This is a genomic window from Streptococcus equinus, from assembly GCF_049393735.1.
In the GTDB taxonomy this organism is placed as follows: Bacteria; Bacillota; Bacilli; order Lactobacillales; family Streptococcaceae; genus Streptococcus; species Streptococcus equinus_G.
On sequence record NZ_CP185946.1, the window covers coordinates 1,038,086 to 1,904,306 of the forward strand.

Consider the following 866,221-nt stretch of genomic DNA (forward strand, 5'->3'; position numbering starts at 1 on the left):
AGGATTCAAAATAATGATAACCATATGCTGCTTCAATCTTAGCAATCGCCGTTATATCTTTTACTGTCATTACAAAAACAAGAGAGGTACCTTTAACTAGATTAATGACAAGATTGCAAAGATTAGGAAGAGCTTGCTTAATGGCTTGTGGAAAAATAATCCTCAAATAAGCCTGATTTTTCGTAAGTCCTATAGCAAGTGCTGCTTCGAGTTGCCCTTTATTAACCGTCAACAGACTCGACCGAATAATCTCTGAAAGACTGCCTGTTGTCATAAGCCCGAAAATAACAAACGCGTAATAAATAGGATTGATGTCAAAAACGTTAAAACCAGAAGCTTTCAATACTTGATTAATCAAACTTGGAAACAGACTGTAAAAAAATAAAATTAACAAAATCGGCGGCGTTGAGCGAATAAAAGCAAGATAAACCACTGAAAATCCCGTAACACCTTTTACTTTGTGAATACGCCCCAATGCTAGAAAAAGTGCCGGAAAAAAGCTGATAAGAATTGAAACAATCATAATTCCTAAAGTGACCGGAATTCCTGCAAGAGCCTTGATAAACGTTTCTGAAATATAAGAAAAATCCATAATCTCCTCCTTAGCCCTTTTCGGTATTCAATTCATTTTCAGTCACATGTGCAATAAACGATAAGAAGAAGGCTAAAACCCAGTAAACAATAGCAACTGCCGTATAAGTTTCAAGAGAATAATTTCCCATATTTCTTGAAATGATGAGATTTCCTTCTCCCATTAAATCAACTAAACCAATCGTATAAGCAAGTGCAATATCTTTTAAAAGATTAATAATAGCCGTCACAATATTTGGAAGTGCAATTCGAAACGCCTGCGGTAAAAGAATTCTAATAAAGGTTTGATATTCTGTCAGACCAATGCTGAGTCCAGCCTCTAATTGTCCCTTAGGTAGAGCTTGATAAGATGACTTAAAAACTTCAGAAATGCTTGCACCAAACAGCAAAGTCATTGCCAAAATGACAAATACCGCACGAGACCAGCCATTCACATCGATGCCAAGCCACCATTCAATAAAACGAGGTAAACCATAAAACACAAGAAAAATGAGAACAATCGGTGGCGTACATCTCAAAATAAAAACATAACCTTTTGCGATTTGAGAAAAGCTAGCTTCTCTCGATATTTGTACATAAGCTAGTAAGAAACCTAATAAGCTCCCTAATAAAACAGTCACAACTAAAACCCAAAGAGTGAGAGGCAAAGCTGACAAGATTTCAGGAATAACTCTTATCACACGAGACGGTTCATAAGAAACCATAGGCACCTCCTAATCTGTTACATAGCTAAAGACATCTTCTCCAAAGTATTTTTCTGAAAGTTTTGCTATCGTACCGTCTTCCTGCAATTCTTTAACTGCCTTGTCATACTCTTTTGCAAATTCTTTGTTAGTTGAATTTTTGTGAATCAAAGGATAAGTTTCAATTCCCTTATATGGGAACCAAGTTAATTGATCAGCATATTGATGATAAGCACCATCTTCCTTTTGAACGGCTTCTTCAAATGATAATTTGATTGAGAAATAAGCATCATAACGACCTTCAAGAACCCAAGCATAGGCATCAGCAACAGAGAAGCTCTCTGACTCAGTCAATTCAATCTGATCTTTTGCTTTCTTATTGTATTCTTGAATCACATTGTACTGCGCATTTTGCGGGGAAATTGGCACTAACTTGCCACCGTCTTTTGCAAAAGAATCGATATCTTTATATTTAGATTCATCCTCTTTTCGAATAGCAAAGCCGATAATACTTGCACCAATAGCTTCATCAGGAATAATGAATTTTTGAGCACGTTCTTCAGTGTACCAAGCACCTTTAACACCAATGTCATATTTGCCAGATTCAAGTCCAATCAACAAATCTTCGTCACTTGTTCCAGTGTAATCGAATTTATAGTTTTTCAATTTTTCATCAACAGCTTTCAGTACCGCAACCTCAAAACCATCGCTATCACCTTTTTCGTTGATGAAATCATATGGAACATAGTTCTGCGTGTGAGCGACTTGCAAAGTTGTCACTTTTTCTGAGCTTTCTGATGAACTATCTGCACTTGCTGAATTTTTCCCTGTTAATTGACGTCCAACAACAGTTGCTGCAACAAGCGCCACAATGACACCTCCTGAAATAATCCATTTTTTCTTACTCATATAACTCTCCTTTTTCTTTTTACCTAAAACTTTCCTTGATTTCTGAAATTCTCCTAAAATCCGACAGCTTCTTTGAGAACAAGCTCATCTGCGACGGCTTCTTTGACCCAAGCAATACGTTCAGATGAAATGTCATTTGGTACCGTGCAATCAGCACCGATAACTACGCCTTCTCGACCTGTTTCATCGAGAATTTCTCTAACTTTATTTTGAATCGCTTCTTTGCTGCCTCGATAAAGCAAGTCATTTTCGGTATTTCTAAATCCGCCAAGAACTGTCTTCCCGCCAAATAACTCACGACCTTCTGATAAGCTAACACCTTCCAATTCAACAGCCCAATTAATCACATCAGCAGGATAATCAGTGTAGTAAGAAATGTCATTTGTCGCACCTTCGTAACCGCAAATGTGAAGAATATTTGTGCCATCTGAACTAATAGCTCGATTTAAAATATGAAGTTCACCCGGTTTAATAACATGGTCGTATTCCTTACGACTCAATCGTGAATCTTGCAAATTTTGCACGCTGAGATAAATGCCATCAACACCAGCTTCTTCAATCAGACGTTTAGTTAATAAGCCGATATCAAAGGCAATCACATCAAGAACTGTCTTAGTCAAGTCAGCATCTTCTTTGATAAAATCTTCAATAATCGTATCACCATTACCACCTTTTCCTGCGAGATGCCATTTGAGATAAGTCGCTGGGGCAAAAATATTATAAAAAGAGGCAATGTCTTCAGGAAAATCGTCACGGATTTTTTTAGCGAGTTCAATTTGTTTTTCAATCCATGGATGATGTTCACCGATTGATGTGATACCTTCGAGGTCTTTGATGGAAGTAATTCCTTCACGAATTTGTTCGTTTGGATAAGTGAAGAAACCATCACTCATGATTTTGACAAAATCAGGATTAACGTCAGCGACAAATTTTTTGTGACCAGCAATATTTTTATTAAAAATTTCTGGATTAAAACCATCACTTCGTTCCTCATCAGTTGTAAAGTGATACCAGAAGCCGACTGGAACCTTGTCAACTGATTCATTTTTAAATGCCTGTAAAACCCATTCTCTTTTTGTTGTCATAATGTCATCTCCTTTGCAATTGGTATGGCAATTATACTATCACGCTTTGGAAAACTTGAAAAATCTATTTTATTTATGCTCGGTCATAAAAAATAGCTATGCCATCAAGAAACGATAATGGCACAAAAAAGAAGCTGAGCATTTTTAGCTCAGCATCTTTACTCGTAAGGTAGATGTGTTAAATTTCTTAGACTATCTAAAAAAACAATATCTTCCTTTTCAATATGTGAAGAGATTTTATTAGTTTGATAGGCTTTGAAGGAAGAATATTTAAAAAATATTAGAAGAGATATGACAAGAACAATTGTAACAACGATTGAACTATTTCTTAAGCGCTTTTCTGTAAAGAGCATTAACACATCACCTCCGAGAAGCTTTCTAGGCTCATTGTAGCAAGCTTTCACACATTTGAAAAATCTTTATTTTTTATGGCTAGCCATAATATTGGTTAATAATTAGATTGATTTATCGCTAGCTATAGGATTTTTTTATCAAGACTTTAAATATTTTTATCAGAATATTGCTGATTTTTTAATTTAATTCAATTATAATAATATCAATTATTTCAAGAAGGGATGATGTTTTATGAATTTCCAACAATGTCGTTATGTCGAAGTCGTCGCTCGTGTGGGGTCTTTTAGTCAGGCTGCCAAGGAATTATATATGACTCAGCCCAACTTGTCATGCTCTATCAAGGATTTGGAAAATGAGCTTGGTGTTCAATTGTTTACTCGCTCAAACACGGGAACGCGTTTAACAGAGGACGGGCATGATTTTTTGAAATACGCCAAGCGTATCATTGGTGAACTAGATTTGCTGCAACAACGCTATCAAGACCAATTCAAAAAGAGCTTTACAGTTGCTTCTCACCATTATGACTTCTTATCAATTCCCCTTGCTAAAGTCGCCCAAGAATTCAAACATGATTATCAAGAATTTCAAACCATTGAAACAAGCACTAAAAAAATCTTAGACAGCGTAGCTTCTTTTGAAGCTGATTTGGGAATTATTTACTTAGATGATGAAAACAAGCATATTTTGAAATCAGCTCTGGAGCACCACGAACTTGAATTCACTTCACTAGGTGACTTTCCAACGAGAATTTTTCTTAGACGTGACCACCCTTTAGCAAGTAAAGGCGTCATTTCTGAAAGTGACTTGAAAGGCTATAACCAAATCCGTTTTCGTCAAGAACAGTCTGGCCTAAATTTTGATGAAGACGCACTTGAAATACACGATGAACAGCGTATTCTCTACAGCAATGACCGCGGGACTGTGATGAATTTGTTGTGTGCAACCGATGCTTACGCTTCTGGTCTTGGCATTGTTAATAGCTTTGTTCGAAATCAAATTGTTCTTATTCCTCTCAAAAATAGTCCAAAGCACACACTTGGTTATGTTACTAATAAGAAGAAAAAATTGGCGCCAATCAGCCAGAGTTTTATCAATGAAATCAAACTCAGCCTAGATGAATTCGCTGATCATAGTGGCATAATTTGAGACAAATTTTTTTACCATGAAAGCCTTTTATGCTAGAATCAAGAAAAAAAGGAGAATTAATATGGAATATAAAACTTTAAATAATGGTGTCGAAATTCCAAAACTTGGATTTGGTGTTTGGCAAATTTTCGACCAAGCTGAGTGTCAAAAATCTGTTGAAGATGCTCTTGAAGTCGGCTACCGTCTTATCGATACTGCTGCTCTTTACAAAAACGAAGAAGCCGTTGGTCAAGCTATCAAAGCTTCTGGTATCAAACGTGAAGATGTTTTCATCACAACAAAAGCGTGGATTAACCAGCTTGGCTACGATGAAACCAAAAAAGCATTTGAAACAAGTCTTAAAAAACTAGGGACAGATTATCTCGATCTTTATCTCATTCACCAACCTTATGGTGACACTCATGGTGCTTGGCGTGCAATGAGTGAACTTTACAAAGAAGGTCGTATTCGTGCCATTGGAGTGTCAAACTTCTCAACTGGGCGCGTGACTGACTTTGCAGTCAACACCGACATCGTTCCTGCACTAAATCAAATCGAACTTCACCCATACAAGCAACAAACCATTCTTCGTGCGACAAACCAAGAACTCGGTGTTGCTACCCAAGCTTGGAGTCCATTTAACCAAGGAAAAGATGATATTTTTAAAGATGCTACGCTAAATAGTATCGCTGAAAAATACGGCAAATCTGTCGCTCAAGTCATCCTTCGCTGGCAAATTCAAAACGACATTCTTACCATTCCAAAATCAGTTCACATCAACCGTATCAAAGAAAACTTTGACGTTTTTGATTTTGAACTTACCCAAAACGACCTTGATACCATCGCTAAACTTGACCGTTTTCCAAACAACTACGGACCAAACGAAACTCTCGAACAGGTCAAACGTTTATCAGGATTTAGTATTTAAGAGCTAAAAACCAGCTAGTTTAACTAGCTGGTTATTTTTATATGCTGACCACAAATGTAATAGTATCATCTTTATAGTTCACAGAGATATTTCCTTTAAAGAGTTTAACCATGGTTCGTGCCATAGAAAGTCCGATGCCATAGCCAGATTTCTGATTATTGTGCGACTCGTCTTCACGGTAAAAGCGTTCAAAAAATTTGCTGTAATCAACGTCTTTACCTTCGGCGTAAGTATTTGAAATTTCAAGTTTTGCTTTAGATAATCTTCCCTTACTCAAGACAACTGAAACTGTACCACCTGGGTCACAGTATTTATTGGCATTGTCGACGAGAAGCGTAACTAACTCAAACAAAGATTTTTCTTCAGCCTTGACGTGAATATTTGGCTGAATATCCATAACAAAATTCTTACCATCTTTGATAACTGGTCCTTTGAAATCTTCTGCAGCATCTTCTGCAATCTCTGAAAAATTCAAATCCGTTAATACAACTTCAGGTTGTTCTTCTAAACGCGCCATAGCAACCAAACCGTTAATCAGACCAGTCATGCGCTGAATCTGATCATTGGTACTTTTTGTCCATTCTGACTCACCATTCATCAGCTCAACAAGTTCATTATTAGCTGAAATGATGGCAAGAGGCGTCTTTAATTCGTGCCCCGCATTTGTGATGAAACGACGCTGTCTTTCATAATTTCTGATAAATGGCTTAATAACCTTACCAGAGACAATCGAAATCACCAAGACAAAGAAAACAAAACTAATTCCCGACATCCAAATTGATAAATGCACTAAAGTCATATTGTCGTTAAATTGATTGGTCGAGTCAAGAACAACGATTGATTTTACCCCCTTGTCCTCTGTCACCAAATAGGAATAGGTGTGGTGATTGAACGAAAAATCATCTCTTGTGTTTCTAGACTTGCTCACCTTAACAAGAAAATCTTCTACTTGCTGGTCAGACAAATCTGAAATATTACTTGAATTCATGGAGATAATATTGCCATTTTGGTTGATTTTCGCACTAAAATAACGGTATTGAAAGAGTGTATCTGTCGAAACGGTGTCACCAAGCTCACTTGTCGTCTTAGAAATACTTGGAAAACTACCTCCGTTATCTGCTAATAAATTCAAGATTTTATTAATCTCATCTACTGTCTGAACATGGCGTGCTGAATTTAAAACCCCAACAACCGAAAACAAGACAAGTAGAATCGCTAAAGATGCAATTGCAATAAACCGTATCCGAAGTTTCCGAAACATAAGCCACCTACAATTCTCTTAACTCGTAGTCTCCCATTTCCTCTCCTTCAATCACGAGATTTGCCCCAATAGCTTGAAGTTTCTGGCGAAGGTAGGAAACATATATAAAAACATAACCATTATCAATATCAGGGTCATCCTTATCTGTTGCCCATACGTGATTAAAAATTTGGTCGGTTGATAATTTTTTCCCTGGGTTCAACATGAAGAATTCAAGCATTTTTGCTTCTTTACCAGCTAATCGAATCGTGTTTTGGCTAGCAAGTTCCTGCTCACCGACATTTAAAGTAACACTACCCAGTTTTAAAATATTTGAAGTGAAAGCTGTATCTACACGACGTGACATTGAACGAAGTCGCGCGAGCAACTCCTTCAACGAAAAAGGTTTCGTAAGATAATCATCAGCTCCTGCATCAAGCCCCGTCACACGGTCATCAATTTCTGACATAGCTGTCAGCATAATGATATGAGCTTGATTGCCACTCTGGCGAATTTCCTGCACAGCCTCAATTCCAGACTTAATGGGCATCATGATATCCATGACCATAACGTCATATGCATTTTCATTTGCCTTATCAATCGCAGCTTGTCCATCATAAACGGAATCAACGTCATATCCTTCATGTGTCAACGCTGTTGTCAAAACACGATTCATCTGAACTTCATCTTCTGCAATCAAAACTTTCATCGCTCTCTCCTTAAGTTAATCACTTTCCTGAATCAAATTACGAATGGTTTGCATGGTTAAATCACACGATGCCAACTCATCTGCGCAGCGTTTTAACTCACGTACAATTCGTTTTGGGTCTTTGATGTCATGCTTGTATTTCATTTGATGTTCTAGGCTCGCCCAAGAATCCATAGCAATCGTGCGAAGCTGAATTTCAATGAAGTATGAGCCTTGCTCATTCCCAAGACAGTCAGGATATGGTGTCTCCACTTCTACAATCATGTGATATGAGCGGTAGCCATTTGGTTTAGCATTTTTGATGTAGTCTTTTTCAGCAACCACTTTGCAGTCATCAAATTGTCGAATAAGTTCAGCCAGAGTATAAATATCATCGACAAAGCCACAGACAATTCGAAGACCAATGCTGTCACGAATTTCTTTTAAAGCTGACTCAGTAGTCACTGGGAAATTTTTTCGTTGGCATTTTTCAACCATACTCTCAGGCGTCTTCACACGCGCCACAAAATGCTCAAATAACTTATATCCTGTCGCCTGCTTCGCCTCTTTATTTTTTTCTTGAATACGCTCGCTAAAATCTTCTAAAATCAAAGGAAGATACTCAGCATATTCTCCATAAATTGTATCTGTCATATTATTTCCTAACTAAGTGATATCTCAATTATAGCAAAATTCCTTAAAATAAAGATAAATCAAGCTATCAAGACAAATAAAAAGCCGGTCTAGCCAGCTTTTTCATTTTTAAATAATTCTTCAATCAAGTAGAAAAGTAGGTTAGCAAGTAAACTCAAACCAACTGCCAAAATAATACCCCAGAGGAGCTTAACTAGACTCATCGTTCGAAGTCCATCAAACAAAATAGTCCCAATTCCACCCGCATTAATTGTTGCACCAATAGTTGCTATAGCAATAATTGAATTAGTAGCCAAACGAAGTCCTGCAAAAATTGACGACTGCGCCAAAGGAAGCTGAATTTTCGTCAAAACTTGCCATTTTGTCATGCCCATACCTGTCGCAGCCTCAAGAATACTTGAATCAACATTCGTTAGTCCCGAAAGGAAATTTCGAACTAGTGTGTATTGTGCATATATCACAAGTGCTACAATCGCTGTTCTTTGTCCGAGCCCTATCAAAGGAATCAACAAGGTGAATAGAGCAAAACTTGGGATAGCGTACAAAAGTGACAAGATGTAAACAGAAGCCTGTCTAATTTTTGGATAAAAAAGCAAAAGCACTGTCACAAGTCCTGCAAATATTAAAGCAAAAACCAAAGATATAGATGTTAATTCAATGTGTTCAACCAAGGCTGTGATTAACTTATCAGACGAACCCTTAAAGTAATCAATCATAGCTTGCCTCCCACAATTGTTCTTGCTGCTTTGCCGTTTCGATTAATTTTCGAACAAAATCATTGCCTGGATTTTTGATAATATTTTCAGGAGTATCAAATTGACAAATTTTACCATTATCCATAATGATGACGCGAGTTCCCAATTTAAAAGCTTCGTAAATATCGTGAGTGATAAAAACAAAGGTCTTTTGATTAAGTTTTTGATGAATAGCTTGCAATTCTCCTTGCAAATCATTTCGCGTAATCGCATCAATGGCACCAAACGGCTCATCAAATAACATAACATCTGGGTCAGCTGCTAAAGCACGCGCTACTCCTATTCACTGTTGCTGTCCGCCAGACAATTCACTTGGGTAACGATTACCGTAATCAGCCATCGGCAATTGCACCAAGTCCAAAAGTTCTTTCACACGATTTTCAATTCGAGCCTTGTCCCAACCTAATAGCTTTGGAACCGTTGCAATATTTTCAGCAACTGTCATGTGTGGAAATAAACCAATTTGTTGGACAACATAGCCAATCTGGCGACAAAGACTAACAGAATCCATCTGCTCAATATCTTGCCCAGCAAAGAAAATCTTACCTGATGTTGGTTCAATCAGCTTGTTAATCATTTTTAACAAGGTTGTTTTGCCAGAACCTGAAGTCCCTAAGATTGTGATAAATTCACCACTTTTGATTTCCAAATTGATATCATCTACAACAGTCTTCTCACCATATGCTTTGCTCACTTGTTCAAATTGAATCATTGTTTTTTCTGACATATCTTCTTTTCTATTCTTCATTGCTAATGCTCTAAACCTTTAATACTTAAATCAAAAATCACCATACTAAGAAATGAAAGCAGAGCGACAGATCCGCCACCTATTACCAAAAGGTCGTATCGGTAAAGCCCTAATCCTGTAAAAATTAAAGTGCCAAGACCACCTGCTCCAATGTATGTCGCTAAAGTAGCGCTAGCAATTATTTCTACTAAAGCTAGTTTAATCCCATTTAAAAAATGCGGAAGGGCTAGTGGAAAGAGAACTTTTCTTACCAGTTGCGATTTTGTCATTCCAAGCCCCAAGGCTGTTTCTAATAAATCTTTCGAAACTGATGACAACCCAACAATAGCATTTAGCAAAATCGGCGGTATCCCTAAAATCACTAAGGCAATCAAGGCTGGCAAACGTCCGACCCCAATAAAAGGAATCAAAATAAATAAAATCCCCAAAAACTTGGAATAACACGTAGGCCTTGCGTCAAAAGCGTCGCGAATTGTTTTACCGAAGCATTCTCATACGAAAGATAAGCAAGTGGCAAAGCAATTACAACTCCAATCAGCAAGGCTTCAATACTAAGGCTCACATGCTGCCAAACATAACCTAAATAAGTTTCCCAATTTTTGGCGAAATAACTCGCTATATCATTAATCATCTTTTTCTACCTGATGGTTTTCTAAAAGCCCTCTTAAATTTTCTGTAAACATCGCTGTCGCTGACAATAAAACTTCTTGTTGTTCTTTGCTTAAAGCTGCCATTGCTTGCGCTTCAAAGTTCGATAAAGGTTCCAACAATTCTACAGCAAATTTTTCACCTTTTTCAGTCAAACGAACAATTTTTTTGCGTTACTAACCATATTTCCTCCTAATTTAAAACAATAACTTTTCCAAAAGCTTGCGAACTTTCAAGATAATCATGCGCAGCTTTTATATTTTCCAAATCAAAAACTTTCTCAGGACAAATATCGACATGTTCTTGTTCAATGTAGGTTAGCATCTCTTGAATCTTTTCTTGGGAAACATTTCCTGAATAAAAAGTTGTCAAATAAACATTGTTTTGCAATTCCATAATCGGGTCAAAGTCCTCTAAGTACCATTTTCTCCCAAGTTGACCGCAAGAGCAAACAATTCCGTTTTCTTCCAGATGCGCGATGCTATTTTTTATTGTCGCAGGTCCAACCAGCTCTAAAATTTTGGTAAATCTCAGGTCTGTTTTTAAAAAACCATTGTCATCAATCACAATATCATCAAACCCCACAGATAAAAGTTGTGCTTTTTTAGCAGCATTACGAACACTCGCATAAACCTTAACTTCAGGAAATTTAGCTTTCAGCAACTTTACAAATGCTGTGCCAACACCACTTGCCCCACCACGCACTAAAACGACATCATCAGAGTCAATCTTTAAATTTTTTAAGCACCAAAGGCGGTATAGTATGTCTCAGGAATTGTTGCTAAAGTCTTCCAGTCCAAATCTGTCGTCACAGGATAAATTTGCTCATTTGGCAAGAGAACATATTCAGCATATGAGCCATCAAAATCACGTCCCATTTCTCCCATAATCGAAATGATTTTCTGACCAACCGGCAAGTGTAAGGCATCTGTCGTCTCTTCAACGACTCCAACACATTCTATTCCCAAAATTCTTGGAAACTTAACACTTGGTGACAAGCCTTGTCTTGTAAAAATCTCAGAACGATTAATACCAAATCCCATGACTTTAACTAAAGACCAACCTGGTTTTACACTTGGTTTAGCCACTTGAGTCACTTCTAAAACGCTACTATCACCTGGTTTTCTAACAACAACAGCTTTCATGCTTCACCTTTCAAATCAGCTTTCTTTGTCTATATTATGTCATAGTCAGAAAAAATAGTCATTTTTTTGACTATTTTCAAACAAAATAAATGCCACTTTTACTTAAAAATTGATTGCGAGTCAAATAATCCCCACTACAATAAAAAAAGACAAGACTGATTATCTTGTCCTTCTTATACTAAATATTAAACTTAATACCAATATAGAAATTATTCAATTCTTTCCAAGGTTATAGTTATTTCGGTTCTAAAAGGAAAGTTATAAATGTATGTTGAATAAAATTTTATTTATAAAATTTTTGTAACCCTAGAATAGTCTAAATTATTTTCTGTATATGGTTTTTTTATTTCAGCCTTCTCACCCAGTGCCATCAAATTTAAAACAGTATAATCATCAGAAACATTAAGGAGTTCGCGTATTTCTTCATCTGATGTTTTTATTTTTCCCATTCGATTACGGATATGAACCCAGCAAGCTCCGACATTGAATTGCTCGGCGGCTAGCCACAAATACGAAGAAGCAATTGTTCCATCTTCAATCCAAAATTCAGATGAATTATTAACCATAACTACGATGACAGTATCTGCACCATTGATTTGAGAGCCACCGTTTGTCTTACAAGCACCTATTTTTAGAATTGTTTCTTTATCCCGAACAGCTATAAATTTCACTGTTTTCTTTCCAAAAGCGGTAGGTGCTGTCAAACCAACCTTAATGATTTCATCAATTATACTATCAGCAATTCTAGTTGAATGATATCTTCTAATCGCACGTCTTCGTCTTGTTAATTCAAATAGTTCATTTTTCATGAAAAATCCTTCTGTTAACTATTATGATATTTTTTCAGTAAAAAAATCGCTTAATGCTTCTACTGCTTGACTAACATATTCTGGTTTATCATAAAGTTCCATATGATTTGCACCATTAATAACAACCATTTTTTTGTCTTTTGAAGCTGCATTTTCAATTAATGTTTCACTAACCCATTTACTATCGGCGTTACTACCAACAATAGCAAGTAATGGTTGAGTCAAAAATACATCAGCTTTGAAAAAAGCATCATATGTTAATACTTGAGTGAAATTTCTAAATGTTGCATATCCAACTGCATTTGGATGTGCTCCACGAGGTGTGCAATAATATTCCCAGGCTTGGCGCATCTCTTCGCTCGGAGCATCTTCTTCTTTTAGCGGAATTAACGGAATTGTTTGATTAATATTTTTTAAACGGTCTTCAGTTCGTGCATTTGATGCTGCTTCTAATAAAGATAACGCTGCGTCATCACTTTGATTATTTGTCCAACCATTACGCATCATAGCTCCAAAATTAGCTGCACTTACTGTAGCTACTGCTTTTAAACGTCTATCATTTATAGCAGCATTAACAGTATAACCTCCGCCAGCACAAATACCAACAGCTCCAATTCTACTAGAATCAACATAATTTAAAGTTATTAAATAGTCAACGACTGCGCTAATATCTTCAACACGAACATAAGGATTTTCTAATTGTCGTGGAAGCCCTGAGCTTTCACCTTGATAGCTCGCATCAAAAGCAATTGTCACAAAACCAGCTTTAGCTAAGTGTTGAGCATAAAGACCACTTGTTTGTTCTTTAACACCACCAGCAGGGTGGGTAACAATAATAGTTGGATAAGTTTTAGTCTCATCAAACTCCGGTGGAAAATATAAATTTGCTACCATTGTAATTCCTTGTCCATTATAATTAAAAAAACTAACTTTCTTCATCTTTTTCCTTTCTAAATCTATTTAATAAAAAACTTATCATAAAATTAACTATAACAAAGAGTAATTATTGATACTTGCTTTAGGTATCACAATTCTTTTTAGTGCTGATTTTTGATAACAACAGTTTAATAAAGTTTATCAATTGCTATATAGTCGATTTTTTCAAAGTAAGGTGCCAATGGTAATTCTGACATTTTTGTCTTTGCTTCTTCAAGCGTCTTTGCTCTCATCACTAAAATACCACCACCTAGTTTGTTATCTTTGACACGAGCAAACAGATTTTCAATTAATCCTTCTTCATGCCAACTATTTGACATTACATACTCTGCTTCCATTACCTCTTGGTTAATTTCTACATCTTTTAGCTGTGTAGATATTAAGAATGCATTGATTTCAACTGGCTTTTCCGACATTTCTTTAGCGTTATTAGTCATTTTATCCCCTCCTTTTCTTGTACTCTTTGTTACATAAAAAAGTATATGTTATAATCTATCATAAGTAAAATACATTTTTTTAGATGAGGTGATAACTATATGGTTATGTATAATAATTTAAAAATATTTACTATAGTTGCCAAACATAAGAGTATAACTAAGGCAGCTAAAGAGCTTTTTGTATCGCAGCCCGCAGTTAGTAAGGCTATAAAAAATCTTGAAGACGAATTACAAGTTAAACTATTTCAACGTGATAAACGAAATGGACTCTATCTAACCAATGTCGGTGAAAAAATTCTACTACTTGCACGACAAATGGAAGAATTTGAAAATAAGATTTTTCAAACAGCTTATTCAGAAAACAATTTGTTAAGTGGACAAATAAAAATTGCCTCTATTCCAATCATTACAACTATGATATTGGTTCCCATTTTTAAAATTTTTAAAGAAAAATATCCATTTGTTAATATTGAATTAATGGAAGGAACTACTGCTGAAGTTAGGGAAGCCATCTTAGAACATCGCGTTGATTTTGGATTATCTACATCACCTTTTCAAGATTTAGAAGTAAAATTTTTATTGACTGATAAAATGTGTGCCATTAGCAAGCAAAAACGTTCCCATGAAATAAATCTTTATAATGAACCTGCTGAAAATTTAATTTTTTGCCAAGCAGGTCAAGAAACCGCAATGGAAATTCTTCATTCACATAAGATTGATTTCAGCAAGAGCTTCATCGTAAAACAACCAGAAACAGCGGTAAAATTCGTTGAGGAGAACTATGGTTTAGGGGTTATTTCTGAATTTGTTTTATCTTCCATTTCTACAAAAAATATTTATCAAATTGATATTACTCCAAAAATTGAAATTGAATTGGGAATAGTTGCTACAGATTTTTCAACTTTAAGTCCTAGCGCTTCGAAAATGGTAGAAATGATAGTTGAAAACCTCAAAAAAAGTAAAATTTAGTCTTTTTCTATAGATTTTGTTACAAATAATAACTAATTTGAATACAAAAAACTCTAAGCAGGTTTCACCTGCTAACTCATGACAGAAAAAGAATCACCGACTATAATTAAGGTGAACAATACAAATCCGTGGTGTTTAATAGGGCTTTGCCTAGCCTGTACAAAAAAACTGGATGAACAAGGGTCGTGAGATAACTCGAATACGTCTTGAACGTGAAAATAAAATTTACTAACAACCTCTTGTTCTATTGTTCAATGATAGAATCGGAGGTTGTTATTATGGAAGTTATGATTGAAACATGCTGTGGTATTGATGTTCATCAAAAGTCTATTGTCCGCTGTATCTTAGATGGTCCACTAGACACTAACAAGCCTAAGAAGATTCAAAAGAAATTCGGAACAACAACTGTGGCACTTCAAAATGCTTTAGCTTGGTTAAAAGAAAATCATGTAACTCACGTCTTCTTTGAAAGTACCGGTCAATATTGGTTGCCACTTTTCAATATTTTTTCAGATTCAGATTTAGTACTTGTACTCGCCAATCCCCAACACATCAAAAATGTTCCTGGACGTAAAACTGATATGAAAGACGCGGAATGGATTGCACAACTTGGAAGATGTGGACTTATCGAACCTTCTTACATACCAAGTCCTGAAGTAATGCAATTACGTTTATTAACTCGTCGACTACGTTCTTACAAACAACGCCAAACCCAAGTTAAAAATGAAATTCATAATCTTTTACAACGTGCTAATATTAAATTAACGAGCTATCTTTCAGATGTTTTCTCTAAAACAGGACAAGCCCTTTTAACTCTTTTCATCAATGGAGAAGCTATTGATTCTGAAAGTGTAGCTTCTTGCATTCATAGACGTATAAAAGCTAGTCCAGAAGAGTTAGTGGAAGCTATGAATGGAAAGTTATCACTAGAAGACCGTTTTCTTATTAGCCAAAGTTTAGAAGAATATCAAATGTATCAAAATCTAATTGAAACATTAGAGAGTGAAATCAAGGATTATATTAAAAAGGAGTTTCCCTGAAGAATACAGAATACTTCAGACTATTCCAGGGATTAATGAAAACTGTGCAGCTACTGTTTTAGCAGAAATTGGACCTAATAATCAGATGGACATTTAGCATCTTGGGCTGGATTATGTCCGGGTTCGTATGAAAGTGCAGGAATTAAAAAATCATCTCATATTACTCAAGGAAATCGCTATCTCAAACATGCTCTAACAATGTCGGGATTGATTGCGGCACACTCTAAAGATACGACTTTTTCATCACTTTACTATAGAATTTCCCAAAGAGGAAGTAAGATGAAAGCGGTAATTGCATGTGCGCATAAGATTCTCAGGATTATTTATAAACTACTCGCTACTCACCAATCTTACCAAAATGAAAAGGCGTTAGAACCGAGGCAACAGTTCTAACACCTAAAAAACAAAAAATTTCAATTAAAGTATAACACAGGTAACGATTTTTTGCGCTTTTTAAGCCGTTTTTTTTTTACAAATAAAAAGCCCAGGAGTATAAAAGTACTCCTGGACTTTAAACCCTCTTATTTTTCTAATTCAACTCGTTTTTTATACCAATTTCCCCAATCATGCATACTCATCACAATTGGTTTTAAACTTAATCCAAGATCAGTTAGTGAATACTCAACACGAGGTGGAACTTCTGCGTAAACCTCACGATGGACTACACCATTTGATTCCATGGCTCGCAACTGCTGAGTTAAGACTTTTTGACTGATGGGCGCTAAGGATTTTTTTAATTCCCCAAATCGTTTGGTTCCTGTAAACAAATCTCGTAATATAAGAACGACCCATTTATTACTTACTAAAGTTAATGTAGTTTCAACAGGACATTCTGGCAGTTCTTTTTTCATTTGTCACCTCAAAAAAATTTATTTCCCACAATGGTTGATTTTAGGTATTTGGTACCTTTTGGTAACTATGGCACTTTAAAGTGCGTACTTCCTTTTCAGAATATGTGGGATTATTATATAACCATAGCTTGAAAAATACAAGCTAAATTTTATTAAAAGGTGGTCTATAATATGACTAATATTTCAATTTTTGGTAAAGGCAATATGGCACAAGCTTTGAAAGCACGATACGAAGAAGCAGGGAATACTGTCACACTTATCGGACATGAAGCTGACGCTGTTTTAGGTGAAATGGTTATCCTAGCTGTTCCTTATCCTGCAGTAGATGATATTCTTTCAAAATATGCTAACGCACTAAATGGTAAAATCGTAGTTGATATTACTAACCCACTTGATTTCAATACGTTTGACAGTTTGGTTGTTCCAGCTAATAGCTCTGCTGCTGCAGAAATCGCAAAAAAAGTCCCTGGTACCAAAGTTCTTAAAGCGTTCAATACAAACTTTGCTGCAAGTTTGACAACTAAAAAAGTTGCCGATTCTGTCCAAACAACTGTTCTTGTTGCTGGTGATGACGAAGATGCTAAAAAAACTTTCACTGCTGCGCTTTCTGGCTCTGGTCTCAACGTTCTTGACACTGGTTCACTCAAACGTGCACGTGAATTAGAATCACTTGGTTTTCTTCAACTTGTCCTTGCTGTTCAAGAAAAAATTTCTTGGACTGGTGGCTTTGGTTTGTATAAATAACATCATAAAAAGACAAGGACTAACTCCTTGCCTTTTTTTATGCTACTTCAAACTGTGAGTTGTAAAGGTCAGCATAGAAGCCACCTTCTGTCATCAACTCATCATGATTTCCTTGTTCGATGATGTTCCCATCTTTCATGACAAGGATGAGGTCAGCATTTTTAATAGTTGATAGACGGTGGGCAATCACAAATGATGTGCGACCTTCCATCAGTTTATCCATTGCTTTTTGAATTAATTCTTCAGTACGTGTATCAACTGATGACGTAGCCTCATCCAAGATAAGAAGCGGAGCATCTTTCAAAAGTGCACGCGCAATTGTCAAAAGTTGTTTTTGACCAATTGAAAGTGTTACGGAGTCATCAAGATAAGTATCATATCCATTAGGAAGCGTCATGATAAAGTGGTGAACACCGACTGCTTTAGCTGCCGCAACTACTTGTTCATCTGTAATATTTTCTTGGTTGTAAATCAAGTTTTCTTTGATTGTACCTTCAAACAACCAAGTATCTTGAAGCACCATTGAGAATTGGTCGTGAACTTCTTCTCGTGACATTTTACGAGTGTCGATACCATCAATTGAGATTTGACCCTTATCGATTTCATAGAATTTCATAAGCAAATTAACAATGGTTGTTTTACCAGCACCAGTCGGTCCAACGATAGCCACTTTTTGTCCTGGTTTAGCAACCGCTGAAAAATCATGAATAATCGTTTTATCTTTAGAATAACCAAAGAAGACATTATCAAAGGCAACCTCACCTTTAACAGCTGTCAATTGACGTTCTTTGTGAGAATCGTCTTCCATTTCCTCTTCTTCAAGGAATTCAAAGACACGGCTCATTGCAGCAGTTGCTGATTGCATTTGTGTGAAGGCTTGCGCGATCTGTGACAATGGTTGTGAGAAGATACGAACATAAGTCATAAAGGCAACCACGTCACCCATTGTAATATCACCGTTAATAACTTTGACGGCACCAACAACACAGACCATAACGTAACCAAAGTTACCAATGAAAATCATCAGCGGCATCATAATACCAGACAAGAATTGTGATTGCCACATTGATTTGTAAAGATTTGTGTTTAATTTTTTAAAAGCTTCACTTGTTTCTTCAGAAGCATTGTAACTTGTTACCACATTATGTCCAGAATAAATTTCTTCAACATAACCATTGACTGCTGCCAAGTTATTTTGCTGACGTTTAAACAATGGTTGTGATGAACCCATAATGACGATAACTAGAAGAAAACCAATGAAAACTGAACCGATAGCTGTCAAAGCCATGCTGACATTTGAGTGGAACATCATGAAAATTGAACCAAACAAAAGCACAACAGAAGTCACTAATGTTCCCAAACTTTGGTTAAGTGATTGAGCAAGTAAGTCAACATCGTTTGTCACACGAGAAAGGGTATCACCTTGTGAATGACTGTCAAAATAATTTAGTGGAACACGGTCAATTTTAACTTGAATAGCTGCACGTAATCGTTGTGAAAAACGTTGGACGATTGTGGCAACTGTAAAGTTTTGAATATAACCAACCACAGCTGAGACACCATACAAAACAGCAAGTGTCATTGCAATTTCTCCGACTTTATCCAAATCAACACCTGGAATTGTTCCCATTTTCGTAGGTGTTAATCCGTCCATAATAGTGTTTGTAATTTCTTTTAATTTATCAGGTCCAATAACCGTGATAGTCGCAGAAATAATCGCTCCAATCACCGCAAGGATGAATGGAAATTGGAAACCTTTGATGTATGGCTTCATTCTGCTATAGAAAGATGCTTTTTTCTTATTTTCCATTTTCTAATTCCTCCTTAGATAATTGTGAGTAGGCAATTTCACGGTAAACTTCGTTATTTGCAAGAAGTTCTTCGTGAGTACCTTGACCAACTACCTTACCTTCGTCAAGAACTAAGATTTGGTCAGCGTCCATAATTGTAGAAATACGTTGAGCAACAATCAATTTTGTCATGTCAGCTGTGCGTTCTTTCAATTGTGAACGAAGAATTCGGTCAGTCTTGTAGTCAAGTGCAGAGAATGAATCATCAAAGATAATGATTTCTGGTTTACGTGCAAGAGCACGCGCAATTGCCAAACGTTGTTTTTGACCACCTGAGAAGTTTTGTCCACCTTGAGAAACTGGCGCTTTTAGCTGACCTTCTTTACTTTCGACAAAATCTCTACCTTGAGCCAAGTCAAGAGCTTCCCAGATTTTATCATCATCAAGTGGTGAACTATTGCTGTCACCCATATTCATATTAGAAGTGATGTCTCCGCTAAAGAGAACTGCTTTTTGTGGAATATATCCGACAATTTTATGAAGTGTATCATGGTCGTAATCACGAACATTGACACCATCAACCTTAATAGTACCTTCAGTCGCATCGTAGAAACGTGGAATCAAGTTCACTAAGGTTGATTTTCCTGAACCAGTTGACCCAATAAAGGCAACTGTATCACCAGCTTTAGCCTTGAAAGAAACGTGTTCCAAGACAGCTTCAGAATTTTTACTGTATCGGAATGAAACATTGTCAAATTCTACAGAACCTTTTTCTTTTGGCTGAACATTACTTTCTTCAGGATAAATTACAGATGATTTTGTATCCAAAACTTCGTTGATACGACCAGCTGCTACAACCGCACGTGGCAAGATAAAGAACACAGCAATCATCATCATAAATCCAATAACAACTTGCATGGCATATGATGAGTAAACCACCATATCAGAGAAAATATTCACTTTGTCTTGCATTGCGCCGGCAATTTTAGTTGGATCTTTTGGAATAGCAATATCTTCAATCAAGAAGGCACCAATCCAGTAAATCGCTAATGTCATACCACTTGAAATACTTGTCATTACTGGTGACATCAATGACATTGAACGTCCAATGAAAAGGTTAAGATTTGTGACATCGTTATTTGCCTTTTCGAATTTACCATCTTGGTAGCTTTCAGCGTTGTAAGCACGGACAACACGGATACCACTCAATGATTCACGCGTAATACTGTTTAGTTTATCAGTAAGTTTTTGAATCATACGTTGTTTTGGCATCACCATCATAAGAAGAAATGCAAGCATGAAAATCATGACTGCCACTGCGACGACAAGCACCATTAACCATTCATGGTTCTTATCAGCAATCTTTGTAATTGCCCAAATCGCCATAATCGGACCTTTAGTGACAACTTGAAGTCCCATTGTGAAGACTAATTGAATTTGAGTAATATCGTTTGTTGTACGTGTCAACAGACTTGGAATTGAAAATTTCTTGATTTCAGCATCCGAATAGTCTAAAACACTGTGGAAAATGTCATCACGCAGACGTGTACTAAAACTTGCTGCGATTCGTGCCGCTAAGAAACCGACAACCACAGATGCTGCAAAACTTCCTAAAGAAAGCAAGACCATACGCATTCCTGGGGCATCAAAATTCCAAGCAAATATATCTTTAGCTTTTGTTCCTTGAGTTGATAGCAAGGAAGTGATATCTGACATGTAATCAGGGATTTTCAAATCCAAGAAAACATTCAAACACACAAATAATACGGCAATAACTATCATTGCAGTTTCTTTTGCCGTTAATCGTTTAAAAATTTTTAACATGCGTTACTCCTTGTTTTCTAAATTTTTCAAAATACGATCAAAGACACGTCCAGAAATTTCTAGCTCTTCACGACTAATGCCATCAAAAATTTGCTTGTGAACCGCAGCGTGAAAAGCATCAATATCTTTAGTCTTAGCTCGACCAAGTTCTGTGAGAACCACACGCTTGTAACGCTTATCAACTTCAGATGGAACAACTTTTATAAAACCATTCTTTTCCATTCTTTTAATCAAATTACTGGTTACAGATTTTGAAATTTTAAGCTTACGTTCAATATCCTTAATGAAAACTTCTTTATCCTCATTATCTCTTAGATATAAAACCGCAAAGCCTTGCGGACCAGCTAAGTTTTCCACATCATGAAGTTCACCGAGTTCGTGTACACGGTTTTCCATCAAATTAACGAAGTCTCTTAATTGTGAAAACGGATCTTTTTCTCGCATTTTTTCCTCACTTTCTGAAAAGTTTTCAAGATTTATTCTTGTAAATATCATTCTAGTTCTTATGAGAACTAATGTCAAGAAAAAAGTTCTCATGATAATTATTTTTTAACTATAAAATAAAAAACGTTGATAACTCAACGTTTTCAGCTTAAATAATAATTCCCTCCAAATGATCCAACTCGTGCTGACAAATTTGAGCAGGTAAGCCTGTCAAAGTAAGACTTTGCTTTGTCCAATTCTTGTCCATGAAAGTAACTTCAATTTTTTGGTAGCGTCGTGTTGAACGTGAGCCAATTAATGAAAGGCATGACTCTTCAGTATCAAAAGGTAGTGATTTGTTCGTCATAACTGGATTGAACATAACCAAATCACCAAGTCCCATATTCACAATGATGGCACGTTTTTTAACGCCAATCATATTTGCCGCCATGCCAACACAATTTTCACGATTGGCATTCAAGGTATCTTGTAAATCTTTTGCAAGATACAAATCAGCTTTTGTTGCTTCTTCTGATTTTTGTGCCAAGAAAAACGTATCTTTTACAATTTCTTTAATCATATTTACTCCATTACTAATTCCATAATATCAAAATCAATCAAAAGTCCATCGACTTCCATAAAACCTTTAAAAGTCCCAATTTTTTGGAAACCCAAGCTTTCATAAAGGTGAATGGCTGACTTATTGTCAGACCTAACCTCAAGGGAAAGAATTTTTAAATCAGACAGCTTTGCATGGGCAATTAATTGAGTCAGCAGCTTTCGACCGATTCCCTGATTCCAATTAGACTTTTTTACCGCAATCCCAATCTCAGCTCTGTGAGCTAAGCGTTTTTTACGAAAACCACTACAGTTACAAGTACCAACAATTTGGTTATTAACCTCAGCTAACAGGAAAAAAGATGTGTCAGTATTTTGAATTTCTGCTAAAATCTTCTCTTCATCAGCGACAGAAAGTCCAATACCTTCACTCCCATAGGAAAGATTATCTGTTTCTGAACCAATTTGCTTGCAAAATTCTAAAATGGCTTTAGCATCACTTGCTCTTGCTTCCCTTATTGTGACCATATGAAAGTCCTCTCTTTCGATAGAATCATTATATCAAAAAATGGCATTAACCAAAAGAGCCCACCAAAGTGAGCTCCGTTCGTTTATTTGATATTAGAGAATTAATTAAGATAATAATGGCTTGTTTAATCTGTGTATGCTTCTAAAAAATTAGACAATTCCTTGTGCTGACATAGCTTCCGCAACTTTAAGGAAACCAGCAATATTGGCACCAACAACAAGGTTGCCTTCTGCATCAAATTCTTTGGCTGCAGATGCTGCGTTTTCGTAGATACGTTTCATGATATTATAAAGTTTAGCATCTACTTCTTCGAATGTCCATGGCATACGTTGGCTATTTTGAGCCATTTCAAGTGCTGAAACAGCTACACCACCAGCGTTTGCTGCTTTGGCAGGACCAAATGAAACACCAGCTTTTTGGAAGACTTCAATTGCTTCAAGTGTAGATGGCATGTTTGCACCTTCAGTGACTGCAATAACACCATTTGCAACAAGAGCTTTTGCATGTTCTTCGTTGATTTCATTTTGAGTAGCACATGGGAATGCAAGATCTGCTTTGATGTTCCAAATTGAACCTTCAGATGCTGGAGTGAATGTTGCACTTGGACGAGCTTCTGCGTATTTAACGATACGAGCACGTTCAACTTCTTTCAATTGTTTAAGAAGTGGGACATCAATACCTTCTGGATCATAAACAAAACCAGATGAATCTGAAACAGCAACAACTTTAGCACCAAGTGTTTGAAGTTTTTCAGTTGCATAAATCGCTACGTTACCTGAACCAGATACAAGAGCTACTTTACCAGCGAAATCTTCGCCACGTGCTTTAAGCATTTGTTCTGCAAAATATACAGCACCGTAACCAGTTGCTTCAGTACGGGCAAGTGATCCACCGTAAGTAAGACCTTTACCAGTAAGAACACCAGTGTATTCGTTACGAAGACGTTTGTATTGACCGTAAAGGTAACCAATTTCACGTCCACCTACACCGATATCACCAGCTGGTACATCAGTGTCAGCGCCGATGTGTTTGCTCAACTCAGTCATAAAGCTTTGACAGAAACGCATAATTTCGTTGTCTGATTTACCTTTAGGATCAAAGTTTGAACCACCTTTACCACCACCGATTGGTTGACCAGTAAGAGAGTTTTTGAAAATTTGTTCGAAACCAAGGAATTTAATGATTGATTGGTTTACAGAAGGGTGGAAACGAAGACCACCTTTGTATGGTCCAATGGCAGATGAGAACTGAACACGGAAACCACGATTCACTTGAACTTGACCTTTATCGTCAACCCAAGGAACACGGAAAGTGATAATACGTTCTGGTTCCACCAAGCGTTCAAGAAGGTTTTCTTCGATATATTTTGGATATTTATCGAACACTGGGACAAGTGATTCAAAAACTTCTTCTACTGCTTGTAGAAACTCTGGTTCATGAGCATTTTGAGCCTTAACCTTTTCAAAGACGCCAGCTACGTACTCTTTACCTGTTGTCATATATATTCCTCCAAATGCGAGATTGTAATTTTTATTACATTAAATATTATAAATTTTCTGAATATTAATGTCAAGCATTTTCGGGAAGTTTTTTGAAAAATTCACGTTTTTATGTCACAAAATATTACACAGAATGTTAAAATCAACTCAGTACATGCTTCAACAATCTTTTTTGTGAAAAATGTGATATCATAAAGGTGACTTATAGGAGGTATCATTATGAAACGTTTTTCATTTTTAGCAGGGATTATTGCAACCCTTATCGGCTTGTTTCTTTTTATCCATCCTTTTACGACAACTGCTATGATTGGCTGGATTATCGCCATCATCATTTTCTTGTCTGGTTTCACTAGTCTTATGATGTTTTCTAGCAGTTTCACTCGTTCACCTTGGTACTTATTACAAGGAATTCTATCCATTATTTTTGGCATTATTCTCCTCTCAAGTTCTGTTATGTCGCTATCAAGTGCGGTTATGACAATCGCTGCTTACTGGTTTTTAATCAGTGGTATCCTTCGCTTAATTGGTGGTTTCCAAATGCGTAGAGCAGGTTTTTACGACGCTAATCGATTTTTGAGTTCAGCCGTAATTGCTATTCTTATTGGACTATTCCTCCTATTTAATCCAACATTATCAGCTATATTTGTTGGTCGACTTGCTGGTCTTCTTCTTATGGCTGTTGGCGTTTCAGGTATTACTTTTTCATTTAGACTATAAAATAAAGAGGCTGAGAATTTTTCTCAGCCTTAATATTTATGCAGTGTGTGACGACGAAATCGTATTTCTTTGAAATTGCCGATTCGCTTTTTTATTTTTAGCGATTATCAATTTTTTCTGGGTAGAGATCGTGATTCATCAAACGGTGCTCTGCCATTTTTTCATATTTTGTACCAGGTTTACCATAGTTGAAGTATGGATCAATTGACAATCCACCACGTGGTGTGAATTTCCCCCAAACTTCAAGATATCGTGGATTAAGCAACTTAATCAAATCTTTCCCGATTGTATTGATGCAATTTTCATGGAAATCTCCATGATTGCGGTAACTAAAAAGATAGAGTTTTAAAGATTTTGATTCAACACAAAGCTTGTCAGGAATGTATGATAGATAAATGGTAGCAAAGTCAGGTTGCCCAGTAATTGGACAAAGTGATGTGAACTCTGGACAGTTGAATTTGATAAAATAATCATTTTCAATGTGACGGTTATCAAATGATTCTAGGATACTTGGGTCGTATTCATATGTATATTTTGTATTTTGGTCTCCCAAAAGCGTTAAATCTTTCATTTCATCTGTTCTTGTCATTTTCAATCTCCTTTTTTAAACACCACGTTTATTGTCATATAAAAGGGTGTGCAATTGTGGCAATACTCGTACAGATTGCCATTCTTCATCAGCGGCTACAGTTTCCCAAAGTTTGCGCAAACGATTAAGTTGTGCTTCTACAATATTTCCAGCAGCATGAGGCTCTGGATTTCCTGCAGATAAGTACAAAACATCCGGTTGATAACGATTTTGAATCATTTTTGCAAATGCCAAATCATCATCATTAAAGATTGGAATTTTAAAAGTTAGCTGGTCTTTTTCTAACTGTGAAACAATAAAATCAAGTGTTTCAAAATCCACAGTCATTTTGCTTGATGGTGGTTTAGGGCTAAGTGTCACCTGATTAATATCTTTAAGCCAAGTTTGCCAACGTGACCCTTGAGTTTCAATACCAAGTGTGACACCACGTGCCTTGAGTTTAGTGACCAATTCTCCCATGCTCGCTCCTAAAAGACATGGATTACCGCCTGACAAAGTCACATAATCGTAAGAACCAAGTCGATCAAGCTTAGCAATAATCTCATCAGCAGTCAAACGACTTGGTTTTTCAAAACCATTCCACGTAAAGTCAGAATCACACCATGCACAATGATAATCACAACCGCCAGTTCTTACAAACATGGTCTTTTGACCAATTGCTCTGCCTTCTCCTTGAAAAGTTGGACCAAAAATTTCTAAAACAGGAATAGTTAGCGGTTGCTTAGTCATCAAGGTCCCACTCCCTTCTGAATTCAGCGTAAGATGTCGGAGTTTCATACAGACGAACATATTCTACACGAATGCCTCGTTCTTTTGGCAAATGCTGTTTTAATTGCTTGAAAATCCAGTAAACCATGTTTTCAGCAGTCGTATTCATGTAAGGAAGACTTTCATTTAAATAGCGATGATCCAAGTATGGTTCCAAGTGGTCTTTATAAATTTGCTTGATATCTCCGAAATCAACTGCCATTCCACGATTATCTAGCATGCCAGAAACAGCAAGTTGCAAATGGTAAGTATGCCCATGAAGTGATTTACATTTTCCATCGTAATTAAATAGATGATGGGCAGCATCAAAGGTAAATTCTTTTGAAACCATGACACGGTGCGGACAATACACAAGGGATTCACCTGTTGGTTTTTTTATTTCTTTTGGAATTTCAAACATCAGTCTTGACCTCTTCTAGCTAAATACTTTTCAAGACCAGTTTGACGGAGTTTACATGATGGACATTCGCCACAACCACTTCCCTTGATACCATTGTAACAAGTCAAAGTATTTTCTCGGACATAATCAAATTTTCCAAGCTTATCTGCTAACTCCCAAGTTTCTGACTTATCAAGCCACATTAAAGGTGTTTGAATAACAAAATTGTAATCCATTGCCAGATTCAAAGTCACATTTAGTGATTTCACAAAAGCATCACGACAGTCTGGATAACCTGAAAAGTCTGTTTCACAAACACCTGTGATAATATCTGTAATGCCAAGACGTTTTGCAAGCACAGCAGCAAATGATAAGAATAGGTGATTACGACCATCAACAAAAGTATTTGGCACATCATCATCAGGATTTTCAATCTCAATATCACGAGTCAATGCATTTTCAGTTAATTGCCCGAGCAATGACATATCAAGCAAGTGATTTTTAACACCTTGCTCAGCTGAAATTTGTTTAGCAACTTCGATTTCAAGGCTATGGCGTTGACCATAATTAAAGGTCACAGTTTCGACATGTTCATAGTGCTTTAAAGCCCAAAATAGGCAAGTAGTTGAATCTTGTCCGCCACTAAAGACGACAAGAGCAGATTGACGTTTCATTCAATATCTCTTTTCTAAGATATCTGGGCAAAGAAAAAGCCCCTATGGGAATCCACAGGGGCGCTAATATCAGTCATTAGGCTGGTTTTTTTTAGCGATGGCTTTTCCCAAACATCGATAATGTTACCTTTTAATCATACCATTTTTAAAACTGATATTCAATATTTAACTGTTTTTAGCAAACTGGCTATTGTAAAGGTCATAATAGAATCCTTTAGCAGCAAGTAAACTTTCGTGATTTCCTTGTTCGACAATTTGACCATTGTTCAAAACAAGAATTTTGTCTGCATCTTGGATAGTTGATAGACGGTGAGCAATGACAAAGCTTGTTCTGCCATGCATCAATTTTTCCATTGCTTTTTGGATAAGCAATTCCAATCGTGTATCAACTGAAGATGTCGCTTCATCCAGAATCAGAATTTTCGGATCTGCTAGAAGAGCACGCGCAATTGTCAATAATTGTTTCTGACCAAGCGAAACATTACTTGATTCTTGGTTCATTTCCATGTTGTAGCCACCAGGCAGTGTGCGGATAAAGTGGTCAACATTTGCAGCTTTAGCAGCTTCAACAATTTCATCATCAGTCGCATCAAGATTACCAAAACGAAGATTTTCTTTAATTGTTGCTTCGTAAAGCCAAGCATCTTGCAAGACCATACCAAACTGTTTACGGTATTCCTGACGTGATAGATTTCGAATGTCATGACCGTCAATTTTAATTGAACCACCAGTGACATCGTAAAATCTCATCAAGAGATTAATCAAAGTTGTCTTACCAGCACCCGTCGGACCAACAATTGCAACCATTTCTCCTGGCTTAACGTCAAGATTAAAGTTACGAATAAGTGGTTTATCTGGCGTGTATTGGAAAGAAACATCCTCAAAAGTAACTTGACCAGACAAATCGTGTGTCAACTGTTCTTTGACTTCAGCTGCTTCTTCTGGCTCATCAAGAACTTCAAAGATACGTTCTAGTGATGATTTTGCACTTTGTAGAATACTTGCCAGTTGCGTAATCGTTTGAACTGGCTGGCTAATTTGCCATACGTATTGAACAAATGCCTGCATATTACCAATTGTCAAAGCACCTGCTAACACTTGAAGCGCACTGAGCATGGCAATGAGTAAGTAAGCCATATCTGAAATTGCACTTAAAACGGGCATCATAATACCAGAAATGAAACTTGCTTTAAAACCTACTTCTTGAAGATTTTCTGTAATGTCTCGAAATTCTTCACTTGAAATTTCTTCACGACCATAGAGTTTAATGACATTAAAACCAGAAAGATTTTCCTGAACAAAACCATTCATATCTCCAAGCGTATCAGCTTGTTTTTTGAAATATGGCTGAGATTTTTTCAAAATGAACTTAGCACTGAAATAATTAATCGGGATAATGGCTACAACAACCAAAGCCAATTTCCAGTTAAGATAGAAAACCATAAACATAACTGCAAAAATCGTTACAAATGCATTGATAATTTGTAAGAAACTTTGTTGAAGAGCATTTGACACTGTTTCGACATCTGAGGTAAAACGTCCCAAAACATTACCAAATTGTTGGCTATCAAAATAAGAAACTGGAATTTTATTGATTTTTTCACTCAAATCACGGCGCAAATCATGAATCGTTTTTTGCACTGCTTTGGTCATAAAGAAGTTTGAGCCATATGAACCAATTTCATAACCAAATCCACGAATAAAATACAGTACCAAAATGATTGCAATATAGGTCGTATTGATATGTGCCCCAGAAACACCTCGAGCCATATCAAGTAAGTTTGCTGTTAATTCAGTGATTGCAAGACCAAGCACAAAAGGCTCCAACACACTCATGATACCACTGAAAATTTTAAGAAAAATCGCTAAGAAAAGTGAACCTTTATAATTGCGGAGATAATCCCATAAACGTAAAAATACATTTCGTTTTTCCATGTTTATTCTCCTTTCATTCCATCTACATTTTTCAACTGTGAGTTTGCAATTTCACGATAAATGTCATTTGATTGCATCAATTCATCATGAGTACCACGTCCAACAATTTCACCCTTGTCAAGAACGATAATTTGGTCAGCATTCATAATAGTTCCAACACGTTGAGCAACAATCAAAACGGTCGCATTATGTGTAACCTCTTTTAGACGAGCACGCAATTGCGCATCTGTCTTATAATCAAGAGCTGAGAATGAATCATCGAAAATGTAAATATCAGGTTTCTTAACAACCGCACGCGCAATTGACAAACGTTGTTTTTGACCACCAGACAAATTACTTCCGCCCTCTGCCAAGTGAGTCTGATAACGTTCATCACGACTTTCAATAAATTCTTTTGCCTGCGCAACATCAGCAGCCTCTTGCAATTCAAGGTTTGTCGCATCTGTCTTACCATATTTCAGATTTTCCTCAATTGTTCCTGTAAATAGCAGTGCTTTTTGTGGAATGAAACCAATTTTTTGACGAAGAGCTTTCAATTGATAATCTCTGACATCGACACCATCGACTAAAATTCTACCAAGTGTTACATCGTAAAAACGTGGAATCAGGTTAACAAGCGAAGATTTTCCAGAGCCAGTTGAGCCGATAAAAGCAATCGTTTCACCTGGTTTTGCTTTAAAGGAAATGTCTTTCAAGACTGGGCTTTCAGTTTCGCCAGGATAAGCAAAGGTAACCTTGTCAAATTCCAAATAGCCTTTTGTTTTCGTTTCAGTCACACCATCTTCATTTGGATTGATAGAGATGGGCATGTCCATAACTTCTGAAATACGTTCACTTGAAACAATCATTCTTGGATACATTGTAAATAAATTTGCAAAAAGCAAGAATGAAAACAAAGCGTGGAAACTATATTCAATGAACGCAACCAAATTACCAATTTGTAAAGCGCCGCTTGCCAACGGGTTCAAGGCAAACCAAACAATTGATACAATCATTGAAATGATAATCAAAACAAATAAAGGCTCTGTCAATCCTGTCAAAATAAAGAGACGACTTGATAATTCCTTGTATTCTTCGTTTTTCGAATCAAAACGATTTTCTTGAAATTCTTCTCTAGCAAAAGCGCGAATAACACGCAAACCGGTTAAATTTTCACGAACATATTGATTAATTTTATCCAGAGTTGCTTGTTGCTTTTCAGACAACGGACGCGTTTTTGTTGCGACATAATAAACAACTAAAATCAAAAATGGAATAGCAACTGCTACAATCCAAGCTAACGATGGGCTCGTCAACAAAATCATAACAACACTAGAAACCATCATTAAAGGAGTGATTACACCCATTCGAAGTGACTGCTCTGCAAATTGTGTCAAAATGAAAGCATCGCTAGTCATACGCGTAACAAGGGAAGACACACCAATTTGTTCATATTCATGGTGTGAATATTGTTGTAATTTATCATACATATCATTACGCATATCTTTGATCATATTGGTTGTGATTTTACCCGCCGCATAAGCAAGTACAACACGCCCAATAGTACCAATGACAATAATGGCAAACATAACAATCGCCCAAAAATAAACACGTTCTTTGTTTCCAGGTGTTACCCCTTGGTCAATCATTCTAGCCAGAGCTGTTGGCAAACCTAGGTTAACCAATACAAAAGTTAACGCTCCGACAACATCAAGAATTAGCCATTTGGGATATTTTTTCAAATAAGTCCAAATTAGTTTCATGGTCTTTCCTTTCTATATTTTGTGTATGAAAGAAGTGACCTCGCCTACTCGGCTAAGTCACTTAGGTATTCATATCTTTCGTATTTTTCAAGTAGTTTTTCATTAGCTTCATCTAATGAACGTTGAAGCTCTGCTAATTTGCCATAGTCACTGGCATTTTCTTGCATTTGAGCTTCGATAGATTCGATGTCTTCTTCAAGTTTGGCAATTTCATCTTCGATGACTTCCCACTCTTGTTTTTCAAAATAAGACATGCGTTTCTTTTTCGTTTTTTCTTTTTCGGTCTTTTGTTGAGATTCTTTCTTAACTTGTTCTGCAACATTTTCTTCAAATGCTTTTTCGTCAAGATAATCCGTGTAATTTCCGAAAAATTCTCTGATATGACCATTTTCAAAGGCCAAAATTTTATTGGCTACCTTGTCAAGGAAGTAGCGGTCGTGACTAACTGTGATAACTGGCCCTTGAAAAGTTTGTAAAAAACTTTCAAGAACAGTCAAAGTCGCAATGTCAAGGTCATTTGTCGGTTCGTCTAGCAAAAGAACATTTGGTTTTTCAATCAAAATTTTCAAGAGATAAAGACGTTTCTTCTCACCACCAGAAAGTTTTGAAATTAAAGTTCCATGCGTTGAACGTGGGAACAAGAATTGTTCAAGTAAATCTGTGACACTTGTTGAACCTACACTTGTCTTAACCTCATCTGCCACTTCTTGAAGATAATTAATAACACGTTTGTTCTCGTCCATATCTTTTGGCAATTGTGAGAAATAACCAATGCGGACAGTCTCACCAATTTCAAGGTTACCTGAACTTGGCTTCAAATCACCATTAATCAAATTAAGAAGGGTTGATTTCCCGACTCCGTTGTCACCAACAATCCCAATTCGGTCTTTATTTTGCACCAATAAATTGAAATCTGTCAGTATTTGTTTATCAGGGAAAGCAAATGAGACATCTTCAAAATTGATAACTTTTTTCCCAATACGGCTTGTTTCAAAGTTAATCTCAAGCTCTGTCGACTGGGTCGTACCAGACAAGTCAGCTTTCAAATCATTAAATCGATTTATACGTGCTTGTTGTTTTGTAGCGCGAGCTTGTGGTTGCGTACGCATCCAAGCCAACTCTTGCTTATAAAGTTGTTTTTTCTTGTGGAGCGTTGCCGCATCACGTTCATCTTGTTCTGCACGCAAACGAACGTAATCCTGATAATTTCCTTGGTATTCTGTCAATTGACTATTTGCCAATTCGAAAATACGTGTTGCCACATTATCCAAGAAATAACGATCGTGGGTGATGAAAAGAACTGTCTTTTTAGAAGTTTTTAAAAAGTTAGTCAACCAAGCAATGGTATCAATATCCAAGTGGTTTGTCGGCTCGTCAAGCAACAACAAGTCAGCATCATTTAACAAAACTTGTGCCAATTGCACGCGGCGACGCAGACCACCGGACAAATCACCTACTTTTTGTGACAAATCTTCTAGACCAAGCTTTGTCAAAACTGTTTTCACTTCGCTCTCAATTGCCCAAGCATCAAGTGAGTCCATCTCAGCCATGACTTTTTCAAGCTTATCTTGATTTGCTTCATCATAATTAGCCATCAAGGTTTCATAAGTCTTAATCAAAGTCATTTCACGTAAATCAGATGACAAAACAGTATCCAAAATAGTTTTCTCATCGTCAAATTCAGGTTCTTGGGTTAAATAAGCTATCTTATAACCATTCTTGGCAGAAAATGGTGACACATCACCATCAAAGCCAAGTCGACCTGAAATAACATCAAGTAAGGTCGTTTTACCGGTACCATTAACACCAATAATCCCGATACGATCGAAATCATGAATAATAAAGGAAATATCACGAAAGACGGTTTTATCTCCAACAGATTTGGTTAAATGTTCTACGATAAAATCGCTCATTTGTTTTCCTTTCTAATAAATTCAAAAATTGCCTCTTTGTTGTTTGCCAATTCTCCAAGGACAATTTGTTCTTCAATTGCTTTTAAAATTTTACCAAGTTCAGGTCCTGGTTTGTATTGCATTTCTTTGATTAAGACACCACCATTAACCACGATTTCATGCTTATCATGGATAGTTAGCTCTTTATCTAAACGGTCAATAATGTCAAAATCAACTGATAATCCGAAACCTGAGCGAAGGTCTTCAGCTTGTTCAATCAAGTCTCTACCATAGCAATACATTTCCATCTTGTCAAGTTTGTGGTTCATACGGAAACGATAAATGGATACGATTTTTTCAACATCCTTTTGGAATTGACTTGACGTTTTCCAAGCACGCAAGAATGCTCGAACATCCTTAATTTCTAAAGCTAATAGCAAAGCAGCCCATGCTTGCTCAGAAGTTTTAAAATGATAATCATCAGCTAAATCATCTAACAACTGCTGCAAATTGTCATGCGCATTTTCAAGATAAGGAAGGTATTTCTGAGCATCACTTGCAATCATGGCTTTAATCCCTTTACGCCAGAAAGGTGCCATCAAGAGTTTGTCAAACTCGATAAAAGAGCGCTCTACCGAAATTTTTTCAAGTAAGGGCGCATGTGCTGCCATAGCAGCAAATGTTTCAGGTTCGATATCAAAATCGAGACTAGCAGAAAAACGGAAACCGCGCATAATACGAAGAGCATCTTCATTAAAACGCTCTGCAGGATTTCCAACTGCACGTAATAGTTTAGCTTTCAAATCATCTAAACCATTGAATTTATCAATAATCAAGCCTGTTTCATCAAGAGCAAAAGCATTCACCGTAAAATCACGACGTTTTAAATCTTCTTCAAGTGATCGAACAAATGACACACTGCTCGGTCTACGATAATCCACGTAAACATCTTCAGTACGGAAAGTCGTAATTTCATACTCTCCGCCTTCTTCTAACACAAGGACTGTTCCGTGTTCAATACCGATATCAACCGTGCGATGAAAAATACTCTTTGTCTCTTCTGGATAAGAGCTTGTCGCAATATCAACATCGTGAATTGGGCGATGCAATAATACATCACGCACACTACCGCCAACAAAGTAAGCTTCATAGCCTGCTTCACGAATTTTCTTTAAAATTGGTAAAGCCTCCTGAAATTCAGAAGGCAAATTATTTAATTTCATAGTAATTTTTCCAAACCATAAACAAGTTTATCTTGTTTCACAACTGCTTTAATTCCAATATTTACGCCACTCATAAATGAAATACGATCATATGAATCATGACGAAGTGTCAATCCTTCACCTTGTGCCCCAAAAATAACTTCTTGATGAGCAACCAAACCAGGTAAGCGAACACTGTGAATACGCATACCATCAAAATCAGCACCACGCGCACCTTTTAGTGTTTCAACTTCATCAGCTGCACCTTGTTTTTTAGGCTGACGCACTTCACGGATTAATTCAGCAGTCTTAACTGCTGTTCCTGAAGGAGCATCTTTCTTCTTGTCATGATGTAGTTCAATAATCTCAACATCTGGGAAGTATTTAGCAGCTTTAGCGGCAAATTCCATGAGTAAAATAGCACCGATAGCAAAATTTGGAGCGATTAGCCCACCTGTTTTCTTTTCTTCAGAAAGAGCAATAAGCTCTGCAATTTCTTCTTCAGAAAATCCAGTTGTTCCAACAACAGGAGCAAAACCATTCTCCAAGGCAAAACGAGTATTTTCATAAGCAACAGAAGGCATCGTAAAATCAACCCACACGTCAGCATCAAAGCCAACTAGTTGTGATTTGTCAGTAAAAACTGGAACACCGTCAACTTCTGTTTCAGTCGCAAATGGATCAAGCAAGCCTGCTAAGGTCAAGTCTTTGTCTTCCTTAACCATATTAACGGCTGCTGAGCCCATTCTCCCTTTAAAACCTGCTACGATAACTTTAATACTCATGTCTTTTCCTCTCTAACACTTAGACAATTGGTGTGAAACCAAATGCAACTGCGCCTTCCCCTAAATGAGTAGCAATTACGCCATCAAATGATACAATTTCAAGATTATCAGTCTGACCTTTATCTGCCAAAGCTTGATAGAAGTGTTGTGCTTTTTCTTCGGCACGAGAATGAATAATAAAGACTTCGTAATCTCCATTAACTGTCACTTCTGAAAGAACATCAACGAGACGTTTAATAGCTTTTTTCTCTGTTCGAACTTTTTCGTAAACTTCAATAACACCTTCGTCGTTAAAGTAAAGAATTGGTTTGATGCTAAGCAAGTTACCAATCAAAGCTGAACCATTTGACAAACGACCACCTTTTACTAAGTGATTCAAATCATCCACCATGATAAAGGCACTTGTTCCATCGATTTGTTTTTGCAATTTTGCTAAAATCTCGTCGAATGAAACACCTGTTTCAGCCCAGTTCAAAGTATTGCGAACCATGCTACCTAGTGGTGCTGAAGTGATTTTGCTATCTGGAAATGCAATCGTCAATTCAGGGTAGTCTTCAATCAAGAATTGGATATTTTGCCAGAATCCTGAAATACCAGATGACAAGAACAAACCAACAACATGTGTGTAGCCTTCAGAGGAAACTTTTGTTAAGATTTCATCTAATTTTGCCAAACTTGGTTGACTTGTTTTTGGAAGGACTGGTGATGCTGCCATTTTCTTGTAAAAATCATCTAAGCTTAGATTTTCACCTTCTACATAAGAAACACCATCAATCATAATAGGGATATCAAGGACAAAAAGATTCTCTTTAGCCTTGATGTCATCTGACAAAACTGCGGTTGTATCTGTTATAACTGCTAATTTCATTAATTTCTAAACTCCAATTTAACCCCTGGACGATCGAGGGCAATTTCGGTTACTTCGTATGTTAGGCGTTGCACAATATCTAGTAAAGGCGCTGCCAAATATTCAACTTCGTCCTTAGTGAATTCGCTCGGTTCGTTAACAATACGATTTTGAATGTGAACCATTTGTGAGACAACACCACTAATAACAAACTCTTGTTTCACGACCATAAACTGTAAAACTGAAACAATTGTTGTTTGATTGTTTGCTGTGTCTTTTTTCACTAATTGAAATGTTACTTCAAAATTAGTCTTCGGTGTACCATTTTCTTTTTCCCATTCAAGATTTCTTGCATCATAATGGTATTGGTTGACAAATTCTTTTTCACGTACTAATTCCATACTAATCTCCTCTTTGTATATCACTTTTCATTATAGCATAAATAGCTTGTGTTTTGCACGCTTTTCTTTGAAGAAATCCCCATTGTTTCCAATCGATTGCTTGACGGTGTTGCCAGATCTCAGTCGATCTAACTTAGCACTTAATCGATGTTTGATTGCTTTTCGCTCTTTAAACAGTTGCTTTACCTTCGGATAGCCTTTTTGACAAGAGGAGCAAGCTCTTGAAAAACAGATAAGCTAAGAAGCCACTCATCACATTAACATTAACAAGACTCTCTTTTGCCAGCTGAAAAAGATACCGCTAAACAAAGCGCTTAACTATCTAATTGTAGCGGTTTATATGGTATAATAGATATGGGCAAAAATACTTTAACAAGAAAACAGCTATTCGTAATGAAAAGCTGTTTTTTATTTATTAGTTATTTACGATCTACAAGATAGTATTTATAACAAATTACTAAACTTAAAATTAGAAAGGTGATAATCAAGAATATACCCACATTTTCTAAGGTTTGAAAACTAAGAAAAATTGACATCATCCATAATATAATAGTTGAAACAACTATTGAAAGTGTCCCAAACAACGACATAAATGAAGACATATATTGTGACTTTACATTATGTAGAATGAGGTACTCTAGTACATTGTCATAAACATTAAATGCTAATAAAAAAATATCCATGACAATTTCTAAACCCTTCATGTGGTAAATTCTCCTTTCATAAAATTTTAAGCGAACAAAAAAAGAAAACAGATTTCTCCGTTCTCAATATTTTTATTTAAATTATTTTTGATTCTAAAAACTCTTACCACTTACTTTGAAGTTTAAAATAATATCGGCCAACTTTTTCAAAAGAAGGTAACGCTCACCAGCTATCATAAATCGTCAAATCATATTCTGAAATAATTTGGTTTAATTTACTGCCATATGATGTATCTGTGGCATAAGTTCCTGTCAGTGCTGCCGTAGCATCCTGATAAGAAGTCGTATTTGATTTTCGAACTCCAGCATAAATATCTTTTTGTAAGAACTGTGCATAATCTTGTAACGATTCTTCTTGGCTACCGTAAGAACGGAACTGAGCATCAATCGTATAAGCATTCCCACTGCCATCATCTTCCCAAGTTTGCATAGTTGTCGACTGCCCGTTGTAATCACCTTTAATACCAAAATAATTATAGTAAGGCGGTTGACTAAGTGCAGACTGACCACTATTTGACTCAAGAATAGCTTGCGCAATCATAACCGAAGCATACAAATCATTTTGAGCAGCAATTTGGCGCGCTGTTTCACCAATTTTCTGAATAAATAAAACAGTTGTCGAATCTTGAGAAGATTGGCTTGTGTCTGCAGAAGCTGAATAAGCGTCGTCTTGTGAAGAAATGGCATAGAACATCAAGGTCGAACAAGACAAAAAAGCCAGAAAAACCATTCCATACAAAACTGATTTTGACATTTTTTTAGAAGTTCGTTTTCTTTTAGCCTTTCTTCTTTTTATTTTTCTTACCTTTGCCAAATGCACACAATCCTTTCAAAATTTCAACTTTCAGTATACCAAATTTTCATTAAAAATAAGTTAATCAACTGTTAAATTAAGAAAAAAGTCAGCACAAATCAGTACTGACTTTTTGTTTCTATTAATCTACATTTTTCAAAATGTTGTTAACGATATTTTCTACAGAAATACCATTTTCAGCCAACAATTCTTGAGCATTGTAACGGTCATGGAAAGCTTTTTCAACACCGTAGTTTTGAACTCTAAGATTGTGGTCACCAAGATAACTTGCAACCATTTGACCGTAGCCACCTTCAAGCACACCATCTTCAAGTGTAACAACAAGTTGGTGCTCATCTTCCAGACTATCAAGTAATTCTTCATCTAATCCTGTAACGAATTTCGGATTAACAATTGTCGCTGTGAGACCATGTTTGTCGGAAAGTTCTTTAGCCACTTCCTCTGCTAAAGCGTAGAAGTTACCAAGTCCAAAGATAGCAACTTTGCTACCTTTTTGAGTCACTTGGTTTTTATTAAGAATTGAGTAATCTGTGTTATCAGCAACACCTGTCTCACGAAGTGGAGCAACAGGAATACGGATAGCAACTGGATGTTCATTTTGTTCAACTGCCCAATCAAGCATTGCCAAGTGTTCTTCCTTACTTGTTGGTGCCAAATAAACAACGTTTGGAATGTGTGCCAAGAATGGAATATCAAAGAACCCAAGGTGACTTTCGTCATTCATTGCATTAACAGATGCTGAGTAAACAAGTGTTGTTACCGGAAGATTATTCAGCGCAATGTCATGAGACCATTGGTCATATGTACGTTGCATAAATGGCGCTGCAACATACCAAATTGGTTTGGCACCATTTTTAGCAAGTCCAGCTGACATTGTAGCAGCTTCTTCTTCAGCGATACCGACATCAACAAATTGTTTACCAGCTTCTTTACGTTGATCTTGGTTCAACATAAACATTGGTGTTCCAGCATTAACAGCAACAACTGTCGGGTCATTCTTAATTTTATTCAAGACAAAATCTGTAGTGATGCTATTATAAGTTTCACCAGCTTTTTTACCTCGAAGATACTCACCTGTTTCTGGGTTGTAAGGTCCACCAGCATGGAACGCTTCACGATTTTCTTCCATGAATGTCACACCATGACCTTTTTGTGTATGAACGTGCAGCAAAACTGGATGATTAGTATCTTTTACCTCCTCAAGCAATTCAATCAAGGCTTCAAGATTATTTCCAGCATCAAGATAACGATAATCAAAACCAAGAGACTTGAAGAAGTTATCTTCTACTTGCCCCTTACTTTCACGCAACTCACGAAGAGCTGTGTAAATACCACCAGTTGGGTTAGCAGCAATTGATTGGTCATTATCATTGACAATAACAATTGTATTTGTACCTTCTGTGGCAATTTGGTTCAATCCTTCATAGGCCATACCACCTGAAAGGGAACCATCCCCAATGACAGCTACAACATTATAATTCTCATCTTTTAAATCACGCGCTTTGGCAACACCAGAAGCCAAAGATAACGATGTTGATGTGTGACCTATTGTGAAGAGATCATGCTCACTTTCTTTTGGATTCGTGTAACCAGATACATCATCGTAATGTGCTGGGTCAAGAAAAGCTTGCGCACGCCCAGTCAACATTTTATGAACGTATGATTGGTGTGACACGTCAAAAATGAATTTATCTACTGGTGAGTTAAATACATAGTGCAAGGCAACTGTCATTTCAACCACACCAAAGTTTGGCCCATTGTGTCCACCATGCTGACTTGTTTTTTCAAGCAAAGCTTGTCTTGCTTCATCAGCAAGGCGATGCAAGTCTTCATGTGATAATTGTTTTAAATCTTGTGGTGATGAAATTGTTTCAAGTACCATATCGTCTCCTTTGAATTTTTTCTTTTCAAGTATGGTTATCATACACCTTGGAGTCTACTCCAAGTCAAGCTGTTTTTTTGACTTTAATCAAATATTTTTTCAATAGGCGTGTTACCAGGATTAATGGCAATCACACGTTTAGCTGTAGAAGATTTGTCAACAACTTCTGCTAAGACACTCGCTACATCCTCGATTGAAATTGATGTTGCTCCCTTGTCTCCCAGTTCAATATGACCTTGACCTGTTTCTTCTAGTAAACCACCAGGCTGAATAATGGTGTAATCCAAGTCAGACTGATTTATCAAGTAATTGTCAGCAAAAAACTTAGCAACGTAATAATCTGTAAGATTTTCTGGCCATTTTTCTGGCGTTAGAGAAAAGAGTGCACTGAGCATGATAAAACGTGTTACACCAACTTTTTTAGCTGCTTGCATTAGTTTAACAGCTCCGTAGGCATCCGTTTGAAGTAAGTCCTTACCACGAGAACCTGCTGTAAAAATAATGGCATCAACACCTTTTAGTAAAGCACCAAGTTCATCCTCTGAAGCATGTAAGTCCATTTTCTGCGGCGTAACATTGGGGAGTTCAACAACTGCTTCTGGACGACGAGCACCTGCAATCACTTGGTAATTTTTTGCTGATAATTTTTTCAAAAGTTCTGTCGCTACACGACCTGTCGAACCTGCCACAAAAATTTTCATAGTATTTTCTCCTTTTTATCCCCAAAAAGTTATTTATTCTGCTGATAAAACTTCAACAAATTTTTCGGCTTGCTCTGATAAGTCAGCATCACTTAGATTAAGAGTGCCAGTTGTTATGAATGGTTCAAGGAATTGCAAGCCTGTGTGGTATTGAATAGTCACAATTGGTTTTAAAACTTCTTCAACAGTTGTGTGAAAACGACCTTCAAGTTGGTAATCATCGAGAGCTGCACCAAAACTTGCTGCTAAAATCACTTCTTTACCACGAAGAGCATTTCCAGTTGAACCATAAGCCCAACCATATTCTAAAACAGCATCAAACCACTGTTTTAAAAGAGCTGGCGTTTGATACCAATAAATAGGAAATTGTAAAACAATACGGTCGCTTGCTTCAAGTGCAGCCTGCTCAGCAGCGACATCAATTTTAAAATCTGGATACAAGCTATAAACATCACGCACCTCAAAACCAGCTTCGCTAGCAGCCTTTGCTAGACTAGCATTAATGCGTGAGCCATTTGCCAAATCTGGATGAAATGAAAATACAGTTGTTTTCATGAATCAAATCCTCCCTCAATAAAATTAAGCTTGACCTTCCCAGCCACCACGTGTGTCAACACCTGATGCAATGGCGATTTGTTCAAGTTGTGCAATTTCATCATCTGTCAAAGTAATATTTGCTACTTTTGCAGCATCAAGCACTTGTTCCACTTTTGTCACTCCTAAAATTGGTGTCGTTCCACGACCAATCGCCCAAGCAGTCGCAATTTGTGCTGGAGACGCATCATATTTTTCTGCCAATTGAGCTAGAGTTGCCAACAAATCCTTCAAAGCTGGAAACATTCGATTGTAAGTTTTACCACGACTTGAATTTGCTGGAAGCAAGTGGTTTTCATCATATTTTCCTGAAAGAGCACCTTGTTCTAGCACCATATATGAGAAAAATTGAATATCATTTTCTTTACAATAATCAAGAAGTCCATCTTCGATAGAATTACGGTACAAAAGACTAAAGTGGTTTTGAACTGCTGAAACTTTAATACCATGTGGCGCTAAAATGTCTTGGACTCGTTTTACTTGGCTAAGACTGTGATTTGAAACACCAATACGTCCAATTTTTCCAGTTTTAACAGCATCAACCAAAAGCGGTGTCCAGCGTTCTACATCTGCTGAATTGTGAATCCAATAAATATCAATAAAATCAGTTGCTAAACGTTTTAAACTTCCTTCAAGCATATCAACAACTGGATTTTCAGCCGCATCATTCTGCATACCTGGTGTGAATTTATCTGAAATAACGACTTGGTCACGACCATAAGCATTAGAAAGTTCACCAAGAATACGTTCAGATTCACCATTTGCGTAAGCATAAGCTGTATCAAAAACATTAAGTCCATTATCCATGGCAGTATTAAAGACGTCTTTCAGATCAGCTGTATCTAGTTGGTTACCAAAAACGGCATCACCACCAGCAAAACCACCAACTCCCCACGACCATGTTCCTAGTGCAATTTTTGCTTCTGTTTTTTGAGTCATATCTGTCACCTCTTATTTTCCTTTATAGTCTGTAATATTTTCTGCGATAATATTAGCTTGAAATTCGTGAACATCATAAGTTGCCATATCTGGATAGTAAGCATCCTTAGCAATCAATTCATCTAATTCAGCTCGGCTATTTGCCTGTGCAATCACAAGCCCTGCCATTGCTTTATCACGATATGGTCCTACTAACAAAAAATTACCTGCCTTAGCTTGAGCCCCAAACCATTCGCGATGCCCTGCCAAAAGTTCATCAGCTTTATCAGCAGGAACTTGCTCAGCGTTAATTGTAATATCGATTAAATACATTTTTCTCCTATTTCATCAAATTTAAAATACAATTTTCAATCATTTCTGAAACACTCATGTAAACGTAAGGAACTTCTGCCTCAGCCATTGCTTCTTTTTGTTTTTCTGTCACTTCTGTGTACGGATAGACGCCGTAGAGAAAAGGGAAAAAGGCAAAAATAAACTGTTGATTGGCTATCTCATTTCGTTTTGGAAAATGTTTTTCAAGTATCTGTCTCACCAAATCAAGAGAGCGTCCATAAACTTTTTTGAACTCTACTAAGGGTTCAATTCGACTCTCAGCATCAAGCGAAGCCATGTCTACTGCTAAAATTTTAAGCAATGTTAATCTCTCTTCAAGACTTTTTGCCATTTCACTAGCAAACATTTCTTGAGTTAGTTTTTCCTTTTTCAAAATGATTTGCAAATCTTGCTCCCATTTTAAATATTCTCGCTCTAAAAGAGCTAAAAAGATTTCTTCTTTATTATCAAAATAGGTATAAATAGCTGTGCGGGTAAACGACAGACGATTACCAATTTCTTTAACATTGATTTCCTTAAATGGCATTTCTTGGTAAAGAGCTTGCGCTACATCAATGATTTCATCACGTCTTCTCTGACATTCTTCTCTAGAAATTCTACCCATATCTACCTCCTTTTTATTTTGACACCGTGTCATTTTATGTTTTTATTATACCCTTTTATGACACCGTGTCAAGTTAAATAAATCGAATTAACAAAAAAGTTTCCAGCACAAAGCCAGAAACTTTTGCCTTATAAGGCACCTACAATTTTATGTGGTAAATATTTTTCATCCAAATAAGCCATATCATCTTCAGTTAATGTCACATCAAAAGCGCCCATAAAATCATCTAGGTATTTTTCTTTTGTGACACCGACAATTGGTGAGTCAATTCCTTTTTGCCATAGCCAAGCAAGTGCAACTTGAGCGCGAGTCACACCATATTTTTCTGCGACTTCTGCCACACGCGCAACAATTGCTTTATCTTGCTCTTCAGTGCTATCGTATTTCATTTTTGCAGTTTCATCCGTTTTACTGCGAGCAGTATCAGCATCCCAATCTCTAACCACACGACCTGCAGCTAAAGGACTATATGGCGCTAAACCTACACCTGAATCTTTACAAAATGGAATCATTTCACGTTCATCTTCACGATAAAGCATGTTGTAATGGTTTTGCATTACAGAGAATTTTGCCCATCCATTTTTCTCAGCTACATATTGTGCTTTTTGAAATTGCCAAGTATACATTGCTGACGCACCAAGATAATGCACCTTGCCAGAACGCACCAAATCATTTAGGGCAGACATGGTTTCTTCAATCGGCGTATTGTAATCCCAACGATGAATGTAAAGGACATCGATATAATCAGTTTCCAAGCGTCTAAGACTAGCTTCCACTTGATTAAAAATCGCTTTTCTAGATAAACCAGTTGTATTTCTTCCATCGTGCTGACCATCACCAAAGAAAACCTTAGTCGCGATAATCACCTCATCACGGTCTGCAAAATCACGAAGGGCACGCCCAAGATATTCTTCGCTAGTTCCTTTTCCATAAACATTGGCTGTATCAAAAAAATTGACACCCAAATCAAGAGCTTTTTTAATAATAACACGTGATTTTTCTTCATCTAAGAGCCAACCAGAATGAAAACCAAGGCTTGCATCCCCAAAACTCATGCAACCAAGGCACAATTTTGACACTTCAAGACCTGTATTTCCCAATTTTGTGTATTCCATAAGAGACCTCCACTTATTTTTTAAACGGTTTCATTTTACACCTTAGAGCCCACTCCAAGTCAAATTAAATGCTTATATAAAGAAAAAGAAGGTATGATACCTTCTTTCTATGATATTTTTTGCTTTTTCTCTTCCGCTTTTTGATGAATGTAGTTAACTAGCTCAACTGTCAAATCATATCGCGTAAAAGGGGTGATAAGATAAATCCCATTAAAAAACTCTAAAGCGTAGTCAATTAAAGCCCTGCTTTCTTGTAAAGCTAATTCTTGACATTTATTCTTATCATCTTTGACCGCTTCTATTTTTTCTAAAAAGTCATTCGACAACTGAATACCTGGGACCTCATTATGTAGAAAAATTGCGTTATTGTAGCTCGTAATTGGCATTATTCCAACAAAAAACGGTGCTTCATAATCTCTTGTTAGCTCTGCTAAATTTTCAATAATCTCTTTGTTAAATATGGGCTGCGTAATAAAACAATCAGCTCCTGCAGCAATTTTTTTATCTATCAAACGACTGCAACGTGATAAATTTTTAACATTTGGATTAAATGCTGCGGCTGCTGTAAAAGTTGTTTCTTTTTTTATGCTAGCGCCACTGTATCCTTTTCCCTTGTTGAGCTGCTTAATCAGCTCTAATAACTTAAAACTTGTAGCATCATATACGCTGGTTGCTCCCGGAAAATCTCCTATTTTAGATGGATCCCCTGTAATTGCTAGTACCTGATGAAATCCTAAAACGTCCATTCCCAAAAGACGTGATTGAAGACCTATCATATTGTGATCACGGCATGATAAATGTAGTAAAAATGGTGTTGAAATCTCATTTTTCAAAAGTGAGGCAATACTGACATTGCAAATTCTTGTCTTGGCAAGAGAATTATCTGCCAGTGTTATAGCTGAGACACCTGCATCATCTAGGGCTTTGACCCCTTCAGTAAACTTCTCAATATCTAGTGTTTTTGGAGGATCAATTTCTGCAATTACTGTCACTTGTCGTTTTACCTTATCGACAATAGTCTCAGATTGCTTGACTGCCTTAATCAGCTCTGCTTCTTCGACCATTGGTGTCACAAATTTTCGAGAAACTGGTTTTAAACCTTTGATAGCACGCTTGACAGCTCGAATATGATCTGGTGTCGTCCCACAACATCCACCAATCAAACGAGCCCCTTCAGCCACTAAAAGCTCTGCACTTTTTCCAAAATAATCCGCATTTTGACTAAAGCCATATTGCCCACTACCATTGTCATCAACAAATGATAATAAACTAGCATTTGGATAAACCGACAAATAAGACTGGGCAAAAAGCGGAACTTGTTTTAAAGATTGAATCATGTGATAAGGTCCCAAATGACAATTTAATCCAACAACATCCGCTCCCAACATGACTAATTTGCCAAAAATTTCTACTAAAGGCTTACCATTTTCTGTAATTCCCGCTTCATGAAGAGCAATGTTAGTGATAATTGGTAAATCCGTCAATGGCCTGACTGCTTTTAAAACCGCGATAATTTCTTCTTCATCATAATAAGTTTCAAAAAGTAATCCATCAATCTGATTGGTTTCAAGTAAGTAGTTCACCTGTTCAAGCGTTTCTTGGATAATTTCATCAAGTGATAACTCACACTGTTTTAGACCACGAAGAGCACCAACCGTTCCCAAAACAAAGATATCTTTCCCAGCAGCTTGTCTTGCAATTCTGACTCCAGCTTGATTAATCTCCTTGACTTTATCTTCATAGCCATATCCCTTAAGTCGGTGTCGTTTTGCTGCATATGTGTTAGTCTGGATGACATCAGCTCCTGCTTCAATATAAGCTTTATGAATGGCAGATACCTTTTCAGGATGAATCAAATTATAGGCTTCATAGCAATTGTCAAGACCATTGGCGTAAAGAAGAGTTCCCATAGCACCGTCAGCTACCAGAATATCTGTTTTTAAACGTTCTAATAATCGTGACATAGCTTAACCTTCCTTATTTTCTGTATTTTGCTCGAACTTCCTTTGTTGCTTCCACTAAAACTTTAAGCGCTGCAACTGTTTCTGGTTCACGGCGTGTTTTTAATCCACAGTCAGGATTAACCCAGAATTGTTCGACAGACAATTGACGAAGAGGACGTTCGATATTTGCAATAACTTCTTCTTTTGTCGGAACACGAGGCGAGTGAATATCGTAAACACCAAGACCGATTCCAAGCGGATAAACCGCAGTTTCAAATGCCTGAATAACATCTCCATGACTACGACTTGTCTCAATTGAAATAACATCAGCATCCAAATCTCGAATCGAGTCAATAATTTCATTAAATTTTGAATAACACATATGTGTGTGAATTTGCGTTTCATCTTTAACCGACGAAGTAGCAATACGAAAAGCATGCACAGCATCATCAAGATATGCCTGTTGTTTAGCTTTACGAAGTGGCAAGCCCTCACGAAGTGCTGCCTCATCTACTTGGATAATAGCAATACCCGCATCTTCTAGCAATTTGATTTCGTCTTTGATGGCAAGACCAATTTGATTAAATAAATCAGCACGTGAAATATCAGAACGCTCAAACGACCAATTCGTAATCGTGATTGGACCTGTTAGCATGCCTTTAACCGGACGGTCAGTTAAACTTTGTGCATAAACCACTTCTTTCACTGATAATGGTTGAATATGTTTCACATCACCATAAATAATCGGCGGTTTAACGGCACGAGAACCATACGATTGAACCCAACCAAGTTTTGTTGTGGTGAATCCAGCCAATTTTTGACCGAAGAATTCCACCATATCCACACGTTCAAATTCACCGTGCACCAAAACATCAAGATCTAAATCCTCTTGAATTTTAATCCAACGAGCAATTTCGGATTTGATAAAATCTTCGTATTCTGTATCAGAAATATCGCCGCGCTTCCAAGCCAAACGTGTTCTTCTAACCTCTGGTGATTGTGGGAACGAACCAATAGTCGTAGTCGGAAGAGTTGGCAAACCAAGTTTTTCTTCTTGTACTTTACGACGAATTTTATAGCTTGCACGCTGAGTTGGAACATTATCTAAGTTTTCAAGGGAAATATTTCGAAAATCAGCTGCTTGTAAAGCATCAAAGTTAGCAAGATGCTGTTTGTAACTATCTGACTCTTTCCCATCTAAATGCTGAGCTAGAAGAACTAGCTCTTCTAATTTTTCAGCAGCAAAAGCAAGACCATTTTTTAATACTAAATCCAAATCACTCTCATTTTTTGTCGTTACTGGAACATGAAGTAGTGAACATGATGGCTGGATAACAAGATTACCAACCTTATCTTGAAGTTTTTTCAACAATTCGGATGTTTTTACAAAATCATTTGCCCAAATATTTCGACCATCAACTACGCCAGCAAAAACTTCCTTATTTTCAAACAGACCATCTTCAACAGCTTCTAAATTTTCAGCAAGTCCGTGAACAAAATCAAGTCCAAAAGCAGCTACTGGAAGTTCAGACAATTTTTCAGCGTCAATCAGTGCTTCAAAATACGTTTGGAAAATAAGCTTCACTTCTGGCACTTCCTTTGCAAAATAAGAATAGACATATTTCGCAGCTTCTAAAAGTCCAGCACCCTCATCTGTCACAAAAATTGGCTCATCAACCTGAATATAAGTTGCACCAGCTGCAGCTAATTCTTTGAAAACTTGCTTGTAAAGTGGCAAGAGTTTTTTTACTGCCGATGTAAAATCACTGACTTCAGATGAAAGTGCAACATAAGTAATAGGACCTGTAATTACCGGTTTTGCCTTGTCCCCCACAACTTCTTTTGCCTCAACGTATAAATCAAGCAAGCGTGTATTTGTCAAATGTGGCTTAACTTTTGACCATTCAGGAACAATGTAGTGATAATTTGTATTGAACCATTTTTTCATTGAAGAAGCTACGTTGTCCTTGTTGCCACGAGCAATCGCAAAAAACAAATCCAGATTAATATCTTCTTTTGCAAAACGATTCGGAATAACACCAAACTGAACAGATAAATCTAAAATATGGTCATAAAGTGAAAAGTCACCTACAGGAATCAAATCAAGCCCTGCATCAGCTTGCTTTTTCAAAAATGAAAACCGCAATACCTTAGCTTGTGCTTCTAATTCATCTTGAGAAATATTTCCAGCCCAATACGATTCAATCAACTTTTTCCACTCGCGATTTTCACCTAAACGCGGATAACCCAAATTTGAAACCTTAGTCATAGTTACCTCCTATATCAGTATTAGTTTAAAACTATATCACTCAAAAATTTATAGTTAAGATTTTAAACGATAATCCCTTATTTTTCAACGGTTCTAGCCATTCTATCTTTTTATGTTTTGTTATAGCTATCAACTATACAGTTAGATATTGTTATAGTTTTAAACTATATGTGAAATATTTAAAGCAGCAAAAAAAGAACTCCCGAAGGAGTTCTCTATTGTGTTAGATTAATAAAATTTTTGTATTGTATGTTTTTGATTATTTAGCTTTGCGAAGGGCACCAAATAGGATACCTGCAACAATTGCTCCGATGATAACAAAGACAAGGTAAAGGATTGGAGCGCTTGTCAATGCGATAACGAAGATACCACCGTGTGGAGCCATAAGTTTGATACCAAATGCACCAACAAGACCACCAGCAACAGCTGAACCAACCATGAAGCTTGGAATAGCACGAGCAGGGTCAGCAGCACCAAATGGAATAGCACCTTCAGTAATGAATGAAAGACCCATGATAATGTTAGTCAAACCTGAGTTACGTTCTTCTTCAGTGAATTTGTTTTTGAAAAGAAGAGTTGCAACAAATACTGCAAGTGGAGGAACCATACCACCAGCCATAACTGATGCCATAGCAACTGAACCACCTGTTGCTACTGATGCAGCAAGTGTACCTGTACCAAATACGTAAGCAGCTTTGTTAAATGGTCCACCCATATCGATAGCCATCATTCCACCAAGGATTGCTCCAAGAAGGACAGCTGACGCACCTTGAAGGCTTCCAAGGAAGTTGTTCAAGCCTGTGTTGATTGCTGCCATTGGAATGTTAACAAACAACATAGCAAAACCTGTCAAGAATACACCAAGCAATGGGTAAAGCAAGATAGATTTAATACCTTCAAGTGAACGTGGAAGACCAGCACATGCTTTCTTAACAAGGTTTACAAGCCAACCAGCAAGGAAACCACCAACAAGTGCACCAAGGAATCCTGAAGGTGTTCCTTCAAGGTTACCCCATGCAGCACCCGTTGAAGCAATAGCACCAGCTACGAAACCAGCTACAAGACCTGGTTTTTCAGCGATTGAGTATGCAATGTAACCAGCTAAAATTGGAAGCATGAAGTTAAATGCTGCACCACCAATTGATTTGAAGTAAGCAGCTGCTTGGTGATATGTACCCAAGTTAGAAAGTTGATCTTTTGGCACACCCAAAATGTTATCAATCAAGAATGCAAGTGCAATCATGATACCGCCACCGATAACGAATGGCAACATTTGAGAAACACCGCTCATCAAGTGTTTGTAGAATGCAGCGCCAAGGCTAAGTTTTTCACTTGATTCTTTTTCTTCAGTAGAAGAACCTGCTGCAGCTTTGTAAGTGTCAGCTTTACCATCAAGGATGATATTAATTAATTCTTCAGTTTTCTTGATACCGTCAGCGACTGGACGAGATACCAATTGTTTACCATCGAAACGAGCCATTTCAACAGCTTTATCAGCAGCAACGATAACACCTTTAGCACGAGCGATTTCATCTGCTGTCAAACGGTTACCAACACCTGAAGCACCATTTGTTTCAACACGAACAGTTACACCCATTTCTTCACCTTGTTTGATGAGGGCTTCTTCTGCCATGTAAGTATGTGCGATACCAGTTGTACATGCTGTTACAGCAACGATAAGTGGTTTGTCATCTGAAACTGGAGCTGCTTTCACTTCTTCTTTTGCTTTGTTATCTTCTTCTGCTGCGTTAAATGTTGCAATAACTTCATCAGCAGTAGTTACTTTACGCAATTGATCTGCAAAACCGTCTTTCAAAAGGTATTTTGAAAGTTCAGCAAGGGCTGCCAAGTGAGTGTCGTTTGCCCCGTCTGGTGCAGCAATCATGAAGAATAGGTATGTTGGTTGTCCATCCAAGGCTTCATAGTCAACACCAGCAGTAGATTTAGCAAAAAGGACTGTTGCTTCTTTTACAGCAGCGTTTTTGCTGTGTGGCATAGCAATACCATCACCTAAACCAGTTGATGTTTGAGCTTCACGGTTCATGATACCTTGTTTAAAAGTATCAAAATCGGTTACAACACCATTTTCAACAAGGCTTGTAATCATTTCATCGATAACAGCTTCTTTTGAAGTTGCTTTCAAATCAAGAATCATGACTTCTTTTTTAAGCAAGTCTTGAATTTTCATAGTTTTTCTACCTCTACTTTTTGATATGTTTCTTTGATGAATTCAGCAGTTGCTAAGTCATCTGAGAATGTAGTTGCTGTTCCACAAGCGACACCCCATTTAAGAGCTTCAACAGGGTCACCAGATTTAACGTATTCTCCAGTGAAACCGGCCACCATTGAGTCACCAGCACCTACAGAGTTTTTAACTGTACCTTTAATTGGTTTTGCGAAGTATGCTGCTTCTGGAGTTACAAGCAATGCACCATCTCCAGCCATTGAAATAATAACGTTTTTAGCACCTTTAGCAAGAATTTCGCGAGCGTATTTTTCAATATCAGCTAATCCGTTCAATTCTACACCAAAGATATCAGCTAATTCGTGATTATTTGGTTTTACAAGAAGCGGTTGATAGTTTAGTGAGTCAAGAAGAGTTTGTCCTTCAAAGTCACATACTACTTCAGCACCAGCTTTTTTAGCAATTGGAATCAAAGTGTTGTAAACTTGGTTTCCAAGGCTGCTTGGAGCTGAACCCGCAAAAACAACAGTATCATCGCTTGATAAGCCAGCAAGAATTGCTTTCAATTCTTCTAATTTTTCATCTGAAATTTTTGGACCAGCACCATTAATTTCAGTTTCTTCACCAGCTTTGATTTTAACGTTAATACGTGTATCTTCAGAAACTTCAACAAAGTCTGTTTTAATACCTTCAGCTACTAAGCTATCAGCAACAAAACGTCCAGTGAAACCACCGATAAAACCAGTTGCAGTATTATCGATATCCAATCGTTGTAAGATACGACTAACGTTAATTCCTTTACCACCAGCAAACTTATCATCGCTAGACATACGGTTAACACTGTCAAGTACTAAGTTATCCAAGCGAACGATAAAGTCGATTGATGGATTCAGAGTTACTGTGTAAATCATACTTCAATTACCCTCGTATTTTCTTTTATTTTTTTCATCAGTGCTCCGCTAGATTGATTGGTAATGATCGTAACATTTTCAATCTTTTCAACCTTTGCAAAAGAAATACGACCAATCTTTGATGAGTCAGTGACCACATAAGTCTTTCTGGCATTTTCGATAACCGTCCTTTTAATAACTGCTTCCTCTACGTCAGGTGTTGTTAGGAATTTTTCATCAATTCCGTTAATACCTAAGAAAGCTTTATCAAAATTCAACTGTCGAATTTGATCGTAAGCTGCTACTCCGATACTTGCATCAGTGGATTTTTTTACATGACCTCCGATAATGATAGTCTTGATATTTTTATCAACTAACTTAGCAGCATGGTGAATTGAATTCGTTACAACCGTTAAATTATCCTGATTTAAATAGCCTAATAATAATTCGTTGGTTGTTCCTGCATCCACAAAGATAACTTCATCATTTGAAATCATTTTTGCTGCCTTTTGAGCAACTAGCTTTTTTTCTTGAATGTTTTTGATAGATTTTTGCTGGTTGGTAAATTCCTCTTGGAGCGAGTGAGGAAGTTCAGCTCCACCATGAACTCGATGAAGTTTTCGCTCACTTTCAAGCTCGTCTAAATCCCTGCGAACAGTGGATTCAGAGGTATCTAGCAGGCTAACTAAGTCATCCAGCCGAACAAATTTATCATGAGACAATTTCTGCATGATCAATTGTTTTCGTTTAGACTTTAGAATCCTCATCACCTCCATTGAAATCGTTTACAGATAGAATTATACTATATTCCCAATCAATGTCAAGCACTTTCTCTCAAATTCTATCATTTTTCTTCAAAAACGTCAATTTCAGAAAATAGATTTTAGGTTTCAGAAAAAACCTTGCAAAACAAGTGAAATTCACTGTCTTACAAGGCTTTTTTATTATTCATTAATTAATGATGTTGAGTGAACAACTCGGTTATCACGATCTGGGAAAATGTATTTAATAGCTTGGTTAATGGCTGTTGGTGCTTCACCAAAACCAGTTGCAATCAAATCAACTTTTCCTTCATAATCAGCTGCATCACCGATTGCATAGACACCTGGTTGACTTGTTTCAAACAATGGTGAAACTGAAATACTTGAGCGTTTGTAGTCAACATTCCAGTTTTTAAGATTTTTATTTGAAGTTGAGAAACCAAAACTTACAATCAATGCATCAAGCGGTAGTTCTACTGTTTCATCTGATTTCACTTTTTGAACTGTTAAGCTCTTAGCAAATTGACCATCACCTGAAAGTTCATATGGTACATAAGGTGTCAAAATATTAACATTTGAATTTTTCAACACTTCAACACTGTGTTCGTGAGCTCGGAAAGCGTCACGACGGTGCACAATTGTTACACTTTTAGCCAAACCGTCCAAGTGGTTTGCCCAGTCTACTGCTGAATCTCCTCCACCACAAATGACAACATCTTTACCAGCAAATTGATCAAGTTTGTGAACGTTGTAGAAAAGATTATTATCTGCGTATAATTCTTCGCCTTCTAGACCAAGTGTACGAGGCGCAAATGCACCATTACCACAAGCAATCACAATCGCACGTGAGAAGTGTTGACCTTTGTTTGTGTCGATAGTGAAAATATCACCATCTTTTTCAAAAGTTTTAACTTCTTCTTTGAGACAAATAGCTGTGTTATCTTTAAAACGATCCAATTGTTTAATAAGATTTTCAGTCAAATCTGCTGCAGTGATTCCTGGGAAACCAGCAACGTCGTAAACCATTTTTTCAGGATAAAGAACTGCAGGTTGACCACCAAGTTCAGATAAGCTTTCAATAATTTTTACTGAAACTCCACGCAAACCAGCATAAAATGCCGCAAACAGACCAACAGGTCCACCACCAATGATAGTAATGTCATAGATTTCACGATTTTCTGACATTTAAATTTCCATCTCCTTATATATTTGTTCAATAATAGTTGATTTATAGGCTATATAGCTATCAATATCTTTGGGAAATAGCTGCGCTGCTTCCTCTTTTACTTTACCATAAGCTAGAACTGCTTCTGGGTGACAACGTAAATAATCTCGGAAAGCAAGATGACGTTTTAATTCACACGAACTTTCAGGGCAGACGTAAAGGTGATGAAGTTGCAAGTGCTCTTTGCCAGAATAAGCAAAAGCTTCTCTTCCTTCTATCCCCAAATTTCCTTCATGAACATAACCAATTTTTGCCAAACTATCAATCACTGCCGTTAAATCTGTATCATCTGAAATAACAAGGTCAATATCAATAATTGGCTTTGCCGAAAGTCCTTGAACTGAAGTACTACCGACATGTTCAATACGAAGGATTAGTTTCCCTGCAGCTTCTTGTAATTCTTTTGAAATTTGCTCAAAATCGTCTTTCCAGCTTTCTTGGTAAGAAAGTACCACAACTTCTTTTGTTCGCATAAAACCTCCACAAAAATAAAAAGACATACAGCCGCATGTCCTTTATTATATCACATATTCTATTTTTTCGCGTCTCTGTCCTTTAGAATCTTACGGAAAATAGCCTCTTCTTCCTTCGTGAAGGTATAATTTTCCAACAAATCTGGTCTACGTTCCAGCGTTTTACGGAGGCTTTGCTCAATTCGCCACTTACGAATATTCTCATGGTGGCCACTCATCAAGACATCAGGAACTTTCATACCACGGAAATCATATGGACGAGTGTATTGAGGAAACTCTAACAAACCAGATGAAAACGAATCATCCTGGTGACTTGCTTCTTTCCCAAGAACATTTGGAATCAAGCGAACTGTCGCATCAACAATTGTCATCGCTGCTAGCTCACCACCCGTTAAAACAAAATCTCCGAGTGAAATTTCATCTGTCACTAATGTCTTAATACGCTCATCATAACCTTCATAATGACCACAGATGAAGATTAGCTCATCTTCTTGTGAAAGCTCCTCAGCATAGCTTTGATCAAATGTACGACCTGCAGGATCCAAAAGAATCACACGAGGTTTTTTAGCATTAATTTTATCAATTGTATCAAAAATAGGCTGCGCGCGAAGCAACATTCCTTGACCGCCACCATAAGGTTCATCGTCAACGTGACGAGCCTTTTCAGCATTATCACGGAAATTGTGGTAATTGATGTCAAGCAAGCCTTTTTCAGTCGCTTTTCCAACAATTGAGTGCTCAAGCGGTGCAAACATTTCTGGAAAGAGAGTCAAGATATCAATCTTCATCGTCAAGTCCTTCCAATACATCTACATCAACACGATTAGCTGCAACATCAACATTCAAAACAACTGGCGGAATATATGGCAATAGCAAATCGCGTTTTCCTTTACGTTTGACAACCCAAACATCATTAGCACCAGGTTGAAGGATTTCTTTGATTTGTCCAATCAAAACATCATTTTCATAAACATCAAGTCCAATGATTTCGTGATAGTAAAATTCACCATCTTCAAGTTCTGAAAGATTTTCTTCAGCAACTTTCAGTGTACACCCCTTATACTTTTCAATATCATTGATATGGTACATACCTTTGAATTTGATGATGTCAAAATTCTTTTGTTTGCGATGACTTGCAATTTCTACATCAAGTAGGAAACGATCTTTATCATCAAAAACAGCTAATTTTGAACCTTTTTTAAAACGTTCTTCAGCAAAATCTGTAACTGACAAAACACGCATCTCACCTTGAAGACCTTGTGTATTGACAATTCTTCCAACATTATAGTAATTCATTTTCACTCCACATAACTTAGTCCTTATTATTTTACCATAAAAATAGTAAAGAAAAACCAGCTGCCCTACTGCAACTGGTCAAGATAGTCCGTACGGGATTCGAACCCGTGTTACCGCCGTGAAAAGGCGGTGTCTTAACCCCTTGACCAACGGACCATATTAACAAAACCATTACGGTTTACTGGGGTAGCTGGATTCGAACCAACGCATGAGGGAGTCAAAGTCCCTTGCCTTACCGCTTGGCTATACCCCATAAACAACATAATCTATTCTATCGCAATCGAACTTATTTGTCAACCCCTTTTTTGAAGTTTTTTTGAACTGCGACAACCTGACTCAATCAACAACCCTTAAAAGTTATCTCTCAAATCAAGACAAGATATATTCTATCATGATTGAGGTACTTTGGCAATACTTTTTTGAAACTTTTTTCAATTTTTTTCAGAATAATTGTAGTTTGCAAAAGAAAAAGAGTAGCATAACACTACTCTTCTCCTTTTTCGTCAATAACGAGTCTTACTTTTTTACCTTGAGTTGGTACCGAATAGACAATCGATCTTATCGCTGTAATGGTACGACCTTTTTTACCGATAACACGACCGATGTCCTGTGCATCCAAATCTAGATGATATTCTAAAAACTCAGGTGTATCTTCAATTTTAATGGTAAGATTATCTGGTTGTGAAATCAAAGGTTTCACAATAGCGATAATAAGATTTTCAATGGTATCCATAGGCTTTTGTTACTCTATTATTTTGAGAATTTTGAATCGTGGAATTTTTTCATAACGCCTTGTTTAGAAAGGATGTTACGAACTGTATCTGAAGGTTGAGCACCTTTAGACAACCATTCAAGAACACGTTCTTCTTTAAGTGTTACTTGGTTTTCAGCTACAAGTGGGTTGTAAGTACCAACTGTTTCGATGAAACGACCATCACGTGGAGCACGTGAATCAGCAACGTTGATACGGTAGAAAGGTTTTTTCTTAGAACCCATACGAGTTAAACGGATTTTTACTGCCATTAGTATAAAGTCTCTTTTCTATTTTTTGTTTAGGTTAATAGCTCTGCTACTAACTCACTTAACTTATTATACCATAAAAGAAGAGGGTGTCAAGAAAAAAACTTGACACTAGTTTATATTTTTTTAGTGCCTATAAATCAAAGGATTTATCCAAGTTTATTCCAAAATAAATATGTGATAGCAAGACCTAGACAAAGCACAAAACCAATTAGTAAATAAAATATTTGATTTGATTTTATTGCTAAAAATCCAAAAATAATAAGTGTAAAAACTGCTAAGTAGACTAAAAACTTTTTCATTCTATCCATAGTGCCTCCCTTTAACAGCAGTCTAGCCCTACTCTTCTAAGGCTTTTCTATACTCACTTCTTCTGCAAAAGATATCTGAAAAAAGAACACTTTACAGTGTTCTTTAAATCTCAATCACTCCATAATGGAATTTTTGATTTTTTCTTATAAGATGTTCAAAGCCATATTTTTCAAAGACATCATCTCTAAAATGAGCTTTGATGATAATCTTCTTTATAGCCACGCGCTTAGCTTCTTGCAAAAACTCTTCTGAAAAAGCTGTGCCATTAGCATACTGACGTAGACCATCCAGATTCTTCGATTCCACAATTCTCTCAGAAAACATCGGATCACAATAAACAATATCAAAAGAATCATTCGGCAGCTTTTTTAAATATGCCAGATTCTCAGCACAAACAGTCTTGATTGAGCGCATTGCTTGGTCTAGTGAATCAGAGTCACTTTGATAGCTTTTTAATCCTTCTGAAACAATAAAATGGATTAAGGGGTTGCTTTCAATTGCTGTCACATCATGCCCTGCATGTGACATAACAATACTATCACTTGCTAACCCCATAGTCGTGTCAAGAATCGTCAAAGGTTCAGCACCAAGCAAATCAGTCAGTGCATCATGTGAACTTTTTATTCGTAGCATAGCTGTGTCTGGGTGAAAAGTAAGCTCACTTCTATCTTGATTTAATAAGCGAAGCTTATTTTCATAAACTAAAAGGACACCCTCACGATTCTGCAGAAGCTTTTTTGCTGATTGTTTATTTCGCTCAATCACTGGAAGATTAAGCTTTTCACCGATTGTTTTTGCTTTAGCAAGCAATTTAGCATTTTCTCTCAAACTAGTTGTAATTACAATTGACATAACCACATTATACCAGAATCACAAAAAACTTTTGATAAATCGTCCACCATAAATCCAAAAATAACTAAAAGCAATAATCGAAATTGGCTTGCAAATTAAAATAATGTACAAAAATCGTTTAAAGGACATTTTTGATAAACCAGTTACCATAACTAAAATATCTGCCGGTGATATTGGAGATGCCATATTCAAAGCAAATACTTTTTCATACGTTGACGATGCTAATTTTTGTTCGTAGTACTTAAAGCTTTTTTCATCCACAAATAACAAAATAAATGGTTTACCGTATCGCCTCGTAAGCAAAAATAGAATGATGCTCCCAATCACAATTCCAACATAATTCAGAATAAATCCCAGAATTGGTCCAAATGCCATAAAACCAACAACCGTTGTCACACCACCTGGAATAATCGGGATAACAACTTGAATAATTTGTAATAGTAGAAATCCAATGCTACCTATAATCAAATGGCCTTTAAGTGCTCTTGTTAAAGCATCAGGATCATTTAAAATATCCATGTTCTTAAATAGATAGACTAAAAATAAAACAGTTAAAGCAATTGAAAAAATTCCTAAAAATTTAACCAATTTCTTTAAAATATCATACATCTTATCACCCTTTATCACATCTATTGCTTAAATTTATTATACAAGGGTTATTCTTTTTTAACAAGAAATTACATAATTCTTCTTATTATTCATAGCGAAGCGCTTCAATTGGATTGAGTTTACTTGCCTTATTAGCTGGTAGTAATCCGAAAATAATACCGATAAACGCTGAAAAAATAAGACTTCCTAATGCAATATTTGGAGAAATCGATGGTTTAATATTTGGAATAGCATTTCCAAGTAAAGCTGTCAATCCAGACGCTAAAGCAAGCCCAATCAATCCACCTAAAATGGTTAAGACCATTGATTCAATCAAAAATTGAGTCAAAATTTTCTGGCGCGTAGCACCAAGAGCCTTACGCAGACCAATCTCACGTGTTCTCTCAGTTACAGATACTAACATGATATTCATTACACCAATACCTCCAACAAGCAATGAAATACCTGCAATAGCACCAATAACTGTCGTCATCATGCCATAAGCCGATTTCACCTGAGAAAGTACTTGTGTCATGTCATAAATCGTAAATCGACCAGTTCTAACACCTGAAATCTGAGTCAGCAAACGAGCAGCTTCTTTTCCAACTTTAGATGATTCTTTAACATCGCTGACATGAACGAATGCTCCCTGTACCTCGTCAATGTTGAATTCTGCAGCTAACTGAGTATTTGTCATAACAGCATTTCCGCCCGATTGCATGCCATACTGAGCTGAACCAGCATCTGGATCCTTATAAACGCCAACAACTAAATAAGTTTTTGAACCGATGGAAACTTGCTGATTTAGCGCAGCATCATTACTACCGAAAAGTTTAACAGCTAATTTCGTATCCAACATAACAATACGAGAAAAACGGTCATAATCTCCCTTTTCAAAACTTCGTCCTGCTAGCACTTTGAATTTTTTTACCGCAAAATAAGTCTTGTTGACCCCTGTTATATTAACATTTTTAGATTTTTTCTGATTTCCCTCAACTGTTGATGTTGTTCCATTTGTTAAATAATAATTCGTAACACCTGGAAGCTCGCTTGTGATTTTTTGCAACCACTCTTCCTTAATTTGTGGTCCTTTATCAGACGCTGTAGGGTCCTCATCATCAAAAATATCAATATCATCTGACTTCTTAGTTGTGTAATAAATTTGAATATTTTGATTGTCAGAAGCAAACATATTAGTGACTTGATTTGTCATTCCTTCACCCAATGCCATAATGACAACCACTGAAGCCACACCGATAATGATTCCTAAAGTTGTTAAAAACGAACGCATCTTGTGCCCCATAATTGAACTTAGGGCGAATTTCCAATTTTCCATCATAATCCTCCCTTAATCAATTCGAACACTTTCTGTGGTATCTCGTGAAATCTCACCATCACGAATAATTATTTTTCGTGTTGCAAAATCAGCCACCTCAGGCTCGTGAGTAACCATAACAATCGTTTTTCCTTCACGATTTAATTCGGTCAACAAATTCATAATCTGAATACTTGTTTTAGTATCAAGTGCACCTGTTGGCTCATCAGCAAGGATAATCGAAGGATTATTGACCAAAGCACGCGCAATAGCAACACGTTGTTTTTGTCCACCAGATAACTCAGATGGCAAGTGTTTCATTCGTTCGCTTAACTCGACTTTTTCCAAAAATTGTTTTGCTAATTGACGACGCTTGGAAGCACCGACACCAGCGTAAATGAGTGGAAGTTCAACATTTTGTAGAGCTGATAACTTAGAAAGAAGAAAGAATTGTTGGAAGACAAATCCAATTTCTTCATTTCTAACCCTTGCCAATTCTTTTTCCTTAAGTTCTTCTACTTGTTTGCCATTCAGGCTATAATCGCCTGATGTTGGTCTATCCAAGAGACCGATAATGTTCATCAAGGTTGATTTACCTGAACCAGATGGTCCCATAATGGCAAGAAATTCACCTTCATAAACTGTCAAATCAATTCCTTTTAAAACATTGAGTTCTTGATCGCCATTCTGGTAAGATTTTATAATATTATTTAATTGAATTAGTGGTTTTTTCTCATCTGTCACTACTGTCACCTCTTATTCTTCTTTAGCAGTGGCATCTTCTTTAGTTACATGTTCAACTTTTTCACCATTTTTTAGAGCTTTATCAGGATTTGAAATAACAGATTGACCAACTTCCACTCCACTTAAAATTTCTTGTTGAGACGCATCAGCATTTCCAAGAGCTACTTCTACTTTGCTTACTTTTTTAGAAGCTTTGTCATAAATCCAGACAAACTTTTTATCCCCTTCGCTTGAGACAGCATCAACTGGGACAAGTTTATTTTTGTTTTCATTAACAACTTCCACAGAAACCGTAAATCCTTGTTGAAGATTAGTTGTATCACCAGTCAAATCAATTTTGTAATCATAGGAAGCTGAGCTATTTGATGCGTTGCCTGATTCAGAAGCTGCTGCATCAGCAGTTTGATTAGGGTAATTTGAAATGTATGAAATTGTACCAGTCCATTCTTGGTCTGGATAAACTTTTGACTTAATCTTAACATTTTGACCTGTCTTAATATTTGCCAAATCATACTCTGTCAAAGTTCCTTTTACTTGAAGTTGACCTTCTGTTGCCACATGAACAAGCGTTTGACTATTTTTAGATGACGGATCAATATCATTATTAACTTCAACAACCGTACCAGAAACATCACTTGTAATAATTGTTTCATTCAGTGCCTGTTGAGCTTTATTTACCTCAGCTTGAGCATCAGCATATGAATCATTCAAATCTTGTAGCCGCTGATTGTATTCAGCAGTTTGTTGAGCTGTTGGTTGAGTAGTAACTGTAGTCTCCTCACCAGTTTCTTCATCAAGGCTAGTTGATGTTGTCGGTAGGTTACCATATTTTTTAAGATAATCAATTTGACGTCCAACTTTATTGAGTCCACGAACAGCTGTATCGTAAGCTGCTTGTGCTGCAGTTGAATCATATTGAACGAGTTGTTGACCTGTTGTGATTTGGTCTCCGACAGCTACAGTTGGTCTAGCTGAAGTACCTTTGCTACTATCAAAATAGACATATTGCTCCTGAGAAGCTTTTACTTTCCCAGTTAGTAAAGTTGATGATGAAATTGTACCTTCTGTTACATTTACAGTGCTATAAGATACTTCACTTTTTACTGATGATTTGGTCTGTTGCCACAGCATCAGCCCTCCGCCAGCGACCACAAAAATGGCAACTGCAGTTCCGATTGTAATCTTAGTCTTTTTTGACATACTTGACTTGCTTCTTCTAGACATTTTCTTCCTCGTTTTCTTTTTGTATAATTGTATCACTAAGATAGAACAATTATACATTTTTGGTATTTTACTGTCAAGAATAAACCGAAGTTCATCTTTACAACCATTATAGTTGAATTCTTAGGCAGAAATTCTTACAAGTTTGTAAGTGAAAACAAAAAAGCTGAGACAATTGTCTCAGCCTTTAAGTTTATAGCTTATATTTAGATGGCTTGTGTTGTAAATCCGCGACTTTCAAGCACACGAATCATAGCATCTACTGTATCAAGCGCGGTAAAGAGAGGCACACCATGCTCGATAGCAGAGCTACGAATGATAGCTCCATCTTCATCAAGAGTACGTTTTGTACCAACTGTATTAACGATTGCTTGAACTTTTCCTGCACGGACAAGTGCTGGAATGTCATTATCGTCATCTTGGCCAATCTTATCAATGATTGTTGAATGAAGGCCATGCTCAACAAAGAACTTAGCTGTTCCGTGTGTTGCAAGGATACAGTATCCAATGTTAGCAAAACGTTTTGCTAATCCAAGTGCTTCGGCTTTAGTATCATCAGATACAGTAAAGACTACATTACCAAATGATGGCAAGTGAAGATATGATGCTTCGAACGCTTTGTAAAGAGCTTTTTCAAGTGTTTGATCTGATCCCATGACTTCACCAGTTGATTTCATTTCAGGACCCAAAAGGCTATCAACTTTAGCAAGTTTTGTAAATGAGAAGACTGGCGCTTTGACATGAACATAATCAGCTTCTGGGTAAAGACCATCTTCATAACCAAGTTCTGCCAAAGTTTGTCCAAGAATCAATTTTGTTGCTACTTGAGCCATTGGAATGTTTGTTACCTTAGATAAGAATGGAACTGTACGACTTGCACGTGGGTTAACTTCGATAACATAAACAGTTTCATCTTTGATGACAAATTGGATATTCATCATACCAAAGCAGTTCAACCCAATTGCTAGACGTTTTGTGTAATCCGCGATAGTTTCTTGAACTTTCTTAGAAAGTGTTTGTGGCGGATAAACAGCCATTGAGTCACCTGAGTGAACACCAGCACGTTCAATGTGTTCCATAATACCTGGAATCAAAACATCCTTACCATCTGAAATGGCATCTACTTCACATTCACGACCAACAATATATGAATCTACAAGAACGGGATGATCAGGACTTGCTTTTACAGCTGTACGCATGTATGAGCGAAGATCTTCTTCATTTTCAACGATTTCCATGGCACGTCCACCAAGAACATATGATGGGCGAACAAGAACTGGGAAACCAATCTTATGAGCTGCTTCTACCGCTTCTTCTTCATTTGTTGCTGTTTGTCCTGGTGGTTGTGGAATGTTCAAAGCTTTTAGAGCTTGTTCAAAAAGATCTCGGTCTTCAGCACGGTCAAGGTCAGCCACTTGTGTACCAAGAATTTTGACACCAGCTTTTGACAATGGCTCTGCTAAGTTAATCGCTGTTTGACCACCAAACTGAACGATAACACCTTTTGGCTGTTCAAGCTCAATCACATTCATAACATCTTCAAATGTAAGTGGTTCAAAGTAAAGCTTATCTGAAATTGAGAAGTCAGTCGAAACTGTTTCAGGATTTGAGTTCATGATAATAGCTTCATATCCTGCAGCTTGAATTGCTTTAACAGAGTGGACTGTCGCATAGTCAAATTCTACACCTTGACCAATTCGGATTGGTCCAGAACCAAGTACGATAATTGATTCTTTGTCTGATTTGATTGATTCATTTTCCCATTCGTATGTTGAATAGAAGTATGGTGTTGATGATTCAAACTCAGCTGCACAAGTATCAACCATTTTATAGACTGGAACGATTTTATTTTCGATTCGAAGAGCTCGAACTTCTTCAGCAGTCATGTTCCAAAGCTCTGCAATTTTAAGATCTGCGAATCCATTTCGTTTTGCTTCTTTAAGAACTTCGACATCACCAACGTGAGTAGCTAATTCTTGTTCGATTTCAAAAATGTGAAGCAATTTATCAAGGAAGAAAAGATCAATTTTTGTTAATTTTGATAATTCTTCAATTGTATATCCACGACGAATGGCTTCAGATAGGTAGAAAAGGCGATCGTCTTGAGCTCGAACAATCTTATTCACCAAATCATCATCTGAAACATTTTCTAGTTCAGGCATTTCATTGTGATGAACACCAATTTCAAGAGAGCGACACGCTTTCAAAAGTGACTCTTCAATGTTACGACCGATAGCCATTACTTCACCAGTAGCTTTCATTTGAGTTCCTAGGCGACGTTCACCATTTTCAAATTTATCAAATGGGAAGCGAGGAATTTTAGCTACCACATAGTCAAGAGCTGGTTCGAACATTGCGTATGTCGTACCAGTAACTGGGTTTACCATTTCATCAAGAGTTAAACCAACAGCAATCTTAGCAGCTAGTTTTGCAATTGGGTAACCAGTAGCTTTTGAAGCAAGGGCTGATGAACGTGACACACGTGGATTTACTTCGATAACATAGTATTTAAAGCTATTTGGATCAAGGGCAAGTTGAACGTTACATCCACCTTCAATTTTAAGAGCGCGGATAATACTCAAACTTGCATCACGCAACATCTGGTTTTCAATATCTGAAAGAGTTTGCGTGGGCGCGAAAACGATTGAGTCACCAGTGTGAATACCAACTGGGTCAAAGTTTTCCATGTTACAAACAACCAAAGCGTTATCTGCAGCATCACGCATAACCTCGTATTCAATTTCTTTAAAACCTGCAATTGAACGTTCAATCAAACATTGTGTAACTGGTGACAATTTCAAACCATTTTCAGCGATTTCACGAAGTTCTTCTTCATTGTCACACATACCACCACCAGTACCACCAAGAGTAAAGGCTGGACGAACAATAACTGGATAACCGATTGAGTCAGCAAAAGCAACTGCTTCATCAACAGTATTTACAATTTCAGATTCAGGAATAGGTTGATTCAAATCTTCCATCAATTGCTTGAATTGATCGCGATCTTCAGCTTGGTCAATAGCTGATAATTTTGTACCTAGCAACTCAACTCCAAGCTCGTCAAGAATTCCTGCTTTTGACAATTCCATTGCCATGTTAAGGCCAGTTTGTCCACCCAATGTTGGAAGAAGTGCATCTGGACGTTCTTTACGAAGAATTCTTGTTACAAACTCTGTTGTCAACGGCTCGATGTAAACTTTATCAGCAATTTCTTTATCTGTCATGATAGTTGCAGGGTTTGAGTTAACAAGAACAACGCTATATCCTTCTTCTTTCAAAGCAAGACAGGCTTGTGTTCCTGCATAGTCAAATTCTGCAGCCTGACCGATAATAATCGGACCAGAACCAATCACCATAATTTTTTTAATATCAGTACGTTTCGGCATAATCTATGATACAAGAGCTACTCACCTAACAACTGGTGAGCACTCAAATGCTCAAGTTAACTTACAGCTAACTTGCAGCTTGTATCTTCTCCTTTCTATATTCTCTATCTCACGGGATAGAATTAAATAGTTCTCCGACATTTAAAACTAACTTATTAGCAAAATCAGTTTCAAACTCATGTATGACTAGTCATACTTCTTATATTTTCTAACTCTCAGGTTAGCTTTAAACATTAGTAACGAGTTTTTCCAGCTTGAAAAGCATCAATTAATTCGATAAAGTCATCAAATAGATAACTTGCATCGTGTGGTCCAGGCGCAGCGTCTGGGTGGAATTGAACTGAGAATGCTGGGAAATCACGGTGACGAACACCTTCTACAGATTTATCATTGATTTCTTCATGAGTAACCATCAAGCAATCAGGAAGTGAGTCTCGATCAACTGCATAACCATGATTTTGACTTGTAAAATCAATACGTCCAGTAGCAATTTCTCGTACTGCGTGGTTAAATCCGCGGTGACCGAATTTCATTTTATATGTTTTGGCACCATTAGCCAAGCTGAACAATTGGTGACCCATACAAATACCGAAGATTGGAATTTTTCCTTGAACACCACGAATCATATCCAGAACTTCTGGAACATCTTCTGGGTTACCTGGACCATTTGACAACATAACACCGTCAGGATTGAGCTGAAGAATCTCATCAGCAGTAATGTTATAAGGTACAACAGTCACATTACATTTACGTTTTGAAAATTCTCGTAAAATAGAATGTTTAAGACCAAAGTCAACCAAAACAATATTTTTACCAACACCTGGTGCTGGGTAAGCAGTTTTTGTTGATACTTGCTCAATATTATTAGTCGGTAAAACTGTTGCTCGCAACTGATCTTGCAAGTGTTCAAGAGTATCTCCAGCATTTGCAAGAGTTGCTTTCATTGTACCGTGTTTTCGAATGATTTTTGTAAGCGCACGTGTATCAATTCCAGAAATTCCAGGAATATTTTTGGCTTTCAAAAATTCATCCAAAGTCATTTGATTACGCCAATTATTAGGTCGACGTGTATTTTCAGAAACGACAACCCCTTTACATGTTGGTTTAATTGATTCGTAATCATCTCGGTTGACACCGTAGTTACCCACTAGCGGGTAAGTAAATGTCAAGATTTGACCGTTATAAGACTGGTCAGTAATTGATTCTTGGTAACCTGTCATACCAGTATTAAAAACAATCTCACCTGTTACATCAAGGTCAGCTCCAAAAGCTTTCCCTTCAAAAATTGTTCCATCTTCTAAAATTAAAAGTCTTTTTGCCATTTTTATTCCTCTCGTTTGCTCTCACGGGAGCAGTTTAACGTTTTTTAGCAGACACTTCAAATAAGTAAGTGGTTAAGCTTTACCATTAAGTACAGCTTCTAAAATTGCCATTCTCACAAAAACACCATTTTGCATTTGTGTAGCAATTCTTGATTTTGGTGCTTCTACCAGTTTATCAGCAATCTCAACATCACGATTAACTGGTGCTGGGTGCATAATGATGGCAGAAGGCTTCATTTTGTCATAACGTTCGTAAGTTAGACCATAAGTTTTATGATAAGTTTCTTTTGAAAAACCACGCTCGCTATCATGACGTTCATGCTGAACACGCAACATCATCATAACATCAACTTTATCAACAATCTCATCAATTGTTACAAATTTCCCATAGACATCAAATTCACTTGAGTACCATTGTTCTGGACCAGCAAAATATAACTCTGCTCCAAGTCGTTTAAGAATTTGCATGTTTGATTTTGCAACACGAGAATGTGTGATATCACCAACAATAGCAACTTTAAGATTTTCAAAACTTCCAAACTCTTCATAAATTGTCATCAAATCAAGTAAACACTGACTTGGGTGCTGACCTGAACCGTCACCACCGTTAACAATTGCTGTTTGAATTGTTCGGCTATCAACCAACTCTTTATAATAATCTTCCATTGAGTGACGAATCACGCAGATATCAATTCCCAATGAACTCATTGTCAAAATCGTATCATACAAAGTTTCACCTTTGTTAACTGAACTTGTTTTTGCATCAAACTCGATGACATCAAGTCCAAGTTTTCTTTCAGCAACCTCAAAAGATTTGTGTGTACGAGTTGATGGTTCAAAGAAAAGATTAGCCGCAAAATATTGTCTATCTAAACTAAAGTCAACTTCGTTATTTTTAAACTGAATCCCACGTTTAATTAAGCCCAATACTTCTTCATTTGATAATGTTTCCATTGTAACCAAATGTTTTAATGAAACAACGCCATCTGTAATTGCCATTTTTTAGTCCTTTTCTGGAAGAATTTGATACAAGATAATTCCTAAAAGTGTTGAGAAAGCAACACCTGTAATTTGAAGACCAGCGACCTGTAATGTCAAACCACCGATACCAGAAACTAGGATAACACTTGCAATTAATAAATTTTTCTTATTATCAAAATCAATTTTATTTTCAACTAAAATTTTAAGACCACTTGATGCAATAACACCAAAGAGTGCAATTGAAATACCACCGATAACTGGTGTCGGAATTGATGAAAGAAGAGCTGAAATTTTTCCGATAAAGCTCATCACAACCGCAATCACAGCAGCTCCAGCGATAACATACACTGAATAGATTTTGTTAAGTGCCATAACACCGATGTTTTCACCATATGATGTTACCGGTGGAGCACCAAAGAACCCTGCGATGATTTGTGCTAAACCATCACCAGTAAGAGTGTGATCAAGACCTGGATCTTTAAAGAAGTCACGTCCTGTCAAGCTATTAAGAACCATAACGTGTCCAAAGTGCTCAGTCATTGTAACAAAAGCGATTGGAGCCATTGTCAGGATAGCACTTGGATAAAGTTTAAAGTGATAATCTACAAATAGAATGTCAAAATCTGGAACTTGGAACCAAGCTGATTTTGCAACGCCAGACAAATCAACAATACTTTGACCTGTCACAGCACCAATAATCAAGGCAAAAATATAACCAACAATCAATCCAAGAAGAATTGGAATAACACCGATGATTTTTTTACCATACATGTTAAAGAGAATAACCGCAAGCAATGTTACCATACCAATCAAAAGGTAAGTGAAATTATAAGCGCCATCTTTAAGCATTACGTCATTAACGGCTGTTGTTGCAAGGCTGAGACCGATAACGATGATGATTGGACCGACTACAACTGGTGGCAATACTTTATCAATCCAAGCATTTCCTGCAAATTTCACAATTAAGGCAACAATCAAGTAAACCAAACCACCTGCAATTGCCCCTTGAGCTACCGCAGCAATTCCATCTGTTTTCATAAGCATTTGCATTGTTGCGATATAAGCAAAACTTGAACCCATGTAAGCTGGAATTTTGTATTTGGTTACTGTCAAATGCGCTAGAGTACCTAAACCACTTGAAAATAGTGCAATCGCAGGATCAATTCCAACTAGAATTGGAACCAAAACTGTTGAACCAAACATCGCAAACAAATGTTGAAATGATAGTCCAAAAAGCATTCCTGGTTTTGGCATATCATGCACATCGTATCTCACGTTTTCCACTTTTATCACTCTCCTTAATTCTTATACTGATTAACTTGGATCAACAATGCTAACACGATCTTTACCGTCTACTTCGATAACTTCAACGATAATTTCTTCGATTGCACTTGTTGGAATGTTTTTACCAACGTAATCAGCACGAATTGGGAGTTCACGGTGTCCACGGTCAACTAATACTGCAAGGCTGACACGCGCTGGACGACCAAGACTTACCAAGTTATCAATTGCTGCACGAATTGTACGACCTGTATAAAGAACGTCATCTACCAAAATAACGTCTTTACCAGTAATATCAACTGGCATATCAGTTGTATCTTCTTCAACTTTCATATCATCTCGGAAAGGTTTGGTATCAAGGTCACCAATCGGAATATCAATACCTTCCAATTGTTTCAAACGGTCTTGAATACGACGAGCGATGTAAACACCACGTGTCTTAATACCTGCAAGAACGATATTATCAAGATTTTTATTACGCTCAATAATTTCATAAGTGATACGTGTAATTGCACGTTTCATTGTTACGCCATCAACAATTTCTTTTGTTTTCATAAACAAACCTCTCTAAATATACAAAAAATCTCCTCGTTACCAAGGAGATTCCACAAAATATAGGTACAGCTATACCAGCTGCACTTTTCTTTTACCGTTCTCTCCTTGCCTGCCTCACGGGACAGTATTAAAGGATAATATTTACTGTCTATATAATACCAAATCGTTCATCGTTTGACAAGTAATTTACGAACTTGGACAAAAAATATCTTGAAATTATTTTTAAAAGGCGAATAGAAAACAGGTAGCAACCACCTGCTTATCCTGTTTTTATCATATTTCTTACGCTTTACCGCTTCTTAATTTTTCTAGTGTTTCTTTAAAAATTTCAGGAACTTCTGCTGTAAATGTCATTGTTTCACCAGTTTTCGGATGTGTAAAGCCAAGAGTTTGCGCATGTAAAAATTGACCATGTCCTTTAAGTGTTTTACGTGGTCCATAAAGTGGATCTCCTGCAACAGGATGACCAATATAAGCCATGTGCACACGAATCTGGTGAGTACGTCCTGTCTCCAAAGTCAATTCAACTAGCGTGTAGCTTCCAAATCGTTCCAAAACTTTAAAATGCGTCACAGCAGGTTTACCCTTAGCTGTCACAGCTTGTTTTTTACGATCTTTGTCTGAACGGCCAATCGGTGCTTCAATCACACCACGATCGTTTGGAATATTTCCATGAACAATAGCAACATACTTACGAAGTGATTTTTTATCTTTCAACTCTGCTGCGAGAGCATTATGCGCAGCATCATTTTTTGCAATCATCAAAAGCCCTGAAGTATCTTTATCAATACGATGGACAATACCTGGACGGATAACACCATTAATTGATGATAAATCTTTAATGTGATACATCAATGCATTTACTAACGTACCAGATGTATGTCCAACTGATGGATGAACAACCATCCCCTGTGGTTTGTTAACTACTGCAACATCTTCATCCTCATAAATAATATCAAGTGGAATATTTTCAGCGGTATATTCCAGTACTTCTTCTTCTGGAACTTCATAAGTGACAACATCACCAACTTTAACGGCATATTTCGCTTTAACAGCTTTGCCATTTACCAAAACAGTTCCTTTTTTAATTTCATCATTAGCTTGGCTACGTGACAATTCTGTCAAATCTGCTAACGCTTTGTCCAAACGAGCACCAGCTTCTTTAATGATTAATTCCATTTTCCTCCTCTTTCCATAGGGTAATGAAAAGAATAATTACCCCAACTGTTAAATACGAATCTGCAACATTAAAAATAGCAAAATTCATAAAATCTAAGTGAACCATATCAACAACATAGCCTAGGCGCACACGATCAATAAAATTTCCTAATCCGCCTGAAATGATTAACAAAAGCCCAAACAAGAGCCAAAAATTACCTTGCAAATTTTTAACAAAATAATAACAAGCAGCGCCAACAACAGCAAAAGTAATCACCGTAAAGAACCATTGTTGATTTTGTAATATCGAGAATGCAGCACCATAATTACGCAAGTAAGTTAAACTAAAAATCCCCGGTAAAAATTTATGAACAGTGTTTAAAGGAATATGATTGACAATCCATAGCTTACTCAATTGATCTAATGCGATCAAAATTACAGCAGCTATTGGGAAATAAATTTTTCTATAGTTTTTCATTTGGTCACCTTTGGACTGAATTTTTCAAAATAATCTCTCATGACAGCAGTAAATTTTAGAGCAATTGGTGATAGATTCTTATCACGTCGTTTAATGTAAACCATTTTATTGTTCAACTTATCTTCCAGTGGAATCACAGTAATACCATTTACACTTCTACTATCTAAAAACCCTGATCCTGTTGCAAATGCATCTGTCCGCTCTAAAATACCATTTAACGTTGCCCTATCAGTCACATTGAAAATATGTGGACTATCAGAAGTGTCTACAAAGTTTTCAGAATAATAAAGATACTCATCTTTTTCTTGTGTGAAGCGCACCGTTGGCAAACCTTTTAAGTCATCCATTACAAGATTTTCTTTTTGAGCTAAAGGATGATTCTTAGCGATATAGATATGGGTTTTAAACGGAATCAATTCAATGAATTCCAAACCAAGTTTTTCCATACGCTGTAAGAGTCCCTTTCGATTTTGATTATTTAGATAAATAATCCCAATCTCGCTGTCACCTTGTGCAACCTCATCAAGGATTTGAATGGTCGTTGATTCAAAAATACGAAAATCCTTGTGTTCTGGATGAGCCTTAGAAAAAGCTGTGATTAACGGTGGCAAAAAATCATAGTGCTGACTTGCAATTGAGAATTCATCAGAATCAACTGCCGATTGCGAAAATTGCTTTTCAAACGAGTCAAAACTTTTAACAACCTCAAGTGCTTTTTCATAAAATGTCATACCATGACTGGTCAAAACAGCCCCAGTCGTTGTTCGTGTAAAAATTTGAAAACCAAGCTCACCTTCAAGATCTTTTATAGCTACTGACAAACTCGGTTGACTAACAAAAAGCTTAGAAGCTGCTTCACGAAAAGTACCGCTATTTGCAATGGCTACAACGTAGCGTAGTTGCTGTATATTCATGTCAATCATTCTTTCTAAAAAATCAATCAGCTTCATTATATCAAAATAAAGTAAAAGGCGCTATATCCAGTAAAGGTTGACTAGAACTTAAAAAGAAAAATAAAAAAGCCTGCACGAAGCAGACTCTTTTGCTAAATTATTTTGCGATTGGATAAACTGATACTTGACGTTTATCGCGACCTTTACGTTCGAAGCGAACAACACCTTCAACTTTAGCGAAAAGTGTATCGTCACCACCGCGACCTACGTTCACACCTGGGTAGATGTGAGTACCGCGTTGACGGTAAAGGATTGATCCACCTGAAACAGTTTGACCGTCAGCTGCTTTAGCACCAAGACGTTTTGCTTCAGAATCACGACCATTTGATGTAGAACCTCCACCTTTTTTGTGGGCGAAAAGTTGCAAGTTAGCAAGATTCATTTTTAACATATGTAGTGTCCTCTTTTCAAATTAGTTTGCAATGACCTTAACCGAGACAAACTCCTGAGAGTTCTCTGCCAAGTTGGTCATTCCTAAAAGAAAGCTTTCAAATAAAAGTTGAACTTTCTCATCTGTCTTTTTGGTCATACGAGAGATATCAATCTTCATATAACCACCATCAATCTCATTGACAGCTAAATCAACGTCACAATCTGTCAAAGCCTCTAGCGAATTAACTAAGTTAATCGATAAAGTTGAGACAGCTGCGCATACGATATCAAAGCCATATTCACCACTGCCGGCATGTCCAGTAAGCTCAACACTTTCTAGATTTCCTTCATGACGAATAAAAGTTGCTTGAATCATGAGAATGCTAAATTAAGCGTTGATAGCGTTGATAACAACTTTAGTGTAAGGTTGACGGTGACCTTGTTTACGGTGTGAACCTTTTTTAGGTTTGTATTTGAAAGTAACAACTTTCTTTTGTTTTCCTTGTTTTTCAACAGTACCAACAACAGAAGCTCCTTCAACAACTGGTGTACCAACAACAGTTTTTTCACCACCAACAAGAACAACTTCGTTAAATGTTACTTCTGAACCAGCTTCAACATCAAGTTTTTCAACATAGATAGCTTGACCTACTTCAACTTTAACTTGTTTTCCACCAGTTTTGATGATTGCATATGTGCTCATCGTGCACCTCCTATAAATTTTTGTTGCGGATTTTTCCGCTTGTGAAGACTCGCCTAAATCGTGAACCTCGAAAGTTTCTTAAAAACGATTTTCGTGCGGTTGCACAGGATGTGCATTTAGTCAACGTTCATATTTTAACACGTTAAGGTGATTAAAGCAAGGAATATGCTGTCTTTTTTTAGTGATAGTACGTTTTCATTCTCTATTTTTTATCATAGGATACTTTTACTAATCCTAGAACTGCTTTTTTCGTCAATTTTTCGATAGAATCTATTGCAATTATTTTATTATTTGCCATCATCTGATAAGTCTCAGTACCCTCGTGATAGTAGTATGCTGTAATGTGAAAACCATTTTTCTCATAAAAATGCACGCGCTTCAGACGCTGGTCAAAATTGTCAGCTTTTTCATCCATTGGCTCAATTGCTAGAACAACCGTACGGCTTCCTGCTAATTTTTTGATATCCTGCAAAATCTCAGAACCATATCCACGAGAGCGAATTTGCGGATTAACAGCTAAGAAGAATAAATAAACAACATCTTCATTTTGTAAAACATAGGCTAATCCAACAAAGTCATATCCATCGTAATAAGCATAAAAATCTGCCAATTCTCGGTAACTTGTCAAAAGCATCGGAACATACGGCACACGCTCAACAGCTGGAAATGCTGATAAATATAAATTTTTGACATCTCGGGAACTCTTTGAAAAAAGTTTCACCTTCTGACGCTCTAATTCCATTGTAAATTCACCAATTCATTCATTTCTTGATAGGCAGTATCAACTTTCTCTTGCATTGCTGCATCGAGCTTGTCACGATATTTACCGCCTTTAATAAAATCTTCTAAAATAAGTGTACGATAATCTGATAACACAAAACCTTCAGAACCAACTACACCTTTGCTCCAAACCCAAACCATAGTTGGATGGGCAGCTACTGTCTTAATCGTTGTTTTATTGTTTTTCTTTTCAAATGTGACATCCATCAATAAACCACGTTCTGTCCAAATATCATCAACTGTCTCCAAACGTTGGTTAGAAATAAAGTTTCCCATTGAGTAGATGATAAATTTCTTCTCACCATTTTTTTCGATTGTTTCTGATGGTTCTACCACGTGTGGATGACCGCCGAAAATGACATCTGCACCCCAATCAATCATCTTGTGGTAAAGTGTCACTTGTTCTTGAGTTGGTTCGCGTTGATATTCAACACCCATTTGAGGCATGACGATAGTTACATCAGCTTTCTTTTCTGCTTCTTGAATTTCAGACTTCATCTTATCTTCATCTAAATCAGACATGTGTTTTTCATAGTCACTTGAAGAAAGATTGGCTTCTAAACCGTTGTAAGCGTAAGAATAACCTAAGATTGCAATTTTGATGCCATTGACATTTTTAATCAAAATATCTTCTTTGTCACGATTATTTTTGTAGACTCCGATACTTGGCATACCAAGTTTATCAAATGTTTTTACAGTATTAATGGCACCTGAAAGCCCTGAATCCAAAATATGATTATGGGCTAAATCAACGACATCATAACCTGTATCTTTCATTGCATCAGCAATTTCACTCGGTGCATTAAATAGCGGGTAACCTGCTAGAGGATAATCAGGACTAATTGTTCCTTCATAGTCCCCAATCGCTAAATCTGCGCTGGAAATCCAATCTTTAGCATACTCAAAGAAAGGCTTGAAATCATACGTTCCATCAGATTGCTCCGCACTGCCATAAAGCCCGTTATGAATCAGAATATCCCCATTTGCCATAACACGAGCAGTCTTAACTTTTTTGGAGCTAACTTTTGCTTGATTAACACTACTTGCCGCATGCTTTTCAAAAGTCAAACCATAAATGGCACTTCCAAGCAAACTAACCAGTAAAAAGGCTAAGCAAGCTAATGTTGTTTTTTTGTAAATCATCCTGTCTAACATCTTAGTCATACCTCCATGGGCATATTATACCATTTTATGATTAGGCTTTCAGGCTTTAACTGGCACAGAAAAAGCCATCTTAGATGGCTTTTGTATTATAGTAAGTCATCGATTAAATCATCGACTTCATCATGTTCAGCTTGAGGTGTAATTGTTGTCACTTTGATACCAGCAACTGCACGTTCAACAAGTCCTTCAACATCCATACGTTTTTCGTATTGTTCAACATTTTTGATTTTGGGATTTGTTTTTGGACGGTCTGGTGCAAAGATTGTACAGCAATCTTCAAATGGTTGGATTGAAATATCAAAAGTATCGATTTTTTGTGCGATATCAATAATTTCCAATTTATCCATGGTAACAACAGGGCGAATAATTGGTGTTGCAGTTACAGCATTAATAGCTCGCATACTTTCAAGTGTTTGACTAGCAACTTGACCAAGGCTTTCACCATTGATGATAACCAAACCATTACGTTCTTCACGAATTCGGTCTGTAATACGCATCATGAAACGACGTGTCAAAGTCATCAAGTAAGCTTCTGGTGCTTTTTCTTTGATTTCTTCTTGGATTTCAGTAAATGGAACTTCGATGAAATCAATATTTCCACCAAATTTTGTCAATTTACGTGTTAAATCTTGAGCTTTTTTAAGAGCACCTGGGCTAGTATATGGTGGGCTTGCAAAGTGGACAGCCTCGATATCAACACCACGTTTAAGTGCAAGGTATCCAGCAACTGGTGAATCAATACCACCAGAAAGCATTAACATACCACGACCTGCAGTTCCTACAGGAAGACCTCCAGCTCCTTTAATGTTTTCATATGAAAGGTAAGCTGCTTCTTCACGAATTTCAACTTTTAAGTTGACATCTGGACCTTTCATTTGCGCTTGAATATCTGGTAAGACTTCAAAAACAGCAGAGCCAAGGTATTGGTTTAACTCACGACTGTCCATTTCAAAGTTATGGTCACTACGTTTACTTGTGATTTTGAAAGTAAGCCCTTCACGATAAACGTCTTTCATCACATCTTGAACAGCTTTTTTGATTGTTTCAAGATTTTTTTCGACCTTGTAAGATGGTGAAAATGCTTGAATCCCGAAAATTTGTTTCAATGATTCAGCAACTGGTACGTAGTCTGTTCCATTCAAATAAATGTGAGCGCGGTCGCGGTCTGCCACAACTCTGACATCAGGATAAATTGAAAGAACATGTTTCATGTTACGTTTCAACTTATTGATGAAACGCATGCGGTTCTTACCTTTTGTTGATAATTCGCCGTAGCGAACCATGATTTCTGAGTATTGCATAGTTTATTAAAGAGAGAACTCTCTTTATCCTTTCTTCTTATTATCTAACTTTTTTTGTTTTTTCGTAAACTTGTTTGAAAATCGTTAAGAATTGCTCAACTTGCCCCATATCATTGTCATCGTCAAGACTGATACGCACTGCTGATTGAGCTTGTTTTGTTGGAACTCCCATAGCAATCAAAGTTCCAGCTGGTTTTCCAGCTTTTGATGAACATGCTGACGTTGTGGAAATGTAGATTTCGTGCTCTTCAAAAGCATGAACAACAACTTCACCTCGGACACCTTTAATACCAAAAGTTAAGATATTCGGTGCAAAATCACTTCCCTTGCCAGAGAAAATCATAATATCCTCGTGTTTTGCAAGTTCATCATAAATGATTTCTTTCATTTTGGCAATTTTTGGAAGAGCAAATTCTTCTTTATCTGTTACCAAACGAAGAGCTTTAGCTGTCGCTGCAATTCCGGCAACATTTTCAGTAGTTGAACGAAGGTCTCCTTCTTGCCCGCCACCAGCTAGCAATGGATTTAATTTCTTGCCTTCTTTTTTGTAAATGAATCCAACACCACGAACACTGTGGAATTTGTGACCAGAAAAACTTGCAAAATCAACGCGTTCTGTCAAATATTCATTCACAGGGATTTTACCAATTGCTTGTACTGCATCCACGTGGAAAGAGATTCCAGGTTTGTCAGCTAATAATTCTGAAATAGCATGAATTGGTTGGATTGAGCCGATTTCATTATTGACTGCCATGATTGACACCAAAGTAGTATCTGGACGCAAGAGCTCAGCTAATTTATCAACATCAACAAAGCCTTTATCATTAACAGGCGCATATGAAACTTCAAATCCGTGTTCTGCTAACCATTTTGCAGATTCTTTGACAGCAGGATGTTCGATGTCTGATACAATAATGTGTTTCCCATAACGCTCTTTCTCAAAGGCAACACCTTTTAACACCCAGTTATCACCTTCTGTACCGCCAGAAGTGAAAATAATCTCTGTATTTTTGACACCAAGTAAGTCGGCAATTTGTTTACGACTAGCTTCTAGAATACGACTAGCTTTTGTGCCAAGATTGTGTAAACTTGATGGATTTCCATAAATCTTAGTTGCCACTTCCTGATATGTTCGTAAAACCTCAGGATAAGGAATTGTAGTGGCAGAGTTATCAAAGTAAATCATTTTTTCTTCCTTCACAAAAAAATCAATACTACCATTATAGCACAGTCTATCAAAAGTGTGAAAGCTTTAATACTAAGTTTTTAAGGCTTATTTTAAGAATCACTGATAAAATATTTTATAAAAGACAGCTATTTTATACTAGACATTTAAAATGAAAAAACTATAATAGAATCATACGCGAAAAAGGAGTTAAAAATGTCTCAACATTATTCAAGACGTCAAAAATCATCAAATGAGGATAAGGAACCAACTCCGGCAAGACATATCAAAAAAGGTTTTTCAGCCTTTCAAAAAACAGTTGCCCTAATCGGTTCTATTCTTAGTATCATTGTGGCAAGTATTACGATTACTAATGCTCTTAAAGGCTCATCAGCAACTAAGCCAACTGACAAATCAACGACAACTGTTGTCATCAAAGGTGGCAATAACAGCAAAACTGACACTTCAGCATCCTCAGCTTATTCTGATGATACTGATAATGATTCAGGCACAGTTAATAATACTTACAATGACGATGCTAACACAACTTACAGTTCAAGTTCAGATACTACATACAATTATAGTTCTGACGATAGTCAAAGTGACAGCACACAAAGCAGTGCAGCAACTTCTGATGACACTGCAAGTAGTGCCACTGAAACTACTGAATAAGTTACTAACGGAAGGAGACATACTATCTCTCCTTCTTTTTTTATAAGGTATTAATAACAATGAACTACACTACTACACTTAATTGGATTCATTCTCACAAAGCTAATGGCAGAAGACCTAGTTTAGATCGGATGCGCTATTTGCTTGGTTTACTTGATAATCCCCAAGATAAATTTCCAGCTGTCCATGTTGTTGGAACAAACGGCAAGGGCTCAACAACGAGCTTCTTGCAGCATATTTTAACAAGTTCAGGATATAAGGCTGGCACATTCACTTCTCCATTTATCACGCGCTTTAACGAACGTATTGCGGTTAATGGAGAACAAATTTCAGATACTGATTTAGTTTTGACAGCACAAGCTGTTAAACCAATTGTTGAATCAGATTCCTTTCAAGAAAAAGTTGGAAAAGTGACTGAATTTGAATTGGTCACAGCTCTGATGTTTTACTATTTTGCTAACATTAATCCAGTTGATATTGCGGTAATTGAAGCTGGAATTGGCGGAACATTCGACTCAACCAACGTTTTCACTGCTCAAGCAGTCATTTGCCCTTCAATTAGTATCGACCATCAAGACACGCTCGGAAATACTTTGGCAGAAATCGCAGGTCATAAAGCTGGTGTTTTAAAACCAAATGTGCCATTCATTTTTGGAAAAATGGCTCCTGAAGTTAGAGAAGTTTTTTACAAAAAATCAACTTTGCTGGACTGCCCGACATATGAGATTGGCAAGGATTTTTTTGTCACAGAAAGTCAAAAAACATTTACTTTTACTCAAAATGATTTCTCTATCTCAGATATTTCGCTGAAAATGCTTGGCAAACACCAAAAATCTAATGCAGCTCTTGCAGCTATGACGGCATTAATTCTTCAAGATAAATTTTCAAAAATCAACAAAGATAGTATTAAAAAGGGTCTAGAAAATACCACTTGGGCAGGACGATGTGAATTAATGACTCCAAACCTCATGTTAGACGGCGCCCATAACGAAGATTCCATCGCAAAATTAGTCGACGTTCTCAAAAATGAATTCTCTGGAAAACATATTCACATTCTTTTTGCAGGATTAAGTCGTAAACCTTTAGATACTATGCTTGAAGAGTTATCAGATTTTGACTTGTGTGTCACAACTTTTAATTTCTATCAAGCTCAGGCTCTTTCTGACTATCCCGATAAATATCAAAAAACCCCAAATTATAAAAAATGGTTAGAACAAGCAGAGAAAAATCCTAACGACATCTTTGTCGTCACAGGCTCTCTTTATTTTATTTCAGAGGTGCGTAACTACATATTAAATCAGTAATCCCATCTAATTTAGATGGGATTTCTTTTTTATTAATTCAGACTTTCTGCAAATTTTCGTTTGATAAAATTAGCTGAGTTTTCTAGCTTAGCTTCTTCGTCTTCTGGAAGAGTCAATTTAATTTGTTCAACAATACCATCTCGACCGACAATTGCTGGATAACTAAGATAAGTATCAAGTGGCTCATAGTAATTTGAAACTGGCAGTTCTTCATGACTATCAGAAACTACCGCAATTGCCAAACGAATAGCTGCACTTGCAATACCATAACTTGTGTATTTTTTACCATAAAAGACAGTGTGACCACCAACCATTGCTTCGTGTGCAATTTCTTCCAAGGTTGCTTCGTCTGTAAATGTTGAAATTGGTTGCCCTTTAACACGTACTTGACTCCAAGCTGTAAACTGAGAATTTCCATGTTCGCCTAAATTATAACCATAAACACTGCGAGCATCAGCTCCAAAACGTTCTGAAACTGCACGTTTCATTCGGGCAGTATCAAGTAGTGTTCCTGTACCAATGACACGTTCTTTAGGAAGACCAGAATAGTGTTGATAAAGGCTAGTAATGACATCGACAGGATTTGAAATGGCAATGATAATTCCGTTAAACCCTACTTCTTTTAATTTTTTAGCAACTGCGGGAACTTCTTTTGCAGTGAAAGGCAACTCAGCAAAGCGATCAGCGTTAGGGTTATCTTGAAGTTTGATATTTCCCAAAGCTGAGATGACAACATCCGCATCAGCTAGAGCATTATAGTCATTAACTACAATATTTGCATGTTGATTAAGATTTGCTGCAGCATCTCTAAAATCAACTGCATCAGCAGTTACTTTTTTCTCATTGATATCAATTAAGACGTAATCATCAAAAGCACCCTGTGCAATCAGACCGTGAGCAACTGTAGAGCCAACATGACCCACTCCAATAATTCCAACTTTACGTGACATAGAACAACCTCCTCATAAAAGTTAACACTCATTATAGACCTTTACGAATAAAAACACGAAAAAAACCTAACACAAAATGTTAGGTTGCAATCATTATTTCAAAAGGTCTTGAAGTGGACCGAAAATAATTTTTTCAAGGTCTGAAACATACACAGACAAAGATTGTTGAGCACCAAGATATGCTTTCAAAATTGGGTTTGCTTCAATTTTTGCACCCAATTCTTGCATCTTAGTCTGCTCATCACCTGTAGGCATTTGTCCTGATTGTAATTTTGCGTAGAGTCCTTGTTGAAATTCAGTAAATTCTTTGAACAAAGCTTTTGCTTCGGCATCTCCATCAATTGCTGCGCGGCACTCTTGCGCTTTTTTGTATTCTGGAAGAACGCGAATTTCACGTTCCAATTCGTTTGCTAAATCATAAATATTTGCCATGATAATTCTCCTTAATTAATATGTACTTTATAGTTTGTTTTTTCTGTGATAACTTTTCTAGCGTGCTCCAAATCTTTAGCACTCTTAAAGGAAATTTGTAAAATACCGTTAATATCTTCACGATTTTCTTCATTAATATGAATATTGACCAAAGAAATCCCTCGAAGTAATTCCAAAATTTCTAGAATAACATCTTCCTTATCCGGAACGTCGACAAAAATATCAAAGGCACTTTCTACCCCACCGCGTTTATGGATACGCATTGCCTTACGAGTCTCTCTAGCTTGGTTGAAATAATTCCAAATAGCGTCACCATTACCCTGAGCAATCAATTCTTTTACACTATCAAGTCGTGATTTGAAATCATCAATACGTTCCATAACAGCTGTCTGATTGGTCAAAAGAATACTCGTCCACATACCAGGCTCACTCTCAGCAATACGTGTCATATCACGAAAAGCACCTGCAGCAAAATGATTTGTCATCTCATGCTCACAAGCATAATCACCTGCTTGTTCCATCAGACTTGCTGCTAAAATATGCGGAAAATGCGAAATCTGACTAGTGACACGGTCGTGCTCACAAGCATCAATTTCTACAAAACGAGCATGCAAGCCAGATAAAATTTCTTTCATCTCATCAATAGTGCCAATTGCTGTTAATGGCGATGGTGTAAAAATATAATAAGCATTTTCAAATAAATTGACATCTGCCGCAATCGCACCAGACTTGTGTGAACCAGCCATTGGGTGTGAACCAACAAATCTAACATTTTTTCCAGTTAAATACTTTTCTCCAGCTTCGACGATTTCTCGTTTTGTTGACCCTGCATCAGTGATGATGACATTGTCCTTCAAATCCATTTCAGCTAAATCTTTTATAAATTCAATAGTCTGTTTGATAGGGACAGCTAAAATAATCACATCAGCTTGCGATGCAAATGCTTTAAAATCACCCGTAGCCTCATCAACAATTCCTCTTTCCAGAGCAACGTTTCGCGATTTGTCAGAACGATTATAGCCTAAAATTTTATAGTCAGGATGGTCACGCTTAATTCCTAGCGCAAGCGATGCACCAATTAATCCTAAACCAGCAACATAAATCACTTTATTTTCCATAATTTCTCCATTTCCGGAATCTACAATCTTTATAGAAATAATGGAGAGCTTATGCTCTCCATGTCAACTGTTTATGCATTAAAAATGTTTGACATAATCACGGTGACGGGCAACAGCTTCTCTTAATTCTTCAAGATTATCAGAAGAGAATTTCTCAAGAATCTCATCAGCAATGACAGTTGCTACAACTGCCTCCATAACAACTCCAGCTGCTGGAAGAGCAGTCGGATCTGAACGTTCAACTGTTGCTTTATACGGTTCATGAGTTTCAATATCAACTGACATCAAAGGTTTATAAAGTGTCGGTATTGGTTTCATAACACCACGAACAACAATAGGCTGTCCATTTGTCATACCACCTTCAAAACCACCAAGATTATTCGTGCGACGTGTATAGCCTTCTTCTTCATTCCAAAGGATTTCATCCATTACTTGGCTACCCTTGAGATATCCATCTTTGAAGCCCAAGCCAAATTCAACACCTTTAAAAGCATTGATAGAAACAACAGCACCTGCAATCTTAGCATCGAGTTTCTTATCCCATTGAACATATGAACCAAGTCCAACTGGAACTCCTCCGACAACTGTCTCGACGACACCGCCAATTGTGTCACCATCTTTTTTAATCTGGTCAATATAGTCTTTGATTTCTTGCTCTCGTTCTTGATTAACGATTGAAACTTCAGACTGACTTGCTAATTCTCGAATTTGAGAAACAGTAAGCCCCTCTGGGACATCAATTTCTTTGCCACCAAAAACAACAACATGATTAGCAATTTCAACATCAAGTTCTGCTAAAATGCGTTTTGCAACTGCTCCTACTGCTACACGCATTGTTGTTTCACGCGCTGATGAGCGTTCAAGGGAGTTTCGCAAATCTTCAAAGCGATATTTCATGCCTCCAACCAAGTCAGCATGCCCTGGACGTGGGTGCGTGATTTTTCGTTTGGTTTTCAGAGAATCATCAATATCCTCAACCGCCATAATATCAAGCCACTTTTCATGGTCCTTATTAATGACATTCAGAGTAATGGGAGCTCCCGTAGTTTTTCCGTGACGTACACCAGAAGTAATTTCGACTTTATCTGACTCAATTTTCATACGACCGCCACGGCCATATCCACCTTGGCGTCGTTTCAAATCGACATTAATATCTTCAGCAGTCAGTGGGAGTCCTGCAGGAACTCCTTCAATAATTGCAGTTAAACGTGGTCCGTGGGATTCACCGGCTGTCAAATATCTCATATTATTTCTCCAAATACTCTTTCATCTCTTCTAAGGGAATCTGATTGATTGCTGCACTACCAAGCTCTGGCACGATGACGGTCTTAATCATTTTTCCACGAGCTTTTTTATCATGCACTAAAGCACCATATAAAACATCAATATCCCATGGTTGATAATCTGTTGGCAAACCAAATTTTTGGCACATGTTAAAGATATCTTTCGTGATACCTTTAGGCATCAAACCCTTCTTCTCAGCAACCCGAGAAATTTGTACCATACCAATCGCAACAGCTTCACCATGCATGACTTTGCCATATCCCGCTGTCGCTTCAACAGCATGTCCAATAGTGTGACCAAAGTTAAGGTAAAGTCGAACACCGTTATCAAGTTCATCTTCTACAACAACCTTACGTTTAACATTGCATGAACGATAAATAATGCTTTCTGCGTGTTTTAAGATACTTTCTGGTGAGCCATCCATAGCTGACAGCTCATCCCACAATTCAATATCTTCAATCAATCCATACTTGATAACTTCACCCATACCTTCAATGAGTTCACGTTTACCAAGCGTTTGAAGAGTTTCTGGATCAATCAATACACCATCAGGTTGCGTAAAAGTACCAACCATGTTTTTAGCAAATGGTGTATTTACCCCTGTTTTACCACCAATTGACGAATCAACTTGAGCAGTTAAACTTGTCGGAATTTGTAAGAAGTGAATTCCACGCATATAAGTAGACGCAACAAAACCTGCTAAATCTCCAACGACACCACCACCGAGAGCGACAATACCATCACTGCGTGTCATCCCATTTTTAACCAAAAATTCGTAAGCTTTATTTACAGTTTGAAGATTTTTAGAAGCCTCACCTTCTAAGAAATCAAACACAATCACTTCAAAGCCTGCATCTTCGATACTAAGCTTAACTTTCTCAGCGTACAATCTTCCAACATGGTTGTCAGTAATAAGGGCAATTTTTTGAGGTTGCCAAAGTGATTTCACCCAATCACCGGCTTTTGCTAAGACACCTTTTTCAATGACAATATCATAAGGTGTTTGGGGGAGATTAACATTTAATTTCATTAGCGTCACCTATAGCTCTTCTTATTTCGTATTATATTTTTCTTCAAGTGCTGACCAAATCTCAGCAGTCGGCATTTTTTCACCAGTCCAGATTTCAAAAGCTTCAGCCGCTTGGAACAAAAGCATTCCAAGTCCATTGAGAGCTGTTAAGCCTTTACTTCTAGCTAATTTCAAGAACGGCGTTTCAAATGGTTGGTAAATCGTATCAGCAACTAAAAGTCCTTCAGAAAACTCAAAGTCTTCTGTAATAATCATTGACTTACCGTCCATCCCAACACTTGTCGCGTTGACAAAAAGTTGTGATTCTAACACTTTTTCTTGAATTGTCTTTAAATCTTCGACTGGATATACAGTGATTGATACACCTGTTTTATCAGAAAGTTCTTCAGCTTTTTGACGTGTAGCATCTAAGAACTGTGTCTGATTGAAAATGTTAATATGACCAGCACCGTTGAGCGCTGCTTGAGCAATTAGAGCTGTAGCAGCTCCTCCGCCTCCAAGGATAGACATTGTTTTACCTTTGACATCAAAATCAGCAAAAGTAGAGAGGCTTCTAAAAAAACCAATACCGTCAGTATTGTGACCAACTAATTTGCCATCACGATTAATGACAGTATTCACAGCACCAATCAAGGCAGCTGAATCAGTCAACTCATCCATATACGGCATAACTTTTTGCTTGTACGGCATGGAAATATTCACACCGAACATGTCATAACGTTTAACATTTTCTAAAGTAACCGCTAAATCTTCTTCTGGGATATCCCATGCAACATAAACACCATTCACACCTGTTTTATCAAAAGCATAGTTATGAATAAACGGTGAAATAGAGTGCTTAATTGGTGTTGCCACGACAGCGGCTAAGCGAGTGTATCCATCAATCTGCATCAAGTACCTCCCTAATACGTTTCATATCAGCAAGAGCAACCTGTCCTGGTGCGCTTGTTTGATCTAGGCTTGCAAAAGACCATGATGATCCGAAAACATCAACAGCAAAACGTGATACGCGACCAAGTTTGCCCATTGACATAGTGGCATACTCTTGCTCAGGATTTAATGTCTTAAATCCGCGAGTATAGTTCATCAAGTCAATAACATCTTGTTCACTCTGTGGCATAACGGCAACTTTAACAACACGTGGTGCTAAAGCTGTTAGCTCAGAAAATGATTCCATCAAATTCTCAGGTGTTTCATCAAAATTATGATAAGACAAAACGAGATTTGGAAATTCTAACATTTGTTGGAAAGCTTCTTTATGTGAAAAATATTCAAAGTCAATATAGTCTGGGTGGTAAATAGCATTAATATTTTTCAAAAGCTCAACATACTCTTCGTCAGACAAGCTAAGATTTCCACCTTCTCTATCTGTTCGAATTGTAAAAACAATCTCTCTGCCAGAAAATTTTTCAAAGATTGCTGGTGCTACAGTCATAATATCTTCTTTAGGTAAAAAATCTGCTCGCCATTCAATAATATCGACGTCGTCAAATCTTGAAATATCAATCGACTGTGCCTCATCTAAATCTTTCGGCATAATAGGTACTACTATTTTCATTTCTTAACCTTTATTGTAAATACTTTCAAATAATTACTGCTCATGTCTGCTTTGTTAACCGTGAAATCACTTGGCAATTGTTGCAAACGAATGTATTCATGCTTAACAGAAGCAAATCCTTTTTCTAATTGCTTTTTAAACTGAGCTACTGTTAAGTTAGCTGCGTTTGTAGATGCGATTATTGTTCCATCATCAGATAATACTTCCAATGCTTGGCTAATTAATCGGTGATAATCTTTAGCAACTGAAAATGTTTGTTTTTTATTACGAGCAAAACTTGGTGGATCGATAACAATCAAATCAAAAGTCAAGTTTTTGCGCTTAGCGTACTTGAAATATTCAAAAACATCCATGACCACAAAATGGTGATTTGACAAATCAAGGCCATTGGCTTCAAAATGTGCTTGAGATAGTTCACGAGAACGTTTAGCAAGGTCTACAGATGTTGTCTCAGTTGCACCACCCATTGCTGCTGCAACAGAAAACGCCGCTGTGTAAGAAAACATGTTCAAAACACGTTTTCCAAGACCAAGTTCATTAATCAAAGCATCACGGACTTCATGCTGATCTAAGAAGATCCCTGTCATCAGGCCATCATTCATGAAAACACTGTATTTGACACCATTTTCCAAAATAGTAAATGTTTCAGGTGCTTCTTCACCATAAATGTGAGCTGACTCATAATCAAGTCCTTTAAAACGGATTTTCTCATATCCGCCCTTAACCGTAGGATAAACCTCTTGGAAGGCTTCGACAATCACATCACGATACTGATAAACAAAGGTATTGTACCAAGAAAATACAACAAAATCAGCATAACGATCTATCGTCACACCACCAAAATTATCTCCATCTTGATTAAATAATCGATAAGCTGTTGTCAGATCTGAGTTTTCAAAATGCTGACGCTTTTTCTTCGCCTTGCTAAATAAATTAACAAAGTAAGATTTGTTCAATTCAACATCTCCAGTTCCTAAAAACCAACCAATTCCCTTATTTTGACGAGAAAGGTATGCTGTTCCTAAGAACTTGCGTGAATGACTGTAAAGAACAACTAATTGATTATCTAAATCAAGTTGATGAAAGTCTTTTCCATCCAAAAGTTGAATACCACGCTTAATTTTCTTTTCAACAAAAGAATCCACGTATAGTTTGTTCATGAAGCCTATTATATCAAAAATTCAGAATTTTTCCCACTAAATTTTGCATTTATCACCCATACCAATAAAAGTTTTTATGTTATAATTGAAAATGAGATTTTATCTTTAGGAAAAAAAGAATAAAGGAAGTTCCTACAGTGAAAAAAATGAAACAAATTATCTCTCACGTGGTTAACACACGTTTGGGATTTATTTTGACACTTTTAGTCATTTATTGGCTAAAAACAATGTGGGCTTATCATGTTGACTTTAGTCTTGGACTAGAGAATCCGTATCAACTACTACTATCACTTATTAATCCTATTCCATTAGGATTACTTTTACTCGGGTTAAGCCTTTATATCAAAAGAACGCGTGTTTTTTATATTGTTAGTTGGATTATTTATACGATTTTAAATATCCTACTTATTTCCAATGCGATTTATTTCCGTGAATTCACAGACTTCATTACTGTAAGTACATTGCTTGCAAGTAGTAAAGTTTCTGCTGGTCTCGGGGATTCTGCCTTGAATCTATTTCGTGTCTGGGACGTTATTTATATCATCGACTACGTTATTTTAATCGCGCTATTTGCTACCAAAAAAATTAAAGCTGATAATCGTCCGTTTAACAAACGCGCAAGCTTTGCTATTACAGCCTTATCAACTTTATTTTTTTCAATCAACTTATTCATGGCTGAGATTGATCGTCCAGAACTTTTGACGCGTGGCTTCTCAAACGTATATGTTGTCCGTGCTCTTGGATTACCATCGTTTACAGCCTACAGTGCTAACCAAACATATCAGACTGAAAAAGTACGTAGCGAAGCTACCGCTTCTGATCTTGACGAAGCTAAGAATTACATTAGTGAACACTATGCGGCACCTAATTCAAAATATTATGGTATTGCTAAAGGAAAAAACGTTATTGTTATTCACTTGGAAAGTTTCCAACAATTCTTGATTGACTATCATTTGCAAGTTGATGGTAAATCATATGAAGTAACACCTTTCCTTAATTCACTTTACCACTCAAATTCAACCCTTGCTTTCTCAAACTTCTTCCACCAAGTCAAAGCCGGAAAAACATCTGACGCTGAAACGCTGATGGAAACATCATTATTTGGTCTTAGCAATGGTTCTTACTTAGTTAACTACGGTGGTACAAATACCGCCTATGCTGCTCCATCAATTCTTGGGCAAACCGGAGATTACACAAGCGCCGTATTCCACGGTAACGTTGGTACTTTCTGGAATCGAAATAACGCCTATAAACAATGGGGCTACGATTATTTCTTTGATTCTTCATACTTTGCAAAACAAAATAGCGAAAACTCATTCCAATATGGTTTGAATGATAAATACATGTTTGCTGATGCTATCAAGTATCTAGAACACATGCAACAGCCATTCTACACTAAATTCATTACTGTAAGTAACCATTATCCATACACTAGTCTTTCTGGTAATTCTGATGAAGAAGGATTCCCACTAGCTGATACTGATGATGAAACCATCAATGGTTACTTTGCTACCGCGAATTACCTAGATTCAGCTATCAAATCATTCTTTGATTACTTAAAAGAATCTGGTTTATATGACAACTCAATTATTGTACTTTATGGTGACCACTACGGTATTTCAAACTCACGAAACACTGATTTGGCTCCGCTTCTTGGAAAAGATTCTGAAACATGGACAAGCTACGATAACGCTATGCTCCAACGTGTTCCGTTTATGGTACACATTCCTGGTTACACCGAAGGATACGTCAGCGACACCTTTGGTGGTGAAGTTGATGCCTTACCAACACTACTTCATTTGTTAGGTGTTGATACAAGCAATTATATTCAACTTGGACAAGATTTATTGTCAGAAGACAATGACCAAACAGTTGCTTTCCGAACTGCTGGAGATTATGTTACTCCTACTTATACAAGCAGTAGCGGTCATCTCTACTACACAGCTACCGGGGAAGAAATTACTAATCCTGACGAAAATACACAAGCAACAACTAAAGCAATCCGTGATGCTGTTGCCCTACAGCTTTCAACAAGTGACGAGGTTCAAACAGGCGATCTTCTTCGATTTGCTAAAATACCTGGCTTAAAACAGGTTGATAGTTCAAAAATTTCTTATACAGATTCACTCAAATCATTAAAAACTATCGAGAAAAAACGTGGTGATGAGTCGACAAGTCTTTACAGTGAACATGGCAACGAATCAACCGTAGATATGTTTAAAGCTCCAAGCTACATGCAATTACACGAAACTTCAAGTAGCTCTAGCAGTGAATCAGAATAGCTTATCCATAAGCAAATAAACCACCAGCAATCCTGGTGGTTTTCTTATACTCTACCGCTTTAGACAACATAACTGCTACTTGATATGTATTTATTGCTTCCTCTACTCTATAGGAATGAAAAATATAATCAACTTAAACTTGCTTCTTAAATAACAGATAAATTTTAGCACAAAAAAAAGACTAACAAATGTTAGTCTTTTAATTAATTATTTACCAAGTTTAGCTTTAGCTGCATCTGCAAGAGCTGTGAAAGCTGCTGCATCGTTAACTGCTAAATCAGCAAGCATTTTACGGTTAACTTCGATTTCAGCCAATTTCAAACCGTGCATCAATTGTGAGTATGACAAACCGTTCATACGAGCTGCCGCATTAATACGAGTGATCCAAAGTTTACGGAAATCACGTTTTTTCTGACGACGGTCACGGTATGCATAGTAGTAAGAGTTCATTACTTGTTCTTTTGCAGTACGGAACAAGATATGTTTTGCACCATAGTAACCTTTAGCAAGTTTCAATACACGTTTACGACGTTTGCGTGATACAACGCCACCTTTAACACGAGCCATTTATATTCTCCTCCAAATAATTCTTTAATAATATCGAGTAATTGCTTTAGTCTTATTTAAGACCTGAAAGCATTGCTTTAATACGTTTGAAATCTCCTGAGTGCACCATAGCTGCTTTACGAAGATGACGACGTTGTTTTTTAGTTTTACCGTGGAAACGGTGTGAAGTAAATGCGCGGAAGCGTTTCAATCCACCAGAACCTGTACGTTTGAAACGTTTAGCTGATGCGCGGTGTGTTTTTTGTTTTGGCATTTTAAAATTCTCCTCTTAAAATAGTTTAAAATTGACAATTATTTTTTGTCTGGAATTGGAGCAAGTTGCATGAACATTTGACGTCCATCCATTTTAGCTCTTTGCTCAATAATAGCAATATCTTGCGTTCTTTCTGCAAATTCCGCCAATACCTTTGCTCCAATTTCTTTGTGAGTAATCATACGACCTCTAAAGCGAATAGAGACTTTCACTTTGTTTCCTTTTTCAAGGAATTTACGGCCGTTACGAAGTTTAGTCTCAAAGTCACCTTTATCGATAACTGGGCTAAGACGAACTTCTTTAACAGTCACAACAGCTTGTTTCTTGCGTTGTTCCTTACGTTTTTTCTGATACTCAAACTTGAACTTTCCGTAGTCCATAATTCTAGCAACAGGTGGCGTAGCTTGTGGTTGAATAAGAACCAAATCAACATTAGCGTCATCAGCAATAGCTTGAGCCTCTGATAATGGTTTAATTCCTAACTGTTCACCATCAAGACCAATGAGACGAACTTCGCGAACGCGGATTTCATCGTTAATGAATAGATCTTTCTTAGCTATGATCTTCACCTCTTTATTTTTTTAGAGAAAAACGAAACGGACTTGATAAATTCAAGCCCGCACACACGTAATATTCCTAATGGAATCTTTGACATGTTGGGCCAGACAACCGTAGTCGCAAGGCGAGAAGTTCTCACTTCTGCTTTTCTCATTGATTATATTCTATCACAGTAATTAATCCATGTCAATGATTTTTTCTGCTTTTTCTTGAATAAATTTGACAACACCGTCAATATCTACTCCAGTTGTATCGAAAGTGATAGCATCTTCTGCTGCTTTTAGTGGAGATACTTCACGGTGACTATCTTTGTAATCACGTTCAGCAATTTCACGTTTTAGCGTTTCAAAATCTGTTTCAATACCTTTTTCTTTATTTTCTTTGAAGCGACGTTCAGCGCGCTCTTCAACAGATGCAATCAAAAAGATTTTAAGTTCTGCATCAGGTAGAACGACTGTCCCAATGTCTCGACCGTCCATGATAATCGCTCCATTTTTAGCAATACGGCGTTGTTGTTCTACAAGTTCTTCACGAACTTCTGGAATTGCTGCTACCCAAGAAACGTTATTCGTAACATCGTTTTGACGGATATCAAGTGTAACTTCTTTATCACCTACAAATACTGTTTGGCTACCATCCTCAGCTCGCCCAAATGATACTGGGTTTTCTGCTAAAGCTTTTAAAATTTCTTTTACATTGTTTTCTGTTAAATTATTTTTTAATGCAAGATATGTTGCTGAACGGTACATTGCTCCAGTATCAAGATAAGTATAGCCAAGATTTTTCGCAATAATCTTGGCTACAGTACTCTTTCCACTTGAAGCAGGACCATCAATCGCAATTCTAATTGATTTCATGATTCCTTTTTCTTCCTAATTAACGTATACTTCATCTCCAGGATTTGCGTACCAATATCCTTGAGTCATGTGGTCTGGGTTTAATTCGTAAAGTTTATCGACTGAGATACCAGCACGAGCTGCAATTGAAGCAGCACCTTCACCTGACATAACAGTGATTGTATCACCATTACCTTCACTTGATGAATCTTCTGTTGTATCACTTGAACTTTCGTCTGTTGAAGGAGCTTCTGTTGAATCTTGAGAAGCTTCTGAACTTGCTGCTTCAGATGAAGATACAACACTGCTAGACGATGCTCCATAAAAATTTGATGTTTCTGATGCTTTGTCGCCACCACGATTTGAAGTGTAAAAAACTACAAATAGAATCGCAACGACAATAACAAAGAAAACACTCAATAAAGCCGTCAAAAAAGGTGTACTAACAACAGAATCTTTTGTTTTACGGCTAATTCTGATTTCGTTGTCATCGACTACTTTTTCTTCCCATGGTTGTTTTGCCATAATGTCCCCTTGTTAAATATATCATTTCATACTACAATAGTAGTATGAAAGTATCAATAATTCCTGAAAAATGCATCGCTTGCGGTCTATGCCAAACATATTCTGACCGTTTTGATTATCATGATGATGGCATTGTAAAATTTGCTAATTCTGATTCTTTAGAACAAACCTTTCCAGACTCTGACAAGGACACACTTCTCGCTGTCAAATCTTGTCCAACCAAAGCTCTTACGATTTAGTAGGAGCTTTTTTGTTAGACTTATAAGTTTCAAAATAATCAAGTTTAATTAGATTGTCCGTTAACTCAACTGAGCCACGAAAATCTGGATGAATAGCCAAAGCATCTAAGAAGTACTTCTTAGGCCATTTTCTCATGTAAAAAATTCTATCTGGCTGATTTTTTATTTTCAAAGTTAAACCTGATTTATTAACATCAACTCTTTCAATCTGTGCAATTGCCACTCTTGATTTTTTAAAAGGATTTAACGAAACAATACGAAGTTTTCCATCTTCTTCTATTACAAAATAGCGGTGAAAACCTAATCCAACCAAAATAATAAAGATAGCAAATAAAACAAAGAATTGACTCGGTATTTTTGTTCGCTCAAACAATAATGATAAGCCGATAAACATTGGTACCAGAGCAATCGACCAATAAATAATTGACCAAGATAGTTCTGGCTGCCAGTGATATCGAATCTTTCCAAAGATTTTAATCATTGCAGTCCTCCGTTAGTTAATGTAACAAACATTGCTTAGATAAAACTTAACTATTTTTGAACAATTCCAATGATAACATCAACTGCTTTTTCCATTGTTTGAAGGCTAACGAACTCAAAACGTCCGTGCATGTTTTCACCACCAGCAAACAAGTTAGGTGTTGGAATACCCATAAATGAGATTTTAGACCCGTCTGTTCCACCACGAATTGGTTCAATGACAGGCTTGATATCTAAATCTTCCATAACTTCTTTTGCTAGTTCAACAGAAGTCATATCTTTTTCAATGACTTTTTTCATGTTGTAGTATTGGTCATTGAGTGTAATAATAACGCACTCTTTGCCAAGTTCAGCATTCATTTTATCAGCGATTTCTTGAACCATTTTTTTACGATTTTCAAATGATTCATCTTCAAAATCACGAATGATATATGAACTATGCGCTTGTTCTACGCTACCATTCATTCCGTGCAAGTGGAAGAATCCTTCATAACCTTCAGTGTTTTCAGGACGATCAGTTTCTGGAAGTTTATTGTGAAAATCGATTGCCAATTGCAAAGCGTTAATCATTTGATTTTTAGCTGTACCTGGGTGAACATTGCGTCCCATGAAATCAATTTCTAAGCCAGCAGCGCTAAACGTTTCGTATTGAAGTTCTCCAAGAGGACCACCATCAACAGTATATGCAAAGTCAACATTGAAGTCTTCAACATCAAACTTGTCAGCTCCAACACCGATTTCTTCATCAGGACCAAATCCGACGCGAATCTCACCGTGTTTGATTTCTGGGTGAGCAACAAGATACTCGATTGCTGTCATGATTTCAGCAATACCAGATTTGTCATCAGAACCAAGAAGTGTTGTCCCGTCTGTTGTTACCAAAGTTTGACCAAGGTAATTATTCAAATTTGGAAATTCTTCTGGTGTGAGAGCATAACCTGATTGACCAAGTTCGATAGATCCTCCAGCATAGTTCTCAATGATTTGTGGAGCGATTCCTTCAGCATTAAAATCAGCTGTATCCATGTGAGCGATGAAGCCAATTTTACGTGTTTTTGAAGCATCATTTGCTGGTAATGTACCAACAAGATAACCATTTGTTAAATAGTGCACATCTTGCAAACCAACAGCTTCCATTTCAGGTTTCAAAACATTAAGTGCAAAATCAACCTGAGTCTGAGTTGAAGGTGTTGTTGTGCTTTCTGGGTTACTACGTGTATTGACTTTCACATAAGTCAAAAAACGATTCAATAAGTTTTCGTAAGACATTATTCACCTCTATATTTTTCCATATCATTATACCATATATTCACCAACAAAAAAACAACCACGTAGGTTGTTTTTTGCATGAGTTTTAGAAAAATATTTTCTAATTTGAAACGTGATAATAAGCTTTCGAAGCTAAATCACCAGAACCAATATCTGCTGAAGAAATTACACGATCTTTAGAAATATCTGTATTATCTTCTTGGCCATTTAAGTAGTCAGATGAAAATGTTGTATTCGCTGGAACAATATAAAGCGTAACATTTGAACGTTGTCCTGTCTGAACATCAAGCAAAAGAATACCATTTTGATCAATGTCCAAAACATTAGGCGTCATACCTTCAGTTGCTAATCCTTGATTACTAAAAGTTAGGACATTTCCTGCAGCGTTTTGCCAATTTCCTGCCATTGTCGAATAGTTTGCTTTTAAGATCGCACCAGTATAAATCGGAGCAATCTCTTGTTCAGCTTGTGATTGTTCAGTTGATGTTTCTGCTGTAGATGATTGACTCTCTTGAGAATTAGACGATGAACTACTTGTACTTGAACTTGAGCTAGAAGAAGTAACTTTAGTACTTGTCTTTGTTGTTTGTGAACTGTGTTTTGTCTGATGTTGAGTCTGACTTGTACAAGCTGTCACCATGCAAAGTGATAAAACTAAAGTCAGAACAAGTTTCAATTTATTTTTCATCGTAATTCTCCCCCCTTACCAAGTGAATCGACCAGTGTAATCAATACTTTCATCGAGTGGATGAGATAATTTTGGCGATGCACTTGTATACTGCCAAGCAGCGCTATTTGAATAGTAAGACAATGATTTAGCAGATTCTTGATCCAAATACTGAGTAGAGTACAAATAATGCGCTACCCAAAGATTTGACATGCCAAATTTTGAAGTGTTGAATTTTCCACCTTTAACATCAAGCCAAGATGCCATTGTGTAATAAACGTTATTGTTGTAACCAAGACGATTCATCTCGTCTTTCCAAGCTTGTGTATTAGCATTCAAATCACTTCTAAGCATAGCCTGCTCTTCCATATCATTAACCATAGTCGTCGCACCAGAAAGCCCCATTGACTTAGCAGCATTTACAAAATACTGTGCCTCAGCTTTTGCTTCTGCTGCTGATTCATAGTGAGAATAGTGATAGGCTGATACTCGCAGACCTGCAGCTTGAGCATTAGCAATTTGAGCACGGGCATATGGGTTTGTATATGAAGTTCCTTCGGTTAATTTAACAACTACTCCAGTAATTCCTTGACGTTTCAATGATTGGTACTCGCTAACTGAAATCACACCATTGTGACTACTAATGTCGATAAAGTATGACTGAGCATGGACTGGTTTATCAGCATTCAAACGATAAGTACCAAGATTAAATCCTGAAGTTGTGTTATCCGTAAAGTCTACATAAACGTGAACAGTATAATCTCCTTTGATATAGTCATGATTCTTTTCATTAACCATAACAGTCACTACGCCGTCGTGGATGTCTGAACTTGTATACCAGTGAAGATTTGATTGATTGCTTTCTGACCATGCTGCAACACGAACAAGTTTTATAGTCTTAGAATTCTCTGATTCTGCAATACGAACTTTCAAAGTACCGCCATTGGCATCATGATTTTGAACAGTTACAGTTGGCTCAACAACATATTTCTCAGTTGCTAAATCGACTCCACCTGTAGATGATAATCCTTCTAATGAGTGACTAATTTGGCTCTGACCATAAATGTGAATATTATAGTGGCATGACTCAAAATTATGTTGCTTAGGTGAGAAATTTAAAACATATGTGCCATCAGATTGCTTAGTAGCTTGATACCATTTAAGGTCGTCTTGACCATTTGCTTCAGTCCAAACAGGAATTGTGATACCAGTAATATAAACAGGAACATTTGAAACCGTTACTTTAACACTAACTTCACTTTCTTTAGTGATTGTTGTTTTAATTTCTGGTTTTGGAATATTAACTTTTGTAGATCCAATGCAAACCATTTGACCTTTGACATTTGCATATGTGTCCACAAAATATGTACCGTAGTCACCTGTATAGGGAGCCACAACATGTCCTGTGGTATCGCTATACCATTTCAAATCATCTTGACCCTTGGCTGCTGACCAAACGGCATGGGACACATTAGCTGATTTAGCAACATCTTGTGGCATCCTAATTTCAATACCATTTGCGCCCACTTTAGCTGTAATATCAATATCTCCAAGGTGATAATCACTAGTAAAACTTGTACCACCTAGACCTGTTAAAGTATTGGTAACACTGCTGATTCCGTAATAGTGAACATTATATTTACCACTTTCAAGATTATGTTCAGCGACACTAAATGTTTTAGTGAAGGTACCGTCAGATTGACGCTCTGCTGTATACCAAATAATATCATCTTGATCATTTTTAGCCGTCCATGTTGGTAGCTGAATACTAGTGATATAAACAGGAACATCCGACACAGTTACTTTATAGATTGTACCATCTAATTTTGTAATGCTAACTTTAGCACTTGGTTTTGGAACGTCAATACTTGTTGCACTCAAGCACACCATTTGGCCTTTAACGACACCATAAGTATGAACAAGATACGTTCCGTATGAACCAGTATATTTAGCTGTCATCTGACCATTAGCTGGAACTTTATACCAAATAATATCATCTTGATCACGCTCTGCTGACCAAACGGCATGATACACTGTAATATCCGAACTAACGTCGCTTGGCATTGAAATACTAATACCATTTTGACCAAGATTAGTCTCAACATGAACGTCACCAAATTTGTAATCACCTTGGAAACTTGTTCCGGTTAAACCTGTTAGTGAATTCGTTACCGCACTTGTACCATAAACATGGACATTGTACTGACCACTTTCAAGATTATGTTCAGCAACACTAAATGTTTTAGTGAATGTTCCATCAGAATTATGAGTAGTGCTATACCACTGAATATCATCCTGACCGCCCTTTTCTGTCCAGGTCGGGAGTTGAATACTAGTGATGTAGGCCGGAATATCTGATACTGTTACCTTATAAGTTGTATCACTTTCTTTTACGATACTAACTTTAGCACTTGGTTTTGGGACGTCAATTGTACGGCCGTTTAAACCTTTCATTTGACCATTAAGATTTTGGTAAGTATGAATGTTGTATAACCCATATGAGCCTGTATATTTAGCTACTACATGGCCATTACTATCAGCTGTATACCAAATAAGGTCATCTTGGCCATTGACCTCTGACCAAACCGCAAACATGATTTTAGCTCCCGGTGTGATAGCTTCATTGTATTGAAGTTCGAATCCTTTAGCGGTTAAAGTTGCACTTGTTGTTTCTTTTTTAACAACTTTTGACTCAGCTAATTGATCAATAACTTTCTGGCTAATCGCTTGAACATTCGATGTAGAAACTTTAGAGTCTGTAAGAATTAATTTTTTTGTCTCATCTGGTGAGGCATTTTCATCATCACTGTTGATCTCTTGCTGTTCTGAAGTAGTGATATTTTCATCTTCAACAGATTCATCAGATACCTCTTTTGAAATTACAGAGGAGATTAAAGTATTATCTTCTGTAGTTTCTTGAGTCTCAGAAGATACTGCTTCTTGGTTATTAAAATCAGATTGTTCTTGATCTACTGACTGATCCTCTGATAATTGAACGTCGTTATTCACATCAGTATTTTGCTGAGCTGACTCAGATTCATTTACAGTTGATTGAACACTCTCAGTGACTGTCGTTGCTTGCACCGGGATATTTTCGTCAGCGAAAACGTGCCCCGAACTTAAAAAAGCTCCTATGATAAGTGGAGATACTAGGCAGCTTCGAAGGATATTCTTTTTCACATTAATCCCCCCTCTTTCTATCTTTCCTAGTAAACATTTTACCATGATTTTGAAAGCCCTTCAAGTGCTCAAAATACTGAAATGGCAGTGATTACTACCACTGCCATTTTATTCTAATCTGGATAAATGTATGAAACGTCACCGCCCCAGAATGAATCAAGCGGATTGAACCAGCCTCGGAAATTGCCAATATATTGTTTTCCTGCATAGTTTGCTTCTTTAACTTGAATACGTGTATTACTTGAAACATGAGTTACGTAAGCAACGTGTCCATATCCGCCACCATCATGAGGCCAAACAACAATTGATCCAACTCTTGGAGTCGTTCCTACTCTAAATCCTTTCGCACGCGCATTGACTGCCCATCCACCAGCATTACCAAGCCAGTTTGGAATCCAAGGTGCTAAAGACTTAACACCCCAAGTACATTGTCCAACCGGATACGTATTGGTTTCATTAATGTACGTTGTAATACGTGGAGATGGGGTTGCTTGAGGTTTATAAGACTGATCAGCAAGATTAAATGTCGCTGTCGAATTATCTGAGTAAATCACCGTCGCAGTCACAGAAAAAGTATCTGCTTGATTATTAATAGATTTCAAATCAACTGTCTGAGAAACTTTACCATAAGATGTCGTTTTTGCTTCGTACATTTTTGATTTTTGTGAATTTGATTTTGAAGTAACTTGTACTCGCAAACCATTAACTCGTTTTGACATTGCCTTTTCAGTAGCAGTTACTTTAAATGTACCATTTCCTTTATTAATCTCACTAATACCAATCGCAGGATTTTCTAGGCCACTAATCTGTTCAACTCGGAAACCTGGGGTTCCAGACAAACAATCAAAATTATTTGTAATTGAATTCTGACCATAAATGTGAACACTGTAGTCTCCTAAATCAAATCCATGATTAGTTAGTTGAACTACTGCTTTGTAAGTGCCATCAGAAATTTTATCCGCCTGATACCATTTTAAATCATCTTGACTATTAACATTCGACCAGACTGGTACAGTTATTGAAATAATGTACTCAGGAACATTGCTAACCACAACTTCATAAGTCTTATCAGAAATCTGATTAATCTGACTTGAAACTTCTTGCTTTTCAATCATTGTATCCTGACCATTAATTGCAGTCATTTTACCGTTTTGAGCTAAGTACGTATGAACAAAATATCTTCCATACCCCTTATGATTTTTCAAGTCGACGCTCGTCACACCTTTTCCTGAATCATCATACCATCTTAAATCATCTTGACCATTTTCTTCTGACCAAACAGCATAAGTAATTTTTCCGTTAGATGGAGCATTAATATCAGTTGACAACTGAATTTTACCATTTTGAACACTTACTTGCGGAGCCTTTGGACTAATTTTTGTAGCATCTAATGCTATACCTGAAACTCGTCCATCAGAATAAGTTGTATAAACATGAGTAATATAATTTCCAGCACGATTACCATAATCCGCTAAATTAACTTTAACTTTTGCTTGACCATTATTAATATCAGTTACATTGTACCACTTAAGATCATCCTGACCATTTTCTTCTGACCAAACTGCAACGTCAATACTTTTAATAGCTTTTCCGTTAGGCGATTGCTGAGCGGTCACTTCAAATGTTTTACTTACAGCATCAAATGGAGTTTTTGTTACTATGGCATCATTTTGTTGATCTGCCATGACAGAGTTAGAAAGAATTGCCATACTTAGTACGGCCGTAGACAATAAAGCTGATTTGATTTTATTCAAAAAGCTGTTCTCCTTTTTTTAATATAATGTTTTACACTATATTAATTCGGAAAAACAGCTAAAAACCTTTATAAAATTTTAATTTTATCCCTTTTCTTTGATGATATAAACAGGACGATTTTTAGTTTCAAGGAAAATCTTAGAAATATATTTTCCGATAATTCCTAAAGCAAGCAGTTGAATACCACCAATAAATAAAATAATACAAACTAAACTTGCCCAACCAGAAACACTACCACCAATTGTTAATTTGCGGATAATGATAAATAAAATTCCTAAGATTGATACAATAAACGATACTGATCCAGCCCAAAGAGATAAATCAAGTGGCGCCTCAGAAAAATTGATAAACCCTTCCATTGAGTATTTTAGCAAGCTCCAAAAACTCCATGATGTTTCACCAGCCACGCGCTCACGATTTTCATAAGCGATATATGTGACATCAAAACCAACCCAAGAAAAGATTCCTTTTGAGAAGCGATTAACTTCTCCAAGTTCCAAGATACTATCCACAACTTGTCTAGTCATTAAGCGGAAATCACGCGCGCCGTCCACCATCTCTGTATCAGAAACGGCATTAATGATTTTATAAAACATTTTTGAAAAGAAAGAACGAATAACTGGTTCACCTTTTCGATCAGCACGACGTGTTCCCACAACATCATAACCTTCTTCAATTTTTTCATACATATCAATCAAAAGTTCAGGTGGATCTTGCAAATCAGCGTCCATAACTGTGATAAAATCACCATCTGCAGCTTCAAGCCCAGCTAATAAACCTGCCTCTTTCCCAAAATTTCGTGAGAATGACAAATAGTGAACATTCGCAAAGCGATTAGCGACATCTCGAAGAACTTTTAAAGTTTCATCCTTTGAACCATCATTGACAAAAATGTAATCAAAAATCAATTGGTCCTTCATTTTACTCTCAACTTTTTGAGTTTCTTCTAAAAATGGATAAATTGTTTCTTGTTCATTGTAGCAAGGAACAACAATAGATAGTTTTTTCATTTATTTACCTTCAGTAAGTTTAAAAATTATAATAATTAAAAACGGTACTTAATAGCATCGTGTAAATAAAACACAAAGAAATATCTAAAATAATTTTTTCGCTGATAAAATCTCTAAATTTCTCTAAATTTTTATTATTAACTGACATAAAAATTAAAAGAGCCGGAATAATCCCTAAAACATATCTATCCTGTACCCCTTCTACTTTAAACGCTCCAACAGGGGTCCAAGTAAGATACATAGCTAAAATAATACCTGCATAAAGACCAATAATAACTACAAATAAGCTACTTCTTTCTAAAAATCCAATCTCAACTTTATTTGAATTATTAAAAACAACTATTACTAGGAAAAGGATAAGATATGAGATTAAAAATGTCGGCCCATACGAAAGCCATCCAAATAAATTAATATTTGCTGGATTTAAAAGTCTCATAAAAAATTCCCCCAACAACACTTTGAAATATACAAAAGGTTGACTAATAATTGATAATATTTGTTTTTTAGCATCCACATTAGCTAAATAGTCTACATTTAAATAATTGACATTAATAATCTCTGAGTATGTTTTCATCCAAAAAATAGTTACTAAAATAACTAAAAATACTCCTAAAAACTTAATCAAATAGACTTTCTTTTTGTTTAGATTAAAACTATTATTTGGAATAAATAAAAGAAGAAAAATAAATAGAATAAACGGAAGTTTTATAGTTGCTAATATCGAACAAAGAAATACGTATATAAATATCTTCCATGTTTTTATTTTACTACTTTCTTGATAAAAATGAGCTAGCAAACTTAGTATTAATAAAATAATTCCTAAACCTATCGTATCTTGATTATATGAACCAGCAAGATAAATGTTCATTGGTAAAAGACTAGCTACAGAAATAATTTGTGCTAATTTTCCTGATATATTTATAGCAATAAAAATTAAAATAGCGTAAGCAATGACATTAAAAATTCTTCCTAATAAATAACTAAAAATAATACTTATATCTAAAATATTTCCAATTTTCAAGCCGATTGCTTGAGGTAAATATCCAAAAATATAATATGCATTTGTAACTGTTAAACGCTCATTCACTATTTCCTTATTACTTGGTAAAACACTTTTTAAATGGCTATTTGATATTGTTTCACCTGTTTCTGTATCAATCTGAGCATAATCCTCTGATTCCAACAGGTTCTTAAAATTATTAGAAAGATTTAAATCACCCTCTGAAAGGAACAAGCTTCTTTGATAATGAACAGGCTCATCAGGAATATCATTGATTGGACTTAGGCAAGCTGAAGTAATACCCATAATTAAAATAAAAATAGCAGTCCGATACTCAATCTTCATTATTGGAATACTTATCAAAAAAATTCCAATAATAAATAGTACAAGTGTAAGCTTTACAGGGATATCATTATTATCTCCGTAAACTACGTACATAATTAAAAAAACTAGAAGGAGCAAACTGTATGATTTCCAGTTGCTCGTTATAATGTCTGCAGTAGATTGTGCAATCCTCTCAAACTTTTGCTTAATAAAATATCCTTTAGAAATCATATTACTCCTTTTATCTTATTTGATTCTTTTTATATTTTAGAACTTGAAATATAAAAATTGATATCAATAGCCACACATTCATTGTGATTAAAAAACTTAAAGAAGCACCCAAAATATCTAAATTTTCAACAAGTGTATTCGTGATAATTTGTGAAACAACAAAAGCACCTCCATATGGTATCAAGAGATATTTTTGTTGGCGCATCGCAGTCAAAACATTATCAATAGCTGTTGCAAAACTACCCACTGCTCCTCCAATCATTATAATTAAAAGTGCTAACCAATAATTTTGTAAATCTTCACCATATAAAATTTCTAAAATTGATATTCCAAATAAACCACTACCTAAAATAACAAGAATACTTAAAGCACCTAAACACCCAAAAAGTGTTTTCTGTAATTTTTTAAAATGACTTAATTGATTATGTAAAATATCAACGGCCATTTCTGTAATCAGTGGTCTAAAGAAAAGCATCATCAAATTCATCACAAACGCAGGCATAAACAAAATATTAAAAATTGTTTGTGCCCCAACTTGAATTTTTCCAACACTTCCTAAAAAATCTAACGAGTACTTAGGTTGATTATAAATGTAAATAATTAAAAATCCATTTAAAAAAAGTGGAAAACTCTCTTTTAACAGTTGAATCACTCTCAAGAATTCATTCTTTTGAAAAAGTCCTGTCATGATAATTTTTTCAAAAGAATGTGAAATACGCATATCAAAAAATAATATGAAAGCGTAAGAAATTATACATACAAATTTCAATGAGCATAATAAATCTCCGGTTAACAGAACAGAAAGTGTAAAAATAAAAAAGATTAGTAAATTACGATATGTTAATGATTTTCCTGCAATATCTAACCTCTCCCTTTGTTGAAAAAGTCCTTGAAATAAATCTGATATTGCATCAGATAATCTATAAATAGTAACAAAGAAGATAACTTGACTTTTATTACTATCAAAATTCATAAAGAGTAAAAAAAGTATTGTAACAATAATCATTAACACTGATGTTAAAAGCCTAGCTACAAAATAATTTGAAAATGAATACTTTTCTCCAATATCTGTTGCTTGAAAGTTTCTTACCTGAAAGAGTCCAATAACAACCAAAAGGTTGCCAACCGAATACGCATAGGCATATACATCTGAATCTGAAGTACTTAGGAATCTCGAAACAATCATCAACAAAACCACTGAAATTAATGCTGAAGAAACACTTCCAATCATGTTCCAAATAAAATTTTGCTTTTGATTGATAATATTTGTACCATTCATGACTAATCTTTATTTCTTTTTAATGCAATCGACTGAATTAGACTTCTAAGCTTAACTTCATTTTTAGAAACTTTCTTGGTTAGTTTATACTGATTAACCATTAACAGAAAAATGATGAATAGAAATACAAAATTCGCCGGTGATTGAAAGCCTAATAATTTTGAAAAAAAGATAATTACGCTAGGACAAATGGAAAAAATCAGTAAAATTGTTGAAAATAATAACCAAAAAAAGCTCTCCTCAATTTGAAGATTTGACTTCCTTATACTTCGAAAAATCACAAAAAAAGTTACTAAAGCCACAAAAGCCAATAATAATTGCAAAGGTAAAGTCATTTTATTTTTCCTTTCTAAAATTTTGAATTACAATTATCGAAGTAAACATGTGAATCATATATTTAATTGATCTTGAAAGAGTTAAATAAGACTCTCCAGCTTCTCTATCTTTCATCTTAACTTGAACTTCTTTTACCTTAAACCCTCTTCTAATCAGAAATGATATTGTATCTGGTTCAGGAGTGAAATTGATATTCATGGCATATTGCTTAATCAATTCTTTATTAAACATCCTCATTCCTGAAGTAGGATCTTCAATTCGTTTACCGGTTGTTATCTTAATTAAAAAACTAATAAGCGTATTACCTAGCATTCGAAGAGATGTTGGACGTTTTACACTGACAAAACGAGATCCAATAGCACAATCATTTCCCTCATCAATCGCATCGCTCAAATCTTTAATATACTCTGGTAGGTGTTGACCATCACCATCAAATTGGACAGCCTTATCATAGCCGTTTTGTAAAGCATACTTAAATCCAGTTTGAACTGCGCCGGTTAAGCCTAAGTTTTCAGGTAAATCTATAATATTAAATCTATTTTTATGACAAATTTCAGAAGTTGCATCTTTTGATCCGTCGTTTACAACCACATAATCATAAATCGGATAATTTTTCTCAAGATTACTTACAACTTTTTCAATAGATTCCTCCTCATTATAAGCAGGTATTATTACAAGTATTTTATTTTTCACTTACTCTACTTCCTTCAAAATTTGATTTTTGGCTTTTTTCATAAAACTTCATCAACAGATTTGCAATAAAATTTGGCCAAAATAACTTAAACATCTCCAAATCTTCCTTGCTACGAACATTTTCTGATATTGTAGCTGAAGTCTCAGATTCACCATGAATTCGATGAAACATGAGAACTTCATTGATAAAATGAAATCTTCCAGCGTAGTGACTACTGATATCGTACCAAGCATACCAATCTAAATTTGTTCTGAAATCTTCCCTAAATCTAAATCCTGATAAATTGGCTTTATTATAAGACACCGATGGACAAGAAATGGCATTTCCAAAAGCTAAAACTCGATTTCTCCAAAACTTAGATTTTGGAAATAAACGCATAATGTTTAACATTAGACGCTTTATTTTTAAATTGGTCGTTTTGGCATCTTCACTACCTGATCTATATTCAGCATAATCAGTAATGACTATAGTAGAATCAGTGTGCTTTTTAAATGCATCTAACGTTTTCTCAAGAAAATTTGGTAGGTAAATATCATCTTGATGTGCTATTGTTACATACTGAGTTTCGGCAAATGACCAAGCATTATTCCAATCTTTTCCAATACCTCCTCCTTCTTTTGAAAAAACTGGAATATTGTACTCTGAACAGATATTATTGATATAATCACTCGGTGTTGAAGTGTAACAAATAATATTTGTAGAAACAGTCTGCTTTTTTAACGACTTAATACAATCTTCCAAAAATGGACTATTTCCATATGCACAAATAATAAAAGTGTGTTTCGTATCTTTCATCATTCCTCCTTAATCTCTAAATCCATTAGGATGCTTTCTTTGCCATCTCCATGAATCTTGACACATTCTATGGATATCATACTTAGCTTCCCATCCTAATTCTTCTTTCGCTTTTGAAGCATCTGCATAACATGTAGCAATATCACCCTTACGTCTTGGAAGAATTTGATATGGAATATCAAAACCAACAACAGCCGACATATTTTTTATCATATCTAATACAGAATACCCTTTACCAGTACCTAAATTATATATAGATAGTCCAGATCCTTCAGTTAATTTTTGCAAAGCTGCCACGTGCCCCTTAGCTAAATCGACAACATGAATATAATCTCGAACACCGGTACCATCCTCCGTGTCATAATCGTTTCCAAATACCCCCACACATTCCAACTTACCAACTGCAACTTGTGTAATATATGGTAATAGATTATTAGGGACACCTTTAGGATCCTCACCCAAATCACCTGACTTGTGAGCTCCAATTGGATTAAAGTATCTTAATAAAACAATATTCCATTCATTATCAGAATTGTACAAATCTGTTAAAATTTCTTCCAACATTAGTTTTGTACGTCCATAAGGATTAGTTACTGACAAAGGAAAATCTTCTTTAATTGGAACTGTTTTTGGGCTACCATAAACTGTAGCTGACGAGCTGAAAATAATATTTTTACAGCTATGATTCTTCATTACTTTTAAAAGATTCAATGTTCCAGCAATATTGTTATCATAATAATCAAGAGGAATTATACTTGACTCCCCAACTGCTTTCAGTCCAGCAAAGTGAATTACACCTTCAATATTTTCTGCTTCAAAAATTTTTTCTAATTGCTTTTCATCACGAATATCCACTTCATAGAAATTCAATGTTTTATTCGTTTCCCTTTCAACAATTTTCAAACTTTTTGAATTGCTGTTACAAAGATTATCTAAAACAACAACCTCATGACCAGCGTTTAATAATTCGATGCAAGTATGTGAACCAATAAAACCTGCTCCACCAGTGACTAAAATTTTTGACATAATTAACCTCCTAAACTAAGTTGTATGATTAAAAAAATTCTCATTCATTTTTGTTATGTAACTCTTTCCCAACGTTAGGTCATACTGTAACATCTTTAAGTCCATTAAGAAAGCTTTTAAATCATCAGATGATTTATTTCTAGCTTCTAGAATATCAGTTAATAAAGCATAGTAAGGGGAGACTTTAGAATTTGTTTGTTTTAATACAAGTGCTGGGAAATCATTTGAATTAACACATGGATAAGATAGTTTTTCAGTTTCATAATTACTCCAAATAAAATAATCAGTTTCATATTGATTTAAAGGGTCGCTTGAAAATACACTTGTGGGATATAATCCTGGCAAATGATCTCCATAAAAGACAACTGTTATTTTTTTTTCATAACTAGACAGTTCGTTAAGAAAATCTGCTGTAGCTGAATCAGTGATATTTAAAAGTCTAGCATAACTTGTTAAACTTTCATTCTCAGTATCAGAAAATCCATCTCCGTGAGCAGTAATATCTGCAGGCTGATCAGATTCCCAAGGAACGTGATTCTGCATTGTAATAACTGAGAAAAATTGACTCGTATGTTTTGTTAAATTACTTGTTACTGCATAATAAGTCGAGCTATCTTTAGCACCCGCACTTAGAAACTCTAATTGCGTTGGCTTATCTTCAGTTCCGTCTAGTGCAATAAATTTTTTAAATTCAAAATCTCTATACACAATATTTCGCGAGTAATTAGAGGCGTTGTGAAGATGGATAGCGATTTTATTTTTATTAGTATACCGACTACTAATAGAAGGGACGTAAGACATTTTGGGGAGGATTTCTGTATTCATAACAGAAACACTGGGTGATAAATTTGAGAATGGTAACCCTGTTAAAGCTTGAGTCTCCATATTTGCAGTCCCACCACCATAAAAATCTGATTTCATTAGGCCACTAGTGTAATCATTTTTAATTTGTGTGATATTTGGAATAACATTTTTAGATAAAGTAACTCCTGGCAAACGACTTGGGTCAGAAAAACTTTCACTCAAAACAAAAATAACAGTTTGATCTTCAATATTATTACCTCTACTAGCATTAATTATGGAAGCCTCTTTGTGGTACTTCTCTGCGATATTCTTAATTTTTTCCTCACTATATCCCCTTGGCTTATCCATTACTGATTTTGTTAATTGCTTTGTCCAAACATACATTAATGACTTGTAACTAGCATTTTTTGAAAATCCCATCCAATTAATATCAACCCAATTATTAACCTTGGACACAACGGGGATATTATCAATAATTCTAGAGTCCGTTTCATTTTTAAAGACAATAAAATTGAAAAAACCAAGACCAATCAACGCTCCTAAGAAGGAGTATCGTAATCTTTTAATGTTAAAAATTTTTCCAGGTAAAATACGCTTTCTTAACAAAATATAGACACCAAGTGTGGCAACGACACCAAGTACAACATAAATAATGACGCTTTTATCCACAAAACTTGTTATCAATGAAAACTCTTTCACCCAAACAAAATCTGTAATGAGAAGGGGTTCACTTCTCAGCCCTACTTTAATATTATTAACTACTGATATAATAACTCCTACTATAATAATAAGTAATGTTGAAGATAGGAATTGATTTATCACTAAGTAAACAACTAAGAAAAGAAATGTTAATACGATAATTTGATAAGCTGTTGCTCCTGGAAAAATAAATTTATCTAGTAATGTTTCACCACTTCTGACTCCCAGCTGTAACGTATAATTAAAAATAGTCGCTAATGCAAAACTTACCGTTATCACCAATGATGGAGTAGGAGAATTTGTAACAATTGCTTGATAAGCATTAATCACAAAATAAGATACTACTCCCATAATTATTAAAGTTAAAACAAGATTGCTTGACAAGTGAATTACATAATGAACATAATCACTATCAGAAAGATAAGAGGACACTAATTCTTTGAAAATTTTCAGCATCTGTCTATCATTAACAACAAAAGACGCTAAAAATCCAAAAAGAATTATGTTTTTAGAATCAAAATCCTGAAGATAATCTTCCATGAACGCAAGATACCTAATTTTTTGAATTAAAAAATACAGTACTCCTGAAATACCTATAATAATCAAAACTGTAACAAGAAAATTCGGTTGAAAAAAATGATTATTAGTCAAATCCCATACTTTAAATTTTTCATTATTTAAATTTCTTGTTACTAAAATGAAATAAGATACAATCTGATAAATAAAATAACCAGAAACTAACTTTATAAAGAATGCTTTACTAAGATTTTTAACCAGATAAACACTTACTCCAATAATCGAAAGTAGGTAAGCAATAAAACCAAAATTTAGACTTTCTTGAAAAGGTTCTGATAGGAGATTAATTCTTCCTTTAAGAATATACAAATCTACTAAGTAAAAATTAATATAAAAAATAAAAATAATAGACAAAATAATTCTTAAAAAATTGACCCACTCAAATTTTTTTATTTTTTTAATCATGCTTTAATTTTCATTACCATCCTTTTGACAATATACTTAATTGCACTGCCTGGTCCTCGGTAAATATATTTGAGCGCTCCTTTAATGCCTCCAATATTATCAAAATTAACATAAGTATTTGGCATAGTATTAGGACGAATATTAAATACAACACCATCCACAAAAGGCGTAATGTAAATATCATTTTTAGATATTGCATAATCATAATCATTAGCCCAAGCAAGGTAAACTAAAATTCGTTCAATTGAGTGTAAAATTGTGTGTTGAGGAATTGGCTCTGAAGGGATTTCATCATCCGCCAACTCTAAATCAAATAATGGTTGAAGAGCATCGCGTTTAAACCAAATGAAAGTACCGTAACTCATAATAAAAGTACTTAAATTATTGAAATCAATTTTTCGTCCTAAATTCATGCGTTCCCAAAGCTCATTCATGCCATCAGCAAATCGATTTTCATTCCAAGGATCAACAATTTTAGTATATCTGAAGAAAGATGGAATATCAGCAATTACTAATCCAAGATTATCATTACTTTCAAAATTAGCCAAAATATTGTCAGCCGGTTTAATTAACATCTGATACAGCTCATTTCGCCATGAATCTCCAACCCAGTAAGGGTATTCTGGAGATTTTTTAGTATGAAAATGTCCAATATAATCATACTCAGCCAATTCTTTCTTCAGTTTTAGCATTGGAATAATATCACGTCCTCGATTCCCTGTTAAAAAGATACGTGCCCTTTTTCCTGTTTTATCAAGAACTCTTTCAATTTCTACTTTTTTATCTTCAGTATCAGTCGTTAAAAACAAATCATAGTCAAAATTGAAATTTTCAAACTGTTGTAGAAACTCTTCTAATAAATCTACATAAAATGTATGCAGATGTACTGCTACTTTTTTAGTGTTTGAATAATTATTTTCTACACTTCTCAACACTTTACGATCAAGTAAGTAAGCTGGAGTTGGCAAACTAATATCAGACATATGATCTAAAATTAGTTTAGTTGGGTAACTTGAAACTCTTTCAATTTCTTTCAAAAGATACGGTGCTAGATGCTGTGTCAAATCAAATGTTTTGATCTTTATAAAAGGAACATGGTTATCCAATAATACGTGTGGATAGTGGATTGTAAAATTTGAATGGAAAAAATTATCTGCAATTGGCACTGTATTCAATACAGAAGTGTATTTAAACCCTGCATCAACAAAATATTTAGTATATTTCGTTTCATAATTATCTATAACATCTTGAACATCTGTATAGGCCTCAACAGATTTCCAAAAATCTTGAAAAGTATCTGAAATAACAATGCTCTTTTTAAAAGACATAAAATAAGATTGTAAATGTTCATCAATGAAAATATGACCTGCATCAATTGCTCTATGGTTCGTCATTCCCCAAAAATCAATTGATTCATCCGATTCGTACTTATCATACAAAGGAGCCATATCCCACAATGGTCCAAAACAAGTATCATTCATAGCTGTTACAGAATCATATGATTTTAAATTTTCAAAGCCTTCAAGAGCCATACCATCGTGCCAAGCCGCAAAATCATAACCAATATTTTCACGTTGGATAAATTCATCAATTAATTGATTCTGACGTAACTTTACAACTTCTGTTTCATCAAGGTGACTATTAGAAATAAAAATCACCTTTGAAAAGAGTGGATTCATTTTTTCTAACTGATAATATACATGCTCACTAACTTTATTATATTTATTAAAATGAACATATAACAATAAGCGTTTCATTTTTTTCTCCTAAAGAAATTAATAATTTTTGTTGGTATTTTCCAGCGATATGAATTTTGAATTTTATTTAATTGTAATTGAAGTTCATCTAGTTTCTGCTGTGTATAATTTGCATTTTGATACAACTGAGATAATTCTTCTGATTTCTGGCCTACTTCCAATTTTAGTTGTTCAATATACTGATTTTGATTCTCTGAAATCTCTCTTAAATGTGATGAAAGTTGAGTGAGTCTTGTTACCTCTAAATCACGTTTAAAAATTTCAACTTCAGATGAACAGTCCTTGTCCAATAGCATATCAACTACTGTAGTTTGTTTAAAATCCGGATACTTGATTATATAATCTTTTTGAGTATTCTTTAGCCCTTCAAAACGTTTCTTAAATTTTTCCAAGGTTACTGGTTTAGAGTCTGAACCAACATTCATTCTATAAACAGTTGTACTTTGCATCAAGGTAGATAAATTTGTTTTCTTAAAAAGCTCAAGTTGCAAATTAAACGTATCATCTGCCGCATCATCATCAATTTGCTCACTAACCTCTAACATTAAATTTTTTTCAACCAACCACGTCGAAGACATTGTCATAAGTTTATATACCAGCATTTGCTCGTATGTTTTTGCCAAAGGAATCGTATGATTTTCGAAAACATTTGGTTGAATCACATTGCCATCATTATCAACCATGTCAAAATCTGTATTTGACCATTTTGAATCAGGTGTAGATTCTAATAATTTAACCTGATTTTGTAATTTATGGACATCAGTCCAATAATCATCACCATCACAACGAGCAATATATTCTCCTGAAGCTTTTTTAACAATAGATTTCCATGTTTTTGTGATTCCAATATTTTTTTCGTGATAAAAAGCAGTAATTAAATTTGGAAATTTTTTCTCATATTCTTTGATAATATTAACAGACTCATCTGTAGATGCATCATCAACAACTAAAATTTCATAAGAAAATGTAGTTTTTTGCTTCAGGAAACTTTCTATTGCCTCTCCTATCCATTTTCCTTTATTATAATTTGTACAAATAATAGAAACTTTCATTCATAATTCTCCATCATTGCTTAGAAAATTTCCAACTACCATTTCGCTGTAATAAACCTGTTGCAGAATCTTTTGCAGACTCATCATCTTCATCTAGATCATCACGATTAAGTACAATAACTGGAATATCCTGAACAGGTAAAAATGATAATACTTGATTGTCCTCATCACGGATTGTAACTTCTAATTTTACTTTTATATCATTCAGATGTGCTAACGAACAACTATACTCAACTTCGTAATGACCTTTTCCATCTGTCAACTGATCCATTGTATTATCATTGTAAATCCATATATTACGATCAATGTCAGTTAGTGAGATGGCAATATACGTTTTTACATCTTCCAAAACATCAAAACTTAACTTAAATTTAATAGGATTATTTGGCGTAGAACGCTTTTCAGACAACAAAGCTAATTTCAAATTATCTACCACAGTATTATCTGAAACTACTGCATCCGCGTCATGCGATACAATGACTTTTTCTGTATTATCGTAACTGTATTGGTTGGCTACATCACGTGGCTCACCTTGAGCTTTAATATAACCATCTTCAATTAAAATGGCCTTATTACAATATTTCTTAACTGCTCCCATATCATGGGTAACAAGGATAGTTGTCTTACCACTTTCTTTACGTTCCATGAAGTAATCGTTACATTTACGTTGGAAAGCTTCATCACCTACGGCAAGAACTTCATCAAGGATAAGAACGTCACCTTGAGCTTTAATCGCAACTGAGAATGCTAGACGAACTTGCATACCACTTGAGTAGTTTTTAAGCTTTTGGTTCATAAAATCTTCAAGCTCAGCAAATTCGACGATGTCATCGTACATAGCATCAATTTCTTCGGTTGTAAAGCCAAGCATGGCACCGTTCATATAGACATTTTCACGTCCAGTCAATTCAGGATTAAATCCAACACCAAGTTCGATAAATGAAACCATTTTACCATTTACTGTAACTGAACCCTTTTCAGGGACATAAATTTGTGAAATGATTTTTAGAAGTGTTGATTTACCTGAACCATTACGACCAACAATCCCAAAGAAGTCGCCTTCTTCAACTTCAAAATTAATATCTTTTAAAACGTGTTGTTCACGATATCCTTTAATTCCCTTAAAATAATTAACTAAATTAGTACGTAAGCTTTGAGTCGCTTCAGTTGGCAATTTAAAATATTTACTTACATGATCAACTTTTACTGCAATTTTTTTATCTGACATTATAGAATCTCCGCAAATTTTTTAGCATGTTTATGGAAAATGTAATAACCAATTCCAAAGACAAAGAAAGGAAGAATATATGGGATAACGGCAATAGCTTTATGACCAATCAAATCCCAACCACGCATACTTCCTGAAAATACGATAAAATGACGCATATCTTGAATAATCTGAGCAAGTGGATTTAGCATCATCAATTTTGCAACTGTTACTTGACCTCGTTGTAAAATGAATGTTAAAGAATAGATGATTGGGGTAGCATACATTCCTGCCTGCATCACAACTTCCCAAATAGGACCAATGTCACGGTACTTAACAAAAAGAGATGATAAAACAAAAGCAATCCCAGTTGAAAACAAGAATAATTCAACAAATAGCGGGAAGATTGTCAAGAACCCCCAACTTGGTTGAATACCATTAACTAGTGCGAAAATAAATACAACTACCATATTGATAGCATAGTTAATTGATGCTCCAACAACTGATGAAATAACAATGATTTCTTTAGAGAAATTTAGCTTTCGCAACAAATCTCCTCGTGATACAATCGACATCATTCCCATGTTAGTAGCTTCAGAGAAAAAGTTCCAAGTCACCATACCAATTAACAAACCGATAGCATAGTGAGGGGTTCCATCATCGAAACGCAAGAAGCGAACAAACACCAGGTACATGATTGTAAATAGCATCATTGGTTTTAGAATTGACCACAAATGCCCAATTAAACTTCCCTGATAACGAAGTTTAAAGTCTGTTTTTACCATTTCTTTTAACAAAATTTTGTTTTCTTTACTAAAAAATTTCATTTATTTCTCCTATAACCAAATTTGGTAATAATTAGTGTTCTAAACACAAAAGTATGGAATGCTCTGTTTTTTCGTAAGCCGTATTTTTTTAAAGTACGGATACGTTGAAAAAGTGGCTTATCCAAAATAGTTGTAAACTGTTCAACCAGCTCTCTATTTTCAGGTGATAAATCTGTATCCAATAAAAAGCGAGCCTGAGTTTGGCTTGCACTGATTAACCACCAATATTTTTCAACTAATTTATGAGGTTTAATCCAATTTTTCATACGTTTAGACCACGTACGTGCTCCTAAAACATTAGCATCGTGTTGACGATACAATTCTGTTGGGTAATTAACATAAGCAAGTGTACCTAGAGCGCTTGCTAACAAAGCTAAATACCAGTCATGCATCAACAAATCATCTGTCGATGTCCATAACTCAGCAAGAGCATGATTAATCATCGCTGTTCCACCGGTTACTGTATTTTCTGTCAACTCTTGAACCAGCTCGGTATTAGCATGATCAGATTGCGTTTTTATCATACTTTCATGTAAAACATTTAATTCACGGTCAACAACTTTTAAATCTGTGTAAACCAATAAAGGCTTTTGATTATCGTGTTTTTGCGCTTCTGCTAAAGTCACAGCTAACTTATCTTCTAGCCAAATATCATCTTGGTCAGAAAAGAAATAATAATCTGCTTCGCTATGTTTCAAAAGCGTATAAAAGTTTTTGATGACACCAAAATTTTCACGATTGTCGGCATTAATAAAAATAATACGTGAGTCAGCATGAGCATATCGTTTAATAATATCTGGTGTTTTGTCACTTGAACCGTCATCTCGAATGTAAAGCGTCCAATCTTTGACCGTTTGATATTGAATACTCTCTATCTGCTCAGCCAAAAATTGCTCACCATTGTAGGTAGACATCAGTATATTAATCTTCATTTAAAAATAGTCCCTCATACTCTCCTACAATTTTTTCCCATGTATAATTCTTCTTCACAATCGCACGCGCACGGTTACCATATTCTGTAAAATCATAATGACCATCAGCGTCGTTAATCAAACATGAGAGATTTCCAGATGTCTTATTCCAGTAAAATGCACTCTGCCCAGCAACAGACTTATTGAAATCAACATCCAAAACGAGATTTAACTTCGTATGTCCCAAAGCCTCAAGCAAACCAGGGTTTGTTCCACCGACTTCATGACCATGAATATAAGCAAAGGCATTTTCACGGATGTAATTTAACAAATCACGATCATAAACTGTTCCGACAAATTTGACCCTATAATCACGTTCAAAATTTGTCAAATGCTTCAACTTTTCAAAGTAAGCACTATTCTTATGATTCGTAATGATAATCAAATCACGTCTAGTTTTTGATTTCATAAATTCACGAATAGCTGTTTCGTAGTTATTTTCTGGAACAAAACGTCCGACAATCAAATAATAGTCATTCTCTTTTGTTTTCCAATTATCGAAGCATTTTCTTACCTTGTAATCATCAGCTGTTAAAGTTGATTTCTTCAAATCTGTTCCATAAGCAATAAAACGCGTCTTAGCTTCTGGATATGACTCTTTAATGTAATTTTCAATTCCAATGTTATCAGAAATGACCAAATCAGCTGTCTTAGCCATTGATTTTTCAGCATATTTCAAATAAGCTTGAACCGGTTTTGACCATTTTGAGCGTTTCCATTCAAGGCCATCTGGATTGACATAAACTTTTCCGCCAACAGCGTGAATTAGTCTAGCAAATGGCGCAATAAAAGCACCAATCGTGTTGCCCAAAATATAAAAAATAGGTTTTTCAATACCAGATCTTTTTACCATTTGAAGTCCGTAAGTAATCGCCATCATATCATAAGCGATAACACGAGCAGGACCAATCTTAGGTGCCTTGATGGTAAAACAGTCTGCGCCCTCGTACTTGAAATGCGTATGGTGCTTATCATCGCTTAAACAAGCGACATGATAAACAATATCTGAGCTCTGCTTATTTTTTACCAACTCCTCAACAAAAGTCTCAAAGCCACCGTACTTAGCTGGCAAGCCTCGACTTCCGATGATGAATACATGTTGCATGGCACACTTCTCCATTCTAAAATACAATCAAAAATATTATATCATAATTTAGATAAGCTGGCGATGAAAAAACGAAAGAGCCTACATATAATGGGAAAGACAGCTATTTTTGGGCAATAAAAAAGCATCAGCAATCGTAAGATTACTGATACTTTTCTATTATCTAATTCCTAAAGCAATGCGAGCATAGCGACTCATTTTATCAACTGTCCATGCTGGATACCACACCAACTTGACCTCTACGTCTGCCACTTCAGGAATATCACGCATTGCATCATGAATTTGATCAGTCAGAAGATTAGCCAACGGGCAACCCATTGTTGTCAATGTCATATCAATCTCAGTATGACCATTCTGTTCAAATCGAATCTCATAAACAAGACCAAGATTGACAATATCAATTCCTAACTCTGGGTCGACAACCGTCTCCAAAGCCTCAAGAATTCGATCTTTAATCTTTGCGACATCTTCTTCTGTATATTTTTGTTCAGACATAAGCGAACCTCTTGATTAATTTTAATCTTCGATAAAATCGCGAAGCTGTTTGCTACGGCTCGGATGACGAAGTTTACGAAGTGCTTTAGCCTCAATCTGACGAATACGTTCACGTGTCACATTGAAGACTTTACCAACATCTTCTAATGTACGCATTTTACCATCATCAAGACCAAAACGCAAGCGTAAAACATTTTCTTCACGATCAGTCAATGTATCCAAAACTTCATCAAGTTGTTCACGAAGGACAACACGTGTTGTGTAGTCTACAGGATTTTCAATAACTTCATCTTCAATGAAATCTCCAAGATGGCTATCATCTTCTTCACCAATCGGTGTTTCAAGAGAAACTGGTTCTTGAGCAATTTTCAAGATTTCACGAACTTTATCAGGAGTCATATCCATACGTTCAGCGATTTGTTCTGGTGTTGGATCTTGTCCGAGTTCTTGAAGAAGGTTACGTTGTTCACGAACAAGTTTATTGATTGTTTCAACCATGTGAACTGGGATACGGATTGTACGAGCTTGGTCTGCAATCGCACGTGTGATTGCTTGACGAATCCACCAAGTCGCATAAGTTGAGAATTTGAAACCTTTTGAGTAATCAAATTTATCAACAGCTTTCATCAATCCCATATTTCCTTCTTGAATAAGGTCAAGGAATTGCATACCACGTCCAACATAACGTTTTGCGATAGAGACAACCAAACGCAAGTTAGCTTCTGCCAAACGTTGTTTTGCTTGAAGGTCACCTGCAGCAACTGCAACTGCCAATTCTTTTTCTTCTTCGCTTGAAAGAAGCGGCACAACACCAATTTCTTTAAGATACATACGAACTGGGTCATTAACTTTTGCTGAGTTGCTACCAAGTAACTCTTCATCAGTTAGTTCTTCTGGTTTTGGTTCTTCAACAACATATTTAGTTGATGGATTTCCTTCTTTGTCAGTAATTGAAATACCACCATCCGTCAAACGTTCCAAAAGGTCATCAATTTGATCGGCGTCCAATGAAAATGGAATAACCAATTTTTCTGTCACTTCATCATCGACAGCTGTTCCGTTCTTTTTATGATTACGAATAAATTCTGCAACTTGAACATTAAAAGTTGTAATTTCTTTTTCTTTAGCCATATTTTCCTCTATTCCATTTTTCTTTTTTGGGCAATAAGATTTTCTAAAGCAGCTAGAGCCGCATCAACGTCACCAAGGTTGCTAGATTCACGAATTAATTTACTTTGCTTTTGTAAATCTCTCTCCTGAAGCAAACGATTACGTTTCTGAATAATTTCCTCTATTTCATTAGGAGCGACTTCATCTGGTAAATTCTCCTCCAAAACTCGATAATACATCTGCCGCGTTCGATCATCCAACTGTGCTAAATCATAAGATGTTATCTCACCTTGCTGCATCAATATATCATACAAAACCTGCAACTCTTTAGTATCAAAAATAAATTCTTCTTGATTTCGAAATTCATTAAGCAAATAGTCATGCGTCATCAAGCGCTGCAACAACTGACCTTCTGCTTTCATAATCGCAGAGATATTTTTAGATATAGGCAGCTCTACCACAGTGACGCTTTGCTGAACAGTCCCTGATTGAAGAGCAGAGCGATTTTGAAGACGCTCACTGTTAACCGACTGTTCCACTTGATAATAATCAAAGTCCGGCAGCAAATCAGCCACCATATTAATATACGAATTTTGTGCAGTAATCGATGGCGATTGTGCAATAATTTTAGAAATTCGCTCAACATAAGCAATTTCAGCCTGCAAATTGTCACTGTTTTCTGGCTTCAAGTAATGAATAAAAAATTCTGTACTACTAATGCGACTATTTTCAAGTAAATTTGCTAAGGCATCAGGTGAATTTTTTTGAATAAACTCATCAGGGTCCATTTGCTCAGGCACTCGTACAATTTCTACATTAAAATCTTTTAGAAGTTCTAAAGATTTAGCAATCGCATTTTGACCTGCATTATCACCATCATAAGTCAAAATGACTTTCTTAGCGTAACGCTTCAAATGTCTCACATGCTCCGGTGTCAAAGCAGTCCCCATAGAAGCAACGGCATTTTCAATACCCGCCCTATAAGCAGCAATTACATCCATAAAACCTTCCATCAAATAGACTTCATGTTTTTTAGACATCACCGGACGTGCTTTATCCAAATGATAAAGTTCATATGATTTATTAAAAAGCGCTGTTGACCGCGTATTTTTGTACTTAGCCTGCTTAGCTTCTAAATCTTCCTTGGTCCATATACGCCCCGAAAATGCAACCACTTGACCAGTATCATCCGTCAACGGAAACATGATTCGGTTTTGAAAAGCATCATAAACACGATTCGTGCGTTCAGACAAATTAAAAAGACCTGAAGCCATCAAAGCATTTTCTTCATACCGTTTTGCGAGAGATTGATAAAGAAAATCAGGCTCATTTGGCGACAATCCAATGTTAAAATAATCAATCAAATCATCTGTCAGTCCACGCTGTGCCAAGTAAGCTTTCGCTTCTTGCCCTTCTTTAGTTGTTTTTAAAACAGCATTGTAAAACTTAGCCGCATCCTTATGAATGTCAATCAAAACTTGATTTGGATTTTTTGGCTTAGACTGTACTTGCTGTGTTTCAACCTGCAAAGGAATCCCAGCACGCTCAGCAACAAGATGAACACTTTCTAAAAAGCTAATCTGGCGATACTCTTCTAAGAATTTATAAACATCACCAGATTTTCCGCAACCAAAACAGTGGAAAAACTGCTTATCTTCTATTACATTAAAAGAAGGTGTCTTTTCCTTATGAAACGGACACAGTCCTATGTGGTTGCGACCTGCGCGTGTAAGATTGACTACTTCGCCAATAACATCAACAATATTAACGCTATTTTTTATCTCGGTAATTAACTCTTTGTCAATTGCCAAAAGCTCACCTCCACGCACTATTCCCATTTTAGTTTTGTATTTCATTATAACATTTTGATTCTGATTTGTAAATTCTCAAAAACCAGACTTTAAATGCTATTTTTGGTATAATAATACTAACAAAACATACAGGAGGTTTTTCGTATGATTAAAGAACTAAAAGAATTTTTGTTTAAAGCAAATGTTCTTGATCTTGCTGTCGCTGTTGTTATGGGCGCTGCTTTCAACGCCATCGTAACATCTCTTGTCAATGATGTGATTACACCGCTCTTCTTAAATCCAGCTCTAAAAGCCGCAGGTGTTAAAAAAATCGCAGATTTGTCTTGGAACGGAGTTGCTTATGGTAGTTTTCTAAGTGCTGTTATTAATTTCTTAATCATCGGTACTACACTGTTCTTTATTGTTAAAGCTGCCAATGCTGCTGCAGCTCTTACTAAAAAAGAAGACGACGAAAAAGCAGGTGAAGACGCCGTTCCAACTCAAGAAGAACTTCTTGCAGAAATCCGTGACTTACTAAAAGAAAAATAAATCTTATTTTTTAGAGCATAAAAAGAGACGCAAGGCGTCTCTTTCTTTGTATCTAATATTAATTAGAATTTTTTACGTTTGCGAGCTGCTTCTGATTTGCGTTTACGTTTTACAGAAGGTTTTTCGTAGAATTCACGTTTACGTGATTCTTGAAGAGTCCCAGCTTTAGTCACAGAACGTTTGAAACGACGAAGTGCATCGTCAAGTGATTCGTTTTTACGTACTACTGTTTTTGACATGTGTTTCACCTCCTCAAGACATTGTAACATTTACACGTTCATTACCATGATAACTGAAATATACTAAAAAGTCAATCTAAAAGATGTAAATATTGCTACTTTTTATCTATTTTTCTCCATTGCTAAATAAAAAGAAAGGAGTTGACTTTCAACTCCTTTTAATTATTCATCAATTTCTTTTCCTGTCAATTGTGCAGCGTCTGAAATGAACTGTTTGTACTTATCTTCTTCAGATAATTTTTTGATAACTTTGTTGACTGTTTTAACAAGTTTACCGCTGCCTTTTGGCATAGCCACAGCTTTGGCATCACCATCACTTGTTTTCAATGCAAAATTAGCCAGTGCCAAATCTGAATTTTGTGAAAGGTATCCTTCGGCAACTGGTTTTTCAAGGTCAACTGCTTGAACTTGACCAGATTTCAACTCGTTAATTGCCTCACCCATTGCTGTCAAAGGAATGATTTTTGAATCTTTCAATTGGTCTTTAGCCAAACCTTCTTCAATTGTTCCTTTTTGAACAGCTACTTTAAGACCTGACAAACTATCAATTGAGTTATATTTATCAAGGTTACTTGCTTTGACTAAAACAGCATTTTCTGTTTCATAGTAAGCATCTGAAAAATCATATGCATTTTTACGTTCTTTTGTTGCAGACAAACCTGAAATCGCCATATCCGCTTTTCCTGTTTGAAGGCTTGAAAGCACATTATCAAAACTCATTGAAGATAATTCAAGTTTGACATCAAGTTCATCAGCAATCGCTTTAGCTAACTCAACATCAGCGCCAACAATAGTATCTTTACCATCAATTAATGCTTTAAACTCAAACGGTGCATAATCTGGGCTGATAGCAACAACCAGTTTACCTTTTTTCTCAATTTTATCTTGTAAATTTTCATTAGATGAAGATCCACAAGCAGCCAAAGAACACACACTAACTAGCGCAAGTGCCCCTAAAATAAACTTTTTAACTTTCATATTTATTCTCTCTTCTCTTAAACTTACCTCTATTTTATCTATTTTTTTACAAAAAGTCAATGTTTTCTGAATAAAAATTCACTCCAGCACACTAACTAGTTTTTAAATTTTTTCAAACATGTTGATAATAAAGCAAGTCCCTTTTCCAAAGTTTCTTGGTTGCAGGAGTAACCAAGTCTCACATAACCTTCTCTATCAAATCGATTTCCTGGGACCAATAAAACACCGTAATCTCGCAATAGAGTCAAGCAAAATTCTTCAATTGGCACATCTACGTCTATTTTGACAAAGGATGTTGGAACTTCTGCCGGTCTTACGTATGATACTTTTGGTTCTTTGGCTATCCAACTATCTAAAATCGATAAATTCTTTCTAATAATTTTACGATTACGCTCTAGAATTGCTTCTTTGTGGCGCAAGGCTAAACTCGCCACCATATCATCAAAAACACCTGCACATATCATAGTGTAATCACGATAGTCTCGTAAAACATCAGTAATTTCATCACAAGCAGCAACCCAGCCAACACGAATCCCTGGAAGCGAGAATGTCTTCGACAAACTATTCACTGAGATTCCTTTATCGTACAAATCAACAATCGACGGTACCTGATTGTCTGTAAATGGACGATAAACTTCATCAGCCAAAATGTAGGCACCACAAGATTCTGCTATCGTAACTAATTCGCGTAGGTAATCCTCATCCATAACAGCTCCAGTCGGATTATTAGCATTATTGATGCAAATCATCTTTGTATTTGGATGAATTAACTTGTGCAGTTCAGCTAAATCAGGTAGCCAGCCATTTTCTTCTCTAACTTGCCAAAACTCCACTTCTGCTCCTAGCGATTTTGGAATATCATACAACTGCTGATAGGTCGGGTAAAGGGAAATCACGTGATCACCTGGCTCAATAAGACTGTACAAAACCAACATATTCGCTCCAGTAGCACCATTTGTCTGGAGAATTTGCTTTTCATCTACAGTTTGATACAAATCACTAACAGATTTTTTAAACTCTGGTGACCCTTCAATCCAGCCATAATTTAACTTTTTGGAAAATAATTCTTGATAGAATTCTTCCTTTGATTCACCTGTTAAGTCAAACAACTCTTTCAAAGTCAAAACATCAATTGACACGCCAGCAATGTCATATTTTGCTTCTCGTTCATGACTATTAAGCCATTCTTCAACTCCAAATCGCGGTAATTTCATTGCATTCACCCTTTTGTTTTTCTAAAAATATTTTATCATTTACAATCAAAAACTGAGAGCAAAACCTCTCAGTTTTTAAACTATTCTTCTGAGCTTGCCTGCTTTTGCGTATAAGTCGATGCTTTTTCAATCCAAGCGTCAAATTGTCCCGTTTTCTTAGCATTTTTAATCACTTTGTTCACAGAAGTAATTAATTTTTTATCAGTACCTTTAGCAAAAGCAACAGCATAGGCATCAGTATCAGTTGATTTCAAATTCAGATTTTCAATTGTCAAATCATCATTTTGTGAGATGTACCCTTCAGCAATTGCTTTTTCTAAGACAACTGCCTGAAGTTGATTATTTTTCAACTCATTAATCATCTCACCATTTGATGTCAAAGAAACAAGGCTCGAATCAGGTAATTGATCTTTAGCAATATTTTCCTGAATTGACCCTTTTTGAGCGCCAACTGATTTACCAGACAAACTATCAAGTGTTGAATAAGTAGCTAAGTCAGTCTTTTTAACAATCACAACATTTTCAGCTTCATAATATGACTTTGAAAAGTCATATGCTTTCTTACGCTCATCTGTCACTGAGATTCCAGCAATAGCAATATCAGCTTTGCCTGATGTCACAGAAGCTAAGACGTTATTAAACGACATCACCGAAAAATCTGCCTTAACTCCCAGTTCTTTCGCGATAGCTTTGCCAAGTTCAATATCCGCACCAACTAGTGTATCTTTACCATTAATCAATGTTTTAAACTCAAATGGAGCGAATTCAGATTCTGTAGCAATAACGATTTTACCTTTGTCTTGAATACTTTTTTGATTTGTTCCAGATGAACAAGCTGTCATCGTTCCAAGTGTTACTACTAGAAATAAAGCACCTAAAATCTTTTTCATATTCTCTCCTTAGTTGTTTGAGTCACTTGTTGAAAGAACGTAAGCATCTTGAACAAATTGGTCAATCTTACCTGAATCTTTTAATTCGTTGATAACTTTATTGATTTTCTTAGTCAACTTATCATCATCTTTAGGAAGGGCAACAGCATAAGCATCAGCGTCATCATTTTTCAAGGCAATATTTGAGATTGTTAAATCAGCATTATTAGCAACATAGCCTTCTGCAATTGGTTTTTCAAGAACAACGGCTTGAATTTGACCATTTTTCAATTCATTAATCATTTCACCATTTTGCGTCAAAGCAACAACTTTTGATCCTTTTAATTGTTCAGAAGCAACCGTTTCTTGGATTGTCCCTTTTTGTGTTCCAACTGACAAGCCATCTAGAGACGTTGTTTTTGTATATTTATCAAGATCTGTTTTCTTAATCAAGACTACATTTTCTGATTCATAGTATGGTTCTGAAAAATTATAAGCTTTTTTACGTTCAGGTGTTGCTGAAATTCCTGAAATAGCAATATCAGCTTTGCCTGACTGGAGACTCGCTAAAACATTGTTAAATGACATTGAAGAGAATTTCACTTTAACGCCAAGTTCTTCACCAATCGCTTCAGCAATCTTAATATCTGCGCCTACGATCGTATCTTTACCATTGACTAACGTTTTAAATTCAAATGGAGCAAATTCTGGATTAAGTGCCACCACCATTGTTCCTTTATCTTTAATATCTGAGACTGATGTATCTTTTTTATCGCCTGAGCCACAAGCTGTCAACAAGCACGCAGAAGCAACAAGAGCCAACCCACCAAACACTTTACTTAATTTCATAGTCATTTTCTCTTTTCTTTTTTGATATGTATACATTTTATTTTATATTTATACATTTGTCAATAGATTTTTTATAAAAATTCAATATTTTTGAATAAAAAAGCAAAGCTGCTATAAAACAACTTTGCCTTTTCATTTTAAACGCTATGTTTATTTACTGTGCCAGATTTCATTATTGTATTGTTCGATTGTGCGGTCTGATGAGAAGAATCCAGCTTTAGCGATATTTTTGATAACTTTAGTCATCCAAGATTTTTGGTCTTCATAATCTGCTAGCATTTTTTCTTTAACAGCAATATATTCTTTAAGGTCAATCAGAGTCATGAACCAGTCTTTGTTAATCAATTCATTGTAAAGACGTTCTAGACGTTCTGCATTACCGTGTTTCACCAATTCATCACTAACGATAAAGTCAACTGCTTCTTTAATAACTGGATCGTTTTCGTAGTAATCAGTTGCCACGTATCCTTGTGTTGCATAAAGATCAATGATTGTGTCAGAATCTTTACCAAATGTATAAATATTATCCATGCCAGCAAGCTCAGCAATTTCAACATTGGCACCATCCATTGTACCAAGTGTCAAAGCACCGTTAAGCATGAATTTCATGTTACCAGTACCTGAAGCTTCTTTAGAAGCAAGTGAGATTTGTTCTGAAATATCTGTCGCAGGGATCAAATGTTCAGCTACAGTAACATTGTAGTTTTCAACCAAGTGAACATTCAAATATTTATTTACTTCAGGATCGTTGTTAATCAATTCTGACAAGCAAAGAATCAAGTGAATAACATCTTGTGCGATGATGTAAGCTGGCGCTGCTTTACCACCAAAAATAACTGTAATCTTACGTTCTGGTAAATTACCGCGTTTGATTTCAAGATATTTATGAATCACATAAAGTGCATTCATTTGTTGGCGTTTGTACTCATGGAAACGTTTGATTTGTGTATCAATGATTGAGTTTTCATCAAGCTCAATACCTTTGTTATCTTTAAGGTATCGTTTAAGAGCTAATTTGTTATTGTGTTTGATTTCAGCAAGTTTTGCATGGACGGCTTCATCATCGGCAAATGCAAGAAGTTTTTCAAGTTTAGTTGCGTCAGTAAGATAGTCATCACCGATTAATTCTTTAAGGTAATCCGCTAAATCTTGGTTAGCAAATTCGAGCCAACGACGGAAAGTGATGCCATTTGTTTTGTTATTGAATTTTTCTGGATAAATATCATAGAATGGTTTCAATTCACTGTTTTTAAGGATTTCAGTGTGAAGTGCTGCTACCCCGTTTACAGATGTTGAGAAGTGAATGTCCATGTGTGCCATGTGAACACGACCTGATTCGTCGATAATTTGGACAGCAGGATCAGAATATTTATCAGCAACCAATTTAGCAAGTTTTTCAATGATTGTTACCAAGTGTGGTACAACTTCGTTAAGGTAGTCAAGCGGCCATTTTTCAAGTGCTTCTGCCAAAATTGTATGGTTAGTGTATCCGACCATGTTTTTCACGATTGATACAGCTTCCTCAAAATCAATACCGTGTTTTTCAGTCAAGAGACGGATAAGTTCAGGGATAACCATTGATGGGTGAGTATCATTGATTTGAACGTAAGCATAGTCAGCCAAATCATGCAAGTTTGATCCACGTTCAAGAGCTTCATCAATCAACAATTGCGCAGCATTTGAAACCATGAAATATTGTTGGTAAATACGAAGCAACTCACCATTACGATCTGAGTCATCTGGGTAAAGGAAGAGTGTCAAGTTTTTCTTGATTTCAGTTTTATCAAATGAAATACCATCGTGAATCAAACCGTAATCAAGACCATCGATATCAAACAAGTTCAAATAGTTCTTAGTATCACGTTTGTAACCTAGAACATCGATGCGGTCAAGGCGAGATTTAAGTGTGAAATTTTTGAATGGTACATCGTAGCTGATATCAGTTGGAACAAGCCATGAATCTTTTTCAATCCAGTAATTAGCTTCAGCTTCTTGTTGGTTATCAACGAAAACTTGTTTGAAAAGTCCGCAGTGATAGTTAAGACCAACACCCTCACCGTTGATACCAAGAGTTGACATTGAATCGATGAAACATGATGCCAAACGTCCAAGACCACCATTACCAAGTGATGGTTCAAGTTCAACATCTTCAACTTCAGCGATTGATCTACCAGCTGCAGCTAATTCAGCTTTAACATCTTTGTAAATACCAAGGTTAATCAAGTTATTAGACAAAAGTTTACCAATAAGAAACTCAGCTGAAATGTAGTAAACTTTGCGTTTTGCAGTGTTTTTTGGCTTTTGCGCAGCTAGCTCTTTCACGTAGTGCAAAAGCGCTACATAGATATCTTCATTACTCAAGTCAGCAAGTTTTTGACCTTTTGATGTTACATAATCTGTGAATTTAGTTGTCATTATAATATTCCTTTTTCTTTTTTATTTGAATGTATTTTTACGACAATAAAGAGCTGTAATGTCTTTCAAGAAAGCTTTGCGCTCATCAGTCAAATCTTCCTTAAGCATACGCCATTGCCAGTTACCACCAACTGTATTTGGAATGTTCATACGAGAATCCGCTGGTTTATCCAAAATATCTTGCATAGTTGCAATTGCAACATCACTAACTGTTGCAAACAAAGTACGAAGCATAGTTTGTGTGATTGGCTCGCCATCATGACGATGTGTGTAGGCATCAACAAATGATTTTTGTTCATCAGTCAAGTTCTCATACCAACCGTTAACCACTTCATTATCATGTGTACCGTTGTAGGCAACACTATTTTTAATGCAGTTATGCGGTGCATCAATACTCTTTCCTTCAGTGTCATAGAAACCGAACTCAAGAATCTTCATGCCTGGGAATGCTGTATCTTGTAAAAGTTTTTCAGCTTTAGCATCGATGTAACCAAGGTTTTCAGCAATGATTGGAAGGTCTCCAAGTTCTTCTTTTACAACATCAAATAATGCTCGTCCTGGACCAGGTTGCCAGCTACCGTCGTTTGCAGTTTCGTAATCACCACGAATTTCCCAATAATCTGAGAAACCTTTGAAGTGATCGATTCGAAGAAGGTCGTATAATTTAATTCCTTCTTTAATACGGTAAACCCACCAAGCATAGTTAGTCTTTTTATGATTTTCCCAATCATAAATTGGATTTCCCCAGAGTTGACCATCATCACTGAATGAGTCAGCAGGAACCCCTGCAATGCAAAGTGGATTCTTTTCAGCATCAACTTTGAAAAGTTCAGGCATTGTCCAAACTTCAACACTATCAGCAGAAACATAAATTGGCATGTCACCGATAATCTTGATGCCTTTTTTGTTGGCATAAGTTTTTAGATCAGACCATTGTTGGTAGAAGAAATATTGAGTGACCTCGTGATAAGTAATAACGTCTTTTAATTTCTCACGATATGAATCAAGTGCGGCTTCTTCACGTCGAACAACTGCTTTGTCATCCCATTCTTGTAAAGCTTTATTACCAAAGAATTCTTTGATTGACATGAATTCAGCGTAATCTTTCACCCAAGTTGCTTCTTTTTCAAATTCAGCAAGTACTTTTTGGTTGTCAGCACTTTGCATAAATGCTGCAACTGCTTTCTCTAAAATTGGACGACGTGCTTCAAAAATGCGAGCATAATCAACTTTTTCTAAATCATCGCCAAAGTTGACTGTTTCATAATCTTCTTTTGCCAAATAACCTTGTTTGCAAAGTAATTCTAAGTCAATTAAGTGTGTATTCCCAGCAGTGGCTGAGAATGATTGATAAGGGGAGTCACCATAACTAGTTGTTGTTAATGGTAGGATTTGCCAGTAGGTTTGGTCTGTCTCGACCAAGAAATCAACGAAGTTATAGGCTTCTTGACCAAATGTTCCCACCCCTTGTTTGCCAGGTAATGATGTGATATGCATCAATACACCACTTGCACGTTTTTCCATATGTTTTCTCCTTTATCAGCTATCTTTACACTGCAAATTATAACGCAAGCGTTTGCGTTAGTCAATCATTTTTTTGCAAAAAAATAAAAAAACACCTTAACCGCTAAAAAATTTTAGCAATTAAGGTTGTTATTTTTATAAAAGTTTACTACTAAATGTCAGCATCTAGTTGACGAACACTTTCGCGCTCTATCAATGAGAATGGGACAATGATTTTTTCGGTAATAGCTTTATCTGGTGATTTGATTAGCTCAACCAATCGTCTGAAGCTTGTTCGACCAAGATTTGCAACATTAATATCAAAAGTTGTCATATAAGGATGAATCAAAGTTGAGTAAGCAGAATTATTGAAAGTGATAATCGAAATATCATCAGGTACTTTTAATTCATAATATGATAAAAACTGAGATAGTCGCACTGAAATTGTATCAGCAATAACAATCAAAGCCGTAGCCTTGCTTGATTTAATCTGCTCAATCAAATTTTCCATTACAACTGGATCTCTACGATCGAATAATAAGGCTTTTTCACTTTGAAGTCCTAATTTTTCCATACCACGAAGATATCCAAAATAACGTTCCGATGACACTTCTGATTTCAAATCATCGGTAATAAATAAAATGTCGCGATGACCTTTTTGGTAAAGGTACTCAACAGCTTTTTTCCCCATCAACTGGTTGTCATTATCTATATAAGTAATATCATTTTCAAAACCTTCAGGGGCACCAACGATAACAAATGGCACTTCATTTTCCATCAAATATTTACGAACAGGGTCTTCTGGATCTGAATATAAGATAATAAAACCATCAACACGTTTCTGACGGTACATCAATTTAACCTGTTCTTCCAATTCTTCAACAGTCATACCCGTTGCAATTGAAACAGTGAAGTCATTTACTTTAGCTTCGCTGGTTATTGTTGAAAGAATTTGCATAAAGAACGGTTCATTCAAACGATCTGGGGTAATCAATGGTGGAAAAATTAATCCAACATTATAAGTTAAACCACTTGCAAGCATTTGTGCAGCAACATTTGGGACATAGCCGAGTTCTGCCATCGCTTTCCTAACTTTTTCTTTTGTTTTCTGGGAAATGGATCTATTATCCTTCAAAACACGGCTAACCGTTGAAGGATTCACACCAGCTTTAGCCGCTACATCTTTAATTGTAACCATCTAAGTCTCCTTTGCACCTTTCATTTTATAATAGATTTACTGTACTGACAAGGTTTTCGAGGTAAATTATCCTTTTTTTATCACCTATTATACATAAATGATTGATTTCTGCAATTGTTTGCTTTAATTTTGCTTATTTTTTAAAATTATAGAGATTTATAAGGATAATTTATAGGAAATAAAGGCTGTTTTATACCAGATTTATGCTATTTATATCAGCTTTCATATTTTTAAGACCAATTTTTTTGAACTTTTTTGATGAAAACGCTTGACAATATCCGCAAACGGTTGCATAATAATAACTGTAAATAATATAAAACTTTCTCTAGGAGGGGAAAACTCATGAAGAAGAACACATGGAAAAAAATGGTCCTTGCTGGTGCAGGTTTGACACTTGCTGGAAGTGTTTTAGTTGCTTGCTCTAACAACTCATCAACTAAATCATCTTCTGCTTCTGACAGCAAGACAATTAAACTTTGGGTACCAACTGGTGCTAAAAAATCTTACACTGCTGTTGTAAAAGATTTTGAAAAAGAATCTGGTTACACTGTTAAGATGGTTGAATCAAACGATTCTAAAGCACAAGAAAACGTTAAAAAAGACCCTCAAAAAGCTGCTGATGTCTTCTCACTTCCGCACGACCAACTTGGTCAACTAGTTGAATCTGGAGTTATTCAAGAAGTTCCTGAAGACTACGCTAAAGAAATCGCAGAAAACGATACTGATCAAGCAGTTGCTGGTGCAAAATACAACGGTAAAACTTATGCATTCCCATTTGGTATCGAATCTCAAGTTCTCTTCTATAATAAATCAAAACTTTCAAGCGAAGATGTTGCAAGCTATGAAACAATCACAAGCAAAGCAACATTCGGTGCTACTTTCAAAGCAATGAACGCTTATTCAACTGCTCCTCTCTTCATGTCAGTTGGTGACACACTATTTGGTGAAGACGGTGAAACTGTTGACGGCACAAACTGGGGTAACGATGCTGGTGTATCAGTGCTTCAATGGATTGCTGATCAAAAATCAAACAAAGGCTTCGTTAACTTGACTGCTGAAAATGCCATGTCTAAATTCGGTGATGGTAGTGTTGCTTCACTTGAATCTGGTCCTTGGGATCTCAAAGCTGCTCAAGATGCTGTCGGTAAAGACAATCTAGGTATTGCCGTTTATCCAAAAATCTCAATCGGTGGTAACGACGTTCAACAAAAAGCTTTCCTTGGTGTGAAACTTTTCGCTGTTAACCAAGCACCTGCTGGTTCTGATACTGATCGTATCGCTGCTTCTTACAAACTTGCTTCTATGCTTACTAGCGCAGAAAGCCAAGAAAACCAATTCACTTACGAAGGTCGTAACATCATTCCTGCTAACAAAGAAGTTCAAGCATCAGACACAGTTCAATCTGACGAACTAGCTCAAGCAGTCATCAAGATGGCTTCTTCATCTGACTACACAGTAGTTACACCAAAACTTAGCCAAATGACAACATTCTGGACTGAAAGTGCTGCTCTTCTCAGCGATGTCTACAATGGAAAAATTCAAAGTAGTGACTACCTCGCTAAATTGCAACAATTTGACAAAGATTTAGCAAACGCTAAATAAAATGTTTTTGGTGGGGAGTTACTTCCCCACTTTATTTTTAGGGAAAACATTGTCGGAGTTATTGCTAAGCCATTTAATTTTAAAGTTTTAGCAGTGACTTCCAACAATGCTTTAAAAGGAGTTTTGTATGACAAATTCACACTATTTTGACAGTGTATCTGTTAAAGAAGCCTTTCAAAAAGGAAAATTCGACACTAAACTGTCATTTCTGATTATGGGATTTTCAAACTTTTACCATAAACAGATTATCAAAGGTTGTCTATTTTTACTTTCTGAAATTCTTTTCTTGATTACTTTCTTCTCTCAGATTATCCCAAATCTTCAAGGGTTAATCACTCTGGGAACACACGAACAAGGGCTCGTTGAACAAACCGTTAATGGTATAAAAATGAAAGTTGCCGTAGATGGTGATAATTCAATGTTAATGCTCATCTTCGGACTTGCGTCATTGATTTTCTGCCTTGTCTTTGCCTACATCTACTGGTGCAACCTCAAGAGCGCTCGAAATCTTTACGTCATCGATAAAGAAGGTTTGAAAGTTCCTACCTTTAAAGAAGATTTTGAAACTTTGGCAAATGGTCGTTTCCACATGACTTTGATGACAATTCCAATGATTGGAGTTCTGCTCTTTACAATTTTGCCATTGATTTATATGATTTGTCTGGCATTTACAAGCTATGACCACAATCATCTACCACCGAAAAGTTTGTTTGACTGGGTTGGTTTTGCTAACTTTGGTAACATCTTTAACGGTCGTATGGCTGGAACTTTCTTCCCAGTTCTTTCATGGACTTTGATTTGGGCTGTTTTTGCAACAGTTACTAACTTCTTCTTTGGTATTGTTCTAGCACTTATCATCAATACCAAAGGTTTGAAATTGAAAAAAATGTGGCGCACAATCTTCGTCATCACAATTGCCGTACCACAATTCATTTCACTTCTCATTATGAGAAACTTGCTTAGTGACGCTGGTCCAATCAATGCATTCCTTGAAAAAATTGGACTAATCTCGACAGCAAATCCATTACCATTCTTGTCTGACCCAATTTGGGCTAAATTCTCAATCATCATCGTTAACATGTGGGTTGGTATTCCAGTAACAATGCTTGTTGCTTCTGGTATTATCATGAACTTGCCACAAGAACAAATCGAAGCCGCTGAAATCGATGGTGCCAATAAATTCCAAATCTTTAAATCAATCACATTCCCTCAAATCTTACTTGTGATGATGCCAAACTTGATTCAACAATTTATCGGTAACATCAACAACTTCAACGTTATCTACCTTCTTACTGGTGGTGGACCTACTAACTCTAACTTCTACCAAGCTGGTAGCACAGACTTGCTAGTTACTTGGCTCTACAATTTGACTGTAACTGCTGCTGACTACAACCTTGCTTCTGTTATCGGTATTCTCATCTTCGTTCTTTCTGCGGTATTTAGTTTACTTGCTTACACAAGAACAAGTTCTTACAAGGAAGGGGTTGCCAAATAATGAAAAACAAAAAACGTTTAACACTGACATTCGTCTATATTCTCTTGATTGTTTTATCAATCATCTGGCTCTTTCCAATCGTTTGGGTTGTTCTTACTAGCTTCCGTGGCGAAGGAACAGCATACGTTAACTACTTCATTCCAAAAACTTGGACGCTGGATAATTACATTAAACTATTTACCTCAGATGCCTTTCCATTTGGACAATGGTTTATGAATACATTATTTGTTGCTTCAGCTACTTGTGTTATTTCAACATTCATTACTGTTGCTATGGCATATTCTCTTAGCCGTATCAAGTTCAAACACCGTAATGGTTTCTTAAAACTAGCTCTTGTGCTTAACATGTTCCCTGGATTCATGAGTATGATTGCAGTCTACTACATCCTCAAGGCATTCAACCTCGACCAAACATTGTTAGCACTTATCCTAGTTTACTCAGCCGGTGCGGCACTTGGTTTCTACATCGCCAAAGGTTTCTTTGATACAATCCCTTACTCCCTCGATGAATCTGCCATGATTGATGGAGCAACACGCGCTGACATTTTCTTTAAAATCACTCTCCCTCTATCTAAACCAATCATTGTCTACACAGCGCTTATGGCTTTCATCGGTCCTTGGATTGATTTCATCTTCGCCAAAGTTATCCTTGGTGATGCGACAAGTAAATACACCGTTGCCATTGGACTTTTCTCAATGTTGCAACAAGATACCATCAATGACTGGTTCATGTCATTCACTGCTGGTTCAGTTCTTATCGCTGTTCCAATCACATTGCTCTTCATGTTCATGCAAAAATACTACGTTGAAGGCATCACTGGTGGTTCAGTTAAATAAGAAGAAGTTACCAACTTCTCCCCTTCTATTTATTAATTATCAAAGAAAGCTTGGAACAATAGTTCCAAGCTTTTTGTATGTCTTAAAATCTTATCATATTATAGGAAGAAAACTTTCTATTCTCACCAAAATTCACGTAAGAAATCGTCTTCCAACCGTTCACGATAAAAGAGTTCGTTAAGGTCATCTTCTTCAAAGACACGAAGTAAATTAAGCATATCATAGGCTAAATCTAAATTAGGCAAATCCTTTCTGGCTACCCATTTGATTTCACCTTCTTCAGTTGAGTGAATCTCACCCTCAAAATCAGAAGCGCGATACAAGAAAACAAGGTAACGCTCGTCTTCTTTTGTGTACCAATGTTTCATTCCAACGAGTTGCGGATTTTTAATGGTTAAACCAGTTTCTTCCTTAACTTCACGAATCACAGACTCCACGAGCCCCTCGTGAGCTTCAATGTGACCTCCAGGAAGGGCGTATCCTGACCAAGAATAACGTTTTGGGTCACGAACCTGCATAACGACATTTCCATTTTCGTCTTCAATTAAGCACATATTCGTTAAAATCACACTTTGTGCACGAGACATTTTTAAAATTCTCCTCCCCTAATCCATCGCTTTTAATTCTAATACCATATCACGCAATTGAGCAGCGAGTTCGAAATCAAGCATTTCTGCAGCTTCATGCATTTGTTTTTGAAGTTTCTTAATAGCTTCTTTGCGTTCAGCTTTATTCATGCTGCTGTAATCTGGTGTATCTTCAGCAACGTCTGTATCATTTGCTTTAGAAATCGAAATCAAATCGCGAATATCTTTCTTGATTGTTTGCGGAACAATGCCATGTTCTTCATTGTAACGCATTTGAATTTCACGACGACGTGCCGTTTCATCCATAGCTTTTTGCATAGATTCAGTAATCTTATCAGCATACATAATAACGTGTCCTTCGCTATTACGAGCTGCACGACCGATCGTTTGAATCAGACCTCGTTCATTTCGAAGGAAACCTTCTTTATCCGCATCAAGGATGGCAACTAAGCTAACTTCTGGTACGTCAATCCCTTCACGAAGCAAGTTAATCCCAATCAAGACATCAAACACTCCCAAACGCAAGTCGCGAATAATCTCCGTACGTTCCAAAGTCTTGATGTCTGAGTGCATGTATTTGACTTTGACCCCCATTTCCTTGAGGTAATCTGTCAAATCTTCTGCCATTTTCTTAGTAAGTGTTGTAATAAAGGTACGCTCACCTTTTTCAACACGAGCATTGATTTCACCAAGCAGATCATCCATTTGACCCATAGTTGGACGAACCTCAACTTCTGGGTCAAGCAGACCTGTCGGACGAATGATTTGTTCGACGATTGTGTCTGTTTGCTCAAGTTCATAATCACCTGGTGTCGCTGATACGTAGACAATCTGATGAACATGGCTTTCAAACTCCTCACGACGAAGTGGACGGTTATCAAGAGCACTTGGAAGACGGAAACCATAGTTAACCAACATTTCCTTACGAGAGCGGTCGCCGTTATACATTCCCTTAATTTGCCCCATCGTCATGTGACTTTCATCAACCATAATAAGAAAATCTTCTGGAAAGAAATCAAGAAGCGTGAAAGGTGGTTCACCTTCTGAACGTCCATCCATGTGACGAGAATAGTTTTCGACACCATTTGTATACCCCATTTCACGTAGCATTTCCACATCATACTCTGTACGTTGGCGAATACGCTGCGCTTCAATGAGTTTACCTTCCTCTTCGAACTTCTTAACCTGTTCTTCCATTTCTTCCAAAATATTCTTGATGGCATGCTCCATATGCTCTTCATTAGTCATAAAGTGAGTGGCAGGGAAAATAGCCAAATGTTCTACCTCACCAAGAACCTTACCAGTCAAGCTTTCAATTTCTCGGATGCGGTCGATTTCATCACCGAAAAATTCAACACGAAAGGCGTGTTCGTCTCGACTAGCTGGGAAGATTTCAACAACGTCTCCTCGAACACGGAAACGTCCACGCTGAAAATCAATATCATTTCGTTCAAATTGAATATCAACCAAGTCATTTAACAATTGGTCACGTGAGATTTCTTGACCTGGACGAAGGCTGACAACACTATCTGCATATTCTTTTGGTGAACCCAAACCATAAATACATGACACAGAAGCTACCACGATAACGTCATTGCGCTCTAGCAAAGCCGAAGTTGCCGAGTGACGGAGTTTATCAATCTCATCATTGACCGAGCTATCTTTCTCAATATAAGTATCACTAGATGGTACATAAGCTTCTGGTTGGTAGTAATCATAGTATGATACAAAATATTCAACCGCATTATCTGGGAAAAATTCTTTGAACTCCCCGTAGAGCTGTCCTGCCAGAGTTTTATTGTGAGCAATGACCAGCGTAGGCTTATTGACCTTAGCAATAACCTGACTCATCGTGTAAGTCTTACCAGTACCCGTTGCCCCAAGAAGAATCTGAGCTTTTTCTCCACCCTCAATATTATCAACCAAAGTCTCAATCGCCTGCGGCTGATCTCCGGATGGTTCGTATTTTGAAACAAGTTTAAATTGATTATCTTCTATTCTATCTATCATATCTTTCCTCGAGCTGTAATTTAATACCTACATTTTAACACAAATATAGGTAAATTACTCTTACTAGGTCCTAAATCCGCCATGTCATGACATTCCATGTTAGGTTTTCTAACACGGGCAAGAAATCTAAGTTGCCTTGGCACTGTTATTTTGATATAATTAAACCAATCTATACAAAAGGAGACTAACATGAAGCACAAATTGAAAGCTATTATGCTAGCTATGATTTCTGCAATCTTTGTGTTTGGTGCAAATGCGCAAGCTGATACAATTAGTATTGTATCTGACACTGCTTATGCCCCATTCGAATTCAAAGATTCAGATCAAGTTTATAAAGGTATTGACGTTGACATTATTAATGAAGTCGCAAATCGAGAGGGTTGGGACGTCGAGATGACTTTCCCTGGTTTCGATGCTGCCGTTAATGCTGTCCAAGCTGGTCAAGCCGACGCTCTTATGGCTGGTACAACAGTTACTGAAGCTCGTAAAAAAGTCTTCACATTCTCAGATACTTATTACGATACCGCTGTCGTTGTCTACACTCGTAGCGATGCTAAAGTGACAAACTATAAACAACTTTCAGGAAAAACTGTTGGTGTTAAAAATGGTACCGCAGCTCAAAGCTTCCTAAAAGAAAATCAAAAAAAATACAACTATAAAATCAAAACATTTGATACAAGCGATTTGATGAACAACAGCCTTGATGCTGGTTCTATCTATGCTGCTATGGATGACCAACCAGTTGTCCAATATGCTATTAACCAAGGTAAAGACTACGCTATCAATATTGATGGTGAAAAAGTTGGTAGCTTTGCATTCGCCGTTAAAAAAGGTAGCAAATACGAATACCTTATCGACGAATTCAACGAAGCCTTTGATGCTATGAAAGAAGATGGTACTTATGATGCTATCATGGCAAAATGGCTTGGTAACTCTGAAGACTCAGCTGACAAATCAACTGTTGTCACATCAGATAGCTTAAAACTTTCTGGTGATGCATCAGCAAAAGCAACACCTGTAAAATCAACTTACAAAATCGTCATGGATTCTTCATTTGCGCCATTTGAGTACCAAAATGACTCAGGCAAATACGAAGGAATCGACGTTGACTTAATCAAAGCAATCGCAAAACAACAAGGTTTCAATATTGAACTTTCAAATCCTGGTTTTGATGCTGCACTTAATGCTGTTCAAGCCGGTCAAGCAGATGCTGTTATTGCTGGTATGTCAATCACAGATGCTCGTAAAGAAATTTTCGACTTCTCTGACCCATACTACACTTCAAATATTTTGCTTGCTGTTAAAAAAGGAAGCTCTGTAAAAGCATATGAAGATTTGAATGGTAAGACTGTTGGTGCTAAAAACGGTACTGCTTCATACACATGGTTGTCAGAACACGCTGACCAGTATGGTTACTCACTTCGTGCATTTGATGAAGCATCTACAATGTACGATAGTTTGAACTCTGGTTCAATTGACGCTCTTATGGATGACGAAGCAGTCCTTCGTTACGCTATCAAACAAGGTCGTAAATTCGAAACACCAATCGATGGTGAAAAATCTGGTGAATATGGATTTGCCGTTAATAAAGGTGCAAACCCAGAATTGCTTGAAATGTTCAACAACGGTCTTGCTGCTCTTGTAAAATCAGGTAAATACGATAAAATCGTAAGCAAATACCTAGGAACATCTGATAACAAGCAATCATCTTCAAGTGTTGATGAAACAACAATTTGGGGATTGATTAAAAACAACTACTCTCAATTGCTAACAGGTCTTGGAACAACTCTTAGCCTTACACTTATCTCATTTGCTATCGCTATGGTTATTGGTATCATCTTTGGTATGATGGCAGTTGCTCCAAACAAAGTTCTTCGTACAATCTCAGCAATCTTTGTTGACGTCGTACGTGGTATTCCATTGATGATTGTTGCTGCATTCATCTTCTGGGGAATTCCAAACCTCATTGAATCAATGACAGGACACCAAAGCCCAATCAATGACTTCCTTGCTGCTACTATTGCTCTTTCATTGAACGCTGGTGCTTATATCGCTGAAATCGTTCGCGGTGGTATTGAAGCTGTTCCAAAAGGACAAATGGAAGCAAGTCGAAGCCTTGGTATCTCATACGGTAAGACAATGAAAAAAGTTATCTTGCCACAAGCAGTTCGTGTAATGTTACCAAACTTCATCAACCAATTTGTTATCTCACTTAAAGATACAACAATCGTATCTGCAATTGGTCTTGTTGAACTCTTCCAAACTGGTAAAATCATTATCGCACGTAACTACCAATCATTCCGTATGTACGCTATCTTAGCAGTAATCTACCTTGTAATGATCACCCTTTTGACTCGTTTGGCAAAACGTCTAGAAAAGAGGCTTAAATAATGGCAGAATTAAAAATTGATGTACAAGATTTGCATAAATCTTATGGAGATAATGAAGTCTTAAAAGGAATTACAACACAATTCCACGAAGGTGATGTTGTCTGCATCATTGGACCTTCTGGTTCTGGTAAATCAACTTTCCTTCGTACACTTAACCTTCTTGAAACAATCACAAGCGGTAAAGTTGTTGTAGATGGATATGAACTTTCTGACCCAGCTACTGATGTTGATAAAGTTCGCGAAAACATTGGTATGGTATTCCAACACTTCAACCTCTTCCCACACATGACAGTCCTTGAAAACATTACTTTTGCTCCAATCGAACTTGGAAAACAAAGTAAAGAAGAAGCTGAAAAACATGCGATGGAACTTCTTGAAAAAGTTGGTCTTGCTGATAAACGCGACGCCAAACCAGATAGCTTATCTGGTGGTCAAAAACAACGTGTTGCCATCGCTCGCAGCTTGGCTATGAATCCTGATGTCATGCTTTTTGATGAACCAACTTCTGCACTTGACCCAGAAATGGTCGGTGACGTTCTTGGGGTTATGAAAGACTTGGCAGAACAAGGCATGACAATGTTGATTGTTACTCACGAAATGGGATTTGCCCGTAAAGTAGCTAACCGTGTTATCTTTACAGACGGTGGACGTTTTATCGAAGATGGAACACCAGAACAAATCTTTGATAACCCACAACACCCACGTCTAAAAGACTTCTTAAACAAAGTATTAAACGTTTAATAACGAAAAGCCAGGTGCTCAGCACCTCGGCTTTTTTGTTACAAAAATATTGTTCCTTCTCTGCCAAAATTTTGACTTTCATATTTGCTTTTGTTAGACTTAAGTTAGGTTGTTTAGACAAACTACAAGTCAAAAAATCTATCAGACTTGGCTTTTACCTCACTTATCTTTATAAGATTTGTCATAAGCGAGATAATCTTATCTATTCGTAGCAAATCCAAATAACTACTCATCTGTGATACTCAGTAGATTTTCTACTGTTTTAATATAAGGAGGACTTTGATATGTCTAAGTATGCAGGCACTCAAACTGAAAAAAACTTGCAAGCTGCGTTCGCTGGAGAATCTGAAGCTCGCAACAAGTACACTTTTTTTGCTTCAAGAGCTAAAAAAGATGGTCTCGAACAAATTGCCGACCTTTTCTTAAAGACAGCTAACAACGAAAAAGAGCACGCCAAAATGTGGTACAAAGAATTGTATGGTATCGGTGATACTTCTGAAAATCTTGAAACTGCTGCTGACGGTGAAAACTACGAATGGACTGACATGTACGTCCAATTCGCTAAAACAGCTGAAGAAGAAGGTTTCCCTCAATTAGCGAAAAAATTCTTGATGGTTGCAGAAATCGAAAAACATCACGAAGATCGTTATCGTGCTCTTTTGAAAAACATCGAAACTTCTCAAGTCTTTGAAAAGAGTGAAGTTAAAATTTGGGAATGCCGCAACTGCGGACATATCATTGTCGGAACAAAAGCTCCAAAAATTTGTCCAGTATGTGCACACGCTCAATCTTACTTTGAAATTCGAGCTGAAAATTATTAATAAACACAACTTCCAACTTTTTGTTGGAAGTTTTTTATCATATTCTTTGACAAGAATGCTAGTTATCTGCTAAAATTAAGACAAATCTATTAGGAGGACACAGTGCATTGAACAACTAAGAACAAAAATTTTGGTAATCCTTATCAGGTTTTGTTTTTAGTGCACTCTTATACCTTCTTCCATCCCCTACAAGATATTAGCCAATTTTGGGGATATTTTTAGCGTTGACCATAATGAGATACACTCTGCCTGATAAGGTGGAGTGTGTTTTATTGAAAGCGAGGTTTATATGCTAGAAATTTCTCATTTAACCATAACCCATATCAGGGATTATAAGAAAATAATTTGCGATTTAAGCATGATTGTCAAACCAGGTGAAAAATTAGCAATTATCGGAGAAGAAGGAACTGGAAAATCAACTCTACTGAAACTCATACTTTCTCCCTCAAAGATTCACGATTACACAACTGTTGAAGGAGCTATCCAAAATACTTTCAACAAAATTGGATACTTGCCTCAAACTCTGTCAGAACAAAAAAGGCAACAAACTGTTTTAGAATTTTTGTTCAAAAATTCAGAGGATTTATTTGACTACAATGCTTTTTATCAGTCAGCTGCATTGTTAGATTTAGACATAAAAAAATTAGAAGATAATAACTTACCTCTAGGTCACTTATCTGGAGGAGAACGACTAAAACTCCAACTTGCAAAACTAGCTGGTGAAAATCCTGATTTACTTTTACTCGATGAACCTTCTAGTGATCTTGACTTAGAAAGTCAGTTTGCATTACAAAAATTTATCCAAACATCAGATAAAACTATTATATTTATATCTCATGACGAATCTGTCCTAGAAAAAACAGCTACTGCCATTTTACATCTTGAACTCATCAGACATCGACAACTCGCCCGTTCCAACTATTTTCCAGGAAAATATTCAGATTATCTCAAATATCGCAAAAACTCTTATCAAAAACAACACAATTTAGCTAAAAACGCTAAAAAAGCAAAGCAAAAACGGGACGAAAAAATTCACCGACTACACCAAGCAGTTCAATTTAAAGTTAGAAATACACATGATAGCTCAGTTGGCAGGCTTGCAGCTAAAAAAATGAAAAATATCCTTTCACTTGAAAAAAGATACCATAAACAAGATGAGCATTTACCAGATTTTCCAGAAGAAATGGATAATCTGTCACTTTCTTTTAATAACATCGAACCACTTGACAACAAAAAGTGCATTCTATCGTGGAATAACGAAAAATTGCTTACTAATCAGAATATTGATTTAAAAGTTTTTGGAAGAGATAAAATTGTTATTACAGGAAAAAACGGCATAGGTAAAACTTGTTTATTGAAGAAAATTTATGACACATTACAGCAAGATAAAAATTTATCTATCGGTTACATGCCACAGGATTATGATAACTTTTTGCCTAAAGAAATGAGCGCCATAGATTTTTTAAGAGATGTTTCAACCGAGACCGATGCGAGAACAATCTTAGGTAGTTTGCGATTTACTCGTTTTGAAATGGAACACCCTACTAATGAATTATCTGGTGGTCAAAAAGCAAAATTATTTCTAGCTCATATGGCCCTAGCCAAAAATCACATTTTGATTTTGGACGAACCAACCAGACACTTCTCTCCAACTAGCCAGCCTATCGTAAGAAAGCTCTTAGCAGATTTTGATGGATGTATTATAAGTGTCTCTCACGACATAGCCTTTATTCAGGAAGTTCCAAAAATATCCTATTGTTTGAATGAAATTTTTTTAGAAAAGCACTAAAAAAGCCCAGCAAATTGCTGAGCTTAGGCAGGAAAGATGATTAAGACTCTTGGTCTTCAACTTCTCCTGCTTTTTCTTTTGCCAATTTTTCGCGTTCCAAACGGAAACGACGATTTGGATTAAGTGTATTGAAAAGTTCTTCAAGCTTTTCAGCATTCCAAACATCGGCTGCTGATACAAAATTACCATCTTTATCTCTAAAAGATATCGGTTTTTCACCCATAAGAACCTCCAGTTAAATCATTTTACTATCGGAATCAGCCTATCTACTAGCATAAAACTTGCTGTCTTGTCGTTAAGTAGCTAAGCTATCAAGGACAAGTGGCAAATTAATCCACAAATTCGAATTCGAATTTACCGATTCGGACAATATCACCGTCTTTTGCACCGCGTTCACGAAGTGCTTCATCAACACCCATACCACGCAATTGACGGGCAAATTTCATGATAGATTCGTCACGTTCCATGTTAGTCATGACAAAGAGTTTTTCAAGTTTTTCACCTGACAATACCCAAGCAGCATCGTCATCACGTGAAATTTCAAACGGACGTTCATCTGGATCAAATCCATAGTAAACTTCTTCATCAATCATATCATCATCAGAGTAAAGCAAGAATTCGTCAGTCTTATCAAGTAATTCTGCAGTTGCTTCCATAAGATTTTCTAAACCTTGGTGAGCTAAACTTGAAATTGGGAAAATCATTGGCACTTCATCAAAATCATCATAGTTAGCCGCTAATTTCTCCTTGAAGACTTTCAAGTTTTCTTCTGCTTCAGGCATGTCCATTTTGTTAGCAACAATAATTTGTGGACGTTCCATCAAACGAAGGTTGTAGCTTTCAAGCTCTTTGTTGATAGCAAGATAATCTTCATATGGATCACGTCCTTCACTTGCTGACATATCAATAACGTGCAAAATAACACGTGTACGTTCGATGTGACGCAAGAACTGTGTACCAAGACCAACACCTTGCGATGCTCCTTCAATCAAACCTGGAAGGTCAGCCATTGCAAAGCTATCACCAGATTTTGTACGAACCATACCAAGGTTTGGCACGATTGTCGTAAAGTGATAAGCACCAATTTTTGGTTTTGCTGCTGTTACAACACTAAGAAGAGTTGATTTACCAACTGATGGGAAACCTACTAGACCAACATCAGCCAAAATTTTCAATTCAAGTTGAAGGTCACGTTCTTCACCTGGTTCACCATTTTCAGCAATTTCTGGCGCAGGGTTACGTGGTGTTGCAAAACGAATATTACCACGTCCACCACGTCCACCGCGCGCAACAACAAATTCTTGACCATTTTCAACAAGGTCAGTGATGACTTTGCCAGTCTCAGCATCACGAACAGTTGTTCCTTCTGGGACACGAACAATAAGGTCTTCCGCACCACGTCCGTGCATCCCTTTTGTCATCCCTTTTTCACCTGATTTTGCTTTAAAAATGCGGTTATAGCGGAAGTCCATCAAAGTACGAAGCCCTTCGTCAACTTTAAAGATAACTGAGCCACCTTTACCTCCGTCACCGCCCCAAGGACCGCCGTTAGCAACATATTTTTCACGACGGAAGGCAACCATTCCGTCACCGCCGCGACCTGCTTTAACGCTAACCTTGGCAGTATCTAAAAACATACTCATTATTAATTCCTATTCTTTCATTAGTATAAATTTGATTTGTCAAAGCATAAAAAAACGCCTCTTCAGCGTTCTTTAAATAATTGAACCAATAGCAGTCGCAATAAGACCACCTACAGTTACTAGAACCATTAAGATAACAACTACTAAAGTCAGTTTTTCAAACGCTGTTTTTTTACGTGGTCCGTTTTCACCAAATGCCACCTTAATACACCTCGCTCAATTGATTTTATTACTATTATCTTAACATGATTACCTTAAATAAGCAAATAAGTAATGCATAATTTTTACAATTCGACACCAAATTTTTGCAAGCTTTCAAGTTCTTCTTGTGAAAGTCGTCTCCACTCTCCTAGAGACAATTCTTCATCCAATTGAAGCGGCCCCATGCTCAAACGCTGTAAGTCAGTTACTTCCTTTCCGCAAGCTAAAACCATGCGCTTCACTTGGTGAAATTTACCTTCCTTGATTACAATTTCAACCAAAGATGTATTTGTTTTCTCATCAACCTTGATGATATTAAGCTGCGCAGGTTGACATGTGAAATCTTTCAGTTCAATTCCATCTGCAAACGCCTTAACATCTTCATCAGTCATAACGCCAGCAACTTTAGCACGATAGAGCTTATCAACATGCTTTTTCGGAGAGAGCATAGCATGCGCTAACTTGCCGTTATTTGTTAGTAGCAAAAGTCCGTGAGTATCAATATCCAGGCGACCAACAGGAAAAACTTCTTTGTCCCAAGCTGTCTTGTCCAATAAATCTAAAACCGTCTTATGATGGTCATCTTCTGTTGCTGAAATAACCCCTTTAGGCTTATTTAGCATGTAATAAACGAATCTTTCATAAGAAAGATTTTGTCCCTGACAGACGATTTTATCTACCTTTTCATCAATTTGTGTTTTTGGTGAAGTTTCTAATTTTCCATTTACCAAAACTTGTTTTTTCTTCAGCAATTGTTTGACTTCTGTGCGTGAGCCAACTCCTGCTTCAACTAAAAATTTATCTAAACGCATCGTTTTCCTTTATTCTGATTTGATACTTTCATTGTAACATTTTTTAGAGGATAAAAAAACAAGGTCGAGCAAGCTCGAACCTTGTTTTATCACTCTTAAAGCGACTTATTTTTTGTATGCATGTGTGAAGTCTACAGACAAACCTGTTGAATTACGAACAAGTCCTTTAAGGCTAGGATTTTGAAGTGATTTAGTACTACGGAAGTAGATTGGGTTGTAAAGTGCGTTATCGTAAAGTGCTTTTTCAGCAGCTTTATAATCATCAGCAGCAGCTTTTGCATCTAATGCATCAGTAGTGATTGCTTTTTTGTATGCAGCATCGTAATCAGCATTTGAGAATTTACCGTAGTTGTATGATGAACCAGTCGTGAAGAGTCCATAGAATGTTGAACCTTCTGGATAGTCACCACCCCAAAGAACAAGAGCAACATCAAAGTTTTGATTCTTAGTATCTTCAAGACGTTGTTTGAAAGTAACAAATTTTTCTTCAACTTTCAATCCTGGAAGAGCTTCTTCCCAAGTTTGTTTGATGTAGTCAACTGAAGCTTTTGCAACTGGTGCATCTGAGTCAGCTGTGATAGTCAATTTAACTGAGTCTGTACCAAGTTCTGCAAGACCTTCTTTGAAGAGTTTTGCTGCTTCTTTCTTATCATAGCTGTAACCTGGTGATACATATTTAGCCAAGTCTGTTCCATCAGGAAGTTTTTCAAGACCTGTTGGTGCAAGAGCTGTTGCAGCTTTTGAACCAGTATCGATAGCAGCTTTAACGATACCTTCACGGTCAGTTGCCAAGTTAAGGGCTTGACGTACTTTAGTATTGTTCAAAGCTGTAACTGTACCAGTTTGGTTGTAAACCATGTAAGCTGTTGTTGCTTCTGGAACTGTAACTACATCGTCACGGTTTTTGTTTGCTTTAAATGTAGCTTCTGTATTTGAGATGTTTGCTGTATCAAGGTCACCGTCTTTGTACATTTGAACAGCAGTATCAGGTTTCTTGATTGTTTGGACGTTTACTTTCTTAGTTTTAACGTCTTTTGCATCCCAATAGTATTTATTTTTCACAAGTGTGAAGTTACCATTTGTACCATTCCATTTTGAAACAGTGTATGGACCTGAGTACAAAGCTTTATCTGATGTAGTACCATAGTCATCACCTGCTTTTTCAACAAATGCTTTACTTTGTGGCATGAAGTTGGCAAATGATAGAAGACTCATGAATTGTGGAGATGGGTTAGACAAGGTAAAGATAACTTTGTTTCCGTCCGCTTTGACACCAAGTTCATCAATACCTTTTGTACCAGAGATAACATCATCAGCATTCGCTACGTGAGCATCTGATACTAGGTAAGAATATTCTGAAGCAGTTTTTGGATCTACAATACGTTGCCATGTGTAAACAAAATCTTCAGCAGTCAAATCGCTACCGTCAGACCATTTAAGACCATCACGCAATGTAGCTGTGTAAGTCAAACCATCTTCTGAAACATCAACACTTTTAGCCAAATCTGGTTGCAATTTTCCGTCTTTGTCAACACGGAGAAGGTTACTTCCTGAGTTACCAATAGCAATTGATGAGTAAGTATCAGTTACTTTAGAAATATCAAGAGTACTGATTTCAGTTGGTACGAACCAATTGATATCTTTGCTAGCAGATTTTGATGATGAGTTATTTCCACCACATGCTGCTAGCGTAGCAACAGACAACAATGTGACAGCTCCAAGGCCAACACGTTTTAAAGATTTAATCTCCATAATGGATCCTCCTACCATATAACTTTCTTTCGGTATGTAAAGTATTATAACACAATATTTTCTAAAAATACAGAAAATTTGAAAATTAATTAAAATTTCAAAAACATATTTTAGATTAACTTTCGTATCATTTTCTTTTAACTTTATGTAGCGATAGGATGAATTGTCTATTTTTTATAAAAATACGGCATCTTTTATCACATTTGGAGTAGGGTTCCATCTTTCATTTTTAGTAACTATTAGAACTTATATCACTCAAACTATTGACCTTATCAAACTTTATAGCATTGTACAAAACCTAACATCCACTTACATACTTTTATCATTCAGTGGTATAAATATCACATTACACAGAAAAAAAGCAAGGTAAACTTCTGCATAAACCTTGCTTTTTAACATATTTCTAATTTTTATTTTTTATAAGCGTAAGTAAAGTCTACTGTCAAGCCAGTTGAATTACGAACAAGCCCCTTAAGAGATGGATTTTGAAGCCATTTTGTACTACGGAAGTAGATTGGATTGTAATGCGCACCTTCGTAAAGAACTTTTTCTGCAGTCTTATAGTCTTCTGCGGCAGCATCTGTATCTAAAGCATCTTCTGTGAGTGCTTTGTTATAAGCAGTGTCAAATTCGTCACTAGATACTTTACCATAGTTGTATGCTGAAGTTGATGAGAACAAACCATAGAATGTTGACCCTTCTGGATAATCTCCACCCCAAGAAACTAGCGCTACATCAAAGTTTTGGTTTTTAGTATCCTCAAGACGTTGTTTGAAGGTTACAAATTTTTCTTCAATCTTCAATCCTGGAAGAGCTTCTTCCCAGCTTTGTTTGATGTAATCAACAGCTGCTTTTGTCACTGCATCATCAGAGTCTGCAGTTACTGTCAATTTCACTGAATCTGTACCAAGTTCTGCAAGACCTTCTTTAAACAACTTAGCTGCTTCTTTTTCATTGTATTTATAACCTGGTTCAACATATTTTGAAAGGTCAGTACCATCAGTTAATTTTGCAAGACCTGGTGTGGCAAGTGCTGTCGCTGGTTTTGAACCAGTATCAATAGCAGCTTCTACGACTCCTTGACGGTCTGTTGCCAAGTTAAGTGCTTGACGAATTTTTTCGTTAGCAAGGGAAGCAACTGAACCTGTTTCGTTGTAAACGATGTAAGTCATACGAGCTTCTGGAACTGTAACTACTTCTTTGTTACTCTTGTTTGCTTTATAGATAGATGAAGTTGCTGAGATATTCGCAGTGTCGAGCTCGCCATTTTTATACATTTGGACTGCAGTATCTGCTTTTTTGATTGCTTGAAGATTGACTTTTTCAGTCTTAACATTCTTAGCATCCCAATAGTATTTATTTTTCACTAAAGTAAAGCTACCGTCACTTCCGTTCCAACCTTTAATCGTATATGGTCCAGAATAGATTTGATCTTTAGAGGTTGTGGCATATTTATCGCCTTCTTTTTCAACAAATGCTTTTTTCTGTGGCATAAAGTTAGAAAAAGCTAGATAGTACTTAAATTGTGGGCATGGACTTGTAAGCGTAAAGGTAATTTTATTGCCTTCAGCTTTAACACCAAGTTGACTCAAATCAGAGATTTCACCAGCATTAATCTTATCAGCATTTTCAAGATGTGATTCAACTGCTAAGTAAGCATACTCTGAAGCTGTCTTTGGATCAACAATACGTTGCCATGTGTAAACAAAATCATCCGCAGTCAAGTCACTGCCGTCAGACCATTTCAAACCGTCACGCAAAGTCGCTGTGTAAGTCAATCCGTCCTCAGAAACTTCGACACTTTTAGCCAAATCTGGTTTTGGTTCGCCTTTTTTATCTACACGAAGAAGGTTACTTGATGAGTTTCCAATTGCTAATGAAGAATATTGGTCAGTATTTTTTGAAATATCCAACGTCAAAATCTCAGTCGGTGTGTACCAATTAATCTCGTTTTTATTAGCTGCAGTTTTATTTTCGCCCCCACACGCAGCCAATAAAGCAACTGAAGCCAAGCTTACTGCTCCAAGTCCAACACGTTTTAAAGTAGACTTATTATCCATAAAAGTTTCCTCCTACCATAAACTTTCTTTCGATATGTTTGGTATTATAGCACACTATTTTCTAAAAATACAGAATATTTTTAAAATTAACGAAAGTTATTTTCCCCATTTTCAATAAAATCAAAAAAATCCAGCAGAAAATTCTGCTAGATTTCTCTTTATTCGATATTAAACTTTTTCAAATCATAGATTGTCAACCGACCATCTGCTTTAGTATCAAATGAAATTGTTTGTTTCAATGAATCGCTAAACACCCTAGATGTCATTGTATAACGACCACCATTGATGAAAATTTCTAGCGATGTCGTATCAGAAAAGACTTGCAATTGGCTAACTTTATCTAGAGCAATGTTTCGCTGTGTACGGCCAAAACCCGATTCTCCCATTTTTAGTGACAGCATTGACCCGTCAAATGTTAAAACAACGTCGTCTCTTAATCGAAGAGAAAAACTTTCTGTAGGGTTGCTAAATGAAGCATTCAATTCAAAACTGCAATTTTCTGTTTGCCATTGCTTAAATTCTGAGATTTGAGTTTGAAACTCGTTTTTTCTTAGCTTTTCAAATTCCTTCAAAGGTCTTTGATAAACAGCACCATTTTGAAAAACTAGCTCTCTTGGCATCGTCAAGGCATGTCGCCAGTTATATTTTACAGTTGGATCTTCTTGGTATTCTGACTCCATTGGCAAGCCCATCCACGCCATCAAAATTCTTCTACCACTTTCATCTTCAAAAGTCTGCACTGCGTAAAAATCAAAACCATAATCAAACTCTTCAAATTTGCCTACAGCATAATCGCCGTGATTCTCATCTACCAAAAAATAACCACTCTGAAAAACATTTTGGTATCTTGTCTCTTCTTTTTCAAGCCCTTGAGGTGAAACTGATAGGACGAGTTGATTGTTCAGTTTAAATAAATCTGGACATTCCCACATAAAGCCAAATTTTTCACTTGTCTGTATGCGTGTCACATAGTGCCAGTGTGACAAATCAGCAGAATGATAAACTAGAGCACATCCTTTACCTTCAACACTTCTTGCCCCTAAAACCATGACATAGTTCTCACCATCTTTTGAAATTTTGGGATCTCTGACGTGTGTTGTCATGTCATCTGGATAATCACTATTTGCTAAAACGAGTGCTTTATCAGTAAAATGATAGCCATCATCACTCATTAAATGAATGGTATTTTGCTCACGTCCATTTAAGACATAATCATAATTACCATCTAGCAGTTTGACATTTCCAGTGTAAAAATAATGAATAACTCCATCTTTGACAATTGCTGAACCGCTGTAAGCACCATCGCGATCAAGTCTGTTATCCGCAAAAACAAAAGGCTCTTCTTCTTTGTAAGTAATCCAATCTTTTGTAGTATAATGCCCCCAAGATTTTATTCCCCAACCAGCATCAAAAGGAGTATATTGAAAATAAATATGATTAATACCATTTTTTTCAACTAAACCATTTGGATCATTAAGCCATCCAGTCGGTGCCATCAAGTGATAATTTAAACGATTAAAATCTGAATTAACAACTCGCCACATGCCATTATGGATTTGGCAATCTTTCACGTATTCTTCTTTCGTATACATGTTTCCTCCAATAATCTAGCCTCCCTAAACAATATAAGGAGGCTTTGATTTATATTTTTAATTTTCTTCCTTGAAGAATGGTTTTAAGATAATTGTAGCTGCTAGCCCAACTCCAAAGCCAATTAAATGGGCAATAATATAATTTAAATAACCATTGTGAGCAGGGTCACAAATAGCAATACCTGGTACAACTGTTGTACCAAAGCCAAGGGCTGTTAATTTTGCAAAGTAAACATAAGCACCTGCAACTGCTCCACCAATACATCCTGCAATTAGTGGGTAACGATAGCGAAGGTTAACACCGAAAATAGCTGGTTCACTAATACCAAACAATGTTGACGCAAAACTTGGCAAGCAAAGTTCACGAGCTTTAGTATCTTTCCAATGAGTAATCAAATAACCAATAACTGCACCAGATTGTCCAATCAAAGCAACTGACATCAATGGGTTGATGAAATTATGTTTTGTATCAGCAAGCAATTGTGCTTCTGCTGCACCAATAATGTGGTGAAGACCTGTAATAACCAATAATTGTTGTACACCAGCAAATAAAGCATACCCAACAAATCCTAGATTTTCAGCAGACCAAACCAATCCACTTGTCAAACCGTGTGAAAGAATACGACCTACAGGTCCTACAATCGTAAACAAGAGCAATGTTGAAAGGAAAACGGTCAACAATGGGGCAAGCAAGAGCTTAATAGAATTTGGAACGACCTTATTGAAGTAAATATCAAGTTTAGCAACAACAAAACCAATCATCAATGCTACTAAAATACCACCTTGGAAGCCAACCATTTCAATCGGCAAACCAAATAAGTGAATCACTTCAACATCAACTGTTCCAGATGCAGCTGAATAGGCATTTGCAAGTGATGAGTCAAGCATGATTGCTCCGACAACCATACCTAAAACAGGATTACCACCGTAACGTTTTACGGCTGAATAACAAACTACCATCGGCAAAATGGCAAAAATACCTGATGAAGCTAAACTTGCTAATCTGTTAATGGCATATAGTGTTTCATTTTCTTTAACGATTGGGTAATTACTAAGAACACCTGTAATCCCCATCAAAAGTGCTGCCGCAAGGATTGCTGGAATAATTGCAACAAAAACGTCAGATAAAGATTTGATAACTGCTTGAACAGGATTTGCTTTTTTGGCACTTTCTTGTTTAAGCTCATTTAGAGTCATATCTGCAATACCGACATATTTTGAAAAAAAATCGTAAACATCGTTAACAAGTCCAGGTCCAAAAATCAACTGGATTTGGTCACCTGCAACAAAAGCTCCTTTAACAAGATCAACGTTTTCAAGTTTCTTAAGATCAGCTAAACTATTATCTTTTAAAACAATTCTCAAGCGAGTTGCACAGTGAGCAACACCTGAAATATTTCCTCTACCGCCAACGTACTTTTCAATATCCTGACTAATTTTCTTTAAGTCTGCCATAATGTCTCCTTTTTGTTTTTTTTGGAACCGGTTCCCTCTTCTGTTCACATACATTATAATACCTATTGTATGCGCTGTCAATAGTTTTCTTAAAAAAATAGAACCGGTTTCAATTTTGTTTAAAAAAAGAACAGCCACATCAACTGTTCTTGTCTACAACACTTTGGCGTTTTATCAATTCAAACGGAATAATCTGCAATTGGCTGACTGGCTTGTCATGAATCATTTGCAAAATTGTCTCTGCACTGATTCTTCCTGTATTATACCAGTCAAATTTAACTGTTGTTAGCGGCGGATTTAACAATTCACTCGTTTCGTAATCACCAAAACCAGTAACCGATACATCCTTACCAATCACTTTTTTTGATGATAAAAATAATTTATAAACACTTTGTGCGATACGGTCTGTTGCGCAAATAATCGCATCTGGTAATTTATCTTCTTCTAAATAATTTTCAAGAATATGGACAGATTCCTCATAGTAATAACTAGAAAAAACAAAGTCAACATTTGTCACGCCACCTGATGCCAATCCATCAACAACACCAATTTTTCGTTCTTTACCGACCGCCTTATCATTCTCGTCAACCCATACACCAAGCACAGATTTTACACCACTTTCAGCAATCAGCTGTCCAATTGCATAGCCAGCATTATAATCGTCATTAACAACCGTTTTAAGTCCTTCGTATTTTTGACCAATAAAAAGCACTGGTTGTTCAATGCTTTCAACAACTTTCTGGTGCTGCTTGGTAATCCCTGTAGAAATAACCAAAATGCCGTCAACGTTCATTTTACTGAGTCTTTCAATGCTACGAATTTCTTCTTCTGTTGAGTGGTCTGTATGTAGGATTAAAGGATTGTAGTGATTTTCTTTCAAATAAGCCACAATCACTTCAACAATTCGAGGAGTAGTTACTGAGTTAAATCCTGGTACCACAAGACCAATAATTTTACTACTTTTCGCACTTAATCGTGCAAATAAATTTGGTTCATAGCCATGTTTTGAAATAATTGCTTGAATACGATTTGCTGTTTCTTTTTTGACACTTCCACCGTTTAAATAGCGTGATACAGTACTTTTAGCTACGCCCGCAAGTTCTGCAATATCACTAATCGTTAATTTCTCTTTCATGTTATATTCTTAAACTTTCGTATAATATTTTTAAGTTATCAATATAGTCATTATAACATATCATGATGTGTGAGCCAGTTTTTCAATAAAAAAAATCCAGCAGAAGATTCTACTGGATATTATCTATTTATACTCTTATTTTGCTAGGCTTGCTGCACGTTTTAGTGAAGCATCAATATTTTCACAAAGATTTTCTTGACCAACTTTTTCGATAAAGCCAGCTTTTTCCATCACATGATAAGGTTGTTTATTCACGTGAGAAAGAATCAATGTCATGCCACGTTTTTGGCAAATTTCAAGTGTCTCCTCAAGAGCTTCAAGACCTGAAATGTCCATTGCAGGCACATTACGCATACGAAGAATTAAAACATTTTTACCTTCTTCGTGATTAAAATTAAGGAAATCATTTGCAGCTCCGAAGAACAATGAACCAAAGATTTCATAAACAACTGTGTTGCTTGGCACATGTTTCAAATCTGTATTTTCAGATAGTTCAGCATCATCAAAGCTATCTTTATCAACCCATTGACGAACTGCTGCGACGTCTGACATGCGTTTTAGGAATAGGAAGGCAGCCAAAACCATACCAAATTCGATGGCAACAACAAGGTCAAAGAAGACTGTCAATACAAGTGTAATCACCAAAACAGCAATATCACTCTTAGGTGCTTTTTTAAGCATGTGGACAAATGTTCGCCATCCGCTCATATTGTAAGCAACCATAATCAAAATCGCAGCTAGACAACTCATTGGAATAAGTGACGCATATGGCATCAAGAACAAAAGAATTAAAAGTAGAGTTACAGCATGGGTCATACCAGCAATCGGTGTACGACCACCATTTTTAACGTTTGCTGCTGTACGAGCAATCGCACCTGTTGCAGGAATACCACCAAATAATGCAGACATCATGTTACCAAAACCTTGAGCAACCAATTCAGCATTTGAACGGTGGTGGCTACCAATCATACCATCTGAAACCACACATGATAGAAGTGATTCGATTGAAGCCAAGATTGCAATCGTAAAGGCTGGAGAAATCATTTGACGGACAAGACCAAATGATAATTCAGGCATTGTAAATGCAGGTAAACCAGCTTTGATAGTGTACAAGTCACCAATTGTTTTAACTGATAAGTGACCAAAACCAACAATCGCTGTTGTCACGATGATAGCAACAAGTGAACCTGGAATTTTTTGTGAAACACGTGGCCAGAAGATTTGGATAAGCAATGCAATCATACCAATCATTAATGTTGGCCAGTTAATTGTATTCATATGTTGAGCATATGCAACCATTTTTTCGATAAACTCAGCTGGAACAGCACCCATACTAAGACCGAAGAAATCTTTAAGTTGTCCAACAAAAATCCCAACAGCAATACCCAAAGTAAATCCAACTGTGATTGTTTTAGGGATGAATTTAATCAAATCTCCAAAATGAAGCAATCCCATGATAATCATCATGATACCAGCTAAGAATGTTGCAATTGTAAGGCCTGCCATACCATATTGAGCAATGATACCGTAAATAATAACAACAAATGCTGCTGTTGGTCCGCCGATTTGGACACGGCTACCACCTAAAAATGAAATAAAAAAACCTGCAACAACGGCAGTATAAAGACCTTGTTCTGGATTAACACCTGATGCAATCGCTAAGGCAATTGACAATGGTAGGGCAATGATTGCCACAATAATCCCTGCAACAAGGTCTTTTGCAAACTGCGCACCCGAATAATCTTTAAGAGTACTAAACAGTTTTGGCTTAATATACTTAAAAGCGTCCATCTTTTCCTCCTACTTTTATTTGTTCTCAGACGCTCACGAGAACCGACGTTACCATTTTATCACACCGAAAGTTAGAATTCTAGGGATATTGCTATAAAAAATTGCAATATTTGCCCCTTTTTCGCCCCTCTAACGGCTTTTATTTAAAATTTTAGACTAAAAACTCTGAAACTCGAAAATGAAAGCGTTACACGTCGCTATATGCTTTTTTCGAGAATTTAAAAAAATCTACTGTAAATAATATTCTGATTTTTTCATAAAAAATATCTGAGATTTTCACCTCAGATATTAATTTCTACAAAATCTCTACAATTTCAAATTCTTCAAAGACGACTGGCATTTGCTCTGAAAAATGATAACCAAGCATCTCTCCCTCACGAGTAAAGAAACGCTCATGTCCTTTTTTCCAAGATTCAAGTGTCTCATCTTCTCCTTCAAGCTTAGCAAGGTCATAAGTGATTTCTCCATAAGGAAGAATGTGTAGTTTCTTTGTTCTCACCACACAACGAGGATTGCCATCCCAGTCAGTAATAACACTCAACTCTCCCTCTTTTGGCATACTTTCATCGCCAAGCTCAAAGGCTGCTAAACTGCTAGACGTTGCTCGTTTCTGCCCCTTTAAAACCAACTCAAGCAAACTATTACAGGCATCTTCAGTCAACTCGAAATGCCATTTTTCAAGATTTTCAATATTCATTTTACTTTTCCTTTTACATTAATTAAATATTTTATTTTCAACTTATCATCTACAAAATCGTCAAAAACAATGCTGAACAATTTTCACTTTTGACAAAGCCGGCATTTTCATAAAAGTTGATTTCTTTATTATAGCCAATCACGGCAAGTTTCATAAATGTCTTGTATTTTTCTTTGACAAGTTGAAGCAAATGACTGCCAATAGTACGATCCTGATAATCAGAGTCTACAAGCAAGTAATGAATATAAGCATCCATCACCCCATCATCCATGACACAAATCAAGCCAACTAATTTGCCACCATCCCACGCTGAATAAACGGTGTTAAAATTCTGCATAGCAAGAACTAACTTTTCAGGATAGTGCCCCGATGACCATTCCACCGAAAGGAACAAACGCTCCAAGTCACTGCACTTGAAATTATGGATAGATTTGTATTCAATATCAGCTGCCATACTACAACCTCTTTCTTTGCTCAGCTAAGTCTTCTCGGTCATTTATCACGCGCGTTATTCTTCAAATGCGCATCAATATAATCAAAAAATGGTTTCTTTTTGACATCAAAAACATGGTTTTCATACCATGTGTAGGACTCTTTTAAGCCGATTGCTAGCGGTGTTAAATCTGGCAAGAGCTTTTTTTGTCTTTCAACATCTAAAAAGAACTCATAATCGTAAAAACTAAAGTAATTGCGCTGGTTGACCTCATCAAAAACCTCAATAAATTCTGGAATTTTATTGCTGCAAGCGTAACAGAGCTTTACCCACTGACGAACACTTATGGCTTCGCTATTTCCAACATTGTACAGGTGTTCTTTTGGCTGATTTTTGATGATTTTTTCCATCATACGACACAAATCCTTGATATAAAAGAATTGTAATTTTAATTCACCTCGGCGTGGCAGATAAAAAGGCAAACCATCTTTGGCGCAATCAAAGACAAATGCTTCGCGATAGACATTATTCATCGGTCCATACAAATAAGGTGGACGTAAAATATAAGCATCTGGAACAAGCTCAAGTAATCTCTTTTCAGCTGCAATCTTGTCTAAACCATATTGTCCCCAAAACTTATTATCCCCAAGTTGAGAGGTTTCTAAAAATGGCTGTGCTCCATCATCTGGATAAACAGAACTTGAACTAATCATAATGTACGTTCCAAATGAACCAAGCGCTTCGATGAGACAAGAAATATCAGAAGCGTTGTGAGCTGTCACATCTAAAATGACGTCAAATTGGAGACTTTTCAGTCGATTGCCTAAATCGTATCTATCAGCTTGAATCAAAGTCACACCATCGACTTGCTTTTTGCTATTTCGATTAAGTACATAAACATCATAGCCTTGTTTCACAAAGTAATCCGCCGTATACTTGCTAGCAAAAACTGTTCCACCCGTCACGAGCACTGTTCTCATCCTAGAAACCTCCTTCTAATTATCAGAATATTATGATACCTGCATTGTAACACAAAAAAACAGCAGTTACAAAGAACTACTGCTTTTCTTTCTATATTATTAGTCTATTTTAGAGAGTAAATGAAACAATTGCTGCTTTACTATTAATGTTTCTTTTTAGGTTGTTCTTCCTGACTTTTGTTTGAATTATCTACACCGCAACCATCTAAACCACAAACCATTCCTTTTCCATTAAAATCAGTCAGATTTGAATCTTTCAAAAAATCAGTGTTAATTTTCATCATTTGATTTTTTCCTTTCTTCTGCTAGAACTTGCTTCAATGCTGTTTCCATATATTCATATGGTTGTGCACCTGAAATACCATATTTTTGATTCAATACGAAAAATGGGGCACTTGATACACCTGATTGGTAGGCTAAGTTCATATCTGCTTTAACCTCAGTTTCAAATTGATTACTATCCAAAAAATTCAAAGTGCTAGCAGATGGTAACCCAAATGAACTAGCAACACGAATTAATTCATCTTTGCTAGCAATGGAAACATGTCGTTCAAAATACAGTTGATAAAGAGCACTAATAAGCTCTTGCAATTTATCTTTACTTAATTGAGTTTCTGCCCACTTGATAAGACGATGAGCAAGCATTGTATTAGTTGGAATAGCTCCAGCCATATCAATATGAAGACCTTCTTTTTCACCCATGCTGGCTATATAATCAAATTGAGACTGCGCATCTTCTTTGGACATGTGGTGAGATGTAGCAAATTGTGTCAACATGCTCTCTGTTGTTTCTTGTGGCGCATAAGGGTTTAGCTGAAATGCTCTCATTTTAAGATCATTTGGATTCAGACCAACAGCTTTCATAGCTCGTTTCATGCGGGTTGCTCCGATATAGCAAAAAGGGCAAGCGATATCGGACCAATAAGTAATATTCATAATTGTCTATCCTTCTAAATTAAAGTTCTTGCTTGGACACTAATTTCCCATTTTCAAAAAATAAAATTGTCGTTTCAGTTGGTTTTAAGTGATAAAGCGATAATAGTTTAGGCACTTGAAAAACATCTGCTTGATAAAGTGCTAGAGAATGATTTTTAGCATCGGCGACTGATTTGCTTAATTTGAGTGATGAAATGCTGCATTGATTTGAGGATGTTATCAAGCAAATGTCTTTTTTATCTTGCAATAGTTCTTCAAGTTCAATACTTGATGTTATTTTTTCAATCATAACTTATTAATAAATTCAAACGCATCTAGTGCAGCAATAGCTCCGCTGCCTGCTGAAGTGATGGCTTGTTGATATTTAGGGTCTTGAACATCTCCTGCCGCAAAAATTCCTTGAACTGAAGTCTTCGAATTACCTGGTTGTGTTTTTATATATCCGTTCCTATCAAGAGCTAACTTTCCATTAAGGAATTGTGTATTAGGTTGATGTCCTATAGCAACAAAAAGGCCATCTGCAGTTAAATGTTCAATTTCACCAGTTTTATTATTCTTTACGTCGATTCCTGTTAGACCGAACATATCAGAATAAATTTTAAGAGGGGTATAATCCAATTTAAATAAAATTTTTTCGTTTTTTCTCGCACGATCTGCCATAATTGCTGATGCTCTTAGTTGACTTCTTCGATGAATAACAGTCACTTTGTTTGCAAAACGTGATAAATACAAAGCTTCTTCCATCGCTGCATCTCCACCGCCAACTACGATAACTTCACGTTCTTTATAAAAGAAAGCATCACAAGTTGCACAAGAGCTAACACCTTTTCCGATAACTTCTTGTTCACCTTCGATTCCAAGAAACTTTGCACTAGAACCAGTTGCGATGACAATCGTACGAGTTTTGATAACATCTCCCGTATCAACATAAACTTCGAAAGGTGACTTACTCCCTTCGATTTTATCAACATTTCCAAAAGTCATTTTTGCACCATACTTAACAGCCTGCTGGCGCATTTTTTCAACCAATTCACTACCATCTACACCATTTTCAAATCCAGGGTAATTTTCTACAAGAGACGTCGTAGTTAATTGTCCACCTTTAGAATAACCGGTAATCAATTGTGTCTTTAGACCTGATCGTCCTAGATATATCGCCGCCGTATATCCAGCCGGACCAGAACCTATAATAACCGCATCGTACATATTTCTCTCCTACAAGTGACTTTCAATTTTATCAGATAAAACTTTCTTTGCCTGAACTCCTAGTGTTGCATCTACTGGTTTACCATTTTTAAATAAGATTACGGTAGGAATTGAGCGAATATTAAATTGCTGAGCCAATTCTGGAGATTCATCTACATCAACTTTTGAAACACTTGCTCTACCCGAAAAATCTTCAGATAGTTCTTCAATAATCGGTTCCATCACTTGGCAAGGTGGGCACCATGTTGCACCAAAATCAACCAAAGTAACACCTGATTGAATATCTTGTTCAAACGACTTTGTTGTTATTTGTTTTACCATAACGTTAACCTATTCAATGATTTTATTGAATATCCTTTCTAAAAAATAATTGAGCAAAAATTCGCTCTTTTATTATTCAATTACTTTATTGAATAGTTGAATTATACCACTCTAAAAAAATAATACAAGTATTTTATTCTTTTTTTACAAAAAAAGTCGGAAGAAATTTCCAAATTTCATTAATTATATTATTCTAAACGCCATTTCCAGTCAGCGAATCCTTTATTTAAACTGTAAGTATTGTAGCCCATCTCCTGCAAATCTTTAGCAAAATAGTTAGCATATCCACAAACACGACCTCGACAATAGACAATGATTGTCTTATCCAAAGGTAGATTTGATTTTTTTTCATCAAATTCATCAAACGGTATGTTAATAGCATTCGGTAAGTGACCTGCTTCATACTCTTCATAAGGTCTTGTATCAATCAAAAGTACATTTTCATCTTTAGCCATATCAATAGCATCTTGAAGGTTAATCTGATGTACTCCTGAAACTTCATCATAGTTCTTTTCTATGGCATTAATCTCAGCTAACTCTTCCTCACCAACTTCAAATAATAAAAGTAATAACTGAGCAATTTTCTTAGAAGCAAGACTATAACGAATGTAATTTCCTTCACGACTTGTAACAACAAGGTGTCCTTCCTTAAGAATTTGTAGATGTCTTGAAGTGTTGGCAACAGACATTTCCGTTGCACGCGCAATTCCTTCTACTGATTTTGGACCTTGAGATAATATATTTAAAATTTCAATTCTTTTTTCACTACCTAGTCCTTTTGTTAGGCGAGATAGTTCATGATAAAGATTATCTTTATAAGACAAAATGTTATTTTTCATAAATAAAAAACTCCTAAAGTATTCAATCAAATAGTAAAATTTTTATGCCATATTGTCAACTAATATCCGCTATAAACTCAATCATAACAAAAAAACAGCAGTTACAAAGAACTACTGCTTTCACTGTTAATCTTCTTAGTTTCCCTATAAAATTATTCGAATTCATTATCACTGTCGTCATCATCTGTACTTAGTAAAAGACCAGCGATAAGTCCGAAAGCTATCCCAAGCGACGTCCACAAGCCGATACTGTGTGTTAAGGCACCAATCCCAGCTCCGATAAGGACACCAATACACATTGCAACTGCAACTCCACGTTCTCTATTCATAATACTCTCCTCCTAAATTTAAAAGCTATTATCCCCTAATCATTTAAAAATTTGACTTATTTATCCTCCAATCTTGAAACTAATTTTAAAAATTTTTTATCATTCATTTGCTCATTTGTTACGTAATCACCATTATAAAAAAGAGCATAAGTTGTAATCGGTGTCGGTGCCGACCTTGCTTCTTCCTTGCTAGTAAGATGGATAGCTTTAAAAGTAATCCCGTGCTCTTTAGCAGTTTCTTCTAATATTGGAACGTACTTTGCATTAAACGGGCACTGGCTCGTGTAATATAAAACGTAACCTTTTTCTTCTACCTGAGGGTGTTTGGCACAGTCTTTAAAACTTGGCACAACAGCATCATCATCAAATGGCAAGTACCAAAGTTGAATACCATTATCAGCCTCATCAGCCACCTTAAAGCCTTTGTGTTTTAGATACTTTGGGTCAGCAAGAAATGGTTTCTTTTTAGCAGCTGCTAAAATGCATAAGCCCTTCTTTTCCTTAGACTTACTGTCAGCGATGCAAGTCTCAAGCAAATCATTCGAATAGCCGTGTCCTTTAAAACTCCCCGAAACCCAAAGACAATCAATATACATGTAATCTCTAGCTTCAATCGGATTCCAGGCATTTTCAGCAGGAATATACTCGATAAAACATTTACCACGCTCGATACTTTTAAAAAACACCAGTCCATCATCAAAACGCTCAGAAAGCCAAGCTTTTTTAGACGCCACTTGCGCATCCTTGTTATTTGAAAGGGCACAGCAAATATGCTCTTCTTCTAAATTTTCTTTTGTTACTTGGATGTATTCCATGCTAATACCTCCCTAAAGAAAACGCTATCATTGTTATTTTCATTATATCAAAAACACTATAATCTTTCAAAAGAAAACTGAACTCACTTGATTTTTACGGAATTTTGACAAATAAAACCCAGACAAAAATAGATTGTCTGGGTTATTTTACATGTTTCATCCTACTAACCATTACTAAATTTCCAAGATAAAATAGGATAACGTAACCTAATAAGGCTAGAAAACTTGGAAGTTCAAATTCAAAAATTAAGTTAATTGGAAGTGCAATTGGCATCCAAAGCACGTTTAGAAAAGCTTTGTTTGTCGCAAAAACGATAAACAAACATTCGACAAACGCAATCAATAAATTGCCACCTTTTCCCATAAATAGACTCAAAAACATATGAAAATGATTAAGCATAACTAGCAGCAAGCAAATAATCAAGCCAACATAAGCAAAATGAGAAACATTATTAACTTCAACACCAACTGCTAACCAAAGTATAAATGTAGGAATTATCAGTATCAAATCAGTCCCAAAAAGTTTCATTGTCCAAATGGTCAGTTTGTGTTTTTCACTTCTGATGTTTTGAAAATGATTGGCATCCATTTCTTGCTCGTGTAGTAAAATAGACACGATACTCATCACAATACAATAACCAAGCATGTATATGAAAACAAGATTTTCTAGAATAATCGGATTATGAACAAGCAAAACATACGGCAAAATTGTCGCTAATTGTAAAACTGAAAGCACTAATATTAAGTAACAAGCATAGGAATTCTTCCATTTTAGCAGTTCACTTTTTAGATAATTCATCATTGCTCAACCTCCATTTCAATAAAAATACTGCAATCACACACATTAAACATGATAATGCAAGAGAAGTTACAATCAGCTGAACATCAACCACTCCTACAACATCTAAATCACCTGACGGTTTTAATCGCATCATGCCATAAGCAATTTTATAGTGATAAGTATAAGAAAAAACATACCAAATTGGTGTTTGTGCTAAAAAAGGCGCAACCAGTAGGCAAATCAATGAATTTCCTGCCAATAAAAGGTAAGGGCTCAACCATTTTGACAAGAAATAAAGAAAAGGTAGATTCCAGATGGAAGCTAACATAATCAAAAGTAGACAAAGAAAATCCTTGCTGATATTTACAGTCATCACTCCTAAAAATAAAAGTGAAACAAGGTAGAAAATCACTGTAAAGATTACCGTTGCCATAAAAATATCCTTCACTTTTAAAACCAGCTTAGCAAGATAAATCTTAAACATTTCTTTTCCTAGATGAATATTTTGAAAATGCCCCGCTTTTTCTTCTGCTTTATAGTCGTAAAGAAACAATAATCCGATTAAAGTGTACAAAAAGATAGCTTCCCACCAATAGACCGAAAAGCTTTCTAAAAGGCTGTAACCAGAAAGCAATACCGCAATAAAAATCGTCAAAAAAGGCACAAAGAATAATAATTTTTTATCTGAACTCGACTTTTGCTTTAACCATTCTGATTTCAATATCTTTTTCATCCTAAACACCTCCGTGAACGATTTTAAAGAATAATTTTTCCAAATCATCATCGTGAGTGTTAGCTTCATCGTAGAAAATTTCACCATTATGTAAAATGACAATCCGGTCAGCAACTTTACTCACTTCATGGAGCTGATGACTCGATAAAAGAATTGTCATGCCACTACTTTTCAAATGAGAAATCAAATCCAATAATTCCTTAATCCCATCTGGATCTAAACCATTTGTCGGCTCATCCAAAATCAAAAGGTCAGGATTGGTTATTATCGCCATACCAAGACCCAAGCGTTGTTTCATCCCTAGTGAAAAGTGCCCTGCTTTTTTCTTACCTGTATGAGATAATCCAATCAACTTCAGCACTTCTCTGATTCGAACGTCAGAAATATCATATAAGAGTGCGCGTGTTTTCAGATTATCAAAAGCTGACAAATTCATATAAATCGCTGGTGATTCTATAAGAGCACCGATGTTAAAATCTGCACTAGATTTTTCACTAATCTTTTCTCCATTAAAAATAACTGCACCGCTATCAGCTTTTTCCAAGCCGAAAATAATTTTCATAATAGTTGATTTACCAGCACCATTAACGCCAAGCAAACCACAGACACTTCCTTTTTCAATATCAAATGAAATACCTTTTAATATCTCTTTATCTGTAAAAGACTTTTTCAAATTTTTAACTTGAATAACCATAAGTCTTCCTCCTTTTTATAGATTAACTATACCGAGACTTTTTCAGGATTTGTTCAGAAAAAGAAAATAGCACCTAAAAAAGATGCTATTTTTTAATAGATAAACTAACTGTCGCTCCACCCGTTGGGGGATTTTGTAAAACTAGTTTTCCGTGATGTTTTTTAGCGACTGCTTGTGCAAATGACAGACCAATGCCATAATGCTTGTTACTTCTGCCTTTATTTTCTGTGTAAAAAAGGTTATCTGCACTCTCTAAAGCTTCTTTTGTAAAAGCAGGTCCGTTATTCCAGACGGTAAAAGTCAGAAAATCTTCTTTCTCAATCACTGAAAGTGTTACTTTTTTGTGACCCGAACTATATCTTGCAGCATTTGACAAAATATTAATCAGCGCACGACTTAAATTAAGTTGATTTCCTTTGAAAATTTCAGAGTTCACGCGCTTAGTTACACCAAATTCAGCTCCCTGCGCATCCATGATTGCCCTTGCTTCGGTAGTCAGTTCTTCTAAAAATTCTGATAAGCAAAGCTCTTCCTGATAATTTTTTTCTTCTACCAACAAGCGAGAATAATGAATCATGTCATTAAAATATTTCTCAAAAGTTTGGATACTGTTATTAGCTGAAGTCAGAAATTCTAACTGTCCTTTTGTTAAGCCAGTCATTTCAAGCAACTCCAAATTTCCCTTTAAAACTGTCAAAGGAGTCTTGATATCGTGAGCCAAAGCTGCCACTTGAAAGGACAAATCTTTCTTTGCTTTTCGCTCTGCCTGAAGCAAAGCAACTAGCTCCGCATCTTTCTGGTAAAGCATTGATAAAATGTCATTGAACTCTGTCATTTCAGTCTGAGAATGTTTGATTGCTACTTCAGGCTGTCCCATATTCATAGAAATCTCTTGAATTAATCGAAAATTTTTAGTGAATTCCTTTAAGAGCCTTGAAACTGACCAAACGACTAAAATGAGCTCTAGTATCAAGAAAAACAAATATGAAAAACTGTTAAACGATAAATGCCTTAACCTAGGATTGACAAATTCAGGCAAAGTCGGACACCTAACGATAAGCACATAGTTTGAATTACTGAATTTTGCATAGCGAATCGTTCCAAAATCCTCAGACCTGGCATGATTAAAAGCAGCTCTATAGCAGCCATAGTCTTCTCTCTGATACTTACCTGAGCTGATTTTTCCAGAAGACTTTTCAAATAATATATAATCAAAAGTCGTTTGGTTTAACCGCTTAGCAATCTTCTCAGCAGAGGCACTATCTTTAATATCAACTTTAAAATCAGAACCGTAACTATTTAGTTGACCAGTCATCGCTAAAACATAGCTGAGTAAAAAGAGCACAAAAATATTAAGCACCGTCCCAATCACTATCTCAGAAACGCAACGTAAGACTCTTCTTTTTATTGAATACTGCTTAGTCATACCATTTATATCCCATTCCCCTTACAGTCTTAATCGGATTAATATCATATGCAGAAAATTTCACCCTTATCTGATAAACATACTCTGATATCGAGCGAAATAGCGCATCTGCCTCATCGTCGTAAATGTGACTATAAATATCTTCCCGCGTAAAAACTTTATTGCGATTGGCTGATAGCAAATCCAGAAAATCATATTCTCTGCTGGTTAACGGGACAATATTGCCATTAACACAGACTGTTTTTTCCTGCAAGTAAAATGTAATCGGCAGCAGTTCACGGACAACTTTCTCATCAGATTCAGCCTGCCTAAAGCGTTCTTCACGTTTTAAATGCGCAGCAACCTTAGCCACCAACTGCTTCACACTAAATGGTTTTGTAATATAATCATCCCCACCAAGATTTAAACCAGTGACAATATCATCTTCTTCGTCTTTTGCACTCACAAAAATAATCGGCGCACTCACTTTGTCACGAATCTGTCTGCAAACTTGCAAGCCATCAATATCAGGCATCATAACATCAAGTAAAATCAAGTCAAAGCCTTGAAAATCCTTACTATTTAGCGGTAAGGTTATTCCCTGATAAGTTGTCACATCGTAATTTTTCATCTCCAAAATCGTACGCATCAATTTCAAAATCTCAAAATCATCATCTACAACTAAAATTTTATACATCATATCTCCTAATTAACACTCAAGTAGACTTTTTAGTGCCAGTTTATCACCATTACTTCAGAATTTGTTCAGTACACTGAGTCATAGATTTTCCAAAAGCTCTTTCACGTATAAATCTGGTTGATTAATAGAATACTGACCGTGAGCTAAACCAGATTTGATTTCAAGATGGCTGTCTGGCAAAATAGCGTGAAGCATTTTAGCTGAAGCATGCATCTTTTTAGTTTCTTTTTCTCCCACAATAATGCGAACACGCGCTAACGAATTCTTCAAATTTTTCTTTACTTGATACAAGCTACTTGCTTTTGTAAAAGCAATCAAATTTTGCTTGGAAAGTTTTGCCGTGTCCTCATAATAATGCTCAAACAAATCAGCTCGAATGCCAAGATAACGAAACTGCATCTTTGCAAACCACTTCTTCTTAATCAAAGGAAAACTCATCGAAAATAGCGGAGCGACCAAACCTGCTGTCAATTTATCTGGAATAATGGCAGCACTTTCTACAATAGCGTACTGACAAATATCTTTTCGCAAAGCAAGCATGTCTAAAAGAATCTGACCACCTAGCGACAAGCCAGCAATCAATAAAACCGAACCGCCATATTCTTTATCGATGTAAGCTAGCAGCTGCTTGGTACTTGCTTCTATACTGATAAAATCAGCGTTGCTACCAGCATGCCCGTCAAGAATCGGAACGACCACATGATAGTTTTTACACAGCAGCTCCATCTGAGATTGATACTGCCACCAAGACAAACCGCCACCATGAAGTAACACGATAACTTCTTGATTTTCTTGACCAACTTCAATAATCTTCATCACAATCTCCTACCCAAAATGCTAACAAAAAAGACCAAAAGTCCTAGGTAAAATAACAACACAACTAATCAAGTACCTGTTATCATATTACCATACTTTTGGTTTTATTTGATGGGGGTAATGTTTTTATATGAGATATAATCCCAATGTTACGCTTCACTAGTTTTTCGACACCCCGAGCCCTACTTCGCTGTTTCAACAGCTCGTACAAGCAGTGATACTACCTCAACATGGTGCGTATTCGGGAGTGCAACTATCTAGCAGATAGTTGCAGCAGCTTGCCTTAAAATTCAAAAGCAAGCTAAATTCTTATTCTGCGTTTTTAACTAGTAAACTTACACATTCAACATGGTGCGTATTCGGGAACAAATCTACTGGTTGTACTTTTTGGAGTTTGTAGCCAAGTTCTTGGTAAAGTTTGATGTCACGCGCCATAGTTGCTGGGTTACATGAGATGTAAGTGACTTTTTCTGGTTGCATGGCTACGCTTGCTTTGATAAAGTTTTCTGTCAAGCCTTTACGTGGTGGGTCAACCAAAATGACGCTTGGTTTTATGCCATTTTTGCTCCATGTCGCCATAGCATGCTCTGCCGAATCAGCAACATAATGCGCATTAGTAATGCCATTAAGTGCAGCATTGCGTTTAGCATCTTCGACCGCTTCTTCAATCACTTCAACACCATAAACTGCTTTGACATTTTTGGCAAATGAAAGTCCAATTGTTCCAATACCAGAATAAGCATCAATCACGATATCATCAGCCGTCAAATCAGAAAAATCAATAGCAGTTTGATAAAGTTTTTCAGCCATTTCAGTGTTAACTTGGTAGAATGAGCGCGCTGAGATTTCATATTGATTGCCAAGCATGCTATCAACAATCGTATCTTTTCCATAAAGCGTTCTAAAGTCATTACCAAAAATCGCATTGGTATTTTTATCGTTGATATTTTGAACGATTGATTTTACTGCTGGGAATTCAGCAACAATTTTTTCAATGATTTGCTCGATGCGGAAAATTTTCGGACGTGTTGTGACAAAGACAAGCATCATTTCACCAGAATAGTGTCCACGGCGAACGACCAAGTTACGAATCAAACCAGTTTGCTCTTTTTCATCATAAGGTTTGAGGTCAAAACGACGAAGCAAATCACGTGTAAAATTAATCAAACGGTCAATCTCTTTATTTTGGATGTAAAAATCAGAAATTGGCATCAAATCGTGTGAATGTTTACGGAAGAAACCAGTTTCTAGTTGTCCATTAACACGACGAACCGGCACTTGCGCTTTGTTACGATAAGCGTATGGATGCTCCATTCCAAGCGTCTCAGCCACTTCAATATCTGAGATACCAGCTGTTTTGTAAAGATTATCCGCTACTTGTTTGCGTTTAAATTTGAGTTGTTCTGAATACGCAAGGTGACCAAAATCTGCGATTCCTGTACGCAAGTAGTCAACATTCAAATCTTGATTGCGGTGCTCAGAAATGGTCAAATATTTTTCAACTTTACCAAATCCAATATTTTTCTTCACCTTCAAGACGCGCATTTTGATTTTTTCACCTGGAAGAGCATTTTCAACAAAAAAGACAAAGCCATCAACCTTGGCTACTCCAGCTCCTTCATGTGATAAATCTGTGATTTCAACCTCAACAATGCTATTTTTTTCTAACATATTTTCCTTTCAACAAGCCTGTAAGTTCAAGCTTCTAATAATCAATTCTCATTCGGTTACTTTTCTCAAAAAAAGAGAAGCATAACTGCCTCTCTATTATATCATATCTCATCTAGCGTAAGCCCAGATCTTTCAACTCTTCTTGATATTTATTAAAATCAATCGAAATACCTAGACCACCATACATGTCATAATCATCTGTCCAATCCCCTTCTTCAGGAATCGTCTTTTGCTCAATACCTTTTTTGCCGCTCGTCACTACACCCAAACCTTCTTTTACAAGAAATGGATAAGAAACGTTGGTTGAGGTAAGGGCATAAATTTTTCCGATTGCAGCTGAACCTGTAAAGAGTTTTGATGGGTCTTTAATCTGGCTAACGATTGCTGAGATGACTTGTTGCTGACGCTGTGTGCGTCCATAATCTCCGTCATCATCCTTACGGAAACGTGCATAATTTAGCAAAGTCCTACCATCCATCTTTTGCTCACCGACTTCAATGGTTTGGTTTGGAACGGTTCCATCAGGTTGCATATTAAGATCATCAGGGACTTCTACAGATGATACTTCTTGACCATCAACTGTACCAAACTTAGCATCAATGTCGACACCATTAGGGAATAGCGTGTTAATTGCTTCAGCAAATGTCTCAAAATCAACCATAACATAATACTTGATATTAATATCAAAATTATCCTTCAATGTTTTTCGCATCAACTCTGCACCTTGACTCTCATCTTGTTCGCCGATATTAAAAGCAACGTTTAATTTTTGGTCATTAGCATAGTCGTTATAGCTGACACCGTTAATATTGACAAGAGTATCACGCATAAAGCTAACTAGCTTTACTTTTCCTTCTTTGTTGCCGATGTTTAAAACCATAATGGTATCTGTTCTGGCATCTGATGACCCTTGAGAAACTCGCTTGTCACTACCAAGAATCAAAATATTCGTTCCATCCTTGCTATCTTGACCACTGAAAGGTTCAGTAACAGCTGCTGAATAATTCGTTTCACCACTTGAGACTTCTTTTACCCCATGAAAAAACATGTAAATCATTCCTGCCATAACCAAAACGATTAGCATGGCAAAAAATTGTAAAAAATGTTTCAAACGTTTTTTACGTTTCTTCTTTTTAGACTTTTTTACTTTTTTGACAGGCTTGTCATCAATGCCTTCGTAATAGTCTAGATAAGAAGACTTTTTTGGCTTTTTTTGATGTTTACGCTTAGGACGTGGAGCTTTTTCAAACTTTGGATATTTAGGCAAACCTTGTGAGGTTACCTGATCATCATAGCTATCATATCCAGAATAATCATCATAATCTACATAAGCAGCACTATCTTCATAATCGTCATAGTAATCATTATTATAATCATCGTAATAGCCATAATCGTCATACTGGTCATCATATGTCTCGTTATAGGCAGACGAAGAGTAATTTGATGTCTGGTGCATACTCATCAATTTTTTCTGATAAAGATAATCAAACTCTTCTTTTTGTTGGGCATTCAGATATTCTAAATTGCCCAAAAGATATTGATACCTTAATTCTTCATGTCGACTTAATCTATTATTTGCCATATCTTATACCACTCTTTCATTCTAGCTAACTAAAGTCAGTACAAGTTTAACGAAACGACTATATTATTATTATACTAAAAAATGGCAGCGCTTGCTACTATGGGCACAATCCTATCAAAAAAACACCTAATTTTGCAGGTGTTTCTTTAGTATTATAATTTGTAAACATCATAATTGCCTAGAGTTTTGTAGTCAATACCCAAAAGCTGCAATTCCTCAAGAGCACATGCGACTAAAGCTTCATTTGAATTGTCTACATCAACAATGAAAAAGTATTCTCCGAGAGCTGTCTTCAAGGGACGACTTTCGATTTTTGTCAAATTAATCCCACGCCAAGCAAAGACTGACAGAGCTTTATAGAGCGCACCAGGCAAATTATCCTGCAAAGTGATGGCTAAAGACAGTTTTTGCTGAGATTTAGACAAATCAAATACAGGCTTTTGACGTCCAAGTAGCCAAAAGCGCGTGTAATTTTCATCCATTTCTTGAATATCTTTTGCGATAATCACAAGACCATACTCTTTTGCCGCTGCAGCTGGAGCAATGGCTGCGTATGGCTCATCAGGATTTTCTGCAATATAGCGCGCGGCATAAGCAGTGCTCGCTGTCATTTCGATTTGAGCATTTGGATAATGAGTCTTGATGTATTTTTTACCCTGAGCAATAGCTTGCGGGTGTGAAAAAATCTTTTCGATTTTTTTATCCTGTGATGTTGCTAAAAGCTGTTGCTTAATAGGCTGAATCATCTCTGCAACTGCTTCAATATTAGCTTGATGATAAAGATAATCAAGCGTCTCATGGACAGAGCCCTCAATTGAATTTTCAACTGGAATAATGGCGTAATCCACGACACCTTCTTCATAAGACTTAATCACTTCTGTGATATTGGCAAAAGGCATGCGCTCGTCATCTGGAAAAGCCTTAACAGCAACATTGTGCGTAAAAGAACCACTCGGTCCTAAATAGCCAACTTTCATCCGATTTCCTCAACAATTTCTTCCGGTGTTTTTCCAGCGACTTCAATAATGCGATTAGCTGCTGACTCATACATTTCTCTACGTCCATCAAAGATAGCTTTAAACGCTTCTTTGCTATTATTGATAAACAGCGGACGCACATTTTTCGTATCATTTTTGATACGGTCATAAAGCGTGTCGAAATCAGCTTTAAGATAAATCGTCTCACCATTTTTTGTCAAAATGTCACGGTTAATAGGATTAATCACAACACCGCCACCAGTTGAAATGACATGCTCAGAATCGACTAACTCTGCTAGCACTTGCGACTCAATCTCACGGAACTTTGCTTCGCCTTCTTTTTCAAAAAAGTCAGCAATCGACATACCGATACGCTCTGTAATCAAAGCGTCCATATCGATATAATCTTTATCTAAAAGTGATGAAATTGTTGACTTACCTGAGCCCATAAATCCGATAATAATTCTAGCCACGTGACAACACCTCCAAATCATTAAAGAAGCTTGGGTAACTTGTATTGATTGCTTCTGCACGTTCCAATTCAACATCGCCTTCTGACACCAAAAGCGCAGCAATTGCTGTCATCATACCAATGCGGTGGTCACCAAAAGTATTGATTTTAGCACCATGAAGTGGCGTTTTTCCTTTAATAATCATGCCATCGTCTGTCGGTGTAATGTCAGCACCCATTGCATTGAGAGCATCCGCAACGACTTGAATGCGGTCAGTTTCTTTGACCTTCAATTCTTCTGCATCACAAATCACTGTTGTGCCATTTGCTTGTGTGGCAAGAAGAGCAAGAATTGGCAATTCGTCAATTAAACGAGGAATGATTTCACCACCGATTTCAGTACCGTGGAGTTCAGACGTCTCAACTGCAATAGTCGCTGATTTTGCAACATCATCAACATCTGAAATTGTCATCTTGCCACCCATCGCTTCAATAACATCAAGAATACCAGTTCGCGTTTCATTAATACCAACATTCTTCAATGTCACTTTTGCATTTGGGGCAATAAGCCCTGCAACAAGCCAGAAAGCTGCTGATGAGATATCACCTGGCACAACCACATCTTGACCAGTAAATTCTTGACCACCTCTGATGCGAATCTCTTTGCCGTCTACATCAATTTTTCCACCAAATTGAACAATCATATCTTCGGTGTGATTGCGAGTCTTCTCTTTTTCGATGATAACAGATTCACCTTCTGCCTGCAAAGCAGCAAAGATAAGTGCTGATTTGACCTGAGCAGATGCCACAGGAAGTTGGTAGTGAATAGTTTTTAAAGCTTTGCTACCATGCATAGTAAGTGGTGGCAAGTCGCGCTCAGTTTGGCCTGAAACCTCAACACCCATTTGGCGAAGCGGAATCGTTACACGGTCCATAGGACGTTTTGACAAACTATCATCTCCAAACATCTCAACAGTGAAATCTTGCCCAGCCAAAACACCAGAAATCAAGCGAATTGACGTCCCTGAATTTCCCATATTCAATTTATTTTTTGGTGCTTTAAGTCCGTCAAAACCAACACCTGTAATGGTAACAAGCTCACCATCATCTTGAATATCTACACCCAAATCACGAAAAACTTGCATCGTTGACAAAACATCTTCGCCACGTAAAATATCGCGAACAGTCGTTTTTCCCTTAGCAAGACTTCCGAACATGATTGAACGGTGGCTGATTGATTTATCGCCAGGAACACGTAAGGTTCCTTGCAATTGTGACACATTTGTCAATAATTTCATACAACTCTCCCATGGTTTCATTTTTAATCTATTGTACCACAAAAATACTGAAAATTTGCACAACTCTCTAATTATTCTCTTTTTATGGCTGAAATAAGTAGAAAAACAGCTGAAAATTCAGCTGTTTAATGGTTTATTTTTTACTGCTTTCGTCATCCATTGAAAGTACTGACAAGAAGGCTTCTTGTGGCACTTCAACTGAACCGATAGCTTTCATACGTTTTTTACCTGCTTTTTGTTTTTCAAGCAATTTACGTTTACGAGAAACATCACCACCATAACATTTTGCAAGAACGTTTTTACGAAGGGCTTTAATATCTGAACGAGCAACGATTTTTTGACCGATAGCTGCTTGAATTGGCACTTCAAATTGTTGACGTGGAATAATTTTCTTCAATTTTTCAACGATTAATTTACCACGTTCATAGGCAAATTCATTGTGAACGATGAAGCTAAGCGCATCGACTTTGTCACCATTAAGCAGAATATCCATTTTAACCAATTTAGATTTGCGGTATTCTGAAAGTTCGTAATCAAAGCTTGCATAACCACGTGTTGATGATTTCAATTTATCAAAGAAATCAAAGACAATTTCAGCAAGTGGAATTTGGTAAATGACATTAACACGATTTTCATCAATATAATCCATTGTCACAAAATCACCACGTTTGCGTTGAGCAAGTTCCATAACAGCCCCGACAAATTCTTGCGGAACCATGATTTGTGCTTTAACGTATGGTTCTTCGATGCTTGCAACCTTAGTTGGGTCTGGGAATTCAGACGGGTTTGACACCTCAAGCATGTCGCCATCAGTCGTATTAACATGATAAACAACGGATGGTGCTGTCATAATCAAATCAATATTAAATTCACGTTCCAAACGTTCTTGGATAACATCCATGTGAAGAAGTCCCAAGAAACCACAACGGAAACCAAAACCAAGCGCTTGTGACGTTTCTGGTTCAAATTGAAGACTAGCATCGTTCAATTGAAGTTTTTCAAGAGCTTCACGAAGATCGTTGTATTTATTTGATTCGATTGGGTAAAGACCAGCAAACACCATTGGGTTCATTTGTTTATAACCGTGAAGTGGTGCTTCTGCTGGGTTTTCCGCAAGTGTTACAGTATCACCGACACGAGTGTCCGCTACAGTCTTAATTGAGGCTGCGATATAACCAACATCACCTGTCGCTAGGAAATCACGACCCACTGCTTTTGGTGTGAAGATACCAACTTCAGTGACATCAAATGTTTTACCGTTAGACATCAACTGAATAGTGTCGCCAGGTTTTACCATACCATTGACGATACGAACTTGAAGAATAACCCCACGATAAGCATCGTAAACTGAGTCAAAGATAAGTGCTTGAAGCGGTGCTTCAACATCACCTGCTGGCGCTGGCACGTACTCAACGATTTGCTCAAGGATTTCTTCAATCCCGATACCAGCTTTTGCTGAAGCAAGTACTGCCTCTGACGCATCAAGTCCAATAACATCTTCGATTTCTTGACGAACACGTTCAGGGTCAGCAGCTGGCAAATCGATTTTATTGATTACTGGCAAGATTTCCAAGTCATTATCAAGTGCCAAATACACGTTAGCAAGTGTTTGAGCTTCGATACCTTGTGCCGCATCGACAACCAAAATCGCACCTTCACAGGCTGCAAGTGAACGAGACACTTCATATGAAAAGTCAACGTGCCCCGGTGTGTCAATCAAGTGGAAAATGTAAGTTTCACCATCTTTAGCTGTGTAGTTCAACTCAATCGCATTCAATTTGATTGTGATACCACGTTCACGTTCCAAATCCATGCTATCCAAGAGTTGAGCTTGCATTTCACGACTAGAGACAGTTTCAGTTTTTTCCAAAATACGGTCAGCCAAAGTTGACTTACCGTGGTCAATATGCGCAATAATTGAGAAATTGCGAATTTTTTCTTGTCGTTTTTTTAATTCTTGAATATCCATCTATCTATAATCCTATACAATTATTCATTATTTCTATTATAACAAATAAACACCACTGGTGCTATAAAAAGTTTTCTAGACACGATAAATATCGCTAAAATCAGCTACCGCAAATCATTTTACAAATCTTAAAGAAAGCGTTATCATCTAATTGAGAATTTGGTGTATTAATCATTTTTGGCATACGTATACTGCAAATCTTCAAGAATGATAAGGAGAACAAGATGAAAAAGAAAACAGTTATTATTGTTACTGCTACAGCACTTTTGGGATTCTCAAGCCTCGCTACTCTTCCACTTCCTGCTGCAACACAACCTACTGTCGTTTATGCTGCTACAACAAATTCACAAAAAGAAGCTTTGAAGAAAGCTGAAAAGTATTATAAACTCATGAACATGTCAAAATTAGACATTTATGACCAGCTCACTTCCGAAGTTGAAAATTACTCCGAAGCTGATGCGCAGTATGCTGTTGACCACTTGAAAGCAAATTATAAAAAAGCTGCTTTAAAAAAGGCAAAAAGCTACTACAAAATCATGCACATGTCTAAACAAGGCATCTATGACCAACTATCTAACGAAAATGGTGATAAATTCACTGCAGACCAAGCTCAGTACGCTATCGACCACGCAAAATTAGATTATAAAAAGGCTGCCTTAGAAAAAGCAAAAAGCTATAAGAAAACACTCGACTTGTCATCAGAAGAAATCTACGACCAACTAACTTCTGAACACGGTGAAAAATTCACCGCCGAAGAAGCCCAATACGCCGTCGACCACCTAGATGACTAACTAAATTTCGCAAACCTATGACCCACATAGAGTTAACCCACCTAGTGAAGAACTAGGTGGGTTTTGGTATATTCATATTTAGTAGTTACAATTATTTTGGAACCATTCGAAGCAACACAGCTCTAAAACCTTTTCTAACTTTTGCAGCTTCTTCTAAGGGTTTTGGAACCATTCGAAACAACACAGCTCTAAAACTATCTACGTCGGACAAGTATTGCGTGTCAAGTTTTGGAACCATTCGAAACAACACAGCTCTAAAACAGTGCTGTGTTCATTTTTGGTTTGTCTTCCGTTTTGGAACCATTCGAAACAACACAGCTCTAAAACAAGTAACATTTGGGAAGATTACTGTGAGGAGTTTTGGAACCATTCGAAACAACACAGCTCTAAAACCTTTACCAATCTTCTAGCTGGTCGTCTTTCCGTTTTGGAACCATTCGAAACAACACAGCTCTAAAACCCGTAGTCGAATGAAACAGACAAATCATCAGTTTTGGAACCATTCGAAACAACACAGCTCTAAAACATAGCATACCGCTAATCAAGATAAGTATGAGTTTTGGAACCATTCGAAACAACACAGCTCTAAAACCAATCAGCACAATAATAATTGCCTGGTTTTGTTTTGGAACCATTCGAAACAACACAGCTCTAAAACTGCTTTCAACGGCAATTGTTTAAAACTGTTGTTTTGGAACCATTCGAAACAACACAGCTCTAAAACACAGTCTTCGCACCGTTGTCGTCATGTCCGGTTTTGGAACCATTCGAAACAACACAGCTCTAAAACTTATCGTGACCATAATTTTGGGAATGAGTTGTTTTGGAACCATTCGAAACAACACAGCTCTAAAACTCTGACATTGACAACCTGCAGCTTGCGCATGTTTTGGAACCATTCGAAACAACACAGCTCTAAAACTTAATTGATTGCACGCCCATTTAAAATCCGGTTTTGGAACCATTCGAAACAACACAGCTCTAAAACTCTTTGTCTTTGACCCAGACTTCATCGTCAGTTTTGGAACCATTCGAAACAACACAGCTCTAAAACTGGGGTGTGAACACAAAAAGGAACAAGATGGTTTTGGAACCATTCGAAACAACACAGCTCTAAAACAGGTCTTCGGGGGCTTGACTATAAGGTGCTGTTTTGGAACCATTCGAAACAACACAGCTCTAAAACTTATGGGTTATTTATTTTATTCAGTGCATCGTTTTGGAACCATTCGAAACAACACAGCTCTAAAACTTATGGGTTATTTATTTTATTCAGTGCATCGTTTTGGAACCATTCGAAACAACACAGCTCTAAAACTTGCTGTAAGGTCGTTACGCAAGCCAGTTAGGTTTTGGAACCATTCGAAACAACACAGCTCTAAAACAATCCAATAACTAAATGTGTAGTAGCGGTCGTTTTGGAACCATTCGAAACAACACAGCTCTAAAACCTCGTGGACCATTTTTCCTCACGAAATTTCGTAATCGCGCCATTTGTCTCAGCCAGACTTCAGCTCCGAATGATTCCTTATTTAATTATTTTATTCCCCAAACCAAAGGGCGATTTCGCGTTCTACTGATTCTGGTGAATCTGAACCGTGAACGATATTAAATGTTGCAGCGCCTTCAGCTGGTGCTTGAGCAAAATCACCACGGATTGTTCCTGGAAGAGCTTCTTTAGGGTTTGTTGCACCCATCATTGTACGCCAAGAAGTAATCACTTCTTCTCCTGACATAACACCAGCAATCACTGGACCACTTGTCATAAAGTCAACGATTAGTGGGAAGAATGGACGGTCAACCAAGTCTTCATAGTGTTTTTCTAACAACTCAGGAGTTGCCATACGCATTTCTAATTTTTCAATTTTGAAACCACGACGTTCAATACGTTTAAGCACTTCACCTACAAGTCCGCGTTTCACGCCATCCGGTTTAATCATAAAGAAAGTTTTTTCCATGTAAACAATCCAACCTATCTAACTAAAATAAATTCACTTTCAATTTTACCATAAAAGAAAACTTTTGAAAAACATTGAAAGTGATTTTCACTAAAGTTTTAGTTAGAGAATTTTTCGAAACAGCACAGCTCTAAAACGTTAGGGAACCGGCTAGGGTTTGTTTATTGTTTTGGGACCATTCGAAACAGCACAGCTCTAAAACTGTGATTGTATGTAAGCGCCGTAACGTTCTGTTTTGGGACCATTCGAAACAGCACAGCTCTAAAACTGGATTCGTTGATAGTGGTTTTTAGATTATGTTTTGGGACCATTCGAAACAGCACAGCTCTAAAACAGCCAATAATGCTTGGGGAGCTTGGCAATAGTTTTGGGACCATTCGAAACAGCACAGCTCTAAAACAACCAATTCTGATTTTTACAATTATCAAGTGTTTTGGGACCATTCGAAACAGCACAGCTCTAAAACTTTTGTGTTCGAAGATTTTCAATTCTCCGTGTTTTGGGACCATTCGAAACAGCACAGCTCTAAAACCCCCTTGTCAAAAAAATTTTAAAAAATCTCGTTTTGGGACCATTCGAAACAGCACAGCTCTAAAACCTGCAGCTAGACTTTTTTCCAAGACATTTTGTTTTGGGACCATTCGAAACAGCACAGCTCTAAAACGTATGCTAATCTGTTAGAACGAAAAATAGAGTTTTGGGACCATTCGAAACAGCACAGCTCTAAAACTCTTTATTACGTTTTACTTCAGTCGAACTAGTTTTGGGACCATTCGAAACAGCACAGCTCTAAAACTCTTTATTACGTTTTACTTCAGTCGAACTAGTTTTGGGACCATTCGAAACAGCACAGCTCTAAAACTCCTCTAAATAACGAACGTAAGCGTCTGGTAGTTTTGGGACCATTCGAAACAGCACAGCTCTAAAACCCACCATTAAAGCTGGCTTGCACGCGCTGAGTTTTGGGACCATTCGAAACAGCACAGCTCTAAAACAGTATTGATAAAAGTTCTGTACACCTTCCTGTTTTGGGACCATTCGAAACAGCACAGCTCTAAAACCTCGTGGACCATTTTTTCTCACGAAATTTCGTAATCGCGCCATTTGTCTCAACCAGACTTCAGCCTCGAACAGCTCCATAATATTAGCTTTATTATACCTAAAAATCCTTGATTTTTCAACGTTCCTGAGCAATCGTAAAACTTATAGTTGCAACTTTTTCTCCAAAGCTTTTGTTAAAACCTCAGAATAATTTACCTGCTCTCGGTCAGCTAATCTGACCAACCATTCTGGTACCGTAACATTCTTACGAATAGCTTTTGTCTTTTTTAAATACGGTGAAGGATCAGCTTGAATCAGAGTAATGAAGCCATCATCAACCTTTAGTTCACTCATATCAATAACTTTTGGAAGAGCAAGTCCTTCATCTAAATACGCAGCTAGCGAACTCTCAAGCATTTCACGAGCATTCTTCATAGCTTCCTCGATATCTTTACCTTCAGTTCCACCACCGAATCCTGGAAATTCTACCCAAAAACTTCCGCCTTCTTCTTTGTGAAAAATTGCAGGATATGTTTTTAACATCAATTTGCCTCCTCTAATCTAAATCTTTAAGAATTTTTCTCTCTAAGCCTGCTCCAACGACCTTATTACCATGAATTGGTATTGTGACAATATAAGATTTCCCATCTTTTTTGAATTGATGATGACTTCCTTTTACACGAACTTCTTTCCATCCTTTTGAAATTGCTATTTTAGCTAGCTCTTTCCCAGTTTTTGGCACAGCTACTCTCCTCCTTTATTTTATACGTATTATGCGTATATGTCAAAACATAAGAAAAAGTATCTACAAAAAGTGTAGATACTTTATTATTCGTTTTTAACTCATGTTTTCTGCAATCAAAAAATAATCATTATCCAAAACATATTGTGGAAAATCATAAACTTTTCGTGGCTCTAGAAAAAGAACTTTTTGATTTGAAAGCTTGATATATTCCATCAATCTTTCTATCTCATTTTGGGTCAAATAAGCTCCACTATTCACAAAAATAAGTAACTTCTTTTTACTAAGATAGTTATATATTTGAAGAATTTCAAAGCATTTTTCAAAAATCGTATCACTTTGTGTTTCAATCTTAACACCAAGAGCTTTTATCAACTCAAGAACTGTGATTTCATCATATTCAAGATCAAGTTCATTTTCTAAACACTCATAAGCAATTAATTCTGTAATTGTATCAGCCAGGTTTTCAATCATCGATTTTACTTCTGGTTTCTCATTCAATTGACTTTCTAAATCAGCATGAATTAATTTGAGCATAGATGAAGAATTGACATCAAATCCCAAAATATCTGTCACTAAAAGTAACTCTGATTCTTTCAATGATTTCATTTTTTTGTCAAACAATTTCAACTCACTTTCTTCTGTGTAAGAATAGAATTGTCTAACAAGATTTGAAAAAACTGTTACATTTTCAACTGCTAGAATTGTGCCACCTGAAATTTCTATTGGCTCATCAAGTATCGGAAAATTAATCTTCATCACTATAATCCTCTCCTAAAAACACAAGCCGCTTATCAGAATTAGCCACACTCATATCTCTTTCACCGTTAAGATAAATCATACGAGCAAATTGCTTTTCAGTCACAGTCAAAAGAGTGATGCTCCCTTTTTTAGGATTATTTGCCTGAAGTCTATCAATCATCGCTTTATTAGCAGAATTATTTAGCAGTAATTTACTATAAACAGAAAATTGGTGCATGATAAAACCTTCACTAAGCAAAAACTTGCGAAATTTACGGTAAGCCTTGCGCTCCTCGACAGTCTCTGTGGGCATATCAAACATTAAAATCATTCGCATATATCGATAACTCATATCCTAAATTCAGGAACTCCTTTCCCACTATGATTAAGAGCTTTGACTACTTTTTTCGTATAATCACTAACAATGTTATTTAAATACATTTCCTTATTGTTGTAATAATAAGTTTCATCAAACATCGTAAACAACTCGCGTTTAATTTTGACAAAGGAAGCATTACGATTTTCGTACACAATTCTATCAACGATTGGACGAAATGGTTCCATTATGTCACTTGCTAGGTTGAATTGATTAAACTGATTAGAATGCTTCAAGCCGAACTGAGTCATGCAGCCACAAACAACTAGTTCACGCGCAAACATACTTAACAACAAAGTATAACCATAATCTAGCCCAGCATTAATGTCATTATCTTGTTCACGAGAAAAGTCATTTCCAAACAAGGTATTGAAATAAATTCTAGCCGAATGCCCTTCGCGATTACTAGGGTCAAAAGGTTCTAAACCATGATATAAATCCATAATCGATTGTGATTTTTCAAAGAAAGAACACTCACCTAGATACATACTCTGATTTAAAATTTTCTGTGCAATGATGTTAGTCCAGACATCACACTTGACTTCATCAGCCCATGCAATTTGATTTGTCAGCTGTAAACTAGAATCATGGCGTCCATAATAAGGCGTCAGCATTGCAGTTGGCAAACGTTTCTCATCACAAAAAATAATTAAAATATTTTTATCAACCAAACGTTCAATCAACATCGTCGTCAAAACAATATTTGTCGTTTCAAGCAAAAGAATATCAATTTCTTCTAAATGAATCATCTCAGTATGATAAGCATCCTTAAAAATCAAATGATTATTTTTATATGATAATTTCGAATGCTCGTTTACAATAACTGTACGCCATCCCATTACTCTTCTCCTAATTTACTCAAATCAATACGTGTTTCATAAAGACCAGTGATAGATTGGTGGATGAGGGTTGCATTTAGACATTCTTTGGTTGAAGTATAACGTTTACGTGGAATTTTTTCACCTAAGAAGTTAAAATCTGCTGGTGCTCCTAGTGCAGTCAATGTTAATAAATTGACAAATGATATTGAAATATCTTCAATTGAGAATGTATCTATCTTATCAGCAACTGCTCTAATTTTGCCAAGATTTTTTTCAACGTCAACGTATGACTTAGCAAAATTTTCTACACAAGATAAGACTTCTCCAAATTCTTTCTTATGCTCACTAACGTATTTCAAATGTTCAGAGTTATTAAAACTATTAACTCGATGAGCATGATAAAGTAATTCTACTAAATGACGTGAAAGTACTACTTCATTTCCCTTTTGAAGTTCTGAAGCACTGGCTAATAAACGTCTTCTTCCACCTTCAAATTCAAAAAGACTATATTTAGGAAGTTTTATCAAGTTATCCTCTTGAACATTTTGATACCCTTTCTTTTCTAAAAATACAACTGGATTTTCTTCAAAGGAAGAGCGCTCCATAATTGATATTCCCACCAATTCTTTTACAGTTTTCAATTTTTTAGCCTTGCCTTTTTCAACATCAGCTATAACAAAAACAGAGTAAGCAATGTTTGGGCTATCAAATCCTCCATATTTTGGAGTATCCCAGCGGAATTTCTTTGTTTTTCGTGGAATTAGTTTATCAGAATCACCTTTAGGTAGAATAGATTCTTTTGAGAATCCTCCAGTCTGAGTTTCAACCTTTTTAACAATATTAACTTGCGGATAAGAAAGAACCATTCGAACTTTTTCAAAATCTTTTTGCTTATTCCAAGCAATTTCACCAGTATCCTTGCTACACTCAATAACCGGTCGAACTACTACCTTACCATTTGAATATCTTATAACACGTTTAAAGAAATTCATCAAATTTGAATAGAAGAAATATTTTGCTGTTGCTTTATCACCTGAACTAGTGATAAATTTACGAATATCATATTTCTTGTACTCACCATAAACAAATTCAGGAGCTAATTTAGGATATTTTTTCAATAACGCTGTTCCAACAACTGCATTGAGATACGCATCCTGAGCATGATGATAATCATTAATTTCTCGAACCTTATAAAATTTAAAATCTTTTCGGAATTGTGAAACTAGATTTGATTTCAAAGTAATAACTTTAACATTACGAATTACTTTATCATTTTCATCACGTTCAGTATTAAAACGACTATCTAAAATTTGCGCTACATGTTTTGTAATTTGACGTGTTTCAACCAATTGACGCTTAATAAATCCTGCTTTATCATTTTCAGTCAAACCACCACGTTCTGCTTTAGTCAAATTATCAAATTTACGCTTAGAAATTAACCCAGATTTGTATAATCTAATCCAATCTGCCTTTCTATCATGAACAATATCAAGACTTGGTACATCATCTGATTTACCTCGATTCTTAGCAGAACTTGTCAATACTCGATTATCAATTGAGTCATCCTTAATAAAGGCTTGAGGAATGATGTGGTCAATATCATAATCACTTAGATGGTCGATATCTAACTCATCACCAGTGTACATATCCTTACCATTTTGAATGTAATAAAGGAATAGACGATCATCCTGGAGGTGGTTGTTTTCAACTTTACCTTCAATATACGATGGTTTTTCCTCATTAAGGATATTACTTCCTAATTCTTTTAATGAGTCCTGAAGTTTTTTCAAACGTTGTTGAGATTGATTTCTTCCTCTATTAGTTGTTTGATTTTCACGCGCCATCTCAATAACAATATTATCAGGATTATGTCCCATCACTTTAACTAGCTCATCAACGATTTTGACACTTTGTAGGATACCTTTTTTGATAGCAGGACTTCCAGGTAATTCGCGTACTACACTTGTAACATCATCAATGTCACCAATAATTTGTGCGTCTTTAATAATTTGTTTAAATGGCAACGTATCATCGCTAATTAATTGCATAAAATTACGGTTAGCATAACCATCATCAATTAAATAATCAAGAATCGATTTCCCATTTTCTTTATTTCGAATACCATTAATCAATTTATATGATAAACGTCCCCATCCTGTATAATGACGGCGTTCCAATTTTTTCAATTGTTGTGGTGTAAAGATATCGCTATATTTTTGAAGACGCTGACGAATCATATCTCTATCTTCAAATAAAGTCAATGTTTGGATAATATCTTCAATTATCGTTTCATTAGTTTTATCGTCTAAGAATGATTTGTCCAAAATCTTTTTCAAATCATGGTAAGTTCCAAGACTAGCATTGAATGATTTATTTTCTTTATCAAGCCCGATTAAATCTTGAATACGATACTCAGGAAATTCTTTATTAAGATAGTTTAGAAATTTATCTTTAGTGACTTTACGATTTTCTTTAAAGACATGTTCAAAAATTTCCTGCTTCATATTTGCATCAAAAAAGTTTGATTTGCCTTGTTCATTAACGTACTTAACTTTTGTCAATTCATTATAAACAGTATAAGTTTCATAAACAAGACTATGTTTTGGTAGAACCTTTTCTTCAGGTAAATACAAATCATTTAAAGTCATGCGTGTAATGAATTTTTCGGCTGACTTTTCTTTGTCTATAATCTCATCAAAATTCCACGGTGTAATCTTCTCGTCAGAATGATACTCTGCCCATGCAAATCGACTATTTTTTCGTGCCAGTGGACCAACATAGTAAGGAATTCTAAAGGTTAAGATTTTTTCAATCTTAGCTTGGCTTTCTTTCAAGAATGCATAATGCTCACCTTGACGACGTAAAATAGCATGCATTTCTTGTAAATGAATTTGATGCGGAATTGAACCATTATCAAATGTTCTTTGTTTTCTTAAAAAATCTTCACGTTCAATTTTGTCAAGGAAATAATCACTTCCATCAATTTTAGAAAGTGTTGTTTTTAAATATTTATAGAATTCGTCTTGTTTAACTCCATTTTCAATGTAACCAGCATAACCATTCTTATCTTTATCGTTGAAAATTTCATCATACTTATCAGAAGCATTATTTTTGATAAATTCTTTTAATTTTTTTAAATCTACTTGATGTTCATTGTAACGCTTAATCATTGAAGCTGATAGTGGAGCTTTTGTGGTATTATCAGCTACTGTTAAAATTCCTGACAACAAAATAGCATCATAAAGATTTTTAGCTGATGTAAATAAGTCCGCATACTCATCACCAATTTTTCCAAGCAACTCTTCTAAATCTTCTTCATAAGTATCTTTAGAAAATTGCAATTTAGCATCTTCAGATAGTTTAAAACTTGTTTTAAAGTTTGGTTGTAATCCTAGAGCTAAAGCAACAAGATTTCCAAATAAGGTATTCTTCTTTTCTGTCGGATAGTGTTTAATAAGATTCTCTAAACGACGTGATTTGCTAAATTTTTCTGTTAGAATACTTGAAGCGTCAACCGTAATTTCTGATAAGTGGCTGTCATCAAAGGATCTATCATACACTTCAACAAAAGCTTCGAATAATTTTTGAACATCTGTATTTTCAGAATTCAATTCACCTTCAATTAAAAAATGCCCACGGAATTTAATCATGTGTGCTAAAGCAAGATAGATTAAACGTAAATCTGCTTTTTCCTGAGAGTCAGCAAGATGTTTTCGCAAGTGATAGATGGTTGGAAATTCTTGATGATATTTTATTTCATCTGCTTTATTTCCAAAAATTGGATGAGAATCAAAGGTTTTATCATCATCTGTCAAAAAAGATTCATCAAGACGATAAAAGAAGCTTTCATCAACTTTTGCCATTTCTTTAGCAAAAATTTCTTGTAGGTAGCGTAAACGATTTTTGCGGCGTGTGTAACGTCGTCTAGCAGTACGCTTTAAGCGAGTTGCTTCTGCTGTTTCGCCATTATCAAACAATAAGGCTCCCAATAAATTTTTCTTAATATACTTTTTATCAGTATTTCCTAAAACTTTCATTTTTTTAGCTGGAACCTTGTAATCATCAGTAATCACAGCCCAACCAACACTGTTCGTACCAATATCAAGTCCGATTGAATAATTTTTCTTAGTCATAATTTTCCTCCTCTGAAGTATTGAAGATAAAAAGATTTATAAAAAAGTTTTTTAAGAAGTAAAAATTTTTATCAAATCTATAAAACTTTTCAAAAATTTTAGTAATTCAGTTAAAATTATAAGTTTATCCTTGCCAAATTTGATTCTTATCATTTCTATCTCCTTAAAATACAACTCGTTTTAATTAAAGTATACCATTTAATTTTTAAAAATCAAATAAATAGTGATATTAATATAAAATTTTGATAGAATAAAATAGGAGTTGTATTTTAGTTTTAGAGTTGTGCGTTTTATAGCTTTAACAATTTCTATATAATATCACTTGTAAATAATAAGTAATTATTATATAATATGTTTGTTGGAACTATTCGAAACAACACAGCGAGTTAAAATAAGGCTTTGTCCGTACACAACTTGTAAAAGTGGCACCCGATTCGGGTGCATTTTTTTGTTTGCTGTTTCAAATAAATATAACAAAACTAAACAAGTTTATTTTACTCCTCAAATTATTAAAAAACAAGCGTTTCCACGCTTGTTTTCTTTTTATTTTTATTGCTTGCTTAACTCACCAACCAGCCCCAGAAGAAGGGGAGGAGAAAGGCGATGATGCCGCAGATGACATAGGTGATGCGCAGCCATTTTTGCGAAATGTTAGAGGATTTTACCCAAAATGTAATGGCAAATATCCACGCTACTGCAAACAGTAGCCAAAAATACCATGCAAGTGTCATTTTTTATCCTTTCTCTCGTTATTTTTTAGGCGATGATTTAATTGCTTGCGAGCTATTGCAACTAAACTCAGCATCATCACTTCATAAGCTACAAAGAAAATGATAAAGCAATGCATGAAATATTCTTCTGGTAAAACCCAGATAACTGGGTCAGTCGCTGGGTTAAAAAGCCAACTGCTATCACCAGGAAATAAGGCTTCATGAAAGAGAGTAAAGAATTGGTCAAAACCAATCAAAAGCCCTGCTACTGCAATAACAATCGGTAAAATTGCAGCTAAGGTAAAAGCTCTTTGATGAAGAAAAAGTGACTTTTCAGCTCTGCTATTTTTCAAAAATCGCCAAGAAGGATATAGCAAAATAATAAAGACAGCTTGTGCTAAGTGAAAAAGGTGTTTAACATCACGAAAATGCTTGAGACCACTAGCTGATGATGGAAAATCCGGCATGGATAACTTGTGTGATAGTGGATTAGTCAGGTAAGTCATCAAGATATTAAAATTTTTCAAAAGCTCATCTTTTGTGATAGTCACTTGGAGACTTAGTTTTAGCCAGTCAATCTCTAGTGGATAAATCAACCACGCGCCGTAAATGGCAACAAGGACTGCGAGTGACAGTAACCACAACCAAGTGCTAAAGGTCCAAATTTTAGTTTTCATCAAAATTCCATTCATCAAGACTAGCAAGAACGTGATTAGGTTTTACTGGAAGAGTTGGGACTTCTTCAGGTTTAGTAAAACCAGTTGTGACAAGAAGTGTTGCAATATCATTTTGAATTCCCGCCATAATATCTGTCAGATAATTGTCACCAACCATAATAGCTTCTTCACGCTTAACTCCAAGAACATCGAGAGCTTTATTCATGATAATAGCATTTGGTTTTCCAATAAAGACTGGTTGCACGCGAGTGGCTGCTTCCAATAATTTGTTAATAGCGCCCGCACCTGGCATCAATCCACGTTCAGTTGGAATGTTCAAATCTGGATTTGTTCCGATAAAGACAGCACCTTTTTGGATAGCCAATGTCGCTACTGCTAATTTTTCATAAGTCAAATCATTATCAAGACCAACAACTACATAAGCTGGATTTTCAGTATCTTCTACATAACCCGCCTCAGCAATAGCCGTTTTCAAACCAGTTTCACCAATCACATAAACTGTCTTACCACGATTCAAGTCATTCATGTAATCAATCGTAGCCATTGTTGCTGTGTAAATTGTTTCAAGTGGTGTGTGAACATTGAACTGAGTTGACAACATTTCTTGTACTTTTTCAGGTGTACGAGTTGAATTATTCGTTACTAAAACGTAAGGAATATTTCTTTCTTGAAGTCGTTGAATAAAACGTTCCCCTGCTGGAATACGATTTTTTCCTTTGTAAATAGTTCCATCCAAGTCGATTAAATAGCCTTTATAAGTCATTTTTCCTCCAATATAAAATAGTAAATGACCTTTCTTTTAAACTTAAAAAGGTCATTAAGCATTACTTCCTAATTATTTTTTCATCCATTCAATGAGTGCTTGCGCTCTCACTGCACCTTGTGTGACAATTTCGTGTTTTGTTGTCAATCCAACTCTCTCTACACGTGACTTGATGTCATGTCCATAGTGAACTTCTTTCACATATTTTAAATTAATGCGATGAGGAATGTACTCTTCTAAGAACTTCACATCAAGCACATCGTACATCCACTCAAGGTATTTACTATTATTAACATGTCCGTTCAAATCAAGATCAAAAAATCTAACATGATAAAGTGTTTCTTCTGGATTTTCAAGACCTTCGTAACGTGGTCCACGGAAGAATTTCTTCACTTTTTCAACTTGATAAACATCTACAATCTCATCTAAAACAGGATGTACTTTACGAGTATCATAATCCATCAAAACAAACGTTGAATGAATCGTCAAAAGTTTTTCACCAGATTCACTATAGACATTAAAATCGCGATAACAAAATAGCTTATTGTAAGCCGTTGGTACTGTTTCAATCACGATATTTTCAGTGTATTTTGGCAATCGTTCAATTTCAATAGCGTATTCTGTAATAATCCAAACAAGATTGTAAGTTTTATAAATATGTTCGTCACTCATTCCTAAGCTCAGCGATTGTTTTCCAGAAACCTGCAAAACTAGCGATAAAAGCTGTGACAATTTCATATTTTGATTAATATCACTTTCATAAAAAGGCACTTGATATTTTTCTCTATAACTTAATCCCATCTTGTTACTCCAATATAAATCTCTCCGCGACAGTGTCTCCCAAGAATAATCCTTTTTTGGTCATACGAACAACTTTGTCATCTGGCACTAAAAGCCCTTGGTTGCAAAGTTCCCTTACAATTTGTCCATAACGTTCTTCGAAAGACACACCGAATTTTTCTTCAAATCTAGCAATCGAAACACCAGATTTTTTGCGTAATCCTAAGAACAATTCTTCTTCCATCATCTCTTCTTTTGTCAAAGTCTCTTCCGACAATCGAGCATTACCTTCTGAAACAGCCTTTAGATAGTGCTGAATTGGTCCACGATTACGATAGCGCACACCATTCAAATAGCCAGAAGCACCTGCTCCAACGCCATAATACTCCGCATTATCCCAATACATTAAATTATGACGACTTTCAAAGCCAGGTTTTGTAAAGTTTGAAATCTCATAATGCTCAAAGCCATTTTTCTCCAACTCTGAGATAATGTATTCAAACATCTCCGCTTCCAAATCCTCTTGCGGCAACTGCAATTTACCGCGACGCATCTTATTCATAAAAACTGTGTGATGCTCTAAAATCAGACTATACAAACTCAAATGTGGAATATCAAGAGCAATTGCCTTGGCAACATTTTCTTTGACATCTTCCATCGTTTGCCCAGGAAGAGCATAAATCAAATCAATCGAAATATTATGGAATCCAGCTTTTTTAAGATTCTCAATCGTTGAATAAATCTGAGCTTCATTGTGGCTACGACCAATTTTTTTTAAATGTTTGTCGTTAAAAGTCTGAACACCAAGTGAAACGCGATTAACTGCTGAGTTTTTCAGCACTTCAATCTTATCTTCTGTCAAATCACCTGGATTTGCTTCAATAGTGAATTCTTCCAATGCACTTAAATCCAAATGTTTTGTCAAATTCGTCAATAAATACTCCAATTGCTCTGCAGTAATTGAGGTTGGAGTGCCACCTCCGATATATAAAGTACGCAATTTTTTGATATCATATGATTCAAATTCACGAATAAGAGCCTGCAAATAAGCATCAACAGGCTGATTTTTGATGAATACTTTTGAAAAATCACAGTAATAACAAATTTGCGTACAAAATGGTATATGTACATAAGCTGATGTTGGTTTTGTTAGCATGACGTTATTATAACATTTTTAAGAAAGATAACCAATGAAATAAACACAAAAAAGTCTGAGCTTAACACCCAAACCTTTTCTTCTTTATTGAATTTAGTCGATACCGATTTCGTTACGAACAACATCAGCAATAGTGTTTACATAGTAGTCAACTTCTTCATCAGTTGGCGCTTCAGCCATAACGCGAAGAAGTGGTTCAGTACCACTTGGGCGAACCAAGATACGACCGTTTCCATTCATTTCTTCTTCCATTTTGCTGATGATTTCAGCGATAGCTGGCACTTCCATCGCTTTGCTCTTCATGCTATTTTCAACACGAACGTTAACTAATTTTTGTGGGTAGATAGTCACTTCAGCAGCTAATTCAGAAAGTGGTTTACCAGTTTCTTTCATAACTTTAACCAATTGAATACCAGTCAATTGACCATCACCAGTTGTGTTGTAGTCCATGATAATAACGTGACCTGATTGTTCACCACCAAGGTTGTAACCAGATTTACGCATTTCTTCAACAACATAACGGTCACCAACGGCTGTGATAGCTTTGTTGATACCTTCACGGTCAAGTGCTTTGTGGAAACCAAGGTTAGACATAACAGTTGTAACGATTGTGTTATGAGCCAATTGACCACGTTCAGAAAGGTATTTACCAATGATGTACATTACTTTGTCACCATCGACAATTTCACCATTTTCATCAACGGCAATCAAGCGGTCACTGTCACCATCAAATGCTAAACCAACAGCTGCACCAGATTCTTTAACAAGTGCTTGCAATTGTTCCGGGTGAGTAGAACCAACACCAGCGTTGATGTTAAGTCCATCTGGATCTTCACCGATAACTGTAATATCAGCATCCAAATCTAAGAAAATATCACGTGCAGACACTGAAGCTGAACCATTTGCAGTATCAAGAGCAACTTTCATTCCTTCAAGGCTAACACCTGTTGAAACAAGGAATTTTTCGTATTTACGAAGTCCTTCTGGATAATCAACAAGTGTTCCAAGACCTTCAGCTGAAGGACGTGGAAGAGTATCTTCTGGAGCATCAAGAAGAGCTTCGATTTCTAATTCTTGGTCATCAGCCAATTTGAAGCCATCACCACCGAAGAATTTAATACCGTTATCTTGTGCAGGGTTGTGACTAGCTGAAATCATAACACCAGCGCTAGCTTTTTCAGTACGAACAAGATATGACACACCTGGAGTTGCTAAAACACCAAGTTTGTAAACTTCAATACCAACTGAAAGAAGACCAGCAACTAAAGCTGATTCAAGCATTTCACCTGAAATACGAGTATCGCGTGCGACGAATACTTTTGGACGTTCTGTTTCATGTTGGCTAAGAACATAACCACCAAAGCGACCCAATTTGAAGGCTAACTCAGGAGTTAACTCAACATTTGCTTCTCCACGAACACCATCAGTACCAAAATATTTTCCCATTATTCATTTAGCGAAAATTTCGCTTCCTCCATTACTAAATTCATTTTTACCAAAGAGTTAAGTCTTAAGGACAACTCTTATTATTCACTAATAGACTATCTTTGTTATTATCTACTATTTTTTTGTTGCTGTCAACTGTACAGTCACGACAGATGGCTCAACTGATACTTTATCTGCCGCCAAATTGACACTCAAGTTTGTGTCTTTTGTAATATTTGACACATCAACAGTAGCAATAACTTCGTTAACAGCATCAAGAGCTGCTTGACTTCCAGAGATTGTTACTTGATCTTGATTCAGATTATAAGAGATATCCGAAACTTTATCATTCATCTTTCCAGTCAACTTAACTCTTACAGGAACTGTCTTGGTTAATTTCTTAACACTAACTTCAAGGCGCGCTTTTGATGGGTTGATAGCACTAGCTAAAATTGTTCCATCAGCAGAAACTGCTTGAAGGGCGACTCGTCCGCTATAGTTGCCGTTAAGAACTTCATTTTCCGGAAGATTTGCAACAACGTGATCAATCTGATCAATGATTGATTCATCACTTGTCACTTCGACTTCTGAAACATCGGTTGAAACTTTTTTCAATTCAAAGCCTGGTGCCAATTGACTGACGTCAACTTTGCCTTGAACATTGAATGTTTTTGTTTTTTTCTTACCGATTGTTACAGAAATATTGTTAGGTGAGGCTGTTGCGGTAACGCCAGATGGCAAATTCGTAACCTTTAGCGGAACTGTTTGAGTTCCTTCTCCTAGTCCCGTCAAATCAGCAACAACCTTAAAACTTCTTGTGTCATTATTGATTTCTGAATCAAGTTTCACACGGTTGATTGAGGTCAAATAAACTTCAGTCTCATAAGAATAACCACTAATAAAGTACTTATCACTATCATATTTGATATCAATGGGCACATTAGTCAAAGTGTGGGTATAGGTCTCTGTAGCACCAGAAACTTGTGAACCAACGTGCGTATAATTACTTGTTGTAGCAGCCAAAAATAGGAGAATAGAAAGGAAAATTGACACAATAACCAACCAAAATTGACTATTGAAAAACTTTTTCATTTTTTCTTCCTCCAAAATTTTTGATACCAGTGTTCTTCTTCCACAACTTCAGGAATCAAATGCGCGCGAAGAATAGCTTCAAAGTTTTCTTTTGACAAATCATGCAAAAATTCACCCTTTGATGTGATTGAAATGCCACCAGTTTCTTCTGAAACGACAATAGTCAAGGCATCTGAGTTTTCAGACAGACCAATAGCAGCACGGTGACGTGTCCCAAATTCTTTTGAAATTGCCATTGACTCAGACAAAGGAAGGTATGAACATGCCGTTGCGACTTTATTTCCTCTGATAATGACAGCACCATCATGCAAAGGCGTATTTGGAATAAAAATATTAATCAAGAGTTGACTTGAAATATCAGCATTCAAAGGAATCCCTGTTGAAATATATTCTTGTAAGGTCTGAGTTCGTTCAATTGAAATCAACGCCCCAATCTTACGTGGACTCATGTAAGCAACTGATTTAACCAGTGCTTCAACGAGTTTTTCTTCGTCACTGACTTGTTGTGTTTGTGAAAAAACTTGTGTTGAACGACCAAATTTTTCAAGTCCTGTTCGAATTTCAGGCGCAAATATAACAACACAGGCAATAACACCATATGTGATAACTTGATTCATCAAATACGAAATTGTCGTAAATCCAATCCACTCAGCGATGAATTTTAGTAGGATAAAGAAGACAACCCCTTGAATCAAGGACATAATCTTCGTGCCCGCCAAGGCTTTTATTAATCGATAAATAAAATAGGCTACAATTAAAATATCTAGCAAATGAACAACAATAGTCCATGGATTTTCAACTAAAGTTGCCCAGAATTTGGCATCAATAGCCGCTAAATTACTCATACATACATCTCTTTTCTCTAACTAATTAAAACTACCTTTCTATTATACCACTTTTAAAACAGATTTTCTTTATTAGAAAAGCCCTTTTTATGGTACAATATTCCTATGAAAGCAAACACATTAATGGGAATTACAGCTGGTAAAGCAGCTCACGCCATTCTTTCAAAAATGGGACGTGGTTCAACTTTGCCTGGAAAAATCGCCCTCAAATTCGACAAAGACATTTTAGATACGATTGCAAAAGATTATGAAATCGTAGTCGTTACTGGAACAAACGGTAAGACACTTACAACTGCTCTCACTGTTGGTATTTTACGAGAAGCATTTGGTGAAATCGTGACAAATCCAAGCGGTGCTAACATGATTACTGGGATTACATCAACTTTCTTAACCGCTAAAAGAGCAAAATCTGGTAAGAAAATTGCTGTGCTTGAAATCGACGAAGCGAGCCTTCCAAAAATCACTGAGTACATCACACCAAGCCTTTTTGTCTTCACAAATATCTTCCGTGACCAAATGGACCGTTATGGTGAAATTTACACAACTTACCAAATGATTTTAGACGGTGCTGCTAAAGCTCCTAAAGCTACAATCCTAGCTAACGGTGACAGCCCACTCTTTAATTCAACCAAAGTTGTTAATCCAGTAAAATACTATGGTTTTGATACTGAAAAACATGACCCAGAGTTAGCTCATTACAATACTGAAGGTATTTTGTGCCCTGAGTGTCAAAGTATCCTAAAATACAAACTAAACACTTACGCTAACCTAGGTGATTACGTTTGTGGAAATTGCGGTTTCCACCGTCCAAAACTTGATTACGCTTTGACTGATTTGACAAAAATCACAAATACAACATCAGAATTTGTCATCGATGGTCAAGATTACAAGATTAACGTTGGTGGTTTGTATAATATCTACAACGCACTTGCTGCTGTTTCTGTCGCTGAATTTTTCGGTGTCGAACCTGAAAAAATCAAAGCAGGATTTGACAAGAGCCGCGCTGTCTTTGGTCGCCAAGAAACCTTCAAAATTGGTAACAAATCATGTACCTTGGTTCTTATTAAAAACCCAGTTGGTGCCAGCCAAGCACTTGATATGATTAAGTTGGCTCCTTATCCGTTTACACTGTCTGTTTTGCTTAACGCAAACTATGCTGACGGTATTGATACAAGTTGGATTTGGGATGCGAATTTCGAGTCTATCCTTGAGATGGATATTCCACAAATCTTCGCTGGTGGTGTTCGTCATTCTGAAATAGCACGTCGCCTACGTGTCACTGGCTACAATGAAAACAAAATCACAGAAGCTGAAAGTCTCGAAGATATTATGGCATTGATTGAAGCACAACCAACTGACCACGCCTATATTTTGGCTACTTACACAGCTATGCTACAATTCCGAGAAATCTTGGCTAGCCGTCATGCTGTTGGAAAGGAGATGAACTAAGATGACTTACACTTCACTACAATCTCCTGCAAACAAAGACTATCAATTCGAGCTTAACGTTGCCCATCTTTACGGAAATCTTATGAATACCTATGGTGACAACGGTAATATCTTGATGATGAAATACGTCGGTGAAAAATTAGGTGCTAAAATGACCTTCGACATTGTCTCACTCGGAGATGATTTCGACGCTGATTATTATGACATGGTCTTCTTTGGCGGGGGACAAGATTACGAACAATCAATCGTCGCCAAAGACCTTCCAGGTAAAAAAGAAGCTATCGCTGATTTCATCAATAAAGATAAAGTCATTCTTGCCATCTGCGGTGGATTCCAATTGCTTGGTCAATATTATGTCCAAGCAAACGGCGAAAAAATTGACGGACTTGGTGTCATGGGACACTACACTCTAAGTCAGGATAATAACCGTTTCATCGGAGATATCAAAATCCATAACGAAGAATTTGATGAGACCTACTATGGCTTTGAAAACCACCAAGGTCGTACATTCTTGTCAGAGGATGAAAAACCTTTAGGTATGTGTGTCTACGGAAATGGTAACAACAAAGAAGACGGCACTGAAGGTGTTCATTACAAAAATGTCTACGGTAGTTACTTCCACGGACCAATTCTCTCACGTAATGCAAACCTTGCTTACCGTCTTGTAACAACTGCTTTGAAAAACAAATACGGCTCTAGTATTTCACTACCAAGCTACAACGACATCCTTTCAAAAGAAGTCGCCGAAGAGTATGCTGATACAAAAAGTAAAGCAGAATTTGGAAAATAAAAAACCAAAACGTCTGATGATTTCAGGCGTTTTTTTGTAAATACACCCAGTAAATCTTTGACCTAATCCATCTAAAGTCATAGAATTAAATTATAGAAAGCGTTATCATCACGCGATTAAGATTGGAGGAAAAAATGGGATTATTCAATAATGTGAAAGACGAAAGTACTTTTTCAACTGCATCTGGTTCAGATGGGCTAAAATATGTCGTTCTTCAAGTTACCCTAAAAGAAAAATTCATCGGAACTGGTTCAGGAAATCTAACAGAGTTAGAAAAAGTTATCAACGAACAAGCTGATAAAGGCTACCGTTTACACACAATCACAACTACAAACGGAGGCAGCAAAGGACTAAGCGGTGCTGACCGAATCCAAGCTACTATGGTATTTGAGAGAATCGACTAACACTATCTAGCAATCAAACGTATAAAAACAGAACCCAGCTAAGCTGAGCTCTGTTTTTTTTATTGTTTAGTGTAAATATCCTGATCACCATCAGCTTCAGTCAAGATGAGCTGATTACCATTCAAGCGATAATCCTTTAGATCATCACCAATCAAAATAGTCTGTTTGCTAGCATCAACTTTAACCTGATCAACATCAACTTCACCATCATTTTCCTTGCTTTCAAGACTACCAGCGCCGTCTTTGATGGTCAATGTCTTAACTTCATCAGGTTCTTCCAAAACATAAGTACCGTCTAATTCTGTCGACTGTGTTTCTACTGCAGCTGCTTCTGAACTTGATGGAGTCGTTTCAGATGAGGCTGATGTTGTTGAGCTTGACGACTGTTGGCTACTACTTGCTTGACTTGAAGAGTCAGTAGTTTGATTTGCCTGACAAGCACCCAAGAAAATGCTCAGCAACGCTACTCCTGTTAACTTAACAATTTTATTCATAACGAAACCTCCGATATCGTTTTTGTGGAAAATATACATCAAAGGCTAATGATAACGTAAGAAACGTTTAAACGATTCTAACAACTATTATGGATTTCATCTTTTTCACCGTCATTGTAACACCATCTTGTAATCGTTGTCAAAGAATTATGCTGAGTTTTTAAGTTATGTAACCAAAATAATAAAACAACAATAAATTTTCCGTTTCTACATAAAAAAAGACCCCGTCTTAACAGACAGAGTCTTTAAACCTTATATAATCAGAGATTATTTTTTAAGGTTGTAGAATGATTTCAATCCACGGTACTCAGCTACTTCACCAAGTTGGTCTTCGATACGAAGCAATTGGTTGTATTTAGCGATACGGTCAGTACGTGAAAGTGAACCAGTTTTAATTTGACCAGCGTTAGTTGCAACTGCGATGTCAGCGATTGTTGAATCTTCAGTTTCACCTGAACGGTGTGATACAACTGCAGTGTAACCAGCTTCTTTAGCCATTTCGATAGCTTCGAATGTTTCAGTCAAAGTACCGATTTGGTTAACTTTGATAAGGATTGAGTTAGCAGCTTCTTCTTTGATACCACGTGCAAGGTATGAAGTGTTTGTTACGAAGAAGTCATCACCGACCAATTGAACACGTTTACCAAGACGTTTAGTAAGTTCTTTCCATCCGTCCCAGTCGTTTTCGTCCATTGCATCTTCGATTGTGATGATTGGGTATTTGTTAACCAATTCTTCGATGTAATCGATTTGTTCTGAAGCAGTACGTTTAGCAGCTCCTTCACCTTCGAATTTAGTGTAGTCATAGATTCCGTTATCGTAGAATTCTGATGAAGCACAGTCAAATCCAAGGAATACATCTTCACCTGGTTTGTAACCAGCAGTTTCGATAGCTTTGATGATTGTTTCTACAGCGTCTTCAGTTCCTTCAAATTTAGGAGCGAAACCACCTTCGTCACCAACAGCTGTTTCAAGACCACGTTCTTTAAGGATTTTCTTAAGAGTGTGGAAGATTTCAGCACCCCAACGAAGAGCTTCTTTGAATGTAGGTGCACCAGCAGGTACGATCATGAATTCTTGGAAAGCGATTGGAGCGTCTGAGTGAGATCCACCGTTGATGATGTTCATCATTGGAGTTGGAAGAACTTTAGTGTTGAAACCACCAAGGTAGCTGTAAAGTGGAACTTCAAGGTAGTCAGCAGCTGCGCGAGCTACGGCAATAGAAACACCAAGGATAGCATTTGCACCGAGTTTACCTTTGTTTGGAGTACCGTCAAGAGCGATCATAGCACGGTCGATAGCTTGTTGATCACGAACATCGAAACCGATGATTGCTTCAGCGATGATGTTGTTAACGTTGTCAACAGCTTTTTGAGTACCAAGACCGTTGTAACGAGATTTGTCTCCGTCACGAAGTTCTACTGCTTCGTGTTCACCAGTAGAAGCTCCTGAAGGAACCATACCGCGACCGAATGCGCCTGATTCTGTGTAAACTTCTACTTCAAGTGTTGGGTTACCGCGTGAGTCAAGGACTTCGCGAGCGTAAACATCAGTAATAATTGACATTATGTTACTCTCCTTATGAGTTTTTAATATTTTTACACTAAAATAATACCATAATATCGGCGCTTAGGCAAATAAAAACGATAATTTTTGAAAATCGCTACCAACTTTCATGGCTTTTTCCATAATTTGAGGTTAAAACAGTCCAAATCTGACAGTTTAGTAAATTTAACTTATAATAGTTGTAAATAAACCATGGAGGTTATGATATGGCTGATTTAGAAAGTAAAGTACTGCAGGCTGCAACTGGTGAAAAGCGCCTTAATCCTGATGAACAACGTCTTTATTTCGGAACATTTGCAGAGCGTGTGGTACTATCTATTCCGCTTGAAGATAGTCGTTTAGAAGATGTTCAAAAACGTTTTAGTGACATTTTAAAAGATTTAAATGGCAAATATGATAGCTTGTCAGTTAAAATTTCACCAAAATTATCCGTTTCAAACCAAGTCTTTTACATGAAAATTGCTCAAGAGCTAGGAAATCAAGCAACTATCGTTGATGAAAAAAATGCACAATCACCTTACGGTATCATTGTGCACTCTAATCAGGCTGAAAATGTCGATAACCCTCTGCTATCTGAACAATTTCCAACTCAGAAAAAGGAAACAAAAGAAGCCCCTGCTAAGAAAGGCTTCTTGTCAAAATTATTCAAAAAGGATTAATGATTTTTTATCGCTAATAAATTACCAATATTTTGAGCGGTGCGTTCTAGATTTTCTCTAGCTTTTGCTAAGGTATTTTCCAGAGTGTCAACGCTTGAAATAATTGGGAATGCCGCTTGAATATTTGAATTTGGAAATGCTGGTAAATCATTTTTTAGGCTACCACAAATGGCGATTACAAGTTTTCCTCGTGGAGTTCGCTGTGCAACCCCAACTGGTGCCTTGCCTGAGAGACTTTGTTTGTCCATGCGACCTTCACCAACAATGACAATATCAGCATTCTTCACACGTCGATCAAAATCAAGGATGTTTAGGACTGCGTCTATGCCAGAAATGATTTCACCACCTGTAAAGGCTGATAGGCCTGCTGCCATACCGCCACCCGCTCCTGCTCCAGCTACCTCAAGAACAGCTGGGAAGAAAGTTTGATAGAATTGTTCCATATCCTTATCAACGCTTGCGAAGTCACCTTCTGCAAGCCCTTTTTGACCACCAAAGATATAAGTTGCACCGTTTGGTCCGCATAGTGGGTTTGTAACATCAGTAATAACTGTAATTCTTACATTCGATAAATCCCAGTGACAATCTTCATATGACACCATAGCTATTTCACCGAGGTTCTTTCCAATCGCAGCAACTTCGTGACCCGATTTATCAAAAAAGCGATAACCTAGACCTGCTGCCATACCAATACCGCCGTCATTGGTTGAGCTACCGCCAACGCCAACCATAATTTCTTGCACACCATTTTCTACCAAATGGCCAATCATCTCACCGACACCTCGAGTTGTTAAGGCCAATGGATTACGTTGATTGAGCGGAACTTTTTCCAAGCCACAAATATCAGCCATTTCAAAAACGGCTAGGCGACCATTTGTTGCATAATGTGCTTCGACAGTATCACCAAGTGCACCAGTCACAGTACAAGTTTCACGTTTTAAATGTAAACCGTCTGTTAATGCTTCAAGTGTTCCTTCACCACCATCACCTACTGGCATCAAATCAAATGTTGCATTTGGCAAAGCTTTGCGAAATCCATTTTGAATTGATTTTGCAACTTCAAGTGCTGATAGGCTTTCCTTAAATGAATCAGGTGCAATCAAAATATGCATGGTATCAACTCCCTTACAATTTCTTATTACTATTATATAATTTTTTATACGAAAGAGGTTGCAAAAAACTAGTTAAAAAAGGTACTTTTATATAAAAAACAGGCACAGCTCAAAATGCTATGCCTGTTTTTATTTATCATTTTCTCAAACGTAAAATCGTGGCTGTGAGAGGATAAAGCTTAACGCTATTTTCTGTAAAGGAGACACCTGACGGATTTAAAATTGCAGTTGTTCCTGCCTGCTCTCCATCTGCAAGAACTTCGCCATTAAGAAGAGCTTTGTAGGCATCTGACAAGACAATCTCACGCGCTTTGCTATCAGCATTGATAAAGACGGCATAAACATCGCCATTGCTTGCTTGTGTTTGATAAGCGATAACCAAATCATCTTTGGCAACACCATTTTCATTTGGAACAGTAATCAGTTTGACCTTGCTATCAACATCTGCTTTTGTCTTAAGTGTAAAGGCATCAGTTGAACGTCGAAGGGCAATAAGACCTTTTGTATAAACTTGTGTTTTAGTGTTTTCTGGATAAGCTTTACTATCAGTTACTTTTGCCCAATCAAAATGATTAATCGCATCTGTCGAGTCGTAAGAATCACTAATAAAGTAAGGATATTCAAAAGGTGTACCATCTGCATTTGTTAGCAAATCAGATTTTGCTGGAACCTGATCAGCTGGAACTGGTGTCTTATAGGCTTCATCACGGAATTGCTTAGTGCGACCGTATTCTTGTCCTGAATGAATAAAGGCTGTTCCCTGAGACGTTAAGATAATAAGATTTCCCAAACGTTGACGACGTAAAATCTCAACTTCATTTTCAGCCACTGATGGATCTTTGTGAATTGATTTAGCAATAATATCATGAAGTGTTAAGTTATCATGAGCTGCAATATATTGAATCACATCACCTGGATCGTCTGCCGTGAAATTATTTGGCTGAGCTTTGATGGTATTAAAGAGTTTTTGCAGATTTGTTGTTCCACCTGTGATAAAACATGGCGCCCCTTCACTTGGATAACCTGATTTAAGGAGATTACGAATATCATCAGAGAATGATGCAACACTATCTGTCTGTGACATCCATGTTTGGTCAGCAGGTTGTCTGGAATCATTGGCATCTCCAGCATAAGTAATCCAACCTTCACCAAGCATAATAACATTTGGATTTAAAACCTTTGCTTTGTCATAGGTCATTTGAACTGTCTTGGCATCCAAATCTCCCATCATATCAAAACGAAAACCATCTACTTTAAATTCATTTGTCCAATAAGCAATTGAATCAAGTACCATACGTCGTGTCATGTAGTGAGTTGTTCCTGGACGACCACCACCAAAGCTTGTTTTAGCTGTGCCATCTGCTTCCATAAAGTGATAGTAGCCAGGTTCCAAATCTTCAAGAATAGCCAGGTCAGCTGTGTGATTATAAACAACATCCAAAATAACTCCCATGCCGTGCTTATGAATTTCACTGATGAGGTTCTTAAATTCCGCAATACGTTTTGCTGGGTCAGATGGATTTTCAGAGTACATTCCTGTCAAAGCAAAGTAACTTTGTGGGTCATATCCCCAATTGTAGTTTGTATTGCTTGAAGAAAAATAATCCAAACGTTGTCCGTTAATCTCTTCGTTAGCAAAATAATAACTCATCACAGGAAGTAATTGAATATGAGTAACACCTAGCCTTTGGAGATAACCCAGTTTCTCAGCAAATGCTGCAAATGTTCCAAATTGGTGTTTAAGATTATCAGAAATCGCCTTATCAGAAGTAAAGTCACGCACGTGCACTTCATAAATAATAGCATCCTCACGAGCTGTGTAACCCTTAATGTCTGCATAACTCAAGTTTTGATTACCAGTAGCACTTGTATCGACAATTGCAGCTTTAGCAACTTTATATGACGGATCTGTTCCAATTAAATCACTATTCCATTCTGCAAGAGATTTAGCATACGGGTCAAGTGCTAAAACAGTATCCTCTCCACGTTTGATTTCATAATGGTAATAATAACCACGATAATCATTAACTCCCAATCCGAGACTTGGTGTTAAGCTAGATGACCATTGACCTTTATCACCTTTTGTCATGGCCACTTTGCCAACAACTTTAGTTTTATCATTTTTATCATAAAGAACAACAGAAATACTATCAGCACTTGGTGACCAGACGGTCAACTCAACACACGCCCCGTTATCAAAAACACGTGCTCCCAAATCACCGTCATAGGCGTATTTAGAATCTGTATATTGCCAACTTTGCTTAGCTTGATATTGGTCTCCGTTATAACTTACTGTATAAAGACCGTCACTTGAAAAATCACCTATGACACTAACTTTATTTCTTGTCTTATCTAGATTAATAGCTGTGATAGCGACTACGTTACCATCTTTATCAGTTACTTTAAGATTTTCTAAAATTTCATCTTTTTCAGCATCTGCTAAGTCGCTGATAATTGCTAAAAGTTCTGTTTGACTGATTTGTTGTGCGGATGTTAATTGATTAGTTGTTTTAGCATATGAAGCCATATTGATTATCTCTTCCTCAACTTTCAAAGAATCTAAATCACGTTTTAAACTTTTTATGCTTTCAGTATACAAAATACTTTATATTTACGCAAGCGTTTTCGTTGATTATTTTTTTGCTTTCAGCAAGCGAAATATCATATATACAACTAGCATCTTCTCATGAATAGCGCAATCGATTGCTTTTGAAGGGATTAATAAAGCAGGAATTAATTTCCTGCCTTTTTTAGCTTAATAATTTGTGATTTCTGGTCGATCGTGAACGTTACTCTTTTTACCTTGGCGAGCTTTTAACACCGACTCAATATCAGCTGGTGTCAATCCTGTTTCGACAAGCATAACCGCCAAGTGGTACAAAACATCTGCTGTTTCATTGGCAATTTCATCTTTATCAGCATTTTTGGCTGCAATAACAACCTCTGTTGCTTCTTCGCCGACTTTTTTCAAAATCTTGTCTAAACCTTTGTCAAAAAGGTAATTAGTGTAAGAACCTTCTTTCGGATTTTCCTTACGGTCTAAAGCTTCATTATAAAGTGTTTCTAACATCATTTTTCCTTTCTATAAAATATCGTTGAAGAAGCAACTATATGCTCCTGTGTGACAGGCTGCACCTTCTTGCTTGACTGCTACAAGCAAAGTATCACAGTCACAATCTGTTTTTATGGATTTAACATACTGATAATGCCCACTGGTTGCACCTTTATGCCAAAGTTCATTGCGTGAGCGACTCCAATAGTGCATCTGCTTTGTTTCAAGGGTCAAACGATAAGCCTCTTCATTCATGTAAGCAAGCATTAACACTTGCCCAGTCTGATAATCAGTCACAATAACAGGAAGAAGACCTCCTTGTTTGGCAAAATCTAGCTTTATCTCACTCATCGTCTCACCTCAATTCCTGCTTCTGCCATAGCAGATTTGGTATCTGCAATCGAAACCTCACCAAAGTGGAAAATCGAAGCAGCAAGCGCACCAGTTGCACTTGTTTTTTCAAAAACGTCAACCATGTGCTCAATATTTCCTGCTCCACCTGAGGCAATGATAGGAACATCAACCACATCAGCAACGGCATTTAACATGTCTAAGTCAAATCCTGACTTCGTACCGTCTTTGTCCATGCTGGTCAAAAGAATTTCTCCTGCGCCAAGGCTGACAACTTTTTTTGCCCATTCAATCAAATCAATGCCTGTGTCTTTACGACCACCTGCAACATAAACATGCCAAGAGCCGTCGGATTCTTTTCTGGCATCGATAGCAGCTACCACACACTGATTGCCAAATTTTTCTGAGCAGTCTTTAATAAGTTGTGGGTTGGCTACAGCCGATGAATTTACGGCAACCTTGTCCGCACCGGCTTTAAGCATTTTATTCATATCTTCAACCGAGCGAATGCCGCCACCAACTGTAAATGGAATAAAAACTTGGTCAGCTACACGTTTCACCATTTCAACTGTCGTGTCACGTTTTTCATGAGTCGCTGTGATATCAAGAAAAACCAATTCATCACAGCCAGCTTCATAGTAAGCACGCGCCGCATCCACTGGGTCACCAACATCTGTCAAATTGACAAAGTTAACTCCCTTAACCACTCGACCATCCTTGACATCAAGACAAGGAATAATGCGTTTTTTCAGCATAGTCTATCCTCCAAAAGCTTTTAGCTCTTCAAGGCTGATATTGCCATTATAGTAAGCTTTACCAACAATAGTTCCCGCAACGCCCATTTTTTCTAACTTAGCTAAGTCTGCCTGCTCTGCTATACCACCAGATGCAATGACCTGCGCTGTCGTCAGTTCAGCTACCAAGCGCTCATAATGTTCAAAATTAGGTCCTGTTAGTGTCCCGTCTCGGTCTACATCCGTATAAACAAAGAGAGTCACCCCAATTTTCTCCATAGTCTTTGCTAAACTGATATAATCGACATCACTTGTCTCAAGCCAGCCTTCTGTTGCCACCATGCCAGCTTTAGCATCAATTCCAATCACGATTTTGTCACTACCAAATTTTTCCAAAGCAGCTCTTACAAAATCTGGATTTTTAACCGCCATTGACCCGATAATCACACGGTCAATTCCAACCGCTAAATAATCTTCAATCTGCTCAAGGGTTCGAATGCCGCCGCCAACTTCGACAGAAAGACCAGATTCCTTTTTTAACTTGGCAATCAAATCGCGATTTGTAGCGCGACCATCAAGAGCTCCGTCAAGGTCCACAACATGAATAAATTGAATTCCTGCCTCAGCAAAAATCTTTGCTTGTTCAAGCACGTCAGGATTTACTACCGTTTTTTGATTAAAATCACCTTTGAAAAGACGAACAGCCTGCCCATCTTTAATATCAATTGCTGGAAGAATTTGCATACAAAACTCCTTTTTTCATCACGTGTTAGCTTTACAAATATTGATAAATTTTTCAAGAATGCCTAGACCAAGGTCACCTGATTTTTCAGGGTGGAACTGGGCACCGTAGACATTTCCCTTATGAATCATAGCTGGTACTTCGATGCCGTAATCCGCTGTGACATCAATATACTCTTCAGGGACATCTGTAAAATAGCTATGCACAAAATAAACTGACTGTCCGTCCAAACCACCTGTCAACGGGCTATCCTGTTTTACTGTTAAATCATTCCATCCCATATGAGGAACAGGCAAATTTTTACTACCCTCTATTTCTCGACAGACACCTGGAATGAAACCAAGACCTTGTGTTTCTTGGTGTTCAAGGCCCGTTTCAGTCAGTACTTGCATGCCTAAACAGATGCCAAGTAACGGAATACCCTTAGCAACCGCCTCTTTAATTGCTGGTACTAAATGTCGTTTTGTCAGCTCAGCCATTGCAGTTGGATATGCGCCGACTCCTGGCAAAATGAGTCCATCCGCTGCTAAAATCTTCGTAGGATCACTAGATAATTCAGCCTGAACACCAATTTTCTTCAAAGCTCTCAAGACATTCGCTGTATTTCCAGCATCATAATCAATCACAATAATCATTAGCTAAGTTATCAAACCTTGAAAACACCAATAAATCTTAGTGTTTTGGCTGATTTTCCTTTCTATATATTAAAGCAAGCCTTTTGTTGAATTAACCCCATGGATTTCAGGGTTAATGGTAATAGCTTCGCGAAGAGCACGTCCAGTCGCCTTAAAAAGACTTTCTGATTTGTGGTGGTTATTTTTACCATGCAAAATCTTCAGGTGCAAATTCATTTGAACATTGAATGCAAATGCTTGGAAGAATTCTTCAACCAACTCAGTATCAAAATTTCCAAGTTTTGGATTATCAAATTCACAATCAAAAACAAGGTAACTACGTCCTGACAAATCAAGGCTTGCCATTCCAAGCGTTTCATCCATTGGAACAAAAGCTGTTCCGTAGCGATTGATTCCTGCTTTATCGCCAAGTGCCTCTTTCAAAGCTTGCCCAAGAACAATCCCGACATCTTCTACAGTATGATGACTATCAACATGCAAATCACCATCTGCCTTAACCACAAGTGATATGCGACTATGTCTTGCAAAAAGAGTCAACATGTGGTCAAAAAATCCGACACCTGTGTCAATAGAAACAGGCTCTTGAGCATCCAAATTAAGATTCAATTTGATTTTTGTCTCAAAGGTATTACGTTCAATTTCTGCTTGTCTCATTTATTGTTCTTCCTTTTCTTGACTATCTATAATGTCAATCACCTTGTACAAGTTCGCTTCGTTAATCTGATAAGGCGCTTCTTTTCGAACGATTGGCTTCGCACAAAAAGCAATGCCAATTCCTGCCGTTTTAATCATAGGAAGGTCATTTGCACCATCTCCCATAGCAACTGTCTGACTAAGTTCCAAATCATTTTCTGCCGCCCACTGCACTAGACTAGCTTTCTTGACATCTTTTGTGACAACTTCACCAAGAACCTTTCCTGTTAGCACACCATCTTTGACTTCCAAGCGATTAGCTCTCACATAATCAAGTCCGATGCGATTTGCCAAAACGTCAACCGTTTCGTGAAAGCCGCCAGACACAACAGCAACTTTATAGCCGCGACGATGAAGCTCAGCCACCAACTTCTCAGCACCATTTGTAAAATGCATGCGCGCAAGCACCTTATCAAAAATACTTTCTGGCAAGCCTTTTAGTAAACCAACACGCTCATCCAATGCTTGTTTAAAATCAAGTTCACCATTCATGGCACGCGCTGTAATATCAGCGATTTTTTCACCAACACCAGCTTCTTCACCTAATAAATCAATTCCTTCTTCTTGGATGAGAGTTGAATCCACATCCATTACCAATAAACCTTTTACCTTAGTCATGACGCACCTCGATTGCTTTAGCGTGTGCTTGCAGACCTTCAGCGTAAGCAAGCGTTGTAATATCGTGACTAGCAGCATTAACAGCTGACTTAGAATATTGCATGTACTGAATACGTTTTACAAAGTCATGTACGCCAAGTGCAGAAGAGAATCGACTTGTACTTGTTGTAGGCAAAACGTGGTTGGCACCAGCGTAATAATCTCCAATCGGCTCACTTGTAAAGTGTCCGAGAAAGACTGAACCAGCATTTTCAACTTTATTAAGATAATCATAAGCATTATCCATCGCTAACTCCAAATGCTCTGGTGCTACTTGATTCATCAATTCAAACATGGCGTCAACTGAATTTGCAACGATAATCCGTCCATTATTTTCAATCGAAGCTCGAGCAATTTCCTCACGTGGCAATGTTTTTAGCTGAGTTTCTATTTCTGTCTCAACCGCATCAGCTAGTTCAGCAGAATTTGTAACCAAAATCGCACGAGCACGTTTATCATGTTCGGCTTGAGAAAGCAAATCAGCAGCCACATATTTTGGATTTGCCGTGCTGTCTGCAATTACTCCGATTTCAGATGGACCAGCAATCATATCAATGCCAACAAGACCGTAAACCATTTTCTTAGCTGTTGCTACAAAAATATTTCCAGGTCCAGTGATTTTATCAACACGAGGAATGCTTTCAGTACCATAGGCAAGAGCAGCCACACCTTGTGCACCACCAACTTGATAAATTTTGTCAACACCAGCAAGCGACGCAGCCACCAAAATAGCTGGTTCAAAATGTTTTTGTGGTGGGGTAATCATGATAATTTCTTTAACACCTGCAATTTTTGCTGGAATCACATTCATCAAAACTGATGACGGGTAAACTGCAGTTCCTCCTGGAACATAAACACCCGCACGTTCAATCGGACGAATTAACTGACCACGAACGACACCACCTACTGGAGCATCCTCAAAACCTGATTCAAGCTGTTGCTTGTGATAACTTTCGATGTTAGCTTTAGCGTTCTTAAGAGCTTGTAAAACTTCTGAATCAATTTCTTCAAATGCTTTATCAATAAGGTCTTGACCCACTTCAAAGTCATCTAAAGTAATCTTGTCAAATTTTTCAGAATAAGCCTTAAGAGCTTCATCCCCGTTTAGCTTAACGTCTTCTAAAATCTTACGAACAGCATCATCAACATCAAGATTTTCTTTACTCAACTCAAGCTGTTCTTGATAAAGAATTTTTGAAATCTCTTCAGTCGTTCCAGTTAAACGTTTCATTTAAAAGCTACCTCCTCATTTCCTACAATTTTTTCTATTTTCTTGATAAATGGCATAATATCAGGATTATTTTTCAGAGCCGCTTTGTTGACAATCAATCGAGCTGAAATACGGCAAATATCTTCATAGACTTTAAGGCCATTTGCAACCAAAGTATTTCCGGTCTCAACAATATCAACAATAGCGTCCGCAAGTCCAATAACTGGTGCGATTTCAACACTTCCTTGAATGGAAATAATCTCAACATCCTCACCCTTTTTATTGAAATAATCCGTTGCGATAGTTGGGTATTTTGTGGCAATGCGCTTACGCTTATGGTCGTGCGGCTTGTAATCATCTGTTGAAGCTACTGAAAATTTACATAAACCAAAATTCAAATCCAACATTTCAAGATAGCCTGTCGGATGTTCAATCAACAAGTCCTTTCCAACCACACCAAGGTCTGCCACGCCGTGTCTCACATAAGTTGTCACATCAGGTGCCTTTACCAGCAAAAAACGGAACTTTTTATCTGGACTTTCAAAAATCAAGTTACGCCCTTTATTTGCCATAAACGACATGTCAAAACCAGCTTTTTCCAGAAGTTTCACCGTATCTTTTTCAATACGCCCCTTCGTCAATGCAATCGTAATTTGATTTTCCATTAGGCACCTCCTTCTAAGTTATCGTGGACAGCTTGGTAAATGGCATCAATATCAACCGCCCAACCAACTGCTGTTAATTTCTTAGCACCAAAACGTTCAAATAATTTGTCGTAGCGCCCACCAGATGCAAAAGCATCAGGAATCTTGTCACCAAAAACTTTGAACATCACACCAGTATAATATGGCATTGAGGGAATTTGTGCCAAGTCAATATTACTTTTCGGCAAGATATCCGAGACTTGTTCTAATAGATTTTCTAAATCACTCAAAGCAGCTAAAATCAACTTATTTGTAACAAGCTTACGAGCAGCTTGCAAAACTTGATGACTTTCTCCAAATAAAAACGGCAATTGTTTCAAAAAATCATCGAACTCACTTGGATACTTTTTAGTCAGTTCATTTAATTGTGTAATGTTTTTATCTTTGATTGCCACATCAAATTCTCTGCTAGCAGCTTCTGGCAAATCAAGCGTTGTAAAAATCGTTTGTAAAATGCCAGCATGTGAGAATTCAAACTGATAAGATGGAATATCTGCTTTATCAAGAGAAGACTTTGCTGATGCAATCGCCTCGTAAACTGCTTCATCTGCAGGAAATCCAACAATTTCAACACCAGCTTGCGTGTGCTCATTCATCAAACCACGCATCTCTTCATTGTACTTAAAAACTTTTCCGGAGTAAGAAAATTTAATCGGTGTTTCAACCTGCGTCGAGGCAATCACACGACCAATCTGACTTGTAATATCTGGGCGAAGGGTTAACAACTCACCACTTTTATCAAAAAAATTATAATTATTTTTAGTAATCGAATCACTAAAAACCTCAAAATGCTCAAGTGTTGGAGTTTCTATGCGATTAAATCCTTGACTCATCAAGAAATCACTGATGTCACGCTCAATTTTATAAGTCACACGAGCACGTTTAAACAATTTATCGTGCATGCCAACAGGTAATGTTGTTTTTTTCATTCAATCGCCTCCTTACTTCATATAATATTTCTTAATCACTCTGATTACTTCTTCCATTTCGTCTTGACGACCGATGGAAATTCGCAAATGATTTTTAACACGCTCAACTTTTGAGAAATATCTGACGTAAATATTATGAGCTTGCAAGTATTCAAATAAAGATTTAGCAGAGTGATGTGGACATTCTGCCAATACAAAATTTGTCTTTGACTCCAAAACAGTGAAATCAAGCCACTTAAGTTCATCAGTAAACCAATCCCTTGTCGCCATAATTTTTTGACATGTTTCTTCATAGTAATCCCACGATTCAACCGCTGCGAGCGCGAGTTTTTCAGCAATTAAATCAACATTGTATGGGTTCACTGAGTTCTTTACTGCATTAATAACTGGCATCAATTTTTTACTTCCTATGCCATATCCAATACGGAGCCCAGCAAGTGAAGCATCTTTTGAAAATGTCCGTGTGATAAACACATTGTCATATTTTTCAAGTAATGGAATGGCTGTTTGCCCACCGAAATTAATATAGGCTTCATCAATAATGACAACCACATCTTGATTAGCTCGAATAATATGCTCAATCTCATCAAGTGACTTATAAATCCCCGTCGGTGCATTTGGATTAGTAATGACAATGCCACCATTATCAGCGATATAGTCAGTCGCATCGATTTCAAAATTTTCATCTAAAGGAATTTCACGATAATTAATGTGGTACAAATCAGCCCAAACTTTATAAAAACCATATGTCAAATCAGGAAACAAAATAGGATCTTCGCTATTAAAGAATGCCAAGAATGCCATTGACAAAATATCATCAGATCCATTACCAACAATAATCTGATCTGGATCAAGACCATGTTGCTTAGCGAGAGCTGTACGAAGTGATTCTTGATCTAAAGTAGAATATTTTCGCAATTGATGGACATCAAAGTGTGAAAAAGCATCTGCTACTTTAGGACTTGGTCCGTACGCATTTTCGTTTGTGTTTAATTTTATTAAATTTTCGCCACTCGGTTGACTTCCGGCAACATAAGGGTCAATTTTTCTCAATCCTTTGATAGTTGTCATAACAATATCCTTTCTATTTTCTGATATAAAAAAGCCCTCACAAAAAAATTTGCAAGGACGCTTAAAACGTGGTTCCACCTCTGATTCAGCAGCAAGTCGCCTTTACTGCTCTCATGAAGTACATGACTTCCAGTCTGTAACGTAGACCACGCGTCGTGCACTACTGTCATAAGAGTTCGCACACGCACTCAAGAATGTGTCGCCCAAGGATTGCACGCTTTTCTCACCATCAAGCACTCTCTGTCTGTTGTCTCAGGCTCTTTCTATCACCGCTTTTTTATATTAAGGATATTCTACAAGAAAATTCTGAAAATTGCAAGTTAAATTTTTAGAATTTTTTTACCCAAACAAAAAATCAACCGAGATGGTTGATTATGGAGTTATATATTTGCTCTTTAATTGTGTAAGAAATGAATATATCAAAAAAGGTTTAGAAAAATTTTCCAAACCTTTTAGTATATTTTCGTCTTAGAAACGAATTTGTTCACGTGTTTTTTCGTATGATGTTACAAAACGATCAGTTACACCTGGTTCAACTGTTTCAAGCGCATATGAAATTTCATCAAATGATGCTTGATAATCATTATCATCTTCAAATAAATGCAAAGCATGTTCGAAACTACTTTGAACACTTGGCTCAAAGCTACGGTAACGATTTGAGTATTGTAACAATTGTTCAGTCAATGTAGCATTTTGAACGACTTGATATGCAGAATCTTCAAGATTAGCAATTGCTGCAGTCGCAACATCTGTCAATCTTGAAACAGCTTCAATATCAATGCGACCACGACTAAGTTCGTCAATCAAAACTTCTAGTTGTTTGCTTGTTGTGAAGAACGCACTCAAGAAACCTTGAGGAATACCAGGCAAATTGCGTTTTTCGATGAAACGTTTAATCATGTGCAAACGATTAATGTATTGATCCAAGCTTTGACGAGCAACACTTTCGATTTGCTCAATATTTTTAACGTATTCAAAAACTTGCATTTGACCTTCTTCAACAGCATCAAGAGTTTTCAATGTACGATCAAAAATCAATTGAAGTTCAGAGAACGGTTTGTCTTGATTATCAAATACTTCAACGATTGGCAATGTTTCTTGTTCGATTTCTTCCAAGTTTTTAGTGAATGAACGAAGATTAAGTTTTTCATTGTCATTCAAAATATACTTGTGAGACAAACGTTTGATTTCATGCTCTAATTTTTCGTTATTAGCTTTAGCATGAGCCAAGTAATCTGGAATAATCTTACTATCTTTAAGAGCTGACTTGTGAGCTTTGATTTCACGTTCGAACAATTCATACAATGAATCAATATTTTCTTGAATGTGCTCATTTTCATCACGAGCACGATCCAAATCTAGTGTCACAAGTTCTGAAGAGTTAGCACGAATAGCGTCACGTACTTCTTGGAAACGAGCTTCAATGTCTTTTTCAGCGAAGTGGTAATTTTGTTCAAGCAAACGACGATAACCTTGTTCCAAATCATCAAGTTGATCTGGGAAATCATCTTCTAATTTAGCAACAATTGCTGGAATTTGTTCAGAAATTTGTCCAAGCGCAATTGTGTGTTCTTCAGCACGGTCAAGTACTTCTGAGGCTTCAACTGGGTCACCTGTTGAGTTAAGCGTTACAAATTGAGAGAACTCAGTTTCAATGTTCTTCAATTGTTTTTCAATTTCAGGCATTGTTGAACCAAAGTTATCTTCTTTTTCTGAGATTGAAGCTTGAAGAGTCTCGTACAAATCCAAAGCATGTTTAACACGAGCACTATTCTTTTCTTCTTGTTCTTTCAATACTGAAAGTGCTTCTCGAATAGCATTGATATCTTCTTCAACCAGATTCAATTGACTTTCAACATTGTCAATCTCGTGTTTTGCGCTGATGAATTTAAAACTATCATTAAGATCTTCTGCTTCAAAAATGTGATTTTCAATATCTGAAAATGAATTTAATGAAAGATCAACCCATTTTTGATTCCATTCACGGAATGTTGTTTGACTTTGTCCGATAAGATGAAGATTTTTAACAGCTTCGACTTCTTCATTGACTGGTAATCCAAATAATGATTGTTTTCGTTCTTCTAAGCTTGCAATCAATGAATCATTTCGTTTGCGTACAACAACGCCAACTAGATAAGCAATAATGACTAAAACAACTATTGCTACAAGCAGTAAAATAATTCCGCTCGACATTTAAAACTCCTTATAAATTGTCTTTTTATCGTAAAAAATAGCTATAACATTACAATTATACCATACTTAGAGATTGCGTGCAGTATTTTTCTGTTAATATTCTGTTAAATATCAAGTGTACTGTAAACCGCATTTTCTTCGATGAACTCACGACGTGGTTCAACCTTGTCACCCATAAGCATATCAAAAATCTTATCAGCTTCAGCCGCATCATCAACTGAGACACGCGCCATCAAACGATTCTCTGGGTCCATTGTTGTTGCCCAAAGTTGGTGGTCATCCATTTCACCAAGACCTTTGTATCGTTGAACAGATGGTTTAGAACGACCATTGCTGTAACGTTCGATAGCTGCTTGAAGTTCACTTTCTTGATTTGCTCCTGGTTGGATGTACTCTTTAATCTCACTACCAACTTTGACACCGTAAATTGGTGGTTGTGCAATATAAACATATCCTGCTTCTAGGACTGGTCGCATAAAGCGATAAATCAACGTCAACAACAATGTACGGATGTGTGCACCATCGACATCGGCATCGGTCATGATAACTAATTTGTGATAACGTGCTTTTGTAACGTCAAAGTCAGCACCAAATCCAGTTCCCATAGCTGTAAATAAGCTTCGGATTTCTTCGTTAGCAAGAATTTTATCCATGCTTGCTTTCTCAACGTTCAAGATTTTACCACGAATTGGCAAGATAGCCTGGTGCTCACGGTCACGACCTGATTTTGCTGAACCTCCGGCAGAGTCCCCTTCGACGATGAACAATTCGTTCATTGTTGCGTCATTTGAAGAACAGTCAGCCAATTTACCAGGAAGATTTGAAATTTCAAGACCTGATTTTTTACGAGTCACTTCACGAGCACGTTTGGCAGCGATACGAGCTTTCGAAGCTAGAATACCCTTTTCAACGATTTTCTTCGCAATTTGAGGATTTTCTAACAAGAAACGGCTAAGGGCATCACTAAACAAGCGGTTAGTAATTTTAACAACCTCAGAGTTTCCAAGTTTTGTTTTTGTTTGACCTTCAAATTGTGGGTTAGGGTGCTTAACAGAGATAACAGCTGTCAAACCTTCACGAACATCATCACCAGTCAAATTGTCATCTTTTTCTTTAAGGATTTTATTTTGACGAGCGTAGTCGTTAATCACACGTGTCAATGCTGTACGGAAACCTTGTTCGTGTGTACCACCTTCATGTGTGTGGATGTTATTTGCAAAACTCATAACTGTTTCGTGGTAACCAGTTGTGTACTGCATTGCCACCTCAACAGAAATACCATCCATCTCACCATCAGTGTAGATAGGAGTGTCAAAGATAACATCTTTATTTTCATTAATGAATTGAACGTAACTTGAGATACCACCTTCATAGTGATAGTGTTGTTCTTGCTCAATTCCTTCACGTTTATCTGTGATTGAGATACGTAGACCTCGGTTCAAGAAAGCAAGTTCTTGAATGCGTTTTGCTAATTTATCAAAATCAAAAACTGTAGTTTCTGTAAAAATCTCACCATCTGGAGTAAAGTGAACAGTTGTTCCGTGACGATCTGTTTCACCGATAACTTTCAAATCATCAACAACATGTCCGCGACGATATTCTTGGTAATGAATCTTGCCATCACGATAAACTGAAACATCCAATTGTGTAGAGAGGGCGTTTACAACAGATGAACCTACACCGTGAAGACCACCTGATACTTTATAACCGCCTCCGCCGAATTTACCTCCGGCATGCAAAACTGTAAAGACTGTTTCTACGGCTGGACGACCAGTTTTTTCTTGAATGTCAACTGGAATACCACGTCCATCATCGACAACTGTAATTGAATTATCTTTTTCGATAAAGACTTCAATATGTGTCGCAAAGCCTGCTAAAGCTTCATCGATAGAGTTATCAACGATTTCCCAGACTAAGTGGTGCAAACCTTCTTTTGAAGTTGAACCAATGTACATTCCGGGGCGCATACGTACAGCTTCAAGACCTTCTAAGACCTGAATCTGACTCGCATCATATTCTTTGGCTAATTCTGCTAAATTTTTATTTTCTTCCGTCATTTACTTCACTATCTCCAATAAGGATTTTTTTCCATCAACTAACAAGGTATCAAAGCCTGCTGCTTGACCAGCTTCTTTATCAATTTCACGATCTCCAATCACCAGAGCTTGCTCAATGTTATATTTTTCTTTGAGGTACAACATTGATTCTGGATTTGGTTTGCGGGCAAAGCCGCTCTCAGATGTCACAACTTCCGTGAAATATGGAAGGACCTTAGTTTTTTCTAAAATATCAAGGACTTGCTTATTACGATGAGAAACCAAAAAGTTTCTTCCACCGCTTGCCACAATTGCCTGCAAAACTTCGCTGGCACCCGCAAAAAGAACCGGTGTTTTCAAATAATCGGCTTCTAAAGTTTTGTATTCTTTTAAAAATTGTGGTTGGTTTGGGATAAATTGTGCAACAGCGGCATCTGTGGATTCCTTTAGCTTTTCGTAGACCTCATCATGTGATGCTTGTTGGCCAAAATCTGCTAACGTTTTCACAAAAGCCTGAGTGGACATCTCATAATTATCAAGTAAAGTGCCACCCAAATCCCAGATATAATCATGGTAATTCATAACCAATATTATATCATAAATTTACATTTTTTTACAGTCTCTGCCCAATCATTTTCATCTCCCAAACGGCTTCATTTTGACAAGAAAAAAAGGATTGGAATTTCTTCCAAACCTCTTCTAATAACGTTCACTTCTTCTGAAATGTTCTTCGATTTCCTGCTCATGATGCAAATTATTTTGATAACTCATTGATAAAATCAAGCCGACACAAATCAAATTAGAAATCAATGATGAACCACCTTGTGAGATAAACGGCAAAGGAATACCAGTCAGAGGTAAAATTCCGATTGCCGCACCAATATTTTCAAAGATGTGGAATAAAATCATCATGATAAATCCTGTTGAAATATAAGTGTAGAATCGATTGTTTGATTCAAATGTCACGCGGAGCATTCGATAAATCAAAACAAGGTACAACCCCATAACAACAGCACAACCAAGGAAACCAAAATCTTCAGCAATAACAGTAAAAATCATATCACTTTCACGAACTGGAACAGAAAGATCAACCACATTGAACCCTTTACCACTGAAGCCTCCGCTACCAATTGAAATCATCCCTTGAGTTTGTTGGTAGGCAATTGATTTTGCATATGAAAACGGATCTAGCCAAGCTGAAATACGGTTAATTTGATAAGTATCCATCCCCAAACTATAGAAAATATCTTTTCCATGAGGAGATAGAAAAATCGCCAAGAAACCTGCAATAATAATTGTAACAACAATTACGACAGGCAAAATAATCCACCAAGAAATCCCTGACAACAAAATCAGACCTGCTAAAATTGCTGAGAAAACCATGGCTGTACCAAGGTCTTTTTGCAAGCCTAACAAAATCATAACTGGTAAGGTAATCAAGGCAAAAACTCCAAGAAGTTTCCAATCATTTTTCAAATTATCTTCTGAAAATTTTTGGCGGAACCAAATGGATGCCCTAGCAAGCATTAAAATATACGAGACCTTCATAAACTCTGAAGGTTGAAATAAGGTCACAGAACCAATTGTCACCCAGTTTTTAGCACCTGTAGACTCTACCAATTCGGGACTGTAAAAAATCAAGGGTAAAACCATTAAGGCTAGTCCTAATCCGTATAGATACGGGGTGACTTTCCATAAAAATTCTGTGCTAAAGAGCATGACAACAAAGGCAACTGCACAACCTAAAAAAATCCAAATGCCTTGTTGTGTCATCACTTTTGCAATGGTTCCAGGATAATCATTTGCTGTTGCAATATAAACAGCAACTAAACCAATAAGCAAAAGAAAAAAGACAGGTAAAATCACAGAATAGTCGATGCGACTATCGATAGAATATTTTTTTCTTGCCATTATACTTCCTTCGTTTCTAATCAAAAAATATTATATCATTTTTTATCTAGAATAGAGGAAAAAACCTGGTGAAAATATAAGATTTTTTCAGAAAAAATTAACACAATATTTCTTGAACTTTTCACTAAAAAAGAGGAAGGATTTTGGGGACAAAATCCATTTCAAACATAAGAAAAAGCCTTGATATCAAGGCTTTTTACGGTAGATTCAATCTCCCCTGCCGGAATCGAACCAGCAACTACTCCTTAGGAGGGAGTTGTTATATCCATTGAACTAAGGGGAGTTAAGAAAAAATCTGCCGCAAGGACAGATCTTTTCATCGAATCGTGTTCGTTAAAATTAACGACGGATTTCTTTAATACGAGCAGCTTTACCTTGCAATGCACGCAAGTAGTAAAGTTTAGCACGACGTACTTTACCGTGACGAACAACTTCGATTTTTTCTACACGTGGAGTGTGAACTGGGAATGTACGTTCAACACCGATACCACTTGAAATTTTACGAACTGTGTACATTTCTGAGATCCCTTGACCTTTACGTGAAATTACCACACCTTCGAAAATTTGGACACGTTCGCGGCTTCCTTCAACAACTTTTGCGTGAACACGAACAGTATCACCAGGTTGGAATGCAGGGATGTCAGTACGTAATTGACCTTCAGTCAAACTTTGAATTAATGGATTCATTTAATTATTCTCCTATCTTACTAATCTTAAGTGCTTGTCCCAGCGGATTAGCCGTATTTTAGTGCGTCCATTACACACATATCACATTCTACCAAAAATAGCCATGGCTGTAAAGCAATATGACGTATTTTTTAGAAAGAAAGTACCTCTTGACCAGTATAGATAGAATTTTTGCGATTAAGGCTATAAGCGAAAATCATTACCAATGTAAAATATGGTAAATTGGCAAAGCCAAAAACTTCACCACCAATAAAAATCGGTGCGAGCAGCGTATTCGTAGCACTACCAAAAACACTGATATATCCAGCTGCTGCTACAAATTCAACAGGGAGTCCAAAGATTTTTGCCAAAACAACACCAAGTGATGCTCCGATTGCAAACAAAGGAGTCACTTCGCCACCTTGGAAACCAATAGCAAGTGTCGCAGCTGTGAAAATCAACTTAAAGAGCCAATCATAAATATGAATATCGCCTCCAGCAAAACTTGCAGCAATCAAATTCGTTCCAAGTCCTGAGTAACGCCCGTTGAAAAACATCAAGAAAAGTAAACTTAGAAAAATCCCGCCAAACAAAATACGATAGTATGGATTTGCAAAGACTTCCTTTGCTTTTTCCTTAGAAAAGGCTAAAAACGCTGCAAAAGCATTTCCAACCAGACCAAAGATAATTCCTAACAAAGCTAATTTGAGAAATAGAAATATATCAAGGTTTAGCGATACATCGACAAAGTGAGAAAATTTCTCCAGCCCTAAAAGATGTGATGTCGTACTTGCAACAAAAGAAGCAACCGTCATCGGCAATAAAGCAACTAACTGCAATTTGCCAAGCACTAATATTTCCAGCCCAAAAAATACAGCTGCAAGCGGCGTTTGAAACAAGCCTGCAAAACCTGCTGCCATACCAATCACAAGGAACAAGCGCGAGCTATTTTCAAAAGAGATGAAACGACTAAAGGCATGTGAAATCGTTGCGCCGAGCTGCACAGCCACACCTTCTCTACCAGCGCTACCCCCAAAAAGGTGCGTTGCCCAAGTAGAAACAGTTACCAAAGGTAGTAAAACAAGAGGAATCTCATCTTCTTCTCCGCGTCCAACAGCAAACATCAAGCCCATCCCTTTAGCTGCTCGACTATCTGCTTTTTGATATAGATAAACAATCAAAAGTCCGACAAGTCCTAAAAATGGTATCAGGTAATTGAAGTTAGCAACTCGAAAGTCACTCAAAGCGAGTAGGACACGTCCGAAAATGGCATCAACACAGCCAATAAGAATTCCTATAAAAATGCTTAACCCTGCTAATTTTGCTAATAAATCTAAGGAATAATCTTGATTATCCTTTAGTTTTTTTATCATGATAATTCTCCCTTAAACTCAATCATCAGCTAATTGTTTGGCTTGATAATCACGAGAATTTTTCATGATATCTGCAAAAGTGTTTACAAGAGTTACTTCAAAGGCCTTGTTTTGAACGCGGCTAGCAACTTTGTTTAGCACAATTTCTTCACGACTAGTATCCAAAATAGGCTTACCAGTAGCTTTTTTATAAGCAGCAACATCATTAACCAACTGCATGCGTCTTTCAAGAAGAGCAACCAGCTGTTGATCAACTTGGTCAATTTCTTTACGAGTAAGCTCTAAATCTTTTACTGACATATCCCTTATAACCTATCTTTCTTCTATAGTATTGTCTCCATTATAAAGAAAAGTTAATAGCTTGACAAGAAAACTTTAAAGATATTAACCTACTGACCCTTCCATACTCATAGTGATTAAGCTATTCATTTCAACAGCGTATTCCATAGGAAGTTCTTTTGTGATTGGTTCCATAAAGCCATTAACAATCATCGCTGTCGCTTCTTCTTCTGAAATGCCTCGACTCATCATGTAGTAAAGTTGTTCTTCTGAGACTTTTGAGACTTTTGCTTCGTGTTCTAAGGAGACATTTGAATTGTGAATCTCATTGAAAGGAATGGTATCAGAACTTGATAAATCATCCATTAAAATGGTGTCACATTCAATATGAGATTTTGAGCCGTCACTATGCTTACCAAAGTAAACTGACCCACGATAATCAGTTTTTCCGCCATCTTTAGCTACAGATTTTGAAATCAAAGTTGAAGACGTATGAGGAGCATTATGATAAACCTTACAACCTGCATCTAGGTGTTGTCCATAATTGGCAAATGCCATTGAAAGTACAGATGTTTTGGCATGTGGTCCTGCTAAAATTGAGCAAGGATATTTCATATTAACCTTACTCCCAAGATTACCGTCAATCCATTCCAACATGCCATTTTCTTCAACTCGGCCACGTTCTGTTACAAGATTGTAGACATTATCTGACCAATTTTGCATAGTTGTGTAACGAAAACTTGCATCACGTTTAACCACAATTTCAACAGTAGCAGCATGCAAACTATTTGTTGAATAATTTGGCGCTGTACAACCTTCGATGTATTGAATTGAAGCACCTTCATCGACAATAATCAAACTGCGTTCAAACTGTCCAGCATTTTCACCGTTAATTCGAAAATATGTCTGAACAGGAATATCACATTGAACACCTTTTGGAACATAGATAAAGGTTCCACCTGACCAGACCGCACCATTTAGCGCAGCAAATTTATGCTCACTATTTGAAACAATTTTTCCAAAATACTTTTTAAACAGTTCAGGATATTTTTGAAGGGCAGTATCGGTATCTGTGAAGATAATCCCTTGCTTTTGAAATTCTTCTTTCATATTATGGTAGACAACTTCAGATTCGTATTGTGCCACAGCACCTGATAGATAGTCTCGCTCAGCTTGTGGGATACCAAGTCTCTCAAATGTTTCCTTGATTTTGTCAGGAACATCATCCCAATCATTGACTTTCTTATCGGCTAATTTTTGAAAATAAATCACATCATCAAAGTCAATTCCAGATAAATCTGGTCCAAAATCTGGCATGGGAAGTTTGTAAAATAATTCTAAACTTTTTAGGCGATACTCAAGCATCCACTCTGGCTCGTGCTTGTAAGCAGATATGTTTCGAACGATTTCTTCCGTCAAACCCTTACCTGTTGAATAAGTCGGCGTCACATCATCATGAAAGCCATAATCATATTCTCTATTTTTTGCCATACGGCACCTCACTTATATTTAATTCTTTATGAAGGAGAAGAGAAAAAAAGAGATTGGAGCGTACCCCAACCTCATTTACTATTAGTTTACTTTTTCAGAAATAGTTTCTGCGAAAGCTTCAAGATTTGCAATATCTTCTTCTTCAGCTGACAAATCAACTTTGACAGAATCAGCACCTTTTGTAGCGCCTGTCAATGCAAATTGAGCTTCAAATTCATCAACTGCTTTACAGAAGTAATCATAGAAAGTGTCACCAGAACCGACAACACCAAAGATTTTATCTGACAAATCAACATCTGCCAAATCTTCGTAGAAATCAACGATTTCGTCTGGTAATTCACCGTCTCCGTATGTGTATGATGCAACGATTGCAACGTCAGCATCTTCAAAATCAGCTGCGTCAACAGTTGTACATTCGTCTACTTCAACAGTGTGTCCGAGTTCTTCAAATTTATTTCCGACGATGTCAGCAATTTCTTCAGTATTTCCTGTCATGCTGGCATAGACAATTTTAACTAAAGCCATAGTTTCCTCCAAACATAAATTACCATTATTGTAGCATATTTTTACAAAAATGTTTTATATAAATCGTCAATTTTCGATAATAAATCAGCTTTTTGACCTTCGCTTGTGAAAGATGCATGAATGGCATTTTTATTAAAGCTTAGAAAATCAGCTGCATTTACTCCAAAATGTTTAACAAAAAGTCCGTATTCTTTTGTCAGATTTGTATCAGAAACTGTTCGGTTGTCTGTGTTAATTGTAATTTTAGCGCCAGCCTTTTTCAAAGCAAGAAACGGAAATTCATCGATTGATCTCGCTGCCTTTGTCTGCAGATTACTTGTCAAACAAAGTTCAGCTGTTACGTTGTTTTCAACAAATTGTTTGATTAATTCAGGTTGATTGTAAATAGCTGTGCTATGCCCCAAACGTTTGATATCAAGGGCAATTGAGTCTGCAATGTAGTGAGCGCAGCCACATTCTCCAGCGTGGAAAGTCATCGGAAGACCAAGTTCTTGAGTGTAGCGAATAAGTTTTTCCAATTCTGCTGGTGGAAAATCAAGTTCATTTCCAGCAAAATCAAAACCAACTAACCCTTTTTGGGCTAACGATACAACGTGGTCAAAAATATCTCGTGTGACGCTTGCAGGTGATTGTTTCATTCCACAAACAAGCACTTTAGCAACAATACCAAAATCATGTTCTGCTTGTTCAAGTCCAGATAAAACAGCTTCAACAGTCTCTGATGCTTTTAGCCCCTCATCCATTGAAAACTCGGGCGCAAAACGGATTTCAGTGTAAATTACATTTTCTTGTGCAGCTTGTCTAGCCACATCGTAAGCCGCTAAGTGCAGAGCTTCTTTTGTCTGTAAAAGCGGGCGAATAAAATCAAATGCCTTAAGGTAATCCATCAAAGATTCTGCTTCTGCGGGTGCAACGACAAGCTTTTTCAATTCTACATCAGAAGCAGGAATAGCAATATCTGCCATATCTGCTAATCGACGAATTGTCTCCAATGAAATCGAACCATCCAAGTGACAATGTAATTCTGTTTTTGCCAAATCTTTTAACGTTGTTGTATCCAAGTTAGCCTCCTCTAATTAAATTTTTTTAGCTACTATCTTAACACATTCTTTTATTTTTGCAAAGAAATTTTTCTCAAAAAAATAAGCCACTGAAATTTCTCAGTGACTTACTTAAAAACACGCGCTTAGAATAGCTGTTTGTAAAGATTGATTGTTTCTTCAAGCGTTGGCATAAATGGATTCCCTGGTGCACAGGCATCAAGCAAAGCATTTTTAGAAAGAAATTCAAAGTCGAATTCTTCTTCCTTGATACCAAGCTCAGTCAATTTCTTAGGAATACCAACTGTTGCTGACAATTTTTCAATTTCTGCAATGGCATAATCAGCACATTCTTGGTCACTTTTATCTTCTGTGTGAAGTCCTAGTCCTTTAGCAACATCTCGGAAAGCTGCTGGAACGTGTTTGGCATTTTCACGTTCAACGATTGGCAAAATCATGGCACAGCAGACACCGTGTGGCAAATGGTAAACAGCACCAAGCTGATGAGCCATCGCATGCACATAACCAAGACCAGCATTGTTAAATGCCATACCGCCTAGGAAAATCGCATTGACCATAGCTTCACGCGCTTCAAGGTCATTTCCATTTTCAACAGCTCGTGGTAAAAATTCTTTGATTAGCTCAATTGCACCAATTGAAAGTTTTTTCGTTGCCCCGTAAGCACCTGGTGTCACTAAAGCCTCAATTGCGTGAGTCAAAGCATCCATACCAGTTGCTGCTGTCAATGATTTAGGCATTGAAACCATAAGTTCTGGGTCATTAACTGACATCAAGGCTAAGCTATTTTTATCAACCATAACCATTTTAACTTTGCGTTCTTCATCCGTGATAACGTAGTTGATAGTAATTTCAGCTGATGTTCCTGCAGTCGTATTAATGGCTACAACAGGTAGACCTTTTTTAGATGATTTGTTGACGCCTTCGTAGTCTTGCGGACGACCACCATTTGTTGCCAAAATTGAAATACAGCTAGCAGCATCTTGTGGTGAACCACCACCAAGTGAGATGATAAAGTCACAAGCATTTTCTTTCAAAGCAGCTAGACCTTCTTCGACATTTTTAACTGTTGGATTTGGATCAACATCGCTATAAACAACATAATCAATATTTTCTGCATCAAGTGGTGCAGTTACTTTAGATAAAATATCACTTCCAGCAATAAAATGATCTGTCACCAAAAGGGCCTTCTTATACCCTAATTCCTTAATATGACTTCCAATTTCTTTAACCACTCCGCAACCAATAAGGTTTTGAGATGGAACATAAAATACTGACATGAGCATAGCCTCCTTATGATTTTTGTTTTATAGAAAACGTTTACATTTTAATTTTAGCATTTTTAGAATACTTATCAAGTTAAAAATGTCAGATTTAACGTATCATTTTTACAGATGCTTCATCACTTAAATAAGCGATTAAGCCAATTTACAAAAAGAGCTTTCCATTGTTTAACAGCTGTTCTATCATGGTAAAATTGTGGCATTTGCTCGGCTATACAACCACCAAATCCATGACCACCTTCTGAAAAGAGATGGAGTTCAACAGGAATATTTTTTCCCAGTGCAATATTTGCTAAACGCACAAGGTGTTTGACAGGAACGGCTTCGTCGTCAATAGCGGCACACAAAAATAAGGGAGCGTCTCCTTCTTGAACATTACTAAAAACATCATATTTTTTCGCAAATTTTTGTCGTAATTCTAGGGTGTTATAAATGTCTTGACTTCCTAAAACTGCTATAATCTTATCATCTTCTATTGCTACAGCTGGATAAATTCCTGCAACACCAGCTACAGAAGCATCCATCTCATCAATAGCATCTGATTGATAACCATCAACTGAAACAGCTTGATTTCGAAGTAAAAAATTAGTGACAGAAACAAGATTCCCACCAGCAGAAAATCCAACCATAGCAATTTTAGAAGGATTAAACCCAAAATCTTTGGCGTGATATCGTAAATAACGAATAGCTCTCTGACAGTCTAAGTACATGAAAGGTGCACGATAGGGGTAAGAACGATACCACAGCACAAAAGCTGAAATTCCAGCTGCATTTAGAAATGCTGCAATATCTTCTCCTTCTTCAACCATTGATTTACTTAAGTAAGCACCACCCGGGCAAATAAGAACACATTTATCACTACCTTCTACAAGATGAGGAACTAAAAACGGTTTATCTTCATAAGTCATTCCTGCAGGACCATTTTCAATTTCTTGTCGATAAACCATCGTATCATTTCCAGACATATCGCCCAACTCTTGCGATGATTTATCCCAAATTCCAGGATACTTTTCAAATAAATCTTGATTACTATATTCTTTATGAATTTCTAAAATATCTGTTTTACTCTTATCAGAATTTCCAGGGATTTGTTCTCCCCAAATATATATTTTTTTACTCATTGTATTAAATTCCTTTCTCAAAAAGCCCTAGAAACTAGGGCTAAAATTAATATTATGCACGCGCGGCTTCTTCGGCTGTTCCGCGTCCGTCTGGGATGAAGGCACCGCTTTCGGCTTTTTCACCAAAACGTGTAAGGATAAGAACAACTGCAACAAGAATAGAAACCACACCAGCAAAGATAAATGATGGCACACCAGCTGGCACATGTAAAAGACTAATTAATTTAGGGGCAATAGCTGAGCTAAGTGAGTTAACAAAGGCGTAAACTGACATAACTACTGGAATTTGAGCTGGTTTAGAAACCATTGACAACAAGAATGGGCAAGTTGCCATAACCATTACCATAGCCATAGCTGCAAAAATAGCTGCAATCATCAAGACAAATGGATTCGCTGACAAGTAAGTCAAAACAAGTGTAACTAGCAAAGCGATGAAACCAAAGGCAAGTGTATTTGGCTTTGTCACTTTTCGAATGTACTTAAGACCAAATCCAGCTGCGATACCTCCGATTGTACCAACAGCATTAATGATACCTGTCATCGCTGTACCACCAACACCACGTTCTGCGACAACAATTGAGAGGTTTGCTGCATAAGCTGTGTAGGCAATTCCAAGAAGAAATGCAATGAAGATGATGATATAAACAGGAGCTTGTAATTCTTTCAAAACTGCCACTGTTGATACTTTTTCTTTTTTACCGTCAGCTGTCACCATTACTTTTTCAGGTTCATCTTTTGGAAGACAGATTAACACTAGCAGAAAGACTAAAATTCCGACAGCAAACACCCAGTAAAGATTGCGCCAGTTTTGACCACCAAGCACACCACCGACACCCATAAGAATCATTGAACCAAGTGAAGTCATACCAGTGTTGATTCCCATCATTGATGAGCGTTCTTCACCGTCAAAGTATTGAGATAAAAGCATCGGATTGATTGTCGAAATAAATCCAACACCTGTTCCTAAAATAACTGAACAAGCAAGTAAGCCAATCATTGAGCTATTCCAAAACGCTGGAATCAAACCACCAATTGTCACCAAAGCAACACCAAGTAAAACTAAGTTTTTCTTTGATACATGCATAGCCAATTGACCTGCAATAAGTGTAATGATAAGAGCTCCTAATCCTGGGAGTGTAGATAGAAGCTGAACAGTTGAGATGGGAGTGTTAGGAAAATCTGCAGAGATAGCAGCAATGGCTGAACCTGCAACTGAACCTGACATGGCAAGAGTAGCCATGCTAACGACACCGATTTTTGTTTTTGCAGTACTCATAGTAGTATTACCTTTCTGAAATTTTATTTTGACTGTGATTTTAGTATATGTTTTTGTAATCGTTTTCTCTATAGTCGATACTTAGGTCTTTTGTGTTTATTTCACAGATTTAAAAGAAACTGATATTTTTGCTTCATTGTTTTCATCTTTGAAAACAATAGCTAGCGCTTTACCTGAGAAGAGAGTAATCTCACTTAGACTGTATTCCGAAATATCTGCTGGATTTCCGTTGCCAAGGCCAATAACTGTTCCTTTCTCACTTGTAACTAAAATGTCATCACAAGCTGTTGGAACTGCGTAGCCATTCTCATCCAAAGCAGTTATTTCAAATAATACAAGGTCATCTCCAGAATAAAGTTTTGTAGCCAAAACATCATTTACTTTTCCTGAGGTATGTTTAATATCTTGCGCAACAATCTTGTCATCTTTGTAAGCTAAAACTTTAAGTTCACCTGCTTGGTAAGTAACATCATAGTTTGCTTGGCAATCAACAATTTCTTTTTTTCCTTGGCTAACACCATTAATAAAGACTTCTACCGAATCAGCGTTTGAAAAGACGCGAACAAGTGTTTTTCCTAACTCATCGATTTCTAAACCTTCTTGGTTCCAGTGAGGCATAACGTGAACCATCGGAGCATCAGTCCAGTAGGCTTTGTAATAGTAATAATAGTCTTTTGGAAAGCCATTAACGTCACAAATACCAAATTGTGAACCTATTCCGGGATAAGCAAATGGTGAAGGTTCACCAAAATAATCAAAAGCTGTCCAAAGGAAAACGCCGCCCATATATGGATGTTCATTCAAATATTGCATGACTTCTTCAGGGTGAGCTGTCCCTCCAACACCCGGATCACCTGGCTGACGTTTTCCAGGCAAAACCATGGAATACATCGAACCAAAGTTATTGCACTGGCAGGCATCTGCATTGTCGCGATAAATTCCTCTAGTAGAAAAATAAGATGCATTTTCAGTTGACATCATTGGTAAGTCAGGATGATTTTGATGAATAATCTCAGCACCTGCTCCCATGACACCTGCTTCTGGATAATTTACACCAAGGATGTCAAAATATTTTAGATAATCTTCATCTACATATCCTTCTGGGCTCAATAATTCTGCAGATACCAACAAATGCTCATTGTCGAGTGCTTTTATCAATTTGGCAAAGCGTTTGGCATTACGACTGCCAAAAACAGTATTTCCAATCAGTTCTTCATTGCTGATTGACCAAAAAGCAAGTGAGGCATGTGTTCGTGCTTTTTTGACCATTTTTTCTAAATCAGCTAATCGCCATGGACTTGCTTCTGGAAGACGATTTTCATTCATAACTAAGATACCGTATTTATCGCAGGCTTCTAACAGTTCTTTTGAAGCAAAATGGTGAGCACTTCGATACGCATTGACTCCCATTTCTTTCATGACCTTAATCTTGTAGTCAATGATATCTTTAGAAAGAGCTACTCCAACTCCCGCAAAATCTTGGTGTTCACAAACTCCGTGTAGTTCATAAGGCATACCGTTTAAATAAAAACCAGATTGGTCATAGGCAAAAGTTCTGATACCGAAAGTTTTAGAAAGATTATCTCCAGAAATTTCTGCTCTTGTGTGATACAAATTTGGATGTTTTGGTGACCAGATTTTTGGATTTTCCAAAGTCAGCTCACTAGAAAAAGCTACTGTGGCAAGTGGGGCAATCACTTGTTCATCAAATGTAATGACTCGGTCTGAAAGAGAAACTTGCGGTGCGATTTTGACTGATTTGCTACTGTCATTCGTCACTGAAAGTTCGATGCCTAGCTCTGCCGTATCAGCTTTCAGAGATTTTGTATAGACATAAAAATCATCTTCATTTAGATAAATTTCTGGTTTTATCTCAAGGTAAACGTCCTTGTAAATTCCTGCTCCTTCATACCACCAGCCTTCGCTTCCAACTGTCGTATCAGCTTTTACCAGTAAGACATTCTCGCCTTCATCACCATAATAAAGCATCTCACTGACATCAAATGAGAAAGAATTGTAGCCACTATTATTGTGGCCAAGATAAGCACCGTTCAGCCAAATATCTACAAAGCGACTCACCCCTTCAAAGTGAAGTATTACTCGCTTGTTCAATCTAGCATTTTCTGTAACAGCGAATCGTTTACGATAATAAGCCACACCATCAGGCTTTGAACCTGCCATCAAATTTATCGGATTATCTTCATAAGGTAAGGTGACTTTCCAATCGTGTGGCAAATCAACTTGTGTCCAAGAATCATCTAAGTGACTTTCCAAATCAGTCCCACAAAGATTTCTTAACCCAATCTCAGTGTCGCCCTGAGCAATCAACTTCAAAAAGTGTGTACCGCCTGGGCTTACTTGCAATCTAGCTTGCTTTTCTTCTGGCAAACTCGACGTCAAGCCACCAAAAGCATAAGCTTTCTTAGCCATTTTTTTAGGCGGCCTTGCTAACTCTCCAAGATGAAACAACCATGACTTGTTTAAACTTATTTTTTCTCTCATGTCTGACTCCTTCTTTTGATTTCTGATTGTATTTTACCCAAAAATAATTTGTGTTATAATACGAATATCCAATAAACTGAAAACGTTTTACTGTAAAAAATCAACTTAGAAAAGAGTCTTGTATGTTAGAAACAATAAAAAATGAATTTCAAAACTTAGAAAGTTCGATTACTACAGATAATATGCCAAGGCTTGATAATCAAGCACCTCTGGCACTTTTTTATAAAAAAGAAATTGATGGTAAAATCCTTTATACCAACGTTCAAGAAGGAAAAATTCACTATTTTATTTCTGAAAATGTCGATATATTGCACCAAAACAACTCGTTTGAATTGATGTACGTGCTATCTGGTACGGCTATTAATAAAATCGAGGATAAAGAGTACTTTTACCAAGCTGGGCAAGGCTGTCTTTTCAATCGACGAATCGCTCACAGTGAAATCATCGAAAATGGACAAGTTCTCTTTCTCAATTTTTCTCAAAAATTTTTAAAAGACCTTCTAAATCCCTTAAAAGAATCGACAGCCACACAAGGACAAATTTTTCAATTTTTATTAAATGATTTAGAGGGAAAAGAGGATTGGAAACGCAGCTATATTGAATTTTCACCATCCGTTCCTTTAAATGATAAGATTTTTCACCGTTTACTTGATGCCATACAACTTGAACTTGCAACTTCAAAAATCGGTGCAGAGTATTTTCAAAAAGGGTTAGTCCTTCGTATTCTTACAGAGCTTGAAAATCCTAATACTTTCCAAGCTAAGCCAGTCAACATCGACCTTAGCAAGGAAGAATACCTAGTAAGTCGCTTAATTAGCTTGATTGAAACACATTACGGTGATATCACGCGCAAAAAAATCGAAAAATTGCTACACTACAACTCTGAATACCTTAATCGCTTGTTGAAAAAGCACAGCAATATGACTATTATCAACTATGCCAAGGCTGTTCGCATAAAAAGAGCCAAACAACTACTTTGTAAGACAAATTTGACTGTTGCAGAAATCGCAGATACTCTTGGATTTTCATCAGAAAATTACTTCTATCATTATTTCAAAAACGAAACCCAACTCTCGCCTAAGCAATATCGAACAAAAAAAGTACAAGAAAATTAATCTTGTACTTTATTTATTTTTTAGGCGATATTCTTTTGGAGAAACTCCTAAAACTTTTCGAAACATCTTGTAAAAATAAGACGGATTTTCGTAGCCAACCTTCAAGGAAATCTGCTCAATCGAAGCTTTCGTATATTGCAGATACTCAGCAGCAACATTGACACGCTGCAAATGAACCAGCTTAATAAAAGTTAATCCTGTATTCTTTTTCAAGTATGACGACAAATAATTTGGATTAAACCCGAAATGCTCTGCCATTTTCTCCAGAGTAATATCTACAAAATGTTCTTCGATATAAAGAAGCATTGGCATCAATACATTTTGATGCTTTTTCGTTTGTTCTAGAGAATAATCCGTGTGGTAAAATTGACGAATCAAGCGTGAAAAAAGCGTCAAAATATTGAAATGAATAATTTGATTTCCTTGAATATCATTTTGATAGTACTCTTCAATCGTGTCATGAATCAACGAAATAATTTTTGAATCGTGCTCAATTTTAAACAAACTATACTGCCCGTCTCCGTAATTCTCATTGTTTAAAATCGTAAATAAAAGGTTTGAAATATTTTGCCCACCACCAGGCTGCAACATGAAATTCAAGTCATTATAAGAAAAAGCTGATGGTTTCAGCGTAATATTAACGACAATGGTTTCAGGTGAAATCTCATGAACACGGTGAATCGTTCCGCGTCCGACAATCATAATATCTTCTTCTCTGATTTCGACAGTTCCATTACGAGATTCAAAGATACATGAACCAGAAATAGGAATCACTAATTCAACATAATTATGAACGTGAAAGGGAATATATGATTCCACCGGCTGAACAGAAACAGCAATTGGACTTGCTGTCACTTCCAAATCATCAGTAAGTGTTTGATAAAATTTATAAACTGGCTCATCTTCTAAATACGTTGCTATATCAGCATTAAAGCCTTCTTTTATCACTTGCCATTCAATTGATTTTTGATTATTTTTACGTAATAAATCAAGTATTGCTGCATCCATATTTGAGACCCTTTCTAACAAAATCGACTTTTCACAGGTATTTCAAATAACATATCGACTTTTTAGATTATTATCTTTTCATATTTTACGTAAAATAAAATCAAAGTACAAGTGCATTTATTAAAATCTGTGAAATCGACACAAAACTACTTTATTTTAGCAATAGTATCCCATATTTTTTTGAGATAAACTGTAAGCGTAAACATTTTAGACTTGGAGAAATAATATGATTGATTTAACAACAAAACCTTTCAATTTATCACAAAACGAAATCGACTATGTTCTTGAACAAGTCAAACAAATGACTACTAGTGAAAAAATTGGTCAATTATTCTTTGTGATTGGTCAAGATGAAAAGATGGTTGACCTTGATGAGTTTATCGATAAATACAAACCAGGTGGCATGATGTTCCGACCTGCTCCAGCTGCTGACATTAAGCGCCAAATCAAGCAAATTCAAAATCACAGTAAATACCCTTTGTTTTTTGCAGCAAACCTAGAATCAGGGGGTAACGGCATTATCTCAGAAGGAACATGGCTAGGCATGCCGATGCAGATGGCTGCTACCGATAATACTGATGCAGCTTTCCAACTAGGAAACGTGGCTGGTTATGAAGCTAACCAAGTTGGTTGCAACATGTCTTTTGCTCCTATCGTCGATATCGACAACAACTTCCGCAATCCTATCACAAATACTAGAACTTATGGTTCAGACCCTAAACGTGTTCTCAAAATGGCACAAGCACAACGAAAAGGGCTTGAAGAAAACCATGTTATCCCTGTTATCAAACATTTCCCTGGTGATGGTGTTGATGAACGCGACCAACATTTGCTATCAAGTATCAATAGTTTGTCAGCTGAAGATTGGTCAAGCACTTACGGGCACATTTATAAAACCTTTATCGACCAAGGAATCTCAACTATCATGATTGGACATATTTATCAGCCAGCATGGGAACGAAAATTGCAACCTAATATTGCGACTGAAGATTTCCGTCCCGCTTCTGCTTCAAAACTTTTGATTAATGGACTTCTTCGACAAGAACTTGGCTTCAATGGTCTTGCCATGACAGATGCTACAGCTATGGTCGGCTACAATGTCATCCTCCCTCGTAAAGAATTACTTCCTGCCACAATCAATGCAGGTGTTGATATGATTCTTTTCAATAAAAATATTGATGAAGACTACAAAGCTATCACAGAAGCTGTTGAAACTGGTTTTATCTCTGAAGAACGCCTCAACGAAGCTGTCACACGTATTCTTGCAACTAAAGTTGCACAAAAAGTTTTAACCACTGATGGAACATTAGGTATCGACATTCCTGAAACATTAGATTTAAAATCTAGTGAACATCAAGCAATCGCTGAAACTATTGCTAAACAATCTGTCACCCTTGTCAAAGACAGTGACCAGCTTCTTCCAATTTCCCCAGAAAAAACTCCTCGTATTCGCTTAGTTGTCCTTGGCGATTCAGACGACGGTGGTTTCAAAGAAGGTGGCAAAGTCTCTGACCTTTTCAAAGACGAACTTGAAAAAGCTGGTTTTGAAGTAACACCATTCCAAATGGATTTCCATGAAATGTTTGAAGAAGGCGTTTGTGATTTGAAGGAAAAATTTGACCTTGCTTTCTATGTCGCAAACGTCGAGACTGCTTCTAATCAAACCACAACACGACTTGATTGGATTCATCTAATGGCAGCAAATGCACCTTGGTTTGCAAAAGCAATTCCTACAGTATTTGTCTCAACTGCAAATCCATATCACTTATTTGACGTTCCGTATCTTTCAACTTACATCAATGCTTACACAGGAAATGAAGCAACTGTCAAAGCAGTTATTCGTAAAATGACTGGACAAGAAAAATTCCAAGGAATTAGCCCTGTCGACCCAACTTGCGGTGACTTTAACGCAGCACTTTAAGGAGATAATTATGAAAATAACAGCTATTACTATTAATCACATGACTGAACCAATTGGTTTTCAATTGAATAGTCTTCATATCAGTTTTAAGATTGACGCACCTTCAAGTGAAGCTATTGAAAAACAATTAGTCATCTCGCATCAAGGAATCACAGATTATCAAACTGATTTCCTTTCTTATGATAATAACATTTTTGAAACTGATTTTTCTTTAAGTCCTCGTACTCGCTATGATGTAATCATTAATATCAAACGAGAATCTGGTGAGATTATCAGCGCTTCAACATTTTTTGAAACCGGAAAAATGGCTGAAGCCTTTAGAGCACAATGGATTACAAATGCTGACAAAGATATTCAAAATACTCTTTTTCACAAAAGCGTAAACATCTCTAAAAAAGTTGCTAAAGCTCGTCTTTACATGACCGCTCTTGGTGTTTATGAAACCTTTATTGATGGCAAAAAAGTCGGAAATGAATTTCTTGCTCCAGGTGTCGACGACTACACTCAATGGATTCAAGTACAAACTTATGACGTCACTGAGAACCTTCAAAAAGGTGAACACGACTTGCTTATCTCAACAGCTGACGGTTGGTTTAAAGGACCCTATGGCTTTATTGAAGGAATGAAATGCATCTACGGTGACCAACACCGTGCCATCGCTGAATACCATATTGATTATGAAGATGGTAGCAAAGAAATCATCGCCACTGACCAAAGTTGGAAAACAACTGCAGGAAATGTCACAAAATCATCTATTTACTACGGTGAAGACCGTGATGACACCCTTGAAATCAAAGACTGGCAACCAGTTGTTATCAGTGAAGCAGATAAAAGTATTCTATCTGACCGACTTAGTCTCCCCCTTATTGTCAAAGAAACCCTTGATGTCAAAGAAGTGATTCAAACACCTGCAGGAGAAACTGTGCTTGATTTTGGACAAAACCATGCTGGGCTTTTCCGCTTCTACAACCGCACTCCTAAAGGTACAAAAATTCATATTCAAGTTGGTGAAATTCTCCAAGAGGGTAATTTCTATCGTGAAAACCTTCGTACAGCACGCGCAGCTTTTGACTACATTTCTGACGGTGTTGAAAAATGGGTACAACCAAGCTTTACTTACTACGGCTACCGTTACATGAAAGTTGAAGGCATTGAAAACATTAATCCTAATGACTTCAAAGCTGATGTGATTTACTCTGATATGGAAAGTACCGGTAGCATTTCTACGCAAAATGATAAAGTTAATCGCTTATTTCAAAATGTTATTTGGGGACAAAAGAGTAATTTTGTTGATTCGCCAACAGATTGTCCGCAACGTGACGAACGTCTTGGATGGACTGGAGATGCCAATGTCTTTTCCAACACTGCTCTTTTAAACATGAATGCTTACGCTTTTTATCGTAAATTCCTAAAAGATGTGGCTATTGAACAAAAATTAAATGATGGTCGTGCACCAATGTACGCGCCAGCATTTGGAAATGACGATGGCGGAGGAGCTATCTGGGGTGACGCTACTACCTTTGTTCCTTGGAATGCTTACCAAGCAACTGGAGATGCAAGTATTCTCACAGAACATTATGACTCAATGCGTGATTGGGTAGATTGGATTACTCGCAACACATCAACACCAAACCTCTGGACAAATTGTTTCCAATTTGGTGACTGGCTTGCCCTTGATGGTGAAAATCCAGCCATGCCAACAGGAAAAACTGACGAAGACTTTATTGCATCTATTTACTACTATTACTCAGCATACATTGTCTCTGAAACAGCTAAACTGATGGGAAATTCTGCTGATGCCAGCAAGTATGCCGAACTTTCACAAGCTATTAAAACAGCCATCAACGATGAATATATTTCTAAAAATGGCCGTTTAACCATTGATACCCAAACAGCTTACGCTCTAGCTCTTCAATTTAACCTTATTCCTGAAGAACAAACTAGTCGAGTAGTTAGCGACCTCGTTAATAGACTTGGTAAAGACGACAATCACCTAAAAACTGGCTTTGTCGGCACACCATACGCTAACCAAATGCTCTCAAAATATGGTCACCACAAACTAGCAACCACTATCTTTCTTCACGAAGATTATCCATCATGGCTCTACGCTGTCAACCTTGGCGCAACCACTATCTGGGAACGCTGGAATTCTGTCATGCCAGACGGTTCAATGAATCCTGAAGGAATGAATTCACTCAATCACTATTCAATCGGAGCCATCATGGAATGGGCTTATAAATACGTTTTAGGAATTCGAAATCCTCAAAAAGGCTACCAAGAATTTGACTTGGCACCAGAATTTGACGCCCGTCTCAACAAAGTTAGCGGCTACTTTGACTCTCCTTATGGCAAAATCGCTGTCGCTTACGAAATTGAAAGTGATAATAACCACACAATTAACATGACCTTAACAGTGCCATTTGGTAGCACATCACATGTGACACTCCCTCGTTCTAAAAATCGTAAAGTTCTCATTAACAACAAAGAACACCTTGGGGGACAATTTGATTTGACAGCAGGCACTTATACTATTAGCTACCGACCAACCCAAGATTATATTGAACGCTATTCTGCTGACACTCCAGCAGCAGAAATTATGGCGGACAGCTACTTAGTAGAAAAAATTGACCAAATTGATCCTGTCCTTGACTTTTTCCGTAATGACCCAGATGCCGTCAACGGTGGACTTGGCAAACTATCTCTTGCAAAATTAAATGAAATCTTGCCATTTATCACAATCTCCCAAGAAAATCTTGCTAAAATTGCTGAACTTCTCGAAGCAACACCAGTTAAATCTCAAAGAAAGGATTAAGTCATGAAAGGTGTATTATTTGATCTTGATGGCGTTATTGCTGATACTGCAGTCTATCATTTTGCAGCTTGGCGCCATTTAGTAAAAAAACATTTTAATGCTGAATTACCTGATAAACTAGAAGAGAAAACAAAAGGTGTTAGTCGAGAAGATTCTCTGCACATCATTCTAGATTTTTTAGGCATTCAAGTCTCTCATGAAAAATTCACAGCCTTGGCTGCTGAGAAAAATCAAGCTTACGTTAAAGCTCTAGATGCTCTTTCTGAAAAAGATATTCTTCCAGGTATCAAGGATTTGCTTGATGATTTCAAAAAGCACAACATCAAGATTTCACTTGCTTCTGCTAGCAAAAATGGACCACTCATTCTTGAAAAACTCGGTCTAACAGATTACTTTGATGCTATTGCAGATCCTGCAAAAGTCACAGCAGGAAAACCTGCTCCAGATATTTTTCTAGCGGCAGCATTTGCTTTAAATATCTCTCCTTATGATTGCGTAGGTATTGAAGATTCTGTTGCTGGAGTTAAAGCAATCAACAGTGCAGGCAGTGTTTCCATCGGTGTTGGTGGCGATGAGCTCAATCATGCTGATAAACGCTTTAACAGCACAGCTGACTTAAATTATCAAGATATTCTAGAAGCTTGGAAAAATTATAATCACAACTAAACACAGCCGAGTTAATCACTCGGCTTTTATTGAAAGGAATTTATGATGACTATTACTTCTTACCAAAATCCAATTGTTCGTGGCATGTACCCAGACCCATCTATTGTTCGTGTCGATGATACCTTTTACCTTGTTAACTCAACTTTTGAATACTATCCAGGCATCGCTCTGTCAAAATCAAAAGACCTTCTTAACTGGACAAAATTGCCTAGTATCGCTAAAAATCATAACCAAGCTGACTTACGCAAGGCTAAATCTAACGAAGGCATTTTTGCCGTTTGCATTCGCTATCACAAAGGCTATTTCTACGTCATTACCACAAACTTTGCTGAATGGAAAAACTTCATTATTCGTGGAAAATTGAGCTCAGATAAAGAACGTATTATCTGGGAGAACAACCGCATTGAAGTTGATTTTCCAGGAATTGACCCAGACTTATATTTTGAAGATGATAGAGCATACGTCCAGTTCACTGGCTACCTTGAAAATGGTCAAAAAGCCATCCGTCAAATTGAAATTGACATCACCACAGGACAAACACTTAAACAAGCTGAAATTCTTTCTTACGGCTCTGGTGGACGTGATGTTGAAGGGCCTCACATTATCAAAAAAGACGGTTACTACTACCTTCTTCTTGCTGAAGGCGGGACTGGACTTGGTCATATGATTACTATGTTTCGAAGTAAAAATCTCTGGGGACCTTACGACGAAGCTGCTCCTTGCACTCCTCTTTTTACTAATCGTGATCGTGCTGAACAACCACTCCAAAACATCGGACATGCCGACCTTTTCCAAGACCAATTTGGTAATTGGTGGTTAACTTGCCTTGGAACGCAACCAGCTAGTGTTGGCTTTGTCCAATACACAAATATCGGACGCGAAACACTACTATATCCCGTTGATTGGTCAGGTGATTGGCCTGTCATTAACAATGGCACGCCAACTCAAACAGTTAATATGACAGCTTTTCCAGAACACGCAAAGATTCTTTCCGAACAAAAAGCAACTGATTTTGTTGATACCTTTGAAACTACTGAACTTAATCCTGAATGGATTAGCTTACGTGACAGCTTAGCTAGCCGCATTATTTTTAAAAAAAATACACTAACTCTTACTGGTTCAACTGAAAAGTTAGACGGGCTTGGCGTTCCAAGTTTTCTTGCTGTTCGCCAAACAGAACACGACGAAATCTTCCAAATCGAACTTAACCAAAACAGCAAACTTAATAGCGGTGCTTTTGGCTTAGCAGTCATGATTAACTCTAATCACTACACTGCTCTTATGATTGAGAAATCAGAAGATAGCTTTGCTATTTACAAACACCTTAGAGTGCTTGATATCGAAATAAAAGAAAAAATAGGTGAACTATCTGAATTACCAACAGAACTCAGCCTCACTAACACAAAAGAAAATAAAATTTTCACTGCCAAAACTGACACAAAAGAAATCACATTCAGTGTCAATGCCATGCACTTCTCAAATGAAGCAATCGCAGCACTAAATACTGGCGATGTCCAAGGTATCTATGTCACAGGCGATGCCACAATGACCATCAATAAAGCAAGTCGTAGAAAGATTAAATAAGCCATAATAAAAGCCAACCCTAATGGGCTGGCTTTCTTTTTGAGGAGAGTTTTCTTTTAACGGCTTAATCTAAGAAACCTTCATGAGGAGCTACTTTGAAATAATCTGCGATTTCACGTAGTTGAGTATCTGTAATTTCTTGTTGAATTTTTCCACCTTGAGCACTGATTTGTGAGTAAATCATGGCTGCTTTTTCTAGGACTTCTACAAGACCGTAAGTGTCATCAAGTGATGTTCCTGAAGCAAATAATCCGTGATGTGGCCAAAGAACCGCTTGATATTCTGACATTTTAGCTGCAGTAGCTTCACCAATTTCAGTTGTTCCAGGAGTCATGTACGGAATGACACCGATTCCTTCTGGGAAAACAACAATTGACTCAGCTTGCATTTTCCAAAGTAGACGTGACAAGTGACGTTCTGATAATTCTTGCGTGAATGACAAAGCAATCAAATTTGTTGGGTGACAGTGGAAAACAACACGTTGTTCAGGATTGGCTTTCAGGCGCTTGATATGACTCATCAAGTGACTTGGAAATTCTGAAGTTGGACGTCCACCCGCCTCAAATCCCCAAACAATTTCGTAAGCTTTTCCGTCATCAGAGATTTTGACCAAACCAAGATCGCGTTCAGGATTGTCATAAACATTTCTAAAATGGCAACCAGTACCAGTAACAAGATAATAATAACCTGCTAAAACTGAAGCATCAAACCCAAGAGAGTAGCTACGTTTTACTTTTGAAACATCTTCAAATTGCTCAACCTCTTCAGCTAATAAACGGTAAGAAACATTGCCACCATTACGTTCATCCCAGTAACGAAGATAAGATTCTCGTGTTACTTCACGCATATTTTTTACAAATGATGATTCTACAAATTTAGTCATTTTTACTCCTTTTTTTACTGAAAATTAATTGCGTTCTGCTAAAATTTTTGCTTCATAGTCTTTAACTTCTTCAAACCAATCAAGTCCAACTGGCACATTATTTTTAAGGCAGAAGTAATTCCAAACATCACTGTATGGGAAATCTTTTAACTCTTCTGTAAGCACCAAACGTGATGTAAAGTCAAAATGATTTTCCAAGTCTTTCAATTCTTGCGTTGGCTCAAGCATAGCTTTCAAAAGTGCTTTTTGGGCATTACGTGTCCCAACAACCCAAGCAGCAATTCGATTAATCGTACCATCAAAGAAATCAAGACCAATCGCTGTGCGTTCAAGCAAATCATTGCGAACAATCTCTTTAGCGATTTCTTGTAACTCATCGTCCATAATCACAACGTGGTCAGAATCCCAACGAACTGGACGAGATACGTGAAGCATCAAACGGTCACTAAATAAGGCAAGTGAAGAAATTTTATTTGAAATGACTTCTGTTGGGTGGAAATGTCCCGCATCAAGCAAAATTGTTTTGTGACGTGTTAAACCATAGCCCATGTAAAATTCATGTGAGCCAACAGTGTATGCTTCTGCTCCAAGTCCGAAAAGCTTACTTTCAACAGTATCGACGTTGTATGTTTCATCAATTTCTTCAGAAAAGATTTCATCTAGCGACTCCATCAAGCGTTTGCGTGGTGCTAATCTATCAATCGGGTTATCTTTAAAGCCATCTGGCACCCAGAAATTGGTATAGCAAGTTTCACCAAGCTCTTTACCAAAATATTCTGCCACTCGACGGCTACGTTTCCCGTGTTCAATCCAAAAATCGCGCACTGATTTATCAGGATGAGACAGTGTAAAGCCATCTTTCATCATAGGATGTGAGAAAAATGTTGGGTTAAAATCAAGTCCAATACCTTGTTCTTTAGCCCAATTCACCCATTTTTCATAATGTTTTGGCTCAATTTCATCCAAGTCAACAGCTTCATCTGTATCAAGGTAAATCGCATGGAGATTAAGTTTGTGTTTACCTGGGATAAGTGAATATGCTTTTTCAAGATCAGCACGCAATTCATCTGGCGTGTGAGCTGCTCCTGGGTAATTGCCAGTTGACATAATACCTCCTGTCAATTCGCCATTTGGCGTCAAAAATCCTTTGACATCATCACCTTGCCAGCAGTGCATTGAGATTTTGACATTTTGTAATTTTTCAAGAACAGCATCAGTATCAACGCCAACTGCTGCGTAGCGAGCCTTTGCTGCTTCATAAGCTTTTTTAATTGTTTCTTTAGTTGTCATATGTTTATCCTTTTTTATTGAAATACTGTTTTTTTATAAATTTCTAAGTGACCTCGATCCGCAATTGGACGCGGTTCATAACGCTCAAATATTCCTTGCTTATTGAGCCACTCTCTTGCCTCTTTCAAATCATGTAACTCTCCAGAACTTATCATCTGAACCATGATATTTCCAAGTGCTGTTGCCTCACCAGGACCAGCTACTACTGGTTTGCCAATGACATCTGCCGTCAGTTGATTGAGCAATTTAACGTGACTACCACCACCTACGATATGCAAAACGTCTAATTTATGACCAAGTAATTTTTCAAGGACTGTCCACTCATGCGCATAAGCAAGAGCCAAATTGGAATAGACGCACATGATTAGTTCGCCGACGGTTTCTGGAACAATCTGATGACTTTCCCGACAATAATCTTGAATTTCAGTAATCATGTTATCAGGATTTGTAAACCGCTCATCATTTAAATTCACATACTGCAAGAATGGTTCAACTTGGTAAGCCTGCTCTGCCATTTCAGCAAAAGTATACTGATAATCAAGCATACGAGCGATTTCTTGTACCGCCCACATACCAGTGATATTCTTTAAGAAGCGATAAGTTTTATAAGCTCCCCACTCGTTGGTATAATTATATTCTAAAGCAGCTTGGCTAAGTAATGGATCGTGATTTTCAGCACCAATCAAAGACCATGTTCCGCTTGATAGATAAGCCCAATTTTTGTTTACTGCCGGAACACCAACAACAGCAGACGCTGTATCATGTGTGGCAACTGCTACAACTGTTGCTTCTGGCAAATTATACTTGGCATACAAGTCAGAAGACAATCTTCCAATGATGCTTCCTGTTTCAATCAATTCTGGCAATTTTCCTGAATCAATACTAGCTAAATCAAGCAAGTCCTGGTCGTAAGAGCGACTATGAACATTTAAGTATTGAGTCGTTGAGGCATTTGTCACTTCACCGACCTTTTTACCAGTCAAACGATAGGCTATATAATCAGGAATCATAAGAATCGTTTTAGCTTTTGCAAGTAATTCCCTATCTTCGGCACACAATTGATACAAGGTATTAAAATTCAAAAATTGAATGCCTGTTTTTTGATAAATTTCATCTTTAGAAATTTTTTCAAAAACTTTTTTCATGACACCTTGAGTTCGTGTGTCACGGTAAGCAATCGGGTCAGCAAGTAAATCGTCATTTTCATCCAACAAAACATAATCAACTGCCCAAGTATCAATACCAATTGTACAGGTGTCTACCCCGCATGATTTAACTTTTTCTAAGCCAAGAAAAATCTCATCAATCAAATGATTAATATTCCAACGATCATGATTATTACTTTTAGCAAAGCCATTTTTGAAACGGTGAATCTCTCTTACTTCAAGCTTTGCAGATGTATCAGCGAGAATAACTCGACCACTTGAAGCTCCAATATCAATGGCTACATGATATGTCATCACTTATCTCCTTTCTGTGTTAACCGTTTACATTTATATTTAACACTATTTTATTTTATGGTACAATAGCAGATAGAAAGACTAATCGTATCAAATTTACAGATATAAATATGGAGTATTTTACAGTGAACCTCGAAGACTTACTATTAAAAGAAACTGAACACGAAAAAAGACAAAAAAGTCTAGGATTTATCCCAGACTTAAAAGATACAAAAATTATTGATGGCGTCTTGCAACTGCCAAACACCTTGTTTTTTGACAATAAAGACATTCACATCTCAAAACACAATCGCTACGCTGATTATCCTGAGCATTCTCACCAATTTTTAGAACTTAATTTTATGTTCAAAGGAAGCTGCCATCAGGTGATTAATGGCAAAGATTTTACCCTAAACGAGGGCGATATTTTGCTGATGGATTCTGGGAGTAAACACTCCATTTCAGCACTCGGAAAAGAGGATATTTTGATTAACATTCTTTTTCAAAACAGCAATGTTTCCCTAAATTGGTTAACACAACTTCAAGGGCAAAATAGTCTACTTTATCAACTATTACTAGCTAATTCAACAAAAAGTCATCAACTTAATTACCTTGTTTTACCAACAAAAAATAACAAGCACATCCAGCAAATCTTAAGACAAATGATGACTGAATATTTTATTCCAAATGATTTTTCTCAAGAAATCATTAGCCACTACTTACCAATCCTTTTTTATGAAATTGCTCGTACTATGGGAAGACTTGATCAAGAGCAAAAAATCGAGCTAGAAGAAACACCATATCTTCAGGTCCTCCGACTTATCGATGAACACTATCAAGAGTTGACACTAGCTGATTTGGCGAATCAACTTAATTTCAATAAAAATTACCTTAGTAATCTCATCAAAGATAAATCTGGCTCAACTTTTACTGAACTTATCAATCAGCGAAAATTGATGAAAGCACAGCTCCTTTTGAAATCCACGCGCATGCCAATCTACGAAATCGCCCAAAACGTCGGATTTTCAAATAAAAACTACTTTTACAAAAAATACCGTGAACATTTTGGTAAATCACCACGTGAAGAGAGATGAGAGGTTTAAATAATGCTCTTTTTCATGCTATAATAAAATAAATCTCAACTTGTAAAGGAACAAACTATGAATACATTTGAAGAAATTTTAGAAAAGATAAAAGCTTACGATACCATTATCATTCACCGTCATCAACGTCCTGATCCAGACGCACTAGGTAGCCAAGCTGGTTTGCGTGAACTCATCAAACACAATTTCCCAACTAAAAAAGTTTTGGCAACTGGTTTTGATGAGCCAACTCTTGCATGGATTACGACAATGGATGAAGTGTCTGACAGCGACTACGATGGGGCTCTGGTCATTGTCACTGACACAGCAAACACTCCACGTATCGACGATGAGCGCTATACAAAAGGCAATTGTCTCATCAAGATTGACCACCACCCTAACGAAGATGTTTATGGCGACCTCTTGTACGTCAATACTAACGCCTCAAGCGCCAGCGAAATCATCTCTGATTTTGCTTTCTCTACTGGCTTACCCCTCTCTAACGAGGCTGCTCGCTTGCTATACTCAGGTATCGTTGGAGATACTGGACGTTTTCTTTACCCAGCCACAAGCAGCAAAACCTTCATGATTGCAAGTAAACTTCGCGAGTACGACTTTGACTTTTCTAGCCTTGCTCGCCAAATGGATTCTATTTCATTTAAAATTGCTAAACTTCAAGGCTTTGTTTATGATAACTTAGAGGTTGATGACAATGGTGCTGCGCGTGTTATCTTGACACAAGAAACAATGAAAAAATACAATGTCACAGAAGCTGAAACATCTGCTATCGTTGGTGCACCAGGTCGCATTGATTGTGTCCAATCATGGGCAATCTTTGTCGAACAAGCAAATGGAAACTACCGTGTCCGCTTGCGCAGTAAAACAAAAGTCATCAACGAAATTGCCAAACGTCATGACGGCGGAGGACACCCGCTTGCCAGCGGAGCTAATTCTTATAGCCTAGAAGAAAACGAACAAATCTACCAAGAAATTAAAGATTTGCTAGCTGAGTAAAAACACGATTTAACCTTACCAGACTGAACTTTATAACATTTCCATTTCAATTCAATTATTTTGCACAAAAGTCTTGTCAAAAATTAGTTTATTTGATAAACTAAAGAAGTTAAAATAACTATGGTGCGGAAAAGCGCCATGGCAGAAAGGAAATCTTTTAACAATGAAACAAAACATCCACCCAGAATACCGTCCAGTAGTATTCATGGACACAACTACTGGTTACAAATTCCTTAGCGGTTCTACAAAAGCTTCTGACGAAACTGTAGAATTTGAAGGCGCTACTTACCCACTAGTACGTGTGGAAATCTCATCAGATTCTCACCCATTCTACACTGGTCGCCAAAAATTCACTCAAGCAGATGGTCGTGTGGATCGCTTCAACAAAAAATACGGTTTCACAAAATAATAAACCGCATTTTACTACAGAAAAAGCCAACTCTTCTAAGAGCTGGCTTTTTTGTTATACAAAAAACGTCAACTCGAAAGCCAACGTCTTTTAACTGATATAAGCTATCCACGCCTCATCTTCTGCTAATATGTCTTTGCTTGTGTACGAACCTCGGTACTTATTCCAAACATGATTCGGGTCAGTTGTCTGTTCACTATTTGTCTGACTCTCTTCAACAACGACTGGATCATCATATGCTGTTAGACCATACTGTTCGATAAGAGCATTTAATTTATCAGCATATGCTGTATCTGTTGCATATCGACCTGTGAGTGCTGCTGTTGCATCCTGATAAGATGTGGTATTTGATTTCCAGGTATCAGCATAAAAATCCCAACTAAGTAAATTAGCATAATCGTTGAGCGAATCAGATAAGCTGCTATACGAACGAAAATCTTGGTCAACTTCGTAAGTGTAGCCACTACCATCATCTTCCCATGTCTGCATAGTCACTGAACTACCATTGTAAGCCCCTTTAATACCAAAAAAATTATAATAAGGTTGCTGACTAAGTGCGGATTGACCACTATTTGATTCTAAAACAGCTTGTGCAATCATCACTGAAGCATAAAGATTTCGTTCTTGACCAATTTGTCGAGCTGTTTCTCCTACACTTGCAATAAAATCTGCAGTTGCAGTTGGTGAAACCTCACCGTTTTCAGCAATTACAGCGTGAGCAGCATGCCTAAAAGTGAGATTAATCCCAAGAGTAATGCAAGTAACTAAGGTCGAACAAGCTAAAAAGAATTTCGTAACTTGTTTTTCTTTCACGTGGCCTCCTAAAATGTAAGTGCTATCTTGTTTCAATTATAGCAAAGATTTCAAGGACTGACAACGTACAAAAACTCATCTTCATATAATCAAAAAAGGTCTGAATCAAGTGATTCAAACCTTTTAATCTTAATGAGCAACAAGGTCTTGAGCAATTTCTTGACCTGACTCGCTTGCTGGGAAGTAAGTTGGCCAGTTATCCATTTCTTTTAGAATGGCTTTTTGGCTAGTGCTTCCCCAGAATAAGTGGAAATGTTCTGCTTTTGTTGATGAAATATTGTGGTCACTAAATTGAATGTACTTAAAGTTACCAGCATTATCATCTTTTGTTTCAAACAGGTAACGAACACCACGATTTCCTTTTTCGTATTTCAAAATTTTGTAACCTACATATTTGTAAGTATATTTGTGCTCTTCACCGTTTTGAACGAAGGTAACGGTGTTTTTCTTACCGTCAATGACGACTTTTTCAACATCAGTCTTGTAACCAGTTGTGTAATAATCTTTGACTTCTTGGGCTGTTTGTTCACCTTTTGAGGCATCTGCCTTATATTCCCAAACCTCATCAAGCGTACCATCAAGCAGATATGGGTATACAGATTGCCATGTTCCTGACCAATCTGTTAGTTTACGGTCAGTGACATCTTTATCTTTAAAATAGCCGTGCTGAACTGTTTTGGTGTCATCTGTTTCAGCCTTGATTTCTTTACCTTTGACATCTGTTGTCAATCGCAAAGCTTTTAAGTTATCTTTCATCACAGTGAAGTAATCTTCACCTGCTTTGATTTCTTTTGTTGTCAAACTTTCAAGCGGATTTAGCACAGCTGTTTTAACTCCAGCTTCGTCTGCTAAAGTTGCTGCAACTTTGCTTGAGGCATTTTCTTCAAAGTAAATGTATTTGATGTCGTATTTTTTGACATATTTTGTAAGGCTTGCTAGACGTTTTGCTGAAGGTTCAGATTCAGCTGACACACCAGTAATTGGAATTTGATTCAATCCATAATCAAGTGCTAAGTAACCAAATGCGGCGTGCTGAGTGACGAAACTTTTTTGCTTAGCATTTGATAAAGCATCTGAATACTTTTTATCTAAATCATTAAGCTTTTCAATGTAAGCTGCACTGTTAGTTTTGAAAGTTTCAGCTTTATCAGGATATTTTGCTACGAAAGCATCACGGATATTTTCAACCAACGTCACAGCACGTTTTGGTGATAACCAGACATGCGGGTCATACTCATGACTGTGACCTTCATGACCTTCTTCCTCTTCTTCAGCAGTGCCAGCCATCAGAAGCATATCACCAGTAGATTTGACAACAGTCAAATCATCAGAATTAATTGATTTTTGAACTTTTTTAACCCATGTTTCCATGTTGTCATCTAAATAAACAAACATGTCAGCATCAGAAATCGTTGCGACATTTTTTGTAGATGGTTCAAAATCATGCGGCTCAGTTCCTGCTTTAATCAGCATTGACACATCGGCTGAATCTCCTGTGACAGCTTTGGTGAACTCATAGACAGGATAAAAAGTTGTCACAACCTTAATCTTGTCATCTGCTGCAACTTGCTTGATATGGCTAACTTGCCATGCAAACAAAAGCGCAAGTAAATTTATGAACAAAAGAAATTTCTTCTTCATGACGGCTCCTTTTCTTAACTAGTTAAGTTAATAGTTTACCAGTAAAGTATATCTGAACTTTTAGTTTTTTGCAAGCATTTTTTGCTTAAAAAGTAAAAATCCCTTGAAAACTTCAAGGGATTGAACAATTAGTCGCTTACTGAGAAACGGTTTGTCATGAGATTGCTTGCATCAAAAAGAATTTTATTCAAAAGTTTTTGAGTTTCTTCTTGGATGTAATCACTCATAGCTTGGTTTTCAGCATCGAAATCGACACTTTCACCATTTGCCATAGCACAATCAACACGTTTGATGCGTGCATGTCCTGCTGCCATTGTTTTTTCAACATAAGCTTCAATATCACCTTCATGTTGGTGGAAATGTGGATCAGCAATCGCAGCAATCAAGCGGTTCGCCCAGTAGAATGAATCTGTAGAAACATTTTCGCCAGTATTTGCAAAATATTCTGGTGTTGTAGAAATTTGAGTAAAGAATGGCACCGTTGTTCCAAATGGCATTGAGCCATATGCCAACCATTGGATACCTGTTGTGTCGTGTGGTTGATCTGGACGCAATTGAAGAATAGCTGTTTGACTTGTGCGATTGATACCGATTGTACGGAAAGTACGTTGGCTAACAGCATCACCTTCTGGTCCATATGGGTCAAATTCAGTGTCTTGATAGTGATTACTCAAGACATATTTCACATCTTCGACAGTAATTTTACGGTATGGTTTTTGTGCCCATGGGATAAAGAAACTGCGTGGATCTTGTTTGATTTCTGGATTCAAGAAACGTTGCATTGCCCAAGCACGTGGAGTGTTATAATGACGGTCTTTATCACGTTGACTACCAAAGGCATAACGAGGGTTGAAATGTTCATTTGAGTAAGTCAAATCCAAGTTATTATCATCGATAAAATCACGCAAATCACTTGAACACATGTAATCATCTGGGTTGTTAAATTCAAAGTGATCAATTCCAAGTTGGTTAGGATTTGTCACATAGCAATCATCTGGCACACGGCGAGCAATCCAGTGGTGACCACCGATTGTTTCCAACCACCAAATTTCATCAACGTCTGAAATGGCAACACCATTTGATTCATAAGTACCGTATTCTTCAAGAATCGCACCAAGACGTTCTACACCTTCACGCGCTGTACGAACATATGGAAGCACCAATGTCAACATATCTTCTTCGCCGATACCTGATTCAACGAGCGGATCAGCACCCAAAACACGCGCATTTGTTGTGATTGTTTCTGTTTCACTCATCGCAACATTAGCTTCATTGATACCTGCTTCACCCCAAATACCATCTTTACGCAACGCATCAGGCACTGAAGTGTAGCGCATTGGATTATCTGGCAAATCGATTTCAAATGAAGATAAAACTGATTTATAATGACGTGGTTGTTCTTCTGGATTAACCACGATAAATTGTTTCGGTGTAAAATCACCACTTTGTGAATCTTCTGTACGGGCAATCATTGTTGAGCCGTCATAAGACGCTTTTTTGCCGACTAATATAGTTGTACAAGCCATAATTTTCTCTCCTTGTTTTCATACTGACACCATTATATCAAATATCGTACACAAAAGTAAAAAAGACGATTAAACAACCGACATTTGTTTTATTACACTAAAAAACACCCGAAAAAAATCGGGTGCGGTTGTAAAATAAGTTCAACATCAGCTTTTCAAGGGTTTTCTTGAAGTTTTTTAGAAAAAGTTATTAATTTACTAGCAATTCTGAGAGAAAGATTTTCAATCTTGACTTTACAGTTTTTAATCCAGAAATTTTAGATTGTGTAACACCGGTTTCTTTGACAGTGCGATATTGTGTTGCATTTTCTAAAAGCCATTCAATATCTTTGCTATTTGCTTCCGTTTTTCTCCTTAAATAATACGATTCATTGCTTCCAAAACGTCAGCAGCCTTTTCAAAACTATATTCCTCATCTTCTATAAAATTTTAAAAGTTTTTCAATGCTTTCAAAATAAGATTTGGAATACTTAGACCATGATCTTTTGCTTTAGATTTGATATAGTCAATTTCTTCTTGTGAAAAGTTAATAGCTATTTTTTTATTACGTTTCAAACCTGTCGCAGGGCGTCCGCGAGGTTTTGAATTAGTTTCCATTATTTCTCCTTTATATCATATTGATAACACATAATATTATGTTAACTTTAAAGCTCAGCTAGGGCTGAGCTTTTTTATAATTCATTTGCGATTTTATTGATTTTGCGAAGTCGGTGATTAACACCGCTCTTTGTTAGGGTACCTTCCAAGTGGTCAGCTATCTGCTGGATTGAGTAGTCTGGGTTCTCAACACGGATTTTTGCAACTTGCTGAAGCTCAATCGGAAGTGTTTCAAGACCAACAGTATCCATGATTTTGATGATGTTGTTGATTGTCTTCATGCTTGCTGTTACTGTCTTTGCGATATTAGCAGTCTCAGCATTATTGGCACGATTGACGTCATTACGCGTCTCACGCATAATCTTAACTTCCTCAAAAATCTCTTTGCATTCCATGGCACCGATGACAATCAAGAAATCCATGATATCCTCAGCTTTTTGAAGATAGGTCACCGCACCATTTTTATGCTCAATAACCTTGGCATCAAGGATAAATTTTCGCATCAAGTTAGCCAAGTCTTCGGCGTGGTCCTGATAAACAGAAAAAATCTCTAGCTGATATTTCCCTGATTCAGGATCACGAATAGTTCCTGTTGCAAGAAAGGCTCCGCGCAAATAAGCGCGCCCCTTATCGTCATCATCTAAAATCGTTGGGGTAATCCCCATCTCAATACCAAAGAACGAATCTGCCAACTGCAGGTCTGTCAAAATTTCTCTGACATTCTCAGCAACAAAAACGTTATAAACACGATTTTTACGGAGATTTGTCTTTTGGTGATATTTGATTTCAGGTTGAACGTGATAAATGGTTTCAATCAACTCGTAAATATGACGAGCAACCTTGGCATTTTCGGTTGTGATAGACAAGGTCAAGCCTGAAGAAGTTAATCCCAGGCTTCCTGACATTTTGATAATCGCTGACAGCTCACTCTTATCAAATCGCGATAAATTCAACAATTCTTCTTTAACTTTTACTGTAAAACTCATCGCTTCTTAATCCTCACAAGGTCCATTAATTCTTGAACGACATAGTCGCCGTTGTGAAAAGCTCCGCCATTTTCCAAACGAAGAAAATCTGATGAAATCACTCGTTTAACTTGCTTACGAAGTCCCGCAAAATCATGTTCAACTTGGACTAAGTATTCATCGAATTTATTGTAATCCATATAATCTTGCGGCACCTTTTCGATGTTGACTAGGACTGTATCAATCACATTTTCACCAATATGGCGATTAAGCACTTCTACGTGATTAGCGTCTGTGAAATGCTCGGTCTCACCGTACTGTGTCATAATGTTACAAACATAAGCAATCTCAGCATCAGTTTCAATCAAAGCTTGCTTGATTTCTGGAATTACTAGGTTTGGCAAAATAGATGTAAATAATGACCCAGGTCCAAGTACAATCATGTCGCTATTCATGATAGCATTAACAACTTTACGACTCGCAGTTGGCTCTTCATCATTGTAAGTATTTGTAACGTAAACATGGTCAATCATGCCCTTATAATCCGCAATATGACTCTCTCCTGCCACCTCATGACCATCTTTAAAAACAGCATGCAACGTTAGTGGATTTTCACTTGCTGGATAAATCTTTCCTGTTACATGGAAAAACTTTGTCAAAATCTGCATGGCATTGTAAGTAGAGCCTTCCATTTCAGCGATTCCTGAAATGATTAGATTTCCAAGTGGATGCCCGGCAAGTAGCCCATCGCCCTCAGCAAAACGGTACTGAAAAACTTTTTCATAAAACTTAGGCATATCACTCATGGCAACTAAAACATTTCGAAGGTCACCTGGTGGCGTCATCTGCGTTACCGAACGCAATGCTCCAGAACTTCCGCCATCATCAGCAACCGTTACGATGGCTGTAATATCGACTTCTTCGTGCCTTAAACTATTTAAAATAACAGGAATTCCTGTTCCTCCACCGATAACGGTAATTCTAGGTTTTCTCATGAACGGTTCACAGTCTCCTTGCGACGATTTTTATCACGGTGAGTTTCATTAACCACCCAATCTGCTTTAAGATCTTCAGCCAAGCGGTGAGCAAAAGCTACGCTTCGGTGCTGACCACCTGTACAACCAACAGCAATCGTTAAAACAGATTTTCCTTCTTTTTTGTAGCCAGGCAAAATTGGTTTAATCAATCCTGTCAGATGTTGGTAGAAATCTTCTGATTCTTCATGGTTCATAACATAGTCATACACATCTTTTTCAAGACCCGTTTGATTACGAAGCTCAGGTTTGTAATATGGATTTGGCAAGAAACGTACATCAAACACCAAGTCAGCATCAAGTGGCAAACCATATTTGAAACCAAAACTCATAACCTCAATACGGAAAGATACTTGATTTTCATCACTTGAGAATTGTTCAGAAATAGTTTTACGCAATTGACGCGGTGTCAATTCTGTCGTATCAACAACATTCTGACTCAAGTTTTTTAAAGGTGCCAAGAGTTCACGTTCCAACTTGATACCATCCAAAATACGACCATCAGCAGCTAGTGGGTGACTACGACGCGTTTCTTTGTAACGTGCCACAAGCTCACCATCTGTTGCATCCAAGAATAAAATCTTGAAATCAATTTTTGGATTTGAATCAATTTTATCAAGGACTGAATTAATTTCATTGAAAAAGAGACGACTACGCATGTCAACAACGAGAGCAACACGATTATTGTCACTTGTTTTCTCAACTAATTCAATAAATTTTGGCACCAATGTTGGCGGCATATTATCAATAGTAAAATAGCCTAAATCTTCAAAGGATTGGATAGCAACTGTTTTACCAGCACCACTCATCCCTGTCACAATAACCAAATTAATTTCTTTATCAGACATTTTCTTCGCTCCCTCTCATTTTTTCAATTTGACCCATCAAACGAACCTGCTCTTCTTGCATACTGACCAGCTGCTTTGTTAGAGAAGCAAGCATTTCCGTTTGTAATTTTTGAATTTCCAATAAATCTGATTGATCTTGCTGAACCAAGTGATCGAGCTTGGTGTGCAGTAATCGAATTCCTTCTTCTGAGACTTTGTTAACATTGTAATCATTCTTTGCTTGCAAGCGGTCATAATCTGATGCACGATTTTGACTCATCATAATCAATGGCGCTTGAATCGCTGCAAGCGTTGATAAAGCAAGATTCAATAGAATAAATGGGTACTTGTCAAAAGCAATGCCAAAAGGTTTTATGACATTTAAAGCCATCCAAGCTCCCATAAAACAAATAAAGGTAATAATGAACGTCCACGAACCTCCAAAACGTGCGACATCATCAGCGATTCGTTGTCCAAACGTAATCTTTCGATCCAATTGATCTTGAACATCCAGCGCCGTATACCCTTGATGTTTTGCCGCATCACACACTGCCTCACGGACGCAATCATTTTTACGATTAGCTTTCTCAATAATCTCTTCTAAAAAAAGAAGGCGAAAGTAAGTCAGATTCTTATTGCTAATAAAAGCATCTCTTTCTAAATCAGGATACTGTCGCCTGACAATCTCTTGCATTCTAATATCCAGTGAATATAAAAAAACTCCCTCTTCAACTGGATAATAGCAATTATCAATACAATCTTGCAAAAGCTTTTTTTGACTCATACAATCCTTCTTTCTGTCTGTTACATTATATCAAAAATAAAACAAAAAAGCTGATTTCTCAGCCCTTTTTCCACTAATCTTCTCGATCAATAATAACTCCCATGACAGTTAAATGACCATTACTAATCAAAGTCAAAACTAAACGTGCTAGTTCTTTTGCTGGCATCGAAAAATCTGATTTTATCCACCAGAATAAGGTTCCTGAGAAGATACTTGTAAGATAAGCCACGATAAATTCTGTTGGAACTTGCTCGCCAGATTCTGTGACATTTAATTTTTCTAATAAATGGTCATATTTTTCGTGCATCAAACGCCCGAAATTTTCTTGCATGACTTCTTGAGAAATACTTTTTAAGACAATTTTCGCGATTGCCGAGTTTCTCTCCAAACCATGATAAAATTCTGTCAAAAGTTTTTCAGCTCTTTTAACCTTGACTCGCTCTCCAGTTGCAATCTGAGCTGCATCAATCATGTCCGACATTTGCTGCAAAACTTGTTTTTGAATACCTTGTTGAAGGTCATCTTTATCAGCATAGTGAGCATAGAATGTCGCACGATTAATCATAGCTTCATCAGCAATATCTTGTACAGTGATTTTCTCATAAGGCTTCTCACTAAGCAATTTAGCAAATGCATCAAAAATTAATTTTTCAGTTCTCAAATAGCGAATATCAGTAAATTTCACAGCGACACCTCCCGAGATAAACAACAGATTGTCGGGAATGTGTTGCTTAAACAACACAACGCCCAAAATTAGCGATTGCAATTGACAATGAGTGTTTTATAATACTATTATAACAAACACTCTGTTGAATAAGCAACAACTTGTTGTGACATTAACACTGTGTTAGATATCGTAAGAAAGGATTGAAATAGTGTTAAAGAACAGCCGACGTAACTATATTATTCGTTGCTAGATAATATCATTTTTTAGGAATAATATTATCTATCATTTTCTAACACTTTTGGTATTTTTATGTATAAAGCAGGTATAGATGTCGGATCGACAACCGTCAAAGTTGTCATTTTCGACGAGAATTATCAGTTGTTATTTTCACGCTATGAACGTCACTTCTCAGACGTCAAAACAGCTACCATAAAAGTTTTAAACGAAGCTATCTCAGAAATTGGTAATCACAAGGTCAGTATTGCCATAACTGGTTCTGGTGGAATGGGCTTAGCAGATGTTGCCAAAATTCCATTTGTCCAAGAGGTTATCGCAGCTACTACTACCGTTGAAAAATTCATCCCTCAAACCGATGTTGTCATCGAACTTGGTGGTGAAGATGCCAAGATGACTTTCTTTGGTGACACACTTGAACAACGTATGAATGGGACATGTGCTGGTGGTACAGGTGCCTTCATTGACCAAATGGCTGGACTTTTGAAAACTGATGCCAATGGCGTCAACGAATTAGCCAAAGGCTACGAAACCATCTATCCAATTGCCAGTCGTTGTGGTGTTTTTGCCAAAACTGATGTCCAACCTTTGATTAACGAAGGTGCTAGAAAAGAAGATATTGCTGCTTCTATTTTCCAAGCCGTTGTCAACCAAACAATTGCAGGGTTAGCTTCTGGGCGTAAAATCACTGGAAATATCGCCTTTCTTGGTGGACCACTCTTCTTCATGAGTGAACTACGCCAACGTTTCATTGAAACACTTGATATCAAACCAGAAAACGTGATTTTCCCTGAAAACCCTCAACTCTTTGTTGCAATGGGAGCTGCTCTTGATGAAAATCAAGTTCAGATTACTTTGTCTGAAATCATTCAAAATCTGGAAACTAACACATCAACATCTCTTGTTCCTAAAAATACGCTCGATGTTCTTTTCAAAGACCAAGCAGAACTTGACACTTGGCGTGCTCGTCACAATGAAGCAAGTGTTGAATACAAAGACATTGCTTTTGCTTCTGGTCCACTTTTCCTTGGAATCGACGCTGGTTCAACAACTTCAAAAGTCGTTCTAACTGACCCAGATGGCGCTATTTTATTCCAACATTATGGCAATAACCAAGGACAACCTCTTGAAAATGTCATTTCAATCTTAAAAGAACTTTACCACCAACTCCCTCAAGATGCCTTTATCGCACGTTCATGCGTGACAGGTTACGGTGAAAATCTGATAAAAGCTGCGCTGCACGTTGATTACGGTGAAGTTGAAACCGTTGCTCACTTTAAAGCAGCCAACTACTTCAACCCAGGTGTTGATTTTATCCTTGATATTGGTGGTCAAGATATGAAAGCTATGAGTGTTCGTGATGGTGCTTTATCAAGTATCCAGCTAAACGAAGCTTGCTCTTCAGGTTGTGGTTCATTTATCGAAACATTTGCCAAATCGCTAAAATATGATGTTAAAGATTTTGCCAAAGTCGCACTTCTTGCTAAACACCCAGTTGACCTTGGCTCACGATGCACTGTTTTCATGAACTCAAAAGTTAAACAAGTGCAAAAAGAAGGTGCAACAGTTGCTGATATCTCTGCAGGCTTATCATATTCTGTCATCAAAAATGCACTTTACAAAGTTATCAAACTTAAACGTCCTGAAGATTTAGGTGAAAAAATCGTCGTTCAGGGTGGCACATTCTACAACGAAGCTGTACTTCGTGCCTTTGAGCTCGTTAGTGAACGCGAGGTTGTTCGACCAAGTATCGCTGGATTAATGGGAGCATATGGCTGTGCTATCATCGCACAAGAAAAATATAATGACGAAATTGCTGCAGCGAAACCCGCAGTAGAACTTGCCACTTCAGTAAAAGGAGATTTGCATGCCTGAGACATTACTTGAAAAAAATCGCACACACTCTAGTTTGATGGGGCTTGATGAACTTGATCAATTTACCACTCAAAAAGAATTCACACGTTGTGGGATGTGTGAAAATAACTGTGCTCTAACCGTAACAATCTTTAACGACGGTTCAAAATTCGTCACTGGTAACCGTTGTGAACGCGGTGCTGAAAAAGTCACAAAAATTAAATTTGACCGTTCAAATAAAAAAGAAAATCTCGTTGATTACAAATATAAAAAGCTCTTTAAATTCAAAACACTTTCAAAACGAGATGCTGTACATGGTGTCATCGGTGTTCCTCGTGTGCTTAACATGTATGAAAATTACCCTCTCTGGCACACTATTTTAACTGACCTTGGTTTTCGTGTTCAAATTTCTCCAAAATCCGACAAACGCTTATTTGAAAAAGGAATTGAAACAATTCCTAGTGATACTGTCTGCTATCCTGCAAAAATGGTTCACGGTCACATTCAAAGCTTAATCGACCGTAAAGTCGATGCTATTTTCTATCCAAGTGTCATTTACGAACAAATTGAAAACAGCAAAGCACCTAATCACTACAACTGTCCAATCGTTCAAAGCTATCCAGAAGTTATCGAAAAAAATATGGACCCAATCCGCAACGGTGAAGTCAAGTATTTCCATCCATTTGTCAACCTTGCTGACCACGAATCTGTTGTGAAATCACTTGCTAAAAGCTTTAGTAGCTACGATGACATTACTGTTGATGATATCCGTAAAGCTGTCGAACACGGCTATCAAGTCCTTGCTGATTTCAAAAAAGATTTACAAGATAAAGCTGATGAACTTCTTAGCCGCTTAGCGCTAAATAACGAAAAAGCCATTGTTCTTTCTGGTCGTCCATATCACCTTGACCCAGAAATCAACCACGGTATCGCAAACATCATCACGCAAGAAGGCTTCCACGTTCTAACTGAAGATATGGTTTCTGGTCTCGAAGAAGTTGCAGGACTCCGTGTTGTTAATCAGTGGGTTTATCACTCTCGACTTTACGCAGCTGCCAAAGTCGTCTCTAAAAACCCAAACCTTGAACTTGTCCAATTAAACAGCTTTGGTTGCGGACTTGATGCCGTAACAACTGACCAAGTTGAAGAAATCATGCGAGCTCACAACAAGCTCTACACTGTTCTAAAAATTGATGAAGGAAGCAACCTCGGTGCTATCCGCATTCGACTTCGCTCTCTCAAAGCCGCTGTTGAAGAACGTGATAAGAAAGCTAAAAAAGCAAATCTTGACCACATTTTCAACCAAGCACCACAATTTAACAGCTCTGCTGATGTTGAAGAGGTTAAAGAACCTGTCTTCACTAAAGAAATGAAGAAAAAACACACGCTTCTAATGCCAATGCTTTCTCCAATTCACCAAAATGGACTTATTGAGGAAGCCTTCAAACAAGCTGGCTACAACGTTGTGATTTTGCCTGCTATGGATAGAAAAGCTGTTGATGTCGGCTTAAAATACGTCCATAATGACGCCTGCTACCCTGCAATTATCACTATCGGTCAGCTGATTGAAGCACTTCAAAGTGGAAAATACGACCTCAACAATACCAGTGTCATGATGACCCAAACTGGTGGCGGTTGCCGTGCAACTAACTACATTCCGCTTTTGCGTAAGGCTCTCAAAGATGCTGGTTACCCTCAAATTCCTGTCGTTTCAATTTCAATGGGAAATCAAGGTACAGAAGAAACACCAGGCTGGAACATCACTCTTCCATTTGTCAAACGCCTGCTCATTAGTGTTCTCTACGGAGATCTCTTTGAACGTGTTCTTTACCGCGTTCGCCCTTACGAAGCTGTCCCAGGCTCTGCTAATGCTCTTTATCATAAATGGCTAGAAATTGCCCGTAAAAACGTTAAAACAGGCTCATACTTTGAATTCAACCACAATATGAAACAAATCATTAAAGAATTCGATACACTTGAAACTGTTGATTTTGGACAAAAACCACGCGTTGGAGTCGTCGGAGAAATTCTCGTCAAATACGCTCCAACTGCCAACAACGATATTGTTGCTATCATCGAAAATGAAGGTGGTGAAGCCGTTGTTCCAGACCTCATCGGTTTTATGAATTACTCGCTTTTCAACCAAATTTGGAAAGCTGACGAGCTCAATATGAGTAAAAAAGCAAAAGGTTTTGCAAAACTTGGAATTGATGCTATCAATCTCCTTGAAAAACCAATGAACAAAGCTCTCGAAAAATCTGAACGCTTTGAAGGTATTGAGTCAATCTACGACATCGCAAAAGGTGCTTCAAATGTCATCTCAATCGGTAACCACACTGGTGAAGGTTGGTTCTTAACAGGTGAAATGATTGAACTGCTCAATAACGGTGTTAAAAATATTGTCTGTCTTCAACCATTTGGGTGCCTTCCAAACCACATCGTCGGTAAAGGGATGCTAAAAGAATTGCGCCGTCAATTCAAAGGTGCTAACATCTCACCAATCGATTACGACCCAGGTTCATCAGAAGTTAACCAATTGAATCGTATTCGCTTAATGATGACAACAGCTAAAAAAATGCAAAACACTGTAAATGCAAAATAAAACGAAAAAAGTTCGCTGAGAGAGTAGCGAACTTTTTTCATGGTCAAATAATATAATAGAACATCTAGTCGAGATAAGCGATGACTTCAATTTCCACTTTGACGTCTTTTGGCAAACGAGCAACTTCAACAGCAGAGCGCGCTGGAAAATCAGCCTTAAAGGCTGTCGCGTACACTTCATTAAATGGAACAAAATCATCCATGTCACTTAAGAAGCAAGTTGTTTTGACGACGTGATCAAAATCAGTACCAGCTTCTGCTAAAATAGCAGAAATATTCTTAAGGACTTGTTTGGTTTGTTCCTGAATAGTTGTACCGATAACTTCGCCTGTTTCAGGTGACAAGGGGACCTGACCTGAAGCAAAAAGGAAATTACCAACGACTTTTCCTTGAACATAAGGACCAATTGCCGCGGGCGCTTTGTCCGTATGAATTGTTTTCGCCATGAACTTTCACCTTCTCTCAAATAGATTGGAATTATTATATCACAATATTCAGAAAATTCAAGCTTCTTAACAAAGAAATTCAATCTTTTTTCAAATGTTTACAAATGTCAAAAATGTTTATATAATAGTAGGCGTGCATAATCAAAAGTACTACTTTTGGACTGGTTCGAAAACTCCCAGAATAAAAAACTAGCTATCTACAAATAGACATGCCTTTTTAGGGCTTGTTTTTGTGTGGCTTTGTTTTTTTAAAAACAAGGCTGCTTTTTATTTTCTATCAAATTTTCTAAGAAAGGAGGAAACATGAAAAGACAAAAAATTATTATCGACTGTGATCCAGGAATTGACGATACTTTGGCACTGCTTTATGCTTTAAAACATCCTCAACTTGAAGTTGTTGCTATTACTATTGTTGCTGGAAATTGTCCGACTGACCTCGGTGTAAAAAATACTTTTACTACCCTTGAACTCCTCAATCGTCTTGATGTCCCTGTTTATCAAGGAGCAAGTGCCCCTATAAAACGTGACTACGTTTCTGCTCAAGATACTCACGGTATGGACGGCTTAGGAGAAACCTACATTCAACTTAAAGGCAATCACCAAGCTCAAGAACTATCTGCAGAAAGCTTTTTAGCAGACTATTTTAAAGAACCACAAAATACATCCATCATCGCTCTTGGTCCTTTAACAAATATTGCTAAAGCTCTTGAGATTAACCCTAACCTTGGCAAAAACTGTCACCGCTTTGTCAGCATGGGTGGAAATTTCAAATCACACGGAAATTGTTCTCCGGTAGCCGAGTACAACTATTGGTGTGACCCACATGCAGCTCAAATCACTTTTGAAAAATTAGGCTGTAAACTCGAAATGGTTGGCCTTGATGTCACACGTCACATTGTATTGACACCAAATCACTTAGAATATATGAATCGTATTAACACTGAAATGACAGCATTCATCACTAAAATTACCCGTTTTTATTTTGATTTTCATTGGGAATACGAGCATATCATCGGCTGTGTCATTAATGATCCGCTTGCGCTAGCCTATTTTATCAATAGCGAAGTGTGCTCAGGTTTTGATGCCTATACGGATGTCGTTACTGACGGTATTGCACTTGGTCAAACAGTGGTTGATGAGTATGATTTTTACCACAAAACTAAAAACAGCACAATTTTAACACAAGTAAACCCAAGTTTATTCTGGGAAGATTTTCTAACCGTACTTTTAGATGCACAAAAAGATATCATTCAAGATGATCTAAAAAATCTACAGTTAGAAAGTTAAATCATGAAAAACACATCTACTCGTATTATCTCTTTTATGGCAATTGCTATCGCTATTAACTATATTGGTGCAAATATCGCACTTTTCCTACGCTTACCAATCTACCTTGATATGATTGGAACATTACTCGTTGCAGTTGTCTTTGGACCTTGGCTTGGTGCTGGAGCAGCAATCATCAGTGCTCTTATCAGCTGGATGACTACAGATATTTTTGCCATCTACTTTGCACCTGTTGCTATCGTCGCAGCCTTTATCACAGGTTTTCTCGTTAAAGAATCAACTAAATCAAGAGACTTAATCTGGAAGAGCCTACTTGTTTCACTTCCAGGTACAATCGTCTCATCAAGTATCACAGTTATCCTCTTCCACGGTATTACATCAAGTGGTTCAGGTATTTTGGCGCAAATTCTTCACGGCTTAGGCATTGATTTGACTGCAAGTCTTGTACTTGTACAAGCCATTACTGATTATGCAGATCGACTAATCAGCCTTGTCCTTGTTCTCACTATCATCAAATCACTTAAATCATTTGCGCCAAGCATCATGATGAAAAAAGTAAATAATTAATAAATAAGCCCAGCTATCAAAAATAGCTGGGCATTTTTTAGTTCTTTTTACAGCATGTGATGGAAAGAACTGCTTTGTCCTCTCCTAAATCTGAAAAATGTTTCTGCATGGCACGCATAAAAAGCCTTTTATAAAATTGTTCAACATTGGATGACATTCGAAGTAGCTTTGATGTGCTATCTCCCCATGTCTTTAATTCATTCTCAACAAGTCTTACTCTATTTTTTATCGTTTTTAAAAGTGCATTTGATACTTTCGCTAATTCTAATGTGACTGAAAAAATAGAGTCATAAAAGGCAATCTCCGTGATATAAGTCATCATGTTTACTACCTCCTTTATTATAGTAACAAATAAAACTTAAAGGAGGGAAAAGAAATTCTTACAATTTCTTTACAAAAAATAACGATTTCAAAACAAAAAACCAAACCACAAAAGGTTTGGCTTTTATTATAAATTGATTTCTATTAAGGTTTAATACGGTGTAGCATACGTGGGAATGGAATTGCTTCACGGATGTGTTTAGTCCCAGCTACGAATGTTACCATACGTTCGATACCAATACCGAATCCAGCGTGTGGCACTGAACCGTATTTACGAAGGTCAAGGTAGAATTCATATTCTGATTTATCCATACCAAGAGAATCCATTTTAGCTACTAGTGTGTCATAGTCATCTTCACGTACTGAACCACCGATGATTTCTCCGTATCCTTCTGGTGCAAGTAGGTCAGCACAAAGTACACGTTCTGGGTTACCAGGAACTGGTTTCATGTAGAATGCTTTGAAGCTTGCAGGGTAGTTAATAACGAATGTTGGTACACCAAAGTAGTTCGAAATCCATGTTTCGTGTGGTGAACCAAAGTCATCACCGTGTTCTAAGTGTTCGTAATCAGCATCTTCGTCATTTTCGTGTTCTTGAAGAAGATCGATAGCATCATCGTAAGATACACGTTTGAATGGTTCTGCAATGTATTTTTTAAGAAGATCAACGTCACGTTCCAAGATTTCAAGTGCTTGAGGAGCGCGGTCAAGAACACCTTGAATAAGAGCTTTTACGTAAGCTTCTTGAAGATCAAGAGATTCTTCGTGTGAAAGGAATGAGTATTCAGCATCCATCATCCAGAACTCTGTCAAGTGACGACGAGTTTTAGATTTTTCAGCACGGAATACAGGACCAAAGTCAAATACACGACCAAGTGCCATAGCACCAGCTTCAAGGTATAATTGACCTGATTGGCTCAAGTAAGCAGGTGTACCGAAGTAGTCAGTTTCAAACAATTCTGTTGAATCTTCAGCAGCGTTTCCTGACAAGATTGGACTATCAAATTTGATGAAACCATTTTTATCAAAGAAATCGTAAGTAGCATAGATAATAGCGTTACGGATTTGCATGATAGCCATTTGTTTACGTGAACGCAACCACAAGTGACGGTGATCCATCAAGAAATCAGTACCGTGTTCTTTTGGTGTGATTGGGTAATCTTCTGAATGACCAACAATTTTAAGGTCAGTCACATCAAGTTCGTAACCAAATTTTGAACGAGAATCTTCTTTAACGATACCTGTGATAAGGATAGAAGTTTCTTGGCTAAGGTGTTTAATTGTGTTGAATTTTTCAGTTCCTTCTTCTTCACCATATTTTTCGATGAAGTTTGGTTTGAAAGCAACTGCTTGGAAGAACGCTGTCCCGTCACGAAGTTGTAAGAAAGCAATTTTCCCTTTTCCTGATTTGTTAGCGACCCAAGCCCCAATTGTGACTTCTTCGCCAACATGATTTTTAACATCAATAATTGATACGTAATCTTTAGACATAATTCCTCTTTTCAAATATTACTCTGACATTTCTGTCAGTTTAATCTTACTAATTTTAGTTTTTGTGCTACTAATGGTGACACGATAAGTCAGCTTTGGCTTACCACTATCCCAATCTCGGCAGTAAATTAAATTGAACTGGCCTTGTCCAGCTTTTTTGACTTTTCCAACAAGTCGACAATAACCACCAGAACCAACATGAACATTTTTACTAGGATAAGCTTGATAAACAATATCATCTAAATTGTAATATTGCTCATCCACATCTCTAGCTGACCAGCTATAACCTGTTGTTGCATTACTTGCTAAATCAATCTCAAAGTTCATACCATCTGATTTAACAGCGTAATCACCAACTTTGGTTAGCTCTGGAGATTCTGGCTTAAAATGAATACCCAGTCCAACTCCAATGATTCCTAAAAGAGCTACTAGCACAATTAGAAATTTTCGCTTTTTGGACATCTTAGTTTTCCATGAAGACTTTCAATCGTCTTACGGCTTCCTTCAAGGTATCCAAATCAGTTGCATAACTCAAACGAACATTTTCAGGCGCACCAAAGCCTGCACCAGTAACAAGAGCTACTTCTGCTTCTTCAAGAATAGCTGTCGTAAAGGCAGTCACATCAGTGTAACCTTTCATTTCCATTGCTTTTTTCACGTTAGGGAAAAGATAGAAAGCACCTTGAGGTTTGATGACTTCAAAACCTGGAACTTCACAAAGCAATGGGTAAATCGTATTAAGACGTTCTTCGAAAGCTTGACGCATTTCTTCGATAGAATCTTGTGGGCCAGTAAATGCTTCAATAGCAGCATACTGAGAAACAGCAGTAAGGTTTGAAGTTGTCTGGCTAATAACTTTTGCCATACCAGAAATGATTTCTTCACTACCAACCGCAAAACCAACACGCCAACCAGTCATGGCATAAGTTTTTGAAGTACCGTTAACAACAACTGTTTGATTTCTGATAGCCTCAGAAATTGATGAAATCGGTGTGAACTCATTACCATTATAAACCAATCGACCATAAATGTCGTCTGCTAGAATCAAAACGTTGTGCTCAACTGCCCAATTACCGATTACTTCTAATTCATCTCGGCTATAAATCATACCAGTTGGATTAGATGGTGAATTCAACAATAGAACTTTTGTTTTATCAGTACGAGCTGCTTCTAACTGTTCAACAGTCGCTTTGAAATGATTTTCTTCAGTCGTTTGAACAGTTACAGGAACACCATCAACCATTTTAACTTGATCGACATAAGACACCCAACATGGTGTTGGAATAATAACTTCATCGCCTGGATTAAGAACAGTTGTAAAGAAAGTATAAAGAATAAATTTTGCACCTGTTGCTACAACAATTTGATTACGATTAACTGAGTAACCGTAGAAATTTTCCATGTAATTATTGATAGCATCCTTCAATTCTGGGAGACCTGAAGCAACAGTGTAAAAGCTAGCTTTACCATTTTGAATTGCTTCAATTGCAGCATCTTGGATATTTTTAGGAGTTACAAAATCTGGTTCTCCTAAAGTCAGTGATAATACATCACGACCTTGTGCTTTCAAGGCTTTGGCACGCGCACTTGCCGCTAAAGTCACACTTTCTTCCATGTTCAACACGCGATTTGATAAGTTTGTCATATGCCCTCCTTCTTCACGAGCTCACTTGTTTCAAAGTTAACAAGGTAATAACCATCAGTAGCAGTGACTTCCCAAATTGGTGTCTTTCCATCAATACCATAAACAACTTTTGAAATACCAGTTGCTCCGTTTGCTGCAGCTACTTGCTCAGCTTCTTTGCGACTGATTCCGTCGTTTACAGAATAGACAAATACCTTACCATTGTCTTCACCCACAGAAACAATCTTCTGATCACCAGAAGCCGTAGTTCCATAAACACTGTAATAAGTCTTAGAACCATTATAAAGGTCAACAGAAGATGTCTGTACCAAATCAGCTGTATCAATGGCTACTTGAGTCGCCACTTTTTCTGCGCTTAGTCTTGGTTTCATTGCTAAAAACAAAACTGTTGCAGCAGAAATCAAGAGAACTAATAAAATCAAGCTAAAACCGAGTAAATACTGTTTTACTGGTGTTAATTTTTTCATTTACTTCTCCCTTTTTGTTTATCCCTTTTATTATAGCAGAAAATTCTTTATTTCAGTGAGACTCTTTGAAAATTTTTGATGAGAAATGAAAAATTCTTCAGATAATGAGTCACTGATTGTTTTTCCGTACGATTTTGTCAAAATTCGCGAATCAAGTAGAAGCACAGCCGAACGTTGATTGTCCCGTCTCATGGTTCTACCAATGGCTTGTTTGAGTTTTAAAATCGCAAGAGGTAAAGAATAATCATTAAAAGGTGATTTAGCTTGCGCTAACAAATGGTTACTGATTTTCTGAACAAATAAATCGTTTGGATTTTCAAACGGTAGTCGAGTAATAACTTCAATCATCTTATCTGATTGAACAAAATCTACTCCTTCCCAGAAAGCACCTGTTCCAAGAAGAATGTGACTTTCACCACGCTCAAAACGACGTTTAACATTATAGGCGGTACCATTTTTCTCCTGAGTCAAATGGTGCAAATCCATCTCATCTAAACGTTCAGAGACATCAAACATAGCTTGCTTAGAATTGAACAGAACCAACATTCGATCATCTAGCTGTCTAATTTGATAAATTCGCTCAGCAATCACAGAAGCATACTCTTCTTCTGAAATCTCAGCAACATTTGGCATTTCTTCATCAACCCAAATACGTTGTGAGCTGTTCTTATCACGCGCAATGCTCATGTAATGATACTGCTCAAAACCAAGCAAATCAGCAAGACTAACTTGAGGACTAATGTGTAGCGTAGCTGAAACCATATACGTTTTTCGAGTTTCTGGTAGAAATTCTTGGAAGTTCAAAAGCTCATCACTACTTGCATTCAAGTAAGTTTGACGTTTTTCATTTTCATAACTTGTCTCAAACCAAAAATCAGTAAATGGCTGCACAAATAAGCCCATCAAATCCTCTAAACAAAGGTAACGCCAATCAGCATTAACAGCCAAGAGTTCATTGACAGCTTGCTCTAATTTTCTAGCATCCTCAGTTGTCACATAGACTTCTTGATTTTGATAAAAACGTGTTGCCAAGTGAGTTAATTGGAAAGAAAGACTTTCAATCAAGCGTTTTTCAAGAGTTGGAAGCGCAGAATCTAAATGCTTTTCAAGTTTTTGAACGAGTTGAGTAACGTTCACACGACGACGTGAAAATTGTTCTAGGTTCAAAATTAATTTTTGAGCTTCATCAAAAACCAAGATTTTATTTGCCGCAAAAGCCTTGTCATCCTGAACACGCTCTAAGAAATAAGCATGATTGATAATCAAAAGTTTGCTTTGTTTAGCTCTTTCATAATTACGGTTCCAAAAATCAACATCTTTGAACAATGATTTCTCGCTCAAGTTACCATCGTGCTTAATCTGTTCAAAATAAGCTTCATAGCGTTGCTTTTGTCTGATTTCATCCAAATCTCCAGTGAGAGTCTCTGTTAACCAGACCAGAAGTTGCATTTTATAGCGATTGACCAGACGATTATCACCTTCATGGCGTAGACTTTGCGCAAAACTATCTAGTTTAATATAATTTCCAGGACCCTTAATTGACGCACAAGATGTATGGAAAACATCCTGAAGATGCTTGACTTCATTTGCCATAATCTGGTCTTGCAAAATCTTCGTCGGCACTGAAACAATAACTTGTTCATCCTGAGCCAATTGTAAAAGTGGTAACAAATAGCCATAAGTCTTTCCAAGTCCTGCTTGTGCTTCTAAAAATGAAACCTTAGACGACTGAAAATCATCTTTTACCAGCTGAGCAAATTGCTTTTGCTTCTTGCGCGCATCCAAACCCAAAAGTGCCATATTAAGCTCAAAATCATCTGACATCTTGCGTTCACTACCAAGCTCTTTGAGTTGTCGTAAAATGATACCACCAACTTCTTGGTAATCCTTTTTCGACATGACCTTAGCTTTTTTAAAACCTTCTTCAACCAGCATTCCTGTTTCAAACACAAGATTATCAGCCAAAGGCAAAAGTTGCTCTAGAAGCTCTTTTGGCATGCTTGCCATTTTTTCTTTTAGTTTTAACAATAGCTGAGCTGTTGCATAAGCATCTGAAATAGCCGTATGCGCATCTGTCAAATCAAGTTGCAAAACATCAGCCAAATGACCTAAAGTGTATTTTTCAAGGGTCGGATAAAAGACCTGTGATAACTCAACCGTATCGACAAGCGGCGTACGCAATTCGTAGCCTTCTAAAAATAATTTTTCTGCTAAAAGATTGGCATCAAATTTTACATTGTGAGCAACGAAAACACAATCTGAAATCATGTTGTATATCTTTTGGGCAACCTGTGAAAAATCTGGCGCTTTAGCCAACTGTTCATCAGTTATCCCTGTCAAATTAATGATATGTTCAGTGAGTGGTTCATGCGGATTAACATCCGTTTGATAAGTCTTCACAATTTTATTATTTTCAATAATGACAATGCCAACCTGAATAATTTCTGCCATTGCGTGAGCACCTGTAGCCTCCAAATCAACAACAGCATATTTTTGAGAATTAACTTGCATCATAACATTTAAATTATACCATTTTTAGCATAGACATTCACCTAATCCAAATGATAAATACAGGAAAAGAGAATTTTTGAGAAATGACATTGTATGACTTTTCAAAAGTTTTTTGATAAACTTTTTTTATGAAGATTTTTAGATTACTAAATCACGTTGCACGTGAAAACACTTATTTATTGGTCAATAACCAAGCAATCATCGTTGTTGACCCTGGTAGCGATACTGATAAAATCAAAGAAAAAATTCAGTCACTTGATAAACCAGTTGCTGCCATTTTGCTCACACACGCTCATTATGACCATATCATGGGAGTTGATGTGATTCGCGATGCTTTTGGTCACCCACCTGTTTATATTTCTGAGAAGGAAGCGTCTTGGCTTTATTCACCTAAAGATAACTTCTCAGGGCTCGACCGTCACGCCGACATGGACGATATTATTTTAAAACCAGCAGAATACCATTTTCAATACACTGATGATTACAACTTGGCTGGCTTTCGTTTTCAAGCACGCATGACACCTGGACACTCATGGGGAAGTGTATCTCTAGTCTTTCCAGATGACGAGGTCGTTTTAACAGGTGATGCTCTTTTTCGTGAAACTATTGGACGTACCGATTTACCGACTGGAAATGCTAATCAACTCCTTGAAAGCATTAAGTCTGAATTGTTCACCTTACCTAATCACTTTACTGTTTACCCTGGACATGGTCGCGAAACGACTATCGCACATGAAAAGAATTTTAATCCATATTTTAACGCATTATGAAAAAACTAAAAAAATTTCTACTCTACTTTTTAGTTTGTTTAGCAGCACTGCTTGCTTTAGGTCTTGGCTTTATTCGCCACAAAACCTACCAAGCACACAAAAGCTCTATGGCAGCTGCTAAATCCGCTAAAATCACAAAAGACTATCTATTCTTTGAAAGTAAAGGGAGCACAAAAGCAAATATTGTTTTCTATCAAGGTGCTCTTGTCGAAGAGAAAGCCTACGCTGGCTTAGCAAAAGACTTATCAAAATCAGGCTATGACGTCTATATTTTGAAAACACCACTGAATCTGCCAGTCCTTTCAAGTCAGAAAGCATTGTCTATCATCAAGGCTAAAAAACTAAAAAATGTTTATCTTGCTGGGCACTCACTTGGTGGCGTCGTTGCTTGTATGAATGCGGGTACTGCAAAATCAGATAATATTTCTGGCTTAATCTTACTTGCAAGCTACCCTTCAGAAAAAGTTGATTTGTCTAAACGTCATTTAAAAGTCTTATCAATCACAGCTAGCAATGACAAGGTTCTTAAATGGGACCAGTATAAGTCCGCTAAAAAGAGACTACCAAGCGACACAACTTACTTATCTATTTCTGGTGGAAATCACAGCGAATTTGGAGACTATGGTCACCAATCAAAAGACGGCAATGCAACAATCTCTCAAAAAAATCAAGAAAAACAAATAGCAGCTGCCACATCAAACTTTATAAACTAAAAACAACTTCTGAAATCAGAAGTTGTTTTTTTATATTAAATTTTAAGATAACGTCGCATTGAAATCACTGAACCAACTGATCCGATGATAATTCCCACACAGAACATAGCTCCAATAAGCATTGGAACAAATGAATCAGCAGGATACAATGTTAAACCTTGAACTTCAAATTGTGGATTTACTGAAGCATACACAGCTTTGTATGCAAAGTAAATAATAATTGATGGTACGATTGCCCCAAGAAGTCCAACCCAAGCACCTTCAAAGAAGAATGGGCCACGGATGTAAGAGTTCTTAGCACCAACCAAACGCATGATTTCGATATCACGATGACGAGACATGATAGTCATACGAATTGTATTTGAAATCAAGAAGATAGCAATGATTACAAGAAGAATTGTTCCTGCAAATCCCCATGTACGGATGAATTTAGAAACTTTGAAGAGTTGGTCTGAGTTTGAACCACCGTAGTCAACTGATTCAACACCTTCAATATTTGAAATCTTCTTAGCAATTTTTTTAACTTTTGAAGCTGAGGTTGCTTCTACGATATAAACATCTTGAAGTGGGTTTGAATCACCATCAAACATTGCCCAGTCATCACCGTAAGTTTCTTTTAGTTTAGCTAATTGGTCATCTTTACTTGAGAAAGTAACAGATTTTACACCAGAAATTGCACTAATGTGATCATAGACTTGGTGGAATGAATCGTTTTGAACTGTTTCACCAACTTCGTTTGTCTTAGTCTCAGAGTTATCTGCTGAGTTCACATCCAAGTAAACATTGATTTGGATGTTATTTTCAATACCTTGAGCGACTTTTTCAACGTTCATCAAAACAGCAGCGAAGATACCAACCAAAGTTAGGGTAATTGCAACTGAACTGACTGAAGCAATGGTCATCCAAATATTACGTTTCAAACTTTTAATGGATTCCCACAAATGGCGGAAAAAATTTCTAATCATTATATCCGTATTCTCCTTCCTCTTCATCACGTACAATTTTTCCTTCTTCGATAGCAATAACGCGGTGACGAAGGTTATCAACGATTTGTTTGTTGTGAGTTGCCATTAGAACTGTTGTTCCTTGAAGGTTAATACGTTCTAACAATTGCATGATTTCCCATGAAATTTCTGGATCAAGGTTACCAGTCGGTTCATCAGCAATCAAAACTTTTGGATTGTTAACAATTGCACGCGCAATCGCAACACGTTGTTGTTCACCACCAGATAATTGACCTGGGAATGAACGCATTTTGTGTTTTAAGCCAACCAATTCAAGTACTTCTGGAACACGTTTTTTGATTTCGCGTGGTTTTTCACCAATAACTTGCATTGCGTAAGCAACATTTTCAAAAACTGTCTTTTTAGGAAGTAGTTTATAATCTTGGAAGACTACACCAATGCTACGACGTAAAATTGGGATTTGACGTTTTTTAAGTTTTGTAAGGTCAAATTCTCCAACTTTAAGCGTTCCTGAAGTAACTTTTTCTTCGCGATAAAGCAATTTAATAAAGCTAGATTTACCGGCACCAGAAGGACCAACAATATAAACAAATTCACCTGGGTTGACAGATACGTTAATATCTCTCAAAGCAGTTGTTGAGCGGCGATACTTTTTCGTTACGCCTTTCATTTCAATTAATGCCATTTGTATTTTCCTTTACGATTTTGTTATCCTAAAATTTTACTTTTTAGTTAATCAATACGCCATTTCAAGAAAGCGTCGATGAAACCATCAATGTCACCATCCATGACTTTATCAACTTGAGCAACTTCATATCCAGTACGGTGGTCTTTAACCATTGTATAAGGAGTGAAGACATAAGAACGAATTTGGCTACCCCATGTGATTTCTTTTTTATCACCTTTAAGAGCATCAACCTCTTGTGCTTTTTTCTCTTGTTCTAATTGATAAAGTTTAGCTTGCAACATTTTCATAGCGCGGTCACGGTTACCATATTGTGTACGGTCTACCGTAGATGCTACAACGATTCCTGTTGGAATGTGAGTCAAACGAACACCGGTAGAAACCTTGTTGACGTTTTGTCCACCAGCACCACCTGAACGGAAAGTGTCCATTTTAATATCGTCATCACGAATTTCAACTTCAATAGTATCATCCAATTCCGGCATTACTTCAACTGAAGAGAATGATGTGTGACGGCGTTTTGCAGAGTCAAATGGTGAGATACGCACCAAACGGTGAACACCCATTTCTGATTTCAAAAGACCATAAGCATTTGGTCCTTCAAAAGAAAGTGTCACTGACTTGATACCTGCTTCATCACCTGCTTGATAATCAAGGGTTTCAACTTTGAACCCTTTAGCATTTCCGTAACGTGTGTACATGCGGAAAAGCATATCAGCCCAGTCTTGAGCTTCCGTACCACCTGAACCTGGGTGAATTTCCAAGATGGCGTTGTTACGGTCATAAGGTTCTGACAAGAGAAGAGTCATTTCATAACTTGTCATGATTTTATCAAGTTTTTCGAGAGTTTCTTCCAACTCAGATTGAATAGAATCATCTTCATCTAGCATTTCTAAATAAAGCTCTGTTTCATCTGACAACTCTTGCATTTCATTAAATGTCTCATAAGTTTGTTTCAAACTATTTAACTCTTGAGAAGTTTTTTGTGCTGCAATGTTGTCGTTCCAAAAGTCTGGCTCAGTCATTTTGTTTTCAAGAAGCGCAATGTCTTCTTCCAAACGATCTAAGTCAAAGAGACCTCCTGAAGCTAGTCAACTTCTCTTGATTTTCTACTATTTTTTGGCGGATTTCAGCCACTTCCATGAGATAACTCCTTTTTATTAAGATACTAAGTTCGTTAAACGAGCAAAGCAAAAATAGGAATTTTGACGAAGAGCTCTTAGGCTCTAGGAAAAATTATCTTTTTTGCACAGCTCGTAGAACGTGTTCAATTAATTAAGATATTTAGTCCGTCAAGAAAGCGAGATGAAAATAGGAATTCGACGAAGAACACCGAAGTTCTAAGAAAAGTTCCTCTTTCACAGCGCTTGCCGAACCTCTAAAACTATCCTTGATTATCAAGTTTACATAGTTCTATTACTGTCTTTCTATTTTACCATAAAGCCCTTAAAATTGCTATTTCCTACCATTGCTAGCAATTCACAAAATTATTAAGATTCTTTGTCAATCACTTGCATAGCTTCTGTCAAATTATCAACCAAAATACTTGCTTTTGATTGATCAACACCAAACTCTTTATCTCGAATGGCAATGACACGAACGCCTGCAGCTACTCCTGCTTGAATACCTTTTTGGCTATCCTCAATTATAACAATGTCATCTTTATCAAACCTTAACTTGGCACATGCGGCATTATAAATGGCAGGATTTGGCTTACCTTCTGTAAAATCATCTCCTGTCAAAATATATGTGAAATATTCGATTAATCCGCATTTTGTCAAAGCAGCTTCGACATCACTACGAACAGTATTTGAAGCCAATGCTAAAACAAATCCTTTAGCTTTCAGCTCTGCTAAAACTGTCTTAGCATCAGAGAAAACCAAGCTCTTGTAATCTGGTCGATGAACGTTTTTATAAGCAGTGTATTCAGCCTCCAAAGCTTTGGTATCATAATCAGAAATCTTGTCACCTAAAATTTTTTCCCAAAATTGATCGATACGACCACCGACGAAAAATTTAGGTGGTAAATGCTTGATAGAAATTCCCTTGCTCGCCAAAAATGCTTCACGTCGTTTAAAATAAAAACTCTCAGTGTTAAATAAAACACCATCCATGTCAAATATAATTGCTTTAATCATGACAGCCTCCTGAAAATATTCTACCATAAAACTTTCAAACATTTTTCAGAAAATAAAAATCAGACTGCTATATGCAGCCTGACTTTCATGATATTTTTTAAATAGCCTTTTCGTCTTGTCCAAGTAGACGTTGAATAGCTTTTACAATTTCTGTAAGAACAACCATCAAAAGACTTCCCACAATAACAGCCAACCATTGAGTAACACTCAAGTGTGATACATGGAAGAGTTGGTTAAATCCAGGCACTGCAATAGTCACCATCAAAAGAAGGAAGGCTACTGGAATTGCCCAGTTAAAGGTTCTATTTCTGAATGCACCAACAGTAAAAATTGATTGGTAAACAGATTTTACGTTAAAGGCATGAAGCAATTGGATGAGACCAAGTGTTGCAAATGCCATTGTCAACGCATCTTCGTGCATCATGCGATTTGAGGCGTGTTCTGGGAACATCAATGCCCAAGCATAGACACCTAAAACAAGCAATGTTTGGAAGATACCTTGATAGATAATGGCTCCCATAACCCCACCATCAAAGAAGTTTGATTTACGACCACGAGGCTTGTGAGTCATCACATCTGGTTCAGCAGGTTCAACACCAAGTGCAATCGCTGGTAGTGTATCAGTTACCAAGTTAATCCAAAGAAGATGTACTGGTTGAAGAACATCCCAACCAAACAAAGTAGCAAAGAAAATTGTAAATACTTCTGCCATGTTGGCTGATAGAAGGTATTGAATTGATTTTTGGATGTTAGAGAAGACTTTACGTCCTTCTTCAACCGCAACAATAATTGTTGCAAAGTTGTCATCAGCAAGAACCATATCTGAAGCACCTTTAGATACTTCAGTACCAGTAATACCCATACCAATACCGATATCTGCTGTTTTAAGTGATGGCGCATCGTTAACACCGTCACCTGTCATGGCTACAACTTTACCTTCATTTTGCCAAGCTTTAACGATACGAACTTTGTGTTCAGGAGATACACGCGCATAAACTGAGTATTGTTTGAAGACTTTTTGGAATTCTTCGTCAGACAATTCATTTAGTTCAGCACCTGTAAAGACATGGTCTTCACCATCATCTTCGATGATACCCAGACGTTTGGCAATTGCTTCCGCTGTATCTTGGTGGTCACCAGTAATCATGATTGGACGAATACCAGCTTCTTTAGCAACTGCTACGGCTTTAGCTGCTTCTGGACGTTCTGGGTCAATCATTCCGACCAGACCTGAGAAAATCAAATCAGCTTCAACAATTTCTGATTCAAGATTTGGAACTTCAGAAACATATTTGTAAGCCATCATCAAAACACGAAGAGCTTGTTTAGCAAGGTCTTTATTGACATTAAGAATAGCTTCTTTTTCTGCCGCAGTGATGTCGCGAACTTGACCATTTTCTTCGATACGAGTCACACGTTTAAGAAGTTGGTCTGGCGCACCTTTAACAGCGACAAAATATTTTCCGTCAGCTTCTTTGTGGATAGTTGACATCAACTTACGATCAGAATCAAATGGCAATTCTGCCACACGTGGTTCTTCTTTCAATACTTCACGAATGTCAAAGCTGTGATCAAGACCAAATTGAACAAGTGCTGTTTCAGTTGGGTCACCAATCAATTTACCATTTGGATCGATTTTTGTATCATTTGCAAAGTTCATAACACGAAGTGTGTTATTATCAGATGCAATCTCACTTGCAGAGCTTTGCAATTCTCCGTTTGTGTAAATTTTTTCAACGGTCATTTGGTTCATTGTCAATGTACCAGTTTTATCTGATGCAATGATTTCTGTAGAACCAAGTGTTTCAACAGCTGGCAATTTACGAACAATTGAATTACGTTTAGCAAGTGTTGTTGTTCCCATTGACAAAACAATTGTCACAATAGCTGGAAGTCCTTCTGGGATAGCTGCTACGGCAAGTGCTACGGCAACCATCAAACCATTAAGTGGAGCTTCTCCTCGAACAAAAACACCGATAAGGAAAGTAACAGCAGCGATACCAACAATCAAGTATGTCAATACTTTAGACAATTGGTTCAAACTTTGTTTAAGTGGTGTATCTGTTTCATCAGCGTTGGCAAGCATGTCAGCAATTTTACCAACTTCAGTGTACATACCTGTGTTAACAACGACACCAACACCTCGTCCGTAAGTAACGTTTGAGTTTTGGTAAGCCATGTTTACACGGTCGCCGATTCCAGCATCAGCAGGTACTTCAACTGACAAATCTTTTTCAACTGGAACTGATTCACCTGTAAGAGCTGCTTCTTCAATTTTCAGTGATGCAGCTTCTAAAAGTCGCATATCTGCTGGAACAACGTCACCAGCTTCAAGCATGACAATATCACCAGGAACCAATTCGCGTGAATCAATTTCCACTACATGACCATCACGACGGACACGAGCGATTTGACTTGACATATCTTTAAGAGCTTCAATCGCCGCTTCTGCTTGACCTTCTTGGTAAACACCAAATGCAGCATTCAAAATAACAACGGCTAAAATAATCAAAGCATCAGTTAAACCGTGCATACCTTCTGTGATAACAGAAAGTGCTGCTGCAACCAACAAGATAATAATCATCAAATCCTTGAACTGGTCGATAAACTTAGCTAACAAGCCACGTTTTTCACCTTCGTCAAGTTCATTGTGACCGTATTCGTCCAAGCGTTTTTGAGCTTCTGCTGTAGACAAACCTTCACGTGATGAATTTAGAGTTTCCAATGTTTCATCTTTGCTCTGTGTATAAAACAGAGCTTTACTTTGTTCTTTAGACAAAATAGCTTCCTCCTATGGTCTCCTCTATAGAAAAAGAGACCTGTTTTTTTAAAACAAGTCTCGCTGTTTAAGACAGGGCCGGAAATTTCTTTCGTAATGACGACCATGTCACGGGTTTTACCCGTCTGCTACTCCCTTGAATACAGAGTAATCATATCAATTTTTAAAAACTTTGTCAACTAAACACATTAGTCAAAAAGCCTTATATATCAAGCTTTGTTTATGCTTACAACCATTTGATTTCTAGTTGATAATTGGCAAAAACACTATCTCCTTCAAGCTGTTTTAGTTGATAATGAATTTTTAGATTTTGCTTAGTCTCATCCAATTCATAAACACTTGTTTTTGTTTGCAAATGTTGTAATCCAACAGGAGTTGGAATAGCGACCACGGCTGGATTTTCACGATGAAAACGCATGATTGATTTTGGATTTGAATAACGCGTCATAATCAATTCTTGGTCATTACATTTCAACATGACAGTTTCTTTTTCTTCATTAGTGTAAGTAAGATAGATATGACCATTTTTTTCTGTTAATTTGACAGGGTATGATTGCTCAACGAACTCAACTTGTCCATCAACATTAATCTTATTCTTAATATGAAGTTTCATCTAGTATTAGCTTCTTCCTTTCTCTAAAATTATACCAATTCTTCCTTCACAAAGCCAGAAATTGCGCTGAGTTAGCGCTTGATAGCTGATGAACGAAGCAAGCTTGTTCCAGTAAAAATAGCAATGAAAATAATAAGAACTTTAAATTTATTGATATCAAGTTGGCTGAGGAAAAATGCTGCTGTCAGTACTCCTAGAGAACCACCAACAATAATTCCTAGCACACCTGGCCAATTGACACGACCTGATTTGATAAAATCTGTCGTACTTGCTGACATGATAACAGCGGCATCAAGCATCATCACTGGAAGTGCTATTGAAGGATTGATACCAAGTAGCGAGAAGAAAATCAACTCTGGAGCGTAATTTCCAAGTCCCATCGTCATCAGAATTCCAACTGTAAAATTGAAAACCACCCCGATCATGAGCCAAATGCCATGAAGACCATGAACACTGTCACCAACTCCAGCACCTGGATTTGCAATCATACGGTATCCCATGATAATGGCTGCCACAATCAGCAAAGTTCCTAGTACTCTTTGTACTTTTTGTGTTGGCCAATTTTTAGTGATTCGCGTTCCGACAAAAGCTCCTGCAAAAGAAGCTGCTGCCATTGTTAGCAAGGTCGGCAATTCTACTTTAACAATCGTAATAAAGCAAAGCGCTTCAATCATTACCGGAATGACGTGTGCTGTAGACAGTGTTGCTGGAATTTGTTTGTCATCTTTTACTAATTTTGTTGCCTTAAAAAGTGCGGTACTTGTTGCAAAAGTTCCGATTCCCAAAGTGTCTAATAAATCAGTAAAATACCCAATCCAGAGACCTGTCCAAAATTTTTCTTTTAGATTAATTTTATTTTTCTTGGCATGGAAAAAGATATTTCCCAAAACCCAGATAATCAAAAATACCAAAAATATTTGGATTAAACGTAAAATAAGTTCATTTGTCATAATCTCAATTATAAGCAATTTTTCAAAATTCGTAAATACAAATATGACACGATTTAAATAGTCAGGATTTTTTGGCATTTTTGCTATAATGAAATTATGAATGAAAAAGTATTTCGTGACCCAGTTCACAATTATATAACTGTTAATCATCCGGTCATTTATGACCTTATCAATACCAAAGAATTTCAACGTCTACGCCGTGTTAAGCAGGTTTCGACAACTGTTTATACCTTCCACGGTGCTGAACACAGTCGTTTTTCACACTGCCTTGGTGTTTATGAAATTGCTAGACGCGTCACAGAAATTTTCGATGAGAAATTTCCTGATATTTGGGATTCTAGTGAAAATCTTTTGACCATGGTCGCTGCGCTATTGCATGATGTCGGACACGGTGCTTATTCGCACACTTTTGAAAAACTTTTTGATACCGACCATGAAGCCATCACTCAAGAAATCATTACTAGCCCAGATACTGAAATCAACGCTATTTTAAAACGTGTATCACCTGATTTCCCAGAAAAAGTCGCAAGTGTCATCAATCACACCTATCACAATAAACAAGTCGTTCAACTCATCTCAAGCCAAATTGACTGTGACCGCATGGACTATCTTTTGCGAGATTCATATTACAGTGGTGCAAAATATGGGCAATTTGACCTAACACGTATCTTACGTGTCATCCGTCCAACAAAAGATGGCATCGTTTTTGAGTATAATGGTATGCATGCTGTCGAGGATTATATCGTCAGCCGATTTCAAATGTATATGCAAGTCTATTTCCATCCAGCCAGTCGAGGCATGGAAGTCTTGTTGCAGAATCTCTTAAAACGAGCTAAACACCTCTATCAACTCGATAGTCAATTTTTTGAAAAAACTTCACCAAACTTGACACCATTTTTAGCAAATGAAGCTAATTTAGAAGATTATCTTTCTTTGGATGACGGTGTGATGAACACTTACTTTCAAGCTTGGATGAAATCTGAAGACAAGATTTTAGCTGATTTAGCTAGTCGCTTTATCAATCGCAAGGTTCTAAAATCAATCACTTTCGAAGAAAATTCTCGTAAAGAGCTCAGTCACTTAGTCGACTTAGTCAAATCTGTTGGTTTTGACCCAGAATATTACACAGGCATTCATGTCAATTTTGATTTGCCTTATGACATCTATCGTCCCGAAAAGAAAGAGCCACGAACTGAAATTAACATGATTCAAAAAGATGGCTCTGTCGTTGAGCTCTCAACCATTTCACCTATTGTAAAAACTTTGACTGGAACCATTTATGGCGACCGACGCTTCTATTTCCCAAAAGAAATGCTAGAGGATAATGACCTTTTTGCCCAAAATAAAAAACAATTTATGAGTTACATTTCAAACGACCATTTCGTTTTTCATGACTAAAAGAGTAAGGATTAAAATGTTGCTAACCACTTCATTTTGATTCTTATTCTTTTTATTTCAAAATGAAAACGGTACCTAGTAGATTTCCCTATGTTCCCCATGACAAATAAGCCACTTTTTAGTAAGATATATAGGTAGAGATTTTTAGAAGGGGTAAATGAACCTTATGTCTATTAAATTAGTCGCTGTCGATATTGACGGCACACTTTTAACCAACGACCGCAAAGTCACGCCAGAAGTTTTTGAGGCTGTACAAGAAGCTAAAAAACAAGGTGTTAAAGTCATCATCGCAACTGGACGTCCAATCCCTGGTGTTCAGCCACTTCTTAATGAATTAAACCTTAAAGAAGAAGGCGATTATGTCATTACCTTCAATGGTGGACTAGTTCAAGATACATCAAATGGTGAGAACATCATCACTGAAACCATGACCTATGAAGATTATCTTGATATTGAATTTCTTAGCCGTAAATTAGATGTTCACATGCATGCCATCACGAAAAAAGGCATCTACACAGCTAATCGTAACATCGGAAAATACACTGTTCATGAATCAAGCTTGGTTAACATGCCAATTTTTTACCGCACACCTGAAGAAATGGGCGATAAAGAAATCATTAAAATGATGTTCATTGATGAACCTGAAATTCTAGATGCTGCTATCGAGAAAATTCCACAAGAATTCTTTGATCGATACACGATTGTTAAATCAACACCATTTTACCTAGAATTCATGAATAAAAAAGCAAGTAAAGGGAATGCCATCAAGCACCTAGCTGAAAAAATGGGACTTACACCAGACCAAACAATGGCAATCGGTGATGCTGAAAACGACCGTGCCATGCTTGAAGCTGTTGGTAACCCAGTAGTTATGGAAAATGGTACACCTGAACTTAAAGAAATTGCTAAATATATTACAAAATCAAACGAAGAAAGCGGCGTAGCACACGCCCTTAGAGAGTGGGTCTTAAAATAATGTATAGCTATAAAATCGGTATCTCAGCTGAAGAACACGATAATTTTGCAAAAGCAAGCAACCAAACAAACCTTCTACAATCATCAAATTGGGAAAAGGTCAAAGACAATTGGGATAATGAACGCATCGGTTTCTACAAAGATGACCAATTAGTTGCGTCAGCGTCTATCCTTATCAAAGCTTTGCCACTTGGTTTCACAATGCTTTACATTCCACGTGGACCAATCATGGACTACAGCGACAAGGAACTCGTTGCTTTTGTGATTAGCTCACTTAAAAAATACGGTAAAACAAAACGCGCCCTTTTCATCAAAATGGACCCAGCTTTGCTACTTAAACAATACAAAATCGGTGAAGAAGTTGACGAAAACAAAGACACACTTCTTGCCATCGACAATTTGAAAGCTGCAGGTTGCGAATGGACTGGACGTACAACTACAATTGCTGAAAGCATTCAGCCACGTTTCCAAGCTAATGTCTACACACAAGAAGACATGACATCAACTTTCCCTAAACACACTAAACGTTTGATGAAAGATGCTGTTCACCGTGGTGTCATCACAACTCGTGGTACTATCGATGATGTCAAAGCGTTCGCAGATGTCGTAGCTCTTACAGAAACTCGTAAAGGAGTTGCTCTTCGTAACGAAGACTACTTCCGCAAAATGATGGAAATCTATGGTGACGATGCTTACCTTCACTTGGCAAAAGTGAACTTGCCAAAACGTTTGGCTGAATACAAAGAACAACTCGCTCAAATCGAAAAAGATTTGTCTGAAACAGCTGAACACCAAAAGAAACGTTTGACAAAACTCACTCAACAAAAAAATTCTGTTACTAAATACATCAAAGAATTCGAAGAATTCGTTGAAAAATATCCTGATGAACTTATCATCGCTGGTATCTTGTCAGTATCATTCGGTAACGTTATGGAAATGCTTTACGCTGGTATGAATGACGAATTTAAAAAATTCTACCCTCAATACTCACTTTATCCAAAAGTATTCGAAGATGCATACGCTGACGGAATCATTTGGGCAAACATGGGTGGAGTTGAAGGAACTCTTGATGACGGTTTAACAAAATTCAAATCAAACTTCAATCCAACTATTGAAGAATTCATCGGTGAATTTAACATTCCAGTAAATGGTTTACTTTATAAACTATCAAACTGGGCTTACAACGTCCGTAAACAAAGGAGAAACAACCATTAATGTCTCTTGAGATTATTGATAAAAATGTTTTTGAAACTTTTTGTGATAAAGTCGACTACAAGTCATTTATGCAATCTGTCGAAATGGCTGATTTACTAGAAAAGCGCGGCTATCAAGTCACATATCTTGGACTAAAAGAAGATGGAGAATTACAAGTCGCTGGTGTTCTTTTCAGCATGCCAATGGCTGGTGGGCTCCATATGGAAATCAACTCTGGACCTGCTTCTTGCAACCAAAGTTATCTAAAAGCTTTTTATAAAGAACTTCAGACCTACGCAAAGGAAAATGGAGCAATTGAACTTTTAGTAAAACCATTTGATACCTACCAGCACTTTGATACTAATGGCGAGCCAATTGATGATGAAAAGAAAAATCTTATTGAAGATTTTGTCTCACTTGGTTACCAGCACGATGGACTCCTAACAGGTTACCCCGGTGGAGAGCCAGACTGGCACTACGTTAAAGATTTGACAGACATCACTGATAAAAATTTGTTAAAATCTTTCAGCAAAAAAGGTCGTCCTTTAGTTAAAAAAGCAAAAACCTTTGGAATCACTCTTCGAAAACTTGACCGTACTGAATTACCACTATTCAAAGAAATTACGTCTGCAACTTCAAATCGAAGAGATTATGTCGATAAGTCTTTAGAATACTACCAAGATTTCTATGATAGTTTTGGTGACTCTTGTGAATTTATGGTTGCAAGCCTCAACTTCCAAGATTATCTAAAACACCTAGAAGCTGATCAAGCTAAGCTCAATCAAAAAATTGATAAGCTCAAGACTGCTATTGAAAATAACAATGCCTCAGAGAAGAAACATAATCAATTGCGTGAGCTATCAAGTCAATCTGCAACATTTGATACTCGTATCGAGGAAGCTAAACAATTCATCGAAAAATATGGTTCACAAAATGTTATTTTAGCAGGTAGTTTATTTGTTTACACTAAACAAGAGGCTGTTTACCTCTTCTCAGGTTCCTATACCGAATTCAACAAATTCTATGCTCCAGCTCTTCTCCAAGAGCACGTCATGCTAGAAGCAATTAAACGCGGTATTACAACCTATAACCTTCTAGGTATCACGGGAGAATTTGATGGATCAGATGGTGTTCTGCGCTTCAAACAGAACTATAACGGCTATATCACCCGTAAAATGGGGACTTTCCGCTACTACCCTCGTCCACTCAAATACAAACTTATTCATAATCTCAAAAAATTACTTAGACGTTATTAATTAAAAAGCTTTGGAATCTAGTTTCCAAAGCTTTTTTTCATACAAAAAAACTACTTGCCAAATAGCAAGTAGTTTTTATAACTTCAAAGTTTCTTGATTATTTTACAAAGTCAAGAAGAGCAAGGAAGCTTTCTGGTTGAAGTGATGCACCACCAACAAGGGCACCATCAACGTCTGGGCAAGCCATGTAAGCTGCAACGTTTTCAGGTTTAACTGAACCACCGTATTGAACGCGAACTTTGTCAGCTACTGCTTGACCGAAGTCTGCTGCAACTGTGTCACGAACAACTTTACACATTTTTTGTGCGTCGTCTTGGCTAGCTGATTTACCAGTACCGATAGCCCAGATTGGTTCGTATGCAATAACAAGTGAAGAAACTTGTTCTTCTGACAATCCAGCAAGAGCAGCTGAAACTTGTCCACCTACGAATTCAGCAGCTTTACCAGCTTCGTAAGTTTCAAGAGTTTCACCACAGCAGATGATTGGAAGCATACCGTTAGCGAAGATTGCTTTAGCTTTTTTGTTGATATCTTCGTCAGTTTCGTGGAAGTATTCACGACGTTCTGAGTGACCGATTACAACGTAGTCAGTTCCCATTTCAGACAATACTTTAGGGCTGTTTTCACCAGTGAATGCACCAGCGTTTTCAAAGTAGCAGTTTTCAGCAGCAACTTTAAGGTTTGAACCTTTAGCTGCAGCAAGAACTGTTGAAAGGTCAAGTGCAGGAGCTGCGATACCAGCTTCAACAAGTTCTGATGAAGGCAATTTAGAAGCTACTGCTTCAACGAATGCTTTAGCTTCTTCTGGATTTTTGTTCATTTTCCAGTTACCAGCGATAAATGGTTTACGTGACATTTCACATACCTCTTCTATTTTTATTTACCCCCTTATTTTATCATATTTTCAGCATCTTTTAAAGGTTAGAGGGAATTTTTAGGCACAAACATCAAATAAAATCACAAAAAAAGAGCCCCTTACGGGGCCCTTTTTCACAATTACTATCTGACTAATAATTGTTATCTGGGAACTTAATTAATTAACTAAAATTAAGCTTCGATTTCTGAAACGATACCTGAACCAACAGTACGTCCACCTTCACGGATTGAGAATGTAGTACCTTGTTCAACGGCGATTGGGTGAATCAATTCAACGTCGATAGTAACGTTATCACCAGGCATTACCATTTCAGTACCTGCTGGAAGTTCGATTGAACCTGTAACGTCAGTTGTACGGAAGTAGAATTGAGGACGGTAGTTGTTGAAGAATGGAGTGTGACGTCCACCTTCTTCTTTAGTAAGGATGTAAACTTCACCTTTGAATTTAGTGTGTGGGTGGATTGAACCTGGTTTAGCAAGAACTTGACCACGTTCGATTTCATCACGTTGGATACCACGAAGAAGAACACCAACGTTATCCCCTGCGATACCTTCATCAAGTTGTTTACGGAACATTTCAACACCAGTAACAACAGCTTTTTGGATGTCGTCACGGATACCAACGATTTCAACTTCGTCGTTGACTTTAACAGTACCACGGTCGATACGTCCTGATGCTACAGTACCACGACCAGTGATTGAGAATACGTCTTCGACTGGAAGAAGCAATGGTTTGTCAGTATCACGTTTTGGTTCTGGAATGTATTCATCTACAGTGTTCATCAAGTCCATGATGATGTCTTCGTAGTGAGTGTCACCTTCAAGGGCTTTAAGAGCTGAACCTTGGATTACAGGGATTTCATCACCTGGGAAATCGTATTCTGAAAGAAGGTCACGGATTTCCATTTCAACCAATTCAAGCAATTCTTCGTCATCAACAAGGTCAACTTTGTTCATGAAGACGATAAGGTGTTTAACACCAACTTGACGTGAAAGAAGGATGTGTTCACGTGTTTGTGGCATTGGACCATCTGTAGAAGCTACTACAAGGATAGCACCATCCATTTGGGCAGCACCAGTGATCATGTTTTTAACGTAGTCCGCGTGTCCTGGAGCGTCGATGTGAGCATAGTGACGTTTTTCAGTTTCGTACTCAACGTGTGCAGTGTTGATTGTGATACCGCGTTCGCGTTCTTCAGGAGCAGCATCGATTGAAGCGTAGTCTTTTGGTGTGTTAACTGCGCTTGGAAGACGACGAGCAAGAACTGTTGTAATTGCAGCTGTCAAAGTAGTTTTACCGTGGTCAACGTGTCCAATTGTACCAATGTTAACGTGTGGTTTACTACGATCGTATTTTTCTTTTGCCATTTGGGTAAAAGCCTCCAATAAAATATATTTTATAGATAGACAGTAGGCAATACAGTCTAACTTTACCTTACTATTTTAACAAATTATGCAAGAATTGCAAGTATTTTTATTTATTTTAGATTTTCTTTGCTATTTAGTGCTTTTTTAAGTATTTTTTCTACACTAATAAACACGATTATTTTTTGGAAAAAACAAAAAAATCTCCTATGTTAGGAGATTTTTCTATTTTTAATAGAAACTATCTAAGTCGATAACGTTATCTTCTTCGATGATTGCTGCTCGTTTTTTTGCTTCGAGCTCAGCGTCTGCTTCACGGTAAATTTCTTCACGTTTTTCATTAGCGTCGATATTGAGCACAAATCCGACTGCTACTGACAAGACAAGGACACTATTTCCTCCTTGTGATAAAAACGGGAAGGTTACCCCAGTTGATGGAATCAAGCCTGAAATACCACCAATGTTAACAAAAGTTTGCATCAGAATCATTCCGCCAATTCCCAGAGCAATCATTGAGTTAAATGGATTTTTAGCTTTAATACCGACGTGCATAATTCGTAAAATAAGGAAAAATAGCAAAGCTAAAATTAAGCATGCACCAATCATCCCAAGTTCTTCCATTACCACTGGAAAAACAAAGTCTGTCGTTGCTTCTGGCAAGTAACCGGCTTTTTCAATTGAATTTCCCAAGCCTCGTCCGAACCAACCACCATTACTCATCGCATAATAAGAATGAGCCAGTTGGTGACCTGAATCAGACAAATCGTTAAATGGATTAAAGAAAGCACTGAAGCGTTTAGCAACGTAACCAAAGACTGGAACTTTCCCCATCTTATCAACCCCAACAATAGCGATTAAACCTAAAAAGACTGTTGAAAGAGCCGTTACTGTTGTTAAGATAGCTGAGAACCAGCGGTAGCCAATTCCACTAACAGAATACATGATTAACCCCGTTAGAACGATAATAGCCGCATTTCCTAAGTCAGGCTGCGCAGCAACTAAAAGAATCATCACTAGCGAGTAAACACGCCAATCTTTCAAATCGCTCCACTTGCTTGGCCACCATTTTCGCTTAGTCAAAGCTTGGTAGTCATATGTTGAAATCAATTCTTGACGTCTAGCAAATGTAAATGCCAAATACCATACGATAATAATCTTCAAGTACTCAGCTGGTTGGAAACTGATTGGTCCGATGACAATCCAACCGTGAGCACCATTAACGGTCTTCGTAAAGAAACGTGCAATCAGCAAGAGCACTACTTCTGCCATCATCGTCATTGTCAATGTACGAGAATTTTTTAGAAAGTTTAACTTTAATTTATAAATAAAAAGGATAGCAACCAAGCTAATAATCCAGAACACGCCTTGGTTAAGTACAGATGCAAAGGGGTTAGCACCATACTGAATCAGCGTTGCACTAGTTGTTGAGTAAACAACAATTAAGCCGATTACTGAAAGGATTAAATAAGGCACAAGGATAGAGTAATTTAGGAGATGCCTTTTATCAATTTTCATAGAGTCACCTATATTATTTCGAGTTTATCATATGACATTATACCATCTTTCTGATGTAAAAAAAAGACTGCGTTGAAATTCACTAGCTTTCTGATTTTTGCTTAAACAAAAAAGGATCTGAGACAACTGTCTCAGATCCAAGTGGTTAAACGTATCAGCCAGAGTTACGTAGTCCTGTGGCAATACCATTAATAGTAGTATGAATAAGTTTTTCGTAACCTTCATCCAACTCATCATGACGCAAACGTTTAATCAATTCAATTTGAATGTAGTTCAAAACGTTGAAGTATGGAATACGATAATCTAAGCTTGCACGAAGTGATGGGTTTTCTTCTAGAAGGCTATCGTGTTTTTCAATTGCTAAGATAACATCTTTTGTCAATTGCCATTCATCTAGGATAATATTGAAGACATTACGGACTTCTTCACTTTCAGCCAAACGTGAATATTGGAAAGCAATGTTCATGTTTGATTTAGAAAGTACCATGTCAACATTTGAGAGAAGTGAATGGAAGAATGGCCATTTTTCGTACATGTGTTGAAGTTTTTCAAGGTTGCCTTCTTCAGCATCGATGAAATGTTTGAAGGCTGAACCAACACCATACCAACCTGGGAACATGATACGGCTTTGTGACCATGAGAATACCCAAGGAATTGCACGAAGTCCAGAAATTTCTGTAATTGTTTTACGAGCAGCTGGACGTGAACCGATGTTTAGACTTGATACTTCTTTGATTGGAGTAGCTTCGAAGAAGTAATCGTAGAAATGCGGATTACCAAATACCAAATCACGATAAACACCGTTTGAATATGTCACGATACCGTCCATTGTTTCACGGAAAGTATCAATTTCATCAGGATTAGTAATCATACGAGTCACGATACGGTCGACAGTCGCTGAAACAAGCATTTCAAGATTGTAGTATGCAACGTCTTTATTGCCGTATTTGTTCTCGATGATTTCACCTTGTTCAGTCAAACGGATACGGTCTTTAATTGAACCAAACGGTTGTGATGTGATTGCTTCGTATGATGGACCACCACCACGACCAACAGTACCACCACGACCATGGATAAATGTTACTTTGATACCACGTTCAGAACCGATGCTAGTCAATTCGTTTTGAGCTTTGTAAAGTGTCCATACAGATGATAGATATCCACCATCTTTGTTACTATCAGAGTAACCAAGCATGATTTCTTGGTAACCTTTATTAGCTGAAATCCAACGACGAACAATGTCATAATCAAGGAATTCTTCCATGATTGCACGTGAATTTTCAAGGTCTTCGATAGTTTCAAAAAGTGGAACGATTTGAACACGCGCTTTTTGATTGTCAAGCAAACCAACTTCTTTAAGCATGATAGCCAATTCAAACATATCAGAAACACTTTCAGTGTGTGAAATGATGTGTTGTTTGATAACTTCATCACCTAATTTGTCTTTAAGGTAACGAGCTGTTTTGAAGATAGCCAATTCTTTTTGAAGTTGTTCAGATTTTTCAGCATTAGTTGATGACAACGTACGTGGGTCTTCTTGCAATTCTTTAAGAAGAACTTTGACTTTTTCTTCTTCAGAAAGAGAACTATAGTCGTCAACGATGTTTGCTTGTTTCAACAATTCAGCAACACAAGCTTCGTTCACACTTGAGTCTTGACGCATATCGATTGTTGCAAGGTAGAATCCAAAGACGTCTACAGCTTGAAGCAACTCACTAAAGTCACCAGTCAAGAGTGCATCATCACCATTGTCAAGCAATGATTGTTTGATGACAAGCAAGTCATCCTTAAATTCTTTAGCTGTTTTATAACTTGGAATTTCATCTTGAAGTTCAGATGAAACTTTGTTGACTTTGTTTTGCAAATATTTAGCAACAACACTTGCATTATTAGTGCTTGTGTAAACGTCAGAACCAAGTTTGCTATTTTCAAGTGCTTTACGTGAAATTGTTGGACCAGCTTTTAATTCAATCAAAGTTTGAATCAATTTTGATTGGATATAGTTGAAAGCTTTACGATATGGTTCGTTTTCACGGTAGATTGATTTATCGCTAGATAGCTCTGCTAAACGTTCAACTTCCGGACTAATTTTTGTCAAAGTTGTTGAAAGTGAGAATGTGCGGTAAAGTCCTGTTAATTTTTCAATGTAGTAATTAATGATTACTTCACTTTGTACAGTAGCAGATAAACGGAGGGTTTCAGCAGTTACGTAAGGGTTACCGTCACGGTCACCACCAATCCACATACCCATTGTAATAGGTTTTGGATCAGTCAAATCAATACCTTTTTCTGCTGCCAAACGTTTGTACTCTGACGTTAACTTAGTAATCGCTTGAATCAAGGATGTATTGTAATACTCCATAACATTGGTAATTTCATTTTTTACCTTAAGTTTTTTCTCACGAATGATGTCCGTTTGCATGATGATTTCAATATAACGGCGTAAGTCAGTGTACCATTTTTCACGGTTAACAACTCCTGCTTTCACATCACGGTATTTGCGCAAAAGGTCGTGAATCTTATTAGTCAATTCAAGAACCGTTTTACGTTGAACTTGTGTTGGGTGAGCAGTCAAGACAGGTACAACATTTACGTTCTCAAGGATTTCTTTTGAATTTTCACTTTCTGAAACCATATCAACTGTCAAAGAAAGTTTACCAAGATAATCTTGATTTGTATTATTTTGGTAATTGATTTCATAAGCGAAGTCAACGTCTTCTGAAATGTTGATTAGCAGTGGCAAAATTGAAAAATAACGAGACACAACAACCATCTCTTCGTTGGTCAACTGAGCTACTAATTCTTCAAGTTTGACATATTCATCACTTGCTGACAATTCAACAATGTTTTGAATTTTAGCGAATACCTCATCACCAACCATCTGATGGGTTGTTTCATCGAGCAAGCTTTTTAGTACTTTGACTTCCTCGGTAATAATCGACTGGGTATCATTGTTCTCCAGTTTTTGGATTGTCACACTCTTCACTCCTTTTTTGTTCGGATTTTAATCCTTTATTACAAGCGTACTACTTTATCATACCACTTTTTTCCGAAAATGTAACCCAATTTCTATAAATTGATTATTATTTTATATAATTTTCTGACTTTTTAAATAAACTTAAACTCAAATTGCAGAAAATAAAGTCTTAAAATCACTGTTATATTAACATTGTTAACGTTTTTATAGTTTTTGAAGATTTCAGTACTTCTTTTTTCGTTTTACCGTTTTTTTCTGCTATACTGATTTATAAAAAAGTTTTAAAAAGGAGTTTTATATGGAGCTGAAACAACGTTCGGAGTTTCCTGAAAATGAATTGTGGGACTTAAGTGCACTCTATCAAGACCGCGAAGATTTTCTTCGTAGTATTGAAAAAACACTTGAAGACATTAATCTTTTCAAAAAGAATTACCAAGATAACTTAAAAACTGTGGATGATTTCACACGTGCGCTTTATGAAGTCGAACAAATTTATATCGAAATGAGCCATATCGATAACTACGCCTTCATGCCACAAACGACAGATTTTAGCAACGAAGAATTTGCACAAATTGCTAAAGCTGGTGCAGATTTCTTCACCAAAGCAAATGTAGCTCTAAGCTTCTTTGACACTGCTCTTGCAACAGCTGATTCTGACATTCTTGATACCTTAGAAGCTAATCCACACTTTAGCGCAGCTATTCGTCAAGCAAAAATCAAGAAGAGCCACTTCATTTCACCAGAAGTTGAAAAGACTTTGACTAATCTCGGTGAAATCTTTGGAGCTCCGCAAGACATTTATACAAAAATGCGTGCTGGTGACTTTGAAATGGATGATTTTGAAGTTGATGGCAAAGTTTACAAGAACTCATTTGTCACTTACGAAAACTTCTATCAAAACCATGAAAATGCTGAGGTTCGCGAAAAAGCTTTTCGTTCTTTCTCAGCTGGTCTTCGTAAGCACCAAAATGCCGCTGCTAGCGCTTATCTTGCCCAAGTCAAATCTGAAAAAATCATCGCTGACATGCGTGGTTATGAGTCTGTCTTTGACTACTTACTTGCTGAACAAGAAGTTGACCGCGATATGTTCAACCGCCAAATCGACCTTATCATGACTGAGTTTGCACCAGTTGCACAAAAATACCTCAAACACGTTGCTAAAGTTAACGGACTTGAAAAAATGACTTTTGCCGACTGGAAGTTAGATTTAGATGCTGAGTTAAATCCAGCCGTTACTATCGATGATGCTTATGATTTGGTGATGAAATCTGTCGAACCTCTCGGACAAGAGTACGCAAATGAAGTCTCACGTTTTAGAAAAGAACGTTGGGTGGACTTTGCTGCCAACGCTAACAAAGACTCAGGTGGCTACGCTGCTGACCCTTACAAGGTTCACCCTTATATCCTTATGAGCTGGACTGGACGTATGTCTGATGTTTATACATTGATTCACGAAATCGGACACTCTGGTCAATTTATCTTCTCAGATAATAATCAAAGCTACTTCAACACACACATGTCAACTTACTATGTTGAAGCTCCATCAACTTTTAATGAGCTTTTATTAAGTGATTATCTGGAAAGACAATTTGACAATCCACGCCAAAAACGTTTTGCACTGGCGCACCGTTTAACAGATACTTACTTCCATAACTTCATCACACATTTGCTTGAGGCTGCCTTCCAACGTCGTGTTTACAACCTCATCGAAGAAGGAAAAACATTTGGAGCTGAACAACTCAACCAAATTATGAAAGATATTCTAAGCCAATTCTGGGGTGATGCTGTTGAGATTGATGACGATGCTGCTCTGACTTGGATGCGACAAAGTCATTACTATATGGGACTTTATAGCTACACTTACTCAGCTGGTATGGTCATTTCAACTGCTGGTTACCTCAACTTGAAGAATAACCCAAATGGTGCCAATGATTGGCTTAATTTCTTAAAATCTGGTGGCTCACGCACACCACTTGAAACTGCTAAACTAATTGGAGCTGATATTTCAACAGCTCAACCACTTCGTGACACTATCCAATTCCTAAGCGATACTGTCGACCAAATCATTACTTATACAAAGGAGCTTAATCATGACTAATATTTACGATTTTACTGTTAAAGCACAAGATGGTTCTGACGTTCAACTATCAAAATACCAAGGTAAAGTTCTCTTGGTTGTTAATACTGCAACAGGTTGTGGTTTAACACCTCAGTACGAAGGACTTCAAAATCTCTACGACACTTACAAAGAAAAAGGTTTTGAAATTCTAGATTTTCCATGTAACCAAATGTAGGAAACTAAAATACCCTATTAAAACTATAACAAAAAGACGGTCTAACCAGACCGCCTTTTATTTTTATTACAAGCCAAAACGTTTTTTAAGTTCCATTTCTTCAATGATACCACCAAAGAAGTAAGTACGTTTGAAATCTTTACCGTGTTTTAATTCTGAACGTTTAACAGGTTTACCGAGACTTAGCATGAGCTCAATTGATTTTAAGATACGTTCGTCATCTGCGCCACGGCTATCAGCTTGTCCCAGAATATCGCTGTATACGCCATAGAAGTGACCGTCTTCTTCATCAGTTAAACCATAAATATCCATGATATTATCTGTTTCGTGATTACAGTAGACAGCGCCTTTATCGTCTACGATTGCGTATTGAACTTCATTGTTTTTGATTTCTTCAAGTAATTCTTTAGCGTTCATTTTCATTTTCTCCTTTGGTAGCACTTACAAAAGTTATACTATATTTTTCCTGATTTTTCTATTCAAAAGTTACGTCGCCGTTATCAACAGAGCCGATATATTGCATTTTACGTTCACGCTCATCGGCTGGCGCCATTCCACGGGCTTCAATGCTGATATTTCCGTCTTTATCTTCCCAAATATCAAGCATATCTGGTTCAAGTTCCATATCTTTGATAATATCTAAAATTTCTTGTTCAGTGTGTTTCATTGTTTCTACCTCGTTTTCTTTTGCGTATTTTGTTAATTTGATAGCATTGTTGTATGACATACGCCCGACATCTGTAACGCCGTTTGCGTAATTTGATAACGTCTGTTCAGATATTCCTGTTGCTTTGGAAATCTGATAACGTGAGTTTGTAGTTAGTAAGTTTAAAATTTCTTGTTTTGATAATACTTCAATCATGTTTGTTCCTTATTTTAGCAAGAACCAAGCGATTAGCCCGATAATGACCAACCAACCTAGAAATGCTTTCCAATCAAAAGAATGTTTTGTTGCTTTAAATTTTACTTTCATAGCATTTTTTGTTAATATTTAAGTACACCCCCGAGGGGGTGGATAGTGAAAATCACTATCCGATTTCGATATGCCATTCAAATGTTATGACCAACAAGTTAATTTTGATGACGAGCTTGTTTGTTTTGATTTTGAATGGCTTTTTCAAATACTTAAACATTTGTTTTTCCTTTCTGTAGTTTCCTTGTCTAAGGTTTTATTTTTTTACCTCCCTCAACCTTACATATATATTATACTACTATTTATAGTAGTAGTCAACCCTTTTTATAAACTTTTTTGATATTTTTTAAATTTTTTAGTCCGTTTTAACGGACTTTTTTTATTTTTGTGGTTATAACGGAAAATAAAACAAACGTTGCTGTTATAGACTTTCTGGGTGCTGCTGGGGGTGATTTGGAAAATAAAAAAAGCCCCTAGCTTTTTAGCTAGGGGTGTTAAAGTATTCGCTTATTTAATTATATCAAATTTACTTGTAATAGTTGACTAAATCGTCCTTATCACGGCAAGAAAGCCATACAGTGCCAAACTGACCAAATTCGAACTTACGCCAGTAGTAGCCGCCGTAGTAGCCACCTTCGCCAGTGTCCGTGATATGCGCCTCGTCTAGTTCGAACGAGAAGTACATTCCAGCTTTGAAATCCTTGTCTTGACCGTCAGGCAAGTTGTTTCCGTTTTCATCAACCCAATTGACCAAGCCGACGGGGATTCCGTTGTCAGTCCAATCAAAGCCAACAGGTGCTAGGTAGTCACATTTGATTTGGTAGATACCGTTAACGAAAGCTACCTGATTGGCTAGGTAGTAGGCTTTACTGTCTGGTTTACGACCGCCAGAAACAACCGTGTTAGGCTGTGTAGCTGTTGACCCACTAAAACGCCAAGCCTCAATATAAGCTGGTTTCTCGATTGCATAATATTGGTCCCAATTATGACTTGATACCGCTGTTCCTGCTTGTCCGCCAGTCCAGAAATCAACGGAAATAAATGTGTTAGCGTCCTCTAGTACTCCTACATGACCACCAGCGCCACCAGATTGCGACATGTCAGCACCCCATGACATCAAAATAATGTCACCTCGTTGTCCGTTCCAATCTTCGTTTTTAGACACTCGATAAAAGCCATTCTTAGCTAATTGTGAGCCTAATGTCACCGTTGACGGTAGCCCGATGATATTTACTCCCGCTTCTTTCAAAGCTTGTGAGATTGACCCTGAACAGTCTGCTGTGCCGTCTGAGCCGTTACGTGAGCCGTACATGCTATAAGTAAGTTTGCCTCGACGACTTTCAAACCAGTTGATTAAAACATCTGTATTCATTATTTTTCTCCTTTCCAAGCGTCATTCATCTCTTTCACCGCTGACTCGATAAACATTTCCAGTTGACTATCTGTTAAATAAATGTTGTGAGCCTCTAGGCTCTTTTTAGCCTTGGCTTTAGCTTCGCTAAGCTTTTGATAACCTTTAGTGTCTTCCTCAGCGATTTGCTCAACGGCATTGACTGCGTTTCTTGCGATAATTTCAACGATTTTGAGTGCTTTCTCTCCGCCCTCTTTGTAAAGATAATCTTTTACGGTTTTAACGATAAATCCAGCTAAACCTGTCAAAATAAGCATAGCTGCTTGTACAATCACATCATTCATGTTCTTCTCCTCTTCTGCGTTTTACTGCGCATAACTGCGCATAGTTTAAAACATCTGCGTCTTCCTAACGACATCTTCCAGACCGTCCACCTTGTCTTGCAAGACTGATATGTCTTTTCGTGTCTCCAGCGACAAGCTATTGACTGCCTCTGTTAGTCTAGCCATTTGCTGCTGGTTCTCGGTCGCTATTCGATTGTTAGACGCTAACAGTTCCTTATTCGTTTCTTGGAAACCATTGACTAGTTTTTTTGTGACCCAAAGCATACCACTGATTAAAATCAAAATGACGACAATAATAGCCGTTGCTAGGATTCCGCCAACTTTATCAATAGTCCAAGTCGCTTGCATTGCTTCGTGTATTACATCTTGACCCACCATAGACCCACGCTATCTAAGCCTTATTCGGCGCTGTCTTCTTCTTGCAAACCTGCGTGAGATAGGTCTACAAGCTCTTGTACTTGTTTGCGGAAACGTTTCGGCACGGTCTCGATAGTAATCCAGCCTAATTCAATTTGCATTGCGAAATAATTAATCATCATTGTTCTTCCTCCTAAAATTGTGTTTTTAATTTTGTGTGTTAGTTTCATCTGCTGCTTCCTCATCAGCATACATTTGATTGATTAAGCCATTCAAAGTAGCTGTTGCCAGCTTTGTCATCTTTTCCGAGTCATCAATGGCTTTTTGCATTTTTTCAATCATTTCATCATATTTTGCGATTTTCTCACCGATTTCGTTGAATTTTTCGTTTTCAGCACGTCGTGGGAAATTCTCTTGATACACGACTTCCAGCGCTAGTTCTTCCAGCTCTACATTTGATAAGCTGATTTTATCGGCTGGGAGCATGACGGGAAGAAAACCACCGTCGTTGTTGGACAAAACGACTCGTGTACCAGTAACTGAGCCATCTAGTCCGATTTCTTGCGATTTTGAATTAAAAGATAGTTTCATGTATTCTCCTTTCTAGACCATGAGCAGTATTTGCCCCCTATATTGTTGATTGTTCTTGGAAGCTAAAATATTAAACTGACCAGTACCAGCATTAACCTGTACGTGCCCAGTGTCAGCACCACTGATTGACCACTCTGCAATCTCAATCATGTAAGATTGTGGTGCGCTAAATACGCTTGACGGCACTTCTGCGAATACAAACGTATTGCCGTTCCCTCTAAAATCAAAGCGAATAGCTAACATGTCACCACTGCGCTTGTAGTATGAACCTGCATAACCTGCTGACTGCCAACCTGTATTAGTTTGGTTTTTAAGCTCGTCCTGCATTGCGTAATAGCGCCAAGGTTTCCAATCCTTATCACCGTTATCATCTTTTATTCGAAAAGCTGGTGTTCCGCCTCTGAAATCAAAAACCTCTTGTAATAAAAATTGGTCGTCGTGTTTTGTTACTCTTAGATACTTCCAACCACTTAAAGAACCGACTGTAGGAGCATGAAGCGGGTTGTAACAGCGATAAAAGCCAGGAGTTGTGACACTGTTAAAGTCCGTGCCTTGTGTTAACAAAATGGCTGTACCGTCATTATTAGTTAGCTGATGGTGTTGGATAGGCTTGTTATTAAAGTAGTATTGCCAATCGCTATCTACTGCGTTAGCCGTTTCAGGAACCTTACCAAGCCCAATTCCGTCTGGTCGGACGGCTAGTGGAAACTTTTCGGTTCCGACTGTGGCACTAAACTCATAGCTGGTAAAGCTATCTTCGATTTTGCCGACAATGTCATAGGACGTTAAAGCGTTAAACACTGCGTCCAGATTCGCTTGTGAGTTAACCAATTCGTTGATTGTCGTCCATGTTCCGCCAGCGCTACCAGTGTCGGCTGTGTAATCAGCGCTAGAATGTTTCTTATACTTAAACGTGAGCTTCATTGTGTTTTTTTGCTTATCACCAACCGTTAGAGGCGCAATTTTGGCGTTTCTGGTAACGGTGATAGTCGTGCCTGCCGAACCGCTGCGCTGTGCTGTAAAGCTTAGCTGTGGCGTAAAATACGGCAATACGTTGACTTCTACTTCTACAGGTTCGGACGTGCGTCCTCGGCTGTCTGTCACCGTCGCCCTGATTGTCGCTGACCCACTAAAACTCATAATTCCCAAAGCACCATTATTTGACGTCGTGGTCATGTTTCTATCAACGATTTCAGCGTGATAGTTGGAAATGGTAGAGCTGTAAGCACCGCTAGCGTTGTTAAAGGCGACCTTAATATTAGACAGGACCTGCACGAATGTATTTGACGTGTTTATCAGATTGGATACAGTCGTATTGCTGTCAGATAAGCTAATACCGCCTAAACTTGGTTTAACGCTTGCTGGGACGTTACCTGTAAATGTAGCTTCCTTTGTACCGATTTTTGTGGAACCGTTATAAGTGTCAATAAAAACACGTCCCCAAGAAGATGTTGCGTTTGGAATTTTATCCGCAAAACTCATTGGTAGCGTCCAAGAATAAGATGTATCAACATTGCTTGCAATTGTTCCTGTAGCACCGTTCCAGTCGTATCTAAGCGTATGCTTAAATGAGCTAACTTTGCGGTCAATTGAAATCTTAACAGGTGTCCCTAAGTCGCCAGACGTCACACTTCCTGAACTTGCTCGTGGAATGTTTGGTAATTTAAGGTCAAATGCAACCATTGAACTGCCATATCCACCGGTATTAAGATTGACTGAAATCTTAATACCAACAGTTTTAGAACCGTCATTATTGTGACCAACAACATAATCATGAGCGAAAATCAACTGACTTGAACCAGTACCAATATTAATTCCTGGATGTTCGATAGCCGAACCACCATTGATAGTAATGGTCAAATCGGCTGTTACACCCCACATACTTGCATATCCATTCGTGATAAGACGTGCTTGTACGTTAACTGTTGACCTATTATTAGCTACGTCTTGCCTATTCCAACCAGACCACACTTCCAGCGTCATATTATGTCCGTATTGACCGCTAAATGTAGCTGTTGCCATTTACTTATCAACCTCCTAAATACCTTAATACCAGCATGTCAGCGTCTGCTGGGTGTGTTTCAAAACGGAAACGACCGATTTGGATTGTTTTGGTGAAAATACCGTTTTCAATTCGCAAGACACCTTGCGAAATATACATGACTTCGCTACTACCTGAGAATAAGCTGATTCGGTCATTAGCAAACTTGGCATAAGCCGAACCGTCAGACTTACCGATTATCAAGCCCTCATTTTGGACCGTCATATATGTATCGATGAAATCCCATTGTTGACGCAAAGTTCCAACGTCTGTTTTCAATTGCAAAATACGAGCTGACGCCTCTTGCAAATTGCGCTCAGATTCCGCTTTAGCCTCGTCGTTAGCGTTAACGTAGTTTTGATAAGCTGTAATCCACTGATTGACTGTGTCAATGCTTGCTTTAGCTTCCATTTCAGCTTTAACAATGCTGTTCTGTTCTGCCAACGCATTCAGCTGTTGCTGTGTCAACGCTTGGTCTGCTTTACTGTCAATGTCCGCTTGGACGTCTTCGGGTGCCCACACATGACCGGTAGCAACATTTCCAAACTGCACCATGACACCAGTTACCCAAGCAGTCCCACTCTTCGTGCCCTCTAGGTTAAAAATTAACGAGCCTTTTAGCTGGTCATAATTACTGTTAGTGTAATCGTGAGTAAAATGTACATATTGCCAATCAGACGTGCCAGTGTAGCTTGCAAGAGTTAAATAATCTACGCCACTGCTTGCCTCCGTCTCACTGTTTCGATAAGTGAAATTGTGCTTAAATACATTAAATTTATTCCAAGCGTTCGTACCTTGAACGACATCATCATATTTAATCCAAGCACTAAACGTTACTTTTTGATATAACCGAGAACTAAAATTTGGCTCGATAATAAAACGCATTTCTTTGCCGCTGTTTATGCGATAACATTTCTTCTGTCCTGTGATGTGATTATCTGTCAGCTCTTCTTCTACGAAACCACCAGTAGCTTTTGATTGTATCCAGAGATTACGAGTGCCAACCTCAACGCCAGCCCGTCTATCCATCCAAGTATACTTAGTCGGGTCTGTACTGCTAGATTGTGTGAAATCGGTGTAATAGCCTTGATATTGCTGACCAGATTCCGTGAAACTAAAACCAGTTTTACCGTCGGCACTGCTTGCAAAAGCAAGGTGGAGATAAGACGTTTTACCGTCGTCTCCTTTGTCACCCCGAACACCTTGGTCGCCCTTCCACTTGCCCCACTTATATTTTGTCGGGTCATTGCTTGCTGTCTCGTTAAAATCAGCGTACCAGCCCATGTAAGCTTTTGGCGTGGTCAAGCTAAATCCGCCACCAGTCGCATTATCAGCAAATGCAAAGTGTACGTGCGAGTTTTGACCGTTCGTGCCGTCAGCACCAGCAATGCTAATATTTATAGGGCTTGTCACTTCAACCGAACCGTCTGAGTAGTATATATACTCGAATTTCCACAAATAGCGCTGTTGTTGCGTTGGGACTAGTGTATCCATTGACCAGCCAAGGTCTTCTGGCGCTTGAGAGTAAGGTGTGGCTGTTTCACCTTTTTCGAGTTTGACATTTTTAAACATGATGGTATTGCCGTTTGCGGCTGGCATACCCCTAAAATATAAGACCTGTCCAGATGGCTCTGGCAGAGGATTGCGTGATGTTAAAACAACACTGATATTTTGCCACTGGTTAGCTTGTGCGTCTGGCATGTTTGGATAGTCAGTCATCGGCTTTTGCGCGTCGCCCCGCATAACACACGGTACGAGTCTCACGTCTCGACTTGGGTTGACGTCAAATGATAGGGTGTATTTAGTGCTTGCTTCAATCAGGTCTCTCAATACATTTGAGTACGAGATGTAACTCCAGCTCGTGCTCGCTGTCGTTGTGCCTTTGATAAGTTTAACTGCTTTAACACCATCAACCTCGACTTCTTCGGCATCGTGGTCGCCGTTAGCCATCGCCCAAAACCAGTTCGCTTTCCCTTGGTTGGTTCCGACCAATAAATTACGTCCACCCCCGCTCGGCACGTCTGGCACGTCTGCGCTATTCGTCAGCTTGTAGAATGTCTCCCTGCGAGTCTCCGCCCTCTCCGTCAAGTTCACCAGAGTTATCTGCCCCGTCGCTAATAGTTTCATCTTCTACCTCTTCCTCTGTTTTAACTTCGGTCAAGCTATGGATTTCAATAGCGATTCCGTACGTGTTCCAAAGTACACGAATGGCGTCTGATTTAGCCATAACAGGCACGTCAATATTTTGACGTTGCTCTGCAATTGTTACGTCTGCTTTAATCATGTTGTTCTCCTTTCTTACTGCCAAACTTCGTATTTAAAATCAGCCTTAGCACTGATTTCACTTGCGTTGATAGAAAGTGTTTTACCTGTCTTGTACGCATTGCCAGTACCGCCAAAGTTAGCGTCCATAACACCGTTTTTGTTGTATTTCGCCCATTTGTATGTGTAGCTCTTGTCTGTACCGTCAGCGTCTAATTCTTCGCCGTTGCGGAACAGACGTATTTTAACAACTGTAGAGCCTTGACCGTTCTTGAAAATATTTCCAGCGCTTGACTCAGCTGTAATACTGATAGGGTCTGACATGTCTACGATTGTGCAAATACCTTGTACTTTCTGACCATTCGTTCCGCCAGCCTTATCAATACATACAGCTTTAAATGTCTGTGCATTAGTAACTACTGCTGGTGTGATTGTGAGTACACCTTGATTAGTTGTATTAGTTCCTGGTGCAACGTTTGGTGTTTGACCTGTCGTAGTTGATGAGCACAAGTGCCAGCCAAGACCACCGTCAGCGTCATAACCAGCTGATGTAGTAGCTGTAACTGTTGTATCTTGATAAAAGAACTTAAATTGTTTGTTACCATTTGAAAGTACGTTGCCTTTATACAAATCTGCATTGACCGTAAGGCTCGCTGGCAAGTTGTTGCGAAAAGTATTTCCGTTTCCTGCGTATACGTTAAGCACTAACGCTTGTTTGCCGACTTGGTTAACGAACAAGTCAATTGTTGCGTGAAAATCAACGTTCAAATCTGTTGCGCTGTCTTTCCAAGTTCCGCTTGCTTCAAAGCGTTTTGAACCTTTTGACGGGTCGATATTGACTTTTGTTGTCAAATTCTCGTTGTGAGAGCCTGACAAATATTGATTATCTGTGTTGGTAGTTGATGTGATTTCTGTTTTAGTCGCACCATCAACAACAAACCAGCGGACTTTACCAATACCGCCAAGAATGCTTGCTGTTGACCCTGCTTTAGTTAGATTGAGTGTCAATGTTTGAGCGCTAGAAGCATACGACGGATTATAAGACGCTGCGGTTTGGTCGTAGACTTGTGTTGTTGGTTTGCTAGCTGTGATAAATGCACTTAGCACAGGTGCGTCTGAAAGGTCAACCATTGTAATTTGACCTGCTGCAATAATTCCCATGGTTAAATTCTCCTTTTTTCTTTTTTCCTTCTCTTAAGCTTGTTTGCCGACGTATTCGATTTCGCACGAAAACGTGGCTCGTCTAAATAGGTCGGCTTGTGTTATTCTTATCGATTTTTGTGAATACGAATGGTCTCTATTCCAGTTCTCGTCTGGTGTTTCATCATCATTCGTCTTGGTCCAGATATAACTAAACTCCGTTCCATCTTTATCAATTTCCTTATTTCCACGCCAAAGCGTAGCTGTCAGCGTGCTTGCTATGACGCCATTCTTAAACGTATTACCGTTTGACGTCATGACTTTGAGTTCGATTTGCTCAACGAGGTTTGCCAGCGTGATTTCAGTCGTTGCAACTTCTTTATCCCCGACATATCCTGATACAGTTAGCACCGCTGTGTTTTCAATGTCTTTAGCTTTAACTAAGTACTGCATTCCGACTGTTACCACGCCGTCAAGCGCCCAACGCCAAGAAACGTCAGTAGCTAACAACTTCTCGCCCTTGTACAAATCGGCTTTAAATAACGTTTCGCCCTCGTTATTTTTAAAACTAGTGCCATTGTCGCTAGACAAGCGAATCGTATAAGGCGCTTTAGCGTCAGCCATTTCTTCCATACGAGATAGCAAGTCGCTAGGAAGCTGATTTTCAAGGACTTTAAAGTTAGTGAAGACCGAATGGCCTTGGTCTGGGTCTGAAAAGCTTCGGTGAACCTCTGAAGCCCTCATTTCCAATAAAAGAACCGGGTAAAATTTGTCATCATGTACTTTGACCGTATCTCCCGGCTCTAAATCGGCGTCTCCTTTGACGTCATATGTAATCATTGGATAGCACCCAGCGCGTAGCATTTTCAAAGCATTAGCTTCTAAGACGTTCTCGTCAGTCGTTTCAATTGACGCGTCTTTTCTAATCCAGTTATCGCCGATTTCTTTACCAGACAAGACTGACGGATAAAGCTTCGCTGAAATAGGCGCGTAAATATTACCGTTCTTTACATAAAACTCGACTTCTCCAGCGTCATTCTTGTATTCCTTGTATTTGTTAGATGGAATAACCGTCTTAACTGTCTCTTTGACGTTCTCTGTGTACGTTTCCTGTACAGGCACTTGCTTAGTCACTGCTTGACCGCCTACCGTCTTACCTGCTGCGATTTCAGGCGGAAAACAAACTGTCTGAACACCAGCCATATAAGCGCCTAAATTGTAACTGTTCTCGACGATATACATGCGGCCGGCGTAGTTTTGCTCCAAAACGGTGATAGTAGAGCCGCTGACCGATTTAATAATCGCTGTATGGCCGTATGGTCCTGTCCAAAATGGTGAACCATAGTTAGCTCTAATATTGACGATAGCGCCGGCTTTTGCGTTAGAAACCTCGTTTCCGACAACGGCCCAACCAAAGGCGCCCCAACGATAATCCGTACCAATATTCGAAGCGGCGATACCTGCACCGATTCGCCCACTAATACCAGTTACGCCACCACCCAAACCCGGACCACCTAGCAAAGCGGAATACAAAGCGGATAGCGAATAGCATTGGCCAGTTCCGACTCGTTGACCTTTACGGCTTTCGATGTTTCGTAGAGCGTTCTCTGTATTCCCTGCGCCACCACCAGAAACCGTAACAGTCTTGTAAACCGTCCTAGTTTTAGTGACTTGACGTGTGATAGTCTTGTCACTTCCGGTCGGGTGAATCATGTTAAAGATTGGTGTTTTATCGACCGTACGAGTAATTTTCTCGATGTTTTGGTCGTAATTTAAAATGATGTCATCACGTCTAACACCTACACCTTGGTGGGTGTCATCATGCTCTTTAAAGACATTCAGACGAAACACTTTCAGAGAGCTATCGTCGTTCAAGTAAGTTTCAAATGCAATTTCAGCGTCAAAGTTGTTTGCTAACGAAATCAAACGTTTTAATTTAGTATCTTGGCCAGTCCATTCGATGGTTCTCTTTTGGTCAGAGACTTCATTGATTCCGAGCTTCAAAGCGGCAAAATCAAGCAAATCAAGCTTCTTACAATAATCTTCAAAAGTATAAGCTTGGTCAGCTTTGAACGGGTTAGCATACTCGTTTAATAGTTCAAGATTCAGATTCTCACAATAGCAAGTGATTGCGTCTTCGTCTTCAACTGTTTTCATGATGTTAAACAGGTAAGCACGGCCATTGTGGTGAAACGAAACAAAAGAACGCTCGTTAAGCGTTTGATAGACACGTCTGTTGTGTGTGTCTAAATCAAGATTCTTTTTGTCAACCGTAAAATCAAAAGTCGCGGAACCTGTTTCAAGGTAGCGCGACCACATATCGTTATAAAAAACAAGACCTTTAGCGTTATCTTCATTATCTAAAAATCCGACACGCTCAAGGTTATGGTCTAAAATGCTTAATAGCATTAGCTCCACCTCTCCTCAAATTCGATTGTTGCTGTTGGATTCAGCTCGCACCAACTAGACGTTGAAATGCTAATTTTGCTGCGTCCTCTCGGTATTTTCAGGAAGTCTCCGCCGTCAATCATTTCTTTAGCGTTCTGAATCCCGTTCACTAAAATCGTTCGGTTCTCGCTATTGATTTCGACAGTGCTTCCCATCATGTACCGATTCGGAATATCTTCCCACGCCGGCACTTTGTTAGCTTGGAAAAGAAAGTCGCTGACGTACATACGAGTTACCAGCGTTCTTCCTGAGAAACCACCCATAATGATATGGACGTTCGCTGTTTTCTTGCCTTTAATCGCTGGTATCGTGAACGGATTACGCCCACCCCACCAGTAGAAGTCAACGACGTCATCTTTCCTCAAAATGTCCGAGAAACCTCGCGGCTCATTAAATGGATTTTCCTTGTCATACTGCGTATCCCAAAACTTAATGCTTTTCAGAGTCTTGAAACCACCATGACCGTCAGCACCAAGAAAGTTATATTCGCAATCAAGGCCACGAGCTCGCTTAAATGTCTCAACGCCGTATAAAAACGTGCCTTCTTCGTCGGTAGCAATAATTTTGATAAAGCCGTATTGATTATCTAGCTGGTCAGGACCACTCCAAAACAACTGACGCCACCAAATGTAGTCGTAAGTTGTGCTATTTGTAATCGGAAACGTAAGGCTTCCTGAACTATTGACGCCTTGCTGCGAATAATTCTGCAAATAAACGAAATTACGCCCATTAAAACGCAACGTGCCAAGCGTCCCTGTTAGGTTCTCAGCTACGTTTGACATAGCTTGATTCTTAGCGCCTTTTTCAAAACCAGTCAAAATCTTATCGTCTCGATAATCAAATTCAAGCACTGACTTCTCAACGGTTTTCCCGTCCATTTCTTCCTTGTTTCCGACGGCCATGACGCCTGAATCGCTAACAAGACCGTAATAGCCGTTATCACTATTGGATTTGAGTCGAATTATCGGTAGTGCGGTCTCATTCCCTTTGTTTTCGACCTCAAAAACAAGCCTGTCGCCCTCGACTTTAGGATTATCAAAACGTTTATAAGCAACACTGTGAGCCACCCCATCGAATGACTCAAACTCCAGTGTTAACTCCGCTTCTCTGACCGAGCTTGACGGTTCAGGAAACTTGCTAAGTGTCGCTAAGTAATAGCGGTCTGGTTGGTCACTGAAGACCAATTTAGCCGGATAATCAGCAAAGATATCGTTCAAAATATCAATCGTTTCCAAGACGTTTCCAGCGATAAAGATATCGACTTTGATTGTCTTTCCACCTCTTCGCTGACGTTTAAAAGACAGGCCACGAGTCGCGACCTGCCTTGTTTCGTTAGTAATGTCAGCTGTTCCCGGACGATAGACCTTTAAAACCGTGAGATAAGGCTCAAGGTCTACGCCGTTATAGGACATAGTTTTTAAAATTTTCTCCAAGCATTATCCCCCTCTCAATCTTAGATTACGAGCGTCAGACGCTGCGATTTTAGCTTGGTATTTGCGATAAGTCTTGCTAACCAGCGTGTCACTGTCAATGTAGACGTCTAGGTCTTTATCAAGAATTTCTTCAAGCACTCCAAGAATTAAATGAAGCACTTCGACGCTTTCAGATTCTCCGCCTGTTGCGTCAACGATTCCTTTACCAATTCCAGCCAAGGTCTTATCATTAAGCGGAAGGACGGCTTCGTCTCCTGCCTCACCGCCAACCATGGCGTTATTGCCATTCATTCCAAAAAGTGTAGGACTAGTCATAATCCCACCTTTTTTGTAAAACTGAACGCCTAAATGTGGAATTTTACCTTTCAAAAGGTCTCCGACGCTCCACCCTGCTGGTGTTATGCTGAAGTGTGGCATTGGAATATGTGGCCATGAAATACTGAAGTTAAAGAATCCTTTGATTGCATTGATAGCATTAGCGACAGCGTCTCTTGCTCCGTTGATTGCGTTTGAGATTGTGCTCTTGACACCGTTCCAAACAGATGAAGCTACGCCTTTAATACTATTGAACACATTCGATACTGTGTTCTTGATACCATTGAACACGCCTGAAGCTGTTGATGAAATCCCGTTCCAAACTCCAGATAAGAATGAAGAAATAGAACTCCAAACGCTTGTAGCTACTGAGCTGATACTACTCCAGAGACTGCTAAAGAAAGTACTTAACGCCGTCCAGACTGTTGTCGCAACTGAAACAATTCCATTCCAAACTGTACTAAAGAATGTACTCAAAACGCCAAAGACCGTAGTCGCTAGCGTTACGATTCCATTCCATAGCGTTGAATAGAAAGTAACAAGAATATTCCAGTAAATTTGAGCAGCCGTTACAATTCCGTTCCAGAGAGCGCTGAAGAAAGCACCTAAAGGACCAAATACAGCGCTAGCAACCGAAACGATACCGTTCCAGAGAGCTGTAATCCCTGAAACGATAGCATTCCAGACTGTAGTAGCTACCGACTTGATTCCTTCCCAAAGATTAGAAAAGAAATCAGCGAGCCCTTTCCAAAAGCCTTGTGTAAACGCCCAGAACACTTCCCAAGCCATTCGCAAAGGTGTATAGATTGCCAACCATGCGACTTGGAAGATAATTGCAATACTTCCCCAAAGAACGTTGAAGAACGCAACTAAACCGTTCCAAATTCCCTGTGCCACGCTTACAATCGAATTCCAAGCGTCAGACAATGCTCCTTTAACACCTTCCCACGCACTTGAAACAGTGTCTTTGATAGACGTCCAGAGATTGCTGAAGAAGTCCACTAATCCTTGCCAGATTTGACCAGCACTGTCTACAAGCGACTGCCATGTCTCACCTAGCCATTTCGTAAACTCTGACCACATTTTCTTGCCTGTCTCTGTTTGACTAAAGAACCAAACAAGACCTGCTACTACTGCACCAATCGCTACAATCAGGATTGTGAATGGATTAATAGCCATAACTGCGTTAAATGCGGCCATTGCTCCAGTGCCTGCAACGGTAGCGGCTGCGTGAGCTCCTTCTGCCGCCGTCAATGCACCAGTCTGAACAGCACGAGCAATCATCAAACCATTTGAAACACCTAAAACAACGTTTCTAGCCGTTTCGATACCTTTGATAACACCGGTAACAACCTTGTAACCCGTCCAAGCAGCTGTTACAGCGACAATCGCAGATTTAAACACGTCTACAGACGTACCGCCCTGCTTAAACCATGTCACGAAGTCCTTGACTCCGCCTGTTGCGTCTGCCAAGAAGTCAGAAACACCTTTCAAGGCGTCTTTCAAGCCGTTAACCTTGTTCTTGCTATCATCAGCTCCAGAGAAACCACTGAAGAAGTTTCCAATCATTCCAGCGACTTCTGAAATAGTCGTCTTGATGTTCTCGTAAGCCGTTTGAAGACCTGAGAATTCAGGCGGAACTTGCGAGAAGACCTGGTCTAGAAATTTGATAAAAGCGTCTGATACTTGCGGAAGAACCGTATTGAATAGCGTGTCAAAAATCGCCGGTAAAGCATTGAATAATGCTCCTAGCAATTCTGTAGCTCCTGAAATCAGAGGCGGTAACAGTGTTTGTAAAATCTCTGGTAAGTAACCAGCTACCAATTGAAAGAGCTGTGACAATCCTTCAATAATACGAGGTAACGCTTGTAAAATACGAGGAATAACGTTGTCAAATACAGTTTTAAGTGAGTCGGCAACGTTTTTTACCAACTGTCCGATATCTTGGTCAGAATCTGACATACCTGTCAAGAAGTCCGTCCAAGACGCTTTCAGCATGCTGATTGAACCTTCGATAGTCGTTGCTGCTTCCCTTGCCGTAGTTCCAGCTATTCCCATTGATTCTTGCATGACGTGAATTGCTTCAACGACATCAGCGAACGAATCAATATTGTAATGAATCCCGCTGATTTTTTCGGCTTCTGTCAACAAGCGCTGCATTTCTTCTTTAGTACCGCCAAAACCGAGTTTTAAGTTATCCAACATCGTGTAGTTTTGTTTTGCAAAACCTTGGTAAGCGTTTTGGATAAGGTCTATCGAAGTACCCATCTTGTTGGCGTTGTCTGACATGTCGACTACTGCTCTATGTCCAACTTCGGCCGCTTTTTGGGTGTCCCCGCCTAAAGATTGAACCAATGACGCACTAAAGCTTGTGATAGTTTCCATGTAAGCGTTAGCTGATAAGCCAGTGTCTCTAAAAGCAGTTTTAGAATGGTCCATAACTGCTTGCTCAGCAGCTTTCAATTTGTCAAATTGCTCTTTGGCGTCATCTACGCTTTTACCGACGCTTTCGGCATATTTAGCTAAATCTTTACCACCAGTTCCGAAAAGTGTCTGTACACCACCGGTTAATTGTTCGTATTCAGCGTAATTTTTGGTAGCCGCTACACTTAAAGTCCCTAGTGCTGCCACACCAGCAGCAAGGCCAACGCCGATAGCTTTACCAGCTACACCAGCAGCTTTTCCGATACCGCCGAATACTTTTCCTAGTTTTCCATGAGCTCCTTCAGCTTTTCCGGTCGTTTCATCGATTGCCTTGTTGGCTTCTTGGTTTTTGATACCAATTTTCCCGAATAAGCTAAATAGTTCCATCTACATCTCCTTTCTTGTCGTTATTTAAGATAAATTCAGCCATTGCGATGGCCTGCTTATCTTTCTCTACAGACTGTTTCTTATCTGTACGCCCTTTAGAATGAAGATTCTTGTTGATGAACTCGCCTAAACTCAATTCGGTATCTTTGGCCAACCAGATATCTCTCAACTCTTCTTTTTGAGTTTCATTGACCAAATACACTAAAAAATCCAACGTCTGCCCTAAGGTCATAGTTCCTAGGACAAGCATTGGATTAGCGTATCGTTTAAAAAGTAAATCTTTTAACCTAAACTCTGTTAGCTCAACACTGACGCAATAGATTTGAAAAAATCTTTAAGTTCCTCTTTCTTAAAGAAAGCGGTTAATAATTTAGTGTAGTCAATCATGCTAAGCGAATTGATTTCACGAACTTCTTTACCAGTCAAATCAGCAAGAAAAGCATTGATATCGTCTTTTGCTTTATTGATATTTTTCATAACAGCAAAGACTAAGCCAGCAACAACTTTTGTACCTCGTTTTTCAAGGTCTTTTTCAGCATTGTTAAAAGCACCGTCAACCAAAGCCATGATTTCATCTTGACAGTCAAGTTTGCCAAGGATTCCAAGCATGGTAAAGATATCATCACCTTTAAGCTCACGCATTTGAGCTGGTGTTTGTGGTAGTTCAGTTACGTTTTCAGTCATCAATCAAAATCCTCTCTAAATAGTATTAAACTTCAAGACTAACTTGTGGGTAGTAAATACGAGCCGGGAGCGTCAAGTCTTCTACTTGGTCTTCGTCAGCGTGTGCTTCAAACGTCATCGCTACTACAGATTCATCGTTATCTTTAAGTTCCATTTCAAGACCAGACGTGCATAGTGCGTTATCCAATACGATAATAATCGGGTCTTTAGTCCCTGAAATTGTACCGACAAGGGCGATATTTTTAAGATAGTCACTAGTTTCGACTGTGCCTTTACTTGTGATAATCTTGTAGTTTTCTGGCGCTGACACACCGTCGCCGCTTGTCACTTCAGCACCTAGGGCCAAAGCAATATTTTCGGCCGTAAGTTCTTTGACGTTAGTTTCAAGTGTTGCGTTTTGAGATTCAAGAATCTTCAAACCAACAGCTTTAGTTTTAACCCCGTCAACCTCGACTTCACGGTAGTTTTTCTCGATAGTAACCTTGTTACCGTCGGAAGTAGCACCTAAAAGCTCGCCTTCCCATTTTTTAGTTTCTGCATTCCATTCAAGGTTCTTGTAAACAGCGCCGGCGTCTACTACGTATGACTTAGGCGTGTTCTTGGTATAACCTGTTTTACGTACAGCTTGTTTTGCCATTAATTTCTCCAATCTATAACCAAATAAAAACGCACGTCTCGACGTTGTAGCATGTCCGAACCTGTATCAGTCATGTTTCCGCCCTCAAAACGTGCTCTAATGTAACAACTATCAAGCATTTCAGAGTAATTTCTTAATGCTTGCTTCAATTCTGCTGTTTTGGTCTCAATTCGTTCGTCATTGCTGCCTTGATTATCAAAGATAGTTACGTCCAGATAAGCACCATCAGCGTACTTGTCACGATTATCGCTATCATAGCTAAAAACTAGATAAGGATAAGTGATTTGTTGGCTTGTGTTCTTTCTGAAATAACTTTCAGCGATGACATTTTGACATTGGGCCAATACAGCGGCAATAACTTCGTTCATTTCGACCTCTTTAAGTTAAATTTCTAAGACAATCTTCCAAAATCGCTTGAATCTGTGACTTGTTTTGACGGAAAGCATTACGCAAGAACTTAACAGGTCTTTGACCGTAAGTAAAATACGTCTTGCCGTCAGCAGCTGTATAGACCCAGCCACCTTTTCGACCGTTGCCTTTCTCGGCAAATTCACCAGTACCGAATTCAATCCAAACCGCATACTCGCAATTGGTTCCGACGTACCCGACCAACTCGTCACGGTCAACGCGGTAGTCAATACTATCGCGCAAGGCTCCAGTATCTACCGGCGCCAAACCAATAGCTACACCTTCAACAAGCATACAAGCTTGAATCAGGCCACGAATAGCTTGTAGCTCGATTTCATGCTTGACTGCTGCTGAATTATCTTTAAATTCGCTAGACATCAACCCACCGCCTTCAAAAAGATTTCCAAGTGGTCGTCTAATTCCATCGGATTATCAACGTATGTCACTTCGTAATCTCTATCTTTAAAGCGAATACGGTCCGAAATGCTGATTTCTAAGCTTGTTTCGAACGTGATAATAATGTGAGTACTATCTGCTGTGATTGCGTTCTGACTGTTGCTTTCTTCACCACCCAAAAAGTCAATCCAGCCGTCAAAAGCGCTAGATTCCTGAAAGTCGTGAATGATTTGGCCTAAACTGTTTCTTCTACCCGTCTTATCATATTTTAAAATCGTAAAAGTAGACATCAAGACCACCTCAATTTCTTATATTTCTTCAAAAAACCTAGCAAAGTAGCCGGATAGCCTTCTTGACTCTCTGCTGCGGTCACATCGTAGTAAGTCACCGAATGACGACTAATCGATTCCGATTTGACCCCAATTTTACCAGACATTTTAGAATCGTATTGAATTAATTTCTTAACTCCAGCTAAGACGTCCGCTGGGTAGCTTATTTTGGTCAGTATGGCCTGCGTTGACACTTCCGTGATAAATTGTCCATTAATCTTTAAAACGTCGTCAGTGACCTCTAAGACGGTATATAAGCCGTCGTTATAATTTGAGTCGTTTATTTCAACGGTGTCACCGGCTTTAAAAATGTCCAGACGTCCTTTAGAGACGCGGATTTCATTATCTGAAAGCACCAAACCAGAGCACCTAAAGCGAATATTTTGGAAATTGTTGTTAGTTGACACTCTAACCATCGTTTCAAGACCATCACAATACTCTTGTGTGGCATTTTTATCGATTTTAAGAGCGTCTTCAAGTGAAATAATCATACATACCCCCAAAATTAAAAGAGAGTAACTGACTACTCCCCTTCTTGTTCAGCTAGCAAGTCAGCTAGCGCTTCAGTACGTGCATTTTTCTTGTAATCTACGCCCAATTCATCAAGTTTTGCCTTGATTTCATCACGATTAAGCTCTTTTTCAGGCTCTTCAGCTACTTCTTGCGGTGTTTCAACCACGTCTTTAGCCGGAAGCTGAATGAGCTCCTTGATAAGCACTGAGCCTTTGGCGTTTTCGCCTTTCAAGAAAGATTTGACACGTTTTTCGTCTGGTTCATACCCTTCGCGGGGATAGATAGCCCCGATAGGGTAGAAAACACCTTCGTCTTGCGAATCGATGAACGAATCAACAACAAGATAAAGTTTTTTCATTCGAATCACCTTCCTTAAACAGTTTCAGTAGACAATTTGTGACGAATTGCCACGATACCAATATTTTTGTCTTCGTAGACTTTAGACCAGTTATTAGCTGTGGCAAGTTCTGCGTTTGACGGTGTTTCGCCAGCTACTGTAGTATCAGTGAATTTAATACCATAAGGGTGGAAAACAAAAGCGCGACGTGTGTAAACTTCATCAACACCAGCAGCCGCTTTACGGTTTGTTTCAAAGGTTGTTAATTTTTCAGGCGTTCCGTTGTTGCGACCGAAAGCACCTTCAGCTAACAAGTAAGTAGTATATACATCGTCAGCCGGCATATTACTATCATCAACTACGACGCGGTAGCCAAGGTAAACAGGGATTTCTGTTGTTGCGTCTGTTGGTTGAATGTAATTAATTAAATTGTCTTGTTGTAATTTAGTGTATACAGCTGAGTGCATAACCAAGATTTTAAGTTTGCTAGCTGAATCTCCAAGCAACTGTTTAGCGTTAAGTACTTCTTTAGCTGTAATTGGTTTTGTTGAAATATCTAGCAAGTGACTAGAAGCAAGCGCTCCACCTTCGACAAACAAACCTTTAAGCACTGAAAGCAAAACTTTTTGCTCTTGACGTAACCAGTAGTCTCCGATACGGTCAAGAATGGCACGCATTGGGTCATCGCCGGAAATGATAGCAGCAAGTTCGTTTACAGACCAACCACGGCCACGATACATAACCGCCGCAATGTCTTTTCCTGCTGTGATTTTGCCAGTTGAAAGTTCTTTATCTTCATCAAGAACTTCGTCTTCCCCGTCAAGGTCATTCCAGAATGGCATGTTAACGAGTGTGTTCCCTGCTGTAATCATTTTAGAGACACGGTCGTCAGCGATTGCGATTCCTGAGTTAACAATTAGTGATTTTTTGGCAGTATATTGCTGAATGTAGGTGTTGTAGATTTCTGGTGTGATTGTATCCAGAACTTTTGTGATTTCGTTTGGCATTTAAAACTCTCCTTTTTATTTGTTTTGTTGCTGCAAGAACTGAGTCAGATTTGCTTCAGGATTTGCAAGAATTGACTCAAGACTTGTTTCTTGTGGTGTTTTTCCGCCACCTAGACCAGCGCCACCAAGCTTAGTGAAACCTTCTGGTTCTTTAGGCGGTTCTGATGATTGCTCAAAGAACGTTGGAAGACTTGCTTTTAGGTCCTTGATTTTGTTTTCAAGGTCTTTCACATTGCCTTCGTCATCGACTTCAAGGTCACCAAGTTTAAACATGAGATAATCAACGTCAGTCCCTTTAGCGGCCGTCAAAGCGTCTTTGATTGTCTGTTTACGAGCGTTATCTTTTGCTTCCTGTTCAAGCGTTTCAACTCGCTCTTTATAAGATTTCAACTCGCTTTGTAGCTCTTCGTTGTCCTTGTTGTTTTTCTTCAAAGTGGCAAGCGTTGCATTGGCTTCGTTAAGCTGTGCTTCTGCCGCGGACAGTTTCTCTTGCGTAGCCTGAACGGTTTTGCCGTGCTCCGCCATGATTTGGTTGATAACTTCTTCAGACAGTTCTAGAGACTGTAGGAATTCACGTTTCATTTGTTCTCCTTCTACGTCTGTTTAACGTGAGACGACCACGAGAATTTGAATAATGTTGACAGTTTAACGCCTTGTCTTGGCGAACACGCTCTATAGGAATCGAACCCATATTTTTGGTTTTGGAGACCAACGTCTTTCCGTTAGACCAAGAGCGCAAAACAAAAAAAGCCGTATTTCTACGACTTTTTGGGTATAAAAAAAGCACCATCAGTTAAGATAGCGCTAGTTAATAAAGCCTGTCATCATAATCATCTGGCTTTGGATAAGGTTTATCGTTGCTAATGCAATCAGCGACGCTTTTCTCAAGTTTTTCGACTTCGTCAGCCGTTGGCATTTCTGAAAGCACTTCAAAAATCGGAAAATCTTCTTGAAAATGTTCAGAATACTTCTCTTCGGCGTCTAATACTCTTGTTTTTAATTTGTCATCTTCAAAATAAAACATATTACAACTCCTTCAAAATATCTTCTACAATTCGATGATAAACTTCTACAGCGTTCGGCAACATTCGTTTGATTTCGTTGTATGCTTCGGGGCTTGTCGCTAAAAGCTCGCTAATTTCTGCAAAAAACTCCGTCTCTGCCGTTCCCGGACGTTTCCAGTATCTTTTGCCATGTCCCCAACCAAAAGGATAATCATAATGATAACCTGTAGCTTCAAACATGTCTGACAGCGGTGGAATTATATCAGGAACTCTCTTTCCGAGCTCTCCTACTTCTTTAACGAATTTCTTTATATTTTCTTGGCTTTGGGTTCTGATTTTGGCTCTTTCTGCTGCCGGAACACGCTCGCCTTTTTTGATAATTCGTAAATCACCGTTAATATATCTCCAAAAATCATTTTGAAGTGTCTCTTTCAAGTTATATTGCGGTAAAGAAGAAGCGTGTGTGCCGTATATATCGATTGTGTAAGTTTTTCCAGATAAACGCGTTTTTTGTTGACCAATAACCACTCGCTCGCCTTTAGTTAGCTTGTCAAACCCTAAATAATCAAGGGCGTGACCGTTTTCGTGAAAAACGGTAGAAAGCGGATTTTTCATGTAAGCTGTACCGTCTTTCGTTTTAAATCCATCAAAGGAACCTTGCGTTAATTGAACGCTGCTCCCTCTTGCAAAGGCTCTTTTTCCGCCTAAACTCTTGTATTCAAGTTTGCTACCAAGTTTTGAATACAAGGTTAGCATATTTTCATCTTTAATTGTATCAAATTTATCAAGAAATTGATTGTAATTTGCTAAACCAACAGCCGTAGACATATTCGTTTTCTCAATTGCCTGAACAGCTCCTTTTCTTGCCTTGTCAATTCGATTTTTTCGTCCTAATTCATAGCCTTCCGCCATAATTTGTTCAAAAGATTTAAAACCGTTTTTATTTGCTAACCATTCGTTGTAGTTTCTCCATTTAGAAACCTCTCCCGTCTTGTTGTCACGTCTCAAAAGCGCTGATTTATCGTTCTTCAAACGTGAAACGGTGCGGCAACGGCAGTTACAATCTTCGGCAGCAACACCAAACATGTGTGGCTGTTTCGCTTTAAGCCCGCTGACTTCAAAGTCTTCGTTAGGTTTGACACGTTGGCCGTCAAGCTTAGCGTGGTCGCTACGAGTGCGATTATCAAGCGTTGAAATCCATTCTTTTTCAAACTCAATACCCAGTTTCATTGCTTCCATTTGCGACTTCTGTCTTGCGATTGCCTGAACTCGACCAGCCTCGGTGCGTGTAATGTTCAAGGCTCGACGATAAGAACTATAGCCAAGTTCTGCCAATCTAGCAGCAGTCTGCTTGTAGCTATAGCCCAACAAAAACACTCGTGTAAGCTCTGATTTGATATTTGACTTCAGTCTCTCAGCTACACCGTCGTTTAAACGCTCAGACAGCTTGTAATTGGCTACGGGCGTCTCGATAATCGTCTTCAGCTCTTCGCTTTTTAGCATTGTGAAATTGATAGCTGTGTTTTTAGACTCGTATTCGTAAAAGAGCTCGTTATAAGCTATTTTCCCGGTGTCCTCTAAATGGCCGTTAATTTCCGTTTTAAGTCCTTGTTTTAGTTCCTTGGTTGATTTATCAAGTTGTTCTAAAAGGCTTGTCATACGGCTTAATTTTAGCTGTTCTGTGGACGATAGCTGTTCATAGCGTTGATAATCGACCAGCAAAGCCTGTTTAAGGTCCTTAATCGTGTCAACGTACAAACCATATAGCTGTTTATCAGTCTTCTTGTCCGCCTTCGCCAGCAGATTCTCGATTTCCTGTTGGAATTGATTCAGTTCCGTCATCATTTACCTCTGTTGTTTGGTTAAAATCAGACTTGTAAGCCTGTTCGCCTAAAGCTTTCTCGACTTCGTCTGGGTCAATCTCTAGAATTTCAGCGAGTAGCTCCAAAACCGTGCGGTCATCTAAACGAGGAGCAGCTGTCATGATGTTGTTAATCAATACTTGCTTAGTATCTGCTTCCGTTTTAGCAACAGTAGCGTTGTCAGTCTCGTTAGCCATGACTGAGCGTGTGATAATCACTTCAATATCTGACGAATCAAACGCTTTTCCGTTCAATTCATTGATATTTTGGATAATTAGGTCAAGCATTTGCTTGATAACCGCTCTCAATCGAACCTCAGTCTTATTACATTTCAGGTCAAGCAGACTGTAACGTGATTTAATTACAATATTCGTGATGTTTCCGTCGCCAGTTTGAGAACTATCAAAGCCCATACCGAATTTGTAAATACCTTCTTTATCAATTGCCAACTTAGTCTTGCGAGCTTCGACCGGAATGTCAACGGTTTGAACGTCAATACCGCCGCCTTCACCGACTCCAACAGTTTTCTTAGACTTCAAATTGGTAACCAGCGAGTCTAGATTATCACCTTCAAAGCCTCGAACGATGTAAATCGGGTGGTCAAAGTCAATCAAGTTATTAGACAATGAGCAAGCCATCAAATCATAGTCGTCAATTAAGTCTTTAATTGGCTCTAAATCGGTCTTTTCACGCTTATTATTTGCTAGCTTGATAAACGGCACTTGGCCGTAGCCTTTGCCGTAGTAGACACCTTTCTCGTCTTTAGCGAGCTGATGGAAAGCCGGATTCACCTTGATAGATTCATCTAGCTCCATTTTGCCTTCATCGACGCAGACAAAGTAAAACACTTGTTCTTTGGTCCAGAACTGAGCGCGAACCACGTTCTTGACCTCGTTCTTGATTGTGATTTGGTCATCGTAGTAGTAAATCATCTGGTCAATTGCTAGATTCTCGTCGTAAATTGGAATGGTTTTGAGTGCGTCAGCAGTTCTAAACTTGACCTTGCCATTCTCATCAACGTTCCAGAACGCATACTCATAGGACTTTTGACTAGCACCTTCGACAAGCTCTTGCAGCATAAGTTGAAAGTCGTCATCGATGTATTGTTCCAGATAATCTTGCAGTTCTAAATTTTCCGTTTCGAATTCGACCGGATTAGATAGCAAGTATTGGACTTTTTGGTCGACAAGTTCAGTAAAGAAACCGTGTGAAATTTTCGTATTAGCTCGATATTCTTCCTCTCTCAGCTGTCCGTTGCTATCAAAGTAGAATAAGCGTGTTTTCAAGATGTCATGCTGCGAATCATAATATCTGACTCCGTCATTCATTTTCCGCTTTAAAGCGCTAGTTCGGTCGCTGTTGATTAAGCTCTTAATCTCAGCGCCAAGCGTTGAAATATTTTCAGTTTGTAGCATTGTATACTCCTTAATATAGCCAGCTCTTGCTTTCGACACATTGCAAAGCATAGCGAAGTGCGTCCATCAAGTGGTTATTTTTATCTTCAGGTTTGTTTAGCCAGTTACCTTCTTTATCTTGTTGGTAGCAGTAGCTGTAAAACTCGTCCATAATGTGCGTACAAGCCGGGTGAACGATAATTTGGTAGCCTTGCAACTTCGAAATACCTGCCATGATTGAATCTTTACCTTTTCGACTAGGCTTCACACGTCTCAAACCGTGCTCTTGTTTAAGTTCCTCAATCAAGCGAGGCTCTGCTGAATCGGCTATAATCGTTATCTTTTGATAGCCTTTTGATGTAATCAAGTTAGCCACCTCACGAGTGATTAGGCCGACTTGATAAGCTTCATCGAAAATATGTATTTGCTTCGTCTCGTCATTAATCAGGCAAGCTACAAGCGCTGTTGGGTCATGCGTGAAACCAAAGTCAAGACCAAGCGCCAGTTTATTATTCTTATCTTTAAGCAGCTCGTCTTTGTCAAAGTCTTCAACCTTAACGTTCTCAAACACAAGGCCTTCAGCTACGCCCCATTCACCGTCGCAAACAATACGAGCACGTCTTGGGTTAGTGATATACAAGTCTTCGTAGCGTTGTCTATCGACTTCGTCTAGCCACTCATTGCACTTGTAAGTAGTAGTCAAAGCTAACGTGTCAGCCCGTTGTGTCTCTTTATCGAAAAATACACGTTTCAGCCAGTGCCTTTCATTCCAGGGGTTAAACGTCACCGTAATTTGTTTAAAAAATCCGGGAACGTCCAAGCTACCACGAATAGATTCGACGACTGTACTGAATTTATCTTCTGTTTCGATTTGATAAGCCTCCTCAAACCAAGCCCAGCAAAGAATACCAACGTCAACTGTAATAGACGTGATTTTCAATTCATCATCAAGACCTCGAAAAAGAATCTTTTGACCTGTCTTCTTTAAAGTGATTTCAGGCAAGGACTCATTGAATTTAAAAAGGTGCGCAACCTTCAATTGATTGCACGCCCATTTAAAATCCGTATAAGTTGATTGCTTGTTAGTATTTGAGTATCTACGAACCACAAGCAAGTTTGCCCACGGGTATTTCAAAAGTCTTGTGATAAAGTTCAAAGCCGTCGTTTTCGACTTCTTCGAACCACGAGAACCCTTGACAACCCTGTAGAAGTTCTTAGAACGCCAGAACTTACCGTATCCGCCACCGACCATTTTAGGAAGATTGACGATAACGTCGTTAGTCTGCGATGTCGTCTTCATTCGCGAACACCACCGTTCCTTGCACCTCAACTTCTTGCTTGTCGGTCCACATTCTGTAACGTTTTCCGAGAAGTTCAGCCGCCTTGATACGGTCCTTAGCACTAACTTCGATGTCAGTCAATTCTTGACCAAAATCACCGACGCCAATAATGGTCTGCTCGGTTTCTTTACCGCGCATGACTGACGTCAAATACTCAAGCACTTCTTGCTGGTCTGCGACCTTTTTCGATTGCAAAGCTTCCAGTCGCTCATCTATATAGGACTTGATTGTAGTATTTTGTAGTAACTTACTTGCATTCGTATTCGCATATTTTTGGCTGTAACCCGCTTTAATAGCTGCTTGCGTTGCATTTCCAGAGATAATGTACTCGTCAGCAAATTTCTGTTGTTTTAATGTCATTTTAGCGATTTTCCATCACCTCTCAATCTCAAATAAATAAAAAGCCACACAAACGTGTGACCGAAACAGGGAAAGTAGGATTCGAACCTACGCCTACAGATTAAAAGTCTGTCGCATTCACCCCTTTGCTATATCCCTACCAACGTACGGTGCTGCTAGCTTTCGCATTACGGCAAGCTCCCATATGTTGCGGCGCGACCGCTTTAACACAGGTGACAATGTCGCGCTCTATGCTATTTTTTTCTATAATATGATTTTAACACTCAGAAACGTTGTTATCCCAGCTATTTTCTTGCTCTTCTCTCCCAATTCGGAAGACCAGCAATTCTCCGCCTCGATAACATTCCGCAAACTCGACCGCTCCGCGCTCAAGCATGCGGTAAAACTCGCTTTCAGAGTAGCCTAGTTCCATGTAGATTTCGCAATCTGATTTGATTTGCCATTTACAGTATTTTTCAATCAAAATTTGTCTTACAAATGGGTCAATAATGCGGTTAATTGCTTTCGTAATTGCTTGCATTTCGTCCCAAGCTGCTACACGTCTAGTTACTTGAATTTCCGTTTGTTTGCTATTGCTAAATCCTGACGCTTTAGGTTCTAGCGAGTAAGTTGCTGTAATTTTAGGTGTGTACTCTTCGCCAGCCATACGAGAATAACGACGATAAAGAGAGAGCACCTCGTAAGCGTTGCGTTTTGTTAAAACCTTATCTATGTCCTGAAAAAGTCGCATTTTCTCAATCTCCTTATGCTATAATAGTAATAATGAGAACGTTTGCTAAGGAGCTGATTGCGACTTGGCTTTTTTTATTGTCTAGGAACTGCTCTAACCTTTGTTCCTTCACAAATAAAGTCCAATTTAGAAGCTAAAGATATGTTTACCTCATCTAAATTAAGGTACCTTATGTAATTTGGGTTATTTGCGATAATACAAAAGACATCGTGCGGGGAAAGCGCCGTCACGGTGAAAGTACAGCTTAATTTCCCTTGGAAATATCCTTCAACTAAATACTCTTTCATAGTCCATTCTCCTCACAGTAATCTTCCCAAATGTTACAAAGTCTTCTGGGTCAAAACCAAGTGCTCCAATTGCTCTGTGGACTTCTGTTTCTGAAGAAAATATTCCTAAGAGTTCTGTCTCTGTATCATACTCTCTTTTCAACCTAGAATAGTGAATGTTAGTAATCTTTAGAACTTCAATCTTCTGTATCATTCTTTCACCTCTTCAATTTCATACATTTTATCGTCCAACACACCTAACTCTTCCCAATCTTTTTTTGAAAGTTTAAGTATATGAAAGTGGTCTAAGCCATGATAGTAACCAGTTTTAGTATAATTTTGAGATAAGTACTCGCCTGTCAGCTTGTGTCTCGCTCTATACATTTTTTCTTTCTCAACTTCATAGCCATAGAGTTTCATCTTCACAAGTGTTTGAATAGGCTCATTTTCAAAGTTGGAATACCAATTTGCAAACTCATCATTTAATTGTTCTTTATGTAGTTGAAAATTTACACAAAGATTAGATACATAAAGTTCAAGATTATGTTCACGGTCTTCAAACCAGTCAGCTACAAATTGTGGCACAATAGGCTTTTCTGGTTCATCAAGCTTGTCAAGCAAATTTATAGCATAGGCAATCCCATTGTTATAACCTTTATCAAATTGACTAGCATATTTAATTGCTTTGCAATTGAATCCCACTTCATGCATTTTTCTCATCAATTCTTGCTTATTCATAGTCAACCCCCAATTCTTTCAGCTCTGCTTTTGATTCTTCAGCACAATCTTCAAACACCTTCTGAATTTTTTCTTTGAGCTCATCTTTCATGAATACACAGTCATCTCTTCCGTCAGGATATTTTACAGCAATGTGATAAATCTTGCTTTTAGACAATGTTTCTAAAATTTTGACGTTTTGGACAAGTGTATTCGCTCGCTCTAAGTCTTCCAGATTCATCTTGGTTTTATCAGATTCTTCAAGCTGTATAGCAATCTCCATCGCATAAGTGAGACCACTATTAAATCCAGCAATCCTTTGAAAATTGTTACTACGCTCAGTGTCTTTGAGTTCTCCTTGTAATTTAGCTAAAAATTTTTTCAGATTCATCATCTACTCCTTCACAATTGTAATATCGTAGCCTTCGATAGTTCGTCCGTCTGTTGTTTCGATTTCTATCCCATCGTCTCCGTGGAAATAGTGCCTTTTAACTTCCACACGCTCCCAACCACTATTCTGCTTATCAGTTGGTATGTAAGCGTACGTGCCATGACTTGCCGCGCTTCCACTGTCTGAACACCCAACAAGGCCAATTGCAGTCAGCGCTAGACCGACTAGCATTACTAGAGCTTTATTTTTCATCTCTCAGCACCTCACTCGTTATTTGTGATTGTTACAGGAAGAATGCTTTCAGGCATGTACTCAACTTCGTACTTGTATTTATCGACTTTGGTTCCGTCAGTCAAATCTTCAACGACATACATGTTGTTTTTAGTCATATTGATTAAATGCTTTCTGTATTTTCCTTTTGATACTTCAGCGATAACGACTAATTTCTTGCTGTTTGACGTGTCGACTGAGATAAGACCTTCGACCTTAAATTCAATCTTGTCAGTACGTGTATTGATGACTGCTACACGTCTACGAACGTTGAAATTATCAGCTTCTTTGCTAATGTTGTAAGAGACTTTCTCTGACTCATTAGCGCACCCCGACAACGTAGCTAAACCAACTGCCATTAGTGCCGCACCTGCTAAAACTGCTATTTTTCTATTTTTCATCGTGTTTCCTCGTCTTCTACCCAAATATTAGTTAACTCCCATTCTTTGATTCTGGGGTCTCTTGAAACAATATCTAAAGCAACGTCTTTAGAGGGAGCAAGTAAGCGATAACAGAGCTCTGGGCGGTCTGTTTCACTTGCGTACACCGTATACCACTTATTCATCTTCCAATACCTCGATTTCCTCAATTTCACTGTTTAAAATGGTCCGTTTATGTCCTAATTCAACGTCCTGACCAGCTTTCCAACGATTGTATATATATTCATACGTGCTTTTGCTAATACAGGTCGTTAAAGGCTTACTGTTTGCTAGTGTGAACCGTACTTTCATAATCGTACTCTCCCCCATAGCTATCAGCGTGATAGATAATCGTTTGATTGTCCTCTAACCGCTTGATTTCATATTTTTGCTTGATATTTTCAAGTTTCAGCTCTGTAATTTTGTTATTGTACACTGTCTTTTGAATTCCTAGCTCAATCGTGAAGAAGACGACTGTGACGATGATTGTAAACGATAACAACATACTTAAAAACATGTATCTTTCAGCTTTCAACTTACCACCTCGTAATATTCTTTTTGACCGGGCTCTTTACGAGCTTTTTCTAGGTATTTTAGGGCTTGTTTTTTTGTTTTAAATTCTGTTTCATTAAAATCTTTGGCTGTAGCGAACCAAGTCGCTGTTCTAAGTTTTGGGCTGTATTCCCTTACAATATATTTCTTTGTCATAATAATTCCTTTATTTCCAATCTAACCCTATATTTTCCGGGTATTTCGCTTGGTCCACCTCGTTTAAACGTCATAAATTTAATGACTTCCGAGTTATCGTCCGTCCAGATTCCGGCGTCTGTCAATCCATCGACAAGCGCTTTTACTGTCGGATAAAAATTAGGTGGGTCAAGTCGTCTTTTAGTGGGTGCGTAAATCGTCACTACAAGGCCGCAGGGGCGCTTTTTTGAGTAGGGGGTACAATTACATTGCTGACCTGCTCTAGCGGCTGTAGCACGTAAAAATGCGGTGATTTTGGCCTTTTGCGTCCAATGGGGACGGTCATTGGCGTTTAACATCTGTTTTTGCTTTTTGGTATTCGATAAAATAAACTCAAATTTCATCAGTAAGCCCCGGAATCTCAAAAGCGACGTGAGTGACTTCTTGGCGTTCTTTTGTGTACCAATCGAAATAAAACTCATGCTTTTCGCTGTTGTATGTCACTTCAACATAATCCGGAAGTTTCGAATTTGGATTGCTCATTGGATAAGCTTTCTCACTGTCAAAGCTAAACATTCCTTTAGCATTTCCAAACGTATAGTTAAACCAAACCATGTAAACATCATGTGGTTCTAATTCAAGGTGCTCTGAAATTTTATGTTTTGCGTAAGTTTCAAAATCCTCTTGCGTCAATTTGATAAGGTCTTCTTTCATTTTTTCTCCTCAAAAATAAAAGCGGGCACGTTTTAAAGTGTGAGTAAGGCTTGCGCCCGCTGAAATTCTTTACATTGCCGTCTCGTTAAAATCGGCACGTCTTTCTAGTTCGCTTTTATCGTGAATCACGGCACGTATTTATCAATTATGTTTAAAACTCTATTCTCAGAAATAAAGTTCTCGTTTCCAATACGAATAACCTTGTATTCTTTTTCTGCTTTGATTTCATGAAAAAGTAACTCTTTAAGTTTTCTAGCTGGGAAGTCTGAATATCCTAACAAGTAAGCGGTATTTACCTCGAAAAAGTCTGCTAACTTTTCAGCTTTTTCGGTTTTTATTCGGCTTTCACCTTTTTCCCAATAAGCTAACGTTCGTTTAGAAATTCCAAGAATTTTAGCTAATTCTTCTTGAGTTAGCTTTTTCTCTTTTCTTAATTCTTTTAGTCTGTTCATGAGTTTTAACCTCATTTCTTACTTTGACGTTCTCCGATAAGATAACCTAAGAGCACCCAAAGGAAGGCCATTCCTGCTTCTCTAAGAAAGTCAATCATTCTGTTTCTCCTTTCGGATTGAAATACCATTCAAGCATTTCTGCTTGGTTCTCTTTTAAATAATCTTTAAATTCTTGAAATTGTAAGATGGCCCATTTTAACCGATGAAGGTCATCGCTGCCTTTTGAGCAGAACCCAGAAACACTAAAGAGTGGTCTTAGGTGATAGCTGTAATCTGTCTTGCCTAAATTATCGATATTATAAGCTGGTTCTTTTTCGAGGGCGAAATCTAAAACGAATTCAGGACCAAGGTCATGAATGACCTGTAAATTAGTTCCGTCCGAGTAGATAGTGACGCTATCTGTAACGTGTTCCATTTGCATGTTTTTAATCTCCTATCATGTCATTTAAGCTAATAAGTTTAGAAAGTTTCTTTTGGGCTTTGCAATAGTCGCAATGACCACACTTCTTAGGTTCTTGCTTGCCTTGAATCACGTCCCAGACCTCTTTGACGTTGTCCTTAATCTTTTCAAGACCTTCATCAAGCCAATTCTCATCAACTTTGATAAATTCCTTGTCAGGAACGTTTTCTTTTGATACGGCTACGATAAGCGGCCTAAACTCTTGGCCTGTCATCTGTTTCAGTAGCTCACGATAGAGAGCAAGTTGGCCATTATAGCCAAAATTTAAGATATTATTGACTGCTGCTGGCACTTTCTTATGTAGGTCTGAGTTCCACTCTTCGGTGTAAATCGACCTCATGGTCTTCAAGTCAACAAAATAACCACGAGATAGGTTGATACTGTCAAGTTTGCCTTTGATTGGCACTCCTTCAATTTCACCGGTCACAATCATTTCTTTTTTGACGTCATCACTTGGATAGCCGTGATATAGACGATTAAAGTTGTCGTCATCTTTCAAGGCGTTAATCATTTTCTCACCGACAACGAAATCAGCCTTCAGACCACCCTTGTTCTTGCCTGTTTTAGCGATGATTTTGGCTTTGTTGGCTTCAACAAAAGCGTCGTGAACTTCTTCAGATTCAAAGTAGCTATGTACGTAATTGCCGACCAAAAGAGCGGTCTCATCTCGGTCTTCTATCCATTCACCGTTTTCAACGGCGTAAGCTTTAGCTTGACATTGCATATACTGCTTAAAGCGTGAATTAGACAAGTAAGTTTTATCTTGATAGTAGTTCTCATCTGTTAGCTTAGTCATATAGTTCTCCTAGCTGCTCAAATAGCTCTGTTTGTTCCGGTTCGTGTAATTCTTCAGGTTCTGGCATTTGGGCCGGTTCTGGGGCTTCTGTGAGCTCCTGAGCGGTGTCTTCGGACGGTGTCACATCTTTAGGCTGTTTTGCTTCTTCGTCAGCAGCTTCTGGCAATGGTTCGCCAAGGAAACTGTCAATGCTTTCGCTGTCGTCTTGTTCTGGCGTTATGTCTTTGACATTTCGTTCGTCATCATATTCGTTTGCTGTAGTTCGATTTACAGCGTCAATAAATAAGTCGTTATCGTCACTTGTGTTAAAGAATTGTTTAGCAGCACGATTAATTACAGTACGTTTTGCCATTTCTTGCGGGAAATTGTTTTGAACGGTTTTATTTTTTGACTGCCCCCAAGCTTTATCGATTTCTTTTTTGGTCATGATTGTCAAAATCTTCTCACCATCAACTTTTTCGATAATACAGTAAGCACCAATAATTGGATTATCTTGATTTAGCCAATTAGTATCGTGTTTAACCAGCACCTTACGGCCTTCGACGTTCTTGATTTCAACGTTATCACCTTCATAGATGACTTCTGCATAGATATCTTTTACTTCAGGAAGCTGCTTAACGACTTTCATCGTTCCAAAATATGAACGCATTAGCTTGACCTTGTTTCCGTAAGGAATGAAATAGCATTGTGTTTTAGCCGGACTTAGGCCTTGCGTTACCATGTCAAGCAAAGCATTGTAAATACTGTCTTGCGTACATTTTCCTAGCAAATTGCCGCTATTTGAATTCGTCAAAGCGTAATAAGCGGAACTTAGAGCATTGCTTACACTGTAATTAGGTGCTACTAGCAAGCCTTCGCCTTTCATTTCTTCAATTCGGTTAGCTACGCTTGACGTAATTTGTCTTTGTGTTAATTCTGTTGTCATGTTTTCTCCTCTACCAATTCCAATCTTCTAGCTGGTCATCTTTCCAGCGGTCATAAGCCTCGTCCTCGTCACCCTGAAACGCTGCTTCATGGTCTTCGTACGTACTTAGCCAATCATCATAATCAAAGTCACCAAATAATCCATATTGCATTAGCTGACCTTTCTAGCTTGCAGCAAGTAGTAGCAAGTCTTAGCACCGTAATCGATTCGAATACCGTCGTCACTCATTGATTTACGAAATCTAGGCTCATGAATCGCCGAATTGATAGCTACATCACGTTTTAGTGCTTCGACTGCTTTCTGACCGTCATCAAAGAATCCAAGATGAAACTTGCGATAACCATTGACGACGTGTAATAATTCAATTTTCATTAGTCTTTATCCTCGTCAGATTTCATTCCTAGCTCTTTCAATTTATTCTCGAATGCTTCTCCTGCCTCTGCTCCATTCAAGACGTCTTCTAAAACTTCAGATAGTAATAAGAACCCGTCAATCATTCCCTTTTCGCTTTTGTTAAAATTGACTTCGCCCAACATATCGCCAATTTTTGCGACGGCGACGATATGTTTTAGCTCGTCTTTAAGCCTTTTAACTCGTTCAAGTGTTTTGTGCTCTTCTAAAATTGTTTGTTTTACGTTCATGTTTATGTTTACTCCTCTAAAAATGCTGCTTTCAGCGCGTCAAGCTTAGCTTGCTCGTCCGCTGTTGCTTCGTGTTTGTATTCTTCATCTACCCACTCAGGGACGTTACTTTTAGCTGGTTGCTGTTTGGTAGGATAGCTACGTCGCTGTTTTTGGTTATGAAATTCCTCTTTCTCTTCGTTGGCTTGCTCTACAGTGGTAATACCTTTCGCTTTCCAACTGTCCAAAATTCTAAACGTGTAACTCGGATTATCAATACCACCGTCAGTAGTTCGTCTAACCGCTTCTTTGACCAATTCCATATCCATACCGTCTAAACCGATATACTCTAGCAGACGTGTCATGTGTCTATCATTGACCTTTAGACCTTCCGCTTTTACGAATTGCCCGAAATTGATTGGCTTGTTATCTGTATATATATTATTTGATATATTAGTATTGATATTATTAGTATTGATTCCCTTAACTTTCTTTAGTTCTTGACCTAAAGTTTCTTTAGTTCCGGACTTAAAAAAGTTTAGTTCTTGACCTAAAGTTTCTTTAGTTCCATTGATATACAAGCGATTGGGCTTGTTTATTCCTTGTCTGACCTCTTCTAAAAGGCCAAATTTTGCCAATTCTTTCTTAGCTTTGATGATTGCCGGCTCAGAACAATTAAGTTCTTCCATGAACTGCTCGTTAGTGAAAATCATGAAAATTCTTCCGTCTTCGTCATACCATTTGTTTTTGATTGATAGCGTCCGACGGTCAAAGAGCAGCATGTACATCATTTTGGCTTTATCACCAAGATTCTTGTATGGTTCTTCTTTCAAGAGCCATTGCGGGAACTGGTAAAAAGCGTTGTTTTTTACTTCGTTCACATACATTATTTCTTAACCTCTGCTAACATTTCGCGTAAACATTTATTTTCTTTCTCTAAATCAAAAACCCTTTGATTTAAGTCTTTACACATTCTGTTACTCAAAATTAATTGCTGATTTAGTTTGGCAGCGATTTCTCTATAACGGTCTGCTTCATTTGGGAATCTTACAAAATCTTTTGCTTCAACCTCTTCGTTTTCAGGAAAGAAGAAGTCGTGAATTTTACCGAAAAATTTCATTATGTTATTGCTCCTTATCGTCTGTGTAGCGGCCAATAAATGGCAAGATAGTGATTTCTGTTAATGCTAAAATGATTGTTGTGATAATTATGTATGTCATGCTGTTCGCTCCTCTAATCGATTTTCATTAATCATCACAAGAGTTCTGTAAACTAGATGGCCCGCTGGGATTGTGTAGTCTGCTGGGTCAAATTCAACTAGCTTTGTTTCATTGTTCTCGGTTACTTCGCGATAACTAGTAACTTTAGGTTTCCATTGTTCTTTTTTTCGTTTCATGTTAAAATACCTTTGTAATGTTTATGTTTGCCCTTTAACTAATTGCCGTTAGCTAAGGGCTTTTTTTATGCTCTCAGACTGGCTGGTATGGCCCTAGTAGGCACTTTTCAGCCGGTTAAAAATAAATAGGAGATACTATCGTGTAAATGATTAAAAAATCTATATTGGTAAAGGAAAATCAAGTCAAATTGATATTTATGAGTAATCACCTACTAGAGCCGTATCAACCAGCCTGAAAACAGTTAGTTAGCTAAGTTTTTTGCTGTCGTCAACATTCAACAACTTATCAGCGAAATACAATTGCCCTTTACCTGTAATTTTAGGCGTCTTGTTAATGCTGATATGGCCGTCTGAATGATTGATAGTCGTTTCTTTGATTTCAAACAGACCCAAATCCATTGCTTTTTGCGTCGGCATGTTCCAACTGCTACCTTTCCTGTTAATAAGATAGCCATTTTGGCGCAACCATGAGAATAAGCGATTCTGACCAAAATTAAGGCCGTTTTGACGCATGAGCTTAGCGAAATCACCGACTAAAATAGACGTATGACTTGCGCTGACTGCGTTAGCAAAGATAACTTTAGGCTTTTGCTCTTCGATTGTTGCTTCAAGCTTAATGATTTTGCGGTCAGCAATTTTAAGAGCTCGTGCCATGATTTTCTCAGGACTGTTAAAATCTTTTTCGACCTGAATGAAATACTGGCGGACCTCTTTGCCTTTGTCGGTTTTAGTCATCATAGCAATGTGCTTAGCCATATCAACAGAAAGAGCATAATCATCTAAATATTGAATATTGCCATTTCCACCTCTAACGGGCGTACCTCCGGGTACACCTGTAAAATCGTAGCCCTCGCTAAATATATCTGAATATTGTTCAAACCAAGCGCTAAAACGTTTCTTGACTCCTAAAGCTTGATGAAGCTGACGACCTGACACGACAGGTTCTTGGTTTTCGTTTAGAGTAACGTTAATTAATTCGTTCATAGAACTCCTTTCTAACTTGCTGATAATCTTCGCACACGTTTCGTGGTCTTTTGTGGTAAAAAAATTTCGTGTATTCCTAGATGAAAAACGTCAGCAATAATAAACATTTCTGTTGATTTAAAATCGGTATGGCCAAGTTCTTTTGAACGATAAGAACCTTCTGAAATCCCAATAATATCAGCTAATTCCGCTTGACTCAAACCTGCTCGTTTTCGCAAGCCATACAATTTTGTTTGCATATCCTACTCCTTTCTATTTTTTGTTCATAAGCACGCAATTCGATTTCGTGCTCTACTCGTTTGCATAATTTCAACGCTTCCCCGTAAGTTTCGCTTGATTCGATAATCTTGTCAGCTACCTCGATGATTAAATCCTCTCTCATTGCTGCTCCTCTCGGTCTTTAGACTGATTTAAAATCTTAAAAGACTTTATATAATAGTTTTGTGAATATCTTTAATGAAAGGAGAAAAAATGGGAAAACTTACACCGAAACCAACTAGCAAAGTTCCGACGAAAAATTGGGAAGATTTAGATGAACATTTACAACGAACATTCAAAGACCCTCAATTTCAATGGGCTGTCGTAAATCCTGCTGAATACATTATGGATAAGCAAGAAATTATTGACGAATGTAAACTTGCTGGTTATGAAGTTTCTGAAACACCAGACGGGCAGCTTGAAGTTCGATAAACAACTCTTGCTAGCTGATTTATTTGAACTTCAGCAGTTAACATTCTATCCGCAAGCTGATTCAATTCAGCTTGTTTTTTATTTCCGCAATACGGATAGCGTTTGGGTCTCATACGCTCACCCCCTTTGCTTTGTTAAGGCCTTTCTCAACCTTACGAGTTTATTATAGACCACGTTTCGTGGTTTGTCAACAAAAAATTGTCGAAAAAACAAAAAAAGTTTTCTTTTCGTGGTTTTTTGTGTTATTATAATAGTGTCAAAAAGAGAGGTAATTTATGAATAAAGAAGAAATCGCTAATTTTATTGGTGAGAAAATTAAATACTATAGAAAATTAAATAAGTGGACCCAAACAGAATTGGGCGAAAAAATTGGCATGGGTAAAAATGCTATCGGTAATTACGAGCGAGGTTTTCGTTCTCCTAAAAAAGATACAATGTTCGCCTTAGCTAACGCTTTTAATATTTCTATTGATGATTTATTTCCACCTATAGAAAAGACTGCTACTATATCTAAAATCAACTTTGACCCTCGCCAAGCGATTCTACTGTCTAACTATAATAAGTTAAACGACAATCGCAAAGATAAGCTTGTACAGGTTTCCGAGAAGCTTTTGGCAGAGGAAGACGGTAAAGTCGTTGATATTTGCGAAAAACGTGCCGAATACGAAACTAGAAAGCGTGTGAGCTTGCCTGCTCCCGGTAAGGTTTCGGCTGGTACTGGCTACTGGCAAGAAGATGACTACGACACTATGGTAGATTTCTACGAAGATGAAATCCCAGACGAAAGCGAATATGACACTATCGCAATTGTCGTTGGTCATTCAATGGAGCCTAAAATCAAAAATGGCGATTTTCTTTTTATTAAATTGAAAAATCAAGTTGATTTAAACAAAATCGGTATTTTTAAAGTTGACGGTGAAAACTACGTTAAGAAACTAAAAAGCGACCGATTAGAGTCACTTAACAAAGATTATGATGACATTCAACTTTCTGAAGAAAACGATATTCGTACAATCGGCGAAGTCGTTGATATCTACAGAGAACGCTAATCAATCGTGCAAATCCTGAATCACGTTAAAAGCTGAAACGAAGGAGCTATGAAGATGAAGTTTTGTCCGGAATGCGGAACACACGTAGAAGGTATGAAATTCTGTCCGGAATGTGGTTACTCTCTTGTAACTACAAAGGTAAAGACTGTTGACTTTGAATCGGTAAAAGAGCCTGAAAAAGATGAAGTAAAAAACACTGAAATGGTTGAAACTGCTATTCAAAGCGAACCTGCCGAACCTGTTAAAGTAGGCTTTAAAACTTTGATGAAATCAAAAAGTTTTGGGGAATTTCTAGCCGCTAAGAACAATCCTGAAAAAGCGGCAGAAATTCAAAACCGCAAATGGACTCAAGTTATGTCTAACAGCGCAAAATCAACTCAAGAAGTTGCAGCTATTAAAAAAGCGGCAAAAATTGAAAAGAACGCTATTAAATGTCCTAAGTGTGGTTCAAAAAATGTGCAATTTATGCAACAAGACAAAAAAGGATTTTCAGTCGGTAAAGCACTTGGTGGCGCTGTATTATCTGGTGGTATTGGCGCTGTCGCTGGTTTTGCTGGTAAAAAAGGCAAAAAACAGTGGCACTGCTTAAATTGCAGCAACGTCTTTGAAACTAAAAAATAATTGGCAGAGGTTAGATTATGAAAGTTGGATTTAGAAAACCAAGTTTAAAAAAGAGTTTGAAAGCTCGCACTACTGCTAAATGGAAAAGACAAGCTAAAAAAGCTATTATTCCCGGATATGGGAAGAAGGGCATGGGCTGGGTTAAAAATCCTAAAAAAGCAGCCTACAACAAGGTTTACCATAAAACTACATTTGGTCTATCTGACGTTTTAAAATTGTTTAAGTAAATAAAAAAGCCCACGCTCAAATTTTGGACGAGGAGAGCGTGAGCTAATAATTGGTAGTATAGTAAAAGCCTGCTTTTAGTAGGGCTCTTTACTATACCCATTTTAACAAGAAATGAGGTATAAATCAATGCAAACCAAGAAAGTAGCAATCTATGTTCGTGTGTCATCATTACACCAAGCTATCGAAGGTTATTCTATCGGCCAACAGCAAGACGCCTTGACAAAATACTGCGAGGCGATGAATTGGGCCATTTACAACGTCTATACGGACGCCGGTTTTAGCGGTGGTAAAATAGACCGTCCTGCTATGCAAAAGCTTATCACAGACGCAAAAACGGGCAAATTTGACACTGTTTTAGTTTACAAACTAGATAGGCTTTCTCGAAGTGTTCAAGATACTTTATTTTTAGTCAGGGATATCTTTAACGAGAATAATATCGGTTTCGTTTCGTTACAAGAGAATATAGACACTTCAACCGCTATGGGAAACCTATTTTTGACTTTGTTATCGGCCATCGCTGAGTTTGAGCGCGAACAAATCAAAGAGCGTATGCAAATGGGAAGATATGGCCGAGCCAAGTCAGGGAAGTCTATGATGTGGAATCTGACTTCTTACGGCTACAGATACAATAAAGAAACTCAGAGCATGGACGTCGTCCCTTCCGAGGCTTTAATCATAAAGAGGATTTACAAAGAATATCTTTCCGGAAAATCTATCTCTAGGATAAAAGACGGCTTAAACGACGAAGGGCACGTAACAAGGGACAAACCTTGGACTTACAAACGTATCGGTCATATTTTGACGTCTATTGTATACACGGGAGTTACAGAGTTCAAAGGCGAAATCTATGAAGGGTTACATGAAGCAATCATAGACAAAGAGACTTTTGAACTAGCTCAAGCTGAATTCAAAAAGCGTCAGCAACAGACTAAACAAAACAAAAATAATCCTAGACCGTTTCAAGCGAAATATATGTTATCTGGAATGATTCGCTGCGGCTACTGCGGTGCTCCTTTGAAAATGAGAAAAGGGCCCGTTCGAAAAGATGGTACTCGTTTAATGGCTTACGACTGTCATAACCGATGGAAAAGAAAGCACACCTATTTAACTGTATACAACAATAACGAACAATGTACGCAATCCGGAAGATACTTGAAAGAGGACGTGGAAGGGTATGTAATCAACGAAATCAAAAAGTTACAAGAGAACCCTGATGAATTAAATAAATATTTAAAGCAACCTGAAGAAACAAAGGTAGATACCAAAAAAATAGAATCCCAAATCAAAAAAATAGATAAACAAATAACCAAGCTTAACGACCTTTACTTAAATGATTTGATAACTATCGAAGATTTAAAAAGTAAAGCCGACAAGTTCAAAAGTGAAAAAAACATTCTTGAAGCTCAATTGAAAAAAGACGAAAACAATATTTTAAAATTGAAAGCTAAGAATGTTAGGAAGAATCTATCAGTAAAAGATATAGATAAGATGACTTATGAAGAGCAGCGGAATCTCGCTAAAACGTTAATAAAGAAAGTTGATGTCACAAAAGAGGATATCAAAATTATTTTTGATTTTTAGAGGATTTTAGTGTCATTGATTCAATTCATGAATCAAGCTCCTGGAACAGCTGATGAAATCAACACTTTCTGTACTTTGAACTACCAAACAACTTTCCCACGTTTTGCTAAAATTAAAGTCAACGGAAAAGACGCTGACCCACTTTTTGACTGGTTAAAAGAAGAAGCTAAAGGGCCTCTTGGCAAACGCATTGAATGGAACTTTGCAAAATTCTTAGTTGACCAAAACGGAAATGTCGTTAAACGTTTCTCAGCAAAAGCAGAGCCTGAAACAATCGTTACAGAATTAGAAAATCTTCTTGCAAATAACTAATCAAGACAAGGTCAACCTGTTAACATTGTCAACCCTATCTTGTCCATAGATAGATGATTAAAAAATATGACAAATTGATTACAAAAACAACATTGTTTTGATTTTTGCACCTTTTTACGCTAAAATATGACTAATGAGAAGACGATTAAAACCAATTGTTGTTGTAGTTTTCTTTGCCCTGTTTGGGCTACTTCTCGTGATTGGTAGAACTCACTATGATAGCTTACGAAAGCAACAACTGGCTTTGGCTAAGGTTTCTATTCCAACGTTGAGTAACTCAAGCACGACAACTACCACTACATCAACTTCAGAACCTGATGAAGAATTTGTTCTTAATCCGATTATCGATGTTTCAGGATGGCAGCTGCCAAATGAAATTGACTATGACACTTTATCTCAAAATATTTCTGGCGCTATCGTTCGTGTCTATGGAGGGTCACAAATTAGCAAAGATAGTAACGCCGCCTACACGACTGGTATCGATAAATCATTTAAGACACATATTAAAGAATTTCAAAAACGAGATGTTCCTGTAGCTGTTTATAGTTACGCCCTCGGAAAAAGCGTCAAAGAAATGAAGAACGAAGCAAGAACATTCTACGAAAATGCTTCGCCATACAAACCAACTTTCTATTGGATTGACGTTGAGGAAGCGACTATGTCAGATATGAACAAAGGTGTACAGGCATTCTTGAGTGAATTAAAACGACTCGGAGCTGACAAAGTCGGTATCTACATTGGTACCTACTTCATGACCGAGCAAGAAATTTCTGTTGACGGATTTGATGCCGTATGGATTCCTGCTTACGGTTCAGACTCTGGCTACTACGATGCCGCTCCACAAACAGACCTCGATTATGATCTTCATCAGTATACATCACAAGGTTATCTTGGCGGATTCGATTCCGCTCTTGATTTAAACCAAATCGCAGTCACAAAAGACCGCAAAAAAACCTACGAAAAACTTTTCGGAAAAATTGATAATAAATAAAAGACTAGCATTTGCTAGTCTTTTTCTTGTTTTAAAGTTTATTTTTCTTTAAGACTAAAACTTTATAGTTAGGGCATGCAAAAAATAAAACAATTATCACGAAGTAAACATCGCAAGAACTCTGTTTACCTAAATATTTTTATCGTAATTGTCTCCTTTGTTGCCATTCTTATGATTGTAAGCAAAGTTTTCTTTTCAGGTATTGTCACACACGCTCTAGACCACGGGCTTGATTTGTCAAATGCTAGTACCTACACAAGGTCTCAAACAGCTAATGTCTCAAGCTCGAAAGCTAACATTTACACCAGTAATGGCTCAAGTAAAACCATCTCACAAGGTACCACAATTTCAATTGAAAGCTATTGTTACAACGCTGAGATAAATCAAAAAGAAACAACTCTTGCAAAATTTAGCATGGATGGAGAGACTTACTACATTGATACCAATGATATTTCTCTTGAAGAGACCAACGACATCAATCGTTACATCGGTGAAACGCTAAATTATTCTCACTCTGATATCACTAGTGATATCGAGGAATCTTTTGAACAAACTAGCTACAAAACAGACGACGGTAAACCTCTTGGAATCATCATCCATGATACCGGCGTCGATAATTCAACCATTGACAGTGAAGTGAATTATATGGTACAAAACTATGAAGAAGACGGCGTTTTTGTTCATTCTTTCATTGATAGTGACACCATTCTTCGCATCGCTGACGAAAACTACGAAGCTCAGGGAGCAGGTGCTAATGCCAATCCTTATTACATTCAATTTGAACTCACACACGAAGAGTCTCAAGATGGTTTTGCAAAACAGCTAGCAAACGCAGCTTATTACACCGCTTATATACTCAAAAAATATGACCTACCTGTAACACTCGGTCAAGAAAATGGAGAAGGAAGCATTTGGACACACGAAATGGTCAGCAACTACCTTGGGGGAACTGACCACGTAGACCCAACTGATTATTGGACTGAAAGTGCAAATGATTATTTTAGCGTTGATTATGACGTTGAAGACTTTGCAGAACTTGTCCAAGCATACTACAATGCTCTTTAAAGGTGCAAACTTGTACCTTTTTTATTTTATAGTAAAATAGTATGTGAATAGACTGAATTAGAAAGATTGAGAGAAAAAATGGCAAAAAAAGCGAAATTGAAAAAAACTTTGGTTGACCAAATTTTAGATAAAGCAAAAATCGAACATGACAGCTTAGCCATTAATGCTTTAAAAGATGAGCTGCCTGAAGGCATTGAAAAAACTGATATTTTCAAGACCCTTGCTCTAACTGGTGACAAAACTGGTCCCCTTATCGGAATCGTTCAAATCACTGAACACCTTTCTGAGAAAAAGTTGGCTAAGATTTCTGGCAACAAAAAAGTTAGCATGATTCCACAAAAGAATCTTCAAAAAACAACTGGCTACATCCACGGCGCAAACAACCCAGTTGGTATCCACCAAAAACACAATTTCCCGATTTTCATCGACAACCGTGCTAAAGAAATGGGAACGATGATTGTCTCAGCTGGTGAAGTTGGGCGCTCTATCCGCATCGATAGCCAAGCCTTGGCAGATTTTGTCGGTGCAAGTTTTGCCGATTTAATTGATGATTCACACCAATGATGGCTTAGATTGGACAAAAAAATGAAATTATATTTTGTAAGACATGGTAAAACACAATGGAACCTAGAAGGACGTTTTCAAGGGGCAAATGGTGATTCTCCGCTTTTAGAGGAGTCTGTCCGTGACTTAGAAAAATTGGGTGACTACCTAAAAGACATTGAATTCGACGCTGTATTTTCAAGTGATTTAAAACGTGCCAGTGATACTTGTAAAATTATTATGTCACGAAATAATCACCCTAAAGCAATCAGTTTTCAACCTGCTCTTCGTGAATGGCATCTTGGAAAATTAGAAGGCAGCAAAATTTCAACAATGGCTGATATTTACCCAAAACAATTGGACGCCTTCAAACACAACTTAGCAAAATTTAACAACGATATTTTTGACGCTGAGTCTGTCTACCAAACTACAAAACGCGTTAGAAGCTTTATTCGTTCAATGAAAGGACGCGACTACCAACATGTGCTACTGGTCGGTCACGGCGCAAACTTTACTGCATCCATTCGTAGTTTGCTTGGCTATGAACCTGCTGTTTTACGCTCTAACGGTGGACTAGATAATGGAAGTGTCACTGTTCTTGAAACCTTTGATTTTTACCAATTTTCATGTATCAAATGGAATGACACTTACTATAAAGAAAAATAGGTTATTTTGATACTTAAAAAAGCTCTCCTTTCGGAGAGCTTTTTATTATCTTGCGTATTTCATGCGAAGAATTTTTTCTTGTTGTTTGTCCAAACGAAGTAGGATAACAACTTTATCAATACTCATGTTACTTTCTAGCAAACGTTCTGCTGCCATCATCAAACCATTGTTGATTCCCATTTCAAGAACTGGGTTTTTCTTGTCGTTAATGTCAAAGATAAATTTATTATCTGGAAGGTCAAAGAGAACTTTAACAGCACCAAATAATTGTTCAAAGTTGTCGATAGCAACATCGTAAACTGGTTTTGTTCCTGGTTTTAGGCTACGACCACGGTGGTTAAACCACATAGAATGCCAACCGCCGTTGAATGCTCCCATAACATCGTTATCGTATGAATCACCAACATAAAGTGTTGTTGAAGGATTCATATCAAATTGTTCAGCAGCAAGATTGAAGATTTCTTTTTCAGGTTTTTGGAAACCAGTTGCTTGGCTGACAATGACACGTTTAGGGTCAACATAATCGTAAAGGCCAAGTTTTTTAACTTTTTTCAATTGGTGTTCAGTTGGACCATTTGTGATGATTCCCATTGGAACACCTTTTTCTTTAAGAAAATCAAGCGTCATGCGCATTTCATCAAGCATTGTGATGTTTTCCAACTCTTCTTCGTAGATTTCTTGGAAATGCACACCAGTAGCTTCATCAATTTCGCGATAACCAAATTCAAGCAAAGTTTCTTTACAACGCCAGAAACGGAAATATTCAGTTGTCCATTCACCAGCCATAACACGTGGAAAACCAACGTCTGAATAATGGCGGAAACGAATGTAAGCTTGATTGATTTTACTCATATCAAAGTCAGGGAAACATTTCTCAACGGCAATGCGATAAGGCGCTTGTTGGTCATAAATCGTATCGTCAACATCAAAAACAATTGAAGTAATCATGAATCTCTTTTCTCTCTAAGTTATTTTTACCGTCACATATTATACTATTTTTTGGCTTTCTTTTCAATTAAAGTCATTTCTGAGACTAGAAAACACTTTCTTCCTCAAAGCCTCCTCACACAAGCAAAAATAAAGTGAATTCTAACGTTATTTATGTTACAATAGGAAAGAATATATATTGGAGGAAAACATGTCAAACGAACACATCGAAGAATTAAACGACCAACAAATCGTGCGTCGTGAAAAAATGGCCGCTTTGGCTGAACAAGGCATCGATCCTTTCGGAACTCGCTTTGAACGCACAGCTACTTCTGGTCAATTAAAAGAAAAATACTCTGACAAAACCAAAGAAGAATTGCATGAAATTAACGAAACAGCTACTATCGCTGGTCGTCTTATGACTAAGCGTGGTAAAGGTAAAGTTGGTTTTGCTCATATCCAAGACCGCGACGGTCAAATCCAAATCTACGTCCGTAAAGATGCTGTTGGTGACGAAAACTACCAAATTTTCAAAAAAGCTGACCTCGGTGACTTCCTCGGTATCGAAGGTGAAGTTATGCGTACAGACATGGGTGAATTGACAATCAAAGCAACTCACATCACTCACTTGTCTAAAGCACTTCGTCCACTTCCAGAAAAATTCCACGGACTTACTGACGTTGAAACAATCTACCGTAAACGTTACCTTGACTTGATTTCAAACCGTGAAAGCTTCGACCGCTTTGTAACACGTTCAAAAATCATCTCAGAAATCCGTCGTTACCTTGATGGACTTGGCTTCCTAGAAGTTGAAACTCCAGTTCTTCACAACGAAGCTGGTGGTGCTGCTGCTCGTCCATTCATTACTCACCACAATGCGCAAGATATGGACATGGTTCTTCGTATCGCTTTGGAACTTCACTTGAAACGTCTTATCGTTGGTGGTATGGAAAAAGTTTACGAAATCGGACGTGTCTTCCGTAACGAAGGTATGGATGCAACTCACAACCCTGAGTTCACTATGATCGAGCTTTACCAAGCATATGCTGACTTCAAAGACATCATGGATATCACAGAAGGTATTATCCAAAACGCTTCAGCTGCTGTTAACGGTAACGGACCTATCACTTACCAAGGCACTGAAATTGCTATCGACAAACCATTCAAACGTATCCACATGGTTGACGCTATCAAAGAAGTTACTGGTGTAGACTTCTGGAAAGAAATGACTCTTGAAGAAGCTCAAGAACTTGCTAAAGAGAAAAATGTTCCAGTTGAAAAACACTTCACTTCAGTTGGTCACATTATCAATGCCTTCTTCGAAGAATTCGTTGAAGAAACATTGACTCAACCAACATTCGTATACGGACACCCAGTTGAAGTTTCTCCTCTTGCTAAGAAAAATGCAGAAGACCCACGCTTCACTGACCGTTTCGAACTCTTCATCATGACTAAAGAATACGGTAATGCTTATTCAGAGCTTAACGACCCAATCGACCAATTGGCACGTTTCGAAGCACAAGCTAAAGCCAAAGAACTTGGTGATGACGAAGCAACAGGTGTTGACTACGACTACGTCGAAGCCCTTGAATACGGTATGCCACCAACAGGTGGACTTGGTATCGGTATCGACCGTCTTGTCATGCTCCTTACAGATACAACAACAATCCGTGATGCTTTGTTGTTCCCTACAATGAAATAATTTAGATTAAAAACGTTGATTTATCAACGTTTTTAGTTTATAAAGAACAAAACTTACGACCAAATATTAAGAAGTCTAAATACTTCTAAAAAAACAAAACCGAACATCTCAAGTCTAGAGTATCCTATCTAGATGAGATGTTCGGTTCTTTTTGTAAAATATGGTTTGATACTAGTGACTTTCAGGATTTTTAAATAGGTAATAACTACAGCCATCTTAGACTTTTTATTTTGCCAATAATTTCAAAAAGTTTGAGATTATTTGAAGATAGCGGTAAAATCCTCTATTTTATACTATATATCCTTTTGAAATTTATCAAGTGTTCTGTTCACCAAAAATTAATAGTGGAATATACTTCATTTGCAAATCTTGTGATTTCTTCCAAAAATTTTGTTCCATTTTCTATACGAATATTTACAAAGCAGGCACTAATGATTGAAGGAGATGTTCTGGTATAGTGAATTTGTAACACTCCTACCTAATAAGTTAAAATATTCATTAGAATAGGAGAAATAACATGAAACACTATCCAGCCGAAACACGACAAAAAATTGTTCGACTGCACATTCAAGACGGACGAACATTAAAAAGCTTAGCTACTGAATATGGCGTATCCCAAGCCTCAATTTCTAATTGGGTACAACATTAGCGCAAAGAATGCCAAACTAATGAGAAAGAAAAATCACAACTTGAACTTATGGAAGAAGTTCGTAAATTACATCAAGAAAAGGCAGAGCTTGAAAAGGAAAATGATTTCTTAAAAAAAAACAGCGGCATTCTTTGCGAAGGAAATCGATTAGAGGCATATCGTTTTATTGATAACTATAAAGAGGAATTTGGTTTGCGTTGGTTGTTCTTACGTATGAACATTCATCCCAATGCTTATTACAATTATCTTAAGAAGGTAAAAGCTAGCTATCATCGTCAAAAGAAAGCTATTCTTAATACTATTCGAGATATCTACCATGAGTGCAATGGAAGTATCGGACACAGATTCATGAAAGTTTTTCTAGGAAGACGAGATATTTATCTTTCTAAAACAACAGTTCATAAATATATGAACAAAGAAATGAAATTAAAAAAGTATTTGTCGAAGAAAGAAGCCGAATTATAAAAAGGGCAATGCCCACAGACTCTTTCCAAACCTTCTCAAGCAAAATTTTGTAGCTCCTAAACCAAATCGTGTATGGTGTACGGATTTTACCTATCCATATCTAACCAATGGCACTGTTCGTTATAATTGTACGATAATTGATTTATACGACCGTAGTGTGGTTGCGAGTGAAAATGGTAACAACATTACAACTAATTTGGCTATTCAAACCCTTAACAAAACAATCCATGCTCAACATTGTAATCCTTCCAAACTGATACTTCATTCAGATTAAGGTGTACAATTCACCTCATTAGAATTTACAAGATTTTGTTCATCGTTGGGTATTTCTCAAAGTATGAGCCGTGCGGGTACTCCGTATGATAACGCTCCAATGGAACGTTATTACAATACATTGAAAGCTGAGGAAGTTTATCAACATCGATATGATACCATCGAGGAATTGGACCAAGCTATAAATGAATTTGCTTATATTTGGTATAACCAAATTAGACCTCATTCTTATAATAATTACCTAACACCTCTAGAAAAAAGATTGAAATAATTTTATTTAGGCAATGGTGTTACAAAAATGCTTGACCAGGACATTTTTACTATCAAACTGATGATAACTAGCTATCACTAAATCTATTTTTGAAAATAATCTATCTAAAATAGATTGTTTACTATCAAAATCAAAAAATGAATCAAAAAATGCTAAATTTCCTTCTTTGTCTACAATATCAATCTCTGCACCTGAAATAATTTTTAAATCAGTATAGAACTTCGCTATATTTCTAATGTTAGTAATAGAAGCAAAATCAGAAAAGAGATTTTCAGAAGTATACCTAGGACCAAAATGATCAGTTATAGCAATAGCTTCCAATCCCTTAGCTAAACCTCTAGTATGAATCTCTTCAATTGTACTATATGCATGCTTACTGCTAATGCAATGTACATGTGTATCTACCTTTATCATTATTTTTCCTCACTATAATAAAAATCAAAGTAGTTATTAATTATTAACAACATTTTCCATCAATACCTAGTCTATCTAGTGAAAACTCGAGTATTTCTCTACCTTTATTTAAATAATCTAAATGTGCTATTGGATTTTTTTGAAGGGAACACCATTGCAGAACCCCTAGACCTTGGACTGCTAAATATAAATATAACTTTTTTTCGTCTATTTTAACACTTGTTACACTCTGCCAAGAATTCAAAAATAATTGTACTAATTTCTTATCTCTCTTGAAATTTAAGTTGTTAAAAATAATTTTAGTAGTGTCAAATAAAATATCACCTATCATAGAATGTTCAAAATCAATAATTCCAGCTATTTCATTTTCAGAAGAAATCAGAATATTCCTAAAACCATAATCTCTATGTATTAGTCCAAATTCATTTGACGAAATCTTTATTTTGTTAAGTATTTCAATTAAAAATTCTTGAACTAGTTCATAGTCTAAACAATCCTCACTGCTACAAAGCATCGAAGTCCATTTTTTTATCTTATCTTTTAAAAATTCTTTCCATGGAACTTTGCCGAATTCCAGCATATCTTTTTTAAAAAAATACTCCAAATTTCTATCTATTTCAACTTTATTTAAAATCTTATTAAAGTCTCCTAACATAATTGCAGTTTTACACACTATGCTACTTTTTTCTTCCGGAGTTAATTTATTATACTTTTCAAGTAGGTTATCCCCCTCTATTTTAGACTCCAGTATAAAACCACATCCAGAATTACTAAAATCATCCTTAGTATCAAATAGAGTAGGAATAAATACAGCCTTATTCTGCAAAATCTCTAACACTCTAGTTTCGATTTGATATTTTTGCTTATCTTTGTGAATTTTCAATATAGCTATAGCATCATGATAAATTACTTCATAGACTTCTGTTTGGAAATTCTTACTAATTAGATGTTTTTGCTTAAAATTATTGATCATACTCACTCTATTCCTTCCTAATATACAAATTTTTCTAAAGCCGTAATGTCAATCGCCTCTATTGCCTCTAAAGCTTTAATTGACCACTCAATATAACTATTCATAGCTTCAACATAATACTCACATGCTTTATCTGAACCTGTTGGTAAAAGAATTACTAAAATGTCTGCTTTAGTTTTTCTAAGTATTCCTTCAACATTAGATGCCGGAGAATCTGAAATTTCAAAAAAACCGCAAATTTTTCATTCCAAACATCTAATACTGGCCCCTTCTCAACTATTACATTAAGTTTTGGAACAGGAGAAACTATTTTTGTATTATTCGGATATTTAAAAATTGCATCACTTAAGTCTTCACCAACTTTGGTTTTCGAAATGTCAAATGCTGCAACAAACTCAATATCTGTAATATCATATTTTCCTAATCTACGATGTACTAGCCCTATACTATTATTTAAATCTTTTTTTGTAATACTCAATTCCTTGTACGAAATTGCTTGCACAATTTCCCACCCCTGCAATTGCTATTTTAATTTTAACCATTTTTATTTACCTCATATAAATTTAATACACTTATGTTTATAAATAAGTCTTTAGAGCCCTCTAAAGACTTAGGTGTACACCTAAGCATTTTATCCACCGACAATGATAATAATATCCATTATCAGCAAGAAAATTGGGAAAATTTTTGAAATTTTCTTCATATTTAGACTTACTTTCAGTTTTTATTTATTGTACAATAAATAAAACTAAGTCAACTTTTTGTTGGGAAAATGGGAAAAATTATGAAATCAAAACTTGGCATTACACTTAGAAAAGTGCGTAAAGGCAAACAAATCAGCCTATGCTCTGTTGCTGATGAGCATCTTTCAAAATCACAAATATCTCGTTTTGAACGTGGGGAGTCAGAAATATCATGTATTCGGTTGATTAATATTTTAGACAAATTACACATTACTATGGATGAGTTTCTGATTTTACACGATGAAGACTATACCAAAACCGAATCATTCGCTAATTTGGTTCAGTATATTCGTAAGCAATATTCATCACAAAATATCAATAATATACAATCTCTACTTTCAGCCCCCTCAGATTACACTTTAAATTCTTTTGAAAAAACAATGGTAAAGTCCATTTTATACACAATGGATTCAAGCGTCATTCCATCAGATGATGAATTGCTTCAACTAACAGATTATCTCTTTAAAGTTGAAAAATGGGGATATTATGAAATCATTTTATTAGGTAACTGTGTAAGAACAATTAACTACAATTCCTACTTTCTATTGACAAAAGAAATGTTAAGCAATTACATATACTCTTCATTGAATAAAACCAATAAACGAATTGTCACTCAGCTCGCTATCAATTGCTTAATTCTTAGCATAGATATAGAAGAATTTACTAATTGCTTCTATTTGATTGATGAGATAAAAGCGTTATTAGATAACGAATTAAACTTTTATGAACAGACAGTTTTTCTCTATGCAACTGGTTACTATGAATTTAAACTTCAATCAAGTACTGGAATCGAAAAAATGAAACAGGCTATAAAAGTTTTAGATATTTTAGGTGAAGACAAGTTAAAACTACACTATACTGACCATTTTAATAAATTGGTAAACAGAGAATAAGTGAAACTATAATCGATCTTTTAACGTTTTATTAATCAAAAAGGCTCAATAAAATAGCGATTCAACTATATTTTAACGATAGTACATATAACCAGAACTACCTCAACTGAGTCAATCACTGATACTTCCACTATCAGACTAACTACTTTATAGGACTATTTTTTATTCTAGAGAGATATCTCCTTGGACATTGAAATATATGTGTTTATGTATATCGAGAATCTTCACAAATGTTTCTAACCTTCGAGCCAATCCCTCATACTCATCAAGATAATAACCTAGCTCCTCTTGTAGCATTTTTATTTCATCGGTCACTTGTTCTAGTGTAATTGATTCTGTTAAATTCAGTTTTGAAAAGTCATACTTTGCTAGTTTTCGACTGCTCGGATCATCACTCTTCAAATTGATAAGCACTTCCGCCATCTTGTTTTTAGTAGAATTTAAAATATGTCCGTTATAATGGGCTTCGTGAATTAATGAAAAACTACATAGATTTAGGTTTCTTTTCCCTACAATGAAATAATTTAGCGGAAAGATTATAGAATAAAAAACCACTAGCTAAGCTAGTGGTTTTGTTATACTCAAATTTCCTCCATCACTCTTTCACTTTTTTATCTGTCAAGTAAGCGAGTGGGCTTGTGATGAGGACGATTAGGGATGCGATGATAAAGACTTGGTTAAAGGCTCGGCTAAGATTTTTGTTTTTAGAGTCTTTAATCTTTTGGAAGGTATCGATTAGTTCTTCTTTTTGGGCTAGAAGTTGAATACCTTGTCCTAGTTGTGTTTGTCCTTGGGTTAATGGCAATAGTGCTGAGCTGAGTTGCTCTGGAAGATTTGACACAACTTTTTCTGTGCCTGTAGCTAACTGACTGTTAGCATCATAGAGTTTTCGATAATCACTACCTTTTTTAGGAAGTGGGAGGTTGTCTGTTTTTTTAGCTGCAGCTTTTACCTTCGTAAACATCTGGCTTTGTTGTTTAGAAGAATCAGTTGACTTACTTGTAGAGTCAAAGATTTCTTTGATTTCCATTTTAGCAACAGATTTCACAGAATCAGATAAAACATGCTTATCAATTTGGACATAGGCATCGTGTCTAATATTGTCTTTTGCGGTGCTAATATTGCCATTTAAAATGGTTACAAGTAAAGCCATACTAACTGCTTGACCGATATATCGAGCAGCATTGATAATTCCTGAACCAATTCCTGCCTTAGTAACTGGAAGATATTTTACAGACGCTGTCATGGACATTGCCATAAATCCTAATCCAAGACCAATAATAACGTTACAACAAATAATGATAGTTTCTGAAGTATCAAACTGAACTAGATTCAACATGAAAAGCCCAGCTGCTGCGACAAACATACCGATGATAATGAGAAATCTCGCAGAAATCTTTTGATACATTTTTGTTGCCAGAGGCATTCCGACAGCAATCGCTAGAGACGTTGGCACAATGAGATAGGCAGAATGTAAAGCCGTAAATCCGCGAACATTTTGAAGGAAGTAATTTAAAATCAATGACGGAACAATGATTGCAAATCCAAAAATCAAATAAATGATACTTGATGCTGTGAACGTTTTTTCTTTAAACAATGATAGTTCAATAATCGGAGATTTTACTTTGCTTTCGACAAAAATTAGCAAAACTAAGCCGACCAAACTAATGGCAAAGCTTGATAGAATAATGGCTGAACTCCAACCATATTCTCTACCTTCTAAGAGACCAAATGTCAAGCCTCCTAAAGCAAAGGTCAAAAACAGCATACCAAGCCAGTCAATCTCTTTAGCAATACTCAAGTCATATGTTTCTTCATTTCCAAAAAGAATGAGCACAAAGGAAATAATAGCAATCGGAATATTAATCCCAAAAATCCAGTTATAACTTGCCCAGTGAATGATAAAGCCACCGATAACTGGACCACTTGCAGCTGCTAGAGCACTAAAAGCCCCTATAACTGCTGAAACTTTGCTGGTGTTTGATTTTCCAAAAAGTGCAATCCCCATTGGTAAAACAAGCGGCGTTAGAATAGCTCCGCCAATTCCTTGGAAAAAGCGATAGCAGATTAATAATCCTAGTGAACTTGCCGTCATGCAAGCAAAAGAGAAAATCCCAAACAATGCAACACCAATCAGCATGACCAACCTGCGACCATACAAGTCAGCTAATTTTGAAGCCGTGATAATAAAAACAGCCATCGCCAAAACATAGATTGTTGCCACCCAGCTTGTATCCGTCAGACTAGAATTGAGATGCTTCATAATATCTGGTAAAGCGATATTAACAATCGTAGCATCCAAAGCCCCCATAAACATGGCTAAAACTAAACCAATAAACCCAAATAGTTTCCTTGTTTTTGACATATTCCTATCCTTTCTTCATAAAACCTCGTGAAACATTGACATGGTCAGTCAACGCTTTAATATTTTACAAAAAAATAATACAATATTAGCAAGCAAAATAACATAACAAATTTTAATAATGTGTCTAATTAATAAAAAATGACTAATATTCGAAAAACTAACAGTGTTGAAAAACTAAATAACGCCCTTATTGAATTACTTCTTGAAAAAGATTATTCAGAAATCAGTGTTTCTGATATTACCAAAAAAGCCGGTGTTAGCCGAGGAACTTTTTATCAACATTTCCTTGATAAAGACGATCTTGCCACTACAATTGGTGAAAAGACGTCTCAAAAATTTAGAGCTATTTTATCCAAAGGAAACCTTGATAAGCCAGATAAAATCCTTGAAAGCCTTGAATGCATCAAAACAGATGCTAAGCACTTTAAAGCAATTTCCCAAGCACCACATGTGCAATTCTCTAAAACCGTCCGCATTTTGCTAGAAGATTTGATTACAAGTAATGTGAATCTCAAAAATCGAATCAAACAAAAAACTAAGATTTCTGATGATTTAGCTATTCAAGCCTTCTGCGCCTCTTTTGAGCGAATCATTTCCGCATGGATTGAAAGTGAATTTAAAAAAAGCCCAGAAGAAATCAGCAATATTATCGTCAAATTGGAAGAATTATTTCTATAAAAGGTCACTTCATGTGGCTTTTTCTTTATCTTACCATTTAAATAGCATTAATCATACTATTAATATTTGAATTGTTTCAATATTTTTTATATTGACAAAATAGTATGAGCAGTTATAATAAAAACTAATGAAAGGACGATTTATGATTTTAAGAAAATATAAGGATTTTGGACATTTATTTTTAGGACGTCTAATTAGCAATTGTGGTGATTCAATTTATACTATTGTTCTATCATGGTATGTGCTAGAAATGACTAATAGCGCCTGGTATGTTGGGTTATTGAATTTTTTGATTTTTATTCCCAATACCTTTTCTTTTGTTTTTGGAAAGAAAATTGATGCTTATCCAAAAAAATACTTATTAGTCTTTTTAGAGTTAGCACAATTATTAGCCGTTCTAGGTATTGTTATTGGCATATGCCTAAAAGGTATCAATACTAATCTAAGTTTAGCCATTATTCTTATCTGTGTCTTCACAGCTTCAACCATTGGATTAAATACTTACACTGTTCAAGATGCCCTAGTTCCAAAGATTGTCGCTTCAAAAGATTTAGCAAAGGCAGAAATGTATATGTCCATAGCGTACAACGGAACAGAATATGTCTTTACTGCTATCAGTGGATTTTTGCTCTCTGTTATTAGTTATATTCCTTTACTTTTAATTGATGCTTTTACTTTCTTAGGATCAATCATACTGTTTAAGAAGATAAAATTTAAAGAAAAAATTGAAAAAAATGTTGAACAAGCAGGTGTTTTAAGTGGAATTCGTTTTATCTGGCAAAATAAAGTCGTATTTTCGATTACACTTGGAGGAGCTATTCTTAACTTTCTCTTTGGTGGTTTTAACGTTTATCAACTCCTAATTGCTAAAGAAGTTGGTAACTCAGCTTTTTATGGCCTTTTAGTTTCTGCTTGTGCTGTAGGAACTCTAATTGGTACAACCTTTGTGGCAAATTATCTGTTACAAAAGTTAAGTTATGGTAAAGCTTTTTGGCTAGCAACTGCTATGTTTGGAATCGGAATTGGATCAACTGCACTAACTCAAAATCGTTATGTCATACTGCTCATTTGGTTTATATCATGTCTATTTTTAGGAGTGACACATGTGGCACAAAAACCTATTTTACAGACTGAAACTCCAGATGAACACCTTGGAAAAGTTTTTAGTGCATTTTATACAGTAACTATTCCAACATTGGCTATTGGTTCTCTTTTCTTTGGTTTTATTGCTGATTTCCTATCATGGCATATTTTTGTGGTGATATTTGCTGCAACTCTACTTTTAGTAGCTTTGCTTTACTATTCAAATAAAAAATTAAGGGATTATAGTATTTAAAACGTCACTAATTTTTATAGCACAAAAAAGAATTTGGAAAAATTCCAAACTCTTTTTCATCATCTTTTCTTCTTTAAAAATGGAAAAATATCCTCTTGATATAGCTCCACTAACTTTCTGTTATATATTTTAGGCATATCTGAATCTCTGACTTTTCCCCAGAGGATTGCTGCTACTTTTAAGGGGCAAGTGTAGGAGAGGGAAATCTCATCATTTCTAAAATCGCGGACAAAGTTATTCCATTGATAAGTCTTTTCCTCTTTATTTTGAGTTAAATCAACAGAAGCCCTTTCATATACATCAATCAAATCTTGAATTGTAGCTTCTGTATCATTGTTTGCCTCAATCTCTCTCATTTTAATCCCCATAGCTTTGTTAAACGAAAAATTTTCAACACCATAATAGTTGCTAAAAAATTTTCGCGTCTCATTGTTTAAACTAACTCCAGAAGCTATTATTTTTGTGTGAGGAGTTATATTACTAGCTAAAATTCCTGAGCGCTTATTTTTTCTTATGGGTTTAATTAAATTTGGCGGAGTTCCATCTAAAAATCTTGTAATGTATTCTGTTAGTTCATACTTTGTACCGTAGGTTGGCAAGTGATATTTCCGACAAATCTCTTGTAATTCTGTCTTGTACCAATAATATTTTTGAAATTCACTGACACTTAGCTTTTCAGAAAACATTGGACGTTGCATGACTATCTCCTCTCACCCCAAAAGCTCACTGATATCATCAATCACTTTGGCGTTCATGGTGTTAAGTGTTTGGATTTCATCTTTGGTGTATGGGAAGGTATTAAGCATAATGCCATCAATACCTGCAGCTTTTGCGATTGCCATGTCACTGGTGAAGTCATTTCCGACCATGACGGTTTCTTTGGGGTCAAGCTGATTTTCTTTTAAGACAAGATTCATAAAGTCAACCTGCGGTTTCTTCATTTTATGGTCTGATGAGATGTAAATCTTATCCAAAAATTCTCTGCATCCTGTCATTTCAATCTCTGCTTGGGTAAATGCACGCTGAGCATTTGAAAGTAAAATGACCGTAGCTCCTGCTTCTTTTAATGTTTTCAAAGTGGCTAGCGTATTTTCGTAAGCTTGTAATTTTTTTCGCGACAGCATTCTAAAGGTCTGGACAATGAGATTCCCCCAAGTTTCCAAATCAAGAATGATACTATCTGTCGCATGCTTGCGCGGTGCTTCAAGCATAAGCTCGATAAAAACCACTACCAAATCAACCTCAACGTGCTGCCATGAATAGTGTTTGCGCAATTTTTCTTCTTGGCGTTTGATTAGCTCATCATAATTAGTTTTCAGCTCATTGGCTGAGTAATCAGCACCATATGCACGATACAGCTCTGCCATTTTTTGCCAAAGCGCTAAGTCAGCCTCATCTGTCTCAATATCCACCAAAGTGCCGTAAAAATCAAAAATATAATTCTTATACTGTAAATTTGTCATTTGACCTCACCTTATGATTACGTTTACAAAGGCTATTATAGTGAAAAATAAAATATTTGACCAGTCTCAGCCGCAAAAAAAGCCGACAGACCATTAAAAATGATTTGTCGACTCTTTTTTATCCGCGAAAAGCATCCAAGATGATTTTGAATTCATCGTTTGTAAGTGTGATACCTTTGCCCATTTTACTGTGGCCTGGGCTCCATGAACGAATATCAAATTTTGGTTCAGCACCATTAAAGCTGACACGGTTCAATTCTTTTGTCCAGCCTTTATCGCTTTCAGATAGGGTAAGCAAGTGTTCAACGATTTCAAATTTAAATTCTGACATAATTAAGTCCTCCTACTTAATCTATTCGTAAAAAAATCCTAAACTTTTGATTATTTATTTTTTTAACTAAAAGGTGTATAATCATTTTATCAATTTTTGGGGTAAATGACTATGAAAAATATTATTAAACAATTTAAAAAGCAGGCACAGGCTTACATTGACTTTCGTGCTCCGCAGACAAATGAAGTCAATCTAAAAGCCAATAAAATCGCTGCTATTATCAAAGAGGCGCAGGAAAAACATTTAGCTTTACATGCGATTTATCTAGATGAAAGTTTCACTGGAGACCTTGTCAAATATGACGCTAAAGGTAGCAAGCTTATTCTCAAAAATTTTCAGCAAAACATCTCAACCATTATCCCAATTGAAGACATTAAACGTCTGACTTTAGTCCCACCGACTGTCAGAAAATCACAACTTCAAAATCCTAACAAAAAATGAACGACCTAAACAAAACTGTTTTTATGTCGTTCATTTTTTTATTATTACTGCTTTAATTATGCACGAACGGTTTTGCTTGAACCGTCAGTTTTGTAAAGGTTGACTAAACCTTCTTTACAAGCACGAATCATGTCACCAGGCTGAACAGCTTGTGGGACAGTGATTGTCAAAAGCTCCATTGGGTTTGGAGCACGATCAATTTTATTACCATCTGCGTCGTGCAAGTCTTTGATTGTTGTTTCAAAGTGACGAAGACCTGGTCCATAAAATTCGACTTTGTCTCCTTCGAGGATAACGTTACGTTGACGGATAGTTGCTGTCATTGTTGATTCGTCAAATGCAACAACTTCACCGACAAATTTATATTGTGGGATTTTACGGCGAGCACCGAAAAGTTGCTCGTTTTCTGTTGGTGTTTGGTAGTAGAAACCAGTTGCTAATTCACGTTGGGCAACTTTCCAAAGCTCATCAAGCAATTCGCCTTTAATAGCTTCAAATTTTGCTGGGCTTTCTAGGTAAGCATCAACAGCTGCGCGGTAGCAGTTTGTTACAGTTGATACGTAGTGAATTGATTTCATACGACCTTCAATCTTGAAGCTGTCGACACCATTATCAATCAAATCAGGCAAGTGCTCAATCATACACATGTCAACTGATGACATAGAAAATGGTTCTGGAACTTCACCTTCAAGACTCTTACGATTTTCACCAAATGGCATGTCGTAAAGGTCATATTTCCAGCGGCAAGATTGTGAACATCCACCACGGTTGGCATCACGGTGACTCATGTGGTTAGAAAGGACACAACGACCAGAGTAACCGATACACATTGCACCGTGAACAAAGGCTTCAATCTCAAGTGATGTGTGTTTACGGATTTCTGCAATTTCAGCAACCCCAACTTCACGCGCTAAAACGACACGTGACACACCAACTTCTTCCCAGAAAGCAAATGCTTCATAGTTAGTTGTAGAAGCTTGCGTAGAAACGTGAACTTCTAAACCTGGTGCTTCTGTTAAACAAATTGTAATCATGGCTGGGTCTGATACGATAACGGCATCAAGTCCCATGTCACGAAGTTTACGGAACCACTCTCCTGCACCGACTTCGTTTCCTTCGTGAGTAACCATGTTTGCTGCGACGTGGACACGAGCGCCACGAGCGTGAGCGTAGTTAATACCTTCTTGCAATTCTTCCATAGTGAAGTTACCAGCACGGCTACGAAGACCGAATTGTTGACCACCTACGAAGACTGCATCAGCTCCATAATCAACAGCGACTTTTAATTTTTCAAGAGTTCCAGCAGGTGCTAAAACCTCTGGACGTTTAAAATTATTTTTTGACATTATATTCTTCCTATTTTCAAGATAGTAAAAATGATTTTCGGTAAAATAGCTTTTACCACATTTCAATAATTCTGCTTAACATGCCCTGAAATAGTAACTCAATCATGATTAAGCAGTGGTTTACGTGAACTTATTTCACTTCTTTTGGATCAAACTCGTAGAATCCAGTTCCAAGTGTACGACCTTTTGGATGCAATTTACGGATTTCTTCGTCAAACAAGAAAGCTTGATCTTGAGTGAATTCACCCTTTTCTAGCAATTCTTTTGTCTTAACAAAGATTTTTGCAATCTCAACAAAATTATGACCTGGGCAATAGATACCATCTAATTTCCAATGTGTGTAGTTGTGTTCTACCAACTCAGTAATTTTTGGCATCATATCAAGGTCATCGGTATCAAAGATGTGTGTACCTTGTTTGTCTTCATAGATTGAATAATGTGTGTCTTTATCACTTGGTTCAGCAAGGAAAAGACCACGTTCACGTGTTTTTTCATCATCAATGTGTGTAAAATTGAAGTAATTTTGCAACAATGGACGTTTTGAATGATGAATAACAGTTGCTCCGTAAACAAGCACTTCCGCTGGGTAGCGAAGATTTTCTGACATTTGGAACAATTCAGCTGATGGGATTTCACGCGCAAGAACTGTCTCACTTGCACCGTGGTCACCCCAGAAGTTTACTTGACGGCTTGATGTTACAAAAACTGATGCGTCGTAAATCATCTTGAAATTGTAGCCTTCAGCTTTATTGACGTGGAAAAGACCAGCATCGCATGCCACAACATAATCCACTTTGATTTCTTTCAAGAAATCTAGATAAGTACGAATGGCATTAATCATGTCTTGGTGTAACAAAGCATTACATGCAACACTCAATTCTTTACCAGCAGCATGAACCAATTCAGCAATTTCACGAAGTTCATCATAAGAGAAATTGTGCGGTAAACGCAAACCATAATTTTCTTCACCCACATAAATGCGGTCAACACCTGCATCTAAGAGCTCTTTAACCTGCTCAATAGATTCAGCTGTCGCAGTAATAATTATTTTTTCCATAACGTTTTAATTATACCACTCCTATAACAATTAGTCACTCAGATCTCCTCGGAATCCTTTTGTTATAGCTTTCTAAAGTATTTTATCAATGCCTCAAGAATGAGCAAAACTTTATGAGAGGAGAGGCTCAAAAAGAAATCCTCATTTTGAAACAAAAAAGAGGAACAACTATTTTAAACATATTTTAGAGCAAGAGTCAAGTCCCTTTTTAAAAATAGGTGACAAATATCACAAATTATGGTATGATATCAGTTGAATTAGAGGAGAGGATTATGCCAACACCGTTAAAGCAACACAAAGACCTTGAAGACCAACATCTTCAGGCAGAGGATACCCCTAAATTTTACGAATTTAAAGAAATTAATCATAAGAGCGCTAAGTTTAAAGAATTAATGTTCTTTGCACGTATCGCTTTATTTGCTATTTCTACTGTTGTGGTATCTTTCTTTTTACTTGTCTTGAATCTCGCTCCTATCTGGGCTTTCTTATTTGCCTCTCTTATTAGCCTAGCTATTACTTCAGCGGTTTCAAGTATTATTTGGTCATTACGACACTGATATAAGGCTCCTAAGTTGGAGCTTTTTTAATACAAAAAAATAGCGGTCAAATGACCGCTATTCTTATTCTTTATCTTCAGGTGTTTCTGTTTGTTCAGTTTCAGAAGATGGTGTTTCATCCTTTGGTGTGTAATCAATGATGATGTCATCAACTTCTGCTTTTGTTTCTTCTTTAACGTCATCTGCTTCATCAACTGCTTCAGATACTTTTGAAGTGAATTCTGATACTTTTTCAGAAGCAAAATCTGCTGCAGCCTGACCTTTTTCTTTGACTACTTCAAGAAATTCATCAGTTGTTAATTCACCTGATTCAAATTTTTCTTTGTAATCATTGAATGTATCAACAGCCAAATCAGTGTATTCTGTTGCTTTATCTTTAGCTTTTTGATGATATTCGCAAGGATTTTCTTTGTAAGCTTGGTAAGCTTTAGTTGCTTTTTTTTGCAATTCTTTACCTTTTTCGGTAGATAGGAAGTAGGCTGCTGCGGCACCTGAGGCAACACCAATAATCACATTTCTTAATAGTTTACTCATGATTTTTCTCCTTTTTCAATATTTTTGAGGCAACTTTACCAACAGCGTAAGCTGCACTAGCTTTACCAACATTTGACGTTGCTTGAGAAGCTTTTTGAGACAAAAGTCTAGCTTGAGCATTCAAGTCTGAAACTGTCTCTGAAAGGTCTGCAACTGCGACAAACAAAGGATCAATCGTTGACACCTTACCATTGACATCTTCAACTAAGACATTTGCCTTAGCAAGAATTTCATTGGTTTGGTGAAGAGTGACATTAACATCGCTCGTCAAGACTTTAATCGTTTGCTTAGATTCGTCAATTGTCTCATTGACAACATCAACTGTTTTATATAGTTTAACACCAATTGGTATAAAAACAACAACTAAAACTGCAAAAGCAATGGCAAAAATTAATAGAGCTAATTCTAACATCTTATCTCCTATCTACTAAAGCTAATTTTGATAATAAGGAACATCCTTTTGTTTTCGTCTCCAGACAATCATCACAATACCGATAATAACCAAGATTGCTGATAACCACTGCGACACACGCATGCCAAGGAACATCAAGCTATCTGTTCGCATTCCTTCAATCACAAAGCGTCCACATCCATACCAAATCAGGTAAAAGAAAGTAATTTCACCTTGTTTAAAGAAATGTGGGCGGTGTCTTAAGCTCATGATAATGACAAACCCAAGCAGGTTCCACATTGACTCATACAAGAAGGTCGGAACACGGTAACTACCATCAATATACATCTGATTTTTAATAAAATCTGGAAGGTAGTTTAAGCTTTTAACAGCTTTACCATAGGCTTCTTGATTGACGAAATTTCCCCAGCGTCCAATGGCTTGCGCAATCATCACTCCAGGAGCCGCAATGTCAAGAAAATCAAGCGGGTGAATCGCATGATAATACGAAAAGATAAACAAGACAATAGCACCTGTCAGCAAGCCTCCATAAATGGCTAAACCACCGTGCCAAACAGCAAAGATTTCTGTCCATGGCTGACTAGCATAGTAGTTAAAATCAAAAATCACATAATAGAGACGCGCACCGATAATAGCAAGCGGAAATGCAATCAAGATAAAATCTAAAATGTCGTCTGGAATTATTTTTCGACGCGGTGCTTCTTTCATCGCAAGGTAAACAGCAAGAAGCATACCTGACACAATGAAAAGAGCGTACCATCGAATTGCAAAAGGACCAAATTGAATCGCAATTGGATTAATCATTTGATTCCTCATTCTTTGTAATGAGTTGTGTCAAACGATCTTCAAAAGTCTTAGTAGCATCAAATCCCATTTGTTTTGCACGATAGTTCATGGCTGCTGCTTCGATAACAACAGACATGTTTCGACCAGTTTGGACAGGGATACGTAAGCGCGGAATTTTGACACCTGATAATTCAAGTTCTTCATTTCCGTTTCCAAGACGATCAAACACTTTACCAGATTCGTAATTTTCAAGGTAAATCGCCAATTGAACTTGTGATGAATCTTTAACAGCACTTGCACCGTAAAGGCTCATAACGTCGATAATTCCGACACCACGAATTTCTAACAAGTGGCGAAGAATCTCAGCAGGTTCACCCCAAAGTGTTTCTTCATCTTTGGCAAAGACATCAACACGGTCATCTGCCACAAGACGGTGACCACGTTTAACAAGTTCAAGACCAGTTTCACTTTTACCAATACCTGAATCACCTTGAATCAAGACACCCATGCCATAAATATCCATCAAAACACCGTGAACACTTGTGCGTTCAGCCAAGCAAGAATCAAGATACCATGACATTTCACCTGATAAACGACTCGTTGGAACGTGACTTTGCAAGATAGCAATGCCTTTTTCCTTAGCAGCAGCTAGCATTTCTTCAGGAATTGCTAGATTACGAGCAACAATGATTGCTGGTGTTTCAGGCTTAATCATTTCTCGCAAAACATGACGACGATTATGTGACGTCATTTTTGTCAAATATGACCATTCCTTCATTCCCAAAAGTTGCAAACGCTCAGGCGAATAATAATCAAAATATCCAGTCATTTCAAGACCTGGTCGTGAAATATCTGCCGTTGTTATTTCTTTTGCTAATAAGTCATCATCACCGTAGATAACATCAAGTTTTACCTTGTCTACCAACATTTTTACAGTAACTGACATGCCCCATACCATGAACTTTTTACAAAAAATGTAAATGAATTGAAAAATGAAAAATAGACTGTTACTACATTTGGCCTATTTTCAGAGTATTTAACAATTCTGTTCAGTCCTTTTCCTCTTTTTTCATTATTATATCATAATAATCCTAAAAAGTAAGCGCTAACGCAAGCTTTTGGAAATTTCACTTCAAGTGTCAAAAAAAGGTTTGAGAACGGAACTCAAACCTTTTATCGTTTCTTAAGACTAGGATAAGTTCCTGTTATACTTATCTAGACTATTAACTACAAACATTAAAAACTTTTTTGCTAGTGGTTACCAGAACCAGCCGTCGTTGTCTTTGTCATCATCGTCAACAACTTCAGCATCCTTTCTTCGACGTGGCCCCGTACCATAGTTGTCACGATCGAGATCTTCTTTGTAAGGAAGAAAAATTGCTAAGAGAATGTATAGCACAATACCAAAACCATAAAAGTACATTAGCAAAGCTGCTAAAACACGTGTCAAAGGCAAGTCCCAGCCAAACTTATCAGCAATTCCGGCACAAACACCGCAAACCAGTTTATTTTTTCGCTGTTTATAAAGAGCTGATTTCATTTTCATCCCTTCCTTCCTTTTCTCACTATAAGTATTATACAAAATATCCTTTAAAATAAAATCAGCCTTACGACTGATTTTAAATTGAAAGTAAGATTATCTTATGTCAACATACGATAATTTGCCATGGCATCGTCCACAAACGTATTTTTTAGTGTTAACACGGCGTTTTCGGTGATATTCTTGACCACATTTTTGACAACGATAGCGGTAAAAATGCTCCTTCTTAGCAAGGCTTGGAGCGTAGCGAACTCCATCAACTTTTCGCAATAGTTCTTTAAAATCAGCATCTGAATGCTTGTAGCCTTTACCTCCAAAATAAAGATGGTAATGGCAAAGCTCATGTCGAACGATTTTTCGAAAAAATTCTTCTCCAAATGCTTCATAAAGCTTCGGATTAAAATCAAGATGACCATCCGCTGGAAAAAAACGTCCACCAGTTGTGCGCAGACGAGCGTTCCAAGTCGCTGTATGCAAAAAGGGTTTATCAAAATCTTCTAGTGAGACAGTTTTCACATAATCAGTTAAGTTCACGTAAATCTACCAATGAAAGATTAATTTTTCCGCGTTCTTTATCAATTTTTGAAACCCAAACTGTCACAACATCACCAACAGAAACTACTTGACTTGGGTGTTTGACAAAAGATTTGCTCATTTGAGAAATGTGAATCAATCCGTCATCGTGAAGACCGATATCAACAAAAGCACCGAAATCGACAACATTTCGTACAGTTCCTTCTAATTTTTGACCGATTTCAAGGTCTGAAATATCTAGAACATCTTGACGAAGGACTGGCGCTTCGAAATCATCACGCAAATCACGTCCTGGTTTCAAGAGGTCAGCAATGATATCTTTTAATGTTTCTTGTCCAATATTGATTTTTTCAGCCATTTCTTTGATTGATACAGCTTGTAATTTCACTTTCGCAGAATCATCTAAATCAGTGATAGCAAGTTCTTTTAATAAATGTTCAACAGCCTTATATGACTCTGGGTGAACACCTGTATTATCAAGAATGTTTTCAGCACCTGGAATGCGCAAGAAACCTGCAGCTTGTTCAAAGGCTTTAGCTCCCAAACGCGGCACTTTCTTGATTTCTTCACGAGAAGTGATTCGACCATTTTCATCACGATATTTAACAATATTTTCAGAAATTGTCTTGTTAAGTCCTGAAACATGTGACAAAAGTGCTGGGCTTGCTGTGTTAATATTAACGCCGACTTGGTTAACAACGGTATCAACAACAAAGTCAAGGTTCTCAGCAAGTTTTTTCTGACTGACATCGTGTTGATATTGACCGACACCGATTGATTTTGGATCGATTTTAACAAGTTCTGCAAGTGGGTCTTGCAAACGACGTGCAATGGAAATAGCTGAGCGTTTTTCAACAGTCAAATCTGGAAACTCATGACGTGCAAGCTCTGAAGCAGAGTAGACAGAAGCTCCGCTTTCATTGACAATCACGTAAGAAACATCTGGGAAATCTTTCAAGACTTGCGCAACAAATGCTTCACTCTCACGACTAGCTGTCCCATTTCCGATAGCAATGATTTCAATGCCATAAGTGCGAATCAAATCAGCCAAGTCTTTCTTAGACTGCTCAATCTTGGCTTGACTAGCTGGTGGAACTGGATAGATGACTTGTGTTGTCATTAGTTTTCCAGTTTGGTCAACGACAGCAAGCTTGGCACCTGTACGAAAGGCTGGGTCAAATCCGAGAACAATTTTTCCTTTCAATGGAGACACTAAAAGAAGATTACGAAGATTTTCTGAGAAAAGTTCGATTGCACCATCTTCGGCACTCTCAGTTAGCTCACTGTGAATGCGACGTTCCATTGCAGGAACAATTTTTTTCTTGATTGTTTTTGAAATAACATCATCGATATAAGCATTCTTATTTTTAAAACGTGATGCCATAAGTCGAATCATTTTATCAGTATTGTGATCAAAACCAACTTTCAAGATACCAAGTTTTTCCCCACGGTTAAGAGCAAGGATACGATACCCCTGAATTTTACCAACTTTTTCTGAAAAATCATAGTAGATTTGGAAGGTCTTTTTATCATCCGCGTCTTCATCTTTAACTGTTGATGTAACTGAACTGTATGACCAGATTTCATTGTAAACCCATGAACGAAGACGGTTATCTTCTGAGAATGATTCAATCAAGATTTCACACGCGCCAGCAAGTGCTTTTTCTGCTGTCTCAAAGCCTTCTGTCAAAAATGACTGCGCTTGTGTTTCAAGAGAGGGTTTATTTTGCATAATCAAGCGTGCTAATGGAAATAGCCCTGCTTCTCTGGCAATTGTTGCTTTTGTGCGGCGTTTTTCTTTGTAAGGAAGATAAAGCTCCTCAACATCAGCGAGCTTTTCAGCTGCTTCGATAGCTTTTTGAAGCTCAGCTGTTAGTTTACCTTGCTCTTGAATCTTAGCAAGAACAGTCTCTTTACGTTCAGCAAGAGCTGTCATGCTCTTATCTAAATCGATAATAGACTTAATCTGAACCTCATCCAAATTACCAGTCATTTCTTTACGATAACGAGCGATAAATGGAATGGTATTTCCTTGTGACGTTAAGTCTAAAACCTTAGCAATTTGACTTTCTTTAACTCCCAATTCTTGAGCAATTTTTATTATATTTTCATTTTTCATAGCTTATCCATTATATCAAAAAAATGCCTCAAACAGTGTTTTTAACTAGAGTTTTGAAAGATTTTAAGTTAATATTTACTGATTTTTATTAACTGACTTTTTATATTTTTCCAGCAAAATTTTGTAGAATTAAGCGATTGATAGTATAATAATGGGTGATTATATATAGAAAAGAGGCTACCAATTATGGCAATCACTCATAAACGTCAAGATGACTTAGAATCAATGTTTGCAAGCTTTGCAAGTTTTCCAAAAGTTTCTAGTGACCCTGAAAAAGAAAAGAAAAATGAGGACAACGAAACAAAGAAAGCGACTAATTAGTTTTTATGACCATTTTTAATCAATTACCAGCAAGTGTCTTACAATGGTTTGCTATTTTTATATCAATCATTATCGAGGCACTGCCTTTTGTTTTATTAGGAACTATTTTTTCTGGTATTATCGAAGTGTACGTCACACCAGATTTGGTTCAGCGATACCTTCCTAAAAATAAGATACTACGAATCATTTTTGGAACTTTTATTGGTTTTGTCTTTCCATCTTGTGAGTGCGGGATTGTCCCGATTATCACACGTTTTTTGGAAAAGAAAGTTCCAAGCTACACGGCTATTCCTTTTTTGGCAACCGCACCGATTATTAATCCCATCGTATTATTTGCGACTTATTCAGCTTTTGGAAATAGCTGGCGCTTTTTAGGGTTGAGGTTACTGGGTGCCATTGTTGTAGCGATGACTTTAGGTATCATGCTTGGCTTTGTCGTCGATGATAATATCTTAAAAGAAAATGCAGCACCGTGCCATTTTCATAATTACTCAAATGAGCCTTGGTACCGAAAGATATTTCTTGCGCTAGCGCATGCCATTGATGAGTTGTTTGATACAGGACGTTATTTGGTCTTTGGGTCTTTGATTGCCTCAGCCATGCAAATTTACTTGCCAACACGCATTCTGACAACAATCGGTGGTAATTCTTTAACAGCCATTCTTATCATGATGCTTCTGGCATTTATCTTATCACTTTGTAGTGAGGCTGATGCCTTTATCGGAGCTTCTCTGCTATCATCATTTGGTACAGCACCTGTTCTTGCCTTTCTTTTGATTGGTCCTATGGTGGACATCAAGAATCTCATGATGATGCTAAAATCATTTAAGACTCGCTTTATCGCACAATTTATCAGCGTTTCTGTTGTTATGATTGTCATTTATTGTATGCTTGTGGGGGTGATTGGATGATTCGATTTTTAATTCTTGTTGGCTATTTTGAATTAACCATGTACCTCCAAATCACTGGAAAATTAAGCCAGTACATCAATACTCACTATGCATACTTAGCTTACATTTCCATGGTTCTATCATTTATTCTAGCCATTATTCAGCTGGTTATCTGGATGAAAGACATGAAATTGCACAGCCATTTGCATGGTAAATTGGCTAAAATAACAAGTCCAATTATTCTTGCCATTCCGATTTTCATTGGTCTATTAGTACCGACTGTTTCTCTTGATTCGACGACAGTTTCAGCTAAGGGATATCATTTCCCGCTAGCTGCAGGCTCTACTGGTACTGTTAGTGATGATGGTACGCGGGTTCAATACCTAAAACCTGATACGAGCCTTTACTTCACTTCTTCTGCTTATGACAAAGAAATGAAAAAAGAAATGAGAAAATATCAAGGTTCAGGTGACTTAACCATTACAACGGACAATTACATGGAAATCATGGAACTCATCTATCTTTTCCCAGATGAATTTTCTGGTCGAAATATCACCTACACTGGCTTTGTCTACAATGAGCCTGGGCACGATGGTTATCAATTCCTTTTCCGATTTGGTATCATTCACTGTATCGCCGATTCAGGTGTTTATGGGCTTTTAACCACAGGAAATGAAACAAGCTATAAAGATAACACTTGGATTACAGCTACGGGTACAATTAGCCTCGAGTATGATAAAACACTTGAACAAACCTTGCCTGTTTTACACGTTTCAACATTCAAAGAAACTGATGAGCCTGATAATCCTTATGTCTATCGAGTCTTTTAACTAAAAAAATAAATCCCTCTTTATAGAGGGATTTTTTCTATTTTTTGAAATAAGCAAAAAATAAACGAGCAATATTAATAAGAGTCATAAGTGCCCAGACAATCGTGATTGTCCAATTACTCTCAGCAAGATAAATCAAAGTTAAGACGAATGTTGCTGAAGTGAGCAAAATTGTCGACAAATGCACTTTTACAAAATCAAGCATATCCTTAAATAATCCCTTCTAGGAGACCACGGATAAAGTCTTCAGAATCAAATTCACCGATATCATCGATTTTTTCACCAAATCCGATGAATTTAACTGGGATATCAAGTTCTTGACGGATGGCAAGAACGACACCACCTTTGGCAGTTCCATCGATTTTAGTCAAGATAAGTCCTGTCAACGGAGTGATTTTTGAAAATTCTTTAGCCTGACTAAGGGCATTTTGACCTGTTGAGGCATCAAGAGCAAGAAGGGTTTCATGCGGCGCATCAGGCACCACACGCTTGATGATGCGACCAATTTTTTCAAGCTCTGCCATCAAGTTATCTTTGTTTTGCAAACGTCCAGCAGTATCAATCAAAAGGACATCAACGTTTTCAGCAACAGCTCTTTCCATACCATCAAAAACGACTGAAGCTGGATCAGCTTTTTCTGGACCAGTCACAACAGGAACACCAACACGACGTCCCCATTCAGCAAGCTGAGCAACTGCACCAGCACGGAAAGTATCCGCTGCAACAAGCATGACTTTTTTGCCTTCGTTTTTGTATTTGTAAGCTAGTTTACCGATTGATGTTGTTTTACCGACACCATTAACACCAACAAAAAGCATAACTGTCAAATCATCTTGGAAATTGATTTTTTCGTTGAAGACACCGTCTTTTTCATAAATTTCAACCAATTTTTCGATGATAACACGTTTCAAATCATCAGCTTTTTTGGCATTTTCAAGCTTAGCTTCATAACGAAGATCTTCTGTTAGCTGAGTTGCCACGTTAACACCAACGTCTGATAGGATGAGCATTTCTTCAAGTTCTTCAAAGAAATCTTCGTCTACACGACGGAAGTTGGCAAGGAAAGCATTCAAACGTGCACTAAAACCTGTACGTGTCTTTTTAAGACTACGATTGTATTTTTCCTCTTCTGTCTCAACAGGAGCGCTAACTGGTGCTTCTGGTTCAGACACTTCTTCAACCTCTTTACGTGTTTCAACTGCCTCAAATTCAACTGTTTCACCACGGTCAAGAGCTGCTTGGGCTGCTTCTTTTTTAGCATAGTAATCAGCCATAACGTTTGAAAATTCATTAGAGGTTGATGGTTCTTGAGTGGCTTCTTTTACAACTTCTTCGATTGCTACCTGCTCAGAATCTTCACTAACAGTTTCTTCCGTTACGTGCTCTGCTACAGTTGTATCAAGAGCTTCCTCTGCTTCTTTTTTGTCAAGTTCTTGAGTATTTTTTTGCTCCTCAACAACTTCTTCAGTATCCTTTTTCTTTCCAAATAAACGATCAAATAATCCCATATTAAGCTACCAAGAGAACGCTAAGTTTCTCTCATCCTTTCTACTTCGCTTGTAAAATGTATTTTTCAACAGCTTCTGCGACACCTGACTCTTCGTTTGTACGACTAGTCACAACGTCTGCTGTTTCTTTTGCGATTGCAACGCCATTTGCCATAGCAACGCCTAAGCCTGACCATTTCAACATAGAAAGGTCATTTTCTTCATCACCCATAGCCATGACATTTTTTGATGATAAGCCCAAGTGCTCCACCAACTGATTTAAACCAGCAGCTTTGTGAACACCTTTAGGCATCATTTCTACTATAATATCACGTGATTTAAAAATTTCAAAATGTTGGTGTAACTCTTTTGGCAATTTTAGCAATTGTTGGTCCAAAAATTCTGGATTTGTCACGCTGACGACTTTGTTATAAATCACATTCTCAGGAATTTCAGCAAAGCTATTAACCGTAACAAAATCAAGAGTTGGATTTGCTTCTGGGTAATGCGAAATATTGCCACGGCAAGCAAGGCTGTATACGATACCGTCGCTAAGCACATCAAATGGAAGAGCAAGTGGCTCTAGATGGCTGTACAAGAGTTTTAACTGTGAACGAGTCAACTCACTTTTGTCCAAAATTTCCCCATTTGTCTTTTGAACCAATCCACCATTGAAAGTGATAATGTAGTCCTCATCAGAAATCAAATCTAACTCTTCAAGCAAGCCACTAATAGCTTTTAGTGGACGTCCTGTTGTGATGACCACTTTGACACCCTTATCACGTGCAGCTCTGAGCGCTAGCTTATTTTCACGCGTAACAATTTTTTTACTGTTAAAAAGTGTCCCATCCAAATCCAAGGCAAGTAATTTGATATCTGCCATTAATCAACTAATCCTTCCATGTAATCCATAACTGATTCGTCATCGCAGTGCCCAATGATTTCACTTGAAATTTCCTTGATTTCTTCCCTAGCATTTTCTGTTGCTACGGCTGTTCCAGCAAATTCGAGCATTTCATAGTCATTAAGATTATCACCAAAAGCCACAACTTCAGAAGCAGACAAACCATAAGATTCGCAAAGTGCCTCAAGACCTGTTCGTTTATTAACATCAGAAAGGATAATATCGATTGATTTGAAACCAGTCGTTACTGCTTTGACATAATCAATGCGTTCGTTAAACCAAGCTTCACCTTTTCGCACAGTGTCTTCAGAAAAGTTAGCCGTAACTTTCAAAATATTATCAGTAACGTTTGCCAAATTATCGACACGTTGCACATTTTCATAATAATGACTGATAAAATCTAGGTATTCATCACTAGCTTTCGGGTGCAAATAAGCACCTTTTTCACCTGATAAAAGGAAATCATATCCATCCATATATGGACTCTCAATCAAAGTATCGGTAATTTCTAAAAATTGTGGTTTTGACAAGCCAGACTCAAAGACAACCTTATCTCCGACTTTAACGAGTGTTCCATTTTCAGCGATAAATGCCATTTTATCGGCATGATGCTGAAACATTTTTTCCAAAGCTAGCATTGAACGACCGCTAGCTGCTACAAAAAGCATATTATTTTCTTTAAATTTTTCAAGGACATTATGGAGACGACCACCGTCAAAATAACCTTTACTTGTTAAAAAGGTTCCATCCATATCTGTCGCAACAAGTTTTACCATTTCTCTCTCCCTCAAATTACATAATTCTATTCTAACAAAAAACACTGTAATTTTCCTGCTAATACTCCATTCTTTTCTCCTTCAAAAAAGTTTTTCAATTTTTTTGAAAAAAATCCAAGTTTTTTAAAATTTTTTCGAATATATTATTGAGAAGTAAATTTTGAAGAGGTATATCATGAAAAAACGCAAGCACTATTTTTGGATTTCTGGTTTACTAGTAGTGAGTTTCTGTGGAGGAGCTTTGGCTGTCAATCAACATTCAAAATACCAACCAACAACTGCTCACATCACTCAAAACAGTCATTCCAAGCCAAAATCTCGTAAAAGCACTTCAGCAGCAACTCGTAAAAAAGAAGGCAAAAAGCGCCTTGATTTATTCGAACTTCCAAATGAGAAAAAGATTACTGATACTCTAGTAAAGAGTGGAAAAGAAATTATCGATTCTCGAAAAGTTAGTAACGAGAACAGTTGTTTTGATTGTGCTGCGCTAGCTCAGGGGGATTTTTCAAGTCTTGCTGGTACTTGGCAGGACGCTAATGGGTTCACTTTTGAATTCTCACCGCAAGGTTTGGTGTCACAAGACGGAAAATTAACTCTGTCAGCACTTGCCTACGATGATAATGGCGAAGCTGTTTCTCAGATTTCATCCCTAACTGGAGGATTTATCTTATACTACTATCCTGCAGGCAAGCAAATTCCTAACTGGCATTTTAACATTACTGATTCTGACCCATCTGATTACGGGCGTGACCGCTTATTTGCTACGCAGCTCAGCCGATTCGACTATGAGTCAACACAGCAATTCGTAAACGGCGTCTTTTACAAGATTTCAGACCAGTACAGTCAGAACACAAAAACCGAATCTGACACAGCAGAACTCTCAGATAATCAAGAAGAAAGTGCTGATACACTCACAACCACTTTATCAGACAATCAAACTGACGAAACAATAGAATCACAAACAGAAACTGCGGCAACCAACTAAACCATTTGAATATAACTAACCTCCCAACTAGAATTAGTTGGGAGGTTGTCTAATATCACAAAAACTATTTACTTTCCAATATTTCTGCCAAATAAGGAACAATTTTTTCTCCATCCAAATCATTCAAATCACTTATCCAACGATAGTCAGTATGTTCTTCGGGATTCAATGTAACAATTATTTCCTTATTCTTAGGAAGATGAGCATCATAAACTAATCTAGTGTATACAATACCATTATCTAAATTACTATCTTCATGAATAATATCATCTATTTTGATCTGAAGTCCTACTTCTTCAAGACACTCTCTGACAGCAGCAGCTTTCGGCAATTCCTCACTCTCAACACTTCCACCAGGAATATCCCAATAAAACGGATAAACATTATTTCTACCATAGCTTGTGGCAACACGTTTTATCACTAAGTATTTTTCGTGATACTTTATTAAACTATGTGCAATTAGTTTATTTAACATTTTTCCTCTTTAATGTTATTCTACAAGATTTTCAGCATCTTTCAGCTTAACTGATACGATACGTGAAATTCCTGATTCTTGCATGGTTACCCCGTAAATACTGTCAGCGGCAGCCATTGTTCCCTTACGGTGAGTGACTACGATGAACTGACTTGATTTATCAAAGCGGTTGAGGTAATCACCAAATCGTTTGACATTTGCCTCGTCAAGCGCCGCTTCAACCTCATCAAGAATGACAAATGGAATAGTTTTCACGCGAATGATGGCAAATAGCAGAGCTAAAGCAGAAAGTGCTTTTTCCCCACCTGACATCAGGTTAAGTGACTGAATCTTCTTACCTGGTGGCTGAACGGAAATTTCAATTCCCGCTGTTAATAAGTCACCTTCTGTCAGTGAAAGGTCTGCAGAACCGCCACCGAACATTTGTTTAAAGGTTTCTTTGAATGATTCACGAATAGCATTGAATGTCACTTGGAAACGAGATTTCACTTCGTCATCCATCTCGTTAATGGTATCAAGTAGAAGATTCTTAGAGTGAACCAAATCTTCTTTTTGACCATTCAAGAATTTCAAACGTTCATTGACTTCATCATATTGTGAAATAGCATCTAGGTTAATTGGTCCAAGTGCTTTAATACGACGGCGCAATTCTTGCAATCGTTCACGAGCCGTTTCCATATTTTCGACAGCTTGGCTTGCTTCTTTTGCTTCGTCTAAAGTCATATGATAGTCTTCAGTCAAATCAGTTGAAAAACCACGCAAACGTTCAGAAACTTGGCTCACTTGCGCTTCAATTTGAGCTTGTTTGCGAATCAATTCTTCATTTTTCTGATTTTCTTTAGCAACTTGCTCTTCAAGCTCTTCAAGATTAGCTTCGCAATCTTCTAATTCAAATCGAAGACTAACTAAGCGCTCTTCTTCACTAGCTTTTCTTTCAATTGCTTCATTGTGTTGTTTTTGTAAATCTGGTAGATTTTCGACTTGATTATCACTAGCATGAAAGGCAAGTAACTCTTCACATTTTGCTATTTCAGATTTATTTTCTGCTAAGCTGATTTCAAGACGTGTCTTGTTAGCTGATTCAAACTTACGTTCACTCAATAACTCGCGTTCTTGCAATTTGGCTTGTGACAACTGTTGACGAAGGCTATCAACTTTTTGTGTAATTGAGTTTTTGTTAGCTTTGATTTGCTCAATTTCACTTGTCAATTCTTGCTTACGTTCTGCAAGTGTTGTTAATTCAGCTTCAAAGTGAGATTTTTGAGCTTCCAGGTCATTTGAACTGTGGTCTGTTCCATTTTCCTCAAGTTGTTTGCAAAGCTGATTAACATCATTTAAACGCTCAGCCAATTGTTGATATTCAAGTTCAGCTTTTTGTTCGGCAAAACGAGCTTCTTCGCCTTGAGCTTTCAAAGTAGCTAATTGTTCTTTATTAGCTCGCAAAGTTTCTTGAAGTGATTGAACATGTTTTTCCTGCTTGATTTGACTTGCTTGAAGCTCATTCAACTCAGCAATCAGATTTTCAAGTTCTGGCTTGATAAAGGTAGTGTTATTTTGACGATTAGCACCACCAGAGAATGAACCACCTGGACGGATTTCTGTCCCATCCAAAGTCACCAAACGCACTTGATAATGCAGTGCACGCGCAGCCTTATTAGCATTATCGACGGTATCAAAGACAGCTGTCACTCCAAGAAGGTTTTGGAAGATATTTTCCAAACGTTCATCGTATGACACCAAACTGCTTGCCACACCAAGGAATCCTTGACTTGATGTCAAAATAGAATGGTTCTGCTGTGATAAGTGACGTGCTTTAATCGTTGTCAATGGCAAGAATGTCGCACGACCTTGACGATTTTGTTTCAAGAATGCGATTGAACGTTTTGCGGCGTTTTCATCTTCAACAATCACATGCTGGCTTGAGCCGCCAAGAGCAATTTCAAGTGCCGTTTGGTACTTGCGATCAAAACTCAAATGCTCACTCACCGCACCAATAATCCCACCAAGTTGGCTAGAAGCTTGCAAAACTGATTTGACACCAGCATAAAAATTGCTGTGATTTTTAAGAATTGACTCAAGACTTGACTTACGAGCTTCTTTTGATTTGATGACATCAAGTTGATCAAACATTTTTGTTTGCTCAGCTTGATAATCTTTTTCGAGTTGGCTAGTCTTAGCAAATAATTCTTGGTAAGCATCGAGCAATTCTTTAACCTTACCACGTGTAGCTTCAAAAGTATCTAAAGCTTGCTTAGCATTTTCTTTCAATTCAGCTAAATTTGCCTTTGTCTGTGCCAATTCTTCAGATTTTGATTCTGATAATTGTTTTTGATTATCAATATCAGCAATCGTCATGGTCAAACGGTTAGACAAATCTGCTTCTTTTTGCATTAAGCCAACAAATTCTTCACGTAATTTTTCAATGATTTGATCAGGATCTGTTGAAAAGCGATCTAATTCAGCCTGCAATTTTTGAATAGTAGCCGTTGTTTGAGTTAGCTGACTATCTAACTGCTCAAGCTGATTTTCTTTTTGAGCTAACTCTTCTCGTAAACTTGCTTGACTCTCTTTCAAATCAGCCAATTTTGTGCTAGCTGCTTGTTTTTTCTCTTCTTTTTGACTTGATTCCAAAGCAAGCAAATCCATTTGACGTTCAAAATCAGAAATAGCTTTGGTAATATCAACCAAACCAGCTTGTTTTTTCGCCATTTCTTCAGATAACTGATGACGTTTTTCTTTTAAATCTTGATTTTCTTTTTCAAATTTCTGACGTTGCTCGTAGTAAGCAGACAAGTTTGATTTAATTTCTGCTAGGTCTTCTTTTAACTTACTCAAGCGTGCCATGTCAGTTTGAATGTCTTCAACTAAAATATTTAAGTGAAGCTGTTTACGCTCGTCTTCTAAAACGATAAATTCTTTAGCAACTTGTGCTTGACGTTCCAGTGGCTTAACTTGCGCTTCTAACTCATAAATAATGTCATCCAAGCGGTCTAAGTTGTCTTGAGTTTGATTTAGCTTAGCTTGCGTTTCTTTTTTACGAGTTTTGTATTTTAAAACACCAGCTGCTTCTTCAAACACTGCGCGACGGTCTTCAGGTTTGCTATTAAAAATTTCTTCGACACGCCCTTGGGAAATAACTGAGAATGAATCACGCCCCAGACCAGTATCCAAAAACAAATCATGAATATCACGTAAACGAACTTTACGTCCATCAATCAAATATTCGCTGTCACCATTTCGATAAATGTGACGTTCAACACGAATTGTTTCTTTGGCATCTTTAATGAAACCATCCGAGTTATCCAAGTTGACAACAACTTGTGCGTAGTTAAGTGGCTTACGATTTTCAGAACCTGCAAAAATGACATCTGGCATCTTGCCACCACGCAGATTTTTTGCAGAAGACTCACCAAGTGCCCAACGGAGGCTTTCAGTAATATTTGATTTACCAGAACCGTTAGGACCTACAACAGCTGTCACTCCCTTATCAAATTCAATTGTTGTCTTGTCGGCAAAGGACTTAAAGCCCTGCATTTCAATTTCTTTTAAATACATAAAATAAGAGATAAAAAGACAAACAACCTTCCTGAACTAGCAATCAAGAAATCACTATAATTTCTTAGTTGCCCTCTAGGCTACGCCAAATACGTATCAACCTAGGACAGGTTGGACATTTGCCTTACTAATTCCTTTCAAACGTCTTATTGAAGTAACGCCAAAGCGTTTTTAGCAGCATCTTGCTCAGCCAATTTTTTAGATTTTCCGATTCCTTGACTTTTGGCTTCATCATTGACATACACAGTCACTTCAAAAACTTTAGCATGTGCAGGTCCAGATTCATTTGAAACACGGTAGTCAATCGTAACATCTCCATGACCTTGTAGTAACTCTTGAAGTGTTGTTTTATAATCTTTAACACGTTCGAAGTTACCTTTTTCAACTTGCGGAATCATAACTTGATTCAAGAATTTATTGACAGCCTCAACACCTTGGTCCATCAAAAGAGCTCCAAGAAAGGCTTCAAACAAATCTCCTAAAATTGTGTCACGGTTACGTCCACCAGATTTTTCTTCACCATTACCAAGTTTGATGAATTCATCAAAACCACAGTAACGTGAAAATCCAGCTAGTGATTCTTCACGAACGATAACTGAGCGCATCTTAGAAAGGTCACCTTCTGGTTTCTTAGGATACTTTTTAAACAAGTATTGTGAAATCAAAAGTTGAAGAACCGCGTCTCCTAAAAATTCCAAGCGTTCATTGTGTGAAATGTTTAGGAGGCGATGTTCATTAGCATAAGATGTGTGAGTAAAAGCAGTTTCGAGCAAAGTAGTGTCTGTAAATGTGATACCAAAATCTCGCTGAAGTTTTGTATCTAAAGCTTGCATGATAAATCTCCCTTCAAAAAGTGGTCTATTAATTTATATCATCAAAGTATTTCTTGAGATGACTCAAGATAATTTTCTACTATAGACTATATCATTATACCAAAAAATCTGTTAAAAGTGGGACTCAGTCACAAAATCACCAGAATTCTTTCTATTAAAGGTCACTTTTTAACGTAAAAAACAAGCTTCGAAATGATCGAAACTTGTCTTTTTTAGATTTCAGTTAATGGCGTTGCTTCATCTGGTGATGTATCAAATACGGTCATATCATGACCAACCGCAAAATCAGCTTGCATCAAATTATTTTCCATAGTCATGTGAGCTAGTTCTTTGATATTATTTTCCTTACTCAAGTGACCAAGGTAGATTTTTTTCGTACGATCACCAATGGTGCGAATCATCGTATCTGCACCGTCTTCATTTGACAAATGCCCTCTGTCTGATAGGATACGTTGCTTCAAGCTCCATGGATAAGAACCCGCACGCAAAATCTCAACATCGTGATTCGACTCAATCAAATAACCATCTGCATTTTCAATGACACCAGCCATTCTATCACTAACATAACCCGTATCAGTCAAAACAACAAATGATTTGTTATCTTTCATCAAACGGTAAAATTGTGGATCAACCGCATCATGGCTAACTCCGAAACTTTCAATATCAATATCACCGAAAGTCAATACTTTGCCACGCTCAAAAATATGTTTCTGAGCAGTGTCAAGTTTTCCAATCATATTGCGCTCATCAATCATTTGCCAAGTTTTTTCATTGGCATAAACATCAAGATTGTAACGGCGAGCAAGCACTCCAACACCTTTAATATGGTCAGAATGTTCGTGTGTAATTAAAATAGCATCCAAATCTTCTGGTTTTCGATCAATATCAGCAAGAAGACTGGTAATTTTCTTACCAGTCAACCCTGCATCAATCAAAAGACGTTTTTGTGGTGTTTCAACATAAAATGAGTTACCAGTAGAACCGGAAGCTAAGACACTATATTTAAAAGCATTCTCAGACATCTAGTCCTCGTCATCCTCCCATTCGTCATAAATATCAGAATCCTTCTCATACGGAAGAACAATTGTAAAAGTTGAGCCTTTTCCATAAGTACTTTGAGCCCAAATAAATCCTTTATGCTGTTTAACAATTTCTTTTGCAATCGCAAGACCAAGTCCTGAACCACCTTGAGCACGACTTCTCGCCTTATCAACACGATAGAATCGGTCAAAGATTAGCGGCAAATCTTTCTTAGGAATACCAAGACCTTCATCAGAAATTGAAATAATCAACTGTGTCTCAGTTGTCTTCATGCTGACAGTGATTTTACCACCATCTGGCGAATACTTAATTGCATTATTAAGGATATTATCCAGAACTTGCGTCATTTTATCTGGGTCAATTTCTAACCAGATAGACTTGATTGGATAATCTCTGACAATCTCGTACTGCTTACCAGCGACCGTGTGTTGACTCTTAATTTGGTCAAAGCGGTTCAAAATTGATGTCATAAATGCTGTAAAGTTAGTCATTTCAACTTCAAGCTGAACAGTCTGATTATCAATTCGAGACAGATTGAGCAAATCAGAAATCATTCGAATCATACGGTTTGTTTCATCAAGAGAAACTTTAATAAAACTTGGTGCAATATCTTCTTTAAGCGCACCTTCATCCAAAGCTTCCAAGTATGATTTCACAGATGTCAACGGTGTACGCAATTCGTGACTAACATTCGATACAAATAAACGGCGTTCACGGTCTTCTTTTTCTTGTTCAGTTGTATCATGTAAAACAGCAATCAACCCTGAAATAAAACCACTATCACGACGATTGAGGGCAAAACGAATACGCAAAGTGATAAACTCACCAGTCTCATCACGACGATTTAAAACAATTTCTGGTGTCTTAGAAACCAAATCATGGTAAGTATAATCACTATCATCACCTAAAATATCAACGATATTCATTCCAAGTGCTTCTTCGCGTTCCAGATTAAGTTGCTGCTGAGCTGTTTGGTTAATCATAGTGATATTTCCAGAACGGTCAGTAGCCAAGACACCGTCAGTCATGTAAGACAAAATACTAGCCAAACGATTTTTTTCCTGCGCAAGATTTTCCTGAGCCAAGCGAAAGACTGTTGACAAATCATTTAATTGCCCAGCTAATTCAGCTAAATCCCTGTCTTTCTCGATGATAATATCTTCTGTATATTTTCCAGTAATCAGCTCACGAACCTTACCACTCAAGCGACGAATATTGGCGGAAGTTCTATAATCACGAATCGCCAAGTGAATAAAGTAAACAGCTACAAAAGCTAGCAAGAATAGGATAGCTTGTTCAAAAAGATACTGATTTTGTACCATTATATTATTCATAAGACTTCATGTAATAGCCGACACCGCGACGTGTCAAAATGTATTCTGGGCGACTTGGTGTGTCTTCGATTTTTTCACGTAAACGACGGATAGTTACGTCAACTGTACGGACATCACCAAAATAATCGTAACCCCAAACAGTTTCAAGAAGATATTCACGTGTCATAACTTGTCCCATGTGAGTTGCCAAATGGTGCAACAATTCAAACTCACGGTGTGTTAATTCAATATCTTCACCACGTTTTTGTGCCACAAATGCATCAGGCAAGATTTTCAAATCACCGATTGTGATTTCTGAGTTTGAAGAAGACGCATTTTCTTCAGCAACTGCAGATTCGATATTTTCAGTACGTCGAAGATGTGCTTTAACACGCGCTAACAATTCGCGATTTGAGAAAGGTTTTGTGACATAGTCATCAGCACCGATTTCAAGACCAATAACTTTATCAAATTCACTATCTTTCGCAGATAGCATAATAATAGGAATATGACTTGTTTTACGAACTTCCTTTGCAACTTCAAGTCCATCCAATTCCGGCAACATCAAATCCAAAATAATCAAATCAGGATTTTCTTCTTCAAATTTTTCAATAGCTTCACGACCATCAAAAGCCGTAACGGTTTCATAACCTTCTTTAGTTAAATTAAATTTAATAATATCTGAAATTGGTTTTTCATCATCAACAATAAGAATTTTTTTCATATGTCACCTCTTCAATTTATCAATAGAATAAAAAATTCTCAACCAACAATTCTATGTCATTTCATTGCAAAAATGACCACTACCCCCTATTATATCAAAATTCAATACTAATTGGAAACATTGGCAACTTTTGAAACAATAAAGTAATATTTTCATGAAACAAGAGCTTCTAGTTTTCTTGTAGTTATTTAAATTTTCTGAAACATTTGACACTTAACATGTAATGTGGTAACATAAAGAAACACGAAAAATTCTATGTTAGAAAACCTAACATAGAAAATATATCTTTGAAAAGGAGACAACTGTGGCACTTATTGAATTTAAAAATGTAGAAAAATACTACGGCGACTACCATGCACTAAGAAATATTAATTTAGAAATCGAAAAAGGGCAGGTAGTTGTTCTCCTTGGTCCTTCAGGTTCTGGTAAATCAACACTTATCCGAACTATGAATGCTCTTGAATCTATCGATACAGGTAGTTTGAAAGTCAACGGACACGAACTCGCTAACGCTTCTGCCAAAGAGTTGGTTCAACTTCGTAAAGAAGTTGGTATGGTTTTCCAACACTTCAACCTTTACCCGCACAAAACCGTGTTAGAAAATGTAACTTTAGCACCAATTAAAGTTCTTGGTAAATCTAAAGAAGAAGCCGAAGCAATTGCTGAAAAATACCTAACTTACGTTAATATGTGGGACCGCAAAGACTCTTACCCAGGAATGCTATCTGGTGGTCAAAAGCAACGAGTTGCTATCGCCCGTGGTTTGGCTATGCAACCAGAACTTCTCCTATTTGACGAACCAACTTCTGCACTTGACCCTGAAACAATTGGCGATGTTCTTGCTGTCATGCAAAATCTTGCCCAAGAAGGAATGAACATGGTCGTTGTTACACACGAAATGGGATTTGCTCGTGAGGTTGCTGACCGCATTATCTTTATGGCAGAAGGCCAAGTTCTTGTGGATACAACAGATGTTCAAGGTTTCTTCGATAATCCGACAGAGCCTCGTGCTAAACAATTCTTGAGCAAAGTTATCAATCATACTAGCGATAACGTTTCTCAAAAATAAGGAGATGCTCATGAAGAAAAAAATCCTTTTAGCCATTATGGCTTGCTTATCATTTCTATTTATCAGCACAAAATTAACTTTAGCTGATACGGTATCAGAGCAAATCAAAAAAATCCAAGACTCTGGTGTTCTTAAAGTCGGTGTTAAACAAGACGTTCCAAACTTTGGTTATTATTCAGCTGAGAGCGGAAAATACGAAGGTATGGAAGTCGATTTAGCTAAAAAAATTGCCAAAAAACTTGGTGTCAAAGTAGCTTACACTGCTGTAACTGCTCAAACCCGCGAAGCGCTGATTGACAACGGTCAAATCGACCTCCTCATCGGTACTTACACCATCACAGACGAACGAAAAGCATCTTATGCCATCTCAAATCCATACTACTATGATGAAGTTGGTTTTTTGGTCAGAAAATCAAAGGGCTTCAAGAAAATTTCTGATTTAGATGGAAAAACAATCGGTGTTGTACAAGGATCAACAACCAAAACTGCTATCCAAGAATATGGAAAAGCACATCACTTGACTTTCAACTTTGTTCAACTAGGTTCTTATCCTGAACTTGCTGTTTCACTTTACGCCAATCGAATTAGTGCATTTTCAGTTGATAAATCAATCTTAACAGGTTATGTCAGCAAAAAAACGACAATCATTGACGAAGGTTTCAATACCCAAGAATACGGTATTGCAGCTAAAAAATCAAACCAAGCAGTCATTGATTATGTAAATGATTTGCTTGCTGATTGGAAAGCTGATGGTAGTCTGCAAAAACTATACGATAAATATAATTTAAAACCTGCAAAGGCTGAAAATAAATAGGAGAGGAGAATTGACATGTTTTTATTAACCGCAGCTGCGAGTCCATTTGCCCTCTCACGTTGGGCAGATTTCTTTGCTAACTTTGGTGAATTTGCAAAAGGCTTCCTTTATACACTGGGAATGTCATTTGGTGCTCTAATCTTAGCTTTTATCCTTGGTGTCATTTTCGGTGCCATGTCATCATCTAAAAATAAACTTCTAAGAGCTATCGCTCGTGTCTATGTTGAAGTTTTCCAAAACACACCACTTTTGGTGCAATTTGTCTTCGTCTACTACGGACTTGCCATTATGACAAGCGGCGCAATCATGATTTCAACATTCTTTACTGCAGTTCTCTGTGTCGGAATTTATCACGGTGCTTACATTGCCGAGGTTATTCGCTCAGGGATTGAAGCTGTGCCAAAAGGACAAACAGAAGCCGCTCTTTCACAAGGATTTACTTACAGCCAAACGATGAGTTTGATTATTTTGCCACAAGCGGTGCGTACAATCTTGCCACCACTTACTAACCAAGTGGTTAACTTAATCAAAAATACATCTACTGTAGCTATCATCTCAGGAGCAGATATCATGTTCACAGCCAAAGCTTGGGCTTATGAAACAACAAACTATGTGCCTGCTTTCGCTGGTGCAGCACTTCTTTACTTCATCATGTGCTTCCCTCTTGCAACATGGGCACGCCACAAAGAAGAAGAAAATAAAAAATCATATTCACTCTAGGAGGATTAAATGTCAGTACTAACACCTACAAACATTAGCTTCATCCTCCAAGGATTGTGGCTAACACTTTATATTTCATTTATTTCAATTTTACTATCAACAATCATCGGAACAGTCCTTGCTGTCATGCGAAACGGAAAAAATCCTGTTCTTCGTTTGATTTCAAGTATTTATATTGAGTTTGTCCGCAACGTTCCAAATTTGCTTTGGATTTTCATTATCTTTCTTGTCTTTCAAATGAAATCAACACCAGCCGGAATTACAGCATTTACTGTTTTTACTTCTGCTGCTCTTGCCGAAATTATTCGTGGTGGCTTAAATGGTGTTGACCATGGTCAGACAGAAGCAGGGCTCTCACAAGGGATGACACATTTTCAAATCTTTATCTACATCGTCTTTCCTCAAGCCTTTCGTAAAATGTTACCTGCTATCATCTCGCAATTCGTAACAGTAATAAAAGATACATCACTTCTCTACTCTGTTATCGCGATTCAAGAATTATTCGGAAAAAGTCAGATTTTGATGGGACGCTACTTTGAAGCCAGCCAAGTCTTTACACTATACGCAGTGATTGCAGCTATTTACTTCGTGATTAACTTTACCATTTCAACGATTTCTCGTCGTCTTGCTAAGAAGTGGGAAAAAGCTGCAGAATAATAAAAAAGGTCCAGCAATAAGCTGGATCTTTTTATTTGAACAATGTTAGTAAAAAGCTAAGTCCTTGATAACCAATAACTGTATAAAGGTACAATGTCACTGGTTTTGTAATCAAGAAAATCGTAATAAATTTTTTCCAAGTCATTTTTGAAAGACCTGAAACCATACATAGGAAGTCATCTGGGAATCCTGGTAGTGCAAAAGCTGCTCCAAGTAATTTCGCAAAAAACTTACCGTCATTCTTATCAAGATACCCAACGTATTTATCGTAAGTTTCTTGTGAGACGAAAGCTTTAGCAAAACTTTCTCCGTAGCGTCTTGCAAGGCCAAACGCTAATAGAGAGCCCAAGAAAATTCCTGTAAAGTTATAGACAAAGCCCCAAATTGGACCAAAGGCAAGATAGCCAATAACACTAGTCATACCACCAGGCACAATCGGATAAATGACTTGAATCATCTGCAAAAGCATAAAAATTAGTGGAGCAAAGAGGCCTAGATTACCTAGATAACTTTGAAATAAGCCGCCAACTTGAAAATAAGTTGGATGTTGTTTAAAGAAAATAAACAAGCCAACAGAGATGGCAAAGCCAATACCAGTCAAAATTTGAATGTACTTTCTTTGTGTTCCTGCTACAGTCATAGCTATCCCTCCCCTAATAAAATTTTTATGTTATCGTCGCCAGCTGATGATTTTTAAGCCAAATAATTCTAGAGAATAACTAATCAAAGCTAGCGGCAATGCCACTATCAGTAGTGCATATAAAATCTTCTTTTTCATGTTAATAAACTAAACAAGATCAACAATAATTTGAACTTCTTTCAATTCCTTCTTTTCTAATTTATACTTGAGTGTGGTCTTATTTTACTTTATAACGTCGGTCAATAATTGAGCCTGTTGAAGCGTTAATGGTATAAACAAATCGTTTTGATGCTGTTTCAAATCTAATCTTATAAGTAGCAAACATGCCCTCACGGCTTTTCATAAGGGTTTGTGAAACTACTTTTGACTTTGTAACACCTGCATTTTGATAAGCTACTTTCTCAACATCGCTTACTGTAAGTTTATAACCAGCTTGATTATAGGCATAACTGCCGACAAAAACAAGCGTCATCAGAACTCCAATCCCGATCAGGTATTTCTTAAAACTTTTCATCTTCTCTCCATTTCAAGATTGTATCCATATTATAACTGAGTTTTGGTAATAAATCTTGGATAAAGTCTCGAAAACCTGTGGCAAAAGTGTGGCAATTTCTACCTAAATTTAGTGTAACTTATTCTAAGGATTTGCGCTCTTACAAAATTGTAAGACATAAAAAAGACTTGTAGAAATCTCGTTCTACAAGTCTTTTTTGCTTTGCTCTATTGGCAATATAACCACAAATGTTGTTCTATCTTTTGTGGATTCAACTTGAATTTTACCATGATGGCGGTCTATGATTTCTTTAGTAATAGCAAGACCAATACCAAAATGTCCGCCTTCACCTTTATAAAAACGTTCAAAAAGATGTGCTTGGTCTTTAGCTGAAATTGGGTTACCATCATTTGAAAGACGAATTTCAACCTGATTAGTAAGCTTTCTGCTAGAAATCGAAATTTCTTTTTTAGCATAGCGAATAGCATTTGACAAAATGTTCGTTATCGCACGCTCAATTAATTTTTCATCAGCTTCAATATCAAGATAGTCCTCTTCAAAATCATGCTTAAAACTAATTCCACGCGCATCTACTTTCGCTTTTAAGTGCCAACTAACATCATACAATAAATCAATCAGATTAAACCTTTCAAACTTCAAGGTCTGCTGCGTTGATTCCATTTTTGATAAAGTCAAAATATCGTCAACAAGCTCTGCCATTTTACGACTTTCATCCAATATGACTGCTGCCGCTTCTTTGTCATCAGCAGCTACCCCTTCTTGAATAGCTTCCGCATAACCTTGAATAGACATCAAAGGCGTCCGCAACTCATGCGATGAATTTTGGAAAAAGAGTTGCTGGCTTCGCTGGTTGGCATCAATCATATCATTCATACGGTCAACCGTCTGACCAACCTCATTAAACTCTCGGTAAGCAAAGTTTTCTGGCTGCAAGTCACGTTCACGATTACCAACTCGTAAGATATAAGATTTTAAAGTACCAAAATGCTTATCCAATTTGCGTGATGTCAAAAAGATAGTTATGATAGCAACCAAGCCAACAATCATCATTAGCGAAAGCAATAGGTAGTTGATGTACCGCTCAAAATTCGCAATCGGAGTAACATTGGCAAAGACAAAAACATAATAATTCTGTGAGTTTTGCTCGTTATTAGTCTGTTTGACGTAGCCTTCCGCAAATGTTCCTGAGTACTCTTGCATCTTGACCATGTAAGTTGAATCATAAACTTTTAATTTTTTAAATTGCTGAGAATCAGTATCCAACTCTTCATCAAACCAATCTGTTTCAGTTTTATCTGAGAAATAATCAACGACTTTTTCTGAGATTTGCTTCTCAGATAAATCATAAGTCGATGCTGAGATGTATTTGATGTTAAAGTCTTCATCGACGATAGCATAAGTCGTTTCAAAAATATTTCCATCAAGTATCTTAGAAGAATCATTTCCCACATAACGGGCATCTAAAATATCATACTGACTTTGAACAGCATTAAAAGCTGCTTCTGCCAAAAATAATTTTAAAAAAACATTAAAGGTGAGCATGATTATCGCAAATGCAACAACCAAAATTGTCAATGGCTGCAAAAACAAGGTCGTTCTAAAGCGGGATTGCCGTCTTTTTTTCTTGAAAAAATGACCTGTCTTATCAGTCTTTTTTCGTGAGTTTGAATCCGTAGCCCCAAACCGTTTCAATAAGGACATGACTATCAACCCCTCTCAATTTTTTACGCAAGCGCTTAATAGTATCATCTGTCACACGTGTCTCAACCTCGCTGTCATATCCCCAGACTTGGCGTAAAAGTTCATCACGAGAAACAGCCTCCTCGCTGTGAGCCATCAACACTTTCAAAAGCTCGAATTCTGTGTTGGTCAACTTGATGTTTTTACCTTGATAAGTCGCAGAGCGCTCTTTGTCAGACAAAACTAACTCCTCATAATTTAATGACTCAGAAGACTCTTTACCATGTTCTTGAGTCATGGGCGCACGCGCTAAAATCGCTTTGACACGCAGACTTAGTTTTAAGGGTGAAAATGGTTTTGTAAAATAATCATCTGCTCCTGCAGAAAAACCTTTGACAAAATCATCATCGCTATCACGCGCTGTCAAAAGAATGATTGGAACGTCTGAACGTTTACGAAGAAGCCCAGCAATTTCGATGCCATTTGTCCCAGGCATCATGACATCAAGAATCACAACATCTGCCGCTTCTTCCATAAAGCGTAACAAAAGCTGATCTCCCGTTTCAAATACTTCAACTTCTAAGTCCTGTTTTCGTAAAAATGAGGCAATTAAGTCGCGGATATTTTTCTCATCATCAGCCACATATACCTTTGCCATTTGACACCTCTCAAGCTAATTTCTTACCTTCATCATACCATAATTTTAACGAAAACAAGCAAGCCCAACCGGACTTGCCACAAAAAACTTACAATTTATTCAAGGATTTTAATTCTTTCAAAAATACGCGACGAAGCGCTAGGCTCCTGCGATATGACGATTTTCCATTTTTAGAAAAAGCACCTTTTTTATTAAAATAGCTGCGCTGCCAATCGTCATGCCAAGGTCTTCTCACCCAAAGTGGTGCCACAAAAGCATTTCCTCGATTAGCTAAGATATGCTTTCGAAAAAGCGGATCATGTTGCTTAATTGCTGCTACATCAAGTTCATAATGCCTTTGATCATTCTGATTGGCGTAGTTAAAACTGGCGCCATTGATGACGCCATTATGCGTTTGTCCGTGCGGATCAATTTCATTTGCAAAACGACCATTGCTATCAAGGATAAATTCGGTGTGAAATACCATGAGGATTTTAAAATTAATAGGTAATTCAAATCCTAAAATAGGACGTCTCGGTGCCTTATTGTGAAGTCTAGCTGACTCTGTCACATCAAAATCAAAACTTCTTCGCCAAAAACGGCGTTCCTTCTTGCCTTTGAGATAGGCTAAAAGCGATGTCCAATCATTTTTTGCCGGATAATATTCTCTCACCCACTGAGCCTGATAGGCTGAAATGACATAACGAAATTGATGGACTTGATGGGCTAAAAGCGTGTCCTCTGCCATACTCTCACCTGGAAAAGCTAGCTGAACAAGTCTTGCTAATTCACTCCAAAAAGGATCATCTGGGACTAAATCATCTGAAAATTGATTTACCAATTTTCTTGTCTGTGCAACTTCTCCTGTTAATTCTAAGGGCATTTGTGCGATTTTCATGAGCTGAGTAAGCTTTTGTCTTGCTTTGGTTTGTGTCCTTATAGCTCTGCTATTTTCCCAAAAAAGGAAAAATTCTTTATCTCCGATTTTCATAGGTCAATTATAGCACATTGCAGCGCTAACACCTTTTTTAAAGGGGCTTGTGATAAAATAACTATAGATAGAGGGGAATTTATGAAGACTTTAACGGAACAAGCTTTTGCTCAAGCTTTAAAAGAGATTATGGCAAAAAAATCTTTTGACAAAATCACTGTCACTGAACTCGTCAAACACTTAAAGGTTAATCGTCAAACTTTTTATTATCATTTTAACGATTTGTATGACCTTCTGGAACAAATCTATATTTCTGACGGTGAACGAATGATTGGCGATAATCGAACCAATGATTCATGGGAAAAAGGAATGCTAGCCATTTTTCACTATATTCAAGATAACAAAGCTTTCGTCTGCAACACTTACTACTCCGTTAACCGCAATTATTTAGAACATTTTCTGTACGACCGTGCTTACGACTTAATTAAACCTGTTCTAGAAGAAAAAGGGCTTGATTTGACAGAAGAAGAAATCGAATTTCGTGTGCATTTCTATAAATATGGTCTGGTTGGTTTTATTTTAGACTGGATTGATTCAGGCTTACAAGAAAATCCTCAAGACTTGGCACACCGTATTTACCAGCTACTTGAAAAACTGTAGCTAAACAATCACTCAAATATGTCAAAATTTTAGACAAGGTGTTTACCTTGTCTATTTTGTTTTTCGCAAAAAAGCGCTTTAATGAAGATAATCACAGAAAAGGAGTTGACACGTATGTATTATTCTAATGGTAATTATGAAGCTTTTGCTCGACCTAAAAAGCCTGAAAATGTTGACCAAAAATCAGCTTATATTGTCGGTAGTGGATTAGCAGCTCTTTCGACAGCTGTTTTTCTTGTTCGCGATGGGCAAATGCTAGGTAATCATATCCATATCCTAGAAGAACTAAAACTTCCTGGTGGCAGTATGGATGGGATTAAAAACGACCGTCTAGGCTATATTATTCGTGGTGGACGTGAAATGGAACCTCATTTTGAAGTACTTTGGGATTTATTCCGTTCGATTCCTTCACTTGAAAATCCAGACCACTCAATCTTGGATGAATTCTACTGGCTCAACAAAGAAGACCCTTGTTATGCTAAAACACGTGTCATTCATGACCGTGGCAAAGCTATTCCAGATGATGGCAAGCTAACATTATCAGAAAAAGCTATCAAAGAAATCATCTCACTAATTTTGACGCCAGAAAGCAAACTTGAAAATGTTCAAATTGACCAAGTTTTTGATGATGAATTTTTCAAATCTAATTTTTGGCTTTATTGGTGTACTATGTTTGCCTTTGAACCGTGGTCAAGTGCCATGGAAATGCGCCGTTATCTTATGCGCTTTATCCAACACGTTGGCTGCCTAAAAAATCTTTCTTCTCTTCGTTTTACAAAATACAATCAGTATGAATCATTGATTTTGCCAATTGTGCACTATTTGACAGAACACGGTGTTAATTTTAGTTATGACACTACAGTCACAAATATTTTGGTCAATCGCAAAGGTCAAGACAAAGTTGCCACAAAAATTGAATTTACAAAAGCTGGCAAGCAAGAAGAAATCTTTTTAACACCAGATGATTTAGTCTTTGTAACAAACGGTTCAATCACTGAAAGTACAACATACGGTGACAATGACCACCCTGCTCCTGTTGAACACGAACTAGGTGCTAGCTGGGAACTCTGGCAAAAATTAGCTGCACAAGATGACAGTTTTGGTCACCCAGAAGTCTTCTGCCAAAATATCCCCGATGCTAATTGGACTATTTCTGCTACCATCACTTTTAAAGACAAACGTATTGCTCCTTATATCGAAGCTGTTAACCATAAAGACCCTTACAGTGGTTCAATCGTAACCAGCGGTCCAACTAGTATAAAAGATTCTAACTGGCTTTTAGGTTATTCTATCAGTCGTCAACCGCATTTCAAAGCTCAAAAAGACAATGAACTCGTTGTTTGGCTTTACCCTCTTTACACAAACCGTAAAGGAAATTACATCGACAAACGACCTGATGAATGTACTGGTAAGGAACTCTGTCAAGAATGGCTCTATCATATGGGCGTTCCTGAAAATGAAATTGCAGAAATCGCTGATGCTGCTTCCACTATTCCTTGCCACATGCCTTATATCACGACATACTTCATGCCACGTGGCTTAAATGACCGTCCGTTAGTCGTGCCGAAAGATAGTAAAAACCTCGCCTTTATCGGTAACTATGCCGAAACACCAAGAGATACTGTCTTTACAACCGAATATTCTGTCAGAACTGCCATGGAAGCAGTCTACACTTTACTCGATGTTGACCGTGGAGTTCCTGAAGTCTTTGCATCAGCTTTTGATGTCCGTATGTTACTCAATGCCCTTTACTACCTAAATGACCAAAAATCATTGATGGAAATGGATATTTCTTGGGCAGAGCAAACTCTTTTAAAAGAGGCTCTTAAAAAAGTTCATGGAACTTATATCGAAGAACTCCTCAAAGAATACCATTTACTATAAACGTCTCACTCAAATACAAATAGCCCCTCGATTGAGGGGCTATTTTTTATTTATCTAATAAATATTAAATGCTGTTTTACCAGGAATTTTATTTGCCTGACAATTTGTAATGATTGTATTTTTTGTACTTTCAACTGATTTACGAATGCTTGATTGGCTACCAGAAGCTGGTGTAGCGACTGAGCGACCACTTGGTAGTTTGTCAGCACTCTTGCCACTAAAGCCTTGAACAGAAGTCCAACCTTTAATGCTCAATGGTTGAATGTAGTAATTATAACCATTATCAAAGGCTACACAGTGATTAAAATATCCTGTAACTGAGCTATTATTGTTATCAAATCCTTTTTTAGCTTCATCAAAAGCAAGACAGTAAGAAAGGCTACGTGTCACACTTGATTTTGAGTTGACAGAACCAAGTTTGAAACCATTTGGATTTCCATCAAAAGAACTACCAGTCCAAGCTGAAAGACTAACTGTTCCAGCATCTGTTTGAATGAAATTACCTGAAGGCAAGCTGAATTTTCCTTTGGCATAGTTTGATGTAAATGAAGCATCTTTTGCCTTAATCAACTGTACCAAATGAAGATTTTCATCTAGAGCTTTTTTGTGGTCAAAATCATATTTACCCGTAAAGACATCTGGATTACCATTATTCCAAACCGCACAGTTTGTGTACGTGATATCTGGTGTCACATCACCAGCTTTATCAAATGAATCCCAACCATCATCAGAATTATCCCAAGCATAACAGTATGTAAAGGTATTGCCTGTTCCAGCACCAAGTTTTGGTGCAAAACCATCAGCATTACCACCGCGAGTATAGACATCACAGTTACGATAGCTGTAAATCGCTTCGATTGTATTTTTGTATGCGCCTGCTGTTATTTGCAAACCAGCGTCGTTATTATAACGAACGATACAGTTTGAAACTTTGTTGTTGCCAGCAGTTTTTCCTTTGATTTGGATACCGTTGTCAGGCGCGTGTTCGACAATCAAATTTTGAACAGTGTAGTTAGAACCTGAAATTCTCACACCAACAGCCGCATCTGATGAAGCTTTACCTACATATTTAGCCATAAAGTTTGAGAAATCAAGTTCAGGATAAGAGCCGTCAGCATTCTGAACACCGATAATTTGAACATTTGCATTTGCTTTTGAAAGTGCAATTTGTCCATCACAAGCAATCTTTTGCCCTTTGACATAAACTTTACCACCACCAGCTTTTTCAGCTTTAGAAATCGCTGAAAGAAGGTCTTTGTAAGTTGAGGCGGTTGTGTTTGTCGCTGCTAATGAAGTGGAGATTGTAGCTTCATCAGCAGTTTCAACTTCTGAAAGATTAACTTCTGTGCTGTCACTTGTGCTACTTTGTTCTTGACTTTCAGACATACTTTCTGTCGTACTTTCATCAGTGGACTCAAGTTCAATCTTGAAAACGTCAATATCACTATCTTTTGAATAGAGATAAAGGTTATCACCCCCTCCAGAATAAGCATAAGACTCTGTGCTAGCTGTGCTTTTTGCAGCAAAGCTTGTCAATTCTTGACCTTGACTATCGGCAATAGCAAGAGTTGCTTGTTCATCATCTGATGCATTTTGCAAAGTCACTTTAATCGTACAATCCCCAGAAACTGGGACTTGTGCAGACTGACTTTCTTCACTTCCTTGAGCTGGTAAGATTAAGGCATATGAGTAGTCGCTCCCATCGACTGTCACTACCTTTGGTTTGATTTCTAGTGGCTTCTCTTTAGTAGCCGACAGAGTTAAACCATCAACCGTTACCGCATCGGTAATAATTCCCAAACCCTTAAAACTTGCCTCTTCAAAATTCCATGAAGATGCCGATGTCGTATCAGCGTTGACAATTACTGGTCCAAAACCAGAAAATAGAGCTGCCATCACCAAAATAAGGCTAGACAGCACAGATGACAAGCGTCTTGTAAGTTTTCGCATTTTTTACTCCCCCTTTTTTGCGAGCGCTTACTGTTATTTTAACACTTAGAAATTGAAAACAGCTACTTTTGCAAATCTGGAAAACATAAAAAGAAGCCCCGCAGGACTTCTTTTTTACCGAATTTATTATGCAAATATAAGGAATTATTCAGCGTCTGGACGAGATTTACGGTCAATATCAGCCATGATATTTTCTACAAATTCATCGATAGATTCTGTATGAGTTTGTTTGCTACCGTAACGACGAACGTTAACTGTCTTATCAGCCATTTCTTTATCACCAACGATTAATTGGTAAGGAATTTTCTTAGTTTGGCTTTGACGGATTTTAAGTTGCATTTTTTCGTTACGTTCATCAACGTCAACACGAACACCTTTGTCACGAAGAACTTTAGCTACTTCCCAAGCGTAGTCAACGTGAGCTTCGTTAGAAACTGGGATTACAGTTACTTGGTGAGGAGCAAGCCATGTTGGGAATGCACCTTTATAGTTTTCAATCAAGATAGCTGTAAAGCGTTCCATTGTTGAGATAACACCACGGTGAATCATAACTGGACGGTGTTCTTCACCATCAGCACCTACATATGTAAGACCGAAGCGTTCTGGAAGAAGGAAGTCAAGTTGGATAGTTGACAATGTTTCTTCGTTACCAAGAGCTGTTTTAACTTGGATATCAAGTTTTGGACCGTAGAAGGCAGCTTCACCTTCAGCTTCAAAGTATTCAACACCCATTTCATCCAATGCAGCTTTCAACATTGATTGAGCATTTTCCCACATTTCGTCATCATCATAGTATTTATGAGTGTCTTTAGGGTCACGCAATGAAAGACGGAAACGATAGTCAGTCAAGTTAAAGTCTTCGTAAACGTCGATAATCAATTGAAGAGCTTTTTGGAATTCGTCTTGGATTTGTTCAGGTGTTACGAACAAGTGACCATCGTTAAGAGACATTTCACGAACACGTTGAAGACCTGACAAAGCACCAGATTTTTCGTAACGGTGCATCATACCGATTTCAGCGATACGGATTGGCAATTCACGGTATGAGTGTACGTGGTGTTTGTAAACTTGAATGTGGTGTGGGCAGTTCATTGGACGAAGAACGAATTCTTCACCGTCACCCATGTCCATTGTTGGGAACATGTCTTCACGGTAGTGATCCCAGTGACCTGAAGTTTTGTAAAGATCAACTGAAGCCAATGGTGGAGTGTAAACGTGAAGGTATCCTGAAGCAACTTCTTTATCAACGATGTAACGTTCCAAAGTACGACGGATTGTAGCACCATCTGGCAACCAGAATGGAAGACCTTGACCAACTTCTTGAGAAATCATGAACAAATCAAGTTCTTTACCAAGTTTACGGTGGTCACGTTCTTTAGCTTCTTGACGTTGTTTAAGGTAAGCTTTAAGGTCTTTTTTATCAAACCAAGCAGTACCATAGACACGTTGCATCATAGCGTTGTCGCTATTTCCACGCCAGTAAGCACCAGCAACGTTCAATAGGTGGAAGACTTGGATACGTCCAGTTGAAGGAACGTGTGGGCCACGGCAAAGGTCTGTGAATTCACCTTGAGTATAAACAGTAAGACCACCTTCATCGTCACCGTGTTCTTCGATCAATTCAAGTTTGTAAGGATCGTTTTTGAACAATTCACGCGCTTCATCTTTAGAAATTTCTTTTCGAACGCATGGAAGATTTTCTTTAACGATTTTTTTCATTTCTTCTTCGATACGAGGAAGATCTTCGTCAGTAATTTGACCAGATTTGTTATCAGTATCGTAGTAGAAACCATTTTCGATTGCAGGACCTACACCAAGGCAAAGGTCTGGGAAAAGACGTTTAGCAGCTTGGGCAAAAAGGTGAGCTGCAGAGTGACGCAAAACTGAAAGTGCATCTTCGTGATCAGGTGTCACAACTTCGATGCTACCATCTTCTGTAATTTCACGTGTGGTATCAATCAATTCTCCGTTAAATTTACCAGCCAAAGCTTTTTTAGCTAGTGAATTACTGATACTTTGAGCAATTTCAAAAGTTGTTACACCAGATTCAAATTCGCGCACAGCGCCATCTGGAAAAGTAATTTTAACCATACTATTCTCCTTTTTTAATAATGACATTGTTGAGAATTCCTTTTTTGGAACCGGACAAAAGGAATTTGACGAGTTCACAATGCTTTTTTCTCGAGATAAAAGAAAAACGACGCCCAAAAAGGACGTCGTAACGTGGTTCCACCTTCATTTATCTACGACAAAAAAGAGTCGTAAACCTCAAAATAGCTATATCGTAGCAACCGTTTTATGTTTGCATAAAAGCAATGGAAGGAGTATTGAATCAGCTAACCCTGCGCCCTTCTCACCAACCGGCACTCGCTCTAAAGGTTAAACCCTGTTCAACTTGTCTTCGATAGCTATTATAACACGAATTTTTTATTTTTCAAGAACTTAGTTAAGGAAATCTCGAATTGAATTAATTAAACGTTTTGGTGCCTTAAAAACTTTGGCAGACGTTTTGACCGTTGCTTTTGCCGCTTCTGCTGGAAGTTTGATAGCAGAGTGAGCAATTTTTACAGATGTTTTTTCGCGTTTTCTACGAACAGTCAATGAGAATTTTTCTTTTTTCTTGCTTTTAGCAGAAATCAAAACATCCAAATAAAAGGCATAAACTGATTTTCCAAAATGTTCAGCTGAGATGGCATACATTTTAGCTTGGTAGGCTTTTTCATCCATTTTAGGCGTATTTTCGATAGCATCTAAAATAGCATTTGCCAAATCCTCTTCTTGATAGAAAAGTGTTCCGAACATTTTTTGGTCAATAATATCATCCAAGTAAGGATTGCCATGCGCGATAACCGGTGTTCCGCTGGCAAGACTCTCTGTGTATGTCAGCCCTTGAGTTTCACTAGTTGAAGCTGAGATAAAGAAATCAGCTGCTTTGTAATAAATCGCTGTCTCTTCATGTGGCACCATTCCTGTGAAAATGACGTTATCTTCAATATCAAGTTCTTGAACCATTTTTTTCAAATCTGACAAATACGGTCCATCGCCAACAACAACTAATTTAACATGGTTATTTTTTTCTAAAACGTTGGGGAATTGTTGAACGATTGCTTGGATATTTTTTTCATGAGAAATACGAGATAGACTTAATAGCATTGTCTCATCTTCAGCAATTCCAAGTTGCTTGCGAAGTGCCATAGCATCTTCTTTTGTGATGTCCTTGCGTTCGTATTCTTCAACACGGATTCCTGTTGGAATAACACGTTTTGGAATCTTGATATCATAGCCATCAAGCAGATTTAGCACAATACGTGACGGGCAAATCACACCATCCAAATCATTTAAATAACCACGGACAATATACTTAACCATCCCAGGTTTGATGATTTTTCCCTTAGCAATGTACCCAACATAGTCTTCATACTGTGTATGGTAAGTGTGAACAACAGGAATTCTGAGCGCAGCAGCAATCATTTTTCCAAGCATACCAACGCTAAACTCTGTCTGTGTATGAATAATATCTAATTTATATTGTTTGGCAATTTTATATGACGAAATCAATCCACGATAGACAATACGGCGATCTGTGAAAGAAATAAAAGGAACGCTTGGAAGTCTGATAATGGTCGGATCTTCGTAGCGTTTAACCGCTTTATCTGTGGTTGTAAAGATATAAACTTCGTGCCCTTCTTTCTCCAATTCTTCCTTAAGGGTGCAAATACTTGTTGCTACCCCAGAAACTTGAGGAAAATAGGTGTCCGTAAATAGTCCTATTCTCATTTTACAACTCCATTACTTTGTGATAAACATCAACTAATTCGTGAGCAACCTTATCAATACTACGACTCTCAGCAATATGATAACCTGCTTCTTGTTTTTCACTATTTCCTGATAAAACTTTTCGTAAAGCTTTAACGAAACCATCGACATCAGTTGCTAACTCAGCGCAACTTTCGTCAACCCAGCCATGGTAAACTGGAATATCACGCACAACGACATGTTGGTGACTAGCAAGAGCTTCAAGAACAACAATGCCTTCTGTTTCCTCACGGCTTGGGAAAAAGAATGCGTCAGCACCACTCATAGCCCCCTCAAAAACATCTCCTTTAATATAACCAGCAAAGATAACATTGTCTGGATGATTACGTGTCACGATGCTTCGAACTTTGTGTGGAATAACCCATTTATTTGTTTCACCAAACCAAATAAAACGCACATCAGGCATTTGTTTAGCAACTTCAACAAATTCATCGATACCTTTTCGCATGAAGTAAAGCCCAGCACAAATGACAACTTTTTCATCTGGTTTAATACCAAAATGACGTCTAAAAGTTTCCTCTTTAGTAGGATTTGGCACATAACGTGACAAATCAATACCATTTGAAACAGCATAAATAGGTTTGTCAACACCATAACCAGTGATTAGTGATTTTGAGTATTCTGTCGGCGTAATAATGGCATCCGCATTGTTATAAAAATGACAAAGGTACCATCTAAAAATTGGTGATACTAAATTAGAGCCAATAAATGAATTACGAAAATCTTCCTCTGTTGAATGACCATGCATCAACACTTTTTTACCAGCTTTTTTAGATTTTTTTAGTAATTTCCAGCTCTTAATTCCATAAGTATTGATATGCACTAAATCATAATCATCATTTGGATTTGTTGTATAATCTTGACCAACCATGGTAAGCGCACGTTCTTGGTGCTTAATGGCACGACCAATTCCTGATTTTCTTAAATAATTTTCGGCTTCCAAATACAGTAAAACTTTCATAAACTCTATTATAGCCTATTTTGTAATATTTTTCACTAAAGCTCAAAAAAATCAGCCCAAAGGCTGATTTCTGATAAATAAATTATTGACGTGATGTACCACGTAATTTAAGACCATGATTAAGAATGATTTCTTTTTCTTCAAGCTCTTCTTTGTTCATGATTTTAGTCAACATACGCATGCTGACAGCTCCAAGGTCATAAACTGGTTGACTGATTGAGCTGAGGTTTGGACGTGTGTATGAAGTAATTGGTGAGTCATTACTTGTAATGATTTCAAAGTCTTCAGGAACTTTTTTACCTGCGGCAAACAAGCCGTTCAAAAGACCTGCAGCCAATTCATCTTCAGCTACATAAGCAGCTGTTGCACCTGAGTTCATCACACGTTGAGCAAGGTCATAACCATCTTTGTAGTTATAGTTTGCTTCAAATACAAGCCCTTCTTTGAATGAAAGATTGTTCTTTTCAAGTCCTTCTTTGTAACCAGCAAGACGAACTTTACCATTGATTTCGTCAATAAGTGGTCCTGAAACAAAGGCAATATCTTTATTGTTTTTAGCTAAAATATCAACAACGTCAGCTACAGCAGCTTTGTAATCAATATTAACACTTGGAAGTTGATGTTCTAAATCAACTGTCCCTGCTAGAACAACTGGTGTGCGTGAGCGAGAGAACTCTGCACGAATTTTTTCAGTCAAATGGTGACCCATGAAGATAATACCATCTACTTGTTTAGCAAACAAAGTATTTACGACATTAACTTCTTTATCGTCATCTTCATCACTTGATGCAAGAACAATATTGTATTTGTACATAGCAGCAATGTCATCAATCCCTCTCGCTAAAATTGAAAAATAGCTATTAGCGATATTTGGAATAACAACACCAACAGTCGTCGTTTTCTTACTTGCCAAACCACGAGCAACTGCATTTGGACGATAGTCTAAACGGTCAATAACTTCAAGGACTTTTTTACGAGTGTTTTCCTTTACATTTTTATTACCATTTACAACACGACTAACTGTTGCCATTGAGACGCCAGCTTCACGTGCAACGTCATAAATTGTAATCGTATCATCAGTGTTCATTATTGGACTTCCTTTCTATTTGAAAATTTCGCTTTCACAGATATTTTACCACCTTTTGGAAACACTTTCAAGGGTAAACTCGTTATTTTTGGAAAGTTTTCATACATTGAAAACGTTTAATGTTTTGTTTTTCTCATAAAGGTCTTAGAAAGGCAAAAAATAGATATTTTCAGAAAATTTTCTGCTATTTTTTAAAGCATATTCTGAAACGATTTCACATTTTCATCTGCTTTTTAGCCTGATTTTGTGAAAATTAAGCATATTTAATTTTTTTGGAGCAAGCTCTTGATTTTTTTGAATTTTTTTGAAAAAATGGGGATAATTAGAAAGAAGGTTTCGCATGTCTAAATTAGATCAAATCCGTTCATACCTTACTCAAGAAAAAGCAAACATTGCTGTTTTTTCTGATCCTGTTACAGTAAACTATTTAACTGGCTTCTTCTGCGATCCACACGAACGTCAAATGTTCCTTTTTGTCTATAGCGATCGTGAACCAGTTCTCTTTGTACCAGCACTTGAAGTTGCTCGTGCTAGTGCAATCCTAAACTTCCCTGTTTTTGGTTATGTTGATTCTGAAAACCCTTGGGAAAAAATCAAAAACGGTCTTCCTTCAGTTGATAGTGCCAAAGTTCTTGCTGAATTTGATAACCTAAACGTTACGAAATTCCAAGGATTACAAACTGTCTTTGAAGGACGTTTTGAAGACCTTACTCCTTTCGTTCAAAAAATGCGTCTTATCAAATCTCAAGATGAAATCGACAAAATGATGATTGCTGGTGAATACGCTGATAAAGCTGTCAAAGTTGGTTTTGATAACATCTCACTTAACAACACTGAAACTGACGTCATTGCCATGATTGAATTTGAAATGAAAAAACAAGGCGTTGAAAAAATGAGTTTCGAAACTATGGTCTTGACTGGAGATAATGCTGCTAACCCACACGGTATTCCTGGTACAAACAAAATCGAAAATAATGCTTTACTTTTGTTTGACCTTGGTACAGATATGCATGGATATGCTAGTGATATGACTCGTACAGTTGCCGTTGGTAAACCTGACCAATTCAAAAAAGATATCTACAACTTGTGTCTAGAAGCTCACATGGCAGCACTCGATTTCATCAAACCTGGGGTTACTGCTAGCGAAGTTGATGCAGCTGCTCGTAAAGTTATTGAAAAAGCAGGTTACGGTGAATACTTCAACCACCGTCTTGGTCACGGTATTGGTATGACATGTCACGAATTCCCTTCAATCATGGAAGGTAACGACATGGAAATTCAAGAAGGTATGTGCTTCTCAGTTGAACCTGGTATTTACATTCCTGGAAAAGTTGGTGTCCGCATCGAAGATTGTGGTCACGTTACAAAATCAGGCTTCGAAGTCTTCACACACACACCAAAAGAATTGTTGTACTTTGAAGGATAATCAGAAAAAAAGACAAGCCTTAATGGCTTGTTTTTTAATGTCCAGCATTTCCTAGTAAGTTAACCATCATGACACCTACAATGATAAGTGCCAGTCCGATGATAGTATAGGCATTGATTTTTTCATTGAAAATCATGACAGAAATAATAGCTGTAAAAACTAAACCAACCGCTGACCAAGTTGCATAAGCTACGCCAAGTGGTATTTTCTTCAACGATAACGACAAGAAAAAGAAGCAAATGCCATAACTAAGTAATGCTGAAATGCTTTGAATAGGCTTCGTAAAGCCAGCAGATAATTTCAATAAATTAGTTCCTAAAAGCTCACCAACAATGGCAAGTAACAAATATAAATAAGACATTTTTCTCCTTTCAATACCATTTTATATAAAAATAATCTAAAAACTAGTCTTGAATTTTTTCAATCATTTGCGAGGTATAGATTTTATTGATAAAATGGCTTTTGAGCAATTCAAAAAGAGGTTCTTATGTTTTATAAAACAATGACATATTGTCCCGAATGTGGACATCCTTTAGAAAAGAAATTCTTAGAGCACGAGGGTGACATTCCTTACTGCCCACAGTGTGAAAGTTTTCGTTTTCCAGTCTTTAACACAGCTATTAGCGCAATCTTATTTAACGAAAATCATGATAAAATTCTCTTGATAAAGCAATATAACATGCCTCAACACATTCTGCTTGCAGGTTATGTATCACAAGGTGAAAATGCGGAGACAACTGTTGCCCGAGAAATCAATGAAGAATTGGGCTTGACAGTCAAATCGCTAACTTTTAACGCTACTAAATACTATGAGCGCAGCAACTCACTGATGATTAATTTTGCAGCAACCGTCACTGGAAATGTCACTCCCAACTATGAGATTGACGAGTGGGATTGGTTTTCTATCGAAGATGCCAAAAAAGCCATAAAAAATGGCTCACTAGCAGAACAATTCTTACTAGAATTTTTAGATAAAGTTTAAAAGGATTGAGAAAAACTCAATCCCTTTTTTTATACTTTTTCTGCATTTCTTGCCAAAATTTTTGAACTGCTGCAGAGTGATTCTGCTTTAACTTCATCAAAACCATTTCAGAATCTTTTGTGATATCAAGTGGTCGAAAAACAATTTCTTTATTTTCAAATGGTAAAGCCATCTTTTCCATCATCAAGGAAATGCCCAAATCATTTTCAATAAAATCAATAATCAAATTGATGCGATTGCCCTTGTATGTGACCTCAGGGTCGAAATGATAAGCATGGCAAAGTTCTAAAAACGGCTGCATCAGTTGCGTCTGCTCACTGAGCTGCAAGAATTTCTCATCAGATAGTTCCTCAAGACTAATGCTATTTCTATCTGCCAAATGATGTGTACTTGGCAAAACAACTACCCAACAGTCACGGTCAATCGTAATGGTTTCAACATTTTGAGGCAATTTACTCGTAAACTGTCTGGCAAAAATGATGTCACACTTCTGCCTGAGTAAGTTATCTAATAAAGTATCAGCTTCCTCTTCTTCTACACTAACTTCAAATTCTCTGTGGCGTTTTTTAAAACCAGCAATCTCAGAAATAATGGAATAAAAAGGCATACTTGGAATACCATGAAGAAGTAGCTTAGTCTCACCGTCTACTTTCATCTGGGACAACTCGTTTTTCATTTGCCTGTGATTTGTCAAAATCATTTCCGCATATTTTTTAACCACTTCCCCTTCTTTAGTAATGGCGATATGGCGTCGATTACGATGAAATAATGACACTCCAAGTTCTTTTTCTAAAGCCATGATTTGCTTTGAGACATTCCCTTGACTCGTATAAAGACGTTCTGCTGTTTCTGTGTAATTAAGTGTCTCACACAGTGATATAAAAACTTGTAACTTCTGAAGATTCATCCACACTCTCCTATTTATTCCATTTTAGAATAAGTTATCACCAAATGCAAATTGATTTTTAACTTATTCGTGCTACACTAGTTATTGGGAAAAATATATTGTCACCTTAAGTCACTTGTTTTTACAAGTGAGCTTATTTTTTTGCTTTATTTTAAATCTTAAAAAGGAGGAACTACATGCCAACTGGTGTCATTATCAATTCTTTTGCAATTATTTTCGGAGGAATCCTCGGAGGAATTTTTGGTCATATCTTGTCTGAAGATTTTAAAAATCAGCTAAATCTTATTTTCGGTGTTTGCTCAATGGGGATGGGCATCTCATCTATTGGGCTTATGAAATACATGCCAGCAGTTATCTTTGCTATCGTTGTGGGAACTGCTATCGGTCTTGCTATTAATCTCGGTGAATGGATTAACAAAGGTGGTATTTTGATGCAAAAAGCCGTCTCAAAAATCTTGCCACAAAAGCACAGCCAACTTTCAAATGACGAATTTTTAGCAACTTTACTTACTGTTATCGTTCTTTTCTGTGCCAGCGGAACTGGTATTTACGGTAGTCTTGACTCAGGTATGACTGGAGATTCTACCATCTTAATTTCAAAATCAATTCTTGACTTCTTTACGGCTGCTATTTTTGCATGTAACCTTGGCTTTGTGGTTTCACTTATCGCCATTCCTCAATTCATCATCTTTACAGCCCTATTTTTACTTGCAGGAATTATCGTGCCACTGACAACCCCTGATATGATTGCTGACTTTAAAGCATGCGGTGGTTTTCTCATGGTAGCAACTGGTTTTCGAATGATTCGCGTCAAAATGTTTCCAACAGCTGACATGATTCCTGCCATGGTTATCGTCATGCCTCTATCATGGTTCTGGGTGAATGTCATCATGCCATTGTTGTAAATGATGAAAAATTTAGAAAATTAGAAAACAAGCTTTTTTCAAAAAAGCTTGTTTTTTGATTACACAGCCAATAAACGCTTACATGACAATGATTTAATATTTTGTTACATGAGCATATTATTTGTTATCTTTCTCTAAGTTTGCTATCATAATTGCTATAATTAAATAATTAAGGAGATTGCGATGCCCAAAACTGTTCAAGAAATGCTTGATTCTCGACTCTTTTTCGCTATCAAAAAACTCAATCGTGCTCTCGATAAAATTTCTGAAGAATCTTTCCAGAAAGTCGGATTGTCCCCTTCTCAATCAACCATCCTAATGATTTTGGATATGGAAAACGGAAAACTTCATAAGGATCTTGCTAAAATACTTGGCGTTACAGCTCCCACTCTAACAAGAATTATTGAAAAACTTGTTCATAAAGGGCTCGTTGAAATTATCTGTAAAGGTCGTACAAAGCACGTTTACATTACTGATGAAGGACGCAAAGTCATTCCTAGTATTCAACAAGCACATTCAGAAGTCAAACAACTCTTTAACCGATTTGTTAAAAATTATCCAGAAAATCTCGTTGAGGAATTAAATAAAATCACTCAACAACTTAAATTTTGCGAGTAAAACTAAGCCGTCTTCCACGGCTTTTTATTTTGCTCAATTTGTAAACCAAGTACAACTGTGTTAAGATTAAAACTGGAAACATTTTCAAAGGAGACTATCGTGCCAGAAAATATTCAAACTTTACTAAACACAGATTTTTTCTTTTCCATAAAAAAACTCAACCGCATTTTGGAAAAAAAGACAGAAGAAACTTATCGAAAAATTGGATTGTCACACAGTTACGCCTTAACACTTTTTATCCTTAGTCAAGAAGACGGAAAATGTTACAAAGACCTTGCTGACATCCTTTGTATCACAGCTCCTTCTATGACAAAAATCATTGAAAAGCTGAAACGCCGAGATTTGGTTTACCTCGTTCCAGAAGGTCGTACAAAACACATCTACTTATCAGGTAAAGGTAAGGACCTTGCAAATGTTATAGCTGAAACTTTTTTTAGCACACGACAAGAATTCATCGAACTAACCAAGATCAACAATCTCACCAACCTGAACACCCTAATCACCCAAATTAACCACATTACCCAAATAATCGATTAGCAACGGTTCCACTCTTTGTTTTTTGATTGAAAGCATTAAAGGTCAAGTTGCCATCTCCATATAACTATGTTAAGATAGTTTCCATGAATACACATACTGAGGAAAATTTTATATCAACAGACCTTCAAAAAAATCTGGATGGATGTTTATATTTTTCAATCAAAAGACTAGAAAAAGCACTTGATAAGTATACCGAAGATGCTTTTCATAAACTAGGGATGTCACATTCTTATGCTCTAGTTCTTTTTATTTTGAGTCAAGAGAACGGTAAATGCTGCAAAGACCTCGCAAATATACTTTTTATTGCTCCACCATCTCTCTCAAAAATTGTTACTAAACTTGCTCAGAGGGAATTGGTCACAATCACACAAGATGGCCGCACAAAGCACGTTTACATTACCGATAAGGGAAGAGAACTCATTCCAGATATTTTACAATTTTTCCGCGATACAAGAAAATCATTTATGGAAATGAACCAAGATTATAACCTCAGTGGTTTTATCAAAGATGTCAACTATTTAAGAGAAAAACTCAAGTAAACAAAGATTCAATTCTTTGTTTTTTTGATTTCTAAAATTAGCAAAAATAATGTGAAAATGCTATCATAGAAAGAAAAATAGGAGGCTGATATGACTAAAGAAGCTATCAAAAAACAAGTCCTCGATGCCTTTGACCATCGAGTTGCCGTTCGTGTTTACAATGACAGTGATATTTCACATGATGATATGGAATATATTCTTGATACCGCTTGGCTAAGCCCTTCTTCAATTGGGCTAGAAGCTTGGCGCTTTATCGTTCTCGACCGCAAGCACATCGCAGAACTTCGTGATGATTTAAAATCAGTTGCTTGGGGAGCACAACCCCAACTTGATACAGCAAGTCACTTTGTCCTTCTTATCGCTGAGAAGAACGCTCGTTACGACTCAGAATCAGTAAAAGACAGTCTTGTTCGTCGTGGTCTTGGCGAAGGCGATGCTCTTAATAGTCGCTTAGCAACCTACGAATCATTCCAAAAAAATGATATGAAAACTGCGGATAATCCTCGTGCATTATTTGACTGGACTGCTAAGCAAACTTACATCGCTCTTGGAAATATGATGACTGCAGCTAGCATGATTGGCATTGACTCTTGTCCAATCGAAGGGTTCAACTATGATAAAGTTAATGCTATTCTAGCAAAAACTGGTCTTATCAATCCTGACCAAGAAGGCATTGCTAGCATGGCTTCGTTTGGTTACAGACTTCGCGACCCTAAACACCCACGCTCACGCAAGCCACGTGAAAATGTCATTACTTGGGCTGACTAATACTAAAAAAACCTTGATCAGTTTGTTCAAGGTTTTTTGTTATTTTGCTATTAAATCAATGCCATCATAACAGCGTTAATCAAGCCGTTTGTTGTGCCAGGGAAGGCAAAAATCATTTGGCTTAGGTCAAGTGCTGTCATTTTTTGGTTAATCATCAAAGTGATAAGGTTGATCATTTCGCCAGCTTCATTTCCTAAAAGACTAGCTCCGACCAATTCTTTATTTTGGTTAACGATAAGTGTGATGTGCGCTTCATCTTCCAATTTAGTTTGGAATTTCAATTGTTGTCCAAATGGCACTTCAACTACGCGGTAATTGTCATTTTCACGTGCTTCTTCAACTGTCACACCAACTTGCGCAATACGTGGGAATGTGAAGACAAGATTTGGCACTGCTGGATAGTTGATTGGTTCTTTGTTCAATCCAAGAATGAATGCTGCAATGTAATCTGATTCAAAGCTTGCTGTTGGTGTCAAACGAGGAATTGTTTTGTCAACTACATCTCCACTAGCAAAGACATTAGGAACTGAAGTTTGCATGTATTGGTTAACAACGATACCTGAACGGTTAAATTCAATACCAAGTTCTTCCAAACCAAGATTTTCAACGTTTGAAATACGACCAGTCGCATCAAGAACATAATCTGTTTCAACAACCAAACCTTGTGCTGTTGTCACACGGAAGCCATTTGCCACTTGTTCTACTTTTTCAACTGCTTGACTGAAGTGGAAGTTAACACCTTCTGCTTGCATCTTAGCCACAACTGTCTCAACATAGTTTTCTTGGTAAGCAGCCAAAGCTCTGTCAGCAAATTCGATAATATGAACTTCTGAGCCAAGTTTTGCAGCCATTGTTGCAAATTCCATTGAGATAATACCAGCTCCGACAAAAGTAATGCGTTTTGGCATGTCATCTAAGTCAAGGAAGTCACGGCTATCATGAAGAAGTTCTTTACCTTCAATATTCAAACGAGCTGGACGTTGACCTGTACCGATTACGATATAATCACTTGTGACATTTTCACCGTCAACACTAACAGTGTGAGCATCAACTAATTTTCCGTAACCTTTTAGAAGGTTGATGTTTAATTGAGCAAACATACCTTCCATAAGCGGTGCATATGTAGGAATTTCTGTCTTTTTAAACGCCATGAGTTTTTGCCAGTTAACTTCAGTGTTACCTGTGATACCAGCTTTTTCATAGCGAGACAAGCCATCAACAAATTCAAACGGACTGTCTAGTAAGAATTTTGCGTTACAGCCGTAGTTTGTACAAGTTCCTGCTGTTACATCTTTTTCAACAATCGCTACTTTTTTTCCTGCGCGAGCCAATGTCACTGCAGCGTGCCAGTTAGCATGTCCTGAACCAATAAAAACAATATCGTAATCGTAAGCCATTTTTTATCTCCTTAAAGTTGTTGTGTTAACCAATTTTGGTAACCAATAAAATCAATTAAATCTAATTGTTGTTGTGTCCATTGCAAATCATCGTCTTCGTCTTTGTAATAGTCTTTAAGCAAATCATATGTTACAAAGTCCTCAGATACGGCTTTAATCAATGGGCTCAAATCTTTCAAACCATTTTTTGAAATCTCCAAATCTTCTCTAAGCCACTCAAGTGCAGTCGTTGGAACTTCAAATGCTTCTTGACTTTGATAAGAAATATTACCACCTAAATCCAAAATACGATTAAAGACTTGCTTAGCAAAGTCACGTTCTTCTTCAGCATGGCTTTGGTATTTGTCTGCTAATTTTGAAAAACCTTGTGCTGCAAATTGTAAAGCAACCAACTGATGTTTGTTAGCCTGACTTAAAACACCGTTACCAACATTTTGTAAAATATCAATAGTATTCAAATTTGGTCTCCTTTCTTTTTCAATCGTGCGCGATTGAATATAGTTTACTACTAAACTTTTGAGTTGTCAATTTTTTACTTTTACTTTTTTCTATGTTATGATAAATGCAATTACTGACAGAGAAAGAGGACTTATGACTGCAGAACATCCAAAACTCACTAATCAACTCTGTTTTGCCATTTACAACGCTAACAGACTATTTAACCAATTTTATAAACAAAAACTAGCTACATTTGATTTAACCTATACACAATACATCGTTCTTTTGGCACTCTGGGAAACTGACGAACTTCCTTTACACGAGCTTGGAAGAAAACTAGACCTTGCTAGTAATACGCTGACTCCTCTTTTAAAACGTTTGGAGGAAAAAGGTTATCTGACTCGTATTCGACCAAAAGAAGACCAACGTCAGCTGATTGTTGCGCTGACTGAGACGGGAAAATCCCTGCAAGCTGATGTCGAACAAGAACTTCATTCTTGCTTAGGAGATTTCACCCCTGCTTCAACCGATAAAATTCACCAAATGATTTCTGATAATCAAGAATTAGTTGATGAGCTCAAAAAATTGCTTTAATAAAAAAGAGTTTGGATTTCTCCAAACTCTTTTTTATTATCTTGCGTTGAAATTTTTCATTTGACGTTTGATGTCACGGTCTTGTTCACGGCGTTTGATTGTCTCACGTTTGTCATAATCGTGTTTACCTTTTGCCACACCAAGTAAGACCTTAGCAAAGCCATTTTTCAAATAAACTTTTAGTGGAACAAGTGTCATACCAGTCCCTTTTAGTTCATTTGACAATTTTTCAATTTCGCGTTTCTTAAGCAATAGTTTTCGTGTACGCTCAGGCTCTTGGTTCCAAATATTTCCTTGCTCAAACGGAGAAATGTGAACATTAATCAACCAAGCTTCTCCGTTTTTGATTTGAGCATAGCCGTCTTTTAATTGGATACGCGCTGCACGAACGCTCTTAATTTCAGTTCCTGTTAGGACAATACCTGCTTCGATTGTATCAACAATATTATAGTCATGGCGTGCTTTTTTATTTTGAGCTACGACATTTCCTTCACCTTTTGGCATGTTAAGCTACCTCTCTTCTGTCGATATTTGGGTTAGGCATTATTTATTTTTTTGATTTGTGTGATTTTTTCTTAGCAACTTCTTTGTAGAAAGGTTTCTTTCCTGACTTTTTAGAAGAGCCTTTTGATGATTTACGATTTCGTGGTTTATTTGACTTGTGGTCTTTTTTATGGTCTTTGCGATTATCTGATTTAGAACGACGATTGTCTTTACCAGAACGGTCTTTACGTGATTTTTTAACTTTTTCAATCACATCGTAATCACTTGGAATGTATTCAAAATCAATATCACCAGTTTCCTTGTCAGCACGTGTCAATTTAATCTTAATTTGTTGACCAACACGGAAGACTTTACCTGATTTTTCACCTTGAAGGGTCAAAGTACGTTCGTTGTAGTTGTAAAACTCAGGAAGAGTTGTGATGTGCACAAGACCTTCGATTGTATTTGGTAATTCGATAAACATACCGAATTTCACGACGCTAGCCACCACACCGTCAAATTCTTGTCCAACGTATTCTTCCATGTACTCAGCTTTCTTCATAGCTTCAACGACACGTTCAGCATCGATTGCACGACGTTCAAGTGTTGAAGATGATGTAGCTAATTCTGGAATAGCATTTTGGAAGTGTTCGATTTTCTCGTCAGTCACTTGTGTGTATTCACGAATCATACGGTGTACAAGAAGGTCAGGATAACGACGGATTGGACTTGTAAAGTGAGTGTAGTACTCTGCAGCCAAACCGTAGTGACCATGATTGTGCTCAGAATAACGCGCTTGTTGCATTGAACGAAGGAGCATCATGTTAAGCACTTCTGCACCTGGTTTTCCTTCAACTTTTGCCATAAAATCTTGAAGAGCTTGTTGGCTGATTTTATTAGCTGTACCGTTGATTTGCACACCAAAGATGCTTGCATAATCAAGGAATTTTTGCAATTTTTCAGCTTTAGGGTCTTCGTGAATACGATAGATAAATGGCAATTTGCGTTTTGCAAAGTGTTCTGCGACAGTTTCATTAGCCGCCAACATGAATGACTCAATCATACGCTCTGCGATACCACGTTCACGGATGACGATGTCGACTGGCATCCCTTTGTCATTAACGATGATTTTAGCTTCGCTAGTATCAAAATTAAGGGCTCCACGACGCACGCGCATTTTTTCTAAAATATTGTGAAGCGCAGCCATGTGATGAATTGATTCAACGATTGGTTGGTATTTTTCAATCAATTCTTGATCGCCAGCAATAATGTCGTTAACATCGCTATAAGTCATACGGAAAGTTGTCTTGATGACTGATTGACAGATTTGGTGATTAACCACACGACCATTTCGGTCAATTTCCATCAAACATGATTGTGTCAAACGGTCAACATTTGGATTCAATGAACAAATACCATTTGACAAGCGTTCTGGAAGCATTGGTACCACACGGTCAGTCACATAAACAGATGTTCCACGCGCTACCGCTTCACGGTTCAAAGCAGAGCCTTCTGTAACATAGTATGAAACGTCAGCAATGTGAACACCAAGTTCAAAGTTACCATTGTCGAGCAGTTTGATATGAACAGCGTCGTCCAAGTCTTTAGCATCAGCACCATCGATAGTAAATGTGATTTCATTTCGTAAGTCGACACGACCAATCATGTCTTTTTCAGACGGTGCATCTGGCACGGCATTAGCTTCTGCCATAACATCTTCTGGAAATTCTGACTTGATATCCATTGATTCAAGAACTTCAAGGACATCAATACCAACATCACCTTGGTGACCGACAATATCACGAACGTGACCGACAAAGTAATCGTGACCACGCGTTGGATATTTATCAATATCAACTTTGATGATTTCAGTTCCATCAAGAACAACTGGTTCTTTTTTGATGTAAATCTTTTGTTGGATTTTTTGGTTTTTAGACTTGATGTAACCAGCGTATTTTGGTTTTTCATCGTCTAAGATAAATTTACCAACAACTGTTTTCAAACTACGTTCAACGATACCAACGATGCGTACTTCGGCTGCAGTTCCTTTAAGACGGTTTGCTGGCTTTTTAATAACAGCTTCAACAGTATCTCCGTCAACAGCATGACCAACATCATTACGTCCGACAAACATATCGTCTTCGTCTTCATCAACAGACAAGAAACCAAATCCAGCTTTGTTAGCACGGAATACACCAGTAACAGTGATTTCTTTTTTCTTGTCAACTTTTTTACGAAGCGCTAAATTTCCGTTATCATCAAAACGGAGTTCTCCGTTACTTTCAAGTTGTGAAATTTCTTTAATGAGCTCTGGGAATTTTTCAGCACCAGTCATCTCAAGACCAGCAGCCAAATCATTAATATTAACTTTTCCATGCTCTTTTAAATAAGCAATAATATTTTCGTTCATAATTGTGATTTATTCGCAGTTTTTGATAAAAACTGCTTTATTCTATCCTCTCGTTTTCTAGCTTTATGGAAGTTGTGAAAAGTCACTGAATCTCAAATTCCAATCCACTATCGGACAGACTCCTCACTACTTAATTAATAAAAAATGAGCTGAATGACCAGCCCATGAATTTTCGTACAAAATTCAAGATGCGCAGCCAACGTAAGCTAGTTAAGCAGCTTCGTCAGTTGCTATCTATTTACTTGATAAAATTGCTAGCGCTAAAGCAATTGCTAGCCAAAAGAATACTAGAACTGCTGTAAAACGTTGCATAAACGCTTCGAAGCCACGCGCTTTAGTACGTTCAAATAAAGCTTCTGAACCGCTGTTATCAAATACGTTGCTACTTGGATTTTTCTGTGGTTGCAAAAAGATGGCAATCACGATAATAACAGATAATACCAGCAAAATTGTCAGTAGTACATTGTACATATGTTTCACTAAGAACGCGTCAGAAGGTCTCAAACTGAGAAAAATGTTAACGATGAATCCTCCTGGGTTCTATTTCCTTTCCTACACTATGGTCTTGATTATTCTATCATAATTATCCCTAAGATTCAACATGTAAGGTTACTTTTCGCTCTTTGGGACAATATTTCAAAACCTGTATTTTATCAGGGTGAGTTGCTTTATTTTTACTTGTCAAATAATTCTTGCTGCCGCAACTACTGCATTTCAAATTAATCTTTACTCTCACACGATTTCCTTAACTTTTAAATATTTTCTAAAACTGATAAGGCTCCATACAAAGTTTACAAAGACGATAAGACTTGTCACGTAGAACACTGAACGGTATCCCATTCCTGTCGCAATGGCTGAACCGACAAATGGTCCAACGACTTGTCCGATATTCATAAACATTTGATTATAGCTAAAGATACGTGAAATACCTTCTCGTGGAGTAATCTTGGTAAGGAGTGAATTGACACTTGGCATAAGCGCACCGGTACCAAAACCATACAAGAATCGAACGATTCCTAACTCCAGAGAATTTCGCGCAAGCGCACATAAAACGTACATGCTAAAACTATAAAATAGAGCGATTAAAAGTAGTCTATGATTACCTATTCTATCACCAATTTTACCAAGAGTCGAGCTCGATAACATACTTGAAAATCCTAGTGCAGACACAATCAAACCTGATACAAACATCAAATTCTCAGTTTGACCGAGATTTCGAATATATAAAGTCAGAATTGGGGCAATTGATTGTGCAGAGACTTGGATAATCATACTTGTCACAAACAAGCCAATGAGGATTTGTTTATCCTTAATTGAAGAGAATACTTCACGAGTCGTCATAGCATTTGCTTTTGCTACTGGTTTAAAATCTTCTTTGATTAAAAAGATAGTTAGCAAATTACAAATCAGTAAAATAAACCCAACTAGTAGAAATACTTGTCGAATGCCCAGCCATTCAGCCAAAACTCCACCTAAAAGTGGACCGATTAGACTTCCTCCAATCATCCCAGTTGCCAGCGTACCAAGCGCATAACCTGAACGATTTTTAGGAGCTTGGCTGGCAATCAAGGCTGTTGAATTTGGAATGTATCCTGAAAAAAGGCCATTCAGTAGCCTCAGTGCTAAAAGCCAAAAGACGTTTGGTACAAATGCTAGACCACCCATAGTAAAAGTCATTACTAAACTCGCTCTAACCATCATCGGTTTTCTACCATAACGGTCTGCTAGCCGCCCCCAAACTGGAGCGATGAGGGCAGAAGCAAGAGCTGATAATGATACCGCTAAACCAGCGTACCACTCAACTTTACTTTTAGGAGCACCTAATTCTTCAACGTACAAAGCCATAAATGGCATAACAAGTGAAAAGCTTGCCCCAGTAAAAAAGTTACCAAGCCAAGCTACTCGTAAATTTTGTTTCCAATTAACTTCGTTACTTATGATTGTTCACCTTCTTTTCAAAAAAAACGTCAATAAGTTTATTATAACACATTCAAAAGCATTTGCTAGAATCCTGATTCAATAAGCGTTTTCGCATAAAATAAGTACCCGACATCATATTCAGGTACTTAATATTTTTTATAATTCAGCAATTAAATGCGCAATTTTTTTCTTTAAAGTCGTGATGTCACCACTATTATCTAAAAGTCTATCAGCAAAAGGCTTTTTAGCTTCTGTCGACATTTGACTTGCAATACGCTTCTTAGCTTCTTCTCTTGTCAGGTGATTTCGAAGCACCAAGCGTTCAAGTTGAGTTTTCTCATCAATGAAAACTAGCCAAATATCATCAAACCAATCCACATAATCACGCTCAATCAAAAGCGGAATATCCATGAAGAAAACTTCCTGAGACTTAGCTAGCTCATCTCTTCTGCGAGCCAACTCTTGTCTGATGATTCCATTTTGGATTTGAGATGATTTAGCAAGCATTTCTTTACTTGCAAAAATCATCTGCCCAAGTTTTTGGCGGTCAAGTTCACCGTCATCTTGAAGGATACCCTCACCAAGCCAATCTAGCAATGCTTGATACAGCTTGCCACCTTTTGCTTGAAGTTCGTGAACAACTTTGTCAGCATCAATCACTTGATAACCATACTTTCTAACTTCAGCAACCACCGTTGATTTTCCAGAAGCAATCCCACCTGTTATTCCAATAATTTTTGTCATTGTTTTTGACAAGCAGGACAAAAATGCGTCCCGCGACCTCCTACTTTTATTTTTTCAATTGGTGTAGCGCAGCGAGGACAAGGCTCACCTGTCTTTCCATACACTTGCAAGAAATCTTGCATACTACCATTTTCACCCAGAGCATTTTGATAAGTGCGAATTGTTGACCCACCTTTAGCAATTCCAAGCTGTAAAATCCTAATAATCTCGTCACGAAGCGCAGCAATTTCAGCATCTTTCAAACTATTACTAAGACGTTTAGGATGAATCTTCGCAGCCCACAATGCCTCATCCACATAAATATTGCCAAGCCCAACAACCAAGGTTTGGTCCAATAAATAGGGCTTGATAACTTTTTTTGAAGCCTTCAACTGCTTAGCAAATGTCGCCAAATTAAAATCATTCTCAGTTGGTTCAGGTCCAAGTTTTCTTTGACGGAAATAATCAGCCACTTCTTCTTTATCAAGTAATTCCATCGTTCCAAATTTTCGAACATCTTGATAAACCAAGGTCGACCCATCATCAAGTTTAAAGAAAGTATGGAAATGCTTATTCTCAGGCACTTCATTCTCAAAGAGCAAGTATTTTCCTTCCATCCGCAAATGAGAAATAATCACTTGTCTATCAAGATTTAACAGCAAATATTTTCCACGTCTACCAATCGATTGGAAAGTTTGTCCAATAATATCTTTTTCAAAAGCTGTTAAATCTGTCTTAATCATTTTAGGAACACGAGCATCAACTGAGACAATCTTTCGTCCCACAACCAAACGCTCAAGCCCTCGTCTAACAGTCTCAACCTCAGGTAATTCTGGCATACTTCTGATACAAAGGACGTTAAAAGGCAAAGTAAAATTAGAAGACTGAAATAAAAGTATTCAGCTTCTTTGTAATAATTACACAACGCAGTGGTTAAGTGGATTCTAATGCGCTGATAAATCAGCTTTTATAACCCTACTCAACTGTGCGGGGGTGAGACAAATAAAATCTCTACTGGAGATTTTATTTGTCTCACTCCCATCTATTTACACAGCCTTTCGTCCGTGTTCAAAGCAACACGAACATGTCCTTCTCCTTTCTAAATAAGTTTTATAGGAAATCTAAATATAACATTTTTTATCTTTTGTGTGATAAATCAAGCTGTAAAAACTACGGGCATTTCCTCACAAAAATAATGCCTTAATCACTCGCTAAGTTCATTCAATTTTTTGATTCCCAATATGGTTGCTGATATGCGCTTTTCTGGTGCAAGATTTGACAACACAACTACTGCTGTATTTGTTTTTGTATTAAAACCTAAATAAGCATTATAATGACTTGTCCCACCATTATGCCAAATAATTTTTTTATCCTTATCAATAAACCAAGCCATACCGATTTCATCCAGGCGAATCCCCATTTTTTGATATTGTTCAGAATTAGCACCGATTTTCTTTAAGCTTCGATGACTTTCAAAAAAATATTTTTCACCATCAAGTTGCATTTTGGCATAGGACAACATATCTACGATATCTGAGGTGACAGCACCTGCTGATAAATAAGCATCATCTGATTTCCACTTCCAATAATGTCCCAAATCACCATCTTGTTTAGAAATTTTAGTATGAGTTAACCCTAATTCAGTCTGCGAAAAATCATTGAGTAAACTTTGATAATCCTGACCATAAACTTTTTCTAAAATCTGACCTAAGACAGCAAAACCAAAATTAGAATAAGAAAAATTATAGTCATCAGCTGGCAGTGTTATGTCAGCAACTTTCTTTTGTAGCATCTCATCACTAATATCATAAAAAGGATTTTGACCAGACAGCATATTAACAATCATAGGACCTTCAATATAGTGAGCTTTGTAGCCTGAAGTATGTGTCAATAACTCTTCTATACTAGGATAAGTTTTGTCTCTTGGTAAATCAAGATAATCAGCAATACTTGCTTTGAGATCAATCTTACCTTCACTAATAGCTTTAGCCACCAAAGCAGCTGTAAATGTTTTAGTAAGTGACCCAATCTCATACACATGTGTCTTTTTAGGCAAGATTTTCCCATCTTTACCATATACAGTATAATCAATTTTTTCATTTTTAATTGTCCCTACTGTAATGACCGCATTTTTATCGTTTCTAGTCGTGGTAACTAATGCCTCTTTAAAAGACATAGTTGAAGCCTTAGACAGTTGGTAATTTTTATAAAGTTTTACTCCAAAAATAACCATTAAGGATACTACAAGACCAACAAGAAGGATTTTTAGAATGTGTTTCTTATTAAATTTTACTTTTTTATCCTTTTTCCCCATCTTTTTCACCTTCCAAAAAGTCTAAAATGCACAAGCAGATTTTTCCAAGTATTTCTAGGCAAGACCCAGAGTTTCCCTTTTCAATTAATCCACTTATATTTTAACAAATGTGGTTGTGTATCGCGATTTTTTAACAGAAAAGGCTTGAGTATAAAATCACACTAAAATAAAACGAGAACAAATTGTCAAATGTTCTCGCCAGTTATTGATAATCTTAATACTCTTTCTCGTTGTAACCAAAGTCAGCGAGGTCAAGTTTTTTATCACGCCAATTTTTCTTAACTTTAACCCAAGTTTCAAGATAAACCTTGTCACCAAGCATAATCTCGATATCACGACGAGCCATTTTACCAATTTTCTTAAGCATAGCACCTTTTTTACCGATGATAATACCTTTTTGGCTGTCACGTTCAACCATGATTGTCGCACGAATGTGAACTTTATCTGTCTCTGGGTCACGTTTCATTGAATCAACGATAACTGCAACAGAGTGCGGCACTTCTTGTTCAGTCAACTTCAAGATTTTTTCACGAATCATTTCTGATACCAAGAAACGTTCTGGGTGGTCAGTGATTTGGTCTTCTGGGAAGTATTGGAAACCTTCTTCTAAGTTATCTTTCAAGATATTAAGCAAAGTTTCAACATTATTTCCTTGAAGAGCTGAGATTGGCACAATTTCTTTGAAATCCATTTGACTACGGAAATCATCGATTTGTTCCAAAAGTTGGTCTGGGTGAACTTTATCGATTTTGTTGATGACCAAAATAACTGGAATTTTGGCAGCTTTCAAACGTTCGATAATCATGTCATCACCTTTACCGCGTTTTTCATCAGCTGGCACCATGAAAAGCACTGTTTCTACTTCACGAAGTGTGCTATAAGCAGACTCAACCATGAAATCACCAAGTGCTGTTTTTGGTTTGTGAATACCTGGTGTGTCGATAAAGACGATTTGTTCGGTATCAGTTGTGTAGATACCCATAATTTTATTACGAGTTGTTTGAGCTTTGTCGCTCATGATAGCAATTTTTTGCCCCATCACGTGGTTCAAGAATGTTGATTTACCAACATTTGGGCGACCCAAAATCGCTACAAAACCTGATTTAAACATAAGATATAAAGGACGTCAAACGCCCCTACTCCTTTCAATTTCCTATAAAAATAATGTTAGTGACTTCCAAAAATCAAAGCAATAATTTTTGGCACAAAAATAATCAATCCTGTCACCACAGCATAAGCAGACACTACTAACACAGCTCCTGCTGCCATGTCTTTAGCATTTTTTGCTAGCATTGAAAAGTGATAATCACTAGCAAGGTCAACCACATTTTCAATAGCAGAATTAATCATTTCCAAAGTAATAACTAAAAAGATGGCTAAAAATAAGAATAACCATTCCATCGCTGACAGACGAAAAACAGCTCCTGCTAAAGTCGCTAAAATAGCTGATACCATGTGCTTTCGCATATTTCGTTCTTCCTTGAATGCTGTAATAATCCCAGTTATGGCAAATTCCATACTCGACATCAAGGTGCGATTTTTCCACTTTTTAGGTGAATTATTGTCTCTTAAGTCCATAGGCAGTCAAAATTTCTTCTTGTAAAGTAAACATTTCTTTTTCTTCTTCAGGCGTATAATGGTCATATCCGTTAATGTGTAAGAAACCATGCACCGCTAAGAAGCCCATTTCACGTTCAAAAGAATGACCGTATTCTTCTGCTTGTTCACGCGCTTTATCAACTGAAATAAAGAGCTCACCGATATAAGCATCAAATTCATCTAGCATTTCAGCCAATTCAGGATTTTCAGCCAAATCTTCTTCTGAGAATGACAAATCTGATTCAGGTTTATATTCTAAACTGATGACGTCAGTTGGACGGTCAGTATCACGATATTCCAAATTCAATTCATGACTGCGTTCGTTTGTCACAAAAGTCACAGCCATTTCTTTATTTTCTTTACCAGTCTTTTCAGCAGCAAATTGTAATAAATCCAAAGTTTGGTTTTTGATTTCTTCTGAAACTTGACCAGTTTCATCTATCATTTCAACGTACATATAAATCTTCTTTCAAATCTAATTATATCAAGCATATTATACCATATTACAGATAACAGCGCCATTTTAGCCTCTAAGAAAGTTTTTGAGTACAAAAAGAAGTAGCCTGAGGGAAAAGCTACTTCTTAGGGAAAGGAGTTAGAATTGAGATAAGAACAATTATTTTAGTCCGTCTTTATTATAGTTTCCAGATTTTACTAGATTAAATCCTTCGCTATAAGGGAACTGGTTACTTGTTCCAGGTTGGTTAAAGATGATTTTTGCATTTACATCAGCATATTCTTCTGGAAGATCGAGGTAGAAATTGCCAGCATCATCTTTAGTCATTTGTGTTCCAGGCCATACACCTAGAGGGTATTGAACAGGATTTCCATAGTAGAGGTAAGCATTCGCACTATCCCAACCGCCAGGATTATCAAAGGTTACACGAGTTTTTCCTGCTGGTACATCAGGCATCAAACCATTTTTTGAATATAATCCTTCTGCCTTGACATCAAAGCCTTCATTTTGTGGATATTGTGAGCCTTGATTATTTGTGAAGATTACTTTCACACCTTCTTCTGCATATGAAGCAGGAACTGTGATTGAATAACGACCTGATGCTTCTTTAGTCATCTTAGTTCCAGGCCATGCACCAAGAAGTTTATTATCTTTTGCTGAGTACATGTAGGCATAAACTTCTGACCAATTATCTGGATTTTGGAAATAAATGTTTGTCTCAGCGCTTGGGTCTTTCATTATAAAAGTGTATGTCTTAGTTGTTGTTTGACCATCAGCTCCTGTTGCAGTCAATGTTAAGGTAGTTGATTGACCAGCTTCAAGCCCTTCACCAACAGTGACTTTATCACCGTCTTTGTAAGCCACTTCTTGACCATTACCAAGTTTGTAAGTTGCAGAGTCAGCATTTTTAGCTTTCAATGTTACTTCTGTAGCTTTAGAAATGCTATTGTCACCTTCTTTGTAACCATCAACTGAAACTTGAGCTGCTTGGCTAGCTTGTTCATCATACAAGACGACAGCTGAGCGCGATGGAACGCTACCTGTAATACGACCATTTGAAACATTAAATTGTCGACCAGAAACCTTATCTGTGTATGTACCGTCAGCCAAATTAGTTTCAGAATTAATTTGCTTGTCGCCATCAACTAGGTTCACAATAACAGCACCTTTTGTGCCACGTTCAATCATCGCAACTTGTTCATCGCCACCAGGGTTGCGAAGGTATTCTGACTCTCCGACCATAGCATTATGGAATTTATTAACAGCAGTCACTGTCGCATCTTTGTAAAGGTCGCTTCCAGCGTCACCGATTTGTGATTGACCAGGGAAACGTGTACCATTACCACCACCAACTGGACGTGAGAAGAACAATGGTGTTCCTTTAGCACGAGCTGTAATCATAGCCCATCCAAGACGAATATCACTATCATTCATCCATGTTGATTCTTGATCATCATTCGCATAATTGTCGTGTGATTCTACCCACAAAACAAGATTTGCTGCGTCAACACCTGAAACCTGATAATTCATCAAGTTTCCTGCTGAAATGCGACGGTCTTTTAGAGCTGAACGGATTTTTTGACCGTAATTCGAAGCAGTGATACTCATCAACTTACCATAGCCAGCATCATTTGAAACATCATCCTGCAAAATTTCTCCGTACTGGAACTCAGAACCGTTGTTCAAAATAACATTCCAGAAGTTACTGCCGTATTCACCTGGTAATTCGATGTGTTTTGCGGCATCATAGCGGAAACCGTCCGCACCATCAGCTACTGCTTGTTTCAAATAACTCAACAAATATTGTTGGACATATTCATTTTGAGTATTCCAATCATAAAGTGTAAGAAGAGCATTTTGAGTGACATCATAGCGGTCATGCCAACTAGAAATGAGGGTATTTCCGTGTGTCCAGTTAGGAATGTTTTTAATTTCTTGGCTGATTTGATTGTAATCTGAAGTTGTGTGGTTTAAAACGGCATCCACAATAATTTTAATGCCGTATTGGTCAGCCACACGATTCATTTCTTTAAACTCTTCTTCAGTACCTAATTGATAGTTACCGATTTTATAAATAGTTGGTTGGTATTGATAATACCAATTTTTTAAGTTCTTATTTCCACCTTCACCAGCTACAACAGTGTTGATTGGGGACGTTTGGACACTTGTGTAACCAGCATCTTTAATGGCTTGCATATTATCTTTAATGGTATTAAAAGACCAGCACCACGCATGAAGTATCGTACCATCTTTCATTGATACCTGCTCATCTGCATTGACGACTTTAACTTGGACTAATCCACCAGCACCAATAGCTGTTAAAATGAGCAATGAACCTAGACTTTTTTTCATTTTCTTTTTAAAATTTGCTTTATTCTGAAATGTCATGGATAATCTCCTAAAAAGATAAGTTAGGAATACGCAACCGCTTTCGTTGAATTGTAAAAAAATAAGCTAGAACGATGTGCGAAACCTGCCCAATCAATCACATACTATTCTGCTAATCCTGAAATAACATTGCTATTATGATTAACGTATAAGCTATCCTCCCAAATGTTTTTCCCTTTTTATTTGCAATCGGTTGCATATCCAATAAGAGTATATCATATTTCTGTGAAAACGCAAACAAGTTATGGTAACTTTTTGATAATTTAATCGAGAATGTGGTAAAAATTTCAAAGCTAAAATTATTTTTTAATTTGAAAATGTTGAAAAGTCACCCATTTTCCATTAAATTGTTTTGCGTTCGGGATACGCTCTACTTCCACCATGCCGATTTTACTCAATACTCGCGCCGAAGCTGGATTTTCAACAGCACAATAGCCATTAACTTCTTTTAGCCCTAAACCTTCAAAACAAAAGTCGACAATTTTTTGACTAACTTCAGTCGCAATACCTTGTCCCCAAAAACTTTTGTTGATGATATAACCAATTTCTGCACTGATACCATCAGACCAATTCATAATATCAATTGTACCGATGAATTCAGATGTTTCTTTTAAAACAATGCCATATCTGCCAAGAGGATTTCTTAAATAAACATCCTCAATCACTCTTTTAGTTTCTTCAATACTTTGGTTAGCTGGAAAGTCCCATCTAGTATTTTCTTTATCAGAGGTGTAAGAAAACATAGCACTTGCATCAGCCATCGTAACAGGCCTTAACAAAAATCGATTTGTTTCCATTGTTTTATTCTTTTTTAATTCTTCTTCAATCATCTCTTACCTCACTTTATGACCAATTTTCTCACATTTTATCACACAAAAAAAGAGGTTAAAAGAATTAACCTCAAATTTTTTCCATACTTGCATTGATATTGAAAAGCAGAGTCTGAAATTCATGTGCTAGTACTTTAGCTTGTTCACTCATTTTAACGAGCAATTCAGCTTCTTCATCACGTTCGTAAGCTTTATATTCAACTTTATCTAGAGCTTTTAATTCATGACTTAGCTTGTCAGCTTGATTTGTCAATTTTTCGCTGATTTTATTCAATTCTTCAAGTGAAGCGCGATCACACATGTTTCCCCTCCTTATAACTCAAAAAAATACTTATGCAATTAAAATTACTATTTATTCAATATAATGATATTTTACCACAAAAAATCGCCTTTTAGCCTATTCGCAAATATGAAAATTATATTTTTTACAAAAAAATCACACACCATTTTGGTGCGTGATTATTGGATTATTCTTTTTTATCGCTAGCTGGCTGACCAATAGTCTCATAGCTTGCAAAGCCTGATTCTGTAGCAGTTTCAGCTGCTTTTTCAGTTAAATGATGACCTTGCTTTCTCTCAGCATCTTTTTTCATAAGCATTAATAATTTCAGCAACTACTGGGTGACGAACCACATCACTTGCTGAAAAATGAACAAAATCAATTTGCTTAATGTGTTTTAATTTTTCAGTAGCATCAATAAGACCTGACTTAACTTTCTTAGGTAGGTCAATCTGGCTTGTATCACCATTGATAATCATTTTAGAGTTAAAACCAAGACGTGTCAAGAACATCTTCATTTGCATGATTGTTGTATTTTGTGCTTCATCCAAAATCACAAAAGCATCATCAAGTGTTCGACCACGCATGTAAGCTAGCGGAGCAATTTCAATAATATCTCGCTCCATCAAACGGGTTGTTTGCTCCTTTCCTAAAATTTGGTAAAGTGCATCGTAAACTGGACGAAGATATGGATCAACTTTTTCTTTTAAATCACCTGGCAAGAATCCTAAACTCTCACCAGCTTCAACTGCTGGTCGTGTCAAAATGATACGTTTAACTTGACCACGTTTTAAAGCTGTTACCGCTAAAGTAACCGCTAAGAATGTCTTACCAGTTCCTGCAGGTCCAATTCCAAAGACTACATCATGTGATTTAACACTGTCTGCATAAACTTTTTGTCCAAGTGTTTTTACACGAATCGGTTTTCCAGAATTATCCTTGATAATTTCTTCTTCATAAAGGGCAACAAATTTGTCAATAGAGCCATTTTGCGCCATAGAAAGAGCCGTTACCACATCAGATGTATTAACTAACATGCCACGAGAAACCAAAACTAGCAAAGCTTGAATCGTTACACGCGCTAACTCGACACTTTCTTCTTCATCTCCTAAAATCTGTACACGCTCTGTACGGGCATGAATAATCACCCCAAGATTATCTTCAATTAATTTCAAATGACGCTCATTTGAGCCAAACAGCGCTAGCACATCATCAGGATGATTTAAAGTAATTTCAACAGAATGCTCTTGCAAATAGAGTCCCTCTTTCTTTGTGTTTGATAAGCCTATTATAGCTTATTTAAAGCAAAAAATCACGACTTACCGTGATTTCATTTGTTATTTAAAAATCCTTAGCTCTTAGTGAGCAAGATAATCTTCCCAAATTTTGTCAAATTCGCTAAGATTAAAAGCAAAATCAGCTTCATCTTCTAGATAACGACTAATCGTTTCAAAATTATCTGTGTGTTTTGGAAATGTCGTATCATCAAAAACAAGATCAGCTAAAATCGCTACTGGTTCATGACTTTTAGGATTGCGCTGAGTCATCAACCAAGTATAAAATGATTTTCTCATTTCCAGTTTTCCTCCAAGAAAGCATGTCTTATTGCACTACTTTTAGCATAGTGTTCAGGATTTTTCTTATAAAATCCTTGATGATAATCCTCAGCTAAATAAAATGGTTGCACTGGCTCGATAGCAGTCACAATCGGATCCGTAAAACGTCCTGAAGCCTGTAAAGCAGCTTTTGATGTTTCCGCAATTTCCTTTTGGCGGTCATCACTGTAAAAAATGACCGGACGATAATTGTCACCACGATCTTCGAATTGCCCAAAAGCATCTGTCGGATCTGTCTGTGCCCAATACAGTTCAACTAAATCAGCATAAGAAACTTTTTCTTCATCAAAAATAATTTCTACCGCTTCAGTATGTCCAGTCTTATGAGCTTTGACTTCTTCGTATGTTGGATTTTCAACATGACCACCAGTATAGCCTGAGCGTACAGACAAAATTCCATCTAATTCTTCAAATGGCTGCACCATACACCAAAAACAACCACCAGCAAAAATCGCACGTTCCATTCCATCACCTCAAAATTTTAATGGTAATATTATATCAAAAAAGTGCCCAAGGGACACTTTTTTTGCACCAATATTGAACAGATAAGACTTATTCAGCGTCTTCAATCAACTCAGTACCAAATTGATCTTGTTTTACTTTGCGTGCTTTCATCAAACCGCCAAGTGCTTTTTTGAATTGACCTTTAGAAATACCAAAAGTAGCTTTGATATCTGCAGGGGATGATTTATCATTCAATGTCATGAACCCACCGTTTGACTGAAGATAAGTCAAAATCATTTGTGAGTCATTTTCAAGCATTTCAAATGAGCGAGGTTTCAATGACAAATTGAGTGTGCGGTCAACTTCGCGGAATCCAATCACTCGAGCTGTTACTTCTTCACCAAGACGTGGCTCAGCATAACGTTCACTTGGGTGAATAAATCCAAGCATGTTATTATCTGGAAGGTAAACAAAAGTTCCTGATAATTTCAAACGATAAACAATGGCGCGCAGTTTTTCATTTTGCATGTTGTTGTAAGCCGGACCAGCCATTTTTTGGAAAATTTCTGGTTGAGCTGGAATAGCCCAAATGCGGTCTTTTTTGTCTACGTCAAGGTGAACATAGAGTTTATCACCTTTTTTAGGCCAAAGTTCTTTCAAATCAGGCAAAACATCAAGTGACACAACAAATTGTTTGTCAGCAAGGCCAGTATCCAAAAAGACTCCTAAATCGCGACGAACTTCTGTCACGACTCCCCAACCATAACTTGTACGGGTTGTAGCAACCTCTGCAGTTGTCAAACGAGCTTTTTGATGCATATCTGTGTAGGCAAAACCTTTGACCATATCACCAATCTTATGTTCACCTTCAGCTTTATCAAGCATGAAAGTCACACCGTCTTTTTGTACAAAATATGCTTTTGCATTTTCATCAATCACAAGACCTGTGATGACAGTGGCAAGTAAATTATTCATGTATTCTTTCCTTTATAAAAGGGAGTGGAAAGTCCACCCCCAAACCTTATTGATTAGACTTCAAGCAATTCTTTTTCTTTGTTAGCTGTCATTGTGTCAATGTGTTTAACAGCTTCGTCAGTTGCTTTTTGAATGTCTTTTTCAAGAACTTTCAATTCGTCTTCAGTGATTTCTTTAGCTTTTTCTTGTTTTTTAGCTTCGTCCATAGCATCACGGCGGATGTTACGGATAGCAACTTTAGCATTTTCACCAACTTTTTTAACGTCTTTAGCAAGAGCTTTACGAGTTTCTTCTGTAAGAGCTGGGATAACCAAGCGAATTACTGAACCATCGTTAGCTGGGTTAATACCAAGGTCTGAAGCGTTGATAGCGTGTTCGATATCTTTCAAAGATGATTTATCAAATGGAGAAATCAAAAGAACACGTGCTTCTGGAACTGTGATAGAAGCCAATTGGTTAAGTGGCGTCATTGCTCCATAGTATTCTACTTGAATGCGGTCCAAAAGTGATGCATTTGCACGACCTGCACGAATTGAAGCAAATTCACGTGCTAATGAACTGTGTGATTGCTCAAAGCGTTCTTTAGCTTTTTCGATAATAGCATTAGCCATAGATTTTATTAATCCTCATTTCTTGTTTTTTGGGAAATAGCAGAGCTGACAATTAGTTGTCGTGGTGTTCAGCTTTATTTGAAACAGTTGTTCCGATTGCCTCACCAAAGACAACACGTTTAATATTACCAGCTTGGTTCATGTTGAAGACAACCAAATCAATATCGTTGTCCATTGAAAGAGTAGATGCAGTTGCATCCATGATTTTAAGACCACGTTTGATAACTTCACCGTGAGTCAATTCATCAAATTTAACGGCGTTAGCATCTTTCTTAGGATCGGCGTTATAAACACCGTCAACACCATTTTTAGCCATCAAGATAGCTTCGGCGTCAATTTCAGCTGCACGAAGGGCGGCTGTTGTATCAGTTGAGAAGTAAGGTGAGCCGATACCAGCAGCAAAGATAACAATGCGACCTTTTTCAAGGTGACGAAGAGCACGACCACGGATGTATGGTTCTGCAACGTTTTGCATTGGAATTGATGTTTGAACACGAGTGTCAACACCATTTTGTTGAAGGCTATCAGCCATAACAAGAGCGTTCATCACTGTTCCAAGCATACCAGTGTAGTCCGCTTGAACACGATCCATACCAGCTGCAGCAGCTGGTTCCCCGCGCCAAAGGTTTCCACCACCGATAACCAAAGCAATTTCGACACCTGAACTATGTACTTCAGCAATTTCTTTTGCGATAGTTTTAACAGTTTTAATGTCGATTCCGACACCTTTTTCACCAGCTAACGCTTCACCAGATAATTTAATTAAAATACGTTTATACTTAGGTTCCACTTCAAGTTACTCCTTCTTTTATCTTTACTATTTTAACATAAAATGCCTGTTTTACCTAGCAAAATCCGCGGAATTTTAAAAGATTACAGCCAAGCACTTTATGACTTTAAAACTGATAAATAATTTCCCTTTTTTCCTATAAAATTAATCACACAGCCCATAAAAAAATCCGTTTCAAAGAAACGGATTCTTTAATGTATCAATTAGAATGAGCTTGGATCTACTTTGATACCTACACCTTGTGTAGTAGTGATTGACAAGTTAGTCATGTAAGTACCTTTAGCAGTAGCTGGTTTAGATTTAACCATAACTTCGTGGATAGCTTTGAAGTTTTCAACCAATTTGTCTGCGTCGAATGATACTTTACCGATGATAGCTTGTACGTTACCTGCTTTGTCAGCACGGTAAGTGATTTTACCACCTTTAGATTCTTCAACTGCTTTAGCAACATCCATAGTTACTGTACCAGTTTTAGGGTTTGGCATAAGGTTACGAGGTCCAAGGACACGTCCAAGACGTCCAACGATAGCCATCATGTCTGGTGTAGCGATAACTACGTCAAAGTCAAGCCAACCGTCGTTGATTTTAGCAACAAGGTCGTCTTCACCAACGAAGTCTGCACCAGCAGCTTTAGCTTCTTCAGCTTTAGCACCACGTGCGAATACAAGAACACGTTGTGTTTTACCAGTACCGTTTGGCAATACCATTGCACCACGGATTTGTTGGTCTGCTTTACGAACGTCAATGTTAAGTTTGTATGCAACTTCTACAGATGCATCAAATTTTGCGAAGTTTGTTTCTTTTGCAAGAGCTACAGCTTCTTCTACGCTGTAAGCTTTAGTGCTGTCGATTTTTTCAAGTGCAGCACGCATTTGTTTGCTTTTTTTAGCCATTTAAAATTCTCCTTGTAATGTGGTCATATCGATTTGATTTAAAATCTCCCACGTCACTCATCAAATTACGATGAAGTCTTGCGGGTCTAGCGTGAATTAATCTCAATGGTACAGTGTGTTTACCTCAATTAAGTCACAATTTGGGTTGCTATTGATTAGTCAACAACAGTGAATCCCATAGAACGAGCAGTACCTTCAATCATACGCATTGCAGATTCAACATTTGCAGCGTTTAAGTCTGGCATTTTAGTTTCAGCAATTTCTTGTACTTGTGCACGAGTAACTGTTGCAACTTTAGTTGTGTTAGGTGTTCCTGAACCTTTTTCAACACCTGCAGCTTTTTTCAAAAGAACAGCAGCTGGTGGAGTTTTAGTTACAAAATCAAATGATTTATCTTCATATACTGAGATAACAACTGGGATGATCATACCAGCTTGATCAGCTGTACGAGCGTTAAATTCTTTAGTGAATCCCATGATGTTGATACCTGCTTGACCAAGAGCTGGTCCGACTGGTGGAGCTGGTGTAGCTTTACCAGCAGGAATTTGAAGTTTAACAACTTTTTCGACTTTTTTAGCCATTTATAAAATCCTCCTGTTGTGGTTTTGGCGGTAATTAAGATTTTTACCTCCCACAGATATGCTCAATAGCATACCCTACCATTATACATTAATTCTAGGAAAAAGCAAGGAATATGATTCATTATTTTTTAATTTTCCTTAAGATTTTAAACTATTATTTTCATCGACTTTTTTGAGCAACATTTTCCTTAAAAATATATCATAGTAATCATTTACTTCTTCAAACTTTCAGTATAAAATATAAGACATGATGATGTACAAATTATTTTCCTTTTCTTTTATCTTTTTAACACCAATTTTTGCTTATATTCTGGTTAATTTTTTCAATTTAAAACGCTTTGGCATTCTCTTTACCGACCTTGCTTTTCCACTTTTTGCGTTTGAGATTGCTTTGGTCGTTAATAAATTTTTAGATAGCAGTGTCTTTTTTTACTATTTAATCTGTTTATCCTTACTGGCGCTTAGCTTAACCGCATTTTTCTTAAAGAGAAATCACTCATTTTCTTACCGTCGTTTTGGTAAATTTTTCTGGCGTTCAGGTTTTATCGTCACATTTATTTTTTACATTATTGTTTTAATTTTAGTTTTTACACTTGCATAATAAAAACGTTAACCTTCTGGCTAACGTTTTTTTATTATGCTTCTGGATTTGGATTGGTCATTAGGACTTTACGTGGTTTTGTTCCTTCGGCTGGTCCGATAACTCCTGCTGCTTCTAGTTCATCCATCAAGCGTGTTGCGCGGTTAAAGCCGACTGATAAACGACGTTGAAGCATTGAGGCGCTTGCCTTTTGAGTTTCAAGAACCAAAGCTTTAGCATCTTCAAAGAGCGGGTCACCTTCTTGCGAAGCACCGCCTCCACCTGATTTCAAATCAGATTCAGACACTTCACCTGGATCAAAACTATCATCGTAATCTGCGTCAGCTTGATTTTTGATAAAGCCAACAATACGTTCAACATCATCATCTGATATAAATGAACCTTGCAAACGAACAGGGTGATTTTCATCAATTGGTTTAAAGAGCATATCACCACGTCCAAGAAGTTTTTCAGCACCATTTTCATCTAAAATCGTACGACTATCAGTTCCTGATGATACGGCAAAGGCTACACGTGATGGCACGTTTGCCTTAATCAAACCGCTGATGACATCTACAGATGGACGTTGTGTAGCAAGAATCATATGAATCCCTGCTGCACGCGCTTTTTGTCCCAATCGAATAATAGCATCTTCAACTTCTTTGCTAGCAACCATCATCAAGTCGGCAAGCTCATCGACAATAACCACAATCAGTGGCAATGGAATTTGTTTTTGCTCAGATTTTGCGTTAAATTCTTCAACCTTAGCATTGTATCCTGCGATATTTCGCACACCAAAATGACTGAAGAGTTCGTAACGATTTTCCATCTCATCAACCACTTTTTGAAGTGCACGCGCTGCTTTTCGTGGATTTGTCACTACTGGAATCAAAAGATGGGGAATGTCGTTATAGACTGATAACTCAACCATCTTAGGGTCAATCATCATGAATTTGACTTGATCTGGACGAGCTTTCATCAAGATACTTGCGATAATTCCGTTAACAGCAACGGATTTCCCTGAACCAGTTGAACCTGCTACAAGCAAGTGCGGCATGCGAGCAAGGTCAAAGGTACGGGCAGTTCCGTTAACAGCCTTACCAAGCGGAACTTCAAGAAGTTTATTTGGATCTGTGTCTGCTTGTTCCCAAAGCTCACGGAAAGTAACTGTAGCAATCTCTGAGTTTGGTACTTCAATACCGACTAAAGATTTACCTGGAATCGGTGCTTCGATGCGAACATCTTTGGCAGCAAGCGCAAGGGCTAAATCGTCAGCCAAATTTGAAATACGGTTAACACGCACACCAACAGCTGGTTTTACTTCGTATTTTGTAACTGACGGACCAATTTCGGCACGTTCAACCTTAACATCAATACCAAAACTGTTGAAAGTATCTTCTAAAACCTTGATATTCTTACGAACCAGATTTTTTTCTTTTGATTGATTTTTAGGTTTATCTGGTGCAAAAAGGTCAATTGTCGGCAACTTATAGAGAAGATTTGCCTTGGCTGTGAAATCAACATCTAGTGGCTCATTGTCGTCTTCTTCATCAAGCATTGCTTGCTCAGCTGGCGTAATCTCAGATTTTTCATCATCAAGTGCTGGTACATCAAGGTCATCAAGTGACTGATTATAAGCAAGAATCTCAGGTTCACTTGCTTCTGGTTCTGCTGGAAGATTTTCAAATAATGACGCTTCGTTGTCGTCAGGTCCATCAAGAATTTCACCAGTTTCCTCATCAACTGTTAATTGAGCCAAACGCTCTTCTTCCTCTTTTTGAGCCTGTTCTTGACGTTTTTGCTCAGCAAGCGCACGTTTTTCTTCACGTTTGACAAAGCGTTTTTGTTTTCTAATTTCATTTTTTGCAGCCCATTCTTGAGATTTTTCTTTAAAGAAATCAACCAAGTCATAGACTTCCCATGGGCTCATCAAAAACAATCCTAAAACGATGAACAATCCACCAATCAAAAATGTCCCAATATTTGAGAAGAGAAAGGCTACTGGCTTATAAAGAAGAGCACCAAGCATCCCTCCACCAGCAAATGTCGTCACTTTGAATCTGATTAAATCATTGTAAATCAAGCCAGCTGTGGTCGAGAAAATCTCCTTATCACGGAATTTTGCAAGTGAGAAAAGGTAAGCATGCCATTCAAGCAAAAGCCCAATCATCGTCACAACAAAACCACCAATAAGCCCCGTTTGCTTGTGAAGCCACTTGAATCCGATAAAATATATAAGAACCGCAAACATCAGCACGTAAGCTAAACTACCTACTACAAATCGGACAATATTATAAACAGTTATCCCAAAAATTCCCAAGCGAGCAATTGCAAAGAAAAAAATAACTGCAGTAATAATCGCCATGATGAAGCGTTCCATTGCTTTTTGTCTTTTTATTTCTGCTTTTGTCGGGCGTCTCGTACGACGTCCTTTTTTTCTACTTTTTGTTTTTGCCATACGAGTATTATACCATTTTTTAGACTTTTAAGTCATCAGCTTCGATTTGTGATAAAATGTAGTCATTAACAGTTTTTAAACGTTTTCTTTATAGGAGGAATCATGAAAAAAATTTGGAAATTTGCTCTAGTAGCAGTATGCCTAGCAAGCTTATCAGGATGCGAAAACATGACACGCGCTATCCGCGGAGACGAGTATGTGGATGCCAAAATTCAACAAAGCGCAAGCGAATCTTCTTCAAAACAATACGCTAAAGATGTCCAAAAAGCACTAAAATCCGATAGCTCTGCCTTTCCACAATTATCATCAGAAGTTGCTAAAGATGAAGCTGAAGTGATTATACACACCTCTAAAGGTGACATCACACTCAAGCTTTTTCCAAAATACGCACCACTAGCAGTGGAAAACTTCTTAACTCATGCAAAAAAAGGGTATTATGACAATCTGCTTTTCCACCGCGTTATCTCAGATTTCATGATTCAATCAGGTGACCCTAAAGGAGACGGTACTGGCGGTGAATCCATCTGGAATGGTAAGAATACAAAAATCGATTCTGGTAACGGCTTTGCAAATGAAATCTCACCTTATCTTTACAACATTCGTGGGGCACTCGCTATGGCAAATGCTGGCGCTGATACCAACGGCAGTCAATTTTTCATCAACCAAAATACTGCTGATCAATCTTCAAAACTCTCAAGCGATCGCTATCCAAAAGCTATTATCGATACTTATGCCAAAGGTGGAAATCCAAGTTTAGATGGCAACTATACTGTATTTGGTCAAGTTATCAGTGGCATGGATATCGTTGATAGCATTGCCAGCGTTGAAACTGACAGCAACGACAAACCAACTACTGATATTACTATCACAAGTATTGAAATCGTTAAAGATTATCAATTCAAATAAATTCTGTAAAGCAAGTTAGGAATTCCTGACTTGTTTTTTTAAAAAATCCTTATCTAGCAAGCAATTGGCATCATGTTCGAATAATTTTTTGCTATAATAGAGAGACAGAAAGTGAGAGACTATGACACCTAATAAAGAAGATTATCTAAAATGTATTCACGAACTTGGAGAAACTAAAACCAAAATCACCAATAAGCGAATTGCTGCCTCAATGGAAGTTTCAGCACCAGCCGTCACTGAAATGGTTAAAAAAATGATTGCTGAAGAACTTATCATCAAAGATAAAGAAGTGGGTTACTACCTCACTCGCAAAGGGTTATCACTCGTCTCAAAACTCTACCGTAAACACCGCCTTATCGAGGTCTTCTTGGACAGTTATCTCAACTACAGCCCAGATGAAATTCACCAAGAAGCTGAGGTACTTGAACACACCGTTTCAACAACCTTCATCGATCGCCTAGAAGAAAAACTAGGCTTTCCTGAATTTTGTCCGCACGGTGGTACTATTCCTAAGAAAGGTGAACTCTTGATTGAGGTTCACAATGAAACCCTCAGCCAGATCGAAGAATTGGGAAGTTATCACATCAGTCGTACCCATGACGAAGCACGTCTACTTAATTACTTAGCAGAACATGGGCTAAAAATCAATGATGTCGTTGAACTTATTAAAGTTGACGATTTTGCTAAGACACACACTCTTGCATATGGTACGAATCAGCTTGTCATCCCTGAAAGAATCGCTGAGCAGATTTACGTGCAAAAAATTAATGACTAATAAAAAAACCAAAGGTAGTTAACCTTTGGTTATTTTTTATGCTAATTTTTCAAGGAATGACATCAAGATTTTAGCTGATTTTTTACCAGCTTCAATGATGAATTCATCAAAAGTAATGTTAGCGTCATGAGCTGCTGTGTCAGACATAGCACGAACAACGATAAATGGTTTGTGCAAATTATGAGCTGCTTGTGCGATAGCTGCACCTTCCATTTCAACTGCTTGAACAGCTGGGAAAGCAGATTTAATAGCATCGATTTTATCTTGACCAGCAATGAATGAATCACCAGTAGCAATCAATCCAATTTTACTTGTCACATTTGCTTCGCTTAACACTTGTTCAAATGTCTTAACAAAAGCATCATCTGATTCAAAATAGAGCGGTTGTCCAGCCATTTGACCGTAATCATAGCCAAATGCTGTGACGTCAACATCGTGGTAAACCAATTTGTCAGCAACAACCACATCACCAACACTTAATCCTTCTGCCACAGCACCAGCTGAACCTGTATTGATAAGAGCATCAACACTAAAATGGTCAGCAAGAATTGCTACAGACATAGCAGACATAACTTTACCAATTCCTGATTGAACAAGGACAACTTGGTGCTTCCCTAGTTGACCTTCATAGTAAGTATTTCCCAAAACATCATGCTCAACTTTGTTTTCCAAATGACTAACAAGAAGTTCTAATTCTTGTTCCATTGCTGCAATAATTCCAATTTTCATAATAACACTCACAAGAACTAACACCGTAAAGGTATCAGTAATCCTGTTTCTCCTTTCATTTTTTATAAATTAAAGACTGCGAAAAATAAAGCCATCAGCAATAAAATCACAATAAACATAATAAGATTTAGTTTTCGTTGAAACTTGCTACGCTTCGCGTTTTCAATTCGACGACTTTTATAAACGTGCTGATTATCATTTTTACGTTCTTTCAACTTATCCAAGAGACCTCGTGAACTTTCTCGCTCGTAAGGTACGTAAGTATTCAGTGTATCAAAATGATCTGTAGAGATAATTTTTGTCTCTTCGGTATCCTCGTAATTGTCATCATAAAAGATTTCACCACGGTTAGCACGTTCGATTATTTCGTCTGTTAAAAGTGGTTTTCCCATTTTATCCTCCAAAATGCAGAGCATAATACTGAAGGGCTATAATCGTTTTAGCGTCTTCGATTGCTCCAGATTTGACCAAATCCATACATTCTTGGTAGGTTAATTCAAGAATTTCTAAAACTTCATCATCATCTTGTGGACGTGGATTTGGCACTTTTTGCAAATGAGTTGCTTGATAAAGCTTAATCTTCTCATTACAAAAACCAATAGCTGTATAAAACTCATGAATTTGTTTTAAATCGCCAGAATATCCTGTTTCCTCTTCTAATTCACGTGCAGCGGCTTCTTGTTCAGAACCGTTTTCGCCGATTTCGAGTTTACCAGCAGGAATTTCATAAGAAACTTTTTCGATTGCTTTGCGGTATTGTTTGACCAAAATGATTTTATCATCATCTGTTACAGCTAAGACAGCAACAGCTCCTCGGTGAAGAACCAATTCACGCTTAGCTTGTCCAAGATTATTTGGTAACTCAATATCATCAACAACAACCTTAAAAACATGCCCATCAAAAATCTCAGTTCGTTTGAGCGTTTTTTCTTCAAAATCCATACTCGGTATTCTCCCTAAAAATATTTCCATATAAATTTTACTACAAAATAGTAAGAAATGCTATTCTCATAAGATTAAGCCTTCGAAATATCGTTGAAATATCCTAAATTTTTCTAAAAAGTCTGGAACTTTCGTTCCAGACTTTCTTGATTATTTTTTCTTGTTGTTTGGATGGTGTGGTTTGTTAAGAGCATAACCTGCTTTGTTAACTTGACGACCACGTCCAATTGCAAGCGCATCTTTTTCAACATCTTGATAAATTGTTGAACCTGCTGCTGTAAGTGCATTGTCACCCAATGTCACTGGAGAAATGATTGTTGAGTTACTTCCAACAAAGACATTGTTTCCAATAGTTGTGTTAAATTTATGTTGACCATCGTAGTTAGCGATGATAGTTCCGGCACCAAAGTTAACATCATGTCCAGTTGTTGTGTTTCCAATGTAAGTCAAGTGACCCGCTTTTGTACCTTTACCAACAGTTGATGATTTCACTTCAACGAAGTTACCAACGTGAACCATTTCTTCAAGTGTTGAATCTGGACGAACGTGAGCAAATGGACCAATTGTGACACCATCTTTAACGACAGATTTTTCAATCATTGAATTTGTGATTACAACATTTTCACCGATTGTAGAATCAACAAGATAAGTACCGTTTGTCAAAACAGAACCAGAACCAACTTTAGTATTTCCTTTAAGGGTTACATTTGCTTCAATCATAACGTCAGGTGCAATTTCAACATCAACATCGATATAAGTTGCTGCTGGATTTTGGAAAGTGACACCATTAACCATATGGTTTTTGTTGATACGACGGCGCATAATATCTTCTGCTGTTGCAAGAGCTACACGGTCATTAACACCAAGACTTTCATCAAAATCATGAAGCACGTAAGCACCAACTTTTTCACCAGCGTTACGGAAAATTGAAATAACGTCAGTCAAATAGTACTCACCTTGAGCGTTGTTTGTATTAATATTTTTAAGAGCTTCAAACAAGCGTTTGTTATCAAAAACGTATGTTCCTGTATTGATTTCTTTGACTTGACGTTCATATTCAGAAGCATCTTTTTGTTCAACAATCTTAAGCACTTCACCATTTTCATTACGGATGATACGTCCATAACCGAATGGATTTTCAGCAGTCGCTGTTAAAATAGTTGCAACATTTTTGTGGCTAACGTGAAATTCAATCAATTCTTTCAAGCTTTCGCCAGTGATAAGTGGTGTATCACCTGCGATAACAAGTGTTTGACCATCAAGACCAGCCAATTCGTCTTCTGCCATCATGACAGCGTGACCAGTACCAAGTTGTTCTGTTTGCATGACAAATTCTGATTTGCCAGCTAAAACTTCACGAACCATTTCTGCTTTATGTCCAATAACAGTAACGTTTTTTTCTGGATTCAAAGCTGATACCGCACGAAAGACATGTTCTAACATTGTAATTCCTGAAACTTTATGAAGAACCTTAGGAAGGTCAGATTTCATACGAGTTCCTTTACCAGCTGCTAAAATAATTGCATAATTTGACATGATTTCATTCCTTAAAAAAATAGAGTAGATTTGTAAGTTAACTAAAAATTTTCAATCAACTTACACAAGCTACTCTATTATATCACATTTACCGCCTCAAGGCTTAATTTTATGGCATCTGCACCTTAACTACATACTCTTAACAGCTTCGTCCAAAACTTCCATGACTAGACGGCTGTGGTCAAGTGCTAGTTTTGTTGCTGCCATATCTTTATGTTCGATGATAGCTTGAAAGGCTACAAACTCATCGTGCATACGATGGTTTAAGGAATTTTCATTAATCATTGTCATGCTTTGACCATTTAAGGCTAGAGATAATTCTGGCATGCTATTTGTTGGTCCAAGTACAGCAATAGACCCTTTATTTCCTTGAATAGTTGACTTGATATCAGCACTACAATCTTTAGCACCAATACAAGCAGCCTTGAAATGTCCATAATCCATAATCAAAATTCCTGAAGTGTCCACATCGCGTTCAACATTTGCCAAATACTGAACTTTTTCAGGTTTACCAAACAAACCGACCACCAAATGAATATTATAAATATTGAGATCACGCAGAGCACCTCCACCTTTTGCTGGATCAAAGGCTGGCGCAATTTCACCACGTTTAAAAGCATCATAACGAGATGAATATTGTGAATAGTTACACTCTACAATCTTAATCTCACCAAGTTTTGAAAGATTAGACTTGATAGAAGCAAAATTACCAAGGTATTGGTTGGTAATGGCTTCAAGCAAAATTTGATTTTCTTGCTCAGCTATTTTAGCCAAATCTTCAAACTCAGCCAAAGTAAGTGTAAATGGCTTTTCACAAATGACGTTTTTGCCAGCTAACAAAGCTTTTTTAGCGTAGTCATAATGCAAGTGATTTGGAAGGGCAACATAAACCGTATCCACATCTGGATTTGCCAAAATGCTATCGTAGTCGCTACTAGCTTGACTAATCGCATAAACCTCGGCTAGTTTTTCAGCCTTTTCAATGCTGCGCGGTGTTGATAAAATCGCTGATAATTCGATTCCATTAATTTCTTTTAAAACTGGTAAAACCTCTTCAACGATTTTTCCTGTTCCTAAAATAGCTAATTTCATGGATTTCCTCCTAATTAATGTCTAAGCACAGTTTAGCACATGTTCGTTTCTCAAACTGATACTATAACAAGTAATTGTCATACTAAAGTGTGGGATAGACCACTTCAAATTCTTCAAGAACAATTTGGCTATCACCGTTAAATGTCAGACCGTATTCATTGTAATAAGGTTTGAAAAACTTCTCGTGAACATCACGCCAATAAGCTAATGTCCTATCACCCTCGCCTTCTTTGAAAGCGTGCTCTGCTGACACCTGATTAAATGGCACAACAGAAACTTTCTTGATTTGAATGATACAAACTGCTTGGTCTTGACTGTCGAGAACCACATCATAAGACCCAACCTCAGGTAGCGGGTCATTATCAACAGCGTATAAATCATAAGCCGATGCTGTCGCTGTTTTTGTTCCTTCAAGGACTAGCTGCGCTAACAAATTAGCTTCTACTCCAAATTGCCAAGCATCAATATCATCTCCGATTGAAGGATTTATTTTTTTGTATTTGTTCCAAAGTTCTTGTGCGTTCATAAGCTTTCTCCTGTTCTTTTCTGTCTTACTTCAATTACGAGTTCGACAGAGAGTAGCCTATGGTTTTCTCCTCTTCATTTCAGAAGTCTCCTTATCTCTATTTATTTCAAACTCCAGCCGCCGTCGATTTTGATAATTTCACCTTGCATAGATGTAGCTTTTCCTGATGCTAAAAATTCTGTCAAGTCAGCAATTTCTTCAGGCTTGCTCCAACGTCCGATTGGTGTTTCTTGAGCAACCCAGTCAGCCAAGCCTCCTGGTTCAAAATCGCTAGCTGTCATGGCTGTCTTAACCGCACCTGGTGCAATACCAAACACTTGAATCTTATCTTTGGCGTAGTCAAGTGCAAGCTGACGCGTGAAACCTGCAAGTGCATGCTTACTAGCTGTGTAAGCTGCTCCGCCCCCACCTGCAATAAATGAAGCAATCGAGCACATGTTAATGATGATACCTGATTGTCTTTCAACCATTTTAGCTAAATAATGGCGAGTGATTTTAACCGTCGCGAAAAAATTAGTCTGAAACACGCGCTCGAGTTCATCGTCTGACACTTCAAGCAGTGGCTTATAGGCATCGAGAATTCCAGCGGTGTTACACAAGATGTCCACGTCCTGAACAAAATCGTAGAGCGCAGCTAAATCCGTCGTCAAATCTAACTGTAGAAAATGAAAGTTTTCATTTTTAATCTCAGGCGCTTGCGATTTATCAACACCGTATACCGCACAGCCATTTTCTAAAAAAAGTCGTGCTTGCGCAAGTCCAATCCCTGAGCTCACACCTGTGATAAGTACTTTAGTCATGGACTTCAACCCAGTCAGTGGCTAGGACATCACACGGAGTTGGTGACCACATTGAAAATCCTTCGCCCTCACCTGATACATTGATGAGGAAGTATGGTGTCACTGGAAGTGCCACACCATTTTGCTCGATGCTGTCAAAAAGCTGAACGTAATTTTCTGCTCCGCCCCAGCCAGTACGCACATATTTTTTCTTAGCCTTCAGACCAGGCAAAATTTCTTCAAAAGTCATTTTTTCTCTCCTTGATAATTAATACCACTAGTATACCAAAAAACGAGCCCTAAGGCTCGTTTGGGTTATTATCTTATAACACGTTTCTCGATTCTAACAAATTCTATTTTTGACGCTACAGAATTTCTTCAAAATTTCTATTATTTTTTACATGTGAAAGCAATATAAAAGCCCAGCTTTTGTGGCAAAAGTGTACAAAAGCTGAGCATTCTATTTATTACTATTAATAATTAACCGATTTGGCTACCGTTTGGTACACTTGGATCAACTGTAAGAACAGTCAAGTTACCATCATGTTCAGCTGATAAAATCATACCTTGGCTAAGAAGTCCCATCATTTTACGTGGTTTCAAGTTAGCAACGATTTGTAATTTTTTACCAACAAGTTCTTGTTCGTTTGGATAGAATTTCGCAATTCCTGAAAGGATTTGGCGGTCCTCGCCATCACCAGCGTCAAGACGGAATTTAAGAAGTTTTTCTGAACCTTCAACTTTAGAAACTTCTTTGACTTCGGCAACACGAATTTCTACTTTGTCAAAGTCATCAAATTTGATAGCTTTCTTTTCGTTTTTAAGTTCAACTTCTGCTGGATCCCATTCTTTTTCTTCAGCAACAACTGCACCTGCACCCATGTTCGCTTTGATGTAGTCAATTTCAGCTTCCATATCAAGACGTGGGAAGATTGGTGTTCCTTTAGCAACAACTTTCACACCTTCTGGGAATCCTGACAAAGCAAGATTTTCAAGGTCAAAGTTAGCTCCAAGACCAAGTTGTTCCATGATAGCATTTGATGTCGTCATCATGAATGGTTGGATAAGGTGAGCAACCACACGAAGACTAGCTGCCAAGTGAGCCATTACTGCTGCTAATTCATCGCGTTTAGCTTCATCTTTAGCAAGTACCCAAGGAGCTGTTTCATCAATGTATTTGTTTGTACGTGAGATGATACTCCACACAGCATCAAGTGCGCGTGGGTAATCAACTGCGTTCATTTGTTTATGATATTCAGTGATTTTTTCAGCGACAAGTGCTGCCAAGTCAGCATCAAATTCAGTCACGTTTTCAACATAAGCTGGCACTTCGCCACCGAAGTATTTGTTAATCATGGCAACAGTACGGTTAAGAAGGTTACCAAGGTCATTGGCTAATTCATAGTTGATACGTCCTACGTAATCTTCTGGTGTAAATGTTCCGTCTGAACCTACTGGAAGTGAACGCATGAGATAGTAACGAAGTGGGTCAAGACCGAAACGTTCAACAAGCATTTCTGGATAAACCACGTTACCTTTAGATTTAGACATTTTACCGTCTTTCATGACAAACCATCCGTGGGCAATCAAGCGTTCAGGCAATTTCATGTCAAGCATCATAAGCATAATTGGCCAGTAAATTGAGTGGAAACGAAGGATATCTTTACCAACCATGTGGAAGACAGTTCCGTTCCAGAATTTATCAAAGTTTGCGTGGTCTTCTTGACCATAACCAAGTGCTGTTGCATAGTTAAGAAGGGCATCAATCCATACGTAAACAACGTGTTTTGGATTTGATGGGACTTTAACACCCCATGTAAATGATGTACGGCTGACAGCCAAATCTTCAAGACCTGGTTCGATGAAGTTTTTAATGATTTCGTTCATACGACCATCAGGTTGGATGAAGTCTGGGTGTGCATGGAAGAATTCAACCAAGCGGTCAGCGTATTTTCCAAGACGTAGGAAGTAAGATTCTTCAGAAACCCATTCAACTTCGTGTCCAGAAGGGGCGATACCACCAATGACTTTTCCGTTTTCATCACGGAAGACTTCTTCTAATTGGCTTTCTGTAAAGAATTCTTCATCTGAGACTGAGTACCAACCAGAATATTCACCTAGATAAATATCATCTTGTGCCAACAATTTTTCAAAAACTTCAGCAACAACTTTTTCATGATAATCATCAGTTGTACGGATAAATTTATCATATGAGATATCAAGCATTTCCCAAAGTTTTTTAACATCAGCAGCCATGCCATCAACATATGCTTGTGGTGTAATTCCAGCTTCTTCAGCTTTTTGTTGAATTTTTTGACCGTGTTCATCAAGACCAGTCAAATAGAAAACATCATAGTTCATCATACGTTTGTAACGTGCTAAAACGTCACAAGCAATTGTTGTGTAAGCAGAACCGATGTGAAGCTTACCTGATGGGTAGTAAATCGGTGTTGTAATATAAAATGGTTGTTTACTAGTCATTTTCTTTCCTTTCAAATAGGAGCAAATGAAACTCCTTTATTGATAACACCTAATTATAACACAATTTTATGGCTGATTATAGGCTAAATGCTGGGGCATACGAAAAAATCGTATTAAAAAGACTGAGAACACCATCTCAGTCTTTATATATTATTTTTCAGTTGTGATTTCAAATTTTGTTAGGTAATTATCCTTTTGCAATTCACCTTTGAATTGATCACCGACTGTAAGGAATGGAAGACTGTCTGTTGTGTCAGTCGTTGCCTTAACTTTGTAAATTTCTCCAGATGAAGAAATGTAATAAACTGTTGAACCTGAAATCATCTGACTAGCTAATTTATCAACAACTCCAGTAATCACCTTAACTTTCTCAGCAGATTTGCCAGAATTAGTTGTGACACCAGATAAAGCTGATGTATCAGAATCTGTGAATTTTGCAATTAAAGTCTCGATATCATTGTCAACGGTAACTTGTTGATAATCTTCAGCGTCTACAATTGCATAAGATTTGACCAAACCAGCAGCATCTTTAAGAGAAACAAGATAGTAAGCTTTGCCGTCTAATTTTACAAGTGTCGGAGCTGTCGCTTCATAATGTTTTTCTTGAACTTCACCTTCTGCTGATTCTTGCGCAGCAGTTTCAGTCGCTGATGCCAATTTATAATTTGTCACTTCACGCGTTCTCATGTTAACCAAGATAAATCCAAGGTTTGATGAATCCGCAGTTGCTGATGTAATACCTGTATAAAGGTAAATATCTGAACCAATTGAAATGTAATTGTAGATATCAGTTGTCTTTTTAACGCCAGTTTGGCTGAAAACCGTATTCCAGAAACCTTTTTGATAAGTGTAATAATCATCAACACGACTAATAACGTTATTAGCTGAGAAGACACGGTCAACCCAATCAGGAATATCCTTGAGGTCATAACGTTTTGTTTCACCTGTCACTGCATTAAGTAAGATAGCACCTGTTGGATCGCTAGAACTTAACATGAATTTAGGTTTGTAAGTCGTTGCAACGTAGTAAGGATTACCTTGGTCATCAACTTCAAATGATGGATCTCCAAAAATTGCAGTTGGATATTTTAGGCGTAGATAGCGGAGCGTATCATTGAAGAAGTACTCAGAATCAGAGTATTTCATTCCTTTATCAAGTTTGACAAGTTCAGCTTTACCAGTTGTTTGATTGACTTTGACGTAGTAACCAATACCTTCTTTATGGTTAGAGAACCATTTCCAGAAAGATTTGTATTCAAGAGGTGAGACACGGTAGGGCTGCTCACCAATTGTCACTTGACGATAATCATCTGAAATGCCAAATTGAGAAACTTTATCAATAGTTCCAAGATAAGTATCACCAATTTTCTTAGCTGATGAGCGGTCAAGCAAAGCTAAGTGAGAAATATCTGTTTCTGGAAAATCTGATGTGAAATCAGCATCTTTTACTTTAATAACGTTAGCGTAACTTTTTGCTCTGAACAATCGAGAGTTAAAGAAAGACGAAACGCTTAGTAATAGAACAATCCCCACAATGACAGTACCAATAACAGACAATGTTTTTCCATGTTTTGGTGTTGGGGTAGAGACGACTTTGCGCACACGTGTCCCAGGCATTTGAACAGTAACTTGTTGAAGTTTTCCTGTCAAAGACAACAAAAGTACTGCTCCAAAAGCTAGAGCTAATCCTTCTAAGACAAATGCCCAAAAACCAGTACTAAGCGGGTTAAGTGGTGGCAAAAACATCCAATAACTAGCTAACATGACAATAAACCAGAGAGCTAGCAAACAATATGAAATTGTCTTTTTCATAAAATAAATCTCCTTTATTTTGTCCTATCATTATAACACAATTAAACAAAATTTTATCAAAAAAATAGAAAAGCCTCTGAAGAATCAGAGACTATTTTTTTCGACTAAGAATGAATGAGTACACAATAGGGACAGCAGTCATAACCGCAATAACCACTCCCATCACGTAAGGCAAAGCCACTTGAATAAAACTTTCAAGCAAGATAATCAAGCCACCAATCACCCACAATTTTCCTGCCATACGGTGAGTTTTATACCAATTTTTATCATCAGAAAGTGTCCAAGGAATACGAATACCAACTGTGGCATTTCGTTGTATCTTAGGAAGATAATTGCCAATCACGATAAAAACAATCGCTAGAAAAGTTGTGACAAGTGTTGGACCACTCTTAATAAAACCAAGTGCGTTAGCATAGATTGATCCTTGAATAATCAAACTCAAAACTGGAATCAACCAAGTATAAAATCTTCTCATTTTTGCTGGAATATTGACTTTTACAGATTCTTTTTCAAAAGATGCCAGACAAATAATTTGAAAAAGAAGAAACAATGCTGGAAAAGCAAAAAGCGTAAAAAGCTTGCTGCTATAACCATCTGCTTGACCATCAATTCCAAAATGAGTCGGGATTTTTTCAGGAAGTTGATTCCAGAAAATTGCTCCAATCACCATTGGCAATGCAATCACAAGTGCTGTCATCAAAAATTCTTTATTAGTTTTTTTCATTTTTCGAAGACTCCTTTAAATCAGCCAACCAAGCCATGACATCCTCTAAAACCGAGGTAGATAATTCATAATAAATAAAATTTTTTTCTCGTTTTTCAACAACCAATCCAGCCTTTTTCAAAATGCTAAGATGGTGCGAAATCGTTGCCCAAGCCACATCAAACTGCTCTGAAATCTCACCAGCCGTTAGCGACTTTTCCTTTAATAAATTCAGAATCTCTCTTCGGATTGGATGTGACAAAGCTTTAAATGTTTCAGCGAATGTCATAACGTTCCTCCAAAGTTTAGGTATTTAGATTTTTTTCTAAATAGATTGTACCACTTTTCCCAAAAATGATATAACCAAAAGCATTAGAATCGCAAGCATTCTCTTTTTTTGCTAAAATAGAAACTAACGATTAAACTTTTAGAAAGAAGAGACTTCTAAAAAGAAGTCTGGTAAGCTATTATGAAACTCATTTCGTGGAATATTGATTCGCTCAACGCAGCACTCACAAGTGATTCTGCACGCGCCGTTCTCTCACGCGCTGTTATCGATACACTTGTGGCTGAAGATGCTGATATCATTGCCATTCAAGAAACAAAATTATCAGCCAAAGGACCTACAAAAAAACATTTGCAAATCCTAGAAGACTACTTTCCAGATTACCAAGTATCTTGGCGCTCGTCAGTCGAACCAGCCAGAAAAGGCTACGCTGGGACAATGTTCCTTTATAAAAATCATCTAACACCAACCATTTCTTTCCCAGAGATCGGTGCCCCTGACACGATGGATTGCGAAGGACGTATCATCACTCTTGAATTTGATCATTTCTACGTCACACAAGTCTACACTCCAAATGCTGGAGACGGTCTAAAACGCTTAGCTGAACGACAAATTTGGGATGAAAAATACGCTGATTACCTAGCAGAACTTGACCAAACAAAACCCGTTTTAGCAACTGGTGATTACAACGTTGCTCACAACGAGATTGACCTTGCCAATCCAAATTCAAACCGTCGCTCTGCTGGATTCACCGACGAAGAACGTGCAGGATTTACAAACTTACTAGCAAAAGGCTTCACAGATACTTTCCGTTACCTTCACGGTGACATTCCAAATGTCTATAGTTGGTGGGCACAACGCAGCAAAACTAGTAAAATTAACAACACTGGCTGGCGTATCGACTACTGGCTCACATCAAACCGCATCGCAGGTAAAATCACAAAATCAGAAATGATTGACTCAGGCGCACGTCAAGACCACACACCAATCGTTTTAGAAATTGATTTATAAACACATAAAATCACCTAAATTTAACATTTAGGTGGTTTTATTATTTACTCTACTCCTTTTAGAGCTTCAACCATGTTAATAGTTTTAATTTTGTGACTTATAATAACTGTGGTAATAGCCGAAGTCAGCCACACTAAAATACTTGCAATTAAAAGAACTTGCCAAGTCACATAAGCTGTGTATTCAATACGGATTGTTGAAAATGTCGCAACATACCTTCTCAAGAACCAGATTCCCATTGGAATCCCAACTATCCAACCAATTGATGTTGTCATTAAATTTTCAATCATAGTAATGATTTGCAAATTTTGTTTTGAAAAACCTAAGACTTGCAAGGTAGCGTAATCACGCATACGTTCTACAAAATTTAGAGAACCTAGATTATAAAGGACGACAACAACAAGCAACAAAGCAAACCCAATAATCATCAAAAAGACACTCATTAAACTGTTAACAAAGTCATAAGCATTTTTTTCTTGTTCTGACTTATTAATGATCGATAAAATATTAGAATCATTTTTAATATCTGATTTTGTGACTTCTTGACCAACTAGCAATGTCTGTGGAGTGAATCGTCCACCTGATGCCTCAAAGGTTTCTGATCTGATATAAGCACCTTGATTTGTCTCACTTGTCACAATTCCTTCAACCTTAAATGAATACACTTTTCCATCTCGGTAAGGCTTTACCTTCAAAACATCACCTTTCTTGATGTGAGCTAATTCAGCAAAGCGATTGGTAACATAGATACCACCTTTTTTAATTGACTGATTATCTGCTGTTCTGGCATTGACACAATCACCATCACTGACAATAATCAAGAGACGATTATAGCCGTCATCTTTTGAAAAATGTGCTTGTGTAATTTGCACACCTTGACCACGATAGGCTTTAGCTGCTTGATTATAATTGGCAACAGTTAAACGCTTAGCGTATGAAAAGTCAGTATTATAAGCTTTATCTACCAAATGATTCATCGAAATAGGCATACCGATACCAGCAATTAGTAGCATCATACTTCCAGCTACTCCGACAATTCCCATAAGAACCCGTACCTTGTTAATGAAAGCATCACGTATCGCCCATTTTGTCTCATCAGAAAAGTGACTCCAAATAAGAGGAACTTTTTCAAGAAAAACATGGAATACTTTTTTAGTTTTTCCACGTAGAAATACAGCAGGTAATCCTTTAATTACTTGATGAGAAGCCAAATACGCTGACAAACTACAAATAAAAATAACAATAAAAATAACTGTTAAAGCCGACCAAGAATAAGCAATCTGCCAATAAGGTAAATTAAACATCGCCTTTTGCGTTTGAAGAACAAAAAGAGACATCAAAGGTGAAATAGCTGCTCCAGCAAAAGCTCCAAAACTTCCAACTAATAAACCAAATGAAATATAGTGCCATGTGATTTGTTTGTTTGAATAGCCTAAAGCTTTAATGACTGCAATCTCTTTTGTCTGACTTTCTATCAAACGACGAATTGTCGTAAACATTGCAAGAATCGCTAAAAGAATAAAAATAAATGAAAATAGGTACGATAAATTTCTGATTTGTCCAACCCTTCCAGTAGCCTCAGATATCTCTGTCAATGTTTTTTGATTATAGTAAGATAACAAATGTGCTCCTAAAATAGTTTCGACATCGCTTCTGATATCATCTTTTTTTGAATAAATCTCAAGGGCATTATAAGTCATGCGATTATGAGTAATTTTAGCTAAAGTCTTATCAGAAATATAACCATACGCATAGTTTTTGGAATTAGGCGCCATAAATTCAAGACTTCCAGTAAAGTAAATCTTATCTGCCGACTCAACTAAACCTTTAATCGGAAAACTGAACGTCTGATTGGAAATAACTAATTTTATCTTATCACCAAGTTTCAAATGATTTTTTTGAGCGAATTTACTATCTAGCCAAAGCCCTTCAGTCTTTCTTGATAGCTTATTTCCTTTATCAACTGTAATGACCTTTTGAGAAGAATCATCAAAAGAATCTAGACTAATATATTTTTCAGAATCACTCTTCAAGTCAACTTTTGCCACTAAATTAGTCTTAGCAACAACCTTCTTCACAGAAGATAATTTTTTCAATTCTTCAATTTGCTTATTGTTAATTGAATCTGCTTGAATCCATACATCGGGCAAAGATGATTTTGAAATAAAAGAATCTAAACTTTTTTCCAAACCATACCAAGCACCTTGCAACCCAACAAAAATTAACACACTTAACAAGGACATCAAAAACACTGAAAAGAATTGTTGCCAATGACGTCTGATATCCCTTCTGAGTTTTAAATTAAGATATTTCATCATTCTTCCAATCTATCCATTTATTTATCGACAATAGCATCAATCTTGCCATCTTTTAAATAAATGACCTTGTCTGCATATTTTTCAAATTCAGCATTGTGCGTTACCATAACAACAGCAACATCCTTACCAGCAGATGTTTCTTTTAATAATTCAATGATTTTCTGCCCAGTCTTTGAATCAAGGGCACCTGTTGGCTCATCGCAAAGCAAAAGTTTTGGTTTTTTAGCCAAAGCCCTAGCAATTGAGACGCGCTGCATTTCACCACCAGATAATTGATTTGGAAAATTATTTTTGCGATGAGAAAGTCCTACTTTTTCTAAAAATAGTTCTGCTTGTTTTTCGTTCTTGGTCAAATGAGCAGCAATGCTAATATTTTCCAGCGCCGTTAAACTAGGAACAAGGTTGTAAAATTGAAAAACAAAGCCAACGACATCTTTGCGATATTTTGATAACTCTTTATCGTTAAGACGAGTTACATCCGTATCTTCAAATAAAAAACTCCCACTTGTTGCCTGATCCATACCACCAAGTAAATTTAACATGGTACTTTTACCAGAGCCAGAAGGTCCCAAGATAATAGTAAATTTTCCCTTTTCAATAAAAAAAGAAACATCATCTAAAGCCTTAACCTCTTGATCTCCGACTTGATAAATCTTACTAATATTTTGAAATGTAATCATTTTTTCTCCTAAAATTCTGTCAAAAACTTCACTTTTTCTTTCAATGATGGTTCTTTGTACTGTTCAATAATGCGTTTTGACACTGCTTCACGGTTACTTGAGATAACTTTTTCTGCTTCTTTAATAGCATCTTTAATTGGAACAACAATCGGCAAATCATAAAGTTTAATAATCTTCTCTAAACGTTCTTCTTGATTGCCAGTCACCAACTCGGGCTTTTTTCCAACAGCAAGAAATCCTTCTTGAATTTCAATATCAGATAGTGTTCGATACTTTTCAGAAACTGGACGATGTCCATCGGGGTCCATGGCAAATTCTACTGGCAAATGAACAACATCGGTATACCACATTTTTGAGTGCATTTTAGCAACCTGACCATAAGCATCCATGTACTTTCGGTAAAAATTTTTTCCCAGTATTCCTAAAATCGCCTTTGAAAGTCTATGCATGAATTTTGCTCCCGGGTTTAGTCCAATTTTCAACCTTACCGTGCCATAAATCCATTCATTCAGTACGGAACCATCTGAAATAAAACTAGAATTTTCTTTATATAGAATTGCTTCTTCTCGTATTCTCTCTTCAAATCTCTTTAATCCTAAAGTCATAAGCTCAGTAGCATTCATGTCTTGAAATCTCCTACCTGGATAAATTTCAGTTAAAATCTCTCGAGCAGACAATGCATTAATCAACGGTATACCAGTTGCAATTGATAATGCTGTTGCTGTTGTCGTCTTTCCAGTTGAATAAGTTCCTGAAATAACCAGCCTTATTTCTTTTTTATACATTTTTTATTCTCCCAACTCTGGTAATTGATGAGCAATTTTACTTGAAATACAAATACGGTTCTTAGTATCTGCACCTGACATTTCAAAAATCTTCCAATTATGCCCTTTCATATCAATCAACTTATTTTTTCTAATTTTTCCTAATAGCTCAATTTCACCAACTGGAATTGGTTGAACTACCTCAGCAGTCACATTTTTCATCCATAAAGTTTTACTACAATCTCTATCAATATTATCAGCATGGTACGCTAACATTTCAGCCATTTGTGAAAATATAATCAACAATTCCAAGAGTGAATAACAATTAGAAAAATTAGCTGAAATTCCTTTATAGTCAACAGATTTCGTCTCCCTTCTATCTGCTTTACAAAAGATTGAACACTTATCAGCTGTATCAAGCGTATCTATAAAACTAATATCGTAAATATCATGTTGAATATTTTTTAAGTGATTATTAATAAATCCTTCAAGAATCTCTCCAGTAACAGCCACTTTTTCTGGAGATTCAATTTTTTTAAAAGTCACATTGACTTTCATATCTAAAATCAATGCATTAAAAGCAATATAATCATCTTCAGTAATTGTACTCTTTAGAACTAAGGGAATTTTATTTAGATTCTCAATCGGTTTCATACCCGATTTAATTTCAAATTTGGTCAAAAAATAAAGATTTGGAGATTCTCCAATCTCCTCTAAATATTTTTCCGCTAGTAAGCAAGCCAAAATAACACCATCTAGAGTACTCAAGTGTGGTTGCACTTCTTGCTGTGATTTACTTGACCAAATACCACTATGTGAAATTGAGCCAAATAGATTGTGATTGATCTCACTTACTCCATATAAAGTTCTCTTGTGACCATCTCCAAAATATCTTTGTCGATGATCACCTAATAACGCATCAACATTTGCCATCCATCGTCTCCTTTTCCATTTTTCTTACCTCTCAATCATACAAGAACATAAAAAAACAGACATCCGTAATTTACGAATATCTGTTTACCTTTTTGGTTCCATATTATACTAATTTTAATTTAACAGCTTCTCGCACTGCTCCAACTCGCCCCGTAACATTTAACTTTGTACAAATATTTGTCACATGTGTATCAACTGTTCGACGACTAATAAATAATTCTTTGGCAATCTGTGCATTAGAATACTCTTCAGCAATCAATTTCAAAATTTTTAGTTCAACTTCTGTTAATAAATGATTTTCCTGACCTTCCAATAGAGTATCTGGAATAACACAATTACCACTAGCAACATTGATAATCGTACTTATTAGTTCTGTAGAAGAAGTTTCTTTTGGAAGAAAAGCTTTAACTCCAAGTTCATTGGCTCGCTTATGTAACATTGGGTCATAAAAACCTGAAATCAGAATAATCTTTGGAAAACTTAAGTGCATTTGTTTTAATTGTTTAATTAATTCAAAACCATGAATATCTTTTAACATCAAATCCATAATTAAAATATCCACTTTTTTACATTTTAAGCAAAGTTTTAATTCTTCAACCTCTGTAAATGCTCCAATAATATCAAACTTCTCTTCTTTGGCAAGTTGTGCACAGATTCCATCTAAAACTAACTCATGATCATCTATCACTGCTATTTTTAACATTTTTATCTCCCTTCGGTAATATCATTCTTACAATAGTCGGCGATTTTTCAATCTGTAACTCTCCTCCAAGTAGAGACAGTTTTTCAGCAATCACATTAAGTCCAAAATGACTTTTATGATCATCAGGTCGTTCGATAAATTTTCCATCATCTCTTACTTGAACCACAACCTGATTAGTAGTTTCAAAAAGAGATAATTTAATCTGCTTAGCATTGCCATGTAAAACACTATTTGTAATTAATTCTTTGATTGAACGTAAAATAAAATTATTAATTCGACTTTCAAAAGCAGAACTATTAAAAGTTATTTCACATTCTATCAAAACAGGCTCTTCTTTCTGGAATTTATCCACTAACTCTAAAATTGCATTTTTCAATCCTAATTCTTTAATCATCAAAGGATAAATATTAGAGCACAATTCACGCAATTCAAAAATAACATCATCTAAAGTGTTTAAAATTTCATATTTATCAATGGTATCGGCAGATTCTATTTGTTTCTTGTGATAAATCACATCTTGAATAATCGTATCATGGATAGCAATTGAGATATCCTCACGTTCCATTTCAACAGCAGAAAAAATATTCTGTCCATCTAAATGATAATTCAACTTTTTTGCCATAAGCATAAAATCTTTAATAATTGGCAAAGAAAACCAAATATACAAAAAACAGTAGATTGCCACAAACCATATTGGCATATAATTCATCATAACTGAAAACGACATCATAACAAGAGTTGAAACCAAAGCCTCTAAAACATAAACTACTTGAAGGGGTAATTGAGCTCTCGCAACTGTCAAACGATTAACAATCAAATGATTGACAACAGCCATAATAGGAAGAAATAAAAGAGGAATAGTACATGAAAAAGGAAGTTCATATGGTAATGGAAAGACATAACCAATAAATAACGGCAGTAAACTAAACAATGTTAAAAGAACTAAATTTACCCTTTTCAAGGATAACTCTCTTTCCCTTACTAGCAAAGAAAAGGTTACCAAGATTAATAACAAAGCAAAGCTAACGTAAAAAATCCCTCTGGATAAATATCTAACAAAGAACAAAGGTAAATTGAAAAGTTGTACTCCAAAGAAAAGTAAGATTGTTAAAATAGAGTAAACAATAACTACTTTTGAAAACATAGATAACTTTGTTACTTCTTCATCACGGACACTAATTCGCCAAAAAATATCAACAAAAAACGGTAATAAAGTAATATATGTAACAATAAATAAACGTCCTAGACTATTTCCCATACTAGACGGTATAAGTGAACTAAGAAAAAAAGCCGTAGCGATCAGAAAAAAGCTATAATAGCTACTAATTTTAGTTATTTTTTTCCTATTTAAAGATGACATTGCCCAAACCAACAAAGAAAAAGCAATCACTTCAAAAAAGAAGAACGATGTATCTAGACCTTTTTTCGTCTCAAAAGAAATACTTTCTTGGCGCTTCCTGTGACTTACAAGTATGCGGTTGGACTGTTCAACAATCAACCACTTATTTAGCAAAAAATTATCCTGACTTCTTTGATTATCAATTTTTAAAATAGAGTCCCCCGTTGATAAAGAAGTAGATTTTGCTAAACCACCACTGTGAACATCTGTCACTATCCAATGTCCATTATAATAATCTGCAGTAATTCCTAAATAAGAATGTTGACTTGTAAATTTTCCATAATAAATTCCAATAAGAAAAAAGAAAATTAAGCAAAGCCATATCCATCCTTTTTTCATAAATCTTGACATTGTCCTCTCCCTCAAAAATTATACGAAATTATTATAACAAAAAAATGATTAAAATTATTCATTTTTCAGACTTTTTAATGTTTTGTCACTACAAAAAAGCAACCACCGCGAAGCGATGATTGCTACCTGTTTATTCCCCCAACAACTCTTCGTATGATTTACGGTGACCGAGTTGAAGAACTTTTCCATCTTTGACCAAAACTGGTCGTTTAATTAGCATTCCATCTGAGGCAAGGATAGTCGCTGCTTCATCAGCTGTCAAAGAATCAACTTTATCTTTCAGGCCAAGTGCTCGGTATGCTTGACCGCTTGTATTGAAAAAGTTTTTAATTGTAAAATCAGAATTCTCCATCCATGCCTTGATTTCTTCAACCTTTGGTGTATCAACTGTCAAATCAATCGCTTCAAAGTCAACTTTCATTCCTTGTAGCTCAGCCTTAGCACGACGGCAAGTCGTACATTTTGGATATTCATAAAACGTAAGCATCGTATACTCCTTCATAACAACTTAAAATTATCTTATTATACCAAATATCAGAAAAAAGAGCTGAGATTTAATCTCAACTCTTCTTTTTTATTTCTTTGCAATCAAGCGAACACGAACGATATTATCACTATTTTCAAAGTTTTCAACTAAGTGGTCAACCTTAGTTTTATCATTTTCATCAAGGTCAAGAAGCGTATAAGCATATTCACCTTTTGATCGGTTAATGATGTTATCGATATTAATTCCCAACTCTGAAACAGCTGTTGAAATTTTTGCCACAATATTTGGCACGTTTTTATTAATCAATGTGATACGATATGGCGCAGTCAATGCTTGATGAACATTAGGGAAATTGACAGAATTCGTAATTTCTCCTGTTTCCATAAAGCGACGAATAGTTTTACCTGCCATAATAGCACAATTCAATTCAGCCTCAGCTGTTGAGCCACCAACGTGTGGGAAAACTGTGATTTTTTCTTTATTAAGCAGTTCTTCAGTACCGAAATCTGTGATATAACGTTTCACGACACCAGCTTCAATCGCTTCAAAAAGCGCTGCATTGTCAACCAATTCACCACGCGCAAAGTTGATAACAACTGTTCCTTTTTGCATCAAACCAAAAGCTTCGCTGTCAAATGTGTGACGTGTTTCATCTGTCAAAGGCACATGAACAGTAATATAATCACAATTAGCAAAGATTTCTTTAACGTCATCCACGCGCTTAACATGGTGTGAAATATTCCAAGCAGTCTCAATAGACACATATGGGTCATATCCTAGAACGTTCATACCAAGGCGTTGTGCATAGTTAGCAATGCGACCACCGATAGCACCAAGTCCGATAACTCCAAGTGTTTTTCCAGAAATTTCACTACCAGCAAATTGTTTTTTACCAGCCTCAACTTGTTTTGGAACATCGTCACCAGAAAGTGTATTTACCCATGCATTTGCAGCGATGTAATCACGCGCTGACATCAAGATTGAAGCAAGAACTGCTTCTTTAACTGCATTGGCGTTAGCACCTGGTGTATTAAAAACCACAATCCCAGCTGCTGTCGCATCGGCAATCGGAATATTATTTGTCCCAGCACCAGCACGCGCAATCGCTTTTAGATTTTCTGGAAAATCGATTCCATGAAGATTTTGACTACGCAAAATGAAAGCATCTGGATTTTCAGCCAAATCACCATCAATCTGGAACTGATTTCCAAGTTCTCTAAGCCCTACTTGATTAATATTATTAAATGTTTTAACACTGTATACCATAATTTACCCCTATACCAAAAGTCTGGGATAAAATCTCAGACTTAAATGGCTTATATCACTCCAAAAGAAACAACAGACATCTTCGTCTGAAAAACTTATTTGTTTTCAGCTTCAAATTTTTTCATAAATTCGATTAAATCAAGAACACCTTGACGTGGGAATGCGTTATAAAGACTTGCACGCATACCACCTACAGAACGGTGACCTTTAATATTTTTGAAACCAAGCGGTGTCGCTTCAGCCACAAACTTAGCATCTAATTCCTTACTTGGCGTTACAAATGGAATATTAGCTACTGAACGTTCAGCTGGATTTTTAACAGGATTTGTATAGAAATCTGATTGGTCAATAAAATCATACAAAAGTCCTGATTTTTCACGATTGGCTGCTTCCATCTTGTCCACACCGCCAAAGGCTTTCACCCATTCGAAAACAAGTTTAGCAATGTAAATACTATAAGCTGGCGGAGTATTATAAAGTGAACCCGCTTCAGCTTGAATACGGTAATCAAGCATTGCTGAAAGTGTTGGTTCATCATTCAAGAAATCTTCACGAACAATAACAACAGTCACTCCAGCTGGGCCAATATTTTTTTGCGCACCAGCATAAATCAATGCAAAATCTTCAACATTATAGCGTACTGCTAAAATATTTGAAGACATATCAGCAACGATTGGTACACCATTTGTGTCAGGAAGGTCATAAATTGAAGTTCCTTCAATAGTGTTATTAGTTGTGATATGAACATAAGCAGCTTCTGGGTCAATATCTTTTGAATCAAATGTAGGAATGTGATCGTATACAGTGTCTTCAGACGAGGCTAGGAGCACGGGTTCAAAAGGAACGGATTTGGACAATTTAACAGCTTCTGCATAAGCTTTTTTACCCCATGATCCACCAACTAGATAATATGCCTTACGTCCCTTAGCTAGGTTTAAAGGAAGCATAGTAAACTGAGTAGATGCTCCTCCTTGAAGGAACATTACCTTATAATTATCGGGAATATTCATCAATTCACGCAATAATTTTTCAGCATCCTTAATAATATCATCAAACTCTTTGGAACGGTGGGACATTTCTAAAACACTCATGCCGCTACCTTGGTAGTCAAGCATTTCACGTTGTGCTTGTTCAAGCACTGGTTTTGGCAACACTGCAGGTCCTGCAGAGAAATTGTAAATTGTCATAAAAATACCTCCGTATAATGCTATAAATTATATCATAATTTTCTGAATTTTGTAAAGATTTTTTCGAATTTTTATAAATAATTTTTATAAAAAAATCATGTTATAATAGTAACTACTAAAAAACATTAAGGAGAAAAAATGATTATCAAAGAATTCTGCGCTGAAAACACAACACATCTCAGCCAACTTGACTCATCTGTTAAACGTGTTGAGCTTTGCGATAATTTGGCAGTTGGAGGAACAACGCCTTCTTACGGTGTCATCAAAGAAGCTGCGCGCTATTTGCATGAAAAAGACATTTCACTAGCAACAATGATTCGACCTCGTGGCGGAAACTTCGTCTACAACGACAGCGAACTTCGCATCATGGAAGATGACATTATCCGTGCAGTAGAGCTTGAAAGCGATAGCTTAGTTCTCGGATTATTAACTGAAGATAATCACATTGATGAAGACGGTATTGAACAACTTCTACCAGCGACTCAAGGACTTCCACTAGTCTTTCATATGGCTTTTGACCAAATTCCAAAAGCAGACCAAAAAGCTGCTATCGACCAACTCGTTGAACTTGGCTTCACACGTATTTTGACACACGGTTCTTCAGAAGCAAATGATATTTTTGAAAACATCGACCACTTAAAAGAACTTGTGGAATATGCTAACGACCGTATTGAAATCATGATTGGTGGCGGTGTTACAGCTGATAATTACCAAGAATTGATTGAAAAAACTGGCGCCAAAGCTGCACACGGAACAAAGATTTGTTAATCATTCACAACACCTTGTTATCAAGGTGTTTTTTTCACCCAAAAATCCGAATTCTTTCGAACTCGGATTTCCATCACATCACATTTTACGACTAAACTTTTGGATTTTATCTGCTAAACGGCATCCCCTCCTCTTTCGCCTGTACGAATACGGATGACTTCTTCGACGGGAAAAATGAAAATCTTGCCATCTCCAACTTCTCCTGTACGGACTGATTTACTAATAACATCAACAATTTCATCAATTGCAGCATCATGTGTTACGATTTCAACTTTTACTTTGGCAAGCAAGGTTGGCACAATTTTTTGACCACGAACATACTCTGCAAAACCACGTTGATTGCCATATCCTAAAACTTGGCTAACCGTCATTCCTTTTGCAAATCCTGCTTTTGCTAGAGCATCTTTCAAATCCTCCAAACGATCTGGTCGAATAATTGCTTCAATTTTTTTCATAATATATCCTCTCTCTAAAAACTATTTTCTATTATGAATCTAATCCCATAAAAGTTGGGTAAGCTGTTTCTTCATGTTCACTATCATCAAGACCAATAGCTTCCGCACGATCTTCAACACGAATGGCAGTAAAGATTGAGATTACCTTGACAATAATAAATGTAGCTACCGCTGACCAAATAATTGTAAAAACAATTGCGGCAATCGTCACCAAGAAAAGATGAACATCACCATAAATCAAACCGATATTGTGCTTATCAAGAGCAAGTTCTGGAGTTGTGAAAAGTCCTGTGACCAATCCCCCAAAAATACCACCAACACCATGACAACCAAAAGCATCTAAAGCATCATCATAGCCAAACTTACTCTTAAGAACTGAAATAGCAAAATAACAAATCGGACTAACAAAAAGACCAATTAAAAGTGAACTCCAAGTTGAAACAAAACCTGCACCAGGTGTGATAGCAACAAGCCCAGCAACTAAACCAGTTGAAGCACCAACAAGTGAGAATTTACCAGTCAGAAGTTTTTCAATCACTAACCATGAGAACATTGCGGCCGCTGCAGAAATATGAGTTGTTACAAAAGCATGCACAGCTAAACCGTCAGCAGCTAAAGCAGAACCTGCGTTAAATCCAAACCATCCAAACCAAAGAAGACCTGCACCTAAGAAAACAAAAGGAACATTGTGTGGACGATATTCTAAACGGTAATAATCACGACGCTTACCTAGAAGCAAAGCCAAAACTAAACCAGATACCCCTGACGTAATATGAACCACATCACCACCAGCAAAGTCAATTGTGCCCCATTTTGCAAGAAGCCCTTCATCCCAAACCATATGAGCAAATGGGAAATAAACCAAGAACAACCACAAAACAACAAAAACGACTAAAGGTGTGAATTTCATACGCCCTGCTGCCGCTCCTGTTAAAATGGCAACAGTGATAATTGGAAACATCATCTGAAAGACAGCAAATAGTGCATCTGGAATCACTAAACCACGTGTACTTGCAGTTTCACTCACACCATTAAAGAATAGATGTGAAAAATTACCAATGATGTTCCCATCACCGCCAAATGATAGAGAATAACCACATACCATCCACAAGACTGAAGCAAGAGCCATCGGAATCGCACACATCATCATAGTATTGATAACATTTTTGCGTCTTCCAAGACCACCGTAGAAGAATGCTAGACCTGGTGTCATCAAGAAAACCAGAGCAGCACAGATAATCATAAAAGCAATACTTCCTGCATCCATATCAAAAACTCCTTTATTTTCCAAGGTTTTAAAATCTAAAACCAATTTTTATGTTAGATAATATAACACTATTTTTAATCTGAGTAAAGGGTTTTTGTACGATTTTTCTGAATTTTTTAATTTTATAACAAGTAATGTCAGTAAGCAAAAACACCTTAAAACACCGCTATTTCACTGACATAACAACGTTTTTCATTTTTATAAAAAGACATGATTTGTCAGTTTTTTTGTGAAATACACCTCTAACTTCGTATGTTATATTTTCTAACATAGTGAGTTATAAAGACACAAAAAAAGCTGGTAAATACCAGCTTCTTATCCATTTATATACCGTGATAAGCATTATAAACTTCTTGACGGTTCAGACCATAAGTTTTTGCAACTTTTTTGATGGCTTGGTTTGGTTTTTCACCAGCTTCAACAAGATTAGCTACAAGTTCTGCTGGATTCAAGTCCTCTGCTGCTTCAGAAAGCTCAGCTTCATCTTGACCAGATACAATCAACAGACATTCACCTTTTAGTGGATTTTCGGCAATGTAATCTAGGATTTCTGAGATTTGTCCACGTTGATACTCTTCATAAAGCTTAGTCAATTCACGAACCAAAACAACTTTTCTATCTCCGTAAACCGAAAGCATATTTTCCAACGTATCTGCTACACGATATGGTGATTCATAGAAAATTTGTGTCTCTGGATAAGCTTTCTTGCTTTCGAAAAATTCTTTTTGCTGTCCTGATTTTCGTGGTAAAAAGCCATAGAAAATGTGAGGTTGCGGTGCTAATCCACTTGCAATCAAAGCTGTAATACCAGCCGAAGCACCTGGAAGTGCCACAACCGTAATATCCTCAGCAATCGCTGCTTTTACCAAGTCATGACCTGGGTCAGAAATCGATGGCATGCCTGCATCAGATACTTGAGCTAAATTTTTTCCATCTTTCAAAAGCTCGATTAACTCAGGAATTTTTTCGTAAGCATTGTGCTCGTGAAAGCTGATTTGCTTAACAGAAATCTCAAAATGCTTCAACAAAAGTCCAGTGTTTCGTGTATCTTCAGCACAGATAAAATCTGCATTTTTTAGAGTATCAACTGCACGAAATGTCATATCTTGCAAATTTCCAATCGGTGTTGGAACAAGATAGAGCGTTCCGTAATCAGTTTGACCTTTAAAACTTTTTTGTACTTGTATCATTAAAGTTGACTACTCCCTGTCTAAAACTTCCATACAGAACATACATTCTTCGTCATTTTCACGACGTTGTCCGTAATAGTCATTACAGATATGGAAACCATCGTGATAAATGCTTTCAATATATTTTTTACCTTGTTTAGAAGATTTAACAGGAGTTTCTTGTTCAAGTTGAGTAAGACGTGTGCGTAATTTATCATTCTCAAGTCGAAGAGCTGTGTTTTCTTCTAACAAAGACTGTACTTGTTTTTTCATGGCTTCAATTTCAGCCAAGGTAATCATTAAATTTTGTGAAAAGCCATCAAAGGCATCAAATAATTCTTTTTTATCCACGTACTTTGACCTCCTCTAAAGCATAAGTTAAAAGAGTGTGTCGTTCAGGTAATCGAACTTTGACAGTATCAGAAAAGACATCAATCCCAGCGACCACTCCTAATCCGTCGACTGTTTCAATTTCTGTTCCCAAATCAGGGAATTTCTCCTTAGAGGTTTTGTAAAATTCATCTTCAAAACTCAAGCAACACATCAAACGACCGCATATTCCTGCAGTTTTTCCAGTGCTAAGTGACATGCCTTGATTTTTAACCATCTTGATTGATACCGGTGGAAATTCTCCTAAAAAGCTAGAACAGCAAAGTGCACGACCACACGGACCTACACCACCGTAAACTTTAGCTTCTTCACGGCTATTGATTTGACGCAGTTCGATGCGCGTTTTGAAGTGCGATGCCAAATCTCGCAAAAGCTGACGAAAATCCACACGATCTTCTGCGCAGAAAGTAATCAAGACATAACTTCTTTCCAAAGGAAAGAGGATATCAATCACTTTCATTTTAAGATTGTTTGCTTCGATTAGCTCGTTAACTTTATCAAACGAATTCTTCGCTAACTCAAGATTTTCTTGATAAGCCTGCAAATCTTTCTCATTTGCTAAGCGCAAAACCTTATCCATCTCAGCAGGTAATTTTACCTCATCGATTTCTTCATTGGTAGTTACTGCTTGAGCTAAGCGACTTCCTTTTTTATTTTTTATGACAAGGCAGTCACCCACTTGATAGTTTTGATTTGGTAAAACATAGGTAACCTTGCCTGTTTCTTCGTATTTTACACTCAATACTTCTGTCATGAAATCACCATATATTCTAGCACATTTTGAAAGCTCACATTGCTCTTCCACATTTGCTGTGCTTTATAACTTTTCTCTAAATAATTCAGACTTTCTTTTTGATTAAATTGCTTTGCTAAAAACAAAGGCAACAGTTGAAAAACAAGTTCTTGTTCAGACTTTTCAAGTGCAGCTTGTACGAGGTGCCCTGTTTCCAAGTAAGCTAAGGCTTTGTCTTTAAACAAAATTCCAACAAAACGCTCACAAGCCTGTAACAAATCCAAAATCTTCTTGTCAGCCATCAGCTCTTCTAAGTGAGCTGGTGTTTTAGCCAATTCTGCAAGAATTTCAGCTTGTGTTTTTAAAATACCAGCTTGTTCAGCTTGTTGAACCAAGAGTCTTTTATTCTTTGGAAAGCGAAAAACTTGTGTTCGACTCTTGATAGTTGGAAGGACCTTGCTTTCATCACTAGTTAACAAAATCATGTAAGACGAACTCTGTGGCTCTTCAATAAATTTCAAGAGACTATTTGCTGCGTTAACATGCATTTTCTCACAATCTTGAATAATGAAAACTTGTGACTTTCCTTCAAAACCAGAGCGAGAAAAATCACGCATCATCTCACGAATCGTGTCTGTCTTGATGACTTGACCAGTTGGTCTGACAATCTTAACATCTGAAAAATCATTCGCATCAATCAGCAGGCATTCACGACATTTCCCGCAGGGTCTACCTTCTTGCAAATTCTCGCAAAAACGACTTTTAGCAAGATAGAGTGCAAAATCAAAACTGGCAAAATCCCCTGAAAAAAGATAGGCGTGATTCATCCTATCTGATTTTAAAATCTGATTAAAGTCTTTAAAAAGTTGGGGTTGCAAGCACTCTAAATCCATTTTAATTCCTTTACTAGTTTTTAGCCAAGCGTTCAAGAATCACTTGTGTTGCATCACCTACGACTTGCTCTAATTCACGCGAAGCATCAATCGTTACAATACGATCTTCTGTTTGAGCCAAATCCAAGTATCCTTGTCTAACACGCTTGTGCATATCCAATTTTTCTAAATCAAGACGATTAACTTCTCGGTCAGCATTTTTTGCGATTCGAGCCAAACCGACTTCTGATTCAACATCGAAATAAAGAGTCAACTCAGGTTCTCTGCCATCCGTTGAAAAATCATTTAATTTTGCAATAATGTCTTTATCAAGTCCACGTCCAGCACCTTGATAAGCAATTGAGCTATCAATAAAACGGTCAATCAAGACCACCTTACCTGCCTCTAAAGCAGGTAGAACCTTCTCAACATAATGCTGACGACGTGCTGCCATATACAAAAGCAATTCTGTCTTGCTATCCATAGCAACGTGCTTAACGTCCAAAATAACATCACGAATGCGTTCAGCGATTTCAACACCACCAGGTTCACGTGTCGTTACAATATCGTAGCCCTTTTCTTCAAGAACTGGAATAACTTTTTCTAAAACTGTTGTTTTTCCAGCGCCATCTGGACCTTCAAATGAAATGATTATACCGTTTTTCATGAAAATTCCTTAATACTTTTTCTCTACTCCTATTTTATCAAAAATCACACAAAAAAGCACTGCTAATCTTAGCAATGCTTTGAAATCATTAGTCAATTTCCTTTGCAGAAGTCAATTCAATAGCGTCTACTTGAATTCCTTGTGATACAAGTTTATCACGCAAATCAGCGACATCAGCCTTGCCATCAATCTGGATTTCAATGACAACTTTTCCAGACTTGCGTGTTGCAACTACCGTGCGCTTGATATTAAGATTATCAGCAGAAATCGTATCTACAATCTTAGCTAGAGTTCCGACAGTATCATCAGCAGTAATGATGACACGAACACCTTCTTGCCCATAACCAGACACTTCAAGAAACGCTTTAAAAACATCTTTTTCCGTAATAACACCATGAACTCGGCCGTGCTCAACCACTGGTAAAATACCAACTTGGTGTTTCATCATAGCATAAACGGCATCTTCAAGACTAGCATATGGCGAAACTGTAATCACATCTCGAACCATAATATCTCGAATCTTTGTCTTATTTAACAAATAATTCATTTCATAAATAGATAAGGACGTTGCTTTTGATGGGCTCGCTTCTGCCATCGTTCTTTCTGTCACAATCCCAACCAGTTGGTCGTTTTCGATAACTGGCATTCGGCATATTCCTTCTTCTCGCATCATATCAGCCGCATGTGCAACCTTTGTATCAGGTGACACATAGACAACTTTTCTTGTCATAAAATCCTTAACTGCCATAATTATTCTCCAGTTTTTTTCTTTTTCAATTATTATAACATCAATTAAAAGCGTTTACACAAAACAACAAAAGGCGGAATTTACCACCCTTTATTGCGAAGCTAACTTTTATCCACCAAGATAGGCTTTACGCACTTCTTCTGATTCTAATAGCTCTTTACCAGTTCCTGAAAGAACAACTTTTCCTGTTTCTAAAACATAGCCACGATCAGCAATCGCCAAAGCTTTATTGGCATTTTGCTCAATCAAAAGAACTGTTGTTCCTTGTTTTTGAATATCTTGAATGATATCAAAAATTTCTTGAATAAAGATTGGAGCAAGTCCCATTGACGGTTCATCAAGAAGAAGTAATTTTGGTTGGCTCATCAACGCACGACCCATGGCAAGCATTTGTTGTTCACCACCTGAAAGTGTTGCTGCATCTTGCATCTTACGTTCTTCAAGACGTGGAAAACGGTCAAAAACTTTCTTCAAATTCTTTTGATTTTCTTCACGGTCATTTCGTAAGAATGCACCAAGTTCTAGGTTTTCAAGGACAGTCAATCCTGGAAAAACGTGACGTCCCTCAGGAACCTGAGACAATCCACCTGCAACGATTTTACGAGCTGGTTCTTTTTGAATTTCTTGACCTAAAAATTCAATCTTACCAGCGCTTGGACGCACCAAACCAGAAATTGTTCGAAGAATTGAGGTTTTACCAGCACCGTTTGCACCGATAAGCGTCACCACTTCTCCTTCATTAACTTCAAATGAAACGTCTTTTACAGCTTGGATAACGCCGTAATGAACTGATAAATTATCAACTTTTAACATTGCCATTATCCTTCACCTCCAAGATAAGCTTCGATTACGCGTTGATCATTTTTAATTTCATCTGGAGTACCGTGAGCAATTAATCGTCCATATTCAAGAACATAAATGCGCTCAGTTACCTCCATAACAAGACTCATATCGTGCTCGATAAGCATGATTGTAATGTTAAATTCTTCCTTAATTTTTCGGATGAGTTGAGTTAACTCAGCAGTTTCTTGTGGGTTCATACCAGCAGCAGGTTCATCCAAGAAAAGAATCTTAGGCTGAGTCGCTAACGCACGTACGATTTCCAAGCGACGTTGTTGCCCGTAAGAAAGATTTTTAGCAAGTGTTTCAGCGTCTCCATCCAAATCAAAAATCGCTAATAATTCCATAGCTTTTTGGCGAAGCGCATCTTCGCTTTGGTAGAATTTTGGCAAACGAAGAAAACTTGATAGAAGATATGGTTTATTTTGATTTGCCATACCAACAAGTACATTTTCCAAAACTGTCATGTCCTTAAAGAGGCGGATATTTTGGAAAGTACGTGACAAACCAAGAGATGCAATTTTATATGGTTTCTTCCCATTAAGAAGAGTACCATCTAGAGTTACTGAACCTTCACTTGGTTCATAAACTCCTGTTAAAAGGTTGAAAAGAGTTGTTTTACCTGCGCCGTTTGGTCCGATTAATCCAACCAACTCACCTTCGTTCAGATGCATGGTAACATCACCAACAGCCGTCAACCCACCAAAGTTTTTAGTTAGATTTTTTACATCTAAAAGTGCCATTAGTGCTTACCTCCTTTGCCTTTATTGAAAAACTGAGACAGTGTAAATTCTTTTGTCCCTAAAAGTCCACCTGGACGGAAAATCATCACCAAAATCAAAGCAAGTGAATAGATAATCATACGCAAGTTTGAAACATTTTGTAAAAACATGTTCAAAATTCCTAAAACAATAGCTGCTAGAATTGTTCCTGTAATTGAACCAAGACCACCTAAAACAGCGATGATTAAGTAATCAATTGACTTCATGATAGTAAAGTCTTTTGGTACAACCGTTCCGATGTAGCCAACATAAAGTGATCCAGCGATAGCTGAGATAATTGCCCCCATCACAAAAATCATAACTTTCATTTTAGTGACGTTGACACCCATGGCTTCTGCTGCAATTTCATCTTCACGCACCGCAATAACTTGACGACCCGTAGAAGAACGCAAAAAGTTTAAAATCAAAACAGTAATTGCTGCCACGAAAATGAAGATAACATGCCATGACGTATATGGCAAAATCCCTGTTAAACCAGCGGCACCATTTGTCAACTCACCACCATTAACAATCACGATACGGATAATTTCAGCCATACCAAGAGTTGCAATGGCAAGATAGTCACCCTTTAAGCGAAGCGTTGGAATACCAAAGACTAGTGCTACAAGGATAGCAATCACAACACCAACTAGCATTGAAAAATAGAAACCACCGTAAGTTGGATTTTGTTGTGTGATAATGGCTGTTGAGTAAGCACCGATTGCCATGAAACCAGCTTGTCCAAGGGTGAATTGGCCTGAAAAACCAAGTACCAAGTTGGTACCAAGCCCCATCAAAATACTGATTCCAATCCCCATTAAAATTTGAATATAATAAAGATTCAGAATATTTGTTTTAGTTAAAAACTCTACAATTCCAAAAAGTACAACTACCAAGGCAAGCCAAGAAAGATTGATTTTTAGATTCTTTTTCATTTTCTACACCTTCTCTTTCACATTTTTACCAAGGATACCGGCAGGTCTTACCAATAGAATGATAATTAAAACACCGTAAACAATGGCATCTCGATAGCTTGAGAGGTTAAGCGAGATTGATAAAGTTTCCAAAATACCGATAACAAATCCACCAAGAGCAGCACCTGGAATGATGCCAATACCACCAAGAACGGCAGCTACGAAAGCTTTAATACCGGGCGTCATCCCCATAAGTGGCTCGATTGAATTGTAGTAAAGCCCAATCAAAACACCAGCGGCACCAGCAAGCGCTGAACCAAGGGCAAATGTAAAACTGATAGTTGAATTAACATTAATCCCCATCAATTCAGCCGCATCACTATCAACAGACACCGCACGCATAGCTTTACCCATTTTTGTTTTCTTGACAATCAATTGTAAGGCAACCATCAAGACAAGCGAAACCACTAGAATCAATAGTTGAATATTTGTCACAGTCACAGGTCCAAGCTTGTAGCTAACAATATCAATAGCCTGTGGGAATGAACGCGTATTGGCACCAACCAAGAAAACCATACCGTATTCAAGGAAGAATGACACACCAATCGCTGTAATCAAGGCTGCAATTCGTGTTGAGTGACGCAAGGGACGATAGGCTAAAAATTCAATAACCATTCCGATGAATGCTGTCACAATCATTGTCACAATTAGCGAAATCCAAAAATTCATGTGAAGAACGCTAATCGAATAATATCCGATAAATGCACCAAGCATATAAATATCGCCATGTGCAAAGTTAATTAACTTAATAATCCCATAAACCATGGTATATCCGAGAGCCAACAAGGCATAAATACTTCCAAGGATAATACCATTAACCAGTTGTTGGGGAAGTTGTTCTAAAAACATAAAGCACCAAACTTTCTAGTCATGTGATAAAAACTAATCAAAAATAAAATTAATTTTATTCCTCAATTTCAACAGCATCCGCAGAAGCTTCAACACCATCTTTCATCGCAACCATCAAGGCTGTTTTGATTGGATTGTGTTTTTTATCAATAGTCATCGTACCAGTCACACCGTCAAAATCTTTTATTTTTGCTAAATTATTAGCAATATCAATTGATGTTTTGGCACCTTCAGATGCTTTAGCAATCATATAAACTGAATCATAAGAAAGTGCAGCAAACATATTTGGCTCTGAACCATATTTTGCTTTATAAGCTTTAATGAAATCTGTTGCTTTGGCTGATAATGCCGTTTTAGTTGAATAACCAGACACATAATAAACACCGTTAGTATTTGCCTTACCTGCCAAGTCACCAAAACTTTCATCGTTAAATCCGTCAGGGCCCAAAATTGGAACACTAATTCCCATATCACGCGCTTGTTTTGTGATAATACCAGTTTCTGTGTAATACCCGGGCATGACAATGGCATCATAATCCATGTTTTTAATTTTTGTTAAAGCTGATTGGAAATCTTTATCTCCAGATGCAAAAGTCGCTGTTGAGACAATCTCACCTTGATATTTTTCCTTAAACTCTTCAGCAATCCCTTTAGCATAGTCACTTGAATTATCATAATAAAGAACAACTTTTTTGGCATTCAAGTTGCTAAAAGCATACTGAGCTAGGACTTGGCCTTGGAAACTATCTTGGAAAGTTGTACGGAATACGTACTTTTTAACACCGTCGACTTTATCAAGAGTCAAATCATCTTGTGTCCCACTCGGTGTCAACAAAGGCACACCAGTCTTTTGAGCATTTAAACTTGCAGCTGCAACCGCACCTGACGTAGCAGGACCAATCATAGCATTTACTTGACTTTGAATCGCCAAATTCGTAGCTGCTGTTGATGCTTCTGCATTTTCTGACTTATTATCCTTTGTAACAAGTTCAATTTTTTTACCTTTTACACCGCCAGCTTTGTTAATCTCTTGAACAGCAAGCTTAACACCGTTATTTTCGGCATTACCATAGGCAGCAACTGTACCAGTTAATTCTAGGTTAACACCAATTTTTAAAGTGTTACCAATTTTTGTACCAGTAGCATTCGCTGTCACGTCTGGGGACTTGCTACAAGCCATTAAGGCAATTGAGGCTAAAAAAGTTAGCGCTGCTAGCGCAATCTTTTTATGCATAAACTTTCTCCTCATCTTCTAATTTAAAATATTTTCAAAGAATACTGAATTATCTGAAAATTTATAATATTCTTTGGTTTTCAAATTCATATTATATCAAAAATGTTCCAAATTGCCTACAAAATCTTGATTAATATTATCAAATTCTGATAAAGTAACTGCTTTCACAAATTTTAAAGCTGAAATTTCTTCGACAACAGCTTCTGCTTCTTCTTTATTGACGTACAAAACTTGATAATGTAATTTGCGAGAATGGTAAAGAACATCTCCATATTTGCTAAGCTTTCTAGCATCACGATTATAATATAGATAAACGATAATTCCCTGACGTTCTTGTTTTTTAAACATCCCTCTTTTCCTTTCCTCCACAATGATGGTGCGCCTTGTGCGGTGCTAATGGCAAACCAGTATCTACAAAAATAGTTGGTGATATGGCAGATGATACTTTTTGTGACAATTCTGCTAAAATTTCTTGAACTTCTACTTCGCTCTGTCTTAAGCGACTAACTTTCTCATTCATATCAAGAGCTCTTTTTTCTTTTAACAACTGACGGCGAAGTTCTCGAACTTCTGGTCTAAAAGCAAGATAATCTTTATTTTCCTCGTAAGATTGTTTCAATTCTTGAAAGTGTGCAATCTTTTCTTGTAGCGCTGAATTAGCTAAAAATTCTTGCTTAATTTCTAAATATGATTTTACAGAATCTAAAGTAAAAAAAGTTTGGGCAACATCATCGATTGCCTCATCAATTTCCAATAATTGTTCATCTATTGCCAACATACTTTGATTATATCATATTTAGACATAAATGTATCCCTGTCCCGCTTAGAGCAAAAATCAAAAAAGCCCGCAAAATGCGAGCTTTTTACATTAATAAAATCTTATTAGTTCAATTCGTTGTTGACCATGATTTCATCGATGAAGCCATATTCAAGAGTTTCTTGAGCGCTCATCCAGTTATCACGTTCAGCATCTGCGTGAACTTTTTCCAATGTTTGACCTGAATTATCAGCCAAAATTTGTTCCAAGTTTTGACGTGTTTTCAAAAGATGTTCAGCAGCGATTGCCATATCAGTTTGTTGAGTACCGCCACCAGTACCACCCATTGGTTGGTGAATCATGTATTCAGCATTTGGCAACATGAATCGTTTACCTTTTGTACCTGATGATGCAATGATTGTACCCATTGATGCAGCCATACCCATAACGATTGTTTGAACGTCAGATTTGATGAAGTTCATTGTATCGACGATAGCAAGACCAGCTGAAACTGATCCTCCAGGTGTATTAACATAAAGATAGATGTCTTTTGTATTATCTTGTGCATCAAGGAACAATAGTTGAGCAATGATAGAATTTGCCATATTATCTTCAACTGGTCCAGTTAGCATAATGATACGATCTTTCAAAAGACGTGAATAAATATCATATGAGCGTTCACCGCGGCTTGTTTGTTCAATAACTACAGGAATCATATCTTTTCTCCTTTGTTTTAAATCTTAACCTGAGACTATTATAATCAAATGGTCAAAAAAGGTCAAATAAAAAATTTTAATATTCCACTTTTTCCTGTAGCAAAATGACATGGCTGTTCTTTTTCGGTTGATAAATCGTCAAAAGCACACCGACAAAAATCAAAACTGTCCCTAAAAAAGCTAAACCGCTCAGCCATTCTCCAAAGAAAATCAAAGCAAAAATAGCTGTGAAAATAGGTTCTAACGAAAACATCACACTGGTAAATTCAGCACTGACATAAGATTGAACAATCGTCTGCATCACCCATCCATAAGCTGAGCAAATCAGAGCTAGCCCTAAAACTGAAAACCAAACTAAGCTAGAATGCGGTAGAACTGGTGTTTCAAAACTAAATGTTCCTATTAAAGCGTACAAGCTAGCAAAACCTAATTGCCAAATTCCTAAACTCATCGCATCAACCTTCTCAACTAAATGCTTAGAAAGGATAATATATACAGCATATAAAGTTGCAGATGTTAAACACATCACAGCTCCAATATTGAATTGTGACAAATCAGCTCCTGTTAATAGGTAAAGCCCTGATAAAACAATAAGAATAGCTATGACTGTTTTTAAATCAGGCATTTTTCGTGTCAAAATAGCACGCAAAGTTGGAACAATCACCACTGTTGTAGAAGCTAAAAAACCTGCTGTCGAAGCTGAAGTATCAATGACACCTACAATAAGAAAATAAAAAACAGCAAATAGTATTATCCCCGCAAATGCGCTATAAGCCATCAATTTCCAAGAAAATGTTTCCTTTAAGTAACGATAAAAAATGAATACTAAAGCCAAAAAAGCTAAGCCACAGCGCAGAGCTACTAATTCAATGGCGGGAATTTCAGAAGCACCAAGCGCCATAAACAGATAGGACATTCCCCACGCAAGAGGAACACTCACTGAAAAAAGTTTAGCATGTTTTTGAACCATGATTCTCACCTCTCACTCCTAATATCTTGTTTTATTATAAGGTCATATTGGCCATAAGTAAAATTAAAGTATATAATAGAAGAATAAGTTTTACTTATCGAAAGGTATTATTATGATTTCAAAATATGCTATTTTCTGTTTGGTTATTGAATTGGGGTCATTCACAAAAGTAGCTCAGCAATTAAATTATTCACAGAGTGCAATTAGTCAGACAATCAAAAATCTTGAAAAGGAAATTGGAACTTGTCTGCTAACGCGAGGTCATGAAGGCCTCCATCTGACCAAAGATGGAGAAGCCCTTTACCCTTATTTTCAACAAATTGTTCAAAGTGAAAAACAGCTGACCAAAAAAATCGAGGAACTCCAAGGGCTAAATAAAGCTGAAATCCGCATTGGGATTTTTACATCAGCTAGTCGAAATTTCATTTTACCCTTTATTAAAGATTTTAAAGCCAAACACCCAACTGTGAATTTCGTTCTTAAACAAGGAGACTATACCAGCATTCATCAATGGCTTGATACTGGACAAGTTGACTTAGGATTTACGCACATCGATTATGTTGGAAAATTGCAATCACAAGTTCTTTACCAAGATTGCCTTTATGCAGTCTTGCCAAGTAAGCATCCTTTAGCTAAGCAAGATGAAGTATCCCTTGCTGACTTAGCTAAAACTGAATTAATTCTACTTGATGAAGGGGAAAATAGTTTAACACGCGCTGCATTTGAAACAGCCAACATCACTCCTACATTTGCCTACGAAATTTACGACGACTATACTATTTTAGAAATGATTCGACAAGATTTAGGAGTCAGTCTTCTTTATGAAAATTTTCTTGATGGCTTGACACTTCAGGATTTGACTATTCGTCACATTGCCGAAAAGCCATTTAGAACTATTGTGCTAGCTTGGAAGAACTGGCAGACTCTCCCTCTGGCGGCTCAAGAATTCGCTAAAACTATTTCTAGCAAAATTAAAAACTGACACAATCAAAAAAGGTTTGAGTTCATTAAACTCAAACCTTTTTATTAAGTAAGATAACTTAATCTTATTTTGTACCGAACAAACGGTCACCAGCGTCACCAAGACCTGGTACAATATATCCATTTTCGTTAAGTTTTTCATCAAGAGCTGCAGTGTAGATATCGATATCTGGATGTGCTTCTTGAAGAGCTTTAACACCTTCTGGAGCAGCAACAAGACAGATGAATTTGATGTTAGCTGCACCACGTTTTTTAAGAGAGTCAACCGCTAAAATTGCAGAACCACCTGTAGCAAGCATTGGGTCTACAATAAAGATTTGACGTTGGTCGATATCTTCTGGTAATTTCACAAGATATTCAACTGGTTGCAATGTTTCTTCATCACGATACATACCAATATGACCAACTTTTGCAGCTGGAATAAGACTCAAGAAACCATCAACCATACCGATACCAGCACGTAAAATAGGAACAATTGCAAGTTTTTTACCAGTCAATTGCTTTTGAGCTGTTTTTGTAATAGGTGTTTCAATTTCAACATCTTCTAGAGGAAGGTCGCGAGAAACTTCATAACCCATAAGCATAGCGATTTCGTTAGCCAATTCGCGGAAATCTTTAGTTGAAGTTGTTGCGCGACGTAAAATTGACAATTTGTGTTGGATAAGCGGGTGTGAGATAACTTGGAATTTTCCCATGATTGTACTCCTTTTATACTGAATTTTGTTTAACCTTATCAATTATAGCAGAAAATGGCAAAATATGCTAAAAATTTATGACGAATGTCATATTTTTTGACAAAATGCGAAATCACAAAAAAAGTGAACCTAAGTCCACTTTCAATTTCTATTTTCCAAAAACTTGAGCGATACGTTTGCTTGCTTCGACAATCGTTTCAAAAGGTGTTGCTGCATTTAAGCGTGCAAAATATTTTCCTTCTTTTCCAAAGTGAGCCCCATCATTTAGCACCACTTTAGCTTCTTTTTGCAACGTTTCATCCAGTTGTGGCTGTTCAATACCATAAGCTGAAAAATCAAGCCAAACGAGATAAGTTCCTTCTGGTTTCATCACCTTAATCTTGGTATTTTCTTCAAAGTAGTCTGATAGGTAGTTAATATTTTTTTCAACCACTTTTTTCAACTCTTCTAGCCAAGCCTTGCCGTGATTAAACGCCACTTCTGTCGTAATCATTCCAATTGTAGGGACTTCATGCTGGTTATTAGCAAGCTGCACACGCTGAAATTTTTTCTTGAGTTTTGGATTCTGAATAATGGCAAAACTATTTTTCGTACCAGCAATGTTAAATGTTTTAGTCGCTGAAGATAAAATGATTGTAAAATCTTTAAATCGATGATCAACAGTATTGAATGAATGGTGTTTATTTCTAAAGAGAGCCAAGTCTTGATGAATCTCATCAGATACCAGAATCACACCATGTTTTTGGCAAAGTTCACCAATCTTTTTCAATTCTACTTCTGTCCACACACGCCCTCCTGGATTATGCGGGCTACAAAAAATATATAACTTAACCTGATTGTCCACAATATCTTTTTCAAGTTGCTCAAAATCAATTTCAAAATGACCATTTTGAATGCTCAAAGAATTTTCCACCAACTTACGGTCATTAAGTCGGACTGTTCGAGCAAATGGATAATAAACTGGTGAGTTGATAAGAACAGCATCACCTTTTTCCGTGAAAGCTTGAATGGCAACAGAAATCGCGGGAACGACGCCATCAATAAATGAAATCTCTTCTTTTTTCACCTCATAGCCATGCTCACTTTTCTCCCAATCAATCACTGATTGATACAGAGATTCTTTAAAATAATTGTAGCCAAAAATATGCTCTTGACCATAAGCAACAATGGCTTCTTTGATTTCTGGAACAGGTAAAAAATCCATATCTGCCACCCATAGTTGCAATAAATCAGGATTATCTTCCGAGCTCTGCCATTTATAAGTAAATTGGTTTAAGCGATTTGGTCTGGTTGTAAAATCGTATTGTCCCATACTAGTCCTCCAAAGCATTTTTTAAATCATCAATTAAATCATCTACATCTTCGATACCAATCGAAAGGCGTAGCAAGTCGTTTGTCAAACCGTAAGAAAGGCGAACATCTTCTGGAATATCAGCATGAGTCTGGGTTCTCGGATATGTAATTAAACTTTCTACTCCACCTAAACTTTCAGCAAAAGTAATGACTTCAAGGCTATTGATAATATGAGGAATTTTTTCTTCGTCAACTACTTTGAAAGAAATCATCCCCCCTTTTCCTGTATAAAGAACTTCTTTAACAGCTGGTGATTTTTTCAAAAAAGCAACAATCTCTTGAGCATTTTCAGTTGCTTTTTCCATACGAAGTTTTAAAGTCTTAAGCCCACGCATCAGCATGTAAGAATCAAACGGCGATAGAGTTGGTCCCGTAGTGTTGAGGTTATAAAAGAGTTTATCATAAATAGCTTTATCACTTGTGATTACGACACCAGCTAAAACATCATTGTGACCAGCTAAATATTTTGTCGCTGAGTGAACGACAATATCTGCCCCGAGCGTAATCGGATTTTGGTAAATTGGACTATAAAAAGTGTTATCCACGACCAACTTTGCACCATGTTTATGAGCTACTTTAGCAACCTTTTCAATGTCAAATTCAATCATCAATGGGTTTGTTGGTGTTTCAAGATAGACAAGATCTGTTTCCTCTGAAATAGCAGTCAAAAGATCTGTTTCATTATTAGCATATGTAAAGTTGAAGCGTCCTTCTTTTTCTTTATCGTTAAACCATCTAAAAGAGCCACCGTATAAATCACGCGCAGCCACAACTTTTGCCCCTACAGGAAAAATATCTAGCGCTAAAACAATAGCACTCATTCCAGATGATGTCGCTAGCGCATAATCAGCATTTTCAATAGCCGCTAATGTTTTTTCAAGTGTCGCACGTGTTGGATTTTTCGTTCTTGTATAATCAAAGCCAGTTGATTGTCCAAATTCTGGGTGTTGGTAAGTCGTCGAGAAATGAATTGGCGCAGCCAAAGCACCAGTTGCTTCATCAGATTTAATCCCAGCATGCGCTAAAATCGTAGCCAATTTACAGTCACTTTTCATAAAAACTCCTCTCTTCTCACATAACTTAAATAGCATTCAAAAATTTTTATAGCATTTATTCTATCATTTATTTCTTTGAAAACAGCTCTTCTGGGCTATTCTATTTCTTGATAGTTAGCTATAACAAAAAACTATAACAAAAAAAAGCGAGTTAGTTTCACTGGACTTGACTCGCTTCTATATCCTATGCTCATGAAAAAACAGTCCACTGGACTTAACTCGCTTCCCAGTTTTCAGGCTCATGAAAAAACAGTCCACTGGACTTAACTCGCTCCCCTATTTTCAGGCTCATGAAAAAACAGTCCACTGGACTGTTTTTTTATTCCATATGTAATTTTTGACGGAGTACTTTTGCTTTATTGCCGATTAATTTGTCTAGTAAATGAGTAGCGAGTGCAAGGAATCCATACACAAGAACACCTAAAGCTCCCATCAAGACAAGGTATACGACACTTCCAAAGCGTGTTGTTGGACTAATAACAAAATGAAGTCCAAATGTCCCTAATGCCACAACAACTCCCATAATAGCTGTTAAAATGGTTACCAAAAGTACTCCACGCAACAAGGCTTTACGATTGAAATGTGTCACAGCATGAATCTGATTAAACATCAAGACAATCGGAATCAACAAACCAATAGCTGTTGATAGCAAAGGTCCATATGCTTTAAAAAGATAGATAAATGGTACTTGTAAGACTACTTTAACAACTAAGCCGTAAGCAAAATAGTTAATAGCTTTGCGGTTTTCAAACAAGGCTTGAAGCATCGGCGCAAGTAAACTATAAAGTGCTAAGAAAATAACCTGAACCAAAGCACCGACAAACAACCAAAGTGCTGCATCATTTGGTGCTCCGTAGAAAAGCGTATAAAGGGGCTGGGCTAAGATGATTGCTCCCATCATTGCTGGGAAAAGCACCATACATAGCATTTGCAGACTGTTAATTACCAAATGCGCTGCTGCTTTTTTATCTTTGTTAACAAAATTTTCTGTTAAAAGTGGAATACCTGCTCCACCAATCGCTGTCGCAAGCGAAATCAAAATCATTGTAACTTTGTTTGGATTACTTGATAAATAAGCATAGAGAATTTGCAATTCCTTAAGGCTGTGATTTGTGAATACCTTCATGGAATTGATGAAAGACCATTGGTCAACTAATTGGAAAAGTTGAATTGCTGCTCCAGTAATGATAAATGGAATAGCCTCTTTCACAGTTTCAATGATAATAGCTTTGGCATCAATATCGACATCATCATTTTCTTTAGAGAGAATGGCATGCAGTTTTCCTTCTTTCCAAAGGAAGAAAATAAGTACTGCAATACTTGCAATCATCCCGATAAAGGCAGCAAATGTTGATTGAACAACTGCTGAAACATAATCGCCTGAGCCAATTTTCATAATCATGAATGCTGTGAGCAACATCCAAATTACACGGATAACTTGCTCAGCAATCTGACTCATGGCGTAAGGTTTTAGATTATTAAATCCTTGGAAAAAGCCACGAAGAACACTCATAGATGGGAAAAGGAGAACCGCCCATGCTAGACTCTGCATGACACGAATCAAATCTTCTCCGCCACCACTCCATGCGGCTTGAATTGGTGCACCGACGTACATAATCGCTGCAAAAATAAAGCCAAGCACCAAGGTTAATTTTAAAATTTTTCGTAAGAGATAATAACTAGTCTCTTCTTGGCCAAGCGTGTTATACTTAGAAACTTGCTTTGCAATGGCAACTGGAATCCCTGCTGTTGAAATCAATAGAAAAACAGCATAGATATTGTAGCCCATTCCAAAAAGAGCATTGGCTTGCTCAGCATGTGTTCCCATCCAAGCATACCACGGAATAATGTAGAAAGCCCCCAAAAGGCGACTGATGAAGTTTGAAGCTGTCAACCATGCAGCTCCGCGCACCATCTGTTGTTGCTGTGTCATATTTGTTTTGTTTTCAGACATAGTTTTCTTCCTAATTAAAAAATAAGCGTTACATTTTATTATAAACTTTTGCTTGTGACTTGTAAAACAAAGACATAAAGTCTAAAATAGAGTGTATGATTACACTTGAAAAAACCCTCGATATCCTGAAAAAAGATCATAATTTCCGCGAAATTATCTTCCACAATCACTACAGCCTTGACTGGAAAGAAAAGTCTAGTTTTTCAAAAATTAGCTTTGATAGTCGCGATGTAGATAGTTCAACACTTTTCTTTGCAAAAGGGGCAACTTTTAAAAAAGAATATCTAGAACAAGCTGTCCAACTTGGCTTGCCTTTCTACGTCAGTCAAGTTGACTATGAACTTGATATTCCTGCTATCATCGTAACAGATATCAAAAAAGCGATGAGCTTGATTGCCATGGAATTCTATGGTCATCCAGAAGAAAAATTAAAGATCATTGCTTTCACTGGTACAAAAGGGAAAACAACTGCTGCTTACTTTACTTATAATATCTTGAAGCAAAGTCACAAACCAGCTATGTTTTCAACGATGAATACAACCCTCGATGGCAAAACATTCTTCAAGTCAAAATTAACAACACCTGAAAGTCTTGACCTTTTCAAAATGATGGCTACTGCTGTTGATAATGGTATGACTCATCTGATCATGGAAGTTTCAAGCCAAGCTTATCTTGTTGATCGTGTCTACGGATTGACATTTGATGTTGGTGCATTTCTCAATATCAGCCCAGACCACATTGGACCGATTGAACACCCAACTTTTGAAGATTACTTCTACCACAAACGTCTGTTAATGGCAAATAGCAAAGCTGTTGTGGTTAATGCTGGCATGGATCATTTCAAAGTCGTTGCTCAACAAGTCGCTGACAAACCACACGATTTTTATGGTAATGGTTCTGAAAATACAATTGAAAATGGTAGAGCTTTTGATTTTGACGTGACAGGCAAACTTGCTGGTCATTATGACATCCAACTCATCGGATCATTCAACCAAGAAAACGCGGTAGCTGCTGGACTTGCTTGTCTTCACCTAGGAACAAGCCTTGAAGACATCAAAAAAGGAATCTCAGAAACTAGCGTGCCAGGTCGTATGGAAGTTGTCACTCAAGCAAATGGTGCCAAAGTCTTTGTCGATTACGCTCATAACGGTGATAGCCTTGAAAAATTACTTTCTGTTGTTGAAGAACATCAAAAAGGTCAACTTTACTTAATTTTGGGTGCAACTGGAAATAAAGGTGAAAGTCGTCGTGCAGACTTTGCGCGTGTTATCAACGCTCATCAAAATCTCAATGTCATCTTAACAGCTGACGACCCTAACTACGAAGACCCTCAAGCTATTGCTGAAGAAATCGCAAGTCAAGTAACGCGCTCATTAGACATTCAAGTTGACCGTGAAAAAGCAATTGCCCAAGCTATGCTACTCACGAAAAATGAAAATGATGCAGTTATTATTGCGGGTAAAGGTGCAGACGCTTACCAAATCGTTAACGGTGAACGCACAGCTTATGCAGGCGACCTAAATATTGCTAAAAAATACCTTAATTAGAATGGTTATTGTTGATATTTAGAATGATTCTAATTAATTAAAAAAACATTATATTTTTGTAAAAATATTTCCAAAAAAGGCTTACAAAGGCCTTTTTTCTATGCTAAAATAAAAAGGCAATTCTTCGTTTAAAAGAATTGCTTTTTACTATTTTCTGATGAAAGGAGGTCTTTTATGTCAGAAATCAAAGCTGAAAAAATTTCAGTAGCTTATGATGACAAAGTGATTATTGAGAATTTATCCACTAAAATCGCTCATCAAAAAATCACAACAATCATTGGCGCTAACGGCTGTGGAAAATCGACACTTCTAAAATCTTTAACACGCATCCAAGCTGTCAAAGAAGGAAAAATCTTAATTGACGGTCAAGCAATCGCTACTTTGCCAACTAAGGAAGTGGCAAAAAAGATTGCTTTGCTGCCACAAGTCTTAGAAGCTACTGAAGGCATTTCAGTTTATGAACTTGTTTCGTATGGTCGCTTCCCGCATCAACATTATCTAGGAAGGCTAAACGAAAAAGACAAAGAGAAAATTGACTGGGCAATGCAAATGACTAAAGTCTACGAATTTGCCGATAAAAAAGTTGATTCTCTTTCTGGTGGTCAACGTCAACGTGTCTGGATTGCTATGGCTTTAGCACAAGATACAGATACTATCTTTTTAGATGAGCCCACAACTTATCTCGATATGAACCACCAACTGGAAATCTTGGAATTACTTAAAAAACTCAACCAAGATACCAAAAAAACAATTATTATGGTCTTACATGATTTGAACTTGTCAGCTCGATTTTCAGATGAATTGATTGCCATGAAAAATGGGCAAATTAAATACCACGACAATGTTCAAGGCATCATGACAGCAGATATTTTACGTGATATTTTTAGCATCGATGCCAAAATCATCCAAGACCCTATCCATAACTGTCCAATTTTGCTGACTTATCAGCTCGTATAGATTTATTAGCAGGAGACGCTTAACATGAAAAAATTTTTCATCACCTTAACAACTTTCCTTGCAACACTTATGTTAGTTGCTTGTCAAAATACATCGTCAACATCAAATAAGACTGAACTTTCTAGCATGCCAAAAATTACTGGCTTTTCTTATGAAGGTGACATTCCAAAAAATCCTAAAAAAGTCGTTAACTTTGCTTACTCATACACAGGTTACCTTTTAGAACTTGGTGTTGATGTTTCAAGTTATTCTCTTGATTTGGAAAAAAATAGCCCAGCTTTTGGTGATCAACTAGCTGACGCCGTTCAATTGACTTCTGACGACACAGAAGCCATCGCTGCGCAAGAACCAGATCTTATCATCGCTTTTTCAACAGATGAACACCTCAAAGAGTTAAAAGATATTGCCCCAGTTTTGGTTATCGAATTTGGTAAGAGTGATTACCTTGAAATGATGACAAACCTTGGTAAAGTCTTCGGAAAGGAAGATAAAGCTCAAAAATGGCTTGATAACTGGGAAGAAAAAACTGCCAAAGCTAAAGAAGAACTTGGTCAATACATCGCCCCTTCAACTACCTTTACCGTTATGGACTTTTACGACAAAGATATTTATCTTTATGGCGATAACTGGGGACGTTCTGGTGAGTTGATTTATGATTCACTTGGCTTTTCTGCGCCTCAAAAAGTGCAAGATGATGTCTTTTCTGCTGGTTGGTTTGGTGTTTCACAAGAAGTTCTTGGAGATTACGCAGGTGATTACCTTGTCGTAAACGTTAGCGATGATACTAAAAATGCTGCAGCATCCCTAAAAGAAAGTGATGTTTGGAAAAATATCCCAGCCGTTAAAAACAATCATGTCCTTGAAGTCGATGAAAATCTCTTCTACTTCTCAGATCCAATGTCACTTGATAAACAGCTAGATGCTTTTGTCGATACCATCAAAAAAGCTAATAGCTAAATTTTGAACACTTCTGAAAAGGAAATACAATGAAACAATCGTATCTTCTTCAGAAAAATAAGCCAGGTCAAGCTTGGCTTGTTTTTTTCGGCATTAGTATTTTATTCTTTCTTGGCTGGTATTTTGGGCTTCGCTTTGGAGCTGTTTCCTATTCAAACCAAGAATTATTAAGTGTTGCTAAAGCACCTTTGACTGACTCAAGCTTGCAGGACGTGATTTTCGACCTACGTTTGCCAAGAACAATTGCTGCCATTTTAGTTGGTGCTGCCATGGCTCAAGCTGGTAGTATTATCCAAGGTGTCACGCGCAATCCTATCGCTGACCCTGGGCTTCTTGGAATCAATGCTGGTGCAGGACTTGCTTTAATTGTTGGCTACGCTATTTTTGGTAGTATGCATTATAGCTTAACCCTACTTGTCTGCTTAATTGGTGCTATTCTTGCGGCATGCTTGATTTTTGGCATAGCCTATCATCCTAAAAAAGGTTATCAACAGATTCGTATTATTCTGGCGGGTGCCATGATTTCGACTCTCTTTTCATCTTTAGGTCAAGCTGTCACTTTGTATTTTGATTTGTCCAAGGCAGTCATTGGCTGGCAAGCTGGTGGTTTAGCGCAGGTCAATTGGAAAATGCTTGGCATTATTTCACCGGTTATTATTATTGGTTTGATTTTAGCGCAATTGTTAGCTCATCAGTTGACTATTTTAAGTCTTGATGAAACTGTCGCAAAATCTCTAGGACAGAAAACTTTTCTGATAACGATTAGTTTACTGGGCATTGTGGTTGCTTTGTCAGCTGCAGCTGTGGCGCTAGTTGGTAGCCTAGCTTTTGTGGGCTTGATTATTCCGCATTGCATTAAAATGTGTGTTGGAAAGGACTATCGTGTCCTTCTTCCTTTAACAGCATTTGCTGGTAGCACCTTTATGCTTTGGGTCGACTTGATTTCTCGTACTATTAATCCACCAGCTGAGACTCCACTGAGTGCAATTATCAGTATCGTTGGTCTTCCGTGCTTCTTGTGGCTAATGAGAAAGGGGGAAAATTTATGAGGCAAAAATTTCATTTTACAAAACGCTTCTTTTCTCTCTTAATTCTACTATTAGTCATCTTTCTAGCATCACTAGCTATCGGATACGCCAATTCATCAATCATTGAAGTGCTCAAAGTATTTCTTGGAAAATCAAATGCGACCATGTCTCTAATCGTCCTAAAAATCAGACTTCCTCGCATCTTAGCTTGCATGCTTGGCGGAGCTGCCTTAGCAGTATCAGGCGTTTTACTACAGACTCTCACAAAAAATCCGTTAGCTGACTCAGGCATTTTAGGGATAAATGCTGGTGCTGGATTTGTCATTGCCATAATGATTGGACTGCTAGATATATCAAATCCAAAAATTCTAGCATTTATGCCATTTTTAGCCATGATAGGTAGTATCATCACAATCTGTACAGTTTACGCTATCTCTCATCAAAAGAATCAGCCTATCTCTCCTTCACGACTAATCATCGCTGGTGTCGGCGTTTCAAGCCTACTCTCTGGCATAATGATTTCCATTATTGATAATCTTGATATTGGAAAAACAGATTATATCGTCTCATGGCTGAGCGGAAAGGTGACTGGGGGTAACTGGCAGACTCTCATGACACTTACACCTCTATTTCTTATAGCCTTAGGACTAACTTATTGGCACAGCTATATTTTAAACATGATGATGTTCAGTGAGGAGACGACAATTGCGCTTGGTGTTAACATCAAAAAAGAACGACTCGTGCTTCTCATCTTGTCGACAGCACTGGCAGCACTGAGTGTCATTCTAGTTGGCAATATTACTTTCATTGGTCTGCTGTCAGGTCATATCACAAAACAGCTATTTGGCAACGACCACCGCGTAACCTTGCCAGCTAGCATGATTGTGGGCATGATTTTAATGCTCGTTGCCGATACCATTGGACGAAGTCTTTTAGTTGGTACTGGCATTCCGACAGGCATTATCATCTCAGTTATCGGTGCTCCTTATTTTCTTTATCTCATGATTAAGACAAATTAAAAAGCTGAGACAAAAGTACTCAGCATCTTTGTTTATATAGTTATTATTTACAAGGCGCAGTAGTTGAGTGGGTTCTAATGCGCTGATAAATCAGCTTTGATAACCCTACTCAACTTTGCGGGGGTGAGACAACGAAATCGAATTTCTTCGAAATTACTGATTTCTGTCTCACTCCCTTTTATGCTTTGCTTGCAAAAACTAGTGATTCTTTATCGAAATCCATGTTCAATTCATATTTGCCATTATCGTTTTTCTTGATGTAGCCTAGCAAATCCAAAGCATCCACAAAAATATCAGGTCGTTTTTGAGCGACTTCGTCTTTATCAACAAATTTCAATAGAAAAGTTGTCATGTATTTCAAAGCGTAAGCCTGATTAACATCTCCTAGCAAATCATACAACGGTTGTTGCAGTTCAGACATTGGCAAGTTTTCAGCGAGTTTGAAAAAATAATTTGAAAGTGTCAATTCATCACGAACAATACTTGTCTTTTCAGCGAGTACCAAATCATTAGTCTCATTTTCCAAACGTGTCTCAAAAGTGATTGCCATCAAGTCAGTGTAGATTTGACTCTCATCATCCACAAAAATCTGACTATCTAAGTCAATATTTTCTAGAGATTCAAGCAAGTCAAAACCAATCGTATAGCGCTTATTGTCACGGATAATGTACCCTGCTTGGACATATTCTTCAATCAAACGGTCAATCTTTGAGACTTCTTGAAACTGTGCTTTGATTTGACGCAAAGTCACATCATCAGTTTGATAAAGGAAGTTAACCAAGTCCTTGAAAAATTCTTGTCGTGTTAATTTATCTGGATTAAAAATTTTAATCATGTAATTCTCCTAAATATTGTAAAAACGCTGAATTGGATAGCTGGCTGGGATTGGTGCCTGGTTGGTTCAAAGGCACAGCAAGACCAAGTTTGTCATAGTAGTCCTGCCAAAACTCAGAAATCTCCTGCTCATCATCTCCAAATTTCATGGGAACAGTTTCAAAAATCGGTAAGATTTCTGCAATATACTCAGAACAATAATAACAATTATTGCCAGGATAAAAGCTGTCATTATAATCTCTACCGAGAAGATTCTTTGCAGCTGCCAAAACTTGATCTGGATTTATTTTTGGATAACGGTAAATCGAAACAATCTGCTCATGTGTATCCAAAAATTCTCTCAAACTTTGTCTAACAACGCCTTGATTTTTCGTTGCATGATAAATCTTCTGCTCAAAAAAGATACCAACATGACTGTACTGCCCCGTCGAATCCTTTATAGCTTGTGACATTTTTGAGGCATCATACATAAAAAGTAAGTCTCCAGCCTGCAATTCGCGTAGTTTCATATGTTAATTGTAACAAAAAACATAAGCGACTGCTAGAAGAAGACAATCTTAAAATGCTAATCAATTGTAGCTAAGATTTATCGTATGCTATAATGCCAGTATGAAACTATTAATCCCTAACGCCAAAGAATTAAATACCAATCAAGATGCCTTTTCTTATCAGGAACTTTCTCAAAAGCCCCAAGCGATACTTGATATTTTGACGGATTTTTCTGTTAAAGATTTGACAAACTTTTATAAAATCAATTCTAGCAAAGCTGACCAAGAGTGGCTGCGCTGGCACCGCTTATCAGACAAAGAAGCAAAAAGCTACCCTGCTTGGCTCTTATATGATGGGCTGATGTATCGCTATATGAATCGTCAGCAAGTCAGCCAAGCTGAACAAGACTACCTCGATGAGCACCTTCGTATCGCAACAGCATTTTATGGACTTGTCAAACCAACTGACCTGATTGCCCCACACCGCCTTGATTTTCAAGGAAACCTTAAAATTGGAAAAACTTCTTTGAAGCAATTCTGGCGAGAAGACTATGACAAAGCTGTTCAAGATGATAACCTTATTATTTCACTACTTTCCTCAGAATTCGAGCAAGTCTTTTCACCAAGCATCCGTAAACGCATGATTAAAATCATCTTTATGGAAAATCGAGCTGGTAAATTTAAAATTCATTCAACCATTTCTAAAAAAGGACGAGGATGCCTAGTCTCACTCATGGCTGAAAAACAAATTGAGACACTTGAGGACATCAAGACTCTAACTTTCGATGGATTCTCATTTTCCAAAGACCATTCAGATGAACAAACCATTACATTTATCCGAGATGGAGAATAAAAAAAGCAAACAAGAGAACTTGTTTGCTTTTTTCTAAACCTATTTCATCACAAAATAGAAGATGATGGCTACTAGAGCTAATAATCCCAACAAACCTTTGATGATTTCTTTCACAGAATTTCTAGTGATAGTAAATTCCCAGTGTTGTCCTTTTTTATGATAAAGCACTTTTTCTTCCATAACTTTAACTTTCTCTTTCAAAAAAATTTATAACAAAAAGACGACTATCGTCGCCCTTTGTTGTTATCCTATCACTTTTGATTAAGCGTTGAAGCTTTCAGTCAATTGTGGGACAACTTGTTTTTTACGTGAAACAGCACCTGCAAGGAATGCGTGGTTGTTTTCAAGTTTGAAGTTGAATGCTGCTTCAACTTTATCCATGTTAGCACCAAGTGCCAAGATTTCTGAGTTTGAGTTAAGGATATCAGTAATCATAAGAACGAAATCAGAGTATCCGTTAGCTTGGCTAGCAGCTGTCATTGCAGCTTCGATTTCTGCTTGACGTTCAAGAACTTCGTTGATATCAACTGTGTTAACTTGAGCAACACGAACTTGGTTTCCGTTAAGTTCGAATGATTTTGCATCGATGTCAATCAATTCTTCAGCAGATTTTGTTGCCAAGTTTGTACCAGCTTTAAGCAATGCCAAACCGTATTCTTCAAGGTTAACACCTGCGATTTCTGCCAATTCAGCAGCTACAGCTGGGTCAGTTGCGTGAGTTGTTGGTGATTTAAGAAGAAGAGTATCTGAAATCAAACCAGACAATAGCAAACCAGCCATTTCTTTAGGAAGAGCTACACCATTTTCTTTGTAAAGACGGTAAACGATTGATGAAGCTGAACCAACTGGTTCCAAACGCATGTAAAGTGGGTTAGCAGTTTCAAAGTTAGAAACACGGTGATGGTCAATAACTTCGATAACTTCAACGTCACGAATATCAGAGATTGATTGTTGGAATTCGTTGTGGTCTGTCAAAATAACTTGGTCAGCACCTTCTGCTTTTGCTGATTCAACAACACGTGGTGCTTCAACACCAAAATAGTTCAATGCAAAAGTTGTTTCTTCATTTGGAGTTCCAAGAGCAACAGCTTCAGCATCCATACCAAGTTCACGTTTCAAGTGTGCGTATGCAATTGATGAACCAAGTGCATCAGAGTCTGGATTTTGGTGACCAAAAACTAAAATTTTAGACATGTTTTTTACCTCATAATAATTATTTACCTCTTATTTTAGCAAAATTTAAGATAGATAGCAAAGCTGGCAGCTGGTTTTAAGGTAATATCAAACAAAAAAGCATCTTCACCAGCCAATCGACTTACTCGCCAGTGAAAATGCTTTTGATATTTTTAATCTTGTTCAGAATGGTTGTCATCAGAGCTTGCTTTTTCTATCTCTGATTCATTTGTAGAAACTTCTTTGTGCGTAGCTTTTTCATGTTCTAATGCAAGGCGCAAGAGACGCTCTTCTTCCTCACGATTTTCCTGATTGCGGATAGCTTCTTGTTGCTTACGATAAGCCATAAATTTTCGACTGTTATCCACAATATGCAAACGTTTAATACCTTTTACAAGCAAACGCCAAATAAAAGTAATCAGTGATTCTAACAAGAGCAAAAGCTCAATAACAACTACACCAAGCAAACTCCACGCCATAAATAGCGTCACAAGCAACTGAGAAAATATCTTCTTAAGATTGCCTAAGTCGTTATTATGGATAGATAATGTTTCCAAGAAAAGGTTAAGAATGCCTTGCAATAGCCCTGATTTAACAGACTTATCACTAGATAAATCTACCTCACCCTGGCTTGGCATAACTAAAACAATATCACCATCTTGAATGTAGTCAACCTGATCACCCAGTGTAATGTCAAAATCAAATAACTCTCGCGCTAATTTCTTGATTTTTCCATCCTGTGTTAAGTACACAAATTTTTCATCAAATTTTAAAATTTTGTAACTGTTCATAGTGTCCACCTTGTGATAGAGCTTATCAAAGATTCAAGTCAATGTCAATAGTCACAAGGACTAATGATGAATACGTTTCATGTATTCTGTGTAAGACTCAGTATGCATAAGCTCTTTAGCATTTTGGACACGTTCTTTTGTCGGTGGTTTAACCCCTTCAAGACTGTAAGGAATTCCCAATTCATGCCATTTGAACTCACCTAAAGTGTGGTAAGGAAGAATTTCAAACTTATCAACATTTTCAAGTGTCTCTACAAATTTTCCAAGCTCAATCAAATCCTCATCAAAATCAGTTAAACCAGGAACCAAAACATGACGAATCCAAACTGGAATTTTCTTATCAGACAAATAACGAGCAAAAGCTAGAATATTTGTGTTTGGTTGACGTGTGACAACAATGTGTTGTTTAGGATTGATTTCTTTCAAATCCAAAAGCACCAAATCTGTAACAGCTAATAACTTGTCAACAATCTCGTGATATTCTGGTGTATCACGGAAAGTAAACCCACAAGTATCTAGCGTACAGTGAATGCCTAACTCCTTAGCTTTGGTAAAGAGAGCAGTCACAAAATCAATTTGTAACATGGCTTCACCACCTGAGACAGTGATACCACCATTTTCACCCCAGAAATGTTTGTAGCGAAGCGCTTCTGCTAAGACATCATCAACTGTTCTTACTCGTGATTTATTGCTTTCTAATGCCCAAGTATCAGGGTTGTGGCAGTATTGGCAACGCATTTTGCAGCCTTGCATAAAAATGACAAAGCGAACGCCTGGACCATCAACAGAACCAAAACTTTCTGTTGAATGAACCATTCCAGTCACTTTTCCGTAATCAATTTCAGCCATTTTCTATCATCCTTTGTAACCGTTTTTCTAATTTTCATTATACCATTTTCCAAAGAAAAAAGACTAAGCCAAACTTAGTCTTCTTCATTATTCTGTTCTATATCAGAAAAAACGACTTTTAGTTTTGTCACACGACCATCTTTGACTTTGTCATTTGTCAAAGCGATGTGCTTATCTTTTGATTCAACTTCAAACGTTTCACGACTATCTTGTCTCGGAATATTTCCGACACCTGTCAAATAAAATCCAGCAATTGTGTCAACATCGTCACTGTCCAAATCAAGGTCAAAGTAATCATTGAAATCATTCAAAGTCATCGTACCTAAAACGATATAAGTGTGTTCACCAATCTCTCGAACAAATTGTTCTGTTTTATCTGTTTCATCATCAATCTCACCGACAATTTCTTCAAGAAGGTCTTCAAGAGTTACAATCCCTGCAACACCTCCGTATTCGTCTAGCAAAATTGCCATCTGATTTTGAGTATTTCGCAACTGACGCAACAAATCATCCACAAAAATTGTTTCAGGAACAAACAAAGGTTCTTGTAAAATTTTGCGCAAGACAATATTGTCAAAGCCATCACGAAAACCAGCAGCAAGCAGACGTTTTGTGTGAAGAACACCGATGATTTTATCTTTGTCATCATCATAGACGGGAATACGTGAGAAATGATTTTTCAAAATGTCTTGAATATTTTCTTGCGTATCATCGTTAATGTCAATCATGAAGGCATCTGTACGAGGCACCATGACCTCACGCGCCATTAATTCATCAAGCGAGAAGACACCTTGTAGCATTTCAATTTCTTCTGCATCAAGTGTTTCTTCACTATTTGATAGCATGTATTCAATTTCATCACGTGTCATTTTTTCATCAGCATCGTCAAATGTCATTGGCGTAATGCGTGATAAAAAGTTCGTTGAAGCTGAAAGCAACCATACAAATGGACTAACAATTTTTCCAATAAAAATAATAATCGGAGCAGAAATAACGGCAAGATTTTCTTTGAGGTTCATCGCAATACGTTTTGGATAAAGCTCACCAAGAACAATCGAAATGTAAGTCAAAAAGACAAGAGAAATGATGCTTCCCGCAGTCTGTGCCCAAGCAAAATTACCAAACCATGAAGCAATAACACTGCCTAGTGAAGCTGACAAACTAGCCCCTTGCAATAGACTGATAAATGTAATCCCAACTTGGATGGTTGATAAAAAGTTATTAGGTTTTTCTAAAACAGAAAGAAGTCGAATAAACTTTTTGTCCCCTTCTTCTGCTTTTTGTTCAACACGTGAACGATTTAAAGAAACAAGTGCCATCTCAGATGCTGAGAAAAAGGCATTAAGCAAAGTCAAAATTAACAATAATACAAATTGAAAAACTAAATTCTGACTCGGGTCTTCCATATAAATCTTACTCCTCTTCTATAAAAAGTAGGTAAAAAGCCTACATACAATTCTTAATACAGTGACTTCATTATAGCACATTTTCTAATTAAAGTACTAAACAAATACAATCACTTTCTACTATTAAAAAAGCCCAGTTTAAAACTGAGCTTTGTTTTGAAACAATTTATTCTTAATGCAAAGTAAGCACATTGTCACCTGCTTTAACAGTTTCTCCAGCTTTTGCTTGCATGTTAAATGTTTCAAAAGCATGAGTGTTTGTAACGGTAATAATAACAGTATCATCAAGACCAGCTTTTTGAATAACTGGATCCCAGAATTCAATTAATTTATCACCTTTTTTAACACGTTCTCCTTCGACCACATATGAGACAAAGCCTGTACCTTTTAATTTGACAGTACCAAGACCAATGTGAATCAATAGAACAATACCATCTTCAGAAACCAAACCAACAGCGTGACGTGTCGTAAAGACTTGACGAACCATCGCATCAAACGGTGCGTAAACACAACCATCGCTTGGCTTAATGGCAAATCCTTTACCAAGACCTTCACTAGCAAATACTGGATCAGCTACTTGTGACAAGTCAAGAAGTTCACCAGCAATCGGTGCAGAAATAGTCAAGCCACCATCTGTTTCAACTTCGTCGTCAACAAATTCATGACCCCAAGTGCGTTCAAGTTCTTCGACGATTTCAGCGTGCTTTTCTTCAGTTAATTTAACACGGAAGAAAAAGACAACACTACTTAGAATAATCAAAGCAAATGGTAAAGCAAATACGTGAAGTTTGAATGACATGGCACCTGCTTTTGTGATTGAATCAGCTGTCGCACCTGTTGTCATACCAGCAGCAACCGCTGCAGCACCAATAACAAGGTTTGAAATAGCACCACCAAATTTATCAAGCAAAGGACGAACTGACAATGTCAAAGCTTCGTCACGGTGACCAAGTTTCCATTGACCGTATTCAACACAGTCTGTGATAATCATCAAAACAACTAGGAAGACAAGTGGTTGTGGAATAAAGAACAATTCAGCAGCGACCAAGACAAGAGCAAGTGAAGTTCCAGCTACTGAGAACAAACCAATACCACAAAGCATAACAGCGATACATGCAAAGAAAAGATTACGTCGGTTCAATTTTCCAGCTAATTTAGGGAAAAGTGATACTGACAACAAACCAACAACAGTGTTAATTGTACCAAGGATTGAGAATTGGGCAGCATGTCCCAAGATATAAGTGAAATAATACAATTCAGAAGCATTTAAAATGCTGATACCTGTAGTGTACAAGACATATGACAATGAAATTGCCATCAATTGATCGTTTTTAGTCAAAACTTTAAGAACATCTTTAAAACCAGTCTTTTCAGTATTTTTACGAAGATCTGACTCAATTTCGTGTGTTCCAAATGCAACGGCTAGAACAGTCAAAACACCGAGAAAAGCTACGATGAAAGCAAACCAGAACCAACCACGATTATCACCAGCACCGCCATTACGATTTAGTGAGAAGAAAAGTACAATCGGCATGATGACAACACCGACAATGTTAGCACCAATAGTTGATCCGATACGAGCAAAGGTTGCTGTTTTTTCACGTTCTTCTGAACTAAATGACAAAGCAGGAACCATTGACCAGAAACCAATATCTTTAAATGAATAGAAAATATCCATTGTAATGTAGATAAATGCAAAGATAATCAAGTAAAGAACTGGATTTGTCTTGTTAAGACCTCCCATGTCTGTAAACAAAATCAACAAAGCAATTGAACTGATTGTACCACCAGCAACTACCCAAGGTTTAAATTTACCCCAACGAGTTTTGGTATTATCAATCATATTTCCGATAAATGGGTCGATAATCAATTCGACAATACGCAAACCTGCAATAATCTGAGTGATGTATAAAACCATGCGATTATTTTGTGCCGCATCACCTGTGTTAAATAAATGTGAGGTAATAAAGGTGATGAAATATGTTGATAAGGTTGCATAGAAAATATCATGACCAAATGCCCCAAAAGCATATGAGATTCGTGATGTTGCAGCCTGTTTCTTTGAAACTGCATTTGATTGAGTATCCATAAAAAATCTCCTTCTAAAAGTAACTTGTTTTTCATTACAGTTTTATAGTAAACGTTTTCATAAAAGAAGTCAATAAGTTTTAGTAAAGTTTTACTAACTTTTAGTTTAATACTTCAAACCTTTTTGGCGAGTATTTGTCTGAATTTTCTAAAAATGATATAATAGCTATCAAACACATCTCGGAGGTCACTTATGGCTCAAATTGCTTTAGAAAATGTTACGCTATCACGACAAAATAAAACCCTTCTCAAAGACATTACTTGGAAGGTCAACAAAGGGGAACATTGGGCAATCTTAGGGCTCAACGGGTCTGGTAAAACATCACTTCTAAAACTTATCACAGCAGAATACTGGACAAGTCAAGGCAGTGTTGAGGTACTGGGAAATAAATTTGGTGAGACTGATATCAGCAATATGCGTACCAAAATCGGTATTGTCGGTTCATTTATCGCAGAACGTCTCTCTCCACACATGCTAGCTGAAAAAATTGTTCTGACTGGAAAATATAAATCAAGCATTCTATACACTGAGTATGGCGAAAAAGAGCTAAACGAGGCAAGACAAATGCTCATCTCAATTGGTGGTGAACATCTTCTTGGTCGTATTTATGCCAGCCTTTCACAGGGGGAAAAACAACTACTTCTCATTGCTCGCAGTCTTATGGAAGAACCTGAGATTTTGATTCTCGACGAAGCAACCAGCGGTCTTGATTTATTTGCTCGTGAAAAATTACTCCGCCAAATCGAACAAATCACAACTCTTCCAAAAGCACCAACCATCCTCTACGTCACTCACCACGCAGAAGAAATCACACGTTCTTTTACCCACGTTCTTCTCCTCAAAAAAGGGCAAATCATTGCCAAAGGTCCTAAAAATGAAGTTCTTACTGAAACTATTTTATCTGATTTTTATGACCAAAAAGTCTCAATCGTGCCGCTCGGTGATGACCGCATTTACATCAAACCTGAATTTTAATAACGAAAAACCTCTATGACCTTAATCATAGAGGTTTTATCATTAACGTAATTTTTCAATCATAACCAAAAATGGTGGTTGGTGAATTTGGTTAAGAGGTTTGTAAAGCATGGTTGCAAACTCTTTTTGGTCAAGAGCTGACACGTAATCAAGCACTGCATCTTTTTCCATGTTTCCACCTTCGTGACCATAATAAATCATGATAGCTAGACGACCACCGATTTCAAGACGCTCTAAGATTTTTTCAATAGCCACTAAAGTGGTATCGGGTTTTGTAATGACTGTCTTATCGGCACTTGGTAAATAGCCAAGGTTGAAAATAGCTGCGCGAATTGGCTCACTGACGTATTTATCAAGATTTTGATGCCCATCTAAAATCAACTGCGCATTTGAAATTGCTTGTTTTTCTAGGCGTTCTTGTGTACTTTTTAGTGCTTGTTCTTGCACATCAAAAGCGTAAACTTTTTTAGCATGCTGAGCGAGAAAAGCTGTGTCATTACCATTTCCCATGGTTGCATCAACAGCTACTGCACCATCATCTAGCACCTCAGCCAAAAAATCATGTGATAAGTGTAAGGGACGTTTTATCACGATTCGACCTCCTCTAATTTACATCCTTGATAAGAACCACGACGTTCCATTTCTTTGTCAATAGCGTTTAAAACTTCCCATTTCTTGAGGCTCCACATTGGTCCAATCAACATATCGCGCGGAGCATCTCCAGTAATGCGGTGAATAATAATATTTTTAGGAATGATTTCCAGCTGGTCGCAGATAATATTGACATATTCATCCATACTGAGCAATTTTAAACGACCTTCATGGTAGTCGCGTTGCATTTTGGTACTTGTCATCAAATGCAACAAATGAAGTTTAATACCGTCAATCTCATTATCGGTTACACAACGTCTAACATTTTCAACCATCATTTCATGAGTTTCACCAGGAAGGCCATTAATCAAGTGAGAAACAATTTCTACTTTTGGTGCTAGCTCGCGAAGACGTTTAACAGTTTTAACATACAAATCATAGTTGTGACCACGGTTGATGATTTCAGAAGTCTCATCATAAGTTGTCTGTAAACCAAGCTCAACCGTCACGTGCATGCGCTCTGACAATTCAGCAATATAAGCGATAGTCTCATCTGGCAAGCAGTCCGGACGTGTCCCAATATTAATACCGACTACACCAGGTTCATTGATAGCTTGCTCATAACGTTCACGAATGACATCTACTGTATCATGTGTGTTGGTAAAATTTTGGAAATACACCAAATATTTTTTGACCTCTGGCCATTTACGGTGCATAAAATCTATTTCTTTATAAAATTGATCACGAATTGGCGCATCTGGAGCTACGATAGCATCGCCAGAACCTGACACCGTACAGAAAGTACAGCCGCCATGCGCTACCGTTCCATCACGGTTTGGACAATCAAAGCCAGCATCAATAGGAACTTTGAAAATCTTTTCTCCAAAAAGCTCGCGATAATAATCATTTAGAGTGTTGTAACGTTTTTTCATAGCTTATATTATAACACTTTCTAGTTCTCAGACAAAATCTAGTCACCTTAAAAAAGACGACCTCTTGGTCGCCTTTTAGTGATTAATCTTGTTTTCCTTGGAAGCGCCATTCAAAACGCTTTTGGTCGTAAACAGGGTAAACTGCAGCAACGATGGCAACTGCTAACAACCAACCACCCAAAATATCTGTTGGGTAGTGCACACCAAGATAAATACGTGAAATAGCTGTTGTAATGGCAATCACTAATAATAAAACTTGCAAACAGCGTTTCACAAAAGTTTTATTAAGATGTTGCTCAACAATAATCATTAAGCTAAGCGCTACAATCATACTTGATGCTGAGTGCCAGCTTGGAAAAGATGGTCCCATCGGTTTCTCAACCAAATACTCTAGAAGTGGTCTTGGGCGACCATAAAGATATTTGAAGATAGTTGAGAAAATCCCCATCAAAAGTAAGTTTCCTGATAAAAAGATAGCTTCAGTTTTCCAGTGCTTTCCAAAATAAAGTACAGCAGCAATCACAAATGTATAAATAAAAACTAAAACTTCATGTCCAAAATTCGTCATCAATTTAAAGAAACTTGTCATATGCTTAGGCAATTCACCACGCACGCTTGTCTGAATTGCTGAATCGATACTTGAAACAACATCTGGATAGAATTTTACAACATAGCCCAACATCATAAAAATCACAAGAACAGTTGAAGCAATTGTAAAATAAATTTGTTTATGTTTCATGTTAATCCCTTTCAAAAAATTATCCTCACCTTATTATACCTTAGTTAAATTTTTTATCACAGCCAAAGCCTTCAAAATCAGTGAGAATTCTATGGCAACAAAAAAGCTAGAAAAAATTTCTAGCTTTTCTATCTATTTTTTAAAATTGGTTTTAAGCAGCTCCACAAAATAAAGAAAGCAACTGAGAAAATAATGCCTTCAATCAAGTTAAATGGGACAACCATTGCAAATAAATAATTTCCCAAACCTAAAATAGTTGAAATATCAAAATTAGCAAATTGCGCATAAAGTGGCACAGCGTAAATATAGTTCAAGACTAACATCGCAAGCGTCAATCCAACTGTCCCGACAATTGAAGCAAAAACGTAGGATTTAAGGCTTGGTTTACGTTTCCAGATAAAAGCAATCGCTAGTAGGAAAACGCCTAATGCTACTACGTTCATCGGCATACCAATCAAAGTCGTTACACCACCATTATTTAGCATAAGTTTTAACAATGTACGCAAAATCAAAATGCCAAGTGCACTCTGTAAATCAATCATGACAAGTCCAATCAGAACTGGCAAAATTGAAAAATCAAATTGCAAGAAGCTAGCTGATGGAATCAATGGAAATTGCAAATACATCAGCAAAAACGAAAGCGTCGACAAGATAGCAATGTGAGCCATTTTGCGCGTATTGGTCATAGTTCCAGGCATAAAAAAGTTCCTCCAATTTTCTCAAATTGAAAGAAGGCGTTCGAGTATATGAGTTCACTAAAAGTAATCACAACTCTTGGTCTTCTCCCATCCAGACTATACTGTCGGTTCTGGAATTTCACCAGATCAACTGCAAAGCAGCTCGCGGACTTTCAAATTGCTCACACTTCTTATCAAACTAAGATAGTTGATAAAAGAACATAAGGCAACACCGCCGGTCGGGAATTACACCCTGCCCTGAAGACACAATTAGAATATCAAAAAAAATCATCTACTGCAATAATTTCAGCTTAAAAAGCTTATCTAGGCGCAAAAAAACAGCCTTACGGCTGCTTTCTCTATTTTAATTTATCGTGTTCGTAAGTATGGCTTAGTTCCAAATTTGGGAATGCTTGCTGACGAAGCGCTTCGTAAACAATCATACAAACGGTATTTGATAAGTTCAAGCTACGAACGTGTTCATCATTCATCGGAATACGAAGGGCTTTTTCTGGATTTTCACGCATGAATGTTTCAGGTAAACCTTTATCCTCACGACCAAAAAGGAAATAATGGTGTTTACCATCGTTATAATTCTCATCTGAGTAAACTTTTTCTGCAAACTTACTAATCAAGTGAACTTGACCGTCACATTTTTCCATAAACTCTTCAATGCTATCATAAAACGTCACGTCAAGTTTATCCCAATAATCTAGACCTGCACGCTTCATTTTGCGGTCATCGATTGGAAATCCCATCGGACGAATAATATGCAATGGCGTATTTGTTGCTGCACAAGTTCTAGCGATGTTTCCTGTATTTTGTGGAATTTGTGGTTGAAAAAGAACAACATGATTGACAGCTTTTGTAGCTTCTTCTTGATAATCGAGTGCTTCGATATTCATAACTCTTCCCTTTCCGTTTTTTGACATAAAAATAAACCACACTGCCCGGAGTCAAGCTCAGCAAACAGCGTGGTTGGCGGCGATTCATTAACTTAAATCATAACAGGTTTGATTTAAACTAACGAATTCTTATTGATTATTATAACACTTTAACATGCAAAGTCAACGTATTTGACGTGAATTTGTCAGGTTTTTTAAGGCTTTTTTCAACTTTTTTTGAAACAACTTTTTTGTAAACCTTTTCTTTGATAACATTCAAAAAAGCCTTGAAAATCAAGGCTTTAAAAAATCTTTTATTTTTTCAAATGATAAGAATAAGTTGCAATAATAATATCTTCGTTCCAACGTAAACGTGCGCGAAGGCGTAAGCTCATTTGATTGTGAAGAGCATTTTGCCAGCTGTGCTTAGGAATGAATTTTGGAATAATAACCGTCATAGTGTGATTATTTTTCTTAGCTTCATGATTCATCTTTTGCACAAACATCATAGTTGGTTTGACGATGTCACGATAGTTTGACTCAACATTGACAAAGGTAACATCTGGAAAATAATGTTTGAACTCTCGCTCAACTTCCATATCTTTCTCACGTGTTTCTAGTGTTGAAACGTGCATAGCAACAACTGTTTGACCAATGCTTTTGGCATAATTGATGGCACGAATACTTGCTTGGGTCAAATTACCAACCAAAATCAAAACCGTATTACCATCATAATGAATATTTTTAACATCATCTGTCAAACGAAGCTGCATGGCAACGTTGTTGTAATGATTTTTGATTGAATGGAAAAGAAACATCAACACAAAGATAATTGGGAAGAATGGCCAGATTTCACCGATTCTAAAGACTAACAAAATCAAAATAATAAGATAACAAATGATTGCTCCTAAAATGTTAGCGATAGAATGTTTAAGGTAACCTTGTCCAAATTGACGTTTCCAGTGGATAACCATCCCTGTCTGTGATAGCGCAAATGGAATGAACACACCAATCGTATAAAGCGGGATAAGACGTTCTGTTGACCCATTGAAAATACAAAGCAAAGCAATGGCACCGACTGCTAAAGTAATAATACCATTTGAGTAGCCAAGTCGTGCTCCTTTTTCCATGAAAAGGTGTGGCATGTATTTATTCTTAGCCATGTTAAAGGACAACATTGGAAAGGCTGAAAAACCTGTGTTGGCAGCAACAGCTAAGATTAAAGCTGTTGATAATTGGAAAATGTAGAAAAGGGTATTTCCAATTGGTGAATTGCCAAAAATACGTTGTGCGATTTGAGCAAGGACTGTTACATGTTCAGACGGTAAAATACCTAACCAGTAGTTCAAGAATGTGATACCTGCAAACATTGTACCCAAAATAAGTGACATAATGGCAAGTGTCCCAGCTGCATTCTTTTCTTTAGGTTTCTTGAAAAATGGCACCGCATTTGAGATGGCTTCAACCCCAGTCAATGACGCTGAACCACTTGTAAATGCTCGAAGCAAAAGAATCAATGAAACACCTGGTACTACTTTACCAACATGTGCAGTCGCTGTGTAAGCTAGGTGTCCCGTCAAAATCTGAAAAGCACCATAAGCAATCAAGAACAAAATACTTACAATGAACAGATAAACTGGAATCATCAAGGACTTAGCCGATTCACGTAAACCACGCAAATTCATAAACATCAAAATCAATACCAGCACAATTGAAATCTCTAAATTAAAGTGTTTAATTGCTGGAAAAGCTGATGTAATAGCATCCGCACCTGATGATACCGAAACTGCTACCGTCAACATGTAATCAACCAATAAGCTACCACCGGCAATTAATCCCATACTTGGCGATAAATTTTCAGTAGAAACCATGTAGGCACCGCCACCTTTAGGGTAAGCGTGGATAACTTGTTGATAAGAAATTGTTAAACTTGCTAACAGTACCAAAACTAAAAGTCCGATAGGAAGTGACCACCAAATCGCTGCCGCTGAAATAGTCGTCAAAACCAGAATAACTTGCTCTGGACCGTAAGCAATTGAGGAAAGGGCATCGCTGGATAGCATGGCAAGAGCCTGAGATTTAGATAGCAAATGATCCTCATTAGCCTCGCCAGCTGATTCCAAGGGATTTCCAATAAAAACATTTCGTAACTTTTCAAGCATTGAAATTTCTCCCTAAAATTAGATAACGACTCATTATAGTTCTCTCATTTGCATTTCGCAAGCATTTTCCTAATTTGTAACCTAATTTTAACAATCTATGTCAGCTTTGATATAATAGGCAAAATCCTTTATTATCAGTTGATACGGCTAGTATTTTTAAGAAAAATAGAGTAATATAGATACGTTACATTTTGGAGGTTAAAATGAAAATAATTGTTGTCGGCGGAGGTAAGGTTGGTACCGCACTTTGTCGCTCACTTGTTGAAGAAAAACATGACGTTGTCTTAATCGAAGAAAAAGAAGCTGTTTTAAAAAATATTACTAAGCGCCATGATATCATGGGAATTGTTGGTAATGGAGCTAATTTCAAAATTCTTGAGCAAGCAGATGTTGCTAATTGTGATATCTTTATTGCCTTAACTGATAAAGACGAAGTCAATATGATTTCAGCCGTTCTAGCTAAACAAATGGGGGCTAAAGAAACGGTCGTTCGTGTTCGTAACCCAGAATACTCTAACTCTTACTTCAAGGACAAAAATTTCCTTGGATTTTCTTTGGTTGTCAACCCAGAGTTGCTTACAGCGCGTTATATCGCCAACTCAGTTGATTTTCCAAATGCCCTTTCTGTCGAACACTTTGTCAATGGTCGCGTGATGCTAATGGAATTTATGATTTCTGACGGCAGTAAGCTTTGCCACATGAGTCTTAGCCAATTCCGTAAGAAATTTGGAAATCTTGTTATCTGTGCGATTGAACGTCGTGGCAAATTAATCATTCCTGATGGCGATGCTACTTTGCAAACAGGTGATAAAATCTTTGTCACAGGAAATCGAATCGATATGATTCTTTTCCACAATTCTATGAAACCAAAATACATCAAAAATATGATGGTCATTGGTGCTGGACGTATTGCTTACTATCTGCTCAATATTCTTAAGAATACTAAAATTAATCTTAAGGTCATTGAAAATAATCCAGAACAAGCAGAAATGTTCAGTCAAGAATTTCCTAATGTTCACGTTGTGCAAGGAGATGGTACAGCTAAGAGCGTACTTTTGGAAGAATGTGTTGAGAACTTTGATGCCGTAGCCACTTTGACTGGTGTGGACGAAGAAAACATCATCACATCAATGTTCCTTGAAACGCTTGGTGTTCCTAAAAATATCACTAAAGTTAACCGCACAAGTTTGCTTGAAATTATCGACCCAAGTCAATTTTCAAGTATCATCACACCAAAAAGCATTGCTGTTGATAGCATGATGCATTTCATCCGTGGTCGTGTAAATGCCCAAGACTCAAACCTCGATGCCATGCACCACGTCGCAAATGGTCGTATCGAAACATTGCAATTTGAAATTCGTGAAAATAACAAAATGGCAGGTAAGAGCTTATCTTCTCTTAAATTTAAAGAAAATATTCTTATCGCTGCCATCATCCGTAACGGTAGAACCATTTATCCAACTGGTGAGGATGTCTTTGAAGTCGGTGATAAGATTGTCGTTGTGACTTTCTTGAAAAATATCACGCGCATCTACGATTTGTTAGCGAGGTAAGTTATGAATAAAAGTATGGTTCGTTACCTCCTTTCAAAACTACTCTTGATTGAAGCATCGTTGATGTTGGTTCCTGTGATTGTCGCTTTTATCTACAAAGAAGACTTTCACGTTATTATCAGTCTCGGAGCAACAATTGGTATTCTTGTTATTTTAGGACTTCTTGGCGCTGCCTTCAAACCTAAAAATTACCATGTCTACACCAAAGAAGGTCTCTTAATTGTTGCACTCTGTTGGATACTCTGGTCATTCTTTGGCGCTTTGCCATTTGTATTATCTGGACAAATCCCAAGTATCATCGATGCTTTCTTTGAAATGGTATCTGGATTTACCACAACTGGGGCAACGATTCTACCCGATGTTGCTGTGCTTTCACACTCTCTTCTCTTCTGGCGAAGTTTTGCCCACCTTATCGGTGGTATGGGAGTGCTGGTCTTTGCGCTAGCCATCATGGAAAACAGTAAAAACAGCCACTTAGAAGTCATGCGAGCTGAAGTACCTGGACCAGTTTTTGGTAAGGTGGTTTCAAAACTAAAAGAAACTGCTCAAATTCTCTATATTATCTATCTAAGCATGTTTGCCATTCTTATGGTTATCTTGATGTTAGCTGGCATGCCTGCATTTGATAGTGTTATCACAGCAATGGGTTGTGCTGGTACAGGTGGTTTTGGTGTTTATAATGACTCAATTGCTCACTACAATAGCTCACTCATTACAAACATCGTCTCAGTTGCAGTTCTTTTATTTGGGATTAACTTTAACTTGTACTACTTCTTGCTCCTTCGTAAATTTAAAGCATTCTTTAAAGACGAAGAATTGAGAACTTACATTGGAATTGTCGTTGCGGCAACTGCCTTGATTTGGCTAAATGTTAGTGGACTTTATCCAAGTGCTGGAAAAGCATTTGAAAATACATTATTTGAAGTTGCAAACGTCATCACTACAACAGGATTTGGTGTGACAGATTTAACTGTTTGGCCACTATTTTCTCAAGTGATTTTGCTATTTCTCATGTTTATCGGGGGGTCAGCTGGTTCAACTGCAGGTGGTATCAAGGTAATGCGTGCGCTTATCCTAGCAAAGATTTCAAGAAATCAAATTCTTTCAACGCTTTACCCAAATCGTATTATGACCATTCATATTAACAAACAACCACTTGATAAAGAGACTCAGCACGGGGTTCTTAAGTATCTAGCAATCTATGTTTTCTTACTTTTAGGATTGACTTTGCTGCTATCACTTGATAATAATAACTTCTTAGTTGCCATCAGTGCAGCTTCTTCTACCTTTAACAACATCGGACCAATGCTTGGAACTGGCGATACCTTTGCCATCTTCAGCCCATTTTCAAAAGTACTCATGTCATTTGCCATGATTGCTGGACGTTTGGAAATCTATCCAATGTTATTGCTATTCATTCCAAAAACTTGGTCAAAATATTAACATACAAAAAGAGGAAAGCTTTAGCTCTCCTCTTTTTTCTTACGAAAATCTTTATTGCGTCGAAGTGTAAAATAATCAGGCACCGGATCATCGCCACCTTCAACCAAGGGATGACAGCGTAAAATCCTTGCTATCCCCATAAGAACACCTTTTATGCCGTGCTTTTCAATCGCTTCAATCATATAATTTGAACACGTTGGATGATAACGACACGATGGTGGTGTCATTGGTGAGATTCGCTTTTGATACCATTTTACTAACGCAATAAGAATTTTCTTCATCATTTTTGTTTGTTCACAGCCAAGTTATGCAATTGGCTGATTTCTTTTTTACTTAGGCGACGTGATTCACCCGGACGTAGTCCTGATAAGTCTAATGTTCCGAAGTTTGTACGAGACAATTTGTCAACCAAAAGTCCAACTGATTCAAACATTTTCTTAACTTGGTGATTACGTCCTTCATGGATAGTCAATTCAACAACTGAACGATTTTTTTCAGGATCAACTTTGATAATGTTGTAACGCGCTGGTTTTGTTTTCTTGCCGTCAATTACAACACCACGTGTTAATGGACGAAGATTTTCTTTTGTCGCAATTCCTTTAACACGAGCCAAGTAGACTTTGTCGATTTCATTACGTGGGTGAATCATTTCATCTGTGAAGTCACCGTCGTTTGTCAAAATCAAAAGTCCTGTTGTATCCCAGTCCAAACGCCCTACAGGATAAATACGCTCAGTGACATTCGGCAACAAATCCACAACTGTCTTACGTCCTTTATCATCTGACACACTTGAAATAACACCACGAGGTTTATTAAGAAGATAGTAAACTTTTTCTTCGTTATAAATCGGTGTTCCCTCAACTTCAACAATATCGCCAGATTTAACAGTTGTAGCAAGTTCTGTCACTACCTTACCGTTGATAGTGACTAAACCTTTTTTAATCAACTCTTCTGCTTTTCGGCGACTGGCAATCCCTGCATGGGCAATGTATTTATTAATTCTCATTTTCTTTCCTTTAACTGCTTTTTAGCTATTTTACACCATTTCGTCATTTTTAGCGAGTTCTGTTGCTTCTTCAGAAAAATCAGCTTGATCAAAAAGTGTCATTTCTTCATCAACCAACTCAATATTTGAAACATCAATAAGCTCACTCAAGTCATTAATTCCCATGAAATCAAGGAAATAATCTGTAGTAGCATAAAGATTTGGTCGACCAATAACTTCTTTTTTACCAGCTTCACGAATCAATCCCAAAGCCATCAATTTGCTGATAGCACTACTTGAATTAACACCGCGAATATCATCAACTTCAATACGCGTGATAGGTTGTTTGTAAGCAATGATTGATAACACTTCTAAACTCGCACGTGACAAGCTTTGATTAACAGGAGCCTTGGCAAAATCGCGCAACAAATCCGCAAAAATCTCTTTGGTTACAATTTTGTAGCAACCCGCTGTCTCAATCAGACAAAGACTTGACGTTTCATCTGATTCATATTTTTTAGCTAGCTTTTCCAATTGTTGCTGGAGTGCTGTCGGCGTTAAATTAACCATACTAGCCAAATGTCTTAAGCTCAAGCCTTCCTCACCTGCAACAAAAAGAAGTGCTTCAATCTGAGCTAAATAGTTCATATAAGTTCCTTTCCTAAATGTCATTAGCTAAGCGCTGCAAGTGACTCTCTAGCTAACACTTCGCAAAACAATATCCCCAAAATTCTCTTCTTGTTCAACCTCAACTTCATGAACTTTAATCAATTCCAAAGTTGCCAAGAACATGGTAATCATCTCTGGAAGTGATTGACATTCTTTAAACACACGGTTCAAAACAAGCTTTTTAGACTGAGAGAGACGTTCTGTAATGACCGTCATCATATCTTCAATGCGATAATCATCGCGTTCAACAACCGTATGGCTATTTTTAAGTTCTCTTTGTTTTTCAGCCATGACATGTGAAAATGATAAGAACAAGTCCATGATTGTTTTATCATGGGCAAGCACTGCATCTTCAAAGATTAATTCTTGTTTTGGTTTTGAATAAAACTTAGCACGCTCATCGTGTTGAGCTGACATTTCTTCACTAATTGCCTTAAATCGACGATACTCTTCGATTTGAGTCAATAGTTCCTGTTCAGGGTCATTTTCTTCTGGCTCTGCTTCAACAATCTTTGGCAACAACTTACGACTTTTTATCAACATGAGCTGACTTGCCATAACCATATATTCACCAGCTACTTCAAGTTTCATAGCCTGCAAAGTTGAAATATAAGCCAAATACTGCTCAATGACTTCCACAATCGGAACATCATAAATATCCATTTGATATTTAGACACCAAGTGTAAAAGCAGATCCAGAGGCCCTTCAAAATCTTTTAATTTAATATCCATTAGTTATAAAATTTCTCTAAAGTCACTGGACTTTTAAGTCCTAAATTGCGACTAACTTCTAATAATGATTTTCCTGCTGCCTTTTGATGCAAGACATATTGATGGCGCATATCCTGCGCAGACAATTTTTCCAAACCTAACGAAGTCAAAAATGCTTTTAGTTGATTGAAAAACCACTGTCTTGAATAAGGTTTACCTTGCTTATCAAAAAGATAAACCTGATTTTCTGAAATCATAGCAGCAATGTACTCTAACAAGTTCTTAGGAATTTCAAGTACTCTGACCAAACCAGCCTTTTGCACACGCAAAACTGCAAATGTCATATCAACATCTGCAATCTTTAGCTGTTGAATATCATTTGACGATAGACCAAGTTCAATCATCAAAAGAGCAATTAACTGCCCAGTTACATAAGGACTTTCTTGATAAAAAACAGAGTAATCAAGCAAGTCTTTCTCAACAGGTTTTACAGACAGTTTCTCTTTATTGCGTAATTTGTAAAAATGATCCAAACGCTCAGTCTCGTACAAATAATATAAAAACTGATTTACCGCTGAAATTTTTCGTTTTTTAGCAGAGGTTTTTAAGACCGCCAGCGATTGTTCATAAAGCGCTAGCTTTTCCTTACTAACCTTGCCATCAACCGTTTCGACAAATTGCTGCAAATCATAAAAATAAGCATTTTTTGAATTCTCAGAAAGAGCCTTACTATCAATAAATTCTTGGATAAAATCAATCATCTTTTGGAGTAATCGTATAAAAATCAGTGAAATCGTGTAAAAGACTGTTAACAGCTTTTAAAATCGATTTTCGAGTAATAATGCCTAAGAATTGACCATCTTTATCTAAGACTGGTAAAAATGGGTAGTCAACCAAAAGGTGCATAACATCTGTGAGAGTTGAAGTATCACTAATTGTTGCCAATTTAGTATTGACCATTTTACCAATATCAGTTTGAGCCAATTCCCAATCTGTTAATTGATTCTCAGATTGATAAGACATGATATCAGCGATGCTAATAGTTCCCACATACTTTTTATCTTTAGTGATAACAGGAACACGTGAGTAACCGTTGTTAACTAGCAACAACATCGCATGATTTGGACTATGCGTATCAATAAAAATCGCTAACTCTTCTGCTGGAATCAAAAAATTATCCAAATGGCTAAGAAGAAAAGCTTCAAATTCTTTTGCTATCATCTATCAAATTCCTTTGAGAGTGCTGGGTAGAGTTTATGAGCTCGCGTATAAAAGTCAACCTTGATACTGTCATCTGTGATAGTCACTTTAGCATAAAGTTTTTCATTTACTTCGCCACGTGGTTGAAGAACACTACCAGGATTAATAAAAACAGTTTTACCATTTCGCCAAGCCGCTGCTCGGTGTAAATGACCATAAAGGCAGATATCAGCATCCTGCTCCTGAGCAAATAAATCTAGTCTATCCCATGTGAAATTAATATTATAAAGATGTCCGTGTGTTTGAGCAATGACAATATCATCAAGATAAGTTGTCAATTGATCAGGATACCCACTATCGTAATCACAATTGCCACGCACAACTTTGATACCATCCCAAATTGGATCTGAACTAGGCAACTCAGAATCACCATTGTGAAAAATAGCATCAACGTCACCTTGATAACGTTGTTTGATATCATTAATAATCTCACGATCTCCGTGAGAATCACTCATTACAATTATTGTTCTGCTTTCCATACTGGGAATGCCTCCATTAATTTCTTAACAGCCAACCCGCGATGTGAGATTTCATTTTTTTCATCTGCTGTCAATTCAGCAGCGTGACGACCAGTTTCACCAACTAAAAATAGTGGGTCATAACCAAAGCCATTGTCACCTTTTGCTTCCATGGCAATATAGCCAGGCCAATCAGCTTCAACAACCAAACTTTCTTTGTCTGGCGCAGCCACTACAAGTGTTGTATGAAATTGTGCTGAGCGGTCTTTCATATCAAATACCATTGCCAATTCGTGAAGCAATTTAGCGTTATTTGATTCGTCCGTCGCATCTGGGCCTGAAAAACGTGCTGACCAAACTCCTGGAAGACCACCGAGAACATCAACTTTCAAACCAGAATCATCAGCTAAAACCATTTTACCAGTTAATTTTGAAATAGTCTCAGCTTTCAAACGAGCATTTTCTTCAAATGTCATACCAGTTTCTTCAACTTCTGGCAATTCTGGGTGATTATTCAAATTTTCAACTTTGATGCCAAGTTGGTCAAACATTTTGCGGAATTCTTTTGTTTTGCCTTCGTTGCGAGTGGCAATCAAAATTGTATCACCAAAAGCATTGTCAGATGTTTTTCCGAAAAATGCTGTCGCATTAACACCATCTTCTGGTAGGTGTACAAAAAGCAACTGCTCACCTTCAGTAACAACAACTGCACCTGCACGTTGTTGCACTTCAAGTTTACGGTCAGTCTCTTCGTTAATCATGCCAACAACAAAGCGAATTAACTGAAAATCAGACGATTTTTTAACAACCGTAACATTGTAGCCGTTAAAATCATCTTTATGGCAGTCACCATGGCAATTGCCGCAACATTTTTTGGCAACCAATTTTGCAACTTTTTGACTCAATTCATAAAGGTCATCGCCACAAACATTTCCAAGACCTGAAATGGCATTAAAACCACCCCACTCGCCAAGGAACCAATTTTCTTTATCTTTATACTCGTAAATTTTACCAGTCATTTATTACCATCTCATTTCTATTTGCTCAAGTTTTCCAAATCAACATGTTGCACATCAATGTCAGTTTTTAGCCAATTAACAGCAATTTCTTTAAAACTTTGACTGCTTGCTGTAGTGTAAAAATGATGATTTGTCACATCTTCTGTACGATTGTGATTAATTTCAAAGTAATTTAACAACACTGATACATCGCGAATACATTCGGCACCACTATCGATTAATTTGACATCTGGTCCCATCACATTTTGAATGATTGGTCGAAGCAATGGATAGTGTGTACAACCAAGTACCAATGTATCGACTTTACCAACAAGCGGTGCTAAACTTTCGTAAACAACTTTTTTTGCAACACTTGAAGTCATTTCATTTGATTCAACAATTGGAACGAACTTAGGACAAGCTAGTCCACTAACTTCCATTTTCGGTGACAAAGATTTAATCTTTTCAGGATAAACTTCTGAATTGATTGTCATTGGTGTTCCAATGACACCAATCTTGCCATTACGTGTTGATTTTATGGCAGCACTAGAACCTGGTAAAATTACACCGAGAACTGGAATATCAAGCTTTTCTTTGACTTCTTTCCAAGCAACTGCTGTCGCTGTATTACAAGCAAAGACAATCATCTTAACATTTTTTGTCAACAAGAAATTAACAAGTTCCCAAGTGTATTCTCTGATTTGTTCAGCAGGTCTAGGACCATACGGAGCTCGTGCAGAGTCTCCAATATATACAATTTCTTCGTGTGGCAGCTGACGCATTAATTCGCGTACAACTGTTAACCCACCAACTCCAGAATCTAAAAAACCAATCGGTCTATTATCCAAATTTTATATCTTCTTTCTAAACAAGGACTTATAACAAACAAAAACTCAGTTGGTGAGCCAACTGAGTCATTCATTTCTGAGCTCTGTGCTCGAAAAAAATAGTTAAAGACTGACTTTTTTCTAACTTCAAAAAATCTTACCATATAAAAGTCACAAGCCTTTAGCGCTTTTCAAACCAAAGCAAAAAAGATTATTTTTTAGCTTTTGCTGCAGCTGCTTTAGATTGTTTGATGATGTTACGGTAAGTTTGTTGAATTTTAGCTTCACTAGGTTTTTGACCCATTTGGCTCATCATTTCACGGATCGCATCAGGCGTCAAACGTGGGTGTTCACCGATTTCCTTTTCAAACTGTTTACGCGCAATAAAAACGCCACCAACAAGGCCACCAAATAAAGCAACCAAAACTAACAAAATCCAAAGAAATGTTGTCATGAATATATATCTCCTAAGTTTTTTACACCATTCATTATAGCAGAAATGGTAAGAGTTTACAAATTCTTGAAAGCCTTTTTCTAAAATATAAAAAGCAGCTAGCTTAAGTCTTCAGAAAACACCTAGCCAACTACTTTTTCAATTATTAATCAAAATCAAATCCCTTAATTGTTGCAAAATAATCCTCTGGTGTCTCTGCACGACGAATCAACCTTACACTACCGTCTTCTTGGTAAAGAATCTCAGCTGAACGAAGACGACCATTATACTGGTACCCCATTGAAAATCCGTGTGCACCAGTGTCATGAATAACAAGCGTATCACCCACACGCGCCTGTGGCAATTCACGCTGCTTAGCAAATTTATCATTATTCTCGCAAAGCGAGCCGACAACATCAACCACTTCAAGTTCACCATTAGGATTTGTCATGTTAGTAATGTGATGATAAGCATCATACATTGCTGGACGCATCAAATTCACTGCTGATGCATCAACGCCAATATAAGTGCGGTAAGTTTCTTTACGATGACGAACTTTTGTCACAAGGAGGCCATGCGGAGCCAGCATAAAGCGACCAAGTTCGGTAAAGATTTTGACATCACCTAAACCAGCTGGTACCAGAACCTCATCAAATACTCGGTGAACACCTTCACCAATCACAGCAATATCATTTGCTTTTTGCTCAGGACGATAATTCACCCCAACACCACCAGAAAGGTTAATAAAGCTAACTGACACACCCGCTTTTTCTTTAACTTCTACTGCTAATTCAAATAACTGACGAGCAAGCTCTGGATAATAATCATTTGTTACCGTATTTGATGCAAGAAATGAATGAATTCCAAAATATTTCACACCTTCTGCTTTCAAATCTTTAAATCCTTGAATCAATTGGGCCTTTGTCATCCCAAATTTTGATTCTTCAGGATTATCCATAATATCAGTTCCAAGTGAGAAAACACCACCTGGATTATAACGAAGAGAAACTGTCTCAGGAAGACCTGCAACTTCTTTTAAGAAAGCAATATGCTCATAAGCATCAAGATTAATTGTCGCACCAATTTCTTTTGCATACTGGAATTCACGCGCAGGCGTGTCATTTGATGAGAACATGATATCAGTAAATCCAAGCTTATGACTCATCAATAGCTCTACTTCTGTCGCACAATCCACACCACAGTTTTCCTCTTGAAGAATCTTCAAAATTGCAGGAGTCGGCGTAGCCTTAACAGCAAAATATTCCTTGAAGCCCTTGTTCCAAGAAAATGCTTTATTCAAAGCACGAGCCTTTTCACGAATACCTTTTTCATCATAAAGGTGAAAAGGCGTTGGAAATTCAGTCGTAATTTTTTCAAGCTCTTTGGCTGAAATAAATGGTGTTTTCATAGCTAACTCCTTGAATTTTCAAAATATTAGGATTATTATAACACAAAGATAATAGTTCACCAATATACTTTCGTAAAAAGTACAAAAAACTAGCATAGCAATCGCTACGCTAGTCTTTTAGTCATCACTTCCAAACAAACGAAGTAAATTCAAGAATAAGTTGATAAAGTCAAGATACAAACTCAAAGCCATTGAGATTGCCCAACCATCACCAACATTTCCACCGGTATGTTGATAAACATGTTTAATCATCTGGTTGTCATAAGCAATCAAGCCAGAAAAGATTAAAACAGAAATAATGCTAATCACAAAACTCATCATGCCTGAACCAATAAACATGTTAACAAAACTTGCGATAATGATACCAATCAAAGCTGCTATAGCCGCTTTTGCAAAGCCAGACATGTCTTTTTTAATAATAAACCCAAGAACTGACATGACTCCAAAAACCAAAGCTGATGAAACAAAGGCTTGCAAAACTGTCGTTTGTGTATAAGCTACAATAACAAAACTAAGCGTAAAGCCATTCAAAGCTGAGTAAAATAAAAATAAAGGCAAAGCTGATGGCGTATTTTTACGAGCTGCATTACTAGCCAAGAAAACCAAAGCAAGCTCTAAAAAAATAGCTCCATAATAAACAAATGGTTGATTAGTAATGATGTTAATCATGTTGTCAGTAAACACATAAAGCATCAAAAATGATACAAAGGCTGACAACCCAATTCCCATACCAACTAAGCCATAGATTTTTGCAAAAAATCGATTAAGACCACTATCAGCCTGTGTATAAATCACATCATTTTGATTCACAAAAAATCCTCCTACATAACAATTCTATTAACGATGGTTACTTGGTAAAATCTTACGGCTGTACCGTTTTTTCTTACCAAAACGTTGACGAAGTGGAGTCATAGCTTCTTTAATAGCCCAATATTTATCCACCATCGTCACGATGTAACCTTCTTTATAACGCGGAGGCGCGATTGTCGCTCCCCACATATGTTTTAAAATAATGTCTTCTTCTCGTTTATTTAACTTTGTTAATTTTCTAGCATTACGAACGGCAATTCTTGGATGAACCCAAGCATGTCCTTTGTTAAACTTGGTTTCACGCCAATCGTAATAGAAAAAATCGTGCAAAAGACCACCACGTGCTGTAGCTTTTTCATCCCAGCCCAACTTTTTGGCAATCTTATAACTCGTATAAGCAACGTTAATCGAATGCTCCATACGGGTCGAGTAGTGATGCTGTGTTATATTATCTAACTTTTGAAAACGGGGGTGTTCAATCAAATGACCAACAAGTTCCATAAACTCTTTGTCTTTTTTATATGCTCCCATATACAGATCACCTTCTTTCACCCTAATTATAGCATATCAGCTTAAATTAGACTGAAAAATTGAACTAGAAAATATCAAAAAAAGAAAGCGCTAAACATTAAATTAAGCTGAACAAAACAATCCCTGTCGCAACGGCAACATTAAGGCTCTCAGCTTGCCCTGGCATAATAATGTGAGCAAGAACATCTGCTTGATTTGTCATTTTATCAGAAATGCCATTTCCTTCATTTCCCATAACGAGTGCAAAATTGCCATCATGTTTTACAGTTTTATAATCAACAGAATCTTTTGAAAGAGTCGTTGCAATAAGCGGCACGCCAAGATTTTGCAAATTCTCACAAGCTTCATAAACATTTGTTCGCCAAACTGGTAAATGGAAATGACTGCCTTGCATAGAGCGAAGTGTTTTTTGATTATAAATATCAGCTGACTTATCTGAAATCAAGACACCATCCAAGCCCGCCGCATCGGCTGTACGAATCATCGTTCCAACATTTCCAGGATCTTGAACATCTTCTAAAACCAAGTAACGTCCAGCTTTTAAATTTGCTAACGGCAAAATCGGCATCGCTACTTCAGCGATAATACCTTGAGGCGTTTTAGAATCTGTTAGCTCTTTTAAAACTTCTGGTGTCACAAAAGTCACATTTGACATGTGTTCAACACGGTCAGCAAAGTCTTCGAGAACAAAAATATTCAAAAATTCTACGTTAGCTTTTTCAGCTTCTTCAAAAAGATGCCAGCCTTCAATCAAATATGATTGCTCGCGATACTTTTTTTTCAACAATTTTTTAGTCTTTTTAATGAGATTATTTGATTTTGAGGTTATAATAGTCATAAGAAGATTATAGCACATAACACATAATAGGAGGAAATTGAGATGAAAAAAGTTCGTCTAATTGTCTCAGGTCGTGTTCAAGGCGTTGGTTTTCGTTATTCAACTTACGCACTTGCCCTTGAATTAGGTGATATATACGGTCGTGTTTGGAATAACGATGATGGCACAGTTGAAATCCTCGCTCAGTCTGATGATTCTGCTAAATTAGCTAAATTTATCCAAGAAATCCGAAAAGGTCCTTCAAAATGGGCAAAAGTAACATATGTCGACGTCAACATGGCAAACTTCGAAGATTATAAAGACTTCAAAATGGCCAATTAAAAATAAGACTGTAGACGTATTGAGAAAATACTGAAAAAACAGTAAAATAATAGGGTATTATAATAAAAGGAAAAAATCAATTGAAAAAGAAATTAAATCGCGTCCTCTTGTCAGGACTTAGCTTATCTTTATTGCTCTTACTAAGTGGTTGTGTTAGCCGAGATCCAAGTGGTAACCCAACAGGTACTATCTGGCATGTGCTTGGTGAACCAATGGCAAAACTCATCCAATACTTTGCTAACAACGTTGACCTTGGTTTTGGTCTAGCAATCATTTTGGTAACAATCATTGTTCGTTGTATCATTCTTCCACTTGGTCTTTACCAATCTTGGAAAGCAAGCTATCAATCAGAAAAGATGGCTTACCTTAAACCAATCTTTGCACCAATCAACGAACGCATGCGTAATGCAAAAACTCAAGAAGAAAAATTAGCTGCTCAAACAGAATTGATGGCAGCCCAAAAAGAAAATGGTATTAACATGCTTGGTGGTATGGGATGTCTTCCACTTCTTGTTCAAATGCCATTCTTCTCAGCTATGTATTTCGCTGCTCAATACACAAAAGGCGTTGCTGAAAGTACATTCTTAGGTATTGACCTTGGAACTCGTAGCTTACTACTTACAGCAGTTATCGCAATCCTATACTTCTTCCAATCATGGTTGTCAATGCAAGCTGTTGCTGAAGAACAACGTGCTGCTATGAGAGGCACAATGTATGTTATGCCACTTATGATGGTCTTCTTCGGTATGAGTATGCCAGCTAGTGTTCTTCTTTACTGGCTAGTCGGTGGTTTCTTCTCAATCATTCAACAATTGATTACAATGTTCATCATCAAACCAAAACTTCGTAAACAAATCGCTGAAGAGTTTGAAAAGAACCCTCCAAAAACTTACAAATCATCAAAACGCAAAGACGTTACACCAGCTGCAAATGCTGCTCAACTTAACAAACCTAAGAAAAGCAACCGCAACGCAGGAAAACAACGTCACCGTAAATAATTAATAAAAACCTCCAGAAATTTTCTGGAGGTTTTTTATTGCTCATATTCTTCTAAAAAGGTAAAACAAAAAAGGCTTAATAGCCTTTTTTATCATTAAGCAGTTTTTTCAACGCTGACGATTTCAACATCGTAGTTTCCAGCAGGTGATTCAATTGTTACGATGTCACCTGTTTTCTTACCAATCAAAGCTTGAGCAATTGGGCTTTCGTTAGAGATACGTCCAGAGAAGATATCAGCACCAGCAGCACCAACGATGTGGTATACGTCTTTATCAGTTGTTCCAACTTCTTGTACAGTAACAGTTTTACCGATAGCTACTTCATCTTTAGCTACAGCATCGCTATCGATGATTTCAGCGTAACGGATTTTAGTTTCAATGATTTGGATTTGACCTTCAACGAATGCTTGTTCGTCTTTTGCTGCATCGTACTCAGAGTTTTCTGAAAGGTCACCGTATGAACGCGCAATTTTAATACGTTCAACAACTTCTGGACGACGAACTAATTTTAATTCTTCTAATTCTTGTTCAAGTTGTTCTTTTTCAGCAAGGGTCATTGGATAAGTTTTTTCTGCCATTTTCAATCTCTTTTCTAAAAATTTATTTTTTTGGATAATCTACAAATACAAACATGGCGCATTTAACACCATGTTTGTAACAAATTATTCATTTATTTGACTATTAACATATTTTTCAACATTAGCTTGATGGTCGTCAAAGTTTTCAGAGTAGTAAACTTTTCCTGTCTTCACATCAGCAACAAAATAATAATAATCTGTTGAAGCAGGGTTAACAGTTGCCTCGATAGCTGCTAAACTTGGGCTATCTACCGGACCAGGCATCAAACCAGTGTTAGTATAAACATTATACGGTGAATCAATCGATGTGTCAATACTTGCATCAGCTGCTAAGCTTGTCTCTTCACCAAGTTTACCCATCGCATATAAGATAGCAATGTTACTTTGCAAAGGCATGTCATTGTTCATGCGATTGTAGAAGACACTTGCAATATTACGACGGTCATCATCAGTTGAGCCTTCTTTTTCAACCAATGAAGCAAGGGTTAAAACATCATTAACTGATTTTCCACTTGCAGCAATCGTATCATAATATTGTGACATGTAAGAATCCATTGTTGAAATCATTTGTTCAACAATATCTTCCATACTTGTCTCTTTATAATAGCTGTAAGTTGCTGGGAAGAGATAACCTTCTAAGCGATAGGTTACTTGGTCAGCACTTGGCAAGCTTGATAACAATTTAGGATATTTCGCAGCCATTTTTGAAATGAAGGCTTCATCTTGAACAACTTTCAAGAAATCCTCAGAAGTGTAAGGTGTAGATGCATTCTTTTTAGCAGAATTTTTTGTCACTGCTTCAGAAATTTGTTTGATTGTGTAACCTTCGGTTACCAAAATTTTACCTAAAGAAGGTTTCTCAGGTTGAGGTGTTCCTCCTTCTTTTAGATGTTTACAAATCTCATCTAAATCCATGCTTGCTTGTAAATTGTAGTAACCACTTTGAAAATTACTATAGTTTTTAAATTTTGTATAGTAATTAAAAACAGTCGCACTCTTAATCACACCAGATTTTTCAAGGATTTGTCCAATATACTTGTTACCAGAACCTTCTGGAATATCTACAGTAATATACTCTGTTGATGAGCTATCAAGTGGTTTGATAGAACTATCGACATAACGATAGACAAAGAAACCAGTTGCTAGCAAAGCGACGATAATAGCTGAAATTAAGCATAAAGCAATTTTTCCTGCTAGACTATTTGTTTTCTGACGTTTTTTTCTACGTTTTCCCACTTTATTCTCCAAGTCTGTCTCAGCTTTATCTGACTGTCCAGATTCATGCTCCAAATGAAGGTCATCTTTTGATTCAGACTCGCCTGAAGTTTTAGTTTTATCAGAAATATCTGGATTTCCATCAGCACCAATGCCATCAGTTGCTCGCACAAGATAGCTTTCAGGTTTCTCTTCTGGTGCATCTGATTTTGTTCCATCAGGATTAAAGGTCTGATCGATATTTCTCAATACATCCTCGATTTTTTGATTATCAATAGTTGTCTCAATCTGATTGTGAGCTAATGCCTCTTTAGCTTTTTCTTCAAGACGGCGTTTTTCTTCACGAATTCTAGCTTCCTCTCGCTCTCTGCGATCCTCAGCTTCGTACTCAGCCATTAATTGGGCTGTGCGTCGTGCGAACTCTTCTGCCTCTTTTTCTTTTTGACGAAGCTCAATCTCATGTTGCTTACGCAAACGATTTGCTTCTTCAAGTTCAGCTAAAATCTGCTCCTTGAAACTTTTTTCTTTTTGAGTTTTTGGCTTATCGTCGTTTAATTCGGTCAAAGCTTATCCTCCTACTCTTAATCAATCGCCATTATATCCTAAAATATAGTGAAAATCAACTCGTAGCAAACTTTGTTATCTATTCTTAACAATAAAATTGAGGTACTAATCTACAGACAAAGTTTCCCAAACCATGTTATACCAAAGAGTTCCACCATGTTGAGATTCTGACTCTCCTTCATCTAAAAATCCATTCATTTCATAATATGAAATAAGATTTTCTTGACAAGTAAGGCTAATTCCTAATCGTTTTTGAGCGATTGCCAAATCTTTCATGGTTGCAAGCAAAGCTGTTCCCACCCCTTGTCCTTGAAAACGCGGAGCTACAGAAAGGCTCGTAACTGCAATAAAGCCACCACCAGCGGGATTTTTTTTAACCCGATGAAATAAATCATCTGTCAAATAACGCTGAGATACAACAGGTCCCTCTATATAACCAGCAACTGCTCCATCAATCTCAGCAATTAAAAAAGTATCAGGAATGGTTAAAATACGCTCTTTCATCGTCTCTAAACTTGCAGCCATATCTGGAAAATTTTCTTGTTCGATCTCCACAATTGCTTGCAAGTCTTCAAGACGTACATTTCTTATTATCATAGGCTATCCTCCTAAAAGAAAAAGAGCTAACGCTCTTTTTCTGAAGATATCATTATTGTGTGTTGTTAGCAAGACTTGCTAGCAGCTCTTCAAATGAACGTTCATACATTTGAATATCACCTGCTCCCATGAAGACGTAAACACCGTTATCGTGGTCAAGAAGTGGTGATACATTATCAAGGCTAATCACTTTAGCTGATTTATTGATTTTAGCAGCTAAGTCTTCAACTTTAACGTCACCGTGGTCAACTTCACGTGCTGAACCATAAATTGGTGCAAGATAAACAGCATCTGCTTGGTTCAAAGCGTTAGCAAATTCATCCAAAAGCGCAATTGTACGTGTGAATGTGTGTGGTTGGAAGACAGCTACAATTTCTTTGTTTGGATATTTTTGACGAGCTGCATCAAGTGTTGCAATGATTTCAGTTGGATGGTGAGCAAAGTCGTCAATGATAGTTGTATTGTTAATTACTTTTTCAGTGAAACGACGTTTAACACCAGCAAATGTCTTCATGTGTTCTGCTACCAATTCCATATCGATACCAGCCACATAAAGGTTAGCAATGACAGCTGTCGCATTCAAAATGTTGTGACGTCCAAATGCTGGAAGGTGGAATGTTCCAAGTTCTTCATCACCATGTTTTACTTTGAAAGCAGAGCCATTTGTTGTACGAACAACGTCATACGCGATGAAATCATCTGTATCGTTAAATCCATAGTAGTAAATAGCTGCATCAGAAGTGATTTTACGAAGATATGGATCATCACCAAACAAGAACAAAGCTTTTTGAACTTGTTTTGCATAGTCGTTGAATGCATCAAAGACATCATCAATGCTCTCGAAGTAGTCAGGGTGATCAAAATCAATATTTGTAATGATTGAGTATTCTGGGTGGTATGGCATGAAGTGACGTTGATATTCGTCAGATTCAAATACAAAATAATTGCTGTTTGCTGAACCGCGTCCAGTACCATCACCAATCAAATATGAAGTATCTGTAATATTTTTAAGAACGTGTGCCATCAAACCTGTAGTTGATGTTTTTCCGTGCGCACCAGCTACACCAAAACTTGTGAATTGGCGCATGAAATCACCAAGAAATTCATGGTAACGTTTGAATTTGAAACCATTTTTTACAGCATAGGCAATTTCAACATTGTTATCTTCACGGAAAGCATTACCGGCAATTAATTCAACATCTGATGTGATATTGTCTTCAGAAAATGGAAGGATTTCAATCCCTGCTTGTTCTAAACCACGTTGTGTGAAATAGTATTTACTAACGTCACTTCCTTGAACCTTGTGTCCCATTTGGTGTAACATCAAGGCAAGAGCACTCATACCAGATCCTTTAATTCCGATAAAATGATAGGTTTTAGACATTTTTTCTCCTCTATATATGAACTGCAAATGCAGTTTATTTTACATCATCAAAGCGAGTCAAATTCAATTCTTGAGCAACCTTATGATCTCTTTGACTTTGCAATGCTTCCTTATTATAAATTTGACTACGTTTTAGAAAGTCATAATTGTTTTTCGTAGGTTTTACAGTCGATGAATTATCTGGCTTTTTATAGGTTACGGGAATCTCTGCCAAGATATAATCATCTTGATGCATCTTTTCAGCTAAATGACTCAAGTCATTTTTGGGTTTCACAGCTCGCTTAGGCAATGGCGTTTTGAGCTGCTGTTGCATAGCTGCTTTAGAAGGTTTTTTCACTTCTTTTGACAGATATGCTTGACGCTTTTTACGAATATCACGTCTAGCTTCTTCACGCGCCAACTCGGCATAAGTTTTGCCCTGATTTGCTGAAGCATCATTTCTATCTTTGTCACCAAAATTGTAATCTTTAGTCACATCATCATAGTTTTTATCTCGATAATCCCCATGGATGTTGGTAATCAAATCTTCATTTTCATATAAAGCCATTACTTTAGGTGGATTGCTTACTGGTTCTCCATCTGCAACAAGCGGAAAACGTCTTTGATTTCTAATCACAAAATCACATCCTTTCTTAAAGGGTTCTATTCATCACTAACTAAGAAATATGGGGATTTTATCCTCGATAATCCCAAGTCCTAGCAACTAAATAGCATTGCCAAATTGTCTAAGCTTAAACGCCTAAATCTTTTGACTTTGCTCCAACTTTGTAACATTTTTATTATAAACTAAATCAGGCTATTTTTCAAAGTTTTATAGAATAAAAGCCAGTTATCTCAAAAAGATAAACTAGCCTTTATTTTATTGTTTCAAGCCTAAGATTTCTTTGATTTCATCTATTGTCATGCTTGCACGTGTTTCATTACCATCAAGGACTGTAGTCACAAGATTTTTCTTACTTTCTTGCATCTCAAGAATCTTCTCTTCAATCGTACCTCGAGTAATCAAACGATAAACTTCGACATTTTCTTTTTGACCAATACGGTGTGCACGGCTGATTGCTTGCATTTCGACAGCTGGATTCCACCAAAGGTCAATCAAAATAACTGTATCGGCACCAGTCAGATTGAGTCCGACACCACCAGCTTTTAGAGAAATCAAGAAAGTATCTTTTGAGCCGTTATTGAACGCTCGAGTCATTTCTTGACGCGCATCAGCTGGGGTAGAACCAGTAATCTTGTATGATGTCAAGCCAAGGTCTTCGATTTCTTTTTCGGCAATATCAAGCATGCCACGAAATTGTGAAAAGATAAGAGCTCGGTGACCATTTTCTTTGATTTGAGTTAATAGGTCACGAAGGCTGTCAAGCTTACCACTTTCACCGTCATAATCCATGAACAAAGCAGGTGTATCACAGATTTGGCGCAAACGTGTAATTCCAGATAGAATTTCAATCTTACGACGATTAATATCCGCATCAGATGCACTAGCAATCGTTTCTTGCATTTGACGAAGCTGTGCTAGGTAAATCGCTTTTTGCTTGTGGTCAAGTTCATTTGGATAATTGATTTCAATCAAATCTGGCAGTTCTGGTAACACTTCTTCTTTACGACGGCGCATGATAAATGGTTTGATAAATCGTGCCACTTGCTTAGCATCCATTTTCAAGAAATGTTTTTTATCTGGCAATAATCCTGGCAAAACAATTTGGAAGATTGACCAGATTTCTAACAATTTATTTTCAATCGGTGTTCCAGAAAGAGCAAAGCAATTTTTGACTTCAAACTGGCGCAAATAATGCGCAATCTTAGTCTGTGTATTTTTCATCACTTGCGCTTCATCAAGAATTAAATAATCAAAATTAAGCTGATTATACTCAGCAAAATCTTGACGGAAAGATGAATAACTTGTAATGACAACTTGGTGGTCTTCTGCGATAATCTCATCACGCACAGCTTTAAGCCCGTACGACACCGCAACATCAATCTCCGGTGCGAAACGCGTAAATTCATCTTTCCAGTTGTAAATCAGACTTGATGGAGACAGAACCAAAATGCGAGTTTCCTGCTCCAAGTGTGACGCAAGAAAAGCAATAGTTTGGAGCGTTTTTCCAAGTCCCATATCATCGGCTAAAATACCACCAAAACCATAGTGATTTAGCATTGACATCCAACGAACACCAGTCATTTGATAATCACGAAGTTGGGTTTGTAAAGGTGCCAAAGTGACTTGGTAATCTTCTGGATGCGTCAAATCATGAGCCAGCTGTTCGAATTCTTTTGAGAACGAAATGCGGTCATTGCCTTTAAATAAATCAGAGATTTGAAAAGCTGAAATAGCATCTAACTGCAGATGACCATTGTCTAATTGCTTAGCTCGTAAATTTTGTAAAGCGCTGCTGACACGTTGTGTCTCTTCATCAAAGACAACTAACTTACCAGCGTCGTTAACAAAATACGGCTGATTTCTAAATAAAGCATCAAGCGCATCATCAATGTCATTTTCAAAAATAGTTGAAAAATCAAATGAAATATCAAGTAAACCACCAGTTGTATGAATTGATACCTGAGGTTCTTCAAATTGACGCATATCCTCTAGCTCATCTGCCAAAGTAACCTGACCTAAACGAGATAATTGCCCCAAAGTTTGTGTAAAGAAATCATACAAATCCTTATCTGCTAGCGGTGCATGATAAGACACAAACGCGGCTGAAAAGCCATTAGCTTCCAGCGTTCTAAATACTCTCTCCTCATGTTTGAAATGGCTAGCAAACGGCAACTCATCAAGTTCACGCTTGCTATTGACAACAACATCACCATAATCAAAAGTAACATGCAAAGCAACTTCACGATATTCGTTTAATTCTAAATAAAAGGCAGGTGTAAAATCACGAATGTCAAAACTTTTCGGTGCTTCAACTTTTCCAAGTTCCTTAAAATCAAGCAAGCTAGCAGCTAATTTTGCTTGGTCATCCAAGTCAAAGAACAAGTGTTTGGCTAAATCTGCTTCGATTGGCAAACTTCGAATCGCTGTTAAAATCTTTTGTTGTTTTAGATTTAAGCTATAAATAAATCCATTTGTAAATAAATAGGCATTGTTAAAGAGTGGTTGATAATCTTTTTCCGTAATAATCAACTCGATTGACTGACGATGAACAACCACTTTAAAAGAAATTAAGTCTTCTAAACCATCAAGTGGTTTAAAAATCAACTGCCCATAACTTTGATGATTATGTTCAAATGAAAAATCATAAAGGTCGTTAAAGAGATTAACACCTTCTTCAAACATTCCACTCGTTAAAGCTAAATTACGAGCGTGATTTGGCAAAATATAATCAATATCCAAATGATCGCCGTCTGGCAACACTCGCCACAAAAAACGAATCAACTCTTGACTGGCTTCATCAAATTGGATTAATGATAAAGGTTCAAAATAATTTTTCCCAATCTGATAATAGCCTTCATTTCTGACAACCGTTAGGAATGCTTTAATGTCTCGGACAACATAAGCACGCTCATCTGGCAAACGATTAATTTTTAGTGTCCACCAGTAGTCTGATGAATATGGGCTCTGACTCCCATAAGCTGCCAAACGATATTTTGTTGTGTCATCATCATTAATCACTAAGCCATCAAGAAAAACACTACCAAAAGACGTATTCTTCTTGGTTTCTTGCTGATCTTCCTGATGTGAGCTCAACTCATCTGAAAGCTCTTTTCCTTCTGTATTATTTTTTAGATAGTATTCTACTGCTGCTAGATGTTCACAGTATTTTTTCTTAGCAAAAAAATCACAATCGCATCGAACTTGTTCATCTTCTAAAGAGTATTGAAGATGATGTGTATCAACTTTTGCCTGAATTAAATCTTCTCTTGTACTGATAATGTCAACCAAACCTTGTTCGTAAAGTTCTATACCTTGATTGCGAATTCGACCTGGAATCATTCTACCCAATCTAAGCCACCACCTTTTTCCTTATCATTTAATTATATCAAATTCAGTCCTCTTTAGCTTAGAAAAATGGTCATTCGATTTTATTTTTTCAAAGATACCAAAAAAGCACCTTGAAGGTGCTTTCTTCTTATTTACGTTTGCGGGCAATCAAATTGATTGGTGTTCCTTCAAAACCGAAAGCAGCACGAATTTGATTTTCCAAGAAACGCATGTATGAGAAGTGCATAAGCTCTTCTTCGTTAACAAAGATAACAAACGTTGGTGGCTTAACGGCAACTTGTGTTCCGTAGAAGATTTTCAAACGTTTACCTTTATCAGTCGGTGTTGGGTTGATAGCAATTGCATCCATGATAACATCGTTAAGAACAGCCGATGGAATACGTTTGTTTTGGCTTTCGCTGATTTTCTTAATCATTTCAGGCAATTTGTTCAAACGTTGTTTTGTAGCAGCTGATACAAAGATAATCGGAGCGTATGACAAGAATTGGAATTGATCACGAATGTCTTCTTCCCATTTTGCAACAGTGTGATTATTTTTCTCGATAGTGTCCCATTTGTTGACAACAATGATGATACCTTTACCAGCTTCATGAGCAAATCCAGCAATACGTTTGTCGTATTCACGGATTCCTTCTTCGGCATTGATAACCATAAGAACAATATCAGAACGATCGATGGCACGCATTGAACGCATCACTGAGTATTTTTCAGTGTTTTCGTAAACTTTACCAGATTTACGCATACCAGCTGTGTCAATCATTGTGTATTCTTGACCTTCGCTGTCAGTAAAGTTTGTATCAATGGCATCACGTGTTGTACCAGCGATTGGGCTTGCGATAACACGTTCTTCACCAAGAATAGCATTAATCAAGCTTGATTTACCAACGTTTGGACGTCCAATCAAACTAAACTTGATGATATCTGGATTTTCGTCTTCTTCTTCAACTGGAAGATTTTCAACGATAGCATCCAAAACATCCCCTGTACCAATCCCGTGAACTGATGATACTGGATATGGATCACCTAGACCAAGAGAATAGAAATCGTAAATATCACTACGCATTTCAGGGTTATCAACTTTGTTGACAACTAAAATGACTGGTTTGTTTGTACGATACAAGATTTTTGAAACATATTCATCTGCGTCTGTCACACCTTCTTTACCAGAAACAACAAACACGATAACATCTGCTTCTGTCATAGCGATATCAGCTTGATGTTTGATTTGTTCCATAAATGGAGCATCAACATCATCAATACCACCAGTATCAATCAATGAAAACTTACGGTTAAGCCATTCACCTGTTGTATAGATACGGTCACGAGTAACACCCTCGACATCTTCAACAATTGAAATACGCTCACCTGCGATACGGTTAAACAAAGTCGATTTGCCGACGTTTGGACGTCCGACAATAGCAACTGTAGGTAAAGCCATAATTCTTAATACCTATTCGTTAAAATAGCTAGACTATTTTAAGTGGTTTGTCACCACACGAAAACACCATTAGATGCTTCGCCGATTCCTTTCACATTCTTTTATCTATTTATCACTTTTAATGATTACAAACAATTAACGTCGATTTTCACCTTGTAGATGAATTTCTCGCGCCAAATATCGAATACGTTCCATCACACGCTTAGCCTGCCAAGTTTCATCGCCTGAACGTGAGATAGCAAAATGTTCTTCCAAGCCTTTAAAGTCAAGGTTTGACGTGAAGAAGGTCAACAGATTTTCTTGCATACGATATTGCAAAATCACCTGAAGCACATCATCGCGAATCCATGAACTTTGTTGTTCAGCGCCGATATCATCCAAAACCAAGATTTCAGATTGCTTGATTTGGTCAATCTGCTCTTTCACCGTTCCTGTATTGATTGCATTTTTAATATCAACACAGAAAGTTGGAAAATGCAGCAATGTAGTCGACTTGCCATACTTAGCTGACAAACGATTTGCCAAATAAGCCATCAGATACGATTTTCCAACCCCAAAGGTTCCAAAAACATAAAGCCCTTTTTGCGGTTTATTCTCAAGATTTTTAATATAATCATTCAAATAATTATAAATCTCGATACGATTGGGATCCCCAAGGTCAATATCATCAGTCGAAATGTGCTTAAGACTTGTTGGCAAGCCAATCAAGGTCACACGATTTTTGATATCTTGACGTTTTTTAGCCTCAACCAATTCACGAGTTTCCAAATAAATGACATCAGCATAACCTTCGTTCATGCTAAGAGCAGGTTTGTAACCTTTTGCCACGTAAGAAGCATCTTGATTTTGAAACTTCTCACGCTCAACCATGAACTGATTGAATTTTGGAAGACTTCGGTTAATTTGCTCTTGAGTCAAGCCGTTTGACGTGATAAAATCAGCAATTTCCTTATCCGCTAAAATAGCTTGAGTCAATTTATTAAGATCCGTACGACTTTGGCGAAGCTGTTTAGCCAAGGTTTGTCCGATTTTTTCCATCACTCACTCCTTAATCTTCTAGCATGCTACGCTTAAGCTCTTCAAGTTTTGCCTTTTCTTCAGCTGTCGCAACATGTTTGTATTCTTTAGCTGTCCACTCAGGAACGTTAGTCTTAGCTACTTTTGGCTTAGCCTTGCGCTCTTTGTTACGTTGTGCAAAACTACGCATTTTTAGAACTGCAACTTCAGCTGATGCAACCTTTTGATATGCAAAATCATTTGCCACTTTCATGATGTAAGGCTTATTGAGATTAGCTGATTGCGTCTTATTCAACGTATAGAGCACCATGACATTGATGACTTCATCTAAGAAGTTCATATTAGCTAATTCTTCTAACAATTTTCGTTCACTTTCCGTAACCACAGCACGTTTTGGTGCTTTGATTTTTTCAAGAAACTCTCTAGCAGAAGTTTTCTTAGCTTCACGAATGATGACCTGTTCTTTAGCATCAAATTGTTCGTTGGTTTGATTAGTGCTAACTTTTTTCTGCTCAAGCTGTACAGTCATACGCTTAGGCGAAATCGTCCCATTGATTGCTGTACTTTTTGCCAAGTTGTAAGTATCAAACCAGTTCATCGTGTATTTATCAGCCAAACTGTAAATCATCACAACATCATTTTTCTCGTCTTTGAAGCGCAAGCCATCACGCAGCATCAAGCGTTCAAAACTATCTAAATCAAAATGATTTTTTGAAACCTGCTTAGGCACACTTGGATTTTCATCCACTGAAAAAATATCAGAGAATTTTTTAGAAAGGTCACGCGCCCCATCAGGCAAAACAATGTCTAATTCAGCAACCGCAACTTCACCAATTCTTTGCTCTAGCAAGCGACGATAAATCGGATTTGCCAGAAAAATTTCACGAGCAAGCGCAGGCTGAAGTTTCAAAACATATGCATCACGTGTTTGATATAAAACCAACAAATCAACTGCTGTCAAAATAGCAAAAGCTTCTTCAACTTCTTGCATGCTAAGTTGTAAGTGGTTAAGAATTTCACTAAACTTGTGACGCTTAACCCCATCATCAAAGAAAGCTAAAAGATAGTCATACAACAAAACCGCATGATTACCAATCACTGGATGATAAAGCTGAGTCAGACTATCAGAATCCAGCAAAACCTTATTATTTTTTACATAAGAAAATTCATCAATCGGTCTCATTTAGCTTACTTCTTTTCTTCTTGCTGCGAACACGACTAGTAATCTGCTGAAGAAGTTCTTCGATTTCATCAACATCTTTAAATGATTTGTAGACTGAGGCAAAGCGAACATAAGTAATTTCATCAAGCTCAGCCAACTCATCCATAACAAGATTACCAATCACAGTACTTGGAACTTCACTTTCGTATTCACTACGAATTTTTTGTTCGATACGTGACACAACTTGCTCAATATCGTCACTCGATACTGGACGTTTTTGCGCACTTTGAAAAATACCATTTAGGATTTTTTCTCGAGAAAACTGTTCACGCGTTCCATCTTTTTTTATCACTAGCAAGGGTAGTTCTTCAACGCGTTCAAAGGTTGTGAATCGCGCATGACAATTTTCACATTCTCGACGTCGTCTGATAGTATTTCCGTCTTCAGCTTGACGGCTATCAATAACGCTCGATTTATTATAATTACATTTTGGACAACGCATGCAAACACCCCATTCTACCAATTATTCTAATACTTTATTTTACCATAATATCAATCATTATGAAAGTCATACCAGCCTAAGCTGGCTAGCTGTTGTCATCCCTTTTCTAACAAAATATTTCTCATACTTCATTAGAAAAACGAACAGACCGAGAAAGCTCAGTCTGTCTTTTTAATTTTTTCTGTCGTAACAAGTGGAATGATTAAAGTAAACTCAGTTCCCTCATCAACAACACTGCTGACGCTAACTTTGAGTTCATAAGCATCCACTATTTGCTTAAGAATAGCTAAGCCAATTCCAAGCCCACCTTGTGTCGAAACACGGTTACGTGACTTATCAGTGCGATAGAATCGCTCAAAGATGTGATTAAGGTCATCTTGTGAAATTCCCTCACCTTCATCACGAACTTTTACAATCGCATTATCACCTAAAACATCCAAAGTCACATGAATGTTTTTGTTACCTGAAGAATATTTAACGCCATTATCAATCAAGATTAAAATAGCTTGTTCAAAATGATGTTTATAAATTTCAGCATAAATACAATCATCAACCGATGAAACTAATGAAAAACGGAAATCAGGATACAGAATACGGAAATTTCCTAAAACAACATCAATCGATTGTTTTAAATCTGTAACTTCTCCCTTATGAAGATCAAAACTTCCTTGGACACGAACCATATCTAGCATGTCATTTACCATAATCGACATACGATCTGCCTCATGATAAGCAGCATCAAGACTTTCACACAAAATCTCTGGATCATCTTTTCCCCAGCGTTGCAGCAAGCCTAAGTGCCCTTTAATGACAGCAATTGGTGTGCGTAATTCATGGCTAACATCACTTACAAAACGTGTTTGTCGTTTGGCAAATCCCTCAATTTGCTCTAAAACACTATCAAAAGTTTGTGATAATTCTTCAATTTCATCACCAGATTGAATATTCGAACGTAATGCTAAATCACTTGGATTTTCAGCAAGTCCATCAACAAATGTTTGAAATTCTCGTAGTGGTCTCAATGTTTTATGAGATACTGTAAAGACTAAATAGTAAATCAAGCAAGCTTCAACAAGTTCACATAACAACGTAACCACCACAAAAGCATGACGCGACATAAAATACGACGTGATACTTTGGTAGACCGTTACGTACCCGATAAGCTCTCGACTGTCTTTAGAATAAATTTTTTCACTCTGATAAAAACCATTAAAAGATGGTGAACGGTACATTGCCGTTTCACCAACTTTTCCAATTTTCATAGTCGATAATACTTTATCAGTTGTCAAAACTAATTGTTTGTCTTTATTAAAAACAGAAACTTCTTGATTATCAAAAATCAATTCATCAATGCCACCTTGCCTATCAAGGATATATTTATTATTACTATCTTCAATAAGCGAACCTGAAGCACCAAATTGTTTCAACAAATCTAATAACTTCTCTTGTGAAAGAGAAGTTTCTTTAGATAAAAATTCACGAACGACTTCTGTGGATTGTTCGGTGTTATAACGATCTCTTGAAAGAAAAATTCGTGTGACACCAAAATAAATAATCAAGTTGAAAGCTGATAGAATCAACAAAATCCACAGAAAAGTTTTTGCAGAAATTTTTTTAGATAATGACTTCTTAAAGCATTTTATCATTATTTTTCTCGAATAATATAACCCATTCCGCGAACAGTTTGGATATATGATTCTTTACCAGGAATATCAATTTTACCACGAAGGTAGCGGATGTAAACGTCCACTACGTTTGTTTCGATATCTGTGTCATAACGCCAAACACTTGCAAGCAATTCTTCACGTGTCATCACACGGTTAACGTTTGAAAGAAGAACGCTCAACAAATCATATTCGCGTTTTGTTAATGAAATTTCATCGTCTCCACGTACAGCAGAACGATTTTGTGGATTAAGACGAAGTCCTAACAGTCCCTCTTTTGCTTGGCCTTCTTTGTCATTTTTAGAATTAGCTTCTTGACGACGGAACACTGCACGAACACGCGCTAATAATTCTTCAATAGCAAATGGTTTTACGATGTAATCATCTGCACCACGATCAAGACCAGCAACGATATCCATGATTGAATCACGAGCTGTCATCATGATAATTGAAGTTTCTTTTTCTAAACGAAGACGACGTGTAATTTCGAATCCGTCCATATCAGGCAACATCAAATCCAATAGAATCAAATCAAAATCATCATCTAAAGCCGTTTGTAAACCTAAACGCCCATTTGTCTCAACAACTACTGAATACCCTTCGTGTTGTAGCTCTAAAGACACGAAGCGTGCAAGATTTTTTTCATCCTCAATAATTAAAATCTTTTTACTCATTGTCACCAACCTTTTATTTAATGTAAAGATTATAAAATCTAATTATTTGCCTAGTACACAGCCCTAATTATCGCTTTAATTTTTTGTTTCATTCATGAGAAAAATCCATCCATCACTCTATCCCTTTTTAATATCTTTCTCAGAAATGACTCTTCAGCCAAGTATACTATAGTGCCCTAAAAGTATATCAAAGTGTAAGCGATAATTCAAGAAAATTTTATCTATTTAATGTAAATTATATTAATCCTCAAAAAGGCCATTTAAAGCTGAAAATGGGTTATTTTCCTTTTTCTTTTCATTTTGCAATGCTTCGTATTGATCTTCTGTCATGACAGACCAATTTTGTCCTGAAGGCATGTCTTCTGATTGACGTTCTTCATCACTTAATACTTGCATTGGAATTGTCAAAAGGATGTTATCAATCGCACTTTCTTCCAAATCAATAAAATCATTTTCTAATACTAAAGCAAGATTTTCTTTGACTAAATCTTCTTTAGAATGAAGATCTGCAGCCTCAACAAAAACTTCTGTGACATCTTCAACTTGGTGCACATCAACAGGTTGCATTGAGCGGCTAGATGGCAATGTAATAGTGTAATCCAAGCGATAGTTTAACAAATACAACCCATCATCATATGAAACAATGCCGTCAACACGCACTTCTTTGACGTCTAAAACTTCGCTAGAACGTTGCATTAATGTTTCTTTAATGTTCAAAGATTCATTAAAAGCAATCCCTTCAGCATTTTTCTTTATTTCTGAAATAGCAATCATCAATAATTTACCTCTTTTAAAATTTCCTTACCATTATACCAGCTTTTTTAGCTCTTGTCTTTATGATATTGATGTCAAATCTATTACAAGAAAATTCTTTTTTGATTATCATAAAAAAGCTTACATCAAATGTAAGCTTTTAATATTTTTCTACATATGGCGAAGTCGGTCAATACGATCTGAGATTGAAGGATGCGTATTGAACAAAGAACTAAATCGTTCGCCTTTTTTCAAAGGATCATTAATATATAGCGCAGCACTTGCTTGATCTACTGTATGATGCATCGGTGATGACTGTTCAAGTTTTTGCAATGCCTTAATCATTCCTTCAGGATTTCGTGTCAATTCAACAGAACTTGCATCCGCTAAAAATTCACGCTGTCTCGAAATTGCCAACTGAACTAGTGTCGCAGCAAGCGGTGCTAGAATAAGAGAGATTAATGATAAAATCAAAATGATAATACCTAACGCACCCTCATCACGGTCATCAGAACGACGGCGGCTACCACCAAACCACATCATTCGATTTCCAAAACTTGCAATCAATGTAATAGCACTGGCAAGTGCAACAGCAATCGTTGAGATACGAATATCATAATTTCGAATGTGGCTCACTTCGTGCCCGATAACACCCTCTAACTCTTCACGATTCATAAGCTTAAGCAATCCTGTAGTTGCAGCTACTGCTGCATTTTCCGGACTTGAACCTGTTGCAAAGGCATTAAGCGAATCATCTTCAACAATGAAAACTCGCGGCATTGGAATCTGAGCAACCATAGCCATGTCTTCAACAATGTGGTAAAGTTGTGGTGCCTCAGCCTCACTGACTTCACGAGCATTATTCATTGACATGACGACATTTGTTGACTGAAAAATCATACTTCCAGCATAAATGCCACCAACAATCAGCGCAATAACAACGCCAAATCCCAGACTATCCAACCACAGATAGCCTACTGCTGCTCCAATAGCAGCTAGCAACATAAAAAATACAAATAGCAACACAACCGTCTTACGTTTATTGCTAGCAATTTGATCATATAGCATAATTCTCTGTATAACTGAAAGAGTCTCTTCCAGTTAAAAACGACCTAAAGAGACTCCCTTTCCTTTCTTTTAAGATAACTATCTTAAAAATTTTTTCTAAAATAGAATTGATTAAAAATCAAATGACACTTTTGGTACTTCTTTTTCTTCTTCTGGAGTTTCCAAAAATTGACTTGGTTTAAATCCGAAAAGACCTGCAACAATATTTGTTGGGAATGTTTCTAGTTTCACGTTGTAGTTTGCTGTAGTTGTATTGAACAATTGACGTGAATAAGAAATTTTATTTTCAGTGTTTGTTAATTCATCTTGTAATTTAACAAAGCTGTTATTTGCTTTAAGTTCAGGGTAATTTTCAGCAACTGCAATCAAGCTTGACAATTGTTTTGTAAGAGCATTTGAAGCATGCATTGCTTCTGCTGGTGTTTGAGCTTGTGCAACTTGGCTACGCAATTCAGTGATTTTAGCAAATGTTTTTTCTTCATAAGCTGCGTATCCTTTAACAGTTTCAATCAAGTTTGGAATAAGGTCGTTACGACGTTTCAATTGAACATCGATTTGACTCCAAGATTCTTTGGTTTGCATACGACTTTTAACAAGTCCATTGTAAGCAGCAACTACCCAAAGTACTAGAACAGCAACAATAGCAATAATAACAAAAATCATAAATTCCTCCTTGGGTATTTGATACCCTTCCTAAAAATCCAGCTTTCTAACTCCAATACTCTTGGTTAAAAGCCTCTTGCGAAAACAATCGATATCTTCTTGCTTTCATTATATCAATTTTCGAGTAATTCTAAAAGAAAATACCACAAATAAAGACAAAAACTCCTTTTTATCAAACAGTCAATGCATGTCACTCCTAGTTTTTTTATGGTAAAATAAGATGATATATATTGGATTGAAAGGATCATTAGAGAAAGTGATTTTAACTTAATCAGTTTCTTTAACTTAATAACATGACACCTGAAGAATTTTATGACAGACTTGCTAAGCAAGGATTTGACTTATCGGAAACTCAAAAAAAACAATTTGAGCGCTATTTTGAACTGTTAGTCGAATGGAATCAAAAAATCAACTTGACTGCCATCACTGATAAAGAAGGCGTCTACCTTAAACATTTCTACGATTCTATCGCACCAGTTCTCCAAGGCAAAATTACTAATCAAGAGATTCGTCTCTTAGATATCGGAGCTGGAGCTGGTTTTCCTAGTATTCCGATTAAAATCTTGTGCCCTGATATCGATGTAACAATCATCGATTCACTTAACAAACGCATCAACTTCCTTAACTTGTTGGCGGAAGAACTTGGTCTTGATGGCGTTCATTTTTACCATGGACGTGCTGAAGATTATGGACAAGACAAAGCTTTCCGCGCTAGCTATGACATCGTCACTGCACGTGCCGTTGCCCGCTTACAAGTTCTTACAGAATTGACAATTCCATTCTTAAAAGTTGGCGGACAATTGATTGCTCTTAAAGCATCTGCTGCTGAAGAAGAATTAGCTGACGCTAAAAATGCAATGTCAGTACTCTTTTCAAAACTTATTGAAAACTATCACTATGAATTACCAAACGGTGACAGTCGTCAAATTACAATTCTTGAAAAGAAAAAAGAAACTCCAAATAAATACCCACGTAAAGCTGGTATGCCAAATAAAAAACCTCTTTAATGGGCTAATAGTGACAATAAGTGGCTCTAGCAGCCACTTAATTGCTATAAGAAAGGGATGTTCATTTGACTAGATTTTTAAAACGGCTATCTGGTACCCAACGTTTAACCGTTAGCTTTCTAATTGTAATTTTAATAGGAAGTATCTTACTATCACTTCCGATAACTCATTACCAAAACGCACCAGCAACAAACTATCTTGACCACTTATTTACCGTGGTATCGATGGTCTGTGTGACTGGGCTCTCTGTCTTTCCTGTCGCTGATGTCTACAACGGTCTCGGGCAAGTGATTGCTATCATCTTGATGCAAGTTGGTGGTCTTGGACTTGTCACCTTGATCGCAGTTAGTACATATTTGCTCAGACGACGTATGAATCTATCGAGCCAAAATATCTTGCAATCAGCTCTAAGTTATGACAACAGTGGCCACTTAAAACGCTATCTATTCAATGTTTATAAAATAACGTTCATCATTGAATCCTTGATTGCGATTTTATTTCTCATTGACTTCATTCCAAGATTTGGGGTAAAACACGGTATTTTCAATGCTATCTTTTTAGCAGTTTCTGCTTTTTGTAATGCCGGTTTTGATAACCTTGGCGGAGACAGTCTAAAAGCATTTGTCTTAAATCCACTACTTAATCTCCTTTTTATGATTTTGATTGTCTCTGGAGGAATCGGATTTGCAGTCTGGGTTGACATCAAGCGTGCTATTAAAGCTTTCTTAGCAGATAGACCTTATCGCCTAAAAACATTCACTCGCAAATTAAGCAACCAAACACGCTTAGTACTTGACACAACAGCGGTGATTTTAATACTAGGAACGGCTATAACTTGGCTTTTGGAAGCTAACAATCCTAAAACAATTGGATTGTACAATCCTTTCCAACAATTTATGGTCAGCTTATTTCAAACAGTCACAATGAGAACAGCTGGTTTTGCAACGATTTCATATCTTGATACACATACAGCAACCAACATTCTCTACATGATTCAAATGATTATCGGTGGAGCTCCTGGTGGTACCGCTGGTGGGGTAAAAGTAACAACCGTTGCAATTACTTTCCTACTCTTCAAATCAGAACTAGCTGGTCAGAGTGAAGTTACTTACCGCCACCGCATCATTGCAAATAAGGTCATCAAACAGACTTTGACAGTGCTCATCTTCTTCTTTTCAATTTTAATTGTTGGTTATATCCTTCTTCTTCAATTTGAACCGCACCACGACCCAATTGCACTGCTTTTTGAAGCTGTGTCTGCTATCGCTACCGTTGGTGTTTCTATGGATTTAACACCGCAATTATCAACTTCAGGACGACTTGTCATCATGGCATTGATGTTCATCGGACGTGTCGGACCATTGACAGTTCTTCTTAGTCTTCTTCAAAAGAAAGAAAAAGAAATTCAATACGCACAAACAAATATCACAGTAGGTTAGAGGAAATAAAATGAGAAAAAAAATAATTGGTGTTCTTGGACTTGGTATCTTTGGACGAAACGTTGCCAAAGAACTCAGCAAATTTGACCAAGATGTCATTGCTATCGACATTAACGAAAATCTTGTACAAAATGTATCTGACGTTGTTAAAAAAGCTGCTGTCGGAGATATCACAGACATTGACTTTTTAAAAGCTATTGGTATCAGAGAATGTGATACCGTTGTTGTCGCAACTGGTAACAATCTTGAATCTTCTGTTCTTGCCGTTATGCACTGTAAAAAACTTGGCGTTAAAAATATTATCGCAAAAGCTAAAACCAAAACTTATGAAGAAGTGCTTTATGGTATCGGAGCAAGCAAAGTTATCATGCCAGAACGCGATTCTGGTAAACGCGTTGCTTCTAACATGCTTCGTCACCACATTGATAACATCGTTCACTTAGAAGAGAAGTTGGCAATGGTTGAATTCTCAATTCCACACTCTTGGATTGGGAAAAATCTGCTCCAACTCGATGTCCGAAATAAATTCGAAATCAACATCATCGGTATCCGCAAAAAAAATCCTGCAACCATCGATACACACATTGATCCAAATCAGCCTTTTGAAGCTGATACCGAAATCATTGCCATCGCAAGCGATGACACCTTCGAAAAATTCGATTACCTTGGTTATTTGAAATAAAAAAAGGCTCTTAATAAGGAGCCTTTTTTATTGCCATGGATTGTAAAAACGTCCATGATTCCATTCAAATAGTAAAAATGTGATAAGAATAATTACAACAGATACAGCGATTGTCAAAATATCTGTTGAGGTAAAATTTTTATAAGTGTACCAAGTACGCTTTTTATTTTTTCCAAAACGACGTAATTCCATCGCCGTTGAGACCGTATCAATTCTCTCTAAAGAGCTAAAAATCAATGGAATGATAATCTGAAGATTACCTTTGACACGTTTCATTAATTTTTCTTTTTGTGACAATTCAAGACCACGCGCTTCTTGTGACATACGAATCATGTAAAATTCTTCCTGAACATCTGGAATATAGCGCAATGTCAAACTTACCGCATAAGCAACCTTGTAAGGCACACCAATCTGGTTAAGACTTGAGGCGAATTGACTCGGATGCGTCGTCATGAGAAATAGCACAGCCAAAGGCACTGTACAAAAATATTTCAAAGCCAGATTAAACAAATAAAACAATTCTTGGCTTGTCAGATAAAAGCGACCATAGCCCTGCCATAAAACCGTTTTGGCGCCATAAATATGCTCGCCATAACTTGGTTCAAACACATAAACCATCAAAACATTCAAAAGCGCAAAAAAGCCAATGAATTTGATAACAAATGAAATTTGCTTCCAACGAATATCTGCAATTTTAAACAAGATAAGCGATGACAATCCAACAACAGCAATTAATCGTGTATCATAAGTCGTCATACAAGCCACAGATACTAAGATAAAGAAGATTAATTTGCTAGCGCCAGACAATTGATATAAGAAACCTCGACCACTTTGATAACCAATAAAATGATTAGCCACGGCATCCTCCTTGTTGTTTAATGTAATAATGCGTCAAATCAATTGGATTGATTCCTAATTTTTCAGCCAAATCAAATAAACTTGTCTTTTTCAGATTAGCTCGATCCAAAATATCAACCTGACTAAACAAATCAACTGGCGTGCAGTCTGCAATGATTTTTCCATCGCCAACAACAATACTGCGATCAGAATATTCTAGCATCAGCTGCATATCGTGCGTAATCATAATAATGGTGTGACCAGCCTTGTTTAACTGATTGAGGAAAGTCATGATTTCTGTATAATGTTTCTTATCCTGTCCTGCCGTCGGTTCGTCAAGCAAGATGATTTCAGGATTCATGACTAAAACTGAGGCAATCGTAACACGTTTTTTCTGACCAAAAGAAAGAGCTGAAATTGGCCAATTACGAAATTCGTACAAACCACACACTTTCAAAGTCTCTAAAACGCGCTGCTCGATTTCCTGCTCATTAACACCACGCAAGCGTAAACCAAGTGCAACTTCATCAAAAATCATCGTCTGACTAATCATTTGATTTGGATTTTGAAGAACGTAGCCAATCTTCTCAGCACGCTCTTTAATCGAATCACTCATAATAGATTTTCCTTGATAGAGAATATCTCCATCTGGCGTGATAAATTGACACAAAGCTTTTGCTAGAGTTGACTTTCCTGCACCATTTTTTCCGACAATAGCAATGCGTTCACCCTTATGGACAGCAAAACTAATGTCTTTTAAAATCTTCTTGCCGTCATCATATGAAAACTCGAGATGACTAGCTTCTAAGATATTTTCTTTTTGGAGAATAACACCAGACTGACTCAAGCCTTTTACTGTAATATCTGACAAATCCAGCTGATTAATGTCTGATAAATGCTCCGCTTTTGTCACATCAACATTTAAGTTTTTTAATGCTGTGATATAAAGTGGCTCGCGAATGCCATTTTCGACTAGCAGTTCACTCTTTAATAACTCATCAGGCTGACCATCAAATACAATACGACCATCATTGACTAAAACAACTTTATCTACGTGTCGATAAAGCACATCTTCCAAGCGGTGCTCAATAATAATCGTCGTTGTCTTGCCTTCTTGGTGGATGCGATCAATCAATTCAATCGTTTCTTGTCCTGACTTTGGATCAAGATTAGCAAGTGGCTCATCAAAAAGTAAGATTGGACTTTCATCAATCAAAACACCTGCCAAACTCACTCGTTGCTTTTGACCACCTGATAAATCCTGCGGACGATTATCCAAGAAAGTTGCCAAATCAAGTTTCTCAGCCCAATAATCGACTTTTTCTCGCATTTCCTTCAAAGGAAGGCAGTCATTTTCAAGTGCAAATGCCAAATCCTCTGCTACAGTTAAGCCGATAAACTGTCCATCTGGATCCTGCAAAACTGTAGAAACTAAATGTGATTTATCATAAATAGATAGATCAAAAGCATCCTTACCTGCAATGGTAAATTGTCCTGTTTTTTCACCGTGATGAATATTTGGAATGATACCGTTGAGACACTGCCCAATCGTTGACTTTCCAGAGCCCGATGGACCGACAATTAAGACTTTTTGCCCTCTCTCAATGGTTAAATTAAGATATTTTAGCGTCGGCTCTGCTTGAGCATCATATTTAAAAGTGAAATCCTTAAATTCAATAAGGGGTTTCATAATATTTCTCCTAAAAAATGATTAAGAGTAGGACAAGCTTGTCATCCTACTCCTTAAAAAACAGCTCGAAAACGAGCTGAAATAATACTAGAATGTTAATTATCGCAGTTAAGATTAAATCTTAATCTTTTGTCAAACTGCCAGATTTTGTGCGTGTTTTTGTATAAACCGCTAGAAGTAAAGAACCACCAATAGCAATCGTCAAGCTATTAATCACAGCTGATAAAATACCTTGTGTAAATACTTTACTTACTGGTTCACTATAAACTAAAATATCTCCATATGGCGCAATAACTGCCCATCCAATAATATTTGCAAGGATTTGTGTACCGTTAAACCAAGCGTAATCTTTTCCAGTCAATTGACCTTTTTCAATATTAATTTTTTTAGACACCAATCCGATAGCAAGTCCGATAAGTCCGCTCACTAGAACCCAAGTCCACCATGGTGAACCGTACTGAAGTGCATCTTTCAAGGCATGACCGATAAAGCCTGAAAAGAAACCAACAGTCGGACCATAAATTACAGCAAACAAAGCTAAAACAGCATATTGCAATTGAAGGTTTGTATTTGGAATAGGGGTTGGAATGTTAACCAATGTCCCAATAATGATAAACAGCGCAGCTCCAATACCTGTCGCTACAACAGTCTTGATAGAATTATTCTTCATAACTCGTTCTCCTTAAATAACTTTCTTATCTATTTCCTAAGTAAATTGCCTTAAAATGTTATCCTTATGCGGTTTTATTTTACCATAAATGAGACATATTTTAAAGATTATTATTCTTTGAACCAGCTATAAAAACGTTTTATAAGAACGAAAAACAGCTGAGCAATGCTCAGCTATTTTTTAGTTTTTAACGTTTTTCTTTTTACCCCAAACAGATTTTTCAGCAACTGCTGTAAAGAGAACATCTGTTGAAGAGTTAAGTGCTGTTTCACATGAATCTTGAACAACACCAACAATAAATCCAACGCCGACAACTTGCATTGCTAGGTCATTTGAAATACCAAACAAGCTACATGCCACAGGAACTAAAAGAAGTGATCCTCCAGTGACACCTGAAGCTCCGCAGGCTGAAACAGCTGATAGCACACTTAGCAAGAATGCTGTCGGGAAATCAACATGAATTCCTAATGTATTAACCGCGGCGAGAGTTAAAACGTTGATTGTAATAGCAGCACCACCCATATTGATAGTTGCACCAAGTGGAATTGACACTCTGTATGTATCCTCATCCAATCCTAAGTCTTCACAAAGTTTCATGTTAACTGGAATGTTAGCAGCTGAACTTCGTGTGAAGAAAGCTGTCAAACCAGAATCACGTAAGCAGCGGAAAACCAATGGATATGGATTTTTGCGCATGAAGATAAATGCAATAAATGGATTAACGACCAAGGCTACAAAAAACATTGTCCCAACAAGAGCTAAAATCAAGAAACCGTAGTTTGCTAAAATCTTAACCCCATTGTCTGAGATTGTTTTAAAGACAAGCCCTAAGATACCAAATGGCGCTAAATTAATAATCCAACGAACCACTTGTGAAGTAACTTCTGCCATTGTTTGTAACATGTCTTTAGTTGTTTTATTAGAATTTCTAAATGCAAGTCCAAAAATAACTGCCCAAGTTAAGACACCGATATAGTTAGCTGACCCCAATGCATTAATTGGGTTATCAACCATTTTTAACAATAGACTGTGGAAAACTTGCCCAACTCCTTCAGGAGATGACAATTTTGGTTGCGTGGCAGTATCCAAGGTGAGAGTAATTGGGAAAAGGTAGTTAACCACAACTGCAACTAAGGCAGCTGCTAAGGTCCCAACAAGATAAAGTCCAATAATCGTTGACATATTGGTCTTTTGTCCCTTTTCATTTTGTGACAATGCACTAGCAACCAAAACAAAGACAAGTAATGGCGCTACCGCTTTAAGCCCACCAACAAATAAATCACCTAAAATACCAATTCCTGATAATTTAGGAACTGTCATTCCTAAAATAAATCCAAGAACAACACCAATGATGATTCGTTTGATTAGGCTAGTTCTATTCCAAACACTAATAAATCGTTTCATGGTAGCTCCTTATAAATATAATTAACTGTTTAATCATAATATAAATCAGGCTCTTCGTCAAACCAACAAAGCCATTTTTGGCCATTTGGTAGCGCTTAAAACATGGAATTTCTCAATTTTTTGAAAATTTTGTGATTTTTTCTAACAACGCTAAGCCCCGTCATAGCAAGCTTAGTCAAGTTTTTCAAAAAAATCTGTATTTTTCTTCTATTGACGAGTGTTTTGGAGTTCGATATAATATTCTTCATGGAATTTTGTAAAATGAGAAAAATTGTCTCAGCAAAATGTTATATCGTATATTTATTAGGAGGACATTAATGAAACCCGTAAAAAACATTTATATTATCATAGGTTTCATGCTATTTGCTCTATTCTTTGGAGCTGGTAATCTCATCTATCCAGCCTTTTTAGGAATTTACTCTGGAAGTAACTTAGCTCTAGCCATTCTTGGTTTCTGTTTAACTGGTGTTACGCTTCCTCTGTTAGGGGTTGTAGCTGTTGCCTACTCAGGAGCTAGTGATATTGAAGATTTCGCACGTCCAGTTTCACGTCAATATGCTTTACTATTTTCAATCGCACTTTACTTATCAATTGGTCCATTCTTTGCCATTCCAAGAACTGGTGCGACATCATTTTCAATCGGTATTCAACCTATCTTTGGTGACAATGTTATTGCAAAAATCATTTACGGTTTAGTTTTCTTTGGAATTTCTTACATCTTGGCTATCAAACCAAATAAAATCGCTGACCGTATTGGTAAATACTTAACACCATCACTTTTGATTATCATTGCTATTTTAGTCATTGCATCATTTGTCAAACCTGCTGGTGATATCGGACCAGCTTACAACGCTGCTAATGATATCAGTAATGCATTCAAAGACGTTCCGTTCGTAGCAGGACTTATTCAAGGTTATGGTACAATGGATGCCCTTGCTTCACTTGCTTTTGCCATTATCGTTATTGATGCCAGCAAATCACACGGTGCAAAAGAACAATCTGAAATCGCTGCTTTAACATTCAAATCTGGATTAATTGCCACTGCACTTCTTGCTCTTATCTACATCTTCGTTGGTCGTATCGGAGCATCTTCACAAAATCTTTTTGATTTCACAAATGGACACTTCATGTTCAAAGGTGATCCAATCGATGGTGGTAATATTCTCGGCCAGGCTGCTCACTTCTATCTTGGAAGCATCGGTCAAATTATTCTCGCTGCAGCTATTTTCCTTGCATGTCTAACAACATCAACTGGATTGATCACTGCTTGTGCTGAATACTTCCACAAATTGCAACCAAAAGTTTCTCACGTTACTTGGGCAACTCTCTTCACTTTGATTGCTCTATTCTTCTACTTCGGTGGTCTAACTGACCTCATAAAATGGTCACTTCCAGTACTTTACTTGTTATATCCACTGACAGTTGTTATTATCCTACTTTCTTTACTAGCGAAATTCTTTGAAAAAGATCGTATCGTTTACCAACTGACAATTGCTTTTACAGCTGTTCCAGCACTTTACGATGCCATCTCAACGCTTGCTAAACAAACTGGTCTTTTCCACTTGCCAGCAGGTCTTGTAAACTTCTTTAGTAATATCGTTCCACTTGGTCAATTCTCAATGGAATGGATTAGCTTTGCAGTTGTAGGATTTATCGTGGGATTCATCTTACATAAAGTTAAAAAAGCTTAAACATAAAAAAACAAGTTTCAATCGAAACTTGTTTTTTTGTACTCTCAAAAATTATTTATGACTCAATTTCTTAGTCAAGAAGTCTCCGATAAATTGAATAATGAAGACTAAAATCAAAATACATAGTGTTGCAACAATTGTGACATCAGTTGCTGAACGGTTATAACCGTAATAAATAGCGATGTAACCAAGACCTCCAGCACCGATTGCACCAGCCATAGCTGTTTCACCAATAAGCGAAATCAATGTCACAGTTGACACACGAATAAGTTCTGGCAAACCTTCACTTAGGTAAATCTTGATAATATCCCATAGAGTTGCTCCAGAAGCCTGTGCTGCCTCAATAACACCCTTATCCATCTCAGAAAAGACAACTTGAACTTGACGGGCATAGAAGGCAAATGTCGCTGCTGACAAAGGAATCAAAGCAGCTGTTTTACCAAGGTTAGTCCCTACAATCGCGTATGTGAAGCCTTTTAAAATCGCAAGCAAGATGATAAATGGAATAGCACGAACAATTGAGGTAAAGATATCAAGAACTTTGAAACCAAATCGATTGCTTAGGACACCATTGGGACCAGTTAATACCAAGAACAAGCCCATAACAAGACCTAAAATTCCACCAATCACAAATGACCATCCTGTCATATAAATCGTTGCTGAAAAGGCATCTGACCAAGAATTTGTCCCTTCCCAGCCGATACGGTAAACATCAGGCAAATTTGTAGAAATCCATTCAATCATTTAGGCACCTCGTTTCAATACTGTTAATTCAATTCCAGCAGCAAGAATTGCTTCTTGTGCTCCAGCAAGTGCAGCAGCCTCACCAGACAAGACAACAATCATCTCACCAACAGGCGTGTCATCCAAAATCTCGATATTACCGTAAAGAATATTCGCTGTGACTTCGAATTGTTTGTAAATTTGGTTAAGAATTGGTTCATCTGTTGATGTTCCAGCGTATTTCAATTGGACAAGCAAGTCATCTTTTGGAAGATTTTGCACGATTGCTTGTTTTTCAATTTTAACCAAAGCATCTTCAATTCCTGTTGCAGTTTTGATAAATTCTTGCGTCAAAGGTTCTTTTGGATTTGAGAAAATATCTAAAACAGAACCTTCCTCAATCAAATGACCATTTTGCATAACAGCCACACGATGACAAATATCTTTAACAATTTGCATTTCGTGGGTAATCATAACCACTGTCAAACCAAGTTTTTGGTTTAATTCTTGCAACAAAGCCAAAATTTGCTTAGTTGTTTTAGGGTCAAGGGCTGATGTTGATTCATCAGAAATCAAAATTTCTGGGTCATTGGCAAGAGCACGCGCAATCGCCACACGTTGTTTTTGACCACCTGACAATTGTGATGGGTAGTTTTCAGCTCGGTCAGCCAGTCCTACCAATTCCAACAAATCAGCAACTTTCTTGTCTTTTTCTTCTTTGCTCAATTTTGAGTGGCGAAGGGCAAAGGCAACATTTTGGCGTGCTGTTCTTTGTGCCATCAAGTTAAAGTGTTGGAAAATCATTCCAATTTTTTGACGTTTTTGACGAAGTGCAGCACCTTTCAATTGCACTTTTCCATCCGCAAACGTCACATCTTCACCAATTGTGATTTTTCCTGCTGTTGGGGCTTGAAGCAAGTTAATCGTACGTACTAACGTTGATTTACCAGCACCAGAATACCCAACAATACCGTAAATATCACCTTTATTAATCGCAATCGAAACATCCTTTACAGCTTCGATGACGCGTTTTTTCTGGTGAAAAGTAATATCGATATGCTCTAAATTAATAATCGGTTTTGTCATAACTCTTACTCAACTCCTCAATCATTACTAATCTTTTTCCTAACGAACTATTCTTTTTAGCCAAAAAGATTTTTCAAAACTTTCCAACTTAATATTCTACCATATTGTGATGAATTTTAAAGCACTTTCAACACAATCTCCATTAATAGAAAATTGGCGTGCTTTAACACGCCAGATTCTCCTAATTAATCTTTATCACTTGATGAAACTTTTGCGCCATCCCAAGCTGGAATATCAACGCCGTCAGTTGCATCTTGGATAACTTTTCCAACTTCGTCAGTTTGATAAACTGAAATCAAAGTTTTGATTGCTTTAGCTTTTTTAGATTTTTTCCAATCTTTTTGAGCTGCAATAATGTTGACCCATTGGTCTGAGTTATCATCAACAGCTTCTTTGTAAAGTGTAGTGTCATAATCAACATCTGCTGATTGAGCATATGAGTTATTAACAACTGCAGCATCTACTGATGACAATGTTGAAGCAGTTTGAGCTGCATCAACTTCTTTGATATCCAAATCTTTAGGATTTGATGAAATGTTTTTAATTGTTGCCAATTCATCACCAGAAACATCAAGTTTAATCAAGCCAGCTGATTGAAGAAGGTAAAGCGCACGACTTTCATTTGAAGCATCATTTGGAATTGAGATAGTTGCTTTATCTGGTAGCTCTTTGACATCTTTGTACTTAGCGTCATCCCCTGTTGTGCCTGAGAATAGGCGGATTGGGCTAAGAAGTGTGTCAGCTGCTTCTACCAAAGTTCCTTTATTTTCTGAATTCCAGTTGTTCAAGAAATATTTGTGTTGGAAGGCATTGACGTCAACTTCACCATTTTGAAGAGCTTCATTTGGCTGGTTGTAATCAGTGAATTCAACCAACTCAATATCAACGCCCTTGTCTTTAGCCAATTCTTTAACCTTATCCCAAAGTGGTTCAGTTGCATCATCCAAAGTCATGATACCAACTTTAAGTGTTGAATCGTTAGAAGCTGATTTTGAACCGCCACATGCTGTTAACAAGACAGTCGATGCAATCGCTACACTAGCTACTCCAAGTAATTTTTTCAATTTCATATCTATGTTCCTCTTTTCATTTAACTCGTGATTTAATTCTATCCTATTTGGTTATAGGTTTCAAATTGTTAAAAACAGGGTTTAGTTATAGTTTTAAACTATAACAGAATTATTTTTCCGATGGAATTTTCAAATCTTCTGCTGCTGGGATGTAATCTCCACCTAGATATTTTTGAGCTAAATCTGACAAAGTGCCATCCTTTTGCAAAGCTTTCAAGCGTTTATTGACATAGGTTTGCAAAGCTTTTTGATCTTGTCCCAAAATGAAGTAAATGAATGGCTGTTCATCTGATTTCAATTCAATTGTTTTCAAATTATCCAAATTTTGATTTTTGATAATGGTATTAACCGTTGGGGCATCAAAAATCTTGAAATCAAATTTACCTTCGTTCAAGTTTGTCAAAACTTGAGTAATATTTTCATTGGTATAGTTGAGTTCAACTTGCTTGCTGTTTTCAGTATTATATTTTTCCAACTGAGCAGCCGTTGTTGTTCCTTGAACAACCTGAGTTGAATGTCCAGCAATGTCATCATAAGATGTGATGTCAGAGTCCTTTGAGACCACTAAAACAGACGGTGTTGAACCAATCGGATAAGAATAAAGGTATTTAGCTGAACGTTCTTTTGTGTAGCTGATGTTATTTCCGCCAAGCTGATATTTTCCAGAATCAAGACCTGTGAAAATAGATGACCACTCTGTCTTCTTGAAAGTCACTTTGTACTTGTCTGAATCTTTGAAAACAGCTTTTGCTACTTCGATATCATATCCTGTTAATTTTCCATCGTCCTCGTATGAAAATGGAGCTGTCGTTCCAACCGTCGCAAACGTAACCTCTTCCTTACTTGAAGATGTTTTTGATGAATTATCTGATGAACATGCTGCAAGAAGCGCTGTTGATGCAAGAATAAATCCTGTTATGCCGAGCATTTTCTTTAATGATGTCATGTTATTTCCTACCTTCTTTAAGAGTTGTTAACATCTTAACATCAGATAAGCCTCTTAACAAATACTTAAATTCTATCACCGCGATAAAGAAATCTTATCACCCAACTAGTCTTTATCTTTGGCAAAGTAATCAAGCAAGTAAATGGCATTTTCGACAAAATACTGCACGGCTGTTTCGAGTGCTTCGTCTTTGACCGTAAAAGTATCCTGATGGAGCCCTGCTGCATTCTCATCGCCATTACTTCCAATTAAAGCAAAAACACCTGGGATTTTCTCTTGATAAGCCGCAAAGTCCTCACCAATTGTCAGAGGTTCAACTTCTAAAACCTTGGCAAATCGCTCAGAATTTTTGGCAATTAAAGGTGTTAATTCTTCATCATTAAAAGTTAATGTCGGTGTTTTACCCCATTCAATCGATACTTGAGCTGCAAATTGGTTAGCTGTGTTTTCGATAATTTTAGTAAATGAATCACGCAAATGCTGTCTAGTCTCTGCTGAAAATGAGCGCATTGTCCCTTCAAAATAGCCTGATTCTGGCATGACATTCCACGCGCTGCCCACATCAATATGCGTCACTGACAAGACTGCAGGCTCAAAAGGCGATACCGTACGGCTGATAATCGCCTGAAGATTATTGACAATCGTTGTGATGGCTAAGACAGTATCTGTCCCAAAATCTGGACGCGCAGCGTGTCCGCTCACACCACTAACGGTAACTTTAAACTTATCGACCGCTGCCATGATTGCTTTTGAGCGAAGCCCGATTTCCCCAGGTTTCAAATGAGGATAATTGTGGTAGCCAATAATAGCAGAAACATCCTTAAGACCGCCATTTTCAATCACTTGATAGGCACCAACTGACACTTCTTCAGCTGGCTGAAAAATCAAGCGCACAGTTCCTTTTAGCTGCTCTTCTTTTGCCTTTAAAATCTCAGCAGCACCTAAGAGACTAGTCTGGTGAAAATCATGCCCACAAGCGTGCATAGCACCATTCTTGCTTGCATAATCAAAAGTATTTCGCTCCACAATCGGAAGAGCATCAATATCCGCTCGCAAAGCTACAATAGGCTTACCTTGACCAATCTCTGCGATAAAACCTGTTGGCAAAGCCGTCTCAAGAATCCGAATACCAAGTTTTGAAATATAGTCTTTCAAAAAAGCTGTTGTCTCGAATTCCTTTTCAGAAATTTCTGGGTGTGCGTGAATCTGATGACGAACTTTTGCTAATTTTTCATAAAAATCTCTTGTCATTTTGCTTCCTCTATTGCTTGCTTATCTGGTAAGTAACTACCACCTAAATATTTTTGACTTAACGTCTCTAAGACACCTTTATCATAAAGTTTTTTCACTGCTTTATCAAATTTTAACTTCAATTTCTTGCTGTCACTTGAGAAAATAATATAATTATTTGGATTGTCATCTGTTTTTAAATCAGTAACAGTCAAGTCGAGTTTCTTTTGCTTGATAATCGTCTCAACGGAAATTTTATCAAAGATTAAATAATCAAATTCGCCGCTGTCCAAATCAAGTAAACGTTTTGTGACATCTTCGCCAGAATATTCAATTTTTGACGGTGAATCGCTGTGCTTCTTATTCCAATCATCGACAAATTTCGCTGTCGATGTTCCTGTATCATCTTGAGTCACCTTACCAGCAATATCATCAAGTGATTTAATGTCAGAACCATCCTTAGTGACTAGCACCAGCGGATTTTTAGCAATTGGCACAGAATAAAGATATTTGCTTGCACGTTCTTTCGTGTAAGACAGATTATTGGCAGCCACTTGATAAATATCGCTATCTAAGCCAACAAAAATTGAGTCCCAAGCTGTCTTTTTAAAAGTAAACTCGTAACCATCAATGTATTTACTTGCTTGATTGATAACTTCGATGTCATAACCTGTTAAGTTACCTTTTTTATCTTGATAAGAAAACGGCTTAATATCTCCTGCTGTTGCCACAACAGCTTTGTGCTCAGCTGCTTCAACATTAACTGCCAGACCTGTACTCAATAGTAGTGCTAATCCTAATAAACTTTTCTTTATCATACTTCTAAACTCCTATAATCACTAAAGCTGCTCAACTAAATAGCTAAAAATCCTACGACTCTCTGCTTTTTCTAAAAGCAATTCTGGATGCCATTGAAAACCTAAAATCGGTGCACCATCTTTGCTCTCATAGGCTTCGATTGTCCCATCACGCGGGTCACGCGCTGTCGCAATCAAACTAGGCGCCAACTCTTTCACACTTTGCTGGTGGAACGAATTGACCAAAGAACCTGTCGAAAGGAATTTGCTGACACGGCTGTTGGGCAGGATTTCCACTTTTTGGGATGTTCCAGAAAAATCTTCTTGCCAGTGATGCTCGATTTTTTGATTCAAAGTACCACCCAAAGCGACATTTAGCAGCTGCATGCCGCGACAAACTGCAAAAATCGGTTTATTTTGCTTAAGAGCCTCATTTATCAAAGCCAGTTCAAACTCATCACGCTCCAAGCTATAATTATCACTATCAATGGTTTTTCTTTCACCATAAAATTTCGGAGTAACATTTTGACCACCTGATAGGACTAGCTTATCAATCATGCTAATGTAATCTTTAGCCAAATTTGGGCTCCCCACTGGAATGATGATTGGAAGACCACCAGCTTCTTTGACACCATCAGATAAACGCCGTGAAACCACATCATAAGGCAAACCAGACCGCGCCGGAAGTTCTTTGATATTTCCCGAAATGCCAACAACAACTTTCTCCATAGGAAGACCTCACTTTCAGTATAATTAAGCTATATTGTAAAACAATTGCGACTTGATTACCAATAGTTATTTTTTATCAAGGAGATAGGTTGAAACTATAACAAAAAGCACCCAGCCTTTCGACCGAGCGCTTCTTTATAATATCAGATTAGAAATCAGATACGTTGTGGTAAACTTTTTGAACGTCTTCGTCATCTTCAAGAACGTCAACAAGTTTTTCAAATGTTTCAAGGTCTTCACCTTCAAGAGTTACTTCTGATTGAGGAATCATTTCAAGTTCAGTAACTTTGAATTCTTCGATGCCGTTAGCACGCAAAGCTTCGATACCTTTGTGAAGGTCAGTTGGAGCTGTGTAGACAGTTACTACACCATCTTCTGCTTCAACATCTTCAACATCAACATCAGCTTCTAGCAATTGTTCAAAAATGCTGTCTGCATCGTCACCGTCAAAGACAATAACACCTTTTTTGTCGAACATGTAAGAAACTGAACCAGATGCTCCCATGTTACCACCGTTTTTACCAAATGCAGTACGCAAGTTAGCAGCAGTACGGTTAACGTTACTTGTCAAAGTATCAACAATAATCATTGAACCGTTTGGTCCAAATCCTTCGTAACGACCTTCAACGAAAGTTTCGTCTGTATTACCTTTTGCTTTATCGATAGCGCGGTCGATAACGTGTTTTGGTACTTGCGCTTGTTTTGCACGTTCAAGTACAAATTTCAAAGCTGAGTTTGATTCTGGATCTGGTTCACCTTTTTTAGCAGCAACATAGATTTCAACACCAAATTTAGCGTAAACTTTTGAGTTAGCACCATCTTTGGCAGTTTTTTTGGCAACAATATTGGCCCACTTACGTCCCATGGGTAGTCTCCTTTGTAAAGATTATTTTTTTATTTTAGCATGATTAATTGATTCGACTGAAAACAGCCTAATCATTAACTACTGAACTAGCAAAAGCTAAATTCGTAATCCTTTTTATTATAGCACTTTGACAAGGCTGTGTAAAATGGGGATGGAAAATTAGAAAAGAAAACTGAGCTCAACAAAAGCTCAGTTTTTTTATTTATTTTGTAAGCGCTTATTTCATGATTCTAATCGGCTGATTTTCTCAAAGCTTGGTTTTAAAATTATCTATTTTTGACATATTCTGCAATGGCAGAGCTGACAAAACTAGCTGTCCCTTGACCTGCCGCTTTATCGATAAAAGCTGTGAAACGATTATCCTCAATATACATTTGCCCCAGACCTGATAAAATCTCCATATCACATGGGTAAAAATGCTCACTAATATAGCTTTGTAAAGTTTCAACTTGTTTTTGAACCTTGCTATCAGAAAGAGAATGCTCTTTTAGCTTTGCAAAGTCTCTCATTATCGCTGCCATTTCTTCCGTAATGACCGAAAAATCAGTCTGTGGATTTTTTTCAAATGCTTGATAAGCTTCCGTTGTTCCCCAACGTTCTTTAGCTTCTCTTTGAAAAGCTTCCAACTCTGACTTGTCGTAAGCCGTAAATGTCATCATGTTTCCTCCATTTTCCTGCAAGGACTTGGCATGACAAATAACTTTTTCCAAATGCTCTTTTTTCAATTCGAGCCATTTTATCTGCTCGCATAAAGCTTCTTCTTTGTCATAGCTTGGGTCCGACAGGATTTCCTTTATTTTTTTAAGAGGAAATTCTAGCTCACGAAACAGAAGAATTTCTTGCAAACGTTCAAATGCGTCCATATCATAAAAGCGATAGCCATTTTCCCCAATAAAGGAGGGGCTTAAAAGACCAATCTGATCATAATAATGCAACGTTCGCACGCTAATGCCTGATATCTGACTCATCTCTTTTACTGTTTTCATGTACTAGCTCCTCTCGATGATAAGTATAGACTATAACGTTACGTTAGGGTCAAGAGAAAAATGAAGTTTTTTTACTTGTAACCGTTTACTTCTTTATTATCACTGGAACTTTTCCCCAAGTTTGTTCTTGAAGTTGTGAATTTCCAAGCTGATAGACCTGGTCAGCTTGTTGCGTCACTGCGTCCCACGGTTTTGCACCGATTCGAGCGACGATATCCACAGACTTTTTCACCGTTTTAAGGTGTTTTTGCCCTTTTTCGGTAAATCCAAGCACATGTACCGCTTCTGGCAAGGGCTTTTCCACAGCTCCGACCAAAATGTAAGTCAAAATGCGACGGATTCGAGCCTTCGTGTAGCGTTTTGTGGCGACTTTATCCACCAATTCGTCCACAGTCGCTACGCTCCTAATAGCAGAGCAGATACGGCTGGCTAACTCTTCATTTACCTGGAAAATCCCTGTCAAATCAGGGTTTGTCGCGATTTGGTACTTGAGCAATTGGAAATAATTCTCCCAAGTCACTTGAGGGGCGCCTAGGAAAAGGTCAGCTTGCGGCATGAATTTGTCCACAAAATCTTTGTCTTGTCTGTGGATACGCAGATTTGTCGCGGAAGCAAATGCGACATCAGTCTCAAGCGAGTGATAGCCAGCTCCCTGACGCATGATTGGGCTAAGCTTGATTGATTTTCCTGCGCAAGCTTTGGCATAAGAAAGCCCCAAAATATGATTTGGTGTGTTACCTGTGAAGTTGACACCAGCAAATGTCTCCCACATTTTCTGCGTTTTCTGTGGATAAGACAAATTATCAGGCAAATTTTGCAAGTAATCCACTATTTTCTGTTGATTATCCGCATAAATCTGTGAAAAGTGTTGATAATCCAGATTTTCTTCTGTCCCAAATGCCAAGTTATCCACACCAAGGCGCTCTAAAATGTCCACCGCTCCCTGTGCAAAGTAGTCCGCTGACTGAACAGCCACCAAAAATGGCAATTCAACTACCAAATCAGCACCACATTTCAGAGCCATTTCCGCGCGCGTCCACTTGTCCACAACCGCAGGCTCACCACGTTGCACAAAATTTCCAGACATAGCAACGATTTTGACACCGTCAGCTTGATTTAAAAGGTACTTGTGTCCATTATGAAAAGGATTAAATTCAGCAACGATACCAGTGATAGTCATGTTGTGCTCCTTAATAATTATATCTTAGAATTTTGATAAATGGAAGATAAACATTCGTATAGAAGATATTGATGTCATTAGATTAATCTTTCTCACATGTTTTTTGTTCATTGATGCAAATTTTATTCTTCACAGAGTGTTTTTCTTCCCAAAAAATGCCATCCCAACGGCAATAGTATTGTTCTCTGGGATTTTGAGTAAAATACTGCTTTTCTCCAACAAAATCCCAAATAATTGATAATTCATTTTCCTCTAAAAATTTATTTAGAAAATCTTTCCTGATAACCAAACCATCAATACTATTCGTAACATTTCCATCAAAAGCGACTAACTCTCCTGTTGGGCTATAAAAATAGCTGTCATAATCTTTTTGACTTAAATTCAATTCGCTAATTAATTCAGGGCAAGGAATATCAAATGAGATTGTATCATCTTTAGAAAAATCATATTCTTCTTCCCACAAAAATTGAATATGTGCAGGGAACAAGCTAGCAATTAATTTAGTTACATTAATATCAACATCTTCCTCTATCTCCTCAATCTTAAGTTTGCCATCTGAAAAATCAACATTTGTCTTTATTTGACGCTCGATTTTCTTTTCACCAGTTTCTACATAATAATCATATTTATTATTAGTTCCTTTTACACTCGAGGCCCAAGCAAATTCCCTATTAAAAAATTGATAATAGTAAGGCGCTCCCCCAGAAATATTATTTCTTAGGAACTTATTATCCTGAACATTTTTTATAAACTCATCAAATTCTGTATTCTTAATAAAATACGCTTCTACAATTCGCCATATCCTTTGTTCTCCTTCAATAAAGCCAAGAGAATCTTCAACATATTCCTCTGGTTTATATTTTAATTCTTTATTTTGATATAGTATCACCCACTCTATTCCATTGTTATCTTTATAAGATAAAGACTTACTAAATAATCTTGGCTTGTCACTAATCCAGTCATTGATTCCTTTATTATCCAATTTCTGTTCACAAAATTCCATTTCATATTCAATATTAAACTTAGGAAGTATGTCTAAAGGTTGCAATGTATGATAGTTTAAAGTAGGATCAAAATCTCTCACATAAGGTTCCCAAGGACCTTTAAAAACGTTGTCCTCAACATCGTCCCATTTGAGCTTATGATAATCAGAAATTCTAGCTAAAATATTATAAAATGCAATCCATTGATATTTTTTACCAATTCTTTCGACCAAGTGTCCTCTACTTCTATCTAAAGGATGGTGCCTTCTACAATCATAATCTGATAAGCATTTATTAGATGTATAGCCTAATTCATCTCGAATAAATTGCATGGCATAATGATACAAATTTTCAACATTCACATCTTTAAAATAGGTTAGTGCTGATTGAAAAACATATCTTCCAAAATCACCATACATACCAACTCCTTCTGGTCTCATAGAGCTATCAATTCGTGCAAAACCTTTAAATTTATCATCACTATCATAGGCTTCAGAATTTACTACTGGAATCGGATTTGAATTATAAGGAGGAAGAATCTTTGATTTCTCTATCTCAAGTTTAACGCTTGGAAACTCAAATAAGAATCTTTCAATGATTAATCTAGCATAATCTCTCAATAATATATCTGGATAAACAGTCTCTTTGTTGAATATACTTAAATAGACAAATTCAGCTAAAGATTGAAATTCTTCCTCAAAATTATCAACTCTCTTTACACTAGCCCCAAAAATAATAGCATATAATCGTTGTATAATATAGGGATCATTGACATTTTCAAATTTTCTCAAAAGATATTCACAAAGCTCAAAGTTCACTTTCAATACTTCAATCATAGCTTTCGAAGTTATATCTCTCAATTTTCTATTAGAGGAAGCTAGCAACCATGTAAATAAAACAAGAAGTAATTTAACGTTATCCACTGAAAAGAATCCAACTTGACCATCATTATCAAATAAGGTAATCAACTGAAAGATTCTTTGACTCTCATCCGCCAAACTATTAATAAATGGTAACCAAAATCCATCTCGGTCAGCCATTTTCTTAGGCCACAACACCTCGTGCAAAAAATTAGCATTAATTGGATTCTTTGCTCTGGTGCTATTTTCAACTAAAACTTGCAATACTGTAAGTTGGTCTATAGGATAATTATTTGCAATATCTCTAAATTGTTCTTTACTTAAAGTATGAGCAGGTCTCCAAGAAAAACTCTTTATATACCTAGTAGCTAATTCATAACAATCGTTTTGATCAGAAATTTTTTTAATTAATTCAATACAATCCTCATTGAATTTTTCATAATAAAAGTAACAAGCAAATAAAAATACGTCAATATTATTCCAGTTAATAATTTTTCCGTTTTCAATTTTTAATACAACATGCTCCAAATATTCCTTTGATTGTTTTTTCTCAGAAAATTCTTTTTGTATCACTTGAGCTTTGAGATAATCTTCTAGCAAATTATAACCAAATGAATAAACTTCCTCATCATTCTTAGAAGAATAGCTGATAATTAAACCAGATTTTAAAAGATTTGAAAGAAAATATGGCTTTTTTTGAATACCATAATCTGACCAAAACTCTAATCGAAAAAGTTCATTTCTATTTATAGAATTTTTGTTATGATTAAACTGCCATTTAGCTACTTCAAGTAAGAAATATTTTAGTATTTCTCCTGAATCAGGTATTTCCAGAACCCTTTGAATCTCTTCATCAGCACGAACTATACGACGTTCAAACATTTGAAAAAGATTTAACTCCTCATTATCGTACGTTTCACAAAAAAGCTTTAAATATAGAGGATTTGTCATCTCATAATTCAGCAAGTCTGATGGTGAAAATGGAATATTGTAGAAATCTAAAAATTCTTTCGTTGCTTTAACCGAGTCATCTTGAAAACCATAATGTTTAATCTGAAAGTTTTCCCTGTTTTGAATTCTTTCAATAGTTTTTTCTTCAAGAACAAGTTTCTCGTAACCTGTTCGTATAGACAATACAAGTTTTATATGCTTATGCTTATTTACTTCAGTAATTATTTTAGACAAACCATTTTTCCATACATCTTTGCATGAAGTCTCGTTTATAGCATCTATAAATATATAAATAGTTTCATTCTTAGTTTCTCCTAAAACATCTAAAATATCTAAAAATTCTAGAAATCCAAAACTAAAATCAAACCTTTCCATAATTTGAGCCATTATATCATTACTAGAGTTGTAGTGATGTCCCAATAATAAAAGCGCATAACCACCATTATCTACTATATCTCGTACAGTTGTTGCAAACAACTGTGACTTTCCTATTCCTGCTTCACCAGTAATAACAAGAATTTTATTTTCAATTAAAGCAGCATCATCTTCAGAACATCCAAAAAAATCTAACCAGTACAATAATCTATCTATATTGCTAATTTTATTAAAAATTTTGTTTGATTGCCCTCCTGATAATTCTGTAATTGTTTCAAGTTCAGCTTTTAATTCATCTTTCGTTGCAATAAGATTTTTAATTTCATCTTTGAATTCCGATTTTATTTTAGAATTCCATTTCAAACATGTTTCAACCTTTTCAACAGTAACATCTTCTAATGAGTTCACAAATGTTTTGATTTTGTGTATTAAATCATTACTTTCTAAAGGATATAATGAATCTAAATTTTTAATCAAATTTACTTTTTTTGTATTAATTCTATCAATGGCACTCTGTTTTTTAACAAAAAGCTGGATTTTTTCTTCTGTCCTAGTTGTCACATTAAATGTCGGATTATATCTATTCCCCAGTGAATCAAACGAAAGTTGATTATATTCTTTGAACCAGTCCTTCGTAATAGTATGATTTCCAAAAAAGAAAGATTGCAAATCATTATAATTTATAATTTCTGAAAGAATTTCATCATTGCTAATAATCTTAAAATCAATATTTGCATTCTTCAAATCAGATTCAATTTTCTGAACCGATTTACTGTTCAAAGATAGGTCTTTATTACAATAGAGATAAAAAATATCAAGTGAACCAGTATAATTATCAATTGTTGTTTGTACTGATTCTTGAATTTGTTTATAATCCACTTTATCCTGAAAAAATTTTGATTGAAAAGCAATATTCTTTCCTAATTCTCGGCTAAAAACAGGAGAAGCCTCTATTCCAGGATGATTGGGGCTTGAGGTCAAAACTGATGTCTCATTTAAAAATTTTCGTTTAAATAAGATTCTACACAATTGTTCAAAAGAATATCTTGGATCTTTTTGAACTGCTTTAAAATTATCCCAAGTAATATTTTTCATCTCTATAAATTACCTCCTCCACTTTTCTATTAAGTAATCACCAATCATTATCTTTGTCTATCAATACTTTTTAATTCTTTTTATATTAATTATTACAGTTAATTCGATTATTAATCATATTTTTCTCTACTTACAAGGCATATTCCATTATATCACAAAAGCCTATCACTATTTGATAGGCTAAAGTATATTTGCTATGATAATTAATCTACTTCTGGCACACAAAGAACCAGCGTTCTGATTTTTTGCGTGGTTTTTTGTCTTCGAAATCAGCGTAGAGTTTGAATGATTTGAAGCCTGCTTGTTCCAAGAGAATGTCGTAAGTCAAGACTTCGTAAGTGCGTTCTTCGTGGACTTCGTCGTAGCGTGTGAAGCGTCCGTCTTCGTCTTGCAAGAAGAATGTCAATTCGTGGACAACTGAGTGCGGTGCGTCATCAGCGTACGTGTCCCAGACCATGGCAAATTCTTCTGCATTTTCGTGGTAAGAATAGCCAGGAAAGACAGTATCAGTTTTGTAAGTTGAGTGCACGTCAAAGATAAAGACACCGCCGTCATTTAAGCTATCGTAGACTTGTTTGAAAACATCACCAACTTCGACTTCATCAGCCATGTAGCAAATAGAGTCTGAATAGCATGTCACCAAATCATATTTACCAGCTTGCGACAAATCAAGCATGTTGCCTTGTTTGAACTCAATAGCTTCACCCGCTGCTTCTGCGCGTTTTCTCGCGATTTCAAGCATGTCTTCACTCAAATCTAGCCCAGTCACGTCAAAACCAGCTTTAGCAAAACGTACTGACTGAATTCCAGTTCCGCAGGCTAATTCCAAGAGTTTTTTCTTGTCTTTTGGAAAATGGCGGAGCGAAAAGTCTGTCCACTTGTCATAAAGGCTGTCGTCCATGATGGCATCATAAACAGCCGCAAATTTTTCGTAGTTTTTGTTCATGTTCTTTTCTCTTCAAGTTTCAAAAACCTTGCCGATTGGCAAGGCAAATTATTCTTAAGCAAGATATTCTGATACGTCAACCATTGGTGCTTCATGCCAAAGTTTTTCAATGTTGTAGTGTTCACGTTCGTCTTCTGAGAAGATGTGAACAACAACATCGTTAAGGTCAAGAAGTACCCAACCAGTACGGCTGTCACCTTCAGCATGACTAGCATCGCCACCAGCTTCTTTGACTTTTTCACGAATATTTTCTGCAATAGCGTCCAATTGACGAGTGTTCATAGCGCTAACGACTACAAAGTAATCAGTCACACTAGTCAATCCGTAAAGATCTAAGACAACCATGTCTTCTGCACGTTTTTCATCAGCTGCTTTCACAACAACAGCTAAAAGTTCTTCTTTAGTCAATATAAATCCTCTTTCAATAATTCTTCTATCGTTTTTACTTTGGCAAAACGATTATGCCAAATATTTTCATAATGTACTTGCAATTGTTCGGCTGTCAATAACTTACTATCAAATGTTGTTGTCCCATATTTGGGAACGGTCACCTGATATCCTAACTCAAAAGCTACTTTAATAGTCGTATCTATACAGTAATCGGTCGCCATACCAATAGCAATCAAATGCTTAATATCATGTTTTTTCAAATAAGCCTGTAACTCTGTCTCTTTAAAAGCACTATTATAATACTTATCAAAGATTTTCTCGTCAACTTCTGGAGCAATAGCTTCGTAAATTTCCCAGCCATGACTTCCTGTTAGTAGTTCGTCGTCATTGTGACGGACGTAAATCACCTCAATGTTTTTCTCACGACAAGTGGCGATTGCTTTTTGCCAGACAGACAAGCAGTTATCAACTGCATACGGTTTAGCCTCTATCAAGGCTGTTTGAATATCAATCACTAACAGAGCTGTTTTCATTTGTCATCTTTCATAAACCCAACATACGCATTATAAGTTTCAATGGTTTGTGAGAAGATAGGAAAGGCTTGGTGAGCGAGGTGTTCTACGGTATGGACAGTCTCGTAGGCAACTGCCTTATCAAGCGACTCCTTCGCAATCACGCGCGCTTCTTCCACCAAGGGAAAACGGCGACCTGGCTCGATGTAATCAGCGACATAGATAATCTTATCAAGCAACGACATCTCACCAGAACCAACAGTATGTGTCTCAATGCTGCGCAAGATTTCCTTATCTGTCACGCCCAAATCTTCTTGAATCTTATAAATGCCGACCATGCCATGCCAAACATTGTTACCCCATTTTTTGAGCTCAGGGTCAAGGCTATACTTGTCAATCAAATCCAGAAATTCTTGGTCTGAAAGTTCTTTGGCATAATCGTGAATCAATCCAGCAAGTCCAGCTTTTTCAGTGTCATAGCCATAGCGCTCAGCTAACTCAATTGCTGATTTTTCCACGCCAAGCACATGCTTGAAGCGTTTCTCGCTCATGACTGCAGCAACTTTATCTAAAAGCTCAGCTCGCTCAATTCCTGCTGTATATGTCTCATAGGCCACGGTAAAGACCTTCTTTCTCAATGTAGTCGATAACTGCCTCAGGCATTAAGAAATTCGGACGGCAGCCATTTTCAAAATGATGACGAATCAAACTTGATGAAATGTCCATCATAGGCACATCGACCCAAATGACAGGATAAGATGTTCCTGCCTTGTATTTTGGACGTTGAACGCCGACAAATTGAACCATCTTGATAAGTTCATCAACCTTGTACCATTTTGGCAGATAATCCACCATATCAGCACCGATAATGAAATAATAATCAACATCAGGATTCTTTTCAATCAAGAGTTTCATGGTATCGTAAGTGTAACTTACACCTTTTCGCTCTAGCTCAATCGTCTCGATACCAAGACCATCAACACCCTCGATAGCTAGCTCTAACATTTTCAAGCGATGTTTTTCATCAATCGTGTCTTTTTTATCAAGATGTGGAGGTTCATACTCAGGCATGAGAAGAACTTTATCCAAACACAATTGTTGGCGAACCTGGTCAGCAACAACTAAGTGAGCATTGTGAACAGGATTGAAATTACCACCTAAAATCCCGATTTGTTTACGATTTTTATCTTTTGCTTTTTTCTCCAATTCCACTTTGGTAAATGGAGTCAATAATTCTAATGCCAATTCGACTACCTCCGAGCTTTGCACAATAAGTGCCAAACTCAACTAACTACATTGCCTGCAAAAACAGACTTTTATTTGTTCAAATCTTTAACTTTTGGTGAGATTTTACGGTTTTGTTTTTTAGATGATTCTTTGTAAAGAATGATGATACGTCCGATTTTAAGGACAGTATCACAACCAATCTCATCTTCTAAGATTTCAGCCACTTCATGGATGTCTTCATCAGTATTTTGAAGAAGAGTGACTTTGATTAATTCACGCGCATCCAATGCATTGCGGACGCTTGTTTTAATTTGGTCGTTAAGACCGTTTTTCCCAATTTGTACAATTGGTTTCATTGTGTGTGCTTGAGATTTCAAAAAAGCACGTTGTTTTGATGTTAACATATCTATAACTCTAAGGGCATTTCAAAATCAGATGTCGCTAAATAATCATCTGATTCTAGCCCTCGTCCGACTCAAAGAGAGCTTGAGCCAGACTTCCTTTCTTTTTATTTTTTAAATCAAAGCTTTACGAAGCACTACTGCCACACCTTCAGGTGCCCACGCAGCAATCTTCACTGGGTTTGCTTGTGATGCTTTAATGCGAATCCAACCAAGTCCTGAATAAACCACATCCATTTTATCTTTGATGGTAAATTCATGGCGGACAAGTTTTGGAAATTCAGCTAATTCTTTGTCACTTGGTGGTGTCAAAAGACTTCCAACGTGTTTGTCGTAAAATGCATCTGCACCAGCTAATTTTGTACGGTGAAGTTTCAAATTATTATCAAAATAAGCTGTGAAACCTTGTTTGTCACCTGAAATAAAATCAAATCGTCCCAAACCAGCTAAGAACAATGTTTGCTCAGGGTTAAGTTGGTAAGTTTTTGGCTTGATTTCTTTTTTCGGACTGATGTATTTTAGGTTCTTGTCGCCAAGGTAATGCGCCATTTGGTGGCGGTGAATGATACCTGGTGTGTCAAAAATGTAAGAACCGTCATCCAAAGGAATTTCAATCTTATCAAGTGTTGTTCCAGGGAAACGTGATGTTGTGATAATGTCTTTTTCACCTGTAATTTCTTTGATGATTGCATTGATAAGTGTTGATTTACCAACGTTTGTAACACCAACGACGTAAACATCACGACCTTTGCGCAATTTTTCAATCTTTTCAATCAAATCTTTGATGGCTTGATGATTTTGGGCACTTGTCAAGATAACATCAACTGGACGAAGTCCTTCTTCATGTGCACGTTCAGTCAACCATTGAGTGACTTTACCAGTTTTGACTGATTTAGGTAAAATGTCTTTTTTATTTCCGACAAGTAGGACGTCGTTTCCAGAGACAAAACGTGACAATCCAGGGATAACTGAACCGTTGAAATCAAAGATATCCACAACATTAACCACAAGGGCATCACTGTCACCAACTTCGTGAAGAAGTTTCAAGAATTCATCATCAGTGATATGCACATCAGTGATTTCGTTATAGTGACGTAATCTAAAACATCTTTGGCAATACAATTCACCAGTTTCAAGCCCTTTTTCAAGTGCTGCTTTTGGTGTGTATCCTGCTTGTTCTTTATCTTCAGTTTGAATTTTGGCACCACAGCCAATACATAATAATTCTTCCATTAAATTCCTTTTTGATATTGAATTTTTCCGTATTTTTCTTCAAGTTTGGCCCAAACACGGCGTTCACGCCAGCGATTAATTCTAGTATTCCAAGCATCAGATTTAACCAATGGTTTTACCAAAACAGACTGAATATCAGCACGGTGAGCCGCACGAATATCTGTCATCAATTGGTCACCAACCATGATAACTTCATCACGGTCAAATCCATAACGCTTGATTGCCATATTAATTCCTCGTGTGAAAGGTTTCATGGCGCGACTGACAAAGTCTACACCAAATCGTGACACGGCACGATCCACACGCGAATGGCTGTTATTTGATACGACAACCACCGAAATATCCGCCATAGTCATTTCATCCAACCACGCGCGAACTTCTGGTGTGCCATCTGGGTTATTCCATGCAATCAAAGTATTATCCAAATCTACTAAAACGGCATGAATCCCATGTCGCAACAAATCATCTGCTCTTAAATCATAAACTGCCTCAACCACGAAGGTCGGCCTATAATCGTCTATACTCAAATTACTCTCCAAAAAAATATATTTTACTATTTATTTTAACATATTTAGAACAATATGGCGAATGTGATAATGATATATCTATTGAATTTTCCATCAAAAAAAGAGTGACAAAGCACTCTAAAAAATTATTTTTCTTTACCATCAACAACTCTAAATAAGATAATCAATTCAATAACAGCTAAGACAAGCAAAATGATAAATGCATTACGTGAGCCTATAGCCGTTGCTTCTGAGTAACTGATACTTGTATTTGATTGACTGAGCGCAACAACCAAGGATGCAACGGTCGTTCCAACTGCGCCAGCAAATTGTTGCAAAGTATTAAAGATAGCATTGGCATCTGCTCGTTTGTCTGAAGTTACTTGTTTTTGACCATTTGTCATGATATTACCAAAGGCAATTCCAGTACCTGCCATTGATAGAATATAGATAACAGTCAACCAAGCATTCGGTAAATGCAAGGCCAAAATACTAAAGAGACAAAGAGCAAAGGCAAGTAAACTAACCCCAAAAATAATTGGCTTTTTAGCACCTAAACGGTCTAAAATTCTGCCGCTAAATGGTGCAAAGCAGGCACCAATAATTGCTCCTGGAAAGACTAAAAGACCTGCGACAGTTGAACTTGAATGATTTACTAACTGAATGTAATTCGGGATAATAAAAGACATTCCTAGATTGACAATTTGAAACAGGAAGAAAGCAATAACATGTCCAGCAAATTTACCATTTTTAAGAATAGATAAGTTAACAATTGGCTGTTCTAAATGTGAAGAACGTTTTACCAAGACAAGAAGACCAGCAATTCCAACTACCAATCCTCCTAAAACAGGCACACTAAAGAAATCATATTCAGCCAAATTATTAATTCCTAAAATCAACCCGACAAATAAGCAAAGAATAGCTACAACGCTAATTAAATCTAAACTTTCACGCGCTACTTTATTTTTTTGTTCAATAGATGTTACCCCTAATACTAAAGAGACTAACAAAAGCGGAATAAGCAAAACAAAGATAACACGCCATCCAAAATGCGATGAAACAAATCCACCAAATGTTGGACCAATCGCTGGTGCGACTGCAGTAATCAAAGTTCCAACACCCATCATTGTCCCGATTTTACTCATTGGGACTTGGTCCAAAATAATATTAAACATCAAAGGAAGCGCAATTCCGACTCCAATCCCTTGGATGACACGTCCAACCAAAAGCAAAGCAAAACTTGGGGCAACGCTATCGATCAACACGCCCAAAATAAACAGCAAGTTAGCTGCTAAAAAGACTGATTTTGTCTTAAATGAACGTTTCAAATACGCTGACAAAGGCACTACTGATGCCACTACTAAAAGGTAAATTGTCGTCATCCATTGAACCGTTGATGTATTAATATTAAATTCTTTCATCAAAGTCGGGAAAGTGATATTCATAGCAGTCTCAACTACGACACCGCAAAATGACAACATTCCTGCACCGACAATAGCCCTAATAACTTTTGCTGAAATTTTTTCTTCCGACATATTTCCTCCTTATTTTTCTTTGATGTAATAACGCAAAATTTTTTCAAAAATAGCGATTTCTTCTTCTGTAAATTGATTTTCTAGCTCAGCATTTTTACTCACAAAATAATCTTGGCAAGCATCAACTAAGGCTAAGGCTTTTTCAGTCAAGTGTACTGATTTTTTCCTAGCATCTTTTTTAGAAGATTGGCGATAAATCAATCCCTTTTTCTCCATTCGTTGCAAAAGTACTGTCGTTGTTGAACGCTGAATATTAAACTCTTTTTCAATATCTTGTTGAAAATATTCTTCTTTCCAATCATGACTCAAAAAATCAATAATTGACATTTGTGTACCCGTTAAGTCATAAGGTTTAGCAAACTTATCAAACTCACGACTCAACTGATTACTTGCTATTTTGACCATGCGTCCAATATTTTTTTCCATCGCAATCCTCCTTTGTTTTTTGTTAGCTACCTAACAGTTAGATAACTAGCGATATATATTATAAAAACATCCATCACCATTGTCAAGATTGAAAACAAAAAACACGGCAAATAACTATCGCCATGTTTTTAAGGATTATTGTAATCGGCTGCGTAATGCTATCAAATCTCGTATTGAGATAAGAAGCACAGCAACGATAATCAGTAGCATTCCAAGAAAATCCATTGGATAAAAGACATCATGCATCAGAATAACTGTGAACACAACAGATGAAATCGGCTCAACTGCCGCCATCAAACTTCCCTTAACAGAACCAATAATTGCTGTTCCCATAAAGAATAAACTGTAATTAAGAATTGTCCCGATACCAATGATACCAAAGAGTCCAATCAAGTTTCCTTGATTTAAAACAAGTGGGTATTGCCAAGCCTGCGTTGTAAAAAATGAAATTGTCCCACCCATGAGCATCCCAAGTCCAATAACTGGGAAGCTACCATATTCACGAACATATTTTGCCGGCAGAACAACACAAAAAGCTGCTGTGACAGCCGAAAGAAGACCAAAGACAAGCCCTTTAGGCGTAATCGCTAACCCATCTAGACGACCGTGCGTCACAATGATAAAAGTTCCTAGCACAGCAAAGAAAATGGCTAAAAGCTCATTGATTTCTGGGATTCGTCTTTCTTTTAATGCGACAAAAAATAAAACAATAATTGGTGACATATATTGTAAAACCGTCGCTGTCCCTGCATTGGTATAATCGATTGCCACCAAGTAAGAATACTGGTTCAGCAAGAATCCAAGTATGGCAAAAAGCAGAATTCCTACAAGCGCTCCTTTTGAACGCAAGACTTTCACTAAGTTATCTCTATATTTTGTAGCAGCAATGGCTGTCAACACAGTTCCTGATATCAGCAAACGCATGCTAATCAGCTGACTAACATTCATTCCACGAGACATCAAAAATTGCCCGCAGACTCCAGAAAGTCCCCAAGCAATCCCTGCGATGAATACCATGATGCTTCCTTTAAGATTTTTATTCATGTTATTAATCACCTTCTCCAATAATGTGCGAGTACCAGTATAACACATTTACCAAAAAGACGTCATGACTCTGACACCATGTTTTCATAAAATAATCTTTCTAAAAATTCTTTATTACCCGAAAACTAAAAAAGCTATGATTGCAACAAAGCAACCATAACTTCTAAATCATTATTGATGTAATTGTTTATTCACTACAACCAAATCACGTAGCGAAATCAAAATAACTGCTGCAATGATGAAAATCATTCCAAGAAAATCCATCGGGTAAAAAATTTCATGCATGACCGTTACTGAGAAAAAGACAGAAGATACTGGCTCAATAGCTGCAAGAAGACTTCCCTTGACTGGACCGATAATACAAGTTCCCATCAAGAACAAGCTATACGCAAAAACTGTACCAACAATGATAATCCCAAACAGACCTAGCAAATTCCCAGGATTTAGCACCAGCTTATATTGCCACGGATTTACCAAAATTGTAAAAGTAACACCACCCATAATCATCCCAATACCAATCACCGTGAAGCTACCAAACTCACGAATCAATTTTGCTGGCAAAATAATATAAAACGAGTAGGTCACCGCAGAAAATAATCCCCATGCAAAACCTTTTGGAGTGATTGCTAGCCCATCAAGATGACCGTGTGTCGCAATGACAAAAGTCCCCAAAATCGCCAAGATAATTGCTAAAATTTCGCTTCCTCTTGGTAACTGTTTTTTTCTCACAGACACATATGCCAAAACAAGAATCGGCGCCATGTACTGGATAACCGTTGCTGTACCTGCGTTTGTACTTTCAATCGCTCTTAGGTAGGCATATTGATTCATCACAAGACCAATCAAAGAAAAAATTGCGATACCGCCAAGTGCCTTCAAGGACGTTACAGCCTTAATAAAAGTCTCTCGCTGATTTAGCGCTGCAATTGCCGTCATTATCACCCCGGAGATAATCAAGCGCACACAAGATAATAAATCAACATTCATGCCATGAGCCATTAGATATTGCCCAGAAACACCAGAGATTCCCCATGCGGTGCCTGCGATAAGCACCATCAAACTTCCTTTTACATTTTTACTCATTCTTACATTGTTCACCTTATCAATAAAAAATCCAGAACCAAGTATATCACATTTAAAATCGATAAAAAATACCATCACAGCAACTTTTTTCAAAGTAATCTTTCTAAAAATTCTATTAATTTTTGACAGCAAAAAAATCACCCCGAAGGATGATTTTTAACGACTTATTCTATTTAGTCTTCTTTCAATTTTGCCAACTCTTGTGCCAACAATTTAAGGGCAACTTGTGGGTTAGCTTTACCTTTTGTAGCTTTCATCAAGAATCCAGTAAAGGCCTTGTCAGCGTTACGTTTACCAGACTTGAAGTCAGCAACAGCAGCTTCATTATCTTCAAAGACTTGGTGAATGATTGGAATAAGCACAGCAGGGTCAGAAATTTGAACTAAACCAGCTTTTTCAACATATTCACGCGCTGAACCACCATTTTTAGCCAAGTGAACAAATACTTTCTTGGCGATTTTTGATGAAATTGTACCATCAGCGATGATAGCAAGCATTTCAACAAGATTTTCTGGTGTCAATGAGATTTCTGAAAGTGTTTTGTTTGAACTGTTAAGGAATTGAGCAACTTCACCTTGCAACCAGTTAGAAACGTGTTTAGCATCTCCACCAAGAGCAACAGCACTTTCAAAAAAGTCAGATGTTTCTTTTGTCGCTGTCAATTGTGCAGCGTCATAAGCTGTCAAACCAAATTCATTAATGTATTTAGCACGACGTTCTTTTGGAAACTCTGGAAGAGTTTGACGCATTTCTTCAATCCATTCGTCAGACACTTCATAAAGTGGTAGGTCTGGTTCTGGGAAGTAACGGTAATCTGATGCACCTTCTTTAACACGCATCAAGATTGTTTCACCAGTTGACTCATCGTAACGACGTGTTTCTTGTTGAATTTGACCACCTGAACGAAGCACTTGTGCTTGACGTTTTTGCTCGTAGATAAGACCTTTACGAACGTTGTTAAATGAGTTCAAGTTTTTCAATTCAGCTTTTGTACCAAATTCTTCTTGACCATAAGGACGAAGAGAAATGTTGGCATCCACACGCATAGAACCTTCTTCCATCTTAACGTCAGAAATACCAGTGTATTGGATGACTTCTTTAAGAGCAGTTAGGTAAGCATAAGCTTCTTCTGGCGAACGCATATCAGCTTCAGATACGATTTCAATAAGTGGCACACCTTGACGGTTAAGGTCAACATATGAGTAACCATCAGTACCGTGAGTGTTTTTACCAGCATCTTCTTCCAAGTGAGCACGTTCGATACGAATTTTCTTAGTTGAACCATCTTCAAGTTCAATTTCAATCCAACCATTATATCCAATTGGTTCATCAAATTGTGAAATTTGGTAAGCTTTTGGATTATCAGGATAGAAATAGTTCTTGCGGTCAAAGTGCATGTTTTGGTGAATATCCATGTTAAGGGCTAGCGCTGCTTTAATACCAGCATCGATAACACCTTTGTTCATAACAGGAAGAACACCTGGGAATGACCAGTCGATAACGTTTGTGTTTGTATTTTGGTCGTTACCAAAATGTGTTGATGTCGGTGAAAAAATCTTTGAATTAGTATTCAACTCAACGTGGACTTCAAGCCCGATGACTGTTTCAAAGTTCATTATTTGTCACCTCCAAAAATAACGGGTTGTTGTTTGTGATAATCAGTTGTTGCTTCAAATGCTGCTGCAGCTTGATAGATTGTTTCTTCACTGTATTTTGGACCAATCAATTGCATACCAACTGGAAGACCTTGAGCAAATCCAGCAGGAATTGAGATACCTGGAAGACCAGCCAAGTTTACAGGAATTGTCAAAATATCAGCCAAGTACATAGAAACAGGATCGTGGTTAAGTGTATCTAAGCCAAATGCTACGCTTGGAGCTGTAGGACCTAAGATAAGGTCGTAATCAGCAAAGATTTTTTCAAAATCACGAATAATCAATGTACGAACTTGACCTGCTTTTTTGAAGTAAGCATCGTAGTAACCTGATGACAAGCTAAATGTACCAAGCATGATACGACGTTTAACTTCATCACCAAATCCTTCGCTACGTGTATTAACGTAGATATCTTCAAGGTTGCTGTAGTTTTCTGTACGATAACCGTAACGGATACCATCAAAACGTTGCAAGTTTGAAGATGCTTCTGATGATGCGATGATATAGTAAACAGCTACACCATATTTACTGTGTGGAAGACTAACTTCTTCAACAGTTGCACCAAGTTTTTCAAAGTGTTTAGCAGCTTTAAGAATTGTTTCTTTAACTTCTGGGTCGATACCTTCACCAAGATATTCTTTTGGAAGAGCAATCTTCATACCTTTAATATCTTGACCGATTTTACCAGTGAAATCAGGAACTTCACGGTCAGATGATGTAGCATCTTTAGCATCGTGACCAGCAATTACGTTCAACAATTGTGCATTTTCTTTAACTGTTTGGGCAAATGGACCGATTTGGTCAAGTGAACTACCAAACGCAATCAAACCAAAACGTGAAACACGTCCGTAAGTTGGTTTCAAACCAACAACACCATTGAAGGCTGCAGGTTGGCGAATTGAACCACCAGTATCAGAACCAAGTGACAAACGAACTTGACCAGAAGCTACTGCAGTTGCAGAACCACCAGATGATCCACCAGGAACTTTAGTTTGGTCCCAAGCGTTTTTAGTTTTCTTGAAGTATGATGTTTCAGTAGAACCACCCATAGCAAATTCGTCCATGTTTGTTTTACCGATAACAACCATATCTTTACCGTAAAGTTTTTCAACAGCTGTCGCATCAAAAATTGGTTCGTAATTATAAAGCATTTTAGATGCTGCAGTTGTCAAAATACCACGAGTTGAAATGTTATCTTTAACTGCCAAAGGAATACCTGACATCACATTATCAGCATCAATTCCTTTTTCATCGATTGCAGCTGCTTGTGCAAGCGCAGCTTCTTCAGAAACAGTGATGAAAGAATCAACAGCTGCTTCACGTTCTTTAATATCTTCAAGTGTTGCTTTTGTTAATTCAACTGCTGAGATTTCTTTATTGACAAGAAGATTGTGCAACTCATCAATTGATTTTGTATTAAATGACATTATGCATCTCCTCCGTCTTCTAAGATAGCAGGCACTTTAATATAGTAATTTTCAGATTGAGGCACGTTTTTAAAGAGCTCATCACGATCATCACCAGCTACTGCAACGTCTTCACGCATAACAGTCTTACGATCTGCCATTGTCGTTGTTACAGGGACTCCCTCTGTATCAACTTCATTCAAGAGTTCTACCATATCTACAATCTTAGACAAAGTTGTCGCAAATTCTGTTGTTTCTTCATCAGAAAATGACAATTTTGACAGATTTGCCACATGACGAACTTCTTCTTCAGAAATTTTCATCTCTATCTCTCCTTGATTATTTTAAATCGTAAACCAAATTTACAATATAGTCCCTAAAATTATACCACATTTTACTTTTCTTTAACACGTAAAAGAAAGTGAGAAAGCTCTTCCATGGAAAATTTCACACTTTTTTAAAAAGCAAAAAAGAAGCTAGGTCAACCTGCTTCTTTTTCTTAACAATCTTTACACTTAAAACCATATCGCGAATTAAATGTAAACTGATTTTTTCTACTGTACCATAATCTCAGTAGTTATCCCCTAGCACTAGTGCTTAGGATAATAATTAATTGTATTCTTTAAGTTTATCGAAGATACCTTCATTGATAACTTTAAGGTAAGTACCTTTCATACCCAATGAACGGCTTTCGATGATACCAGCTGATTCCAATTTACGTAGGGCATTAACGATAACAGAACGTGTAATACCAATACGGTCAGCGATAACAGATGCAGTCAAACGACCTTCTGTACCATCAAGTTCACCCAAAATAGCAGATACGGCTTTCATTTCTGAGTAAGATAGTGTGTTAATCGCCATGTTAACAGCTGTTTGTTTACGGATTGTTTCTTCAAGATTTTCAGTTTGAAGGTTAAGTAATTGGATACCAACTACTGTAGAGGCGATTTCGACAAGAATCAAATCGTCTTCTGAAAATTCTTTATCATTACGCCAAATGATAAGAGAACCAAGACGCATACCGCCACCGTAGATTGGAGCGATAGTTGTCAATCCATCTGGGTAAATATCTTTTGATTCAACTGGGAAGATTGTCAAATCATTATCTACAGACAAGTTAGCTTCAGTATCATAAACACGACTAGCCGCTTTTACGTATTCTTCAGGGAATTGTTTCGCTTGAAAGAATTCTTCAACACGGTCAGTATTTGTTTTATACTTCATTGCATAACCAAGAAGGTTTCCTCCTCCGTTGATGATGCAAGAGTTACAGTCAATGATGTCAGCAAGTTGAGCAGCCATTGTGTTATATGGTAATTCGGTATCAAGGCTATCAACTGAGCGTTGCAAAATTGACGTAATCTTTCTAGTTTTTTCTAATAAATTCGGCATTTTCTACTTCCTTTGCGTTATTTGCGTTACAATTATATCAAAGGAACCCTTATTTTGCAAACAATTATCTGAAAATTTCTTTATCTTCTGATAATTTTGTAAGCGCATACTTCTTAAACTGAATTTAATCAAAAAAAATCATTAGAACGTTCGTATTTAAAGCCTTATCAGGACAAAATACGATACCGTTCTAACGACTAGGTCTTAACGTTTATATTGACTAAGAACACGTGTTAATTTCTCTTGAACTTCTGCTAATTCTTCAACACGTGGCAAATATACGATTCGGAAGTGGTCAGGTTCAGTCCAGTTAAAGCCTTTACCTGGAACCAACATGACTTTTTCTTGTTTTAACAGTTCCAAACAGAACTGCTCATCATCATCAATCTGATACATGTCTCGATCAATTTTAGGAAAGATGTAAAGTCCTGCTTCTGGTTTTACAGCAGACAAACCAGGAACTTCATTAACAGCTTTATAAATGAAGTTACGTTGTTCGTAGATACGTCCTCCAGGAATCAACAGTTCATCAACTGATTGATAGCCACCAAGGGATGTTTGAACAACATTTTGTCCTAATACGTTTGCGCAAAGACGCATGTTGGCTAGCATGTTAAGTCCTTCAATATAACCTTTAACATTATGTTTAGGACCTGATAAAACCATCCAGCCAACACGGAAACCACAGATTCGGTGTGATTTTGATAAACCATTCATAGACACACAGAAAACATCTGGTGCCAAGCTAGCAATAGCTGTGTGTTTCTTACCATCCATTACTAATCGGTCATAGATTTCATCCGCAAAGATAATCAAGTCATTTTGACGGGCGATTTCGACAATCTCTTTTAGCAAATCATCTGGGTACAAAGCACCTGTTGGGTTATTAGGGTTAATAATAACAATAGCTTTGGTATTTGAGGTGATTTTTGATTTGATATCATCAATATCAGGATACCAGTTAGCCTGTTCATCACAAAGATAATGCACCGCATTACCACCTGCAAGGCTCACGCAAGCTGTCCACAATGGATAATCAGGCATTGGCACTAAAACTTCATCACCATCATCAAGGAGAGCTTGAAGTGACATTGAGATAAGCTCAGAAACACCATTTCCTAGATAAATATCATCGATATCCACATGTGGAAAACCTTTCAGCTGACAATATTGCATGATAGCTTTACGAGCAGAAAAAATCCCTTTACTATCAGAATAGCCCTCACTGCTACGAGCATGCGCAATCAAATCGCGGATAACCTCGTCTGGAGCTTGAAAACCAAAGGCAGCTGGGTTTCCTGTGTTAAGGCGAAGAATTTTTTCGCCGTTGGCAATCATACGATTAGCTTCATCAAGAATCGGCCCACGAATGTCGTACGCCACATGTTCTAGCTTTGAAGATTTATCAAATATTTTCATAGATTATACCTCGTTTCAAATATTATAAACTTTCCTTTATAAATTTTCAATCCACGAAAGATTCATAATTTGCAAAAAATAATCAAGATAACTAACATCCAATGTTAGGTCTTTTTGACCTTTTCTAACTGAACTTGTGTAGTCCGTAATAACACCATCAGCACTAGTCTTCAGGTACCTTTCAATATCATCTTTTGAATTGACTGTCCAAACAAAAATTTTCTTACCATTTTGATGAACTTTATGCGCTAAATATTCATTATATGAGAAGTCTTCAATCGCATAAAAATCCATTTTAGGACTCAAATAATCACCAACTTGAAATGAAATAGTGTGCCCGACTGTCATCTCTGGAGCAGTCTCTTTTACTTTTTCTGCAGCCTGTAAATCAGATGACATAACCAGATATGACTTATCAATTTTTAGTGACTTCATTTTATCAACGAAAAGTTGTGCATAGTTATCTGGCTCATTGCCAGTAGTTTTTAACTCAACCAAGAGTTTTATTCCTAATTGCTTAGCTTTGGCAACACAGTCATCAAAAGATGCAATCTGTGAATAGTGGCTTCCCTGCTTAGTTTTTAAGCCAACAACCTCTTTAGCCTTAGAGGTTGAAATAGTGACATCTTTACCAGTCAGACGTTTGAGATTATCATCGTGGCTAACAACAAACTGACCGTCTTTTGACAAGACGATATCCAACTCTGAATAATCTGCTCCAGCTCTTGCTGCCGCTTCAAGAGACTCAATAGAATTTTCTACACCTTTAGGTGACATCCCGCGGTGACCAACAACAGTCACATCGTGTGCTTGTTTTCCTGTAGCTTTCAAGGTATTATAGGCAAAACCAAGACCAAAAACGAGTAAACACAACCCAGCTAAAGCTAACATGCTATGTCCGTTTTGAGAATTTATCACACAGTCATCTTTTTCTATTGTTTTCAACAGATAAGAAAGAGAAAATAGTTTAAACAGTAATCGAGCCGCAAAAAATATCAGCCAGATGATTGTCAAAAAAACCGCTGTTCCCCAAAAACTTCTAGTACTACCACCAATTAAACTAGCAAAACCAATCGTCACACCACTAAGAAGTCCCACACAAAATAGGATAACTAAGCCTATAAAAACAATTCCAAAGGTTCTAAAAATCTTCTTGCCACGCGTCAAGTTCAATGATTCTTTCATACACCAGCCAAAATATTTGCTTTCATTTTTGACCGCAAGCGGAATGGTATAAATAAAACGGAGATTAAGATAACTAAAAATAAGATAGAAAGCACCGACAGATAGTTTAACAAAATCAGACGCCTGTGATGCCCACATCATAAAACTTGGAATGTCAAGATTTTCTAAAAAAGATGCTGCCACTAAAAAGCGTAAAAATGGAACCAATAAAGCTAAGTAGCTTAGAAACGCTAGACAATGCTTACCAGAAATTGTTTTTAAAAAGTTTTTACTTTTTTCTTTTAAGGAAGATTTTAAAAATTGCCAGTTCAATTCTTTATGACAAATAACCTCAACTAGCATTGCCAGTTCAAGATAAGTTAGGAATGCTAACAAGAAAAGATGAACCAAAAGCGCAACTAGTAAAAGCGGATTAGTCAAGAAAGAGTTAAGATAATCGATATTAATCGCCGGAACTCGAGAATGAATCACAAGCATTTTAAAAACCAAGGGGAGCATGTAAGCTCCAATGGTCGTGAAAAGTAATTGAAACAGACCTGCTCTTAAAATATAGGATGCTTTATTTTTTCTAAAATCTTTTAAAACTTTTCTCATACCTCTAACCATATTTCTCCTCGCTTTTTCTATTATAGCAAAAATATTCAGAAAAATTCCTTAAACGCTTTCATTTTTAGAACAAATAGGGTATAATAATTTTAGGGATATTTCTTTAGATAAATGTAAGCGGTTAACGCTAGTTTATCTTATCCCGCTTAGCTTATTAAAATTATTGATATGGGCAGGAAGTTTGGAATGCGAAATGTTGTTACATTTTAACAACAGACGGATAACTAACCTTAGTTCTCAATAAACCAAGATTTCTTACCAGTCCTATGTTTTCGCTTGATTTTACGCTCTTGCTAGCATAATTAAGGAGGCAGCTTATGTCACATCATTATGAAAAAATCCTAGTTGCTATTGATGGTTCTTACGAATCAGAATTGGCTTTTGAAAAAGGGGTAAACGTTGCACTACGTAACGACGCAGAGTTACTACTTACACACGTCATTGATACACGCGCACTTCAAAGTGTTGCAACTTTTGACACTTATGTTTATGAAAAACTTGAACAAGAAGCAAAAGAAGTGTTAGATGACTATGAAAAACAAGCTCGCGACAAAGGTTTAACTAAAGTCAAACAAGTCATTGAATTTGGTAATCCTAAGACTCTCTTAGCACGTGATATTCCTGACAAAGAAGGAGCAGATTTGATTATGGTTGGGGCTACTGGTCTTAACACATTTGAACGACTTCTCATCGGTTCTTCATCAGAATACATCATGCGCCATGCAAAAGTCGATTTGCTAGTTGTTCGCGATAGCGAAAAAACATTCTAAGTCTTGATTAATATCAATTCTCTTTAATAATAATTTTTAATCAACTATTCTATAACTAAACTACGAAAAAAACCAAGTTGGTCTAATGACTAGCTTGGTTTCTTTTTTTACGATTAAGCGATTTTTGAATTTGACGATCAAGTTCACGCTTAATAGCAGGTTCTGGAGCAAATTTTTCTTCCCAATCATCTGGTTTTAGAATTTTATGTGTGACTGGATCAAAATGCGCTTGACCATCAGGGAAGAGTTTTCCCATATTCGATTCGTGAACAATTTCAAAGAATGGTTTTGGATCGACACCCATTAAAACAAATGAACCATAAGTAAGGTATAAAAGATCTGTCAAAGCATCAACTTGACCAACAAGTGGTGTTTCTGGGTGTTCTTTACTTTCAACTTTTTGAACAGCCCTATCAACAGCCTCATGCAAATTAGAAATTGATTGTTTGAAAGCTTGTGGATTCCCTTTACTTGTCGCATATAAGAATTCAACGATTTCTTCCACTTTAAAATCAGAACGATGATCTGCTTCTTCAAGTCCATATAATCTTGGCACTTCGCAAGTCTCTCCATCCATTTGATGGTGGAAATCTTTGACCTTGTTAAAGTTGTCATCTTGACTATCAAATCTTTCTCCGACTTTAACATGAATCAAACCATAATGCGCTAACGCTTTTGAAATACCATTGTTATTGTTAGAGTCAGTCGTGTAAGTAGCAACTTCTTTAACAGCTTCTTCTGCATTTCCCATAGCAACACCGATACCAACTCCAGACAACATTTCCATGTCATTGTCAGAATCGCCAAATGCCATGACCTCATCTAAAGTAAAGCCAAATATGTCACCAAGTCGTTCAACACCCTTAATCTTTGATTGCCCTTTTGAAACTAAATCTGCTGAATAAGGGCTACTTCGTGTCACCTTGATATAAGGAAAGGCATTTTGAATGTCAGCTGTCTCACCCTCAGTCGCTACAAGTACTACTTGAAAAACAGGCTGGCGCATGATTGCTAGTAATGCATTTAGGTTTTGGGGCTTAAATCGTCGAATAAAATGTTTAAAACTTCGTTCTACTGCTTTTGCCCAGCGTTTCGGCACAATCGCACTCACAATTTGTCCAAAACGACTTGTCCCAATACCAATAATACGTGAACCGACCAAGCCAGATGCTGTTCCTAACGAAATTTCGCGACGATGATCATTGGCATAGCGAATCAAACGATAAACCGTTGAGACCGGCATCTGTTTATGGTAAAGCACCTGATCACGAGTAAAAATATATTGTCCGTTATAGGTAATGGCAAAGTCCAAACCAAGATTTTCAAGATAAGGTTGGACAAAACCAGGACCACGTCCCGTTGCCACTCCAACAAAAATCCCTTGTCTTTTCAGACTTTTAATAGCTTTTTGCGTTGATAGTTGGACATTTTTACGGTCGTTTAAAAGTGTTCCGTCAATATCAAAAAAAACTGCTTTTATTGACAAAGCGTTTCTCGCCTTCCTTCTTTATGTTAAAATAGATTATATCACAATTTTAAAAGGAAGTTTGATTGTCATGAAAAAAATCCTTGTTCTACATACTGGTGGAACTATTTCAATGCAGGCTGACGAAGCTGGTCATGTTCGTCCCGAAAATGATAATCCGATGAACCATGTCGGCGTCAACCTTGATAACATTCAAGTGACGGCACTTGATTTTTTTAATGTGCCAAGCCCGCACATTACACCAAGACATATGCTAAAACTTTACCAAAAAATTAAAGAAGAAGCTGATAATTTCGATGGTGTTGTTATCACTCATGGTACTGATACACTTGAAGAAACAGCTTATTTCCTTGATACAATGGAAGTTCCAAATATTCCAATCGTCCTTACAGGTGCCATGCGTTCCTCAAATGAACTAGGGAGTGACGGGGTCTACAATTACCTCAGTGCACTTCGTGTCGCAAGCCATGATAAAGCAGTTGGAAAAGGCGTTTTAGTGGTTATGAACGATGAAATTCACGCTGCAAAATACGTGACAAAAACACACACAACCAATGTGTCAACCTTTAAAACACCAATTCATGGACCACTAGGAATCATCATGAAACACGATATTCTATTTTTCAGAACTGCTGAACCACGTGTTCGCTTCGATTTACAAGATATTTCTGGTACCGTTCCAATCATCAGAGCATATGCTGGTATGGGTGGTGATGGCATCATCAGTTTCTTAAATCCAAGCAATGTTCAAGGTGTTGTCATTGAAGCACTCGGTGCTGGAAATATGCCACCACGCGCCGCTGACGAAATCTATGACCTTATCAAACAAGGCGTTCCAGTTGTCCTTGTCTCTCGCTGCTTTAACGGTATTGCAGAGCCTGTTTACGCATATGATGGCGGCGGTGTTCAACTGGCAAACGCTGGTGTTATGTTCGTCAAAGAACTTAACGCCCAAAAAGCCCGCTTAAAACTTCTTATCGCCTTAAACGCTGGCTTAAAAGGACAAGAACTAAAAGAATATATCGAAGGATAAAAATCCACACAAAAAAGCTGAAATCCAAATCTGGACGTCAGCTTTTTATTTTCTATCAAGAATATATCTTAAACTGTAAATTCATTTTCTTCAGCAATAATATTAGCTTCTTTTAAAATTATTGAAAAGACCCAAACAACAAACGCTGCTACTAGGTAAGCCCAATTCACAAAAGTTAAAACTCCTGAGCCTGAGCAAAGACTTTGAAACCAACTATCTAAAAACGCAAGAGAAATAAAGTTATACACAACATAGCGAGCTAGCCTAACATTTTCAGGTGTAAAAATATTGTTATCGATAATATTTTTAAAGAATATTTTTACAAAAACTAAGAGCGCAATCCAAAGACTTGAATTCATCGCAAACAAACTAAGAAATGAGGTTGAGTGCAACAATTTTTCTGGAATATTAATATCAAGCAAAAGACCATTTCCGGAAGGGTTCGTTAAATCCATGTGAGGATGACTCAATGAAAGAATAATTCCAACCATTGTCGATAGCGCGATAAGGGCAATTGCAATGCTGATGATAACATTAGCAACTTTTAAAATGCGATAATTTGTTCTTTTCATGATTCTCTCCTCAAAAATACCTTTCTCATTAAACTAACTGTCACTTACAAAGTCGTTAACTAATTACAAAAAACTAAAACGCCTCAAACTGAAAAGTCAATTGTCATATTACTTGTATTACCAGCATTTGTCAAGATACTTTGAAAAAATCATCAAACAAAAAGCTGAAGTTATATCTTTAAACCTCAGCTTCTTTTTTTATTCTTCATCAGGAATATACTCTAAAATATCACCAGGTTGACAATCCAACTCGCGACAAATAGCATCCAATGTCGTTAAACGAACTGCTTTTGCTTTTCCTGTTTTGAGGATTGATAGATTGGCATTGGTAATACCGACACGCTCTGCCAATTCTCCTGATTTCATTTTACGTTTTGCTAATTCAACATCAAGATTAATTTGAATCATCTAATTACCTCCTAGTCATCATTTTTTATTATTGTTTTAGAAAATGGTGTATGATGTGTTTGAATAAACTCTTCCAACGACTGCTTCTCTACCTTATCATGTTCATCATCAATATTAACATATCCACATGTAACAAACTCACTATTATTTACAATTGTAGAAGCTACTGTGACAAGAGCAAATACTGCTTTTTTCAATTTTTTACCCATCTCAAATCTCCTTCAACTAAATCGTAAATTCATTTTCTTCAGCGATAACAACAGCCTTTTCAAGAAGTTTTGCAAACACCCAAATAAGCAGTGCAGCAAAGATAAATGTTAAATTGATGAAACCAGATCCATTAACAGCAAGCACTGCTTCAGAACCACCATCAAATGAAGCCAAAAGCAAGAAGAAACTTGCACGTTTAGCTAGTGTGACATTTTCTGTAATAAAAATTTCATCTGCAATTAAGTTCTTCAAAAATTTACGGATTGTTCCTAGAAGCAAGAACATCATAACAGTACTATACAACATTGTCAGTAAAGATACATAATCAAATGTTCCACTCATTAGCGTAAAACTCCAACCGTTGCTAAATTCATGTTGGCCGACAAATGAACTGTTACTTAAAAAGAGTGAAAGAATCCCGCCTGCTAAAAGCGCAACTATTCCAAAAATATTTACGCCGTATAAGAAAGTTACAAAGTTTAAAATGTATTTAAATTTTTTAGTATCGTTTTTCATAATTTTTCTCCTCTGGTTTTTAATTGATAATTGGTAAGATGATAATGATATTAGGGCTAAGCCATGTGACGTGCGCGTAGGTATTTAACAAGTAGAAAAGCAAGGACAAAGTAACCGCAAATTGAAAAGTCAGCAATAACATGAGCTTGATGCATTGATGTTGATAAAGCATTTTGAAGAAATGAGACAACAAATGCAAAAATGCTAGCTTTTTTCAAGAAAAGGTATGTTTTATCAGCTAAAATATCTTTTAATGTAAAGTTTGCGATAAAGTGTTTTAGTTTTGTTAGACCGTAAATCATTGCTGAATTTGTCAAAATTGTCAAAGCTGTGACTAACCAAGTATTTGTATCTTTGCCAATCGCCCACTCAATCACACCGTAATGACCTGCATTTACAGTATCGTAACCATAGATATGTGAAATCAAGTCAGCAAGAATTGTTAATACTAAAACAACATTTGTGACGTTAATAGCAACTTTAGCAACAGTTTTTACAGTAGTTTCGATAGTTTTTGTGTTCATGATAAATCTCCTTATAGCTTGTGTCATACTGGATATTTCGAGCTCAATGATAATCCGTTTTGCAATATAAAATTATTCTTTTTCGAAAATCTTTTATCGTTTTTCGATATATTTAGTATAGCACAAGTTTTTCGTTTTGCAACACTTTTTTATCGAAAATCGATATTTTTTTATTTTTTTTGCGTGATTTTTAACAAAAATAGACTTTTCAGACAAAAAAACTCAGCCACATAGGCTGAGTTAATTTTTATGTTCTTACATGTCTTGTCGCAGGTAATTCTATTACCATAGCGAAATATCAAAAAAGAGTACTCATTCTAGCTTACTTACCGTAAGTTGATTCGTCAGCGCATTAAAACTCATTCAACTACTACGTCTTGCAAAAAAATTTCAATAACTTTAATCGAAATTTCCTTTATCCTTAAGATTTTGGCTAATGACTTGCCACTGTGGATTGGTTTTCCAATCTTTTTCTGAGACAATCTGACTTGCAACGCGTCTTGCCTCTTCAAGAATATTATAATCTTCAACGATATCAGCCACTTGAAATTCTGGGATTCCTGATTGGCGTGTTCCGAAGATTTCACCTGAGCCACGCATTTTAAGGTCAGCTTCTGCCAAGACAAAACCATCTGTGGTTTCTGTCATGATTTTCATACGTTCCTTACCTGTCTGAGTCTTAGGATTTGCGACCAAAACAGCATACGATTGTTTTTGCCCACGTCCGACACGCCCACGCAACTGATGCAGCTGACTAAGTCCAAAACGATCAGCGTCCATGATAATCATGATAGTTGCATTTGGCACATTGACACCAACTTCAATAACTGTCGTTGACACCAGAACCTGACTTTTTTGCGCCTTAAAGTCCTGCATGATGGCTTCTTTCTCATCATTTTTCATGCGACCATGCATCAAAGCAACTTCTGCTGTTCCATCAAAATAAGCCGAGAGTTCTTCATGCAAGGCAATGGCATTTTTCAAATCAAGCGATTCTGATTCTTCAATCAAGGGTGAAATCACATAAGCCTGAGCACCTTTTTGAAGCTCTTTTTTCACCCAATCCAGTACAACCTCCAATTGCTCATGCTTCACCCAACGTGTAATAATTGGTTTTCGACCTGCTGGCAATTCGTCAATGATTGAAACATCCATCTCACCAAAAGCAGTGATGGCGAGCGTACGAGGGATAGGTGTCGCAGTCATCATGAGCACATCAGGATTTTCCCCTTTTTCACGGAAAATACGACGCTGATTGACCCCAAAGCGGTGCTGCTCATCCGTAATAACCAGTCCGAGACGATGATAGCTAACCGCATCTTGAATAAGCGCATGCGTTCCTACAATCATGTCCACAGAACCATCAGCAATCGCCGTAAGCGCTGCCTTCTTAGCCGCCGCTTTCATTCCCGATGTCAAAATAGCAATGGATAAATCTGGAAAGAGCTGCGTTAAACTCTCAAAATGCTGTTCTGCTAGAATTTCTGTTGGCACCATCAAAGCAGACTGAAAGCCAGCCGTATACGCAGCATACATGGCAAGACTGGCAACAACAGTTTTACCTGAACCAACATCCCCTTGCAAAAGACGATTCATGTGCCCACCAGAACGCATATCAGACAAAATATCACTCAGACTTCGTTTTTGACCACCCGTTAGAGCAAATGGCAGAGCTGCAATCTTATCAGCTACCTTCTTCTCGTCAAAAGCAATCGCAAGACCGTTTGCTTCTGATTTATTATCAGCCTTTAAAGCTTGCAAATTCATTTGGAAATAAAAGAGTTCCTCAAACTTGATTCGTCGAAGAGCTTGCTTGTATTCAGCTAAATCTTTTGGAAAATGCATGGCAGCTGTTGCTTTCGCTCGACTCAACAAGCGGTATTTCTCCAAAAGCACCTGCGGTAAATTCTCAGGCAACCAGTTTTGGGCACCAATTTCAAAAGCTGACTTAATAGCCTTGACCAGTGCAGTCTGTGAAATGCCTTGTGCCACACGATAAACCGGCTGCATATCATCTTCTACCTGCGCTAATATCTTCATTCCTGTCACTGCAGATTTTAGGGCATCCCATTTTCCAAAAATCGCCACATCACTGCCAAGCTCTACCTTGTCAGAAAGATAAGGTTGGTTGAAAAATGATACCGCAATAACAGCCTCACCTTGTCGGATTTTAAACGACAAACGGTTACGCTTATAGCCATAATATTGTACATTAGCTGGTGTGACGACTGTACCAGTGATAACAGCCTTTTCACCATCAACTAAATCTAAAACACTTTTACTCTTAAAATCTTCATATCGAAAAGGATAGTAAAGTAGCAAATCTTCAATCGTATAAATATCTAGCTTATGAAACTTCTCTGCTGACTTCGGTCCTATTCCTTTTAATTCCACAATTGTTGATTGTAAATTCATAAAACCTCACTTTTCTATTATTATAACAAAAATAGATTCTAAATCGCTGTAAGACTTCTCACAACGATTATAGAATCTGCTTTTTATCTTTTATTTTGAATAGAAACGTGGAATTCGGTCACTCAATAGACATAGAACTTCGTAATTGATTGTGTCACGTTTTTTAGCCAAATCAGTCGCTGAAATGACTTGGTCACCTTCTTGACCAATCAAAGTGACTTTTGTTCCAATCGGGAATTTTTCAGGCAAGCGAATCGTAATTTGGTCCATTGACACGCGCCCAACGATTTCACAAAATTGACCATTCACAAGAACTGAGAAGCCTTGCAAATCACGTGTCCAACCATCCGCATAACCGATTGGCACTGTCGCAATGTATTCTTCTTTTTGAGCTGTGTAAGTAGCACCGTAACCAACCGTTGCACCAGCCGGAATTGTCTTCACATGAACAAGTGATGATTCCAAGCTAAGAGCTGGCTTAATCGGATAAGGAAGCTCAATATCAGTTCCACTTGGATTCAAGCCATACATGACAATACCAAGACGAACAATGTTAAAAATAGTTTCACTGTGCCAAATACTTGTTGCTGAGTTACTAGCATGAACAAGTGCTGGTTTATCACTCAAATTGTTAACAATATTTGTGAAGAATTCAAGTTGTTCATTAAATTTAGTATCATCAGCTTCATCAGCAGTAGCAAAGTGAGTGAAAATGCCCTCAACACTTGCGCCAGCTTTTTTCAAATTAGCAATCAAGTTTTCAGCTTCATCAAGACTACGCACACCGATACGCCCCATACCAGAGTCAACTTTCAAGTGGACCTTAACACCTTTTAGACTAATATCTTGCTCAATCGCCAAATCAAGCCATTCTTGGCTGGCAACTGTAAGCGTAATATCATAATCACGCGCTAAAGCAACTTCATTAGGCATAATAACACCTAAAATCAAGATAGTTTCTTCAATACCTGCTTCACGAAGTTCAAGAGCTTCATCAACGTTAGAAACACAGAAGCCATCCACCAAGTGATGCACAGCTTGTGCGACTTTTTTAGCACCATGTCCGTAAGCATTAGCTTTTACAACTGCAAAAGCTTTTTTTCCTTCTGGAATATTAGCCTTAACCGCCTCAATATTTTGACAAATAGCCCCCAAATCAATTAAGGCTCTTGTTGGTCGGTGTAAACTTGAAATCATTTTTTCTCCTCCAAAGCTAGTAAAAATTTATCGACTCATCCAACTTTTCATTTTTCAAACATTCAACAAACAATTATTTCTCTAAAATAACACTTGCTTGTACAAGGTTACCAGTGTGAGAAAGTGATACAAAGCAATTTCCCTCAAAAGGTGACTTAGTAATCACCGGTGCCCCAAGTTCGTTACTGAGAATCTCAATATCCTTAAATCCAACTGCACCAATACCAGTACCCAGTGCTTTTGAGAAAGCTTCTTTTGCTGCCCAGCGTCCTGCCAAAAATTCCATCTGACGTTTCTCAGCTTTAAATGCTGAAAAAATCTGAAATTCCTCGTCAGTCAAAATCCGCCTAGCAAATCTTTCATTTTTTTCATAAGCTCGCTTGATTGCATCTATTTCCTGCAAATCAATGCCATGACCAATAATCATACGTCTCCTTTGTGAAAAATGATTTAAACCAATTCAAAATCCTTATTAACTTAATTCTTAACGATTTCCAAAACTAAGGAGCTGAGAAAATTCCCCAGCCCCATATGTTATTCAATTATTAGAATAGCAATTCTTCATAAGAATCATGACTTAAGGTTGCATGGATTTCACGAATCAATTTTTCAGTTTTATCCCATCCTAGACATGGGTCTGTGATCGATTTTCCAAATACCTCTGGTGTATCTTGGCGACCATCTTCCAAGTAAGATTCAATCATGAATCCACGTACATACTTGTTAATTTTATCACTCCAGTCGCGATTAATCAATGTTTGACGTACAATACGGATTTGTTCAAGATATTTTTTACCAGAATTGTCATGATTTGTATCCACAACGATGAATGGATTTTTAAGTCCCATTTCTTCGTAGCGTTCAATTGCTTTCAACAAGTCATCATAATAGTAATTTGGCACGTTCTCACCGTGTTCATTATTTGAACCACGAAGAATGGCGTGTGCCAATGGATTACCATCTGTTTCAACCTCTGCACTACGGTAAATAAAGTTTTGTTTATTTTGTGCGGCGTAGATACCGTTAAACATAACGTTTAAATTACCAGATGTTGGATTTTTCATACCTGCTGGCGCATCAATTCCTGAAGCAACAAAACGATGTTCTTGGTCTTCTACAGAACGAGCACCAACCGCATGATATGATACCAAATCATCTACCAATGGCAGATTATCAGGATAAAGCATCTCATCAGCTGTTGTCAAACCAGTCTCTGTAATGACACGGTAATGCAAATGACGAACAGCAGCGATACCATTAATCAAGTCAGGCAATTTTGATGTGTCTGGCTGATGCATCAATCCTTTATACCCATCACCATTTGTACGAGGTTTTGCTGTGTAGACACGCATCACGATAAAAATCTTGTCTTTTACTTCTTCTTGAAGTTTTGCAAGACGATGAGCGTACTCTAATACAGCATCTTCATTATCAGATGAGCAAGGACCGATAACCAAAAGAATACGGTCATCCTCACCCTTGATGATTTTCGCTAATTCAACATCACGTGCTTTTTTCTTAGCAAGAAAATCACCTTCTAATTTTGAAAGTTCTTTAACTTGTGCAATATCAATTCTTGCACTTTTTTGATGTATTCCCATAATTATTTACCTAGAGTTTCGTAGATTTCGTGTACAAGTTTCTCAGTATTATCCCAACCAAGACATGGGTCTGTGATTGATTTACCAAATACCTCAGGTTTATCTTGACGACCATCTTCTAAGTAAGATTCAATCATGAAGCCACGAACGTATTTGTTAATTTTTTCATTCCAATCACGGTTAATCAATGTTTGGCGGACAATACGTACTTGCTCTAAATATTGTTTTCCTGAATTATCATGGTTTGTATCGATAACGATGAATGGATTTTCAAGACCCATTTTTTCATATTGTTCAATCGTATCGATGACATTGTCATAATAATAATTTGGAATATTTTTCCCATATTCATTAAGCGCACCACGCAAAATAACGTGTGCCAATGGGTTACCAGATGTTTCTACTTCTTCACCATTAAACAAGAATGATTGTTTATTTTGTGCAGCATAAACACCATTAAACATGACATTCAAATTTCCAGAAGTAGGATTTTTCATACCAGTTGGAACACTGATACCTGAAGCAACAAAGCGGTGTTGTTGGTCTTCAACTGAACGCGCACCGACAGCGATGTAAGATACCAAATCATCTACCAAAGGTAGGTTCTCTGGATAAAGCATCTCATCAGCCGTTGTCAAACCAGTCTCTGAAATCACACGATAGTGAAGGTGACGAACAGCTTTGATACCGTTAATCAAGCTTGGTGCCTCAGATGTATTTGGTTGGTGCACCAAACCTTTATAGCCATCACCATTCGTACGAGGTTTTGCTGTATAGACACGCATCACCATAAAGACACGATCTTTAACTTCTTCTTGAAGTTTTGCAAGACGATGAGCGTACTCTAGCACAGCATCTTCATTATCAGATGAACAAGGACCAATGACTAAAAGGACTCGGTTGTCTTCACCTTTAATGATAGCTTCTAATTCGCGATCACGTGCCTCTTTTTTAGCTAAAACATCACCAGTTAATTTTGATTCCTCTTTGAGAGCATCGAAATTAATCTTCTTACTTGTTGCTGTAAATGACATATATTCCCTCTCCTGAAATTAGTTAAGATTTCATCTATTATACCATTTTCAAGAGCTTTTTCAATAAATTGTCAGAATTTTCTGTTGTCTTTTTTAAAAATGTCTGCGACCGTGGCAATTTTTGAATTTTTTACCAGATCCACAAGGGCACAAGTCATTACGTTTAACGTTAGAATAATCAATATCAGATTGTGCTTGTACATCCTGAGCTGAGATATTCTTTTCAGCCATTGTTGTTGCACGCTCAGTAGTACGTTCACGTTCTTGTTGGTGAATTTGTGCTTTCATCATTGTACGAGTCACATCAAATTCAATCGCACCAATCATAGCTTGGAACATACGGAAACCTTCTGATTGGTATTCAACAACTGGATTGTTTTGAGCATAACCACGCAAACCAACTGATTGACGCAATTGATCAAGAGCATCAATGTGATCTGTCCACTTGTTATCCACAACCATCAAAATCAAAACTTTTTGGAATTCTTTAACGGCTTCTTCATTTTGAAGTTTAGCGATTTGCGCATCGTAAACTTTCAATGCACGATTGTAAAGATCTTCTTTGATTTCTTCGAAGTCTAAACCTTCAAGATCAGAAAGTTTGATAGAATCTTCAGCAACCAAGTTTGATTTTGCAAAGTTAAGGATTGCTTTGATACCTTCTTCACGATCAGCACGGCTGTGGGAATCAACAGCACGATTGATAGTACGTTTAATCATTGCTTTGATTTCAGGTGCCAAATCACGGTCTGCAGTGATGACATCGTGACGTTCAGCATAGATGATTTCACGTTGTTCACGCATAACATCATCATATTGAAGGACTTGTTTACGAGTATCGTAGTTGTTACCTTCAACACGTTTTTGAGCTGATTCTACTTGACGTGTTAACATTTTAGATTTGATGACTGCTTCTTCTTCATCAAGATTCATGCGATCAAGGAATGCTTTGATACGGTCTGAACCGAAACGACGCATCAAATCATCTTCAAGTGAAAGATAAAATTGTGATTCACCTGGGTCACCTTGACGACCAGCACGACCACGAAGCTGATTATCAATACGGCGGCTTTCGTGACGTTCTGTACCGATGACACAAAGTCCACCAAGTTCACGCACACCTTCACCAAGCTTGATATCTGTACCACGACCAGCCATGTTTGTTGCGATTGTAACAGCACCACGTTGACCAGCGTTCATGATAATTTGCGCTTCTTTAAAGTGGTTTTTCGCATTCAAGACTTCGTGTGGGATACCAGCTTCAACCAATTTTTTAGAAATAAGGTCTGATGTTTCAACGGCAACAGTACCAACCAAAACTGGTTGACCTTTAGCGTGACGACGTTTAACATCCTCAACAACTGCTCTAAATTTAGAAGCAAGTGTTGGGTACAACAAATCTGGGTGGTCAATACGTGCAACTGGTTTGTTAGTTGGAATTGGAATGATGCGCATGTTGTAAACTTCGCGGAATTCCTCTTCTTCAGTTTTGGCTGTACCAGTCATACCTGCCAATTTTTTGTACATGCGGAACATGTTTTGGTAAGTAATTGATGCACTTGTCTTAGATTCTTCTTGGATACGTACACCTTCTTTAGCTTCGATAGCTTGGTGCAAACCATCAGAGAAACGACGACCTTCCATTGTACGACCAGTAAATTGGTCAACAATCAAGATTTCACCATTTTCACTAACCACATAATCAATATCCAAAATCATAATGTAATTAGCACGAAGAGCGTTATCGATATAGTGTGTTAAGGCAACATTTTCCAAATCGTAAAGATTTTCCAAGTGGAAGTATTCTTCAGCTTTATCGATACCACTATCAGTTAGACCGATTGTTTTTGTTGGTACATCAATGACATAATCAACACTTTCAAGTGTTTTAACGAATTTATCTGCACGAATGTAAAGTTGACTTGTTTCTGAAGTGACTTGACCAGAGACAATCAAAGGTGTTCTTGCTTCATCAATCAAGACAGAGTCAACTTCATCGACCAAGGCAAAGTTCAATGGACGTTGAACCATATCTTCTTGGCGAACAACCATGTTATCACGAAGGTAGTCAAAACCGATTTCTGAGTTTGTTGAATAAGTGATATCACAGTTATAAGCTTCACGTTTTTCGTATGGAGATTTAGCAGAAAGGTTGATACCTACTGAAAGCCCCAACCAGCTATAAACTTCACCCATTTCAGTCGCGTCACGTGTTGCAAGGTATTCATTAACAGTGATAACGTGAACACCTTCACCTGCAAGTGCGTTAAGGTAAACTGGCATAGTCGCAGTCAATGTTTTACCTTCACCAGTACGCATTTCTGGCACGTCACCATTGTGCATAACAATACCACCCATGATTTGAACACGGTATGGATAAAGTCCAAGAACACGTTTTGCAGCTTCACGAACAACCGCAAAAGCTTCTGGCAATAATTGATCTAGTGTTTCACCATTTTGATAACGTTGTTTGAATTCTGGTGTTTTTGCCTTTAATTCTTCATCAGACAAAGCAGCCATCGCATCAGCGTATGACTCAACTTTCTTTGCAATTTTTTCTAATTTTCTTAGTTCGCCTTTATCGTTTTCGATAACAGTTCGTAGAATATTTGCCATCCCAATTCCTTTCGATAAACTTATCATCACATTTTATCATAAAAAGCGCTCCTATACAAGAATACGCTATCATGACAACTAAGCCATAAACTAGATAAAACGGCATGATTTTTTAGTATTTATTAATAACATTCTGAGTATTTTCTGAGCATTCACCTGTTTCGATTATACTCTTTTTTCACCTTAACAACAAGAAAGCACTGTATTTCACGGGAATTATCAGTGTAAAAAAAGATTGAAGAGCAGCCCTGCATGGACTTTTCCTCAATCTTACTTACATCTTGTCAATCAAAATAGATTAACGTTCTGAAACTTTTTTAGCCAAAGCAAAGTTTCCAAGTGTTGCAGAACCATTTTCAGCAACTCCTGGTGTTACGATATATTCAGTAACATCTGGAACTGGTACATAATCATTTAACAAGGCTTTAAATTTATCACGAACACGTTTTAGCATGTGTTCTTGTGCCATAACACCACCACCAAAGACGATGACTTCTGGACGGTAAAGAAGTGTTGCTTGAATAGCGGCTTGAGCGATGTAGTAAGCCTGAATATCCCACACGTCTGAGTTAAGTTCAATCAATTCACCACGAATACCTGTACGTGCTTCAAGTGATGGACCAGCTGCCATACCTTCAAGACATCCTTTGTGGAATGGGCAAACGCCGTTAAAGTTATTAGCAACATCATGTGGATGTGGAGCAACATAGACGTGACCTGCTTCTGTGTGACCAAGACCTCCGATGAATTGACCATTTTGGATAGCGCCAGCACCGATACCAGTACCGATTGTGTAGTAAACAAGGCTCTTAACACCTTTACGGACAATTGTTTCACCATAAGCTGAGCTGTTAACGTCAGTTGTGAAATAGAATGGCACTTTGAAGTGTTTTGAAATCAATCCAACCAAATCAACATTAGCCCAGTGTGGTTTTGGAGTTGATGTGATATAACCATAAGTTTCTGAGTTTTGGTCGATATCAATTGGACCAAAAGAACCAATGGCAACACCAGCCAAATCTTCTTCAAAACGTTTGAAGAAAGCTACTGTTTTATCAATTGTTTCATAAGGTGTAGTTGTTGGAAATTGAACTTTTTCAACAACTTGGAAATTTTCGTCACCTACAGCACAAACAAATTTTGTTCCACCTGCTTCGACACTACCGTATAATTTAGTCATGTTATCTCCCTTTTAAATGCTTTTTTATACACAATATTATACAAAATTTCAAAAGATATATCAAGCGCAAAAACGCTTAGATTGCCTTATTTTCAAGGTTTTTACCCCATTTAAAAAGAGGTGCCGAAACACCTCTTATTTTATACATATATACTTATTTAAGTTCAAGTAACGCAGCGCCTTCAGAAACTTTTCCTTGAGCAACTGGAGCTACTTCAGAGTAATTTGCAGTATTTGTAACAATAATCATTGTTGTGTCATCAAGACCTGCTTGTGCGATAGCTGAGCTATCAAATGTTCCAAGAACATCACCTTTTTTAACTTTTTGGTTAGCAGCAACTTTTTGTTCAAAACCTTTACCTGCCATTGATACAGTATCGATACCAATATGGATAAGGATTTCTGCACCGTTGTCAGATTTCAAGCCATAAGCATGACCAGTTTCAAATGCAAGTTGAACAGTACCATCAACTGGTGAGTAAACTGTGTTGCCTTCAGGCTTTACAGCGATACCTTTACCCATAGCTCCTGATGAGAAGACTGGGTCATTTACTGATGAAAGTTCTACAACTTGACCTGCAAGTGGGCTAACAACAGTTTCTTCAGAAACACCTGCTTGTGAAAGAGCTGATACTTCTTTAGCAACTTCTTTGCCATCTTTAACAGCGTGTTCGTTTGATTCTACTTGAGCTTTTGCAGCATCTGCTGCTTCAGCCGCAAAGACACCTGCTGCTTTTGTTTTTCCGTAGAAGTATGTAAGTGCAAATGCAACAGCGAAGCTGATCAATTCACATACAACGTAGAATGGGATTGAAGAAGCGTTGATTGAAAGGAATCCAAGGAAACCAGCTGAACCAAGTGAAACAGCAACTACTCTAACCAAACCGGCAACTGCTGCTGCAACCCCTGAACCAATCAAAGCGCAGAAGAATGGGAAGCGGTATTTCAAGTTAACACCGAACAAAGCTGGTTCTGTAATACCAAGAAGTGCTGAGACACCTGCTGAAGATGTAAGACTCTTAGTTTTAGCATTTTTAGTCAAGAACCAAATTGCAAATGTTGCTGCACCTTGTGCAACGTTAGCCATTGAAGCAACTACGAAGATGAAGTCACCATAACCAACACCTTTTGTCCATGCAGACAACAATTGTGTTTCAATAGCTGGGAATGATTGGTGAAGACCAGTCATAACGATAAGTGAGTAAGTACCACCAAAGATACCCATTCCGATAAAGCCAGTTGTGTTGTACAACCAAACAATAATATCAGTGATAGCGTTAGAAACGACCATCATTACTGGACCAACGACAGTGAATGTCAAGAATCCTGTAATCATTACTGACAACAATGGTGTAAATGTAAAGTCAACTGATGATGGAAGTTTTTTGTGGAAGAATTTTTCCAACACAGATAGCATCCAAACAGCTGCCAAAACTGGGATAACTTGGTAAGCGTAGTTTGTTTGAGCTACGTTGTAACCAAAGATATTCCAGAATTCAGAAGCACCACCAAGATCTGGCGTTGTCATAATCATACCAATTGCGGCACCCAAGAATTGGTTAGCGCCGAAACGTTTAGCAGCTGAGATACCTACTAAAATTGGCAAGAACATGAATGGTGCAGCTGACATCAATTGAATCATTGCAGAAATACCATCAATAGCTGGGTACATTTCTTCAATTGATTTTGGACCAAATAATCCTTCAGCTGTCAAGAAGTTACGCAATGCCATCAAAAGACCACCAGCAACAAGCGCTGGAATAATTGGTACAAAAATATCTGATAGCAATTTGATCAACGCCATGATTGGGTTGAATTTTTTACCACTACTTGCAATTTGTTTCAAGTCATCAGTGGAAACTTCTGAAAGTCCAGTTTCTTTGATTAATTCATCATAAACAAAGTTAACATCACCTGCACCGATGATTACTTGATATTGACCATCAATTTTAAAAGTACCTTTTACGTCTGGATTGTTATCCAAAGCTACTTGGTCAACTTTTGTGTCATCCTTAAGTACGAGACGAAGACGTGTCGCACAGTGTGCAGCTGCAACAAGATTGTCTTTTCCGACTGCCTTAACGACGTCAGATGCTACCTTACCATAATCCATTACAGTAACTCCTTTATATAAAAAATTTGTGAACTAAGTTTTGTAAGCGTTTCACTTAACTACATTTACATTTTATCATAAAAACGCTTTATGTCAAGCGTTTATCATATTTTTTTCTTTTTAGGCGAAAATAATTGATTTTTAGGGCGAAAACGTTTACTATATTACTATAGATAGTATTACAAAGGAGAAAAAATATGGATTTACCAAAAGAAGTGCGTTACCGTCCTTACGAGGATTGGAGCACCGAAGAATTGGCAAAAATTAACAACAATGTCAAAAAATCTCCTTGGCATGTTAGTTACCACATCGAACCAAAATCAGGGCTTTTAAACGACCCTAACGGTTTTTCATTCTTTAATGGAAAATACACATTGTTCTACCAAAACTGGCCATTTGCTGCTGCTCATGGTCTTAAACAATGGGTTCACACTGAATCTGAAGACTTAGTTCACTTCCATGAAACAAATGTAGAACTTCGTCCAGATACTAAAAACGATAGCCACGGTGCTTATTCTGGTTCAGCCTACGAAATCGATGGCAAACTCTTCCTATTCTATACAGGAAATGTCCGCGATGAAAATTGGGTACGTGACCCACTTCAAATCGGCGCATGGATGGACAAAGACCACAATATCACTAAGATTGAGGACGTTCTTATCCACCAACCAAAAGACGTCACAGAACACTTCCGTGACCCACAAATTTTCAATTATAAAGGTCAATTCTACGCAATCGTAGGTGCTCAAAACCTTGACGAATCAGGCTTTGTTAAACTTTACAAAGCTGTTGACAACAACGTCGAAAACTGGGAAGAAGTTGGAAATCTTGACTTTGATAACAGTGGTTCGGAGTACATGATTGAATGTCCAAACCTTGTTTTTGTCGATGATAAACCAGTTCTTATCTACTGCCCTCAAGGACTTGATAAAGCTGAACTTGATTATCGCAACATTTACCCAAATACCTACAAAGTATGTCAATCGTTTGACACAGAAAATGCAAAACTAGTCGGTGCTTCTGACATCCAAAATCTTGATTACGGTTTTGAAGCCTATGCGACTCAAGCATTCAACGCTCCTGACGGACGTGCGCTTGCCGTTAGTTGGATTGGACTTCCTGACATCGACTATCCAACCGATCAATATGATTACCAAGGTGCTCTTAGTCTTGTTAAAGAACTTTCTATTAAAGATGGAAAACTTTATCAATACCCAGTTGAAGCTATCACTTCTCTTCGTGATTCTTCTGAGGCATTCGCTAACAAAGCTCAAACAAACAATACTTATGAGTTAGAGTTAACATTCCCTGCAAATCAAAAATCAGAACTTCTTCTTTTTGCTGATGACAAAGGAAATGGGCTTAGCTTGACTGTAGATACTAAAGACGGTAAAATTATCCTTGACCGCAGTAAAGCCGGTGTTCAATACGCTACAAACTTTGGCACTACTCGAGAATGTACAATCGATACGAAAGAAACAACAGCCAATATTTTTGTAGATAATTCGATCATTGAAATCTTTATCAATAAAGGAGAAAAAGTATTTACTAGCCGTATTTTCCCAGAAGCTGGTCAAAACGGAATTACCCTTAAATCTGGAGACGTCACTGGTACATACTTTGATTTGAAATACTAATATGGTAGCAAAATTAACTGACGTTGCTGAACTTGCTGGGGTAAGCCCAACAACCGTTTCACGCGTTATCAACAACAAAGGTTATTTGTCAGAGAAGACAAAACAAAAAGTCCAAGAGGCCATGAGAACTTTGGGATACAAGCCAAACAACCTCGCCCGTGGACTTCAAGGAAAATCAGCCCAACTTATCGGCTTAATCTTCCCTAATATTAGCAATATCTTTTATTCTGAGCTAATTGAATATCTTGAAATCGAGTTATTCAAACATGGTTATAAAACGATTATCTGCAACAGCGAAAATGACCCAGCTAAGGAACGTGAATACATTGAAATGCTTGAAGCCAATCAAGTTGACGGCATCATTTCATCTAGTCACAACCTTGGCATCGATGATTACGAGCGCGTCAGTGCACCAATTATTGCTTTCGATAGGAATCTAGCACCAAACATTCCTATCGTTGCTTCAGACAACTTTGAAGGTGGAAAACTGGCTGCTCGCACGCTTCAAAAAAATGGTTGCGAAAACATCATCATGATTACAGGACACGATAATACTGACTCACCAACTGAATTACGTGCACTTGGATTTTCATTTCAAATTCCTCACGGAGAAGTTTTTAAAGTTCCTAACAACTTATCCACAATTCGACGTGAAATGGAAATCAAATCAATCATCGCAAGTAATCGTCCAGACGGCATCTTCGTTTCAGACGATTTGACAGCCATTTTGACAATGAAAATCGCTAAACAGCTAGATATGAACATCCCTGATGATTTGAAAATCATTGGTTATGATGGCACATCATTCATTGAAAGCTACTTCCCACAGTTGACTACTATCCGTCAACCAATCGATGAAATTGCAAGTCTACTGGTCGATATTCTCCTAAAACGCATCAAAGGTGAAAAGACAAATAAAGACTACATTTTACCTATCTCATTGATTCCTGGGGGAAGCATTTAAAAAGAACAGGCTTAGCCTGTTCTTTTATATTACACTTTTTACTTATCCACACAACAAAAAAGAGATGTGTGTAACATCTCTTTTTTATTATTCAGTAACAAACTGACTCAATAAACCATTGACGAATTTTGCTGATGTTTCGTCTGAATATTTCTTAGCGATTTCAATGATTTCATTGACCGCAACACGACCTGGTGTTTCTTCGAAATATTTTACTTCGTAAAGACCTAAGCGAAGTAAAGCTTTATCAGTCAACGTTAAACGTTCCAGTGACCAGCCTGCTTTTAAGTGAGCTTCAATTTGTTGGTCAAGCTCTGCTTGCATGTCGCAAACACCCTTAACAAGATTAAGAAGAAAGACTGGAACTTGAACATCTTCATCTTCTTCGATTGTCTTATCGTAAGTATATGCAAATTCAGCAGCCGCTAAATATTCTCCTCCAAATTCTAGGCTAAAGAGCGCTTGGAATGCACGCTCACGGAGGTCACGTCTTGAATTTGTAAAATTATTAGTCATCCAAGAAATCCTCGTCAAACAATGCTTTCAAATCAGGTTTTGGTGTTTTCTCAGGAACGATTCCTTCAACGTGGATATTTACAGATGAAATAGTCACTTCTGCCATATCGTAAACCGCAGTTTTAACAGCTTGTTGAATTGCGATTGAAACAGCAGGAACGTTGACACCGTATTGAAGATAAACATAGATATCAGCATTAACTGTTCCGTCTTCTTCAGTGTGAAGATATACACCTTTACCTAAAACTGTTTTGCTGAAGCTGTCTGCCATGGCTTTGTTACGAAGTGAATGAACGCCATCGACTTTTGCTGCAGCGATACCTGTGATAACTTCTAGTACTCGTGGTGAAATAACAATATCACCGATATTTTCAGTTGTCATAAGCATTTCCTTTCTAATTAATTTTAAGGATTAAAAGTAAAGAGAGCGGTGCCCTCTCTACCCGCTCTAAAGGCAAGCTTAGGCACGTGATACGTAAGTACCTTCTTGCGTATTGATTACCAATTTTTGACCGATTTCGATGAAGTCTGGTACGTTAACAACAAGACCTGTTTCAAGAGTTGCAGGTTTACCAGAACCAGTAACTGTAGCACCTTTGATTGATGGTTGAGTGTCAGTAACTGTCAATTCAACTGTTGTAGGAACAGTAACACCGATAACTTCAGTTCCGTAGAATTGGATTTTAACTTCTGAGTTTTCAAGGATGTAAAGCAATTCTTGTTCTACGTTAGCAACTGGGATTTCGTATTGTTCGTAGCTTTCAGTATCCATGAAGTATGCTGTGTCATCCATTTTGTAAAGGTATTGTGCAGCACGTGTTTCGATGATAGCTTGTTCGAATTTTTCTTCTGGACGGTAAGTTGTATCAAAAGTTGAACCAGAACGTACGTCACGGAGTTTCATACGCATAACTGTGTTACCTTTACCTGGTTTGTGGTGGCTTGCTTCGAGAACTTTGATGAGTTTTCCATCAGCTGTTACGAAAGTCATACCTGCTCTAAGCTTACTTGCTTCAATCATTTATTCATTACCTCTTATAAATTATTTATCACTTCATTTTACCATAAAATAAGCTTTGGCTCAAATCTTTTATGGTCTTATTATTGGATAAGACAGTGTTAGCGCTGTCTAAAACTTATTCTGCTTGGTCAGCCATACCAAGTCTTACTTCTGGAATATCATGCTGAACGTATTCGACACCTTTTTGTTCCATTAATTCAATCGCAAATGGATGCATGCGATAGGCAGTTTTATAAGTGATTTTCTTAATGCCTGCTTGAAGGAGAGCTTTCGTGCAGTTAATACATGGAAAATGTGTCACATAAATCTCTGTTCCTTTGGTTGAAATGCCTTCTTTAGCACACTGGATGAGGGCATTCATCTCGGCATGAACAGTGCGGATACAATGCCCGTCTTCCATTTTGTGTCCTGCTTCGCTACAGTTATCTGTTTCAGAAACACCACCATTGTAACCAGTCGCAATGATACGATTATCTTTGACCAAAACGGCGCCAACAAAGGCACGGTCACAAGTTGAACGTTTTGAAATCAACTCTGCATTTGCCATAAAATAATCTTCCCAAGAAAGTCTATCAATCATTGATTTTCTCCTTTTCTACACGATTTTTAAGATAAATTATAATCAGCCCAAGCACAGCAATTGCCATGCAGAAATACGAAACGATTTTGTATATGCCGCCTGTTGCTTCAATAAAAAATGTTACCCCAACAAGTCCTAGCGCAGCATAATGGACAATGCCATTAATGCCAAACTGACGTGATTGACTTAAGGCTGACAAGAAAATAACAAGAATGAATTCCAAAATAAAATAATTCTTACTGCTTCCCTGCATTAAATCAATAACAATTGTAAAAGAAAGCATCGCAGATAAAATCATCGCAAGGATAACTTGCAATTTATCTTTAATAGTCAGTGGTTTCATAACATTTCTCCTACAAAACAATTAATTCTTTGGGTGCTAAAGTCAAGACTTCACAGCCATTTTCTGTGACAACCAAGTCATCTTCGATACGGACACCGTATTTGCTATCAAGATAAATTCCTGGCTCATCAGTGATGGTCATGCCAACTTCGACCAACTCATCTGAATTACCAAAGAATGGGATTTCATGAATATCAAGACCAATACCGTGACCAATACCGTGTGTGAAGTGCTCACCATAACCAGCTTTTTCAATCACGTCACGCGCTAACTTGTCATAATCACGGCGTGTCATTCCCGCCTTAACTGAATCAATAACCGCTTGATTAGCACGCAAAACCACATCATAAATCTCACGCTCTTCATCAGTCGTATCGCCGATATGGATGGTACGCGTCATATCGCTGACGTAGTGATTGTAATAACATCCAAAATCAAGCGTCAAGGTTTCACCAGGTTGGATGACTTTCTCACTGGCTACGCCGTGAGGCATGGCAGAGCGGTATCCTGATGCTGCAATAGTCTCAAAAGATACCCCAGATGCACCGTATTCACGCATACGAAAATCAAGGAAATTCGCCACTTGTAATTCTGTTGTCTGACCAGGTTTGATGAAGTCTAGCATGTCCGCAAAAGCACGGTCAGAAATCGAGCAAGCCTTACGAATCGTTGCAATCTCAGAAGCATCTTTAATCATGCGCAATTCTTCCATGAAATTCGTCATAGGTGCTAAGTCGTACCCTGCAAATACACCTTGGAGCATTTGATAATAAGCAAAAGACACTTGGCTGTCAAAACCGATTTTATCCAAATTGTCAGATGCAATCACCTTAGCAATCTCAGAAAGAGCATCTCTGCTTTCGATGATATCAAACCCTCGAACCATTTGCTTAGCAATCAGGGTGTAACGAGCATCTGTCACAAACAAACGGCGTGTTTTGGAAATAAAAACAGTCGCTGATGTTCCCCAAAATCCTGTCAAATAATAAACATTATTTTGACCAGTCACCAAAAACGCATCTAATCCCTTTTCATCTAACTTTGCATCAAATCTTTTAAGTCTTGCAAGCATGTCCCTCTCCCTCTCACATTTTTAAGATAATTATACCAGAAAATCCTTGATATAATCGCTTTTTTCACGTATTTTCATAAAATATTTAACTGGTAAACCAATTTTATCGCAAAAAAAGAACCATTAGGTTCTTTTAAGTTATTGAATTTGCTTTTTTGATAAATAAAATACTCAAAATAACAAGACTTAAGCCGTAAACAAAGTAAAGGGTTTGGTAAGTTTGAAAACCTAAAACTTGAATCACCAATAAAATAGCAATGCTCATGATATTAACTAGAGCTGTTAAACTGACCACCCATTTTTCAGCATGGCTACTTTGTAAAAGCATTTTTGCACTTTCGTAAAGTGGTGTGGCTGCCATGACTAACATAGTGAATGCCGTAAACACAATGATATTTGTATTGATTTGACTTGATAAGAATTCAGCAAAGATATTAGCACAAAGCGTCACTATCACAGCAAATCCGAAACTCATCAGATAACTATTTCGATAAATCATGCGCATAAATGACTTACTTTCATGCTTTTGACTAGCCTGTGGCAAAAAGACAGAAACCGCACCAGCATACATATAAGCAGGCAAGCGAACTATTGAAAATAGCTGACTAATCACTGCATAGATAGAGAGAATTTCTAACCCCTGTCTTCCCATCAAAGCATCAAATGCCATGATAAAAAGAACACTCTCAAAAATTTCCTGAATGGTTAAAGGAATCCCAAAAAGAATTAACTCTTTTTTACAAGTTGACTGAGATTTCAAAGCCTCAAAAATCACATCATGAACTAAATAAAAATAAGCCAAAACCACTAAAAACAAAGAAGTTATAGCAGAAATCGCTGCGCCCTTCACTCCAAAAATCGGAACCAGATAGTAATTCATCACCACATCAAGCAGCGAGCTAGCAAGCCCAATCCAAAAAATCGGCTTGGTTTTCTTTTCAACTTTTAAAACATTTGTCAACAAAAATGTTAACAAGGTCAGAAGAATATACGGTGACATAATAACGAGATAAAGTGTTGATAAGTCAAGTAATTCTCCTGAAAATCCATAAAATAAACGTAAAAAAGATTTTCCAAAAATTACACAGAGGACTAAAAAACTAGCACCTATCACCACATCAAGTAAGAAAGAGGACTTAAACAAATCTTTAAAACGCTTTTTGTCATTTTCCGCAAAAGCTTGCGCCCCTTTGATATTAAAGGATAAGCTAAAAGCACCTAAAATCCCACCAAAGGCAAACAAGAAATTTTGAATCACCGATATACCAGAAAGTGCCACACTTGAGTCATTAACCGCAAAATGCAGTGACAATTGATTAATCAAAAGCTGTGCAATATTGGTCGCAATCAACGGAAAAACATACCGATTAACTTCTTTTGAATAAGACATAAATCCTCCAATAAATCTCGATAGCAGCAAAGTACTATTTCCCATAAATTGGCTTCATTATAGCACAAAAACCAGGCAAGATAACTTACCTGGGCTTTTTTACTTCAATTTATCTTTCAAATATTGTCCTGTGAAGGATTCTTTGACTTTGGCGACTTCTTCTGGTGTGCCTGTGGCAACGATTTGTCCGCCACCGACACCGCCTTCTGGTCCAAGGTCGATAATGTAGTCAGCTGTCTTAATCACATCAAGATTGTGTTCAATGACAAGCACGGTATTTCCGTCATCCACGAAACGTTGAAGGACTTTGAGCAGACGAGCAATGTCATCTGTGTGAAGACCTGTCGTTGGTTCATCAAGGATATAAAGGCTCTTACCAGTTGAGCGTTTGTGAAGTTCACTAGCCAATTTCATACGCTGTGCTTCACCACCAGAAAGGGTTGTGGCTGGTTGTCCAAGAGTAACATAACCAAGTCCAACGTCTTTGATAGTTTGCAATTTGCGTGCGATTTTAGGAATTGGTGCAAAGAATTCAACGGCATCGTTGACTGTCATATCAAGGATTTCAGCGATATTTTTGTCTTTGTAATGAACTTCAAGAGTTTCACTGTTATAACGTGTACCGTGGCAAACCTCGCAAGGCACGTAAACATCTGGCAAAAAGTGCATTTCAATCTTGATAATTCCATCACCAGAACAAGCCTCACAACGCCCACCTTTGACGTTAAATGAGAAGCGCCCTTTCTTGTAACCACGAATTTTAGCTTCATTAGTCTTAGCAAAAAGGTCACGAATATCATCAAAGACGCCTGTATAAGTTGCAGGATTTGAACGCGGTGTACGACCGATTGGGCTTTGGTCAATGTCAATCAAGCGTTCGATATTTTCCACACCTTCAAGTGCTTTATGTTTACCAGGTTTGGCAGAATTTCGGTTTAATTTTTGAGCGACAGCTTTTTTCAAAATACTGTTGACCAAGGTTGATTTTCCAGAACCAGAAACACCTGTGACTGCGATAAATTTACCAAGTGGGAAAGTCACGTCGATATTTTGCAAGTTATTTTCTGAAGCTCCTAGTACGCGAAGAAAACGTCCATTACCTTTGCGACGTTCTAGTGGCACAGGAATTTCTTTAGCACCAGACAAATATTGTCCAGTGATTGATTTTTTGTTTTTAGCCACTTCTTCTGGTGTTCCAGAGGCAACGATTTGCCCACCAAATTCACCTGCACCTGGTCCAACATCAATCAACCAGTCAGCTTGACGCATGGTGTCTTCATCGTGTTCAACAACAATCAAGGTATTACCAAGATCACGCATTTTCTTCAAACTATCAATCAAACGGTCATTATCACGTTGGTGAAGTCCGATTGACGGTTCATCAAGAATATAAAGGACACCTGATAGATTTGAACCAATTTGCGTTGCCAAACGAATACGTTGGCTTTCACCACCTGACAAAGTCCCCGCAGAACGTGACAAAGTCAAATAATTCAAGCCGACATTATTTAAGAAAGTCAAGCGGTCTTTGATTTCTTTGACAATCGGTGTAGCAATTGTTTTTTCATTTTCAGAGAGTTCTAGGTGATTTAGAAGTTCCAAATGGTCAGCCACTGACAAATCAGAAACTTGTCCAATGTTCATGCCATTTTCGCCGCCCACGCGCACACAAAGCGCTTGATTATTCAAACGATAACCGTGACATGTTGGACATGGCAACTCATTCATGTAACCGCGCATGACGTTACGAGTGAAGTCGCTGTTTGTCTCGTGGTAACGACGATTGATATTGTTAACAACACCTTCAAATGGTAGGTCAATGTTACGTTCGCCACCAAAATCATTGACATAATGGAAGTGGAATTCACGCTCACCTGAACCGTAAAGCACAAGATTTTGCTCTTCTTCGCTCAAGTCTTCAAAAGGTGTATCCATATCAACACCAAAAGCTTCCATAGCTTGCTCAAGCATAGCAGGATAATAGTTTGATGAGATCGGATTCCATGGTGCTAGCGCACCTTCACGAAGAGTCTTACTACGATCAGGAATCACCAAATCCAAGTCAACTTCCAGTTTATTTCCTAAACCATCACAGGTTGGACATGAACCAAATGGCGCATTAAATGAAAATAAACGTGGTTCCAATTCGGGAACAGTAAAGCCACAGACTGGGCATGAATAGTGTTCAGAGAAAAGTAATTCATTGCCATCCATAGTGTCGATAATGACATAACCATCAGCCAAACGAAGCGCAGCTTCCACAGAATCAAAGAGACGTGAACGAATGCCGTCTTTATTAATCAAACGGTCAACAACAATTTCGATGTTGTGCATTTTACTCTTAGAAAGCTCAGGCACCTCTGAAATATCATAAATCTCGCCGTCCACGCGCACACGTACATAACCGTCTTTTTGAATACGGTCAAAAATCGTCTTGTGTTGTCCTTTTTTACGACGAACTACAGGCGCCAAAATCTGCATACGCGTACGTTCTGGCAATTCCAAAACTTGGTCAACAATCTGTTCAACAGATGATGCCGTAATAGCACCGTGCCCATTGATACAGTAAGGCGTTCCCACTCGAGCGTACAAAAGGCGCAGATAATCATTGATTTCTGTCGTTGTCCCTACAGTAGAGCGCGGGTTTTTACTAGTTGTTTTTTGGTCAATGGAAATCGCTGGGCTAAGACCCTCAATCGAATCCACATCAGGTTTTTCCATATTTCCAAGAAACATGCGGGCATAAGCTGACAAGCTTTCAACATAGCGACGTTGCCCTTCTGCGTAAATCGTATCAAATGCCAAACTTGATTTTCCTGAACCAGACAAACCAGTCACAACGACCAACTTATCCCGAGGAATTTCAACATTGACATTTTTCAAATTGTGGGCTCGAGCCCCACGAATAATTAATTTATCTTGCATTTTTATGTCACGAACTTAGCTGCTAGTTGCTAAAAACTAAGTTCTATTCCTTTCTTAACATGTACAAAGTTCTACTTATTTTATTATAGCAAATTTTTCTACTTTTCCCTGTCCCCAAAAACTGCTAATTGTAGTATAATAGAGTAGTATGTAAAATTTTGTCGAACTTTCATTTTACTTACTAAAAAAATTGAACAAGAACTAGATACGGCACTATCGCTGGTGAACCTAACTATTTATAGTTTTATAGTTCTTGTATCTCATCGAAAAAGGAGGGGTTGTTTTTATGGAACAAATGTTTCTATCAACAGCGTTAGAGTTTAAAGAAATCAATACATTCGAGCCAGGAGCTTGGATTAATTTGGTCAACCCCTCCCAGGAAGAATCAGTCCAGCTAGCCGAACAATTTAACATTGACATTACTGACCTTCGTGCACCACTCGACCTTGAAGAAACATCTCGTATCTCTGTCGAAGATGATTACACATTGATTATCGTGGACGTGCCAACTTACGAAGAACGTAATAACAAAAGCTACTATGTGACTATTCCGCTAGGTATTATCGTTACGGAAAATGCCGTTATCACAACGTGTTTACAAGAGTTGGCACTGTTTGATAACTTTTTCAACCGTCGCGTTAAAAACTTCTACACATTTATGAAGACACGTTTCGTCTTCCAATTGCTTTATCGCAACGCTGAGCTTTTCCTAACAGCCCTTCGTTCTATCGACCGTCAAAGTGACCGAATCGAAGCTGAATTGGAAAACGCAACTCGTAACGAACAACTCATCGACATGATGGAGCTTGAAAAATCTATCGTCTACTTGAAAGCCTCATTGAAATTCAACGAACGTATCGTAAAAAAACTTTCGAGTAGTACCAGCTCTTTGAAAAAATATATCGAAGACGAAGATTTGCTTGAAGATACTTTGATTGAAACACAACAAGCGATTGAGATGGCTGGCATTTATGAAAATGTCTTGAATGCCATGACCGAAACAACTGCTTCAATCATCAACAACAACCAGAATACAATCATGAAAACCTTGGCACTCATGACCATGGCACTTGATATTCCAACCGTTGTCTTCTCAGCTTACGGGATGAACTTCCAAAATAACTGGTTGCCATTAAATGGTCTACCACATGCCTTTTGGTACATCGTCTTTATCGCAGCCGCTATGAGCTTATCAGTCGTTATTTATTTCTTCAGGAAGAAATGGTTTTAACAGAGTACGTTTTAAGGTAGCTAAAGCTACTCTTAAAACGACGGGAAGTCTTATATGACTTCCCTAACTCTCTTACTAGTTCGAAAAGTGATTAACATCGAATCACTTTTCTCTCGTCGTAACCTTATAGAAGACAACCTAAACCACTCACTAATTCGAATCAAACTTCGAACTAGTAACCTTTATTTAACACAGGTAACATAAACTAGAAACTTTTTATATTATTGAAATTTATAGGCATTTACTAGTTAGAAAAAGCAAGGGGGCTTGTTTTCTCTAACTAATAACTGGCTTTTATAGGAGAATATATTATGGATTTGACAAATCTTACTAAAAAGAACCAAGAATTTATCCACATCGCTACTAATCAATTGATCAAAGATGGTAAAACCGATGCAGAAGTCCAAGCGATTTTAGATGAAGTTATGCCAACAATCCTTGAAAATCAGAAAAAAGGTGTAACAGCTCGTACACTTCTTGGCGCACCAACTGTTTGGGCTGCTTCTTTCACTGAAAAAGCATCTGACAAAAACTCAGATCAAGAAAAGAAAAATGATAACCCTTGGTTAATGTGGCTAGATACTTCACTTCTTTTTGTCGGAGTCGTTGCCATCCTTAACGCTGTAATGGGATTCTTCAATTCTACAACAACAAGTTCTGGGCTTATCTCACTTATCGCTCTTGGTTTTGGTGGGGGTGCTGCAATGTACGCTACTTACTACTTCATCTACCGTCACATCGGAAAACCAAAAAGCGAACGTCCAGGTTGGGGCAAAACTATTTTAGTACTTGGTTTAGCAATGCTTGGATGGGTTCTCCTTTACACAGCTACAGCATTCTTGCCAGCTGCTCTTAACCCACAATTGCCAGCTATCGTTATGCTTATCATCGGTGTCGCATCACTTGTTGGACGTCACTTCTTAGAGAAAAAATACAACATCCTAAACACAATGACACCACAACAATAAAACATAAAAATACCGCTAAGAAAAACTTAGCGGTATTTTTTATTTTGAACGCAAGACAAGAACTACATCATCAGACCAATCTGATTCAATCTTGAATTTATCAATGCTTTTCACACTCATTTTATGAGCTGAAAAATAAGTTTTCTTATGATAGCGAACATTAAAGTCATCACGTCCATTTTCATCAATAGTTTTCATCTTGGCATCATTTAAATAAAAGTCAACTTTTAAAGCATCTTCTAAACTTTCCTTTGAAAACATGACATAAATCGTTCCTGAAAATTCATCAGGTAAATCAATTTCTTCGCCAATCTCAACTGGCATAGTTGCTTCTATATCCATCTGATTAGCTTCACTTTGATAAGTTTTACTTGTCTCAGTTTTAACATCGTAAAACGTTTCTGAAACAGCACTACATCCAGATAATGTCCCAATTAATAAAACAAGCAGCAAAAACTTAATCTTTTTCATCATAATCTCTCCTATATTCTAAAATATCCCCTGGCTGACAATCCAACTCTCTACAAATATTCATAAGCGTGTTAAATCTGACACCTTTAGCCTTACCAGTTTTTAAAATTGATAAATTAGCTTCAGTAATACCTATTTTTTCAGCCAATTCTTTAGATGTCATATTTCTAGACTTGATGATTTTGTCTAAATGAACTTTTATTTCTTCCATATCAAATAATCTCGTCGTAATCTTTTTGTACTTGATAACCTCGTTTTAAAACAAGAAGCCCAGCAGCATTAATCACTATAAAAGCAAAGTTTACCAAATAATCTTTAACTGACAAATCAAATAATCCACTTGTATTTTCAATACTAAAGAAATTAAAAATGATATTGATAAATAGTTCAATACCTGTGGATAAGAGTAAATATCGAAAAGTCTCAGAAAGGAATTTGACGTTTTCAAAAGTAAAGTAAATGTCATTTTGGAAATTTATCAACAACTTATCCAAAACAAACATCATTTTCGAAACGAAATACAGAATAACTCCCGCTGATACAAGAACTAATATCGGAAAAAAGATAGGAACCTGAAGACTATCTGCTCCATAATCCAAACTAAAATCCGTTCCATGACGTTGCCCAGCAAAAAATACACCAAAAATTCCTAATGTAACAAATCCAATTCCTAAAACTGATACATACCGAACAAATTTGAGAACTTTTCTCCCAATTTCTAAAATAATATTCTCCATATGTTACCTAAATTATTGTTTTACAATAATCTCCTTTCAAAAATTATTATAAAACAATAATCTTATCTTGTAAACCATAATAACTACTTTTCCACAATAAAAAAACGACTTCAAATGAAGTCGTTTTTTCTGTTCACCGCAACGAATTAGTCTTCGTTTACGAATGGCATAAGAGCCATAACGCGAGCGCGTTTGATAGCTGTTGTTACTTTACGTTGGTTTTTAGCTGAAGTTCCAGTTACGCGACGTGGAAGAATTTTACCACGTTCTGAAACGAAACGGCTAAGAAGCTCAGTATCTTTGTAATCAACATATTCAATTTTGTTAGCTGCGATATAATCAACTTTTTTACGGCGTTTGAATCCGCCACGACGTTGTTGAGCCATGTTTTATTCTCCTTTATATTATTGTTGTTTCAAGTTTGTACTTGAGTTGTCCATATCCATTAGAATGGAAGATCGTCATCTGAAATGTCCATTGGGTTTGAGTTACCAAATGGGCTTTCGTCACGACCGAAATTAGGTGTTTGTTGTGAAGGTTGTGATGAGAAACCACCGTTTGAAGATCCACCAAATGATGAATTGTTATTGAATCCACCATTGTAAGAACCACCAGATTGTCCTTCACGTGTAGCACGGCTTTCCAAGATTTGGAAGCTATCTGCAACAATCTCAGTTACGTAAACGCGCTGACCTTGTTGGTTTTCATAGTTACGAGTCTGAATACGACCTGTAACTCCAACCAAAGTACCTTTTTTAGCCCAGTTAGCCAAGTTTTCAGCTTGCTGACGCCAAATCACGCAGTTAATAAAATCAGCTTCGCGTTCACCATTTTGGTTCTTGAAGTTACGGTTTACAGCGAGTGTAAAAGTTGCAACTGCCTGATTAGATGGTGTGTAACGGAGTTCTGCATCGCGGGTCATACGACCAACAAGTACTACATTATTAATCATAAGACACCTTCTTACGCGTCGATTTTAACGATCATGTGACGAAGAATGTCACCGTTGATTTTTGAAAGACGGTCGAACTCGTTAAGAGCTGCAGCATCTTCTGCTTCAACGTTAACAACGTGGTAAAGTCCTTCACGGAAATCTTGGATTTCGTATGCAAGACGACGTTTTTCCCAGTCTTTTGATTCAACAACAGTTGCACCGTTGTCAGTCAAGATAGAGTCAAAGCGTGCTACCAAAGCGTTTTTAGCTTCTTCTTCAATGTTTGGACGAATAATGTAAAGAATTTCGTATTTAGCCATTGATATTTTTCCTCCTTTTGGTCTAATGACCCGTGAATCTAATCACGAGTAAGTGAGGTATACTCACAATAAAACATTATACTATACCTTGAGGTATTGTGCAAGAGATAAGCGGGAAAGAAAGTGCTTTTATCACAAAAACTTTAGAAATTTTTCTAATCTTTTTGTCAAAACAAAAAAGCAGTTTTTAATGCTGCTCTTTTAGGACTAGAATTCGCCTTTATTAGAAACCACTAGGTTAGTCTCATAAAGTTCAGTCGCAAAGTCTAATTCTTTTCTAAAAGCATTTGCTGCTTCACGATTTTCAAAAATCTTCTGTGCTTGGACATATTGTTGTCCACTACGCCAATACATTTTTCTTACGACCCACATGTCCTTACCTCGCTTTTAGCTAGTATAAGGTTGATTATACCACAAATTGTTAAACAATTCATAAAATTAAGTCATGTTTTTAATTTTTAATATAACCTTAAAATTAACTTAACAAGATTTTTGTGAAAGCGTAACAAAAAGAGTGGGTCACTCGACTCACCCTTTTATTTTTTAATCGTTGTTAAAATATTTTTTAAGCTGATTAATCGTATCTTGATAATTATTAGATGATGCTTGTGGTCTCTTAAGTCCTTTTTGACTCAAGTATGAACCAACTCGGTCACCATGTCGTTTGAGGTAAGCACTACTTGTCACCACAAAGATATAAATAACAATAGCAAGACAAATCGGAATACCGATAAATGGTGCAATATAAAGCGCATTGAGCTGCATGGCATCGGAAGTGGTCTTAGCTTCACCATCAGCATTTGGAATGCGGTGCCCGCGTACCAGTAGACGTTGGGTATTTATCCCGTAAGGTGTACATGTCACCAAAGTCAGATAATCTTGATTGGGATCAATCGTCAAATCTGAAAAGTCTGTTGGCTCAACCACGCGAATCTGATCAACTTCATAAGTCAATGTTTCATTCAAAACATGGATGGTAAAGGTATCTCCTTCACGCAATTTATCCAAATCAGAAAACAGTTTAGCCGAAGGCAAGCCACGGTGTCCTGATACGACACAGTGTGTTCCTTTACCACCAACGGGAAGCGAACTACCTGCTAAATGTCCGATTGAAGTTTGTAAAACCTTATCTGATGTGCCATGATAAATACTTAATTTAATGTTGATTTTTGGGATACTGATGTAACCCATCGCCCCATCATGATTGAAATTTAACTGTGATTCATAATCTTTTTTTTGCTCATCAGTCATATCCCAGTTCATGCTGGTTAGTCTCTTATTGTAATCCTCTGCTTGAGTGAGAATCTTGTCATACTCTTTCTCAGACATGTTTGAAACACTCTTAGCATAGGACATAATTCCTTTTGTCTGGTGAAATGAGTTCCAATAGTCACTCAAAGACGGGTAAGTTACCAAGCCCAGCCCGATGAGAAAGACGAGGGGCATTATCAAAGATTTCCAATGTTGCTTTAACCACGCCACTGCTTTTTCTCCTTTCTGCTGGCAAATTCTTTCTAAAAAGAATCATCTTCGAAAATAGACTCGTGCTACTTTCGAAGATGTTCTAACGATTAATCATTAAAGATTTTTAACACGACGTTTTGCAACCATGTAAACAGATGCTACCAAGATAGCAGCGGCACCAACTACATAAAGCATTTTTGTACCAAATGAACCAGTTGATGGTAATTCAGTACCTTTTTGGTTAACTACATCAGCTCTAGCTCCATCTGCTTCAACTGTGACAGATTTACGTTCAGTCAATTTATTATAACCTGCAGGGGCTTTAACTTCTTCAAGGTAATAAGTACCTTTGTCTAAACCATTAACAAATGCAGCACCAGCTGGGATAACATCAACAGCACTTGAAGTTTCATCACTTGTTGCTAGACGATAGTAACCTTCTGCAATTTTCACAAACTTGATTTCATTACCGCCAGTAGCAGCATCGTAAACTTTGAATTCAGCACCTGACAAAAGGGCATTACTTGAGTCAATCTTACGAATTGCAAATCCTAAGGTATCAACTTCTGCTTCGTTAGTAGTAATAGTATTTGAGTTGTCGCCATAGTTATAAGTGATATCAGCTTTATTGGTTGCTTTACCACTTAGAGAGTCAGTAGTAGCTGCTCCAGGTTTTACAGTAGCAGAGTAAGTAAGTACCACTTCTGCTGGAGTAGAATATAGTGAATCACCAGTAGTTGCATCTACCCAAGGAAGAACAACTGTCAATTTACCAGTGGCAGAATCTTTAGTGACAGTTTTTTGAGTAACAGCTGTACCATTTACTGTAACAGCTACATTTTCTGAATTGATATCCAAGTTAACTGGTGTATCGACGATAGTGTAACTTGTGATTTTTTTACCTACATTATTACTAACATAATAGTTAGTTGCGCTGAATGAAACAGTGTAATTAACTGTATCACCAATTGCAGCTGTTGATTTTTTTACATTTGTATCTAAAGCTGTTGTTACTGTTTTACCACCACCAGTTGGAGTACTTGGAGCAGATGTATTTTTATCAATAACATTTACATCTGGAGTTGTACTGTCAATGGTAAGAACAGTACCTAGAGAAGATTCAACAAAGTAATAACCATAAGTTAATCCAGTAAAACTTAATGTGTTTTCACTTGCAGTTGCTGAAGCTGTTGGAGTAGCTGAAGTACCTCCAACAAATGTCTTTGCCCAAGTTTTAAAATCATCACTTCCCACTACTGACTGAGTAGTAGTTGATTTTGCTGTAACATTTCCAGCAGTATCAACATCAAAATACTCAGACACATCACTTGCTGTTTTACCGCTTGGTAATGTATAAGCAATAGCATTATTTGCACCGACTGTGGCATCAAAAAGTTTGTAAAGCTTATATGTTTTCCCAACTTGAGCATTTTGGATTGTGATAGTGGCTGCTCCTCCCTGACCACTATCAACAGTTTGAGCAGATACTTGACCACCTGTAAAGACAAGTGCAACTGCTGCTACGAGGAATGCAATCACATTTCTAATCTTTTTCATAGTTAACCTTCTTTCTTTTTTATCCTAAAAAACTGTAAAACGACTAAATATATTATTTGATAATTACCTCCTAACCACTTTTATTAATAGCTTTTTTCCACCTATTAAAGATGGTAGCTAGGGTAGCAATAATCATTAAAATAATACCTGTAGCGACGATTTTCTTCGTACCAATGCCACCACTGCTTGGTAGTTCACTACCAGCTGGGTTAACCACTTGGAGACGATTGTTATAATTTGAAGAACCATTTACTAATCGTCTTACATTATCATTTTCTGCTTGGTTACCAGCTGCATCCGTAAGAATTACGGTGTAAGTAGAATTATCAAATTCGTCACGGTCTTCAACAACCCTGAAGTAAACAGTTTTATTGATAATCCTGTGTCCATCTGGAGCAGTATTTTGAGTGAGGCGATATCGTCCTGGAGTTAATCCACTGAGGTTAACACCAGATTCAGAATTAATCTGGATATCGTTCCAACTACTATCAGTTACCGTCCACACATCACCACTACGTTGTTCAAGCTTGAAGCTTCCGCCAGAAAGTGGATTCCAGCTAGCATCTGTAACTTGAAGATTAACTGTTGGATATACAAGTAAGTGACCATGTGTGATTGAGATATTGTAGTTAGTTGGGTTGGTATTAGGCATCAATGTGTAAGTAAAGTAGTTATAACTTGTACCAGGGAATGTTTGACTACCTGTGAAGTTATAAGATTGGACACCTTCACCTATGACAAAACCATCGGTATCAGTCATTTCACTTGGAGTGACAGTGTGTGCTGTCAATGGAGTACCATCGTAAGCTTTTGAGGCTTCCGCTGATGTCAAAACAACATTACGTTTGTAAATTGTTAACGTTGCATTTGACACTTGGAAGTGAACATCAAAGTTAGGGTCTGTATTAGTAAATTGGTTAGTCAAGTTCAAGACATATGATCCAGCATCTTTTGCAGTAAGACTTGAATCTGAACCATTAAATTGAACCTTATCTTCTGTGTAAAGACTCGTACTAATACGTGTAATATGATATCCAACTGTTGAATATGTACCGTCATAAACTTTTGCGATACTATCACCGTCAATCATGACAGATACATAAAGCGGAATAACCGTTAGCGTACCAGGTACGTAAACAATATTGTAATAATCAGTTCGGTCATCACCATCATCGTTAGTGATTGTAATGTCTGATGGTGTTGTGCTACTTGTTCCGACGTTAGTTTGAGAACCAGAATAAGTGATTGAACCAATCTTATCACCACTTTGTAGTGAAAGTCTGTAAGAATCATTTATATCTGATAAACCATTGCTCTTAAGAGCTGTACCATCATAAGCTTTTTCCTTATCACGCGCTACGATATTAAGATCTTTCTTATAGTAGAAATTAATATCAATATTTTCACCACCTCGGAAGGTGTAAATATCTTTCACGCTCGTAGGATTATTACTATCAGTCACATCTTTTCCTGTGTGATAAGTGTATCCTGGAATATTTATATGATGGTCAATTGTGTCACAAGTACCACCTTCACCGATTGTTTCTTCAACTGGTGCAATACCAGGGATTGGATTACCATCCATATCAAGGTAATGGAAAGTAATGTTACCATCTGTTTTCTTACTGTAATAGAATGTGATAACGTTGTTTGCTGAACTTGAAGTCAAGGTCAATGTCAAAACGTCATCTAGTGGATAGTAATCAGAACCAACATCAGCTGCGATTTCCTTAACACGAACCGTATCACCAGAAACGGTCTTAGTGACTTCTTGTTTAAGGACTTCGTTCGTACCTTGCAACAAGTAACGGACGGTGTAACTAACTTCTGATTGTTTTCTACTATAGTAGAATGTGATGACATTATTTTCATAATCTAGGCTAATAGATTTTTCATTATTACCAGGACGATAACCAGTGATTGCCAAGGCTTTTTCAGTAATATTATCACCGATTTGAAGCGCTGGGCTTGTTACGACCTTATCAGGTTCTAGTTTGCTGCCAGTGTCAGCATCAAGGTATTGAACAGTGTAAGTCAATGGATTTAATTTCCAATGAGCAGTCAATACAGTATCTGATGTGATTGGCTTAGTCCAGTCAAATCGTTTACCGCTCTGGTCGAACCAGCCATCAAAGGTGTAGTGTTCTCGAGTAGGGTCAGCTGGTGCTTGCGCACAAACATATTTTTCAACAGATTGTGTCGCAGGGGTAGCACCTTCACCGCCATTCAAATCAAATGAAACATTATAACGTGGAGGATTCCACTTAGCATACAAAATCACGTTGTGATTTGGCATTATGCTAAAGTTATAAGGCGTTGTCAACATCGAATCCTCATACCAACCACCCCAAGTATAGTCACTATCAACACCACTTGGTCGACTTGGAACGTAATTATAAGTTGATGATGAAATATCTGCTTCATATGGAATGTTAGAAATCGTATTTACTTCATCATTTTCATAGAAGTAATTGATTTTGAAACTATCACGGTCATAGTAGAAGCGATAAATTCTTTGATTTGTATTACTACCATAATATTGAACACCGTTTGCTACAAAGTTTTGGTCAGTGCGGTAAGTATAACCAAAGATTTCTTTTGCGGTAAATGTACCAGATGTAAAGATAAATGATTGGCTATATTTATCTGACTTGACATAAGAACCATCAGGTTGTTGCAACCAATATTCAGCTGTGTAGTTATTACCATTGTTTGTCCAATAAGCTTCAAACGTTCTTGTTGTTCCTGAATTTGGCAAAAGTTCTGGCACAACTTCTTGACGTTTAGTCTTGTATTCATTTTCCCAAGAGTCAAACAACGTATTGTTATCAACATTACCAAGCAGATTAGTATAATAAACTTCCATAGGGTTAGAAGTTGAACTTGGCCATACACTTGAAACATCTTGTCCTAAAACAATATCATGTAAGACATATTCTGAATCCTTGTAGACATGTCCGCCCATGTTAATACGTCCACGTGTATAGTTAGTAAACCAACCATCCCTGTGGTTCAAGTTAAATACAAACGTATAGCGAATCAAGCTATAGTAAACGTTCAAAACAGATGAACCATCGGCTGCTATGACAACTGATGATGTGCTGTTTGGTCCACCAGCCGCATTTTCACGTTGATAACCTTTTGGAACACTAGCAAGGTTCGGTGCACTTGAAGCAGTTATTGTCGTATCAACAGTTGCACTTCGTGTAATCGAACTATCGTAAACATAGTGGGTTGTGTTAGTCGTGTTATCATAAACTTCTTTGAAGTAAGCTATTGTATAACCGACTCTATCAGCTTTCCACTTAGCATATAGTGTTTTATTATCATTTAGAGTAACATTACCAGTAATCTTATTACCGGTTAGCTGTGGATTATCATACCAGCCATCAAAAGAGTAACCTTTTTTCTGTGGTACCACACTTGTTATAGGAACTGATTCTCCATATTTACCAATTGTTGGTTCAACATAATAACCACCGTTGGTGTTATATGAAAGTTCAAAATCCTTACGCGTGTAGTAAACGTACAAATCTTGTCCTTGAGCTTGAGTAAGCGTTACTGAATTTGTTCGTTCAAAATCAGCATAATTATAAGTCAAGACTTGTGGTCTGATTGTTGATCCGATAACACCATGAGCTTGAACAGCTTCGATTTGTGTATAACCACTACCAGTTAAATCTTTCAACATGTAATGGATGTTGTAAGTTGCATCCGCAGCGACATATGGCACTCGAATTGTGAATTTCTTATCGACAGTACCATCTGCAGCATCCCTAGCTGCTAAATCATTAGCATCAACTAACTCAATAGTAGATTGGCTTGGATAATAAACTTCACCATCAGGTACACTTGAATCATCTTCTGGTCTTACAGAAGGTGGTGGTGTTACACGATAAGGAGTATCTTTGACTTCAACGTGGTGAATATCATTACCAAATACAGTATCTTCACCCGAAGAATTGTTATGGTAATAATATTGAATAGTAACGTTGTAAATCTTGATTTCAGAATACTCAGCAACGATAGTCATATCACCTGTAATTGTGGTATCTTCAGTGACTGTTGAGCCGTCAGCTGCATTAACCCATCTACTGAAACGATAACCTTCACGATAAACTGGCGTTGGAAAGACTGAAATTGTTCCTCCATCGACAATTTGTGCGGTTGTCATTTCATGTTCGACACCATCATTATCAGTGTACTTGAACGTTACATTGTGAGTCGTTGTAGATCTTGTACCACCAACTTTATTAACACTTTCTTTTGACTCAGAAGGATTACTTGATGTCACCAAAGCATAAGCTGAAAATTGACTATGGTCAAAAGAAACTGAAGTGATTTTATGATCGATTTCTTTGACATCTTTTTGTGAAATATTTTCTTGTGAACCATCGTCAGGAAAATGCAAAACATCAAAATTATCTTTTGCATCCATCGCTTGACTTGGTGTGATTGTCACCTTAACGTCAGCTTTTGGTTCAACTTTTTCACCTTTTGATTCAAAAGTAATGTCATAGAAAAGGACATTATCAATCGTCTTTCCTGTTAAAGTATTTTGTACTTTTTCGTAATTTCCTTGATAAGCTTCATCATCAGTTTTGATTTCTTGAACAGTCAAACTTGTATCTTTAGGCAATTGCGCATCTGCATTAACATCAGCTGTAATCGTGTAATCTTGATTAGTAGCTGTCAATGTTGTTGCCTGTGTGATCAAGTCATCCTCGGTAGATTCTGGCTGAGATGTATCGGCTTCTTGTGAGCTTTCAGTGGTAGAACTTAGACTGCTATCTGATTCTCCCATGGCTGGAAGACTCGGCGGCGACTGACTACTTTGTTCTACTTCAACGCCAGGCTCTTCTCTAGCTCTTTCAATATCTAATGTGATAGCTGGCAAGATTAGAAGGTATGTCGTTACCAGAGCTACCATTACGGCAAGGAAAGTCGCAAGCTTTTTATGCTTTTTAATTAAATTACTTTTTCTAAAAAAATTTCCCATCGGCTCTCACTCTCCTCCCATCCTAAAACATAGTGAATAAGCATCGATAATACTTTTAATTTAGACTACCAATATCTGATAAAGGCCAGATTCGAAATACCAGTTTTCCAACCAGTTGTTCATCTGAAACCGCACCGACAGAGGTATTTCGTGAGTCAATAGAGACTTTACGGTTATCTCCTAAAACAAAGATACGATTTTCTGGAACTTGGTAAGGAAACTTGATGTTTGTCTCACCATAAGCCTTATTTTCAATATATGGTTCATTTATTTTTTTGTCATTGACATAAACTGTTCCATCTTTTGTGATGTTGACCCAGTCACCAGCTTCAGCAATGACACGTTTAACTAAGATATTGTTGTTGTAATAAAATGCAACGATGTCTCCCGTTTTAAAGCGATTGCTTTTAACAGCTAGTACAACATCGCCGCTTTCTAGCGTCCCTTTCATGGATTTCCCATAAATCCTAAGAGTAGGAAGATAAAGCATAGCTACCAAAATAGCAAAAGCTGCAACAACGACTAACATAAAAACCGTGCTTCTAATCTTTTCAGAAAATAGTTTACGGTATTTTGCTTTTTTATAGAGTTCCTCAATCTCACTCGTTGTTGGGAGTGTAATATTTTCATCCTTTTTCATGTTCTGCTTCTCCATTCATTAATTTGACATTTTTAAGATATAAGTCAGCTGCTTTTTGGCTTTCTTCAAAAACCTTTGTCAAACTAAGGGAAGCTTCTGCGATAGACCCAGCATTAGCTAAGCGGATTTCTTGGCTCTCTAATTTTTCATTAGCTTTTGCCAATTCGTCCCGCAGTCTATCAATCTCTTTACTTTGCGCTAGCATAATTTCATAAAGTTCTATTCGCTTTAACTTTCGAAATTTTCCTTTTCCCACATAAATCGCCTCGTTTCCTTCTTATTATAAAGCGTTTTCTGTTAATTGTATTGTAATACTTTTAATTGTTTTTTTCAATTATTTTCTGTAGATTTTCTAAGAATTTTTTCCGAGTTTTTGTACATTTTAATCTTTTTTGTCATTTAGTACCAAAAAAAGAGACGGGATTTTCATCTCGTCTCTAAAAATTTTTTCGTATGTTATCCAACATACCATTCTCATAAGGAGTTAGGCTGTTAGATTATTATCTCCGTTTTTATAGCGATTTAAATTCATTTTCAGCATTGTACACATACCTCCATGATATTTTTTATCTACTACAATTTACATTGGTATCACTCCTTTAGCTATTTTATGCAACTAGCTAAAGTATCACCATTTTTATATCTTGCTACATTCATAAGATACCTCCATTTAACTGAAAATACTCACTGAGCAATGATAATAATCATCCGATTGTTTGTTTTTTTCTCATGTAGCGATTTACTCGTCGCCACATGTGTTTTGAGTCTCCATTTTTGTAACGACCTACATTGATTGCTTTCATATCTATTACAACTTTCATTAAAAGCTTTTGAACATGGAAGCAATATGATTAGAAGCCCATTCGATTACTACTGTTACTAGCAACAAAATCAACCGGTAATATTTTTTGCGCTAGCTATTTCTAATCGTTCACTTCCAATTATAATTTTCATCTAAAATGTGACATCACTCCTTTATCGACTTAAATCCAACTAGTTGTTAGTCTCCATTTTTGTAACGACCTACATTTATCATCAACATAAGACGTTCCTCCGATGTGTCAAATTTTCAATGTTACAATGTTATGAGATTTTTTGAGGTATAAATCTTTATGGCTAAACAAAGTGCCTAATCACCATTTTTATAGCGACCTAAGTTTAATGTCAACATAAGCGCCACCTCCATTACGTAAAGTTAACTGTGCCTACTTAACTCCGACTAGAGACTTTATCACCATTTTTATACCGGGCGACATGTGGTTTCATCATAAGAACTATTACCTCCTTACTTCGTTTCTTTTGTCATCCTTCTTTACACTTTTATTATAATGTAACCGCTTACCTTTTGTCAAGAGATATGGGCTTTTTTATCAAATTTTTTTCTAAAAACTTTTATTACCTTTAAAAATCAATCTTTGCTACAATGGAAACATGACTAATTTGAAAGACTACGGTATCGACATGTGGGATGCTGAAAAGATTGCTTCTTTTCGACGCACCTTACTTAATTGGTATGATAATGAAAAGCGTGATTTGCCTTGGCGCAGGACAAAAAATCCTTACCACATCTGGATATCTGAAATTATGCTACAGCAAACTCAAGTAGTTACTGTTATTCCTTACTATGAGCGCTTTTTAGACTGGTTTCCAACCATCGAGTCACTGGCTAATGCCCCTGAAGAAAAATTACTCAAAGCTTGGGAAGGTCTTGGCTACTACTCTCGCGTGCGCAACATGCAAAAAGCTGCACAAGAAATCATGGAAAATTTTGGCGGGGTATTTCCTGACAATCACAAGGACATTCTTTCGCTGAAAGGTATCGGACCTTATACGGCTGGCGCGATTGCTAGTATCGCTTTTGGGCTTCCTGAACCTGCTGTTGATGGCAATGTTATGCGTGTTATGGCTAGGCTTTTCGAGGTCAATTACGATATTGGTGACCCTAAAAATCGAAAAATTTTCCAAGCTATTATGGAAGTGCTCATTGACCCAGAGCGTCCTGGTGATTTTAACCAAGCACTGATGGATCTTGGAACAGATATCGAATCAGCTAAGAACCCTCGTCCAGATGAATCACCGATTCGATTTTTCAGCGCAGCTTATCTACACGGAACTTACGATAAATATCCTATAAAACTTCCTAAGAAAAAACCAAAACCGATACAAATTCAAGCCTTTGTTATTCGTAACAGTGACGGCGATTTCTTAATGGAAAAAAATCTTGATGGACGATTGCTTGGAGGTTTCTGGTCATTTCCAATCATGGAAACTGATGTTATCGGACAGCAGCTTGATTTATTTGAAAAAAATGATGCTGCGCTTCAGACCATTTCACAAAAAGCAAAATTCGAAGAGAATTATCAGCTCAAGCCAAATTGGACAACTAAGACATTTCCAGCTGTCAAACACACCTTCAGCCACCAAAAATGGACTATTGAGCTCATCGAAGGAAACGTAACAACAACTGACTTCACGACTAACAAAGAACTCCACTGGGTTTCACAAGACCAACTCTCACACTACCCAATGGCAACACCGCAGAAGAAAATGCTTAAAGAGTATTTAGGAAAGGAGATTTAAACAGAATTGAAAATAAAAAATATTTTAGTAATCGGTAATGGTTTTGATCTTGCAATCAAACGTAAAACCAGTTATGAAGATTTTATTAAATTTGCTTGTCAAATAACAGGATTTCCCAACGAATCAATATCACATTCTTTGTGTGATAATTACACTTTATATGGTAAAGAGTCTTTTATTAATCAGTATAAAGAATTTCAGGTGAATATTGTTTCAGAATTTATTGATTTCCTAATAAAAAAAGATAGTGAGCAGACTAATTTGCGTAACCTTACCCAAAAAAAATTAAAGCATTTAGACAAGTATTACAAATATTTTCAATGTGAAGTTCCTTTTAGAGGAAAAGAAGCAACATTTAACAACTTTTATGATTCTTTTTACGGACGAGGTATTCAATATCCTACAGATGAAACGTTTATAGCAGCTATAGAGGAAAAACTTCAAGAAGAAATTGAAAAATGTAATCCTATTAACCTTAATTCCCTTTTAAATGTAGTGGAAACTAATAGTGAATTTAAAAAAATGTCCTCAGAATCTAATGATGAAATCAGTTTATCCTACTATGATTTCTTTTCTAAATTTAAAAATCCTATTTTAGACTTTATACTTCTTAATAAAGATTCTCTCGATAACTGGTCAAGCCTCGAACAACATATTTCTCATTTAATCAATGGCTTTGTAGAATTAAAAGAAAAAATTGAAGAGTTAGAAAAAGAATATACCAAACTATTTATCGACAATCTTCTTACCAATAACGAACTTGAGACACTTATCAAAGAAATTGGAAAGCGCTTTTCTTTTTTGCCAAATAGTACTCATATCAACTTTTTAATTAGAGACATTGGATATACATTCCATTCCAATTTAAAACCTAACAGCAGTTATCAATCATCACAATCTACGCCTAACAACTTAACTGCTGCTTTTGAAGAATATCATAAAAAACTAGTTGAAGCGCTAAATTCTTTCGCATTTCTACTTGAATTATATTTAACATACCTTGATAAAATTGAGGATAAAAGTAAATTTGAAGTTCCAAAAATCTTGTCATCTTTTGAACAAATCGATAATATACTAACGTTTAATTATACCGATACTGCTCAACAATTATATAATGTCTCAAATGATAACATTCATTATATTCATGGAAAACTAAATTTTGCCAAGGATACAATTGAAACCACAAATTTAGTACTTGGGATTGAAGATACCGACCACGATATCATTGATAACGATTTAATAGATTTTCAAAAAACATTTCAAAGAATTGTTAAAAAAACAGGTTCTAAGTATCGTTCTTTTTTTAATTTTAATATTTCAGATGAACTTGTACGTGTCATAATATATGGTCACTCATTAGATGTACTAGATCAAGAAATTTTCAAAGAAATATTTAAAGTATTAGATAACGTTTCAAATAATTCCAAAAATCAAGTACATATGGAAATAATTATTTTATACTTTGGTAAAACTGAATTACAAGCTACTATGGACTTAAAATCCAAAGTCCGTAATCTCTCCACTATTTTAGGAAAAGACAAATTAATAGAACTAACCGCTAATAATCTTGTCCATTTTATTGATTCCTCTAAAACGGAAGAATTTAAACAAATTGCACAAGAATCAAAAAATCGAGCCAAACACACCAATATTTTCATATACACATTTTTTAAAAACACTAAAATAATTTTTTCAAAACTGTTTAATCTTTGATTTATTTTTTCAAGACCAACTCTCACAATACCCCATGGCAACCCCGCAGAAGAAAATGCTGAAGGTTTATTTGGAGGGGAAATAGTTTAAAAGCCTGATTTTCATCGGGCTTTTTTCTTCTATTTTATGTTCATTTGAAAATTAATTTTCTACCTTTATAACAAAAACGTTTTCAATTATTCTAAAAAAAGAGTATGATGAAAGTAACAATTTGTAAAAAAGGAGTAGATTATATGAAATTAGTTGCTATTGTCGGAACGAATTCTGAGCGTTCTACTAACCGTAAGTTGTTAAAATTTATGGCAAAGCATTTTTCAGATAAGGCTGACATTGAACTTATTGAAATCAAAGATTTGCCAGCTTTCAACGAACCTGAAGACAAGCTAGCTCCTGCTAGTGTCGCAGAATTTTCTAAGAAAATTGCTAGCGCAGATGGTGTGATCATCGCAACGCCTGAGTATGACCATACTATCCCAGCGCCGTTGTCTTCTGCTCTCGAATGGATTGCCTACACTAGTCGCGCTCTTGTCAATAAACCAACTATGATTGTAGGTGCTTCTCTTGGTGCTCTTGGAACTTCACGCGCACAAGCACACCTCCGCCAAATTCTGGACGCTCCTGAGTTGAAAGCACGTATCATGCCAGGAATCGAGTTTCTTCTCGGTCACTCTGAACAAGTTTTAGACGATGATAATAATCTTAATAATCCTGAAAAGGTAGCTGAGCTTGAGGAGAATTTTAAAGAATTCCAAGCTTTCGTTGAGATTACCAATCAAGTTGTCAGCAAGGCTGATACTGACCGTAAAAAAGCTTTCGCTTGGGAAGTCAACTAGGAGGTGCATTTATGAAATTAGTTGCTATCGTCGGAACCAATGCTAAAAAATCATATAATCGACTTTTACTACAATATATGGCAAGACATTTTGCCAAACAAGCGGACATTGAACTTTTAGAAATCACCGATGTCCCAATGTTCAACGAAACAGATGACCAAACAGAATCTGCTGTTATCCAAAATTTCAACACTAAAATCACTGAAGCTGACGGTGTGATTATTGCTACACCTGAACATAATCACACTATTCCATCAAGCTTAAACAGCCTGATTGAGTGGCTATCTTTTAACATTCATCCATTGACTGGTAAGCCTGTCATGATTGTTGGAGCTTCTTATGGTATCCAAGGGTCTTCACGCGCACAGCTCCATCTTCGCCAAATTCTAGATGCTCCTGGTGTTAATGCTGTTGTCATGCCTGGTAGTGAATTTTTACTCGGTCTTGCTCATCAAGTTTTTGATGAAAATGGCGACCTCAAAGACCAAGGCACAATTGATTTCTTAGAATCTTGTTTCTTCCGCTTTGTTCGCTTTGCAACGATTGCTAATCAGCTCAACGAACCTGAAGACGTACGCTTTGAACCTGGTACTTACCAAGTCACAACGGTCGGACACAACGGTGACCTTCCAATGTCAGTAACCCTTTCAGAAGAACGCATCGAAGCCATCGATATTGATTCATCTGGTGAAACAGGAGGAATTGCTGACGTGGTCTTCACTCGCATTCCAAACGAAATCATCGAAGGTCAAACCCTTAATGTCGATGCCATTTCTGGTGCTTCAGTCACTTCAAAAGGTGTCCTAAATGGGGTCGCGCGTGCGGTGCGCCAAGCTGGTGCTAATCCTGACGCCCTTCGTTCACGTCCAAAAGCACCTTCTGCTCTTGATAAAGAAGACAAAACTTACGACACAGAACTTGTCATTGTTGGTGGGGGCGGTGCTGGGTTGACAGCCGCTGCTCGTGCCCTTCAAGCTGGTAAAAAAGTCATCCTCGTTGAAAAATTCCCAGCAGTCGGCGGAAACACTGTCCGTGCTGGTGGTCCAATGAACGCTCCTGATCCTGCTTGGCAAAATACATTTGCTGCTAACCCAGGTGAAGCCCACAATCTGCAAGAATTGCATGATATTGATGAGGCAACTATCGACCCTGAATTCTTACCAGATTTCCGTGCCCTTAAGTCTGAAATTGAAGAATACCTCAAAGACCCAACTTATCTTTTTGACTCAAAACTTCTCTACCGTATCCAAACTTATCTTGGCGGTAAACGTAAAGACCTCAAAGGGCATGAAATCCACGGCAATTATGAACTTATTCGTGTTCTAACAGAACATGCTCTTGAATCTGTTCGCTGGTTAGAAAATATCGGTGTCGAATTCCTACGTGACGAAGTAACCATGCCAGTTGGTGCTATTTGGCGTCGCGGTCACAAACCAAAAGTTCCAATGGGCGTTGCCTACATCGCTGTTTTGAAAGATTTCGTTTTGAAAAACGGAGGAGTCATTCTAACAGATACCCAAGTTAAAGAACTTATCGTTACAGATGGTGTCGTTACAGGTGTTAAAGGTAGAGGACGTAACGGTCAAACCATTACAGTCAACGGTAAAGCAGTCCTTTTGACAACAGGTGGTTTTGCTGCCAATACTAAAATGCTTCAACAATACAACACTTATTGGTCAGAAATTGATGATGACATTGCTACATCAAATACACCTGCTGCTACTGGTGACGGTATCCTACTTGGTCAATCTGTTGGAGCAGACCTTGTCGGTATGGGATTCAGCCAAATGATGCCAGTTTCTGACCCAGTGACAGGTGCTCTCTTCACAGGTTTGCAAGTTCCACCAGCAAACTTCATTATGGTCAATACCAAAGGTAAACGCTTCGTCGATGAATATGGTAGCCGTGACCAATTATCTCAAGCAGCTATCGATAACGGTGGCCTCTTCTATCTAATCGCAGATGAAAACATCAAAGAAACTGCCTACAACACTAGTCAAGAAAAAATCGATGCCCAAGTTGAAGCAGGTACCCTCTTTAAAGCTGATACCTTGGAAGAATTGGCAGAGCAAATCAACATTGACCCAGCTACTTTGGTAGAAACAATTACCAATTACAATTCGTACGTTGACGCTGGTCATGACCCTGAATTTGACAAAGGTGCCTTCGACCTCAAAGTCGAAAAAGCACCATTCTACGCAACACCACGTAAACCAGCCACACACCACACGATGGGTGGTCTAAAAATCGATACTCACGCACACGTCATCAACGAAGATGGCAAAATTATCAAAGGTCTCTTTGCTGCTGGTGAAGTTGCAGGTGGACTCCACGCAGGTAACCGACTCGGTGGTAACTCACTAACAGACATCTTCACATTCGGTCGCATCGCAACTGATACCGCAATCAAAGAATATCTTGATTAAATAGTCAACACCAAGGAGAATGTTTAGAAATTCTTCTAGGCATAAGAAAAAGCACCCTGCCCGCCAAAGCTAGGGTGCTTTTTTATCATCACCAACAAGTGACGTCTCAGAAAAGGACACATACAAAAAATTCCAGCTGTTAGGCTGGAATTTTTTAGGAGATTACAAGTAGCTCAGCTACCCATACTATGAAAAAGAAAGTTTATTTAGGATTGACTATAGTATAGCTAGACTAGCTTAAGCAAAACTGAATTTTTTCTTATAGAAAACTTAAACCACAAAAAATCCTGCTAGGTCAGCTGTTAGGACATTAGCTACTGCAAATTGGTATTTGCCACGGAAATGCGCCAAATGTGTCATGGTTCTGATATTGTATTTCTTGGCAAACTTTTTGTAAGCAACATAGTCAATATCTTTGGTATCAAGGCAATAGACCACTTGATCAACTTGGCTGAGCTTTTCTAAGGCATTTTGAGTATCGACATTATCAAGACGACCAGTTAATAAATAAAAATCTTCTTTAGCAGCCATTTTGGCTTTAACCTCATCAAGCGTTACAAAATAAATATTATCTGGCACTTCAGCCTTAGCATCCCCACAATGAAAGAAAAACGCAAGAATCACCAGCCCAAAAATCATTACATATCGCATTACTTTTCCTCCTACCTATTTATTCGAAAAAGGAAAAGAAAAATCACCAAAATTGGTGATTTTTTAATACTATTTTTCTGAATAGGGAACGAGATACAATTTTCTGTTCATGTATTCAGCTAAAAAGATGTCTCTTGGATTATCGATGTTTTGCTCTTTGAGTTTTTCTAGCAGCCAATCTTCGTCTTGATTGATTAACTCTAAAACATCATAGTTGATATTGCCATTACTGATGAGAGGAAATCTTGGATTTTCTGAATTTTTGTCCAAGACCGTTAACTTACCATTTGGCTCCATGATGGCACTCTTAACATCTCTGGTTGAGTTTAATCCTTCCATGCGAAGATGGAGCATAAGCTGATCTGCCGTGATTCCAAGTTTGGCACAATTTTCCACATTGACCTTACCATTTTTTATCAAAATCATAGGATTTCCAACAACAAGCGATTTAACAAATTTATTATTAATCAAAAGCTTGACGACGATGACAACCAAAGACCAAATCAGCAAAATAATAATAAACGTCAAAATGGAAATTGAGCTGTTATAAATCACACCACCGATGATACCACCAAGAACGAAGTTTTGAATTTGGTTAAGCGGCGTGTTAGCTGAAAATTCATATTTTCCGAGAACATTAATCTGTAGAATGGTCGCTAAAATCCCTAGAAAAAATTTAATGCTTATCAACACATACATATTCATCGGCTATTTTCCTCCATTAACGTAGACATTGTGGTCAATCACGTGCGTACGCTCAAGCGTGTAAGAATTATTGTCATCATTAAGGTGTACCATGTAGTCTTCCTTATTGTAGCGGACAATAATTCCATCCCTTAAAGTCGTTGAATTAACCAAGACATCGTCAGTTTTTAAGTCATTATCTGTAGCCACACTTTTTACAAATTGCACAAGTGCCTGAGATTGTGAAAAATCATGGTTATTTTGCATATAATCCTCAACCTGAATACCAAGCAAAATCAGCATCAACACTACAATACCAATACTGATATCACGAAGGCGCGTCTTAAGCCGATTATGCATGTAAAGAAGACTCGTCAGCATCACAATAACAAGTAAAATAATCAAAATAACAGACCTAATCACAAGATTAGAAGACTGGTGCTGAATAATGTAATCTAAAGTATAAAAATCCATAGCAAGCTCTCCTACAAACACTTTTTCGTCGCATCGTTTTCTTCTTATTATACTATTTCTAGCACCAAAAAACTCCCGAAAAATTTCGGGAGTTCATCGTCTATAAAAATTGATTAGCTTAATTCAGCAACGATTGCTTTGATTTGGTCTTTAGTGTGAACACCAGCAACTTGTTTCACAACTTCGCCATCTTTTTTGAAAAGCAATGTTGGAATTGACATGATACCAAATTTTTGAGCTGTTTCTGGGTTTTCGTCAACATCGATTTTAACGATTTTAAGTTCGTCTTCGTCCATTTCTTCTGACAATTGTTCCAAGATTGGAGCTTGCATCATGCATGGACCACACCAAGTTGCCCAAAAGTCAACAAGGACAAGACCTTCATTAGTTTCAGCTTCAAATGTAGCATCAGTAACATTAAGTGCCATTATAATTACCTAGAACTTCTAAATGGGCTGACTTGTTTTTTCATTAAAAAACGGATACGAATCAGCCTAGCATCCCAAAGTTCTTTTTCCTTTTCTATTAGTTTATGAGCCTATTTTACGGGAAATTTACCATTTTGACAACTAATTGCTACGGAATTTTCTTTTTTTGAAAAAATTCTCATTTTACCTCTCTGCTACCTCATGTGCTATAATAAAACTATCATTACTCAGAGGAATCCTATGAAAAATTACGCTGATTTTTATGCCAAAATAACTGACCCAATCCGAAAAAATCCACGTGCTGTCCACAATTTGAGACTTATCAACAGACTATTAACAGCAGTCATGTATCTGGTCTATCCGCTACTGCTTGTTTACCTTTTTTTCAAACAGCAAAGCCAACTTGTCCCAACCATCTTTATTCCTGGGGTGTCGTTTATCCTTGTATCCTTGATACGAAAAATGATTAATACACCACGTCCTTACGAGGCTTGGCAGATTAATCCCCTCATCAAAAAAGACACCAAGGGTCAATCCATGCCAAGTCGCCACGTCTTTTCAGCAACGATTATCAGCATGGCTGTTTTGCGACTAAATCCGATTTTAGGAATTCTTTTCCTTGTTTTATCGCTAGTCATCGCTATTTGCCGTGTCATTGGTGGAGTTCACTACCCGTATGATGTTGCGGCTGGTTATCTTATTGGCATTATCTGTGGATTATTACTTTTTCTTTTTTAGTTATCAACATCAAATCCCCAACTCAATCGAGCTGGGGATTTTTTTATCATTTCTTCAAAAGATTTTCCACTTAGTTTTCAACAGGATGCAAATTTTTAAGCGATAAATCCAGAATCTTCGCTGAATGCGTAATCGCTCCGCTTGACACGTATTGAACTGCCAAATCTGTGTAAGAAGCAAGATTTTCTCGAGTGACATTTCCTGAAATTTCGATTTCAGCTCTGCCATCAATCAAAGCTACTGCTTCTTTCATAACATCGTGTTCCATATTATCAAGCATAATGATATCAGCTCCAGCTTCGACCGCTTCTTTAACCATATCAAGTGTTTCCACTTCGATTTCGATTTTACGGACAGATGGTGCGTAAGCTTTAGCAGCAAGAACTGCCTCTTTAACACCACCCGCAGCACCGATGTGATTATCTTTTAGCAAAACACCGTCTGATAAGTTGTAACGGTGGTTTTTACCGCCACCAACTTTAACAGCGTATTTTTCGAAAATACGGTTGTTTGGCGTTGTTTTACGTGAATCAAGCAACGTAATCGGGCTATCTTTTAAAAGCTCTGCCATTTCATGCGTGTAAGTCGCAATCCCACTCATGCGTTGAAGATAGTTGAGTGCTGTGCGTTCTCCTGAAAGAAGGACACGAATATCACCACGAACAGTTCCCAATTTTTGACCTGCTTTTACAGCTTCACCGTCTTTGACCAAAACATCAAACTTCGTTTGTGGATCAAGTAAATAAAACACGCGCTCAAAAACTGGTAAACCACAGATAATCCCGTCTTCCTTACAAATCAAGTCAACTTGTCCAGCCACATTTTCAGGCATCACACTGTTTGTTGACACGTCTTCATTATTAATGTCTTCTGAAAGAGCGCTTAAAATAAGTGGATCAACGTTTAATTTTAGGGTAATTGGATCTAACATCATTATCCTTTCTCATCTCACAAAACTGCTAACCAATAACAGTTTCTAATTGATTTTGTTCTGTTAATTTTTCGACAACTAATTTCTTGTAATCATCTTCTAAGATATCTTCATCTCGGTATTCAAGCAAATCAATCTCAGCCAAACTGTCTGGAAGTGTTGAAATACTGTCATAATTTGCTACCAAATCTTTGGCTGCGCGTTTAGCAAAAACAAGACTTTCAAGAAGTGAATTACTTGCTAGACGATTTTGACCATGAACACCATTACAAGCTGTTTCACCAACTGCATAAAGAGCGTCCATAGTTGTCTTACTATGGTGATTAACCTTGATACCACCCATGAAATAATGCTGTGCTGGCACAACAGGAATGCATTCAGTAAATGGGTCATAACCAGCTTCACGACAGTGTGCCAAGATATTTGGAAAATGTTCTTCCAATTCTTTTTTAGGAATCGTGCGTAAATCTTCCCAGACGTGGTCTGTTCCATCTTTTTCCATTTGTTTTAAAATGGCTTGCGCAACAACATCACGTGGCTGTAATTCATCAACAAAACGGTTCATGTGTTTGTCATAGAGAAGGGCACCTTCACCACGAACAGACTCAGAAATCAAAAATGAACGTTCTTTTGGATTTTCTTGGTAGAGTGTTGTTGGGTGAATTTGCACGTAAGACATGTCCTTAAGTTCGATACCGTGTTTTAGTGAAATCGCTAGAGCATCACCAGTCAAGTGTTTGAAGTTTGTACTGTTTTTATACAAACCACCAACACCACCACTTGCAAGAACTGTCACATCAGCTGTAATCTTTTTAAGTTCACCATTTGAAAGACGCACAATACCACCGTAACAACGATTATCTTCTTCTAAGATATCAAGCAGACAAGTATCTTCCATTAAAGTTACATTTGGCAATTTTCTGACGGCTGCCAAAAGTCGGCTTGTAATTTCTTTACCAGTCGTATCTTGATAGAAAAGAATACGTTTATCAGAGTGTGCCCCCTCTCGTGTGAAGGCAAGATTACCATTTTCATCACGTTGGAAATCAACACCATAGCCGATTAAATCTTTGATGACATCAGGTGAAGATTTAATCATCAAATCAACAGAAACTTTATCATTTTTGTAGTGACCAGCTCGCAAGGTATCTTCAAAGAATGAGTCGTAGTCAGACTCATCTTTCAACATGCAAATACCACCTTGTGCCAAGAAAGAATCACTGTGTTCTAATTTATCTTTAGAAATAATGGTAATTTGAAATTCTTGTGGCAAGTTTAAAGCAGTGTAAAGTCCTGAACAGCCACTACCGACAATAAGTACATTTGTTTTCATAGAAACCTTCTTTTTAATTGTTTAACAACAATCATTTTCTGGGCAAAATAGCGTCATTTCAATGGGTACCCTAGCTATTTCACACTTTTTCTGAAATATATTTTCATCATACGATTCAGAACATATTTTACCACCAATCAAGACACCTGACAAGACACCTGAACGAATTTTATTTACAGGTGTCTTGACACCTTAAAAAAGAGATACTATAATATGTAACTAAGACAGTCCTAGGAGGATTTCATAAAATATAATGAATACACGAGAGATGCAAGACGAAATTTTACGTCTCAAAAAAGAAAAAGGGGTTTGTATTTTAGCACATGCCTACCAAAGTCAAGATATTTGGGAAGTTGCTGATTTTATCGGCGACTCATTTGCTTTGAGTAAATACGCTGCCAAAGCCCCACAAGATACAATCATGATGTGCGGAGTTCGTTTCATGGCAGAAACGGTAAAAGTTCTCTCACCTGAAAAAACTGCTCTTCTTGCCAACCCAATGGCTGGTTGCCCAATGGCTGCGCAAATTGATAAAAAAATCGTTACATGGCTAAAAGAAGCTCACCCAGATTACACAACTGTCGCTTACATTAATACCACATCTGAAGTGAAAACTTTGGTCGATGTCTGTGTAACATCATCTTCAGCTGTCAAAATTATCAACAACATTGACAATGACAAGATTCTTTTTGTTCCAGACCGTAACCTTGGTCAATGGGTCGCAGAACAATGTCCTGACAAGCAATTTGAATTTTTCAAAGGTGGTTGTCCGACACACATGCGCATGCGCAAACGTGATGTCCTAAAAGCGCGTGAAGCTCACCCAAATGCTAAAGTACTTGTTCACCCAGAATGTCTAGCTGAAGTTACTGAGTTAGCTGATTTTGCTGGAAGTACTACAGAAATCATGGCTTACGCTAAAAACAGTACAGACGAAGAATTTATCATCGGTACTGAAAGCAGCATTGTTGAACACTTACAATTTGAATGTCCTGATAAACGTTTCTATCTACTTTCAACTGAGTGTGTTTGTCACAACATGAAAATGACGACATTAGCTGATATTTACAACTGTTTACTTGGACGAGCAGGCGAAGAAATCATTCTTGACGAAGACACTATCAAAGGTGCTCGTCATGCGATTGACCAAATGATCCTGCTTGGTCAAAAATAAATTATTTGCATTTTCTACACACAAAAAAGCCCGCAATATGCGAGCTTTTTATTGTATTTTAGCTATTTTACCAGTGAAATAGATTTGATAGCCAAAAAGCTATTGATATTTGTCCTCTGTGCTTTGCAGGAGCATCCAAAAATGATTTTGAAAAATCAATGATTGCCTTAGGTGCTTTATAATGATGAGTCACCAAGTACCAAGAAATGGATTTACTTAATCTTGCTGCCACAAAACTAGCTGGCTCACCCTGATTCAGACGAGTTTTAGAATCCGATAGCATCTGTAAACACTCTGGCGTTCTCTTAACCTCATCATCTGCCATCGTTTGTTCTAATAATAGAATAAATTCATCTTCTTTCATCTGTTCTCCGCAATTCCCTCTAAATAAAATTCTGTTAAAAATGCCATACTAGAAAATTAATATTAGTCACAAGTTTCTCCCAAAACAAGCTAAAATACCATTTCAGTATACCAAAAAATCTTGCTTGTGAACGTCAATGTCGTAAACGGTTAAAATTCAGTCGCGAACCGCCAAGTTGAAAATAGTAGTTGTGTTATGTATAATAACAGAAGATTGAATTTTCTGATTTTTATAAAAATAGAGCCAACTAATCGGAGAGGATGCTTATCTTCCTTTAAGCTGAGTCCTATTTGACTTAGTAAAAAGCAGCAATAAACTCTCTAAACTAGTCAATAATTTTGAAAGGTTCATAAGATATGCTGAAAGAATTCATTTCTAAAAAAATTTTATTCATTTATCTAGTATGTGTTGTCATTACATGGCTCGAAGCAATCATTAATCCAAGTGTCGTTAGTATGGTTGTGAAAAGTTTTGAACATCAAAAATTAGAAACACTTTGGTATGCTCTTAGTCTTGGAATTGGTGGAAATATTATCCTTTTAATTGGTTTATCAGGGAAGAGATATTTCTATAGTAAATTAATTGCTTTTTTTAATTTTAAAATTAAGAAGAAGGTTTTTTACCAATTTTTACACAGCGATTCTATAGCAAACAACGATATACTGTCTGATTTAGAAAATGATATTCAGCAACTCGAAAATAACTGCATTGAACCTGCGGTTATTATCCTATCCTCTCTTGGCTTTACTCTTGTATCAGCTATCTATGCTTTATGTACCAATTTTTTACTAGGCTCAATTTTTATCCTATTTTACTCAGTGCCTGCTCTTTGTAGCGGTATAGGTTCAACAAAACTAGATCTCATTTCCATGCAAAAATCAGAAATGAACCAGTCTTATCTTTCAAAACTGACAAATATCATTGGTGGTTCAAGAGTCATAAAAAATTACCATGGTGAAAAATTCTTTTATGAAAAATACTCACAAGAATTACATAAAAATATCACCCAAAATATCGTCTATGAAAAGCAACGTACCATAAATAATAGTCTCGTTAATGGAATTGATGCTTTTTGTTCTATTTTCCCAATCATCATTGGTGGTTTTATGACCTATTATAGTAAATTATCAGGCGCAAGTTTTATTGCTATTTATTTAGTATCTTACAATATCAGTTATCAATTTCAGGAACTTTCCTATTACATTAACACATTTAAATCTAGCAAAAATTTACGTCAAAAATATCAACAGATTTTCAATGTCACCACAGTTGATAATATGAAAAGTCACACCAATTTATTTCCAATTCATCTTAAAAATATCAATCTTACATTTGATAACAGCGTTATCTTTTCTAATTTTTCTTATCACATCGAATCAAGACAAAAAATTGCCATTATTGGCCCTAGTGGTTGTGGAAAATCAACCTTACTTAATATCATTTATGGCGACATCGTCCCTGATTCTGGTCAGATTTTATTCAATGGAAAAGCTCTACAAAAACAGCAAATAATGCAAGCTACTGCATATATTCTTCAAGATAGTTATTGCTTTAATGAATTAACATTAGAAGAAAATATTGCTTTAAGTAAAACTTTCAATGTCGATAAAATGGATAGAATACTGAATTTGGTCAACCTTTCATATTTAAAAGGAAAAGTTATTAATCCTGATACAATATCTGGTGGAGAAAAGCAGAGAATAGAAATTGCACGAAGTTTGTATCATGATAGTACTTTGATTTTAGCTGATGAGGTTAAATCGAATTTAGATGCAGCTAACGCTAAACAAATTGAAGAGATTTTATTGACTATTCCACAAACCGTCATAGAAGTTATTCACCATTATAATGACGATACGTTAAAACATTATGACCACGTTATTGATTTATCACACCAAAGATTTTAATATCATACTCAAAAAAAGCCTAGGACAGTCCTAGACTTTTTACATTTAACCAAGATTTGCGATGGTGCAGCCACTGCCACCTGCATTTTGTGGGGCGTAGCCGAATGATTTGACGTGCTTGTTGCGGCGAAGGTATTTTGTGACCCCTTCACGGATAACACCTGTTCCGATACCGTGAATGATATCAACTTGAGCCATGTTATTAAGCAAGGCTTGGTCGATAAATTCATCCAATTCTTGCATGGCTTCTTCGTAACGTTTACCACGAAGGTCAAGTCGGGCACGTGGTCCAGCAGATTTCTTGCTTTTCTTAACCACATGGACTTGTTTTTTCTTAGGTTTTTGCGCTTCTTCTGGAACTTTGACAAGGCTAAATTCGTCTTCTTTAAGCGTCATCTTAATGAGACCAACTTGCGCTTCCCATTTACCGTTTTTCGTTTGGTTAATCAAGGTTCCGCGTTGACCATAAGCTGTGACGATAATATCATCACCCACGCGCGGTGCGCGCAATTTCTTAGCTTTCTTAAGAACTTTATTTTTCGACAAATCAACTTCAGGTGCCAATTTTTTCAACTGACTTTTAGCTTCAATGACTTCGTGTGGTTTAAGGCTTGCTTTGTGGTGGAGATTTTTAAGGATTTCTTCACTTTCAGCCATAGCTTTATCCACAATTTCTTGTGCCTTAGCAGAAGCTTTTTCAAGTTCTTTATCTTTTGCATGTGAGAATTCATTGTAAAGTTTCTTGACTGCACGGTTGAATTTAAGGTTATCTTGTTCAACTTCTTTGATATGGTCAAGACGTTTACGACTTTCATGCGTTTGTTCTTCCAAACGTTCGATGATGCGGTTAACGTCCGTATCAGAATCCGTCAAACGCTCTGCTTCGTTGACAATCACTTCTGCAAGACCTAAACGACGAGCGATTTCAAAGGCATTTGAGCGTCCTGGCACACCTTGCATGAAATGATAAGTCGGACTCAAAGTCTCTGTGTCAAATTCCATGCTGGCATTTTCAACAAACTCTGTCTCGATACCGTAAGCTTTTAGCTCAGGATAGTGAGTTGTTGCCATGGTTTTCACTTGTGTCAAACGCAAATGCTCCAAGATTGAAATGGCAAGGCTAGCTCCTTCTTGCGGGTCAGTACCTGCCCCCAATTCATCCACAAGTACCAAACTATCTTTGTCAGCTGCTGCCAAGATATCCACAATATTTGTCATGTGGCTTGAGAATGTTGACAAGCTTTGCTCGATAGATTGCTCATCACCGATATCAGCGAAAATCTCATTGAAAACAGCGACTTTACTACCTTTGTCAGCTAGGATTGGAAGTCCTGATTGTGCCATAAGCTGCGCTAATCCCAAAGTTTTCAACATAACTGTCTTACCACCAGTATTTGGACCAGTGATGACAATGACAGTCAATTCATCAAGGAAATGAAGGTCATTTGCGATAGGATTTGTCAACAGCGGGTGACGAGCTTGTAAGAGCTGAACGGTCTTATCTGTGGATAATTGTGGAACGACTGCTTTGTTTTCTTGCATGAAAAGGAATTTCGCACGCACAAAATCCAAGTGTCCTAAAACCCAAGCATTGTTTCGAATAATATTAGTATGCGGGCGAAGCATATTTGACAACTCTCGCAAAATACGTGCCATTTCATGGCGTTCATCTGCGCGCAATTGTGTGATTTCTTCGTTTAATTGGACAACGGCACGTGGTTCAATATAAACAGTGCTTCCTGATGCAGAAATATCATGCACAACCCCTGAAATACGATTGCGGTAGCTATTTTTCACAGGTAAAACTGCACGACCATTACGGCTTGCAATCAAAGTCTCTGTCAAATGGTCAGCTTGCTTTTTCAAAATATCTTGCAAGACTTGACGCACACGGCTTTCATCGTGATTGATTTGACGACGAATACGGTCAAGTTCATGACTTGCAAAATTTTCAATAAAACCACCATCGTTGATGGCTTGAAGACTACCTTGCAGACTTGGTAAAAGTTCGATTTTTTCAAAAAGATTATTGAGCGCATGCAGCTCGACATTTTCTAAATCATTGTAAAAATGCTTAACTTCTGCAGAAACTTGCAAGATTTTTTTAATGTCGATAATCTCTGAAACGTTAACATCAGCATCCAATTCTAAACGACGCATACTTTCAGAAATATCACGTAAACTGCCAAGACCAAATCCATGTTGCTCGATGAAAATCTGCTCCATATCAGACATTTCATCAAATGAACGTGAGATACGATCAGGTTCAGTCATTGGAGAAAGTTTACGTAATTCCTCCTGCCCCTGCTCAGTTTGTAAATAGCCAGCAAAAAGTTGCTTAACCTTATCAAATTCTAACTGTTCTAAAATTCTGTTATTCATATCACTATTATACCAAAACTCATCTTATCAAGCGCCTTTTGACACTTGTGTTTTCCTTTAACTATAAACTGAACAAGTCTGAGATAAACTACCCCAGACTCTTTTACATTATCCTAAAATTGCTGTCACCCATAGTGACTTAATGATTCCTGCTAATGGTTGAAAATCATTAATAATCAAACGTGCCAACCAACTACTTGATAGCAAATTCTGTACCATCGGCATTGGAACCGTTGCGAGTAATGTCAACAAGAGATTACATGAAACCAGTGTTACTAAAATCGCCAAAACGCCACTGACACAATTAACCTTGACATTATCAAAATGATGAAGCGGCAATAAATGCACAACAATCCCTAATAAACGAAATAGCACATATACAACCACATAAATAGCCGTAAAAGCTACCCCTGCATAAAAAACTTTATCTAAATCAAAAATATTAACATCGGTGAAAAAATTTACCACGGCTCCTTGACTCGGATTTGAATAAGGAATCCACAGAGTCAAATTTTCCGACAACGCTTGGTAAAAACGGCTAGCTACAACTAATGACACAATGCTCGCTACAAGATAATAAGCTTGCAAAATAATGCCACGTGAATAGCCAATATAAAAATGCCAAGCCAAAATCAGCAAAATAAGAACTGATAACATATATTATTCCTCTTCAGAATCAGCCTTGCTGGCTTTCTCCTTAATATCGTCAATTGTCTCAGAACGGAGCGCCATCAATTCTTTTTCCATTTTTTCAACTTCAATCTCACGACTAAGCTGAGTAGATAGGGAATTGATAGCCATCAAAATAGCCACAGTTTCATTGTCAGCTTGTGGTAATTTTTCTTTGATTGTATTGTATTTTTCTTTGGCTACACGCTCAACTTCTTCCATAAAGAGGTTATCTTTATCTGTTGTTAATGTGAGCGACTTCTCTCCAAAGACGAATTTATAACGATTTTTACTTTCCATATAGTCACCTCTTTGACATTATACCTTAAAATGGGCATTTCGTAAAATGTAAGCGTGAAAATAGCAGTTTTCAACGGCTATTTTGCCACTTTGTCTACCTTTTTATGTTACAATTAAAGCATGAATACAATTGTTATAAAACTAGGGAAAAATGACTTGCAAAACTTAGTCAAAACACTTGCTAGTAAGCAAATCACTAACAACAACCCTTACGTCACTTTCGCCGCAAAAATCAATGGCGTCACAGTTCTTGCCTACACCTCTGGTAAAGTTGTCTTTCAAGGCAGTTCTGCTGAAAAGGTTGCTAGCCAATTTGGTTATAAAGCTTCTGAGTCATCTGAGAAAAGCAGCCAAGCTGGGCAAAACATGCCACTTATCGGTTCAGACGAAGTTGGAAACGGGTCTTATTTTGGTGGCTTAGCTGTTGTTGCTAGTTTTGTAACACCTGATGACCATGCTCTGCTTAAAAAACTCGGCGTTGATGATTCAAAAAATCTAACCGATAGCAAGATTCGACAAATTGCTCCAATCTTAGAAAAAAACATCAAGCACAAAGCTCTGCTATTGTCCCCGAAAAAGTATAATCAAGTTGTCGGGAAAGGCAAAATGCACAATGCCGTCTCAGTTAAGGTGGCTCTCCACAATCAAGCTATCTTTTTGCTTCTACAAGATGGTGTGAAACCTGAAAAAATTGTTATCGATGCTTTTACAAGCCGCCAAAATTATGAAAAATACCTCAAAAATGAAGCTAATCATTTTGACAATCCGCTAACGCTTGAAGAAAAAGCTGAAGGTAAATACCTTGCTGTCGCAGTCAGCTCAATCATCGCTCGCAATCTTTTCTTGGAAAACTTGGATAAACTCAGCCAAGAAGTCCAATATAAATTGCCGAGCGGCGCTGGTAGCCAGTCTGATAAAGTTGCTAGTCAAATCCTAGCAGCATATGGCATGCCTGGTTTAGAGCACACCGCGAAACTTCACTTTGCAAACACTCAAAAAGCACAAAAATTATTAAAATAAAGTTGAGGAAGATTTATGAAACATTTTATTAAAGAATGGGGGCCCTTCATCCTCTTTATCCTACTACTTGCTGTCCTTCGTATTTTTATCATTGAACCTGTCAGAGTCGATGGACATTCTATGGATCCGACACTTGCTGACGGCGAACGCTTAATCGTTTTAAAAACGGCATCGATTGATCGATTTGACATTGTAGTCGCAAAAGAAAAAGAAGGCAAGAAGACAAAAGAAATCGTAAAACGTGTTATCGGACTTCCAGGTGATACTATTACCTACAAAGACGATGTTCTTTATGTCAATGGCAAGAAAACAAGTGAACCTTACTTAGTCAAATACAAAAAAGCTTTTGACAATGGTGACTTGGAAGATATTTACTCTTACAACACTTTATTCCAACAGTTAGCTGATAATTCAGATGCCTTTACAACTGATAGAGACGGTAACACTGAATTTACAGTCAAAGTTCCAAAAGGTCGCTATTTATTGCTAGGTGATGACCGTATCGTCTCAAAAGATAGCCGCGAAGTTGGTACCTTTAAAAAATCAGCTCTCGTTGGTGAAGTCAAATTCCGCTTCTGGCCACTTTCAAAAATTGGAGGCGTCAACTAAAAATTAATGGAGGCTTAGCTCACTTGAGTTAAGTCCTTTTTATGCGGTGTTTGTCTATCAGATTTTCGAATGTTATAATAAAGCCACTATAGTAATCAAGTAAGGACAAGTTATGGAATACTTCTTTTCTGGCATTGTTGAGCGCATTATTTTTGAAAATGCCAGTAACTTTTTTAAAATCGTACTACTCGAAATCGAAGATACTGATTCTGATTTTGATGATTTTGAAATCATTGTCACAGGGACAATGGCTGAAATCATTGAAGGAGAAAATTATACTTTCTGTGGTGAATTGACCCAACATCCAAAATACGGTGAGCAGCTTAAACTCACGCGCTATGAGCGTTCAAAACCAAGCTCATCTGGATTAATTAAATATTTTTCAAGCGAGCACTTTAAAGGTATTGGTAAAAAAACTGCTGAAAAAATCGTGCAGCTCTACGGCGAAGACACCATCGATAAAATCCTAGAAGACCCAAGCAAACTCGAAAGTATTTCAGGACTTTCTAAGGAAAACCGTGATAATTTCGTTACTAAATTAAAACTCAATTATGGTACCGAACAAATTCTCGCCAAACTTGCTGAGTATGGATTAACTAACCGCGTAGCCTTTGAGATTTTTAACCAGTACAAGGAAGAAAGTCTTGATATTATCCAAGAAAATCCTTACCAACTCGTTGAAGACATCCAAGGGATTGGTTTTAAAATCGCTGACCAACTGGCTGAGCAATTGGGCATCGAAGCAGATTCTCCACAGCGTTTTCGTGCAGCAATTGTCCACACATTATTCGAACTTTCTGTGGAAAACGGCGATACTTATGTCGAGGCGCGTGATTTACTAGAAAATGCCATCACTATTCTTGAAGAAGCCCGTCAAATCGAACTTGACCCCGCAGCTGTTGCTAAAGAATTATCCACACTTATTGCTGAAGACAAGGTGCAGAATATCGGTACTAAGATTTTTGACAATACACTCTTTTATGCTGAATCAGGTATTAAAAAACATTTGACACGCATCCTTGATACGCCACTTTCTAAACAATTTTCAGACGACGAGCTCGAAGAAGAAATCGCTGAAGTCGAAGAAAATTTTGGAATTTCTTATGACCAAGTGCAAAAAGATGCCATCAAAAATGCCCTGCAAAGCAAAGTCTTTATTCTAACTGGTGGACCGGGAACAGGAAAAACGACCGTTATCAACGGTTTAATCGAGACCTATGCTGCTCTTCACCGCATTGACCTTGAGAAAAAAGATATCCCAATCATTCTAGCAGCACCGACTGGTCGTGCAGCCCGTCGTATGAACGAATTGACTGGCTTACCAAGTGCCACGATTCACCGCCATCTTGGTTTAAATGGCGATAATGACTACCAAGCTATGGATGATTATCTTGATTGTGACTTGATTATCATCGATGAGTTTTCAATGGTCGATACATGGCTTGCTAACCAACTGTTTAGCTCTATTTCATCAAATACTCAAGTTATCATCGTCGGAGATAGCGACCAATTGCCTTCGGTAGGACCTGGACAAGTTTTGGCAGATTTATTGAAAATCAAAGAATTACCGCAGTTAGCACTGACAAAAATCTTTAGACAGTCCGAAGATTCAACCATCGTTACTTTAGCCAATCAAATGAGACAAGGCATCTTGCCAGCTGATTTCACACAGAAAAAAGCTGACCGCTCTTATTTTGAAGCTAGCGCCCAATACATTCCTGAAATGATTCCCAAAATTGTCAGCGCAGCTATTAAAAGTGGTATCAGCCCACAAGAAATCCAAATTCTTGCCCCAATGTACCGCGGAGCAGCTGGGATTAATCGACTTAATACGATTATCCAAGATTTGTTAAATCCACTTGGCGACCAATTATCATTTGCCTTTGGTGAGATGAATTTCCGTAAAGGAGACAAGGTTCTCCACCTCATCAACGACGCCGAACTCAATGTCTTTAACGGTGATATTGGCTATATTACTGACCTTATTCCTGCCAAATACACAGAATCTAAACAAGACGAACTGTTTATGTCTTTTGATGGTACTGAAGTGAGCTATCCTCGTAACGAATGGCATAAAATCACACTGGCTTACGCCATGTCTATCCACAAATCTCAAGGTAGCGAATTTCAGGTTGTCATCCTGCCAATCACACGTCAGAGTCATCGTCTCTTGCAGCGTAACCTTATCTATACTGCTATTACACGTTCAAAAAGTAAGCTAGTCATGCTAGGAGAAATTGCTGCCTTTGACTACGCGATTAAAAACGAAGGTGCTAAACGCAATACTTACCTCGTCGAGCGTTTCACAGGAGACGAAGAACTCCCTGAAACAAACTCAACTGAGAGTCTCACAGACACTGAAATTCAAGAAGAAGCAACAGCAGAAAACACTTCTTCAAACTCCGAAGAAAAAAATTCGTCTAAAAAAGCTGAACAACTCAGCTTGGATATCGAGGAAGAACTTGAAACTGAAGAGCCAAAAATTTATCGCCTAACAGAAGAAAATATGGCATTTATCGATCCAATGATTGGTATTACCCAAGAAGATATCGAACAATTTTTTAAACGTTCATAACTCAAAATAGGATTTCAAACCACTGAAATCCTATTTTTTTATCACTTAAAAAGTAAAATGAAACCCTGAAAGTTTTGCTTTCATAACTAAAATATTTAGAAGTATAAAACGATTTAATCCTTGAAACTAAAGGTTTTCATAAGCTTACATCTTTTGATATAAAAGTGTTTACATAAAAAAATATTATGATATAATAGCCGTACTATCATATTAGTTAACCATTATTTTAGGAGGTTTAAAATGGTTTCATATGAAAAAATTCGTCAATCTTTGCGTTCTTGGACGCTTTTCATCGCTTGGGTAAATGTTCTCGGCGCCGTTGCTAAAGTAGTTTCTATTATTAGTCACTTTATTTTAGTCAACAACCTTGATCAATTAAAAGCACAATTAGATGCTGAAAGCTATCAAGCCATCGAAATCTCAGCTCATTTTGGAAATGTTATTCTTTATGTTGCTGCGCTTATCGTAAATGTTCTTGTAGCTGTTTTAGCATTTAAAAACTTATCAAAAATCAAAGACGATGCACCAAGTTTATCACCTTACCGCATTGCCTTGATTTATACTGTTGTTTACAACCTTGTATCTTTTGCTTTTGCAATTTACCTTGGTGCGACACTTTCACCATTTAGTATTGTTCTCCCACTTGTCTTCTTAGCACTTTATGGCTATGTATACAATAAGGCTGCACAACTTTTAGACAAAGACGATGCTGATGATTCTGAAAGTGATAAATAACTAGGTCTTTTAGAAACAATACCGTCTCAGCGCTTACTAAGACGGTATTTTAATTTTTGAAAAGATTTAAAGGACGAATATTATCTTCTAATCCCGTGATAGTAACCCCCAGAAGACGCACACCAACTTTTGGTTCTTCTAAGCTGTCAAAAATCTCATAAGCAGCTTGTTCAATGATATCAAAATCATTAGTGGCATCATCTAACGTTTTACGTTTGGTCAATGTTGAAAAGTCAGCATAACGAACTTTCAAAACAACTATTCGACCAATTTTGTTATTGCGTGCCAAGCTATCAACAACACGACGTGTATTTTTAGAAATCTCTGATTTAATATCCGCGTCATCATATAATAGCTTGCCATACGTCCGCTCACTCCCAATTGATTTTCGAATACGATTGGGTTTGACAGGAGAATTAGAAATACCACGCGCTTTGCGATACAAATCATAGCCAAAACGCCCAAAATGATCAATCAAAGTCATCTCAGGAATTTCTAATAAATCTGCTCCTGTATAAACACCAAGTTGGTGTAATTTTTCAACAGATTTCTTACCCACCCCATGAAATTTTTCAATGGGCAATTCTTTCAAGAAATCCTCAGCATCTTCTGGCATTACCAATGTCAAACCTTTTGGTTTATCAAAATCTGAAGCTAATTTTGCTAAGAATTTGTTATAAGAGACACCTGCCGAACAAGTCAGGTGAACTTCTTGCCAAATATCATATTGAATCATTTTAGCGATTTTAATAGCAGATTTAATGCCTAATTTATTCTCAGTGACATCCAAGTAAGCTTCATCAATGGACATGGGTTCAACCAAGTCTGTGTAACGTTTGAAAATTTCACGAATTTGCATTCCAATCTCTCGGTATTTTTGGTAGTTACCAGAAATGAAAATAGCTTGTGGGCATCGCTCATAAGCTTCCATCGATGACATAGCAGAATGCACACCAAATTTTCTTGCTTCATAGTTACAAGTCGATACGACACCGCGTCCACCAGTCTTACGTGGGTCAGAGCCAATAATAACTGGCTTTCCTTTGAGTTCTGGATTATCCCTTTCTTCCACTGACGCAAAAAAGGCATCCATATCAATGTGAATAATTTTTCGAGAAGTATCATTAATTAATGGAAAAATAAGCATCATCCAGTCCTTTCTGATTCTATTATAACAATTTTCATTACTTTCAAGCAAAATTTACAAATTTCTAGTACAGTTGACCAGCTTTCTGAAACTGTTCTAGAAAAGATTCTAGTTTTTTCCAATTTTTTTGCTTGGGAAAACGCTTCCTTTGTGATAGACTTATAATTGTAAATGTAACAGATGACTTGTTACAGCTACTAGAATTTAAGGAGAAATCTCATTATGGCGACTGTTAAAACAAATGCAGATGTTTTTGAAAAAGCCTGGGAAGGCTTTAAAGGTACTGACTGGAAAGAAAAAGCCAGCGTTTCTCGTTTCGTACAAGCTAACTACACACCTTATGATGGTGATGAAAGCTTCTTAGCTCCAGCTACTGAACGCTCTCTTAAAATCAAAAAAATCATTGAAGATACAAAAGCTAAATACGAAGCTACTCGTTTCCCAATGGACACTCGTCCAACATCAATCGCAGATATTCCTGCCGGCTACATTTCAAAAGACGATGAATTAATCTACGGTATTCAAAATGATGAGTTGTTCAAATTGAATTTCATGCCAAAAGGTGGTATCCGTATGGCAGAAACAGCACTTAAAGAACATGGTTATGAACCAGACCCTGCTGTTCATGAAATTTTCACAAAATACACTACTACAGTAAATGACGGAATTTTCCGCGCTTATACATCTAATATCCGCCGTGCACGTCACGCACACACTGTAACTGGTCTTCCAGATGCTTACTCTCGTGGACGTATCATCGGTGTTTACGCACGTCTAGCTCTTTATGGTGCTGACTACTTGATGCAAGAAAAAGTTAACGACTGGAACGCTATCACTGAAATCGACGAAGAATCTATCCGTCTTCGTGAAGAAGTAAACATGCAATACCAAGCTCTTGGTGAAGTTGTTAAACTTGGTGACCTTTATGGACTCGATGTTCGTAAACCAGCCATGAACGTTAAAGAAGCTATCCAATGGGTAAACATTGCTTTCATGGCAGTTTGTCGTGTTGTCAATGGTGCTGCTACTTCTCTTGGACGTGTCCCAATCGTTCTTGATATCTTTGCAGAACGTGACCTTGCTCGTGGTACATTTACAGAATCAGAAATTCAAGAATTCGTTGATGACTTTGTCTTGAAACTTCGTACTGTTAAATTCGCACGTACAAAAGCTTACGATGAACTTTACTCAGGTGACCCAACATTCATCACAACTTCTATGGCTGGTATGGGTGCTGACGGACGTCACCGTGTAACTAAAATGGACTACCGTTTCTTGCACACACTTGATAACATCGGTAACGCTCCAGAACCAAACTTGACAGTTCTTTGGACTGATAAATTGCCATACTCATTCCGTCGTTATTGCATGAAGATGTCACACAAACACTCTTCAATCCAATACGAAGGTGTGACAACAATGGCTAAAGATGGCTACGGTGAAATGTCATGTATCTCATGCTGTGTATCACCACTTGACCCAGAAAACGAAGAACAACGTCACAACATCCAATACTTCGGTGCTCGTGTAAACGTCCTTAAAGCTCTTCTTACTGGTTTGAACGGTGGTTACGATGATGTCCACAAAGACTACAAAGTATTTGATATTGAACCAGTTCGTGACGAAGTCCTTGATTTCGAAACAGTTAAAGCTAACTTCGAAAAATCACTTGACTGGTTGACTTCAACTTACGTAGATGCACTTAACATCATCCACTACATGACTGATAAATACAACTACGAAGCTGTTCAAATGGCATTCTTGCCAACTAAACAACGTGCTAACATGGGATTCGGTATCTGTGGATTCGCAAACACTGTTGATACATTGTCAGCAATCAAATACGCTACTGTAAAACCAATCCGTGACGAAGATGGTTACATCTACGATTACGAAACAACTGGTGACTTCCCTCGTTGGGGTGAAGATGACCCACGTTCTAACGAACTTGCTGAATGGTTGATTGAAGCATACACTACTCGTCTTCGTAGCCACAAACTTTACAAGAACGCTGAAGCTACTGTATCACTTCTTACAATCACTTCAAACGTTGCTTACTCTAAACAAACTGGTAACTCTCCAGTTCACAAAGGGGTTTACCTCAACGAAGATGGTACTGTAAACCTTTCTAAACTTGAATTCTTCTCACCAGGTGCTAACCCATCTAACAAAGCTCGTGGTGGTTGGTTGCAAAACTTGAACTCTCTTGCTAGCCTTGACTTCTCATATGCTGCAGATGGTATCTCACTTACAACTCAAGTTTCTCCACGTGCTCTTGGTAAGACATTCGATGAACAAGTTGATAACTTGGTAACTATCCTTGATGGTTACTTCGAAAACGGTGGACAACACGTTAACTTGAACGTCATGGACCTTAAAGATGTCTATGATAAGATTATGAATGGTGAAGATGTTATCGTTCGTATCTCAGGTTACTGTGTAAATACTAAATACCTTACAAAAGAACAAAAGACAGAATTGACTCAACGTGTCTTCCACGAAGTTCTTTCAATGGATGACGCTGCTGAAACCGTTGCTGCCAAATAATAAATATCAAAAAAGGCTTTGTCAGTTGACAGAGTCTTTTTTTGTCCTTAAAATAGAGCTATGAAAATTAAACAAACACGAAATACACTCTCAGATACATACCTTGATGCCATGAAAATTCGTCAAGAAGTTTTTGTTAAAGGACAAGGTGTCCCATTATCGCTTGAAATCGACGAAAACGAAGCCCACTGTCTTCATTTTGTCCTTTATCATAATAATGAACAAGCTGTCGCAACTTGCCGTATTTTACCTAACCATGACCTTAGCCAAGTAACTTTGCAACGCATGGCTGTTCTTAAAGAATACCAAGGTCAACACTTAGGACAATACTTGCTAGAAGATGTCATTAACTTTTGTAAAGCTCAAGAGTTTAAATGTATCATCCTTCACGCACAGCTATCTGCCAAAGGTTTTTACGATAAACTTGGTTTTACATGTTTTGGTGATGAATTTGAAGAAGCTGGCATTCAGCATATCAGCATGGAAAAAATTCTCTAAAATTTTAGATATTAAAAGCTCTCTTATACAAGAGAGCTTCTTTTTATAACACTGTGGAGAGTTTAAATAGTTTGACTGCTTTTTCTACTTACTCTTTTTCTTTTAAGTGATGGAATTTTTCTTTGATTGCTTCTGCAATATCACTTCCTTGCTCTTTAAGATGATTGATGCGACGTTCGTTCATATCTTCTTGGAACTTATCGAACAATTCATCTTGAACCTGACCTGCAAGTTCAACTTCACGAGCAAGTGCTACGGCATCCCATCGCATAATTTTAGTCTTATAAGGAGCAAAGACATGGTTTAGTACACTTTCATCTTCTTCGTGAACCAAAGCAACCACTGCAACATCACCGTCAAGTAATTTCGTTGTCACTTCTTCAATCAAGCTATCATCACTAGCATCGTTCATGCTACCGCTCGCAGCACCAGCAAGACTTCCGATACCATATCCAATAATAACTCCAATTGGTCCGCTCAAGATACCAATCAAACCACCGACGATACCACCAATTGTGGCATATTCATGACTAGAATCATCAAAATCAATGGAATCTTTGATAGTGATTTTACCATTTTCATTTTTTACCAAAGCAATCTGAGCAATCTGTGTTTTTTGATCTTGCTTAAAAGCTTTTAATTCTGAAAATGCTTGATACGCTTCACTTTCAACATTGAAAACAACAGTAAGTACATCTGCCATAACTTATCCTCCTTTTCTCTGACTAACTTCATTATAGCACTTTCATGCAAAAAAAGCCGAGAAAAAGTTAAGCGTTTTCATATTTTTATTAATCTTACAAATTTTCCTGAATCCAATCAGAAATTTTCTTTCGCTCCTTAATCCAAAGAGGACGATCATCATAAGCATAGGTGCGATTCGTCAAGAAAATGGCTGCCTTTTGTTCTTTGCGGTTTATCGCAACATAAGTCCCAGTGTAGCCAGTATGGTCAAGCCAATCGCCTTCTTTATTCCAAGCAAGTGAACGCTCTTTATTAGCACGGCTATAATTTTGCCAAATATCACGCGCAAAATCATCAGTCAGATAATGCTGACACATTTTTTCCAAATCACTCACTGTTGAAAACAAGCCTGCTGAGCCAGAATGGCAACCAAGAACTTTCGCCTTTGGATCATGGACAACACCATCTGAAATTCCTGCAACGGTCGGGACAGCATTTTTTACAGGTCCAAAACTGGTGTCTGACATAGCAAAAGGATTAAAGACCTCTTCTTGAAAAATAGCTTGTAAAGATTTATCGAAGATTTTTTCCAGCATAAAGCCTAGCAGCAAAAAATTGATGTCAGTATAAAGGAAATCTTTTTTGTCTTCTACCGTGATATGATTGATTGCTTCTTTTAGCTGCTCAGCATTAAGAGAATCACGATTTGGAATAAAAGGATTAATACCACTGCTATGCGTTAAGAGCTGACGAAGCGTAAGCTTATTCTCATGAAACTCAGGATAGTAGTGCTTCAAAGGCATATCAATATCCAACTTACCCTCACGAACAAGCGAGATGACTACAGTGCCCACTCCAACAACCTTAGATACCGACGCCAAATCATAAATCATCCCAGGCTGGACAGGATTGTCACCATCAATTGTTCCAACATAGGATTCTGACCATTTACCGTCTTTAAAAAGAGCTATAGAAGCTCCGTGATAAATATTACGATCAATCTGATCATTCACAACATCAAGTAAATCGATCATTTGATGAACCAAATTTCAACTTGACTAGGATCTGAAAGAACAAGAACACTTTCTTTTTTATCCAAATAAATGGATTGTTTTTTTGATTCCAAATAATCTGCTAAAGCTCTCAAATCATAATCTTTAGGAACTTTGAATTCAAGGATTTCCAAATCCCAAGTTTTAAGTGGATCAATCGTCAAATCTGAACCATTACCTTCTTTGAACTGAAGATTTAATGGCAAGTTCGCACCAAAGATGTCTTTATAAAAAGCTTGTGAGCTTGCTTTATCAGCAACATTTAATGTCAATCCTTCAAAATGGAAAGCTGAAACTTCTTCTAATTTATCATTTTCAGGGAAAGGTCGGTTGTCAATTTCTTCAAGGGTTTGAATGTCATCTTCTGAGTGCAAAAGGAAAAGGTCACCTTCTGGAGAAACTGTCTCAAAAGCATAACCTCGGTCACCTTTAAAGAGACGTTCTACGTCAACACCATTACCTAAAATTGCTTCGATTTCGTCAGCTTTAGGAATTTTAACAACGATTTTATTAATTTTTTTATCGCCTTTAACGGCTCGAGTCCATGGTGCCGGTGATTCTTCAATAACAAAACGTGCGTTTCGTTGTTTTGTTGAAAAAACGGCGATTGCATTTTCTTCGTGAACTAATTTAAAGCCTAATCGTTGATAAAAATCAACGTTTTGATCTCGGTTATTGATTCGTAAAACAGGGTGCCTAAACGTGACTCCGTTAAATAAAGTCATAAAAATCTCCTCACAGTGTTATGTATTATTAGATTATATTATGCAAGTTCTTATAAAAATAAGGACCGGGTCTTTTCTATTTTAGAAAAAATTAGTCAGTTTGACAAGAAATTATGCTTTCTCAACAAAACAAAAAAGAACCCGAAGGTTCTTTTTTCTGTTTTATTATCTTATAGATACAATAGTTTGAACAAGGCAATTGCAGCAATACCAGCAAGGATTGGAGCTACAACTGGTACCCATGAATACCACCATTTAGAATCGCCTTTGTGTTCACCAAGAACTGATTTTGGAAGCAATGCATGGACGATACGTGGACCAAGGTCACGTGCAGGGTTAAGTGCTGGACCTGTAGGACCACCAAGTGATGCAACAAGTGTCATAACTAGGAATCCTAAACCAAGGTGAGCTACTTCAAGTGAACCAGTTGTGTAAGGTGCAACTGTAGTTGCTGCTGTGTTAGCATCGTAACCTGCAGCTGTCAATTGTGATACCAATTGTGCACCGAAGTAGTTTTTAGTAAGAGCCATAGCACCCAAGAAAAGAACAAATGATCCAAGGAATTCGTTCAAGAAACCGTTAATCATTGATACTTTGTGGCTAGCTTTAGTTCCATCATCAGCAGCTGAAATTGTTGAGAATGAACCAAGGATAGCATTTGGGTTTTCAGTTTTAAGGTAGTAAGGTTGGTGAACCAAAACTACAAGCAATTGACCTGCCATAGCACCCAAGAATTGAGCGATAAGGTATTGTGGAACGTGTGCCCATGGGAAAAGTCCTGATACAGCAAGACCAAGTGTAAATGCTGGGTTGATGTGGTTACCAGAAACGTTACCAAACATAAGAGCTGGCATCATAACGGCGCAACCATAACCGATAGCGATGATAACCCAACCAGAGTTGTGTCCTTTTGTACCTTTAAGATCGACGTTGGCAACAGCACCATTCCCAAGAATGAGCATCATAGCTGTCCCAATAAATTCTGTGATATATTTCACAGTCCATGTAACATCCATGTTTTTTTATTTCCTCCAAAAAAATATAGTTTAGACAACTAACATTTTATCAAGTATAATAGACAATGTAAAGGTTATCTGTAAAATTAAAACGTTTACTTTTAGAAGGAGAAATTTTCATGAAATATAATCAATTCTCTTACATACCAAGGCCTGCAGAGGTTTGCGAACAAGAATTGCAAGCTCTTGGATTTGATATTAGCAAACAAGCTTCTGAGAAATTATTACTAGAGCGCTTCTGCCGTAAGATTTTCTTTAATTATAAAGATACGGACTATCCGCTTAGCAATCTTATTGCTGATTTTGAAACTGATTTACTAACATTTTTCCAATCCGATTGTTCTTTAACGGCAGATATTTTTTATACTGTTGCTCTTCAATTGCTTGGATTTACACCTCATGTTGATTTTACAGATACAGCCGACTTTTTAGAAAAAATTGCATTTCCAATCAATTACCAAAAAGGTCACATCATCGAGGCACTTTATCAGCTTCTTCTTAGTCGTCAAAAAAATGGGATGACTTTACTTGATGACTTGATTAGTAAAGGACTTATCCCAGTTGATAATGATTATCATTTTTTCAATGGTAAATCTTTAGCAACCTTTGATACAAACAATTTAATTCGTGAAGTTGTTTACGTGCAGTCACCTCTTGATACTGACCAAGATGGTCAGCTAGATTTGATTAAGGTAAATATCATCCGACCAAATACCAAACATCAAATTCCAACTATGATGACTGCCAGCCCTTATCACGAAGGGACAAATATCGTTGCTAACGATAAAAAACTTTACAAAATGAAAGGCGATTTAGCCATCAAACCAGCCGGAAAAATCGATGTTACAACACGTCAATTTGAACCACTAGAAACAGCTGATATCGACGTGCCTGTTGGAGAAAGTGAAGAAACCTTCAGTTTTATTGATCCGTACACACTAAACGACTACTTCCTAGCTCGTGGATTTGCAAATATTTATGTTTCTGGAGTAGGAACTGCTGGTTCAAATGGCTTTATGACAAGCGGGGACTACGCTCAAGTTGAAAGTTTTAAAGCTGTTATTGACTGGTTAAATGGTAGAACTATTGCCTTTTCTAGTCATCGTCGTGACCAAAAAGTTCTTGCTGATTGGGCAAGTGGTCTCGTCTGCACAACTGGTAAATCTTATCTCGGTACTATGTCGACAGCCCTTGCTACAACAGGTGTCGAAGGACTCAAAGTTATCATCGCTGAATCAGCTATTTCATCTTGGTACGACTATTACCGCGAAAACGGTCTGGTCTGCAGCCCTGGCGGCTATCCTGGTGAAGACCTTGATGTTCTTACCGAATTGACTTACTCACGAAACTTACTAGCTGGCGATTATCTCCACAATAATGACCATTACCAAAAATTACTCGATGAACAATCAGCTAACTTAGACCGAGAAACTGGCGATTATAACCAATTTTGGCATGACCGCAATTACCTTCCTCATGCTGATAAGGTAACAGCGACATGCGTTTACACACACGGTCTTCAAGATTGGAATGTTAAACCTCGCCACGTCTTCAATATTTTCAATGCTCTGCCTAAAAATGTTGAAAAACATGCTTTCCTTCACAACGGTGAACATGTCTACATGCATAACTGGCAATCAATCGATTTCCGCGAAAGTATGAATACACTGCTTTCTGAAAAAATGCTCGGACAAGATAGCCACTATGATTTACCAACACTTATTTGGCAAGATAACAGTCAAGAGCAAACTTGGTCAAGTCAATTAACAAAATTCGGTAGCAATGATAACGAAACATTCTCTCTTGGCTCTAATCGCCGAATTATTGACAACCACTACGGTAAAGATGACTTTGAACGTTACAGCAAAAATTTCCGCACTTTCAAGAGTGATTTATTTGCCGGAAAAGCAAACAGCATCTGCATTGATATTCCAATCAATAAAGACTATCACATCAACGGACAAATCACTTTACATTTAACACTTAAATCAAGTGAAAATAAAGGACTCTTATCTGCCCAAGTGCTCGATTACGGTCAGAAAAAACGTTTCAAAGATGTTCCTACTAATCGTGCCTTACATGCTATCGACAACGGGCGCAATTTCTCACGCGAAGCACTTAAAGAATTACCTTTTGTTAATACGCAAGAACGTGTCATCACAAAAGGTGTGCTTAACCTTCAAAACCGTAACGATTTGCTGACTGTTGAAGATATCAAACCAAACGATTGGATGACTATTGACTTTACACTTCAACCAAGCATCTACAAACTTGAAAAAGACGACACTCTTCGAGTTCTACTTTACACAACCGACTTCGAACACACCATCCGAGATAATGGAAATTATGTTTTGACAGTTGATTTAGAAAAATCTACCCTTGAAATGCCAGTAGACAAATAAATCAAGAGCCTTACTCAAACAAAGTTTCTGATAGCTAAAAGCGATTTATTCATGATATAATAAAAAATGAAAAACTAAGGTAAGCACCTTGTTACGAAAGGAATCTTAAAAATATTATGATGAACATGCAAAATATGATGCGTCAAGCTCAAAAACTTCAAAAACAAATGGAGAAAAAACAAGCTGAGCTTGCTAGCACAACTTTCACTGGAAAATCAGCTCAAGAACTTGTCGTTGCTGAATTCACAGGTGACAAAAAATTGGTAAACATCTCATTCAAAGACGCTATCGTTGACCCAGATGATATCGAAACACTTCAAGATATGACAACTCAAGCTATCAACGATGCTCTTGCTCAAGTTGATGCTGCCACACAAAAAACTCTTGGCGCATTTGCAGGAAAATTGCCATTCTAATTTTAAAACAAGAAGCTCGAACCAATTGGTTCGAGCTTCTTTACACTTCTTTTGCTGTTTCAATACAATATGATTTTTCATGACAATGTGGACAAGTTAATTTTCGTGTTTTTGGCGTATGAGGCGCAAAGAAAAACGTTTTAAAATTTGGTTGAAACACATGATGGCAGTTTGGACAAATATAAACAACTTTGCGTGAAAAATGATAAGACAGCGTCAATAATGTGAAAATATATATCAAACAAATGCCAAAACCAATACCTTGCAAAAGAACAGATTGTGGTCGACTTACAAGCCAAGCAATACAAAGAAGAAAAATAAGAATTGTTGCTAGGTTGCTAATCCACATCCGTTTTTGCAAACGACGCCAAGTTAATTGATTTTTCATGGTAAGAGAAATGTCTGATAAAAATTCTAGTGACTGACTTGACTCAGTTTTAACTCTGTCAAGAAGATTTACAGCTGTGTCAAGTTTAGCTTTTTTCTCTGCGAGCTGTTGCTTAGTAGCTTTGATATGCTCAACTAAGAGCAATTCTAAAACCTGCTTTGCATTTTCTTCAGCATACAAGCGTTTAATCTGCTCTATTGAAAAGTCAAGATCACGCAAAAAACAAATCAAGCGCAACTTCTCCAAATCAGATTCGCTATAAATACGACGACCACCTTCAGATAACTGAGATGGCACTAAAATGCCTCGTTTATCATAGTACTGAACCGTGCGAACAGAAACACCTGCTAGCTTAGCCAAATCACCAGTTGTATAAGTCTGAGACATTTCCTTCACCTCCTTTCTGCCCTCAATTATAGGACATGACCTAAGGTCATAAGCAAGAGGTTACCTTAGATGATTTTTTTCTTTTTTAAAAAATTGCAGGCCTTAGCCGAAAAAGCCACCCAAAGCAGCAAATGGATTATCACCATGCTCTTCTTCTTGCTGATTTAAATATGATTTATTTTCATCAAATTCCATGAATTTTTCATAAACAAGAGCTGTCATACGAGCATCTTCTAGTGAATTATGACCGTGACCAGAAATACCCAAAAAATCAGCTACGCTTGTTAACTTAAGATTAGCAATACCATTTAAATCTGAACTACGACGTTCATAAGCTTCATCATAAAGATCAACCTTGTAAAGCTCTGTCAAGTCCAGATTATTTTCAGCTAGTAAAGGTAAATCTGATTTCAAAGCATTGTATCCAACCAAAGCAGTCTCGCCAACAAAAGCTTTAAAATCTGCTAACACCTTGTCAAGCTTTGGAGCAGTTGCTATTTTTTCTGATGTAATACCTGTTAGACCATTAATAAAAGATTGCAAAGGCACATCTGTGTAAACATAGGTGTCAAAGCTGTCAACCTCTTCACCATCTTTAAATTTTACTGCTGAAACTTGGATAATATGACTAACTTCAGCAACTGTGTTGAATTCCAAGTCAAAAGCAATGTACTCAGATAGCTTTTCCATAATTCCTCCTTAATCACATAACTAGTTTGCTTTTACAAAATAAGCTGGAACTTTCGTCCCAGCCACCGACTTCCTTATTTTTTACCAAAAAGGCGTGAGAACAAACCTTTTTTCTTAGTTTCTTCTACTTCTTCTTGTTCTTGAGTTTCTTCTTCAGTTTTTGTTTGAATTTCTTCAAATTCAGCTTTAGCTTCGTTTAGTTCAAGTTGAAGACGTTTGCTATCTTCCATTGCAGCAAGTGTCAACTGTTGTTGTTGATCCAACTGTTTATCTTTCTCACCGATTTGAACATCTTTAACACGAAGTTGTTCATCTTTTGAAGCCAATTGTTTATCTTTAGCTTTTAGTTGTTCATACAAACGAGTAATTTCTGTATTTTTCTCGTCAACTAGAATCTCTAAAAGCTCACGTTGTTTTGTTTCTTCATCAATTGGTTCATCTTCAAAGATTGTTTTTTTGTAGATTTCTTCTAGCTTGATAAGTCCGCTACGATTAACAACCGTAACACCTTTTTCATTTTTATCAACATCTTCTTCTGGGAGATTCTTAACACGATTATTAACCGCTTGACGGCTAACTCCTAGAATCTCAGCAATTTCACTAACTGTTTTCTCGATTGCCATAATATCCTCTTTACATTGAAATACTTATGACAAGAATAACACATGAACCCTTGATTGTCAATTTAAAGTCGGTTCCTTGACTGCTTCAAGCCTGAATTGATGGGCTTTTTTTAAAATCGTGTCAACTTTCTGTCATTTTTTGTAAACTTGGTCATTTCACTACGGGACTGAGATATTTTATGCTACAATGTTTAGTATGAAACAATACGATACTATTATCATCGGCGGTGGTCCTGCCGGAATGATGGCTGCAATATCAAGTAGCTTTTATGGCAATAAAACTCTACTCATCGAGAAAAATAAGAGACTCGGAAAAAAACTAGCAGGTACCGGAGGCGGACGTTGCAACGTCACAAATAACGGTACCATTGATGACCTCATGGAAGGTATTCCTGGAAATGGTCGCTTTTTATACAGTGTCTTCTCTCAATTTGACAATCATGACATCATTAATTTCTTTGAAGAAAATGGCGTTGCTCTAAAAGTTGAAGACCATGGTCGTGTCTTTCCAAAAACTGACAAATCAAGAACAATCATCGATGCCCTTGCTCACAAAATCCAAGAACTTGGTGGCACTGTTCTGACAAATACTGAAGTTGTTTCTGTGAAAAAAATCGACAATCTTTTCCACATCAAATCAGCCACAGAGGAATTTACCTCTGAAAAACTCATTGTGACAACGGGTGGTAAAGCCTATCCTTCCACAGGTTCAACAGGTTTTGGGTATGAAATTGCTCGCCACTTCAAATTAAAACTGACTGAGCTTGAGGCTGCAGAAAGTCCGTTATTAACAGATTTTCCACACAAGGAACTTCAGGGAATTTCGCTCGACGATGTGAGCCTATCTTATGGAAAACACCACATCACACACGATTTGCTCTTTACCCATTTTGGTTTGTCTGGGCCTGCTGCCCTTCGTATGTCTAGTTTTATCAAAGGTGGTGAAACTATCACACTTGATTTTATCCCCAAAATATCCACAGATGATGTGACTATTTTCTTAAAAGAGCACCGTGAAAAATCACTCAAAAATGCTCTCAAGGGACTTGTCCCAGAACGACTAGCTAGCTTTTTAGCTCAGCCATTTCCCGAAAAAGTCAAACAGCTGACTCCACAAGAAGAAAAAGGGCTTGTGGATAACCTCAAAGCAATGCCAATTAAAGTCACTGGCAAAATGTCACTAGCAAAATCTTTTGTCACAAAAGGTGGCGTTGACTTAAAAGAAATCAACCCTAAAACCCTTGAAAGTAAGCAAGTTCCTGGGCTCCACTTTGCTGGTGAAGTGCTGGATATTAACGCCCACACAGGTGGCTTCAACATCACTGTAGCACTCTGCACAGGCTGGGTTGCTGGAAGTTTACATTATTAGTTCACAAAAGAAATCCAAAAATGGGTTTCTTTTTTCAAAAAATATTTAACTAGTTAAGCTTTTTACTTGATAATATCTATCAAAATGATATGATAAACATTGTTAACCAGTTAACTAAAAAGGAGGTTGTCATGGCAAAAAAATCTAAAATCGCTAGATACAACAAACAATTAAAACTCATCGAACAATACGCTGACTTGCGTCATGAATTAAAAGCTAAAGGTGACTATGAAGCCCTTCGAAAACTACCACGCGATTCAAATCCAAATCGTCTGAAAAATCGTGACCGCATTGATGGACGCCCACATGCTTATATGCGAAAATTTGGTATGAGCCGAATCAATTTCCGCAATCTTGCACACGAAGGAAAAATCCCAGGCATCACAAAAGCCAGCTGGTAATCAAATTTAGAAAGAAAAAAGTTTTAATCAAAATAAAAAACTCCTGACATCACTGTTCAGGAGTTTTCTTATGTATTTTAATCCAAAGTATCAAAAGCCAAGCTTGGTTTTGCATTCAAATCAAGCCCTGCAAAGTGACCTTTATCGTATTCGATGGCTGCGGCAAGTGAAACCATTCCAGCATTGTCACCACATAGACGAAGTGGTGGAATAACGACCTCTGCTTCTGTGATTTCATCAGCTAAGCGTTCACGCAAGCCTTGGTTTGCAGCAACACCACCAGCAACAACTAATGTTTTTACTGGAAATTTTTCCAAAGCTTTTTTAGTTTTAGCCATCAAAACATCCAAAACAGCTGCTTGGAATGAAGCTGACAAGTCTTCGTTTGACAATGTTTCACCTTTTTGAGTGGCATTGTGATGCAAATTGATAAAGGCAGATTTCAAACCTGAGAATGAAAATTCTAGATTATCTTCTTTAATCATAGCACGTGGAAAATCGTAAATATCTTTTCCTTTGTGGGCTAACTGGTCAATTTCACGTCCTGCAGGATATGTAAGTCCCATAACACGACCAACTTTATCATAAGCTTCACCAACGGCATCGTCACGTGTTTCACCGACAATTTTATAGTTACCAGGTTCAGACACATAAACAAGTTCTGTGTGACCGCCAGAAACTAGAAGCGCCATCAATGGGTATTGAAGTTCTTGCACCTCACGCGCAGCCATCAAATGCCCTGACATGTGGTTAACTGGAATAAGTGGCAAATTATTAGCCCAAGCAAATGCTTTCGCAGCAGCCATTCCAACCAAAATTGCACCAACCAAACCAGGCCCGTAAGTTACAGCAACAGCATCAAGGTCACTGACCTCAATCTCTGCGGCAGCTAAGGCATCCTTAAAACAAGTTGTAATAACTTCCACATGGTGACGACTCGCAACTTCTGGTACTACACCACCAAAACGTTTATGACTTTCGATTTGGCTTGCGATAACGTTACTTAAAATCTCACTTTCATTTTTTAAAACCGCGATACTTGTCTCATCACAAGAACTCTCCACGGCCAAAATATATCTATCTTTCATCTGATTTTTCCTCTTATTTACCTTCGCGCTTCATAATAATCGCATCTTCCACAGGTTCATGATAATATTGCTTGCGCCTACCGATAATGTCAAAACCAAACTTCTTATATAAAGCTTGAGCTGGAGCATTCGATGCCCTGACTTCTAAGAAAACAGGATAGTCCATCTGGTCTAGGTTAGCTAGCAATTGACTTCCAAGACCGTGTCCTTGATAAGCTTTTTTAATAGCAATATTTGTGATTTCTAATTCCCCTGCCAGCTGCTGAATTGCTAAAAATCCAGCGATATCACCATTCTTTTCAATAAAAAAGTAATCAACATTTTCCTGCTGCATGTCCGATAAAATCTGCTTTTCAGACCAGGGAGAAACGGGATAAACATCCGACAGAATCTCATAAACAGCAGTGACATTTTTTTGTAAATCTTTCATATTAGATGCGGTTAATGTAGTGAGCACTTGGATCTTCTTTGTGTGTCTTAAGCCAGTTTTCTTCTGCTTCTACACGTTTTAGATAACTTGGAACAAAACTATCCACATCAACTGGTTGTAATTCTTGTCCACGTTTACCAATGGCATAAGCTGATGGCAAGACGGGCATTGTTTTGGCAGTTGGCATCGCTTCTTCGATTTGTTGACAGAAATTAGCCACTTCACCGACAAACATGACCTCATTTTCATCTTTAACGGCTTCTAAAACATCCGCAAAATTCATGTGTTGGTCTTCTTTGATAGCTTGACTATTTTTGTAAAATCCAGCATAGACATTGTTACGACGAGCATCGATAAGTGGGACAACTACTCCCTCAAAATCAGCTGCCGCGGCAAGAGCATACAGACTAGAAACACCGACTAAATCAATATTTAGTGTATAAGCTAGCGTTTTAGCTGTCGCAACTGCCACACGAAGACCAGTATATGACCCTGGACCTTGAGCAACAGCAATTCTATCCAAATCAGTTGGTTTTAAGTCCACAGCTTTCATCAAAAAATCAATCGCCGGCATCAAATTAATGCTGTGATTTTTCTTAATATTGACCGTAACATCGGCTAGTAAATTCTCACCATCTAGGATGGCAACAGACAAAGCCTTACTTGAAGTATCAAAGGCTAAAACTTTCATCATTTAAATTCCCTCACTTGATTATACTTCTTATTTTATGATATAATTTTAATAATTGCAACGAATCAAGGTTAAATCAATTACTCGGAAAAAATTTAATAATAACTGGTCAAGTAGCTACAAGCTAGTTGATGTGTTTTGTGTATTTTGATTAGCCACAGGTACATTAAGAAAGGAAAAAACTATGATTTATAAAGTTTTTTATCAAGAAACAAAAGAACGTAACCCACGCCGCGAACAAACTAAAGCACTTTACTTAGAAATCGATGCGGCTAACGAACTTGAAGGACGTATCAAAACACGTAAACTCGTTGAAGAAAAAACACCTTACAACGTAGAATACATCGAACTTCTTTCAGACAAACACCTAGCTTACGAAAAAGAATCAGGTGCCTTTAAATTAACGGAGTTATAACATGTCTCAAATCAATTTAAAACCCGAAGAAGTTGGGGTTTATGCGATTGGTGGTCTTGGAGAAATAGGGAAAAACACTTACGGTATCGAATATCAAGATGAAATTATCATCGTCGATGCTGGTATCAAATTCCCAGAAGATGATTTGCTCGGTATTGACTATGTCATTCCAGACTATTCATACATTGTTGACAATATCGATCGTATCAAAGGGCTTGTGATTACTCACGGGCACGAAGACCACATCGGGGGAATTCCATTCCTTTTAAAGCAAGCTAATATTCCTGTTTACGCTGGACCTTTAGCGCTTGCTCTTATCAAAGGAAAATTGGAAGAACACGGACTCTTGCGTGATGCTAAACTCTACGAAATCAATGCTAATACAGAATTGACTTTCAAAAATCTTAGCGTTACATTCTTCCGTACTACCCACTCAATTCCAGAACCTCTAGGTATTGTCGTTCACACACCTCAAGGTAAAATTGTCTGCACAGGGGATTTCAAGTTTGACTGGACACCAGTTGGTGAACCTGCTGACATCCACCGTATGGCTGCCCTTGGGGAAGACGGTGTCCTATGTCTGCTATCTGATTCTACTAACGCAGAAATTCCAACTTTTACAAACTCAGAAAAAGTTGTTGGACAATCTATCATGAAGATTATCGAAGGCATTCATGGTCGTATTATCTTCGCATCATTTGCCTCAAATATCTTCCGTCTCCAACAAGCTGCCGAAGCAGCTGTCAAAACAGGACGTAAAATCGTCGTCTTTGGACGTTCAATGGAAAAAGCCATTGTTAACGGTATTGAACTTGGTTACATCAAAGTTCCAAAAGGAACATTCATTGAACCAAGCGAAATCAAAGATTACCATGCTAGCGAAATCTTAATCATGTGTACTGGTAGCCAAGGTGAATCAATGGCTGCACTAGCACGTATTGCCAACGGTACACACCGCCAAGTTTCACTACAACCTGGTGATACTGTTATCTTCTCATCTAGCCCAATTCCTGGTAACACAACAAGTGTTAACAAACTTATCAACACCATCCAAGAAGCTGGTGTAGAAGTTATCCACGGTAAAGTTAACAACATCCACACATCTGGTCACGGTGGACAACAAGAACAAAAATTGATGCTCCGCTTGATGAAACCAAAATACTTCATGCCTGTTCACGGTGAATACCGTATGCTTAAGATTCACGCAGGTTTAGGTATGGATACTGGTATTCCAAAAGAAAATATCTTTATCATGGAAAACGGTGATGTGCTAGCTCTTACAGCTAACTCAGCTCGTCGCGCTGGGCACTTCAACGCTCAAGATATCTATGTTGACGGTAATGGTATCGGTGATATTGGCGCTGCCGTACTTCGTGATCGTCGTGATCTTTCTGAAGACGGTGTCGTACTTGCTGTTGCTACAGTTGACTTTGATAGTCAAATGATTCTTGCTGGACCAGACATTCTTAGTCGTGGGTTCATCTACATGCGTGAATCAGGTGACCTTATCCGTGAAAGCCAACGTGTTCTTTTCAATGCTATCCGTATTGCATTGAAGAACAAAGACGCAAGTATCCAATCTGTTAACGGTGCAATTGTTAACGCATTGCGTCCATTCTTATACGAAAAAACAGAACGTGAACCAATCATTATCCCAATGATTCTCACACCTGATGATAAATAAAGCAAAAAAGCAAGTTGATATCAACTTGCTTTTTTAATTTATCCACATTTTGTCCACAGGTTGTTAACAATTTATCCACAGCTGTTCAAAAAAACCTAGAACATCTAGGTCTTTTCCATTTATCATAATTTTTTTGGATAGATATAGCTAACTTCTCCAGCTGTTTTACTATTTGTCGGATCAAACCACCCACGGTAGTTATCTATCCACTGTTTATTTCCATAATTTGATTCTAGCACTTGAATTTGGCCAGAAACATTGACAGCAGTCACGTAAGCAACATGTCCATAGCTATTTGGATCTGTCCAGCAAACAATCGCTCCCACTTCTGCTTGGCTGCTGACAACAAATCCTTGACTGGCTGCATTAGCTGCCCAATCACCAGCATTTCCCCACCAATTACTTGCCCAGGTTGCTAGTTGCTTAACACCCCAAGTGCATTGACCAACAGGGTAAGTGTTGTCTGTTTGGGCTGAATTTGATACCGATTGGTTAGCCTCACTAGATTCACTATTGACGCTTGATGTTAACAAGTTCGTCACAAATGGATCAATCGGCGTTTTATCAGGAATCTGCAAAATCTGGCCAGGAAAAATAGTGTCATAAATTGACATGCCATTTAATGCTGCTAAGTCATAAACACTCAAGCCGTACATCTGCGCTACACTATAAAATGAATCGCCATTTTGAATCGTATAAGTGTCTGCTTTGATATCTGCTTGAGAAAGTAATACTGCGCCTGCTAATGCAGCTGTCGCTAGTGTCAATGTTTTTTTGTAGTTCATAAAAATCCCCCTTTATGCTTACCAGTATAGCAGGCAAATATTACAAAAAATATAAAGATATGTAATCGCTATATTTCATCAAATGCTATCTTTGAAACATAAAAAAACTGCCTGAAGGCAGTTTTTTTAATTTATTGAGCAACCATGATACGAAGACCTTGGTCGATTTTTTCTGCGGCTTTACGTCCTTCACGAATTCCCCAAATCACAAGACTTGGACCACGACGCGCATCACCTGCAACAAAGACTCGATCATTATTGGTTGAATAATCATCATAAACACTTTGAACGCCAAATTGGTCAAAGAGTGATTTTTCAGCACCAGTGAATCCCATCGCCAATAAAACAAGGTCAGCTTTAATGATTTCTTCAGTACCTTCAATTGGTTTGAAACCAGGCCCAACTTTAATTGTCTTCGCAGCAATGACTTGACCACGATCTGCACCAATCAATTCTGTTGTTGATGTCGCATAAGTCGTCAACTCAGTATCTTGAACAAAGTTTGCTTCTTCTTGCCCATAACCAACACGTTTAATCATTGGATATTGTGGCCAAGGATTTGTTGGAAGACGTTTTTCTGGTGGTTCTGGAGTAATTTCAAGTTGTTTAACACTTGCTGCTCCAAGACGAATAGCTGTACCGATACAGTCGTTACCTGTATCACCGCCACCGATAACAAGAACGTGTTTTCCTTCAAGCGTTGGACCAAGTTTTTTATTATCAGAAGCAAGAACATTCTTAGTAGTTTCTGTTAGGAAATCAACCGCAAAACGGACACCAGTCAAATGACGACCCGGAACATTCAAATCACGTGGAACACTTGCACCTGTTGCAAGAACAACACGATCAAATTTTTTCAACAAATCATCAGCAGTCACATCACGTCCAACTTCTGTGTTAGCCACAAAATTGATGCCTAGTTTTTCCATAAGATCAATACGGCGTTGAACAACTTCTTTATCCAACTTCATATTTGGAATACCGTACATCAAAAGGCCTCCAAAACGGTCACTGCGTTCATATACAGTCACACTATGACCAAGTTTATTGAGGCGCCATGCAGCTGACAAACCTGCAGGACCTGAACCGATAACAGCTACTTTAAAGCCAGTACGAGCAGCTGGTTTTCCGGATTCTTCAACCCAACCATTTTCAAACGCCGTGTCAATGATGAAACGTTCGTTATCATGGATAGTCACTCCAGAGCCATTGAGGCCTTCTGTACAGCCTTTTTCACATGGAGCTGGACAAACACGTCCAGTCATCTCTGGAAACGGATTAGTGCGCGATAAACGCTCAAATGCACGCTTATAATCTCCTTTGTAGAGAAGATCGTTCCATTCAGGAATCAAATTATCATTTGGGCAGCCTGAAACCGCGCGACCACCGCCATAGAACTGTCCCGAATGGCAGAACGGAATCCCACAAGACATGCAACGTGCAGCTTGTTTTTGACGTTCTTCTTCTGTCAGTGGTACTTGTAGTTCTTCAAAGTCCAAGATGCGTTCAGCAACAGGACGAAACGGATTATCTTTTCGATCATATTTCATAAAACCAAATGGATTAGCCATTTTATTTACCTCCTGTTACTTTTGCGAGAAGCTCTTCTTTTTCAGCAGCTGTTTCTGCACCACCTGTAGCAATTTCAAAGGTACGCAACTCAAGTTCATCACCTTCTAAACCTGTATTGGCAAGTGCGTACTCAATGTTATTGATTTCGTGGAATTCAGTTGGGTAAACTTTAATGAATTTATCAACTTCTTGTGCCCAGTTGTCAAGCAAACGTTTCGCCTTAGCACTACCAGTATATTCATAATGTTTTTGAATCATATCTACCAAGATATCATCACCACGAGTTTCACCTACTTTATAAAGATCAACCATTTGTCGGTTTACTTTTTCAGCAAAATCGCCATCAACATCATAAACATAAGCAACACCACCACTCATACCAGCGGCAAAGTTGCGTCCTGTTGTACCAAGGATGACAGCAACACCACCAGTCATGTACTCACAACCGTGTGCTCCAACACCTTCGACTACGACATTTGCACCTGAGTTACGAACACAGAAACGTTCACCAGCACGTCCAGCGAAGTAAGCTTCACCTTTAACCGCACCAAAGAGAGCAACATTACCAACAATTGGTGAATTTTCAATATCATAAGCTGCATCATGCGGCGGTTTCACAATCAAGCGACCACCTGACATTGATTTAGCAATATAGTCATTAGCTTCACCAACCAAAGTCAATTCCATACCTTGTGTAATAAAGCTTGCAAATGATTGTCCAGCAATTCCTGTGTATTCGTATTTAATCAAACCAGGTTCAACTGAGTAGTTACCATAACGTTCAGCCATCCAACCTGCCATACGAGCACCAACTGCACGTTGAACGTTGTTAATTGATTCTTTAACTGTTACACTTGTTCCACTATCAACAGCAGCTTTGGCAAAACCATCCAATTCTTTCCATTGACGTGCATCTGCAAATGGGTCTTCTGTCTTACGTTCGATAGGATAAGCTGTTCCAAGCATACGAGAGAAATCAAGTGATTTAGCTTTACCTTTTGGAATGAACTTAGCTTTCAAGATCTCTGAATGACCGACCATTTCATCGACAGAACGGAATCCAAGCTCAGCCATGTATTCGCGCAATTCTTCCGCCATAAACATCATCATGTTAATTACATGTTCAGGTTTACCAGCAAAATGTTTACGAAGTTCAGGATTTTGAGTAGCTACCCCAACTGGACAAGTATTAAGTGAGCAAACACGCATCATAACACATCCAATTGAAACCAAAGTAAGACTTGCAAATGAATATTCTTCTGCTCCAAGAAGTGTTGCAATAGCCACATCACGTCCTGTCATCAATTTACCATCTGTTTCAAGCGTCATGCGTTGACGTAGGCGGTTAAGTGACAATGTTTGGTGTGCTTCAGCCAATCCCATTTCCCATGGAAGACCAGCATCACGAACAGAGTTACGTGGAGAAGCTCCAGTACCACCGTCATAACCAGAGATGACAACTTTATCAGCACCAGCTTTAACACAACCTGTAGCGATTGTACCAACGCCAGTACTTGAAACCAATTTAACATTGATTTTAGCATATGGGTTAATTGCTTTAAGGTCATAAATCAATTGTGCCAAATCTTCAATTGAATAAATATCGTGGTGAGGTGGTGGTGAAATCAAGCGAACACCAGGCGTTGCACCACGGATTTCAGCAACCCAAGGGAAGACTTTTTGGCCAGGCAATTGACCACCTTCACCAGGTTTCGCACCTTGTGCTAACTTGATTTGGATTTCTTCAGCAGACATAAGATATTCAGCATTGACACCGAAACGTCCTGAAGCGACTTGTTTAATCTTAGAATTCAAATTACGACCATCTGGCTGAACTTTGAAACGATTACGATTTTCGCCACCTTCACCAGAGTTTGATTTCGCTCCGATTGAGTTCATAGCTTCTGCGATTGTTTCGTGCGCTTCTTTTGAAAGTGAACCAAAACTCATGGCACCTACTTTGAAACGTTTAACGATACTTTGGGCAGGTTCAACTTCTGAAAGGGCAACTTTTGGTCGATTTGAATTAAATTCCCAAATTGAACGAAGAGTTGTTGGTGTTTCCAAAGCTTCTTTATCTAATTCAGCTGTGTATTCTTTAAAGAGCTTGTAATCACCTTTTCGAACAGCTTGTTGGAAATTATAAATAGTATGCGGATTGAAGAGGTGGTATTCACCATCTGCTTTAAACTGATAGATACCGCCACTTTGCAAATAGTCACCCTTACGAGGGCCAAAAGCATCTTCCATACGTTGAAGATATTCTTTTTCGATTTGGTCAAGTGACAAACCACCAATACGTGTCACAGTACCTGTAAAGTACTTGTTAACAACTTCATCAGAAAGTCCTACTGCTTCAAACAGTTGAGCACCTTTGTAACCAAGAATTGTAGAAATCCCCATACGACTCATGACTTTGACAATACCTTTTTCAGCTGCTTTACGGTATTTTTCAAATGCAAGTTCGTCTTTACCGTATTCTTTTAGTGTCGCATAAGCACCATAAGGATGAACAGCCGCTGCACCATAACCTACTAAAGTAGCAAAATGATGAACTTCAATAGCTTCCGCAGTATCAACTACAATTGAAAATTGGCTAGCTTTACCTTTTCCAACCATGTAGTTATTCAAACCAGAAACTGCTAACAACATTGGAATAGTTGTCTGGTTTTCTTTGACATTTCGGTCTGAAAGAATAATAATCTTGCTGCCTTTATCAACAGCTTTCTCAGCAGATTTGAACAGATTTTCCAAAGCACGTTGCAAACGATTTTGTGATGGTTTTACCAAATCATAGATAGTAGACAAAGTTGTTGCACGATAGCGATCATCTGTCAAATTAGAGATTTTCGCAAAATCTTGGGTTGAAAGGACAGGACTATCGATTTTCACTTTAACACAATTGTCTGCACCATCTTCCTTGAAATTACCATCCCCACCAAGATAAACACTTGTTGATACGACGATTTGTTCACGAATGGCATCAATCGGTGGATTTGTAACCTGCGCAAATTGTTGTTTGAAGAAAGTGAAAAGAGACTGACTCTTATTAGAAAGCACAGCTAACGGGCTATCGAATCCCATTGAAATAACCGGTTCTTCGCCTCTTTCAGACATTGGGAGAATAACCGTACGAATGACTTCTTCGTTGTATCCGTAAGCTTTCCACATTGTTTCAATGTCATTTGTTTCTTGATTTAGCTCAGCTGCTTCAAAATCATTAAGATGTGCAATGTTTTCTTCAACCCATTCTTTATATGGATGTTGTGCAGCATAATAAGCTTTGACTTCTTCATTACGCATCAATTTACCAGAAGTAGTATCAATCAACATCATATTACCAGGGCCAAGCACACCTTTTTCGATAACACGACTTGGCTCAAGATCAACTACACCAGATTCACTAGAACAAATCAAAAAATTGTCTTTAGTAAGTGAATATCGGCTAGGACGCAAACCATTACGGTCCAAGCGAGCTCCGACCATATCACCATCTGTAAAGACAAGCGCAGCTGGTCCATCCCATGGAGCAACAAAACTTGACGCATACTCGTAAAAGGCCTTAAGATCGTCTGAAAGCCCAGATTCATCACCCCAAGCCTCAGGTACCATCATCAAAAGACTTTGTGGAATATCACGACCATTACGATAAAGATATTCTAAACAGTTTTCCAACTTAGCAGAATCAGAATTTTCTTCATTGTAAACTTCAATCTGGTGGCTGTGCATCCAGTTTTCAGCACCACGAAGTGTATTAATTTCACCATTATGCGCCAAAAAGCGGAAAGGCTGTGCGCGATCCCAAGATGGGAAAGTATTCGTTGAAAAACGTGAGTGTGTCAAAGCAATATGAGATTTAAAAAGCTCATCTTGTAAATCAGGATAGAAAAGCCCAACTTGAAAGGCATGAAGCATCCCTTTGTACACAATTGTCTTACTTGAAAGTGAGCAAATGAAAAATTCATCTGCTGAAAAACTCTTTTCAAGCTGACGACGTAAACGGAATAATTTGTCCTCAAAATCACGACCAGCTTTAGTATCAGCAGGCTTTTTAACAAAAACTTGAACAAAACTTGGCATGATTTCCTGTGCTGCAGGTCCACAATTATCATAATTAAACGGCACATCACGCGTCATCAAAACATGAAAACCAGCTGACTTGATTTCTGCTTTAACAGCCTCCAAAAGGCTATTTTTAGCCTCAGCTTCCTGAGGTAAAAATAACTGCGCTACTGCATAATCACCCTTTTTAGGCAACTCATAACCTGCTTCTTTTGCCTTTTCTTGGAAAAATTCATCAGGTAAAGCAAGTAACATTCCGGCACCGTCACCAGTATCAGGTTCAGCTCCTGTACCACCACGGTGATTCATACGTGTCAACATCGTCAAAGCATAATCAATCAACGTATGACTTGCTTTTCCATCAAGTTGTGCAACAAACCCCATACCACAGGCATCTGACTCAAAAGATGGATCCCAAAGCGTTGTCTGTTGCGCCCTCAAAGCACTTTCATTCATAGCTCTTACTCCTATCATTAATACAAACAGCCCAAAATAGTCTAACTATTCTGAATATTTATCTTATATTATACCACATTCCTGCTGTTTAGAATAGTTCTTATTAAAACTTTCTAAATTAAGAATGTGGTTTTTGGTAAAAAAAAGACAGCTAGAAGCTGTCCTTTTACTACTTCTTAGTAAAGATCTAGATAGTTGTCAATTTCCCATTGTGAAACAAAGGCCGCATAGCTTGACCATTCAATTTTCTTAGCTTCAACAAAGTTTGTGAAAATGTGGTTTCCAAGAGCAGCTTTAACTACTTCATCTTCTTGCAAAGCTTTAACAGCGTTGTGCAATGTTGATGGAAGATCACGGATTCCTGCTTCTTTACGTTCTTCTTGAGTCATGATGTAGATGTTTGATTCAACTGGAGCTGGAGCTTCAATTTTGTTTTCAATACCATCAAGACCTGCTTCAAGAAGTACAGCAAGGGCAAGATATGGGTTAGCAGTTGGGTCAACAGAACGAAGTTCCAAACGAGTACCCATACCACGTGATGCAGGAACGCGGATAAGTGGTGAACGGTTACGTCCAGCCCATGCGATGTAAACAGGTGCTTCATAACCAGGAACCAAACGTTTGTATGAGTTTACAGTTGGGTTCATGATTGCTGTGTAGTTATAAGCATGTTTCATCAAACCGCCAAGGAAGTAGTAAGCTGTTTCTGACAATTGCATACCCTTTGGATCTTCTGGATCAAAGAATACGTTGTGTCCTTCATAGTCAAATAGTGACATGTTACAGTGCATACCTGAACCATTGATACCGAATTTAGGTTTAGCCATGAATGTAGCATATAGACCATGTTTACGAGCAATTGTTTTAACAACAAGTTTGAAAATTTGAATGTTATCACAAGCTTTCAAAACATCAGCATATTTAAAGTCAATTTCGTGTTGTCCAATAGCAACTTCGTGGTGACTTGCTTCAACTTCAAATCCCATTTCAGTCAAAACATTAACGATTTCACGTCGAGTATTATCTGCAAGGTCAGTTGGTGCAAGGTCAAAGTATCCACCACGGTCGTTTACTTCAAGAGTTGGTTCACCTTTTTCATCCAATTTGAACAAGAAGAATTCTGGTTCTGGACCAAGGTTAAATGATTTAAATCCAACTTTTTCCATGTGACGAAGAGCACGTTTCAAGTTACCACGTGGGTCACCTGCAAATGGTTCACCTTCAGCAGTGTAGATGTCACAAATCAAACCTGCTACTGCACCATTTTCTCCACCCCATGGGAAGACAGTCCAAGTATCAAGATCTGGATGCAAAAACATATCAGATTCATTGATACGTACAAAACCTTCGATTGATGATCCATCGAACATTGCTTTGTTTGACAATACTTTATCAAGTTGTTCATCAGTTGCTGGAATTTCTACGTTTTTCAATGTTCCTGCGATATCTGAGAACATCAAGCGTAAAAATGTAACATTTTTTTCTTTGACTTCGCGACGGATGTCAGCTGCTGTAATAGTCATGAATTTAGGTCTCCTTTTAAAACCGAAATAAACGAACGACGCTTATTAGATGCGCCAATTGCTAATGTACTGTGATGGGGCCGAAAAGCGGCCTTGGTTTCGGAGTTCATCTTGTAAGATTCGACGAACATCAGCATCAGTTAAAGATTTTTGTTTTTTAAGAGCCTTATCTTGTCTATCAGCATACTCTCGCTTGATAGCAGCAATATTTAGCCCTTCATCAAGGAAATCTTTAATTTCAAGCAATCGATCCATGTCATTTAGTGAAAACATACGGCGATTACCCGATGTACGTTCTGGGGTTATTAATCCCTGATCTTCGTAATAACGAATCTGACGTGCAGTTAAATCGGTCAATTTCATTACTGTTCCAATAGGAAAAACCGCCATGGAACGTCTGAGTTCTTTTTCTTTCATGATGACCTCCTTCCGAGTATTATTATAGTCTGAAAATTCTAAACTGTCAACCCCATATGTCAGAAAATATGACATTAATCACTATTTTTTTATGACTATTTTTTCAGCATCTTGCGAACCAAATCCACATCTGAATTAACAAGAATTGCAACGAAAACACCACAAAAAGTTTCAAACACCCTAGCAAAGACATACAAAATAGTGTCACCCGCAGGAATCGACAATGTAATAATTAAAAGCGCAGCTGTTCCACCAATTATTCCCGACTTATTATTGATTGAGACATTGATCATAATCCCAAGCATGGTAAAAATTGGGACAAAAACCAAAGTTACCCAAAATTGGTTATGAAAACATTGATTAATCAAGAAAAAGAGCAAAGACAGAAAACCACCGACACTATTTCCAATGATGCGCGAAAAACCAAAATGAACACTTCTATCAAAACTCTCACGCAAACTAAAAACAGCTGTCAGCGTTCCAATCTGCAGCCCTTCCCAACCAAACAAATGAAATATCAACAAGACTAAAAAGACCGATAAACCAGTCTTAAGCGTTCGCATACCAAGCTTGAACTTACTTGGATCAAATTTATAATTTGCTAAAAGATTTTTTAAGTACTCCATGGCCCACACTCAAGTTTATTTTCTTTATTTTATCACATTTGAACTTTATCATGCTACACTTGTATACGTTTTACTAAAGTTTTTAGCCAGCAAAAAAAGAGCCTATAAATAGGCTCTTTTATTCTCTTAAAAACGAGAATTATTTGTCTGTCAATGCAGCAAGACCTGGAAGAACTTTACCTTCAAGAAGTTCCATAGAAGCTCCACCACCAGTAGAGATCCATGAGAATTTGTCAGCGCGACCAAGGTTGATAGCTGCGGCAGCTGAGTCACCACCACCGATGATTGATTTAACGCCTGGTTGTTTAACGATAGCGTCCATTACACCGATTGTACCAGCTTGGAAATCAGGGTTTTCGAACACACCCATAGGTCCGTTCCAAACAACTGTTTTAGCACCAGTCAATTCTTCGTCGAATTTAGCGATAGATTTAGGACCGATATCAAGACCAAGGAATCCAGCGTCTACAGCTGCACCTTCAGTATCTTTAACTTCAGTGTAGTCAGCAAAAGCGTTAGCTTCTTTTGAGTCAACTGGCAAGATCAATTTACCGTTAGCTTTAGCCAAAAGTTCTTTAGCAACTTCAAGTTTGTCTTCTTCAACAAGTGAGTTACCGATTTCGATACCTTGTGCTTTAAGGAATGTGTAAGTCATACCACCACCGATAAGAACTTTATCAGCTTTTTTCAACAAGTTTTCGATAACACCGATTTTATCTGAAACTTTTGAACCACCAAGGATCGCGATAAATGGACGAACTGGGTTTTCAACAGCTTCTTGGATGTATGCAATTTCGTTTTCAAGAAGGAAACCTGCAACAGCTTTTTCAACGTTTGCAGAGATACCTACGTTAGATGCGTGTGAACGGTGTGCAGTACCGAATGCATCGTTAACGAAGATTCCGTCACCAAGTGAAGCCCAGTATTTACCAAGTTCTGGATCGTTTTTAGATTCTTTTTTACCGTCAACGTCTTCGAAACGAGTGTTTTCAACAAGAAGAACTTCACCATCTTTAAGGTTGTTGATAGCTTCTTCAAGTTCAGCACCACGAGTAACACCTGGGAAGACAACATCTTGACCAAGTTTTGCAGCCAAATCAGCAGCTACTGGAGCAAGAGATTTACCTTCTTTGTCAGCTTCTTCTTTAACACGTCCAAGGTGAGAGAAAAGAATTGCACGACCACCTTGTTCGATGATGTACTTGATTGTTGGAAGAGCCGCAGAAATACGGTTGTCATTAGTGATAACGCCATCTTTCAAAGGTACGTTAAAGTCAACACGGACAAGGACTTTTTTACCTTTCAAATCAACGTCTTTAACAGTCAATTTAGCCATTGATAGGACTCCTTATATTTTTTTATACATGCTAATTATATCACAAAACCTCTAAAAGAGATAGTTAAATCAATAGAATTTGTCCCTATCACCCTTTTTAAAGGCCTAAAAATCAAGATTTTTGACAAACAAAAAAGAGAGGAATAAATCCTCTCTTTCACTGATCAACTCAATGATTATTTAGCAATTTTTGCGAAGTATTCAAGAGTACGAACAAGTTGTGAAGTGTATGACATTTCGTTGTCGTACCATGAAACAGTTTTAACCAATTGAGTACCGTCAGCAGCTTCAGTTACTTCAGTTTGAGTTGCGTCAAACAATGAACCGAATGAGATACCTACGATATCGCTTGAAACTACTTGGTCAGTGTTGTAACCGAATGATTCAGTTGCAGCAGCTTGCATAGCAGCGTTAACTTCTTCAGCAGTTACTTTTTTGTCAAGAACTGATACAAGTTCAGTAAGTGATCCAGTTGGAACTGGTACACGTTGTGCATGACCTTGAAGTTTACCGTTCAATTCAGGGATAACAAGACCGATAGCTTTAGCAGCACCAGTTGAGTTAGGAACGATGTTTTCAGCAGCAGCACGTGCGCGACGGAAGTCACCTTTACGGTGTGGTCCATCAAGAGTCATTTGGTCACCAGTGTAACCGTGAACTGTAGTCATTGTACCAACTTTAAGACCGAAGTTTTTGTTCAAAGCGTCAGCCATTGGTGCAAGACAGTTAGTTGTACATGAACCAGCTGAGATAACTGTTTCAGTACCATCTAGGATTTCGTGGTTAGTGTTAAATACGATTGTTTTAACATCTGATCCACCAGGAGCAGTGATAACAACTTTTTTAGCTCCACCTTCGTGCAAGTGTTTTTCAGCAGCAGCTTTAGTTGCAAAGAAACCAGTTGCTTCAAGAACGATTTCTACACCGTCGTTAGCCCAGTCGATTTGTTCTGGGTCACGTTCAGCAGAAACTTTAACGAATTGACCGTTAACTTCAAAACCACCATCTTTAACAACAACATCACCGTTGAAACGACCTTGAGTTGTATCGTATTTCAACAAGTGAGCAAGCATAGCTGGGTCAGTAAGGTCGTTAATACGAGCTACTTCAACACCTTCAACGTTTTGGATACGACGGAATGCAAGACGACCGATACGACCGAAACCGTTAATACCAACTTTAACTACCATTAGTGATTTCCTCCTTATGAAAATCAAAAAAAAATTTTTTATTTTAAAAGGTTTCCCTTTTAGACAATTGTGAAAAGATTAACTTACGTAGGCACAAATCAACCTTTCAACGCTTTTTATTATATAACTATTTCGCTAAAATTGCAAATATTATTACCGTTTTCATTGCAAAAAAGGACGCTCAATTGAGCATCCTTTTTATTAATTATTATTCACCAGAGTTTTTCTTGATGATTTCTTCTTGAACTGATTTAGGAACGTCTTCGTAGTGGTCAAATACCATCATGAATGTACCACGTCCTTGAGTTGCAGAACGAAGAACTGTTGCGTAACCGAACATTTCAGCAAGTGGAACGAAGGCACGAACGATTTGGCTGTTACCGTGAGCTTCCATACCATCAACACGTCCACGACGAGCTGTAACGTGACCCATAACGTCACCAAGGTTTTCTTCTGGAGCTGTGATTGTAACAAGCATCATTGGTTCAAGGATAACTGGTTGTGCAGTCTTAGCAGCTTCTTTAAGTGCAAGAGATGCAGCGATCTTGAAGGCAGTTTCAGATGAGTCGACATCGTGGTATGAACCATCGTAAAGTTTAGCTTTAACGTCAACCATTGGGTAACCAGCAAGAACACCGTTAGCCATAGATTCTTGAAGACCTTTTTCTACTGCAGGGATGAATTCACGAGGAACGACACCACCGACGATAGCATTTTCGAATTCGAATCCTTTACCTTCTTCATTTGGAGTAAATTCAATCCAAACATCACCGAATTGACCTTTACCACCAGATTGGCGTTTGAAGAATCCACGTGCTTGTGTAGCTTTACGGAATGTTTCACGGTATGATACTTGTGGAGCACCTACGTTTGCTTCAACTTTGAATTCACGTTTCATACGGTCAACAAGGACGTCAAGGTGAAGTTCACCCATACCAGAGATAACTGTTTCACCAGTTTCAACGTTAGTTTCAACGCGGAATGTTGGATCTTCTTCAGCAAGTTTTTGAAGAGCAATACCCATTTTATCTTGGTCAGCTTTAGATTTAGGCTCAACCATCAATTGGATAACTGGTTCTGGAACTTCGATTGATTCAAGGATTACTTTAGCTTTTTCATCTGTCAATGAGTCACCAGTTGTAGTATCTTTCAAACCAACAGCAGCAGCGATGTCACCAGCGTAAACTGTTTCGATTTCGTTACGGTGGTTAGCGTGCATTTGAAGGATACGTCCGATACGTTCACGTTTACCTTTAGAAGTGTTAAGAACGTAAGAACCGCTGTTCAATACACCTGAGTAAACACGGAAGAATGTCAAACGACCTACGAATGGGTCAGTCATGATCTTGAACGCAAGTGCTGCAAATGGTTCGTCATCTGAAGCTGGACGTTCTTCTTCTTCATCTGTATCTGGGTTAACACCTTTGATTGCAGGGATATCAAGTGGGCTTGGAAGGTAGTCGATAACCGCATCAAGCATCATTTGAACACCTTTGTTTTTGAAGGCAGAACCACAAAGAACTGGGAAGAATTCAACGTTAATAGTTGCTTTACGGATAGCAGCTTTCAATTCAGCTTCAGTGATTTCTTCACCTTCAAGGTATTTCATCATCAATTCTTCATCAGTTTCCGCAACTGCTTCGATCAATTTTTCACGGTATTCGTTAGCTTGATCTACGTATTCAGCTGGGATGTCTTCTTCAAGAATATCTGTACCAAGGTCGTTAGTGTAGATTTCAGCTTTCATGCGAACCAAGTCAATGATACCGCTGAAGCTATCTTCAGAACCGATTGGCAATTGAATTGGGTGAGCGTTAGCTTGAAGACGATCGTGAAGTGTGCTTACTGAGTAAAGGAAGTCAGCACCGATTTTGTCCATTTTGTTTGAGAATACGATACGAGGAACACCGTATTCAGTAGCTTGACGCCAAACTGTTTCAGTTTGAGGTTCTACACCTGATTGTGAGTCAAGAACTGTTACCGCACCGTCAAGAACACGAAGAGAACGTTGTACTTCGATTGTGAAGTCCACGTGCCCTGGTGTGTCGATAATGTTTACACGGTAGTCTTTCCATTGCGCTGTAGTAGCGGCAGAAGTGATTGTGATACCACGTTCTTGCTCTTGTTCCATCCAGTCCATTTGTGAAGCACCTTCGTGTGTTTCACCGATTTTATGGATTTTACCAGTATAGTAAAGAATACGCTCAGTTGTTGTTGTTTTACCAGCATCGACGTGAGCCATGATACCGATGTTACGAGTTTTTTCAAGTGAAAATTCGCGAGCCATTTTTTTCTCCTATTTTATATTTAGTTTACTACTTTATTATAACATACTTTTAGAACGGATAGGCAGGACCTACCCGTTCTAAAGATGTTTTATTAAATTTGATACTGTTTTATCAAAAAAGTTTGACTAAACACTGCTCGAATACCAGTAGTAAAACAAGTTAAATGTATTCGAAGCTTCGTATCATTATTTTGCTGATTACCAGCGGAAGTGTGCGAATGCACGGTTTGCTTCTGCCATACGGTGTGTATCTTCGCGTTTTTTAACTGAAGCACCAGTGTTGTTAGCAGCATCAAGAATTTCTTTTGCAAGACGATCTTTCATAGTGTGTTCACCACGATCACGTGATGCATTTACCAACCAACGAAGTCCAAGAGTTGTACGACGTTCTGGACGAACTTCAACTGGGACTTGGTAGTTAGAACCACCGACACGACGTGCACGTACTTCAAGAACAGGCATGATGTTTTCCATAGCTGTTTCGAATACTTCAAGTGCATCGTTTCCAGTAGCTTCTTTAATTTGTTCAAATGCATCATATACGATTGATGCAGCTGTACCACGTTTACCATCAAGCATAACACGGTTGATAAGACGTGTTACAAGTTGTGAATTGTATAATGGATCTGGCAATACTTCGCGTTTTGGCGCTCTATTTTTACGACTCATTCTTTCTTATCTCCCTTCTTATTATCCTTTAGGACGTTTAGCACCGTATTTAGAACGGCTTTGTTTACGGTCAGCAACACCTGCAGTATCAAGTGCACCACGAACGATGTGGTAACGTACCCCTGGAAGGTCTTTTACACGTCCACCACGGATAAGAACAACACTGTGTTCTTGAAGGTTGTGTCCGATACCTGGGATGTATGCAGTAACTTCGATAAGGTTGCTCAAACGTACACGAGCGAATTTACGAAGGGCTGAGTTAGGTTTTTTAGGTGTCATTGTTCCAACACGTGTTGCAACACCACGTTTTTGTGGTGAAGATACGTTAGTTTGAACTTTTTTGTGGCTGTTGTAACCAACGTTAAGAGCTGGTGATTTAGATTTTTCAACTTTAGATTTACGTGGTTTACGTACCAACTGGTTGATTGTAGGCATCTACTTTTCTCCTGTAAGATTTTTATTTTGGTTGATAAGGCGCTTGGTGACAGTCCTTATCTAAAATGTGTACTTTGCAACATTTGTCAGCACGTCTCTGTACACTCTGGAGAGACCAAAAGTAAAAAGTACCGTTTTTAATAATACCATATAACAAGTCATTCGTCAAATGATTTTGCTTATTTTTAACATTTTTAAGAAATAAATTAATAAGATTTTTTTTGCAGCAAAAAAAGAGGCTCTCACCTCTAAAAATTATTTGTCAAAAATGTTACCAAGTTCAACTTTAACATGATTGTTTTTTACGTCAATCTCTGAAACTTTCAACAATGATTTGTAGTTCATGCGGTCACGTTTTTCTTGTGCATTTTCAGCAAAGACCGCAACACCAACAAGAGTACTATCAAACTCAGTCAAAAGGCTGACCATACCAGAAATTGTACCCCCACCTTTAAGGAAGTCATCGACAATCAAGACACGGCTATTTGGTTTCAAGCTACGTTTAGACAAGAACATTTTTTCAATGCGATCGCTTGATCCACTTGCGTAATTGACTGAAACAGTTGAACCTTCAGTAATCTTAAGGTCTCGACGAACGATAACAAAAGGTACGTTCAAAATGTTCGCTACTGCATTTGCAAGCGGAACACCTTTTGTCGCAACTGTCATAACAGCATCAATCTTGTGTCCTTTAAAAGCATTTGCGATAATACGTCCCACACTTTGTAAAATGCGAGGAGTACTAAGCAAATCTGAAAGATAAATATAACCACCTGGAAGGATACGATTGCTCTCTGACATACTGTCTCGCAAGCCTTCGATAACCGATCTTGCTTCTTCTTCAGAGATTCCTGGTGTAAAAATGACACCTCCACTTGCCCCTGTTACTGTTTCAATTTCGCCGATACCTGATTCTTCAAAAGCTTTTTTGATAATGGCGATATCTTCTGAAATAGAAGATTTTGCTGCCTCGTATTTTTCGGCAAAAGTATTCAAACTTGTCAATTGATAAGGGTTGTTAATCAAATAGTTGGAGATGACAACCATGCGTTCACTACGTCGTAATTTCATAATTTCTCCATCTTTTAAGTATCTGTTTTTGTCATTATAACATAAGAAAGCGAAAAAAACGAACATTTTTATAAAAAAATGTTCATTTTATATATTTTTCCCTAATGTAAAGGCATTCTAGAAAGCAAAACATTAAAATATACAGTTTTTTAACCTATTTTAATTTTGGTTTGTAGAATGAGCGATTGTCCATAGCAAAAATGCGATTTGTCATTTCACCTTCGTCGACTCGGCTTAGAGCTGTTGTCATCATCATCATTTCAGCGTCAATGTTATCAATCATATGAATAATTTCAGCTTCCATGACACGAGGGCGAACAGGACTTCCGTATTCGAGCAATCCGTGGTGACTTAAGACAACGTGACGAAGAATAATCACATCTTCTTTTGTATCGTCAATATTTAGTTCAGTAAGAACTTTCGTGATTTCCTCATCAATCAAGGCAATGTGTCCAATCAGGTTACCACGAACGGTATATTCTGTATTATCTGGACCCGTTAACTCAATGACTTTAGCCAAATCGTGTAGCATAATTCCCGCATAAAGCAAGCTTTTATTAAGTTGAGGATAAACATCACCAATTGAATCAGCTAAACGCACCATTGTTGCTGTGTGATAAGCCAAGCCAGACTCAAAAGCGTGGTGATTTGTCTTGGCAGCTGGATATGTAAAGAATTCTTTATCATATTTACGATAAAGTGCTCGGACAACACGTTGCCAAACAGCATTTTCAATTCTGAACATCATTTGTTCAAGGTATTCTTTGACATCTAGAACATCCACAGGTGATTTTTCTTTAAAATCACGTGGATTATTTGGCTCACCTTCTCGCGTGTTACGCAAAGAAATTTGGTTCACCTGAGGTGTGCCATTATAAACCTCACGACGTCCTTTCATATAAACAACTTTTCCAGCAGTAAATTCTTCGACGTTGTATGGCTGTGCATCCCAAAGATTACCAGAAATTTCACCACTATCATCTTGGAAAGTAAATGCAATATAATCTTTTCCAGCTCTTGTTTTACGAAGCTCAGCAGATTTTATCAAGTAGAACCCTTCAAAAAGTTCATCCTTTTTCATTTGATTAATTTTCATGATTGTCCTCTTCTTCTAATGGCGGGAGGTTGAGTAAGCTTGTTGTCGCTTGATCCTGATATGACTCAACTGTATTTAAAGCACGGATAATAGCATTCGTACGAGTTGAAATCAAGCTGTCTAGAGTGTTATTGGCGGTATTGATTTGTTTTTGTGCTTTTGCAAGCATACTACCAAATTTTCCAAATTCCACTTTGACATTGCCCAAAATTTTGCTAATGTCATTAGCATTTTTCTGAATATTAAGAGTTTTGAATCCGACAGCAAGCGAATTTAACAAAGCTGATAAGGTCGATGGACCAGCAACAACAATGTTTTCATCACGTCGCAAACTGTCAAAGAAACTTGCATTGCGAACCACTTCTGAATACAAACCTTCTGTTGGCAAGAACATAATTCCAAAATTCGTTGTCTCAGGTGGATTAAGGTATTTCTTATTAATGTCTTTAGCGAAACGTTTAATACTATTTAAAAGCGATTTGCGATAAAGTTCAATCTGCTCTTTATCGCCACTTTCATAAGCATCTTCCAAACGATAATAGTCTTCCAAAGGGAATTTCGAATCGATTGGCAAATAAACATGCCCGTCATCTTCAACACCTGGCAATTTAATCGCGTATTCGACACGCTCACTTGAACCAGAAACCGTTGGAACTTCACGGTCATATTGACTTGGCGTCATGATATCTTCAATGATTTGACCAAGTTGCAATTCACCAAGAATACCACGAGTTTTGGTATTTGAAAGAACCTTGTTTAAAGTTCCCACGTCTTGAGCAACAGTTTTCATTTCACCCAAGCCTTGGTTTACAGATTCTAGCTGTTTTGAGACGGTTTCAAAAGAAGCCTGCAAGCGATTCTGCAGAGTTTGTTCAAGTTTTTCTTCAACAGTCTGACGCATTTCTTCGAGGCGCTTTTCGTTAGAGGCTTGCATCTCTTTGACCGAATTTGTCAAATTACGATTAATAATCTCTAGACGTTGGTCAGAACGATCACGATTATCACTCAAGCTCTTATGAAGAACATCACGAATGTCATTCAATTGTGTATATAAATCATTTTGCAGACGATTCAGTTGGCTATTTAAAGCCAAAACTTGATCTTTTTGTGCTAAATCAAGTTGATACGATATTTGATCGGAGAGATTATCTGCATTGTCATCTAATTTTTGTGACATCTCATCAGTCAGTTTAGCAACCTTCATTAAAAGATAAGCGATTAAAATAAGACTAACAATTGCCACTAATAAAGTTATTACTAACATTTTTACCTATCCTTACTTTGAATAACGATGAGATAACCTGAGTCTAAGGTAACTGTGATAGGCTGCTGGTCAAGAAATTCATTGCTTGAATAAATTTTTTTCTTGAAAAAATTGCTCGCATCTAAATTGTATTTTGCTCCTGAAATGGCTAAATCAGCATCACCATCAGCCATAAACGAAACATAAGTCATTCCATCCTCTGGCATAACATGACAAGTTCCAGCTGGATAAAATTGAACACTATTTTGCTTATCTCGCAAAATTATTTGTCGCATAAATGGCGCTATGTCAACATCTCCTGGTAAAAATAAATTTGACATCATGTGGTCAATTCGCCCGCCAAAGGCTCCAAAAATCGTGACTTGAGCTTTTGGATATTGCTCAAATACTTTTTTTAAAGCGAGTTCGGTGTCCGTATCATCTTTTTCAGGACGTGCCTGAACGAAAGCTTTTGCCGCCTTCTTAATCAACTGCAATTCATCCTGACTGACAGAATCAAAATCACCGACAGCTAAATCAAGCGGAAGCTGATTTTCTATCAAAAATAAACTACCTCTATCAACACCAACATAAACATCAAAACCAGTGGAAAAATCTGCTAACTGACCACCAGCAAACACAGCTACTTTAATCATCTAAGGCCACACGTAATGTTTCTACTTGTGCGGCTAAATCTGTTGCTTTGAAAAGATATGAGCCTGCAACAAAGACATTTGCTCCTGCTTGGTAACAAGCTTTAATTGTCTTGTTATCCACACCACCGTCAACTTCAATGTCAAAATCATAACCTTTTTCGTCACGGATTTTAGCAACTTTTTCTACTTTTTCAAGCATTTCTGGAATAAAGGCTTGACCACCAAATCCAGGGTTAACTGTCATGATAAGCACTTGATCAACCAAACTCAAAACAGGCTCAATAGCTGAAACAGGTGTTCCTGGATTGATTACAACACCAGCTTTCATGCCGGCTTTTTTAATTTTTTGAAGAGCACCGTGAATGTGTAGAGTTGATTCTGCATGAATTGTCATGATATCTGCACCTGCTTGAGCAAAAGCATCAACAAAGCGTTCTGGATTAACAACCATTAGGTGGCAATCAAAAACAAGTTTGCTGTGTTTACGCATGCTAGCCACAACGTCTGCACCAAAAGTAATGTTAGGTACAAACTGACCATCCATGATATCAATGTGAACATATTCAGCACTTGTTTCTTCAATACGTTTTAGTTCTGAAGCGAAGTTAGCATAATCAGCAGCTAAAATTGATGGAGCGATTTTATTATTTGACATGTGTACCTACTTTCTTTTTATAACTTTTTTATATGTTTCGCGACGATTTTCAATTTCACTAAGAAATTGAAGATAGTTATCATAACGTGATTTCCAAAGTTCACCAGCTTCTAGGGCATCTTTGACCGCACAAGACGGCTCATGAGTATGTGTACATGAGCGGAATTTACAAGAACGGCTTAAATGACGTAACTCTGGAAAAGCTTTATTAAGGTCTTCTACATTAGTAATTTCGTAATCCAATGAAGAAAATCCAGGTGTATCAGCGATTTTCCCGCCATTCACGTTGTAAAAGCTAACTGCTCGAGTTGTATGGCGACCGCGTCCAAGACTATCTGAAATTTCACCTGTTTCCAATTTCAATTCGGGAGCAATTTTATTTAATAATGTTGATTTTCCAACACCTGTTTGCCCCATAAAAACTGTGACTTTGTTAGTTAAGAGCGGAAGCAATTCTTCTAAAGATGTACAGAAATGATATCCGATTTCTTGATATTGTTTTTGAATTGCCGCAATGTCATCAGGATTTGTCAGTAAATCCATTTTTGAAATATAAACAATTGGCTCGATATTCTTGTGCTCAAGCAAAACCAAGAAACGGTCTAATAAGTTTGCATTGAAATCTGGTTCTTTAGCAGACATGATAACCACCGCTTGGTCAATATTAACAATTGGTGGACGAACAAGACTGTTTTTTCTGTCATGAATCGCTAAAATATAACCTTCTGAATGGTCTTCAGCTGAAAAATCAACAAAATCACCAACATATGGTGTCTGACCTTTTTTTCTAAAATTTCCACGCGCACGCGTTTGATAAACTACTCCATCAGATTCTACATAATAAAAACCTGCTAGAGACTTGATAATTCTACCTTTCAAATGTATTTCCTTTTTTTCGATTGATAGTCCCATTATAGCAAAAAATAGGCTTTTATTCAGTAATCAAGCCAAAAGATTTCACTTGATTGTCTTTTTGGGATAAAAGGCGTATAATGACCTTGTCTTTTATGAAAGTGCTACAAATTATTATGATTCATACGGAAAGGTGGCTCAGCTTGGTACGGCACCAGACTCGAAATCTGGCAAGTGGATTCCTTTCACACGCGGGTTCAAATCCCGTCCTTTCCTTTTTAAAGCACAAAACGCCAACTAACAAGCTGGCGTTTTTTCTATTTCAGATTTTCCATTTTTGACCTTAAGTCTTTGATATATTTTCTAGAAACATAACATGCTTTACCATCGTCAAAATAAACCAAACCTTCTTTTTTATCTAACCTAACAATATTATTTAAGTTAATCAGATATGATTTATGACATCTAAATAATTTCTGATTAGCTTGCATCACTTCTTTGATCGAACCATAAAAGTGGCGTTGCCCAGTCTTTGTAATCAACTTTAGACGATGGCTTTCTGCGGTTTCAAAATAAAGGATATCTTCCAAGGGAATGCGGATTTTCGTTTTGTTATTTTCAAGAACAAATATTTCCTTAGGAATGTTAAGGCCTTGGTCCTCAAAGACCTTTTGCAAGCATTTTTTTAAATTATCTTTTATCGCATCATCTTTATCTGTTTTATCAATAAAATCAAGTGCACTAACTTGAGCTCGATAAGTCAATAACATGAATTCAGAATGAGTCGTCACAAAAACAATTGTCGCTGTGCGTGATTTTTCCCTTATCGCCTTAGCCACTTCAATTCCTTTGGTATTATCCCCATGGATATCAATATCCAGGAAAAAAATTTGAGGAAAAGACTCCTCAACTAGGTTAGTTAAACAATCAGGTTCACTAAATAAATCAAAATGACGAGTTTCCCACTGATTTATCTCAAGTAAGTCTCCAATCATTTTTTCAATACGGAACTGCTGATTTACATTATCTTCTAATACATAGATATCAATCATTGTTTTCTCCCTTAAACAATAACATCATTAATCATCTATTATTGTAACATATAAAAAATCCCTATCGACCGACAGGGACTAAAAAACTATTAGTTGCAAGCAAAAACGTCTTATCTTCTAAAATCAACACTCATGACTCGATGTGTAGAAAGGGTTGGTGTACGGTCGATGAAGGATACTAGTGTTCCGCTCGTCTTGCTCTCTACAATCTCATCAAACTATTTCCTTTTAATATCAAGTAGTTCTTTTTATGGATGGATTTTTCTCCCAGAAAAACACTAATACTAGCGCATAAATCACCTTTATCTTCCCCAGAAATGATTTTAAAAGTATTGTAAGTATTCTCTGAAAAACAGATGTCAAAAGTTAAACTAATACTTGACAATAATGTTAGCTATTATTTCCCCCTAATCTCCAATAATAACTAACCTGAAATAGCAGGGTGATTGATCAATAAAACTCTTAAGATTTCTAAACTCATTTGCCACTAACCCAAAAAGCAAAAGTGAGAAAAAATCTAATCCGTCAATGCTCCAACTAAGAAGTTATCCTCTGATAACCATGTCTATCATACCTTTTTTTCGTGCCAATTTGACGCCCAATTCCTAAAAGGACAAAAAACATTCCTAAGAGGACAAAAATTAGCTTTTTAGGAATAATTATGCCTCAAAAATTCGGACAACTTGTGTAAATTTGTAATCGAGACTGCTGGTTTCAACTGACAAATTCTCGTAATCATCCTGAAAATCAACCAATGTCGCAAGACCCAGACCGCGATTCTCACCTTTTGTAGAGTAACCGCGCTGGAAAATATTGGATAAATCTACAGATTTTTCCCTAGTCGAATTTTCAATGATAAACACAAAATCTCCGTCTTGGTAAAAATTCGCTACTGCGATTTTGGGATTTTCCGACTCCAAAGCACCCTCGATAGCATTGTCAAACAGAATCGACAAGATTCGAATATAAGAAATCAACGGAATAGCTGGTTTTTTCATTGGCTCTGCCACTTCTAGACTAATTTCAATGCCACGATTTTCAGCCTCCAAAAATTTAGCCGACATGAGACTTTTGACGGCACTGTCTGAAATATTTGCTAATCGCGTCAAATCAAACTTATTGTTTTTGACCAGCTTTGCTGAGTCAGCTGTGATCTCTTCGTAAATTTTCTTGATATTATCAAGATCACCTTGATCAATGCCGACCTTTAAACTCATCAAAACGTTGCCATAATCATGGCGAAAACTGCGCACTTCTTGGTACAGACTCTCTACGTGCTTGCTGTAATTTTCTAAAGCCGCAAGCTCCATTTCCTGATTGCGAAGCAATTCTTCTTTCTGCTCCTGCCCATGACGGAAATTAAGATAGAAGAGAAAAGCAAAAAGGAGAACGAAGTAAACAAGAATGATCAACCTATAAATATTTCTATTCGTTGACATTTTTTCAAACGGTGCTATCGCCGCAAAACACTCCATTCCTGGATAAAAAAGCAACATTAAAACATTTACAACCCTCAGTGTTTTTGAACTAATATAATGCTTAATACTCTTTCTAATATTGGAAATATCAATATTTAACCATTTTGAAAGCAGGTAATAAAAAATCGGCGGAGCAAAAATACTTGTAATAGTGATTAACCAAACTCCCCATGATTTTGATTGACCTACCATTGGAGTTATTTTTATCGAAAAAATCCCCATCATTGTATATCCATATACCCCTTGCAAAATCATATAAAGATTATTTGGATACAAGGCATAAAAAACATGATATCTGATTTCTAGTTCTGGATTATGTCTGTATGATATTAGCATCAAACTTAAAATAACAACAATATCTTTTATAACCAATAAACCTATTTTTAAAGTATTACCAGTTAGAGCACCAAAGGCAATAGAACCAACTTGAACTAACATAGTTATTGCAAACCATTCTAAGAGAGTAATTTTAATTTTAGTTATTTGCTGAAATAAAAGACCTAGTATAATAAATCCTATAAAATTGAAAAACATTGTAACAATAAATCTAATAATTTCAATCATCTATTCTCCCCCTCATAAACTCTCACAACTTGCGTAAATTTGTAATCGAAACTGCTGGTTTCAACTGACAAATTTTCATAATCATCCTGAAAATCAATCAATGTCGCAAGACCAAGTCCGCGATTCTCACCTTTTGTTGAGTACCCACGCTGGAAAATTTTACCCAAGTCCACAGATTTTTCCTTAGTTGAATTTTCAATGATAAACACAAAATCCCCGTCTTGATAAAAATTCGCTACTGCGATTTTTGGATTTTCTGACTCCAGCGCTCCCTCGATAGCATTGTCAAACAAAATCGACAGAATTCGGATGTAAGAAATCAGTGGAATAGCTGGATTTTGCATTGGCTCTGTCACTTCTAAGCTGATTTCAATGCCACGATTTTCAGCTTCTAAAAATTTAGCCGACATAAGACTTTTCACCGCGCTGTCTGAAATATTTGCTAGTCGCGTCAAGTCAAACTTATTGTTTTTGACCAGCTTCGCTGAGTCAGCTGTGATCTCTTCGTAAATTTTCTTGATATTATCAAGATCACCTTGGTCTATTCCAACCTTCAAGCTCATCAAAACGTTGGCATAATCGTGACGAAAACTGCGTACTTCTTGATACAAACTCTCCACATGTTTACTATAATTTTCCAAAGCCGCAAGCTCCATTTCCTGATTGCGGAGCAATTCTTCTTTTTGCTCCTGACCATGACGGAAGTTAAGGTAGAAGAGGAAGGCAAATAGAAGAATGAAGTAAACAAGGATGGTCAACCTATAAATATTTTTATTCGTTGACATTTTTTCAAAAGGTGCTATCGCCGCAAAGCACTCCATTCCTGGATAAAAAAGTAATAATAAAACATTGACGAATCTAAGCACTTTCGCACTAAGATAATGTTTCAGTGTTTTTCGAACATTTGAAATATCAATATTTAACCATTTGGATATCAAGTGATAAAAAATTGGTGGAATAATAACCATAGTTATTGTACCGATTATAATTTCTAACGATGGTGAATTCATTGTAAGCGAGGTCAATTTTATTGAAAAAATCGCCAATATAATATAACAATAAACTCCTTGTAAAATCATATACAGGTTAATCGGATACAAAGCATAAAAAATATGATATCTTATCTCTATTTTAGGATTATGGCGAAATGAAAGTGCTATTAAACAAAAAATCACTGAAATATCTTTTATTAGCACTAAAATAATCATTGGATATTTCTGAGGATCCATTAAAAATGAACCAGTTTGAACAAATATTATTATCAATATCCATTCTAAAAGTGTTATTTTAACTTTTGTTATTTGTTGAAACAAAATCCCTAATATAACAATCCCTATAAAATTAGAAAGTAATAAAACTATATATTGTAAAATCAAAAGCACTTAATTTTCTCCCTCATAAACTCTCACGACTTGTGTAAATTTATAGTCGAGACTGCTGGTTTCAACTGACAAATTCTCATAATCATCCTGAAAATCAACCAATGTCGCAAGACCAAGTCCGCGATTCTCACCTTTTGTAGAGTAACCGCGCTGGAAAATTTTACTCAAATCCACAGCTTTTTCCTTGGTCGAATTTTCAATGATCAACACAAAATCTCCGTCTTGATAAAAATTCGCTACTGCGATTTTTGGCTCATCTGACTCTAAGGCTCCTTCGATAGCGTTATCAAACAAAATCGATAAAATTCGAATATAAGAAATCAACGAAATAGCTGGATTTTTCATTGGCTCTGCCACTTCTAGACTAATTTCAATGCCACGATTTTCAGCCTCTAAAAATTTAGCTGACATGAGGCTCTTGACGGCACTGTCTGAAATATTTGCTAGTCGCGTCAAGTCAAACTTATTGTTTTTGACCAGCTTTGCTGAGTCAGCCGTGATTTCCTCGTAAATTTTTTTGATATTATCAAGGTCGCCTTGGTCTATCCCAACCTTCAAACTCATCAAAACGTTGGCATAGTCATGACGAAAACTGCGCACTTCTTGGTACAGACTCTCTACGTGCTTGCTATAATTTTCTAAAGCCGCAAGCTCCATTTCCTGATTGCGGAGCAATTCTTCTTTTTGCTCCTGACCATGACGAAAGTTAAGATAGAAGAGGAAAGCAAAAAGGAGAATGAAATATATGAATGAACCGTATTCATGAATTTTTTTAGCAACTATACTATCAAAAGGCATTATTAGAGGTAAAAAGTCGAAACCAAAATAATAGAATGCCATTAGACAATTAATAACTATTACGGTCTTAACTTTTAAATAACTCTCCAGAGTCCTTCTAACATTTGAAATATCAATATTCAGCCATTTTGAAATCAAATAATAAAGCGTCGGTGGAACAAGCAGCACTGAAAACATAATTGCAGACATCGACTCAAACGGCGATACCCTAATATCTAAAAATTCATACAAGAAATAACCATAGTTTCTTTGAAGAATGGTAAAAACAGTAATCGGATATAGCGCATAAAACAGATGGTACCTAAATTTCAGACTTGGCTTATGACGATAAGATAAATACATCAAACTAAGAAGCAATGCTAAATCTTTTCCAAAAATCATTAACATCTTCGAAAAATGAAGCGTCAACACGTTGAAAAAACTTAGACATACGTGAAAACCAACACCATAAATCACCCATTCGGTGATGCTTAGTTTGTTCTTGGTGATTTCTTGAAATAGAATTCCAAATATTATTAGACTTAGCAAGTTTCCTAAAAAGGCTAAGCACTCAGGTAAAATACTCACTTAAATCTTCCTTTTCTCATTTATTATTTACTATCTAAAGATTTTAATCTAAAAAAGTGACTTTTTTTATTGTATCATGTTGATAAAAAATTGGGTATACTTATTTTTAGCAACAAAAAAAAGGGCTCACAGCCCTTGGTATATCTCATTTTTAAGCAACTTCTAAAATATTCTAATTTCCATTAATTTTCTAAGTTCCTTAAATTTTTCACCTTGTTCCTTAGTGAGGTGAACTTTGCTTCTTAAAACGACATCCGTTAATTCTATACTCATACGATTCATAAGAAAAGGAAATGATGTCCCGCTAGTTTTAAATTCATTAAGATAATATGTCAATGAATTTCTCAAAGCTTCCGCAGAATCATTAGTCTGTAAATCCGAAATTAGCTCTTCAATAATGGAAATAGCCTCTTCTCTTCTTTCTTTTCCACCTGAAAACCATTTTAATTTTGCCATTAAAAATTTCCCTATCTTCTTGCCTAATGTTAATGGAAAATAACTCCTGTCGCAGCTAAACCACGCGCAAGATTTTCTTCAAATAAACCATAGCTTGAAATTTTCTTATAAAAATCATTCACATTTGGGCTCATCTTTGTCTTTTTAGAAATGTTTTTAACACCAATCTTACGTAAATCAGAAGCAAGATTCACAACAGATTTGTCAAAATCTTTTCCAGCTTCTACTGCGTTTTTAAAAACAAGCAAGACTTGGCGTTCTTCTTCCTTAGTTTCAGCAGAGAGCACAAGATCATAAACGTCATTTAACAAGTCTTCTTTTACCAATTTTCCCATAAAGTCCTCCTTCGGCAACTTATTCATAAAAAGATAAATAATCCACTGTAAATTCAAGTTTCTCAAACTCATCATCAGTCAAGCCGCACTGCTTAGCAAATTCCCTTTTGAATTCGCTGTATGGCATACGCGTTCGACATAACCAACGATTGCCCGTAGTGATATACCATTTTCCCAGATGCTGAACTTTCTTTGAAAATACCAATCTTCTTGACAATCGGAATTGATTAATCCCGTAAACTCTTACGGGGTAGCTCGTTGGAGAAAGAATTCCCCTAATAAAATTTTTTATACCAACAGTCATCATATCTCCCATTTTCCCTTCACACTGTTAGCTATATTATAATCCTTTTTTATCAAAAAAACCGTCAAAGTCGCAAACGGTCGTTTTTTCGTCGTAAACGGTAAAAATCATCGTTTCAGAAATTTACTCATCATAAAACAAAAAGATCGAATCCTGTAAGATTCAGTCTTCTCATTATTACAATCTCTAGTTTAGCGTATTTTTAATACGTATCGTCTGACAGAAATGATAAGCCACACTATCCGTTTCAACCGTGAGATTTGGATATTTTCGCATCATCTGATGAATCGTTGTAAGACCAATACCTCGACCATGTCCTTTACTTGAATAATCTTTTTGATAAATCAAATCAACAGGAACCTGCTCCTCTTTAGTCGTATTATCCACAATTAACACATAATCATCATCTTGATAAAAACAAGCAATCGTAATGGCTGGATTTTCTGCCTCAAGCGCAGCTTCAATCGCATTATCACATAAAATAGCAAGTATACGAATATAATCCAAAAGTGGCATTGCAGGTGCGCCAATCTCATCTTTTACTTCAAGATTGACCTCAATATGATTAGCCTCAGCTTCCAAAAATTTGGCAGACAATAAACTTTTTATCGCATCGTCATCGATATTAGCTAAACGCCCAATGTTAAACTTACTATTTTGAATAAAATCAGCTGAATCCGTCAACACAGAATCATAAATATGTCGAACAATCCCCATATCATTCTGCTCAATGCCCTCTTTCAAACTGGCTAAAATATTGGCATAATCATGTCTAAAAGCTCGTAATTCTTCATACAAGCCCTCAATCTGTTTACTATAAGCAGACAGCGAACGCAGCTCTTGCTCACGCGCTGAAGCAATCTCCTTTTCAAGCTTATTTTGGTAAGAGCGATTCATGTAAAATAGCATACTAATGAAAAATATAAAATATAAAAAAACTAACCATTGTCGATAGATTAAAGTTGGCACTTTCTCTTCAAAATCTACTGTAGTCAAATATTCAATCACAACATAATAAAAAATCATTGTAATATCTGTAAAAACTAATTTTTTACGTAATAATTTTGTTTCACTGATATCAATAAAAGTTTTAAAATCGATTTTTGATATTTTGATGCTTAAGAAGTAAAACAATAACACAGACAATTGTACAACGATAAACAATATATCATTTTTACTCAGACCAATATAATCTAATCCGAATATTGGAAGAACAAAAAGACTAATAGTCCTAATAATAATGCTATCAATAACCCATGGAAAGCTACCATTGAACATATGTAAAGATAACGGTAAGTCTTTTCTATTGAGATATGATAATAAAAATAATATTAATATTCTTCCCACGATAGTAGGAAATGATGTAATATCAATAACGAAAAATGACAATGATATCGTTACAATTTCCCGTAATTTTAGCTTTTCTCCTCTTACATTCGCAAAAATTGTCATGATAACAGGATAATAAACAAGCTGTGAAGCAAAATAAATCAAAAGCGCTTTTATCATCCACTCACCTCATTTCGCTCAAAATCATTTCCAATTGATGTTCTACACGAAATCCTTGTGTGGTATTCTTCTCAAGAATAAATATACCTACCATAAATCTCTTCCTACCTAAACTATTCTCTTGATTATCTAAAAATCAACAATCTCTATTATAAAAGAAATTGTATAAAAAAACACCTTAATCATAAACTGATATTTTTCAATATAAACAAAAAATAGACATTTTAGGAATGTTTTTTAACCTCTTAGGACATCAAGAAGCTATTAAAGCATTTTTCTGATAAAATAATCTTCGACTGGAGGTAAAACAGTTATGACAGAATGGAAAATGTCAGAGTTAGAATCAGTCAAAGAGTTGACTGATTCTGATTTGGAGAAGACAGTTGGAGGAGATAATATTCCTCTACTTACTGGTGTTGGTGATTGGTTTAATTTCTTTAAAGGAAAAACTAAAGACCGTACGTAACCAAAAAACATTCGACTAATTAGTCGAATGTTTTTTAATACGTATGGTTTGACAAAAATGGTAATTTTTACTATTTGTTTGAACAGAAAGATTGGAATATTTTCGCATCATCTGATGAATCGTGGTTAGCCCAATACCCCGACCATGTCCTTTGCTTGAATAATCTTTTTGATAAATCAAATTAACTGGGACACTTTCTTCCTTAGTCGTATTATCTACAATTAGCACATAGTCATCATCTTGATAAAAACAAGCAATCGTAATAGCTGGATTTTCTGCTTCAAGCGCTGCTTCGATGGCATTATCACACAAAATAGCCAACAAGCGAATGTAATCTAGTAGTGGAATATCCGGTACTCCAATCTTGTCTTTAACCTCTAAATTAACCTCAATATGATTGGCTTCTGCTTCTAAAAATTTAGCTGATAAAAGACTCTTTATAGCATCATCTTTGATATTAGCCAAGCGACCAATGTTAAATTTGCTATTTCGAATAAAATCTGCCGAATCCTCTAGAACAGAATCATAGATTTTTCGAACCAGCCCCATATCATCTTGATCAATTCCCTCTTTTAAGCTGACCAAGATATTCGCATAATCATGACGAAAGGCACGTAATTCCTCGTATAACCCCTCAACTTTCTTGCTGTAAGCTGATAAATATCTTAATTCTTGCTCACGGTCATTAGCAATCTCTTTTTCAAGTCTATTTTGATAAGAACGGTTCATGTAAACCAACATAAGAATAAAAAATATAAAATATAGAAAAACCAACCATTGTCGGTAAATTAATGTTGGAATTATCCCTCCAAACTCAATCTCTGCTGATGTCAAGAACTCAATCGCAATATAATAAAAAATCATTGTCACATTTGTAAAGACTAACTTTTTACGCAGTGATTTTATTTCACTAATCTCAATAAAAGTTTGAAAATCAATTTTTGATATTTTGATACTCAAAAGATAAACCAATAATACAGAAAATTGTACAATAACAAATAAAATTTTATTTTTACTTAGATCAATATAGTCTAGCTCTAATATTGGTAGAACAAAAAAGCTAATCATCCTAATAATAATGCTATCAATAACCCATGGAAAACAACCATTAAACATATGCAAAGATAGTGGCAAGTCTTTTCTATTAAAATAGGATAAGATATAAAATAATAATATCCTTACCATTGCGGTAGGGCACCAAATAATATCAATAACAAAAAATGACAATGATATCGTTATAATTTCTCGTAAGTTTAGTTTTTCTCCTCTTACATTCGCAAAAATTGTCATGATAACAGGATAATAAATAAACTGCGGAATATAATGAACAAAATAATCCAACATCCCATCACCTCATTTCTGCCATCAGTTTTTTAAGTTTGTCTCTTGAGACTTGGCAGTAAGAGCCGTTTTCGAAATAAGCTGTTCGGGTGCTTTTATCAAATTCAGTGACATTATTAACATTAATCACGAATGAGCGGTGACATTTGAACAGACGTTCATCTGATTTGGCAACCTCCGCAATCGTTCCGTAAAATTCAGTTTGACCAGTTTTTGTGTGTAAAATCACTCGGTGGACGGTTGGCGATGTTTCAAAATATAAAATATCATCGTAAGCTACACGAATTCTCGCTTTGGCAGTTTCAAAAAGGTAAGAATTCTCACCTAAATTTCCTTTTTGATGCTTAAGAGCTTCCTTCAAGCATAACTCTAGACGTTGTTCAAAAGCTGCATCATTTAAATTTTTATCAATGAAATCAATCGCACCAACCAACGAATGATAAGTTAAAAGCATAAACTCAGAATGAGTCGTTACAAAAGCAATAATAGCTGTCGAATCCTTCTCACGGATGGCTCTTGCCACGTCAATTCCTTGCTTTTCATCCCCTTTAATTTCTAAATCAAGAAAGAAAATCTGATGGCTCTTCTTTTCAGATGCTTTTGCAATAATATCCTCAGATGCCGCAAAAGCTTCCAAGTGCTGATAAGCCCAATTATTCTTTTCCATAATCGTCTCTATCTGTCGCTCAATACGAAATTGTTGCGTGATATTATCCTCAAGGATAAAAATATCTAACATAAATCTCTCCCTAAACAATTTTCTTAATCTGTAAAAGACTAACATTTCTATTATAAAGGAAACCTGTAAAAAAAGACAAGCCTGTCACAATTGACATTTTCCAAAAATAAAATCTGATAGACTCCTATCAGATTGATTTAAAGTGCTGAAAAACAGACGATTAAAGTAACTAAAAAAGTCACTACAGCAAGCCTACGATACATCTGACGATGACTTCTATCAATAAAATACAATGCACCGTAAACTAGCAACTCTATCAAAATCGCTACAAATAATTTTTGCATCATTAGTTCAAAATTCCTTTCTACAATCCCAATATCTCACAAAACGGCAAATAATCAATCGAGAACTCGACAGCTTGCGCATCATTATCTTTCAGTTTGGACATACTTAAAAAATTAGCTTGAAAGTCTTCAAAGGATAATTCCGAATGGCAAATCCAATGTTTCCCATTTGTAATGTACCATTTTCCTAATGACTTCAACTCTTTGGAAAACAAGACTTCTTTTTGTACATTGTCCAGCTTAATAACAAACACCTCTTCATGAGTGTTTTCAGGAAAGATAATTTTCTTTACAAAATTTTTAGCTCCAGATATAGCCATAGCTTTACCACCCTTCACTTAAAAAGTACTTTAATAGATATATTGTAAGCCTTTTCTTTTAATTCGTAAAGCAACTTAAAATAGCAAATCATCTTGATACACTAAACTATCCAAACTAACTTCAAATAGCTGTGCTAAACTAATCAAACTCATAAAATCTGGGGAATTTTCACCAATCTCCCATTTTGAAATGGCTTGATGACTTACTCCGATTCTAAGGTCTAATTCATTTTGTGACATATCTTTCATTAAGCGATGTTTCTTTATATTCTTAGATAATTGAATCTTATTATTCTTCATTAATTTTTCCTTTGCTAAACTTCATCAAGATTATCCCCAATAGAGAAATTAGTAGTCCGTATACTGAGAAATTATTTGTCTTAATACCTAGTTTAGGCAAAGTATTGCTGTTATTAGTTTTTATCTCTTTTTTAGAGAAGTCTTGTGAGCTTTCTGGAACACTAGAGGATTTTTCAGCAGTTTTAACATCATCTTGCGATGAAAAAATCACATTCTGAATATTAGAATCAGTTTTTGTTTCTTCAACTTCAAAAGCTGTCATTTCTGTATCATCTTCACTTGACTGTTCAGGCATTACTGTCATAACCGCTGGAATTTTTCCATAAAAGAGATAGTCATAAAGTTCTTGACCAGAAATACCGCCACCAATCCAAGCACTCAGGATTTGACCATTTTGTAAGCGAATAATAGTCGGCGTTCCCGGAATACCAATTGTTCCAAAGACAAATTCTACTGCTGCCTCATCAAAATCCTGACTATCAGTATTGTAATATTCTAAACGATTATTCATAAGAGTGTTGAAGTCTTTTAACTCTTGTGAAAACTGGCGACAATAATAGCAAGTTGGTCTACCAAAATAAATCACGTGCTCTTTGCCATCTTCTGTAAACATAGAATAAACATCAGTCATTGGAACTTGATTAAAGTCAGCAATATTTTCTTCATATTGAGGAATAGTGACTTCAGCTTCCTCTGCCTCATCTGATGTAGCTGCTGTAGTTTTCATTACTTCGATAGATTCCGTTGTAACCTCTGAATTCTCAATCACTTCAGAGGACAATATCTCGTCAGCTTTTTCAGATTGACTTTCTGAAATATCATTTGATGGCTCAATTATATCCGTCACAACATTTTCCACAGTATTATCCACAACTTCTGTCATATCAGTTGTAGATACAACCTCCTCATCAGCAAAGACCGGAGCGGTAGCCATTGATAAAACCGCTGCTGATAATAAAATTGTTGTTTTCAAAACATTCTTTTTCATAAAATCTCCCTTCAACTAAGATTGTTACCGCAATTAGCCGTTTCATTTTAACAAATTCTCTTGGAAATAAACGTTCAACTCTTAATTTGTTGTTTTTAAGCCATCCACGATAAAATTTGATTAAAACAAAAGCTGATAGGAAAGCTATCAGCTTGATATTTTAAAACATAAAGCCGCTTACTGCTAGTCCACGACCAAAGTTTTTCTTCAATTGACCATATGATGAAATACTTTTATAAAATTCTCTCACACCTATGCTCATTGTTGTTTTCTCAGAAATATTTTTTACGCTAATTTCCCGTAAACTTTCTGCCAACTTCATTAAATTTCTTTCAAATTCTTTCCCTGCTTCAATCTCATTTTTAAAATTGATAAGAGCTTTACGCTCATTTTCCTTAGTTTCAATATTTAAAATAAGATTATAAACTTGGTCCATAATTTGTTCTTTAGTTATTTGAGACATAAAAAACTCCTCTACGGTTTTCCAAAATATCCTCCACCAAGAGATGATACCCAACCATTTGCGATTACATCTGTTGTTGCTTGAAAAGCACCTTTAGTAACAACATAACCCCACTCACCATTACTATATCGACATGAGTATCCGTTTGCTGCGTAATAAACAGGCTTACAGTATCCTTTTCCTCCACCTTCAACAGTTGAAAGCTCTGCCTCTGTCATTGCGTCAAATTGTTCAAAAGTTTTTGTATTCATTTGAATACCTCCCAAAAATAATTTTGTCGTTGCAACTGACAGTTCTTAGTTTAGCATAAAATTTTGCTTATAAACGTAAATGTCGTAAACGGTTATTTTTTCGTCGTAAACGGTAATTCTTCAAAAAAATTTTACCGTTCGCGACTGAATTTTAACCGTTTACGACATTTGTGTTCACGATAACTCATTTTGTGGCATAATATCTTTTGACTCTGTTTTAGAAGGAATGGTTTTATGTGGAGATATAAATACGTTAGTCAGATTGATATGAGAGATTGTGGGGCGGCTGCTCTTGCTTCGGTCGCTAAACACTATGGCTCGCACTTTTCGCTTGCTCACTTGAGAGAATTGGCTAAGACTAGTAAAGAAGGCACAACTGCTCTTGGAATCGTCGAAGCGGCAAAGAAAATTGGTTTTGAAACACGCGCCATTCAGGCAAATATGGAACTTTTTGAAATGCCAGATATTCCTTATCCCTGTATCGTCCATGTCAATAAGCAAGGCAAGTTACAACATTACTATATCGTCTACAAAGCCAAAAAAGATTCTCTAATCATCGGTGACCCCGACCCAAGCGTCGGTGTGATAAAAATGGCTAAAGCTGATTTTGCCAAGGAATGGACTGGTGTTGCCATCTTTCTAGCGCCAGCTCCTACATATAAACCGCACAAAGATAAGAAAAATGGTTTGAGTAGTTTTTTGCCGATTATCTTCAAGCAAAAAGCCCTCTTAACATACATCGTTCTTGCTAGCTTACTAGTAACGATTATCAATATTGTTGGTTCTTACTACCTGCAAGGCATTTTAGATGAGTACATTCCAAACCAGCTGCAATCTACCCTCAGCATTGTTTCCATTGGTCTGGTTGTCACTTATATCATGCAACAAATCATGAGCTTTTCACAACAATACTTACTGGTTGTTCTTAGTCAACGCTTGACTATCGATGTGATTTTATCTTATATCCGTCATATTTTTGAACTGCCCATGTCGTTTTTTGCGACAAGACGAACTGGGGAGGTTATTTCACGATTTACCGACGCCAATTCTATTATCGACGCGCTTGCTTCAACTATTCTTTCTATCTTTTTAGATGTCAGTATTTTAATTATCGTTGGAAGTGTTTTGATTCTGCAGAATACTAAATTATTCTTTCTCACTCTAGTTGCTCTTCCAATCTATGCCATTATCATCTTCGCTTTTATGAAGCCGTTTGAGCGTATGAACCATGACGTCATGCAAGCAAATTCCATGGTCAGCTCTGCTATTATTGAAGATATCAACGGAATTGAAACCATCAAGTCACTCACTAGTGAAGAAACTCGCTATCGCAATATCGATAGTGAATTTGTTGGTTATTTGGACAAAAGTTTCACTCTTAGTAAATATGAAGCACTCCAAACGTCATTAAAACAGGGAGCACAGCTGATTTTAAACGTTGCTATTCTTTGGTACGGTTCACATCTAGTTATGACAGGGAAAATTTCTGTTGGGCAGTTGATTACTTACAACACTCTCTTATCTTACTTCACAAATCCGATGGAAAATATTATTAATTTACAGACTAAATTGCAGTCAGCTAAAGTTGCCAATAATCGACTTAACGAAGTCTATCTCGTCTCTTCTGAATTTGACAATAAAGAAGTCTTTAACAACAAAGACTTTCTCAAAGGTGACCTTGTCTTTGATGATGTTTCTTATAAATACGGCTTTGGACGTGATACGCTGAGCCATATTAATCTCTCTATTACAGAAGGTGAAAAAGTTAGCCTAGTCGGTGTTAGCGGCTCAGGTAAAACCACCCTTGCAAAAATGATGGTTAATTTTTACAGCCCAAACCAAGGAAACATCACCCTAGGTGGTTATGATTATAAAACCATTGATAAAAAAATTCTTCGACAACATATCAACTATTTGCCTCAGCAATCTTATGTCTTCTCAGGAAGCATTTTAGAAAATCTAACCTTGGGAGCTTCTGACAATATCACACAGGAAGATATTATCAAAGCTTGTGAAATTGCAGAAATTCGATCAGACATCGAAGCGATGCCGATGGCTTATCACACTGAACTTTCAGACGGAGCTGGTTTATCAGGTGGTCAGAAGCAACGTCTTGCTATTGCACGCGCTCTACTCACCAAAGCTCCTGTTTTGATTTTGGATGAAGCAACAAGTGGACTTGATGTGCTAACTGAAAAACGAGTTATCCACAATTTACTATCTCTGTCCGACAAAACTATTATCTTCGTAGCCCATCGTTTGAGCATCGCAGAACAATCAGACCGTGTATTGGTACTTGATAAGGGGAAAATCGTTGAAGAAGGACATCACAAGCAACTTATGAAAAATCAAGGCTTTTATGCTCAGCTATTTCAACATTAAGGAGGAATCATGAACCCTAAATTATTTCAATCGGCTGAATTTTATCACAGACGTTATCATAATTTCGCAACACTTCTGGTTCTTCCAATGACAATTTTCTTGATTTTTTTAATATTGTTCTCTTTAATAGGAAGAAAAGAAATCACCGTGACCTCTGTTGGCAGTCTTCGACCTACAAAAATCATCGACGTCGTCCAATCGACAAGTAACAACACCGTAATTGATAATCAACTTTTAGAAAATAAAATGGTCAAAAAAGGAGATTTGCTCGTTAAATACTCCGACAAAATGGAAGACAATCAATTAAAAGCTATCCAGACTCAAATCGAGCGTGATGAGCGTAAACAAAATGATTTGAATACCTTGAAAGAAAGTCTTAACCAAGGAAAAAATCTTTTCACAGGTGAGGATGAATTTGGTTGCGCTGCAACTATTGATTGTTTTCTTAGTCAAAGTAAAACCATCACAGCCCAGGTTGCCCAAACTAACAACTCTGTTGCCAAACAAGAAGCTGGTGTTAGCCGAGCAAATGCTGCAGTGAACAAACAAATCGGTGAACTTCAAACGCAAGCCATCCAATATCAAGAAGTTAAAGATGCCATTCAGAGCAATCAGACAAGTATTTCTGGTGCTAATCCTTACACAACAACTCTCAATAGCTATTTAAGTCAAAGTCAAGCTCTTACTGGTAATGATGCCAGCAGCAAAGAAAATATTAAAAATCAGTTTTTAGCAGACCTTCAAGGGCAAATTGATAACATTAATTCCTCTATTTCAAGTTTACAGACTCAAGCAGCTTCAAACTTTTCAACAGGAAGTTATGATACTAGCGCCAGCAGCCAAATTGAGAGTCTTCGTCAGCAAGAATTAACCCAAACTGAAACACAATTAGCTCAGGTAACACAAGAAAAAGAAAGCCTACAAGCTCAACTTGACCAAACAAACCTTTCAAAATCTGATACTATCTTAAAAGCTAAAGAAGATGGAATTTTACATGTTTCTAGTGAATTTGAAGGGAAGACTCTTCTTCCACAAGGAAGTCAAATTGCAGAAATCTATCCTGATATTAGTAAAACTCAACAAATTGCTATTCGATATTACGTTGACTCCACTCATGTAAGCCAACTCAAAAAAGGACAGACTGTACGTCTGACTCTTGAAAAGATTAGCAACCAGACCATTAATATCGAAGGAAAAATCAATAAAATCGCAAACTCTGCTACCCAGACTAAAGACGGGAATTTCTTTGAAATCACTGCAAGAGCAGACGTCGATAAAAAAGATAGTACTCATTTAAAATATGGTTTACAAGGCAAGACCATCAGTGTTATCGGCAAAAAAACATTCTTTAACTACTACAAAGACAAGCTCTTAAAAGATTTTCAATAAGAAAAGCCAGCTAAATTAGCTGGTTTTTTATAAAATATTCTTAGTTATTTTCCTTTAAATTTAGCAAACTTCAAAATTAACAGAATAACATATCTTTCCCATATAGCTGTAACTGCAATAATAGATAGAATCCAACCGTATTTTTCCAAAAATATTTTCACTGTTACAACCTAAGCGTACGCATCAATAAAAAAAGTAAGCTTTATAGCCTACTTTCTCTTTGTATCATCTTATAGATGATGAATTTTCAAAGATAGGTTTCTCCCATATATCGCAAGTAGCTAAGGTTTCCCTTTCATTGCAACGACTTTCTTAGCAACACTGCGATTAAAGTCCTTTTGTCATTTAAATCTCCTGGAAATGACGTGTCATGTGACTGACATATTTTATTGTATCAGAAATTTTGCCAAATAAACGTAAATGTCGCAAACGGTCGTTTTTTCGTCGTAAACGGTAAGTTTTTCATGATTTTTACTACCTTTCAAAGAAAATAAATGTAATCAGATGCCAGCTAAGATAAATATTCCACGCCATGTGAACAAGAATTGATGGATAGATTGACCGTGTTTTTCTAAAAAGAATCGCTAAAATTAAACCAAGAAAAGCATAGTTTTTAAATACCTCTAAACTCAAACCATAAGAAGATAGATGAGCTACTGAGAACATTACAGCAGATAGTAAGCAATCTAAGTAAAACTTTGATTTCTCAAAAAAGCTAGTCATCAAAACACCACGATAAACTAACTCTTCTAGGATTGGTCCGATAATAAAGGGTTGTAATGCGACCAAAAACGCCAATGGGGAATCACGGAAAAATAATAAATCATTTTTTATATCTCCACCAACAAATAAAAGATTACTGAAGTAAGCGTATATCACCCCAAAAGCAAGCAAAGTTACTAAATAATCTAAAGGTTTTAGTGGTCTTATTTGAAATATTTCTGGTCTTCTTCGTCTTAGGTATATCACCAGTACAATAATAAATAGGATGGTAAAAATATTAAGAAGAGGGTAATGATATTCCGTTAATGGTAAATCAAATCGCTCTAAAATAGTAAACATTACAAACTTTAATCCAAATAGATGATAATAGATAAAAAATATTGCCAACAGTTTTGGAGCAAGTAAGTTCTTTACTTTTTCTATCATAAATACTCCTTTTTAGAAATCAAATTTTATATTTAATTTAGTAAAACCAAAATAATTCTTGGAAGATAATTTACCAAAGCATGCAGTAATATTGGATAATAAATTGATTTTGTCCACCTAAAAGTCACACCTAAAGAAAGTCCCGCAGGAATATATTGAACAAAATCTAACCACGACCACGCTGACCAGATAACATGGATAGACGCAAAACAAACAGTAGATACTAAAATATCTAGGTAGTAACGTGAATTATTAAAATAAGTTGTCATCAAAATACCGCGATAAAATAGTTCTTCATTTATAAGAGTAATCACGCCTCCCCACAAAAGCTTCACAAGTAGACTACTCTCTGATGCACCTAACCTGCTATTATTCAGTAATTGCTGGTTCATTGGCAACGGCAAATAATAAGCAAGAACAACAGAAAGAACAATGTTTCCCAAAGACAATAAAATAATTATCCCAATATAATGATACTTGAAACTCACTTTAAAAAACTTTTTCCCCTCTTGCTTAAGCAAATAGGACACCATCAACAAAAATACAAAAGTAAAATAACTGCACAAAAAAATCAGTTTGTGAAAATCATCGGTAGCATATTTTATAAATACTTGTCTTAATAATCCTGGCAAAAGGTAAAAAAAGATAACATAAAAAATAAGAGGAAAAGTCAGGAAAAAAACTCGCTTTCCTCTATCATCATCTAAAAAAAGATGATTCAACAAACAATCATTCCTCCATTAACGCCACTTGCGATTGAACACCAATCAACTTTCGTCCACCAAGGTTGATCAGGTTTTAATTTACCGCCTCCTCCAGCAAATACCTGATTTCCACCTTCAATACGCACAAGGGCTTCAGTTGTCATTGTGTCAAATTGTTGAAACGCTTTTGTATTCATGTAAATATCTCCCAAGTTATTTTTGTCATCGCGATTGACAAGATTCATTTTATCAGAATTTTCGCAAAATAACGTCAATGTCGCAAACGGTCGTTTTTTCGTCGTAAACGGTAAGTTTTTTTGAATTTTTTACCATTCGCGACTAAATTTTGACCGTTTATGACTTTTGCGTTTATAAACAAGATTTTATGGCATAATAGAAATGTTAATTATTAACAAGGGAGTTTAGGAGAAAATGTATTTCACATTGATTTATCACTTTATGACATTGCAACAATGGCACGATATTGCTTCAACGGTAATGAATTTCATTAATCATATTTAAACTAAAAAACCAGCTCTATGAGCTGGTTTTTGATTTATAATCCGACTTCTTTTAAAGCGTCAGCTAATTTTGCAAAGTCTGCAATTGAAAGAGCTTCGCCTCGAATAGATGGCTTGATTTCTGCAATTTCAAGTGCTTTTTCAAGTTTGGCTTTTGTTTCCTCTGCTTTTCCGAAGTGACTTGTCAAATTGTTCCAAAGTGTTTTACGACGGTGAACAAAACTGATTTTCGCAACGCGGAAGAAGAAGTCTTCGTCTTTGACTTTAACAAGTGGTTCTTCACGGCGAGTCATTTTCAAAATCGCTGAGTCAACATTTGGTGCTGGCACAAACACTGTACGTGGCACGATGAAAGCAACTTTTGCTGTCATGTAATATTGCACAGCAATTGATAGCGAACCGTAAGCTTTAGTGTTTGGCTCTGCTGAAATGCGGTCTGCCACTTCTTTTTGCATCATCACGACAAATTCCGCAAATGGGATTTTTGATTCAATCAAGTGCATCAAGATTGGTGTTGTGATGTAGTAAGGAAGATTTGCTACGACCTTGATTGGAAGGTCTGGGTTAGCAAATTCTTTGATACGGCTTTGTAGGTCTGATTTCAAGATATCTTCGTTAATCACTTTGACATTATCAAAATCGCGGAGCGTATCAGCCAAAATCGGAATCAAACGGTCGTCAATTTCAAACGCCATAACTTCAGCAGCATTTTCAGCCAAAAATTCTGTCAATGCACCGATACCAGGACCAATTTCAATAACATTGACGTTTTTGTCAATTTCAGCAGTATCTACAATCTTTTGAAGAATGTTAGTGTCTGTCAAAAAGTTCTGTCCAAATGATTTTTTAAAAGTAAATCCATGACGCTCAAGGACAGCACGCGTCACGCTGTAATCTGCAATTCTCATAGTATTCTTCCTTATCCACAGGTTATCCCCAGAATAAAGATTTCTTTCCTTTCGTTTCTATCAATCTAGGTTCTTATTGTATCACATTTGGCTCAATCGCAAAATACTGCGACGCTTTCGCATAGTTGCTGTGATATGTAACTGTTTTTCAAGGTAATTGGTATTCAGTCGCTTTTTCTTTGCTTCTCTTGGTAAATAGAGATACAGGCACTCACTACCAGCTTTCAAGATTTCAGCACCAAAATCCGTCTCTAGTAGTTCATTTAATATCTCTTGGTCAAGCTGGTCATTGGTAAATACCAAGTGAACACGTGAGTCATCGTAGTTTTGATCAAATGGACTTTCAGCAAGAGCCGTCGTAAACTGGTCTTGCGTTTTGAGGATAACCGATAAATCAGCACCGATTTTTGCCTGAATCGTATCATGAATCAATGCACAAACGTCATCGTCAGACAAGCTTGTCTCAAAAACGATATTGCCACTCTGAATATAAGTCTTAACATTTTCAAGACCTGCTTCTGTTAAAATCTCTACCAGATAAGTCATTTTAGGGATTCGATTTTGACCAACTGGCGTAACTCCTCTTAAAAGAGCGACTTTTTTCATATTAGTATTTCTCCATCGCTTCTTCTACTTCGGCTAGAGTGATGCCAAAGAGTTCTAGGCGTTTGAGGAGTTGTTTGCCGTTGCTGTAGCCGATGCGGAGTTCTTCGCCAAGGTATTCACGGCGTTTACGACTGTCGCCTCCCATCAAAAGTCCTAAGCGCATCAAATCAGCTCTTGTGATATCGAATTGATTGTCATCATCAAAGTTTCCTAAAACACCTTTGAGCGCTTTTTGCAAGTCTTCGAAGTTTGCGTGTTCTACTCCAAGTGAGCGACCTTTGCTTTTTGATTTTGGAACGGCTTCGCCACGATTTAGAAAAGCGTGCTTCACATTTGGAATAGCATTCATGATGATTTTACGAATGCGTTCGCCATTATAATCAGGGTCTGTAAAGACAATAACACCACGAAGGTCATTTAGTTTTTCAATGCGTTCAAGGTCATCATCATTGATAGCAGAGCCTCGTGTTTCGTAAGTGTCCACGTCGTAAAAGCGGCGCAAATTTGCAGTATCGTCTTTTCCCTCAACGACTAGGACTTCTTGAATTTTAATTTTTTCAGTCACAGTTAAATAACCTCTTTGCATTGTCTGATGTTGCTTTTGCTACTTCCTCGCTTGTTAATCCACGAAGTTCAGCAATTTTATCCACTACATAGCGTGTGTAAGCTGTGCGATTTTCACGACCTCGTTTTGGAACTGGGGCAAGATAAGGCGCATCTGTCTCAACCAAAATCTTATCCAGTGGTAATTTTTGCGCAGCTTCTTGAACATCAAGAGCTTTTTTAAATGTGACAACACCTGAAAATGAGATCATCATGCCAAGCTCGACAAAGCGCTCTGCCATTTCCAAAGAACCAGAAAATGAGTGAATAATCCCACCACGTGGTCCAACACCGACCTCTTTGATAACTTTGTAAGTATCTTCCATAGCATCACGAGTGTGCACGATAAAAGGCATATTATGCTCTTTAGAAAGTTGAATCTGACGTTTGAAAACCTCAATTTGAACGTCTTTTGGGTCTTCCATCCAATAATAATCAAGTCCAATCTCACCAAGACCAATCACTTTTGGGTGTGAGAGATTTGAGACAATCATGTCCTCAATTTCTTGATTATAAGAACCTGCTTCAGTTGGGTGCCAACCGATTGTAGCATAAATTTCAGGGTATTCTTCAGCTAACTCAATAGCTCGTTTAATAGTTGGTGCATCAAATCCAACAACATTGTGTCGAGTGACGCCCATTTCTTTTGCAAGAGCCAATTCTTCTGCTTCACGACCAGCAAAATCATCAGCATTTAAATGCGTGTGTGTATCGAAAATTTCCATGGTTTTATTATAACACAGACCGCAAGAGAGACCAAAGTATGTGAGAGGAAAACATTATTTTTTACCCAATTGTTGAATATTCTGTGGATAAAGTAGGATTATTTTCCCCCTGTGGATAACTTTGGTGAAAGGTAACTACTTATCGTATTAAAAAACAGCTAAGTTTACTTAGCTGTTTTTAGTTTTATAGCATTGTAATGTACCAGTTTGTTTCACCGATTTTTTCAATCAGGTCAAGTTGTTGTTCGCCCCAGTACATGTCTTCTTCTTCGTCTTTGTAATAATCTTTTAAAAGATCATATGTTGTTAAGTCGTCTTTAGCGAGTTCAACGATGCCTTTCAAATAAGCTAAACCATCAACAGAGACTTGTAAGTCATACTTAACCCACTCAATTGCATCTGTGTAGACAGGAGTTTCTTCCTTAGCACCATTTTTAACTGCTCCGCCTAAATCCAAGATTCGATCAATGCACTTACCGACGTAGTCACGTTCTTCGTTAGCATGTTCAGCGTATTTGTCAGCTAATTTTGTAAAGCCTTGTGATGCAAAAATTTTTGACTGAATGGCGTGCCCATCTGCTTGTTGAGAGAGAGCTGTTACAATTGTTTGAAGTGCTTCAAGTAATTTTTCATTTGCCATAATCTGCCTCCTGATTCTTTTTCACCTTGATTCTATCACAAGCGTTTTCAAAATACCAAAGTTAGCTTCTGTCTTCTCATAACATCTAAAACTCGCACAATATAACCCCTTAACTTGTGGTGAGCAAGCTAAGGGGTTCAGGGTAATAATATATTCTATTTTTTCAGAGTAAACACAATCTAAAAGGTTGTTTTACACATTTTTAAGGAGTCAAAATTGTTGAATTAATGTAAAAATTGAATAAGGATTCCTCCTAGAATGAGGACAATTGCACCGCCAAGTCGATTAGCCATTTGGGCAAAGGCAATCATTTCCATGCGGTCTGCTGCTGATAGTACAGCGATATTTCCTGTACCACCCATAGAGTTGTTAATCATACCAGCTCCAATAGCTGTTTCCACTGGATACATGCCAAGAACTTGGCCTAAAATCCAGCTTGCAAGTCCCATTGAAACAACTGATGTCAAGCTGATAAGGACAAATTGCCATGTCATAGCTTGCGCAAGAGAGGTTAAATCAATCATGGCAAGACCAATACCAGCAAGAACGGCATGCGTCAGATTTGTCATGATAACTCGGTTAAACATGACAACAGTTTCTTCCAACTCTTTTGGCACAATATCAAGTGCTTTGAGGACAAACACAATGATAATCATAAAGGCATAACTGTGCACTTTTGGAACAAAGGCATTAAGGATAACACCGACAAGGAAAAGGGCAAAGGCAATCATCATCCCAACACCAATTTTGGTAGGATCGAGGGTTATGGTTGATTTTTTCAAATCATCTTTATCCACAGGAATAAGCACACCGTGTCCATTAAATTTTGTATTGGCAAAGCCACGCGCAAGCACAATAGCACCGATAATCGCAAAAATATTACCAAGTGTTGTTGCTGGCGCTAATTGTGACAAGATGCTTGAAGCATTTGCGTGAAGTCCTGCTGCATAGATTTTTGATAAAGGAACAATACCTGCTCCCATTCCACCTGCCATTTGTGCAAAGGAGATATACATGACAGAGTGACCAAAGCCCTGACCAAGAAGGGCACCTACAGCACCTGTTGCAAAGAATCCGACAACCATAGATAAAAGAGCAACAGGAATAAATTTAGCAGAAGCTTTCACCAAAAGTTTGCGGTTCATTCCCAAAATAGAACCACAGATTAAAGCAGCAATGTAAAAATCTAAGAATCCCCAGTCACTCATAAAGCTTGATGTTGCTTCAACAACAGATTTTGGCACAAGACCTGTTGCAGCAAGCACCGCTGCTACGAGTAGGGTAAATACTGAGCCACCACCAAGGTAAGTATTCCAAAACGGTAATCTCTCACCAAGGAAATAAAAGAGGTGACCTAAAACAACTAACATAAAGGTAATTCCCACCATGTTCAGTGGCAATTTTCCCATAGCAATAACAACAGCTAAAATGATAACCAGAGCCGTATAAAGCGGTAGAGAAAGACCTGCAATTTTAGTATCTTTTAATTTTTTCATACGAATGGTTATCCTCCTAAATTAATATTTTGGATACCATTTAAGGTCGCGAACAGCTTTAGCCATATCTTTTTCTTCAGCTTGAGCCAAACCTTGTTCTTGAGCTTTTTTAGCAACTGCTTCTGCAACTTTGATAGACACTTCAGCAACGTATTGGAATGGTGGAAGAACAGGTGCACCTGGTTGACCTGGATCTACAAGACCGCTAAGTGAGTGAGCAGCCGCACCAATCATTTCATCTGTAAGAAGTGAAGCTTCAGATGCCAACATACCAAGACCAAGACCTGGGTAGATCAAAGCATTATTTGCTTGACCGATTTGGTAATCAACACCTTTGTAGCTTACTGTACCTGAAGGTACACCAGTCGCAACGAATGCTTTACCGTCTGACCATTCAATAACTTGCTCTGCTGTAGCTTCTAATTTCTTAGTTGGGTTAGAAATTGGGAAGATAACTGGGCGTTCAGTGTTTTCACACATTGCTTCAACCACTTCTTTAGTGAAGGCACCAGCATCAGTTGATGTACCAACCAAGATTGTTGGTTTAACTGTTTTAATAACATTAAGAAGGCTAGTCATGTCACCGCAGTCAGCGAAGTCTTCACGTTTTTTAGCAAATGGTTTTTGAGCAGGTGTCAAATCTTCCATGTCATCAAAAAGAAGACCTTGTTTGTCAATCATGAAGAAGTGTTTGTAAGCTTCTTCTGGAGTCAAACCTTCTGAAACCATTTCAGCGTGAACACGGTCAGCAATACCAGCACCAGCAGAACCACCACCGTAGCAAAGGTAAACTTGGTCAGTTAGTTTTTCACCAGTGATGTCCATAGCACCGAAGATACCACCAAGAACAACAATACCAGTACCTTGGATGTCATCGTTAAATGTTGGAATTTCTTTTTTGTATTTGTTAAGAATGTTAGCAGCATTTGAACGACCGAAATCTTCCCAGTGAAGGTACAATTTAGGGAACATGTTTTCTGCTGTTTGAACAAATTTGTCGATAAATTCGTAGTATTGGTCACCAGTGACACGTTCGTGGCGGTTACCAAGATACATTGGATTTTCCAAAAGTTCTTTACGGTTTGTACCAGCATCGATAACAAGTGGCATAACTGAAGCAGGGTCAATACCAGCTGCAGCTGTGTAGATCATCAATTTACCAACAGAGATATCTACACCTTGGACACCCCAGTCACCAATACCAAGGATACCTTCAGCATCTGTTACAACAATCAAACGGATGTCACGGTCACCAGCAGCATTGCGCAAAGTTTCTTCAATATTTTCTGGGTGGTTAATATCAAGGTATGCAGCGTATTGTGGGTCAACGTACAATTCACTGTATTCTTCGATTGTTTCAGCGATAACTGGATCGTACACAATTGGGTTAAATTCAACAATGTGTTGGTTGAATAGGTAGTAGAAAAGTGTACGGTTAGTGTTGAAGATTTCCATCAAGAAATGACGTTTTTCAAGATTTGATGGTTTACGCAAGAAATGTTGGTAAGCTTGTTCAGCTTGTTCTTCAATTGTTTGAACGTAAGGTGGCAAAATACCTAGCAAGCCAAGTTCTTTACGTTCTTCCATAGTAAAGGCAGTCCCTTTATTTAAAAATGGGTTATTTAAAATTTCATGTCCACGCATGACTTTTCCTCCTAATAGGCTATTTAAATATGTAGAAAGATCTTATGCGGGTCATTATAAACTGCCAAACTTCTTATAGTCAAACACGTTACTTTTGATAAAAAATATTTATAAGTAGATTGAAAAAGATTATGGTAAAATAAGGCAAGGAGGTAAGCATGAATTTACGTGATTTAGAATATTTTTACCAGCTTGGAAAATTAAAATCTTATACTGGTGCTGCACAATATTTCAAAGTCAGTCAACCAACGATTTCTTACGCTATCAAGCGCTTGGAAAAAGAATTAGGCTGTGATTTAATCATCAAAGACCCGTCACATCGCACAGCTGAATTAACCTTGCAAGGAGATATTTTTCAAAGTCACGTTGAAGATGTCTTACTACAAATCAAAACGGCTGTTAATGAGGTGCACCAGTCACTCAAACCTATGATGACCGTCGGTTTTCCACCGATTATCGGAAATTATGTTTTGACCGAACTTTTACAAAAAAATGAAGAGCTCACACCATTTTCTAAAGTTAAAGCCATTCGTGGTGGTTCAAATAGTCTCATGATGAAACTACTTGATGGACAAATCGATTTTAGTTTGTTGGGCTCACTTGCGCCAATCAAAAACGATTTACTGGTCATCAAACAACTTTTCAAAAAAGAATTTTACGTAGTGCTTTCTAAAAATCACCCACTAGCAGACCGAAAAGAACTTGCATTTCAGGATATTCTCTCTGAAAACTTTATTCTACTCGATGAGCACAATATGCATCTGACAGCATTCAATCAGCTTAATCACCGTTATCATGATCAAGCAAACATCCTTTTTAAAATCGATGATGTCTCAGTCATCAAACAAATGGTCGCTGAAAACATGGGCATTTCACTGCTATCTGATATCGCTCTTAGCAGCGACTCTGACCAACTGGTCAAGATTCCTCTTGCCAAAGAAGATAGAATTTCATTTTATGTCAGCTATGCCCACTCTAAACACGCAGGCTTATCAAAAGAAATCAAACAACTCATCACTTTGATTGAAAAAGTCTCATAACAATAAACCTCAACCCAAAAGGGTTGAGGTTTTAGTTTAATTCTTAATAAAATGAATCGGGGCTTTTAGTGTATTTAGCCCATTTTTTGCTTAGAAATCGGTTGTTAATCTGATAAGTTGGCGCTGTACTTTCTTTATCTAGGAATGGTTCGACGGCTTTATCCATAGCAACCCAACCATTCCACCCCATGTGGATAGTGTCTTGCATGAAGTAGGCTTTGTCACCGTCTTTTGAAAAATCAGCAATGTGTTCAAATCCTTGACTTTTCAGCTGGTATTTAATCTTTTCAACTGATTTTTGATACATGTCTTGATTAAGACCAGTATAGTCAGACCATTTGCTATTAACTGGTGGGATAATAAAAAGTACGTCCGTATTATTTTGGGCAAATTGATTTAGTACAAGCTGCAAATCGTTATATTCTGGTGATTTTAGATAGTTAAATCTCGTTTGAGAATTTTTTAAACGTTTAAATTGCGGCTTGATACGCATATTATAAAAAGTATTATCAATGCCAAAACTATTGCCGCGGCTTGAGTTTTTTCCATCTGCAGTTGCAATTTTTTCAAGCTGTGGATAAGTCGAATTTTCTGGTAACAGTTTAGCTTGTGGTTTGACGGTTCCATCATAGTTATCAACAATTGACAGCTGGCTGAACAGGACGTCTTCCTTTTGGAAAAACATATCTTTATAACTGAGTTTTTTCAGCTCTGCTTTGGTTAACGATTTACCTGCTGCAACTTTTTCCATCAAATCTTGATAAGATGACTCAGGATAAAGTTTCAAAAATCGTTTAGCAGCGTAGCGGTCGCAGGCTGAACCTGTTTGATTTTTCAAGAAATCAATTGCTTGTCCACTGCTGAAAAATTCTTGAAAAGCTGCTGCATTTGCCCCTTTAGCCGTGAACCATTGCGGTGAAATAAAGTATACGACTTGTTTATTTTTTAACTCTTTATCAATCTGCTGAATGCCAAAATAGTGTGTCAAAGAGGCAGAACCTCTTTGTCCAAGCAAATATGGTGTGTAGCTTCTATGATAGGCTTCAGCGAGCACTGACGGGTGCATTTTATCAAGACGCAACCATTCACTAGAGCCGAAAAAAGGAACAAAACGATGTTTTGAATCACTCAAGGCACGCACTTTCTTGTACTTACTTTTAAAACCTGTCTTGGTTAAAGAAACAGCATCTTTTTTCTCAGCTGTTAAAGAATGTGAATGTGTTGACGATGGGACGCAAGCTAACAGCATGACAACCATCAACATTGCGCAGATAACTGGTCCTAGGATTTGCCATAGGCGTTTAAGCATTACGAAGCTCCTCTACTCCAGCGATAATTTTATTAGCAGTATTCCAATCGTCGCGACCAAATTCTGAAACCGGAATATTGATGTCAAAATGACTTTCCAACTCAACGATTAGTTCAACAGTTCCCATACTATCAAGGACTCCTGCATCAAACAAATCTTCATCCATCATGTCAGACACATCTTCCATAAAAAGATCATCAATAATTGCTAGCACTTCTGATTTAATATCCATTTTTTAACTCCTTTTTAGTAATAAAATATCTCATTTCACAGGTGGTTTTGGAAACCATAATTGATCCAAGAACCCTGAAAATAGTAAGAATGACAACATCACAACATTAAATGTGATGAAAATTCCCAAGCCTTGTGTCCACTTGTTATCTGGAAGAGGAGACAAGCCTTGTTTTTTACGGTCACGGTTGATTTTTTTCTTCTTACGAACCCAAGCATCATTAATCACAAGACCAACTCCGTGGAACAAGCCGTAAGCAATGTAATACCAAGTCAAACCGTGCCAGAATCCCATGATTAGCATGTTGATAATATAAGCAACACTTGAGGTTACGTTACGATTTTTAAAGACTTTGTGTTTAACGAGCACTTTAACTAAACGCATAAAGACAAAATCACGGAACCAGAAAGAAAGGCTCATGTGCCAACGATTCCAAAATTCTTTCAAATCACGAGATTTAAAGGGGTGATTAAAGTTGACTGGGCTTTTAATTCCCATAAGATTTGAAATAGCAAGAGCAAACATGCTATAGCCTGCAAAATCAAAGAACAAATCAAGTCCATAAGTGTACATAACACCAAGCGTCGCAATATTGAAGATACCACCCATTTGCAAAGCCATTTCTTTCAACGGTATCAACAACAAAGTGCCAAAGATATATGCCAAAATAAACTTGTAAAGAAAACCTAACATCAAATAATGCACGCTTTCTTCAAGCATATCTAAGAGTTCATCTCTTTCAGGAATGTTCTCATAATCATCATTGAAACGATTGAAACGGTCAATCGGCCCACTTGAAAAGGTCGGCATAAAGAGCATAAATCGCAAGAATTGCCATGGGCTAAATTCTTTCAGGACACCGTCACGTACTTCCATGATCGTCCCAACCGCACGGAATGTTAAATAGGAAATTCCTAAAAATCCGAAAAGTGATTGATGATTATCAATAGTCATTAAAGGTGTGACTTTTGTCCAAGCTAAAGGCAAAATAGCCAAAAAGACACTGATGTAAAAGACCCAGTTGTTATCATATTTTTTACGATAAAGCTGGTAAGCAAAGACCAAAACAACTTGCCAAACAACATAAGCTAACAAGGAAATAATCTGATTCAAATCTTTTCCCGTAAGCATCAAAATGATAAACGCAAGACTTACTACAGCTTCATAAATTGGAAAACGACGTTTGAAAAATAGTCCGATAAAAATAGGTAAAACTGCCAAAATCAGATAAAAGAAATACTGTGGGTTACCATACGCTTCCAAATGTGGCAATTGATGAACAATAGTAATCATCGATTATTTACCTCGTTCATCAATCCTTTAATATCAATTTTCCCATTTGGTGTTAGAGGCAAACTTTCACAATAAATAAATTTTGATGGCATCATGTAGTCCATCATGATATTTTTCAAGTCTTCTTTGATGGCTTTTGTGATATCTAGCTGACGTTCGAATTGTTCAGCAACACCTTCTTTTAGCACAACGTAGGCTAAAAGATTTTGAACCTTGTGGTCTTTATTGTAACGAGGAACAGCAACAGCTGACTTGATGTAATCTGATTTGTTAAGATTTTGTGAGACTTCCTCAAGTTCAATACGGTAGCCGTTGAATTTAATTTGGAAATCCATGCGTCCGCCATAAAGTAGCAAACCTTGGTCAGTCATCACACCCAAATCTCCTGTATGATAAGCTGGCAAACCTTCAAATTCAAAGAATGCTGCTTTAGTGCGTTCAGGGTTATTGAGATAACCTTTAGATACCGCTGGTCCAGATACAATGATTTCACCTTGCGTACCATTTGGCACAGCTTTGCCATTTTCATCGATAACAAAAGTCGGTGAGTCAGCTTTTGTGTAGCCAATTGGCAGACGTTTACAAGTCTCTAACATCTCATCTGTAATCGCAACGGCAGAAAGTGCAACAGTGGCTTCTGTTGGACCATAAGCATTAACAATGCGTGCTTTCGGGAAACGACTGCGCAATTTTTGAGCTGTCTTAACCGTTAATTCTTCCCCATCAAAGTAAAAATGCGTCAAGTTTGGCAAGGTTTCTTGGTTGAAATCATTTGACAACATAGCCATATCTGCAAATGATGGTGTCGACGTCCACACACCAATCGGCAATTGATTGATTGTTTCAAACAGACGTTTAAAATCAGTTGTTAAATCTTTTGGCAAAGCATAAAGTGTCCCACCAAGTGCAAGAGTCGGTGCCCAGTACATCACTGACAAGTCAAATGAATACGGCGGTTGCGCTAGCATTTGTGGACGTTGTGGAACTGAGAATTCCTTGTCAGAAATCATCCAATTCGTAAAACTTAGCAAATTATCATGAGAAATTTGCACACCTTTTGGCTTGCCTGTTGTTCCAGACGTGAAGATGATGTAGTAATTATCGTCACCTTTAACTGAGTGTGTCAACTCGTAGTCTGATTTTTGTGCAAAGATATCTTTTAACTGCTCCAACTTAATCACTGGAACTGAAACTTCTATCGGAAAATCATCAATAGCAACAATCAAACTTGGCTTTGCAACTTCTAAAATAGCTTCAATACGTTCAAGAGCTGAGTGTTGGTCAACTGGAATATAAGCGTGACCAGATTTTGTCAAAGCCACAAAAGTTGCTAACATTTCATATTCTTGCCCACCGAAAACAAGAACTGGAGATTTTTCTTCCAGCTTCAACAAATCAATATAGGCTGCTAGTGAATCTGAATTTTCCTTTAAATCACGGTAAGTATGAACATCTCCCAAAATGTTATAAACAGGAAAATCAGCCTGTGTTTGAGCAAAATGCTCAATGCTTTCAATCATATCGCGTAACATGAATCGTTTACCTTTCTAGAACTCGTTATAGATGAAATTACCTTGACCACGCCCAAGATAACCAAAAAAATAAATCAAAATCATAAAAATCAAAAAATAAAACAAGGTTTTTAATATAAATCGACCAGTTTCTTTCATGTAATCTCCCCACTAAATTAATACTGTTAATAGCCGATGCTCTTTTGTATTATTACATTCAATTTAAAAAGAGCCATGTTATTTATTATAGGTAAGCGCTTAGTAAAATGTCCGTGTAAATTGTTGAAAAACTAAGGCAAAACTGTGGCAATTTTCTATACTTCTAGTTTATACCGATTTAAAAAAAATGTCCTTACAGAGCTGTAAGATAGGCAAAAAAATCTGAGACTAACGCCTCAGATGTTTATTTTTTATTGAATAAAACTTACATTGCCTTAGTGGCTGATGTGCTTTTGTCGCTTTCAGGCCAGATTTTCTCATTCCACTTCACATTGTGGTGAGTGTCACGATATTTTTTAGGTGTCATTCCGACAACTTCCTTAAATTGTTGAATAAAATGACTTTGAGATGAAAATGATAAATGGTTTGCAATCTCAATCATCGAATAATCACTGAACTTCAATAAATCTTTCGCAACTTCTGCCTTTTTATTTTTGACATAATTGCTGACAGAAACGCCAACTTCTTTTTTGAACAGACGTGATAGATAACTTGCCGAAATACCAAATTCATTAGCCAGCTGTTCGACTGTAATGCGTTCTTTAATGTGGCAATAAATGTAGTCTTTACAATCTGACACGTGTTTTGAAATGACATCTTTTTGAATCTCACGTCGCATGCGCTCAGTATAGTCAATGACCATTTCGTCGTGCAAATTTTGCACCTCTTGAACGGTGTGAATGTCATCTAATTTTTGAATGTAAAAATCACTGAGTCTAAATGCCTGCTCTAATTCCATGCCATTTTGCCCACACATGCGGGTAATCATGGCTGTCGTAATCACAAAATGGTATTTTAGATTTGTAACAGGATTGCGTGATAAGGTTCCCACACCATCTTCAGAAACAAAGCGCTCTTGTTCACAATTTTTACGAACAGCTTCAACATCACCTGTTGCAACTGCTTGATAAAATAAAAACTCTTCTGTCATGGGACGGTGTTCAACGTCATCCATATTATCGCTTATCGCTAAAAGTCTCCACTCATCCTTGAAATTCATTTCAATCTCCTTTTGTAAACGATTACTGTCTATTTACCATTTTACCACATAAAAATGTGTTTGATAAAAAATCTCCATGATTAGTGGAGATTTTTTAATATACAATCATTTATCATAACGAATCCAGTCATAATAACCATACAAAGGTGTTTTTCCATCATATGGATCTAGCCAATCATCAACACCAATTCCTGGCCAAACATTCATCATGATTTTTCCTGGTGTTACTGGGAGATTTTCAGTCACCGTATGAACAGCTTTGCCATCAACATACCATGTGATGTGGTCTGCTTGCCAGTCAAAACCGTAAGTATGCCATTCTTCTGATGCATCAAAACCTAGGTCATAAAGATATTCATGGTTACCAACGCCATCAGTAAAATAATTGAATTGAACTTTTGTCGTATCTTTTCCAAGAAACTCAATATCGATTTCATCCCATTTTGTACCATCTGTCGGGCCAGTATAGGTAAAAAATGAAGTGACAACACCAGTGTTTTTAATAGCCTTCATCCGAACTTGATAGCGCCCATAATGGAAATACTCTCTCATGCGCCATTCACCACCAGTATAGCCATCTTGATCTTTATCAATCTTCAAGGTTAGACCATTATCAGTAAAGCTAACATTATCAGGTTGCCAAGTGCAATCAAACATATCACCATTGGCACCCGTCCTTAGCTCCATATAACTTGGGTCATATGCTCTAAAAGAAGTCTTAAATTGCGTTTGTTCGTTGATTTTCATACGTATTACTCTAACTTTCTAAAAATGATTATTTTTCTTTTTAAAAGGCGAGATTAAGAAGCTAAGAATTGCTACTAAAACTCCAGCAACTGTTAATAATTGACTTGGGCCTTCACCAGTTTTTGGTAAAGCAACAAAAGAACTTTTAACAGGGCTGTTTTTGGAAGTGACGGTGCTGAAACACTAGCAACAGATACAGAAGAAGGAGTTACTACTTCTTGAGCAGTATTTTCAATTGTTGTTTGAGGAGAAGTTTCAACAATTTCTCCTTCTACTTACCTGATTAGAATTGTAAGTAACCCAGTCATCAATATACTAAATTATCTTTCTTTTTTCTCGTAAATTATTCCTTAACACCACCGAGTGTAACGCCGGCAATAATGTATTTTGAAAGGAAAAGGTAAACGATAATGATTGGCACGATTGCTACCAAAATCATGGTGTAAATTTTACCCATATCAAAGTTCATGTAATCTGCGCCACGCAATGTTGCAATCAAAATTGGCACAGTCATCTTGCTCTTAGTTTGGATAACCAAGGCTGGAATGAAGTAATTATTCCAAGAACCAACAAAGGTAAAGATTGCTTGAACCGCGATGGCTGGTTTCATGATTGGAAGAACAATCGTATTAAATGTTCTAAATTCATTTGAGCCGTCAATACGCGCAGCTTCTACCAATGATAGTGGCAAAGATGATTCCAAGTAACTATACATGAAATAGAAGACTGCAGGTGAAGCTACTGATGGAATAATCAATGGAAGCCAGCTGTCGTACATGCCCATATTAGTGATTAAGCGCAAGAAACCCATTGAAGTAACTTGTGTTGGCATAACCAAAATCGCCAAAATAAATGTAAAAGCAACTTTTTTCAACTTAAAGTCATAAACATATAAACCATAAGCAGTTAACGCAGAAAAATAAGTACAGATAGCAGCTGTCAAACCTGAGATAATCAAGCTGTTTAAAATCCCATGAAACATTGGGAAGCTACCATCATTTGCAACCTTGCTCAGATTATCAAATAATGAACCACCAGGTAGTGCTGAGAAACCTTTTTGCAACTCTGCATGCGAGTGAGTCGCATTGATAATCAGGATATAAAAGAAGAACAGGCACATAAATGATAAGGTAATTAATACAAAATGTGCCACAATAACACGTAATCTATTTTTCGCTTGTGTTGACATTATTTCGCCTTTCTACCTTTGTGTTTCAATTGATGTTTAGTCATTTTAATTTCATTGTTAGTCATACGATAAACAAACCAGCAAAGAATCGCACTAACCACAAAGAGATAAACTGATAGTGCACCTGCCATACCGTAGTTCTTGCTCTTCAAGTGATTATTCAAGAACATAATCAAAGTTGTTGAAGTACGGTCTGGAGAACCTTGACCATTTGTCAAAATTTGTGGAACGTCGAACATTTGCAAACCACCAATAATTGACGTAATCAAAGTATAAGCTAAAATAGGTCGAATCATTGGTAAAGTGATATAGAAGAAACGTTGGCGACTGTTACAACCATCGATTTCAGCTGCTTCAAAAATATCAGGACTAATTCCCATGATAGCAGCCATCAACATGATTGTTGTATTACCAAACCACATCAAGAAGTTCATCACACCAACCAATGAACGTGTTCCAAAAGTTGAGCCCATGAAATCAATCGGCTCTTTAATCCAACCAAATGATTCTAGGATTGAATTAATTGGACCATTTGTTGAAAAGAGTGTGAAGAATAACATGGCAAAGGCTGACGCCATAATTAGGTTTGGCAAATAAATAACAACCTTGAAAAATTGTCGACCACGAATTTTCAGTCTAGCATCCACAAACCAGTTAGCAAGCACCAAAGCAACTACAATCTGTGGAATAAATCCGATTAGCCACAAAATCATGGTGTTTGCTGCATATTTCAGCATATCTGAATGCAATAAGCTGACATAATTTTCTAGACCGACAAAATTTGGTCCGATTTCTCTCATCCCTGAACGATAATATTCAAAGAAACTATAACGAATAGTGTCCACTAATGGGATAAAAGAGAAAATAAAGAATATCAAGAAGAATGGCAGGATAAAAATATATCCCCATTTTCCATAATCTATACGCTTACGTCTTTTTTTCATCTCTATCACTCCTCTAAAATACAGGGAGCAAGCTAGAAAATTTTTCACTCGGAAAAGATTTTCTAACTCACCCCCGCAAGGTCTACCTAAATTCCCAAAAACTTTATGAAATAACGTAACAATCTAAAACGGTTGTGAGCCAAATGTTAAATCGTTTTTAGTCTGGCCATTTAACATCTGTAATTTCTGGATAACGTTCTTTAATGGCTGTTTCAAAGTTTGTTTTGGCTTTGTTGAAGCTTACTTTTCCTTGAAGGTAGTCATTAAATGAGTTTTGAATCAACTCAACACAACCTTGGTCATATGATGACAATGGTGCAATTTTAATTTTTTCTGCAACTGGTGCGTAGTATGAATAAGCATTTTCACCACCAAGGAAATCAGACTTGAAGCTGTCATCGTTAGCAGCTGCTTCCATACCAGATTTAGTATTTGTAAAGTCTTGGTATTCTTTAGAAATCTTCAAGAGGTTATCTTTATCAGCTGTCAAAGCTTTAATGATGGCTTTAACGTGTTTAGGATTGTCTGTACCCTCAGCACCGTGAATGTATGAACCACCCCAGTTGTATTCTTGTGGTGGATTTGTAACAGCCCAATCGCCGTCTGCACCATCCCAATTTGATTTCAAAGTAAAGTCAATACCCCAAGCTGGGAACAAGAATGAGAAGACTTTAGATTGTGAACCCATTGCTTTATTCCAGTCATCTGTCCATTGACCTTTAACTGTTTTATTGAAGTAACCAGCATCAAGCCATTCTTTAGAATCTTTAACCCAATTCATAATTTGTGGGTCAACACGAACTGTTGTTGAACCATCTTCAACCCATGGTTTAGAAATGCTATTACCATACAAGCGGAATGTATCAGCGTATGATGCAAATGTGTAGTAGCCTTTATCGAGAAGTTCTTGTGCTGTTGCTTTCATTGTATCCCAGTCTTTAACTTTTTCACCAACTGCTGTCGGGTCATCTGTACCAAAGACTGCCTTTGCAATATCACGGCGATAGATTAGAACACCTGGACAAGTTTGCCATGTTGAACCACGTTGAACACCAGATTCATCTGAAGCTGTTTTCTTAGTGAAATCATATTGGTCTGCCAAATCTTTCTTAGGATTAATACCCAAGTCTTTCAAAGGCATTGCAACATTTGCTTCTTTAGAAGTGTATTTTGAAACGTAGTCAGTTTCTGATAGGAAAATATCGACTTTGTCATCCGCAGATGCTGAGTCTTGTTTTTCAAGAGCTTCATCCAATTTTTGTTGGTAAACACCATCTTGGTTTGGATTAATAATCCAGTGAATTTCACTACCATCTTTTAGTTTAGTAACGCTTCCGTCTTTAGAAGTTTCTTTAACTTCTGGATAAACGGCTTCAACACGTTGGCGGAATTCATCATTCCAAGAATAAACATTGATGACTTTTCCTTCTTCACCTGAAGCTGATGAACTTGATTTAGAAGAGCATCCAACCATTGTCCCTGCTGCAAGAGCAATCGCTATAAAAGCGCTTACTTTTTTGTTCATAATCCTTCTCCTTTTTTGAGGTTTCCCCTCTTGTTTTTGTAACTGCATTATACCCCGATTACGAGAAGGGTTATATTATAATATTTTTAAAAATATCATTTTTATGACCTTGTTTGAAAAAATTTTTATGGTAAATAATCATTTTTTAATCTTTTTGACACGTAAACCCTTACATAAATTCATGTGTTTTTGCTATTATATCAACATTTCTGGCTATTTCTCTAACTTTACTCTTCCTATTATACTAATAAAAACACTTGTGTAAGAATTTTGACATCAATCAACTTAATATCATAAATATGATATTTTTCTCTTCTTTTTTATTTTCTCTAAATTCAATTTCGTCTAGAATATGGGCAGAAGATAAAGGAGATAACTATGAAGCCATTAACATTTACTAACAACAAAGGGGATTTTAGACTTTCCCAAGCAGAAAATATCAGTTCTTTGTACTTCCCACTTGCTTCAGAAATTGGACTAAAAAGCGCAGTCACTCCAAATCTAGGAGGTGATGCCAAAATCAATCAAGATACTTTCTTATTAGAACCTGTCAGCGTGGACAATCTCCATAATAATCGTTCAACACGCAATTTTTGGGTTCGTGATAATGATGGAAATGTCTTTTCTGCAACAGGTGCATCAGCACAGCAAGAAACCCTCAGATTTTCCGATAAGGAAGAAGAAAACTCCGTTGAAGCTGGCTTTATGTGGCACAAAATTAAGCGCACAGCAGCAAACATGCCATTAAAATCAACAATCACATCTTTTGTACCACGAGATGAAAATGTCGAAATCATGCTCGTTACATTAGAAAACTTATCAGATACCGACCAAGAATTAACTGCTTACGGGGCGGTTCCAATTTTCGGACGTAGCGCTGACAATATCCGTGACCACCGAAACGTCACGTCTATGCTTCACCGAATCAAAACTACAGCCGAAGGTGTCCTAGTTTGCCCGACGATGTCATTTGACGAACGCGGTCACCAACTCAATCACCAAATTTATTATGTTCTTGGATTTGATGATAAAGAAAAAACACCAAAAACATTCTACCCAACTATAGAAATGTTTATCGGAGAAGGCGGAACATTTACTCACCCAGCTACTGTTTATAAAGACATAGAAGGCGTGACTGCAGATACGCACATCGATGGTCGCGAAGCCATGGGAGCTTTCAAATTTGAAACCTTCACCCTAGCTGCTAGTCAAAGCAAGACATTTATCCTATTAATGGGAATCAATGACAAAGAAAAAACGATTCAAACTATTGCTGAAAAATACAAAAATCTTGCTACCGTTGAAAAAACACTGCAAGAAACAAAAGATTACTGGCAAGAAAAAGTTGGTGTTGATTTTAAAACTGGAGACAGCGACTTTGATAGCTACATGAAATGGGTTTGCTTCCAACCATTCTTACGTCGATTATTTGGTTGTTCATTCTTGCCACATCACGATTATGGACGTGGCGGACGTGGTTGGCGCGACCTTTGGCAGGATTGCCTCTCACTTCTGCTCATGGAACCAAAAACTGTTGGCGGTATGATTATCAACAACTACAAGGGAGTTCGGCTTGATGGTACAAATGCGACAATCATCGGTGATGGTGACGGCAATTTCATTGCTGACCGTAATGGCATTACTCGTGTTTGGATGGACCACGCGCTTTGGCCATTAATGACCACAAAACTCTACATCGACCAAACTGGTGACGTCGATATTTTGACAAAAGAAGTTTCATACTTTAAAGACCCTCACGTCAAACGTGGCACTGAAATCGATCAAGATTGGAATGATAACTATGGCAATGAACAACGCACTTCTGACAACAGCGTCTACACTGGTAGCATCCTCGAACACTTACTTATCCAACATTTGACTGGATTTTACGAAGTTGGTGACCATAATATCTACCGCCTACGCGGAGCTGATTGGAACGATGCGCTCGATATGGCTAATGACAACGGAGAAAGTGTTGCCTTTACTGCTGCTTATTCTGGAAATCTGATGGAACTTGCAAGCCTCATTCGTCTACTAGAAAGTCAAACTGGCACAGATTCTGTTGAAATCCTCGAAGAAATCGGTCTTTTGCTCAAAAATGACTCAGATATTTTCGATAATATTGGACGTAAACACCAAATCCTCGAAGCCTACACTAACCAATGCCGCCACAACGTTACTGGACGTAAAATCAGAATCCCACTTTCTGAGCTAGCACTAAATCTCATCCAAAAAGCTGCTTGGCTTCGCCAACACCTACAAAAACAAGAATGGCTTGATTTTGATGAATACGAAGGATGCTACAACAGCTACTACGACAACAGCGGTAAACCAACTGACGGCTACTACAACGACCGTATACACATGATGTTGACTGGACAAGTCTTTCCTATCATGAATTTTGTTGCTACAGATGAACAAATCCGCAAAATCACAGCGAGCGCTGACCACTACCTCTACCGTCAAGAAATCGGTGGCTATCGCCTAAATACCGACTTCAAAGAAATCAAAACTGACCTTGGTCGCATGTTTGGATTTGCTTATGGTGAAAAAGAAAACGGCGCAGTCTTTTCTCACATGACAGTTATGTACGCCAATGCCCTTTATCGTCGTGGCTTTGCAAAAGAAGGCTGGAAAGCTCTTAAAACTCTAGCAAACACAGCTCTCAATTTTGAAACCAGTCGTATCTATCCAGGTATTCCTGAATACTTCCGTGCTGACGGTCGTGGTGTTTACCACTACCTAACTGGAGCTGCTAGCTGGTACATGCTAACAATGGTGACAGAAGCTTTCGGTGTTCACGGAAAAGCTGGTGACCTTGTCCTTTATCCAAAACTTCTTGCAGAACAATTCGATGACAAAGGACGCGCAAGCATCACCGTACAATTTGCCGATAAGACATTCCACATCCACTACGATAATCCAAACCAAAAAGATTTTGGAAAATATATCATCAAAAAAGCTACCTGTGATAACCAAGAAATCGACGTTACTGATGACGCATTTGCTTTTATTACAAAAGATAAACTCACAGAACTCTCTGACGATCCCCACGAAATTATCATTACACTAGCTTAAAAAACAGAAAGGACTCTCTCATGAAATATGGCTACTTTGACGATGCCAATCGCGAATATGTTATCACTCACCCAAATACCCCAAAACCTTGGGTCAACTATCTTGGCTCACCTGAATACGGCGCCATCATTTCAAATAACGCTGGCGGATACAGTTTTGCAAAATCTGGTGCTAACGGACGTATTTTGCGCTATGTTTTCAATAATTTTGACCAACCAGGTCGCTATATTTACCTACGTGACGATGACAACAAAGACTTCTGGTCTGCATCATGGCAACCTGTTGGTAAAGATTTAAACGGCTATCATAGCGAATGTCACCACGGGATGGGCTACACTAAGATGATTGCTGATTACTCTGACATTCATTCAAAAGCTACCTACTACGTTCCAAAAGATAAAAGCTATGAAGTTTGGGCAATTACCGTTACTAACCGTTCTGAACAAACTCGACATTTAACACTAACTGGTTACGCTGAATTTACCAACCACAGCAACTACGAGCAAGACCAAGTCAACCTTCAATACTCCCTTTTCATCACGCGTACCCTTTTCCAAGACAACCGTATCGTCCAGCAAATTCACGGAAATCTTGACACTCTCGATGACAGCGAACAAGTTGACGAAAAAAATGTCACTGAACGTTTCTTCGGACTTGGTGGTGCAAAGGTTAGCTCATATTGTGGAGACAAAAAAGGCTTCTTAGGTGACTACAATGGCTACGACAAACCTGAAGGAGTCACATCTGGAAATCTTGGTGACCAGACAAGCTACAACGAAAATGCTTGTGGTGCTCTTTCAAGTAAAGTTACACTTGAACCACAAGAAAGTAAAACACTTGTCTTTCTCCTTGGTGAAAAACCATCCCAAGAAGCTGCTGATATTATCTCTCATTATGCTAATCCAGCAAAAACTGCTGAAGCTGAAATCCAAGAACTTCGAGATGAATGGGAAGACCGCTTGACTAACCTTCAAGTCCAAACACCAAGCCCAGAATTCAACACCATGCTCAATACTTGGAATGCCTACAACTGCTACATGACCTTCATCTGGTCACGTGCCGCCTCATTTATCTACTGCGGACTTCGTAACGGCTACGGCTACCGCGATACTGTTCAAGATATCCAAGGTATCATTCACTTAAAACCTGAAATGGCAGCTGAAAAGATTCGTTTCATGCTATCAGCCCAAGTTGACAACGGTGGCGGACTTCCTCTTGTAAAATTCACCCACAACCCAGGTCACGAAGACACGCCAGATGACGCATCCTATGTTCAAGAAACTGGTCACCCAGCCTACCGAGCAGACGATGCCCTCTGGCTCTTCCCAACAGTCTACAAATACATCTCTGAAACAGGAAACCTTGCATTCCTTGATGAAGTGATTCCATTTGCCAATAAAGGAGAAGCAAGTGTCTACGAACATTTGAAAGCTGCTGCTCAGTTCTCACTTGACCACCTCGGACCTCACGGCATGCCTGCTGGACTTTACGCAGACTGGAATGACTGTCTTCGCCTCGGTGCAAATGGCGAATCATCGTTTGTCGCTTTGCAATTCTACTACGCCCTAAGTGTCCTCAAAGAATTTGCAAAAACTAAAGAAGATGCCGATTACCTTGCTTTCCTTGATTATGAACAAGAGAAAATGGGACAAAAAATCCAAAAACTCTGCTGGGACAACGACCGCTTTATTCGTGGTTTCACCGAAGCAGGTGAGCGTATCGACGCAGCTGATGACCCAGAAGCTAACATGTGGCTAAACCCACAAAGCTGGGCTGTCATCAGTGGTTTTGCTGACAAAGAACAAGCAGACCTCGCCATGAATAACGTTTACGACCAACTTAACACAGATTATGGTGCCATTCTCATGAACCCACCATATCACGCTCACGCTTTCGACGGCGCTCTTGCTGTTATCTATAACCAAGGCACCAAAGAAAACTCTGGTATCTTCTCTCAATCACAAGGCTGGCTAATCCTAGCTGAAGCCCTACGCGGGCAAGGGCAACGTGCCTTTACTTACTTTATGGAGAATGCTCCTGCTGCTCAAAACGACCGCGCAGACATCCGTCAACTAGAACCTTACTGCTACGGTCAATTTACAGAAGGTCCTGCTAGCCCACACTTTGGACGTTCACACGTTCACTGGCTAACTGGTACAGCTTCAACTGTTATGGTTGGCTGCGTAGAAGGAATCTTGGGACTTCGACCTGACTTAAGTGGTCTAAAACTCTCACCAGCCATTCCAAAAGAATGGGATACCTTTAGCATGACCAAAGTCTTCCGTGGCAAAGAACTTCACATCACTGTGGAAAATCCAAACCATAAGGAAACAGGCTTTACAAAACTCATCCTCAATGGCCAAGAACTTGACCAAGCCTACCTTCCTGAAGAACTCCTAAAAGAAACCAACCAAATCACTCTTACACTATAAAAACAGAAGCTGAGACTAAGGTCTCAGCTTTTTTTATGTATCAAAAAAAGGACTGAAATCATTCAGTTCTTTCTTCTTTTAACGTTTTAGTAAGAGTGATTTTAAAGAGTTATTTTTGGGGGAGTTAACCGATTTGTTTGGGGAGTGTAGTTTCAATCAGTTAAGTAAAAACAAACTGTTATATCGCTAACCATAGCTTAATTAAAATTTATCATAACTAATCCAGTCATAATAAGCATATAAAGGAGTCCAACCGTTATAAGCACCTAACCAAGAATCTACTTCATGAGTTCCTGGCCAAGCATTCATCATAATCTTACCTGGTGTGCTAGGAATATTGTTATAAGCTGTGTAAACAGCTCTTCCATCAACATACCAAGTAATATGGTCTGCTTGCCAATCAAAACCATAAGTATGGAATCCTTGAGAAGCATCAAATCCTAAATTATAAAGGTATTCGTGATTTCCTTGACCACTAGTGTAGTAGTTAAATTGAACTTTAGTTGTATCTTTACCTAAAAATTCAATGTCAATTTCATCCCACTTTGTTCCATCACTTGGACCAGTGTAAGTAAAGAATGAAGAAACAACACCTGGATTTTTAATAGGTTTCATATTCACTTGGAAAAGTCCATATCCAAAGCGCTCTCTACTACGCCATTCACCACCGGTGTAGCCTCCGCGGCCATCACTTCCAATTTTAAGGTTCATAAGACCATTGTTAAAACCAACGTTTGCGGGATCCCAACGGCAATTAAACATACCGCCATTCGTTCCGCTACGAAGTTCCATGGTACCACCGTTATAGCCATTTAGTTCTTGACTATAGTGATATTTACTTTGCGCAGAAACGCTTTGCGAAATCCCAAAGAAAGCTAATAAGAGAACAATTAAAGTACTAACTTTTTTCCACATAATCATACCTCAATTTAAACATTTTCAAAAAGTAAAGTTTTGGCAGAAAAAGGAACTAATCTCCTCTACCAGATTTGCAAAGCATTGACAAATCTAGTCAAATTCACTTTTTCTAACCGACAACGATTTTTAAAAATGGGGCAAATTCTTTTTCATAATCCTGAAAAGATGCTAGTCACACAAATTTTTTGTTTCTCTTTAAAATCCTCCGTTTTTCCGTTATGTCAATAGTATAGCGCTTTCATTCATCCTGTTATATTACTTTCTCTAAAAAAATATCAGATTTATGACATCAAGAGTAAAAAGAAAAAGTCTTCTTGGAACCATTTTAAGTAAAATAGCTCTAAGAAGACCTTTTATAAAAGGTTAAGAAAATCAAGACTGATGACTTAATTTTACTCGCTTATAAGACAAAATCCCCTGCAGTAAAGCTGATAAGAATAAAATGACTGCTGCTAAAATAAGAACACTTTTAACACCACTATCTAAAAACGCCAAAACCAGCAAAATCAAATTAATAATTCTGATATAAAGGCTAACTTCTTTCATCAACTCACCCTCCCAAATTCTATATTGTGCGTTTTTCATAAAACGCTTACATTTATATTATACTACATTTTCCGCCAAATTTTTACACTTTTTTCAAAAAATATGAAAAAATTTTATAAAAAACCACAATTTCATTCATGAAACTGTGGTAAGTTATATTATTTCTTTTTATCTAATGATTTCTTGATAGTATCAATTGCTCCTTCTGAGCCTTCTTTGAGGTCATCAACCAACTCTTTTCCCTTAGCAATTGTTTTTTCAACAAAACCTTCAGCTTCTAGCTTTTTATTGCCAGTTACTTTTCCCAAGCCTTGTTTGAGACCGCCCTTAACTTGATCTAATTTTGCTTTATATTTTTCGTCAGACATACGTGTGTCCTCCAATCTTTAAGTTACTTAAAGTCTAGCACTTTCGATTAAATAAGTAAAGTATCCGCTTTCAAAATCTTCCAAAATAAAAGCCGCCAGACTCGAGCACTGGCGGATGGTTTATCATTATGCAGATAAAACTTTACGTCCTTTACGACGACGAGCAGCAAGCACGCGACGTCCGTTTTTAGTTGACATACGGTGACGGAATCCGTGTTTACGTTGACGACGGATTTTACTTGGTTGATAAGTACGTTTCACGATGAATACCTCCTCATAGATTTTCGTATTCGTTTAGCCGGCTATATTTGATCAGTTACTAAACATACCCTACTATTTTATAATAAGTATGGCTAACTGTCAAGCACTACTTATTTTTTTCCTGTAGTTTCTGATTAATATTTTTTACACGATGATTAAAATTAATATAAATCACAAGCCAAATCACTAGATAAATCAAGGTAAATTCTGCCGAAAATTCCCATGACCAAAAGAAACTTGTCGTAATGCCATTCATTAAATTTAACCAGCTATTAATGCTGTAGACAAGGCAAAAATGAATAATGAGTTTCCAAGTCATAGCAAAAGCTTCTGCCTCAAAAATCATACTGACTAACCCAATCAAACCACTTGTAAAAACAACATTAGCAATCTGCTGAACCGTCTGTGTCTTTGCACCACTTTGCCACAAAAAGAAAAGATAACAAAGACCACCAAAACCTATTCCAATTAGAATATAAACAATCGCACGTTTAATAAATTTCATCAGGAACACCTCACAATCCCAAAGCTTTTTCTAAATCTGACAAATAACGACGACTAACATCTGTCTTAACATCATTTGTCAAAAGAGCCAGCATATTCCCCGAGAAACTACTCTCTAAAGCCTTTAAATGATTGATATTAAGCACAGCGTGCTTTGATACTTGTACAAAATCAGGGTTGTTCAAGCGAGCACGAAACTTGTACAGGCGATCGTTGGTCACAAGCCTTCCGTGTCTTGTCTCTAAAATCAAAGAACTGCCATTAACGTCAATCAAAATCAAGTCTGACACGCGCAATAACTCTGTACGCGTAGCCGTTTTTACCGGTAAAACTTCCGTTTTTTCCTGATTAAATCTCGCTAAATAATCTAAAACATCTTGGACAGCTTGATCGTATTTTCCACTTCGGACCAAAACTTCAATAGCCTCTTTTGGCAAACTGCTATCCTCTTCAAACTGGTAGTGCACCCTTTAACTCCTCTTATTATTTTTAGTCAATGAGAATCGCTCAAGATATAAACTTAGCGCCAAAAGAACGATTATCCCACAAATGACAAGGCTCACTAGGAGCATTTCTTGATTCAAGGTCGTTAAGTTTTTTAATTTCAAACCAATTCCTAAAAATTCCTTGGCATCTGCGTTTACAGCGTCTTTTGCAATCAAAAGCTGACGATAAGCAGCTGATACGTAGGCTGCAGGTGTTAATTTGACCACTTTTTGTGCAAAATCAGGCAAAGCACCAATCGGCATATAAACCCCAACAAGAAAACCTGAAACTGTTCCTACAATAGTTGAGAGAGCTTCTTCTGTCGTTAAAGTTCTGACAAATTGCAAAACAAGTAAAGCAAAACCTGCTCCCATGATTGAACTCAAAAGCATGATTAAAAGCATTTGAGGCAAGTGTTCAAACCCAAAACTAATGCCATCTTGCCAGTAAAAATAAAGTTTCATGATAGCTAACATGACTAGCTGCATGATAAAACCAATCAAGCTAGATGAAATGAGATAGCCAAGATAAAGTTTTAATTGTGAAATATCTGTCAGCAAGAAATCTTCCAACTTATGACTTACCTTGTCTTGCACCAAGCGAGAAATTCCTGTCCACGTTGTTGTCATGCTGGTCACTGCAAGTGTACCGCCCAAGACCCAATTATCAAGCAGCTCTTCCAGATTTGGTGTTCCAGCAAAAGAATCCTGCATATTTTTCTGCAAAAAAATCACATAAAGAATAAAAGCAATCAAAGCTCCCAAAAGTGAGAAAAAGACACTTGCTTTATTTGAAAAATAGAGCTGTAAATTACGTTTTGTCATCGCCCACATATTAAGCCATCTCCCTTCCCGTAATACTCAAAAAGACATCATTGATATTTGCTTTAACATAATCAAAATCGTTAATTGCTGCGCGCTTATCAGATAGAATTTGCAAAGCCTCTTTTGAATCATTGACAACAATCTTCAATTGACCATTTTCCAACAGCTGATATGCTACGTCCGAAAATGCTGATGCATCACTCGCATCAACGAGCAAGTATGGTTTAGAATAAGCTTCTTTCAGCTCCTTAGCAGAGCCTTTAGCCAAAACCTTACCACGGTCAATAATATAAGCCATATCGGCATTTTCAGCCTCTTCAAGATAATGAGTAGTCAAAAAGATTGTCAACTTTTCTTCACGCTGCAAGCGACGTAACAACTCCCAAATCGCCTTACGTGTCTGAATATCAAGACCAGTCGTCGGCTCATCCAAGAAAAGAAGATTAGGTTTGTTCAAGAGGGCTCGCACAATATCAACTCGACGACGTTGGCCACCTGATAGCGTTCCATAAGCTTGATTGAGAAAATCCTCAATGCCAGTCAGATGAATCAGCTTTTCCATCCAATTCTTATCACGATTGCGATAAAGCGATTGGCGGCTCTTTAAATTGTCCAAAACACTAAGTTCAGCATCAAGCACACTGTCTTGGAAAACCATTCCGATTTTCAGATTTGGAGACAATTCAATCTCACCAGATGTTGGTTTTAATAAGCCTGTCAACATCTTCATCGTTGTTGATTTTCCGGCACCGTTTGTTCCGATATAAGCCAGTAATTTTCCTTCTTCCACTTCTAAGTTCAAGTGGTCAATAACCGTTTTATTTCCGAAAGTTTTAACCAGATTCTTTGTCCTAATTAACATAGCTCTGTCCTCCCTTTTGACATTATTTTATCAAAAAAAGTCTTGAAATAAAGTCTTTTTCGGTAAGCGGTTAAAAATAATTGCTAAGCGGCAAAATAAAAAGCCCTTAAAGGGCTTTTTTTATCTCACAGCTGTCACAACAACGTAGCGATTTGGGTCATTTCCTTCTGAATAGCTGTCTACGCCTTCGATACCCGTAATGGTTTTGTGAACAATTTTGCGTTCGCTATTGCTCATCGGGTCCATGACATAATCTTTACCTGTTTCAAGCACACGGCTTGCTGCTTTACGAGTAAATTCAATCAATGTTTCTGTGCGGTGTTCAACGTAATCATGAACATTTAAAATCACAGAGAAATTCTTTGAGTAACGGTCATGTAGGAAATTTTGTGAAAGCAATTGAAGAGATTTCAAAACTTTACCGTGATAGCCAATCACACGACCAGCTTCTGGTGTTTCGATTTGCAAATTGATTTGGCGACGATTGTGGCTAGTCTCAACAGTTGCCTCAATGTCCATTTCGTAAATGATTTTTTTAACATATTCAGCAACTTCTTCAGTCGCTTTTTCAATGTCTTTACTCAATTCACGTTGAGCTGGAAACTCACTCGCAACAAATTCTTCAAAGCTTTGTTCAGAACGAACAGGTTTCGGAACATCTGAAACTTCGACAACTTCAGGTGTTTTTTCGCCCTCCGCTTCATTTACTTTTTCAAGAGCTTCTAAAACTTCTGTGTGACCAGCTTCCTCAAGAATGGTTTGTGTTTTTTTCTTGTGCATAACAATGTCTTCTTTGACAGAATCATCGATGACTTCGCCACGCTCTTCCATTTTCTTGATAATACCAGTTACTTTTCGAAGTTCCATTGTGTCTTCGAATTTTGATGAAACAGGTTCATTTTTTTGATTAACTTCTTCAGGCACACCTTTGACCGCTTTTTGGTTAGCACGGTGCGCAGTCACTTCGTTAATGCCTTCAATATCTACTTGAGCAGGTTTCTTTCCAAAACCAAAGAAACCTTTTTTCTCACGAGAAACAACTTTAATATGAGCTTTGAGACGTGAAAGGTTTAATTCCTTCAAACCTTTTTCAATAGCATCTTCAACAGTTCGACCTGTGAATATTACCATATTTTTATCCTCTTACTTTCTTCTCTTTTGCGCTTTCTTCTTAGCACGACGAATTTTAGCGGCACGTTCTTTTTCAGCTTCTTCTTCTGCTTTACGCTTAGCAATAATTTTAAACGGATTATTCAATAGAAGAATTTGGAAAACTTGGAAAGCATTTGATACTGCCCAATAAAGCACAACCCCTGATGCCAAACGGAAACCAAAGAAGAAAATCATGATTGGCATCACGTAAGTCATCATCGTCATTGCCATGTTTTTCTCACGCACAGCTTTATTACTCAACCAAGTTGAAAGGAAAGTAAAGAAAGCAGCCAAGACAGGCAAGATATAGTATGGGTCTGGTTGTGATAATTCAATCCACAAAAAAGTTCCAGTTTTTAGGAAAGCAACACGAGTCAATGCTTGGTACAAAGCCATCAAAATTGGCAATTGAATAAGTAATGGAAGCATTGTCGCATATGGATTGACACCATATTCTTTATAAAGAGCTTGACTTTCCTCAGTCAACTTCATGCGGCTGTCAGTATCACGACCAGGATATTTTTCTTGTAATTTTTTAAGCTCTGGCTGCAAATCTTGCATCTTTTGACTAGATTTGATTTGCATATTAAATAATGGCATCAAGATTGCTCGAATGATGATTGTAAAGAGAATAATCCCCACACCAATACGACCATTAATTGAAAGCCATTGAATAGCTTTGGCAAAGAAGTAAACGATTTGTTCCCAACCATTTGTTGAGGAAGCGGTTACTTCGCTGCGCCCACAAGCAGCCAAAAGACCTAAAGTAAGACTACTTAATCCTAATAATTTAATCTTTCTTTTCACTATTGAGACCTTCCTGATATAAATTAGCAAGTTTTAAAACGTGCAGTAAATTTTTTTTCACTTCATGGTAATCAAGTTCCTCGACACCTTTACGCGCAATGATGACAAAGTCCTGATTAATCAAGTTTGGTGACAATTCCATGATAACGTGTCGAATTTTTCGTTTAATGCTATTACGAGTGACAGCGTTACCAAGTTTCTTGCTCACAGAAAGCCCTACTCGATAGTGGCTCTGATTTTTTTCTAAATGATAAAGGACAAATTTTCGGTTAGCAACACTTGATCCTTTGCTAAAAATCGCCTGAAAATCTTTGTCACTTTTGACACGATAGGTTTTCTTCAACGTACGACTCCATTCTAAATTATTTTTATTATACCATAAAAATCGAAAAAAGCCCTAACCTCTAAGAAGTTTGGGCCTATTATCTTTAAAATATTTTTATTGGAATCTATGCTCAACGTTTTTTAAGTCAAAATGACAGTTAATTGATTTTTTATAAAGCATTTTTTGCTAATTCAATTTGCCATTTCACTTGGTCAAAACCAGTTCCGCCAAGAGAGTGACGGCGCTCAACTGCTGTATGAGATTTGAGAGTTTCATAGATATCTTCCTCAATCAAAGCAGAAATTTCTTGGTAACGTTCAAACGGCACATCTTGCAAATAATAACCTGCCTTTGTGCATTCAAGAACTAATTTACCAACAATTTCATGCGCTTGACGGAAAGGAAGCCCTTTGCTAGCAAGATAGTCAGCCAATTCTGTCGCATTTGAGAAATCTTTTTCAGTCGATTCAGCCATGTGTTCTTTATTGACAGTCATGGTTTTTAGCATACCAGCCAATATATCAATAGCCACCGTAATGGTTTCAACCGTATCAAACATGCCTTCTTTATCTTCTTGAAGGTCTTTATTATAAGCTAATGGCAAAGATTTCATAACTGTCAAAAGCCCAAAGAGATTGCCATAAACACGACCTGATTTTCCACGAATTAATTCTGCCATATCAGGATTTTTCTTTTGTGGCATGATAGATGAACCCGTTGAGAAAGCATCTGAAAGAGTCACAAATTTGAATTCATTTGAGCACCAACTGATGATTTCTTCACAGATACGACTCATATGCATCATCAAAATCGAACTATTTGCCAAAAATTCCAAGATAAAATCACGGTCAGACACGGCATCAAGCGAGTTGCTATAGGGTTTGGCAAAGCCCATAAGCTGCGCTGTCATTTCACGGTCAATCGGGAAAGTTGTCCCAGCAAGAGCAGCCGCACCAAGCGGTGACAAATCAGCATGTTTCACGTTAAACTCAAAGCGCTCGCTATCACGGGTAAACATATTGTAGTACGCCATCAAGTGATGCCCAAATGAAATCGGCTGTGCATGTTGTAGGTGCGTGTAACCTGGCATGATTGTGTAAACGTGCTCTTCAGCCAAATCAACTAAAGTCTTACGTAAATTGCCAAGTTTTCCAATCACTTCATCAAGCTTAGCTTTCAAGTACAAGTGCATATCTGTTGCTACTTGGTCATTACGCGAACGTGCTGTGTGCAATTTTCCAGCCACAGGACCGATTTTTGCTGTCAAAAGACTTTCCATATTCATATGAATGTCTTCGTTTGACACGTCAAATTCAATTTTTCCAGCCTTGTATTCTTCAAGAAGTTCTTCAAGACCTGCTTTGATTTGAGCTGATTCATCTTTTGTGATAATGCCTGTTTCACCAAGCATAGTCACGTGTGCAATAGAACCTTTCAAATCAAATTCTGCCATTTTTTGGTCAAAAGAAATCGATGCACCAAATTCCTCAACCCATTTTTCAAGACCTGCTTCAAAACGCCCGCCCCATAATTTATGATTTTCTGTTGTCATATCACTGATACAATGAACCACCAAAGCTGGCGTTCAAAGCCTTTCTCTTTTCTTATTTCAATTAATAAATAAGTCCTAGGAGCTACCAAGGACTTATGATATGTTGCCTCACTGGGCGAATGTCTTAAATGAATCTCACAGGATATCATTATTTAAGCTCGATGCCACTCTCTGTTGACACTAACGAGTGTTTGGTAAGTTATAAGAAAAGAGTCTCAGATGGAGCTCCCTGTCCCCTTTTATCTGATATTTTCTTTTCTTTTTCATTAGTTCCTGCTTGCGCAGATATATTATTTGTTGTTAACTTGTGAGTTAACTTGGGTTGGTAGTCCCCAAAGTTTGATGAAGCCTACGGCTGCGTCTTGATCAAAGCTATCAGCTGATGTGTAAGTTGCCAAGTTTTCGTCGTAAAGTGAATTTGGTGATTTACGAGCGACAACTTTTGCTGAACCTTTGTACAATTTGACTTTTGCAGTACCGTTGACAACTTTTTGTGTTTCTTTGATATATGCAATGATAGCTTTTGTCGCTGGGCTGAACCACAAAGCATTGTAGATAAGATTTGACAATTCATTTTCAAGAATTGGTTTGAAATGAGAAACTTCACGAACAAGTGTGATATCTTCGATTTCTTTGTGAGCTGTCAAAAGAGTGATGGCACCTGGACACTCATAAATTTCACGTGATTTGATACCGACCAAACGATTTTCAACGTGGTCGATACGACCAATACCGTGTTTGCCAGCGATAGCATTTACTTCTTGGATAAGGTCAGCAAGTTTCATTTCTTTGCCATTAAGAGCGACTGGCTTACCTTCTTTGAATTCGATGTCGATAAATTCTGGTGTGTCAGGAGCTTCTTCTGGTGAAGTAGTGATACCAAAAGCATCTTCTGGAGCTTGGTTCCATGGATTTTCAAGAACACCACATTCGTTAGCACGACCCCAAAGGTTTTGGTCAACTGAATAAGGATTGTCAAGGTCAGCAGGAACTGGAACACCATTTGCTTTAGCGTATTCAATCTCTTCTTCACGAGACCATTTCCATTCACGAACTGGAGCAATGACTTTCAATTCAGGGTCAAGCGCAGCGATTGCTACTTCGAAACGAACTTGGTCGTTACCTTTACCAGTACAACCGTGAGCGATTGTTGTCGCACCAGTTTTATGAGCGATTTCTACCAATTTTTTAGAAATCACTGGACGGCTAAGAGCTGATACTAATGGGTATTTTTGTTCGTAGTAAGCATGAGCTTGAAGTGCTGGAAGAACATACTCTTCAGCGAATTCATCTTTAACATCAAGAACATAAGATTCAACCGCACCAACTTTAAGAGCTTTATCATGAATAAAATCAAGGTCTTTACCTTCGCCGACGTCCATACAAACCGCAACGACATCATAATCTTTCATGAGCCAAGTAATAGCAACTGAAGTATCAAGACCACCTGAGTAAGCAAGGATAACTTTTTCTTTTGACATAGGAATACTCTCTTTTCTTGTTTTGTGTTTTTATCAACTTTATGTGTATAATTATACACACGCTCAATATTCTTGTCAAGAATTTTTTGAATATTTTTTCAAAAAAACTTGCTATTTTTATTATTTTATAACAAATATACAGTATATATACAAATATTCGGTAGTTTTATGCAAAAATAATAAACCTATGAATAGGTTTATTATTTATTTAATCGTTTTTGGTAGTCAGATAACTCAGCCTTGTTTGCCCAAACAAAATGATTAGGGCGAATCTCCACCATTTCTGGTTTATCTGTTGAGTAGTCGTGTTGATCTGGATCATACACTATTAATTCTTTTTGACGTTCAAGAATAGGATCTGGAATTGGAACTGCTGAAAGTAATGAACGTGTATATGGATGAATTGGATTCTTAAATAGCTCTTCTGTCTCCGCTACTTCAACAATAACCCCCTTGTGGATAACTGCAATACGATCTGAAATGAAACGAACCACAGACAGATCATGAGCGATAAATAGATAAGTCAAACCTTTTTCTCTTTGGATACGTTTCAAAAGATTCAAAACTTGAGCTCGCACTGAGACATCTAAAGCTGAAATTGGCTCATCTGCAATGATAAATTCAGGATCCATGACTAGGGCACGCGCAATCCCAATACGCTGACGTTGTCCCCCTGAAAATTCATGTGGATAACGTGTCAAATGCTCAGGCAATAATCCTACCTCAGTCATCATCTCTGCTACTTTGCGTTTTCGATCAGCATCATCTTCAAAATGATGAAAATTATACAAGCCCTCTGAAATAATATAATCAACGGTTGCTCGCTCATTCAAACTAGCTGCTGGATCTTGGAAAATCATTTGAATTTTTGAAATCAAATCACTGCGTTCAGCAGAAGTTTTCTTACCGTTAATACGTTTACCAGCATATAAAATATCGCCATTACTTGTCTCATTCAATCCGATGATAGCACGACCGATGGTTGTTTTCCCAGAACCTGATTCACCAACTAGTGAGAAAGTCTCACCCTTATTGATGAAAAAATTTGCATTTTTAACCGCAACAAATTTCTTTTTTCCTTCACCAAAGGAAATTTCTAAATTTTTTACTTCAACTAATTTTTCAGTCATTTCCTTCCTCCAAGTTAATCATTTTTCGAGAAATCTTTTGATGTAAATCTTGAATGACCTCTGGTTTTTCAACCTTTGGTGCGTCTGGATGAAGTAGCCATGTTTTTGCCCAATGAGTTTCTGATACAGGAAACTTCGGAACATCCTCTTCAAAATCAATTCTCATTGCATAGCTAGAACGAGGTGCAAAGGCATCACCTTTGATAGGTGTATACAATGAAGGCGGTGTCCCTGGAATCGAAAAGAGAACACCATTGTCATCAGCCAATTGAGGAAGGCTTGATAATAAACTCCAAGTATAGGGATGTTTTGGATCATAAAAAATCTCTTCAACCGTTCCGTATTCAACAATATCACCCGCATACATGACAGCTACTTTATCAGCAATACTTGCAACCACACCCAAATCGTGTGTGATAAAAATAGTTGTGAAATTATACTCTCTTTGCAATGCTTTTAAAAGATTAATAATTTGAGCCTGAATTGTCACGTCAAGGGCTGTCGTAGGTTCGTCACAAATCAAGATATCTGGCTTACAAGCTAAAGCAATCGCAATGACAATACGTTGACGCATCCCACCAGAATACTGAAATGGATATTCGTTAAATCGTTTCTCTGCTTCAGGAATACCTACTTTTTTCATGTAATCAATCGCTAATTCCTTAGCTTCACTCTTACTTGCTCCTTGATGTTTGATAATAGCTTCTGTAATTTGGCTACCAATCGTTTGAATTGGATCAAGACTCGTCATTGGATCTTGGAAAATTGTCGCAATCTTACCACCACGAATTTTTCCCCATTCTGAATTTGACTTAATTTTTGTTAAATCTTGACCGCGATAATTAATAGAGCCCTTAGCAATACGTCCATTTGATTCCAACATTCCTGTGAATGTTTTCGTTAGGACTGATTTTCCACTACCAGACTCACCTACAACAGCAAGAACTTCACCTTCATAAAGATCAATTGAAATATTGCGAATAGCTGTCAAAATACGATCACGAACTTCAAATTCAACAACCATATCTCGAACACTTAAAACTATATTTTTATCAGTCATACTTACTCCTATCTATGTGTACGTGGATCGCTAGCATCAGCAAGATTTTGCCCAACAATATAGAGAGGAAGCGATACTAAAATGAGCGTTGCCAATGGAATCCAGAAAAGATAAGCATTTGTTGTCAAATTAGAAGAATAATTTGAAATCAAACGGCCTAGACTTGGTTCAGTGACTGGAAGTCCAATACCAAAAGCAGATAGGAAGGCTTCATATGAAATGTATGATGGCAACATCTGAGAAACCATAGTAACAATAACAGAGACTAATTGGGGTAAAAGGTTTTTGGTCGCAATTTTTATAGTTGGTGTTCCTAAAGTACGACTAGCAAGATTGTATTCCAAATCACGATAGCGCATCACTTGAACACGAATAGAGTAAGCAATACCAACCCAACCAGTAATACAAAATGCCAAAATCAAATTCCAAAAACCTGAACCTAGAGAATACGTTAAAATCATGACGATTAAGATAAATGGAAGATTTGAAATAACATTATAAATTTCAATCATGATTTTATCAACTGCTTTAGAAATACCCCAAAGTAGTCCTACAACAAGTCCAATCACCATATTAATAACAGTAGCGATAACCGAAATCAAGATAGAATTTCTGGCACCATACCAAACACCGTCAAATAGCGATTGACCATTTTTATCCGTACCGAACCAGTACTGACTATTTGGCCAAACATAGCGTTTTGAAAAATCGTTAATATCACTGACATCATTGAAGTCAAAATTTGAAAACATAGGATAGATAAAACTCATCAGAAGAATGGCAATTAGCAAAATAAGCATTGCTATTGTCGACTTTTTAGAAAAGAATTGTCTAAAAACTGATTTCCAATATGAATAAGTCGGCGTATCAATAACTTCAGAGGCACTACTATCTAACTCAACAAATTCAAATTTACTTTTGTCTATATTAGTCATCATTTACCTCCTTTTGATGATAGTTTTATACGTGGGTCAAGAACAGTCATCAAAATATCTCCCACAAGAAGTGCAAAAATTGCTAAGACCGCAAAAATAAATACTAAGCCGATAACCATCGTATTATTAGCAGAAGCAATAGCATCAATCAACATTTTCCCCATACCTGGAAAAGCAAAAATTTTCTCAGTCAGAGTTGCCCCTGCAATAGTTCCCACGATTGCTCCAGGAATACCGTTCACAATTGGAACCATAGCATGTTTAAACAAATGATCTTGACAGATTTCTGTTTCAGACAAACCTTTTGCACGCGCAAATCGAACAAAATCACTACCTTGCAAATCCACCAAATAGCGACGGAACCAAACTACAATACCTGGTGTACTCAAAATTCCCAAAATGATAGCAGGCATTACGTAAGAACGTATATCTCCAGCACCTAATAATGGAAATGTATCTGGTAGGCCAAACACATTAGCACCAATAAAACGAATCACGTAAATAGTAGCAATACTTGGCATAGCCAGCATGAAAGTGACAGTTGCTGTTGAAAAGCGGTCAAAGATACCATCTTTATAACGTGCCATTAAAAGACCAATTGGCAAACCAAGAGCATATGCAATTAAAATTCCGACAATACCTGCTTTCAATGAATTTGAAATCATTGAAGGTTCGGTGTAATTATTTTGAGTGGCAGTGTAAGCATCTCCCTTACCATAATTTGCAATATCACGAGCATCAGCCTTACTTGGTGATTTATATGAACGCGTATAAATATCAACTGATGATACTTTAGTTACTCCTGTTGGGAATGTCACTTCTTGTGCTAAAGTTTTCCCTTGGCCCTGAGTGATAACCTGTAATACAGGAATATTAGCAAAGCTTGGATATGAAATACCTAAATTGAAAGTAATAATATTTTGATGAATAAATGGGAACTTGCTATTAAAATAAATGAGATATTTGTGCTGTGTTCCTGATCCAACAAGCGCTGGTCCAACGGCGGGATCATTTTCAAAACGTACATAGCGCTCTAATTTTGGATTTTCTGGATCATTAATTTTCCACGGATGATCAATCACAATCAAATTAGAATAAAATTTCCAAAGACGTTCATAAATTGGAATTTCACGTGTTGCAAAATATTTTCCAGAATCAAATTTCTCTAACTTCCACTTTCCAGAAATAGAATCAAGATAGCTTTGATATGATTTCTTATCAGCTGCTGTTCCTTTATCAGTCACTGATTTATCGCTTTTTTTACTTTCCTCAACAAGCTCTTTAGTATTAAGGTAGTCGATATAACCCATGCGCTCATAAACAGTGTTCTCATAGTCAACTTTTTTATCATGTGTGACAGCGATTTTGGTGTAATTAGGGTCTTGATTGAAAATTAGTTTTCGGGGAACAAGCGAAAACACAATCGCATATGATAATGTTGTCACCAAGAATATAGAAACTAAGGATCTTAATATTCGATTAAAAACATATTTTTTCATACTTTTCCTCAAGAGTTCAAAAGAACTCCCCCTAAAGAGAAAGTCCTTTTGGAACATTCATTATTTTTCCACGTGTTTAGCTAATTCTTTTGTAGCTTTTTCATTGGCTTTTTCTTTATCTTTAAGCCATTTATTGCGAGCTTTTGCGTATTCTTTAGCTGTTACAGGTTTATCTTGGAGTTTTCGATATTTATATTGATAAGCTCCACCTTTAATACCAACATATGACCAAGCTCTTGAAAATGGTTTTTCTCTTGTCACTTGTGGACGAGCACCATTAGTAACTGTTGGAATAGCTAATGCACTGTCTGTCAACCATGCTTGAGCTTTTGCGTATGTTTCATAACGTTGATCAACCTGATCTGAATCTTTAAGAGCATTTGCTTCATCAAGCAAGCTTTGATATTGATCAAGACCAGTAGATTTAATCAAGGCGTCATTATCTGAAGAAATACCAAGACGATATGTCATTGCCGCTGTCTTACCTGTACCAAAGATATCAAGATATGAAGATGGATCAGAATAGTCTGGTGTCCATCCTGAGAATCCTAGGTCATAGTCATTTTGCTCAGGACTTTCTGCTTGATAAGTTGCTGATAAGTACTCATCTTCTGTAACTTGTTTAAGGTTAATCACTACATTTTCTTTACCGAGATTAGATTCAACTGACTGTTTTAATGATTGTGCACGTTGTACAGAATCGTTGTCAGTTTGAGCAACTGGGAAATCAAGTTGGATTGGGAAGCTGACGCCTTCTGATTCAAGAGCTGATTTGGCTTTAGCAAATTCTGTTTTTGCTTTATCTGGGTTATACAAACCATCTTGAGCATCAGTAAGATCAACATCTTTCCACTCATCACCATATGATACTAGGTCACTTTTAACCACATCACCAAATTCTTTGCCATCCACTTGAACAAATGCTGGTGGTACCAAGCTGTTACGCAAAGCTTTATTTTTAGCTTCTTCACCTGCAGTTTGAGCATTCCATGAAGCACGGTCAAATGCAAATGTCACTGCTTGACGGAAGTCTTTATTGTTCATAGCCTTATTAGAATCAGATAATTGCGCATCTGTTTTATCTGATAAATTATGCAATGTACGATTCAAGTTGAAATAAATCATAAATGTTGAAGCGTCTTGTTGAGCATAAATGATATTGTCTTTGTACTTCTTCTCCGCAGTTTTATAACTTGGAGATGATGGATACAAGGCTGCAGATGTATATGAACCTTCATCAAAGTTATTAAAGAGTGAGTCCTGGTCTGAACCGTCAAAATATGTCAACTTAACATCATCGATATGGACGTTGTCAGCATCCCAATAATTCGGGTTCTTTTCAAATTCCATTGAAGATTTGGCTGTAATTGATTTTAGTAAGTATGGACCGTTGTAAAGTAATGATTCTGGGTCAGTTTGTTTACCAAAATCATCACCTTTTGATTTCAAGAAGTCCGCATTTACTGGACACATAATACCGTAAGTTAATTTAGAATTCCAATATGATTCAGGGGCGTTCAGCGTATATTGGACAGTATGGTCATCAACTGCTTTAACACCAACTGTTGAGAAGTCTTTTGTCTTGCCATCAATATAATCCTGCAAACCTTTAATTGAATCTTGCACAACATAAAGAGCTTCTGATTCAACATCTGCAGCGTGTTTAAGACCTGTAACAAAATCTTCCGCTTTTACATCTGCATATTCTTCACCGTCAGCAGTATACCATTTAGCGTCATCACGAATTGTATAAGTGTAAGTCAAGCCATCAGCTGACACTTTCCAATCTTTTGCAAGTGATGGAATCAAGTCACCATACTGGTCATTTTCCATCAAACCATCAATAAGATTTGCTGTAATGTTACTTGTACCAGTTTGATTCATCTTAATGTAATCAAGCGAAACTGGCTCAGAATTGTAGACATAGTTGTAAGTTGATGTTGCAGAGCTTGAGGATTTACCATTACCACAAGCAGCAAGCACTGATGCAGATAGTAGCACAACACCAGCACTTAAAATCCATTTTCCTCTTTTATTCATAACGCACCCCTTTTTGGAATATTTAAATTTTTCACACAATTTAATGTGAGATTATGACTGATATTATATCACTTGCTTCTTCTGAAATAAACAAAAAATATCAGAAAATTCTATTTTTTTGTTTTAAAATTCTAAAATCATTGATATATCAACATTTGTAGCTATCATATTTTGTTATAAAAAAACATTATGACTCGTTATATTCAAAAATTAGAACAATTTTATGCAAAAAAATCTCCCCAGCTGAGCTAGGGAGATATGTATTATCTTAATTATAGAATTTTTTCAAATCGTTCTGTGTAGAACAGTGCTGCTGTCATCACAACTGTACAGATGAATAGACAAAGTGCCGCTACTGTCCATGAACCAAAGAGGTCAAAGCTATAACCAAAGAGTGTTGGTCCAAAGGCTGCGAGCAAGTATCCACCTGATTGTACCATACCTGATAATTGTGCTGTTTGGCTTGGTGTATGTGATTTCATTGAGAAAGCCACAAGCATGTATGGGAAAAGGGCGCTAACTGCGATACCGATAAGAATATTCACAATCAACCAGTAAGTAAAGCTGCTAGTTTGGAACAAGAGCATACCTGTACCTGCAATACCACAAATTGATACGATAGCAAGCATGATTTTACGATTTTTACTTGAAAGACTAGTTGTCAATGTTGGAATAGTCAATGAGAATGGCAAGCTCATCAATGAGTAAATTGAAGCTAAAATTCCCGCTGCTTCACTTGAAACGCCTGCTTGACTAGCCATTGTTGGCAACCATGTCATCCCTGTGTAGAAAAGAAGTGATTGCAATCCACCAAAGATAAGAAGGGCAATTGCCGCTTTGTTTTTCCAAAGAGATGCAGAATGTGTGTGTTCATCTTTTTCTGTCATATGATTGTGGAAAGTATTTGGGAACCAAACAGCTAACGCAATCAAAATCAAAAGACTAAGGATAACGATTAGCCCTTTCCAAGAAGTCATTTTAACAATCGGCACAGCGACTGATGAGGCAACTGATGAGGCAATCCCCATAGCTGTTGTATAAACCGTTGTTAACAACCCAATACGAAACGGTTGGTTTGCTAAAATGATACTTGGGAACAAAACGTTCATCATGGCAATGCTGATACCGATAATCATCGTACCAATGTACAGACTTGGAAGGTTAAATACACGCATGATTGACCCTGCGAAGAGTGCAACCAAAACCATAGTGAATAATTTTTCAAGTCCAAACTTGTCTGCTAGACGCGGTGCCAAAGATGAGCAAAACGCAAACATAATCAATGGAATACTAGTTAAAATCCCTAATGAATTCACAGAGACACCCAAACCATCTGCCACATCACTTAGGACAGTTGGGATAGTGGTAAAAGGAATACGCATTACAGCACCCACTAAGATAATCCCTGGAACAAAAAAGATTGAATTGTCTTTTTTCATGTAACCCCTCTTAACTTATAAATAACAATTTTTTAAAGCCTATTATAACAGGAACTGAGGTACTTTAGAATAGGAAAAATCAAAGAAAACGTTTTTCACAAGCAATTAAAATCTTTCTAAAAATTCATAAAATATAGATAAATATACAACTCAATATCTTCGACTAAATTCACTGCGGAGAGTATCAAAAAAGCCTGAGAAAAACTCAGGCTTTTTATCTATTATTTCAAGCTGTTAAGCATGTTTTCAATGTGTTCAATTGATTTTTCACGACCAAGAAGGTAGATAGTATCTGGAAGTTCTGGACCGTGCATTTCACCTGAAACGGCGATACGAATTGGCATGAAGAGGTTTTTACCTTTGATACCAGTTTCTTTTTGAACAGCTTTGATTTGTGGGAAGATGTTTTCAGATTTGAAATCTTCATCACTCATAGCTTCAAGTTTAGCTTTGAAAGCTTCAAGAACTGTAGGAACTGTTTCACCAGCCATGAATTCTTTTTCAGCATCTGTCAATTCTGGGAATTCTTCAAAGAACAAGTCAGTCAATGGAATGATTTCATCAACTGATTTCATTTGTGGTTTGTAAAGTTCAACTAATTTTTCAGCTTTGTCAGTCAAGCGACCAGCTTCTTCCAAGAATGGTTTAGCCATTGCAAAGACTGTATCGAAATCTGCGTTCTTGATGTATTCGTTGCTCATCCAGTCCATTTTCTTTTGGTCAAATGCAGCTGGGGATTTGCTCAAACGGTGTTCATCAAAGAGTTTGATCAATTCTTCACGTGAGAAGATTTCATCTTCACCACCTGGGTTCCAACCAAGAAGAGCGATGAAGTTGAATACTGCTTCTGGCATGTAACCTTTTTTACGGTAGTCTTCGATGAATTGAAGAGTGTTTGTGTCACGTTTTGACAATTTTTTACCAGTTTCAGAGTTGATAATCAATGTCATGTGACCAAATTCTGGTGCTTCCCAACCAAGTGCTTCGTAAACCATCAATTGTTTTGGTGTGTTTGCGATGTGGTCATCACCACGGATAACGTGAGAGATTTCCATCAAGTGGTCATCGATAACAACGGCAAAGTTGTATGTTGGGTAACCATCTTTTTTCTGGATAACCCAGTCACCACCGACGTTTCCACCTTCAAATTCGATGTCGCCTTTAACGATATCATGCCATTTGTAGATACCTGATTCGTTAACAGCCAAACGAACTGTAGGAATGATTCCTTTTGCTTCACGTTCTGCAATGTAAGCTGCTTTTTCTTCTTCAGACATACCAAGGAATTCGTTGATGTAACGAGGTGTTTCACCAGCAGCTTCTTGGCGTTCACGTTCTGCAGCTAACTCTTCTTCAGTAACGTATGATTTGTAAGCTTTACCTTCAGCCAACAATTGGTCGATGTATTTTTGGTAGATGTCCAAACGTTCTGATTGGCGGTATTTTTCGTGAGTTTGTGGGCTTTCGTCCCAATCCATTCCCAACCATTTAAGGTTTTCCAATTGTGAACGTTCTCCGTCTTCGACATGACGTTTACGGTCAGTATCTTCGATACGGATAACAAAATCACCACCGTGGTGACGAGCGTAAAGATAATTAAAGAGCGCAGTACGCGCATTTCCGATGTGTAAAAGTCCTGTTGGACTTGGTGCATAACGCACGCGAATTTTCTTAGGCATTTTCGTCTCCTGTTAAAATTTCAATCGTTTCTATTATAGCACAATCTTTAGTCTTAGAACAAAAAATCAGCTGAAAACAGCTGATTTCTAACATATCTTTCTATAAATTGTCACTGCCTAAAGGCTGTAAAATACTTAAAGCACTTTCACACTTTGCCAGTTTATCATCACAAACATCCTATGGCAAATCATTACCTGCAGCCAAATAGATTTCGTACCATTCTTTTCGTGTTAGGACAATGTCTGCTGCTTTAGCTGCTTGGGCGATGCGCTCAGATTTTGTTGTTCCGATGACAGCTTGCATCTGCGCTGGGTAGCGAAGTACCCAAGCAATAGCAATCGCTGACGGCGTCACTTGATATTTTTCTGCCAAACGTTCCAAAACGCGGTTCAATTCAGGATATTTTTCTGAACCCAAGAACACACCGCCAAAATAGTCAAACTGAAGCACTGACCAAGCTTGAATCACCACATCATTTAAACGGCAATATTCAAAAATACTGCTGTCGCGGACAATTCCTGCATCTTGCTTCATATTGACATGAAATCCTGCATCAAAACTTGGCGTAAATGCTGCGCTCAACTGCAATTGATTAGCTACCAAAGGTTGCTTGACATCTTTTTTAATCAACTCCATCATCATCGGATTTTGATTTGAGACACCAAAATCAATCACTTTACCTTGAGCTTTCAAAATATCAAAAGCTTCTGCGATTTCTTCTGGTTCCATGAGGGCATCAGGTCGATGTAGCAAAAGTGAGTCAATGTAATCCACGCCAAGACGTTCTAAAATACCATCAACTGCTTCTAGGATATGCTCTTTTGAAAAATCAAAATACGTGAACTCTTCGCTACGAATACCACATTTTGATTGAATCCACATCTTTTCACGCAAATCGGGACGACGCTTCAATACCTCACCCAAAATACGTTCACACTCTCCGTGACCGTAACAATCCGCAATATCAAAAGCATTGATCCCAACAGCTAAAGCTGACTCAATCAATTCTTCAACCTGATCAACAGTCATCTCTGAAATACGCATCAAGCCCAAAACAACTTCTGAAATTTCTACCTGACGTTCACCAAATTTAATATATCTCATCTTTCTCCTCTTTCAAAAAATCTACCTTCTAAACAAGGACTTCACTAATACGACCAGTATCGACATCATAGATAGCGCCTGAAATCTCAATATCATCAGGAATCAAAGGAGACTTGCGCAGTTTCATAACATCCTCGCGAACACTTTCTTCTACATCAGAAAATGGCAAGAAGTCTTTCCCATGAACATCAACACCTAAATCACGTTCAAGCTGCTTGGCAAAACCTTCATTGCTGAGTCCTTGCATGCCACAATCTGTATGGTGTAAGACAACAATCTCACGTGTCCCAAGTTGCTGCTCTGAAATAACCAACGAACGAATAGTATCATCTGTCACGCGCCCGCCTGCGTTCCGCAAAATATGAGCGTCACCAAGTGCCAAACCAAGCGCGTGCGCGACGTGCAGACGTGAGTCCATACAAGTCACGATGGCGACATGCGTTTTTGGCTTTTGTGGCAAATGCGCCGTGCCATGCAAATCCGCATAAGCTTGATTGGTCTTTAAAAATTTTTCAAAATAAGACATAAAAGTCCTCCTAACACGCATCTATGATAGCGTTTTTTTCATCTTAACATTTTTAGGACAACTTATCACTTAAAACGTCTTGCCACAAAAAAACAGAGAAGCAATCTCCTCTGCATTTCTATTTAAAAACTTTCTTAAGAACTTCACCAACAGTTGTCACACCTACAACTTCAATAGATGATGGCATATCGATACCAACTAAAGAATTTTTCGGTGCGTAAACTTTTGTAAAGCCAAGCTTAGCTGCTTCATTGATACGTTGTTCAATACGAGTGACGCGACGGATTTCACCTGTCAAACCAATTTCACCGATGAAAGCTTCTTGTGGATTTGTTGGCTTTTCTTTGTAGCTTGACGCAATAGCTACCGCTACTGCCAAGTCAATCGCTGGCTCATCAAGTTTGACACCACCAGCAGATTTGAGATAAGCATCTTGATTTTGCAATAAAAGTCCACAACGTTTTTCAAGCACCGCCATAATCAGACTAACGCGATTGAAATCAAGCCCCGTCGTTGTACGTTTGGCATTTCCAAAAACAGTCGGTGTCACCAAAGCTTGAACCTCCGCCAAAATCGGACGACTACCTTCCATAGTTACCACGATAGCTGAGCCAGTCGCGCCATCCAAACGTTCTTCTAAGAAAACTTGACTCGGGTTGAGCACTTCAACCAGTCCACCCGATTGCATTTCAAAAATACCAATTTCGTTGGTTGAACCAAAACGGTTTTTCACCGCACGCAAGATACGGAAAGTATGGTGACGTTCACCCTCAAAATAAAGCACCGTATCCACCATATGCTCAAGCATACGTGGACCAGCAAGCTGCCCTTCCTTAGTCACGTGACCAACGATAAAGGTTGCGATGTTATTAGTCTTAGCCAACTGCATGAGCTCTGCCGTCACTTCACGCACTTGAGATACCGAACCTTGGACTCCTGAAATATCAGGACTCATAATCGTTTGAATCGAGTCAATAATCAAGAAATCAGGCTGGATTTGCTCAATCTGCGCACGGATAGCTTGCATATTTGTCTCAGCATAAAGGTAAAATTCATTATCAATGTCACCGAGGCGTTCACTGCGAAGTTTAATTTGCTCTGCTGATTCTTCACCAGAAACGTAAAGAACCGTTCCTTTCTCTGCCAGCTGAATCGAAACCTGCAAAAGAAGCGTTGATTTCCCGATACCTGGGTCACCCCCGATAAGCACCAAACTACCTGGCACCACACCACCACCGAGCACGCGGTTAAATTCATCCATGCCAGTCTTTGTGCGTGAGTAATTAATCGAGCTAACATCCTTCAACTTAGTTGGCTTGCTCTTTTCACCTGTCAAACTGACACGCGCATTTTTAACCTCTTGCACTTCGACTTCTTCGACAAAAGATGTCCAAGATGAACAGTTTGGACAACGCCCTAAATATTTCGGAGAATGATAGCCACACTCCTGACAAATAAACGTTGTTTTCTTCTTAGCGATAGCTCATTACCTCCTTAATATTCTTACCTTATCTTATTTCCCTGTTGAACCAAAGCCGCCTGTACGAACGCCGTCTGCTTCGTCACCGTCGGCAACCAAGAAAGGCATGAAAACACCTTGAACAATGCGTTCGCCAGCTTCGACCACAACAGGCTCATTAGTGATATTTTTCATTTGTGCAAAGATATGACCTTCATTGGCTGTATTGCCGTAGTAGTCACCATCAATGACGCCAACAGAATTAATCAACACCAGACCTTTTTTACGTGGGTTTGATGAACGGTCAAAGAGATAAAGCACTTCGCCAGCTTGCATGTAAGCTTTAACCCCAGTTGGCACCAATTTGATTTCGCCAGGTGCGATTTCTGTCGTTTCCGCAGCTTTCAAATCATAACCAGCCGCATGCGCTGTTTCACGTTTTGGTAGCAATGCTTCATCTGTGAATTGTGAAACCAATTCAAACCCTCTAATTTTACTCATTTTGTCTCCTTTTTTCTGTATTAAATCATCTTCATATTATAACATAAAAGCTATTCATCAAAAAAACTTTCCTTGCTTGGAAACAAAGAAAGTTTACTTATTACTATTTTTCCTTACACTATTTAATTCCGTAAATGGTGGAGGTGGGAGGTATATGAAGAAAAAATTCTAGCTCTGTAACTATTATAGTCAGGTATAGTATTAAAAAAGCAGGACTAGCTTGAAACTAATTCTGCTTTTCTTGTATTAAATTTCTTTGCCTTCAAATGTAAAGCGGATGTGTGGAAATTCTTTTTCGCCGTCTTTTCCGACCATAAATTCTTTGGCTTCTTTTTTGATTTGATTCAAATCAACGCCTTGAATTTTTGCTGCAAAAACACAGCCACAGTAGCATTGACGATAGATGTCATATTCCTCACACATTTCAACTGAACGACGGTAACCGTTATTTTTCTTGAAATCGCTTGGTAAATACTTAGTCGCATAAACCTTTTGAACTTCGATTCCCACGCTGTTGATGACTTGGGAATTTTTGTGCGGGCTGATTGTCAAAGCACTGGCAAAATAATCATATCCAAGCTCAACCGCCATTTTTGCCGCTTTATCCAAACGATAATCAAAACAAACCGTACAACGTTCTCCACCCTCAGGTTCGTCTTCTAGACCGTGAACCTTTTGAAAATATTCTGATGGGTCATAAGGTGCCTCAATGAAGTCAACATTATTTCCTGTTTTTTCATTAAAATCCGAGATGAATTTTTGCACCACATAAGCACGACGAAGGTACTCGTCTTTTGGATGAATATTTGAATTGGCAAAATAAACTGTCAAGTCAGCATACTGCGTCAAATATTCCAAAGTATATGTAGAGCACGGTGCGCAGCAAACGTGGACAAGAATTTTTGGTCTTACCTCTTCTTGCGCCCAACGTTTAGCCATTTGTTGCATGACTCGGTCATAGTTGATTTTTTGATTGGGATTCATCTTAGATAGAATCTCTTCTAAATCAATCACCAGATAAGTCTTCCTTTCCTATTCCTGTTAAGTCATTTCATTATACCACAAGTTATTTTACAAAAACATATCGACGTTTTTTCTATTATAATAGCTTAACTAAAATATGACAAAACTCACCTTTTCTAATAAACAAAGACAAACAGATAGCTCTTATGATATAATGGAGAATGTAATCTTGCTCGTTTAAGAGAGGAGTAAAAATGACAAGACAAAAAGTTGCTGTCTTAGGGCCTGGTTCATGGGGAACCGCTCTTGCACAAGTATTAAACGACAATGGACATGAAGTTTGTCTATGGGGAAATATCCCAGAACAAATTGAAGAATTAAATACGAAACACACAAATACTCGCTACTTCAAAGATATCGTTATCTCTGAAGATATCAAAGCGACACTTGATTTAAAAGAAGCTCTTACAGACGTTGATGCTATCTTGTTTGTTGTTCCAACAAAAGTTACACGTTTGGTTGCAAAACAAGTTGCTGAGACACTTGATCACAAAGCAGTTATCATGCACGCTTCTAAAGGTCTTGAACCTGGAACACACGAACGTCTTTCAACTATTCTTGAGGAAGAAATTCCTGCTGAACTACGTTCAGACATCGTTGTTGTTTCTGGGCCAAGTCACGCTGAAGAAACAATCGTTCGTGATATCACTTTGATCACTGCCGCTTCTAAAGATCACGAAGCTGCTAAATACGTTCAAAAACTATTTAGTAACAACTACTTCCGTCTCTACACTAATACTGATGTTATCGGTGTGGAAACAGCTGGTGCTCTTAAAAATATCATCGCTGTCGGAGCTGGTGCACTTCACGGTCTTGGTTTCGGTGACAACGCTAAAGCTGCTGTCATCACACGTGGACTTGCTGAAATCACACGCCTTGGAGTTAAATTGGGAGCTAACCCACTCACTTACAGCGGACTTTCTGGTGTCGGAGACCTTATCGTAACAGGAACATCAGTTCACTCACGTAACTGGCGTGCTGGTGACGCTCTTGGTCGCGGTGAAAAACTCGAAGACATCGAGAAAAACATGGGAATGGTTATCGAAGGGATTTCAACAACTAAAGTTGCTTATGAATTAGCAAAAGAATTAGACGTTTATATGCCAATCACAACTGCTATTTACAAAGTTATCTATGAAGGTGCTGACGTTCGCGAAAGCATTCTTGGCATGATGTCTAATGACTTCCGTTCTGAAAACGAATGGCACTAAAATTAAAATTGTAGTATAATTTAATTCAGCATAGTTAATTTATGAAAAGGAGTTCTCTATGAACACAAGAAAAGTTAGAAAAGCCGTTATTCCCGCAGCTGGTCTCGGAACTCGCTTCTTGCCAGCTACAAAAGCACTCGCTAAAGAGATGCTTCCAATTGTTGATAAACCAACAATCCAATTTATCGTTGAAGAAGCCTTGAAATCAGGCATTGAAGATATCTTGGTTGTTACTGGTAAATCAAAACGTTCTATCGAAGATCACTTTGACTCAAACTTCGAACTAGAATACAATTTGGAACATAAAGGAAAAACAGATCTTCTTAAACTCGTTAACGATACAACAGCTATCAATCTTCACTTTATCCGTCAAAGTCACCCACGTGGTCTTGGGGATGCTGTTCTTCAAGCCAAAGCCTTTGTAGGCAACGAACCTTTCGTTGTTATGCTTGGTGATGACCTTATGGATATCAACAACGACAAAGCTGTTCCACTTACAAAACAATTGATTAACGACTACGAAAACACACACGCATCAACAATCGCTGTTATGCCTGTGCCACACGAAGAAGTTTCATCATACGGTGTTATCGCCCCTCAAGGCGAAGGTAAAGATGGTCTTTACAGTGTTGATACTTTCGTTGAAAAACCAGCACCTGAAGATGCACCAAGTGACCTTGCTATCATTGGTCGTTACCTTCTTACACCAGAAATCTTCAATATTCTTGAAACTCAAGAACCTGGAGCTGGTAACGAAATCCAATTGACAGACGCCATCGATACATTGAACAAAACTCAACGCGTCTTTGCTCGTCAATTTAACGGTGACCGTTATGATGTCGGTGATAAATTCGGCTTCATGAAAACATCAATTGACTATGCCCTTCAACACCCACAAATCAAAGATAACATGAAACAATATCTTATCGATTTAGGTAAAAAATTAGAAGGTCAATCAGACAAAAAAGATTCTAAATAATATACTATAAATTAAAAAAATTCCTCTAGATAATATCTAGAGGAATTTTTTTAATGCAATGAAATCATAGTCAAAAGCACACTTAGCACAACATAAGCTGCCAACGCTAGCCAACGTTGCCATGGTTTAAACATATGTTTCTCCACAAGAGTTGGTAAAAAGATGGCACACAAAACACCACCAACAAGTCCACCAATGTGCCCTGCAATCCCGACACTTGGCGTGAATAAATTAAACAGCAAGTTAATCAAGATGAGTGCTTGATAATTGCGACCCAATTCTTTCAAATAAGGATTTCTACCAAAATATCCAGCAACCATAATTGCCGCAAAGACACCAAATAAGGATGTTGAAGCTCCGGCAGCAACAACGTTTGGCGTGAAAAATAGAGTAAAGATATTACCTACTACGCCTGAGAGAACATACAAAGCCAAAAATTTATGATGTCCCCAGATTTGCTCTGCCATTTGTCCGACAAAATAAAGCGTTAAAGCATTAAAGAAAAAATGCTCCCAACCGATATGAACAAAAATCGGTGTCACCAAACGCCATAATTGACTATGGTCGTACATGACATAAGCGCCGTACATACCACCAGAATTAAAAATCGCTTGGGTAGATGTTGCATTGCCAAAATAAATCAATTGCATGGCTACAAAAACAAGTGTCGTCAATGCCAGCAAAAAAATCGTCACAGGACTTTCCTTGATAACTTTTTTCATCGACTCAATACCTCCTTAACAGCTACGTCATGACCATCTGGCTGAAAGTCAGCCTTTTGAAAGTCATAAATCGTACTAATCGTATTTCCTTTATAATCTTTTAAATATCTATCGTAAAAACCGCCGCCATATCCAATACGGTAACCATCGTGATTAAAGCCCACACCTGGCACATGAATCAAATCAATTTCAGATTTATCCACAGGTTTTCCACAAGCAGGCTCCCATAAGCCAAACTTAGTTTTAACCAGATGTTCGGGGTCATAAGCACAAAAAATCATTTTCCCTTTAGGATAAGTTTTAGGAATAAGAATTTTTTTGCCGTCTTTTTGTGCTTGATTAATCAAAAGTTGGGTGTCATATTCAAAATCAAAAGCCAAATATGTCGCAATTGTCTTTGCCTCTTTGTAAGCTTTTGTCTGTATAAAATCATCTAACAAAGCCTTATCTATCAAGGCTTTATCCTGTTTATCTTGTCCTTTCAAATTGGCAAGAATATTCTTTCGTAAGGCTTCTTTTTCCATGCTATTATGATAACACAAAACCGCGGTTTTACTCTGGAAAAACCTTAAAATTTACTTTAAGGTTTCTTTAAGGTTTCTCCGCTATACTATACCTATCCTAAATAGCGGTTCTCCCAAACCGCTGGGAATTGGCTCTTTTGGAGTTATTCCCTTTTCATAAATCTCCTGGACATGGTTGAAAAATCATGTCCTTCCCTTTTTAAGCCGCTAGCTCCCAATAGCGGCTTTTTTGTATTTTCTATTAAAAAATGAGTTTGAGAGATTCTCAAACTCATTTATTTTATGATAAATTTACTTTTTTCTTTAAAAAAGCTGATACTTCAGCAACTGCAAAGGAAAGAGCGTCCTCATTCGGGCTCATTTTAGGGTGGTGCAGAGCATATGGCGTGTCCACGCCTAGCCAGAACATGACACCAGGAATTTGGTGCAACAAATACCCGAAATCCTCTCCAGTCATGGCTGGTAGGCAGTCAATCAAGTTCACATTTTCCCTATTTCTAAAGAAATCCATAGCCTCCCGCGCTAATTCAGGATTGTTTTCAACAGGTAAATAGCCACCTTGTTTAAGATTGATATCAACTTCCATTCCAAAACTTGCTGCAACTCCCTTAGCTATCTCAGTAACACGTTTTTGGATGAGAAGACTCATATCTTGGGTCAAAGTGCGAATGGTACCATGCAGCTGCGCTGTTTCTGCAATGACATTATTCGTTGTCCCCGAATGAAATGACCCAAAAGTGACGACGCCACCTTGAATCGGGTCGACATTTCGACTGACAATTGTCTGCACTTGCGTGACAAAATAAGCTGCAGCAACCAAGGCGTCGTTTGCTTCATGTGGAAAAGCCGCATGACCACCTTTTCCTTTGAAAGTTATCAACACCTCACAAGTGCCTGCAAAAAGAGTCGAGGTATTTGTCGCGATATCCCCAACCTTAAAATCAGGTCGGACGTGTAGCCCGTAAAATTCATCTGGTTTCCACTCGCCAAATGCATTTTCTTGATACATGAGCATGCCACCCGCCTCATTTTCCTCAGCTGGTTGAAAAAGAAAGAGTAGATTGTTCTTTGGTTGTGTTTGCACCAATTCATCTAACAAGCCAAGTGCAACGGTCATGTGCATATCATGTCCACAGGCATGCATGCGCCCTTCGTGCTGACTAGAAAATGGTAAGCCAGTCTCTTCAACCACAGGAAGAGCATCGATATCAGTGCGCCAACCAATTGTTTTCTCAGGTGCATAACCCTCCAAAAAAACAAGAATACCAGTACGCCAAGTGCGCTGCTCCACAAAATCTCTTCCAGCTGTTATGTCTGCTATGCATTCTAAAAGGTAAGCTTGCGTTTTAAATTCTTCCAAGCCAATTTCTGGAATCTGGTGTAAATGACGACGAATGTTAATTAAATCTAAAGTCATATGTTTTCCTTTATTTGTGAAAAGCTTGAGAAAATTCTCAAGCCTTTGAATCTATTATTACAAATTGCGCAAAGCGTCTTCGAGTGCTGTTTTTTGTTGTGTTTTAGCATCAATTTCTTTGATGATACGAGCGGGAACGCCAGCCACAACAACATTTTCTGGAACATCTTTGGTAACAATAGCTCCCGCTGCTACGACAGAACCATTACCAACTTGGACACCTTCGATGACAACAGCATTGGCACCAACAAGGACATTATCCCCAATGCGCACTGGCTCTGCTGAAGCTGGTTCAATCACACCAGCAAGGACAGCTCCTGCACCGATATGGCTGTTTTTACCAACAATAGCACGCCCACCGAGAACAGCACCCATATCAATCATCGTACCTGCACCAATTTCAGCACCGATGTTAATAACTGCACCCATCATGACAACCGCATTATCATCAATAGTCACTTGATCACGAATAATGGCACCTGGTTCGATACGAGCGTTAATATGGCGTTTATCAAGCAATGGCACAGCTGAATTGCGACCGTCTTGTTCAACAACATAATCTTTATTTTCAATCAAGTTTGCCAAAAGCGGCTCAATATCTTTCCAGTCACCAAAAAGCACGTGGCCAAGCTTAATGACACTTTCTGGAACAGCTGCAGCAAGTTCACCTTCAAACGTTACTTTAACATTTGTCTTCTTCTCAGCATTCCCAATAAAAGCAATAATCTCTTGAGCCGTCATTTTTTGTGCAGTCATATTTAAGATACCAAGAGCGTTTCAAAGGCCTAGGAAAATCCTGATACAAAGACTTTCCAAGCCAAACACCCTACTCCTTCCAATTCAAAATTAGTTAATTGTATATTATTATAACAAATATTCAGAAAATTTGGAAAGAAATTTTATTAAAAAATCACTCAGCAAAAAACCGAGTGATTAGGTATTATTAAAATACAAAATAACTTTTATTCACCAGCTAATTCTGTAAATTCTCCATCAATATCTTCTACGTCTTTAGCCATCTTTTGTCTAAAGTCTCCTCTGTACTCATTAATTCCCGAAAAATCTTCTGAAATTTTTCCGTCCAATAAATCTACAAATGTATCGGCTAATTTATTTCCCATTGGTTTAAATGTCATATAAGTTAGACCACCAGAAATCACTCCACCAAGTACTGGAACTACTTTAGTAATTGATTTTCCAACACTTTGTTTCGTAATTTTAACTCCTATGGTACTGCCTATTTTCTTAACAAGCGGATACCACGCGGTTTTGGTTAAAGCTTGTTGTGTTACCTTCTTCCCAAGAGTTTTCCCAGCTGTTTTAGATATATTAGCAATTAGAGCAGATGAACCACTTGCCCCAAGCATAATACCTAGATAAGCGACAATACGAATTTGAGCTTCTTCTGGTAATTGATTATAATCTCCGCCAAATAAATCATCTTCACCAAATAAATAAGCTATTTGTTGTGATAGATTTAAAGCAAAACCAAAATATTGAATAATATCTGCTCCTCCGGATGCCAAAGCAGTAACTGGATTAGATGGAAGCCCAGTTACAAAAGAAGCTACTGAAGTTTTATTAGTAGCGTTATTTATGACTTTTTTAGCTCTTTTTCGTAAAGCTTGACTAGTAAAAACACTTTGAGGACCATCTTTTATAATATTCTCTAAGTACTTATCACCAGCAAATTCCTTTCTTAAAAACTCTTCTCGATTCACTTTTACAAAAGGTAACTGACTAGCTGCAGTAATTGTTTGAATCATTACCTCATACATTTGATTTTGGTCATTACTTGTCATGCCTAATCTCCATTTTCCTTAAAATTTCCACAACCATTATATATATAATTTTTGTCAATTAGTTTTTGGGAATTTTTTTCAAAAATTTGGGGGAAATTTTCGCACACAAAAAAGCCTCCTTTCGGAAGCTTTTTTATCTGTGTAGTGATGAATTAAAGACGTGCGTTCAATTCAGCTGACAAGTCTTCAAATCCTGGTTTACCAAGAAGAGCAAACATGTTTTTCTTGTATGCTTCTACACCTGGTTGGTTGAATGGGTTAACGGCGTTAAGGTAACCTGAAAGACCGATAGCCAATTCGAAGAAGTAGATTGTGTAACCAAGAGTGAATTCATCTTGTTGAGGAAGTGTCAAGAACATGTTAGGTACTCCACCGTCAGTGTGAGCAAGAAGTACACCATCAGTTGCTTTTTTGTTTACGAAGTCAACGTCTTTACCTTGAAGGTATCCAAGACCATCAAGATCTTCTGACAATTCAGGGATAACAACGTTTTTACGTGGTTTATCAACACGAACAACTGTTTCGAAGATGTTACGGTAACCTTCTTGGATGAATTGTCCAAGTGAGTGAAGGTCTGTTGAGAAGTTAGCAGATGTTGGGTAGATACCTTTTTGGTGTTTACCTTCTGATTCACCAGCTAATTGTTTCCACCATTCACCGAAGTATTGAAGTGATGGTTCGTAGTTAGCCAAGATTTCAGTGATGTAACCTTTACGGTAAAGTACGTTACGAACTGCAGCGTATTGGTAAGCGATGTTTTCTGAGATTTCAGCAGAAGTCAATTCTTTACGAGCAGCGTTAGCACCGTTCATAAGAGCTTCGATATCGATACCAGCAGCAGCGATTGGAAGAAGACCTACAGCAGTCAATACTGAGAAACGTCCACCAACGTTATCTGGAACAACAAATGTTTCCCAATCGTTAGCAACAGCTTCAACTTTAACAGCACCTTTAGCTTTATCTGTTGTAGCGTAGATACGTTTGTTAGCTTCTTCTTGACCGTATTTTTCAACTAGAAGTTCTTTGAAGACACGGAAAGCGATAGCTGGTTCAGTTGTAGTACCTGATTTAGAAATGATGTTAACAGAGAAATCTTTATCTTTAACATATTCAACAAGGTCTGCAAGGTAAGTTGAAGAAATTGAGTTACCAGCGTAAAGGATTTGAGGACCTTTACGATCTGCAGATGCTTGAAGGTTATAGAAGTGGTTGCTCAAGAAATCGATAGCAGCACGTGCTCCAAGGTATGAACCACCGATACCGATAACAACAAGAACTTCACTGTCTGATTGGATTTTAGCAGCAGCTTTTTGGATACGAGCAAATTCTTCTTTGTCGTAGTTTTCTGGAAGGTCTACCCAACCAAGGAAATCAGAACCAGGACCAGTACCTTTACGCAAATATTCGTCAGCAACGTTGACTTGTGTTTGCATGAAGTCGATTTCTTCTTGTTCGACGAATTGACCCAACAATTTTGAATAATCAAATTTAATATGTGTCATTACAAATACTCCTCAAAAAAAATTAAATTTCTCTTCTATATTACTCTTTTATGCGTTTTTTTTCAATCATTTTTGCTAAATAATCCCATATAATAAAGCGTTTCACAAGGGTTCGCCATCTTACTGAAAACTTTCATGAAATAATCATTTTTACATAGAAAATCACAACATTTTTGCATAAAATAGCATGTCTTAAGAACAAAAAAGAGCACACACCTACAATCGCTTAGGGCTGCTGGATTCCTCCCCTGACCCGCTTCACGCGCAGATGTTGCTCCGAAGAATATTATATCATAAAAATTGAATTATGCAAATCAGCAATTTTCCTTGGCAGCACGTTTAGCTGCTTTTTTCTTTTCACGATTTTTGCGGAAAAAATCTTGCATGATACCTGCACATTCAGCCTCGAGAATACCCGTCTCAACCTCCACACGGTGATTAAGACGAACATCAGTCAAAATGTCGTAAAGACTTCCAGCACCGCCAAATTTCTGATTGGCTGCTCCGTAAATCACTTGCGGAATGCGGGCAAGCCCAATCGCTCCGCTGCACATCACACATGGCTCGATAGTCACAAAAAGCGTGCTGTCTAGCAAACGCCAGTTGCCTTCGTTTTCATTGGCTTCGTTGATTGCCATGATTTCAGCGTGTAAAATAGCCTTCTGCTGCTCTTCACGTGCATTGTGACCACGTCCAATAATCTCACCATCTTTGACAATAACACAGCCAATTGGAATTTCTTTTTTTTCTAGCGATTTTTGCGCTTCCTTGAGCGCTTCTTGCATGAAAAACTCTTTTTCTTCCTGTGTAAATTCAGCCATTAGAGCTCCCCAATTTGCCATGATTTGTGAGGCTCTGCCAAATCAACAGGAATATCTGCAGCAAAACCTTGTGCTTCTTCTTTGAGCACTTGAAGATGATTTTCAGCAGAGATACCTTGTGGTGGAACTGGTGGTGTGTGTGTCAAAACAAGTGATTTCACACCTGCAGCTTTGGCAATTTGCCCTGCTTCTTTGGTTGTCAAATGCGCTGGGTGATTTTCATTTCCTGCATAAAGGTAAACATCTGCCAAGAAAAGGTCAGCACCTGCGGCGAATTTTTCCAAGCCATCAAAATAACCTGTATCACCAGTAAAGACAAGGGTTTGACCAGTAGCACGTTCTACGATACGAAAAGCGTAGCAAGGCACTGGGTGAACAGTTTTGATAAATGTAATATCAAATGGACCAATGTGTTCAACACCGTTGACATCATAAGCTCTACCTTCAGATACACCAGGCAAAGTCAACTTAGCAAATTCAGATTCATCTTCTTTATGCCCATAAATCGGCAAAACTTTCGGTGTCCAAAGGTGTTTTGGATAAAGTTGGAAATAATGGCGGAGCACGCCAAGATCCGCAATATGATCAGGATGATAGTGTGAAATAATCACCGCATCCAAATCCAGTGGACTGATTTCTTTTTCTAGTTCTGTAACAGCGCGGCTTCCACAATCCATAAGCAATTGAAAACCATCTTCACTTGTAACAAGATATGAAGTTGTTCCGCCGTCTTTGTAAGGGTATGCGCCCCAGCAACCAAGTGTTGTGAGTTTCATAGTAGACTCCTTCTCTAGTATTACTTACTCACATTATAACAAAAAATGAAATCTTTTTTCAAAAAGGTAAATCACTTAACACGCTACTTGAGACGGGATTAATTTATCTTTGAATTTATAGGCAATCGTTGCTGCGACAACTGATTTAATCGTATCTCCTGGAATAAAAGCTAGATTTGATAAAAGCGAAGCTACTAACGGTGTATGTGTGTAAACTGACAAATAAACCGCACCAACAACATCCACAAAAATCATGCCGCCAAGTAAAATGGCAATAAGATTTGCCACAAAGCTTGCCTTTTTAAAAATGGCTAAAATTCCTGAAATAACCATCGGTACAAACAACCAAGCAATAACATAACCAAGCGTTGGTCCAGCAAAAACAGCAAACAAAGTGCTACCTGAAAATGCTGGAATGAACATCCCTAAAAGATAAAATAAAAGAATCGACAAGGTTCCCTTTTTCCAACCCAATAAAATTCCAGCCAGCATAACTCCCAAATTTTGCAACACAATAGGAACTGGAATAAAGCCCAAAGGTATAGCAGGAATGAATCCCAAAATCACTAAAATCGTTGACATCATCGCAATGTAGAGCAAATCTCTCACGTTTTTCATAAACTACTCCTTAAAATAAATGGTCTCGTGCACCTGGCACTTCGGATTAAAGGCATGGCGACAATACGGACAAGCTCCCTTTTTATACTCAGCAAAAGTTAAAAATTGACGACAGCTCCCACAAATGACAGGCGCTTCATCTTCTTTTGACACTGGTTCAAAAGGGTGATTTTGCAACTGATTGTGACACCGATAGCAAGCAAAATATTCCTTACATTTATTGCATTTTAAGGCAACGACATCACACTTTGTATGATAATGCAGGCATCTTCCCTCACTATCAAGTCCAATTCCATAAATCATAATCATCACCAACCTTTTAACAAAGTTTACTACTTCATTCGTTTTTAGTCAACTTATTTTTATAATTAGGTTAACACTTTTTAAAAACTAACATCACTAAAACTAAAAAAGCCTAGAACATAACTGTTCTAGACTCTGTAGTTATTAGAAATTACGGTCGCTACGGTTGTAACCATAACGTTCGAAGAAATCTTCACGGAATTCCAAAAGATTGTCATCCATGATTGCCTGACGAACTTTTTTCATCAAGTTTACAAGGAAGTAAAGATTGTGGTAACTTGTCAAACGAAGACCAAATGTTTCATCAGCTTTAAGCAAGTGACGAATGTAAGCACGTGTGTAATTACGGCAAGTGTAGCAATCACAATCGTGATCAAGTGGTGTAAAGTCTTCAGCGTAAGCAGCATTTTTAACAACCAAACGACCTTCACTAGTCATACATGTTCCGTTACGAGCGATACGTGTTGGAAGGACGCAGTCAAACATATCGACACCACGGATAACACCATCAATCAAGCTATCTGGTGCACCAACTCCCATAAGGTAACGAGGTTTATTTTCTGGCAACATTGGCACTGTGAAATCAAGTACCGCATTCATTTCTTTGTGTGATTCACCAACAGCAAGACCACCAATTGAGTATCCTGGGAAGTCCATACTTACCAAATCATTTGCTGATTGACGACGAAGATCTTTGAAACCAGCACCTTGAACGATACCAAATAGACCTTGGTCATGTGGACGACGGTGTGCTTTCAAACCACGTTCAGCCCAGCGGCTAGTACGTTCAATTGATTTTTTAACGTAATCATATGGTTGATAAAATTGTGGACATTCATCAAAGCTCATCATGATATCTGAACCCAAATTATTTTGGATTGAGATGGCTTTTTCTGGAGACAAGAACATTTTTTGACCGTTAAGGTGGTTTTTAAATGTTACCCCTTCTTCAGTGATATTACGTGACTCAGCCAATGAGTAAACTTGGAAACCACCGCTATCTGTTAAAATAGCTTGGTCCCAGTTCATGAATTTGTGAAGACCGCCAGCGCGAGCGATTAATTCATCACCAGGACGCAACCATAGGTGGTAAGTATTTGACAAAATGATACCTGAACCCATTTCTTTGAGTTCTTCTGGTGATTGTGTCTTAACTGTGGCTTGTGTTCCAACAGGCATGAACATTGGTGTTGGAAATGTGCCGTGTGGTGTGATAATTTCACCCAGACGAGCACCTGTGTGTTTTTCTTTCTTAATTAAACGATATTTAATCGGATAATCTGTCATCTTTTTTCTCCTTGCTATCACAAAAAACAGTTGTGGGCATTTTTATTATCGTCATGATTAAACAGTAATCAGACTGAGAAAATCTGAAAAAACTTCCAGATTTTTACAATGCATTGCTTAAATAGCGCAACCTTTACGATTTTACCAAAAATCACATTTTTTGTCATGTTTACCTCTTATCGTGTGACTTCTCTAATACAAGGTGATATAATGAAAGCGTGGAAGTAATACATTTTACGGAATTTTTAAGGAGGTTCATATTATGAAAGCTTCAGAAACTCGTCAAAAAGCTAGAGAATTTTTGAAAACTCTCTCTGGTAAGTACCAATTGTTTCTTGTTTCTATCATTTTAGCTATTTTAACAATTTCAATTAGCTATACAGAAACATATCATATTAATGGTACTACAGTTAATGCTACTGTATCTGTTCCAGGTATTGTTTCAATTCTATCAGCATTATTCCTTGCTTCAGCAAGTTACGCCGTGCTTGATGTTATTCGCCACAAACGCGACCATGTTGAAGTAGGAGATAACATGCGTGTTTTCTCAAATGAAATATTTGGAAAATATGTAGTAACTGCTATTGTCAAATGGGTATTCCTATTCCTATGGTCTTTAATCGGTATTGTAGGTTCTATCATTTTTGTTGCAGGAGTTGCAGCAACTACTTCAAATAATTCTAACGGTGGCATCTTGGTCACTATCATTGGATTTGTTCTTATGATTGCAGGTTTTGCTCTTTCAATCATCAAACAATACTCATATAGCATGACAACATACGTCCTTTATGACGCTGTTCAAAATGGCACTTATGAAGGTCCACGTAGTGTTATCAACAAGAGTACAGAATTAATGGCTGGCAACAAATGGCGCCTATTCTGTCTACAATTTAGTTTCATCGGTTGGTACATTTTAACTGCACTAACTTGTGGATTGCTTTACTTCTACACATTACCATATACAACTACAGCAGAACTCTTCTTCTACGAAGATTTAATTGCTAAAACTGAATAAATGAAATAAACCCCAGCTTAGCTGGGGTTTTTTGTGTACAAAAAAGAAGATGTTAAGACACCTTCTTTTTATTTCTCTTCACGATAAGCCATGAATGGTTCGCCAGCTGCTCTGAGCTTTTCTTGGCAATTTGGGCAAATACCGTAAGCAGTCAACTGAACCTTGGTAATCATGTAACCAGTTTGTTCATAGGCTTCTTTACCGATGTCAATAGCGTCCACATCCATAAAGTCTGCAATATCACCACAACATTTACAAACAATATTAATATGCTGATGTCCCATAAAGTCATAGTAAGTTGTTGTGTCGTTAGTCACTTTCAACTCAGCAACAAAGCCTTCTTCGACAAGGACTTTCATGTTGTTGTAAACCGTCGCTAAACTCATATTTGGATGTTTTGGCAACAAGTCTTTATATATCTTTTCAGCACTTGGGTGCTCATGACTATTTATGATATAAGCAATAATGGCTTTACGAGTCTCCGTAATACGAATGTGCTTTTTCCTGAGATGCTCAATGACATTTTCATAGGCATCCAAAGGACGGTGATGGGTATGAATGTCCATTATGGCTCTCCTGTTCTATTTATTTAAAATCATTATAACATAGTTTAATTTTTGCATGTCTTGACACGCTCATTCATTTTATTATAAAAATCTGACGATTTCAAGTTTTCATAGCAAATCTTCACTTTTTTAACAGGGAAAGCCACAATTTCAGTATTTTCATGACAACAAAAATGAGAAAATCCATTTTGAAAGGATCTTCTCATTTTCAATATTATTTACAAATTTTGATATTCAATCTTGATGCACTTGTTCATGACAATTTTGTCACGTCCTGCGGCTTGTAAGATGTCAGCCGCTTCTTGGCTTTCTAGACCTAGCTGAGCCCAAAAAATATCAGCATCCGTTTCGATAAAATCTTTGGCAACTTCTGGGAGAAACTCACTTCGTCTGAAAACATCAACGATATCAACGTGAACGGGAATGTCTTGGAGTCTAGCATAAGCCGTCTCACCAAGCACCTTCTCACCCGCTAAACGTGGGTTAACTGGGATAATGGTGTAACCAGCTTCTTGCATGATTTTTGAAACACCGTAAGCTGGACTATTTTCACGCTTGGAAAGTCCCACAACAGCGATTGTTTTGGCACTTTTTAAATAATCAGCAATCACATCTTGGCTAGGATTTTGAAAAGTCGTCATTATGGCAACCTCCTTTTATAAGGTTTTTCTTAAGTATATCATACTTGATATTAAAACGAGGCGATAAAGCTTATCACCTCGTTTTGCTATTATTTTGCTTCGTACCATGTTTGTCCAGCACTTTCGTCTGCCACTAGTGGGACTGAAAGTTCAATGGCTGATTCCATGGTTTCTTTGACTAATTTTTCAATAGCTTCTAGCTCGTCTTTTGGCACTTCAAGGATGATTTCATCGTGCACTTGTAGAAGCATTTTTGTCTTGAATTTCCCTTCAACTAAAGCTTTATCAAGGTTAATCATAGCAATTTTGAGAATGTCGGCTGCGCTACCTTGAATTGGCGAGTTAATGGCTGTACGCTCAGCAAATTGACGCACATTGAAGTTACGAGCATTGATATCTGGCAATTCACGACGACGGTGGAAGAGCGTTTCAACATAACCTTTATCTTTAGCATCACGCACCACGCGCTCCATGTAGTCTTTAATACCTGGATAGCGTTCGAAGTAAGTCTCGATGTATTGTTTAGCTACTTTACGTGGAATACCCAAGTTATTAGCAAGACCATAGTCTGAAATACCGTAAACAATACCGAAGTTTACTGCTTTTGCGTTACGACGGTCATTTGGTGTGACGTCTTCTGGTTTTTCAATGCCAAAGACACGCATGGCTGTTGATGTATGAATGTCTGCTCCTTCACGGAAAGCTGCAATCAAATGTTCATCATTTGAAATGTGAGCAAGCACGCGCAACTCGATTTGTGAGTAGTCGGAACTTAGGAGAACTTCGTCTGCTGTTTCTGGGACAAATGCCTTACGAATCAAGCGACCTTGTTCCAAACGCACTGGAATATTTTGCAAGTTAGGGTCAACACTAGACAAACGTCCTGTTTGCGTCAAATCTTGCAAATAGCGAGTATGAATCTTGCCATCTTTCAAGATGAAATCTTGCAAACCAACGATATAAGTTGATTGGAGTTTTGCGATTTGGCGGTATTCCAAAATCTTAGATACGATTGGTGAGATTGGCGCCAAGCGTTCCAAAACATCAACTGCTGTTGAGTAACCAGTCTTGGTTTTCTTAGTGTAGCTCGTTGGCAATTGCATCTTTTCAAAGAGCAACTCACCCAATTGTTTTGGCGAGTTAATGTTAAATTCCATACCAGCAAGGTCATAGATTTCTTGTGTCAAGTTGTCAATGACTGCTTGGTTGGCTTTTTCCATTTCTTGGAGCGTTTCTTTTTTAACTGAAATACCTGCAATTTCCATCTTAGCAAGAACATTTGCTAACGGTTGTTCCATGTCAAAAAGAAGGCTTGCTTGTTGATGCTCTGTCAACTTATCTAGCATGACTTTTTCAGAATGGTTCAAAACCACAATCTTACGCGCTAAATGGCTGAGCAGCACAGCTTTTTCTGGAACAGCACGCTTAACACCCTTACCATAAACAGCTTCATCGCTATCAAGAACATACTCTGTATACAAACGAGCAATGGTTGATAGTTCATTATCATCAACGGTTGATAAGAGGTATTTTGCTAAGCGACTGTCGAATGCTGGCGCTGGCAAATCAATACCTAAATGGCTAAGAAGTACTTTGCTACGTTTGAAATCGTAAGTTTTGATTGGTTTAGCTAGCGCTGCTTTAAACAAATCATCTTTCAGAAGTTCAAGATTTGTTGAGGCATAGATAGCCTTATCATTTCCCCAAGCAAACCCGATGATACTTTCAACGTGATAATTATCACCCAAGATTTCAAAATAGAAAAATTGGTCATCAGTGAACATGTCTGCACTCAAACTGTCCACTTCAGTGTAGGTCACATCAAATTTTTCTTGTTTCTTCGCAGCACCGAGATTATCTTTGAACTGTTTGAAGCCCATTTCATCATAAAATGGCACAAGTTTTTCCAAGTCAGGTCCAGTGTAGTCGATATCATCTAAACCAATCGCAATTGGAGCAGTGATATTGATTGTCGCCAAAGTCTTAGACAAGAAAGCTTGTTCTTTATCGTTAATCAAGTTTTCTTTCATCTTAGATTTCTTCATGCCGTCGATGTTTTCATAAACACCTTCAAGACTGCCATACTCTAAGAGAAGTTTAAGACCTGTCTTTTCACCGACCTTAGTAACACCTGGAATGTTATCAGATTTATCACCCATGAGGGCTTTTAGGTCAATAAATTGTTTTGGCGTGATGCCCATTTTTTCCATGAGATAAGCTGGAGTGAATTCTTCAAACTCAGCGACACCTTTTTTAGAAATCTCAACGGTTGTGTTGTTATCCGCAAGTTGGATAAGGTCTTTATCTCCGCTGACGATAGTTACATCATATTCATCTTCGTTCTCTGCTAATTTATCCAAAGTTCCGATGATGTCATCAGCTTCATAGTTTTCCAACTCATACCAGTTAATTCCGAGTGCTGTCAGCATTTCACGGATATATGGTAACTGCTCACGGAATTCATCTGGTGTTTTGGCACGACCAGCTTTGTAATCTTTGTACATTTCTGTACGGAAAGTTGTCTTACCAGCATCAAAAGCAACCAAAACATGCGTTGGCTGAATTCTTTCTAATAAGTGATTGAGCATAAGGTGAAAGCCGTAAATGGCATTTGTATGAAGACCTGCTCGGTTTTTAAAGCGATCAATCTGATTATACAGTGCAAAAAAGGCACGATACGCTACGGATGACCCGTCGATTAATAATAATTTTTTCTTGTTTTCCATGGCTTTATTATAACATATATTGACCACATCTGATTTTTAAGAGATTAATTCTTTTACTTAAGATTCATTTAAGCAAGTCTCCTTATACTATACTCATTCCTAAAAACTTTCACAGCTAGCATTGCTAGCTTGCATTCACCCGAAACCTCCCAAAACAACTGGGTGGATGCATCCTTTTTCATAATCTCCTTAAAGTCTAGCCACCTCGGCTAGGCTTTTTGAAATGGAAAAAACTCAATTATAAAAAACATGTTAGTATCGCAGTCATACTAACATGTTTTTTTAGTTTTTATAAATAGCTAAGAATTGTGTCAAAATACGCTTGGCAGCAACCTCAAGACCACTTGCTTGATTCGATAAACACCAATCAAATACACACCCTTTAATGATAATGCAAATATCTGAGCTCAATTGAAAACTATCAACATTTTTGAGGAACTCATTTTGTTTTTTTAAATTATCTATTAATGACTGGCATTCTGCCATAACAGTACCTTCGATAAATTTTCCGTCAGTTTCTCCTAAATATTTAGACAGAGCTTGATTTGTACCAGAATAAAACTCTCTCATTACGCCTTTCCCTAATCTTTCATACTGCTCAAGTAATGGAAGATATAGAAGAAATACCGCTTGGCTTAGGTCTTTCACACTAGCATAATTATCAGTCTTAGGCAATGATTGTGTCAAATAAAATCCTAATAAATCATCCTTATCTTTAAAGTGATAATAAAAAGTTCCTGTCGACAATTCCGCGAATTGGCACACTCCGCGTACTGTTACTTTTTTTCCCTGACTTATTAAATTTTCTGTTGCTTGTAATAGCTGAAAACGGCTATGTTCTGCTTTTTCAGCTTCAGATTTTAATGGACGTCCTCTTCTCATAAATTTTCCTCCAAATTTTTTAGGCTTTTATACTTGACATTATATCGAACACGTTCTATAATATCAAATATATTTTATAGAACATGTTCTATTTTAAAAAAGGAGGAAAACTTTGAATACAACTTTAAACATTACCTATTGGTCTGATTTTTCATGCCCTTACTGCTACATTGGGGAAACTCGACTAAAAAAAGCCATTTCAAACTTAGGCCTTACTGATTCAGTTACCCTTACTCCAAAAGCATTTCGACTTGATCCAGATGCTCCCCTAAAATCAATTGGTCCTACTCAAGAACGTTTTGCTAAAAAATATCGCATTTCTTACGAACAAGCTGGCCAACAAATCGAACACATTGCAGAACTCGGTCGTAAAGAAGGTCTTGATTTCAATTATGCTAGTACTTTATTTACTAATAACATGGATGCACACCGCCTTATTAAAATGGCACAAGCTACAAATCCTAGCTTAGTTGACACATTGCAAGAAACTCTATTTGCTGCTTATTTCTCAGAAAATAAAGAACTTGCAGATCGCAAAGTTCTCCTAGATATCGCAAATAAAGTTGGTCTTGATAGCGATGAAGTAAATGCTATGCTTGATAGCGATGATTACAAAGAACTTGTCCGCAAAGAAGAACACGCTGCTTACCAATTAGGTGTTCGCGGAGTACCATTCTTCCTTATTGGTGATGAAATTGTAGTGGCTGGTGCTCAAACACAAGAAGGTTTTGAACGTGCTTTGCAACAAATGGTTCTTAAAAATTCTTCTAACGAAACTGGATTTTGTGGTCCCGAAGGTTGCCGCATTTAAGAAATAACATTATGATACGTATACTCCCTGTAACTGACTATTTTCAAGTAAATACTTATTTTATCATTGATGAAACGACCCGCTCAGGATTTTTAATAGATCCTGGTGCTCAAGCTGACCTTATTTTAAAAATTATTAAAGAAAACAAGTGGAACATTGAGAAAATCTTATTAACTCATGGTCATTTTGATCACACAGGTGCAGTCGAAAAAATTCAAAACGCCCTAAATATCCCAGCTTATGCCAGTAAAAAGGCTGACAACTATTTATTAAACCCTATGCTCAATCTGTCAAAGCTCTGTGTTGGTGACCGAATTCTAGAAAATATTAATAAAATTGACACTCCTATTATTACGTTAAATACATCCGATATACATTGTAAAATACTAGAAACTCCCGGGCACTCACAAGACTCTCTCAGTTATTATTTTCCACAAGAAAATGCTGTTATCGTAGGTGATCTTTTTTACCAACACGGTCTAGGTTTAACTCATTTCCCAGGCAGCGACATTAACCAATTAAAAGAAAGTATAAAAATGCTGCTGTCTAAACTCCCAGATGAAACGATTATCTACTCTGGTCACTCAACACCTATTACTATATTTCAACAAAAGCAAAAATTAGCTTTAAAAGGCTACGATTTCTTTCATAATGTTTAAACCAAAAAGCTACTGAACTTAAAATTCAGTAGCTTTTTTAGTTATAATCCATTCAACAGAAGCATTAAAATTGGAATAACAACCATGGTTAAAATGGTTGATTCGGTTACCATGATTGCTGCATAATCACTGTCTGCACCGTAAAGTTTTGCAACAACTGGGGCATTTGTCATGACTGGCATAGCTGACTGAATGATGAAGACTTCTTTCATCAGCTGGGGCATTTGAGCATTTTTAACGATTAATATCATCAAAAGCGGAGCGACTACAAAACGTCCAACAAGTACTAAGACATTGTCTTGTGTGAAACGCAAGCGTGATAGTCCTGCATTTGCTACCGAAATCCCGATAAAAATCATCGACAAAGGAATCGTCAGATTTCCCAGATATTGAAAATCACTGAGCAAGAAAGCTGGTAATTTGATGTTCAGAAGGACTAAAATCACGCCAATAATAAATCCCATAAGTGGCGGAGAAAAGATTTTCTTTAATGTGCCTCGAAAATCAAGCACAACTTCTTTGCGTCCATCTTTTTGAATCAAATACGTTCCAATCGTCCAAAAGAATGTGGTGTTGCACATGTAGTAAACCAAGACATACGGAATGCTTTTATCCCCAAAAAGCGCTTGGTTAATTGGCAAACCAACAAAAATCGTATTGGAATTAAAAAACATGGAAACAAATAATCCTCTGTGCTTTTCATCAATCAAAAACAATTGAGCAACTGCCATAGCAATAGCAAGTAAAATCACCATTGAAATTGCTGGAAAACGCAGCTGGGGCAACATTTCAAGCATTTCTTTTGCCGTGAAACGTCCGACAATCGTTGATATCATGTAACAAGGAAGAGCTACTTGCGTCACTAACTTAGCTATCAAATTTGGTGCTTTGTCGTCAAACCATCCTTTTTTGGTCAAAACATAACCGACCATAACCATGACTAAAATAATTAAAACACCCGAAAAACTGCTCACAAACCGTGTCATTGCTCACTTTCCTTTTCACCTTTTTGTTTCAGTATAGCATATTTTTAACGCTTTCTTAAACACTTTTAGTAATATTATTTATTCTAGCAAAAAAGCCTGAGAACTTTCATCTCAGGCTCTTCATCTATTCAATATTATTCATCATTTTCTGAATCGAAAACTTGCTCTACGTGGTCATGAATATCTTCTTTGATTTCTTTTGTTTCAACAACTGACTCTTCACCTAATTGTTGATATTCTACTTTATCTTTCTTAGTAAATTTCTTATCATCGTCATATTTTTTAGAAATCAAGGAAATCATGCGGCGACGCAGATGTTTTTCATCTTGGACATTACTCTTTTCACGAATCCAAGCTTGTAAAAGGACAAGTAGCATAACCATGCCGATATAACCAAGTACTGGATACATGATAGATACCAGTTGTTTAAATCCAAGAAATGACAAACCAAATCCAGTTACAACAAAGATAATCATATAACGTCTAAACTGTTTTTCACCTTTATTTTCTGAGAAACGTTTGGCAAGAGCGTAGTAAAGACTAAATGCTGTGTTAAAAATCAAGGCAAAGACGACAAGGGCATAAGCCAAAGCAAACCATGGGTGAATATCATTGGCAAGAACCAACATTGGAATATCTGCAGAAGCGATTTTTCCAACGCTAACGAATAAAACAAGTGATGTCACTGCTATAATCAAACCAACAATAGCTCCACCAAGCGTTCCACCTTTTTCAGCAACACCAATTCGAATGATTGAACCTCCAAGTACAAATGCCATCGACACACCTGTCATAACACAAAGAGCAAAGTAGTTAATCACTGACAGCCAGATGTTTGGCATATTTGTCGGCAAGGTTTTAGCTACTGCATTTAACTGTGAAAAATCAAATGATTGTCCCCAAAATGTATGCACTGCTATAATCAAAACCATGACAATAACAATCGGTGTAAAAATCCCAATAATCTGAGTAATTTTTTCAAAATCAAGAAAACTAACAAAAATTACAAGGAGGGCACAGATTAAAGCACCTAACCAAGTTGGCAATCCAAATTGCTGATTGAGGTTTGAACCTGCCCCTGCTATCATGACAAATCCAATCACATAACAAGAAACTATTAAGGCAATATCCAAAATCCAATTGGTTATAGGGTGCGCTATTTTAGATAGAACTTCTGAGTGGTCATTTGAGCGATAATAACTTCCGAAAGTAACGATAATGCGTCCAAAAACAGCATTTAATATGCCCAGAACGACAACTCCAATCATTCCCCAAGTACCGAATCCGACAAAATATTGCATCAAATCCTGACCTGAAGAAAGTCCTGCACCAACGATAACACCAACATAAGCCAGTGCAATTGATAAAATTCGTTTAATCATTTTTCCTCCTCTATTAATTATCCAACATTAAATAGATTAACAAAAACAAATTAACACAACGTTACTTTTGTAACATGGCTATAACAAGCATTATTTTTATATGAATTATTTCACAGTTACATTTTAACACAAAACCCCGCTAGAACGGTAATTCTAGCGAGGCTTTTTAGTATTGTATATTGAATATTTTTGAGCTTAGATATTTGCCCAAACTGATTCAAGAATGTTAGTTTGGTCGCGGTCTGGTCCAACTGAGAATGTTGAAATGCGGACACCAACGAGTTCACCAACACGACGAACATAGTTACGAGCATTTTCTGGAAGCTCATCTAGGCTACGGCAGCCTGTGATGTCTTCTGACCAACCTGGCAATTCTTCGTAGATTGGTTTACAACGTTTCAATTGTTCAAGACTTGCTGGGTAGTGGTCGATACGTTGACCATCAAGGTCGTAAGCCACACAGATTTTAACAGTATCAAGTCCTGAAAGAACGTCGATTGAGTTAAGTGACAAGTTTGTGATACCTGATACACGGCGGCTGTGGCGCATTACAACTGAGTCAAACCATCCAACACGACGTGGACGTCCAGTTGTTGTACCATATTCGTGACCGATTTCACGGATACGATCTCCAACTTCATCCAAAAGTTCTGTTGGGAATGGTCCGTCACCTACGCGGCTTGTGTAGGCTTTACATACACCAACAACTTTATTAATTTTACTTGGACCAACACCTGATCCGATTGTAACACCACCAGCAACAGGGTTTGAAGATGTAACAAATGGATATGTACCTTGGTCGATATCAAGCATAACACCTTGTGCACCTTCGAAAAGAACGCGTTTACCAGCGTCAAGAGCATCGTTCAAGATAACTGATGTATCTGTAACGTAATCTTTAATTTGTTGACCATATTCATAGTACTCTTCAAAAATATCTTCGAACTTAATAGGTTCGCTGTCATACATTTTTTCAAAGAGACGATTCTTTTCTTCCAAGTTCACGCGCAAGCGTTCAGCAAAGATTTCTTTGTCCAAAAGGTCAGCAATTCGGATACCAACACGTGCTGCTTTATCCATGTAAGCAGGGCCGATACCTTTGTTTGTTGTCCCAATTTTGTTATCACCTTTAGAAGATTCTTGCAAACGGTCAAGTTTGATGTGATATGGCAAAATAACGTGAGCACGGTCTGAAATACGAAGACTATCTGTCTTAACACCTTCATCGTGCAAGTATTTCAATTCAGTTACCAATGATTTTGGATTGACAACCACACCATTTCCGATTACAGAGATTTTCTCTGGGAAGAAAATACCTGATGGAATCAAATGCAATTTGAATTTTTTACCATCGATAACGATAGTGTGTCCTGCATTATCTCCACCTTGATAACGTGCAATCACTTCGGCATCTTGTGACAAGAAGTCAGTGATTTTACCTTTACCTTCATCACCCCATTGGGTACCAACAACTACTACTGATGTCATATTCTGTTTGATATTGATACAAAACTATAGCGAACAAATAAAAACGAGACCAACTTATCAAGCCTGTCGTTTCTATCTCCAAGCCATAAAATTGTATCTTCATCCTTTCTATACAACTTGGCAGGAATCTCACCTGCGAGTTTGTCTTACAATTCATTATATGACTTTTCTGCTTTTTTTTCAATATTTCGATGCAAAATATTGATATTTCCGAACTTTTTTCAAAAAAATATCGTAAAATCACATTTTTTCTAACAAAGTCATAAAATTCTGAAAACTTTTTCATGATAGTTTTCAAGCTCTGTAGCAATTCTTTGCAATTTCACAAAGTTTTCCATAGAATGAGATTACGACACTAATGATAGCATTATCATTAAATAAAATCACTATGAGGAAATAAAATGACCGTCAATGGTTTATTACAAAATACATCAAAATATTCGCCGATTTTGCAAGCAACATTCGGGCTAGAAAGAGAAAGTTTGCGCGTCAACAAAGCAAATAAAGTCGCACAAACTAATCACCCCGATAATCTTGGCAATCGCTCTTTCCATCCTTATATCCAAACAGACTACAGCGAAGCCCAGATAGAGCTTATCACTCCTATCGCAAAAACAACCCAAGATGCCCTTCGTACCTTGGGAGCTATCACAGACGTCGCTGGACGCTCCATTGACACCGATGAATATCTCTGGCCGTTATCAATGCCACCAAAACTTATTGAAGATGATATTCACATCGCCAAGTTAGACGACGCTTGGGAACGCCAGTACCGCGAGCATTTGGCTGAAAGCTATGGCAAAATTCTCCAATCTATGTCTGGCATTCATTATAATGTCGAACTTGGTAAGGACTTGGTTGCAACCTTGTTTGAAGAAAGTGACTACGACTCTTTTGTTCACTTCAGAAATGACCTCTATCTTAAATTAGCACAGAACTTCTTACGCTATCGTTGGCTGCTGACTTACCTCTATGGTGCTTCGCCAATTGCTGAGAAAGGTTTCTTGAAACAGTCACTAAATCAACCCGTGCGCTCAATTCGCAACAGCCACCTTGGTTACGTTAACCACAAAGATATTCAAGTATCCTACCAAAGCCTTGAACGCTATATTTCTGACATTGAAAGTTACGTCAATTCTGGAAAAATTACTGCCGAAAAAGAATTTTACTCTGCTGTTCGCTTGCGCGGCAGCAAACATGTCCGTGATTATCTGACAAAGGGTGTTACTTACCTCGAATTGCGTACTTTTGACCTTAATCCTTTTGACAACCGTGGGATTACTCAAGAGACACTTGATACCGTACACCTTTTTGTCCTAGCTCTTCTTTGGTTAGACAATAGCGTCTCTATTGACCAAGACATCATCAAAGCTACCGTTCTTAATGACCGTATCGCACTTAGCCACCCTCTTGAAAAATTGCCTGAAGAGGCTCCGATTACAGAAATTATCTCTGCCATGCAATCAGTCGTTGCACACTTTGAGTTACCTGAATACTATGCTGGGTTGGTAGAAAAAATCAAAAAAGCTGTCAAACATCCTGAATTGACTATCGCTGGACGCTTGCTAGAAGAGATTGACAATCTATCATTAGAATCTTTTGGGCAAAGACAAGGTCAAGCCTTTCACGATTATGCTTGGCAAGCACCTTACGCACTCAAAGGCTACGAAAACATGGAATTATCAACACAATTATTGATGTTTGATGCTATCCAAAAAGGTGTTCACTTAGAAATCCTCGACGAAAACGACCAATTCATCAAACTTTGGCACGGTGACCACGTTGAATACGTTAAAAATGCCAACATGACCAGCAAAGACAGCTACATCACTCCACTTATCATGGAAAATAAAGTTGTCACTAAAAAACTATTGTCAAAAGCTGGTTTCCCAGTTCCAAAAGGCGAAGAATTCGCTGATAAAGCAGCTGCGCTCCGCTATTTCTCACAAATCAAAGACAAAGCTATCGTCGTCAAACCAAAATCAACTAACTTTGGACTTGGTATTTCTATTTTCAAGGAATCTGCCGACCTGACAGCCTATCAAAAAGCCTTGGATATCGCCTTTGCTGAAGATGATACTATCTTGGTCGAAGAGTTTATTTCAGGTACGGAATACCGCTTTTTCATCCTAGATGGCAAATGTGAAGCAGTGCTTCTTCGTGTTCCAGCCAATGTTGTCGGAGACGGCAAGCACACCATCGCTCAATTAGTAGAGATGAAAAATCAAGACCCACTGCGTGGACGTGACCACCGTTCTCCACTTGAAATCATTGACCTTGGCGATGTTGAAAAGCTCATGCTCCAACAACAAGGTTACACGCCTGATGATATTCCAGCTGACAGAGTCCGTGTTGATTTGCGACGTAACTCTAACATTTCAACAGGTGGAGATTCCATCGATGTCACTGACATCATGCCAGACGGCTATAAAACATTAGCTGCACAAATGGCTAGCGCTGTCGGTGCTTGGGTGTGCGGAGTAGATTTGATTATCCCAGATAAGACACTCCCAGCTAGCAAAGAAGAGCCAAACTGTGCTTGTATCGAACTTAACTTCAACCCTGCTATGTACCTGCACACTTATTGCCACGAAGGTCCAGGACAAGCACTCACTCCAAAAATCCTAGCCAAACTCTTCCCTGAACTTTAGCCCATAAAATCTTTGCCTCAAATACAGTCATCGCTTGTCATTCTTGCCCGTTTTGCGATAAAATAAAATCAATCTTAGATAGAAATGGATTGAATATATGTCTCGACCTAGAAATAACGGAGGAGGTCTTATTACCGCTATTATTGGTGTAATCCTCCTTATTGCTTTACTTGAAAGCTTGTTAGAAATCATTATTCCACTTGCTATCATTGGTGGTATTGGATATGGTATTTATTATTTTGCGACCAAGCAATCACGTCTTGAAAAGGTCAATACCAAAGAACGCCTACAAGATTTAAAAGACAACATTCGTATCGCTGACCGCCAAGTCAAACTTTTGGATAATTATCTCGACGAAAAAGATTACACCCAATACGTTGTCAATGCGCGCCAGCTATTGCCACAAATACGTCACATCAAGTCTGAAGTTAGTGAGCTCAAAGCAAAAATGGATTTAAACATCTACAAACGTGTTCTCAAAAAAGCTGAAACCGTTGAAAAAGATATCGAATTCCAACTAGACCGACTGGACGTCTCACCTGCAAATCCTGACATTTCTGAAGAAGAAGCTGATTTACTAAAACTCGCTCCGGAGTTAGCTCATCTTTACAATAACATCCAGCAAGACCATTTGACTATCTTGAAGAAGATTGAAAATGCTGATAATAAAGAAGAGCTCACTGCTCTTCACGAGGCTGATATGGACCGCTTCCGCGATATTTTGGATGGCTATCTAAAAATCAAAAAAGCCCCGAAAAATTATTACAATGCTGATGAGCGTTTAGCAAAAGCGAAAGCCGCAATGGAAAAATTTGATTTGGCTCTCGATGAAACACTTAGAAAGCTAAATGAAAGTGACTTAAAAGACTTCGATATCAGTCTTCGCATGATGGCTGACGACGATACAAACTTATAAGTTTAATGGGAGGGTATTATGGCTGATACTTTTAACTTTGACATTGATAAAATCGCAGACAATGCAATCACAAAAACAGACAAAACAACCGAAATCATCGTAGCAACTGATACTTCAGCAACTGGTCAAGTCTCTTTTTACGACAAATTGACTCCTGAACAACAATCAGCAATCACAGCAAAAGCGCCTGCTTTAGTTGATAATTTTGTTGCTGACCAAAATGCTCTGCTGGATTTTGGAACATCTGCTGTTGAAGAAGTTAACACGACTGTCAACCGTATTTTGGCTGAGCAAAAGAAACTTGAAATTCCACAAGTTGAGGACCTGCTCAAAAACGCTAACCGCGAGTTAAACGGCTTTATCGCCAAATACAAAGACGCTAAACCTGCTGAGCTCGAAAAGAAGCCAAATTTCCTACAAAAGCTCTTTAAGCAAAGCAAAAATAGCCTGCAAGAATTCTATTTTGATTCACAAAATATCGAGCAAAAAATGGATGGCATGGCTGCCGCTGTTGTCAAACAAGAAGAAACCTTGGCTCGCAACATCGTCTCAGCAGAAATGCTGATTGAGGACAATAACAAATCTATTGAAAACTTGGTTGGCGTTATTGCCTTTATCGAAGCTTCTCAGACAGAAAGTGCCAACCGTGCGCAAGCTCTTCAAAATGAACTTGCAACACTTGATAGCGCAACACCTGATTACCAAGTAAAATCTGATGAATTAGCTCGCATGACTGAAGTCATCAATACGCTTGAACAACAGCACACTGAATACCTCAGTCGCCTTTACGTTGCTTGGACAACCACACCGCAAATGCGCAACATGGTCAAAGTCTCATCAGACATGCGCCAAAAACTTGGCATGCTCCGTCGCAACACCATTCCGACAATGAAATTGTCAATTGCCCAGCTCGGCATTTTGCAGCAATCCGTCAAATCTGGCGTGACTGCTGATGCTATTGTCAATGCTAATAACGCTGCGCTTCAAATGCTTGCTGAAACAAGCAAAGAAGCCATCCCTATGCTCGAACGCACTGCACAAAGCCCAACCGTTTCTATCCAATCTGTCACAGCTCTTGCTGAGAGCCTCGTCGAACAAAACAACGGCATTATCGCAGCTATCGACAACGGTCGCAAACAGCGCGCCCAACTCGAAGCAGCCGTTGTAAAATCCGCAGAAACCATTAACGACTCTGTTAAAATTCGTGACCAAAAAATCGTCGAAGCCCTTCTTAACGAAGGCAAAGAAAGCCAAGAAGAAGTCGAAAAAACAGACGTCACAGAAGAAAAATAAACTAAAAAGCGAGGAGAACCTCGCTTTTTTTGCTTCTCATTTTTCACTGCATGATTACGCTTTACAGCTCACAATACTAGCCCATCAATTTTGCTTTGTGTTATAATATTCTTATGGATAAACTTATAAAATCAATTTCAAAATCTGGTTCTTTCCGTGCTTATGTGCTTGATAGCACTGAGACTGTTAGAACTGCTCAAGAAAAACACCAAACACTCTCTAGCTCTACAGTTGCTCTTGGTCGAACACTTATTGCCAACCAAATTTTAGCTGCTAACCAAAAAGGAGATAGCAAAGTAACTGTCAAAGTTATTGGTGATAGCTCACTTGGTCACATCATTTCTGTGGCTGATACAAAAGGACACGTTAAAGGTTACATTCAAAATACTGGCGTTGACGTTAAGAAAACAGCTACTGGCGAAGTTATCGTCGGTCCATTTATGGGAGCTGGTCAATTCGTTGTCATTACAGACTATGGCATCGGAAATCCTTACACTTCTTCAACCCCACTTGTCTCAGGTGAAATCGGTGAAGATTTAGCCTTTTATTTGACTGAATCTGAGCAAACACCTTCTGCCGTTGGACTTAACGTTCTTCTTGACGACGAAGACAAAGTCGAAGTTGCTGGAGGATTCATGTTGCAAGTTCTGCCAGGTGCTTCTGAAGAAGAAATCAATCGCTACGAAAAACGTATCCAAGAAATGCCTGCCATTTCAAAACTCTTGGAATCTGACGACCACATCGAAGCTCTTTTAAATGCTATCTACGGCGAAGACGAATACAAAGTTCTCTCTGAAGAAGAAATCGGCTTTGACTGTGACTGTTCACGTGAACGTTTTGAAAATGCCCTTATCACACTTGGTAAAGACGAACTCACAGCCATGAAAGACGAAGACCACGGCGCTGAAATTACTTGCCAATTCTGTGGTAAAACTTACAACTTCACTGAAGAAGATTTGGAGGGGTTAATCAATGACTAAACTCAGCTCATCATTTATGATTGGTGATGTTGAAATCCCTCACCGTACGGTTCTAGCACCCATGGCAGGGGTGACAAACTCTGCTTTTCGTACTATTGCCAAAGAATTTGGAGCTGGCTTAGTCGTAATGGAGATGATTTCTGAAAAAGGTCTCCTTTACAATAACGAAAAAACTCTTCACATGCTTCATATTGATGAAACAGAACATCCAATGTCAATCCAACTTTTTGGTGGCGACGCAGATGGTCTAAAACGCGCAGCTGAATACATCCAAGAAAATACAAAAGCTGACATCGTTGACATCAATATGGGCTGTCCTGTCAATAAAGTTGTCAAAAACGAAGCAGGAGCAAAATGGCTCAAAGACCCTGATAAGATTTATCACATCATCGATGAAGTCACTTCTGTTCTTGATATTCCACTTACCGTAAAAATGCGTACAGGCTGGTCAGATAACTCTCTAGCTGTTGAAAATGCCCTTGCTGCTGAATCAGCTGGTGTCTCTGCCCTTGCTATGCATGGACGCACACGTGAACAAATGTACACAGGTAAATGTGACCTTGAAACACTTGCTCGCGTTTCAAAAGCCATCACTAAAATTCCATTTATCGGGAATGGTGACGTGCGCAGCGTTCACGATGCGAAATACATGATTGAAGAAATCGGTGTTGATGCTGTTATGGTTGGGCGCGCTGCCATGAACAATCCTTACATCTTCACTCAAATCAATCACTACTTTGAAACTGGCGAAGAATTGCCAGATCTTCCATTTGTCAAAAAATTGGACATTGCAGAAGATCACCTCAAACGCTTGATTGACCTCAAAGGTGAAAAAATCGCTGTCCGTGAATTCCGCGGCTTAGCCCCACACTACCTCCGTGGTACTGCTGGCGCTGCCAAAATCCGTGGAGCCGTCTCACGCGCAGAAACCATCGACGAAGTTAAAGAAATCTTTAATAGCTTACGATGAGATAAAAAATCCCTGATAACAAAAGTTATCGGGGATTTTTTATGTTAAAATTCAACAGATTTAAATTTCTTAAATCCAAAATAAGATAGCACTACAACATAAATGAAAGTCACAATTACAATACCGACGACAGCCTCCACAAGCTTACCTTCGTAAATCATTTGATTATAGCAAGTTGGGTAAGCTAGAGCAACTGGACCACCGATAAGTGCAATAATTTCAGTTGCTGTTCCAATAATCACACCAGCCAATAATGTGACACCGCCACTAAAATATAGTGAGAAGAAAGCAGCAAGAAAAATTGAAATATAAAAATCGATGAAAGAAACGCCGATACTCAATAAAGTTTCTAACATTTCCTTAGCTGTTGCAGGAAATATTGCATGGCTACCTAAAGGAAGTTTTACAACAGCACCATAGTGCGCTACAAGTGTAAAACCTAAAAATAGCACTCCAAAAATCGTGACAATTAAGCACAAACTAAGAATCTTAGCTATAAAGATTTTCTTTCTATCAATATCTTTATACAAAAACAGTAAAGAATTATCAATTTCTCGTCTAAAAACAGTGTGAGTCAAATAATAAAGTGCGAGAACTGGCAAAGTAATTGAATTAACTGTACCAAATAGCAAATTAAAGAACTCAATAAAACTAAATGTAGTTCCTGGATCTGCACTAAGTTTCATAAACTCTGAATCCGGGAAAAATGAAGATAGGTAAAATACTAACGGATACAAACTAAAGGCAAGAAAAATCTTTGTTTCTTTGCGTTTCCAGACAGAATCAAATACTGCTAAAAAAACATATTTCATCGTATCTCACCCTTTCATAAAAACATCTTTCAGATGGTTTTCCTTAACAGAAATGCCAGCAATTAATTCGTGACTAGCCAGAACTTCAAAGAGGCGGTTAAGCTCTTTCGCTGCTGTCACTGTTGAAATATCAAGTGAGTGCCCTTCTAGAACAATCGTTTCACTCAAGAATGGATTTAAAACAGTCAAATCTTTAGTTGTATCCAAGTCAACCACAAGACTTGGATTTTCTTTTCCTTCAAAAGCATCCGCTAATTTTCCTGCTTCAATGTAGACGTAACGATTACACAAAGCTTCCAATTCTCCAAGTTGGTGACTTGAAATCAACATAGAAATTTGACGTTCACTTGACCATGTTTTCAAAATGGTAATTAACTTTTGCACACCAATCGGGTCAAGTCCTACAAAAGGCTCGTCCAAAATCAAGAAATCTGGCTCAGCAACCAAGGCAATCGCTAAGGCTGTACGCTGTTTCATCCCGAAAGAGAAACCTTTTGGCTTACGATTGCGAGCATCCCAAAGCTCAACCAATTTCAAAGTACTTTCAATATTAGAATAAAGTTCCTCTTTGCCATGTAGTTTCAAATAAAATTTCAAATTATCAATAACAGACATCTCAGGATAAAAGACTGGGTCAATCATAATTCCAAAATCATCTAAGACATTGTCACGACTATTGATATCAGTTCCATTGTAAGTGATTGTTCCACTAGTCGGTTTTTGAGATTTGGCAATCATTTTCATCAAAGTTGATTTACCAGCACCATTTTTCCCAATCAAACCAACAATCTCGCCCTTTTCAATCTCCATTGAAACATCAGAAAGCGAGTAGAAATCATTTCCCGCAAATTTTTTTGACAAGTGTTCAATTTTAAGCATATTTTCTCCTGATTCTTCCTTTAATCCTAGAATTCAATTTTTTTAAATTTATTTTTAGCCAATAAATACGTAATTTCCAAATACACGATTGATAAAATAGCTGCTATAAAAAATGCCTTACCAAAAGATAATTCCTTGATTAGTTCAGCATAGCTATTTGGATAAACATAACGAAACGTCTTCAACATTGGAGCTACCATAGAAAGAAGCGTAAATAGCACTCCATACAAGGCAGCAACTAATGTTTTTTTGCAAATGGCAATCCAAGCAATCAGAGATATTGTTATTAAGTTTAAGGCAATCGTTGTTAATAAAACGATTAAATTCTTCTCAAAATCAAGCATGCTACTTGGCATTATTCTGATTTGTAAACCATATTTTGGAATAAGAACAGCGTAATAAGTAATTATCCCAACAAATGATGATAAAGCCAAATAAATGACATACAGCAAAAACAAACCATTCATTTTTGCTTTAAAAATACGATTTCTATTGATGTCTTTGTATAAAAACATAATGCCGTTATCAATTTCATCACGAAAAACTGAACTAACAATAAATGCTATTATCAAAGTCGGAATAATTAACTTATATTGAGTATCCAAGGCTCCAACAATAAATGAAAATAGACTCGAGGTGAATCCGTCAGTAGACATTGTATCAATATTTTGATTTGCCATAAAAAACGGGGTAACCAAAGGCAAAAGTGAGAACGCCAGCAAAATACTGACATCACGTCGTTTAAAAATCGATTTAAAAATAGCTGAAAACATATATTTTTCTCCTAACTATTATTTACAGGTTATTATAGATTAAATGCATCTCAACAGCTTAAAAATGTAATGAATGGTAGCTATATTGTCATGAATGGTTTTTTGACAAATAAAAAAAACATTCCTCGAACCGTTTACCCCACTTTCATCTCCTGCCTAAACTGATAATCAGCGCTTGTCGTATTCAAGATAACATTATCATACTTATCTAAAATCTCTTTAACATTGGCTAGACCGATGCCTCGATTATCGCCTTTTGATGAAAAGCCTCGCTTAAAGATGGTTTTGGTGTTGATTTTGGAAATCTTTGTACTATTTTCGATAACTAATAATTGTTGTCCTCTGTCTTCAAAATAAGCTAAGGTTAAACTTGGTTTCTTTGCCAAAACACTAGCTTCGATAGCATTATCCAAAAAAATCGACAATATAGTAATAAAATCTAAAATTTCTATATTAGGTGAACTAATGACTTCTGGGATTTCAACAGAAATATCTACCCCCATATTGTTGGCCTTAAGCAATTTTGTAGATACAATACTCTTGATTGCATCATTTTGAAGGTTTGAGAGGTTAGCAATATCATATTTACCTTGATAAAATTTCTTATCAGTATTTTCAAGTACAGAATGATAAACCTTTTCTACAGAGTCAATATCCTTTGCCTTAATCGATTCATTCAAGCTCACCAAAACATTAGTATAATCATGACGAAAACTTCGAATTTCTTGATAAAGTGATTCAATATGATGGCTGTATTCAGATAAAGACTTAAGTTGCTGATCTTTTTGTGAGCTTAACTCTTGCGCTTGATAACGTCTAAAATTGTAATTTAAATATAGTAAGATCCCTAATAAAAATAATAAGTATAGTGATACTAACTGAATCCTACAGTAGATATAATTAATATTAAGTTTAACCCATCCCTCTGACTCAAGACCAGGAAGACTTGAAAGGACATGCATCATAAAAATATACAGTATTAATGATATATTTAAAACGTTGGTAATAATTTCAATCTTTTTATATTTTTTTCTCTTAGTAATTTCATAAACATCAAGATTTATCAACTTAACAAATCCCCAATAAAAAGGAACAACTAAAAGAACTAAAATTAAATCCGACCACGCAAAATTTCTCCACTCTTCAATTGTTAAATTTAGTGAAAATCTAAGGTATATATCTGCAATTCTTGTAAAAACATCATCAATGGCATACGGAAATAAACTATAAAAAAGATATTGACTCCAATTCCAATTTGTCTTGAAATGCTTTACCAAAAGTAAAATAAGAGGTAAAAAAAGTGGCTCAGCAAAAAATACAATATTATAGTCAAAGTATTCAATTAAAGTAAAAAATAAGGGAATTGCTAAAAATAATTTCCAACCCAGTTTATAGTGACTAATTTGTTGAAAGATAAATAATTTTATGAGCCAACTAACAAAGTACATTCCTTCATATTCGACTGTCATCCTCTATTTCTCCACTCTTTCGATTAATCCTTTTAGTTTCAGACGTGACACAAAGCACGATTCATCATCTTCAAAATAGACAATATGGTTAGTACGATCAATTTTAGTGACATTTTCTGGATTAACGACATAGGCACGATGACTTTGATAAAGTCGTTCATCTGCCTTTGCAATATCTGAAACTTTACCATAAAATTCCATGTGACCTGTTTTTGTGGTTAAAACGACTTTGTGGATAGTCGAAGACGTTTCAAAATATAGAATATCTGAAAATGGGACTTGAACGTGAGAGTGCTCATTTCTAAAAACAAAAGCATCGCTGGCTACAGTTGTATCAACATTTTCAAAAGCATATACCAAAACAGAAGATACCGCATCGTAAAAATCACTATCGGCTAGCCCCTTATCAATAAAATCAAGAGCAGCTACACGGTATTTATAAGTCACTGGCATAAACTCAGAATGAGTTGTCACAAAAACAATCACTGCATTAGGGTCTTTTGCACGAATCTCACGCGCTATCTCCATTCCTTTTTTCTCTTCACCTTTTATTTCAATATCCAAAAAGAAAAATTGATGATTTCCTTGTTCCTTAATAGCATCTAAAAGCTGCTGAGGCTTGCCAAAAATCTCCAACTGACGGTATTTCAGTTGATTTTCTTTCATACAACGATTAATAGCTTGTTCCAAACGTGATTGTTGGAAAAAATCATCCTCTAACACAAAGATATTTAGCATTTAAAACTCCTATAAATTCTTCCAAGTTTGCATAACAGTTTTTAAACAGCGTCTTGAGCACTTAATACTGTCAACACTAGTAGTTATAAAAATAATCTGTTGATTTCCCTTATTAATTCCTTTGACGTTAAAAAGATTGACCAAATATTGCCTATGACAACGCATAAGTACTCGAGGAGCAATTGCTTGAATATCTTTTAATTTCCCATAAATTTCATAACAATTATTCTTAGTCACAATTTTAAGCATGTGCGGTTTATCTACAACCGTACTAATATAATAAATATCTTTCAGTTTAATTTTTTGTGTTACCTTGCCCTGTGTTACCATAATATAATCCATATAAAAAACCTCCCGGTAAAACTATCATAACAAAGGCAAAACACAACTTTTACAATATGTAACGAACGGCTATTAAAATGTCATGAACGGTAAAAACTTGCTATTCATGACAAATAAACGACTATTCATTAGATAATCTAAAATATTATGTTTGCATTTGCTAGAATAATTTTGAAAGGAGGTTCTATGATTTATGTCATGCAACCAGTTTGGTACAATAAAAATTTCTACCGCACAATCAAAGAAATCTTAGCTGAACACTATCCCAATAGAGCAATTAAACATATGTCCTTTTATCGACTTATCCCAAATCATAAAACTCCTAACACATATTTTATCATAAATGACGTACATTTAAAGTCTTGGAATGGCATTAAAATCGCTAAAAAGATACGATTAAAAGAGCCCCATTCTAATCTTATTTTGATTTCTAATGACCTTGACTATCAAAAAATGTATCGGACTCATCTTTGTTTTTTGGGAATTTTAAACCTATCTAAAATCAATAAAACTGAACTCAAAAGTTACATCCAAGATATTGTGTGATACTCTTTGTACCAAAACTAAAACCCTTGCTAGCTTTAAACTCTAGCAAGGGCTTTTTTTTATGCAATATCAAATTTGAGTTGTCCTTTAGAAACACCAATTTTAAGGGTATCTCCACTTGCTAGGTCGCCTGCTAGGATAAGCTCTGATAATTTATCTTCGACTTTATCTTGAAGAGTACGGCGAAGTGGACGAGCCCCCATTTCTGGGTCATATCCAGCTTCAGCAAGGTATTTAAGCGCTGATGGTTGGAATTTAAGTGTGATATCTTTTTCAGCCAAAGTTGCAATCAATGGTTTAACCATAATTTTAACAACATCGCGCATATTTTCTTGTGTTAAATGGTGGAAGACAACTTTTTCATCAATACGGTTGATAAACTCAGGACGGTAAGTTTTCTTAAGTTCTTCCATGATACGTTTTTGCATAGCATCGTAGTCATGAGCCATATCACGCGCACCAAATCCGACAGTCTTATCATCACGAAGAGCTGTCGCACCAAGGTTTGACGTCATGATAATAATAGTGTTTGAGAAGTCAACTTTACGACCACGACTGTCTGTCAACACACCATCATCCAAGACTTGAAGAAGCACATTGAAAATGTCTGGGTGAGCTTTTTCAACCTCATCAAATAGAAGGACTGAATAAGGTTTGTTACGAACTTTTTCTGTAAGTTCTCCACCTTCTTCATAGCCAACATATCCTGGAGGCGCTCCGTTAAGACGACTCGCCGCGAATTTTTCCATGTACTCAGACATGTCAAAACGAATAAGCGCAGATTCATCATCAAAAAGAAGTTCTGCCAAAGCTTTAGCAAGCTCTGTTTTACCAACCCCAGTTGGTCCTAAAAACATGAAAGAACCAATTGGACGTTTACCTGTGCGAATACCTGCTTGATTACGGCGAATCGCACGGCTGATAGCAGAAATCGCAGCATCTTGACCGATAACACGTTTGTGAAGTTCTTTTTCAAGCGTCAAATATTTCTTGCTATCAGCTTGTGTCATTTTCTCAACAGGAATACCTGACAGACGGCTAAGAGTCGCCATAATGTCATCTTCAGTGACAACTGCTGGCTTACGTGTCACAGCCTTATGAGATTTTTTAAGTAATTTCGTTGCTTTTTTGAAATCACCTTCCAAGATAGCTTTATCAATATCAGTCAAAGCTTCAGGAGCTTTTTTCTTAACAAGACCTTGAACCGTTGCACTCGTTTCATCTAACAAATCAATAGCTGAGTCTGGAAGATTTTTGCTTGTCAAATAGCGGTGCGCAGCTTTAACAGCAGTCATCACAGCTTCATCAGAAATGATAACATTGTGGAATGTTTCATAAGATTTCTTAAGTCCAAGAAGAATCTGATAAGCATCTTCAACGCTTGGCTCTTCAATCGTAATTTTAGCAAAACGACGAGAAAGCGCAGCATCTTTTTCAATATGTTTTTGATATTCTTCTTGTGTTGTCGCACCAACCATGTGAAGTGTACCACGCGCAAGAGCTGGTTTTAAGATATTAGCAGCATCCAAAGTACTATCAATACCTGAACCAGAACCCATGATAGTGTGGACTTCATCGATAAACAAAATGATATGTCCATCAGCTTCAATGTCTGAGATGATTTGGTTCATACGTTCTTCAAAATCACCACGGAAACGAGTCCCCGCAACAACACTCATCATATCAAGCTCTAAGACACGCATGTCTTGGAGTTCATAAGGGATTTCACCATTGACAATACGTTGTGCCAAGCCATAAGCAAGAGCTGTTTTTCCGACACCAGCTTCACCAACTAAGACAGGATTATTTTTAGTCTTACGGCTAAGTACTTGAACCATACGAGAAACTTCTTTTTCGCGTCCAATAACTGGCTCAAGTTTTCCTTGACGAGCTAATTCAGTCAAATCACGAGTAAAATCTGACAATTCTCCCGCAGTTGACTGAGGTTTCATCATTTCTGAGAAAGCTCCGCCCATTGTAGCTTTTTTAGGCTTACGAAGATCATGGATAGCTTTGATTTTTTCTTTGGTAAATCCAGCATTACGTGACAATGATTTACGTAAATCAATCAAACGAGCTGAGTCACCATCTTCTTTATTTTTGAATCCAGCAACTTCAAGCAGACGAGTTGCAAACAAATCAAGATTCAAGAGCATCGCATAAAGCACGTGCTCAGTTCCAATTTCTGTACCGTCAGTTACTTTGCAAATAGACTCTGCAAACGCCAAAACGTCTTTTAAAGCCTTTGATTGTTCTAAGAATTGAACATTTTTCACATCTGACAATGGTGATTTACCAAGAGCCAAAACAGCTGCTGCTTCATACTCTTCATAGGCAATCTTATTTTGATATTCAGCAAACGTCAAGCCAGCCACTGAATCATGGACAGCTACCATGGCTAAAAGCACATGCCAACTTTCTAAATATGGGCTTTCAAATCGCGCAGCCTGAAACTGGGCAATGCTGAAAACCTCCTGCATTTTCATTGAATATTCACTCATAAATGGAATCCTTTTCTATCTAATCTTTGTAAAATTTTTCGCAACATACGTGCTCGAATCTGAGGCGCATCTTTTCCAAGAACTTCATCAGAAGCTGTTGCTAAAATCAGATTTCCCTCACGTTCACTGATAATTTTTTCATCAAAAAGCAATTGAATCAAATCTGTAAAAACTTGCTCACTGATGCACTCGCCAATACTTCCCATCAAATTATCAAACATTTGGTGTTGATCTGAAAAACTCACTCGCGCAATGCGGATATAGCCTCCGCCACCTCGCTTGCTTTCGACTATATAGCCACGACTCTCTGTAAAACGTGTTTTTATCACATAATTAATTTGGCTAGGAACAACTTGAAAGGCATCTGCCAAGTTTGACCGTTTAATCTCAGCAATACCAGATTGAGCTAGTAGTTGCTTGATATACTCTTCAATACTATCAGATGTATTTTTTGCCATTAGCTTCCTCCTTTTCAAGATTAAAGACCATTTTTAGATGGACTCTCTTTGACTATAACTGACTAATATTATAACAAAAATATCATGTTTTATAAACGAAAATACACTAAATGACCGAATCTACTGGGCTTTATCAAAAATTGCCACCTTAACAAGAAAATTCCTGAAAATAATATTTTCTATTCCTACAGATTTTAGTTGTTTTTGCCCAAAAGATAAGATACAATTGTCTTTGTAACAAATGAAAGGTTTCAAGTAAATGAACTATATTATTACATTTTTGATTGCCATGGTGCCACTTGTTGAACTTCGTGGTGCCGTTCCATACGCCATTGCGACAGGAATTCCAATGTGGCAAGCACTAATTATTGGTGTTATTGCAAATATGATTCCCGTACCGATTATTTTCTTCTTTGCACGCCGTGTCTTGGAGTGGGGAGCTGATAAACCAGTCATTGGTGGTTTCTTTACTTGGTGCTTGAAAAAAGGACATAAAGGCGGTAAAAAACTCGAAGATGCAGCAGGAGACAAAGGTGTCTTCATCGCCCTTCTTCTCTTTGTTGGTATTCCAATTCCTGGTACAGGAGCTTGGACAGGTACCCTTGCCGCTTCAATCCTCGACTGGGACTTCAAACGTAGTGTTACAGCCGTCATGCTTGGCGTCATCCTAGCAGGCTTAATCATGGGTACACTAACTGTTCTTGGTCTTGGTGCTCTATCTTAAGAATTTGAAAAAGAGTTTGGAAAAACTTCCAAACTCTTATAACGTCAATAAACTTACTTTAAATTTAAAATAATACATAAGTAATCTTTTCCTATGTTCAAATTCATAATTATGGCGAGCTTTGCTCGCAACAAAAAGATACTGAACGACGTGGTGAAAGTGGCTGAAACAAAAATAATTTCAGCCACCCGGAAGTTTTGAGACCTTAGGCTCAAAACTTAAGCATGGAATTCCGTAGGAAGTCGCTGCCGACGGCACCACCTAAGGAAAGTATCAAAAAATTTTTAAATAAAGAGTTTGGAACAACTTCCAAACTCTTTATTTATTAACAAAACAAAAAAGAAGATCAACAAGTGATCTTCTTTTTATTTAGCAAACAATTCTTATTTGTTAAGAGCTGCTGCCATTGTAGCTGCAACTTCTGATTCGAAATCGTTAGCTGCTTTTTCGATACCTTCACCAACTTCAAAACGAGCAAAAGTAACAACTTTAGCGTTTACTGAATCAAGGTATTGTTCAACAGTTTTGCTGTCGTCCATGATGTAAACTTGTGCAAGAAGTGTGTATTGTTGGTCAACTTTAGTGTTGTCAAGCATGAAGCGAGCCATTTTACCAGGGATGATTTTATCCCAGATTTTTTCTGGTTTACCTTCAGCTTTAAGTTCAGCTTTGATATCTTCTTCAGCTTGAGCAATGATTTCATCAGTCAATTGTGATTTAGAGCCAAATTTCAAGTGTGGAAGAGCTGGTTTGTTAACCATTGCACGTGATTCGTTATCAAGGTCGATTTTGTGGTTCATTTGAGCCAATTCATCATGGATGAATTGTGGGTCAAGTTCTTCGTATGAAAGAACTGTTGGTTTCATAGCTGCAACGTGCATTGAAACTTGTTTAGCAAGAGCTTCGTCGCCACCTTCAAGAACTGTGATAACACCGATACGTCCACCGTTGTGTTGGTAAGCACCGAAGTGTTGTTCATCAGTTTTTTCGATAAGTGCGAAACGACGGAATGAGATTTTTTCACCGATTGTAGCAGTTGCATTAACAAAAGCTGCTTCCAAAGTGTCGCCTGAAGCCAATGTTACTTTAAGAGCTTCTTCGTTGTTAGCTGGTTTTTGTTCAGCGATAGCTTTAGCTGTTTCTTTAACCAATTCAACGAATTGTGCGTTTTGAGCAACGAAGTCAGTTTCAGCGTTAACTTCAACAACTGCTGCAACGTTACCGTCAACGTAAGTACCAGTCAAACCTTCAGCAGCAACGCGGTCAGCTTTTTTAGCTGCTTTAGCCATACCTTTTTCACGAAGCAATTCAATTGCTTTTTCCATGTCACCGTCAGTTTCAACAAGTGCTTTTTTGGCGTCCATAACACCAGCACCTGATTTTTCACGCAATTCTTTTACTTGAGCTGCAGTAATTGCCATTTTTATGTCCTCCAGGTTTTTTGTTTACTAAATAATAAAAACGAGACAGAGCGGTTTGCTTTCTGCCCCGTTTAAAGCATATCTAAGACTGTTAAGCCTCGAAATATTATTCGTTGTCGCCTTCTACAACTTCAACGATTTCTTCGATTGAATCAGCTTTTGCTTCTGCTGCGAAGTCAGCATCTGCATCTTCACCTTGGCGTCCTTCGATAACAGCGTCAGCCAATTTAGAAGTGATCAATTTAACGGCGCGGATAGCGTCATCGTTAGCTGGGATGATAACATCGATATCATCTGGATCAGCGTTAGTATCAACCATAGCTACTACAGGGATACCAAGTTTTTTAGCTTCTTTAACAGCGATTTGTTCTTTGTGTGGGTCAACAATGTACATAACGTCTGGAATACGAGGCATATCTTCGATACCACCCAAGAATTTTTCAAGACGAGCACGTTGTTTGTTAAGAAGAGCAACTTCTTTCTTAGGAAGAACTTCAAAAGTTCCATCTTCTTCCATACGTTTGATTTCTTTCAAACGAGCGATACGTTTTTGGATAGTATCCCAGTTTGTAAGAGTTCCACCCAACCAACGGTGGTTGATGTAGTATTGACCTGCGCGTTCTGCTTCTTCTTTAACAGCGTCAGCAGCTTGTTTTTTAGTACCAACAAACAAGATTACAGCGTCGTTTGCAGCTGCATCACGAACGAATTCGTAAGCTGCGTCAGCCATTTTTACAGTTTGTTGAAGGTCGATAACGTGGATACCGTTACGTTCTGTGAAGATGTATTTAGCCATCTTAGGGTTCCAGCGACGAGTTTGGTGACCGAAGTGAACACCAGCTTCAAGAAGTTGTTTCATTGAAATTACTGCCATGAGTAGTTTCTCCTTTATATAATGTTTTTTTCCTCTTCCAGACTTCATCTTGCAAGCCCACCCATAAAGAGCAACAGGTTCACAATACATCCAGAATGAGTATTTTGTTGCATAATACAACTATCATAGTTTATCACAAAATCAAGGCTTTGACAAGCCATATGCTGCTTGAAACAGTTTTTATTTTCGCCGTTTGATAGTTACTTTTACCAATCATTTTAGAAACGAAAAAAGCCCGACAATGTCGAGCTTTTTTATGTCATGAAGGCGGTAGACGGATTTGAACCGACGATCAAGCTTTTGCAGAGCCGTGCCTTACCACTTGGCTATACCGCCATAACAGGTAATATTTTACCTTAAATTCAAAAGCACGTCAAGCCTTATTCGCGAAATTCTGCCAGACAATCCTAAAATCCTGCAAATAATCACTTTTTAACCACAAAAAAAGTCACCCAACTAGAGTGACTTCCGCATTATCATCAAAATTGGCACCAATCATCAAAACTCTTACCTCGCTAATTGCAACGACAAAGGGAACGTAAAATTTGTCTTATGTGGAGATAAAAGTTTTGACACCATTGCTAACAGCTTCAAAATAGCATCGTATCGGCTTTACTGTGGATTGCTCCACGGACAGGTTGGAAAGCCAGAAAAATACAAAACATATTTTTTAACTAATGCCAATTAACTGACTTTTTAGCCGTAACGCTTCATTATCCAGCACATCTCAAGCACCACTATCGCACGCCATCTGTTACAAATGGTAAGAGGTTAAACAGATTTTTCTAAACAAGTTACCTTCAAAAAGGATGTAGTAGTTAAGATGGATTTGATGCCAAGAAATGTCCGGCTCCCTGGAAAATACAGCTGGCACCGCTATCTAATATAAAGTGACAGATGGATGGTGGAAAGAAAAAGCAATTCAACAGTACACAAGTAACACCATTAAAGCATTCTTTGTACTCTAATCCGCAGGAGATTATACTGACGTCAAAACACTCTTGTCCTCTCACCTTGTGAAAGTAATAATACCTTACATCAATAACGTTGGTAAGGCTGCCAGAACTAGTATTAATCAATGATAGCCAACACTTCTGCAGCTATCACCAGAAAACATAAAGCACAACTTTCAAAATCAGACAGTTCAAATTAGCCTAAATTCCCTAGAATCAACTCATGAATGGAAATGGAGAAGAAGCTAATGTAATCCTAGGGTACACCAAAATGAGCAAAACAAATTTTGAGTTTGCTAAAAAATCCAACCTTAAAGATAAAATCTCTAAAGTGATGATAATAAAACACGTTTCGGTATTCTTTTTCGAAAAATAATAACCAATAAGTAAACTATTCAAATAGGTTACACCAATATCTTACCACTCATGCGTAGAATTTTCTGAAAATTGTATATTTGCTCAATAAAAAAAGTTTATTTGCGGATTTGCAAATAAACCGATTTCGCACTTTTCGCTGTTAAAATGAAGACATACTTACTAAGGAGGATACTACTAATGCTTAAACTAACCCTTAAACAATTACTAAAAACTGTCGTTCTAATACTTCCATTTTTTGTATATTACCCATAACCCTAACACTTGTTAAAACCAATCAAATCAACCAGAGTAACAACATTTATCCCTTCCCTGCCCTAATGATGTTGTTACAAAACCTATGAATATACGTAATATATAAAATTTGGAGGATACTTATTATGTTTACACAAACATTAAAACAATTATTGAAAATTAGTTTTTTTGTATATATTTTTCTTGTCTTGATCGCCTAACTATTGTTAAAAACATTTGATAGTGTAGATTTTAAAAGATTAACTGTTACTGGACTTCCTATTTCTTCTACGCAAGAAATAAAATGTTCTAAGTCAGACAAGTCACTTGATTCTTCCTCTAGGTGGCTAATTATTCTTTTAATAAAATTCAACCATGTCATAGCAAACATATCTTGATAAGTTAAAATTTTTTCTAGAGCCTCGATAAAATAGTTAGCTTGATAAATTTTACGATAATTAATCAAACTTAATATCAAATTTAAAAAAACAAGTTCAGCATTTTTTTTATGGCTTGTTAACGATAAATACAATTTATCACGATCCACAAATGCTTTCCCTAAAAAAATTAAATCAGATTCCGATAAAATAGTCATAGTATTACCAAAAACATATAATTCAAACTCTGTCCACTCTTCTATTTCGTAGAGATAAGATGTCAAAAATGTCTTTTCCTCCTCAGTAATAACATAAGATGGATTAAGTGTGTGAATTGCTATTTTAATCATGAGCTCATTCAAACGATTATATACATCAAAGGCTTCAGACTCCTTTTCTGACCCAAGCAACCTGTAAAGTCCCTCAATGTCTTGCTTGTTATATAATTCAGATATTTTATTCGATAACTGAAAATATTTAGTCTCTTGATAGTTATTAATCGCGTGTCCGAATTCTGAGAAGGTCATGTGGATACCTGAGATGGCGATTAAGAGTTTATCGGCAGCGAGCATTGATTGTCCGTTTTCGAAACGTGAAAGTTGTGACACAGAGAGGTTTTCTCGTGCGACATCTTTTAGTTTCAATCCACGCGCAATTCGTAGTTCGCGATAAAGTTCACCCAGTTGCATTGATTTTTCAAGTTTCATACAGTCTCCTTTTTTGACAAAATTCCAATAATTTTGGATTTATAGAAACTACGTTTTCTAAATTCTCCCAACAAGAAAGGTCATGTCTGTTATCCTAAACAGCTTAGAAAATCATAGCTCTATATTTCTATTTTAAAAAACTAGTTATATTATCTAGGTATACTAACTAATGTTTATTGTATCATATTTTAAAAAAAGAGATAGAAAAAAACAAGAACTTGCCTAATACAAGTTCTTGTTTGGCTCATTATCTTGAGTGATTACCAAATAATGACACGGTCTTCTGGTGCACGCCACATTGGGTCGCCAGCTTTGATATCAAATTCTTCATGGAATTCATCAAAGTTTGTCAGTGTCACATTAGTACGAAGTTTACCTGGTGCGTGAACATCGATACTTGCTAGCATTTGCATGTACTCATCGCGAGCTTTCATACGCCAAATAGTAGCAAAGTTGATAAAGAAATCACGAGCTGAAAAATCGTCGTCTTGCTTAGCAGCTTCAAGTGCACAAGCAACACCGCCAAGGTCTGCGACATTTTCTGAAACAGTTAATTTACCATTTACTTTTGCCCCGTATGAATCAAGACCGTCAAATTGGTCAACGATTTTATCGGTGCGTTTTGTGAATGCTTCGTAATCCGCATCAGTCCACCAGTTATTCAAGCTACCATTTTCATCAAATGATGCTCCGTTAGTATCAAAGGCATGTGAAATTTCGTGAGCAATAACTGCTCCGATACCACCGTAGTTAGCTGATGAACTTTGTTCCAAGCTGTAAAATGGTGCTTGTAAAATAGCTGCTGGGAAAACAATTTGGTTTTGTTGTGGGTCGTAATAAGCATTGACCATGTGAGCCGGCATGTGCCATTCGCTACGGTCAACGGGCTTGTTCCACTTGCTCCAGCTGTGTGCGATAGAAATTTTAGCAAGGTTTCGTGCATTTTCAACAAGTGATAGAGACTCATTGATAATCTTCTTCGCATAAGTTTCTGGCAATTTTTCCGGATAACCAATATGAGGAGTGATGACATTTAATTTCACAATAGCTTTATCACGAGTTTCTTGTGCTAACCAATCTGCGCCAGCTAAACGTTTCTTGTAAACGTCAATCATCGTTGCCACTTTGTGTTCAACATCAGCTTTTGCTTCTGGTGAGAATTTTTGACCAGCGTACCAAAGCCCAAGAGCTTGGCTGTAAGCACCAGATGCTAGATAGTAAGCTGCTTTCTTTTTGTCCATTGCTTGTGGTGTTCCAGAAAGAGCACGACTGTAGGTCCCAGAAAGAACACGAATCTCATCTGTCAAATAGCTATTGTAACTTGTTGCTGCAGAAAGGATAAGGTCTGCTTTAAGCAATTCCCAATTCTTTTCAGAATAATATTCAGCAGCAAATTCTGTCCAAAAACGTTCTTCAGGAACGATAACTTTATCAGGAATTTCTCCCAAGATTTCTGTGAAAATCGCATCCAAAGGAAGTTCTGGTGCTAATTTTGTAAAGTCAGCCCAGTCATATGGGTGATAAAGTTTAACGTACTCTGAAGATTCTTCGCGTGAAAGGACGTACTTAGCAAGTTTGGCATCAAGTTCGATTGTTTTGTCCAACAAATCTTTGATTTCTTCTGCTGAAAAATCAAACTTCGCTAGCAATTCTTCTTGCATTTTACGCCAAGTGGCTAGTAATTCTTTACCTTTTTCGTGGTCATCAGCATAGTAAGTTGTATCTGGCAAGATTGTGCCAGGGGCTTCTGCCCACAACACATTAAGCTGAGCATTCATGAAATCTGGTGCCGCACCAAATGGAAAAACATTTGGTTTACCAGCCATTTCAAATTCTGCAATACGTTTTGCAAAATCCGCAAATGAAACTAAGCTTTTATATTCTTTAATCAATGGTAAAACAGGTGCTACACCAACTGCTTCGCGTTTTTCATAATCAGATGTCATGCGATGAAATTTAACAAAGTTTTGTAGGATACTATCTTCTGGAACATTTTTTCCAGCCAACCAATCATCGGTTGTATCCAACATCAAATCTTCGATTTCATCAGCCAAATCTGAAAAACCACCTGTACGAGGTTTATCAGCTGGAATTACAGCTGTTTTTTCCCACTCACCATTGACAGCATCATAAAAATCGTCTTGATATCGAGTCATAAAAAATCTCCTTTATTCTGTTATCAACATTCTATCAAAAAATTCAGATAATAACAGTTTTAAAAACTAAAAAAGCTAGCTGAGTAAGCTAACTTTTTAAATAATTATTTCCGTAGTCTGCGATAAACAGCACTCACCAATAGCAAGATGATGAAAAGTAAAACAGCAATTACCGGTGCAACAATCATTGCGTCAACACGGCTCGCTTCAGAGACCACACGCGCATCTTTGACTTTATTTGGAATGCGGTGACCGCGTACCAAAAGTCTGTGACTGTTAACACCATAAGGCGTACATGTTACCAAGGTTACATAATCCTTATCTGGGTCAATGGCTAGCGCTGAGACATCATCTGGCAAGACCGTTAAAATCTGGTCAACTTCATAAGTCAGTGTTTCATCTAAAACCTGAATCATGAACGTATCACCTTCACGCAAACGGTCGATGTCTGTAAACAATTTAGCCGAAGGCAACCCACGGTGACCTGAAATCACAGCGTGCGTTCCCTTACCACCAACTGGCAGAGACGTTCCAGGAATATGACCAACAGCCACCTGCAAAATACTATCATCAGTACCGTGATAAATTGGCAAAGTCGTATTAACCTTTGGAATATCGACATATGCCATGATACCAGTACCTGTGACATCGAGCGTACTATCATAACGTTTTCTCTCAGCCTTTGACAGATTCAAATCAGGCATCACACCTTTTGCTAAAGACTGATTGTAGGCTTTGGCTGCTGCCAACATGTCATCTTTCTTTTGCTGACCCATGTCCTGAACATTTTGGACATAACCAGCTACCGCTTCTGATTGGTGAAATGAGTTCCAATAATCGCTAACTGTCGGATACAACAAAAGGGACAGCCCGATTATTAATATAAAGACGAGTGCGTTCGTCAAAAAATTATCTTTTGATTTTTTTTGCATATTAAAGAGCTCTCCCGACAGTTGCAAGAGTAAAGGGAGTAGAAAGTGAGCTCGTGCTCCTTGCCACTCCCTTTATCGGATGATTAATTAAACAAAGTTAATATTATTATAACAAATTCTTATTTAGCTGCATCCATACGTTTTTTAGTGATAAGAAGAACAGCTGCTACAAGAACAAGGATTGAACCGACAACGTAAAGGATTGTTGTACCAACACCACCAGTTGATGGAAGAAGTGAACCTTTACGGTTGACGATATTAGCAGTCAATGTACCGTTAGCTTTGTCAGCATCAAATTTAGCTTCACCTGAATTGATATCACCTGAAAGTGATTCTAGTTGAGGGTCAGCTGATTCAACATCAGTTTTAGCGTTGATTGTAAATTCAACATCTTTAGCTGTGTTGTAACCATCTGGTGTAGTTGATTCTACAAGTTTGTAGTTACCAGCATCAAGACCATCGAATTCGAATGTTGTTGCATCACTAGCAGAGATTTCTTTGATTTTTTCTTCTTTTTTACCTTCTTTGTAAAGTGTGAATCCAGCACCTTCCAAAGCTTTACCGTCTTGGTCAACTTTGTTAATAACTGCTTTGTAAGAGAAAACTTTTACAGTATCTTTTGGAGTTTTACCAGTGCTTGTTGGTTTAGATTGTCCATCACCAGTATCGTTAGGGTTGTTTGAGTAAGTCAATTCAACACTGTTTGGGTTACCTGCTGAACCAAGAACAGCTTTATCATTAAGAGTTGCATTGTATTCTACGATAACTAGGTCATCTTTATTAATTTTTTTGTTAACTGCTTTAACATCAGTGATGACAACAGAAAGTGTTGTTGTACCGTCTTCGTTTGTTGTTGTAGTCACTTGGTATTCACCTTCTGACAAAGTTTTACCGTCAGCTTTAACCAAAGTGATATTGTTAAATGTCAAACCTGCAGACAAAGTATCTGTAAATTCAACATAGTAGTGTTCATAGTCAGCGATGTGTTTTGGAAGTGTTGCTTTCAATTGGAAAGGAACAACATCACCTTTATCATAGTCGGCTGAGTCTTGCCAATCAGTTGTTTCACCAGTTGAATCGTTAGTTTCTTTTACTTTCTTTTCAACAGATGGTTTGTCGTTTTTAATTGTGGCGTTGACATCACCAACAACTTCCATCATAAAACGAGTGTAAGCTGCATCGTTACCATCTTGTGAACCATCTTTATCTTTTACCAAGTAGTAACCAGGTTCAGAAACTGTTAGAACTGCTGTTCCGTTTGCACTTAGTTCACTAGTAGCTGCTGGAGTTGTAAGATTTGCACCAGCTGCTTTTGAGAATTTTTTAGCAAGGTCTGAGTCATCGTTTTGATTTTCGATTGCTTCAGCAATTGCGCGAGCTTCTGAATTATTTTCGAATGTAAATGGTGTTACACCAGAACCCCATTTAATGTTTGAAAGAGTTTTACCATCTGAAGCAAGCGTACCAGAAAATACTTGGTAAGCTTCATAAGTGTGACCGTCTGCGACATGGTCAATTGTAATAGTATAAGCGAATGCATTCCCACCAACGAATGCGAAGAGTGTAGCAACAAAAGCTGCTAGGAGCAATTTAAACTTCTTCATTATAAAATCCTTTTCCTTCTTTCTTTTTTTGAAAACTAAAATGTGTAAACTCCTAAAGCGAAGTTATAACCTAAATCTTTACAGTAGTGAATCAGGCACCACCACCTTTACCATAATCTCTTATCATCAGGAGTCACCTCCTGCTTGATATGTTTTGTAAGCTTTCAGGATTATCAATCCTGTAGTAAGTAGGACGAGAGCCGCACCAAGTACATAGTGCATCTTCACGCCACTACCGCCAGTCTCAGGCAAATTATATTGCTTTTGCTTCTGAACTTTATTTTTAATGGTAATCTGACCATCTTCAGAATCCGTCGCCATTATAGAAGGTTTATGATTATCAGGTGTCGTTTCACCATTTGAATAACTAGTATCATAACCAGAAACAGGCGTTTCACGAACATAGTATTTATAATCTACTTCATTGCCCGCAGCATTTTTACCAGAAACAGGCAATCCCTTGTACGTTCGAGTCCAATCATCATCGTGAGTCAATGTCTCACCTGATTTATAGACTGTCTCAGTAGAATCGCCTTGACTATCAGTCGCAACTTGAATCAAGTCATAAGTGATTGAGCCATCAGAATGCTCAGTTTTGCTACCGTCAGCTCTTAGCCATTCTTTTTTAACGGTTAAGTTCGCTTGTTTGATTTTTTTATTTTCAACAAAAGCCGTACCGTTTGTTTTAGCTAAGTTAACAGCACCATAAATCTTCTTGTAATACTCATCATAAGTATCACATAAATCCGGAGCGTAGTAGAAATAATATCTATCTGGATTTTCTGGCAATTCATAACCTGCTGGTGCAGATGTTTCTTTGAAGTAATACATTTGATTATCTTCAAAATTTTCTCTCGCATCTGACCAACCTACTGTAACCCATCCCCAGAATGGAACGTAAACTTGATAACAAGTTCCTGACTCCAAAAGTGTCTTAGAAATGGAGATATGTCCATTCTCATCACTGACGTATCTACCAACTACTTCATCATTGGAATCGTCGCAATCTCCGTCATATTTGTAAACTGTGAAGACTGCTCCAGCTAAACCTTTACCGTAGTTATCAGAATCAACTTTATTAATCGTATATGCCTTTTCAGTATCAATACCAGCATCGGTACCAATTTTTGCCCAGGCTACAGAAGTTGTAATATTTGTTGAACTACCGCTCACTCCTGATAAAGTTGCTGAGTTTTTAGGCCAATACGCTCCGTCGCTATTTGGATTTTGTTTTGTTACAACATAATCGTACTTAAGCGTATAAGCTGTTGAATCCTTTAAACCAATCGTTAAAGTACTTGTCAAATTACCCCAACCATTATCAGTTGACGAAACCTTCCAAGACCACTCACTTGTCGGAACCTCTTTGCCACTGTCAGCATAATAAAGTTTAACAGAACCGTGGTTTAAAGCAAGTGATATGTCAGTACCATAAATATTTAAAACATCGGTCAATGTTAGTTTATCCGCTCCGTCAACCAAATCATCAGCGTTAGGATTAATAGATAAACTGTAATGTAAATTACGGTTCGTGTTATCCCAACTACCTGTTTTTGTAATTGGTTTAACCGAAGGTGTATTTTTGTCTTTGCCAAAAGTAACAATTTGAGTTTGACTATCTGAACCGTAATCTTTACCATCCACAACAGCAGAAACGGTATTTGTCAAAGTCGCTGTCACCTTTTTACCTGCTTCAGGTAAATTATCATAGGCTGTAGTAAAGGTTAGCCAAAAATCATTGTTACCACCAATACTTTCTTTTAACGTTCTGCCATCAGTCGGTGAAAAGTTTAAAGTAACAACATTATTAGATGAGATTTTACCACTAACTTTCATATTAGTAGCCCCCCACTCATACTGACCTGTAGTAGCAGAAATACTTTTGTCAGAAATCGTTGCTTTAGTTTGACTCCAGTGACGACCGAAGACTAATTCTTTCAAGTGAACACCCGAAGGTAATCTATCGGTTACTTTCAGATTTTTTGCATTATCACTCAGATTAACCTTAATTTTCCAAACAACAGTACCATCATTACTTGTTTTTTGGGTTGTTGCTTGGTTTTCATCACCATCCATTTTAACAACATTTGGATTATCAGTATGATGAGCTTTTGCTTGGCTAGAATGATTTTCTGAAGTCACTTTATTCCAAAAATCAAGATTAGCTCCACCATTTAGTTTTGCAGTTGATTGATACTGGATAGTAACATCTTTATCTGATTTAAAATCAGCAGTTAAAATAATTTGATACTCTGTATACTGAGTGTTAGCATCTAAATCTTCGTAATTAACATAACCTCCCCAGTTCTTCTGACGAGCTTCTAGGGTAAACTTCCCTTCTCCGAAGATTTTAACAAGATTTTTATACAAATCTTGTAATTGTGCCTTTGTGTACCAATGAACTTCTGAATTTTGATTATAAGGATCTGTCAAGAAATCTCTGAAGTTCGTGTCTTTTTTGAGAACACCGCTGCTTGGCATTTTAATTTTTGTTAGCCAACTAAGTGTCTTGACGTCTATATCGTTAGTATCTTCTTCCCCGAGGAATGATTTTTCTAAATCTCCCTCACCAGGAACTGATTCTGTTTCAGAGTCAGAAGTTTGGTCATCTTTCGTATCAGTATTCCCATCATCGTCTAAAATAACCGTATTAGTTATATCTTTTTTATCCCAACTTGAATTTTTAGCATCCGTTGTATAAGTGATAGTATAAGACTTTCGATTAGGATTACCAGTAAATTTGATATAATCAACGTTTCCGTTTTTATCATAATAAATGCGATAACCCTTATTGTCTGGTGAAATCGTCAAATCTTGCGTTTTTTTTAAGAAATCATCTTTCAAAATCGCACCGTAGAGATTATTTCCATTTGAGTTTACGGTAATTGTCCACTTAATCTTACCGTCTTTATATTCACCAGTTTTCTTAACATCATTTAATTTTAGAGTAACACTAGTAGAACTGTTTGCTTCTCGTTTATCTTGATTATCTTTTGAAGTAGCATTAACAGTATTATCTACTTTCACCTGATTCTTATCACCTGCTGATAGGCCTGACATTTTATAACGATAACTAATCGTATAAAAATGGCCAATCAGTTTTCCATTAGAATCCGTTCCGCCACTAGTTAGTTGCGGAAGTGTTAAAGTCCATTTTTTACTAGACTTATCAAATTTTGGACTAGCAGACACAGTTTCTGTTCCAGTCACGTTACTTGAATCACCAGTATACGTTGACTTAGTAATCGATACATTATCAACAGCTGCAATTGAAATACCTGCAGCAGTTAAAGTATCTGCTAAATCAATTTTTCCTGGTGTACCATATTTAGAATCTACCGTAACTGTATAATCGATGTATGGCGTATCACCATCATAAGAAACTTTTCCAGTTTTTGACGTTGATAAATCATAATTTTTTGTGATTTTATCCGCTGGAATTTCAATTGTTATACCATCAGAAAACTTAACAGTATAACCCGATTGACTTGTCTCATGTGTCAAACCAAAAACAGCTTCATAATTAATGTATCCATTTGATTGAACACCATTTCCCATATTAGCCACGTAACTATCAAGGAAAGTGATTAACAAATAGTACTTATTATTATCTTTTTTGAATTGATATTTGAAGGCATCAACATTATTTTTATCTCGCCCTGTGTATTCTGTTTCTAATTTGATATCTTTACCAATTGAAGTATCATCTGGCAGAGCTAGATAATAACGTTTCTCCTTAGCAAGATTTGCTTGATTAATATTAAATGTTAATTTTAATGAAACTGTCAACTCTTCAGTGGATAAATCCTTTTGAACAGTTTTTTCATCATATGTATACCCCGTCAAATACCCTGAAAAGTCAGCGTACGTTACTCCTGCTAGGGTATAGGTTGAAAATGTATTTGATTTGAAATCAATACTTTCAACAGCGCCATCGCCAGTTTCTTTGATGTCTGTATCTGTCGATTCAGTCAAATCTTGAACTTGATTGACATCGTTGTCCACGAAGTGGTACAACTTCCAACCAGCTTGTTTGTCATCGCTGGTAGATAGGTCATTCTTGAAATTCATTGAAACCTTCACATCTTTGCTTGGTTCAACTTCTCTGCCATCATCTGTGACAAATGAAATATCATAAGAATGAGCTTGTGACAACTCTTGCTTGCTTTCGCTAAGAAGTGTTGTCAATTTATTATCAATGGCACTTGTGTCTTCAACAGGCTTTACTTTTAATTGAACTGGCTCCGAAAACGTATTGTCTTCGTAAGAGACGTTTACGGTAACATCAGAGGTTTCAGCACTCAAAGTACCTGCCTGTGACATGTACTTTTTTTCTTGACTTGACTCAGTCGATGTGGTTTGTGAGGAATTTTCAGCTTGATTATTTTCTTGGGAACTTGTCGTCGTTGATTCAACCTGCGAAGAACTACTGTCTTGCGATTGAAAAACAGCTGCACTGTTTCCCGTGCTAATCGTTAGGGCTGGTAATATCAGCAAATAAGTTGTACAAAAAACAATGACAACAGATAGCGCCAGAGCAATCTTTGCAATGATGCTATCTTGGACACGCTTTTTTATTAAAATCGCTAACTTTGCCCAAAGCTTTACCATAAAACTCCTTTCTAAACATAATTTCTTGCTTGATCAATTGCCACATACAAAATTGTGGCTAAATTCTAAGCGTTAGTTTCCCAACTAACTGTCCATTGTCTAATCAATTGCCCCCATGCGAGATAGAGGCCAAATTCTAAACGTTAGTTTCCCAACTAACTGTTCACTGTCTACCGGACCGACAGTTTTATTACGTGAGTCGATTGAAATTTTTCGGTGATCTCCCATCACGAAATATTTCCCATCAGGCACCTGATACGGAAGTTTGATGTTCGTCTCTCCGTAATCTTTCTCGCCTTTTTGTAGGTAGGACTCATTTAACTTTTTACCGTCAACAAAAACATTCCCCTTTTTATCAACGTTAACCCATTGACCTGATGTCGCAATAACACGCTTAACAAGAACTTTGTTATTGTAATAAAATGCAACGACATCGCCCTGCTTTAAATTTTTCTTACTAACAGAAACTACCATGTCCCCAGCTTTCAAAGTCGGAGTCATTGAATTTCCATAAATCTGCAAAACAGGAAGCCAAATAGTCGCAATCAGTACAGCCAAGGCTGCTACCGTCACTAGCGTAAAAACCGTGCTGCGAAGAGTACGAACGTAACGTTCACGATATTTAATCTTTCCTAATTCTTTTGAAAGGTCGTCAGCTTTCGGTAAATCAGTTAAATTGATTTTCTGTGATTTTTTTTCAAATAATGGTTTCATTTTAAAAATCTCAGCTTCTTACGCTTCATCACCTATATTATTTTTGGCATCCGCCATACGTTTAACATTATAAAGATACGTATCCGCTGCTGCCTGTGCTTCCTCAAAAACTTTACTAATCGCTAATGCTGCTTCAGCAATTGATCCCGCATCAGTAACCTCCAGCTCGCGACGTTCAAGTTTTCCTTCAAGTTCTTTGACTTGACCTTGCAATTCTTCGATCTCTTTTGCCTGCTCAACAAGCAATTCAAAAAGGTCTGAACGACGAAGTTTTCTTAACTGTTTAGCATCAAGCATCCTAATACCTCCTTTCCAAAACTACTTTTTCACATAAAATTCACATAATTTTTAAAGTATATTTATTCTTGTTTTGTAAAAATAAACATTCTTTCATTTTGCTGTTTTATGTATCTAGACGTTTTGCTGTTTATTATAATATTTTTTTGCTAATTTGAAAAGCGATTTCCCCTAAGTGATACAATTTTTAAAAATTTGTTTCCTGCCTCTAATCTTTCTAATAAAACCTATCCATTCCATGTCAAAATAGCTAACAATAACAATTTTATGAAGTAAAACGTTAACAATATCGTATGATTGATGTAGCCTAACTTTTAGGTTTATGTTACAATGTTAAAGTGATTAGGTATAATTTTTTGTCTTTTCAGAATTATTACATCGTTCAAGTTGAGGATTGTTTATGACAAATTTATCAAAAAAACAACACCAAGTCTCAGAAACAAAACACCGTTTATCAAAAGCACTTTATTTACTGATTACTGAACGACATTATGACGAAATCACTATCTATCACATTCTTGATAAAGCTGATATCTCACGACGAACATTTTATCGTTACTTTAACAGCAAAGACGATTTAATGGATTTCTGTCTAGAAAACTTTGTCGATGGATACTATCACCAACGTGATAATTTTATATTAGCAGAAAGTGCCGAAGATGTATTTTTAGTCACTTTGAACTTTATGTATTCAAACCGATTATTCATCGCATCGCTTGTCAAAAGTGGCCATTTTTCATTGCTATCAGAAAAATTAAATAAAAATTCCGCTAAAATCTACAAGAAAATCAACCTACCATGGTGTATCGATGACTCTGTAGATGGCAATATCGACTATATCTCAAAAGGGTTATATGGCGCTTATCTTAATATTTTACAATTTTGGCTAACCAAAGATAAACCCGAAAAACCTGAATTTATCGCTAAAAACTTATCCCTTCTTTTTAATTCTATTCCTGGTTATTTCAATGCTCCTTCACAAGAACATACCCCGTTAAGAAATGAAAAGTAAGAGATATTTTTTTATAATGATTTTCTCGTTTTAATCCATCTTGACACACTTTTTGCATGATATTGACAGAAAAAACGTTAACATTGACAGAATTATCGCTTACATTGTACTAGAAGTTGACACAAAAATGATTTAGTTGACAGTTTTTGACATGCTTTTTAAAAGAAAAAGTTATCCACAAACTATCAACAATACTATTAAAAATTAATCGTTCAGTTAAGTATAATTGCTTTTGATAAACCCGATTCATACCTGTGCCCCCGAATAAACAGACTCAAATGGTCTCAAATAGATAAAAGTCAGTAACATTTTAATGTTATTGACTTTTTTTATGAAACTTTCAAACGATTCCTGAATGTTTTCTAAAAAAAACTAAAATAGCTTGAAAATTCACCTTTTTTTACACAATTTGTCAACAGTTATTCACAACTTGTGGATAAATATGGTTATATACTGGGGATAACTTGTGCATAAACTACCCAAAAACCCTTATATATCAATGGTTTTGAGCTATTCACAATTTCAACGAACAGCCTGTGTATAACTTCTAAATTTGGGGAATTTCCCCACAAAAAGGAAGCCGATCAAACTCATCAGCTTCCTTTTTCACAACCAATAAAATCATTTTAGATTAAATCATCGCGGCTAACTTGTTCAAATGATTGATTACCATCATTTAGTTTATCCCAAATGACAACTTTTCCAGCTTTTAGTGATTTTTGAACATCAATGATACGTTGATTTTCTGAGCCACGGAACTGCAGCATCAAGTTTTTCTTGGTAATATCAAAGCGTCCATCAACCAGAATATCAATCAAACTCAACATTTCAAGCTTGTCTGGTGTTTCTTGCATCATTTCTTCCCAAGTATAACCAGTCCATGACCAGATATCCTTTTCAGGAAGTTCGCGGCGAACACGTTTTACCAGTGGTAAAAGAATTCCAGTATTCAAAAATGGTTCTCCACCAAGAAGCGTCAACCCTTGAACATAGGGTTGAGCCAAATCTTCCATGATTTGTTCTTCAAGTTCTTTTGTATAAGGCATACCTGCTTTAAATGACCAAGTCGCAGTATTATAGCAGCCTTTGCAGTGGAACATACAGCCTGACACATAAAGAGAATTACGAACACCTTCTCCGTCAACAAAGTTGAAGGCCTTGTAGTCCATGATTCTACCTTGACTTAAATTTTCTGAAGTCCATTCACCAGGTTTAGGAGTATTCCAGTTTTTTTCTTCCATACTAGTCTTCTTTCTATTAATTTTCTATCCAATAACGTTCTACAGAATCTTGAACATCTTCCAACACACCACCGTTAGCTAATATAACTTTGCGGCTGCCTGGATTATCGTCATGACAAGTCACCAAAGCTTTTCTAATATTTTTCTTCTTAGCTTCTAGTAACCCCAAGCGCAACTGTTCTTTAGCATATCCTTTGCGGCGTTCTGATGGACGAATAGAATATCCGATGTGCCCACCTTGTTTTAAAAGATTGTCATTAAGACGTAAACGCAAATGCAAAAATCCCAAAGCCCTGCCATCATCAGAAAACGAGACAAATTGGACCGATGGAACAAACGTATCTGGGATATTAATTCCCATTTCACTCAAACGATTATCCTCAAGCCATTTTTCATAATCGAAGTTATCCACAGACCAGAAACCACCATCGTGGGCCGACTGGCTCGCTTCAAATTCTTTCATCATTTCAATAACTGCTTCTTTATCCGATAATTCAGGTCTTCGTAATTGCATAAGCTCACCTCTTATTTACTTTTCTTTTTAGCTTTTTCTAAAAATTGTGCTTTCAACTGGTTAACACGCGCTTTTTTGTCAGCTTTCACATTTGAATTTTTCTCGTGAAAACGTTCGACTTGCTGCATGCCTTTATAGTCTAATTGGTATTTTCCCACGTTATTGCTCCTTTCATCTTAATTATTTATCAATATAACAAAGAAGCTGGGACAACTGTCTCCAGCTTCAATTATTTTATGAAACTGTCTAACAAGAATCTATGCTTTGTGCATGTGAGGATCACCTGGGTTTTTAATAGTTGATCCGTTCATGTTTTTAACACGCGCAGAAATTTCTTTGTGACGGCCATTAACCATTGGACGAGCTTGAGGGTTTCCAAGATATCCACAAGTACGTTTAACAACGTCTACAGATTTTGGATCACTGTTTCCGCAGTTTGGACAAACGAATCCACGTTCTGTTGGAGTGAAGTCCCCTTCAAAACCACATTTGTAGCAACGGTCAATTGGTGTGTTAGTTCCAAGGTAACCAACACGAGTATAAGCGTAATCCCAAACGGCTTCTAGAGCTTTTGGATTTTGTTGAAGAACTGGGTATTCACAGTAGTGAATGAATCCACCTGTCGCACCAGCTTCTGGATAAACTTTTTCAAAGTCTAATTTTTCAAATGGTGTTGGGTTTTTACGCACATCATAGTGGAATGAGTTTGTGTAGTATTCTTTATCTGTAATATCTTTGACAATACCAAATTTCTTAGTATCAAGACGGCAGAAGCGGTCTGTCAAACTTTCAGATGGTGTTGAATAGATTGAGAAGTGATAATCATATTCATCTGACCATTCTACACAGTATTCTTTCATCTTGCGGATGATATCCACTGTAAATTCTTTAGCTTCAGCATTTGTTTCCCAGTTTGGTCCGAAGAAAACTGTTCCGACTTCGTAAAGTCCGATGTAACCAAGAGAAACTGTTGCACGACGGTGACGGAAAAGTTCATCAACGTTGTCGTATTTGCCAAGACGTTTTCCAAACGCACCGTATTGGTAAAGAATTGGTGCATTTGCTGGTGTAGCTTCTTTAACACGTTCAACACGGTAAACAAGAGCATCCTTAGCAATTCCCATGCGTTCGTTAAAGATTTCCCAGAATTTATCCATATCACCATTTGATTCCATAGCAATACGAGGAAGGTTAACAGTAACAACTCCAAGGTTCATACGACCTGAGTTAACTTCAACACCATTTTCATCTTTCCAACCTTGAAGGAATGAACGACATCCCATAGGTGCTTTGAATGAACCAGTTAATTCAACGATTTTATCGTATGAAAGAACATCTGGATACATACGTTTTGTAGCACATTCCAAAGCCAATTGTTTGATATCGTAGTTTGGAGTACCTTCTTCAAGGTTAAGACCACTCTTCAATGTGAAGATTAGTTTAGGGAAGATAGCTGTGCGGTGTTCACTACCAAGACCTTTGATACGAATAGTAAGAATAGCTTTTTGAATTTCACGTTCAAACCAGTTTGTACCAAGACCAAAACCTAGAGAAGTAAATGGTGTTTGACCATTTGATGTAAACAAAGTATTGATTTCATATTCAAGACTTTGCATAGCATCGTAGATATCTTTTTTCGTTTTTGTACGTGCGTAATCTTCGCGACGATCTTCAGCAACCCATTCTTGGGCATCTTTCATATGTTTTTTGTAGTTAAGTTCAGCATATGGTGCCAAAAATTCATCGATACGGTCTGCTGTACATCCACCATATTGGCTTGAAGCAACGTTTGCGATGATTTGAGAAATTTGAGCTGTCGCTGTTTGAATAGATTTTGGACTTTCAACTTCAGCATTACCAATCTTAAAGCCATTTCCCAACATTCCTTTAAAATCGATCAAACAGCAGTTTGTCATTGGAGTGTATGGGCTGTAATCAAGATCGTGGAAGTGAATATCACCTTTTTGGTGAGCATTAGCAACGTGAGCTGGCAACATTTTAAGTCCAATTGACTTACCAACGATACCCGCAGTCAAATCTCGTTGAGTATTGAAGACTTCACTATCTTTGTTTGCATTTTCATTTACAACCGTTTGGTCTTTGTTCAACAGTTTATCAATAGAAAAATTGATGTCTGTCGCTTGAGAGCGCGCAAAATCACGCTTTGTACGATAATTAATATATTCTTGAGCAATTGCGTATTCATTAGCTTCTAAAAGTTCATGCTCAACGATATTTTGAATTTCATAAATTTTAACGTTATCTTTGAAGCGGTCAAAAATTTCAGCAACGATATTATCTGAAATATTTTCTAATTTTGCTTCGATAACTGGAGACATTTTTGTCACATTATTGCTAGCTTTTAGCAAAGCATTATAAATTTTATCTGCATCAAAGTTTACAGAACGTCCATCGCGTTTGATAACTTTTACAGTAGGCTGAGTAGCAATTTTTTCTTTTTCTAATGTAATCATATGAACACTCCTTCTTACTCGTCTATTATAACACGGGACAAAAAAAAATCAATATCTTGTGGTCACTTTTTTTGGAGACCACAAGATATTGCGTTTTTCTTTATTTTTTATGATAGACGGTAAAGCCTGTAATACCGCCGATTTTGACCTCTTCGTAGTTAGAAGAAAAATTATTTTTAAGTGAATCAGAAATTTTTTGGTCCTTATTGACCACAATATATGCCCCTAGATTTTGTAGTAGTTCATCTTCTAAAACTTTTTTATTAGCAGATTTAGCAGTATTAACTACTGGAGAAGTAAACTGTGAACTACTTGGTAATTGACCTTCAATACCAATCTTAGATGAATCGTCCCAAACGTAAACAGTATCGTCTTTAGACACTTCTTTTGCAAGATATTTTGCAATAGTTGTACGTTCGCTATTAGCATTGACTGACAAGCAAGCATGTAAAAGAGGTTGTCCAATACCAACGACTAACACCAAAAGTGGCAAATAGAAGTGACGTTTAAGATAAAAACCAAAACTTCCAGCATTATCTGAAGCCTTTTTACGACGGTGTGACGTTTTAACCAGACTACGTTGATATTGATCACCTAACACCATAGCGGTCAATAGCACACCAAAAGGCATAGCTGCTAGCAAATTATAGAATTGATAACTTTGCGTGAACAAATCCATAACAAAGAAGCAAATAAATACTAAAAGAATAAGCCATTTGACGACCTTATCATTAGATTTTGTGATAACTCGACCAAATGAAAACGCACCGAGCAAAAGCCCTGAACCTAAAGCGATGAAAGCTTGGAACAACAATGTCAAAATCACATTGCCATTACTTGTTGCAAAACTGCTAAACTGATAATTAATCGCTTGGTTAATATATGGTAACAAGACTTGCAAGTTCAAAATAAAGTAACCAGCAGTGTAAAATACCAAAATAGTACCAAAAATGATACACAATAATTGGTAGAAACCACGCGCAAAGTGCCCTTTTCTCAAGTTAAACACAATGATAGTCAAGAACGAAAGTACCCAGAACACCAAGGTACGAGGCTCTAAAAGCATGGCTGCTGCGCCAGCAAATCCGTACAAGATAAAAGCCTCATCTTTGATAATATCAGCGAAATACTTAGTCAAGAACCATAATGAAACCATTACAAAAGGCATGGCAAACTGAATAGGATACAAGCCACCAAAGCCTAGTGCAACATTTAAAAAGTAAAATACCCCAGTAAATGTAACAGTAATACGATGACTATCAGTAAAGTAGTTAACTAATTTGTAGAGATAAATTCCTGACAAATAAAATGCTACCATTTGAATTGGAACTAACCACAAAGTAGAACCAAGAACATACGCCAATGCAATCACAGCATAATAAAGGAAGCCACCTGTCGCAAACATATCAGCAAATGGAAGATGTCCTTTAGAAAACATTAATCCAATATAAAGATTTTGTGACTGTAGGCTATTTGCCATATCAGTAAATAGAGGCACTGCTACTGATAAGCAGCTCACCACAACACTCAATAGTAAAATGTACAATTTATGAGGTTGAGGAACCTTTGTTCTTTTAGAAGGCTCAAGATGACTTCTAACTTCACCGACTTTACGAGATGAACGGCTGTATGATGATACAGCATTCTGATCTACATTTACTTGTTCTGATGTATTCACTTATTCTCTCCTTGAATTGTCATACAATAAGTATAACAAAAACTAATCATTAGTCAATTTGTTAAGGATAGCACAATAGGCTAAAAGTTCTCTAAAACCGTGGCGTGGCTTGCTTTGATAGCGTTTCAAGAAATCCTTTTCCTCTTGGCTTAAAACAGTCATTTTTTTCATCATCATTTCCTCCTTCATTTACCTATTCGTAAAATAAAAAGAGTCATTTTTGACAAAAAAATAAAGGCTAGGAATACTCCTAACCTTTACAGCGAATTAGTCTTCGTCTAAGAAGCTATTGAAAACTTCTTCAATCATATCCCATTCAGCATCTGAATCTTCAGGAATTGGTTGAAGGTCACCTTCAGTACCATCTTCATTTTCAGTGAATGAGTAAGCTTGAATTTCGATTTGACCTTGTTCATCTTCTTCAGCACCTGCTGGTACCAAAAGAACATAGTTTTTACCAAATTCTTCGCGACCATCGATTGTCAAAAGAATTTCAAAAAGTGTTTCATTACCTTGTTCATCTACAAGTGTAATAACTTCGTGCTCGTGATCATGGTTATGATCGTGGTTATGGTTATGTGCCATAATAGTCTCCTTTAAATGAATTAATGATTAGATTAAAACATTCTATCTAAATAATTTTGCAAAATAAGCTGTGCTGCTAACTTATCGATAACTTTTTTACGTTTACCACGACTAACATCAGCTTGCTCTACCAACATACGTTCTGCTTGAACAGTTGTTAAACGTTCATCTTGATAATCAACTGGAATATTGAAAAGTTCTTTAATTTGGTCACCGTAAGCTTTACTTGCTTCGACACGAGGACCTTCGGTATTATTCATATTTTTTGGTAAACCGACAACGAACTTATCAACGTTATACTGCTTAACTAACTCTCCAAGTCTTTCAAAACCAAATTCGCCAGCTTCTTCGTCAATTTGGATAATTTCTACACCTTGCGCTGTAAAACCAAGTGGGTCACTAATCGCAACACCAACAGTCTTAGAGCCGACATCTAGTCCCATAATTCTCATTTCAAATTAATTCCATTTCCTTTGAGATAATAGCGGACAAGCTCTTCAACAATTTCATCACGTTCGTATTTACGAATTTGATTTCTGGCATCATTGTAACGAGGCACATAAGCAGGGTCACCACTTAGGACATAACCTACAATCTGATTGATTGGATTATAGCCTTTTTCATCAAGAGAGCGATAAACCGTTGTTAAAGTCTCACTAATTTCTTTCTTGTTGCTATCGTCTAAATTAAAGCGTACAGTTTCGTCAGTAAATCCCATACTTACACCTTCTTTCTAAATAGCTGTCACCAATTATTATAGCTTATTCACAAAGATTTCACAACAATCTGACTTTATTTAACCAAAGTTTATTTCACAATAGCAATAGTTATAACAAAAAATGTCACAAAACTTGACATAAACACAATGTAACCTTTTTCAAAATTTAATAAAATTACTCTTTTTTACAATAAAAAAAGCCTCTAAAAAGAGACTTTTCTACTATATATTATAATGCTATAATGCTGCGCGAAGACGAGCTTCTGCATTTTCAACATTACGAATTGATCGTGGCAAAAAGGCACGAATATCATCTTCTTTGTAACCCACTTGAAGACGTTTGTCATCAATCAAAATTGGGCTTTTCAAAATACGTGGATTAGCCTGAATGAGATCGATAACCTCACTTAAACTTAATTCCTCGATATCGCAGTCAAGTGCTTTTGCGTAACGGTTTTTAGATGAAACAATACTTTCAATACCGTTTTCTGTTTTAGTTAATATAGCTAAAATTTCTTCGCGTGATAGTGGTTCTTTTCCTAAATTCTGTTCTTTATAAGGGAGCTGATGAGCGTTGAGCCATGTTTTGGCTTTCTTACAGCTTGTACAACTTGAAATTGTGTAAATTTTAATCATGTGCACTCTCACTTTCTATCCCATGATAGTTGTATTATAGCACACACACATTGAGGAGCACATGGGACCTAAGACCTATTTTTCTAAAAAGTCAATTAAAAAGATTTATTTTTTTCTTGAAAATGTACTCATTTTTATCAAAAATTTATTAAAAAAAGCCTGAAACGCATCGTTTCAAGCTTTAAAGCAATTTAAATTATTCTTCGATTTCAATCGCGTCATCCAAATCAAGAACAACTTCATCTGCTTTTTCAGAAGTTGCAGCTGATTCATCAGCAGCGTTTGCTGCTTTTTCATCTTCAGTTTCTTCAACAAGTCCATAATGAACACGAACTTTGTGATCAATTTCATCAAAGACATCTGGGTGATCTGCCAAATATTTCTTAGCATTTTCAGAACCTTGACCAATTTTCTCACCATTGTAAGAGAACCATGCACCAGCTTTGTTAATGATATCCAAATCACTAGCGATTTTAATCAACTCACCTGTACGTGAAATTCCTTCACCGTACATGATTTCCACTTCAGCAGTTTTAAACGGTGGGGCAACTTTATTTTTAACAACTTTGATTTTAGTTTCTTTACCAATGTTGCTATCTTTTTGGTCACCAGTACCTTTGATTTGTGTATTTCCACGAACATCAAGACGAACTGATGAATAGAATTTAAGAGCACGTCCACCAGGTGTTGTTTCTGGGTTACCAAACATGACACCAACTTTTTCACGCAATTGGTTGATGAAGATAGCGATTGTTTTTGTTTTATTGATAGATGCTGAGAGTTTACGCATAGCTTGACTCATCATACGAGCTTGCAAACCAACGTGGTTATCACCAATGTCACCATCAATTTCTGCACGAGGTACAAGAGCGGCAACAGAGTCGACAACCACAAGGTCAACAGCACCAGAATCAATCAATTTACCTGCAATTTCAAGACCTTGTTCACCTGAGTCAGGTTGTGACAAAAGAAGTTCATCGATATTAACACCAAGAGCTGCTGCATAAGCTGGGTCAAGAGCATGTTCGGCATCGATAAAGGCTGCAATACCACCTTCTTTTTGTGCTTGTGCTACGGCATGAAGAGCTACTGTTGTTTTACCAGAACTTTCAGGACCATAGATTTCAATGATACGTCCTTTAGGGTACCCACCAGCACCTAGGGCAATATCAAGCGCCAAACTACCAGTACTCATGACTTGAACTTTTTGTTCAGCACGCTCACCAAGGCGCATGACCGCTCCTTTACCAAAATCTTTTTCGATTAGTTTCAAAGCATCATCAAGTGCTTTTTTACGCTCATCACCAAATTTCTTCGTGATAGCTTCTGTTTTCTTTGTCTTTTTAGCCAAATTTTTCCCTTTCTGTTTGTTCGAGATACTAGCCCTATTATATCAGAATTTAGTCTTGTAATAAAGCTTGACGTACTAAGTTAAAAGCATACAAACATGCAATATGACGCACATCTGAACGGCTTCGTCCACCTATAACAACACGGATAGAATGAACTTTTTCTTTTGTAGCAATACCTATGAAAACTGTTCCCGCTGGATGACCTTCTAGACCATCTGGACCAGCAACTCCTGTTAAGCCAATTCCAAAATCAGCATCTGTCAGCAATCGTGACTGCTCAGCCATTTTTTCAGCTGTAAAATGACTCACAACCCCATGTTCTTGTAAATCTTTTAAAGGGATTTGAAGCATTTTTGCCTTTTCTTCAATACTATAAGTCACAAAACCACCATTAAAAACTGCTGAAGAGCCTGGAAAATCAGCAATACTTGATTGAAACAAACCAGCTGTCAAACTTTCTGCAGCCGTAATAGTCTTATGTTTTTGCTTAAGTAAGTCAAAAGCAACACGTGCCATACTATTATCATCACCGTATCCATAAAGCAAATTTTCAAGCGGAATACTATTTAAAGTCTTCTTAGCCAGAATCTTATGCTCAAGCTCATCCAACTTAGCCTTAGCTGTTTCAAGGTCATCAGCTTTCGTTGACAATCTAAGTGTCACTTCGCCTGTTTTGGCATACGGAGCGATTGTCGGGTCCGTTTGATTTTCAATCAAATCTGACAAAACAGTTACCAACTGACTTTCCCCGATACCAAAGAAACGTAAGACACGTGAATACAACTGCTTGTGGTCACTAGATAGCAACGGCACTAAATAGTCCCAAACCATAGGCTTCAATTCACTTGGTGGTCCAGGAAGAACGACATAAGTAACACCATCAACTTCCAGAACACCACCTACAGCAAGTCCCGTACTATTTTGAAGAGGTGTTGAGCCTTCAATCAATTGAGCCTGACGTTCATTATTAGCTGTTCTTGTAAATTGCGGACGCGTCGCAAAGAATTCATCCAAACGTTTACTTGCCTGTTCGTCAAAAACCAAGTTACGTCCTAGATATTTTGCTAAAGTTTGTTTTGTCAAATCATCTTCAGTTGGTCCTAAACCACCGCAAAGAACAACTAAATCACTGCGTTTACTTGCCAAATCAATGATAGACAGCAGACGTTCTTCATTGTCTCCAACTGCTGTTTGGAAAAAGACATCAATCCCTAACTTAGCAAATTCCTCTGATAGAAATTGTGCATTCGTATTTGTGATTTGTCCTGTTAAAATCTCTGTTCCAACAGCAATGATTTCAGCTTTCATAATTGCCACCTACTTATCTATTCGTAATTTAATTTTATTCTACCAAAAAAAGTAGAAAATTAACGTTTTTTGTAATGAGTTTCGTGTAAACAAGTGTAAAAATGTTGTAAACCTACTTTACATCACTGTCAACAGCAGCTTTTTTCATAATTATCACAGACAAAACCGCAAGCAAAACCAAAGATAGCATAAAGTTAATTGCCATGACTGCTGAGACAGACATTTGCTTCACCATAAAACTTAATATGCATAGTAGTAAAACACTTCCTATACGACTTACTGTTGACTTAAATGAAATCAAAGAAGAAATATTCTCAACAGAAACCATTTTGTTGAATTGATAATTTAAAATAAATTCAATCACATAAAAAACAAAAACAAATAGGAAATAAGCTGTCAAGAAAATCTCAATCTTCCCTAGAAAGAATGTCAACGGTAGAAGAATAATCAACGGACTGAACTTAAGCACACCAGCATACTTTTTAATACCATCAATATTGATAGAATATGAAAAAAGCGTGATAACTTGGAAAGCAATGTAAAAGAATGGAAAATACTGACTATCAATCCCCTTGCTTAAGAAAAATGATTGCCAGAGTTGAAAATGCGTCTGAAAGAAAATCTGAGTCAGAAAATCAAAAATCAGAATCAAACTCAAACGTGGCTGCTTGTGAAGTTCTTTAAAACTATCAGCAATTTGCTTTTTCAAAACCGCTACATGACTATCTTGCAGCGAATCCGAATTTGCAGTTTCTTTAAAAAAGAAAAAACTGATAAGGGTTGAAGCCACAAGAAAAACTGTCCCTAAGACATAAATGTTAATCCCGATAAAATGATAAAGAATCCCACCTAGACTACTTCCTAGTAAGAGTCCAACGATTTCTAGACGGTTACTCAAGGCCAGAAATTTTCGAAGTTCTGCTTCACGGTGCGCTAATTTAAGCTGATTAATAATGTAAGCATCAAGCGTCCCACTATCTAAAGCAGCGGCAATTCCGTAACAAAACCAAGCCGCAAAAATCAAGTAAAACTGATTGCTAAATAGCACAATCAAAAACATGATGATTAAAAATAGCTTTGACAGGCTGTAAAGATTTTTTCTGGAATAATTATCTGCTAATAGCCCACTTGGAAATTCAAATAAAACGATAGCAATACTATAAGCTGACTGAATGATTAGAATCTGTGATAAGCTTAAACCTTTTGCTAATAAAATTACCGTCAAAATAGAATGCGGCAGCGAATAAGCCACACTAACCAGAAAATTTGATAGTAAAAAAACTAATGTGTTCCTTTTTATGCTTAAACTTTCCATATCTCCCACCAACCCTTCACAGAATTTTCTTTACAGAATACCCTATTTCACTAGTGCTGTCAAGATGTTTTACAGATAATTGACAAGAGTGTCAAAAAAGCCACCTGACACTATCAGATGACTAAATTGATTTAAAATCACAATCTACTCCATGGTCATTTACCAAACCTGCTGCCTGAAGAAAAGAATAAACACAAACAGGACCTACAAATTTAAAGCCACGTTTTTTTAAATCCTTAGAAAGATTTTCAGATAAAGGCGTGCTAGCTGGAAAACTCGCGTAATCCTCCACCTCATTTACGATAGGAGCGTAATCAACCCAACGCCAAAGATACTCATCAAAAGAGCCAAATTCTTTCTGAATCTTGATAAAAGCTTTAGCATTTGTACGTGTCGCAAAAATCTTACGACGATTCCGGATAATTGCTGGATTGTGAAGAAGTATTTCAAGTTCTTCATCAGTCATTTGCGCCACTTTTGTCACATCATAGTCATAAAAAGATTGCTTAAATGCTGCGCGTTTATTAAGAATAGTCTCCCAAGAAAGTCCTGCTTGATAAGTTTCAAGACATAAAAGCTCAAAAAGCGCTTGGTCATCATGCAGTGGTTGTCCCCACTCAGTATCATGGTAAGCAACATACAAAGGATTATTTTCCCTTACCCAACTACAACGTTTCATGTGAAACATCTCCCGTAATTCCTTGATAACTAACCCTTCATCAACATCTTAAGGCTTGATTAGCTAATCTTATTTTATCAAAGAATAGCTTTTTAACCAATCCTTATAGTACGTCTGCATCGTTCTGCAACAACTTTATCATGTGTAACTATTACAACTGTCTTCCCCATGTGATTCAAGGATTCAATAATATCTAAAACTTTGTCACGATTATCCGAATCAAGTGAACCTGTTGGCTCATCAGCAAGTATTAGCTCACTGGGTTTTAGAATGACACGCGCTAGTGCAATACGTTGCTGTTCGCCACCTGATAGTTCAGCTACTTTTTGATTAATTACATGACTAAGTTCTAATTTTGTTAACACTTCATTAATACGTGCTAGTTTTTCCTTCTTACTTCCTTTAACATACTTAAGTGCCAACATTAAATTATATCGAACTGTCTCTTCCTCAATAAGTGCAAAATTCTGAAATAGATAACTAATTTTATTACGAATAATTTTCTGTGAACGTCGAGTATTGACTTTAATATTCTTCATTCCATCAAAGAAATATTCTCCTTCAAAATCGCCTTCTAATAGTCCTAAAATGTTAAGTAAAGTAGTCTTTCCACAACCACTTGGCCCTGTAATAGCCACATAATCTCCTTGATTTATATTTAGAGATAAATCATCAAAAATTACTTTATCTCCTAAATTTTTACTAATATGTTTAAGTTTTATCATAATTTTCCTCTTTTCAACTGTTGTGAAATACTTCGTTTTTCATTGACAACACCAAATATCATCACTAAAGTAACATCGATTAAAAGGTATATCATATAAGCTAAAATGACACAGGGCTGCCTTACCATAACTATTAATAAAAATAAAGCTAATATATGGCAGATAGACACTACAGTCAATATTGATTTGTAACGATCAATTAGCTTCCACCCTAAAAACTTTGTAGTGGTTAAATACCGCTTATGACAAGTAAATAATATTGCTACAGTAAAATAAGTAATGACAAAACTAATCAATAAAAGTAAAAAAATTAAGAAAAAAATGTTATTCATACCATCTTCTAATGACTCAACCATGCTTTGTTGAATATCATGAAGCGATGAGAACTTCACCTCAGTACCATCACCTTGTTGTCTGATAATTTGTCTTGCTATAACTAAATTTTCCTGTCCAATCGGAATTTTTATAGGATTGCTAACACCGGTAGTTGACAAATAAGCAGCTTCTTCAAAAAGTAGATTATCTGATAATACGGCAAATATAGGATTAGTAAAATTACTTTGCTCAGTTTCGCTATAAGGAAAAACTGAGATATCTTCATCGTAAAAAACAATTTGTACAGATAAATCTCCTACCTCAGTCCTCTCTTGTTCTTCATAACTAAGTTGGCTATGATAAAATTGCTGTAAAAACTCTTTTATCTGAGGCTTGTTTCCTAATTCCCGTGGAACTAAAAAAACCTTACCTGATACATCCGTCTTAGTATCAAGCTTAATATGTGATAAAAAATTACGATTTACCGTCATAATAGGAATACTTTGTAATTTTGTTAAACCAAAACGCTTAGATGGATTTATCAGCTCACTTTTAATATAAAGAGCATCAGTTCGTTGCTCTAATTTATGAAAGACTATTTCAAAATATTTATTAGCATTAACGGCATCCGTTTGAAAATTTTCCCATAAATAATCACTTGGTTTAAAATTCTCTACCGTTAAATAAGAATTACCAGCATTATCCCACTCCCTCTGGTACTTAATCTGTTGTTGAATGTCTCTCAAAGTTTGAGAAATCACGATTAAGCCAGAAGCAATTAACATTGTCATCACAAACTTTAAAACATAATTAAACCAAAGTCCCAATTTGAAATTTGAAAAGCCCTTGAGCATCTTAGAAACAGTGATATTTTGTATAATAGTATAAGTAAATATACTTATTAAACCATAAAATAATAAAAGACTAAACTGTCCCCAAACTAGTCCCATAAAAAAATACTTTGGAAAAGTATCTAAAAATATCAAACAGGACAAATCAAAAATCAATGACACAGCAATAATAGTAACGCATACTGGGGCTAAAAATTCTAAAAAAATATCACTATTCGCATAGCCGACAAGTTTTTTTACACCAATAATACGCATTTGAAATAACGGATAATATATACCTCCTAAAACTAACAGTAAAAAGGAAAAACAAAGTATAACCCCCATTATAATAAGCTCTTGGTTAACATAACCAACTGCAAATACAGTTTTAGCTTGAATCAGATTCGAAACACTTACTCCAAAAAAATCACTCAAATCCGATAACAAAGCCTTTTTATTATACTCATAGGTTGAAACAATTGTATAACTTCCATTAACTGAATGACTTTCATCTGAAAAATAAGAGACCATATTAATTAGTTTTATCTTCTTGGCTTTCATAAAAGTCTTAATTGTCCCTAACTGGTTATTAACAGATGTGTTAGCATAACTCCCCTTTAAGTTAGATGAAAAATTCACCTTTTTTACTCCAAAGTTATCACTTGGAAAAGTTTTTGGGTACAAAACAACGGACTTAATAACCGTATCTCCGTCACTACTTGACTTAACAAAAGATACTTTATACTGTCTAGAAAGTCGGGAAAATTCCTCTAACACTTCTTCATGACTTTTTGTGCTATTTGGCACATAAAACTTTTGGGAGTATATACCTTCTTCTATATTGTTAATACGTATTATTTCATTCGTTCGAAAAAGATTAACAATCATTAAGCTCAAGCATATTGTAACAACTGTACTACATATTACAACCACTCTTTTCATCTCAACCTCCTATTAGAAAAAAGGGAGGATGAGATATTCCCAAACTCCCGTTCTTTATTGTTAATATATTATTAGTTTAAAAACCATAATAGTATTCTAATCCTGTAGGTGGAATTTTAGTAACTGATGCCCTCGCCCAGTTTCCTGCTGCTGCTCGTTGGCTATTTGTAACACCAGTTTGTCCATTTCTAACGCTAGCAGTATGAGAACGACTAGGATGATGATAGTTAGAATAACCGTAAGTACCTGTGTACCCAACACCATAATTCCATGTACCACCTGCAACAGAAACGGCTAAAGCAGTACTTGTACCAATAAAGCTTACACAAAGAGTAAAAATAGTTAACAGTTTAATAGTTTTTGCCGTCATAATACTCTTATATCTAAATAAAAAAAGTACATCATTATCATGAGTCATTTTTCACCATGACCATGGCCAACCTTCATTACGTAGCACAACAAGTGCTATCACTAATATAATGCAAAAAAAATGTTTCTTTCTCATCTCCTTTTTCCTTTCTTCATTCTTGTTTTATGATATACTAAATATACATTTTCCATCAATTTTGTCGCATATTTTCACATCATATTTTAGGAGGACATGATGCGTTGGGATTTTGGACAAATTTATAAGACAATACGAACATCAAAAGGATTAACTCAAAAACAAATTTGCGGAGATAGAATTTCACGCTCAACGTTAGCTCGTATCGAAAAAGGAGAGATTATCCCAAGTTTTGAAAATATGATTTTTTTACTAGATCAAATCAATATGAGCTTAGAAGAATTTCGCTACGTTTGCCATTATTACCAAACTAGTGAAAGACAAACAATTTTAGCTCTTTCTGAAGAGCATACGTCCATCATTGATAACACTGAACTCATAAAGCTTAAAGAACTTTGCGTCTCTTATCTAAAAAATCATCATGATATTCCGATAGAACAACTACTCGACCGATTAAATATCGTGATACATGTTCGAAAATTCGGCGGGTATTCTCAAGATGAAAAATTCCAAAAATTAACTCAAAAAATCTGGGAAAATTTAGAAAAACAAGATACTTGGTATGAAAGTGATTTAAAGCTACTGTCAAATATACTTTTTCATTTCCCTCTAGATTCTGTTAAAGCAATTACCCCACAAATTTTAGATAGCTTAGAAAAATATAAAAACTACCATAATATTAAACCTCTGCAATATCAATTATTAACTAATCTTGCTACCATATATCTTTATAATAATCTAATTGAGGAATGTCTAAATATTACACTTATTACACTTGAACTATCTCAAGAAATTAAGCGTTATGACTATTTAGGATTCTCCCAAATTAGGCTTGGTATTTGTCGTAAAGATGATAACTTAATCAATAAAGGAATAGAGATTTTAAGTTTAACAAATGAAACTACTTTATTAAAAATTATGAAAGAAGAAGTAAAAAAATTCCGTTGAGAGTCAACGGAATTTTTTTACTGTCAATCAACCATTCATCAACATCTTAAGGCTTGATTTGATGTATTGTTCTGCAGTTTCATTTGTTCCTTCAAAGAACTTGCGAATTTTCTTAAGTTCTGTGGCTTTGTAGCCAAGTGCCAAAAGAGCTTCCATGGCTTCTTCAAGCTGTTCGTTTGCTACTGCTTTTGCCTGAGAAGCTAAGCCATTTTCCATAGAAACATCAGCAAACTTACCAGCTAAATCAAGCACCATTTGTTGAGCTGTTTTTTTACCGATTTTTGGAAATTTCATCAGATAGCGAATATCACTATTGTCAATAGCAGTTACAAGACCTTCATTATCATCCACTGCGATAATCGCTAGCGCTGTTGTCGGACCAATTCCAGAAACTGAAATAAGGTTAAGAAAGACTGCTTTTTCATCTTCTGTATGAAAGCCAAACAAAAGCTGTGCGTCTTCTCTAACAACTTGATGAAGGTAGATTTGAACATCTTGATTCATCAAATCAGAAAAACTGTATGGATTAGCAACGTTGATAATGTAGCCTAATCCTCCAGCTTCAACGACAATGTATTTTGCAGTAATTTTAGTTAATTTTCCTTTGATATAATCGTACATTTAGTATTTTCCTAACTCTCTTAAACTTGTATGATTTTCTTGAATACGACGGAACATCTTTTCCATGTCTGATTTAGTAAAGTTGACCAGGACAGGACGACCGTGTGGACAGTTATATGGGTTCTTACATTGTGATAATTGCACTAGAAGTTGACGTGCTGAATAATCATCAAGAGTGTGATTAGCCTTGATTGAACGTTTACATGACATCATAATTGCTAACTCTGCACGGTATTTTTTGACAGATACCTCATTTGTCAAAAGCAACATATCACACATTTCATAAACAGCCGATTCAATCTCCTCTTCTTTCATCCAAATAGGATGCTCACGAAGAATAAATGTATTGTTCCCATATGGTTCTAGATTGATACCAACTTGATTTAAAAGCTCCATTTTTTCTTGAAGCTTGATAAAATCTGCTCCAGAAAATTCAAATAAATATGGCATGAGCAATTGTTGAAGTGAGGCATCAACGTCACCAATTTTGTCACGATAATATTCATATTTAACACGTTCCTGCGCCGCATGTTGGTCAATAATATAAAGGCCACCGTTTCCCTGCGCAAAAAGATATGTCCCATGCATCTGACCAAAATAATCAAGTTCAGGGAAAGTTGATGATTCTTCACCATCAAGATTTTCGAGCAACTTATTAATTTTAGATTTATTCTTGAAATCAAGGTCATCATGCTCGCCGTCTGCAAGGTTTCCCTGAGTAGAACGCTGTGCGTATTTGACTGAAGACTGCTTGTCAACTTCCTTGACAGGTGTGTCAACCTCATTAAACAGCTGAACAGGCTGCTCTTCAACAGTATCTGATTTCACAAAGAAATCGTGTCGCTCTTTGTCATAATAAAGATTTGATTGTTTTAAGGGCAGGCTCGTTTGCTCTGGTTTAGGCAAGCCACGAGTGCTTGACTTAGCTAGATTTTCAAGAGCATCTGGAATCAAATCCTGAGCACGTAAACTCTCTGCAATAGCTGAGCTGATGAGAGTCATCAGTTCTTTTTCTTTTGAGATACGAACTTCTTGCTTTGTTGGGTGAACATTGACATCAGCAAGATACGGGTCAATCTGGATATCAATGACAGCAATCGGGAAACGACCAACCATCAATTTTGAACCATAGCCGTCCAAGATGGCACGGTTCAGTAAGAAATTTTTGATGTAACGTCCGTTAATCAAAATCGTAATATAATTGCGATTCGCACGCGTCAATTCAGGTAAACTAATGTAACCTGATACCTCAAAATCAAGATCCGCATTTGAAATCTCAATCATCTTCTTGGCTGTGTTTAAGCCATAAATCCCAGCAATCGCTTGACGCAAATCTCCAGTACCTGATGTCGTTGTCATCTGACGTCCATCATTAATCAAAGTGAAGGCAATTTCAGGATGTGCTAAACTCAAACGATTGACCACATCAACAATATGTGCCAACTCTGACTGTAGACTCTTCATATACTTAAGACGAGCTGGTGTGTTGTAAAACAGATTTTCAACTGTAATTTTTGTTCCAACGGGCGTTGAAATTGGCTCTTGTTTTTCAATTTCGCCACCCTTAGCAATCAAAAGTGTCCCATAATTTTCATCAGCCGTTGCTGTTTTAACCGTAAAATGACTGATTGAAGCGATGGAAGGAATGGCTTCGCCACGAAATCCAAGCGTTCTGATTCGAAAAAGATCGGCTTGACTTTTAATTTTACTAGTTGCATGACGGTGCAAGCTAAGAACAACATCCTCTTGAGCAATTCCCTCACCGTTATCAGTAACTTGGATTTTTTTCAAACCAGACTCTTCGATTTCAATAGTAATCTGACTGCTTCCAGCATCAATCGAATTTTCTACTAATTCCTTGACCACGCTAGCCGGGCGTTCAATAACCTCACCAGCAGCAATTTGGTTGGCTAGAACCTCTGGTAACTCGATAATTTTACTCATAATTTATCTGATAGAAGCGCTCAAAGGCTGCCTCTCTTCCTTTCATTCACGATTGTTTACCTCTAATTATAACACAAAGTAAAAAGGCAATCCTTTTTTGATTGCCTCCTTATTTATAACATATTTTTCAATTCATAGATGACATTCATAGCCTGCATAGGTGTCAAATTCATCAAATCAACTTTCTTAAGTGCTTTAATCACTTCTTGATTAGAAGAATCTTCCGCAAAAAGGCTCAATTGCTCCGCTACAGGTTCTGAAACTTCTGACTCAGTTGCCACTGGTTCACTTTCAATTTCTGGTGTCAAATGAAGCTGCGCAGCACCTGATTCAAGATTGGTTAAAATGCTGTCTGCACGTTGCAATAAATCTTCTGGTAAGCCTGCAATTTTTGCGACATGAATACCATAGGATTTATCAGCTGGTCCTTCTGCAATCTTGTGAAGGAAAGTCACATCACCATTACGTTCAAGGGTTGCAACATGGACGTTGACAAGGTGTGTCAATGTTGTTGACAGAGCTGTCAATTCATGATAGTGTGTTGCAAACATCGTTTTGGCACCAATATGGTCATGAATATACTCAATAATAGATTGTGCCAAAGCCATACCATCGTAGGTTGCCGTACCACGTCCCAATTCATCAAAGAGAATCAAAGACTTATCACTAGCACGTTTAATAGCTTGGTTAGCTTCCATCATTTCTACCATAAAGGTTGACTGACCTGAAATCAAGTCATCTGCTGCACCAATACGTGTGAAAATAGCATCGAAGACTGGTAGGCTGACACTTTCAGCAGCGACATAAGACCCCATTTGTGCCATGATAACAGTCAATGCTAGCTGACGCATATACGTTGACTTACCACTCATATTAGGACCAGTAATCAGCTGAATATTAGTATTTCTACCAAATGTAATCGTATTTGGAATATATTCCTGAGTGCCCATGACTTTTTCAACGACTGCGTGACGACCTTTTTCAATCTTAATCTCATGGCTATCGTTGAAAGTTGGACGCACATAATGATTATTTTCAGCGACCACAGCTAAACTTTGCAAAACATCGACCGTCGAAATAGCTTTTGCTAAGTCTTGCAAACGTGAAATATAGCGTTCAACCTGCGCACGAACACGCATGAAAATATCGTACTCTAGATTCGCTGATTGTTCACGCGCTTCCAGCATTTCACCTTCAATTTTAGCCAATTCTGCCGTACCAAAACGTTCTGAGTTCTTCAAAGTTGCTTTACGGAAGAAATAATCTGGCACCAAAGAAAGGTTAGAATTTGTGACATGGAAATAATAGCCATCTTTTTTATTGTAATCAATTTTCAGATTCGTAATACCACTTGCTGCACGTTCTTTAGCTTCAATCTCAGCAATCCAGCTTGTGCCTTCACGCATGACTTTGCGGTATTTATCCAAAGTCTCATCAAAGCCAGTTTTAATGATGCTACCTTCTGTGATAACGGCTTGAGCATCTGGGTCAATAGCAGAGCTAATCAATGATTCCAACTCAGGAAGAGTGTCAATGCTGTTGACAAGTTTGTCAAGGTATGGACTTTCAAAGGATTCCAAAATAGCCTTGATAGTAGGCACTTGCCCCAAAGTATGACCAAGTTGAAGAAGGTCTTTTGGATTAGCCTTACCAAATGACACACGACTCGCCAAGCGTTCAATATCATAAACGCCCTTAAGACTATCCGTCAAATCACTACGCTCAAAGAAATTGTCTAAGAAAACTTGAATGATATTTTGACGTTCTTCGATTTGTTCTCGATTAACCAAAGGACGGTCAATCCAATTACGCAAAAGACGCATCCCCATAGCTGTCTTTGTCTCATCAAGCAGCCAATAAAGACTACCGTGTTTCTTGCTTGTACGTGCATTTTCTAACAAATCAAGACTTGATTTTGTCGTATAAGACATTTGAAGATAATCTTTGATTTCATAGTGAACCAATTTTTGCAAATGGCTGAGCTCACGTTTTTGAGTGGTATGAACGTACTGTAGTAATTTCTCAGCAGCAGAAATCTCCAAAGATGCCAAATTAGAATCAATCAAGTGCACATCTTCAAAACACTCTTGCTCAAACGATAAAAGCAAATTGAGTTGTTTAACAAGACTGTGTTTTTCTTCTTCTGAGAGTTCGTAACCAACAACAATCTCGCGTGCTTTAAGGTTTAGGATTTCACTTTTAAGACTGGCAAAATCTGATAGACTTGTCGCATAAAATTCACCTGTCGACACATCCATGTAGGCTAAACCAAAAGTCTTGCCATCAGAATCAATAGCCACCAAGAAATTATTGGCATTGTCAGGTTTTGTCGAATCGACTGCCGTACCTGGCGTAATGACTTGAACAACTTCACGTTTTACAACACCGACTGCTTTCTTGGGATCTTCCATTTGTTCGGCAATCGCAACTTTGTAGCCCATTTCAACAAGAACATCAATATATTGCTGAGCTGAGTGATAAGGTACCCCTGCCATTGGAATAGGATTTTCAGCGTTTTTATTTCGACTAGTCAAACTAATCTCTAAAATCTGTGCAGCCTTAACTGCATCATCGTAAAATAATTCGTAAAAATCTCCCATGCGGAAAAGTAAAAAAGCATCTGGATAGTCTTTTTTAACATCCAAATACTGTTGCATGCCTGGAGAAATTTTATCTTTTGCCATCACTTAACTCCTCGTTAATTTTCATTTCCAAGCTGTTTGTAATATATTGAATCAGATCACTCGCATCTTGCATTTTATCACGATAATCTTTAACAATTGGAAGTTCTGATAATTCCTCTTGCAGCTGGTCAGCATGCATACCAGCAGTTTTCTCAGCAACTGTTTTATCAATCTTTTGAAATAAAACAGCTTCTTGTTGGTATGCCTTCATCTCTTTGACCAAACTGTCTAGTTCTGGAAATTCTTTAATCTTTTTTTCTGCCTTTTGAAATTCGACTACGCTATCATGCTTTTGGATAGCTTCAACCAAATGTTCAACGGCTTGGTCGTAGTCAATCATAGCCCTGTTGCTAAATCACGCTCAAATGCTTGAGCAGTTTCTTCATCCTTGCAAATAACCAATAGCGTATCAGCACCTGCTACAGTTCCAAGGACTTCTGAAATATCGCTACTGTCAATCAAGTTTGCCAAAACATCAGCTTCCCCAAGATTAGTATGAAGCACAAGCATGAAACCAGCACGAGCCACTTTCAAAATATATGAGCGAATGTTAGCTCCAAAAGTTGTCTCTGACGTTTCAGACAAACTGTAATAAAGTTTTCCAGAAGCATCACGCAATTTTAAGAGCCCAATCTCACGAAGGTCACGTGATAGGGTTGCTTGTGTGACGTTAATACCTTCTTCTTGCAAATGTCGCTTGATTTCTTCTTGGGTTCCAATATGCCCAGATTGAATCAATCGTTTGATTCGATTTTGACGTTCTATTTTATTCATCTAAGTTTCCCTTTGTGTATATTTATCCTTAGAATTATACCAAAAAAATAAAATATTTTCACCCTTTCACAGCCCATCTTTCCTTTAATAGCTTAATTTTTCTTACTTCAAACGTTTTCTTGACAGGAACCTCGTTTATTTCTTATTTTTATGTTAAAATAATATGACTAACTATTTAGGAGAAAATTATGGATACTAAACGTACAATTGCAGAACGCATTCAAACTATTGTTCCAGAATTAGACCAAGAACAAATTGTTAATCTGCTTGAAATCCCAAAAAATTCTGATATGGGTGACCTTGCTTTCCCTGCATTCTCATTGGCTCGAATCCTCCGTAAAGCACCACAAATGATTGCAGCTGATATTGCTGAAAAATTGGATAAAACAGGTTTTGAAAAAATTGAAGCTGTTGGTCCATACATCAACTTCTTCCTTGACAAAAAAAGCATCTCTGCTGATGTTCTAGGAAAAGTTGTCGCAAACGGAAGCGACTATGCTAGCCAAGATTTAGGACAAGGTCGCAATGTTGCTATCGATATGTCTAGCCCAAACATCGCTAAACCATTCTCAATTGGACACCTTCGTTCAACTGTTATCGGTGATAGCTTGGCTAACATTTTTGAAAAACTTGGCTATAAAGCTGTTAAAATTAACCACCTTGGTGACTGGGGTAAACAATTCGGTATGTTGATTGTTGCCTACAAAAAATGGGGTGACGAAGAAGCTGTTAAAGCTCATCCAATCGACGAACTCTTGAAACTTTACGTTCGTATCAACGCTGAAGCTGAAACTAAACCAGAACTTGATGAAGAAGCTCGCGAATGGTTCCGTAAATTGGAAGCAGGCGACGAAGAAGCTATCTCACTATGGCAATGGTTCCGTGACGAAAGTCTTGTAGAATTCAACCGCCTTTACAATGAACTTGGTGTTTCATTTGATAGCTTTAATGGTGAAGCTTTCTACAATGACAAAATGGATGAAGTTGTCGATATCTTGACTGAAAAAGGTCTTCTTGAAGAATCTCAAGGTGCTCAAGTTGTTAACCTTGAAAAATATGGTATCGAACACCCAGCACTTATCAAAAAATCTGACGGTGCAACACTTTACATCACACGTGACTTGGCTGCCGCTCTTTACCGCAAACGTACTTATGACTTTGCCAAAGCCATCTACGTCGTTGGTAACGAACAATCAGCTCACTTCAAACAATTAAAAGCCGTTCTTAACGAAATGGACTTCGAATGGAATGAAGATATCACTCACGTGCCATTTGGTCTTGTTACAAAAGAAGGTAAAAAACTATCAACTCGTAAAGGTAATGTTATCCTTCTTGAACCAACAATCGCTGAAGCTGTTAAACGCGCTGAAGACCAAATCAACGCTAAAAATCCTAACCTTGCTAACAAAGAAGCTGTCGCTCACGCCGTTGGTGTTGGAGCAATCAAATTCTACGATTTGAAAACAGACCGCTTGAATGGTTATGACTTTGACCTTGATGCTATGGTATCATTTGAAGGTGAAACTGGACCTTACGTTCAATACGCTCACGCTCGTATCCAATCAATCCTTCGCAAAGCTGAGTTTACACCATCTATAAACGATGTTTACAGCCTTGATGACGCTGAAAGTTGGGAAATTATCAAACTTATCCAAGACTTCCCACGTATTATCAAACGTGCAGCTGACAATTTTGAACCATCAATCATTGCAAAATTCGCTATCAGCCTTGCACAAAGCTTCAACAAATACTACGCACACACACGTATCCTTGACGAAAATACAGAACGTGACAGCCGTCTAGCCCTCAGCTACGCAACTGCTACAGTTCTTAAAGAAGCACTTCGTCTTCTTGGCGTTGAAGCACCAAACGAAATGTAATTTCAATTAAAAAAAGATGTTGCTAGATAGCGACATCTTTTTTAATCATTCTGGAAAATATGATATAAAGTCGAGCATAATTACTATCACAGCAACAAGAAAAGCCGCTTATTGCGGCTTTTCTTATTCCCTTTTTAAACCAATTATTTTTCATAAAGTTTTGGGATTTTTGTAAATTGTGTCAAAACAAATCCCAAGATAAATGAGATAAAGATTGAAGCGATGAAGTACCAAACGTTATTAACATCACCAGTCATACCTGCTGGTAAGATATATGATGGAATGGCAAATAGCCCCATACCTCCCATTGTATAACCAGTTACATTAAAGAATCCTAGGAATGCACCTTGGATGGCACCAGCAACACAAGTCATGATAAATGGCATGCGCATTGGAAGTGTAATACCATAAATAGCAGGCTCTGTTACCCCAAATAGAGCTGAAATAAAAGCTGGAATTGTCAATTGTTTCACTTTATCTTCTTTAGTTCTAAAGAAAATGTTAAGAAGTGAACCAGCTTGAGCGAAACAGATTGAAACAGAAGCTACAAGGAGATTACTGTAACCTTTTGTCGCGAAATCCAAAATCGCAATCGGTACAAGACCCCAGTGAAGTCCAAACATAACAAGTACTTGCCACAAAGCTCCCAAAATAATACCAAAAATAACTGGGTTGAAATCGTAAATTGCTTGGAAGACAACACCAACTAGGTCAGATGCCCAAGTCATCAAAGGTCCAATAACGATAAAAGCAAGTGGAACTGTGATTAGCATTACAAAGAATGGAACTACGAAAACTTTCACAACATCTGGAATTACTTTATTAAAGAATTTTTCTAATTTTGCTCCTACAAAAATGGCAAGTAAAATTGGAAGAACAGTTTGAAGGTAACTTGATGCTGGGAAAATAATTGGCAAGCCAAGGAATGTCGCATAAATGTCTGATTCAATGACAGTTCCTTTAAATAGCGTATAAAGAGGAGCATCACCAGTAAAGCTTTGAGCAATATCAGGATAAACTAGGGCAAAAGCGATGGCCATTGCTGTAAATTTGTTCATCTTGAAACGATTAGCAGCGTTATAAGCTAAGATAATTGGCAAGAATTGGAAAAATCCATCACCAACTGCATTTAGGACAATGTAGGCTCCATCAGTTGCTGGTACGCCACAAGCTGCCATCAAGGCAACAACACCTTTTAACATACCAGCTGCTGACAAAGCACCAAGCATTGGTTGGAATAGACTTGATACCAAAGCAACGAATTGATCAAAAAGATTGCCTTTAGCCTTTGTATCTCCTTCATCAATGTCTAAACTACCACCAGCTGCTAAGCCCCCAACTTTCACAACTTCATCGTATACATCTGGAACGTGATTTCCGATAACAACTTGGTATTGTCCGCCTGCTTTTACGACAGTTACAATACCATCACGTTGTTTGAGATAATCATCGTCTGCTTTTGACTCATCTTTCAAATCAAAACGAAGACGTGTAACGCAGTGTTTTAGACTATTGATGTTTTCTCTACCACCAACATGTGCAATAATGTCTTTTGCTAATTCAGTATATTTTGCCATACGAATAAGCTCCTCCCATTTTTCTTTTCTGACCATAAAGAAAAACCTAAATAAACACCAAATAAACTTGTAAGCAGCGGAGTCTTACAATTATTTCAGTATCTATTTAGGTTTTGCCTGCTTGACCAGTAACAATCCTTACACTAATCATGATAGCACAAAGAATTTAATTAGCAAGCGCTTACATATATTTTAGTGATATACTATCACTTTTTCAGATAATAATATAAAAAAATAAAGATGGGTGATTTTTCACCTCATCTTTATTTTTATTTATCATAATTTTTTCGTCTGATTTTAAAGTCTGAAGACACGACTTCATCAACATCAATAATGGAAATGAAAGCATCAGGATCCAGATTTGCCATAATACCTTTGACATCACGAACTTCACCTGGATTCAAGACAACGTATAAAATATTCTTTTCGTTTCCTGAATAAGCACCTTTACCATTAAGAAAAGTAACACCACGATTGATTTCATTGAGAATAGCTTGCGCAGCTTCTTCAGATTTTTGTGTAATGATAATCATACCACGTACCGTATAACCACCATTTTGCACAATCGTCAAAACTTGGCTATAAACAAAACTTGCAACTAAAGTATAAAGCATATGCTGCAAATCAACATAAACTAGAGATGCCAAAAGTACCAAAGCATCTACAAAAAGAAGTGTTTGCCCGAGTTTAAAGCCTAATTTTTCTTCAACGACTCTTCCAATAATATCTGTCCCACCAGTTGTTGCACCATAACGAAAAACAAGTCCACTACCTGCTCCTGCAAATAGACCAGCAACAACACCGACCAACATCATATCATTTTCAAGAACAATCTGTACTGGAACTTTTTGCCAAAACCAAATAAAAACTGACATCATTACAGTTCCATAAATAGTCAAGGCAAGGGATTTTCTCCCAAAAATTCGCGCTCCTAATATGAACAGAGGAATGTTTAAAACAAAGGATGTGTACGCTGGGTTTATACCATATAAAGCGTGAATAATCAATGTTACCCCCGCAATGCCACCTTCTGCTAGGGCATTTGCCATGTTAAATTTAACAAAACCAAAGGTATAGATAGCAACACCCAAGGTAATTAATAACAAATTTCGAAGCTGTTTAAGCTTTTGAACCATATTCACACCCTCCTAAAACATTCATAGGAAATCTGATTTCAAAAGGCTAGTCATCAACAAAACGTCCAATAATATGAACATTCTCAGCAACCGACACAAATGCCTTAGGATCAGCTTTCTTCATCAAATATCTAAAATCACTATATTCTTCTCGTGTAATAATAGCTAGCAAAACTGCCTTTTTCTCGTGATTGTAAGTTCCTTCGGCATTGTTAATCTGAGTCACACCTCGATGAAGTTTAGTGTGAATCATTGCAATGACCTTCTCAGGGCAGCCTGTTACAATCATTGCTTGCATTTTCTTTTGTTTGGTGAAAATCGCATTCGTCACACGACTTGAAACAAAGATAGTCACCATTGAATAAAGTGCATATTGCCAACCAAATAAGATACCAGCAAAAATCATGATAACACCATTTACCATGAGAGAAATGCTTCCAACATCACGACCTGTTTTCTTCCGAATGGTCAAGCTGACAATATCAGTACCACCACTAGAAATACGAGATTTCAGACTAAATCCAACACCCGTTCCCATAACCAGACCACCAAATATAGCATTAACCAAAGGGTCTGGGGTTAGAGTTATTTCAGGGACAACTTGGATAAAGAACGAACTCATTGAAACCGTGATCAGCGTAAAAACAGTGAACTTATGACCGATTTTATACCATGCCAAAATCAAAAGTGGGACATTAATCGCATAAAAAACGATGGAAATTGGTAACTTAAACCCAATCAAACGCTCACTAATAGCAGATAAAACCTGTGCCAAACCAGTCGCTCCACTAGAATAAACGTGACCGGGTTGGAAGAAGAAATTCACAGCAATAGCAGAAAGCAAGCCATAAAAAAGAGAAGCGGAAATTTTTTCCGCATACTTCTCTCTTGAAATGCTTTGCATCGTTTTTAAAAGACCATATTTTTTAGCCCATCGGCTTACAATATATTTTGTTTTCTTTTTGAGAGATGCTTTCTTTTTCATTAGTTTTTAGTTGATAAAGCCAATTCATCTAATTGTTTGTCTGATACAAGACTTGGTGCTTGTGTCATTGGGTCAGTTGCTTTGTTATTTTTAGGGAAAGCAATAACTTCACGAATGTTATCTTCACCAGCAAGAAGCATAACAAAGCGGTCAAGACCGATAGCAAGTCCACCGTGTGGTGGGAAACCATAGTTCATAGCTTCTAGCAAGAAACCAAATTGGTCATTTGCTTCTTCAGCTGTAAAGCCAAGAGCTTTGAACATACGTTCTTGCAATTCGCGTTGGTTGATACGAAGACTACCACCACCAAGTTCATAACCATTAAGAACGATATCGTATGCAACGGCACGAACTTTAGCAAGGTCACCTTCTAATTCGTGAGCTGATTCTTCAGTTGGCAATGTGAATGGGTGGTGAGCAGACATGTAACGTCCTTCTTCTTCAGACCATTCAAACATTGGCCAATCAACAACCCAAAGGAAGTTGAATTTAGAGTTATCAACCATATCAAGTTCTTTAGCAATACGAGTACGAAGAGCACCAAGTGTATTGTTAGCAACTTCAAGTGTATCAGCTACAAAGAGAACCAAATCATTATCTTCAAGTTGTAAACTTGCTGTCAACTCATCTTCAATAGTTGTCAAGAATTTGGCAACAGGTCCGTTTAGAGAACCGTCTGTGAATTTAACCCAAGCAAGACCTTTAGCACCAAATTGTTTTGCGAATTCAGTTAATTTATCAATGTTTTTACGTGAGTATTTATCAGCGTTACCTTTAACAACAATTGCTTTTACGACTGGTGCTTGTGAGAAGACTTTGAAGTCAACATCCTTGACAAGATCTGTCAAGTCTTGTAAAAGCATTTCAAAACGTGTATCAGGTTTATCTGAACCGTAATTGTTCATCGCATCATCATAAGACATACGTGGGAATGGCAATGTAACGTCGATTCCTTTAGTATCTTTCATGACTTTTGCAATCATTCCTTCAGTGATATCTTGGATATCTTTATCTGACAAGAATGATGTTTCCATATCGACCTGTGTAAATTCAGGTTGACGGTCACCACGCAAGTCTTCGTCACGGAAACATTTAACAATTTGATAGTAGCGGTCAAAACCAGCATTCATCAACAATTGTTTTGTGATTTGTGGACTTTGTGGCAAAGCATAGAAATGACCTTGGTTAACACGACTTGGTACCAAGTAGTCACGTGCACCTTCTGGAGTTGATTTTGTCAACATTGGTGTTTCAACATCGATAAATTCAAGACCATCCAAGTAGTTACGGATTGAGTGAGTAACTTTTGCACGCAATTTAAAGTTGTTAAGCATTTTTGGACGACGAAGATCCAAGTAACGGTAACGAAGACGGTTATCATCACTGACTTCAACATCATCTTTGATTTCAAATGGTGTTGTTTTAGCTGTATTCAAGATTGTCAAAGCAGATACTTTCAACTCAACTTCACCAGTTGGCAAGTTTTTGTTTGCTTGTTCACGTTGTGCAACTTCACCAGTAACTTCGATAACGAATTCGTTACGAAGTTTTTCTGCTGTCGCCATAACATCACTTGAAACTTTTTCTGGATTAATGACTAATTGCATAATTCCTTCACGGTCACGAAGATCGATGAAGATAAGTCCACCTAGGTCACGACGACGTCCGACCCAACCTTTTAGGGTAATTTCTTGACCAATGTGTTCGCTGCGAACACGACCAGCATACATTGTACGTTTCATTTGATACGATTCTCCGTTTAAAATTTATTCATTCTTATCTATTATAGCAAAAAGCAAAGAAAAACCCCACCCATGTGGCGGAGTTTTTCAAATTCTTTTCTCATTAAGCCTTTTCATTAGCATGGCATTCATGACGCCATGAATTTTAGCTATTCTTAGCTTAATTTTGCCAAGATTTCACCGAAGTTTGACTCGATTTCGGCAAAGCTTGCTGAAACTTCTTCACGAGTTTTGTTATTTTTCACAGTTACTTGACCAGCTTCAATTTCACTTTCACCTAATGTGATAATTGTTTTAGCGTTGAAAGCATCGGCTGATTTGAATTGAGCTTTGATTTTACGTCCAAGGTAATCGCGTTCAGCTGAGAAACCTTGGTTACGGATTGCTTGAACAAGTTCAAGGGCTTTAATATTAGCACCTTGACCCAAAACAGCAATGTATGTGTCCATTTCTTTTTCAACTGGCAACTCGATACCTTGTTTTTCCAAGATAAGAAGTAAACGTTCAAGACCAAGTCCAAAACCAAATCCTGGTGTTTCTGGCCCGTCAAAGTATTCAACAAGACTGTCGTAGCGACCACCTGCACAGATTGTCAAATCTGATTTATCAACTGTTGTGATGAATTCAAAGATTGTGTGATTGTAGTAATCAAGTCCACGAACCATGTTTGTATCGATAACATATGGAATGTTAAGCGTATCAAGCATTTCACGCACAGCATCAAAATGAGCTTGACTTTCTTCATCGAGGTAATCAAGAATTGAAGGTGCATTTTCAACAGCTACTTTATCTTCTTTTTCTTTTGAATCAAGAACACGAAGTGGGTTTTCATCCAAACGACGTTGGCTATCTGCTGACAATTTGTCACGCATTGGTGTCAAATAATCAATCAAAGCTTGACGGTAAGCCGCGCGACTAGCAGCACTTCCTAGAGTGTTCAAGTGAAGTGTCACATCTTTGATTCCCAATGTTTGGAACAATTGGTAAGCCATAGCGATTGTTTCAACGTCTGTCGCTGGATTTGCTGAACCAAAGCACTCAACACCAACTTGGTGGAATTCACGTAAACGACCAGCTTGTGGACGTTCGTAACGGAACATTGAGCCAATGTAGTACATTTTGACTGGTTTTTGAACTTCTGGTGCAAATAATTTATTTTCCACAAAAGAACGAACTACTGGCGCTGTTCCTTCCGGACGCAAAGTGATATGACGGTCACCTTTATCATGGAAATCATACATTTCTTTTGTCACGATATCAGTTGTGTCACCAACAGAACGGCTGATAACTTCGTAATGTTCGAACATTGGTGTACGAATTTCGCTGTAGTTATATTTTTTAAAAGTTTCACGCGCAACAGCTTCGACATATTGCCATTTAGCACTTTCGCTAGGTAAAATATCTTGTGTTCCTTTAGGTTTTTGTAATTTCATAAATAAGATATACCGGCACCAAATTTTTGCAAATTCAGCCCATTTATTCCTTTCTACTATTGTAGCTATTCAATCTCTTCTATTTTATCACAAAAAGAGACTGTAAAGAAGAAGAGACACCTCATTTTTAGATATTATTTAACTTGAAAACGTTAAATAGCCAACTTTTTCAATTTTTTTGTCAAGTAACTTTACTTTACAAAAAAGATATGTTATTATGTTAAAGTTGATTCAAAATCAAGAACAAATTAAAAAATATTATCGGAGGAAATAAAACATGGCAGTACCTGCACGTCACACTTCAAAAGCGAAGAAAAACAAACGTCGTACACACTACAAATTGACTGCTCCATCAGTTAAATTTGACGAAACTACTGGAGATTACTCACGTTCTCACCGTGTATCACTTAAAGGATACTACAAAGGACGTAAAATCGCTAAAGCAGCTAAATAATTAGAAGGGAGATACCATGCGCGTAAATATTACACTTGAACACAAAGAATCTGGTGAACGCTTGTACCTTACTTCAAAAAACAAACGTAACACTCCAGACCGTCTTCAATTGAAAAAATACTCACCAAAATTGCGTAAACACGTAATCTTTACTGAAGTAAAATAATTGAATATAAAAACCACTTTAGCAATATTGCTAAAGTGGTTTTTTACTGTCTAAACTAAAAAGTGCTATAATCAAGGAAAAAGTTAGTTAGGATGTGATGTTATGGATAAGCATCAAGTGAAAAAAGTTTATCTATTTATGTTTCTAGCGCTTCTTATCTTTTTTCTCTTAATGGCATTAGTATTTAGCAAAATCTTATCCAGATTTGGACTAAAATTAATCTTATGTGGTTTGATTTTAGCCCTTCTTGGACTTATTATCACTGGGTATCGGTATGAGTGTGAAAAATTTTCCAACACAGATGACATCACGCGCTTAAGAACACTTGGTACATCCATCAATCCTAAAAGTGTAGTCGGTAAATTTTTTATCGCTCTAGCTATTATCATCATTATCGCTAGTTTACTGACAATTATCTTTGCTATCTGATTTTTCTTGATAAATCGCAAGGGTTTGATAAGGTTTTAGAGTGATTTTTGATGAGAGATTTTGTGCTGGATAATTGCTTAGCAGAATTTTTCCAGATTGATAGTATTTTGGCAAATCAATCTCAACTTCTGTAGCAAAAAAGTTATTTAACACCAACAAGCTGTCGCCATCTAGGTGACGTTCAAAAGCGTAAATTTTAGGATTATCCTGATAAGCAGACTGATAATTTCCTTCAGCAATGATTGGCATGTCTTTTCGGAGACGAATCAATTCTTGATAGAAGGAGAAAATCGGTCCGTTTTTTTCATTTTCAACGTTAATGTCACAATAAGTTTTACCAACTTTCAACCATGGTGTACCTGTTGAAAAACCAGCATTTTTAGAAGTATCCCATTGCATGGGAATACGGCTATTGTCACGTGATTTTGCACGAATAATAGCAAAAGCTTCTGCTTCGCTCTTGCCAGATTTCAACAAAGTTTGATAAGCGTTCAAACTTTCCACATCAACATAATCTGCCATACCATCATAATCTGGGTCAAGCATGCCGATTTCCTCACCCATATAAATGTAAGGTGTCCCACGTGATAAATGAATAGCTGCCGCAAGCATCGTCGCTCCCTCGTTACGGAAATTTTTAACATCTACAAAACGATTAAGGGCACGCGGTTGATCGTGGTTGTTCCAAAAGAGAGCTGACCAGCCGCCACCTTGACTCATTTCTTCACCCCAAGTGTGAAACAGTGATTTCAATTCTTCAAAATCAAATGACTTTAAAGTCCATTTTTGGCCATTTTCATAATCAACTTTGAGATGATGAAAATTAAAGACCATATCAAGCTCATGACTCGCAGGACTGCTGTATTGGATACAATTTTCAGTGTTTGTAAAACTCATTTCCCCGACAGTCATGCTATCATCATCTTGGCCAAATGTTGCTTGATTTAGCATTTTTAGGTAGTCATGCGCAATTGGTCGGTCAGTGTATTCTGGCTTGCCATCAAAAGCATCATTATCTTTCAGCTCTTCATCTTTACCAATCAAGTTAATCACATCAAATCGGAATCCTTTGACACCCTTGTCTCGCCAAAAATTAACCACTTTAAACAACTCTTCACGGACATGTGGATTACGCCAATTCAAATCTGCTTGTGTCACATCAAATAAATGCAGGTAATATTTTCCAGTATCCCCAAAAGGCGCCCAGGCGTTACCTCCAAATTTTGATGCCCAATTCGTTGGTTTATCGCGCAAAATGAAGAAATCTTGATAGTATTTGTCCCCAGCTAAAGCTTTTTGAAACCATTCATGCTCGGTTGAACAATGATTTAACACCATATCAAGCATCAATTCAATGCCATAACTCTTAGCTTTTTGGACCAACTCTTCAAAATCAACCATAGTCCCAAATAAAGGATTAACAGCTTTGTAATCTGAAATATCATATCCGTTGTCACGTTGCGGACTTGGATAGAAAGGGTTGAGCCAGATGACATCGACACCTAACTCTTTCAAATAAGGTAATTTTTCAATAATTCCTTGCAAATCTCCGACACCATTTCCCGTGGTGTCTTTAAAAGATTTGGGATAAATCTGATAAACGACTTTTCTCTTATCAAATGTCACTCTATTCTCCTTTATGACAATTTGCTAACTGTAAAAATAGCTTCTCCGTGAGTAACATCGCACGGCATTTTTCTTGTCACATCTGTCTGAAAATCATTTTGGTTAGTAATAATAACAGGTGTGTCAACTGGATAACCTGCTGCTTTAATCATTTCTATATCAAAACTAATCAGAGCATCTCCCACAGCTACTCTATCACCTTGTTTCACATGAGCGGTGAAACCTCGACCATTAAGGTTTACAGTATCCATACCAATATGCATCAAAAGTTCCACACCCTCGTCAGAAATCAAGCCAATTGCATGTTTTGTTGGGAAAATAGCTGAAACAACACCATTAATCGGAGCAAGTAGTTCACCTTCAGTAGGTTCAATGACAATTCCTTGTCCCATGACACCTTGCGCAAAGACAGGGTCTTGTGCTTGGCTTAGATTTTTTGCGTGCCCTACAAGTGGACTTTGGATAGAAATAATTGTTCCAGCAGGCACTTCTGCCTCTTTTTTCGCAGCTACTACTGCTTGAACTTGTGATTGTTCACCATTTTTCAAATCATCTTCAGCTTTTGTTAAAATACTTCCTTTACGGAAAACGTAGGTCAACATAAATGGAACTGCTACTGCAATTAACATATTAATCGCAAATAATCCCATGTATTTAGCTTGAATAGAGAGGATTCCTGGAAGTCCACCAATACCAATCGCATTCGCTGTAATATTAAAACTTGTACAGAATAGACCTGCTAAACCTGAACCAATCATCCCAGCCACAAATGGGTAAACATATTTCAAGTTAACCCCAAAAAGTGCTGGTTCTGTAACACCAAGGTAGGCTGAAATTGCAGCTGGCAACGAGATTTGCGCCTCACGCTCGTCATGACGATTCATGAAATAAAATGCCAAAACAGCAGAACCTTGCGCGATATTTGACAAAGCAATCATCGGCCAAAGTCCTGTACCACCAGCATCTGCAATCAATTGGGTATCAATCGCATTTGTCATGTGATGTAAACCAGTAATAACAAGTGGCGCATAAAGTGCTCCAAAAATCGCTCCAAAGAGCCATTTCACAGGACCTGTCAACCCAGCAAGAACAACGGCTGAAATACCTTTACCAATTGTCCAACCAATAGGACCAAGTACAGTATGTGCCAAAATAAGAGCTGGAATCAATGATAAAAATGGCACAAAAATCATTGAAACAACTTCTGGAATGTGTTTACGCCAGAAGCGTTCTAGATAAGCCAGAGATAAACCTGCTAAAAGTGCTGGAATAACTTGAGCTTGGTAACCAATCTTTTCTATCGTAAAGAAACCAAAATCCCATGACCAATTTGCTGCAATCTCCGCAGCTGGTGTACTTGCCACACTGTAAGCATTAAGAAGCTGATTTGGTGACACCAAACAAATTCCAAGGACAATCCCTAAAATCTGGCTAGTCCCCATTTTACGTGTGACAGACCAAACGATACCTACTGGCAAATAATGGAAAATCGCTTCACCTGGCAACCAAAGAAAGGCATTAACACCAGACCAAAATTGAGAAACTTCAACAATTGTCTTGCCACCTAGTGCTGACCACTCAACACCTTCTAAAACATTACGAAAACCTAAAATCAAACCACCTACGATAATAGCTGGAATGATTGGCGTAAAGATTTCAGCTAGCATTGATAAAGCACGTTGAAACCAATTTTGATTTTTCTGCGCAGCTGATTTTGCGGCTTCTTTTGACACGCCTTCAATGCCAGAAATCGCAGTAAATTCATTGTAAAATGTTGGAACATCATTGCCGATAATCGCTTGAAACTGTCCTGCATTTGTAAATGTTCCTTTAACTGCTGGAATTTTCTCCAAGCGTTTAACATCAGCTTTGCTGTTATCATTTAAGACGAAGCGCATGCGCGTTGCACAGTGTGTTACGGCTGCAATGTTTTCTTTCCCACCGATTGCTTCAAGCATCTCGCGGGCATCTTTTTCAAATTTTCCCATAATTTCTCGGTAAAACCGACTCCTTCGTTAGTCTATAAATAGTCGCTAGCTGTATTTACAAGAGATATTGTAATCGTTTTCTATTTTGTAGGCAAGTTGTTTGGCAAAATTTCATTGCTTTTTTCTTGAAATCTGTCTTGTTGTATGGTATTTTACAGACAAATCGAGAAAAGTTAAGGAATTTTAAAAACATCATGAAGAAATACGAGCACATTTACCAAATTTTAGAAAAAGACATCACATCAGGAGTCTATTCAGCTGGTGATTATCTTCCTACTGAAAATGAACTCTGCGCACAATATCACGTCAGTCGTGACACCGTCCGCAAAGCATTGAGTTTGCTTGCTGAAGCAAGACTAATCAAGAAAATTCACGGATCTGGTTCACAAGTTATCAAACGTGAAACGATTAACTTTCCTGTTTCAAAATTAACGAGCTATAAAGAACTTGTCGATAACTTCGGTATTAATTCTAAAACCAACGTCATCACCATCGATAAGCTGATTGTCGATGAGAAATTAGCTGCGCTGACAGGATTCTCAAAAAACAACTTAGTATGGCGTGTGATTCGCCAACGTGTGGTTGATGGCACAGCTTCTGTCATTGATATTGATTATTTAGATAAAAAAATCGTGCCAAATATGACCCGAGAAATTGCAGAGAAATCTATTTACGATTATCTTGAAAATCAACTCCATTTGAGCATCGCTTACGCTCAAAAAGAAATTACCATCGATCAGCTTAACGACCGCGACAAACTACTTCTTGATATTGGCGCTGAGCACCATGTCGTTTCAATCAAATCAAAGGTTTACCTTGCCAATAATCAACAGTTTCAGTTCACCGAAAGTAGACACAAACTTGAAAAATTTCGTTTTGTAGATTTTGCAACACGAAAAAACTTGCTCCCGACAAATCATTAAACAAGCCAAAGCAATCAAAAAAGAAGCTGAGTACTTAGCTCAGCTTCTAGCTTTTAAAAGAAGGAAAAGAAAAATCAGAAGATGAGCATTACGCTACCTCGAAAAATTTCCTTTCCTAACTAAAGATGGTTAGTGTATTTTGGACATAACCAAAATACGAAAAGATTTTGCACGTCCAAAGTTATTATGTATATTAAGAAAGTGGTTCTTCAAAAATATTGGGGATTAATAACTTTGGATTAATTATATTTTACTATAATTTACTTTCCTAAACACCTTTTTAAACCTTCTAAATATTGTCATTTTGACAACTTTAGATAGCCCAAAAACTGGAATACTCGGTATATCAAGTACTCTAGTTTTTTAATACCTTACCGATATATTTTCCGATAAGAAGCAACAAAAAGATCGTTATTGCGATAAAAAGAGCAACAAATAAAACCACTACTTGACTAGCTTCTGAGACGACACGTACTTCTTTATCTACATTTACAACACGATGCCCTCTCACTAAAAGACGGTGTGTATTAACACCATAAGGCGTACAAGTCACCAAAGTGACATAATCTTCATTAGAATCAATTCGCAAAGCTGAAACTTCTTGAGGCAAGACGGTTAAGATTTGATCAACTTCGTAAACCAATGTTTCATCCAAGACTTGAATCATAAACGTATCACCCACAACCAATTGATCAATATCTGTAAATAATTTTGCAGTTGCTAAGCCACGATGCCCTGAAATAACTGCGTGCGTTCCTTTACCACCAATCGGCAGCGAAGTCCCAGGAATATGTCCGATAGCAACCCGCAGAACACTATCGTCTGTTCCATGATAAATAGGCAAGGTCACATTTAACTTAGGAATTTCCACATAAGCCATAATCCCTGATTTTGTAACTTTAAGTGTCTCATCATAAGTCGTCTGATTTAAGCCGCTCAAGTTCAAGCTGGGAGTCATATTCTGAGAAAGGCTCTGATTGTAAACACGCGCCTCTTCCACCAACCTTTCTTTTTCACTATTCTCCAAATCCTCTACATCTTGCAGATAACTGGCTACTGCTTTTGATTGATGAAATGAATTCCAATAATCGCTAACTGTCGGATACAAGACCAAAGAAAGACCGACGAATATTGCTAAGGCTAATAAAATTGTTAAAGAATTCTCTTTAATCTTTTTGAACATAAACAAGTGGACTCCTTTGATATTTAGGTATAGGAAAAGGAGTGAGAAAGTGTATTACTCTCTTCACTCCCAATATCAAGTTGACAAGGTTGTAAACAAGAGCTTTACAGTAATAGTTCTTGTTGTAAAGTGTTAACGCTGATAAATAACCTTGTTTTATTGATTTCCTAACAATTTTTATACAACTTATTTAGTTTTAGAATCCACTCGTTTTTTAGTCACTAAAAGGATACCTGCAACCAAAATAAGACCTGTACCAAGCACATAGAGAAGAGTTGTTCCTTTACCACCTGTTGAAGGAAGGACTGCTCCTTTTTTATTTTGAACATCAGTTATCAACGAACCCTCACTTTGATTAGCGGTAAATGTCAATTCTCCACTAGCTGCATCACCAGACAATGATGTTAACGCTGGGTTGTCTGATTCAATATCATGAGTTGCCGTCACTGTAAACGTGACATCATCAATAGAATTATACCCATCTGGTGTAGTGGTTTCTGATAGTTTATAATCTCCATCATCAAGACCTAAGAAGGTAAATGTTGTTGCTACTGTGGCTGAAATAGTTTTAACTTCTTTCCAATCTCCATTTACTTTTTTGTAAAGAGTAAATCCAGCACCTGCCAAAGCATTATTATTTTGATCAACTTTATTAACCTCTACTTTGTACGTGAAAACAATAACTGTGTCTTCTGGAGTTTCAGTGGTATCTTCTGGTTTAGTTGTACCATTACCAGTATTATTTGGATTATTTGAATAGATTAATTTTGCGGTATTTGGGTTACCTTTTGAACCAATAACCGCTTGTTCATTAAGTGTTGCTGTGTACTCAACAACGATTTGTGAACCATCTGTAGCACCAGAAATTTTACGTAAGTCATTAATAGCATAGCTTGAACCGTCTGCAGCCACTGTAAATGATGAGGTCACATCAGTTTTTGAATCGCCATTAACAAGGTAAACTTTAGCATCACTATTATAGGTTAACCCAGCTGAAAAACTATCAGTGATTGCAAGGTAATAGTGATTATATGTCGTAAAGTTTGATGGCAATGTTGCTGTTAATTGGAATGGAACGGAATCGTTAATATCGTAGTCAGCTGAGTCTTGCCAATCAGTTGTTTCACCAGTTGTATCATTAGTGTCTTTAACTTTTTTCTCAAAAGTTGGCGTGTCAGCTTTTGGCTCTACTTCTACGTCTTTTACAACTTCTAAAATAAAGTTTGTGTACGTTTCGTTAGCACTAACAGATTTATTTTGAATAAGGTAGTAACCAGCGGCAAGATTTGTCAATCCACCTGGATTTTGAAGGTATTGACCAGCAGCTTTGGCAAATTGTTTGGCTTGCTCTGCGGTAAAATTCGAAGCTCCTAACACCTCAGCAAGTTCAGCTGCAGAGCCCACACCGTATTTTTCTTGAAGAGCTGTTTGGCCAGTCTCCGTGATACCATTGCCCCATTTAATATTTGAAAGAGTTTCTTTATCTTCTGATAAAATCCCTGTAAAGATTTGATAAGTTTCATACTCACCATTGCCGCCATTAACAGTAATATCATGCGCCATTACTTTTACGCCTGAGAAAGCAAAAATAACAGCTATCAATGTTGCAAAAAATAATTTAAGCTTTTTCATCATAATTCCTTTTCTTTAATTTTAAATATAAGTTATTAGCATTTGACAGTATTTATTAAGCACCACTGCTTTTGCCAAATACAATCACCAAGATTCCCACAGAGATAAGTAAGATAACTAGTCCTAAAATATAATAAAACAACTGACCCCTACCTCCTGTTTCAGGTAAAGCGTATTGTTTTTGAGCTGTATTTTTAATAGTGATAACAGCAGATTCTGAAGCAAGAGCAATTGCTGAAGGTGTTTTTGAAGTCACAGTACCATTATCATAAGTCGTGTCATAGCCTGCCACTGCCTGCTCACGAACATAATACGTATAAGTTGCTGTCTTATCTGAATTAGTTAACGGTAACTCCTTATAAGTCCTTGTCCAATTGTCTGAATGGCTCATAATTTCACCAGATTTGTAAACCAACTCACTTGTCTTACCATCTTCTGCTGTAGCAACTTGCACCACATCATAAGTGATTAAACCATCAGCGCTTCCGACATCATTTCCATTAGCATCAAGCCACTGCTTGTTAACTGTTAGATTAACCGTATCAATTTTGGCATTTGGTACGTATTCTACACCAACATGCTCACTTAAATCAGTCACCTGACCTTTTAAGGCAATTGGTGTCATCACATTTACATTCAAATCTTTCGTGTAGGTGAAATAATACTTCAATGCTTCTTTTGGCAACTCGTATCCAGAAGCCGCAGCTGTTTCAACCACATAGTAAATCGTGTTGTAGTCAAACATCTGATTCGTACTTGGATTAGAAATATGAATCTCACCATAACTGTCTGTTATATAGCTTGTGATTGCCTCATCATTTGAATCGTCATCATCACCATCATATTTATAAACAGTAAATGTCGCTCCAGGAAGAGAATGCCCATAATTTGTAGCATCTACTTTGTTTAAAGTGTACGTTCCAGAAATATAAACACTACCTCCACCTGATTGATTCACATACTGATAAGTTGTGACATCAGAATCGACTCCATTATGAACACCTTCAAGTTGTGAGGTATTCATCACCGTATGATAACTTCCTTCTGTTGCATCACTAATTTGGTAATTGTATTTCAAAACATAGTGTCCTGAATCAGGTAAAGTCACAGTAATAATACTTCGACGATATTGAGTTGGATAAGAAGGACTATTTGGCACATCTTCATACGTCCATGCCCAATCTCTATCTGGCACTTTATCGCCGTCTTCGTCATACAAAATTACCGAACCATGAATCAAAGAATAAGTAACATGTTCTTTGTAGTATTGCAGCGTATCAGTCAACGTTAACATATCCGAACCACTTGCTAAATCTTCAGCTTCTGGGTTAATATCAATCGAATAGTTAAGCACATGCGTATAACCAACAGAATTCGTATTAATGCTGCCCTTACCTGAATTATCATAAATCATCGGAGAAGTTGAACCTGTCTGTATTTTATTAATAACATCTCTATCATCACCCGGTGACGTTGTTTTTCCAATAGTAACTTCTTGAGTCTGACTATCAGAACCCAGATTTTCATTAGCACTACTTACGACAACATTATTAGTCAATAATAGCGTTGCTGTTTTACCAGCTTCAACTTTAGACATGTCATATTGAGCTGCGACAGTAACGTAGAAAATTGATTCGTTATTAATGGCAGTATTAATCGTTCCGTTAGCTGGCGCAGTGAAATTCAAAATGACATTATTGCCCGAAATATCACCAGATAAACCAATATCCTTGGTACTATAGGTATTTTGACCTGCTGAAATCGTATTGCCGTCAATTACTGCGGTTGCTGGTCCATAGCGCGTGCCATAGGTGATAGAAGATATTGAAACATCATCTGGAAGAGTATCTGTAACTGTTAGATTTGTTGTATCCTTATTTAAAATAACTTTGATAATCCATGTCAAAGAACCATCTGCGCTCGTTACTACAGAAGTTCCTTCATTACCATTTCCATCGGTTTTAGTAACCACCTTAGCAGGGTAATTTGCAGTACTGCTCACATCACCGATTATTACCACATTACGAAATTCAGTTTGACTTGATAGCGATGATAAATCTAATGTCGATTGGTAGTTATAAATCAAATCACTAGACATAGCGTAATCTCTCATCAGTGTTATCGTATAGCGCGTATAAGCCTCAGAAGAATCAATAGCTTCATAATTAATCTGCCTACCATAATTTTTTGACACTGTCATCGTAAAGCCATCTGCCCCAAAAAGCTTAACCATTTTGCTATAAATATCAGCTAATTGTGAAGCTGTGTACCAGTGTTTGGTATTATCTTCGTTATATTCAGCTGTTAATCTGTCTGTTAAAATTGTTCCGCTAGGCAGTATGCCCTCGTCTGACATAGAAATTTTTGTTGACCACGTAGCTACTTTAACGTTAGCGTCTGAAGTAGCTTCAGAAGCGACAAAATTTTTCAACACTCTACCAGTCCCAGGAAGCGTCACACCGTAGGAAGCTGTATTTCTGTCATAGGTGGTCGAAGTATTTCCATCTTTATCAATAGTTGCTGTGTTGGTTATTTTTTGATTACTGAAACTGTTGTCAGTTGCTTTGGTCATGTACGTTATCGTATAAATTTGCTTATTAGTACCATCTACGGTCTTACTAAATTTAATCCCTGAAAGTTTTCCATTTGAATATTGCAAAACATAATCTGTATTTGGTGAAACACTGACGTCACCAGTAATCTCAGAAAAATGGTCATCTGTTAACAAAGAATCAGCAATATCATTTTGATTTTTATTAATTGTAATCTCCCACTTAATTAAATCTGTACTACTGTCATATGAACCTGTTTTTTGAATGTCTGGAATCAAGGAAATAACATTTGTAGTACTATCTTCATCTTTAACATCGTCTTTACCCGCATTAGATGAATTAACTGTCACCTTATTATTGACAGAAACCTCACCATCTCTCACCGTCAAGCCTGAAAATCGATAACGATAAGTAATCGCATAAAAATGTCCAATACGATTGCTACTGGCATCCAGTCCGCCAGAAGTTAATTGTGGTAGTGTCAGTGACCAACTACCATTTGAAGTATTAAACGTTGGGCGCGCCGAAATATTTTCTGCACTCGTCACCTGACTTCTCGAACCAACATAAGTTGATTTGGTAACGGCGATATTATCTACAGACTCAATGGAAACTCTTGAAGCTGTCAAAACATCAGAAATTGTAATTTCATCTGGCGTACCGTTTAGAGAATTCACCAAAACCGTATAGGTAATATAAGCATTGTTGCCATCATATGAAATAACGCCTGCTTCTTTTTCAGTATCTAAATCATAGTTCTTCTCAATAACATCATCTGTTATCGTGACGGTTATCTTATCTGAAAAATCTGCTACATAAGCACCTTTGTCATTTCGAAGCTCCTCACCCATTTCCATATCATAATAGAAACTTGCCTCAACATCCGTTGTGGGAGCTAAAGTACCGACATAGCTATCCAAGAAATGAATCAGCATATAGGTGTTGCTACCGTCTTTAACAAATTCAAACGTAGCTGCCTTATTCCCGTTTCTATCTAAAATATTGAATTCACTACCGGTTTGAACAGTAACACCATCTGGAATTCTTAAATAATAGTCAGCATTGTCTGCTAAAGTTGCCCCTGTTAAATTAGAAAAGCTTAACACTAGATGAGTTGTTAACACTCCCGTAGCAATATCCACCGTTGATGATGAGACAGAATAATCATCTAAATAGCCTGAAAAATCTGCATAGGTAACCTCCGCAATGGTATAAGTTGAAAAACTATCTGACTTAAAATTCAAACTCTTAACATTTGATGACTCATCTTGATTAATCGTTGTTTCTATCTGTTCTGTCAGATTTTCCACATTGTCAAAATCATCGTTCACAAAATGATACAATTTCCAACTGCTTTGTACGTCAGCAGTTTTAATTGCATCAGCAAACGACATTGAAACTGCTACATCTTTTTTAGGCTCAACCTCTTGCTCAGCAGCATTTACAAAAGAAATGTCATAAGAATAAGCTTGCGATAAATTTTGCTTAGTTTCCCTTAAAAGTCCAGATATTTTTTGGTTAATTTCAGATGTGTTTTGGATTGGAGTCACTCTCAGCGTCACATTATCATCAAATGTCCCAACTTCATAATCGACGGTAACCATTACATTGTCAGATGTTGCACGTAGCTGCCCAGCTTGGCTTGAATAAATTTTGTTAAGACTCAGCTCGGTCTCACTGTTCTCAAATGTAGAGGATTGTTCTGATGAAACTTGGCTTTCAGTCTGGGACTCATTAGTCTCTATCTTATCATTCTCAGAAATACTTTCTGTTGACTGAACAACCGATGAACTATTGCCTACGCTAACTGTTAAGGCAGGTAAAATCAAGGCATAGGTCGTGCAAAACACAACAATAATTGATAAAGCTAAAGCTACTTTCACAACAATATTTTCACGGAATCTCTGTTCAAATACAGCCTTCAGTCTTACCAATAGCTTTTTCATGGCAATTCCTTTCTGTTACTAAAATTTTATTGAACCTCTCCTAACCGTATTAGAGGCTATAATCTAAATGTTAGTTTTCCTACTAGCTGCTCATCACTGATAATACCGATAGATTTATTTCAAGAAGCAATAGATACTGTTGCAACTTGAATGAAAACGAAAATTGTACTGCGTAAAATGTATAAAAATCGATTATGATACTTCCCTTTTCCAACCCATCCGATAAGATTTTTGAGCCAAGGAGACGTTTTTTTACATTGAAGTCCCAATTATCCAATCACTTCATTTTTCTCTAAATATTATGTTTTAAAAACACAATATCCCCTTTTTTTAAATACGATTTTAGCACGGTTATCATCAAAAAGTTATCATTTTTTATTTACACATCGTAAACTACTTTGTCATTATATTAGAAAATTTTAATCTTATTTCCCCATTTAAAAGCGTTTAAACGTTTCAAAACCAGTTAACACATGAATTGTCTTTCTTTTTTAATAATTATAAAAATTGTTACTTTTTATGCTAGAATATCTATTAATATTAGAGGAGAAGACTATGGCAAAATACACACGTGAAAAAATACTCGGTGCTTTCTTCGAGTTAGTTACAGAGAATCCACAAAAAACAAACTTTACTATCTCTGAAATTGCATTAAAAGCCGGTGTTTCCAGACAAGCAATTTATCAGAAACACTTTAAAAATTTTAATGAAATTATCACATATGTTGATGACTACATTATTATTCAAGTTCGTCAATGGTGCAGCCAATACAACATTGAAAAAGATGGTAATCCTATGGATTATATTGCTAATAAGTTGTTGCCATTTGTCTATGAAAACCGAGAGTACTTAAAAACACTGCATACCGCTACTGTAGCAAAAAGTTTTGAAGATACAATTGTTGTAAGCTTTACTGATTGGGCAACTGATATTATCCAACCTAAAGATAAAAATTTCAATTTGTCTCGAGAAGTCTTAACAAAAATTATTGTTGAACAAACAGTAGTAATTATCAAAACATGGCTACTTCAAGAAGCTCCTATCCCCCCAAAAGAGTTCAAGGAAGACTTTTTACAAATCACCAAATCTTCTTTATACTCCTCTTACACAGTAAACAGCACAAAAGTCTGAGAAAATCTCAGACTTTTTATTATCGACTCTTCTTACAAAAATAATATATAAAAATTTTACATATTATACTTGACTTTCTTTTTCCTTTGATTTATATTCTATATGTAAAATAATTATATATAGAAATTTTATATATGAAAAGAAAGGAGTTAGCAATGTATTTTCCGACTTCTGCGACTGTTATTGAATTCCTTATTTTATCAATTGTCGACAGAGAAGATTCTTATGGTTACGCCATCAGTCAAACCATCAAGGAAGTGGCAAATATCAAAGAATCTACACTTTATCCAATTTTAAAAAAACTAGAAAAGGCTGGTTACTTAGACACCTATCAAGAAGCTTTTCAAGGTCGTAAACGTAAGTACTATACGATTACTTCAAGTGGTAAGGAGCAACTTACATTTCTAAAAAATGAATGGCAATTATATACTAACAAAATCGAAGAAATTGTCGAAGGGAGATTAGAGGATGACGAAAAGTGAATACTTGGCAAAATTAGATAAATATCTAAAGAAGTTGCCAAAAGAGGATTACCAAGAAGCCATGGACTATTTCAGAGAGTACTTTGATGAGGCAGGTCCTGAAAACGAGGAAGAAGTTATTGATGAACTAGGCACTCCTAAAGAGGCCGCGCATGACATTATTAGTCGATTACTCGATGAGAAAATCGTTGAAGATGAAAAGACACCTAAAAATCGAGCTGTTATTTTCTGGATTGCTATCTTAGCCATTCTAGCTAGTCCAGTTGCTTTACCGCTTATCTTTTTACTTTTAATGATAATTGTTGCTATTGTAGCTGTCGTTGTCAGCATACTTGTTGCAGTTATTGCTTTAGGTGTTGGACTTTTCATTTCTGGTGGAGCTCTACTCATTAACAGCTGGTCTTATCTCAACATTTCTTACGCAAGCACAACTCTTGGACTTGGTTTAGGACTCCTTGCCTTTGGCTTATCATTACTAGCAATTCTGGCTGCTGGCGCTGTTTGTAAATACTCAGGAATTGGACTCGTAAAACTAACCAAAAAAGTTGCAAGCAAAAGGAGAAAATCATGAAAAAGTGGACAAAAATTGTTTTAGGTATTGGTATTGGTGCTAGTTTAGTCGGTGCAGGTTTGACTGCTTCAGGACTTGCTGGTGGCGGACTTTCAAAACTTCAAAGTTATTATGATAACAAAGAAAAACATGACTCGCATTTTTACACAAAAACAGTAGAAAATTTTAACAAAATTGATATTGACACAACAGCATATAATGTCGTCATAACTCAAACAAATAGTGATAAACCAAGCATCTCATACACAGATAATTCAAAACTTCGTGTTTCTCATCAAGTAACGAGCGACGGAACCCTAGCTGTTAAACAAACTGGTGATTGGAAAAGCCCAATAAATAACATTCACTTTCTTAGTCTGTCAGATTTCCTTACCTTCACTAGAGACGGTGTTGTAACTGATAATCATACTATTACCATTGCGATTCCTAAAAAAACAGCTATTCACTCACTTATCGCAAAAGTCAAAGTTGGTGATCTTCAAATCAATCATCTAAATGCTGATTACGCTAACATCGAACTAAACGCTGGTGATTTTGAACTCACAAACAGCTACTTCAAATCTGGTAAAAGCAATTTATCTGTCGGGGATAGTAATTTCCAAGACACTCAGCTAACAAATTTCACTTTGACAAGTAACACTGGTGATATCGACTTTGAAAATGGTAAAGTCTCTGACTCAACAATTAGTCTATCAATTGGAGATTTTTCAGCCGACAATATTACATTTAAAAATAAAAATGAACTCTCTGTTTCAACAGGAGATGTCGATATTACACTAGCTGACAAAGCTCTCACTCTCCAAGCTAGCAACAACTTAGGGGATGCAGATATTTCTGACTCACTCAAACCATCTACAAGTAACATTCTACATATCAAAGGAAATACGGGTGACATTTCTATTCAGTAAACTAAAAAAGGTATCGCAATGCGATACCTTTTTTATAAACAGATTATTTACACTGTTGTCAATTAAGTGTAAACATATTTTTACTCTGCGTCTTGTTTTCTATAAATGATAAGTCCTAATACCATGAAGGCAATAAGGAATCCAGTTAGAACGCCAACTTCTTTTCCGATTGAGCATGTCATTGAAATAGTTTGACGTAAACCTAAAACAATGTAGGACATTGGCATGTACGGATGTACAACTTGGAAGAATTTCGGACTAAGTTCGATTGGATATGATCCACCTGCAGACCCTACTTGTAAGAGCAACATAAGCAATGAAGCAAATGAACCGTAACGGTTATCCCAACCGACCAAGGCTGTAACAAGTGCCATCAATGTCCATCCACTCAAGATGATGAAGAGAAGTGTTTGCCAACCATAATTAGCTTCAACTCCAAGAAAGTGAATAGCTATATAAAGAATGATTGAACCTGCTGTTGAAATTAAACCATTGATAAATAATTTTTGTTTTGCCCATTCAAAGCGATTCTTAACAGGACGACCTGACAATGAATCAGCGAAGATTACGTTTGTTGAAAGAGCAACAACCATAAGCGATACAGCAATCATGTAAGGCGCCATACCAATACCATTTGTTTTCACGCTATCTTTATCCTTAGCTGTTGTAGAAACAGGTTCAGAAACAAGTTTTGCATTCTTACCGTCCACAGAGACAAGTGATAATTGGTGACTTGCATCAGAAAGTGACGTTGTCAATGTTGTCAACCCATTTGTCATTGTTGTCAATCCATTTGTCAATGTGCCACTACCTGCAGCCAATTTGCTTGAACCAGAAGCTAATTCTTGTGCCCCTGATTGTAATTGCTTAGCACCACTATTTAGCTTATCATTGTTTGAAGCTAACTTGTTAGCACCTGATGCTGCTTCACTTGCACCGCTTCTTAACTCATCACTTTTAGAATCGAGTTGATTAGCGCCATCTGTTGCCTGTTTAACGCCGCCTTTAACCTCATCATTGTGAGAAGCTAATTCATTACTTCCTAAGTTCAATCGAGATTCAGCATCTAGTAGTGGCTTATTATTACCAACTATTTGGTTAGCTCCTGCAGTTAATTGACCTACTACAGCTGTATAGTTAGAAACACCTGAAGCATAGGCTGGAAGTGCTGTGTCTGAGAAACCGGCTTTAAATTGTGTCAAACCATTTACTAATTGTTGACTTCCTGCACTGGCAGTTGAAGCATTAGCTTTTAAGGTAGCCACTTTATCAAGAAGAGCTGATAAATTCGTTAATTGAGCTGATAAATCTTGAAGTGAGGCAAGCTGTGTTTGAATACCTGAAATTTGACTTGTTAAATTATTTGCAGTTGTTGCACCAGCACTATTAGTGATAGCCGCATCAATTTCAGCTTGTTGCTCTGGGCTAAGGCTTTGATAAGCTGATGTTGACTGTACTGCTGCCAAGTCTGAACTATTAATAGATGAAATCGCTGAACTCATCGCAGACAAATTTTGTCCAAGTTGATTTAGATTATTAAGATTTGCTTGCAATTGTGAAGTGTCTGGCAAGCTTGTATTATTTAGTTCATTTTGAATGGCTTGTAAGCCGTTATTTAGGCTAGTCGCACCTGCAATCAATTGATCTAGATTGTTACTACTTGCTGTTTGTAATTGATTAATGCCGTCAGTTAAATCTTTAGATTTAGCATTTAATTGAGTTAAGCCTGCTGATAGCTGACTTACGACATCAGTATATGAGGTTACTGCTGTTTCAAAGGCAGATTGACCAGCTGATAATTTGCCTACACCATCGACATAATCATAAATCTTACCTGATTTTTCTGTCAAACCAGCTGATAATTTGCCGACACCATTGGTATATGCTGAAACACCTCCAGAGAGTTTGTCAAGACCAGGTGCTAGTTTTCCAACACCAGCTGTATATTCACCAAGACCATTAACAAGTGTTGTTGAACCATCAGCAAGTTGTTGGCTTCCTGATGCGGCTTTATTAAGGTTATCTGTAATGGTTTGGCTACCTGATTCAAGCTTTTGACTTCCATCAACCAGTTGTGTTCCACCATCACTAGCCTTTTTCAAACCATCTTGAAGACTAGTCATACTTTTGAAGACTGCTTTCGTATAAGTCTTCGTGATATTTTCTGAGACAGTATCCTTAAGCTTAGTCATTGCTGATTCACTCATTTTTGAAGCAACCACACTACGACCAGCTGTTGTTTGGTATTTGATGTTTAGTTTCTTCGGTTTATCTGTTAGCAAGCTTGAAGCTTTCTCTGACAAATCTTCTGGCAAAGTGATAACCATATAGTAGTCACCATCTTTTAAGCCTTTATCAGCTTTTTTCTGACTAACAAAATGATAATCGAGAGCTTTATTTTTAGACATGCTGTCTACCATGTCGTCACCGATTGTTAATTTCTTGTCATTAAGCGTTGCTGTCTTGTCTTCATTTACAACTGCCACTGGTAAGTTATCTAAACTACCGTAAGGGTCCCACATAGAGCCTATAAATGACAGGTTATAAAGAGCTGGCACAAGCGCAACCCCAATCATTGTTACCCAAAGTTTAGGATTTTTAATAAGTGCTTTTAATTCTTCTAACATATTTTCTCCTAATTTAGACACACTGTTCAAAAATTATGATAAAATATATTATACAAGGATAAAAAATTATTTCAAGACAAAAGAAGGGGTTTTTGGACACCATGTCTAAAAGTGTTCAAAAGAGTTTTTAGTATGGCACATGACAACCGCAAAGCAAACACAAGAAAAGCTATCCAAGAGGCGATGGTAACTCTCTTAAAATCTGAAAGTTTTGATGACATTACAGCTATTAAAATCGCCAAGGAAGCTGGTATCAGTCGCTCAAGTTTTTATACACACTACAAAGATAAATTTGAGTTAATTGATTCTTACCAACAGACGCTCTTCAACCAAGTTGAGTACATTTTTGAAAAACATGAAGGAAGCAAAGAACACGCTTTTTTGGAAATCTTCGAATTTCTACAACGTGAACAATTATTGTCAGCTTTGATTTCAGCGAATGGGACACGCGAATTTCAAACCTTTATCATCAATAAAGTCCGTATCTTCATCAATACAGACCTACAAGATCGTTTTGGACGCGAGGTTCTATCTCCTGTCGAACGTGAATATAGCAGCATTTATTTCGCCTATGCCTTTTTTGGAGTATGTCAATCATGGATTGCTAAAGGCAAGAAAGAATCGCCACGTCAAATGACTAATCTCATTTTAAAATTATTGCCTCTTTAGGCAATTTTACCGCCGTTAGGCGGTTTTTTATTTTTTAAAACAAAAAAAACCACGGCAAAAACCGTGGTTTTAAATACTTCAATAAACTGAGAATTAAAGCATTTTGTTGTAGTATTCAACGATAAGAGCTTCGTTGATTTCTGGGTTGATTTCGTCGCGTTCTGGAAGACGAGTCAATGAACCTTCAAGTTTTTCAGCGTCGAATGATACGAATGCTGGACGTCCAAGAGTAGCTTCAACAGCTTCAAGGATAGCAGGTACTTTAGCTGATTTTTCGCGAACTGAGATAACTTGACCTGGAGTTACGCGGTATGAAGGGATATCAACACGTTTACCGTCAACAAGGATGTGACCGTGGTTAACGAATTGACGAGCTTGACGACGAGTAGTTGCAAGACCTAGACGGTAAACAACGTTGTCAAGACGACGTTCCAAAAGAACCATAAAGTTGAAACCAAGAGTTCCACCTTTAACTTTAGTAGCTTGTACGAACAAGTTACGGAATTGTTTTTCACCTACACCGTAAGTGAAACGAAGTTTTTGTTTTTCAGCCAATTGCAAACCGTATTCAGAAAGTTTGCTACGGTTGTTAGGACCGTGTTGACCTGGCACGTAGTTACGACGTGCTAATTCTTTACCTGTACCTGTAAGAGACAAGCCAAGGCGACGTGATTGTTTCCATGATGGACCAGTATAACGTGACATTTAAAATGTCCTCCTATAAAATAAAAATTTTGTAGGAAATAACAATTTAGAGAATCCTGATTCGTGCAGTTGACTTTCATCTAAACAGCCAAGATTACTTTTCCGACTTCTAGAAGCTTTTCTATAAAAAGAAAAACTGTAGAAGAGCCAACTGTTGACGAGCTTCATACTCTCCCGCTATTATTTCACACGGAACTTAGTTTAACATAAAAAAAAGGCCCTGTAAAGCCTTTTGTATGCTAATTCTAAGATTAATTTAATCAAAATAACGAATCAATGTTTTTTCAGTTAAAATATCTGAATAAGTGTATGATTCAACGTAAGAATTATTGATAGCACCCGGAACATCAGAATTTTCATTGTATTCAACGATAAATAATGATGGGTATACTTCAGTCAAACGACCAACTTTATTTTTTTCACGTTTACGGCCATTTTCAAGTGTCAATTCAACCAATTGACCCTCGTGTGCTTTAATATCCTCTTTAATTTTCTTCATCTTAGCAACATCTGCAAATGCATCGCTCATATTTTATTGTACTCCTTAATTTTATTAACGCTCTTCAAACTGCGCAATACTAGAAAATTTATTGTATTCCTTCTGGAAAATGAGTTTTACTGTCCCACGCGCACCAGAACGGTTTTTTTCCAAGATAACCTCAATTGTATTATCTTCAACAGCCTCATCGCTATCTTCACCCTCACGGCGATAGTAATCATCACGATACAAGAAAGCTACAATATCGGCATCTTGTTCGATAGATCCTGATTCACGAATATCAGACAGCACCGGACGCTTATCTTGACGTTGTTCGACACCACGAGACAACTGACTCAGTGCGATAACTGGCACTTTTAGCTCTTTTGCCAAGATTTTCAATTGACGTGAAATATCAGAAACCTCTTGTTGACGGTTTTCTGGACGTGTACCCGTAATCAACTGAAGGTAATCAATAACGATTAAACCAAGTCCACCTTCGACTTCTTGAGATAGTTTACGCGCACGCGCACGAATTTCAGTGATTTTAATACCTGGTGTATCATCAATATAAATTGGCGCTTCGGCAAGCGCACCTTGAGCAATCGTAATATTATTCCATTCTTGATCGGTAAGTTGACCTGTTCTGAGGTGATGAGAATCGACCATTCCCTCAGCAGCTAACATACGGTCAACCAAGCTTTCAGCACCCATTTCCAGAGAGAAGATAGCTACTGGTCGATTTTGCTTAGTTCCGACATTCTGTGCAATATTTAGCGCAAAAGCAGTCTTCCCGACGGCTGGACGCGCAGCCAAAATAACCAATTGATCTGGGTGCAAACCTGTCGTAATTTTATCCAAATCACGAAAACCTGTCGGTAGTCCCGTAACATCACTCGTTTGGCGTGAACGAATTTCTAAGTTTTCGTAGTTAACTTTCAAGACATCTGAAATCTTACGAAAACCACTACGATTACTGTGCTCATTAATCTCAACAAGAGCTTTTTCAGCACCAGCAATCACATCCTCTGAATCGGTAGCTCCTTCATAAGCTAGATTTACCGTTTCTGTCAATCTAGAGATGATATTACGTAGCATTGCTTTTTCAGCAACAATCTTAGCGTAATATTCTGCATTGGCACTTGTTGGAACACTGTTAACCAACTCAACAATATAAGACAAGCCACCAATATTTTGCAAATCTCCTTGATCATCAAGAATGGTTCTCACAGTCGTTGCATCAATAGCCTCGTTACGATCACTTAAGGTAATCATAGCTTTAAAAATAACGCGGTGTGAGTATTTGTAAAAATCATCTGGGCTAACAAATTCACGAACAGTGATGAGTTTATCTGGTGAGATAAAAATAGAACCTAGTACAGATTGCTCTGCTAATAAATCCTGTGGCTGAACTCTCAATTCTGGCTCTTCTGCCAAGCTTTTCACCTCCCCTAATAAGCTCGAATGCGATTATGCTTCTTTAATGTTTAATTTGATTTCAGCTGTTACTTCTTTGTGTAATTTCACAGGTACTTCGACAGAACCAATTGCACGAATTGGGTGATCTAAAGTAATAGAACGTTTGTTAATTTTTAGACCGAATTGTTTTGACAATTCTTCTGCAATTTTCTTAGCCGTAATTGAACCAAAAGTACGTCCATCTGGACCAACTTTTTCAGTGAATTTAACAACAGTTTCTTCTTTTTCAAGCTCTGCTTTAAGAGCTTTTGCTTCAGCCAAAATTTCAGCTTGCGCTTTTTCTTCTGACTTTTGTTTTCCTTTTAATTCACCAATGGCTTGATTAGTAGCTTCTTTAGCAAGATTTTTCTTAATCAAAAAGTTTTGAGCGTATCCAGTTGGAACTTCTTTAATTTCGCCTTTTTTACCTTTTCCTTTAACATCTGCTAGAAAAATTACTTTCATTATTCTGCCTCCATATTTTCTCTTAAATCATTTTCAATCACATCAAGTAGCATCGCTTCAGCTTGGCTGACAGTCGTATTTTCTAGCTGACAAGCAGCCAATGTAAAGTGACCACCGCCACCGATTTCTTCCATCATACGTTGGACATTAATCTTACTACGACTACGTGCTGAGATAGCAACTGTGTTTGGTGCTACTTGCACCAATACAAATGTCGCCTCGATACCAGCTAGAGATAACATGGTATCTGCCGCCTTACTAGCAACTACTTTACTGTAATTAACATCATCACGCCCACTTGCAATGATGATATTATCATAAATTCTGCGACCTCGAAGAATTAATTCATTAACCAATCGGTATTCCTCAAAATCTGTTTGAGAAATATTTTGAATCTCAATACTGTCACTACCATGAGCTCGAAGATAACTTGCAACATCAAACGTTCTGCTTGTAACACTTGCTGAGAAGTTCTTAGTATCAAGCATAATACCAGCCATCAAGATGCTTGCTTGAATCTTACTCAAACGTTTCTTAGCATTTTGAAATTGAATCAACTCTGTAACAAGTTCACTGGCACTACTTGCACCACTTTCAATAAATGTCAAAACAGCATTTTCTGGGAAATTATCATCACGACGATGATGGTCAACGACAATCACATCGTTAAACTTATTATAGAGCTCTTGCGATAAGGTCAAATCAATCTTAGAGTGATCGACCATAATCAACAATGATCTCTCAGTCAACATTGACAAAGCCTGATTAATCGTAATCAGTTTAGTCTTTTCATCCTCTTGCAATCGTTTAATAGCACGCTTGATATCTGGAGTCATTTCATTTGGATTGTAAACCACATAAGACTCTTCATTAACATTACTTGCAAAGAATTGCATACCAACAGCAGAACCAAGCGCATCCATATCAATGTTACGGTGACCAACCACAAACACACGATCAACACCTTTAATGTGATCTGAAATAGCAGTCATCATGGCACGCGTACGCGTACGAGTTCGCTTAACGGTAGAAACAGAGCCACCACCGAAGTACAATGGTTTCTTATGCTCATCATTTTCACAAATAACAACCTGGTCCCCGCCTCGGACAAGCGCAGTATTCAAATTTTGCAAGGCAACTTGTCCAATTTGTTGGTGATTATCATCGCCATAAGCCACCCCAATACTAAGTGTCAATGGCAAATTATGTTCTTCTTTTGCCTGCTTTCGGAAAGCCTCCAAAACATTGAATTTATCGTCAATTAAAGTGCTTAGCACCGCATAATCTGTGAAAAAATAGAAACGATCTAAATTAACACGGCGATAAAAAATATTTTTTGATTTAGTAAAATTCGAAATAAAATTGGCAATAAAGCTGTTGATTTGTGAAATCTCAGCATCCGACAAATCATCTGTAATGTCATCATAGTTATCGATTGAAATAACTCCAATTACCGGGCGCAAAAAAGCCGCATCGCCTAACTGACGATTTCCCATAGATGTATCGAAGAAATAGAAAATTCCCGTTGATGAATCAATGTAAGATGAGTACTTATTGCCATTCAACTCGAATGTCTGACTAGCATCACCTTCACGCTTATTCCCAATAATTCTCCGAATGATATCGTCCTCAAACTCTCCTTCTTCACTGGTAAAAATAAGCTCTGCGTATGGATTAAACCACTCTACCTCATTTGTTTCTTGATCAAATTGAACAACACCTACCGGCATTTGTTCCAAAAGATGTTTTAATCCAACTTCTGTTTTGTCATTTAACAATTCAATTTGTTCAAGCTCTGATAACTCATAAGTTTCCTTTTGATAGTAGAGCAAAGCTACAAGTAAAGAAAGCGCCAAAAAGATTGCAGCTAAGATAGCTGACTCCGTCTGAAAAAGTCTGACACAAATAGCCAAGATGCCAAATAAAATAAGGCCAATCATGACTAAGTGGATAGTTGCAAATCGAAATCTTTTCATTGGTTAACCTCTTAGCTTACAATTATACCATAAAACAGCCCTATTTAATAGGGCTGCGCTTGGTTTAATAATTACAGTTTGATGACTTAATCTTCATGATGGCGATGGTGTTTTTGTTTACCTTCCAAGTAAACCATCAAGATTGAAATATCAGCTGGGTTAACCCCTGAAATACGGCTAGCTTGACCGATAGTTTCCGGATTAATTTTCTTGAATTTTTGACGAGCTTCCGTTGCAATAGAATCAATATCATCCCAATCGATATTAGCAGGGATACGTTTTTCTTCCATGCGCTTCATCTTAGCCACTTGATCAAGAGCTTTGTTGATGTAACCTTCGTATTTGATTTCTGTTTCCAAAAGTTCAATCACTTTGCTATCAAGTTTTTCTTCAGCAGGGCCAACAAAACTTGTTGCAATTTCATAATTGATTTCAGGGCGACGCATGAATTCTTTAGCTGTCAAGGCATCTGTCAACGGTTTGAAACCTAATGCTTCGATACGAGCGTTTGTTTCCTTGACTGGCTTGATTTTAAGGCTTGACAATCGTGTCAATTCATTGTCAAATTGACGTTTACGCTTCAAGAAACGAGCATAACGTTCTTCATCAACCAAACCAACACGATGACCAATCTCAGTCAAGCGCATATCTGCATTATCATGACGCAAAATCAAACGATATTCTGCACGACTTGTCAACAAACGATAAGGTTCCAAAGTTCCTTTAGTTACCAAGTCATCGATCATAACACCGATATAAGCATCACTACGTTTAAGAATCATTTCTGGCTTACCTTGAACTTTCAAAGCAGCATTGATACCAGCAACGATACCTTGACCAGCAGCTTCTTCATAACCTGATGTTCCGTTAGTTTGACCAGCTGTGAAAAGCCCTGAGATTTTCTTCGTTTCAAGCGTTGCACGCAATTGGTGTGGAAGAACAATATCATACTCAATCGCATAACCTGTACGCATCATTTCGGCATTTTCAAGCCCTTTGATAGAGTGAATCAATTCTTTTTGAACATCTTCAGGAAGACTAGTTGACAAACCTTGAATGTAAACTTCTTCAGTTTCACGACCTTCTGGTTCTAAGAATAATTGGTGACGTTCTTTATCCGCAAATCGAACAATTTTATCTTCGATAGATGGACAATAACGAGGACCAACACCTTTAACAATACCAGAGAACATTGGTGCACGATAAAGGTTTTTGTTGATAATATCGTGACTAGTTTGGTTAGTGTATGTCAACCAACAAGGAATTTGATTTTTAAGATAATCTTCGTCATTTGACATGAATGAGAAATGATTTGGTTTTTCATCACCTGGTTGAATTTCTGTTTCATCATAGTTGATAGAACTTGCTTTGACACGTGGAGGTGTTCCTGTTTTGAAACGTCCAATTTCAAGTCCAAGTTCTTTCAAATTATCAGCAAGACCGATAGAAGCCAAGCTATTATTAGGACCTGATGAATACTTGAGTTCCCCTAAAATAATTTCTCCACGAAGAGCTGTTCCTGTTGTGATAACAACAGCTTTAGCTGAGAATTTTTGGTTAGTAGCTGTACGAACACCAACAACTTTTCCATCTTCAACTAGAACTTCTTCAATCATTGATTGACGTAAAGTCAAGTTTTCTTGTTGTTCAACCGTATGCTTCATTGTACGTGAGTAAAGTGCCTTATCAGCTTGAGCACGAAGAGCACGTACAGCAGGACCTTTACCAGTATTGAGCATTTTCATTTGGATGTAAGTCTTGTCAATGTTTTTACCCATTTCCCCACCTAGGGCATCGATTTCACGAACGACAATCCCTTTAGCAGAACCCCCAATTGCAGGATTACATGGCATAAAGGATAACATTTCCAAGTTGATTGTAGCGAGCATTGTTTTACAACCCATACGAGCTGCAGCCAAACTAGCTTCAACACCAGCATGCCCTGCACCAACAACAATTACATCATAATTTTCAGCAAATTCATGTGTCATGATTTAATTACAATATCAAGTAAACAGTTACTAGGTTTTATCCAATTTGAACAGCTTAAAATCTAACTATCTACTTAAAGCATTCCTTTCCAAATATAAAATGATTTATAAAACACAAAAATGATCAAAACCCTCGAAAATTGTGCAGTAAAAACGCACAATTCTCATGAGCTTTGACCATCATGATTATTGTTATGATTATTGTATCAAATTAAGTTAAAATGTCAACTTATCTTTACAAACTTGTCAATTAGATGTATTGGCAAGCAACGCCGTCTTTGTAAGCCATATCGATGATACCGCCACCTAGGCATTCTTCACCATCATAGAATACGACAGCTTGACCTGGTGTGATAGCACGTTGTGGTTCAGCAAAAACAACTTCTGCTTTGTCACCTTTTACATGAACAGTAACTTTTGAGTCCGGTTGACGGTAACGGAATTTAGCTGTTACTTCCATTGTAAATTCTTCTGGCATATCACGTGTGAAGTGAATACTTGAAGCATCAAGGCTAGTTGACATCAATGATTCATGATAGAATCCTTGACCAACGTAAAGAATATTTTTTGACAAATCTTTTCCGACAACAAACCAAGGAGCGTTATCGCCACCTTGTTGACCACCGATACCAAGGCCTCCACGTTGACCAATTGTATAGTACATCAATCCAGCATGTTCACCCATATCACGACCATCAACAGTCATCATACGACCTTTTTGTGCTGGTAAATATTGACTAAGGAATTGTTTAAAGTTCTTTTCACCGATAAAGCAAATTCCTGTTGAATCTTTTTTCTTAGCCGTAGCAAGACCTGCACGTTCTGCAATTTTACGTACTTCTGGTTTTTCCAAATGACCAAGCGGAAACATTACTTTTTGCAATTGTTCTTGTGACAATTGGCTCAAGAAATAAGTTTGGTCTTTGTTAGTGTCTGCTCCGCGAAGCATGTGAACTGTACCATCTTCATCACGAGAAACTTGTGCGTAGTGTCCAGTCGCCACGTAATCAGCACCAAGTGTCATGGCATAATCAAGGAAAGCTTTAAATTTGATTTCTTTATTACACATAACATCTGGATTTGGTGTACGTCCTGCACGATATTCCGCTAAGAAATATTCGAAAACGCGATCCCAATATTCCTTTTCAAAGTTAACAGAGTAGTAAGGAATACCAACTTGGTCAGCTACAGCTGCTACATCTTTATAATCTTCGGTTGCTGTACACACACCGAATTCATCTGTGTCATCCCAGTTTTTCATGAAAACACCGATAACATCGTAACCTTGTTCTTTCAAAAGAAGAGCTGTTACAGACGAATCAACGCCTCCACTCATACCGACAACAACACGTGTTTTTGAATTATCTGTCATGATAATCCTCCCATCAAGATATTTTTTTCGAACATAGGCTTGAAGGGCCTAGGTTTTCAAAAATCGATTTGAAGGTCGATTTTGAACGCGTGAAACCACGCGAAATCTATTATAACATGAATTCTCTATTATGTAAGTCTTTTATGCTTTCCTTTTACATTTTTTTCTCATTTTTAATCAAGTTAAGCGGTTTATTATCGTTTACCCAAGTCATATCCTTTGTTATAATAAGTAAGCATAGATTCTTAAAGGAGCAGATATGAAAAATCTTAAATTCCAATCCGTATTTGACATTATCGGACCTGTTATGATTGGCCCATCAAGCAGCCACACTGCTGGAGCTGTTCGTATTGGAAAAATTGTTAACTCTATTTTCGGAGAAATCCCTGATTCCGTAACATTTCATTTATATAATTCATTTGCTAAAACTTACCGTGGACACGGAACTGATAAAGCACTCGTTGCTGGTATTCTAGGAATGGATACTGACAACCCAGATATTAAAAATTCATTAGAAATCGCCCACCAAAAAGGAGTTCGCATTTATTGGGATATTTTAAAAGACAGCAACGCTCCTCACCCCAACACGGCTAAAATTACCGTAGAAAAAGGGGATAAAATTATGAGTATCACTGGTGTGTCAATCGGCGGTGGAAATATCGAAGTCACTGAACTCAATGGTTTTTCTGTTTCCCTCAAGATGAATACACCTACTCTAATCATCGTTCATCAAGATATCCCTGGTATGATTGCTAAGGTAACAGACATCCTTTCTGAGCACAATATCAATATTGCTCAAATGAATGTTACTCGTGAGCGTGCTGGTGAAAAAGCGATTATGATTATCGAAGTGGATTCACGTGATTGTCACCAAGCTGTCGAACAAATTCAACACATTCCACACTTACATAACGTAAACTTCTTCGATTAGAAAGGAAAAAGATGTTTTATTCTATTAAAGAATTAGTCGAACAAGCAGAACAGAGATTTGACGGTAACATCGCTGAGCTGATGATTACAACGGAAACTGAATTAAGTGGACGTAGCCGTGAGGAAATCATCCATATTATGGAAAAAAATCTTCAAGTCATGAAAAATTCTGTTACTGATGGATTGACACCAAGCAAATCTATCAGCGGTCTAACTGGCGGTGATGCTGTCAAAATGGACAACTACCTAAAATCAGGTAAAACATTGTCAGATACCACTGTTCTTACAGCAGTTCGAAATGCGATTGCTGTAAATGAACTAAATGCAAAAATGGGACTTGTCTGTGCCACTCCAACAGCTGGTTCTGCCGGATGCCTACCCGCTGTACTGACAACTGCTATCGACAAACTAAACCTTTCTGAAAAAGAACAACTCGACTTTTTGTTCACTGCAGGAGCATTTGGTCTAGTAATCGGAAATAACGCCTCTATTTCTGGTGCTGAAGGTGGCTGTCAAGCCGAGGTTGGTTCTGCTTCAGCAATGAGTGCAGCTGCGCTAGTCAAAGCAGCAGGTGGCTCTGCTTTCCAAGCTAGCCAAGCAGTTGCCTTTGTTATTAAAAATATGCTTGGACTTATTTGTGATCCTGTCGCAGGCCTCGTTGAAGTCCCTTGTGTTAAACGTAACGCTTTAGGATCTAGTTTTGCACTTGTTGCTGCCGACATGGCCCTAGCTGGTATCGAATCGCAAATTCCTGTCGACGAAGTCGTTGATGCCATGTACCAAGTTGGTTCAAGTCTTCCAACAGCCTTTCGTGAAACCGCCGAAGGCGGGCTCGCAGCTACACCAACTGGACGTCGTCTTCAGGCTAAAATATTTGGTGAATAAAATTTTAGTATTTAAATACTAAATGCAAAAATTACTTAACGATTGACGGAGTTGTCAATTAATGTTTACAAAATTTACAGGAGAGTAAATGTGAAATCAATTCTATTTGACCTAGACGGAACACTGGTAAATTCAAGTCCAGGCATCAAGGCGGCATTTAATTACGCTTTTGAAAAGTTACAATTACCTTCACAGACTGACAAACAATTGTCAACATTCATCGGTCCACCTTTAGAAGTCACTTTTGGGAATTATTTTGACCAAACTGATGACATTAATCACGCTATTAAAACTTTTAGAGACTATTATGGTACTAAAGGAATTCATCAAGTTGCACTTTATGAAGGAATTTCTGATGTGCTAGAAGAGTTAAATCATTTAAACTATTCACTCTTTGTCACAACAAGTAAACATCAGCCAATGGCAAGACAGATGTTAACAGACCTTGGTATCATTTCACATTTTGAAAAAGTCTATGGCTCTACACCTCAACACTTCCATAAGGCAGACGTTATTAAAGCTTGTCTGACAGAGCAAAAAATTCAAGCACACGAAGCCGTTATCGTTGGCGATACTAAATTCGATATGATTGGCGGTAAAAAAACTGGTGTTAGAAGACTTGGGGTAACATGGGGCTTTGGTAGTCTAGAAAGCCTAAAGGAACACGGAGCTGAGTCCATTTGCTATCAACCTGAAGATTTAAAAAAAGCACTATCATCTTTATAAGATGATTAGTGCTTTTTCTTTTTTATTAATATCCCCAAGCTGATAACCCTTGAGTATTGTAAACTGTAATAGCTGTTGCAATTTGATCTTCAACGGTTGCTGTTGAACCCCAACCAGGCATTGTTTGAAATAGACCTGATGCACCTGATGCGTTAGCAACATTTGGGTCACCGTTAGACTCACGTGCAATGATAGCTTCCCAAGTTGATTGAGGAACACCTGTAGCCGCAGCCATTTGTGCTGCTGCCGCTGAGCCAATTGCTCCTGCTGTATTACCATTAGGTGCTACATATGAGTCCGTAGAAGATGCTACAGTTGTTACTGTGCTAGCTGTCGTATCTACAGTAGATGCCTCAACTGGGGCTTCTTCAACATAAGTTACTTCAGGCTCTTGTACTTCCTCAGTAGATGATGGTTCAACTGCTTCGCTTTCTTCTACTGAACTTGAACTGCTAGTTTCTGTAGAACTAGAGCTTTCTGATGATACTTCTGAACTTTCTGAAGTAGATTTAATAACTTTTGTTTCTGAACTAGTTGTAATTGTTTCTGCAAATGCCTCAATTTTTGGAGCAAGTGCAACAACCACTGTTGTCATTAAAATAGCGCCTAGGACGCTGATAATTATATTTCTAATTGCTTTATTATTGATTTTACTATACATGATAAATAAAATATATACCTCTCTAAACTCCTGTTTCCTATCATATAATTTGTTTATTACTCTGAGATTGAAAATATGTTAAAAATATTACAGAGATATTGAAATTAACTCCATTTTCACGATGAAAACGCTAATTTATCGGAAACAAACCAAAAAAATCGGAGAATATTCTCCGATTTTTTCATTCTAATACTGGTAATTCTATCTCTAAATCTTAGTACCAACCATTTGCATTCCAGAATGCAAGGGCTGCTGACCATGAACCGTAGCGTCCTGCAACGTATGAGTCTGCAACACGTTCTTGGTTTTCAGCTGACAAGTCACCGTTTAGGTATGACATTGTCAATTGATAACGACCATAGTATTGACCGTTTTGAGCTGTGTAGCTACCGCTTGATTCGCGTTGAGCAATGATTTCTTTAGCTTGAGCATCTGAAGTACCCAAGTTTGATGCGTATGATGATGTTGTAGTTGTTTCTGCTGGTGCTGGCGCTTCAGCTACAACTTCAGCTGAGTTAGCTGCTGGAGCAGCTTCTACTGCAGAAGTTTCTACTGATGCTACAGTAGCTTCTGGATCTAGTTCTAAGATTTGACCTACAGTGATGAAGTCAACGTCAGCAATGTTGTTTACTGAAGCCAATTTTTCAACTGTAGTGTTGTAAGTTACGGCAATTTCAGAAAGTGTATCACCTGATTGAACAGTGTATGAATCAGCGTTAGCAACTGTTGGGGCGATTAGTGCTACTGCTGCGGCTACACCGGCAAGACCAAGCTTAATTGTGTTAGATTTAGTTTTAAAAATATTTGTTTGCATTATATGCTCCTTTTTTGTTTCAAAATTAGTACAGGCTATATAATACAGACTTAATGTTACTCAGGCTTTAGACTTATATTAAAAATATTACAATTAGATTGATATAACATAAAGAAAACGCCTACAGATTAGGCGTTTTAGCTTTTTTTAAGATAAAATAAGAGAATTCCTAAAATTACAACGATCAAAATAGTCAAAGAATCTTTCAATTTCCATTGTAAAATTCGATATTTTGTACGTCCATCTCCACCTTGATACCCCCTTGCTTCCATCGCAAGTGCTAAAGCATCTGCACGTTTAAAGCTTGAAGCAAAGAGTGGGATTAGAATTGGGATAATAGATTTTACCTTCTGAATAAGATTTCCTTCACCAAAATCAACCCCACGCGCCTGCTGCGCCTTCATAATACGTGTTGTATCATCCATCAACGTTGGAACAAAACGCAAGCTTAATGACAGCATCAAGCCGATTTCATGGGCTGGTACCTTAAATCGCACAAAGGGTTTTAATAGAGATTCAACTCCGTCAGCAAGACTTAAAGGCGTTGTTGTAAGAGTCAATAGCGTTGAAAAGAAGATAATCAATACAAAACGCATGAAAATCAATACCGCTTGACTAAAACCATAACTTGTAATTTTCAAGATTCCAAATTGAAAATAAGTTTCGCCACCTTGCGTAAAGAACATTTGGAACAAAGTCGTAAATAAAATAATACCAATCATCGGACGAACGCCGCGCAAGAAAAAGCTCAATTTAATCTTCGATAGGATAACAGCTACCAAAGTAAATGCAATCATCAAAAGATTGGTAACGAGGTTATTGGCCCAAAAAACAATAACAATATATAGAATCATCGCAAGTAACTTACTACGTGGATCTAGACGATGAATCAATGAATCTCCAGGTATGTAACGACCAAGTATTAGTTTATCCATGTTTCACCACCTCAGCAAATTCTTCTATAGTAATCGGTAAACTTTCTAAATGTAAGCCTCGTTTGACAAGTTTTTGAGCAAACTTAGTTATTTTAGGAACACCAAGCTGCTTACTTTCAAGAAAATCAACATCTTGAAAGACCTCTTTAGGATAGCCAGAACGCACTAATTTCCCACCTTCGAGTACATTGACATAATCAGCATAATCAGCAACGTCATCCATCAGGTGCGTAACGAGAACAATTGTCATACCATTTTGATGCAATTCTTTAAATAACGTCATCAACTCACGGCGACCTTTTGGATCTAAACCTGCTGTGGGTTCATCTAATACCAAAACTTCTGGTTCCATTGCTAAAATGCCAGCAATCGCAACACGTCGCATTTGACCACCTGAGAGTTCAAAAGGATTTTTTTCAAAAAGTTCTTCTTTAATGCCGACCATTGCAAGTTTTTCACGTGCCAGTTTTTCAGCTTCTTCTACAGAAACACCAAAATTTTGTGGTCCAAATGCAACATCTTTAAGAACTGTTTCTTCAAAAAGTTGGCTTTCTGGAAATTGGAAGACAAGCCCTACTTTTTTACGAACAGGCTTAATCTCCTTACTTTTTGACTCAGCTGTAATTTTAATATCATCAACAATAACAGCACCTTTTGTTGGAATATTAAGCCCATTTAATAGCTGCATAATCGTTGATTTTCCTGAACCAGTATGTCCAATAAAAGCTGTATAAGAACCTTCTTTTATAGAAAGATTAATGTCAAAAAGGGCACGCCCTTCAAAAGGTGTCCCCGCTTGATATGTGTAATTTACGCCTTCAAGAGTAATTCCCATAATTGATCTTCTAATTCCTTTTCCGTAAGATAATCCTCTGTAAATTCAAACCCTTTATTCTTTAAAGCAGAGATGAGATTAGCTGAAAAAGGAATATCAAGTCCTAATGTCAATAATTCTTCTCCTCTAGCAAAGAGTTCTCTTGGTGTTGAACTTGACTCAACTTTTCCTTTTTTCATGACTAAAACACGGTCGCTAAGCGCCACCTCATCCAAATCATGAGTAATAGAGATGACCGTCATATTATACTTATCACGAATCTCCTTGATTGTCTGAATCAATTCAATACGCCCTTCTGGATCTAACATGCTTGTCGCTTCATCCAAAATAATAATATTAGGACGCATAGCAATTGCTCCTGCAATCGCAACACGTTGTTTTTGTCCACCTGAAAGGCGAGAAGGCTCGCGGTTAGCAAAGGCAGACATTCCAACAAGTTTGAGTGCTTCTTTAACACGTGCTTTCATCTCTTCTAAAGGAATTCCTTTATTTTCCAAACCAAAAGCTACGTCATCTTCAACTGTCGCACCAACAAATTGGTTATCTGGATTTTGAAAAACCATTCCTATTTTTTGACGAATGTTCCACACATTTTCTTCTGTTAATAGTTCACCTTCAACAAAGATTTGACCTGACTCAGCAGCTAACAGTCCGTCAATTAAACGAACTGTTGTTGATTTTCCTGAACCATTATGGCCAATAATAGAAAGCCATTCTCCCTGTTTCACGTGAAACGATAAATCATCTAAGGTATTGTAATCTTGTTGATCAGTATATTTAAATGTTAAATGCTTAACGTCAATACTATTTAATGTCATTTAAAAGTGTCCTTAAAGAGGAATCCTGCTCCTTTGAAGTAATCATATCCTGAATAAATAGTGAAAATCAAAGCAACATAAAGTAAAAGTGTTCCAATAAGTGAAAAATGGAAAAGCAAGAAAATAATAGAAAACATTTGAGTAAATGTTTTGATTTTACCAGGCATAGCTGCTGCTAAAACTGTTCCACCATTTTCAACAAGTAGTAAACGAAGCCCTGTCACAGCAAGCTCACGACAAATAATAATCGCTGCAATCCAAGCTGGAACCATTTTAAGCTCAACCAACATGATAAATGCAGTCATAACTAACATTTTATCAGCCAATGGGTCTGCAAATTTCCCAAAATTTGTAACAACTTTCCATTTTCTTGCAAGGTATCCGTCCAAATAATCTGTAATACTTGCAAGTGCAAACACTACCGCTGAAACAGCGTGACCAGCAGTATTATTTGCAAAGCAAAGAATTAAAATAAATACTGGGATTAATACGATGCGTCCTAATGTTAACAAATTAGGAATATTTTCTTTTTTTGTAAAATCGACTTTCATTTTCCTACCTTATTGAATATTAATTGTAATGTAACTTACTGTTGTACTTGTCAAAGCTGACATATCAACTTCTTGACCATTAATTGAAACAGTAACACCTTCTGTAACTCCTAGGGTAATTACAGATGTTTTAGCTCCAGCAACGAGTGCTGTTGAGAAGCTTGTATTCCCTGCTGAAGAAAGAAGTGTTCCACCTTCACCAGTTTCTGAGTTACTTACAGAAACCCAGCTGCTATCAGCACCAGATAGTTTAATATCAACTGTCAAATTGTCTGTGTCTGAAACATTTGATACATTAACAGTTAAATTGCTTCCGCTACCTTCAGTTTCCATCTTCAAACCTTTCTCTTCTTCAGAAGAAGATTCGCTAGTTGAACTTTCTGAAGTTGATGAACTGCTTTCTGATGAAGAACTATGAACAACAGAGTAACTTGGTTTTGAATTATTATTACTATCAGTTTGAAGTTGGCTCCAAGTCACAAATGTGACAAAAGCTAGGATAGCAAGTGCAACCACACATAACATAACAATTGGAAGGTAAGTAGTGTTTTTTTCAGCGCTCTTATAGCGACTTGAGCGTGAACCAACACCAAATTCATCTTTATTTTCTACTTCTTGTTTTTGAACTGGCTTAACAGCTTGCTTATGACTAGGCACAATAGTAATTTTCTCATCTTCAGCTGCTGCTGAAACCTTAGCATTACCTTTAGTCTCTTCTCGATAGCGCTTTAATAGTTCTGCTGAATCAACATCAACCAAATCAGCATATTGAGTAAGATATTCCTCAACCTCATCTGCAGGAATCAGCTTGAATTTTTCTAATTCTAGTGCTAGAAGATGGGGCGATGGAATCGCTGTTTTTTCTTCGACTTCTTCTAGGGTCAAGTTTTTTGCGACTCGACCTTTTCTTAAGATTTCTCCGATTGTTTCTTCTCTCATACAAGGTTTCCTTTAACAAAAATATAATCAGATTTATTATAGCAAATTTTAGCCAGTATTTCGATTTTATTTTGGAAGGATTGTGAATTCTGTTGCATCTGATTGCGCGACAAATTCAGTTCCTGTTTTCAATACCTCTTCAAAAGTTAGGCTAGCCAAAATTTTCGGAACAGCAAAATAGGTCTGATCATCAGATAAGTGATTAATAAATTGAGCAGATAGATTTTCAATTGAGTCTAAACTCTTGAAAAAGTCACCAAACAGTTCCTTTTTGACAATTTCAAAATGTTCTTTCGATAAATCCTCTAAATCACGAGACTGCGCGACTTTATCAAGATATTGTCGAAGATTCGTCGCCATAGCAATTGGTGTTGGTGTATCTAGAGAAATAATCAAAAATTGGAAATCCCCATAAACTTCAATTTCAAAATCAAATGAATCATCGATTTGACCATTTTCGTAAAGCTCTTGATAATGTTTTGATGTCCACCCTAAAATCATGGCAAAGAAAATTCTCAAAATCAATTCTTGACGTAAAGTAGACATTCCTGCAGATAAAACTGGTCCTCTCAAACCAATGGCTAGTTTTGGTTGAACCACCTCCATTGAAACCGACTTTTGAGGCACTACAGGTTCATAAATTGTTTTTTGACGTTCTAAATGATGGACAGTTTTCATATTGCCTTTTTGAATGTCCTGAATTTGCTCAAAGATGGCATCCTTATCGAATTTACCAACAACCAATAATGCCATTTCTTGTGGTGAATAGAAAACTTCGTGATTTTCTTTTAGGTCGCTAACAGTAATTTTAGCAACACTCTCTTGAGTTCCTGCAATATCTTGAGCAAGCGCTGTTTTTGGATATAAGTTCTCTAAAATGCCTTGATACAATCGATAATCTGCATCATCCTGATACATGTCAATTTCTTGACCGATAATTGATTTTTCTCGCTCAATTGACTCCTCTGTAAAGGCAGTATCTGACACCAAATGCTGCAACAAGGCTAGATTTTCACTTAAATTGTCTGCCGTTGAAAAATAAAAGCAAGTCTTGTCAAAAGTTGTAAAAGCATTACTGTTAGCACCTGCATTGGTGAATAATTCTGAGACGTCTTGTCCATTTTCTAGTTCAAATAGTTTATGCTCTAGAAAGTGAGCGATTCCCTCTTCATAACTTCTAACCTTGCCATTTTGTGTAAACTTGTTGTCAAGTGATCCAAAATTGACCACCAACATTCCACAACTTTCTTGAAAATCATTTTTGGGAATCAAGTAAACTTTCATGCCATTATCTAGTACGGCAGTATAGAGATTTTCACCAATTTCAGAGAAAATTTTTTCAGTTAATATTGTCATTTACTTTCCCTCCAAAAAATATAAAGCTTGTAATCTAATTTTTCTTGTCAATTGAAGAATATCAGCTTTACTAACCTTGTCAATCTTGTCAATCATTTCGTCAATGTTATAGTGATTTTCCAAATACTGTCCATTATAGCAACGTTCAATCAAAACTTTTGGAGAATCTCCTGACAATCGCAAATTCACTGTTAGCATCTTCTTAGTCTGCTTTAAAAGAGCTTCTGAAAAGCGTCCTGTCTTAATAATAGAAAATTGTTTATTAATCAACTGCATCGCCTTATTACGATTTTTTTGATCAATACCAGCGTAAACATTCAGTAAACCTGTAAAAATATCAAAGTGGCTTCCGATAGTATATGCCAGCCCTTCTTTTTCACGAACTTCTGTAAACAAACGTGAATGGGCAAACCCACCAAAAAATCCATTAAAAACAAGCAAAGCAAAATAATCTTTGTCACCATACCGCGTTGGAAAAGAATATCCCAACTGTAAAACTGACTGATTAACTTCTCGGCTTTCTAATTTTTCTTGAACAATATTGCTAAATTCTTGTTGGTAGTCAAATACTAAATCCTTGTGACGATCTTCAAAAGGGAATTTATTAAACAGCTGCAACATACGATAATCATCAAATTCTCCTAATATGAAAATGTCCAGCTGATCTTCGCGAAGCATTTTCTGAAACTCTTGAAATGCTGTGTAAGAATTTTCAGCTGCTGCCAATTCTGCCGTACCATATTTTGAACTTTGAAAAGCTGGATTTTCAAAAAAGAGTTTTTTCAACCCTAATTCACTACTATAAAAACTGTCATCTTTATCAGCCTTCAAATAATTAATCAAATTAGTTTGTTCAAGTTCAAAAAGTTTGGATTGATACTGCTCAACAGTGACAAGCGGAGAAAAAAGAACCTGATACAAAAAGTCAATGACTTCTTCTAAAAGATTTTCTTCAGCCATTGTATATCGATTTTTCATAAATGATAATTCAATATCAACAATGTGAACTAGTCCTTTCGTTGATACTTTAGTTGATAAAGTGGCTCCATATAAGCTTGCCAAGCGTTCTCTAAAGCGCTGAGCAGTAGGGTATTTGGCGTTAGCAGTTGCCAAAATTTGAGCCACTAAAACACGTCTCGCAACTGTTTTTTGATTAAAATCTCCAGAAAAACGAAAGGTAATGTGGTTCATCTTGAATTTTTCATTTTTAATTAAATGTAACTCAACACCATCAACTATTTTCATTACAAATTCCTTACTAATACACTTTATTAGCTAAAATTATACCACGTTTATGTTATAATTACTTGGATTACAAAATGGAGAAAACAATGGAATACAAATTATTTGATGACTATATTACTTTACAAGCTTTATTAAAAGAACTGGGTATTATCCAAAGTGGTGGTGCTATTAAAGGTTACTTAGCAGAAACAACTGTCCTTTTCAATGGTGAAGACGAAAAACGTCGTGGGAAAAAAATCCGCATTGGTGATGTTGTAGCTATTCCAGAAGACAATATCACAATCAATATTATTGAACCAACGACTAAAGAAAAAGAAGAACATCTTGAAGCTATGGCTGAAAAAGCTCGTGTTGCTGCTATTGTCAAAGAGTTAAACGCTAAAAATAAAAAAGCTAAAAAGCAAAATCAACCTAAAAAACAAGCTAAACAGACAAACGAACGTAAACCTATTCGTTTTCCAGGAACTTAATCATGTGGATTCAAAAAATAGCCTTAAAAAATTACCGTAATTATTTAAATAATGAACTTGAATTTTCCCCTGGACTCAATGTTTTTATTGGGAAAAATGCCCAAGGAAAAACTAATTTCTTAGAAGCTATTTATTTCTTATCTTTAACTCGCAGCCACCGTACACGTCTGGACAAAGAGCTGATTCATTTTCAGGAAAAAGAACTCCGCGTCTCAGGTAATTTACAACGCTCAACTGGGGTAGTTCCTCTAGAAATCGACCTTTCAAGCAAAGGGCGTGTTACTAAAATCAATCACCTAAAACAGGCTAAACTATCCGATTATATTGGAGTGATGACTGTTGTTTTATTTGCTCCTGAAGATTTGCAACTCATAAAAGGGGCGCCTAGCCTTCGTCGCAAATTTATCGATATCGACCTTGGACAAATAAAACCAGTTTATCTATCTGATTTATCAAATTACAACCATGTTCTCAAACAGCGCAACACCTATCTTAAAACAGCCGAAAAAGTCGACCTTGACTTTTTAGCAGTACTCGATGAACAGCTAGCCGACTTTGGTAGCCGTGTTATGGAACACCGTCTAGATTTTATTGCTAATTTAGAAAAAGAAGCTGATCGCTACCACTATACCATTTCTGATGGCTTAGAACATTTGAAAATTCATTATTTATCATCTGTTCCTTTTGATAAAAAATCTGATATCAAAGAACAATTTTTAAAAACTTTGGAAAAGAATCATAAACGAGATATTTTCAAAAAGAATACCGGTGCCGGTCCACACCGTGATGACTTAGAATTTTTCATCAATGATATGCCAGCTAATTTTGGGAGCCAAGGACAACACCGTAGCCTAATTCTGTCATTAAAAATGGCTGAAATTGAGCTCATCAAAAATGTTACGGGCGATTATCCAATTCTACTTCTCGATGATGTTATGAGTGAGTTAGATAATTACAGACAAACTGAGTTATTGAAAATGATTATCGCTAAAAATGTTCAAACCTTCATCACAACAACAAGTCTTGAACATTTATCACAACTCCCTAAAGAATTAAAAATCTTCACTGTTACTAAAGGACATATTCAAGAAAACTAAAAAAAAGCTGGCTTAGCCAGCTTTTTCTTTATGTTTACAAAATCATTGACACCACTGTCAACAAAGATTAGTAAGATTTTACAATTCCTAGTAGTACAGCTCCAAGGACAAAGCATGCAATACCAATGACTAACCAACGCATTTCTTTACGTGTTTTAGTTTCACCTAAGAATAAGATACCACCCATGATTGAAATGATAACACCTAATTGTGAGAAACTAAAGGCAATTGCAAGACCAGCTTTTGCTGCAGCAAGAAGCATGAAGACATTACCAATACCCCACATAAATCCAACGATAGCATTTTTAATAACAACTGTTTCAAATTTAACATTAAATTTCATGAAGGCAACTGCTCCAAGAACCATACCAACAGCCATTGGGAAGATAACTGCCAAGGCATCAAAGTTCATGATATTGTTAAATAAGATAGTGTAAGAAAGGTAACCAATTGTTGAATAAGTCAATGCACGGAAACCTTTACCAAAGTCAGTAAGGACACCTGATTCAATTTTTTCAGAATCACGTTTACTTGTGAAATAGAAACCGATAACCAATAGAAGTAAAGCAACAATACCTAGTGTGTATTGAATTGGTTTGCTCCATTCTCCAAATACGATTGCACCAATCAAGCTACCAAATACAAGTTGAGCACCACTTGATAGAGGGTTACCAACTGAAACACCCATGTATTGCATTGCGCGGAATTGACCATTTTGTCCCATAGACCATAGCATACCACCGATAATTCCGACAACCCAAAGTGTAACTGACATTTCTGGTTGAACAAACAACCATACAACAAAGGCAAATACAAGTGCCCCAAGAGTCATTCCTAATGTTTGTTGATCTGGTTTACCTCCAATTTTATTGCTGACAAACCCGATACTTCCCCATGCAATCATGGGAATCAATGCAAATAAAATACCCTGCATTTTTTCTCCTTTACGATATGTTTTACAGATTAGTAAACGTTGTTTACACTGTTGTAAATATAAAAATTAGCTGTTCGCTTTTATGAAAACGCTTTTTCAGAAAAGTGAAAGAAAATTTCATGTTTTTGGCGAACATAGTTAACTATTCTAACATATTCTACGTCATTTTGTAAAGGTATTCTTACAAAAAAATTCTGACAGCGCATCGCCATCAGAATTTCTTTCTATTACTTATAAAATATTATTTCACAGAGTAGTTAGGAGCTTCGTTAGTAATTTGAACATCGTGTGGGTGGCTTTCAATCAAACCAGCACCTGACATTTCAACGAATTGTGCTTTTTCATGAAGAGCTAGGATATTTTCTGCTCCAACATATCCCATACCTGAACGGATACCACCGATCATTTGGAAGACGATATCAGCAACAGCACCTTTATAAGCTACACGACCTTCAATTCCTTCTGGAACAAGTTTGTTAGCTTCATTAACTGAACCTTGGAAGTAACGGTCGCTTGAACCTTTCTTCATAGCTGCAATTGATCCCATACCACGGTATGTTTTGAATTTACGTCCTTGGAAGATTTCAGTTTCACCTGGCGCTTCATCAGTACCAGCAAACATAGAACCAAGCATTACAGCATTACCACCAGCTGCCAAAGCTTTAACGATATCACCTGAATATTTGATACCACCATCAGCAATGATTGTTTTACCGTATTCACGCGCAACTTGTGCTGCATCATAAATAGCTGTAATTTGAGGGACACCAACACCTGCAACAACACGTGTTGTACAGATTGAACCAGGACCAATTCCGACTTTAACAACATCAACACCTGCTTCGTAAAGAGCACGTGCTCCTTCTGCAGTAGCAACGTTACCAGCAATCAATGTACGTTCTGGGAAATGTTGACGAATTTCAGCGATTTTACGTAGAACACCAGCTGAGTGACCATGCGCAGTATCGATAACAATTGCATCTGCACCAGCTTCAAAAAGGGCTTCAGCACGTTCAAATGTATCAGATGTAACACCGACAGCACCTGCAACCAAAAGACGTCCAAATTCATCTTTAGCAGCATTAGGGAATTCAATAACTTTTTCAATATCTTTGATAGTGATAAGACCTGACAAACGTCCAGCTTCATCAACCAAAGGTAATTTTTCGATACGGTGTTCGTGAAGGATGCGTTCTGCAGTTTCCAAGTCAGTTCCAACAGGAGCTGTTACCAATTTTTCACTTGTCATATGTGCAGAAATTGGAGCATGGTAATCTGAGATAAAACGCATATCACGGTTTGTGATAATCCCTACCAATTTACGATTTTCAAGAGTTTCAACAATTGGAACACCACTGATGCGGTAGCGTTGCATCAATTCTTCAGCTTCTGAAACAGAGTGTTTTGGTGTTAGGAAGAAAGGATCAATAATAACACCATTTTCAGAACGTTTTACTTTACGAATTTCTTCAGCTTGTTCTTGGATTGACATATTTTTGTGAACAACACCAAGACCACCAGCACGTGCAATCGCAATTGCCATTCGACTGTCAGTAACAGTATCCATAGCCGCTGTTACGATAGGAATGTTCAATGTCAAATTTTTTGCAAGTTTTGTTTGCATGTTAACTTCATTTGGAAGAACATGACTTTCAGCAGGAATGAGTAGTACGTCATCAAAAGTGTAACCTTTTTTCAAAAATTTAGTGTCCCAATTTGACATTAAATAAACCCTCTTTTCTATATATTTGTAGGGGATTTTAACCCTAGCTAATTTTTTATTGTTATTATAATAACACGCTAAAATCATTTGTCAATAAATTAAATTCAATTTTTTTCCAAAAATTCTCTTCTATATTAGACTGATTATTTTTGCAATTCTCATCTAAATCACATGTTTTGTGATTCTAAAAAAACTCCGAAGTAATCACCTCGGAGTTCTGTGTATTTTAGAAGTAATTGATTCCCATAGCTGCTTTTACTTCAGCAAGTGTTTGTCCTGCAACTTCACGCGCTGCTTCACTTCCTTTTTCAAGCATACGGAAAACTTCACCCATATCTTTAGCGTATTCCAAACGACGTTCACGGATTGGTGCTAATTCACGTTCAAGAATTTCTAGTAGGTAACGTTTTGTTTTCACATCACCAAGACCACCACGTTGGTAGTGTTCTTTCATAGCAGCAATATCTGCTTGATCTTCTTCACGTCCGAAAACATCAAGATAGTGGAAAACCATATTTCCTTCGATTTGACCTGGATCTTCAACACGAATGTGGTTCGGGTCAGTATACATGCTCATAACTTTTTTACGAACTGTATCAGCATCATCAGATAAGTAGATACCGTTACCAAGAGATTTAGACATTTTGGCATTACCATCTAAACCTGGCAAACGACCAGCTGCTTCGTTTTCAGGGAAAATTCCTTCTGGTTCAACCAAGACATCAGTTTTATAAGTATGGTTGAAACTACGAACAATTTCACGTGTTTGTTCAATCATTGGTTTTTGGTCATTTCCGACTGGCACATAATTAGCCTTGAAAGCTGTAATATCTGCAGCTTGTGAAATTGGGTAAACCAAAAATCCTGTTGGGATTGAGCTTCCAAATCCTTTTTGTGCGATTTCTGTTTTAACTGTAGGATTGCGTTCCAAACGTGACAATGAAACAAGGTTCATGTAGTACATTGTCAATTCAGCCAATTCAGGAATTTGACTTTGAATAAAGATTGTTGATTTAGCTGGGTCAAGACCTACAGAAAGATAATCAAGTGCAACATTTCCTACTGATTCTCTGATAATTTCAGATTCTTTAGCGTGGTCTGTCAAGGCTTGTTGGTCAGCCAAGAAAACAAACATGTCGTATTTATCTTCATTTTGTAGAAGAACACGATTTTTCAAACTTCCAACATAGTGTCCCAAGTGCAATTTACCTGTTGGACGGTCACCTGTTAAAATAATTGGTTTTGCCATTTTATCACCTCAATAATTAATTCAAATAAAAACGCCTCACGTAGTTAAACTACGTGAGGGCGTTATCGATACGCGGTACCACCTCAATTAATAGACTTAGTCTATCATCTCTTTACCACTATATAAACATTTACACAATCAATGCAAAGATTATTTCTTTTTTCTCATCAGCCCATTCATGTAAGGTTACTACTGATTCTCAGCACCATCAGCTCTCTAAAAGTACGCGTTTACATTACTCTTCTGAATCCTCTTCATTTTATGAAATTATACCCTCTTTGTCAAGCTCAGACCCTATTTCACAGGGGAAATTTTGGATATTCACTACTTTGGTATATTTATGCATTTGTGATTTTAATTAAATTAGAAAGATTAAAAGTTGTTTTTGAGCTTTATCTCAAAAAATCTTGACGATATGGTGCTTCTTTGCCATAATATAATCGTTTGTTATTAAGAAGAGGATTAATATGAAGAAAAAACTTATTGATTTTGGACTCGTAACTGCTGGGTCTTTTATTGCTGCTGTTGGTTTTAACTGCTTTTTCCTTGAAAATCACATTGCCTCTGGCGGGGTGGTCGGAATTGCTGTTAGTCTGAAGGCTTTACTTGGGTGGAATCCGGGTAACTTTGTCATGATTACCAATTTTCCATTATTGATTTCATGCTGGCTTTTCTTGGGAAAAGAAACATTTTTTAAAACAATTTACGGGTCATGGATTTACTCTATCTTCATCAAATTAACTGAAGACCTCCCAAATCTTACCCATAATCCACTACTTGCTGCTCTTTTTGGAGCTGTTATTTGTGGTTTTGGTCTAGGAGTTGTTTTCTGGGGAAATTCTTCAACTGGTGGAACAGGGATTATCACCCAAATTCTCCATAAATACACACCACTGCCTTTAGCTGTCGCAATGACTATCGTTGATGGCTGTAGTGTAGCTATGGGATTTCTAGCCTTCGACGTCGATACTGTTATGTACTCTATTATTGCTTTATTGGTCATTGGATATGTCGTTAACAGCATGCAAATCGGTGTCACATCGTCTCGTAACCTTATGATTATTTCTCCGAAAAATGATTTAATCAAAAATTATATTTCCATGGAAGCTGACCGTGGTGTGACAGAAATTCCTGTGACTGGTGGCTTCTCAGGCGAGCAACAAACAATGCTGATGACAACTGTCTCACGTCAAGAAGTTCCTCGTTTAGAAAAAAATATTCAAAAAATCGACGAAGCAGCCTTTATCGTTGTCATGCCTGCCACACAAGTTATGGGACGTGGTTTCAGCCTTAAAAAATACTACAAACTTAACGAAAAAGATGCTATCTTACCAATGTAACTGAAATGTAACTCAAAGCCCCCTTTCTCTAATTGAAAATTGGGGCTTTTTCATGTACAATGAGCTTATAGATAAATATTATGAGGTGAAAAATTGCTTACAGTTTCTGATGTATCACTACGTTTCAGCGATAGAAAACTGTTTGATGAGGTTAACATCAACTTTACAGCTGGAAATACCTATGGTTTAATCGGTGCCAACGGTGCAGGAAAATCTACATTTTTAAAAATCTTGGCAGGAGATATTGAACCAACAACAGGTCATGTTTCCCTTGGACCAGACGAACGTCTATCAGTTCTTCGTCAAAATCACTTTGACTATGAAGAAGAACGTGCGATTGACGTTGTTATCATGGGAAATGAGCGCCTATATAACATTATGAAAGAAAAAGACGCTATCTACATGAAACCTGATTTCTCAGATGAAGATGGTGTCCGCGCAGCAGAATTAGAAAGCGAATTTGCTGAGCTTGGCGGTTGGGAAGCTGAGAGTGAAGCTTCTCAATTGCTCCAAAACCTTAATATTCCTGAAGACCTTCACTACCAAAATATGAGTGAACTTGCTAACGGTGACAAGGTGAAAGTTCTCCTTGCCAAAGCTCTTTTTGGTAAACCAGATGTTCTTCTTCTTGACGAACCAACCAACGGTCTTGACATCCAATCAATCACTTGGTTAGAAGATTTCTTGATTGACTTTGAAAATACTGTTATCGTTGTTTCCCATGACCGTCACTTCTTGAACAAAGTATGTACACACATGGCTGACCTTGATTTCGGTAAAATCAAACTCTACGTTGGTAACTACGACTTCTGGAAACAATCTTCTGAACTTGCTGCACGCTTGCAAGCTGACCGTAACGCCAAAGCAGAAGAAAAAATCAAAGAATTGCAAGAATTCGTTGCTCGTTTCTCTGCCAACGCTTCTAAATCAAAACAAGCCACTTCTCGTAAGAAGATGCTTGATAAAATCGAACTTGAAGAAATTGTGCCATCAAGTCGTAAATATCCGTTCATCAACTTCAAAGCTGAACGTGAACTTGGTAAAGATTTGCTAACAGTCGAAAACTTATCTGTTAAAATCGATGGTGAAACAGTTCTTGACAATATCAGCTTTATCCTACGTCCAGGTGATAAGACAGCCTTTATCGGACAAAACGATATTCAAACAACAGCTCTTATCCGCGCTTTGATGGATGACATCGAATACGAAGGAACAATCAAATGGGGTGTAACTACTAGCCGTTCTTACCTTCCAAAAGATAACTCGCGTGATTTTGCATCTGGTGAATCAATCCTTGAATGGCTTCGCCAATTTGCATCTAAAGAAGAAGACGATAATACTTTCCTTCGTGGTTTCCTAGGACGCATGCTTTTCTCTGGAGATGAAGTTAACAAATCAGTTAGCGTTCTTTCAGGGGGAGAAAAAGTGCGCGTGATGCTTTCTAAATTGATGCTTCTTAAATCAAACGTTCTTGTTCTTGACGACCCAACTAACCACTTAGATTTGGAATCAATCTCAAGCTTGAACGATGGTCTGAAAGATTTCAAAGAATCAATTATCTTTGCTAGTCACGACCATGAATTCATTCAAACTCTTGCTAACCACATCGTAGTTATCTCTAAAAATGGAGTTATCGACCGTATCGATGAAACTTACGATGAATTTCTTGAAAATGAAGAAGTTCAAGCAAAAGTTAAAGAACTTTGGAAAGATTAATCATTTTGTCATAGCTTGCTATGACGGCTACAATACTTTATAGAAAAGAAACAGGTTGGGATTTTTATCTCAACCTGTCTTACTAACATTATGACATTTAAATCATTTAAACTTACCAAAAACAAACTTTACTACGCAGCTGCTTTTTGTCTACCGTTAATTATCTTATTTTTTGCTCTGTTAGCTGAAAATATTACCTTCAATAGTGAGACAACTATTTTAGCCAGTGATGGTTTTCATCAATATGTGATTTTTGCTGAAAATCTACGAAATATTTTACACGGCTCAGATAGCATTTTCTACACTTTTACAAGTGGACTTGGGCTCAATTTTTACGCTCTAATAAGCTACTATCTCGGAAGTTTCTTCTCACCTTTAGTCTACTTTTTCAGCTTAAAAACTATGCCTGATGCCATATATCTTTTTACGCTATTAAAAGTTGCTTGTATGGGGCTATCTTGCTTTTATAGCCTGCGAAAGCTTTATCCAAAAGTATTAGAATCATTCACTATCATCTTATCAACGTCATATGCTTTGATGAGTTTCGCCATTAGCCAAATTGAAATCAATATGTGGCTTGACGTCTTTATCCTCTTGCCACTTATTATTCTTGGTCTTAATCATTTAATTTTCCAAAAGAGGTTCATCCTCTACTACGTTAGCTTAACCATTCTTTTCATCCAAAATTACTATTTTGGATTTATGGTAGCTATTTTCCTCACCTTATATTTCCTTGTTCAATTAAGCAAAAATTCAACCTGGAAAACCATTGGACGTCAATTTATTGACTTTACAATCGTGTCAACCTTATCAGGCCTATCTAGCTGTATCATGCTGTTACCAACCTATTTAGACCTTTCAACACATGGTGAAAAATTTTCTAGCTTTACAAGTTGGTTTACAGATAGTTCTTGGTTCTTTGATTTATTTGCGAAAAACTTTGTCGGATCTTACGACACTACAAAATTCGGGTCTATTCCTATGATTTATGTAGGAATCTTTCCACTTATTCTTGCCATTATCTTCTTTACAATTAAGTCAATCAAATGGCAAACACGTGTGGCATACGGGCTAATGTTGCTACTAATTATTGCGAGCTTTTATCTCGAGCCCCTTGATTTGATGTGGCAAGGAATGCACTCACCAAATATGTTCCTTCATCGCTACTCATGGACTTTCTCAGTCTTGGTTGTCCTTCTTGCTGCTGAAACTTTATCACACCTAGAAGAACTGGAAATCAAACATTACCTTGCTGGACTTATCCCTCTTACTGTTGGTTTCTTAGCCACCGCAATTTTAAAAAATCACTATGATTTCTTAGAAGCTCCTCAAATTGTTATCACGTTTTCTTTCTTAATCGCCTACGCTATTATCCTACTTAGCCATGCTAAGCAATATTTGACCTTTAATTTTGTTGTAGGCTTTACACTTATCTTCACACTCTTTGAAATATCACTCAATACTTATTACCAAATTAACGCTTTAAATAATGAATGGGTATTCCCATCTCGCCAAAGTTATGCTCGTGATTTAACAGATATCGAAAAACTCGTTCAAAATACCAAAGAACTAAATACGACATTCTACCGTACCGAAGAATTACTACCTCAAACAGGAAACGATAGCATGAAGTATAACTACAATGGTATTTCGCAGTTCTCATCTATTCGCAATACAATATCTAGCAGCACATTAGACCGACTAGGATTTAAATCAACTGGGACTAATCTAAATCTCCGTTACCAAAATAATACTTTGCTAATGGACAGTCTATTTGCAGTAAAATACAATCTTTCAGAAACAGATGTCAATAAATTTGGCTATAGTTGTGTCGATACTTCCAACAACATGTCACTATATGAAAACCAATATGCTTGTCAGTTAGCTCTTCTGACAAATGGTGTTTACAAAGACATTGACTTCAGTGTCAACACTCTTGACAACCAAACCAATTTAATCAATAACATCACCGGACTTTCTGAAAATTACTTTACACGTCTAGCATCCCAGCTAACTAGTGGAGCAAGTGATTTAAATGGTCGTATAACAACAAATAACGGCGATGAATTAAGTGCTCACGCTAATGCTAATTATAGCCTTACAGTAGCTGGAAATACCCAACTTTATGTTAGTGTACCAAATATCACCTTTGCTAACGAAAATAGCCAAAAAGTTCAAATTACTGTGAACGGAAAAAGTACAGAATATACGACTGACAATACCTACACATTCTTTGATCTTGGTTATTTCAAAGACCCACAAACATTACAAATTAGCTTTATATTCCCTGAAAACACTCAGGTATCATTCAATCAGCCAAACTTTTATGCACTTGACTTGACTAGCTACCAAAAAGCCATGGAAACTATCAATAGCCAACCTGTCTCAGTTACCACTGATAAAAATACTGTAACAGCGGCTTATACTGCAACAAAAGACTCATCACTGCTATTTACCATTCCCTACGACAAAGGATGGACAGCCACTCAAAATGGCAAAAAGCTATCACTATCTAGAGCTCAGAATGGCTTTATGAAAGTTAATGTAAAAACTGGAAAAGGTAAGGTAACATTAACCTATCTTCCAACAGGACTTAAGCAAGGAGCAATCCTATCGCTTAGTGGTGTTATTCTATTTATTATCTATCATGCTATAAGAAAACGAAAAAAAGGTAATTAAACATCAAACACCCCACTGACAATGAATAGACAGTGGGGTGTTTTTCTATCTCTAGTAGCTAACAAAAAAGGCAGATCATAATTGTCTGACCTTACCTAAATTAATTCGAAAAGCTTGATTCTTTTGTTTATCTGAGCAATAAAAAATCCTAAGTAAAACTTAGGAAGGTGTCTTATCACTCCGGCAGTAGGACTCGAACCTACGACATCATGATTAACAGTCATGCGCTACTACCAACTGAGCTATGCCGGATAAACAAAAAAACTGCTAAGCAGTAGTTTTATAGTCCGTACGGGATTCGAACCCGTGTTACCGCCGTGAAAAGGCGGTGTCTTAACCCCTTGACCAACGGACCAGAAGTTTTAGGATTTCCCCTCAACACTCTTATTATTATAGCAGAAATTTTCGGTTTGTCTATAGTTTTTTTCAATTTTTTTACTTTTTTTTGAAGTTTTTTTGCACTAAAATATCGCCGAAAAATTCAAATAATTTTAACGTGCCAAAAATCCCTAAATAACAGGCTTTTTGAGATACTCTTATAGTAAAAATGAAGTAGTTGTTTACTAGTAAAAAGATAATATTTCGTTTACTTCTTTTTTCCTTTTAAAAAAAATCACTTCTGCCCGAAAGTACGATTTTTAGTTGACAGAAAAGCTGTTATTTTGATAGAATGATTAAGTTGATATGGTCTCATAGCTCAGCTGGATAGAGCATTCGCCTTCTAAGCGAACGGTCGCAGGTTCGAATCCTGCTGGGATCAAATCTTTAGCCGACGTAAGTCGGCTTTTTTTATACATGTTTCACACGAAACCATAAAAAAGCAGTTCATCTGAACTGCTTTTTTATTTATGATAAGGACTTCCTTGTTGAATCATGAAAGCACGATAGATTTGCTCAGATAAGACTAAGCGCATCAACTGATGAGGTAAAGTCAACAAACCAAAACTCATTTTCAAATTAGCTCGCTTTTTAACTTTATCTGCTAATCCTAAGCTTCCTCCAATAACAAATACAATATCTGAATAGCCTCTCAACGTTGCATCAGCAATAATCTTACTAAATTCTTCTGACGGGAACTGTTTGCCTTCAATAGCTAAAGCAATGACGTAGTCACGATCTGAAATTTTAGCCAAGATACGTTCGCCCTCTTTTTCCATAATTTGTTGATTTTGAGCGTCACTGGCATTATCAGGTGTTTTTTCATCGGGTAATTCGATAATTTCAAATTTTGCAAAGCGACTCATGCGTTTGCCATATTCAGAAATACCATCTTTTAAATATTTTTCTTTTAATTTTCCTACAGCGATAATTTTAACTTTCATGCTTTTATTTTACCACATATTCACAAGCTTTTCACACATTATCCACATGTTAACAAGCTATAAACAGGGCTATAATCGCTTTATTTTAGGCTTTTTTACACAAATATAAAAAGTTTTCCACAACCTGTGGATTACTTTATTTTTTTCATCTTTTAAGGTATAATTAAGTCGTTTTTTATATGCTAGCTGTAAATAAAAGGGAGGTAGAGACATGAAAAAAATTAATTTTCCTAACATTAAAACTAAAAAAATACTCAAGCCGTTGTCTGTCATTTTAATCGGATTCATCGGAGGAGTGGCTGGGACGCTACTGATTTTAAATATGGCTGGCATTTCGATAAATAATGTCAGCGGTTCAAGTACTAAAACAACAACAAGTAAAGTAAGTTACTCAAATTCTAACGATACAACAAAGGCAGTTTCAAAGGTTCAAAACGCTGTCGTATCCGTTATTAATTATCAATCTAACACATCATCAAATGACTTATACGCTCAATTATTTGGTGATAATGCAAATAGCAACAATTCATCGTCTGATGATGATTTAAACATCTCTAGCGAAGGTTCTGGTGTTATTTACAAAAAAGATGGCGATTCTGCCTACGTTGTAACTAATAACCACGTCGTTGACGGCGCTGAGCAGCTTGAAATTATGCTATCTGATGGTACAAAAGTTGTTGGAGAATTAGTCGGAGCTGATACTTATTCAGATATCGCTGTTGTCAAAATTTCTTCTGATAAAGTTTCTACCGTTGCTGAATTTGCTGACTCAGATAAAATTACCGTCGGTGAAACAGCGATTGCCATCGGTAGCCCACTTGGAACTGACTACGCAAACTCTGTAACCCAAGGGATTGTATCAAGTCTAAGTCGTACAGTAACAATGACTAACGACGATGGCGAAACTATCTCAACAAATGCTATCCAAACTGATGCCGCTATTAACCCAGGTAACTCTGGAGGAGCTTTGATTAATATCGAAGGACAAGTTATCGGTATCAACTCAAGTAAAATTTCTTCAACATCTAGTTCAGGTGAATCTGTAGAAGGTATGGGATTTGCCATTCCATCTAATGATGTTGTCAAAATCATTAATCAATTGGAAGAAAACGGAAAAGTTATTCGTCCAGCACTCGGTATCACAATGGCTAATTTAAGCGATTTATCAACGGTATCTATTAGCCACCTCAACATTCCAACTGGTGTCACTGGAGGAGTTGTTGTAGCCTCAGTACAATCAGGTATGCCTGCTGAAGGAATTCTTGAAAAATACGATGTTATCACAGCTATTGATGATAAAGAAGTTACCTCTATTACTGATCTCCAAAGTATCCTTTATGGACATTCAACTGGAGATTCTGTCAAAGTAACATTCTACCGTGGAACTACTAAGAAAACTGAAACAATTAAACTAACAAAAACTACCCAAGACCTCTCTTCTTCATCAAACCAATAATTTATAATTAAAAATCAATGAGGCTGAGCTCTCTCAGCTTCATTTTTTAAAGGACAAAATATGACTGAGACACTAAACCTAATCAACATTGACGATATTTCTCCAAATCCCTACCAACCCCGCTTAGAATTTAAACAAGAAGAACTAGAAGAACTTTCTCGTTCAATCAAAACTAATGGCCTTATTCAGCCCATTATCGTTCGAAAATCCGCTATCTTTGGATATGAGCTTATAGCAGGAGAGAGACGTCTTAAAGCTTCTAAAATGGCTGGCTTGAGCGAAATTCCAGCAATTATCAAAGAAATTTCTAATAAAGAAAGTATGCAACTAGCTATTGTCGAAAATTTGCAACGCTCAGATCTTAATCCCATCGAGGAAGCAAAAGCTTATCAGCAATTATTAGACAGAAATCAGATGACACACGAAGAATTGGCTCAATTCATGGGAAAATCTCGCCCTTACATCACTAATTGCTTACGATTATTGAATTTACCAAGTGCCATTTCTAAAGCCGTTGAAAGAGGTCAACTGTCTCAAGGCCACGCGCGTGTGCTTCTCACGCTTAAAAATGAAAAAGAGCAAGAGAAGTGGTACCAAAAAGTCATCACTGAAGAAATTAGTGTCCGCAAACTAGAAGAATTAGTCAAAAAATCTACACCTGCTAAAAAATCTTCGCAAAAAAATAAAAAAAATATTTTTATTCACCATCAAGAAAAAGAACTGTCAAAATTATTGGGAGTTCCAGTTAGCTTATCCCTTGCCAAATCAGGCTTCAAGGGGGATTTACAATTGCATTTTCAGAGCGAAGAAGACTTTAACAGAATTATCAACAGGCTAAAATAGCTTGTGAATTGCTCATTTTTTATTTCATAGTTTTCCACAAGAAAAAAAGGCTAAATCACCCGATTTTAAGCCTTTTTTTGTGTTTTCCACAACCTGTGGAAAACTTTTATAAACACTGTGGATTTTTATTTTTCACTGTTGTGGAAAACTTTTTTATTTTATGTTAGAATATTGTATGAATTATCCACAAAAAAGGAAACTACT

Annotated in this window: 833 protein-coding genes, 10 tRNA genes, 1 other RNA gene, 14 pseudogenes, 2 CRISPR repeat arrays, 2 riboswitches and 3 other annotated features (1 of these 865 only partly in view); of the genes and pseudogenes, 167 read left to right on the plus strand and 691 right to left on the minus strand. The window is 37.2% G+C overall.

Features of this window, described 5'->3' with window-relative positions; translation table 11 throughout:
- The 4 genes in view from ACNTMY_RS05170 to ACNTMY_RS05185 are tightly spaced (at most 53 nt apart) and all read right to left on the minus strand, a layout consistent with a single transcriptional unit that may run on beyond the window.
- Positions 1-592: the 5' portion of an amino acid ABC transporter permease gene (locus ACNTMY_RS05170; protein ID WP_423215645.1), read on the minus strand. Its footprint begins 89 nt before the window's first position; the window shows 592 of its 681 coding nt (coding positions 1-592); the start codon lies at positions 590-592; its stop codon lies beyond the left edge, outside the window.
- A gap of 10 nt (positions 593-602) precedes the next feature.
- A complete protein-coding gene (locus ACNTMY_RS05175; protein ID WP_045797838.1) occupies positions 603-1,295 on the minus strand; it encodes an amino acid ABC transporter permease in 693 nt (230 codons plus the stop codon).
- Positions 1,296-1,304: 9 nt separating this feature from the next.
- Positions 1,305-2,183 (minus strand): transporter substrate-binding domain-containing protein, encoded by an 879-nt coding sequence (locus tag ACNTMY_RS05180; RefSeq protein ID WP_423215646.1) that lies wholly within the window; start codon positions 2,181-2,183, stop codon positions 1,305-1,307.
- Positions 2,184-2,236: 53 nt separating this feature from the next.
- A complete protein-coding gene (locus ACNTMY_RS05185) occupies positions 2,237-3,268 on the minus strand; it encodes a uroporphyrinogen decarboxylase family protein (RefSeq protein ID WP_423215647.1) in 1,032 nt (343 codons plus the stop codon).
- 585 nt (positions 3,269-3,853) lie between these two features.
- On the opposite strand from ACNTMY_RS05185, the gene ACNTMY_RS05190 reads away from it, so the two are divergent.
- The gene (locus ACNTMY_RS05190; RefSeq protein WP_423215648.1) at positions 3,854-4,768 is read left to right on the plus strand and encodes a LysR family transcriptional regulator; all 915 of its coding nucleotides are present in this window, start codon (positions 3,854-3,856) and stop codon (positions 4,766-4,768) included.
- A gap of 61 nt (positions 4,769-4,829) precedes the next feature.
- Positions 4,830-5,675, plus strand: coding sequence for an aldo/keto reductase (locus tag ACNTMY_RS05195; RefSeq protein ID WP_134775329.1), 846 nt, complete (start codon positions 4,830-4,832; stop codon positions 5,673-5,675).
- Positions 5,676-5,712: 37 nt separating this feature from the next.
- Here ACNTMY_RS05195 and ACNTMY_RS05200 read toward each other — a convergent pair whose 3' ends face one another.
- From ACNTMY_RS05200 to ACNTMY_RS05250, 11 genes and pseudogenes are all read right to left on the minus strand, one after another.
- Positions 5,713-6,936: an ATP-binding protein gene (locus tag ACNTMY_RS05200; protein ID WP_423215649.1), complete on the minus strand. Its 1,224-nt coding sequence runs from the start codon at positions 6,934-6,936 to the stop codon at positions 5,713-5,715.
- Between the two features lie 7 nt (positions 6,937-6,943).
- On the minus strand, positions 6,944-7,624 hold the full coding sequence (locus ACNTMY_RS05205) for a response regulator transcription factor (protein WP_024343969.1): 681 nt from the start codon (positions 7,622-7,624) through the stop codon (positions 6,944-6,946).
- A gap of 15 nt (positions 7,625-7,639) precedes the next feature.
- Entirely contained in the window at positions 7,640-8,257 is a 618-nt protein-coding gene (locus ACNTMY_RS05210) for a GTP pyrophosphokinase (protein WP_134775331.1), read from the minus strand.
- Between the two features lie 89 nt (positions 8,258-8,346).
- Complete coding sequence (locus ACNTMY_RS05215) at positions 8,347-8,973, minus strand: ABC transporter permease (protein ID WP_423215650.1); 627 nt, start codon at positions 8,971-8,973, stop codon at positions 8,347-8,349.
- A pseudogene (locus ACNTMY_RS05220) lies at positions 8,966-9,724 on the minus strand (ABC transporter ATP-binding protein). Before ACNTMY_RS05220 ends, ACNTMY_RS05215 begins: the two are co-directional and overlap by 8 nt.
- Positions 9,725-9,762: 38 nt before the next feature.
- Positions 9,763-10,391: pseudogene (locus tag ACNTMY_RS05225) on the minus strand (ABC transporter permease).
- Complete coding sequence (locus ACNTMY_RS05230) at positions 10,384-10,563, minus strand: hypothetical protein (RefSeq protein WP_423215651.1); 180 nt, start codon at positions 10,561-10,563, stop codon at positions 10,384-10,386. The pseudogene ACNTMY_RS05225 and the gene ACNTMY_RS05230 overlap by 8 nt, the downstream one beginning before the upstream one ends.
- Positions 10,564-10,600: 37 nt before the next feature.
- Positions 10,601-11,553 (minus strand): annotated as a pseudogene (locus ACNTMY_RS05235) (zinc-binding dehydrogenase).
- A gap of 287 nt (positions 11,554-11,840) precedes the next feature.
- The gene (locus tag ACNTMY_RS05240) at positions 11,841-12,362 is read right to left on the minus strand and encodes a nitroreductase family protein (RefSeq protein ID WP_423214734.1); all 522 of its coding nucleotides are present in this window, start codon (positions 12,360-12,362) and stop codon (positions 11,841-11,843) included.
- A gap of 21 nt (positions 12,363-12,383) precedes the next feature.
- Positions 12,384-13,301 (minus strand): alpha/beta hydrolase, encoded by a 918-nt coding sequence (locus ACNTMY_RS05245; RefSeq protein WP_420543253.1) that lies wholly within the window; start codon positions 13,299-13,301, stop codon positions 12,384-12,386.
- Between the two features lie 125 nt (positions 13,302-13,426).
- The gene (locus ACNTMY_RS05250) at positions 13,427-13,735 is read right to left on the minus strand and encodes a hypothetical protein (protein WP_420543254.1); all 309 of its coding nucleotides are present in this window, start codon (positions 13,733-13,735) and stop codon (positions 13,427-13,429) included.
- 99 nt (positions 13,736-13,834) lie between these two features.
- Here ACNTMY_RS05250 and ACNTMY_RS05255 point away from each other — a divergent pair, with 99 nt between their 5' ends.
- From ACNTMY_RS05255 to ACNTMY_RS05265, 3 genes and pseudogenes are all read left to right on the plus strand, one after another.
- Positions 13,835-14,704: a LysR family transcriptional regulator gene (locus ACNTMY_RS05255; protein ID WP_420543255.1), complete on the plus strand. Its 870-nt coding sequence runs from the start codon at positions 13,835-13,837 to the stop codon at positions 14,702-14,704.
- 254 nt (positions 14,705-14,958) lie between these two features.
- The gene (locus ACNTMY_RS05260; RefSeq protein WP_423215652.1) at positions 14,959-15,744 is read left to right on the plus strand and encodes an IS110 family transposase; all 786 of its coding nucleotides are present in this window, start codon (positions 14,959-14,961) and stop codon (positions 15,742-15,744) included.
- A 99-nt stretch (positions 15,745-15,843) separates the two neighbouring features.
- Positions 15,844-16,137: pseudogene (locus ACNTMY_RS05265) on the plus strand (transposase); the annotation flags it as partial.
- Between the two features lie 128 nt (positions 16,138-16,265).
- Here ACNTMY_RS05265 and ACNTMY_RS05270 read toward each other — a convergent pair.
- Positions 16,266-16,595: a winged helix-turn-helix transcriptional regulator gene (locus ACNTMY_RS05270; protein WP_423215653.1), complete on the minus strand. Its 330-nt coding sequence runs from the start codon at positions 16,593-16,595 to the stop codon at positions 16,266-16,268.
- A gap of 171 nt (positions 16,596-16,766) precedes the next feature.
- Between ACNTMY_RS05270 and ACNTMY_RS05275 the strand changes: the two genes are divergently transcribed.
- Positions 16,767-17,339: an NADPH-dependent F420 reductase gene (locus ACNTMY_RS05275; RefSeq protein ID WP_423215654.1), complete on the plus strand. Its 573-nt coding sequence runs from the start codon at positions 16,767-16,769 to the stop codon at positions 17,337-17,339.
- Between the two features lie 37 nt (positions 17,340-17,376).
- On the opposite strand, the gene ACNTMY_RS05280 is transcribed toward ACNTMY_RS05275, so the two are convergent.
- From ACNTMY_RS05280 to gdhA, 6 genes are all read right to left on the minus strand, one after another.
- Positions 17,377-19,149: an ABC transporter ATP-binding protein gene (locus ACNTMY_RS05280; RefSeq protein WP_423215655.1), complete on the minus strand. Its 1,773-nt coding sequence runs from the start codon at positions 19,147-19,149 to the stop codon at positions 17,377-17,379.
- A complete protein-coding gene (locus ACNTMY_RS05285) occupies positions 19,139-20,953 on the minus strand; it encodes an ABC transporter ATP-binding protein (protein ID WP_423215656.1) in 1,815 nt (604 codons plus the stop codon). The genes ACNTMY_RS05280 and ACNTMY_RS05285 overlap by 11 nt, the downstream gene beginning before the upstream one ends.
- 3 nt (positions 20,954-20,956) lie before the next feature.
- The gene (locus ACNTMY_RS05290) at positions 20,957-21,397 is read right to left on the minus strand and encodes a MarR family winged helix-turn-helix transcriptional regulator (RefSeq protein WP_423215657.1); all 441 of its coding nucleotides are present in this window, start codon (positions 21,395-21,397) and stop codon (positions 20,957-20,959) included.
- Between the two features lie 148 nt (positions 21,398-21,545).
- Complete coding sequence (locus tag ACNTMY_RS05295; protein ID WP_423215658.1) at positions 21,546-21,956, minus strand: peptide deformylase; 411 nt, start codon at positions 21,954-21,956, stop codon at positions 21,546-21,548.
- Positions 21,957-21,958: 2 nt separating this feature from the next.
- Entirely contained in the window at positions 21,959-22,462 is a 504-nt protein-coding gene (locus ACNTMY_RS05300) for a GNAT family N-acetyltransferase (protein WP_423215659.1), read from the minus strand.
- 150 nt (positions 22,463-22,612) lie between these two features.
- Positions 22,613-23,962 (minus strand): NADP-specific glutamate dehydrogenase, encoded by a 1,350-nt coding sequence (gene gdhA / locus ACNTMY_RS05305; RefSeq protein ID WP_423215660.1) that lies wholly within the window; start codon positions 23,960-23,962, stop codon positions 22,613-22,615.
- 219 nt (positions 23,963-24,181) lie between these two features.
- On the opposite strand from gdhA, the gene ACNTMY_RS05310 reads away from it, so the two are divergent.
- Positions 24,182-24,679 (plus strand): DUF308 domain-containing protein, encoded by a 498-nt coding sequence (locus tag ACNTMY_RS05310; RefSeq protein ID WP_423215661.1) that lies wholly within the window; start codon positions 24,182-24,184, stop codon positions 24,677-24,679.
- A gap of 97 nt (positions 24,680-24,776) precedes the next feature.
- On the opposite strand, the gene queF is transcribed toward ACNTMY_RS05310, so the two are convergent.
- From queF to ACNTMY_RS05575, 53 genes are all read right to left on the minus strand, one after another.
- Positions 24,777-25,268: a preQ(1) synthase gene (gene queF, locus ACNTMY_RS05315; protein WP_423215662.1), complete on the minus strand. Its 492-nt coding sequence runs from the start codon at positions 25,266-25,268 to the stop codon at positions 24,777-24,779.
- A 15-nt stretch (positions 25,269-25,283) separates the two neighbouring features.
- The gene (gene queE / locus ACNTMY_RS05320) at positions 25,284-25,997 is read right to left on the minus strand and encodes a 7-carboxy-7-deazaguanine synthase QueE (protein ID WP_423215663.1); all 714 of its coding nucleotides are present in this window, start codon (positions 25,995-25,997) and stop codon (positions 25,284-25,286) included.
- Positions 25,990-26,436, minus strand: a complete 447-nt coding sequence (gene queD, locus ACNTMY_RS05325) for a 6-carboxytetrahydropterin synthase QueD (protein ID WP_423215664.1) — start codon at positions 26,434-26,436, stop codon at positions 25,990-25,992. Before queD ends, queE begins: the two co-directional genes overlap by 8 nt.
- Positions 26,436-27,089 carry a 7-cyano-7-deazaguanine synthase QueC gene (gene queC, locus ACNTMY_RS05330; RefSeq protein WP_423215665.1) on the minus strand — a complete coding sequence of 218 codons (654 nt, stop codon included), beginning with the start codon at positions 27,087-27,089 and terminating at the stop codon, positions 26,436-26,438. The genes queD and queC overlap by 1 nt, the downstream gene beginning before the upstream one ends.
- Positions 27,090-27,254: 165 nt before the next feature.
- A complete protein-coding gene (locus ACNTMY_RS05335) occupies positions 27,255-29,024 on the minus strand; it encodes an ABC transporter ATP-binding protein (RefSeq protein WP_423215666.1) in 1,770 nt (589 codons plus the stop codon).
- A gap of 2 nt (positions 29,025-29,026) precedes the next feature.
- On the minus strand, positions 29,027-30,766 hold the full coding sequence (locus tag ACNTMY_RS05340; protein WP_423215667.1) for an ABC transporter ATP-binding protein: 1,740 nt from the start codon (positions 30,764-30,766) through the stop codon (positions 29,027-29,029).
- A gap of 44 nt (positions 30,767-30,810) precedes the next feature.
- On the minus strand, positions 30,811-32,679 hold the full coding sequence (locus tag ACNTMY_RS05345) for an ABC-F family ATP-binding cassette domain-containing protein (protein ID WP_423215668.1): 1,869 nt from the start codon (positions 32,677-32,679) through the stop codon (positions 30,811-30,813).
- Complete coding sequence (locus ACNTMY_RS05350) at positions 32,676-33,881, minus strand: CCA tRNA nucleotidyltransferase (RefSeq protein ID WP_423215669.1); 1,206 nt, start codon at positions 33,879-33,881, stop codon at positions 32,676-32,678. Before ACNTMY_RS05350 ends, ACNTMY_RS05345 begins: the two co-directional genes overlap by 4 nt.
- On the minus strand, positions 33,878-34,645 hold the full coding sequence (gene dapB / locus ACNTMY_RS05355; protein WP_004232139.1) for a 4-hydroxy-tetrahydrodipicolinate reductase: 768 nt from the start codon (positions 34,643-34,645) through the stop codon (positions 33,878-33,880). Before dapB ends, ACNTMY_RS05350 begins: the two co-directional genes overlap by 4 nt.
- Positions 34,646-34,664: 19 nt before the next feature.
- Positions 34,665-35,513 carry a DegV family protein gene (locus ACNTMY_RS05360; RefSeq protein ID WP_423215670.1) on the minus strand — a complete coding sequence of 283 codons (849 nt, stop codon included), beginning with the start codon at positions 35,511-35,513 and terminating at the stop codon, positions 34,665-34,667.
- Positions 35,513-35,893: a DUF1149 family protein gene (locus ACNTMY_RS05365; protein WP_423215671.1), complete on the minus strand. Its 381-nt coding sequence runs from the start codon at positions 35,891-35,893 to the stop codon at positions 35,513-35,515. Before ACNTMY_RS05365 ends, ACNTMY_RS05360 begins: the two co-directional genes overlap by 1 nt.
- 867 nt (positions 35,894-36,760) lie before the next feature.
- Entirely contained in the window at positions 36,761-37,351 is a 591-nt protein-coding gene (locus ACNTMY_RS05370; protein ID WP_423215672.1) for a glucosaminidase domain-containing protein, read from the minus strand.
- Between the two features lie 181 nt (positions 37,352-37,532).
- Entirely contained in the window at positions 37,533-39,293 is a 1,761-nt protein-coding gene (locus tag ACNTMY_RS05375; RefSeq protein ID WP_423215673.1) for a 1-deoxy-D-xylulose-5-phosphate synthase, read from the minus strand.
- An 83-nt stretch (positions 39,294-39,376) separates the two neighbouring features.
- Positions 39,377-39,994: an SDR family oxidoreductase gene (locus ACNTMY_RS05380; RefSeq protein ID WP_423215674.1), complete on the minus strand. Its 618-nt coding sequence runs from the start codon at positions 39,992-39,994 to the stop codon at positions 39,377-39,379.
- A gap of 33 nt (positions 39,995-40,027) precedes the next feature.
- A complete protein-coding gene (locus ACNTMY_RS05385) occupies positions 40,028-40,549 on the minus strand; it encodes an NAD(P)H-dependent oxidoreductase (RefSeq protein WP_423215675.1) in 522 nt (173 codons plus the stop codon).
- 24 nt (positions 40,550-40,573) lie between these two features.
- Positions 40,574-41,527, minus strand: coding sequence for an aldo/keto reductase (locus ACNTMY_RS05390; protein ID WP_423215676.1), 954 nt, complete (start codon positions 41,525-41,527; stop codon positions 40,574-40,576).
- A 12-nt stretch (positions 41,528-41,539) separates the two neighbouring features.
- A complete protein-coding gene (locus ACNTMY_RS05395) occupies positions 41,540-41,839 on the minus strand; it encodes a YciI family protein (RefSeq protein ID WP_021142499.1) in 300 nt (99 codons plus the stop codon).
- A gap of 7 nt (positions 41,840-41,846) precedes the next feature.
- Positions 41,847-42,464: a TetR family transcriptional regulator gene (locus tag ACNTMY_RS05400; protein ID WP_423215677.1), complete on the minus strand. Its 618-nt coding sequence runs from the start codon at positions 42,462-42,464 to the stop codon at positions 41,847-41,849.
- 128 nt (positions 42,465-42,592) lie between these two features.
- Positions 42,593-43,579: an aldo/keto reductase gene (locus tag ACNTMY_RS05405; RefSeq protein ID WP_423215678.1), complete on the minus strand. Its 987-nt coding sequence runs from the start codon at positions 43,577-43,579 to the stop codon at positions 42,593-42,595.
- A 107-nt stretch (positions 43,580-43,686) separates the two neighbouring features.
- Complete coding sequence (locus ACNTMY_RS05410; RefSeq protein WP_423215679.1) at positions 43,687-45,543, minus strand: bifunctional homocysteine S-methyltransferase/methylenetetrahydrofolate reductase; 1,857 nt, start codon at positions 45,541-45,543, stop codon at positions 43,687-43,689.
- Positions 45,544-45,556: 13 nt separating this feature from the next.
- Entirely contained in the window at positions 45,557-47,791 is a 2,235-nt protein-coding gene (gene metE / locus ACNTMY_RS05415; RefSeq protein ID WP_423215680.1) for a 5-methyltetrahydropteroyltriglutamate--homocysteine S-methyltransferase, read from the minus strand.
- A gap of 259 nt (positions 47,792-48,050) precedes the next feature.
- Positions 48,051-49,979: a PTS fructose transporter subunit IIABC gene (locus ACNTMY_RS05420; protein ID WP_423215681.1), complete on the minus strand. Its 1,929-nt coding sequence runs from the start codon at positions 49,977-49,979 to the stop codon at positions 48,051-48,053.
- The gene (gene pfkB / locus ACNTMY_RS05425) at positions 49,976-50,887 is read right to left on the minus strand and encodes a 1-phosphofructokinase (protein ID WP_423215682.1); all 912 of its coding nucleotides are present in this window, start codon (positions 50,885-50,887) and stop codon (positions 49,976-49,978) included. Before pfkB ends, ACNTMY_RS05420 begins: the two co-directional genes overlap by 4 nt.
- Positions 50,884-51,633 (minus strand): DeoR/GlpR family DNA-binding transcription regulator, encoded by a 750-nt coding sequence (locus ACNTMY_RS05430; RefSeq protein ID WP_423215683.1) that lies wholly within the window; start codon positions 51,631-51,633, stop codon positions 50,884-50,886. The genes pfkB and ACNTMY_RS05430 overlap by 4 nt, the downstream gene beginning before the upstream one ends.
- Before the next feature lie 177 nt (positions 51,634-51,810).
- The gene (locus tag ACNTMY_RS05435) at positions 51,811-52,812 is read right to left on the minus strand and encodes an NAD(P)/FAD-dependent oxidoreductase (protein ID WP_074629490.1); all 1,002 of its coding nucleotides are present in this window, start codon (positions 52,810-52,812) and stop codon (positions 51,811-51,813) included.
- Positions 52,813-53,325, minus strand: coding sequence for a GrpB family protein (locus tag ACNTMY_RS05440; RefSeq protein ID WP_423215684.1), 513 nt, complete (start codon positions 53,323-53,325; stop codon positions 52,813-52,815).
- A gap of 59 nt (positions 53,326-53,384) precedes the next feature.
- The gene (trmD, locus tag ACNTMY_RS05445; protein ID WP_423215685.1) at positions 53,385-54,113 is read right to left on the minus strand and encodes a tRNA (guanosine(37)-N1)-methyltransferase TrmD; all 729 of its coding nucleotides are present in this window, start codon (positions 54,111-54,113) and stop codon (positions 53,385-53,387) included.
- Entirely contained in the window at positions 54,103-54,621 is a 519-nt protein-coding gene (rimM, locus tag ACNTMY_RS05450) for a ribosome maturation factor RimM (RefSeq protein ID WP_423215686.1), read from the minus strand. The genes trmD and rimM overlap by 11 nt, the downstream gene beginning before the upstream one ends.
- An 84-nt stretch (positions 54,622-54,705) precedes the next feature.
- Positions 54,706-54,777: transfer RNA gene (locus tag ACNTMY_RS05455), tRNA-Glu, on the minus strand.
- A gap of 25 nt (positions 54,778-54,802) precedes the next feature.
- Positions 54,803-54,874 (minus strand) — tRNA-Gln (locus ACNTMY_RS05460).
- A gap of 231 nt (positions 54,875-55,105) precedes the next feature.
- Positions 55,106-55,354 (minus strand): KH domain-containing protein, encoded by a 249-nt coding sequence (locus ACNTMY_RS05465; protein ID WP_003065320.1) that lies wholly within the window; start codon positions 55,352-55,354, stop codon positions 55,106-55,108.
- Positions 55,355-55,371: 17 nt separating this feature from the next.
- Entirely contained in the window at positions 55,372-55,644 is a 273-nt protein-coding gene (rpsP, locus tag ACNTMY_RS05470; protein WP_004232185.1) for a 30S ribosomal protein S16, read from the minus strand.
- A gap of 146 nt (positions 55,645-55,790) precedes the next feature.
- Positions 55,791-55,952 (minus strand): hypothetical protein, encoded by a 162-nt coding sequence (locus ACNTMY_RS05475; RefSeq protein WP_423215687.1) that lies wholly within the window; start codon positions 55,950-55,952, stop codon positions 55,791-55,793.
- A 103-nt stretch (positions 55,953-56,055) separates the two neighbouring features.
- Positions 56,056-56,805, minus strand: coding sequence for a class I SAM-dependent methyltransferase (locus tag ACNTMY_RS05480; RefSeq protein WP_423215688.1), 750 nt, complete (start codon positions 56,803-56,805; stop codon positions 56,056-56,058).
- 18 nt (positions 56,806-56,823) lie between these two features.
- The gene (locus ACNTMY_RS05485; RefSeq protein ID WP_423215689.1) at positions 56,824-57,414 is read right to left on the minus strand and encodes a TVP38/TMEM64 family protein; all 591 of its coding nucleotides are present in this window, start codon (positions 57,412-57,414) and stop codon (positions 56,824-56,826) included.
- 85 nt (positions 57,415-57,499) lie between these two features.
- Positions 57,500-58,729, minus strand: coding sequence for an ABC transporter permease (locus ACNTMY_RS05490; RefSeq protein ID WP_423216864.1), 1,230 nt, complete (start codon positions 58,727-58,729; stop codon positions 57,500-57,502).
- Positions 58,730-58,741: 12 nt separating this feature from the next.
- The gene (locus tag ACNTMY_RS05495) at positions 58,742-59,452 is read right to left on the minus strand and encodes an ABC transporter ATP-binding protein (protein WP_423216865.1); all 711 of its coding nucleotides are present in this window, start codon (positions 59,450-59,452) and stop codon (positions 58,742-58,744) included.
- Positions 59,453-59,464: 12 nt separating this feature from the next.
- Complete coding sequence (locus ACNTMY_RS05500) at positions 59,465-60,676, minus strand: efflux RND transporter periplasmic adaptor subunit (RefSeq protein ID WP_423215690.1); 1,212 nt, start codon at positions 60,674-60,676, stop codon at positions 59,465-59,467.
- Between the two features lie 203 nt (positions 60,677-60,879).
- Positions 60,880-64,059 (minus strand): carbamoyl-phosphate synthase large subunit, encoded by a 3,180-nt coding sequence (gene carB / locus ACNTMY_RS05505; protein ID WP_423215691.1) that lies wholly within the window; start codon positions 64,057-64,059, stop codon positions 60,880-60,882.
- Positions 64,060-64,292: 233 nt separating this feature from the next.
- Entirely contained in the window at positions 64,293-65,381 is a 1,089-nt protein-coding gene (locus ACNTMY_RS05510) for a carbamoyl phosphate synthase small subunit (RefSeq protein WP_423215692.1), read from the minus strand.
- A gap of 72 nt (positions 65,382-65,453) precedes the next feature.
- Positions 65,454-66,380: an aspartate carbamoyltransferase catalytic subunit gene (locus ACNTMY_RS05515; RefSeq protein WP_423215693.1), complete on the minus strand. Its 927-nt coding sequence runs from the start codon at positions 66,378-66,380 to the stop codon at positions 65,454-65,456.
- Between the two features lie 3 nt (positions 66,381-66,383).
- Complete coding sequence (locus tag ACNTMY_RS05520; RefSeq protein WP_081341112.1) at positions 66,384-67,646, minus strand: uracil-xanthine permease family protein; 1,263 nt, start codon at positions 67,644-67,646, stop codon at positions 66,384-66,386.
- A gap of 30 nt (positions 67,647-67,676) precedes the next feature.
- Complete coding sequence (gene pyrR / locus ACNTMY_RS05525) at positions 67,677-68,198, minus strand: bifunctional pyr operon transcriptional regulator/uracil phosphoribosyltransferase PyrR (RefSeq protein ID WP_021142526.1); 522 nt, start codon at positions 68,196-68,198, stop codon at positions 67,677-67,679.
- 282 nt (positions 68,199-68,480) lie between these two features.
- On the minus strand, positions 68,481-69,377 hold the full coding sequence (locus ACNTMY_RS05530) for an RluA family pseudouridine synthase (RefSeq protein ID WP_074479602.1): 897 nt from the start codon (positions 69,375-69,377) through the stop codon (positions 68,481-68,483).
- A complete protein-coding gene (gene lspA / locus ACNTMY_RS05535) occupies positions 69,361-69,834 on the minus strand; it encodes a signal peptidase II (RefSeq protein ID WP_423215694.1) in 474 nt (157 codons plus the stop codon). Before lspA ends, ACNTMY_RS05530 begins: the two co-directional genes overlap by 17 nt.
- Positions 69,831-70,748, minus strand: a complete 918-nt coding sequence (locus ACNTMY_RS05540; protein ID WP_423216866.1) for a LysR family transcriptional regulator — start codon at positions 70,746-70,748, stop codon at positions 69,831-69,833. Before ACNTMY_RS05540 ends, lspA begins: the two co-directional genes overlap by 4 nt.
- Before the next feature lie 136 nt (positions 70,749-70,884).
- Positions 70,885-71,178 (minus strand): 50S ribosomal protein L27, encoded by a 294-nt coding sequence (gene rpmA / locus ACNTMY_RS05545; RefSeq protein WP_004232221.1) that lies wholly within the window; start codon positions 71,176-71,178, stop codon positions 70,885-70,887.
- A 21-nt stretch (positions 71,179-71,199) separates the two neighbouring features.
- Positions 71,200-71,535, minus strand: a complete 336-nt coding sequence (locus tag ACNTMY_RS05550) for a ribosomal-processing cysteine protease Prp (protein ID WP_423215695.1) — start codon at positions 71,533-71,535, stop codon at positions 71,200-71,202.
- Positions 71,536-71,547: 12 nt separating this feature from the next.
- On the minus strand, positions 71,548-71,862 hold the full coding sequence (gene rplU / locus ACNTMY_RS05555) for a 50S ribosomal protein L21 (RefSeq protein ID WP_004232223.1): 315 nt from the start codon (positions 71,860-71,862) through the stop codon (positions 71,548-71,550).
- Between the two features lie 35 nt (positions 71,863-71,897).
- Positions 71,898-71,973, minus strand: a sequence feature (ribosomal protein L21 leader region).
- A 91-nt stretch (positions 71,974-72,064) separates the two neighbouring features.
- Positions 72,065-72,604: a GNAT family N-acetyltransferase gene (locus ACNTMY_RS05560; protein ID WP_423215696.1), complete on the minus strand. Its 540-nt coding sequence runs from the start codon at positions 72,602-72,604 to the stop codon at positions 72,065-72,067.
- Positions 72,595-73,797, minus strand: a complete 1,203-nt coding sequence (locus ACNTMY_RS05565) for a CapA family protein (protein ID WP_423216867.1) — start codon at positions 73,795-73,797, stop codon at positions 72,595-72,597. The genes ACNTMY_RS05560 and ACNTMY_RS05565 overlap by 10 nt, the downstream gene beginning before the upstream one ends.
- A gap of 95 nt (positions 73,798-73,892) precedes the next feature.
- On the minus strand, positions 73,893-75,107 hold the full coding sequence (gene thiI, locus ACNTMY_RS05570) for a tRNA uracil 4-sulfurtransferase ThiI (protein WP_021142534.1): 1,215 nt from the start codon (positions 75,105-75,107) through the stop codon (positions 73,893-73,895).
- 40 nt (positions 75,108-75,147) lie between these two features.
- The gene (locus ACNTMY_RS05575) at positions 75,148-76,293 is read right to left on the minus strand and encodes a cysteine desulfurase family protein (protein WP_423215697.1); all 1,146 of its coding nucleotides are present in this window, start codon (positions 76,291-76,293) and stop codon (positions 75,148-75,150) included.
- Between the two features lie 195 nt (positions 76,294-76,488).
- On the opposite strand from ACNTMY_RS05575, the gene ACNTMY_RS05580 reads away from it, so the two are divergent.
- Entirely contained in the window at positions 76,489-76,944 is a 456-nt protein-coding gene (locus ACNTMY_RS05580) for a DUF6556 family protein (protein WP_423215698.1), read from the plus strand.
- A 59-nt stretch (positions 76,945-77,003) separates the two neighbouring features.
- Positions 77,004-78,248, plus strand: a complete 1,245-nt coding sequence (locus ACNTMY_RS05585) for a bifunctional folylpolyglutamate synthase/dihydrofolate synthase (protein ID WP_423215699.1) — start codon at positions 77,004-77,006, stop codon at positions 78,246-78,248.
- A gap of 32 nt (positions 78,249-78,280) precedes the next feature.
- Here ACNTMY_RS05585 and ACNTMY_RS05590 read toward each other — a convergent pair whose 3' ends face one another.
- From ACNTMY_RS05590 to ACNTMY_RS05625, 8 genes are all read right to left on the minus strand, one after another.
- The gene (locus ACNTMY_RS05590; protein ID WP_423215700.1) at positions 78,281-79,198 is read right to left on the minus strand and encodes an L-lactate dehydrogenase; all 918 of its coding nucleotides are present in this window, start codon (positions 79,196-79,198) and stop codon (positions 78,281-78,283) included.
- Between the two features lie 93 nt (positions 79,199-79,291).
- Positions 79,292-79,630: a YlbF/YmcA family competence regulator gene (locus ACNTMY_RS05595; RefSeq protein ID WP_004232255.1), complete on the minus strand. Its 339-nt coding sequence runs from the start codon at positions 79,628-79,630 to the stop codon at positions 79,292-79,294.
- A gap of 11 nt (positions 79,631-79,641) precedes the next feature.
- Positions 79,642-80,748, minus strand: coding sequence for a prephenate dehydrogenase (locus ACNTMY_RS05600; RefSeq protein ID WP_423215701.1), 1,107 nt, complete (start codon positions 80,746-80,748; stop codon positions 79,642-79,644).
- A 78-nt stretch (positions 80,749-80,826) separates the two neighbouring features.
- Positions 80,827-81,993 (minus strand): chorismate synthase, encoded by a 1,167-nt coding sequence (aroC, locus tag ACNTMY_RS05605; RefSeq protein WP_423215702.1) that lies wholly within the window; start codon positions 81,991-81,993, stop codon positions 80,827-80,829.
- A gap of 1 nt (position 81,994) precedes the next feature.
- Complete coding sequence (gene aroB, locus ACNTMY_RS05610) at positions 81,995-83,062, minus strand: 3-dehydroquinate synthase (RefSeq protein WP_423215703.1); 1,068 nt, start codon at positions 83,060-83,062, stop codon at positions 81,995-81,997.
- A 21-nt stretch (positions 83,063-83,083) separates the two neighbouring features.
- Complete coding sequence (locus ACNTMY_RS05615; protein ID WP_423215704.1) at positions 83,084-83,953, minus strand: shikimate dehydrogenase; 870 nt, start codon at positions 83,951-83,953, stop codon at positions 83,084-83,086.
- Positions 83,943-84,620, minus strand: a complete 678-nt coding sequence (gene aroD / locus ACNTMY_RS05620; RefSeq protein WP_423215705.1) for a type I 3-dehydroquinate dehydratase — start codon at positions 84,618-84,620, stop codon at positions 83,943-83,945. The genes ACNTMY_RS05615 and aroD overlap by 11 nt, the downstream gene beginning before the upstream one ends.
- Positions 84,617-85,780 carry a class I SAM-dependent rRNA methyltransferase gene (locus tag ACNTMY_RS05625; protein WP_423215706.1) on the minus strand — a complete coding sequence of 388 codons (1,164 nt, stop codon included), beginning with the start codon at positions 85,778-85,780 and terminating at the stop codon, positions 84,617-84,619. Before ACNTMY_RS05625 ends, aroD begins: the two co-directional genes overlap by 4 nt.
- Positions 85,781-85,917: 137 nt before the next feature.
- Between ACNTMY_RS05625 and ACNTMY_RS05630 the strand changes: the two genes are divergently transcribed.
- Positions 85,918-88,062: an LTA synthase family protein gene (locus ACNTMY_RS05630; protein ID WP_423215707.1), complete on the plus strand. Its 2,145-nt coding sequence runs from the start codon at positions 85,918-85,920 to the stop codon at positions 88,060-88,062.
- A gap of 207 nt (positions 88,063-88,269) precedes the next feature.
- Here the strand turns inward: ACNTMY_RS05630 and rplT are convergent, their stop codons facing one another.
- The 5 genes from rplT to ACNTMY_RS05655 all read right to left on the minus strand — a co-directional run bounded on the left by rplT (position 88,270) and on the right by ACNTMY_RS05655 (position 90,801).
- Positions 88,270-88,629, minus strand: coding sequence for a 50S ribosomal protein L20 (gene rplT, locus ACNTMY_RS05635; protein WP_000124839.1), 360 nt, complete (start codon positions 88,627-88,629; stop codon positions 88,270-88,272).
- A 52-nt stretch (positions 88,630-88,681) separates the two neighbouring features.
- Positions 88,682-88,882: a 50S ribosomal protein L35 gene (gene rpmI / locus ACNTMY_RS05640; protein ID WP_003065422.1), complete on the minus strand. Its 201-nt coding sequence runs from the start codon at positions 88,880-88,882 to the stop codon at positions 88,682-88,684.
- Positions 88,883-88,920: 38 nt separating this feature from the next.
- On the minus strand, positions 88,921-89,451 hold the full coding sequence (gene infC, locus ACNTMY_RS05645; protein ID WP_004232283.1) for a translation initiation factor IF-3: 531 nt from the start codon (positions 89,449-89,451) through the stop codon (positions 88,921-88,923).
- Positions 89,452-89,464: 13 nt separating this feature from the next.
- Positions 89,465-89,593, minus strand: a sequence feature (ribosomal protein L20 leader region).
- Between the two features lie 23 nt (positions 89,594-89,616).
- On the minus strand, positions 89,617-90,297 hold the full coding sequence (cmk, locus tag ACNTMY_RS05650; RefSeq protein ID WP_423215708.1) for a (d)CMP kinase: 681 nt from the start codon (positions 90,295-90,297) through the stop codon (positions 89,617-89,619).
- A gap of 15 nt (positions 90,298-90,312) precedes the next feature.
- Complete coding sequence (locus ACNTMY_RS05655) at positions 90,313-90,801, minus strand: SAG1386/EF1546 family surface-associated protein (RefSeq protein WP_423215709.1); 489 nt, start codon at positions 90,799-90,801, stop codon at positions 90,313-90,315.
- A gap of 44 nt (positions 90,802-90,845) precedes the next feature.
- On the opposite strand from ACNTMY_RS05655, the gene ACNTMY_RS05660 reads away from it, so the two are divergent.
- The gene (locus tag ACNTMY_RS05660) at positions 90,846-91,040 is read left to right on the plus strand and encodes a ferredoxin (protein WP_004232288.1); all 195 of its coding nucleotides are present in this window, start codon (positions 90,846-90,848) and stop codon (positions 91,038-91,040) included.
- Here ACNTMY_RS05660 and ACNTMY_RS05665 read toward each other — a convergent pair.
- The 22 genes from ACNTMY_RS05665 to dnaG form a co-directional block, all read right to left on the minus strand.
- Positions 91,030-91,521, minus strand: a complete 492-nt coding sequence (locus ACNTMY_RS05665; protein ID WP_423215710.1) for an EbsA family protein — start codon at positions 91,519-91,521, stop codon at positions 91,030-91,032. The two genes, ACNTMY_RS05660 and ACNTMY_RS05665, sit on opposite strands and share 11 nt — an antisense overlap.
- Before the next feature lie 50 nt (positions 91,522-91,571).
- Positions 91,572-92,789, minus strand: coding sequence for a peptidase T (pepT, locus tag ACNTMY_RS05670; protein ID WP_423215711.1), 1,218 nt, complete (start codon positions 92,787-92,789; stop codon positions 91,572-91,574).
- Positions 92,790-92,889: 100 nt separating this feature from the next.
- The gene (locus ACNTMY_RS05675; protein ID WP_423215712.1) at positions 92,890-93,477 is read right to left on the minus strand and encodes a DUF6287 domain-containing protein; all 588 of its coding nucleotides are present in this window, start codon (positions 93,475-93,477) and stop codon (positions 92,890-92,892) included.
- Positions 93,478-93,492: 15 nt separating this feature from the next.
- On the minus strand, positions 93,493-96,636 hold the full coding sequence (locus ACNTMY_RS05680; protein WP_423215713.1) for a GBS Bsp-like repeat-containing protein: 3,144 nt from the start codon (positions 96,634-96,636) through the stop codon (positions 93,493-93,495).
- Positions 96,637-96,749: 113 nt separating this feature from the next.
- Positions 96,750-98,390 (minus strand): GBS Bsp-like repeat-containing protein, encoded by a 1,641-nt coding sequence (locus ACNTMY_RS05685; RefSeq protein ID WP_423215714.1) that lies wholly within the window; start codon positions 98,388-98,390, stop codon positions 96,750-96,752.
- Positions 98,391-98,474: 84 nt separating this feature from the next.
- A complete protein-coding gene (locus ACNTMY_RS05690; protein WP_423215715.1) occupies positions 98,475-99,401 on the minus strand; it encodes a glycosyltransferase family 2 protein in 927 nt (308 codons plus the stop codon).
- 19 nt (positions 99,402-99,420) lie between these two features.
- Positions 99,421-100,956 carry a DUF2142 domain-containing protein gene (locus ACNTMY_RS05695; protein WP_423215716.1) on the minus strand — a complete coding sequence of 512 codons (1,536 nt, stop codon included), beginning with the start codon at positions 100,954-100,956 and terminating at the stop codon, positions 99,421-99,423.
- A 10-nt stretch (positions 100,957-100,966) separates the two neighbouring features.
- A complete protein-coding gene (locus ACNTMY_RS05700; RefSeq protein ID WP_423215717.1) occupies positions 100,967-102,235 on the minus strand; it encodes a lipopolysaccharide biosynthesis protein in 1,269 nt (422 codons plus the stop codon).
- A 2-nt stretch (positions 102,236-102,237) separates the two neighbouring features.
- A complete protein-coding gene (locus ACNTMY_RS05705) occupies positions 102,238-102,570 on the minus strand; it encodes a DUF2304 domain-containing protein (protein WP_423215718.1) in 333 nt (110 codons plus the stop codon).
- Between the two features lies 1 nt (position 102,571).
- On the minus strand, positions 102,572-103,264 hold the full coding sequence (locus ACNTMY_RS05710; RefSeq protein ID WP_423215719.1) for a glycosyltransferase family 2 protein: 693 nt from the start codon (positions 103,262-103,264) through the stop codon (positions 102,572-102,574).
- The gene (locus ACNTMY_RS05715; protein WP_423216868.1) at positions 103,254-104,060 is read right to left on the minus strand and encodes a glycosyltransferase family A protein; all 807 of its coding nucleotides are present in this window, start codon (positions 104,058-104,060) and stop codon (positions 103,254-103,256) included. Before ACNTMY_RS05715 ends, ACNTMY_RS05710 begins: the two co-directional genes overlap by 11 nt.
- Positions 104,061-104,069: 9 nt before the next feature.
- Complete coding sequence (galE, locus tag ACNTMY_RS05720; RefSeq protein ID WP_423216869.1) at positions 104,070-105,089, minus strand: UDP-glucose 4-epimerase GalE; 1,020 nt, start codon at positions 105,087-105,089, stop codon at positions 104,070-104,072.
- A gap of 12 nt (positions 105,090-105,101) precedes the next feature.
- On the minus strand, positions 105,102-107,570 hold the full coding sequence (locus tag ACNTMY_RS05725) for an LTA synthase family protein (RefSeq protein ID WP_423215720.1): 2,469 nt from the start codon (positions 107,568-107,570) through the stop codon (positions 105,102-105,104).
- Complete coding sequence (locus ACNTMY_RS05730; protein WP_423215721.1) at positions 107,567-109,327, minus strand: rhamnan synthesis F family protein; 1,761 nt, start codon at positions 109,325-109,327, stop codon at positions 107,567-107,569. Before ACNTMY_RS05730 ends, ACNTMY_RS05725 begins: the two co-directional genes overlap by 4 nt.
- Positions 109,324-110,379 carry a glycosyltransferase family 2 protein gene (locus ACNTMY_RS05735; protein ID WP_423215722.1) on the minus strand — a complete coding sequence of 352 codons (1,056 nt, stop codon included), beginning with the start codon at positions 110,377-110,379 and terminating at the stop codon, positions 109,324-109,326. The genes ACNTMY_RS05730 and ACNTMY_RS05735 overlap by 4 nt, the downstream gene beginning before the upstream one ends.
- A gap of 13 nt (positions 110,380-110,392) precedes the next feature.
- Positions 110,393-111,607 carry an ABC transporter ATP-binding protein gene (locus tag ACNTMY_RS05740; protein ID WP_423215723.1) on the minus strand — a complete coding sequence of 405 codons (1,215 nt, stop codon included), beginning with the start codon at positions 111,605-111,607 and terminating at the stop codon, positions 110,393-110,395.
- Positions 111,607-112,413 carry an ABC transporter permease gene (locus ACNTMY_RS05745; protein WP_423215724.1) on the minus strand — a complete coding sequence of 269 codons (807 nt, stop codon included), beginning with the start codon at positions 112,411-112,413 and terminating at the stop codon, positions 111,607-111,609. Before ACNTMY_RS05745 ends, ACNTMY_RS05740 begins: the two co-directional genes overlap by 1 nt.
- A complete protein-coding gene (locus tag ACNTMY_RS05750) occupies positions 112,410-113,345 on the minus strand; it encodes a glycosyltransferase family 2 protein (RefSeq protein WP_423215725.1) in 936 nt (311 codons plus the stop codon). Before ACNTMY_RS05750 ends, ACNTMY_RS05745 begins: the two co-directional genes overlap by 4 nt.
- Positions 113,335-114,489 carry a beta 1-4 rhamnosyltransferase Cps2T gene (gene cps2T, locus ACNTMY_RS05755; protein WP_423215726.1) on the minus strand — a complete coding sequence of 385 codons (1,155 nt, stop codon included), beginning with the start codon at positions 114,487-114,489 and terminating at the stop codon, positions 113,335-113,337. The genes ACNTMY_RS05750 and cps2T overlap by 11 nt, the downstream gene beginning before the upstream one ends.
- A 159-nt stretch (positions 114,490-114,648) precedes the next feature.
- A complete protein-coding gene (locus tag ACNTMY_RS05760) occupies positions 114,649-114,984 on the minus strand; it encodes a metal-sulfur cluster assembly factor (RefSeq protein ID WP_182001206.1) in 336 nt (111 codons plus the stop codon).
- Positions 114,985-115,005: 21 nt separating this feature from the next.
- Entirely contained in the window at positions 115,006-116,115 is a 1,110-nt protein-coding gene (gene rpoD / locus ACNTMY_RS05765) for an RNA polymerase sigma factor RpoD (RefSeq protein ID WP_024343868.1), read from the minus strand.
- Between the two features lie 8 nt (positions 116,116-116,123).
- Complete coding sequence (gene dnaG, locus ACNTMY_RS05770; protein WP_423215727.1) at positions 116,124-117,932, minus strand: DNA primase; 1,809 nt, start codon at positions 117,930-117,932, stop codon at positions 116,124-116,126.
- 117 nt (positions 117,933-118,049) lie between these two features.
- On the opposite strand from dnaG, the gene mscL reads away from it, so the two are divergent.
- Positions 118,050-118,433: a large conductance mechanosensitive channel protein MscL gene (gene mscL / locus ACNTMY_RS05775; protein ID WP_423215728.1), complete on the plus strand. Its 384-nt coding sequence runs from the start codon at positions 118,050-118,052 to the stop codon at positions 118,431-118,433.
- A 62-nt stretch (positions 118,434-118,495) separates the two neighbouring features.
- Here the strand turns inward: mscL and rpsU are convergent, their stop codons facing one another.
- The 8 genes from rpsU to ACNTMY_RS05815 form a co-directional block, all read right to left on the minus strand.
- Positions 118,496-118,672: a 30S ribosomal protein S21 gene (gene rpsU / locus ACNTMY_RS05780; protein WP_000048058.1), complete on the minus strand. Its 177-nt coding sequence runs from the start codon at positions 118,670-118,672 to the stop codon at positions 118,496-118,498.
- A gap of 162 nt (positions 118,673-118,834) precedes the next feature.
- A complete protein-coding gene (locus ACNTMY_RS05785; RefSeq protein WP_423215729.1) occupies positions 118,835-119,650 on the minus strand; it encodes a transporter substrate-binding domain-containing protein in 816 nt (271 codons plus the stop codon).
- Between the two features lie 95 nt (positions 119,651-119,745).
- A complete protein-coding gene (locus ACNTMY_RS05790; protein WP_423215730.1) occupies positions 119,746-120,864 on the minus strand; it encodes an aminotransferase in 1,119 nt (372 codons plus the stop codon).
- An 80-nt stretch (positions 120,865-120,944) separates the two neighbouring features.
- Positions 120,945-121,754: a transporter substrate-binding domain-containing protein gene (locus ACNTMY_RS05795; protein WP_423215731.1), complete on the minus strand. Its 810-nt coding sequence runs from the start codon at positions 121,752-121,754 to the stop codon at positions 120,945-120,947.
- Between the two features lie 9 nt (positions 121,755-121,763).
- Positions 121,764-122,582 carry a transporter substrate-binding domain-containing protein gene (locus ACNTMY_RS05800; RefSeq protein WP_423215732.1) on the minus strand — a complete coding sequence of 273 codons (819 nt, stop codon included), beginning with the start codon at positions 122,580-122,582 and terminating at the stop codon, positions 121,764-121,766.
- Between the two features lie 150 nt (positions 122,583-122,732).
- On the minus strand, positions 122,733-124,997 hold the full coding sequence (gene glgP, locus ACNTMY_RS05805; RefSeq protein WP_423215733.1) for a glycogen/starch/alpha-glucan family phosphorylase: 2,265 nt from the start codon (positions 124,995-124,997) through the stop codon (positions 122,733-122,735).
- A 21-nt stretch (positions 124,998-125,018) separates the two neighbouring features.
- Positions 125,019-126,521 (minus strand): 4-alpha-glucanotransferase, encoded by a 1,503-nt coding sequence (malQ, locus tag ACNTMY_RS05810; protein WP_423215734.1) that lies wholly within the window; start codon positions 126,519-126,521, stop codon positions 125,019-125,021.
- 151 nt (positions 126,522-126,672) lie between these two features.
- Positions 126,673-127,698, minus strand: a complete 1,026-nt coding sequence (locus ACNTMY_RS05815; RefSeq protein ID WP_423215735.1) for a LacI family DNA-binding transcriptional regulator — start codon at positions 127,696-127,698, stop codon at positions 126,673-126,675.
- A gap of 342 nt (positions 127,699-128,040) precedes the next feature.
- On the opposite strand from ACNTMY_RS05815, the gene ACNTMY_RS05820 reads away from it, so the two are divergent.
- The 3 genes from ACNTMY_RS05820 to ACNTMY_RS05830 all read left to right on the plus strand — a co-directional run bounded on the left by ACNTMY_RS05820 (position 128,041) and on the right by ACNTMY_RS05830 (position 131,631).
- Positions 128,041-129,300, plus strand: a complete 1,260-nt coding sequence (locus tag ACNTMY_RS05820; protein WP_423215736.1) for an extracellular solute-binding protein — start codon at positions 128,041-128,043, stop codon at positions 129,298-129,300.
- Between the two features lie 127 nt (positions 129,301-129,427).
- Positions 129,428-130,795 (plus strand): carbohydrate ABC transporter permease, encoded by a 1,368-nt coding sequence (locus tag ACNTMY_RS05825; protein WP_423215737.1) that lies wholly within the window; start codon positions 129,428-129,430, stop codon positions 130,793-130,795.
- The gene (locus ACNTMY_RS05830) at positions 130,795-131,631 is read left to right on the plus strand and encodes a sugar ABC transporter permease (RefSeq protein WP_004232368.1); all 837 of its coding nucleotides are present in this window, start codon (positions 130,795-130,797) and stop codon (positions 131,629-131,631) included. The genes ACNTMY_RS05825 and ACNTMY_RS05830 overlap by 1 nt, the downstream gene beginning before the upstream one ends.
- 122 nt (positions 131,632-131,753) lie before the next feature.
- Here the strand turns inward: ACNTMY_RS05830 and ACNTMY_RS05835 are convergent, their stop codons facing one another.
- Both ACNTMY_RS05835 and uvrB read right to left on the minus strand, forming a co-directional pair.
- Positions 131,754-132,218 (minus strand): 8-oxo-dGTP diphosphatase, encoded by a 465-nt coding sequence (locus ACNTMY_RS05835; protein WP_423215738.1) that lies wholly within the window; start codon positions 132,216-132,218, stop codon positions 131,754-131,756.
- Positions 132,219-132,236: 18 nt separating this feature from the next.
- Positions 132,237-134,228, minus strand: a complete 1,992-nt coding sequence (uvrB, locus tag ACNTMY_RS05840) for an excinuclease ABC subunit UvrB (RefSeq protein ID WP_423215739.1) — start codon at positions 134,226-134,228, stop codon at positions 132,237-132,239.
- Between the two features lie 189 nt (positions 134,229-134,417).
- Between uvrB and ACNTMY_RS05845 the strand changes: the two genes are divergently transcribed.
- The 4 genes from ACNTMY_RS05845 to ACNTMY_RS05860 all read left to right on the plus strand — a co-directional run bounded on the left by ACNTMY_RS05845 (position 134,418) and on the right by ACNTMY_RS05860 (position 139,969).
- Positions 134,418-136,619: an ABC transporter substrate-binding protein/permease gene (locus ACNTMY_RS05845; RefSeq protein WP_423215740.1), complete on the plus strand. Its 2,202-nt coding sequence runs from the start codon at positions 134,418-134,420 to the stop codon at positions 136,617-136,619.
- Positions 136,619-137,359 (plus strand): amino acid ABC transporter ATP-binding protein, encoded by a 741-nt coding sequence (locus ACNTMY_RS05850; RefSeq protein ID WP_033152938.1) that lies wholly within the window; start codon positions 136,619-136,621, stop codon positions 137,357-137,359. The genes ACNTMY_RS05845 and ACNTMY_RS05850 overlap by 1 nt, the downstream gene beginning before the upstream one ends.
- Before the next feature lie 284 nt (positions 137,360-137,643).
- On the plus strand, positions 137,644-138,180 hold the full coding sequence (rbr, locus tag ACNTMY_RS05855; protein ID WP_423215741.1) for a rubrerythrin: 537 nt from the start codon (positions 137,644-137,646) through the stop codon (positions 138,178-138,180).
- 289 nt (positions 138,181-138,469) lie between these two features.
- Positions 138,470-139,969, plus strand: a complete 1,500-nt coding sequence (locus tag ACNTMY_RS05860; RefSeq protein ID WP_423215742.1) for an ATP-binding cassette domain-containing protein — start codon at positions 138,470-138,472, stop codon at positions 139,967-139,969.
- A 40-nt stretch (positions 139,970-140,009) separates the two neighbouring features.
- Here the strand turns inward: ACNTMY_RS05860 and ACNTMY_RS05865 are convergent, their stop codons facing one another.
- The 33 genes from ACNTMY_RS05865 to lepA form a co-directional block, all read right to left on the minus strand.
- Positions 140,010-140,192, minus strand: coding sequence for a hypothetical protein (locus ACNTMY_RS05865; protein ID WP_039696655.1), 183 nt, complete (start codon positions 140,190-140,192; stop codon positions 140,010-140,012).
- Positions 140,193-140,298: 106 nt separating this feature from the next.
- Positions 140,299-141,612, minus strand: a complete 1,314-nt coding sequence (gene obgE, locus ACNTMY_RS05870; protein WP_021142623.1) for a GTPase ObgE — start codon at positions 141,610-141,612, stop codon at positions 140,299-140,301.
- Between the two features lie 72 nt (positions 141,613-141,684).
- Positions 141,685-141,813, minus strand: coding sequence for a DUF4044 domain-containing protein (locus ACNTMY_RS05875; RefSeq protein ID WP_003065505.1), 129 nt, complete (start codon positions 141,811-141,813; stop codon positions 141,685-141,687).
- An 83-nt stretch (positions 141,814-141,896) separates the two neighbouring features.
- Positions 141,897-142,625 carry a pseudouridine synthase gene (locus ACNTMY_RS05880; protein ID WP_423215743.1) on the minus strand — a complete coding sequence of 243 codons (729 nt, stop codon included), beginning with the start codon at positions 142,623-142,625 and terminating at the stop codon, positions 141,897-141,899.
- Between the two features lie 105 nt (positions 142,626-142,730).
- Positions 142,731-144,377, minus strand: a complete 1,647-nt coding sequence (locus tag ACNTMY_RS05885; protein ID WP_423215744.1) for a peptide ABC transporter substrate-binding protein — start codon at positions 144,375-144,377, stop codon at positions 142,731-142,733.
- A 410-nt stretch (positions 144,378-144,787) separates the two neighbouring features.
- A complete protein-coding gene (locus ACNTMY_RS05890; protein WP_423215745.1) occupies positions 144,788-146,437 on the minus strand; it encodes a peptide ABC transporter substrate-binding protein in 1,650 nt (549 codons plus the stop codon).
- A gap of 158 nt (positions 146,438-146,595) precedes the next feature.
- Positions 146,596-148,029, minus strand: a complete 1,434-nt coding sequence (locus tag ACNTMY_RS05895; RefSeq protein WP_423215746.1) for a glycoside hydrolase family 32 protein — start codon at positions 148,027-148,029, stop codon at positions 146,596-146,598.
- Positions 148,030-148,086: 57 nt separating this feature from the next.
- Entirely contained in the window at positions 148,087-149,484 is a 1,398-nt protein-coding gene (locus tag ACNTMY_RS05900; protein ID WP_423215747.1) for a PTS transporter subunit EIIC, read from the minus strand.
- A gap of 139 nt (positions 149,485-149,623) precedes the next feature.
- Entirely contained in the window at positions 149,624-150,619 is a 996-nt protein-coding gene (locus ACNTMY_RS05905) for a LacI family DNA-binding transcriptional regulator (protein WP_423215748.1), read from the minus strand.
- Between the two features lie 135 nt (positions 150,620-150,754).
- Positions 150,755-152,410 (minus strand): SulP family inorganic anion transporter, encoded by a 1,656-nt coding sequence (locus ACNTMY_RS05910; protein WP_423215749.1) that lies wholly within the window; start codon positions 152,408-152,410, stop codon positions 150,755-150,757.
- A gap of 295 nt (positions 152,411-152,705) precedes the next feature.
- Positions 152,706-153,107, minus strand: coding sequence for an ASCH domain-containing protein (locus ACNTMY_RS05915; protein ID WP_423215750.1), 402 nt, complete (start codon positions 153,105-153,107; stop codon positions 152,706-152,708).
- A gap of 49 nt (positions 153,108-153,156) precedes the next feature.
- Complete coding sequence (locus ACNTMY_RS05920) at positions 153,157-153,561, minus strand: GNAT family N-acetyltransferase (protein ID WP_423215751.1); 405 nt, start codon at positions 153,559-153,561, stop codon at positions 153,157-153,159.
- A 38-nt stretch (positions 153,562-153,599) separates the two neighbouring features.
- Positions 153,600-154,520: an NAD-dependent epimerase/dehydratase family protein gene (locus ACNTMY_RS05925; RefSeq protein ID WP_423215752.1), complete on the minus strand. Its 921-nt coding sequence runs from the start codon at positions 154,518-154,520 to the stop codon at positions 153,600-153,602.
- 143 nt (positions 154,521-154,663) lie between these two features.
- The gene (locus ACNTMY_RS05930) at positions 154,664-154,804 is read right to left on the minus strand and encodes a hypothetical protein (protein WP_423215753.1); all 141 of its coding nucleotides are present in this window, start codon (positions 154,802-154,804) and stop codon (positions 154,664-154,666) included.
- Complete coding sequence (locus ACNTMY_RS05935) at positions 154,791-155,456, minus strand: DsbA family oxidoreductase (RefSeq protein ID WP_423215754.1); 666 nt, start codon at positions 155,454-155,456, stop codon at positions 154,791-154,793. Before ACNTMY_RS05935 ends, ACNTMY_RS05930 begins: the two co-directional genes overlap by 14 nt.
- Before the next feature lie 19 nt (positions 155,457-155,475).
- Positions 155,476-155,745 (minus strand): hypothetical protein, encoded by a 270-nt coding sequence (locus ACNTMY_RS05940; protein WP_074566488.1) that lies wholly within the window; start codon positions 155,743-155,745, stop codon positions 155,476-155,478.
- Positions 155,742-156,662, minus strand: coding sequence for a thioredoxin-disulfide reductase (gene trxB / locus ACNTMY_RS05945; protein ID WP_134775418.1), 921 nt, complete (start codon positions 156,660-156,662; stop codon positions 155,742-155,744). The genes ACNTMY_RS05940 and trxB overlap by 4 nt, the downstream gene beginning before the upstream one ends.
- A 9-nt stretch (positions 156,663-156,671) precedes the next feature.
- Positions 156,672-156,983 carry a thioredoxin gene (gene trxA / locus ACNTMY_RS05950; RefSeq protein ID WP_423215755.1) on the minus strand — a complete coding sequence of 104 codons (312 nt, stop codon included), beginning with the start codon at positions 156,981-156,983 and terminating at the stop codon, positions 156,672-156,674.
- Positions 156,984-157,171: 188 nt separating this feature from the next.
- The gene (locus tag ACNTMY_RS05955) at positions 157,172-157,822 is read right to left on the minus strand and encodes an ArsR/SmtB family transcription factor (protein WP_423215756.1); all 651 of its coding nucleotides are present in this window, start codon (positions 157,820-157,822) and stop codon (positions 157,172-157,174) included.
- A gap of 152 nt (positions 157,823-157,974) precedes the next feature.
- Positions 157,975-158,151 (minus strand): hypothetical protein, encoded by a 177-nt coding sequence (locus ACNTMY_RS05960; protein WP_274657006.1) that lies wholly within the window; start codon positions 158,149-158,151, stop codon positions 157,975-157,977.
- Positions 158,152-158,207: 56 nt separating this feature from the next.
- Positions 158,208-158,966, minus strand: coding sequence for a GNAT family N-acetyltransferase (locus ACNTMY_RS05965; protein ID WP_423215757.1), 759 nt, complete (start codon positions 158,964-158,966; stop codon positions 158,208-158,210).
- 142 nt (positions 158,967-159,108) lie between these two features.
- Positions 159,109-159,768, minus strand: coding sequence for an ABC transporter permease (locus tag ACNTMY_RS05970; RefSeq protein ID WP_423215758.1), 660 nt, complete (start codon positions 159,766-159,768; stop codon positions 159,109-159,111).
- Positions 159,746-160,480, minus strand: a complete 735-nt coding sequence (locus tag ACNTMY_RS05975; RefSeq protein ID WP_423215759.1) for a lantibiotic ABC transporter permease — start codon at positions 160,478-160,480, stop codon at positions 159,746-159,748. Before ACNTMY_RS05975 ends, ACNTMY_RS05970 begins: the two co-directional genes overlap by 23 nt.
- 1 nt (position 160,481) lies before the next feature.
- Positions 160,482-161,174, minus strand: coding sequence for an ABC transporter ATP-binding protein (locus tag ACNTMY_RS05980; protein WP_423215760.1), 693 nt, complete (start codon positions 161,172-161,174; stop codon positions 160,482-160,484).
- A gap of 85 nt (positions 161,175-161,259) precedes the next feature.
- A complete protein-coding gene (locus ACNTMY_RS05985) occupies positions 161,260-162,489 on the minus strand; it encodes a sensor histidine kinase (protein WP_423215761.1) in 1,230 nt (409 codons plus the stop codon).
- 103 nt (positions 162,490-162,592) lie between these two features.
- A complete protein-coding gene (locus tag ACNTMY_RS05990; RefSeq protein WP_423216870.1) occupies positions 162,593-163,276 on the minus strand; it encodes a response regulator transcription factor in 684 nt (227 codons plus the stop codon).
- 81 nt (positions 163,277-163,357) lie between these two features.
- The gene (locus ACNTMY_RS05995; protein WP_423215762.1) at positions 163,358-164,095 is read right to left on the minus strand and encodes an alpha/beta fold hydrolase; all 738 of its coding nucleotides are present in this window, start codon (positions 164,093-164,095) and stop codon (positions 163,358-163,360) included.
- Positions 164,096-164,404: 309 nt separating this feature from the next.
- The gene (rlmD, locus tag ACNTMY_RS06000; protein WP_423215763.1) at positions 164,405-165,766 is read right to left on the minus strand and encodes a 23S rRNA (uracil(1939)-C(5))-methyltransferase RlmD; all 1,362 of its coding nucleotides are present in this window, start codon (positions 165,764-165,766) and stop codon (positions 164,405-164,407) included.
- A gap of 112 nt (positions 165,767-165,878) precedes the next feature.
- A complete protein-coding gene (locus ACNTMY_RS06005) occupies positions 165,879-167,348 on the minus strand; it encodes an LCP family protein (RefSeq protein WP_423215764.1) in 1,470 nt (489 codons plus the stop codon).
- A gap of 152 nt (positions 167,349-167,500) precedes the next feature.
- Positions 167,501-168,325, minus strand: coding sequence for a prephenate dehydratase (pheA, locus tag ACNTMY_RS06010; RefSeq protein ID WP_423215765.1), 825 nt, complete (start codon positions 168,323-168,325; stop codon positions 167,501-167,503).
- Entirely contained in the window at positions 168,322-168,798 is a 477-nt protein-coding gene (locus ACNTMY_RS06015) for a shikimate kinase (RefSeq protein WP_423215766.1), read from the minus strand. Before ACNTMY_RS06015 ends, pheA begins: the two co-directional genes overlap by 4 nt.
- A complete protein-coding gene (gene aroA, locus ACNTMY_RS06020) occupies positions 168,791-170,074 on the minus strand; it encodes a 3-phosphoshikimate 1-carboxyvinyltransferase (protein ID WP_423215767.1) in 1,284 nt (427 codons plus the stop codon). Before aroA ends, ACNTMY_RS06015 begins: the two co-directional genes overlap by 8 nt.
- A 133-nt stretch (positions 170,075-170,207) precedes the next feature.
- Positions 170,208-172,043: a translation elongation factor 4 gene (gene lepA, locus ACNTMY_RS06025; protein WP_423215768.1), complete on the minus strand. Its 1,836-nt coding sequence runs from the start codon at positions 172,041-172,043 to the stop codon at positions 170,208-170,210.
- A gap of 224 nt (positions 172,044-172,267) precedes the next feature.
- Here lepA and ACNTMY_RS06030 point away from each other — a divergent pair, with 224 nt between their 5' ends.
- Complete coding sequence (locus tag ACNTMY_RS06030) at positions 172,268-172,834, plus strand: Ltp family lipoprotein (protein WP_420543358.1); 567 nt, start codon at positions 172,268-172,270, stop codon at positions 172,832-172,834.
- Between the two features lie 93 nt (positions 172,835-172,927).
- Positions 172,928-174,286: direct repeats of the CRISPR family, unit length 36 nt; unit sequence GTTTTGGAACCATTCGAAACAACACAGCTCTAAAAC.
- A gap of 89 nt (positions 174,287-174,375) precedes the next feature.
- On the opposite strand, the gene ndk is transcribed toward ACNTMY_RS06030, so the two are convergent.
- The 15 genes from ndk to cdaA all read right to left on the minus strand — a co-directional run bounded on the left by ndk (position 174,376) and on the right by cdaA (position 190,094).
- Entirely contained in the window at positions 174,376-174,792 is a 417-nt protein-coding gene (ndk, locus tag ACNTMY_RS06035; protein ID WP_004232469.1) for a nucleoside-diphosphate kinase, read from the minus strand.
- 101 nt (positions 174,793-174,893) lie between these two features.
- Positions 174,894-175,853: direct repeats of the CRISPR family, unit length 36 nt.
- 142 nt (positions 175,854-175,995) lie between these two features.
- A complete protein-coding gene (locus ACNTMY_RS06040) occupies positions 175,996-176,376 on the minus strand; it encodes a type II toxin-antitoxin system HicB family antitoxin (RefSeq protein ID WP_074566516.1) in 381 nt (126 codons plus the stop codon).
- A 13-nt stretch (positions 176,377-176,389) separates the two neighbouring features.
- A complete protein-coding gene (locus ACNTMY_RS06045; protein WP_423215769.1) occupies positions 176,390-176,575 on the minus strand; it encodes a type II toxin-antitoxin system HicA family toxin in 186 nt (61 codons plus the stop codon).
- Between the two features lie 96 nt (positions 176,576-176,671).
- Positions 176,672-177,334: a type II-A CRISPR-associated protein Csn2 gene (gene csn2, locus ACNTMY_RS06050; protein WP_423216871.1), complete on the minus strand. Its 663-nt coding sequence runs from the start codon at positions 177,332-177,334 to the stop codon at positions 176,672-176,674.
- Positions 177,324-177,668, minus strand: a complete 345-nt coding sequence (gene cas2, locus ACNTMY_RS06055; protein WP_004232475.1) for a CRISPR-associated endonuclease Cas2 — start codon at positions 177,666-177,668, stop codon at positions 177,324-177,326. The genes csn2 and cas2 overlap by 11 nt, the downstream gene beginning before the upstream one ends.
- Positions 177,665-178,531, minus strand: coding sequence for a type II CRISPR-associated endonuclease Cas1 (gene cas1, locus ACNTMY_RS06060; RefSeq protein ID WP_423215770.1), 867 nt, complete (start codon positions 178,529-178,531; stop codon positions 177,665-177,667). Before cas1 ends, cas2 begins: the two co-directional genes overlap by 4 nt.
- Positions 178,531-182,646 carry a type II CRISPR RNA-guided endonuclease Cas9 gene (gene cas9, locus ACNTMY_RS06065; RefSeq protein ID WP_423215771.1) on the minus strand — a complete coding sequence of 1,372 codons (4,116 nt, stop codon included), beginning with the start codon at positions 182,644-182,646 and terminating at the stop codon, positions 178,531-178,533. The genes cas1 and cas9 overlap by 1 nt, the downstream gene beginning before the upstream one ends.
- A gap of 560 nt (positions 182,647-183,206) precedes the next feature.
- Entirely contained in the window at positions 183,207-183,377 is a 171-nt protein-coding gene (locus ACNTMY_RS06070) for an NADH-quinone oxidoreductase subunit L (RefSeq protein ID WP_074483651.1), read from the minus strand.
- Positions 183,374-184,033, minus strand: coding sequence for a TIGR01906 family membrane protein (locus ACNTMY_RS06075; protein WP_423215772.1), 660 nt, complete (start codon positions 184,031-184,033; stop codon positions 183,374-183,376). Before ACNTMY_RS06075 ends, ACNTMY_RS06070 begins: the two co-directional genes overlap by 4 nt.
- Positions 184,023-184,796 (minus strand): TIGR01457 family HAD-type hydrolase, encoded by a 774-nt coding sequence (locus tag ACNTMY_RS06080; RefSeq protein ID WP_020917067.1) that lies wholly within the window; start codon positions 184,794-184,796, stop codon positions 184,023-184,025. Before ACNTMY_RS06080 ends, ACNTMY_RS06075 begins: the two co-directional genes overlap by 11 nt.
- Before the next feature lie 72 nt (positions 184,797-184,868).
- Complete coding sequence (locus tag ACNTMY_RS06085) at positions 184,869-185,597, minus strand: acyl-ACP thioesterase domain-containing protein (protein WP_423215773.1); 729 nt, start codon at positions 185,595-185,597, stop codon at positions 184,869-184,871.
- Between the two features lie 4 nt (positions 185,598-185,601).
- Entirely contained in the window at positions 185,602-186,732 is a 1,131-nt protein-coding gene (gene hemW / locus ACNTMY_RS06090; RefSeq protein WP_423215774.1) for a radical SAM family heme chaperone HemW, read from the minus strand.
- Positions 186,733-186,825: 93 nt separating this feature from the next.
- The gene (gene glmM / locus ACNTMY_RS06095) at positions 186,826-188,178 is read right to left on the minus strand and encodes a phosphoglucosamine mutase (RefSeq protein ID WP_021142665.1); all 1,353 of its coding nucleotides are present in this window, start codon (positions 188,176-188,178) and stop codon (positions 186,826-186,828) included.
- Between the two features lie 114 nt (positions 188,179-188,292).
- Positions 188,293-189,249, minus strand: coding sequence for a CdaR family protein (locus tag ACNTMY_RS06100; protein ID WP_423215775.1), 957 nt, complete (start codon positions 189,247-189,249; stop codon positions 188,293-188,295).
- Entirely contained in the window at positions 189,246-190,094 is an 849-nt protein-coding gene (gene cdaA / locus ACNTMY_RS06105) for a diadenylate cyclase CdaA (protein WP_423215776.1), read from the minus strand. The genes ACNTMY_RS06100 and cdaA overlap by 4 nt, the downstream gene beginning before the upstream one ends.
- 105 nt (positions 190,095-190,199) lie before the next feature.
- Here cdaA and murT point away from each other — a divergent pair, with 105 nt between their 5' ends.
- The 3 genes from murT to ACNTMY_RS06120 all read left to right on the plus strand — a co-directional run bounded on the left by murT (position 190,200) and on the right by ACNTMY_RS06120 (position 192,737).
- On the plus strand, positions 190,200-191,543 hold the full coding sequence (gene murT, locus ACNTMY_RS06110) for a lipid II isoglutaminyl synthase subunit MurT (protein WP_423215777.1): 1,344 nt from the start codon (positions 190,200-190,202) through the stop codon (positions 191,541-191,543).
- A gap of 1 nt (position 191,544) precedes the next feature.
- Positions 191,545-192,333 carry a lipid II isoglutaminyl synthase subunit GatD gene (gatD, locus tag ACNTMY_RS06115; protein ID WP_423215778.1) on the plus strand — a complete coding sequence of 263 codons (789 nt, stop codon included), beginning with the start codon at positions 191,545-191,547 and terminating at the stop codon, positions 192,331-192,333.
- Positions 192,334-192,467: 134 nt separating this feature from the next.
- A complete protein-coding gene (locus ACNTMY_RS06120; protein ID WP_074479525.1) occupies positions 192,468-192,737 on the plus strand; it encodes a DUF4177 domain-containing protein in 270 nt (89 codons plus the stop codon).
- 59 nt (positions 192,738-192,796) lie between these two features.
- On the opposite strand, the gene ACNTMY_RS06125 is transcribed toward ACNTMY_RS06120, so the two are convergent.
- Positions 192,797-193,231, minus strand: coding sequence for an SP_0198 family lipoprotein (locus tag ACNTMY_RS06125; RefSeq protein WP_423215779.1), 435 nt, complete (start codon positions 193,229-193,231; stop codon positions 192,797-192,799).
- A 267-nt stretch (positions 193,232-193,498) separates the two neighbouring features.
- On the minus strand, positions 193,499-194,797 hold the full coding sequence (gene eno / locus ACNTMY_RS06130) for a surface-displayed alpha-enolase (protein WP_423215780.1): 1,299 nt from the start codon (positions 194,795-194,797) through the stop codon (positions 193,499-193,501).
- A 206-nt stretch (positions 194,798-195,003) separates the two neighbouring features.
- Between eno and ACNTMY_RS06135 the strand changes: the two genes are divergently transcribed.
- Positions 195,004-195,456 carry a DUF1694 domain-containing protein gene (locus ACNTMY_RS06135; RefSeq protein ID WP_423215781.1) on the plus strand — a complete coding sequence of 151 codons (453 nt, stop codon included), beginning with the start codon at positions 195,004-195,006 and terminating at the stop codon, positions 195,454-195,456.
- Here ACNTMY_RS06135 and ACNTMY_RS06140 read toward each other — a convergent pair.
- From ACNTMY_RS06140 to ACNTMY_RS06275, 28 genes and pseudogenes are all read right to left on the minus strand, one after another.
- On the minus strand, positions 195,453-196,568 hold the full coding sequence (locus ACNTMY_RS06140) for a glycerate kinase (protein ID WP_423213956.1): 1,116 nt from the start codon (positions 196,566-196,568) through the stop codon (positions 195,453-195,455). The genes ACNTMY_RS06135 and ACNTMY_RS06140 overlap by 4 nt on opposite strands.
- A gap of 136 nt (positions 196,569-196,704) precedes the next feature.
- Positions 196,705-199,155: pseudogene (locus ACNTMY_RS06145) on the minus strand (pullulanase); the annotation flags it as partial.
- A 168-nt stretch (positions 199,156-199,323) separates the two neighbouring features.
- Positions 199,324-199,638 carry a phosphoribosyl-ATP diphosphatase gene (hisE, locus tag ACNTMY_RS06150; RefSeq protein WP_423216872.1) on the minus strand — a complete coding sequence of 105 codons (315 nt, stop codon included), beginning with the start codon at positions 199,636-199,638 and terminating at the stop codon, positions 199,324-199,326.
- A 12-nt stretch (positions 199,639-199,650) separates the two neighbouring features.
- Positions 199,651-199,971 carry a phosphoribosyl-AMP cyclohydrolase gene (gene hisI / locus ACNTMY_RS06155; RefSeq protein ID WP_423215782.1) on the minus strand — a complete coding sequence of 107 codons (321 nt, stop codon included), beginning with the start codon at positions 199,969-199,971 and terminating at the stop codon, positions 199,651-199,653.
- The gene (gene hisF, locus ACNTMY_RS06160; RefSeq protein ID WP_423215783.1) at positions 199,968-200,726 is read right to left on the minus strand and encodes an imidazole glycerol phosphate synthase subunit HisF; all 759 of its coding nucleotides are present in this window, start codon (positions 200,724-200,726) and stop codon (positions 199,968-199,970) included. The genes hisI and hisF overlap by 4 nt, the downstream gene beginning before the upstream one ends.
- A 3-nt stretch (positions 200,727-200,729) precedes the next feature.
- Positions 200,730-201,449, minus strand: coding sequence for a 1-(5-phosphoribosyl)-5-[(5-phosphoribosylamino)methylideneamino]imidazole-4-carboxamide isomerase (gene hisA / locus ACNTMY_RS06165; protein WP_423215784.1), 720 nt, complete (start codon positions 201,447-201,449; stop codon positions 200,730-200,732).
- Positions 201,450-201,467: 18 nt separating this feature from the next.
- The gene (gene hisH / locus ACNTMY_RS06170; RefSeq protein WP_423215785.1) at positions 201,468-202,082 is read right to left on the minus strand and encodes an imidazole glycerol phosphate synthase subunit HisH; all 615 of its coding nucleotides are present in this window, start codon (positions 202,080-202,082) and stop codon (positions 201,468-201,470) included.
- A gap of 69 nt (positions 202,083-202,151) precedes the next feature.
- Entirely contained in the window at positions 202,152-202,736 is a 585-nt protein-coding gene (gene hisB / locus ACNTMY_RS06175; RefSeq protein ID WP_423215786.1) for an imidazoleglycerol-phosphate dehydratase HisB, read from the minus strand.
- Positions 202,737-203,393 carry a phosphoserine phosphatase SerB gene (gene serB, locus ACNTMY_RS06180; protein WP_423215787.1) on the minus strand — a complete coding sequence of 219 codons (657 nt, stop codon included), beginning with the start codon at positions 203,391-203,393 and terminating at the stop codon, positions 202,737-202,739.
- Positions 203,386-204,663, minus strand: a complete 1,278-nt coding sequence (gene hisD, locus ACNTMY_RS06185; RefSeq protein WP_423215788.1) for a histidinol dehydrogenase — start codon at positions 204,661-204,663, stop codon at positions 203,386-203,388. The genes serB and hisD overlap by 8 nt, the downstream gene beginning before the upstream one ends.
- Entirely contained in the window at positions 204,660-205,307 is a 648-nt protein-coding gene (hisG, locus tag ACNTMY_RS06190) for an ATP phosphoribosyltransferase (protein WP_423215789.1), read from the minus strand. The genes hisD and hisG overlap by 4 nt, the downstream gene beginning before the upstream one ends.
- Positions 205,307-206,275: an ATP phosphoribosyltransferase regulatory subunit gene (locus ACNTMY_RS06195; RefSeq protein WP_423215790.1), complete on the minus strand. Its 969-nt coding sequence runs from the start codon at positions 206,273-206,275 to the stop codon at positions 205,307-205,309. Before ACNTMY_RS06195 ends, hisG begins: the two co-directional genes overlap by 1 nt.
- Positions 206,276-206,287: 12 nt before the next feature.
- Positions 206,288-207,346 carry a histidinol-phosphate transaminase gene (gene hisC, locus ACNTMY_RS06200; RefSeq protein ID WP_423215791.1) on the minus strand — a complete coding sequence of 353 codons (1,059 nt, stop codon included), beginning with the start codon at positions 207,344-207,346 and terminating at the stop codon, positions 206,288-206,290.
- Between the two features lie 468 nt (positions 207,347-207,814).
- The gene (gene ezrA, locus ACNTMY_RS06205; RefSeq protein ID WP_423215792.1) at positions 207,815-209,539 is read right to left on the minus strand and encodes a septation ring formation regulator EzrA; all 1,725 of its coding nucleotides are present in this window, start codon (positions 209,537-209,539) and stop codon (positions 207,815-207,817) included.
- A gap of 104 nt (positions 209,540-209,643) precedes the next feature.
- Positions 209,644-211,596, minus strand: coding sequence for a DNA topoisomerase (ATP-hydrolyzing) subunit B (gene gyrB, locus ACNTMY_RS06210; RefSeq protein ID WP_423215793.1), 1,953 nt, complete (start codon positions 211,594-211,596; stop codon positions 209,644-209,646).
- Positions 211,597-212,157, minus strand: a complete 561-nt coding sequence (locus ACNTMY_RS06215) for an HAD-IA family hydrolase (RefSeq protein WP_423215794.1) — start codon at positions 212,155-212,157, stop codon at positions 211,597-211,599.
- Between the two features lie 117 nt (positions 212,158-212,274).
- Positions 212,275-213,486 carry an FtsW/RodA/SpoVE family cell cycle protein gene (locus ACNTMY_RS06220; RefSeq protein ID WP_423215795.1) on the minus strand — a complete coding sequence of 404 codons (1,212 nt, stop codon included), beginning with the start codon at positions 213,484-213,486 and terminating at the stop codon, positions 212,275-212,277.
- Positions 213,487-213,697: 211 nt separating this feature from the next.
- Positions 213,698-213,769 (minus strand) — tRNA-Arg (locus ACNTMY_RS06225).
- 56 nt (positions 213,770-213,825) lie between these two features.
- Complete coding sequence (rplS, locus tag ACNTMY_RS06230; protein WP_423215796.1) at positions 213,826-214,173, minus strand: 50S ribosomal protein L19; 348 nt, start codon at positions 214,171-214,173, stop codon at positions 213,826-213,828.
- A gap of 131 nt (positions 214,174-214,304) precedes the next feature.
- Positions 214,305-215,525 (minus strand): chloride channel protein, encoded by a 1,221-nt coding sequence (locus ACNTMY_RS06235; protein ID WP_423215797.1) that lies wholly within the window; start codon positions 215,523-215,525, stop codon positions 214,305-214,307.
- 18 nt (positions 215,526-215,543) lie between these two features.
- A complete protein-coding gene (locus tag ACNTMY_RS06240; RefSeq protein WP_423215798.1) occupies positions 215,544-215,825 on the minus strand; it encodes a chorismate mutase in 282 nt (93 codons plus the stop codon).
- An 84-nt stretch (positions 215,826-215,909) separates the two neighbouring features.
- Positions 215,910-217,295 carry a Fe-S cluster assembly protein SufB gene (sufB, locus tag ACNTMY_RS06245; RefSeq protein ID WP_423215799.1) on the minus strand — a complete coding sequence of 462 codons (1,386 nt, stop codon included), beginning with the start codon at positions 217,293-217,295 and terminating at the stop codon, positions 215,910-215,912.
- An 81-nt stretch (positions 217,296-217,376) separates the two neighbouring features.
- Entirely contained in the window at positions 217,377-217,820 is a 444-nt protein-coding gene (locus ACNTMY_RS06250) for a flavodoxin (RefSeq protein ID WP_004232579.1), read from the minus strand.
- 41 nt (positions 217,821-217,861) lie between these two features.
- Positions 217,862-218,881, minus strand: a complete 1,020-nt coding sequence (add, locus tag ACNTMY_RS06255; RefSeq protein WP_423215800.1) for an adenosine deaminase — start codon at positions 218,879-218,881, stop codon at positions 217,862-217,864.
- A 125-nt stretch (positions 218,882-219,006) separates the two neighbouring features.
- The gene (locus ACNTMY_RS06260; protein ID WP_423215801.1) at positions 219,007-220,158 is read right to left on the minus strand and encodes an iron-containing alcohol dehydrogenase; all 1,152 of its coding nucleotides are present in this window, start codon (positions 220,156-220,158) and stop codon (positions 219,007-219,009) included.
- A 122-nt stretch (positions 220,159-220,280) separates the two neighbouring features.
- Entirely contained in the window at positions 220,281-221,282 is a 1,002-nt protein-coding gene (locus ACNTMY_RS06265) for an alpha/beta hydrolase (protein WP_423215802.1), read from the minus strand.
- A 52-nt stretch (positions 221,283-221,334) separates the two neighbouring features.
- Positions 221,335-222,558, minus strand: a complete 1,224-nt coding sequence (locus ACNTMY_RS06270; protein ID WP_045797735.1) for an MFS transporter — start codon at positions 222,556-222,558, stop codon at positions 221,335-221,337.
- 96 nt (positions 222,559-222,654) lie between these two features.
- Positions 222,655-225,060, minus strand: coding sequence for a glycoside hydrolase family 2 TIM barrel-domain containing protein (locus ACNTMY_RS06275; protein WP_423215803.1), 2,406 nt, complete (start codon positions 225,058-225,060; stop codon positions 222,655-222,657).
- Between the two features lie 122 nt (positions 225,061-225,182).
- On the opposite strand from ACNTMY_RS06275, the gene ACNTMY_RS06280 reads away from it, so the two are divergent.
- Entirely contained in the window at positions 225,183-226,175 is a 993-nt protein-coding gene (locus tag ACNTMY_RS06280; protein ID WP_423215804.1) for a helix-turn-helix domain-containing protein, read from the plus strand.
- Positions 226,176-226,184: 9 nt separating this feature from the next.
- Here the strand turns inward: ACNTMY_RS06280 and ACNTMY_RS06285 are convergent, their stop codons facing one another.
- On the minus strand, positions 226,185-227,183 hold the full coding sequence (locus ACNTMY_RS06285) for a helix-turn-helix domain-containing protein (protein WP_423215805.1): 999 nt from the start codon (positions 227,181-227,183) through the stop codon (positions 226,185-226,187).
- 226 nt (positions 227,184-227,409) lie between these two features.
- On the opposite strand from ACNTMY_RS06285, the gene ACNTMY_RS06290 reads away from it, so the two are divergent.
- The 4 genes from ACNTMY_RS06290 to ACNTMY_RS06305 are packed head-to-tail and all read left to right on the plus strand — an operon-like array spanning position 227,410 to position 234,166.
- Complete coding sequence (locus ACNTMY_RS06290) at positions 227,410-229,104, plus strand: glycoside hydrolase family 3 protein (protein WP_423215806.1); 1,695 nt, start codon at positions 227,410-227,412, stop codon at positions 229,102-229,104.
- Positions 229,105-229,114: 10 nt separating this feature from the next.
- Positions 229,115-231,916: a family 78 glycoside hydrolase catalytic domain gene (locus ACNTMY_RS06295; RefSeq protein ID WP_423215807.1), complete on the plus strand. Its 2,802-nt coding sequence runs from the start codon at positions 229,115-229,117 to the stop codon at positions 231,914-231,916.
- 3 nt (positions 231,917-231,919) lie between these two features.
- Entirely contained in the window at positions 231,920-232,582 is a 663-nt protein-coding gene (gene pgmB, locus ACNTMY_RS06300) for a beta-phosphoglucomutase (RefSeq protein WP_423215808.1), read from the plus strand.
- Positions 232,583-232,624: 42 nt separating this feature from the next.
- Complete coding sequence (locus ACNTMY_RS06305) at positions 232,625-234,166, plus strand: family 43 glycosylhydrolase (RefSeq protein ID WP_423215809.1); 1,542 nt, start codon at positions 232,625-232,627, stop codon at positions 234,164-234,166.
- A gap of 64 nt (positions 234,167-234,230) precedes the next feature.
- Here the strand turns inward: ACNTMY_RS06305 and rhaD are convergent, their stop codons facing one another.
- The 3 genes from rhaD to rhaB are packed head-to-tail and all read right to left on the minus strand — an operon-like array spanning position 234,231 to position 237,799.
- Complete coding sequence (gene rhaD / locus ACNTMY_RS06310) at positions 234,231-235,049, minus strand: rhamnulose-1-phosphate aldolase (RefSeq protein ID WP_423215810.1); 819 nt, start codon at positions 235,047-235,049, stop codon at positions 234,231-234,233.
- A gap of 24 nt (positions 235,050-235,073) precedes the next feature.
- On the minus strand, positions 235,074-236,339 hold the full coding sequence (gene rhaA / locus ACNTMY_RS06315; RefSeq protein ID WP_423215811.1) for an L-rhamnose isomerase: 1,266 nt from the start codon (positions 236,337-236,339) through the stop codon (positions 235,074-235,076).
- 14 nt (positions 236,340-236,353) lie between these two features.
- Positions 236,354-237,799 carry a rhamnulokinase gene (gene rhaB / locus ACNTMY_RS06320; RefSeq protein ID WP_423215812.1) on the minus strand — a complete coding sequence of 482 codons (1,446 nt, stop codon included), beginning with the start codon at positions 237,797-237,799 and terminating at the stop codon, positions 236,354-236,356.
- A 110-nt stretch (positions 237,800-237,909) separates the two neighbouring features.
- Here rhaB and ACNTMY_RS06325 point away from each other — a divergent pair, with 110 nt between their 5' ends.
- The 3 genes from ACNTMY_RS06325 (at position 237,910) to ACNTMY_RS06335 (ending at position 240,283) form a co-directional block, all read left to right on the plus strand.
- Positions 237,910-238,872 (plus strand): AraC family transcriptional regulator, encoded by a 963-nt coding sequence (locus ACNTMY_RS06325; protein WP_423215813.1) that lies wholly within the window; start codon positions 237,910-237,912, stop codon positions 238,870-238,872.
- 66 nt (positions 238,873-238,938) lie between these two features.
- Positions 238,939-239,874, plus strand: coding sequence for a DHH family phosphoesterase (locus ACNTMY_RS06330; protein WP_423215814.1), 936 nt, complete (start codon positions 238,939-238,941; stop codon positions 239,872-239,874).
- Between the two features lie 163 nt (positions 239,875-240,037).
- On the plus strand, positions 240,038-240,283 hold the full coding sequence (locus tag ACNTMY_RS06335; RefSeq protein WP_021142736.1) for a type B 50S ribosomal protein L31: 246 nt from the start codon (positions 240,038-240,040) through the stop codon (positions 240,281-240,283).
- 90 nt (positions 240,284-240,373) lie between these two features.
- Here the strand turns inward: ACNTMY_RS06335 and ACNTMY_RS06340 are convergent, their stop codons facing one another.
- The 9 genes from ACNTMY_RS06340 to ACNTMY_RS06380 form a co-directional block, all read right to left on the minus strand.
- A complete protein-coding gene (locus tag ACNTMY_RS06340; RefSeq protein WP_423215815.1) occupies positions 240,374-241,096 on the minus strand; it encodes a glucosaminidase domain-containing protein in 723 nt (240 codons plus the stop codon).
- Positions 241,097-241,225: 129 nt separating this feature from the next.
- Entirely contained in the window at positions 241,226-242,737 is a 1,512-nt protein-coding gene (locus ACNTMY_RS06345) for a zinc ABC transporter substrate-binding protein AdcA (RefSeq protein ID WP_423215816.1), read from the minus strand.
- Positions 242,738-242,865: 128 nt separating this feature from the next.
- Complete coding sequence (locus tag ACNTMY_RS06350; protein WP_423215817.1) at positions 242,866-244,263, minus strand: C69 family dipeptidase; 1,398 nt, start codon at positions 244,261-244,263, stop codon at positions 242,866-242,868.
- A gap of 429 nt (positions 244,264-244,692) precedes the next feature.
- A complete protein-coding gene (locus tag ACNTMY_RS06355) occupies positions 244,693-244,860 on the minus strand; it encodes a hypothetical protein (protein WP_423215818.1) in 168 nt (55 codons plus the stop codon).
- Positions 244,861-244,934: 74 nt separating this feature from the next.
- Positions 244,935-245,846 (minus strand): DNA-binding protein WhiA, encoded by a 912-nt coding sequence (gene whiA, locus ACNTMY_RS06360; RefSeq protein ID WP_024343788.1) that lies wholly within the window; start codon positions 245,844-245,846, stop codon positions 244,935-244,937.
- Positions 245,843-246,820, minus strand: coding sequence for a YvcK family protein (locus ACNTMY_RS06365; protein ID WP_423215819.1), 978 nt, complete (start codon positions 246,818-246,820; stop codon positions 245,843-245,845). Before ACNTMY_RS06365 ends, whiA begins: the two co-directional genes overlap by 4 nt.
- Entirely contained in the window at positions 246,817-247,707 is an 891-nt protein-coding gene (gene rapZ, locus ACNTMY_RS06370) for an RNase adapter RapZ (protein WP_021142742.1), read from the minus strand. Before rapZ ends, ACNTMY_RS06365 begins: the two co-directional genes overlap by 4 nt.
- Positions 247,700-248,470: a DUF1003 domain-containing protein gene (locus tag ACNTMY_RS06375; protein ID WP_423215820.1), complete on the minus strand. Its 771-nt coding sequence runs from the start codon at positions 248,468-248,470 to the stop codon at positions 247,700-247,702. Before ACNTMY_RS06375 ends, rapZ begins: the two co-directional genes overlap by 8 nt.
- A 73-nt stretch (positions 248,471-248,543) precedes the next feature.
- Positions 248,544-249,155 carry a TetR/AcrR family transcriptional regulator gene (locus ACNTMY_RS06380; RefSeq protein WP_423215821.1) on the minus strand — a complete coding sequence of 204 codons (612 nt, stop codon included), beginning with the start codon at positions 249,153-249,155 and terminating at the stop codon, positions 248,544-248,546.
- Positions 249,156-249,446: 291 nt separating this feature from the next.
- Here ACNTMY_RS06380 and ACNTMY_RS06385 point away from each other — a divergent pair, with 291 nt between their 5' ends.
- Together ACNTMY_RS06385 and ACNTMY_RS06390 are read left to right on the plus strand one after the other, a co-directional pair.
- Complete coding sequence (locus ACNTMY_RS06385; RefSeq protein WP_423215822.1) at positions 249,447-251,246, plus strand: acyl-CoA dehydratase activase; 1,800 nt, start codon at positions 249,447-249,449, stop codon at positions 251,244-251,246.
- Positions 251,239-253,827: an acyl-CoA dehydratase activase-related protein gene (locus ACNTMY_RS06390; RefSeq protein WP_423215823.1), complete on the plus strand. Its 2,589-nt coding sequence runs from the start codon at positions 251,239-251,241 to the stop codon at positions 253,825-253,827. Before ACNTMY_RS06385 ends, ACNTMY_RS06390 begins: the two co-directional genes overlap by 8 nt.
- A gap of 64 nt (positions 253,828-253,891) precedes the next feature.
- Here ACNTMY_RS06390 and ACNTMY_RS06395 read toward each other — a convergent pair whose 3' ends face one another.
- Positions 253,892-254,272, minus strand: coding sequence for a RidA family protein (locus ACNTMY_RS06395; RefSeq protein ID WP_004232636.1), 381 nt, complete (start codon positions 254,270-254,272; stop codon positions 253,892-253,894).
- Positions 254,273-254,427: 155 nt separating this feature from the next.
- A riboswitch (PreQ1 riboswitch) is annotated at positions 254,428-254,471 on the plus strand.
- 104 nt (positions 254,472-254,575) lie between these two features.
- On the opposite strand from ACNTMY_RS06395, the gene ACNTMY_RS06400 reads away from it, so the two are divergent.
- On the plus strand, positions 254,576-255,559 hold the full coding sequence (locus tag ACNTMY_RS06400) for a nucleoside hydrolase (protein WP_423215824.1): 984 nt from the start codon (positions 254,576-254,578) through the stop codon (positions 255,557-255,559).
- 3 nt (positions 255,560-255,562) lie between these two features.
- The gene (locus tag ACNTMY_RS06405) at positions 255,563-256,126 is read left to right on the plus strand and encodes a LytS/YhcK type 5TM receptor domain-containing protein (RefSeq protein ID WP_423215825.1); all 564 of its coding nucleotides are present in this window, start codon (positions 255,563-255,565) and stop codon (positions 256,124-256,126) included.
- Between the two features lie 37 nt (positions 256,127-256,163).
- Here the strand turns inward: ACNTMY_RS06405 and ACNTMY_RS06410 are convergent, their stop codons facing one another.
- The 6 genes from ACNTMY_RS06410 to ACNTMY_RS06435 form a co-directional block, all read right to left on the minus strand.
- Positions 256,164-256,448 carry a carbonate dehydratase gene (locus ACNTMY_RS06410; RefSeq protein WP_423215826.1) on the minus strand — a complete coding sequence of 95 codons (285 nt, stop codon included), beginning with the start codon at positions 256,446-256,448 and terminating at the stop codon, positions 256,164-256,166.
- 143 nt (positions 256,449-256,591) lie between these two features.
- A complete protein-coding gene (gene asnS, locus ACNTMY_RS06415) occupies positions 256,592-257,938 on the minus strand; it encodes an asparagine--tRNA ligase (RefSeq protein WP_423215827.1) in 1,347 nt (448 codons plus the stop codon).
- Between the two features lie 18 nt (positions 257,939-257,956).
- Complete coding sequence (locus ACNTMY_RS06420; RefSeq protein ID WP_423215828.1) at positions 257,957-258,400, minus strand: protease inhibitor I42 family protein; 444 nt, start codon at positions 258,398-258,400, stop codon at positions 257,957-257,959.
- 1 nt (position 258,401) lies between these two features.
- Entirely contained in the window at positions 258,402-259,583 is a 1,182-nt protein-coding gene (locus tag ACNTMY_RS06425; RefSeq protein WP_423215829.1) for a pyridoxal phosphate-dependent aminotransferase, read from the minus strand.
- Positions 259,580-260,050: a DUF5590 domain-containing protein gene (locus ACNTMY_RS06430; protein ID WP_182001254.1), complete on the minus strand. Its 471-nt coding sequence runs from the start codon at positions 260,048-260,050 to the stop codon at positions 259,580-259,582. Before ACNTMY_RS06430 ends, ACNTMY_RS06425 begins: the two co-directional genes overlap by 4 nt.
- A gap of 30 nt (positions 260,051-260,080) precedes the next feature.
- The gene (locus ACNTMY_RS06435; RefSeq protein WP_423215830.1) at positions 260,081-262,564 is read right to left on the minus strand and encodes a bifunctional DnaQ family exonuclease/ATP-dependent helicase; all 2,484 of its coding nucleotides are present in this window, start codon (positions 262,562-262,564) and stop codon (positions 260,081-260,083) included.
- 125 nt (positions 262,565-262,689) lie between these two features.
- Here ACNTMY_RS06435 and ACNTMY_RS06440 point away from each other — a divergent pair, with 125 nt between their 5' ends.
- Together ACNTMY_RS06440 and ACNTMY_RS06445 are read left to right on the plus strand one after the other, a co-directional pair.
- Positions 262,690-263,331: an MBL fold metallo-hydrolase gene (locus ACNTMY_RS06440; protein WP_423215831.1), complete on the plus strand. Its 642-nt coding sequence runs from the start codon at positions 262,690-262,692 to the stop codon at positions 263,329-263,331.
- On the plus strand, positions 263,328-264,044 hold the full coding sequence (locus tag ACNTMY_RS06445) for an alpha/beta hydrolase (protein WP_423215832.1): 717 nt from the start codon (positions 263,328-263,330) through the stop codon (positions 264,042-264,044). Before ACNTMY_RS06440 ends, ACNTMY_RS06445 begins: the two co-directional genes overlap by 4 nt.
- 35 nt (positions 264,045-264,079) lie before the next feature.
- Here the strand turns inward: ACNTMY_RS06445 and ftsX are convergent, their stop codons facing one another.
- The 7 genes from ftsX to ACNTMY_RS06480 form a co-directional block, all read right to left on the minus strand.
- Positions 264,080-265,009 (minus strand): permease-like cell division protein FtsX, encoded by a 930-nt coding sequence (ftsX, locus tag ACNTMY_RS06450; protein WP_423215833.1) that lies wholly within the window; start codon positions 265,007-265,009, stop codon positions 264,080-264,082.
- Positions 265,002-265,694, minus strand: a complete 693-nt coding sequence (gene ftsE / locus ACNTMY_RS06455; protein ID WP_423215834.1) for a cell division ATP-binding protein FtsE — start codon at positions 265,692-265,694, stop codon at positions 265,002-265,004. Before ftsE ends, ftsX begins: the two co-directional genes overlap by 8 nt.
- A 47-nt stretch (positions 265,695-265,741) precedes the next feature.
- Positions 265,742-266,837 (minus strand): peptide chain release factor 2 gene (gene prfB / locus ACNTMY_RS06460; RefSeq protein WP_099046262.1). Its coding sequence is split into 2 segments (ribosomal slippage): positions 265,742-266,764 and positions 266,766-266,837, totalling 1,095 coding nucleotides; the frame shifts between segments, so codons are not numbered across the junction.
- 347 nt (positions 266,838-267,184) lie between these two features.
- Positions 267,185-267,832, minus strand: a complete 648-nt coding sequence (locus ACNTMY_RS06465) for an HAD family hydrolase (protein ID WP_074479476.1) — start codon at positions 267,830-267,832, stop codon at positions 267,185-267,187.
- A gap of 97 nt (positions 267,833-267,929) precedes the next feature.
- On the minus strand, positions 267,930-270,611 hold the full coding sequence (locus tag ACNTMY_RS06470) for a cation-translocating P-type ATPase (protein WP_423215835.1): 2,682 nt from the start codon (positions 270,609-270,611) through the stop codon (positions 267,930-267,932).
- Between the two features lie 226 nt (positions 270,612-270,837).
- Positions 270,838-271,224, minus strand: coding sequence for a DUF1934 domain-containing protein (locus tag ACNTMY_RS06475; RefSeq protein ID WP_004232675.1), 387 nt, complete (start codon positions 271,222-271,224; stop codon positions 270,838-270,840).
- A gap of 71 nt (positions 271,225-271,295) precedes the next feature.
- Positions 271,296-272,174 (minus strand): TSUP family transporter, encoded by an 879-nt coding sequence (locus tag ACNTMY_RS06480; protein WP_420543411.1) that lies wholly within the window; start codon positions 272,172-272,174, stop codon positions 271,296-271,298.
- 96 nt (positions 272,175-272,270) lie between these two features.
- Here ACNTMY_RS06480 and ACNTMY_RS06485 point away from each other — a divergent pair, with 96 nt between their 5' ends.
- The 4 genes from ACNTMY_RS06485 (at position 272,271) to ACNTMY_RS06500 (ending at position 276,997) form a co-directional block, all read left to right on the plus strand.
- Positions 272,271-273,572 carry an HD domain-containing protein gene (locus ACNTMY_RS06485; RefSeq protein WP_423215836.1) on the plus strand — a complete coding sequence of 434 codons (1,302 nt, stop codon included), beginning with the start codon at positions 272,271-272,273 and terminating at the stop codon, positions 273,570-273,572.
- Positions 273,573-273,738: 166 nt separating this feature from the next.
- Positions 273,739-274,548, plus strand: a complete 810-nt coding sequence (gene yidA / locus ACNTMY_RS06490) for a sugar-phosphatase (protein WP_134775487.1) — start codon at positions 273,739-273,741, stop codon at positions 274,546-274,548.
- Positions 274,548-275,762, plus strand: a complete 1,215-nt coding sequence (locus ACNTMY_RS06495; protein WP_033153064.1) for an aminoacyltransferase — start codon at positions 274,548-274,550, stop codon at positions 275,760-275,762. Before yidA ends, ACNTMY_RS06495 begins: the two co-directional genes overlap by 1 nt.
- Positions 275,762-276,997, plus strand: coding sequence for an aminoacyltransferase (locus ACNTMY_RS06500; RefSeq protein ID WP_423215837.1), 1,236 nt, complete (start codon positions 275,762-275,764; stop codon positions 276,995-276,997). The genes ACNTMY_RS06495 and ACNTMY_RS06500 overlap by 1 nt, the downstream gene beginning before the upstream one ends.
- 97 nt (positions 276,998-277,094) lie before the next feature.
- Here the strand turns inward: ACNTMY_RS06500 and tpiA are convergent, their stop codons facing one another.
- From tpiA to ppc, 4 genes and pseudogenes are all read right to left on the minus strand, one after another.
- Complete coding sequence (gene tpiA, locus ACNTMY_RS06505) at positions 277,095-277,853, minus strand: triose-phosphate isomerase (RefSeq protein ID WP_009854602.1); 759 nt, start codon at positions 277,851-277,853, stop codon at positions 277,095-277,097.
- 191 nt (positions 277,854-278,044) lie between these two features.
- Positions 278,045-279,241 carry an elongation factor Tu gene (gene tuf / locus ACNTMY_RS06510; RefSeq protein WP_423214875.1) on the minus strand — a complete coding sequence of 399 codons (1,197 nt, stop codon included), beginning with the start codon at positions 279,239-279,241 and terminating at the stop codon, positions 278,045-278,047.
- A gap of 303 nt (positions 279,242-279,544) precedes the next feature.
- A pseudogene (locus ACNTMY_RS06515) lies at positions 279,545-280,753 on the minus strand (FtsW/RodA/SpoVE family cell cycle protein); the annotation flags it as partial.
- Positions 280,754-280,907: 154 nt separating this feature from the next.
- Positions 280,908-283,730 (minus strand): phosphoenolpyruvate carboxylase, encoded by a 2,823-nt coding sequence (gene ppc / locus ACNTMY_RS06520; protein ID WP_423215838.1) that lies wholly within the window; start codon positions 283,728-283,730, stop codon positions 280,908-280,910.
- A gap of 298 nt (positions 283,731-284,028) precedes the next feature.
- Here ppc and pepF point away from each other — a divergent pair, with 298 nt between their 5' ends.
- A complete protein-coding gene (gene pepF, locus ACNTMY_RS06525; RefSeq protein WP_423215839.1) occupies positions 284,029-285,828 on the plus strand; it encodes an oligoendopeptidase F in 1,800 nt (599 codons plus the stop codon).
- A pseudogene (locus ACNTMY_RS06530) lies at positions 285,821-286,018 on the plus strand (redoxin domain-containing protein); the annotation flags it as partial. The gene pepF and the pseudogene ACNTMY_RS06530, both read left to right, overlap by 8 nt.
- A gap of 72 nt (positions 286,019-286,090) precedes the next feature.
- Here the strand turns inward: ACNTMY_RS06530 and ACNTMY_RS06535 are convergent.
- From ACNTMY_RS06535 to ACNTMY_RS06795, 53 genes are all read right to left on the minus strand, one after another.
- Positions 286,091-286,441 carry a hypothetical protein gene (locus ACNTMY_RS06535; protein WP_423215840.1) on the minus strand — a complete coding sequence of 117 codons (351 nt, stop codon included), beginning with the start codon at positions 286,439-286,441 and terminating at the stop codon, positions 286,091-286,093.
- 58 nt (positions 286,442-286,499) lie between these two features.
- On the minus strand, positions 286,500-286,886 hold the full coding sequence (locus tag ACNTMY_RS06540) for a hypothetical protein (protein WP_423215841.1): 387 nt from the start codon (positions 286,884-286,886) through the stop codon (positions 286,500-286,502).
- A gap of 577 nt (positions 286,887-287,463) precedes the next feature.
- Positions 287,464-288,309 (minus strand): lytic exoenzyme target recognition domain-containing protein, encoded by an 846-nt coding sequence (locus ACNTMY_RS06545; RefSeq protein ID WP_423215842.1) that lies wholly within the window; start codon positions 288,307-288,309, stop codon positions 287,464-287,466.
- Positions 288,309-288,632: a phage holin gene (locus ACNTMY_RS06550; RefSeq protein WP_423215843.1), complete on the minus strand. Its 324-nt coding sequence runs from the start codon at positions 288,630-288,632 to the stop codon at positions 288,309-288,311. The genes ACNTMY_RS06545 and ACNTMY_RS06550 overlap by 1 nt, the downstream gene beginning before the upstream one ends.
- Positions 288,633-288,677: 45 nt before the next feature.
- Positions 288,678-289,010, minus strand: a complete 333-nt coding sequence (locus ACNTMY_RS06555) for a hypothetical protein (RefSeq protein WP_166043017.1) — start codon at positions 289,008-289,010, stop codon at positions 288,678-288,680.
- Between the two features lie 20 nt (positions 289,011-289,030).
- Positions 289,031-289,219, minus strand: a complete 189-nt coding sequence (locus tag ACNTMY_RS06560) for a hypothetical protein (protein WP_423216885.1) — start codon at positions 289,217-289,219, stop codon at positions 289,031-289,033.
- The gene (locus ACNTMY_RS06565; RefSeq protein ID WP_423215844.1) at positions 289,197-289,580 is read right to left on the minus strand and encodes a DUF1366 domain-containing protein; all 384 of its coding nucleotides are present in this window, start codon (positions 289,578-289,580) and stop codon (positions 289,197-289,199) included. The genes ACNTMY_RS06560 and ACNTMY_RS06565 overlap by 23 nt, the downstream gene beginning before the upstream one ends.
- Positions 289,581-289,592: 12 nt before the next feature.
- Complete coding sequence (locus tag ACNTMY_RS06570; protein ID WP_423215845.1) at positions 289,593-291,602, minus strand: DUF859 family phage minor structural protein; 2,010 nt, start codon at positions 291,600-291,602, stop codon at positions 289,593-289,595.
- 7 nt (positions 291,603-291,609) lie between these two features.
- Positions 291,610-293,649 carry a hypothetical protein gene (locus ACNTMY_RS06575; protein WP_423215846.1) on the minus strand — a complete coding sequence of 680 codons (2,040 nt, stop codon included), beginning with the start codon at positions 293,647-293,649 and terminating at the stop codon, positions 291,610-291,612.
- 7 nt (positions 293,650-293,656) lie between these two features.
- On the minus strand, positions 293,657-293,905 hold the full coding sequence (locus tag ACNTMY_RS06580) for a hypothetical protein (protein WP_423215847.1): 249 nt from the start codon (positions 293,903-293,905) through the stop codon (positions 293,657-293,659).
- Positions 293,906-293,919: 14 nt separating this feature from the next.
- Entirely contained in the window at positions 293,920-295,044 is a 1,125-nt protein-coding gene (locus ACNTMY_RS06585; protein ID WP_423215848.1) for a hypothetical protein, read from the minus strand.
- A 33-nt stretch (positions 295,045-295,077) separates the two neighbouring features.
- Positions 295,078-297,432, minus strand: a complete 2,355-nt coding sequence (locus ACNTMY_RS06590) for a CHAP domain-containing protein (protein WP_423215849.1) — start codon at positions 297,430-297,432, stop codon at positions 295,078-295,080.
- Complete coding sequence (locus tag ACNTMY_RS06595) at positions 297,432-298,904, minus strand: distal tail protein Dit (RefSeq protein WP_423215850.1); 1,473 nt, start codon at positions 298,902-298,904, stop codon at positions 297,432-297,434. The genes ACNTMY_RS06590 and ACNTMY_RS06595 overlap by 1 nt, the downstream gene beginning before the upstream one ends.
- A gap of 3 nt (positions 298,905-298,907) precedes the next feature.
- Positions 298,908-302,030, minus strand: a complete 3,123-nt coding sequence (locus ACNTMY_RS06600; RefSeq protein WP_423215851.1) for a hypothetical protein — start codon at positions 302,028-302,030, stop codon at positions 298,908-298,910.
- Positions 302,017-302,262 carry a hypothetical protein gene (locus ACNTMY_RS06605; protein ID WP_231872471.1) on the minus strand — a complete coding sequence of 82 codons (246 nt, stop codon included), beginning with the start codon at positions 302,260-302,262 and terminating at the stop codon, positions 302,017-302,019. Before ACNTMY_RS06605 ends, ACNTMY_RS06600 begins: the two co-directional genes overlap by 14 nt.
- Before the next feature lie 65 nt (positions 302,263-302,327).
- A complete protein-coding gene (locus tag ACNTMY_RS06610) occupies positions 302,328-302,714 on the minus strand; it encodes a hypothetical protein (RefSeq protein WP_423215852.1) in 387 nt (128 codons plus the stop codon).
- A 25-nt stretch (positions 302,715-302,739) separates the two neighbouring features.
- A complete protein-coding gene (locus tag ACNTMY_RS06615) occupies positions 302,740-303,351 on the minus strand; it encodes a hypothetical protein (protein WP_423215853.1) in 612 nt (203 codons plus the stop codon).
- Complete coding sequence (locus ACNTMY_RS06620) at positions 303,351-303,719, minus strand: hypothetical protein (RefSeq protein WP_074484082.1); 369 nt, start codon at positions 303,717-303,719, stop codon at positions 303,351-303,353. The genes ACNTMY_RS06615 and ACNTMY_RS06620 overlap by 1 nt, the downstream gene beginning before the upstream one ends.
- Positions 303,720-303,729: 10 nt before the next feature.
- Entirely contained in the window at positions 303,730-304,137 is a 408-nt protein-coding gene (locus tag ACNTMY_RS06625; protein WP_423215854.1) for an HK97-gp10 family putative phage morphogenesis protein, read from the minus strand.
- Positions 304,137-304,445, minus strand: coding sequence for a phage head closure protein (locus ACNTMY_RS06630; RefSeq protein WP_423215855.1), 309 nt, complete (start codon positions 304,443-304,445; stop codon positions 304,137-304,139). Before ACNTMY_RS06630 ends, ACNTMY_RS06625 begins: the two co-directional genes overlap by 1 nt.
- Positions 304,445-304,975: a hypothetical protein gene (locus ACNTMY_RS06635; protein ID WP_423215856.1), complete on the minus strand. Its 531-nt coding sequence runs from the start codon at positions 304,973-304,975 to the stop codon at positions 304,445-304,447. The genes ACNTMY_RS06630 and ACNTMY_RS06635 overlap by 1 nt, the downstream gene beginning before the upstream one ends.
- A gap of 32 nt (positions 304,976-305,007) precedes the next feature.
- Positions 305,008-305,355, minus strand: a complete 348-nt coding sequence (locus ACNTMY_RS06640) for a hypothetical protein (RefSeq protein WP_423215857.1) — start codon at positions 305,353-305,355, stop codon at positions 305,008-305,010.
- 14 nt (positions 305,356-305,369) lie between these two features.
- Complete coding sequence (locus ACNTMY_RS06645; protein WP_423215858.1) at positions 305,370-306,341, minus strand: major capsid protein; 972 nt, start codon at positions 306,339-306,341, stop codon at positions 305,370-305,372.
- Between the two features lie 15 nt (positions 306,342-306,356).
- On the minus strand, positions 306,357-306,923 hold the full coding sequence (locus tag ACNTMY_RS06650; RefSeq protein ID WP_423215859.1) for a phage scaffolding protein: 567 nt from the start codon (positions 306,921-306,923) through the stop codon (positions 306,357-306,359).
- Between the two features lie 84 nt (positions 306,924-307,007).
- Positions 307,008-307,078, minus strand: a tRNA-Trp gene (locus tag ACNTMY_RS06655).
- 71 nt (positions 307,079-307,149) lie between these two features.
- On the minus strand, positions 307,150-307,365 hold the full coding sequence (locus tag ACNTMY_RS06660; RefSeq protein ID WP_316597350.1) for a hypothetical protein: 216 nt from the start codon (positions 307,363-307,365) through the stop codon (positions 307,150-307,152).
- Between the two features lies 1 nt (position 307,366).
- Complete coding sequence (locus ACNTMY_RS06665) at positions 307,367-309,190, minus strand: phage minor head protein (RefSeq protein ID WP_423215860.1); 1,824 nt, start codon at positions 309,188-309,190, stop codon at positions 307,367-307,369.
- On the minus strand, positions 309,120-310,622 hold the full coding sequence (locus ACNTMY_RS06670) for a phage portal protein (protein ID WP_423216873.1): 1,503 nt from the start codon (positions 310,620-310,622) through the stop codon (positions 309,120-309,122). Before ACNTMY_RS06670 ends, ACNTMY_RS06665 begins: the two co-directional genes overlap by 71 nt.
- A gap of 10 nt (positions 310,623-310,632) precedes the next feature.
- Entirely contained in the window at positions 310,633-311,901 is a 1,269-nt protein-coding gene (locus tag ACNTMY_RS06675; RefSeq protein ID WP_423215861.1) for a PBSX family phage terminase large subunit, read from the minus strand.
- Complete coding sequence (locus ACNTMY_RS06680; RefSeq protein ID WP_423215862.1) at positions 311,879-312,301, minus strand: terminase small subunit; 423 nt, start codon at positions 312,299-312,301, stop codon at positions 311,879-311,881. The genes ACNTMY_RS06675 and ACNTMY_RS06680 overlap by 23 nt, the downstream gene beginning before the upstream one ends.
- 66 nt (positions 312,302-312,367) lie before the next feature.
- Positions 312,368-312,439, minus strand: a tRNA-Lys gene (locus tag ACNTMY_RS06685).
- A gap of 118 nt (positions 312,440-312,557) precedes the next feature.
- The gene (locus ACNTMY_RS06690) at positions 312,558-313,031 is read right to left on the minus strand and encodes an ArpU family phage packaging/lysis transcriptional regulator (protein WP_074484093.1); all 474 of its coding nucleotides are present in this window, start codon (positions 313,029-313,031) and stop codon (positions 312,558-312,560) included.
- A 74-nt stretch (positions 313,032-313,105) separates the two neighbouring features.
- Positions 313,106-313,318: a hypothetical protein gene (locus ACNTMY_RS06695; RefSeq protein WP_423215863.1), complete on the minus strand. Its 213-nt coding sequence runs from the start codon at positions 313,316-313,318 to the stop codon at positions 313,106-313,108.
- A gap of 189 nt (positions 313,319-313,507) precedes the next feature.
- Positions 313,508-314,035, minus strand: coding sequence for a DUF1642 domain-containing protein (locus ACNTMY_RS06700; protein WP_423215864.1), 528 nt, complete (start codon positions 314,033-314,035; stop codon positions 313,508-313,510).
- Positions 314,028-314,408 carry a hypothetical protein gene (locus ACNTMY_RS06705; protein WP_423215865.1) on the minus strand — a complete coding sequence of 127 codons (381 nt, stop codon included), beginning with the start codon at positions 314,406-314,408 and terminating at the stop codon, positions 314,028-314,030. The genes ACNTMY_RS06700 and ACNTMY_RS06705 overlap by 8 nt, the downstream gene beginning before the upstream one ends.
- Positions 314,409-314,636, minus strand: a complete 228-nt coding sequence (locus tag ACNTMY_RS06710) for a hypothetical protein (protein WP_423215866.1) — start codon at positions 314,634-314,636, stop codon at positions 314,409-314,411. It lies immediately after the preceding gene.
- Between the two features lie 32 nt (positions 314,637-314,668).
- Positions 314,669-315,076 (minus strand): hypothetical protein, encoded by a 408-nt coding sequence (locus ACNTMY_RS06715; RefSeq protein ID WP_423215867.1) that lies wholly within the window; start codon positions 315,074-315,076, stop codon positions 314,669-314,671.
- A gap of 298 nt (positions 315,077-315,374) precedes the next feature.
- Entirely contained in the window at positions 315,375-315,629 is a 255-nt protein-coding gene (locus ACNTMY_RS06720) for a hypothetical protein (protein WP_423215868.1), read from the minus strand.
- Positions 315,626-315,802 (minus strand): hypothetical protein, encoded by a 177-nt coding sequence (locus ACNTMY_RS06725; protein WP_423215869.1) that lies wholly within the window; start codon positions 315,800-315,802, stop codon positions 315,626-315,628. Before ACNTMY_RS06725 ends, ACNTMY_RS06720 begins: the two co-directional genes overlap by 4 nt.
- Positions 315,799-316,185: a hypothetical protein gene (locus ACNTMY_RS06730; protein ID WP_423215870.1), complete on the minus strand. Its 387-nt coding sequence runs from the start codon at positions 316,183-316,185 to the stop codon at positions 315,799-315,801. Before ACNTMY_RS06730 ends, ACNTMY_RS06725 begins: the two co-directional genes overlap by 4 nt.
- On the minus strand, positions 316,175-316,495 hold the full coding sequence (locus tag ACNTMY_RS06735) for a DUF6275 family protein (RefSeq protein ID WP_423215871.1): 321 nt from the start codon (positions 316,493-316,495) through the stop codon (positions 316,175-316,177). The genes ACNTMY_RS06730 and ACNTMY_RS06735 overlap by 11 nt, the downstream gene beginning before the upstream one ends.
- Positions 316,496-316,620: 125 nt before the next feature.
- Positions 316,621-316,947 (minus strand): helix-turn-helix domain-containing protein, encoded by a 327-nt coding sequence (locus ACNTMY_RS06740; RefSeq protein WP_423215872.1) that lies wholly within the window; start codon positions 316,945-316,947, stop codon positions 316,621-316,623.
- A 94-nt stretch (positions 316,948-317,041) separates the two neighbouring features.
- On the minus strand, positions 317,042-317,368 hold the full coding sequence (locus ACNTMY_RS06745) for a hypothetical protein (protein WP_423215873.1): 327 nt from the start codon (positions 317,366-317,368) through the stop codon (positions 317,042-317,044).
- Between the two features lie 4 nt (positions 317,369-317,372).
- On the minus strand, positions 317,373-318,203 hold the full coding sequence (locus tag ACNTMY_RS06750) for a PD-(D/E)XK nuclease-like domain-containing protein (RefSeq protein ID WP_423215874.1): 831 nt from the start codon (positions 318,201-318,203) through the stop codon (positions 317,373-317,375).
- Positions 318,196-319,128 (minus strand): recombinase RecT, encoded by a 933-nt coding sequence (locus ACNTMY_RS06755; RefSeq protein WP_423215875.1) that lies wholly within the window; start codon positions 319,126-319,128, stop codon positions 318,196-318,198. Before ACNTMY_RS06755 ends, ACNTMY_RS06750 begins: the two co-directional genes overlap by 8 nt.
- Before the next feature lie 10 nt (positions 319,129-319,138).
- Positions 319,139-319,279, minus strand: coding sequence for a hypothetical protein (locus ACNTMY_RS06760; protein ID WP_423215876.1), 141 nt, complete (start codon positions 319,277-319,279; stop codon positions 319,139-319,141).
- Positions 319,279-319,500 carry a hypothetical protein gene (locus ACNTMY_RS06765; protein ID WP_423215877.1) on the minus strand — a complete coding sequence of 74 codons (222 nt, stop codon included), beginning with the start codon at positions 319,498-319,500 and terminating at the stop codon, positions 319,279-319,281. Before ACNTMY_RS06765 ends, ACNTMY_RS06760 begins: the two co-directional genes overlap by 1 nt.
- A complete protein-coding gene (locus tag ACNTMY_RS06770; RefSeq protein ID WP_423215878.1) occupies positions 319,500-319,769 on the minus strand; it encodes a hypothetical protein in 270 nt (89 codons plus the stop codon). The genes ACNTMY_RS06765 and ACNTMY_RS06770 overlap by 1 nt, the downstream gene beginning before the upstream one ends.
- An 8-nt stretch (positions 319,770-319,777) precedes the next feature.
- Entirely contained in the window at positions 319,778-320,635 is an 858-nt protein-coding gene (locus ACNTMY_RS06775; protein ID WP_423215879.1) for a replication initiator protein A, read from the minus strand.
- Positions 320,635-320,868 (minus strand): hypothetical protein, encoded by a 234-nt coding sequence (locus ACNTMY_RS06780; RefSeq protein WP_288940332.1) that lies wholly within the window; start codon positions 320,866-320,868, stop codon positions 320,635-320,637. The genes ACNTMY_RS06775 and ACNTMY_RS06780 overlap by 1 nt, the downstream gene beginning before the upstream one ends.
- Positions 320,869-320,964: 96 nt before the next feature.
- Entirely contained in the window at positions 320,965-321,144 is a 180-nt protein-coding gene (locus tag ACNTMY_RS06785; protein WP_423215880.1) for a BOW99_gp33 family protein, read from the minus strand.
- Between the two features lie 246 nt (positions 321,145-321,390).
- Positions 321,391-322,128, minus strand: coding sequence for a phage antirepressor KilAC domain-containing protein (locus ACNTMY_RS06790; protein WP_423215881.1), 738 nt, complete (start codon positions 322,126-322,128; stop codon positions 321,391-321,393).
- A gap of 11 nt (positions 322,129-322,139) precedes the next feature.
- Positions 322,140-322,367 (minus strand): helix-turn-helix transcriptional regulator, encoded by a 228-nt coding sequence (locus tag ACNTMY_RS06795; protein WP_423215882.1) that lies wholly within the window; start codon positions 322,365-322,367, stop codon positions 322,140-322,142.
- 232 nt (positions 322,368-322,599) lie between these two features.
- Between ACNTMY_RS06795 and ACNTMY_RS06800 the strand changes: the two genes are divergently transcribed.
- The 10 genes and pseudogenes from ACNTMY_RS06800 to ACNTMY_RS06845 all read left to right on the plus strand — a co-directional run bounded on the left by ACNTMY_RS06800 (position 322,600) and on the right by ACNTMY_RS06845 (position 329,874).
- Entirely contained in the window at positions 322,600-322,818 is a 219-nt protein-coding gene (locus tag ACNTMY_RS06800) for a hypothetical protein (protein ID WP_423215883.1), read from the plus strand.
- A gap of 275 nt (positions 322,819-323,093) precedes the next feature.
- The gene (locus tag ACNTMY_RS06805) at positions 323,094-323,867 is read left to right on the plus strand and encodes a helix-turn-helix domain-containing protein (RefSeq protein WP_423215884.1); all 774 of its coding nucleotides are present in this window, start codon (positions 323,094-323,096) and stop codon (positions 323,865-323,867) included.
- A 48-nt stretch (positions 323,868-323,915) separates the two neighbouring features.
- On the plus strand, positions 323,916-324,488 hold the full coding sequence (locus ACNTMY_RS06810; protein WP_423215885.1) for a hypothetical protein: 573 nt from the start codon (positions 323,916-323,918) through the stop codon (positions 324,486-324,488).
- A 17-nt stretch (positions 324,489-324,505) separates the two neighbouring features.
- Positions 324,506-324,715 carry a hypothetical protein gene (locus tag ACNTMY_RS06815; protein ID WP_423215886.1) on the plus strand — a complete coding sequence of 70 codons (210 nt, stop codon included), beginning with the start codon at positions 324,506-324,508 and terminating at the stop codon, positions 324,713-324,715.
- A gap of 127 nt (positions 324,716-324,842) precedes the next feature.
- A complete protein-coding gene (locus ACNTMY_RS06820) occupies positions 324,843-326,297 on the plus strand; it encodes a recombinase family protein (protein ID WP_423215887.1) in 1,455 nt (484 codons plus the stop codon).
- Positions 326,298-326,318: 21 nt separating this feature from the next.
- Positions 326,319-326,609, plus strand: a pseudogene (locus ACNTMY_RS06825) (glutathione peroxidase); the annotation flags it as partial.
- A 133-nt stretch (positions 326,610-326,742) separates the two neighbouring features.
- Positions 326,743-327,600, plus strand: coding sequence for a glycoside hydrolase family 25 protein (locus ACNTMY_RS06830; protein ID WP_423215888.1), 858 nt, complete (start codon positions 326,743-326,745; stop codon positions 327,598-327,600).
- Between the two features lie 75 nt (positions 327,601-327,675).
- On the plus strand, positions 327,676-328,665 hold the full coding sequence (locus tag ACNTMY_RS06835) for an N-acetylmuramoyl-L-alanine amidase (RefSeq protein WP_423215889.1): 990 nt from the start codon (positions 327,676-327,678) through the stop codon (positions 328,663-328,665).
- A 78-nt stretch (positions 328,666-328,743) separates the two neighbouring features.
- Positions 328,744-329,229 (plus strand): aminoacyl-tRNA deacylase, encoded by a 486-nt coding sequence (locus ACNTMY_RS06840; protein WP_423215890.1) that lies wholly within the window; start codon positions 328,744-328,746, stop codon positions 329,227-329,229.
- Between the two features lie 21 nt (positions 329,230-329,250).
- A complete protein-coding gene (locus ACNTMY_RS06845; RefSeq protein ID WP_423215891.1) occupies positions 329,251-329,874 on the plus strand; it encodes a histidine phosphatase family protein in 624 nt (207 codons plus the stop codon).
- A gap of 45 nt (positions 329,875-329,919) precedes the next feature.
- Here ACNTMY_RS06845 and ACNTMY_RS06850 read toward each other — a convergent pair whose 3' ends face one another.
- Positions 329,920-330,822, minus strand: coding sequence for an HAD family hydrolase (locus ACNTMY_RS06850; RefSeq protein ID WP_423215892.1), 903 nt, complete (start codon positions 330,820-330,822; stop codon positions 329,920-329,922).
- 190 nt (positions 330,823-331,012) lie between these two features.
- On the opposite strand from ACNTMY_RS06850, the gene lysS reads away from it, so the two are divergent.
- Positions 331,013-332,503 (plus strand): lysine--tRNA ligase, encoded by a 1,491-nt coding sequence (gene lysS, locus ACNTMY_RS06855; RefSeq protein ID WP_423214880.1) that lies wholly within the window; start codon positions 331,013-331,015, stop codon positions 332,501-332,503.
- A gap of 517 nt (positions 332,504-333,020) precedes the next feature.
- Positions 333,021-334,161, plus strand: a pseudogene (locus ACNTMY_RS06860) (IS3 family transposase).
- A gap of 6 nt (positions 334,162-334,167) precedes the next feature.
- Here ACNTMY_RS06860 and ACNTMY_RS06865 read toward each other — a convergent pair.
- The 4 genes from ACNTMY_RS06865 to ACNTMY_RS06880 all read right to left on the minus strand — a co-directional run bounded on the left by ACNTMY_RS06865 (position 334,168) and on the right by ACNTMY_RS06880 (position 336,251).
- Entirely contained in the window at positions 334,168-334,575 is a 408-nt protein-coding gene (locus ACNTMY_RS06865) for a PHP domain-containing protein (RefSeq protein ID WP_049805817.1), read from the minus strand.
- A 43-nt stretch (positions 334,576-334,618) separates the two neighbouring features.
- Positions 334,619-335,548: a phosphotransferase gene (locus ACNTMY_RS06870; RefSeq protein ID WP_423216874.1), complete on the minus strand. Its 930-nt coding sequence runs from the start codon at positions 335,546-335,548 to the stop codon at positions 334,619-334,621.
- Positions 335,549-335,705: 157 nt separating this feature from the next.
- On the minus strand, positions 335,706-336,050 hold the full coding sequence (locus ACNTMY_RS06875; RefSeq protein WP_423215893.1) for a hypothetical protein: 345 nt from the start codon (positions 336,048-336,050) through the stop codon (positions 335,706-335,708).
- Between the two features lie 129 nt (positions 336,051-336,179).
- A complete protein-coding gene (locus tag ACNTMY_RS06880) occupies positions 336,180-336,251 on the minus strand; it encodes an SHP2/SHP3 family peptide pheromone (RefSeq protein ID WP_155237316.1) in 72 nt (23 codons plus the stop codon).
- Between the two features lie 81 nt (positions 336,252-336,332).
- Here ACNTMY_RS06880 and ACNTMY_RS06885 point away from each other — a divergent pair, with 81 nt between their 5' ends.
- A complete protein-coding gene (locus tag ACNTMY_RS06885) occupies positions 336,333-337,184 on the plus strand; it encodes an Rgg/GadR/MutR family transcriptional regulator (protein WP_423215894.1) in 852 nt (283 codons plus the stop codon).
- Positions 337,185-337,346: 162 nt separating this feature from the next.
- Here the strand turns inward: ACNTMY_RS06885 and ACNTMY_RS06890 are convergent.
- Positions 337,347-337,622 (minus strand): annotated as a pseudogene (locus tag ACNTMY_RS06890) (helical hairpin domain-containing protein); the annotation flags it as partial.
- A gap of 157 nt (positions 337,623-337,779) precedes the next feature.
- On the minus strand, positions 337,780-339,549 hold the full coding sequence (locus tag ACNTMY_RS06895; RefSeq protein ID WP_423215895.1) for an MFS transporter: 1,770 nt from the start codon (positions 339,547-339,549) through the stop codon (positions 337,780-337,782).
- Positions 339,550-339,687: 138 nt separating this feature from the next.
- Here ACNTMY_RS06895 and ACNTMY_RS06900 point away from each other — a divergent pair, with 138 nt between their 5' ends.
- Together ACNTMY_RS06900 and ACNTMY_RS06905 are read left to right on the plus strand one after the other, a co-directional pair.
- Complete coding sequence (locus ACNTMY_RS06900; RefSeq protein WP_423215896.1) at positions 339,688-340,227, plus strand: TetR/AcrR family transcriptional regulator; 540 nt, start codon at positions 339,688-339,690, stop codon at positions 340,225-340,227.
- Positions 340,228-340,369: 142 nt separating this feature from the next.
- Positions 340,370-341,563, plus strand: a complete 1,194-nt coding sequence (locus ACNTMY_RS06905) for an MFS transporter (RefSeq protein WP_423215897.1) — start codon at positions 340,370-340,372, stop codon at positions 341,561-341,563.
- A gap of 59 nt (positions 341,564-341,622) precedes the next feature.
- Here ACNTMY_RS06905 and ACNTMY_RS06910 read toward each other — a convergent pair whose 3' ends face one another.
- From ACNTMY_RS06910 to ACNTMY_RS06920, 3 genes are all read right to left on the minus strand, one after another.
- Entirely contained in the window at positions 341,623-342,261 is a 639-nt protein-coding gene (locus ACNTMY_RS06910; protein ID WP_423215898.1) for an SAP domain-containing protein, read from the minus strand.
- Between the two features lie 12 nt (positions 342,262-342,273).
- A complete protein-coding gene (locus ACNTMY_RS06915) occupies positions 342,274-343,026 on the minus strand; it encodes an HAD family hydrolase (RefSeq protein WP_423215899.1) in 753 nt (250 codons plus the stop codon).
- A gap of 118 nt (positions 343,027-343,144) precedes the next feature.
- Positions 343,145-343,357 carry a YdbC family protein gene (locus tag ACNTMY_RS06920; protein ID WP_423215900.1) on the minus strand — a complete coding sequence of 71 codons (213 nt, stop codon included), beginning with the start codon at positions 343,355-343,357 and terminating at the stop codon, positions 343,145-343,147.
- Between the two features lie 111 nt (positions 343,358-343,468).
- Between ACNTMY_RS06920 and ACNTMY_RS06925 the strand changes: the two genes are divergently transcribed.
- Entirely contained in the window at positions 343,469-343,798 is a 330-nt protein-coding gene (locus tag ACNTMY_RS06925) for a hypothetical protein (protein WP_024343748.1), read from the plus strand.
- Between the two features lie 56 nt (positions 343,799-343,854).
- On the opposite strand, the gene ACNTMY_RS06930 is transcribed toward ACNTMY_RS06925, so the two are convergent.
- Entirely contained in the window at positions 343,855-345,144 is a 1,290-nt protein-coding gene (locus ACNTMY_RS06930; RefSeq protein WP_004232739.1) for a peptidase U32 family protein, read from the minus strand.
- A gap of 130 nt (positions 345,145-345,274) precedes the next feature.
- Positions 345,275-346,201: a peptidase U32 family protein gene (locus tag ACNTMY_RS06935; protein ID WP_021142821.1), complete on the minus strand. Its 927-nt coding sequence runs from the start codon at positions 346,199-346,201 to the stop codon at positions 345,275-345,277.
- 272 nt (positions 346,202-346,473) lie between these two features.
- Between ACNTMY_RS06935 and ACNTMY_RS06940 the strand changes: the two genes are divergently transcribed.
- Positions 346,474-346,758, plus strand: coding sequence for a DUF3270 domain-containing protein (locus tag ACNTMY_RS06940; protein ID WP_021142822.1), 285 nt, complete (start codon positions 346,474-346,476; stop codon positions 346,756-346,758).
- Between the two features lie 63 nt (positions 346,759-346,821).
- Here the strand turns inward: ACNTMY_RS06940 and ACNTMY_RS06945 are convergent, their stop codons facing one another.
- From ACNTMY_RS06945 to ACNTMY_RS06975, 7 genes are all read right to left on the minus strand, one after another.
- Positions 346,822-347,292 carry a YtxH domain-containing protein gene (locus ACNTMY_RS06945; RefSeq protein ID WP_423215901.1) on the minus strand — a complete coding sequence of 157 codons (471 nt, stop codon included), beginning with the start codon at positions 347,290-347,292 and terminating at the stop codon, positions 346,822-346,824.
- A complete protein-coding gene (locus ACNTMY_RS06950; RefSeq protein WP_021142824.1) occupies positions 347,285-347,704 on the minus strand; it encodes a DUF948 domain-containing protein in 420 nt (139 codons plus the stop codon). Before ACNTMY_RS06950 ends, ACNTMY_RS06945 begins: the two co-directional genes overlap by 8 nt.
- Positions 347,705-347,725: 21 nt before the next feature.
- Positions 347,726-348,508 carry a prolipoprotein diacylglyceryl transferase gene (gene lgt, locus ACNTMY_RS06955; protein ID WP_423215902.1) on the minus strand — a complete coding sequence of 261 codons (783 nt, stop codon included), beginning with the start codon at positions 348,506-348,508 and terminating at the stop codon, positions 347,726-347,728.
- On the minus strand, positions 348,501-349,436 hold the full coding sequence (gene hprK / locus ACNTMY_RS06960) for an HPr(Ser) kinase/phosphatase (RefSeq protein ID WP_021142826.1): 936 nt from the start codon (positions 349,434-349,436) through the stop codon (positions 348,501-348,503). Before hprK ends, lgt begins: the two co-directional genes overlap by 8 nt.
- Before the next feature lie 312 nt (positions 349,437-349,748).
- The gene (locus ACNTMY_RS06965) at positions 349,749-350,030 is read right to left on the minus strand and encodes a PspC domain-containing protein (RefSeq protein WP_021142827.1); all 282 of its coding nucleotides are present in this window, start codon (positions 350,028-350,030) and stop codon (positions 349,749-349,751) included.
- A 96-nt stretch (positions 350,031-350,126) separates the two neighbouring features.
- Complete coding sequence (locus ACNTMY_RS06970; RefSeq protein ID WP_423215903.1) at positions 350,127-350,564, minus strand: SprT family protein; 438 nt, start codon at positions 350,562-350,564, stop codon at positions 350,127-350,129.
- A complete protein-coding gene (locus ACNTMY_RS06975; RefSeq protein WP_423215904.1) occupies positions 350,551-352,683 on the minus strand; it encodes a Tex family protein in 2,133 nt (710 codons plus the stop codon). The genes ACNTMY_RS06970 and ACNTMY_RS06975 overlap by 14 nt, the downstream gene beginning before the upstream one ends.
- 186 nt (positions 352,684-352,869) lie before the next feature.
- Between ACNTMY_RS06975 and ACNTMY_RS06980 the strand changes: the two genes are divergently transcribed.
- From ACNTMY_RS06980 to ACNTMY_RS06990, 3 genes are read left to right on the plus strand one after another with little or no spacing between them, the layout of a single operon-like run.
- The gene (locus ACNTMY_RS06980) at positions 352,870-353,004 is read left to right on the plus strand and encodes an SPJ_0845 family protein (RefSeq protein ID WP_423215905.1); all 135 of its coding nucleotides are present in this window, start codon (positions 352,870-352,872) and stop codon (positions 353,002-353,004) included.
- A 5-nt stretch (positions 353,005-353,009) separates the two neighbouring features.
- Complete coding sequence (locus ACNTMY_RS06985) at positions 353,010-353,915, plus strand: permease (RefSeq protein ID WP_024343740.1); 906 nt, start codon at positions 353,010-353,012, stop codon at positions 353,913-353,915.
- Entirely contained in the window at positions 353,912-354,724 is an 813-nt protein-coding gene (locus ACNTMY_RS06990; RefSeq protein WP_423215906.1) for a TIGR03943 family putative permease subunit, read from the plus strand. Before ACNTMY_RS06985 ends, ACNTMY_RS06990 begins: the two co-directional genes overlap by 4 nt.
- A 37-nt stretch (positions 354,725-354,761) precedes the next feature.
- Here ACNTMY_RS06990 and ACNTMY_RS06995 read toward each other — a convergent pair whose 3' ends face one another.
- From ACNTMY_RS06995 to ACNTMY_RS07010, 4 genes are read right to left on the minus strand one after another with little or no spacing between them, the layout of a single operon-like run.
- Entirely contained in the window at positions 354,762-354,929 is a 168-nt protein-coding gene (locus tag ACNTMY_RS06995; RefSeq protein WP_423215907.1) for a cytochrome O ubiquinol oxidase, read from the minus strand.
- 4 nt (positions 354,930-354,933) lie between these two features.
- Positions 354,934-356,232, minus strand: coding sequence for a signal recognition particle-docking protein FtsY (gene ftsY, locus ACNTMY_RS07000; protein WP_423215908.1), 1,299 nt, complete (start codon positions 356,230-356,232; stop codon positions 354,934-354,936).
- Between the two features lie 40 nt (positions 356,233-356,272).
- Positions 356,273-357,094, minus strand: coding sequence for a Cof-type HAD-IIB family hydrolase (locus tag ACNTMY_RS07005; protein ID WP_423215909.1), 822 nt, complete (start codon positions 357,092-357,094; stop codon positions 356,273-356,275).
- Positions 357,094-357,891: a Cof-type HAD-IIB family hydrolase gene (locus ACNTMY_RS07010; protein WP_423215910.1), complete on the minus strand. Its 798-nt coding sequence runs from the start codon at positions 357,889-357,891 to the stop codon at positions 357,094-357,096. The genes ACNTMY_RS07005 and ACNTMY_RS07010 overlap by 1 nt, the downstream gene beginning before the upstream one ends.
- Positions 357,892-358,066: 175 nt before the next feature.
- Between ACNTMY_RS07010 and ACNTMY_RS07015 the strand changes: the two genes are divergently transcribed.
- Positions 358,067-358,876, plus strand: a complete 810-nt coding sequence (locus ACNTMY_RS07015) for a DUF6287 domain-containing protein (RefSeq protein ID WP_423215911.1) — start codon at positions 358,067-358,069, stop codon at positions 358,874-358,876.
- Positions 358,877-358,940: 64 nt separating this feature from the next.
- On the opposite strand, the gene ACNTMY_RS07020 is transcribed toward ACNTMY_RS07015, so the two are convergent.
- The 6 genes from ACNTMY_RS07020 to yycF form a co-directional block, all read right to left on the minus strand.
- Positions 358,941-359,351: an NUDIX hydrolase gene (locus ACNTMY_RS07020; protein ID WP_423215912.1), complete on the minus strand. Its 411-nt coding sequence runs from the start codon at positions 359,349-359,351 to the stop codon at positions 358,941-358,943.
- A gap of 15 nt (positions 359,352-359,366) precedes the next feature.
- Positions 359,367-362,906, minus strand: a complete 3,540-nt coding sequence (gene smc / locus ACNTMY_RS07025; RefSeq protein ID WP_423215913.1) for a chromosome segregation protein SMC — start codon at positions 362,904-362,906, stop codon at positions 359,367-359,369.
- A gap of 146 nt (positions 362,907-363,052) precedes the next feature.
- Positions 363,053-363,739 carry a ribonuclease III gene (gene rnc / locus ACNTMY_RS07030; protein WP_423215914.1) on the minus strand — a complete coding sequence of 229 codons (687 nt, stop codon included), beginning with the start codon at positions 363,737-363,739 and terminating at the stop codon, positions 363,053-363,055.
- A gap of 212 nt (positions 363,740-363,951) precedes the next feature.
- Entirely contained in the window at positions 363,952-364,761 is an 810-nt protein-coding gene (locus ACNTMY_RS07035) for an MBL fold metallo-hydrolase (RefSeq protein ID WP_423215915.1), read from the minus strand.
- Entirely contained in the window at positions 364,762-366,114 is a 1,353-nt protein-coding gene (gene vicK, locus ACNTMY_RS07040; RefSeq protein WP_423215916.1) for a cell wall metabolism sensor histidine kinase VicK, read from the minus strand.
- The gene (yycF, locus tag ACNTMY_RS07045; RefSeq protein WP_021142846.1) at positions 366,107-366,817 is read right to left on the minus strand and encodes a response regulator YycF; all 711 of its coding nucleotides are present in this window, start codon (positions 366,815-366,817) and stop codon (positions 366,107-366,109) included. Before yycF ends, vicK begins: the two co-directional genes overlap by 8 nt.
- 304 nt (positions 366,818-367,121) lie before the next feature.
- Between yycF and ACNTMY_RS07050 the strand changes: the two genes are divergently transcribed.
- From ACNTMY_RS07050 to ACNTMY_RS07065, 4 genes are read left to right on the plus strand one after another with little or no spacing between them, the layout of a single operon-like run.
- On the plus strand, positions 367,122-367,886 hold the full coding sequence (locus ACNTMY_RS07050; RefSeq protein ID WP_423215917.1) for an amino acid ABC transporter ATP-binding protein: 765 nt from the start codon (positions 367,122-367,124) through the stop codon (positions 367,884-367,886).
- A 4-nt stretch (positions 367,887-367,890) separates the two neighbouring features.
- Positions 367,891-368,700: a transporter substrate-binding domain-containing protein gene (locus ACNTMY_RS07055; protein ID WP_423215918.1), complete on the plus strand. Its 810-nt coding sequence runs from the start codon at positions 367,891-367,893 to the stop codon at positions 368,698-368,700.
- Positions 368,701-368,715: 15 nt separating this feature from the next.
- Complete coding sequence (locus ACNTMY_RS07060) at positions 368,716-369,420, plus strand: amino acid ABC transporter permease (RefSeq protein ID WP_423215919.1); 705 nt, start codon at positions 368,716-368,718, stop codon at positions 369,418-369,420.
- 9 nt (positions 369,421-369,429) lie between these two features.
- Complete coding sequence (locus ACNTMY_RS07065; protein ID WP_423215920.1) at positions 369,430-370,077, plus strand: amino acid ABC transporter permease; 648 nt, start codon at positions 369,430-369,432, stop codon at positions 370,075-370,077.
- Between the two features lie 31 nt (positions 370,078-370,108).
- On the opposite strand, the gene ACNTMY_RS07070 is transcribed toward ACNTMY_RS07065, so the two are convergent.
- The 5 genes from ACNTMY_RS07070 to ACNTMY_RS07090 all read right to left on the minus strand — a co-directional run bounded on the left by ACNTMY_RS07070 (position 370,109) and on the right by ACNTMY_RS07090 (position 374,539).
- A complete protein-coding gene (locus ACNTMY_RS07070; protein ID WP_423215921.1) occupies positions 370,109-370,717 on the minus strand; it encodes a TVP38/TMEM64 family protein in 609 nt (202 codons plus the stop codon).
- 217 nt (positions 370,718-370,934) lie between these two features.
- Positions 370,935-371,231, minus strand: coding sequence for a hypothetical protein (locus ACNTMY_RS07075; protein WP_423215922.1), 297 nt, complete (start codon positions 371,229-371,231; stop codon positions 370,935-370,937).
- Between the two features lie 183 nt (positions 371,232-371,414).
- Positions 371,415-372,932: a sensor histidine kinase gene (locus tag ACNTMY_RS07080; RefSeq protein ID WP_423215923.1), complete on the minus strand. Its 1,518-nt coding sequence runs from the start codon at positions 372,930-372,932 to the stop codon at positions 371,415-371,417.
- On the minus strand, positions 372,877-373,569 hold the full coding sequence (locus tag ACNTMY_RS07085; RefSeq protein WP_423215924.1) for a response regulator transcription factor: 693 nt from the start codon (positions 373,567-373,569) through the stop codon (positions 372,877-372,879). The genes ACNTMY_RS07080 and ACNTMY_RS07085 overlap by 56 nt, the downstream gene beginning before the upstream one ends.
- An 88-nt stretch (positions 373,570-373,657) precedes the next feature.
- A complete protein-coding gene (locus ACNTMY_RS07090) occupies positions 373,658-374,539 on the minus strand; it encodes a DUF3114 domain-containing protein (RefSeq protein ID WP_423215925.1) in 882 nt (293 codons plus the stop codon).
- Between the two features lie 81 nt (positions 374,540-374,620).
- Here ACNTMY_RS07090 and ACNTMY_RS07095 point away from each other — a divergent pair, with 81 nt between their 5' ends.
- Together ACNTMY_RS07095 and ACNTMY_RS07100 are read left to right on the plus strand one after the other, a co-directional pair.
- Positions 374,621-375,139: a TetR/AcrR family transcriptional regulator gene (locus ACNTMY_RS07095; protein WP_423215926.1), complete on the plus strand. Its 519-nt coding sequence runs from the start codon at positions 374,621-374,623 to the stop codon at positions 375,137-375,139.
- A gap of 114 nt (positions 375,140-375,253) precedes the next feature.
- Positions 375,254-377,023 (plus strand): oleate hydratase, encoded by a 1,770-nt coding sequence (locus ACNTMY_RS07100; RefSeq protein WP_423215927.1) that lies wholly within the window; start codon positions 375,254-375,256, stop codon positions 377,021-377,023.
- Positions 377,024-377,077: 54 nt separating this feature from the next.
- On the opposite strand, the gene ACNTMY_RS07105 is transcribed toward ACNTMY_RS07100, so the two are convergent.
- The 5 genes from ACNTMY_RS07105 to ccpA form a co-directional block, all read right to left on the minus strand.
- Positions 377,078-378,973, minus strand: a complete 1,896-nt coding sequence (locus tag ACNTMY_RS07105) for a right-handed parallel beta-helix repeat-containing protein (RefSeq protein WP_423215928.1) — start codon at positions 378,971-378,973, stop codon at positions 377,078-377,080.
- Between the two features lie 144 nt (positions 378,974-379,117).
- A complete protein-coding gene (gene thrS, locus ACNTMY_RS07110; RefSeq protein ID WP_423215929.1) occupies positions 379,118-381,064 on the minus strand; it encodes a threonine--tRNA ligase in 1,947 nt (648 codons plus the stop codon).
- Positions 381,065-381,415: 351 nt separating this feature from the next.
- Positions 381,416-382,750, minus strand: a complete 1,335-nt coding sequence (locus tag ACNTMY_RS07115; RefSeq protein WP_423215930.1) for a glycosyltransferase family 4 protein — start codon at positions 382,748-382,750, stop codon at positions 381,416-381,418.
- A gap of 1 nt (position 382,751) precedes the next feature.
- Positions 382,752-383,750 carry a glycosyltransferase family 4 protein gene (locus ACNTMY_RS07120; protein WP_423215931.1) on the minus strand — a complete coding sequence of 333 codons (999 nt, stop codon included), beginning with the start codon at positions 383,748-383,750 and terminating at the stop codon, positions 382,752-382,754.
- 82 nt (positions 383,751-383,832) lie between these two features.
- Complete coding sequence (gene ccpA, locus ACNTMY_RS07125) at positions 383,833-384,837, minus strand: catabolite control protein A (protein WP_423215932.1); 1,005 nt, start codon at positions 384,835-384,837, stop codon at positions 383,833-383,835.
- Between the two features lie 340 nt (positions 384,838-385,177).
- Between ccpA and ACNTMY_RS07130 the strand changes: the two genes are divergently transcribed.
- Positions 385,178-386,263, plus strand: coding sequence for a M24 family metallopeptidase (locus ACNTMY_RS07130; protein ID WP_134775515.1), 1,086 nt, complete (start codon positions 385,178-385,180; stop codon positions 386,261-386,263).
- Between the two features lie 34 nt (positions 386,264-386,297).
- On the opposite strand, the gene ACNTMY_RS07135 is transcribed toward ACNTMY_RS07130, so the two are convergent.
- Positions 386,298-386,624: a DMT family transporter gene (locus ACNTMY_RS07135; protein WP_423215933.1), complete on the minus strand. Its 327-nt coding sequence runs from the start codon at positions 386,622-386,624 to the stop codon at positions 386,298-386,300.
- A 126-nt stretch (positions 386,625-386,750) separates the two neighbouring features.
- On the opposite strand from ACNTMY_RS07135, the gene ACNTMY_RS07140 reads away from it, so the two are divergent.
- Positions 386,751-387,245: an NAD(+) diphosphatase gene (locus tag ACNTMY_RS07140; protein WP_423215934.1), complete on the plus strand. Its 495-nt coding sequence runs from the start codon at positions 386,751-386,753 to the stop codon at positions 387,243-387,245.
- Positions 387,246-387,261: 16 nt separating this feature from the next.
- Here the strand turns inward: ACNTMY_RS07140 and ACNTMY_RS07145 are convergent, their stop codons facing one another.
- A complete protein-coding gene (locus tag ACNTMY_RS07145; RefSeq protein ID WP_423215935.1) occupies positions 387,262-388,152 on the minus strand; it encodes a LysR family transcriptional regulator in 891 nt (296 codons plus the stop codon).
- 176 nt (positions 388,153-388,328) lie between these two features.
- On the opposite strand from ACNTMY_RS07145, the gene ACNTMY_RS07150 reads away from it, so the two are divergent.
- The 5 genes from ACNTMY_RS07150 to ACNTMY_RS07170 all read left to right on the plus strand — a co-directional run bounded on the left by ACNTMY_RS07150 (position 388,329) and on the right by ACNTMY_RS07170 (position 391,519).
- Positions 388,329-389,057 (plus strand): DUF554 domain-containing protein, encoded by a 729-nt coding sequence (locus ACNTMY_RS07150; RefSeq protein ID WP_423215936.1) that lies wholly within the window; start codon positions 388,329-388,331, stop codon positions 389,055-389,057.
- Between the two features lie 183 nt (positions 389,058-389,240).
- Positions 389,241-389,675 (plus strand): MarR family winged helix-turn-helix transcriptional regulator, encoded by a 435-nt coding sequence (locus ACNTMY_RS07155; RefSeq protein ID WP_423215937.1) that lies wholly within the window; start codon positions 389,241-389,243, stop codon positions 389,673-389,675.
- 99 nt (positions 389,676-389,774) lie between these two features.
- The gene (locus ACNTMY_RS07160) at positions 389,775-390,212 is read left to right on the plus strand and encodes a MarR family winged helix-turn-helix transcriptional regulator (RefSeq protein WP_423215938.1); all 438 of its coding nucleotides are present in this window, start codon (positions 389,775-389,777) and stop codon (positions 390,210-390,212) included.
- An 83-nt stretch (positions 390,213-390,295) separates the two neighbouring features.
- A complete protein-coding gene (locus tag ACNTMY_RS07165; RefSeq protein WP_423215939.1) occupies positions 390,296-390,751 on the plus strand; it encodes a MarR family winged helix-turn-helix transcriptional regulator in 456 nt (151 codons plus the stop codon).
- 90 nt (positions 390,752-390,841) lie between these two features.
- Positions 390,842-391,519, plus strand: coding sequence for an NAD(P)H-dependent oxidoreductase (locus ACNTMY_RS07170; protein WP_423215940.1), 678 nt, complete (start codon positions 390,842-390,844; stop codon positions 391,517-391,519).
- Between the two features lie 50 nt (positions 391,520-391,569).
- On the opposite strand, the gene ACNTMY_RS07175 is transcribed toward ACNTMY_RS07170, so the two are convergent.
- Positions 391,570-392,916, minus strand: a complete 1,347-nt coding sequence (locus ACNTMY_RS07175) for a dihydrolipoyl dehydrogenase family protein (protein WP_423215941.1) — start codon at positions 392,914-392,916, stop codon at positions 391,570-391,572.
- Between the two features lie 11 nt (positions 392,917-392,927).
- Positions 392,928-393,374: a ferritin-like domain-containing protein gene (locus tag ACNTMY_RS07180; protein ID WP_423215942.1), complete on the minus strand. Its 447-nt coding sequence runs from the start codon at positions 393,372-393,374 to the stop codon at positions 392,928-392,930.
- A 133-nt stretch (positions 393,375-393,507) separates the two neighbouring features.
- Here ACNTMY_RS07180 and ACNTMY_RS07185 point away from each other — a divergent pair, with 133 nt between their 5' ends.
- Positions 393,508-393,948, plus strand: a complete 441-nt coding sequence (locus tag ACNTMY_RS07185; protein WP_423215943.1) for a MarR family winged helix-turn-helix transcriptional regulator — start codon at positions 393,508-393,510, stop codon at positions 393,946-393,948.
- A 36-nt stretch (positions 393,949-393,984) separates the two neighbouring features.
- Here the strand turns inward: ACNTMY_RS07185 and smpB are convergent, their stop codons facing one another.
- From smpB to rplK, 22 genes and pseudogenes are all read right to left on the minus strand, one after another.
- A complete protein-coding gene (gene smpB, locus ACNTMY_RS07190; protein ID WP_027968471.1) occupies positions 393,985-394,452 on the minus strand; it encodes an SsrA-binding protein SmpB in 468 nt (155 codons plus the stop codon).
- Between the two features lie 43 nt (positions 394,453-394,495).
- Positions 394,496-396,841, minus strand: coding sequence for a ribonuclease R (gene rnr, locus ACNTMY_RS07195; protein WP_423215944.1), 2,346 nt, complete (start codon positions 396,839-396,841; stop codon positions 394,496-394,498).
- A 234-nt stretch (positions 396,842-397,075) separates the two neighbouring features.
- Positions 397,076-397,312, minus strand: a complete 237-nt coding sequence (gene secG, locus ACNTMY_RS07200; protein WP_004232859.1) for a preprotein translocase subunit SecG — start codon at positions 397,310-397,312, stop codon at positions 397,076-397,078.
- A gap of 118 nt (positions 397,313-397,430) precedes the next feature.
- Positions 397,431-397,577: a 50S ribosomal protein L33 gene (rpmG, locus tag ACNTMY_RS07205; RefSeq protein WP_074450694.1), complete on the minus strand. Its 147-nt coding sequence runs from the start codon at positions 397,575-397,577 to the stop codon at positions 397,431-397,433.
- A complete protein-coding gene (locus ACNTMY_RS07210; protein WP_423216875.1) occupies positions 397,574-398,782 on the minus strand; it encodes a multidrug efflux MFS transporter in 1,209 nt (402 codons plus the stop codon). Before ACNTMY_RS07210 ends, rpmG (ACNTMY_RS07205) begins: the two co-directional genes overlap by 4 nt.
- 135 nt (positions 398,783-398,917) lie before the next feature.
- The gene (gene coaE, locus ACNTMY_RS07215) at positions 398,918-399,505 is read right to left on the minus strand and encodes a dephospho-CoA kinase (protein ID WP_423215945.1); all 588 of its coding nucleotides are present in this window, start codon (positions 399,503-399,505) and stop codon (positions 398,918-398,920) included.
- A complete protein-coding gene (mutM, locus tag ACNTMY_RS07220) occupies positions 399,502-400,323 on the minus strand; it encodes a DNA-formamidopyrimidine glycosylase (protein WP_423215946.1) in 822 nt (273 codons plus the stop codon). Before mutM ends, coaE begins: the two co-directional genes overlap by 4 nt.
- 365 nt (positions 400,324-400,688) lie before the next feature.
- Positions 400,689-401,798 (minus strand): serine hydrolase domain-containing protein, encoded by a 1,110-nt coding sequence (locus tag ACNTMY_RS07225; RefSeq protein WP_423215947.1) that lies wholly within the window; start codon positions 401,796-401,798, stop codon positions 400,689-400,691.
- Between the two features lie 214 nt (positions 401,799-402,012).
- Positions 402,013-402,909 carry a GTPase Era gene (gene era / locus ACNTMY_RS07230; RefSeq protein ID WP_024343708.1) on the minus strand — a complete coding sequence of 299 codons (897 nt, stop codon included), beginning with the start codon at positions 402,907-402,909 and terminating at the stop codon, positions 402,013-402,015.
- A 56-nt stretch (positions 402,910-402,965) separates the two neighbouring features.
- Positions 402,966-403,376, minus strand: a complete 411-nt coding sequence (locus ACNTMY_RS07235) for a diacylglycerol kinase family protein (RefSeq protein WP_004232870.1) — start codon at positions 403,374-403,376, stop codon at positions 402,966-402,968.
- On the minus strand, positions 403,357-403,854 hold the full coding sequence (gene ybeY / locus ACNTMY_RS07240) for an rRNA maturation RNase YbeY (protein ID WP_021142888.1): 498 nt from the start codon (positions 403,852-403,854) through the stop codon (positions 403,357-403,359). Before ybeY ends, ACNTMY_RS07235 begins: the two co-directional genes overlap by 20 nt.
- Positions 403,855-404,013: 159 nt before the next feature.
- Positions 404,014-406,242 (minus strand): starch-binding protein, encoded by a 2,229-nt coding sequence (locus tag ACNTMY_RS07245; RefSeq protein ID WP_423215948.1) that lies wholly within the window; start codon positions 406,240-406,242, stop codon positions 404,014-404,016.
- Positions 406,243-406,541: 299 nt separating this feature from the next.
- Positions 406,542-407,072 (minus strand): GNAT family N-acetyltransferase, encoded by a 531-nt coding sequence (locus ACNTMY_RS07250; RefSeq protein ID WP_423215949.1) that lies wholly within the window; start codon positions 407,070-407,072, stop codon positions 406,542-406,544.
- Positions 407,073-407,142: 70 nt separating this feature from the next.
- Positions 407,143-407,373, minus strand: coding sequence for a hypothetical protein (locus tag ACNTMY_RS07255; RefSeq protein ID WP_423215950.1), 231 nt, complete (start codon positions 407,371-407,373; stop codon positions 407,143-407,145).
- Positions 407,374-407,539: 166 nt separating this feature from the next.
- Positions 407,540-408,605: pseudogene (locus ACNTMY_RS07260) on the minus strand (PhoH family protein).
- Positions 408,606-408,710: 105 nt separating this feature from the next.
- Positions 408,711-408,926, minus strand: coding sequence for a YozE family protein (locus tag ACNTMY_RS07265; RefSeq protein WP_074628431.1), 216 nt, complete (start codon positions 408,924-408,926; stop codon positions 408,711-408,713).
- Positions 408,923-409,432, minus strand: coding sequence for a peptide-methionine (S)-S-oxide reductase MsrA (msrA, locus tag ACNTMY_RS07270; protein ID WP_423215951.1), 510 nt, complete (start codon positions 409,430-409,432; stop codon positions 408,923-408,925). Before msrA ends, ACNTMY_RS07265 begins: the two co-directional genes overlap by 4 nt.
- An 88-nt stretch (positions 409,433-409,520) precedes the next feature.
- Entirely contained in the window at positions 409,521-410,387 is an 867-nt protein-coding gene (locus tag ACNTMY_RS07275; protein WP_423215952.1) for a CvfB family protein, read from the minus strand.
- A 53-nt stretch (positions 410,388-410,440) separates the two neighbouring features.
- Positions 410,441-410,998, minus strand: a complete 558-nt coding sequence (gene frr / locus ACNTMY_RS07280; protein WP_004232884.1) for a ribosome recycling factor — start codon at positions 410,996-410,998, stop codon at positions 410,441-410,443.
- 52 nt (positions 410,999-411,050) lie between these two features.
- A complete protein-coding gene (gene pyrH / locus ACNTMY_RS07285) occupies positions 411,051-411,788 on the minus strand; it encodes a UMP kinase (protein WP_004232885.1) in 738 nt (245 codons plus the stop codon).
- 203 nt (positions 411,789-411,991) lie between these two features.
- Complete coding sequence (gene rplA / locus ACNTMY_RS07290) at positions 411,992-412,681, minus strand: 50S ribosomal protein L1 (protein WP_004232886.1); 690 nt, start codon at positions 412,679-412,681, stop codon at positions 411,992-411,994.
- A 155-nt stretch (positions 412,682-412,836) separates the two neighbouring features.
- Entirely contained in the window at positions 412,837-413,262 is a 426-nt protein-coding gene (gene rplK, locus ACNTMY_RS07295; RefSeq protein ID WP_423215953.1) for a 50S ribosomal protein L11, read from the minus strand.
- A gap of 247 nt (positions 413,263-413,509) precedes the next feature.
- Between rplK and ACNTMY_RS07300 the strand changes: the two genes are divergently transcribed.
- Positions 413,510-413,863 (plus strand): DUF3397 domain-containing protein, encoded by a 354-nt coding sequence (locus ACNTMY_RS07300; RefSeq protein ID WP_423215954.1) that lies wholly within the window; start codon positions 413,510-413,512, stop codon positions 413,861-413,863.
- Between the two features lie 34 nt (positions 413,864-413,897).
- Here the strand turns inward: ACNTMY_RS07300 and ACNTMY_RS07305 are convergent, their stop codons facing one another.
- On the minus strand, positions 413,898-416,300 hold the full coding sequence (locus ACNTMY_RS07305; protein WP_423215955.1) for a DNA translocase FtsK: 2,403 nt from the start codon (positions 416,298-416,300) through the stop codon (positions 413,898-413,900).
- A 102-nt stretch (positions 416,301-416,402) separates the two neighbouring features.
- Here ACNTMY_RS07305 and ACNTMY_RS07310 point away from each other — a divergent pair, with 102 nt between their 5' ends.
- Together ACNTMY_RS07310 and ACNTMY_RS07315 are read left to right on the plus strand one after the other, a co-directional pair.
- Positions 416,403-417,206, plus strand: coding sequence for a peptidylprolyl isomerase (locus ACNTMY_RS07310; protein WP_423215956.1), 804 nt, complete (start codon positions 416,403-416,405; stop codon positions 417,204-417,206).
- A gap of 121 nt (positions 417,207-417,327) precedes the next feature.
- A complete protein-coding gene (locus ACNTMY_RS07315; protein ID WP_423215957.1) occupies positions 417,328-417,981 on the plus strand; it encodes a metal-dependent transcriptional regulator in 654 nt (217 codons plus the stop codon).
- Between the two features lie 36 nt (positions 417,982-418,017).
- On the opposite strand, the gene ACNTMY_RS07320 is transcribed toward ACNTMY_RS07315, so the two are convergent.
- From ACNTMY_RS07320 to ACNTMY_RS07375, 12 genes are all read right to left on the minus strand, one after another.
- Positions 418,018-418,710 (minus strand): 5'-methylthioadenosine/adenosylhomocysteine nucleosidase, encoded by a 693-nt coding sequence (locus ACNTMY_RS07320; protein WP_423215958.1) that lies wholly within the window; start codon positions 418,708-418,710, stop codon positions 418,018-418,020.
- 62 nt (positions 418,711-418,772) lie between these two features.
- On the minus strand, positions 418,773-419,102 hold the full coding sequence (gene macP, locus ACNTMY_RS07325; protein WP_423215959.1) for a cell wall synthase accessory phosphoprotein MacP: 330 nt from the start codon (positions 419,100-419,102) through the stop codon (positions 418,773-418,775).
- A gap of 1 nt (position 419,103) precedes the next feature.
- Positions 419,104-419,652, minus strand: a complete 549-nt coding sequence (locus tag ACNTMY_RS07330) for an NUDIX hydrolase (protein WP_021142906.1) — start codon at positions 419,650-419,652, stop codon at positions 419,104-419,106.
- Between the two features lie 150 nt (positions 419,653-419,802).
- A complete protein-coding gene (gene glmU, locus ACNTMY_RS07335) occupies positions 419,803-421,188 on the minus strand; it encodes a bifunctional UDP-N-acetylglucosamine diphosphorylase/glucosamine-1-phosphate N-acetyltransferase GlmU (RefSeq protein ID WP_423215960.1) in 1,386 nt (461 codons plus the stop codon).
- 129 nt (positions 421,189-421,317) lie between these two features.
- The gene (locus ACNTMY_RS07340; RefSeq protein ID WP_423215961.1) at positions 421,318-422,280 is read right to left on the minus strand and encodes a Gfo/Idh/MocA family protein; all 963 of its coding nucleotides are present in this window, start codon (positions 422,278-422,280) and stop codon (positions 421,318-421,320) included.
- Positions 422,281-422,362: 82 nt separating this feature from the next.
- Positions 422,363-422,806, minus strand: a complete 444-nt coding sequence (locus ACNTMY_RS07345; RefSeq protein WP_423215962.1) for an ASCH domain-containing protein — start codon at positions 422,804-422,806, stop codon at positions 422,363-422,365.
- 101 nt (positions 422,807-422,907) lie between these two features.
- Positions 422,908-423,606, minus strand: a complete 699-nt coding sequence (locus ACNTMY_RS07350; protein WP_423215963.1) for a 3-oxoacyl-ACP reductase — start codon at positions 423,604-423,606, stop codon at positions 422,908-422,910.
- Positions 423,599-423,835, minus strand: a complete 237-nt coding sequence (locus ACNTMY_RS07355) for a DUF2829 domain-containing protein (protein WP_004232906.1) — start codon at positions 423,833-423,835, stop codon at positions 423,599-423,601. The genes ACNTMY_RS07350 and ACNTMY_RS07355 overlap by 8 nt, the downstream gene beginning before the upstream one ends.
- Positions 423,836-424,065: 230 nt before the next feature.
- The gene (gene metG, locus ACNTMY_RS07360) at positions 424,066-426,066 is read right to left on the minus strand and encodes a methionine--tRNA ligase (RefSeq protein WP_033153159.1); all 2,001 of its coding nucleotides are present in this window, start codon (positions 426,064-426,066) and stop codon (positions 424,066-424,068) included.
- Positions 426,067-426,216: 150 nt separating this feature from the next.
- Positions 426,217-427,878, minus strand: coding sequence for a hypothetical protein (locus ACNTMY_RS07365; protein WP_423215964.1), 1,662 nt, complete (start codon positions 427,876-427,878; stop codon positions 426,217-426,219).
- A 91-nt stretch (positions 427,879-427,969) separates the two neighbouring features.
- Positions 427,970-428,602 (minus strand): SdpI family protein, encoded by a 633-nt coding sequence (locus ACNTMY_RS07370; protein WP_423215965.1) that lies wholly within the window; start codon positions 428,600-428,602, stop codon positions 427,970-427,972.
- Positions 428,589-428,870: an autorepressor SdpR family transcription factor gene (locus tag ACNTMY_RS07375; RefSeq protein ID WP_423215966.1), complete on the minus strand. Its 282-nt coding sequence runs from the start codon at positions 428,868-428,870 to the stop codon at positions 428,589-428,591. The genes ACNTMY_RS07370 and ACNTMY_RS07375 overlap by 14 nt, the downstream gene beginning before the upstream one ends.
- A gap of 180 nt (positions 428,871-429,050) precedes the next feature.
- Between ACNTMY_RS07375 and ACNTMY_RS07380 the strand changes: the two genes are divergently transcribed.
- Positions 429,051-429,878, plus strand: coding sequence for an exodeoxyribonuclease III (locus tag ACNTMY_RS07380; RefSeq protein WP_423215967.1), 828 nt, complete (start codon positions 429,051-429,053; stop codon positions 429,876-429,878).
- Between the two features lie 44 nt (positions 429,879-429,922).
- Here ACNTMY_RS07380 and ACNTMY_RS07385 read toward each other — a convergent pair whose 3' ends face one another.
- The 9 genes from ACNTMY_RS07385 to serC form a co-directional block, all read right to left on the minus strand.
- Positions 429,923-432,196 carry an ABC transporter permease gene (locus tag ACNTMY_RS07385; RefSeq protein ID WP_423215968.1) on the minus strand — a complete coding sequence of 758 codons (2,274 nt, stop codon included), beginning with the start codon at positions 432,194-432,196 and terminating at the stop codon, positions 429,923-429,925.
- A 17-nt stretch (positions 432,197-432,213) separates the two neighbouring features.
- Complete coding sequence (locus ACNTMY_RS07390; protein ID WP_423215969.1) at positions 432,214-432,876, minus strand: ABC transporter ATP-binding protein; 663 nt, start codon at positions 432,874-432,876, stop codon at positions 432,214-432,216.
- Between the two features lie 8 nt (positions 432,877-432,884).
- The gene (locus ACNTMY_RS07395) at positions 432,885-433,661 is read right to left on the minus strand and encodes an AAA family ATPase (protein ID WP_420543460.1); all 777 of its coding nucleotides are present in this window, start codon (positions 433,659-433,661) and stop codon (positions 432,885-432,887) included.
- Positions 433,662-433,664: 3 nt separating this feature from the next.
- Positions 433,665-434,573, minus strand: coding sequence for an AvrD family protein (locus ACNTMY_RS07400; RefSeq protein WP_420543461.1), 909 nt, complete (start codon positions 434,571-434,573; stop codon positions 433,665-433,667).
- Between the two features lie 103 nt (positions 434,574-434,676).
- Positions 434,677-435,276, minus strand: a complete 600-nt coding sequence (locus tag ACNTMY_RS07405; RefSeq protein WP_027968445.1) for a response regulator transcription factor — start codon at positions 435,274-435,276, stop codon at positions 434,677-434,679.
- Positions 435,251-437,026, minus strand: coding sequence for a sensor histidine kinase (locus ACNTMY_RS07410; RefSeq protein WP_423215970.1), 1,776 nt, complete (start codon positions 437,024-437,026; stop codon positions 435,251-435,253). Before ACNTMY_RS07410 ends, ACNTMY_RS07405 begins: the two co-directional genes overlap by 26 nt.
- Before the next feature lie 130 nt (positions 437,027-437,156).
- On the minus strand, positions 437,157-437,513 hold the full coding sequence (locus ACNTMY_RS07415; protein ID WP_423215971.1) for an arsenate reductase family protein: 357 nt from the start codon (positions 437,511-437,513) through the stop codon (positions 437,157-437,159).
- An 87-nt stretch (positions 437,514-437,600) separates the two neighbouring features.
- Positions 437,601-438,779 (minus strand): 3-phosphoglycerate dehydrogenase family protein, encoded by a 1,179-nt coding sequence (locus ACNTMY_RS07420; RefSeq protein WP_423215972.1) that lies wholly within the window; start codon positions 438,777-438,779, stop codon positions 437,601-437,603.
- A 95-nt stretch (positions 438,780-438,874) separates the two neighbouring features.
- Positions 438,875-439,966, minus strand: coding sequence for a 3-phosphoserine/phosphohydroxythreonine transaminase (gene serC, locus ACNTMY_RS07425; RefSeq protein ID WP_423215973.1), 1,092 nt, complete (start codon positions 439,964-439,966; stop codon positions 438,875-438,877).
- Between the two features lie 138 nt (positions 439,967-440,104).
- Here serC and ACNTMY_RS07430 point away from each other — a divergent pair, with 138 nt between their 5' ends.
- Entirely contained in the window at positions 440,105-440,734 is a 630-nt protein-coding gene (locus ACNTMY_RS07430; RefSeq protein ID WP_423215974.1) for a copper homeostasis protein CutC, read from the plus strand.
- A 113-nt stretch (positions 440,735-440,847) separates the two neighbouring features.
- On the opposite strand, the gene ACNTMY_RS07435 is transcribed toward ACNTMY_RS07430, so the two are convergent.
- From ACNTMY_RS07435 to ACNTMY_RS07515, 17 genes and pseudogenes are all read right to left on the minus strand, one after another.
- On the minus strand, positions 440,848-441,189 hold the full coding sequence (locus tag ACNTMY_RS07435) for a P-II family nitrogen regulator (protein WP_024343682.1): 342 nt from the start codon (positions 441,187-441,189) through the stop codon (positions 440,848-440,850).
- Between the two features lie 31 nt (positions 441,190-441,220).
- Positions 441,221-442,456: an ammonium transporter gene (locus ACNTMY_RS07440; RefSeq protein ID WP_423215975.1), complete on the minus strand. Its 1,236-nt coding sequence runs from the start codon at positions 442,454-442,456 to the stop codon at positions 441,221-441,223.
- Between the two features lie 323 nt (positions 442,457-442,779).
- Positions 442,780-443,643, minus strand: a complete 864-nt coding sequence (gene rsmI, locus ACNTMY_RS07445; protein ID WP_423216876.1) for a 16S rRNA (cytidine(1402)-2'-O)-methyltransferase — start codon at positions 443,641-443,643, stop codon at positions 442,780-442,782.
- Between the two features lie 12 nt (positions 443,644-443,655).
- The gene (yabA, locus tag ACNTMY_RS07450) at positions 443,656-443,976 is read right to left on the minus strand and encodes a DNA replication initiation control protein YabA (protein WP_004232930.1); all 321 of its coding nucleotides are present in this window, start codon (positions 443,974-443,976) and stop codon (positions 443,656-443,658) included.
- Positions 443,969-444,769 carry a PSP1 domain-containing protein gene (locus ACNTMY_RS07455; protein ID WP_423215976.1) on the minus strand — a complete coding sequence of 267 codons (801 nt, stop codon included), beginning with the start codon at positions 444,767-444,769 and terminating at the stop codon, positions 443,969-443,971. Before ACNTMY_RS07455 ends, yabA begins: the two co-directional genes overlap by 8 nt.
- Positions 444,766-445,641 carry a DNA polymerase III subunit delta' gene (locus tag ACNTMY_RS07460; RefSeq protein WP_423215977.1) on the minus strand — a complete coding sequence of 292 codons (876 nt, stop codon included), beginning with the start codon at positions 445,639-445,641 and terminating at the stop codon, positions 444,766-444,768. Before ACNTMY_RS07460 ends, ACNTMY_RS07455 begins: the two co-directional genes overlap by 4 nt.
- Positions 445,642-445,654: 13 nt before the next feature.
- Complete coding sequence (gene tmk / locus ACNTMY_RS07465; protein WP_423215978.1) at positions 445,655-446,287, minus strand: dTMP kinase; 633 nt, start codon at positions 446,285-446,287, stop codon at positions 445,655-445,657.
- 88 nt (positions 446,288-446,375) lie between these two features.
- Positions 446,376-447,035 carry a CBS domain-containing protein gene (locus ACNTMY_RS07470; RefSeq protein WP_423215979.1) on the minus strand — a complete coding sequence of 220 codons (660 nt, stop codon included), beginning with the start codon at positions 447,033-447,035 and terminating at the stop codon, positions 446,376-446,378.
- A 108-nt stretch (positions 447,036-447,143) separates the two neighbouring features.
- Positions 447,144-447,854 carry an ABC transporter ATP-binding protein gene (locus tag ACNTMY_RS07475; RefSeq protein ID WP_024343676.1) on the minus strand — a complete coding sequence of 237 codons (711 nt, stop codon included), beginning with the start codon at positions 447,852-447,854 and terminating at the stop codon, positions 447,144-447,146.
- Positions 447,854-448,618 (minus strand): ABC transporter ATP-binding protein, encoded by a 765-nt coding sequence (locus ACNTMY_RS07480; protein ID WP_423215980.1) that lies wholly within the window; start codon positions 448,616-448,618, stop codon positions 447,854-447,856. The genes ACNTMY_RS07475 and ACNTMY_RS07480 overlap by 1 nt, the downstream gene beginning before the upstream one ends.
- Positions 448,618-449,571, minus strand: coding sequence for a branched-chain amino acid ABC transporter permease (locus ACNTMY_RS07485; RefSeq protein WP_423215981.1), 954 nt, complete (start codon positions 449,569-449,571; stop codon positions 448,618-448,620). The genes ACNTMY_RS07480 and ACNTMY_RS07485 overlap by 1 nt, the downstream gene beginning before the upstream one ends.
- A 3-nt stretch (positions 449,572-449,574) precedes the next feature.
- Entirely contained in the window at positions 449,575-450,459 is an 885-nt protein-coding gene (locus tag ACNTMY_RS07490) for a branched-chain amino acid ABC transporter permease (protein ID WP_423215982.1), read from the minus strand.
- Between the two features lie 55 nt (positions 450,460-450,514).
- The gene (locus tag ACNTMY_RS07495; RefSeq protein WP_423215983.1) at positions 450,515-451,693 is read right to left on the minus strand and encodes an ABC transporter substrate-binding protein; all 1,179 of its coding nucleotides are present in this window, start codon (positions 451,691-451,693) and stop codon (positions 450,515-450,517) included.
- 96 nt (positions 451,694-451,789) lie between these two features.
- Positions 451,790-452,041, minus strand: a complete 252-nt coding sequence (locus ACNTMY_RS07500; protein WP_021142941.1) for a DUF2129 domain-containing protein — start codon at positions 452,039-452,041, stop codon at positions 451,790-451,792.
- Entirely contained in the window at positions 452,034-452,471 is a 438-nt protein-coding gene (locus tag ACNTMY_RS07505) for a YlbF family regulator (protein WP_423215984.1), read from the minus strand. Before ACNTMY_RS07505 ends, ACNTMY_RS07500 begins: the two co-directional genes overlap by 8 nt.
- 104 nt (positions 452,472-452,575) lie before the next feature.
- Positions 452,576-453,169: pseudogene (locus tag ACNTMY_RS07510) on the minus strand (ATP-dependent Clp protease proteolytic subunit); the annotation flags it as partial.
- 73 nt (positions 453,170-453,242) lie between these two features.
- The gene (locus ACNTMY_RS07515; RefSeq protein WP_423215985.1) at positions 453,243-454,136 is read right to left on the minus strand and encodes a DMT family transporter; all 894 of its coding nucleotides are present in this window, start codon (positions 454,134-454,136) and stop codon (positions 453,243-453,245) included.
- Between the two features lie 112 nt (positions 454,137-454,248).
- On the opposite strand from ACNTMY_RS07515, the gene ACNTMY_RS07520 reads away from it, so the two are divergent.
- Entirely contained in the window at positions 454,249-455,118 is an 870-nt protein-coding gene (locus ACNTMY_RS07520) for a LysR family transcriptional regulator (protein ID WP_423215986.1), read from the plus strand.
- Positions 455,119-455,182: 64 nt separating this feature from the next.
- Here ACNTMY_RS07520 and upp read toward each other — a convergent pair whose 3' ends face one another.
- From upp to ACNTMY_RS07540, 4 genes are all read right to left on the minus strand, one after another.
- A complete protein-coding gene (gene upp / locus ACNTMY_RS07525; RefSeq protein ID WP_423215987.1) occupies positions 455,183-455,812 on the minus strand; it encodes a uracil phosphoribosyltransferase in 630 nt (209 codons plus the stop codon).
- 148 nt (positions 455,813-455,960) lie between these two features.
- Positions 455,961-457,124 carry a MalY/PatB family protein gene (locus tag ACNTMY_RS07530; protein ID WP_423215988.1) on the minus strand — a complete coding sequence of 388 codons (1,164 nt, stop codon included), beginning with the start codon at positions 457,122-457,124 and terminating at the stop codon, positions 455,961-455,963.
- Between the two features lies 1 nt (position 457,125).
- Entirely contained in the window at positions 457,126-458,220 is a 1,095-nt protein-coding gene (locus tag ACNTMY_RS07535; protein WP_423215989.1) for a cystathionine gamma-synthase, read from the minus strand.
- A gap of 319 nt (positions 458,221-458,539) precedes the next feature.
- Complete coding sequence (locus tag ACNTMY_RS07540; protein WP_423215990.1) at positions 458,540-460,174, minus strand: putative polysaccharide biosynthesis protein; 1,635 nt, start codon at positions 460,172-460,174, stop codon at positions 458,540-458,542.
- A 95-nt stretch (positions 460,175-460,269) separates the two neighbouring features.
- Here ACNTMY_RS07540 and ACNTMY_RS07545 point away from each other — a divergent pair, with 95 nt between their 5' ends.
- From ACNTMY_RS07545 to ACNTMY_RS07565, 5 genes are all read left to right on the plus strand, one after another.
- A complete protein-coding gene (locus ACNTMY_RS07545; RefSeq protein WP_423215991.1) occupies positions 460,270-461,721 on the plus strand; it encodes a UDP-N-acetylmuramoyl-L-alanyl-D-glutamate--L-lysine ligase in 1,452 nt (483 codons plus the stop codon).
- Between the two features lie 174 nt (positions 461,722-461,895).
- Positions 461,896-462,678, plus strand: a complete 783-nt coding sequence (locus ACNTMY_RS07550; protein WP_423215992.1) for an ABC transporter ATP-binding protein — start codon at positions 461,896-461,898, stop codon at positions 462,676-462,678.
- A 24-nt stretch (positions 462,679-462,702) separates the two neighbouring features.
- Complete coding sequence (locus ACNTMY_RS07555; protein WP_423215993.1) at positions 462,703-463,635, plus strand: ABC transporter substrate-binding protein; 933 nt, start codon at positions 462,703-462,705, stop codon at positions 463,633-463,635.
- 29 nt (positions 463,636-463,664) lie between these two features.
- Complete coding sequence (locus ACNTMY_RS07560) at positions 463,665-464,684, plus strand: FecCD family ABC transporter permease (protein ID WP_423215994.1); 1,020 nt, start codon at positions 463,665-463,667, stop codon at positions 464,682-464,684.
- The gene (locus ACNTMY_RS07565) at positions 464,681-465,682 is read left to right on the plus strand and encodes a FecCD family ABC transporter permease (RefSeq protein WP_423215995.1); all 1,002 of its coding nucleotides are present in this window, start codon (positions 464,681-464,683) and stop codon (positions 465,680-465,682) included. Before ACNTMY_RS07560 ends, ACNTMY_RS07565 begins: the two co-directional genes overlap by 4 nt.
- A gap of 178 nt (positions 465,683-465,860) precedes the next feature.
- On the opposite strand, the gene ACNTMY_RS07570 is transcribed toward ACNTMY_RS07565, so the two are convergent.
- On the minus strand, positions 465,861-466,517 hold the full coding sequence (locus ACNTMY_RS07570; protein ID WP_423215996.1) for a DUF1803 domain-containing protein: 657 nt from the start codon (positions 466,515-466,517) through the stop codon (positions 465,861-465,863).
- Positions 466,510-467,025, minus strand: a complete 516-nt coding sequence (locus tag ACNTMY_RS07575; RefSeq protein ID WP_423215997.1) for a YiiX/YebB-like N1pC/P60 family cysteine hydrolase — start codon at positions 467,023-467,025, stop codon at positions 466,510-466,512. The genes ACNTMY_RS07570 and ACNTMY_RS07575 overlap by 8 nt, the downstream gene beginning before the upstream one ends.
- A gap of 100 nt (positions 467,026-467,125) precedes the next feature.
- Between ACNTMY_RS07575 and yaaA (ACNTMY_RS07580) the strand changes: the two genes are divergently transcribed.
- A complete protein-coding gene (yaaA, locus tag ACNTMY_RS07580) occupies positions 467,126-467,857 on the plus strand; it encodes a peroxide stress protein YaaA (RefSeq protein WP_423215998.1) in 732 nt (243 codons plus the stop codon).
- Positions 467,858-467,896: 39 nt separating this feature from the next.
- Here the strand turns inward: yaaA (ACNTMY_RS07580) and ACNTMY_RS07585 are convergent, their stop codons facing one another.
- The 6 genes from ACNTMY_RS07585 to ACNTMY_RS07610 form a co-directional block, all read right to left on the minus strand.
- A complete protein-coding gene (locus tag ACNTMY_RS07585; RefSeq protein ID WP_423215999.1) occupies positions 467,897-468,058 on the minus strand; it encodes a hypothetical protein in 162 nt (53 codons plus the stop codon).
- A gap of 60 nt (positions 468,059-468,118) precedes the next feature.
- Complete coding sequence (locus ACNTMY_RS07590; protein ID WP_024343660.1) at positions 468,119-469,051, minus strand: manganese-dependent inorganic pyrophosphatase; 933 nt, start codon at positions 469,049-469,051, stop codon at positions 468,119-468,121.
- A 152-nt stretch (positions 469,052-469,203) separates the two neighbouring features.
- Positions 469,204-469,821, minus strand: coding sequence for a hypothetical protein (locus tag ACNTMY_RS07595; RefSeq protein ID WP_423216000.1), 618 nt, complete (start codon positions 469,819-469,821; stop codon positions 469,204-469,206).
- Between the two features lie 60 nt (positions 469,822-469,881).
- Entirely contained in the window at positions 469,882-470,670 is a 789-nt protein-coding gene (gene pflA / locus ACNTMY_RS07600) for a pyruvate formate-lyase-activating protein (RefSeq protein ID WP_021142967.1), read from the minus strand.
- A gap of 74 nt (positions 470,671-470,744) precedes the next feature.
- A complete protein-coding gene (locus ACNTMY_RS07605; protein WP_423216001.1) occupies positions 470,745-472,076 on the minus strand; it encodes a hemolysin family protein in 1,332 nt (443 codons plus the stop codon).
- Positions 472,077-472,248: 172 nt separating this feature from the next.
- Positions 472,249-474,165 carry a glycoside-pentoside-hexuronide (GPH):cation symporter gene (locus tag ACNTMY_RS07610; RefSeq protein WP_423216002.1) on the minus strand — a complete coding sequence of 639 codons (1,917 nt, stop codon included), beginning with the start codon at positions 474,163-474,165 and terminating at the stop codon, positions 472,249-472,251.
- A 192-nt stretch (positions 474,166-474,357) separates the two neighbouring features.
- Here ACNTMY_RS07610 and ACNTMY_RS07615 point away from each other — a divergent pair, with 192 nt between their 5' ends.
- Positions 474,358-475,140, plus strand: coding sequence for an ABC transporter ATP-binding protein (locus ACNTMY_RS07615; protein ID WP_423216003.1), 783 nt, complete (start codon positions 474,358-474,360; stop codon positions 475,138-475,140).
- A gap of 42 nt (positions 475,141-475,182) precedes the next feature.
- On the opposite strand, the gene ACNTMY_RS07620 is transcribed toward ACNTMY_RS07615, so the two are convergent.
- The 6 genes from ACNTMY_RS07620 to ACNTMY_RS07645 all read right to left on the minus strand — a co-directional run bounded on the left by ACNTMY_RS07620 (position 475,183) and on the right by ACNTMY_RS07645 (position 481,125).
- Positions 475,183-475,731, minus strand: a complete 549-nt coding sequence (locus tag ACNTMY_RS07620) for a tRNA (mnm(5)s(2)U34)-methyltransferase (RefSeq protein ID WP_423216004.1) — start codon at positions 475,729-475,731, stop codon at positions 475,183-475,185.
- Positions 475,728-476,663 (minus strand): TIGR01212 family radical SAM protein, encoded by a 936-nt coding sequence (locus tag ACNTMY_RS07625; protein ID WP_423216005.1) that lies wholly within the window; start codon positions 476,661-476,663, stop codon positions 475,728-475,730. Before ACNTMY_RS07625 ends, ACNTMY_RS07620 begins: the two co-directional genes overlap by 4 nt.
- An 82-nt stretch (positions 476,664-476,745) precedes the next feature.
- Positions 476,746-477,402 (minus strand): phosphatase PAP2 family protein, encoded by a 657-nt coding sequence (locus ACNTMY_RS07630; RefSeq protein ID WP_423216006.1) that lies wholly within the window; start codon positions 477,400-477,402, stop codon positions 476,746-476,748.
- Positions 477,403-477,530: 128 nt separating this feature from the next.
- Entirely contained in the window at positions 477,531-478,100 is a 570-nt protein-coding gene (locus tag ACNTMY_RS07635) for an ECF transporter S component (protein WP_423216007.1), read from the minus strand.
- Between the two features lie 75 nt (positions 478,101-478,175).
- Positions 478,176-478,349, minus strand: a riboswitch (FMN riboswitch).
- Between the two features lie 89 nt (positions 478,350-478,438).
- Positions 478,439-478,984 carry a tRNA (cytidine(34)-2'-O)-methyltransferase gene (locus ACNTMY_RS07640; RefSeq protein ID WP_423216008.1) on the minus strand — a complete coding sequence of 182 codons (546 nt, stop codon included), beginning with the start codon at positions 478,982-478,984 and terminating at the stop codon, positions 478,439-478,441.
- A 293-nt stretch (positions 478,985-479,277) separates the two neighbouring features.
- Positions 479,278-481,125, minus strand: coding sequence for an APC family permease (locus ACNTMY_RS07645; RefSeq protein ID WP_423216009.1), 1,848 nt, complete (start codon positions 481,123-481,125; stop codon positions 479,278-479,280).
- Positions 481,126-481,328: 203 nt separating this feature from the next.
- Between ACNTMY_RS07645 and trkA the strand changes: the two genes are divergently transcribed.
- Both trkA and ACNTMY_RS07655 read left to right on the plus strand, forming a co-directional pair.
- Positions 481,329-482,678, plus strand: coding sequence for a Trk system potassium transporter TrkA (trkA, locus tag ACNTMY_RS07650; RefSeq protein WP_423216010.1), 1,350 nt, complete (start codon positions 481,329-481,331; stop codon positions 482,676-482,678).
- Positions 482,679-482,681: 3 nt separating this feature from the next.
- Positions 482,682-484,121 carry a TrkH family potassium uptake protein gene (locus tag ACNTMY_RS07655; RefSeq protein WP_423216011.1) on the plus strand — a complete coding sequence of 480 codons (1,440 nt, stop codon included), beginning with the start codon at positions 482,682-482,684 and terminating at the stop codon, positions 484,119-484,121.
- A 20-nt stretch (positions 484,122-484,141) separates the two neighbouring features.
- Here the strand turns inward: ACNTMY_RS07655 and yidD are convergent, their stop codons facing one another.
- The 14 genes from yidD to ACNTMY_RS07725 all read right to left on the minus strand — a co-directional run bounded on the left by yidD (position 484,142) and on the right by ACNTMY_RS07725 (position 494,049).
- Positions 484,142-484,405, minus strand: coding sequence for a membrane protein insertion efficiency factor YidD (yidD, locus tag ACNTMY_RS07660; RefSeq protein ID WP_420543485.1), 264 nt, complete (start codon positions 484,403-484,405; stop codon positions 484,142-484,144).
- On the minus strand, positions 484,402-485,127 hold the full coding sequence (locus tag ACNTMY_RS07665) for a pseudouridine synthase (protein ID WP_045798527.1): 726 nt from the start codon (positions 485,125-485,127) through the stop codon (positions 484,402-484,404). Before ACNTMY_RS07665 ends, yidD begins: the two co-directional genes overlap by 4 nt.
- Positions 485,128-485,157: 30 nt before the next feature.
- Positions 485,158-485,754 carry an SMC-Scp complex subunit ScpB gene (gene scpB / locus ACNTMY_RS07670; protein ID WP_074629288.1) on the minus strand — a complete coding sequence of 199 codons (597 nt, stop codon included), beginning with the start codon at positions 485,752-485,754 and terminating at the stop codon, positions 485,158-485,160.
- A gap of 48 nt (positions 485,755-485,802) precedes the next feature.
- Entirely contained in the window at positions 485,803-486,507 is a 705-nt protein-coding gene (locus ACNTMY_RS07675; RefSeq protein ID WP_021142985.1) for a segregation/condensation protein A, read from the minus strand.
- On the minus strand, positions 486,507-487,247 hold the full coding sequence (gene xerD / locus ACNTMY_RS07680) for a site-specific tyrosine recombinase XerD (protein ID WP_423216012.1): 741 nt from the start codon (positions 487,245-487,247) through the stop codon (positions 486,507-486,509). The genes ACNTMY_RS07675 and xerD overlap by 1 nt, the downstream gene beginning before the upstream one ends.
- Positions 487,240-487,707, minus strand: coding sequence for a cyclic-di-AMP-binding protein CbpB (gene cbpB / locus ACNTMY_RS07685; RefSeq protein ID WP_423216013.1), 468 nt, complete (start codon positions 487,705-487,707; stop codon positions 487,240-487,242). Before cbpB ends, xerD begins: the two co-directional genes overlap by 8 nt.
- Positions 487,704-488,225, minus strand: coding sequence for a metallophosphoesterase (locus tag ACNTMY_RS07690; protein ID WP_423216014.1), 522 nt, complete (start codon positions 488,223-488,225; stop codon positions 487,704-487,706). Before ACNTMY_RS07690 ends, cbpB begins: the two co-directional genes overlap by 4 nt.
- Positions 488,207-489,223 carry a nucleoside-triphosphate diphosphatase gene (locus tag ACNTMY_RS07695; RefSeq protein ID WP_423216015.1) on the minus strand — a complete coding sequence of 339 codons (1,017 nt, stop codon included), beginning with the start codon at positions 489,221-489,223 and terminating at the stop codon, positions 488,207-488,209. Before ACNTMY_RS07695 ends, ACNTMY_RS07690 begins: the two co-directional genes overlap by 19 nt.
- A gap of 17 nt (positions 489,224-489,240) precedes the next feature.
- Positions 489,241-490,050 carry a glutamate racemase gene (gene racE / locus ACNTMY_RS07700; protein ID WP_027968415.1) on the minus strand — a complete coding sequence of 270 codons (810 nt, stop codon included), beginning with the start codon at positions 490,048-490,050 and terminating at the stop codon, positions 489,241-489,243.
- A 190-nt stretch (positions 490,051-490,240) separates the two neighbouring features.
- Positions 490,241-490,483 (minus strand): YneF family protein, encoded by a 243-nt coding sequence (locus ACNTMY_RS07705; protein WP_006532899.1) that lies wholly within the window; start codon positions 490,481-490,483, stop codon positions 490,241-490,243.
- A gap of 145 nt (positions 490,484-490,628) precedes the next feature.
- Positions 490,629-491,870, minus strand: a complete 1,242-nt coding sequence (locus tag ACNTMY_RS07710) for a diaminopimelate decarboxylase (RefSeq protein WP_423216016.1) — start codon at positions 491,868-491,870, stop codon at positions 490,629-490,631.
- 117 nt (positions 491,871-491,987) lie between these two features.
- Complete coding sequence (locus ACNTMY_RS07715) at positions 491,988-492,680, minus strand: Bax inhibitor-1/YccA family protein (RefSeq protein WP_423216017.1); 693 nt, start codon at positions 492,678-492,680, stop codon at positions 491,988-491,990.
- Positions 492,681-492,707: 27 nt separating this feature from the next.
- Positions 492,708-493,211, minus strand: coding sequence for an HD domain-containing protein (locus ACNTMY_RS07720; RefSeq protein WP_423216877.1), 504 nt, complete (start codon positions 493,209-493,211; stop codon positions 492,708-492,710).
- A 97-nt stretch (positions 493,212-493,308) separates the two neighbouring features.
- The gene (locus ACNTMY_RS07725; protein WP_423216018.1) at positions 493,309-494,049 is read right to left on the minus strand and encodes a TrmH family RNA methyltransferase; all 741 of its coding nucleotides are present in this window, start codon (positions 494,047-494,049) and stop codon (positions 493,309-493,311) included.
- 42 nt (positions 494,050-494,091) lie between these two features.
- On the opposite strand from ACNTMY_RS07725, the gene ACNTMY_RS07730 reads away from it, so the two are divergent.
- Positions 494,092-494,370, plus strand: a complete 279-nt coding sequence (locus ACNTMY_RS07730; RefSeq protein ID WP_423214076.1) for an acylphosphatase — start codon at positions 494,092-494,094, stop codon at positions 494,368-494,370.
- Between the two features lie 80 nt (positions 494,371-494,450).
- Positions 494,451-495,368, plus strand: coding sequence for a membrane protein insertase YidC (gene yidC / locus ACNTMY_RS07735; protein WP_423216019.1), 918 nt, complete (start codon positions 494,451-494,453; stop codon positions 495,366-495,368).
- Positions 495,369-495,463: 95 nt separating this feature from the next.
- Here the strand turns inward: yidC and greA are convergent, their stop codons facing one another.
- The 15 genes from greA to ACNTMY_RS07810 all read right to left on the minus strand — a co-directional run bounded on the left by greA (position 495,464) and on the right by ACNTMY_RS07810 (position 512,599).
- Complete coding sequence (gene greA / locus ACNTMY_RS07740; protein WP_423216020.1) at positions 495,464-495,946, minus strand: transcription elongation factor GreA; 483 nt, start codon at positions 495,944-495,946, stop codon at positions 495,464-495,466.
- A gap of 84 nt (positions 495,947-496,030) precedes the next feature.
- Positions 496,031-497,725 carry an endolytic transglycosylase MltG gene (gene mltG, locus ACNTMY_RS07745; protein WP_423216021.1) on the minus strand — a complete coding sequence of 565 codons (1,695 nt, stop codon included), beginning with the start codon at positions 497,723-497,725 and terminating at the stop codon, positions 496,031-496,033.
- 105 nt (positions 497,726-497,830) lie between these two features.
- Positions 497,831-498,322, minus strand: coding sequence for a GNAT family N-acetyltransferase (locus ACNTMY_RS07750; protein ID WP_423216022.1), 492 nt, complete (start codon positions 498,320-498,322; stop codon positions 497,831-497,833).
- Between the two features lie 52 nt (positions 498,323-498,374).
- Complete coding sequence (murC, locus tag ACNTMY_RS07755) at positions 498,375-499,706, minus strand: UDP-N-acetylmuramate--L-alanine ligase (protein WP_423216023.1); 1,332 nt, start codon at positions 499,704-499,706, stop codon at positions 498,375-498,377.
- Positions 499,707-499,740: 34 nt separating this feature from the next.
- Entirely contained in the window at positions 499,741-500,322 is a 582-nt protein-coding gene (locus ACNTMY_RS07760; RefSeq protein WP_423216024.1) for a hypothetical protein, read from the minus strand.
- 243 nt (positions 500,323-500,565) lie between these two features.
- Positions 500,566-503,658 carry a DEAD/DEAH box helicase gene (locus ACNTMY_RS07765; RefSeq protein WP_423216025.1) on the minus strand — a complete coding sequence of 1,031 codons (3,093 nt, stop codon included), beginning with the start codon at positions 503,656-503,658 and terminating at the stop codon, positions 500,566-500,568.
- Between the two features lie 127 nt (positions 503,659-503,785).
- A complete protein-coding gene (gene der / locus ACNTMY_RS07770) occupies positions 503,786-505,096 on the minus strand; it encodes a ribosome biogenesis GTPase Der (RefSeq protein ID WP_021143005.1) in 1,311 nt (436 codons plus the stop codon).
- A 135-nt stretch (positions 505,097-505,231) separates the two neighbouring features.
- The gene (gene dnaI / locus ACNTMY_RS07775; RefSeq protein ID WP_024343628.1) at positions 505,232-506,134 is read right to left on the minus strand and encodes a primosomal protein DnaI; all 903 of its coding nucleotides are present in this window, start codon (positions 506,132-506,134) and stop codon (positions 505,232-505,234) included.
- Between the two features lie 10 nt (positions 506,135-506,144).
- Positions 506,145-507,296, minus strand: a complete 1,152-nt coding sequence (locus ACNTMY_RS07780; protein ID WP_423216026.1) for a helicase loader — start codon at positions 507,294-507,296, stop codon at positions 506,145-506,147.
- A complete protein-coding gene (gene nrdR / locus ACNTMY_RS07785) occupies positions 507,283-507,777 on the minus strand; it encodes a transcriptional regulator NrdR (protein WP_278487794.1) in 495 nt (164 codons plus the stop codon). Before nrdR ends, ACNTMY_RS07780 begins: the two co-directional genes overlap by 14 nt.
- A gap of 158 nt (positions 507,778-507,935) precedes the next feature.
- Complete coding sequence (locus ACNTMY_RS07790; protein ID WP_423216027.1) at positions 507,936-509,423, minus strand: HAMP domain-containing sensor histidine kinase; 1,488 nt, start codon at positions 509,421-509,423, stop codon at positions 507,936-507,938.
- Positions 509,423-510,115 (minus strand): response regulator transcription factor, encoded by a 693-nt coding sequence (locus tag ACNTMY_RS07795; protein WP_423216028.1) that lies wholly within the window; start codon positions 510,113-510,115, stop codon positions 509,423-509,425. Before ACNTMY_RS07795 ends, ACNTMY_RS07790 begins: the two co-directional genes overlap by 1 nt.
- A 240-nt stretch (positions 510,116-510,355) precedes the next feature.
- Positions 510,356-510,889, minus strand: coding sequence for a YceD family protein (locus tag ACNTMY_RS07800; protein WP_423216029.1), 534 nt, complete (start codon positions 510,887-510,889; stop codon positions 510,356-510,358).
- Positions 510,890-511,039: 150 nt separating this feature from the next.
- Positions 511,040-511,936, minus strand: coding sequence for a zinc metalloprotease HtpX (gene htpX / locus ACNTMY_RS07805; protein ID WP_423216030.1), 897 nt, complete (start codon positions 511,934-511,936; stop codon positions 511,040-511,042).
- A gap of 111 nt (positions 511,937-512,047) precedes the next feature.
- Positions 512,048-512,599, minus strand: a complete 552-nt coding sequence (locus ACNTMY_RS07810; RefSeq protein WP_021143013.1) for a LemA family protein — start codon at positions 512,597-512,599, stop codon at positions 512,048-512,050.
- A 293-nt stretch (positions 512,600-512,892) separates the two neighbouring features.
- Between ACNTMY_RS07810 and rsmG the strand changes: the two genes are divergently transcribed.
- The 3 genes from rsmG to ktrA all read left to right on the plus strand — a co-directional run bounded on the left by rsmG (position 512,893) and on the right by ktrA (position 515,727).
- Positions 512,893-513,606 carry a 16S rRNA (guanine(527)-N(7))-methyltransferase RsmG gene (gene rsmG, locus ACNTMY_RS07815; protein ID WP_423216031.1) on the plus strand — a complete coding sequence of 238 codons (714 nt, stop codon included), beginning with the start codon at positions 512,893-512,895 and terminating at the stop codon, positions 513,604-513,606.
- A gap of 65 nt (positions 513,607-513,671) precedes the next feature.
- Positions 513,672-515,045 carry a TrkH family potassium uptake protein gene (locus tag ACNTMY_RS07820; RefSeq protein ID WP_423216032.1) on the plus strand — a complete coding sequence of 458 codons (1,374 nt, stop codon included), beginning with the start codon at positions 513,672-513,674 and terminating at the stop codon, positions 515,043-515,045.
- Positions 515,046-515,055: 10 nt separating this feature from the next.
- A complete protein-coding gene (ktrA, locus tag ACNTMY_RS07825) occupies positions 515,056-515,727 on the plus strand; it encodes a potassium uptake transporter gating subunit KtrA (protein WP_423216033.1) in 672 nt (223 codons plus the stop codon).
- 27 nt (positions 515,728-515,754) lie between these two features.
- On the opposite strand, the gene ACNTMY_RS07830 is transcribed toward ktrA, so the two are convergent.
- The 4 genes from ACNTMY_RS07830 to sstT form a co-directional block, all read right to left on the minus strand.
- On the minus strand, positions 515,755-516,585 hold the full coding sequence (locus ACNTMY_RS07830) for an energy-coupling factor transporter transmembrane component T family protein (RefSeq protein WP_423216034.1): 831 nt from the start codon (positions 516,583-516,585) through the stop codon (positions 515,755-515,757).
- Positions 516,578-518,254, minus strand: a complete 1,677-nt coding sequence (locus tag ACNTMY_RS07835) for an ABC transporter ATP-binding protein (RefSeq protein WP_423216035.1) — start codon at positions 518,252-518,254, stop codon at positions 516,578-516,580. The genes ACNTMY_RS07830 and ACNTMY_RS07835 overlap by 8 nt, the downstream gene beginning before the upstream one ends.
- A gap of 121 nt (positions 518,255-518,375) precedes the next feature.
- Positions 518,376-518,924: an ECF-type riboflavin transporter substrate-binding protein gene (locus ACNTMY_RS07840; protein ID WP_423216036.1), complete on the minus strand. Its 549-nt coding sequence runs from the start codon at positions 518,922-518,924 to the stop codon at positions 518,376-518,378.
- Between the two features lie 180 nt (positions 518,925-519,104).
- Positions 519,105-520,328 carry a serine/threonine transporter SstT gene (sstT, locus tag ACNTMY_RS07845; protein ID WP_423216037.1) on the minus strand — a complete coding sequence of 408 codons (1,224 nt, stop codon included), beginning with the start codon at positions 520,326-520,328 and terminating at the stop codon, positions 519,105-519,107.
- A 317-nt stretch (positions 520,329-520,645) separates the two neighbouring features.
- Between sstT and brnQ the strand changes: the two genes are divergently transcribed.
- A complete protein-coding gene (brnQ, locus tag ACNTMY_RS07850; protein WP_423216038.1) occupies positions 520,646-522,019 on the plus strand; it encodes a branched-chain amino acid transport system II carrier protein in 1,374 nt (457 codons plus the stop codon).
- Positions 522,020-522,070: 51 nt separating this feature from the next.
- On the opposite strand, the gene ACNTMY_RS07855 is transcribed toward brnQ, so the two are convergent.
- From ACNTMY_RS07855 to ACNTMY_RS07995, 29 genes are all read right to left on the minus strand, one after another.
- Positions 522,071-522,763, minus strand: a complete 693-nt coding sequence (locus ACNTMY_RS07855; RefSeq protein ID WP_423216039.1) for a methionine ABC transporter permease — start codon at positions 522,761-522,763, stop codon at positions 522,071-522,073.
- Positions 522,764-523,828 (minus strand): methionine ABC transporter ATP-binding protein, encoded by a 1,065-nt coding sequence (locus ACNTMY_RS07860; protein ID WP_423216040.1) that lies wholly within the window; start codon positions 523,826-523,828, stop codon positions 522,764-522,766.
- Positions 523,829-524,013: 185 nt separating this feature from the next.
- On the minus strand, positions 524,014-524,898 hold the full coding sequence (locus tag ACNTMY_RS07865) for a MetQ/NlpA family ABC transporter substrate-binding protein (protein ID WP_423216041.1): 885 nt from the start codon (positions 524,896-524,898) through the stop codon (positions 524,014-524,016).
- A gap of 109 nt (positions 524,899-525,007) precedes the next feature.
- Positions 525,008-525,844: an amino acid ABC transporter substrate-binding protein gene (locus ACNTMY_RS07870; protein WP_423216042.1), complete on the minus strand. Its 837-nt coding sequence runs from the start codon at positions 525,842-525,844 to the stop codon at positions 525,008-525,010.
- A gap of 105 nt (positions 525,845-525,949) precedes the next feature.
- Positions 525,950-527,095, minus strand: a complete 1,146-nt coding sequence (locus ACNTMY_RS07875) for an amidohydrolase (RefSeq protein WP_423216043.1) — start codon at positions 527,093-527,095, stop codon at positions 525,950-525,952.
- Positions 527,092-527,892 (minus strand): transporter substrate-binding domain-containing protein, encoded by an 801-nt coding sequence (locus ACNTMY_RS07880; RefSeq protein ID WP_423216044.1) that lies wholly within the window; start codon positions 527,890-527,892, stop codon positions 527,092-527,094. The genes ACNTMY_RS07875 and ACNTMY_RS07880 overlap by 4 nt, the downstream gene beginning before the upstream one ends.
- A gap of 21 nt (positions 527,893-527,913) precedes the next feature.
- Positions 527,914-528,600 (minus strand): gamma-glutamyl-gamma-aminobutyrate hydrolase family protein, encoded by a 687-nt coding sequence (locus ACNTMY_RS07885; RefSeq protein ID WP_423216045.1) that lies wholly within the window; start codon positions 528,598-528,600, stop codon positions 527,914-527,916.
- Positions 528,601-528,748: 148 nt separating this feature from the next.
- Complete coding sequence (locus tag ACNTMY_RS07890) at positions 528,749-529,465, minus strand: YebC/PmpR family DNA-binding transcriptional regulator (RefSeq protein WP_423216046.1); 717 nt, start codon at positions 529,463-529,465, stop codon at positions 528,749-528,751.
- A gap of 266 nt (positions 529,466-529,731) precedes the next feature.
- Positions 529,732-530,451: a MerR family transcriptional regulator gene (locus ACNTMY_RS07895; protein ID WP_423216047.1), complete on the minus strand. Its 720-nt coding sequence runs from the start codon at positions 530,449-530,451 to the stop codon at positions 529,732-529,734.
- Positions 530,452-530,536: 85 nt separating this feature from the next.
- Positions 530,537-531,631, minus strand: a complete 1,095-nt coding sequence (locus ACNTMY_RS07900; protein WP_423216048.1) for a nucleotidyltransferase — start codon at positions 531,629-531,631, stop codon at positions 530,537-530,539.
- An 82-nt stretch (positions 531,632-531,713) separates the two neighbouring features.
- On the minus strand, positions 531,714-535,895 hold the full coding sequence (locus ACNTMY_RS07905) for an NACHT domain-containing protein (RefSeq protein ID WP_423216049.1): 4,182 nt from the start codon (positions 535,893-535,895) through the stop codon (positions 531,714-531,716).
- Between the two features lie 208 nt (positions 535,896-536,103).
- The gene (locus ACNTMY_RS07910; protein WP_004233106.1) at positions 536,104-536,841 is read right to left on the minus strand and encodes a class I SAM-dependent DNA methyltransferase; all 738 of its coding nucleotides are present in this window, start codon (positions 536,839-536,841) and stop codon (positions 536,104-536,106) included.
- A 54-nt stretch (positions 536,842-536,895) separates the two neighbouring features.
- Positions 536,896-537,249, minus strand: coding sequence for a ribosome silencing factor (gene rsfS, locus ACNTMY_RS07915; RefSeq protein ID WP_013852201.1), 354 nt, complete (start codon positions 537,247-537,249; stop codon positions 536,896-536,898).
- Complete coding sequence (locus tag ACNTMY_RS07920) at positions 537,246-537,764, minus strand: cysteine hydrolase family protein (RefSeq protein ID WP_423216050.1); 519 nt, start codon at positions 537,762-537,764, stop codon at positions 537,246-537,248. The genes rsfS and ACNTMY_RS07920 overlap by 4 nt, the downstream gene beginning before the upstream one ends.
- Entirely contained in the window at positions 537,761-538,360 is a 600-nt protein-coding gene (yqeK, locus tag ACNTMY_RS07925; RefSeq protein ID WP_423216051.1) for a bis(5'-nucleosyl)-tetraphosphatase (symmetrical) YqeK, read from the minus strand. Before yqeK ends, ACNTMY_RS07920 begins: the two co-directional genes overlap by 4 nt.
- Positions 538,350-538,988, minus strand: a complete 639-nt coding sequence (locus ACNTMY_RS07930) for a nicotinate-nucleotide adenylyltransferase (protein WP_021143041.1) — start codon at positions 538,986-538,988, stop codon at positions 538,350-538,352. The genes yqeK and ACNTMY_RS07930 overlap by 11 nt, the downstream gene beginning before the upstream one ends.
- Before the next feature lie 71 nt (positions 538,989-539,059).
- Positions 539,060-539,374, minus strand: coding sequence for a ribosome assembly RNA-binding protein YhbY (yhbY, locus tag ACNTMY_RS07935; RefSeq protein WP_423216052.1), 315 nt, complete (start codon positions 539,372-539,374; stop codon positions 539,060-539,062).
- Between the two features lie 111 nt (positions 539,375-539,485).
- On the minus strand, positions 539,486-540,604 hold the full coding sequence (gene yqeH, locus ACNTMY_RS07940) for a ribosome biogenesis GTPase YqeH (RefSeq protein WP_074480268.1): 1,119 nt from the start codon (positions 540,602-540,604) through the stop codon (positions 539,486-539,488).
- Complete coding sequence (locus ACNTMY_RS07945) at positions 540,604-541,131, minus strand: YqeG family HAD IIIA-type phosphatase (RefSeq protein WP_033153249.1); 528 nt, start codon at positions 541,129-541,131, stop codon at positions 540,604-540,606. The genes yqeH and ACNTMY_RS07945 overlap by 1 nt, the downstream gene beginning before the upstream one ends.
- Before the next feature lie 125 nt (positions 541,132-541,256).
- Positions 541,257-542,645: a DHA2 family efflux MFS transporter permease subunit gene (locus ACNTMY_RS07950; RefSeq protein ID WP_423216053.1), complete on the minus strand. Its 1,389-nt coding sequence runs from the start codon at positions 542,643-542,645 to the stop codon at positions 541,257-541,259.
- A 9-nt stretch (positions 542,646-542,654) separates the two neighbouring features.
- Positions 542,655-543,071 carry a MarR family winged helix-turn-helix transcriptional regulator gene (locus tag ACNTMY_RS07955; RefSeq protein ID WP_024343600.1) on the minus strand — a complete coding sequence of 139 codons (417 nt, stop codon included), beginning with the start codon at positions 543,069-543,071 and terminating at the stop codon, positions 542,655-542,657.
- 135 nt (positions 543,072-543,206) lie between these two features.
- Entirely contained in the window at positions 543,207-544,115 is a 909-nt protein-coding gene (locus ACNTMY_RS07960) for a DMT family transporter (RefSeq protein WP_423216054.1), read from the minus strand.
- 171 nt (positions 544,116-544,286) lie between these two features.
- Positions 544,287-545,198, minus strand: coding sequence for a DMT family transporter (locus tag ACNTMY_RS07965; RefSeq protein WP_423216055.1), 912 nt, complete (start codon positions 545,196-545,198; stop codon positions 544,287-544,289).
- 173 nt (positions 545,199-545,371) lie between these two features.
- Positions 545,372-546,814 carry an Asp-tRNA(Asn)/Glu-tRNA(Gln) amidotransferase subunit GatB gene (gatB, locus tag ACNTMY_RS07970; RefSeq protein ID WP_423216056.1) on the minus strand — a complete coding sequence of 481 codons (1,443 nt, stop codon included), beginning with the start codon at positions 546,812-546,814 and terminating at the stop codon, positions 545,372-545,374.
- Positions 546,814-548,280 (minus strand): Asp-tRNA(Asn)/Glu-tRNA(Gln) amidotransferase subunit GatA, encoded by a 1,467-nt coding sequence (gene gatA / locus ACNTMY_RS07975; RefSeq protein ID WP_024343597.1) that lies wholly within the window; start codon positions 548,278-548,280, stop codon positions 546,814-546,816. Before gatA ends, gatB begins: the two co-directional genes overlap by 1 nt.
- Positions 548,280-548,582 carry an Asp-tRNA(Asn)/Glu-tRNA(Gln) amidotransferase subunit GatC gene (gatC, locus tag ACNTMY_RS07980; RefSeq protein WP_004233135.1) on the minus strand — a complete coding sequence of 101 codons (303 nt, stop codon included), beginning with the start codon at positions 548,580-548,582 and terminating at the stop codon, positions 548,280-548,282. Before gatC ends, gatA begins: the two co-directional genes overlap by 1 nt.
- Positions 548,583-548,868: 286 nt before the next feature.
- On the minus strand, positions 548,869-549,654 hold the full coding sequence (codY, locus tag ACNTMY_RS07985; protein ID WP_021143055.1) for a GTP-sensing pleiotropic transcriptional regulator CodY: 786 nt from the start codon (positions 549,652-549,654) through the stop codon (positions 548,869-548,871).
- Positions 549,655-549,858: 204 nt separating this feature from the next.
- Positions 549,859-551,073: a pyridoxal phosphate-dependent aminotransferase gene (locus ACNTMY_RS07990; protein ID WP_420543512.1), complete on the minus strand. Its 1,215-nt coding sequence runs from the start codon at positions 551,071-551,073 to the stop codon at positions 549,859-549,861.
- A gap of 36 nt (positions 551,074-551,109) precedes the next feature.
- On the minus strand, positions 551,110-552,852 hold the full coding sequence (locus tag ACNTMY_RS07995; protein ID WP_423216057.1) for a glycerophosphoryl diester phosphodiesterase membrane domain-containing protein: 1,743 nt from the start codon (positions 552,850-552,852) through the stop codon (positions 551,110-551,112).
- Positions 552,853-553,181: 329 nt separating this feature from the next.
- On the opposite strand from ACNTMY_RS07995, the gene ACNTMY_RS08000 reads away from it, so the two are divergent.
- Positions 553,182-553,634, plus strand: a complete 453-nt coding sequence (locus ACNTMY_RS08000) for a universal stress protein (RefSeq protein ID WP_021143058.1) — start codon at positions 553,182-553,184, stop codon at positions 553,632-553,634.
- Positions 553,635-553,716: 82 nt separating this feature from the next.
- On the opposite strand, the gene ACNTMY_RS08005 is transcribed toward ACNTMY_RS08000, so the two are convergent.
- Positions 553,717-555,120, minus strand: coding sequence for a Cof-type HAD-IIB family hydrolase (locus ACNTMY_RS08005; protein WP_423216058.1), 1,404 nt, complete (start codon positions 555,118-555,120; stop codon positions 553,717-553,719).
- Between the two features lie 70 nt (positions 555,121-555,190).
- On the opposite strand from ACNTMY_RS08005, the gene ACNTMY_RS08010 reads away from it, so the two are divergent.
- Positions 555,191-556,153 (plus strand): asparaginase, encoded by a 963-nt coding sequence (locus ACNTMY_RS08010; RefSeq protein ID WP_423216059.1) that lies wholly within the window; start codon positions 555,191-555,193, stop codon positions 556,151-556,153.
- A 68-nt stretch (positions 556,154-556,221) separates the two neighbouring features.
- Here ACNTMY_RS08010 and ACNTMY_RS08015 read toward each other — a convergent pair whose 3' ends face one another.
- The 13 genes from ACNTMY_RS08015 to ACNTMY_RS08075 all read right to left on the minus strand — a co-directional run bounded on the left by ACNTMY_RS08015 (position 556,222) and on the right by ACNTMY_RS08075 (position 570,539).
- Complete coding sequence (locus tag ACNTMY_RS08015; RefSeq protein ID WP_423216060.1) at positions 556,222-556,725, minus strand: DUF2975 domain-containing protein; 504 nt, start codon at positions 556,723-556,725, stop codon at positions 556,222-556,224.
- Between the two features lie 198 nt (positions 556,726-556,923).
- Positions 556,924-557,133, minus strand: a complete 210-nt coding sequence (locus ACNTMY_RS08020; protein WP_423216061.1) for a helix-turn-helix domain-containing protein — start codon at positions 557,131-557,133, stop codon at positions 556,924-556,926.
- A gap of 11 nt (positions 557,134-557,144) precedes the next feature.
- Complete coding sequence (locus tag ACNTMY_RS08025) at positions 557,145-557,342, minus strand: hypothetical protein (protein WP_423216062.1); 198 nt, start codon at positions 557,340-557,342, stop codon at positions 557,145-557,147.
- A gap of 16 nt (positions 557,343-557,358) precedes the next feature.
- Complete coding sequence (locus ACNTMY_RS08030; protein ID WP_423216063.1) at positions 557,359-557,859, minus strand: DUF2975 domain-containing protein; 501 nt, start codon at positions 557,857-557,859, stop codon at positions 557,359-557,361.
- A 56-nt stretch (positions 557,860-557,915) separates the two neighbouring features.
- Positions 557,916-558,383, minus strand: a complete 468-nt coding sequence (locus tag ACNTMY_RS08035) for a hypothetical protein (protein ID WP_423216064.1) — start codon at positions 558,381-558,383, stop codon at positions 557,916-557,918.
- Between the two features lie 399 nt (positions 558,384-558,782).
- Positions 558,783-560,798, minus strand: coding sequence for an ATP-dependent DNA helicase RecG (recG, locus tag ACNTMY_RS08040; RefSeq protein ID WP_423216065.1), 2,016 nt, complete (start codon positions 560,796-560,798; stop codon positions 558,783-558,785).
- 90 nt (positions 560,799-560,888) lie between these two features.
- A complete protein-coding gene (gene alr / locus ACNTMY_RS08045) occupies positions 560,889-561,995 on the minus strand; it encodes an alanine racemase (RefSeq protein WP_423216066.1) in 1,107 nt (368 codons plus the stop codon).
- Positions 561,996-562,068: 73 nt separating this feature from the next.
- Positions 562,069-562,422 (minus strand): holo-ACP synthase, encoded by a 354-nt coding sequence (gene acpS / locus ACNTMY_RS08050; RefSeq protein ID WP_423216067.1) that lies wholly within the window; start codon positions 562,420-562,422, stop codon positions 562,069-562,071.
- A gap of 118 nt (positions 562,423-562,540) precedes the next feature.
- Positions 562,541-563,596: a 3-deoxy-7-phosphoheptulonate synthase gene (locus tag ACNTMY_RS08055; protein WP_423216068.1), complete on the minus strand. Its 1,056-nt coding sequence runs from the start codon at positions 563,594-563,596 to the stop codon at positions 562,541-562,543.
- Between the two features lie 2 nt (positions 563,597-563,598).
- Positions 563,599-564,630, minus strand: a complete 1,032-nt coding sequence (locus ACNTMY_RS08060; RefSeq protein ID WP_423216069.1) for a 3-deoxy-7-phosphoheptulonate synthase — start codon at positions 564,628-564,630, stop codon at positions 563,599-563,601.
- 93 nt (positions 564,631-564,723) lie between these two features.
- On the minus strand, positions 564,724-567,246 hold the full coding sequence (gene secA, locus ACNTMY_RS08065) for a preprotein translocase subunit SecA (protein WP_423216070.1): 2,523 nt from the start codon (positions 567,244-567,246) through the stop codon (positions 564,724-564,726).
- 298 nt (positions 567,247-567,544) lie between these two features.
- A complete protein-coding gene (gene scrK, locus ACNTMY_RS08070) occupies positions 567,545-568,426 on the minus strand; it encodes a fructokinase ScrK (protein ID WP_423216071.1) in 882 nt (293 codons plus the stop codon).
- Between the two features lie 154 nt (positions 568,427-568,580).
- Entirely contained in the window at positions 568,581-570,539 is a 1,959-nt protein-coding gene (locus ACNTMY_RS08075; protein ID WP_423216072.1) for a sucrose-specific PTS transporter subunit IIBC, read from the minus strand.
- Positions 570,540-570,736: 197 nt separating this feature from the next.
- On the opposite strand from ACNTMY_RS08075, the gene ACNTMY_RS08080 reads away from it, so the two are divergent.
- Positions 570,737-572,176: a sucrose-6-phosphate hydrolase gene (locus ACNTMY_RS08080; protein WP_423216073.1), complete on the plus strand. Its 1,440-nt coding sequence runs from the start codon at positions 570,737-570,739 to the stop codon at positions 572,174-572,176.
- A 1-nt stretch (position 572,177) separates the two neighbouring features.
- Positions 572,178-573,140: a LacI family DNA-binding transcriptional regulator gene (locus tag ACNTMY_RS08085; protein WP_134775610.1), complete on the plus strand. Its 963-nt coding sequence runs from the start codon at positions 572,178-572,180 to the stop codon at positions 573,138-573,140.
- An 87-nt stretch (positions 573,141-573,227) separates the two neighbouring features.
- Here ACNTMY_RS08085 and nusB read toward each other — a convergent pair whose 3' ends face one another.
- The 8 genes from nusB to uvrA all read right to left on the minus strand — a co-directional run bounded on the left by nusB (position 573,228) and on the right by uvrA (position 580,987).
- Complete coding sequence (gene nusB, locus ACNTMY_RS08090) at positions 573,228-573,656, minus strand: transcription antitermination factor NusB (protein ID WP_021143078.1); 429 nt, start codon at positions 573,654-573,656, stop codon at positions 573,228-573,230.
- Positions 573,649-574,038 (minus strand): Asp23/Gls24 family envelope stress response protein, encoded by a 390-nt coding sequence (locus ACNTMY_RS08095; protein ID WP_021143079.1) that lies wholly within the window; start codon positions 574,036-574,038, stop codon positions 573,649-573,651. The genes nusB and ACNTMY_RS08095 overlap by 8 nt, the downstream gene beginning before the upstream one ends.
- A gap of 78 nt (positions 574,039-574,116) precedes the next feature.
- A complete protein-coding gene (gene efp / locus ACNTMY_RS08100; RefSeq protein WP_021143080.1) occupies positions 574,117-574,677 on the minus strand; it encodes an elongation factor P in 561 nt (186 codons plus the stop codon).
- A 115-nt stretch (positions 574,678-574,792) separates the two neighbouring features.
- Positions 574,793-575,257, minus strand: coding sequence for a deoxycytidylate deaminase (locus ACNTMY_RS08105; RefSeq protein WP_423216074.1), 465 nt, complete (start codon positions 575,255-575,257; stop codon positions 574,793-574,795).
- Entirely contained in the window at positions 575,250-575,600 is a 351-nt protein-coding gene (locus ACNTMY_RS08110; RefSeq protein WP_423216075.1) for a hypothetical protein, read from the minus strand. The genes ACNTMY_RS08105 and ACNTMY_RS08110 overlap by 8 nt, the downstream gene beginning before the upstream one ends.
- Before the next feature lie 10 nt (positions 575,601-575,610).
- Positions 575,611-576,672 carry a M24 family metallopeptidase gene (locus ACNTMY_RS08115; RefSeq protein WP_423216076.1) on the minus strand — a complete coding sequence of 354 codons (1,062 nt, stop codon included), beginning with the start codon at positions 576,670-576,672 and terminating at the stop codon, positions 575,611-575,613.
- A gap of 133 nt (positions 576,673-576,805) precedes the next feature.
- Complete coding sequence (locus ACNTMY_RS08120; protein ID WP_423216878.1) at positions 576,806-578,062, minus strand: MATE family efflux transporter; 1,257 nt, start codon at positions 578,060-578,062, stop codon at positions 576,806-576,808.
- Between the two features lie 99 nt (positions 578,063-578,161).
- The gene (gene uvrA, locus ACNTMY_RS08125; RefSeq protein WP_243602798.1) at positions 578,162-580,987 is read right to left on the minus strand and encodes an excinuclease ABC subunit UvrA; all 2,826 of its coding nucleotides are present in this window, start codon (positions 580,985-580,987) and stop codon (positions 578,162-578,164) included.
- Positions 580,988-581,273: 286 nt separating this feature from the next.
- Here uvrA and ACNTMY_RS08130 point away from each other — a divergent pair, with 286 nt between their 5' ends.
- A complete protein-coding gene (locus ACNTMY_RS08130) occupies positions 581,274-582,218 on the plus strand; it encodes a magnesium transporter CorA family protein (protein WP_423216077.1) in 945 nt (314 codons plus the stop codon).
- A gap of 311 nt (positions 582,219-582,529) precedes the next feature.
- Positions 582,530-583,186 (plus strand): DUF1129 domain-containing protein, encoded by a 657-nt coding sequence (locus ACNTMY_RS08135; protein ID WP_134775613.1) that lies wholly within the window; start codon positions 582,530-582,532, stop codon positions 583,184-583,186.
- A 39-nt stretch (positions 583,187-583,225) separates the two neighbouring features.
- Here the strand turns inward: ACNTMY_RS08135 and ACNTMY_RS08140 are convergent, their stop codons facing one another.
- From ACNTMY_RS08140 to ACNTMY_RS08195, 12 genes are all read right to left on the minus strand, one after another.
- Positions 583,226-583,660 carry a hypothetical protein gene (locus tag ACNTMY_RS08140; RefSeq protein WP_423216078.1) on the minus strand — a complete coding sequence of 145 codons (435 nt, stop codon included), beginning with the start codon at positions 583,658-583,660 and terminating at the stop codon, positions 583,226-583,228.
- Entirely contained in the window at positions 583,644-583,868 is a 225-nt protein-coding gene (locus tag ACNTMY_RS08145; RefSeq protein ID WP_423216079.1) for a helix-turn-helix domain-containing protein, read from the minus strand. The genes ACNTMY_RS08140 and ACNTMY_RS08145 overlap by 17 nt, the downstream gene beginning before the upstream one ends.
- Before the next feature lies 1 nt (position 583,869).
- Positions 583,870-584,394, minus strand: a complete 525-nt coding sequence (locus ACNTMY_RS08150) for a DUF2975 domain-containing protein (RefSeq protein ID WP_423216080.1) — start codon at positions 584,392-584,394, stop codon at positions 583,870-583,872.
- A 146-nt stretch (positions 584,395-584,540) separates the two neighbouring features.
- On the minus strand, positions 584,541-584,780 hold the full coding sequence (rpsR, locus tag ACNTMY_RS08155; protein WP_000068664.1) for a 30S ribosomal protein S18: 240 nt from the start codon (positions 584,778-584,780) through the stop codon (positions 584,541-584,543).
- Positions 584,781-584,839: 59 nt separating this feature from the next.
- Complete coding sequence (locus tag ACNTMY_RS08160; RefSeq protein WP_423216081.1) at positions 584,840-585,346, minus strand: single-stranded DNA-binding protein; 507 nt, start codon at positions 585,344-585,346, stop codon at positions 584,840-584,842.
- Positions 585,347-585,357: 11 nt separating this feature from the next.
- Complete coding sequence (gene rpsF, locus ACNTMY_RS08165) at positions 585,358-585,648, minus strand: 30S ribosomal protein S6 (RefSeq protein WP_423216082.1); 291 nt, start codon at positions 585,646-585,648, stop codon at positions 585,358-585,360.
- Between the two features lie 207 nt (positions 585,649-585,855).
- Positions 585,856-586,002, minus strand: a complete 147-nt coding sequence (locus ACNTMY_RS08170; protein ID WP_423216083.1) for an ATP-dependent protease — start codon at positions 586,000-586,002, stop codon at positions 585,856-585,858.
- Between the two features lie 189 nt (positions 586,003-586,191).
- Positions 586,192-587,130: a class C sortase gene (locus ACNTMY_RS08175; protein WP_423216084.1), complete on the minus strand. Its 939-nt coding sequence runs from the start codon at positions 587,128-587,130 to the stop codon at positions 586,192-586,194.
- 96 nt (positions 587,131-587,226) lie between these two features.
- Complete coding sequence (locus tag ACNTMY_RS08180) at positions 587,227-588,669, minus strand: SpaA isopeptide-forming pilin-related protein (protein ID WP_423216085.1); 1,443 nt, start codon at positions 588,667-588,669, stop codon at positions 587,227-587,229.
- A gap of 70 nt (positions 588,670-588,739) precedes the next feature.
- Positions 588,740-593,668, minus strand: coding sequence for an InlB B-repeat-containing protein (locus ACNTMY_RS08185; protein WP_423216086.1), 4,929 nt, complete (start codon positions 593,666-593,668; stop codon positions 588,740-588,742).
- A 55-nt stretch (positions 593,669-593,723) separates the two neighbouring features.
- A complete protein-coding gene (gene lepB / locus ACNTMY_RS08190; protein ID WP_423216087.1) occupies positions 593,724-594,308 on the minus strand; it encodes a signal peptidase I in 585 nt (194 codons plus the stop codon).
- Entirely contained in the window at positions 594,295-594,564 is a 270-nt protein-coding gene (locus ACNTMY_RS08195) for a DNA repair protein (RefSeq protein ID WP_423216088.1), read from the minus strand. Before ACNTMY_RS08195 ends, lepB (ACNTMY_RS08190) begins: the two co-directional genes overlap by 14 nt.
- A 1,175-nt stretch (positions 594,565-595,739) precedes the next feature.
- Here ACNTMY_RS08195 and mutY point away from each other — a divergent pair.
- The 4 genes from mutY (at position 595,740) to ACNTMY_RS08215 (ending at position 601,860) form a co-directional block, all read left to right on the plus strand.
- Positions 595,740-596,888 (plus strand): A/G-specific adenine glycosylase, encoded by a 1,149-nt coding sequence (gene mutY, locus ACNTMY_RS08200; RefSeq protein WP_423216089.1) that lies wholly within the window; start codon positions 595,740-595,742, stop codon positions 596,886-596,888.
- 6 nt (positions 596,889-596,894) lie between these two features.
- Positions 596,895-598,601, plus strand: a complete 1,707-nt coding sequence (locus ACNTMY_RS08205) for an AbiH family protein (protein ID WP_423216090.1) — start codon at positions 596,895-596,897, stop codon at positions 598,599-598,601.
- A 233-nt stretch (positions 598,602-598,834) separates the two neighbouring features.
- Positions 598,835-599,434: an NADPH-dependent FMN reductase gene (locus tag ACNTMY_RS08210; RefSeq protein WP_423216091.1), complete on the plus strand. Its 600-nt coding sequence runs from the start codon at positions 598,835-598,837 to the stop codon at positions 599,432-599,434.
- 11 nt (positions 599,435-599,445) lie between these two features.
- Complete coding sequence (locus tag ACNTMY_RS08215; protein ID WP_423216092.1) at positions 599,446-601,860, plus strand: flavocytochrome c; 2,415 nt, start codon at positions 599,446-599,448, stop codon at positions 601,858-601,860.
- Positions 601,861-602,130: 270 nt separating this feature from the next.
- Here the strand turns inward: ACNTMY_RS08215 and ACNTMY_RS08220 are convergent, their stop codons facing one another.
- The 4 genes from ACNTMY_RS08220 to trxA (ACNTMY_RS08235) all read right to left on the minus strand — a co-directional run bounded on the left by ACNTMY_RS08220 (position 602,131) and on the right by trxA (ACNTMY_RS08235) (position 604,097).
- The gene (locus tag ACNTMY_RS08220; RefSeq protein ID WP_423216093.1) at positions 602,131-602,511 is read right to left on the minus strand and encodes a hypothetical protein; all 381 of its coding nucleotides are present in this window, start codon (positions 602,509-602,511) and stop codon (positions 602,131-602,133) included.
- Positions 602,512-602,580: 69 nt separating this feature from the next.
- A complete protein-coding gene (locus tag ACNTMY_RS08225; RefSeq protein WP_423216094.1) occupies positions 602,581-603,216 on the minus strand; it encodes a DUF421 domain-containing protein in 636 nt (211 codons plus the stop codon).
- Between the two features lie 3 nt (positions 603,217-603,219).
- Positions 603,220-603,669 (minus strand): DUF3290 domain-containing protein, encoded by a 450-nt coding sequence (locus tag ACNTMY_RS08230; protein WP_423216095.1) that lies wholly within the window; start codon positions 603,667-603,669, stop codon positions 603,220-603,222.
- A gap of 113 nt (positions 603,670-603,782) precedes the next feature.
- Positions 603,783-604,097 carry a thioredoxin gene (trxA, locus tag ACNTMY_RS08235; RefSeq protein WP_004233217.1) on the minus strand — a complete coding sequence of 105 codons (315 nt, stop codon included), beginning with the start codon at positions 604,095-604,097 and terminating at the stop codon, positions 603,783-603,785.
- A 240-nt stretch (positions 604,098-604,337) separates the two neighbouring features.
- Between trxA (ACNTMY_RS08235) and ACNTMY_RS08240 the strand changes: the two genes are divergently transcribed.
- Positions 604,338-604,835, plus strand: a complete 498-nt coding sequence (locus ACNTMY_RS08240; RefSeq protein WP_423216096.1) for a phosphatase PAP2 family protein — start codon at positions 604,338-604,340, stop codon at positions 604,833-604,835.
- Between the two features lie 70 nt (positions 604,836-604,905).
- Here the strand turns inward: ACNTMY_RS08240 and nadC are convergent, their stop codons facing one another.
- Both nadC and ACNTMY_RS08250 read right to left on the minus strand, forming a co-directional pair.
- Positions 604,906-605,766, minus strand: coding sequence for a carboxylating nicotinate-nucleotide diphosphorylase (nadC, locus tag ACNTMY_RS08245; protein ID WP_033153321.1), 861 nt, complete (start codon positions 605,764-605,766; stop codon positions 604,906-604,908).
- Positions 605,767-605,794: 28 nt separating this feature from the next.
- Positions 605,795-607,099 carry an L-aspartate oxidase gene (locus ACNTMY_RS08250; protein ID WP_423216097.1) on the minus strand — a complete coding sequence of 435 codons (1,305 nt, stop codon included), beginning with the start codon at positions 607,097-607,099 and terminating at the stop codon, positions 605,795-605,797.
- Between the two features lie 253 nt (positions 607,100-607,352).
- Here ACNTMY_RS08250 and nadA point away from each other — a divergent pair, with 253 nt between their 5' ends.
- The gene (nadA, locus tag ACNTMY_RS08255; protein ID WP_027968363.1) at positions 607,353-608,273 is read left to right on the plus strand and encodes a quinolinate synthase NadA; all 921 of its coding nucleotides are present in this window, start codon (positions 607,353-607,355) and stop codon (positions 608,271-608,273) included.
- Positions 608,274-608,340: 67 nt separating this feature from the next.
- Here nadA and ACNTMY_RS08260 read toward each other — a convergent pair whose 3' ends face one another.
- Positions 608,341-608,637: a bacteriocin immunity protein gene (locus ACNTMY_RS08260; protein ID WP_423216098.1), complete on the minus strand. Its 297-nt coding sequence runs from the start codon at positions 608,635-608,637 to the stop codon at positions 608,341-608,343.
- A 356-nt stretch (positions 608,638-608,993) separates the two neighbouring features.
- Here ACNTMY_RS08260 and ACNTMY_RS08265 point away from each other — a divergent pair, with 356 nt between their 5' ends.
- Positions 608,994-610,544, plus strand: a complete 1,551-nt coding sequence (locus ACNTMY_RS08265; protein WP_423216099.1) for an ATP-binding cassette domain-containing protein — start codon at positions 608,994-608,996, stop codon at positions 610,542-610,544.
- A 45-nt stretch (positions 610,545-610,589) separates the two neighbouring features.
- Here ACNTMY_RS08265 and ACNTMY_RS08270 read toward each other — a convergent pair whose 3' ends face one another.
- The 3 genes from ACNTMY_RS08270 to ACNTMY_RS08280 all read right to left on the minus strand — a co-directional run bounded on the left by ACNTMY_RS08270 (position 610,590) and on the right by ACNTMY_RS08280 (position 613,895).
- Positions 610,590-612,926, minus strand: a complete 2,337-nt coding sequence (locus ACNTMY_RS08270; RefSeq protein WP_423216100.1) for an endonuclease MutS2 — start codon at positions 612,924-612,926, stop codon at positions 610,590-610,592.
- Between the two features lie 108 nt (positions 612,927-613,034).
- On the minus strand, positions 613,035-613,583 hold the full coding sequence (locus ACNTMY_RS08275) for a CvpA family protein (protein ID WP_423216101.1): 549 nt from the start codon (positions 613,581-613,583) through the stop codon (positions 613,035-613,037).
- 3 nt (positions 613,584-613,586) lie between these two features.
- The gene (locus ACNTMY_RS08280; RefSeq protein WP_004233227.1) at positions 613,587-613,895 is read right to left on the minus strand and encodes a hypothetical protein; all 309 of its coding nucleotides are present in this window, start codon (positions 613,893-613,895) and stop codon (positions 613,587-613,589) included.
- Positions 613,896-614,015: 120 nt separating this feature from the next.
- Here ACNTMY_RS08280 and rnhC point away from each other — a divergent pair, with 120 nt between their 5' ends.
- From rnhC to ACNTMY_RS08300, 4 genes are all read left to right on the plus strand, one after another.
- Positions 614,016-614,915: a ribonuclease HIII gene (gene rnhC / locus ACNTMY_RS08285; protein ID WP_074483811.1), complete on the plus strand. Its 900-nt coding sequence runs from the start codon at positions 614,016-614,018 to the stop codon at positions 614,913-614,915.
- A 15-nt stretch (positions 614,916-614,930) separates the two neighbouring features.
- Positions 614,931-615,524 (plus strand): signal peptidase I, encoded by a 594-nt coding sequence (gene lepB, locus ACNTMY_RS08290; RefSeq protein WP_423216102.1) that lies wholly within the window; start codon positions 614,931-614,933, stop codon positions 615,522-615,524.
- Between the two features lie 112 nt (positions 615,525-615,636).
- A complete protein-coding gene (locus tag ACNTMY_RS08295; protein ID WP_423216103.1) occupies positions 615,637-618,099 on the plus strand; it encodes an ATP-dependent RecD-like DNA helicase in 2,463 nt (820 codons plus the stop codon).
- Between the two features lie 240 nt (positions 618,100-618,339).
- Positions 618,340-618,834: a hypothetical protein gene (locus ACNTMY_RS08300; RefSeq protein WP_423216104.1), complete on the plus strand. Its 495-nt coding sequence runs from the start codon at positions 618,340-618,342 to the stop codon at positions 618,832-618,834.
- Between the two features lie 49 nt (positions 618,835-618,883).
- Here the strand turns inward: ACNTMY_RS08300 and dinB are convergent, their stop codons facing one another.
- Positions 618,884-619,981 carry a DNA polymerase IV gene (dinB, locus tag ACNTMY_RS08305; protein WP_423216879.1) on the minus strand — a complete coding sequence of 366 codons (1,098 nt, stop codon included), beginning with the start codon at positions 619,979-619,981 and terminating at the stop codon, positions 618,884-618,886.
- Between the two features lie 222 nt (positions 619,982-620,203).
- Here dinB and pflB point away from each other — a divergent pair, with 222 nt between their 5' ends.
- Both pflB and ACNTMY_RS08315 read left to right on the plus strand, forming a co-directional pair.
- Positions 620,204-622,528 (plus strand): formate C-acetyltransferase, encoded by a 2,325-nt coding sequence (gene pflB / locus ACNTMY_RS08310; protein ID WP_423216105.1) that lies wholly within the window; start codon positions 620,204-620,206, stop codon positions 622,526-622,528.
- Between the two features lie 60 nt (positions 622,529-622,588).
- A complete protein-coding gene (locus tag ACNTMY_RS08315; RefSeq protein WP_423216106.1) occupies positions 622,589-623,026 on the plus strand; it encodes a GNAT family N-acetyltransferase in 438 nt (145 codons plus the stop codon).
- Positions 623,027-623,114: 88 nt separating this feature from the next.
- On the opposite strand, the gene ACNTMY_RS08320 is transcribed toward ACNTMY_RS08315, so the two are convergent.
- The 4 genes from ACNTMY_RS08320 to gla form a co-directional block, all read right to left on the minus strand.
- Complete coding sequence (locus ACNTMY_RS08320) at positions 623,115-623,729, minus strand: DUF1269 domain-containing protein (RefSeq protein WP_423216107.1); 615 nt, start codon at positions 623,727-623,729, stop codon at positions 623,115-623,117.
- Positions 623,730-623,823: 94 nt separating this feature from the next.
- Positions 623,824-624,744 carry a serine hydrolase domain-containing protein gene (locus ACNTMY_RS08325; RefSeq protein ID WP_423216108.1) on the minus strand — a complete coding sequence of 307 codons (921 nt, stop codon included), beginning with the start codon at positions 624,742-624,744 and terminating at the stop codon, positions 623,824-623,826.
- Positions 624,741-625,487, minus strand: a complete 747-nt coding sequence (locus tag ACNTMY_RS08330; protein WP_423216109.1) for a CppA N-terminal domain-containing protein — start codon at positions 625,485-625,487, stop codon at positions 624,741-624,743. Before ACNTMY_RS08330 ends, ACNTMY_RS08325 begins: the two co-directional genes overlap by 4 nt.
- 170 nt (positions 625,488-625,657) lie before the next feature.
- The gene (gla, locus tag ACNTMY_RS08335) at positions 625,658-626,503 is read right to left on the minus strand and encodes an aquaglyceroporin Gla (RefSeq protein WP_074480667.1); all 846 of its coding nucleotides are present in this window, start codon (positions 626,501-626,503) and stop codon (positions 625,658-625,660) included.
- Between the two features lie 119 nt (positions 626,504-626,622).
- Here gla and ACNTMY_RS08340 point away from each other — a divergent pair, with 119 nt between their 5' ends.
- Together ACNTMY_RS08340 and ACNTMY_RS08345 are read left to right on the plus strand one after the other, a co-directional pair.
- On the plus strand, positions 626,623-628,905 hold the full coding sequence (locus ACNTMY_RS08340) for a Xaa-Pro dipeptidyl-peptidase (RefSeq protein WP_423216110.1): 2,283 nt from the start codon (positions 626,623-626,625) through the stop codon (positions 628,903-628,905).
- A 116-nt stretch (positions 628,906-629,021) separates the two neighbouring features.
- The gene (locus ACNTMY_RS08345) at positions 629,022-629,321 is read left to right on the plus strand and encodes a YbaB/EbfC family nucleoid-associated protein (protein ID WP_024343543.1); all 300 of its coding nucleotides are present in this window, start codon (positions 629,022-629,024) and stop codon (positions 629,319-629,321) included.
- A gap of 40 nt (positions 629,322-629,361) precedes the next feature.
- Here ACNTMY_RS08345 and ACNTMY_RS08350 read toward each other — a convergent pair whose 3' ends face one another.
- The 3 genes from ACNTMY_RS08350 to ACNTMY_RS08360 all read right to left on the minus strand — a co-directional run bounded on the left by ACNTMY_RS08350 (position 629,362) and on the right by ACNTMY_RS08360 (position 631,409).
- Positions 629,362-630,096, minus strand: a complete 735-nt coding sequence (locus ACNTMY_RS08350; protein WP_423216111.1) for a MerR family transcriptional regulator — start codon at positions 630,094-630,096, stop codon at positions 629,362-629,364.
- A 102-nt stretch (positions 630,097-630,198) separates the two neighbouring features.
- Positions 630,199-630,786 (minus strand): 3'-5' exonuclease, encoded by a 588-nt coding sequence (locus ACNTMY_RS08355; RefSeq protein WP_423216112.1) that lies wholly within the window; start codon positions 630,784-630,786, stop codon positions 630,199-630,201.
- Between the two features lie 74 nt (positions 630,787-630,860).
- Entirely contained in the window at positions 630,861-631,409 is a 549-nt protein-coding gene (locus ACNTMY_RS08360; RefSeq protein ID WP_004233265.1) for a DUF536 domain-containing protein, read from the minus strand.
- 196 nt (positions 631,410-631,605) lie between these two features.
- On the opposite strand from ACNTMY_RS08360, the gene ACNTMY_RS08365 reads away from it, so the two are divergent.
- Both ACNTMY_RS08365 and rpsN read left to right on the plus strand, forming a co-directional pair.
- Positions 631,606-632,778, plus strand: a complete 1,173-nt coding sequence (locus tag ACNTMY_RS08365) for an NAD(P)/FAD-dependent oxidoreductase (RefSeq protein WP_423216113.1) — start codon at positions 631,606-631,608, stop codon at positions 632,776-632,778.
- Positions 632,779-632,909: 131 nt separating this feature from the next.
- The gene (gene rpsN, locus ACNTMY_RS08370; protein WP_423216114.1) at positions 632,910-633,179 is read left to right on the plus strand and encodes a 30S ribosomal protein S14; all 270 of its coding nucleotides are present in this window, start codon (positions 632,910-632,912) and stop codon (positions 633,177-633,179) included.
- Positions 633,180-633,256: 77 nt separating this feature from the next.
- Here rpsN and tsaD read toward each other — a convergent pair whose 3' ends face one another.
- Genes tsaD through tsaB form a run of 3 tightly spaced genes read right to left on the minus strand, consistent with a single transcriptional unit; the run spans position 633,257 to position 635,391 of the window.
- Positions 633,257-634,267, minus strand: a complete 1,011-nt coding sequence (gene tsaD, locus ACNTMY_RS08375; RefSeq protein WP_420543549.1) for a tRNA (adenosine(37)-N6)-threonylcarbamoyltransferase complex transferase subunit TsaD — start codon at positions 634,265-634,267, stop codon at positions 633,257-633,259.
- 13 nt (positions 634,268-634,280) lie between these two features.
- The gene (rimI, locus tag ACNTMY_RS08380) at positions 634,281-634,697 is read right to left on the minus strand and encodes a ribosomal protein S18-alanine N-acetyltransferase (RefSeq protein ID WP_423216115.1); all 417 of its coding nucleotides are present in this window, start codon (positions 634,695-634,697) and stop codon (positions 634,281-634,283) included.
- A 1-nt stretch (position 634,698) separates the two neighbouring features.
- Complete coding sequence (gene tsaB / locus ACNTMY_RS08385) at positions 634,699-635,391, minus strand: tRNA (adenosine(37)-N6)-threonylcarbamoyltransferase complex dimerization subunit type 1 TsaB (RefSeq protein ID WP_423216116.1); 693 nt, start codon at positions 635,389-635,391, stop codon at positions 634,699-634,701.
- A gap of 181 nt (positions 635,392-635,572) precedes the next feature.
- Here tsaB and ACNTMY_RS08390 point away from each other — a divergent pair, with 181 nt between their 5' ends.
- Together ACNTMY_RS08390 and rnjA are read left to right on the plus strand one after the other, a co-directional pair.
- Complete coding sequence (locus tag ACNTMY_RS08390) at positions 635,573-635,803, plus strand: DNA-dependent RNA polymerase subunit epsilon (protein WP_004233272.1); 231 nt, start codon at positions 635,573-635,575, stop codon at positions 635,801-635,803.
- 1 nt (position 635,804) lies between these two features.
- On the plus strand, positions 635,805-637,487 hold the full coding sequence (rnjA, locus tag ACNTMY_RS08395) for a ribonuclease J1 (protein WP_004233273.1): 1,683 nt from the start codon (positions 635,805-635,807) through the stop codon (positions 637,485-637,487).
- Between the two features lie 122 nt (positions 637,488-637,609).
- Here rnjA and ACNTMY_RS08400 read toward each other — a convergent pair whose 3' ends face one another.
- From ACNTMY_RS08400 to rsgA, 17 genes are all read right to left on the minus strand, one after another.
- Positions 637,610-638,272 (minus strand): CHAP domain-containing protein, encoded by a 663-nt coding sequence (locus ACNTMY_RS08400; RefSeq protein ID WP_423216117.1) that lies wholly within the window; start codon positions 638,270-638,272, stop codon positions 637,610-637,612.
- A 131-nt stretch (positions 638,273-638,403) separates the two neighbouring features.
- Positions 638,404-639,843, minus strand: a complete 1,440-nt coding sequence (locus ACNTMY_RS08405; RefSeq protein WP_423216118.1) for a glutamate synthase subunit beta — start codon at positions 639,841-639,843, stop codon at positions 638,404-638,406.
- 1 nt (position 639,844) lies between these two features.
- Entirely contained in the window at positions 639,845-644,362 is a 4,518-nt protein-coding gene (gltB, locus tag ACNTMY_RS08410) for a glutamate synthase large subunit (RefSeq protein WP_423216119.1), read from the minus strand.
- A 176-nt stretch (positions 644,363-644,538) separates the two neighbouring features.
- Positions 644,539-645,885, minus strand: coding sequence for a type I glutamate--ammonia ligase (gene glnA / locus ACNTMY_RS08415; RefSeq protein WP_423216120.1), 1,347 nt, complete (start codon positions 645,883-645,885; stop codon positions 644,539-644,541).
- A gap of 45 nt (positions 645,886-645,930) precedes the next feature.
- The gene (locus tag ACNTMY_RS08420) at positions 645,931-646,302 is read right to left on the minus strand and encodes a MerR family transcriptional regulator (RefSeq protein WP_021143161.1); all 372 of its coding nucleotides are present in this window, start codon (positions 646,300-646,302) and stop codon (positions 645,931-645,933) included.
- A 95-nt stretch (positions 646,303-646,397) separates the two neighbouring features.
- Complete coding sequence (locus tag ACNTMY_RS08425) at positions 646,398-646,928, minus strand: FUSC family protein (protein WP_423216121.1); 531 nt, start codon at positions 646,926-646,928, stop codon at positions 646,398-646,400.
- A 139-nt stretch (positions 646,929-647,067) separates the two neighbouring features.
- Positions 647,068-648,264: a phosphoglycerate kinase gene (locus ACNTMY_RS08430; RefSeq protein WP_024343529.1), complete on the minus strand. Its 1,197-nt coding sequence runs from the start codon at positions 648,262-648,264 to the stop codon at positions 647,068-647,070.
- 176 nt (positions 648,265-648,440) lie between these two features.
- Positions 648,441-649,454, minus strand: a complete 1,014-nt coding sequence (gene gap, locus ACNTMY_RS08435) for a type I glyceraldehyde-3-phosphate dehydrogenase (RefSeq protein ID WP_039696243.1) — start codon at positions 649,452-649,454, stop codon at positions 648,441-648,443.
- Between the two features lie 208 nt (positions 649,455-649,662).
- The gene (gene fusA / locus ACNTMY_RS08440) at positions 649,663-651,741 is read right to left on the minus strand and encodes an elongation factor G (protein WP_021143166.1); all 2,079 of its coding nucleotides are present in this window, start codon (positions 651,739-651,741) and stop codon (positions 649,663-649,665) included.
- A gap of 198 nt (positions 651,742-651,939) precedes the next feature.
- Entirely contained in the window at positions 651,940-652,410 is a 471-nt protein-coding gene (rpsG, locus tag ACNTMY_RS08445) for a 30S ribosomal protein S7 (RefSeq protein WP_004233289.1), read from the minus strand.
- 21 nt (positions 652,411-652,431) lie between these two features.
- The gene (rpsL, locus tag ACNTMY_RS08450) at positions 652,432-652,845 is read right to left on the minus strand and encodes a 30S ribosomal protein S12 (RefSeq protein WP_003066537.1); all 414 of its coding nucleotides are present in this window, start codon (positions 652,843-652,845) and stop codon (positions 652,432-652,434) included.
- A gap of 255 nt (positions 652,846-653,100) precedes the next feature.
- The gene (gene purR / locus ACNTMY_RS08455; protein ID WP_021143167.1) at positions 653,101-653,916 is read right to left on the minus strand and encodes a pur operon repressor; all 816 of its coding nucleotides are present in this window, start codon (positions 653,914-653,916) and stop codon (positions 653,101-653,103) included.
- Between the two features lie 154 nt (positions 653,917-654,070).
- Positions 654,071-655,012, minus strand: a complete 942-nt coding sequence (locus ACNTMY_RS08460) for a 3'-5' exoribonuclease YhaM family protein (protein ID WP_024343528.1) — start codon at positions 655,010-655,012, stop codon at positions 654,071-654,073.
- Positions 655,002-656,216: a DNA recombination protein RmuC gene (rmuC, locus tag ACNTMY_RS08465; RefSeq protein WP_371851905.1), complete on the minus strand. Its 1,215-nt coding sequence runs from the start codon at positions 656,214-656,216 to the stop codon at positions 655,002-655,004. The genes ACNTMY_RS08460 and rmuC overlap by 11 nt, the downstream gene beginning before the upstream one ends.
- Before the next feature lie 62 nt (positions 656,217-656,278).
- Positions 656,279-656,911: a thiamine diphosphokinase gene (locus ACNTMY_RS08470; RefSeq protein WP_420543552.1), complete on the minus strand. Its 633-nt coding sequence runs from the start codon at positions 656,909-656,911 to the stop codon at positions 656,279-656,281.
- A complete protein-coding gene (gene rpe / locus ACNTMY_RS08475; protein WP_024343526.1) occupies positions 656,904-657,566 on the minus strand; it encodes a ribulose-phosphate 3-epimerase in 663 nt (220 codons plus the stop codon). The genes ACNTMY_RS08470 and rpe overlap by 8 nt, the downstream gene beginning before the upstream one ends.
- A gap of 6 nt (positions 657,567-657,572) precedes the next feature.
- The gene (gene rsgA, locus ACNTMY_RS08480) at positions 657,573-658,445 is read right to left on the minus strand and encodes a ribosome small subunit-dependent GTPase A (RefSeq protein ID WP_423216122.1); all 873 of its coding nucleotides are present in this window, start codon (positions 658,443-658,445) and stop codon (positions 657,573-657,575) included.
- 160 nt (positions 658,446-658,605) lie between these two features.
- Here rsgA and ACNTMY_RS08485 point away from each other — a divergent pair.
- A tRNA-Ser gene (locus ACNTMY_RS08485) sits at positions 658,606-658,694 on the plus strand.
- Positions 658,695-658,735: 41 nt separating this feature from the next.
- Here the strand turns inward: ACNTMY_RS08485 and ACNTMY_RS08490 are convergent.
- The 8 genes from ACNTMY_RS08490 to ACNTMY_RS08525 form a co-directional block, all read right to left on the minus strand.
- Positions 658,736-659,470, minus strand: coding sequence for a LytR/AlgR family response regulator transcription factor (locus tag ACNTMY_RS08490; RefSeq protein WP_287971195.1), 735 nt, complete (start codon positions 659,468-659,470; stop codon positions 658,736-658,738).
- 659 nt (positions 659,471-660,129) lie between these two features.
- Entirely contained in the window at positions 660,130-661,512 is a 1,383-nt protein-coding gene (locus ACNTMY_RS08495; protein ID WP_423216123.1) for a sensor histidine kinase, read from the minus strand.
- A complete protein-coding gene (locus ACNTMY_RS08500; protein ID WP_423216124.1) occupies positions 661,509-662,894 on the minus strand; it encodes a sensor histidine kinase in 1,386 nt (461 codons plus the stop codon). The genes ACNTMY_RS08495 and ACNTMY_RS08500 overlap by 4 nt, the downstream gene beginning before the upstream one ends.
- On the minus strand, positions 662,895-664,073 hold the full coding sequence (locus ACNTMY_RS08505) for a sensor histidine kinase (RefSeq protein WP_423216125.1): 1,179 nt from the start codon (positions 664,071-664,073) through the stop codon (positions 662,895-662,897). It abuts the gene before it with no gap.
- A 348-nt stretch (positions 664,074-664,421) separates the two neighbouring features.
- A complete protein-coding gene (locus ACNTMY_RS08510; RefSeq protein ID WP_423216126.1) occupies positions 664,422-664,715 on the minus strand; it encodes a bacteriocin immunity protein in 294 nt (97 codons plus the stop codon).
- Positions 664,716-664,744: 29 nt separating this feature from the next.
- The gene (locus tag ACNTMY_RS08515; protein WP_074567290.1) at positions 664,745-665,050 is read right to left on the minus strand and encodes a bacteriocin immunity protein; all 306 of its coding nucleotides are present in this window, start codon (positions 665,048-665,050) and stop codon (positions 664,745-664,747) included.
- 19 nt (positions 665,051-665,069) lie between these two features.
- Positions 665,070-665,357 carry a DUF3884 family protein gene (locus tag ACNTMY_RS08520; protein ID WP_423216127.1) on the minus strand — a complete coding sequence of 96 codons (288 nt, stop codon included), beginning with the start codon at positions 665,355-665,357 and terminating at the stop codon, positions 665,070-665,072.
- Between the two features lie 183 nt (positions 665,358-665,540).
- Positions 665,541-666,863, minus strand: a complete 1,323-nt coding sequence (locus tag ACNTMY_RS08525; RefSeq protein WP_423216128.1) for a sensor histidine kinase — start codon at positions 666,861-666,863, stop codon at positions 665,541-665,543.
- A gap of 313 nt (positions 666,864-667,176) precedes the next feature.
- Between ACNTMY_RS08525 and ACNTMY_RS08530 the strand changes: the two genes are divergently transcribed.
- The gene (locus ACNTMY_RS08530) at positions 667,177-667,329 is read left to right on the plus strand and encodes a hypothetical protein (RefSeq protein WP_420543561.1); all 153 of its coding nucleotides are present in this window, start codon (positions 667,177-667,179) and stop codon (positions 667,327-667,329) included.
- A 15-nt stretch (positions 667,330-667,344) separates the two neighbouring features.
- Here the strand turns inward: ACNTMY_RS08530 and ACNTMY_RS08535 are convergent, their stop codons facing one another.
- The 7 genes from ACNTMY_RS08535 to ACNTMY_RS08565 all read right to left on the minus strand — a co-directional run bounded on the left by ACNTMY_RS08535 (position 667,345) and on the right by ACNTMY_RS08565 (position 672,015).
- A complete protein-coding gene (locus ACNTMY_RS08535; RefSeq protein WP_423215020.1) occupies positions 667,345-668,673 on the minus strand; it encodes a sensor histidine kinase in 1,329 nt (442 codons plus the stop codon).
- 4 nt (positions 668,674-668,677) lie between these two features.
- On the minus strand, positions 668,678-669,409 hold the full coding sequence (locus ACNTMY_RS08540) for a response regulator transcription factor (protein WP_423215021.1): 732 nt from the start codon (positions 669,407-669,409) through the stop codon (positions 668,678-668,680).
- A 304-nt stretch (positions 669,410-669,713) separates the two neighbouring features.
- The gene (locus ACNTMY_RS08545) at positions 669,714-670,013 is read right to left on the minus strand and encodes a DUF3884 family protein (protein WP_423216129.1); all 300 of its coding nucleotides are present in this window, start codon (positions 670,011-670,013) and stop codon (positions 669,714-669,716) included.
- A 75-nt stretch (positions 670,014-670,088) separates the two neighbouring features.
- Positions 670,089-670,313, minus strand: coding sequence for a helix-turn-helix domain-containing protein (locus ACNTMY_RS08550; RefSeq protein ID WP_423216130.1), 225 nt, complete (start codon positions 670,311-670,313; stop codon positions 670,089-670,091).
- The gene (locus tag ACNTMY_RS08555) at positions 670,303-671,301 is read right to left on the minus strand and encodes a thioredoxin family protein (RefSeq protein ID WP_423216131.1); all 999 of its coding nucleotides are present in this window, start codon (positions 671,299-671,301) and stop codon (positions 670,303-670,305) included. Before ACNTMY_RS08555 ends, ACNTMY_RS08550 begins: the two co-directional genes overlap by 11 nt.
- Positions 671,302-671,461: 160 nt before the next feature.
- Complete coding sequence (locus ACNTMY_RS08560; protein WP_039697854.1) at positions 671,462-671,764, minus strand: bacteriocin immunity protein; 303 nt, start codon at positions 671,762-671,764, stop codon at positions 671,462-671,464.
- An 11-nt stretch (positions 671,765-671,775) separates the two neighbouring features.
- Positions 671,776-672,015, minus strand: a complete 240-nt coding sequence (locus ACNTMY_RS08565) for a garvicin Q family class II bacteriocin (protein ID WP_423216132.1) — start codon at positions 672,013-672,015, stop codon at positions 671,776-671,778.
- 234 nt (positions 672,016-672,249) lie between these two features.
- Between ACNTMY_RS08565 and ACNTMY_RS08570 the strand changes: the two genes are divergently transcribed.
- The gene (locus ACNTMY_RS08570) at positions 672,250-674,397 is read left to right on the plus strand and encodes a peptide cleavage/export ABC transporter (RefSeq protein WP_423216133.1); all 2,148 of its coding nucleotides are present in this window, start codon (positions 672,250-672,252) and stop codon (positions 674,395-674,397) included.
- A gap of 9 nt (positions 674,398-674,406) precedes the next feature.
- Complete coding sequence (locus ACNTMY_RS08575) at positions 674,407-675,786, plus strand: bacteriocin secretion accessory protein (RefSeq protein ID WP_423216134.1); 1,380 nt, start codon at positions 674,407-674,409, stop codon at positions 675,784-675,786.
- 474 nt (positions 675,787-676,260) lie between these two features.
- On the opposite strand, the gene ACNTMY_RS08580 is transcribed toward ACNTMY_RS08575, so the two are convergent.
- The 10 genes from ACNTMY_RS08580 to ACNTMY_RS08625 form a co-directional block, all read right to left on the minus strand.
- A complete protein-coding gene (locus tag ACNTMY_RS08580; RefSeq protein ID WP_133018006.1) occupies positions 676,261-676,935 on the minus strand; it encodes a CPBP family intramembrane glutamic endopeptidase in 675 nt (224 codons plus the stop codon).
- Positions 676,936-676,967: 32 nt separating this feature from the next.
- Positions 676,968-677,660, minus strand: coding sequence for a CPBP family intramembrane glutamic endopeptidase (locus ACNTMY_RS08585; protein ID WP_234794538.1), 693 nt, complete (start codon positions 677,658-677,660; stop codon positions 676,968-676,970).
- Positions 677,654-677,836, minus strand: a complete 183-nt coding sequence (locus tag ACNTMY_RS08590) for a ComC/BlpC family leader-containing pheromone/bacteriocin (RefSeq protein WP_420543568.1) — start codon at positions 677,834-677,836, stop codon at positions 677,654-677,656. Before ACNTMY_RS08590 ends, ACNTMY_RS08585 begins: the two co-directional genes overlap by 7 nt.
- Before the next feature lie 359 nt (positions 677,837-678,195).
- Positions 678,196-679,068 carry a 16S rRNA (adenine(1518)-N(6)/adenine(1519)-N(6))-dimethyltransferase RsmA gene (rsmA, locus tag ACNTMY_RS08595; RefSeq protein ID WP_021143191.1) on the minus strand — a complete coding sequence of 291 codons (873 nt, stop codon included), beginning with the start codon at positions 679,066-679,068 and terminating at the stop codon, positions 678,196-678,198.
- An 81-nt stretch (positions 679,069-679,149) separates the two neighbouring features.
- A complete protein-coding gene (locus ACNTMY_RS08600) occupies positions 679,150-679,674 on the minus strand; it encodes a DUF1697 domain-containing protein (protein WP_423216135.1) in 525 nt (174 codons plus the stop codon).
- 1 nt (position 679,675) lies between these two features.
- Positions 679,676-680,239: a ribonuclease M5 gene (rnmV, locus tag ACNTMY_RS08605; protein WP_033153739.1), complete on the minus strand. Its 564-nt coding sequence runs from the start codon at positions 680,237-680,239 to the stop codon at positions 679,676-679,678.
- The gene (locus tag ACNTMY_RS08610) at positions 680,232-681,002 is read right to left on the minus strand and encodes a TatD family hydrolase (protein WP_423216136.1); all 771 of its coding nucleotides are present in this window, start codon (positions 681,000-681,002) and stop codon (positions 680,232-680,234) included. Before ACNTMY_RS08610 ends, rnmV begins: the two co-directional genes overlap by 8 nt.
- A 184-nt stretch (positions 681,003-681,186) precedes the next feature.
- Positions 681,187-681,642, minus strand: a complete 456-nt coding sequence (locus ACNTMY_RS08615) for a ferritin-like domain-containing protein (protein ID WP_423216137.1) — start codon at positions 681,640-681,642, stop codon at positions 681,187-681,189.
- A 224-nt stretch (positions 681,643-681,866) separates the two neighbouring features.
- Entirely contained in the window at positions 681,867-683,138 is a 1,272-nt protein-coding gene (locus ACNTMY_RS08620; protein WP_423216138.1) for a 2-hydroxycarboxylate transporter family protein, read from the minus strand.
- A 21-nt stretch (positions 683,139-683,159) separates the two neighbouring features.
- On the minus strand, positions 683,160-684,782 hold the full coding sequence (locus tag ACNTMY_RS08625; RefSeq protein WP_004233312.1) for a malolactic enzyme: 1,623 nt from the start codon (positions 684,780-684,782) through the stop codon (positions 683,160-683,162).
- Between the two features lie 158 nt (positions 684,783-684,940).
- Between ACNTMY_RS08625 and ACNTMY_RS08630 the strand changes: the two genes are divergently transcribed.
- Positions 684,941-685,822 (plus strand): LysR family transcriptional regulator, encoded by an 882-nt coding sequence (locus ACNTMY_RS08630; RefSeq protein ID WP_423216139.1) that lies wholly within the window; start codon positions 684,941-684,943, stop codon positions 685,820-685,822.
- A gap of 43 nt (positions 685,823-685,865) precedes the next feature.
- On the opposite strand, the gene dltD is transcribed toward ACNTMY_RS08630, so the two are convergent.
- The 11 genes and pseudogenes from dltD to ACNTMY_RS08685 form a co-directional block, all read right to left on the minus strand.
- Complete coding sequence (gene dltD / locus ACNTMY_RS08635) at positions 685,866-687,131, minus strand: D-alanyl-lipoteichoic acid biosynthesis protein DltD (RefSeq protein ID WP_423216140.1); 1,266 nt, start codon at positions 687,129-687,131, stop codon at positions 685,866-685,868.
- Positions 687,124-687,363 carry a D-alanine--poly(phosphoribitol) ligase subunit DltC gene (gene dltC / locus ACNTMY_RS08640; protein WP_021143198.1) on the minus strand — a complete coding sequence of 80 codons (240 nt, stop codon included), beginning with the start codon at positions 687,361-687,363 and terminating at the stop codon, positions 687,124-687,126. The genes dltD and dltC overlap by 8 nt, the downstream gene beginning before the upstream one ends.
- Positions 687,364-687,393: 30 nt before the next feature.
- Entirely contained in the window at positions 687,394-688,656 is a 1,263-nt protein-coding gene (gene dltB, locus ACNTMY_RS08645) for a D-alanyl-lipoteichoic acid biosynthesis protein DltB (protein ID WP_423216141.1), read from the minus strand.
- A complete protein-coding gene (gene dltA, locus ACNTMY_RS08650; protein WP_423216142.1) occupies positions 688,653-690,188 on the minus strand; it encodes a D-alanine--poly(phosphoribitol) ligase subunit DltA in 1,536 nt (511 codons plus the stop codon). The genes dltB and dltA overlap by 4 nt, the downstream gene beginning before the upstream one ends.
- A gap of 15 nt (positions 690,189-690,203) precedes the next feature.
- Positions 690,204-690,326 (minus strand): teichoic acid D-Ala incorporation-associated protein DltX, encoded by a 123-nt coding sequence (locus ACNTMY_RS08655; protein WP_021143201.1) that lies wholly within the window; start codon positions 690,324-690,326, stop codon positions 690,204-690,206.
- Between the two features lie 265 nt (positions 690,327-690,591).
- Complete coding sequence (locus tag ACNTMY_RS08660) at positions 690,592-691,386, minus strand: AraC family transcriptional regulator (RefSeq protein WP_423216143.1); 795 nt, start codon at positions 691,384-691,386, stop codon at positions 690,592-690,594.
- A gap of 105 nt (positions 691,387-691,491) precedes the next feature.
- Positions 691,492-692,133: a beta-glucanase gene (gene bglS, locus ACNTMY_RS08665; RefSeq protein WP_423216144.1), complete on the minus strand. Its 642-nt coding sequence runs from the start codon at positions 692,131-692,133 to the stop codon at positions 691,492-691,494.
- A gap of 18 nt (positions 692,134-692,151) precedes the next feature.
- Positions 692,152-692,253, minus strand: a pseudogene (locus tag ACNTMY_RS08670) (LPXTG cell wall anchor domain-containing protein); the annotation flags it as partial.
- A 223-nt stretch (positions 692,254-692,476) separates the two neighbouring features.
- Positions 692,477-693,322, minus strand: a complete 846-nt coding sequence (locus ACNTMY_RS08675) for a carbohydrate ABC transporter permease (RefSeq protein WP_021143207.1) — start codon at positions 693,320-693,322, stop codon at positions 692,477-692,479.
- Positions 693,322-694,266: a carbohydrate ABC transporter permease gene (locus ACNTMY_RS08680; RefSeq protein ID WP_074480112.1), complete on the minus strand. Its 945-nt coding sequence runs from the start codon at positions 694,264-694,266 to the stop codon at positions 693,322-693,324. Before ACNTMY_RS08680 ends, ACNTMY_RS08675 begins: the two co-directional genes overlap by 1 nt.
- Positions 694,267-694,423: 157 nt before the next feature.
- A complete protein-coding gene (locus ACNTMY_RS08685) occupies positions 694,424-695,791 on the minus strand; it encodes a carbohydrate ABC transporter substrate-binding protein (RefSeq protein WP_423216145.1) in 1,368 nt (455 codons plus the stop codon).
- Between the two features lie 378 nt (positions 695,792-696,169).
- Between ACNTMY_RS08685 and ACNTMY_RS08690 the strand changes: the two genes are divergently transcribed.
- Together ACNTMY_RS08690 and ACNTMY_RS08695 are read left to right on the plus strand one after the other, a co-directional pair.
- Positions 696,170-698,869, plus strand: coding sequence for a GH36-type glycosyl hydrolase domain-containing protein (locus ACNTMY_RS08690; RefSeq protein ID WP_423216146.1), 2,700 nt, complete (start codon positions 696,170-696,172; stop codon positions 698,867-698,869).
- A 20-nt stretch (positions 698,870-698,889) separates the two neighbouring features.
- Entirely contained in the window at positions 698,890-701,301 is a 2,412-nt protein-coding gene (locus ACNTMY_RS08695; protein ID WP_423216147.1) for a GH36-type glycosyl hydrolase domain-containing protein, read from the plus strand.
- A gap of 201 nt (positions 701,302-701,502) precedes the next feature.
- On the opposite strand, the gene bglS (ACNTMY_RS08700) is transcribed toward ACNTMY_RS08695, so the two are convergent.
- From bglS (ACNTMY_RS08700) to ACNTMY_RS08820, 25 genes are all read right to left on the minus strand, one after another.
- Positions 701,503-702,216, minus strand: a complete 714-nt coding sequence (gene bglS, locus ACNTMY_RS08700; protein ID WP_423216880.1) for a beta-glucanase — start codon at positions 702,214-702,216, stop codon at positions 701,503-701,505.
- Between the two features lie 375 nt (positions 702,217-702,591).
- Positions 702,592-702,765, minus strand: a complete 174-nt coding sequence (locus tag ACNTMY_RS08705; RefSeq protein WP_423215037.1) for a hypothetical protein — start codon at positions 702,763-702,765, stop codon at positions 702,592-702,594.
- Between the two features lie 158 nt (positions 702,766-702,923).
- The gene (locus tag ACNTMY_RS08710; RefSeq protein WP_021143215.1) at positions 702,924-703,133 is read right to left on the minus strand and encodes a CsbD family protein; all 210 of its coding nucleotides are present in this window, start codon (positions 703,131-703,133) and stop codon (positions 702,924-702,926) included.
- A 126-nt stretch (positions 703,134-703,259) separates the two neighbouring features.
- The gene (rpmH, locus tag ACNTMY_RS08715) at positions 703,260-703,394 is read right to left on the minus strand and encodes a 50S ribosomal protein L34 (protein WP_002885866.1); all 135 of its coding nucleotides are present in this window, start codon (positions 703,392-703,394) and stop codon (positions 703,260-703,262) included.
- 106 nt (positions 703,395-703,500) lie between these two features.
- The gene (locus tag ACNTMY_RS08720) at positions 703,501-703,899 is read right to left on the minus strand and encodes a DUF3021 domain-containing protein (RefSeq protein WP_423216148.1); all 399 of its coding nucleotides are present in this window, start codon (positions 703,897-703,899) and stop codon (positions 703,501-703,503) included.
- Positions 703,900-703,909: 10 nt separating this feature from the next.
- On the minus strand, positions 703,910-704,365 hold the full coding sequence (locus tag ACNTMY_RS08725) for a LytTR family DNA-binding domain-containing protein (RefSeq protein WP_423216149.1): 456 nt from the start codon (positions 704,363-704,365) through the stop codon (positions 703,910-703,912).
- 3 nt (positions 704,366-704,368) lie between these two features.
- A complete protein-coding gene (locus ACNTMY_RS08730; protein WP_423216150.1) occupies positions 704,369-705,217 on the minus strand; it encodes an ABC transporter permease in 849 nt (282 codons plus the stop codon).
- Position 705,218: 1 nt separating this feature from the next.
- Positions 705,219-706,070 carry an ABC transporter ATP-binding protein gene (locus tag ACNTMY_RS08735; RefSeq protein ID WP_157339220.1) on the minus strand — a complete coding sequence of 284 codons (852 nt, stop codon included), beginning with the start codon at positions 706,068-706,070 and terminating at the stop codon, positions 705,219-705,221.
- Between the two features lie 120 nt (positions 706,071-706,190).
- Positions 706,191-707,201, minus strand: a complete 1,011-nt coding sequence (gene jag, locus ACNTMY_RS08740) for an RNA-binding cell elongation regulator Jag/EloR (protein WP_423216151.1) — start codon at positions 707,199-707,201, stop codon at positions 706,191-706,193.
- A 12-nt stretch (positions 707,202-707,213) separates the two neighbouring features.
- Positions 707,214-708,029 (minus strand): YidC/Oxa1 family membrane protein insertase, encoded by an 816-nt coding sequence (locus ACNTMY_RS08745; RefSeq protein ID WP_423216152.1) that lies wholly within the window; start codon positions 708,027-708,029, stop codon positions 707,214-707,216.
- Positions 708,013-708,372, minus strand: coding sequence for a ribonuclease P protein component (rnpA, locus tag ACNTMY_RS08750; RefSeq protein WP_024344384.1), 360 nt, complete (start codon positions 708,370-708,372; stop codon positions 708,013-708,015). Before rnpA ends, ACNTMY_RS08745 begins: the two co-directional genes overlap by 17 nt.
- 151 nt (positions 708,373-708,523) lie before the next feature.
- A complete protein-coding gene (gene argH, locus ACNTMY_RS08755; protein ID WP_423216153.1) occupies positions 708,524-709,906 on the minus strand; it encodes an argininosuccinate lyase in 1,383 nt (460 codons plus the stop codon).
- A 290-nt stretch (positions 709,907-710,196) separates the two neighbouring features.
- The gene (locus tag ACNTMY_RS08760) at positions 710,197-711,387 is read right to left on the minus strand and encodes an argininosuccinate synthase (protein ID WP_021143227.1); all 1,191 of its coding nucleotides are present in this window, start codon (positions 711,385-711,387) and stop codon (positions 710,197-710,199) included.
- A 200-nt stretch (positions 711,388-711,587) separates the two neighbouring features.
- A complete protein-coding gene (locus ACNTMY_RS08765; protein WP_423216154.1) occupies positions 711,588-712,517 on the minus strand; it encodes an ATP-binding cassette domain-containing protein in 930 nt (309 codons plus the stop codon).
- A complete protein-coding gene (locus ACNTMY_RS08770) occupies positions 712,510-713,577 on the minus strand; it encodes an ABC transporter ATP-binding protein (RefSeq protein ID WP_423216155.1) in 1,068 nt (355 codons plus the stop codon). The genes ACNTMY_RS08765 and ACNTMY_RS08770 overlap by 8 nt, the downstream gene beginning before the upstream one ends.
- 8 nt (positions 713,578-713,585) lie before the next feature.
- Complete coding sequence (oppC, locus tag ACNTMY_RS08775) at positions 713,586-714,512, minus strand: oligopeptide ABC transporter permease OppC (protein WP_423216881.1); 927 nt, start codon at positions 714,510-714,512, stop codon at positions 713,586-713,588.
- A complete protein-coding gene (locus tag ACNTMY_RS08780) occupies positions 714,512-716,011 on the minus strand; it encodes an ABC transporter permease (RefSeq protein WP_423216156.1) in 1,500 nt (499 codons plus the stop codon). The genes oppC and ACNTMY_RS08780 overlap by 1 nt, the downstream gene beginning before the upstream one ends.
- 60 nt (positions 716,012-716,071) lie before the next feature.
- Entirely contained in the window at positions 716,072-718,051 is a 1,980-nt protein-coding gene (locus tag ACNTMY_RS08785; RefSeq protein WP_423216157.1) for a peptide ABC transporter substrate-binding protein, read from the minus strand.
- Positions 718,052-718,323: 272 nt separating this feature from the next.
- Entirely contained in the window at positions 718,324-719,490 is a 1,167-nt protein-coding gene (locus tag ACNTMY_RS08790; RefSeq protein WP_423216158.1) for a CynX/NimT family MFS transporter, read from the minus strand.
- A gap of 221 nt (positions 719,491-719,711) precedes the next feature.
- Positions 719,712-721,169 (minus strand): glutamate--tRNA ligase, encoded by a 1,458-nt coding sequence (gene gltX / locus ACNTMY_RS08795; protein ID WP_423216159.1) that lies wholly within the window; start codon positions 721,167-721,169, stop codon positions 719,712-719,714.
- 178 nt (positions 721,170-721,347) lie between these two features.
- Positions 721,348-722,274: an aldo/keto reductase gene (locus ACNTMY_RS08800; protein WP_423216160.1), complete on the minus strand. Its 927-nt coding sequence runs from the start codon at positions 722,272-722,274 to the stop codon at positions 721,348-721,350.
- 28 nt (positions 722,275-722,302) lie between these two features.
- Positions 722,303-722,800 (minus strand): beta-class carbonic anhydrase, encoded by a 498-nt coding sequence (locus ACNTMY_RS08805; protein WP_423216161.1) that lies wholly within the window; start codon positions 722,798-722,800, stop codon positions 722,303-722,305.
- 118 nt (positions 722,801-722,918) lie between these two features.
- Positions 722,919-724,280 carry a DNA repair protein RadA gene (gene radA / locus ACNTMY_RS08810; protein ID WP_033153501.1) on the minus strand — a complete coding sequence of 454 codons (1,362 nt, stop codon included), beginning with the start codon at positions 724,278-724,280 and terminating at the stop codon, positions 722,919-722,921.
- A gap of 33 nt (positions 724,281-724,313) precedes the next feature.
- Positions 724,314-724,760, minus strand: a complete 447-nt coding sequence (locus ACNTMY_RS08815; RefSeq protein ID WP_423216162.1) for a dUTP diphosphatase — start codon at positions 724,758-724,760, stop codon at positions 724,314-724,316.
- Between the two features lie 246 nt (positions 724,761-725,006).
- Positions 725,007-725,774, minus strand: a complete 768-nt coding sequence (locus ACNTMY_RS08820) for an epoxyqueuosine reductase QueH (protein ID WP_024344390.1) — start codon at positions 725,772-725,774, stop codon at positions 725,007-725,009.
- 203 nt (positions 725,775-725,977) lie between these two features.
- Here ACNTMY_RS08820 and ACNTMY_RS08825 point away from each other — a divergent pair, with 203 nt between their 5' ends.
- On the plus strand, positions 725,978-726,994 hold the full coding sequence (locus tag ACNTMY_RS08825; RefSeq protein WP_423214176.1) for an NAD(P)H-dependent glycerol-3-phosphate dehydrogenase: 1,017 nt from the start codon (positions 725,978-725,980) through the stop codon (positions 726,992-726,994).
- A gap of 58 nt (positions 726,995-727,052) precedes the next feature.
- A complete protein-coding gene (galU, locus tag ACNTMY_RS08830) occupies positions 727,053-727,973 on the plus strand; it encodes a UTP--glucose-1-phosphate uridylyltransferase GalU (RefSeq protein ID WP_423216163.1) in 921 nt (306 codons plus the stop codon).
- A gap of 50 nt (positions 727,974-728,023) precedes the next feature.
- On the opposite strand, the gene ACNTMY_RS08835 is transcribed toward galU, so the two are convergent.
- From ACNTMY_RS08835 to tgt, 12 genes are all read right to left on the minus strand, one after another.
- Complete coding sequence (locus ACNTMY_RS08835) at positions 728,024-728,695, minus strand: rhomboid family intramembrane serine protease (protein ID WP_423216164.1); 672 nt, start codon at positions 728,693-728,695, stop codon at positions 728,024-728,026.
- Positions 728,692-729,219: a 5-formyltetrahydrofolate cyclo-ligase gene (locus ACNTMY_RS08840; RefSeq protein ID WP_423216165.1), complete on the minus strand. Its 528-nt coding sequence runs from the start codon at positions 729,217-729,219 to the stop codon at positions 728,692-728,694. Before ACNTMY_RS08840 ends, ACNTMY_RS08835 begins: the two co-directional genes overlap by 4 nt.
- Before the next feature lie 280 nt (positions 729,220-729,499).
- Positions 729,500-730,636 carry an N-acetyldiaminopimelate deacetylase gene (locus tag ACNTMY_RS08845; RefSeq protein WP_423216166.1) on the minus strand — a complete coding sequence of 379 codons (1,137 nt, stop codon included), beginning with the start codon at positions 730,634-730,636 and terminating at the stop codon, positions 729,500-729,502.
- 57 nt (positions 730,637-730,693) lie between these two features.
- Complete coding sequence (dapD, locus tag ACNTMY_RS08850; protein ID WP_423216167.1) at positions 730,694-731,392, minus strand: 2,3,4,5-tetrahydropyridine-2,6-dicarboxylate N-acetyltransferase; 699 nt, start codon at positions 731,390-731,392, stop codon at positions 730,694-730,696.
- A gap of 206 nt (positions 731,393-731,598) precedes the next feature.
- The gene (locus ACNTMY_RS08855; protein WP_423216168.1) at positions 731,599-732,438 is read right to left on the minus strand and encodes a hypothetical protein; all 840 of its coding nucleotides are present in this window, start codon (positions 732,436-732,438) and stop codon (positions 731,599-731,601) included.
- Positions 732,439-732,590: 152 nt separating this feature from the next.
- A complete protein-coding gene (locus ACNTMY_RS08860) occupies positions 732,591-733,940 on the minus strand; it encodes a glucose-6-phosphate isomerase (protein ID WP_074480136.1) in 1,350 nt (449 codons plus the stop codon).
- A 197-nt stretch (positions 733,941-734,137) separates the two neighbouring features.
- Positions 734,138-734,223, minus strand: an RNA gene (gene ffs, locus ACNTMY_RS08865) — signal recognition particle sRNA small type.
- Between the two features lie 31 nt (positions 734,224-734,254).
- Positions 734,255-734,761 (minus strand): tRNA adenosine(34) deaminase TadA, encoded by a 507-nt coding sequence (gene tadA, locus ACNTMY_RS08870; protein ID WP_423216169.1) that lies wholly within the window; start codon positions 734,759-734,761, stop codon positions 734,255-734,257.
- Positions 734,761-735,537: an MBL fold metallo-hydrolase gene (locus ACNTMY_RS08875; protein ID WP_423216170.1), complete on the minus strand. Its 777-nt coding sequence runs from the start codon at positions 735,535-735,537 to the stop codon at positions 734,761-734,763. Before ACNTMY_RS08875 ends, tadA begins: the two co-directional genes overlap by 1 nt.
- 75 nt (positions 735,538-735,612) lie before the next feature.
- Positions 735,613-736,155 carry a biotin transporter BioY gene (locus ACNTMY_RS08880; protein WP_423216171.1) on the minus strand — a complete coding sequence of 181 codons (543 nt, stop codon included), beginning with the start codon at positions 736,153-736,155 and terminating at the stop codon, positions 735,613-735,615.
- Positions 736,156-736,158: 3 nt separating this feature from the next.
- Positions 736,159-736,464, minus strand: a complete 306-nt coding sequence (locus ACNTMY_RS08885) for a CHY zinc finger protein (protein ID WP_423216172.1) — start codon at positions 736,462-736,464, stop codon at positions 736,159-736,161.
- A 138-nt stretch (positions 736,465-736,602) separates the two neighbouring features.
- On the minus strand, positions 736,603-737,745 hold the full coding sequence (tgt, locus tag ACNTMY_RS08890; RefSeq protein WP_021143249.1) for a tRNA guanosine(34) transglycosylase Tgt: 1,143 nt from the start codon (positions 737,743-737,745) through the stop codon (positions 736,603-736,605).
- A 262-nt stretch (positions 737,746-738,007) separates the two neighbouring features.
- On the opposite strand from tgt, the gene ACNTMY_RS08895 reads away from it, so the two are divergent.
- Complete coding sequence (locus tag ACNTMY_RS08895) at positions 738,008-738,760, plus strand: DUF975 family protein (protein ID WP_423216173.1); 753 nt, start codon at positions 738,008-738,010, stop codon at positions 738,758-738,760.
- 68 nt (positions 738,761-738,828) lie between these two features.
- On the opposite strand, the gene perR is transcribed toward ACNTMY_RS08895, so the two are convergent.
- The 4 genes from perR to ACNTMY_RS08915 form a co-directional block, all read right to left on the minus strand.
- Positions 738,829-739,326 carry a peroxide-responsive transcriptional repressor PerR gene (perR, locus tag ACNTMY_RS08900; protein WP_074566916.1) on the minus strand — a complete coding sequence of 166 codons (498 nt, stop codon included), beginning with the start codon at positions 739,324-739,326 and terminating at the stop codon, positions 738,829-738,831.
- Positions 739,327-739,544: 218 nt separating this feature from the next.
- Positions 739,545-739,967, minus strand: a complete 423-nt coding sequence (locus tag ACNTMY_RS08905) for a CoA-binding protein (RefSeq protein WP_423216174.1) — start codon at positions 739,965-739,967, stop codon at positions 739,545-739,547.
- Positions 739,968-740,056: 89 nt separating this feature from the next.
- Positions 740,057-742,693, minus strand: a complete 2,637-nt coding sequence (polA, locus tag ACNTMY_RS08910; RefSeq protein WP_423216175.1) for a DNA polymerase I — start codon at positions 742,691-742,693, stop codon at positions 740,057-740,059.
- Positions 742,694-742,975: 282 nt separating this feature from the next.
- Positions 742,976-743,575 (minus strand): TetR/AcrR family transcriptional regulator, encoded by a 600-nt coding sequence (locus tag ACNTMY_RS08915; protein WP_423216176.1) that lies wholly within the window; start codon positions 743,573-743,575, stop codon positions 742,976-742,978.
- A 112-nt stretch (positions 743,576-743,687) separates the two neighbouring features.
- Here ACNTMY_RS08915 and ACNTMY_RS08920 point away from each other — a divergent pair, with 112 nt between their 5' ends.
- Positions 743,688-744,386: a DsbA family oxidoreductase gene (locus ACNTMY_RS08920; RefSeq protein ID WP_423216177.1), complete on the plus strand. Its 699-nt coding sequence runs from the start codon at positions 743,688-743,690 to the stop codon at positions 744,384-744,386.
- 11 nt (positions 744,387-744,397) lie between these two features.
- On the plus strand, positions 744,398-745,045 hold the full coding sequence (locus tag ACNTMY_RS08925; protein ID WP_074566920.1) for an MBL fold metallo-hydrolase: 648 nt from the start codon (positions 744,398-744,400) through the stop codon (positions 745,043-745,045).
- Between the two features lie 41 nt (positions 745,046-745,086).
- Here the strand turns inward: ACNTMY_RS08925 and ACNTMY_RS08930 are convergent, their stop codons facing one another.
- From ACNTMY_RS08930 to ACNTMY_RS08940, 3 genes are all read right to left on the minus strand, one after another.
- Entirely contained in the window at positions 745,087-746,031 is a 945-nt protein-coding gene (locus ACNTMY_RS08930; RefSeq protein WP_423216178.1) for an AEC family transporter, read from the minus strand.
- A 134-nt stretch (positions 746,032-746,165) separates the two neighbouring features.
- On the minus strand, positions 746,166-747,413 hold the full coding sequence (locus ACNTMY_RS08935) for a hypothetical protein (RefSeq protein WP_423216179.1): 1,248 nt from the start codon (positions 747,411-747,413) through the stop codon (positions 746,166-746,168).
- 195 nt (positions 747,414-747,608) lie between these two features.
- On the minus strand, positions 747,609-748,901 hold the full coding sequence (locus tag ACNTMY_RS08940) for an adenylosuccinate synthase (protein WP_423216180.1): 1,293 nt from the start codon (positions 748,899-748,901) through the stop codon (positions 747,609-747,611).
- A gap of 401 nt (positions 748,902-749,302) precedes the next feature.
- On the opposite strand from ACNTMY_RS08940, the gene gshAB reads away from it, so the two are divergent.
- The 5 genes from gshAB to dusB all read left to right on the plus strand — a co-directional run bounded on the left by gshAB (position 749,303) and on the right by dusB (position 755,711).
- A complete protein-coding gene (gshAB, locus tag ACNTMY_RS08945; protein WP_423216181.1) occupies positions 749,303-751,552 on the plus strand; it encodes a bifunctional glutamate--cysteine ligase GshA/glutathione synthetase GshB in 2,250 nt (749 codons plus the stop codon).
- Between the two features lie 97 nt (positions 751,553-751,649).
- Positions 751,650-752,468 carry a hypothetical protein gene (locus tag ACNTMY_RS08950; protein WP_423216182.1) on the plus strand — a complete coding sequence of 273 codons (819 nt, stop codon included), beginning with the start codon at positions 751,650-751,652 and terminating at the stop codon, positions 752,466-752,468.
- An 18-nt stretch (positions 752,469-752,486) separates the two neighbouring features.
- Positions 752,487-753,761 carry a toxic anion resistance protein gene (locus ACNTMY_RS08955; RefSeq protein ID WP_423216183.1) on the plus strand — a complete coding sequence of 425 codons (1,275 nt, stop codon included), beginning with the start codon at positions 752,487-752,489 and terminating at the stop codon, positions 753,759-753,761.
- A gap of 113 nt (positions 753,762-753,874) precedes the next feature.
- A complete protein-coding gene (gene hslO / locus ACNTMY_RS08960; RefSeq protein WP_021143267.1) occupies positions 753,875-754,741 on the plus strand; it encodes an Hsp33 family molecular chaperone HslO in 867 nt (288 codons plus the stop codon).
- Positions 754,734-755,711, plus strand: coding sequence for a tRNA dihydrouridine synthase DusB (dusB, locus tag ACNTMY_RS08965; RefSeq protein ID WP_027968310.1), 978 nt, complete (start codon positions 754,734-754,736; stop codon positions 755,709-755,711). The genes hslO and dusB overlap by 8 nt, the downstream gene beginning before the upstream one ends.
- A gap of 44 nt (positions 755,712-755,755) precedes the next feature.
- On the opposite strand, the gene ACNTMY_RS08970 is transcribed toward dusB, so the two are convergent.
- The 6 genes from ACNTMY_RS08970 to ACNTMY_RS08995 form a co-directional block, all read right to left on the minus strand.
- Complete coding sequence (locus ACNTMY_RS08970) at positions 755,756-756,523, minus strand: hypothetical protein (protein WP_423216184.1); 768 nt, start codon at positions 756,521-756,523, stop codon at positions 755,756-755,758.
- 6 nt (positions 756,524-756,529) lie between these two features.
- Positions 756,530-757,402, minus strand: a complete 873-nt coding sequence (locus ACNTMY_RS08975) for an ABC transporter ATP-binding protein (RefSeq protein ID WP_423216185.1) — start codon at positions 757,400-757,402, stop codon at positions 756,530-756,532.
- A 26-nt stretch (positions 757,403-757,428) separates the two neighbouring features.
- A complete protein-coding gene (locus tag ACNTMY_RS08980) occupies positions 757,429-758,175 on the minus strand; it encodes a hypothetical protein (protein ID WP_423216186.1) in 747 nt (248 codons plus the stop codon).
- Positions 758,176-758,309: 134 nt separating this feature from the next.
- Positions 758,310-759,644, minus strand: coding sequence for a sensor histidine kinase (locus ACNTMY_RS08985; RefSeq protein ID WP_134775694.1), 1,335 nt, complete (start codon positions 759,642-759,644; stop codon positions 758,310-758,312).
- 3 nt (positions 759,645-759,647) lie between these two features.
- Positions 759,648-760,382, minus strand: coding sequence for a response regulator transcription factor (locus ACNTMY_RS08990; protein ID WP_423216187.1), 735 nt, complete (start codon positions 760,380-760,382; stop codon positions 759,648-759,650).
- A gap of 9 nt (positions 760,383-760,391) precedes the next feature.
- Positions 760,392-760,724, minus strand: coding sequence for a LytR/AlgR family response regulator transcription factor (locus ACNTMY_RS08995; protein ID WP_423216188.1), 333 nt, complete (start codon positions 760,722-760,724; stop codon positions 760,392-760,394).
- 186 nt (positions 760,725-760,910) lie between these two features.
- Between ACNTMY_RS08995 and ACNTMY_RS09000 the strand changes: the two genes are divergently transcribed.
- Positions 760,911-761,270 (plus strand): hypothetical protein, encoded by a 360-nt coding sequence (locus tag ACNTMY_RS09000; RefSeq protein ID WP_423216189.1) that lies wholly within the window; start codon positions 760,911-760,913, stop codon positions 761,268-761,270.
- A 59-nt stretch (positions 761,271-761,329) separates the two neighbouring features.
- On the opposite strand, the gene ACNTMY_RS09005 is transcribed toward ACNTMY_RS09000, so the two are convergent.
- Together ACNTMY_RS09005 and ACNTMY_RS09010 are read right to left on the minus strand one after the other, a co-directional pair.
- Positions 761,330-763,771, minus strand: coding sequence for an ATP-dependent Clp protease ATP-binding subunit (locus tag ACNTMY_RS09005; RefSeq protein ID WP_423216190.1), 2,442 nt, complete (start codon positions 763,769-763,771; stop codon positions 761,330-761,332).
- Positions 763,768-764,229 (minus strand): CtsR family transcriptional regulator, encoded by a 462-nt coding sequence (locus ACNTMY_RS09010; protein ID WP_423216191.1) that lies wholly within the window; start codon positions 764,227-764,229, stop codon positions 763,768-763,770. Before ACNTMY_RS09010 ends, ACNTMY_RS09005 begins: the two co-directional genes overlap by 4 nt.
- Positions 764,230-764,488: 259 nt before the next feature.
- Between ACNTMY_RS09010 and ACNTMY_RS09015 the strand changes: the two genes are divergently transcribed.
- Complete coding sequence (locus tag ACNTMY_RS09015; protein WP_134775698.1) at positions 764,489-764,953, plus strand: COG2426 family protein; 465 nt, start codon at positions 764,489-764,491, stop codon at positions 764,951-764,953.
- 383 nt (positions 764,954-765,336) lie between these two features.
- Here ACNTMY_RS09015 and tsf read toward each other — a convergent pair whose 3' ends face one another.
- The 10 genes from tsf to ACNTMY_RS09065 all read right to left on the minus strand — a co-directional run bounded on the left by tsf (position 765,337) and on the right by ACNTMY_RS09065 (position 780,208).
- Complete coding sequence (gene tsf / locus ACNTMY_RS09020; RefSeq protein WP_423216192.1) at positions 765,337-766,374, minus strand: translation elongation factor Ts; 1,038 nt, start codon at positions 766,372-766,374, stop codon at positions 765,337-765,339.
- A 106-nt stretch (positions 766,375-766,480) separates the two neighbouring features.
- A complete protein-coding gene (gene rpsB, locus ACNTMY_RS09025; protein ID WP_021143273.1) occupies positions 766,481-767,248 on the minus strand; it encodes a 30S ribosomal protein S2 in 768 nt (255 codons plus the stop codon).
- Between the two features lie 265 nt (positions 767,249-767,513).
- Positions 767,514-767,584, minus strand: a tRNA-Cys gene (locus ACNTMY_RS09030).
- Between the two features lie 1,443 nt (positions 767,585-769,027).
- Positions 769,028-769,894 (minus strand): helix-turn-helix domain-containing protein, encoded by an 867-nt coding sequence (locus tag ACNTMY_RS09035; protein ID WP_027968308.1) that lies wholly within the window; start codon positions 769,892-769,894, stop codon positions 769,028-769,030.
- Positions 769,895-770,154: 260 nt separating this feature from the next.
- Positions 770,155-772,050, minus strand: a complete 1,896-nt coding sequence (locus ACNTMY_RS09040; RefSeq protein ID WP_423216193.1) for a M13 family metallopeptidase — start codon at positions 772,048-772,050, stop codon at positions 770,155-770,157.
- Between the two features lie 104 nt (positions 772,051-772,154).
- Complete coding sequence (locus ACNTMY_RS09045; protein ID WP_423216194.1) at positions 772,155-772,982, minus strand: class C sortase; 828 nt, start codon at positions 772,980-772,982, stop codon at positions 772,155-772,157.
- 119 nt (positions 772,983-773,101) lie between these two features.
- The gene (locus ACNTMY_RS09050; RefSeq protein WP_423216195.1) at positions 773,102-774,586 is read right to left on the minus strand and encodes an isopeptide-forming domain-containing fimbrial protein; all 1,485 of its coding nucleotides are present in this window, start codon (positions 774,584-774,586) and stop codon (positions 773,102-773,104) included.
- 126 nt (positions 774,587-774,712) lie between these two features.
- The gene (locus ACNTMY_RS09055; RefSeq protein WP_423216196.1) at positions 774,713-779,197 is read right to left on the minus strand and encodes a SpaA isopeptide-forming pilin-related protein; all 4,485 of its coding nucleotides are present in this window, start codon (positions 779,195-779,197) and stop codon (positions 774,713-774,715) included.
- A gap of 99 nt (positions 779,198-779,296) precedes the next feature.
- Entirely contained in the window at positions 779,297-779,911 is a 615-nt protein-coding gene (gene lepB, locus ACNTMY_RS09060) for a signal peptidase I (protein WP_423216197.1), read from the minus strand.
- An 18-nt stretch (positions 779,912-779,929) separates the two neighbouring features.
- Positions 779,930-780,208, minus strand: coding sequence for a DNA repair protein (locus ACNTMY_RS09065; protein ID WP_423216198.1), 279 nt, complete (start codon positions 780,206-780,208; stop codon positions 779,930-779,932).
- 400 nt (positions 780,209-780,608) lie between these two features.
- Between ACNTMY_RS09065 and ACNTMY_RS09070 the strand changes: the two genes are divergently transcribed.
- Positions 780,609-781,220 (plus strand): TetR/AcrR family transcriptional regulator, encoded by a 612-nt coding sequence (locus ACNTMY_RS09070; RefSeq protein ID WP_423216199.1) that lies wholly within the window; start codon positions 780,609-780,611, stop codon positions 781,218-781,220.
- A gap of 626 nt (positions 781,221-781,846) precedes the next feature.
- On the opposite strand, the gene nrdG is transcribed toward ACNTMY_RS09070, so the two are convergent.
- The 17 genes from nrdG to ACNTMY_RS09155 form a co-directional block, all read right to left on the minus strand.
- Positions 781,847-782,461, minus strand: coding sequence for an anaerobic ribonucleoside-triphosphate reductase activating protein (gene nrdG / locus ACNTMY_RS09075; protein ID WP_423216200.1), 615 nt, complete (start codon positions 782,459-782,461; stop codon positions 781,847-781,849).
- Between the two features lie 16 nt (positions 782,462-782,477).
- The gene (locus tag ACNTMY_RS09080) at positions 782,478-782,975 is read right to left on the minus strand and encodes a GNAT family N-acetyltransferase (RefSeq protein ID WP_423216201.1); all 498 of its coding nucleotides are present in this window, start codon (positions 782,973-782,975) and stop codon (positions 782,478-782,480) included.
- Positions 782,976-782,986: 11 nt separating this feature from the next.
- Positions 782,987-783,133, minus strand: a complete 147-nt coding sequence (locus ACNTMY_RS09085; RefSeq protein ID WP_024344425.1) for a hypothetical protein — start codon at positions 783,131-783,133, stop codon at positions 782,987-782,989.
- 99 nt (positions 783,134-783,232) lie between these two features.
- A complete protein-coding gene (gene nrdD / locus ACNTMY_RS09090) occupies positions 783,233-785,449 on the minus strand; it encodes an anaerobic ribonucleoside-triphosphate reductase (protein ID WP_423216202.1) in 2,217 nt (738 codons plus the stop codon).
- 100 nt (positions 785,450-785,549) lie between these two features.
- Positions 785,550-787,127 (minus strand): DUF2079 domain-containing protein, encoded by a 1,578-nt coding sequence (locus ACNTMY_RS09095; RefSeq protein ID WP_423216203.1) that lies wholly within the window; start codon positions 787,125-787,127, stop codon positions 785,550-785,552.
- 42 nt (positions 787,128-787,169) lie between these two features.
- Positions 787,170-787,304, minus strand: a complete 135-nt coding sequence (locus ACNTMY_RS09100) for a hypothetical protein (RefSeq protein WP_423216204.1) — start codon at positions 787,302-787,304, stop codon at positions 787,170-787,172.
- Positions 787,305-787,394: 90 nt separating this feature from the next.
- On the minus strand, positions 787,395-787,712 hold the full coding sequence (locus tag ACNTMY_RS09105; protein WP_006531413.1) for a DUF1292 domain-containing protein: 318 nt from the start codon (positions 787,710-787,712) through the stop codon (positions 787,395-787,397).
- Positions 787,713-787,744: 32 nt separating this feature from the next.
- Positions 787,745-788,164 (minus strand): Holliday junction resolvase RuvX, encoded by a 420-nt coding sequence (gene ruvX / locus ACNTMY_RS09110; RefSeq protein ID WP_004233508.1) that lies wholly within the window; start codon positions 788,162-788,164, stop codon positions 787,745-787,747.
- The gene (locus tag ACNTMY_RS09115; RefSeq protein ID WP_004233510.1) at positions 788,161-788,430 is read right to left on the minus strand and encodes an IreB family regulatory phosphoprotein; all 270 of its coding nucleotides are present in this window, start codon (positions 788,428-788,430) and stop codon (positions 788,161-788,163) included. The genes ruvX and ACNTMY_RS09115 overlap by 4 nt, the downstream gene beginning before the upstream one ends.
- Before the next feature lie 237 nt (positions 788,431-788,667).
- On the minus strand, positions 788,668-789,066 hold the full coding sequence (gene spx, locus ACNTMY_RS09120) for a transcriptional regulator Spx (RefSeq protein WP_004233512.1): 399 nt from the start codon (positions 789,064-789,066) through the stop codon (positions 788,668-788,670).
- A gap of 196 nt (positions 789,067-789,262) precedes the next feature.
- Positions 789,263-790,417, minus strand: a complete 1,155-nt coding sequence (gene recA / locus ACNTMY_RS09125) for a recombinase RecA (RefSeq protein ID WP_004233517.1) — start codon at positions 790,415-790,417, stop codon at positions 789,263-789,265.
- Between the two features lie 49 nt (positions 790,418-790,466).
- Complete coding sequence (locus ACNTMY_RS09130; RefSeq protein WP_423216205.1) at positions 790,467-791,726, minus strand: competence/damage-inducible protein A; 1,260 nt, start codon at positions 791,724-791,726, stop codon at positions 790,467-790,469.
- Between the two features lie 112 nt (positions 791,727-791,838).
- Positions 791,839-793,041, minus strand: coding sequence for an MFS transporter (locus ACNTMY_RS09135; RefSeq protein ID WP_423216206.1), 1,203 nt, complete (start codon positions 793,039-793,041; stop codon positions 791,839-791,841).
- Between the two features lie 121 nt (positions 793,042-793,162).
- Positions 793,163-793,720: a DNA-3-methyladenine glycosylase I gene (locus tag ACNTMY_RS09140; RefSeq protein WP_423216207.1), complete on the minus strand. Its 558-nt coding sequence runs from the start codon at positions 793,718-793,720 to the stop codon at positions 793,163-793,165.
- 92 nt (positions 793,721-793,812) lie between these two features.
- Complete coding sequence (locus ACNTMY_RS09145) at positions 793,813-794,445, minus strand: ABC transporter ATP-binding protein (RefSeq protein ID WP_423216208.1); 633 nt, start codon at positions 794,443-794,445, stop codon at positions 793,813-793,815.
- On the minus strand, positions 794,442-796,532 hold the full coding sequence (locus ACNTMY_RS09150) for a hypothetical protein (protein ID WP_423216209.1): 2,091 nt from the start codon (positions 796,530-796,532) through the stop codon (positions 794,442-794,444). The genes ACNTMY_RS09145 and ACNTMY_RS09150 overlap by 4 nt, the downstream gene beginning before the upstream one ends.
- Positions 796,533-796,608: 76 nt before the next feature.
- The gene (locus ACNTMY_RS09155) at positions 796,609-796,902 is read right to left on the minus strand and encodes a lactococcin 972 family bacteriocin (protein ID WP_423216210.1); all 294 of its coding nucleotides are present in this window, start codon (positions 796,900-796,902) and stop codon (positions 796,609-796,611) included.
- A 234-nt stretch (positions 796,903-797,136) separates the two neighbouring features.
- Here ACNTMY_RS09155 and ACNTMY_RS09160 point away from each other — a divergent pair, with 234 nt between their 5' ends.
- The gene (locus ACNTMY_RS09160) at positions 797,137-797,985 is read left to right on the plus strand and encodes a helix-turn-helix domain-containing protein (protein ID WP_423216882.1); all 849 of its coding nucleotides are present in this window, start codon (positions 797,137-797,139) and stop codon (positions 797,983-797,985) included.
- A 27-nt stretch (positions 797,986-798,012) separates the two neighbouring features.
- Here ACNTMY_RS09160 and ruvA read toward each other — a convergent pair whose 3' ends face one another.
- From ruvA to argR, 5 genes are all read right to left on the minus strand, one after another.
- A complete protein-coding gene (gene ruvA, locus ACNTMY_RS09165) occupies positions 798,013-798,606 on the minus strand; it encodes a Holliday junction branch migration protein RuvA (protein WP_423216211.1) in 594 nt (197 codons plus the stop codon).
- Positions 798,607-800,550, minus strand: coding sequence for a DNA mismatch repair endonuclease MutL (mutL, locus tag ACNTMY_RS09170; RefSeq protein WP_423216212.1), 1,944 nt, complete (start codon positions 800,548-800,550; stop codon positions 798,607-798,609).
- Positions 800,551-800,663: 113 nt separating this feature from the next.
- Positions 800,664-803,234 (minus strand): DNA mismatch repair protein MutS, encoded by a 2,571-nt coding sequence (gene mutS / locus ACNTMY_RS09175; RefSeq protein WP_423216213.1) that lies wholly within the window; start codon positions 803,232-803,234, stop codon positions 800,664-800,666.
- Positions 803,221-803,574 (minus strand): YlbF family regulator, encoded by a 354-nt coding sequence (locus ACNTMY_RS09180; RefSeq protein ID WP_423216214.1) that lies wholly within the window; start codon positions 803,572-803,574, stop codon positions 803,221-803,223. The genes mutS and ACNTMY_RS09180 overlap by 14 nt, the downstream gene beginning before the upstream one ends.
- On the minus strand, positions 803,571-804,008 hold the full coding sequence (gene argR, locus ACNTMY_RS09185; RefSeq protein ID WP_021143308.1) for an arginine repressor: 438 nt from the start codon (positions 804,006-804,008) through the stop codon (positions 803,571-803,573). The genes ACNTMY_RS09180 and argR overlap by 4 nt, the downstream gene beginning before the upstream one ends.
- Before the next feature lie 188 nt (positions 804,009-804,196).
- On the opposite strand from argR, the gene argS reads away from it, so the two are divergent.
- On the plus strand, positions 804,197-805,888 hold the full coding sequence (gene argS / locus ACNTMY_RS09190; protein WP_423216215.1) for an arginine--tRNA ligase: 1,692 nt from the start codon (positions 804,197-804,199) through the stop codon (positions 805,886-805,888).
- 152 nt (positions 805,889-806,040) lie between these two features.
- On the opposite strand, the pseudogene ACNTMY_RS09195 reads toward argS, so the two are convergent.
- The 5 genes and pseudogenes from ACNTMY_RS09195 to hisS all read right to left on the minus strand — a co-directional run.
- Positions 806,041-807,465 (minus strand): annotated as a pseudogene (locus ACNTMY_RS09195) (PTS transporter subunit EIIC); the annotation flags it as partial.
- Positions 807,466-807,734: 269 nt separating this feature from the next.
- Entirely contained in the window at positions 807,735-808,601 is an 867-nt protein-coding gene (locus ACNTMY_RS09200) for a YitT family protein (protein ID WP_423216216.1), read from the minus strand.
- 46 nt (positions 808,602-808,647) lie between these two features.
- Complete coding sequence (locus ACNTMY_RS09205; RefSeq protein WP_423216217.1) at positions 808,648-809,586, minus strand: YitT family protein; 939 nt, start codon at positions 809,584-809,586, stop codon at positions 808,648-808,650.
- Positions 809,586-811,328 (minus strand): aspartate--tRNA ligase, encoded by a 1,743-nt coding sequence (aspS, locus tag ACNTMY_RS09210; RefSeq protein ID WP_423216218.1) that lies wholly within the window; start codon positions 811,326-811,328, stop codon positions 809,586-809,588. The genes ACNTMY_RS09205 and aspS overlap by 1 nt, the downstream gene beginning before the upstream one ends.
- Before the next feature lie 155 nt (positions 811,329-811,483).
- A complete protein-coding gene (hisS, locus tag ACNTMY_RS09215) occupies positions 811,484-812,761 on the minus strand; it encodes a histidine--tRNA ligase (RefSeq protein ID WP_021143315.1) in 1,278 nt (425 codons plus the stop codon).
- 277 nt (positions 812,762-813,038) lie between these two features.
- On the opposite strand from hisS, the gene rpmF reads away from it, so the two are divergent.
- The 3 genes from rpmF to ACNTMY_RS09230 all read left to right on the plus strand — a co-directional run bounded on the left by rpmF (position 813,039) and on the right by ACNTMY_RS09230 (position 813,810).
- Positions 813,039-813,215 carry a 50S ribosomal protein L32 gene (gene rpmF / locus ACNTMY_RS09220; protein ID WP_003066947.1) on the plus strand — a complete coding sequence of 59 codons (177 nt, stop codon included), beginning with the start codon at positions 813,039-813,041 and terminating at the stop codon, positions 813,213-813,215.
- 16 nt (positions 813,216-813,231) lie between these two features.
- The gene (gene rpmG / locus ACNTMY_RS09225; protein ID WP_002262412.1) at positions 813,232-813,381 is read left to right on the plus strand and encodes a 50S ribosomal protein L33; all 150 of its coding nucleotides are present in this window, start codon (positions 813,232-813,234) and stop codon (positions 813,379-813,381) included.
- Positions 813,382-813,552: 171 nt separating this feature from the next.
- Positions 813,553-813,810, plus strand: a complete 258-nt coding sequence (locus ACNTMY_RS09230) for a hypothetical protein (RefSeq protein ID WP_423216219.1) — start codon at positions 813,553-813,555, stop codon at positions 813,808-813,810.
- On the opposite strand, the gene treC is transcribed toward ACNTMY_RS09230, so the two are convergent.
- Both treC and treP read right to left on the minus strand, forming a co-directional pair.
- Positions 813,784-815,436: an alpha,alpha-phosphotrehalase gene (gene treC, locus ACNTMY_RS09235; protein ID WP_423216220.1), complete on the minus strand. Its 1,653-nt coding sequence runs from the start codon at positions 815,434-815,436 to the stop codon at positions 813,784-813,786. The two genes, ACNTMY_RS09230 and treC, sit on opposite strands and share 27 nt — an antisense overlap.
- Before the next feature lie 11 nt (positions 815,437-815,447).
- A complete protein-coding gene (treP, locus tag ACNTMY_RS09240) occupies positions 815,448-817,424 on the minus strand; it encodes a PTS system trehalose-specific EIIBC component (RefSeq protein ID WP_423216221.1) in 1,977 nt (658 codons plus the stop codon).
- Between the two features lie 194 nt (positions 817,425-817,618).
- Between treP and treR the strand changes: the two genes are divergently transcribed.
- Positions 817,619-818,347 (plus strand): trehalose operon repressor, encoded by a 729-nt coding sequence (gene treR, locus ACNTMY_RS09245; RefSeq protein WP_423216222.1) that lies wholly within the window; start codon positions 817,619-817,621, stop codon positions 818,345-818,347.
- A gap of 355 nt (positions 818,348-818,702) precedes the next feature.
- Here the strand turns inward: treR and ACNTMY_RS09250 are convergent, their stop codons facing one another.
- From ACNTMY_RS09250 to ACNTMY_RS09260, 3 genes are all read right to left on the minus strand, one after another.
- The gene (locus tag ACNTMY_RS09250; protein ID WP_423216223.1) at positions 818,703-819,530 is read right to left on the minus strand and encodes a class C sortase; all 828 of its coding nucleotides are present in this window, start codon (positions 819,528-819,530) and stop codon (positions 818,703-818,705) included.
- Positions 819,531-819,716: 186 nt separating this feature from the next.
- Positions 819,717-821,162, minus strand: a complete 1,446-nt coding sequence (locus ACNTMY_RS09255; protein WP_423216883.1) for an isopeptide-forming domain-containing fimbrial protein — start codon at positions 821,160-821,162, stop codon at positions 819,717-819,719.
- Positions 821,163-821,217: 55 nt separating this feature from the next.
- Positions 821,218-825,660: a SpaA isopeptide-forming pilin-related protein gene (locus ACNTMY_RS09260; RefSeq protein WP_423216224.1), complete on the minus strand. Its 4,443-nt coding sequence runs from the start codon at positions 825,658-825,660 to the stop codon at positions 821,218-821,220.
- A 555-nt stretch (positions 825,661-826,215) separates the two neighbouring features.
- Between ACNTMY_RS09260 and ACNTMY_RS09265 the strand changes: the two genes are divergently transcribed.
- The 4 genes from ACNTMY_RS09265 (at position 826,216) to ACNTMY_RS09280 (ending at position 828,752) form a co-directional block, all read left to right on the plus strand.
- Positions 826,216-826,791, plus strand: coding sequence for a TetR/AcrR family transcriptional regulator (locus tag ACNTMY_RS09265; protein ID WP_423216225.1), 576 nt, complete (start codon positions 826,216-826,218; stop codon positions 826,789-826,791).
- Positions 826,792-826,946: 155 nt separating this feature from the next.
- The gene (locus tag ACNTMY_RS09270; RefSeq protein ID WP_423216226.1) at positions 826,947-827,273 is read left to right on the plus strand and encodes a PadR family transcriptional regulator; all 327 of its coding nucleotides are present in this window, start codon (positions 826,947-826,949) and stop codon (positions 827,271-827,273) included.
- Entirely contained in the window at positions 827,260-827,844 is a 585-nt protein-coding gene (locus ACNTMY_RS09275) for a DUF1700 domain-containing protein (protein WP_423216227.1), read from the plus strand. Before ACNTMY_RS09270 ends, ACNTMY_RS09275 begins: the two co-directional genes overlap by 14 nt.
- Positions 827,841-828,752 (plus strand): DUF4097 family beta strand repeat-containing protein, encoded by a 912-nt coding sequence (locus tag ACNTMY_RS09280; RefSeq protein ID WP_423216228.1) that lies wholly within the window; start codon positions 827,841-827,843, stop codon positions 828,750-828,752. Before ACNTMY_RS09275 ends, ACNTMY_RS09280 begins: the two co-directional genes overlap by 4 nt.
- Positions 828,753-828,832: 80 nt before the next feature.
- Here the strand turns inward: ACNTMY_RS09280 and ACNTMY_RS09285 are convergent, their stop codons facing one another.
- Positions 828,833-831,379 (minus strand): YhgE/Pip family protein, encoded by a 2,547-nt coding sequence (locus tag ACNTMY_RS09285; RefSeq protein WP_423216229.1) that lies wholly within the window; start codon positions 831,377-831,379, stop codon positions 828,833-828,835.
- 132 nt (positions 831,380-831,511) lie between these two features.
- Here ACNTMY_RS09285 and ACNTMY_RS09290 point away from each other — a divergent pair, with 132 nt between their 5' ends.
- Positions 831,512-832,048: a TetR/AcrR family transcriptional regulator C-terminal domain-containing protein gene (locus ACNTMY_RS09290; protein ID WP_423216230.1), complete on the plus strand. Its 537-nt coding sequence runs from the start codon at positions 831,512-831,514 to the stop codon at positions 832,046-832,048.
- 93 nt (positions 832,049-832,141) lie between these two features.
- Here the strand turns inward: ACNTMY_RS09290 and rpsD are convergent, their stop codons facing one another.
- The 7 genes from rpsD to mnmA all read right to left on the minus strand — a co-directional run bounded on the left by rpsD (position 832,142) and on the right by mnmA (position 840,493).
- Positions 832,142-832,753 (minus strand): 30S ribosomal protein S4, encoded by a 612-nt coding sequence (gene rpsD, locus ACNTMY_RS09295; RefSeq protein WP_004233633.1) that lies wholly within the window; start codon positions 832,751-832,753, stop codon positions 832,142-832,144.
- 256 nt (positions 832,754-833,009) lie between these two features.
- Complete coding sequence (locus tag ACNTMY_RS09300) at positions 833,010-833,282, minus strand: Veg family protein (RefSeq protein WP_003066965.1); 273 nt, start codon at positions 833,280-833,282, stop codon at positions 833,010-833,012.
- Positions 833,283-833,306: 24 nt separating this feature from the next.
- Positions 833,307-834,668, minus strand: coding sequence for a replicative DNA helicase (gene dnaB, locus ACNTMY_RS09305; RefSeq protein ID WP_021143357.1), 1,362 nt, complete (start codon positions 834,666-834,668; stop codon positions 833,307-833,309).
- Between the two features lie 33 nt (positions 834,669-834,701).
- A complete protein-coding gene (gene rplI, locus ACNTMY_RS09310) occupies positions 834,702-835,154 on the minus strand; it encodes a 50S ribosomal protein L9 (RefSeq protein WP_423216231.1) in 453 nt (150 codons plus the stop codon).
- Positions 835,154-837,130, minus strand: a complete 1,977-nt coding sequence (locus tag ACNTMY_RS09315) for a DHH family phosphoesterase (protein WP_423216232.1) — start codon at positions 837,128-837,130, stop codon at positions 835,154-835,156. The genes rplI and ACNTMY_RS09315 overlap by 1 nt, the downstream gene beginning before the upstream one ends.
- Before the next feature lie 86 nt (positions 837,131-837,216).
- Positions 837,217-839,121 (minus strand): tRNA uridine-5-carboxymethylaminomethyl(34) synthesis enzyme MnmG, encoded by a 1,905-nt coding sequence (gene mnmG, locus ACNTMY_RS09320; RefSeq protein WP_423216233.1) that lies wholly within the window; start codon positions 839,119-839,121, stop codon positions 837,217-837,219.
- 250 nt (positions 839,122-839,371) lie between these two features.
- A complete protein-coding gene (mnmA, locus tag ACNTMY_RS09325) occupies positions 839,372-840,493 on the minus strand; it encodes a tRNA 2-thiouridine(34) synthase MnmA (RefSeq protein ID WP_423216234.1) in 1,122 nt (373 codons plus the stop codon).
- A 259-nt stretch (positions 840,494-840,752) separates the two neighbouring features.
- Between mnmA and sdaAB the strand changes: the two genes are divergently transcribed.
- The 3 genes from sdaAB to ACNTMY_RS09340 all read left to right on the plus strand — a co-directional run bounded on the left by sdaAB (position 840,753) and on the right by ACNTMY_RS09340 (position 843,034).
- Positions 840,753-841,424 (plus strand): L-serine ammonia-lyase, iron-sulfur-dependent subunit beta, encoded by a 672-nt coding sequence (sdaAB, locus tag ACNTMY_RS09330; protein WP_423216235.1) that lies wholly within the window; start codon positions 840,753-840,755, stop codon positions 841,422-841,424.
- 11 nt (positions 841,425-841,435) lie between these two features.
- On the plus strand, positions 841,436-842,308 hold the full coding sequence (gene sdaAA / locus ACNTMY_RS09335; protein ID WP_423216236.1) for an L-serine ammonia-lyase, iron-sulfur-dependent, subunit alpha: 873 nt from the start codon (positions 841,436-841,438) through the stop codon (positions 842,306-842,308).
- A gap of 90 nt (positions 842,309-842,398) precedes the next feature.
- Positions 842,399-843,034 (plus strand): HAD hydrolase-like protein, encoded by a 636-nt coding sequence (locus ACNTMY_RS09340; protein WP_423216237.1) that lies wholly within the window; start codon positions 842,399-842,401, stop codon positions 843,032-843,034.
- Positions 843,035-843,059: 25 nt separating this feature from the next.
- Here ACNTMY_RS09340 and ACNTMY_RS09345 read toward each other — a convergent pair whose 3' ends face one another.
- From ACNTMY_RS09345 to yfmF, 9 genes are all read right to left on the minus strand, one after another.
- Complete coding sequence (locus tag ACNTMY_RS09345; RefSeq protein ID WP_423216238.1) at positions 843,060-843,695, minus strand: transglycosylase SLT domain-containing protein; 636 nt, start codon at positions 843,693-843,695, stop codon at positions 843,060-843,062.
- Positions 843,696-843,909: 214 nt separating this feature from the next.
- The gene (locus ACNTMY_RS09350) at positions 843,910-844,509 is read right to left on the minus strand and encodes a LysM peptidoglycan-binding domain-containing protein (RefSeq protein WP_423216239.1); all 600 of its coding nucleotides are present in this window, start codon (positions 844,507-844,509) and stop codon (positions 843,910-843,912) included.
- 137 nt (positions 844,510-844,646) lie between these two features.
- Positions 844,647-845,444, minus strand: a complete 798-nt coding sequence (locus tag ACNTMY_RS09355) for an energy-coupling factor transporter transmembrane component T family protein (RefSeq protein ID WP_033153608.1) — start codon at positions 845,442-845,444, stop codon at positions 844,647-844,649.
- Positions 845,437-846,279, minus strand: coding sequence for an energy-coupling factor ABC transporter ATP-binding protein (locus ACNTMY_RS09360; RefSeq protein WP_423216240.1), 843 nt, complete (start codon positions 846,277-846,279; stop codon positions 845,437-845,439). The genes ACNTMY_RS09355 and ACNTMY_RS09360 overlap by 8 nt, the downstream gene beginning before the upstream one ends.
- Positions 846,255-847,097, minus strand: coding sequence for an energy-coupling factor ABC transporter ATP-binding protein (locus ACNTMY_RS09365; RefSeq protein WP_074566968.1), 843 nt, complete (start codon positions 847,095-847,097; stop codon positions 846,255-846,257). The genes ACNTMY_RS09360 and ACNTMY_RS09365 overlap by 25 nt, the downstream gene beginning before the upstream one ends.
- The gene (pgsA, locus tag ACNTMY_RS09370; protein ID WP_423216241.1) at positions 847,094-847,648 is read right to left on the minus strand and encodes a CDP-diacylglycerol--glycerol-3-phosphate 3-phosphatidyltransferase; all 555 of its coding nucleotides are present in this window, start codon (positions 847,646-847,648) and stop codon (positions 847,094-847,096) included. The genes ACNTMY_RS09365 and pgsA overlap by 4 nt, the downstream gene beginning before the upstream one ends.
- Positions 847,649-847,657: 9 nt before the next feature.
- Positions 847,658-848,587: a RodZ domain-containing protein gene (locus ACNTMY_RS09375; protein WP_423216242.1), complete on the minus strand. Its 930-nt coding sequence runs from the start codon at positions 848,585-848,587 to the stop codon at positions 847,658-847,660.
- Positions 848,588-848,653: 66 nt separating this feature from the next.
- Complete coding sequence (gene yfmH / locus ACNTMY_RS09380) at positions 848,654-849,943, minus strand: EF-P 5-aminopentanol modification-associated protein YfmH (protein WP_423216243.1); 1,290 nt, start codon at positions 849,941-849,943, stop codon at positions 848,654-848,656.
- Positions 849,944-851,188, minus strand: coding sequence for an EF-P 5-aminopentanol modification-associated protein YfmF (gene yfmF / locus ACNTMY_RS09385; protein WP_423216244.1), 1,245 nt, complete (start codon positions 851,186-851,188; stop codon positions 849,944-849,946).
- An 86-nt stretch (positions 851,189-851,274) separates the two neighbouring features.
- Between yfmF and yaaA (ACNTMY_RS09390) the strand changes: the two genes are divergently transcribed.
- Positions 851,275-851,658, plus strand: a complete 384-nt coding sequence (gene yaaA, locus ACNTMY_RS09390) for a S4 domain-containing protein YaaA (protein ID WP_423216245.1) — start codon at positions 851,275-851,277, stop codon at positions 851,656-851,658.
- 2 nt (positions 851,659-851,660) lie between these two features.
- On the plus strand, positions 851,661-852,755 hold the full coding sequence (recF, locus tag ACNTMY_RS09395) for a DNA replication/repair protein RecF (RefSeq protein WP_423216246.1): 1,095 nt from the start codon (positions 851,661-851,663) through the stop codon (positions 852,753-852,755).
- Between the two features lie 67 nt (positions 852,756-852,822).
- Here recF and ACNTMY_RS09400 read toward each other — a convergent pair whose 3' ends face one another.
- The 3 genes from ACNTMY_RS09400 to trpS form a co-directional block, all read right to left on the minus strand.
- Entirely contained in the window at positions 852,823-853,689 is an 867-nt protein-coding gene (locus ACNTMY_RS09400) for a GRP family sugar transporter (RefSeq protein ID WP_423216247.1), read from the minus strand.
- A gap of 241 nt (positions 853,690-853,930) precedes the next feature.
- A complete protein-coding gene (gene guaB, locus ACNTMY_RS09405) occupies positions 853,931-855,412 on the minus strand; it encodes an IMP dehydrogenase (RefSeq protein ID WP_423216248.1) in 1,482 nt (493 codons plus the stop codon).
- Positions 855,413-855,638: 226 nt separating this feature from the next.
- Positions 855,639-856,661 (minus strand): tryptophan--tRNA ligase, encoded by a 1,023-nt coding sequence (gene trpS / locus ACNTMY_RS09410; RefSeq protein ID WP_004233676.1) that lies wholly within the window; start codon positions 856,659-856,661, stop codon positions 855,639-855,641.
- Between the two features lie 52 nt (positions 856,662-856,713).
- Positions 856,714-856,922, minus strand: a binding site (T-box leader).
- 206 nt (positions 856,923-857,128) lie between these two features.
- Here trpS and ACNTMY_RS09415 point away from each other — a divergent pair.
- From ACNTMY_RS09415 to ACNTMY_RS09425, 3 genes are all read left to right on the plus strand, one after another.
- Positions 857,129-858,001, plus strand: coding sequence for a YitT family protein (locus tag ACNTMY_RS09415; protein ID WP_024344474.1), 873 nt, complete (start codon positions 857,129-857,131; stop codon positions 857,999-858,001).
- Positions 858,002-858,094: 93 nt separating this feature from the next.
- Positions 858,095-859,717, plus strand: coding sequence for an ATP-binding cassette domain-containing protein (locus tag ACNTMY_RS09420; RefSeq protein WP_004233679.1), 1,623 nt, complete (start codon positions 858,095-858,097; stop codon positions 859,715-859,717).
- A 90-nt stretch (positions 859,718-859,807) separates the two neighbouring features.
- A complete protein-coding gene (locus tag ACNTMY_RS09425) occupies positions 859,808-862,396 on the plus strand; it encodes a YfhO family protein (RefSeq protein WP_423216249.1) in 2,589 nt (862 codons plus the stop codon).
- A gap of 178 nt (positions 862,397-862,574) precedes the next feature.
- On the opposite strand, the gene ACNTMY_RS09430 is transcribed toward ACNTMY_RS09425, so the two are convergent.
- Positions 862,575-862,648: transfer RNA gene (locus ACNTMY_RS09430), tRNA-Asn, on the minus strand.
- A gap of 31 nt (positions 862,649-862,679) precedes the next feature.
- Positions 862,680-862,751 (minus strand) — tRNA-Glu (locus ACNTMY_RS09435).
- A gap of 331 nt (positions 862,752-863,082) precedes the next feature.
- Here ACNTMY_RS09435 and ACNTMY_RS09440 point away from each other — a divergent pair.
- Positions 863,083-863,156 (plus strand) — tRNA-Arg (locus ACNTMY_RS09440).
- An 82-nt stretch (positions 863,157-863,238) separates the two neighbouring features.
- On the opposite strand, the gene rlmH is transcribed toward ACNTMY_RS09440, so the two are convergent.
- Positions 863,239-863,718 carry a 23S rRNA (pseudouridine(1915)-N(3))-methyltransferase RlmH gene (rlmH, locus tag ACNTMY_RS09445; RefSeq protein WP_423216250.1) on the minus strand — a complete coding sequence of 160 codons (480 nt, stop codon included), beginning with the start codon at positions 863,716-863,718 and terminating at the stop codon, positions 863,239-863,241.
- A gap of 211 nt (positions 863,719-863,929) precedes the next feature.
- Between rlmH and ACNTMY_RS09450 the strand changes: the two genes are divergently transcribed.
- A complete protein-coding gene (locus ACNTMY_RS09450; protein WP_423216251.1) occupies positions 863,930-865,174 on the plus strand; it encodes a S1C family serine protease in 1,245 nt (414 codons plus the stop codon).
- Between the two features lie 60 nt (positions 865,175-865,234).
- Entirely contained in the window at positions 865,235-866,017 is a 783-nt protein-coding gene (locus tag ACNTMY_RS09455) for a ParB/RepB/Spo0J family partition protein (protein ID WP_423216252.1), read from the plus strand.
- Positions 866,018-866,221: the final 204 nt, after the last annotated feature.

Bases quoted from the DNA above. Each gene is read 5' to 3' on its own strand.
- ACNTMY_RS05175 (WP_045797838.1), bottom strand. From the start codon at position 1,295: ATGGTTTCTTATGAACCGTCTCGTGTGATAAGAGTTATTCCTGAAATC.
- ACNTMY_RS05180 (WP_423215646.1), bottom strand. From the start codon at position 2,183: ATGAGTAAGAAAAAATGGATTATTTCAGGAGGTGTCATTGTGGCGCTT.
- ACNTMY_RS05185 (WP_423215647.1), bottom strand. From the start codon at position 3,268: ATGACAACAAAAAGAGAATGGGTTTTACAGGCATTTAAAAATGAATCA.
- ACNTMY_RS05190 (WP_423215648.1), top strand. From the start codon at position 3,854: ATGAATTTCCAACAATGTCGTTATGTCGAAGTCGTCGCTCGTGTGGGG.
- ACNTMY_RS05195 (WP_134775329.1), top strand. From the start codon at position 4,830: ATGGAATATAAAACTTTAAATAATGGTGTCGAAATTCCAAAACTTGGA.
- ACNTMY_RS05200 (WP_423215649.1), bottom strand. From the start codon at position 6,936: ATGTTTCGGAAACTTCGGATACGGTTTATTGCAATTGCATCTTTAGCG.
- ACNTMY_RS05205 (WP_024343969.1), bottom strand. From the start codon at position 7,624: ATGAAAGTTTTGATTGCAGAAGATGAAGTTCAGATGAATCGTGTTTTG.
- ACNTMY_RS05210 (WP_134775331.1), bottom strand. From the start codon at position 8,257: ATGACAGATACAATTTATGGAGAATATGCTGAGTATCTTCCTTTGATT.
- ACNTMY_RS05215 (WP_423215650.1), bottom strand. From the start codon at position 8,973: ATGATTGATTACTTTAAGGGTTCGTCTGATAAGTTAATCACAGCCTTG.
- ACNTMY_RS05240 (WP_423214734.1), bottom strand. From the start codon at position 12,362: ATGAAAAATGAACTATTTGAATTAACAAGACGAAGACGTGCGATTAGA.
- ACNTMY_RS05245 (WP_420543253.1), bottom strand. From the start codon at position 13,301: ATGAAGAAAGTTAGTTTTTTTAATTATAATGGACAAGGAATTACAATG.
- ACNTMY_RS05250 (WP_420543254.1), bottom strand. From the start codon at position 13,735: ATGACTAATAACGCTAAAGAAATGTCGGAAAAGCCAGTTGAAATCAAT.
- ACNTMY_RS05255 (WP_420543255.1), top strand. From the start codon at position 13,835: ATGGTTATGTATAATAATTTAAAAATATTTACTATAGTTGCCAAACAT.
- ACNTMY_RS05260 (WP_423215652.1), top strand. From the start codon at position 14,959: ATGATAGAATCGGAGGTTGTTATTATGGAAGTTATGATTGAAACATGC.
- ACNTMY_RS05270 (WP_423215653.1), bottom strand. From the start codon at position 16,595: ATGAAAAAAGAACTGCCAGAATGTCCTGTTGAAACTACATTAACTTTA.
- ACNTMY_RS05275 (WP_423215654.1), top strand. From the start codon at position 16,767: ATGACTAATATTTCAATTTTTGGTAAAGGCAATATGGCACAAGCTTTG.
- ACNTMY_RS05280 (WP_423215655.1), bottom strand. From the start codon at position 19,149: ATGGAAAATAAGAAAAAAGCATCTTTCTATAGCAGAATGAAGCCATAC.
- ACNTMY_RS05285 (WP_423215656.1), bottom strand. From the start codon at position 20,953: ATGTTAAAAATTTTTAAACGATTAACGGCAAAAGAAACTGCAATGATA.
- ACNTMY_RS05290 (WP_423215657.1), bottom strand. From the start codon at position 21,397: ATGCGAGAAAAAGATCCGTTTTCACAATTAAGAGACTTCGTTAATTTG.
- ACNTMY_RS05295 (WP_423215658.1), bottom strand. From the start codon at position 21,956: ATGATTAAAGAAATTGTAAAAGATACGTTTTTCTTGGCACAAAAATCA.
- ACNTMY_RS05300 (WP_423215659.1), bottom strand. From the start codon at position 22,462: ATGGTCACAATAAGGGAAGCAAGAGCAAGTGATGCTAAAGCCATTTTA.
- gdhA (WP_423215660.1), bottom strand. From the start codon at position 23,962: ATGACAACAGGTAAAGAGTACGTAGCTGGCGTCTTTGAAAAGGTTAAG.
- ACNTMY_RS05310 (WP_423215661.1), top strand. From the start codon at position 24,182: ATGAAACGTTTTTCATTTTTAGCAGGGATTATTGCAACCCTTATCGGC.
- queF (WP_423215662.1), bottom strand. From the start codon at position 25,268: ATGACAAGAACAGATGAAATGAAAGATTTAACGCTTTTGGGAGACCAA.
- queE (WP_423215663.1), bottom strand. From the start codon at position 25,997: ATGACTAAGCAACCGCTAACTATTCCTGTTTTAGAAATTTTTGGTCCA.
- queD (WP_423215664.1), bottom strand. From the start codon at position 26,436: ATGTTTGAAATTCCAAAAGAAATAAAAAAACCAACAGGTGAATCCCTT.
- queC (WP_423215665.1), bottom strand. From the start codon at position 27,089: ATGAAACGTCAATCTGCTCTTGTCGTCTTTAGTGGCGGACAAGATTCA.
- ACNTMY_RS05335 (WP_423215666.1), bottom strand. From the start codon at position 29,024: ATGGAAAAACGAAATGTATTTTTACGTTTATGGGATTATCTCCGCAAT.
- ACNTMY_RS05340 (WP_423215667.1), bottom strand. From the start codon at position 30,766: ATGAAACTAATTTGGACTTATTTGAAAAAATATCCCAAATGGCTAATT.
- ACNTMY_RS05345 (WP_423215668.1), bottom strand. From the start codon at position 32,679: ATGAGCGATTTTATCGTAGAACATTTAACCAAATCTGTTGGAGATAAA.
- ACNTMY_RS05350 (WP_423215669.1), bottom strand. From the start codon at position 33,881: ATGAAATTAAATAATTTGCCTTCTGAATTTCAGGAGGCTTTACCAATT.
- dapB (WP_004232139.1), bottom strand. From the start codon at position 34,645: ATGAGTATTAAAGTTATCGTAGCAGGTTTTAAAGGGAGAATGGGCTCA.
- ACNTMY_RS05360 (WP_423215670.1), bottom strand. From the start codon at position 35,513: ATGAAATTAGCAGTTATAACAGATACAACCGCAGTTTTGTCAGATGAC.
- ACNTMY_RS05365 (WP_423215671.1), bottom strand. From the start codon at position 35,893: ATGGAATTAGTACGTGAAAAAGAATTTGTCAACCAATACCATTATGAT.
- ACNTMY_RS05370 (WP_423215672.1), bottom strand. From the start codon at position 37,351: ATGTCAAAATCAGTTTTGTATGGAATGGTTTTTCTGGCTTTTTTGTCT.
- ACNTMY_RS05375 (WP_423215673.1), bottom strand. From the start codon at position 39,293: ATGGTACTTGAAACAATTTCATCACCACAAGATTTAAAACAATTATCA.
- ACNTMY_RS05380 (WP_423215674.1), bottom strand. From the start codon at position 39,994: ATGAAAATTTTTGTGGCAGGTTCGACAGGTCGTGTAGCGACAGAACTT.
- ACNTMY_RS05385 (WP_423215675.1), bottom strand. From the start codon at position 40,549: ATGAAAACAACTGTATTTTCATTTCATCCAGATTTGGCAAATGGCTCA.
- ACNTMY_RS05390 (WP_423215676.1), bottom strand. From the start codon at position 41,527: ATGACTCAAAAAACAGAAGCAAAAATTGCACTAGGAACATGGTCGTGG.
- ACNTMY_RS05395 (WP_021142499.1), bottom strand. From the start codon at position 41,839: ATGTATTTAATCGATATTACAATTAACGCTGAGCAAGTTCCTGCTGAT.
- ACNTMY_RS05400 (WP_423215677.1), bottom strand. From the start codon at position 42,464: ATGGGTAGAATTTCTAGAGAAGAATGTCAGAGAAGACGTGATGAAATC.
- ACNTMY_RS05405 (WP_423215678.1), bottom strand. From the start codon at position 43,579: ATGGAATACACAAAATTGGGAAATACAGGTCTTGAAGTGTCAAAATTG.
- ACNTMY_RS05410 (WP_423215679.1), bottom strand. From the start codon at position 45,543: ATGTCACGATTATTAGAACGTTTAAAAACAGATATTCTGGTAGCTGAC.
- metE (WP_423215680.1), bottom strand. From the start codon at position 47,791: ATGACTAAGGTTTCAAATTTGGGTTATCCGCGTTTAGGTGAAAATCGC.
- ACNTMY_RS05420 (WP_423215681.1), bottom strand. From the start codon at position 49,979: ATGAAAATTCAAGACTTGCTTAAAAAAGAAGTCATGATTCTTGATTTG.
- pfkB (WP_423215682.1), bottom strand. From the start codon at position 50,887: ATGATTTACACAGTAACTCTGAATCCATCAATCGACTTTATCGTTCGC.
- ACNTMY_RS05430 (WP_423215683.1), bottom strand. From the start codon at position 51,633: ATGAGGATTCTAAAGTCTAAACGAAAACAATTGATCATGCAGAAATTG.
- ACNTMY_RS05435 (WP_074629490.1), bottom strand. From the start codon at position 52,812: ATGTCAGAAAATCGTGAAATCTATGACATTACTATCATTGGTGGTGGA.
- ACNTMY_RS05440 (WP_423215684.1), bottom strand. From the start codon at position 53,325: ATGCGAACAAAAGAAGTTGTGGTACTTTCTTACCAAGAAAGCTGGAAA.
- trmD (WP_423215685.1), bottom strand. From the start codon at position 54,113: ATGAAGATTGATATCTTGACTCTCTTTCCAGAAATGTTTGCACCGCTT.
- rimM (WP_423215686.1), bottom strand. From the start codon at position 54,621: ATGAATTACTATAATGTTGGAAGAATTGTCAATACACAAGGTCTTCAA.
- ACNTMY_RS05465 (WP_003065320.1), bottom strand. From the start codon at position 55,354: ATGGATACCATTGAAAATCTTATTATCGCTATTGTGAAACCTTTGATT.
- rpsP (WP_004232185.1), bottom strand. From the start codon at position 55,644: ATGGCAGTAAAAATCCGTTTAACTCGTATGGGTTCTAAGAAAAAACCT.
- ACNTMY_RS05475 (WP_423215687.1), bottom strand. From the start codon at position 55,952: ATGGATAGAATGAAAAAGTTTTTAGTCTACTTAGCAGTTTTTACACTT.
- ACNTMY_RS05480 (WP_423215688.1), bottom strand. From the start codon at position 56,805: ATGTCAATTGTAATTACAACTAGTTTGAGAGAAAATGCTAAATTGCTT.
- ACNTMY_RS05485 (WP_423215689.1), bottom strand. From the start codon at position 57,414: ATGTATGATATTTTAAAGAAATTGGTTAAATTTTTAGGAATTTTTTCA.
- ACNTMY_RS05490 (WP_423216864.1), bottom strand. From the start codon at position 58,729: ATGGAAAATTGGAAATTCGCCCTAAGTTCAATTATGGGGCACAAGATG.
- ACNTMY_RS05500 (WP_423215690.1), bottom strand. From the start codon at position 60,676: ATGTCTAGAAGAAGCAAGTCAAGTATGTCAAAAAAGACTAAGATTACA.
- carB (WP_423215691.1), bottom strand. From the start codon at position 64,059: ATGCCGAAACGTACTGATATTAAAAAAATTATGGTGATTGGTTCTGGT.
- ACNTMY_RS05510 (WP_423215692.1), bottom strand. From the start codon at position 65,381: ATGGCAAAAAGACTTTTAATTTTAGAAGATGGAACAATTTTTGAAGGG.
- ACNTMY_RS05515 (WP_423215693.1), bottom strand. From the start codon at position 66,380: ATGGCAATTACAGATGGCGTTGTTTCATTAAAACATTTGGTTACAATG.
- pyrR (WP_021142526.1), bottom strand. From the start codon at position 68,198: ATGAAAACAAAAGAAATTGTTGATGGCGTAACAATGAAACGTGCAATT.
- ACNTMY_RS05530 (WP_074479602.1), bottom strand. From the start codon at position 69,377: ATGGAATTAATCATTAAAGAAGCTGGTGCTCGTTTGGACAAAGCGTTA.
- lspA (WP_423215694.1), bottom strand. From the start codon at position 69,834: ATGAAAAACTATAGAAAAATTTATTTCCCAATAGCTGCTGTAATTTTG.
- ACNTMY_RS05540 (WP_423216866.1), bottom strand. From the start codon at position 70,748: ATGAATATACAGCAACTACGCTACGTTGTAGCCATTGCAAATAGCGGT.
- rpmA (WP_004232221.1), bottom strand. From the start codon at position 71,178: ATGTTAAAAATGAATCTTGCTAACTTGCAACTTTTCGCCCACAAAAAA.
- ACNTMY_RS05550 (WP_423215695.1), bottom strand. From the start codon at position 71,535: ATGATTCAAGCAACTTTTATTCGTCATGAAGGAAATCTAGAAAGTGTT.
- rplU (WP_004232223.1), bottom strand. From the start codon at position 71,862: ATGAGCACATATGCAATCATCAAAACTGGTGGAAAACAAGTTAAAGTT.
- ACNTMY_RS05560 (WP_423215696.1), bottom strand. From the start codon at position 72,604: ATGGAATTAGAGCGTCAGAAGGTGAAACTTTTTTCAAAGAGTTCCCGA.
- ACNTMY_RS05565 (WP_423216867.1), bottom strand. From the start codon at position 73,797: ATGTTAGACAGGATGATTTACAAAAAAACAACATTAGCTTGCTTAGCC.
- thiI (WP_021142534.1), bottom strand. From the start codon at position 75,107: ATGCAATACTCAGAAATCATGGTTCGCTACGGCGAATTATCAACAAAA.
- ACNTMY_RS05575 (WP_423215697.1), bottom strand. From the start codon at position 76,293: ATGATTTACTTTGATAACTCTGCCACTACAATTCCTTATCCTGAGGTT.
- ACNTMY_RS05580 (WP_423215698.1), top strand. From the start codon at position 76,489: ATGTCTCAACATTATTCAAGACGTCAAAAATCATCAAATGAGGATAAG.
- ACNTMY_RS05585 (WP_423215699.1), top strand. From the start codon at position 77,004: ATGAACTACACTACTACACTTAATTGGATTCATTCTCACAAAGCTAAT.
- ACNTMY_RS05590 (WP_423215700.1), bottom strand. From the start codon at position 79,198: ATGTCACGTAAAGTTGGAATTATTGGAGTGGGTCATGTTGGCTCTACA.
- ACNTMY_RS05595 (WP_004232255.1), bottom strand. From the start codon at position 79,630: ATGGCAAATATTTATGATTTAGCAAACGAATTGGAACGTGAAATTCGC.
- ACNTMY_RS05600 (WP_423215701.1), bottom strand. From the start codon at position 80,748: ATGGAAAATAAAGTGATTTATGTTGCTGGTTTAGGATTAATTGGTGCA.
- aroC (WP_423215702.1), bottom strand. From the start codon at position 81,993: ATGAGATATTTGACAGCCGGTGAATCCCACGGACCACGTTTAACTGCA.
- aroB (WP_423215703.1), bottom strand. From the start codon at position 83,062: ATGAAATTAAATGTTAATCTCCCCCAAACACCTTATGATATTGTCATT.
- ACNTMY_RS05615 (WP_423215704.1), bottom strand. From the start codon at position 83,953: ATGCAGATTGATGGATACACTCGCTTAGCCGCTGTCGTGGCAACACCA.
- aroD (WP_423215705.1), bottom strand. From the start codon at position 84,620: ATGAAAATAGTAGTACCTATTATGCCGAAAGATTTAGATGAGGCACAG.
- ACNTMY_RS05625 (WP_423215706.1), bottom strand. From the start codon at position 85,780: ATGAACAAACTATACGTGGATTCTTTTGTTGAAAAGAAAATTAAGCGT.
- rplT (WP_000124839.1), bottom strand. From the start codon at position 88,629: ATGGCTCGTGTTAAAGGTGGCGTTGTATCACGCAAACGTCGTAAACGT.
- rpmI (WP_003065422.1), bottom strand. From the start codon at position 88,882: ATGCCAAAACAAAAAACACACCGCGCATCAGCTAAACGTTTCAAACGT.
- cmk (WP_423215708.1), bottom strand. From the start codon at position 90,297: ATGAAATCAATTAGAATTGCGATTGATGGTCCTGCTTCAAGTGGAAAG.
- ACNTMY_RS05655 (WP_423215709.1), bottom strand. From the start codon at position 90,801: ATGGCAAAACAACCATGGGAAGAAAAAGTAGTCGATGACAACGAAATC.
- ACNTMY_RS05660 (WP_004232288.1), top strand. From the start codon at position 90,846: ATGAAAGTATCAATAATTCCTGAAAAATGCATCGCTTGCGGTCTATGC.
- ACNTMY_RS05665 (WP_423215710.1), bottom strand. From the start codon at position 91,521: ATGATTAAAATCTTTGGAAAGATTCGATATCACTGGCAGCCAGAACTA.
- pepT (WP_423215711.1), bottom strand. From the start codon at position 92,789: ATGTCTTACGAAAACTTATTGAATCGTTTTTTGACTTATGTGAAAGTC.
- ACNTMY_RS05675 (WP_423215712.1), bottom strand. From the start codon at position 93,477: ATGAAAAATAAATTGAAACTTGTTCTGACTTTAGTTTTATCACTTTGC.
- ACNTMY_RS05690 (WP_423215715.1), bottom strand. From the start codon at position 99,401: ATGAAAAAACTATCTATTGTTGTTCCTTGCTACAATGAACAAGAAACA.
- ACNTMY_RS05695 (WP_423215716.1), bottom strand. From the start codon at position 100,956: ATGATTTCTAAAGGATATTTTATTAAGCAAAAGTTTGAGAGGATTGCA.
- ACNTMY_RS05700 (WP_423215717.1), bottom strand. From the start codon at position 102,235: ATGAATGGTACAAATATTATCAATCAAAAGCAAAATTTTATTTGGAAC.
- ACNTMY_RS05705 (WP_423215718.1), bottom strand. From the start codon at position 102,570: ATGACTTTACCTTTGCAATTATTATTGGCTTTTGTGGCTTTAGTAACT.
- ACNTMY_RS05715 (WP_423216868.1), bottom strand. From the start codon at position 104,060: ATGAAAGATACGAAACACACTTTTATTATTTGTGCATATGGAAATAGT.
- ACNTMY_RS05725 (WP_423215720.1), bottom strand. From the start codon at position 107,570: ATGATTAAAAAAATAAAAAAATTTGAGTGGGTCAATTTTTTAAGAATT.
- ACNTMY_RS05730 (WP_423215721.1), bottom strand. From the start codon at position 109,327: ATGAAACGCTTATTGTTATATGTTCATTTTAATAAATATAATAAAGTT.
- ACNTMY_RS05735 (WP_423215722.1), bottom strand. From the start codon at position 110,379: ATGAAAGTTTCTATTATTTGTACAAATTATAATAAAGGAAAATGGATA.
- ACNTMY_RS05740 (WP_423215723.1), bottom strand. From the start codon at position 111,607: ATGTCAGATAAAAAAATTGCAGTAAAAGTTGATCATGTAAGTAAATAT.
- ACNTMY_RS05745 (WP_423215724.1), bottom strand. From the start codon at position 112,413: ATGAAATTTTTTAGTAAAGAAAACAAAATTTTGTTAAAAGAAATGGTA.
- ACNTMY_RS05750 (WP_423215725.1), bottom strand. From the start codon at position 113,345: ATGAAGATTAATATACTGATGTCTACCTACAATGGTGAGCAATTTTTG.
- cps2T (WP_423215726.1), bottom strand. From the start codon at position 114,489: ATGCAACATGTATTCATCATCGGAAGTCGAGGCTTGCCAGCTAAGTAC.
- ACNTMY_RS05760 (WP_182001206.1), bottom strand. From the start codon at position 114,984: ATGTCTGAACAAAAATATACAGAAGAAGATGTCGCAAAGATTAAAGAT.
- rpoD (WP_024343868.1), bottom strand. From the start codon at position 116,115: ATGGCTAAAGAAAAAGAAATTACAACTTTTAATGTTCAAGTTGCAGAA.
- dnaG (WP_423215727.1), bottom strand. From the start codon at position 117,932: ATGGGAATAGTGCGTGGAGGTGAGCTTTTGGCAATTGACAAAGAGTTA.
- mscL (WP_423215728.1), top strand. From the start codon at position 118,050: ATGATTAAAGAACTAAAAGAATTTTTGTTTAAAGCAAATGTTCTTGAT.
- rpsU (WP_000048058.1), bottom strand. From the start codon at position 118,672: ATGTCAAAAACAGTAGTACGTAAAAACGAATCACTTGACGATGCACTT.
- ACNTMY_RS05785 (WP_423215729.1), bottom strand. From the start codon at position 119,650: ATGAAAGTTAAAAAGTTTATTTTAGGGGCACTTGCGCTAGTTAGTGTG.
- ACNTMY_RS05790 (WP_423215730.1), bottom strand. From the start codon at position 120,864: ATGAAATTACCGCGATTTGGAGTTGAAGAATGGCTTAATAGTCATGAA.
- ACNTMY_RS05795 (WP_423215731.1), bottom strand. From the start codon at position 121,754: ATGAAAAAGATTTTAGGTGCTTTATTTCTAGTAGTAACACTTGGAACG.
- ACNTMY_RS05800 (WP_423215732.1), bottom strand. From the start codon at position 122,582: ATGAAATTAAGTAAAGTGTTTGGTGGGTTGGCTCTTGTTGCTTCTGCG.
- glgP (WP_423215733.1), bottom strand. From the start codon at position 124,997: ATGACAACTAAATTCACAGATTATGTAACATCAAAAGGTCAAAAACTT.
- malQ (WP_423215734.1), bottom strand. From the start codon at position 126,521: ATGGAAAAACGTGCAAGTGGTGTATTGATGCATATCACATCATTACCT.
- ACNTMY_RS05815 (WP_423215735.1), bottom strand. From the start codon at position 127,698: ATGGTTACAATTAAAGATGTAGCGGCTAAAGCTGGTGTGAATCCTTCA.
- ACNTMY_RS05820 (WP_423215736.1), top strand. From the start codon at position 128,041: ATGAAGAAGAACACATGGAAAAAAATGGTCCTTGCTGGTGCAGGTTTG.
- ACNTMY_RS05825 (WP_423215737.1), top strand. From the start codon at position 129,428: ATGACAAATTCACACTATTTTGACAGTGTATCTGTTAAAGAAGCCTTT.
- ACNTMY_RS05830 (WP_004232368.1), top strand. From the start codon at position 130,795: ATGAAAAACAAAAAACGTTTAACACTGACATTCGTCTATATTCTCTTG.
- ACNTMY_RS05835 (WP_423215738.1), bottom strand. From the start codon at position 132,218: ATGTCTCGTGCACAAAGTGTGATTTTAACGAATATGTGCTTAATTGAA.
- uvrB (WP_423215739.1), bottom strand. From the start codon at position 134,228: ATGATAGATAGAATAGAAGATAATCAATTTAAACTTGTTTCAAAATAC.
- ACNTMY_RS05845 (WP_423215740.1), top strand. From the start codon at position 134,418: ATGAAGCACAAATTGAAAGCTATTATGCTAGCTATGATTTCTGCAATC.
- ACNTMY_RS05850 (WP_033152938.1), top strand. From the start codon at position 136,619: ATGGCAGAATTAAAAATTGATGTACAAGATTTGCATAAATCTTATGGA.
- rbr (WP_423215741.1), top strand. From the start codon at position 137,644: ATGTCTAAGTATGCAGGCACTCAAACTGAAAAAAACTTGCAAGCTGCG.
- ACNTMY_RS05860 (WP_423215742.1), top strand. From the start codon at position 138,470: ATGCTAGAAATTTCTCATTTAACCATAACCCATATCAGGGATTATAAG.
- ACNTMY_RS05865 (WP_039696655.1), bottom strand. From the start codon at position 140,192: ATGGGTGAAAAACCGATATCTTTTAGAGATAAAGATGGTAATTTTGTA.
- obgE (WP_021142623.1), bottom strand. From the start codon at position 141,612: ATGAGTATGTTTTTAGATACTGCCAAGGTTAGCGTTAAAGCAGGTCGC.
- ACNTMY_RS05880 (WP_423215743.1), bottom strand. From the start codon at position 142,625: ATGCGTTTAGATAAATTTTTAGTTGAAGCAGGAGTTGGCTCACGCACA.
- ACNTMY_RS05885 (WP_423215744.1), bottom strand. From the start codon at position 144,377: ATGGAGATTAAATCTTTAAAACGTGTTGGCCTTGGAGCTGTCACATTG.
- ACNTMY_RS05890 (WP_423215745.1), bottom strand. From the start codon at position 146,437: ATGGATAATAAGTCTACTTTAAAACGTGTTGGACTTGGAGCAGTAAGC.
- ACNTMY_RS05895 (WP_423215746.1), bottom strand. From the start codon at position 148,029: ATGTATACGAAAGAAGAATACGTGAAAGATTGCCAAATCCATAATGGC.
- ACNTMY_RS05900 (WP_423215747.1), bottom strand. From the start codon at position 149,484: ATGGCAGACTTAAAGAAAATTAGTCAGGATATTGAAAAGTACGTTGGC.
- ACNTMY_RS05905 (WP_423215748.1), bottom strand. From the start codon at position 150,619: ATGAAAGAGAAATTAACGATTAGTGATATTGCAGAACTTGCGGGCGTA.
- ACNTMY_RS05910 (WP_423215749.1), bottom strand. From the start codon at position 152,410: ATGGACGCTTTTAAGTATATTAAGCCAAAACTGTTTAGTACTCTTAAA.
- ACNTMY_RS05915 (WP_423215750.1), bottom strand. From the start codon at position 153,107: ATGAATATTGAAAATCTTGAAAAATGGCATTTCGAGTTGACTGAAGAT.
- ACNTMY_RS05920 (WP_423215751.1), bottom strand. From the start codon at position 153,561: ATGGCAGCTGATATTGAATACAAATCTATCCATAATTTCAAGTGCAGT.
- ACNTMY_RS05925 (WP_423215752.1), bottom strand. From the start codon at position 154,520: ATGAGAACAGTGCTCGTGACGGGTGGAACAGTTTTTGCTAGCAAGTAT.
- ACNTMY_RS05930 (WP_423215753.1), bottom strand. From the start codon at position 154,804: ATGATGAAAATTAACACTGATTTTTTGAAAGATTCAAATCTGACTGAT.
- ACNTMY_RS05935 (WP_423215754.1), bottom strand. From the start codon at position 155,456: ATGAATATTACTTATTGGTCCGATATCGCTTGCCCTTTTTGCTATATC.
- ACNTMY_RS05940 (WP_074566488.1), bottom strand. From the start codon at position 155,745: ATGATTGAAAAAATAACATCAAGTATTGAACTTGAAGAACTATTGCAA.
- trxB (WP_134775418.1), bottom strand. From the start codon at position 156,662: ATGTACGATGCGGTTATTATAGGTTCTGGTCCGGCTGGATATACGGCG.
- trxA (WP_423215755.1), bottom strand. From the start codon at position 156,983: ATGGTAAAACAAATAACAACAAAGTCGTTTGAACAAGATATTCAATCA.
- ACNTMY_RS05955 (WP_423215756.1), bottom strand. From the start codon at position 157,822: ATGAAAAATAACATTTTGTCTTATAAAGATAATCTTTATCATGAACTA.
- ACNTMY_RS05960 (WP_274657006.1), bottom strand. From the start codon at position 158,151: ATGAATAGAGAACGTGGAGTTGCAGTTGCAATGTGTATTGGTGTCCTT.
- ACNTMY_RS05965 (WP_423215757.1), bottom strand. From the start codon at position 158,966: ATGGAATACATCCAAGTAACAAAAGAAAATTTAGAAGAAGAGCATATT.
- ACNTMY_RS05970 (WP_423215758.1), bottom strand. From the start codon at position 159,768: ATGATGAATTATCTAAAAAGTGAACTGCTAAAATGGAAGAATTCCTAT.
- ACNTMY_RS05975 (WP_423215759.1), bottom strand. From the start codon at position 160,480: ATGAAAAAGATATTGAAATCAGAATGGTTAAAGCAAAAGTCGAGTTCA.
- ACNTMY_RS05980 (WP_423215760.1), bottom strand. From the start codon at position 161,174: ATGGTTATTCAAGTTAAAAATTTGAAAAAGTCTTTTACAGATAAAGAG.
- ACNTMY_RS05985 (WP_423215761.1), bottom strand. From the start codon at position 162,489: ATGACTGGTCAACTAAATAGTTACGGTTCTGATTTTAAAGTTGATATT.
- ACNTMY_RS05990 (WP_423216870.1), bottom strand. From the start codon at position 163,276: ATGTATAAAATTTTAGTTGTAGATGATGATTTTGAGATTTTGAAATTG.
- ACNTMY_RS05995 (WP_423215762.1), bottom strand. From the start codon at position 164,095: ATGAAGATTATTGAAGTTGGTCAAGAAAATCAAGAAGTTATCGTGTTA.
- rlmD (WP_423215763.1), bottom strand. From the start codon at position 165,766: ATGTTAGAAAAAAATAGCATTGTTGAGGTTGAAATCACAGATTTATCA.
- ACNTMY_RS06005 (WP_423215764.1), bottom strand. From the start codon at position 167,348: ATGGCAAATAATAGATTAAGTCGACATGAAGAATTAAGGTATCAATAT.
- pheA (WP_423215765.1), bottom strand. From the start codon at position 168,325: ATGAAAGTTGGCTATTTAGGACCGAGTGGTTCTTTTACGCACAATGTT.
- aroA (WP_423215767.1), bottom strand. From the start codon at position 170,074: ATGAAATTATTGACAAATGTGTCACAATTGCAAGGAACCTTACGTGTT.
- lepA (WP_423215768.1), bottom strand. From the start codon at position 172,043: ATGGATATTCAAGAATTAAAAAAACGACAAGAAAAAATTCGCAATTTC.
- ACNTMY_RS06030 (WP_420543358.1), top strand. From the start codon at position 172,268: ATGAAAAAGAAAACAGTTATTATTGTTACTGCTACAGCACTTTTGGGA.
- ndk (WP_004232469.1), bottom strand. From the start codon at position 174,792: ATGGAAAAAACTTTCTTTATGATTAAACCGGATGGCGTGAAACGCGGA.
- ACNTMY_RS06040 (WP_074566516.1), bottom strand. From the start codon at position 176,376: ATGTTAAAAACATATCCTGCAATTTTTCACAAAGAAGAAGGCGGAAGT.
- csn2 (WP_423216871.1), bottom strand. From the start codon at position 177,334: ATGAAGATTAATTTTCCGATACTTGATGAGCCAATAGAAATTTCAGGT.
- cas2 (WP_004232475.1), bottom strand. From the start codon at position 177,668: ATGAGTTATCGATATATGCGAATGATTTTAATGTTTGATATGCCCACA.
- cas1 (WP_423215770.1), bottom strand. From the start codon at position 178,531: ATGGGATGGCGTACAGTTATTGTAAACGAGCATTCGAAATTATCATAT.
- cas9 (WP_423215771.1), bottom strand. From the start codon at position 182,646: ATGACTAAGAAAAATTATTCAATCGGACTTGATATTGGTACGAACAGT.
- ACNTMY_RS06070 (WP_074483651.1), bottom strand. From the start codon at position 183,377: ATGACACTTGCATGGTATTTTTGGCTACTGTTTGCAGTAGCGTGGATA.
- ACNTMY_RS06075 (WP_423215772.1), bottom strand. From the start codon at position 184,033: ATGAAAACTAAAATTTGGACCTTTAGCACTTGGTTGTGGTTACTGTCA.
- ACNTMY_RS06080 (WP_020917067.1), bottom strand. From the start codon at position 184,796: ATGACTTATAAAGGCTATTTAATCGACTTGGATGGAACTATTTACAAA.
- ACNTMY_RS06085 (WP_423215773.1), bottom strand. From the start codon at position 185,597: ATGGGATTAAGTTATAGAGAAAAATATCAAGTGCCTTTTTATGAAAGT.
- hemW (WP_423215774.1), bottom strand. From the start codon at position 186,732: ATGCTAACAAAACCAACATCAGCTTATGTACATATACCATTTTGTACG.
- glmM (WP_021142665.1), bottom strand. From the start codon at position 188,178: ATGGGAAAATATTTTGGTACTGATGGTGTTCGTGGAGAAGCAAATGTT.
- ACNTMY_RS06100 (WP_423215775.1), bottom strand. From the start codon at position 189,249: ATGAAAAAGTTTTTCAATAGTCAATTTTGGTTGGTTATTGTGTCAATT.
- cdaA (WP_423215776.1), bottom strand. From the start codon at position 190,094: ATGAGTAATTTAGCGGCTATTGATGCCAAATTCTGGGCAACTTTAGTT.
- murT (WP_423215777.1), top strand. From the start codon at position 190,200: ATGAAAGCAAACACATTAATGGGAATTACAGCTGGTAAAGCAGCTCAC.
- gatD (WP_423215778.1), top strand. From the start codon at position 191,545: ATGACTTACACTTCACTACAATCTCCTGCAAACAAAGACTATCAATTC.
- ACNTMY_RS06120 (WP_074479525.1), top strand. From the start codon at position 192,468: ATGGGATTATTCAATAATGTGAAAGACGAAAGTACTTTTTCAACTGCA.
- ACNTMY_RS06125 (WP_423215779.1), bottom strand. From the start codon at position 193,231: ATGAATAAAATTGTTAAGTTAACAGGAGTAGCGTTGCTGAGCATTTTC.
- eno (WP_423215780.1), bottom strand. From the start codon at position 194,797: ATGTCAATTATTACTGATGTTTACGCTCGCGAAGTCCTTGACTCACGC.
- ACNTMY_RS06135 (WP_423215781.1), top strand. From the start codon at position 195,004: ATGGCTGATTTAGAAAGTAAAGTACTGCAGGCTGCAACTGGTGAAAAG.
- ACNTMY_RS06140 (WP_423213956.1), bottom strand. From the start codon at position 196,568: ATGCATATTTTGATTGCACCTGATTCATTTAAGGAAAGCCTATCAGCA.
- hisE (WP_423216872.1), bottom strand. From the start codon at position 199,638: ATGTTAGAAACACTTTATAATGAAGCTTTAGACCGTAAGGAAAATCCG.
- hisI (WP_423215782.1), bottom strand. From the start codon at position 199,971: ATGAGTGAGATAAAGCTAGATTTTGCCAAACAAGGAGGTCTTCTTCCT.
- hisF (WP_423215783.1), bottom strand. From the start codon at position 200,726: ATGCTGAAAAAACGCATTATTCCTTGTCTTGATGTCAAGGATGGTCGA.
- hisA (WP_423215784.1), bottom strand. From the start codon at position 201,449: ATGCAAATTCTTCCAGCAATTGATATTAAAGATGGGCAGGCTGTTCGT.
- hisH (WP_423215785.1), bottom strand. From the start codon at position 202,082: ATGATTATTGTGATTGATTATGATGCTGGAAATACAGCGAATGTCTTG.
- hisB (WP_423215786.1), bottom strand. From the start codon at position 202,736: ATGAGACAAGCAGAAATTGAACGTAATACCTTTGAGACAAAAATCAAA.
- serB (WP_423215787.1), bottom strand. From the start codon at position 203,393: ATGACTAAGGTAAAAGGTTTATTGGTAATGGATGTGGATTCAACTCTC.
- hisD (WP_423215788.1), bottom strand. From the start codon at position 204,663: ATGAAACGTTTAACTGGAACGACTGAAGAGATTTCAAAAATTCTTTAT.
- hisG (WP_423215789.1), bottom strand. From the start codon at position 205,307: ATGGAAAATCAAATTACGATTGCATTGACGAAGGGGCGTATTGAAAAA.
- ACNTMY_RS06195 (WP_423215790.1), bottom strand. From the start codon at position 206,275: ATGAAAAAAACAACATTACCTGTTGGCATGCACGATAAATTGTTTAAA.
- hisC (WP_423215791.1), bottom strand. From the start codon at position 207,346: ATGACAACTATCAAAGGATTGAGAAAAATTGACCCTTATGTTGCCGGA.
- ezrA (WP_423215792.1), bottom strand. From the start codon at position 209,539: ATGTCGAGCGGAATTATTTTACTGCTTGTAGCAATAGTTGTTTTAGTC.
- gyrB (WP_423215793.1), bottom strand. From the start codon at position 211,596: ATGACGGAAGAAAATAAAAATTTAGCAGAATTAGCCAAAGAATATGAT.
- ACNTMY_RS06215 (WP_423215794.1), bottom strand. From the start codon at position 212,157: ATGAATTACCATGATTATATCTGGGATTTGGGTGGCACTTTACTTGAT.
- ACNTMY_RS06220 (WP_423215795.1), bottom strand. From the start codon at position 213,486: ATGGCAAGAAAAAAATATTCTATCGATAGTCGCATCGACTATTCTGTG.
- rplS (WP_423215796.1), bottom strand. From the start codon at position 214,173: ATGAATCCATTAATTCAAAGTTTGACTGAAGGTCAATTACGTACTGAC.
- ACNTMY_RS06235 (WP_423215797.1), bottom strand. From the start codon at position 215,525: ATGATAAAAAAACTAAAGGATAATCAAGATTATTCCTTAGATTTATTA.
- ACNTMY_RS06240 (WP_423215798.1), bottom strand. From the start codon at position 215,825: ATGTCAGTAAAAGATTTAGAGCTTACTCGTAAAGAAATTGACCAAGTT.
- sufB (WP_423215799.1), bottom strand. From the start codon at position 217,295: ATGGCAAAAAATAGAGAATATGATTATGGCTTTCATGATGATGTGACG.
- ACNTMY_RS06250 (WP_004232579.1), bottom strand. From the start codon at position 217,820: ATGGCTTTAGTTAAAATTGTCTATGCCAGCATGACAGGAAATACTGAA.
- ACNTMY_RS06260 (WP_423215801.1), bottom strand. From the start codon at position 220,158: ATGTCAGTATTTTATGTTCCATCTCAAAACCTTATTGGTTGCGGAGTG.
- ACNTMY_RS06265 (WP_423215802.1), bottom strand. From the start codon at position 221,282: ATGAGTAAAAAAATATATATTTGGGGAGAACAAATCCCTGGAAATTCT.
- ACNTMY_RS06270 (WP_045797735.1), bottom strand. From the start codon at position 222,558: ATGAGTACTGCAAAAACAAAAATCGGTGTCGTTAGCATGGCTACTCTT.
- ACNTMY_RS06275 (WP_423215803.1), bottom strand. From the start codon at position 225,060: ATGAGAGAAAAAATAAGTTTAAACAAGTCATGGTTGTTTCATCTTGGA.
- ACNTMY_RS06280 (WP_423215804.1), top strand. From the start codon at position 225,183: ATGTTAGAAACAATAAAAAATGAATTTCAAAACTTAGAAAGTTCGATT.
- ACNTMY_RS06285 (WP_423215805.1), bottom strand. From the start codon at position 227,183: ATGGATGCAGCAATACTTGATTTATTACGTAAAAATAATCAAAAATCA.
- ACNTMY_RS06290 (WP_423215806.1), top strand. From the start codon at position 227,410: ATGATTGATTTAACAACAAAACCTTTCAATTTATCACAAAACGAAATC.
- ACNTMY_RS06295 (WP_423215807.1), top strand. From the start codon at position 229,115: ATGAAAATAACAGCTATTACTATTAATCACATGACTGAACCAATTGGT.
- pgmB (WP_423215808.1), top strand. From the start codon at position 231,920: ATGAAAGGTGTATTATTTGATCTTGATGGCGTTATTGCTGATACTGCA.
- ACNTMY_RS06305 (WP_423215809.1), top strand. From the start codon at position 232,625: ATGATGACTATTACTTCTTACCAAAATCCAATTGTTCGTGGCATGTAC.
- rhaD (WP_423215810.1), bottom strand. From the start codon at position 235,049: ATGACTAAATTTGTAGAATCATCATTTGTAAAAAATATGCGTGAAGTA.
- rhaA (WP_423215811.1), bottom strand. From the start codon at position 236,339: ATGACAACTAAAGAAACAATTAAAAAAGCTTATGAAGCAGCAAAGGCT.
- rhaB (WP_423215812.1), bottom strand. From the start codon at position 237,799: ATGACATATCATGTAGCCATTGATATTGGAGCTTCAAGTGGTCGAGTT.
- ACNTMY_RS06325 (WP_423215813.1), top strand. From the start codon at position 237,910: ATGGAGTATTTTACAGTGAACCTCGAAGACTTACTATTAAAAGAAACT.
- ACNTMY_RS06330 (WP_423215814.1), top strand. From the start codon at position 238,939: ATGAATACATTTGAAGAAATTTTAGAAAAGATAAAAGCTTACGATACC.
- ACNTMY_RS06335 (WP_021142736.1), top strand. From the start codon at position 240,038: ATGAAACAAAACATCCACCCAGAATACCGTCCAGTAGTATTCATGGAC.
- ACNTMY_RS06345 (WP_423215816.1), bottom strand. From the start codon at position 242,737: ATGAAGAAGAAATTTCTTTTGTTCATAAATTTACTTGCGCTTTTGTTT.
- ACNTMY_RS06350 (WP_423215817.1), bottom strand. From the start codon at position 244,263: ATGGCTTGTACAACTATATTAGTCGGCAAAAAAGCGTCTTATGACGGC.
- ACNTMY_RS06355 (WP_423215818.1), bottom strand. From the start codon at position 244,860: ATGGAAACTAATTCAAAACCTCGCGGACGCCCTGCGACAGGTTTGAAA.
- whiA (WP_024343788.1), bottom strand. From the start codon at position 245,846: ATGAGTTTTACAGTAAAAGTTAAAGAAGAATTGTTGAATTTATCGCGA.
- ACNTMY_RS06365 (WP_423215819.1), bottom strand. From the start codon at position 246,820: ATGAGAAAACCTAGAATTACCGTTATCGGTGGAGGAACAGGAATTCCT.
- rapZ (WP_021142742.1), bottom strand. From the start codon at position 247,707: ATGTCTGATAAAGAAATTAATTTGGTTATTGTGACAGGGATGAGTGGT.
- ACNTMY_RS06375 (WP_423215820.1), bottom strand. From the start codon at position 248,470: ATGAGTCAAAAAAAGCTTTTGCAAGATTGTATTGATAATTGCTATTAT.
- ACNTMY_RS06385 (WP_423215822.1), top strand. From the start codon at position 249,447: ATGTATAAAGCAGGTATAGATGTCGGATCGACAACCGTCAAAGTTGTC.
- ACNTMY_RS06390 (WP_423215823.1), top strand. From the start codon at position 251,239: ATGCCTGAGACATTACTTGAAAAAAATCGCACACACTCTAGTTTGATG.
- ACNTMY_RS06395 (WP_004232636.1), bottom strand. From the start codon at position 254,272: ATGGCGAAAACAATTCATACGGACAAAGCGCCCGCGGCAATTGGTCCT.
- ACNTMY_RS06400 (WP_423215824.1), top strand. From the start codon at position 254,576: ATGAAAAGACAAAAAATTATTATCGACTGTGATCCAGGAATTGACGAT.
- ACNTMY_RS06405 (WP_423215825.1), top strand. From the start codon at position 255,563: ATGAAAAACACATCTACTCGTATTATCTCTTTTATGGCAATTGCTATC.
- ACNTMY_RS06410 (WP_423215826.1), bottom strand. From the start codon at position 256,448: ATGATGACTTATATCACGGAGATTGCCTTTTATGACTCTATTTTTTCA.
- asnS (WP_423215827.1), bottom strand. From the start codon at position 257,938: ATGTCTAAAGATTACGTATCAATTATTGATGTTAAAAATCATGTTGGC.
- ACNTMY_RS06420 (WP_423215828.1), bottom strand. From the start codon at position 258,400: ATGTCCAAAAAGCGAAAATTTCTAATTGTGCTAGTAGCTCTTTTAGGA.
- ACNTMY_RS06425 (WP_423215829.1), bottom strand. From the start codon at position 259,583: ATGACAAACTTATCAAATCGCGTGTTGAACATGGAAGAAAGTGTGACT.
- ACNTMY_RS06430 (WP_182001254.1), bottom strand. From the start codon at position 260,050: ATGAAAAAATTAACACCAGTAAAACAGTATTTACTCGGTTTTAGCTTG.
- ACNTMY_RS06435 (WP_423215830.1), bottom strand. From the start codon at position 262,564: ATGATGCAAGTTAATTCTCAAAAATATGCTGTTGTTGATTTGGAGGCT.
- ACNTMY_RS06440 (WP_423215831.1), top strand. From the start codon at position 262,690: ATGAAGATTTTTAGATTACTAAATCACGTTGCACGTGAAAACACTTAT.
- ACNTMY_RS06445 (WP_423215832.1), top strand. From the start codon at position 263,328: ATGAAAAAACTAAAAAAATTTCTACTCTACTTTTTAGTTTGTTTAGCA.
- ftsX (WP_423215833.1), bottom strand. From the start codon at position 265,009: ATGATTAGAAATTTTTTCCGCCATTTGTGGGAATCCATTAAAAGTTTG.
- ftsE (WP_423215834.1), bottom strand. From the start codon at position 265,694: ATGGCATTAATTGAAATGAAAGGCGTAACGAAAAAGTATCGCCGCTCA.
- ACNTMY_RS06465 (WP_074479476.1), bottom strand. From the start codon at position 267,832: ATGATTAAAGCAATTATATTTGACATGGATGGTGTTTTATTTAACACT.
- ACNTMY_RS06475 (WP_004232675.1), bottom strand. From the start codon at position 271,224: ATGAAACTTCATATTAAGAATAAGATTAATGTTGATGGACAAGTTGAG.
- ACNTMY_RS06480 (WP_420543411.1), bottom strand. From the start codon at position 272,174: ATGACAAATGAACTTATTTTACGTTTAATCCAAATATTTTTGGTATTT.
- ACNTMY_RS06485 (WP_423215836.1), top strand. From the start codon at position 272,271: ATGAATGAAAAAGTATTTCGTGACCCAGTTCACAATTATATAACTGTT.
- yidA (WP_134775487.1), top strand. From the start codon at position 273,739: ATGTCTATTAAATTAGTCGCTGTCGATATTGACGGCACACTTTTAACC.
- ACNTMY_RS06495 (WP_033153064.1), top strand. From the start codon at position 274,548: ATGTATAGCTATAAAATCGGTATCTCAGCTGAAGAACACGATAATTTT.
- ACNTMY_RS06500 (WP_423215837.1), top strand. From the start codon at position 275,762: ATGTCTCTTGAGATTATTGATAAAAATGTTTTTGAAACTTTTTGTGAT.
- tpiA (WP_009854602.1), bottom strand. From the start codon at position 277,853: ATGTCACGTAAACCATTTATCGCTGGTAACTGGAAAATGAACAAAAAT.
- tuf (WP_423214875.1), bottom strand. From the start codon at position 279,241: ATGGCAAAAGAAAAATACGATCGTAGTAAACCACACGTTAACATTGGT.
- pepF (WP_423215839.1), top strand. From the start codon at position 284,029: ATGGAGCTGAAACAACGTTCGGAGTTTCCTGAAAATGAATTGTGGGAC.
- ACNTMY_RS06535 (WP_423215840.1), bottom strand. From the start codon at position 286,441: ATGAACGCTAAAGAATTACTTGAAGAAATCAAAAACAATGAAGTTCAA.
- ACNTMY_RS06540 (WP_423215841.1), bottom strand. From the start codon at position 286,886: ATGATTGAAGTATTATCAAAACAAGAAATTTTAAACTTACTAACTACA.
- ACNTMY_RS06545 (WP_423215842.1), bottom strand. From the start codon at position 288,309: ATGAATACAGATGTTTTAATCAACTGGTTTGAAAGTCGTCGAGGCAAA.
- ACNTMY_RS06550 (WP_423215843.1), bottom strand. From the start codon at position 288,632: ATGAATGATGTGATTGTACAAGCAGCTATGCTTATTTTGACAGGTTTA.
- ACNTMY_RS06555 (WP_166043017.1), bottom strand. From the start codon at position 289,010: ATGGTGGGTCAAGATGTAATACACGAAGCAATGCAAGCGACTTGGACT.
- ACNTMY_RS06560 (WP_423216885.1), bottom strand. From the start codon at position 289,219: ATGAAACTAACACACAAAATTAAAAACACAATTTTAGGAGGAAGAACA.
- ACNTMY_RS06565 (WP_423215844.1), bottom strand. From the start codon at position 289,580: ATGAAACTATCTTTTAATTCAAAATCGCAAGAAATCGGACTAGATGGC.
- ACNTMY_RS06570 (WP_423215845.1), bottom strand. From the start codon at position 291,602: ATGGCAACAGCTACATTTAGCGGTCAATACGGACATAATATGACGCTG.
- ACNTMY_RS06580 (WP_423215847.1), bottom strand. From the start codon at position 293,905: ATGATTAAAGCAGACGTAACAATTGCAGAGCAACGTCAAAATATTGAC.
- ACNTMY_RS06585 (WP_423215848.1), bottom strand. From the start codon at position 295,044: ATGGGAATTATTGCAGCAGGTCAAATTACAATGGTTGACCTTTCAGAC.
- ACNTMY_RS06590 (WP_423215849.1), bottom strand. From the start codon at position 297,432: ATGCTATTAAGCATTTTAGACCATAACCTTGAGCGTGTCGGATTTTTA.
- ACNTMY_RS06600 (WP_423215851.1), bottom strand. From the start codon at position 302,030: ATGGAACTATTTAGCTTATTCGGGAAAATTGGTATCAAAAACCAAGAA.
- ACNTMY_RS06605 (WP_231872471.1), bottom strand. From the start codon at position 302,262: ATGACCTTAGGGCAGACGTTGGATTTTTTAGTGTATTTGGTCAATGAA.
- ACNTMY_RS06610 (WP_423215852.1), bottom strand. From the start codon at position 302,714: ATGACTGAAAACGTAACTGAACTACCACAAACACCAGCTCAAATGCGT.
- ACNTMY_RS06615 (WP_423215853.1), bottom strand. From the start codon at position 303,351: ATGGCAAAACAAGCTGTACGTAAAACAGGTTATACCAAGAACACGCCT.
- ACNTMY_RS06620 (WP_074484082.1), bottom strand. From the start codon at position 303,719: ATGAACGAAGTTATTGCCGCTGTATTGGCCCAATGTCAAAATGTCATC.
- ACNTMY_RS06625 (WP_423215854.1), bottom strand. From the start codon at position 304,137: ATGTCTAGCGAATTTAAAGATAATTCAGCAGCAGTCAAGCATGAAATC.
- ACNTMY_RS06630 (WP_423215855.1), bottom strand. From the start codon at position 304,445: ATGTCTACTTTTACGATTTTAAAATATGATAAGACGGGTAGAAGAAAC.
- ACNTMY_RS06635 (WP_423215856.1), bottom strand. From the start codon at position 304,975: ATGATTATTTCACTTGAAGACGCTCTTAAAATCGATAAAAATGCCACA.
- ACNTMY_RS06640 (WP_423215857.1), bottom strand. From the start codon at position 305,355: ATGAAAAAACTTTATCTTGTTGTTGATTCGTTCATCGATTCGCAAGAC.
- ACNTMY_RS06645 (WP_423215858.1), bottom strand. From the start codon at position 306,341: ATGCCAAACGAAATCACAAAAGTTCTGGATACAATCACACCAGAAATC.
- ACNTMY_RS06650 (WP_423215859.1), bottom strand. From the start codon at position 306,923: ATGAAACGTGAATTCCTACAGTCTCTAGAACTGTCTGAAGAAGTTATC.
- ACNTMY_RS06660 (WP_316597350.1), bottom strand. From the start codon at position 307,365: ATGTTTTATTTTGAAGATGACAAATTAAAAACAAGAGTATTAGACGCC.
- ACNTMY_RS06665 (WP_423215860.1), bottom strand. From the start codon at position 309,190: ATGATGACGGAACTGAATCAATTCCAACAGGAAATCGAGAATCTGCTG.
- ACNTMY_RS06670 (WP_423216873.1), bottom strand. From the start codon at position 310,622: ATGCTACAAACTGAAAATATTTCAACGCTTGGCGCTGAGATTAAGAGC.
- ACNTMY_RS06675 (WP_423215861.1), bottom strand. From the start codon at position 311,901: ATGAAGACGACATCGCAGACTAACGACGTTATCGTCAATCTTCCTAAA.
- ACNTMY_RS06680 (WP_423215862.1), bottom strand. From the start codon at position 312,301: ATGACATTAAAACAACAGAAATTTGCTGACGAGTACATTATCTCTGGA.
- ACNTMY_RS06690 (WP_074484093.1), bottom strand. From the start codon at position 313,031: ATGCGACTTTTTCAGGACATAGATAAGGTTTTAACAAAACGCAACGCT.
- ACNTMY_RS06695 (WP_423215863.1), bottom strand. From the start codon at position 313,318: ATGAAAGAGTATTTAGTTGAAGGATATTTCCAAGGGAAATTAAGCTGT.
- ACNTMY_RS06700 (WP_423215864.1), bottom strand. From the start codon at position 314,035: ATGAATAAGCAAGAATTGATGAGAAAAATGCATGAAGTGGGATTCAAT.
- ACNTMY_RS06705 (WP_423215865.1), bottom strand. From the start codon at position 314,408: ATGATGAATCTGAAAAAATTTTTAGCTAAATTACAAGGAGAACTCAAA.
- ACNTMY_RS06710 (WP_423215866.1), bottom strand. From the start codon at position 314,636: ATGCTAGTCGGTCTAGCGCTGACTGCAATTGGCCTTGTTGGGTGTTCA.
- ACNTMY_RS06715 (WP_423215867.1), bottom strand. From the start codon at position 315,076: ATGAAAAATAGAAAAATAGCAGTTTTAGCAGGTGCGGCACTAATGGCA.
- ACNTMY_RS06725 (WP_423215869.1), bottom strand. From the start codon at position 315,802: ATGACAAAGAAATATATTGTAAGGGAATACAGCCCAAAACTTAGAACA.
- ACNTMY_RS06730 (WP_423215870.1), bottom strand. From the start codon at position 316,185: ATGAAATTTGAGTTTATTTTATCGAATACCAAAAAGCAAAAACAGATG.
- ACNTMY_RS06735 (WP_423215871.1), bottom strand. From the start codon at position 316,495: ATGAAAGAAGACCTTATCAAATTGACGCAAGAGGATTTTGAAACTTAC.
- ACNTMY_RS06740 (WP_423215872.1), bottom strand. From the start codon at position 316,947: ATGAACAGACTAAAAGAATTAAGAAAAGAGAAAAAGCTAACTCAAGAA.
- ACNTMY_RS06745 (WP_423215873.1), bottom strand. From the start codon at position 317,368: ATGCAAATGGAACACGTTACAGATAGCGTCACTATCTACTCGGACGGA.
- ACNTMY_RS06750 (WP_423215874.1), bottom strand. From the start codon at position 318,203: ATGACTAAGCTAACAGATGAGAACTACTATCAAGATAAAACTTACTTG.
- ACNTMY_RS06755 (WP_423215875.1), bottom strand. From the start codon at position 319,128: ATGACAACAGAATTAACACAAAGACAAATTACGTCAAGCGTAGCTAAC.
- ACNTMY_RS06760 (WP_423215876.1), bottom strand. From the start codon at position 319,279: ATGCAATATGGATTATTTGGTGACTTTGATTATGATGATTGGCTAAGT.
- ACNTMY_RS06765 (WP_423215877.1), bottom strand. From the start codon at position 319,500: ATGAAAATTGAATTATTACACGTCGTCAATGGTTATCGCAAGTTTCAT.
- ACNTMY_RS06770 (WP_423215878.1), bottom strand. From the start codon at position 319,769: ATGAACGTAAAACAAACAATTTTAGAAGAGCACAAAACACTTGAACGA.
- ACNTMY_RS06775 (WP_423215879.1), bottom strand. From the start codon at position 320,635: ATGTATGTGAACGAAGTAAAAAACAACGCTTTTTACCAGTTCCCGCAA.
- ACNTMY_RS06780 (WP_288940332.1), bottom strand. From the start codon at position 320,868: ATGAAATTTTTCGGTAAAATTCACGACTTCTTCTTTCCTGAAAACGAA.
- ACNTMY_RS06785 (WP_423215880.1), bottom strand. From the start codon at position 321,144: ATGAAACGAAAAAAAGAACAATGGAAACCTAAAGTTACTAGTTATCGC.
- ACNTMY_RS06790 (WP_423215881.1), bottom strand. From the start codon at position 322,128: ATGAACGAATTAATTAACGTTACTCTAAACGAAAACCAAGAACCTGTC.
- ACNTMY_RS06795 (WP_423215882.1), bottom strand. From the start codon at position 322,367: ATGCAAACAAAATTGTATGGCTTGCGAAAACGAGCAGGTTTGAGTCAA.
- ACNTMY_RS06800 (WP_423215883.1), top strand. From the start codon at position 322,600: ATGGGAAAACTTACACCGAAACCAACTAGCAAAGTTCCGACGAAAAAT.
- ACNTMY_RS06805 (WP_423215884.1), top strand. From the start codon at position 323,094: ATGAATAAAGAAGAAATCGCTAATTTTATTGGTGAGAAAATTAAATAC.
- ACNTMY_RS06810 (WP_423215885.1), top strand. From the start codon at position 323,916: ATGAAGATGAAGTTTTGTCCGGAATGCGGAACACACGTAGAAGGTATG.
- ACNTMY_RS06815 (WP_423215886.1), top strand. From the start codon at position 324,506: ATGAAAGTTGGATTTAGAAAACCAAGTTTAAAAAAGAGTTTGAAAGCT.
- ACNTMY_RS06820 (WP_423215887.1), top strand. From the start codon at position 324,843: ATGCAAACCAAGAAAGTAGCAATCTATGTTCGTGTGTCATCATTACAC.
- ACNTMY_RS06830 (WP_423215888.1), top strand. From the start codon at position 326,743: ATGAGAAGACGATTAAAACCAATTGTTGTTGTAGTTTTCTTTGCCCTG.
- ACNTMY_RS06835 (WP_423215889.1), top strand. From the start codon at position 327,676: ATGCAAAAAATAAAACAATTATCACGAAGTAAACATCGCAAGAACTCT.
- ACNTMY_RS06840 (WP_423215890.1), top strand. From the start codon at position 328,744: ATGGCAAAAAAAGCGAAATTGAAAAAAACTTTGGTTGACCAAATTTTA.
- ACNTMY_RS06845 (WP_423215891.1), top strand. From the start codon at position 329,251: ATGAAATTATATTTTGTAAGACATGGTAAAACACAATGGAACCTAGAA.
- ACNTMY_RS06850 (WP_423215892.1), bottom strand. From the start codon at position 330,822: ATGATTACTTCAATTGTTTTTGATGTTGACGATACGATTTATGACCAA.
- lysS (WP_423214880.1), top strand. From the start codon at position 331,013: ATGTCAAACGAACACATCGAAGAATTAAACGACCAACAAATCGTGCGT.
- ACNTMY_RS06865 (WP_049805817.1), bottom strand. From the start codon at position 334,575: ATGATAAAGGTAGATACACATGTACATTGCATTAGCAGTAAGCATGCA.
- ACNTMY_RS06870 (WP_423216874.1), bottom strand. From the start codon at position 335,548: ATGATCAATAATTTTAAGCAAAAACATCTAATTAGTAAGAATTTCCAA.
- ACNTMY_RS06885 (WP_423215894.1), top strand. From the start codon at position 336,333: ATGAAATCAAAACTTGGCATTACACTTAGAAAAGTGCGTAAAGGCAAA.
- ACNTMY_RS06895 (WP_423215895.1), bottom strand. From the start codon at position 339,549: ATGTCAAAAACAAGGAAACTATTTGGGTTTATTGGTTTAGTTTTAGCC.
- ACNTMY_RS06900 (WP_423215896.1), top strand. From the start codon at position 339,688: ATGACTAATATTCGAAAAACTAACAGTGTTGAAAAACTAAATAACGCC.
- ACNTMY_RS06905 (WP_423215897.1), top strand. From the start codon at position 340,370: ATGATTTTAAGAAAATATAAGGATTTTGGACATTTATTTTTAGGACGT.
- ACNTMY_RS06910 (WP_423215898.1), bottom strand. From the start codon at position 342,261: ATGCAACGTCCAATGTTTTCTGAAAAGCTAAGTGTCAGTGAATTTCAA.
- ACNTMY_RS06915 (WP_423215899.1), bottom strand. From the start codon at position 343,026: ATGACAAATTTACAGTATAAGAATTATATTTTTGATTTTTACGGCACT.
- ACNTMY_RS06920 (WP_423215900.1), bottom strand. From the start codon at position 343,357: ATGTCAGAATTTAAATTTGAAATCGTTGAACACTTGCTTACCCTATCT.
- ACNTMY_RS06925 (WP_024343748.1), top strand. From the start codon at position 343,469: ATGAAAAATATTATTAAACAATTTAAAAAGCAGGCACAGGCTTACATT.
- ACNTMY_RS06930 (WP_004232739.1), bottom strand. From the start codon at position 345,144: ATGTCAAAAAATAATTTTAAACGTCCAGAGGTTTTAGCACCTGCTGGA.
- ACNTMY_RS06935 (WP_021142821.1), bottom strand. From the start codon at position 346,201: ATGGAAAAAATAATTATTACTGCGACAGCTGAATCTATTGAGCAGGTT.
- ACNTMY_RS06940 (WP_021142822.1), top strand. From the start codon at position 346,474: ATGCCAACACCGTTAAAGCAACACAAAGACCTTGAAGACCAACATCTT.
- ACNTMY_RS06945 (WP_423215901.1), bottom strand. From the start codon at position 347,292: ATGAGTAAACTATTAAGAAATGTGATTATTGGTGTTGCCTCAGGTGCC.
- ACNTMY_RS06950 (WP_021142824.1), bottom strand. From the start codon at position 347,704: ATGTTAGAATTAGCTCTATTAATTTTTGCCATTGCTTTTGCAGTTTTA.
- lgt (WP_423215902.1), bottom strand. From the start codon at position 348,508: ATGATTAATCCAATTGCGATTCAATTTGGTCCTTTTGCAATTCGATGG.
- hprK (WP_021142826.1), bottom strand. From the start codon at position 349,436: ATGTCAGTTACTGTAAAAATGTTGGTAGACAAGGTAAAACTTGATGTT.
- ACNTMY_RS06965 (WP_021142827.1), bottom strand. From the start codon at position 350,030: ATGAAATCAGCTCTTTATAAACAGCGAAAAAATAAACTGGTTTGCGGT.
- ACNTMY_RS06975 (WP_423215904.1), bottom strand. From the start codon at position 352,683: ATGAAAAATGAAAATATAATAAAAATTGCTCAAGAATTGGGAGTTAAA.
- ACNTMY_RS06980 (WP_423215905.1), top strand. From the start codon at position 352,870: ATGGCAATCACTCATAAACGTCAAGATGACTTAGAATCAATGTTTGCA.
- ACNTMY_RS06985 (WP_024343740.1), top strand. From the start codon at position 353,010: ATGACCATTTTTAATCAATTACCAGCAAGTGTCTTACAATGGTTTGCT.
- ACNTMY_RS06990 (WP_423215906.1), top strand. From the start codon at position 353,912: ATGATTCGATTTTTAATTCTTGTTGGCTATTTTGAATTAACCATGTAC.
- ACNTMY_RS06995 (WP_423215907.1), bottom strand. From the start codon at position 354,929: ATGCTTGATTTTGTAAAAGTGCATTTGTCGACAATTTTGCTCACTTCA.
- ftsY (WP_423215908.1), bottom strand. From the start codon at position 356,232: ATGGGATTATTTGATCGTTTATTTGGAAAGAAAAAGGATACTGAAGAA.
- ACNTMY_RS07005 (WP_423215909.1), bottom strand. From the start codon at position 357,094: ATGGCAGATATCAAATTACTTGCCTTGGATTTGGATGGGACACTTTTT.
- ACNTMY_RS07010 (WP_423215910.1), bottom strand. From the start codon at position 357,891: ATGGTAAAACTTGTTGCGACAGATATGGATGGAACCTTTTTAACAAGT.
- ACNTMY_RS07015 (WP_423215911.1), top strand. From the start codon at position 358,067: ATGAAAAAACGCAAGCACTATTTTTGGATTTCTGGTTTACTAGTAGTG.
- ACNTMY_RS07020 (WP_423215912.1), bottom strand. From the start codon at position 359,351: ATGTTAAATAAACTAATTGCACATAGTTTAATAAAGTATCACGAAAAA.
- smc (WP_423215913.1), bottom strand. From the start codon at position 362,906: ATGTATTTAAAAGAAATTGAAATGCAGGGCTTTAAGTCCTTTGCCGAC.
- rnc (WP_423215914.1), bottom strand. From the start codon at position 363,739: ATGCAAGCTTTAGATACAAAACTTCAGCGAGATTTTGGTATCACATTT.
- ACNTMY_RS07035 (WP_423215915.1), bottom strand. From the start codon at position 364,761: ATGTCTGAGAATGCTTTTAAATATAGTGTCTTAGCTTCCGGTTCTACT.
- vicK (WP_423215916.1), bottom strand. From the start codon at position 366,114: ATGAATAATATAATGGTACAAAATCAGTATCTTTTTGAACAAGCTATC.
- yycF (WP_021142846.1), bottom strand. From the start codon at position 366,817: ATGAAAAAAATTCTTATTGTTGATGATGAAAAACCAATTTCAGATATT.
- ACNTMY_RS07055 (WP_423215918.1), top strand. From the start codon at position 367,891: ATGCTCATGAAGAAAAAAATCCTTTTAGCCATTATGGCTTGCTTATCA.
- ACNTMY_RS07060 (WP_423215919.1), top strand. From the start codon at position 368,716: ATGTTTTTATTAACCGCAGCTGCGAGTCCATTTGCCCTCTCACGTTGG.
- ACNTMY_RS07065 (WP_423215920.1), top strand. From the start codon at position 369,430: ATGTCAGTACTAACACCTACAAACATTAGCTTCATCCTCCAAGGATTG.
- ACNTMY_RS07070 (WP_423215921.1), bottom strand. From the start codon at position 370,717: ATGACTGTAGCAGGAACACAAAGAAAGTACATTCAAATTTTGACTGGT.
- ACNTMY_RS07075 (WP_423215922.1), bottom strand. From the start codon at position 371,231: ATGAAAAGTTTTAAGAAATACCTGATCGGGATTGGAGTTCTGATGACG.
- ACNTMY_RS07080 (WP_423215923.1), bottom strand. From the start codon at position 372,932: ATGTCCTTATTGAAACGGTTTGGGGCTACGGATTCAAACTCACGAAAA.
- ACNTMY_RS07085 (WP_423215924.1), bottom strand. From the start codon at position 373,569: ATGGCAAAGGTATATGTGGCTGATGATGAGAAAAATATCCGCGACTTA.
- ACNTMY_RS07090 (WP_423215925.1), bottom strand. From the start codon at position 374,539: ATGAAAATCGGAGATAAAGAATTTTTCCTTTTTTGGGAAAATAGCAGA.
- ACNTMY_RS07095 (WP_423215926.1), top strand. From the start codon at position 374,621: ATGAAGACTTTAACGGAACAAGCTTTTGCTCAAGCTTTAAAAGAGATT.
- ACNTMY_RS07100 (WP_423215927.1), top strand. From the start codon at position 375,254: ATGTATTATTCTAATGGTAATTATGAAGCTTTTGCTCGACCTAAAAAG.
- ACNTMY_RS07105 (WP_423215928.1), bottom strand. From the start codon at position 378,973: ATGCGAAAACTTACAAGACGCTTGTCATCTGTGCTGTCTAGCCTTATT.
- thrS (WP_423215929.1), bottom strand. From the start codon at position 381,064: ATGGTTAAAATTACTTTTCCAGATGGCGCTGTGCGCGAATTTGAATCT.
- ACNTMY_RS07115 (WP_423215930.1), bottom strand. From the start codon at position 382,750: ATGAGAATAGGACTATTTACGGACACCTATTTTCCTCAAGTTTCTGGG.
- ACNTMY_RS07120 (WP_423215931.1), bottom strand. From the start codon at position 383,750: ATGAAAGTTTTACTGTATTTGGAAGCCGAAAATTATTTAAGAAAATCA.
- ccpA (WP_423215932.1), bottom strand. From the start codon at position 384,837: ATGAACACTGATGATACGATTACAATTTATGACGTTGCACGTGAAGCT.
- ACNTMY_RS07130 (WP_134775515.1), top strand. From the start codon at position 385,178: ATGTCTAAATTAGATCAAATCCGTTCATACCTTACTCAAGAAAAAGCA.
- ACNTMY_RS07135 (WP_423215933.1), bottom strand. From the start codon at position 386,624: ATGTCTTATTTATATTTGTTACTTGCCATTGTTGGTGAGCTTTTAGGA.
- ACNTMY_RS07140 (WP_423215934.1), top strand. From the start codon at position 386,751: ATGTTTTATAAAACAATGACATATTGTCCCGAATGTGGACATCCTTTA.
- ACNTMY_RS07145 (WP_423215935.1), bottom strand. From the start codon at position 388,152: ATGAATCTTCAGAAGTTACAAGTTTTTATATCACTGTGTGAGACACTT.
- ACNTMY_RS07150 (WP_423215936.1), top strand. From the start codon at position 388,329: ATGCCAACTGGTGTCATTATCAATTCTTTTGCAATTATTTTCGGAGGA.
- ACNTMY_RS07155 (WP_423215937.1), top strand. From the start codon at position 389,241: ATGCCCAAAACTGTTCAAGAAATGCTTGATTCTCGACTCTTTTTCGCT.
- ACNTMY_RS07165 (WP_423215939.1), top strand. From the start codon at position 390,296: ATGAATACACATACTGAGGAAAATTTTATATCAACAGACCTTCAAAAA.
- ACNTMY_RS07170 (WP_423215940.1), top strand. From the start codon at position 390,842: ATGACTAAAGAAGCTATCAAAAAACAAGTCCTCGATGCCTTTGACCAT.
- ACNTMY_RS07175 (WP_423215941.1), bottom strand. From the start codon at position 392,916: ATGGCTTACGATTACGATATTGTTTTTATTGGTTCAGGACATGCTAAC.
- ACNTMY_RS07185 (WP_423215943.1), top strand. From the start codon at position 393,508: ATGACTGCAGAACATCCAAAACTCACTAATCAACTCTGTTTTGCCATT.
- smpB (WP_027968471.1), bottom strand. From the start codon at position 394,452: ATGCCAAAAGGTGAAGGAAATGTCGTAGCTCAAAATAAAAAAGCACGC.
- rnr (WP_423215944.1), bottom strand. From the start codon at position 396,841: ATGAACGAAAATATTATTGCTTATTTAAAAGAGCATGGAAAAGTTAAT.
- secG (WP_004232859.1), bottom strand. From the start codon at position 397,312: ATGTACAATGTACTACTGACAATTTTGCTGGTATTATCTGTTATTATC.
- coaE (WP_423215945.1), bottom strand. From the start codon at position 399,505: ATGACAAAAATTATTGGAATAACAGGTGGGATTGCTTCTGGAAAATCA.
- mutM (WP_423215946.1), bottom strand. From the start codon at position 400,323: ATGCCAGAATTACCTGAGGTTGAGACTGTTAGACGAGGGCTTGAGCGT.
- ACNTMY_RS07225 (WP_423215947.1), bottom strand. From the start codon at position 401,798: ATGGGGAAAAAGGATAAAAAAGTAAAATTTAATAAGAAACACATTCTA.
- era (WP_024343708.1), bottom strand. From the start codon at position 402,909: ATGTTTAAATCAGGTTTTGTAGCGATTTTGGGTCGCCCAAATGTTGGT.
- ACNTMY_RS07235 (WP_004232870.1), bottom strand. From the start codon at position 403,376: ATGGACTTAAGAGACAATAATTCACCTAAAAAGTGGAAAAATCGCACC.
- ybeY (WP_021142888.1), bottom strand. From the start codon at position 403,854: ATGTACGTTGAAATGATAGATGAAACTGGTCAAGTTTCAGAAGAAATC.
- ACNTMY_RS07245 (WP_423215948.1), bottom strand. From the start codon at position 406,242: ATGACATTTCAGAATAAAGCAAATTTTAAAAAGAAAATGAAAAAAAGT.
- ACNTMY_RS07250 (WP_423215949.1), bottom strand. From the start codon at position 407,072: ATGATTGAAGAAGAATTAAAAAAGAATAAAACAATGGAAACAAATCGA.
- ACNTMY_RS07255 (WP_423215950.1), bottom strand. From the start codon at position 407,373: ATGTGTGATCGCGCTTCACTTGAAGAATTGAATAAAATCAGCGAAAAA.
- ACNTMY_RS07265 (WP_074628431.1), bottom strand. From the start codon at position 408,926: ATGAGAAAATCATTTTATACTTGGTTGATGACTCAGCGCAATCCTAAA.
- msrA (WP_423215951.1), bottom strand. From the start codon at position 409,432: ATGGAACGTGCGATTTTTGCTGGTGGTTGTTTTTGGTGTATGGTGCAG.
- ACNTMY_RS07275 (WP_423215952.1), bottom strand. From the start codon at position 410,387: ATGAATAATTTACTTGCCACTGTCATCACAGGTCTTGTGATTGATGAA.
- frr (WP_004232884.1), bottom strand. From the start codon at position 410,998: ATGGCTAATGCTATTATCGAAAAAGCTAAAGAACGCTTTGAGCAATCA.
- rplA (WP_004232886.1), bottom strand. From the start codon at position 412,681: ATGGCTAAAAAAAGCAAACAAATGCGTGCTGCACTTGAAAAAATCGAC.
- rplK (WP_423215953.1), bottom strand. From the start codon at position 413,262: ATGGCTAAAAAAGTCGAAAAAGTTGTTAAACTTCAAATTCCTGCTGGT.
- ACNTMY_RS07300 (WP_423215954.1), top strand. From the start codon at position 413,510: ATGATGATGTACAAATTATTTTCCTTTTCTTTTATCTTTTTAACACCA.
- ACNTMY_RS07305 (WP_423215955.1), bottom strand. From the start codon at position 416,300: ATGGCAAAAACAAAAAGTAGAAAAAAAGGACGTCGTACGAGACGCCCG.
- ACNTMY_RS07310 (WP_423215956.1), top strand. From the start codon at position 416,403: ATGAAAAAAATTTGGAAATTTGCTCTAGTAGCAGTATGCCTAGCAAGC.
- ACNTMY_RS07315 (WP_423215957.1), top strand. From the start codon at position 417,328: ATGACACCTAATAAAGAAGATTATCTAAAATGTATTCACGAACTTGGA.
- ACNTMY_RS07320 (WP_423215958.1), bottom strand. From the start codon at position 418,710: ATGAAAATTGGAATTATTGCAGCAATGGAACAAGAATTAGAACTTCTT.
- macP (WP_423215959.1), bottom strand. From the start codon at position 419,102: ATGGGAAAACCACTTTTAACAGACGAAATAATCGAACGTGCTAACCGT.
- ACNTMY_RS07330 (WP_021142906.1), bottom strand. From the start codon at position 419,652: ATGGATTTTGAAGAAAAAACGCTCAAACGAACTGAGATTTTTGATGGG.
- glmU (WP_423215960.1), bottom strand. From the start codon at position 421,188: ATGTCAAATTATGCAATTATTTTAGCAGCTGGTAAAGGAACTCGTATG.
- ACNTMY_RS07340 (WP_423215961.1), bottom strand. From the start codon at position 422,280: ATGAAATTAGCTATTTTAGGAACAGGAAAAATCGTTGAAGAGGTTTTA.
- ACNTMY_RS07345 (WP_423215962.1), bottom strand. From the start codon at position 422,806: ATGAACGCACAAGAACTTTGGAACAAATACAAAAAAATAAATCCTTCA.
- ACNTMY_RS07350 (WP_423215963.1), bottom strand. From the start codon at position 423,606: ATGACTAAAGTACTTATCACAGGTGTGAGCTCAGGGATTGGACTTGCG.
- ACNTMY_RS07355 (WP_004232906.1), bottom strand. From the start codon at position 423,835: ATGACTTTTGAAGAAATTTTGCCTGGTCTGAAGGCTAAGAAAAAATAT.
- metG (WP_033153159.1), bottom strand. From the start codon at position 426,066: ATGACTAGTAAACAACCATTTTATATTACAACACCGATTTACTACCCA.
- ACNTMY_RS07365 (WP_423215964.1), bottom strand. From the start codon at position 427,878: ATGAAAAAGACAATTTCATATTGTTTGCTAGCTCTCTGGTTTATTGTC.
- ACNTMY_RS07370 (WP_423215965.1), bottom strand. From the start codon at position 428,602: ATGAAAAAAACTAATAAAGAATTTTTGATGACAGCACTTGTGATTGCA.
- ACNTMY_RS07375 (WP_423215966.1), bottom strand. From the start codon at position 428,870: ATGACATTCGCTGAAACATTTAAAGCTTTGTCACATCCAATCCGAAGA.
- ACNTMY_RS07380 (WP_423215967.1), top strand. From the start codon at position 429,051: ATGAAACTCATTTCGTGGAATATTGATTCGCTCAACGCAGCACTCACA.
- ACNTMY_RS07385 (WP_423215968.1), bottom strand. From the start codon at position 432,196: ATGATGAAATATCTTAATTTAAAACTCAGAAGGGATATCAGACGTCAT.
- ACNTMY_RS07390 (WP_423215969.1), bottom strand. From the start codon at position 432,876: ATGATTACATTTCAAAATATTAGTAAGATTTATCAAGTCGGAGATCAA.
- ACNTMY_RS07395 (WP_420543460.1), bottom strand. From the start codon at position 433,661: ATGTATAAAAAAGAAATAAGGCTGGTTATTTCAGGAACTTATTCAACT.
- ACNTMY_RS07400 (WP_420543461.1), bottom strand. From the start codon at position 434,573: ATGGCAAATGTTGATGCGTTATTAGGTGATCATCGACAAAGATATTTT.
- ACNTMY_RS07405 (WP_027968445.1), bottom strand. From the start codon at position 435,276: ATGTTAAAAATAGCAGTGATAGATGATCATGAGTTAGTTTTAGATGGA.
- ACNTMY_RS07410 (WP_423215970.1), bottom strand. From the start codon at position 437,026: ATGTCAAGATTTATGAAAAAAGGATGGATATGGCTTTGCTTAATTTTC.
- ACNTMY_RS07415 (WP_423215971.1), bottom strand. From the start codon at position 437,513: ATGCTTACGTTTTATGAATATCCAAAATGTACGACTTGCCGTCGTGCT.
- ACNTMY_RS07420 (WP_423215972.1), bottom strand. From the start codon at position 438,779: ATGGTATACAGTGTTAAAACATTTAATAATATTAATCAAGTAGGGCTT.
- serC (WP_423215973.1), bottom strand. From the start codon at position 439,966: ATGACAATTTACAATTTCTCTGCAGGACCTGCAGTGTTGCCAAAACCA.
- ACNTMY_RS07430 (WP_423215974.1), top strand. From the start codon at position 440,105: ATGATTATCAAAGAATTCTGCGCTGAAAACACAACACATCTCAGCCAA.
- ACNTMY_RS07435 (WP_024343682.1), bottom strand. From the start codon at position 441,189: ATGAAAAAAATTGAAGCAATTATTCGACCAGATCGTTTGGAGGATTTG.
- ACNTMY_RS07440 (WP_423215975.1), bottom strand. From the start codon at position 442,456: ATGGATGCAGGAAGTATTGCTTTTATGATTATCTGTGCTGCTCTGGTT.
- ACNTMY_RS07455 (WP_423215976.1), bottom strand. From the start codon at position 444,769: ATGACAGAAGTATTGAGTGTAAAATACGAAGAAACAGGCAAGGTTACC.
- ACNTMY_RS07460 (WP_423215977.1), bottom strand. From the start codon at position 445,641: ATGGATTTAGAGTGCTTGCAACCCCAACTTTTTAAAGACTTTAATCAG.
- tmk (WP_423215978.1), bottom strand. From the start codon at position 446,287: ATGAAAAACGGTATAATCATTTCATTTGAAGGTCCAGATGGCGCTGGA.
- ACNTMY_RS07470 (WP_423215979.1), bottom strand. From the start codon at position 447,035: ATGGCAGTTAAGGATTTTATGACAAGAAAAGTTGTCTATGTGTCACCT.
- ACNTMY_RS07475 (WP_024343676.1), bottom strand. From the start codon at position 447,854: ATGGCAATGTTAAAAGTTGATAATTTATCAGTTCATTACGGCGTTATC.
- ACNTMY_RS07480 (WP_423215980.1), bottom strand. From the start codon at position 448,618: ATGGCACTTTTAGATGTAAAAAATCTAACTAAAAACTTTGGTGGGTTG.
- ACNTMY_RS07485 (WP_423215981.1), bottom strand. From the start codon at position 449,571: ATGAAAAAGAATCTAAAAATCAATCTTTCTTGGCTTGCCTTGGTAGTT.
- ACNTMY_RS07490 (WP_423215982.1), bottom strand. From the start codon at position 450,459: ATGTTTTTAGAACAACTTCCCCAACAACTGGTTAATGGTATTATCCTT.
- ACNTMY_RS07495 (WP_423215983.1), bottom strand. From the start codon at position 451,693: ATGCATAAAAAGATTGCGCTAGCAGCGCTAACTTTTTTAGCCTCAATT.
- ACNTMY_RS07500 (WP_021142941.1), bottom strand. From the start codon at position 452,041: ATGTTTAAAAAACAAGAACGTCAGGGAATTATCGTTTATCTATATTAT.
- ACNTMY_RS07505 (WP_423215984.1), bottom strand. From the start codon at position 452,471: ATGTTGGCAATAGATGAACAATTATTGGAAATTGATGAGGCAATCGAT.
- ACNTMY_RS07515 (WP_423215985.1), bottom strand. From the start codon at position 454,136: ATGGTTCAAAAACATGCTAAACTTTTTTCAGTGAGTGTTCCTCTTGCG.
- ACNTMY_RS07520 (WP_423215986.1), top strand. From the start codon at position 454,249: ATGATTTCAAAATATGCTATTTTCTGTTTGGTTATTGAATTGGGGTCA.
- upp (WP_423215987.1), bottom strand. From the start codon at position 455,812: ATGGGAAAATTCCAAGTTATCTCACACCCGCTTATCCAACACAAATTG.
- ACNTMY_RS07530 (WP_423215988.1), bottom strand. From the start codon at position 457,124: ATGGGACAATACGATTTTACAACCAGACCAAATCGCTTAAACCAATTT.
- ACNTMY_RS07535 (WP_423215989.1), bottom strand. From the start codon at position 458,220: ATGAAAAGTGACTGTAAATTGGCTACGATTTTAGCGCATGCTGGGATT.
- ACNTMY_RS07540 (WP_423215990.1), bottom strand. From the start codon at position 460,174: ATGTCTGAAAACAAAACAAATATGACACAGCAACAACAGATGGTGCGC.
- ACNTMY_RS07545 (WP_423215991.1), top strand. From the start codon at position 460,270: ATGATTACACTTGAAAAAACCCTCGATATCCTGAAAAAAGATCATAAT.
- ACNTMY_RS07550 (WP_423215992.1), top strand. From the start codon at position 461,896: ATGTCAGAAATCAAAGCTGAAAAAATTTCAGTAGCTTATGATGACAAA.
- ACNTMY_RS07555 (WP_423215993.1), top strand. From the start codon at position 462,703: ATGAAAAAATTTTTCATCACCTTAACAACTTTCCTTGCAACACTTATG.
- ACNTMY_RS07560 (WP_423215994.1), top strand. From the start codon at position 463,665: ATGAAACAATCGTATCTTCTTCAGAAAAATAAGCCAGGTCAAGCTTGG.
- ACNTMY_RS07565 (WP_423215995.1), top strand. From the start codon at position 464,681: ATGAGGCAAAAATTTCATTTTACAAAACGCTTCTTTTCTCTCTTAATT.
- ACNTMY_RS07570 (WP_423215996.1), bottom strand. From the start codon at position 466,517: ATGATTAAAATTTTTAATCCAGATAAATTAACACGACAAGAATTTTTC.
- ACNTMY_RS07575 (WP_423215997.1), bottom strand. From the start codon at position 467,025: ATGAAACTACGCGAATTGCAGGCTGGAGACTTACTTTTTATGTATGAT.
- yaaA (WP_423215998.1), top strand. From the start codon at position 467,126: ATGAAACTATTAATCCCTAACGCCAAAGAATTAAATACCAATCAAGAT.
- ACNTMY_RS07590 (WP_024343660.1), bottom strand. From the start codon at position 469,051: ATGTCTAAAATTTTAGTTTTTGGTCACCAAAATCCAGACTCTGATGCA.
- ACNTMY_RS07595 (WP_423216000.1), bottom strand. From the start codon at position 469,821: ATGAACAGTTACAAAATTTTAAAATTTGATGAAAAATTTGTGTACTTA.
- pflA (WP_021142967.1), bottom strand. From the start codon at position 470,670: ATGGCTGAAATTGATTACGGAAAAGTGACTGGAATGGTTCATTCAACA.
- ACNTMY_RS07605 (WP_423216001.1), bottom strand. From the start codon at position 472,076: ATGGAAGACCCGAGTCAGAATTTAGTTTTTCAATTTGTATTATTGTTA.
- ACNTMY_RS07610 (WP_423216002.1), bottom strand. From the start codon at position 474,165: ATGGATACTCAATCAAATGCAGTTTCAAAGAAACAGGCTGCAACATCA.
- ACNTMY_RS07615 (WP_423216003.1), top strand. From the start codon at position 474,358: ATGGCTCAAATTGCTTTAGAAAATGTTACGCTATCACGACAAAATAAA.
- ACNTMY_RS07625 (WP_423216005.1), bottom strand. From the start codon at position 476,663: ATGAAAAAACGTTACAACACTCTAAATGATTATTATCGCGAGCTTTTT.
- ACNTMY_RS07630 (WP_423216006.1), bottom strand. From the start codon at position 477,402: ATGAAACATAAACAAATTTATTTTACAATTGCTTCAACTGTTCTTGTG.
- ACNTMY_RS07635 (WP_423216007.1), bottom strand. From the start codon at position 478,100: ATGCCTGGAACTATGACCAATACGCGCAAAATGGCTCACATTGCTATC.
- ACNTMY_RS07640 (WP_423216008.1), bottom strand. From the start codon at position 478,984: ATGAATATCGAAGCACTCGATTATCAAGAAGAAGCTACAAAAGCTGTC.
- ACNTMY_RS07645 (WP_423216009.1), bottom strand. From the start codon at position 481,125: ATGCTTGAAAAGTTACGAAATGTTTTTATTGGAAATCCCTTGGAATCA.
- trkA (WP_423216010.1), top strand. From the start codon at position 481,329: ATGAAAATAATTGTTGTCGGCGGAGGTAAGGTTGGTACCGCACTTTGT.
- ACNTMY_RS07655 (WP_423216011.1), top strand. From the start codon at position 482,682: ATGAATAAAAGTATGGTTCGTTACCTCCTTTCAAAACTACTCTTGATT.
- yidD (WP_420543485.1), bottom strand. From the start codon at position 484,405: ATGATGAAGAAAATTCTTATTGCGTTAGTAAAATGGTATCAAAAGCGA.
- ACNTMY_RS07665 (WP_045798527.1), bottom strand. From the start codon at position 485,127: ATGAGAATTAATAAATACATTGCCCATGCAGGGATTGCCAGTCGCCGA.
- scpB (WP_074629288.1), bottom strand. From the start codon at position 485,754: ATGAACTATTTAGCTCAGATTGAAGCACTTCTTTTTGTTGCAGGTGAG.
- ACNTMY_RS07675 (WP_021142985.1), bottom strand. From the start codon at position 486,507: ATGGATATTAAATTAAAAGATTTTGAAGGGCCTCTGGATCTGCTTTTA.
- xerD (WP_423216012.1), bottom strand. From the start codon at position 487,247: ATGATTGATTTTATCCAAGAATTTATTGATAGTAAGGCTCTTTCTGAG.
- cbpB (WP_423216013.1), bottom strand. From the start codon at position 487,707: ATGATAGCAAAAGAATTTGAAGCTTTTCTTCTTAGCCATTTGGATAAT.
- ACNTMY_RS07690 (WP_423216014.1), bottom strand. From the start codon at position 488,225: ATGGAAAGCAGAACAATAATTGTAATGAGTGATTCTCACGGAGATCGT.
- ACNTMY_RS07695 (WP_423216015.1), bottom strand. From the start codon at position 489,223: ATGACTGGTAAAATTTACGAGTATAAAGATAAAGAAAATTGGTTCCTT.
- ACNTMY_RS07705 (WP_006532899.1), bottom strand. From the start codon at position 490,483: ATGACAACATTTCTTTGGATTTTGTTAGTTTTGGTTGCTTTATTTGGT.
- ACNTMY_RS07710 (WP_423216016.1), bottom strand. From the start codon at position 491,870: ATGAAAACACCATTTATTTCAGCCAAAGAGCTTGAAAAAATTACGACT.
- ACNTMY_RS07720 (WP_423216877.1), bottom strand. From the start codon at position 493,211: ATGGGAGCATATAAAAAAGACAAAGAGTTTATGGAACTTGTTGGTCAT.
- ACNTMY_RS07725 (WP_423216018.1), bottom strand. From the start codon at position 494,049: ATGACTATTATAACCTCAAAATCAAATAATCTCATTAAAAAGACTAAA.
- ACNTMY_RS07730 (WP_423214076.1), top strand. From the start codon at position 494,092: ATGAAAAAAGTTCGTCTAATTGTCTCAGGTCGTGTTCAAGGCGTTGGT.
- greA (WP_423216020.1), bottom strand. From the start codon at position 495,946: ATGGCAGAAAAAACTTATCCAATGACCCTTGCTGAAAAAGAACAACTT.
- ACNTMY_RS07750 (WP_423216022.1), bottom strand. From the start codon at position 498,322: ATGATAATAAGAAATGTACGTCTTGAAGACTTGCAAGCAATTGTGGAG.
- murC (WP_423216023.1), bottom strand. From the start codon at position 499,706: ATGTCTAAAACCTATCATTTTATCGGAATTAAAGGATCTGGTATGAGT.
- der (WP_021143005.1), bottom strand. From the start codon at position 505,096: ATGGCTTTACCTACAGTTGCTATTGTCGGACGTCCAAACGTCGGCAAA.
- dnaI (WP_024343628.1), bottom strand. From the start codon at position 506,134: ATGGAAAAAATCGGACAAACCTTGGCTAAACAGCTTCGCCAAAGTCGT.
- ACNTMY_RS07780 (WP_423216026.1), bottom strand. From the start codon at position 507,296: ATGAGACCGATTGATGAATTTTCTTATGTAAAAAATAATAAGGTTTTG.
- nrdR (WP_278487794.1), bottom strand. From the start codon at position 507,777: ATGCGTTGTCCAAAATGTAATTATAATAAATCGAGCGTTATTGATAGC.
- ACNTMY_RS07790 (WP_423216027.1), bottom strand. From the start codon at position 509,423: ATGATAAAATGCTTTAAGAAGTCATTATCTAAAAAAATTTCTGCAAAA.
- ACNTMY_RS07795 (WP_423216028.1), bottom strand. From the start codon at position 510,115: ATGAGTAAAAAGATTTTAATTATTGAGGATGAAAAAAATCTTGCACGC.
- ACNTMY_RS07800 (WP_423216029.1), bottom strand. From the start codon at position 510,889: ATGATTGCTATTTCAGAAATAAAGAAAAATGCTGAAGGGATTGCTTTT.
- htpX (WP_423216030.1), bottom strand. From the start codon at position 511,936: ATGCTATATGATCAAATTGCTAGCAATAAACGTAAGACGGTTGTGTTG.
- ACNTMY_RS07810 (WP_021143013.1), bottom strand. From the start codon at position 512,599: ATGATTTTTGTTATTATTGCTATTGTTGCTGTTCTAGTACTTTGGGTA.
- rsmG (WP_423216031.1), top strand. From the start codon at position 512,893: ATGACACCTGAAGAATTTTATGACAGACTTGCTAAGCAAGGATTTGAC.
- ktrA (WP_423216033.1), top strand. From the start codon at position 515,056: ATGAGAAAAAAAATAATTGGTGTTCTTGGACTTGGTATCTTTGGACGA.
- ACNTMY_RS07835 (WP_423216035.1), bottom strand. From the start codon at position 518,254: ATGAAACCCCTTATTGAATTTAAGGATTTCACTTTTAAATATGATGCT.
- ACNTMY_RS07840 (WP_423216036.1), bottom strand. From the start codon at position 518,924: ATGAAGAATAATTCTATCAAGACTGTTGTAGCGACAGGTATTGGAGCT.
- sstT (WP_423216037.1), bottom strand. From the start codon at position 520,328: ATGAAACGATTTATTAGTGTTTGGAATAGAACTAGCCTAATCAAACGA.
- brnQ (WP_423216038.1), top strand. From the start codon at position 520,646: ATGAAACCCGTAAAAAACATTTATATTATCATAGGTTTCATGCTATTT.
- ACNTMY_RS07855 (WP_423216039.1), bottom strand. From the start codon at position 522,763: ATGATTGAATGGATTTCTACAAATTTGCCTGATGTTTACCGTATCGGC.
- ACNTMY_RS07860 (WP_423216040.1), bottom strand. From the start codon at position 523,828: ATGACAAAACCGATTATTAATTTAGAGCATATCGATATTACTTTTCAC.
- ACNTMY_RS07865 (WP_423216041.1), bottom strand. From the start codon at position 524,898: ATGAAATTGAAAAAATTACTTGGAGTAGCTAGTGTAGCGATTGCATCG.
- ACNTMY_RS07870 (WP_423216042.1), bottom strand. From the start codon at position 525,844: ATGACATCATTAAAGAAAATGCTCGGCATAACAGGATTTATTCTTGCA.
- ACNTMY_RS07875 (WP_423216043.1), bottom strand. From the start codon at position 527,095: ATGACAAGAGATTTTTATGAAAAATTAGCAAAAGTTCGTCATCAGATT.
- ACNTMY_RS07880 (WP_423216044.1), bottom strand. From the start codon at position 527,892: ATGATAAAGAAAAGTTTATTAGGATTAGCACTACTATTGAGTACAGGT.
- ACNTMY_RS07885 (WP_423216045.1), bottom strand. From the start codon at position 528,600: ATGGAGAAAGTTGTTGTTGGCATTTCGGGAAATATCAAAGAACTTCCG.
- ACNTMY_RS07890 (WP_423216046.1), bottom strand. From the start codon at position 529,465: ATGGGACGTAAGTGGGCCAATATTGTTGCCAAAAAAACTGCCAAAGAT.
- ACNTMY_RS07895 (WP_423216047.1), bottom strand. From the start codon at position 530,451: ATGAAAACAGTAAAAGAGATGAGTCAGATATCAGGCATTAGCGTGCGA.
- ACNTMY_RS07900 (WP_423216048.1), bottom strand. From the start codon at position 531,631: ATGACTATCACTGGTATCGTTGCTGAATTTAATCCTTTTCATAATGGA.
- ACNTMY_RS07905 (WP_423216049.1), bottom strand. From the start codon at position 535,895: ATGAAAAATATTACTTGGGATAATTTTAAAGCAGTTCAAAAAGATCCA.
- ACNTMY_RS07910 (WP_004233106.1), bottom strand. From the start codon at position 536,841: ATGAACAAAAACTACGAAAAATTTGCGGCTGTTTATGATGCCATCATG.
- ACNTMY_RS07920 (WP_423216050.1), bottom strand. From the start codon at position 537,764: ATGAAAACAGCTCTGTTAGTGATTGATATTCAAACAGCCTTGATAGAG.
- yhbY (WP_423216052.1), bottom strand. From the start codon at position 539,374: ATGTTAACATCAAAACAACGTGCTTTTTTGAAATCTCAAGCACACACA.
- yqeH (WP_074480268.1), bottom strand. From the start codon at position 540,604: ATGGAAGAATTATTATGTATTGGCTGTGGTGCCAAAATTCAAACTGAA.
- ACNTMY_RS07950 (WP_423216053.1), bottom strand. From the start codon at position 542,645: ATGTCGGAAGAAAAAATTTCAGCAAAAGTTATTAGGGCTATTGTCGGT.
- ACNTMY_RS07955 (WP_024343600.1), bottom strand. From the start codon at position 543,071: ATGGAAAAAAATATTGGACGCATGGTCAAAATAGCAAGTAATCAGTTG.
- ACNTMY_RS07960 (WP_423216054.1), bottom strand. From the start codon at position 544,115: ATGAATAAAAATCTTAAAGGAAGCATCATGGTATTCATCGCAGGGATT.
- ACNTMY_RS07965 (WP_423216055.1), bottom strand. From the start codon at position 545,198: ATGAGTAAAAATGTAAAAGGAAGTTTGATGGTGCTTATCGCAGGCACC.
- gatB (WP_423216056.1), bottom strand. From the start codon at position 546,814: ATGAACTTTGAAACAGTCATCGGGCTTGAAGTCCACGTTGAGTTGAAT.
- gatA (WP_024343597.1), bottom strand. From the start codon at position 548,280: ATGTCATTTAATACAAAATCAATTGATGAGTTGCACAATCTTCTTGTC.
- gatC (WP_004233135.1), bottom strand. From the start codon at position 548,582: ATGAAAATTTCTGAAGAAGAAGTTCGTCATGTGGCAAATCTGTCAAAA.
- codY (WP_021143055.1), bottom strand. From the start codon at position 549,654: ATGCCGAATTTATTAGAAAAAACTAGAAAGATTACGTCAATTTTGCAA.
- ACNTMY_RS07990 (WP_420543512.1), bottom strand. From the start codon at position 551,073: ATGAAAATATTTGATAAATCTTCAAAGCTAGAACATGTGGCGTACGAC.
- ACNTMY_RS07995 (WP_423216057.1), bottom strand. From the start codon at position 552,852: ATGAGAAAAGTTTTAAAAGATTTTAGAAAAAATAAAGCATCCTATATT.
- ACNTMY_RS08000 (WP_021143058.1), top strand. From the start codon at position 553,182: ATGTCACATCATTATGAAAAAATCCTAGTTGCTATTGATGGTTCTTAC.
- ACNTMY_RS08010 (WP_423216059.1), top strand. From the start codon at position 555,191: ATGAAAAAAATCCTTGTTCTACATACTGGTGGAACTATTTCAATGCAG.
- ACNTMY_RS08015 (WP_423216060.1), bottom strand. From the start codon at position 556,725: ATGAAAAGAACAAATTATCGCATTTTAAAAGTTGCTAATGTTATCATC.
- ACNTMY_RS08020 (WP_423216061.1), bottom strand. From the start codon at position 557,133: ATGATTCAAATTAATCTTGATGTTGAATTAGCAAAACGTAAAATGAAA.
- ACNTMY_RS08025 (WP_423216062.1), bottom strand. From the start codon at position 557,342: ATGGGTAAAAAATTGAAAAAAGCAGTATTTGCTCTTGTCACAGTAGCT.
- ACNTMY_RS08030 (WP_423216063.1), bottom strand. From the start codon at position 557,859: ATGAAAAACGATACTAAAAAATTTAAATACATTTTAAACTTTGTAACT.
- ACNTMY_RS08035 (WP_423216064.1), bottom strand. From the start codon at position 558,383: ATGAACACAAAAACTATCGAAACTACTGTAAAAACTGTTGCTAAAGTT.
- recG (WP_423216065.1), bottom strand. From the start codon at position 560,798: ATGAATTTACAATCAACAATTGTGGAATTAAAAGGAATAGGACCGAAG.
- alr (WP_423216066.1), bottom strand. From the start codon at position 561,995: ATGATTTCAAGTTTACACCGACCAACAAGAGCCTTAATTGATTTGGGG.
- acpS (WP_423216067.1), bottom strand. From the start codon at position 562,422: ATGATTATTGGTCATGGCATTGATTTGCAGGAAATAGATGCAATCAAG.
- ACNTMY_RS08055 (WP_423216068.1), bottom strand. From the start codon at position 563,596: ATGGGAATACATCAAAAAAGTGCAAGAATTGATATTGCACAAGTTAAA.
- ACNTMY_RS08060 (WP_423216069.1), bottom strand. From the start codon at position 564,630: ATGTCATTTACAGCAACAAGTAAGAAGATTAATTTCGATGCTCTCAAA.
- secA (WP_423216070.1), bottom strand. From the start codon at position 567,246: ATGGCAAATATTCTACGAACTGTTATCGAAAACGATAAAGGCGAACTA.
- scrK (WP_423216071.1), bottom strand. From the start codon at position 568,426: ATGACTAAATTATACGGTAGTGTCGAAGCAGGTGGAACAAAATTTGTT.
- ACNTMY_RS08075 (WP_423216072.1), bottom strand. From the start codon at position 570,539: ATGGATTATGGTAAGGTAGCATCTGACGTCGTTAAGGCAGTCGGAAAA.
- ACNTMY_RS08080 (WP_423216073.1), top strand. From the start codon at position 570,737: ATGGATTTACCAAAAGAAGTGCGTTACCGTCCTTACGAGGATTGGAGC.
- ACNTMY_RS08085 (WP_134775610.1), top strand. From the start codon at position 572,178: ATGGTAGCAAAATTAACTGACGTTGCTGAACTTGCTGGGGTAAGCCCA.
- nusB (WP_021143078.1), bottom strand. From the start codon at position 573,656: ATGACTAATAATTTTACAAATTCAAGACGTGACCTCCGTGAGCGTGCA.
- ACNTMY_RS08095 (WP_021143079.1), bottom strand. From the start codon at position 574,038: ATGACAACTGAAAATATCGGTGATATTGTTATTTCACCACGAGTACTA.
- efp (WP_021143080.1), bottom strand. From the start codon at position 574,677: ATGATTGAAGCAAGTAAGCTTAGAGCAGGTATGACTTTCGTAACAGCT.
- ACNTMY_RS08105 (WP_423216074.1), bottom strand. From the start codon at position 575,257: ATGATTGATAGACTTTCTTGGGAAGATTATTTTATGGCAAATGCAGAG.
- ACNTMY_RS08110 (WP_423216075.1), bottom strand. From the start codon at position 575,600: ATGAAACCACTGACTATTAAAGATAAATTGCAAGTTATCCTTGCGATG.
- ACNTMY_RS08115 (WP_423216076.1), bottom strand. From the start codon at position 576,672: ATGCTTGCAAGACTTAAAAGATTTGATGCAAAGTTAGATGAAAAGGGA.
- ACNTMY_RS08120 (WP_423216878.1), bottom strand. From the start codon at position 578,062: ATGTCTTATTCAAAAGAAGTTAATCGGTATGTTTTTCCGTTGATTGCG.
- uvrA (WP_243602798.1), bottom strand. From the start codon at position 580,987: ATGCAAGATAAATTAATTATTCGTGGGGCTCGAGCCCACAATTTGAAA.
- ACNTMY_RS08130 (WP_423216077.1), top strand. From the start codon at position 581,274: ATGGAACAAATGTTTCTATCAACAGCGTTAGAGTTTAAAGAAATCAAT.
- ACNTMY_RS08135 (WP_134775613.1), top strand. From the start codon at position 582,530: ATGGATTTGACAAATCTTACTAAAAAGAACCAAGAATTTATCCACATC.
- ACNTMY_RS08140 (WP_423216078.1), bottom strand. From the start codon at position 583,660: ATGATGAAAAAGATTAAGTTTTTGCTGCTTGTTTTATTAATTGGGACA.
- ACNTMY_RS08145 (WP_423216079.1), bottom strand. From the start codon at position 583,868: ATGGAAGAAATAAAAGTTCATTTAGACAAAATCATCAAGTCTAGAAAT.
- ACNTMY_RS08150 (WP_423216080.1), bottom strand. From the start codon at position 584,394: ATGGAGAATATTATTTTAGAAATTGGGAGAAAAGTTCTCAAATTTGTT.
- rpsR (WP_000068664.1), bottom strand. From the start codon at position 584,780: ATGGCTCAACAACGTCGTGGCGGATTCAAACGCCGTAAAAAAGTTGAT.
- ACNTMY_RS08160 (WP_423216081.1), bottom strand. From the start codon at position 585,346: ATGATTAATAATGTAGTACTTGTTGGTCGTATGACCCGCGATGCAGAA.
- rpsF (WP_423216082.1), bottom strand. From the start codon at position 585,648: ATGGCTAAATACGAAATTCTTTACATTATTCGTCCAAACATTGAAGAA.
- ACNTMY_RS08170 (WP_423216083.1), bottom strand. From the start codon at position 586,002: ATGTATTGGCGTAGTGGACAACAATATGTCCAAGCACAGAAGATTTTT.
- ACNTMY_RS08180 (WP_423216085.1), bottom strand. From the start codon at position 588,669: ATGAAAAAGATTAGAAATGTGATTGCATTCCTCGTAGCAGCAGTTGCA.
- ACNTMY_RS08185 (WP_423216086.1), bottom strand. From the start codon at position 593,668: ATGGGAAATTTTTTTAGAAAAAGTAATTTAATTAAAAAGCATAAAAAG.
- lepB (WP_423216087.1), bottom strand. From the start codon at position 594,308: ATGAAAAAGGATGAAAATATTACACTCCCAACAACGAGTGAGATTGAG.
- mutY (WP_423216089.1), top strand. From the start codon at position 595,740: ATGACTAATTTGAAAGACTACGGTATCGACATGTGGGATGCTGAAAAG.
- ACNTMY_RS08210 (WP_423216091.1), top strand. From the start codon at position 598,835: ATGAAATTAGTTGCTATTGTCGGAACGAATTCTGAGCGTTCTACTAAC.
- ACNTMY_RS08215 (WP_423216092.1), top strand. From the start codon at position 599,446: ATGAAATTAGTTGCTATCGTCGGAACCAATGCTAAAAAATCATATAAT.
- ACNTMY_RS08220 (WP_423216093.1), bottom strand. From the start codon at position 602,511: ATGCGATATGTAATGATTTTTGGGCTGGTGATTCTTGCGTTTTTCTTT.
- ACNTMY_RS08225 (WP_423216094.1), bottom strand. From the start codon at position 603,216: ATGAATATGTATGTGTTGATAAGCATTAAATTTTTTCTAGGGATTTTA.
- ACNTMY_RS08230 (WP_423216095.1), bottom strand. From the start codon at position 603,669: ATGGATTTTTATACTTTAGATTACATTATTCAGCACCAGTCTTCTAAT.
- trxA (WP_004233217.1), bottom strand. From the start codon at position 604,097: ATGGCACTTAATGTTACTGATGCTACATTTGAAGCTGAAACTAATGAA.
- ACNTMY_RS08240 (WP_423216096.1), top strand. From the start codon at position 604,338: ATGAAAAATTACGCTGATTTTTATGCCAAAATAACTGACCCAATCCGA.
- nadC (WP_033153321.1), bottom strand. From the start codon at position 605,766: ATGTTAGATCCAATTACCCTAAAATTAAACGTTGATCCACTTATTTTA.
- ACNTMY_RS08250 (WP_423216097.1), bottom strand. From the start codon at position 607,099: ATGAAAACAAATGTACTTATTGTCGGTAGTGGCTGTTCAGGACTTTAC.
- nadA (WP_027968363.1), top strand. From the start codon at position 607,353: ATGAATACACGAGAGATGCAAGACGAAATTTTACGTCTCAAAAAAGAA.
- ACNTMY_RS08260 (WP_423216098.1), bottom strand. From the start codon at position 608,637: ATGAAAGAAGATGAATTTATTCTATTATTAGAACAAACGATGGCAGAT.
- ACNTMY_RS08265 (WP_423216099.1), top strand. From the start codon at position 608,994: ATGCTGAAAGAATTCATTTCTAAAAAAATTTTATTCATTTATCTAGTA.
- ACNTMY_RS08270 (WP_423216100.1), bottom strand. From the start codon at position 612,926: ATGAATAACAGAATTTTAGAACAGTTAGAATTTGATAAGGTTAAGCAA.
- ACNTMY_RS08275 (WP_423216101.1), bottom strand. From the start codon at position 613,583: ATGTTATCAGTTCTTATTTTGCTGATTTTGGCTTGGCATTTTTATATT.
- ACNTMY_RS08280 (WP_004233227.1), bottom strand. From the start codon at position 613,895: ATGGAAAGTAAAAATCGTTATAAATTCGTCTTTGGAGAGAAGTCGCTC.
- rnhC (WP_074483811.1), top strand. From the start codon at position 614,016: ATGAATACAATTGTTATAAAACTAGGGAAAAATGACTTGCAAAACTTA.
- lepB (WP_423216102.1), top strand. From the start codon at position 614,931: ATGAAACATTTTATTAAAGAATGGGGGCCCTTCATCCTCTTTATCCTA.
- ACNTMY_RS08295 (WP_423216103.1), top strand. From the start codon at position 615,637: ATGGAATACTTCTTTTCTGGCATTGTTGAGCGCATTATTTTTGAAAAT.
- ACNTMY_RS08300 (WP_423216104.1), top strand. From the start codon at position 618,340: ATGGTTTCATATGAAAAAATTCGTCAATCTTTGCGTTCTTGGACGCTT.
- dinB (WP_423216879.1), bottom strand. From the start codon at position 619,981: ATGCTTATTTTTCCATTAATTAATGATACTTCTCGAAAAATTATTCAC.
- pflB (WP_423216105.1), top strand. From the start codon at position 620,204: ATGGCGACTGTTAAAACAAATGCAGATGTTTTTGAAAAAGCCTGGGAA.
- ACNTMY_RS08315 (WP_423216106.1), top strand. From the start codon at position 622,589: ATGAAAATTAAACAAACACGAAATACACTCTCAGATACATACCTTGAT.
- ACNTMY_RS08320 (WP_423216107.1), bottom strand. From the start codon at position 623,729: ATGGCAGATGTACTTACTGTTGTTTTCAATGTTGAAAGTGAAGCGTAT.
- ACNTMY_RS08325 (WP_423216108.1), bottom strand. From the start codon at position 624,744: ATGATCGATTTACTTGATGTTGTGAATGATCAGATTGATCGTAATATT.
- ACNTMY_RS08330 (WP_423216109.1), bottom strand. From the start codon at position 625,487: ATGACTTTATTTAACGGAGTCACGTTTAGGCACCCTGTTTTACGAATC.
- gla (WP_074480667.1), bottom strand. From the start codon at position 626,503: ATGGATGTTACATGGACTGTGAAATATATCACAGAATTTATTGGGACA.
- ACNTMY_RS08340 (WP_423216110.1), top strand. From the start codon at position 626,623: ATGAAATATAATCAATTCTCTTACATACCAAGGCCTGCAGAGGTTTGC.
- ACNTMY_RS08345 (WP_024343543.1), top strand. From the start codon at position 629,022: ATGATGAACATGCAAAATATGATGCGTCAAGCTCAAAAACTTCAAAAA.
- ACNTMY_RS08350 (WP_423216111.1), bottom strand. From the start codon at position 630,096: ATGTCTCAGACTTATACAACTGGTGATTTGGCTAAGCTAGCAGGTGTT.
- ACNTMY_RS08355 (WP_423216112.1), bottom strand. From the start codon at position 630,786: ATGGAAAAGCTATCTGAGTACATTGCTTTTGACTTGGAATTCAACACA.
- ACNTMY_RS08360 (WP_004233265.1), bottom strand. From the start codon at position 631,409: ATGGCAATCGAGAAAACAGTTAGTGAAATTGCTGAGATTCTAGGAGTT.
- ACNTMY_RS08365 (WP_423216113.1), top strand. From the start codon at position 631,606: ATGAAACAATACGATACTATTATCATCGGCGGTGGTCCTGCCGGAATG.
- rpsN (WP_423216114.1), top strand. From the start codon at position 632,910: ATGGCAAAAAAATCTAAAATCGCTAGATACAACAAACAATTAAAACTC.
- tsaD (WP_420543549.1), bottom strand. From the start codon at position 634,267: ATGAAAGATAGATATATTTTGGCCGTGGAGAGTTCTTGTGATGAGACA.
- rimI (WP_423216115.1), bottom strand. From the start codon at position 634,697: ATGAAAGATTTACAAAAAAATGTCACTGCTGTTTATGAGATTCTGTCG.
- tsaB (WP_423216116.1), bottom strand. From the start codon at position 635,391: ATGATGAAAGTTTTAGCCTTTGATACTTCAAGTAAGGCTTTGTCTGTT.
- ACNTMY_RS08390 (WP_004233272.1), top strand. From the start codon at position 635,573: ATGATTTATAAAGTTTTTTATCAAGAAACAAAAGAACGTAACCCACGC.
- rnjA (WP_004233273.1), top strand. From the start codon at position 635,805: ATGTCTCAAATCAATTTAAAACCCGAAGAAGTTGGGGTTTATGCGATT.
- ACNTMY_RS08400 (WP_423216117.1), bottom strand. From the start codon at position 638,272: ATGAACTACAAAAAAACATTGACACTAGCGACAGCTGCATTAGCAGGC.
- ACNTMY_RS08405 (WP_423216118.1), bottom strand. From the start codon at position 639,843: ATGGCTAATCCATTTGGTTTTATGAAATATGATCGAAAAGATAATCCG.
- gltB (WP_423216119.1), bottom strand. From the start codon at position 644,362: ATGAATGAAAGTGCTTTGAGGGCGCAACAGACAACGCTTTGGGATCCA.
- glnA (WP_423216120.1), bottom strand. From the start codon at position 645,885: ATGACTATTACAGCAGCTGACATCCGTCGCGAAGTCAAAGAAAAAAAT.
- ACNTMY_RS08420 (WP_021143161.1), bottom strand. From the start codon at position 646,302: ATGAAAGAAAAAGAACTCAGACGTTCCATGGCGGTTTTTCCTATTGGA.
- ACNTMY_RS08425 (WP_423216121.1), bottom strand. From the start codon at position 646,928: ATGGAGTACTTAAAAAATCTTTTAGCAAATTATAAATTTGATCCAAGT.
- ACNTMY_RS08430 (WP_024343529.1), bottom strand. From the start codon at position 648,264: ATGGCTAAATTGACTGTTAAAGACGTTGATTTGAAAGGTAAAAAAGTC.
- gap (WP_039696243.1), bottom strand. From the start codon at position 649,454: ATGGTAGTTAAAGTTGGTATTAACGGTTTCGGTCGTATCGGTCGTCTT.
- fusA (WP_021143166.1), bottom strand. From the start codon at position 651,741: ATGGCTCGCGAATTTTCACTTGAAAAAACTCGTAACATCGGTATCATG.
- rpsG (WP_004233289.1), bottom strand. From the start codon at position 652,410: ATGAGTCGTAAAAATAGAGCGCCAAAACGCGAAGTATTGCCAGATCCA.
- rpsL (WP_003066537.1), bottom strand. From the start codon at position 652,845: ATGCCTACAATCAACCAGTTGGTACGTAAACCACGTAAATCTAAAGTT.
- purR (WP_021143167.1), bottom strand. From the start codon at position 653,916: ATGAAATTACGACGTAGTGAACGCATGGTTGTCATCTCCAACTATTTG.
- ACNTMY_RS08460 (WP_024343528.1), bottom strand. From the start codon at position 655,012: ATGAAAATTAATCAAATGAAAAAGGATGAACTTTTTGAAGGGTTCTAC.
- rmuC (WP_371851905.1), bottom strand. From the start codon at position 656,216: ATGAAGGTTGCTAAACTGACTGATGAGATGTCACAAAAATTAGATGAC.
- ACNTMY_RS08470 (WP_420543552.1), bottom strand. From the start codon at position 656,911: ATGATTAAAGTAGCTGTGTTTGCTGGTGGTCAGTTAGCAGATTTTTCC.
- rpe (WP_024343526.1), bottom strand. From the start codon at position 657,566: ATGTCAAATAATAAAATCGCTCCATCAATTTTAGCTGCTGATTATGCT.
- ACNTMY_RS08490 (WP_287971195.1), bottom strand. From the start codon at position 659,470: ATGATTGATATCTATGTATTAGAAGATAATGTAAATCAGCAGTTCCGT.
- ACNTMY_RS08495 (WP_423216123.1), bottom strand. From the start codon at position 661,512: ATGATTGAAATTATTAGATTTATTGTTACAATGTTTTTCAATTTTATA.
- ACNTMY_RS08505 (WP_423216125.1), bottom strand. From the start codon at position 664,073: ATGATTTTTGGAAAAGATTTAGCATTGCTTCTTAGTTTGATGTATTTA.
- ACNTMY_RS08510 (WP_423216126.1), bottom strand. From the start codon at position 664,715: ATGGCAAAATTAAAATGGTTTTCAGGTGGAAAAGAAAGAAGAGAAGAG.
- ACNTMY_RS08515 (WP_074567290.1), bottom strand. From the start codon at position 665,050: ATGGGAAAATTGGTAAAAGAAGACTTGTTAAATGACGTTTATGATCTT.
- ACNTMY_RS08520 (WP_423216127.1), bottom strand. From the start codon at position 665,357: ATGATGACTGTTGGTATAAAAAATTTTATTAGGGGAATTCTTTCTCCA.
- ACNTMY_RS08525 (WP_423216128.1), bottom strand. From the start codon at position 666,863: ATGATAAAAGCGCTTTTGATTTATTTTGCTTCACAGCTTGTTTATTAT.
- ACNTMY_RS08530 (WP_420543561.1), top strand. From the start codon at position 667,177: ATGACAGAATGGAAAATGTCAGAGTTAGAATCAGTCAAAGAGTTGACT.
- ACNTMY_RS08535 (WP_423215020.1), bottom strand. From the start codon at position 668,673: ATGTTGGATTATTTTGTTCATTATATTCCGCAGTTTATTTATTATCCT.
- ACNTMY_RS08540 (WP_423215021.1), bottom strand. From the start codon at position 669,409: ATGTTAGATATTTTTATCCTTGAGGATAATATCACGCAACAATTTCGT.
- ACNTMY_RS08545 (WP_423216129.1), bottom strand. From the start codon at position 670,013: ATGGCTATATCTGGAGCTAAAAATTTTGTAAAGAAAATTATCTTTCCT.
- ACNTMY_RS08550 (WP_423216130.1), bottom strand. From the start codon at position 670,313: ATGAAGAATAATAAGATTCAATTATCTAAGAATATAAAGAAACATCGC.
- ACNTMY_RS08555 (WP_423216131.1), bottom strand. From the start codon at position 671,301: ATGAAAAAGAATGTTTTGAAAACAACAATTTTATTATCAGCAGCGGTT.
- ACNTMY_RS08560 (WP_039697854.1), bottom strand. From the start codon at position 671,764: ATGTCTCAAATAACTAAAGAACAAATTATGGACCAAGTTTATAATCTT.
- ACNTMY_RS08565 (WP_423216132.1), bottom strand. From the start codon at position 672,015: ATGAATACAAAAACTTTTGAACAATTTGACGCAATGACAGAGGCAGAG.
- ACNTMY_RS08570 (WP_423216133.1), top strand. From the start codon at position 672,250: ATGTGGAGATATAAATACGTTAGTCAGATTGATATGAGAGATTGTGGG.
- ACNTMY_RS08575 (WP_423216134.1), top strand. From the start codon at position 674,407: ATGAACCCTAAATTATTTCAATCGGCTGAATTTTATCACAGACGTTAT.
- ACNTMY_RS08580 (WP_133018006.1), bottom strand. From the start codon at position 676,935: ATGATAGAAAAAGTAAAGAACTTACTTGCTCCAAAACTGTTGGCAATA.
- ACNTMY_RS08590 (WP_420543568.1), bottom strand. From the start codon at position 677,836: ATGAATACAAAAGCGTTTCAACAATTTGACACAATGACAACTGAAGCC.
- rsmA (WP_021143191.1), bottom strand. From the start codon at position 679,068: ATGAGAATTGCAGATTACAGCGTGACGCGTGCTGTCCTTGAGCGTCAT.
- ACNTMY_RS08600 (WP_423216135.1), bottom strand. From the start codon at position 679,674: ATGAAAAAAGTCGCTCTTTTAAGAGGAGTTACGCCAGTTGGTCAAAAT.
- ACNTMY_RS08610 (WP_423216136.1), bottom strand. From the start codon at position 681,002: ATGGAAATTTTCGATACACACACGCATTTAAATGCTGATGATTTTGCT.
- ACNTMY_RS08615 (WP_423216137.1), bottom strand. From the start codon at position 681,642: ATGGCAAATGAAAAATTACTTGAAGCACTTCAAACAATTGTAACAGCT.
- ACNTMY_RS08620 (WP_423216138.1), bottom strand. From the start codon at position 683,138: ATGAAAAAATTAAAAGATACTAAAATTGCAGGTCTTTCTCTACCGCTT.
- ACNTMY_RS08625 (WP_004233312.1), bottom strand. From the start codon at position 684,782: ATGCGTGGACATGAAATTTTAAATAACCCATTTTTAAATAAAGGGACT.
- ACNTMY_RS08630 (WP_423216139.1), top strand. From the start codon at position 684,941: ATGAATTTACGTGATTTAGAATATTTTTACCAGCTTGGAAAATTAAAA.
- dltD (WP_423216140.1), bottom strand. From the start codon at position 687,131: ATGCTTAAACGCCTATGGCAAATCCTAGGACCAGTTATCTGCGCAATG.
- dltC (WP_021143198.1), bottom strand. From the start codon at position 687,363: ATGGATATTAAATCAGAAGTGCTAGCAATTATTGATGATCTTTTTATG.
- dltB (WP_423216141.1), bottom strand. From the start codon at position 688,656: ATGATTACTATTGTTCATCAATTGCCACATTTGGAAGCGTATGGTAAC.
- dltA (WP_423216142.1), bottom strand. From the start codon at position 690,188: ATGTTACGCGATATGATTGAAAGCATTGAGCATTTTGCTCAAACACAG.
- ACNTMY_RS08655 (WP_021143201.1), bottom strand. From the start codon at position 690,326: ATGAAAGAAACTGGTCGATTTATATTAAAAACCTTGTTTTATTTTTTG.
- ACNTMY_RS08660 (WP_423216143.1), bottom strand. From the start codon at position 691,386: ATGAATTTCAAGGATGAGTGGAGACTTTTAGCGATAAGCGATAATATG.
- bglS (WP_423216144.1), bottom strand. From the start codon at position 692,133: ATGAAAATCAACGAACAAACGCAATTTAAGACTTCTTTTAGAGCATAT.
- ACNTMY_RS08675 (WP_021143207.1), bottom strand. From the start codon at position 693,322: ATGTCAACACAAGCGAAAAATAGATTACGTGTTATTGTGGCACATTTT.
- ACNTMY_RS08680 (WP_074480112.1), bottom strand. From the start codon at position 694,266: ATGAAAAAAAGACGTAAGCGTATAGATTATGGAAAATGGGGATATATT.
- ACNTMY_RS08685 (WP_423216145.1), bottom strand. From the start codon at position 695,791: ATGAACAAAAAAGTAAGCGCTTTTATAGCGATTGCTCTTGCAGCAGGG.
- ACNTMY_RS08690 (WP_423216146.1), top strand. From the start codon at position 696,170: ATGAAGCCATTAACATTTACTAACAACAAAGGGGATTTTAGACTTTCC.
- ACNTMY_RS08695 (WP_423216147.1), top strand. From the start codon at position 698,890: ATGAAATATGGCTACTTTGACGATGCCAATCGCGAATATGTTATCACT.
- bglS (WP_423216880.1), bottom strand. From the start codon at position 702,216: ATGTGGAAAAAAGTTAGTACTTTAATTGTTCTCTTATTAGCTTTCTTT.
- ACNTMY_RS08705 (WP_423215037.1), bottom strand. From the start codon at position 702,765: ATGAAAGAAGTTAGCCTTTATATCAGAATTATTAATTTGATTTTGCTG.
- ACNTMY_RS08710 (WP_021143215.1), bottom strand. From the start codon at position 703,133: ATGTCTGACGAAAAATATAAAGCAAAATTAGATCAAGTTAAGGGCGGT.
- ACNTMY_RS08720 (WP_423216148.1), bottom strand. From the start codon at position 703,899: ATGAAATTTATTAAACGTGCGATTGTTTATATTCTAATTGGAATAGGT.
- ACNTMY_RS08730 (WP_423216150.1), bottom strand. From the start codon at position 705,217: ATGTGGGCGATGACAAAACGTAATTTACAGCTCTATTTTTCAAATAAA.
- ACNTMY_RS08735 (WP_157339220.1), bottom strand. From the start codon at position 706,070: ATGTTAATTAGGACAAAGAATCTGGTTAAAACTTTCGGAAATAAAACG.
- jag (WP_423216151.1), bottom strand. From the start codon at position 707,201: ATGGTAATATTCACAGGTCGAACTGTTGAAGATGCTATTGAAAAAGGT.
- argH (WP_423216153.1), bottom strand. From the start codon at position 709,906: ATGACAACAGAAAATCATAAATTATGGGGCGGGCGTTTTGAAGCAGGT.
- ACNTMY_RS08760 (WP_021143227.1), bottom strand. From the start codon at position 711,387: ATGTCAAAAGAAAAAGTTATCCTTGCTTACTCAGGTGGTCTTGATACT.
- ACNTMY_RS08765 (WP_423216154.1), bottom strand. From the start codon at position 712,517: ATGACTGAAAAATTAGTTGAAGTAAAAAATTTAGAAATTTCCTTTGGT.
- ACNTMY_RS08770 (WP_423216155.1), bottom strand. From the start codon at position 713,577: ATGACTGATAAAAATATAGTTTTAAGTGTTCGAGATATGGTTGTTGAA.
- oppC (WP_423216881.1), bottom strand. From the start codon at position 714,512: ATGACTAATATAGACAAAAGTAAATTTGAATTTGTTGAGTTAGATAGT.
- ACNTMY_RS08780 (WP_423216156.1), bottom strand. From the start codon at position 716,011: ATGAAAAAATATGTTTTTAATCGAATATTAAGATCCTTAGTTTCTATA.
- ACNTMY_RS08785 (WP_423216157.1), bottom strand. From the start codon at position 718,051: ATGAATAAAAGAGGAAAATGGATTTTAAGTGCTGGTGTTGTGCTACTA.
- ACNTMY_RS08790 (WP_423216158.1), bottom strand. From the start codon at position 719,490: ATGAAAAAAGACAATTCAATCTTTTTTGTTCCAGGGATTATCTTAGTG.
- gltX (WP_423216159.1), bottom strand. From the start codon at position 721,169: ATGCCTAAGAAAATTCGCGTGCGTTATGCACCAAGTCCAACAGGACTT.
- ACNTMY_RS08800 (WP_423216160.1), bottom strand. From the start codon at position 722,274: ATGAGATATATTAAATTTGGTGAACGTCAGGTAGAAATTTCAGAAGTT.
- ACNTMY_RS08805 (WP_423216161.1), bottom strand. From the start codon at position 722,800: ATGTCTTATTTTGAAAAATTTTTAAAGACCAATCAAGCTTATGCGGAT.
- ACNTMY_RS08815 (WP_423216162.1), bottom strand. From the start codon at position 724,760: ATGAGTAAAATTAGAGGGTTTGAATTGGTTTCACAATTCACAGATGAA.
- ACNTMY_RS08825 (WP_423214176.1), top strand. From the start codon at position 725,978: ATGACAAGACAAAAAGTTGCTGTCTTAGGGCCTGGTTCATGGGGAACC.
- galU (WP_423216163.1), top strand. From the start codon at position 727,053: ATGAACACAAGAAAAGTTAGAAAAGCCGTTATTCCCGCAGCTGGTCTC.
- ACNTMY_RS08835 (WP_423216164.1), bottom strand. From the start codon at position 728,695: ATGAAAAAAGTTATCAAGGAAAGTCCTGTGACGATTTTTTTGCTGGCA.
- ACNTMY_RS08840 (WP_423216165.1), bottom strand. From the start codon at position 729,219: ATGGAAAAAGAAGCCTTACGAAAGAATATTCTTGCCAATTTGAAAGGA.
- ACNTMY_RS08845 (WP_423216166.1), bottom strand. From the start codon at position 730,636: ATGACTTTAGATTTAATTAACATTCGTCGTCATTTACACCAGATTCCA.
- dapD (WP_423216167.1), bottom strand. From the start codon at position 731,392: ATGACTGCACAAAAAATGACGGCTCAAGAGATTATTGCTTTTATTGGG.
- ACNTMY_RS08855 (WP_423216168.1), bottom strand. From the start codon at position 732,438: ATGACAAGTAATGACCAAAATCAAATGTATGAGGTAATGATTCAAACA.
- ACNTMY_RS08860 (WP_074480136.1), bottom strand. From the start codon at position 733,940: ATGACACATATTAAATTTGATTATTCAAAATTGTTGGGTCAATTCGTC.
- tadA (WP_423216169.1), bottom strand. From the start codon at position 734,761: ATGGCTGAATTTACACAGGAAGAAAAAGAGTTTTTCATGCAAGAAGCG.
- ACNTMY_RS08875 (WP_423216170.1), bottom strand. From the start codon at position 735,537: ATGAAACTCACAACACTTGGTTGCTGGGGCGCATACCCTTACAAAGAC.
- ACNTMY_RS08880 (WP_423216171.1), bottom strand. From the start codon at position 736,155: ATGAAAAACGTGAGAGATTTGCTCTACATTGCGATGATGTCAACGATT.
- ACNTMY_RS08885 (WP_423216172.1), bottom strand. From the start codon at position 736,464: ATGATTATGATTTATGGAATTGGACTTGATAGTGAGGGAAGATGCCTG.
- tgt (WP_021143249.1), bottom strand. From the start codon at position 737,745: ATGACAGATTATCCGATTAAATATCGTTTAATTAAGAAAGAAAAACAC.
- ACNTMY_RS08895 (WP_423216173.1), top strand. From the start codon at position 738,008: ATGAAAGCTTCAGAAACTCGTCAAAAAGCTAGAGAATTTTTGAAAACT.
- perR (WP_074566916.1), bottom strand. From the start codon at position 739,326: ATGGACATTCATACCCATCACCGTCCTTTGGATGCCTATGAAAATGTC.
- ACNTMY_RS08905 (WP_423216174.1), bottom strand. From the start codon at position 739,967: ATGACGACTTTTCAAAATCCTAGCCAAGATGTGATTGCTGATTATTTA.
- polA (WP_423216175.1), bottom strand. From the start codon at position 742,693: ATGGAAAACAAGAAAAAATTATTATTAATCGACGGGTCATCCGTAGCG.
- ACNTMY_RS08915 (WP_423216176.1), bottom strand. From the start codon at position 743,575: ATGAGAAGAGGACGTCCATTAAAATCTGAAGCTGAAAAAGCAGAACAT.
- ACNTMY_RS08925 (WP_074566920.1), top strand. From the start codon at position 744,398: ATGATACGTATACTCCCTGTAACTGACTATTTTCAAGTAAATACTTAT.
- ACNTMY_RS08930 (WP_423216178.1), bottom strand. From the start codon at position 746,031: ATGACACGGTTTGTGAGCAGTTTTTCGGGTGTTTTAATTATTTTAGTC.
- ACNTMY_RS08935 (WP_423216179.1), bottom strand. From the start codon at position 747,413: ATGATTAAACGAATTTTATCAATTGCACTGGCTTATGTTGGTGTTATC.
- ACNTMY_RS08940 (WP_423216180.1), bottom strand. From the start codon at position 748,901: ATGACATCAGTAGTAGTTGTTGGTACCCAATGGGGTGATGAAGGTAAA.
- gshAB (WP_423216181.1), top strand. From the start codon at position 749,303: ATGACCGTCAATGGTTTATTACAAAATACATCAAAATATTCGCCGATT.
- ACNTMY_RS08950 (WP_423216182.1), top strand. From the start codon at position 751,650: ATGTCTCGACCTAGAAATAACGGAGGAGGTCTTATTACCGCTATTATT.
- ACNTMY_RS08955 (WP_423216183.1), top strand. From the start codon at position 752,487: ATGGCTGATACTTTTAACTTTGACATTGATAAAATCGCAGACAATGCA.
- hslO (WP_021143267.1), top strand. From the start codon at position 753,875: ATGGATAAACTTATAAAATCAATTTCAAAATCTGGTTCTTTCCGTGCT.
- dusB (WP_027968310.1), top strand. From the start codon at position 754,734: ATGACTAAACTCAGCTCATCATTTATGATTGGTGATGTTGAAATCCCT.
- ACNTMY_RS08970 (WP_423216184.1), bottom strand. From the start codon at position 756,523: ATGAAATATGTTTTTTTAGCAGTATTTGATTCTGTCTGGAAACGCAAA.
- ACNTMY_RS08975 (WP_423216185.1), bottom strand. From the start codon at position 757,402: ATGCTTAAAATTGAACACTTGTCAAAAAAATTTGCGGGAAATGATTTC.
- ACNTMY_RS08980 (WP_423216186.1), bottom strand. From the start codon at position 758,175: ATGTTTTCAGCTATTTTTAAATCGATTTTTAAACGACGTGATGTCAGT.
- ACNTMY_RS08985 (WP_134775694.1), bottom strand. From the start codon at position 759,644: ATGACAGTCGAATATGAAGGAATGTACTTTGTTAGTTGGCTCATAAAA.
- ACNTMY_RS08990 (WP_423216187.1), bottom strand. From the start codon at position 760,382: ATGCTAAATATCTTTGTGTTAGAGGATGATTTTTTCCAACAATCACGT.
- ACNTMY_RS08995 (WP_423216188.1), bottom strand. From the start codon at position 760,724: ATGGATTATATTATGGTAACACAGGGCAAGGTAACACAAAAAATTAAA.
- ACNTMY_RS09000 (WP_423216189.1), top strand. From the start codon at position 760,911: ATGATTTATGTCATGCAACCAGTTTGGTACAATAAAAATTTCTACCGC.
- ACNTMY_RS09005 (WP_423216190.1), bottom strand. From the start codon at position 763,771: ATGAGTGAATATTCAATGAAAATGCAGGAGGTTTTCAGCATTGCCCAG.
- ACNTMY_RS09010 (WP_423216191.1), bottom strand. From the start codon at position 764,229: ATGGCAAAAAATACATCTGATAGTATTGAAGAGTATATCAAGCAACTA.
- ACNTMY_RS09015 (WP_134775698.1), top strand. From the start codon at position 764,489: ATGAACTATATTATTACATTTTTGATTGCCATGGTGCCACTTGTTGAA.
- tsf (WP_423216192.1), bottom strand. From the start codon at position 766,374: ATGGCAATTACTGCAGCTCAAGTAAAAGAATTGCGTGAAAAATCAGGT.
- rpsB (WP_021143273.1), bottom strand. From the start codon at position 767,248: ATGGCAGTAATTTCAATGAAACAACTTCTTGAAGCTGGTGTTCACTTC.
- ACNTMY_RS09035 (WP_027968308.1), bottom strand. From the start codon at position 769,894: ATGAAACTTGAAAAATCAATGCAACTGGGTGAACTTTATCGCGAACTA.
- ACNTMY_RS09040 (WP_423216193.1), bottom strand. From the start codon at position 772,050: ATGACTCGATATCAAGACGATTTTTATGATGCTGTCAATGGTGAGTGG.
- ACNTMY_RS09045 (WP_423216194.1), bottom strand. From the start codon at position 772,982: ATGCAAAAAAAATCAAAAGATAATTTTTTGACGAACGCACTCGTCTTT.
- ACNTMY_RS09050 (WP_423216195.1), bottom strand. From the start codon at position 774,586: ATGAAGAAGTTTAAATTGCTCCTAGCAGCTTTTGTTGCTACACTCTTC.
- ACNTMY_RS09055 (WP_423216196.1), bottom strand. From the start codon at position 779,197: ATGGTAAAGCTTTGGGCAAAGTTAGCGATTTTAATAAAAAAGCGTGTC.
- lepB (WP_423216197.1), bottom strand. From the start codon at position 779,911: ATGAAACCATTATTTGAAAAAAAATCACAGAAAATCAATTTAACTGAT.
- ACNTMY_RS09065 (WP_423216198.1), bottom strand. From the start codon at position 780,208: ATGCTTGATGCTAAACAGTTAAGAAAACTTCGTCGTTCAGACCTTTTT.
- ACNTMY_RS09070 (WP_423216199.1), top strand. From the start codon at position 780,609: ATGACAAATTTATCAAAAAAACAACACCAAGTCTCAGAAACAAAACAC.
- nrdG (WP_423216200.1), bottom strand. From the start codon at position 782,461: ATGGAAGAAAAAAACTGGAATACTCCTAAACCTGGTGAATGGACTTCA.
- ACNTMY_RS09080 (WP_423216201.1), bottom strand. From the start codon at position 782,975: ATGCAATTACGAAGACCTGAATTATCGGATAAAGAAGCAGTTATTGAA.
- nrdD (WP_423216202.1), bottom strand. From the start codon at position 785,449: ATGATTACATTAGAAAAAGAAAAAATTGCTACTCAGCCTACTGTAAAA.
- ACNTMY_RS09100 (WP_423216204.1), bottom strand. From the start codon at position 787,304: ATGATGATGAAAAAAATGACTGTTTTAAGCCAAGAGGAAAAGGATTTC.
- ACNTMY_RS09105 (WP_006531413.1), bottom strand. From the start codon at position 787,712: ATGGCACATAACCATAACCACGATCATAACCATGATCACGAGCACGAA.
- ruvX (WP_004233508.1), bottom strand. From the start codon at position 788,164: ATGAGAATTATGGGACTAGATGTCGGCTCTAAGACTGTTGGTGTTGCG.
- ACNTMY_RS09115 (WP_004233510.1), bottom strand. From the start codon at position 788,430: ATGGGATTTACTGACGAAACTGTACGCTTTAATTTAGACGATAGCAAC.
- spx (WP_004233512.1), bottom strand. From the start codon at position 789,066: ATGATTAAAATTTACACAATTTCAAGTTGTACAAGCTGTAAGAAAGCC.
- ACNTMY_RS09130 (WP_423216205.1), bottom strand. From the start codon at position 791,726: ATGAAAGCTGAAATCATTGCTGTTGGAACAGAGATTTTAACAGGACAA.
- ACNTMY_RS09135 (WP_423216206.1), bottom strand. From the start codon at position 793,041: ATGGAAAGTTTAAGCATAAAAAGGAACACATTAGTTTTTTTACTATCA.
- ACNTMY_RS09140 (WP_423216207.1), bottom strand. From the start codon at position 793,720: ATGAAACGTTGTAGTTGGGTAAGGGAAAATAATCCTTTGTATGTTGCT.
- ACNTMY_RS09145 (WP_423216208.1), bottom strand. From the start codon at position 794,445: ATGATAAAACTTAAACATATTAGTAAAAATTTAGGAGATAAAGTAATT.
- ACNTMY_RS09150 (WP_423216209.1), bottom strand. From the start codon at position 796,532: ATGAAAAGAGTGGTTGTAATATGTAGTACAGTTGTTACAATATGCTTG.
- ACNTMY_RS09155 (WP_423216210.1), bottom strand. From the start codon at position 796,902: ATGACGGCAAAAACTATTAAACTGTTAACTATTTTTACTCTTTGTGTA.
- ACNTMY_RS09160 (WP_423216882.1), top strand. From the start codon at position 797,137: ATGCGTTGGGATTTTGGACAAATTTATAAGACAATACGAACATCAAAA.
- ruvA (WP_423216211.1), bottom strand. From the start codon at position 798,606: ATGTACGATTATATCAAAGGAAAATTAACTAAAATTACTGCAAAATAC.
- mutL (WP_423216212.1), bottom strand. From the start codon at position 800,550: ATGAGTAAAATTATCGAGTTACCAGAGGTTCTAGCCAACCAAATTGCT.
- mutS (WP_423216213.1), bottom strand. From the start codon at position 803,234: ATGGCAAAAGATAAAATTTCTCCAGGCATGCAACAGTATTTGGATGTT.
- ACNTMY_RS09180 (WP_423216214.1), bottom strand. From the start codon at position 803,574: ATGATTGACTACGACCAAGCCGTTGAACATTTGGTTGAAGCTATCCAA.
- argR (WP_021143308.1), bottom strand. From the start codon at position 804,008: ATGAATAAAATAGAACGTCAAAATCGAATCAAACGATTGATTCAATCT.
- argS (WP_423216215.1), top strand. From the start codon at position 804,197: ATGGATACTAAACGTACAATTGCAGAACGCATTCAAACTATTGTTCCA.
- ACNTMY_RS09200 (WP_423216216.1), bottom strand. From the start codon at position 808,601: ATGGTTCAAAAGCTTAAACAGCTTCGAAATTTGTTATTAATTACCTTG.
- ACNTMY_RS09205 (WP_423216217.1), bottom strand. From the start codon at position 809,586: ATGAAAAAGAAAGCATCTCTCAAAAAGAAAACAAAATATATTGTAAGC.
- aspS (WP_423216218.1), bottom strand. From the start codon at position 811,328: ATGAAACGTACAATGTATGCTGGTCGTGTTCGCAGCGAACACATTGGT.
- hisS (WP_021143315.1), bottom strand. From the start codon at position 812,761: ATGAAATTACAAAAACCTAAAGGAACACAAGATATTTTACCTAGCGAA.
- rpmF (WP_003066947.1), top strand. From the start codon at position 813,039: ATGGCAGTACCTGCACGTCACACTTCAAAAGCGAAGAAAAACAAACGT.
- rpmG (WP_002262412.1), top strand. From the start codon at position 813,232: ATGCGCGTAAATATTACACTTGAACACAAAGAATCTGGTGAACGCTTG.
- ACNTMY_RS09230 (WP_423216219.1), top strand. From the start codon at position 813,553: ATGGCATTAGTATTTAGCAAAATCTTATCCAGATTTGGACTAAAATTA.
- treP (WP_423216221.1), bottom strand. From the start codon at position 817,424: ATGGGAAAATTTGAAAAAGATGCCCGCGAGATGCTTGAAGCAATCGGT.
- treR (WP_423216222.1), top strand. From the start codon at position 817,619: ATGAAGAAATACGAGCACATTTACCAAATTTTAGAAAAAGACATCACA.
- ACNTMY_RS09250 (WP_423216223.1), bottom strand. From the start codon at position 819,530: ATGTTCAAAAAGATTAAAGAGAATTCTTTAACAATTTTATTAGCCTTA.
- ACNTMY_RS09255 (WP_423216883.1), bottom strand. From the start codon at position 821,162: ATGAAAAAGCTTAAATTATTTTTTGCAACATTGATAGCTGTTATTTTT.
- ACNTMY_RS09260 (WP_423216224.1), bottom strand. From the start codon at position 825,660: ATGAAAAAGCTATTGGTAAGACTGAAGGCTGTATTTGAACAGAGATTC.
- ACNTMY_RS09265 (WP_423216225.1), top strand. From the start codon at position 826,216: ATGGCAAAATACACACGTGAAAAAATACTCGGTGCTTTCTTCGAGTTA.
- ACNTMY_RS09270 (WP_423216226.1), top strand. From the start codon at position 826,947: ATGTATTTTCCGACTTCTGCGACTGTTATTGAATTCCTTATTTTATCA.
- ACNTMY_RS09275 (WP_423216227.1), top strand. From the start codon at position 827,260: ATGACGAAAAGTGAATACTTGGCAAAATTAGATAAATATCTAAAGAAG.
- ACNTMY_RS09280 (WP_423216228.1), top strand. From the start codon at position 827,841: ATGAAAAAGTGGACAAAAATTGTTTTAGGTATTGGTATTGGTGCTAGT.
- ACNTMY_RS09285 (WP_423216229.1), bottom strand. From the start codon at position 831,379: ATGTTAGAAGAATTAAAAGCACTTATTAAAAATCCTAAACTTTGGGTA.
- ACNTMY_RS09290 (WP_423216230.1), top strand. From the start codon at position 831,512: ATGGCACATGACAACCGCAAAGCAAACACAAGAAAAGCTATCCAAGAG.
- rpsD (WP_004233633.1), bottom strand. From the start codon at position 832,753: ATGTCACGTTATACTGGTCCATCATGGAAACAATCACGTCGCCTTGGC.
- ACNTMY_RS09300 (WP_003066965.1), bottom strand. From the start codon at position 833,282: ATGAGCGATGCATTTGCAGATGTTGCTAAGATGAAGAAAATTAAAGAG.
- rplI (WP_423216231.1), bottom strand. From the start codon at position 835,154: ATGAAAGTAATTTTTCTAGCAGATGTTAAAGGAAAAGGTAAAAAAGGC.
- ACNTMY_RS09315 (WP_423216232.1), bottom strand. From the start codon at position 837,130: ATGAAAAGATTTCGATTTGCAACTATCCACTTAGTCATGATTGGCCTT.
- mnmG (WP_423216233.1), bottom strand. From the start codon at position 839,121: ATGACACATGAATTTGCTGAAAATTATGATGTAATTGTTGTTGGTGCA.
- mnmA (WP_423216234.1), bottom strand. From the start codon at position 840,493: ATGACAGATAATTCAAAAACACGTGTTGTTGTCGGTATGAGTGGAGGC.
- sdaAB (WP_423216235.1), top strand. From the start codon at position 840,753: ATGAAAAATCTTAAATTCCAATCCGTATTTGACATTATCGGACCTGTT.
- sdaAA (WP_423216236.1), top strand. From the start codon at position 841,436: ATGTTTTATTCTATTAAAGAATTAGTCGAACAAGCAGAACAGAGATTT.
- ACNTMY_RS09345 (WP_423216238.1), bottom strand. From the start codon at position 843,695: ATGTATAGTAAAATCAATAATAAAGCAATTAGAAATATAATTATCAGC.
- ACNTMY_RS09350 (WP_423216239.1), bottom strand. From the start codon at position 844,509: ATGCAAACAAATATTTTTAAAACTAAATCTAACACAATTAAGCTTGGT.
- ACNTMY_RS09355 (WP_033153608.1), bottom strand. From the start codon at position 845,444: ATGGATAAACTAATACTTGGTCGTTACATACCTGGAGATTCATTGATT.
- ACNTMY_RS09360 (WP_423216240.1), bottom strand. From the start codon at position 846,279: ATGGGAATTACTCTTGAAGGCGTAAATTACACATATCAAGCGGGGACA.
- ACNTMY_RS09365 (WP_074566968.1), bottom strand. From the start codon at position 847,097: ATGACATTAAATAGTATTGACGTTAAGCATTTAACATTTAAATATACT.
- pgsA (WP_423216241.1), bottom strand. From the start codon at position 847,648: ATGAAAGTCGATTTTACAAAAAAAGAAAATATTCCTAATTTGTTAACA.
- ACNTMY_RS09375 (WP_423216242.1), bottom strand. From the start codon at position 848,587: ATGAGAGAAGAAACAATCGGAGAAATCTTAAGAAAAGGTCGAGTCGCA.
- yfmH (WP_423216243.1), bottom strand. From the start codon at position 849,943: ATGACAATATTAACTGAAAAAATTTTCTCTGAAATTGGTGAAAATCTC.
- yfmF (WP_423216244.1), bottom strand. From the start codon at position 851,188: ATGAAAATAGTTGATGGTGTTGAGTTACATTTAATTAAAAATGAAAAA.
- yaaA (WP_423216245.1), top strand. From the start codon at position 851,275: ATGGAATACAAATTATTTGATGACTATATTACTTTACAAGCTTTATTA.
- recF (WP_423216246.1), top strand. From the start codon at position 851,661: ATGTGGATTCAAAAAATAGCCTTAAAAAATTACCGTAATTATTTAAAT.
- ACNTMY_RS09400 (WP_423216247.1), bottom strand. From the start codon at position 853,689: ATGCAGGGTATTTTATTTGCATTGATTCCCATGATTGCATGGGGAAGT.
- guaB (WP_423216248.1), bottom strand. From the start codon at position 855,412: ATGTCAAATTGGGACACTAAATTTTTGAAAAAAGGTTACACTTTTGAT.
- trpS (WP_004233676.1), bottom strand. From the start codon at position 856,661: ATGGCAAAACCAATTATTTTAACAGGTGACCGTCCAACAGGTAAATTG.
- ACNTMY_RS09415 (WP_024344474.1), top strand. From the start codon at position 857,129: ATGAAGAAAAAACTTATTGATTTTGGACTCGTAACTGCTGGGTCTTTT.
- ACNTMY_RS09425 (WP_423216249.1), top strand. From the start codon at position 859,808: ATGACATTTAAATCATTTAAACTTACCAAAAACAAACTTTACTACGCA.
- rlmH (WP_423216250.1), bottom strand. From the start codon at position 863,718: ATGAAAGTTAAAATTATCGCTGTAGGAAAATTAAAAGAAAAATATTTA.
- ACNTMY_RS09450 (WP_423216251.1), top strand. From the start codon at position 863,930: ATGAAAAAAATTAATTTTCCTAACATTAAAACTAAAAAAATACTCAAG.
- ACNTMY_RS09455 (WP_423216252.1), top strand. From the start codon at position 865,235: ATGACTGAGACACTAAACCTAATCAACATTGACGATATTTCTCCAAAT.